Source organism: Cellulomonas sp. plas2 (assembly GCF_057221735.1).
The window spans coordinates 2,624,883-3,547,628 of record NZ_CM170155.1; the positions used below are offsets into that span (position 1 = coordinate 2,624,883).

The 922,746-nt window shown below is 76.0% G+C and carries 782 protein-coding genes, 12 tRNA genes, 2 other RNA genes, 13 pseudogenes and 3 riboswitches (2 of these 812 running past the window's edge); of the genes and pseudogenes, 311 read left to right on the forward strand and 498 right to left on the reverse strand.

What is annotated here, in order from left to right:
• Both AC2TDM_RS11740 and AC2TDM_RS11745 read right to left on the reverse strand, forming a co-directional pair.
• Window positions 1-35 carry the start of a P-loop NTPase family protein gene (locus tag AC2TDM_RS11740; RefSeq protein ID WP_484634724.1) on the reverse strand. Its footprint begins 1,519 nt before the window's first position, so the window shows 35 of its 1,554 coding nt (coding positions 1-35); it begins with the start codon at window positions 33-35; the stop codon falls past the left edge of the window.
• Window positions 36-92: 57 nt separating this feature from the next.
• The gene (locus AC2TDM_RS11745) at window positions 93-1,832 is read right to left on the reverse strand and encodes a dynamin family protein (RefSeq protein ID WP_484634725.1); all 1,740 of its coding nucleotides are present in this window, start codon (window positions 1,830-1,832) and stop codon (window positions 93-95) included.
• Between the two features lie 91 nt (window positions 1,833-1,923).
• On the opposite strand from AC2TDM_RS11745, the gene AC2TDM_RS11750 reads away from it, so the two are divergent.
• From AC2TDM_RS11750 to orn, 3 genes are all read left to right on the forward strand, one after another.
• Window positions 1,924-1,996: transfer RNA gene (locus AC2TDM_RS11750), tRNA-Arg, on the forward strand.
• A 250-nt stretch (window positions 1,997-2,246) separates the two neighbouring features.
• A complete protein-coding gene (locus tag AC2TDM_RS11755) occupies window positions 2,247-2,480 on the forward strand; it encodes a hypothetical protein (protein WP_090029931.1) in 234 nt (77 codons plus the stop codon).
• A gap of 257 nt (window positions 2,481-2,737) precedes the next feature.
• Window positions 2,738-3,379 (forward strand): oligoribonuclease, encoded by a 642-nt coding sequence (gene orn / locus AC2TDM_RS11760; RefSeq protein ID WP_484636449.1) that lies wholly within the window; start codon window positions 2,738-2,740, stop codon window positions 3,377-3,379.
• A gap of 57 nt (window positions 3,380-3,436) precedes the next feature.
• Here the strand turns inward: orn and AC2TDM_RS11765 are convergent.
• The 3 genes from AC2TDM_RS11765 to AC2TDM_RS11775 form a co-directional block, all read right to left on the reverse strand.
• Window positions 3,437-3,512: transfer RNA gene (locus AC2TDM_RS11765), tRNA-His, on the reverse strand.
• Between the two features lie 54 nt (window positions 3,513-3,566).
• Window positions 3,567-4,511, reverse strand: a complete 945-nt coding sequence (locus AC2TDM_RS11770) for an ATP-grasp domain-containing protein (protein ID WP_090029927.1) — start codon at window positions 4,509-4,511, stop codon at window positions 3,567-3,569.
• A gap of 10 nt (window positions 4,512-4,521) precedes the next feature.
• Entirely contained in the window at window positions 4,522-5,541 is a 1,020-nt protein-coding gene (locus AC2TDM_RS11775) for an ABC transporter ATP-binding protein (RefSeq protein ID WP_090030422.1), read from the reverse strand.
• 167 nt (window positions 5,542-5,708) lie between these two features.
• Between AC2TDM_RS11775 and AC2TDM_RS11780 the strand changes: the two genes are divergently transcribed.
• The 3 genes from AC2TDM_RS11780 to AC2TDM_RS11790 all read left to right on the forward strand — a co-directional run bounded on the left by AC2TDM_RS11780 (window position 5,709) and on the right by AC2TDM_RS11790 (window position 8,270).
• Window positions 5,709-6,425: an ABC transporter permease gene (locus AC2TDM_RS11780; protein WP_090030420.1), complete on the forward strand. Its 717-nt coding sequence runs from the start codon at window positions 5,709-5,711 to the stop codon at window positions 6,423-6,425.
• A gap of 3 nt (window positions 6,426-6,428) precedes the next feature.
• Window positions 6,429-7,190, forward strand: coding sequence for an ABC transporter permease (locus AC2TDM_RS11785; protein ID WP_484634726.1), 762 nt, complete (start codon window positions 6,429-6,431; stop codon window positions 7,188-7,190).
• Between the two features lie 81 nt (window positions 7,191-7,271).
• On the forward strand, window positions 7,272-8,270 hold the full coding sequence (locus AC2TDM_RS11790) for a glycine betaine ABC transporter substrate-binding protein (RefSeq protein ID WP_090029923.1): 999 nt from the start codon (window positions 7,272-7,274) through the stop codon (window positions 8,268-8,270).
• A gap of 119 nt (window positions 8,271-8,389) precedes the next feature.
• Here the strand turns inward: AC2TDM_RS11790 and AC2TDM_RS11795 are convergent, their stop codons facing one another.
• The 4 genes from AC2TDM_RS11795 to AC2TDM_RS11810 form a co-directional block, all read right to left on the reverse strand.
• On the reverse strand, window positions 8,390-9,991 hold the full coding sequence (locus tag AC2TDM_RS11795) for a dihydrolipoyl dehydrogenase family protein (protein WP_090029921.1): 1,602 nt from the start codon (window positions 9,989-9,991) through the stop codon (window positions 8,390-8,392).
• Between the two features lie 112 nt (window positions 9,992-10,103).
• Window positions 10,104-10,583 (reverse strand): NUDIX hydrolase, encoded by a 480-nt coding sequence (locus AC2TDM_RS11800; RefSeq protein ID WP_484634727.1) that lies wholly within the window; start codon window positions 10,581-10,583, stop codon window positions 10,104-10,106.
• A 104-nt stretch (window positions 10,584-10,687) separates the two neighbouring features.
• Window positions 10,688-10,760: transfer RNA gene (locus AC2TDM_RS11805), tRNA-Lys, on the reverse strand.
• 182 nt (window positions 10,761-10,942) lie between these two features.
• On the reverse strand, window positions 10,943-11,239 hold the full coding sequence (locus AC2TDM_RS11810) for a GroES family chaperonin (RefSeq protein ID WP_090030418.1): 297 nt from the start codon (window positions 11,237-11,239) through the stop codon (window positions 10,943-10,945).
• A 319-nt stretch (window positions 11,240-11,558) separates the two neighbouring features.
• Between AC2TDM_RS11810 and bcp the strand changes: the two are divergent.
• Window positions 11,559-12,041 (forward strand): annotated as a pseudogene (bcp, locus tag AC2TDM_RS11815) (thioredoxin-dependent thiol peroxidase); the annotation flags it as partial.
• A 103-nt stretch (window positions 12,042-12,144) separates the two neighbouring features.
• Window positions 12,145-12,227, forward strand: a tRNA-Leu gene (locus AC2TDM_RS11820).
• 75 nt (window positions 12,228-12,302) lie between these two features.
• Here the strand turns inward: AC2TDM_RS11820 and AC2TDM_RS11825 are convergent.
• Complete coding sequence (locus AC2TDM_RS11825; RefSeq protein ID WP_090029917.1) at window positions 12,303-13,814, reverse strand: aldehyde dehydrogenase family protein; 1,512 nt, start codon at window positions 13,812-13,814, stop codon at window positions 12,303-12,305.
• Window positions 13,815-14,100: 286 nt separating this feature from the next.
• On the reverse strand, window positions 14,101-14,235 hold the full coding sequence (locus AC2TDM_RS11830) for a hypothetical protein (RefSeq protein ID WP_275407328.1): 135 nt from the start codon (window positions 14,233-14,235) through the stop codon (window positions 14,101-14,103).
• A 12-nt stretch (window positions 14,236-14,247) separates the two neighbouring features.
• Between AC2TDM_RS11830 and AC2TDM_RS11835 the strand changes: the two genes are divergently transcribed.
• The 10 genes from AC2TDM_RS11835 (at window position 14,248) to AC2TDM_RS11880 (ending at window position 26,363) form a co-directional block, all read left to right on the forward strand.
• Complete coding sequence (locus AC2TDM_RS11835; protein ID WP_484634728.1) at window positions 14,248-15,570, forward strand: HAD-IIIA family hydrolase; 1,323 nt, start codon at window positions 14,248-14,250, stop codon at window positions 15,568-15,570.
• Window positions 15,567-16,724, forward strand: coding sequence for a glycosyltransferase family 9 protein (locus tag AC2TDM_RS11840; RefSeq protein ID WP_484634729.1), 1,158 nt, complete (start codon window positions 15,567-15,569; stop codon window positions 16,722-16,724). Before AC2TDM_RS11835 ends, AC2TDM_RS11840 begins: the two co-directional genes overlap by 4 nt.
• Complete coding sequence (locus AC2TDM_RS11845) at window positions 16,721-17,707, forward strand: glycosyltransferase (protein ID WP_484634730.1); 987 nt, start codon at window positions 16,721-16,723, stop codon at window positions 17,705-17,707. The genes AC2TDM_RS11840 and AC2TDM_RS11845 overlap by 4 nt, the downstream gene beginning before the upstream one ends.
• The gene (locus AC2TDM_RS11850) at window positions 17,704-18,996 is read left to right on the forward strand and encodes a glycosyltransferase (RefSeq protein ID WP_090029910.1); all 1,293 of its coding nucleotides are present in this window, start codon (window positions 17,704-17,706) and stop codon (window positions 18,994-18,996) included. Before AC2TDM_RS11845 ends, AC2TDM_RS11850 begins: the two co-directional genes overlap by 4 nt.
• On the forward strand, window positions 18,993-19,616 hold the full coding sequence (locus AC2TDM_RS11855) for a D-sedoheptulose-7-phosphate isomerase (protein WP_090029908.1): 624 nt from the start codon (window positions 18,993-18,995) through the stop codon (window positions 19,614-19,616). The genes AC2TDM_RS11850 and AC2TDM_RS11855 overlap by 4 nt, the downstream gene beginning before the upstream one ends.
• Window positions 19,613-21,145: a PfkB family carbohydrate kinase gene (locus tag AC2TDM_RS11860; RefSeq protein ID WP_484634731.1), complete on the forward strand. Its 1,533-nt coding sequence runs from the start codon at window positions 19,613-19,615 to the stop codon at window positions 21,143-21,145. Before AC2TDM_RS11855 ends, AC2TDM_RS11860 begins: the two co-directional genes overlap by 4 nt.
• Before the next feature lie 65 nt (window positions 21,146-21,210).
• Entirely contained in the window at window positions 21,211-21,906 is a 696-nt protein-coding gene (locus AC2TDM_RS11865; protein WP_484636450.1) for an SDR family oxidoreductase, read from the forward strand.
• Window positions 21,903-23,069, forward strand: a complete 1,167-nt coding sequence (locus AC2TDM_RS11870; protein WP_484634732.1) for a glycosyltransferase family 9 protein — start codon at window positions 21,903-21,905, stop codon at window positions 23,067-23,069. The genes AC2TDM_RS11865 and AC2TDM_RS11870 overlap by 4 nt, the downstream gene beginning before the upstream one ends.
• An 89-nt stretch (window positions 23,070-23,158) precedes the next feature.
• Window positions 23,159-23,722, forward strand: a complete 564-nt coding sequence (locus AC2TDM_RS11875; RefSeq protein ID WP_090029905.1) for a putative pterin-binding protein — start codon at window positions 23,159-23,161, stop codon at window positions 23,720-23,722.
• A 160-nt stretch (window positions 23,723-23,882) separates the two neighbouring features.
• Window positions 23,883-26,363 carry a putative bifunctional diguanylate cyclase/phosphodiesterase gene (locus AC2TDM_RS11880; RefSeq protein WP_484634733.1) on the forward strand — a complete coding sequence of 827 codons (2,481 nt, stop codon included), beginning with the start codon at window positions 23,883-23,885 and terminating at the stop codon, window positions 26,361-26,363.
• A 39-nt stretch (window positions 26,364-26,402) separates the two neighbouring features.
• Here AC2TDM_RS11880 and trxA read toward each other — a convergent pair whose 3' ends face one another.
• Genes trxA through AC2TDM_RS11905 form a run of 5 tightly spaced genes read right to left on the reverse strand, consistent with a single transcriptional unit; the run spans window position 26,403 to window position 32,643 of the window.
• Window positions 26,403-26,780, reverse strand: coding sequence for a thioredoxin (trxA, locus tag AC2TDM_RS11885; protein ID WP_090029900.1), 378 nt, complete (start codon window positions 26,778-26,780; stop codon window positions 26,403-26,405).
• 50 nt (window positions 26,781-26,830) lie between these two features.
• Window positions 26,831-28,468 carry a thiol reductant ABC exporter subunit CydC gene (gene cydC, locus AC2TDM_RS11890; RefSeq protein WP_484634734.1) on the reverse strand — a complete coding sequence of 546 codons (1,638 nt, stop codon included), beginning with the start codon at window positions 28,466-28,468 and terminating at the stop codon, window positions 26,831-26,833.
• The gene (gene cydD, locus AC2TDM_RS11895; protein WP_484634735.1) at window positions 28,465-30,177 is read right to left on the reverse strand and encodes a thiol reductant ABC exporter subunit CydD; all 1,713 of its coding nucleotides are present in this window, start codon (window positions 30,175-30,177) and stop codon (window positions 28,465-28,467) included. Before cydD ends, cydC begins: the two co-directional genes overlap by 4 nt.
• A gap of 3 nt (window positions 30,178-30,180) precedes the next feature.
• Entirely contained in the window at window positions 30,181-31,215 is a 1,035-nt protein-coding gene (cydB, locus tag AC2TDM_RS11900) for a cytochrome d ubiquinol oxidase subunit II (RefSeq protein WP_484634736.1), read from the reverse strand.
• Between the two features lie 3 nt (window positions 31,216-31,218).
• Window positions 31,219-32,643 carry a cytochrome ubiquinol oxidase subunit I gene (locus AC2TDM_RS11905; RefSeq protein WP_484634737.1) on the reverse strand — a complete coding sequence of 475 codons (1,425 nt, stop codon included), beginning with the start codon at window positions 32,641-32,643 and terminating at the stop codon, window positions 31,219-31,221.
• Window positions 32,644-32,840: 197 nt separating this feature from the next.
• Here AC2TDM_RS11905 and AC2TDM_RS11910 point away from each other — a divergent pair, with 197 nt between their 5' ends.
• The gene (locus AC2TDM_RS11910) at window positions 32,841-33,395 is read left to right on the forward strand and encodes an NUDIX hydrolase family protein (protein ID WP_090030408.1); all 555 of its coding nucleotides are present in this window, start codon (window positions 32,841-32,843) and stop codon (window positions 33,393-33,395) included.
• A gap of 45 nt (window positions 33,396-33,440) precedes the next feature.
• Here the strand turns inward: AC2TDM_RS11910 and AC2TDM_RS11915 are convergent, their stop codons facing one another.
• From AC2TDM_RS11915 to clpS, 7 genes are read right to left on the reverse strand one after another with little or no spacing between them, the layout of a single operon-like run.
• The gene (locus AC2TDM_RS11915; RefSeq protein ID WP_484636451.1) at window positions 33,441-35,267 is read right to left on the reverse strand and encodes an ATP-binding cassette domain-containing protein; all 1,827 of its coding nucleotides are present in this window, start codon (window positions 35,265-35,267) and stop codon (window positions 33,441-33,443) included.
• Window positions 35,268-35,272: 5 nt separating this feature from the next.
• Entirely contained in the window at window positions 35,273-36,001 is a 729-nt protein-coding gene (locus AC2TDM_RS11920) for a non-canonical purine NTP pyrophosphatase (RefSeq protein ID WP_484634738.1), read from the reverse strand.
• A gap of 35 nt (window positions 36,002-36,036) precedes the next feature.
• Window positions 36,037-36,897, reverse strand: a complete 861-nt coding sequence (gene rph, locus AC2TDM_RS11925; RefSeq protein ID WP_484634739.1) for a ribonuclease PH — start codon at window positions 36,895-36,897, stop codon at window positions 36,037-36,039.
• Window positions 36,898-36,952: 55 nt separating this feature from the next.
• Window positions 36,953-37,741, reverse strand: coding sequence for an MBL fold metallo-hydrolase (locus tag AC2TDM_RS11930; protein WP_090029893.1), 789 nt, complete (start codon window positions 37,739-37,741; stop codon window positions 36,953-36,955).
• Window positions 37,738-38,553, reverse strand: a complete 816-nt coding sequence (murI, locus tag AC2TDM_RS11935; RefSeq protein ID WP_484634740.1) for a glutamate racemase — start codon at window positions 38,551-38,553, stop codon at window positions 37,738-37,740. Before murI ends, AC2TDM_RS11930 begins: the two co-directional genes overlap by 4 nt.
• Window positions 38,554-38,573: 20 nt before the next feature.
• Window positions 38,574-39,299 carry a DUF2017 family protein gene (locus AC2TDM_RS11940; protein ID WP_484636452.1) on the reverse strand — a complete coding sequence of 242 codons (726 nt, stop codon included), beginning with the start codon at window positions 39,297-39,299 and terminating at the stop codon, window positions 38,574-38,576.
• Window positions 39,299-39,586 (reverse strand): ATP-dependent Clp protease adapter ClpS, encoded by a 288-nt coding sequence (clpS, locus tag AC2TDM_RS11945; protein ID WP_090029889.1) that lies wholly within the window; start codon window positions 39,584-39,586, stop codon window positions 39,299-39,301. Before clpS ends, AC2TDM_RS11940 begins: the two co-directional genes overlap by 1 nt.
• Window positions 39,587-39,668: 82 nt before the next feature.
• Here clpS and AC2TDM_RS11950 point away from each other — a divergent pair, with 82 nt between their 5' ends.
• A complete protein-coding gene (locus AC2TDM_RS11950) occupies window positions 39,669-41,000 on the forward strand; it encodes a nicotinate phosphoribosyltransferase (RefSeq protein WP_484634741.1) in 1,332 nt (443 codons plus the stop codon).
• 249 nt (window positions 41,001-41,249) lie between these two features.
• Here the strand turns inward: AC2TDM_RS11950 and AC2TDM_RS11955 are convergent.
• A pseudogene (locus tag AC2TDM_RS11955) lies at window positions 41,250-42,107 on the reverse strand (HNH endonuclease signature motif containing protein); the annotation flags it as partial.
• 136 nt (window positions 42,108-42,243) lie between these two features.
• On the opposite strand from AC2TDM_RS11955, the gene AC2TDM_RS11960 reads away from it, so the two are divergent.
• Window positions 42,244-42,405 (forward strand): hypothetical protein, encoded by a 162-nt coding sequence (locus AC2TDM_RS11960; RefSeq protein ID WP_484634742.1) that lies wholly within the window; start codon window positions 42,244-42,246, stop codon window positions 42,403-42,405.
• Between the two features lie 283 nt (window positions 42,406-42,688).
• On the opposite strand, the gene AC2TDM_RS11965 is transcribed toward AC2TDM_RS11960, so the two are convergent.
• The 3 genes from AC2TDM_RS11965 to AC2TDM_RS11975 all read right to left on the reverse strand — a co-directional run bounded on the left by AC2TDM_RS11965 (window position 42,689) and on the right by AC2TDM_RS11975 (window position 45,361).
• A complete protein-coding gene (locus AC2TDM_RS11965; protein WP_484634743.1) occupies window positions 42,689-44,524 on the reverse strand; it encodes a DEAD/DEAH box helicase in 1,836 nt (611 codons plus the stop codon).
• Window positions 44,521-44,898, reverse strand: coding sequence for a DUF3039 domain-containing protein (locus AC2TDM_RS11970; RefSeq protein WP_090029882.1), 378 nt, complete (start codon window positions 44,896-44,898; stop codon window positions 44,521-44,523). Before AC2TDM_RS11970 ends, AC2TDM_RS11965 begins: the two co-directional genes overlap by 4 nt.
• An 85-nt stretch (window positions 44,899-44,983) precedes the next feature.
• Entirely contained in the window at window positions 44,984-45,361 is a 378-nt protein-coding gene (locus AC2TDM_RS11975; protein ID WP_484634744.1) for a hypothetical protein, read from the reverse strand.
• A 173-nt stretch (window positions 45,362-45,534) separates the two neighbouring features.
• On the opposite strand from AC2TDM_RS11975, the gene pgi reads away from it, so the two are divergent.
• The 3 genes from pgi (at window position 45,535) to AC2TDM_RS11990 (ending at window position 48,805) form a co-directional block, all read left to right on the forward strand.
• Window positions 45,535-47,238, forward strand: coding sequence for a glucose-6-phosphate isomerase (gene pgi, locus AC2TDM_RS11980; RefSeq protein WP_484634745.1), 1,704 nt, complete (start codon window positions 45,535-45,537; stop codon window positions 47,236-47,238).
• 200 nt (window positions 47,239-47,438) lie between these two features.
• On the forward strand, window positions 47,439-47,987 hold the full coding sequence (locus AC2TDM_RS11985) for a hypothetical protein (protein ID WP_484634746.1): 549 nt from the start codon (window positions 47,439-47,441) through the stop codon (window positions 47,985-47,987).
• Between the two features lie 53 nt (window positions 47,988-48,040).
• Window positions 48,041-48,805: a hypothetical protein gene (locus AC2TDM_RS11990; protein ID WP_484634747.1), complete on the forward strand. Its 765-nt coding sequence runs from the start codon at window positions 48,041-48,043 to the stop codon at window positions 48,803-48,805.
• On the opposite strand, the gene AC2TDM_RS11995 is transcribed toward AC2TDM_RS11990, so the two are convergent.
• Window positions 48,739-50,031, reverse strand: coding sequence for an amidohydrolase (locus AC2TDM_RS11995; RefSeq protein WP_484634748.1), 1,293 nt, complete (start codon window positions 50,029-50,031; stop codon window positions 48,739-48,741). The two genes, AC2TDM_RS11990 and AC2TDM_RS11995, sit on opposite strands and share 67 nt — an antisense overlap.
• A gap of 176 nt (window positions 50,032-50,207) precedes the next feature.
• Here AC2TDM_RS11995 and AC2TDM_RS12000 point away from each other — a divergent pair, with 176 nt between their 5' ends.
• The 3 genes from AC2TDM_RS12000 to AC2TDM_RS12010 are packed head-to-tail and all read left to right on the forward strand — an operon-like array spanning window position 50,208 to window position 53,036.
• Window positions 50,208-50,579 carry an RNA-binding S4 domain-containing protein gene (locus tag AC2TDM_RS12000; RefSeq protein WP_090029879.1) on the forward strand — a complete coding sequence of 124 codons (372 nt, stop codon included), beginning with the start codon at window positions 50,208-50,210 and terminating at the stop codon, window positions 50,577-50,579.
• Window positions 50,580-50,609: 30 nt separating this feature from the next.
• Entirely contained in the window at window positions 50,610-51,599 is a 990-nt protein-coding gene (locus tag AC2TDM_RS12005; RefSeq protein WP_484634749.1) for a DNA-3-methyladenine glycosylase family protein, read from the forward strand.
• 15 nt (window positions 51,600-51,614) lie between these two features.
• A complete protein-coding gene (locus AC2TDM_RS12010) occupies window positions 51,615-53,036 on the forward strand; it encodes a glycoside hydrolase family 32 protein (protein ID WP_484634750.1) in 1,422 nt (473 codons plus the stop codon).
• 2 nt (window positions 53,037-53,038) lie between these two features.
• Here AC2TDM_RS12010 and AC2TDM_RS12015 read toward each other — a convergent pair whose 3' ends face one another.
• The 4 genes from AC2TDM_RS12015 to AC2TDM_RS12030 all read right to left on the reverse strand — a co-directional run bounded on the left by AC2TDM_RS12015 (window position 53,039) and on the right by AC2TDM_RS12030 (window position 56,188).
• On the reverse strand, window positions 53,039-53,617 hold the full coding sequence (locus AC2TDM_RS12015) for a DnaJ family domain-containing protein (protein ID WP_239078702.1): 579 nt from the start codon (window positions 53,615-53,617) through the stop codon (window positions 53,039-53,041).
• A gap of 222 nt (window positions 53,618-53,839) precedes the next feature.
• Entirely contained in the window at window positions 53,840-54,262 is a 423-nt protein-coding gene (locus AC2TDM_RS12020; protein WP_090029875.1) for a ChaB family protein, read from the reverse strand.
• Window positions 54,263-54,360: 98 nt separating this feature from the next.
• Complete coding sequence (locus tag AC2TDM_RS12025; RefSeq protein ID WP_484634751.1) at window positions 54,361-54,765, reverse strand: PPOX class F420-dependent oxidoreductase; 405 nt, start codon at window positions 54,763-54,765, stop codon at window positions 54,361-54,363.
• A 91-nt stretch (window positions 54,766-54,856) separates the two neighbouring features.
• On the reverse strand, window positions 54,857-56,188 hold the full coding sequence (locus AC2TDM_RS12030; RefSeq protein ID WP_484634752.1) for an MFS transporter: 1,332 nt from the start codon (window positions 56,186-56,188) through the stop codon (window positions 54,857-54,859).
• 140 nt (window positions 56,189-56,328) lie between these two features.
• Here AC2TDM_RS12030 and AC2TDM_RS12035 point away from each other — a divergent pair, with 140 nt between their 5' ends.
• Together AC2TDM_RS12035 and mtnN are read left to right on the forward strand one after the other, a co-directional pair.
• The gene (locus AC2TDM_RS12035; protein WP_484634753.1) at window positions 56,329-56,838 is read left to right on the forward strand and encodes an S-ribosylhomocysteine lyase; all 510 of its coding nucleotides are present in this window, start codon (window positions 56,329-56,331) and stop codon (window positions 56,836-56,838) included.
• A complete protein-coding gene (mtnN, locus tag AC2TDM_RS12040) occupies window positions 56,835-57,620 on the forward strand; it encodes a 5'-methylthioadenosine/S-adenosylhomocysteine nucleosidase (RefSeq protein ID WP_484634754.1) in 786 nt (261 codons plus the stop codon). Before AC2TDM_RS12035 ends, mtnN begins: the two co-directional genes overlap by 4 nt.
• 34 nt (window positions 57,621-57,654) lie before the next feature.
• On the opposite strand, the gene AC2TDM_RS12045 is transcribed toward mtnN, so the two are convergent.
• From AC2TDM_RS12045 to AC2TDM_RS12060, 4 genes are read right to left on the reverse strand one after another with little or no spacing between them, the layout of a single operon-like run.
• Window positions 57,655-58,377 (reverse strand): esterase/lipase family protein, encoded by a 723-nt coding sequence (locus AC2TDM_RS12045; RefSeq protein ID WP_484634755.1) that lies wholly within the window; start codon window positions 58,375-58,377, stop codon window positions 57,655-57,657.
• A complete protein-coding gene (locus tag AC2TDM_RS12050; RefSeq protein ID WP_484634756.1) occupies window positions 58,374-59,180 on the reverse strand; it encodes an alpha/beta fold hydrolase in 807 nt (268 codons plus the stop codon). The genes AC2TDM_RS12045 and AC2TDM_RS12050 overlap by 4 nt, the downstream gene beginning before the upstream one ends.
• 37 nt (window positions 59,181-59,217) lie before the next feature.
• Window positions 59,218-60,972 carry an HVA1 family protein gene (locus AC2TDM_RS12055; RefSeq protein ID WP_484634757.1) on the reverse strand — a complete coding sequence of 585 codons (1,755 nt, stop codon included), beginning with the start codon at window positions 60,970-60,972 and terminating at the stop codon, window positions 59,218-59,220.
• A 2-nt stretch (window positions 60,973-60,974) separates the two neighbouring features.
• Entirely contained in the window at window positions 60,975-61,628 is a 654-nt protein-coding gene (locus AC2TDM_RS12060; RefSeq protein ID WP_090029865.1) for a response regulator transcription factor, read from the reverse strand.
• A 113-nt stretch (window positions 61,629-61,741) separates the two neighbouring features.
• On the opposite strand from AC2TDM_RS12060, the gene AC2TDM_RS12065 reads away from it, so the two are divergent.
• From AC2TDM_RS12065 to AC2TDM_RS12075, 3 genes are all read left to right on the forward strand, one after another.
• Window positions 61,742-63,094 (forward strand): LolA family protein, encoded by a 1,353-nt coding sequence (locus AC2TDM_RS12065; protein WP_484634758.1) that lies wholly within the window; start codon window positions 61,742-61,744, stop codon window positions 63,092-63,094.
• Between the two features lie 192 nt (window positions 63,095-63,286).
• Window positions 63,287-64,246: an ABC transporter ATP-binding protein gene (locus tag AC2TDM_RS12070; protein WP_484636453.1), complete on the forward strand. Its 960-nt coding sequence runs from the start codon at window positions 63,287-63,289 to the stop codon at window positions 64,244-64,246.
• Entirely contained in the window at window positions 64,233-65,138 is a 906-nt protein-coding gene (locus AC2TDM_RS12075) for an ABC transporter permease (protein ID WP_484634759.1), read from the forward strand. The genes AC2TDM_RS12070 and AC2TDM_RS12075 overlap by 14 nt, the downstream gene beginning before the upstream one ends.
• Before the next feature lie 37 nt (window positions 65,139-65,175).
• Here AC2TDM_RS12075 and AC2TDM_RS12080 read toward each other — a convergent pair whose 3' ends face one another.
• Both AC2TDM_RS12080 and AC2TDM_RS12085 read right to left on the reverse strand, forming a co-directional pair.
• Entirely contained in the window at window positions 65,176-66,117 is a 942-nt protein-coding gene (locus AC2TDM_RS12080) for an inositol monophosphatase family protein (protein ID WP_484634760.1), read from the reverse strand.
• 96 nt (window positions 66,118-66,213) lie between these two features.
• The gene (locus tag AC2TDM_RS12085) at window positions 66,214-66,831 is read right to left on the reverse strand and encodes a LysE/ArgO family amino acid transporter (RefSeq protein WP_484634761.1); all 618 of its coding nucleotides are present in this window, start codon (window positions 66,829-66,831) and stop codon (window positions 66,214-66,216) included.
• 71 nt (window positions 66,832-66,902) lie between these two features.
• Here AC2TDM_RS12085 and AC2TDM_RS12090 point away from each other — a divergent pair, with 71 nt between their 5' ends.
• From AC2TDM_RS12090 to gndA, 3 genes are all read left to right on the forward strand, one after another.
• Complete coding sequence (locus tag AC2TDM_RS12090; RefSeq protein WP_484634762.1) at window positions 66,903-67,814, forward strand: LysR family transcriptional regulator ArgP; 912 nt, start codon at window positions 66,903-66,905, stop codon at window positions 67,812-67,814.
• 118 nt (window positions 67,815-67,932) lie between these two features.
• Window positions 67,933-68,775 (forward strand): aldo/keto reductase, encoded by an 843-nt coding sequence (locus tag AC2TDM_RS12095; RefSeq protein WP_484634763.1) that lies wholly within the window; start codon window positions 67,933-67,935, stop codon window positions 68,773-68,775.
• A 347-nt stretch (window positions 68,776-69,122) separates the two neighbouring features.
• Entirely contained in the window at window positions 69,123-70,517 is a 1,395-nt protein-coding gene (gndA, locus tag AC2TDM_RS12100; protein WP_239078711.1) for an NADP-dependent phosphogluconate dehydrogenase, read from the forward strand.
• Window positions 70,518-70,612: 95 nt separating this feature from the next.
• Here gndA and AC2TDM_RS12105 read toward each other — a convergent pair whose 3' ends face one another.
• Entirely contained in the window at window positions 70,613-71,128 is a 516-nt protein-coding gene (locus AC2TDM_RS12105; protein ID WP_484634764.1) for a mycothiol transferase, read from the reverse strand.
• Window positions 71,129-71,230: 102 nt separating this feature from the next.
• Window positions 71,231-71,587 carry an acylphosphatase gene (locus AC2TDM_RS12110; RefSeq protein WP_484634765.1) on the reverse strand — a complete coding sequence of 119 codons (357 nt, stop codon included), beginning with the start codon at window positions 71,585-71,587 and terminating at the stop codon, window positions 71,231-71,233.
• Between the two features lie 288 nt (window positions 71,588-71,875).
• Between AC2TDM_RS12110 and AC2TDM_RS12115 the strand changes: the two are divergent.
• Window positions 71,876-72,277, forward strand: a pseudogene (locus AC2TDM_RS12115) (diguanylate cyclase domain-containing protein); the annotation flags it as partial.
• Between the two features lie 37 nt (window positions 72,278-72,314).
• Here the strand turns inward: AC2TDM_RS12115 and AC2TDM_RS12120 are convergent.
• On the reverse strand, window positions 72,315-72,584 hold the full coding sequence (locus AC2TDM_RS12120; RefSeq protein ID WP_484636495.1) for a hypothetical protein: 270 nt from the start codon (window positions 72,582-72,584) through the stop codon (window positions 72,315-72,317).
• A 13-nt stretch (window positions 72,585-72,597) separates the two neighbouring features.
• Here AC2TDM_RS12120 and AC2TDM_RS12125 point away from each other — a divergent pair.
• A pseudogene (locus AC2TDM_RS12125) lies at window positions 72,598-72,765 on the forward strand (EAL domain-containing protein); the annotation flags it as partial.
• A 207-nt stretch (window positions 72,766-72,972) separates the two neighbouring features.
• Here AC2TDM_RS12125 and AC2TDM_RS12130 read toward each other — a convergent pair.
• The 5 genes from AC2TDM_RS12130 to AC2TDM_RS12150 all read right to left on the reverse strand — a co-directional run bounded on the left by AC2TDM_RS12130 (window position 72,973) and on the right by AC2TDM_RS12150 (window position 77,335).
• Entirely contained in the window at window positions 72,973-74,019 is a 1,047-nt protein-coding gene (locus AC2TDM_RS12130; RefSeq protein WP_484634766.1) for an NAD(P)/FAD-dependent oxidoreductase, read from the reverse strand.
• Entirely contained in the window at window positions 74,016-74,555 is a 540-nt protein-coding gene (locus AC2TDM_RS12135; RefSeq protein ID WP_484634767.1) for an isoprenylcysteine carboxyl methyltransferase family protein, read from the reverse strand. Before AC2TDM_RS12135 ends, AC2TDM_RS12130 begins: the two co-directional genes overlap by 4 nt.
• On the reverse strand, window positions 74,552-75,706 hold the full coding sequence (locus tag AC2TDM_RS12140; RefSeq protein WP_484634768.1) for a type III polyketide synthase: 1,155 nt from the start codon (window positions 75,704-75,706) through the stop codon (window positions 74,552-74,554). The genes AC2TDM_RS12135 and AC2TDM_RS12140 overlap by 4 nt, the downstream gene beginning before the upstream one ends.
• A gap of 67 nt (window positions 75,707-75,773) precedes the next feature.
• Entirely contained in the window at window positions 75,774-76,601 is an 828-nt protein-coding gene (locus AC2TDM_RS12145; protein ID WP_484634769.1) for a UbiA family prenyltransferase, read from the reverse strand.
• A 53-nt stretch (window positions 76,602-76,654) separates the two neighbouring features.
• On the reverse strand, window positions 76,655-77,335 hold the full coding sequence (locus AC2TDM_RS12150; RefSeq protein WP_484634770.1) for a maleylpyruvate isomerase N-terminal domain-containing protein: 681 nt from the start codon (window positions 77,333-77,335) through the stop codon (window positions 76,655-76,657).
• A 101-nt stretch (window positions 77,336-77,436) separates the two neighbouring features.
• Between AC2TDM_RS12150 and AC2TDM_RS12155 the strand changes: the two genes are divergently transcribed.
• Entirely contained in the window at window positions 77,437-77,922 is a 486-nt protein-coding gene (locus AC2TDM_RS12155; RefSeq protein WP_239078699.1) for a hypothetical protein, read from the forward strand.
• Between the two features lie 241 nt (window positions 77,923-78,163).
• Here the strand turns inward: AC2TDM_RS12155 and AC2TDM_RS12160 are convergent, their stop codons facing one another.
• Entirely contained in the window at window positions 78,164-79,858 is a 1,695-nt protein-coding gene (locus AC2TDM_RS12160; RefSeq protein WP_484634771.1) for a RecQ family ATP-dependent DNA helicase, read from the reverse strand.
• Window positions 79,859-80,043: 185 nt separating this feature from the next.
• Here AC2TDM_RS12160 and AC2TDM_RS12165 point away from each other — a divergent pair, with 185 nt between their 5' ends.
• Complete coding sequence (locus tag AC2TDM_RS12165; protein WP_484634772.1) at window positions 80,044-80,544, forward strand: DUF427 domain-containing protein; 501 nt, start codon at window positions 80,044-80,046, stop codon at window positions 80,542-80,544.
• Window positions 80,545-80,572: 28 nt separating this feature from the next.
• Here the strand turns inward: AC2TDM_RS12165 and AC2TDM_RS12170 are convergent, their stop codons facing one another.
• Entirely contained in the window at window positions 80,573-82,648 is a 2,076-nt protein-coding gene (locus AC2TDM_RS12170; protein WP_484634773.1) for a thioredoxin domain-containing protein, read from the reverse strand.
• A 98-nt stretch (window positions 82,649-82,746) separates the two neighbouring features.
• Here AC2TDM_RS12170 and AC2TDM_RS12175 point away from each other — a divergent pair, with 98 nt between their 5' ends.
• The 3 genes from AC2TDM_RS12175 to AC2TDM_RS12185 all read left to right on the forward strand — a co-directional run bounded on the left by AC2TDM_RS12175 (window position 82,747) and on the right by AC2TDM_RS12185 (window position 86,202).
• Complete coding sequence (locus tag AC2TDM_RS12175; protein ID WP_484634774.1) at window positions 82,747-83,781, forward strand: GGDEF domain-containing protein; 1,035 nt, start codon at window positions 82,747-82,749, stop codon at window positions 83,779-83,781.
• A 28-nt stretch (window positions 83,782-83,809) separates the two neighbouring features.
• Window positions 83,810-84,439 carry a hypothetical protein gene (locus AC2TDM_RS12180; protein WP_484634775.1) on the forward strand — a complete coding sequence of 210 codons (630 nt, stop codon included), beginning with the start codon at window positions 83,810-83,812 and terminating at the stop codon, window positions 84,437-84,439.
• A 77-nt stretch (window positions 84,440-84,516) separates the two neighbouring features.
• Window positions 84,517-86,202 carry a SpoIIE family protein phosphatase gene (locus AC2TDM_RS12185; RefSeq protein WP_484634776.1) on the forward strand — a complete coding sequence of 562 codons (1,686 nt, stop codon included), beginning with the start codon at window positions 84,517-84,519 and terminating at the stop codon, window positions 86,200-86,202.
• 48 nt (window positions 86,203-86,250) lie between these two features.
• Here the strand turns inward: AC2TDM_RS12185 and AC2TDM_RS12190 are convergent, their stop codons facing one another.
• The 4 genes from AC2TDM_RS12190 to AC2TDM_RS12205 all read right to left on the reverse strand — a co-directional run bounded on the left by AC2TDM_RS12190 (window position 86,251) and on the right by AC2TDM_RS12205 (window position 90,793).
• Window positions 86,251-87,720 carry an alanine/glycine:cation symporter family protein gene (locus AC2TDM_RS12190; RefSeq protein ID WP_484634777.1) on the reverse strand — a complete coding sequence of 490 codons (1,470 nt, stop codon included), beginning with the start codon at window positions 87,718-87,720 and terminating at the stop codon, window positions 86,251-86,253.
• A gap of 114 nt (window positions 87,721-87,834) precedes the next feature.
• Window positions 87,835-88,824 (reverse strand): SDR family oxidoreductase, encoded by a 990-nt coding sequence (locus tag AC2TDM_RS12195; RefSeq protein WP_484634778.1) that lies wholly within the window; start codon window positions 88,822-88,824, stop codon window positions 87,835-87,837.
• 67 nt (window positions 88,825-88,891) lie between these two features.
• Window positions 88,892-90,526, reverse strand: coding sequence for a molybdopterin-dependent oxidoreductase (locus AC2TDM_RS12200; RefSeq protein WP_090029831.1), 1,635 nt, complete (start codon window positions 90,524-90,526; stop codon window positions 88,892-88,894).
• A gap of 78 nt (window positions 90,527-90,604) precedes the next feature.
• Window positions 90,605-90,793 (reverse strand): hypothetical protein, encoded by a 189-nt coding sequence (locus tag AC2TDM_RS12205; protein WP_090029829.1) that lies wholly within the window; start codon window positions 90,791-90,793, stop codon window positions 90,605-90,607.
• 165 nt (window positions 90,794-90,958) lie between these two features.
• Here AC2TDM_RS12205 and AC2TDM_RS12210 point away from each other — a divergent pair, with 165 nt between their 5' ends.
• Entirely contained in the window at window positions 90,959-91,570 is a 612-nt protein-coding gene (locus AC2TDM_RS12210; protein ID WP_484634779.1) for a hypothetical protein, read from the forward strand.
• A 349-nt stretch (window positions 91,571-91,919) separates the two neighbouring features.
• Window positions 91,920-92,441: an FBP domain-containing protein gene (locus AC2TDM_RS12215; RefSeq protein WP_484634780.1), complete on the forward strand. Its 522-nt coding sequence runs from the start codon at window positions 91,920-91,922 to the stop codon at window positions 92,439-92,441.
• A gap of 7 nt (window positions 92,442-92,448) precedes the next feature.
• Here AC2TDM_RS12215 and AC2TDM_RS12220 read toward each other — a convergent pair whose 3' ends face one another.
• The 3 genes from AC2TDM_RS12220 to rlmC form a co-directional block, all read right to left on the reverse strand.
• Complete coding sequence (locus AC2TDM_RS12220) at window positions 92,449-93,390, reverse strand: PfkB family carbohydrate kinase (protein ID WP_484634781.1); 942 nt, start codon at window positions 93,388-93,390, stop codon at window positions 92,449-92,451.
• 15 nt (window positions 93,391-93,405) lie between these two features.
• Window positions 93,406-94,638 (reverse strand): M20 metallopeptidase family protein, encoded by a 1,233-nt coding sequence (locus AC2TDM_RS12225; RefSeq protein WP_484634782.1) that lies wholly within the window; start codon window positions 94,636-94,638, stop codon window positions 93,406-93,408.
• A 78-nt stretch (window positions 94,639-94,716) separates the two neighbouring features.
• The gene (rlmC, locus tag AC2TDM_RS12230) at window positions 94,717-95,850 is read right to left on the reverse strand and encodes a 23S rRNA (uracil(747)-C(5))-methyltransferase RlmC (protein ID WP_484634783.1); all 1,134 of its coding nucleotides are present in this window, start codon (window positions 95,848-95,850) and stop codon (window positions 94,717-94,719) included.
• Window positions 95,851-95,905: 55 nt separating this feature from the next.
• On the opposite strand from rlmC, the gene AC2TDM_RS12235 reads away from it, so the two are divergent.
• Both AC2TDM_RS12235 and AC2TDM_RS12240 read left to right on the forward strand, forming a co-directional pair.
• A complete protein-coding gene (locus AC2TDM_RS12235; protein WP_090029818.1) occupies window positions 95,906-96,337 on the forward strand; it encodes a VOC family protein in 432 nt (143 codons plus the stop codon).
• Between the two features lie 72 nt (window positions 96,338-96,409).
• Window positions 96,410-96,973: an SAM-dependent methyltransferase gene (locus tag AC2TDM_RS12240; protein WP_484634784.1), complete on the forward strand. Its 564-nt coding sequence runs from the start codon at window positions 96,410-96,412 to the stop codon at window positions 96,971-96,973.
• On the opposite strand, the gene AC2TDM_RS12245 is transcribed toward AC2TDM_RS12240, so the two are convergent.
• Both AC2TDM_RS12245 and AC2TDM_RS12250 read right to left on the reverse strand, forming a co-directional pair.
• A complete protein-coding gene (locus AC2TDM_RS12245; RefSeq protein ID WP_239078698.1) occupies window positions 96,927-98,003 on the reverse strand; it encodes a spore photoproduct lyase family protein in 1,077 nt (358 codons plus the stop codon). The two genes, AC2TDM_RS12240 and AC2TDM_RS12245, sit on opposite strands and share 47 nt — an antisense overlap.
• A gap of 91 nt (window positions 98,004-98,094) precedes the next feature.
• Entirely contained in the window at window positions 98,095-98,889 is a 795-nt protein-coding gene (locus tag AC2TDM_RS12250; protein ID WP_090029813.1) for an SDR family NAD(P)-dependent oxidoreductase, read from the reverse strand.
• Between the two features lie 180 nt (window positions 98,890-99,069).
• Here AC2TDM_RS12250 and AC2TDM_RS12255 point away from each other — a divergent pair, with 180 nt between their 5' ends.
• Window positions 99,070-100,995, forward strand: coding sequence for an alpha-amylase family protein (locus tag AC2TDM_RS12255; RefSeq protein ID WP_484636454.1), 1,926 nt, complete (start codon window positions 99,070-99,072; stop codon window positions 100,993-100,995).
• On the opposite strand, the gene AC2TDM_RS12260 is transcribed toward AC2TDM_RS12255, so the two are convergent.
• The gene (locus AC2TDM_RS12260; protein ID WP_484634785.1) at window positions 100,937-101,488 is read right to left on the reverse strand and encodes a hypothetical protein; all 552 of its coding nucleotides are present in this window, start codon (window positions 101,486-101,488) and stop codon (window positions 100,937-100,939) included. The two genes, AC2TDM_RS12255 and AC2TDM_RS12260, sit on opposite strands and share 59 nt — an antisense overlap.
• A gap of 197 nt (window positions 101,489-101,685) precedes the next feature.
• Between AC2TDM_RS12260 and AC2TDM_RS12265 the strand changes: the two genes are divergently transcribed.
• Window positions 101,686-102,951, forward strand: a complete 1,266-nt coding sequence (locus AC2TDM_RS12265) for a YibE/F family protein (RefSeq protein ID WP_484634786.1) — start codon at window positions 101,686-101,688, stop codon at window positions 102,949-102,951.
• Window positions 102,952-102,997: 46 nt separating this feature from the next.
• Here AC2TDM_RS12265 and AC2TDM_RS12270 read toward each other — a convergent pair whose 3' ends face one another.
• A complete protein-coding gene (locus AC2TDM_RS12270) occupies window positions 102,998-104,293 on the reverse strand; it encodes an OmpA family protein (RefSeq protein ID WP_484634787.1) in 1,296 nt (431 codons plus the stop codon).
• A 295-nt stretch (window positions 104,294-104,588) separates the two neighbouring features.
• Window positions 104,589-106,319, reverse strand: a complete 1,731-nt coding sequence (locus tag AC2TDM_RS12275; RefSeq protein WP_484634788.1) for a S1 family peptidase — start codon at window positions 106,317-106,319, stop codon at window positions 104,589-104,591.
• 308 nt (window positions 106,320-106,627) lie between these two features.
• Here AC2TDM_RS12275 and AC2TDM_RS12280 point away from each other — a divergent pair, with 308 nt between their 5' ends.
• Window positions 106,628-106,990, forward strand: coding sequence for a VOC family protein (locus tag AC2TDM_RS12280; protein ID WP_090029807.1), 363 nt, complete (start codon window positions 106,628-106,630; stop codon window positions 106,988-106,990).
• A gap of 30 nt (window positions 106,991-107,020) precedes the next feature.
• Here the strand turns inward: AC2TDM_RS12280 and AC2TDM_RS12285 are convergent, their stop codons facing one another.
• Window positions 107,021-107,308 carry a DUF1905 domain-containing protein gene (locus AC2TDM_RS12285; RefSeq protein WP_090029806.1) on the reverse strand — a complete coding sequence of 96 codons (288 nt, stop codon included), beginning with the start codon at window positions 107,306-107,308 and terminating at the stop codon, window positions 107,021-107,023.
• Between the two features lie 54 nt (window positions 107,309-107,362).
• Entirely contained in the window at window positions 107,363-107,986 is a 624-nt protein-coding gene (locus tag AC2TDM_RS12290) for a SprT-like domain-containing protein (RefSeq protein ID WP_484634789.1), read from the reverse strand.
• 160 nt (window positions 107,987-108,146) lie between these two features.
• Here AC2TDM_RS12290 and AC2TDM_RS12295 point away from each other — a divergent pair, with 160 nt between their 5' ends.
• From AC2TDM_RS12295 to AC2TDM_RS12305, 3 genes are all read left to right on the forward strand, one after another.
• Window positions 108,147-109,142, forward strand: a complete 996-nt coding sequence (locus AC2TDM_RS12295; RefSeq protein ID WP_484634790.1) for a ketopantoate reductase family protein — start codon at window positions 108,147-108,149, stop codon at window positions 109,140-109,142.
• 82 nt (window positions 109,143-109,224) lie between these two features.
• A complete protein-coding gene (locus AC2TDM_RS12300) occupies window positions 109,225-110,277 on the forward strand; it encodes a Gfo/Idh/MocA family protein (protein WP_484634791.1) in 1,053 nt (350 codons plus the stop codon).
• Window positions 110,278-110,400: 123 nt separating this feature from the next.
• On the forward strand, window positions 110,401-111,384 hold the full coding sequence (locus AC2TDM_RS12305; RefSeq protein ID WP_484634792.1) for a DUF4349 domain-containing protein: 984 nt from the start codon (window positions 110,401-110,403) through the stop codon (window positions 111,382-111,384).
• Between the two features lie 65 nt (window positions 111,385-111,449).
• On the opposite strand, the gene ssrA is transcribed toward AC2TDM_RS12305, so the two are convergent.
• Window positions 111,450-111,816: a transfer-messenger RNA gene (gene ssrA / locus AC2TDM_RS12310) on the reverse strand.
• A gap of 163 nt (window positions 111,817-111,979) precedes the next feature.
• Window positions 111,980-113,479, reverse strand: a complete 1,500-nt coding sequence (locus AC2TDM_RS12315; protein WP_484634793.1) for a S1C family serine protease — start codon at window positions 113,477-113,479, stop codon at window positions 111,980-111,982.
• Window positions 113,480-113,773: 294 nt separating this feature from the next.
• On the opposite strand from AC2TDM_RS12315, the gene AC2TDM_RS12320 reads away from it, so the two are divergent.
• Entirely contained in the window at window positions 113,774-114,286 is a 513-nt protein-coding gene (locus AC2TDM_RS12320) for an ATP-binding protein (RefSeq protein ID WP_484634794.1), read from the forward strand.
• A gap of 34 nt (window positions 114,287-114,320) precedes the next feature.
• Window positions 114,321-115,397, forward strand: coding sequence for an ATP-dependent DNA ligase (locus AC2TDM_RS12325; protein WP_090029794.1), 1,077 nt, complete (start codon window positions 114,321-114,323; stop codon window positions 115,395-115,397).
• 22 nt (window positions 115,398-115,419) lie between these two features.
• On the opposite strand, the gene smpB is transcribed toward AC2TDM_RS12325, so the two are convergent.
• The 7 genes from smpB to AC2TDM_RS12360 all read right to left on the reverse strand — a co-directional run bounded on the left by smpB (window position 115,420) and on the right by AC2TDM_RS12360 (window position 122,689).
• Window positions 115,420-115,890 (reverse strand): SsrA-binding protein SmpB, encoded by a 471-nt coding sequence (gene smpB, locus AC2TDM_RS12330; RefSeq protein WP_484634795.1) that lies wholly within the window; start codon window positions 115,888-115,890, stop codon window positions 115,420-115,422.
• A gap of 126 nt (window positions 115,891-116,016) precedes the next feature.
• Window positions 116,017-117,399: a murein hydrolase activator EnvC family protein gene (locus AC2TDM_RS12335; protein WP_484634796.1), complete on the reverse strand. Its 1,383-nt coding sequence runs from the start codon at window positions 117,397-117,399 to the stop codon at window positions 116,017-116,019.
• A gap of 4 nt (window positions 117,400-117,403) precedes the next feature.
• Window positions 117,404-118,318, reverse strand: a complete 915-nt coding sequence (gene ftsX / locus AC2TDM_RS12340; RefSeq protein ID WP_090029791.1) for a permease-like cell division protein FtsX — start codon at window positions 118,316-118,318, stop codon at window positions 117,404-117,406.
• Between the two features lie 21 nt (window positions 118,319-118,339).
• Window positions 118,340-119,029, reverse strand: a complete 690-nt coding sequence (gene ftsE / locus AC2TDM_RS12345; RefSeq protein ID WP_090029789.1) for a cell division ATP-binding protein FtsE — start codon at window positions 119,027-119,029, stop codon at window positions 118,340-118,342.
• Between the two features lie 218 nt (window positions 119,030-119,247).
• Window positions 119,248-120,360: a peptide chain release factor 2 gene (gene prfB / locus AC2TDM_RS12350; RefSeq protein ID WP_090029787.1), complete on the reverse strand. Its 1,113-nt coding sequence runs from the start codon at window positions 120,358-120,360 to the stop codon at window positions 119,248-119,250.
• An 11-nt stretch (window positions 120,361-120,371) separates the two neighbouring features.
• Window positions 120,372-121,694 carry a glycosyltransferase family 9 protein gene (locus tag AC2TDM_RS12355; protein WP_484634797.1) on the reverse strand — a complete coding sequence of 441 codons (1,323 nt, stop codon included), beginning with the start codon at window positions 121,692-121,694 and terminating at the stop codon, window positions 120,372-120,374.
• 59 nt (window positions 121,695-121,753) lie between these two features.
• Window positions 121,754-122,689: a PhzF family phenazine biosynthesis protein gene (locus tag AC2TDM_RS12360; protein WP_484634798.1), complete on the reverse strand. Its 936-nt coding sequence runs from the start codon at window positions 122,687-122,689 to the stop codon at window positions 121,754-121,756.
• A gap of 185 nt (window positions 122,690-122,874) precedes the next feature.
• On the opposite strand from AC2TDM_RS12360, the gene rfaE2 reads away from it, so the two are divergent.
• Together rfaE2 and AC2TDM_RS12370 are read left to right on the forward strand one after the other, a co-directional pair.
• Window positions 122,875-124,413 (forward strand): D-glycero-beta-D-manno-heptose 1-phosphate adenylyltransferase, encoded by a 1,539-nt coding sequence (gene rfaE2 / locus AC2TDM_RS12365; RefSeq protein WP_308439485.1) that lies wholly within the window; start codon window positions 122,875-122,877, stop codon window positions 124,411-124,413.
• The gene (locus AC2TDM_RS12370) at window positions 124,410-125,348 is read left to right on the forward strand and encodes a glycosyltransferase family 2 protein (protein WP_090029782.1); all 939 of its coding nucleotides are present in this window, start codon (window positions 124,410-124,412) and stop codon (window positions 125,346-125,348) included. Before rfaE2 ends, AC2TDM_RS12370 begins: the two co-directional genes overlap by 4 nt.
• Window positions 125,349-125,399: 51 nt before the next feature.
• On the opposite strand, the gene AC2TDM_RS12375 is transcribed toward AC2TDM_RS12370, so the two are convergent.
• The 8 genes from AC2TDM_RS12375 to AC2TDM_RS12410 all read right to left on the reverse strand — a co-directional run bounded on the left by AC2TDM_RS12375 (window position 125,400) and on the right by AC2TDM_RS12410 (window position 130,993).
• Window positions 125,400-125,837: a hypothetical protein gene (locus AC2TDM_RS12375; protein WP_203708744.1), complete on the reverse strand. Its 438-nt coding sequence runs from the start codon at window positions 125,835-125,837 to the stop codon at window positions 125,400-125,402.
• Between the two features lie 116 nt (window positions 125,838-125,953).
• On the reverse strand, window positions 125,954-126,442 hold the full coding sequence (locus AC2TDM_RS12380) for a pilus assembly protein TadG-related protein (RefSeq protein ID WP_484634799.1): 489 nt from the start codon (window positions 126,440-126,442) through the stop codon (window positions 125,954-125,956).
• Window positions 126,439-126,960, reverse strand: a complete 522-nt coding sequence (locus AC2TDM_RS12385; RefSeq protein WP_308439484.1) for a pilus assembly protein — start codon at window positions 126,958-126,960, stop codon at window positions 126,439-126,441. The genes AC2TDM_RS12380 and AC2TDM_RS12385 overlap by 4 nt, the downstream gene beginning before the upstream one ends.
• A complete protein-coding gene (locus tag AC2TDM_RS12390) occupies window positions 126,957-127,400 on the reverse strand; it encodes a TadE/TadG family type IV pilus assembly protein (RefSeq protein WP_090029781.1) in 444 nt (147 codons plus the stop codon). The genes AC2TDM_RS12385 and AC2TDM_RS12390 overlap by 4 nt, the downstream gene beginning before the upstream one ends.
• Window positions 127,331-127,735 (reverse strand): hypothetical protein, encoded by a 405-nt coding sequence (locus AC2TDM_RS12395; RefSeq protein WP_239078714.1) that lies wholly within the window; start codon window positions 127,733-127,735, stop codon window positions 127,331-127,333. The genes AC2TDM_RS12390 and AC2TDM_RS12395 overlap by 70 nt, the downstream gene beginning before the upstream one ends.
• 159 nt (window positions 127,736-127,894) lie before the next feature.
• Complete coding sequence (locus tag AC2TDM_RS12400; protein WP_484634800.1) at window positions 127,895-128,902, reverse strand: type II secretion system F family protein; 1,008 nt, start codon at window positions 128,900-128,902, stop codon at window positions 127,895-127,897.
• Window positions 128,899-129,756 carry a type II secretion system F family protein gene (locus AC2TDM_RS12405; RefSeq protein WP_484634801.1) on the reverse strand — a complete coding sequence of 286 codons (858 nt, stop codon included), beginning with the start codon at window positions 129,754-129,756 and terminating at the stop codon, window positions 128,899-128,901. The genes AC2TDM_RS12400 and AC2TDM_RS12405 overlap by 4 nt, the downstream gene beginning before the upstream one ends.
• 4 nt (window positions 129,757-129,760) lie before the next feature.
• A complete protein-coding gene (locus AC2TDM_RS12410; protein WP_090029778.1) occupies window positions 129,761-130,993 on the reverse strand; it encodes a TadA family conjugal transfer-associated ATPase in 1,233 nt (410 codons plus the stop codon).
• A 159-nt stretch (window positions 130,994-131,152) separates the two neighbouring features.
• Here AC2TDM_RS12410 and AC2TDM_RS12415 point away from each other — a divergent pair, with 159 nt between their 5' ends.
• A complete protein-coding gene (locus AC2TDM_RS12415; RefSeq protein ID WP_484634802.1) occupies window positions 131,153-132,058 on the forward strand; it encodes an aldose 1-epimerase family protein in 906 nt (301 codons plus the stop codon).
• Window positions 132,059-132,133: 75 nt separating this feature from the next.
• Here AC2TDM_RS12415 and AC2TDM_RS12420 read toward each other — a convergent pair whose 3' ends face one another.
• From AC2TDM_RS12420 to AC2TDM_RS12430, 3 genes are all read right to left on the reverse strand, one after another.
• Window positions 132,134-133,387: a M15 family metallopeptidase gene (locus AC2TDM_RS12420; RefSeq protein WP_484634803.1), complete on the reverse strand. Its 1,254-nt coding sequence runs from the start codon at window positions 133,385-133,387 to the stop codon at window positions 132,134-132,136.
• Window positions 133,388-133,803: 416 nt separating this feature from the next.
• Entirely contained in the window at window positions 133,804-134,847 is a 1,044-nt protein-coding gene (locus AC2TDM_RS12425; protein WP_090029774.1) for a hemolysin family protein, read from the reverse strand.
• Window positions 134,844-136,199: a hemolysin family protein gene (locus AC2TDM_RS12430; RefSeq protein ID WP_484634804.1), complete on the reverse strand. Its 1,356-nt coding sequence runs from the start codon at window positions 136,197-136,199 to the stop codon at window positions 134,844-134,846. The genes AC2TDM_RS12425 and AC2TDM_RS12430 overlap by 4 nt, the downstream gene beginning before the upstream one ends.
• Before the next feature lie 230 nt (window positions 136,200-136,429).
• Here AC2TDM_RS12430 and AC2TDM_RS12435 point away from each other — a divergent pair, with 230 nt between their 5' ends.
• The 4 genes from AC2TDM_RS12435 (at window position 136,430) to AC2TDM_RS12450 (ending at window position 143,347) form a co-directional block, all read left to right on the forward strand.
• On the forward strand, window positions 136,430-137,242 hold the full coding sequence (locus AC2TDM_RS12435) for a response regulator transcription factor (protein WP_090029771.1): 813 nt from the start codon (window positions 136,430-136,432) through the stop codon (window positions 137,240-137,242).
• Window positions 137,239-138,420 (forward strand): sensor histidine kinase, encoded by a 1,182-nt coding sequence (locus tag AC2TDM_RS12440; protein WP_484634805.1) that lies wholly within the window; start codon window positions 137,239-137,241, stop codon window positions 138,418-138,420. The genes AC2TDM_RS12435 and AC2TDM_RS12440 overlap by 4 nt, the downstream gene beginning before the upstream one ends.
• A gap of 268 nt (window positions 138,421-138,688) precedes the next feature.
• Complete coding sequence (locus AC2TDM_RS12445) at window positions 138,689-142,645, forward strand: multifunctional oxoglutarate decarboxylase/oxoglutarate dehydrogenase thiamine pyrophosphate-binding subunit/dihydrolipoyllysine-residue succinyltransferase subunit (RefSeq protein WP_484636455.1); 3,957 nt, start codon at window positions 138,689-138,691, stop codon at window positions 142,643-142,645.
• A 105-nt stretch (window positions 142,646-142,750) separates the two neighbouring features.
• On the forward strand, window positions 142,751-143,347 hold the full coding sequence (locus AC2TDM_RS12450) for a GDSL-type esterase/lipase family protein (protein WP_090029770.1): 597 nt from the start codon (window positions 142,751-142,753) through the stop codon (window positions 143,345-143,347).
• A 29-nt stretch (window positions 143,348-143,376) separates the two neighbouring features.
• On the opposite strand, the gene AC2TDM_RS12455 is transcribed toward AC2TDM_RS12450, so the two are convergent.
• Window positions 143,377-144,483, reverse strand: a complete 1,107-nt coding sequence (locus tag AC2TDM_RS12455; protein ID WP_239078692.1) for a type IV pilus twitching motility protein PilT — start codon at window positions 144,481-144,483, stop codon at window positions 143,377-143,379.
• Window positions 144,484-144,620: 137 nt separating this feature from the next.
• On the opposite strand from AC2TDM_RS12455, the gene AC2TDM_RS12460 reads away from it, so the two are divergent.
• Window positions 144,621-144,695 carry a 50S ribosomal protein bL37 gene (locus tag AC2TDM_RS12460; RefSeq protein WP_372456374.1) on the forward strand — a complete coding sequence of 25 codons (75 nt, stop codon included), beginning with the start codon at window positions 144,621-144,623 and terminating at the stop codon, window positions 144,693-144,695.
• A 98-nt stretch (window positions 144,696-144,793) separates the two neighbouring features.
• Here the strand turns inward: AC2TDM_RS12460 and rsrA are convergent, their stop codons facing one another.
• Window positions 144,794-145,099, reverse strand: a complete 306-nt coding sequence (gene rsrA / locus AC2TDM_RS12465; protein ID WP_484634806.1) for a mycothiol system anti-sigma-R factor — start codon at window positions 145,097-145,099, stop codon at window positions 144,794-144,796.
• Window positions 145,096-145,812 (reverse strand): sigma-70 family RNA polymerase sigma factor, encoded by a 717-nt coding sequence (locus AC2TDM_RS12470; RefSeq protein ID WP_090030369.1) that lies wholly within the window; start codon window positions 145,810-145,812, stop codon window positions 145,096-145,098. Before AC2TDM_RS12470 ends, rsrA begins: the two co-directional genes overlap by 4 nt.
• Window positions 145,813-146,117: 305 nt before the next feature.
• Between AC2TDM_RS12470 and AC2TDM_RS12475 the strand changes: the two genes are divergently transcribed.
• From AC2TDM_RS12475 to hisN, 4 genes are all read left to right on the forward strand, one after another.
• Window positions 146,118-147,023 (forward strand): hypothetical protein, encoded by a 906-nt coding sequence (locus tag AC2TDM_RS12475; RefSeq protein WP_484634807.1) that lies wholly within the window; start codon window positions 146,118-146,120, stop codon window positions 147,021-147,023.
• A gap of 148 nt (window positions 147,024-147,171) precedes the next feature.
• On the forward strand, window positions 147,172-148,500 hold the full coding sequence (aroA, locus tag AC2TDM_RS12480) for a 3-phosphoshikimate 1-carboxyvinyltransferase (RefSeq protein WP_484634808.1): 1,329 nt from the start codon (window positions 147,172-147,174) through the stop codon (window positions 148,498-148,500).
• A 9-nt stretch (window positions 148,501-148,509) separates the two neighbouring features.
• Window positions 148,510-149,643: a ribosome small subunit-dependent GTPase A gene (rsgA, locus tag AC2TDM_RS12485; RefSeq protein ID WP_484634809.1), complete on the forward strand. Its 1,134-nt coding sequence runs from the start codon at window positions 148,510-148,512 to the stop codon at window positions 149,641-149,643.
• A 10-nt stretch (window positions 149,644-149,653) separates the two neighbouring features.
• A complete protein-coding gene (gene hisN / locus AC2TDM_RS12490) occupies window positions 149,654-150,478 on the forward strand; it encodes a histidinol-phosphatase (protein WP_484634811.1) in 825 nt (274 codons plus the stop codon).
• A gap of 101 nt (window positions 150,479-150,579) precedes the next feature.
• Here the strand turns inward: hisN and AC2TDM_RS12495 are convergent, their stop codons facing one another.
• Genes AC2TDM_RS12495 through AC2TDM_RS12505 form a run of 3 tightly spaced genes read right to left on the reverse strand, consistent with a single transcriptional unit; the run spans window position 150,580 to window position 153,330 of the window.
• A complete protein-coding gene (locus tag AC2TDM_RS12495) occupies window positions 150,580-151,035 on the reverse strand; it encodes a DUF6912 family protein (protein ID WP_484634813.1) in 456 nt (151 codons plus the stop codon).
• Between the two features lie 4 nt (window positions 151,036-151,039).
• Window positions 151,040-152,527, reverse strand: coding sequence for a CpaE/TadZ family protein (locus AC2TDM_RS12500; RefSeq protein WP_484634814.1), 1,488 nt, complete (start codon window positions 152,525-152,527; stop codon window positions 151,040-151,042).
• Window positions 152,524-153,330, reverse strand: a complete 807-nt coding sequence (locus AC2TDM_RS12505) for a hypothetical protein (RefSeq protein WP_484634815.1) — start codon at window positions 153,328-153,330, stop codon at window positions 152,524-152,526. Before AC2TDM_RS12505 ends, AC2TDM_RS12500 begins: the two co-directional genes overlap by 4 nt.
• A 186-nt stretch (window positions 153,331-153,516) precedes the next feature.
• Between AC2TDM_RS12505 and AC2TDM_RS12510 the strand changes: the two genes are divergently transcribed.
• Entirely contained in the window at window positions 153,517-153,753 is a 237-nt protein-coding gene (locus tag AC2TDM_RS12510) for a helix-turn-helix domain-containing protein (protein WP_090029759.1), read from the forward strand.
• Between the two features lie 83 nt (window positions 153,754-153,836).
• On the opposite strand, the gene AC2TDM_RS12515 is transcribed toward AC2TDM_RS12510, so the two are convergent.
• The gene (locus AC2TDM_RS12515) at window positions 153,837-154,382 is read right to left on the reverse strand and encodes a hypothetical protein (protein WP_484634816.1); all 546 of its coding nucleotides are present in this window, start codon (window positions 154,380-154,382) and stop codon (window positions 153,837-153,839) included.
• 135 nt (window positions 154,383-154,517) lie between these two features.
• Here AC2TDM_RS12515 and AC2TDM_RS12520 point away from each other — a divergent pair, with 135 nt between their 5' ends.
• A complete protein-coding gene (locus tag AC2TDM_RS12520; protein WP_175499157.1) occupies window positions 154,518-155,573 on the forward strand; it encodes a LysM peptidoglycan-binding domain-containing protein in 1,056 nt (351 codons plus the stop codon).
• A 143-nt stretch (window positions 155,574-155,716) separates the two neighbouring features.
• The gene (locus AC2TDM_RS12525; RefSeq protein WP_175499156.1) at window positions 155,717-156,547 is read left to right on the forward strand and encodes an Rv3235 family protein; all 831 of its coding nucleotides are present in this window, start codon (window positions 155,717-155,719) and stop codon (window positions 156,545-156,547) included.
• A 61-nt stretch (window positions 156,548-156,608) separates the two neighbouring features.
• Here the strand turns inward: AC2TDM_RS12525 and secA are convergent, their stop codons facing one another.
• The 7 genes and pseudogenes from secA to mtrA form a co-directional block, all read right to left on the reverse strand.
• Window positions 156,609-159,554, reverse strand: a complete 2,946-nt coding sequence (gene secA, locus AC2TDM_RS12530; RefSeq protein ID WP_090030364.1) for a preprotein translocase subunit SecA — start codon at window positions 159,552-159,554, stop codon at window positions 156,609-156,611.
• Window position 159,555: 1 nt separating this feature from the next.
• A complete protein-coding gene (locus AC2TDM_RS12535) occupies window positions 159,556-160,968 on the reverse strand; it encodes a winged helix-turn-helix domain-containing protein (RefSeq protein WP_484634817.1) in 1,413 nt (470 codons plus the stop codon).
• Between the two features lie 217 nt (window positions 160,969-161,185).
• Window positions 161,186-161,818: pseudogene (hpf, locus tag AC2TDM_RS12540) on the reverse strand (ribosome hibernation-promoting factor, HPF/YfiA family); the annotation flags it as partial.
• A 362-nt stretch (window positions 161,819-162,180) separates the two neighbouring features.
• The gene (locus AC2TDM_RS12545) at window positions 162,181-163,035 is read right to left on the reverse strand and encodes a ComF family protein (RefSeq protein WP_239078689.1); all 855 of its coding nucleotides are present in this window, start codon (window positions 163,033-163,035) and stop codon (window positions 162,181-162,183) included.
• 178 nt (window positions 163,036-163,213) lie between these two features.
• A complete protein-coding gene (locus tag AC2TDM_RS12550; protein ID WP_484634818.1) occupies window positions 163,214-164,899 on the reverse strand; it encodes an LpqB family beta-propeller domain-containing protein in 1,686 nt (561 codons plus the stop codon).
• Window positions 164,896-166,608 carry an MtrAB system histidine kinase MtrB gene (gene mtrB / locus AC2TDM_RS12555; protein ID WP_275407327.1) on the reverse strand — a complete coding sequence of 571 codons (1,713 nt, stop codon included), beginning with the start codon at window positions 166,606-166,608 and terminating at the stop codon, window positions 164,896-164,898. The genes AC2TDM_RS12550 and mtrB overlap by 4 nt, the downstream gene beginning before the upstream one ends.
• An 80-nt stretch (window positions 166,609-166,688) precedes the next feature.
• Entirely contained in the window at window positions 166,689-167,372 is a 684-nt protein-coding gene (gene mtrA / locus AC2TDM_RS12560; RefSeq protein WP_203708742.1) for an MtrAB system response regulator MtrA, read from the reverse strand.
• Window positions 167,373-167,617: 245 nt separating this feature from the next.
• On the opposite strand from mtrA, the gene AC2TDM_RS12565 reads away from it, so the two are divergent.
• The 5 genes from AC2TDM_RS12565 to AC2TDM_RS12585 are packed head-to-tail and all read left to right on the forward strand — an operon-like array spanning window position 167,618 to window position 173,191.
• Window positions 167,618-168,850, forward strand: a complete 1,233-nt coding sequence (locus AC2TDM_RS12565; RefSeq protein WP_090029747.1) for a DUF7847 domain-containing protein — start codon at window positions 167,618-167,620, stop codon at window positions 168,848-168,850.
• A gap of 7 nt (window positions 168,851-168,857) precedes the next feature.
• The gene (locus AC2TDM_RS12570; protein WP_484634819.1) at window positions 168,858-169,547 is read left to right on the forward strand and encodes a DUF4129 domain-containing protein; all 690 of its coding nucleotides are present in this window, start codon (window positions 168,858-168,860) and stop codon (window positions 169,545-169,547) included.
• Window positions 169,544-170,812 (forward strand): DUF4350 domain-containing protein, encoded by a 1,269-nt coding sequence (locus tag AC2TDM_RS12575; protein ID WP_484634820.1) that lies wholly within the window; start codon window positions 169,544-169,546, stop codon window positions 170,810-170,812. The genes AC2TDM_RS12570 and AC2TDM_RS12575 overlap by 4 nt, the downstream gene beginning before the upstream one ends.
• The gene (locus AC2TDM_RS12580; RefSeq protein WP_484634821.1) at window positions 170,809-171,885 is read left to right on the forward strand and encodes an AAA family ATPase; all 1,077 of its coding nucleotides are present in this window, start codon (window positions 170,809-170,811) and stop codon (window positions 171,883-171,885) included. Before AC2TDM_RS12575 ends, AC2TDM_RS12580 begins: the two co-directional genes overlap by 4 nt.
• A 13-nt stretch (window positions 171,886-171,898) precedes the next feature.
• Complete coding sequence (locus tag AC2TDM_RS12585; RefSeq protein ID WP_484634822.1) at window positions 171,899-173,191, forward strand: DUF58 domain-containing protein; 1,293 nt, start codon at window positions 171,899-171,901, stop codon at window positions 173,189-173,191.
• Between the two features lie 40 nt (window positions 173,192-173,231).
• Here the strand turns inward: AC2TDM_RS12585 and AC2TDM_RS12590 are convergent, their stop codons facing one another.
• On the reverse strand, window positions 173,232-173,561 hold the full coding sequence (locus tag AC2TDM_RS12590) for a GNAT family N-acetyltransferase (protein WP_484634823.1): 330 nt from the start codon (window positions 173,559-173,561) through the stop codon (window positions 173,232-173,234).
• 186 nt (window positions 173,562-173,747) lie between these two features.
• Between AC2TDM_RS12590 and AC2TDM_RS12595 the strand changes: the two genes are divergently transcribed.
• Window positions 173,748-174,905 (forward strand): winged helix DNA-binding domain-containing protein, encoded by a 1,158-nt coding sequence (locus AC2TDM_RS12595; RefSeq protein WP_484634824.1) that lies wholly within the window; start codon window positions 173,748-173,750, stop codon window positions 174,903-174,905.
• A 48-nt stretch (window positions 174,906-174,953) separates the two neighbouring features.
• On the opposite strand, the gene AC2TDM_RS12600 is transcribed toward AC2TDM_RS12595, so the two are convergent.
• Window positions 174,954-175,943 carry a stage II sporulation protein M gene (locus AC2TDM_RS12600; protein ID WP_484634825.1) on the reverse strand — a complete coding sequence of 330 codons (990 nt, stop codon included), beginning with the start codon at window positions 175,941-175,943 and terminating at the stop codon, window positions 174,954-174,956.
• A gap of 139 nt (window positions 175,944-176,082) precedes the next feature.
• On the opposite strand from AC2TDM_RS12600, the gene AC2TDM_RS12605 reads away from it, so the two are divergent.
• Window positions 176,083-176,901 carry an RDD family protein gene (locus tag AC2TDM_RS12605; RefSeq protein ID WP_484634826.1) on the forward strand — a complete coding sequence of 273 codons (819 nt, stop codon included), beginning with the start codon at window positions 176,083-176,085 and terminating at the stop codon, window positions 176,899-176,901.
• Window positions 176,902-176,969: 68 nt separating this feature from the next.
• Here AC2TDM_RS12605 and AC2TDM_RS12610 read toward each other — a convergent pair whose 3' ends face one another.
• Genes AC2TDM_RS12610 through AC2TDM_RS12625 form a run of 4 tightly spaced genes read right to left on the reverse strand, consistent with a single transcriptional unit; the run spans window position 176,970 to window position 178,921 of the window.
• Window positions 176,970-177,890, reverse strand: a complete 921-nt coding sequence (locus AC2TDM_RS12610) for a cation diffusion facilitator family transporter (RefSeq protein ID WP_484634827.1) — start codon at window positions 177,888-177,890, stop codon at window positions 176,970-176,972.
• 31 nt (window positions 177,891-177,921) lie between these two features.
• On the reverse strand, window positions 177,922-178,194 hold the full coding sequence (locus tag AC2TDM_RS12615) for a Trm112 family protein (protein ID WP_484634828.1): 273 nt from the start codon (window positions 178,192-178,194) through the stop codon (window positions 177,922-177,924).
• Window positions 178,195-178,254: 60 nt separating this feature from the next.
• Window positions 178,255-178,518 (reverse strand): hypothetical protein, encoded by a 264-nt coding sequence (locus AC2TDM_RS12620; protein ID WP_484634829.1) that lies wholly within the window; start codon window positions 178,516-178,518, stop codon window positions 178,255-178,257.
• A 1-nt stretch (window position 178,519) separates the two neighbouring features.
• On the reverse strand, window positions 178,520-178,921 hold the full coding sequence (locus AC2TDM_RS12625; RefSeq protein WP_484634830.1) for a DUF3499 domain-containing protein: 402 nt from the start codon (window positions 178,919-178,921) through the stop codon (window positions 178,520-178,522).
• Between the two features lie 101 nt (window positions 178,922-179,022).
• Between AC2TDM_RS12625 and AC2TDM_RS12630 the strand changes: the two genes are divergently transcribed.
• The gene (locus AC2TDM_RS12630) at window positions 179,023-179,592 is read left to right on the forward strand and encodes a metallopeptidase family protein (RefSeq protein ID WP_484634831.1); all 570 of its coding nucleotides are present in this window, start codon (window positions 179,023-179,025) and stop codon (window positions 179,590-179,592) included.
• Between the two features lie 33 nt (window positions 179,593-179,625).
• Here the strand turns inward: AC2TDM_RS12630 and AC2TDM_RS12635 are convergent, their stop codons facing one another.
• The 3 genes from AC2TDM_RS12635 to AC2TDM_RS12645 all read right to left on the reverse strand — a co-directional run bounded on the left by AC2TDM_RS12635 (window position 179,626) and on the right by AC2TDM_RS12645 (window position 185,528).
• Window positions 179,626-181,362: a DUF5719 family protein gene (locus AC2TDM_RS12635; protein ID WP_484634832.1), complete on the reverse strand. Its 1,737-nt coding sequence runs from the start codon at window positions 181,360-181,362 to the stop codon at window positions 179,626-179,628.
• Window positions 181,359-185,120 (reverse strand): glycosyltransferase, encoded by a 3,762-nt coding sequence (locus tag AC2TDM_RS12640; protein WP_484634833.1) that lies wholly within the window; start codon window positions 185,118-185,120, stop codon window positions 181,359-181,361. Before AC2TDM_RS12640 ends, AC2TDM_RS12635 begins: the two co-directional genes overlap by 4 nt.
• Window positions 185,121-185,198: 78 nt before the next feature.
• Window positions 185,199-185,528, reverse strand: coding sequence for a WhiB family transcriptional regulator (locus tag AC2TDM_RS12645; protein ID WP_090029729.1), 330 nt, complete (start codon window positions 185,526-185,528; stop codon window positions 185,199-185,201).
• Between the two features lie 197 nt (window positions 185,529-185,725).
• On the opposite strand from AC2TDM_RS12645, the gene AC2TDM_RS12650 reads away from it, so the two are divergent.
• From AC2TDM_RS12650 to rfbA, 5 genes are all read left to right on the forward strand, one after another.
• Window positions 185,726-186,484 (forward strand): TIGR03089 family protein, encoded by a 759-nt coding sequence (locus tag AC2TDM_RS12650; RefSeq protein WP_484634834.1) that lies wholly within the window; start codon window positions 185,726-185,728, stop codon window positions 186,482-186,484.
• A gap of 25 nt (window positions 186,485-186,509) precedes the next feature.
• Entirely contained in the window at window positions 186,510-187,370 is an 861-nt protein-coding gene (locus AC2TDM_RS12655; protein ID WP_484634835.1) for a glycosyltransferase, read from the forward strand.
• An 8-nt stretch (window positions 187,371-187,378) separates the two neighbouring features.
• Entirely contained in the window at window positions 187,379-188,695 is a 1,317-nt protein-coding gene (locus AC2TDM_RS12660; RefSeq protein ID WP_484634836.1) for a hypothetical protein, read from the forward strand.
• 153 nt (window positions 188,696-188,848) lie between these two features.
• On the forward strand, window positions 188,849-189,643 hold the full coding sequence (locus AC2TDM_RS12665) for a polyprenol monophosphomannose synthase (protein WP_484636456.1): 795 nt from the start codon (window positions 188,849-188,851) through the stop codon (window positions 189,641-189,643).
• A 32-nt stretch (window positions 189,644-189,675) separates the two neighbouring features.
• Window positions 189,676-190,551 carry a glucose-1-phosphate thymidylyltransferase RfbA gene (gene rfbA, locus AC2TDM_RS12670; RefSeq protein WP_484634837.1) on the forward strand — a complete coding sequence of 292 codons (876 nt, stop codon included), beginning with the start codon at window positions 189,676-189,678 and terminating at the stop codon, window positions 190,549-190,551.
• Between the two features lie 27 nt (window positions 190,552-190,578).
• Here rfbA and AC2TDM_RS12675 read toward each other — a convergent pair whose 3' ends face one another.
• On the reverse strand, window positions 190,579-192,450 hold the full coding sequence (locus AC2TDM_RS12675; protein WP_484634838.1) for a S8 family serine peptidase: 1,872 nt from the start codon (window positions 192,448-192,450) through the stop codon (window positions 190,579-190,581).
• Between the two features lie 160 nt (window positions 192,451-192,610).
• Window positions 192,611-193,459, reverse strand: a complete 849-nt coding sequence (gene rfbD / locus AC2TDM_RS12680) for a dTDP-4-dehydrorhamnose reductase (RefSeq protein WP_484634839.1) — start codon at window positions 193,457-193,459, stop codon at window positions 192,611-192,613.
• A 171-nt stretch (window positions 193,460-193,630) separates the two neighbouring features.
• Between rfbD and AC2TDM_RS12685 the strand changes: the two genes are divergently transcribed.
• The gene (locus AC2TDM_RS12685) at window positions 193,631-194,245 is read left to right on the forward strand and encodes a dTDP-4-dehydrorhamnose 3,5-epimerase family protein (RefSeq protein WP_484634840.1); all 615 of its coding nucleotides are present in this window, start codon (window positions 193,631-193,633) and stop codon (window positions 194,243-194,245) included.
• 55 nt (window positions 194,246-194,300) lie between these two features.
• Here the strand turns inward: AC2TDM_RS12685 and AC2TDM_RS12690 are convergent, their stop codons facing one another.
• Entirely contained in the window at window positions 194,301-195,407 is a 1,107-nt protein-coding gene (locus tag AC2TDM_RS12690; protein ID WP_484634841.1) for a glycosyltransferase family 4 protein, read from the reverse strand.
• A 125-nt stretch (window positions 195,408-195,532) separates the two neighbouring features.
• Entirely contained in the window at window positions 195,533-196,516 is a 984-nt protein-coding gene (locus AC2TDM_RS12695; protein WP_484634842.1) for a glycosyltransferase family 2 protein, read from the reverse strand.
• A gap of 268 nt (window positions 196,517-196,784) precedes the next feature.
• Between AC2TDM_RS12695 and AC2TDM_RS12700 the strand changes: the two genes are divergently transcribed.
• The 6 genes from AC2TDM_RS12700 to AC2TDM_RS12725 all read left to right on the forward strand — a co-directional run bounded on the left by AC2TDM_RS12700 (window position 196,785) and on the right by AC2TDM_RS12725 (window position 205,269).
• Complete coding sequence (locus tag AC2TDM_RS12700) at window positions 196,785-197,999, forward strand: DUF4214 domain-containing protein (protein ID WP_175499153.1); 1,215 nt, start codon at window positions 196,785-196,787, stop codon at window positions 197,997-197,999.
• 110 nt (window positions 198,000-198,109) lie between these two features.
• Window positions 198,110-200,389: a DUF4214 domain-containing protein gene (locus AC2TDM_RS12705; protein WP_139224249.1), complete on the forward strand. Its 2,280-nt coding sequence runs from the start codon at window positions 198,110-198,112 to the stop codon at window positions 200,387-200,389.
• Window positions 200,390-200,424: 35 nt separating this feature from the next.
• Window positions 200,425-201,570 (forward strand): glycosyltransferase family 4 protein, encoded by a 1,146-nt coding sequence (locus AC2TDM_RS12710; RefSeq protein WP_239078941.1) that lies wholly within the window; start codon window positions 200,425-200,427, stop codon window positions 201,568-201,570.
• Between the two features lie 64 nt (window positions 201,571-201,634).
• Window positions 201,635-203,380, forward strand: coding sequence for a glycosyltransferase family 4 protein (locus tag AC2TDM_RS12715; RefSeq protein ID WP_175499151.1), 1,746 nt, complete (start codon window positions 201,635-201,637; stop codon window positions 203,378-203,380).
• The gene (locus AC2TDM_RS12720) at window positions 203,380-204,258 is read left to right on the forward strand and encodes a WavE lipopolysaccharide synthesis family protein (RefSeq protein ID WP_139224248.1); all 879 of its coding nucleotides are present in this window, start codon (window positions 203,380-203,382) and stop codon (window positions 204,256-204,258) included. Before AC2TDM_RS12715 ends, AC2TDM_RS12720 begins: the two co-directional genes overlap by 1 nt.
• Window positions 204,259-204,300: 42 nt before the next feature.
• Window positions 204,301-205,269 carry a polysaccharide pyruvyl transferase family protein gene (locus AC2TDM_RS12725; protein ID WP_484634843.1) on the forward strand — a complete coding sequence of 323 codons (969 nt, stop codon included), beginning with the start codon at window positions 204,301-204,303 and terminating at the stop codon, window positions 205,267-205,269.
• Here the strand turns inward: AC2TDM_RS12725 and AC2TDM_RS12730 are convergent.
• Genes AC2TDM_RS12730 through AC2TDM_RS12770 form a run of 9 tightly spaced genes read right to left on the reverse strand, consistent with a single transcriptional unit; the run spans window position 205,236 to window position 214,790 of the window.
• Window positions 205,236-206,537, reverse strand: a complete 1,302-nt coding sequence (locus AC2TDM_RS12730; protein WP_484634844.1) for a glycosyltransferase — start codon at window positions 206,535-206,537, stop codon at window positions 205,236-205,238. The genes AC2TDM_RS12725 and AC2TDM_RS12730 overlap by 34 nt on opposite strands.
• The gene (locus AC2TDM_RS12735) at window positions 206,534-208,531 is read right to left on the reverse strand and encodes a glycosyltransferase family 2 protein (protein ID WP_484634845.1); all 1,998 of its coding nucleotides are present in this window, start codon (window positions 208,529-208,531) and stop codon (window positions 206,534-206,536) included. The genes AC2TDM_RS12730 and AC2TDM_RS12735 overlap by 4 nt, the downstream gene beginning before the upstream one ends.
• On the reverse strand, window positions 208,528-209,529 hold the full coding sequence (locus AC2TDM_RS12740) for a class I SAM-dependent methyltransferase (RefSeq protein ID WP_484634846.1): 1,002 nt from the start codon (window positions 209,527-209,529) through the stop codon (window positions 208,528-208,530). Before AC2TDM_RS12740 ends, AC2TDM_RS12735 begins: the two co-directional genes overlap by 4 nt.
• Entirely contained in the window at window positions 209,522-211,639 is a 2,118-nt protein-coding gene (locus AC2TDM_RS12745; protein ID WP_484634847.1) for a hypothetical protein, read from the reverse strand. The genes AC2TDM_RS12740 and AC2TDM_RS12745 overlap by 8 nt, the downstream gene beginning before the upstream one ends.
• Window positions 211,636-211,983 (reverse strand): cupin domain-containing protein, encoded by a 348-nt coding sequence (locus AC2TDM_RS12750; protein WP_090029703.1) that lies wholly within the window; start codon window positions 211,981-211,983, stop codon window positions 211,636-211,638. Before AC2TDM_RS12750 ends, AC2TDM_RS12745 begins: the two co-directional genes overlap by 4 nt.
• On the reverse strand, window positions 211,980-212,714 hold the full coding sequence (locus AC2TDM_RS12755; RefSeq protein WP_484634848.1) for a sugar phosphate nucleotidyltransferase: 735 nt from the start codon (window positions 212,712-212,714) through the stop codon (window positions 211,980-211,982). Before AC2TDM_RS12755 ends, AC2TDM_RS12750 begins: the two co-directional genes overlap by 4 nt.
• The gene (locus AC2TDM_RS12760) at window positions 212,711-213,343 is read right to left on the reverse strand and encodes an HAD family hydrolase (RefSeq protein ID WP_090029700.1); all 633 of its coding nucleotides are present in this window, start codon (window positions 213,341-213,343) and stop codon (window positions 212,711-212,713) included. The genes AC2TDM_RS12755 and AC2TDM_RS12760 overlap by 4 nt, the downstream gene beginning before the upstream one ends.
• Window positions 213,340-214,038 carry a PI-PLC domain-containing protein gene (locus AC2TDM_RS12765; protein ID WP_484634849.1) on the reverse strand — a complete coding sequence of 233 codons (699 nt, stop codon included), beginning with the start codon at window positions 214,036-214,038 and terminating at the stop codon, window positions 213,340-213,342. The genes AC2TDM_RS12760 and AC2TDM_RS12765 overlap by 4 nt, the downstream gene beginning before the upstream one ends.
• A complete protein-coding gene (locus AC2TDM_RS12770) occupies window positions 214,035-214,790 on the reverse strand; it encodes a glycosyltransferase family 2 protein (protein WP_484634850.1) in 756 nt (251 codons plus the stop codon). The genes AC2TDM_RS12765 and AC2TDM_RS12770 overlap by 4 nt, the downstream gene beginning before the upstream one ends.
• Before the next feature lie 332 nt (window positions 214,791-215,122).
• Between AC2TDM_RS12770 and AC2TDM_RS12775 the strand changes: the two genes are divergently transcribed.
• Window positions 215,123-217,645, forward strand: a complete 2,523-nt coding sequence (locus AC2TDM_RS12775; protein ID WP_484634851.1) for a glycosyltransferase — start codon at window positions 215,123-215,125, stop codon at window positions 217,643-217,645.
• Window positions 217,646-217,700: 55 nt separating this feature from the next.
• Here AC2TDM_RS12775 and AC2TDM_RS12780 read toward each other — a convergent pair whose 3' ends face one another.
• From AC2TDM_RS12780 to AC2TDM_RS12790, 3 genes are read right to left on the reverse strand one after another with little or no spacing between them, the layout of a single operon-like run.
• Window positions 217,701-220,226, reverse strand: coding sequence for a glycosyltransferase (locus AC2TDM_RS12780; protein WP_484634852.1), 2,526 nt, complete (start codon window positions 220,224-220,226; stop codon window positions 217,701-217,703).
• The gene (locus AC2TDM_RS12785) at window positions 220,223-221,200 is read right to left on the reverse strand and encodes a GDP-mannose 4,6-dehydratase (RefSeq protein ID WP_484634853.1); all 978 of its coding nucleotides are present in this window, start codon (window positions 221,198-221,200) and stop codon (window positions 220,223-220,225) included. Before AC2TDM_RS12785 ends, AC2TDM_RS12780 begins: the two co-directional genes overlap by 4 nt.
• Before the next feature lie 3 nt (window positions 221,201-221,203).
• Window positions 221,204-222,190, reverse strand: coding sequence for a GDP-mannose 4,6-dehydratase (locus AC2TDM_RS12790; protein ID WP_090029691.1), 987 nt, complete (start codon window positions 222,188-222,190; stop codon window positions 221,204-221,206).
• A gap of 107 nt (window positions 222,191-222,297) precedes the next feature.
• On the opposite strand from AC2TDM_RS12790, the gene AC2TDM_RS12795 reads away from it, so the two are divergent.
• From AC2TDM_RS12795 to AC2TDM_RS12815, 5 genes are all read left to right on the forward strand, one after another.
• Window positions 222,298-223,236, forward strand: a complete 939-nt coding sequence (locus AC2TDM_RS12795) for an FkbM family methyltransferase (RefSeq protein ID WP_239078945.1) — start codon at window positions 222,298-222,300, stop codon at window positions 223,234-223,236.
• A 68-nt stretch (window positions 223,237-223,304) separates the two neighbouring features.
• Window positions 223,305-224,819 (forward strand): glycosyltransferase, encoded by a 1,515-nt coding sequence (locus AC2TDM_RS12800; RefSeq protein WP_484634854.1) that lies wholly within the window; start codon window positions 223,305-223,307, stop codon window positions 224,817-224,819.
• Complete coding sequence (locus AC2TDM_RS12805; RefSeq protein WP_484634855.1) at window positions 224,816-226,453, forward strand: glycosyltransferase family 4 protein; 1,638 nt, start codon at window positions 224,816-224,818, stop codon at window positions 226,451-226,453. Before AC2TDM_RS12800 ends, AC2TDM_RS12805 begins: the two co-directional genes overlap by 4 nt.
• Before the next feature lie 70 nt (window positions 226,454-226,523).
• Window positions 226,524-227,426, forward strand: a complete 903-nt coding sequence (locus tag AC2TDM_RS12810; protein WP_484634856.1) for an ABC transporter permease — start codon at window positions 226,524-226,526, stop codon at window positions 227,424-227,426.
• Window positions 227,426-228,688 (forward strand): ABC transporter ATP-binding protein, encoded by a 1,263-nt coding sequence (locus AC2TDM_RS12815; protein ID WP_090029682.1) that lies wholly within the window; start codon window positions 227,426-227,428, stop codon window positions 228,686-228,688. Before AC2TDM_RS12810 ends, AC2TDM_RS12815 begins: the two co-directional genes overlap by 1 nt.
• 93 nt (window positions 228,689-228,781) lie before the next feature.
• On the opposite strand, the gene AC2TDM_RS12820 is transcribed toward AC2TDM_RS12815, so the two are convergent.
• Window positions 228,782-230,461, reverse strand: coding sequence for a hypothetical protein (locus AC2TDM_RS12820; protein ID WP_484634857.1), 1,680 nt, complete (start codon window positions 230,459-230,461; stop codon window positions 228,782-228,784).
• 329 nt (window positions 230,462-230,790) lie between these two features.
• On the opposite strand from AC2TDM_RS12820, the gene AC2TDM_RS12825 reads away from it, so the two are divergent.
• Window positions 230,791-231,882, forward strand: a complete 1,092-nt coding sequence (locus AC2TDM_RS12825; RefSeq protein ID WP_484634858.1) for a glycosyltransferase family 2 protein — start codon at window positions 230,791-230,793, stop codon at window positions 231,880-231,882.
• 78 nt (window positions 231,883-231,960) lie between these two features.
• Here AC2TDM_RS12825 and AC2TDM_RS12830 read toward each other — a convergent pair whose 3' ends face one another.
• Window positions 231,961-234,051, reverse strand: a complete 2,091-nt coding sequence (locus tag AC2TDM_RS12830) for a DUF4214 domain-containing protein (protein ID WP_484634859.1) — start codon at window positions 234,049-234,051, stop codon at window positions 231,961-231,963.
• A complete protein-coding gene (locus AC2TDM_RS12835; RefSeq protein ID WP_484634860.1) occupies window positions 234,048-236,057 on the reverse strand; it encodes a DUF4214 domain-containing protein in 2,010 nt (669 codons plus the stop codon). The genes AC2TDM_RS12830 and AC2TDM_RS12835 overlap by 4 nt, the downstream gene beginning before the upstream one ends.
• A 270-nt stretch (window positions 236,058-236,327) precedes the next feature.
• Between AC2TDM_RS12835 and rfbB the strand changes: the two genes are divergently transcribed.
• The 3 genes from rfbB to AC2TDM_RS12850 all read left to right on the forward strand — a co-directional run bounded on the left by rfbB (window position 236,328) and on the right by AC2TDM_RS12850 (window position 240,441).
• Complete coding sequence (rfbB, locus tag AC2TDM_RS12840; protein ID WP_090029673.1) at window positions 236,328-237,323, forward strand: dTDP-glucose 4,6-dehydratase; 996 nt, start codon at window positions 236,328-236,330, stop codon at window positions 237,321-237,323.
• 225 nt (window positions 237,324-237,548) lie between these two features.
• Window positions 237,549-238,799, forward strand: a complete 1,251-nt coding sequence (locus tag AC2TDM_RS12845) for an LCP family protein (protein ID WP_239078942.1) — start codon at window positions 237,549-237,551, stop codon at window positions 238,797-238,799.
• A gap of 736 nt (window positions 238,800-239,535) precedes the next feature.
• Window positions 239,536-240,441 (forward strand): LCP family protein, encoded by a 906-nt coding sequence (locus AC2TDM_RS12850; protein WP_239078943.1) that lies wholly within the window; start codon window positions 239,536-239,538, stop codon window positions 240,439-240,441.
• A gap of 630 nt (window positions 240,442-241,071) precedes the next feature.
• Here AC2TDM_RS12850 and AC2TDM_RS12855 read toward each other — a convergent pair.
• Window positions 241,072-242,943: an HNH endonuclease signature motif containing protein gene (locus tag AC2TDM_RS12855; RefSeq protein ID WP_484634861.1), complete on the reverse strand. Its 1,872-nt coding sequence runs from the start codon at window positions 242,941-242,943 to the stop codon at window positions 241,072-241,074.
• Window positions 242,944-242,992: 49 nt separating this feature from the next.
• Between AC2TDM_RS12855 and AC2TDM_RS12860 the strand changes: the two genes are divergently transcribed.
• Window positions 242,993-243,205, forward strand: a complete 213-nt coding sequence (locus tag AC2TDM_RS12860) for a hypothetical protein (RefSeq protein WP_484634862.1) — start codon at window positions 242,993-242,995, stop codon at window positions 243,203-243,205.
• Window positions 243,206-243,323: 118 nt separating this feature from the next.
• Here the strand turns inward: AC2TDM_RS12860 and purE are convergent, their stop codons facing one another.
• A complete protein-coding gene (gene purE, locus AC2TDM_RS12865) occupies window positions 243,324-243,866 on the reverse strand; it encodes a 5-(carboxyamino)imidazole ribonucleotide mutase (RefSeq protein WP_484634863.1) in 543 nt (180 codons plus the stop codon).
• Window positions 243,867-243,948: 82 nt separating this feature from the next.
• A complete protein-coding gene (locus AC2TDM_RS12870; protein WP_484634864.1) occupies window positions 243,949-245,127 on the reverse strand; it encodes a 5-(carboxyamino)imidazole ribonucleotide synthase in 1,179 nt (392 codons plus the stop codon).
• A 37-nt stretch (window positions 245,128-245,164) separates the two neighbouring features.
• Here AC2TDM_RS12870 and AC2TDM_RS12875 point away from each other — a divergent pair, with 37 nt between their 5' ends.
• Entirely contained in the window at window positions 245,165-245,716 is a 552-nt protein-coding gene (locus AC2TDM_RS12875; protein WP_239078855.1) for a GtrA family protein, read from the forward strand.
• A 219-nt stretch (window positions 245,717-245,935) separates the two neighbouring features.
• On the opposite strand, the gene manA is transcribed toward AC2TDM_RS12875, so the two are convergent.
• The 3 genes from manA to AC2TDM_RS12890 form a co-directional block, all read right to left on the reverse strand.
• A complete protein-coding gene (gene manA, locus AC2TDM_RS12880) occupies window positions 245,936-247,132 on the reverse strand; it encodes a mannose-6-phosphate isomerase, class I (RefSeq protein ID WP_090031660.1) in 1,197 nt (398 codons plus the stop codon).
• A 298-nt stretch (window positions 247,133-247,430) separates the two neighbouring features.
• Entirely contained in the window at window positions 247,431-248,741 is a 1,311-nt protein-coding gene (locus AC2TDM_RS12885; protein ID WP_484634865.1) for an ATP-binding protein, read from the reverse strand.
• A gap of 31 nt (window positions 248,742-248,772) precedes the next feature.
• The gene (locus tag AC2TDM_RS12890; RefSeq protein ID WP_484634866.1) at window positions 248,773-249,462 is read right to left on the reverse strand and encodes a response regulator transcription factor; all 690 of its coding nucleotides are present in this window, start codon (window positions 249,460-249,462) and stop codon (window positions 248,773-248,775) included.
• 227 nt (window positions 249,463-249,689) lie between these two features.
• Between AC2TDM_RS12890 and AC2TDM_RS12895 the strand changes: the two genes are divergently transcribed.
• From AC2TDM_RS12895 to AC2TDM_RS12910, 4 genes are all read left to right on the forward strand, one after another.
• The gene (locus AC2TDM_RS12895; protein WP_484634867.1) at window positions 249,690-251,156 is read left to right on the forward strand and encodes a sensor histidine kinase; all 1,467 of its coding nucleotides are present in this window, start codon (window positions 249,690-249,692) and stop codon (window positions 251,154-251,156) included.
• A gap of 75 nt (window positions 251,157-251,231) precedes the next feature.
• The gene (locus AC2TDM_RS12900) at window positions 251,232-251,951 is read left to right on the forward strand and encodes a response regulator (RefSeq protein ID WP_484634868.1); all 720 of its coding nucleotides are present in this window, start codon (window positions 251,232-251,234) and stop codon (window positions 251,949-251,951) included.
• Between the two features lie 172 nt (window positions 251,952-252,123).
• Window positions 252,124-252,951 carry an ABC transporter ATP-binding protein gene (locus tag AC2TDM_RS12905; protein WP_090031362.1) on the forward strand — a complete coding sequence of 276 codons (828 nt, stop codon included), beginning with the start codon at window positions 252,124-252,126 and terminating at the stop codon, window positions 252,949-252,951.
• Window positions 252,951-255,551: an ABC transporter permease gene (locus AC2TDM_RS12910; RefSeq protein ID WP_484634869.1), complete on the forward strand. Its 2,601-nt coding sequence runs from the start codon at window positions 252,951-252,953 to the stop codon at window positions 255,549-255,551. The genes AC2TDM_RS12905 and AC2TDM_RS12910 overlap by 1 nt, the downstream gene beginning before the upstream one ends.
• A 56-nt stretch (window positions 255,552-255,607) precedes the next feature.
• On the opposite strand, the gene AC2TDM_RS12915 is transcribed toward AC2TDM_RS12910, so the two are convergent.
• A complete protein-coding gene (locus AC2TDM_RS12915; protein WP_484634870.1) occupies window positions 255,608-256,126 on the reverse strand; it encodes a hypothetical protein in 519 nt (172 codons plus the stop codon).
• Window positions 256,127-256,620: 494 nt separating this feature from the next.
• Between AC2TDM_RS12915 and AC2TDM_RS12920 the strand changes: the two genes are divergently transcribed.
• Window positions 256,621-256,869, forward strand: a complete 249-nt coding sequence (locus AC2TDM_RS12920) for a WhiB family transcriptional regulator (RefSeq protein ID WP_090031367.1) — start codon at window positions 256,621-256,623, stop codon at window positions 256,867-256,869.
• Window positions 256,870-257,015: 146 nt separating this feature from the next.
• Here the strand turns inward: AC2TDM_RS12920 and AC2TDM_RS12925 are convergent, their stop codons facing one another.
• Entirely contained in the window at window positions 257,016-258,491 is a 1,476-nt protein-coding gene (locus tag AC2TDM_RS12925) for a sensor histidine kinase (protein ID WP_090031369.1), read from the reverse strand.
• A 193-nt stretch (window positions 258,492-258,684) separates the two neighbouring features.
• Here AC2TDM_RS12925 and AC2TDM_RS12930 point away from each other — a divergent pair, with 193 nt between their 5' ends.
• The 6 genes and pseudogenes from AC2TDM_RS12930 to AC2TDM_RS12955 all read left to right on the forward strand — a co-directional run bounded on the left by AC2TDM_RS12930 (window position 258,685) and on the right by AC2TDM_RS12955 (window position 265,896).
• Window positions 258,685-259,194, forward strand: a complete 510-nt coding sequence (locus AC2TDM_RS12930; protein ID WP_484634871.1) for a DUF2505 domain-containing protein — start codon at window positions 258,685-258,687, stop codon at window positions 259,192-259,194.
• 306 nt (window positions 259,195-259,500) lie between these two features.
• A complete protein-coding gene (locus AC2TDM_RS12935; protein ID WP_484634872.1) occupies window positions 259,501-260,838 on the forward strand; it encodes an ABC transporter substrate-binding protein in 1,338 nt (445 codons plus the stop codon).
• Window positions 260,839-260,962: 124 nt separating this feature from the next.
• Window positions 260,963-261,970 (forward strand): annotated as a pseudogene (locus AC2TDM_RS12940) (carbohydrate ABC transporter permease); the annotation flags it as partial.
• Window positions 261,971-262,230: 260 nt separating this feature from the next.
• A complete protein-coding gene (locus AC2TDM_RS12945; RefSeq protein ID WP_484634873.1) occupies window positions 262,231-263,181 on the forward strand; it encodes a carbohydrate ABC transporter permease in 951 nt (316 codons plus the stop codon).
• 190 nt (window positions 263,182-263,371) lie between these two features.
• Window positions 263,372-264,397, forward strand: a complete 1,026-nt coding sequence (locus AC2TDM_RS12950; RefSeq protein ID WP_484634874.1) for a LacI family DNA-binding transcriptional regulator — start codon at window positions 263,372-263,374, stop codon at window positions 264,395-264,397.
• 239 nt (window positions 264,398-264,636) lie between these two features.
• Window positions 264,637-265,896 carry a Glu/Leu/Phe/Val family dehydrogenase gene (locus AC2TDM_RS12955; RefSeq protein WP_484636457.1) on the forward strand — a complete coding sequence of 420 codons (1,260 nt, stop codon included), beginning with the start codon at window positions 264,637-264,639 and terminating at the stop codon, window positions 265,894-265,896.
• Window positions 265,897-265,976: 80 nt separating this feature from the next.
• Here the strand turns inward: AC2TDM_RS12955 and AC2TDM_RS12960 are convergent, their stop codons facing one another.
• The 5 genes from AC2TDM_RS12960 to AC2TDM_RS12980 all read right to left on the reverse strand — a co-directional run bounded on the left by AC2TDM_RS12960 (window position 265,977) and on the right by AC2TDM_RS12980 (window position 269,766).
• On the reverse strand, window positions 265,977-266,327 hold the full coding sequence (locus AC2TDM_RS12960; protein ID WP_484634875.1) for an META domain-containing protein: 351 nt from the start codon (window positions 266,325-266,327) through the stop codon (window positions 265,977-265,979).
• A 113-nt stretch (window positions 266,328-266,440) separates the two neighbouring features.
• Entirely contained in the window at window positions 266,441-267,088 is a 648-nt protein-coding gene (hemQ, locus tag AC2TDM_RS12965) for a hydrogen peroxide-dependent heme synthase (protein ID WP_484636458.1), read from the reverse strand.
• A 149-nt stretch (window positions 267,089-267,237) separates the two neighbouring features.
• The gene (locus AC2TDM_RS12970) at window positions 267,238-268,422 is read right to left on the reverse strand and encodes a ferrochelatase (RefSeq protein WP_484634876.1); all 1,185 of its coding nucleotides are present in this window, start codon (window positions 268,420-268,422) and stop codon (window positions 267,238-267,240) included.
• Between the two features lie 147 nt (window positions 268,423-268,569).
• A complete protein-coding gene (locus AC2TDM_RS12975; RefSeq protein ID WP_484634877.1) occupies window positions 268,570-269,106 on the reverse strand; it encodes a flavodoxin domain-containing protein in 537 nt (178 codons plus the stop codon).
• A gap of 153 nt (window positions 269,107-269,259) precedes the next feature.
• The gene (locus AC2TDM_RS12980; RefSeq protein WP_484634878.1) at window positions 269,260-269,766 is read right to left on the reverse strand and encodes a MarR family winged helix-turn-helix transcriptional regulator; all 507 of its coding nucleotides are present in this window, start codon (window positions 269,764-269,766) and stop codon (window positions 269,260-269,262) included.
• A gap of 78 nt (window positions 269,767-269,844) precedes the next feature.
• Between AC2TDM_RS12980 and AC2TDM_RS12985 the strand changes: the two genes are divergently transcribed.
• The 3 genes from AC2TDM_RS12985 to AC2TDM_RS12995 are packed head-to-tail and all read left to right on the forward strand — an operon-like array spanning window position 269,845 to window position 271,460.
• Complete coding sequence (locus tag AC2TDM_RS12985) at window positions 269,845-270,423, forward strand: NYN domain-containing protein (RefSeq protein ID WP_090031382.1); 579 nt, start codon at window positions 269,845-269,847, stop codon at window positions 270,421-270,423.
• A gap of 14 nt (window positions 270,424-270,437) precedes the next feature.
• Window positions 270,438-270,998, forward strand: a complete 561-nt coding sequence (locus tag AC2TDM_RS12990) for a DUF1697 domain-containing protein (protein ID WP_484634879.1) — start codon at window positions 270,438-270,440, stop codon at window positions 270,996-270,998.
• Window positions 270,999-271,040: 42 nt separating this feature from the next.
• Complete coding sequence (locus tag AC2TDM_RS12995) at window positions 271,041-271,460, forward strand: HIT family protein (protein ID WP_484634880.1); 420 nt, start codon at window positions 271,041-271,043, stop codon at window positions 271,458-271,460.
• 91 nt (window positions 271,461-271,551) lie between these two features.
• Here the strand turns inward: AC2TDM_RS12995 and AC2TDM_RS13000 are convergent, their stop codons facing one another.
• On the reverse strand, window positions 271,552-273,051 hold the full coding sequence (locus AC2TDM_RS13000) for a sugar transferase (RefSeq protein WP_239078858.1): 1,500 nt from the start codon (window positions 273,049-273,051) through the stop codon (window positions 271,552-271,554).
• A 391-nt stretch (window positions 273,052-273,442) separates the two neighbouring features.
• Between AC2TDM_RS13000 and AC2TDM_RS13005 the strand changes: the two genes are divergently transcribed.
• From AC2TDM_RS13005 to AC2TDM_RS13015, 3 genes are all read left to right on the forward strand, one after another.
• Window positions 273,443-274,870 (forward strand): glycosyl hydrolase, encoded by a 1,428-nt coding sequence (locus AC2TDM_RS13005; protein WP_484634881.1) that lies wholly within the window; start codon window positions 273,443-273,445, stop codon window positions 274,868-274,870.
• Window positions 274,871-275,177: 307 nt separating this feature from the next.
• Window positions 275,178-276,581 carry a glycosyl hydrolase gene (locus AC2TDM_RS13010; RefSeq protein ID WP_484634882.1) on the forward strand — a complete coding sequence of 468 codons (1,404 nt, stop codon included), beginning with the start codon at window positions 275,178-275,180 and terminating at the stop codon, window positions 276,579-276,581.
• 176 nt (window positions 276,582-276,757) lie between these two features.
• On the forward strand, window positions 276,758-277,873 hold the full coding sequence (locus tag AC2TDM_RS13015) for an acyltransferase family protein (protein ID WP_484634883.1): 1,116 nt from the start codon (window positions 276,758-276,760) through the stop codon (window positions 277,871-277,873).
• Between the two features lie 58 nt (window positions 277,874-277,931).
• Here AC2TDM_RS13015 and AC2TDM_RS13020 read toward each other — a convergent pair whose 3' ends face one another.
• From AC2TDM_RS13020 to AC2TDM_RS13040, 5 genes are all read right to left on the reverse strand, one after another.
• Window positions 277,932-278,909: a glycosyltransferase family 2 protein gene (locus tag AC2TDM_RS13020; RefSeq protein ID WP_484636459.1), complete on the reverse strand. Its 978-nt coding sequence runs from the start codon at window positions 278,907-278,909 to the stop codon at window positions 277,932-277,934.
• Window positions 278,906-279,976 carry a glycosyltransferase gene (locus AC2TDM_RS13025; protein WP_484634884.1) on the reverse strand — a complete coding sequence of 357 codons (1,071 nt, stop codon included), beginning with the start codon at window positions 279,974-279,976 and terminating at the stop codon, window positions 278,906-278,908. The genes AC2TDM_RS13020 and AC2TDM_RS13025 overlap by 4 nt, the downstream gene beginning before the upstream one ends.
• Window positions 279,973-281,109 carry a glycosyltransferase family 4 protein gene (locus AC2TDM_RS13030; RefSeq protein ID WP_484634885.1) on the reverse strand — a complete coding sequence of 379 codons (1,137 nt, stop codon included), beginning with the start codon at window positions 281,107-281,109 and terminating at the stop codon, window positions 279,973-279,975. Before AC2TDM_RS13030 ends, AC2TDM_RS13025 begins: the two co-directional genes overlap by 4 nt.
• On the reverse strand, window positions 281,106-282,230 hold the full coding sequence (locus AC2TDM_RS13035) for a glycosyltransferase family 4 protein (RefSeq protein WP_484634886.1): 1,125 nt from the start codon (window positions 282,228-282,230) through the stop codon (window positions 281,106-281,108). Before AC2TDM_RS13035 ends, AC2TDM_RS13030 begins: the two co-directional genes overlap by 4 nt.
• A gap of 99 nt (window positions 282,231-282,329) precedes the next feature.
• A complete protein-coding gene (locus tag AC2TDM_RS13040) occupies window positions 282,330-283,448 on the reverse strand; it encodes a glycosyltransferase (RefSeq protein WP_484634887.1) in 1,119 nt (372 codons plus the stop codon).
• A 356-nt stretch (window positions 283,449-283,804) separates the two neighbouring features.
• Between AC2TDM_RS13040 and AC2TDM_RS13045 the strand changes: the two genes are divergently transcribed.
• Window positions 283,805-285,157, forward strand: coding sequence for a glycosyl hydrolase (locus tag AC2TDM_RS13045; RefSeq protein ID WP_484634888.1), 1,353 nt, complete (start codon window positions 283,805-283,807; stop codon window positions 285,155-285,157).
• 92 nt (window positions 285,158-285,249) lie between these two features.
• On the opposite strand, the gene AC2TDM_RS13050 is transcribed toward AC2TDM_RS13045, so the two are convergent.
• From AC2TDM_RS13050 to AC2TDM_RS13115, 14 genes are all read right to left on the reverse strand, one after another.
• Window positions 285,250-286,887, reverse strand: a complete 1,638-nt coding sequence (locus AC2TDM_RS13050; RefSeq protein WP_484634889.1) for a lipopolysaccharide biosynthesis protein — start codon at window positions 286,885-286,887, stop codon at window positions 285,250-285,252.
• 162 nt (window positions 286,888-287,049) lie between these two features.
• The gene (locus tag AC2TDM_RS13055) at window positions 287,050-288,447 is read right to left on the reverse strand and encodes a glycoside hydrolase family 26 protein (RefSeq protein ID WP_484634890.1); all 1,398 of its coding nucleotides are present in this window, start codon (window positions 288,445-288,447) and stop codon (window positions 287,050-287,052) included.
• 412 nt (window positions 288,448-288,859) lie between these two features.
• The gene (locus AC2TDM_RS13060) at window positions 288,860-290,170 is read right to left on the reverse strand and encodes a hypothetical protein (RefSeq protein WP_484634891.1); all 1,311 of its coding nucleotides are present in this window, start codon (window positions 290,168-290,170) and stop codon (window positions 288,860-288,862) included.
• Complete coding sequence (locus tag AC2TDM_RS13065; protein ID WP_484634892.1) at window positions 290,170-290,799, reverse strand: YveK family protein; 630 nt, start codon at window positions 290,797-290,799, stop codon at window positions 290,170-290,172. The genes AC2TDM_RS13060 and AC2TDM_RS13065 overlap by 1 nt, the downstream gene beginning before the upstream one ends.
• 272 nt (window positions 290,800-291,071) lie before the next feature.
• Window positions 291,072-291,644, reverse strand: coding sequence for a serine acetyltransferase (locus AC2TDM_RS13070; RefSeq protein ID WP_484636460.1), 573 nt, complete (start codon window positions 291,642-291,644; stop codon window positions 291,072-291,074).
• Between the two features lie 59 nt (window positions 291,645-291,703).
• The gene (locus tag AC2TDM_RS13075) at window positions 291,704-292,798 is read right to left on the reverse strand and encodes a glycosyltransferase (protein WP_484634893.1); all 1,095 of its coding nucleotides are present in this window, start codon (window positions 292,796-292,798) and stop codon (window positions 291,704-291,706) included.
• A complete protein-coding gene (locus AC2TDM_RS13080; protein ID WP_484634894.1) occupies window positions 292,795-294,006 on the reverse strand; it encodes a glycosyltransferase family 4 protein in 1,212 nt (403 codons plus the stop codon). Before AC2TDM_RS13080 ends, AC2TDM_RS13075 begins: the two co-directional genes overlap by 4 nt.
• A gap of 8 nt (window positions 294,007-294,014) precedes the next feature.
• Window positions 294,015-294,881, reverse strand: coding sequence for a glycosyltransferase (locus AC2TDM_RS13085; protein WP_484634895.1), 867 nt, complete (start codon window positions 294,879-294,881; stop codon window positions 294,015-294,017).
• Between the two features lie 245 nt (window positions 294,882-295,126).
• Window positions 295,127-296,269 carry a glycosyltransferase family 4 protein gene (locus AC2TDM_RS13090; protein ID WP_484634896.1) on the reverse strand — a complete coding sequence of 381 codons (1,143 nt, stop codon included), beginning with the start codon at window positions 296,267-296,269 and terminating at the stop codon, window positions 295,127-295,129.
• Between the two features lie 2 nt (window positions 296,270-296,271).
• A complete protein-coding gene (locus AC2TDM_RS13095) occupies window positions 296,272-297,384 on the reverse strand; it encodes a glycosyltransferase (protein ID WP_484634897.1) in 1,113 nt (370 codons plus the stop codon).
• 3 nt (window positions 297,385-297,387) lie between these two features.
• The gene (locus AC2TDM_RS13100) at window positions 297,388-298,473 is read right to left on the reverse strand and encodes a glycosyltransferase family 4 protein (RefSeq protein ID WP_484634898.1); all 1,086 of its coding nucleotides are present in this window, start codon (window positions 298,471-298,473) and stop codon (window positions 297,388-297,390) included.
• Entirely contained in the window at window positions 298,458-299,870 is a 1,413-nt protein-coding gene (locus tag AC2TDM_RS13105; RefSeq protein ID WP_484634899.1) for an oligosaccharide flippase family protein, read from the reverse strand. Before AC2TDM_RS13105 ends, AC2TDM_RS13100 begins: the two co-directional genes overlap by 16 nt.
• On the reverse strand, window positions 299,867-301,132 hold the full coding sequence (locus AC2TDM_RS13110; protein WP_484634900.1) for an O-antigen ligase family protein: 1,266 nt from the start codon (window positions 301,130-301,132) through the stop codon (window positions 299,867-299,869). Before AC2TDM_RS13110 ends, AC2TDM_RS13105 begins: the two co-directional genes overlap by 4 nt.
• A 224-nt stretch (window positions 301,133-301,356) precedes the next feature.
• A complete protein-coding gene (locus AC2TDM_RS13115) occupies window positions 301,357-302,280 on the reverse strand; it encodes a Wzz/FepE/Etk N-terminal domain-containing protein (RefSeq protein WP_484634901.1) in 924 nt (307 codons plus the stop codon).
• 256 nt (window positions 302,281-302,536) lie between these two features.
• On the opposite strand from AC2TDM_RS13115, the gene AC2TDM_RS13120 reads away from it, so the two are divergent.
• Window positions 302,537-303,589 carry a glycosyltransferase gene (locus tag AC2TDM_RS13120; protein ID WP_484636461.1) on the forward strand — a complete coding sequence of 351 codons (1,053 nt, stop codon included), beginning with the start codon at window positions 302,537-302,539 and terminating at the stop codon, window positions 303,587-303,589.
• A gap of 20 nt (window positions 303,590-303,609) precedes the next feature.
• On the opposite strand, the gene AC2TDM_RS13125 is transcribed toward AC2TDM_RS13120, so the two are convergent.
• Both AC2TDM_RS13125 and AC2TDM_RS13130 read right to left on the reverse strand, forming a co-directional pair.
• On the reverse strand, window positions 303,610-304,794 hold the full coding sequence (locus AC2TDM_RS13125; RefSeq protein ID WP_484634902.1) for a hypothetical protein: 1,185 nt from the start codon (window positions 304,792-304,794) through the stop codon (window positions 303,610-303,612).
• Window positions 304,795-304,935: 141 nt separating this feature from the next.
• On the reverse strand, window positions 304,936-305,742 hold the full coding sequence (locus AC2TDM_RS13130) for a Mu transposase domain-containing protein (protein ID WP_484634903.1): 807 nt from the start codon (window positions 305,740-305,742) through the stop codon (window positions 304,936-304,938).
• An 851-nt stretch (window positions 305,743-306,593) separates the two neighbouring features.
• On the opposite strand from AC2TDM_RS13130, the gene AC2TDM_RS13135 reads away from it, so the two are divergent.
• Complete coding sequence (locus AC2TDM_RS13135; RefSeq protein ID WP_484634904.1) at window positions 306,594-307,193, forward strand: hypothetical protein; 600 nt, start codon at window positions 306,594-306,596, stop codon at window positions 307,191-307,193.
• A 713-nt stretch (window positions 307,194-307,906) separates the two neighbouring features.
• On the opposite strand, the gene AC2TDM_RS13140 is transcribed toward AC2TDM_RS13135, so the two are convergent.
• The 3 genes from AC2TDM_RS13140 to AC2TDM_RS13150 all read right to left on the reverse strand — a co-directional run bounded on the left by AC2TDM_RS13140 (window position 307,907) and on the right by AC2TDM_RS13150 (window position 311,243).
• Window positions 307,907-309,163, reverse strand: a complete 1,257-nt coding sequence (locus AC2TDM_RS13140; protein ID WP_484634905.1) for a glycoside hydrolase family 26 protein — start codon at window positions 309,161-309,163, stop codon at window positions 307,907-307,909.
• The gene (locus AC2TDM_RS13145; protein WP_484634906.1) at window positions 309,160-309,717 is read right to left on the reverse strand and encodes a hypothetical protein; all 558 of its coding nucleotides are present in this window, start codon (window positions 309,715-309,717) and stop codon (window positions 309,160-309,162) included. Before AC2TDM_RS13145 ends, AC2TDM_RS13140 begins: the two co-directional genes overlap by 4 nt.
• Window positions 309,718-309,791: 74 nt before the next feature.
• Window positions 309,792-311,243 (reverse strand): glycosyltransferase family 2 protein, encoded by a 1,452-nt coding sequence (locus tag AC2TDM_RS13150; protein ID WP_484634907.1) that lies wholly within the window; start codon window positions 311,241-311,243, stop codon window positions 309,792-309,794.
• Between the two features lie 201 nt (window positions 311,244-311,444).
• Here AC2TDM_RS13150 and AC2TDM_RS13155 point away from each other — a divergent pair, with 201 nt between their 5' ends.
• The 6 genes from AC2TDM_RS13155 (at window position 311,445) to AC2TDM_RS13180 (ending at window position 321,754) form a co-directional block, all read left to right on the forward strand.
• On the forward strand, window positions 311,445-312,482 hold the full coding sequence (locus AC2TDM_RS13155; RefSeq protein ID WP_484634908.1) for a glycoside hydrolase family 26 protein: 1,038 nt from the start codon (window positions 311,445-311,447) through the stop codon (window positions 312,480-312,482).
• Between the two features lie 164 nt (window positions 312,483-312,646).
• Window positions 312,647-315,298: a helix-turn-helix transcriptional regulator gene (locus AC2TDM_RS13160; protein ID WP_484634909.1), complete on the forward strand. Its 2,652-nt coding sequence runs from the start codon at window positions 312,647-312,649 to the stop codon at window positions 315,296-315,298.
• A 145-nt stretch (window positions 315,299-315,443) separates the two neighbouring features.
• Entirely contained in the window at window positions 315,444-316,859 is a 1,416-nt protein-coding gene (locus tag AC2TDM_RS13165) for a glycosyltransferase (protein ID WP_484634910.1), read from the forward strand.
• Window positions 316,856-318,928, forward strand: coding sequence for a right-handed parallel beta-helix repeat-containing protein (locus AC2TDM_RS13170; RefSeq protein WP_484634911.1), 2,073 nt, complete (start codon window positions 316,856-316,858; stop codon window positions 318,926-318,928). The genes AC2TDM_RS13165 and AC2TDM_RS13170 overlap by 4 nt, the downstream gene beginning before the upstream one ends.
• Window positions 318,925-320,181, forward strand: coding sequence for a right-handed parallel beta-helix repeat-containing protein (locus AC2TDM_RS13175; protein WP_484634912.1), 1,257 nt, complete (start codon window positions 318,925-318,927; stop codon window positions 320,179-320,181). Before AC2TDM_RS13170 ends, AC2TDM_RS13175 begins: the two co-directional genes overlap by 4 nt.
• 115 nt (window positions 320,182-320,296) lie before the next feature.
• Window positions 320,297-321,754 (forward strand): UDP-glucose dehydrogenase family protein, encoded by a 1,458-nt coding sequence (locus AC2TDM_RS13180; protein WP_484634913.1) that lies wholly within the window; start codon window positions 320,297-320,299, stop codon window positions 321,752-321,754.
• 60 nt (window positions 321,755-321,814) lie between these two features.
• Here AC2TDM_RS13180 and AC2TDM_RS13185 read toward each other — a convergent pair whose 3' ends face one another.
• Window positions 321,815-323,170 carry a right-handed parallel beta-helix repeat-containing protein gene (locus AC2TDM_RS13185; protein WP_484634914.1) on the reverse strand — a complete coding sequence of 452 codons (1,356 nt, stop codon included), beginning with the start codon at window positions 323,168-323,170 and terminating at the stop codon, window positions 321,815-321,817.
• A gap of 99 nt (window positions 323,171-323,269) precedes the next feature.
• On the opposite strand from AC2TDM_RS13185, the gene AC2TDM_RS13190 reads away from it, so the two are divergent.
• On the forward strand, window positions 323,270-324,268 hold the full coding sequence (locus AC2TDM_RS13190; RefSeq protein ID WP_484634915.1) for a Gfo/Idh/MocA family protein: 999 nt from the start codon (window positions 323,270-323,272) through the stop codon (window positions 324,266-324,268).
• 19 nt (window positions 324,269-324,287) lie between these two features.
• Here the strand turns inward: AC2TDM_RS13190 and AC2TDM_RS13195 are convergent, their stop codons facing one another.
• Complete coding sequence (locus AC2TDM_RS13195; RefSeq protein WP_484634916.1) at window positions 324,288-325,028, reverse strand: glycoside hydrolase family 26 protein; 741 nt, start codon at window positions 325,026-325,028, stop codon at window positions 324,288-324,290.
• A 458-nt stretch (window positions 325,029-325,486) separates the two neighbouring features.
• Between AC2TDM_RS13195 and AC2TDM_RS13200 the strand changes: the two genes are divergently transcribed.
• Together AC2TDM_RS13200 and AC2TDM_RS13205 are read left to right on the forward strand one after the other, a co-directional pair.
• Entirely contained in the window at window positions 325,487-326,410 is a 924-nt protein-coding gene (locus AC2TDM_RS13200) for a beta-1,6-N-acetylglucosaminyltransferase (RefSeq protein WP_484634917.1), read from the forward strand.
• A 60-nt stretch (window positions 326,411-326,470) separates the two neighbouring features.
• Complete coding sequence (locus tag AC2TDM_RS13205) at window positions 326,471-327,511, forward strand: glycosyltransferase family 2 protein (RefSeq protein ID WP_484634918.1); 1,041 nt, start codon at window positions 326,471-326,473, stop codon at window positions 327,509-327,511.
• A gap of 113 nt (window positions 327,512-327,624) precedes the next feature.
• Here the strand turns inward: AC2TDM_RS13205 and AC2TDM_RS13210 are convergent, their stop codons facing one another.
• The 3 genes from AC2TDM_RS13210 to AC2TDM_RS13220 all read right to left on the reverse strand — a co-directional run bounded on the left by AC2TDM_RS13210 (window position 327,625) and on the right by AC2TDM_RS13220 (window position 333,143).
• A complete protein-coding gene (locus AC2TDM_RS13210) occupies window positions 327,625-329,082 on the reverse strand; it encodes a lipopolysaccharide biosynthesis protein (protein WP_484634919.1) in 1,458 nt (485 codons plus the stop codon).
• A complete protein-coding gene (locus tag AC2TDM_RS13215; protein ID WP_484634920.1) occupies window positions 329,075-331,345 on the reverse strand; it encodes a hypothetical protein in 2,271 nt (756 codons plus the stop codon). Before AC2TDM_RS13215 ends, AC2TDM_RS13210 begins: the two co-directional genes overlap by 8 nt.
• 172 nt (window positions 331,346-331,517) lie before the next feature.
• Window positions 331,518-333,143: a glycoside hydrolase family 16 protein gene (locus AC2TDM_RS13220; protein ID WP_484634921.1), complete on the reverse strand. Its 1,626-nt coding sequence runs from the start codon at window positions 333,141-333,143 to the stop codon at window positions 331,518-331,520.
• A 166-nt stretch (window positions 333,144-333,309) separates the two neighbouring features.
• Here AC2TDM_RS13220 and AC2TDM_RS13225 point away from each other — a divergent pair, with 166 nt between their 5' ends.
• On the forward strand, window positions 333,310-334,674 hold the full coding sequence (locus AC2TDM_RS13225; protein WP_484634922.1) for a glycosyltransferase family 2 protein: 1,365 nt from the start codon (window positions 333,310-333,312) through the stop codon (window positions 334,672-334,674).
• Window positions 334,675-334,710: 36 nt separating this feature from the next.
• Here the strand turns inward: AC2TDM_RS13225 and AC2TDM_RS13230 are convergent, their stop codons facing one another.
• Window positions 334,711-335,859: a glycoside hydrolase family 16 protein gene (locus tag AC2TDM_RS13230; protein WP_484634923.1), complete on the reverse strand. Its 1,149-nt coding sequence runs from the start codon at window positions 335,857-335,859 to the stop codon at window positions 334,711-334,713.
• 371 nt (window positions 335,860-336,230) lie between these two features.
• Here AC2TDM_RS13230 and AC2TDM_RS13235 point away from each other — a divergent pair, with 371 nt between their 5' ends.
• Window positions 336,231-337,052 carry a glycosyltransferase family 2 protein gene (locus tag AC2TDM_RS13235; protein WP_484634924.1) on the forward strand — a complete coding sequence of 274 codons (822 nt, stop codon included), beginning with the start codon at window positions 336,231-336,233 and terminating at the stop codon, window positions 337,050-337,052.
• A gap of 525 nt (window positions 337,053-337,577) precedes the next feature.
• Here the strand turns inward: AC2TDM_RS13235 and AC2TDM_RS13240 are convergent.
• The 4 genes from AC2TDM_RS13240 to AC2TDM_RS13255 all read right to left on the reverse strand — a co-directional run bounded on the left by AC2TDM_RS13240 (window position 337,578) and on the right by AC2TDM_RS13255 (window position 341,186).
• The gene (locus tag AC2TDM_RS13240) at window positions 337,578-338,270 is read right to left on the reverse strand and encodes a hypothetical protein (protein WP_484634925.1); all 693 of its coding nucleotides are present in this window, start codon (window positions 338,268-338,270) and stop codon (window positions 337,578-337,580) included.
• Between the two features lie 27 nt (window positions 338,271-338,297).
• On the reverse strand, window positions 338,298-339,158 hold the full coding sequence (locus AC2TDM_RS13245) for a glycosyltransferase (protein WP_090031442.1): 861 nt from the start codon (window positions 339,156-339,158) through the stop codon (window positions 338,298-338,300).
• A gap of 153 nt (window positions 339,159-339,311) precedes the next feature.
• Entirely contained in the window at window positions 339,312-340,121 is an 810-nt protein-coding gene (locus AC2TDM_RS13250) for an SDR family NAD(P)-dependent oxidoreductase (RefSeq protein ID WP_090031443.1), read from the reverse strand.
• A gap of 27 nt (window positions 340,122-340,148) precedes the next feature.
• The gene (locus AC2TDM_RS13255) at window positions 340,149-341,186 is read right to left on the reverse strand and encodes an NAD-dependent epimerase/dehydratase family protein (protein ID WP_090031444.1); all 1,038 of its coding nucleotides are present in this window, start codon (window positions 341,184-341,186) and stop codon (window positions 340,149-340,151) included.
• A 173-nt stretch (window positions 341,187-341,359) separates the two neighbouring features.
• Between AC2TDM_RS13255 and AC2TDM_RS13260 the strand changes: the two genes are divergently transcribed.
• The gene (locus AC2TDM_RS13260) at window positions 341,360-342,490 is read left to right on the forward strand and encodes an acyltransferase family protein (RefSeq protein ID WP_175499334.1); all 1,131 of its coding nucleotides are present in this window, start codon (window positions 341,360-341,362) and stop codon (window positions 342,488-342,490) included.
• Between the two features lie 271 nt (window positions 342,491-342,761).
• Entirely contained in the window at window positions 342,762-344,339 is a 1,578-nt protein-coding gene (locus AC2TDM_RS13265) for an HNH endonuclease signature motif containing protein (protein ID WP_484634926.1), read from the forward strand.
• Window positions 344,340-344,387: 48 nt separating this feature from the next.
• Here AC2TDM_RS13265 and AC2TDM_RS13270 read toward each other — a convergent pair whose 3' ends face one another.
• The 7 genes from AC2TDM_RS13270 to AC2TDM_RS13300 form a co-directional block, all read right to left on the reverse strand.
• Entirely contained in the window at window positions 344,388-344,585 is a 198-nt protein-coding gene (locus AC2TDM_RS13270; protein WP_484634927.1) for a hypothetical protein, read from the reverse strand.
• Window positions 344,586-344,673: 88 nt separating this feature from the next.
• Window positions 344,674-345,702: a glycoside hydrolase family 6 protein gene (locus tag AC2TDM_RS13275; protein ID WP_484634928.1), complete on the reverse strand. Its 1,029-nt coding sequence runs from the start codon at window positions 345,700-345,702 to the stop codon at window positions 344,674-344,676.
• 243 nt (window positions 345,703-345,945) lie between these two features.
• Complete coding sequence (locus tag AC2TDM_RS13280) at window positions 345,946-348,180, reverse strand: acyltransferase family protein (protein WP_484634929.1); 2,235 nt, start codon at window positions 348,178-348,180, stop codon at window positions 345,946-345,948.
• The gene (locus AC2TDM_RS13285) at window positions 348,177-350,306 is read right to left on the reverse strand and encodes an acyltransferase family protein (RefSeq protein WP_484634930.1); all 2,130 of its coding nucleotides are present in this window, start codon (window positions 350,304-350,306) and stop codon (window positions 348,177-348,179) included. Before AC2TDM_RS13285 ends, AC2TDM_RS13280 begins: the two co-directional genes overlap by 4 nt.
• Window positions 350,307-350,313: 7 nt before the next feature.
• Window positions 350,314-352,101, reverse strand: coding sequence for a glycosyltransferase family 2 protein (locus AC2TDM_RS13290; RefSeq protein WP_484634931.1), 1,788 nt, complete (start codon window positions 352,099-352,101; stop codon window positions 350,314-350,316).
• Window positions 352,102-352,406: 305 nt separating this feature from the next.
• Window positions 352,407-352,817, reverse strand: a complete 411-nt coding sequence (locus AC2TDM_RS13295) for an FKBP-type peptidyl-prolyl cis-trans isomerase (protein ID WP_090031458.1) — start codon at window positions 352,815-352,817, stop codon at window positions 352,407-352,409.
• Window positions 352,818-353,029: 212 nt separating this feature from the next.
• A complete protein-coding gene (locus AC2TDM_RS13300) occupies window positions 353,030-353,914 on the reverse strand; it encodes a Bax inhibitor-1/YccA family protein (protein ID WP_484634932.1) in 885 nt (294 codons plus the stop codon).
• A 274-nt stretch (window positions 353,915-354,188) separates the two neighbouring features.
• On the opposite strand from AC2TDM_RS13300, the gene AC2TDM_RS13305 reads away from it, so the two are divergent.
• From AC2TDM_RS13305 to AC2TDM_RS13320, 4 genes are all read left to right on the forward strand, one after another.
• Entirely contained in the window at window positions 354,189-355,223 is a 1,035-nt protein-coding gene (locus AC2TDM_RS13305) for an ABC transporter ATP-binding protein (protein WP_484634933.1), read from the forward strand.
• Complete coding sequence (locus AC2TDM_RS13310) at window positions 355,220-356,095, forward strand: ABC-2 transporter permease (RefSeq protein ID WP_484634934.1); 876 nt, start codon at window positions 355,220-355,222, stop codon at window positions 356,093-356,095. The genes AC2TDM_RS13305 and AC2TDM_RS13310 overlap by 4 nt, the downstream gene beginning before the upstream one ends.
• A 207-nt stretch (window positions 356,096-356,302) precedes the next feature.
• Window positions 356,303-357,286, forward strand: a complete 984-nt coding sequence (locus tag AC2TDM_RS13315; RefSeq protein ID WP_484634935.1) for a siderophore-interacting protein — start codon at window positions 356,303-356,305, stop codon at window positions 357,284-357,286.
• A gap of 143 nt (window positions 357,287-357,429) precedes the next feature.
• A complete protein-coding gene (locus AC2TDM_RS13320) occupies window positions 357,430-357,951 on the forward strand; it encodes an ATP-binding protein (protein ID WP_484634936.1) in 522 nt (173 codons plus the stop codon).
• 48 nt (window positions 357,952-357,999) lie between these two features.
• Here the strand turns inward: AC2TDM_RS13320 and AC2TDM_RS13325 are convergent.
• The 6 genes from AC2TDM_RS13325 to eno form a co-directional block, all read right to left on the reverse strand.
• Window positions 358,000-358,073 (reverse strand) — tRNA-Leu (locus AC2TDM_RS13325).
• A gap of 176 nt (window positions 358,074-358,249) precedes the next feature.
• A complete protein-coding gene (locus AC2TDM_RS13330; protein ID WP_484634937.1) occupies window positions 358,250-359,731 on the reverse strand; it encodes an NAD(P)/FAD-dependent oxidoreductase in 1,482 nt (493 codons plus the stop codon).
• Window positions 359,732-359,903: 172 nt separating this feature from the next.
• Window positions 359,904-360,872, reverse strand: coding sequence for a Ppx/GppA phosphatase family protein (locus tag AC2TDM_RS13335; protein ID WP_090031674.1), 969 nt, complete (start codon window positions 360,870-360,872; stop codon window positions 359,904-359,906).
• Between the two features lie 40 nt (window positions 360,873-360,912).
• The gene (locus AC2TDM_RS13340; protein ID WP_484636462.1) at window positions 360,913-361,437 is read right to left on the reverse strand and encodes a DUF501 domain-containing protein; all 525 of its coding nucleotides are present in this window, start codon (window positions 361,435-361,437) and stop codon (window positions 360,913-360,915) included.
• A gap of 222 nt (window positions 361,438-361,659) precedes the next feature.
• The gene (locus AC2TDM_RS13345; RefSeq protein WP_239078801.1) at window positions 361,660-362,283 is read right to left on the reverse strand and encodes an FtsB family cell division protein; all 624 of its coding nucleotides are present in this window, start codon (window positions 362,281-362,283) and stop codon (window positions 361,660-361,662) included.
• 183 nt (window positions 362,284-362,466) lie between these two features.
• Window positions 362,467-363,750 (reverse strand): phosphopyruvate hydratase, encoded by a 1,284-nt coding sequence (gene eno, locus AC2TDM_RS13350; RefSeq protein WP_090031469.1) that lies wholly within the window; start codon window positions 363,748-363,750, stop codon window positions 362,467-362,469.
• A 126-nt stretch (window positions 363,751-363,876) separates the two neighbouring features.
• On the opposite strand from eno, the gene AC2TDM_RS13355 reads away from it, so the two are divergent.
• Window positions 363,877-364,728, forward strand: a complete 852-nt coding sequence (locus AC2TDM_RS13355) for an alpha/beta hydrolase (RefSeq protein ID WP_090031471.1) — start codon at window positions 363,877-363,879, stop codon at window positions 364,726-364,728.
• 16 nt (window positions 364,729-364,744) lie between these two features.
• On the opposite strand, the gene AC2TDM_RS13360 is transcribed toward AC2TDM_RS13355, so the two are convergent.
• The 4 genes from AC2TDM_RS13360 to AC2TDM_RS13375 form a co-directional block, all read right to left on the reverse strand.
• Entirely contained in the window at window positions 364,745-365,296 is a 552-nt protein-coding gene (locus tag AC2TDM_RS13360; protein WP_090031473.1) for a hypothetical protein, read from the reverse strand.
• Window positions 365,297-365,368: 72 nt separating this feature from the next.
• Complete coding sequence (locus AC2TDM_RS13365) at window positions 365,369-366,106, reverse strand: nucleoside triphosphate pyrophosphohydrolase (RefSeq protein WP_239078802.1); 738 nt, start codon at window positions 366,104-366,106, stop codon at window positions 365,369-365,371.
• Window positions 366,103-369,750, reverse strand: coding sequence for a transcription-repair coupling factor (mfd, locus tag AC2TDM_RS13370; protein ID WP_090031474.1), 3,648 nt, complete (start codon window positions 369,748-369,750; stop codon window positions 366,103-366,105). Before mfd ends, AC2TDM_RS13365 begins: the two co-directional genes overlap by 4 nt.
• A 96-nt stretch (window positions 369,751-369,846) precedes the next feature.
• A complete protein-coding gene (locus AC2TDM_RS13375; protein ID WP_139224321.1) occupies window positions 369,847-370,968 on the reverse strand; it encodes a glycosyltransferase in 1,122 nt (373 codons plus the stop codon).
• Window positions 370,969-371,190: 222 nt separating this feature from the next.
• Here AC2TDM_RS13375 and AC2TDM_RS13380 point away from each other — a divergent pair, with 222 nt between their 5' ends.
• Complete coding sequence (locus tag AC2TDM_RS13380; protein WP_484634938.1) at window positions 371,191-372,273, forward strand: polysaccharide pyruvyl transferase family protein; 1,083 nt, start codon at window positions 371,191-371,193, stop codon at window positions 372,271-372,273.
• A gap of 15 nt (window positions 372,274-372,288) precedes the next feature.
• On the opposite strand, the gene AC2TDM_RS13385 is transcribed toward AC2TDM_RS13380, so the two are convergent.
• From AC2TDM_RS13385 to AC2TDM_RS13410, 6 genes are all read right to left on the reverse strand, one after another.
• The gene (locus AC2TDM_RS13385; RefSeq protein ID WP_484634939.1) at window positions 372,289-373,437 is read right to left on the reverse strand and encodes an acyltransferase family protein; all 1,149 of its coding nucleotides are present in this window, start codon (window positions 373,435-373,437) and stop codon (window positions 372,289-372,291) included.
• Window positions 373,438-373,577: 140 nt separating this feature from the next.
• Window positions 373,578-374,252 (reverse strand): acyltransferase family protein, encoded by a 675-nt coding sequence (locus AC2TDM_RS13390; protein ID WP_484634940.1) that lies wholly within the window; start codon window positions 374,250-374,252, stop codon window positions 373,578-373,580.
• 41 nt (window positions 374,253-374,293) lie between these two features.
• The gene (locus AC2TDM_RS13395; RefSeq protein WP_484634941.1) at window positions 374,294-375,310 is read right to left on the reverse strand and encodes a hypothetical protein; all 1,017 of its coding nucleotides are present in this window, start codon (window positions 375,308-375,310) and stop codon (window positions 374,294-374,296) included.
• A 471-nt stretch (window positions 375,311-375,781) separates the two neighbouring features.
• Window positions 375,782-376,672 (reverse strand): glycosyltransferase family 2 protein, encoded by an 891-nt coding sequence (locus tag AC2TDM_RS13400; protein ID WP_484634942.1) that lies wholly within the window; start codon window positions 376,670-376,672, stop codon window positions 375,782-375,784.
• Window positions 376,665-377,606: an NAD-dependent epimerase/dehydratase family protein gene (locus AC2TDM_RS13405; protein WP_484634943.1), complete on the reverse strand. Its 942-nt coding sequence runs from the start codon at window positions 377,604-377,606 to the stop codon at window positions 376,665-376,667. Before AC2TDM_RS13405 ends, AC2TDM_RS13400 begins: the two co-directional genes overlap by 8 nt.
• A 91-nt stretch (window positions 377,607-377,697) precedes the next feature.
• On the reverse strand, window positions 377,698-378,894 hold the full coding sequence (locus AC2TDM_RS13410; protein ID WP_484634944.1) for a glycosyltransferase family 4 protein: 1,197 nt from the start codon (window positions 378,892-378,894) through the stop codon (window positions 377,698-377,700).
• Window positions 378,895-379,244: 350 nt separating this feature from the next.
• Here AC2TDM_RS13410 and AC2TDM_RS13415 point away from each other — a divergent pair, with 350 nt between their 5' ends.
• A complete protein-coding gene (locus AC2TDM_RS13415; RefSeq protein WP_484634945.1) occupies window positions 379,245-379,688 on the forward strand; it encodes an FAD synthase family protein in 444 nt (147 codons plus the stop codon).
• A 6-nt stretch (window positions 379,689-379,694) separates the two neighbouring features.
• On the opposite strand, the gene AC2TDM_RS13420 is transcribed toward AC2TDM_RS13415, so the two are convergent.
• From AC2TDM_RS13420 to AC2TDM_RS13440, 5 genes are all read right to left on the reverse strand, one after another.
• Complete coding sequence (locus AC2TDM_RS13420) at window positions 379,695-380,540, reverse strand: CDP-alcohol phosphatidyltransferase family protein (RefSeq protein WP_484634946.1); 846 nt, start codon at window positions 380,538-380,540, stop codon at window positions 379,695-379,697.
• A gap of 1 nt (window position 380,541) precedes the next feature.
• Window positions 380,542-381,726 (reverse strand): glycosyltransferase family 4 protein, encoded by a 1,185-nt coding sequence (locus tag AC2TDM_RS13425; protein WP_484634947.1) that lies wholly within the window; start codon window positions 381,724-381,726, stop codon window positions 380,542-380,544.
• Between the two features lie 177 nt (window positions 381,727-381,903).
• Entirely contained in the window at window positions 381,904-386,826 is a 4,923-nt protein-coding gene (locus AC2TDM_RS13430; RefSeq protein ID WP_484634948.1) for a PKD domain-containing protein, read from the reverse strand.
• 2 nt (window positions 386,827-386,828) lie between these two features.
• A complete protein-coding gene (locus tag AC2TDM_RS13435) occupies window positions 386,829-387,584 on the reverse strand; it encodes a hypothetical protein (RefSeq protein ID WP_484634949.1) in 756 nt (251 codons plus the stop codon).
• 286 nt (window positions 387,585-387,870) lie between these two features.
• Complete coding sequence (locus AC2TDM_RS13440; protein WP_484634950.1) at window positions 387,871-390,066, reverse strand: PKD domain-containing protein; 2,196 nt, start codon at window positions 390,064-390,066, stop codon at window positions 387,871-387,873.
• 15 nt (window positions 390,067-390,081) lie between these two features.
• Window positions 390,082-390,156: riboswitch (cyclic di-GMP riboswitch) on the reverse strand.
• Window positions 390,157-390,650: 494 nt separating this feature from the next.
• Between AC2TDM_RS13440 and AC2TDM_RS13445 the strand changes: the two genes are divergently transcribed.
• Window positions 390,651-392,435 carry a hypothetical protein gene (locus AC2TDM_RS13445; RefSeq protein ID WP_484634951.1) on the forward strand — a complete coding sequence of 595 codons (1,785 nt, stop codon included), beginning with the start codon at window positions 390,651-390,653 and terminating at the stop codon, window positions 392,433-392,435.
• A gap of 99 nt (window positions 392,436-392,534) precedes the next feature.
• Here AC2TDM_RS13445 and AC2TDM_RS13450 read toward each other — a convergent pair whose 3' ends face one another.
• The 5 genes from AC2TDM_RS13450 to AC2TDM_RS13470 form a co-directional block, all read right to left on the reverse strand.
• The gene (locus AC2TDM_RS13450) at window positions 392,535-393,821 is read right to left on the reverse strand and encodes a tyrosine-protein kinase domain-containing protein (RefSeq protein ID WP_484634952.1); all 1,287 of its coding nucleotides are present in this window, start codon (window positions 393,819-393,821) and stop codon (window positions 392,535-392,537) included.
• Window positions 393,822-393,828: 7 nt separating this feature from the next.
• Window positions 393,829-394,941, reverse strand: coding sequence for a glycosyltransferase (locus tag AC2TDM_RS13455; protein WP_484634953.1), 1,113 nt, complete (start codon window positions 394,939-394,941; stop codon window positions 393,829-393,831).
• A complete protein-coding gene (locus AC2TDM_RS13460; protein ID WP_484634954.1) occupies window positions 394,938-396,308 on the reverse strand; it encodes an O-antigen ligase family protein in 1,371 nt (456 codons plus the stop codon). The genes AC2TDM_RS13455 and AC2TDM_RS13460 overlap by 4 nt, the downstream gene beginning before the upstream one ends.
• A 181-nt stretch (window positions 396,309-396,489) precedes the next feature.
• Window positions 396,490-397,941 carry a lipopolysaccharide biosynthesis protein gene (locus AC2TDM_RS13465; RefSeq protein ID WP_484634955.1) on the reverse strand — a complete coding sequence of 484 codons (1,452 nt, stop codon included), beginning with the start codon at window positions 397,939-397,941 and terminating at the stop codon, window positions 396,490-396,492.
• 34 nt (window positions 397,942-397,975) lie between these two features.
• Window positions 397,976-399,109 (reverse strand): DUF1972 domain-containing protein, encoded by a 1,134-nt coding sequence (locus tag AC2TDM_RS13470; RefSeq protein WP_484636463.1) that lies wholly within the window; start codon window positions 399,107-399,109, stop codon window positions 397,976-397,978.
• 423 nt (window positions 399,110-399,532) lie between these two features.
• On the opposite strand from AC2TDM_RS13470, the gene AC2TDM_RS13475 reads away from it, so the two are divergent.
• A complete protein-coding gene (locus tag AC2TDM_RS13475; RefSeq protein WP_484634956.1) occupies window positions 399,533-400,336 on the forward strand; it encodes a WecB/TagA/CpsF family glycosyltransferase in 804 nt (267 codons plus the stop codon).
• A 14-nt stretch (window positions 400,337-400,350) separates the two neighbouring features.
• Entirely contained in the window at window positions 400,351-401,658 is a 1,308-nt protein-coding gene (locus tag AC2TDM_RS13480) for an O-antigen ligase family protein (protein ID WP_484634957.1), read from the forward strand.
• Window positions 401,659-401,698: 40 nt separating this feature from the next.
• On the opposite strand, the gene AC2TDM_RS13485 is transcribed toward AC2TDM_RS13480, so the two are convergent.
• Complete coding sequence (locus AC2TDM_RS13485; protein ID WP_484634958.1) at window positions 401,699-402,760, reverse strand: glycosyltransferase; 1,062 nt, start codon at window positions 402,758-402,760, stop codon at window positions 401,699-401,701.
• 196 nt (window positions 402,761-402,956) lie between these two features.
• Here AC2TDM_RS13485 and AC2TDM_RS13490 point away from each other — a divergent pair, with 196 nt between their 5' ends.
• Complete coding sequence (locus tag AC2TDM_RS13490; RefSeq protein ID WP_484634959.1) at window positions 402,957-404,177, forward strand: lipopolysaccharide biosynthesis protein; 1,221 nt, start codon at window positions 402,957-402,959, stop codon at window positions 404,175-404,177.
• 218 nt (window positions 404,178-404,395) lie between these two features.
• Here AC2TDM_RS13490 and AC2TDM_RS13495 read toward each other — a convergent pair whose 3' ends face one another.
• From AC2TDM_RS13495 to AC2TDM_RS13520, 6 genes are all read right to left on the reverse strand, one after another.
• A complete protein-coding gene (locus AC2TDM_RS13495) occupies window positions 404,396-405,928 on the reverse strand; it encodes a sugar transferase (protein ID WP_484634960.1) in 1,533 nt (510 codons plus the stop codon).
• Between the two features lie 151 nt (window positions 405,929-406,079).
• Window positions 406,080-406,703, reverse strand: a complete 624-nt coding sequence (pth, locus tag AC2TDM_RS13500) for an aminoacyl-tRNA hydrolase (protein WP_484634961.1) — start codon at window positions 406,701-406,703, stop codon at window positions 406,080-406,082.
• A 123-nt stretch (window positions 406,704-406,826) separates the two neighbouring features.
• Window positions 406,827-407,486 (reverse strand): 50S ribosomal protein L25/general stress protein Ctc, encoded by a 660-nt coding sequence (locus AC2TDM_RS13505; RefSeq protein WP_484634962.1) that lies wholly within the window; start codon window positions 407,484-407,486, stop codon window positions 406,827-406,829.
• Between the two features lie 349 nt (window positions 407,487-407,835).
• The gene (locus tag AC2TDM_RS13510; protein ID WP_484634963.1) at window positions 407,836-408,819 is read right to left on the reverse strand and encodes a ribose-phosphate diphosphokinase; all 984 of its coding nucleotides are present in this window, start codon (window positions 408,817-408,819) and stop codon (window positions 407,836-407,838) included.
• The gene (gene glmU, locus AC2TDM_RS13515) at window positions 408,816-410,375 is read right to left on the reverse strand and encodes a bifunctional UDP-N-acetylglucosamine diphosphorylase/glucosamine-1-phosphate N-acetyltransferase GlmU (protein ID WP_484634964.1); all 1,560 of its coding nucleotides are present in this window, start codon (window positions 410,373-410,375) and stop codon (window positions 408,816-408,818) included. Before glmU ends, AC2TDM_RS13510 begins: the two co-directional genes overlap by 4 nt.
• Before the next feature lie 125 nt (window positions 410,376-410,500).
• Window positions 410,501-410,572, reverse strand: a tRNA-Gln gene (locus AC2TDM_RS13520).
• A gap of 99 nt (window positions 410,573-410,671) precedes the next feature.
• On the opposite strand from AC2TDM_RS13520, the gene AC2TDM_RS13525 reads away from it, so the two are divergent.
• Both AC2TDM_RS13525 and AC2TDM_RS13530 read left to right on the forward strand, forming a co-directional pair.
• Window positions 410,672-411,271, forward strand: a complete 600-nt coding sequence (locus AC2TDM_RS13525; protein WP_090031680.1) for a TetR/AcrR family transcriptional regulator — start codon at window positions 410,672-410,674, stop codon at window positions 411,269-411,271.
• Window positions 411,272-411,334: 63 nt separating this feature from the next.
• Window positions 411,335-411,865, forward strand: coding sequence for a MarR family winged helix-turn-helix transcriptional regulator (locus AC2TDM_RS13530; protein WP_275407339.1), 531 nt, complete (start codon window positions 411,335-411,337; stop codon window positions 411,863-411,865).
• 58 nt (window positions 411,866-411,923) lie between these two features.
• Here AC2TDM_RS13530 and AC2TDM_RS13535 read toward each other — a convergent pair whose 3' ends face one another.
• The 8 genes from AC2TDM_RS13535 to AC2TDM_RS13570 all read right to left on the reverse strand — a co-directional run bounded on the left by AC2TDM_RS13535 (window position 411,924) and on the right by AC2TDM_RS13570 (window position 423,676).
• Complete coding sequence (locus AC2TDM_RS13535) at window positions 411,924-413,795, reverse strand: ABC-F family ATP-binding cassette domain-containing protein (RefSeq protein WP_484634965.1); 1,872 nt, start codon at window positions 413,793-413,795, stop codon at window positions 411,924-411,926.
• A gap of 17 nt (window positions 413,796-413,812) precedes the next feature.
• Window positions 413,813-414,835: a 4-(cytidine 5'-diphospho)-2-C-methyl-D-erythritol kinase gene (locus AC2TDM_RS13540; RefSeq protein ID WP_090031683.1), complete on the reverse strand. Its 1,023-nt coding sequence runs from the start codon at window positions 414,833-414,835 to the stop codon at window positions 413,813-413,815.
• A 50-nt stretch (window positions 414,836-414,885) separates the two neighbouring features.
• On the reverse strand, window positions 414,886-416,055 hold the full coding sequence (locus AC2TDM_RS13545) for a ribosomal RNA small subunit methyltransferase A (RefSeq protein ID WP_484634966.1): 1,170 nt from the start codon (window positions 416,053-416,055) through the stop codon (window positions 414,886-414,888).
• 82 nt (window positions 416,056-416,137) lie between these two features.
• The gene (locus AC2TDM_RS13550; RefSeq protein WP_484634967.1) at window positions 416,138-417,403 is read right to left on the reverse strand and encodes a resuscitation-promoting factor; all 1,266 of its coding nucleotides are present in this window, start codon (window positions 417,401-417,403) and stop codon (window positions 416,138-416,140) included.
• A gap of 317 nt (window positions 417,404-417,720) precedes the next feature.
• A complete protein-coding gene (locus tag AC2TDM_RS13555; protein ID WP_484634968.1) occupies window positions 417,721-419,673 on the reverse strand; it encodes a resuscitation-promoting factor in 1,953 nt (650 codons plus the stop codon).
• A gap of 177 nt (window positions 419,674-419,850) precedes the next feature.
• The gene (locus AC2TDM_RS13560; protein WP_484634969.1) at window positions 419,851-420,801 is read right to left on the reverse strand and encodes a TatD family hydrolase; all 951 of its coding nucleotides are present in this window, start codon (window positions 420,799-420,801) and stop codon (window positions 419,851-419,853) included.
• A complete protein-coding gene (gene metG, locus AC2TDM_RS13565) occupies window positions 420,801-422,594 on the reverse strand; it encodes a methionine--tRNA ligase (RefSeq protein WP_484634970.1) in 1,794 nt (597 codons plus the stop codon). The genes AC2TDM_RS13560 and metG overlap by 1 nt, the downstream gene beginning before the upstream one ends.
• A gap of 212 nt (window positions 422,595-422,806) precedes the next feature.
• Window positions 422,807-423,676: a DUF559 domain-containing protein gene (locus AC2TDM_RS13570; RefSeq protein WP_139224326.1), complete on the reverse strand. Its 870-nt coding sequence runs from the start codon at window positions 423,674-423,676 to the stop codon at window positions 422,807-422,809.
• A 347-nt stretch (window positions 423,677-424,023) separates the two neighbouring features.
• Here AC2TDM_RS13570 and AC2TDM_RS13575 point away from each other — a divergent pair, with 347 nt between their 5' ends.
• Window positions 424,024-424,623: an isochorismatase family protein gene (locus tag AC2TDM_RS13575; RefSeq protein ID WP_484634971.1), complete on the forward strand. Its 600-nt coding sequence runs from the start codon at window positions 424,024-424,026 to the stop codon at window positions 424,621-424,623.
• Between the two features lie 63 nt (window positions 424,624-424,686).
• Here the strand turns inward: AC2TDM_RS13575 and rsmI are convergent, their stop codons facing one another.
• The gene (gene rsmI, locus AC2TDM_RS13580; RefSeq protein ID WP_484636464.1) at window positions 424,687-425,508 is read right to left on the reverse strand and encodes a 16S rRNA (cytidine(1402)-2'-O)-methyltransferase; all 822 of its coding nucleotides are present in this window, start codon (window positions 425,506-425,508) and stop codon (window positions 424,687-424,689) included.
• Window positions 425,509-425,777: 269 nt separating this feature from the next.
• Here rsmI and AC2TDM_RS13585 point away from each other — a divergent pair, with 269 nt between their 5' ends.
• Window positions 425,778-427,547 (forward strand): dolichyl-phosphate-mannose--protein mannosyltransferase, encoded by a 1,770-nt coding sequence (locus AC2TDM_RS13585; protein WP_484634972.1) that lies wholly within the window; start codon window positions 425,778-425,780, stop codon window positions 427,545-427,547.
• A 34-nt stretch (window positions 427,548-427,581) separates the two neighbouring features.
• Here the strand turns inward: AC2TDM_RS13585 and AC2TDM_RS13590 are convergent, their stop codons facing one another.
• Entirely contained in the window at window positions 427,582-428,904 is a 1,323-nt protein-coding gene (locus AC2TDM_RS13590) for a glycoside hydrolase family 20 zincin-like fold domain-containing protein (protein WP_484634973.1), read from the reverse strand.
• Between the two features lie 140 nt (window positions 428,905-429,044).
• Here AC2TDM_RS13590 and AC2TDM_RS13595 point away from each other — a divergent pair, with 140 nt between their 5' ends.
• Entirely contained in the window at window positions 429,045-429,311 is a 267-nt protein-coding gene (locus AC2TDM_RS13595) for a GlsB/YeaQ/YmgE family stress response membrane protein (protein WP_090031533.1), read from the forward strand.
• 206 nt (window positions 429,312-429,517) lie between these two features.
• Window positions 429,518-430,819, forward strand: a complete 1,302-nt coding sequence (locus tag AC2TDM_RS13600; protein ID WP_484634974.1) for an APC family permease — start codon at window positions 429,518-429,520, stop codon at window positions 430,817-430,819.
• Here AC2TDM_RS13600 and fgd read toward each other — a convergent pair.
• The 5 genes from fgd to AC2TDM_RS13625 all read right to left on the reverse strand — a co-directional run bounded on the left by fgd (window position 430,816) and on the right by AC2TDM_RS13625 (window position 435,472).
• Window positions 430,816-431,835 (reverse strand): glucose-6-phosphate dehydrogenase (coenzyme-F420), encoded by a 1,020-nt coding sequence (gene fgd, locus AC2TDM_RS13605; protein ID WP_484634975.1) that lies wholly within the window; start codon window positions 431,833-431,835, stop codon window positions 430,816-430,818. The two genes, AC2TDM_RS13600 and fgd, sit on opposite strands and share 4 nt — an antisense overlap.
• Before the next feature lie 130 nt (window positions 431,836-431,965).
• Window positions 431,966-432,038: transfer RNA gene (locus tag AC2TDM_RS13610), tRNA-Ala, on the reverse strand.
• 60 nt (window positions 432,039-432,098) lie between these two features.
• The gene (locus AC2TDM_RS13615) at window positions 432,099-433,523 is read right to left on the reverse strand and encodes a hypothetical protein (RefSeq protein ID WP_484634976.1); all 1,425 of its coding nucleotides are present in this window, start codon (window positions 433,521-433,523) and stop codon (window positions 432,099-432,101) included.
• Window positions 433,524-433,649: 126 nt separating this feature from the next.
• On the reverse strand, window positions 433,650-434,255 hold the full coding sequence (locus AC2TDM_RS13620; RefSeq protein WP_484634977.1) for a GNAT family N-acetyltransferase: 606 nt from the start codon (window positions 434,253-434,255) through the stop codon (window positions 433,650-433,652).
• On the reverse strand, window positions 434,255-435,472 hold the full coding sequence (locus AC2TDM_RS13625; protein ID WP_484634978.1) for a molybdopterin molybdotransferase MoeA: 1,218 nt from the start codon (window positions 435,470-435,472) through the stop codon (window positions 434,255-434,257). The genes AC2TDM_RS13620 and AC2TDM_RS13625 overlap by 1 nt, the downstream gene beginning before the upstream one ends.
• 122 nt (window positions 435,473-435,594) lie before the next feature.
• Here AC2TDM_RS13625 and AC2TDM_RS13630 point away from each other — a divergent pair, with 122 nt between their 5' ends.
• From AC2TDM_RS13630 to mscL, 4 genes are all read left to right on the forward strand, one after another.
• Complete coding sequence (locus AC2TDM_RS13630; protein ID WP_484634979.1) at window positions 435,595-436,326, forward strand: 5-formyltetrahydrofolate cyclo-ligase; 732 nt, start codon at window positions 435,595-435,597, stop codon at window positions 436,324-436,326.
• A gap of 111 nt (window positions 436,327-436,437) precedes the next feature.
• Window positions 436,438-436,890 (forward strand): FmdB family zinc ribbon protein, encoded by a 453-nt coding sequence (locus AC2TDM_RS13635; protein ID WP_484634980.1) that lies wholly within the window; start codon window positions 436,438-436,440, stop codon window positions 436,888-436,890.
• Window positions 436,891-437,046: 156 nt separating this feature from the next.
• Window positions 437,047-438,063 (forward strand): SAF domain-containing protein, encoded by a 1,017-nt coding sequence (locus AC2TDM_RS13640; RefSeq protein ID WP_484634981.1) that lies wholly within the window; start codon window positions 437,047-437,049, stop codon window positions 438,061-438,063.
• A gap of 108 nt (window positions 438,064-438,171) precedes the next feature.
• Window positions 438,172-438,732 (forward strand): large conductance mechanosensitive channel protein MscL, encoded by a 561-nt coding sequence (mscL, locus tag AC2TDM_RS13645; protein WP_484634982.1) that lies wholly within the window; start codon window positions 438,172-438,174, stop codon window positions 438,730-438,732.
• Window positions 438,733-439,159: 427 nt separating this feature from the next.
• Here the strand turns inward: mscL and AC2TDM_RS13650 are convergent, their stop codons facing one another.
• From AC2TDM_RS13650 to AC2TDM_RS13660, 3 genes are all read right to left on the reverse strand, one after another.
• Window positions 439,160-444,067 (reverse strand): hypothetical protein, encoded by a 4,908-nt coding sequence (locus tag AC2TDM_RS13650; RefSeq protein WP_484634983.1) that lies wholly within the window; start codon window positions 444,065-444,067, stop codon window positions 439,160-439,162.
• 634 nt (window positions 444,068-444,701) lie between these two features.
• Window positions 444,702-445,496, reverse strand: coding sequence for a hypothetical protein (locus AC2TDM_RS13655; RefSeq protein ID WP_484634984.1), 795 nt, complete (start codon window positions 445,494-445,496; stop codon window positions 444,702-444,704).
• A 176-nt stretch (window positions 445,497-445,672) separates the two neighbouring features.
• A complete protein-coding gene (locus tag AC2TDM_RS13660) occupies window positions 445,673-446,485 on the reverse strand; it encodes a TetR/AcrR family transcriptional regulator (protein WP_090031552.1) in 813 nt (270 codons plus the stop codon).
• A 62-nt stretch (window positions 446,486-446,547) separates the two neighbouring features.
• On the opposite strand from AC2TDM_RS13660, the gene AC2TDM_RS13665 reads away from it, so the two are divergent.
• Both AC2TDM_RS13665 and mgrA read left to right on the forward strand, forming a co-directional pair.
• Window positions 446,548-446,811: an RNA-binding S4 domain-containing protein gene (locus tag AC2TDM_RS13665; RefSeq protein ID WP_484634985.1), complete on the forward strand. Its 264-nt coding sequence runs from the start codon at window positions 446,548-446,550 to the stop codon at window positions 446,809-446,811.
• Window positions 446,812-446,902: 91 nt separating this feature from the next.
• Window positions 446,903-447,940: an L-glyceraldehyde 3-phosphate reductase gene (gene mgrA, locus AC2TDM_RS13670; RefSeq protein ID WP_484634986.1), complete on the forward strand. Its 1,038-nt coding sequence runs from the start codon at window positions 446,903-446,905 to the stop codon at window positions 447,938-447,940.
• Here the strand turns inward: mgrA and AC2TDM_RS13675 are convergent.
• A complete protein-coding gene (locus tag AC2TDM_RS13675) occupies window positions 447,937-450,261 on the reverse strand; it encodes a sensor domain-containing protein (protein WP_484634987.1) in 2,325 nt (774 codons plus the stop codon). The two genes, mgrA and AC2TDM_RS13675, sit on opposite strands and share 4 nt — an antisense overlap.
• A 195-nt stretch (window positions 450,262-450,456) precedes the next feature.
• Between AC2TDM_RS13675 and AC2TDM_RS13680 the strand changes: the two genes are divergently transcribed.
• Both AC2TDM_RS13680 and AC2TDM_RS13685 read left to right on the forward strand, forming a co-directional pair.
• The gene (locus AC2TDM_RS13680; RefSeq protein WP_484634988.1) at window positions 450,457-451,752 is read left to right on the forward strand and encodes a glycosyl hydrolase; all 1,296 of its coding nucleotides are present in this window, start codon (window positions 450,457-450,459) and stop codon (window positions 451,750-451,752) included.
• Window positions 451,753-451,827: 75 nt separating this feature from the next.
• Window positions 451,828-452,457, forward strand: a complete 630-nt coding sequence (locus AC2TDM_RS13685; RefSeq protein ID WP_484634989.1) for a hypothetical protein — start codon at window positions 451,828-451,830, stop codon at window positions 452,455-452,457.
• Between the two features lie 138 nt (window positions 452,458-452,595).
• Here the strand turns inward: AC2TDM_RS13685 and AC2TDM_RS13690 are convergent, their stop codons facing one another.
• From AC2TDM_RS13690 to AC2TDM_RS13700, 3 genes are all read right to left on the reverse strand, one after another.
• Window positions 452,596-454,878, reverse strand: coding sequence for an immune inhibitor A domain-containing protein (locus tag AC2TDM_RS13690; RefSeq protein WP_484634990.1), 2,283 nt, complete (start codon window positions 454,876-454,878; stop codon window positions 452,596-452,598).
• Between the two features lie 187 nt (window positions 454,879-455,065).
• The gene (locus AC2TDM_RS13695; RefSeq protein WP_484634991.1) at window positions 455,066-455,449 is read right to left on the reverse strand and encodes a hypothetical protein; all 384 of its coding nucleotides are present in this window, start codon (window positions 455,447-455,449) and stop codon (window positions 455,066-455,068) included.
• 10 nt (window positions 455,450-455,459) lie between these two features.
• Window positions 455,460-456,605 (reverse strand): hypothetical protein, encoded by a 1,146-nt coding sequence (locus AC2TDM_RS13700; RefSeq protein ID WP_484634992.1) that lies wholly within the window; start codon window positions 456,603-456,605, stop codon window positions 455,460-455,462.
• Between the two features lie 173 nt (window positions 456,606-456,778).
• Between AC2TDM_RS13700 and AC2TDM_RS13705 the strand changes: the two genes are divergently transcribed.
• Window positions 456,779-458,299 (forward strand): MFS transporter, encoded by a 1,521-nt coding sequence (locus AC2TDM_RS13705; RefSeq protein ID WP_484634993.1) that lies wholly within the window; start codon window positions 456,779-456,781, stop codon window positions 458,297-458,299.
• A gap of 148 nt (window positions 458,300-458,447) precedes the next feature.
• On the opposite strand, the gene AC2TDM_RS13710 is transcribed toward AC2TDM_RS13705, so the two are convergent.
• Entirely contained in the window at window positions 458,448-460,826 is a 2,379-nt protein-coding gene (locus AC2TDM_RS13710) for an Ig-like domain-containing protein (RefSeq protein ID WP_090031562.1), read from the reverse strand.
• A gap of 161 nt (window positions 460,827-460,987) precedes the next feature.
• On the opposite strand from AC2TDM_RS13710, the gene AC2TDM_RS13715 reads away from it, so the two are divergent.
• Window positions 460,988-461,398, forward strand: coding sequence for a PPOX class F420-dependent oxidoreductase (locus tag AC2TDM_RS13715; RefSeq protein WP_484634994.1), 411 nt, complete (start codon window positions 460,988-460,990; stop codon window positions 461,396-461,398).
• A gap of 41 nt (window positions 461,399-461,439) precedes the next feature.
• On the opposite strand, the gene AC2TDM_RS13720 is transcribed toward AC2TDM_RS13715, so the two are convergent.
• Window positions 461,440-462,744, reverse strand: a complete 1,305-nt coding sequence (locus AC2TDM_RS13720; protein ID WP_484634995.1) for an alpha/beta fold hydrolase — start codon at window positions 462,742-462,744, stop codon at window positions 461,440-461,442.
• A gap of 806 nt (window positions 462,745-463,550) precedes the next feature.
• On the opposite strand from AC2TDM_RS13720, the gene AC2TDM_RS13725 reads away from it, so the two are divergent.
• The 7 genes from AC2TDM_RS13725 (at window position 463,551) to AC2TDM_RS13755 (ending at window position 468,987) form a co-directional block, all read left to right on the forward strand.
• Window positions 463,551-464,384 carry a DUF2382 domain-containing protein gene (locus AC2TDM_RS13725; RefSeq protein ID WP_484634996.1) on the forward strand — a complete coding sequence of 278 codons (834 nt, stop codon included), beginning with the start codon at window positions 463,551-463,553 and terminating at the stop codon, window positions 464,382-464,384.
• A 220-nt stretch (window positions 464,385-464,604) separates the two neighbouring features.
• Window positions 464,605-466,164, forward strand: coding sequence for a hypothetical protein (locus AC2TDM_RS13730; RefSeq protein ID WP_484634997.1), 1,560 nt, complete (start codon window positions 464,605-464,607; stop codon window positions 466,162-466,164).
• 68 nt (window positions 466,165-466,232) lie between these two features.
• Complete coding sequence (locus AC2TDM_RS13735) at window positions 466,233-466,586, forward strand: hypothetical protein (RefSeq protein WP_484634998.1); 354 nt, start codon at window positions 466,233-466,235, stop codon at window positions 466,584-466,586.
• Entirely contained in the window at window positions 466,586-467,164 is a 579-nt protein-coding gene (locus AC2TDM_RS13740; RefSeq protein WP_484634999.1) for a molybdenum cofactor biosysynthesis protein, read from the forward strand. Before AC2TDM_RS13735 ends, AC2TDM_RS13740 begins: the two co-directional genes overlap by 1 nt.
• A gap of 241 nt (window positions 467,165-467,405) precedes the next feature.
• Complete coding sequence (locus tag AC2TDM_RS13745; RefSeq protein ID WP_090031571.1) at window positions 467,406-468,020, forward strand: hypothetical protein; 615 nt, start codon at window positions 467,406-467,408, stop codon at window positions 468,018-468,020.
• A 33-nt stretch (window positions 468,021-468,053) separates the two neighbouring features.
• Window positions 468,054-468,446, forward strand: a complete 393-nt coding sequence (locus tag AC2TDM_RS13750) for a hypothetical protein (RefSeq protein WP_484635000.1) — start codon at window positions 468,054-468,056, stop codon at window positions 468,444-468,446.
• Window positions 468,439-468,987 carry an MOSC domain-containing protein gene (locus tag AC2TDM_RS13755; protein WP_484635001.1) on the forward strand — a complete coding sequence of 183 codons (549 nt, stop codon included), beginning with the start codon at window positions 468,439-468,441 and terminating at the stop codon, window positions 468,985-468,987. Before AC2TDM_RS13750 ends, AC2TDM_RS13755 begins: the two co-directional genes overlap by 8 nt.
• A gap of 68 nt (window positions 468,988-469,055) precedes the next feature.
• On the opposite strand, the gene AC2TDM_RS13760 is transcribed toward AC2TDM_RS13755, so the two are convergent.
• Window positions 469,056-470,198: a hypothetical protein gene (locus AC2TDM_RS13760; protein ID WP_139224333.1), complete on the reverse strand. Its 1,143-nt coding sequence runs from the start codon at window positions 470,196-470,198 to the stop codon at window positions 469,056-469,058.
• A 319-nt stretch (window positions 470,199-470,517) separates the two neighbouring features.
• On the opposite strand from AC2TDM_RS13760, the gene AC2TDM_RS13765 reads away from it, so the two are divergent.
• The 5 genes from AC2TDM_RS13765 (at window position 470,518) to AC2TDM_RS13785 (ending at window position 475,358) form a co-directional block, all read left to right on the forward strand.
• Entirely contained in the window at window positions 470,518-471,141 is a 624-nt protein-coding gene (locus tag AC2TDM_RS13765) for a dihydrofolate reductase family protein (RefSeq protein WP_090031578.1), read from the forward strand.
• Window positions 471,142-471,252: 111 nt separating this feature from the next.
• Window positions 471,253-471,358, forward strand: a riboswitch (TPP riboswitch).
• A gap of 49 nt (window positions 471,359-471,407) precedes the next feature.
• The gene (locus AC2TDM_RS13770; RefSeq protein WP_484635002.1) at window positions 471,408-472,178 is read left to right on the forward strand and encodes a YkoF family thiamine/hydroxymethylpyrimidine-binding protein; all 771 of its coding nucleotides are present in this window, start codon (window positions 471,408-471,410) and stop codon (window positions 472,176-472,178) included.
• A complete protein-coding gene (locus AC2TDM_RS13775; protein WP_090031581.1) occupies window positions 472,175-472,798 on the forward strand; it encodes an ECF transporter S component in 624 nt (207 codons plus the stop codon). The genes AC2TDM_RS13770 and AC2TDM_RS13775 overlap by 4 nt, the downstream gene beginning before the upstream one ends.
• Entirely contained in the window at window positions 472,795-474,510 is a 1,716-nt protein-coding gene (locus AC2TDM_RS13780) for an ATP-binding cassette domain-containing protein (protein WP_484635003.1), read from the forward strand. The genes AC2TDM_RS13775 and AC2TDM_RS13780 overlap by 4 nt, the downstream gene beginning before the upstream one ends.
• Window positions 474,507-475,358, forward strand: a complete 852-nt coding sequence (locus AC2TDM_RS13785) for an energy-coupling factor transporter transmembrane component T family protein (RefSeq protein WP_484635004.1) — start codon at window positions 474,507-474,509, stop codon at window positions 475,356-475,358. Before AC2TDM_RS13780 ends, AC2TDM_RS13785 begins: the two co-directional genes overlap by 4 nt.
• A gap of 36 nt (window positions 475,359-475,394) precedes the next feature.
• On the opposite strand, the gene AC2TDM_RS13790 is transcribed toward AC2TDM_RS13785, so the two are convergent.
• Together AC2TDM_RS13790 and AC2TDM_RS13795 are read right to left on the reverse strand one after the other, a co-directional pair.
• Entirely contained in the window at window positions 475,395-477,212 is a 1,818-nt protein-coding gene (locus tag AC2TDM_RS13790) for an ABC transporter ATP-binding protein (RefSeq protein WP_484635005.1), read from the reverse strand.
• Complete coding sequence (locus tag AC2TDM_RS13795) at window positions 477,205-477,420, reverse strand: hypothetical protein (RefSeq protein ID WP_484635006.1); 216 nt, start codon at window positions 477,418-477,420, stop codon at window positions 477,205-477,207. The genes AC2TDM_RS13790 and AC2TDM_RS13795 overlap by 8 nt, the downstream gene beginning before the upstream one ends.
• A gap of 137 nt (window positions 477,421-477,557) precedes the next feature.
• Here AC2TDM_RS13795 and AC2TDM_RS13800 point away from each other — a divergent pair, with 137 nt between their 5' ends.
• Complete coding sequence (locus AC2TDM_RS13800) at window positions 477,558-477,971, forward strand: CoA-binding protein (protein ID WP_484635007.1); 414 nt, start codon at window positions 477,558-477,560, stop codon at window positions 477,969-477,971.
• A gap of 278 nt (window positions 477,972-478,249) precedes the next feature.
• On the opposite strand, the gene AC2TDM_RS13805 is transcribed toward AC2TDM_RS13800, so the two are convergent.
• The 3 genes from AC2TDM_RS13805 to AC2TDM_RS13815 are packed head-to-tail and all read right to left on the reverse strand — an operon-like array spanning window position 478,250 to window position 485,377.
• Window positions 478,250-479,572: a cellulase-like family protein gene (locus AC2TDM_RS13805; RefSeq protein ID WP_484635008.1), complete on the reverse strand. Its 1,323-nt coding sequence runs from the start codon at window positions 479,570-479,572 to the stop codon at window positions 478,250-478,252.
• 8 nt (window positions 479,573-479,580) lie between these two features.
• Entirely contained in the window at window positions 479,581-481,974 is a 2,394-nt protein-coding gene (locus AC2TDM_RS13810) for a beta-galactosidase (protein WP_484635009.1), read from the reverse strand.
• Complete coding sequence (locus tag AC2TDM_RS13815) at window positions 481,964-485,377, reverse strand: DUF5107 domain-containing protein (protein ID WP_484635010.1); 3,414 nt, start codon at window positions 485,375-485,377, stop codon at window positions 481,964-481,966. Before AC2TDM_RS13815 ends, AC2TDM_RS13810 begins: the two co-directional genes overlap by 11 nt.
• A gap of 56 nt (window positions 485,378-485,433) precedes the next feature.
• Here AC2TDM_RS13815 and AC2TDM_RS13820 point away from each other — a divergent pair, with 56 nt between their 5' ends.
• Entirely contained in the window at window positions 485,434-486,363 is a 930-nt protein-coding gene (locus AC2TDM_RS13820; RefSeq protein ID WP_484635011.1) for an AraC family transcriptional regulator, read from the forward strand.
• Between the two features lie 69 nt (window positions 486,364-486,432).
• Here the strand turns inward: AC2TDM_RS13820 and AC2TDM_RS13825 are convergent, their stop codons facing one another.
• From AC2TDM_RS13825 to AC2TDM_RS13840, 4 genes are read right to left on the reverse strand one after another with little or no spacing between them, the layout of a single operon-like run.
• The gene (locus tag AC2TDM_RS13825) at window positions 486,433-488,043 is read right to left on the reverse strand and encodes an SPFH domain-containing protein (RefSeq protein WP_484635012.1); all 1,611 of its coding nucleotides are present in this window, start codon (window positions 488,041-488,043) and stop codon (window positions 486,433-486,435) included.
• Window positions 488,013-489,812, reverse strand: coding sequence for a LacI family DNA-binding transcriptional regulator (locus tag AC2TDM_RS13830; RefSeq protein WP_484635013.1), 1,800 nt, complete (start codon window positions 489,810-489,812; stop codon window positions 488,013-488,015). Before AC2TDM_RS13830 ends, AC2TDM_RS13825 begins: the two co-directional genes overlap by 31 nt.
• Entirely contained in the window at window positions 489,809-490,870 is a 1,062-nt protein-coding gene (locus AC2TDM_RS13835) for a LacI family DNA-binding transcriptional regulator (protein WP_484635014.1), read from the reverse strand. The genes AC2TDM_RS13830 and AC2TDM_RS13835 overlap by 4 nt, the downstream gene beginning before the upstream one ends.
• A gap of 25 nt (window positions 490,871-490,895) precedes the next feature.
• Window positions 490,896-491,900, reverse strand: coding sequence for an NAD(P)-dependent alcohol dehydrogenase (locus tag AC2TDM_RS13840; protein WP_484635015.1), 1,005 nt, complete (start codon window positions 491,898-491,900; stop codon window positions 490,896-490,898).
• 120 nt (window positions 491,901-492,020) lie between these two features.
• On the opposite strand from AC2TDM_RS13840, the gene AC2TDM_RS13845 reads away from it, so the two are divergent.
• Window positions 492,021-492,704: a TetR/AcrR family transcriptional regulator gene (locus AC2TDM_RS13845; protein ID WP_090031598.1), complete on the forward strand. Its 684-nt coding sequence runs from the start codon at window positions 492,021-492,023 to the stop codon at window positions 492,702-492,704.
• 78 nt (window positions 492,705-492,782) lie between these two features.
• Here AC2TDM_RS13845 and AC2TDM_RS13850 read toward each other — a convergent pair whose 3' ends face one another.
• The 3 genes from AC2TDM_RS13850 to AC2TDM_RS13860 form a co-directional block, all read right to left on the reverse strand.
• Window positions 492,783-494,318, reverse strand: coding sequence for a high affinity choline transporter 1 (locus tag AC2TDM_RS13850; RefSeq protein WP_090031600.1), 1,536 nt, complete (start codon window positions 494,316-494,318; stop codon window positions 492,783-492,785).
• A 153-nt stretch (window positions 494,319-494,471) separates the two neighbouring features.
• Complete coding sequence (locus AC2TDM_RS13855; RefSeq protein ID WP_484635016.1) at window positions 494,472-495,134, reverse strand: TetR/AcrR family transcriptional regulator; 663 nt, start codon at window positions 495,132-495,134, stop codon at window positions 494,472-494,474.
• A gap of 82 nt (window positions 495,135-495,216) precedes the next feature.
• Window positions 495,217-496,059, reverse strand: coding sequence for a helix-turn-helix transcriptional regulator (locus AC2TDM_RS13860; protein ID WP_484635017.1), 843 nt, complete (start codon window positions 496,057-496,059; stop codon window positions 495,217-495,219).
• Between the two features lie 113 nt (window positions 496,060-496,172).
• Here AC2TDM_RS13860 and AC2TDM_RS13865 point away from each other — a divergent pair, with 113 nt between their 5' ends.
• From AC2TDM_RS13865 to AC2TDM_RS13890, 6 genes are all read left to right on the forward strand, one after another.
• On the forward strand, window positions 496,173-496,946 hold the full coding sequence (locus AC2TDM_RS13865) for an SDR family oxidoreductase (protein ID WP_484635018.1): 774 nt from the start codon (window positions 496,173-496,175) through the stop codon (window positions 496,944-496,946).
• Between the two features lie 118 nt (window positions 496,947-497,064).
• Window positions 497,065-497,949: an urea amidolyase associated protein UAAP1 gene (locus AC2TDM_RS13870; protein WP_484635019.1), complete on the forward strand. Its 885-nt coding sequence runs from the start codon at window positions 497,065-497,067 to the stop codon at window positions 497,947-497,949.
• Window positions 497,946-498,647 carry an urea amidolyase associated protein UAAP2 gene (locus AC2TDM_RS13875; RefSeq protein ID WP_484635020.1) on the forward strand — a complete coding sequence of 234 codons (702 nt, stop codon included), beginning with the start codon at window positions 497,946-497,948 and terminating at the stop codon, window positions 498,645-498,647. The genes AC2TDM_RS13870 and AC2TDM_RS13875 overlap by 4 nt, the downstream gene beginning before the upstream one ends.
• On the forward strand, window positions 498,644-502,294 hold the full coding sequence (uca, locus tag AC2TDM_RS13880) for an urea carboxylase (RefSeq protein ID WP_484635021.1): 3,651 nt from the start codon (window positions 498,644-498,646) through the stop codon (window positions 502,292-502,294). The genes AC2TDM_RS13875 and uca overlap by 4 nt, the downstream gene beginning before the upstream one ends.
• Window positions 502,291-503,730 carry an allophanate hydrolase gene (gene atzF / locus AC2TDM_RS13885; RefSeq protein WP_484635022.1) on the forward strand — a complete coding sequence of 480 codons (1,440 nt, stop codon included), beginning with the start codon at window positions 502,291-502,293 and terminating at the stop codon, window positions 503,728-503,730. The genes uca and atzF overlap by 4 nt, the downstream gene beginning before the upstream one ends.
• Window positions 503,727-504,212 carry an allophanate hydrolase-related protein gene (locus AC2TDM_RS13890; protein WP_484635023.1) on the forward strand — a complete coding sequence of 162 codons (486 nt, stop codon included), beginning with the start codon at window positions 503,727-503,729 and terminating at the stop codon, window positions 504,210-504,212. Before atzF ends, AC2TDM_RS13890 begins: the two co-directional genes overlap by 4 nt.
• 518 nt (window positions 504,213-504,730) lie before the next feature.
• On the opposite strand, the gene AC2TDM_RS13895 is transcribed toward AC2TDM_RS13890, so the two are convergent.
• Entirely contained in the window at window positions 504,731-505,840 is a 1,110-nt protein-coding gene (locus AC2TDM_RS13895) for a LacI family DNA-binding transcriptional regulator (protein WP_484635024.1), read from the reverse strand.
• Window positions 505,841-505,940: 100 nt separating this feature from the next.
• On the opposite strand from AC2TDM_RS13895, the gene AC2TDM_RS13900 reads away from it, so the two are divergent.
• The 4 genes from AC2TDM_RS13900 to AC2TDM_RS13915 are packed head-to-tail and all read left to right on the forward strand — an operon-like array spanning window position 505,941 to window position 510,104.
• The gene (locus AC2TDM_RS13900; RefSeq protein WP_484635025.1) at window positions 505,941-507,326 is read left to right on the forward strand and encodes an ABC transporter substrate-binding protein; all 1,386 of its coding nucleotides are present in this window, start codon (window positions 505,941-505,943) and stop codon (window positions 507,324-507,326) included.
• Window positions 507,327-507,331: 5 nt separating this feature from the next.
• Entirely contained in the window at window positions 507,332-508,303 is a 972-nt protein-coding gene (locus tag AC2TDM_RS13905) for a carbohydrate ABC transporter permease (RefSeq protein ID WP_090031613.1), read from the forward strand.
• A complete protein-coding gene (locus AC2TDM_RS13910; protein ID WP_484635026.1) occupies window positions 508,300-509,124 on the forward strand; it encodes a carbohydrate ABC transporter permease in 825 nt (274 codons plus the stop codon). Before AC2TDM_RS13905 ends, AC2TDM_RS13910 begins: the two co-directional genes overlap by 4 nt.
• Window positions 509,121-510,104 (forward strand): alpha/beta hydrolase, encoded by a 984-nt coding sequence (locus AC2TDM_RS13915; RefSeq protein ID WP_484635027.1) that lies wholly within the window; start codon window positions 509,121-509,123, stop codon window positions 510,102-510,104. Before AC2TDM_RS13910 ends, AC2TDM_RS13915 begins: the two co-directional genes overlap by 4 nt.
• Window positions 510,105-510,569: 465 nt before the next feature.
• On the opposite strand, the gene AC2TDM_RS13920 is transcribed toward AC2TDM_RS13915, so the two are convergent.
• The 4 genes from AC2TDM_RS13920 to AC2TDM_RS13935 form a co-directional block, all read right to left on the reverse strand.
• Window positions 510,570-511,325 carry an iron ABC transporter ATP-binding protein gene (locus tag AC2TDM_RS13920; RefSeq protein WP_484635028.1) on the reverse strand — a complete coding sequence of 252 codons (756 nt, stop codon included), beginning with the start codon at window positions 511,323-511,325 and terminating at the stop codon, window positions 510,570-510,572.
• Complete coding sequence (locus AC2TDM_RS13925; RefSeq protein ID WP_484635029.1) at window positions 511,322-512,377, reverse strand: iron chelate uptake ABC transporter family permease subunit; 1,056 nt, start codon at window positions 512,375-512,377, stop codon at window positions 511,322-511,324. Before AC2TDM_RS13925 ends, AC2TDM_RS13920 begins: the two co-directional genes overlap by 4 nt.
• Complete coding sequence (locus tag AC2TDM_RS13930; RefSeq protein ID WP_484636465.1) at window positions 512,370-513,311, reverse strand: ABC transporter permease; 942 nt, start codon at window positions 513,309-513,311, stop codon at window positions 512,370-512,372. The genes AC2TDM_RS13925 and AC2TDM_RS13930 overlap by 8 nt, the downstream gene beginning before the upstream one ends.
• A gap of 116 nt (window positions 513,312-513,427) precedes the next feature.
• A complete protein-coding gene (locus AC2TDM_RS13935) occupies window positions 513,428-514,420 on the reverse strand; it encodes a siderophore ABC transporter substrate-binding protein (protein WP_484635030.1) in 993 nt (330 codons plus the stop codon).
• Window positions 514,421-514,757: 337 nt separating this feature from the next.
• Between AC2TDM_RS13935 and AC2TDM_RS13940 the strand changes: the two genes are divergently transcribed.
• Window positions 514,758-515,549 carry an acyltransferase domain-containing protein gene (locus tag AC2TDM_RS13940; RefSeq protein ID WP_484635031.1) on the forward strand — a complete coding sequence of 264 codons (792 nt, stop codon included), beginning with the start codon at window positions 514,758-514,760 and terminating at the stop codon, window positions 515,547-515,549.
• A gap of 12 nt (window positions 515,550-515,561) precedes the next feature.
• Here the strand turns inward: AC2TDM_RS13940 and AC2TDM_RS13945 are convergent, their stop codons facing one another.
• Window positions 515,562-515,924 carry a cupin domain-containing protein gene (locus AC2TDM_RS13945; RefSeq protein WP_090031619.1) on the reverse strand — a complete coding sequence of 121 codons (363 nt, stop codon included), beginning with the start codon at window positions 515,922-515,924 and terminating at the stop codon, window positions 515,562-515,564.
• A gap of 132 nt (window positions 515,925-516,056) precedes the next feature.
• On the reverse strand, window positions 516,057-517,340 hold the full coding sequence (locus AC2TDM_RS13950) for a hypothetical protein (RefSeq protein WP_484635032.1): 1,284 nt from the start codon (window positions 517,338-517,340) through the stop codon (window positions 516,057-516,059).
• A 126-nt stretch (window positions 517,341-517,466) separates the two neighbouring features.
• Here AC2TDM_RS13950 and AC2TDM_RS13955 point away from each other — a divergent pair, with 126 nt between their 5' ends.
• Window positions 517,467-517,769: a DUF4287 domain-containing protein gene (locus AC2TDM_RS13955; protein ID WP_090031622.1), complete on the forward strand. Its 303-nt coding sequence runs from the start codon at window positions 517,467-517,469 to the stop codon at window positions 517,767-517,769.
• A gap of 227 nt (window positions 517,770-517,996) precedes the next feature.
• Here AC2TDM_RS13955 and AC2TDM_RS13960 read toward each other — a convergent pair whose 3' ends face one another.
• Both AC2TDM_RS13960 and AC2TDM_RS13965 read right to left on the reverse strand, forming a co-directional pair.
• Window positions 517,997-518,527, reverse strand: a complete 531-nt coding sequence (locus tag AC2TDM_RS13960; protein WP_090031625.1) for a hypothetical protein — start codon at window positions 518,525-518,527, stop codon at window positions 517,997-517,999.
• A gap of 159 nt (window positions 518,528-518,686) precedes the next feature.
• Window positions 518,687-518,875, reverse strand: coding sequence for a hypothetical protein (locus AC2TDM_RS13965; protein ID WP_484635033.1), 189 nt, complete (start codon window positions 518,873-518,875; stop codon window positions 518,687-518,689).
• Here AC2TDM_RS13965 and AC2TDM_RS13970 point away from each other — a divergent pair.
• Window positions 518,865-519,746, forward strand: a complete 882-nt coding sequence (locus AC2TDM_RS13970) for a class I SAM-dependent methyltransferase (protein ID WP_484635034.1) — start codon at window positions 518,865-518,867, stop codon at window positions 519,744-519,746. The two genes, AC2TDM_RS13965 and AC2TDM_RS13970, sit on opposite strands and share 11 nt — an antisense overlap.
• A 387-nt stretch (window positions 519,747-520,133) precedes the next feature.
• Here AC2TDM_RS13970 and AC2TDM_RS13975 read toward each other — a convergent pair.
• The 5 genes and pseudogenes from AC2TDM_RS13975 to AC2TDM_RS13995 form a co-directional block, all read right to left on the reverse strand.
• Window positions 520,134-520,253: pseudogene (locus tag AC2TDM_RS13975) on the reverse strand (DivIVA domain-containing protein); the annotation flags it as partial.
• 33 nt (window positions 520,254-520,286) lie between these two features.
• Window positions 520,287-520,388, reverse strand: a pseudogene (locus AC2TDM_RS13980) (DivIVA domain-containing protein); the annotation flags it as partial.
• Window positions 520,389-520,563: 175 nt separating this feature from the next.
• A complete protein-coding gene (locus tag AC2TDM_RS13985; protein WP_090031632.1) occupies window positions 520,564-520,767 on the reverse strand; it encodes a hypothetical protein in 204 nt (67 codons plus the stop codon).
• Window positions 520,768-520,829: 62 nt separating this feature from the next.
• Window positions 520,830-521,225 carry a hypothetical protein gene (locus tag AC2TDM_RS13990; RefSeq protein ID WP_090031633.1) on the reverse strand — a complete coding sequence of 132 codons (396 nt, stop codon included), beginning with the start codon at window positions 521,223-521,225 and terminating at the stop codon, window positions 520,830-520,832.
• A gap of 83 nt (window positions 521,226-521,308) precedes the next feature.
• Window positions 521,309-521,755 (reverse strand): MarR family winged helix-turn-helix transcriptional regulator, encoded by a 447-nt coding sequence (locus AC2TDM_RS13995; protein ID WP_484635035.1) that lies wholly within the window; start codon window positions 521,753-521,755, stop codon window positions 521,309-521,311.
• A 74-nt stretch (window positions 521,756-521,829) separates the two neighbouring features.
• Between AC2TDM_RS13995 and AC2TDM_RS14000 the strand changes: the two genes are divergently transcribed.
• Window positions 521,830-522,201 carry a VOC family protein gene (locus tag AC2TDM_RS14000; RefSeq protein WP_484635036.1) on the forward strand — a complete coding sequence of 124 codons (372 nt, stop codon included), beginning with the start codon at window positions 521,830-521,832 and terminating at the stop codon, window positions 522,199-522,201.
• A 43-nt stretch (window positions 522,202-522,244) separates the two neighbouring features.
• Here the strand turns inward: AC2TDM_RS14000 and AC2TDM_RS14005 are convergent, their stop codons facing one another.
• Complete coding sequence (locus AC2TDM_RS14005; RefSeq protein ID WP_484635037.1) at window positions 522,245-522,676, reverse strand: VOC family protein; 432 nt, start codon at window positions 522,674-522,676, stop codon at window positions 522,245-522,247.
• A gap of 101 nt (window positions 522,677-522,777) precedes the next feature.
• Between AC2TDM_RS14005 and AC2TDM_RS14010 the strand changes: the two genes are divergently transcribed.
• On the forward strand, window positions 522,778-523,776 hold the full coding sequence (locus AC2TDM_RS14010; RefSeq protein WP_484635038.1) for a helix-turn-helix transcriptional regulator: 999 nt from the start codon (window positions 522,778-522,780) through the stop codon (window positions 523,774-523,776).
• A gap of 22 nt (window positions 523,777-523,798) precedes the next feature.
• Here AC2TDM_RS14010 and AC2TDM_RS14015 read toward each other — a convergent pair whose 3' ends face one another.
• Window positions 523,799-524,404 (reverse strand): hypothetical protein, encoded by a 606-nt coding sequence (locus tag AC2TDM_RS14015; protein WP_484635039.1) that lies wholly within the window; start codon window positions 524,402-524,404, stop codon window positions 523,799-523,801.
• Entirely contained in the window at window positions 524,401-524,685 is a 285-nt protein-coding gene (locus AC2TDM_RS14020) for a hypothetical protein (RefSeq protein ID WP_484635040.1), read from the reverse strand. Before AC2TDM_RS14020 ends, AC2TDM_RS14015 begins: the two co-directional genes overlap by 4 nt.
• A gap of 218 nt (window positions 524,686-524,903) precedes the next feature.
• Here AC2TDM_RS14020 and AC2TDM_RS14025 point away from each other — a divergent pair.
• Window positions 524,904-525,200: pseudogene (locus AC2TDM_RS14025) on the forward strand (GNAT family N-acetyltransferase); the annotation flags it as partial.
• A 313-nt stretch (window positions 525,201-525,513) separates the two neighbouring features.
• The gene (locus AC2TDM_RS14030) at window positions 525,514-527,205 is read left to right on the forward strand and encodes an amidase family protein (protein ID WP_484635041.1); all 1,692 of its coding nucleotides are present in this window, start codon (window positions 525,514-525,516) and stop codon (window positions 527,203-527,205) included.
• Window positions 527,206-527,311: 106 nt separating this feature from the next.
• Here the strand turns inward: AC2TDM_RS14030 and AC2TDM_RS14035 are convergent, their stop codons facing one another.
• Both AC2TDM_RS14035 and AC2TDM_RS14040 read right to left on the reverse strand, forming a co-directional pair.
• Window positions 527,312-528,121 carry a hypothetical protein gene (locus tag AC2TDM_RS14035; protein ID WP_484635042.1) on the reverse strand — a complete coding sequence of 270 codons (810 nt, stop codon included), beginning with the start codon at window positions 528,119-528,121 and terminating at the stop codon, window positions 527,312-527,314.
• Window positions 528,122-528,464: 343 nt separating this feature from the next.
• Window positions 528,465-530,054, reverse strand: a complete 1,590-nt coding sequence (locus tag AC2TDM_RS14040) for an alpha/beta hydrolase domain-containing protein (protein WP_484635043.1) — start codon at window positions 530,052-530,054, stop codon at window positions 528,465-528,467.
• 558 nt (window positions 530,055-530,612) lie between these two features.
• Here AC2TDM_RS14040 and AC2TDM_RS14045 point away from each other — a divergent pair.
• Complete coding sequence (locus AC2TDM_RS14045) at window positions 530,613-530,924, forward strand: hypothetical protein (protein ID WP_484635044.1); 312 nt, start codon at window positions 530,613-530,615, stop codon at window positions 530,922-530,924.
• Between the two features lie 48 nt (window positions 530,925-530,972).
• Here the strand turns inward: AC2TDM_RS14045 and AC2TDM_RS14050 are convergent, their stop codons facing one another.
• The 4 genes from AC2TDM_RS14050 to AC2TDM_RS14065 all read right to left on the reverse strand — a co-directional run bounded on the left by AC2TDM_RS14050 (window position 530,973) and on the right by AC2TDM_RS14065 (window position 535,224).
• Window positions 530,973-532,562: a hypothetical protein gene (locus AC2TDM_RS14050; protein WP_484635045.1), complete on the reverse strand. Its 1,590-nt coding sequence runs from the start codon at window positions 532,560-532,562 to the stop codon at window positions 530,973-530,975.
• Between the two features lie 363 nt (window positions 532,563-532,925).
• A tRNA-Arg gene (locus AC2TDM_RS14055) sits at window positions 532,926-532,998 on the reverse strand.
• A gap of 65 nt (window positions 532,999-533,063) precedes the next feature.
• The gene (locus AC2TDM_RS14060; RefSeq protein ID WP_484635046.1) at window positions 533,064-534,275 is read right to left on the reverse strand and encodes a LacI family DNA-binding transcriptional regulator; all 1,212 of its coding nucleotides are present in this window, start codon (window positions 534,273-534,275) and stop codon (window positions 533,064-533,066) included.
• A gap of 121 nt (window positions 534,276-534,396) precedes the next feature.
• Entirely contained in the window at window positions 534,397-535,224 is an 828-nt protein-coding gene (locus AC2TDM_RS14065) for an NAD(P)H-binding protein (RefSeq protein ID WP_484635047.1), read from the reverse strand.
• A 488-nt stretch (window positions 535,225-535,712) separates the two neighbouring features.
• Here AC2TDM_RS14065 and AC2TDM_RS14070 point away from each other — a divergent pair, with 488 nt between their 5' ends.
• Entirely contained in the window at window positions 535,713-536,348 is a 636-nt protein-coding gene (locus tag AC2TDM_RS14070; protein WP_484635048.1) for a hypothetical protein, read from the forward strand.
• Here the strand turns inward: AC2TDM_RS14070 and AC2TDM_RS14075 are convergent.
• Window positions 536,286-537,278 (reverse strand): IS481 family transposase, encoded by a 993-nt coding sequence (locus AC2TDM_RS14075; protein WP_484635049.1) that lies wholly within the window; start codon window positions 537,276-537,278, stop codon window positions 536,286-536,288. The genes AC2TDM_RS14070 and AC2TDM_RS14075 overlap by 63 nt on opposite strands.
• Between AC2TDM_RS14075 and AC2TDM_RS14080 the strand changes: the two genes are divergently transcribed.
• Window positions 537,270-540,335, forward strand: coding sequence for an Ig-like domain-containing protein (locus AC2TDM_RS14080; RefSeq protein ID WP_484635050.1), 3,066 nt, complete (start codon window positions 537,270-537,272; stop codon window positions 540,333-540,335). The genes AC2TDM_RS14075 and AC2TDM_RS14080 overlap by 9 nt on opposite strands.
• Before the next feature lie 383 nt (window positions 540,336-540,718).
• Window positions 540,719-542,419, forward strand: coding sequence for an HNH endonuclease signature motif containing protein (locus tag AC2TDM_RS14085; RefSeq protein WP_484635051.1), 1,701 nt, complete (start codon window positions 540,719-540,721; stop codon window positions 542,417-542,419).
• 293 nt (window positions 542,420-542,712) lie between these two features.
• Here the strand turns inward: AC2TDM_RS14085 and AC2TDM_RS14090 are convergent, their stop codons facing one another.
• Together AC2TDM_RS14090 and AC2TDM_RS14095 are read right to left on the reverse strand one after the other, a co-directional pair.
• Window positions 542,713-544,368 carry a molybdopterin-dependent oxidoreductase gene (locus tag AC2TDM_RS14090; RefSeq protein WP_484635052.1) on the reverse strand — a complete coding sequence of 552 codons (1,656 nt, stop codon included), beginning with the start codon at window positions 544,366-544,368 and terminating at the stop codon, window positions 542,713-542,715.
• A gap of 203 nt (window positions 544,369-544,571) precedes the next feature.
• Window positions 544,572-545,033 carry a hypothetical protein gene (locus AC2TDM_RS14095; protein ID WP_484635053.1) on the reverse strand — a complete coding sequence of 154 codons (462 nt, stop codon included), beginning with the start codon at window positions 545,031-545,033 and terminating at the stop codon, window positions 544,572-544,574.
• A gap of 168 nt (window positions 545,034-545,201) precedes the next feature.
• Between AC2TDM_RS14095 and AC2TDM_RS14100 the strand changes: the two genes are divergently transcribed.
• A complete protein-coding gene (locus AC2TDM_RS14100) occupies window positions 545,202-546,125 on the forward strand; it encodes a hypothetical protein (protein ID WP_484635054.1) in 924 nt (307 codons plus the stop codon).
• 11 nt (window positions 546,126-546,136) lie between these two features.
• On the opposite strand, the gene AC2TDM_RS14105 is transcribed toward AC2TDM_RS14100, so the two are convergent.
• On the reverse strand, window positions 546,137-546,601 hold the full coding sequence (locus tag AC2TDM_RS14105; RefSeq protein WP_484635055.1) for a hypothetical protein: 465 nt from the start codon (window positions 546,599-546,601) through the stop codon (window positions 546,137-546,139).
• Between the two features lie 192 nt (window positions 546,602-546,793).
• Between AC2TDM_RS14105 and AC2TDM_RS14110 the strand changes: the two genes are divergently transcribed.
• A complete protein-coding gene (locus tag AC2TDM_RS14110) occupies window positions 546,794-547,459 on the forward strand; it encodes a hypothetical protein (protein ID WP_484635056.1) in 666 nt (221 codons plus the stop codon).
• A gap of 79 nt (window positions 547,460-547,538) precedes the next feature.
• Here AC2TDM_RS14110 and AC2TDM_RS14115 read toward each other — a convergent pair whose 3' ends face one another.
• Both AC2TDM_RS14115 and AC2TDM_RS14120 read right to left on the reverse strand, forming a co-directional pair.
• A complete protein-coding gene (locus AC2TDM_RS14115; RefSeq protein WP_484635057.1) occupies window positions 547,539-548,183 on the reverse strand; it encodes a TetR/AcrR family transcriptional regulator in 645 nt (214 codons plus the stop codon).
• A 1-nt stretch (window position 548,184) separates the two neighbouring features.
• Window positions 548,185-548,817 (reverse strand): sugar O-acetyltransferase, encoded by a 633-nt coding sequence (locus AC2TDM_RS14120; RefSeq protein ID WP_484635058.1) that lies wholly within the window; start codon window positions 548,815-548,817, stop codon window positions 548,185-548,187.
• Window positions 548,818-548,910: 93 nt separating this feature from the next.
• On the opposite strand from AC2TDM_RS14120, the gene AC2TDM_RS14125 reads away from it, so the two are divergent.
• Window positions 548,911-550,290, forward strand: a complete 1,380-nt coding sequence (locus AC2TDM_RS14125; protein ID WP_484635059.1) for an MFS transporter — start codon at window positions 548,911-548,913, stop codon at window positions 550,288-550,290.
• Window positions 550,291-550,342: 52 nt separating this feature from the next.
• On the opposite strand, the gene AC2TDM_RS14130 is transcribed toward AC2TDM_RS14125, so the two are convergent.
• From AC2TDM_RS14130 to AC2TDM_RS14140, 3 genes are read right to left on the reverse strand one after another with little or no spacing between them, the layout of a single operon-like run.
• Window positions 550,343-550,717: a DUF202 domain-containing protein gene (locus tag AC2TDM_RS14130; protein ID WP_090034799.1), complete on the reverse strand. Its 375-nt coding sequence runs from the start codon at window positions 550,715-550,717 to the stop codon at window positions 550,343-550,345.
• Window positions 550,718-550,757: 40 nt separating this feature from the next.
• Entirely contained in the window at window positions 550,758-551,144 is a 387-nt protein-coding gene (locus AC2TDM_RS14135) for a YidH family protein (RefSeq protein WP_090034704.1), read from the reverse strand.
• A 4-nt stretch (window positions 551,145-551,148) separates the two neighbouring features.
• Entirely contained in the window at window positions 551,149-551,355 is a 207-nt protein-coding gene (locus AC2TDM_RS14140) for a hypothetical protein (protein ID WP_484635060.1), read from the reverse strand.
• Between the two features lie 75 nt (window positions 551,356-551,430).
• Here AC2TDM_RS14140 and AC2TDM_RS14145 point away from each other — a divergent pair, with 75 nt between their 5' ends.
• From AC2TDM_RS14145 to AC2TDM_RS14160, 4 genes are all read left to right on the forward strand, one after another.
• Window positions 551,431-551,865: a VOC family protein gene (locus tag AC2TDM_RS14145; RefSeq protein ID WP_484635061.1), complete on the forward strand. Its 435-nt coding sequence runs from the start codon at window positions 551,431-551,433 to the stop codon at window positions 551,863-551,865.
• Between the two features lie 124 nt (window positions 551,866-551,989).
• On the forward strand, window positions 551,990-552,763 hold the full coding sequence (locus AC2TDM_RS14150) for a hypothetical protein (protein ID WP_484635062.1): 774 nt from the start codon (window positions 551,990-551,992) through the stop codon (window positions 552,761-552,763).
• Window positions 552,727-553,920 (forward strand): putative bifunctional diguanylate cyclase/phosphodiesterase, encoded by a 1,194-nt coding sequence (locus AC2TDM_RS14155; RefSeq protein ID WP_484635063.1) that lies wholly within the window; start codon window positions 552,727-552,729, stop codon window positions 553,918-553,920. The genes AC2TDM_RS14150 and AC2TDM_RS14155 overlap by 37 nt, the downstream gene beginning before the upstream one ends.
• Before the next feature lie 114 nt (window positions 553,921-554,034).
• Complete coding sequence (locus tag AC2TDM_RS14160) at window positions 554,035-554,232, forward strand: hypothetical protein (RefSeq protein ID WP_484635064.1); 198 nt, start codon at window positions 554,035-554,037, stop codon at window positions 554,230-554,232.
• On the opposite strand, the gene AC2TDM_RS14165 is transcribed toward AC2TDM_RS14160, so the two are convergent.
• The 3 genes and pseudogenes from AC2TDM_RS14165 to AC2TDM_RS14175 all read right to left on the reverse strand — a co-directional run.
• Window positions 554,233-554,778 (reverse strand): hypothetical protein, encoded by a 546-nt coding sequence (locus AC2TDM_RS14165; RefSeq protein WP_090034722.1) that lies wholly within the window; start codon window positions 554,776-554,778, stop codon window positions 554,233-554,235.
• Complete coding sequence (locus AC2TDM_RS14170; protein WP_484635065.1) at window positions 554,775-555,431, reverse strand: DUF5996 family protein; 657 nt, start codon at window positions 555,429-555,431, stop codon at window positions 554,775-554,777. Before AC2TDM_RS14170 ends, AC2TDM_RS14165 begins: the two co-directional genes overlap by 4 nt.
• Before the next feature lie 77 nt (window positions 555,432-555,508).
• Window positions 555,509-555,898: pseudogene (locus tag AC2TDM_RS14175) on the reverse strand (DUF5996 family protein); the annotation flags it as partial.
• On the opposite strand from AC2TDM_RS14175, the gene AC2TDM_RS14180 reads away from it, so the two are divergent.
• Complete coding sequence (locus AC2TDM_RS14180; protein ID WP_484635066.1) at window positions 555,837-556,550, forward strand: AMIN-like domain-containing (lipo)protein; 714 nt, start codon at window positions 555,837-555,839, stop codon at window positions 556,548-556,550. The pseudogene AC2TDM_RS14175 and the gene AC2TDM_RS14180 sit on opposite strands and share 62 nt — an antisense overlap.
• Window positions 556,551-556,598: 48 nt before the next feature.
• Here the strand turns inward: AC2TDM_RS14180 and AC2TDM_RS14185 are convergent, their stop codons facing one another.
• From AC2TDM_RS14185 to AC2TDM_RS14215, 7 genes are all read right to left on the reverse strand, one after another.
• Window positions 556,599-556,940 carry a hypothetical protein gene (locus tag AC2TDM_RS14185; protein ID WP_484635067.1) on the reverse strand — a complete coding sequence of 114 codons (342 nt, stop codon included), beginning with the start codon at window positions 556,938-556,940 and terminating at the stop codon, window positions 556,599-556,601.
• 154 nt (window positions 556,941-557,094) lie between these two features.
• Window positions 557,095-557,688 carry a GNAT family N-acetyltransferase gene (locus AC2TDM_RS14190; protein ID WP_484635068.1) on the reverse strand — a complete coding sequence of 198 codons (594 nt, stop codon included), beginning with the start codon at window positions 557,686-557,688 and terminating at the stop codon, window positions 557,095-557,097.
• Entirely contained in the window at window positions 557,685-559,937 is a 2,253-nt protein-coding gene (locus tag AC2TDM_RS14195) for a putative bifunctional diguanylate cyclase/phosphodiesterase (protein ID WP_484635069.1), read from the reverse strand. Before AC2TDM_RS14195 ends, AC2TDM_RS14190 begins: the two co-directional genes overlap by 4 nt.
• A 59-nt stretch (window positions 559,938-559,996) precedes the next feature.
• On the reverse strand, window positions 559,997-561,664 hold the full coding sequence (locus AC2TDM_RS14200; RefSeq protein ID WP_484635070.1) for a CYTH and CHAD domain-containing protein: 1,668 nt from the start codon (window positions 561,662-561,664) through the stop codon (window positions 559,997-559,999).
• A 111-nt stretch (window positions 561,665-561,775) separates the two neighbouring features.
• Window positions 561,776-562,177, reverse strand: coding sequence for a DUF8129 domain-containing protein (locus AC2TDM_RS14205; RefSeq protein ID WP_484635071.1), 402 nt, complete (start codon window positions 562,175-562,177; stop codon window positions 561,776-561,778).
• Window positions 562,178-562,251: 74 nt separating this feature from the next.
• Complete coding sequence (locus AC2TDM_RS14210) at window positions 562,252-563,421, reverse strand: zinc-dependent alcohol dehydrogenase (RefSeq protein WP_484635072.1); 1,170 nt, start codon at window positions 563,419-563,421, stop codon at window positions 562,252-562,254.
• A complete protein-coding gene (locus AC2TDM_RS14215; RefSeq protein ID WP_484635073.1) occupies window positions 563,418-563,927 on the reverse strand; it encodes a hypothetical protein in 510 nt (169 codons plus the stop codon). The genes AC2TDM_RS14210 and AC2TDM_RS14215 overlap by 4 nt, the downstream gene beginning before the upstream one ends.
• Window positions 563,928-564,135: 208 nt before the next feature.
• On the opposite strand from AC2TDM_RS14215, the gene AC2TDM_RS14220 reads away from it, so the two are divergent.
• Window positions 564,136-564,741 (forward strand): OsmC family protein, encoded by a 606-nt coding sequence (locus AC2TDM_RS14220; protein WP_484635074.1) that lies wholly within the window; start codon window positions 564,136-564,138, stop codon window positions 564,739-564,741.
• Between the two features lie 103 nt (window positions 564,742-564,844).
• Window positions 564,845-565,648 carry a hypothetical protein gene (locus tag AC2TDM_RS14225; protein WP_484635075.1) on the forward strand — a complete coding sequence of 268 codons (804 nt, stop codon included), beginning with the start codon at window positions 564,845-564,847 and terminating at the stop codon, window positions 565,646-565,648.
• Between the two features lie 50 nt (window positions 565,649-565,698).
• Here the strand turns inward: AC2TDM_RS14225 and AC2TDM_RS14230 are convergent, their stop codons facing one another.
• Window positions 565,699-566,700: an aldo/keto reductase gene (locus tag AC2TDM_RS14230; RefSeq protein WP_484636466.1), complete on the reverse strand. Its 1,002-nt coding sequence runs from the start codon at window positions 566,698-566,700 to the stop codon at window positions 565,699-565,701.
• Between the two features lie 121 nt (window positions 566,701-566,821).
• On the opposite strand from AC2TDM_RS14230, the gene AC2TDM_RS14235 reads away from it, so the two are divergent.
• Both AC2TDM_RS14235 and ddaH read left to right on the forward strand, forming a co-directional pair.
• Window positions 566,822-567,337: an SRPBCC family protein gene (locus tag AC2TDM_RS14235; RefSeq protein ID WP_090034735.1), complete on the forward strand. Its 516-nt coding sequence runs from the start codon at window positions 566,822-566,824 to the stop codon at window positions 567,335-567,337.
• A 42-nt stretch (window positions 567,338-567,379) separates the two neighbouring features.
• Window positions 567,380-568,210: a dimethylargininase gene (gene ddaH, locus AC2TDM_RS14240; protein WP_090034738.1), complete on the forward strand. Its 831-nt coding sequence runs from the start codon at window positions 567,380-567,382 to the stop codon at window positions 568,208-568,210.
• A gap of 81 nt (window positions 568,211-568,291) precedes the next feature.
• Here the strand turns inward: ddaH and AC2TDM_RS14245 are convergent, their stop codons facing one another.
• The 4 genes from AC2TDM_RS14245 to AC2TDM_RS14260 all read right to left on the reverse strand — a co-directional run bounded on the left by AC2TDM_RS14245 (window position 568,292) and on the right by AC2TDM_RS14260 (window position 572,534).
• Window positions 568,292-569,446 (reverse strand): universal stress protein, encoded by a 1,155-nt coding sequence (locus tag AC2TDM_RS14245; protein ID WP_484635076.1) that lies wholly within the window; start codon window positions 569,444-569,446, stop codon window positions 568,292-568,294.
• Window positions 569,447-569,570: 124 nt separating this feature from the next.
• A complete protein-coding gene (locus AC2TDM_RS14250; RefSeq protein WP_484636467.1) occupies window positions 569,571-570,029 on the reverse strand; it encodes an HNH endonuclease in 459 nt (152 codons plus the stop codon).
• Window positions 570,030-570,320: 291 nt separating this feature from the next.
• Window positions 570,321-571,166 carry a C40 family peptidase gene (locus tag AC2TDM_RS14255; RefSeq protein WP_484635077.1) on the reverse strand — a complete coding sequence of 282 codons (846 nt, stop codon included), beginning with the start codon at window positions 571,164-571,166 and terminating at the stop codon, window positions 570,321-570,323.
• A 3-nt stretch (window positions 571,167-571,169) separates the two neighbouring features.
• A riboswitch (cyclic di-AMP (ydaO/yuaA leader) is annotated at window positions 571,170-571,332 on the reverse strand.
• Window positions 571,333-571,643: 311 nt separating this feature from the next.
• Complete coding sequence (locus tag AC2TDM_RS14260; protein WP_484635078.1) at window positions 571,644-572,534, reverse strand: metal-dependent transcriptional regulator; 891 nt, start codon at window positions 572,532-572,534, stop codon at window positions 571,644-571,646.
• 218 nt (window positions 572,535-572,752) lie between these two features.
• Here AC2TDM_RS14260 and serC point away from each other — a divergent pair, with 218 nt between their 5' ends.
• Window positions 572,753-573,883 carry a phosphoserine transaminase gene (gene serC / locus AC2TDM_RS14265; protein ID WP_484635079.1) on the forward strand — a complete coding sequence of 377 codons (1,131 nt, stop codon included), beginning with the start codon at window positions 572,753-572,755 and terminating at the stop codon, window positions 573,881-573,883.
• A 37-nt stretch (window positions 573,884-573,920) separates the two neighbouring features.
• On the opposite strand, the gene AC2TDM_RS14270 is transcribed toward serC, so the two are convergent.
• The 4 genes from AC2TDM_RS14270 to AC2TDM_RS14285 all read right to left on the reverse strand — a co-directional run bounded on the left by AC2TDM_RS14270 (window position 573,921) and on the right by AC2TDM_RS14285 (window position 578,711).
• Window positions 573,921-574,670: a hypothetical protein gene (locus AC2TDM_RS14270; RefSeq protein WP_484635080.1), complete on the reverse strand. Its 750-nt coding sequence runs from the start codon at window positions 574,668-574,670 to the stop codon at window positions 573,921-573,923.
• A 192-nt stretch (window positions 574,671-574,862) separates the two neighbouring features.
• Window positions 574,863-576,848, reverse strand: a complete 1,986-nt coding sequence (locus AC2TDM_RS14275; RefSeq protein WP_484635081.1) for a DUF4012 domain-containing protein — start codon at window positions 576,846-576,848, stop codon at window positions 574,863-574,865.
• A 22-nt stretch (window positions 576,849-576,870) separates the two neighbouring features.
• Window positions 576,871-578,211, reverse strand: coding sequence for an MFS transporter (locus tag AC2TDM_RS14280; RefSeq protein WP_090034755.1), 1,341 nt, complete (start codon window positions 578,209-578,211; stop codon window positions 576,871-576,873).
• Complete coding sequence (locus AC2TDM_RS14285; RefSeq protein WP_484635082.1) at window positions 578,208-578,711, reverse strand: MarR family winged helix-turn-helix transcriptional regulator; 504 nt, start codon at window positions 578,709-578,711, stop codon at window positions 578,208-578,210. Before AC2TDM_RS14285 ends, AC2TDM_RS14280 begins: the two co-directional genes overlap by 4 nt.
• A 122-nt stretch (window positions 578,712-578,833) precedes the next feature.
• Here AC2TDM_RS14285 and AC2TDM_RS14290 point away from each other — a divergent pair, with 122 nt between their 5' ends.
• Entirely contained in the window at window positions 578,834-579,439 is a 606-nt protein-coding gene (locus tag AC2TDM_RS14290; RefSeq protein WP_484635083.1) for a VanZ family protein, read from the forward strand.
• A 101-nt stretch (window positions 579,440-579,540) separates the two neighbouring features.
• Here the strand turns inward: AC2TDM_RS14290 and AC2TDM_RS14295 are convergent, their stop codons facing one another.
• From AC2TDM_RS14295 to AC2TDM_RS14530, 48 genes are all read right to left on the reverse strand, one after another.
• Window positions 579,541-580,866: a UDP-glucose dehydrogenase family protein gene (locus tag AC2TDM_RS14295; protein WP_090034764.1), complete on the reverse strand. Its 1,326-nt coding sequence runs from the start codon at window positions 580,864-580,866 to the stop codon at window positions 579,541-579,543.
• 242 nt (window positions 580,867-581,108) lie between these two features.
• Window positions 581,109-582,662: an NCS2 family permease gene (locus AC2TDM_RS14300; protein ID WP_090034767.1), complete on the reverse strand. Its 1,554-nt coding sequence runs from the start codon at window positions 582,660-582,662 to the stop codon at window positions 581,109-581,111.
• A gap of 115 nt (window positions 582,663-582,777) precedes the next feature.
• Window positions 582,778-585,123 (reverse strand): LamG-like jellyroll fold domain-containing protein, encoded by a 2,346-nt coding sequence (locus AC2TDM_RS14305; protein WP_484635084.1) that lies wholly within the window; start codon window positions 585,121-585,123, stop codon window positions 582,778-582,780.
• A gap of 195 nt (window positions 585,124-585,318) precedes the next feature.
• Complete coding sequence (locus tag AC2TDM_RS14310; RefSeq protein ID WP_090034771.1) at window positions 585,319-585,807, reverse strand: hypothetical protein; 489 nt, start codon at window positions 585,805-585,807, stop codon at window positions 585,319-585,321.
• Between the two features lie 11 nt (window positions 585,808-585,818).
• Entirely contained in the window at window positions 585,819-586,178 is a 360-nt protein-coding gene (locus tag AC2TDM_RS14315) for a response regulator (RefSeq protein ID WP_484636468.1), read from the reverse strand.
• A gap of 40 nt (window positions 586,179-586,218) precedes the next feature.
• Complete coding sequence (locus AC2TDM_RS14320; RefSeq protein ID WP_484635085.1) at window positions 586,219-586,671, reverse strand: chemotaxis protein CheX; 453 nt, start codon at window positions 586,669-586,671, stop codon at window positions 586,219-586,221.
• Window positions 586,668-587,063, reverse strand: a complete 396-nt coding sequence (locus tag AC2TDM_RS14325) for a response regulator (RefSeq protein ID WP_090034777.1) — start codon at window positions 587,061-587,063, stop codon at window positions 586,668-586,670. Before AC2TDM_RS14325 ends, AC2TDM_RS14320 begins: the two co-directional genes overlap by 4 nt.
• Entirely contained in the window at window positions 587,060-588,337 is a 1,278-nt protein-coding gene (locus AC2TDM_RS14330) for a CheR family methyltransferase (protein ID WP_484635086.1), read from the reverse strand. Before AC2TDM_RS14330 ends, AC2TDM_RS14325 begins: the two co-directional genes overlap by 4 nt.
• Complete coding sequence (gene cheB / locus AC2TDM_RS14335; RefSeq protein WP_484635087.1) at window positions 588,328-589,617, reverse strand: chemotaxis-specific protein-glutamate methyltransferase CheB; 1,290 nt, start codon at window positions 589,615-589,617, stop codon at window positions 588,328-588,330. The genes AC2TDM_RS14330 and cheB overlap by 10 nt, the downstream gene beginning before the upstream one ends.
• Before the next feature lie 308 nt (window positions 589,618-589,925).
• The gene (locus AC2TDM_RS14340) at window positions 589,926-590,339 is read right to left on the reverse strand and encodes a chemotaxis protein CheW (RefSeq protein WP_090034779.1); all 414 of its coding nucleotides are present in this window, start codon (window positions 590,337-590,339) and stop codon (window positions 589,926-589,928) included.
• Window positions 590,336-592,930, reverse strand: coding sequence for a chemotaxis protein CheW (locus tag AC2TDM_RS14345; RefSeq protein WP_484635088.1), 2,595 nt, complete (start codon window positions 592,928-592,930; stop codon window positions 590,336-590,338). The genes AC2TDM_RS14340 and AC2TDM_RS14345 overlap by 4 nt, the downstream gene beginning before the upstream one ends.
• 144 nt (window positions 592,931-593,074) lie before the next feature.
• On the reverse strand, window positions 593,075-594,727 hold the full coding sequence (locus AC2TDM_RS14350; RefSeq protein WP_484635089.1) for a methyl-accepting chemotaxis protein: 1,653 nt from the start codon (window positions 594,725-594,727) through the stop codon (window positions 593,075-593,077).
• Complete coding sequence (locus AC2TDM_RS14355; protein WP_484635090.1) at window positions 594,724-595,818, reverse strand: substrate-binding domain-containing protein; 1,095 nt, start codon at window positions 595,816-595,818, stop codon at window positions 594,724-594,726. The genes AC2TDM_RS14350 and AC2TDM_RS14355 overlap by 4 nt, the downstream gene beginning before the upstream one ends.
• A gap of 222 nt (window positions 595,819-596,040) precedes the next feature.
• The gene (gene csrA, locus AC2TDM_RS14360; RefSeq protein WP_090034786.1) at window positions 596,041-596,376 is read right to left on the reverse strand and encodes a carbon storage regulator CsrA; all 336 of its coding nucleotides are present in this window, start codon (window positions 596,374-596,376) and stop codon (window positions 596,041-596,043) included.
• Between the two features lie 48 nt (window positions 596,377-596,424).
• Entirely contained in the window at window positions 596,425-597,693 is a 1,269-nt protein-coding gene (locus tag AC2TDM_RS14365) for a hypothetical protein (RefSeq protein WP_484635091.1), read from the reverse strand.
• Window positions 597,671-599,728 carry a flagellar biosynthesis protein FlhA gene (locus AC2TDM_RS14370; RefSeq protein WP_484635092.1) on the reverse strand — a complete coding sequence of 686 codons (2,058 nt, stop codon included), beginning with the start codon at window positions 599,726-599,728 and terminating at the stop codon, window positions 597,671-597,673. Before AC2TDM_RS14370 ends, AC2TDM_RS14365 begins: the two co-directional genes overlap by 23 nt.
• 10 nt (window positions 599,729-599,738) lie before the next feature.
• Window positions 599,739-601,070, reverse strand: coding sequence for an EscU/YscU/HrcU family type III secretion system export apparatus switch protein (locus AC2TDM_RS14375; protein WP_484635093.1), 1,332 nt, complete (start codon window positions 601,068-601,070; stop codon window positions 599,739-599,741).
• Window positions 601,067-601,951, reverse strand: coding sequence for a flagellar biosynthetic protein FliR (locus AC2TDM_RS14380; protein ID WP_484635094.1), 885 nt, complete (start codon window positions 601,949-601,951; stop codon window positions 601,067-601,069). The genes AC2TDM_RS14375 and AC2TDM_RS14380 overlap by 4 nt, the downstream gene beginning before the upstream one ends.
• 1 nt (window position 601,952) lies before the next feature.
• Complete coding sequence (gene fliQ / locus AC2TDM_RS14385; protein ID WP_090034792.1) at window positions 601,953-602,225, reverse strand: flagellar biosynthesis protein FliQ; 273 nt, start codon at window positions 602,223-602,225, stop codon at window positions 601,953-601,955.
• Window position 602,226: 1 nt separating this feature from the next.
• Entirely contained in the window at window positions 602,227-603,015 is a 789-nt protein-coding gene (gene fliP, locus AC2TDM_RS14390; protein ID WP_484636469.1) for a flagellar type III secretion system pore protein FliP, read from the reverse strand.
• A 251-nt stretch (window positions 603,016-603,266) separates the two neighbouring features.
• Window positions 603,267-604,937: a flagellar biosynthetic protein FliO gene (locus tag AC2TDM_RS14395; protein ID WP_484635095.1), complete on the reverse strand. Its 1,671-nt coding sequence runs from the start codon at window positions 604,935-604,937 to the stop codon at window positions 603,267-603,269.
• Complete coding sequence (gene fliN, locus AC2TDM_RS14400) at window positions 604,937-605,695, reverse strand: flagellar motor switch protein FliN (protein ID WP_484635096.1); 759 nt, start codon at window positions 605,693-605,695, stop codon at window positions 604,937-604,939. Before fliN ends, AC2TDM_RS14395 begins: the two co-directional genes overlap by 1 nt.
• Complete coding sequence (locus AC2TDM_RS14405; RefSeq protein ID WP_484635097.1) at window positions 605,692-606,630, reverse strand: flagellar motor switch protein FliM; 939 nt, start codon at window positions 606,628-606,630, stop codon at window positions 605,692-605,694. Before AC2TDM_RS14405 ends, fliN begins: the two co-directional genes overlap by 4 nt.
• 217 nt (window positions 606,631-606,847) lie before the next feature.
• Window positions 606,848-607,381, reverse strand: a complete 534-nt coding sequence (locus tag AC2TDM_RS14410) for a flagellar basal body-associated FliL family protein (protein WP_484635098.1) — start codon at window positions 607,379-607,381, stop codon at window positions 606,848-606,850.
• A gap of 1 nt (window position 607,382) precedes the next feature.
• Window positions 607,383-608,342 (reverse strand): OmpA/MotB family protein, encoded by a 960-nt coding sequence (locus tag AC2TDM_RS14415; protein WP_203708989.1) that lies wholly within the window; start codon window positions 608,340-608,342, stop codon window positions 607,383-607,385.
• Window positions 608,339-609,112 (reverse strand): motility protein A, encoded by a 774-nt coding sequence (locus AC2TDM_RS14420; protein WP_090035304.1) that lies wholly within the window; start codon window positions 609,110-609,112, stop codon window positions 608,339-608,341. Before AC2TDM_RS14420 ends, AC2TDM_RS14415 begins: the two co-directional genes overlap by 4 nt.
• The gene (locus AC2TDM_RS14425) at window positions 609,112-609,540 is read right to left on the reverse strand and encodes a flagellar FlbD family protein (protein ID WP_484635099.1); all 429 of its coding nucleotides are present in this window, start codon (window positions 609,538-609,540) and stop codon (window positions 609,112-609,114) included. Before AC2TDM_RS14425 ends, AC2TDM_RS14420 begins: the two co-directional genes overlap by 1 nt.
• 445 nt (window positions 609,541-609,985) lie before the next feature.
• Entirely contained in the window at window positions 609,986-611,554 is a 1,569-nt protein-coding gene (locus AC2TDM_RS14430; protein WP_484635100.1) for an HNH endonuclease signature motif containing protein, read from the reverse strand.
• Between the two features lie 915 nt (window positions 611,555-612,469).
• On the reverse strand, window positions 612,470-613,174 hold the full coding sequence (locus tag AC2TDM_RS14435; RefSeq protein WP_484635101.1) for a M15 family metallopeptidase: 705 nt from the start codon (window positions 613,172-613,174) through the stop codon (window positions 612,470-612,472).
• Window positions 613,175-613,462: 288 nt separating this feature from the next.
• Window positions 613,463-614,647: a flagellar hook protein FlgE gene (locus AC2TDM_RS14440; protein WP_090031010.1), complete on the reverse strand. Its 1,185-nt coding sequence runs from the start codon at window positions 614,645-614,647 to the stop codon at window positions 613,463-613,465.
• An 83-nt stretch (window positions 614,648-614,730) separates the two neighbouring features.
• The gene (locus AC2TDM_RS14445; protein ID WP_484635102.1) at window positions 614,731-615,180 is read right to left on the reverse strand and encodes a flagellar hook assembly protein FlgD; all 450 of its coding nucleotides are present in this window, start codon (window positions 615,178-615,180) and stop codon (window positions 614,731-614,733) included.
• Between the two features lie 88 nt (window positions 615,181-615,268).
• Window positions 615,269-617,326 carry a flagellar hook-length control protein FliK gene (locus AC2TDM_RS14450; RefSeq protein WP_484635103.1) on the reverse strand — a complete coding sequence of 686 codons (2,058 nt, stop codon included), beginning with the start codon at window positions 617,324-617,326 and terminating at the stop codon, window positions 615,269-615,271.
• A complete protein-coding gene (locus tag AC2TDM_RS14455) occupies window positions 617,323-617,778 on the reverse strand; it encodes a flagellar export protein FliJ (RefSeq protein WP_484635104.1) in 456 nt (151 codons plus the stop codon). The genes AC2TDM_RS14450 and AC2TDM_RS14455 overlap by 4 nt, the downstream gene beginning before the upstream one ends.
• A complete protein-coding gene (locus AC2TDM_RS14460; protein WP_090031266.1) occupies window positions 617,778-619,100 on the reverse strand; it encodes a FliI/YscN family ATPase in 1,323 nt (440 codons plus the stop codon). The genes AC2TDM_RS14455 and AC2TDM_RS14460 overlap by 1 nt, the downstream gene beginning before the upstream one ends.
• A gap of 233 nt (window positions 619,101-619,333) precedes the next feature.
• Window positions 619,334-620,122: a FliH/SctL family protein gene (locus tag AC2TDM_RS14465; RefSeq protein WP_484635105.1), complete on the reverse strand. Its 789-nt coding sequence runs from the start codon at window positions 620,120-620,122 to the stop codon at window positions 619,334-619,336.
• Window positions 620,115-621,122, reverse strand: coding sequence for a flagellar motor switch protein FliG (gene fliG, locus AC2TDM_RS14470; protein WP_090031015.1), 1,008 nt, complete (start codon window positions 621,120-621,122; stop codon window positions 620,115-620,117). Before fliG ends, AC2TDM_RS14465 begins: the two co-directional genes overlap by 8 nt.
• Complete coding sequence (gene fliF, locus AC2TDM_RS14475) at window positions 621,119-622,711, reverse strand: flagellar basal-body MS-ring/collar protein FliF (RefSeq protein ID WP_484635106.1); 1,593 nt, start codon at window positions 622,709-622,711, stop codon at window positions 621,119-621,121. Before fliF ends, fliG begins: the two co-directional genes overlap by 4 nt.
• A complete protein-coding gene (gene fliE, locus AC2TDM_RS14480) occupies window positions 622,711-623,052 on the reverse strand; it encodes a flagellar hook-basal body complex protein FliE (protein ID WP_090031017.1) in 342 nt (113 codons plus the stop codon). Before fliE ends, fliF begins: the two co-directional genes overlap by 1 nt.
• Window positions 623,052-623,450 (reverse strand): flagellar basal body rod protein FlgC, encoded by a 399-nt coding sequence (locus tag AC2TDM_RS14485; RefSeq protein ID WP_090031018.1) that lies wholly within the window; start codon window positions 623,448-623,450, stop codon window positions 623,052-623,054. Before AC2TDM_RS14485 ends, fliE begins: the two co-directional genes overlap by 1 nt.
• Window positions 623,450-623,791: a flagellar basal body rod protein FlgB gene (locus AC2TDM_RS14490; protein WP_484636470.1), complete on the reverse strand. Its 342-nt coding sequence runs from the start codon at window positions 623,789-623,791 to the stop codon at window positions 623,450-623,452. The genes AC2TDM_RS14485 and AC2TDM_RS14490 overlap by 1 nt, the downstream gene beginning before the upstream one ends.
• Before the next feature lie 342 nt (window positions 623,792-624,133).
• Complete coding sequence (locus tag AC2TDM_RS14495) at window positions 624,134-625,783, reverse strand: glycosyltransferase family protein (protein ID WP_484635107.1); 1,650 nt, start codon at window positions 625,781-625,783, stop codon at window positions 624,134-624,136.
• Window positions 625,780-627,093 (reverse strand): FkbM family methyltransferase, encoded by a 1,314-nt coding sequence (locus AC2TDM_RS14500; protein WP_484635108.1) that lies wholly within the window; start codon window positions 627,091-627,093, stop codon window positions 625,780-625,782. Before AC2TDM_RS14500 ends, AC2TDM_RS14495 begins: the two co-directional genes overlap by 4 nt.
• Window positions 627,086-627,838, reverse strand: coding sequence for an HAD family hydrolase (locus tag AC2TDM_RS14505; RefSeq protein WP_484635109.1), 753 nt, complete (start codon window positions 627,836-627,838; stop codon window positions 627,086-627,088). The genes AC2TDM_RS14500 and AC2TDM_RS14505 overlap by 8 nt, the downstream gene beginning before the upstream one ends.
• A gap of 70 nt (window positions 627,839-627,908) precedes the next feature.
• Entirely contained in the window at window positions 627,909-628,313 is a 405-nt protein-coding gene (locus AC2TDM_RS14510) for a hypothetical protein (RefSeq protein WP_484635110.1), read from the reverse strand.
• A gap of 1 nt (window position 628,314) precedes the next feature.
• Entirely contained in the window at window positions 628,315-628,770 is a 456-nt protein-coding gene (fliS, locus tag AC2TDM_RS14515) for a flagellar export chaperone FliS (protein ID WP_484635111.1), read from the reverse strand.
• Window positions 628,771-628,887: 117 nt separating this feature from the next.
• Entirely contained in the window at window positions 628,888-630,261 is a 1,374-nt protein-coding gene (gene fliD / locus AC2TDM_RS14520; RefSeq protein WP_484635112.1) for a flagellar filament capping protein FliD, read from the reverse strand.
• A gap of 150 nt (window positions 630,262-630,411) precedes the next feature.
• Complete coding sequence (locus AC2TDM_RS14525; protein ID WP_090031023.1) at window positions 630,412-631,242, reverse strand: flagellin N-terminal helical domain-containing protein; 831 nt, start codon at window positions 631,240-631,242, stop codon at window positions 630,412-630,414.
• Window positions 631,243-631,344: 102 nt separating this feature from the next.
• Window positions 631,345-632,886 (reverse strand): glycosyltransferase family 2 protein, encoded by a 1,542-nt coding sequence (locus AC2TDM_RS14530; RefSeq protein ID WP_484635113.1) that lies wholly within the window; start codon window positions 632,884-632,886, stop codon window positions 631,345-631,347.
• Between the two features lie 129 nt (window positions 632,887-633,015).
• Here AC2TDM_RS14530 and AC2TDM_RS14535 point away from each other — a divergent pair, with 129 nt between their 5' ends.
• Window positions 633,016-635,793, forward strand: coding sequence for a glycosyltransferase family 4 protein (locus AC2TDM_RS14535; protein ID WP_484635114.1), 2,778 nt, complete (start codon window positions 633,016-633,018; stop codon window positions 635,791-635,793).
• Between the two features lie 213 nt (window positions 635,794-636,006).
• On the opposite strand, the gene AC2TDM_RS14540 is transcribed toward AC2TDM_RS14535, so the two are convergent.
• Window positions 636,007-636,876: a sigma-70 family RNA polymerase sigma factor gene (locus tag AC2TDM_RS14540; protein WP_090031272.1), complete on the reverse strand. Its 870-nt coding sequence runs from the start codon at window positions 636,874-636,876 to the stop codon at window positions 636,007-636,009.
• A gap of 619 nt (window positions 636,877-637,495) precedes the next feature.
• Here AC2TDM_RS14540 and AC2TDM_RS14545 point away from each other — a divergent pair.
• From AC2TDM_RS14545 to AC2TDM_RS14570, 6 genes are all read left to right on the forward strand, one after another.
• Complete coding sequence (locus AC2TDM_RS14545) at window positions 637,496-637,978, forward strand: flagellar protein FlgN (RefSeq protein WP_090031026.1); 483 nt, start codon at window positions 637,496-637,498, stop codon at window positions 637,976-637,978.
• A gap of 90 nt (window positions 637,979-638,068) precedes the next feature.
• Complete coding sequence (gene flgK, locus AC2TDM_RS14550; RefSeq protein WP_090031027.1) at window positions 638,069-639,520, forward strand: flagellar hook-associated protein FlgK; 1,452 nt, start codon at window positions 638,069-638,071, stop codon at window positions 639,518-639,520.
• A gap of 16 nt (window positions 639,521-639,536) precedes the next feature.
• Window positions 639,537-640,451: a flagellar hook-associated protein FlgL gene (gene flgL / locus AC2TDM_RS14555; RefSeq protein WP_484635115.1), complete on the forward strand. Its 915-nt coding sequence runs from the start codon at window positions 639,537-639,539 to the stop codon at window positions 640,449-640,451.
• Window positions 640,448-640,957 (forward strand): flagellar assembly protein FliW, encoded by a 510-nt coding sequence (gene fliW, locus AC2TDM_RS14560; protein WP_239078597.1) that lies wholly within the window; start codon window positions 640,448-640,450, stop codon window positions 640,955-640,957. The genes flgL and fliW overlap by 4 nt, the downstream gene beginning before the upstream one ends.
• Window positions 640,958-641,094: 137 nt before the next feature.
• Window positions 641,095-642,315 (forward strand): EAL and HDOD domain-containing protein, encoded by a 1,221-nt coding sequence (locus AC2TDM_RS14565; protein ID WP_484635116.1) that lies wholly within the window; start codon window positions 641,095-641,097, stop codon window positions 642,313-642,315.
• A gap of 82 nt (window positions 642,316-642,397) precedes the next feature.
• Entirely contained in the window at window positions 642,398-642,721 is a 324-nt protein-coding gene (locus tag AC2TDM_RS14570) for a DUF2530 domain-containing protein (protein ID WP_239078598.1), read from the forward strand.
• A 39-nt stretch (window positions 642,722-642,760) separates the two neighbouring features.
• Here AC2TDM_RS14570 and AC2TDM_RS14575 read toward each other — a convergent pair whose 3' ends face one another.
• The 3 genes from AC2TDM_RS14575 to AC2TDM_RS14585 form a co-directional block, all read right to left on the reverse strand.
• Window positions 642,761-643,627, reverse strand: a complete 867-nt coding sequence (locus tag AC2TDM_RS14575) for a DUF3027 domain-containing protein (RefSeq protein WP_484635117.1) — start codon at window positions 643,625-643,627, stop codon at window positions 642,761-642,763.
• A gap of 2 nt (window positions 643,628-643,629) precedes the next feature.
• The gene (locus AC2TDM_RS14580; RefSeq protein WP_090031030.1) at window positions 643,630-644,016 is read right to left on the reverse strand and encodes a cold-shock protein; all 387 of its coding nucleotides are present in this window, start codon (window positions 644,014-644,016) and stop codon (window positions 643,630-643,632) included.
• Window positions 644,017-644,164: 148 nt separating this feature from the next.
• A complete protein-coding gene (locus AC2TDM_RS14585) occupies window positions 644,165-645,394 on the reverse strand; it encodes an EAL and HDOD domain-containing protein (protein ID WP_484635118.1) in 1,230 nt (409 codons plus the stop codon).
• A 134-nt stretch (window positions 645,395-645,528) separates the two neighbouring features.
• Here AC2TDM_RS14585 and AC2TDM_RS14590 point away from each other — a divergent pair, with 134 nt between their 5' ends.
• Both AC2TDM_RS14590 and AC2TDM_RS14595 read left to right on the forward strand, forming a co-directional pair.
• Window positions 645,529-648,051 carry a helicase-associated domain-containing protein gene (locus AC2TDM_RS14590; protein WP_484635119.1) on the forward strand — a complete coding sequence of 841 codons (2,523 nt, stop codon included), beginning with the start codon at window positions 645,529-645,531 and terminating at the stop codon, window positions 648,049-648,051.
• Between the two features lie 82 nt (window positions 648,052-648,133).
• Window positions 648,134-649,795, forward strand: coding sequence for a DNA repair helicase XPB (locus tag AC2TDM_RS14595; RefSeq protein WP_484635120.1), 1,662 nt, complete (start codon window positions 648,134-648,136; stop codon window positions 649,793-649,795).
• On the opposite strand, the gene AC2TDM_RS14600 is transcribed toward AC2TDM_RS14595, so the two are convergent.
• Together AC2TDM_RS14600 and AC2TDM_RS14605 are read right to left on the reverse strand one after the other, a co-directional pair.
• Window positions 649,783-651,678 (reverse strand): RCC1 domain-containing protein, encoded by a 1,896-nt coding sequence (locus AC2TDM_RS14600; protein ID WP_484635121.1) that lies wholly within the window; start codon window positions 651,676-651,678, stop codon window positions 649,783-649,785. The genes AC2TDM_RS14595 and AC2TDM_RS14600 overlap by 13 nt on opposite strands.
• A gap of 214 nt (window positions 651,679-651,892) precedes the next feature.
• A complete protein-coding gene (locus AC2TDM_RS14605) occupies window positions 651,893-655,690 on the reverse strand; it encodes an RCC1 domain-containing protein (protein ID WP_484635122.1) in 3,798 nt (1,265 codons plus the stop codon).
• A gap of 175 nt (window positions 655,691-655,865) precedes the next feature.
• On the opposite strand from AC2TDM_RS14605, the gene AC2TDM_RS14610 reads away from it, so the two are divergent.
• The 7 genes from AC2TDM_RS14610 to AC2TDM_RS14640 all read left to right on the forward strand — a co-directional run bounded on the left by AC2TDM_RS14610 (window position 655,866) and on the right by AC2TDM_RS14640 (window position 662,810).
• Window positions 655,866-657,995 carry a TPM domain-containing protein gene (locus AC2TDM_RS14610; RefSeq protein ID WP_484635123.1) on the forward strand — a complete coding sequence of 710 codons (2,130 nt, stop codon included), beginning with the start codon at window positions 655,866-655,868 and terminating at the stop codon, window positions 657,993-657,995.
• Between the two features lie 155 nt (window positions 657,996-658,150).
• Complete coding sequence (locus AC2TDM_RS14615; RefSeq protein ID WP_090031037.1) at window positions 658,151-658,912, forward strand: PspA/IM30 family protein; 762 nt, start codon at window positions 658,151-658,153, stop codon at window positions 658,910-658,912.
• 99 nt (window positions 658,913-659,011) lie between these two features.
• Complete coding sequence (locus AC2TDM_RS14620) at window positions 659,012-659,740, forward strand: response regulator transcription factor (protein ID WP_090031038.1); 729 nt, start codon at window positions 659,012-659,014, stop codon at window positions 659,738-659,740.
• Window positions 659,737-661,227 (forward strand): sensor histidine kinase, encoded by a 1,491-nt coding sequence (locus AC2TDM_RS14625; protein ID WP_090031039.1) that lies wholly within the window; start codon window positions 659,737-659,739, stop codon window positions 661,225-661,227. Before AC2TDM_RS14620 ends, AC2TDM_RS14625 begins: the two co-directional genes overlap by 4 nt.
• A 54-nt stretch (window positions 661,228-661,281) precedes the next feature.
• On the forward strand, window positions 661,282-661,992 hold the full coding sequence (locus AC2TDM_RS14630) for an HD domain-containing protein (protein ID WP_090031040.1): 711 nt from the start codon (window positions 661,282-661,284) through the stop codon (window positions 661,990-661,992).
• Between the two features lie 135 nt (window positions 661,993-662,127).
• The gene (locus tag AC2TDM_RS14635; RefSeq protein WP_090031041.1) at window positions 662,128-662,418 is read left to right on the forward strand and encodes a WXG100 family type VII secretion target; all 291 of its coding nucleotides are present in this window, start codon (window positions 662,128-662,130) and stop codon (window positions 662,416-662,418) included.
• A 98-nt stretch (window positions 662,419-662,516) separates the two neighbouring features.
• Complete coding sequence (locus AC2TDM_RS14640; protein WP_090031042.1) at window positions 662,517-662,810, forward strand: DUF4031 domain-containing protein; 294 nt, start codon at window positions 662,517-662,519, stop codon at window positions 662,808-662,810.
• On the opposite strand, the gene AC2TDM_RS14645 is transcribed toward AC2TDM_RS14640, so the two are convergent.
• From AC2TDM_RS14645 to AC2TDM_RS14665, 5 genes are all read right to left on the reverse strand, one after another.
• Window positions 662,807-663,220 carry a hypothetical protein gene (locus tag AC2TDM_RS14645; protein ID WP_090031043.1) on the reverse strand — a complete coding sequence of 138 codons (414 nt, stop codon included), beginning with the start codon at window positions 663,218-663,220 and terminating at the stop codon, window positions 662,807-662,809. The genes AC2TDM_RS14640 and AC2TDM_RS14645 overlap by 4 nt on opposite strands.
• A gap of 235 nt (window positions 663,221-663,455) precedes the next feature.
• Window positions 663,456-665,081: a chaperonin GroEL gene (gene groL / locus AC2TDM_RS14650; RefSeq protein ID WP_090031044.1), complete on the reverse strand. Its 1,626-nt coding sequence runs from the start codon at window positions 665,079-665,081 to the stop codon at window positions 663,456-663,458.
• Window positions 665,082-665,370: 289 nt separating this feature from the next.
• A complete protein-coding gene (locus tag AC2TDM_RS14655) occupies window positions 665,371-665,574 on the reverse strand; it encodes a cold-shock protein (protein WP_090031045.1) in 204 nt (67 codons plus the stop codon).
• Window positions 665,575-665,719: 145 nt separating this feature from the next.
• Window positions 665,720-666,427, reverse strand: coding sequence for a LytR C-terminal domain-containing protein (locus AC2TDM_RS14660; RefSeq protein WP_484635124.1), 708 nt, complete (start codon window positions 666,425-666,427; stop codon window positions 665,720-665,722).
• A gap of 122 nt (window positions 666,428-666,549) precedes the next feature.
• Window positions 666,550-666,915 carry a DUF3263 domain-containing protein gene (locus AC2TDM_RS14665; RefSeq protein ID WP_239078599.1) on the reverse strand — a complete coding sequence of 122 codons (366 nt, stop codon included), beginning with the start codon at window positions 666,913-666,915 and terminating at the stop codon, window positions 666,550-666,552.
• A gap of 204 nt (window positions 666,916-667,119) precedes the next feature.
• Between AC2TDM_RS14665 and AC2TDM_RS14670 the strand changes: the two genes are divergently transcribed.
• Together AC2TDM_RS14670 and AC2TDM_RS14675 are read left to right on the forward strand one after the other, a co-directional pair.
• The gene (locus AC2TDM_RS14670) at window positions 667,120-667,791 is read left to right on the forward strand and encodes a uracil-DNA glycosylase (RefSeq protein WP_484635125.1); all 672 of its coding nucleotides are present in this window, start codon (window positions 667,120-667,122) and stop codon (window positions 667,789-667,791) included.
• A gap of 244 nt (window positions 667,792-668,035) precedes the next feature.
• Window positions 668,036-668,911 (forward strand): SGNH/GDSL hydrolase family protein, encoded by an 876-nt coding sequence (locus tag AC2TDM_RS14675; RefSeq protein WP_484635126.1) that lies wholly within the window; start codon window positions 668,036-668,038, stop codon window positions 668,909-668,911.
• Window positions 668,912-668,915: 4 nt separating this feature from the next.
• Here AC2TDM_RS14675 and AC2TDM_RS14680 read toward each other — a convergent pair whose 3' ends face one another.
• Window positions 668,916-670,043 carry a sensor histidine kinase gene (locus AC2TDM_RS14680; protein WP_139224294.1) on the reverse strand — a complete coding sequence of 376 codons (1,128 nt, stop codon included), beginning with the start codon at window positions 670,041-670,043 and terminating at the stop codon, window positions 668,916-668,918.
• A gap of 92 nt (window positions 670,044-670,135) precedes the next feature.
• Here AC2TDM_RS14680 and AC2TDM_RS14685 point away from each other — a divergent pair, with 92 nt between their 5' ends.
• Window positions 670,136-670,804: a response regulator gene (locus tag AC2TDM_RS14685; RefSeq protein WP_090031050.1), complete on the forward strand. Its 669-nt coding sequence runs from the start codon at window positions 670,136-670,138 to the stop codon at window positions 670,802-670,804.
• Window positions 670,805-670,839: 35 nt separating this feature from the next.
• Here the strand turns inward: AC2TDM_RS14685 and AC2TDM_RS14690 are convergent, their stop codons facing one another.
• From AC2TDM_RS14690 to nirB, 3 genes are all read right to left on the reverse strand, one after another.
• The gene (locus tag AC2TDM_RS14690; RefSeq protein WP_175499300.1) at window positions 670,840-672,696 is read right to left on the reverse strand and encodes a glycoside hydrolase family 15 protein; all 1,857 of its coding nucleotides are present in this window, start codon (window positions 672,694-672,696) and stop codon (window positions 670,840-670,842) included.
• Window positions 672,697-673,348: 652 nt separating this feature from the next.
• Window positions 673,349-673,864 (reverse strand): nitrite reductase small subunit NirD, encoded by a 516-nt coding sequence (nirD, locus tag AC2TDM_RS14695; RefSeq protein ID WP_484635127.1) that lies wholly within the window; start codon window positions 673,862-673,864, stop codon window positions 673,349-673,351.
• Window positions 673,861-676,503, reverse strand: coding sequence for a nitrite reductase large subunit NirB (gene nirB, locus AC2TDM_RS14700; RefSeq protein ID WP_484635128.1), 2,643 nt, complete (start codon window positions 676,501-676,503; stop codon window positions 673,861-673,863). The genes nirD and nirB overlap by 4 nt, the downstream gene beginning before the upstream one ends.
• A gap of 257 nt (window positions 676,504-676,760) precedes the next feature.
• On the opposite strand from nirB, the gene AC2TDM_RS14705 reads away from it, so the two are divergent.
• Entirely contained in the window at window positions 676,761-678,008 is a 1,248-nt protein-coding gene (locus AC2TDM_RS14705) for a tyrosine-type recombinase/integrase (protein WP_484635129.1), read from the forward strand.
• 337 nt (window positions 678,009-678,345) lie between these two features.
• Complete coding sequence (locus tag AC2TDM_RS14710; protein ID WP_484635130.1) at window positions 678,346-679,404, forward strand: hypothetical protein; 1,059 nt, start codon at window positions 678,346-678,348, stop codon at window positions 679,402-679,404.
• 133 nt (window positions 679,405-679,537) lie between these two features.
• Here AC2TDM_RS14710 and AC2TDM_RS14715 read toward each other — a convergent pair whose 3' ends face one another.
• The 3 genes from AC2TDM_RS14715 to AC2TDM_RS14725 are packed head-to-tail and all read right to left on the reverse strand — an operon-like array spanning window position 679,538 to window position 680,573.
• A complete protein-coding gene (locus AC2TDM_RS14715) occupies window positions 679,538-679,870 on the reverse strand; it encodes a type II toxin-antitoxin system PemK/MazF family toxin (RefSeq protein WP_484636471.1) in 333 nt (110 codons plus the stop codon).
• A gap of 32 nt (window positions 679,871-679,902) precedes the next feature.
• A complete protein-coding gene (locus tag AC2TDM_RS14720; RefSeq protein ID WP_484635131.1) occupies window positions 679,903-680,247 on the reverse strand; it encodes a hypothetical protein in 345 nt (114 codons plus the stop codon).
• Window positions 680,244-680,573 carry a hypothetical protein gene (locus AC2TDM_RS14725; protein WP_484635132.1) on the reverse strand — a complete coding sequence of 110 codons (330 nt, stop codon included), beginning with the start codon at window positions 680,571-680,573 and terminating at the stop codon, window positions 680,244-680,246. Before AC2TDM_RS14725 ends, AC2TDM_RS14720 begins: the two co-directional genes overlap by 4 nt.
• Window positions 680,574-680,681: 108 nt before the next feature.
• Here AC2TDM_RS14725 and AC2TDM_RS14730 point away from each other — a divergent pair, with 108 nt between their 5' ends.
• Complete coding sequence (locus AC2TDM_RS14730; protein ID WP_484635133.1) at window positions 680,682-680,966, forward strand: hypothetical protein; 285 nt, start codon at window positions 680,682-680,684, stop codon at window positions 680,964-680,966.
• Here the strand turns inward: AC2TDM_RS14730 and AC2TDM_RS14735 are convergent.
• The 6 genes from AC2TDM_RS14735 to AC2TDM_RS14760 form a co-directional block, all read right to left on the reverse strand.
• Window positions 680,963-681,520 (reverse strand): hypothetical protein, encoded by a 558-nt coding sequence (locus tag AC2TDM_RS14735; RefSeq protein ID WP_484635134.1) that lies wholly within the window; start codon window positions 681,518-681,520, stop codon window positions 680,963-680,965. The genes AC2TDM_RS14730 and AC2TDM_RS14735 overlap by 4 nt on opposite strands.
• Window positions 681,521-681,538: 18 nt before the next feature.
• A complete protein-coding gene (locus tag AC2TDM_RS14740) occupies window positions 681,539-681,763 on the reverse strand; it encodes a hypothetical protein (protein ID WP_484635135.1) in 225 nt (74 codons plus the stop codon).
• 189 nt (window positions 681,764-681,952) lie between these two features.
• Window positions 681,953-682,029: transfer RNA gene (locus AC2TDM_RS14745), tRNA-Thr, on the reverse strand.
• A 125-nt stretch (window positions 682,030-682,154) separates the two neighbouring features.
• On the reverse strand, window positions 682,155-683,054 hold the full coding sequence (locus tag AC2TDM_RS14750; protein ID WP_484635136.1) for a DsbA family protein: 900 nt from the start codon (window positions 683,052-683,054) through the stop codon (window positions 682,155-682,157).
• A 50-nt stretch (window positions 683,055-683,104) separates the two neighbouring features.
• On the reverse strand, window positions 683,105-683,650 hold the full coding sequence (locus tag AC2TDM_RS14755; protein WP_484635137.1) for a hypothetical protein: 546 nt from the start codon (window positions 683,648-683,650) through the stop codon (window positions 683,105-683,107).
• A gap of 101 nt (window positions 683,651-683,751) precedes the next feature.
• Entirely contained in the window at window positions 683,752-685,638 is a 1,887-nt protein-coding gene (locus AC2TDM_RS14760; protein WP_484635138.1) for a serine/threonine-protein kinase, read from the reverse strand.
• A 286-nt stretch (window positions 685,639-685,924) separates the two neighbouring features.
• Here AC2TDM_RS14760 and AC2TDM_RS14765 point away from each other — a divergent pair, with 286 nt between their 5' ends.
• The 4 genes from AC2TDM_RS14765 to AC2TDM_RS14780 all read left to right on the forward strand — a co-directional run bounded on the left by AC2TDM_RS14765 (window position 685,925) and on the right by AC2TDM_RS14780 (window position 691,041).
• A complete protein-coding gene (locus tag AC2TDM_RS14765; RefSeq protein WP_484636472.1) occupies window positions 685,925-687,406 on the forward strand; it encodes an alpha,alpha-trehalose-phosphate synthase (UDP-forming) in 1,482 nt (493 codons plus the stop codon).
• Complete coding sequence (otsB, locus tag AC2TDM_RS14770; protein WP_484635139.1) at window positions 687,399-688,262, forward strand: trehalose-phosphatase; 864 nt, start codon at window positions 687,399-687,401, stop codon at window positions 688,260-688,262. Before AC2TDM_RS14765 ends, otsB begins: the two co-directional genes overlap by 8 nt.
• A 234-nt stretch (window positions 688,263-688,496) precedes the next feature.
• On the forward strand, window positions 688,497-689,618 hold the full coding sequence (locus tag AC2TDM_RS14775; RefSeq protein WP_484635140.1) for an ABC transporter ATP-binding protein: 1,122 nt from the start codon (window positions 688,497-688,499) through the stop codon (window positions 689,616-689,618).
• A 115-nt stretch (window positions 689,619-689,733) separates the two neighbouring features.
• Window positions 689,734-691,041: a DUF4032 domain-containing protein gene (locus AC2TDM_RS14780; RefSeq protein WP_484635141.1), complete on the forward strand. Its 1,308-nt coding sequence runs from the start codon at window positions 689,734-689,736 to the stop codon at window positions 691,039-691,041.
• 57 nt (window positions 691,042-691,098) lie between these two features.
• Here AC2TDM_RS14780 and AC2TDM_RS14785 read toward each other — a convergent pair whose 3' ends face one another.
• The 6 genes from AC2TDM_RS14785 to AC2TDM_RS14810 form a co-directional block, all read right to left on the reverse strand.
• The gene (locus tag AC2TDM_RS14785) at window positions 691,099-692,313 is read right to left on the reverse strand and encodes a ScyD/ScyE family protein (RefSeq protein ID WP_484635142.1); all 1,215 of its coding nucleotides are present in this window, start codon (window positions 692,311-692,313) and stop codon (window positions 691,099-691,101) included.
• Window positions 692,314-692,410: 97 nt separating this feature from the next.
• Window positions 692,411-693,745 carry an MFS transporter gene (locus AC2TDM_RS14790; protein WP_484635143.1) on the reverse strand — a complete coding sequence of 445 codons (1,335 nt, stop codon included), beginning with the start codon at window positions 693,743-693,745 and terminating at the stop codon, window positions 692,411-692,413.
• Window positions 693,742-695,136 (reverse strand): alpha-amylase family glycosyl hydrolase, encoded by a 1,395-nt coding sequence (locus tag AC2TDM_RS14795; RefSeq protein ID WP_484635144.1) that lies wholly within the window; start codon window positions 695,134-695,136, stop codon window positions 693,742-693,744. The genes AC2TDM_RS14790 and AC2TDM_RS14795 overlap by 4 nt, the downstream gene beginning before the upstream one ends.
• Complete coding sequence (gene rlmB / locus AC2TDM_RS14800) at window positions 695,133-696,173, reverse strand: 23S rRNA (guanosine(2251)-2'-O)-methyltransferase RlmB (RefSeq protein ID WP_484635145.1); 1,041 nt, start codon at window positions 696,171-696,173, stop codon at window positions 695,133-695,135. Before rlmB ends, AC2TDM_RS14795 begins: the two co-directional genes overlap by 4 nt.
• A complete protein-coding gene (gene cysS / locus AC2TDM_RS14805) occupies window positions 696,173-697,684 on the reverse strand; it encodes a cysteine--tRNA ligase (protein WP_484635146.1) in 1,512 nt (503 codons plus the stop codon). The genes rlmB and cysS overlap by 1 nt, the downstream gene beginning before the upstream one ends.
• Window positions 697,681-698,601 carry a LysR family transcriptional regulator gene (locus tag AC2TDM_RS14810; RefSeq protein WP_175499267.1) on the reverse strand — a complete coding sequence of 307 codons (921 nt, stop codon included), beginning with the start codon at window positions 698,599-698,601 and terminating at the stop codon, window positions 697,681-697,683. The genes cysS and AC2TDM_RS14810 overlap by 4 nt, the downstream gene beginning before the upstream one ends.
• A 97-nt stretch (window positions 698,602-698,698) precedes the next feature.
• Here AC2TDM_RS14810 and AC2TDM_RS14815 point away from each other — a divergent pair.
• Window positions 698,699-699,502: pseudogene (locus AC2TDM_RS14815) on the forward strand (EamA family transporter); the annotation flags it as partial.
• Window positions 699,503-699,645: 143 nt separating this feature from the next.
• On the opposite strand, the gene ispF reads toward AC2TDM_RS14815, so the two are convergent.
• The 3 genes from ispF to AC2TDM_RS14830 all read right to left on the reverse strand — a co-directional run bounded on the left by ispF (window position 699,646) and on the right by AC2TDM_RS14830 (window position 701,557).
• Window positions 699,646-700,176 (reverse strand): 2-C-methyl-D-erythritol 2,4-cyclodiphosphate synthase, encoded by a 531-nt coding sequence (ispF, locus tag AC2TDM_RS14820; protein ID WP_484636473.1) that lies wholly within the window; start codon window positions 700,174-700,176, stop codon window positions 699,646-699,648.
• Window positions 700,177-700,223: 47 nt separating this feature from the next.
• Complete coding sequence (locus AC2TDM_RS14825; protein WP_484635147.1) at window positions 700,224-701,009, reverse strand: IspD/TarI family cytidylyltransferase; 786 nt, start codon at window positions 701,007-701,009, stop codon at window positions 700,224-700,226.
• A 65-nt stretch (window positions 701,010-701,074) separates the two neighbouring features.
• A complete protein-coding gene (locus tag AC2TDM_RS14830) occupies window positions 701,075-701,557 on the reverse strand; it encodes a CarD family transcriptional regulator (protein WP_090031065.1) in 483 nt (160 codons plus the stop codon).
• Between the two features lie 210 nt (window positions 701,558-701,767).
• Here AC2TDM_RS14830 and AC2TDM_RS14835 point away from each other — a divergent pair, with 210 nt between their 5' ends.
• Entirely contained in the window at window positions 701,768-702,406 is a 639-nt protein-coding gene (locus AC2TDM_RS14835) for a hypothetical protein (RefSeq protein WP_484635148.1), read from the forward strand.
• Window positions 702,407-702,542: 136 nt separating this feature from the next.
• Here AC2TDM_RS14835 and pstB read toward each other — a convergent pair whose 3' ends face one another.
• The 6 genes from pstB to AC2TDM_RS14865 all read right to left on the reverse strand — a co-directional run bounded on the left by pstB (window position 702,543) and on the right by AC2TDM_RS14865 (window position 708,701).
• Window positions 702,543-703,322, reverse strand: coding sequence for a phosphate ABC transporter ATP-binding protein PstB (gene pstB / locus AC2TDM_RS14840; protein ID WP_090031066.1), 780 nt, complete (start codon window positions 703,320-703,322; stop codon window positions 702,543-702,545).
• Window positions 703,323-703,377: 55 nt separating this feature from the next.
• Entirely contained in the window at window positions 703,378-704,346 is a 969-nt protein-coding gene (pstA, locus tag AC2TDM_RS14845) for a phosphate ABC transporter permease PstA (RefSeq protein WP_090031067.1), read from the reverse strand.
• Window positions 704,346-705,347, reverse strand: a complete 1,002-nt coding sequence (pstC, locus tag AC2TDM_RS14850) for a phosphate ABC transporter permease subunit PstC (RefSeq protein ID WP_484635149.1) — start codon at window positions 705,345-705,347, stop codon at window positions 704,346-704,348. Before pstC ends, pstA begins: the two co-directional genes overlap by 1 nt.
• Window positions 705,348-705,438: 91 nt before the next feature.
• A complete protein-coding gene (gene pstS / locus AC2TDM_RS14855; protein ID WP_484636474.1) occupies window positions 705,439-706,527 on the reverse strand; it encodes a phosphate ABC transporter substrate-binding protein PstS in 1,089 nt (362 codons plus the stop codon).
• Between the two features lie 258 nt (window positions 706,528-706,785).
• Window positions 706,786-707,505, reverse strand: a complete 720-nt coding sequence (locus AC2TDM_RS14860; protein ID WP_484635150.1) for a winged helix-turn-helix domain-containing protein — start codon at window positions 707,503-707,505, stop codon at window positions 706,786-706,788.
• On the reverse strand, window positions 707,502-708,701 hold the full coding sequence (locus tag AC2TDM_RS14865) for a sensor histidine kinase (protein WP_484635151.1): 1,200 nt from the start codon (window positions 708,699-708,701) through the stop codon (window positions 707,502-707,504). The genes AC2TDM_RS14860 and AC2TDM_RS14865 overlap by 4 nt, the downstream gene beginning before the upstream one ends.
• Before the next feature lie 201 nt (window positions 708,702-708,902).
• Here AC2TDM_RS14865 and phoU point away from each other — a divergent pair, with 201 nt between their 5' ends.
• Entirely contained in the window at window positions 708,903-709,562 is a 660-nt protein-coding gene (gene phoU / locus AC2TDM_RS14870) for a phosphate signaling complex protein PhoU (RefSeq protein WP_090031072.1), read from the forward strand.
• Window positions 709,563-709,655: 93 nt separating this feature from the next.
• Here the strand turns inward: phoU and AC2TDM_RS14875 are convergent, their stop codons facing one another.
• The 21 genes from AC2TDM_RS14875 to dacB all read right to left on the reverse strand — a co-directional run bounded on the left by AC2TDM_RS14875 (window position 709,656) and on the right by dacB (window position 732,897).
• Window positions 709,656-710,393 (reverse strand): phosphoglyceromutase, encoded by a 738-nt coding sequence (locus tag AC2TDM_RS14875; RefSeq protein WP_090031073.1) that lies wholly within the window; start codon window positions 710,391-710,393, stop codon window positions 709,656-709,658.
• Between the two features lie 100 nt (window positions 710,394-710,493).
• Window positions 710,494-711,795 (reverse strand): glycosyltransferase, encoded by a 1,302-nt coding sequence (locus AC2TDM_RS14880; protein WP_484636475.1) that lies wholly within the window; start codon window positions 711,793-711,795, stop codon window positions 710,494-710,496.
• Window positions 711,796-711,940: 145 nt separating this feature from the next.
• On the reverse strand, window positions 711,941-713,251 hold the full coding sequence (locus tag AC2TDM_RS14885; RefSeq protein WP_484635152.1) for a lactonase family protein: 1,311 nt from the start codon (window positions 713,249-713,251) through the stop codon (window positions 711,941-711,943).
• An 11-nt stretch (window positions 713,252-713,262) separates the two neighbouring features.
• The gene (locus AC2TDM_RS14890) at window positions 713,263-713,616 is read right to left on the reverse strand and encodes a histone-like nucleoid-structuring protein Lsr2 (protein WP_090031075.1); all 354 of its coding nucleotides are present in this window, start codon (window positions 713,614-713,616) and stop codon (window positions 713,263-713,265) included.
• 277 nt (window positions 713,617-713,893) lie between these two features.
• The gene (locus AC2TDM_RS14895) at window positions 713,894-714,151 is read right to left on the reverse strand and encodes a hypothetical protein (protein ID WP_090031076.1); all 258 of its coding nucleotides are present in this window, start codon (window positions 714,149-714,151) and stop codon (window positions 713,894-713,896) included.
• A 74-nt stretch (window positions 714,152-714,225) separates the two neighbouring features.
• The gene (gene lysS / locus AC2TDM_RS14900; RefSeq protein WP_484636476.1) at window positions 714,226-715,659 is read right to left on the reverse strand and encodes a lysine--tRNA ligase; all 1,434 of its coding nucleotides are present in this window, start codon (window positions 715,657-715,659) and stop codon (window positions 714,226-714,228) included.
• A 207-nt stretch (window positions 715,660-715,866) separates the two neighbouring features.
• Window positions 715,867-716,820, reverse strand: a complete 954-nt coding sequence (gene nadC, locus AC2TDM_RS14905) for a carboxylating nicotinate-nucleotide diphosphorylase (RefSeq protein WP_484635153.1) — start codon at window positions 716,818-716,820, stop codon at window positions 715,867-715,869.
• A gap of 4 nt (window positions 716,821-716,824) precedes the next feature.
• Window positions 716,825-718,558 carry an L-aspartate oxidase gene (locus tag AC2TDM_RS14910; protein ID WP_484635154.1) on the reverse strand — a complete coding sequence of 578 codons (1,734 nt, stop codon included), beginning with the start codon at window positions 718,556-718,558 and terminating at the stop codon, window positions 716,825-716,827.
• A complete protein-coding gene (panC, locus tag AC2TDM_RS14915) occupies window positions 718,555-719,562 on the reverse strand; it encodes a pantoate--beta-alanine ligase (RefSeq protein ID WP_090031080.1) in 1,008 nt (335 codons plus the stop codon). The genes AC2TDM_RS14910 and panC overlap by 4 nt, the downstream gene beginning before the upstream one ends.
• Before the next feature lie 120 nt (window positions 719,563-719,682).
• Window positions 719,683-720,666 (reverse strand): Rossmann-like and DUF2520 domain-containing protein, encoded by a 984-nt coding sequence (locus AC2TDM_RS14920; protein ID WP_090031081.1) that lies wholly within the window; start codon window positions 720,664-720,666, stop codon window positions 719,683-719,685.
• On the reverse strand, window positions 720,663-722,384 hold the full coding sequence (locus AC2TDM_RS14925) for a PH domain-containing protein (RefSeq protein WP_484635155.1): 1,722 nt from the start codon (window positions 722,382-722,384) through the stop codon (window positions 720,663-720,665). The genes AC2TDM_RS14920 and AC2TDM_RS14925 overlap by 4 nt, the downstream gene beginning before the upstream one ends.
• Window positions 722,381-722,899 (reverse strand): PH domain-containing protein, encoded by a 519-nt coding sequence (locus AC2TDM_RS14930; protein WP_484635156.1) that lies wholly within the window; start codon window positions 722,897-722,899, stop codon window positions 722,381-722,383. The genes AC2TDM_RS14925 and AC2TDM_RS14930 overlap by 4 nt, the downstream gene beginning before the upstream one ends.
• 57 nt (window positions 722,900-722,956) lie before the next feature.
• Complete coding sequence (locus AC2TDM_RS14935) at window positions 722,957-723,457, reverse strand: DUF3180 domain-containing protein (protein ID WP_090031083.1); 501 nt, start codon at window positions 723,455-723,457, stop codon at window positions 722,957-722,959.
• Window positions 723,457-724,698: a 2-amino-4-hydroxy-6-hydroxymethyldihydropteridine diphosphokinase gene (gene folK, locus AC2TDM_RS14940; protein WP_484635157.1), complete on the reverse strand. Its 1,242-nt coding sequence runs from the start codon at window positions 724,696-724,698 to the stop codon at window positions 723,457-723,459. The genes AC2TDM_RS14935 and folK overlap by 1 nt, the downstream gene beginning before the upstream one ends.
• Window positions 724,695-725,507 carry a dihydropteroate synthase gene (gene folP, locus AC2TDM_RS14945; RefSeq protein WP_090031293.1) on the reverse strand — a complete coding sequence of 271 codons (813 nt, stop codon included), beginning with the start codon at window positions 725,505-725,507 and terminating at the stop codon, window positions 724,695-724,697. Before folP ends, folK begins: the two co-directional genes overlap by 4 nt.
• Before the next feature lie 67 nt (window positions 725,508-725,574).
• Entirely contained in the window at window positions 725,575-726,294 is a 720-nt protein-coding gene (folE, locus tag AC2TDM_RS14950) for a GTP cyclohydrolase I FolE (RefSeq protein WP_484635158.1), read from the reverse strand.
• Window positions 726,291-728,321: an ATP-dependent zinc metalloprotease FtsH gene (ftsH, locus tag AC2TDM_RS14955; RefSeq protein ID WP_484635159.1), complete on the reverse strand. Its 2,031-nt coding sequence runs from the start codon at window positions 728,319-728,321 to the stop codon at window positions 726,291-726,293. The genes folE and ftsH overlap by 4 nt, the downstream gene beginning before the upstream one ends.
• 210 nt (window positions 728,322-728,531) lie before the next feature.
• Entirely contained in the window at window positions 728,532-729,071 is a 540-nt protein-coding gene (gene hpt, locus AC2TDM_RS14960) for a hypoxanthine phosphoribosyltransferase (protein WP_203708695.1), read from the reverse strand.
• A gap of 11 nt (window positions 729,072-729,082) precedes the next feature.
• A complete protein-coding gene (gene tilS / locus AC2TDM_RS14965; RefSeq protein ID WP_484635160.1) occupies window positions 729,083-730,165 on the reverse strand; it encodes a tRNA lysidine(34) synthetase TilS in 1,083 nt (360 codons plus the stop codon).
• A 45-nt stretch (window positions 730,166-730,210) separates the two neighbouring features.
• Window positions 730,211-731,395, reverse strand: coding sequence for a zinc-dependent metalloprotease (locus AC2TDM_RS14970; protein ID WP_484635161.1), 1,185 nt, complete (start codon window positions 731,393-731,395; stop codon window positions 730,211-730,213).
• 68 nt (window positions 731,396-731,463) lie between these two features.
• Window positions 731,464-732,897, reverse strand: a complete 1,434-nt coding sequence (gene dacB, locus AC2TDM_RS14975) for a D-alanyl-D-alanine carboxypeptidase/D-alanyl-D-alanine endopeptidase (protein WP_484635162.1) — start codon at window positions 732,895-732,897, stop codon at window positions 731,464-731,466.
• A gap of 141 nt (window positions 732,898-733,038) precedes the next feature.
• Between dacB and AC2TDM_RS14980 the strand changes: the two genes are divergently transcribed.
• The gene (locus AC2TDM_RS14980; RefSeq protein WP_090031090.1) at window positions 733,039-733,536 is read left to right on the forward strand and encodes an inorganic diphosphatase; all 498 of its coding nucleotides are present in this window, start codon (window positions 733,039-733,041) and stop codon (window positions 733,534-733,536) included.
• 114 nt (window positions 733,537-733,650) lie between these two features.
• Here AC2TDM_RS14980 and AC2TDM_RS14985 read toward each other — a convergent pair whose 3' ends face one another.
• The gene (locus tag AC2TDM_RS14985) at window positions 733,651-735,102 is read right to left on the reverse strand and encodes a C40 family peptidase (protein WP_484635163.1); all 1,452 of its coding nucleotides are present in this window, start codon (window positions 735,100-735,102) and stop codon (window positions 733,651-733,653) included.
• A gap of 511 nt (window positions 735,103-735,613) precedes the next feature.
• Between AC2TDM_RS14985 and AC2TDM_RS14990 the strand changes: the two are divergent.
• A pseudogene (locus tag AC2TDM_RS14990) lies at window positions 735,614-736,933 on the forward strand (bifunctional o-acetylhomoserine/o-acetylserine sulfhydrylase); the annotation flags it as partial.
• A 61-nt stretch (window positions 736,934-736,994) separates the two neighbouring features.
• Window positions 736,995-738,194 (forward strand): homoserine O-acetyltransferase MetX, encoded by a 1,200-nt coding sequence (metX, locus tag AC2TDM_RS14995; RefSeq protein ID WP_484636477.1) that lies wholly within the window; start codon window positions 736,995-736,997, stop codon window positions 738,192-738,194.
• Here the strand turns inward: metX and AC2TDM_RS15000 are convergent.
• Together AC2TDM_RS15000 and AC2TDM_RS15005 are read right to left on the reverse strand one after the other, a co-directional pair.
• The gene (locus AC2TDM_RS15000; protein ID WP_175499272.1) at window positions 738,184-739,338 is read right to left on the reverse strand and encodes a glycerate kinase; all 1,155 of its coding nucleotides are present in this window, start codon (window positions 739,336-739,338) and stop codon (window positions 738,184-738,186) included. The two genes, metX and AC2TDM_RS15000, sit on opposite strands and share 11 nt — an antisense overlap.
• A complete protein-coding gene (locus AC2TDM_RS15005) occupies window positions 739,335-740,654 on the reverse strand; it encodes an ROK family transcriptional regulator (RefSeq protein ID WP_484635164.1) in 1,320 nt (439 codons plus the stop codon). Before AC2TDM_RS15005 ends, AC2TDM_RS15000 begins: the two co-directional genes overlap by 4 nt.
• Before the next feature lie 99 nt (window positions 740,655-740,753).
• Here AC2TDM_RS15005 and xylA point away from each other — a divergent pair, with 99 nt between their 5' ends.
• The 4 genes from xylA to AC2TDM_RS15025 all read left to right on the forward strand — a co-directional run bounded on the left by xylA (window position 740,754) and on the right by AC2TDM_RS15025 (window position 745,003).
• Window positions 740,754-741,941 carry a xylose isomerase gene (gene xylA / locus AC2TDM_RS15010; RefSeq protein ID WP_484635165.1) on the forward strand — a complete coding sequence of 396 codons (1,188 nt, stop codon included), beginning with the start codon at window positions 740,754-740,756 and terminating at the stop codon, window positions 741,939-741,941.
• 182 nt (window positions 741,942-742,123) lie between these two features.
• Entirely contained in the window at window positions 742,124-743,557 is a 1,434-nt protein-coding gene (xylB, locus tag AC2TDM_RS15015; RefSeq protein ID WP_484635166.1) for a xylulokinase, read from the forward strand.
• 9 nt (window positions 743,558-743,566) lie between these two features.
• The gene (locus tag AC2TDM_RS15020) at window positions 743,567-743,950 is read left to right on the forward strand and encodes a VOC family protein (protein WP_484635167.1); all 384 of its coding nucleotides are present in this window, start codon (window positions 743,567-743,569) and stop codon (window positions 743,948-743,950) included.
• A 63-nt stretch (window positions 743,951-744,013) separates the two neighbouring features.
• Window positions 744,014-745,003: a zinc-binding dehydrogenase gene (locus AC2TDM_RS15025; protein WP_484635168.1), complete on the forward strand. Its 990-nt coding sequence runs from the start codon at window positions 744,014-744,016 to the stop codon at window positions 745,001-745,003.
• Window positions 745,004-745,058: 55 nt separating this feature from the next.
• Here AC2TDM_RS15025 and AC2TDM_RS15030 read toward each other — a convergent pair whose 3' ends face one another.
• From AC2TDM_RS15030 to AC2TDM_RS15045, 4 genes and pseudogenes are all read right to left on the reverse strand, one after another.
• A complete protein-coding gene (locus AC2TDM_RS15030) occupies window positions 745,059-746,033 on the reverse strand; it encodes a hypothetical protein (protein ID WP_090031096.1) in 975 nt (324 codons plus the stop codon).
• A 198-nt stretch (window positions 746,034-746,231) separates the two neighbouring features.
• Window positions 746,232-746,519 (reverse strand): annotated as a pseudogene (locus AC2TDM_RS15035) (MTH1187 family thiamine-binding protein); the annotation flags it as partial.
• Window positions 746,520-746,532: 13 nt separating this feature from the next.
• Window positions 746,533-749,481, reverse strand: a complete 2,949-nt coding sequence (locus AC2TDM_RS15040) for an FAD-binding and (Fe-S)-binding domain-containing protein (RefSeq protein ID WP_484636478.1) — start codon at window positions 749,479-749,481, stop codon at window positions 746,533-746,535.
• Between the two features lie 226 nt (window positions 749,482-749,707).
• The gene (locus AC2TDM_RS15045) at window positions 749,708-750,148 is read right to left on the reverse strand and encodes an OsmC family peroxiredoxin (RefSeq protein ID WP_090031098.1); all 441 of its coding nucleotides are present in this window, start codon (window positions 750,146-750,148) and stop codon (window positions 749,708-749,710) included.
• 289 nt (window positions 750,149-750,437) lie between these two features.
• Here AC2TDM_RS15045 and AC2TDM_RS15050 point away from each other — a divergent pair, with 289 nt between their 5' ends.
• Both AC2TDM_RS15050 and AC2TDM_RS15055 read left to right on the forward strand, forming a co-directional pair.
• A complete protein-coding gene (locus AC2TDM_RS15050) occupies window positions 750,438-754,370 on the forward strand; it encodes a S8 family serine peptidase (RefSeq protein WP_484635169.1) in 3,933 nt (1,310 codons plus the stop codon).
• A gap of 187 nt (window positions 754,371-754,557) precedes the next feature.
• Window positions 754,558-755,085, forward strand: coding sequence for a hypothetical protein (locus tag AC2TDM_RS15055; protein ID WP_484635170.1), 528 nt, complete (start codon window positions 754,558-754,560; stop codon window positions 755,083-755,085).
• Here the strand turns inward: AC2TDM_RS15055 and AC2TDM_RS15060 are convergent.
• Window positions 755,048-756,043 carry a 5'-3' exonuclease gene (locus AC2TDM_RS15060; protein ID WP_484635171.1) on the reverse strand — a complete coding sequence of 332 codons (996 nt, stop codon included), beginning with the start codon at window positions 756,041-756,043 and terminating at the stop codon, window positions 755,048-755,050. The two genes, AC2TDM_RS15055 and AC2TDM_RS15060, sit on opposite strands and share 38 nt — an antisense overlap.
• Before the next feature lie 124 nt (window positions 756,044-756,167).
• Window positions 756,168-757,781 carry a hypothetical protein gene (locus tag AC2TDM_RS15065; protein WP_484635172.1) on the reverse strand — a complete coding sequence of 538 codons (1,614 nt, stop codon included), beginning with the start codon at window positions 757,779-757,781 and terminating at the stop codon, window positions 756,168-756,170.
• A gap of 214 nt (window positions 757,782-757,995) precedes the next feature.
• Here AC2TDM_RS15065 and AC2TDM_RS15070 point away from each other — a divergent pair, with 214 nt between their 5' ends.
• Complete coding sequence (locus tag AC2TDM_RS15070; RefSeq protein WP_484635173.1) at window positions 757,996-758,544, forward strand: RNA polymerase sigma factor; 549 nt, start codon at window positions 757,996-757,998, stop codon at window positions 758,542-758,544.
• Window positions 758,545-758,565: 21 nt separating this feature from the next.
• Here the strand turns inward: AC2TDM_RS15070 and AC2TDM_RS15075 are convergent, their stop codons facing one another.
• Window positions 758,566-758,940 carry an ATP-binding protein gene (locus AC2TDM_RS15075; protein WP_484636479.1) on the reverse strand — a complete coding sequence of 125 codons (375 nt, stop codon included), beginning with the start codon at window positions 758,938-758,940 and terminating at the stop codon, window positions 758,566-758,568.
• 136 nt (window positions 758,941-759,076) lie between these two features.
• The gene (locus AC2TDM_RS15080) at window positions 759,077-759,322 is read right to left on the reverse strand and encodes a PspC domain-containing protein (protein WP_090031104.1); all 246 of its coding nucleotides are present in this window, start codon (window positions 759,320-759,322) and stop codon (window positions 759,077-759,079) included.
• Between the two features lie 252 nt (window positions 759,323-759,574).
• Between AC2TDM_RS15080 and ligD the strand changes: the two genes are divergently transcribed.
• The 6 genes from ligD to AC2TDM_RS15110 all read left to right on the forward strand — a co-directional run bounded on the left by ligD (window position 759,575) and on the right by AC2TDM_RS15110 (window position 766,220).
• On the forward strand, window positions 759,575-760,660 hold the full coding sequence (ligD, locus tag AC2TDM_RS15085) for a non-homologous end-joining DNA ligase (protein WP_484635174.1): 1,086 nt from the start codon (window positions 759,575-759,577) through the stop codon (window positions 760,658-760,660).
• Between the two features lie 69 nt (window positions 760,661-760,729).
• Window positions 760,730-761,308 (forward strand): GNAT family N-acetyltransferase, encoded by a 579-nt coding sequence (locus AC2TDM_RS15090; protein ID WP_090031106.1) that lies wholly within the window; start codon window positions 760,730-760,732, stop codon window positions 761,306-761,308.
• Window positions 761,309-761,465: 157 nt separating this feature from the next.
• Complete coding sequence (locus AC2TDM_RS15095; RefSeq protein WP_090031107.1) at window positions 761,466-761,960, forward strand: MarR family winged helix-turn-helix transcriptional regulator; 495 nt, start codon at window positions 761,466-761,468, stop codon at window positions 761,958-761,960.
• Window positions 761,957-764,674 (forward strand): MFS transporter, encoded by a 2,718-nt coding sequence (locus tag AC2TDM_RS15100; protein ID WP_175499275.1) that lies wholly within the window; start codon window positions 761,957-761,959, stop codon window positions 764,672-764,674. The genes AC2TDM_RS15095 and AC2TDM_RS15100 overlap by 4 nt, the downstream gene beginning before the upstream one ends.
• Complete coding sequence (locus tag AC2TDM_RS15105) at window positions 764,671-765,633, forward strand: YceI family protein (protein ID WP_484635175.1); 963 nt, start codon at window positions 764,671-764,673, stop codon at window positions 765,631-765,633. The genes AC2TDM_RS15100 and AC2TDM_RS15105 overlap by 4 nt, the downstream gene beginning before the upstream one ends.
• Window positions 765,634-765,689: 56 nt before the next feature.
• Window positions 765,690-766,220 carry a MarR family winged helix-turn-helix transcriptional regulator gene (locus tag AC2TDM_RS15110; RefSeq protein WP_484635176.1) on the forward strand — a complete coding sequence of 177 codons (531 nt, stop codon included), beginning with the start codon at window positions 765,690-765,692 and terminating at the stop codon, window positions 766,218-766,220.
• 30 nt (window positions 766,221-766,250) lie between these two features.
• Here AC2TDM_RS15110 and AC2TDM_RS15115 read toward each other — a convergent pair whose 3' ends face one another.
• Complete coding sequence (locus AC2TDM_RS15115; RefSeq protein ID WP_090031108.1) at window positions 766,251-766,808, reverse strand: DinB family protein; 558 nt, start codon at window positions 766,806-766,808, stop codon at window positions 766,251-766,253.
• A 335-nt stretch (window positions 766,809-767,143) separates the two neighbouring features.
• Between AC2TDM_RS15115 and AC2TDM_RS15120 the strand changes: the two genes are divergently transcribed.
• Window positions 767,144-769,780: a bifunctional diguanylate cyclase/phosphodiesterase gene (locus AC2TDM_RS15120; protein WP_175499277.1), complete on the forward strand. Its 2,637-nt coding sequence runs from the start codon at window positions 767,144-767,146 to the stop codon at window positions 769,778-769,780.
• Here the strand turns inward: AC2TDM_RS15120 and AC2TDM_RS15125 are convergent.
• Window positions 769,744-773,409 (reverse strand): proline dehydrogenase family protein, encoded by a 3,666-nt coding sequence (locus AC2TDM_RS15125; protein ID WP_484635177.1) that lies wholly within the window; start codon window positions 773,407-773,409, stop codon window positions 769,744-769,746. The genes AC2TDM_RS15120 and AC2TDM_RS15125 overlap by 37 nt on opposite strands.
• A gap of 128 nt (window positions 773,410-773,537) precedes the next feature.
• Here AC2TDM_RS15125 and AC2TDM_RS15130 point away from each other — a divergent pair, with 128 nt between their 5' ends.
• Window positions 773,538-773,900 carry a type II toxin-antitoxin system VapC family toxin gene (locus AC2TDM_RS15130; protein WP_484636480.1) on the forward strand — a complete coding sequence of 121 codons (363 nt, stop codon included), beginning with the start codon at window positions 773,538-773,540 and terminating at the stop codon, window positions 773,898-773,900.
• Window positions 773,901-773,904: 4 nt separating this feature from the next.
• Here AC2TDM_RS15130 and AC2TDM_RS15135 read toward each other — a convergent pair whose 3' ends face one another.
• Both AC2TDM_RS15135 and AC2TDM_RS15140 read right to left on the reverse strand, forming a co-directional pair.
• On the reverse strand, window positions 773,905-775,587 hold the full coding sequence (locus AC2TDM_RS15135; RefSeq protein ID WP_090031112.1) for an alpha-amylase family protein: 1,683 nt from the start codon (window positions 775,585-775,587) through the stop codon (window positions 773,905-773,907).
• A complete protein-coding gene (locus AC2TDM_RS15140) occupies window positions 775,584-776,627 on the reverse strand; it encodes a TIGR03885 family FMN-dependent LLM class oxidoreductase (protein WP_090031305.1) in 1,044 nt (347 codons plus the stop codon). The genes AC2TDM_RS15135 and AC2TDM_RS15140 overlap by 4 nt, the downstream gene beginning before the upstream one ends.
• 105 nt (window positions 776,628-776,732) lie before the next feature.
• Here AC2TDM_RS15140 and AC2TDM_RS15145 point away from each other — a divergent pair, with 105 nt between their 5' ends.
• Window positions 776,733-778,256, forward strand: a complete 1,524-nt coding sequence (locus AC2TDM_RS15145) for an MFS transporter (RefSeq protein WP_484635178.1) — start codon at window positions 776,733-776,735, stop codon at window positions 778,254-778,256.
• A 401-nt stretch (window positions 778,257-778,657) separates the two neighbouring features.
• On the opposite strand, the gene AC2TDM_RS15150 is transcribed toward AC2TDM_RS15145, so the two are convergent.
• The 6 genes from AC2TDM_RS15150 to AC2TDM_RS15175 all read right to left on the reverse strand — a co-directional run bounded on the left by AC2TDM_RS15150 (window position 778,658) and on the right by AC2TDM_RS15175 (window position 786,921).
• A complete protein-coding gene (locus AC2TDM_RS15150) occupies window positions 778,658-779,605 on the reverse strand; it encodes an AEC family transporter (protein WP_484635179.1) in 948 nt (315 codons plus the stop codon).
• A gap of 90 nt (window positions 779,606-779,695) precedes the next feature.
• Window positions 779,696-781,522, reverse strand: a complete 1,827-nt coding sequence (locus AC2TDM_RS15155) for a glycoside hydrolase family 13 protein (protein WP_484635180.1) — start codon at window positions 781,520-781,522, stop codon at window positions 779,696-779,698.
• An 11-nt stretch (window positions 781,523-781,533) separates the two neighbouring features.
• The gene (locus tag AC2TDM_RS15160) at window positions 781,534-782,460 is read right to left on the reverse strand and encodes a carbohydrate ABC transporter permease (protein ID WP_090031117.1); all 927 of its coding nucleotides are present in this window, start codon (window positions 782,458-782,460) and stop codon (window positions 781,534-781,536) included.
• Window positions 782,457-783,392, reverse strand: a complete 936-nt coding sequence (locus AC2TDM_RS15165; protein WP_090031118.1) for a carbohydrate ABC transporter permease — start codon at window positions 783,390-783,392, stop codon at window positions 782,457-782,459. The genes AC2TDM_RS15160 and AC2TDM_RS15165 overlap by 4 nt, the downstream gene beginning before the upstream one ends.
• On the reverse strand, window positions 783,389-784,675 hold the full coding sequence (locus AC2TDM_RS15170; protein ID WP_175499279.1) for an ABC transporter substrate-binding protein: 1,287 nt from the start codon (window positions 784,673-784,675) through the stop codon (window positions 783,389-783,391). The genes AC2TDM_RS15165 and AC2TDM_RS15170 overlap by 4 nt, the downstream gene beginning before the upstream one ends.
• Window positions 784,672-786,921 (reverse strand): alpha-galactosidase, encoded by a 2,250-nt coding sequence (locus tag AC2TDM_RS15175; protein ID WP_484635181.1) that lies wholly within the window; start codon window positions 786,919-786,921, stop codon window positions 784,672-784,674. The genes AC2TDM_RS15170 and AC2TDM_RS15175 overlap by 4 nt, the downstream gene beginning before the upstream one ends.
• 202 nt (window positions 786,922-787,123) lie before the next feature.
• Between AC2TDM_RS15175 and AC2TDM_RS15180 the strand changes: the two genes are divergently transcribed.
• Window positions 787,124-788,272: an ROK family transcriptional regulator gene (locus AC2TDM_RS15180; protein WP_090031123.1), complete on the forward strand. Its 1,149-nt coding sequence runs from the start codon at window positions 787,124-787,126 to the stop codon at window positions 788,270-788,272.
• On the opposite strand, the gene AC2TDM_RS15185 is transcribed toward AC2TDM_RS15180, so the two are convergent.
• The 8 genes from AC2TDM_RS15185 to AC2TDM_RS15220 all read right to left on the reverse strand — a co-directional run bounded on the left by AC2TDM_RS15185 (window position 788,253) and on the right by AC2TDM_RS15220 (window position 797,090).
• Window positions 788,253-788,462 carry a hypothetical protein gene (locus AC2TDM_RS15185; protein WP_090031124.1) on the reverse strand — a complete coding sequence of 70 codons (210 nt, stop codon included), beginning with the start codon at window positions 788,460-788,462 and terminating at the stop codon, window positions 788,253-788,255. The genes AC2TDM_RS15180 and AC2TDM_RS15185 overlap by 20 nt on opposite strands.
• A gap of 58 nt (window positions 788,463-788,520) precedes the next feature.
• Window positions 788,521-788,593: transfer RNA gene (locus AC2TDM_RS15190), tRNA-Thr, on the reverse strand.
• A gap of 95 nt (window positions 788,594-788,688) precedes the next feature.
• Window positions 788,689-790,215 carry an alpha/beta hydrolase gene (locus AC2TDM_RS15195; protein WP_090031309.1) on the reverse strand — a complete coding sequence of 509 codons (1,527 nt, stop codon included), beginning with the start codon at window positions 790,213-790,215 and terminating at the stop codon, window positions 788,689-788,691.
• A gap of 88 nt (window positions 790,216-790,303) precedes the next feature.
• Complete coding sequence (locus AC2TDM_RS15200) at window positions 790,304-791,443, reverse strand: DNA polymerase III subunit delta' (protein WP_090031126.1); 1,140 nt, start codon at window positions 791,441-791,443, stop codon at window positions 790,304-790,306.
• Window positions 791,440-792,153 (reverse strand): dTMP kinase, encoded by a 714-nt coding sequence (tmk, locus tag AC2TDM_RS15205; protein ID WP_484635182.1) that lies wholly within the window; start codon window positions 792,151-792,153, stop codon window positions 791,440-791,442. Before tmk ends, AC2TDM_RS15200 begins: the two co-directional genes overlap by 4 nt.
• Complete coding sequence (locus tag AC2TDM_RS15210) at window positions 792,150-793,169, reverse strand: Gfo/Idh/MocA family protein (RefSeq protein ID WP_484635183.1); 1,020 nt, start codon at window positions 793,167-793,169, stop codon at window positions 792,150-792,152. Before AC2TDM_RS15210 ends, tmk begins: the two co-directional genes overlap by 4 nt.
• Before the next feature lie 17 nt (window positions 793,170-793,186).
• Window positions 793,187-795,940 carry a type I DNA topoisomerase gene (gene topA / locus AC2TDM_RS15215; protein ID WP_484635184.1) on the reverse strand — a complete coding sequence of 918 codons (2,754 nt, stop codon included), beginning with the start codon at window positions 795,938-795,940 and terminating at the stop codon, window positions 793,187-793,189.
• Window positions 795,941-796,028: 88 nt separating this feature from the next.
• Complete coding sequence (locus AC2TDM_RS15220) at window positions 796,029-797,090, reverse strand: phosphatase PAP2 family protein (protein ID WP_484635185.1); 1,062 nt, start codon at window positions 797,088-797,090, stop codon at window positions 796,029-796,031.
• Window positions 797,091-797,351: 261 nt separating this feature from the next.
• Here AC2TDM_RS15220 and AC2TDM_RS15225 point away from each other — a divergent pair, with 261 nt between their 5' ends.
• Window positions 797,352-798,089, forward strand: a complete 738-nt coding sequence (locus tag AC2TDM_RS15225; protein WP_090031135.1) for a response regulator transcription factor — start codon at window positions 797,352-797,354, stop codon at window positions 798,087-798,089.
• Window positions 798,090-798,094: 5 nt separating this feature from the next.
• Window positions 798,095-799,669 (forward strand): sensor histidine kinase, encoded by a 1,575-nt coding sequence (locus AC2TDM_RS15230; RefSeq protein ID WP_484635186.1) that lies wholly within the window; start codon window positions 798,095-798,097, stop codon window positions 799,667-799,669.
• Here AC2TDM_RS15230 and AC2TDM_RS15235 read toward each other — a convergent pair.
• Complete coding sequence (locus tag AC2TDM_RS15235) at window positions 799,657-800,340, reverse strand: hypothetical protein (protein WP_175499281.1); 684 nt, start codon at window positions 800,338-800,340, stop codon at window positions 799,657-799,659. The two genes, AC2TDM_RS15230 and AC2TDM_RS15235, sit on opposite strands and share 13 nt — an antisense overlap.
• Before the next feature lie 154 nt (window positions 800,341-800,494).
• Here AC2TDM_RS15235 and radA point away from each other — a divergent pair, with 154 nt between their 5' ends.
• Together radA and disA are read left to right on the forward strand one after the other, a co-directional pair.
• Window positions 800,495-801,901 carry a DNA repair protein RadA gene (gene radA / locus AC2TDM_RS15240; RefSeq protein ID WP_090031141.1) on the forward strand — a complete coding sequence of 469 codons (1,407 nt, stop codon included), beginning with the start codon at window positions 800,495-800,497 and terminating at the stop codon, window positions 801,899-801,901.
• 134 nt (window positions 801,902-802,035) lie between these two features.
• Window positions 802,036-803,127 (forward strand): DNA integrity scanning diadenylate cyclase DisA, encoded by a 1,092-nt coding sequence (gene disA, locus AC2TDM_RS15245; protein ID WP_090031311.1) that lies wholly within the window; start codon window positions 802,036-802,038, stop codon window positions 803,125-803,127.
• Window positions 803,128-803,194: 67 nt separating this feature from the next.
• Here disA and AC2TDM_RS15250 read toward each other — a convergent pair whose 3' ends face one another.
• The gene (locus tag AC2TDM_RS15250; protein WP_239078608.1) at window positions 803,195-803,935 is read right to left on the reverse strand and encodes a hypothetical protein; all 741 of its coding nucleotides are present in this window, start codon (window positions 803,933-803,935) and stop codon (window positions 803,195-803,197) included.
• A 262-nt stretch (window positions 803,936-804,197) separates the two neighbouring features.
• Between AC2TDM_RS15250 and AC2TDM_RS15255 the strand changes: the two genes are divergently transcribed.
• The 6 genes from AC2TDM_RS15255 (at window position 804,198) to AC2TDM_RS15280 (ending at window position 812,701) form a co-directional block, all read left to right on the forward strand.
• A complete protein-coding gene (locus AC2TDM_RS15255; protein ID WP_139224298.1) occupies window positions 804,198-805,820 on the forward strand; it encodes an esterase/lipase family protein in 1,623 nt (540 codons plus the stop codon).
• Window positions 805,821-805,978: 158 nt separating this feature from the next.
• Window positions 805,979-806,911, forward strand: a complete 933-nt coding sequence (locus AC2TDM_RS15260) for an HhH-GPD family protein (protein WP_373308385.1) — start codon at window positions 805,979-805,981, stop codon at window positions 806,909-806,911.
• 148 nt (window positions 806,912-807,059) lie between these two features.
• The gene (locus AC2TDM_RS15265; RefSeq protein ID WP_239078609.1) at window positions 807,060-807,716 is read left to right on the forward strand and encodes an RNA polymerase sigma factor; all 657 of its coding nucleotides are present in this window, start codon (window positions 807,060-807,062) and stop codon (window positions 807,714-807,716) included.
• A complete protein-coding gene (locus AC2TDM_RS15270) occupies window positions 807,713-808,249 on the forward strand; it encodes a hypothetical protein (RefSeq protein ID WP_090031146.1) in 537 nt (178 codons plus the stop codon). The genes AC2TDM_RS15265 and AC2TDM_RS15270 overlap by 4 nt, the downstream gene beginning before the upstream one ends.
• 37 nt (window positions 808,250-808,286) lie before the next feature.
• Window positions 808,287-810,005, forward strand: a complete 1,719-nt coding sequence (locus AC2TDM_RS15275; protein ID WP_090031148.1) for a S8 family peptidase — start codon at window positions 808,287-808,289, stop codon at window positions 810,003-810,005.
• Complete coding sequence (locus tag AC2TDM_RS15280; protein WP_484635187.1) at window positions 810,002-812,701, forward strand: CHAT domain-containing protein; 2,700 nt, start codon at window positions 810,002-810,004, stop codon at window positions 812,699-812,701. The genes AC2TDM_RS15275 and AC2TDM_RS15280 overlap by 4 nt, the downstream gene beginning before the upstream one ends.
• Before the next feature lie 4 nt (window positions 812,702-812,705).
• Here AC2TDM_RS15280 and AC2TDM_RS15285 read toward each other — a convergent pair whose 3' ends face one another.
• Both AC2TDM_RS15285 and AC2TDM_RS15290 read right to left on the reverse strand, forming a co-directional pair.
• Window positions 812,706-813,248, reverse strand: a complete 543-nt coding sequence (locus AC2TDM_RS15285) for an amino-acid N-acetyltransferase (protein WP_090031151.1) — start codon at window positions 813,246-813,248, stop codon at window positions 812,706-812,708.
• Window positions 813,249-813,257: 9 nt separating this feature from the next.
• Window positions 813,258-814,283: a sugar-binding transcriptional regulator gene (locus AC2TDM_RS15290; protein WP_244890634.1), complete on the reverse strand. Its 1,026-nt coding sequence runs from the start codon at window positions 814,281-814,283 to the stop codon at window positions 813,258-813,260.
• A gap of 242 nt (window positions 814,284-814,525) precedes the next feature.
• Between AC2TDM_RS15290 and AC2TDM_RS15295 the strand changes: the two genes are divergently transcribed.
• The 8 genes from AC2TDM_RS15295 (at window position 814,526) to AC2TDM_RS15330 (ending at window position 826,054) form a co-directional block, all read left to right on the forward strand.
• Window positions 814,526-816,355: a glycerol-3-phosphate dehydrogenase/oxidase gene (locus tag AC2TDM_RS15295; protein WP_090031152.1), complete on the forward strand. Its 1,830-nt coding sequence runs from the start codon at window positions 814,526-814,528 to the stop codon at window positions 816,353-816,355.
• Between the two features lie 158 nt (window positions 816,356-816,513).
• Complete coding sequence (locus tag AC2TDM_RS15300) at window positions 816,514-817,200, forward strand: MIP/aquaporin family protein (RefSeq protein WP_239078629.1); 687 nt, start codon at window positions 816,514-816,516, stop codon at window positions 817,198-817,200.
• A 77-nt stretch (window positions 817,201-817,277) separates the two neighbouring features.
• Complete coding sequence (gene glpK, locus AC2TDM_RS15305) at window positions 817,278-818,798, forward strand: glycerol kinase GlpK (protein WP_090031154.1); 1,521 nt, start codon at window positions 817,278-817,280, stop codon at window positions 818,796-818,798.
• Between the two features lie 499 nt (window positions 818,799-819,297).
• Window positions 819,298-819,795, forward strand: a complete 498-nt coding sequence (locus tag AC2TDM_RS15310; RefSeq protein WP_484635188.1) for a hypothetical protein — start codon at window positions 819,298-819,300, stop codon at window positions 819,793-819,795.
• Window positions 819,796-820,925: 1,130 nt separating this feature from the next.
• Window positions 820,926-822,905 (forward strand): DNA helicase RecQ, encoded by a 1,980-nt coding sequence (recQ, locus tag AC2TDM_RS15315; RefSeq protein ID WP_484636481.1) that lies wholly within the window; start codon window positions 820,926-820,928, stop codon window positions 822,903-822,905.
• Window positions 822,906-822,908: 3 nt separating this feature from the next.
• Entirely contained in the window at window positions 822,909-823,373 is a 465-nt protein-coding gene (locus AC2TDM_RS15320) for a tRNA (cytidine(34)-2'-O)-methyltransferase (protein WP_484635189.1), read from the forward strand.
• Window positions 823,374-824,429, forward strand: a complete 1,056-nt coding sequence (locus tag AC2TDM_RS15325) for a hypothetical protein (protein WP_484635190.1) — start codon at window positions 823,374-823,376, stop codon at window positions 824,427-824,429.
• Window positions 824,430-824,494: 65 nt separating this feature from the next.
• On the forward strand, window positions 824,495-826,054 hold the full coding sequence (locus tag AC2TDM_RS15330) for a UxaA family hydrolase (RefSeq protein WP_484635191.1): 1,560 nt from the start codon (window positions 824,495-824,497) through the stop codon (window positions 826,052-826,054).
• A 75-nt stretch (window positions 826,055-826,129) separates the two neighbouring features.
• On the opposite strand, the gene uxaC is transcribed toward AC2TDM_RS15330, so the two are convergent.
• The gene (uxaC, locus tag AC2TDM_RS15335; protein WP_484635192.1) at window positions 826,130-827,599 is read right to left on the reverse strand and encodes a glucuronate isomerase; all 1,470 of its coding nucleotides are present in this window, start codon (window positions 827,597-827,599) and stop codon (window positions 826,130-826,132) included.
• A gap of 122 nt (window positions 827,600-827,721) precedes the next feature.
• Between uxaC and AC2TDM_RS15340 the strand changes: the two genes are divergently transcribed.
• On the forward strand, window positions 827,722-829,383 hold the full coding sequence (locus tag AC2TDM_RS15340; protein ID WP_484635193.1) for a mannitol dehydrogenase family protein: 1,662 nt from the start codon (window positions 827,722-827,724) through the stop codon (window positions 829,381-829,383).
• 28 nt (window positions 829,384-829,411) lie between these two features.
• Here AC2TDM_RS15340 and AC2TDM_RS15345 read toward each other — a convergent pair whose 3' ends face one another.
• Window positions 829,412-830,635, reverse strand: coding sequence for an SGNH/GDSL hydrolase family protein (locus AC2TDM_RS15345; protein WP_484635194.1), 1,224 nt, complete (start codon window positions 830,633-830,635; stop codon window positions 829,412-829,414).
• Window positions 830,632-830,991 (reverse strand): L-rhamnose mutarotase, encoded by a 360-nt coding sequence (locus AC2TDM_RS15350; protein WP_484635195.1) that lies wholly within the window; start codon window positions 830,989-830,991, stop codon window positions 830,632-830,634. Before AC2TDM_RS15350 ends, AC2TDM_RS15345 begins: the two co-directional genes overlap by 4 nt.
• Window positions 830,992-831,183: 192 nt before the next feature.
• Between AC2TDM_RS15350 and AC2TDM_RS15355 the strand changes: the two genes are divergently transcribed.
• Window positions 831,184-832,323: a Gfo/Idh/MocA family protein gene (locus tag AC2TDM_RS15355; protein ID WP_484635196.1), complete on the forward strand. Its 1,140-nt coding sequence runs from the start codon at window positions 831,184-831,186 to the stop codon at window positions 832,321-832,323.
• Between the two features lie 41 nt (window positions 832,324-832,364).
• On the opposite strand, the gene AC2TDM_RS15360 is transcribed toward AC2TDM_RS15355, so the two are convergent.
• Complete coding sequence (locus AC2TDM_RS15360; protein ID WP_484635197.1) at window positions 832,365-833,057, reverse strand: TIGR03086 family metal-binding protein; 693 nt, start codon at window positions 833,055-833,057, stop codon at window positions 832,365-832,367.
• A gap of 82 nt (window positions 833,058-833,139) precedes the next feature.
• On the opposite strand from AC2TDM_RS15360, the gene AC2TDM_RS15365 reads away from it, so the two are divergent.
• Together AC2TDM_RS15365 and AC2TDM_RS15370 are read left to right on the forward strand one after the other, a co-directional pair.
• The gene (locus AC2TDM_RS15365; protein WP_484635198.1) at window positions 833,140-834,099 is read left to right on the forward strand and encodes a helix-turn-helix domain-containing protein; all 960 of its coding nucleotides are present in this window, start codon (window positions 833,140-833,142) and stop codon (window positions 834,097-834,099) included.
• A 21-nt stretch (window positions 834,100-834,120) separates the two neighbouring features.
• Entirely contained in the window at window positions 834,121-835,857 is a 1,737-nt protein-coding gene (locus tag AC2TDM_RS15370) for a bifunctional 3'-5' exonuclease/DNA polymerase (protein WP_484635199.1), read from the forward strand.
• Window positions 835,858-835,969: 112 nt separating this feature from the next.
• Here the strand turns inward: AC2TDM_RS15370 and AC2TDM_RS15375 are convergent, their stop codons facing one another.
• Window positions 835,970-839,326, reverse strand: a complete 3,357-nt coding sequence (locus tag AC2TDM_RS15375) for a PxKF domain-containing protein (protein ID WP_484635200.1) — start codon at window positions 839,324-839,326, stop codon at window positions 835,970-835,972.
• A gap of 112 nt (window positions 839,327-839,438) precedes the next feature.
• On the reverse strand, window positions 839,439-839,948 hold the full coding sequence (locus AC2TDM_RS15380) for a DUF2000 domain-containing protein (protein WP_484635201.1): 510 nt from the start codon (window positions 839,946-839,948) through the stop codon (window positions 839,439-839,441).
• Window positions 839,949-840,018: 70 nt separating this feature from the next.
• Between AC2TDM_RS15380 and AC2TDM_RS15385 the strand changes: the two genes are divergently transcribed.
• A complete protein-coding gene (locus AC2TDM_RS15385) occupies window positions 840,019-840,528 on the forward strand; it encodes an Lrp/AsnC family transcriptional regulator (protein WP_090031175.1) in 510 nt (169 codons plus the stop codon).
• Between the two features lie 15 nt (window positions 840,529-840,543).
• Here AC2TDM_RS15385 and AC2TDM_RS15390 read toward each other — a convergent pair whose 3' ends face one another.
• Window positions 840,544-841,134, reverse strand: a complete 591-nt coding sequence (locus AC2TDM_RS15390; protein ID WP_484635202.1) for a TetR/AcrR family transcriptional regulator — start codon at window positions 841,132-841,134, stop codon at window positions 840,544-840,546.
• A gap of 21 nt (window positions 841,135-841,155) precedes the next feature.
• Here AC2TDM_RS15390 and AC2TDM_RS15395 point away from each other — a divergent pair, with 21 nt between their 5' ends.
• Complete coding sequence (locus AC2TDM_RS15395; RefSeq protein ID WP_484635203.1) at window positions 841,156-842,001, forward strand: SDR family NAD(P)-dependent oxidoreductase; 846 nt, start codon at window positions 841,156-841,158, stop codon at window positions 841,999-842,001.
• 31 nt (window positions 842,002-842,032) lie between these two features.
• On the opposite strand, the gene AC2TDM_RS15400 is transcribed toward AC2TDM_RS15395, so the two are convergent.
• From AC2TDM_RS15400 to AC2TDM_RS15450, 11 genes are all read right to left on the reverse strand, one after another.
• Window positions 842,033-842,788, reverse strand: coding sequence for a cupin domain-containing protein (locus AC2TDM_RS15400; RefSeq protein WP_484635204.1), 756 nt, complete (start codon window positions 842,786-842,788; stop codon window positions 842,033-842,035).
• Window positions 842,785-843,741 (reverse strand): DUF6807 domain-containing protein, encoded by a 957-nt coding sequence (locus AC2TDM_RS15405; RefSeq protein ID WP_484635205.1) that lies wholly within the window; start codon window positions 843,739-843,741, stop codon window positions 842,785-842,787. Before AC2TDM_RS15405 ends, AC2TDM_RS15400 begins: the two co-directional genes overlap by 4 nt.
• The gene (locus tag AC2TDM_RS15410; RefSeq protein ID WP_484635206.1) at window positions 843,738-845,201 is read right to left on the reverse strand and encodes a Gfo/Idh/MocA family protein; all 1,464 of its coding nucleotides are present in this window, start codon (window positions 845,199-845,201) and stop codon (window positions 843,738-843,740) included. The genes AC2TDM_RS15405 and AC2TDM_RS15410 overlap by 4 nt, the downstream gene beginning before the upstream one ends.
• 64 nt (window positions 845,202-845,265) lie before the next feature.
• Complete coding sequence (locus tag AC2TDM_RS15415) at window positions 845,266-845,877, reverse strand: hypothetical protein (RefSeq protein WP_484635207.1); 612 nt, start codon at window positions 845,875-845,877, stop codon at window positions 845,266-845,268.
• Window positions 845,874-847,193, reverse strand: a complete 1,320-nt coding sequence (locus AC2TDM_RS15420) for an ABC transporter substrate-binding protein (RefSeq protein ID WP_484635208.1) — start codon at window positions 847,191-847,193, stop codon at window positions 845,874-845,876. Before AC2TDM_RS15420 ends, AC2TDM_RS15415 begins: the two co-directional genes overlap by 4 nt.
• A gap of 47 nt (window positions 847,194-847,240) precedes the next feature.
• Window positions 847,241-848,176 (reverse strand): carbohydrate ABC transporter permease, encoded by a 936-nt coding sequence (locus AC2TDM_RS15425; protein ID WP_090031182.1) that lies wholly within the window; start codon window positions 848,174-848,176, stop codon window positions 847,241-847,243.
• On the reverse strand, window positions 848,173-849,126 hold the full coding sequence (locus AC2TDM_RS15430; RefSeq protein ID WP_484635209.1) for a carbohydrate ABC transporter permease: 954 nt from the start codon (window positions 849,124-849,126) through the stop codon (window positions 848,173-848,175). The genes AC2TDM_RS15425 and AC2TDM_RS15430 overlap by 4 nt, the downstream gene beginning before the upstream one ends.
• A gap of 76 nt (window positions 849,127-849,202) precedes the next feature.
• Window positions 849,203-850,525, reverse strand: coding sequence for an ABC transporter substrate-binding protein (locus AC2TDM_RS15435; protein WP_484635210.1), 1,323 nt, complete (start codon window positions 850,523-850,525; stop codon window positions 849,203-849,205).
• A gap of 130 nt (window positions 850,526-850,655) precedes the next feature.
• On the reverse strand, window positions 850,656-851,420 hold the full coding sequence (locus AC2TDM_RS15440; protein WP_484635211.1) for an alpha/beta hydrolase family protein: 765 nt from the start codon (window positions 851,418-851,420) through the stop codon (window positions 850,656-850,658).
• Window positions 851,417-851,734 carry a DUF2087 domain-containing protein gene (locus AC2TDM_RS15445; protein ID WP_090031186.1) on the reverse strand — a complete coding sequence of 106 codons (318 nt, stop codon included), beginning with the start codon at window positions 851,732-851,734 and terminating at the stop codon, window positions 851,417-851,419. Before AC2TDM_RS15445 ends, AC2TDM_RS15440 begins: the two co-directional genes overlap by 4 nt.
• Before the next feature lie 105 nt (window positions 851,735-851,839).
• Window positions 851,840-856,849 carry a rhamnogalacturonan lyase family protein gene (locus AC2TDM_RS15450; RefSeq protein ID WP_484635212.1) on the reverse strand — a complete coding sequence of 1,670 codons (5,010 nt, stop codon included), beginning with the start codon at window positions 856,847-856,849 and terminating at the stop codon, window positions 851,840-851,842.
• A 300-nt stretch (window positions 856,850-857,149) separates the two neighbouring features.
• Here AC2TDM_RS15450 and AC2TDM_RS15455 point away from each other — a divergent pair, with 300 nt between their 5' ends.
• Complete coding sequence (locus AC2TDM_RS15455) at window positions 857,150-858,745, forward strand: GGDEF domain-containing protein (RefSeq protein ID WP_484635213.1); 1,596 nt, start codon at window positions 857,150-857,152, stop codon at window positions 858,743-858,745.
• Here AC2TDM_RS15455 and AC2TDM_RS15460 read toward each other — a convergent pair.
• The 3 genes from AC2TDM_RS15460 to AC2TDM_RS15470 form a co-directional block, all read right to left on the reverse strand.
• Entirely contained in the window at window positions 858,642-859,175 is a 534-nt protein-coding gene (locus AC2TDM_RS15460) for a hypothetical protein (protein WP_139224302.1), read from the reverse strand. The genes AC2TDM_RS15455 and AC2TDM_RS15460 overlap by 104 nt on opposite strands.
• Window positions 859,176-859,297: 122 nt before the next feature.
• The gene (locus tag AC2TDM_RS15465) at window positions 859,298-861,883 is read right to left on the reverse strand and encodes an ATP-dependent Clp protease ATP-binding subunit (RefSeq protein ID WP_090031193.1); all 2,586 of its coding nucleotides are present in this window, start codon (window positions 861,881-861,883) and stop codon (window positions 859,298-859,300) included.
• Window positions 861,884-862,057: 174 nt separating this feature from the next.
• On the reverse strand, window positions 862,058-863,506 hold the full coding sequence (locus AC2TDM_RS15470) for a DUF4921 family protein (protein WP_484635214.1): 1,449 nt from the start codon (window positions 863,504-863,506) through the stop codon (window positions 862,058-862,060).
• Between the two features lie 70 nt (window positions 863,507-863,576).
• Between AC2TDM_RS15470 and AC2TDM_RS15475 the strand changes: the two genes are divergently transcribed.
• Window positions 863,577-864,194, forward strand: a complete 618-nt coding sequence (locus tag AC2TDM_RS15475; RefSeq protein ID WP_239078618.1) for an alpha/beta hydrolase family protein — start codon at window positions 863,577-863,579, stop codon at window positions 864,192-864,194.
• A 98-nt stretch (window positions 864,195-864,292) separates the two neighbouring features.
• Window positions 864,293-864,643 (forward strand): STAS domain-containing protein, encoded by a 351-nt coding sequence (locus AC2TDM_RS15480; RefSeq protein WP_484635215.1) that lies wholly within the window; start codon window positions 864,293-864,295, stop codon window positions 864,641-864,643.
• A 7-nt stretch (window positions 864,644-864,650) separates the two neighbouring features.
• Here the strand turns inward: AC2TDM_RS15480 and AC2TDM_RS15485 are convergent, their stop codons facing one another.
• From AC2TDM_RS15485 to AC2TDM_RS15495, 3 genes are all read right to left on the reverse strand, one after another.
• On the reverse strand, window positions 864,651-865,100 hold the full coding sequence (locus AC2TDM_RS15485) for an HIT family protein (RefSeq protein ID WP_484635216.1): 450 nt from the start codon (window positions 865,098-865,100) through the stop codon (window positions 864,651-864,653).
• 29 nt (window positions 865,101-865,129) lie between these two features.
• Window positions 865,130-866,725 carry an HNH endonuclease gene (locus AC2TDM_RS15490; protein ID WP_484635217.1) on the reverse strand — a complete coding sequence of 532 codons (1,596 nt, stop codon included), beginning with the start codon at window positions 866,723-866,725 and terminating at the stop codon, window positions 865,130-865,132.
• A 491-nt stretch (window positions 866,726-867,216) separates the two neighbouring features.
• Window positions 867,217-868,827 carry a methyl-accepting chemotaxis protein gene (locus AC2TDM_RS15495; RefSeq protein WP_484635218.1) on the reverse strand — a complete coding sequence of 537 codons (1,611 nt, stop codon included), beginning with the start codon at window positions 868,825-868,827 and terminating at the stop codon, window positions 867,217-867,219.
• Window positions 868,828-869,137: 310 nt separating this feature from the next.
• Here AC2TDM_RS15495 and AC2TDM_RS15500 point away from each other — a divergent pair, with 310 nt between their 5' ends.
• Complete coding sequence (locus AC2TDM_RS15500; protein ID WP_484635219.1) at window positions 869,138-870,004, forward strand: aldo/keto reductase; 867 nt, start codon at window positions 869,138-869,140, stop codon at window positions 870,002-870,004.
• A 46-nt stretch (window positions 870,005-870,050) separates the two neighbouring features.
• Entirely contained in the window at window positions 870,051-870,998 is a 948-nt protein-coding gene (locus AC2TDM_RS15505; RefSeq protein WP_484635220.1) for an HAD family hydrolase, read from the forward strand.
• Between the two features lie 29 nt (window positions 870,999-871,027).
• Here AC2TDM_RS15505 and AC2TDM_RS15510 read toward each other — a convergent pair whose 3' ends face one another.
• From AC2TDM_RS15510 to AC2TDM_RS15550, 9 genes are all read right to left on the reverse strand, one after another.
• Complete coding sequence (locus AC2TDM_RS15510; RefSeq protein WP_090031201.1) at window positions 871,028-871,489, reverse strand: acyl-CoA thioesterase; 462 nt, start codon at window positions 871,487-871,489, stop codon at window positions 871,028-871,030.
• 69 nt (window positions 871,490-871,558) lie between these two features.
• Window positions 871,559-872,695 (reverse strand): pyridoxal phosphate-dependent aminotransferase, encoded by a 1,137-nt coding sequence (locus AC2TDM_RS15515; RefSeq protein WP_175499285.1) that lies wholly within the window; start codon window positions 872,693-872,695, stop codon window positions 871,559-871,561.
• Between the two features lie 10 nt (window positions 872,696-872,705).
• Window positions 872,706-874,004, reverse strand: coding sequence for a cupin domain-containing protein (locus AC2TDM_RS15520; protein ID WP_484635221.1), 1,299 nt, complete (start codon window positions 874,002-874,004; stop codon window positions 872,706-872,708).
• 142 nt (window positions 874,005-874,146) lie between these two features.
• Window positions 874,147-874,887 carry a YqjF family protein gene (locus tag AC2TDM_RS15525; RefSeq protein WP_239079001.1) on the reverse strand — a complete coding sequence of 247 codons (741 nt, stop codon included), beginning with the start codon at window positions 874,885-874,887 and terminating at the stop codon, window positions 874,147-874,149.
• A 67-nt stretch (window positions 874,888-874,954) separates the two neighbouring features.
• The gene (gene dtd / locus AC2TDM_RS15530) at window positions 874,955-875,392 is read right to left on the reverse strand and encodes a D-aminoacyl-tRNA deacylase (protein WP_090031207.1); all 438 of its coding nucleotides are present in this window, start codon (window positions 875,390-875,392) and stop codon (window positions 874,955-874,957) included.
• A gap of 6 nt (window positions 875,393-875,398) precedes the next feature.
• Entirely contained in the window at window positions 875,399-875,734 is a 336-nt protein-coding gene (locus tag AC2TDM_RS15535; RefSeq protein ID WP_308439550.1) for a DUF2516 family protein, read from the reverse strand.
• Between the two features lie 28 nt (window positions 875,735-875,762).
• Window positions 875,763-876,779, reverse strand: coding sequence for an FUSC family protein (locus tag AC2TDM_RS15540; protein ID WP_239079002.1), 1,017 nt, complete (start codon window positions 876,777-876,779; stop codon window positions 875,763-875,765).
• 110 nt (window positions 876,780-876,889) lie between these two features.
• Entirely contained in the window at window positions 876,890-878,023 is a 1,134-nt protein-coding gene (gene ygfZ, locus AC2TDM_RS15545) for a CAF17-like 4Fe-4S cluster assembly/insertion protein YgfZ (protein WP_239079003.1), read from the reverse strand.
• The gene (locus AC2TDM_RS15550; RefSeq protein WP_090031210.1) at window positions 878,020-878,586 is read right to left on the reverse strand and encodes a heme-binding beta-barrel domain-containing protein; all 567 of its coding nucleotides are present in this window, start codon (window positions 878,584-878,586) and stop codon (window positions 878,020-878,022) included. Before AC2TDM_RS15550 ends, ygfZ begins: the two co-directional genes overlap by 4 nt.
• A gap of 202 nt (window positions 878,587-878,788) precedes the next feature.
• Between AC2TDM_RS15550 and AC2TDM_RS15555 the strand changes: the two genes are divergently transcribed.
• Window positions 878,789-879,151, forward strand: coding sequence for a DsrE family protein (locus AC2TDM_RS15555; RefSeq protein ID WP_090031211.1), 363 nt, complete (start codon window positions 878,789-878,791; stop codon window positions 879,149-879,151).
• A 16-nt stretch (window positions 879,152-879,167) separates the two neighbouring features.
• Here AC2TDM_RS15555 and AC2TDM_RS15560 read toward each other — a convergent pair whose 3' ends face one another.
• Window positions 879,168-879,914, reverse strand: a complete 747-nt coding sequence (locus tag AC2TDM_RS15560) for a hypothetical protein (RefSeq protein ID WP_090031213.1) — start codon at window positions 879,912-879,914, stop codon at window positions 879,168-879,170.
• Window positions 879,915-880,096: 182 nt separating this feature from the next.
• On the opposite strand from AC2TDM_RS15560, the gene AC2TDM_RS15565 reads away from it, so the two are divergent.
• Complete coding sequence (locus tag AC2TDM_RS15565) at window positions 880,097-880,819, forward strand: winged helix-turn-helix transcriptional regulator (RefSeq protein ID WP_090031214.1); 723 nt, start codon at window positions 880,097-880,099, stop codon at window positions 880,817-880,819.
• Window positions 880,816-881,775 carry an alpha/beta fold hydrolase gene (locus tag AC2TDM_RS15570; protein ID WP_239079004.1) on the forward strand — a complete coding sequence of 320 codons (960 nt, stop codon included), beginning with the start codon at window positions 880,816-880,818 and terminating at the stop codon, window positions 881,773-881,775. Before AC2TDM_RS15565 ends, AC2TDM_RS15570 begins: the two co-directional genes overlap by 4 nt.
• A gap of 40 nt (window positions 881,776-881,815) precedes the next feature.
• On the opposite strand, the gene nth is transcribed toward AC2TDM_RS15570, so the two are convergent.
• A complete protein-coding gene (nth, locus tag AC2TDM_RS15575; RefSeq protein WP_203708971.1) occupies window positions 881,816-882,556 on the reverse strand; it encodes an endonuclease III in 741 nt (246 codons plus the stop codon).
• Between the two features lie 280 nt (window positions 882,557-882,836).
• Between nth and AC2TDM_RS15580 the strand changes: the two genes are divergently transcribed.
• Window positions 882,837-883,388, forward strand: a complete 552-nt coding sequence (locus AC2TDM_RS15580) for a hypothetical protein (RefSeq protein WP_090031218.1) — start codon at window positions 882,837-882,839, stop codon at window positions 883,386-883,388.
• Between the two features lie 178 nt (window positions 883,389-883,566).
• Entirely contained in the window at window positions 883,567-884,244 is a 678-nt protein-coding gene (locus tag AC2TDM_RS15585) for a Crp/Fnr family transcriptional regulator (RefSeq protein ID WP_090031219.1), read from the forward strand.
• Between the two features lie 47 nt (window positions 884,245-884,291).
• On the opposite strand, the gene AC2TDM_RS15590 is transcribed toward AC2TDM_RS15585, so the two are convergent.
• From AC2TDM_RS15590 to AC2TDM_RS15600, 3 genes are read right to left on the reverse strand one after another with little or no spacing between them, the layout of a single operon-like run.
• Window positions 884,292-884,795: a RidA family protein gene (locus tag AC2TDM_RS15590; protein WP_090031220.1), complete on the reverse strand. Its 504-nt coding sequence runs from the start codon at window positions 884,793-884,795 to the stop codon at window positions 884,292-884,294.
• Window positions 884,795-884,953, reverse strand: a complete 159-nt coding sequence (gene sp36, locus AC2TDM_RS15595) for a Sp36 family protein (protein ID WP_090031222.1) — start codon at window positions 884,951-884,953, stop codon at window positions 884,795-884,797. Before sp36 ends, AC2TDM_RS15590 begins: the two co-directional genes overlap by 1 nt.
• A 14-nt stretch (window positions 884,954-884,967) precedes the next feature.
• Window positions 884,968-885,273, reverse strand: coding sequence for a WhiB family transcriptional regulator (locus AC2TDM_RS15600; RefSeq protein ID WP_425319171.1), 306 nt, complete (start codon window positions 885,271-885,273; stop codon window positions 884,968-884,970).
• A 271-nt stretch (window positions 885,274-885,544) separates the two neighbouring features.
• Here AC2TDM_RS15600 and AC2TDM_RS15605 point away from each other — a divergent pair, with 271 nt between their 5' ends.
• The 4 genes from AC2TDM_RS15605 (at window position 885,545) to nagA (ending at window position 890,431) form a co-directional block, all read left to right on the forward strand.
• Entirely contained in the window at window positions 885,545-887,968 is a 2,424-nt protein-coding gene (locus tag AC2TDM_RS15605; protein WP_090031223.1) for a transglycosylase domain-containing protein, read from the forward strand.
• Window positions 887,965-888,993: a metallophosphoesterase gene (locus AC2TDM_RS15610; protein ID WP_090031225.1), complete on the forward strand. Its 1,029-nt coding sequence runs from the start codon at window positions 887,965-887,967 to the stop codon at window positions 888,991-888,993. Before AC2TDM_RS15605 ends, AC2TDM_RS15610 begins: the two co-directional genes overlap by 4 nt.
• A 104-nt stretch (window positions 888,994-889,097) precedes the next feature.
• Window positions 889,098-889,171, forward strand: a tRNA-Pro gene (locus tag AC2TDM_RS15615).
• A gap of 111 nt (window positions 889,172-889,282) precedes the next feature.
• A complete protein-coding gene (gene nagA, locus AC2TDM_RS15620; RefSeq protein WP_484635222.1) occupies window positions 889,283-890,431 on the forward strand; it encodes an N-acetylglucosamine-6-phosphate deacetylase in 1,149 nt (382 codons plus the stop codon).
• Between the two features lie 37 nt (window positions 890,432-890,468).
• On the opposite strand, the gene AC2TDM_RS15625 is transcribed toward nagA, so the two are convergent.
• The 8 genes from AC2TDM_RS15625 to AC2TDM_RS15660 all read right to left on the reverse strand — a co-directional run bounded on the left by AC2TDM_RS15625 (window position 890,469) and on the right by AC2TDM_RS15660 (window position 899,599).
• Window positions 890,469-891,548, reverse strand: a complete 1,080-nt coding sequence (locus tag AC2TDM_RS15625) for an aspartate-semialdehyde dehydrogenase (RefSeq protein WP_484635223.1) — start codon at window positions 891,546-891,548, stop codon at window positions 890,469-890,471.
• A complete protein-coding gene (locus tag AC2TDM_RS15630; protein WP_484635224.1) occupies window positions 891,545-892,825 on the reverse strand; it encodes an aspartate kinase in 1,281 nt (426 codons plus the stop codon). Before AC2TDM_RS15630 ends, AC2TDM_RS15625 begins: the two co-directional genes overlap by 4 nt.
• Before the next feature lie 145 nt (window positions 892,826-892,970).
• On the reverse strand, window positions 892,971-893,555 hold the full coding sequence (locus AC2TDM_RS15635; protein ID WP_090031345.1) for a DUF5063 domain-containing protein: 585 nt from the start codon (window positions 893,553-893,555) through the stop codon (window positions 892,971-892,973).
• A gap of 96 nt (window positions 893,556-893,651) precedes the next feature.
• A complete protein-coding gene (recR, locus tag AC2TDM_RS15640) occupies window positions 893,652-894,251 on the reverse strand; it encodes a recombination mediator RecR (RefSeq protein WP_090031231.1) in 600 nt (199 codons plus the stop codon).
• Window positions 894,252-894,355: 104 nt separating this feature from the next.
• On the reverse strand, window positions 894,356-897,640 hold the full coding sequence (locus AC2TDM_RS15645) for a DNA polymerase III subunit gamma and tau (RefSeq protein ID WP_484635225.1): 3,285 nt from the start codon (window positions 897,638-897,640) through the stop codon (window positions 894,356-894,358).
• Between the two features lie 110 nt (window positions 897,641-897,750).
• Window positions 897,751-897,847, reverse strand: an RNA gene (gene ffs / locus AC2TDM_RS15650) — signal recognition particle sRNA small type.
• Window positions 897,848-897,887: 40 nt separating this feature from the next.
• Entirely contained in the window at window positions 897,888-898,085 is a 198-nt protein-coding gene (locus AC2TDM_RS15655) for a hypothetical protein (RefSeq protein WP_484635226.1), read from the reverse strand.
• 8 nt (window positions 898,086-898,093) lie between these two features.
• Window positions 898,094-899,599, reverse strand: coding sequence for a CoA-acylating methylmalonate-semialdehyde dehydrogenase (locus AC2TDM_RS15660; protein ID WP_484635227.1), 1,506 nt, complete (start codon window positions 899,597-899,599; stop codon window positions 898,094-898,096).
• A gap of 177 nt (window positions 899,600-899,776) precedes the next feature.
• Between AC2TDM_RS15660 and AC2TDM_RS15665 the strand changes: the two genes are divergently transcribed.
• The 5 genes from AC2TDM_RS15665 (at window position 899,777) to AC2TDM_RS15685 (ending at window position 902,909) form a co-directional block, all read left to right on the forward strand.
• Complete coding sequence (locus AC2TDM_RS15665) at window positions 899,777-900,205, forward strand: organic hydroperoxide resistance protein (RefSeq protein WP_484635228.1); 429 nt, start codon at window positions 899,777-899,779, stop codon at window positions 900,203-900,205.
• A 112-nt stretch (window positions 900,206-900,317) separates the two neighbouring features.
• A tRNA-Ser gene (locus AC2TDM_RS15670) sits at window positions 900,318-900,402 on the forward strand.
• Between the two features lie 169 nt (window positions 900,403-900,571).
• On the forward strand, window positions 900,572-902,143 hold the full coding sequence (locus tag AC2TDM_RS15675) for a DUF4153 domain-containing protein (RefSeq protein WP_484635229.1): 1,572 nt from the start codon (window positions 900,572-900,574) through the stop codon (window positions 902,141-902,143).
• Between the two features lie 68 nt (window positions 902,144-902,211).
• Window positions 902,212-902,694 (forward strand): DUF2975 domain-containing protein, encoded by a 483-nt coding sequence (locus AC2TDM_RS15680; RefSeq protein WP_484635230.1) that lies wholly within the window; start codon window positions 902,212-902,214, stop codon window positions 902,692-902,694.
• Complete coding sequence (locus AC2TDM_RS15685; protein ID WP_484635231.1) at window positions 902,694-902,909, forward strand: helix-turn-helix domain-containing protein; 216 nt, start codon at window positions 902,694-902,696, stop codon at window positions 902,907-902,909. Before AC2TDM_RS15680 ends, AC2TDM_RS15685 begins: the two co-directional genes overlap by 1 nt.
• A gap of 65 nt (window positions 902,910-902,974) precedes the next feature.
• Here AC2TDM_RS15685 and AC2TDM_RS15690 read toward each other — a convergent pair whose 3' ends face one another.
• The 3 genes from AC2TDM_RS15690 to AC2TDM_RS15700 are packed head-to-tail and all read right to left on the reverse strand — an operon-like array spanning window position 902,975 to window position 906,264.
• Window positions 902,975-903,367 carry a VOC family protein gene (locus tag AC2TDM_RS15690; protein ID WP_484635232.1) on the reverse strand — a complete coding sequence of 131 codons (393 nt, stop codon included), beginning with the start codon at window positions 903,365-903,367 and terminating at the stop codon, window positions 902,975-902,977.
• Window positions 903,368-903,385: 18 nt separating this feature from the next.
• Window positions 903,386-904,939, reverse strand: a complete 1,554-nt coding sequence (locus AC2TDM_RS15695) for a serine hydrolase domain-containing protein (protein WP_484635233.1) — start codon at window positions 904,937-904,939, stop codon at window positions 903,386-903,388.
• Between the two features lie 53 nt (window positions 904,940-904,992).
• Window positions 904,993-906,264: an MFS transporter gene (locus AC2TDM_RS15700; protein WP_484635234.1), complete on the reverse strand. Its 1,272-nt coding sequence runs from the start codon at window positions 906,262-906,264 to the stop codon at window positions 904,993-904,995.
• 127 nt (window positions 906,265-906,391) lie between these two features.
• Between AC2TDM_RS15700 and AC2TDM_RS15705 the strand changes: the two genes are divergently transcribed.
• The 5 genes from AC2TDM_RS15705 (at window position 906,392) to AC2TDM_RS15725 (ending at window position 912,482) form a co-directional block, all read left to right on the forward strand.
• Window positions 906,392-907,285, forward strand: coding sequence for a LysR family transcriptional regulator (locus AC2TDM_RS15705; RefSeq protein ID WP_484635235.1), 894 nt, complete (start codon window positions 906,392-906,394; stop codon window positions 907,283-907,285).
• Window positions 907,286-907,372: 87 nt separating this feature from the next.
• Window positions 907,373-907,651 (forward strand): hypothetical protein, encoded by a 279-nt coding sequence (locus AC2TDM_RS15710; RefSeq protein ID WP_484635236.1) that lies wholly within the window; start codon window positions 907,373-907,375, stop codon window positions 907,649-907,651.
• Between the two features lie 195 nt (window positions 907,652-907,846).
• Complete coding sequence (locus AC2TDM_RS15715; protein ID WP_484635237.1) at window positions 907,847-909,757, forward strand: penicillin-binding transpeptidase domain-containing protein; 1,911 nt, start codon at window positions 907,847-907,849, stop codon at window positions 909,755-909,757.
• 37 nt (window positions 909,758-909,794) lie between these two features.
• A complete protein-coding gene (locus tag AC2TDM_RS15720) occupies window positions 909,795-910,787 on the forward strand; it encodes a LacI family DNA-binding transcriptional regulator (protein WP_484636482.1) in 993 nt (330 codons plus the stop codon).
• A gap of 120 nt (window positions 910,788-910,907) precedes the next feature.
• Entirely contained in the window at window positions 910,908-912,482 is a 1,575-nt protein-coding gene (locus AC2TDM_RS15725) for an alpha-N-arabinofuranosidase (RefSeq protein ID WP_484635238.1), read from the forward strand.
• A 51-nt stretch (window positions 912,483-912,533) separates the two neighbouring features.
• Here AC2TDM_RS15725 and AC2TDM_RS15730 read toward each other — a convergent pair whose 3' ends face one another.
• Window positions 912,534-912,941: a GntR family transcriptional regulator gene (locus tag AC2TDM_RS15730; RefSeq protein WP_484635239.1), complete on the reverse strand. Its 408-nt coding sequence runs from the start codon at window positions 912,939-912,941 to the stop codon at window positions 912,534-912,536.
• The gene (locus tag AC2TDM_RS15735; RefSeq protein ID WP_484635240.1) at window positions 912,938-913,816 is read right to left on the reverse strand and encodes a hypothetical protein; all 879 of its coding nucleotides are present in this window, start codon (window positions 913,814-913,816) and stop codon (window positions 912,938-912,940) included. The genes AC2TDM_RS15730 and AC2TDM_RS15735 overlap by 4 nt, the downstream gene beginning before the upstream one ends.
• A 69-nt stretch (window positions 913,817-913,885) precedes the next feature.
• On the opposite strand from AC2TDM_RS15735, the gene AC2TDM_RS15740 reads away from it, so the two are divergent.
• Window positions 913,886-914,527 (forward strand): hypothetical protein, encoded by a 642-nt coding sequence (locus AC2TDM_RS15740; RefSeq protein ID WP_484635241.1) that lies wholly within the window; start codon window positions 913,886-913,888, stop codon window positions 914,525-914,527.
• A gap of 96 nt (window positions 914,528-914,623) precedes the next feature.
• On the forward strand, window positions 914,624-916,144 hold the full coding sequence (locus AC2TDM_RS15745) for an MDR family MFS transporter (RefSeq protein WP_484635242.1): 1,521 nt from the start codon (window positions 914,624-914,626) through the stop codon (window positions 916,142-916,144).
• A gap of 54 nt (window positions 916,145-916,198) precedes the next feature.
• Here the strand turns inward: AC2TDM_RS15745 and AC2TDM_RS15750 are convergent, their stop codons facing one another.
• The 5 genes from AC2TDM_RS15750 to aceA all read right to left on the reverse strand — a co-directional run bounded on the left by AC2TDM_RS15750 (window position 916,199) and on the right by aceA (window position 920,737).
• The gene (locus tag AC2TDM_RS15750; RefSeq protein ID WP_484635243.1) at window positions 916,199-916,654 is read right to left on the reverse strand and encodes a DUF4395 domain-containing protein; all 456 of its coding nucleotides are present in this window, start codon (window positions 916,652-916,654) and stop codon (window positions 916,199-916,201) included.
• The gene (locus tag AC2TDM_RS15755) at window positions 916,651-917,073 is read right to left on the reverse strand and encodes a thioredoxin family protein (RefSeq protein WP_484635244.1); all 423 of its coding nucleotides are present in this window, start codon (window positions 917,071-917,073) and stop codon (window positions 916,651-916,653) included. The genes AC2TDM_RS15750 and AC2TDM_RS15755 overlap by 4 nt, the downstream gene beginning before the upstream one ends.
• Window positions 917,070-917,360, reverse strand: a complete 291-nt coding sequence (locus AC2TDM_RS15760) for a hypothetical protein (protein ID WP_484635245.1) — start codon at window positions 917,358-917,360, stop codon at window positions 917,070-917,072. The genes AC2TDM_RS15755 and AC2TDM_RS15760 overlap by 4 nt, the downstream gene beginning before the upstream one ends.
• Before the next feature lie 291 nt (window positions 917,361-917,651).
• Window positions 917,652-919,328, reverse strand: coding sequence for a malate synthase A (gene aceB / locus AC2TDM_RS15765; protein ID WP_484635246.1), 1,677 nt, complete (start codon window positions 919,326-919,328; stop codon window positions 917,652-917,654).
• A gap of 113 nt (window positions 919,329-919,441) precedes the next feature.
• Window positions 919,442-920,737, reverse strand: a complete 1,296-nt coding sequence (gene aceA, locus AC2TDM_RS15770; RefSeq protein WP_484635247.1) for an isocitrate lyase — start codon at window positions 920,735-920,737, stop codon at window positions 919,442-919,444.
• Window positions 920,738-921,188: 451 nt separating this feature from the next.
• On the opposite strand from aceA, the gene AC2TDM_RS15775 reads away from it, so the two are divergent.
• Window positions 921,189-922,595 (forward strand): helix-turn-helix domain-containing protein, encoded by a 1,407-nt coding sequence (locus AC2TDM_RS15775; protein WP_484635248.1) that lies wholly within the window; start codon window positions 921,189-921,191, stop codon window positions 922,593-922,595.
• A gap of 34 nt (window positions 922,596-922,629) precedes the next feature.
• On the opposite strand, the gene AC2TDM_RS15780 is transcribed toward AC2TDM_RS15775, so the two are convergent.
• Window positions 922,630-922,746, reverse strand: the 3' end of a protein-coding gene (locus AC2TDM_RS15780; protein WP_484635249.1) for a hypothetical protein. It continues 1,218 nt past the right edge of the window; the window shows 117 of its 1,335 coding nt (coding positions 1,219-1,335); its start codon lies beyond the right edge, outside the window — the gene reads right to left on this strand; the stop codon is at window positions 922,630-922,632.

The window sequence follows — 922,746 nt, forward strand, 5'->3', positions numbered from 1 at the left end:
GGTCCGGTGGGGGACCCGGTGGTGACGGTGCTCATGGGTGCTGTGTCCGCTCCTCGGTGCCTCGGTCGTCCGCGTGCGTCGCCCGCGCCGGCTCAGGTGAAGGTCTTGAGGACCGCGAGCCGCAGCCGCAGCAGCGACGCGGCGTCCGTGGCGAGGTCCGGGTGCCCCAGCACGCGCCCCGCGTCGAGGCGCCCTGCCAGCGCCCGCGCGACGGCCCGCTCCGCCAGGTCCGCGTGCGACGCGTCCACGACGCCCTCGACCGCCGCCGCGTCCTCCGGGCCGGCGAGCACCACCGCGAGGCGGCGCGCGTCCGCGACCCCGGCCGCGGCCACGGTGAGCAGCGCCGCCCACGCCTCGGCGCCGCCGAGCGCGCGCTCGACCGCGGACCGCCGCGCCTCGTCGAGCGCCGCGCCGGCACGGTCGGCCACCGCCGCCCGCCACGCCCCCACCGCACTCTCCGCCTCGGGGACCCCGAGCGGCGCGTGCGACGGCGCCGGGGCGTCGGCCAGGAGCCCGGTGGCCCCGGGCTCCGCGGACCGGGCGAGCGCGCCCCGCGCCGCGTCGAGCCCGCCCTCGTACGCCGCGACGAGCACGGCCGTCGCGGACGACCCCACGCCCTCCGCGAGCCCGGCGAGCGCCGCAGCCCGGGTACGAGCCGTGCGCCCGCGGCCGCGCGGCCGCCCCCCGCGGCTGACGACCCCGTCGAGCGCGGCCCCGGGCGCGACGAGGGCCGCCCACCCGGCCCGCACCCCGCCCTGGGCGACCGCGCCCTCGGCGACGGAGCGGCGCACGGCGGCCAGCACGGGCGCGACGGCCTCGTCGAGCAGCACGGTCAGCCGCTGCCCGGCGTCCACCTGCGCCTGCACGGCGTCGGCGAGCTCGGCCACCCAGGGGCGCAGCGCGGACAGCGCCCCGCGCAGCGTGCGGGCGACGACGGCCCGCGCGCGGTCGGGCCCGGCCAGCAGGGCGAGCCACCGGCGGATGGGCGCCACGTACGGGGGCGGGAGCAGCCCCTGGTGCGGCCCCACGTCGGGCACGACGAACAGCGGGGCCCCCGCCAGCCCGTGCGCGCGCAGGCGCTCGAGCAGGTCGGCCCGCACGACGGCCACGGACGCCGGCGCGACGCGGTCGAGCACGACCGCGACCGACGTCCCGCGTGCGGCGGCCGCGTCGAGGACGTGCCACGGCACCGCGTCGCCGTACCGGCTGGCGGTCGTGACGAACAGCCACAGGTCCGCCGCCTCCAGCAGCCGGTGCGCGACCGTGCGGTTGCTCTGCAGGACGGAGTCCAGGTCCGGCGCGTCGAGGACGGCGATGCCGCGGGGGCACGCGGCGTCCGCCACGACGACCACGTGCTCGAGCACCGGGTGCGCGGCGAGCAGGCGCTCGTCGTCCGGGTGGTGCACGAGCACCGGGCGGCGCGTCGTCGGCCGCAGCACGCCCGCCTCGCTCACCTCCCGGCCGACGAGGGAGTTGACGAGCGTCGACTTGCCGGCCCCGGTCGACCCCGACACCACGACGAGGGCCGGCGCGGTCAGCTCGCGCAGCCGGGGCAGCAGGTGCTCCGCGAGCTGGTCGACGAGCCGATCGCGCGAGCCGCGGGCCGCCGCGACGTCCGGCAGGTCGAGCGGGAACGACGTGCGCCGGGCGTCGCGGAGCAGGTCCTGCACCGCCTCGACGAGGGACGTGGCCGCCAGCGGCCGGGCCAGCATGCGCTCGGGGGCGTCGGGGGCCAGGCCCGTGCCGTCGTCGTCGGGCACGACGGCGGGCACCGGGGACGGACCGGCGGTCGCGGGGGCGCCCCCTCGGGTGCCGCCCTCGTCCGTGTCCACGGCACGCATCATCCCTGGCCGTCGGGACGCGGTCCAAGCGGGCGCGCGGGCCGCGGCGACCGGGGTGCGGCGCGGCTAGGCTCGCCGGGCGGCCCCCGTAGCTCAACGGATAGAGCAACGGCCTTCTAATCCGTCGGTTGCAGGTTCGAGTCCTGCCGGGGGCGCCCACCCCTCCCCGGCCCCGTCGCCCCCTCCGCGCCGGCCGTCCACGGTCCGTCGTCCCGGCTCGTCCCGGCCAGTCCCACGGCCCCGACGACGAAAAAGACGTGACGCGCACCCGTGCCCGCTGGTGGACTCAGGTCACCGAGAACAGCACACGGGCCCATCCGGGGCCCGGCTCGGCCATGCCCACGGACCGACCGAGCGCCCCACCGGCGCCCGGCCGCCCCGAGAGGCTCGAGAGGGGGAACCACGATGCATCCCGAGCAGCTCATCGCGCTGGCACGCGCGGAGCACGCCGAGCGGGTCGCCCGCAGCCAGGTCGCCCGGCTCCGGCAGGAGCAGGTCCGTCGTCAGGCCGCGGCCCGCGCGGCGGAGCGACGGACGGCCGACGAGGCCGGGGCGGGGCTCGACCACGACGAGCTCGCGCGGTTCCTCGCCGAGCACGCGGGGTCGGCGCCGGCCACGGCCGGGCTCGCCCGGCTCTGAGCCGCGGACCTCGGCCCACGCACCGGCCCACGCACCGGGCCCACGCACCGGGCGGCCGCGCACCACGCGGGACGGGCGGCACCAACCCCTCACGGGTGGTGCCGCCCGTCGGCGTGCCCGCGCACCGGCGCTCCCGCAGGAGGACGGCCGGGGTGCGCCCGTACGCTCTCCCCGTGACCGCCAGCAGCGACGCCAGCACCGCCAGCAGCACGCCCCCGGCCAGCACCGCGCCCCACGCCTCGTCGGGCAACGACCGGATCGTGTGGATCGACTGCGAGATGACGGGGCTCGACCTCGCGGCCGACGCGCTCGTCGAGGTCGCGGCCGTGGTGACGGACTCCGAGCTCAACGTCCTGGGCGAGGGCGTCGACGTCGTCGTCGCGCCGCCGGAGGCCGCGCTGGCGCAGATGGGCGACTACGTCCGGCAGATGCACACCACCTCGGGGCTGCTCGAGGAGCTGCCGGGCGGGACGACCCTCGAGGAGGCCGAGCGCATCGTCCTGGAGTACGTCCGCACGTGGGTCCCCGAGCCGCGCAAGGCGCCGCTGGCCGGCAACTCCGTCGGCACGGACAAGGGTTTCCTCGACCGCGACATGCCGGCCCTCGTCGGGCACCTGCACTACCGGATCATCGACGTGTCGTCGATCAAGGAGCTGGCCCGGCGCTGGTACCCGCGCGTCTACTACGCCTCCCCCGAGAAGACCGGCGGGCACCGGGCCCTCGCCGACATCCTCGAGAGCATCGACGAGCTGCGCTACTACCGGCAGGCGCTCATGGTCCCGCAGCCGGGTCCCACGTCGGCGCAGGCGCGTGCCGTCGCCCAGGGCGTCGTCGCCACCTCGGCGCTGCCCAGCCGCCGTCCCGCCACGCCGTCCCGCCACGGCGTGACGCCCGGCTGACCGGCCGACGACGAGAGGCGCCGCACCCCGACCGGGGAGCGGCGCCTCTCGTCGTGCTGGGGTGGCTAACGGGACTTGAACCCGCGACCCCCTGGACCACAACCAGGTGCTCTACCTGCTGAGCTATAGCCACCACGGCCCCGGGCGAGCCCGGGCCGACGAGGAGTCTAGCGGGTGCGCGGCGTGCTCACGCACCCGACGGGCGCAGCCGGGCGACGAGGGCGTCGGCGAACGCCTCCACCGCGCCCGGGCCGTGCGCGAAGAACAGGGACGGCTCGATGACCTCGAGCTCGAGGACGACAGGGCGGCCCTGGTCGTCCGGCACCATGTCGACGCGGGCGTACAGCAGCGGGTGGTCGACGCCCGGCACCAGCCCGGGCAGCGCGTCGACCACGCGCTGGGCCAGCGAGAGCTCGGCCTCCGAGGCGGTCGCGTCCGCCTGCACGCCCTCGCGGTGGAAGGGGCCCTCGTCGCTCTCGCCCTTGCGGTACGGGCCGGCCAGCGCCGGCGTCTTGCGCACGGAGTGGCTGAGCTGGCCGTCGATGAACACGACCGCCGTCTCCCCCACCGTGTCGACGCCCGCGAGGTAGCGCTGCAGCATCACCCAGCGGCCCACGCCGAGCAGGTTCTTGGCGTGCATGATCGCCAGGGAGCGGGACTGCGTCTCCCCCGCCACGTAGCGGCCCGTGTCCCGCGAGCCGGCGCTGACGGTCGGCTTGATGACGAAGTCGCCGAAGGCCGGGAACCGCGTGTGGATGGCGCGCGAGTCCATCTGCCGCTCGGGGTCGAGCCAGATCGTCGGCACGATGGGCAGCCCCGCGCCCTCCAGCGCGCGCAGGTACGTCTTGTCGATGTTCCAGGTCACCGCCGCGGCGGGGTTGAGCAGCGTGCTCGTCCTGTCGACCCGGCGGATCCACTCCGCGAACTGCTGCGGCCGGTCGCTGTAGTCCCACGTCGAGCGCAGCAGCACGGCCGGGTACGTGCCCCAGTCGACGGTCGGGTCGTCCCACACGACCGGCTCCGCGCTCACGCCGCGCTCCGCCAGCGCGGCGACGAGGGGCAGGTCGTCGGGGTCGAGGTCGGGCAGCTCGGCGCAGGTCGCCAGGGCGATGCGCGCGGTCGGGGTGCTCACGCGGGTGACACTAGGCGACGGCACCGTCGCGCGGGGTGTGATCCACCAGACGCCGGAGGCCGGTGAGCAGCACCGTGGCGTCGGCGGCGCCGGCATCGCGGCCTCCGTCGGTGAGCACCACGCGCCCGGCCGGGGCCCCGACGAGCTCGGCCAGCACCTCCCCGAGGTCGGCCGTCAGCGGCACGCGGGGGGCGTCGGCGTCCGCGGCGGTGAGGGGCCACAGGTCACGACGGTCCAGCCCGCCGAGCCCGAGGAGGCGCGTCGTGCGACCCCCGCCGACGAGGTCGGCCACCGCCGGCGACGCCGGCCGCGCCACGACCTCGAGCGGCCCGGCGAGCTGCTCGACGTGCGCGCCGCGGCTCAGCACGAGCACCCGGTCGGCCAGGCGCACGGCCTCGTCGACGTCGTGCGTGACGAGCATGACGGTCGTGCCCAGCTCGCGGTGCACGCGCAGGAACTCGTTCTGGAGCCGGCGCCGGCCGACGGGGTCGACCGCGCCGAACGGCTCGTCCATGAGGAGCACGGGCGGGCCCCCGGCGAGCGCCCGCGCCACGCCCACGCGCTGGCGCTCCCCGCCGGAGAGCTGGTGGGGGTAGCGCCGCGCGTACCGCGCGGGGTCCAGCCCCACGAGCCCGAGCAGCTCCGCGGTGCGGGCGGTGGTCCGGGCGCGGTCCCAGCCGAGCAGCCGGGGCACGGTGCCGACGTTCTGCCCGACGGTGCGGTGCGGGAAGAGCCCGACCTCCTGGATCACGTAGCCGATGCGCCGGCGCAGCGCCACGGGGTCGACCTGAGTGACGTCCTCGCCGTCGAGGAAGATCCGGCCGGACGTCGGCTCCACCAGCCGGTTGGCCATCCGCAGCGTCGTGGACTTCCCGCACCCGGACGGCCCGACGACGGCCAGGAGCTCGCCGCGCCGCACCGAGAAGGACAGGTCGTCGACCGCGGCGCCGGTGGCCGGTCGGTCGTCGCGCCCGCGCCGGGCGGGGGCCGACTCGTCGTACGCCTTGTGGACGTGGTCGAAGCGGATCACCGCCCCGTCGTCGTCCCCGGCGGTGCGGGCACGGTCGCGGGGCGCGTCGGGGGCGTGGGTGGCTGCCACGTCCGGGACGCTAGCCGCTGCGGGCGAGCGGCGCCGGTCAGCACGTGGCCGCGCGGCGTGCGGCGGCGCGTGTCGGGGGCCGCCGGTACGGTCGGCGCGTGCAGACACGCGCGCTCGCGGAGCTCCCCGGTCGCCTCCGCGCGGCCGAGGGCGGGCCGCCCGGCAACCCCTGGTTCTCCTGGGAGTACCTGCAGGCCAACCGGACGGACGTGCTCGCGGCGCTCGCGCAGCACACCTCCCTGACGGTCCAGGCGGTCCTGGTCGCGGCGGTCGTCGCGCTGCCGCTCGCGGCGCTGGCGCACCTGCGGCCCCGGCTCGCCGCTCCGCTGCTGGGGACGACGGGCGTGCTCTACACGATCCCGTCGCTGGCGCTGTTCGCGGTGCTCGCCCCCTACACCGGGATCGGCCGCACGACCGTCCTCATCGGGCTCGTCGTGTACGCGCTGCTCGTGCTGGTGCGCAACGCGCTCGTCGGGCTGCAGGGCGTCGACCCCGCCGTGACGGACGCGGCGCGCGGGATGGGCTACGGGCGGCTGCGCCTGCTGCTCACGGTCGAGCTGCCGCACGCCCTGCCCAGCGTCGTGACCGGCCTGCGGCAGGCGACCGTGACGACGGTGGCGCTCACCACCGTCGGCGTCGTCGTCGGGTACGGGGGCCTGGGCCAGCTCCTGTTCCGCGGGTTCCGCAGCAGCTACCACGCGGAGGTGATGACGGCGACGGTGCTCTGCCTGCTCCTCGCGTTCGTCCTGGACCTGCTGCTGGCCGGCGTCGGGCGGGCGGTCACGCCGTGGGCGCGCGCGGGCCGGGGGGCCTAGGCCGTGGACACCGTCGCCGAGGCGATGCGCTGGCTCAACGACCCGCTGAACTGGACGGGTCGCAACGGCGTGCTGGAGCTGACCGCCACGCACCTGACCGTCACGGCGCTGGCGGTCCTGCTCGGCACCGCGGTCGCGCTGCCGCTGGGGCTGTGGCTCGGGCACCTGCGGGCGGGTGCCACCGTCGGGGTCGTCGTGTCCAACACCACGCGCGCGCTGCCCACGTTGGCGCTGCTGACGCTCCTGGCCGCGAGCGGCCTGTTCGGCTCGACCGCCACGGTGCTCGCGTGCGCCGTGTTCGCGGCGCCCCCCGTGCTGGCCAACACCGTCACGGGCATCGCGGGGGTGGACCCGGCCGTGCGCGACGCCGCCCGCGGCACCGGCCTGTCGCGGTGGCAGGTGCTGCGCCAGGTGGAGCTGCCGCTGGCGGTGCCGCTCGTCGCCGCGGGCCTGCGCACCGCGGTCGTGCAGGTCATCGCCACCGTGCCGCTCGCCGCGCTCGTCGGCGGCCGTAGCCTCGGCACGGTCGTCGTCACGGGGTTCGGGCTGCAGCGCTACGGGCAGGTCGTCGCGGGCGGGCTCCTCGTCGCCGGGCTGTGCCTCCTGGCCGAGCTCGTCCTCGCCCTCCTGCAACGCGTCGCCAGCCCCCGCGGGCTGCGGCTGCGCGACGCCGCCCGCCGCACCACCGCCGGTCGCCCCTCCCGTCGCCGCAGGTCACGGTCCGGTGACGGTCCCGCCGTCGCAGGGGTCCAGAGGTTGCCCTGACCCGGCCCCGACGGTCCAATGTCCCCCGGTCCCCCACCCCGAGCCCGCGCAGACCACGCCGCTCGCCCCCAAGGAGAACCCATGCGCCGTCGTCCGACGCTCCTGGCCCTCGCGGCCGCCACCGGCCTGCTGCTCGCCGCCTGCGGCGACCCCGGGTCCGGCGGTGGTGAAGCGGCCCCCACCTCCTCCGGCTCCGCCGGCGGCACCGTCTGCGAGCCCGTCGCCGGCGAGCAGCTGGTCGCCCTCGAGGACGACCAGCAGTTGCAGAACGCCGACAACATCGTGGCCGCGTTCAACGCGGCGGCCGTCGCCGCCAACCCGTCGATGGTCGAGCTGCTCGACGCCGTCGGCGCGGCGCTCGACACGGAGGGGCTGATCGAGCTCAACGCGCAGGTGGACGTCGACCGCCAGACGCCGAGCGAGGTGGCCGCGGCGTTCGTCGAGGCCGAGGGCCTGGCGGCCGCCTCCGCGACGGGGTCCGGCCCGGTCGTCATCGGCGCGGGCAACTTCACCGAGAGCGCGACGCTCGCCGAGATCTACGCCGCGGTGCTGCGCTCGGCCGGCTTCGAGCCGAGCGTGCAGCAGATCGGCAACCGCGAGACCTACCTGCCGGCGCTGCAGGACGGGACGCTGTCCGTGGTGCCGGAGTACGCCGCGACGCTCGCCGAGTTCCTCAACGGCAGCATCAACGGCGCCGACGCCGAGCCCGTCGCGACGCCGGACATCGACGAGACGATGGCCGCCCTCACCCCGCTGGCCGAGCAGTCGCAGCTCGTGGTGGGCACGCCGTCGGCCGCGCAGGACCAGAACGCCTTCGCCGTCACGCAGGCGTTCGCCGAGCAGTACGGCGTCGAGACGCTGTCGGACGTCGCGGAGGCCTGCGCCGGCGGCATCAGCCTGGCCGGTCCGCCGGAGTGCCCGGAGCGCCCGTTCTGCGGCCAGGGCCTGGAGGAGACGTACGGGCTGGCCCTCGAGTTCAGCTCCTACGACTTCGCGCTCATCGCCACGGCCGTGCGCCAGGGCGAGGCGGCGATGGGCCTGGTCCTGTCCTCCGACGCGGCGCTCGCCGACCGGGGCTGACGCCCGGGCCGTCGCCCACCGCGGCCCGTACCGGCCGCGCACGCCAGGAGGGGCCCGACCGTCACGGTCGGGCCCCTCGGTGCGTCCGGCGCCGGTGCTCCCGGTCCCGGGACGGCCGCTCAGAGGCCGGCGGACTCCAGGAAGCGCAGCCAGACCTCGCTGACCGTCGGGTAGGACGGCACGGCGTGCCACAGGCGATCGATCGGCACCTCCCCGACGACCGCGATCGTCGCGGCGTGCAGCATCTCCCCCGCGTCCGGCCCGACGAACGTCGCGCCGACCAGCACGCGCCGTTCGGTGTCGACGAGCACCTGCGCGCGGCCGACGTAGCCCTTCGCGTGCACGCTGGCCCCGGCGACGGCGGACAGGTCGTAGGAGATCGCGCGCACGGGCAGGCCCGCCGCCTCGGCCTCGGCCTGCGTCGGGCCGACCCACGCCACCTCCGGGTGCGTGAAGACGACCTGCGGGACCGCGTGCGCGTCCGCCGTCGCGCGGTACCGGCTCCAGGGCCCGGCGCCCTGCTCCGCCTCGGCGCTGGGCGCCGGCGCGAGCGGCGGCTCCTCGTCGCCGGACGACGCGTCGGAGCCGGTGTTCGAGTCCGTGGCGGCACCGCCCGACCCGGAGGCGAAGCGTGCGGCGACGACGTCCCCGACGACACGGGCGTCGTACTTGCCCTGGTGGGTCGTGTGGGTGCGGTCGGTGACGTCCCCGCAGGCGAACAGCCAGCCGCCGGCCACGCCCGTCACCTGGAGCGCGTCGTCGACCTCCAGCGCACGGCCGGGCTCGAGCCCGATCGTCTCCAGCCCCAGGTCCGCCGTCCCCGGCCGGCGCCCGGCGGCGACGAGCACGCGGTCGACCGTGAGCGTGCGCTCCCCGTCCGGGCCGGTGACGTCCAGCTCGACCGCACCGCCGGCCCGACGCGCGGCCCGCGTCTCCGCGCCGAGCAGCAGCTCGACGCCGAGGTCCCGCAGCGCGTCGGCGAGCAGCTCGCTCGCGAAGGGCTCGGCCGGCGCGAGGACGCGGTCCCCGCGCACGAGGAGCGTCACCTGCGACCCGAGCTCGGCGTACGCGGTGGCCATCTCGACCCCCACGACGCCGCCGCCGATGATGGCGAGCCGGCCGGGGACCTCCTTGGCGGAGGTGGCGTCGCGGCTCGTCCACGGGTCGACGTCGGCCAGGCCGTCGACCGGCGGCAGCGTGGGTACGGAGCCGGTGCACACGATGACGGCGTGCCGGGCCCGCAGGCCGTGCGTGGTCCCGTCGTGCGTGATGGTGAGCTCCCGCTCGCCGGTGAACCGCGCGTGCCCGCGCAGGAGGGTCAGGCCCGCGCCCTCGACCCACTCGACCTGGCTCGCGTCGTCGTAGTGCGAGGCGATCTCGTCGCGGTAGGCCAGGACCGCGGCGGCGTCGATGCCGCCCGTCACGGCCGCGTCGGCTCCCGGCACGGCCTTCGCCGCGGCCACCGCGGCACCGGGCCGCAGGAGCGCCTTCGACGGCATGCAGGCCCAGTAGGAACACTCGCCGCCGACGAGCTCGGCCTCCACGACGGCCACCGACAGGCCCGTGCGGCTCGCGCGGTCCGCGGCGTTCTCGCCGATCGCGCCGGCGCCGATGACGACGACGTCGACCTCGCGGACGTCGCCGCCCGCGTCCCCGACCCCTCCGCCGGCGCCGCCCTCGGCGCCCTGCCCGCTCTGCGCCTGCTCTGCTCGCTGCGCCATGGATCCACCCTCCCGGCGGCCCGACGGCCCGTCCGTCCCTCCGCCGCCGCTCATCCTGGTGCCGGCGGTGCCCGTGCCGCGCGCGCTGCGGGGCGTCGCCCGTCGGCGGGGCTCAGCGGTCGAACGCGCAGGCCTCCGCCTGGCTCAGGCCCGCCTCGAGGCGGCCGCGCATCTCGTCGTCGAGCGGGGGCAGCGCGTCGAGCCGGAAGAAGGCGGCCTCGGTGTTCTCGCCGTCCGCCGGGCTGGGCTCGCCGCGCTCCCACCGGCAGCGGAACGTCAGGTCGAGGTACTGCGCGCGGTCGCCGTTCGCGTAGGTCATGGGCGGCAGGGCGTGCACGCGCACGAGCCGCTCGGCGACGGCGACGACGTCCGCCTCCTCGAGCACCTCGCGCTCGGCGGCCACGGCCGGCTGCTCCCCCGGGTCGATGATCCCGGTGACGGGCGTCCACCGGCCGTCGTCGGACCGCCGCACGAGGAGCACCTCGGCCTCGTCGCCCGTGCCCCTCAGCACCACCGCCGTCACGCCGGAGAGCCACAGGGGGTGGTGGCCGACCTGGGCGCGCAGGTCGACGATGAAGTCGGGGATCGGCACGGCCGCGATCCTACGCAGGGCGCTGCCACCACCCGCCGCCGGCGGCCGTGGCCGCCCCTCCGACGCCGGAGGCCCCGTCCTGCTGGACGGGGCCTCCGAGGGGGTGCGCCATCAGGGACTCGAACCCCGAACCCGCTGATTAAGAGTCAGCTGCTCTGCCCATTGAGCTAATGGCGCGCGGGGAGAGACGTTAGCACCGCCGGGCCACGACGGGCGAATCGGCCCTCCTGACGCGGGCGCCACCCGGCGGCAACGACCGGATGTGCCGCCCGCGGTGCTCGCGCGCGGTGCGGGCCCGCGGTGCCGGCCCGCGGTGCCGGCCTCCGGTGCCGGCCCGCGGTGCCGGCGTGCGGTGCCGCTCAGAGGTACAGGCCCGTGCCCCGGCCCGCCGCGCGCGGTGCCGCCACCGCGTGGACGTCCTTCTCGCGCAGCAGCAGGTACGTGCGGCCCTCGAGCTCGACCTCGGCGCGCTCCTCGGGGTCGAAGAGCACCCGGTCACCGACCTCCACCTGGCGCACGTGCTGGCCGACGGCGACCACCTGCGCCCACGCCAGGCGCTTGCCGACCACGGCCGTGGCCGGGATGACGATCCCCGCGCTCGACCGGCGCTCGTCGGCAGAGCCGTCGCGGTGCACGAGGACGCGGTCGTTGAGCATCCGGATCGGCAGCGACCCGGGCACGGGGGCGCCCGACGAGGCAGCGGCCGTCCCGGTGGCGGAGGCGCCGACCGGCTCCGTCCGCGGCGCTCCCCCGGACGCCGCAGCCGGGGTCCCCGGTGCCGACGGGCTCTCCGCCCCCACGGCGGGCGCGGGCGGCGTCGAGGTGGGTGCTCCGGCCGACGGGGACGACGGGGACTCGCTGGTGCTCACGGGTCGAACCTACCGGGGCGATCCCGGCGGCCTACGCTGGCGCAGCCCGTCCCCGCCGTCCCGGTGCGGCCCGCCGCCCGTCGGCCGGCCCCCGCGCGACGGCGCCACCGAGAGGAGCACCGTGCCCCGTCTGACCGTCGGCGAGACCGCACCCGACTTCACCCTGCCCACCGCCGACGGCGGCACGCTCGCCCTGGCGGACCTGCGCGGCCGGCCCGTCATCGTCTACTTCTACCCGGCGGCGATGACCCCGGGCTGCACCACGCAGGCGTGCGACTTCCGCGACAACCTGGCCTCGCTGGCCGCCGCGGGGTACGCGGTCGTCGGGGTCTCCCCCGACCCGGTGGACCGGCTGGCGGCGTTCGTCGAGCAGGAGGGCCTGACGTTCCCGCTCGTGTCCGACGCCGACCACGCCGTCATGGAGGCGTGGGGCGCCTGGGGCGAGAAGACGCTGTACGGCAAGAAGGTCACCGGCGTCGTCCGCTCGACGGTCGTCCTCGACGCCGAGGGCCGGGTCGTCCTCGCGCAGTACAACGTCAAGGCGACGGGGCACGTCGCCAAGCTGCGCCGCGACCTCGCGGTCGCCTGACGCCCGCCCCGGGCGCCGGCACCGGCCGGGCGCAGAGGCCCTGACGCCCGTGCCGGCCGGGTGGCACACTCCTGACGCGGTCCGGCCGGCAGCGGCCGGACCCGCGGGAGTGGTGAAACGGCAGCCACGCCAGGTTTAGGTCCTGGTGCCCGAGAGGGCGTGCGGGTTCGACTCCCGTCTCCCGCACGCCCCTCGCGCACGCCCCCGGCAGCGATCCCCGGCGGCCGACCTCCGGGGGCCACCGCGGGAGGCCGCGCGGGCTCAGGCGCCCGGCAGCACCGCCGCCTCCAGGTGCACGGCCTTGAGCACGGTCATGGACGCCAGCAGGTCCGGTCCGTAGCCGGCTCCGGCGCCGGAGTCGCGGCGCGGGTCGGCCGAACCGCCGGGCGCGCCCCCGAAGACCGCGTTGACCTTCACCGTGCCGACCTCGAGCTCGTCGGCCGCCCGCAGCGCGTGGTCCAGCCGCGGCGTGAGCACCGTCGCCGCCAGCCCGTAGCGACCGGCACCGGCCAGCTCCAGGGCCGCCGCGAAGTCCGGGACGCGCGTCACCGCGGCGACCGGCCCGAACGTCTCCTCCGTCATCACGTCCATGTCCGCGGTGCACCCGTCGAGGACCGTCGGCGGGTAGAAGGTGCCCGGGCCGTCCGGCCGCGCACCGCCCGCCAGCACCCGGGCCCCGCCCGCGACGGCGTCCTCCACGTGCGCGACGACGACCGCGAGCTGCTGCTCGTCGACGAGCGGCCCCAGCCCGGTCGCGGGGTCCGTCGGGTCCCCGACCACCGTGGCCTGCGCCACCGCGACGAGCTCGGCGAGCACGGCGTCCGCCACCTCCTCGTGCAGGTACACGCGCTCGACGGACGTGCAGAGCTGCCCCGTGTTGGTGAAGGCGCCGATCGCGATCTGGCGCGCCGCCCACGCCGGGTCCACCCCGGCGTCGACGACGAGCGGGTCCTTGCCGCCGTTCTCCAGCAGCACGCGGGCCCCGCGGGCGCCGGCAGCCGTCGCGATGGCACGCCCGGTCGCGGTGCTGCCCACCTGCGCGACGAGCGCGACCCGGGGGTCGGCGACGAGCGCCGCACCTGTGGCCCCGTCGCCGTTGACGACCGACAGCACCCCGGCCGGCAGGGCGTCGGCGACGAGGCGCCCGAGCTCCCAGCCGGACCGCGCGCTGCGCTCGGACGGCTTGTGCACGACCGTGTTGCCGGTGACCAGCGCGGCGGCGAGCAGCCCGGCAGCCGCCGGCAGCGGGTCGTTCCAGGGTGTGATGATCGCCACGACGCCGTGGGGGTCGCGGCGGACGACGTCGAGCGCGGCGGGCGCCCCGGCGAGCGTGCGGCCGGTCGGGCCGAGCCCCGTCGTCGCCGCCTCCTCCAGCAGCTCCGCAGCCACCTGCGCCGACTCGACCGACGAGCCCAGCAGGCGTCCCGTGTCCGCCGTCAGCGCCGCCCCGAGCGCGTCGGCCTGCGCGCGCACGGCAGCCGCGGCGGCGCGCAGGTACCCCGCGCGCTCCCCCGGCGAGGTACGGCGCCAGGCGGCCCGAGCCGCGTCCGCGGCCGCCACGGCTGCACCCACCTCCGCCTCGGTGGCAGGCACCAGCACGAGCGTGGGCGTCCCGTCGACGGGGGACGTGCGGGTCAGCTCGCGGTCCCCCGTCGCGGGGACGAGGTCGCCGCCGACGTGGTGCTCGGCCAGGCGCAGGGGGGCGGTCGACGTCCCGTCGGCCGGGCTGGTGGTCGTGCTCCCGGTGGCGGTGCGGTCGGGCGTCAGCGTCATGGCGTCTCCTCGCGGTCGTCCCCGGCGGTGCCGGGGGTGGCGCCGGCCACGTGCCGGCACGGCTGCCGGCATCGTGCCGCACGCCGCCGACATCCGGCCGGCGATGCACCGGACGGGCACGTCGCGCCCCCCGGCCCGGGCACTGCTCGACTAGCGGCACCGGGTGAAGTGCTCCACAGTGACGCCCAGGCGCCCGGCCGGGCGCCGTCGGCAGGACCGGTCGGCACGACTGCGTCCCTGGTCAGGGAGGTCCGCCACCGATGAGGGCACGGCAGGTCCCGGCAGGTCAGCGGCGCACGGCCACGTCCATGTCGACGGACACGTCGACGGACACGGCGACGGTGCGCGGCGCCCGCCCGGCGCCGGCAGCGCCCGCGGCGGGCGGCACCGCACGGCCCGGCGGCCCGACGACGCCCGCCACGGGGCTCCCCGCGTGAGCGCGGCCCCGCTCCCGCCCTGGTCCCTCGTCCTCACCTCGCTCGGCCGTCCGCGGCTGGCCGGGCTGCTCGACGTCCTCACGCTCGACCTCGCCCAGGCGGCGCGTGCCGCACGTGCCGGGGGTCGCTCCCTGCCCGCCCCCGTCGAGGTCGTCGTGGTCGACGACCGGCCCGTGGCCCTCGACCCCCGGCCGGACGACGACGCCCCCGTGCTGCGCGACCCGGCCCCGCTGGAGGTGGCGGGCACCGACGGCCCCGGGGCCACGCCCGTGCGGGTCGTCCGCACCGGCGGCCGCGGGCCGGCCGCCGCTCGCAACGCCGGGTGGCGCTCGGCGTCGGCCCCGTGGGTCGTCCTGCTCGACGAGCTGCGCGAGCCGGCTCCGGGCTGGGCCGCCGCCCTCGCCGAGGACCTCGCGGCCGCGGCCACCCGTGCGGGGGGACGGACGGCGCTCAGCGGAGGCGCCGCCGAGGCGCCCGCCGACGCCGCCGCTCCCGGCGACGACCTGCTCGTGCGGCGCGACGCGCTGGCCGAGGTGTGGGGCTGGGACGAGCGCATCGGCGACACCGCGCAGGCGCACGACGACCTCGTCGCCCGGCTGGGGGCGGCCGGGTGGGACGCCGTCCCCGGGACCCGCTGCACGGCGGGGCCGACGGGACCGGAGCGCGCCACGGGCGCGGGGACCCGCACGGACGCCCCCGCACCCACCCGCCGAACGGACGCCGACCTGACGTCCTGGCCGCCGCCCGTGCAGGCGGTGCTCTTCGACCGGGACGGCACGCTCGTGCACGACGTGCCCTACAACGGCGACCCGGACCAGGTCCGCGTCATCGCCGGCGCGCACGAGGTCCTCGACGCCCTGCGCGAGGCCGGCGTGGCGGTCGGGATCGTCAGCAACCAGTCGGGCATCGCGCGCGGTCTGCTCAGCGTGGCGGACGTCGCCGCCGTCAACGCCCGCGTGGCCGCGGAGGTGGGCCCGTTCGGCACCGTTCAGGTGTGCCCTCACGGCACCGGTGACCACTGCGCGTGCCGCAAGCCCGGCCCCGGCCTCGTGCTGCGGGCGGCGCACGCGCTGGGCGTGCCGCCCTACGCCTGCGCGGTCGTCGGCGACATCGGGGCCGACGTGGGGGCCGCGGTCGCCGCCGGGGCGCGGACGGTCCTCGTGCCCACCGCCGTCACGCGCAGCCGGGAGGTGGCGACGGCGCCGGTCGTCGCGGTCGACCTGCGGGCGGCCGTCGCGCACCTCGTCCCCGGCGTGCTCGACCCGCTGCCCGGCGGCGTCCCGGACGGGGCGCCGCGCACCGCCGGGGACGCCGCGTGACCCGGGTCCTGGCGGTCCGGCTCGACAGCGACGGCGACGTCCTGCTCACCGGGCCGGCCGTCCGCGCCCTGGCCGCCGGCGCCGAGGCGCTGGACCTGCTCGTCTCCCCCGCGGGACGCCAGGCCGGCGAGCTGCTGCCGGGCGTCGACCGCGTGCTCGTCGCCGACGTGCCCTGGAGCGGCTACGCGCCGCCGCCCGCCGACCCGGCGGCGCTGCGGGACCTCGTCGACGTGCTCGCGGCCGGCCGCTACGACCGCGCCGTGGTGTTCACGTCCTTCCACCAGAGCCCGCTGCCCATGGCGCTGCTGCTGCGGATGGCCGGCGTGCCGTTCGTCGCCGGCACGAGCGAGGACTACCCCGGCTCGCTGCTCGACGTGCGGCACCGCCGCCCCGACGGCCTGCACGAGGTCGAGGCCGCCCTCGACCTCGCGCGCGCGGTCGAGGGCGAGGTCGAGGGCGAGGTGGGGGCGGCCGCAGCCGGGCGGCGGGGTAGCCCCGCCCTCGACCCCGCCCTCGACGACGACCGCCTGGCCCTGCGCGCGGACCGCGTCGCGGCGGCCGCGGCCGCCCTGCCCGACGAGGTGCCGGCCGGCGGGTTCGTCGTCCTCCACCCCGGCGCGTCCGTCCCCGCCCGGGCCCCGTCGCCCGCCCACGCCCGTACGATCGCGCTCGCGCTGGCCGAGGAAGGGCGGACCGTCGTGGTGACCGGGGGGCCGGGCGAGCGGGAGCTGGCACGCGCCGTCGCCACCGGCGTGCCCGGTGCGGTCGACCTCGCCGGCCGGACGAGCCTGGCCGGGCTGGCCGCCGTGCTGGCGCGCGCCGACGCGGTCGTCGTCGGCAACACGGGCCCGGCGCACCTCGCCGCGGCCGTCGGCACGCCGGTCGTGTCGCTGTTCTCGCCCGTCGTGCCCGCCGACCGCTGGGCGCCGTGGGGCGTCCCGACCGTCGTGCTGGGCGACCAGGGCGCACCCTGCGCCCTCACCCGGGCGCGCACCTGCCCCGTCGAGGGCCACCCCTGCCTCACCGGCGTCACGCCGGGGCAGGTGGTCGCGGCCGTCGACGCCCTGTCCCTGTCCGCCGCCGGAGCACCGGCGCGGACCACCGACCACGCAGACGCGTCCGGCGCACGGCCGGACGGGAGGGTGAGCGCATGAAGGTCCTGGCCTGGCACGTGCACGGCTCGTGGATGACCTCGTTCGTCCACGGCTCCCACGACTACCTCGTCCCGCGCGACGCCGAGCGCTCCCGCGACGGCGGCGGCCGCGCGACGACCTACGCCTGGCCCGACCGCGCGCGCGAGGTGCCGATCGACGTGCCGGACGGCACCGGCCTGGCCGAGGACCGCCCCGACGTCGTCGTCCTGCAGCGCCCCCACGAGCTCGAGCTGCTCGAGCGCTGGACCGGCCTGCGCGCCGGCATGGACGTGCCGGCCGTCTACGTCGAGCACAACACGCCCGCCGGGCCCGCGGCCGCCACGCGCCACCACCTCGCCGACCGGTCCGACATCCCCGTCGTGCACGTCACGTCCTACAACGCCCTCATGTGGGACAGCGGGGCCGCGCCGACCCTCGTCGTCGACCACGGCATCGTCGACCCGGGGTACACCTACACCGGTGAGCGCGAGCGGGTGGCCGTCGTCGTCAACGAGCCCGTGCGCCGGTGGCGCGTGGCCGGGACGGACCTCGTCGTGCGGGTCGCGGAGGACCTGCCGGTCGAGGTCTACGGGATGGGCATGGACGCCCTCGCCGAGCACCTGCCGCAGCACAAGGAGCACCTGCACGAGGACGTCCGGCAGGCCGACATGCACGTGGCGATGGGCGGGGCCCGCGCCTACCTGCACCCCTACCGCTGGACGAGCCTCGGCCTGTCCCTCCTCGAGGCGATGACGGTCGGCCTGCCCGTCCTCGTCGTCGCCTCGACCGCCGCGCCGGAGGCGGTGCCCGCGGCCGCCGGCGTCGTCAGCGCGGACCCGGCGGCGCTCGTCGCGGCCGGGCGGCGCTGGCTCGCCGACCCGACGGAGGCGCGCGAGCGGGGCCTCGCGGGCCGCGAGCACGCCCTGGCGCGCTACGGGCTCGCCCGGTTCCACCGCGACTGGGACGAGGTCCTGGCCGCCGTCGTCGAGGGGAGGGTGCCGTGAGGGTCGCCCTGGTCTCGGAGCACGCCAGCCCCCTGGCCGTGCTCGGCGGCGTCGACGCCGGCGGGCAGAACGTGCACGTCGACGCCCTGGCCCGCGGTCTCGCCGACCTCGGTCACGACGTGCGCGTCTACACACGGCGTGACGACGCGTCGCTGCCGGAGCGGGTGCCGCTCGGGCCGCGCGTCGAGGTCGTGCACGTGCCCGCCGGGCCCGCGCGGGAGGTGCCCAAGGACGCTCTCGCGCCGTACATGGACGCCTTCGGCGACTGGATGGCGCGCGACTGGGAGCGCACCGGCACCCCGGCCGTGGCGCACTCGCACTTCTGGATGTCGGGGCTGGCGACCCTCCGGGCGGCCGCCGCGCTCGACGTGCCCGTGGCGCACACGTACCACGCGCTGGGCTCGGTCAAGCGCCGCCACCAGGGCGCGAAGGACACGAGCCCGGCGGGCCGGGTCGCGGCGGAGCTGTCCGTCGGGGAGCGCGCCGACCTCGTCGTCGCCACCTGCCGGGACGAGGTCGACGAGCTCGTCCGCCTCGGCCTGGACCCCGCGCGCATCCAGGTCGTGCCCTGCGGCGTGGACGTCACGCACTTCCGGCCCCTGCCGCCCGCCCGCCGGGGCCGTGCCGCCGGTGCCGCCCGCGGCGGCGGCGCCCTCCTGCCCCGCCGCCGGCAGCCGCACCGGCTCCTCGTCGTCGGGCGGCTCGTCGAGCGCAAGGGCGTCGACACCGTCGTCCGGGCGCTGGCCGCGGTCCCGGGGACGGAGCTCCTCGTCGCCGGGGGGCCGCCGGCGGACCTCCTGGCCGCGGACCCCGAGGCGTGCCGGCTCGTCGCCCTGGCGGAGGCGCTCGGCGTCGACGACCGGGTCACGCTGCTGGGGCGCGTCGAGCACGACGACCTCCCGGCGGTCATCGGGTCGGCCGACGTCGTCGTGGCGACCCCCTGGTACGAGCCCTTCGGCATCGTCCCGCTCGAGGCCGCGGCGTGCGGCGTGCCCGTCGTGGGCAGCGCCGTCGGGGGGCTGCTCGACTCCGTGCGTCCCGGCGTCACCGGCCTGCTCGTGCCGCCGCGCGACCCCGACGCCCTCGCCGCGGCGCTGCGCCCGCTGCTCGCCGACCCGGTGCGGCGCCGCGCGCTCGGGCAGGCCGCGCGCCGCCGCGCGGTCCGCACCTACGCGTGGTCCCAGGTCGCCCAGCGCACGGCGGCCCTCTACCAGACCCTGGCCCTCCCGGCCGATGCGCTGCTCGCCGGGCCCGCCGCCGTCCCCGCCCTCACGGAGGTCGCCGTATGAGCGCCCAGTCCTGGATCGACGCCCACGACGACGAGCTGCGCGGTGCGCTCGACGGCCTGCGGGCCGACGCCGCCGTCGTCGAGCGCTGGGGGCGCACGCTGACCGACCGCCTGCTCGACGGCGCGCGGCTGCTGGCCGCGGGCAACGGCGGGTCGGCCGCCGAGGCGCAGCACCTGACCTCCGAGCTCGTCGGACGCTTCCTGGCCGACCGGCGGCCGCTGTCGGCGGTGTGCCTCTCCGCGGAGACCTCGACGCTGACCGCCCTGGTGAACGACTACGGGCCCGAGGAGATGTTCGCGCGCCAGGTCGAGGCGCACGGTCGACCCGGGGACGTGCTGGTCCTCCTGTCGACCTCCGGCTCGAGCCCCAACGTGCTCCGCGCCGCCGAGCGCGCGCACGAGCGCGGCCTGCTCGTCTGGTCGCTGACGGGGCGGCGGCCCAACCGCCTCGCGGCGCTGTCCGACGAGGCGCTGTGCATCGACGCGCCCTCCACCGCCGCCGTGCAGACCCTGCACCTCGTGGCGATCCACGCGCTGTGCGCGGCGGTCGACGAGGGGCTCGCGCGGCTCGACGCGGTGCACGCGGCGCCCGTCGTGCGCAGCCTCGAGGCCACCGCGTGAGCGGCTCGCCGCGGGCGGTGCGCCCGCACGTGGTCGTCGTCGGGGACGTCGTGCTGGACCGGGACGTCGACGGGACCGTCGAGCGCCTGTGCCCCGACGCACCGGCCCCCGTCCTCGACGTCACCCGCGTCCGCGAGAGCCCCGGCGGCGCCGGCCTGACGGCCCTGCTGGTCGCGGCGTCGGGGGCGCGGACGACCCTCGTCGCACCCCTGGCCGACGACGACGCCGGCACCCGCCTGGCCGAGGACCTGCGCCGTGAGGTCGCCGTCGTGGCCCTGCCGCACGTCGGCGGCACCCGGCGCAAGGTCCGCATCCGCAGCGGCGGTCAGTCCCTCGTGCGGGTCGACGACGGCGGGCCGGGCGCGCCCGGTGCGGTCGACGCCGACGCCGTGCGCGCGGTGCTGGCCGACGCGGACGTCGTCCTCGTGTCGGACTACGGCGCGGGCGTGACGCAGGACCCGGCCCTGCGCGAGGTGCTGGCCGAGGCGGCCCGCGGCACCCGGGTCGTCTGGGACCCGCACCCGCGGGGCGGCGCACCCGTCGCCGGCGCGGCGCTCGTCACGCCGAACCTGTCCGAGGCGAGGGCGGCGGCGGGCGGAGGCGGCGGGGGTACCGCCGGTGGCACGGCGCCCCAGCACCCCGACGAGCTCGCCGCCGCCCTGCGCGCGTCCTGGGAGGCGCGGGCCGTCGCCGTCACGGCCGGGGCCGACGGCGCGTTCGTCGCCGGTGGGGGCGACGCGCAGTACGTGCCGGCCGTGCCGGTCGCCGGCGGCGACCCGTGCGGCGCGGGGGACCGCTTCGCCGCCACCGCGGCCGTCGCCCTGGCGAGCGGCGCCACCGTGACGGAGGCCGTCGGCCGGGCCGTCGCGGACGCGGGGGCCTGGGTCGCGGCGGGCGGGGCGGAGGCGTTCCGGCGCGAGCGCGACGAGGAGACCGGGGCGCCGCCGGCGGCGGCGGACGTGACAGCGACCGGTCCGGCGGCGGAGAGCGCCGACGCCGCGCCCACGGACGGGACCGACGCCGTGCCGACCCCCGACGACGTCGAGGCGCTGGCAGCCCGGCTGCGACGCGGCGGTCGGCGGCTGGTCGCCACGGGCGGGTGCTTCGACATCGTCCACGCCGGGCACGTCGCCACGCTCCAGGCGGCCCGCCGGCTCGGCGACGCGCTCGTCGTCCTCATGAACTCCGACGCGTCGGTCTCGCGGCTCAAGGGCCCGACCCGGCCCGTCGTCACGGCGGGCGACCGCGCCCGCGTCCTCGAGGCGCTGGACTGCGTCGACGCCGTCGTCGTCTTCGAGGAGGACGACCCCGGCGCGGTGCTGGCCCGGCTGCAGCCGGACGTGTGGGCCAAGGGCGGCGACTACGGCGGGACCGAGCTGCCCGAGGCGGCGACGGTCCGCGCCCACGGCGGGCGGATCGTCCTGCTCCCCTACCTGGACGGCCGGTCGACGACGTCCATCATCGAGCGCTCGGGACGGTCCCGGGCGCAGCACGTGCCGGCAGCGGTCGGCGAGAAGGAGGCGGTGTGAGCACCCAGTCGAGCGCGAGCGCGCAGGCGGACCAGCGGACGGACCAGCAGGCGGACGCGAAGGTCCTGGCCCCCCGGCCGGTCGGCACGGTGTTCGTCACCGGCGGGTCCAGCGGCCTGGGGTCGGCGGTCGTCGACGCCGTGCTGGCCGCCGGCGGGACGGTCGGCGTGCTCGACCGCGTGCCGCCGAAGCAGGACGTGGCGTTCGTCGAGGTCGACCTCGAGGAGCCGGCGTCGGTGGTCGCGGAGGCCGTCGAGCGGCTCGTCGGCCTCGTCGGGGCGCCCACGGGCGTCGTCACCGCGGCCGGCACGGACGCCTGCGGCGCCCTCGTGGACATCCACCCGGACGTGTGGGAGCGCGTCGTGCGCGTCAACCTGTTCGGGACCGTCGCCGTCGTGCGCGCGTGCCTGCCGCACCTGGAGGCCTCGCGCGGGACCGTCGTCACCGTCGGCTCGACCCTGTCGCTGCGGGGCATGAGCGACGCGACGGCCTACAGCGCCTCGAAGTTCGCCGTCCGCGGCTTCTCGCACGCCCTCGCGGCCGAGCTGCGCGGCAAGGTCGGGGTCACGCTGCTCATCCCCGGCGGGATGGACACGGCGTTCTTCGACGGCCGCACCGAGCAGTACAAGCCCGGCCCGGACGCGGACCTCAACGACCCGCGCGCCACGGCCGGCACGGTGGTCACGGCGCTGACGCAGCCCGTCGGGTCCGAGATCCGCGAGATGCTCGTCATGGCCTCCGGGGAGAGCTCCTGGCCGTGACCGGCGACGTCCTCGTCCTGCGCGCCCTCGGCCTCGGCGACGCCCTCACCGGTGTCGCCGCCCTCCGTGGGCTGCGGCGCGCGTTCCCCGGTCGTCGTCTGGTGCTCGCCGCACCGACGACGACCGGGGGCTGGCTGCGCGACCTCGGCCTCGTCGACGCGGTCCTGCCGACGCGCGAGCTGGAGCCGTTCGCGTGGTCGGGGACGGGCCACGTGGCGGTCAACCTGCACGGCCGCGGCCCGCAGAGCCACGCGCTCCTCGCGGCCACGCGCCCGGACCGGCTCGTCGCCTTCGCCGCCCCCGGCCACCCCGGCGGCCCGACCTTCGACCCCGAGGAGCACGAGGTCCTGCGCTGGTGCCGTCTCGTGGCCTCCGCGGGCGGGTCGTGCGGCCCGCAGGACCTGCGCCTGCCGGAGGTAGCGCCCGCCCCCGCCCCCGCTCGCGACGACGCACGGCCCGAGGTCCTGCTCCACCCCGGTGCGGCGTCCGGGGCCCGGCGCTGGCCCGCCGACCGCTTCGCCGCGGTCGGGGCGGCCCTGCGGGCGCGGGGCTTCCGCGTGGGCGTCACGGGCGGTCCCGACGAGCGCGAGCTGTGCGCGCAGGTCGTCGCCGGCGTCCGGGAGCGCGGCGGGACGGCGGGAGGCGGCACGGGGGACGCCGGGAACGAGGCACGCGACGTCGTCGACCTGGCGGGAGCGCTGGACCTGCCCGCTCTCGCGGCACGCGTCGCGGGGGCGGCGCTGCTCGTGTGCGGGGACACCGGGGTCGCCCACCTCGCCACGGCCGTGGCCACGCCGTCGGTCGTGCTGTTCGGCCCGGTGCCGCCCCGCTGGTGGCGCCCGCTGCTCGACGAGAGGCGCCACGCGGTCGTGTGGCACGGCGACGACGGGTCCCCCGCGGGCGACGGCGGCGCCGACGTCGTCCACCCGTGGCTGGCGTCCGTCCAGGTCCCCGAGGTGCTGGACGCCGTCGACCGCGTCCTCGGCGCCGGGAGGGCGCCCGCCCACCCGCGCCCCGCCGCTGCGCGGTCGACGAGCACCGCCGTCGCCCCGCGGCCGACCCGCACCGCACGCACGGTCGGCACCGCGACCCCGGCAGGCCCCGCGCGCGCCGTCAGCCGCGCGTCGCACGTCGCGTCGGCCGCCTCGCGCCCGGACGGGTGAACGGTCACCCCGAGGGGTGACGCGTCCGGCCGCGGCTCAGGAGGGAGGTCGTCGCGTCGATCGGCGGGGCTGACGGAAGGAGTCCCTCGATGCGCGCACGCCCCCGTGCCCTGCTCGTGCTCTGCCTCGCCGGTGCGGCGGTCGCGGGCCTGGCCTCGTGCTCCGACGGGACGAGCGCGCAGGTGCACGCGGTCTCCGCCGGCACCGTCGTCGAGGTCGCGGACCTCACGACCCCGGCGGCGGAGGACGTGGTCCTCACCGTCGAGGGGACGTCGTCGGGCACCGTGACGCTGTCCATGGCCGACCTCGAGGCGATGCCGACGGTCGAGGCGGAGGTGTACGAGCCGTTCCTCGAGGAGCGGGTGACGTTCCGGGGCGTCGCGCTGGCCGAGCTGCTGCGCGTCGTGGGCGTGCCGCAGGACGCGACGGTCCTGCACTCGCTGGCCCTCAACGACTACGCCGTCGACGTGCCGCTGACCGTCGCCGACCACCCGGGCGCCGTCCTCGCGACCCGCGCCGACGGCGAGCCGATCCCCCTCGAGGAGGGCGGGCCGACCCGCCTCGTGCTGACCGACGACCACCCGGACACCCGCGACCAGTCGCTGTGGATCTGGAGCATCGCGTCCCTCGCGGCGGACAGCACGGCGCCGTGACCGCGCGATGACGGGGCGGCGCGCCGGCGCGCCGCGAGGGCTGCACGTGCCGCGGAGGCCGCGCGCGTCGCGGACGCCGCGGGCGCAGCGCGCCTGGTGGTCGCGAGCCGGCGCCGGCACCGACGCCGGCGCGAACCGAGGCGGGGCCCGGCTGTCACCGGTGCAGGGGCTCCTGGCGCTGGCGCTCGCGGCCGCGGTCCTCGCGACGCCGGTGCTGTCCCTGCGCGACTACGCCAGCCTACGGGCCACGGCGAACTCCTTCTCCCTCGCGCAGGACGTCACCGGCAACCTCGCGGACGCCCAGCGTGACGCCCTGCTCGCGCTCGTGCAGGCGGAGCGGCTCGACGCGGGCGACGACTCCGTCGTCACCCTGCGGCAGCAGAGCGCGTTCCTCGGCCAGCAGGTGCGGATCCTCGCCGCGAAGGACCTCGACGGACCCGTCGCGGCCCAGGTCACGCAGGCCGTCGCCGACCACGCCCGGCTCGACGCGCACCTCGAGGCCCTGCCCGACGTGCTCGCCCCCGACGAGGTGGCCGCGGCCCGCGCGACCGTCGTCGCCGACGCCGAGGCGGTCGTCGCCGACGTGCGCGGCCTCTACGCGCGCCTCGAGGGCGCCTTCTACTCCGAGCTGTCCGACCGGCTGCAGCAGCAGAACGCCCAGCAGCGCCTCGTCGTCGTCTGCGCCGCGCTGTCCCTCCTGCTCGGCGGGCTCCTGGTGGTGCTCCTGCAGCGCTCGGTCCGGCGGGAGTTCTCCGCCGCGTACGCCCTCGTCGTGCGCGAGGCCGCCGAGCGCGCGGAGGCGCAGCGGGCGGTCGAGCTCAGCGAGCGGCGGTTCCGCGCGCTCGTGGCGCACGGCAACGACATCACGCTCGTGCTCGACGAGCGGGGTGCGCTGACCTACGTCGACCCGCGCACCAGCACCGCGCTCGGGACCACCGTCGGGCCGCTCGACGGCCTGCGCGTCGGCGACCTCGTCCCGGCGGACCTGCAGGCGTCGGCCGTCGCGTCGTTCCGCGCGTGCCTGGCTGCGCCCGGCGCCACGACGACCCTCGACGTGGCGGTCCGCCTGCCCGGCGCCGGGCAGGACCCCGCGGGCCTCACGCACCTGGCCGTGCGGCTGACCAACCTGCTCGACGACCCCGCCGTCGCCGGCGTCGTCGTCAACGCGCACGACGTCACCGACCGGACCCGGCACGCCGCCGAGCTCGAGCACCTCGCGTACCACGACCGCGTCACGGGCCTGCCCAACCGCCTGCGGCTCGACCGGGACCTCGACGCGGCGGCCGCCGAGGACGAGCACGGGACCGGGGTGGCGGCGCTCGCCGTGCTCGACCTCGACGGCTTCCGCTCGCTCAACGAGCGCGTCGGCGCCCTGCGCGGCGACGCGGTGCTGCACGAGCTCGGCGCGCGCCTGCGGCGGCACGTGCCGGACGGCGTGGTCTACCACCTCGGCGGCGACGAGTTCGTCGTCCGGCGCGCGGGGGACGACGACGCGCACGGGCTGGCGCAGACCCTGCGCGCCGCGCTGCGCGTCCCGCTCGACGCCGTCCCCGGGGTGGCGGTGACGGCCGGCATCGGGGTCGTGGCCGCCCGCGCGGCCGACGTGCGGCCGCACGAGCTGGTCCGGCACGCCGACGCGGCGATGCAGGAGGCCAAGCGCCGCGGCCCCGACCAGGTCGAGACCGTCGACGGCGCCGGGCTCGCCGAGCAGGCGGCCCGCCAGCACCTCGTCGACCGGCTGGCGGAGGCCATCGCGCACGACCGCCTCGAGCTGCACTACCAGCCGATCGTCCGCACCGGCGACCGCTCGTGGGTGGCGGTGGAGGCGCTCGTGCGCTGGCGGACCGCCGACCGGCTGGTCCCGCCGGACGAGTTCATCCCGCTGGCCGAGGAGTCCGGGCTGGTCCTGGCGCTGGGCCGCTGGGTCGTGGCCACGGCAGTCCGCGACCTCGCCGTCATGCGCGCCGCCGGACGCCCGGACCTCAGGGTGAGCGTCAACGTCGCGGCGACGCAGCTGCACGACCTGGGCTTCCTCGACCACGTCCGGCACTGCCTCGCGCGCGCCCGGCTCTCCCCCGACGCGGTGGTCCTCGAGCTCACGGAGACCGTCGTCCTCGAGGACCCGGAGCACGCCATCGCGGTCCTCGCGGCGGCGCAGGCCGTCGGCATGGAAGTGGCGCTCGACGACTTCGGCACGGGCTACTCGTCGCTGGCCTACCTGCTGCGGCTGCCCGTCGACCTCGTCAAGCTCGACCGCTCGTTCCTGCGGGACCTCACCGTCTCGCCGCGCACCCGGCGCCTGCTCGGCGCGCTCACCGCGATCGTCCACGACCTCGGGATGCGGGTGACGGTCGAGGGCGTCGAGACGGAGGCGGAGATGGCCGCCGTCGTCGCGGCCGGCTGCGACACCGTCCAGGGCTACCTGCTCGCCCGCCCGGCCCCCCTGGGTGCACTGACGCCCGCCGCCCCGGAGGGGACGGCGGGCGTCCGGACGGGCCTTGCGGCGCTGTCGCCGGTCCGGGGACGGGACCTCGCACCGGGCCCGGCCCCCACGGGAGCGACCCCGCGGGTGCCGGCCCCGCGCGGGCCGGTCGACGAGGCGCGCGACCGCAGCAGCCGCCGACCGCCACCCGTCGCATGACGGTCCGGCGTCGCCCCCACCGGGCGGGAGCGACCGGTGTCAGGCCTGCGCGCCCTCGTGGTCGTGCTCGGCGATGGTCTTGCGCACCTCGTCCATGTCGAGGTTGCGCACGGCGTCGACGACCTGCTGCAGGGCCGGGCCGGGCAGCGCGCCCGGACGGTTGTAGACGAGCACGCCCTCGCGGAAGGCCATGAGCGTCGGGATCGACGTGATCTGCAGCTCGGCGGCGAGCGCCTGCTCGGCGTCGGTGTCGATCTTCGCGTGCACGATGTCGGCGTGCGTGTCCGAGGACTTCTCGAAGATCGGGCCGAACTGACGGCACGGGCCGCACCAGGCCGCCCAGAAGTCGACCAGGACGATGTCGTTGTCCTTGATGGTGGTCTCGAGGTTGTCTGCTGTCAGGGTGACGGTCGCCACGGCGTTCTCCTCTGTCGGTCGCTGGACGGTGGGTACAGCACGGCCGGCCCTCACGGTATTCCGGGCGGTGTTCCGGGCGGTCGCAGCACCACCACGCGCCACCGCTCGTCGAGCAGCGTGGCGTCGTGCGTGACCATCACGACGGTGCGCGGCTCGCGCGCGAGCATCGACACGACCGCGGCACCGGCGGCGCGGTCCAGGTGCGCGGTCGGCTCGTCGACGAGCAGGAGGGGTGCGGGCCGCAGCAGGGCCCGCGCCAGCCCGAGGCGCGCGCGCTCACCCGCGGACAGCCGCGAGCCCGCCTCGCCGACCCAGCCGTCGAGACCCAGGTCGGCCGCCCGGTCGGCGAGCCCGACGTCGGCGAGCACCGCCCGCAGCCGCCCGTCGTCGGCGGCGGGGTCTCCCATGCGCAGGTTGCCGGCCAGCGACGCCCCGGGCACCTGCGGCTCCTGCGGCACCCACGCGGACGCGGCCCGCACCTCGTCGAGCGGCAGGCGGCGCAGGTCCGCACCGCCGAGCAGGACGCGGCCGGCGGACGGGTCGCGCGCCCGCAGCAGGAGCGCCAGCACGGTGCTCTTCCCGGCGCCGCTGGGCCCCACGAGGGCGACCTTCTCCCCCGCCCGCACGACGAGGTCGAGGTGTGCCAGCGCGGGGCTCGACGCACCCGGGTAGGTGACGCCGACGTCCACCGGCGCCACGTCGTGCCCGGCCGGACGGGGCCCGGGCCCCTCCGGGTCGACGACCGCCGGCGGGGTCGCCGCCAGCGCCTCGACGCGGCGTCCGGCCGCGCGCGCACCGCCCGCCAGCGCCCAGGCCGCCCCGAGGCCGGCCACGGCCTCGAACGAGCCGAGGACGCCCAGCGCCGCCGCCGCGAGCAGCAGCGGCGAGGTCTCGCCGGCGGCCACGCCCCCACCGACCAGCACGAACGCGGCCACGAGGCCGAGCGCGGGCACGCCCTCCCGGAGCAGGGTCGCCACGGCCGCCACCCGGGCGGCCGCCCGCTCCGCCGCCTCCTGCTCCCGCAGCCGCGCGTCGGCGGCGGCCAGGGCCGTCGCCCCGCCGTCGCCGCCGACGTGGTCCGCCAGCCCCCGGACGAGGTCGAGCACGTCCGCGCCGCGGGCCTCCTCCGCCGCGGCGACCGCCCGGGCCGCCGGCGCGCCGGCCCGGTCCGCCCACGCCGGCACGACGACGCCGAGCAGGAGGAGCAGCGCGGCCGGCACGGCGCCGAGGCCGGGGTGCACCGCGGCCGCCAGGACGACGGCCGCCGATCCCGCGAGCACGGCCACCGCGGCCGGGGCCAGCAGGCGCAGCAGCACGTCCTGCAGGGCGTCGTCGTCGGCGTGCAGGCGGGCCAGCAGCTCGCCGCCGCGCACGCCCGTCAGCGCCGCCGGCGAGAGGGGCACGAGGCCCAGGAGCAGGTCGGTGCGGAGGCGGGCGACCAGCCGGAGCGTGACGTCGTGCGACACGAGCCGCTCGACGTAGCGCAACGCGGCACGCGACAGGCCGAAGGCGCGGACCGAGGTGATGAGGGGCAGGAGGACGAGCAGCGACTCCGGGCGCAGCGACGCATTCGTGACAAGGGCCCCCGAGGTCGCCAGGAGAGCCGCCCCGGACAGCACCGTCCCGGTGGCCAGGGCCACCGCCAGCGCCGTGCGGCCGCGAGGCAGGTGGCGCAGCACGGCCCTCACGGCACGGCCTGCGCGACGGCCCCGTCCACGAGCACGCCGTCGGGCCGGAGCCGGACCACGCGGTCGTGCAGCGCCGTCGGCGCGGATCGGTGCGTCACTGTCAGGAGCGTGCGGCCGCGCGCGAGGTCCGCCACGGCCGCGAGGACGACGGCCTCCGTCGCGGGGTCGAGCTGCGAGGTCGGCTCGTCGAGCACCACCAGGGGCGTGTCCTGCAGGAAGGCCCTCGCCAGGGCCAGGCGCAGCCGCTCGCCGCCGGAGAGCGTCGCGCCGTCCTCGCCGACCCGGGTGCGGACGCCCTGCGGCAAGGCCGCGACGACCTCCGTCAGCCCGGCGCGGACCAGCGCCGTCGACACCTGCTCGTCGTCGGCGTCCGGGCGCCCGAGCCGCACGTTGTCGGCGACGGTGCCGGGCAGCAGGTAGGGCCGCTCCGGGACGTGCGCGACCGCCGCCCACCAGTCGGCGCGCCGCAGCCGCGGCAGTGGCGTGCCCCCGACGAGCACGCGGCCGGTACCGGGCTCGCCGTACCCGAGGACCAGCCGGACCGGCGTGGTCTTGCCGGCACCGCTGGGCCCGACGAGGGCCGTGCGCGACCCCGGGGGCAGCACGAGGTCGACGCCCTGCAGGACGTCCCGCCCGTCGCGCCGCACGCCGACGCCCTCGAGCCGGACCTCGGGCACCCCGGCCGGCACGGGGACGTCCCCGCTCGGCGGGCCGGGCAGCGCCAGGAGCGCCGCGATCCGCTCCGCGGCGGGCCGGCCCTCCAGCGCCGCGTGCCGGTCCGCCCCGAGCGCTCGCAGCGGCGCGAAGAACTCGGGCGCCAGGAGCAGCACCAGGAGGGCGCACTCGAGCCCGAGGCCGCCCTCGAACAGCCGGACGCCGACGGTCATCGCGACGAGGGCGGTGCTGAGCGTCGCGCCCAGCTCCAGCACGAAGCCCGAGAGGAAGGCGGCGCGCAGCACGCGCAGCGTCGCGACCCGGTAGCCCTCGGCGACGTCCGCCAGCCAGCGGACCGTCGCCGGTGCGCGGCCGTAGGTGACCACCGTCGGCAGGACCCGCAGGGCGTCCGTCAGGAGCGCGCCGAGGCGCCCCAGGCCCTCCCACTGCCGCGCCGCGGCCCCCTGCGCGCGCAGCCCGACGAGCCACAGGAACACGACGACGAGCACGCCCGTCGGCACGAGGACGAGGGCCGTCGGCGGGTCGAGCACGAGCACCGCCGCCGCCAGGAGCAGGGGCACCACCGTGGCGTGCGTCCGGCCCGGGACGTAGCGGGCCACGAGGCCGTCGAGCAGCCGTACCCCTGCGGTCGCCGTGGTCGCCAGCTCCCCCGCGCGGGCGTCGGCCGCGGGGCCGAGGCGCACGAGCGTGCGCACGACGTCGAGCCCCACCTCCCGCCGCACCCGCGCCGAGGTGCGGGCGGCCAGCAGGTCGCGCAGCGCCAGCAGCCCGGCGAGCGCCCACCAGGCCGCGAGCGCGCCGGCGAGCGGCACCGCGAGCGCCGCCGGGCTGCGTCCGGCTCCCACGACGGCCTCCACCACGCGGGCGACGAGCGCCCACTGCAGCACGACGAGCGCCGCGACCAGCACGGCGACCGCGGTGCACGCCGCGCGCAGCCGCCGCACCTCGGGCCGCGCGGTCACCGCGGCGGTGCCGGCGTCGTCGGCCCCACCACGGCCGGTGCGGGCGCGGGCGAGGAGGCGGCGGCCCGGCACCCGTCAGTAGCCCTTCTGCAGCCCGCCGGCGTCGGGCCGCACCCCCTCGCGGAACACGTAGTAGTCCCACACCTGGTACCCGATGATGAGCGGCAGGAAGAACCCGCCGACCCAGGTCATGAGGACCAGGGTCCGGTGCTGGCTCGCCGAGCCCGCGAGCGTCAGGCTGAAGGCGGGGTCGATCGTCGAGGGCAGCACCACGCCGCGGGTGAACAGCGCGAGGAACACGGTCACGGTCGCCAGGAGGATCGTCAGCCCGCTCATCACGAACGCGAGCACGTCGCGGCGGAGCGAGAGCGCGAGCCAGATCGTCGCGAGCGTGGCGAAGGCGGCCACCGGGAAGACCCAGGGCAGCACGCCGAAGCTCTCGAACAGCCCCTCGGTCACGTAGCCCATGGTGACGAAGGCGAGGATCGCCACCGTGGCCAGCGCGCCCCACCGCAGCGCCGCCCTGCGCGCCCGGGCGTACAGGACGGAGTCCTGGTGCAGGCGCAGGAGCAGGAAGTTCGCGCCGTGCAGGGTGAACAGCAGCAGCGTGGTCAGGCCGCCGACCACGGAGAACGGCGTGAACAGCTCCCCCAGCCCGCCGACGACCCGCTCGTCGCCGTCCACCGGGAGCCCCTCGATGATCTTGGCCATCACCAGGCCCCACAGGAAGGCGGGCAGGACGCTGCCGGCGAAGGCCATGAGGTCCCAGAAGTCGCGCCACCGCTGCTTGTCGACCTGGTTGCGGTACTCGAAGGACACCCCGCGCAGCAGCAGCGCGAGCAGGATGACGACGAACACCGGGTACATGCCGCTGAACAGCGCGCCGTACCAGACGGGGAAGGTCGAGAAGAGCATCCCGGCGGCCGCGATCACCCACACCTCGTTGCCGTCCCAGAACGGGCCGATCGTGCCGGTGAGGGCCCGCTCCTCGGACTCGTCGCGCGCGAGCTGCGGCCGCAGGATGTCGACGCCGAAGTCGAAGCCCTCGAGGAAGAAGTAGAGCGTGAAGGTGAGGGCGATGAGCCAGAACCACAGCACGACGAGGTCCACGGCTCAGGCCTTCCGCTCGTAGCGCTCGAAGCCCTCGCCGCCGTAGTCCGGCACCGGCGCGGCGACGAGCTGCGCCTGGGGCACGTGGTCGATGCCCGCTCGCGCCGTGACGGTGAGGAGGAAGACGTCGAGACCGATGAGGGCGAGGTAGACCACCCAGAGGCCGACGAGCCCCACGAGGACCTCGCCCGCCGTGTTCGCGCTGACCCCCTCCTGGACGGTCAGCAGGCCGTAGACCATGAAGGGCTGGCGCCCCATCTCCGTGACGACCCACCCGGCGAAGTTCGCGATCCACGGCAGGGGCACCAGGAGGACCAGCAGGCGCAGGTACCAGCGCGTGCGGTCCAGCGCCGCGCGCCTGCGCCACCACAGGAACAGCCCGGTGAAGGCGGTCAGCAGCAGGAGCGACCCGATCGCGACCATGAGCCGGAAGGACCAGTAGACGGGTGCCACCGGCGGGACGTAGTCACCGGGCCCGTACGCCTCCTGGTACTGCTCGTTCAGCTCGACGAGCCCGTCGTACCGGCCCTCGAGGCTGTTGTAGGCGAGGATCGACCCGAGGTAGGGCAGTTCGACGGAGAAGTCGTTCTCCCGCTCCCGCTCGTCGATGTCCGCGACGAGGGACCACGGCGCCGGGGAGTCGGAGGTCTCCCACTGGGCCTCCATCGCCGCGAACTTCATCGGCTGGTCCACGCGGGCGACCTGCGCCTCGCGGTGGCCGCTCGTGGCGGAGAAGACCGTCCCGACGGCGGCGAACACCAGGGCGATCCGCAGGGAGCGCGAGAAGACCTCGACGTTGCGGCCCCTGAGCAGGTGGTAGGCGCTGATGGCCAGGACGAAGAACCCGGCGACGGTCCACGCGCTGCCCTGTACGTGGGCGAAGTACAGCCACGCCTTGTAGTTGAGCACCACCGCGGTGAAGTCGGTGAGGACCGCGCGCTCGTCGACGATCGCGTACCCCACGGGGTGGTGCATCCAGGCGTGGGCCAGCACGATCCAGAACGCGCTCACCTGCGTGCCGATGGCCACGAGCCAGATGCTGCCCAGGCGCATCCACGGCTTGAGCCGGTCCTTGCCGAACCACCACAGCCCGATGAACGTGCTCTCGAGGAAGAACGCCATGAGCACCTCGAGCGCCAGCGGCACGCCGAAGATGTTCCCGACGAACCGCGAGTACTCGCTCCAGTTCATGCCGAACTGGAACTCCTGCACGATCCCCGTCACGACGCCGACGGCGAAGTTGATGAGGAACAGGTGCCCGAAGAACGCGGTCATCGTCGCGTAGGCCTCGCGCCGCTCGTGCCGCAGGAACGCGAACGTCTCCATCACCGCGATGAGGAACGCGAGCCCCACCGTCAGGGAGACGAAGAAGAAGTGGAAGATGCTCGTCGAGGCGAACCGGAACCGGGACAGGTCGACGACGTCCATGCGCAGCCTCCGGGGCGACCGCCGGCGGGCGGCCCTCGGCGCCCGGCGTCGCGGCCCAGGGTGCTCCCGGCCCGGACGGCGTCGCGCTCGGCGGGGCCAGTATGGGTGGGTCCGCGCACGCCCGCCCGGCGGACGTGGCGCGGACACAGGTCGCCCCGGTGCTGGTCCCACGGGCGGCGCACGGCAGACTGTGCGGCGTGACTGCGACCCCCGACTTCCCCCGCGGCCCCGAGCGGCCCGCCGGCTGGTTGAGCCCCGAGCAGATCGCGGAGGCCCGCTCGCGGCTGCCGATCGTCTACGTGGACGCGGTGCCCGTGCGCGTCGACGACTGCGGCGACGTGGTCGCCGTCGGCCTGCTGCTGCGCGTCACGTCGTCCGGGGTGATGTCCCGCGCGCTCGTGTCGGGCCGCGTCATGTACCACGAGCGGGTGCGGGACGCGCTCGTGCGGCACATCGAGAAGGACCTCGGCCCGGTCGCGCTGCCGCAGATCCCGTCGACGCCGCAGCCGTTCACGGTGGCGGAGTACCTGCCGACGCCGGGCGTGACGCCGTACCACGACCCCCGGCAGCACGCGGTGTCGCTGGCGTACGTCGTGCCGGTCGCCGGTGATTGCCGCCCGCAGCAGGACGCGATCGACCTCGCGTGGATGACGCCCGAGGAGGCGTGCTCCGAGGAGGTCCAGATCGAGATGCACGGCGGGCAGGGCACGCTCCTGCGCCAGGCGATGGCGTTCGTCGGCCGCATGCCCTGACCGGGGTCGTCCCCCTCCGGGCCCGGCGGGCCACCGGGCGGCGGCTCAGCCCAGCTCGAGCGCCGGCCAGTCCGCCAGGTCCGCCCGCATCTGCCGGTCGTGCGTGGCGACGACGACGGCCGCGGACGTCCCGCGCAGCGCGACGGTGAGCTCGTCGACGAGGTGCACGGACAGGTGGTTCGTCGGCTCGTCGAGCACGAGGAGGTGCGGCGCGGCCAGGAGCGCGCACGCCAGGTCGAACCGGCGGCGCTGCCCGACCGACAGCTCCACGAGCGGCCGCTCCAGGTCCTCCTCGGTCAGCAGCCCGAGCGCGGCGACCGGCACGAGCCGGTCCGGGTCGACGAGCCCGGCCCGCAGCAGGTCCAGGGCGTGCCGTGCGTAGGCGTCGAATCCCGTGAGCGGCCTGCCCGTGGGGTCCCGCTCGTCGACGGACGGCAGCCCGACGGGCAGCCCGGCGTCAACAGCACCGGCGTCCGCGGCACCGGCGTGCTCGGCACCGGCATGCACGGCACCGGCATGCACGGCACCGGGCTGGCCGGCAGCGGGCTGCGGGGCGCGCCCGTCCCGCTCCTGGCCCAGCACGCCCAGCCGCACGCCCGGCGCGACCGTGCGGACGCCCCGGTCGAGCCGCAGCGTCCCCGCGAGCGCCGCGAGCAGCGTCGACTTGCCCGACCCGTTCGGCCCGGTCACGAGCAGCCGCCCGCACGGCGGCACCGCGAGCCGGTGACCGGGCAGGTCGAGACGCACCCGCCCGTCGGGCGCGACCACGCGCGGGGCCCGCAGCTCGACGAGCGCCGCCGGCTGCGGGACCCCGTCGCGCGTCGTCGGCAGCGCCGGCAGGTCGGGGAACGCCAGGGCCAGCGGCGGGACGGGCACCTCGACGCCCTCGGCCTCCAGCCGCTGCACGAGCCGGTCGGCCGCCTTGACGTGGATGCGCGCCCGGGTGGCCCGGCGGTGTCCCTGCGAGCCCTTCGGCGGGCGCCATGCGTCCGACAGCCCCTCGTAGGAGGCGTCCAGCCGGCGCTCGAGCGTCTCCGCGCGCTTCCGCTCCGCGCGGTAGCGCGCGGACCAGCGCCGCAGCATGGCGTCGCGCGCGAAGCGGTAGTCCGCGTACCGCGTCGCCCCGTACAGCGCGGGGCGCCCGTCCATCGACGGGTCCATGTCGAGGATCGCGGTCATGACCTCGTCGAGCAGGCGCCGGTCGTGCGTGACGATGACCAGCCCGCCCGGCCACGCGCGCAGGGCCGCCGTCAGGTACTCGATGCCGGCCGCGTCCAGGTGGTTCGTCGGCTCGTCGAGCAGCAGCAGGTCCGCGCGCTCGGCGATGCGGCACGCCAGCCGCACGCGGTAGCGCTCGCCGACCGACAGCTCGTCCAGCCGGCGTCCCGTGTCCCGCGGCGCTCCGAAGCGGGTGAGCGCCTCGTCGACGCGCCGGTCGACGTCCCACGCCTCCAGCCGCTCGACGGCCGCCAGCGCCGCGCCGAGCCGGGCGAGGTCGCCGCTCTCGTGGTCGAACCCCGCGACGGCCGCGTCGAGCGCCGCCTGCGCCGCCCGCACGCGCGCCTGCGTGGCGGCGACGAGGTCCCCGACGGTGGACCCGGGCACGACGTCGAGCGCCTGCTCGACGACCGCCAGCGTCCCCGAGCGGCGCACACGACCGGCCTGCGGGACGAGGTCGCCGGCGAGGACCCGCAGCAGCGTGGTCTTCCCGGCGCCGTTCTCCCCGACGAGGCCCACCCGGTCCCCCGCGTGCACGACGAGCCCCAGGTCCGTCACGACGGACCGGCCCGGCCACCCGTACGTCACCCCCTCGGCGACGAGCTGGACGGTCCCGACCGCCTCCTCGGCGACGGCGAGCCCCTCGTCCGGCACCGCGCTCACGTCCGTGCGGACCCGGGCCCGGGCCCCGACGAGCGCCCGGACCCGCGCCCCGACCCGCGCCCCGACCCCGAGGAGGGCACCAGGACCCGTGCGACGACCGGCGCCAGCGCACGGAACGCGGCGCCGCGGTGGCTGATGGCGTTCTTCTCGGCGGGGTCCAGCTCGGCGCACGTCCGGTCCGACCCCGTCGGCACCAGCACGGGGTCGTACCCGAAGCCGTGCCCCCCGCGCGGCGCGGCGGCGAGCGTGCCCTCGAGCGTGCCCAGCTCCACGTGCTCGAACCCGTCGGCCGCGTCCGCCGCGACCCCGGCGGCACCGGCGGGCACGACGAGGGCCGCCGCGCACACGAACCGGGCGCCGCGGTGCTCCGGCGCGATGTCCGCCAGCTGCGCCAGCAGGAGCGCCAGGTTCGCCGCGTCGTCGCCGTGCCGCCCGGCCCACCGCGCCGAGAAGATGCCGGGCGCACCGCCGAGGACGTCCACCGCCAGGCCCGAGTCGTCCGCCACCGCCGGCAGCCCGGTCGCGGCGGCCAGCGCGCGCGCCTTGATGAGCGCGTTGGCGGCGAACGTCACACCGTCCTCCACCGGCTCGGGCACGCCGAGGTCCGCCGCCCCGACGACGGCGTCGTCGGGCAGGTCGGGCAGCGCCGCACCGAGGATGGCCCGCAGCTCCTCGACCTTGTGCGCGTTGTGCGTCGCGAGCACCAGCCGCGCGCCCGCGGGCACGCGGGGACTGCCGCCCGCGACCAGCGACGCCGCACTCACGGCGCCGCGGGGGCGGCGAGGTCCCCCGGCGACCCGGCGACCGGGACCCCGTCGGCGGCGGACGCGCCCGTGGCGGCCTTCGTCGCCGTCCCCGCGCCCGGCGCCGCCGTCAGGGCCGCCGTCTGGATCTCCGCCAGGCGCCGCGTGCCCTCGAGCGCGAGGTCGAGCATCGCGTCGAGCTCGGCGCGCACGAACGGCGCGTGCTCCGCGGTGCCCTGCACCTCGACGAACGCGCCCGAGCCGGTGACGACCACGTTCATGTCCGTCTCGGCGCGGACGTCCTCGACGTACGGCAGGTCGAGGACGGGCACGCCGTCGACGATGCCGACGCTGACCGCCGCGACCGAGTCGGTGAGCACCGGCTTCGAGGAGCGCACGAGCCCCTGCGCCGTGGCCCACGCGACGGCGTCGGCCAGCGCCACGTACGCGCCGGTGATGGCCGCCGTGCGCGTGCCGCCGTCCGCCTGCAGGACGTCGCAGTCGAGCACGAGGGTGTTCTCCCCCAGCGCGGACACGTCGACCACGGCGCGCAGGGAGCGGCCGATGAGGCGGCTGATCTCGTGCGTGCGGCCGCCGACCTTGCCGCGCACCGACTCCCGGTCGGACCGCGTGCTCGTCGCCCGCGGGAGCATCGCGTACTCCGCCGTCACCCAGCCCTGGCCCGAGCCCTTGCGCCAGCGCGGGACCCCCTCGGTCAACGACGCGACGCACAGCACGCGCGTGTCCCCGAACTCGACGAGGACGTTGCCCTCACCTGCCCCGAGGAAGCGGCGGGTGATCGTCACGGGGCGCAGCTGGGTGGGCAGCCGCCCGTCGGCGCGCGTGCCGGCGCCGGCCGGGGCAGGGGTGGAGGTCATGCGTCGAGACTAACGGGACCCCCCAACACGACCCCGCCGCCAGGATCCGTCCGGGCTAGAGGACGTGGACGGCGCCCGGGACGGCCATCGCGACCTCGCCGTCGAAGACGGCGGTCGCCTCCGCCAGCGTCTCCGCGGGGTCGTTCCACGCCGGGACGTGCGTGAGCACGAGTCGCGGCACCCCGGCGCGCGCGGCCGCGAGGCCGGCCCGCCGGCCCGTCAGGTGCACCCCGCGCACGGCGTCGTCGCGCCCCTCGAGGTACGCCGCCTCCGACAGCAGCAGGTCGGCGCCGTCCGCCAGGGCGTCCAGGCCCGGGCACTCGTCGGTGTCCCCCGAGTACGCCAGGGTGACCGTGCGGTCCGGGTCGAGGTCCGACGGCCCCGTCACCCGGACCCCGAACGCGGGGACGGGGTGGAGCACCGGGAACGGCTCGAGCAGCAGGGGTCCGACGCGGACCGGCTCGCCCGGCTCCCAGCGGTGCAGCGTGAACATGCCGGAGGCGTCCACGCCGGGGTCCTTGTCCGCGAGCCGCGCCAACCACTTCTGCGTCCCGCGCGGCCCGTACAGGTCGACGGGCGGGAGGGACCCGCCCGGCCGGTACTTGCGCAGCACGCTGAGGACGAGCAGGTCGGCGGCGTGGTCGGCGTGCAGGTGGCTGATGGCCACCGCGTCCAGCGCCTCCGCGTCGCCGTAGCGCTGGAGCGGGCCCAGCGCGCCGTTGCCCAGGTCGAGCAGCACGTGCCACGTGCGCCCTTCGGCATCCTCGGCCTGGACGAGGTAGCTCGACGCCGCGGAGTCCGCCGACGGGAAGGACCCCGCGCAGCCGAGGACGGTGAGCCTCATCGGAGCGCCCCGCGCGGCTCGACGAGCTCGACCTCGGGCCCGAGGAACCGGCGCGCGAGCACCTGGAACGACAGCGGCTCCCCCGTCGCGAGGAAACGGTGGCGCGGCGGGCCCGCCTCGGGGTCGCGCTCCAGGTCGTGCTTGACCAGGGTCCGGTAGACGTCCTTGGCCGTCTCCTCGGCGGACGAGACGAGCGTGACCCTGTCCCCCATGACGTAGGAGATGGCGCCGGTCAGCAGCGGGTAGTGCGTGCACCCGAGCACGAGCGTGTCGACGTCGGCGGCCCGGACGGGCGCGAGGTACTCCCGCGCGAGGTCCAGGACCTGCGGGCCCGAGGTCACGCCGGCCTCGACGAGGTCGACGAAGCGCGGGCAGGCGCGGGTGACGAGCTCGACGCCCGGGGCGACGGCGAAGGCGTCGTCGTAGGCGCGGCTGTCCACGGTGGACTGCGTGGCGATGACGCCGATCCGGCCCGTGCGCGTCGCCGCGACCGCCCGGCGTGCGGCGGGCAGCACGACCTCGACCACGGGGATGCCGCGGCGCAGCGTGTACCGCTCCCGGGCGTCCCGCAGCACCGCCGACGAGGCCGTGTTGCAGGCGATGACCAGCATCTTCACCCCGGCGTCGACGAGGTCGTCCATGACCTCCAGCGCGAAGGCGCGGACGGCCGCCAGGGGCTTGGTGCCGTAGGGCGTGTTGAGGGTGTCGCCGATGTAGAGGGTGGACTCGTGGGGCAGCTGGTCGAGGACGGCCCGCGCCACGGTCAGCCCCCCGACCCCGGAGTCGAAGATGCCGATCGGGGCGTCGTTCACGGCCCCGAGGCTAGACGCGGCTACCGACGCCGTTCGCGGCTGAGCAGCGTGACGAGCGTCTCCTGCCACCAGGTCAGCGCGCCGTACACCGCACCGAGCGCCCGCTGCGAGCGCTCGGCCGCCTCCTCCTCCGCGGTCGGCCGGTCGCGGCCCCCGCGGGCACGCCACCGCCGGGCCCGGTCGGCGGCCCGACCAGCCAGCTCGGCGTAGAGCGCGTCGACCTGCCCGTCCGTCTCGAGCCCGAGCCGGTCCGCCAGCACCAGGCGCACGTCGGTCAGCGCCGCGGCCACCTCCGCCGCGTCGGCCGGGGCGACGACGAGGTCCCCCTCGGCCCAGCCGTCGGTCCCCCGGACGACCGCGCGGAACAGCCGCACGAGCCGCGTGATCTTCGTCGCACGCAGGTCCGCCTCGGTCAGCCGCCGGAACTCGGCCGCCACCTCGGGCTCGTCCGGCGAGGCGTCGGGAAGCAGCCGGCGCACCGCCGGGTCGTCGGGCACCGGCACGGCCTCGGTGCTCCAGTCCGGCAGCCGCGCCTCGTCGGGCGCACCCGCGCCGCTTCCCGCCCCGCCGCCGTCGGCCCCGGACCGCAGCGCCCGGGCCTCGTCGGGCAGCAGCGGGCCGCCGTCCGGCCCGGCCTCCGCCCCGAGGAGGAACGCGACATCGGCCAGCACGCCGCCGACCACCTGGCGCTCGGTCGCGTCGAGCCGGGCGACGAAGTGGTCCCGCTCGCGCCGGAAGTCGCGCATCAGTCGCCCCCGCGCTGCAGCGTCGCCCACAGCCCGTACCCGTGCATGGCCTGGACGTCGACCTCCATGGCCTCCCGTGCCCCCGCCGAGACGACGGCCCGCCCCTCCTCGTGCACCTGGCGCATGAGCCGCTCGGCCTTGCTGCGCGGGTAGCCGAAGTACTCCTCGAACACGAACGTCACCCAGCTCATGAGGTTGACGGGGTCGTTCCAGACGATGGTCACCCAGGCGTCGGCGGTCACGGCCGAGACCTCGGCGACCTCCTCGGGAGCGATGGACGCCGGCACGGGCCGAGTCTAGGTCGGCCGGTGCCCTGCGTCCGGAGGACGGCCGGGGTGCGGCCCCCGCCCGGCTGGGTAGGTTGCCCGCATGGCCCACCCCGCGTCGACGGCGCTGATGACGGACCGTTACGAGCTCACGATGCTCCAGGCCGCGCTGGCCGACGGCACCGCGCACCGCCGCTGTGTTTTCGAGGTCTTCACGCGCCGGCTCCCGGCCGGCCGGCGCTACGGCGTGCTCGCCGGCACGGGCCGTGTGCTGGAGGCGATCGAGCGGTTCCGCTTCGGCGACGCCGAGCTGTCCTGGCTCGAGGAGGCCGGCGTCGTGGACGCCCTCACGCTCGACCACCTCGCCGGCTACCGCTTCACGGGCACGGTCCACGGGTACGCCGAGGGTGAGGCGTTCTTCCCGGCGTCGCCCGTCCTCGTCGTCGAGGGCACGTTCGCCGAGGCGGTCATCCTCGAGACGCTCGTGCTGTCCATCCTCAACTACGACTCCGCCATCGCCTCGGCCGCCAGCCGCATGACCACGGCCGCGGGTGACCGCCCGTGCCTGGAGATGGGTGCCCGTCGCGCCCACGAGGAGGCCGCCGTCGCCGCCGCCCGCGCCGCCGTGGTGGGCGGCTTCGCCGCGACGTCGCTGCTGGAGGCCGGCCGCCGCTGGGGCCTGCCGACCATCGGCACTGCGGCCCACGCCTTCACCCTCCTGCACGACGACGAGCGGGCGGCCTTCGCCGCCCAGGTCGCCTCCCAGGGCGCCGGCACCACGCTCCTCGTCGACACCTACGACGTCGCCCAGGGCGTCCGCCACGCGCTCGCCGCGGCCGGCGACGCGCCCCTCGGGGCGGTCCGCCTCGACTCCGGCGACCTCGGCGTGCTGGCCCACGAGGTCCGCGCGCAGCTCGACGCCGCCGGTGCCACGTCGACGAAGATCGTCGTGACCTCCGACCTCGACGAGTACGCCATCGCCGCGCTGGCCTCCGCCCCGGTGGACAGCTACGGCGTCGGCACCTCGGTCGTCACCGGCTCCGGCCACCCCACCTGCGGCATGGTCTACAAGCTCGTCGCGCGCGAGGGCGCCTCCGGCGAGCTCGAGCCCGTCGCGAAGGCGTCGGCGTCGAAGGCGTCCCAGGGCGGACGCAAGACCGCGGCGCGGCGCCTCGACGTCGACGGTCGTGCGACCGTGGAGATCGTGGTCTCCGGGCGCGACGAGGCCGTCGTCGCCTGGCAGCCCGCGGACGGGATGCGCCCGCTGCTCGAGCCCCTCGTCGTCGACGGCGAGGTCCTCCCCGGATGGACCGGCGCCGAGGGCGTCCGCCGCGCGACCCGTCGCCACCAGGAGTCCCGCGCCGAGCTTCCTCGCGTCGCCCGCCGGCTGTCGGCCGACGAGCCCGGCCTCCCGACGGTGCACCTCACCGTCTGAGCCGGCGGGGGCGCTCGACACGAGCTCCCGCAGCAGGGACCGCGGCATCGCGATGACACGAGCCTCGTTCGCGGCCACGGCTGCGCGGACGTGTCGTGCCAGGGTGGGCTCGGAGATCGAACGTGCCTGGTGCCCGACGAGGCGTCCGTCGGGTGCCCGGAACTCGTACGCCGCCGGCCGCAGCCGGGTCGCCTTCACGCGCCCCGGTCGTCGATGCGTGGAGTCGGTGAGGCGGGTGATGGTGAGGTCGGCGCGGTGCACCTCGTGGTGGTGCCGGGTGCACAGCAGGATTCCGTTCTGGATGTTCGTCTCGCCGTTGTCGCGGGCCCACCAGCGGATGTGGTGGACCTCGCACCAGCGGGCGGGCACGTCGCACCCGGGGAACCGGCAGGACTGGTCGCGCACGATGATGCAGCGCCGCTGCCCCCCGGTGAACAGGCGCTCCTCGCGGCCCAGCCCGACGGGCTGCCCGTCCGGCCCGATCACCAGCGCCGCGACGTCCACGTCGCACAGCGTGCGACCCACCAGGCTCGGCGCCAGGACGTGGCCGTCGTCGTCGACGACGGGGGTCAGCCCGGTCAGGATCGGCCCGAGCACGTCCACGTCGGGCAGGTCCTCGATGCACGCCACGGGCGCACCGACGACGCTCCGCGTGTCCTGGCAGCTGCGGGCCTCGTCGCGGCGGCGCAGGGCCTGGATGAGCGTGGTGTAGGTGGTCAGGTCGGTCAGCAGGGTCAGGTGCGGACGCACCGAGGCACCCGAGGGGCCGCCCCTCTTCTCCGCCAACGCCGCCCGCGCGAGCGCCTCCAACGCGTCGGCCATCGCCTGCCCGCTGGTGCGGTCCGCGCCCGGGAACTGCCGGGTCAGCTCCAGCGCCCGTCGCAGCGCGGTGCCGGCGCCGAGGTCCAGGCAGCCCTTGACCTGAGTACCCATGTCGGTCTCGAGCAGGTGCAGGTACCGGGCCCGGTGCTGGGCCTGGTCCCGGGTCTCCACCGCGGGCGCGTCGATCTCGGCGGCCTTCTGCAGCAGCTCGCGCTTGAACCGGGCCGGGTCGACCTGCCCGGCCAGGTCCGTCAGCTCCGCCTGCCCCTCCTTCGAGGTCAGCATCGCCTTGACCTGCTCCGAGCCGAAGCCAGGACCCCGGCCAGGGCGTCCAGGTGCGCCTCGGCGCCGCACCCCGGCGGCCACCGCCGCGCCGAACACCGGCGCGGCCTCCACCGCCCCGGCCTGCCGCTCCTGCCGCTTGGCCTCCTGGAGTCCGATCCGGTCCCGCCCGGCGATCCCCTCCGCCGCCGACCTGTCCCCGGCTCCCTTCGGCGTCAGCTTCGAGTCGGCCGCGATCCACACCGCCCGCGCCGCCGCCGTCGCCCCCGACACCGCCTGGAACAGCGACAGCACGTGCTGACGCTGCGCCCGCGTCAACGCCTCCGCCTGCCCGGCCCGTGCCCCCACACCACCCAGGGTCGACCGCACGCCCTCGAAGTCGGCAAGGAGCTCCTCGTACACGCGCAACACCTCCCTCGGCAGCAGCAGTCGAACGTCTGTACGACAAGGCTACGCCAACCGGTCAGCACCGCGGGAGTCGCACGATCGGGTGTTCCTGCAGGTCAGCCGCCCACAGCCCTCCCCCTGGGGACGGCTCGCGACCCCACGAGCCCGGTCACCGGGGCGCGAAAGCGTCGGTGCCATCAACGCTTGCCGACGAACCAGTCCCGCAGCATGGAGACACGCTTCGCGAGCTGCACCGGGTCCGCGAGCGCGACCTCCGGCCCGCCGCACCGACGCCGCAGCTCGGCGTGCACGCTGCCGTGGGGCTGGCCGCTCTTGCGCGCCCAGGCGCCCACGAGCTGCGCGAGCTCCTTGCGCAGCTCCGCCTGCTTGCGGTGGTCCATCTCGTCCATCGGCACGTCCGCCGCGGCACCCCCCGAGCCCGCCGCCCCGCCGCGGCCCCGCCGGGCCGCCACCTGGTCGGCCTGCCGCTGCCGCAAGAGCGTCGTGACCTGGTCGGCGTCGAGCAGCCCGGGCAGCCCGAGGAAGTCCTGCTCCTCCTCGGAGCCGACCTCGGCACCCGTGCCGAACTCGCCGCCGTCGAACAGGACGCGGTCGAACGACGCCTGCGCCTCCAGCGCCTGGAAGGCGCCGGGCTTCCCGTCGGGACCGAGCTCGTCGGACCCCTTGCGGTCCTGGTTCGCCGCGGCGACCAGCGCGTCCTCGGGACTCCACCCCTCCGCGCCCTCCGCCGCCGGCTCCTTGTCCAGCGCGTGGTCGCGCTCGATCTCCAGCCCGTGCGCCAGCGCCAGCAGCGGCGCGACGCTCGGCAGGAACACCGAGGCCGTCTCCCCCCGCTTCCGCGCACGGACGAACCGCCCGACGGCCTGCGCGAAGAACAGCGGCGTCGAGGCGCTCGTGGCGTACACGCCGACGGCCAGCCGCGGCACGTCCACGCCCTCCGACACCATGCGCACCGCGACGAGCCACCGCCCGTCCCCGCGCGAGAACTCCTCGATGCGGGCGCTCGCGCCGTCGTCGTCGGAGAGCACCACGGTCGGGCTCCTGCCCGTCAGCCGCGCGAGGTGCCCCGCGTAGGCGCGGGCGTCCGTCTGGTCGGTGGCGATGACCATGGCCCCGGCGTCCGGGACCGCGCGCCGGACCTCGGTGAGCCGGCGGTCGGCGGCGGCGAGCACGCTGGGGATCCACTCCCCCTCCGGGTCCAGTGCGGTGCGCCACGCCTGCGCCGTCAGGTCCTTCGTGAGGGGCTCGCCCAGCCGCGCCGACACCTCGTCGCCCGCCTTGGTGCGCCACCGCATGGCCCCGCCGTAGGACAGGAAGATCACGGGCCGCACGACGTGGTCCCGCAGCGCGTCGCCGTAGCCGTAGGAGTAGTCGGCCACGCTGCGACGGATGCCCTGGCGGTCCGGCGCGTAGGTGACGAACGGGATGGCCGCGGTGTCCGACCGGAACGGGGTGCCCGTCAGCGACAGCCGCCGCGTGGCGCCCTCGAAGGCCTCCCGGATGGCGTCGCCCCAGCTCAGCGCGTCGCCGCCGTGGTGGACCTCGTCGAGCACGACGAGGGTGCGCTCGGCCTCGGTCCGCGCGGCGTGGAGGGCCGGCTTCGTCGCCACCTGCGCGTACGTGACCGCGACCCCGTCGAACCCGTGCCCGTGCCGACCCTGCGCGTTGCGGAAGTTCGGGTCGAGCCGGATGCCGACCCGCGCGGCCGCGTCCGCCCACTGGTGCTTGAGGTGCTCGGTGGGGGCCACGACGGTCACGCGCCGGACGGTCCCCGCGGCGAGCAGCTCCGTGGCCAGGCGCAGCGCGAAGGTCGTCTTGCCGGCGCCGGGGGTGGCGACGGCCAGGAAGTCCCGCGGCTGCCGCGCGCGGTACTGCTCGAGCGCCTGGGCCTGCCACGCGCGCAGCCGACCCGCCGTCCCCCAGGGCGCCCGCGCCGGGAAGGCCGGCGGCAGGCTGGAGGCGGCGGAGGGAGAGGCGTGCGGGGCGGACGAGGGCTGGGGGGCGCCGCTCACCGACCGCGGCCGAAGCCCCAGCGGCGGCCCCCGCCGGACCCACCGGTCCCGCCGGCACCCCCCTCGCCGCCGCCCTCGTCGGCCGGCGGGCGCAGGCCCTCGTAGATCTCCTTGCAGACCGGGCACACGGGGAACTTCTGCGGGTCCCGCCCCGGGATCCAGACCTTGCCGCACAGGGCGACGACGGGCTTGCCGGAGAGGGCCGACTCCATGACCTTCTCCTTGCGCACGTAGTGCGCGAAGCGCTCGTGGTCGCCCGGCTCGACGTCCTGCGTCTCCGGGCGCTCCAGCAGGCCCGTCGACGACCCCGTCGAGGGGTCCGAGAGGCGGTCGGGATCGGCGCTCGGGCTGCTCGGCGGGAAGGGGTCGCTCATGCCGACGAGTCTACGTCGGGCCTCCGACGCGCCCGGGTGCGGGGCGGTGCGGGCCGCCCTCGTCGCGCTCCCGGCGCACCCCCGGTCAGCGCCGCCCGTGCGCCTTCGCGTCGACGAGCAGCACCGTCCCGACCGCCAGCAAGGCTGCGACCAGGATGACCGCGGGCCACGCGCCGACGTGCGGCGCGAGCAGGTGCGACCCGACGAAGCAGGCGATCCCCAGCAGCGCGGCCAGCGACACGCGGGCGCTGCCGGCGACGGGCTGCGCGCGCCACGCGCACCACGCGAACCCGGCGACGAGGACCGCACCGCCGAGCGCCCGCACCCCCGTGCCCTGCGCGACGGCGAACCCGACGACGAGGGTCGCCGCCGCCGGTGCGGCGGTCGGCAGGGCGGGCCACGGGCCGCGGACGGCCGGGGCGCCGGGTCGGGCGGGGACGGGGGTGCGCGTGCCGGTGCTCATGCCCCGATCCTGCCCCGCCTCCCACGGACCGGGGAACCGGGGACCGCGCGTCCTCAGCGGGCCGGCCCCCACGCGCCGCTGGGTCCCCGCCGCCCGACCGCCGGGTGACGGCCGAGGTCACTACGGTGGAGGACGACCCGCCACCGCCCCCAGCCCACCGCCCGAGGAGCACCGTGCCCAGCGAGACCCGCCCCAGCCAGCCCGCCCCCGTCGACGCGACGACCACCGCGGCGTGGGCCGCCCTGACGGCGCACCGCGACGCCTTCGCCCCGGACCTGCGCGCCTGGTTCGACGCCGACCCCGGCCGGGCGGAGCGGATGAGCCTGCCGCTGGCCGACCTGCACGTCGACCTGTCGAAGAACCTCGTCACCGACGAGACGCTCGAGCACCTGCTGGCGCTGGCCGACCAGGTCGGCCTCGTCGGGCGGCTCGACGCGATGCTCAGCGGCGAGCACATCAACGTCACCGAGGACCGGGCCGTCCTGCACACGGCGCTGCGCCGCCCGCCGGGGGCCACGCCCCCGCTCGAGGTGGACGGGCAGGACGTCGACACGGACGTCCAGGCCGTGCTCGACAAGGTCTTCGCCTTCGCGGACGCCGTCCGGTCCGGTGCGTGGACCGGCGTGACGGGTGAGCGCATCCGCACCGTCGTCAACATCGGCATCGGCGGCTCCGACCTGGGCCCGGTGATGGCGTACGAGGCGCTGAAGCCGTACGTGCAGGAGGGTCTCGAGGTCCGGTTCGTCTCCAACATCGACCCCACCGACATCGCGGAGACCACGAAGGACCTGGACCCGGCGACGACGCTGTTCATCGTCGCGTCCAAGACCTTCACCACGCTCGAGACGCTCACGAACGCTCGCCTGGCCCGCGCATGGCTCTGGGAGGGCCTGCTCGCCGCCGGCGCCATCGACGACGAGGACGCCGCCCGCTCCGGCGCCGTCGCGAAGCACTTCGTCGCCGTCTCGACGGCCCTGGACAAGGTCGCCGACTTCGGGATCGACCCCGACAACGCCTTCGGCTTCTGGGACTGGGTGGGCGGCCGCTACTCCGTCGACTCGGCGATCGGCACGTCGCTCGCCGTCGCCATCGGCCCCGACGCCTTCCGCGCGTTCCTCGCCGGCTTCCACGCCGTCGACCAGCACGTCGGCACCACGCCGCTCGAGCGCAACGTGCCCGTCCTCATGGGCCTGCTCAACGTCTGGTACGTCAACTTCCTCGACGCCCACACCCACGCGGTGCTGCCCTACGCGCAGTACCTGCACCGCTTCCCGGCGTACCTGCAGCAGCTCACGATGGAGTCCAACGGCAAGTCCGTGCGCTGGGACGGCTCCCCCGTGACGACGCAGACGGGCGAGGTGTTCTGGGGCGAGCCCGGCACCAACGGCCAGCACGCCTTCTACCAGCTCATCCACCAGGGCACGCGCCTCATCCCCGCGGACTTCATCGCCGTGGCGAACCCGGCCCACCCCCTGCAGGACGGCGACGCCGACGTCCACGGCCTCTTCCTGGCCAACTTCTTCGCCCAGACCAAGGCCCTCGCGTTCGGCAAGACGGCCGACGAGGTGCGCGCCGAGGGCACCGCCGAGCACGTCGTGCCCGCGCGGGTCTTCAGCGGCAACCGCCCGACGACGTCGATCCTCGCGCCGGCCCTCACGCCATCGGTGCTGGGCCAGCTCATCGCGCTCTACGAGCACATCACCTTCGTCGAGGGCGTCGTGTGGGGCATCGACTCCTTCGACCAGTGGGGCGTCGAGCTGGGCAAGAAGCTCGCCCAGGAGATCGCCCCGGCGGTCGCGGGCGACACGGCGGCGCTCGCGTCGCAGGACCCGTCGACGAAGGCCCTCATCGCCCGCTACCTCGAGCTGCGCGGCTGATTGGCAGCCCGTCCTCCGGGGCCCCGTCGACACGGCCGACGGGGCCCCGTCGCGTCTGCACCACTCCTCCACGGGGCCGTGACCGGACCGCGGCCCGCCCGTGTCCGAACCGTCGCCGGGAACGCCCACGCCCCGGCCCTGGCACCGCCACGATGAGCACGCACGGCAAACCGACCGCCGGCACCGCTCCAGGGGGATCCATGCACGTCACCGCACCCGTCCGGCCCCGCCCCGCGCGCCGCTGGACGGCGCTGCTCGCGCTCGGGCTCACGCTGCCCGTCGTCGCGACGGCACCCGCCGTCGCAGCCGCCCCGGCGGCCCCGTCCCTGTCGCTCGCGGCGCCTGCCGCGCAGCTCGGGACCGGCGGCGCGGTCCCGTCCGGCACCGCGCTGCGGGCCGGAGACGAGGTCGTCTCCGCCGCCGGGACCGCGCGCCTCCGCGGCCTCGCGGACGGCGTGGTCGTCACGGTCGGCGCCCACGAGTGGGTGCTGTTCGACAGCCTGCAGCCCGGCTGGTCCCTGGCGTTCCAGGCCGACGGCAACCTCGTGCTCTACGACGCGCACGGCGGGGTCACGTGGCACACGCAGACCTTCGACGGGTCGCCCGCCGGCTACCCGGCCGGCGAGTCGCTCACGCTGACCGACGCGGGGACGCTCGTCCTCGAGGCCGACGGCGTCCCCTCCGGTGGTGGGGCACCACGAACGACCTGCTCGAGACCTGGGACGGGCTGGTCGCCGGGCAGTCCCTGACCTCCGAGCCGGACGGGGGCAGCCAGGTCGCCCTCCAGACCGACGGCAACCTCGTGGCCTACGCGGCGGACGGGCGTGTCGCGTGGCAGGCCGGGACGGCGGGCAACCCCGGGGCGCACCTGGAGATGCAGGGCGACGGCAACCTCGTCGTGTACCCCGCGGCGGGCCCGGCGCTGTGGAGCTCGGGCACGTTCCACCCGGGGTTCCCCACGTACCCGCTCCTGCCCCGGCGGGGCGGCGAGCGGGTGTGGGTCGGCCCCGACGCCGCCATGGTCGTCGAGGGCCCCGCGGCGTGGTGGTCCACCCCGCGGGCCACGGGCTACGCCACGGTGGGCGACGGCGGCACGACGCCCGGCGGCTACCTGGGCGCGGGTGAGCGGCTCGTCTCGCCGAACGGTGCGTACCGCCTCGAGCTGCAGGACGACGGCAACGCGGTGCTCTACGGCCGTGGCCGCGCGCTGTGGCAGTCCGGCACCGCCGGGGCCCCCGCCGGCAACACCACCCTGGGCGTGCTGGGCGGCGTCGAGGTCTACGCCGGGGACCGCTACCTGGAGCGCGGCGTGGGGCGGCGACGGCGTCCTGCTGGCGCTGCAGGACGACGGCAACCTCGTCCTGTACTCCGCCACGGGCCGTCCCGTGTGGTGGACCGGCACCTCCGCCTGAGCCCTGCCGACGACGAGGGCCTCGCGCGCGGCGAGCGCGCGCGGGGCCCTCGTCGTCCGCCCGGTCCGGCGGGGCGGGTCGTGCGGGGTCAGCGGGCGAAGCGCTCCGACCGCTCGACGACGACCCCGCGGCCGGCGGAGGCGTCCCACGTGTAGACCGTGCGCCCCTCGATGACGACGCGCTCCGCGCGGGACGTGACGTCCAGCGGGTCGCCGGACCACACGACGAGGTCGCCGTCGAGCCCCGGCGCCAGCGCGCCGATGCGGCCCTCGAGGCCGAAGAAGGACGCCGGGTTGACGGTCAGCGCCTCGATCGCGGTCGTCGGCGGCAGGCCCTCCTTCACCGCCAGGGTCGCCTGGTGCACGAGGAAGTTGATGGGCACGACGGGGTGGTCGGTGGTGATGGCGACGCGGACGCCCGCCGCCGCGATCGCCGCCAGGTGCTCGATGCCCCGGTCGCGCAGCTCCACCTTCGACCGGCTCGTGAACATCGGTCCGAACACCACCGGCACGTCCCGCTCGGCCAGCACGTCGGCGAGCTTGTGGCCCTCGGTGCCGTGGTTGACGACGAGGCGGTAGCCGAACTCGTCGGCCAGGCGCAGCGCCGTGGCGATGTCGTCGTGGCGGTGCGTGTGCTGGTCCCAGACGAGCTCCCCGTCGAGCACCCGCACGAGGGTCTCGAGGGTGAGGTCCCGCGCGAACGGCTCGTCCTTCGCGACCGCGGCGTCCCGCTTGTCGCGGTAGTGCTGGGCGGCGACGAACGCCTCGCGGATGACGGCCGCCGTGCCGAGCCGGGTCTGCGGGGTCTGCTTGCGCTCGCCCCACACGCGCTTCGGGTTCTCCCCCAGCGCCGACTTCACCGACACGGCGTCGCGGATGACCTGCTCGTCGACCGTCCGCCCGCCCCACGTCTTCATGGCCACGGACTGCCCGCCGATCGGGTTGCCGGACCCCGGCTTGACGACGACGGACGTGATGCCGCCGGCCAGCGCGTCGCGGAAGCCCTCGTCGTCGACGTTGACGGCGTCGATCGCCCGGACCGCAGCCGCGTTGACGCGGGTCATCTCGTTCGTGTCGTTGCCCGCGACGCCCTCGCCCTCCTCGTGCAGGCCGACGTGCCCGTGCGCCTCGACGAAGCCCGGCAGCACCCAGCGGCCCGTCGCGTCGACGACCTCGGCGTCGGCGGGGACCGGGACCTCGTCCGCCGCGCCGACCGCCGTGATGCGCCCGTCGACGACGAGCACCGTGCCGCCCTCGACCGGCTCCCCGACCACGGGGACCACGCGGCCGCCGACGACCGCGAGGGTGCCGCGGTGGCGGAGGGGACGGCGGTCGTCGGGGCTGGTGGGCGTGCGGGAGCCGGTGCCGGCGGGGGTGGTCATGCCCGCCACCGTACGTCCGTCCCCGTGGCGCGACCTCCCGTCCCGGCACCCGCCCGACACCCGCCCGGCGCCCGTCCGGCACCCGTCCGGCACCTGTCCGGCACCTGTCCGCCGCCGTCCCCGGCCCTCCCGACGACCCCTCACGGCCACCCCGCCGGCCGTGAGAACCTGGGCGCATGGCGGAGGTGGTGCAGGCGCGCGTGGACGCGTGGACCTGGGCCGTCCGCCTGTTCCCGACGAGGTCCGCCGCCGGCGCCGCCTGCCGCGGCGGGCACGTGCGCGTCAACGGCGAGCGGGCCAAGCCCGCCACGACCCTCGTGCCGGGCGACGAGGTCCGCGCCCGCGTCGGCGACCGCGAGCGCGTCGTCGTCGTGCAGCGGCTGATCGTCAAGCGCGTCGGCGCGCCCGTCGCCGTGACGTGCTACCTCGACCGCACCCCGGCCGCACCGCCGAAGGAGCACGTCGCCCTGGCCGCCCAGCGCGACCGCGGCGCCGGCCGCCCGACCAAGCGCGACCGGCGCGTCATCGACCGCCTGCGCGGCCGGTGAGGCGGCGGTGGCGCGGCTCGTGAGCCGGCCGTGACGGCCCTCGACCCCGGCGTCCGCGCGTCGACCGGGACCTCGACCGGTGCCGCCGCCCTCCCGGCCCCCGCCGCGGACGCGCCCCTCGTCGACGTCTACCGCCCGGCCGCCCCCGTCGACGTGCACCGCACGACGGGCCTCCTGCGCCGCGGCGCCGGCGACCCGGCCTGGCGGCTGACGCCGGACGGCGCCCTCTGGCAGGCCACCCTCACGCCGCTCGGCCCCGCCACCCGCCGGCTCGAGGTGCGCACCGACGGGATCCACGTGCAGGCTTGGGGACCCGGCGCGGAGCACGCCCTGGCCGGCGTGCCGGACCTGCTCGGCGCCCGCGACGACTCCCACGCGCTCCCGTCGCACCTGCACCCCGTCGTGCACGACGCGCACCGCCGCCTCGCCGGCCTGCGCGTCCCGCGGACCGGCGCGATGGTCGAGTCCCTGGTCCCGGCCGTCCTCGAGCAGAAGGTCGTCGGCGCCGACGCCTTCGCCGCGTGGCGCCGCCTCGTCCAGCGGCACGGCACCCCCGCCCCGGGGCCGGCGCCCGCGGGTCTGCGCGTCCCGCCGCCCGCCGCCGTCTGGCGGGACCTGCCCGTGTGGGAATGGCGGCAGGCCGGCGTGGAGGAGAAGCGCGCGGGCACGGTCCGCCGCGCGATGACCGTGGCGCACCGGCTGCAGGAGGCCGTCGACCTGCCCGTCGACGAGGCGCGGCGCCGGCTGCTGACCGTGCCGGGCATCGGGGAGTGGACCGTCGCCGAGGTCGCGTGCCGCGTGCTCGGCGACACGGACGCGGTGTCCGTCGGCGACTTCCACCTGGCGCACACCGTCGGCTGGGCGCTGACGGGCGAGCGCACCGACGACGCCGGCGTGGTCCGGCTCCTCGAGCCGTGGCGGCCGTGGCGCCAGCGCGTCGTCCGCCTGCTCGAGATCACCTGCAGCGGCCGCGCCCCGCGGTACGGTCCGCGCATGTCCCGCGCCCGCCCGATGGTCTGACCGCTGGAGCCACCCGTGAGCCCGCACGCGAGCGACGACGACGTCGCCCCCCGCCCGACCGCACCCGCACCCGCTCCCGCGCTGGACCCCTATCCCCACCTGCACCTGCGCCCGTCCTCGGGCTGGGTGAACGACCCCAACGGCTTCCTGCGCCACCACGGCCGCTGGCACCTCTTCTACCAGCTCAACCCGCACAGCCCGCGGCACGCGGACATCCACTGGGGCCACGCCTCCTCCACCGACCTCGTGCGCTGGGAGCACGAGCCGGTCGCCCTGGCGCCCCGTCCCGACGGCCCCGACGCCAACGGCTGCTGGAGCGGCACGGCGGTCGTCGTCGACGACGTGCCCGTGCTCGCCTACACCGCGGTCCGCACCCGTCCGGAATCCGCCGGGGTCGTCCTCGCGACGCCCGACGACCCCGCCGACCCGCACCTCGCGGCCTGGACGGCCGAGGACGACGTCGTGTGCCCCATGCCGGCCGACGCGGGCCTCTTCGAGATCCGCGACCCCTTCTTCGTCACGCTCGGCGGGCACCGGTGGGCGCTGCAGGCCGGCCGGACGGTCGAGGACACGCCCGTGGTCCGCGTCTTCCTCGTCGACGACCTGCACGACTGGCAGGACGCCGGCACGCTGCTGGCCGGCACGGGCACCGACGACCCGTGGGCGCCCGGGCACATGTGGGAGTGCCCGCAGCTCGTCAGGGTCGACGGGGCCTGGGTCCTCGTCGTGTCGCGCTGGCGCCTCGGCCCCTCCGGCGCGTCCGACGCGGTCCTCGGACCCGTGGCGGCGATCGTCGGCGACGTGCACCTCGGCGCCGTCGGCACGCCGGGCGGCGGCCCGCGGTTCCGGCCGCGGACGTCCGTCCTGCTCGACGACGGCCCCGACTTCTACGCCCCGCAGGCGCTCGTCGAGCCCGACCGCGTCGTGCTCGTCGGCTGGACGTGGGAGCACCGGGACGCCGCGGAGGTGGACGCGGCGGGCTGGGCGGGAGCGCTGACGTTCCCCCGCGAGCTCGGGGTGCGCGACGGGCACGTGCGCTCGTGGCCGGCCCGCGAGGCCGAGGCGCTGCGCGGCGAGAGGCTCGGCGCCGGCACCGACGTCCGCGTCGCCGCCGCGGCCTTCGAGGTGCTCGACGAGGAGCCCGACGAGGAGCCGGCGAGCGCGACCTCCACCGGCACCGGCACAGGCACCGGCACAGGCACCGGCACAGGCACCGGAACCGGGCTCGTCCTCGCGCTCGACGGCCCGCAGGGCGCCCGCGTGGTCTGGCGCAGCGCGGGCACCGGCCCCGTGCGCGTGCTCGTCGACGGGAGCGTCGTCGAGGCCTTCGTCGACGGGCGCGCACACACGGTGCGCGCCTACCCGCGGCCCGGCGAGACGTGGCACGTGCGCGCGGCGGCGCCCGTGGTCGTGCACGCCCTGCGCCTGCCGGGCTGACCTCAGCGCGCCGCGCGGCGCTGCCGCCAGCGCGCGACCTCCCGCTCGACGTCCCGCAGCGGCGTGACCACGGGCGGACCGCCGAGCAGCTGCCGCCGGGCCTCGACGACCCGCGCGTTGAACTCCTCGAGCACCTCGCGCACGCGCGGCTCGTACGCCTCCTCGTCCAGGCGCGCGTCGAGCCGGGCGTCGTCGGTGCGCAGCTGCAGCGCCTCGGGCAGGACGCCCGTGATCTGCTCCCGCTCGACGAGGCTCCGCAGCCACCAGTCCGGGTCGTGCCGCGTCAGCCCGGGGATGGGCTTGCCGGCGAGCGGCAGGTCCTCGAACTCCCCGCGCGCCACGGCCTCGTCGAGCATGCGGTCCACCCAGCGCCCGCGGTCCGCCATCCGCCCCACGCCGCGCGCCGGGCCGTCGGGGTGCGCGCGCGGGACCTCGGGCAGCTCGGCCCGCGTCCCGTCGTCGAGGTCGGTGCCGCCCTCCCGGCGCTCGCGGTCGATCTCGCGGTCGACGAGGTACTGCGCCACCGACCGCCGGGGGTCGGGCACCCGCCCCGCGGCGGCGTCGACCACGGCGTCGACCACGGCGTCGACCCCGTCGTCACCGGCCGCACCCGTCCCCGGCGCCCCTCCGCGCCGCCGTCCGCGCCACCACGCCACCTCGTGCCGTCCTCTCCCTCGTCGTCGACGGTCCGCCCCACCCGCGCATCGGCCGATGGTCCCGGGGGACGCGTCCACGCCGGCCGCGCCACCCGTTCGGCCGTCCGGCCGGCCCCGCCGGCCCGCCCGTCGGTCCGACCCGCCGGATCAGCCCCGCGCCGCGGCCGTCCGGCGGTCGTTCTCCTCGCCGATGGCCCGGACGAGCTCGTCCTTCGTCATCCGGGACCGCCCGTGCACGTCCAGGCGCTTCGCGACGTCCATGAGGTGCGCCTTGGAGGCGTTCGCGTCCACGCCGCCGGCCGTCGGCGCGTCGCCGTCCGGGCCACCGCCCGCGGCGCGCTCGTCGGACGGGCCCGCGTGCTCCTTCGGCTCCCAGTGGTCGCCGACCTTCTCGTGCGTGTGCTTGAGGGCGGCGTAGGCGACGCGGTGGGCGGCGCCCTCGTCGTGGTAGGTGGCGGCGGCGGAGTCGTGCGTCTTCGCGAACGTCTCCCGGGCCTTGGCGTCCGAGCGTGCGACGGTGCTCGGCAGCTCGTCGTCCTTCGCGGTGCCCTCGCGGGTCGTCTTCGGCACGGCGGACCTCCCTGGGGTCGGGCGACGCCCGTCCGGCGTCACCGGTCCATCGTGCGGTGCGCCCGTGCGCCCCGCACGGGCGCCGCAGCGGTCGGGCGTCAGGACGCCGGTGCCGGCACCCGGCCCAGGACCCGGTCCACCGCGACCGCCAGCACCACGCGCTCCGGGTTCTCCCGCGGCACGCGATAGCGCTGCGCGTACCGACGCTCCCCCTCGCGCACCTCGTCGGGCGACGAGAGCACCCGCACCTCGCCCTCGAGCGTGAGCCACCGGCCGCCGTCGACCTGGCACAGCGCGACGCGGCCGCCCCGCGCGGCGAGCCGGGCCTTCACGGACCCGCCGGAGGTGATGACGCGCGCGAGCCGGGCCTCGTCGTCCCACGTGAAGCCGACGGGCACGACGTGCGGGCTGCCGTCGGCGCGCAGGCTGGACAGGGTCGCCAGGTGCCGGTCCGCGAGGAACGCGAGCACGTGCGGCGGCAGGGCGGCGGGGTCGAGGTTCACGGCCCGAGCCTGCCACGCACCGCCTCCGCCGGGTTGGCCCGTCCGGCGCGCCCGTCCGGCCCGGCCATCCCGGTCGCTCAACGGCCCCGCGTCACCGCGTCCTCCCCTGCACCTCCCCCGCACCGGGTGGCGACGAGCCGTCCGCCCGCAGGCCGGCCGCCACCCGGGTCCGCACGCTCGCGTGCACGGTCCAGCGCGGGACCGTCGCGGCGAGCACCCCCGCCGCCACGACGCCCACCGCGCCCATGGTCAGCGCCCCCGCCGCCAGCGACCCCAGCGCCGCGGCCGCCGACACCACGAGCGGACCCGCCGCCGTCCCCGTGTCCTGCATGAGCCGCCACACCCCGAGGAACTGCGCCCGCACGTCCGCGGGCGCGGTGTCGGCACCCAGCGTCATGAGGATCCCGGCGCTGACGCCGTTGCCCAGGCCCATCGCCGCGGCGAGCACCGCGAGCGCCACCGGCCCACCCGCGAGCGGCAGGAGCAGCATCGCGACCCCGAGCACGAGCATGGACGGCACGCCGACCGCGAGCCGCCCCCGCCGGTCCATGAGCATCCCGGCCGGGTAGAAGACGAGCGTGTCGAGCGCGCCGGAGATGCCGTAGACGAGGCTGGTGACCGCCGGGTCGAGGCCCAGGTGCTCGCCCCACAACGGCAGCAGCACCTGCCGCGACCCGCGCACGGCCCCGACGAGCAGCACCCCGACGCCGAGCGTCGCGAAGAGCCGGCCGTGGTCGGCCACGACCCGTCGCACGGGCACGCGCGGCACCGCGTCCCCCGCACGGCCCCCGGCGCGCCGGCGCAGCGCGCGCGGGCCGCGGCCCTCGCCGCCCACGTCGGGCACGGCCAGCAGCACGACGACGACGAGAAACGTCGTCACCACCGCGAGCCAGAACGCGGCCGCGGTGGCCGTGGCGTGCACGAGCGCCGCGCCGAGGAACGGCCCGACGAACATGCCGATGCGCCCGACCCCGCCGAGCGTCGACAGCACCCGCGCCCGGTGCACGACGGGCGTGACCTCCGCGAGGTAGGAGTGCCGGGCCAGCAGGAAGACCGCGTTCGTGACCCCGGTGCCGAGGACGCCGAGCGCGAGGACGGCCAGCCCGTCGGCCAGCGCGCACACCGTCAGCGTGACCACCGCGACGGCCGCGGCCGCCGCCATCGCCCACCGGTCCCCGAGCCGGGCGGCGACGGCCCCCGCCGGCACGTCGCCGAGGATCTGCCCCACGGCCAGCAGCGCCGCGAGCAGGCCCGCCGTCGCCAGGTCCGCCCCCAGCTCCGAGGCGCGCACGGCCACCATCGGGATCACCGCGCCGATGCCGACCTCGAACAGCAGGGCCGGCGCGAAGACGGCCGCCAGCGCGGTCGGGGTGAGGAAGGACAGCGCGCCGCCGCGCGCGGGCGGCGTGAGGTGGGAGGACATCGCGCCCATCCTCCCCCGACCCTGCGCCGACCCCGACCCCGGCCCCGACCCCGCGGACCGCCCGCCGTCCGGCACCCGGCCCCTCGTGCGCGGACGCCCGCGGGCCCGCCGGGGTCGCGGTCCGGGGTCAGAATGGGGACATGACCGAGACCAGCAGCACCCCGGCCGCGACCCCGTCGGACGCCGGCGTCCCCCGCCGGAACGTCGAGTCCTTCAACCTCGACCACCGCACCGTGGCCGCGCCGTACGTCCGCCTCGCGGACCGCAAGGTGCTCCCGCACGGCGACGTGCTGACGAAGTACGACCTCCGCTTCACGCAGCCCAACCACGCCCACCTCGAGATGGACGTCGTCCACAGCGTCGAGCACCTCTTCGCCGAGAAGTCGCGCGACCACTCCGACGCCGTCGTCGACTTCTCCCCGATGGGCTGCCAGACGGGCTTCTACCTCCTCCTGTCCGGCGACCCGGCGTACGAGGACGTCCTCGCCCTCGTCGAGCGCACGCTGCAGGACGTCGTCGAGGCCGACGAGGTCCCGGCGGCCAACGAGGTGCAGTGCGGGTGGGGCGCGAACCACACGCTCACCGGCGCGCAGGAGGCCGCGCGCGGATTCCTCGCGGCCCGTGACGGCTGGTCCCAGGTGACGGCGTGACGACGGTCGACCCGGGCGTGCCGGCGGACGCCGTGATGCCGCGCGCGACGGCGGGCCACGTGCTCGGCGCGGGCGACAGGGTGGCCGCCGTCGTCGTCGTCGCCATGGCCGACGAGGCGGCGCCCTTCCTGGCCGTGGCCGAGGAGTCGACGCAGGTCGCGCCGACCGTGCACGCCCCGACGTGGCGCGTCCGGCTGGCCGGCGTGCCCGTCCTGCTGGTGCAGTCGGGGATCGGGCTCGTCGCCGCCGCCAGCGCCGGGGCCGTCGCGCTCGAGCGCACGGGTGCGGACGTCCTGGTCAGCGCGGGCAGCGCGGGCGGGCTCGCGGCCGGCGTGCGCGTGGGCGACGTCGTCGTCGGGGCCAGCGCCACGTTGTCGCAGGCCGACGCCCGCGTCTTCGGCTACGCCCTCGGGCAGGTGCCCGGCATGCCGCCGTCCTTCCCGTCCGACGAGCCGCTCGTCGACGCCGCGCTGGCCGCTCCCGTCGCGGACCTGCACGTGCGCCGCGGCGCCATGGTGTCCGGGGACGGGTTCGTCGACGGCTCGGCGGTCGAGAGGGTGCGCGCCGACTACCCCGACGCGCTGAGCACCGACATGGAGACGGCTGCGCTCGCACAGGTCGCGTTCCTGCGCGGCGCCCGCTTCCTCGGGGTGCGCGGCATCTCGGACCTGTGCGGTCCGGCGGCGGACGACGACTTCCTCACCCACGTGGATGACGCCGCCGAGCGGTCCGCGCGCGTCGTCGTCGCGGCGCTCGCGTCCGCGCTCGTCCCCGCGGCCTGAGGCACGCGCGGGACGAGCCGGTCCGCGGCGCTCGTCAGCGGTGCGCGTCGCGGCCGGAGGACGTGCGCGCGGCGCCCAGCGTGCCCACGGCCCGCAGCACCTCGCGGTGCAGGCGCGGTGCGGACAGGACCTTGAAGTGCCCGTCGAGGGGCAGCTCGACGTCCACCGCACCCTCGAGCCGCGAGCGTCCCGGCACGTGCGGGTCGAACCGCGCGTGCAGCGCGACGACGCGCGCGTTGACGGGCAGCTGCCGCGCGAGCTCGAGGAGCACCGGGTCCCGCGGCGACAGCGCGCGGACGGCCCGGGCGGGGAACCACCGCGCGTAGGCCGAGCCGGCGAAGGGCGTGTTCACCGCCACGAGCCCGGCGGTGCGCCCCTCGACGCGCGGCAGGGTGAGCGCGAGCTTGCCGATGAGCCCGCCCTTGGAGTGCGCGACGAGGACCACGCCACGCAGGTCGAGCCTCTCGAGCCGGTCGGCCACCTGCGCGGCGGAGGTCGCCAGGTCCGCGCTGTTGAAGCCGAGCGCGGGGACGGTGTGCACCGGGTGGCCCGCGTCGTGCAGCGCGCGGGCCAGGGGCGTCATGACGCCCCAGGTCTCGTAGATCCCCGGCAGGAGGAGCACGGGCGTGCCGGACCCGTCAGCGTACCGGTCGGCGGGCGGGGGCCGCAGCAGCACGCGTGCCTGCCACGCGACGATCCACGCGTAGTCGGCCGCCCACGCCGCACCGCGCCGCAGCAGACGCACCAGGGCCGTCATCGCCGCGCGTGCTCGACGACGAGGCGGGCGACCTCGTCGCGGTGGTCGTCGATGACGCCGTGCCCGGCACCCTCCACCTCCACGAACCGCCCGTCCTTCGCCAGCGCCGTCAGGTGCTCGACCCAGGGCCGCGGCGCGACGTGGTCGTGCTCGCCCCGCAGCAGCAGCAGCGGCACGTCCACCTGCCCGATCCGCTCCTCGATCGGGTACCGGACCATCCCGGGCAGCACCGCGCGGACCCACCAGGGCGCGCACCGGCCGTAGGCCGAGACGACCACCGACCGCGTGCGGTGCGACTCGAACGGCGCGCTCTGCAGCAGCCGCAGCGCCTGCCGCGTCGCGGACCGCTCCGCCGCGTTGACGATCGGCCCGACGAGCACCGCGGCGTGCGCGCTCCCCGGGTACGCCGCCAGCGTCTCGGTCACGACCTGCGTACCCATCGACTGCCCGACGAGCACCGGCGCGACGAGGTCGGCCTGGTCCATCCAGGCGTGCAGGACGGCGGCGAAGTCCTCCGTGCGGAACGGGCGCGAGGGCGCCGGCACCGCCGCGAACCCCGGCAGGTCCATGAGGTGTACCGTGCCCATCCGCGCCAGCCGGAGCCCGAGCCGCTCGAAGTACTGCGAGCTCGCGCCGAGCCCGTGCACCATGACGACGTCGTGCCGGTCCTGCCCCGCGGCCCGGTCGGCGTCGTCGAGCCACATCGTCCACACCCGCAGGCAGGCGTCACCGCGCCGGAACCGGTCGATGCGCACGCTCAGCCCCGAGGGCAGGTCCGAGACCTGCACCGCCGAGCGCGTCACGCGACCACCCTCCGGGTCGGACCCTGCACCGCGGGACTCACTCCTCGGTCAGCGCCGACGGCTTGTGGACGGCCTCCTTGCCGGTCTTGTCGCTCTTGACGAGGTACTGCGGGTCGTCCTTCGAGGCGCGGACCGTCCGCCCGGCGGCCTCGGTGTCCGAGGTGATCTTCTTCTCCACCTCGCCGTGGACGGTCTGGCCGTGGCTCTTCCACGTCACCTCGTCGCCCTTGTGCAGCTCGTCGCCCATCGTTCCTCCTGCGTGGTCGTGCTCGTGGTCGCGCTCGCGGTCGTGGTCCTGGCCGTGCTCCTGGCCGAGGCCCCCACCCTGGCCCGGCCCGTCGGCGACCGCATCCGCGGGCAGCGGCGCGACGGCGGCGGGCTCGTCGCCCGCTCTCAGCCGCAGCTGCGCCCGCAGCCCGCCCAGCGGGGAGTCCCCCAGCACCACGTCCCCGCCGTGCTCGCGCGCGATCTCGCGCGCGATGGCCAGCCCCAGCCCCGAGCCGCCCGTCCCCCGCTCGCGCGCCGCGTCCAGGCGCACGAACCGCTCGAAGACGCGCTCCCGGTCGGCGGGGTCGATGCCGCCGCCGTCGTCGTCCACGACGACCAGCCCGGGCGCGACGTGCACCTCCACGCGCGAGGTCGCGTGCCGGCGGGCGTTCTCCACGAGGTTGCGCACGACGCGGGCCAGGGCGGACGCATCGCCCCGCGTCGCGCCCGCGCCCTCGAGGTGCACGGGCACCTCCGTGCTGCCCGGCGCGGGGCCGTCGGTGGCCGCACCCCCGGCCACGGCGGCCGCCACGCCCTCGGCGGCGACCGCGGCGAGGTCCACCGGCCGCTCGCCCCGCGGCGCGGACCCCAGACGGGCGAGCAGCAGCAGGTCGTCGACGAGGGCCCCCATCCGCAGCACCTCCGGCGCCAGGTCCTCCGCGAGCTCCTCGGCCGTGTAGCCGCTGCGCGAGTCCGCGGCGACCTCGATGGTGGCGCGCAGGGACGACAGCGGGGAGCGCAGCTCGTGGGCGGCGTCGGCGACGAAGCTGCGCTGGCGCCCCGCGGCCGCGTCGAGCCGGTCGAGCATGTCGTTGAGGGTCCGCGCGAGGGCGGCGATCTCGTCGTCGTCGCGCCCGACGGGCAGCACGCCGCGCCCGCCGGTGCTCGCCACCTGGGCCGCCGCCCGGCGCAGCTGGTCCACCGAGCCGAGGGCGCGCCCCAGGACGAGCCACACCGCGATCGCGACGAGCAGGGTGAGGGTGGGGACGACGCCGAAGAACGACACCTGCAGCGCCCGCAGGAGCCCCCGCACCTCGGTCAGCGGCATCGTCGCCACCACGGTGACCGGCCCCGACGGGCCCTCGACGAGGCGCATGGCCGCCCGGGCGGTGTCGGCGTACGCCGAGGCGGAGGTCGTCATGACGGCGGGGTCCGGCGCCGCGGCGCCCGGCGCCGCGGACAGCAGGTCGGCGGGCAGCACGGGCAGCGTGCGGGAGGCCGTCGACGAGCTGGCCACCACCCGGCCCTGCGCGTCGAGGACCTGCACGACCTCCCCCGGCTCCTCGACCGGCAGCGGATCCGGCAGGCGGTCCTCGGCGACGAGCGCGGCGACGGTGTCGACGCGGGCCGCCACGATGCCGTCGAGCGCGGCCACCCGCCCCCGCTGCAGCACCGTCCCCAGCGTCCATGCCCCCGCGACGAGCGCCAGGCACATGACCGCGGCCGTGAGCACGGTCAGGCGGACCCGCAGCGACCGCCACGCCGGGCCGCGGCGGTCCGGCTGGTGGCGCGCAGCGGCGCTCACGCTCAGCCCGCGGCGCGGTAGCCGGCGCCGCGGACGGTGGCGACGACGTCGCGGCCCAGCTTGCGGCGCAGGTAGCCCACGTAGACCTCGACGACGTTGACGTCCTCACCCGTGCCGTCCCACACGTGGTCGAGCAGCTCGACCTTGCCGACGACGCGGTCCGCGTTGCGCATGAGGTACTCCAGCAGCGCCATCTCGCGCGTGGTGAGCTCGACCGGCGCCCCGCCGCGCGTGACCGTCCGCGCGCTCGGGTCGAGGACGAGGTCGCCCACGGTGAGCACCGCCGGGCGCGCGGTGGCGGGCCGGCGCACGAGCGCCCGGAGCCGCGCCACGAGCACGACGAAGGAGAACGGCTTGATGAGGTAGTCGTCGGCACCCACGTCGAGGCCGTCGGCGACGTCGTAGTCCCCGTCCTTCGCCGAGAGCAGCAGCACGGGCGTCCAGATCTCCCGCTCGCGCATCTTCGTCACGACGTCGTAGCCGTTCAGCCGCGGCAGCATGATGTCGAGGACCATCGCGTCGTACTCGCGGTCCGCCGCCATCTGCAGCCCGGTGAGCCCGTCGAAGGCCACGTCCACCGCGAAGCCCTCCGCCGTCAGGCCGCGCTGCAGCGCACGGACCAGCCCTCGTTCGTCGTCGACCACCAGCACGCGCACGGCGGCAGCATGGCACCCGCACGGCCGGCGCGCGCCCCGGCCGGGACGTCGGTCCCGCCCGCGCCGGTCCCATCTCAGTGCTGCCTCAGCGCCTCCCGAGGACCCTGGACCACATGAGCCCCACCCCCTCGTCCCGTTCCCTGTCCTCCCGCGCCCGTTCGACCCGTGCCCGCTGGGCCGTGCCGGTCGTGGCGGTGGCGGTCGTCGGGGGCGCGGTCGGGCTGCGGCCGCTGGTCGCCAGCGCCGAGGGGACGGACCTGCCCGACGTGACCGTCGCGGAGCTGCTCGAGCAGGTGTCGCAGGCGGAGTCCACGCCCGTCTCCGGGACGGTCGTCTACACGGCGCGCCTGGGCCTGCCGTCGGTGCCCGTGGCCGAGATGTCGGGCGCCGACCCGACGGCGCTGCTCGGCGGGTCCTCGACCCTGCGGGTGTGGACGGACGGGGAGGACCGGTCCCGCATCGCCCTCCTCGGCGCGGTCTCGGAGTACTCGGTCGTCCGCGACGGCGCGGACGCCTGGACCTACTCCAGCACCAGCGGCGAGGCCGTGCACTACACGCTCGACGAGGCGGGCCGGGCCCGCTACGAGCAGATGCGCGCGATGGCGGAGGAGGGCACGCTCCCCACCCTCGATCCCGCGGCGGTGCCCACGGCCCTGCCCGACGACGTCGCCGGCCGTCTCCCGGCCGAGCTCGCCGCCCGCATCGACGCCGAGCTGGCCGCCGGGCCCGGCGTGACGGGTGAGCTGCCGACGCCGCAGGAGGCCGCCCGCGCCGCGCTGCGCATCGGCGAGGCCTACTCGACGTTCACCATGGGCGAGCAGAAGACGGTCGCCGGCCGGCAGGCGTACGAGGTCGTCGTGACCCCGAAGGACGACGCGACGCTCGTCGACCGCGTCGTCGTCGACGTCGACGGGTCCACCTTCGTCCCCCTGCGGGTCCAGGTGTGGAGCACGCAGGACGTCACGGCCCCAGCCCTCGAGCTCGGCTTCACCGACGTCAGCTACGCGACGCCGGGCGAGGCGGTGCTGACCTTCTCCCCGCCCGCCGGCACGGAGGTGCGCGAGGTCGTCGTGCCGACGCGCGAGGAGTCCGCCGAGGCGGACGGCGCGGTCCCGACGCCGCGCAACGCCACCGTCACCGGCGAGGGCTGGAGCGGCGTCGTCGAGCTGCAGGGGGTGGACGTGGCGGCGCTCGTCGCAGGCGACCCGACGGCCCTGCTCGACCCGTCCTCGCAGCTCACCATCGGCAGCGAGACCGCCCAGGACCTCATCCAGCAGTTCCGCCCGACGGACGAGGAGGGCCAGGTCGGCCTCGAGCTCGACGCGGCGACGCTGTACGACACCCTGACGACGCCGGTCGAGGGCGGGCGCCTGCTGAGCTCGGCGCTCGTCTCGGTCCTCGTGACCGACGACGGCCGCGTCCTCGTCGGTGCCGTCCCGGCCGACACGCTGCGCGCCCTCGCGTGACGGACCGCGGCGGCCGGCGCTGACGGCAGGCTCGTGAGGGCACAGGACCGGGCGCGCCGCGTCGCCGACGAGGTGCGGGTGCGTCAGGCTGGGGCCGTGACCAGGCCTCCCACCGCCGAGCACCCCGGCGGCCCCGTGCGGGCGCCGTCCGCACCCGCCCCCGGACGGGCGACCTCGCCGGCGCCCGTCCCGCTGCCCGCCGGGTCCGGCGACGACGAGACGGCCGTGCGCACGACCGGCCTGACGAAACGGTTCCGGTCCGGGCAGGTCGCCGTGGACCACGTCGACCTCCTCGTGCCGCGGGGCGCGGTCTACGGGTTCCTCGGCCCGAACGGCTCGGGGAAGACGACGACGATCCGCATGCTCCTCGGCCTCGTCCGCCCCACCAGCGGCGAGGTCCAGGTCCTCGGGGCGCGCATGCCCGAGGACGCCGACCGCGTCCTGCCGCACGTGGGGGCGCTCGTCGAGGGGCCGGGGTTCCAGCCGTACCTGTCGGCGCGGGCCAACCTCGCACGCATCGACGCGGCGGACCGCACGGTCGACCGGCGGACGTCCCGGGCCCGCGCCGAGGCCGCCCTCGAGCGCGTCGGCCTGTCCGCCGCGGCCGACAAGCGCTTCCGGCAGTACTCCCTCGGCATGAAGCAGCGGCTCGGGCTCGCCGCGGCGCTGCTGCGGCCGCGCTCCCTGCTCGTGCTCGACGAGCCGACCAACGGCCTCGACCCGCAGGGGACGCGGGAGGTGCGCACGCTCATCCGCGAGCTGGCCGCGGACGGGACGACCGTGCTCGTGTCCTCGCACCTGCTCGCCGAGATCGAGCAGGTGTGCACGCACATCGGCATCATGAGCCGCGGCCACCTCGTCCGGCAGGGGGCGCGGGCGGAGATCGCGGACCCGAGCGAGGCGAGGGTCGTGGTCACCACACCGACCGCGCAGGCCCCCGCGGCCTCCGCGGTGCTGTCCGGGCTGGGCCTGACCGTGCAGCGCACCACGGACACCGGCGTCGAGGCGCTGCTGGGCGACGTGCCACCGGCCCGGGTCACCGCCGCGCTCGTCGGGGCGGGTGTCGACGTCGAGGGGCTGGCCGTGCGCACACCGAGCCTGGAGCAGGTCTTCGTCGAGCTGACCGGGGAGGGCTTCGATGTCGCCCGCTGACGTGGCGGTCCCGCCGGCGCCGCCGGCCGGACCCGCGCACCGCCCGCTCCTGCCCGACGCGCCGGCCGTCCGGGGGGCCTTCCTGCGGCTGCTGCGCAGCGAGCTCCGGCTCGTGCTCGGGCGGCGGCGGAACCAGGCCCTGCTCGTCGGGCTGTCGCTCGTGCCGCTCATCCTGGGCCTCGTCGTGCGGCTGACGCAGGACAGCGCGCTGCAGGGCCAGGGGCCCGGCTTCATCGGCGAGGTGACCGGCAACGGGCTCTTCCTCGTCGTGGCGGCGCTGTTCGTGTGCCTGCCGTTCCTGCTGCCGCTGTGCATCGCGATCGCCTCGGGTGACGCCGTGGCCGGCGAGGCGCAGACCGGCACGCTGCGGTACCTGCTGGTCGTGCCGGTGTCCCGCTCCCGGCTGCTGCTGGTGAAGGCCGTCGGCGCGCTCGTGTTCGCGGCGTCGTGCGTCGCGGCGATCGCCGTCGTGGCCGCCGTCACCGGGGCCGCCCTGTTCGGCGTGCGCCCGCTGACCCTGCTGTCCGGCGACACCGTGCCGCTGACCGACGGGGCGCTGCGCGTCGCCGGCGTCGCGCTCTACGTCGGCCTGTCGTTCATCGGCCTCGTCGCCGTCGGGCTGTTCTTCTCGACGCTCACCGAGGTCCCGGTCGCCGCCATGGCCGCCACGGTCGTCGTCCCGGTGGTCTCGACCGTCCTCGACTCGCTGCCCCAGCTCGACGCCATCCACCCCGTGCTGCTCACGCACCACTGGTTCGACTTCGCCGAGTTCCTGCGCGTCCAGGTCGGCTGGGACGTCCTGGCCGGCGGCCTCGCCCTGCAGGCCGGCTGGGCCGTGGTCTTCGGCTCCCTCGCGTGGGCGCGCTTCACCACCGCCGACATCACGAGCTGAATCCCGCGCAGCGCCGGACGCGTCGCCCCCGCGGCACTCAGCCGCGCGCCCGGCGCTCCCCCGTCCGCACCCCCGTACGCACCGCGTCGACGAGCGCGGCGGCCGTCTCCCCATCCGCGGCCGCGAGCACGGAGTCGGCCCCGGGCCGCCACGGCTCGCCGTGCGCGTCGAGGACGACACCGCCCCCCTCGCGCACGAGCAGGACCCCCGGGAACGTGTCCCAGGGCTTGTTGCCGAACAGCACCGCGCCGGCGGTCCGACCGGCAGCGACCCACGCCAGCTCCAGCGCCGAGCTCCCGACGATCCGCACGCGACCGGCCACCGGCGCCACCGCGGCGATCGTCGCCGCCCGTACGGCCGCCGGCCACGGTCCGGTCGTCGTCCAGCCGACGTCGCCCACCGTCACCGCCGACGCCCGCGCGCCCACGCGGCTCACCGTGCGGACCTCCTCCGACCGCGGCAGCACCCGCGCCAGCCCCTGCCCGACCACGGCGACGAGCACGTCGTCGGTCGGCCGGTCGCCGTCGTCGCCCCCACCGGACTCCACGCCGGCCGACAGTCCCGCGGTGACCGCGACGGCCAGCTCCCCGTCCACGAGCAACGCGACGTTCACCGCGCACACGGGGATGCCCGCGGCGTAGTTGAAGGTGCCGTCCACCGGGTCGACGATCCACCGGGTCGGCGCGTCCTCGGTCGGGCTCAGCTCCTCCCCCTGGACCGGGACGTCCGCGCCGCGCCGCAGGACCTCGGTGACGGCGGCCTCCACCGCCCGGTCGACCTCGGTCGCGAAGTCGTTCGGCCCCTTCGTCTCGACGACCTCCCGTGACCGCGCCGTCCGCGCCATCCGCACCCCGAGCCGCGCCGCCTCGACGGCCGCTGCCCGCGCCGCGGCGAGGTCGACCCCTCCTGCGGCGGAGCCGTGGTCGGCCTCCCCCGTCCGGTCGTGGGCAGGCGGAGGCGCAGCAGAGGAGGTGGTCACGCGCCCAGCATGCCGGACGCCGCCGCCGCCCTCCTGCCGACGGCCCTCCTGCCGACCGCCCTCCTGCCGACGGCCCTGCTCCGACGAGGGACGCGCTCAGGCCCTCGCGACCAGCGACACGGCGAGCACCACCATCACCACCGCGATCACACCGTCCAGCACCTGCCACGCCCGCGGTGACGCGAACAGGGGCCGCAGCAGCGCGGCCCCGAAGCCGAGCAGGGGGAACCACAGCGAGCTGCCCAGCACCGCGCCCGCGGCGAACCACCACGAGCGCCCCCCGTGCCCCTGCGCCACCGACCCGAGCAGCACCACGGTGTCCAGGTACACGTGCGGGTTCAGCCACGTGAGCGCCAGGGTCGTCGCCACCGCCGCCCGCACCGACGTCGGTCCGCGCGCACCGGCCGCCTCGAGCACGGCCGGCGGCCGCAGCGCCCGCCGCGCGGCGAGCACCCCGTACGCCAGCAGGAAGACCGCACCGGCGACCCGCACGACCGTCAGCAGCCCCGGCACCGCCTCCACGGCCGCCCCCGCCCCCGCCACGCCGGCCGCGATCAGCACGGCGTCCGACACCACGCACACCAGCACCACCACGCCCACGTGCTCGCGCCGCAGCCCCTGCCGCAGCACGAAGGCGTTCTGCGACCCGATGGCGACGATGAGCGAGAGCCCCAGCCCGAGTCCGGACAGAGCGGCGAGGAGAGCAGCAGGCACGCGCCGACGCTAGGCACCCGAGCAGCAGCAGCGGTAGTTCAGATCCTTGACCTTCCGTTAGCGTCGCTGTCGTGGACCTCGACCTCGCGCAGCTGCGGGCGCTCAGCGCGGCGGTGTCGACGGGCAGCCTCGACGGTGCCGCCCGCCTCCTGCACCTGACGCCGTCGGCCGTGAGCCAGCGGCTGCGCGCCCTCGAGGTCGCCACGGGGCGGGTGCTCCTCGTGCGGAGCCGCCCGGTCCGGCCGACGCCGTCGGGCGAGGTGGTCCTGCGGCTCGCCCGGCAGATCGAGCTCCTCGCCGACGACACCCTCGTCGCCCTCGGCACCGCGATCACGGGCGACGACGGCGTCCTGACGCCGCGGCCGCCGACCCTCGCCCTCGCCGTCAACGCCGACTCCCTCGCGACCTGGGCGCTGCCGGCGCTCGCTCCCCTGGCCGACGAGGTGTGCCTCGAGCTGCACCGCGACGACGAGGAGCACACCACGGCGCTGCTGCGCGACGGCACCGTCGTCGCCGCCGTGACCACGGACCCGGACCCGTTGCCGGGCTGCTCCGTCACGCGGCTCGGCACCATGCGGTACCGACCGATGGTCGCACCCCGTGCCGCCCGCCGGTGGTTCCCGGACGGACCGACGCCCGCCGCGCTGGCGCGGGCGCCGGTGGTCGTCTTCGACGCCAAGGACGACCTGCAGCACCGCTGGCTGCGCAGCCGGCTCCCGGGCGGCGAGGACGCGGACCCGCCCACGCACCAGGTGCCCTCATCGGCGGAGTTCCGGTCGGCGGTCCGCCTCGGTCTCGGCTGGGGCATGCTGCCCGACCTGCACCGCGCGGACGACGAGGCCGCCGGCCACCTCGTCGTCCTGGACCCCGACGCCTTCGTCGACGTGACCCTGCACTGGCAGCAGTGGAAGCTGCGCTCGCCCGCGCTGGACCGCGTCGGCGAGGCGCTGACGACCGCCGCCCGACGCCTCCTGCTTCCCTGACCCGCACCACGCCCGCCGCGTGCGCCCGCCCCGGCGGGCGCACCTGCTGCACAGGGCGCAAGGTGGACGTCGACGGCCACGCCACCACCCACCCGTCCTACCCCGGAGGAGATGCCCCATGGGCGACCAGCCCGGCAACGTCCCCACGATCCTGCTCAACAACGGCGTCGAGATCCCGCAGCTCGGCTTCGGCGTCTTCCAGGTCGACCCCGCCAAGACCCGCGACGCGGTCCTCACCGCGTTCGAGGTCGGGTACCGCCACATCGACACCGCGCAGATGTACCGCAACGAGGCGGGCGTCGGTGAGGCGGTGCGCGACTCCGGCCTGCCCCGCGACGAGGTCTTCATCACCAGCAAGCTCAACAACGGTGCCCACGACCCCGAGGACGCGCTGAAGGCGTTCGACGGCACGCTCGAGACGCTCGGGCTGGAGCAGGTCGACCTGTTCCTCGTGCACTGGCCGCTGCCGGGCATCGGGGACTTCGTCGAGACGTGGAAGGCGATGGAGGAGATCTACGCCTCCGGCCGCGCGCGGGCGATCGGCGTGTCGAACTTCCAGGTGCACCACCTCAACCGCCTCTTCGACGGGACCACGGTGCGCCCGGCGGTCAACCAGATCGAGGTCCACCCCTACCTGACGAACGAGTCGGTGCGCGCGTTCGGCGCCGAGCACCAGATCGCCACCGAGGCCTGGTCCCCCATCGCGCAGGGCAAGGTGCTCGACGACCCGGTCGTCGAGCGCATCGCGCGGGAGACGGGCCGCACGCCGGCCCAGGTCGTCCTGCGCTGGCACGTGCAGCGCGGTGACATCGTCTTCCCCAAGTCCGTCACGCGCAGCCGCGTCGAGGAGAACTTCGCGCTGTTCGACTTCGAGCTCGACGAGACGTCGATGGGCGCCCTGTCGGCGCTCAACCGCGACGAGCGCACGGGCCCCGACCCGGACACGTTCAACCCCTCCTGACCGGACTGCTGACCCGGCTCCCGCCCGCCGCGCGGAGCCGCCCGACGGGGCCCGGACCACCACGGTCCGGGCCCCGTCGCCCGTCAGGCGGTCGTCCACCCGCGTGCACCTCGTCGAGGGGCAGGATGGGCCCGTCCGGGAGCACCGGCTCCCGGCCGTCCGGCGCGCGCCCGCAGCGGCGCGGCCCGACGAGGGACCACCGGAGAGGCAGCACAGGCATGAGCACGCAGACGGGCACGCAGGCGGCGTCGGGCACGGGGACGGCGGCGGAGACGGCGGCGGCGACCGCGAGCGGCACCGGCGCCGGGGCCGGCACCGCCGAGATCGGCGTCACGGGCCTCGCCGTCATGGGCCGCAACCTGGCGCGCAACTTCGCCCGGCACGGCTTCGTCACCGCCGTCCACAACCGCTCCGCGGCGAAGATGCACTCCCTCGTCGCGGACCACGGCGACGAGGGCACGTTCATCGGCTCGGAGTCCATGGCGGACTTCGTCGCCAGCCTGGCGCGGCCCCGCAAGGTCGTCATCATGGTGAAGGCCGGCGCCCCGACGGACGCGGTCATCGACGAGCTCGTGCCCCTGCTGGAGGAGGGCGACATCGTCATCGACGCCGGCAACGCCCACTTCCCCGACACGATCCGGCGCGAGAAGGACCTGTCCGCGCGCGGCCTGCACTTCGTCGGGACCGGGGTGTCCGGCGGCGAGGAGGGCGCCCTGCTCGGCCCGTCGATCATGCCCGGTGGCACCACCGAGGCCTACGCCTCGCTCGGCCCGATCCTCGAGGCGATCTCCGCGAAGGTCGACGGCGTGCCCTGCTGCACGCACGTCGGGCCTGGCGGCGCCGGCCACTTCGTGAAGATGGTGCACAACGGCATCGAGTACGCCGACATGCAGCTCATCGCCGAGGCCTACGACCTGCTGCGGCAGGGACTCGGTGCCTCCGCGCAGGAGATCGGCGACGTCTTCGCCGAGTGGAACACCGGCGACCTCGAGTCCTTCCTCATCGAGATCACCGCCGACGTCCTGCACCACACGGACGCGCGCACCGGTGGTGCCTTCGTCGACGTCATCGCCGACGCCGCCGAGCAGAAGGGCACCGGCCGCTGGACCGTGCAGAACGGCCTCGACCTCGGCGTGCCCATCACCGGCATCGCGGAGGCCACCTTCGCCCGGGCCCTGTCCGGCGGCGCCCCGCAGCGCGCTGCCGCCGTCGGCACGCTGCCGGCCGACACGCAGCCGTGGGAGGTGCCGGACCGCGACGCCTTCGTCGACGACGTCCGCAAGGCCCTCTACGCCTCCAAGGTCGTCGCCTACTCGCAGGGCTTCGACCAGATCGCCGCCGCGTCCGCCGAGTACGGCTGGGACATCGACCGCGGCGCGATGGCCCGCATCTGGCGCGGCGGGTGCATCATCCGCGCGCGCTTCCTCAACCGCATCACGGAGGCGTACGAGCGCGACCGCGGCCTGCCGCTGCTGCTCGCCGACCCGTACTTCACCGCCGCGGTCGCCGACGGCGTCGCGGCCTGGCGCCGCATCGTCGCCGCCGCCGCCCTGCACGGCGTCCCGACGCCGGCCTTCGCGTCCTCGCTCGCCTACTACGACGGCGTGCGGGCCGAGCGACTCCCGGCGGCGCTCATCCAGGCGCAGCGCGACTTCTTCGGCGCGCACACCTACCGCCGCGTGGACGTCGAGGGCACGTTCCACACCGACTGGTCCGGCGACCGCTCCGAGCAGCCCGCCTGACCGGCGGCACCCCGCCCGACGAGGGCCGGCCGGCACCGCGTGCAGCGCGGAGCCGGCCGGCCGTGCTCGGAGGCCCGGTGCCGGGCGTCCCGGTCTCAGGCCTCCCGCGCCCGTTCCAGCAAGCCGCGCAGGTACGCCGCCTGCCCGGCGTGCTCGAGGTCGTCGCCCAGCACGCTCACGAGCCGCACGCCCAGCGTCACCGGCGGGTCCCAGTCCTCGTCCACGACGACGTCGAGGTCGTCGTCCTCCAGCCGCTCGAGGTACGCGGCCGTCGCACGTGCGACCTCGTCGGCGTACCCGACGAGCAGGTCGGCCGGCGCGTGCACGCGCCCGACCTCCTCCGGCCCGTGCCCGTACCCCGTGTCGTCCGCGGGCAGGTCCAGCCCGAACCGCTCGGCCCAGCCCGCCGACGTCCACACCTCCTGCGTGCCGGCCAGCGGCGCCACCTGCGCGTCCTGGACGCGCGCGGCGTGCCAGACCAGCCACGCGACGGTGTTCGCCGCCGGGTCCGGCCGGTGCACCAGCTCCTCGTCGGACAGCCCGTCCACCGCCGCCCGCAGCAGCGGCAGCACCCGCCCGAACCCGTCCTGCAGCACCTCGCCCGCGCGCATGGGACCTCCCGTCGTCGTCGTGCCCTGACGCCCTCACGCTCGCACGCGCCCCCCGGCCGTGCATCCCGCCCGCCGCGAGGGGGCCCTGCCGGCCCACGTGCGTCAGCCCTGCACGACGAACCCGGTGACGCCCTGCTCCTCGTCGTCCTCCACCCGCAGGTCGTCGACCCGGGCGCCGGGCGGCCCGGTCCGCAGCCACGCGAGCATCTGCTGCACGGCACGCCCGTCGCCCTCGATCGACGCCTCGACGGAGCCGTCCGCGCGGTTGCGCACCCACCCGGCCAGCGCGAGCCGCTCGGCCTCGCGCGCCGTCGACCACCGGAAGCCCACGCCCTGCACGAGCCCCGAGGCGACGACGCGCCGCCGCACCACGCCGCCGCCCGCTCCCCCGCCGGCCCCTGCCCCCGCTGCCGTCCCGTCCACCGCGACCTCCTCGTCCGGCCCGTCGTGGGCACCCATCCTGGCAGCCCGTCCCCCACTCCGGCAGGCATGCCGACAGGTACGGGGCTGGTGCGACGGCCGAACGGCTGCCACGATCCGGCCACGCCGTCCGAGGGCGGGCGCGAGAGACCGGGCCGGCGCGCCGCCATCCTGGGGGCCGGGGGACCTGTGCGCGACGAGGCGGACGACGAGCGTGGGCAGCGCGACGCGGTGGAGGCCGCCTTCGACGTGAGCCCGGTCGGCATGTCGGTCTTCCGCGCCGTGCGCGACGCCGCGGGAACGGTCGCGGACCTCGTGCTCGTGCGCATGAACCGCACGGGCGGCACGCCCGACGGCCGCGTCCCCGCCCCCGGCACGCGCCTGCTCGACTACTTCCCGGAGGCCACGACGACGGGACTGTGGGACGCTCTCGTCGCCACCGTGACCTCCCTGGCCCGCGCGCGGCGGCACGACGAGGCGTTCACCGTCGCCTTCCTCGACCTCGACGGGTCCAAGGCGGTCAACGACACCTTCGGCCACCTCGTCGGGGACGGGCTGCTGCGCGTCGTCGGGCAGCGGCTGGGCGACGTCGTGCGCGGCGAGGACTGCGTGGCGCGCATCGGCGGCGACGAGTTCATGCTCCTGCTCGAGGGCTGCGCCGACGAGGCGGAGTGGCGCGTCGTCGACGCCCGGCTCCGCGAGGCGCTGGCGCGACCGGTCCGCGTCGACGGCCGCACCCTCCACGTGCGGTGCAGCATCGGCGTCGTCACCAGCGCGGGCGAGGAGGACGTCCCCACGCTCCCGCGACGTCGACATGGCCCTGCACGCCGCCAAGCGCCAGGGCCGCGGGGGCTACGCGATGCTGTCCGAGCCGCACCGCCAGCAGATCCTGCAGGACCACGCCCTCGAGCTCGACCTGCCGCACGCGGTCGCGGCCGAGCAGCTCGTCCTGCACTACCAGCCCATCGTCGCCACCGTCCGGGAGGCGCTGGCCGAGACGGGCCTGCCGCCCGCCGCGCCTGCTGCTGGAGCTCACGGAGTCCGAGCTGCTGCCCGGCACCGTCGACGTGGCCGGCGTCCTGGCCGAGCTGCGCGGGCTCGGGGTGCGCCTGGCGGTCGACGACTTCGGCACGGGCTGGTCCAAACTGGCGCACCTCGCGCGGCTGCCGCTGGACGTGGTCACGGTGGACCGCAGCTTCCTGCTGGCGCTGCCCGACGAGCGCCGCCGCGACGTCCTCGCCGCGACGGTGGCGATGACGTCGGCGCTCGGCGCGCGGTCCTCATCGAGGGGGTCGAGACGCCCGAGCACCTCGCGCTCGCCCGCGCCGTCGGCAGCGACTACGCGCAGGGCTACCTGCTCGGCCGGCCGGTCCCGCTGCCCGACGAGGCCTGAGGCGCACGACCGGTCCGCGCGCCGGGATGCGTCACCGCGCGAGCCGCTCCACCGCGGCGGCGAACACCGGCGGCAGCCGCACGGCCGCGGGCACGAGCGCGGGCCGCAGCGGCGACGTCGCCACCGCCACGAGCGTCCCGGTCAGCAGCCGGTAGTCCCGGGTCGCGGCGGTCCAGGCGCGCTCGTACCCGGCGGGGTCGTCGAGGTGCGCCACCGCGGCGGCGGCCTGGGCGAACCCCAGCCGCAGCCCCTCCCCCGTCAGCGCGTCGACGTACCCGGAGGCGTCCCCGACGAGGAGCACGCGTCCCGCCGTGCGCGCCCGCGTCCCCTGCCGCAGCGGCCCCGCCCCGCGGTCCGGCCCGTCGACCTCGGCGCCGGCGAGCCGGCCGGCCAGCGCGGGCATCGCGGCGAGCGCGCGGTCGAGGTCGAGCGGCGCGGGTCCGAGCAGCGCGACGCCGACGAGGTCGTCGGCGACGGGCGTCACGTACGCCTCGACGTCGTCGGCCCAGTGCACCTCGACGAGGTCCGTCCACGGCGCGCGGCGGTAGTGCCGGCGCACGCCGTAGCGCCGCCGGCTCCGGCGGGACCGGCCCGACGCGGCCGGCCCCTCCAGGCCCGTCAGCCGCCGCACGGTGGAGTGCAGCCCGTCGCAGGCGAGCAGCCACCGCGCCCGCACCCCCGCGGCGACGACCCCCGTCGCGTCCTGCTCGACGGCCGTGACCCGGCCGTCGCTCCGCTCGACGCCCATGTCGGCCGCCCGGGCGGCGAGGGCCGCGTGCAGGGTCGTCCGGCGCACGCCGCGTCCCGACGGCCCGCGGAACCGGTGCTCCGCGCGCAGGTCGCCGCGCACGTACGAGATGCCGACCAGCGGCCGCCCCGGCGGGTCGACGCCGAGCCGCGCCAGGGCGTCGACGGCACCGGGCATGAGCCCCTCCCCGCACGCCTTGTCCACCGGGGTGCCCCGCGGCTCCACGACGAGGGCCGTCAGCCCGGCCGTCCGCGCCTCGACCGCAGCCGCCAGCCCCACCGGTCCGCCGCCGACGACGAGGACGTCGACGTCGGCGCCGCCGGCGGTCACGGCGTCCTCGTGGCCCCGACCGCCGCGGCCAGCGCACGCTCCTCGGCGGGGATCCGGAACCGCAGCAGGAGGACCGCGTTCAGCACGGTGAACACCAGCGCCGTCACCCAGGCGGTGTGCACGAGCGGCAGCGCGATGCCCTCGACGACGACCGCGACGTAGTTGGGGTGCGGGATCCACCGGTAGGGCCCGCGGGAGACGAGCGGCAGTCCGGGCACGACGATGACGCGCGTGTTCCAGCGCGGCCCGAGGGTCGCGATGCACCACCACCGCAACGCCTGGCTCGCGATGACGAGGGCGAGCGCCGCCCACGCCAGCGGCGGCACGAACGGCCGGTCCGCCAGGTGCACCTCGAGCACGCAGGCTCCGAGCAGCCCCGTGTGCAGCGCGACCATCGGCGGGAAGTGCCCCCGCCCGGACTCGACGCCGCCCCGCTCGAAGGACCACCGCGCGTTGCGCGCCGAGACGACGAGCTCGGCCAGCCGCTCGAGCCCGGTGGCGAGCACCAGCAGGTCGAACCACAGCACGCTGCTCACGCGGCGACCGTCCTCTCGTCGTGCCTCTCGTCGTGCGAGCCGTCGTGCCTGTCGTCGTGCGGGCCCGGCCGGTCCTCCTCGACCCCGGGCCACCGCAGCGCCAGGAGCTCCGCGCTCACGCCCGGCCCGTACGCGACGAGCGCGCCGAGCGCCCCGGCCGGCGGCGGCGGGCCCGCCAGCGTGCGCGCCAGCACGTGCAGCACGGCGGCCGACGAGAGGTTGCCGACGGCCGCGAGCGTGGTCCGGCTCGTGGCGACCGCCGCCTCGTCGAGCCCCACGGAGTCCCGCACGGCGTCGAGGATGCGCGGCCCGCCCGGGTGCACCACCCAGCGCGCCACGTCGGCGGCCGTGACGCCCAGCGGCGCGAGCAGGGCGGCGACGTCGTCGGCGGCGTGCGCCGCGACGGTCTCCGCCATCTCCCCGGACAGGACGATGCGGAAGCCCGACCCGCCCACGTGCCACCCCAGGTCGCCCTCGGTCCCCGGGTACAGGACGCTCCGCGACCCGACGACGGCCGGCCCGTCGAGCCCCAGCGCCGCCGCGCGGGCCTCGCCGACGAGCACCGCGGCGGCCGCCCCGTCGCCGAACAGCCCGCTCGCCACGAGGTTGGCCGTCGAGTCGTCGTCCTGCTGCAGCGTGAGGGAGCACAGCTCGACCGACAGCAGCACCGCGACCTCGTCGGGGTGCCCGACGAGGTGGTCGTGCACGCGCGCGAGCCCCGCGGCCCCGCCGGCGCACCCGAGACCGAAGCTCGGCACGCGCCGCACGTCCGGCCGCAGCCCCAGGCGCCCGACGAGCAGCGCGTCCAGCGACGGCGCCGACACCCCCGTGACCGTGGTGAAGAACAGGTGGTCGACGTCCCGCGGCCGCAGCCCGACGGCGTCCAGCGCCTCCTCGACCGCCCGCGCGCCGAGCTCGAGGCCCTCGCGCAGGAACAGGTCGTTCGTCTCGCCGAAGGACGACAGCCCCGCGTACTTCTCCAGCGGCAGCACCAGGTGCCGGGTGTCGATGCCGCTGGAGGCCTGCACGCGCCGCAGGAGCGCGAGCCGGCGCGGGTCCGTGCTCACGAGCCCGCCGATCTCGGCGGTGATCTCCGCCTGCGGGTAGGCGTGCGGCGGCAGCACCGGTGCGACCGCGACGATCCGTGACATGGTCGGGATCGTCACACGCGGCCGCGCCCGACGCGACCCCCGTCGGCGCGGGCGCCTCGTCCGGCCCTCAGCCCGTGGCGACGAGCAGCACGACGACGAGCGCCGCCACCGCCATGGCGGCGCTGAAGGGGAACCGGCTGGACGGCCGCCGCAGGGCGACGACGGCCGCGGACCCGGCGAGCACCGCCGCCCCGAGCAGCGCCGCCGTCCCCGCCGCGCCGGGGCTCCCGGGCGGCCCGAGGACGACGACGAGCACCGCGACGAGCAGCACGAGCGCCGCGCCCACCGCCGTCACCCGCCGCCCCAGCCGGTGCGGCAGCCCCCGCACGCCGGTCGCCGCGTCGTCCTCGAGGTCGGGCAGGACGTTGGCCAGGTGCGCCCCGACGCCCAGCAGCGCGCCGCCGGCCGTCGCCCACACGGGCGCCCAGGCGCCTCCCGGCCCGGCGGTCGGGCCCGGCACCGCGAGCGTCGCGACCGACGGCAGGATCCCGAACGCGACGGCGTACGGCAGCCAGGACCAGGCGGTGGCCTTGAGGGGCCGGTTGTAGACCCATCCCGCGGCGACGAACACGGCGTGCGCGAGCGCGGCCCGCGGTCCGAGCGCCAGCGACAGCGGCACGCACGCGACGAGCGCGACGAGCGCCGCCGTCCGCAGGGCACCCGGCGTGACGGCCCCCGTGACGACCGGCTTGTCCCGGCGGCCCACCGCGCGGTCGCGGCCGGCGTCGAGCCAGTCGTTGGACCACCCGACCGAGAGCTGCCCGGCCAGCACGGCGAGCGTGACGAGCAGCGCCCGTGCCGCCCCCGTGCCCGCGGCCCCGGCCGCGTACGCACCGGCGAACAGCGTGACCGCCGCCGCGGGCGGGGCGTGCGCGGCCCGCACGAGCGCGAGCACGCGCCGTCCGGCCGACGGGCGAACCGGGGCGGGGCCCGCGGACGGCACGCCGCTCACAGGACCGTGTACCCGGCGGGCAGCGGCCGACGCCCCGTCGCGGCGAGCAGCAGGGGTGCGGCGCGCCCCGTCGCGGCGGCCGCCTGCCCGACGAGGGTCAGCGCGTGCGCGGCCGGCAGCGGTGGCACGTCCGCGTCCACCCCGAGCGCCGCCGCGAGGTCGGCCGTGTGCACGACGAGCTCGAACGTCCGCGTCGGCAGGTAGTCGGCGAGCCGCATCCCGCCGGCGACCGTCGTGAGCAGCTCCGACCCGTCGCAGGCCGCGATCAGCGGCACCACCCGCGCCGCGACCGCCGCCACCTCCGCGGCCGGATCCGCACCCAGGGCCGCCCCCGCCGCGCGCCCGCGCTCGCTCACGGCCGGCCCGGCCGCGATCGCGCTCGTCGCCACGAGGTACTCGGCCGCGGAGTCCACCTCGACGGCCGGCGCGGGGGCGGCCAGGTAGGCCTCGACCGTCAGCAGCGAGCGGCTCGTGTGCCCGACGAGGGCGCGCACGTCCCACTCCCCCAGCCCGGGCGACTCCCAGCGACCGCCGACGCGCCCGACCACCGCGACGAACCAGGCCGCCGCCTGCGCGAACGCCTCCTTCTCGGCGGCGAACCCGCCCACCGGAGGGTCCGTCGACACGGCCGGCGCAGCCGTGCCGCCGTCGGGCTGCGGCGTCGGCGAGGTCCTCACGTCGGCACCGTACCGGCCGGCGCCGGCCCGTACGCGGTCCCCGGGGTACGCGGCGACGCCTACGGTGGTGCTGCCCGTCGCGCCGACCCCGGAGGTCCCCCGTGCAGCTCACGCTCCCCCTCACCGAGGCCCTCGCCGTCGCGCGCGGATCCGGCCGGGTGCCGCCGTTCGTCGTCGACCTCGCGCCCACGGCGGACGGCGTCGCGGTCCGCGTCGACCTCAGCCGCATGCCGGAGGCGTCGTCGGCGCTGCGGTGGGCGGCGGCGCTCGCGGGGCCGGTCGACGTGGTGGTCCGCTACACCGGGCTCGTCGACGGCACGGCGACCTTCGCGGTGACGTCGCGCGCACGGGCCGTCCCGCTGCACGTGCTCGTCAACTCGCTGACCAGCACCGCGACGAGCGTGCTGCGCCAGCGGGGGCTCGGCGACCTCGTCGAGGTCCGGCGGGGCGAGGAGGAGCCCGTCGTCGCGGTGCGGGTCCAGCACGCGATCGACCAGCGCGCCCCGGGCGCCCGTCTCACCGCCCTGGAGCTCCGCGACGGCGTCGCCCACCTGACCCTGGACATCACGGGCCTGCGGGTGTCCTGACCGCCGTCCGGGACCCGCACCCGACGCCCGCGTTCCCGCGCACGCCGCGTGCCGTCGCCCGCCAGGGGGTGGCGCGTCGGTGCGGCATACGCCATTGGCACCCGCCGATCACCGGCGTGTCGCGCCCGACACGCCAGGTAACACGACGCACGCCGCACCGACGCGCCACCCTGCGTCGACCGGGCCGGAGCGCGGCGCGGCGAACGGCCGCCTGACGCGGGGCTCCGGCCGCCGGACGAGCTCAGGCGACGCGCAGGACCCCCGAGTCCAGGGCCAGGCGCGTGTCGAGCGTGACGTACCCGTGCTCGTCGAACAGGACCGTCATGCGGTCCTCCTCGACGACGGTCACCGAGCCCGTGCCGAACTCGTCGTGCTCCACCTGCTGCCCCGGGTGCACCCGGGCGTCCTCCGTGACCTCCACCGAGGTCCCCCGGTCGCAGGAGTCGCAGCGGCCGCAGGGGTGCGGGTGCTCCTCGCCCAGCAGCTCGAGCAGCAGGCGCCGGCGGCAGTCCGTCGTGTCGGTGTAGGTGCGCACGAGCTCGACCCGCGAGCGCTCCAGCTCCGCGGCGCGCTCGTGGTGCTCGGCGACCGCCCGCAGCACCGCCTCGACCCCGCGCTCGTCCGTGCGCACGTAGCCGGCGCCCTCCGCCCGCGCCGCGTCGACCTGGAGCAGCACCGTCAGCGCCCGCCCCGCCGTGCGGTCGGTGAGACCCGACGCCTCCACGAGCCCCGGCCGGTCCACCGGCTCCGCGTCCGCGGCCGGCAGCGCCTTCAGCACCGCACGCAGGGTCGCGGGCTTCGGGCCCGCCCCGCCGCGCAGGTAGTGGTTGAGCCCGTAGTCGTCGGGCCGGTGCACGACGATCGCCCGGGCCGGCTCCTCGTCGCGCCCCGCCCGGCCGACCTCCTGGTAGTAGGCGTCCAGCGACGGCGGCGGCCCGGCGTGCACGACCCAGCGGACGTCGAGCCGGTCGACCCCCATGCCGAACGCGCTCGTCGCGACGACGAGGTCCGCATCGCCGCCGAGGAAGGCGTCCTGGACCTCGGAGCGCCGCTTCGCGGACAGCCCCGCGTGGTAGACGAGCGCCGGCCGCCCCTCACGCTCGAGCACCTCCGCCAGCGCCTCGACGTGCGAGCGGGTGCGGGCGTAGACGATCCCGGCACCCTGCGACGCCAGCACCTCCTCCACGACGGCGCGGTCGCGGTCGTGGGCCTCCGCGGTCGGCCGGGCGCCGAGCCAGATGTTGGGGCGGTCCGCGTCGTGCACGAGCACGTACGGGTCGGACATGCCCAGGCGCTCGCTGATCTCCTCGCGCACGCGCGGCGACGCGGTCGCCGTCAGCGCCAGCACCCGTGGCGACCCCATGCGCTGCACCGCCGGAGCGAGCAGCAAGTAGTCCGGCCGGAAGTCGTGCCCCCACTCCGACAGGCAGTGCGCCTCGTCGACGACGACGAGGCCCACGTCGGCGCCCTCGAGCACCTCGAGGACCCGTTCCTTCTGGAGCTGCTCGGGTGCCAGGAGCACGACGTCCAGCTCGCCCGCCGCCGCCGCGGCCAGCGCGTCCTTCTGCTGGCGCGGGGTGAGCGCCGAGCTGACCGAGGCCGCCCGCAGCCCCGCCTCCTCCAGCGCCCGGACCTGGTCGCGCTGCAGGGCCACCAGCGGGGACACCACGACGGTCAGCCGTCCCGCGACGAGGGTCGCGACCGCGTAGACCGCCGTCTTGCCCGCGCCCGACCGGGCGACGAGGAGCGTGTCGCGGTCCGCGATCGACGCGAGGGCGTCCTCCTGGGCGTCCCGCAGGTGCGCGTCCGGCCCGAGGACCTGCGCGACGGCGGAGGCCACGTCGTGGCGCGCGCCGCGGGAGGCGGCCGGCGGGACGGCGTGGTCCGTGACGTCCGGGGCGTCGGTCACCTCGGACGCAGGGGTCGGCGGGGTCATGGCTCTCCTGACGGTGCCCGACGGCGGCGGGGCCGGCGGCACGACCGGACCACCCGGGACGGCGGTGGGGGGCTCCGCCGTTCTCTGGGCGGTCGACCGACGCTACGACGGCGCTCCCGGAGGCGCACGGGCAGCCCCGGACGCACGCTCAGCGGCCCGGGTCGGGCAGGGGCTACGGTGCGCGCGTGCCCGCACCCGTCACGCCCGATCCCGTCCGCCGCGGCCAGGAGTCCGTCTGGGACTACCCCCGCCCACCGCGCGTCGAGGAGTGCCGCCGGCTGCTGACCGTCGAGCTCGGCGGCGTCGTCGTCGCGCGCACCGACCGGTCCTGGCGCGTGCTGGAGACGAGCCACCCGCCGACGTACTACCTGCCCGTCGAGGCGTTCGTCCCCGGCGCGCTGCGCGACGCGCCCGGCTCGTCCGTGTGCGAGTGGAAGGGCCGCGCGCGCTACCACGACGTGGTCGGCGGCGGCCTCGTCGCCGAGCGGGCCGCCTGGTCCTACCCCGAGCCCAGCCCCGGCTTCGAGGTCGTCGCCGGCGCGGTGGCGGTGATGGCCGGGCAGGTCGACCGCTGCACCGTCGACGGCGAGACGGTCGTGCCGCAGCCGGGCGGGTTCTACGGCGGGTGGATCACCTCGGACGTCGTCGGTCCGTTCAAGGGCGTGCCGGGCTCCTGGGGCTGGTGACCGCGGCCGCCGCGGCGCCCGGCGGCTGTCAGCGCGCGAGCTGCGCGGTCACCTCGGCCGGATCCGTCGTGGGGCGGTCGCAGACGAAGCCCCGGCACACGTAGGCGGCGGGCCGGCCGTCCAGGAGCGGCCGGTCGGCGAGCAGCGGGACGGCGGGCGCCGCGTCGGCGCCGTCGCCGCCGTCCCCCCACGCCAGCACGACACCCGGCGCCCGCGCGGCCCGTGCCGCGGCGAGCAGCGCGCGCGTGGCGGGGTCGTCGGGCGGACCGACGACGGCCACCTCGCGCGGCCCGTCGACGAGCGCCTCCGTCACCGCCAGCGCCCAACCGGCCGCGCGCGGGTGGCGCTCGGCCAGCAGCAGCGGCTCGACGAGGGCCCGCTCGGCGGCGACCCGGTGGGTCGTGGACCCCGTCAGCGCGGCCAGGGTCAGCAGCGCCCCGGCCGCGGCCGCCTGCCCGGACGGCGTCGGCCCGTCGGCGACCTCGCGCGGTCGGCGGATCGTCGCCAGCACCGGGTCGGTCGCGTCGTCGCCCGTGTCGTGGAACCCGCCCGCGCCGTCGGCGAACCGGGTGAGCACCGCGTCGAGCAGGTCGCCCGCCGCGCCCACCCACCGCGCCTCCCCGGTGGCCGCGTGCAGCGCCAGCAGGCCCTCGGCCAGGTCGGCGTAGTCCTCGAGCACCCCGGGCGCACCGCCGACGACCCCGTCGCGCGACGCGCGGGCCAGGCGCACGCCGCGCCCGTCGTCGCCGGGCGTCACGTGCAGCCGCAGCAGCAGGTCCGCCGCCGCCCGCGCCGCGTCCACCCAGTCCGGGCGCCCGAGCAGCGCCCCCGCGTCCGCCAGCCCGGCGACCGCGAGCCCGTTCCAGGCGGCGACGACCTTGTCGTCCCGCGCCGGGCGCGCCCGGCCGGCCCGCACCTCCAGCAGGCGCGCCCGCACCCGGTCCCAGCGCGCGGCGTCGTCGGGTCCGGCGGGCTCGTCGGGCAGCTGGAGCACCGAGGCCCCGTGCTCGAACGTCCCCTCCGCCGTCACGACGAGCAGGTCCGCCGCCCACGCCGCGTCCGTCTCGCCCAGCGCCCCGACGAGGTCGGCGCGCGACCAGGCGTAGAAGGCCCCCTCGTGCGGGTGGCCGTCGGGTCCGGGGCTGTCCGCGTCGAGCGACGCCGCGAACCCGCCCTCGGGCGTGCGCAGCTCGGCCAGCAGGAAGTCGGCCGTCCGCTCGACGGTCCGCCGCCACAGCGGGTCCCCCGTCAGCCGCCACGCGTCCGCGTACACGCGCAGCAGGAGCGCGTTGTCGGACAGCATCTTCTCGAAGTGCGGCACCACCCAGGCGGCGTCGACGGAGTACCGCGCGAAGCCGCCGCCGAGCTGGTCGTGGATCCCCCCGCGCGCCATGGCCCGCAGCGTCCCCTCCGCCAGCCGCAGCGCCTCGTCGTCGCCGGTGCGGCCGTGGTGCCGCAGCAGCCATGCGAGCAGCATCGCCGGCGGGAACTTCGGCGCCCCGCCGAACCCGCCGTGCGCCTCGTCGTACGTGCGGGCGGCGTCCCCGACGAGGGGCGCCAGCCCCTCGGGCGCCAGCGCGGTCCCCGGTGGCACGACGAGCGGCTCCGGCGCGGCGAGGGCGTCCCGCACGCGCCCGGCCTGCGCGACGACGTCGTCGCGCCGCTCCGCCCAGGTGGCCGCGACGGCCGCGAGCACCTGCGGGAAGGACGCCATGCCCTGCACGGGCACCGGCGGCAGGTAGGTGCCGCACCAGAAGGGCACCCCGTCGGGCGTGGTGAGCACTGTCATGGGCCACCCGCCCTGGCCCGTCATCGCCTGCGTGGCGCTCATGTACACCGCGTCGACGTCCGGCCGCTCCTCGCGGTCGACCTTGACGTTGACGAAGTGCTCGTTCATGAAGGCCGCGGTCCGCCCGTCCTCGAACGACTCGTGCGCCATGACGTGGCACCAGTGGCAGGCGGCGTACCCGACGGAGACGAGGACCGGCACGTCGCGTCGCCGCGCCTCGGCGAAGGCCTCGTCGCCCCACTCCCACCAGTCGACCGGGTTGTCGGCGTGCTGCAGCAGGTACGGGCTGGTGCTCGCGGCCAGGCGGTTGGGCATGCCCCCAGCGTCACCCGGTCGGAGGACGGGGGCGACCGGACGCGGGTGACGTCGGGCGGTCCCGTGCACCTGCGGCCGGGTCCGCCGATAGGACCGGCATGGGCATGGCGGCGGCCTGGGGGCCGGGGTGGACGACGTTCTGGCGACGCCACACCCGGATGGGCGTGGCCCTGACGTTCCTCGTCGCCGCCGGCGTCGGCCTGCGCTCGCTCGCCCGGCCCGAGACGGTCGACGCCGCCCAGCTCGCGGTGCTGGTGGTCGTCCCCGCCGCCACGTGCCTGGTGCTGCTCGTGCCCGTCGACCGGCTCGTGCAGCACCCCCGCGGCTGGGCCTTCTTCGTGTCCTGGGAGGTGGCCGGGATGCTGCTCGTCGGCTGGCTGGTGTGGCGGGACGGGGGGCTGGCCAGCCCGCTCGTGCTGTTCTGGTACGTGCTGCTCACGCACGCCGTCTCGGCGTACCCGCCCGTCTGGACCGCGCTGGCCGGGGCGCCCGTGCTGGCGGTGCACGCCGCGCTGCTCGTCGGCGCGTCCCCCGCCGGGCGGCTGCACGGGCTGGAGCACCTCCTGGCCGCGGCGGGGGCGGTCGGGGTGGCGGTGTGGGCCTCGCGCAACCGCTACGCCTACCTGCGCCGCGTGGCCGACCAGGCGCAGCGCGACGACCTGACGGGCTGCGCGAACCGCCGCACGTTCCACGAGCGGCTCGCCGTCGAGCAGGGACGCACCGACCCGGACCGTCCGCTGGGGGTCGTCCTGCTGGACCTCGACCACTTCAAGGCGGTCAACGACGGTCACGGCCACGCCGCCGGCGACGCCGTGCTGATGACCGTCGGGCGCACGCTCGTGCGGGTCGCCGCGGACGACGGCGGGCCGTCGGGACGCGTGGCCGGGCGGCTCGGCGGCGACGAGTTCGGGCTCGTCCTGCCCGGGGCGGACGCCGGCACCACCGCCCGGACCGCGGAGGCGCTGGCCGCGGCCCTCGCGGACGCCCTGGCGCCCACCGGGGTGACCGCGAGCATCGGCACGGCGACGGCCCGCACCCAGGCCGAGGCGACGCGGCTCCTCGCCGACGCCGACGCGGCGCTGTACCGCGCCAAGCACGCCGGGCGGAACCGGGTCGTCCCGCACGGCGCCTGACGCCGGGACCCGCCGCTACCCTGTGCCGGTGCTCGAGGTCATCGGCTGGCTGGGGACCGTCCTCGTCGTGGCGTCCCTGACGGTCGCGGGCGTGTGGCGGTTCCGCGTGATGAACCTCGTCGGCGCGGTCCTGGCCACGGTCTACAACGCGGCGATCGGCGTCTGGCCCGTCGTCGCCATGAACGGGGCGATCGCGCTCATCGACGTCTACTGGCTCGTGCGCCTCCAGCGGGAGCGGCACGACGCCGCCGCGTACGAGGTCCTCGACGTGGACGCCGACGACGCCTGGCTCACCCACCTGCTGCACGTGCACGGGGACGACGTGCGCCGGTTCCACCCCGGCGTGGACCTGGCCCCGGCCCCCGGCCGCTCGGCGCACCTCGTCGTGCGGGGCGACGAGACCGTCGGCGTCGTGCTGGTCCGGGACGTCGGGGGCGGCACCGGGCTCATCGAGGTCGACTACGTGACGCCGCGGTTCCGCGACTTCACCCCGGGCGAGTTCGTGTACCGGCGCTCGGGGCTCTTCGTCGAGCGCGGCCTGCGCCGGCTCGAGGTGCACGCCGTCCCCCATGCGGGCACCGCGTACCTGCAGCGCATGGGCTTCCGACCCACCGGCTCGGGCGGCTGGGAGCGGGCCGTGGACACCGCGGCCGCCTGAGAGGCCGTCGTCCGGGACCGGACGGACGCGGTGACGTCCACGCCCCGGGGCCGCTAGCGTCTCCCCGGCTCCGACGGGTGAGCCACGGAGCGCCCCGACGGGCGGTGGACGGGGTGCGGGTGCACGGGCACGACGAGGGCGACGGGTCCCTGCTGCAGACCATGGCCGTGGGCTACCTGTCGGTCGACCGCCGCTGGCGCGTCACGGACGTGAACGACACGGTCGCGCAGCTCCTGGGCGTCCCGCGCGAGGAGATCCTCGGCACCGACCTGTGGACCCGGTTCCCGCACCTCGGGGGCACGGAGATCGCCCAGGTGTACCGGGACGTCATGCGCACCGGGACGGCGGCCGTCGTCGAGGGCTACTACCCCGAGCCCCTCGACGCCTGGTACGAGGTCCGGGTGCGGCCCGGTCCCGACGGGCTGTCCGGGTACTTCCTCGACATCACCGCACGGCGCCGGGCGGAGGAGGCGCGCGAGCGCGCCACCGCCCGCCTGGCCGGGATGGCGGAGGTCGCGCTGGGGCTGGCCGACGCCCGCGAGCTGGGCGACCTCCTGCGGACGGTCACCGAGCGGGGCCTGCCGGTGCTCGGCTGCGACGGCGGTGCCGTGGCCGTGCCCGACCCGGAGGACCCCGACGTCCTGCTCTCCTACGTCACGCAGAGCTACGGGGACGACGCGCAGGCGACGTACGGCCGGCTGGACCGCTCGGTGCGGCTGCCGGTGGCGGAGGCCGCCCGCACCGGCCACCGCGTGCTCGTCCGTGATCGCGCGGAGGCCGAGGCGTACTCGCCGGAGATGGCGCAGGTCGTCGACATCACGGGGTCGCAGGCCTTCGCCAGCATCCCGCTGCGCAGCGCCGGGCGCGTCCTCGGGGTGCTGACCGCGGGCTGGGTCGAGCGCCAGGAGTTCACGACCGGGCAGCTCGCGGTGCTCGAGGCGTTCGCGGCGCAGTGCGCCCAGGCGCTGGAGCGGCTCGCCTCGCTCGAGGCCGAGCGCGCGGCGGCCCGGCGCGTGGCGACGATGTCGGAGGGGCTGCAGCGCTCGCTGCTCGCGGACCTGCCCGTCAGCGCCGGCCTCGAGCTGGTGGCCCGCTACGTCCCGGCGGCCGACGAGGCGCAGGTCGGCGGCGACTGGTACGACGCGTTCCACGTGCGCGACGGGTCCACGTGCCTCGTCATCGGGGACGTCGCCGGGCACGACCACCGTGCCGCGATCGCGATGGCGCAGGTCCGCAACGTCCTGCGCGGCGTCGCGCACGCCGTCGTCGAGCCGCCGGCGGCGATCCTGCAGGCGGTGGACTGGGCGCTGCACGACCTGGAGGTCGGCACCTTCGTCACGGCGCTGCTGGCCAAGCTCGACCCGCTGACAGGCGACGAGGACCCGGTCCCCGGCCCCGCCGGGTCCCGTCGGCTGCGCTGGACCAACGCGGGGCACCCCGCGCCGGTGCTGGTCGCGCCCGACGGGTCCGTCGAGGTGCTCGACCCGACGACCGACCTCCTGCTCGGCGTCGACCACCACGCACCGCGCCGGGACCTGTCCGTGGTGCTGCCGCCGGGCTCGACGCTCCTGCTGCACACGGACGGCCTCGTCGAGCGACGCGGCGAGAGCCTGGCTACGGGCACCGAGCGGCTGCGCCGCACGGTCGCGGAGGTCGCGCACCTGCCGCTGGCCGCGCTGTGCGACGCCGTCGTCGAGCGGCTGGCGCAGGGGCACGAGGACGACGTGGCCCTCCTCGCCGTGCGGGTGACGCCCGCCCCCTGAGCGCGACGGACGCCGTGACGCGCGGGGCGCGGCGCGCCCGCGGCGCCGTCAGGAGGTCGGCAGGTGCTGGCGCTCGGGCGAGCCGGCGCCCGCGGGGGCCGCCCAGACGCTGTCCGGCAGCTCGCGCGGCAGGTCGAGGTTGGCGTCCGTGCGGAACACGGGGTCCAGGCCCGCCCGGCGCTGGCGCTCGAAGTCGCGCAGCGCCCCCAGCGCCCACGGGGCCAGCAGCACGAGGGCGACGAGGTTCACCAGCGCCATCAGGCCCATGGCCACGTCCGCCAGCGCCCACACGGCCACGAGGTCCGCCACCGCCCCGAACCCGACGCAGGCGACCACGACGACCCGGAACACGGTGAGCACCGCCGGCCGCGCCCGCAGGAAGCCCATGTTCACCTCGGCGTAGGAGTAGTTGCCGAGCACCGAGGAGAACGCGAAGACGAACACGAGCACCGTCATGACCGGCGTGAACACCGACCCGAGCTGGTCCACGACGGCGGCCTGCGTGAGCGAGGCCCCCTCGGTGGTCTCCCCCGGCACGTACACGCCCGACCCGGCGAACAGGATGATGAAGGCGGTCGCGGAGCACACGACGATCGTGTCGACGAACACCCCGAGCGACTGGATGAGGCCCTGCTTGACGGGGTGGGTGGTGGTCGCCGTCGCGGCGGCGTTGGGCGCGCTGCCCATGCCGGCCTCGTTGGAGAACAGGCCGCGCCGGGCGCCGTTGAGCAGCGCGGCCGCCACGCCCCCGGTGATGCCCGCGGCCGCCTCGCCCACCCCGAACGCGGACTGCACGATCGTGCCGAGCACGCTGCCCACCGCCGTGACGTTCATGGCGATGATGACGAGGGCGAGCAGGACGTAGGCCAGGGCCATCGCGGGCAGGAGGACCTCGGCGACGCGGGCGATGCGTCGGACCCCGCCGAAGACCACGGGCGCGGTCAGCACCATGAGCCCCAGCGCGGACAGCGCGGGTGCCACCCCGTGCCCGCCGTCCAGCACGTCGGCGATCGTGTTGGCCTGGACCATGTTGAACGCGATGCCGAAGGTGAAGATGAGCAGGACCGCGAAGAGGATGCCGCCGCGCCGGGAGCGCAGCCCGCGCTCGATGTAGAAGGCCGGCCCGCCGCGGAAGCTGCCGTCGCCGGCCGGCACCTTGAAGATCTGCGCCAGCGTCGCCTCCACCAGCGCCGTCGCCATGCCGACGAGCGCCACGACCCACATCCAGAAGATGGCGCCCGGTCCGCCCAGCGTCAGCGCGATCGCCACCCCGGCGATGTTGCCCGTCCCCACGCGGGAGGCGAGCCCGACGCAGAAGGCCTGGAACGACGAGATGCCGTCGGCGGAGCCGGACCGCGACGAGGCGACCTCCCGCATCATCGTGCCGAACATGCGCACCTGCACGAACCGCGTCCGCACGCCGAGGTAGAGCCCGACGCCCAGCAGCACGTACACGAGCACGTACGTCCACAGGACGGTCGAGACCGGGTCGATCAGGGTCTGCTGGATCCAGTCCATGCCGTCCTCCGGGGGGCTGTGCCGGCCTGCGTGTTCGCACAGTGTTCACCTAGGAGGGGGACGGGGGCACGCCGGGGCGGCGGGCGGCGCCCGGCGTGCCTCGACCCGGCGCGCTCAGCCGACGCGGAACCGCTCGACGAGCTCGTCCATGAGCCGGTCGTGGTGCGGGTCGACCGTGCGACGGGAGGCGTCCTCGTCGTGCCACGCGACGATCTCCCGCGCCCCCTGCTCGAAGGGGATCGTCGCGACGTAGTCCGGCACGAGCGAGCGGACCTTGCTGTTGTCGAACACGCTCGAGTGCGTCTTGTCGCCCAGGAGCGAGGCGCCCCACTGCTCGTCGACCGCGGCGATGGCGTCGGACGGCACGTGCACGATCCGCGCCTCGGTCCCCGCGGCCCGCGCCAGCGCCTGCGCGATCTGGTCCCAGGTGAGCACGTCGTCGGAGGTGAGGTGGAAGGCCTCGCCGATCGTCCTCGGGTGCCCCAGCAGCGGCACGAAGCCCTTCGCGAAGTCCTCGTGGTGCGTCAGCGTCCACAGGCTCGACCCGTCGCCGTGCACGACGACCTCCTTGCCGGCGCGCATCCGCTCGACGAACGTCCAGCCCGCGTCGAAGGGCACGGACGTGCGGTCGTAGGTGTGGGAGGGCCGCACGATCGTCACCGGTGCCCCGCGATCACGGTAGGCGGCGACGAGCAGGTCCTCGCACGCGATCTTGTCCCGGCTGTACTGCCAGTGCGGGTTGCGCAGCGGCGTCGACTCCAGGATCGGCAGCCGCGCGGCGGGCGTCTGGTACGCCGACGCCGAGCTGATGAACACGTACTGGCCGGTCCGGTGCTCGAACAGGTCGAGCCCCGTGCGGACGTGCTCGGGGGTGAAGGCGACCCAGTCGACGACCGCGTCGAACTCGCGGTCGCCGAGCGCCGCGCGGACGGACCCGGGGTCGCGGACGTCGGCGACGAGCTGCTCCACCCCCTCGGGCACGGGCCGCCGGCCGGTGCCGCGGTTGAGGAGCGTCAGCTCGATCCCCCGCTCCACGGCGAGACGGGTGCTGGCGGAGCTGATGGTGCCGCTCCCGCCGACGAACAGGACGCGCAGTGCCGACACGGGTGGTCTCCCTCGGTGCAGTGGTGCCGGACGCCCGGCCGGGCACCCGCGCGCGACCACCCTCGTCTCACGCGACGCGGACCGCCACCTCGTGCCAGCCCGTGGCGCCGTCGGGCACCGCGCCGACCCGGTCCCCGGTCTGCGGCCCGTCCGGGTCGGAGGCGCGGACCCGCAGGAGGTGGTCGCCCGGGGCGGCGTGCCACGCGAAGGACCACTGGCGCCACGTGTCGACGGAGATCTCGCCCGCGAGGGTGGCTGGCTGCCACGGCCCGTCGTCCACCTGCACCTCGACGCCCGTGATGCCGCGGTGCTGCGCCCAGGCCGTGCCGCCGACGGCGACCGTCCCGGCCGGCAGCGTCGCCCCCTGCCGCGGCACCTCGATCCGCGAGGCCGTCTTGACCGGCCCGCGCTCGGACCAGCCGCGCTGGGTCCAGTAGGCGGAGCGCTCCGCGAACCGCGTCACCTCGAGGTCGACGACCCACTTCGTCGCGGAGACGTACCCGTACAGCCCCGGCACGACCATGCGCACCGGGAAGCCGTGCGCCGGCGGCAGGGGCTCGCCGTTCATCCCGACGGCCAGGAGGGCGTCGCGGTCGTCGGTCAGCGCCTCGAGCGGCGTCGACGCGGTGAACCCGTCGGAGCTGGTGGACAGGACCATGTCGGCGCCCGGCAGCGGCCGCGCGCGGGCCAGCACCTCGCGGACCGGCAGCCCGAGCCAGCGCGCGTTGCCGGCCAGGTCCCCGCCGACCGTGTTCGACACGCAGGTCAGCGTCACCCACGCCTCGACGAGCTCGGAGGCCAGCAGCTCGTCCCACGTGAGCCGCACCTCCTGCTCGACGAGCCCGTGCACCCGCAGCTCCCACCCGGCGGGGTCGACGTCGGGCACGACGAAGGCGGTGTCGATCCGGTAGAAGGTCTCGTTCGGCGTCACGACCGGGACCACCCCGTCGACCGGTGCCGCCGCCTCCGGCGGCAGCGCGACCGCGGCCTGGGCCGGGGCAGGGAGGCGGACGAGGGCCCGCGCCGCGGCCGCCCCGCCGCGGGCGGCTCCCGCCCCCACGCCGCCCAGGGCGGTGATCGCCGCGAGCCCGCCGACGACGAGCGCGCCGCCGAGGAACGACCGCCGGTCGACGCCCCCGGCACCCGGGCGGCCCGCGGAGGTCCGCCCGGTGGTGCCTGCGGGTGCCGCCGCGCGCGGGGCGAGCCGGCCCAGCGCCACGACACCCGCCGCCGCGCCGAGCAGCGCGGGCAGCGGCGCCAGCGGCCCGGCGTCCGCCCGCGTCGCGGCGGCCACCGCGCCCACGGCCCCGAGGGCGACGACGGCGAGGGTCCCGAGCCGCGGGCGCCGCACGGCGACGACCCCGACCAGCGCGGCGAGCACCGCCAGGACCAGCACCGCGCCGACGAGGAGTGCCGTCTTGTCGTGCACCCCGAACACCGCGATGGCGACGTCCTTCAGCCAGGCGGGGGTCAGGTCGATGAAGGCGTCGCCGACCGCGGACAGGGGCGCCGACGACGCGTCGGTCAGCCCGGCGAGGAGCTGCGCGACCCCGAGGGTCAGCGCCGCCGCGAGCACGCCCGCCAGCGCACCGCGCCACCGCTCGGCGCGGGACGGGTCCGCGGCGCGCCGTCCCCGGTCCGCGCCGGGACCGGCCGGCGGCGGCGACGCCGGGCCCCGGCGCTCGGGGAGGTCGTCGGCCACCCCCCGAGCGTGGACCACGCACGGGCGTCCGTCACCTGCCGGCGCGGGTCCCCCGGGTGGGAGGGCGCGGGCTACCTCTCAGGAGGGTCGCGCCACCCGCGGCGACGGCACGGCCGCCGCCCGCTCGGCGAGCCGGGAGCGCAGCCGGCTGGCCGGGGTCACGCGGTAGCGGGCCCGCAGCGCGTCGACGTCGAGGACCGGGGGCTCGGCGGGGAGCGGGAGGGCACGCGCCGGCTCGGCCGGACGGGTGACGGTGGGGGTCGTCATGCCCCCGCCATCGGCGGTCGTCGGTGCCGGTCCGAGGTCACGGCGGGGTGATCTCCATCACCCGCTCGGGTGGTCTTCCGCGTCCCACCCGTCCGGCGGGCGCGCGGCTCCGGACGATCGTGCGACGGGCCCGACCCCCGGGGCCCCTGGACGACGGAGTTCAGCATGCGCAAGCGTCTCGCCCTCCTGGCCGCCACCGGCGCGGTCCTCCTCCCCACCGCGGCGTTCGCCGCCGGCGGCACCTTCCACGCCGACCTCGCGCCGGTCCCGCACGACGCGGTGGCCGACCGCGGGTCCGACGTGGACGGCGAGGCCACGCTGTCGTTGCGCGGCACGCGCCTCACCATCGACCTGCACGCCACCGGCCTCACCCCCGGCGAGGCGCACGCCATGCACGTCCACGGCGAGCTCGCCGCGAGGAACGAGTGCCCGGACCCCGACGCCGATGCGGACGGCGACGGCCTCATCTCGCTGGAGGAGGCCGCGCCGTACTACGGCCCGATCGACGTCTCGCTGACGACCACCGGCGACACGAGCCCTGCCAGCGGCCTGGCCCTCGAGCGCTTCCCCGTCGCGGACGCGAACGGCGTCATCGACTACCACCGCACGGTGACGGTCCCCAAGGACGTCTCGAAGCGGCTCGGCGAGCTGCACCTGGTCCTGCACGGCGCCGACGTCGACGGCGACGGCACCTCGCAGACCACCCTCATGGAGGCGGTCCTCCCCGTCGCCTGCGGCGAGATCGACCGCGCCCAGGGCGGCGGCCACCGACACTGACGGCGCCGGTGCCCGGTGACCGGCCCCGCTCGGGCTTCCCGCCGAGCACGGGCGGGGCCGTCCTGCGCCGCGGGGAAAGGGCTGGACGGCACGCGCCAGGTCTGCCTACGGTCGGGCGTCGCGGCGGTGCCCCGGAGGTCACGGCCGCGCGACGGACGCAGCACGAGGAGCGAGCATGACGGGTGGACCCGCGGGGGGCGAGGTGGCCGTGACGGCCGCCTCGGGCGACCCCGGCAGCCGCGCCCGTCGTCGTCCCCGTCGCACGCACCGCCCCTGAGGGCGTCGCCCCGGCGACGACGGCGGTGCGGACCGACCTGTCCGTCCACCCACCGCCGCCGGAGGCTCCCCCGTGCATGCCCTCACCGAGCAGCAGGTCCGCGCCTGCTTCGTCAACGCCAGCCGTCGCGAGGCGGCGACCGCCACCCTGCCCGACCTGACGGCCCAGCGCTGGGACGCCCTGGACCTGCTGGGCTGGCGGGACCGGAAGGCGCCGCTGCTCGCCTACGTCGTCGTGCCCGTGGACGACGAGCCCGTCGGCGTCCTGCTGCGGGCCGCCGACCCCGGCACGGGCCGGGCCCGCCGCCGCGGTGTGTGCGCCTGGTGCGCCGACGTCGTGGCGACGGAGGACGTGTCGCTCTACGTCGCGAGGCGGGCCGGCGCCCCGGGCCGCCGCGGCGACACCGTCGGGACGCTCGTGTGCACCGACCTCGCGTGCTCGCGGCACGTGCGGCGCACGCCGCTGCTGTCCGAGGTCGGCACCGCCTCCGGGCCGGAGCTGCCCGCCGCGCGGACGGCCGTCGTCGCCCGCCGCACCGCCGGGCTGCGCGAGCGGTCCGCCCGGTTCGTCGAGGAGGTCCGCCGCACGGCGTGAGGGGACCTCAGCCCGGCGCGCGCCTCTCGAGCGTGCGCCGGACGACCTCCGCCGTCGCCCGCCCGCCCCGGGCGCCCGGCGCGCCGACCGCGACAGCCCCGGCGACGAGCCCCCAGGCGACCGCGCCGTCGAGGTCCTCGCCCGCGGCCAGCCCCGCCGCCAGCGCCCCGACGAACGCGTCGCCCGCCCCGGTGGTGTCGACGACCTGCGCCGCGGGCACGGGTGCCGCCCGCCGGACGCCCCCCGAGGACGCGACGACGGCGCCGGCGGCACCCGCCGTGACGACGACCGCGGCGCCGGTGCGCCGGCACAGGCGCTCGGCCCGGTCCGCGGCCTCGCGCCCGGACGGGTCGAGGAGGGCCGCCTCGCGCTCGTTGAGCACGAGCACGGCCGGCGCGGCGGCGGCGAGGTCGACGTCGACGACCGGCGCGAGGTTGAGGACGAGCAGCGCGCCGGCGTCGGTGGCGCAGCGGCCCGCCTCCTCCACCGCGGCCGGCGGCACCTCGCCCTGCGCCACCACGACGTCCCCGGGGGCGAGCGCGCCCAGCGACGCCCGCACGTGCGCGGCGCCCAGCGACGCGTTGGCCCCCGCAACCACGACGATGCGGTTCTCGCCGTCGTCGTCGAGGGTGATGAGCGCCAGGCCGGTCGTCGACCCGACCCGCTGCACGCAGGACGTGTCGACACCCTCGTCGACGAGCCCCGCGAGCAGGCGCGTGCCCGCGTCGTCCCGGCCGACCGCGCCGACCATGATCGTCCGGGCGCCGGCGCGCGCGGCCGCCACCGCCTGGTTCCCGCCCTTGCCCCCGGCGCCCCGTGCCACGTCCCGGCCGAGGACCGTCTCCCCGGGCCCGGGCGCCCGGTGCGTGGTCACGGTGAGGTCCTCGTTGAGCGACCCGACCACCCGCACGACGCCGCCGCCGCCACCGTCCACCGGTGCTCCCCGCACGGGCCGCCCTCCGCCCTACCCCTGGGCCAGGCGGTCGAGGGCGAGGCCGGCCAGCACCGCGGCCGAGACGGGCAGCGCGGAGTCGTCGAAGCGGGCCTGCGGCGCGTGGTTGTAGGGCGCGGTCGCCGGGTCGAGGCCGGGAGCGGTGGCGCCGACGAACGCGAACACGCCCGGGACCTGCTCGAGCACGTAGGAGAAGTCCTCCGAGCCCGAGACGGGGTGCGGGGCCCGGGCGAAGGGCTGCTCGCCCAGCGCGGCGGCGACCCGCTCGAGCCGGTCGACCTCCGCGGCGTCGTTCACCGTCACCGGGTAGCCGCGCCGGTAGTCGACGTCGGCGGTGAGGCCGTGCGCGAGCGCGACGTGCTCGACGACGCGCGTCAGCCGCTCGGCGACGACGGCGCGGTGGTGCGGGGAGAACGTCCGGACGGTGGCCTCGAGGTGCGCCTGCGCGGGGATGACGTTGTCGGTGGTCCCGGCGGCGATGCGCCCGACGGAGACGACGACCGGGTCGTGCGCGTCGAACTGCCGGGTCACCGCGGTCTGCAGCGCCAGCACGATCTCGGCGGCGACCGTCACGGGGTCGGCGGCCCGGTGCGGCGCCGAGCCGTGCCCGCCGCGGCCCTGCACGGTCACGACCATCTCGTCGGCCGCCGCCATGGCGGTCCCCGCCCGGGCGGTGACGACCTGCAGCGGCACCATCGACGCGACGACGTGCACGGCGTAGGCGGCCACCACCCGCTCGCCGGCCGCGTCGAGCACGCCCTCCTCGAGCATGACGCGCGCGCCGTGCGGCCCCTCCTCCCCCGGCTGGAACATGAGGACCACGGAGCCCGGGAGCTCCTCGTGCCGTTCCGCCAGCAGCCGTGCGGCGCCCAGGAGCCCGGCGACGTGCAGGTCGTGCCCGCAGGCGTGCATCGCGCCCGGGTGCTCGCTGGTGAACGGCTCGCCCGTGTCCTCGGTGACGGGCAGGGCGTCCATGTCCCCGCGCAGCAGGACCGCCGGGCCCGGGCGGCCGCCGCGCAGCACGGCGACGACGGAGGACAGCGCCGTGCCGGTGGTCACCTCGAGGGTCGCGCCCGTCGCCGCGCGCAGCTCGTCGAGCGCGGCCAGCACGCGCGCCTGGGTGAGCGGCAGGTCGAGCCCGATCTCCGGGATGCGGTGCAGGTCGTGCCGCAGCGCCGCCAGCTCCGGCAGCAGGGCCTCCGCCCGGGCGCGCAGGTCGGTGTCGGGGACGAGGGCGTCGCTCACGGGGGTCCTCACGGTGGTGCGGTCGGTGCGTGCCGACGCTACCCCGCGGCCCCGGCCGTCAGAGCCGCCGGGCGCTGCTCAGCGCCGCTGCAGCAGGACGAGGACCTCGTCGTGGTGGGTCTGCGGGAACATGTCGAGCAGCCGCGCCCGGGTGGGCCGCAGGGACGGCATGGCCTCGAGGTCGCGGGCCAGCGAGACGACGTTGCAGCTCGAGTAGACGACCGTGCCGACGCCCGACCGCTCGAGCCAGCCCGCCAGCGCGTCGCCGATCCCGCGCCGCGGCGGGTTGACGACGACGAGGTCCGGCACGTCCGTGGCCGCGAGCGCGAAGGCCGTCGCGTCGCCCGCGAGGAACCGCACCCGGTCCAGGCCCCGCTCGGCCGCGCTGGTCCGCGCGCTGGCGACGGCCTCGGCGCTCACCTCGATGCCGGTGACCTCGCGGCGCCCGTCCGGCGGGCCCGCGACGTGGAGCGCGAAACCGCCCACGCCGCAGTACAGGTCCCACACGGTGGCGGGCGCGGCCTCGTCGACCCACGCCGCCGCCTGCCGGTACAGAGCGGCGGCCACGGCGGTGTTCGTCTGGAAGAAGCTCTGCGGCCGCAGGTGCAGCGTCACGTCGTCCAGCCGCATGCGCAGCGTGGCCTGCGGCGTGAGGACGACCTCCTCGTCCCCCTCGACGACCGCCCGGTGCTCGGGCAGCAGGTTCACGGACACCACCCGCAGCTCCGGCAGCTCGTCGAGCAGCCACGGCAGGTGCTTGCGCACGCGCGGCAGCGCCTCGGTGGACCGCAGCACGAACCGGACCATGAGCTCGCCGTCCGGGGAGACCGTCGCCAGCACGTTCTTCAGCTCCCCGCGGCGGGCGGGCACGTCGTAGGGCGTGAGGCCGGCGCGGGAGACGAACGAGGCCAGCACGGGGAACGCCGCCGACAGCCCCTCGGGGTAGAGCCCGCAGCCCTGCAGGTCCACGCCGCGGCCGGCGTCGTCGAGGATCCCCAGCGTCGGCGCCGCCACCGTGCCGCCGACGACCATCTTGGCCTTCGTGCGGAAGCCGGACTCCCGCCCGGCGACCGGCGGCAGCCACGTCAGGCCGGTGTGGTGGGCGAGGAGCTGCCGCGCGCGCTGCTCCTTGCCGGCCAGCTGCACGGCGTAGGGCTGCTCGATGAGCGTGCAGGAGCGGCACCGACCCGCGTCGTAGTAGTCGCACCGCACCGCACGAGGCTACGGTGCGACGAGGGCGTGGACGGCACCGGCGAGGGGGACGGCGATGGACACGACGACGACGGGCACGACCGGCACGACCGGCACGACGACGCAGCCCCCGCGGCCCCGGACCGTCACGTGGTGGGAGCTGCCCGTCGACGACCTGGACCGGGCGCAGGCGTTCTACGGGCCCGTGCTGGGCTGGACGTTCTCCCCCTTCGGCGACGAGGCCGGCGACTACCTCGGCGTCTCCTCCGGGGGCGAGCTCGTCGGCGCGGTGTTCCGCGCCCCGGACGCGCCGCGGGAGGTCGGCGTGCGCGTGTACGTGCTGGTCGACGACCTCGAGGCCGTCCTCGCCGCGACCGTCGAGCACGGCGGCACGGTGAAGGTGCCGCGCTCGGAGGTCGGCGGGGACATGGGCTGGTGGGCGGAGGTCCTGGACCCCGACGGCCGCTGGCTCGGTCTCTGCACCGACGACGCCCCGAGCGCCGCCTGACCGCCCCGCCACCACGTCGGCGACGGCGCACGTCGGCATCGCACACCCCGCCGGACGACGAGGACTGCACCCGTGCCCGACCGTCCCCCCGCCCGCGTCCGCGAGGCCGTCGACCTGCTGGCGCCGGCCCTCGTCGAGCGCCCGCACGCGCGCGTCCTCGAGGTCGGTTGCGGCGTCGGGCACGGCGTGGCCCTGCTGTGCGCGCTCCTGCCCGACGGCCACGTCACCGGGCTGGACCGCTCGTCGAGCGCCCTGGCCCACGCCGAGCGCCGCCTGGCCCGGCACCTCGACGAAGGCCGCGCCGACCTGCAGCACCGCGACCTGACGGCCTTCCGCCCGGACCGCCCCTACGACGCCGTCCTGGCGGTCGACGTCAACGCCTTCTGGACGGACCCGGCCGGTCCGGCCGCGCCGGCCGTGCGCGACCTCCTGGCCCCCGGCGGCGTCGTGCTGCTGGCGTTCTCGTCGCCGGCCGGGGCGCCCGACGAGCGCAGCGCCGACGCGGTGGCCGCCGCCGCCGAAGCGCTCCTGCGGACCGGGCTCGACGTCACCACGGGGACGGGCGACGCCATCGGCTGGGTGCGCGGCGTCAGAACGCGTAGCGCACCCGGCAGGACGGCAGCCGCTCGGCGATGAGATCGGTCAGCGCGGTGACGTACCGGCCCTTCTGCCCGGTGCGGTACCGGACGTTGAGGCCGCCGGTCTCCGAGCGCTTGGGCTGCTGCAGGTCGGGGCGCCACAGCACCTCCTCGGCCTTCGGGTGCCAGCCGAGGTTGACCTCGTGGAGCCGGTCGTTGTGCGTGAGCATGATGACCTCGCACGCGAGCTGCGCCTTGGCCCTCGCGCCGATGCCCGCCTCCACCTGGTCGAGGAGCTCCGCCCACTGCTCGAGCCAGCCGTCCTCGACGATGACGGGGCTGAAGTTGAGATGGACCTCGTACCCGGCCTCGACGAAGTCGTCGATCGCCGCGATGCGGTCGGCGATGCGCGACGTGCGCACGTCGACGAGGCGCGCCATGCGGTCGGGCATGAGCGAGAAGCGGATACGCGTGCGGCCCTGCGGGTCCCAGTCGAGCAGGTCGCGGTTGACGTGCTTCGTCGCGAACGACGCCTTCGCCGTCGGCAGGCCGCGGAACAGCTCGACGAGGTCGCGCACGTTGTCGCTGACGGTCGCGTCGACCGAGCAGTCGCTGCTCTCGCCGATGTCGTAGACCCAGGCGTGCGGGTCGCACTGGTTGGGCTCGGTCTTGACGCCCTGCCGGCCGACGTGCCGGGCCAGGTACCCGGAGATCTTGTCGATGTTGGCGAACACCGTGATCGGGTTGGAGTAGCCCTTGCGGCGCGGGACGTAGCAGTACGCGCAGGCCATGGCGCAGCCGTTGGCCGTCGAGGGCGCCACGAAGTCCGACGAGCGCCCGTTGGGGCGGGCGGTCAGCGACTTCTTCACGCCGAGCACGAGCGCCTCGGTCTTGATGCGCACCCAGCGGTCGACGTTGCCCTCGTCGCCGTGCAGCTCGGGGATGTTCCAGTGCGAGGCGACCTCGACGCGCTCGGCGTCGGGCCAGCGGGCGAGCACCTCCTGACCGCGCGGGAGGGCGGCGGCCTCGGGCTCGAGGTAGATCTTGCGGACGTCGAGGAGGGGGCGGACGGGACGCGTGGCGGGCACGTCCTCCTCAACGTCGGGGCGCCCCCCGGGCGTCCCCCGGGGACCCCCGCGACCACGTGAGGTGGACCACATCAACCAGTCGCGCCGCAGGTCAGGGCAGGATCGCGTCGACGTAGCCGCCGTCCACGCGCAGGGCCCCGCCCGTCGTCGCGGACGCCTGCTCCGAGGCCAGGTACACGACCATGTGCGCGATCTCCGCCGGCCGGATGAGCCGCCGGACGAGGCTGGCCGGCCGGTGCTCGGCCATGAACCGCGGCTCGACCTCCTCCCACGGCAGGTCCTGCCCGACGAGGCTGCGGGCGAAGTCCTCGACGCCGCCGGTCAGCGTCGGTCCGGCCACCACGGTGTTCACGGTGACGCCCGTCCCCGCGACCGCCTTGGCGTACCCGCGCGAGACCCCCAGCAGCGCCGTCTTCGTGACGCCGTAGTGCACCATCTCGGTCGGGATGACGACGGCGGAGTCGCTCGCGACGAACTGCACGCGCCCCCACCCCCGCTCGACCATGCCGGGCAGGTACGACCGGGTGAGCCGGACGCCCGAGAGCACGTTGACCTCGAAGAACCGGCGCCACTCGTCGTCGTCGACCTCCAGCACCGGCCGCGCCTCGAAGATGCCGAGGTTGTTGACGAGCACGTCGACGTGCGGGACGGCCGCCAGCACCTGCGCCGCGCCCTCGGCCGTCGCCACGTCCGCCGCGACCCCCTGCAGCGTCGCGTCCGGCAGCGCCGCCCGGAGCCCGGCCAGCGCCTCGTCGACGCGCTCCTGGCTGCGCCCGTTGATCACGGTCGTCGCCCCGGCCCGCGCCAGGCCCTCGGCGATCGCGAGACCGATGCCCTGCGTGGAGCCCGTCACGAGCGCCGTCCTGCCGGTGAGGTCGATGTGCATGGTCCTCATCCTGGCCTCGACGCGCCGACCCGTCGCGACCGCAGGGGCGCGGCCGCCCCGTCGGCCCTCCTGGCGCGCCACGGCCGAGCCCCTAGGGTGGCGCTCGTGAGTGCGACGACGCCCGCCACCGGTGCCGGACCGGACCTGCCCGACGCCCAGCCCGACGCCCTGCCCGCCCCGCTGGTCGCGGCCGCGGCCGCCGCGCGCCGGGCCGGCACGTCCGACGAGGTGTGGGCCGCGTTCGAGGCGCGCGTCGCGCGCGAGCTGCCGCGCCTCGTCGACCTCTTCCACCATGTGTACGGCGAGGGCCCCCGTGTCGACGAGGAGCTCGCCCTCCTCGTCGGGCAGCTGGCGACGAGCTGGCAGGACCGGTCCGAGCCCCTGCGCACGCTGGACGCGCAGCGCGAGGCCGACCCGGAGTGGTTCTCCTCCGAGCGGGCGCTGGGCGGGGTGCTCTACGTCGACCGCTGGGCGGGGTCGCTGGCCGCGCTGCGCGAGCGGATCGGCTACCTGCGCGAGCTCGGCCTGACGTACCTGCACCTCATGCCGCTGTTCGCGGCGCCGGAGGGCAACTCCGACGGCGGGTACGCGGTGTCGAGCTACCGGGACGTCGACCCGCGCATCGGGACGATGGACGAGCTCGCGGCGCTGGCCGCCGAGCTGCGGGAGAACGGCATCGCGCTCGTCGTCGACTTCATCTTCAACCACACCTCCGACGAGCACGTGTGGGCGCAGCGGGCGAAGGCCGGCGACCCCGAGCACCGCGACTTCTACTGGGTCTTCCCGGACCGGACCATGCCGGACGCGTACGAGCGCACGGTCCGCGAGATCTTCCCCGACAACCACCCGGGGTCGTTCGTCCCGTTCCCCGACGGCCCGCCCGGACCCGACGGCCGACCGACGTCCACGGGGTCCTGGGTCTGGGCGACGTTCCACGACTTCCAGTGGGACCTCAACTACGCCAACCCCGCGGTTTTCCGCGCGATGGCCGGCGAGATGCTGTTCCTGGCCAACCAGGGCGTCGACGTGCTGCGCATGGACGCCGTGGCGTTCATCTGGAAGCGGCTCGGCACCTCCTGCGAGTCGCTGCCCGAGGCGCACCTGCTGCTGCAGGCGTTCAACGCGGTGTGCCGCATCGCCGCACCGGCCGTCGTGTTCAAGTCCGAGGCGATCGTCCACCCGGACGAGGTGATCGGGTACATCTCCCCCGGCGAGTGCCAGATCTCCTACAACCCGCTGCAGATGGCGCTCATCTGGAGCTCGCTGGCCACGCGCGACGGGCGCCTGCTGGCGCAGGCGCTGGAGCGCCGGCACGCGCTGCCGCCCGGCACCGCGTGGGTGAACTACGTGCGCAGCCACGACGACATCGGCTGGACCTTCGCCGACGAGGACGCCGCCGAGCTCGGCATCGACGCCGCCGCGCACCGGCGCTTCCTCAACGCCTTCTTCGTCGACCGATTCCCCGGGTCGTTCGCGCGCGGCGTGCCCTTCCAGGACAACCCGCGCACCGGCGACTGCCGCATCTCCGGCACCACCGCGTCGCTCGCCGGCCTCGAGGCGGGCGACGACGGTGCCGTCGACCGCATCCTGCTCGCGCACGCCGTCGTGCTGTCGACGGGCGGCCTGCCGCTGCTCTTCCTCGGCGACGAGGTCGGCCAGCTCAACGACTACGCCGCGCTGGAGGAGCCGGGTCACGCGGAGGACAGCCGCTGGGTGAACCGGCCCCGCTACCCCGCGCAGCGCTACGCCGAGCGCGAGGACCCGACCACCGACGCCGGCCGCGTCTTCGCCGGCCTGCGGCTGCTCCTCGAGACGCGCCGGCGCACGCCGGAGCTCGCCGGCAACAGGCTCGTGCCCTTCGACGCGCACGACCCCGCGCTCGTCGCCTACCAGCGGCCCGGGTGGGGCGAGCGCGGCGCGACGACCGTGCTCGTCGTCGTCAACGTGGCCGACGAGCCGCGGACGGTCGCCCCCACGACCCTGTCGGGCCTGCCCGACGATGCCGAGGACCTGCTCGACGGCGGGACGCGGTCCTTGGCCCGCGGCCTCACGCTCCCCGCGCACGGGGTGGTGTGGCTGCGCCTGGCGCACGACTGCCTCGGCTGAACCGCCGGACCCGTCCCCAGGTCCCGCCGGCGCGGGCCCGCAGCGCGAGCAGCCCGGTGACGGACGCCGGCACGGCCATGACCGCCTGCAGCACGGAGGGCCCGACCACCGGCACCTGCACGACGAGCTCGACGACGAGCAGCCCCGCCGCCACGAACACCGCGGCCGGCGTGCGGGGGTCGCGCCGCGCCGCGAGCACCGCCGCCGCGCCCGACGGCACCGCCACGCTCGCGGCGAGCCACAGGCCCGGCAGCACCCACGAGGGCAGCCCGAGCGGTGCGAGGAGCGCCACGTCCGGCGTCCCGACCCCGGCGACGAGCGCCGCCGCCCCGCCGGCCGCGGTCAGCGCGACGAGACCGTCGACGACGACGAACGTCCGTCGGTGCTCGGGACCGCGCTCCACGACCCGCGGGCCGCGCGGCACCGCGTCGTCGGCGGACGACGCCGCGGGTCCCGTCGACCACGGCGTGCCCGGCGGCCGGTGCTGCCTCATCGCCCTCACCCCTCGGCCCAGCCCACCGCTCCCCGCGCACGGGCACCAGGGACCTCCGTCCCTGGTGCCCGACGACCGCTCCGGCGGACACGCCGGTGCCCGCTCCCGGCGAGGACGAGCCGCATGCTGGCCCGGTGACAGCCGACGACGCCCACCCCCGCGACACCGCACCGGACGGGCACGGGCACGGTGGAGCCGTGCCGGGACCGGTCGGCCGCGCGGCCGCCCGGCGCGTGCGGCGCCTGCTGCTGGCGGTGCTGGTGCCGCTGGTGCTCCTCACGGCGAGCGGCGTCGTCGCCCTGTGGCCGGACGCGGACCGGCTGCCGGAGACGATCCGGACGCAGGCGCCCGGCAGCACGACGGACGAGGGCGTGCTGACCGCCGACCCCGCGCCGGGCGCCGACGGCGGGCTCGAGGCCGCTGCGCGCACCGACGCCGGCCTGGACGTGACGGTCCTGCTGCCGCCGGAACGCGCCGGCACGCTGTCGGCCGGCGACCGGGTGGTCGTCAGCACGCTCGTCACCGGGTCCGTGACGGGTGACGCGACGGGTGACGCGACGGGTGACGCGAACGGGGCCGGGGACGGGGCTGGGGACGGGGCCGGCGGCGGCGTCGAGGTGGTGACGCTCTTCGTCGACGTCGTGCGGGGACCGCCGATGGCGGTGCTGCTCGGGGTGCTGGCGGTGCTCGTCGTGCTCGTCGCCCGGTGGCGGGGGCTCGCCGCGCTGCTCGGCGTCGCGCTCTCCCTGGCCGGCCTGCTGGTCTTCACCATCCCCGCGCTGCTGACCGGCCGCCCGGCGGTCCCCGTCGCGCTTTTCAGCGGCGTCGCCATCATGACCGTCGTCCTCTACCTGACTCACGGCGTGAGCGTCCGCACCTCGACCGCCCTGCTGGGCACCGTCGCCGGGCTGCTGGTGACCGCGGCCGTGGCGGTGTGGGCGACCGGCGCGACGCACCTCGACGGCCTGTCCGGCGAGGAGTCGCTGGAGCTGCTGTCGGCGGCACCCGAGGTCCGGCTCCGCGCGGTGCTCGTCTGCGGGATGGTGCTGGCCGGCCTCGGCGTGCTCAACGACGTCACCATCACCCAGGCGTCCGCGGTGTGGGAGATCCACGGAGCCCGGCCGGGTGCGTCGTTCCGTGCGCTGTTCTCGGCCGGCATGCGCATCGGGCGCGACCACATCGCCTCGACCGTCTACACCATCGTCTTCGCCTACGTCGGCGCCTCGCTCACCCTGGTCCTGCTCGTGAGCCTCACCGACCGCTCGTTCCTGGGCGTCGTCACGAGCGGGCAGGTCGCCGAGGAGGTCGTCCGCACGCTCGTCGGCTCCGTCGGCCTCGTGCTCGCCATCCCCCTCACCACGGCCCTCGGCGCCTGGCTCGTCCGCGCCGCCGCCCGCCCTGACGCCCCGGCCACCGCGCCCTCCACCACGCGCACGCCCCCCACCACCCCCTCGGTCGGGTAGCGCCTCGTCGTCCACTGGTCGGAGCAGCCGGACGCTCCCCTGCGCGTCAGCCCTGGCCGTCCAGCAGGACGAGCTCGACGCGGCGGTGGAGCTGGCGGGCAGCGGGGTCGTCGGCCCCGTCGGGACTCGTCTCGGGCCCGAGCGGGCGGGTCTCGCCCCACCCCACCGCCTCCAGCGACCCGCCGGCGACCCCGCTGCCGAGCAACGCGTCGCGCACCGCGGTCGCCCGGCGCTCCGACAGCGCCTGGTTGTCGTCGGCGTCCCCGATGCCGTCCGTGTGCCCCTCCACCCGCGCCGCTGGCGAGCCAAGTGCGACGAGCAGCGCCGCGACCCGGCCGAGCTGCTCGTTCGCCTCGGGACGCACCTCGGCGCTGCCGAAGTCGAACAGCACGTTCGCGTCGAGGCGGATGACGGTGCCGCACACCTCGCCGACCGGCTCGACGTCCGCGATCCGCGGGACGGGGGCGAACGGCGGCAGCCCGTCGGCGAGCACCGCCTCGACCGCGGCGACGAGCGCCGGGTCCCCCTCGGTGAACAGCTCCCCGTCGGCCGCGCGGGACACCCGCACGTCGTCGTCCTCGTACCCGCCCGACCCGTCCGGCCCGACCCAGAAGCGCCAGCCAGGCCCCTCGGCCGACCCCGAGCCGTCCGCGCGCACGCTGGTGCGGCGCTCGCCGTCGGACCAGGTGCCCGACCCGTCGGCACCGATCGACACGCGCAGGGCCCCGTCGTCGTACACGCCGGCGCCGTCGGGCAGCACCGCCACGTGCAGGTCGGCGGTGTCGTACACGCCCGTGCCGTCCCCGGCGACGGACACGCTCACGCCGTCGGCCTCGTGGTGCGCGGCGCGCCCTGGTACGGCGGTCCCGGAGTCGGCAGCCGCCGCCTCGCCCGGCGCCGAGCAGCGGGCGTCCAGCACCGCGATGCCCTCGTACAGCCCGGCCGGCAGGTCCAGCGCCGCCGCGGCCTCCCGCGCGCCGGCGGAGGTCAGGAGGTCGGTCGGCACGGTGAACGACGGCACCGCCGGCGGCTCGAGCCGCCGCCGCAGGGCGGCCTCGAACGCCGCAGCGCTGATGCCGCCGCCGTCCTCGCCCGGCTCCTGCGACGAGCCCGGCGACCTGCTGGGGACGGCGGACGACGTCGAGCCAGGCCCTGTCGCACCGCCGCCGGTACCGCTGCCGGACCCGCCCTCGCCGAGCGCGTCGGGCGAGCACCCTGCGAGCACGGCGACGAGCACCGCGACGAGCACCGCGACGAGCACCGCGACGAGGCCGACCGCCCCCGCTGCCCTGTGCCGCTTCCCGGACCCGTGCCGGTGCCGGTGCACGTGCCGTGTCGGCACGACCGCCGACCCCACCGCTCGACGCACCTCGTCCACCCCTCGCCCGGTCCGGCATCCGCGGCCCGGTCATCCTCACCGCCGCCGCCCGTGGTGTCCAGGACCGCGGTCACCCTCCCCTGCGTCCTCCCGGGTCCGCCCATCCCTCCGGGCACCCGTCCGGCAGCCGCGCCGACGGTGCTGTGGCGACTCCCCCCTGCGCGCGACGACACGAACGGACCCGTCCGGCGCGGGGTGCGCCGGACGGGTCCGTGGTCGGGTCGTCCTCATCGGTGGTGCGCCGGGGTGCGCGCCGCTCTCAGAGAGCTCCGCCGCACGAGCTGCAGAAGCGCTGGCCCTTCGTGGTGCCGGCGCCGCAGGCGGAGCAGGTGGCCCCGGCCGCTGGCGCCGGGACGAAGCCCGTCGTCCGCGGCGGCGCCGACGGCACCCCCCCGACCTGCGCGGCCGGCTCCGACACCCAGCCCGTGCCGCGGGACTGTGCGGTCGGCTCCGACACCCACCCCGTGCCATGGCCCGGCGCGGGCGGCACGGGCGCGAGCACGGCCGTCGCACCGACCGGTCGGACGTCCGAGCGTCCGGCACCGGGCGCCGCGGGAGCCAGCGCCGCCGACCCGCCGCCCTCGTGGACCGGCGCCATCCCGCCGGCGACGTACGGGGCCGGCGCCGGGGCACCCGCGAACGCGGGGGCCGGCGGGGTGGCGTGCGCGGTCACCGGCGCGGTCGCCGGTGCAGCCCCGGCGGGGACGGGTGCGCCTCCGACGAGCGCCGTGTGCTGCGGCGTGAACTCCGCCGTGGGCTCGACGACCGACGGTCCCGACGGCAGGGTCAGCGTCGCGGCGCCCGGCAGGGCGACGGCCGACGCGGGCCGGCGACGGCCGGCCAGGACCACCGCCAGCACGATCCCGCCGACGAGCACCAGCAGCCCGGAGCCCCCGGCGGCGAGCACCCACGTCGCGAGGCCCTCGTCCTCCGTCGGCTCCGCGGGCTGCGGGGCGACGACGGGCTCGGTGGTGGGCTCGGGCGCCGGCACGGACAGCGGCGCGAGCGCCACCCCGTGGGCGGTGAGCCAGCCGTGCAGGTCGCTCGCGTCGGTGATGAAGTTGAAGGCCTGGTCGCCGTTGATCTTCGAGGAGTTGACGCCGACGACGTTGCCCAGCGCGTCGACGGTCGGCCCGCCCGACATCCCTCCGGACAGGTCGGCGTTGATCTCGGTCCGCGGCACGCCCAGCTCGCTGATCTGCTGGCTGCTGACCGAGCCGGTCTTGAAGCTCGCCCGCACCCGGCTGGCGTCCACGACGCTCTGCACGGACCCGGGGAAGCCGATGGACGTGACCGCCATGCCGCTGGCCGGGTCCGCCTCGGCGACCGGCAGCGGCGTGGTACCCGTGACGTCCGCCTTGAGGAGCGCGACGTCACCCTCCTCGAAGGCCCGGAAGTCGACGACCTGCACGGCGAGCGGGTCCTCGATCGCGATCCCCTCCACCGCCTCCGGCTGCAGCGCGTAGACGATCCGCTGCGGGTCGGAGCCCGCGTCGAGCCCCTCCACCGCCCAGTTCGCGTAGGCGGTGCCGATCCAGCCGGCGGCCTCGTCGGGAGTCATCCAGCCCTCGTCGACCATGCTGCCGAGGAAGGCGTCGATGAGGGCGTGGCGGCCCTCGACGGGGTCGACGCAGTGGCCGGCGGTGGCGATCTGGCCGACGTCCGACACGAAGAAGCCCGTGCAGATCATGGGCACGGTGATCTCGTCGCTCCATTCGGAGCCCTCGTCCGTCGGGAAGGCCACGTAGCCCCTCCACTCGATGTAGAGCTGCACGACGCTCGGCTCGAGCCGCGCGTTGAGCTGCTCCACGGTCTCCTCCCCGGGCGCCGCCGTGGGCGACGTCCCGGCCGAGGCCGACGAGGAGGGCGCCGGCTCCGTGGCGGCGACCGCGGCGGGGGCGAGCGAGAGGGCGCCGGCCGCGAGCGCGACGGAGGCACCGATGGTCCGGAGAGGACGGCGCGTGCGGCGGCGTCCGGCGATGGCGGTCATGACAGGTCCTTCGGGTCGTGGTGGGAGCGGGTGCTGATCGGAACGGGTCCTGATCGGAGCAGGTCCCGGAGCGGTCCGCGCCGGGGCATGTCCCTACCGTGGCCGCCGACCCCACCCCTCCACGTCGGGGTACCCCCCCTACCCCGACCCCAACACCGGCCTCGCGCCGCCGGGCGCTCGCCGACGACAGCGCGCACCGACCTCCGGGGTCGGACGACGACGTCCGCCGCCGCCGGCCGCGACGCTCCCGCACTCCCCGCCGGACGCAGGTCTTCCGCCGCCCCCCTGAGCGGTGCCAGGCTCGGAGGATGCAGCTGACCGGGCAGACCATCGTCTTCGACACCGCCGACCTGGCCTCCTCCAGCGCGTTCTGGGCCGACCTGCTCGACGGGACGGTCACGCGCCAGGACGAGGACTGGCACGAGGTCACCGTCGAGGGGCGCACGACGCTGGCGTTCCAGCTCGCGCCCGACCACGTCCCGCCGCAGTGGCCCGACGGCCAGCCGCAGCAGATCCACCTGGACCTGTACGTGCAGGACATCACCGCGGCGCACGCGGAGGCGCTCGCCAAGGGCGCCCGGCTCCTGCAGGACGCCGACCTGTCCGCGCCCGAGGGCTTCGTCGTCTACGCCGACCCGGCCGGCCACCCGTTCTGCCTCTGCTGGGGCTGACGCCCGGGACCCGCCCTCACGAACCGGCGCTCAGTCGTCGACGAGCAGCCGCACGACGACCTCGTCGCCGAGCTCCACCCCCTCGGCCCGCCGCACGGCGTCCTTGAGCGGGACCACGTACCCACCGGCACGTGGCCACAGCGACGTCGTGAACCGCGTCGCGCCGAGCACGCCGGTGACCGGCACCATCCCCCAGCCGTAGCTGACCCGTTCGGCGGCCTCCCGCAGCGCCGCGCACTGCGGCTCGGGCACGACGAGGAAGTGGTACGGCGCCGGCCCGCGCCAGTGCACGACCTCGCCGGCGACCTCGAGCTCCACGCCCCCACCGTACGAGCGGCCCCTCCGCGGCACCACGGCCGGCACCGTCGGGGCTCACCCCTCGTCCCACCACCCCTCAGGCGCACCCCACCCCTCCCGCCCGGCGCGCCACGACGGGACGTCGGCAGGCCCCGACCGCCCGCCGGGCAGGACGCGCAGCGAGCCCGCGGTGGGCGGCTCCCGCCGCAGCCGGCCCAGCGCCGCCTCGTACCGCGGGGTCATGCGCGCCGGGACGCCGCTCGCGTGCCGCCACTCGAAGAGCGCGGCGGCCGTGAAGACCGGGTGGCACGTCGTGCACGACATCGGCGCCGACGGCCGCCGCTGCCGGCGCATCTCGTGCCCCGCCGGGCAGCGCCCGATCCACGGCCGCGCCACCTGGACCGGCTCGCGCATGCGCGCCCGCGGCGTCGCGCCGATGCGCTCCGCGGTCGCCTTCCACACCGCGTCGTGCGCGTGCCGCGCCCCGACCAGCGCGTGCGCGATCTCGTGCAGGACGGTGTCCCGCACGTGCGCCTCGTCGAGCTGCAGCGTCACCGGCCGGCTGAGGCTGATCCGCCGGTCGGTGAACCGGCACATCCCCGCCCGCGTCGACGCCCGGTCGAACGCGAACGTCCACCCGACCAGCCCGTGCGCGCGCATCAGCTCCTGCGCCAGCTCCCGTGCCCTGTCCAGCTCCACCTGTCCACCTCCACCTGTTCCGCTCCCTCGACGTGACCGCGGGCAGGACGCTACGCAGTCGCCGCTCCCGCCCCGGACGCCGGCCCTCGCCCGGGTCCGGGCACCCGCGGACCGGGGCTGGGGACGGGTCGCCGCAGCGCGACCTGCCTAGGCTGCGTGCGTGACCCGTTACGTCGTGATCGGGGCGGGGGCCGTCGGCCTCGCGCTCGCCGCCCGCCTGCACCTCGCCGAGATCCCGGTCGCGCTCGTCGCGCGCGGGGCATCCCTGGACGTCGTCGCCCGGGACGGGGTGCGCTACACCGACCCCACCGGCACGCGCGCGGTCGCCGTCCCCGTCGCGGACCGTGCGGGCACGCGCCTGGCACCCGACGACGTGCTCGTCCTCACCGTCAAGGCGCAGCAGGCCGACGACGCCCTCGCGGAGTGGGCCTGGCAGCCCGTGCACGACCCGGCCGACCCGCACGCCCTCGCCGCCGACCTGCCCGTCCTCGTGCTGCAGAACGGCCTGGCCACCGAGGCGCAGGCGCTGCGTCGCTTCGCCACCGTGCTGTCGGCGTCGATCCTCGTCCCGGCGCAGTCCCTGGAGCCCGGGGCGGTCGCGGTCGCCGCGGCGGACCCCGCCGCGGTCCTCAGCATCGGCCTCGCCCCCGACGGCACGGACGCTCGCGTCGACGCCCTCGTCGCCGACCTGCAGCGGGCCGGCATCGCCGCGCACAGCACCGACGACGTCCTGCCGTGGAAGGCCCTCAAGCTCCTGGGCAACGTCAACAACGCCGTCGAACTGCTCGGCGGCAGCGACGAGGAGCGCAAGGCCCTGTCGAGGGAGCTCACGGCGGAGGCGCGCACGGTGCTCGAGGAGGCGGGGCTGGAGCCGGCCGACGGCGAGGAGCGCGACGAGGCGGTCGGACGCATCCGCATCCAGCCGACGGAGGGGTGGGAGCCCGGCCGGGCGTCGACGTTCCAGTCGGTCGCCCGCGGCGCGAGCAGCGTCGAGACCGACTACCTCAACGGCGAGATCGTGCTGCTCGGCCGCCTGCACGAGGTGCCGACGCCCCTCAACGCCGCCCTGCAACGCGTGGTCGGCGCGTCCTTCGCCCGCGGGGAGGCCCCCGGCACGGTGACGGTCGCGGACGTCCGGGCGGTCGCCGCCCGCTAGGGCTACGTCGTCGCCCCGTCGACGCACGCACCCGCCCGCCGCCCGACGAGCGTCCCCACCGGCCGCTGCCTACCGTCGGGGCATGCCCGCACCTCGCATCGCCGTCGTCGGCACCGGCTGGTGGTCGGCGAACCACCACGTCCCCTCCCTCGCCGCGGCGCCGGACGTCGAGCTCGTGGCGCTCTGCGACCCCGACGTCGAGCGCGCCCGTGAGGTGGCGGCGCAGCACGGCGGCGTCCCCGTGGTGGCCGACCTCGACGCGCTGCTGGAGCTGCGACCCGACGGCGTCGTCATCGCCACGCCGCACACCACCCACCACGACCTCGCCGCGGCGGCGCTCGACGCCGGCGTCGGGGTGCTGCTGGAGAAGCCGATGGCGACGACGGCTGCCGACGCGTTCGACCTCCTGGCCCGCGCCCGCCGCAGCGGCGCCGTGCTGAGCACCGGTTACACCGACCAGTTCGTGGAGGTCGCCGCCCGCGTCCGCCGTGCGGTGCAGGAGGACATCGGCGACCTCGTCCAGGTGACCGGCGAGTTCACCTCCGCGACCCTCTCGCTCTTCGCGGCCGCCGACGCCGGCGACGAGGGCGGTGACGCCGCCGACACGCACCCGCAGACGTACGGCGCCGACGCCGGTGGCGGTCAGGCGCACACCCAGCTCACCCACCTGCTCGGGATGATCTGCTGGGTCACGGACCGGGAGATCCGCGACGTCGCCGCCTTCACCGACCACCGCGGCCGCGGCGTCGACGTCGACGACGCCGCGGCGCTGCGGTTCGCCGGCGGCGGCACGGGCGTCGTCACCTCGTCGGGCATGGCCGGCACCGCCGACCGCGAGCGCCGCTGGGTCCGCTACGTCGGCACGCACGGCGTCGTCGAGCAGGACCTGACCGCCGGCAGCGCCACCGTCCGCCTCGCCGACGGCGCACGCGTCGACCTGCGCACCCCCGCCGACGAGGACCCGCCGCGCACCTGGCTCCCCGCCCGCCGGCTGGCCGCGCTCGTCGCCGGCGCCGACGTGCTCGACCCGGCACCCGGTTGGGTGGGCGCCGCCGCCGCGGCGGCGGTCGAGGCGGTCCTGCGCTCCGCCGACGAGCGCGCGGTCGTCGCCGTCCCGCAGCTCCCCGCACGCTGACGTCGCAGTGGCACCGGGGTGACGCCGGGGTGGCACCGTCCTCGCCGTCACGAGCGGTGACGGTCCGGTCACGATCCGGCCACACCGCACCTGCGCGGCCCCGCCCGGCCCTAGCGTCCGGACATGGTCACGACCACGACTCCCGCACAGGTCCCCGGAGGCCGCCGGACGTTGCGCCGCACCCGCTGGTCCGCCGTGGCGGGAGTCGCCCTGGCCGGGCTGCTCGTGCTCACCGCCTGCAGCGCGACGAGCGGCGACAGCGCGTCTGCCGGGGGCGGGAGCGAGATGGCGGAGGCGGCCCCGCCGGCCGGTGACGGGAGCGGCGCGGCTCCCGCCGCCGACGAGGCCGCCCCCGGGACCGATGCCCAGGAGTCGCGGCAGGTCGTCCAGACCGGCGAGGTCCGCATGACCGCGGAGGACCCGGTGGCCGCCGCCGACGACGTCGCCGCGCTCGTCGAAGGCACCGGCGGCCGCGTCGACGACCGGTACGTCGTCACCGACCGCGGCGAGGAGGCGCCGGCCTCCGCGGCGCTGACCGTCCGCGTCCCCGCCGAGGACCTCACCGCGGTGCTCACCCGCCTCGACGAGGTGGGCGAGGTCGTCGAGCAGCAGGTGCAGGCGCGCGACGTGACGGGCACGGCGCAGGACCTGGACGCCCGGATCCGCGCCCTCGAGGTCTCGGTCGCCCGCATGGAGGACCTCCTGGCCCGCGCGACGACGAGCACCGACCTCGTCACCGCGGAGGACGCGCTGACGGACCGCCAGAGCCGCCTGGAGGAGCTACGGGCGCAGCGCGCACGGCTGGCGGAGGAGGTCGCGCTGTCGACGCTGGTCGTGGCCATCGACGTCCCCGGTGGGGTGGCGGTGACCGCCGAGCCGCAGGGCTTCCTCGACGGCCTGTCCTCGGGCTGGGGCGCTCTCGTGACGACGCTCGGCGTGGCCCTCGTCGTCGTCGGCGTGGTCCTGCCGTGGGCCCTGGCCGCTGGCGCACTCCTCGGTCTGGTCGTGCTCGTGCAGCGCGGGTGGGGCCGCCGCGGGCGGCACACCACCGGGTCCGATGCACCCGTCGCCCCGACGGAGCCGGGACGCGAGCGCGTCGACGCCTGACGGCACACCGCCGGACATACGGAAAGGCGCCCGTCCAGCCTGGACGGGCGCCTTCTCGGTGCTGCTGGTGGAGGTGGCGGGAATCGAACCCGCGTCCGATGGCGAGAACCCAGGGCTTCTCCGGGCGCATTCTGCTGCGCTTTTCTCAGCCCCCACGATCACGCAGACGAGTCGTGGACGGGCTCAGTCGGCTGAGAGTCCCCGCAGCCGCACCGACGACGACTGCGAGCAGTGGCTCTCTAGATGACGCCAGCTACCGGGACGAGAGCATTCTCGGGCTGACGGACTTCAGAGCTCGCTCAGGCGGCGAGGGTGAAGTCGGTGCGCGATGTATTGGCACCTATGGTTTTGCACGGATCGTTGACGAGATGACCGTGCGTCCTCGGCCCGCTTCCCCTGGATCGGCGACCACCGTCGAAACCGATCACCCCCTGTGCAGTTGTCAAGCAGCCGGACCGGGGTCCGGCGGCGCTCAGACTACTCCCCCAACCGCCCCGCGGTCGCGTCCATTCCCGCGCAGGACGGCGAGTGGGCCCGGGGAGCGGACCGCGGCGCGAGGGGGACGCGCCGCGGCCCGCGACCGGTGGGCCGCCCGTCAGGCGGCCGGGCCCTCCGCCAGGGTGACGGTGGCCGTCTGCGAGGCACCCGTGGTGCCCGAGGTCCACATGACGTCGACCTGGTCACCCGGCTCGAGCGCGGCCAGCGCGGCCGTGAGCTCGTCCGCCGACGCCACCGGCTGACCGCCGAGGGCCGTGATCGTGTCGCCGGCCACCAGGCCCGCGGCTTCCGCCGGGGTGCCCTCGAGGACGCCGGCGATCGTCGCGCCGCCCTCGGTGCTCGTCGAGCCGCCGGGCGTGCCGCCCGCACCCGTTGAGCTGCCCGCGACCTCGACGCCCAGGAACGCCGGGAGACCGATGGTCACCGTGCCGGACTCGTCGCCGGACTCGATCTGCTGGACGACGACCAGCGCGTCCTCGATGTCGACGGCGTAGGCGACGACCGTCGCGCTCCCGCTCGACGCGGCCGTCGTCATGCCGACGACCTCGCCCTCGGCGTCGAGCAGCGGGCCGCCGGAGTCGCCGGAGACGACGCCGGCCGAGAACTCGACCAGCCCGTCGAGGGTCTCCCCCGCGGTCAGGCCCTCGCTGCTCGTCGTGATCGTCTCGTCGAGCCCCGTCACGGTGCCCGGCGCGGCGACGAGGTCCCCCGTGCCCCCCGCGTTGCCGATCGCGGTGACCGCGCTGTCGACGGCGAGGTCGCCCTCGTCGTCGAGCGTGACGGTGGCCAGGCCGCTCGCGCCGGACAGCTGCAGGACCGCCACGTCGTGCGTCGCGTCCGTGCCGACGACCGTCGCCGCATAGGTCTCGCCCGTCGACTCGACCGTCACCTCGATCGCCGTCGCACCCTCGACGACGTGGTTGTTGGTGAGGACCAGCCCGTCCGCCGTCAGCACCATGCCCGTGCCTGCCGACGCCGCCCCGGCGTAGCCGAGCGTGCTCGCGATGGTCACCACGCCCGTCTCCTGCGCGGCCGTCGGGTCGGTCGTCGTCTGCGTGCTGCCCGACGAGGAGCCCGAGCCGTCCTGCCACGGCAGGCCACGCCCTCCGGGCACCTGCGGCAGCGGGCCCGCCCACGGGTCGACGCCGTCCCTGCTGCCGTCCGTGCTGCCGTCCGTGCTGCCGTCCGTGCCCGACGAGGAGGAGCCCGACGAGGAGCCCGTCGACGGCGTGGCGTCGACCGCGACGGTCGACGCCGACCGGTCGAGGACGCCGAGCGCGGCCGCGGTCCCGCCGCCGCCGACCACGACGCCGAGCGCGAGCGCCGACGCGAGCCCGACGACCACGCGCCGCCGGCCGGGACGCGGCTGCCGCCCCGGGACCGCCGCCGCCAGCGGCTGCCCCGGCCACCACACCGGGTGCGCGACCTGAGCGTCCTGCTCGACCTTCCGGTCCTGCTGCTCCTGCTCGACCTGCTGGTCCTGCTCGACCTGCCCGTCCTGCTCGGCCTGCCGGTCCTGCCCGGCCGCCGCCGTCCCGTCGACCCCCTGCTCGTCCTGCTCGCCCTGCTCGGCCCGCGCGCCGCTCTGCTCGTCCATGGTCCTGGCTCCTCCGTCTCGTCCTCGTGCTGGGACCACTCCACCCCCGCCGACGGAGCGCGACCTGGAGCCCGCCTGGGCCCGACCTGTGGACGTCGGTCGAGGCTCATGCCCTCCCTCCGGAGGGCCGCGGACACAGGTCGAGGACCACCCGTCCGGCCCTCGTGTCCGGCGGGCGTCCGCGCCGGGCAGTGCGTACGGTGGTCCCGGCGCCGGCGGCGCCACCGCGGCGTGTGCGTCCAGACCTCGGGCGACCTCTGCGGGCGCATGGCGGCCGAGCGGCCGACGACGACCGTGACCGACCAGGACAGCGAGCGACCAGACGTGGCAAGCATGGTGAACTCGGCCGAGCTGCCGCCCTCCTTCGCGGAGGTGCGGCGCTGGGCGATCGCCTCCACCGAGGACCTGGCGCGGCTCCGCGCCCTCCTCCACCACGCGCTGACCGGCACGGACACCCCCCCGCAGCGCGGCATCGGCGAGGTGCCGGAGAAGGCCGTCCTCGTCGCCAGCGAGCTCGCCACCAACGCCCTGCGCCACGGCGAGCCGCCGACGGTCGTCCGCCTGCTCACGGACGGCGAGCGGTTCGCCATCGACGTCATCGACCGCGCCCCTGGCAGCGCCCCGCTGGTCGCGGGCGACCGCGCGCCGGGGGACGGCGGCTTCGGCCTCATCCTCGCCCAGCGCGTCTCGCTCGACGTGGGCTGGTACGCCGAGGGCGACCTCAAGCACGTGTGGGCGACCTTCGACGCGCCGCCCGGGCTCCTCGTCGACCTCGACGGGCACGCCCCGGACGACGGCACCCGATGACCACCGGCGCGGCGAGCCGGGGTCGGGTTCACCGATGAGGCTGCCCGTCATGCCGCCCGTCGCGCCGATGCTGGCGCGCTCGGTCCCGCAGATCCCCGACACGGGTCACGTGGAGCCCAAGTGGGACGGCTTCCGCACGCTCGTCTTCCGCGACGGCGACGAGGTGGTGCTCGGCAGCCGCAACGAGAAGCCGATGACCCGCTACTTCCCCGAGGTCGTCGAGGCCGTGCTGGCGCAGACGCCGCCCCGGTGCGTCCTCGACGGGGAGATCGTCGTCGTCACCGGGGACCGGCTGGACTTCGAGGCCCTCCAGCAGCGCATCCACCCCGCCGCCTCCCGCGTGACCCTCCTGTCCCGCACCACGCCCGCGTCCTACGTCGCCTTCGACCTGCTCGCGCTCGACGACGAGGACCTCACCGGCCGGCCGTTCGCGGAGCGGCGGGCCCGCCTCGTCGAGGCCCTCGCCGACGCGCGGCACCCCGTCCACGTCACCCCCGCCACCGCCGACCTGGCCGAGGCGCAGGCGTGGTTCACCCAGTTCGAGGGGGCTGGCCTCGACGGCGTCGTCGCCAAGCCGCTCGACGGCACGTACCAGCCCGACAAGCGCACGATGTTCAAGATCAAGCACGAGCGCACCGCGGACTGCGTCGTCGCCGGGTACCGCCCGCACAAGTCCGGCGACGACCTCGTCGGCTCGCTGCTGCTCGGGATCTGGACCGCGGACGGCCGGCTGCAGCACGTCGGCGTCGCGGCGTCCTTCCCCATGGCCCGGCGCCGGACGCTGCTCGACGAGCTGCGCCCCTACACCGACGTCGCCCTCGGCGAGCACCCGTGGGGCGACTGGGCCGACCAGTCCGCGCACGGCGAGAAGCGCATGCCCGGCGCGGTCAGCCGGTGGAACGCCACGAAGGACCTGTCGTTCGTGCCGCTGCGGCCCGAGCTCGTCGTCGAGGTCGCGTACGACCACATGGAGGGCGACCGGTTCCGCCACACGGCCCAGTTCCGGCGGTGGCGCCCCGACCGCGAGCCGCGCTCGTGCACGTACGACCAGCTCGAGGAGCCCGTGTCCTACCGGCTGTCGGACATCCTGCCGGGCTCGACGACGGCCTGACCGGGCACGCCCGGGCCCCCGGCTACAGGTCCCGCTTCTCCCGCATCGCGCGCTGCGCCTCGAGGTTGTCCTGCCGCTCGCGCAGAGCCTGCCGCTTGTCCCAGTCCTTCTTGCCGCGCGCCACGGCGATCTCGAGCTTGGCGCGCCCGTCGAGGAAGTACAGCGACAGGGGCACGATGGTGTGGCCCTTCTCGCGGGTGTCCTGGGCCATCGACTCGATCTCGTGCTTGTGCAGCAGGAGCTTGCGCTTGCGGCGCGGGGCGTGGTTGGTCCACGTGCCCTGGGAGTACTCGGGGATGTGGACGCCGTGCAGCCACGCCTCCCCGCCGTCGATCTCGCACCAGCCGTCGACGAGGCTCGCGCGCCCGGCCCGCAGCGCCTTGACCTCGGTGCCGGTCAGCATGACGCCGGCCTCGAAGACGTCCTCGATCGTGTAGTCGTGCCGGGCCTTGCGGTTGGCGGCGACGAGCTTGCGCCCCTGCTCCTTCGGCATCGCGGCCACCTCCCCGTCGTCCGGCGCGCGCGGCCCCGTCCGGGCCGCCGTCGAGGGTACCGCCCCGCGGCCGCGGCAGCCCGGTCAGCCGTGGCCGCCCGCCAGCCGCGCCGAGCCGGTCGGCCCCTACAGGCCGAGGAGCGGGCGCGGGTTGACCGTGGCGCCGTTGACGTAGACCTCGAAGTGGAGGTGGCAGGCGGCGGACGTCCCGGTGTTGCCGGAGTAGCCCAGGAGCTGCCCGCGGTCGACGTGCTGGCCGCCGGCGACGACGAACCGCGTCATGTGGTTGTAGCTCGTCATGAGCGAGTTCCCGTCGACGTAGCCGTGGTCGACCATGACCTGGTTGCCGAAGCCCGACCGCAGCTTCGCCCACAGCACCGTGCCCTCCCGGCCCGCGTAGATCGGCGTGCCGCAGTAGGTGCGCAGGTCGATCCCGGCGTGCAGCCGCACGTACCCGAGCGTCGGGTGCAGGCGCATGCCGTACTCGCTGGTGACGTAGATCGGGTCGATGCTCGTCGGGTTGCCGAACACCGCCCCGCTGACCCGCCCCGACGGGGCCCGCACGGTCGTGTCCCGCGCGCGCTGCTCGGCGATGATCGCCGACAGCTCCTGCTCCAGGGACGCCCGCTGCGCGTCGAGGGCCTGCAGCTGGCGCTCGAGGTCGCCCTTCTGCACCTCGAGCGCGGCGGCCCGCGCCTGCTGCTCGGCCAGGAGGGCGTCCAGCGCCTCCTTGGCCTCCTGCGCCTCGGCGCGCGCCCGGTCCGCCTCGACGACCTTGGCGTCGGCGTCCGCCTTGAGCTCGGTGATGCGCTCGCGCACCGCCACGAGGCGGGCCTGGCTGCTGCGGGCGGCCGCCTGCGCGGTGGAGAGCTGCTCCAGCACCTGCGACTGCGTGCGCAGGGCCGTGGAGGCCAGGCCGTAACGCTGGGCGAAGTCCTCGACGCTCTCGGCCCCGAGGACCACGTCGAGGCTCGAGCTCGTCGTGCCGGTCCGGTACGCCTGGCGGGCCAGCTCGCCGATCGCCGCGCGCAGCTCCGTCACGCGGGCGTCGCCCTCGGCGATCGTGGCGCCGAGGCTCGTCTCCTGCGCCTCGGCGTCCGCGAGCCGACCGGCGATCGCGGTCTGCTCGCGTTGCGCGGTGTCGAGCGCCACCTGCGCGTCCGTCAGCCGCTGCTGCGCGGCCGGCACCTGGTTCTGCACGGCGACGAGCGCGGCGGCGGCCGCCGCGAGGTCCCCCTCCAGCCCCTCGAGGGCCGCCTCGGCCTCCTCCTTCGCACCGGCGGCCGCCCGGGCCCGCGCCTCGGCGGCGGCGCGGCGGTCGTCGAGGTCGTCGGCGACGGCGGGCAGCACGTGCGGGACCGCCACGACCGCGGCCAGTCCCAGCGCGGCGACGGCGGCGAGCAGGCGGGATCGTCGCCGGCGCACGGCGGACGAGCCGGCAGTGCCGGCGGACGAACCGGCCACCGGGCCGGCGGCACTGCCGGCGGTCGTGCGGGACGGGCGGCGCATGGGCTCAGACCTTCGTGTAGCGGCTCAGGGTCACGACGGACGAGATGCCCGCCAGGAGGATGGCGACGACCACGAGCAACGGCGCCACGGTCCACACCTCCCGGCTGCTCACGTACGGGATCCACGTCAAGGATGCGCCCAGCCAGTCCTGGACCACCACGTCCACCCCGAACCAGAGCCCCGCCACGGCCAGGACCGCGCCCACGGTCGCCGCGATCGCCCCCTCGAGCATGAACGGCAGCTGGATGAACAGCGTGGAGGCCCCGACGAGACGCATGATCCCCGTCTCCCGCCGCCGCGACAGCGCCGAGAGCCGGATGGTCGTCGTGATGAGGAGCACCGCGGCCAGCAGCATGACCGCCGCCAGCCCCGCGGCCAGCAGCGTCGCCCGGTTGAGCACGAGGAAGACCTGGTCGAACAGCTCGCGCTGGTTCTCCACGGTCTCCACGCCGGGCCGGCCCGCGACGACGTCCGCCACCACGTCGTACCGCGTGGGGTCGGTGAGCTTGATGCGCAGGGAGGAGTTCATGTCGTCGACCGTCACGACCGAGGCCCAGAACTGGTCCTGGAACTGGTCCTGGAACGAGGCGAAGGCCTGCTCCTGGGTCTCGTAGAAGACCTCCTCGATCGCCGGTGCCACCTCCGGCGCGTCCAGCGCGGCGCGGATGTCGGCGAGCTGGGCGTCCGTCACCACGCCGCCGGCGCAGGTCGGCGCTGACGAGGTCGCCGGGCACAGGAAGATGGAGACCTCGACCCGGTCGTACCACTGGTCCTTCATCTTGCCGATCTGCAGCTGCAGCAGGCCGGCCGCGCCGACGAAGGTGAGGGACACGAAGGTCACGAGGACCACCGAGATGGTCATCGACAGGTTGCGGCGCAGGCCGATGCCGATCTCCGACAGGATGAAGCGCAGACGCACGGTGCTCGTCCCCTCCCCGGCTCAGCGGTCCGAGCCGTAGACGCCGCGCGACTGGTCGCGCACCATCTCGCCGCCGGACAGCTCCACGACGCGCTTGCGCATCTGGTCGACGATCTCGTCGTCGTGCGTGGCCATGACCACGGTCGTCCCCGTGCGGTTGATCCGGTCCAGCAGGCGCATGATCCCCAGGCTCGTCGTCGGGTCGAGGTTCCCCGTGGGCTCGTCGCATAGGAGGATCGGCGGGCGGTTGACGAAGGCGCGCGCGATGGCCACGCGCTGCTGCTCCCCGCCGGAGAGCTCGCCCGGCTTGCGCTTCTCCTTGCCGGCCAGCCCGACGACCTCGAGGACGTCCGGCACGGTGGTGAGGATGTGGTGGCGCGGCTTGCCGATGACCTGCAGCGCGAACGCCACGTTCTCGAAGACGGTCTTGTTCGGCAGCAGGCGGAAGTCCTGGAACACCGTCCCGATCTGGCGGCGCAGCTGCGGCACCTTCCACGACGAGAGCGTGCCGAGCTCCTTGCCGGCGACGAACACCTTGCCGGCGCTCGCGCGCTCCTCGCGCAGGACGAGCCGCAGGAACGTCGACTTGCCGGAGCCGGAGGCCCCGACGAGGAACACGAACTCCCCGCGCTCGACGTCCAGGGTCACCCGGTCCAGCGCGGGCCTCGAGCCGCGCGCGTAGACCTTGGTGACGTTCTCGAATCGGATCACGGGTTCTGCCAGACGGGTCGGGGACGTCGGTCGGGGTGCGCACGCGCGCCGGGACGCGCCGCACCCGTGCCCGTCCCATCGGCCGGCGGCCGCGCACCGCGAGGGCTGTGCCGCCCCTCCCGGACGGGTGGGCGTTCGAGGTTAGGCACGCGCGCCCGCGACACGGCTGCCGACACGCCGCGCCGGCCCCGAGCCTGGGACCGGGCTGGGAGGGTGCGTCAGTCCTCGGCCTGGCCGTTGCGGCGCCAGCGGATCCCGGCCTCGACGAACCCGTCGATGTCGCCGTCGAACACCGCCGCCGGGTTGCCGACCTCGTGCTCGGTCCGCAGGTCCTTGACCATCTGGTACGGCTGCAGCACGTAGGAGCGCATCTGGTCGCCCCACGACGCCTTCACGTCGCCCGCGAGCTCCTTCTTCTTCGCCGCGTCCTCCTGCTGACGGGCCAGCAGCAGGCGCGACTGGAGCACGCGCATGGCCGCCGCGCGGTTCTGGATCTGCGACTTCTCGTCCTGCATCGACACGACGATGCCCGTGGGCAGGTGGGTGATGCGCACGGCGGAGTCGGTCGTGTTGACGGACTGCCCGCCGGGGCCCGACGAGCGGAAGACGTCGATGCGGATGTCGGACTCGGGGACGTCGACGTGGTCCGTCTGCTCGATGAGCGGGATGACCTCGACGGCGGCGAAGGACGTCTGACGCCGGCCCTGGTTGTCGAAGGGCGAGATGCGCACGAGGCGGTGGGTGCCCGCCTCGACGGACAGCGTGCCGTAGGCGTACGGCGCCTTGACCTCGAACGTCGCCGACTTCAGGCCCGCCTCCTCCGCGTAGGAGGTGTCGAGGACCTTCGTCGGGTAGCCGTGGCGCTCCGCCCAGCGCAGGTACATGCGCATGAGCATCTCCGCGAAGTCCGCGGCGTCGACGCCGCCCGCCCCCGCGCGGATGGTGACGACGGCGTCGCGCTGGTCGTACTCCCCCGCCAGCAGCGTCCGGACCTCGAGCTCGCCCAGGTCCTTGCGGATGCCCTCGAGCTCGGACTCGGCCTCGGCCAGGGTGTCCGCGTCGTCCTCCTCCGCGGCCAGCTCGACGAGGGCCTCGAGGTCGTCGATCCGCGCGCCGAGCCGGGCCGTGCGGTCGAGCTCGGCCTGCGCCGCGGACAGCGCGCTCGTGACGCCCTGCGCCTTCTCGGGGTCGTCCCACAGGTCCGGGGCCGACGCCTGCGCCGAGAGCTGCTCGATCTTCGCGCGCAGGGCCGTCGGGTCGCTCACCGCCCGGATGGACTCGAGGGTGCCGCGCAGCGTGCGGATCTCGGCGGGGAAGTCGGTGGCAGCCACGGCCGTCCAGGTTACCGGGTGGCCGGTGCGTCCCCGGACCGCCCGGTGGACGACGGGGTGGGCGAGGGGGCGGACGACGCCCCTCCGGGCAGCGTGACCTCCGAGCGCCGCGGGGCCGTGCCCAGCAGCTCGCGGACGTCGGCGAGGACCGCGTCCGTGCCCACCTCGGCGACGAAGGACGGGTCGTGCGGGCAGCGCACGGCCGTCCAGCCGACCTGCGTGACGTCCGCGCCGCACACCGGGCACGCGCGCGTGAACGACATGAGGACCCGGTGGCGCCCCCGACCGAAGGGAGCCGCGTTGACGACGTTGCCGAACCAGAAGATGCCCACCGTGGCGGCGCCGACGGCCTGTCCCAGGTGCCGGGGCCCGCTGTCGTTGCCCAGCACCACGTCCGCCGTCGCGAGCACCCCGGTGAGGGCCGAGAGGGAGAGCCGGTCCACGAGCGAGCCGACGAGCGCGCGCGCCGGTCCCGTGACCCTCTCGTCGACCACGGCGAGGATCTGCTCGGCGGCCGGCAGGTCCGTCGCGTCGCCGACGAGCAGTACGCCGACGCCGTCCTCCGCCAGGGCGGCCGCGACCTCGCCGTAGCGCTCGGCCGGCCACCGGCGGCGGGGGTCCGTGGCGCCGGGGTGCACGACGACGAGGCGGTCCGCGCCGGGCGGACGGTGCGAGAGCCCGACGGCGCGCTCGTCGTCGGTCACCGCGACGCGAGGGTCGAGCGTCACCGCCGGGGCCCCCGCGAGCGCGGCCACCTCGAGGTCCCGCAGCACCTCGTGCTGGTAGTAGAGGTACGGCACGGTCCGCTCGAGCGGCGGCGCGTCGGGCGTGGCGAGGCCGACGGTGTGCCGGGCGCCCAGGCGGAGCAGGAAGGGGTTGGAGTTCCGCCCGCCGCCGTGCACCTGGACGGCCAGGTCGAAGCCGCGCGGGGCGAGGCCGGCGAAGAAGGCGTCGACCGCGGCCGGGTCGTGCTCGGCACCGGCCGCGTCCCGGATGCCGGGTGCGACGGGCAGCACCTCCACGTGCCGGACCGGCCCCGGGCGGTCCGCGAACAGCGCCCGGTGCAGCGGCGTGCCGAGCAGCGTGATCTCCGCCTCGGGGTACGCGGCCGCGAGCGCCTCGACGGCGGGCAGCGCGAACACGACGTCGCCGAGCCCGCCGCCACGCAGCACCGCGATGCGCCGGACGTCCGTGAACCGCTCCCCCAGGGTCCCGACGACCGGCAGGGCGGGCGCGGCGGTCGCCGGCGGGACGGCCGGCGGGACGGACGGCTGGGCGGACGGCTGGGCGGACGGCTGGGCGGCGGGCGGGACGGGGGCGGTCGAGGTGGGCACGCGGTACTTCTACCCGACCGCCCCGGGCGCCGCCCGTGCTCGTCGGCGGCGAGAGGTGGTCAGAGGTCGACCGTGCCGCGGATCACGGTGCGGCACGCGCCGCCGACCCAGGTGCCGTCGGCGCCCACCTCGACGTGCACGCGGCCCGCGCGGTCGAGGACCGTGCCCTGCGCGGCGACGTACCGCGGCGGCACGACGCCGGTGGCCACGAGCCACGGCGCGAGCGCCGCATTCAGGCTGCCCGTGACGGGGTCCTCCGGCACGCCCAGCTCCGGGCAGAAGGCCCGCACCTCCACGTGCGCCGGGCCGCCCGCTGCGTGCACGCCCACGACGCCCACCTCGAGCCCGACGAGGGCCGCCATGTCGGGACGCAACGCGAGCACCTCGGCGGCGGTGCGCAGCCGGACCGCCGCCCAGCCCGGACCGTTGTCGGCCCAGGCGTGGTCGACGACGGCGTCGCGCCCGACGCCCAGGCCCGCCACGATGCGGTCGAGCAGGGCGTCGTCGAGCGGGCCCTCGCGCAGCAGCGGCGGGGCGGCGAAGGCGAGGGTGCCCGCGTCTCCCCTGACCTCGCCACCGATGTCGCCACCCGCGTGGCCACCGACGTCGCCACCCGCGTCGGCGCCCTCGTCGGCCCCTCGGCCAGTGGTCCGCAGCGGGACGATCCCGGCGGCGCACTCCTGCACCGGCCCGGTCGTCGCCCGCGGGACACCGCCCACCTCCCGCCAGGCGTGCGCGCTGCCGAGCGTCGGGTGCCCGGCGAAGGGCAGCTCGCCGCCCGGCGTGAAGATGCGCAGCCGGTAGTCGGCACCGGCGGCGGCCCCGGCGGCGGTCGGCGGGAGGACGAACGTCGTCTCCGACAGGTTCGTCCAGCGCGCGAAGCGGGCCATGGCGGCGTCGTCGAGCCCGTCGGCGTCGAGCACGACGGCGACCGGGTTGCCGCGCAGCGGCTCGGCGGAGAAGACGTCGACCTGGGCGAAGCGGCGCGTGGTCACGGACCGATCCTGGCACCGGCCGCGCCGGGCACCCCGGACGTCGTCGCTCGTCGCTCGTCGTCGCTCGTCGTCGCACGTCGTCGCACGTCACAGCGCGCTGACGGGCACCTCACCGCGCGGAGCAGCCGCGGAGGTGCTTCTCTGGCCCCGCCCCTGGCAGCCGACGCCCTCACCGGAGGTGAGCCGTGCCCGCGAGACCCGCGACCCCCGTGACCCCCGAGCTCGTGCAGGAGGTGCTCGGCGTCGCACCCCACGTGACCGTGGTGGGCGACCTCGCGCTCGACGGCTGGTGGTCCGGGCCGGCGCGGCGGATGACGCGCGAGGCCCCGGCACCGGTGGTGGAGGTGTCGCAGCGCTCGCACGCGCCCGGGCAGGCGGCCAACACGGCGGCGAACCTCGCCGCGCTGGGGGCGCACGTACGCCTCGTCGGGCTCGTCGGCGACGACCCCGACGGGCACAGGCTGCTCGACCTGCTGCGCGAGGCGGGCGTCGACGTGTCGATGGTCGTCGTCGACGGTGGCCGCACGCCGGCGAAGAAGCGCATCCTCGCGGGCGACCAGGTGCTGGTGCGGATCGACGAGGGGCCGGACGAGCCGTGGTCGGCCGCCACCCTGGAGGCGCTCGCCGACGGCGTGGCCGTCGCGGCCGCCGGCGCCGACGCGCTGCTGGTCTGCGACTACGGCGGTGGCAGCCTGGACGGGCCGGTGCACGCGGCGCTCGCGGCCGCCCGGCCGGGCGTGCGGGTGGTGGCCGTCGACGCGCACGACCTGCGCCCGTGGGCCGACCTGTCCCCCGACCTCGTGACGCCCAACGCCGCCGAGGCCGCGGTGCTCCTCGGCGGGCCGCTCGGCGGGCCCCAGGGGGAGGACCGCCCCGGTGAGGCGGAGCGCCGCGCTCCCGACCTGCTCGCGGCCGCGGGCGCGCGCGCCGCCGTCGTCACGCTGGACCGCGAGGGCACCGTCACGCTCGAGCCGGGACAGGAGCCGCACCGCACGTGGGCCGAGCCCGCGGACGAGAGCCAGGCGTCGGGCGCGGGCGACACCTTCGTCGCCGCGCTCACCCTCGCCCGCGCCGCCGGCCTGCCGCTGACCGTGGCCGCCGACCTCGCGCAGGCCGCCGCCGACGTCGTCGTCCGCTCGCCCGGCACGTCCGTCTGCACCGCGCGCCAGCTCCTGGCCCGGTGGGAGGCCCGGCACGGCGCACTGCCCGCGCACGAGCTCGTCGCCCGCCTCGCCGGGGAGCGGGCCGCCGGCCGACGGATCGTGTTCACCAACGGCTGCTTCGACGTGCTGCACCGCGGGCACACCACCTCGCTCGAGCAGGCCGGGCGCCTCGGCGACGTGCTCGTCGTCGCGGTCAACGGCGACGACTCCGTGCGCCGGCTCAAGGGTCCCGGGCGGCCGATCAACACCGCCGAGGACCGGGCCGCCGTGCTGGCGGCGCTGGCGTGCGTGGACTACGTGACGGTCTTCGACACCGACACCCCCATCCCGCTGCTGGAGCAGATCCGGCCCGACGTCTACGCCAAGGGCGGGGACTACACGCCGGAGATGCTGGCCGAGGCGGCGGTCGTGCAGGCCTACGGCGGCGAGGTGCGGATGCTCGACTACGTCGCCGACCGCTCGACGACCGCGGTCGTCGAGCGGATCCGGGTGACCGGGTCGGGCGGCGCGCAGGCCGCGCTGGCACCGGCCGCGGCGGACGCCGGCGAGGTCGCGCGGTGACCGCCCGCGGGGAGGGCGCCGGGGACGCGCGGGACCGGGCGCCGCGCGCGCGGAGCCGGCGCTGGTCGGGGGCCTGGGGCGGACCCGCGGAGCCGGGTCCGCAGCCGCTCGTCGACGTGCTCGTGCCGACGTGCGGCCGCGAGGCCGAGCTCGCGGTGACGCTGGCCGGCCTCGCGGCGCAGGACGACCCGCCGTTCCGCGTGATCGTCTCCGACCAGTCCGACGACGGCGCGAGCCTGGCCGCCCCGGCCGTGCAGGCGATGGTCAGGGTCCTGACGGCGCAGGGGCGGCCGGTCGAGCTGCACCGGCACCTGCCGCGCCGGGGGCTGGCCGAGCACCGGCAGTCGTTGCTCGAGCGTGCGACGGCGCCGGCCGTGCTGTTCCTCGACGACGACGTCTGGCTCGAGCCCGGCCAGCTCGCGCGCATGCACGCCGCGCTGCGGGAGCTGGGGTGCGGCTTCGTCGGGTCCGCCGTCCAGGGGCTGTCGTACCTCGACGACGACCGCCCGCACGAGCGCACCGCCTTCGAGGCGTGGGACGGCCCGGTCGAGCCCGAGCGCGTCCGCCGCGGGACCGCCGCCTTCGAGCGGTGGCGCCTGCACAACGCCGCGAACCTCGCGCACGTCGCCGCGGAGGTGCCGGTGCCCGTCGACGGGTACCTGCCCTACAGGGTCGCCTGGGTGGGCGCCTGCGTGCTGTACGACCGCGAGGCGCTGGTCGGCACGGGCGGGTACGACTTCTGGGACCGGCTGCCGAGCACGCACGCCGGGGAGGATGTGGCGGTGCAGTGGCGGGTGATGGAGCGGCACGGCGGTGCCGGCCTGCTGCCGAGCGGCGCGGTGCACCTGGAGGCCCCGACCACCGTCCCGGTGCGGGACGTGGACGCCTTCGACGTCCTGTTCGCCGCCGAGGACGAGGCGGCGGCCCGGCCGTAGCCGGTCCGCCGCCTCGTCGTCCGGTCCTGCTCCGGGTCGGGCGCCTCGGCCTCAGCCGTCCTCGCGGTCGGGGCTCTCCAGGCGGAAGAACGAGCTCGTCGTGCCGTCCTTCTTCTCCTCCTGGTAGATGAAGTTCAGGCGGCGGGTGTCGAAGGTGTCGAACCACTCGTCCCAGGTGACGTGGACGAGGCGGTCGTCGTCGCCGCCGAAGTCCAGGCGCAGCACGCCGAGGTGGTCGCCGTGCTCCGTGCCCTCGACCGTGGCCGGCACGCCGTCGCGGGCCTCCGCCCACTGCCGGATGACGTCGTGGTTGGTCGTCACCAGGCTGCGGCCCGGGCGCTCCGGGTCGTCGTCGGTCGAGGCGATCTCCTGGGAGTACTTGAGGCTCTTCGACGTGTCCGGGCCGGTGCGCACGTGGCCGCCGTCGGGGCCGGGGCCGCCGCTGTGGTCGGTGCGCTCGTCGGTGTCGTCGCGGTCGTCCTGGCTCACTGCGCCTCCTCACCTGCCGGCCGCCGCACGGCGGCCCGGTCTGCCCACGGCCCGCCACCTGCCAGCCGGCCGCGTCCATGCCACCCCGGGCCCCGCGACGCCGCAACCGCGGCGTCTCAGGAGGCGCGGGCGGTGGCCGTCGCGGTCAGGGGGACGCCGTCGGTGAAGGGCGCGAGCACCCCGCCGACGAGCGGGACCGGGACGACGGCCGCCAGGCGGACCACGACCGAACGTCCGTCCGGGCTGCCGGCCGACACGACGCGGACGGTGCCGAGGGCCGGGTCGGGGTGCGCGGCGACGTGGTCGCGCACCTCGGCGCCGACCGCCGCGTCCGCGAGCGGGAGCCCGTCGGACGGCAGCCCGCCGGCGTAGTAGGCGGAGGCGCTGAGCGCATCGGCCGCGTCGAGCGCGGCGAGGTCGGCGAGCGCGAGCAGCCTCTTGCGGTCGAGGTGCACCCCGGCGGCCGCCGTGACGACGAGGACGAGGCTCGCGGCGACCACCACGAACCCGAGCGCGAGCAGCGCGATGCGTCCCTCGTCGTCGCCGCGGCGCAGCCGGTCGACGAGGCCGGCTCGCCGACCCGCGCGCGGCTCCCCGGCCCTCACGGCGCGGCCGCCGTCGACCGGAAGCGGTCTACGCCGGCGGAGCGCTCCGCGCTCACCGGCACCTCCAGCGGCACGGCGCCCCGGACCGCGGCGGGGACGAACGGCAGCGGCACGCGCACGGCCACCCGGGCCGTCACGGTGCCGCCCGGCGCCAGGCACGGCCCGGACGGGCACGCCAGCGCCAGCGCGGCCGCGGGGTCGTCGCCCAACCCGGCGTCCCGCAGGGCGATGCCGGTCGCGGCCACCGCGCGGACCGTGCCCGCCCGTGCGTCGTCCGCCGCGGCGAAGGTGCGGGCGGCGTCCCGTGCGGCGCCCTCGACCGCGAAGGTCGCCGCCTCGAGCCGTGCGAGCACGAGGACGAGGTAGACCAGGGGCACGAGGAGCAGGAGCGCGACGCCGAGCAGCTCGAGCACGGCGCTGCCGGCGTCGTCGCCCCGGCGCAGCGCGGTCGCGGCCGTGCAGCAGCGCTGCCCGGCACGGGTGCCGAGGCGGATGCACGCGGCGCGGAGGCGCCTCACGGGCCGTCCTCCGCCAGCGCGTGCCCGACGACCTCCACGCGGCCGGCCGGCCCGAGCAGGCCGAGGACCGGCAGCGGTGCGCTCACGTGCACGGCGACGACGTCGAGGCCGTCCAGCCGCTCCGGGCCTGCGGTCACGTCGCGGGCGTACGCCTCGTCGAGCGCGGCGACGACCAGGGCACGGGTCCGGGCGACGCCGTCAGCCGGGGTGCGTCCCCCGACCGCCGCGTACCGCGCGCCCTCGGCCGCGCTGTCGGCGAGGACGGTGCGCACGTGCAGGGCGAGCGCGAGCTGGAGCACGCCCGCGACGAGCACCGCCAGCAGGGCGGCGGCGAGCACGAACTCGACGACGGCCGATCCGGCGTCGGCGTCTAGGCGCCGGTGACGCCCGCGATCGCCGTGCGGAACACGTCCTCGAGCACCGGCCGCGCGACCACCCACAGGGCGGTGACGAGGCCCGCCGTCATGAGGGTCACGAGCACCCAGCCGGGCACGTCGCCCCGGTCCTCCCGCAGCCGCCGCCCCAGCCGCAGCAGGGTCAGCGAGGCCGCCGACGAGGCGCGCAGCGCGAGGGCGGACGGGTCGGCCGGACGGTCGCGCCGCGGCAACGACGGCGTCGCCGCCCGTCGCAGCGGGACGACGGCCGCGTGGTCCGACGACGGCGACGGCGACGAGGCTGACGACGCGGGTGCCGCCGTGCGCGGCGCGAGCCCCGCCGCGAGCGGGGAGGACGAGCGGGCGCCGCGGGTGGGGAAACGGGCGGTGGAGCGGGACATCGAGGACCTCCGTGGTGGGGGCGGGGGGACGGGCGAGGGGACGTGGGTGGTGCCGGACGCAGTGCCGGGAGGGGAGCCCGGAGTGGGGGCGGACGTGCGGCCCGACGCGGGGCCGGACGCGGGGACGGACGCGGGGACGGGGCCGCCGGCCGTCGGCGCTCACAGGCCCACCTGCAGGACCACGGCGCTGGGGAAGACCGCGAAGAGGACGGTCACCGGCAGGAGGAGGAAGACGACGGGCACCATCATCTGGACCTCCTTGCGGCCGCCGGCCTCCATGAGCGCGCGGCGACCCTCCTCGCGCACGTCCTGGGCCTGCGCGCGCAGCACGTCGCCCAGCGGCGTGCCGCGGTCGACGGCCACGGAGACCGCCTCGGCGAACCGGGCCAGCGCCGGGACGCCGGTGCGCCGGGCGAGGCGGTCGAGCGCGACGGTCAGCGGCGTCCCGGTCCGAGCCTCGGCGAGCACCGCGCCGAGCTCGGCCGCGAGGGGGCCGTGGGTGGTGCGCACGACGCGGTCCAGCGCGCCCGCGGCACCCTCGCCCGCGCCGACGGCGAGCGCGAGCAGCTCGGCGACCGTCGGGAGCTCGAGCAGGATCCGCGCCTCCCGCCGCCGGACGTGCGCGGTGAGGCGGACGTCGGGCAGCAGCACGCCGGCGGCTCCGGCCAGCACCGCGAGCAGCGCGAGGGCGAGGGGACTTCCGCCGCGCAGCACGCCGAGGACGAGCGCGGCGGCCAGGCCGCCCGCGAGCCCGACGGCGCCGTGCACCACCTGCTCGGCGCGGAACTCCTCCACCCCGCGGTGCCCGCCGGCGCGCACGAGACGCCGCGCGAGCTCGTCGCCCGGCCGCCCGACCCGGGCGACCAGGGCGGCCGCGTCCGCGACGACCGGGGCGAGCAACCTCTGCAGCGTGCCGCCCGCACCGCGCGCCACCAGGAGGTCTGCCCCGCGACCGCCACCGCTGCCGGCCTCGCCGAGGAGCCCCGAGGAGCGCCGTTGCGGGCGCAGGTAGGGCGCGAGCCGCTGGTCCAGCGTCACCCGGCGCGCCCGGTGGGCCGCCAGGACGAGGACCGTCCCGACCCCGGCGGCGAGCCCGAGCAGCGCGCCGACGGCACCCGGCGCGAGCGCCGCCGCACCGGCCCCCGACACGAGCACGGGGCCGCTCACCGCAGGACCCGCGGGTCGTCGGGCAGCCGCCCGAGCCGGACCATCGCCGCGTAGGCGACGACGGAGCACACGAGCCCGACGAGGAGCACCGTGGCCCCGGCCGGGGTGCGGTACGCGACGGCCGCCTCGGGCCGCGAGGACAGCAGCGCCAGCACCAGCCACGGCGCCGCGACCGCCAGCCGCGCGCCGTGCACGGTCCACGACTGCCGCGCCTCGAGCTCGCCGCGCGTGCGCAGGTCGTCGCGGAGGAACGCCGACAGCGTCCGCAGCAGGCGCCCGAGGTCGGTGCCCCCGACCTCCCGCGTCAGCCGCAGCGCCTCGACGATGCGGTCGGCCACCGGGTCGGCCAGCCGCGCCTTCAGCGCGTCGAGGCTCTCGGTGAACCGACCCGTGGCGCGGTGGTCCTCCGCGAAGGCGACGAACGGAGCCCGCAGCTCGGCCGGCCCGCGCTCCCCGACCTGGGCGAGCGCCTCGGGGACGGTCATCCCGGCGCGCACGGCCGACGCCAGGTGGTCCACGACGTCCGGCCACAGCGCACGCACCCGGGTACGGCGACGGCGCGCCCGCCCCTGCACGACGAGCACCGGCACGGCTGCGGCGAAGGCGCCGAAGCAGGCGGCGACAGCCGGCACGCGCACGGCCGCGAGGACGACCAGGGCGGTCACGAGACCGAGCACGGCACCGGCGGCGGCGACGTGCCCGGGCCGCACCCCGGCCATGCCCGCCTGCACGAGCGCGTCCTGCCACCGGGCGGGCACGCCGTCGTGACGGACCGCGCGGGCGGGGCGCACCCACAGCGAGGACCACACGCACGCCAGGCCGGCCCCGAGCAGGAGCCCCGTCAGCACGCCCATGCCGTCACCACCGAGCCCGCAGCAGTGCCGCGACGTCCGTGCCGGTCCGCGCGTAGCGGTCGGCGTGCGGCGGGAAACCCTCGCCCCGCACGAGGACGCCGTCGCGGGTGGTGAACAGCTCGGCCGTCTCGACCACCCCGGCCTCGACACGACCCGGCACGCCGAGCACCTCGCGCACGCGCCGGCGCCCCCGGGCGTCGCGCTCGACGTGCACGACGAGGTCCACCGCCGACGCGACCGTCGGCACGACGAAGCGGTCCGACACGTTCTCCCCCGCCAGGAGGGGCAGGGTGCACAGCTTGACGAGGGCCTCCCGCGCCGAGTTGGCGTGCAGGGTGCACATGGCCGGCAGGCCGGCGTTGAGGGCGATGAGCAGGTCCAGCGCCTCGGCCTCGCGCACCTCCCCGACGACCAGCCGGTCGGGTCGCATGCGCAACGCCTCCTTCACCAGGCGGCGCAGCGGGATCTCGCCCTCGCCCTCGAGGTTCGCCGACCGCGTCTGCAGCGCCACCCAGTCGCGCGCGTCGAGCCGCAGCTCGAAGACCTCCTCGCAGCTGATGATGCGCTCGCGCTGCGGCACGGCGCCGGCCAGCGCGTTGAGCAGCGTCGTCTTGCCCGCCTGGGTGCCGCCGGACACGAGCACGTTGAGGCCGGCGCGCACCGACGCCGCGAGGAACGCCGCGACCGGCACGGGCACCGTGCCGAGCGCGACGAGGTCGTCGAGCGCACGGGCGCGCACGACGTGCTTGCGGATGTTGACGCTCCAGTGCCGCCGCGTGACGTCGGGGATGACGGCGTGCAGGCGCTCGCCGCCGGGCAGGCTCGCGTCCACGAAGGGGCTGGAGACGTCCAGCCGACGCCCCGACGTGCGGAGCATGCGCTCGACGAGCTCGCGGACGCCGTCCTCCGTGAGGATCGTCGTCGTCAGCTCGGCCTCGCCGCGGCGGGCGACGAACACCTGCGAGGGGCTGTTGATCCAGATCTCCTCGACCTCGTCGTCGTCGAGGTAGGGCTGGAGCGCACCCAGACCGGCCACGGCGTCGAGGACCCGGCGGTGCGCGACCGCGGGGTCCGGCAGCCGCGGCACCGCACCGCGCACGGCCCGCTCGTCGTAGTCGGCCAGCGCGTCGTCGAGCAGGTCGACCACGCGGGCGCGGTCGGTCACGGGGTCGAGGCCGCGCCGGCGCACGAGCTCGCGCACCTCGTCCTCGAGGATGGTCACCGCCTCGCCCGACATGCCCTGCCCGCCCCCCTTGCGCCCGGTCCGTCCGGTCTGACCGGAACGCTAGGGGCGGCGGAGCCCCCGGACGCCGTCGTCCACAGGCCCTCACCCGTCCGCTGCACCGCTCCCGCCCGATCGGACGGCCGCACCTCGCAGGCGCGCTAGCGTGGATGCGTGAACATCCCCTTCCCCTCCGGGGGGCAGCACCCCCTGTCCCACGGCGACCACCAGGCCGTCGTCGCCGAGGTCGGTGCGTCGCTGCGGCGGTACGCCGTCGGCGGCCGCGACGTCGTCGTGCCCTTCGCCCCCGAGGAGCTCGCGCCCGCGTTCTCCGGCGCCGTCCTCGCGCCGTGGCCCAACCGGCTGCGCGACGGGCACTTCACGTGGGCGGGGACCGAGCACCAGGTGGCCGTCTCCGAGCCCGACCGCAGCACGGCCCTGCACGGCCTCGTCGCCAAGGCGCGGTTCTCCGTCGTCGAGGCGACGCCGTCGTCCGTCACCCTCGAGCACCGGCTCGTGCCCACCGACGGCTACCCCTGGCCGCTCGTCGTCGAGGTCACCTACGCCCTGTCCGACGAGGGCCTGCGCGTGACGACCCGCACGACGAACCTCGGCGCCGACGAGGCGCCCTACGGCCTGGGCTTCCACCCGTGGCTGGCCCCCGCCGGCGCGGTGGACGACTGCGTCCTGCAGGTCGGCGCGGAGAGGCACGTGACCGTCGACGAGCGGCTGCTGCCCACCGGCACCGAGCCGGTCGCGGGCACCTTCGACCTGCGCGAGCCGGTCTCCCTGCGCGGCGTGGCGCTCGACGACGCGTGGGTCGAGCCCGTGCGCGAGGCGGACGGGCGCACCTGGGCCCGGCTGACCGGCGGCGACGGGCGGACGGCGGCGATGTGGGCCGACGACGCCTTCGCCGCCTGGCAGGTGTGCACCGGCGACGGCATCCCGCGCGTCGAGCGCGGCGGCGTCGCCGTCGAGCCGATGACGTGCATCGCCGACGCCTTCCGCACCGGGGACGACGTCGTCGTGCTCGGCGCCGGCGCGACGCACGAGGCGACCTGGGGGCTCACGCTCGTCTGAGCGGTTCCGCGACGACGCTCGCAGGACGACGGAGGGCGGCACCCGCGGGTGCCGCCCTCCGTCGTCGTCGACGTCTCAGCTGCCGTAGTACTCGCCGTCGGCCTTGACGCCGGTGAGGTACTCCCAGTGCCACCGCTCGTGGGGGCCCGAGCCGCCGGGCTGCGCCCAGTCCGGGTTCTCCCAGCCGAACACGCCCGCGTTCTCGTTGAGCCACTCCCACTTCGCGCCCGTCGTCGCGGCCGAGCAGATGTCGACCGCCAGGCCCCAGCCGTGGTTGCTCTTGCCGGGCGTCGCGGCGAGCCCGCCCTTGGCGGCCTTCACGGCGCGCTGCTGGGCCAGCGTGCGGTAGCCCGAGACGAGGCAGAGGTCCTCGCCGAAGCGGGCCGCGTACGCCTCGTTGAGGCCGGCCAGGGCGACGGCGGCGTCGGCCCGGATCTCCGTCGTGCCGTCCCAGAGGGTGCACAGGTCGGACTGCGGCACGAGCCCGTTCGACGGGCTCGACGAGGCGACGACGCCGGAGCAGCCCGGCAGCGGCGACCGCGCCTCGGAGCGGCTCGCGGCCTCGAGGGAGCGGGACGCGGGGGCCGAGGCGAGCGCGGGCGGGACCGCCGGTGCGTCGGCCGGGGCCGTCAGCGCGGTCACGGTCGAGGGCAGCTGCGTCGTGGCGGCGGCCGCCGCGGTGCCGGCGGCGGGCGCCTCGTCGTCGCCCAGGCCGTGCACGACGGGCACGACGACCGTGGCCGCGACGAGGGCGGACAGCACACCCGCGCGCCCGGCGCGACGGCGACGGACCGGGGCCACCGGCGCGGTCGCGGCGCGCAGCTCACGACGGCTGCGGACGGTGCCACCGCGCACCGCGTCGGCGGCGTGCGTGTGCACCTCGACCGGCCGGAGCACGAGGGTGTCGCCGTCCCCGCCCGCGTGGGTCCGCACGGTACGCAGGACCCGCTCGGAGGTGGCGGCGTCGGCGTGGGGCGCGTCGTCCGTGGCCTCGGTGGCGGCGCCGTGCTGCGCGGCGGCGAGCGCGCGCAGCTCGCGGCGGGTGAGGACGCGCGGGGCGACGGGCACGAGGACGGGCAGCGCCGGGGAGGGCACCGCATCGTGCGCCGGGGAGGGCACCGCGTCGTGCGTCGGGGTGTGGACCGAGTAGTGCCGACGGGCCGACACCGCGGCGGGCACCGGGGAGGACACGGGAGCGGGCACCGGGGACGGGACCGTGGCGACGGTGGTGGGGGTCGCACCCGCCGCCCGCGCCGCGCGCAGCGCCCGCCGGGTCAGGGGTGCCGTCACGGGGGACGTGACGCTCGCCGTCGGCACCTGCTGCTCCACGCCACCTCCGCTGCGGTCCTGCGCTGCTGTCCTGCGCTGCTGTCACGGCTCTCGTCGAGCGCCGTCCGTCGTCCTCTCACGTCCCCCGGGCACGGGCAGGCGTCGGCCGCGCGCCGGGCGCGCAGCCGGACCGGGGTCCGCGGGAGGACCGCCACCGCGCCCCGGCGCGGGCCGGCTCGGATGAGCCGGACGGTCAGGGCACGCCGCGCTCCGGCGTCGGGGCCGGTCCGCGAGGCGGTCACGAAACCATAACGGCCGATCGCGGCGCCTCCAAGCCCCTGCCCGCGTGGTGTGCACGACCGGCCGGGCGCGCTGCCTGCGCAGCGCACCGCGCGACCCCTCGTGTGTGACCAAGGTCTCGGGTCCCCGCCGTGCGACCGGCGCCGACCACCGGTAACGAGGCCCCGGGAAAGCCGTCAGCGGATGCGCCCCCGCTGCATCGCGTCCCGGACCTCGCCGACGAGCTCCTCGAGGATGTCCTCGAGGAACACGACGCCCACCGTGCGCCCGCCGTCGGTGACGCGGGCCAGGTGCGTCCCGGAGCGCTGCATGGCGGCCAGCGCCTCCTCCACCTCGTCGCCGGGGCGGACCTCGGCCAGGGCGCGCCGGCGCCACGGCGGCACGGGCAGGTGCCGCGTGCCCTCCACCGCGTACAGGACGTCCTTGACGTGCAGGTAGCCGACCGGCGAGCCGTCCGGCCCGGCGACGGTGAACCGCGAGTACCCGGTCCGGGCGACGAGGTGCTCCAGGTCGTCCGGCGTGCCCGCCGCCGGCAGGCTGACGAGCTGCTCCACGGGGACCATGACGTCGGCGGCCGTCCGCTCGGAGAACTCGAGGGCGCCGGCGAGCAGCCCCTGGGAGTCCTCCAGCAGCCCCTCGGCCTGCGACCGCTCGACGATCGACTGGACCTCCTCCGCGGTGTAGGCGGAGGCGACCTCGTCCTTGGGCTCGACCCGCACGAGGCGCAGGGCGTGGTTGGCGAGCCAGTTCAGCGCGGCGATGACGGGCCGCACGACCCGCGCGATCCACACGAGCGGCGGGCCGAAGACGAGCACGGCCCGGTCCGGCCCGGCGACGGCGAGGTTCTTGGGGACCATCTCCCCCAGCACGACGTGCAGGTAGACGACGACGACCAGCGCGATGACGAAGGCGATCGGGTGCGCGAGCGCCGTGCTGACGCCCACGGCGTGCAGCGGCGTCTCGATGAAGTGGGCGATCGCGGGCTCGGCGACGACGCCGAGGCTCGTCGAGCAGACCGTGATGCCCAGCTGCGCGCAGGCGAGCATGAGGGAGACGTGCTCCATGGCCCACAGCACCGTGGTCGCGCGTCGGTTCCCGGCCTCGGCCAGCGGCTCCAGGGCGCTGCGGCGCGCGGAGATGATGCTGAACTCCGCGGCGACGAAGAACGCGTTGCCCGCCAGCAGCAGCACGGCGAGGAGGAGGGCGACGCCGGTGCTCATGCGGCCCCCGTCCGGACCTCGCGACCGCGGCCCGCGGGCTCCGGCGCCTCGGCCGGCGCGACCGGCACGGCCCGGACCTGCTCGACCCGCCGCCCGTCCATCTCCTCGACGGTCAGCCGGACGGTGCCGACCTCGACGACGTCGCCGGCGACGGGGATCCGCCCGAGCGCGGCCATGACGAGCCCGCCGAGCGTCTCGTAGGGGCCCTCCTCCGGCACGCGGAGCTCCGTGAGCTCGGTCAGCTCGTCCGGCCGCGTGGTGCCCGGCAGCAGCCACGAGCCGTCCGAGCCGCGCAGCACGGCGGCCTGGCGCGGGTCGTGCTCGTCGGCCACCTCCCCCACGAGCTCCTCGACCACGTCCTCCAGCGTCACGAGCCCCGCGGTGCCGCCGTACTCGTCGACGACGACCGCCATCTGCAGGCCGTGGTCGCGCAGCTCGACGAGGAGCGGCCCCAGGCGCACCGTCTCCGGCACCCGGGGCGCCTCGACCATGAGCGCGGCAGCCGGCACGTCCGCGCGGCGGTCGTGCGGGACGGCGATCGCGCGGCGCAGGTGCACCAGCCCGACGACGTCGTCCGCGCTGTCCCCGATCACCGGGAAGCGGGAGTGCCCCGACCGCTGCGCGAGGCGCATGACGGCCGTGGCGGAGTCCTCGCGCCGGACCGTCACCATCCGCAGCCGGTCGGTCATGACGTCGACGGCCGTGAGGTCCTCGAAGTCGATGGAGTTCGTCAGCAGCGTGGCCGTCGACTCGTCGAGGGTGCCCTCCTGGGCCGAGCGGCGCACGAGCGCGGCGAGCTCCTGCGCCGACCGTCCGCCGGACAGCTCCTCGCGCGGCTCGACGCCGAAGCGCCGCAGGATCGTCTCGGCCGTCCCGTTGAGCGCGGCGATGACGGGCCGCAGCGCGGTGGTGAACCCGGCCTGCGCGGGCACGACCGCCTTCGCGGTGCCCAGCGGCCGCGCGATGGCGAAGTTCTTGGGGACGAGCTCCCCGATCAGCATGGAGAAGCCGTTCACGAGGACGACGGTCAGCACGCCGGCGACGACGCCGCCGACGGCCGGGCCGAGCGCGGACCCCTCGAGCGGCAGGCCGAGCAGCCGCGCGACGGCGGGCTGCGTCGTGTAGCCCAGCAGGACGGTCGTCATCGTGATGCCGACCTGCGCGCCGGACAGCTCCGTGGACAGGCGGCGCAGCGAGCGGACCACCCGGGCGGCGCGGCGGTCGTCGGGCCCGGCCTGCTTCTCGACGAGGTCCGCGTCGAGCGTGACCAGCGAGAACTCGGCGGCGACGAAGACCGCGGTGCCGACCGTCAGCACGATGCCGAGGAGCACCAGCCCCCAGTCGCCTAGCACGGGTGCACCGACGCGGTCGGGTGCCCGGCGGCCGCGGCGCGACGGGCGCGCGGGGCGGGGGCAGCGGTGGAGGTCGGCAGGTGGCTGCCGAGGTGCAGGGGGCCGGCGCAGGTGCGGCCGGGTCGCACGGACCCGGGGGCAGGCCGGCTCGGACTTGAGCCGCTCATGGTGGCGACGATGATACGGACGCGCGCCCCGGCGTGCGCGGGGTCCTGTGCCACGCTGGCCCCATGTCGACGACGGCGCGCACGACCCCCCTCGGCAGCACCCCTGGCAGCACACCCGGCAGCACACCCGGCAGCACCCCCGGCGGCGCTCCGGGCACCAACCACGGCACCGCGCCCACGGTGCTCGTCGTGGAGGACGAGCCCGCCATCGCGCAGGCGGTCGCGCGCCGCCTGGCCGCCGAGGGGTGGCGCGTGGACACCGTCGGTGACGGGCCGGCCGCCGTCGAGGCGGCGGCGCGGCTGCGGCCGGACGCCGTCGTGCTCGACGTCATGCTGCCCGGCATCGACGGCCTCGAGGTGTGCCGCCGGATCCAGGCGGACCAGCCCGTGCCGGTGCTCATGCTCACCGCGCGCGACGACGAGACGGACATGCTCGTCGGGCTCGGCGTCGGCGCGGACGACTACATGACCAAGCCGTTCTCCATGCGCGAGCTCGTGGCGCGCCTCAAGGCCCTCGTCCGGCGGTCGGAGCGGGCGCGCCAGGCGGCCGCGCAGGCGGTGGCCCGGGCCCCGGAGGCGCCCCTCGTCGTCGGGGACGTCACCGTCGACCGCGCCCAGCGCCGCGTGGTGCGCGGCGGGGCCGAGGTGCACCTGACCCCGACCGAGTTCGACCTGCTCGTCGCCCTCGCGTCCACGCCGCGCACGGTCCTCACCCGCGAGCGCCTGCTGGCCGAGGTGTGGGACTGGGTCGACGCGAGCGGCACCCGCACCGTCGACTCCCACGTCAAGGCGCTGCGGCGCAAGCTCGGCGCGGACCTCGTCCGGACGGTCCACGGCGTCGGCTACGCCTTCGAACCGGCGGCGGCGCCGTCGTGAGCGTGCCGCGGCACGGCCGGGAGGTCCGCGGCGGCCGACGCGTGCCCGGGTCGGCCGGCGGCGTGCGCGACCCGCGCCGCGACGTCCGGCCGCTGGACCGCCTGCGGTCCCTGAAGATGAAGCTGGGCGTGCTGGTCGCCGCCACCGTGACGCTGGCGGCCTTCCTCACCTGGGCCGGGCTCTACCAGCACCTCGGCCCCACGCGCACGCTGCCGGTCGCGATCGTCGTGTCCCTGGTCGTGACCCAGGTGCTCGCGCGGGGGATGACGTCCCCGCTGCGGGAGATGACGGCCGCGGCCCGCGCGATGGCCGCCGGGGACTACTCCCGCCGCGTGCGGGCGACGAGCCGCGACGAGGTCGGTCAGCTCGCGGCGGCCTTCAACACGATGGCCGAGGACCTCCAGCAGGCGGACCTGCAGCGGCGCGAGCTCGTCGCCAACGTCTCCCACGAGCTGCGCACCCCGGTCACGGCGCTGCGCGCGCAGCTGGAGAACCTCGTCGACGGCGTCGAGGACCCCGATCCCGCGACGCTGGCCACCGCGCTCGCGCAGACCGAGCGGCTGGGACACCTCGTCGCGACGCTGCTGGACCTGTCCCGCCTGGAGGCGGGGGCGGTCGGGCTGCAGGTGGCCGAGGTCCCGCTCGCCCGGCTGCTCGCCGACGCCGCCGACGAGGGCGCGCTCGTCGCCCCGGCCAAGCACCTCACCTTCCCCGTCCGGGTCGAGCCGGCGGACCTCACCGTGCCGGCCGACGCGGCACGGTTGCAGCAGGTGCTGGCCAACCTCGTGCAGAACGCCGTGCGGCACTCCCCCTCGGGCGTCCCCGTCGACCTCGTGGCGCGGCGGCAGGGTGCGGAGGTGCTCCTCGAGGTCACCGACCGGGGCCCGGGCATCGCACCCGACCAGCGCCAGCGGGTGTTCGAGCGGTTCGTGCGCGGCAACACGCCGGCCGTGACGGGCCAGCACTCGACGGGCGGCACCGGGCTGGGCCTGGCGATCGTGCGGTGGGCGGTCGAGCTGCACGGGGGACGGATCGAGGTGGCCGACACGCCGAGCGGGTGCACGATGCGCGTGCACCTGCCCACGCGGCGGGCCACGACGACCAGCACGGTCGCGACGGGTGACCGCGGAGGCGACGCTGAGCCGGCGGCCGCCCCGCGTGCGCAGACGCGCGCTTGACCCCGCGGACCGGCTGGCGGGACCCGCTTGCCCCGCTGCTGCCGCCCCTCTGACCTCCGCTTGGGATGCCGGGTGAAGACCCCGTGCGGGACCCGCCCGGCGGCGCGCCCGCGGACGCGCAGGGGCCTCCGGGGCACGTAGTGTTGGCGTCGAGAGATCCGGCCGACGACGACGGAGCCGGACGCAGGCGGAAGTGGGCGAGCCCAGCGTGACGCAGAAGGCCGAGTCAACACCGAACCGCGCCGACTTCGGCGCCAACGAGTGGCTCGTGGACGAGCTGTACGAGCAGTACAAGCGCGACCGCAGCGCGGTCGACCCCGCGTGGTGGGAGTTCTTCGAGGGGTACGAGCCGGGCTCCGGGACCGCGGGCGAGACCGGCGGCTCCCCCGCCCCTGCTCCGGCCGCAGCACCGGCAGCAGCATCCGCGTCGACGGCCGGGTCCGTGACGTCCGCGCCGACGACGTCCGCACCGGCGGCCGCCTCGCCGGCGGCTGCCTCGTCGCCCGCCGCCGCGCCCGCGCCGGAGCGCCGCCCGCGCTCCGTCGAGGACGGCGCGCCGATGCCGGTTCCGACCGCCACCGCGGCCAAGCGCCCGGTGACGCCGGCCGAGCCGAGCGCCCGCAACCCCGCGCTGCCCGAGAAGGTCACGGAGAAGGTCACGGAGAAGGTCACGGAGAAGGTCACCGCGAAGGTCACGGCGAAGGACGCGGCCGCGGTCGCCGCCGGCGCGCCGGTGCCGCACCGGCCCGACGTGGAGTCCCCCTCCCCCGTCGCGACCGCGCAGCCCGCGACGGCGCCCTACGCCGACGTCGCCCGCACCACGAAGCCCGGCACCGACGGGCCGGCGACGGACGACGTGCAGAAGCTCCGCGGCCCCGCCGCGCGCGTGGTGACCAACATGGAGTCCTCGCTCGAGGTCCCCACGGCGACGTCCGTCCGCGCGGTCCCGGCCAAGCTCATGGTCGACAACCGCATCGTCATCAACAACCACCTCGCCCGCGGCCGCGGCGGCAAGGTGTCGTTCACGCACCTCATCGGCTTCGCGCTGGTCGAGGCGCTGGGCGAGATGCCGGCGATGAACGCCGCGTACACGCTCGTCGACGGCAAGCCCGGCGTCCTGACGCCGGCGCACGTCAATCTCGGCCTCGCGATCGACCTGGCCAAGCCCGACGGCACGCGCCAGCTCCTCGTGCCGAGCATCAAGAAGGCCGAGACGCTCGACTTCGCCCAGTTCTGGGCCGCGTACGAGGACGTCGTGCGCCGGGCCCGCGGCAACAAGCTCGGGGTCGAGGACTTCCAGGGCACGACGATCTCGCTGACGAACCCGGGCACCATCGGCACGGTCCACTCCGTGCCGCGCCTCATGCAGGGCCAGGGGACGATCATCGGCGTCGGCGCCATGGACTACCCCGCGGAGTTCGCCGGGACGAGCGAGGACCGCCTGTCGCAGATGGGCGTCTCGAAGGTCCTCACCGTCACGTCGACCTACGACCACCGCATCATCCAGGGCGCCCAGTCCGGTGACTTCCTGCGCATCCTCGGCCGCAAGCTGCTGGGCGAGGACGGGTTCTACGACCGGGTCTTCGCCAGCCTGCGCGTGCCCTACGAGCCCGTGCGCTGGGTCCGCGACACCCCCACGGACCCGGACGCCGAGGCGGTCAAGCCGGCGCGCATCGCCGAGCTCATCCACGCCTACCGCTCGCGCGGGCACCTCATGGCCGAGACCGACCCGCTGGCCTACCGCCAGCGCCGGCACCCGGACCTGGACATCCAGAGCCACGGCCTGACGCTGTGGGACCTCGACCGCACGTTCCCCACCGGGGGCTTCACGGGCAAGCCGCGCGCCACGCTGCGCCAGGTGCTCGCGCTGCTGCGCGACTCCTACTGCCGCACCGTCGGCATCGAGTACATGCACCTGCAGGACCCGCGGCAGCGCCGCTGGCTCCAGGAGCGGCTCGAGTCCGGCTACGCCCGCACCCCGCGCGAGGACCAGCTGCGCATCCTGCGGCGCCTCAACGCCGCGGAGGCCTTCGAGACGTTCCTCCAGACGAAGTACGTCGGGCAGAAGCGGTTCTCCCTCGAGGGCGGCGAGTCGGTCATCCCGCTGCTCGACGCCGTGCTGTCCCGCGCGGCGGACAACGGGCTCGACGAGGTGGCCATCGGCATGGCCCACCGCGGCCGGCTCAACGTCCTGGCGAACATCGCCGGCAAGTCCTACGCGCAGATCTTCAGCGAGTTCGAGGGCAACCAGGACCCGCGCACCGTCCAGGGCTCCGGCGACGTGAAGTACCACCTGGGCACCGAGGGCGTCTTCACGGCCGAGTCCGGCGCGACCACGGCCGTGTACCTGGCCGCCAACCCCTCGCACCTCGAGGCGGTCGACCCGGTGCTCGAGGGGATCGTCCGCGCCAAGCAGGACAAGATCGACCTCGGCGGGGACGGCTACTCCGTGCTCCCCCTGCTCATCCACGGCGACGCGGCCTTCGCGGGCCAGGGCGTGGTCTGGGAGACGCTGAACCTGGCGCAGCTGCGCGGGTACCGCACCGGCGGCACCGTGCACGTCATCATCAACAACCAGGTCGGCTTCACCACGGGCCCGTCCTCGTCGCGCTCCGGGCAGTACGCCACGGACATGGCCAAGGGCCTGCAGATCCCGATCTTCCACGTGAACGCCGACGACCCCGAGGCGTGCGTCCGCGTGGCCGAGCTCGCCTTCGAGTACCGCGAGCAGTTCGACCGCGACGTCATCATCGACATGGTCTGCTACCGGCGCCGGGGCCACAACGAGGGCGACGACCCCTCGATGACCCAGCCGCTCATGTACAACCTCATCGAGGCCAAGCGGTCCGTGCGCAAGCTGTACACGGAGGCCCTCGTCGCCCGCGGCGACATCACGATGGAGGAGGCCGAGCACGCGCTGCGCGACTACCAGCAGCAGCTCGAGCGGGTCTTCACCGAGACGCGCGAGGACGGGTGGACACCCGCTGCGGCGGCCGACGGCGACGACCGCGTCGCCGGCCTGGAGCGCCCCGAGTCCCAGCGCGAGGACGCGGGCGTCATGGTCGGCTGGCAGACCGCCGTGCCGAAGGCCGTGCTCGAGCGCATCGGCGCCGCGCACGTGCGCCCGCCGGAGGGCTTCACCGTCCACCCCAAGCTCGCGCAGCTGCTGACGAAGCGCGAGCAGATGTCCCGCGACGGCGGCATCGACTGGGGCTACGGCGAGCTGCTGTCGTTCGGGTCGCTGCTCCTCGAGGGCACCCCCGTGCGGCTGGCCGGGCAGGACTCCCGCCGCGGCACCTTCACGCAGCGCCACGCGGTCTTCCACGACCGCGAGACCGGTGCGGAGTGGACGCCCCTGCTGTACCTCAGCAAGGACCAGGCGAAGTTCTTCGTCTACGACTCCTCCCTGTCGGAGTACGCGGCCCTCGGCTTCGAGTACGGCTACTCCGTGGAGCGGCCCGAGGCGCTGGTCCTGTGGGAGGCGCAGTTCGGCGACTTCGTCAACGGCGCGCAGACGATCATCGACGAGTTCATCTCGGCCTCCGAGCAGAAGTGGGCGCAGCGGTCCTCCGTGGTCCTGCTCCTGCCGCACGGCTACGAGGGCCAGGGGCCGGACCACTCCTCGGCGCGCATCGAGCGCTTCCTGACGATGGCCGCGCAGGAGAACATGGTCCTGGCCCAGCCCTCGACGCCCGCGTCGCACTTCCACCTGCTGCGTCGCCAGGCCTACGCCCGGCCGCGACGGCCGCTCGTCGTCTTCACCCCGAAGTCCATGCTGCGCCTGCGGGCCGCCGCCTCGTCGGTCGAGGACTTCACGCACGGCACCTTCCGGCCGGTCATCGGCGACGACGTCGCCGCCGCCCGCGCGCAGGGCGTGGACCGCGTCCTGCTCTGCTCGGGCAAGGTGTACTGGGACCTCGTCGCGCACCGCGAGAAGACGGGCGACGAGCGCACCGCCATCGTCCGGTTCGAGCAGCTCTACCCGCTCGACGCGGACGGGGCCCGGCGGGCGCTAGCGCCGTTCGACGGCGCCGAGCTCGTGTGGGTCCAGGACGAGCCGCGCAACCAGGGCCCGTGGGGCTACGTCTCCATGCACCTGCCGCAGCTCGTCGAGCGCACGGTCCGCGTGGTGTCGCGGGACGAGTCGGCGTCGCCGTCGACCGGCTCCGCCAAGAAGCACCACGCCGAGCAGGAGCAGCTCGTCACGACGGCCTTCGCCCGCTGACGCGGCGCGGTGCCGGGCCCGCGCGCCCGCGCCCTGGGACACTGACCCGGGCGTGGGCGCCGGCCCGGCACCACCGCCACGCCACCGAGCACCAGGAGGACGACCGTGGGTGACAGGCCGCTGCGCATCGTGGTGGTGGGCGACGAGCTGGCCGCCGGCGTGGGCGACCCGCGGGCGCTGGGCTGGGTCGGCCGGGTGGCCGCCCGGACGCTCACGCCGGAGCCGCTGACGCTGCTCACGCTGGCCGTCCCCGGGGAGACGACCTCCGCGCTCGGTGCGCGCTGGGAGGAGGAGGTCGCCCGCCGCACGAGCCCGGAGGCCGACACGCGCCTCGTCGTCGGCCTCGGTCGCGCCGACCTCGGTGCGGGGCTGTCGTTGGCGCGCAGCCGGCTCAACCTCGCCAACGTGCTCGACGTCGCCGAGCAGCGCGGGCTGGAGACCTTCGTCGTCGGGCCGCCGCCCGGGCCCGTGCACGAGGGCCCGCGGGTGCAGGAGCTGTCCGCCGCGTTCGCGGACGTCGCGACACGGCGGCGGGTGCCGTACGTCGACACCTACGGCCCCCTGGCGGCGCACGAGCAGTGGCTGGCGGACATGGCCGCCGGGCACGGCGTCCCCGGGCAGGCGGGGTACGGGCTCATGGCCTGGCTCGTGCTGCACACGGGCTGGCACGCCTGGCTGGGCGTGCCCGACGACACCGCCTGACCGACGCGAGGGCCGGCCCGCGCGAGCCGTCAGGCGACGAGGCCCCGCGCCCGCAGCTCGAGCGTCAGGTCCTGGGGCCGGCTCGCCGCGGCCACCGCCTCTTGGGGCGTCACGGCCCCGTCGGCGACCAGCGTCAGCAGGTGCTGGTCGAAGCTCTGCATGCCGTAGAACCCGCCCTCCCGCACGAGGTCCGCCAGCGGCGGCGCCGTCGCGGGCGCGACGATGGCCTCCGCGACGCGGCCCGTGCCGACGAGCACCTCCACGGCGCCCTGCCGGCCCCGCCCGTCGGCGCGCGGCAGCAGCCGCTGCGACACCACCCCGCGCAGCGACTGCGCGAGGGCCATGCGGACCTGCGCGTGCTCGTGCGGCGGGAAGAAGTCGACGATGCGGTTGACCGACTCGGCGGCGTCGACGGTGTGCAGCGTGGACAGCACGAGGTGCCCCGTCTCGGCCGCCTGCAGCGCGGCCCGCACCGTCTCCACGTCCCGCATCTCGCCGATGAGGATGACGTCCGGGTCCTGGCGCATCGCCGCGCGCAGCGCGACCGCGAAGCCCGCGGTGTCCTGCCGCACCTCGCGCTGCGAGACGATGGCCTTCTTGTCCGGGTGCAGGACCTCGATCGGGTCCTCGACCGTGACGATGTTGACCTCGCGCTCGGAGTTGACCAGGTCGACCATCGCCGCGAGCGTCGTCGTCTTGCCCGACCCGGTGGGGCCGGTGACCAGGACGAGCCCGCGGGGCTCCAGGGCGAGGCGCGCGAGGACGGGCGGCAGACCCAGCTCCTCGAGCGAGGGCACCCCGATGGCGACGCGCCGGAAGACGAGGCCGAAGGTGCCGCGGGCCTGGTACGCGTTCACCCGGAACCGCCCGACGCCGGGCAGCGAGTAGGCGAAGTCGGCCTCGTGCGTGGTGCGGAAGGTGGTGACGAGCTCGTCGGGCAGCACCTCCTCGAGGAAGCGCGCCGTGTCGCCGGGGCGCAGCTCCGGGGCGTCGAGGCGGCGCAGCCGCCCGTCCACCCGGATGCAGGGGCTGGAGCCGACCTTGCAGTGCAGGTCCGAGCCGCCCGTGCCGACGAGCGCGTGCAGGAGCGGCTCCACGGACGTGACGGCGGGCGTCACGAGGGCGGGGACGGTCACGGTCCGGCTGATCGGGCCGCGGGGCCGGGCCCTGAGGGGTCGGCGGGAGCCGTCACCCGGCCGGGCGGACGGACCGACGGGCACCGGTGGTGTGGGACCATGACGGGGACACCCGACCGACGCCACGAGGAGGAGCCATGAGCAAGCGAGGCCGCAAGCGCCGCGCCCGCAAGGGCAACGCCGCCAACCACGGCAACCGTCCGAACGCCTGAGCGCCGGCACCACGAGTGCCGCAGGACGACGGAGGCCCGGGTGCTCGCACACCCGGGCCTCCGTGCATCCTGCCGGCCCTGCGGCGGGGCGGGACGGCTCAGGAAGTCGTCGTGCCCGCCGCCACCCGCAGCGCCGTGATCTGCTCGATCACGCGCAGCCGCAGCTCCGCCGGCGCCTGCTCCCGGCACCCGCGCCGGACGACGACCTTGATCGTGAGGTCGAGGTCCCGCTCGCTGATGCACGGGGAGCAACCGTCGAGGTGGGCGCGGATCCGCGCCGTCTCCTCCGTGCCGAGCTCGTCGTCGAGGTACTCCCAGAGGCGGTCTACCGCCTCCTGGCAGTCGCACCCCGCCGCCGCGGCCTCCACGACGTCGCCGCCGCCCGTCGTCCCCGTCCCGCTCATCGTCCGGCCTCCCCCGCCGACGCACCCGTCAGCCCGCGCTCGCGCGCGTAGTCCCGCAGCTGGTCGCGCAGCTGTGCGCGGCCCCGGTGGAGCCGCGACATCACGGTCCCGATCGGCGTCCCCATGATCTCCGCGATCTCCTTGTAGGCGAAGCCCTCGACGTCCGCGAGGTACACCGCCATGCGGAAGTCCTCCGGGATCCGCTGGAGGGCGTCCTTCACGTCGGAGTCCGCCAGCCGGTCGAGCGCCTCGGTCTCCGCGGACCGCAGGCCCGTGGAGGTGTGCGACTCGGCGCGGGCGAGCTGCCAGTCCTCGATCTCCTCCGACCGGCTCTGCTGCGGCTCGCGCTGCTTCTTGCGGTAGGAGTTGATGTAGGTGTTCGTGAGGATGCGGTACAGCCACGCCTTGAGGTTGGTCCCCGGGCGGTACTGGTGGAAGGCGGCGAACGCCTTCGTGAACGTCTCCTGCACCAGGTCCTCGGCGTCCGCGGCGTTGCGCGTCATGCGCAGGGCCGCGCCGTAGAGCTGGTCGAGGTACTGCAGGGCGTCCTGCTCGAACCGGTCCGTGCGCGCCGCGACGTCCTCCGTCGCGGGGGCGCGGTTGGTGTCCTCGTCGTCCACGGGCTCGACGGCGAGGGCCTCGTCGACGCCCGCGCCGGAGGTCGCGGCGGTCGTCGTGGCGGCGTCGGGCGTCGGGGTGCTCTCCTGGCTCATCGCGACCGAGCGTAGTGCGCGGTCCCAGGCAGCACCCGTCGCACCGGGGGCGGTGAGGGCGGTGGACGCGACCGGGGACGCCGCACCCGCCGTCGGGAGGAGGCCGTACCCGGCGCGCAGGTCGACGAGCACGCGGGCCGCCGGGACGGGGGTGCCGAGGGCACCGAACGGCGTCGCGGCCCCCGGCGGGGCGAGGGTCGTGGAGTCGATGACCATGCCCTGCCGAACGCCCGCACCGGCGCACCCATTCCCGACGCCCGCCGTTCGACGGGCCGCGCCCTGCCCCGCGCACTACTGTCGGTGGCGTGCTGCTGCGACGCCTCCTCCGTCCCGTGTTCGCCACGTGGTTCGTCGCGCAGGGGGTGGACGTCGTCCGCCGCCCCGCGAGCCACGCCGACGACGTCCGCCGTGCCGTGACCCGGTTCGGCCACCTCCTGCCCGAGGGCGCGGTGCGCGACGCCGTGCAGGGCCGCAGCGCGACCGAGCTGCAGACGCTCGCGCGCGTCCACGGCGGTGCCATGGCGGCCGCGGGCGGCCTGCTCGCGCTGGGCCGTGCGCCGCGCACGTCGGCCGTCGTGCTGGCGCTGCTGACCGCGCCGATCGTCGTCGCCGACCTGCCAGACAAGGCCGCCGACCGCGCGGAGCCGACGAGGGCCCGCGCGCGCCGCGAGCGCATGGTCACGGCGCTGTCCATGACGGCCGGCGCGCTGCTCGTCGCGGTCGACCGCGAGGGCCGGCCGAGCCTCGCGTGGCGCGTCGAGCACGCGCGGGCGACGAAGGAGCTGCTCGCCTCGCAGAAGCGCGCGACCGCCGGGGCGAAGGCCGCGGGCACGGTCGCCAGGGCCGCCGGTGCCGCGACCGCGTCGCAGGCGGCGACGAGCGTCCGTGCCGCGCGCAAGAACGCCCGCACGACGGCCCGTGCCGCCGTCGCGGAGGCCAAGGGCTCCGCAAAGGCCGCCCGCCGCGCGACGAAGGTCGCCGCGGCGCAGGCGAAGGCGTCGACGAAGGCCGCCCGCGCGGCGGCCGAGGTCGCCGCCAAGCAGGCGAAGGCCCAGGCCGCGGTCCAGGCGAAGGCCGCCCGCGCCGCGGCGAAGAAGGCCGGCCGCACCTCCGACCGCCGGGCGACGAAGGCGGCCGCGAAGGCGGCGAAGGCCGCCCGCCACCAGGCCACCCATGCGGCCGACGAGGTGCGCGAGGCCGTCGCCGCCTGACGCCCCGCGCGCGCTGCGACGCGCACGACCCGACCGGCCCGGTACGCCCTCGCGTGCCGGGCCGTCGCGTGCCGGGCCGTCGCGTGCCGGGCCGTCGCGTGCCGGGCCGTCGCGTGCCGTGTCACCGCCTCTCGGTAGCCTGCCGCTCATGACCGCCACTCCCCCGGCCGCGCCCGCGGCGACCGTCGTCCCCGACTGGGACGCGCCGACCGCCCCCGGGCCGCTCGCCGCGCAGGTGGAGGTCCCCGGCTCGAAGTCGCTGACGAACCGCTACCTCGTGCTCGCCGCCCTCGCCGACCGGCCGAGCCGGCTGCGCGGCGCCCTCCGGTCGCGCGACACCGACCTCATGGCGGCCGCCCTGCGCGCCCTCGGCACGGGGGTCGACGTCGGCACCGACGGCACGTGGACCGTCACCCCACCCGCCGACGGCTTCCGCGGCGGGGTGTCGGTCGACTGCGGGCTCGCCGGGACGGTCATGCGGTTCCTGCCGGCGGTGGCGGCCCTGGCCGACGGGCCGGTCCGCTTCGACGGCGATCCCCAGGCGCGGCTGCGGCCGATGGGCCCCGTGCTCGCGGCGCTGCGGGCCACCGGCGTGCGCGTCGACGAGCACGGCGAGCCGGGGCGGCTGCCCTTCACGGTGCACGGCCGGGGGCCGGGGTTCGCCGGCGGGAACGTGGACGTCGACGCCTCCGCGTCGAGCCAGTTCGTCTCGGGGCTGCTGCTCGCGGCCCCGCGCTTCACGGGCGGCCTCACGCTGCGGCACACCGGCCCCACGCTGCCGAGCCTGCCGCACATCGAGATGACCGTGGCGGTCCTGCGGGACACCGGCGTGGCCGTCGACGACTCGCGGCCGGCGATCTGGGTGGTGTCGCCCGGCCCGGTCACGGGCGGCGTCGTCCGCGTCGAGCCCGACCTGTCGAACGCGGCGCCCTTCCTGTGCGCGGCCCTCGTCGCCGGCGGGAGCGTCGCCGTGCCCGGCTGGCCGGCCACGACGACCCAGCCCGGCGCGCTGCTGCCGGGCATCCTCGAGCGGATGGGCGGCCGCACCGTGCTCGACGCGGGGGTGCTCACCGTGACCGGCACGGGGGCCGTGCACGGCGTGGACCTCGACCTGTCGGCGGCCGGTGAGCTGGCGCCGACGATCGCGGCCCTCGCGGTGCTCGCGGACTCCCCGACGCGGCTGCGGGGCATCGCGCACCTGCGGGGCCACGAGACGGACCGGCTCACCGCGCTGGCGGCCGAGCTGACCCGCGTCGGGGGCCGTGCCGAGCAGACCGCGGACGGGCTGGTCATCACGCCGCGGGCGCTGCACGGGGCCCGCTGGCGCACGTACGCGGACCACCGGATGGCCACCGGGGGCGCGCTCGTGGGGCTGCGGGTGCCCGGGGTGCAGGTGGAGGACGTCGCCACGACCGCCAAGACCCTGCCCGGCTTCGTCGATCTGTGGACCGGGATGCTCGCCGGCCGGACGGCCTGAGGAGCGCGCGTGGCGGGACGGCGCACGTACGACGAGCGGGACGTCCGCGTCCGGCCGGGCCGCGGCAGCCGGCCGCGCACGAAGCAGCGCCCGGAGCACGCCGACGCGGACCGGGCGCTCGTCGTCGCGGTGGACCGGGGCCGGTACGGCGTGCTCGTCGACCCCGACGGGGCGGACGAGCGGCGCGCGACCGCCATGAAGGCGCGCGAGCTGGGCCGCGAGCGCGTGGTGCCCGGCGACCTCGTCGACGTCGTCGGGGACACCAGCGGGGCCGAGGGGTCCCTGTCGCGCATCGTGCGGATCACGCAGCGCCGCACGGTGCTGCGCCGGACGCCCGACGACGCCGACCCCGTCGAGCGCGTCATCGTCGCCAACGCCGACCGGCTCGTCGTCGTCACCGCCATGGCCGACCCCGAGCCCCGCACCCGCATGATCGACCGCTGCGTCGTCGCCGCCTACGACGCCGGGATGGACGTGCTGCTCGCCCTCACCAAGGGCGACCTCGCCGACCCCGAGCCGCTCGTCGCGCTCTACCGGCCCGTCGGCGTGGAGGTGGTCGTCACCCGGCGCGAGGTGGACGCCGACGGGACCCGGCGGATCGTCGGGCTCGACGCGCTGCGTGCCGCGCTGGCCGGGCGCACGTCGGTGCTCGTCGGGCACTCGGGGGTGGGCAAGTCGACGCTGGTCAACGCGCTGGTCCCGGACGCGCTGCGCGCGGTCGGGGCGGTCAACGACGTGACCGGGCGGGGGCGGCACACGTCGACCTCGGCCGTCGCGCTGCGGGTGCCGGACGCGGGTGCGCCGACCTGGGTCATCGACACCCCCGGTGTGCGCTCGTTCGGCCTGGCGCACGTCGAGCCCGGGCACCTGCTCGGCGCCTTCGCGGACCTCGCCGCGGTGGCCGAGGCCTGTCCGCGGGGCTGCACGCATGCCGCGGACGCGCCGGACTGCGCGCTCGACGAGTGGGTCGCCGCCGCGACGGGCGACGAGCGCGAGGCCCGGGCCGCGCGCGTCGGGTCCTTCCGCCGCCTGCTGGCCAGCCGGCTGGGCACGACGGACGCCGACGCCGATCCGACGCCGGCGGCCCCGACGACGGCCGACGACGGGCCGGACGCCCGCGGCCCGGCGGGCGCGGACGGCTAGGGTCGCCGCCATGAGCCTGCACTCCGGGTACGAGGACGACCTGCGCCTGGCGCACGTCATGGCCGACCAGGTCGACGCCCTGACGACGTCGCGCTTCCGCGCCCAGGACCTCGCCGTGGAGACGAAGCCCGACCTCACCCCGGTGACGGACGCGGACCGCGCCGCCGAGGAGCTCATCCGGGGGCAGCTCGCGCGCGCCCGTTCGCGGGACGCGGTCGTCGGCGAGGAGCTGGGCGAGAGCGGGCAGGGCCCGCGGCGGTGGGTGGTCGACCCTATCGACGGGACGAAGAACTTCGTGCGCGGGGTGCCGGTGTGGGCCACCCTCATCGCGCTGCTCGACGGCGAGCGGGCGGTCGTCGGGCTGGTGAGCGCGCCCGCGCTCGGGCGGCGCTGGTGGGCGGCGGAGGGGACGGGCGCCTGGACCGGGCGCTCGCTGGCCGCCGCGCGCCGGCTGCGGGTGTCCGCCGTGGGCGGGCTCGCCGACGCGTCCTTCTCCTACTCCAGCCTGTCCGGGTGGGAGGAGCAGGGGCGGCTGGACGGCTTCCTCGAGCTGACCCGGCGCGTGTGGCGGACCCGGGCGTACGGGGACTTCTGGAGCCACGTCCTGGTGGCGGAGGGGGCCGTCGACCTCGCCGCCGAGCCCGAGCTGGCGCTGCACGACATGGCGGCGCTCGTGCCCATCGTCACGGAGGCGGGCGGCACCTTCACCTCGCTCGACGGGGTGCCCGGGCCCTTCGGGGGGTCGGCGCTCGTGTCGAACGGGCCGCTGCACGCGGCCGCCGCCGAGCTGCTCGCGCCCGTGCGGCGCGCGCCGGGGCCCGCCCGGCACCTGTAGGACGCGCGGCGACCCGCAGCGACGCGAGGGGGTGCACCCACGGGACCCTCGCCGGGTGCCGGCGTCGGATGCTGTCGCCGGGTGCCGGCGCCGGTGCGGCCTCAGCGCGGGATGTCGGCGACCTCGCTCGCGTCGTACCAGAGCAGGTCGCGCTCGCCGAGCCGCTCGTCGGCCGCGCTGTCGCCCGCGAGCGCCGCGGTGACGTCCGGCGCCGCGGCCGGCTCGTCGACGTGCACGCACACGACCGCGTCCCACGGCAGCGGGGAGCGCAGCGCGACCGCGCTCGGCGGCGCGTCGGGGTCGGGGCGCAGGTCGACGTCGGCGTCGGGCACGTCCGCGGACACGACGAGCCGCAGGCGTGGTGCCGCGCCGTCCGCCGCGAGGCGCACGAGGGCGTCGTCGGCCGCGGCGAGCTGTGCCGAGAACTCCCAGCCCTCCTCGTCCTCGTCGGGCAGCGCGGCGCGCAGCTCCGGGGTCACGGCGTGCGCGCGGCGCGGCGTGAGGGGACCGCGGCCGGGGCCGGTCTCGTCGAGGGTGGCGGGGACGTAGAGGCGCACGCCGTCAGTCTGCCGCAGCGGCGCGGCGGCGGCCGGGACGGACGAGCGCCCGGCCGCGCCGGGCCGCCCCCGCCGCCTCGCGCCGGCGCCCCCCGTGCGTCCCGCCCCGTCCGCCGTCGACGCCGGGCAGGACCCCGGCTGCCGCACCCGCGGAGGGTGCGGGCGTCGCAGGGACGGGGGCGACGAGGCCCGCGAGCCCGACGAGCGCGCGCCGCGCCGGAGAGGCGGGCGCGACCTCCCGCAGCAGCCGTCCGGCCAGGAGCGCCGCGTCGAGGGCGGGGCGGTCCTCGGGGACGAGGACGGCGTCCTGGACGCCGGCGTAGCGCTCCAGCGCCTCGCGCAGCGCACGCTCGCCGCCAGGCCCGGCGGTGGACGACCGGACGCGGTTGAGGACGACGACGAGGCGCGCGCCGGCGGCGGCCGGGCGGCGCGCGAGCTCGTCGAGCCCGCGGACGAGCCGCTGCAGCCCGACCGGGTCGGCGGACCCGACGGCGACCACCGTGTCGGCGGCGTCGAGCGCACCCGTGGTGGCGGCGTTCCGGCGCGGCGCCCGCGTGTCGTAGGAGAGCAGCTCGTCCTCCTCGAGGCAAAACCCCGTGTCGACGACCGTGACCGCAGCGAGGTCGCGCGCCCGGTCCCACACGACGTCCAGCGCCGCCGGACCGAGCTCCGGCCAGCGGTCGGCGCGCGCGAGGCCGGACAGCACGCGCAGCCCGGGCGCCAGCAGCGGGCTGTGCCGGGCGAGGGTCGGCAGGTCGAGCCCGCCCTGCGCCGCGGCACGGGCGGCGGCGGCCAGTCCCGGGGCCTCGTCGAGCATGCCGACCGTCGCGGCCACCGACCCGCCGTAGGTGTCGGCGTCGGCGAGCAGGGTGCGGTGACCGAGCGCCGCGAGCTCGGCGGCGAGCGTCACGGCGACGGTGGTGCGGCCGGGCGCACCCGTCGGGCCCCAGACGGCGACGAGCTGTCCCCGCGCCGGCGGGGGCTCCGTGGGCGCCGCCGGTCGCGAGCCCGAGGAGGCCGGTTCCGCACGGCGCGGCGGGACGGGCGGCGGCGACCACGGGGCGGGCGAGCCGGTTCCCGCCTGCCGGGTGTGCCCGCCGGTGGTCCCCGCCGGGTCCGTCGCCTCGCGCCGGGCGAGTGCCGCGAGCACCTCGCGCACGACGGCGTCCGCGGCGGCGTCGTCGCCGGGTGCCAGGACCAGGGCGTCCACGCCCCACGCCCGCAGCCGGTCGGCCTCACGCTCGTCGCTCGGGGCCGCGACCCCGACGAGGAGCGCGCCCGACCCGCGCAGGGCGGCGAGGGCGTCGTGGTCGAGGTGCGCGAGCGCGCCCGACAGGAGCGCGACCGACCCGAGCCCCGCCTCCGCGGCGGCGAGGAGCTCGGCGAGGTCGGCGCAACGGCGGACGACGTCGAGCCGCGGCGAGCGGCCGGCGGCCGCGACGAGGAGGGCCTCGGCCACCCCCGGCAGCGCGGTGAGCACGGGGACCGTCACGGCGAGGCCGCCCCGTCCGCCGTGGTGGCGCCGGTGGCCGTGGTGGCGACGGCGTCCCCGGTCCCGCCGGGGACGAGCACCACGTCGACGGTCGAGCCGTCCGCCAGGGCCGCGAGGACGGCGGGCAGGTCGGCGGTCGGCACGAGCACGTGCACGACCGTGCCCGTGGCGGCCGCGAGGGCGCCGGAGCCGCGCGTGACCTCCGCGACGGTCAGGCCGGTGGCCAGGGCGACCGGCCTCGCCCGCCCACCGTCGCCGCCCGTCGTGCCCATGCCCGTGCCCATGCCCGTGCCCGCGCCGCCGACGACCGGCACCGGGGGTGTGGCCCAGAGGTCCACGGTCGAGCCGACGACGAGGTCCGCGGACGGCGCGGTCGTCGTGGGGACCGCGACGGGGCGCACGTCGAGCACGGCGCCGGGGACGACGGCCGCCGCGGGCACGAGCTCCCCCTCCCCGACGACGCGCACGACCACGGCGTCCTGCGGCAGGCCCGTCGCGGCCGGGACGTACCGCGCGGCGTCGACGAGGCGCACCTCCTCGACGGCGAGGTCGGCCGCGGCCACCACGTCGCCCGGGACCAGGGTCCCGCGGGCCACGAGCACGGGGACGGTCGCCTGCGCCGCGCGCACGACCCAGGACCCCAGCAGCACCGAGCCGGCGACGAGCGCGATCCCCACCAGCAGCCGGGGGTCGCGCCACCCGGGCCGGCGGAGCCGCACGGCGACCGGGGCCGGCAGGGCGCCCGACGGCGTGCCGGGACGTCCGTCCGGACGCAGGTCCGTGCGCTCGAGGGTGGTGGCCATGACGCTCCGGGGGTCTCGGTCCGGCGCCCGTCCGACGGATGGCGGGACGGGCGGCGGGGGCGGGGGTCGGGACGCGCAGGTCGCGTCGCGGTGCGATCCGGGCACATCGTGCCGATCCCGGCGCCTCCGCGGGGACGCCCTGTGGACGACGTCGCCCGATTGCCACGCCGTGTCACACTGCGGGGCATGGCCCCGAGGTTCCTCACGCTCGCCGACGTCACGGAGATCCTCAACATCTCCGCGCCGCAGGCGTACGCGCTGGTCCGCTCCGGCGAGCTGCGGGCCCTGCAGATCGGCGGGCGCGGCCAGTGGCGCGTCGAGGCCACGGAGCTCGAGGCCTACATCCAGCGCATGTACGAGCAGACGAGCCGGCGCATCGCCGAGGGTGAGACCACGGAGGTCCCGACCGCTCAGGAGGTCTGACCCAGCGGAGGTCCGACCGATCAGGGGTCTGACCGATCAGGGGGTCTGACCGCCCACCGGCGACCGCGTCGGCGCACCACGCCCTACGGCAGCTCCTCGACGGCGGCCACGGCCGCCGTCGACACGGTCACCGGACCCCGCCGCCCGCCCGCCGCCTCGTCGGGCAGCAGGTCCACGTGGTCGGCGTAGACCGCGTCCAGCCGGCCGACGACGCCGTCCGCGTCGTCCGCGTCGTCGCGCAGCAGCACCCGCACCCGCACGCGGTCGCGTGCCAGCCCCCGCAGCGCGGCCGTCAGGCCGAGCCGACCCTCGACCCGTCCGGGTGGCGCGCCGGCCGCCCGCCCCAGTCCGCGCACGGTGCGCACGGCGGCGAGCACGACGAGCACCCGGCGGTGCTCCGAGGGCGCCAGCAGGAGCCACTCGGAGGCGGCGCCGAGGACGGCGCCCGCCCACGTCCGTGACCCTGCGGTCACGACGAGCGGCGCCCCCCGCGACGCGCGGAGGCGGTCCGCGAGCAGCACCGACGCCCGCTCGGCACGGACGAGGTCGGGGACCGCGACGAGCGCCTCGGCCCTCTCCTCGGCGGCGGCCTGCGCCTCCAGGTCCGCGAAGAGCGCCTCCCACCGCATGCCGTCCACCGTACGGGCGAAATGCGCCCTGCGAGACGGCTGCGGCTGGACCGCGGGCATCGTGGGGCGGTAGACATCGCGCACTGAGAAACAGCAAACAGCATCAAACAACAACGAACGAGACCGGAGCGCATCGTGGTCGTCCCTCACGCCCGTCCGCGGACGAGCACCCTCGTCTGCCGGATGGCGGGCCTGCTGGTCGGTGGAGCCCTCGTCGGAGCGCTCGGTGCGGCCGCTGCCGGCCGTGCCGCCGGGCTGGCACCGACCGTGCTCGTCGGCGGGCCGGCGCTCGCGGTGGACGACGTGGTCGAGCTGCTCGTCCTGGCCGTCGGCGCGGTGGCGGCCGCGTGGCTCGCCGTCTCCACGCTGGTCGCGGCCGCCTGCCTGGTGGTGCGCGTGGCGGGCGGGGCCTGGCGCGGCGGTGAGCGCGCCGTGCAGCGGTGGGCACCGACGGTCGTCCGACGCACGCTCGTGGTCACGGTCGGTCTCGGCCTCGGGCTCGGTGGCGCACCGGCCGCTCTCGGCGCCGGTCCCGTCACCCCGCCCGACGAGCTGGGGTGGGCCGTGAGCGGCCCGCCGAGCGCGACCTCGTCGCCGACCGCCGTCGCGCCGCCGACGCCGACATCGACCACCACCGCGGGCGCGACGACGGCACCCCGGCCGGAGCGCACCGCGTCGCCCCGGCCGACGCCCTCCTCCCCCGCCACCAGGTCCCCGGCACCGACGTCGACCGCCACCGCCGCACCGGCACCGGTACCGCCGGCGGCGTCGACCGGCACGTCGACCGGCACGTCGACCGGCACGTCGACGCCGACCGCGTCCCCCGCACCGGCGGCTCCGCCGTCCGCCACATCGGTCCCGCCGGCCGCACCGCCCGGGACCGCCGCCACGGCGGGACGCGCGACGACGGGAGGACCTCTCCCGAGCACGAGCACCGGCACCAGCACGAGCACCGGCACCAGCACGAGCACCGGCACCGGCCACGGCACCAGCACCGTCGTGGTCCGCGTGGGGGACTCCCTGTGGTCGCTCACCGACGCGCTGCTGGGTGAGGACGCGCCGGGCAGCGCGGTCGCCGCCGCCTGGCCGGCCCTCTACGCGGCCAACCGGGACGTCGTCGGGCCGGACCCGGACGTCCTGCTGCCGGGTCAGGTGCTGCGCATCCCGGCCAACCTCCCCCTTCACGGCTGAGCCAGCCGTACGCCGCCACCGCAGGACGACCAGCGACGCCGCACCACCACGTCGGACCCACCCCGGATCCGACACCCCGATTCCACCCAACCCCTTATCCACACACCGCCCACGCCTGTCCGCACCACGAACGGAAACCCGACATGAGCGTCGCCGACCTCGCCCCCGCCCTCCCGAGCACGGGCACGCGCCCGTCGGACGCAGCCGCCCGCGGCACCACGACGCTCGCCGCGCGCCTCGACGCCCTCGTGCGCCCGCACCTCGTGCCGGTGGCCCCGCCCCGCGCCAGCACGTCGCCGGCCACCGCCGTCGCGCCGGTCACCGCGGTCGAGCAGGTCACCGCGGTCGAGCAGGTCACCGCGGTCGAGCGGATCGCCTCGGTCGAGCCGATCACCTCGGTCGCGCAGGCCGCGCCGGGGCGCGGACGCACCGCGCCGGCCACGGCACGGCCAGGCGCCGACGGCCTCCAGCTGGGCGCGGCCCGCGTCCGCCTGCTGCACGGCGCGCCGGCACCCCGCGGGCCGCGGCAGGGCGCGGCTCCCCTCGTGCCGGGTCCGCCGCCGCGGCTCGCGGAGCGCGTGCGGGCCCTGCGCGTGCACGACGCGGACTTCGAGGGCGAGGTGCTGGAGCAGTCCGACGAGACGCCCGAGCACGACCCGGCGCGCGCCGCCGCCTCCGTGGCCCAGGCCGTCGTTGAGGTCCTCGCCGGGACGCGGCCGGTCGCCCAGCTCGCCCGGTGGCTCGCGCCGGCCGTCTACGAAGAAGTGCGGGTGCGCGCAGGGCTGCAGCTGCGCGTTGCCACGACCAGGACGCGCCGCAGCGCCACCGTGCGCCGCGTACGCGCGGTGCGCGTCTCGGACCGCTCCGCCGAGGCTGCCGTCGTCGTGGCCGAGGGCGACCGGGTGCGGGCCGCCGCGCTCCGCCTCGACGCCCACCGCGGTCAGTGGCGGGTGACCTCGCTGGAGCTGGCCTGACGAGCCGGCGCGGGACCCGACGGGACACCCGCCACCGACCGCGCGTCCGGCCCGACCACTGTCAGCGGCGGCGGCCCTGCTTGGCCTTGCGGCGCGCCTCCCGGTTGCTGCCCCCGTCGGCCGCGGCGTCGGCGCCCTCGGGCACCTCGGTCCGCACGACCGTCCCCGCGTCCCCGTCCACCGACGGCGCCGAGTACTGCAGGCGCACGGGCTCGGGCCCGTCCAGCCCCTTCCCCGTGAGGACCGGCGCCGGCCGGGCCGCGGGCGCAGCCGTCACGGCGGCGTCCTCGTCACCGTCCGCCGCGGTCGCCCCGCCACCGGCCCCGTCGGAGTCCGCGACGCCCGCGACCGCTCCCGCCGCCGCAGCGCCCGCCGCCCCGCCGGACGCCGCCGTGGCCCCGCTCGCCGTGGCACCTGCTGACGTGGCACCTGCTGCCGTGGCGCCGCCGGCCCGCGGCAGGCCGACGCTCGGCGCGGCGCCGACGGCCGATGCGGGCGTCTCGGCCGGGGCCACCTGCACCTCGAGCCGGTAGAGGTAGGAGACCGTCTCCTCCTTGATGGCGTCGGTCATGACGCCGAAGAGCTGGTAGCCCTCGCGCTGGTACTCGACCAGGGGGTCGCGCTGCGCCATGGCCCGCAGCCCGATGCCCTCCTTGAGGTAGTCCATCTCGTAGAGGTGCTCGCGCCACTTGCGGTCGAGGACCGACAGCGTCACGCGCCGCTCGAGCTGGCGCATCATGTCCTCGCCCAGCTGCGCCTCGCGCTCGGCGTAGGCCACCTCGGCGTCGGAGAGGATCTCCCGCTCGATGAGCTCGGCCGTCAACCGTGTCGGGCCACCGGCCTCCTCGACGACCTCCTCCGGCGTGATCGTCACGGGGTAGACGGCCTTGAGCGCGGTCCACAGCGCGTCGAGGTCCCAGTCCTCGGGGCGGCCCTCGGTGGTGCCCGCGGCGATGTAGGACCGCAGGACGTCGGCGCGGAAGTGGGACACCTGCTCCTGCAGGTCCTCGCCCTCCAGCACGCGGCGGCGCTCGTCGTAGATGACCGCGCGCTGCCGGGACAGGACGTCGTCGTACTTGAGGACGTTCTTGCGGATCTCGAAGTTGCGCGACTCGACCTGCGACTGCGCGGACTGGATGCCGCGCGTGACGATCTTCGACTCCAGCGGCATGTCCTCGGGGAAGCCCGCCCGCGTCATCATCTGCTCGGCCAGGCCGGAGTTGAACAGGCGCATGAGGTCGTCCTGCAGCGACAGGTAGAACCGGGACTCCCCCGGGTCGCCCTGGCGGCCCGACCGGCCGCGGAGCTGGTTGTCGATGCGGCGCGACTCGTGCCGCTCGGTGCCCAGCACGTACAGGCCGCCGAGCTCGACGACCTCGTCGTGCTCCGCCGCGACGGCCTCCTTCGCCTTCTCCAGCGCCTCGGGCCAGGCCGCCTCGTACTCCTCGGCGTTCTCCGCCGGGTCGAGCCCGCGCGCGGCGAGGTCCGCCACGGCCATGAACTCGGCGTTGCCGCCGAGCATGATGTCCGTCCCGCGGCCGGCCATGTTGGTCGCGACCGTGACGGCGCCCTTGCGGCCCGCCTGGGCGACGATCGCCGCCTCCCGCGCGTGCTGCTTCGCGTTGAGCACCTCGTGCGGGACGCCCTGCTTCTTCAGCTTGGAGGACAGCAGCTCGGACTTCTCCACGCTCGTCGTGCCGACGAGCACGGGCTGGCCCTTGGCGTGCCGCTCGACGATGTCCGTGACGACCGCGTCGAACTTGCCGTCCTCGGACTTGTAGACGAAGTCGCGCTGGTCGATGCGCTGCATCGGCCGGTTCGTCGGGATCGGCACGACGCCCAGCTTGTACGTGCTCTGGAACTCGGCCGCCTCGGTCTCGGCCGTGCCGGTCATGCCGGCGAGCTTGTCGTAGAGCCGGAAGTAGTTCTGCAGCGTGATCGTGGCGAGCGTCTGGTTCTCCGCCTTGATCTGCACGCCCTCCTTGGCCTCGATGGCCTGGTGCATGCCCTCGTTGTAGCGGCGGCCGGGCAGGATGCGGCCCGTGTGCTCGTCGACGATGAGCACCTCGCCGTTCATGACGACGTAGTCCTTGTCGCGCTTGAACAGCTCCTTCGCCTTGATGGCGTTGTTGAGGAAGCCGATGAGCGGCGTGTTGAGCGACTCGTAGAGGTTGTCGATCCCGAGGTGGTCCTCGACGCGCTCGATGCCGGGCTCGAGGACGCCGACCGTGCGCTTCTTCTCGTCGACTTCGTAGTCGCGCTCGGGCTCGAGGCGTCGCACGACCTTGGCGAACTCCGCGTACCAGCGGTTGATGTCGCCGGAGGCCGGCCCGGAGATGATGAGCGGCGTGCGCGCCTCGTCGATGAGGATGGAGTCGACCTCGTCGACGATCGCGAAGTGGTGGCCGCGCTGGACGAGGTCGTCGGCGGACCACGCCATGTTGTCGCGCAGGTAGTCGAAGCCGAACTCGTTGTTCGTGCCGTAGGTGATGTCCGCGGCGTACTGCTGGCGGCGCTCGGCCGGGGTCTGCCCCGTCAGCACCGTCCCCGTCGTCAGCCCGAGGAAGCGGTACACGCGGCCCATGAGCTCGCTCTGGTAGCGCGCCAGGTAGTCGTTGACCGTGACGACGTGCACGCCCTTGCCGGTCAGCGCGTTGAGGTACGCGGGCGCGGTGGCGACGAGGGTCTTGCCCTCACCCGTGCGCATCTCCGCGATGTTGCCCAGGTGCAGGGCCGCGCCGCCCATGAGCTGGACGTCGAAGTGCCGCTGGCCGAGGGTCCGGCTCGACGCCTCGCGGACGGCCGCGAACGCCTCGGGCAGCAGCGCGTCGAGGCTCTCGCCGTCGGCCAGCCGCGCCTTGAAGCGGTCCGTCTCCTCGCGCAGCTCGGCGTCCGAGAGGTCGACGAAGCCGCTCTCCAGCGCGTTGACCTGCGCGGAGATGCCCGTCAGCTTCTTCAGGACGCGGCCCTCGCCGAGGCGCAGGACCTTCTCGAGGATCGCAGGCACGTCACTCCCCAGGTTCGGGTGTCCCCGGGGCGGGCGCCCCGGGAGCAGCGGCGTCGCCGTCCTGCCGACCACCGGCCGGCACGTGCACGGCGGACGCCGCCCCCATCGTAGGCGAGGCGGCGGACCGCCCGACGAGGGCCGTCGCGAGAACGGGCGCCAGGTCCCCCACCAGGCGGTGCTCGCCCGACGACCGGTCCCCCACCTCCACCTCCCCCAGCCCGAGCCAGCCCGCCACCGCGACGAGCTCGGCCGCCAGCGCGTGGGCGACCTCCCCCGGCCCAGGCCGGGGCGCCCGCCGGTCCGCCGCCGCGGGCCCGACGACCGGCGCGGTGTGCGCGGCGAGCACGCGCAGCACCCCCGCGCCCCGGTCGGCCTTGAGGTCGACGAGGGCCACCACGTGCTCGCCCAGCAGGAACGGCAGCACGTAGTAGCCCCACGTCCGCAGCGGCTCGGGCACGTAGATCTCGATGCGGTAGCGCAGCCCGAACAGCGTCTCGACGCGCCGCCGCTCGAACACGACCGGGTCGAACGGGCTCAGCAGCGTCGCCCCCGCCGCCCGGCGCGGCACGGTGGCGTCGCGGTGGCGCACGACGGCCGTGTCCCAGCCCTCGACCCGCACGGGGACGAGCTCCCCGGCGTCCACGAGGTCGGCCACCGCCGGCCGCACCTGGTCCTGCCGGAGCCGGAAGTGGTCGGTCAGGCAGCGCAGGGACGCCACGCCCTGCGCCCGGGCGGCGACGGTGACGAGCGCCCGCACGGCGTCGGCCTCCGCCGGCTCGGGCGCGTCACGCACGTGCGGTGGCAGGACGCGCTCCGTGAGGTCGTAGCGACGCTCGAAGGACGCCGTGCGGCTGGCCGCCGCCACCTCACCCGTGAAGAAGAGGAACTCGAGCACGCGCTTCGCGGCCGTCCAGTTCCAGCCCCAGTCCGTGCGCGCCGCCAGGGGCTGGGCGCCGAGCAGGTCGTGCACCTCGCGGGCGGTGAGCGGGCCGCGCTCGGCGACGACCGCGCGCACGTCGGCGAGCTCGGCGGACAGCTGCAGCGGCACGGACCGGATCGACCCCCACGCCTGCGTCCGGTAGGCCCGGCGCCGCCAGCCCAGGAGCGGAAAGGTCGTCACGGGCACGTAGGAGGCCTGGTGCGCCCACGCCTCGACGAGCCGCCGCGGCGCCCGGCCCGCGGCGCGGTCGAGCAGGGCCGGGTCGTACGCGCCCAGCCGCGACCACAGCGGCACCAGGTGGGCGCGCGCGAGGACGTTGACCGAGTCGATCTGCAGGACGCCCAGGCGGTCCACGACCGCGTCGACCGCCCGGCCCGTGACGGCGCGCGCGGGGCGCGGTCCGGCCAGCCCGTGCGCCCGCAGGGTCGCGCGGCGCGCCTGCGAGAGGGTCAGCTGCTCCGGGACGGCTGCCATGCCGCCATCCTGCCCGCGACCCCCGACACGCGCCGACGGGCACCGGGCGGCGCCCGGTGCCCGTCGGCAGGTCCGGTCGTGCGGTCGGCGCTCAGCGCGCGGGCACGGCCTCGCGCTCCGGCTCGGCCGGCCGCGGGAGCGGCGCCGCGCGCATGGCCCCGTCGAGGTCGGCCGGCACGTCGACCCGACCGTCGGCGACGGCGTCCCCGCCGGTGGCCGCCTGCCGCGTCCCCAGCCCCGCGACGGGCATGTCGAGCTTGATGACCCCGTAGGTCCACCCGCGGCGGCGGTACGCCACCGACGGCTGGGCCGTCTCCGCGTCGACGAAGAGGAAGAAGTCGTGCCCGACGAGCTCCATCTCGTAGATGGCGTCGTCCACCGTCATGGGCTGGGCCTCGTGCACCTTCTCGCGGATGACGACGGGCGAGTCGCCCAGCGTCGTCTCCGTGGTGGTGCCGGCCGCCATGCGGTCGGGGGCGGGCTCGGGCGCGGGCTCGACGGGCTCCGGCGGACGCACGTCCATGGGCGTCAGCGGTGCGCGCCCGTGGTGGTCCTTGCGCCGGTCGTGGCTGCGGCGCAGCCGTTCGAGGAGTCGCGCGAGCGCGAGGTCGAGGGCCGCGTTCCTGTCGTCCGCGCACGCCTCGGCGCGGATCACCGGACCCTTGTCGATGACGGTGAGCTCGACGCGTTCGCGCACGCCCGAGGGCTTCGCGTTCGCCTCGTGCGTGACCATGACGTCGATGCGCTGCGCGCGCGGGGCCAGCTGTGCGACCTTGGCCAGCTTCTGCTCGGCGTGCGCCCGGAACTTGGGGAGCACGTCGGTGTGCCGGCCGGCGACCACGATCTCCACGGTGCCTCCATGAGGTGCAGGGGCGGGACCGAGCCCGCCCGCGTTCGGTGTCGAGGGCTGCCCGCAAGGGGCAGGGATGCTGCGTCACCTCCCTCCGGCCGCCGGCACGGGATCCCGGGAGGACCCGGACCTGCGCCGCCGTCGTGGCTGACCTCCACGCTAACCGCCCCCACCCGCACGTCAACCGCAGGTCCGGCGGCTGGGCGCGCCGCGCCACCCCGACGGGCGTCCCCCGCCCGTGGCGCCCGTGCGGGCCCGCCCGGCACCAGGGACCACGGTCCCGGCCACCGCCACCGCGCGGAGGGGCCCGCGAGCCGGCCGGGGCGCCGGGACCGCGCGCGAACCGGGCCGGCACCGGGCCCTCAGGGCGCCGCCGGCGCGGTCGGGGTCTCCGCCCGCGCCGACCCCGGGGGCGGGGTCGAGGCGAGCACCAGCGCGCCGACGACGTCGGCCCCCGCCCGCTCGAGCACCCGCCGGCAGACCGCGAGCGTCGCGCCGGTCGTGAGCACGTCGTCGACGAGCAGCACGCGCGCTTCGTGCAGGTCCGGCAGCCGGGGCACGCGGGCGAGGCGCACGCCGTCGTCGAGGTTGCGGGCCCGCGCCGCACGCCCCAGCCCCGCCTGGTCGCGGCCGCCCCGTCGGACGAGCACCGGTGCCGCCACCGCCGCCGTCCCGCCGTCGCGGCACCCGGCCGCCACCCCCGGCACCAGGCGCCCGACCCGGTGCTCGCCCCGCCGCCGCCGCGCAGCCGCCGTCGACGGCACCGGCACGACGAGGAGCGGCCGGGTCTGACGGCCCTTCCCCGCCGGCCCGACGAGGTCCGGCCCGACGAGGTCCGGCCCGACGAGGTCCGGTGCGACGAGGTCCGGTGCGACCACCGTCGCGGCGTCGCGCAGCAGCGCGGCGAGGAGCGGTGTCAGGTCGGTGCGGCCCCGGTCCTTCCACTGCACGACGACCGCCCGCGCGGGACCCGTCGCGTCCGCCAGCGCCCAGACCGGCGCGCTCGCACCGTCCAGCCGGTCCCAGCGACCCGCCCGGGACTCGCACCGCACCGGTCCGTGCGACCAGGCGGCACGGCAGGACGCGCACCACCGCTCGTCGGGCCGCCCGCACCCGGCGCAGGCGACGGGCAGCAGCAGCCCGAGCAGCTCCGTCCCCAGCCCCGCCAGCAGCCGTGCCAGCACCCGGACCACGACCGCTCGGGGGAGCCCTCCCACCGGCCCTCCCACCGGCCCTCCCACCGGCCCCCCTGCCACTCCTCGTGCCAGCCCTCGCGCGGGTCCCGCCACCTCAGCCATGGCGGCACCCTGGCCCCGTCCGGACGACCGTGACGGCAGCACGCAGCGCTCACGGGACGGGCGCACCAGGTCGCGGGCTGGGGACGGCTCGCGAGGGTCAGCCGGGGTAGGACGGGTCGCGCACGTCCTCCACGCCCGCCACGCGCACCCAGCTCGGTCCGTCGAGCCGGTACAGGCTGCCCTCGGTCGTCGCCGCGAGGAGGTTGCGCTCCCCCCGCCCGGCGGCGACGGCGGCCAGGTCCGACAGCTCCGGCTGCACGACGGTGGCACCCGCGACGGGGACGAGGTGCAGGGCCGGCGCCCCGGTGCTGCGGCCGACGACGGCGAGCGTCGTGGCGTCCACCCACGCCACCGACGTCGCGTCGACCAGCGACGCGCCGACCCGGACGGCCTCGCCGGCCGTCCGCGGCACGCCTCCCTCGTCGCGGACGACGCCGGCCACGTCCACGGCCACGCCGTCGACGCCCTCGCTGACCACGGCGACGCGCGTGGCGTCGCGGGACACGCGCAGGGACCGCACGCGCCGGTCGTCGAGCCAGTCCGCGGTCACCTCGACGACGGCACCGTCGGGCCCGGCCGCCCACAGGCCGCCGCCGTCCCCCGTGCGGGCCGTCCAGGCCCACCCCAGCCGGTCGACGCCCGGGGCGGCCAGGTCGGCGCCCGGCACGAGGACTACGGGCTCACCGCCCGGCGACGGCGCCCGGACGAGACCCGCGTCCGTGAGCAGCACCCGCACCGACCCGTCCTCCGACCGGGCCGGGGACCGCGCGCCGAGCCCCGCGAGGGAGCCGACCTCGTCCACGGGCTCAAGCCCGCCGCCGGCGAGCCGGACGAGCGACCCGTCCTGCAGCATCTCCGGTGCGCCCGACGTCACCACGCCGCTCTCGAGGGCCACGGGGTCCTCGAGCACGACGTCGCCGCTGCTGACCTGCGCGCGGCTGACCCGGGGCAGCGCGAGCGTCGCCTCGAGCTGGGCGAGCAGCAGGCCGCGGTCCGCCTCCAGCACGGCGGCGGGCGGTGCGAGGGTCACCTGCGCGACGCCGGCGGCGTCCACCGGCACCGATCCGACGAGCCGCGCGCCGTCGGGTACCGCCGTGGCCACGGCGTCGCGCAGCCACGGCGACGGACCGGCGAGCAGCGCCTGCACGACCGCCGTGGCGAGGTTGCGCTCGGGGAACCAGCGGACCTCGGGGACGAGGAAGGTGCGGTCGGGCGACAGGAACCACAGCGGTGCGCTGCGGAACTGCGTCGCGAACACGGACCGGGGCAGCACGAGGCCGTCCGGCAGGGACGCGATGCGCCACTCCCCCGAGGCGCCCTGCACGAGCCCGTACGTCACCTGCTGGGCCGCCCCGGCCGCAGCCTCGGCGTAGCGGCCGTCGGCGTCGACGCGCGCCACCACGGGGACGGAGACGGACACCTCCGAGGTCGAGGTCCGCTGCAGGTCGACCGACCCCGCGACGACGACGCCCGCGAGCGGCGACCACTCGGCGCGCGCGTCGCCCGTGAGGAACTGCCGCGCGACGACGAAGTCGTCGCCGAACCCGGCCGCCCCCGCCAGGAGGAAGCCCTGGACGATCTCCTCCGGCTGCGCCCCCTCCTGCGGCCCCTCCGCCAGCACGTCGATGCGGCCGCCCTCGTCGACGGCCACGGCACCCTCCGTGACCGGCCCGCTCGTCGGGATGGACACGCACCCCGCGAGCACGACGAGCAGCGCCGCGACGAGGGGCGCGAGCACGCCGCGGCGCCGGCGCAGCGCGCGGGGACCCGTCGGCGCCCTCACCGGGCGTCCGTCCGCGCGTCGGCCCGCGCGTCGGCCTGCGCGTCGGCCCGCGCGTCGTCGGCCAGCAGCGCCGGCAGGGCCGCGGGGTCCGGACCGCCGCTGCCGGGTGCGGCCGCGGGCGGCGCGGGGGTTGAGTCGTCCTCGGGCTCCAGCGGCAGGGGCGAGAGCCCCAGCCGGATGCCGGCCCGCCGCGGCAGGGTGAGGACGAAGTGGGCGCCGCGTCCGGGTCGTCCCCAGGCCTCGAGGCGGCCGCCGTGCAGGTGCGCGTCCTCCACGGCGATGGCGAGGCCGAGGCCGGTGCCGCCCGTGGTGCGCGCGCGGGCGGGGTCGGCCCGCCAGAACCGGTCGAACACGTGCTGGGCCTCCTGGGCGGTCATGCCGATGCCGTGGTCGCGCACGCCGACCGCCACGGCCTGGTCGTCGGCGGCCACGGTGACGACGACGTCGCTGCCCTCCGCGTGCTCGACGGCGTTGACGAGCAGGTTCCGCAGCACGCGCTCCACCCGGCGCGGGTCGATGTCCGCGACGCACGGGCCCGCGGGGAGGGCGACGGACAGCCACGAGCCGCGCCGTTCGGCCAGGGTCGCGGCGTGCTCGACGGCCCGCACGACGACCTCCCGGACGTCGGCGGCGTCGGCGTCCAGGACCGCGGCCCCCGCGTCGAACCGGCTGATCTCGAGCAGGTCGGCCAGCAGGTCCTCGAACCGGTCGAGCTGCATCGCCAGCAGCTCCGCCGAGCGCTTGACCACCGGGTCGAAGCCCTCGCGCGCCTCGTGGATCATCTCCCCGGCGATGCGGATGGTCGTCAGCGGCGTGCGCAGCTCGTGGGAGACGTCCGAGACGAACCGGCGCTGCACCGCGCCGAGCTCCTCGAGCCGCGCGATCTGGTCCTGCAGGCTGCCCGCCATCTCGTTGAACGCGCGTGCGAGCGTGGCCATCTCGTCCTCGCCGCGCACGGGCAGGCGTTCCGTGAGGTGCCCGTCGGCCAGCCGCTCGGCGACGGCCGCGGCCTGCCGCACGGGGTGCACGGTCTGCCGCGTGACGAGCCACGTGATCGCCCCGAGCAGCCCCGCCAGGGCCACGCCCGCCAGCGCGAGGGTGCGCCACAGCAGGTCCAGCCGCTCCTGCTCGGCCTGGAGGCTGTACAGGAAGAAGAGCTGGTACTGCCCCACGACGGGCACGTCGACCGGCTGCCCGACGACGACGGCCGGCTCCGTCCCGCCGCCCGCGACCGGCAGGGCCACGCTCTGCCAGTGCTGCGCGCCGTCCGTGACGGACTCGCGCAGGGCGGGGCTGACGAGGCCGACGAGGGTCGCGTCGGAGGCGACGGCCCCGACGCGCACCGGCGAGGACTGTCCCGGCGCGCGCAGGAGGAACACCTCGCGCGGCGTGGCACCGCCCGTGCGCTGGGCGCTCGACACGTCGTAGAGCAGCGTCTGCACGTCCGCACCCGTCGTCGCGGTCGAGGAGTCGAAGGTGCCCTGGGCCTGCCGCGTGCTGCGGGCGGCCTCCTGGAGGACCTGCGTGACGCGCGCGTCGAACAGGCCGTCGCGCATCCGCAGGCCGACGTAGGCGGCGACGAGGGCCAGCACCAGCACGCCGATCACCATCGTGGAGGCGATGACGCGCACCTGCAGCGAGGTCCGCCACCGGCGCGCCGCCGCCTGCAGCCGCCGGCCCGTGCGCAGCCGCAGCAGCCGCAGCGCCACCCCCGGCCGCCGCCGGGGGTGCCGGCCCTGCCGTGGAGGGGTCCCCGGTCGCGGCGCGGCTCCCGGCGCCCGGGCCGGGCTCACGCCGCGCCCGCGCCCGCCTTGTAGCCGACCCCCCGCACGGTCACGACGATCTCGGGCTTGTCCGGGTCGACCTCGATCTTGCTGCGCAGGCGCTGGACGTGGACGTTCACGAGGCGCGTGTCCGCCGCGTGCCGGTAGCCCCACACCTTCTCGAGCAGCACCTCCCGGGTGAAGACCTGCCAGGGCTTGCGGGCCAGCGCGACGAGGAGGTCGAACTCCAGCGGGGTCAGCGCCACCGGCGCGCCCGCCCGCACGACGCGGTGCCCGGGCACGTCGATCGTGACGTCGCCGATCGTCAGGTGCTCCGGCGCCGGCTCGTCCGTGCGGCGCAGGCGGGCACGCACCCGGGCGACGAGCTCCTTGGGCTTGAACGGCTTGGAGATGTAGTCGTCCGCGCCCGACTCCAGCCCCAGGACCACGTCGACGGTGTCCGCCTTGGCCGTCAGCATGACGATCGGCACACCGGACTCCGCGCGGATGAGCCGGCAGACCTCCGTGCCGTCCTTGCCCGGCAGCATGAGGTCGAGCAGCACGAGGTCCGGCTGGGTGCTGCGGAACACCGCCAACGCCTCGTCGCCGTCCTCGCAGAACACCGCGTCGAACCCCTCCGACCGCAGGACGATCCCGATCATCTCCGCGAGCGCGGTGTCGTCGTCGACCACCAGCACACGACCTCTCATGGGCGTCATCATCGCACCGGCTCCCGTGCGGACGGCCGCACCGCGCGCGAGGCGCCCGAACGGGGGACGCGACCGGCGCCGGGACGGGCGCACGGGTCTCGTCCCTGCACGGCGACCCGTCCACAGGCTGGTCCCTGTGCAGGTCCGGGCCGTCCGACGGGCCGTCCGTGGCACGATGGCCGCCACCGCACGACGACGGGGACGGCCGGCCGGGCCGCGGACCCCCAGGACCGGAAGCGAGGCGCATGAGCACGCCGCCCCAGGACGCACCCCCGCCCCGCTGGACGAGCCCCGGGACGTCGGGCGCGGGCGGCGACGGGGGACCCGGGGCGCCGCCGCCGGGCGCCCCCGCCGTCCCGCCGGTCCCGCCCGTCCCGCCGTCCGCGCCGGGACCCGCCGGGTACGGGCCGCAGCCCCCGGGATACGGGCCGCAGCCCCCCGGGTACGGGCCGCAGCCCTCCGGCCACGGCCCCCAGCCCCCGGGCTACGGGCCCCAGCCGCCCGGCTACGGACCGGCCCCCGCGGGGACGCAGCCGTGGGGCGCGGGCGCGTGGCAGCCGCCGCCCCTGCAGCCCGGGATCGTGCCGCTGCGGCCGCTGAGCCTGGGAGAGGTCCTCGACGGCGCCTTCCGCGCGGTCCGCGCCAACCCGAAGGTCATGTTCGGGCTGGCGGGCCTCGTCGTCACCGTCGCGGTCCTCATCGGCGCCGTGCTGCAGTGGTACCTCGCGCCCTTCCTCGTCGGGGCGCTGGGGGACCTGACGGTCGAGGCCGACCCGACGGCGCTGCCCACCGACCAGTTCGGACCGGTCCTCGGCAGCCTCGTGCAGAGCGTCGTCGTGGGCATCGCCACGCCCGTCCTCACCGGGCTCGTCATCGTCTCGGTCAGCCGGTCCGTGCTGGGCCAGCGCATCGAGCTGCGGGAGGCGCTGCGCCAGCCGCGGGCGTGGTGGGTCCTGCTGTTCACGCTCGTGCAGGGCGCCGCCCTCGTCCTCGTGGTCGGCGGCTGGGTGGCGGGTGTCGTCGCGCTGGCGCAGGTCTCCGAGGGCGGTGCGGTGGCCCTCGGCCTCGTCGGGGCCCTCGCCCTGCTCGTCGTGTCCGTCTGGGTCACGGTGCGGGTGCTCCTCGTGCCGCCGGCGCTCGTCCTCGAGGGGGGTCGGTTCTGGCCGAGCGTGGCCCGGGGCTGGCGCCTGTCCCGCGGCAGCTTCTGGCGCCTGCTCGGCACCTACCTGCTCGTCTCGCTGCTCGTCGGCATCGTCGCGCAGATCGTCCTCACGCCCGCGGGCGTGCTGGCCGCGGTGCTGGGCGCGGGCCTCGGCTCGGGCACGTACCTGGCGATCACGTCGGTGTTCACCGTCGTGGCGACGACGCTCGCGGCCACGTACCTCGCCGCGGTCGTGGCGCTCCTCTACGTCGACGTACGCATGCGGCGCGAGGGGCTCGACATCGAGCTCGCGCGGGCGGCGGCGGGCGGCGCGTGACGCCGGCGTGAGCGTCCTGACCGTCCTGCCCGGCGTCCTGCCCGGCGTCGTGCGCGCTGTCCCGGTCGACCCCGACGCGCCCACCGCCCGCCGGTGGCTCCTCGAGGAGCTGAGCCGACCGGACTACGACCAGCAGCGCTCGCTGCTGGCCGTCCTGCTCGAGTGGCTGCAGGGGCAGCTCGAGGGGCTGCGGGTCGTGGGGCTGCCCTCGGGGTGGGCGCTGGCGCTGACGATCGCCGCGGCGGTGCTGCTCGCCGCCGTCGTGCTGTGGGTGGCCGGGCCCGTCCGCCGGTCCCGGCGCACCGCACTGCCCCGCGGCCTGCGCGCGGCCGACGACCGCCGCGACGCCGCGGCCCTGCGCGCCGCCGCCGACGCCGCCGAGCGGGCGGGCGACCACGCCCTGGCCGTGGCCGAGCGGTTCCGCGCCGTCGTGCGCGGCCTCGAGGAGCGCACCGTGCTCGACGAGGTGCCCGGCCGGACCGCCGCCGACGCCGCCCGCACCGCCGGCCGCCGCCTGCCCGCCCTCGCGGCCGACCTGCTGGCGGGCAGCGGCACCTTCGACGCCGTCGTCTACGGCCGCGTCCCCGCGGGGCCGGACGACACCGCGGCCCTGCGGACGCTCGACGAGCGGGTCCGCGCCGCGCGGCCGGCGCCGCCCGGGCAGACCGCCGCACCCGCGGACCTGGTGGCGCCGTGAGCACGACGAGCACGACCTCCGCCCCCACCGAGGCCGCCTCCGCCGGCGCCGCCGCCCCCGCCGGTCCCCCTGCGGACGCCGGGCACGTCGTCGGCGACGGGACGACCGCCCGCAGCCGGGCCGCCGCCCGCTGGCGGCGGGCACGGTTCCCGCTGCTCGTCGTCGCCGGGCTCGTGCTGCTCGGGGTGCTGCTGTCGCTGCCCGAGCCGCGGACCTCGCCCGTCCCCCTCGCGCCGGACAACGTGGAGGAGAACGGCGCGCGGGCCGTCGCCGAGGTGCTGGGCGACCAGGGCGTCGACGTCACCTACGCCCGCACCACCGCCCGGGCGGTCGCCGCGGCCGGGCCCGGCACCACGCTGCTCGTGACGTCCGACGTCCTGCTCACCGACGCCCAGGTCGACGCAGTCGGCGGCACGGGCGCGGACCTCGTCCTCGTGACGCCCGGGTTCTCCCTCCCGCTGCTCACGGACGCCCTCGAGCCCGCGTACGGCATCTCCGGCGCGCCGACACCCCGGGAGGCGGCGTGCGCCGACCCCGACGCCGTCGCCGCGGGGACGGTCAGCGCGGCCGGTGGCGTGCGTGCCACGGCGGCGTCGTCGGACGCGGTCGTGTGCTTCCCCGACGCGGACGGCGCGGGTGCTTACGCGACCGTCACCCGCCCGGACGGCACCCGCCTGACCGTCCTGTCCGACCCGTCGCTGCTCACCAACGACGCGGTGCTCGACGAGGGCAACGCCGCCCTGGCGCTGCGGGCGCTCGGCCGTCAGGCCTCGCTCGTCTGGTACGTCCCGTCCTTCGACGACCTCGGCGTCGACCCGACGGGCGACGACGGCGTGGGCGGGTCACCGGCGGAGCTGCTGCCGCCGGCCGCCGGGCCTCTGGCGCTGCAGGCGCTGCTGGTCGTCGTCGTCGCCGCGCTGTGGCGGGCCCGGCGGACGGGCCGCCTCGTCACGGAGCCGCTGCCCGTCGTCGTCCGCGCGGCCGAGACCGTCCGCGGCCGCGGCCGCCTCTACCGCCGGGGGCGCTCCTACGGGCGGGCCGCCGCCGCCCTGCGCGCCGGGTGCGCCGCGCGCTGCGGGGCGCGGCTGGGCCTGCCGCGGGCGGCGCCGGCACCGGCCGTCATCGACGCCGTCGCCCGCGCGACCGGACGCGACCGGAGCGTCGTCGAGGCCCTGCTGTACGGTCCCCCGCCCCGCGGGGACGCGGCCCTCACCCGCCTGGCCACCGACCTGGACCACCTGGAGAGCGAGGTCAACCACCCGTGAGCGAGCACCCCACCCCGCCGCCGGCCGACGCCGGGGCGACCGCGGCCCCGCCGGCGGAACCCGTCGCGCCGATCCCCGCTGCGCCGGGCCCCGCCGCGCCGGACCCCGCCGCGCCGCGGCCCGACGAGGCGCTGCGCGGCACCCTGGCCGCCGTGCGCACGGAGGTCGGCAAGGCCGTCGTCGGGCAGGACGCCGCCGTGACGGGCCTGGTCATCGCGCTGCTGTGCCGCGGGCACGTCCTGCTCGAGGGCGTCCCGGGCGTCGCGAAGACCCTGCTCGTGCGGTCCCTGTCGGCCGCGCTCCACCTGGGCACGAAGCGGGTGCAGTTCACGCCCGACCTCATGCCCGGCGACGTGACGGGGTCGCTCGTCTACGACGCGCGCACCGCGGAGTTCTCCTTCCGCGAGGGCCCGGTGTTCACGAACCTCCTGCTGGCCGACGAGATCAACCGCACGCCGCCGAAGACGCAGGCCTCCCTGCTGGAGGCCATGGAGGAGCGGCAGGTGACGGTCGACGGCACCCCGCGGCCCCTGCCCGACCCGTTCGTCGTCGTCGCCACGCAGAACCCCGTCGAGTACGAGGGCACCTACCCGCTGCCCGAGGCGCAGCTCGACCGCTTCCTGCTCAAGCTCGTCCTGCCGCTGCCCGATCGGCACGACGAGCTCGAGGTGCTCGCCCGGCACGCCGCCGGCTTCGACCCGCGCGACCTGCGGGCGGCCGGGGTGCGGCCGGTCGCCGGCGTCGACGCGCTGGCGCGCGCCCGCGAGGAGGTGACGCGCGTGCAGGTCTCGCGCGAGGTCCTCGGCTACGTCGTCGACCTCTGCCGGGCCACGCGCGAGTCGCCGTCGCTGGCGCTGGGCGTCTCCCCCCGCGGTGCGACGGCGCTGCTGGCCACGTCGCGGGCCTGGGCGTGGCTGTCGGGGCGCGGGTTCGTCACGCCCGACGACGTGCAGGCGCTCGTGCACCCGACGCTGCGGCACCGGGTGGCGCTCCGGGCCGAGGCCGAGCTCGAGGGCGTGAGCGCCGAGAGCGTGCTCGACACGGTGCTGGCCTCCGTGCCGGTGCCGCGCTGAGCGGGGTCCGCCCGTGGTGGTGACGGGGCGCGCCGTCGCGCTCGCCGGGGTCGGCGCGCTGGCGGTGCTCGTGCTGCCCGCGACGGTGACCGTCCTGGCGTGGGCCCTCGTCGTCGTGCTCGCGTGCGGCCTGGACGTCGCGCTGGCCGCCTCGCCCCGCCGGGTCGCCGTGCGCCGCGACGTGCCGCGCTCCGTGCGGCTGACGCAGGCCGCGACGTGCACCCTCACCGTCACCAACGTGGGCCAGCGGCGGCTGCGGGGGCTGGTCCGGGACGCCTGGCAGCCCTCGGCCGGCGCGCAGCCGGACCGGCACCGCCTCGACCTGCCCCCGGGCGACGGTGCGCGGCTGCGCACGCCGCTGCTGCCCACCCGCCGCGGCGACCGGCGGGCCGACCTCGTCACGGTCCGCACCCTGGGACCGCTGGGCCTGGCCGGGCGGCAGGCGTCCCTCGACGTGCCGGCCCGGCTGCGGGTGCTGCCGGAGTTCGCCTCGCGCCGGCACCTGCCCAGCCGGCTGGCGCGGCTGCGCGAGCTCGACGGGCGGTCCGCCGTCCAGGTGCGCGGCGCGGGCACGGAGTTCGACTCCCTGCGCGAGTACGTGCCCGGCGACGACGTGCGCTCGGTCGACTGGCGGGCCACGGCCCGGCGCGCCGACGTCGTGGTGCGCACGTGGCGGCCCGAGCGGGACCGACGGGTCCTGCTCGTGCTGGACACCTCCCGCACGTCGGCGGGCCGCGTCGGCGACGCCCCGCGGCTGGACGCCTCGATCGAGGCCGCGCTGCTGCTGTCCGCGCTGGCGGCGCGCGCCGGCGACCGCGTCGAGCTCGTCGCCTTCGACCGGCGGGTCCGCACCCGCGTCGTCGGCGCCTCGGGCCCCCGCCTGCTGCCGGCCATGGCCGACGCGCTGGCGGGGGTCGAGCCGGCGCTCGTCGAGACGGACTGGCCGGGCGCGGTGGCGCAGGTGCGGGAGCGGCTGAGCCGCCGGGCGCTCGTCGTGCTGCTGTCCGCGCTGGAGCCGTCCGCCGTCGAGCAGGGGCTCCTCGGCGTCGTCGGGCCGCTGGCGCAGCGGCACCAGGTGGTGCTCGCCTCCGTGCAGGACCCGGAGGCGGAGACCCTGCGCCAGGGCCGCGCCGACGTGTCCGAGGTGTTCGACGCGGCGGCGGCCGAGCGCGCCGGGCTCGAACGGGCCGCCGTCGCCGTGCGCCTGCGGCAGCGCGGCGTCGAGGTCGTGGACGCGCTCCCGGACGACCTCGCGCCCGCCCTGGCCGACACCTACCTGCGGCTGAAGGCGGCCGGCCGGCTCTGACCCGGCCCCGGACCCGGACCCGTCGACACGACGGGTGCGGTCAGCCGGGGTCGACCTCCGGGTGGCGCCGCAGCCAGGCGGCGACGAACGGGCACCGGGGGTCGACCGTCCAGCCGCGTCCCCGCGCGTCGGCCAGCGCCTGCTCGACGAGCGCCGACCCCACCCCGCGCCCCTCCACCCCGTCGTCGACGAGGGTGTGGGCGAAGACCGCCCGGTCGCCGTGCCGCTCCACGACGAGCCGCCCGACGTCGGTCCCGTCGAGCGCTGCGAGGTACTGCGAGCCGTCCTCGTCCCAGCGCACGGCCACCCCGGACGCGTCCCGCCCGTCAGCCTGCCCGTCCGCCTGCCCGTCCGCCTGCCCGTCAGCCATGTCGTCGCCCTCCGTCCGCCGGCGGCACACCGCGTGCCGCCGCCCGGTGACGCTACGCCCGCGCCGTGTCGGCGGCCGGTCGTACGGTGCGGTCGTGGGGTCCGGAGACGACCAGGACGACCAGGACGACCAGGACGACCAGGACGACCGGCGACCGGCGACCGGCGACGGCAGGGTGGTGGTGGCGTGGACGAGCCGCTGACGACGCGCGTGCTGGGTCGCACCCTCCTGGCCCGGCAGCACCTGCTGGCGCGCACGGACGCCGACCCCCTGTCGGTCGTCGGGCACCTCATCGGCTTCCAGTCGCAGAACCCGTCGTCGCCCTACGGCGCGCTGTGGGCACGCGTGGTCGGGTTCACGCACGCGGCCCTCGCCGACGCCACCGCCGACGGGCGCGTGCTGCGGCTCGCCGTGGTGCGCAGCACCGTGCACGCGGTGCTGGCGCAGGACGCGGCGGCGCTGGCGGTCGTGTCGGCCCCGCGTCTCGAGCGGGACCTCCTGGGGACGGCCGACCGGCGCGCGGGACTGGCCGGGACGGACCTGGCGGCCGTGGCGCGCGACGCCCGCGAGCTGCTGGCCGCCGCCCCCCTCACCGCGGCCGAGCTGGGGCCGGCGCTGGCCGCCCGGGGGCACGCCGGGGACCCGGCGCACCTCGCGATGGTCGCGCGGTGCCTGCTGCCCCTCGTGCAGGTGCCTCCGCGCGGGGTGTGGCGCTCCCCGGCCCGCACGCGGTGGCGGCCGCTGGACGTCCCCGCCGCGCTCGACGAGCCCGACGTGCGCCGCGCCGCGCTCGAGGGCTTCGTCGAGCGCTACCTCGCCGCGTACGGCCCCGCGTCGGTGGCCGACCTGCAGACGTGGTCGGGCCTCACCGGGCTGCGGGCGGTGGTCGACGGCATGCGCGAGCGGCTCGTCGTCCGCCGGACCGCCCCGGAGGTCGGCACCGCCGCCGGCAGGGAGCTGCTGGACGTGCCCGGTGCCGCGCTCGCCCCCGGGGACGTGCCGGCGCCCGTGCGGCTGCTGCCGGACTTCGACGACGTGCTGCTCTCCCACGCCGACCGGACGCGGGTCGTGCCGACGGAGCTCCGTCCGCACCTCGCGAGCCGCAACGGGATGCCCCCGGCGACGGTGCTCGTCGACGGCGTCGTGGCCGGCGCCTGGCGCGTCGTGCGGGAGCGGACCGGTGCCCGCGGGGCCCGCCGGGAGCGGGCCGTGCTGCACCTGCAGCCGTGGTGCCGGTGGACGGCGGCGCAGCGGGCGGAGGCGGTCGACGAGGCGGGCCGCCTCGTCCGGTTCTGGGCCGACGACGCGGACGAGCACGCGGTCGTGCTCGACGAGGGGCCGTGACCGGCCGGTGCGACCCGCACCGCACGCCGGGGCGGACGGCGCCGCGCGTCAGCCGCTGACGGACGCCCGGTAGCCGGCGCGGTCGTCGTCGAGGTCGCCCGTCGCCCCGGCGCGCACGGCGCGACCGCCGACGACGAGCGTCCATGCCCAGAACAGCGCCAGCGCCACGGCGCCGATGACGATCTTCAGCCACCACGGCAGCCCGGAGCCGGTGACGAACCCCTCGATCGCCCCCGACACGGCCAGCACGAGCACGAGCCCCACCGCGACGGTGACGAGCGCCCGGCCCTCCTCCCCCAGCGCCCGGGACCGCGGCCGCGGCCCGGGGTCCACCAGCGTCCAGAACAGCCGCAGCCCGGCACCACCGGCGACGAAGACCGCGGTGAGCTCCAGCAGCCCGTGCGGGGCGATGAGCTGCAGGAACAGGTCCAGCTCGCCGTAGGCGGCCATGAGCCCACCCGCGGCCCCGACGCCCACGGCGTTCTGCACGAGCACCCACAGCGGCAGGACGCCCGTGATCCCCGTGCCGATCGTGAGCGCCGTGATCCACGCGTTGTTCGTCCACACCACCGCCGCGAAGCCGGCGCCGGGGTCGTAGTACTCGGCGAAGGCCGTGCGCACGTACTCCTCGCGCGCCTGCGGGGTGCCCATCGTGGCGAGGACGTCCGGCTGCGTCGCCACCCACCACCCGCTCACGGTGCCGAGCGCGAGGAAGGCGACCATGACGCCGACCGTCCACCAGCGGTTGCGGTACAGGGCCGCCGGCACGTCCACCCCGAGGTAGCGCACGACGTGCCGCCACGACGGCTCCTGCGCCCCCGCGATCCGCGACCGCGACCGCGCCAGCAGCTGCGAGAGCCGGGTGACCGTCTCCGGGTCCGGCGCCCCCGACCGGACGGCCGAGAGGTCCGTGGCCGTGGCCTGGTAGAGCCGCACGAGCTCGTCGGACTCCGCGCCCGACAGCCGCCGCCGCCCCGACAGCACGCCCAGCCGCGACCACTGCTGCTCCCGGGTCGCCACCAGCGCGTCGAGGTCCACGCGCCCAGCCTGCCAGACGCGGCGGCGCACGCGGCGGCCGCCGTCCACCGCCCGGGTGCACGTGCGTCCCGCGAGTCCGCGCGCTGCCTAGAGTGGGTCCGCGGCCGGCGACAGGGACGGCCCGGACGAGGGGACGCACGTGGACGACGGCATCGTCACCGGCGAGGGCGTGCTGCTCGACAGCCGTCCGGCCTCGTTCGCCTCGCGCCTCCTCGCGGCGCTGCTCGACCTGGTCGTGCTGGGTCTCGTGGCGCTCGGCGTGCTGGTCCTGCTCTCGACGAGCGGGTGGGAGCCGTCGTCGGACACGGTCCGGGTCCTCGGGGTCGTCGTCGTCGCGGGGGTGCTCGTCGTGCTGCCGACCGCGGTGGACACGCTCACCCGCGGGCGGTCCCTGGGCAAGCTCGTCGTGGGCATCCGCATCGTCCGCGACGACGGCGGGCCGATCACCCTGCGGCAGGCGCTGGTCCGCGCCCTGGTCGGGGTGCTCGAGCTGTGGTTCACCGCCGGCGTGGTGGCGCTCCTGACCTCGATGCTGCACCCGCAGGGCAAGCGGCTCGGGGACCTCCTGGCCGGCACCTACGGCGCCCGCGTGCGCGGCCGGACCCGGCGGCCGGCGCCCGTCCCCATGCCCCCGCACCTGGCGTGGTGGGCCGGGACCTCCGACGTCGCGCGGCTGCCCGACGGGCTGGCCCTCGCCGTGCGGCAGTTCCTCGCGCGCGCGGCGAGCCTGCACCCGGCATCGCGCGTCGAGCTGGGCACGCGGCTCACGGCCGAGGTGCAGCGCCACGTGCGACCGCTGCCCCCGCCGGGCACGCACCCGGAGGACTTCCTCGCCGCGGTGCTCGCCGAGCGCCGGCGCCGGGAGCTGCTCGCCTCGCAACGGGCCGCGGCGCGCGACGCGGAGGAGGCCGCGCTGCTGCGCCGGCTGCCGCACGGCGTGCCCGACCCGGTCGACTGACCCGACCGGTGCTCCAGCCGGGCGCCGCGCACCGAGCCCGGCGCGCGCACGTCCCAGCGTCCCCCGCCTCAGGTGCGCGCGGCCCGCCGCAGGTCGGGCTCGAGGTAGATCGTCGTCGCGATCGGCACCGCCTCGCGCACCCGCCGCTCGGCGGCGTCGATCGCGGTGGCGACGTCCGTGGCGGTGTCGCCGGCCGCCACCTCGATCTTCGCGGCGACGAGCAGCTCCTCGGGGCCGAGGTGCATCGTCCGCAGGTGGATCACGGAGGGGACGTGCTCCCCGACGAGCGCCTCCCGCACCCGCGCGACCGTGCCGGGGGTGGCCGACTCCCCCAGCAGCATCGACGTGGTCTCCACGGCCAGCACCGCCGCGATGGCCACGAGCAGCAGCCCGATGCCGGCCGAGCCCACAGCGTCCCACCGGCCGTCGCCGGTGAGCAGCGTCATCGACACCCCGAAGAGCGCCACGACGAGCCCGACGAGCGCGCCCGAGTCCTCGAGCAGCACCACCGGCAGCTCCGGGGCCTTGGCGTTGCGCACGTACTGCACCCACGACTGGCGCCCGCGCACGCGGTTCGCCTCGCGGCGGGCGGTCCGGAAGCTCAGGCCCTCCATCACCATCGCGGCCAGCAGCACGACCACGGGCACCCACTGCCAGGAGGTGATGGGGTGCGGGTCCGTGAACTTCTCGTACGCCTCGAACAGCGCGAAGAGGCCGCCGAGCGTGAACAGCACGATCGCGACGATGAAGGCGTACATGTACCGCGCCCGGCCGTAGCCGAAGGGGTGCTCGGCGTCCGCGGCACGGCGCGCCCGCCTCCCGCCGACGAGGAGGAGCAGCTGGTTGCCCGTGTCGGCCAGGGAGTGCACCGACTCCGCCAGCATCGAGCTCGACTGCGTGAGCAGGAACGCGACGAACTTCGTCACCGCGATCCCGAGGTTCGCCAGCAGCGCCGCGACGATCGCGCGTGCGCTGCCCTCGTGAGCCACCGCCGAGCCCCCCGCCCCGTGTCAGCCCGTGTCAGCGCGCGCCGGCAGGGCCGTCGGCAGGGTCGCCCCGCGTCACCGGCTGCGTCACCGGTCGCGCCTCGTCGGCCAGCAGCACCGGCACGCCGTCGCGGACCGGGTAGGCCAGGGGACGGTCGGGGTCGGTCGAGACGAGCTCCGGCGTCCCGTCCGGCCCCACACCGTCGACGAGCGGCGCCCCCGTCACGGGGCAGCGCAGCAGCTCGCGCACCCACGCCTCGAGGGGCGCGGCGGCGGCGGTGGTCGGGCTCGTCGCGGGGTCGCTCACGCCAGCGATGCTAGGCCCGCCCGGTGGCCCCGCACGTCGGGGCCGCTCCGTGGCCGGCGGTCAGGCGCCGTCGCGAGGACCGAGCGTGCTGTCCGGATCGAGCGGGGTCCCGTCCCCGTCCACGGCGAACCACCCGGTCGTCTCGCACCGCGGGCAGGAGACGTACACCGCGGGCACTCCCGACGGCAGCGCCATCCGGATCCGGGTCAGCCGGTCGTTGCCGCAGGTGCGGCACGTCCCGGTGCCCGGCACCAGGCCGAGCAGGGGCTGCGTGACCGACCCCAGCGGCTCGGGCGGCTCGTCGGCCTTCCGGCGGCGCGGCACGTCAGCCCTCGTCCTGCCGGACGACGCGCAGGTGCCCGCGCCGCTGCTCCAGCCCGGCCCCGAGCCCGCCCTCGGCGGCGCCGAGCAGGGTCGCGGCGGGCTCGGCGACGAGCCCCGCAGCCGGTCCCGGCCGTCGGCCCGCCTCGCGCACGGCGTCGGCCAGGGCGACGAGGTCGTCGGTGCTGGGCGCGGTCGGCGCGAACTCGGGCATGAGCCGGACGACCTCCCAGCCGCGCGGGGCGGTGAGGCGCTCGGCGTGCTCGGGGCACAGGTCGTAGGAGTGCGGCTCGGCCAGCTGGGCGAGCGGGCCGAGCACGGCCGTCGAGTCGGCGTACACGTAGGTCAGCGTCGCCGCCGCGGGACGGTCGCACGCCGTGCGGGAGCACGTCCGGACGGATCTCACGTCCTGACGGTACCCCGGTCCCCGGCTCCGTCGCCGCCGCCCGGTCGCCTCCCCGCCGGCTGCACGCGACCGACGGGGCACCGGGGCTAGAGTCGGCCCCCGTGAGCAGCGCGGGGCAGCACGGGACGACCGGGGGGCGGGGCGGCTCCCGCCGCCCGCACGGCCAGCCCGCTGACCCCGGCCGCGACCCGCGCGCCGGCGCCGGCCGGGGCGGGTCGGCGCTGCCGGCCACCCGGGCCACCGCCCCCGGCCCCCTGCCGGCCCGCCGGCGCGACCGCCGCGGGCGCGGCCTGCGCGGGCCGCTCCTGCCGCCGACGCTGCCGGCCTACCGCACCCGGGCCCAGCGCTTCGACGACCTCGTGCTCGACGCGGTGGAGCACCTCGAGCGGCGCTGGTCGGGCGAGCTGGACGGCGCCGAGTTCGCCGTCGAGGACGTGCCGCCCTCCGACCCGGCCCCCTGGGAGCACGGCGGTGTGCCCCTGGGCCGGTGCTTCCCGCCGGACGCCGGCATGCCGGCGCGCGTGGTCGTGTACCGCCGGCCGGTCGAGGCGCGCGCGCACGACGCCGACGACCTGGCCGACCTGGTGCACGACGTCGTCGTCGAGCAGGTCGCCCTGCTGCTCGACCGGGACCCCGAGGAGCTCGACCCGGGGTACGGCGGGCCGGACTAGGGGCCGCCCGGCCCGCCGCGGCGGGTCGGGCGCTCAGCCCAGCCCCGGGCCGCGCGCGTCGGCCACCGCGACGGCGCCCTGCGCCGCGGGGGCGGGCACGGGCTGCAGCACCGACACGAACGTCCCGTCCTCGCGCTCCTGCGTGACGACGGCGGCCCACGCCGGTGCGGTCCCGCCGGCGGTGCCGTCCGCCACGCGCACCCGGACCGCGACCGTGCCGTCGGGCAGGCCGCCGGCGTCCTCGGGCACGCCGGTCCCGGCACCCAGGCGCAGGTCGACCGTGCCGACGACGCGGCCCTGGGCGTCGAGGGCCTCGAGGACGCCCGTGACGTCGGGCGCCGCGGCGGCGGCGTCCTCCGCACCGTCAGCCGCGTCCGTCACGTCGACGGGGAGGCCTTCGGCAGCGACGTCCAGCGGCACCGGGTCGAGCTCGCCCGCCGGCACCGCGGCGAGGACCACGCGCGCCGTCGTCCCGGCCGGGAGCGCGACGACGGCGTCGGCGGCGGGCGTCGTCGACGCGACCCACGCGCGCTCGAGCGTGCTCGTGGCCGGGTCCAGCGGGTCGGCCGCGCCGGGACGCGTGACGAGCGCGCCGGCGACGACGGGGGCGTCGGCGTCGACGACGACCGTCCAGGCGCCCGCGGGCAGCCCGGCGAGCGGCACCTCCACCACCTCGCCGGTGGCCAGGGACGCGGTGTCGGCACCCGCCAGGGTCGCGGGCCCGTCGGGCCCGAGCAGCGTGATCCGCGCCGTCGTCGCCCGCTCCGGCGCGAGCAGCCGCAGCACCGGGCCGTCCGCGTCACCGGCCGCGGTGGCCAGGACGTCGAGCCCGGGCAGCACCTGCCGGGTCGCGGGCGCCGCACCGGGCACCACGAGGTCCGTGCCGCCGGCGGTGAAGCCGCGCAGCCGGCTGTCCTGGACGTGCGCCGCCACACGCCCGCCGTCGGCCACGAGGTGCAGCGCCAGCAGGCGCTGCGGGTCGAGGACGCCCCCGAGCGGGAGCCGCTCCTCCGACCGCGGCGCGAGGACGAGCCCGTCCGTGCCGGGCGTGAGCGGGCCGGACGCGCCCCAGGCCGACAGGCCCACGGTGACCGGCGTGCTGCCGGGGTTCTGCACGACGAGGACGTCGGTGCTGTCCAGCTCGGTGGCACCGCCGACCAGCCAGAGGTCGGCCGCCGGCCGCCGGCAGGACGCGGCGGCCAGCCCGCGCAGGTCCCCCGCGGCCGTGACGGTCGACGTCGTGCCCGCGGCGACCGCGGCGGCCGCTCCGGGTGCGGCGCGGAGCACCACCGGCGCCTCCGGCCCGGTCAGGACCGCGGACCCGCCGCCGGCCGGCAGGCCCGCGAGCGTGGCGGTGCCGTCCAGCCCCGTCACCGTGCCGGGCCCGGGGCCCGTGCCGTCGGCGGCCGTCACCAGGTCCACCGACGTCTCCGGGGCGACCGGCGTGGGGTCGAAGGCCGCGTCGCCACCCGTGCCCTCCGGCTCGACCAGCGGCCCCGCGCACACGAGCACGGTGTCCGTGGCGCCGACGCCCACGGCCCGCGCACCGGCGCCCGGCGGGACGGCGGCGTCCGCCGCGTCCGTCATCCGGGTCCCCCCGACGACGACAGCCGCCGCGAGCGCGAGCACGCCGAGCCCCGACACCACCCGCAGCCCGCGCCCGCGCGGGCGCTGCGGCGCGGGCGCGTCGTCGTGCCGGTCGTCGTGCCGGTCGTCGTGCCGGTCGTCGTGCCGGCCGTCGTGCGCGTCGGGGCGCACCTCGCCGCTCACCGCCGGCCCGCCCGGCGGCGCCGCAGGGGCAGCGCGAGCAGCAGCGTCACGGCGCCGACGCCCACGAGGGCCGCCGTCCACGCGGTCCGCCCCGGCGGGTCGTGCACCACCACGAGGGTCCCTCCGTCCGTCCCCAGCCCGAAGGCCTGCCGCCACCCCACGTCCGCGACGGGCAGCTCCCGCCCGTCCAGCGTCGCCCGCCAGCCGGGGCCCGCGCGCTCGGCGAGGACCAGCCACCGGCCCTCGCCGTCGGGCGACGGCTCGAGTCGCGTCGTCACCGTCGGCACCGCGGCGCCGGGGACGGCGGGCACGGCCTCGGCGGGGGTCGCGGCGTCCGCGAGCGCCGCGGCCGCGGTCCCCGCCGGCACGAGCCGCGCCCACGCCGTGACGACGTCCGCGCCCGACCCACCGGCGGCGGGCGCCGGCTGCACGCGCCACAGCGTCCCGTCGACGCCGTCCGTCACGCGCTCGAGACCCGCGGTCGCGTCCAGCAGCCCGACGAGCTCCGCCCGCGCGGCGGCGGCCGCGTCGGACTCCGGGTCCGCCGCCGGGTCCACCGCAGGCACCAGGACGTCCGCCACGGCGAGCGCGGCCAGCGCGGCGGCGACGTCGCCGCCCGCGCCGGCGGCGAGGTCGGCCGCCACGGCGTCGACCTCGGCGGTCGCCGCGTCGACGGGAACCGCGGTCGGGCCGAGCGGGTCGCCGGTCAGCCCCCGGGCGGCCACGGCCGCGGACCCCTCGACGAGCCGGGGCCCGTCGCCCGCGAGCAGCCGCCACACGACCGTCCCCGCGGCGGCACCGGCGCCGGCCTCGGGAGCTGCGCCCCCGGTGCCGCCGTCGTCACCCGTCGCCGTTGCCGTCCCGGTCCCCGTGTCCGTGCCCGTCGCCGTGCCCGTCCCCGTGCCCGTCGCCGTGCCCGTCCCCGTGCCCGTCCCCGTGCCCGTCGCCGTGCCCGTCCCCGTGCCCGTTCCCGTGCCCCTCCCGGTGGGCGGCACCGCGGTGAGGGCGAGCACGCGCGCCGCGAGCCGGCCCTCCTGGTCCTGCCGCGCGACGGCGGGCACCACGGCCCGGTCGACGGCGGCGGGCAGGGCCAGGCCGCCCGACCGCGCGGCCGCGGCCCAGAGACCCGTCTGCGCCAGCGGGACCAGCACCGCGACAGCAGCGACGAGGCCGGCCAGCGGCTGCCGCCAGCCGAAGGGTGCGGCGCGCAGCCGTCCGCGCGCGCCGTCGAGGCCGAGGACCGCCGCCGCGAGGAGCCCCGCGGCCGCCAGGCTGACCGCCGGCCCGACGTCACCGGGGACGAGGGCGCTGGCGCCGCCGGCGAGCAGGGTGCCCGTGCCCGACGTGGGCACCGACGTGAGCCCCGCGGGCAGGGCCGTGGGCAGCGCCGCGGCGGCGGACGCCGTCGCCAGGCCGAGCGCGGCCACGACCCAGGCCGCGCGCACGCCACGCGCGACCGGCCGTCCGCGCAGGAGCGCCGCGAGCGCGAGCGCGACGACGACCGCACCGGTCGCGAGCACCCCGAAGCGCACGACGGCCTCGGGCAGCGCGGCCGGCACCAGCCCGTCCGCCCCGCCGGGCGCACCGAGCAGCCGCTCGAGCGCCGCGGGCAGCCCGGTCCCGGCGTCGCGTCCGGCGGGGACCGTGGCGGCGGTCAGCGGTGCCGACGCGAGGAGGCGCAGGCCGCCGACCCCGGACCGCCCCGCGGCCACGACCGTCGGCCCCAGCAGGACGAGCGCCGGGACGGCCGTGAGGAGGACCCGCAGGCGGCGGCGCCGCGCGACGGCGGCCACGACGAGCAGCGCCAGGAGCACCGGCGCGAGCAGGACGGGTGCACCGGCCACGACGACGGCCAGCGCCAGGGCGGTCCCCGCGGCGGCCTCGACCGTGCCGGTCGGGCGGGCCTGCGCCGCCGGGTCGGGGACCCCCGGCTCCTCGAGCTCCGGGACGTCCTCGGCACCGGCCGCCGCAGGGGCCGCCGCACCGGCCGGGCCACCGGCCGGCTCGTCCCCCTCGTGCTCGTCGAGCCGGTCACGGACGTCGACCCGCGCCACCTCGTCGCGACGCTGCGCCCCGACGGCACGGGCCAGGCCGAGCGCGGCCCACGGCAGCGCGGCGTGCGCGACGACCGCGCCGAGGCGGCCCTGCCCGAGGGCGACGAGCAGCGCCGGCGCCCCCGCCCACACGAGCGCCGCCCACGCTCGCACGGCGACGGACCGCGTGCCCGCCCCGGCGGCGGCCCACGCACCCCAGCCCGCGAGCACGACCCCGCCGAGCAGCAGCACCGCCACCGCCGCCGACGCCGACCCGCCGGTCACCACGGCGGCGGGCGCCAGGACGGCCAGCAGCGCGTCCACGGGTCCGGCGTGCCCGAGGTCCGCCCCGACCCAGGCGGCGGTGGCGGCGTCCCACAGGTCCGCGGCGCCGCCGGTGGCCGGGGCCAGCGCCTCCCCGACGAGCCGCGCCCCGCGGGTGACCGGCCCGACGAGGGGCCCCAGCGCGACGGCGACGAGCGCGACGAGCGCGACGAGGAGCGCGCCGAGTCCCACACGCCGCCGGGTGGTCAGCGCCGCCAGCTCGCGCAGCTCGATCTCGCTCGGGGCGACCACGACCCGGCGCGACTCCGCGCGCGTGAGCCGCTGGTCCCGCCACAGGCGCCACACGTCGCGGACGCCGGCGCGCAGCGGCCGCAGGGACCGTCGGGGCCGGGTCCGGGTGCGCGCGTCGAGCCGGCGCGCCCGGAGCAGGTCCCCGGGGTGGGCCAGGAGGCCCGCCGTGGCCGACAGCTCGGCCCGGGCGAGGCCCGGCTCCTTCGTCGCCAGCCGGACGAGGGCCCGGAGCACGCCCGAGAGCACCGCCGCGAGCAGGACGAACGGCACCGCGACGCCCACGACGCCGGCCGTGCGCACGTGCAGCTGCGCGCGCCGCCGCGCCGCGTAGGAGCGGCGCGGGTCGCCGTGGTCGTGCCCGTCGCGGACGCCCTGGTAGGCGGCCTGCGCGTGGCGCACCACGGCGTCGGGGACGACGACGACGCGGTGCCCGGCCAGGTGCGCGCGCCGGCACAGGTCGAGCCCGTCGCCGAAGGGTCCGAGCGCCGGGTCGGGCCCGCCGAGCTCGTCCCAGACGTCGCGCCGCACGAGCGCGCCGGCCGTGCCGACCGCGAGGACGTCCTCGACGGCGTCGTGCTGGCCCTGGTCGAGCTCGCCCGGCTCCACGCCCGTGAGGCGGCGACCCGAGGCCGAGGTCCGCACGCCGACCTCGAGGAGCCGCTCGGGCTCGGACCACGTGCGCTGCTTGGCACCGGCGACCGCCACGGACGGCGCCCGCGCCACGACGCGCAGGAGCGCCGCTAGCGCCCCCGGGCCAGGGGCGGAGTCGTCGTGCAGCAGCCACAGCCACGGGGTGCGGGACGCGCCGTCGGCGGCCAGCGCGGTGCGGACGGCGTCGCCGAAGGTCCGGGCCGCGGGCGCGTGGACGACCCGCACGTCGGGCGCGGCCCCCGACGCCTCGCCCCGTGCGGCTGCCTCGGCGGCGCCGGCGACGAGGGCGTCGACGACCCCGTCGGCCAGCCAGGGCTCGGCCTGCTCCCCCACGTCGACGACGAGCACGCGGACGGGCCGGCGGGTCTGGACCGCCAGCGCGCGCACGGTCGGCGGCAGCCACGGCGTGGTCCCGCGCGTCACGAGGACCGCCGTCACCGGCGTCAGCACCGGCAGCGACGCGGTGGTCGACGGTGGGGGGTCCACGGTCAGGTCCACGGTCACCAGGGTCTCAGAGGCGGCCGCGGGCCCCCGGCCCACGACCGGGGCGTGCGGCGGCCTCACGCCCGCCCGGCGTCAGACGACACGCCGCTTGAGCTTGCGCCGCTCGCGCTCGGACAGGCCGCCCCAGATGCCGAACCGCTCGTCGTTGGCGAGGGCGTAGTCGAGGCACTCGGCCCGCACCTCGCAGGAGACGCACACCTTCTTGGCCTCGCGCGTCGAGCCGCCCTTCTCGGGGAAGAACGCCTCGGGGTCGGTCTGGGCGCACAGCGCGCGCTCCTGCCACCCCATCGGCCCCTCGTCCTCGCCCGTGTCGGCGAAGAGCGCCAGGACGTTGTCCGCGACGGGTGCCACCGGCCGCGCCGCCGGGCGCTCGCCGTCCTCGTCGTCGAGCAGGTTCCACATGGCGTCCTCCGGTGCGGTCGAGGGGGTCGGGGTGCTGCTCGGGCCGGGCGGTCGCGCCCCTCGTCGGGCCGCCCGACGGCGGGCCCCACGGCGGGCCGTGTCCTGAGAATTACACGCGTGTCGTTCCCTGGCGTCAAGCGGAGCGGTGGTAGGAGCGCGCACCCCGGTGGCCACGGGCGGCCGGTAGCCTCGCCGCCGTGACCGCGACCGGCGTCGACGCCCTCCTGCCCCTCCTCGTGTCCGACCCGGGCCGCCCGCGCCTGACCTGGTACGGCGGCGACGGGGAGCGCGTGGAGCTGTCCGGCGCCGTGCTCGTCAACTGGGTGCACAAGACCGCCAACCTCCTCGTCGACGAGCTGGACGGCGGGCCCGGGACGGTGCTCGCGCTCGACCTGCCGCCCCACTGGCGCACGCTCGTGTGGGCCCTGGCCGCCTGGCGCACGGGCACGACGGTCGCGCCGGGGCACGCCGCCGCGGGCGCACCCGTCGACGTGCTCGTGACGGACGGGCCCGGGGCCGACGCGGACGGCGCCGGCGCGCTCGTCGTCGCCCAGCCGCTGCCCGCGCTCGCCCGCCGCTGGGACGGGCCCCTGCCCGTGGGCGTCCTCGACGCCGGCCCCGCCGTCATGGGCTCCGGCGACGCGCTGGGCTGGGTCCCGCCCGCCGAGCCCGCGCGGCCCGCCCTCCTGCCGGACGGGCCGACCTTCGCCGACCTGCCCGCGGCCGCGACGGCCGCCCGCCCGGGCGCCCCCAGGGACCGCGTCCTCGTCCGGCCCGGCACCGCGCGCGACGCCGCCGCCACGACCGCGCTCCTGCTCGCCGCGCTCGGCGTCTGGGCCGACGGGGGCTCCCTCGTCCTGCTCGTCCCGGGCGCCGACGCCGCCACCCGCGACGACGCCCTCGACCGGCTCGTGGCCGCCGAGCGGGTGGACCTCGTCGTGGACCTGCCGCGCTGACGCCCGCGTATCCTCTGCTCCCGCCATGGTCACCCTCCCCTCCGCCGACGTCGTGCGGGTCGTCTGCGTCGCCTACCACCCGGGCGCGGAGCTGGCGTCCTTCGCGGCCACCCTGCAGTCCGCCACCCGCCGGCCCCTCGAGCTCGTCCTCGTCGACAACGGCACCGACCACGCGGTGACGGAGGACGTCGCCGCCCGGTACGGCGCGACCCTCCTGGTCACCGGCCGCAACCTCGGCTACGGCGCGGCCGCCAACCGGGGCGCGGCGGGGGCCCACGGCCGCTGGCTCGTCGTCGCCAACACGGACGTGGAGTGGGAGCCGGGGTCCCTGGACGTCCTGCTGGACGCGGCGGAGGCCAACGGGCGCACCGGCGCCGCCGGCCCCGCGCTCCTCAACCCCGACGGCACCGTGTACCCCTCGGCGCGCGAGCTGCCGTCGCTGGGGACGGGCGTCGGGCACGCGCTGCTGGCCAAGGTCTGGCCCCGCAACCCGTGGACGCGGGCCTACCAGGCCCGGCAGGAGCGTGCCGGCGAGGAGCGGGACACGGGCTGGCTGTCCGGCGCGTGCCTCGCCGTGCGCCGCGAGGCCTACGAGGCCGTCGGCGGGTTCGACGAGGGCTACTTCATGTTCTTCGAGGACGTCGACCTGGGCGAGCGGCTCGGCCGGGCCGGCTGGCGCAACCGCTACGTCCCGGCCGCCCGGGTGCAGCACGTGGGCGGCACCTCCTGGCGGGACCGGCCGGCGCCCATGATCCGCGCGCACCACCGCAGCGCCGCGCGCTACCTCGGCCGCCGCTACCCGGGGCCGGCACGCCTGCCCCTGCGCCTGGCCCTGCGCGCCGGGCTGCGCGTGCGCGAGCTGCTCGAGCTGCGTGCCGCCCGCTGAGGGGCTGCGTGCCGCCCGCTGAGGGCCGCGACGCACCACCGCGCCGGGTCGCGGCGCTCGCGCTGGCCGTCGGACTGCTGGCACCCCTCGTCGCGTGGCTGCGGCTGCCGCCGGTCGCGCGCGGCACGCTGTGGGCGGAGGACGGCGCGGTCTTCCTCGCCGGGGCGGCCGCGGACCCGGTCGGCGCGGCCTGGCTGCGGCCCTACGACGGCTACCTCCACCTCGTCCCGCGCGTGCTGGCCGACCTCGTCACCGGGCTGCTGCCGGCGCCGGCGTGGGGCCTGGGCACCACCGCGGCGGCGTGCGCTCTCGCCGGGGTCGTGGCGGCCCTCGTCGTGCTGCTGTCGGGCGGGCTGGGCGTCGGCCTGCCCGCGCGCGGCGTCCTGGGGCTGCTGACGGTCGGCGTGCCGGGCCTGCCGGTGGAGGTGCTGGGCAACCTGGCCAACGCCCACGCGCTGCTGCTGTGGCTGGTCCCGTGGCTCCTCGTGCACCGCGTGCGCAGCCGGGCGGGGGCGGCCGGCGTCGGGCTCGTGGCCCTCGTCGTCGCGCTGAGCGAGGTGCAGGCGGTCGTGCTGGCCCCGCTCGGGCTCTGGCGGCTGCGGGACCGGGCCGGCCTGCCGGCCCGGGTGGGGCTCGCGCTGGGGCTCGCGGCGCAGGCCGTGGCCGTGCTGGGCACGGAGCGGTCACCCGCCCTCGGCGACGCCCCCGCGGGGCACCTCGTCGCCCTCGCCCTCGGCGCGGGGGTGCTCCTGCCGCTCTGGACGGGCCAGGTCGGCGCGGGGTCCTGGCTGCTCGCCCACGCCGGGCCCGTCGCCCTGGGGGCGGCCGTCCTGCTCGCCGCCGTGCCCTCGCTCCTCGCGCTGGTCGCAGCCCGCCGGGCCGATGGCGGCCGGCGGGCGCTCCTCGTCGCCCTGCCCGTCGGGGCGGTCGCGCTGTGGGCGGTCGCCGTGCTCGTCAACCGGCCGCCCCTGCTGCTGCCAGCCGCGCCCGGGCAGGAGGCGCCGGTGCTGACGGTGCTCCGCTACGCCCCCGCGGCGGAGCTGCTGCTGGCCGCGGCGCTCGTGCTGGCCGCCGGCGGGCTCGGCGCCCGGCGTGGCGGGCGGGCCCTCGTCGTCGGGGGCGCCGCGCTCCTGCTCCTGGCCGCGCTCGTCGGCGCCCGGCCGGAGGCGACGACGCGGTCGTCGGGCCCGCTCTGGGAGCCCGGCGCGCGTGGCGCGGCGACGTCGTGCGCCCGGCCGGGCGCGTCCGCGAGCGTGCCCGTCCCGGTCGCCCCCGCGCCCACCTGGGTGGCCGTCGTACCCTGCTCCGAGGTCACGGAGGGCTGAGCCGCGACCCCCGCCCTCGGCACCGTCGACGGGCCCGACCGTCAGGAGTCCTGCGTGCCCACCCGCGTGCCCGACGAGGCGCACCCCCGCCCGGCGGCCCCCGCACCCGCCGACGACCCGGCCGGGCCCGCGTCCCGTCCCGCGCCCCGCACGCTGGTCGTCGTGCCGACGTACGACGAGCGCGACAGCATCGCGCCGCTCGTCGAGGCCGTCCGCGACCGGCTGCCCGCGGCCGACGTGCTCGTCGTCGACGACGCCAGCCCGGACGGCACGGGCGAGCTCGTCGAGAAGATGGCCGAGACGGACGGCCAGCTGCACGTCCTGCACCGCACGGGCAAGCTCGGCCTCGGCTCGGCGTACGTGGCCGGGTTCCGGTGGGGGCTGGAGCGCGGCTACGACGTGCTCGTCGAGATGGACGCGGACGGGTCGCACCCGGCCGCCGTGCTGCCCGCCCTCGTCGGGGCCGTCACCGCACCGGACGGCAGGCCCGACGGCCGCTCCGACGACCGCCCCGGTGGCGCGACGCCCGGGCTGGCCATCGGCTCCCGGTGGGTCCCCGGCGGCAGCGTCGTGGACTGGCCGCGCTCGCGCGAGGCGCTCAGCCGGCTCGGCAACCTGTACGTGCGCGTCCTGCTGGCCCTGCCGGTGCGGGACGCGACGGCGGGCTTCCGGGCCTACCGCGCGGAGGTCCTGCGCGCCCTCGACCTCGGCGCGGTGCACTCGCGCGGCTACTGCTTCCAGGTCGACATGACGCTGCGCACCCGGGACGCCGGCTTCGGGGTCGTCGAGCTGCCCATCCAGTTCCGAGAGCGCGTGGCGGGGCGGTCGAAGATGAGCCGGGCGATCGTCGGGGAGGCGATGGCCCGCGTCACCGTGTGGGGCGTGCGCCGGCTGGCGCGGCGCGTCGCCGGACGCGCGGTGGGCCGCGTCACGCGCCGACCGGCCTGAGGGCCCCGGCCGCGCTGCCACACTGGTCCACCATGCGCGGAATCATCCTGGCCGGCGGCTCGGGCACCCGGCTGCACCCGATCACGCTCGGCGTGAGCAAGCAGCTCGTCCCCGTCTACGACAAGCCGATGGTCTACTACCCGCTGAGCACCCTCATGCTCGCGGGCATCCGCGACGTGCTCGTCATCACGACCCCGCACGACGCGGCCGCGTTCACCCGGCTGCTGGGCGACGGGTCGCAGTTCGGCATCGACATCCGCTACACGGTGCAGGAGCAGCCGAACGGCCTGGCGCAGGCGTTCGTGCTCGGGGCGGACTTCGTCGGCGACGACAGCGCCGCGCTCGTGCTCGGCGACAACATCTTCTACGGTCCCGGCCTCGGCTCGCGGCTGCAGCGGTTCGAGCGGATCGACGGGGCCGCCGTCTTCGCCTACCGCGTCGCGGACCCCACCGCCTACGGCGTCGTGGAGTTCGACGCCGAGGGCCGGGCGCTGTCGCTGGAGGAGAAGCCCACCGCGCCGCGTTCGTCCTTCGCCGTCCCCGGGCTGTACTTCTACGACAACGACGTCGTCGCCATCGCCCGCGACCTGCGCCCCTCCGCGCGCGGCGAGTACGAGATCACGGACGTCAACCGCACCTACCTCGAGCAGGGCCGGCTGCAGGTGGAGGTCCTGCCCCGCGGCACCGCCTGGCTCGACACCGGCACGTTCGACTCCCTGCTGGAGGCCTCGGACTACGTCCGCACGATCGAGCACCGCCAGGGCCTGAAGATCGGCGCTCCCGAGGAGGTCGCATGGCGCCGCGGCTTCCTGTCCGACGACGAGCTGCGCGTGCGCGCCGAGGCCCTCGTCAAGTCGGGCTACGGCTCCTACCTGCTGGGCCTGCTCGAGCACGGCCCCGACGACTGAGACCCGGTTCACGTCGTCACGGGCGCGTCAGGGTGAGACGGCCCAGAGGCGGCGACCGCCGGCGGTGACGGCGACCGCGTCGTCCGCGACGACGACGCCCGCGCCCGCACCGGCCGAGGCGGTGCCGGACTGCCAGAGCGCTCGGCGGCCGTCGCCCGTGTAGACGACGAGGTTGCCGTCGCGCTGCAGGACCGCGTACGCGCCGGCGTTGCCGTGGCTGCCCGAGGACCAGAACGCCCGGCCGCGCGCGTACCCGACGAGGTTCCCGTCGCCCTGCATCGCCAGGGTCAGGACGGCCCCCGCGCTGGCGAGCTCGTCGCCGGGCCGCAGCACGGCCTCGGCCGTGAGGACGTCCGCGGCGACCGAGGTCCCCGACTGCCAGCGCGCGACGCCGCCGCCGTCGTAGACCACCGCGTTGCCGTCGTCCTGCACGACGAGGCGGGCGCCGGGACGGTCGGCCGTGCCCGCCTGCCACAGCGGGCGCCCGCCCGGCGCGTAGATCACGGCGTTGCCGTCCCCCTGGACGACGAGCGAGGCGCCGGGGTGGCCGCCGGTGCCGCTCTGCCACCGCGCGACGTCCGCGCCGCCGGGGCGGGCGACGTAGAGCACGAGGTTGCCGTCGGCCTGCATCTCCAGGTGCGCCTCGGCCCGCGGGCCGCCCGCCCGCAGCCCCTGACCCGCGACGAGGACCTCGCCGGCGCCCAGCCGCGCCCGGGCCGGCAGCACGCGCAGGAGGCGGTCCGGGCTCCCCGCGAGGGGGCCGCCGAGGACGCCCGTCGTCGCGTCGCCGAGGAGGCGCGCGGCGACGGCCGCCGGGGACGCCCCCGGGTCGACGGAGAGCACCGCCGCGGCGGCGCCCGCCACGTGGGGGGCCGCCATCGACGTGCCCGACCGGGCGGCCGTGGCCGTGGCGGTGGCCGGCCAGGCCGACACGACGTCCGTCCCCGGCGCGAAGAGGTCCAGGCAGGGCCCGGTGTTGGAGAAGGGGGCGACCGCGTCCGTCGGCGTGCTGGCGCCCACGGTCAGGGCGGCGGGCAGGCGCGCCGGGGAGGTCGTGCAGGCGTCGGTGCTCTCGTTGCCCGCGGCGACCGCGACCGTGACGCCGTCGTCGACGACGGCCTGGACCGCCGCGTCCAGGGCCGCGGAGGCCGGTCCGCCGAGGCTGAGGTTGACGACCGCCGGCCGGCCCGCGACGTGGTCGCGCACCACCCAGTCCAGACCCGCGACGACCTGGGAGTAGGTGCCCGTGCCGTCGCAGCCCGCGACGCGGACGGCGACGACCGTCGCGGCCTTCACCACGCCGTGGCGCGTCCCGGCGGCCGTCCCGGCGACGTGCGTGCCGTGGCCGTGGCAGTCCTGCGTGCCGCGGCCGTCGTCCACCGCGGTCGCGCCCGGCCGGACCCGGCCCAGCAGGTCGACGTGGTCGGCGCGCACCCCGGTGTCGAGGACGTAGACGTCGACCCCCGCGCCGTCCGCCGTCCACGTGTAGGACCCGGACAGCGGCAGGGCCGCCTGGTCCACCCGGTCCAGGCCCCAGCTCGGCGCGGGCGCCTGCGTGCCGAGCGTCCGCGCCACCGCGTCCGGCTCCACCGACAGCACCCGCGGGTCCTGCCGGAGCTCCGCCACGGCGTCCGCGGGCAGCTCCGCGGCGAAGCCCCGCACCGCGTGGCGGTACACGTGCTCGACGTCACCGCCGTCCGCGACGGCCGCCGCGGCCACCGCACCCGGGTCGACCCCCGGGCGCAGCGCGACGATCACCGCGCTCGTCCGCGGGGACGGGAGCACCGGCGCCTGCGCCGCGGCCGGCGTGGCGACGAGCGCGGCGCACGCGGCGGCGACGGCGACGAGGGCGGGTCGGTGGTCGCGACGGCGCGGGCCGTCGACGGGCCGTGCGGGCATGGGGCTCCTCCGGTCGCCGCCCCCGCGGGCCCGGCGACGTGCCGGGCCGCCGCGGAGCGGTGTGCCGCCGTCCCATCGACCGGCGGGCCCGTCCGCTGAGGGCGTCACCGTGCCGTCGTCGTGCCCGCCGCCGCACCCCGCGCCGTGCCGGTCGCGCCCGTCAGCCCCCGAGCACCGCGTCCGCGGCCGCGTCCCAGCGCGCCCGCCAGTCCCCGATCGGCGCCACCCCGGCGGCGACGAGGGCGTCGTGACCCAGCACCGACCACGCGGGCCGCGGCGCCGGCCGGGCGAAGGCGGCGCTCGTCGTCGTCCGCACCACCGCCGGGTCGAGACCCGCCGACGCGACCGCCGCCTGCGCGAAGCCGTGCCACGACGTCCGGCCCGAGGCGGTGCCGTGGTACGTGCCCGCCGGTGCGTCCGCGTCGACGAGCCGCACGACGAGGTCCGCGAGGTCCGCCGTCCAGGTCGGCTGGCCCACCTGGTCGTCGACGACGTCCAGGCCGCCCCGCTCGCGCGCCACGCGCACGATCGTCCGGGGGAAGCACGGCCCGCCGGCGCCGAAGAGCCAGGCGGTGCGCACGACGAGGTGGTCGGGGCACAGGGCCCGCACGGCCCACTCCCCCGCGGCCTTCGTCCGGCCGTAGGCCGACCGCGGCGCGACCGGCGCGTCCTCGGCGTACGGGGTCGTGGCGTGCCCGTCGAAGACGTAGTCCGTCGAGACCTGCACGAGCCGGGCCCCGGCGGCCGCCGCGCCGCGGGCGAGGTGGGCCGCGGCGGTGGCGTTGACGTCGAAGGCGGCGGCCTCGTCGTCCTCGGCCGCGTCGACCGCGGTGTACGCGGCGCAGTTGACGACGACGTCCGCGCCGACGAGCGCCCCGCGCACCGCGTCCGGGTCGAGCACGTCGAGCGTGGTCCGGCCCAGGGGGACGACCTCGTCGTCCCGCCTGCCGAGCGTCGCGACCACGTCCTGCCCGAGCATCCCGCCCGCCCCGACGACCACCCAGCGCACCCGCGTCCCCCGCTCCCGCCGACCCCGCGCGGCCGCGTGCCGGCCCGCGCGCCCGGCCGTCGGACGGCCAGGACCCCCGCAGCCTAGGGCCCGGTCGCGCCCGGGCCCGCGCCCGTAGGGTGTGACGCGCGCGGCCACCCGGGCCGCGGACCGACGCCGGGAGGACCACCCATGACGTACCGCGAGCTCGCCGTCCCCGGGGCCTTCGAGATCACGCCCCGCCAGCACGGCGACCCGCGGGGCGTCTTCCTCGAGTGGTTCCAGGGCGCCCCCTTCCGCGAGGCCGCCGGGCACGGGCTCGACGTGCAGCAGGCCAACCTGTCCGTGTCCGCGGCCGGGGTGCTGCGCGGGGTGCACTTCGCCGACGTGCCCCCCGGGCAGGCCAAGTACGTGACCTGTGCGCGGGGGGCCGTGCTCGACGTCGTCGTCGACCTGCGCGTCGGGTCACCCACCTTCGGCACGTGGGACACGGTCCTGCTCGACGACGTCGACCGCCGCGCGGTCTACCTCTCCGAGGGGCTGGGGCACGCGTTCTGCTCCCTCGAGGGCGGGTCGACGGTGCTGTACCTGTGCTCGACGCCGTACGCCCCGGGGCGCGAGCACGGCGTGCACCCGCTGGACCCGGCGCTGGGCATCGCGTGGCCGACCGTCGGCCGCGACGGGTCGCCGCTGACGCACCAGCTCTCGGAGAAGGACACCGCCGCGCCGGGCCTGGAGGAGGCCGCCGCGGCGGGCTTGTTGCCGCGGTGGGAGGGCGTGCGGGAGTTCGTCGCCACGCTGGCCTGAGCCGTCGACCCGGACCGCGGCACGCGCGCGTCCCCCGGCCGGCCCGGCGCGGCGCTCAGGAGCCCGCGAGCGCCGCCGACGCGGCGGCGAGGTGCACACGCGCCGCCGCGTCCCAGGTGAAGCCCGCCGCGCGCTGCCGGGCCGCGGCGCCGAGGCGGGCCCGCGCGGCCGCGCCGTCGAGCAGCGAGGCCAGACCCTGCGCGACCGACGCCTCGTCCGTGCCGCAGTAGGCCACCGCGTCGCCCCCGACCTCCGGCAGCGACAGCTCGCGCGTCGTGAGGACGGTCGCGCCGCAGGCCATCGCCTCGAGCACGGGCAGGCCGAAGCCCTCCCCGAGGCTCGGGTAGGCGACCACCGCCGCGCCGCTGAGCAGCGGCGCGAGCTCCGGCAGCGGCAGGTAGCCCGTCCGCAGCACGGTCAGCCCGGGCGGGACCGCCGCGATCGCGGGCTCCACGTCCGTGTCCCAGCCGGGACCGCCGGCCAGCACGAGCGCGGGCCGGTCCGGGTGCGTCGCGGCGACCCGTGCCCATGCCCGCACCAGCGCCGGGACGTTCTTGCGCGGCTCCAGCGTCCCGAGGAACGCCACGTAGGGGCGCGCGCCCAGCCCGAGGCGCTCCCGCAGCCGGCGCTGCGCGTCCTCGTCGGCGGGGTGGAAGACGGTCCGGTCGACCCCGTGGTGCGCCACGTGGAAGCGCTCGGCCCGCGCCCCGGGTCCGCGCACGTGGCGCAGCACCTCGTCGCGCGTGGCCGCCGACGGCACGACGAGCGCCCCCGCCCGCCGCACCGCCAGCCGGGTCGCGGCCCGGAAGAACCGCGCCTTCACCGGCGAGTGCAGCTCCGGGTGGCTGAAGAAGGTGGCGTCGTGCAGCGTCACGACCACGGGCAGCGGGGCCCGGACCGGCATCGTGTAGTGCGGGCTGAGGAGGACCTGCGCACCCGTGCGCCGCGCGAGCGCCGGCAGGCCCGCCTGCTCCCAGGCCAGGCGCACCGGCACGCAGGCCGCCGGGCCGGGCGCCGTGACGACCTCCGCCGCGGGTGCCAGGCCCGCCAGCAGCGCGGCGTCCCGCTCCTGGCACGCGACGACGAGCCGGGCGCCGGCCGCCACGAGCGCGGACACCAGCGCGTCCACGTACCGGCCGACGCCGCCGCGGTCGGCGGGCACGGCCGTGGCGTCGAGGAGCAGCCGGGGGGAGGCCGGAGAGCCGGCCAGCCGGCCGGCCGAGCGAGCAGCCGGGCGAGCAGCCGGGCGAGCAGCCGGGCGAGCAGCCGACCCGGGCGCGCCGCCGCTCATGCCCGGCCCCCGCGCGGCGGGGCCACCAGCAGCCGCGCGACCTCGGCGCGCGGCACCGCCGCGCCCGCCCAGATCCGCCGACGCTCCTGCAGCGTCCGCGGCAGCCGCCGCGCCGCGTCGCGCAGCCCGCGCACCCGGGCACGCACGAGGGGGTCGCGCAGCCCGGCGGCCAGCGCGGCCCGCACCGCGCCGAGCACCTGCCGGCCCCAGGACCGGGCCAGCACCGTTGCCGGCGCGTGCCGCCCGACGACCACGAGCGAGTTGCGGGTGTTCTGGTACCGGAACAGCGGCGACCCGGCGTCCGACGACGCGGCGTGCCGGTGCAGCGCCACCGCCGCCGGCTCGTGGTGGACGTCCCACCCGGCCGCCCGCAGGCGCCAGCTGAGGTCGGTGTCCTCGTAGTAGAGGAACAGCCACGGGTCGAAGGTGCCCGCCTCGCGCAGCGCCGCCACCCGCAGGAGCGCCGCCGCGCCGCAGAACCCGAACACCTGCTCCGCGCGCGACTCCTGGCCGCGCGGGACCAGCCAGTCGCGGTCCTGGCCCGTCCCGCGGCGTGTCACCTCCAGCCCGGTGGAGTTCACGCGCGGGGGGCGGCGATCCTCGTCGAGCAGGACGGTGGCGGTCACCGCACCGACCCGCTCCGCACCCGGTCGTCGGGCGTGCGCGACGAGCGCCGCCACGGCCCCCGGCTCGAAGCGGGCGTCGTTGTTGAGCAGGACGACGAACTCCCCGTCGAATCCCTCCGTGCCCCGCGCGGCCCCGCCCGCGAAGCCCAGGTTCCGCCCGGCCTCGACGACGGTCACGGTCGGGTACCTCTCCGCGAGGAGCGCGACCGTGCCGTCCGTCGAGCCGTTGTCGACGACGAGCGTCTCCATCCCGCCGGGCACGTGCTGCGCGAGGAGGGAGTCCAGGCAGGCGGGCAGCAGGTGGGCCCCGTTCCAGGTGACGACGACGGCACGCACGGACGGGGGGCTCACCACGCGACCACTGTAGGCGGGCGGCCCTCCTGCCCGACGTACCCCTCCCGCGCCGGTCGCGCACCCCGCGCGGCCCCGCGGCACCCGTCGCGCACCCGTCGTGCACCCGTCGTGCACCCGGTCGGGTGATGGCGCCTCCCCCGGCTGCAGTCCCCGCCACCGCCTGCCGACGGGAGGGGACGAGAGCGGGGCCGGCTGCACGGGCCCTGCGGGGCGGTCCCGCCGCGGCGGGAGCGGCCGAGGGACGAGCGGACGGGAAGAGGTGGCGAGGGTGAGCGGCACGCACGCGCGGACGACGGGCCGGACGGGCACGGGGGCGACGGCACGGGCCCGACGGGTGGCCCTGCTCGCCGGCGGCCTCCTCGTCGGCACGCTCGCGGGCGTCGTCGTCGCCCCGGCCGCGCAGGCCGCCGACGACTACGCCTGGGCCTGCGTCGCGGACGGCGGGGACGCCTCCCCGAGCCCGACGGCGCCCCCGACGACGAGCCCGACCACGAGCCCGACCACCCGACCCACCACTGCGCCGACGACCGCGCCCACGACCGCGCCCACCACCGCGCCCGTCACCCCGCCCGTCACCGCACCGGCCGTCCTCGCCGTCACCCCCGCCGCGAGCAGCGTGACCGTCCGGTGGGCTGCGACCCCGGGCGCCCAGCAGTACGTCGTCGCCGCGACGCCGGGCGGCGCCCGGGTCACCGTCGCCGGCACGACGACCAGCGCGGTCGTCGCCGGGCTGACCAACGGCACGTCGTACCGCTTCACCGTCACGGTCACGACCGCCGCGGGGTCGGCCACCTCGGCGACGTCCGCCGCCGTCGTCCCGACGGTGCCCGCGCTCGACCGGCGCTCGCTGCCGCAGGCGCGCTCGCTCGTCGAGTCGCTCTACGAGGACCTCCTCGGTCGTGATGCGGACCCCGACGGTGCCGCCGGCTGGGCGCGCCTCGTCGCCGGCGGGGCGTCGTCGGAGCAGCTCGTCGCCCTGCTCACCGCCAGCGAGGAGTACCGCCGGCTGCGCGTCGCCGACGCCTACTCCTCCGTCCTGGGTCGGACCCCCGACGAGGACGGGCTGCGCGGCTGGGTCGCCGGCATCGGCCGCGGCGCGGTGGACGTCGACGACGTCGCCCAGCTCTTCTACGAGTCCCCGGAGTTCTACGTGCGCTCCGGCAACGAGGACGGCGCCTTCATCGCCCGCCTCTACCAGGTCATGCTCGGCCGCGCGCCGAGCGCCGCCGAGACGGCCTTCTGGCGCACGCAGATCGCCACCCGCGGACGCGGGGAGGTCGCCCACGTCGTGTGGCTGTCGATGGAGGCCGCCCAGCAGCGCTCGGGCATCTACTACGGGCTGCTGCTCAAGCGCGAGCCCGAGTGGGAGGGCCGGGTCTACTGGGCGCGCCTCATGCTCGAGCAGGGCCAGGACGCGGTCCGCATCGGGCTGGCCGGGTCCGACGAGTACTGGGTGCGGGCGCTCAGCCGGAACCCCGCCTGACCGATGGGAGGGGCGGGGACGTGACGAGTCCCCCGTGCGGTCCCGGTCACTGCGCCCGGGGCCGCCGCCGTGGCACGATGCCGTTCGCTGCCGACCCCTCTGGAGCCACCATGCCCCTCGGGCACCCGCGCACGCCCGCCGTCACCGTCGACGGAGCCGTGCCCCCCGCCGAGACGCCCGTCGACCGCACCGCCACCGGTCCGCGCGGACCGCGCCCCGGCGCCGGCCGGTCGCGTGCCCGGCGCCTCGTCGCCCTCGTCGCCGCGGCGACGGCCCTGGCCCCGCTCGCGGCACTGCCGGAGGCGCCCGAGGCGCACGCCGCCTCCGCCCAGCTCACCCCCGTCACGACGAACGGCGGCCCCTTCTCGGTGCAGCCGCTCACGCCGTTCGGCGGGCCCGTGCTCGACTCGGGCGCGACGGGCGAGATCTGGTCGTCGGCGGCGGTGGGCGACGTGTCGGGCGACGGCGTGCCGGAGATCGTCGTCGGCGGCGGCCTGAGCAGCGCCCTCAAGGTCTACTCCCTCGACGGCGGGCTGCGGCACCTCGTCGACCTCGGTGGGGTGGACGTGGGCGCCCGCAGCGGCGGCGTCCAGCCCTCGCCGGTGCTCGTCGACCTCGACCTGGACGGCGTGCTCGACGTCGCGGCCGCCTCGACGGCCAACGTCGTGGCCGGCTACCGGTTCCGCGGCGGCTCGGTCACCACGCTGTGGCGGCGGCAGGACCCGCCGATCGTGCCCAGCGGACCGAACGGCATCCTCGGCACCCCGGCCACCGGGTACGTCGACGCCGACGGCTACCCCGACCTCGTCACCGGGAGCTGGGGCCAGGGCCTCACGGCCATGTCCGGCGGCAACGGCGGCAACATCGCCGGCTGGCCGAAGTGGCTGTGGGACACCATCTGGTCCTCCCCGGCCGTGGGCGACGTGGACGGGGACGGCGCGGACGAGGTCGTCGTCGGCGGCGACTGCGCGGGCAACGACATCGGCACCCAGCCCTGCGGCAACGTCGGCGGCGGGTACGTGTGGGTCTTCAACCGCGACGGCTCGGAGAAGTGGCGCTGGTTCCTGCAGGGCCAGGTCGTCTGGTCCTCCCCGGCGCTGGCCGACCTCAACGGCGACGGGGGCCTCGACGTGGTCGTCGGCACCGGCGGCTACTTCGACGACCCGGCCGGGCGCGTGCTGACCGCGCTCGACGGGCGCACCGGGCGCGTCCTGTGGCAGGCGGGCATGCCGGCGCGGGTCGTCGGCTCCCCGTCCGTCGCGGACGTCACGGGCGACGGCCGCGCCGACGTCTTCGTCGTCTCCTACGGCGGCTGGCTGCTGTCGGTGGACGGGGCCACGGGCGCGCCGCGCTGGCGCGCCTGCCTCACCGACGGCGGCACGTGCGGCGACCCGGGCATCGGCACGAAGTCCGGCGTCGCGCTGGCGGACGTCGACGGGGACGGGGCGATCGAGGCCATCACCCAGGGCGAGCAGCAGCTGCGCGTCTACGACGCCCACAGCGGCCGGCTCGAGTGGAGCCGCGGCAGCGGCTACGCCGGCACGGTGCTGGCCCCGGCGAACACCCCGACGGTGGCCCAGGTCGACGGGCAGACGTGGATCGTCCAGCCCCTGCGCGGGTACCGGGACGTCAACGGCCAGCGTCAGCACGAGCTCGTCGTGGGCGTCTGGCGCACGGGCGCCGCGCTGGGCGCCGCGCCGTGGCGGACGGCGCGCGGGAACATGGCCCGCACCGGCGCCGTGCCCGTCCCCGGCCCGTCCTCGGCGCAGCTGCGGCAGTTCGTCGACCAGGTGTACCGGGACTTCCTCGGGCGGCCGCCGAGCGCGGGCGACCTGTCGGGCTGGACGGACCGCCTGGTGCGGCGCCAGGCCTCCCGCTACGAGGTGGCGACGAGCCTGTCGCGCTCGGACGAGTGGGTGCGGCACGTCATCACCGAGTTCTACCGGGACACGCTGGGGCGCGAGCCCGACGCCGCCGGCCTCGCCGGCTGGGTGCGGGCCGCCCAGGGCGGCATGCCCGTCGCCCAGGTGGCCGCCGCGTTCTACGCCTCGCCGGAGTACTACGCCCGCACGGCCGGCAACGACCCCGGCCGCTGGGTCTCGGACCTGTACACGAAGCTGCTCGGCCGCGGTGCCGACGCCTCCGGCCGCGCCGGCTGGGTGGGCGCCATGGCTGCGGGCATGCCCCGCGACCAGCTCGCGCTCGGCTTCTACCAGTCCGACGAGAGCGTCCAGGTCCGCGTCGACGGCCTGTACCGCGAGCTGCTCGGCCGACCGGCGGACGCCGGCGGCGTCGGGAGCTGGCGCCAGTTCGTGCGGGACCACGGGGACCTCGTCCTCGCCTCCGCGCTGGCCGCGTCGGCGGAGTACCTGACGCGCGCCCGGTCCTGAGCGGCGGCGGGGCGGGGCTGCCCCACACTGGGCGCGTGCCCCGCCCTGCCCCGTCCGCGTCCCCGGACGCCGCCCTGCACGTGGCCATGACCGTGGAGCAGTGCTGGCAGCGCGTGCCGGGCGGGTCCGCGACCTACCTCGTCGAGCTCGCGGCGGCCCTGTCGGCGCGGGACGACGTGCGGGTCACGGGCCTGCGCGCGGCGCACCGGCCCGGCAGCCGCCCGGACCCCGAGCCGCCCGTCCCCGTGCGGTCCGCCGCGCTCCCGCGGGTGGCGCTGTACGAGGCGTGGAACCGCACCCGGCTCCCCCGGGCGGAGTGGGCGGTGCCCGGGGCCGACGTGGTGCACGCGACGACGTGGGCGGTGCCGGGCACGCGGCGTCCGCTGGTGGTGACCGTGCACGACCTCGCGTTCCTGCGCGACCCCGCGCTCTTCACCCCGCGCGGCGTCCGGTTCTTCACCGACGCCCTCGCCCGCGTCCGCGACGAGGCCGCGGTCGTCCTGGTGCCCTCGCAGGCCACAGCCGACGACTGCGCCGCCCACGGCATCGAGCCGGCCCGCGTCGTCGTCGTGCCGCACGGCGCCCCGGGCTGGACGGTCACGTCCGCGGACGTGGCCCGCGTACGGGCGCGGTACGGCCTGCCCGAGCGGTACGTCCTGTGGTGCGGCACCCACGAGCCGCGCAAGAACCTGCCCGGGCTGCTCCGCGCGTGGGAGCTGCTGGCGCCGCAGGAGCCGGACCTGCACCTCGTCCTCGTCGGTCCGCGTGGCTGGGGCGACGACGGGGCCGCCGCCGGTGCGGACCTCCCGCGCGTGCACGCGCCGGGTCGCCTGCCGGCGGGCGACCTGCCGGCCGCCTACGCCGCCGCGGAGGCGTTCTGCTTCCCCTCGACGTGGGAGGGCTTCGGGCTCCCCGTGCTGGAGGCCATGAGCACCGGCACCCCGGTCGTCACGTCCGCGGGCACGGCCATGGCGGAGGTCGTGGGCGACCACGCCGGGCTCCTCGTCGACCCGCTCGACCCCGCGGCGGTCGCGGCCGCGGTGCAGGACGCGGTCGGGCCCCGGCACGAGGTGCTCTCCGGGGCCGCCCGGCGGCGGGCGCAGGGCTACTCCTGGACAGCGACCGCCGCGACGACGCGCGCGGCCTACGCGACCGCCGCCGGGCGCACCGGCATCGCCTAGGGTGACCGGGTCCGCCGGCCGTCGGCGGCCGGGGACGAGCAGGAGGCAGCGCGAGGTGTCGACCGTGACCAGGCCGGGGCGGGCACCCGCACGCCTGCGCCTCGGGCTCGTCGTCCACGAGTTCGGGCGCACCCGCAACCACGGCGGCATCGCGGCCGTGGCGGCCGACCTCGTCGAGGCGCTGGGCGAGGTGCCGGGCCTCGAGGTCCACGTCGTCACGACGCAGGAGGCGCCGGAGGACGGCGAGCTCGTCGTGCCGGCCAACTGCCGCGTGCACCGGGTGCGGCACCACGAGCAGCGCCACTTCGCGGCGGTCGCCGACCTCCTCGACGCGCTCGACCTGCACCACGTCGAGGTAGCGGACGCCTACGCCCTGGGGGTGCAGTTCCTCGTCCGCCGGGAGCTGGGCCTGACCCGGACGCGGCCCGTCGTCGAGGTGTGCCACCACACGGGCCACCGGGAGATCTGGGAGTGGGGCACCGGTCGACGCGGGCTGGCGGGGGCGCCGGACCACTTCCGGCGCACCGCCCGCCTGGAGGAGGTCCAGACCCGGCTCGCGGACGCGAGCACGGCGCCGTCCACCTTCCTGGCCCGGTACCTGGAGGGGCGCACCCCCGGCCTGCAGGTGGGCGAGCGCCGCTTCCCGACGGTCGACCTGCTGGCGGCTGACCCCGCTGAGGTCTGGCGGCCGGGCACCGCCACGACGGTCCTCTCGCTCGGCCGCTGGGAGGCGCGCAAGCGCCAGGAGGACCTGCTGACCGCCGCCCGCGCCGTGTCGGCCGACGAGCCGGACCTGCTCGTCCACCTCGTCGGCAACACGATCGCGGACCCGCGCACGGGCATCGACTACCGGTACTCCTGCTACGCCGCGCTGCCGCCCACCGCCCGCCGGACCTTCCGCATGCACGAGTTCGCCTCGGCGAGCGCCATGGGCCGCCTCTACGAGGAGGCCGGCTGGTTCTGCGTGCCCTCGCCGCGGGAGAACTTCCCGACGACGGCCGTCGAGGCGCTCGCGCGCGGCCTGCCCGTGCTCGCGTCCGCGGCGTCCGGGGTGGCCGACTACTCCGGCGACGTCCCCGAGGTCCTGTTCGACCCGGACGTGCCGGGCGACCTCGAGCGCGTCCTGCGCTGGGCCGTCGTGCAGGGCCCGAAGGTGCGCGAGACCGTCTGGCGCAGCCAGTTCGACGCGGCCCGACGACTGCTGTCCCGGGAGGCGACGGCGACGCCGCGCGTCGCGGCGGTGGAGCGGGCCGCCGCCCGCGCCGACGCACGCGTCGCCGGTCCGTCCGCGCCCCCGGCGGAGGGGCCGTCCGCGGCCGGCCTGCGCACCCTCCTCCTGCTCCCGCCCGGGTCCGACCAGCCGAGCGCCGCGTCCTTCGCCCTCGGGTGGCAGCTGCGGGTGTCGTCCATCGAGGACATGAGCGACCCCGCCCTCGCCTGGGCGCAGGTCGTCGTGTCCTACCCCTCCGCCCCCGGCGACGAGCGGCTGGAGCGGCTGCACACCCTGCTGGGCAGGTGGGACCTGTCGGCCGTCGCGGGGGGCGCGGTCACCCTGACGGGACGCGACGACGCGGCGCTCGACCTCGACGACGGGGCGCACCACGGCACGGTGCCGGCCGTGGTGCTCGTCCCCACGGCCGAGGACCTCGCGGAGCCCGTGCTGCTCGACGTCGTCGCGGGCCGGCTCGCACGACCCGGGTCGCTGCTGCCGCTGGTGGACGCGCGGGCGGGCGCCACGGGCCACTCCGTCCGCCTCATGCTCGAGCTGCGGGACCGGTCCGCCGGCGTCCGCGAGGAGGTGCGCCCGTGATGTCGCGAGACGTCACCGTGCTCGTGCACGGACCCGTGACGCCCTTCACGCGCCGGACCCTCACGGATGCGCTGCGCCACGCCCGGCAGGACCGGCGGGTCGTGCGCGTGGTGCTGGCCACCTGGGACGACGCGGACACCGACCCCCTCGGCGCGCTGCTCGACGAGGTCGAGGTCCTGCGCGCCCCCGACGTCGCCAACCCGGGCTTCGCCAACCTCAACCGGCAGGTCCGGCTCGTGCGGCTCGGGCTCGACGCGGTCCCCGAGGACCACGTCGTGGTCAAGCTGCGCACCGACCAGACCGTCGACCACGCCGCGCTGCTGCGCCGGCTCGACGAGCGCGCCGCCCGGCTCGAGGCGGACGTCGTCTTCACGACCGACTGCTTCACGCGCACGGACCGGCGCTACCACCCCTCGGACATGCTGCTCGTCGCGCGCCGGCCCGCGCTCGCGCTCTACTACGACCTGCCCGAGGTGCCGACGACCCACCTCGACGACGTCCTCGCCGTCCGGGAGGACCTGCGGCGCGGCGCCGTCGCGGACGTGCGGGACCTGCACCTGTGGCCCGAGGCGCGGCTCTTCATGGCCTACCTGCGGCGCCGTGGCGAGGCGGTGAGCGACACCGACGAGGACAGCGCGCGGTGCCTGGCGCGCTACTGCGAGCTGCTGTCCGCCTCGGACGTGGGCCTGCGCTGGGAGAAGTTCTACGGCGGCCGGCTGCCGCTCGTGCCCTACCGGTTCTCCATGGCGCCCTTCGAGGGGGGCCCGGTCGAGGAGGCCCGGTGCGTGCCCACGTCCGGCTCGCCCGTGCGGCAGGCCGTCAAGGACCGCCTCGGCGCGCTGCTGTGGGGACCGCGGCTCGCGAGGCTGCGCGCATGACGCCCCCGCGCGGACGCCGGCCCCACCCCGATCGGAGAGCCCGTGCCTGACCCCGTCGCCGTACTCCTGCCCCAGACCGTGGACAACCTGGGCAACGACTGGATCGCCCAGGGCTGCACCGCCCTGCTGGACGAGGTCGTGCCGCCCGCGGGGGCGGTGCGCGTGCGCCTCGGGCGCGCGGCCGACCCGGCCCTGCCGCCGCTGCCGCGCGCCGTGGCGGCGGCGGTGGACCGCTCGTGCTCGGCCGTCGTCGTGCCCTGCGGGTCGCTCGTCCACACGGGGGCCGGCGGCATCGTCGACCTCCTCGCGTCCTTCACCGTGCCCGTGCACCTGCTGGGCCTGGGCTTCGCCGGCTACGTGCCCGAGGAGGGCGGGGTGGCCGCCCGCCTCACCGCCCTCGCCCGGACCGTGGTCTGGCGTGACGCCACCTCCCGGGCGCTCGGCGCCGAGCTGGGGACGCCCGGCGCCGAGGACCGTGACGCGCTGCTCCCCGACCTCGCGCTGTTCGCCCCCCTGCCCACGCCGGTGCTCCCCGGGCGCGGGGGCCACGTGGTGTGGGTGGTCGACTCCGACCACGACGAGGACGCCGCGCGCGCCGCCCGCGACGCGCTGCTGGCGGACCCCGCCGGCGGGTCCGTCGTCGTGACCTCGCAGGACTGCGCCTGGGAACCCCACCCCGGCCCGTACCTCACCGACCTGCCCGCCCCGGTCGAGGTCACCGCGCTCGCCCTGGGTGAGCCCGACGCGGTGCTGCACCTGCTGGCCGGCGCCCGGCTCGTGGTGACGTCCCGGATCCACGTCGTGTTCCTCGCGGCGCGGCTCGGGGTGCCGTGCCACTTCGTCGGCCGCGACGCCGACCACCCCAACGGCCGGCGCTCGCTCCTCTTCTCGCGCCTCGGGCTCGCCCTGCGCACCGGGGAGGTGCTGGCCGGGGTCGCCGACGAGCTCGCGGCGCTCGCGGCGGTCGAACGGCCGGCCTACACGGCGCTGCTGGCGGACCGCCTCCGCTGAGGCACCGTGGCGCGCACGGACCGCACGAAGGGCCCGTCCGGGCCGCCGATCCGGTCCACGAGCGCCAGCGTCGCCGCGCGCAGGGCCGTCCCGCGCAGGAGGGGCGCGCCCGAGGCCAGCACGTCGAGCGCGCGCCGGACCGCCGACGCGGAGCCGTCGGGCAGCTCGAGGGCGGGCTCGAGGCACAGCCCGGCGCTGCCCGACCACCCTCCGGCGACGACCGGCAGACCGCACACCTGCGCCTCGAGGATCGGCAGACCCAGCCCCTCGTAGCGGGAGGGGAACAGCAGCGCGTCGTGGCAGGCGTACTGCGCCTGCAGCAGCGCGTCCGAGGCGTCGCGGTACCACATGACGTCGGCCCCGGCGTCCGCGAGCGCGGTCAGGGCGCGCCGCGCGTCGTCGGGGGGCATGCGCTCGGCGCCGACGACCGTCACGGCGACGGGCCGCTTCGCCGCCAGCCCCGCGACGGCGTCGACGACCGTCGCGATGCCCTTGCGCGCGTCGAGCGCGTTGACGAGCAGGAGCCGCAGCGGCCCGTCGACGTCGCGTGCGGCGACCGCCCTCCCGGTGGCGGGGGTGGCGGGGAACGTGGCGGGATCGAAGGGCACGTCGACGAGGAGCCGGTCCTCGTCGAAGGGGTACAGCCACGCGAGGTCGTCCCGCGTGCGCGCGCTGATGCACACGACGGTCCCGACCTGCCGGAGGTACGCCTCGTAGCCCCGGTGGTGCTCGCCCGCGAAGTGCGGGTCCACGACCGGGACGCCGAGGTCCAGCACGCGGGCGGCGGCGAGGTTCGGGATGGCGTCGTAGGCCACCCCGTGGGTGAAGCGCGCCCCGGGTGGCAGCACGTCGCCCAGCCAGGGGACGGTCACCACGGAGACGTCGTAGCGCTCGGGGCGTGCCGCCCCGGCGCGGGCGAGGGCGCCGGCCGTGGAGCCGTGGCGTGCGGAGCCGGACGCAGCGGACGAGGGTGCGGGCGGGGGTGCGGGCGGCGTGGCGGGACGCGGCCAGGGCTCGCCCGACCGCCAGTGCACCTCGTCCGTACCGCCGCGCCGGGCGTGCAGGACGCGCCGTGCGTGCGCCACCGCGCCCGGCGCCAGCAGCCGGAGGCCCTCCGGCCACGCGACGGCCAGGTCGACCGCCAGGCCGAGGCCCTCGAGCAGCCCGAGGTGGTGCGCGACGACGCGCCGGACGCCGACGTGCCGCTCGAGGAAGGCCGGCTCGACGACGAGCAGGGCGGTCCCCGCATCCCCCGCCGCGTCCGTCACGATCCGTCCCCCGCCGGGCCCACGGGACGCAGCACCGCGTCGTCGGCACCCACGGCCAGCAGCCCGATCCCCAGGGTGCGGTGGTCGCCACCCCGCCCGGCACGGGTCGGCGGCACCGGGGAGAGGACCTCGAACCCGACGTGCAGCACGCCGCCGCAGGTGCTGCCCGCCGGAACGGCGAGCGCGTGCCAGGTCTCCTGCACCCCCAGCTCGAGCACGCCGGCCGGCCGGCCCCCGAGGAGGACGGCGACCGTCTGCACGTCCCGGCCCGGCGGCACCATGCCGCGTGCGTGCAGCAGGAGACGCGCACCGGGCCCGGGCTCGAGCCCCACCACGAGCGACGGGGTGCGCGAGCGCGACCACCGGCCCCAGTCCTCCGGCGCGTGCCAGCCCCGGCCCAGCAGCCGGTCGCCCGGCCCTCCCGCACCCAGCCGCGTGGTCCGGTCCTCCCCGGTACCCGGCACCACGGCGACGCGGACCTCCTGGCCGGTCCACGGACGCCCGGCGGCGAGCCGGACCCGGAGGGTGTCGTGCGGACGCACGACCAGCGCGGGCGGGAGGCCGACGGTGCGCACGACGGACGCGCCCGTCCGCGACTCCCCCCGGGGCGGCGCGGCGCTGCCGTTCACGGTGGCCACGACGGGGCCGGGCTGACCGGGCGTCTCGACGACGAGCGACGCCCCCCGCAGGCCCCCCGCCTCCTCGCCCAGCTGCACCGAGAAGGCGAGCACGTGGGGCAGGAGCCCGTCCCCGGGCGGCGTGGCCCCGGGCGGGTCGACCACGACGGCCGGGTGGACGCCGTTCCTGACGTCGACGGCGACCGCCAGCGCGACCCCGGGCGTGCGGCCCAGGGATACCGGTCCGGGTCGCGGGCGCCGCCGCTCGAAGGCGGAGACCTGGTCCGGCCGGGACAGGACGGTCTCGAGCTGCAGGGCGCGGCTGAACCGGGGCACGACCCCGGCGGCCTGCAACCGGCGCGTGAGCTCGACGTCCTCCGCCTCGGCCCAGAAGAGCAGCTCGTTCCAGGGCACCTCGCGCAGCAGCTCCGTGCGCGCCAGCAGCGCGCCCCCGTTGAGGTACACGTCCGGGTGGTAGGCGCCGTGGGGCAGCTCGACGACCGGCGCGAGGCGCACCTCGTGGCCCAGCCCCACCCAGTCCGGGTAGCGCGTCCCGTCGGGGGTGCGTTGCGCCGGCACGACGACGTCCAGGTCCGTCCCGAAGACGCGCAGCCCCTCGAGCCAGTCCGCCGCGACCGTGTACCTGTCGTGGGCGACGAGGACGAGGTCGTGGCGCGCTGCGGCGACGAGGAGGTTCTTCTTGCGGGTGATCCAGCCGCGGTGCGCGTGCTCCTCGGGCTGCTCGACGAGCCGCACGTCGTCCCACAGGGGCGAGGCGAGGTGGTCGACGGACCCCCGGGGACCGCAGACGAGGACCTCGTAGGGCGTGCCGTGGATGCCGCGCACGGCACGCACGCTCTCGACGAACTCGCGCACCCGCTCGGGCTGCCGCCCGTCCGTGACGAGCGCGAACGACAGCCCCACAGGGGGACGGCCCGGGCCGCCCGTGCGCCCCACCTCCACCGCGGTGACCTGCTGCCCGGTGCCCGCCCACTCCTGGCGGTGCACGATCCGGCAGCGGCCGCCCGACCGGCGGTGCAGCAGGCCCATGAGACCGTGCGCGGCCATGAACGGTCCCGGCGAGTGCCGCACGACGAGCGTGCCGGCGCCGTCGAGCGCCCGCAGCGCCTCGTCGACCACCCAGGGCCAGTGCGGCGAGGCGGACAGGTCGTCCTCGAGCAGCAGCACGGTGTCGACCTGCCCGTGGAGCGCGGGGTCGAGCCGGCAGTCGGCCGCGGGGTCGAGGATCGTGGTGCTCGACAGCGCCCCCGGCACCGGCGGGTGCAGACCCGCCCACAGCGAGCGCCGTCCCGGTGCGACGAGGTCCGCCGCCACCTGCAGCGCGGTCCGGTCGAGCGCGGGCGTCCGCCCGCTCACCGGCCCGCCCGCCCGTGGCGCAGGCCGCCCAGCCGCCGCACCGGTGACGTCCAGCGCCACGAGGAGGAGGCCATCACCTCGTGCAGCGCCACGCGGGTCCGCGCGAGCTCGGCCTCCAGCTGCTCGACCCGCCCGCGCTCGTCCGCGAGCTCGTCCGCCAGCGTCGCGACCTCACCGCCGAGCTGCTCGAGCACCGCGACCAGCCGGACCGCCTCGTCGCGCGCGGCATCGCGCTCCCGCACCGCCGCCCGCCGCGCCGCCAGCTCCCGACCCACCTCCGTGCGTGCCGCCACCACGACGCGGTCGGCGTCCTGCAGCCGCGTGCCGACCGCGTCGACCGACGCCGCGCTCGCGCAGGGCACGGCCCAGTAGCGCGAGCCGTCGTACGGCGGCACACCACGCAGGTGCCGCTCCCCCTCGACCGCGGCGAGCGTGCCCGCCCCGCGCGCGAACACGACGTCGAGCTCGGCCGTCGCCGCGTCGTGCGGCGTCGCGTGCTCGACGACGAACCCGAGCGCCCGGAGGCGCACCACGGCCTCGACCAGGTCGGGCGGCGCGTCCTCGCCGGGCGCCTGCCTCGCCACCGTGGGCGCCACGAGCATCCCGGCGCGCACGTGCGGCAGCCGGTCCCCGCCGCCCGCCAGGACGTCGAGGGGCGCCTCCCGCCCCCCGAGCCGGAGGAAGTCGACGACGTCCGCACCCTGCTCGTCGAGGAGCGCCGCCAGCGTGACGACCTCGACCGCGGGCGGGTGGGGCGTCCCGCGCGTGCCGCCGGCGAGGTCCTGCGTCGCCGACGGCGCCGCCCCGAGGGCGACCTCCACGACCCGGACCCCGCGGAGACCCTCGACGTCCGCCGTGCGCCGCACCGCCGCCGCGAGCGCGGGGTCGGGCTCGACGCAGAGCACGAGGAGGCCGGGGTTGCGGCGGGCGACCTCGAGCCCGAACCCGCCCGTCGCGGCGCCGACGTCCACGACGGCGTGCACCGGTGCCTCACCCACGGCGTCCCCCGGCGAGGAGCGCGTCCCGGAGCCGGTCCGCGAACCCGTCCCACCCGTCGTCCCGCCCGTCGTCCGGCCGCTCGTCGGGTCGCTCGTCGGGCGCGCCGTCCCCGCCGTGCGTCGAGGTGCGAGCGCCGTCCCGGAGCGCGGCGGCGCACCGGTCGGCGAGAGCGCTGGGGTCGAGCTCGTCCACGTCGACGCGGACGCACGGTCGACCCGCCGCCGCGGCGAGCAGCTCCGGCACCGCCGCGAGCGCACCGGGGAGGACCACGACGAGCGCGACCTCGTGGGCGAGCGCGGCGTCGACCCCGGGCGGCAGCGGTCCGGTGGCGGTCACCCGCGTCCCGCCCGCTGCCAGGCGGTCGATCCGGGCCGCCGCCCGTGGCCCGGGCGCGTCACCCGCGACGAGCACGTCCAGCGGCCCGTGCCCGGCGGCCACCACCTCGAGGGCGGCGAGGACCGCGACGAGCACGGTCGGGTCGGCCCCCGGGCTGCTGCGGACGAGCACCGCCGGCCGCAGGGGCGCGGACCGCAGCGCGCGGGCGGCCAGCACGTCCGCAGCCGTCGGCGCCGGTTCGACGACCTGGGCCGGCAGGGCGACGTGCACCACCTCGGCCGCCCCGCCGCGGCCGGCCCGGGCCGTCAGCACGGCCGCTTCCTGCCGTCCGTGCGTCCCCCCGGGCAGCACCAGCCGTCGCGCGTGCCGGGCACCACGCGCGCGGGCGTCGGCGACGTCGTCCTCCGGACCCGTCGGCGCGAGCGTCTCCGGGTAGGCCCACAGCACCTCGGTGCCCGCGGCGGCCAGCGCGGCCGGCACGTCGGGCGCGGCTGCGGCCGCCGCGCCGAGGACGACGACGCGGCCCCCGCCCGGCAGCACCGCGGCGCCGTCCTCCAGCCCGGGGTCGTGCGGGTCGTCGTGGACGTCCTGGTCCGCCCGGCCGTCACCGACCGCCGCTGCCGCGGGCCCGGCCGCACCGCCGAGGACGCGCAGCACGCGGTCCGCGGCGTCGAGCACGACGGCCACCCCGCCCCGCTCGCGCCACCGGGGCGCGAGGCGCGCCGCCAGGAGCGCGCTGCCGTCCCCCGTCGTGGGGTCGGCGACGAGCAGGAGGTCGGCGCCGGGCAGGGACCGCGCCCGTACGACGCCGGTCCCCGGGTCGTCGGTCCCGCCGGGCGTGCCGCCGGCCAGCCCGAGCACCGCGCTGCGCAGACCGGTGCCCGCGCGCCGGTCGGCGAGGGCCTCGAGGTCCGCGGCGCGCGGCACCGCACCGCGCGCCGCCGTGGCCGCGGCCCACCAGGCGGAGGAGCCATCGGCCTCGTCGTCGAGGCGTGCGACCAGCGCGGCCACCGGGTCGCCCGCGTCCTCCGCGCCCACGGCGCGGGCCGCGTCGACCAGCGCCTCGGGGACCACAGCGGGCAGCCCTCGTGCCACCGGCCCGCGAGGGACCGGCGCGTCGTCCTCGCCGGTGCTCAGCGCGTCGGGGTCCAGGGCCACGAGACGCTCGCGCAGCCGGTGCGAGACCGCGAGCTCGCGACGCCAGGCCCGCTGCGCGTCCCCGGCCCAGCGGACCGCCGCGTCCGCGAAGCCTCGACGGGCCGCGCCGGCCAGCACCGGCACGTCGTCGTCGCCCTGCGGCAGGAGCCCGACGAGGCGCCGGGCGCGCGCCACGGGCACCCCGACGGTCCACCCGTCGGCGCACCGGAGGAGCACGTCGCCCTCCACGCCGCCGGCGCCCGCCGGGTCGTCCGACCGGAGCACCACCCCCGTGGCGCCCAGGTCCTGCCAGCCCCGGGGCCGCGGCCGCGCCGGGTCGTGCGCCACGACCACGATCGTCGGAGGTCCGCCGAGCAGGCCGACCAGGTCCCGCAGGACGGCAGGCACGGGCGGCCCCGGCACGTGGTGCACCCCGGGCACATCGCTGCCCGTCGGCTCGTCGTCCCCGTGGCCCACCGCCACGCCCTGCCACCCGACCGCCGCCAGGGACTCCCAGCCTCCGGCCGGACCGCCGAGCAGCACGAACGACCGCGGCACGACGTCGGCGAAGACCTCGCGCACGAGGTCGACCGCGTCCGCGGGGGTGCGGACCCGGGGCCCCGCGGCCTCGCTCATCGGTCCTGGCCCGCACCCGTCGGCTCGACGAGGTGCTTGTCCCCGATGACCGACGGCCGCTTCACCGCGACCGTCACGGCGTCGGTCAGCGCCCGGAACCCCGTCGCCTCGCCCTTCTCGACGGTGACGATGTCCCCGGCCGACCAGCGCCGGCCGCACATCTCCACCTCGCCGGAGACGACGACGGTGATCTCGTCGGCGAGGTCGTGGCGGTGGACGGGCTCGACGTCGCCGGCGGCGTAGCGCTGCACGGCCACCTCGAACTCGCCCGTCCGCAGCGCGGTCGGCTCGAAGTCGCCCACGAACCAGCCGCGGACCATGTCGTCGAGGTGGTGCTGCTTCACGCCGGCCTGCCTTCCGCCCCGGGGCGCACCTCGCGCGGGTCCGGGGACTTCATCTCGATGTACGCGTCCTGCTCGATCCGGACGGCCAGCACGAGCCCGCCGTCGAGGATGATCTCGTTGAGCACCGGGGCGACGAAGTACGAGTGCTGCACCTCGGCGCGCTTGAGGATCATGGACTTCGCGGCCTCGACGAAGGCGGTGGTCGAGGCGAACCAGTACACGCCCGCCGTCGCGTGCCGGCTGATGGGGCTCTTCTCGGCCACCTCGACGACCTCGTCGTCCCCCTCCCCCTCGAGCCGCACGTAGGAGTAGCGCGGGTGCAGGGAGTCGAACACGAGGGTGCCGGCCGCCGCGCCGCGCTCCCGGAAGACGCCGACGGCGTCGCGGAGGTCCACGTCGGCGAAGTCGGTGAGGTTGACGACGAGGAGCTCCTCGTCCTCCTCGAGCAGGTCGACCGCCAGCAGGGCCGAGCACGCGGCACCTGCGGTGTCGTGGGCCACGACGATGAGGTGGGCGTCGGGCTCGATGAGGGACACGATGTGGTCGACGTGGTACCGCTCGGCGTCCTCGGCCCGGACCACCACGACGGACTCCCGGGCGACGCGGCCCACCGACCGCAGCGTGCGCTCGAGCATGAGCGTGCGGTCCTGCTCGCGCAGGTACGACGGCTGCTGGTCCTCCGAGCGGCGGCCGGCCCCGCGAGGTCCGGCGCCGAGCAGGACGGCCTTCACGCGACCACGCCCGCGTCGACCTCGGCGATGCGGGCGGAGATCGCCGCGAACGTCACGTCCTCGACCGACCCGACGACGAGCAGGTGCGTGCCGGCCGCGCGCGCCGCCGCGATGCCGTTGTCGTTGTCCTCCACGACGAGCACCTCGGACGGGTCGAGCCCGAGCCGCTCGCTGGCCAGGAGGTAGATCTCCGGGTCCGGCTTCGCGCGGGCGACGTCGGCGTTGCACAGGCTGAAGTCGAGGTACCCGCCGAGCGCGGACCGGCTCATCATGAGGTCCACGGACTCCCGGACGGAGTTCGAGGCGAGCGCGAGGCGGTAGCCCCGCTCGCGCAGCCGGGACAGCGCGTACTCGTGCGCGAACACCGGCCGGCAGCGCTCGTGCACGAGCTCGAGCGTGTAGGACTGCTTGAGGTCGTTGATGAACGCGTGCAGCCGGCGCGGCAGGCCCGTGCGCTGCGAGAGCATCTCGAGCTTGGCCCGGGTGGGCAGGCCGTCGTAGATCGCGAGGTGGTCGGCCCGCTCGATCTGCGCGCCGAACAGGGCGAGCGCGCGGTTCAGCGCCTCGTAGTGCCAGTCCTTGGCGTCGATGAGCACGCCGTCCATGTCGAAGACCACGGCGCGGATCACGGGACCACCGCCGACCCCGCCGGCACCCCGGTGCCCGGCACGACACCCGGCACGACACCCGGCACGGCACCCGGACCCGCGCCCCACACCGCGGGCCGGTCGGTGCACACGAGCACCTCGCGCTCGTCGAGCCCGTCCGTGGCGAGCAGCGCGTCCGCCAGGGGACGCGGGTCCCGCCCGTGCAGCTCGGGCGAGACGACGACGACGAGCCGGCCGGCGTCCGCGTGCCGCAGCACCTCGGCCGGCCCGAACCAGTCGGACCGGAAGGCGTCGAGCCACACGCCGCGGGCGCCGGCCAGCAGGACCGGCTCGGGCTCGACGTCGCTGTGCCGCGTGAGGTACGGCAAGCCGAGCGCCGCGTAGCGCACGGTCTCGGGCACCGACATGTCGAAGGCGAACCAGGGCCGGGGCACGTCGGCCAGCGCCACCGCGAGCGCGGGGGCGATCCCGTCCGCCTTGACGTTCACGGCGAGCGGCCCGTCGCCCGCGGGCATCCCGAGGAGCACGTCGGCGAGCGCCGGCTCCCCACCGCGCGGCGGGTCGTGGCTGATCACGAGGCTGCCGCCGCCGTCCCGGACGTCCGTCTCCAGGCCGAAGCCGGCGGCCAGCGCGGCGCGCAGCGCCCCCGGGGAGTTGGGCGCGTCCGCGGTGCCCTCCCAGAGCCCCCGGTGCGCCAGCACGCGCGCGGGCCTCACGCCGGCGTGCCGAGCCGGGCGGCGGTGGCCGAGGCGAGGAAGGCGTCGAGGTCGGCGGGCGTGCCCAGTCCGTGCATCCCCGCGCCCACCTGCCCGACGTCGTGCACGACGACGCGATGGCCGGCACGGATGAGCCCGTTGTACACCGGCGCGACGTAGAACTCGCCGTTGACGCGCTCGTCCGCGGCGATCATCGCGTCGGCGGCGTCGACGAAGTCCCGGCCGCGGGCGAACAGGTAGATGCCCACCGTCGCCTGGTCGGAGACCACCTCCTTCTCGACGACGCGCGTGACGAGACCCGCGTCGTCGAGCTCGACGAAGGACCACTTGGGGTCGTCCGCCTCCATGGTGAGGATGAGGCCGTCCACGTCCGGCGCGAGGCCCGCGGACACCCAGTCGTCGGCGGGGACGTCGACGTACTGGTCGCTGTTGGCGATGACGAGCGGGTCGTCGGGGTCGATGTGCTCCCGCGCGTGCAGGACCGCCACGGCGGCGCCCTCCGTGATTCCGTCCAGCGGCACGACGACCGCGCCCGGCGCGATGCGCGGCAGGAGGGTGCCGAGGTCGTAGCGCGCCACGTGCTCGGCCTGGCAGATGAACACGAACCGGTGCGGGAACGAGGGCCGGAGGTTCTCCACGACGAGCTCGATCATCGGGCGGCCGAGGACGGGGATCAGCGGCTTCGGCGCCTCGTACCCGGCGTCGGCGAACCGGCTGCCCCGGCCTGCCATCGGCACGACGATGTTCAGCAACTGCTCCCCCTGCGGTGGTCCCGGTGCGGACGGTGACGGCGGGGCGTCCTCCCGCCGCTGCTCGGCGTCACTCTAGCCAGGCTTCACCCGCCCGAGGGGCGCCGCGCACCCGGTGGCGAGTCGTGCTGCGGGTCGTGCGGGGATCGTGCGGGGGGCGCACGAGGGTCGTGCGGGGGTCGCGTGGGGGTCGCACGAGGGTCGTGCGGGGTCGTGCGGCGGGCGCGCCGTGGTCGCCCGCGGTCGGCCGCGGTCCCCCCGGTCCGGCACGATGGGACCGCCCCGCCCGCCCCGCACCGGTCCGCGGACCCACCACGCGCAGGAGGACCCCGCCCGTGCCGGTCGTCACCGACCCCCGACTCCTCCTCGCCACGAGCGCGGCGACCGCCCGCGCGGCGGCGCTGACGGTCGCCGCGGCGCGCGCGGTCCTGCCGGGGCTCGCCGTGCACGTGCTGGACCTCGACGGCACCTTCGACCCCGCGGTCCCGGCGCTGCCGGCCGCCCTGCGCTCGGATCACGGCACGGACCTCCCCGCGGCCCCGCGCGCCGAGGCGCGTGACGACCTGCCCCCCGACGTGCGCGACGCCGCCGGGTGGGGCGTCCCCGTCGGGCGCCTGCACGCCCTCGCGCTGCGGCACGGCGGCGCGGGTGCGGCCCGGGCCCTCCTGCCGGACCTGGTGGCGGCGGCGGGCCGGGAGGTGCCCGCCGGCACGCCGCTGCTCGTCCTGGCCCCCGGCGTCCTGCCCCTGCGGCGCCCGGACGCCCTGCTGGCGGGCCTGTCCGACGCCGACCTCGCGCTCGTCCCGCGGGCGCCGGCCCACCCGGGCGACGGGGCGGGGGCGTCGGTCCCGGGCCGCGGCTGGTGGCACCCCGGCGCGCTCGCCCTGCGCGCACCGGGCACCGCCGTGGCGGCGTGGTGGCGCACCGCGACGCCCGACGACGACCGCTGGCTCGACGCGCTCGCCGCGGCGGTGCCCCACGCGGCCGTGCGGGAGCCGGCGGCCCTGCTGTCCGCGTGGTCCGGCGTGCCCACGTCCGGCCTCGCCGTCGCCGGCCGACCGGTCGAGCTGCTCGACCTGTCGGGGCTCGACCCGGTGCGTCCCCGGCTGCTGGACGCGCGCCCGGGCGTGCCGCAGCGGCGCCTCGACGACGAGCGCGACCTCGCGACCCTCGTCGCCGCCGTCGCGCGCTGCCTGCGCGACGCGCCCGCACCCCTCGTGCCGCCGGACGCCTTCGACCCCGCCCGCACCGCGCTCGGCGTGCCCGTCGACGACCTCCTGCGCGACGCGCTCGTCGCCCTCGGTGCGTTCCCGGAGGAGGCCGCACCGACGTCCGGGCCCGGCCCCGGCCCCGGCGCGCACCCGACGACCCCCGCGGACCCCTACGACCCGCGCACCGCGGACGACCTGCTCGGCCGCCTCACGGCACCCGGGCCGGCCGGTGCCCCGGCACCGGTCCTCGCCGCCCTGCTCGCACGTCGGCCGGACCTGCGGCGCGCCTTTCCTCGCGTGCCGGGGGCCGACACGCCGCGGTTCCTCGCCTGGACACGCGAGCACGCGGTCGCCGACGGGGCCCCGGCAGCCCTCGTCGAGCCCGCCCTCCGGCGCGCCGCCGCCGCACCGCCGCCACCGCCCGCCCCCGCCGGCGCGCCCGAGCCGGGTGTCACCGTCGTCGGCTTCCTGCGCGGCGAGCTCGGGCTCGGGGAGTCGGCGCGCGGCCTCGTCGCCGCGCTCGACGCCGCCGGCGTCCCCCACGCCGCCCTCACCGTCGGGGACGGGCTCGTGCGCAGCCGGCAGCGGGCCGTGCGCACGCCGGGGCGCGCCGAGCGCGACGCGGAGGCCGTCACCTTCGACACCACCGTCGTGTGCGTCAACGCCGACCTCACGCCGACGGTCGTCGCGTCGCTGCCGCCGCGCCTGCGCGACCGCAGCCTGCGCGTGGGCATGTGGTACTGGGAGGTGGAGGACTTCCCCGCCGACCAGCACGGCGGCTTCGCGGCCGTCGACGAGGTGTGGGTCGCCACCGACTTCGTCCGCGCGGCGATCGCCCCGCACAGCCCGGTCCCGGTGGTGACGCTGACGCCCCCGCTGCCCCAGCGCGGGCCCGCCCCCGTGGTGCGGCCGCGCGACCTCGGCGTGCCCGACCGGCCCTACGTGCTGTTCGCGTTCGACCACCTCAGCACGCTGGACCGCAAGAACCCCCTCGGCCTGGTGGACGCTTTCACGGCGGCCGTCACGCCCCACGACGGGCCCGTGCTGGTGCTCAAGACCATCAACGCCGAGCACCGGCCGCAGGACGCCGAACGGCTGCGCCGCCGGGTCGTCGACCTCGAGCACGTGGTGCTCCTCGAGGACTACCTCGACGCCGCGGAGCGGGACGCCCTCGTGGCGGGGTGCGCCGCCTACGCCTCGCTGCACCGCAGCGAGGGCCTGGGCCTGACCATGGCGGAGGCGATGGCGTGGGGCCGGCCCGTCGTCGCGACGGGGTACAGCGGGAACCTGCAGTTCATGACGGAGGAGAACAGCTGGCTCGTGCCGTGCTCGCCGGGCACCATCCCGGCGGGCGCCGCGCCCTACCCGGCCGGTGGTCGGTGGGCGGAACCCGACCTCGACGCCGCCGCGGCGGCGCTGCGCGCGGTCCTCGACGACCCCGCCGCCGCAGCCGTGCGCGGACGCCGGGCCGCGAGCGACATCCGCGAGCGGCACAGCCCCGCGGTGGCCGGTCGCGCGATCGCCGCGCACCTCGAGGAGGTCGCCGGACGGCGCCGGGCCCGCGCGCGCGGGGACCTGCGGTTCCGGCTGCGGCAGGTCCGGGGCGCGGCGGGTGCGGCGGCGCGTCGCACCGGTCTCGTCCGCTGACCCCGCCCACCGGACCGGCGGATGGTCCGACGGGCGGGCCGGACCACCGTCCCCGTCAGCCCCGCCGCAGCACCCGCGTCACGCGCCCGGAGGCGCGCCGCGCCACCTCCTGCACGCCGCCCGCCCGCAGGTAGCCCAGCGCCAGCTCCACGTCCTGCCGGACCGTCGGCCGCGGGCGGCGCCGCACCGCCCGGCGCGGCCCCTCCGGCTCGCCGGGCACGGCCAGGTCGGCGGCCCGGCGCGGGAAACGGCAGAACGCGACGAGCGGTGCCAGCGTCCGCGACCAGGCGAACCGCGGGGCGAAGGCCCGCACGGCGGCCCGCGCGGCGTCGGCGGCGCCCTCGTCGTACAGCATCTCGGCCAGCGCCCCGGCGAGCGCGTCCACGTCCTCGGCCGGCACCGCGCGCCCGAGCCCGTGCTCGCGGATGAGCCCCCCGAAGGTGTCGCCGTCCGTGGCGACGACCGGCAGGCCCGCCCAGAGGTAGTCGAGGATGCGCGTGCGGAAGCTGAACGCCGTCTCCACGTGGTGGAAGTGCGTCGACACGCCGACGTCGGCGTCGAGCAGGTAGTCCGCCCGCTCGTCGTAGGGCACCCAGTCCTCGTTGAAGAACACGTGCGTGCCGACCAGGCCCAGCGACTCGGCCAGCTCCCGCGTCTCCCAGGCCACCCGCATGCGCGGGACCCCGGGGTTGGGGTGCTTCATGCCGAGGAAGAACAGCCGCACGTCGGGGTGGTCGTCCTTCAGCCGGTTCACCGCGCGCACGAGCGTGAGCGGGTCGAACCAGTTGTAGACGCCCCCGCCCCAGAGGACGACCTTGTCGTCGGGCCCGATGCCGGGGACGCTGCCCTTGATCCCGTGCCGGCGCTGCACGGGCGGCGCGTCCTCGATGCCGAAGGGCACGACGGCCAGGAGGTTGTCGAGGGTGGCGTCCTCGTCGTACACCGCCGGGCTCACGCGCCCCTGCCCCGCGAGCTGGCCCAGCCAGAAGTCGCGCTGCTTGTCCGAGGCGCACAGCAGGAAGTCCGCGCGGCGCAGCTGCTCGTTGAGCACGCGCGTCGTCGTGGTGACCGCGTCGAGGCGGCCCTCCGCGCCCAGGTCGCGCGCCTGCTCGAGCTGCTCGAGGTGCATGGGGTCGTACACGTCGGCGACGAGCACCTTCGACGAGCCCGCCAGCCACGGCGCGTGCTCGAGGAGGAAGCCCTGGAACACGATGACGTCGGCCCAGTCCGTGGGCTCGCGCAGCCCCGTGCCGCCGGCGTACGACACGGCGAAGTCCGGGCTGCTGCGCCGCGCGCCGGCCGTCGTCACGAGCCGCACGTCGTGCTCGGGCGCCAGCGCCTTCGCGATCTCCCACGCGCGGATCGCCGGGCCCGCCAGGCGATCCCCCAACGGCTCGCCCGTGACGACGAGGACGCGGTGCCGGCTGCGGAAGTGCTCGTCGAGCCCGAGGGCCTCCACGAGCAGGTCGTGCGTGCCGACGTACGCCGCCTCGCCGTAGGCGGGCTCGATCGCCTCGCGGAAGAGCGGGAACAGGTCGCGGTCGCTGCGGCGACGACGGGCCTGCAGGTCCCGGCGCGTCTCGAGCAGGCCGGGCAGCTGCTCGGCGAGGTACTCCAGTGCCCACGGCCCCGTCAGCGCCGTCTTCGGGACCTCGATGGTGCCCACGTCGTCGCCGCCGGGCGAGCGCTGCAGGTCCAGCGCCGTCGCGTCGACCCCGCTGCGCGCCACCGCGCGCCGCACGGCCAGTAGCATCGCCGCCGGCAGCGTCCGCGCCAGCGTGCCGTCCTCGTAGTTCTTCACCATGGACAGCAGCGCGTTGCGCTCGAGCAGGTAGCTCTCGCGGTAGTCGCCGAACTTCTTCATCGTCACGTGGTGGCGGTGGTAGGCCACCGACCCCGGCACGTACCGCACCCGTTGGCCGAGGAGGTTGAGGCGCCAGCCGAGGTCCACGTCCTCGTAGAACATGAAGTAGCGCTCGTCGAACCCGCCCACCTCGCGGTACAGGTCCGCGCGCACGAACATCGCCGCGCCCGTGCCGAACAGCACGTCCTTCGGGGTGTCCCACTGCCCGGCGTCCGGCCGCTCGACCTCGCGCTTGTAGCCCATGCCGAACCACGTGAGCGAGCCGTCGACGTAGTCGACGAGGCGGCCCTCCCAGTCGAGGACCTTGCTGGCGACGGCCCCGACCGTCGGGTCCTCGAACGCCTCGACCGCGGCGCGGACCCAGCCCGCGTCCGGACGGGCGTCGTTGTTGAGGAACGCGACGTACTCGCCCGTGCTGTGCGCCACGCCCAGGTTGCAGCCGCCCGCGAACCCGGTGTTCGACCCCGCGTCGACGACCCGCGCGTGCGGGACGGCGACGCGGATGCGGTCCGCGCCGCCGTCGCCGGAGTCGTTGTCGACGACGACGAGCTCGAGCCGGTCCGCGGGCCAGTCGACCTGCTCGAAGGCCCGCAGCGCCGTGATCGTGTCGTCCGCGCCCCGGTAGTTGACCAGCACGACCGACACGACGCCGGGCCGCACCACCGGCCCCGCGCCGTGCCCGGCCCCGCCCGTCGCGCCGCCGGTCGCCCCGCTCACGCCCCCTCCGCCGCGAGCAGCGCGACGTCGTGGTCGACCATCCGCCCGACGAGCTCGGTGAACGTCACCGTCGGCCCCCAGCCCAGCAGGGTGCGGGCCTTCGTCGGGTCCCCGACGAGGACCGCGGCGTCCACCGGCCGGAAGAACGCCGGGTCGACCTCCACGTGCTGCGCCCAGTCGTCGCCGATGCCCGCGCGGCGCAGCGCCGCCTCCGCGAACTCGCCGACGGAGTGCGTCTGTCCGGTCGCGACGACGAAGTCCTCCGCCGTGGTGTGCCGCGCGGCACGCACCATCGCGTCCACGTAGTCCGGGGCCCAGCCCCAGTCCCGCCGCGCCTCGAGGTTGCCCAGCCGCATGACCCCGTGCCCGTCGTGACCGATGCGGGCCGCGGCGGCGGTGATCTTGCGGGTGACGAACGCCGTGGGCCGCCGCGGCGACTCGTGGTTGAAGAGGATGCACGAGGCCACGTGCAGGTCCCGCCCGCGGTAGACCGCGGCCATGTGGTGCGCGTACGCCTTGGCGGCGCCGTACGGCGAGACCGGCGCGACCGGCGTGCGCTCGTCCTGCGGTGAGCGCTCGGCCTGGCCGAAGATCTCCGCCGACGACGCCTGGACGCACGCGACGCGCCGGCCCGTCCGCTCCTGCAGGGCGTGGGCCGCCTCGAGCAGCACCGCGGCGGCCACCCCGGACAGCTGCGCGGTCAGCGTCGGGTGCTCCCAGGAGTACGCCACGGAGCTGATGCCCGCGAGGTTGTACACCTCGTCGGGCTCGACCTCGTCGACCAGGCCGCGCAGCCCGTCGTGGTCGGCCAGGTCACCGGTGTGCAGGACGAGCTCCGGGTGCGCGGCCGCGAGGTCCGCGGCCGCGCCGTCCCGGGACTGGACGAGGCCGTGCACCTGCACGCCGTCGGCCAGCAGCCGCTCGACGAGGTAGCCGCCGTCCTGCCCCGTGACGCCGGTGACGAGGGCGCGCACCGCTTACTTGCCGGCGAGCGCGCGCTGCTCGACGAGGTCGTTCTCGACCATCATCGTGACGAGCTCGCGGAAGCCGACCTGAGGGGTCCAGCCGAGGACCTCGCGCGCCTTGGCCGGGTCGCCGATGAGCAGGTCGACCTCGGCCGGGCGCATGAAGCGCGGGTCCTGCTTGACGATGCCGGACCAGTCCTCGATGCCGACGGCCGAGAAGGCGACGTCGAGCAGCTCGCCGATGGAGTGCGTCTCCCCCGTCGCCACGACGTAGTCGTCGCCCTCCGGCTGCTGCAGCATGCGCCACATGGCGTCGACGTAGTCGCCGGCGAAGCCCCAGTCGCGCTTGGCGTCGAGGTTGCCCATGACGAGCTCGTCCTGCAGGCCAAGCTTGATGCGCGCCACGGCCTGCGAGACCTTGCGCGTGACGAACTCCGGGCCGCGGCGGGGCGACTCGTGGTTGAAGAGGATCCCCGAGGAGGCGTGCAGGCCGTACGACTCGCGGTAGTTGATCGTCATGTAGTGGCCGAAGACCTTGGCCACGCCGTACGGCGAGCGGGGCCACAGCAGCGTCGACTCGCGCTGCGGCACCTCCTGCACCTTGCCGAACATCTCCGACGACGAGGCCTGGTAGAAGCGCACCTTCGACAGGTCGTCGCCCGCGTAGAGGCGGACGGCCTCGAGCATGTTGAGCACGCCCTTGCCCGTGACGTCGGACGTCAGCATCGCGTTCTCCCAGGAGTACGCGACGAAGGAGATGGCGCCGAGGTTGTAGACCTCGTCCGGCTTCGCGACCTCCATGGCGCGCAGCAGGGACGAGAGGTCCGTCAGGTCGCCCGTGAGGAGCGTGACGTCCGGCACCGTGCGGCGCACCAGGTCGAGCTTCGGGTTGTTCTGGCCCCGGATGAGGCCGAAGACCTCGTAGCCCTTGCCCAGGAGGAGCTCGGCCAGGTAGAGGCCGTCCTGGCCGGTGATGCCGGTGATGAGTGCGCGCGCCATGGTCTCGTTCTCGTTCGGGGACGGTGGACAGCTCGCCGACGAGCATAGCGGCGCGGCCCGCGCCGCCCGGGGAGGCCCGGTGGGCCGCGGCTATGCTCCACGGCGTGATGCCCGGTCCTTTCGTGTCCTTCGCCCAGAACCGTGAGGACGTCGTCCTGTGGCGCGCGCTGCGCGGCGTCGCGGAAGGCCGCTACGTCGAGGTGGGGGCCAACCACCCGCGGACGTTCTCGGTCACGCGCGGCTTCTACGACCGCGGCTGGTCGGGGATCACGGTCGAGCCCGTGCCCACGCTGGCGGCCCTGCACCGCGCCGAGCGCCCGCGCGACACGCAGGTGGAGGCGGCCGTCGTCGACGTCCCCGCCGGCACGCCGGGCGGCACGGTGACGCTGCACCGCATCGGGGACACGGGCCTGTCGACCCTCGACGACCACATCGCCGAGGGCCACACGAGCGCGGGCTACGCGGCCGAGGACCTGCAGGTGCCCGCCCGCCGGCTCGACGAGGTGCTGGCCTCCGCGGGCTGGTCGCCGGCCGACGACCTCCACTTCGTCGTCGTCGACGTCGAGGGCGCCGAGGGCGCCGTCCTGCGCAGCGTCGACCTGCGCACGTGGCGGCCCTGGGTGCTCGTCGTGGAGGCCACCGAGCCGCGCACCACGGCGCCGACGCACGGCGCGTGGGAGCCGGACCTGCTGGCGGCGGGCTACCGCTTCTGCCTCTTCGACGGGCTGTCGCGCTTCTACGTCGCCGAGGAGCACGCCGACCGGCTGGGCCCCCTGCTCTCCTACCCCGCCTGCCCGCTCGACGAGTACGACACCGACCTCGACCTGCAGCGGCGCGCGACCATCGACGGGCTCACGGAGGACCTCGTCCGGTGGCGGTCCGCCGCCCTGGGGCGCTGGGCCGACGCCGTGGCCTCCGCGAGCGCGCCCCCGCCGGACGGCACGGCCGACCACCTGCGCGGCGAGCTCGAGGCCATGCGCCGGACGGTCTCCTGGCGGGTGACCGCGCCCCTGCGCGCCGTCCGCCGCCGGGCCGCGACCCGATGACGCCGACCGCCCGCGCCGCCCGTGCCGCCGGCAGGTCGGCCGGCGCGCCGACGCGCACCTCGACCGGCATGCCCGACGACGAGCCCGACGTCGCCGAGCGCGTCGAGGAAGCCACGGCCGCCCGCCTGCTGGAGGTCGCCCGGGTCGTCCTGGGGCATGTCCCCGACGCCGGCTGGGGCCCGCGGACGCAGGCGTCCGAGGCGCTGTCGGAGCTCGCGCGGGAGCTGGCCCGCACGCGTCGCGCGGACCTGGCGTGGCTGCTGCTCGCCGCCCTCGCCGGCGCCTACCCGTCCGCCGCGGAGGTGCGCACGCTGCAGCGCAGCGCGGCCCTGCAGGGCGAGCGGGAGCTCACGCTGAGCCTCCTCGACGCCGGCGTCGCGCTCGCCCGCCGCTTCCGTTCGGCCCTGCGGCCGCTGCGGGTCGTGACCGGCACGCTCGTCGACGTCGACTCCTGCGCCCGCTACGACTTCCACAACGGCATCCAGCGCGTCGCCCGCGAGGTGGCCCGCGTCTGGGCGGTCGAGCGGGACGTCGAGCTGGCGGGCTGGACGTGGGGCGGCGGCGGGCTGCGCGCCCTCACCCCGGCCGAGACGGAGCGCGCGGCCCGGTGGACCGGCCCGGTCGAGCAGACGGAGGAGGAGGCCGCGGCGGAGGACCGCGCGCGCGACCTGACCCCGCTGCTCGTGCCCTGGCACGCCACCGTCGTGCTCCTCGAGGTGCCGGCGCCCGACCCGCGCTGCTCGCGGCTGGCCGCGCTCGCCGAGCTGTCGGGCTCGCGCGTCGTCGGCATCGGCTACGACGCGATCCCCGTCGTCAGCGCCGACCTGCGACCCCTGGGCGAGCCGAACGGGTTCGCCGAGTACCTCACCGTCGTCAAGCACACACGGCGCATGGCCGGGATCAGCTCCTCGGCGGCGCAGGAGTTCGCCGGGTACGCCGCGGCCATGGCGGCGCAGGGCCTGCCGGGCCCCCGCGTGAGCGAGGTCGCGCTGCCGACGACCGTCCCGCCCGCGCCGCCCGGCTGGACGCGCCCGCGTCGCGAGCGTCCCCTCGTCCTGTCCGTCGGGCGCCTCGAGCCGCACAAGAACCACGGGGCCCTGCTGCACGCCGCCGAGCGGCTCTGGCGCGAGGGCGCGCAGTTCGACCTGTGCCTCGTCGGGCGTCCCGGGTGGGACGTCAGCCGCGTGCAGGGCCAGCTCGACCGGATCCGCGCCGCGGGCCGGCCGCTCGACTGGCGCACCGGCGTCGACGACGACGAGCTGTGGACGCTGCTGCGCTCCGCGTCGTGCACGGCGTTCGTGTCGCTGCACGAGGGGTTCGGCCTGCCCGTCGCGGAGTCCCTGGCCTGCGGCACACCCGTGCTCACGACCCGGTACGGCAGCCAGGGCGAGATCGCGGCCCTCGGCGGCTGCGTCACCGTGGATCCGCGCGACGACGACGACGTGCTCGCGGGCCTGCGCCGCCTCGTCACCGACACCGACCTGCGCGCCCGGCTGCGCGCGGAGGCCGCCGCCATCCCGGCGCGGACGTGGGCGGACTACGCCGACGAGCTCTGGGCCGACCTCGTCGAGGAGACCGCATGAGCGCCGCCGGCCGCACCACCTCCGCGGGGGCGTCCGCGCTCGCCCGCTCCGCCGCCGGGCGGGCCGCAGCCGTCGTGCGCCGCGCCGCCCGCGCCGCTGCGCCCGCCGTGCTGCCCGCCGTCCTTCCCGCCGTGCTCCCGGCGCGCGTCCCCGCCGACGTGTGGGAGCGGCGCCTGCGCGTCCTGCTGGCCGCGCTCGACGGCACCGACCCCCTGCGCCCCGTGCGCGGAGGCAGCGCCGCCGACCTCGAGCGGGAGGCCGTCGCCCTGCTGCGCGACGCCGACGACCCGACCACCTGGCTCGCCCTCGCGGTGCTCGCCGCCCGGCTCCCGACGGCCGACGAGGTCGTCGACGCCCGGCGCGCCGCCACCCTCGACGGGCCCGCGGCCGTGCTGCACGCGGCCCGCGCCGCGACGACGGGCGCCTCCGCCACCCGCGAGGTGCGCGTGGAGGCGGAGGGGACGCTCGTCGACATGGGCGATCTCGTCCTGTACCCGCTCGGCACGGGGATCCAGCGCGTCGCCCGGCACGTCGGCCGCGCGTGGCGGGACGCGCACGACTACACCGCGGTCGCGTGGACGCCCGACATGGACGCCCTCGTCCCGCTCCCGGACGCCGACCGGGACGCCGCGCTGGCGGGCCGGGCCGTCGCCTCCCCGGCAGGGACGGCTGCCGCGGACACGCGCGGCACGCGCGGCACCACCGTCGTCGTGCCGTGGCGCGGGGCCACCTACGTCCTGCCCGAGCTGGCCATCCAGCCGCGCCGGTGCGCGTCGCTGCAGGGCCTGGGCCGGTACTCCGCGGCCCGCTGCGCCGTCATCGGGTTCGACCTCGTGCCGCTCACGTCGAGCGAGACCTCCGCGCACGGCTTCGCGGCCGTGTTCGCGCTGAACCTCGCCGCCGTCGCCACGTTCGACGTCGTCGGCACCATCTCGCAGGCGGCCGCCACCGAGTACGGCGGCTGGTGCCGCATGCTCGAGGGGGCGGGGCTGACCGGCCCCCGCGTGGCACCCGTGCTCCTGCCGGCGCACGCCCCGGTACCCGACGCCGACGCGCTGGCGGACGCCCGCGAGCGGTTCCTCGTCGGGGACCTGCCCCTCGTGCTGTGCGTCGGCTCCCACGAGCCCCGCAAGAACCACCTCGCGGTGCTGCAGGCGGCGGAGCTGCTGTGGCGCCGCGGCCGCCGATTCAGCCTCACCTTCGTCGGCGGGAACTCGTGGAGCTCGGAGGAGTTCACCGAGCGGCTCGCCGAGCTCGTCGAGGACGGGCGGCCCGTCGAGACGGCCTCCAAGCTCGACGACCGGCTGCTCTGGGCGGCCTACCGGCTCGCGCGCTGCACCGTCTTCCCGTCCGTCAACGAGGGCTTCGGCCTGCCGCTGGCGGAGTCGCTGGCCGCCGGCACCCCGGGCATCGGCTCGGCGTTCGGCTCCATGCGGGAGATCGCGGACGGCGGCGGCGGGGCCCTGCTGGTGGACCCGCGCGACGACGAGGACCTCGCCGCCGCGCTCGACCGGCTCCTCACCGACGACACCCTGCACGCGCGGCTCGCCGCCGAGGCCCGGGCACGCCCGGTCACCTCCTGGGAGGAGTACGCCGAGCGGCTGTGGACGCTGTTCCACGAGGTGCCCGCCTAGGCCCTCCGGGCACGCCAGGTACGCTGTCGCGGCCGCTCGGTCGGCCGCCGTCCGTCGAGGGAGCACGTCCATGAGCACCAGCCACGACACGCGCGTGGCCCGGCTGGCCGCCGAGCCGCTGCGGGTCACCGGTCCGCAGCCGGGCGTCGCGAGCGGCTTCGTCGCGCAGGTCAAGGACCTGTGGGCGCACCGGGAGCTGCTGGACCTGCTCATCCGGCGCGAGCTCAAGGCCCGCTACAAGGACAGCACGCTCGGTTTCCTCTGGAGCCTGCTGCGGCCCCTGACCCTGCTGCTGATCTACGCCATCGCGATCGGGCAGTTCCTCGGTGCCGCCCGCCAGATCCCCGAGTTCGCGATCTTCATCTACGCGGGCCTGACGATCTGGAACCTCTTCACCGAGACGGTGACGTCTGGCACGGCGTCCATCGTGGGGAACTCGGGCCTCATCAAGAAGGTCTACCTGCCACGCGAGGTGTTCCCGCTGGCGGGTCTGGGCTCTGCGCTCTTCAACTTCGCGGTCCAGCTCCTGCTGCTCGTGGTCGCCACCCTCATCATCGGGGACCCGCCGACCGGCGAACGCTGGCTGTACTTCCCCGCGACCCTGGCCGTCACCGTCGTGTGGGGGCTGGCGTGGGCACTGCTGCTCGCGGCCGTCAACGTCTACCTGCGCGACGTGCAGTACCTCGTCGAGGTGGCCGTCATGGTGTTCTTCTGGGTCTCGCCCATCGTGTACTCCTGGGGTCTCGTCCAGCCCCGCCTCGACGGCTGGCTCGAGGACCTCTACCTGGCGAACCCGATGGCGCTGGCGGTCATGGGCTTCCAGAAGGTCTTCTGGGTGGCCGGGGACGGCCAACCGGTCCCCGAGAACCTGCTCACACGGCTGGGGATCGCCTTCCTCGTCGGCGTCGTGTTCACCTTCGTCGCCCAGCGCGTCTTCGCGCGCCTCCAGGGCAACTTCGCGCAGGAGCTGTGATGGCCCGCTCGTCCGGTCCGACCGTCGTCCAGGTCGAGGGCGTCTCCAAGCGCTTCGTCATCCGCAAGGAGAAGTCGCTCAAGGAGCGCGTCGTCAACTTCGGCCGCTCCCAGCGCCACAAGGAGGACTTCTGGGCGCTGCGCGACGTCGACCTGTCGATCGAGTCGGGCACCACGGTCGGGCTCATCGGCCCCAACGGCTCCGGCAAGAGCACGCTGCTCAAGACCATCGGCGGCATCCTGCAGCCCACGAGCGGCACCGTGCGCACCCGCGGCCGGATGGCCGCGCTGCTCGAGCTCGGCGCCGGGTTCCACCCGGACCTCACCGGCCGGGAGAACGTCTACCTCAACGCGTCGATCCTCGGCCTGAGCACGAAGCAGACCGACCGGTACTTCGACGCGATCGTCGACTTCTCCGGCATCGAGCAGTTCATCGACACGCAGGTGAAGTTCTACTCCTCGGGGATGTACGTGCGCCTGGCCTTCGCGGTCGCGGTGCACGTGGACCCGGACGTCCTGCTGGTCGACGAGGTGCTGGCCGTCGGCGACGAGCCGTTCCAGCGCAAGTGCATGGACCGCATCCGCTCGTTCCAGCACGAGGGCCGCACGATCGTGCTCGTCACGCACGGCCTCGACCAGGTGGCCGACGTCTGCGACCGGGCGGTGGTCCTCGAGCACGGCCGCCTCGTCGCCGACGGGACGCCCGCGGAGGCGCTGCGCGTCCTGCGCTCGGAGTTCGACCAGATGCGCGCGGAGGACATCGAGCGCGACCAGGAGCGCCGCGCCCGCCAGGAGGCCGAGGCCGCCGCCGGCGGCGCCGTCGCCACCCCGGCGCCCGCGGAGGAGCGGCCCAAGGCGACGATCAGCGCCGTCGAGGTGCTGGACGGCGGCTCCCCGGTCGGCGTCGTCGCCCCGGGGCGGCCGCTCGCCGTGCGCGTCACCGTGGACGCCACGGAGCCGCTGACGGGCGACTGGATCCTCGGCTTCGGCTTCGAGTCCGGCTCGGGGCAGGGCATCTACGGGACCAACAGCCGCCTGCTCGGCGTGCCGCTGCCGACCGTCGTCGGGCGCGCCGCCTTCGACTTCACCATCCCCGCGCTGCACCTGGGCGAGGGCTCCTACACCGTGCACGGCGCCATCGCCGGGCCGACCGGCGCCGAGGTGCACCGCCTCCGCGACGGCGCCCAGCTCACGGTGCAGGCCGACTCGCGCGAGGTCGGGTTCGTCCGCCTCGACGTCGGGCTGGTGCCCGCGACGGCCTGACGTCACCGACCGGCGGGCGCCCGTGCACGGGCCCGTCGCCCGGCCGCTCCCCCGCGGCCCGCGTCCCGCTCGTCGGGCCTGGCGGCGCCCCCGTCAGACCGCGCCCGCGTACTCCAGCACGAGGCACTGCCGCACGGGCGGGCTGCCGAGCTGCGGGGTCGTGCCGGGCACGGGGCACGTCTCCCCCGTCGGCCGCCAGCCCTCCTGCGTCCAGAAGTCGAGGTACGTCAGGCAGAACGCCAGCTCCTCGTTGACGCACACGGCCAGGGGCGGCCCGTCGCCCTCGGCCAGCTCGCGCTCGAAGGCGGTGCGGTAGCCGACCGGGTCGCCACCGCTCTTGAACCCCGTGACGTACGTGGCGTCGCGGCCCGCGTCGAGCGTCTCGTGGAGCAGGGGCCACATGTCCCAGTAGTACCCGGCGAGGAACGTGACGTCGTTCTCCTGCACGAAGTCGCCGGTGGCGCGCACGCCCGTGAGGACGTCGGCCCGCTCCGGGGGCACGAGCGGCCCCGCCAGGGCGACGACGAGCACGCCGGCCGCCCCGACGAGCGGCACCGCCCGGGGCAGGGGCCCGCGGGAGCCGGGCGCCGTCCCCGCGCGCCCGGCCCGTGCGGGCCCGCCGCGCGTGAGCCGGGCGGGCACGAGCCCGGGGCGCAGGACGCCCTCGGGCCGCACGAGGCCGACCGCGAGCGCCACGACGGGGACCACGGCGAGCACCACGAGGAACAGGACGACCGGGTAGAAGTACCGGACGGGGTAGCCGTTGACCGCCACCCACGGGTTGCCGGTGAAGACTGCCCAGTACAGGGCGCAGAACACGCCGGCCAGCGCGAGCCGCTGCAGCAGCGCCGCCCGCCGCGCGGGGGCGAGCGCGAGCACGGCCAGACCGGCGACGACCGCGAGCAGCACGAGCGGCAGCGGCCGGAACGCCCCGGTGACGGCCCCGAGGGAGAGCGGCGTGTCCCGGAGGAACTGCGGCAGGTCGAACGCGAAGTAGCGCTGCTCGGCGTCCGGGATCGGCCCCGCGGTGCCGCCGAACCGCGCCGACAGGACCTGCCACACCGCCAGCCACGCCAGCCAGACCGCGCCGAGCACGAGCCAGCGCACCCACTGGCGGCGTCGGACCATCTCGACAACCGCGAGGAACGCCACGACGAGGACGACCGACGGGTTGAGCCCGGCGGCCGGCCCGACGAGCAGCACCGCGGCGCCGAGCGCCCACGGCGAGCGACGCTTCCACAGCAGGAACGACCCGAGCGCCATCGACCAGGACAGGGAGTACGGCTGGCTCTCGAGCGCCAGGATGTGCAGGCGGACGGGCGCGATGAGCAGGTGCGCACCGGCCAGCAGCCCGCCGAACAGCACCGCGGTCGCCCACCGGTCCCGCGAGCCCGTGACCGCGCGGACGCCCATCCACGCGAGCAGCAGCAGCAGCACGTGGAACGCGAGCGCGTTGACGAGCAGGCAGACGAACAGGTTGACGTCGGGGTCCGCGAAGGGCTGCGCGAGCACGGACGTGAACGCGAAGAAGCGGTTCTGGCCCCAGAAGAACAGGTCGACGTCCTGCACGGACATCACCGACTGCTGGACGCCGTCGGCCTGGAGGAAGTGCTGCGTGCGCCGCAGGACCGTCCACACGGACACCCCGACGAGGACGACACCGGCGGCGAGCCACCACAGGAGGCGGTCGCGCCCCCACCGGCCCGTCGCGCCGGTCGTCGTCGCACCGGCCGCCGTCCCGGGGCCGTGGGCGGCTGCGGTGGTCGTCGCCATGCGGGGGTTCCCTCGTTCGGTACGTGTCGGTACGTGGTCGGTACGTGGTCGGTACGTGGTCGGTACGGGCTCGTCGCGGGTCCGGTACGGGTCCGCGTGCGGCGCCGCACCCTGCTGCCGCGGCGGCCGCGTGCCGGCCCTCGGCACGGGTCACGAGGCGCGCGGCGCGGGGCCACTGTAGGTCATGGCCCCCGCCCGCCCGGCTACCCTGGGCGCCGGCGGCCACGCGCCACGGCCCGGCCACCGCCGGCCGGACACGCCCCACGACGGCCCGCCCACGCGACAGCACCCGCCGCGCACCCGCGGTGACGAGACCCGATGGGGGACCTGTGGACACGCACGACGGCACGGTGCGGCGCGAGCCCCCGGGCGGCTGGCCCTGCGAGCGCTGCGCCGGGGCCTCGGTGCTCCTCGTGGTCCCCTGCCACGACGAGGCCGCCACGATCGGCGGCGTCATCGCGGGGTTCCGGGCCGTCCTGCCGGACATCGAGGTCCTCGTCGGCGACAACCTCAGCACGGACGGGACGGGCGACGTCGCCCGCGGCGCCGGCGCGACGGTCGTGCACGTACCCATCAAGGGCAAGGGCCGCGTCGTGCGGCGGCTGCTCGAGTACAGCAACCACGACGTCACGATCATGGTCGACGGCGACGCGACGTACGACCCCGCGGCGGCCGTGCAGCTCGTGCACGAGGTCTACTGCCGCGGCTACGACCTGGTGAACGTGTCCCGGGCGAGCAAGGCCGAGGGCGACGAGTACCGGTCCGGCCACGAGTGGGGCAACGCGGCCCTCACGGGGCTGCAGCGGGCGCTCACGGGCATCGGCCTGCGCGACATCCTCACCGGCTACAAGGGCATGAGCCGCCGGTTCACCGCCTCCATGCCCGTGCGCTCGCAGGCTTTCCAGGTCGAGGTCGAGATCGCCGCGCACGCCGTCGCGCTCGACCTCGCCTACGCCGAGATCCCCGCGCCCTACGGCGCGCGGCCCGAGGGGTCGGTCTCGAAGCTGTCGACCTACGCCGACGGCTGGGCCATCCTGCGCGCGATCCTGCGGCTGTGGCGCGACCACCGGCCGCTGCAGGCGTTCGGCCTCATGTCGGTGCCGTGGCTCGTGGCCGCGGCGGTGCTCGTCGGCGTCGCGATCGCGGGCTTCGTCGAGACGGGCGAGGTGGAGCGGTTCCCGAGCCTCATCGCGGGGGTGGCGTCGTTCATCGTCGGGATGCTGCTGCTGACCGTCGGCTGGATCCTCACCCGCACGCAGACGCTGCGGCGCGACGAGCTGGCCCTCGCCGCCGCGAACGCGATCCGCGACGGCGAGTACCGGCGCCACGTCCGCACGCACCGCACCGGGCCCGACCGCGAGCAGGAGCGCGCCGAGGCGATCCTCGACCGCCAGATCGACGCGTCGGTCCCGGGCGCCTGACCCGGCCTCGACCGCGCCCGACCCGGGCGCGACCCGGCCGGACGCGACGCCCGGCCGGGTGCCCGCCGGCCCTCCCGCTCAGGCCGGGAACCGCACTCGCGCGCGGGCCCAGTACTCGTCGGACCCGGCGATACCGACCCGCACCACGCCCTCGCCGCGCTCGAGCAGCACCTGCCCCCAGTGCACGCGGCCGGACCACTCCGGCTCGCGCCCGAGGAAGGTGCGGTAGTAGCCGGCGGCCCGGCCCTGCGCCGCCTCGAGCGACATCCAGACGCCGAACCCGACGGACCCGCGCCCGGTGCTGCGCACGCGCGCGACCCAGTAGGCGGACTCCTCCGGGCTCGGCGCCCGGCCGAGCATGACCGTGTACACGCGCCCGACGTAGGCGGCGTCGTCGGACCCCGACGCGAGGTAGAACTCCGGCGACTCGTACAGCAGCCGCTGCACGTCGTCGATCGTCAGCCGGCCGGCGGCCACGGCGTCGACCCATCCGCGCAGGCCGCCGTCGTCGGCGGGGCGCCCGAGCACCTCGGCGTACGCCTGCCGCACCCGGCGCTCCCGGTACTCCTGCGTCGAGGTGAGGACCCCGACGAGGTCCGCCGACGAGGCGCCGCCGATCAGCAGCCCCGACCACGAGGCGACGCCGGACGGCTCCGCGTCGCGCCCGAGCAGGTCCTGGTAGAGGGCCCGGACCAGCGCGGCGGCGTCGGCGGGCGACAGCGACACCGTGAACCAGTCGCTCTTGAGCCCGAGCGCCTGGCGCACCTCGTTGCCCGTCATCGTGCGCGTGGCCGTGGTGCCCACGACCCGCGCCGACATGACGCGGCCGCCCTCGGCGCCGAGCCCGTTGCGGCCCGTGACGGTGAAGCTGCGCAGGACGCCGACGCCGAGCCGGGCCCCCGCCTCCCCGACCGTCGTCGCGAGGGTCCACGTGTGGTGCGGGTTGCCCGCCACGGCGTCGCCGTCGTCGACGACCGCGGGGAACGTGCCGCCCGCGGTCCAGCCGCCGGTCGAGGCGCTGAACTCCGTGCGCGCGATGCGCCCGGCCGAGGTGCGCATGACCTGCCCTGACGTCTCGGCGGTCGCCTGGTCGGAGCGGGCGTCCTCGCGCAGCGTCCGGGCCGCCCCCGGGCCCTGCGCGCCCGTCGAGAAGGCACCGCGGTAGACCTGGCACGCGGTGGTGTCGCAGAGGGTGGCGCCCGAGGCGCGCGGGGACGACGCGAGCGCGTAGCTGCGCGCGGCGACCGTCTGGGCGCGCAGGGCCGCCATGCCGTTGGGGGTGCTCCCCCACGACGGCGGCATCTCGGCCGCCGCGACGCCGCGCACGTAGTCGTCGATCTGCACGGCGTTGACGACGTAGCGCGTCCCACCGACCACGCGCAGCTGCAGCGCACCGCGGTAGCCGGTGCTGCCGGTGGGCTCGCACGTGCGGATGAGCCCGTCGAGGCCGCCGGCGCCGCCGGCGCCCACCTCCACGGTCGTCGCGCCGACGGTCGAGGCCGTCGTCCAGGGGCCGCCGCACGACGGGCCGGTCTGGACCTCCGTCGCCGACCCGTTCCACCGCAGGCGCAGGTAGCCGTAGCCGGGCACGCTCGTCGAGCCGGCGTGCAGGCCGTAGCCCTGGACGAGGACGTCCGTGGCCGCGCCGGTGAACCGCGTCAGCTCGACGAAGACCCACGGGTTGCCGGCGTCGGCCGCCAGCCGCGTGCCGCCGTAGTAGTGGCCGAGGATCGTCTGGTACGGCGCGCCCTGCTGCGCGTAGCCGAGGGCGCCCCACTGGCCCATGCCGCGGCCGTGGCCCCAGCCGTGCCCGGTGACCGTGAGCCGGAGCGACCCGTCCTCGGCGTGCGCGGACGCGACGGGCCCGCGCGCGGCGTCGACCGCGACGAGCCCCAGCACCACCGCCGCGACCGTCAGCAGCCGGACGGCCCTGGCGACCGCGCCGGTCCTCCCGGCCGTGCCGGCCCCGGTCGCCCGGGCCCTGATCGTCCCGGCCCTGATCGTCCCGGCCCTGATCGTCCCGGCCCTGATCGTCCCGGCCCGGGTCCCCGTCGTCCCGTCCTCGTCGACGCGCCTGCGCACCGTGGTCCCCTCGTCGTCCCGCTCGTCGTCGTGCTCGTCGTGCTCGTCGTCGTGCTCGTCGTGATGCCCGGAGTCGCCGTGCGTCACGCGCTGACGGCCGGGTACCGGGTCAGGGCCCGCGCCCAGTACTCGGCGGACCCCGCGATGCCGGTGCGCACGACGCCCTCGCCGCGCTCCAGCAGCTGCTGCCCCCAGTACACACGCCCGGACCACTCCGGGTCACGCCCCAGGAAGGTGCGGTAGTAGCCGGACGCCCGCTGCTGGGCGGCCTCGAGCGAGGCCCAGACGCCGGCGGCCACCTGCCCGCGGTTGCCGGCGGCGATGCGCGCGACCCAGAAGTCCCGCTCGGCGGCACCGGGCGCACGGCCCAGCATGACCTCGTACACCCGCGTGACGAAGGCGGCGTCGGTCGCGCCGGCCGCCTGGTAGAACTCCGGCGACTCGTAGAACAGGCGCTGCACGTCGTCGACCGTCAGGCGGCCGGCCGCGATCGCGGCGACCCAGCCGGCGGCGCCGCCCGCGTCCGGGGAGCGGCCGAGGACCTGCTCGTAGGCCTCGCGCACACGCAGGGTGCGGTACTCCGTCGAGCTGGTCAGGACGCCGACGAGGTCCGCGGAGGACGTCCCCTGCACGAGGAGCGAGGACCAGGAGGTGACGCCGCCGGCCTCGGCGGGGCGGTCGAGCAGGTCGGTGTAGAGGGCCTTCACCAGCGACGCGGCGTCGGAGGTGGTGGTGCCGGGCGCGTAGCCGGCCGCGGCGCTGCGGATCGCCGCGAGGGTCGCGTAGCCGCGGTCCCCGGGGCACGCCGTGTAGGCCACGTCCCGGTGCCCGAGCACGCGCGGGAGCGTCACCGTCCGGTTGGTGAACCGGGAGTTCTCGCCGGCGCCGGTCCAGTACTGCATCGTGCCGCGCGGGTCGACGCCGTAGGCACCCAGGCGCCACCCGACGATGCGCGCCACCGCGTCGGTCATCGCCGGCGACGGGGCCACCGTGGTGAACGTGCCGAGCATGGAGACGCCGAGCGTGCCCGTGTTGAAGCCGCCGGCGTGGACGCCGATGACGGCCTTGTCCAGGCTCCCGGCGCGGCCCTCGTAGATCGTGCCGAACTTGTCGACGATGACGTTGTAGCCCAGGTCGCACCAGCCGCGGCCCTGCATGTGGTACGCCTGGTCGTTGCGGATCTGCTGCATCGCCTGCGCCCGGTCGGCGTAGGCGTTGGAGCCGGCGGTGTGGTGCACCACCGCGCCGACCAGCGCCTTCGCGGACGCCATCTCGCAGCTCGGAGACGCGGCGCCCCAGGCGGCGCGGGTGACGACGGGCGGCATGCCGGCGGCGGCGGGCGTGGCGGCGACCGCGGGCCGGACCACGGCGGCGGGGCCGGTCGCCTCGGAGCCCACGAGCACCAGCTCGACGTCGCGCGCCGTCGTCGTCCCGTCCGCCGGGGCGGCCACCGAGACCTGGACGGCGTCGGACTCCCCGACCCACAGCGTCTGCGTGCCGGCCCGCTGGGCCGCGGCCTCGGCGTCGGGGGTGCCGGCGTCGGGCGCGTCGTCGCCGACCTCGAGGGCGGTCCAGGCGGACCAGCCGTCGTCGGTCCGGGTCCGCACCTGCACGTCCGGCGCGGGCCCGTCGGCCCAGGTGACGCCGAGGGTCTGGAAGTCGGCGACGGCCACGGGCTCGGAGACCACGCGCCCCGCGGCCCCCTCGTCGACGACGAGGGGTGCGAGCGGACCGTCCTCCTCGGTGTCCAGCGCCGCCACGGGCGCGTCGGCGGGCAGCGGCGCCAGGGGGTCGACGGCACCGGCGCCGGCCGCCGCGCCCGCGGCGTCGCCGGGCACGTCGAGCACGAGCGGGACCTCGGCGACCTGCACGTCGGCGTCGGCACCGAGGCCGGTACCGGAGTCGGTCCCCGAGCCGGTCCCCGAGCCGGTCCCGTCACCGCTCGCAGCGGCCGCGGCGTGGCGGACCACCCCCGCACCGGCGACGACCTGGCCACCGGGCGCCCCGGGCGACGGTGCGACGGCGGGCGCGGGCAGGACCCCGCCGGCGACGCCCGCGGCGAGGCCGAGCGAGAGGACGAGACGCAGCAGCATGATGCTCCAGACGGGTGACGGCAGCGTGCCCCTACCGTTTCGGCCGCCAGCATCCCACCCTTGAGCCCTCCAGCCCCTGGGTCCTCGTGCGTCACATCCGGGCACCTCCGTACCGGACGCGCCCGCCCGTGCGGCCCGCGCTGGCTATGCTCCTCGCGCGGCACGCCCCCGTGCCGACGGGCCGCCCGTGCGCACCTCGTCGGGGGCGTCCCCGGCCGGCCGCCACGGGTCCGCCGGGTCACCACACGCCGCCCGTCGAAAGGTCTCGTCGTGCACCTGCTCGTGACCGGAGGGGCCGGCTTCATCGGCGCCAACTTCGTCCACCAGACGGTGCGCGAGCACCCCGACGTCCAGGTGACCGTCCTCGACGCGCTCACCTACGCGGGCGACGAGCGCAGTCTCGACCCGGTGGCCGACCGCGTGACCTTCGTCAAGGGCGACATCGCCGACCCCGACGTGGTCGACCGCCTCGTCGGCGCCACGGACCTCGTCGTGCACTTCGCGGCGGAGTCGCACAACGACAACTCCCTGCACGACCCGTGGCCGTTCGTCCGCACGAACGTCATCGGGACGTACACGCTCCTCGAGGCCGTCCGTCGGCACGGGGTCCGGTACCACCACGTCTCGACCGACGAGGTCTACGGCGACCTCGAGCTCGACGACCCCGCCAAGTTCACGCCGGACACGCCCTACAACCCGTCGAGCCCGTACTCCTCGACGAAGGCGTCCTCGGACCTGCTCGTCCGCGCGTGGGCCCGGTCCTTCGGGGTGCAGGCGACGATCTCGAACTGCTCGAACAACTACGGGCCCTACCAGCACGTGGAGAAGTTCATCCCGCGCCAGGTGACGAACGTGATCGACGGCGTGCGCCCGAAGCTGTACGGGTCCGGGCAGAACGTCCGCGACTGGATCCACGTCGAGGACCACAACGCCGCGGTCTGGACCATCCTCGAGAAGGGCCGCGCGGGCGAGACCTACCTCATCGGCGCGGACGGCGAGAAGGACAACCGGACCGTCGTCGAGACGATCCTCGAGCTCATGGGCCAGGATCCGGACGCCTACGACCTCGTGAGCGACCGGCCCGGCCACGACCTGCGGTACGCGATCGACGCGACGAAGCTGCGCACGGAGCTGGGCTGGGTGCCGCGGTACACGACGTTCCGCGACGGCCTGGCCGCGACGGTCGACTGGTACCGCGCGCACGAGGCGTGGTGGCGACCGCAGAAGGACGCCACCGAGGCCCGGTACGCGAAGCTCGGGCGCTGACGGGGCGAGCCCGACGCCACCTGCCCCGGCGGTCCGGCCGGCGGGCCCGGCGGTCCGGCCGGTCCCGCCGGCGCCGACGGATCCCTCGGGTCTGACGGGTCCCTCGGGTCGCTCGGGTCGTCGCCCGGGTCCCCCGGGTCAGCCGCGGCGATCTGCACAGGTCCTCCACCGCACCTTCCCGGGCCCGCTGCCGATCGTCCCCCCGTGCCCTCCTACCATCCTGCCGTGACCTCCCGCCACGTCGCCCCCCGGCGTCCTCGCGCGCTGCGCCACGCCCGGGCCCGTTCGCGCCACCCGCTGCTGCGCGGAGCGGCGGTCGTCGCCACCGGCGTGCTGGCCTTCGCGGTGGCCGGCACCGCCACCGTGGCCGCCAACCTGCAGGGGAACATCACGTCGGCGGACGTCAGCGACCTCGTCGTGCCGGTGGACGAGCCGAGCACGGACGCGACCCCCGACCCGCAGGACGCGAGCGCCGGGCAGGCGCTGGACATCCTCGTCATGGGCTCCGACGAGCGCGACGGCGAGAACGCGGCGATCGGCGGCTCCGTCGAGGGCATGCGGTCGGACACGACGATCCTCGTGCACGTCTCCGCCGACCGGTCGCGCGCCCAGCTCGTCTCCATCCCGCGTGACTCCCTCGTCGAGATCCCGGCCTGCACGGCGACGAACGGCCAGACCTCCCGGCCGCGCACGGACCTGTTCAATTCCGCGTTCGCCACCGGGGCGGACATGGGCGGGGACGCCGCGTCCGCCGCGGCGTGCGCCATCTCGGCCGTCCAGGTCAACACCGGCGTGACCGTCGACCACTACGTCGTCGTCGACTTCGTCGGGTTCACGAAGATGGTCGACGCGCTGGGTGGTGTCACGATGTGCATCCCCGAGGACATGTCGAGCCCCATGGCGGGCCTGCAGCTCTCCGCCGGCGTCCAGACGCTCGACGGCACGACCGCGCTGGCCTTCGCCCGCGCGCGCAAGGGCGTCGGTGACGGGTCCGACACCAGCCGGCTCGGCCGCCAGCAGCAGCTCCTCGCCGCGACGCTCCAGGGGCTGCTGTCCAAGAACTTCCTGACCGACACCGGCCAGCTCATCGGGTTCTTCGACGCCGCCACCGAGTCGCTCACCACCGACCCTGGGCTGAGCTCGATCGCCGACCTGACCGGCCTGGCGTTCTCGCTGCGCGGCATCGACCCCGCGAGCATCACGTTCCTCACGATCCCGTTCGGCCCGGCGCCGTCCGACCCGAACCGGGTGGTGTGGACGCCGGAGGCGGACGCCGTCTGGGCCGCCATCGCCGCGGACCAGCCCCTGCCGAGCAGCGAGCCGGCCGCGCCCGCCGCCCCCGCGACCACCGACCCGGCGGCCCCTGCCGACCCGGCCGCGTCGGCGCCCGCCGCGCCCGAGCCCACGCCGACCGAGACGAAGGCCGCCGGGCAGGAGGCGTTCACCGGCGCCGACGTGACGGCCGTCTGCTCGTGACCCGCGTCCCACCGGCGGCGGCCGGGCGGTGGCACCATCAGCGCATGGTCCGACGCCAGGTCCGTCCGGCGCGCCCGGCGGCTCGACGATGAGCGGCACCTCGGGCGACGAGGGCCGCCCCCCGAGCTTCGCCCCCGGCGCCCGCCGCACCGGTGGCGGAGCGTCCCCGTCTCGTCCCGTCCCCCCGCCGGCGCGCCCGGTCGTCCCGCCCACGCGCCCACCGGCCCCGCCCACGCGCCAATCGGCCCCGTCAGCGCGTCCCATGCCCGCCGACGCGGGCCCGGGCTCGACGAACCCCGGTGCACGCCGTCCGGCCGCCCCGCGCCAGACCACGAGCGCACCCCGTCCGTCGTCGCCCCCCGCGGCGCCCCGGTCGACGGCCCCCGCGGCGCCCCGGTCGACGGTGACGGCGTCGACGGCGCCCAGCGCGACGACGCCACCCGCCGCGCGCCCCACCGGCGCGCCCAGCCCTGCGGCCCCTCGCGCGCCGAGGAGCACGGCCTCCCGTGCATACGTCCTCCAGGCGGGCGGCGCGGCAGGCGCCGCACCCCCCCACAGTGCAGCGACCGACGGTGGAACCGCCCAGGGTGGCCCCGCGCGCAGCGGTCCGAACGCCTTCGGACCGGCGCCACGATCGGCGGGCGACGTGTCCGGTGTACCCATCGGCAGCACACCGGGCGATCGCGCGCCTCGAACCGGCCGTCGGCGACGTGCCGTCCTCCTGGGCGTCGCCGCGGTGCTCGTGCTGCTCCTCGCGTGGCCCGTCGCGCTGCTCGTGCGTGCCCAGGACCGCATCCAGCACGTCGCCGCGCTGTCAGGTGCCGCCGGGACGCCGGGCACGACGTACCTCCTCGCCGGGTCCGACTCCCGCGCGGACGGCGCCGTCGGCGGGGAAGCCGTCGAGGGTGCGCGCACCGACAGCATCCTCCTGCTGCACGTGCCGAGCAGCGGGCCGTCCGCGCTCATCTCGCTGCCGCGGGACACGTACGTCGAGGTCCCGGGCTACGGGCCGGCGAAGCTGAACTCGGCGTACGCCTGGGGCCAGGCGCCCCTGCTCGTGGCGACCGTCGAGGGGCTGACCGGTCTCACCGTGGACCACTACGTGGAGATCGGCATGGGCGGCGTCGAGCAGGTCGTGGACGCCGTGGGGGGCGTCAACCTCTGCTACGACGCCGACGTCTCCGACCCCGACTCGGGCATGGTCTGGACCGCCGGGTGCCACGACGTCGACGGCGAGCAGGCACTGGCCTTCGCGCGGATGCGCAAGGCCGACCCCCTGGGCGACGTCGGGCGTGCGCAGCGGCAGCGCCAGCTCATCGGGGCCGTCATGGCTGCGGTGTCCCCCGCGTCGCTCGCCCTGCACCCGGGCCGGCAGACCGACCTGCTCGACGCCGGCCTCGGCGCCGTCCGCGTGGACGACGGGATGGGTGTCACCGACCTCGCGCGGCTCGCCCTGGCCTTCCGCTCGGCGACCGGCCCCGGCGGCGTCACGGGCGCGCCGCCCATCGCCGACAACGACTACCGTCCGGGCAACATCGGCTCGACCGTCCTGCTCGACGAGACCGCCGCACCCCAGTTCTTCGCCGACGTCCGCGACGGCGTCCTCCCGCCCGGACCGGTGGGCGGCGCTCCAGCAGCCTGACGGCTCGGCGGCACCACGCAGCCCGACCGCACGCAGCGGCACGTACACAGTCGAACCCGCGGCAAGCACCACCCTGGCACCAGCCCTCAGCAGCGCGAGCACCCGACCCGGTCCCACAACACGTTCCCTCCGGACGACGGCGACGCAGCTCGTCGCCCGCGGCCCGACGAACCGCTGCTGGCTCTCGGGCACGACGACGCAGCTCCGCGCCCGGGCACAGCGACGCAGCGCATCGCCCGCGGCCCGACGAACCGCTGCTGGCTCTCGGGCACGACGACGCAGCTCCGCGCCCGGGCACAGCGACGCAGCGCATCGCCCGCGGCCCGACGAACCACTGCTGGCTCTCGGGCACGACGCAGCTCCGCGCCCGGGCACGGCGACGCAGCGGCCCGCCCCGGACGCGACGACGCAGCTGCTCGCCCCGGACGCGACGACGCAACTGTCTGCGCCGGCGTCCCGCCCCGGACGCGACGACGCAGCTGCTCGCCCGGGACACGGGGACGCAGTCGCTCGCCTCGGCGGGCAGGGCGAACACGGTTGGCCGCTCTCGAGCACGACGACGCCCGGGGGCAGCACGTGGCACGGCGACGACGCCGACCGCACGCCGTCAGAGACGCCGCCCACGCGTGGTCAGAAGGGGATGGGTCCGGCCCAGGGGTCCGGCGCCGGTTCGGGTGCCGGCGGCGGTGGTGGTGGCGCTGGTGGCAGGGGCAGGACCGGGGTCGTGGTCAGCACCCGGCCCGCGGGGGAGGTCCACGTCAACGTGCCCGCCACGTCCTGCGTCAACCGCCACCGCGTGCGGTGCTTGAGCCGGTGATGGTGCCGACACAGGTGCGCGGTGTTCCCCTCGTCCGAGCACCCCCCGGCCGCCCACTCCACCGTGTGGTCCACATCGCAGCCCGTCGTGGACCGGTTGCACCCCGGGAACCGGCACGTCTCGTCCCGCGCCGCCAAGAACCGCCGCCGCGCCCCGCTGACCACGTACGTGCCGTCCGCACCCAGCAGCGCCCCCGTGACCGGATCGGTCAGCACCCGCGTCAACGACGAGGCCGCACCAGCCACCTGCCGGCACGTGCGCGCATCGACCGGCCCGTACCCCGCCAGATGCCCCGGCTCATCACCACCCAGCACCGTGTGAGCCGGCACCGTCACCAGCACCGTCGGCCGGAACACCCCCACCCGCGACGACGACCCACCACACGACGAGCACGACCCCGAAGACGACGACGAGCTCGAGGACGACGACGAGGACGCAGAGCTCGACGACGAGGACGACGACGAGGACGCAGAGCTCGACGACGAGGACGACGACGAGGACGCAGAGCTCGACGACGAGGACGACGACGCGGACGCAGAGCTCGACGACGAGGACGACGACGCGGACGCAGAGCTCGACGACGAGGACGACGACGAGGACGGAGAGCTCGAGGACGACGACGGTGGGCTCGACGACGAGGACGACGACGGCGGGCTCGACGACGCGTCAGGGCCAGGGACGTCAGGCGTACCAGCGTCACCGGCCGCACGACCGTGACCGCCGCCCCGCCGGACCCGCGACCGGCCAGTGCGACGTCCGCCGCTGCGACTCTCGTCCGGGCCACCTGCACGACCACCGCTGGCGGCGGCGCCACCGGCCCTCGACCCGTCAGCACCGTCGTCGTGGTCGTCGTGGTCGTCGCGGTCGTCGCGGTCGTGGTCGTGCTGGTGCACGGTGGTGGTGCCGGTCAGCTCGGGCAGCAGCACCTCGGCCAGCAGGTCAGCGCGCAGCTGACCCACCAACCGGCGACCCTCCCCCATCCGATCCGCACCCTCATCCGCACCCGCGGCCAGCATCCGCGCACCGAAGGACAACCCCTCGAAGATCGCCACCGCCTGCACCGCCGGCAACAACGCGTGCAACCACGCCATCCCATCCCGCTCGTGCGTCACCCACACATGACGGTCCGCGCACGCCCGCCGATGCCGCACCGCCACCGGCTCGGGGTGATGACGCGCCACCCACGACCGCGCCCGCCGCCCCAGCTGCACCGGCGTCCACGAGACGCACCCCGGCAACAACGCCTCATCCGCGGCGACCCGCACCTGCGGCGGCAGCGACGCCGTCTCCTCCAACAACTTCAGCACATGCGGGTACGACACCCGCCCCTGCGCCAACGCCGACAACACCGCCGGCCGGGACCCCACCAGCTCCACCGCATCCGAGACCAGACCCGTAGCCGTGCCCTCCGGCACCTGCAACACCGTCGCCAGCTCCGCCCGCACCGACCGCCCCGCCAGATCCCGCGACTGCGCCGTCACCGCCCGCCCGTGCACGTGACAGGACACCTCATCGGCCAACGCACCCACCTGCACCGCCGCCGCCAGCAGCACCGCACGCACCGCCTGCGCCGACCGCACCGCCGCCTCCGCCGACGCCACCGCCGACACCAGAGCCTCGAACTGCCCCTCCACCTGCCTCAACGCACCCGGCACACCCGCCAGCGCCACCGGATCGATCTCCACCGGCAGGTCCGACGCCGGCTCTGCACCCGGCGCCGACGCGGAGGACGCCGTGGCCGACGACGACGGGCGAGACGACGAGGGACGGGACGACGACGGCTGGGACGACGAGGTGGACGACGTCGTCGAGGCCGCCGGGTTGCGCTGCCCGGTCCCGCCCGCACCCTCGTCGAACAAGGTCGACCCCGACCCCGCCGCACCCGCCCTCGTCCGCATGCGAGAAGTCCACCACCGGCCACTGACACGACGACCGGGAGCGCCCTGACGAGCCCTGACGTCCGAGCACGACCGGTCGGCGTCGCGCCGCGTGCCACTGGAGGCACGGTCACGCCGATCGAGCCGACCGTCGGACCCGTCGGACCCGTCGGACCCGCCGGACCCGGTCAGCCCGCGCCGAACCCCGTCGTCCGCGCCCCGCCCGCCCGCGCGCGCAGCCGCTCGCCCTTCTGCTCGGCCTGCTCGCGCAGCCCGTCCTGGAAGGTGGCCATGGCCGCGGACAGACGACGCGCGTCCTCGTCCACGCCCGATGCCAGGATCCGGACCGCCAGCAGCCCGGCGTTCCGCGCCCCGCCGACCGAGACCGTCGCCACGGGCACGCCCGCCGGCATCTGCACGATCGACAGCAGCGAGTCGAGGCCGTCCAGGTGCGCCAGCGGCACCGGCACCCCGACGACGGGCAGCGTCGTCACCGCGGCCAGCATCCCGGGCAGGTGCGCCGCACCCCCCGCACCGGCGACGACCACGCGCAACCCCCGGCCGCCGGCCTCACGCCCGTACGCGACCATCTTGTCGGGCTGCCGGTGCGCCGACACGACGTCGACCTCCACCGGCACGTCGAACTCCGCGAGGACGTCGGCGGCGGCCTGCATCACCGGCCAGTCCGAGTCCGACCCCATGACGATCCCGACGAGGGGCTGTGCTGCCATCGCTCTCTCTCCTCCGCATGGCTGTGGACCTCCGACGGCCCCCGTCGGCGGCGCTCGACGACGACCGACGACGAACCGACGACTACCCGTCCGCCACGACCTCGCCGCGCAGCAGGGCGGCCGCCGCACGGCCCCGCCGCAGCAGGTCCGGCAGGTCGTCGCCGACCACGTTCACGTGGCCGAGCTTGCGCCCCGGCCGCACGTCCTTGCCGTACAGGTGCACCTTGACCCCGGGGTCGGCCAGCACGTCCGGCAGGGCCGCCGCGAGGTCCGGCAGCGTGCTGCCCAGCACGTTCACCATGACGGTCCACGGTGCGCGCACATCCGTGGCGCCGAGCGGCAGGTCCAGCACGGCCCGCAGGTGCTGCTCGAACTGGCTCGTCACGGAGCCGTCGAGCGTCCAGTGCCCGGAGTTGTGCGGCCGCATCGCCAGCTCGTTGACGAGCACGCGCGGGGCGCCGCCGTCCGGATCGGCGACCTCGAACAGCTCCACCGCCAGCACGCCCGTGACGCCGAGCCCCTCGGCCACCTGCACCGCGAGCGCCTCCGCCGCGGCCCCGGTCTCGGGGTGCAGGTCCGGGGCCGGCGCCACGACCTCGGCGCACACGCCATCCACCTGCGTGGACGCGACGACCGGCCACACCCGCACCTCCCCGGAGGGCCGCCGTGCGACGAGCACCGCCAGCTCCCGGGTGAACGGCACCTTCTCCTCGACGAGGAGCGCGGCGCCGCTGCCGTCGGCCGCCGCGGCGGGCCAGTCCGCGACGTCCGACGAGCGGCCGACGACCCGCACGCCCTTGCCGTCGTAGCCGCCGCGCGCGGTCTTGACGACGGCCGTGCCACCGTGCGCCGCCAGGAACGCGTCCAGCGCGGCGGCGTCCGGCACCGGCGCCCAGTCCGGGCACGGGACCCCGAGGGCACCCAGCCGGCGCCGCATGACGACCTTGTCCTGCGCGTGCGCCAGCGCCGCCCGGCCCGGGTGCACCGGGAGGCCCTCGTCGGCCAGGGCGTCCAGCAGCGCCCCCGGCACGTGCTCGTGCTCCACGGTGAGCACGTCGGCCCCGGCGACGAGGGACCGCACCGCCGCCTCGTCCGCGGCGGCACCCACCGGGGCGTCGGCGACGGCCTGCGCCGCGCTCGAGCCGGGTGCCTCGACGAGCACCCGCAGGTGCACCCCCAGGCCCACCGCGGCCGGCGCCATCATCCGGGCCAGCTGTCCTCCGCCGACCACCGCCACCACGGGCTGGGCGCTCCTCGTCACGGCGCAGGAGCCTAACCCGGTCGCCTACGATCCTCGGGTGCCGTCCGACCCCACGACGCGGGCCACGTCCGGACCCGACAGGGCCGGCGCCGCCCCCACCGCCACGCAGCCCCCCGCGCACGCCCACGCCCCGCACGACCACCCCGAGCACCTGCGCACGGCGCCGGTGCCGTGGCGGGTCCGGCTCGCGGAGCTCGCGCGCTTCGGGGCTGTCGGGGCGCTCGCGTTCGTGGTCGACCTCGGCCTGTTCAACCTGCTCCGCTTCGGCCCGGGCGAGCTGCTGATCCACAAGCCCCTGAGCGCGAAGATCATCTCCGTGCTCGCGGCGACCGCGGTCTCCTGGGTGGGCAACCGCTGGTGGACCTTCGCCGAGCACAAGACGGAGCGGCACGGGCGGGAGCTGCTCGCGTTCGTCGCGATCAACGTCGTCGGCATGCTCGTGCCGGTGCTGACGCTCGCGTTCTCGCACTACGTGCTGCACCGCACGTCGCCGCTGGCCGACAACGTCGCCACGGTCGTCGGCATCGGCCTCGCGACGATCGTGCGCTACCTCGGCTACAAGCGCTTCGTCTTCACCGGCAGCCGCTGACGCCGCACGAGGCGCGCCGCCACCGCGCGGCGTCGGCTCACGCCCTGCCCGTCCGGGCCGGGCGCCGGCAGACCAGGCGCGACAAGGTCGGACGCGACCAGGCCGGGTCCGACCAGGCCGGGTCCGACCAGGCCGGGTCCGACCAGGCCGGGTCCGACCAGGCCGGGTCCGACCGGGCCGAGGTCGGCGAGACCCGGCCGGTCGGGCCCCCGGCGGACGTCAGGGCACGTCCGCCTGGACGAGCACCCCGGCGCCCTGCGCGCACAGCATCCCGGCCGACGCCGGCACGAACGCCGACTGCCCGCGCACGAGCTCGAGCACGTGCCCGTCCCCCGTGGACACGACGACGTCGCCCTCGAGGCACAGCAGCACGCGCGGCCCGCGGCCCGGCACGCGGACCTGGCCCTCGTCGGTCAGCCGCGTCACCGACAGCTCGAAGTCGTCGACGGGCGCGTAGAAGATCTCCGTCGAGGTGAACACGCGCTCCGGGGCGATCCGGATGGGCGGCGCGGCGACGCAGTCGACGTTGTGCAGCAGCTCCACCGTGTCGACGTGCTTGGCGGTGAGCCCCGCGCGCAGCACGTTGTCCGAGTTGGCCATGAGCTCGACGCCGAGGCCCGACAGGTAGGCGTGCACCGCGCCCGCCGGCACGAACAGCGCCTCGCCCGGCTCGAGCGTCACGGGGTTGAGCAGCACCGACGTCACGGCACCGGGGTCCCCGGGGTACGCCTGCGCCAGGCGGAGCACGGTGCGGTCCGTGCGCGGCGACGGCGACCCGTCGGCCAGGCGGCGGCCGCACGCCTCGACGAACGCGCTCACGTCGTCGGCACCCGGGCGCGTCGTCGGGGACAGCAGCCACTCGAAGGCCGCGCGCACGCCCGTGGGGTTCGGGTCGGCGACGAGGATCCGGTGCAGGTCGCGGGCGAGGTCGCAGTCGAGGTCGGCGAGCAGCTCGGCGACGCGGCGCGGCGCGCGGAACCCGACCATCGCCTCGAACCGCGTGAGGGCGTACACGAGCTCGGGCTTGTGGTTCTCGTCCCGGTAGCTGCGGTCGGGGGCGTCGCGCGCGACGCCGCGCGCGTCCTCCTCCGCGAAGCCCTCGCGCGCCCGCTCGATGGAGGGGTGCACCTGCAGCGACAGCGGCGCGTCGGCGGCGATGAGCTTGAGCAGGTAGGGCAGGCGCGCGCCGAAGCGCTGCACGACGTCCTGCCCGAGGTGGCCCGTCGGGTCCTGCTCCAGCAGCGCGTCCAGTGCCACGCCGCCGGCGCCGTCCTCGACGACCGCCGGGGCCGACGGGTGCGCACCCAGCCACAGCTCGGCGACCGGACGCCCGTCCGGGACCGTGCCCAGGACGCTCGGGATCGCCGTCGTCGAGCCCCAGGCGTAGTGCTGCACGGCCGGGGTCAGACGGAACATGGGGGCGCCTCCGGTGTCGGTCCTGCCCGCATCGGCGGGGGCCGCACCCGGACGGGCGGCCGCGCGCGGGGTCGTGGTCGTCATCGTGGTCGTCCTCCTGCCGGTCGTCGAGCACCCGACGGGCGGACACGCCGGGGTGGGCCGGTCGTGGCACCGTGCCCGTCCCGGGACCCTGCCGGGCGCCGCGACGGACAGGTCCTACCGTAGAGGTCATTCGTCCGGTTCCTCCGGTGAGTCCCCTCACGTTCCCCCGGACGGCCGTCCCCCGACGACGAGCGACCCGCGACTCCCGGCCGGCTCAGCCCCGCCGCTTCCATGGCGCGACCGCCGCACCGCGCGGCAGCACCACGTCCGGCCGCAGCGACGCCGGCACCCCCGCGAGGAACACCGCGAACACCGCCGGCCGCCGCTGCGCCAGCTCCAGCCGGCCCCCGTCGGCCGCCGCGAGGTCCCGCGCGAGCGCCAGCCCCAGGCCCGTCCCGCGCCCCGAGGTCACCTCCCGCTCGAAGATCCTCCCGGCGAGCTCGTCGGGCACGCCGGCACCCTCGTCGCCCACCTCCAGCACGACGGTCCGGCCCTGCCCCGCCCGCGAGCGCACGGTGGTCGTCCCCGCGCCGTGCCGCAGGGAGTTCTCGATGAGCGTGGCCAGCACCTGCGCGAGCGCCCCCGGCGTCGCCAGCACCTGCCGGGTGGGCTCCACCTCGACGACGAGGCGCCGGCCCGCCGCGGCGAACGTCGGGCCCCACTCCTCCTCCTGCTGGTGCACGACGTCGACGAGCCGGATCGCCTCCGTCGTCCCGCCCTGCGCCCGGCGGGAGCGCGACAGCAGGTCGTCCACGACGCCCACCAGCCGCTCCACCTGCTCGAGGCTGATCCGCGCCTCCTCGCGCACCGTCTCCTCGCCGGAGGTGAGCATGATCTCCTCCAGCCGCATCGACAGCGCCGTCAGCGGCGTGCGGAGCTGGTGCGAGGCGTCGGACGCGAACTGCCGCTCCGCCGCCAGCCGCCCCGCCATGCGGTCCGCGCTGCGCGCCAGCTCGGAGGTGACGAGGTCGATCTCCTCCACGCCCGACGGCTCCAGGCTCGGCCGCACCTGGCCCGACCCGAGCTGCTCCGCCGACGCCGCGAGGTAGACGAGCGGGGCCGCCAGCCGGTTCGCCTGCCAGATCGCCATCGCGATCCCCGCGGCGAACGCCACGACCGCCGCCCCGACGACCAGCAGGATCAGCCGCGCCCCCGCGAAGAAGACGTCCCACCACGAGACCTGCAGGACGACGCCCGCCCCGTTGTCGGACACCGTCCGGACGGACTCCACCCGCCCGCTCGGCAGCTCCCCCGCCGTGTGCACGGTGCCGTCGGTGTCGACGACCTGCACGTACGCGTCGATCCCGCCCCCGCGCGTGTAGAACTCCAGCATCTCGTCGGTGATCGGCACGCCCTGGTCGATGCGGAAGTCGACCGCCCGCGCCAGGGACTCGGCCCGCGTCGAGAGCCCCTGCATCGCGCCCTCGCGCACGAGCTGTGCGCCGAGGAACGCGAGGGGGAAGCCCAGGAGCACCACCGCCACCGTGACGGCGGCGACGGTGGCCTGCAGGACGCGGCGCCGCACGGGGTGGGCCGGTGGTGCACCGGGACGCGGGTCAGACCCGCGCCGGTCCCGTCTCGAAGCGGAAGCCCATGCCGCGCACGGTGGAGATGTAGCGCGGGGCGTTGGCGTCGTCGCCGAGCTTGCGGCGCAGCCACGACACGTGCATGTCCAGCGTCTTCGTCGAGCTCACGGGCTCGGAGCCCCACACCTCGCGCATGAGCGCCTCGCGCCCGACGACGGTGCCGGCGGCGCCGACCAGCGTGCGCAGCAGGTCGAACTCCTTGGCGGTCAGGTGCAGCTCGCGCTCGCCCTGGAACGCCCGGTGGGCCGCCACGTCGACGCGCACGTTCTGGGCGGCCAGCTCGTCCTCGTCGCCCGTCTCGCCGACCGACCGCCGCAGCAGGGCCCGCACGCGCGCCAGCAGCTCGGCCAGGCGGAAGGGCTTGGTCACGTAGTCGTCCGCCCCCGCGTCGAGCCCGACGACGAGGTCCACCTCGTCCGCGCGCGCGGTCAGCACGAGCACCGGCGTGGTCAGCCCCTGCGCGCGGATGGCGCGCGCCACGTCGAGGCCGTCCATGTCCGGCAGCCCGAGGTCGAGGACGACGAGGTCGGCGGCACCCGCGGCGGCGATGGCGCCCGCCCCGGTGCCCTGCACCTGCACCTCGTACCCCTCGCGGCCGAACGCCCGGGCCAGCGGTTCGGCGATGGCCGGGTCGTCCTCGGCGAGCAGCACCTGCGTCATGGCGGTCATGGTAGGGGATCCGCGCCACCATGGGAGACCCTCCCGTCACCCTCAGCGGACCAACAGCGGGTAAAGGTCCGCCCGGCCAGCGGGGGCGTGCGGACCTCGCGATGCACCACCACCGGCGAACCGGCGTGCCGCCGTCCTCCCCCGGTCGGGCACGCCGGCCGCCGACGTCGTCCCCCGGGCGGACGCCCCCGGGCGGTGCGGCGACCTAGCCTCGCGGCGTGAGGACCTCCGACGACCGCGGCACGACGACCCGGTGGCGCCGCTCCGCCGTGGACGCCGCCGTCGCGGCGGTCCTCCTGCTCGTGAGCCTGGCCACCGCCGCCCTGCCCTACGGCGGCTCCACCTGGCCCGTCTCCGTGGCGACCGTCGGGCTCGTGGCGCCGCTGGCCTGGCGCCGGACCCGCCCGGTGGCCTCCGCGGTCACCGTCTACGCGGTGGCGCTGCTGCACGTGCTGGTCGGGGTGCCCGTCCTCGTCCCGGCGGACTTCGCGGTGCTCGTGGCCCTGTACTCGGTGACGGCGCACGGCCCCGTGTGGGCGCACCGGACGGCGGCCGGCGGCGCGCTCGTCGGCGCCGTGGTGCTCGGCGGCGGGACCTACGGCTCGACCGACCCGTTCGGGGCGCTCATCGCGATGACGTTCACGGCGACGGTCGTGCTCGGGACCTGGGCGTTCGGCCTCGTGCGGCGCTCGCGCCGCGAGACCCTCGCCGCGCTCGTCGACCGCGCGGAGCGGCTGGAGGTGGAACGCGACCAGCAGGGCCGCATCGCCGCCGCCGCCGAGCGCGCCCGCATCGCCCGGGAGATGCACGACATCGTCGCCCACTCCCTCACCGTCATCATCGCCCAGGCCGACGGCGGCCGGTACGCCGCGGCCGCCGACCCGCCGGCCGCCACCCGCGCGCTCGAGACCGTCGCGGAGACCGGTCGCGCGGCCCTCGCGGACATGCGGCGCCTGCTCGGCGTGCTGCGGACCGACGACGAGGAGCCCGCGCCCGGGCCGGCCGTGACGGCGATGGGCGCCGGCGCGACGAGCGCCGGCGCGACGAGCGCCGACGCGACGAGCCCCGGCTCGACGGCGACGCGTCCCGGCACCGCGCAGCCCGCCTCCGGCGACCCGGTCGGCCCCGGCCGGCGCAGCACGGGCGCACCCGGGGCCGCCGCGTTCTCCCCCGTCGCCCCCGTCGCGCCGCTGCCCGGCACGGAGGACCTCGAGGCGCTCGTCGGCCGCGTCCGCGCCGGCGGCCTGCGCGTGTCGCTCGCGCGCGTCGGGACGCCGCGCGCCCTGCCGCCGGGCGCCGGGCTCACCGTCTACCGGATCGTGCAGGAGGCGCTGACCAACGTCCTCAAGCACGCCGGCCCCGACCCCCGCGTCACCGTGCAGCTGGCCTGGCGGCCCGCCGAGGTCCTCGTCGAGGTCAGCGATGACGGCCGGGGCGCGGCGGCCGACCTCGCCGACGCGGTCGTCGGCGACCCGACGACGAGCACCGCGTCCGGCGGCCCCGCCACCCCCGACGCCCCCGCCGAGCTCCCCGTCGCCGCCGACGGGCGCGGCCTGGGGCTGCGGGGCATGCAGGAACGCGCCGCCATGTTCGGCGGCACGGTCACCGCCGGCCCCCGCCCGGGCGGCGGCTTCCGCGTCGTCGCCGTCCTGCCCGCTCCGCCGATCGGAGGCGGCGCGGCCTGAGCGGGGGCTCGCGCCGGGCAGCGCGAGGACCCGACCTGCGCGGACGGTGCCGCTCGCGGTGGCACCCTGGTGCCCGTGAGCCAGCCCCCCGCCGACGGCCTCCCCCCGGTCCGCGTCGCCCTCGTCGACGACCAGGCGCTCGTGCGCGCCGGGTTCCGCATGGTCATCGACTCCCAGCCGGACCTGACGGTGGTGCTCGAGGCCGGCGACGGCGCACAGGCGGTGCGCGCGCTCGCGCCCGGGACCGGCCCGGCCGTCGACGTCGTCCTCATGGACGTGCGCATGCCCGTCCTCGACGGCATCGCCGCCACCGCGCAGGTCGTCGCCGCCGGCACGGACGCCCACCCCGCCCCGCGCGTGGTCGTCCTGACGACCTTCGACCTCGACGAGTACGTCGTCGCCGCCATCCGCGCCGGCGCGAGCGGCTTCCTCCTGAAGGACGCACCGCCGGAGGTCATGCTCGACGCCATCCGCACCGTCCACCACGGCGACGCCGTCATCGCGCCGTCCAGCACGCGCCGGCTGCTGGAGCACCTCGTCCACGCCCTGCCGGAGGACGCCCCCGAGGCCGGTCCGGCCCACGCCGCGGTCGGCACCCTCACCGACCGCGAGCGCGAGGTGCTCGTCCTCATGGCCCGGGGCCGGTCCAACACGGAGATCGGCCAGGACCTCTTCGTCGCCGAGGCGACGGTGAAGACGCACGTCGGCCGCGTGCTGGCCAAGCTCGGCGCCCGCGACCGGGTGCAGGCCGTCGTGACGGCCTACGAGACGGGCCTCGTCCGGCCCGGCTCCTGAGCCCGGCCGGGCCTCACGCGCCCTGCCTCGTCCCGCGGCCGCACGACCTCGGGCCGCGGGTCCTCCCGGGGGATGACACAGCCGACGCACGGTCGGCACCGGGGACCGACGCGGCCCGGCACGGTGCCTCCGTAGCGTCGTCGACGTCCCGCCGACCTCGAGGAGAGCCACCGTGCACCCCACCGCCGCCGTCACCGACGGCCCCGCCCCGCAGCCGCCCGCCCCCGGCACGACCGCCGGCCCCGCCGCCTCCGCCCGGGCCCTGACGAAGGTCTACGGCCAGGGCGCGGGCGAGGTCCGCGCGCTCGACGGCGTCGACGTCGACTTCGCCGCCGGCCGCTTCACCGCGATCATGGGCCCCTCGGGCTCCGGCAAGTCCACGCTCCTGCACCTGCTGGCCGGCCTGGACCAGGCCACCTCGGGCTCGGTGCGCCTGGGCGGCACGGAGCTGACCGGCCTCGACGACGACGCCCTCACGCTCCTGCGCCGCGAGCGCCTCGGCTTCGTCTTCCAGTCCTTCAACCTGCTGCCCATGTTCACGGCGGAGCAGAACATCGTCCTGCCGCTGGGCCTCGCCGGCGCCCGCCCGGACCCGGCGTGGCTCGACACCCTCGTGCGCACCCTGGGCATCGCCGAGCGCCTCGGGCACCGGCCGAGCGAGATGTCCGGCGGCCAGCAGCAGCGCGTGGCGATCGCCCGCGCCCTCGTCGCGCGGCCCGAGATCGTGTTCGCCGACGAGCCCACCGGCAACCTCGACTCGCGCTCGGGGGCGCAGGTGCTCAGCTTCCTGCGCCGCTCCGTGCGCGAGCTGGGCGGCACCGTGGTCATGGTGACGCACGACCCCGCGGCCGCCGCCTACGCCGACCGCGTCGTGCTGCTCGCCGACGGCAGGGTCGCCGGCGAGATCGCGGACCCGACGCCGGACTCCGTGCTGTCGGCGCTCGACGCCCTGCGCCAGCTCGACGGGTCGCCCGCGCTGCCGACGGGCGGTGCCCGCTGATGCTGCGCCTCACCTTCGCGCAGATGCGCCGCAGCCTGCCGCGGCTCGTGGCCGCGGGCCTGGCGGTCGCGCTCGGCACGGCCTTCGTCGCCGCGACGCTGCTCGCGGGCGACGTCCTCACCCGCACCACCTACGACTCCGTCACCGCCTCCTTCGGGCGGGCGGACCTCGTCGTCACGCGGGCGGAGCTGGACCCGGCCGCCGTCGACGCCGCCGGCGACGTCCCGGGCGTGGACGCCGTCGCACCCCTGGACCAGGCGGTGCTCTCGGTCGCGGCGAACAGCCGGACCGCCTACCCGCTCGTCCTGCCCGCCCCCGGCGACGAGCGCCTCGCCTCCGTCCGGGCCACCGCGGGCGTCCTGCCGCAGGCGCCCGGGCAGATCGCCCTGCCGGCGACCACGGCGACGCAGCTCGACGTCGGCGTCGGCGACCGCGTGCAGGTCGCCTTCTCCACGCCCGGCCCGGACGACACCTGGGTGGAGAGCACCGCCGACGTGGCCGTCACCGGCATCACCGCCGACGTGGCAGGCGCCTGGCAGCGCTACGGCGGCGCCGGTCTCGCGGACCCCGCCGACCTCGCGACGTGGGTCGGTGTCGGCACGGTGCCGACCCTGCTCGTCGCGGTCGACCCCGGCGCCGACGTCACCGCCGTCCAGGCCGCACTCCGGTCCGAGGTCGCCCCGGCCACGGGGGCCACGCCCCAGGTGCTCACCCGCGACGAGGCCGCCCGCGCCGCGGTGGCCGAGCTGTCCGGCGACGCCGACGTGCTCGTCGCCATCGCGCTGGCCTTCGCCGCCGTGGCCCTCGTGGTCGCCGCGCTCGTCATCGCCAACACGTTCGCCGTGCTCGTCGCGCAGCGGACCCGGACCCTGGCGCTGCTGCGCTGCGTCGGCGCACGCCGCTCGCAGCTGGCCGCGTCGGTCGTCACCGAGGCGGCCGTCCTCGGCCTGGCCGCGTCCGTCGCCGGGCTGCTGGGCGGTACGGCGCTCGTGCAGGTCGTGCTGCTCGTGCTGGCCCGCACCTCCCCCGACGTGCCGCTGCCGACCACCGTCGCGCCGGGCCTCGCGGCGGTCGTCGCGCCGCTCGTCGTCGGGACGGTCGTCACGGTGCTCGCCGCGCTCGTCCCGGCGCGCGAGGCGACCCGCGTCAGCCCCGTCGCCGCGCTGCGCCCGCTCGACGCGCCCGTGCTCGGCGCGGCGGCCGGCCGCGTGCGCGCCGCCGTGTCGCTCGTCCTCGTCGTGCTGGGCGGCCTGACCCTGGCCGCCGCCGTCGCCACGGGCCTCGTGCTCGGCGGCGGGGCGCTGCCGGCCCTCGCCCTCGGGATCCTGGGCGGCACGGTGTCGTTCGTCGGCGTGCTCGTCGGCGCCGTGCTGTGGGTGCCGCGCCTCGTCGCCGGGGTCGGTGCGCTCCTGGCGCGGACGGGCCCGTCGGCCCGGCTCGCCGCCGCCAACACGCTGCGCAACCCGCGACGCACCACGGCCACCTCGGCCGCGCTGCTCATCGGCGTCACCCTCGTGGCGATGATGAGCACGGGCGCCGCCACGGCCCGCACGACGCTGGCCGCGGAGCTCGACGAGCAGTACGCCGTCGACCTCGCGGTCACCTCCCTCGCCGGTCCCGGCGAGGCGGCGCTGCCGGCGTCCGCCGCCGACGACGTCGACCGCGTCGACGGCGTGGCCCGGGTCGCCGCCCTGGCCGGTGCGCCCGTGCTCGAGCTCGGCGGGCAGGAGCTCGGCGGCGGCACGACGGTCCTCGGCCTCGACCCGGCCGACGCCGGGGTCCTGCGGGCGCCGGACCTCGTCGCCCCGCTCGAGGACGGCACCGTGCTCGTGCCGGAGCGGCTCACGGAGAGCTACCTCGTCGTGCGTGACGGCGACACGGTCACCCTCACCGCCGGCAGCACGGCGGCCGGCAGCACGGCGGAGGACGGATCGGTCGTCGACCCCGCCGTGGGCGGCCAGACGCTCACGCTGCGCGCGGTGGTCGGCGACGTGCCGTCCGACGGCCTCCTCGTCACGGCGGCGACGCTCGCGCGCCTCGCCCCGGAGGCGGGCACGACGTCGGTCTGGGCGGCCCTGTCGGACGACGCGACGCCCTCCGCCGTCCTCGCGGCGGTCCAGGAGGCCCTGCCGACCGACGTCCCGCTGCAGGCCGTGTCCGGCGCGGCCGAGCGGGAGTCCTACGACCAGGTCATCGACACGATGCTGCTCGTCGTCGTCGGGCTGCTGGCCGTCGCGGTGGTCATCGCCCTCGTCGGGGTGGCCAACACGCTCAGCCTCTCGGTCATCGAGCGGCGGCGGGAGTCGGCGACCCTGCGGGCCATCGGCCTCACCCGGGGCCAGCTCCGCCGGACGCTCGCGGTGGAGGGGGTGCTCGTCGCCGGGGTCGGCACGCTGGCCGGGACCGTGCTGGGCCTGCTCTACGGCTGGGCAGGGGCGGCGGCCGTGCTCGGCCCGGCCGGGCAGGTGCGGCTCGGGTGGCCCCTGCGGGACCTGGCGATCGTGCTGGTCGTGGCCCTCGTCGCCGGGCTGGCCGCCTCGGTGCTGCCGGCGCGCTCCGCGACGCGCACGCCCCCCGTCGCGGCGCTCGCCGTCGACTGACGGCGGTCCGCGGACCCTGTCACGGGCGCGGCCGGGCGACGAGGGGTCGGTGCCCCTCAGCGCCCGCCGCGCCCGTCGTCGTCGGTGGTCGCCGCGACCACCGACGGCGTGAGCAGGCCGGCGCCGACCACGAGGGCGAGCGCCGTCAGCAGCAGGACGGCCGGCGGAGCGCCGCTCGTCGCCCAGCCGGTGCTGACGATCACGAGCAGCACCTGGATCATCAGGACGGGACCGCGCGGCCACCGCTGCCCGTCCGCGAGGGCGAGCGAGCCCCGCCACAGCAGCGCCGCCACCCCCAGCGCCAGCACGACGAGGAACACCACAGCACCGATCGACCCCTGCCCCTGCCCCGCCGCCAGGCCGCGCCCGAGGTCGACGACGAGCAGCACCGCCAGCCCCGCGAGCAGCACGGCCTCGAGCAGCACCCCCGTGGCCACGACGGCCAGCGCTCGCGGGCGCACCTGGCGGAGGTCGACGAGGAGCCGGCGCCCCGGCGCGCGGTCTGCACCACCCGGACCGCCCGGACCGCCCGGCGCGGCGGGCGGCGGGGGCGGCGGCGCGGCGCGAGGAGGCACGCGGGCAGCCTACGGCGGGACACGACGAGCGGATCGTCGCATCGACCCGGCCCGGGCCGGCTCCGCCCGGTGACTTGTGCTCCTCCTGGACGGATCCCGAGAGGGACCGGTGGTGTACCACGCCGGGCTGCGTGCTCGTGACAGCCGTGCGACGATGGACGGGCCGTCCCCGACCGGGACGGCGTGCAGCACCCCCGTCGCCGGGGCCGCGCCACCGGGCCGGCCCCGCCCCGGGCAGCCCCTGACCACCCAGCTGACCAGCAGCTCCACCGGACGTCCCCGACAGACGGGACGTGCGGAACGGTCCGGCGCGGCGACAGCGACCGGTGTGACGCAGTCCTCACTCGTCATCGGCTCGAAACCTCCGCGTAACCCTTGTGTCGCGGCCTCGCGGGTGTGAACCTAGTACCAGCAAGTCATCCCACCCCTCGGCCCTCGGGCCGCCGCACGCCCTGGACCGGGCGTTGCTCCAGCATGCTGTGAGGAGATGTCCCATGGATTGGCGCCACCGCGCAGCCTGTCTCGACGAGGACCCGGAGCTCTTCTTCCCGATCGGGAACACGGGCCCCGCGCTGTCCCAGATCGAGGAGGCGAAGGCCGTCTGCCGTCGGTGCGACGTCGCCGACACGTGCCTGAAGTGGGCGCTCGAGACCGGGCAGGACGCCGGCGTCTGGGGCGGCCTCTCCGAGGACGAGCGCCGCGCGCTCAAGCGCCGCACGGCGCGCCAGCGCCGCGCGAGCTGACCTCGCCGCCAGGACCGCCGGCACGCACGACCAGCAGGACCTCACGGGAGGGCCGGTGCCCAGGGCACCGGCCCTCCTGTCGTCCCCGCCGACGAGGGCCCGGGGACGAGCGGCTCAGCAGACGGACCGCTGGGGGCGCGCGCCGCTCAGGAGACGAGCGACCCCGTCTCACGCCCCTGCCGCAGCACGGCGTCCATGGCGACGAGCGTGCCGCCGTCGGGCCGCGGCGACCACGCGATGGCCCCGCGCAGCTCGTTGACGACGAGCGTCGAGACGATCTGCGTCCCGAGCCCGGTGCCGGCGCCCTTGCCCTCCGGCAGGCCGGCGCCGTCGTCGGCCACCTCCACGTGCAGGGCGTCGCCGGACCGCTCGGCCGTGACCGTGACGCTCCCCGTCTCCCGCCCCTCGAACCCGTGCTCGACGGCGTTCGTCACGAGCTCGGTGAGCACGAGCGCGAGGGCCGTCGCGTCGGCCGCCGGCACGGACCCGAAGGTCCCCTGCACGACCGTGCGCACGTGCGCGCCACGGCTGGCCACGTCCGCCGCCAGGCGCAGGCTCCGCCCGACGAGGTCGTCGAACGGGACCGCCTCGTCGATCGTCTGCGACAGCGTCTCGTGCACGAGCGCGATCGTCGCCACCCGGCGCGTGGCCTCCCCCAGCGCCTCGCGCGCCTCGGGGCTGCCCACCCGCCGCGCCTGCAGCCGCAGCAGCGCGGCCACGGTCTGCAGGTTGTTCTTCACGCGGTGGTGGATCTCGCGGATCGTCGCGTCCTTCGTGATGAGCTCGCGCTCCCGGCGCCGCAGCTCGGTCACGTCGCGGCACAGCAGCACCGCGCCGAGCCGCTCCCCCGCCTCGAGCAGCGGCACCGACCGCACCGACAGCGCGACGCCGTGCGCCTCGATGTCCGTGCGCCAGGGCGCGCGCCCCATGAGGACGAGCGGCATGGCCTCGTCGAGCGCCTCGGCCTGCGCGAGCAGCTCCGTGACCGTCTCGACGAGGGACCGCCCGACGAGGTCGCCCAGCGCGCCGAGCCGGTGGAAGCACGACAGCGCGTTGGGGCTGGCGTAGAGGACGTCGCCCTCGCCGTTGAGCCGCAGGAGGCCGTCGCCGACGCGCGGGGCGCCCCGGCGCGGGCCGCTCGTGCCGTCCGGCGCGGGGAACTCGCCCCGGCTGATCATCCCGACGAGGTCGTCGGCCGCCTCGACGTAGTTCAGCTCGAGCCGGCTGGGGGTGCGCGCGCCGCCGAGGTTCGTCTGCCGCGCCAGCACGGCCAACGGCCGGCCGTTGCGCACCACCGGGACCGCCTCCTCGCGCACCGCGTAGGGCCCGTACCAGCGCGGCTCGCGCGAGCGCAGCGGCCGCAGCTCGGCCAGGCTGCGCTGGAGCTGGGCCCGCTGCCCCTCGGCCGGGTGCGTGCCGACGACGTCGTCGTAGTGCACCGTGGCGCCCGTCGAGGGGCGGCAGTGCGCCAGCGCGACGAAGTCCCCGTCCCGCGTCGGCAGCCAGAGCACGAGGTCGGCGAACGCGAGGTCGGACACGAGCTGCCAGTCCCCCACCAGCAGGTGCAGCCACTCGAGGTCCGAGGGGTCCACCTCGGCGTGCCGGGCGGCCAGGGCGCTCATCGTGGACACGGGCCCAGCGTAGGGCTCGGGGCCGTGCGGCCCGGGCGCCGACGGGGACGGCCGGGCCGCGCGGGGAAGGGGGAGGGGCGCGGTGGCCGCGGGACGACCGCCGCGGCACCGGGGGCGGTACGGTCGGCAGCGGCGGCGACCGGTCGGGACCACGACGGGCCCGTCGAGGCGAGAGGGAGTGGCGATGCACCTGACCGTGGCGCTCGACGTGCCGGCCGACGCGCACCGCGCGGGCCGCATGCTCGCCGACCCCTCCTACGTCGCCGCCAAGGTCGCCGCGACGGGTGCGACGGAGCAGCACGTCGACGTGACGGGCTCGGCCGCAGGGTCATTCACGGTCACCACCCGCCGGTCCCTGCCCACCGACCAGATCCCCGCGCAGATGCGCTCGCTCGTCGGGAACGTCCTCGACGTCCGCCAGGCCGAGGCGTGGGAGGCCGCGGCCGACGACGGCACCCGCACCGGCACCGTCGCGCTGGAGATCCACGGCGCACCGCTGCGCCTGACGGGGACCGTCCGGCTGGAGCCGACCGGCCCGGCGGCGAGCCGGCTCGTCTACGACGGGGAGCTCAAGGCCTCGGTGCCGCTCTTCGCCGCGGCCGTGGAGCAGGCGGCGTCGGGCGCGGTGCGCCAGGCGCTGTCCGTCGAGGGCGGCGTGGCCGCCCGTTGGCTCGCGGAGCACCCCCAGCCCTGAGGACGGATCGCCCATCCGAACACCGATCGGACGGTCGGTTTCACCCGTCACCGCGCTGACCTGCAAGGACAAGCCGCGAGCCGCACCGCCCCGCATAACGATGACGTCACGGTCCGCGGGAGGCTTGACAGTCCCGACGGGCGGAGGGAACAGTTCCATCCAGCGCGTGGGAGCGCTCCCGCAGAACCGCGGGAGCGCTCCCAGGACCGGTACCCGGTCCCCGTCGCCCGGCCGGTGGAGTGCCCGGACGGCGGTGCCGACCACGGGTGGGGGCGAGGACGCCCCCACGAGACGAAGGAGTCAACAGTGCGCACCAGGACACGGACCAGTGCTCGGACCGCGTGGCAGGTCACGGCCGGCGCGGCCGGCCTCAGCCTCCTCGTGGCGGCGTGCTCCAGCGGCGGCTCCGGCAGCTCGGACGACGCGACGAGCGAGGGCACGGACGGCGAGCAGATCACGCTGACCGTCGCCACGTTCAACGACTTCGGCTACACCGACGAGCTGCTGGCGGAGTACACGGCGAAGAACCCGAACATCACGGTCGAGCACGTGAAGGCCGCCCGCTCGGAGGACGCCCGCGCCAACCTCACGACGAAGCTCGCCGCCGGCGGCGCCGGCCTCGCCGACATCGAGGGCGTCGAGGTCGACTGGCTGCCCGAGCTCATGCAGAGCTCCAACCTGTTCCTCGACATGTCCGACCCGGCGGTCGAGGGCCGCTGGTCCGACTGGAAGGTCAAGCAGGCCACGACGCCCGAGGGCACGCTCTTCGGCTACGCGACCGACACCGGCCCCGAGGCCATCTGCTACCGCTCGGACCTGTTCGAGGCCGCCGGCCTGCCGACGGAGCGCGAGGAGGTCGCCGAGCTCCTCGGTGGCGACGACGCGACGTGGGAGGACTACTTCGAGGTCGGCCGCACGTTCACCGCGGCGTCCGACTCGGCGTGGTTCGACTCGGCCAACGCCATCTACCAGGGCCTCGTCAACCAGATGGAGGCGGCGTACGAGGACATGGACGGCACGCCGAAGGACCTCGCCGAGAACGAGGAGGTCAAGGCGATCTACGAGCAGACGCTCGCCGCCGCCGTCGACGACGACCTCTCGGCGCACGTCAACCAGTGGACCCCCGACTGGGAGGCCGCGTTCCAGGCCGACGGCTTCGCCACGATGCTGTGCCCGGCGTGGATGACCGGCCCCATCGAGGAGCGCGCTGGCGGCGTCACCGGCTGGGACGTCGCGGACGTCTTCCCCGGCGGCGGCGGCAACTGGGGCGGGTCGTTCCTGTCGGTGCCCGCCTCCGGTGAGCACACGGAGGAGGCCAAGAAGCTGGCCGAGTGGCTGAGCCGCCCGGAGACGCAAATCAAGGCCTTCACTAACGCGGGCACCTTCCCGAGCCAGGTCGAGGCGTACGAGGACGAGACCCTCCTGTCGTCGACCAACGAGTTCTTCAACGACGCGCCCGTGGGTCAGATCTTCTCGGAGCGCGCGCTGAACATCGACGTCGCGCCGTACAAGGGCCCGAACTACTTCGCCATCCACACGACGGTGAACGACGCCATCACCAAGGTGGACGTCGAGCAGTCGGCCGACGCGGACTCCGCGTGGGACGGCGCCGTCCAGGCCGCCAAGGACCTCGGCATCTACTGACCGGACCGGCCGGGCGGCGGGGCTCCTCCCCCGCCGCCCGGCACCCCGGGGCGCGACCGCCGCGCACCCGCACCCCGCCCGGCTCCTGCCACGCCCGCCCCGGCCCCGACGACGCGAGGACCCCATGGCCGTCCAGACCCCCGCCCGCCCCGCCCGCCCGCAGGACGACGGGGCCCCGGCGCCCCGGCCCGCGCGCCGCGTCGAGTTCTCCCAGACCCTGTCCCGCTGGGACGTGAAGGTCTCGCCCTACCTCTACATCTCCCCGTTCTTCATCCTGTTCGCCATCACCGGGCTGTTCCCGCTGCTCTACACGGCCTACGTGTCGGTGCACCGGTGGAACCTGCTCGGCGGCCAGGGTGAGTACGTCGGCTTCCAGAACTACCTCGACGTCTTCGCGCAGCCCAACTTCTGGCTCTCGCTGCGCAACACGTTCTCGATCTTCGTCCTGTCGTCCGTGCCGCAGGTGCTCATGGCGATCGTCATCGCCGCCCTGCTGGACCAGAACCTGCGCGCGAAGACGTTCTGGCGCATGGGCGTGCTGCTGCCCTACGTCGTGGCCCCCGTCGCCGTGGGTCTCATCTTCGGCCGGCTCTTCGCCGACAAGTCCGGCCTCATCAACGCGATGCTCGGCGTCGTGGGGATGGACCCCGTGCGGTGGCACGTCGACGCGCTGGCCAGCCACATCGCCATCGCGTCGATGGTGAACTTCCGCTGGACCGGCTACAACGCGCTCATCTTCCTCGCGGCCATGCAGGCCGTCCCGCGCGAGCTGTACGAGGCCGCAATCATGGACGGCGCCTCGCGCGTGCGGCAGTTCTTCTCCATCACCGTCCCGCAGATCCGCGCGACGATCATCTTCGTCGTCATCACCGCCACCATCGGCGGCCTGCAGATCTTCGACGAGGCGCGGGTGTTCGACGAGCAGGGCCTCGGTGGCGCGTCGCGCCAGTGGATGACCACGACGCTGTACCTGTACGACGTCGGCTGGGGCAACCAGAAGAACTTCGGCCGTGCGGCCGCGGTCGCCTGGCTGCTGTTCATCCTCGTCCTGGTGATCGGGATGGTGAACTTCCTCATCACGCAGCGGATCGCCTCCGACGGCTCCGGCGGGCCCACCCGCCGCGAGCGCCGCGCGGCCCACCGTCGGGCCCGTGCCGCCCTCGCGACGTCCACGGGGGCCCCGACGATCGCCGCCGGCCCCTCCACCCCCGCGCCGACCACGGCCGGCGTGTCCGGGCCGGTCGCCCTGCCCCATGCCGGCGTGAGCACCCTGCTCGCGGACCCCGCGGACCCGACGGCGGCGCCGCACCCCGCCGGCACCGACGCCACCGGCACCACCGGCATCCACGACCCCGGCACCGACTCCCCCGACACCACCGACAGGAGGCCGTGATGAGCTCCGTGCCCGTCGTCGCCCAGACCGCCGGCCCCGGTGCCGCGAAGGCCGCCCAGCGCCGTGGCGGCGCGTCCCGCCCCGGCAGCAGCAGCCGACGCCGCGGCGGGGGCGACGGCAGCGCCGCCCTGCGTCCCGGCCCGATCACGTACGCGCTGCTCGGGCTGGCGGTGCTGGTCGGGCTCGCGCCGCTGTACTACACGCTCGTCATCGGGTCCTCCGACCCGACCTCGATCGCGCAGAGCCCGCTGCCGCAGGTGTTCCCGGACGGGTCCCTGCTCGACCAGATCAACGCCGTCATCACGTCCACGGCGTTCTCGTTCTGGAAGGCCTTCGCCAACTCGGTCATCATCTCGACCGTCTGCGCGATCGCGACCGTGCTGTTCTCGACGATGGCCGGCTTCTCCTTCGCCAAGCTGCGCTTCCGCGGCCGCCGGGGGCTGCTGCTGTTCGTCGTCGCGACGATGGCCGTGCCCACCCAGCTCGGCGTCGTGCCGCTCTACATCGTCATGACGGACCTGGGCTGGATCGGCAGCCTCAAGGCCGTCATCGTGCCGGCGCTCGTGACCGCCTTCGGCGTGTTCTGGATGACCCAGTACCTGTCCGAGGCCCTGCCCTACGAGCTCATCGAGGCCGCCCGCGTCGACGGCGCCTCCATGCTGCGCACGTTCTGGTCCATCGCGATGCCGGCCGCCCGGCCCGCGGCGGCGATGCTCGCGCTGTTCACGTTCGTCTCCCAGTGGACCAACTTCTTCTGGCCCTCGATCGTGCTCAACCAGAACAACCCGACGCTGCCGCTGGCGGTGCGGCTGCTGCAGGCGAACTACTTCGTGGACTACTCGCTCGTGATGGCCGGCGTGTTCCTCGTGACCCTGCCGCTGCTGATCCTGTTCTTCCTCGCCGGCCGGCACCTCGTCGCCGGGATCATGGCGGGCGCGGTCAAGGGCTGACAGCCCCCGCGGTGCAGACCGCGGCGGGACGGCCGGGCCCAGGGGGCGGCCGTCCCGTCGCGCTCCCCGCGCCGCAGCAGGACCCCGAGGGACCCCGTGCGGGCCACCGTGCGCCCGCCCCGACCGGCGGAACCCGGTCCCCGCCCGTGCGTGTAGCGTCCGGCGCCAGGCCGGCAGGAGGAGGTGGACCGTGACGAGCGAGCTGACCGCACCACGGACGGTGCCGACGCTGGAGTCCGTGGCGGAGCGTGCCGGGGTGTCCCGGTCCACCGCCTCCCGGGTGATCAACGGGGACGCGCGCGTGTCGCCCCAGGCGCGCAGCGCGGTCGAGGAGGCGGTGGCCGCCCTCGGCTACTCCCCCAACCGCGCGGCCCGCTCGCTCGTGCTGCGGCGGACGGACTCCGTGGCGCTCGTCATCCCGGAGCCCGACGAGCGCGTCCTCAACGACCCGTTCTTCGCGGGGACCCTGCGCGGCCTGACGGCGGCCCTCGAGGACGACGACATCCAGCTCGTCCTCATGATCACCCGCCCCGGGCAGGCCGACCGCAGCATGCGGTACCTGCGCAACGGCCACGTGGACGGCGCGGTCGTCGTGTCCCACCACCTCGAGGACGCGCTCGACCGCGCCCTCGTGGACTCCCACGTGCCGAACGTCTTCGTCGGGCGCCCGCTGTCCGTGGTCGCCACCGGGCTGCAGTACGTCGACATCGACAACGTCGCCGGCGGGCGCCTGGCGACGGAGCACCTCGTCGCCCGCGGGTGCCGGCGGATCGGCACCATCGCCGGCCCGGCGGACATGTCGGCGGGCATCGACCGCCTCGCCGGCTTCCGCCGCGCGCTGGCGGCCGCCGGCCTGCCGGTCGACGCGGTCGAGCACGGCGACTTCACGCTGGACTCCGGCGCCGCCGCCGCGCGCCGGCTGCTGGCGGCGCACCCCGACCTCGACGGCATCTTCGTCGCCTCGGACCTCATGGCCGCCGGTGCCCTGCCCGTCCTGGCCGCGGCGGGCCGGCGCGTGCCGGACGACGTCGCGGTCGTCGGGTACGACAACCTCGGCGTCTCTTCGTCCACGCAGCCGCCGCTGACCACCGTCGTGCAGCCCGTGCCCGCCATGGCGCAGGCCGCGGGGCGCCGCCTGCTCGACCTGCTCCGAGGCGGCCCCCCGCAGGAGCCGCTCATCTTCTCGCCCGAGCTCGTCGTCCGCGCCTCCGCCTGACCGGGCAGGCGGAGGCGACGACCCGTCCGGGGGACACGCCGCCGGCACGGATGCCCGTCGTCGCGGGCGGTGGCACAGTGGGCGCGGCCGCCCACCGGCGGCACCTGACCCCCTCGCGGAAGGGCACCCCCGGCATGGTCGACGACGTCGTCACCGGCCCGGGTGCGGCGGGCGACCCCCGCCGTCCCGGCACCGGCAGCGCACCGGCACCCACCCCACCCCCCACGCCGCCGACCCCGATGACGGCGCCGCCGCCGCACGCCGGGCCCCTGGAGACGGCGCGCGCGCAGCTCGCGTCGGCCGTGCAGATCCTCGGGCTGTCGGAGGGGGTGGCCGAGATGCTGGCCTCCCCCCGGCGGGAGATCAACGTGTCGGTGCCCCTGCGCCGGGACGACGGCACGGTCCAGCTCTTCCGCGGCTACCGGGTGCAGCACAACATCTCCCGCGGCCCGGGCAAGGGCGGCCTGCGGTACGCGCCGTCGGTCGACCTCGACGAGGTGCGCGCGCTGGCCATGTGGATGACGTGGAAGTGCGCCGTCGTCGAGCTGCCCTACGGCGGCGCCAAGGGCGGCGTCACCATCGACCCGCGGCACTACTCGTCGGCCGAGCTCGAGCGCGTCACGCGCCGCTACACCAGCGAGATCATGCCGGTCATCGGGCCCGAGCGGGACATCATGGCGCCCGACGTCGGCACCGACGCGCAGACCATGGCGTGGATCATGGACACGTACTCCGTCAACCAGGGGTACACGATCCCGGCGGTCGTCACGGGCAAGCCCATCGACATCGGCGGCTCGCTCGGCCGCCCGACGGCCACGTCCCGCGGCGTCGTGCACGCCGCGCGCGCGGCGCTGGCCGATGCCGGCACGGACCTGCGGGAGGTCAGCGCGGTCGTGCAGGGCTTCGGCAAGGTCGGCTCGCACGCGGCCCGGTTCCTCGCGGAGGCCGGCACGCGCGTCGTCGCCGTCTCCGACCAGTACGGCGGCGTGCGCTCCGACGACGGACTCGACGTGCCGGCGCTCCTGCGGCACGCGCAGGCCACGGGCTCGGTCGTCGGCTTCGAGGGTGGCGAGCCGCTCGGGGACACGGACATCCTCACCCTCGACGCGGACCTGCTGGTCCCCGCCGCGGTGGAGGGCGTGCTCGACGAGGGGACGGCCCGCCAGGTCAAGGCCCGCTGGGTGGTCGAGGGCGCCAACGGCCCGACGACGGCCGGCGGCGACCGGGTCCTCGCGGAGCGGGGGATCACCGTCGTCCCGGACATCCTCGCCAACGCCGGCGGGGTCGTCGTCTCCTACTTCGAGTGGGTGCAGGCGAACCAGGCGTACTGGTGGACGGAGAACGAGATCGAGGAGCGCCTCGAGCGCCGGATGCTGGAGGCCTACGCCGCCGTCGCGCGCACGGCCCGGGCCGAGGGCATCACGCTGCGCGACGCGGCGCTGACCATCGGGGTCCGGCGCGTGGCGGAGGCGCACCAGATCCGCGGGCTGTACCCCTGACAGGCCTGGCGGCCCGGGGTGCGGGCCGCCACGCGCCCGTGTCGCCGCAGGTCCGTCCCCGGTCCGGCCCGGGCCGACGCCTACGTCCAGGCCGCGCGCACCAGCTCCGCCTCGGTGCCGTCGGCGCCGTGCAGCACCGCGTGGTCGGGGCCGCCCTGCAGGGTCAGCCGCACGGGCCCGGCGAGCAGCGCCAGCAGGGCGGTCTCCGTCGCGGTCACGTCGTCCGGGCCGGCCATCCGCGTCGCGACGACCGGGCCGAACGCCAGCCGGTCGACGTCCAGGGCCCACGTGCCCCGCAGCCGGTTGACGCCGCCGTAGCCGAACACCTGGCCGTCGCCCTCGAACGTCAGGGACGGCCGGCCCTGCGCACCCTCCGCGGTGGCCTCCGTACCGATCCGCACGACGGTCCAGGTCCCCGCGAGGCCGCTCATGCGACCGATCGTGGCAGCCCTGCCCGCGGGACGTCCATCCCGCGGGCAGGGGCGGCGGGCAGGAGCGGCGGCGGGACCGGACACCGGGACCCGGACGCCGCCGAACGCGCACCTCAGGCGCGCGGGCGGGCCTCCAGCCAGTCGGCCAGCTCCACGCGCGGGCCGGTGTAGAACGGCACCTCCTCGCGGACGTGCCGGCGCGCCTGCGTCGCCCGCAGCTCGCGCATGAGGTCGACGATGCGGTACAGCTCCCCGGCCTCGAACGCGAGGATGAACTCGTAGTCCGACAGCGCGAACGAGGCGACCGTGTTGGCGCGCACGTCCTTGTAGTCGCGGGCGGCGGCCCCGTGCTCGCGCAGCATCTCCCGCCGCTCGTCCTCGGGGAGGATGTACCACTCGTAGGAGCGGACGAACGGGTAGACGCAGACGTAGGCGCCGGGGGCCTCCCCCGCCAGGAACGCCGGGACGTGGCTGCGGTTGAACTCCGCGGGCCGGTGCAGGCCCACCACGGACCAGACGGGCTCGAGCTGGGCGCCGAGCTCCGTGGACCGCAGCCGGGCGTAGGCGCCCTGCACCTCCTCGACCGTCTCCGCGTGCCACCAGACCATGAGGTCGGCGTCGGCGCGCAGGCCGGACACGTCGTACCAGCCGCGGACCGTCAGCCCGGGGTCGGCGACCGCCGCGAGCGCGTCCGCCGCCTCCGCCCGCCGGGCCGCCGCGTCCTCGGGCGCGGCGCCGGTGAAGGAGAAGACGGACCACATCGTGTAGGCGATGCGGGCGTTGATGGCCTCGTGGTCGGGCGCGTGCTCGGCGGTGGGCTCGACGGTGTGCTCGGCCGTGTGCTCGGTGGTGTGCTCGGCGGGGGTGGCGGTGCTCACGGGTGCTCCCTGGGCGTCGTGCGGCTGGGTGCTCACTGCAGCGGGTCCACCGAGCAGGCGGCGGGCCGGCCCGACGGCTCCCCGTCGCGCATGAGGCAGCAGCCCGGCGCGCAGATCTCGCGGAACGGCGGCAGCCCGCCCACGGTGACGCCCGGGCCGGGCTCGCCGCCGGCGTCGCGTACGCGCGCGTGCTCCGCCCGCTCGAGGATGAGGTCGACCAGGCCCTCGACGAAGGGCGCCCGCGTCCCGACCGTCCCCGCGCGGACCGCGGTCATCCCGAGCTCGGCCGCCGTCTCCAGCGCCTCGGTGTCGAGGTCGTAGACGACCTCCATGTGGTCCGAGACGAACCCGATCGGCGCGAGGACGACGTTCGTCGTGCCCGCGGCCTTGAGCGCCTCGAGGTGGTCGTTGACGTCGGGCTCCAGCCACGGCTGGCTGGGCGGGCCCGAGCGCGAGCAGTACGCGAGGTCCCACTCCGGCGCGGTGCCGGTGCGCTCCCCCACGGCCTGCGCGACGAGGCGCGCGACCTCGAGGTGCTGCTCGGAGTAGCGCGCCTGCGCCACGACGGAGGCGGCCTCCATCGTCGTCGGGATGGAGTGCGTGACGAAGACGATGCGGTAGGGCGCGCCGCCGGTGCGCGCGGTGAGCTCGGCCACCGCGTCGGTCACCGCGTCGACGTTGCCCTGCACGAAGCCGGGGGTGTTGAAGTACGAGCGGATCTTGTCCACGGCGAGCGGGTGCTCGGCGGTGCCCACGGACGCCGCGACCTGCTCGAGCGAGGCCCACAGGTCCTCGCGGTACTGGCGGCAGCCCGAGTAGGAGGAGTAGGCGCTGGTGACGAGGGCGACCACCCGGCGCGCGCCCCGCTCGTACGCCTCGGTCAGCGCGTCGCGCGTGTAGGGCGTCCAGTTGCGGTTGCCCCACAGCACGGGGACCTCGACCCCGCGGCGGCGCAGCTCGTCGGACAGCGCGGCCTGCAGGGCGAGGTTCTGCCCGTTGATGGGGCTGGCGCCGCCGAAGTGCATGTAGTGCTCGCCGACCTGCGCGAGCCGCTCGTCCGGGATGTTCTTGCCCGCGGTGACGTTGCGCAGGAACGGCAGCACGTCGTCGGGGCCGTCGGGGCCGCCGAAGGAGTAGAGCATGACGGCGTCGTAGGGCCGCACGTCGGGGGGCGTCGTGGGCTGCTCGGCGCCCGTCGGGAGCACGTCGGTGGACATGGCGTCCATGGTCCCATCCCCGCCGACGCGGCCCCCGCCCGGGAGCGGGCGTCCTCTCAGTGACGTCGATCCGGACCGGGCGTCAGGTCCCGTGCCCTCGGTGCGGACAGGCGCCGACGCCCGTGACCAGGGCCCGTCGGATCGCGGTCAGATCGCCGCGTGCAGGCCCGCGCCCGCGGCGTGCCCCTGGCGCTGCAGGTCCGACAGCTCGTCGGCGATGCCGGCCGCCCACGCCTCCACCGCCGCGAAGTCCCGGTGGTCGCCCTCCCGGGCCCGGCCGCCGGCGATGACGGCGCGCTCGGCGAAGCTCAGCAGCGAGCGGTCCAGCCGCCCCCGGAAGGACCGGTGCCCGCGGGCGCCGATGCGCTCCCGCAGCTCGGCCAGCTCGTGCGGGGAGTTGGCGGACGCCGCCGGCTGCGTGGCCAGCCCGGACGAGAACAGCCACACGGGCCGCTCCCGCAGCTCGTCGGCCAACCGTGCCGCGAGCTCGCGCGCCACCGGCACCCAGTGCGCCAGGTACACGGCCGACCCGAGCACGACGGCGTCGTACCCCTCGAGCGTGCCGACGGCCCCCGGCTCGACGACCTCGGCCTCGTGCCCCGCACGTCCCAGGACGCGCGCGACGGCCTCCCCGATCTCCCACGTCGCCCCGTGCCTCGACGCGACCGCAACCAGCACCCTCATGACGCCCTCCCCGCGCGGCCCGGTGCCGCACCCCCTCAGTCGACCAGCGACCCGGGGTGCGCTCATGGGCCCGAGGTCCCGACAGGTCGTCAGCAACCTCGCGACGACCGTGGCGACGGCCACAACCGGTCGGCCGGGGTCCCCCCTCGGCGGTCAGGCGTCCGGCAGGTCCGCCTGCGCCGCCCGCAGCCGCTGGGTGAGGTCCTGGAGCTGGAGGAGCTCGTCGCGGTCCAGCGCGCCACCGACGAGCCGCTGGATCGAGCGCACGTGCCGCCGGCCGACCTCCCGCTGCAGCTCGAGCCCCGCGTCCGTGAGCGTCACCGCCACGCCGCGGGCGTCCCCGGCCACGGGGCCGCGCGTCACCCATCCGCGCCGCTCCAGCCGGTCGACCAGCCGCGACACCGACGGCTGCGTGAGCAGCCCGTGCTCGTGGATGTCGCGCAGCCGCAGCGTCCGGCCCTCCGCCCGGGACAGCGCGAAGAGCACGTCGTACTCCTGCACGGACAGCGGCCCCCACACGTCCTCCCGCGTGAAGCGCCGCATGAGCGCCACCTGCGCGCGGAACAGCGACTCCCACGCGGCGGCCGCGACGGCTGCGGACGGCGCCGCCGGCGTCCCGCCCTCGGACACCGGCGTCGTCGCCGCGCTCTGCTCGCTCACGGCAGCACCTTCTCATCCCGGCCACTCGTCCCCGCCACGGCCGGTCCGCTGCGTGCCCGCTGTCACTAGGCTCGCGGCATGAGCACCGGGGCCGTCGACACGCGCCAGACCTACGTCCTCGTCGACGGGGAGAACATCGACGCCACGCTGGGCAGCTCGATCCTCAACGCCCGGCCGACGCCGGACCAGCGCCCGCGCTGGGAGCGCGTCCTGGGCTTCGCCGAGCAGCGCTGGGGCCAGCCCGCGCGCGGCCTGTTCTTCCTCAACGCCTCGAGCGGGTCGCTGCCGATGCCGTTCGTGCAGGCGCTCATGGCCATCGGCTTCCGGCCCATCCCGCTCGCCGGCTCCTCGACCGAGAAGGTCGTCGACATCGGCATCAAGCGCACCCTGGCCGCGCTGGCGGAGCGCGACGGCGACGTGCTGCTGGCCAGCCACGACGGCGACTTCTTCCCCGAGATGGAGCGGCTCGTCGACGAGGGCGGGCGCCGGGTCGGGCTGCTGGCCTTCCGGGAGTTCACGAACCACTCGCTCTCCGGCCTGGTCACGCGCGGCCTGCAGACGTTCGACCTCGAGCACGACGTGGCGGCCTTCAACGTCGTCCTGCCGCGCATCCGGATCATCCCGGTCGACGAGTTCGACCCGGCCGCCTACCTCTGACCGACGTCGCGGGCGTGGTCGCGCAGGAGCGGGCGGCGCGCGTCGTCGGGCTGCTGCGGGCGGTCAACGTCGGGGGTCGGACCGTGCGCTCCGCCGACCTGCGGCGGATCACCGAGGGTGCGGGCTACACCGACGTGCGCACGTACGCGGCCAGCGGGAACGTCGTGCTGACGACGGCCGACCCCGAGGCGGCGCCGGCGGACGTGGCGGCGGGCCTGTCCGCCGCGCTGGCCGCGGACCTCGGTCTCGACGTCCCCGTCGTCGTCCGGGCCGCGACGGAGCTCGACGCCCTCGTCGAGGGCTGCCCCTTCCCCGACGTGGCGCGGCAGGAGCCCACGCACCTCGCAGTCGCGTTCTGGAACGACGACGTCGTCCCCGGCGCGGCGGGGACCGACCTGTCCCGCTACGGCGGCGAGGCCGTGGTCTGGACCTCGCGCGAGGCCTACCTGCACTACCCGGACGGCCAGGGCCGCTCGCGGCTCACGCCGGCCGTGCTGTCGCGGGTCGCGGGACGGACCGGGACGATGCGGAACTGGCGGACCGTGCTGGCGCTGCAGGAGCTCGCACGCGGCTGAGGGGCGTCGCGGGCACCGGGCGACGGTCGTAGGTTGGCGGCCATGGCCACCCTGTTCACGCGCATCATCGACGGCGAGATCCCGGGCCGGTTCGTCTGGTCCGACGAGCGCTGCGTCGCCTTCCTCACCATCGCGCCGATCACGGACGGGCACGTGCTCGTCGTGCCGCGCGAGGAGGTGGAGCAGCTCACGGACGCCGACGACGACCTGCTCGCGCACCTCGTCGTCGTCGCCAAGCGCATCGGCGCCGCGCAGCAGCGCGCGTTCGGGGCACCGCGGGCGGCACTGCTCGTCGCCGGCTTCGAGGTGCCGCACCTGCACCTGCACGTGCTGCCCGCCTGGGACGAGAGCAGCCTGACGTTCGCGAACGCCCGCACCGACGAGCCCGCGGAGCGCCTCGACGCGGCGGCCGAGCGGCTCCGCGCGCACCTGCCCCAGGTCCAGCCCCCGCTCCCGGGCTGACCTGCGGGCGCACGAGGACCCGGCCAGGTGCACCCGGCCGGGTCCTCGTCGTGCGTGCGGCCCGAGGGCCGGGTCCTGCGAGGGGCCGCCGTCAGCGGGCGCCGTCCCCCGTCACCATGACCTTGGCGGTCCGGGCGAGGATCGCCAGGTCGCCGAACATGGTCCAGTTCTCCGCGTAGGTCACGTCGAGGCGGATGGCCTCGTCGGCCTCGAGCGCGGAGCGCCCGGACACCTGCCACAGACCGGTCAGGCCGGGCTTGACCAGGAGGCGGCGGGCCGCCTGCTCGTCGTACAGCGCGACCTCGGCGTGGATCTGCGGGCGCGGGCCCACGAGGCTCATCTCGCCGCGCAGCACGTTGAACAGCTGCGGCAGCTCGTCGAGCGAGTACTTGCGGATGACCTTGCCCACCGGCGTGATGCGGGGGTCGTTCTTGGGCTTGTAGAACATGCCCGTCTCGGTGATGCCCTCGGCGGCCAGCACCTCGGCGAGGCGCTCGTGCGCGTTGGGGTACATCGAGCGGAACTTGATCATCCCGAACGGCATGCCGTGCCGGCCGATGCGCTCCTGCCGGTAGAAGACCGGGCCGGGGCTCGTGAACTTCACCAGCAGGCCGACGACGAGCATCACCGGGGACAGCGCGATCGTGATGAGCAGCGCCGCAACCCAGTCGAAGACCGACTTCACGACGTAGCGGGCCCCGCGGAACGTGGGCTCGTCGACGTAGAGCAGCGGCAGGCCGTTGACGGGCTTGAGCATCATGCGCGGGCCGGCCACGTCGAGCAGGCCGGGCGAGAGCGCCAGGTCGATGCCCGTGCCCTCGAGCTCCCAGCCCAGGCGGCGGACCGTCGACATGGTGATCGCGTCCGCGCCGGTCACGGCGACGGCGTCGACGGCGAGCATCTGCGCGACCTCGGCCGCGTCCGCCATGGAACCCAGGACGGGCACGCCACGGACCGACTCGTCCTCGCGCACCTCGCCCGAGGGGATGCACACCCCGACGACGGCGTAGCCGGCGCGCGGGTTGTGGTGCAGGACGTCGATGAGCTCCGCGGCCCGCTCCCGGTGGCCGACGACCACGACGGACGACACGGCGGTCCCGGCGGCGCGCTGGCGGTGCAGCGCCTGGCGCCGGGCGAACCGGCCGACGAGCAGGAGCAGCACGCCGAGCGGGAACGTGATGGCGAGGTACCCGCGCGCCATGTCGATGCCGCCCATGAAGGCGACGACGGCCATCGCGGCGAACAGCCGCCACGACACGGCGAACACGCGCGTGTACTCCGCGGGGCCGGTGCCGATGAGGCGGCGGTCGCGGGTGCGACCGGCGGCCAGGGCGGTGAGCCAGGCGACGAGCAGGACCGCGGAGAACGCGGCCTGCGGGGCCGCGAAGCCACCCGAGAGCACCGGCGTGGCGCCTTCGAGGTGGAAGAAGTAGCCCGCGGCTGCGGCGGCCGCGACGGCCACCGTGTCGCTGATCCAGAGGAGCACCCGGTAGTCGGTGCTCCACTGCTCGGGGGAGCGGGTGCTGCCCCACTCCCGTCGCCGTTGTCCCTGAGCCTGCTGCAGGCCCTTCACGTCATGCTCGATCGTCAAGCGTCACCTCCGTGCGTCGTGCCCCCGCCGGACTGGCGCCTCGTTGCGTCGGCGCTGTGTGCGCCTCACCGACGGTAACGAGGTACCCCGGAGGAACGCACCCTTTCGACGGATCGTCCGATTCGACCAGATGTGTCCCCCGTCGCTCTGACGGAGCGTTAGCGCAGGTGGCGGCGTCGCGCAGCCGCACAGAGGCCGAACGTGGCGAGCATCACGTTGACGTAGGGATAGGGGGTCAGTCGCCGCAGGTGCGACGCGCGTCACCCCTCCGGGGTCGCGACGGGCAGGTCGCTCGCAGGCGGCTCGTGCACCATGGACGGCGATGTCGACGACCCTTCCGCCCGCCCCGGCCCCTGCTGAGCACCGGCCGACCCGCACCCGGTGGGGACGCATGGTCGGTCTGGTGCTGGCGGCGCTCGCCGTCGTCGCCCTGCTGACGACCCTGGTGCCGCGCACTCCCGCTCCGGCCCCCGAGGACCTGGCCGCGGCCGCGACGCCCTCGCCCCCGGGTGACGAGGCAGGCGGGGCCGGCGAGGCGGAGCCCGAGGTCCTCTCGGGCGTGTACGGGCGGGGCGGGCGGACGGACACGGTTGAGTCCTTCGCCGCCTGGCGCGGACGGGACGTGCCGGTCGTGGCCGACTTCCTCGCCGACGCGACCTGGGAGGACATCACCGACTCCTGGGTGGTCGAGCAGTGGGCGGGCACGGGCTACCGGATGGCGTGGTCCGTCCCCCTGCTGCCCCGGTCGGGCGGCACGCTCGCGGACGGCGCCACCGGCGCGTACGACGAGCACTTCGTCGCGCTCGGGGAGCACCTCGTCGAGAACGACCAGGCCGACGCGGTGCTGCGCCTGGGCTGGGAGATGAACGGGCCCTGGTTCCGCTGGTCGGCGGTGGAGGACCCGGAGGCGTACGTGTCCTTCTGGCGCCACGCCGTCGACGCCCTGCGCTCGGTGCCGGGCGCCGACTTCCTCGTCGAGTGGGCGCCGCAGCCCGGCCGCGGCGCCGCCGGCTTCGACCCGCTGTCCGCGTACCCCGGCGACGCCTGGGTCGACGTCGTGGGCATGTCGCTGCACGACCAGAGCTGGCAGCACGACGAGGACGAGGCCGTCCCGCGGTGGGAGGACGTCGTCGAGCGGGACTACGGCCTGGCGTGGAACGTCGCCTTCGCGGCCGAGCGCGGGAAGCGGAGCAGCCTGCCGGAGTGGAGCCTGGCGTACCGCTGCGACGGCAACGGCGGCGGCGACAACGCGTTCTTCATCGACGCGGTCGCCGACTGGGTCGACGCGCACGACTACCTCTACGAGGCCTACTTCGACTACACGGGCGAGGACTCCTGCGACCAGGTCCACCGGGTGTCCGGGGACGTCGGGGAGCGGCAGTTCCCGGAGGCGTCGGAGGCGTACCGCGACCGGTTCGGCGGCGACGGGGGGACCGACGCCGCCGCCGGCGCGGACGACGCCTCCGGCGACGACTCCGGCGACGACTCCGACGACGGCACGCCCCTGCGCGTGAGCTGGTCGCCGTCTCGGGCCGGGGCGCGCGAGCTCGCGTGGACGGGCCTCGAGGGGGACGTGTACGTCTTCGCCCGGGTGGGCGCCGACGCGGTCCGGGTGCGCTGGTACCTCGACGACCCCGACGCGTCCTCCCGACCGCTCGCCGTGCGCGACGAGGCGCCCTTCGACCTGGGCGGCCGGGACGGGCAGAGGCCGCTGCCGTGGACCGTCCCCGACCTCGAGCCCGGCGAGCACACCCTCACCGTGGTCGTGGAGACCGCGAGCGGCGAGCAACGCACCGAGACGGTCCCGTTCCTGCACTGACCAGGCACGACACGTCCCTGCGCAGGCCCTGCACGGCCGCCGCCGACCCGTCCCCCATCGCCGCCGGCTCTTGTACCACACACTGCTGAATGTTGCGCGCGTCACGTCCCTGGACCCTGGGTGAAACCATTTTTCACCCGTACTGTCGTCGCCGGGCACCGCCGTCGCAGGTGGTGCACCGGGCGCATTGGGGGCAGTGCAGCCCCTGTCCTGATGCCGTCGCGACCCTCCTGCCGTGGGTCGCGTCGGTGCGCCCTGCCCCGGGTCCGCCCGGCATGGCACCCGAAGAACGAACCAAGGAGAGCCGATGCGACGCACCTCCATGCCCGCAGCAGCCCGACGGTGGAGGCCCCGCGCCCTCGCCGCCACCCTGACGACAGCCGCCCTGCTGGCGGTCGGCCTGGCGGTGCCCGCCGCCGCCTCGGCCGCGGACGACGGACCCCTGTCCGGCGTCTACGGTCGCGGCGGACGCGTCGCCAGCGTCGCCGAGTTCGGCGACTGGCGCGGCCGCGACGTCGACGTGGTCCAGGACTTCGTCGACGGCACGACGTGGCGGACGCTCAGCGACCCGTGGATCGTCGAGCAGTGGGCCGGCCGCGGCTACGAGATGACGTACTCCGTGCCGATGCTGCCCGCCAGCGGCGGCTCCATGAGCCGCGGCGCCGCCGGCGAGTACAACACCTACTTCCGCCAGCTCGCCCGGCACCTCGTGGACAACGGCCAGCGCGACGCGATCCTGCGCCTGGGCTGGGAGATGAACGGCGACTGGTTCCGCTGGTCGGCCGTGCCGGACGCCGACACCTACGTCGCCTACTGGCGCCAGATCGTGCGCGCCATGCGGTCCGTCGACGGCGAGGCCTTCCGCTTCGAGTGGGCGCCGAACCCCGGCGCCGGTACCTCGGGCTTCGACAAGGTGAGCGCCTACCCCGGCGACTCGTACGTCGACCTCATCGGCACCTCCCTGTACAACCAGAGCTGGTCGTACAGCCCCGACCAGCGCGAGGAGCGCTGGAACCGCTTCGTCACCATGCCCTACGGCCTGCAGTGGAGCGTCGACTTCGCCAAGGCGCACGGCAAGCGGAACTCCATGCCCGAGTGGGGGCTGACCTACCGCTGCGACGGCAACGGCGGCAACGACGACCCGTACTTCATCGAGCAGCTCTCGAAGTGGTTCACGACGCACGACTACTACTACGAGACCTACTTCAACTACACCGGCGGCACGCTCTGCGAGCAGACGCACTCCCTCTACAGCTCGCGCTTCCCGAAGGCGGCGGCGGCGTACAAGACGTTCTTCGGCGCGGGCGCGGCGAACACCCCCGACGAGTCCGACCCCGTCACGGATCCGGACCCGGCGCCGTCGGCCGGCGGCACGGTCGACGGCCGCGTGCTGAAGGTCTCCTGGCTCTCGACCCGCCTCGGCGCCCTGCCGCTGTCCTGGATGGGCGTGTCCTCCTCGCGGGTGTACATCCACGCCAAGCCGACCTTCGACGTCGAGCGCGTCCGCTTCTACCTCGACGACACCGACGCCAGCGGCACCCCGATCGGCACGGACTTCACCGCACCGTACGACATGCGCGGCGGGACGGCCACGAACGCGGTCCCGTGGGACGCCCGGCCCCTGTCCCCCGGCAAGCACACGATGACCGCGGTCTTCGACCTGCCCGGCGGCGGGACGCGCACCGCCACGGTGACGTTCCTCAGCAGCTGATCCGCTGAGCCCCGCGCGGCCCCCGACCACCACCGGTCGGGGGCCACGCTGCGTGAGTCCCGCCACCATCGACCCCGCGGGGGTGACGCGCGGGCCCCCGGCACGCCACGCTGGGGGACGCACCTCCCCCCGCCGGACCCACCGCCCGCCGGCGGTCCCCCAGCCCGAGAGGTCCCATGGCCCAGCAGACCGGCCGACCCGCGCCCGATGTCGCGGGCCCCTCCGCTCCCGCCTCGGGCGGCTCGTCCAGCGCGGCGCGTCCGAAGGCGCGGCTGCTCTGGGTCGACGCCGCCCGCGGGTACGCCGTGCTGGCCGTGGTCCTCTTCCACTTCGTCCAGTGGTCCTTCCAGCACTGGAGCATCGACGGCCCGCTGGGCCAGGGGTGGGAGCTCGTCGGCTTCGTGCTGTCCGCGGTGCGGATGCCGCTGCTCCTGGGCGTGTCCGGCCTCCTGCTCGCACGGCAGGTGCGCGAGGGGCTGCACCGCTCGACGACGGTCTACCGCTCGGTGACCACGTACTGGCTCTTCGCGGTCTGGACCGGGGTCTACCTCCTCGTCGCCGTGCTGACCCCCGCGAGCACGTGGCGTCCGCGCTGGGCGCTCGAGGCGTCGCCGGAGCAGCTCGTCGTGCCGGACAGCCCGCTGTGGTACCTGCTCGCGCTCGCGCTGTACGTGCCGGTGCTGGCGGCGCTGCGCCGCGTCCCGCCGGCGGTGGTGCTCGGCGTGCTGGCGGTGGTCTCCGTGGTGTGCGCCGCCGTGCAGGTCGACACGTTCCGCACGTGGGTGAGCATCCCGCAGTACGCGCTCTTCTTCGCGCTGGGCGTGTACGGCCGGGACACCATCATGCGCTGGACGTCGACGGCCCGGTGGCTGCCCGTGCTCGGTCTCGGCGCCGGCGCGATGGTCCTGCTGGCCGCCTCGCGCATCCCGACCGTGCACCCCGTGCGCGGCCTGCTGCTCACCCTCAGCAGTGCGGTGGCCCTCGCCTTCGCGGCGGGCTTCGTCGCCAGGGCGGTCGCGTGGCGGCCGTTCGCGGCGGTGGGGCGGTACGTGGGCCAGCGCACCCTGCCCGTGTACGTCACGCACCCCATCGTCTTCCAGCTCGTGCTGTGGGGCGGCGACGAGGTGCCGGCCCTGCGGCACGCGGCCGTGGCGGCGGTGGTGGTCCTGCCGCTGCTGGCCGTGGCGCTCGCGGTGGGCGTCGGCCTCGTCGTCGACGCCGTCGCCCGGCGCGTCGGGCTGTCGTTCCTGCTGGAGCTGCCGCGCCCCCTGCGCGCGCGCTTCGGGCGCTGACGCCGCGGCACGCACGACCGAGGGCACGGCGTGCGCCGCAGGCGCGGCACGAACCGCGTCAGCGGCCGTGGACCTCGCGGTAGTCGTCGTAGGTGACACCGACGAGCCCCAGCACCAGCCCGACGCCCGAGGCGACGACCCGCGCGGCGGCGACGCGCCGGACGGGGTCGGCGACCCCGACGACGAGGCGTGCGAGGCCCCAGGCCGCCGTCCCGGCCCCGGCGAGCGCGCGGCGCACGTGCCGCGCGCGCGAGGGCACCGTCGCGCGCAGCACCGCGCTGCGCACGAGGCCGTAGCGGTACTGGCGCAGCACCAGCCACCGCGCCGACACCCGCTCCGCGGGCACCTCCTCGTACGCGACGGCCTCGTCGCACCAGACGATCCGCCGGCCGCGCAGCCGCGCCCGCTCGAAGAAGAAGGTGTCCGACCCGCCGGGCATGCCGACGGAGGCGAAGCGCAGGCCGTCGGCGGTGAAGACCCGCCCGTCGACGAGCACGTTGCTCGTGCGGGCGTAGTCCAGGGACGTGCCCGTCGGGTACCGGTCGCGCTCGTAGAACCGGCCCGCGACGGCCCAGTCGGGCGGCGTCCCGACGAACACGGGCTCCACCGTCGCCGTCACCACGTCGGCTCCGGTCGCGGCGCGGGTGCTCATGAGCTCCCGCAACCACCCGGGCACCACCCACTCGTCGTCGTCGACCACGCAGACCGCGTCCAGCGGGTGCTCGGGGTCCGCGCCGGGCTGGGCGCGGGCCCAGGACAACGAGGCGCGCAGCGCCGCGTTGCGGGCCGCGGGGATGCCGGGCCGCGGGGCGTGCGTGTAGACGAGCGCGTGCGGGAAGCGGTCCGCCCGCGCCTCGACCAGGGCGCGCGCGGAGGCCTCGGGGTCGTTGTCCGCGACCACGACGACGACGCGGACGTCCGCGCCCGGGCTCTCGAGCGCCGCGAGGCTGTCGAGGAGGCGGGCGAGGCCCACGGGCCGGCGCTTGGTGCAGACGTCGACGGCGACGAGGCGCGCGGGTGCGGCAGCTGCGTTCAGCCCGTCACCTCGTCGCTCCGCCGCCCGGAGAGCACCGCGAGCACCTTCGCCTCGAACCGCTCCGCCGTGGGCAGCACGGGTCGCTGCGCCGGGAGCGGCTCGGTGAGCGCGCGCGTGATCGCCTCCGCGAGGGCGGCGGCGTCGCCGGGAGGTGCGGTCAGCACCCAGCCAGGGTAGAGGTCGGCGAAGCCCGCCATGGCCCGCGTCGCCGTCATGACGACCCGGCTGCCGCTGGCGAGCGCCTCCACCAGCGCGGTGGAGCCGTTGAGGCTCGGGTCCTCGACGAGCGGCAGCACGAGCACGCGGGCGTCGCGGTAGAGCGCGAGCACCTCGTCGAGCGGCAGGGCCTCCCCCGTGCCCGGGCGCGGCTGGTGCACCGCGACGCGCGGCGACGGCTCGACCTCGCACCGCGGCCCGGCGACGACGACGAGCGGGAAGCCGGCCAGCCGCTGGGCGGCGGCGAGCGTGGCCCAGTCCCGCTTGCTCTTGCCGATGGCGAAGACGAAGGGCTCGTCGGGCGCGCCGGACGGGCGCAGGTGGGCGGAGGAGACGTCCGCGTCCACGTGCCCCCACTCCTCGCTCGGCCCCCAGGGCGCGAGGAACGCGTCCTGGCCGGGACGCAGGCCGGGCCGCACCGCGGCGAGGTCGGTGGGGCTGAGGAACACGAGCGCGTCGTGCGCACCGAACACCCAGCCGAACAGGGCCGGCCGCGACCGCACGGACCCGGGCAGCCCGTGGACGATGGTGACGAGCCGGCGCGGCCGGCCGGTGAGGCGCTTGACCAGCCCCGGCAGCACGGCGGTCCAGGTGTGGGTCGCATAGACGACGTCCGCCCGGCCCGGCCCCGGCAGGCACGCCGCGAGCGCGCGGAGGTTCGTCGCGAGCGCGCGCAGGCGGCGGTCCGCGCCGAGCCGTCCCGGCAGGCGCTCGCCGACGAACCGCACGGCGAACTCCGGCCCGACGAGGCGCTGGACGCCGAACAGCAGGTGGCGCGCGTACCGCCCCTCGTGGAAGCGCGGCACGTTGTCGCGCAGGTTGTACTCGTTGGCGACGGCGACCTTGATCACGCGACCCCCTCCGCCCGCCCGGCGACGATCGCGTCGCGCATCGGCCGCAGCGTCGCCTCCCAGGACCACGACTCCTGCACGGCCGCACGGCCCTCACGGCCCAGGCGGGCCAGCTCGGCCGGGTCGGCCAGCAGGTCCGCGACGGCCCGGGCGAAGGCGGCGGGCTCGTCGGCGATGACGACGCCGCGGCCCCACAGGTCCTCCATGCCCTCGGCGCCGAGCGAGGTGCTGACCACGGGCCGGCCGTGCGCGAGCGCCTCGACGATCTTCAGGCGCGAGCCGCCGCCGGTGAGCAGCGGGCAGATGGCCAGCGCCGCCCCCTCGTAGACGGGTGCGACGGCGGGCACGTCCCCGGCGACGCGCACGCCCGTCACGTCCAGCGACGTCAGCGCCGGGCCCGGCGACCGGCCGGCGACCGTCACCGTGACGGCGGGGTCGGCCGCGCGCAGCGCCGGCCACACCTGCCGGGTGAACCACAGCACGCCCTCGACGTTCGGCTCCCAGTCCAGGGAGCCGACGAAGGCCAGGCCGTGCCCGGTCGGCGGCGTCACGTCGGCCGGGAGGTTCGTGCCGTTGGGGGCGACGACGGCCGGCACCCCGAGGGTCGCCAGGCGCTGCCGGTCGTTCTCGGAGACGCAGGTGATGACGGGGACGCCGGCCAGCGACCGCTCCCAGGCGCGCATGCGCACGACCTCGGCGGCCAGGAGGCGGCGCTGGACGGCCCCGCGGCGCGCCGCCCGCTGGGCCAGCAGGTCGCTCTCGACGTTGTGCAGGTCGAGGGAGTCGATGCGGGCGGGCGAGGGCGCGGCCACGGCCATGTGCGGGAAGCCGACGTGCAGGTGCGTGCCCGGCAGCAGCAGCGAGGTGATGCGCTTGGCCATGGCGGCCGAGTACCAGCGGCCAATCACCAGGGAGCGCGCCGCGAGCACGCCGCGGGCGTCGTCGGAGCCCTCGAAGGCGTGCACGGTGACGCCGTCAGGGACGAGCGCCGGCTCCGGCTCGGGGCCGAAGCCGACCACGTGCACGTCGTCGAAGACGGTGCGCAGCATCGCCGCGACGCCGGCCTCGCGCAGCGCGCCGCCGCTCGTCGACGGGTAGGGCACGTGCTTGCTCACCAGGACCGCGCGGTTCATCCCGCCACCTCCGCCCACCACTGGCGCGTGACCGTCGCGGGGTCGCAGAGCGCCCCGAGCTCGGCCCGCGCGGCCGCTCCCATGCTCGTCAGCGCCGCCCGGTCGGCCGCCGCGCGGGCCAGGCCCGCGGCGACCTCGTCCGGGCCGGTGCCGGTGGCCAGCAGGCCGGTCCGGCCGTCGCGCACGTTCTCCGCCGGTCCTCCGCCGACGACGAGGGACGGCACGCCCAGCAGCGCCGCCTCGACGACGGTCCGGCCGAAGGCCTCCCCGGTGGCGGTACTGACCAGCAGGTCCGCGCCGGTGAGCTCCGTCAGCACGGCATCGTGCAGGAGGCGCCCGGTGAAGCGCGCGTCGGGCCAGCGCGCGCGCAGGTGGTCCAGACCCGGCTCGCCGTTGTGCGGCGCCCCGACGACGGTCAGCTCGACCGGCACGCCGGCCGCCCGCGCCCGGCGCTGCGCCTCGAGGGCCACGTCCACGCGCTTCTCGGGGTCGAGCCGCCCGACGATGACGGCCCGCAGCGGCGTCGTGCCGTCCGCGACGACCTCGTCGCCCGGGATCGCCCCGGCGGCACCGGGGACGGCGGCCACGAGCCCCGCCGGCAGCTCCACCGGACGCGGGACGACCGCGGCGCGCCGGTGCGGCCAGCGCCCCACGTGGTCCAGCGCCGTCCGGCTCGTCGCGACCACGCGCGTCGCCGCGAACGCCGCCGCGGACTGCACCGCGGCGCCGGCGGTCGTGAACGGCCCGTCGTGCAGGTCGAGGACGACGCGCGCCCCACGCGCCCGCCCGGCGAGCGCGAGCGGCAGGTGCAGCCACATGGAGAAGCTCACGACCGGGCCCTGCCCCCACAGCGGCTGCCCCGCGAGCGCCGCGGCCGCCCCGAGCAGCGCGGGCCCCGTCCCGGCGGCCCCGATGCCCTTGCCGATGTCCCCGAGCCGCAGGACGGCGGGGTCGGTGAGCGTGAGCGTCGCGTGCCCGGCGGCGCGGGCCGCGTCGACGAGCTCCCCCGCCGGGGCGGCCACCCGCGCGGGGACGTCGAGGTGGCCGAGCAGCGTGAGCAGGCTCTCCTCCGCCCCCCAGCAGGACGTGCTCAACGAGACGACGGTCAGCGGGGTGGGCACCCGGTTCCTTCCGGTGGGGGGCGGGGGGACGGCTCGCGTCACCCTAGCGAGGGCATCCGGAGCCGGGGATGGGCGCGGGGTGTGATGTCCCGTACGCGCTCAGCGCGCGATCTTCTCCCACCCGGTGGTGGCCGGGGCGGGGCGCGGGCGCAGCCGCCGGACGAGCGTGGTCCACAGCGCGACCGGCGGGACCGCCTGCATCCCCAGCGCCGCGACGGGCGCCGGGAGCGTGGCGTCGGGCGCGAGCCGGCCCGCGTACGCCGCGCCCGCCGCGACGGCGGCCGGCAGCGCGACGAGCGTCACGGGCGGCGCCACGACCGAGGCCGCGACGGCGCCCACCCAGAAGCCCGCGGCGCCCACCGTCACCCGGTAGAGCTTGTGCGCGACGAACATCCGGCCCGCGGGCCGGGTCACGAGCTCGGGGACGCGGGGCACCATCTCCTCGAGCAGGCCGCGCATGATGCGCAGGCGCCGTCCCCACTGCTCCCGGTTGCCCGCGCTGTCCTCGAGCGTGTGGAGCTGCGGGTCGACGACGACGACGCGGTCGCGCAGCAGGTACTCGACCGCGAGCCAGAGGTCGTCGAGGATCGCGCCCGCGGGGGCGGGCAGGAAGTCGGTGCGGCGCGTGGCGATGAACTCGCCCACGACGCTGATGCTGCCGCCGCCGGTCGCGAGCTGCTCCTTCGCGCGCTGCTCGTAGCGCCAGAAGGCGCCCTCCCCGCGGCCCCGCTCCCGCTTGTTGGCGGAGACCAGGTGCGCGCGGCGCAGGTCGTCGACGACCCGCTGCGGCCAGTCGGCGGGGCCGACGACGCAGTTCGCGTCGGTGAAGACGAGGACGTCGGCGGTCGAGCGCGCGGCCCCGAGGTTGGCCGCGGCCGGCTTGCCGGTGCGCCCGGCCTCGACGACCTCGTCCGCCCCCGCCTCGCGCGCCGCGGCGGCGGTCCCCGGGTCGCTCGCGACGACGGTCACCGACGACGGCCCCTCGTAGCCCTTAAGCGCCTCGTGGAGCGTGCGCACGCACTCCCCCACCGTCGACGCCTCCAGGTAGGCGGGCACGACGACCTCGATCGAGGGCCGCGGGCCGAGGTCCGACAGCGGGGCGGCCGGGGCCGGGGCGGCCAGGCGCCGCTCGAGCGCGGCCGCGAGGGCCGGCATGGCCAGACCGGCCAGGAACGTGGCTCCTCCGGCGGCCGCGACGACCAGGGCGGGCTTGTGCATGGGGACCTCGCACGGCTCGGGGGACGGGGTGGGGGACGCCCGAACCTACCCGGACCTCGCATCGGGCCGTGCCCACGATGCGGTCACCGCCCGGGCGCCGCCAGCCGGCCGGGCGCGCCCGGCGCCGGGGACCGCGTCGCGTGCCACGGCTCCGACCAGGGGTGGGACGCCTCGCGCGCGTGGTCGTCATCGTCCCGGACCTCGTGAGGTGTGCGCCTCATGGCCTTCCTCACACCCGGCCGGGCTCAGGACGACCGCGAATTCACCCGTACCCAGGTTGACAGGCTCGACATCGGAGGTCGGGCCCGACGCCCGCCGGCCCGCAGGGGACACCGGCAGGCACGAGGAGAACCGCCATGCAGACCCTCCCGAGCACGAGGCTCCGGGCGGCCCTGACCAGGCTTGCGCGCCCCGTCGCCCTCACCATCGCCCTCGCCGCCGGCCTCACCGGTGTCGTCACCGGCCCCGCCGCCGTCACCGCCGAGGCGGCCACGACGCCCGTGCTGTCGGGCGCGTACCGCGGCTCCGGCGTCCCGGACCTCGTCCAGCAGTTCGGCACCTGGCGCGGACGCCCGGCCGGCGTCGTCACCGACTTCGTCGACGGCTCGACCTGGGAGTCGATGGAGAACGCGAGCTGGGTGGCCGGCAAGTACAAGGGCCTGAACCTGCCCGTGGCGCTCGGCGTGCCGATGCTGCCCGCCACCGGCGGCACCCTGCAGCAGGGCGCGGCCGGCGCCTTCGACAGCCACTTCGCCGCGCTGGGCCGTTCGCTCGTCGCCAACGGCGCCGAGGACGCGATCCTGCGCGTGGGCTGGGAGATGAACGGCACGTGGTTCCGCTGGTCCGCCGTGCCGGACCCGGCCGCGTACCGCAACTACTGGATCAAGATCGTCAAGGCGATGCGCGCCGTGCCCGGCCAGGCGTTCCGGTTCGAGTGGGCGCCGCAGCCCGGCGCCGGCACGAAGGGCTTCGACAAGACGCTCGCCTACCCCGGTGACGCGTACGTCGACGTCATCGGCATGAGCCTCTACGACCAGAGCTGGGGCGTGACGTCCGCCCAGCACGTCGAGCGCTGGAACGGCATGGTCACCATGGCCGGCGGCCTGCAGTGGAGCGTCGACTTCGCCGCCGCGCACGGCAAGCGCAACAGCCTGCCCGAGTGGGGCCTGAGCAAGCGCTGCGACGGCCGCGGCGGCAACGACAACCCCTACTTCGTCGCCAAGGTCTCGGAGTGGGTCAACACCCACGACTACCTGTACGAGAGCTACTTCGACAAGGACATGGGCTCCTGCGAGGTGCACAAGCTCGTGACGGGTCCGTTCACGGCGGCCAAGGCCGAGTACATCAAGCACTTCGGCCCGACCCACCCGGTCTACCCCAACCCCGACGCGTCGGTGGTCAAGGTCTCGACGAAGGCCGACCGCTCCGGTGCCGTCGCCCTGTCGGGCCGCACCGTGACCGGCAAGATCTACGTCTTCGCCCAGCCGACGTTCGCCACGACGAAGGTCCGCTTCTACCTCGACGACCTCATGGGCGTCCGCACCCCGCTCCAGGTCGAGGGCCAGGCGCCGTACGACCTGCGCGGCGGCACGGCGACGGCCGCGACGGCCTGGGACGTGACCGCGCTGCCGGCCGGCCCGCACACGCTGACCGTCGTGTTCGAGACGAGCACGGGCACGCGCAGCGTGGCGGTCGCCTTCAAGCGCTGACGGAGGGCCGGGCCCGCCCGGCACGGAGCACCCGCCCGACGACGACGGCGCCGGTCCCCCCGCAGCGGGGGCCGGCGCCGTCGTCGTGCGCGTCAGACGTCGGTCTGCTTGCGGACCATCTGGGTGCCGATGCTCGTCACCGCGCGGAAGGTGCGCGGGAAGAGGAACCGCACGAGGGCGGCGTAGAACGCGAGGGCGGCGAGCGTCACGCCGAGGACCGGCAGGAGGCCGTGCGCCTCGTCGCCGGAGGGGCGGAAGGGCAGGTACGCCAGCCACCACAGCCCCACGGCCAGCAGCGTGCACACCACGGGCGGCACGAGCTTGGTCACGTACGGCCCGAGCCCCAGGCCCGTCGACCGCCGCAGCACCTGCGCCACGTTGGGCAGCCAGGTGAGGTAGGTGACGATCGCGACCGAGGCGGCGACGCCGACGATCCCGGCGACCTGCAGGCCGACCACCATCCCGGCGATGCCGAGCGTGACGTTGATGAGCGTCCAGCGCAGCACGAGGCCGGCGTGCCCGCGGGCGGTGGCCAGGGCGGGCAGCAGCATGCGGACGATCATGGGCGCACCGGCCAGCGCCAGGAGCTGCAGCGGCACCACGGCGCCGTCCCACTCCGTCCCGAAGCCCACCTCGACGCCCGCCTCGGCGGCGATCACCATGAGGCCGAACAGCGGGAACGCGACGACGGCGACGGCCTGCGTGGCGACGAGGAGCCAGGAGGCGGTGCGCTCGTCGTCGTCCTGCAGCCGGGAGAAGATCGGCAGGGCCACGCCGTTGACCACGGAGCCGATCATCTGCAGCGGCATGCGCAGCAGCCGGTAGGACAGCGCGTAGAACGCGAGCTGCGTGGGGTTGAGGAACCGACCGATGAGGATGTTGTCCGCGTTGCCGCCCACGTAGAGCAGCAGGTTGGACGCCAGCATCTTGCTGGAGAACCCCGCCATCGAGCGCAGCGACGCCCAGGAGGCGGCCCAGCTCACGGAGCGGAACATCACCAGCAGCGAGACGAGGATGACGAGGTCGTTGACCAGCGTCTGCACCACCAGCGCCCAGTACTCCGCGCCGAGCAGCGCGGCGACGATGCCCGCCACCCCGCCGCCGATCACGGCGCCGGTCTGGATGAGCGCGAACTGCCGGAAGCGCAGGTAGCGGCGGACCAGGTTCTCGCGGACCAGCGTCAGGCCGCGGATCAGCAGCGTGATCGACAGCACCTGCAGCACGCCCTCGAGCTCCGGGGTGCTGAAGAAGTCGGCCATCGCCGGGGCCAGGAGGATCGTCGCCACGCACAGCAGCGCGCCCATCGCCAGGTTGAGCCAGGCCACCGAGCCGATGTCCTTGGGGCCCAGCTCCTTGCGCTGCACGAGCGCGAGCCCGAACCCCTGGTCGAGCACGACGACGGCGAAGGTCGTGTACAGCGTCGCCAGGGACACGATGCCGAAGTTCTCCGGCCCGATGAGGCGGGCCAGCGCGAAGGTGAAGACGAGACGGCCGACGAGCGAGGCCAGCGTCGACAGGAAGTTCCACTTCACCCCACTGATGGCGGAGGTCTTCAGCCGGGCGGCGTGGGCGGCGCCGTCGGGGGCGGCCGCGGCCCGGTCGGTCGTCGCCGGCTCCGTCACCCCGGGGGCGGCGCCCGCGCTCGCGTCGGTGGTCACGTCCGCGGCGGGATCGCCCTGCCCGGGTCGGGCCGCGGCTGCGTCGGGGGCGCCGGGAGGGGGGGTGGGCATGCAGGCAGGGTACGTGCGCGGTGTCGGCGGGCCGAGGGGCGGCTGCGCAGGTCACGCTGTGACGCTCGCCTCCCGGGCCGCTGACCTGCGCCTCCGCCGACGACGACGGGGCCCGCCCCCGGTGCGGGGACGGACGCCGTCGTCATCGGGCGGTCGCGGGGGTCAGCGCGTGAACGTGACCTGCGTGAGCTGCGACGGGGCGTTCGCGTAGTCCAGGCGGACGGTCAGCGTGTGCGTCCCGGCGGTCAGCGTGGTGGTGTCGAAGGGGTTGGCGGCCCAGGTCGCCCCGCCCATGAGGTCCCACGGCGCGCCCTTCTCGACGATCTTCGGCGCGCCGGCCATCGTCGGGTCGTCGAGCCAGAAGGTCACGACGGTGGGCGTGGTGGGCGGCGCGACGAAGATGTACGTCTTGCCGGCCTTGACGGTCTGGCCCTGCAGCTGGACCGCGTTGGAGCGGTTGGCGGAGTAGCTGAGCTTGACGATCGGGCACAGCGTCGAGTCGACGGTGAGGACGGGCTCGGGGGCCGGGGGCGTCCACACGACGACCGGACGCGGCTTGAACATGCCCTGGTAGGCGGTGCGGGAGGCCTCGAACGGGCCGTTCGTGATCTGGTGCACCTCGCACTCGCTCATGTTCCGGTTGAAGTACGACTCGTAGTAGTAGTCGTTGGCGTCGGCGAACTTGAGGATCTGCTCGACGAAGTACGGGTCGTCGCCGCCGCCGTTGCCGTCGCACCGCTGGGACAGGCCCCACTCGGACAGGGACGCGCGCTTGCCGTGGGCGCGGGCGAAGTCGGCCTGCCACTGCATGCCGCCGCTCATCGTCACCATGGACGTCCAGCGCTTGACCTCGTCGCCCGGCTTGTTGAGCGACCAGCTCTGGTCGTAGACGCTGGCGCCGACGAGGTCGACGTAGGCGTCGCCCGGGTAGGCCGACTCCTTGTTGAAGCCGGCGGCGCCCTGGCCGAGGTTCGGCGCCCACTCGAAGACGAAGTCCTGGCCGGGCACCGAGCGCATCGTGTCGACGATCTGGCGCCAGTAGGCGACGTAGGCGGCCGGGTCGTCGACGGCGGACCAGCGCATCCACGTGCCGTTCATCTCCCAGCCGATGCGGACGATCGCGTCCTGCTCGCTGTAGGCGACGAGGTTGGTGGCCAGGGTGCGCCACGAGGCGTTGTAGGCGCCGGTCGCGCCCTCCTGGATGGAGCCGCCGGTGGCCGGCAGCATTGGGACGGCGTAGGCCACGTGGTAGCCCGTGCCGCGCCAACCGCTCATGAGCCACGTCGGGTTGGCGATGGTGCTCCACGTGGAGCCGTCGACGAAGTCCGTCGCGATGGAGGCGGTCGCGCCGCGGAAGGTCTCGAAGTTCTTCAGCCCCGTCAGGTTGCGGGCGCCGACGTAGGCGCCGGACAGGGTGCGCGTGGCCTCGGGCTCGGCGGGGTTGGCGTGCGCGGCGGGGGCGGTGCCCAGGACGGCGAGGCCGCTGACGGCGACGACGCCGGCGAGCCAGGCGCCGACGCCTCGGCGGACGGTGGACGGCAGTGCTCGGAGAGTGCGCACGGCGGGCTCCAGGGGTGAGGGAGGTGGACGACGGCCGCGCGTCCGTGCTGGTCAGCGCCTTGGTGAGGTGCTGCCGGTCCCGGCGGGCCGCGTGGCCTGATGCCGGGTGTGTCGTCGTCCTCGACCGAGGGCTTGACCGGGGGTGGGGCCCATCGGGTGACCGGAGGTACCGCTTTCCCGCGTCCGAGGGGTCGGAGGTCCCCTGCCGTCACCCGGACAGCCCGGCCCCTCTCACCCGCTCCTCACCCGCCTCTCACCTGCCCGTCAGCCGTCACCGGGCACCTGCGCGCCCGCTCCCCCGCGCCGGACCGGCGCCGGGCGCGCTCGTCGCGCCCGTGCACCACCCGGACGCACGAGCGCCGCCGTCCCAGACGGGGACGGCGGCGCTCGGACGGAGCAGCGGTGCGCTGCCCTACAGGACCACCCGGTCGGTGAGGCCCTCCTTGCGGGCGCGGCCGGCGGCGGCCACGTTCGGCGCCATGAACAGGACGAGCGCCAGGATCGGCGCCCCCAGCAGGGCCTCGGACGGGATGAGCCAGACGGCCAGCGCCCCCAGCGTCAGCCCGAGGTAGCGGGACCCGCCGGCAAAGGCCTTGAGGAGCGCGATCCCGAGGAACAGCACGGCCAGGGGCCAGCCGTACTCCAGCGCCGCCTTGACGACCGTCGTGGTCTGCAGCCCCGAGAGGCCGAACTGCCCGGCGATGGCGTCCGCGGTGCCTGGTCCGTGCCCCGTCAGCGGCGAGTCCGCCGTGAGCGGCGCGAGCAGCTGGTAGGGCGCGACGAGCCGCAGGTTGGTCGAGGTGTCCCCCGAGGCGCCCTCGAAGAGCTTGGCCGTGATCGGCCCGAGGAAGCCCGTGGCGGAGACCCCGGCCACGACGAGGACCGCGGCGAGGATGACGAGCGGCCGGTCGCGGTAGCGCCACAGCAGCGGCAGCGCCGCGACGCCGAGGACGACGAACCCGCTCGCGCTGATGGACACCGCGACGGCGGCGGCCAGCACGAGGACCCACACCAGCCGCCCCAGCCCGGCGCCACCGGCGCTACGCCGCTCGTGCCAGCGGTACGCCTCGATCACGAGCCCGACGCAGCACCACTGCGACACGAATGACGGCTCGAGGAAGAGGATGCCGTTGGGCTTCACCTCGAACCCGAAGTTCGACTCGACGTAGGTGGTGTCGTACGCCGAGTTGAAGTTGGAGGCGACGACCGCCTCCGGCAGCGAGGTCACCGGGTCCCAGAACCCGAGGCCCAGCCACATGAGGACGGCCTGCACCAGGGCCAGCACGGCGCCGATGCGGATCGCCCACAGCAGTCCGCGGGCGTACGCGCGTCCGGCTACCTCCGCGCCGAGCGGCCGGACCGCGAGCAGCAGCGGCAGGTAGGCGCTGGCGATGAGCAGCAGGCTCGGCAGCGACGGCGGCAGCGACGGGTCCGCCCCGGCGTTGACCAGCGTGGCCACCACCGCCAGGCCCAGCAGGAGGAAGTAGCCGAACAGCCCCGCCGCCGAGACCGGCCAGCGGAAGACCGCCAGCAGCACGACCCACGTCAGCAGCAGGAACAGGCTGGCGGCCGAGATCTGGCCGCCGCCGATCGTGACGGAGATGCGCTGCAGGGCGATGCTGACGAAGCCGGCGACCGCCAACCAGGCGAGCGCGCCGGACGCGACCCGGGGCAGGGCCGACGCGCTCGGCGCCGGCGCCTGCGTCCCCAGGACGGTGGCCATCAGGCCTGCTCCGCCACCCGGCGGCCGGTCACGCGGCCCACGGCCGAGGCGGCGACGAGCAGCAGGCCCACCACGAGGCCCGCCAGCGCACCGAGCACGAGGTTGAGCTCCCAGTTCGGCGTCACGGGCGACCCCGAGGACTGCCCCGGCTGGATGACGGTGAGCTGCAGGGCGGCTGCGCTGTTCGGCGCGGTGCCGGACAGGTCCTGCGCCGTGCTGATGAGGTTCTCGGCGGTGAGGTCGACGACCTGCACGGCCTCGTCGGCGGACGGCGCCAGGGCCGTCACCGTGATGATCGGGCTGCCGTCGCTCGCGCCGCCGGCCACGGTGCCCCGCAGCTCGTCAGCGGTGCGGCTGCCGCCGAGCCCGCCGGACACGCCCTCGAGCACCGCGGTGCTCCCGACGAGGGACGCGAACGCCGGCGCCTGCTGGCGGGCGTAGGTGCTGGCGGTGGCCAGCTCCGAGGCCGTCGTCGCACCGCTCACCGAGATGTAGATCTGCGAGGACGCGCGGTAGCGCTGCGGCGTCGTGGCGGCCAGGATGCTGGCGACGACCAGTCCTACCACCAGGCAGGCGGCCACGACCCACCAGCGTCGCTTCACGGCCTGGAAGAAGTCCTGCAGATCCACTCGGGTCCTCGTTTCTGTCGGTCGCGGGGGCCCGCGGCGGTCACGGGCCCTTCCCCAAGGCAGAGACGCGTGCCCGGCGGTACGGAGCATCTGGGCACCCCGGCGGCGGGTTCTCGAGCATCGTACTTGCAGCCTCCTTCCAGTAGGCGCTCACCCAGCGTGACCTTCCTGACCCTGCCCTTCGCCACGTACCGCCGACCGATGCAACTAACTGTCACCGGGAGATCAGCCGTTTCGCATCGATGCCTTCGCTACGGATTCAAGTATGTCACTCAACCATGAATTCGACGGGCGGGATTACCAACCCAAATCTCGCCCGCAGGGATACTCCGAGTAACGACCGCCCCCGCGCCGATCACGGCACCATCCCCGACGTGGACGCCGCCGATGATGGTCGCACCCGTCCCCACGAAGACATTGTCGCCTATTCGCGGTGCCCCGCCCTGATCGCCGGCTAGCGTTACGCCATGAAGAATCTGGCAGAACCTCCCGACACGCGCATCTCCGTGGATGACCAGCGTGCCATAATGAGGCAAACGAACGCCTTTCCCTAACGTGAATAGCGGGATACTATAACCTAGGCGCACGCTCATTCTTCCGAACGCAACTTTCATCAAGGCCGTCACGAGCGGCTGAAGTGGCCCCCGGTCTGTCCCTACCCACCACTCAACAGTACGAAGGGCGACTAGCCACCGAGCCTGCGGCAATCGCATCAATGTATGGAGACGTCTTTCCCCGTAGCGCCCGAGGTCCGATCCAATTGATGACATGCACTGCGACCAACTCATCAGGAAACGTCTCCTACATCCGCCGCGGCTGAGGAAGCGGCGAGTCCGCTCCACCATGAGACTGCCCACACGCACGCGGCCGCACCTCAAAACTCTACGGTGGACCGCATGCTTGATTACGATGCGATCCGCTCAACCAGCGATTGCAATCTTGGACCCACAACCTCTACCGTGTAGTTCTGCAAGAAGCGCGAGCGCCCTACCGCGCCCATTCCCTCGGCCGTCAAGGGGTCGTCTCGCAGAGCAACAATCGCTTCCCAAAGTTCCCGTCTTTTTCCTGGGCTCACCAACACGCCAGCACCACCAAGAATCTCGCCAATATCGGAGACATCGGTCGCAATCACTGGGACTCCTAGCGCCATCGCGTCAAAGATCTTCGCCGGCAGTTGGGCCCTCGAGACCTGAGAGTCGTCTTGAGCCAGTACCGTCGCGTCTGCCATGCCGAGGTACAAAGGAACATCTCGCATCGGCACCGCACCCACACGTCGGACCAGCGGGTCAGATGGCAGTTCGTCGCCGTTTCCCACGACCAGCAACGCAACTGAGCCGTCGCCATGCTCAGACATCGCCGAAGTCAGATCTCTTAATTTGTGGCGGCGCACGGTACCCAAGAAAACGATCAAGAAGTGATCCGCCAAACCAAGCGAGGCTCGCAGCGCCATCGAAGCCGGCCGATCTTGCCTGCTTGCAAGCTCGGCGTGCCGCACATGCGGAACTACGAAGCCGTGAAACTTCTGCGCTAACCATCGTGAAGAAACGGTCGTCAGATCGAATCTGCCACCCTCTACGCCGCGTTCCAGTCGACTAGTGCGGAGGGGCCCATTCGCCTTCCACGGAGGTAGCGAACTGCGCACAGCCCAAGGAATATTGTTCCGGTAGAAGCCCATCTCGAAGTCGTCAACGTCTACCGCAACCGGAACGGACTGCCTACGGCCATATTGTTGCGCGATACCGAGACTCGTTGACTTCGGCTTGACCCCGTAGACAACATCTGGCGCAAAGTCGCGCAGCGTCGCAAGCGCGTTGGGTGCAGACCTCCACCTATGTATGTCGAAATGGTCCTGGCTTCCGGTGGGTGCCCACAAGGGACCTTTCGGCTCAGGGCCAAAGATGGCCACTTCGAACGCGCCATCCAGACAATCTGCTAACACCAGTGCGCGTCCTAGGGCGTTGTTCGCTAGATCGTGGCTTAAGATGGCGACGCGCTTCATGACGCAGACGCACCCTCCGAACCAGCGACACCGACTTGTCTATACAACTCCTCGAACTGCGACGCGACAATTGCCCAATCCCACGTATTCACCGCTCGCAAGCGCACCTCGGTGCTCAGACGCGAACCGAAAACCTCAGAGTCGCTGAGCAGGTCGCGTAAAGATGCCGCCATCTCGGTAGCTGTCGTACCGCCGAGTTCCATGTCGACGCTAAGATTATTCACGAGCTCGGGATTGGCTCCGACCGGAGTCACCGCGACAGGAGTACCGCAGGACATCGCTTCAGCCGTGGTAAGGCCGAATCCCTCAAGCTCTTGTGTCGGCATCACGACCAAATCGGAATGAATATACCACTGGCGCAGATCGTTCTCTGAAATTCTGCCGAGAAGCCGAACTCGCTCCTGGAGCCCGGAACGCGCGATTTGCTTCGAAAGTATGGCACGCAGAGGTCCTTCGCCCGCGACGGCTAACCGTACGTCGACTTCGGACGCTGCGAGAATGTTCACGGCCTCTATAAGTTCTGAAACTCCGGTACGCGGAGTCAACCTCCTCGCCGTGAAAAGCAGCGCGCCATTCCCTCTCCACTCGCTTGAAACGTGTGTTGCAGCTGCCTTCGGCGAGAACCATGCAGTATTGATCCCTCCTGGCAGGAGTTTCGCGCTATCTGCGGTCGCTTCATCCAGGGCGCGCAACTCCCGCCGCATGAAGTCGCTGAGAACGGTTACGCGTGCCGCACGCCGAACGACATAGCGTTCAACATGCCGGACGGCAGAAACTGCCATGGGCTGCACAGGACCCGGTAGGGCGTAGCCTCCATTTCTCTCCGCGAGCAACTCCTTGTAGGCCGGGGCATGAAAGGTGTAGACGTATGGTCGCTTCGTCGCGGTGGCGGCCAACGGAAGCGAACTGATGCCGAAATGCCCGTGGACTACATCCACCTGGCTCGGCTGCGTACGATCAAAAACTCCCCGCGCTACAGCGGCGGGGTACAGTGGGGCGAAAAAGGGATTGCGCTTGGACGGAACCGGGAATAACGAGGTCGCTACCTTAGAGTTTTCCTGAGCAGCTTGTGGGGCATCCGAATGATCTCCTCGCGCCTTGGCGACGATACGGACGTCATGATTGCGATTCGACAACGCTTCGGACAACTCCGACACGTACCGCTCGAGACCGCCGGCCTTCTCCTCGAAAGAATTATTTGTGACCATCGCAATTCTCACTGAGGTTCCCCCGCATCATCGAAGACGACTCGACTCCAGTCCCCGAACCTAGCCGACCACGTGCGACTCTCGACCCAGCTGTCCCGATCGCTCTGTCGCACGCGCCCCTGACTACTCGCAAATCTGATCGCCGCGGCAAAAGCAGGCGCGTCAGTGGCGATCACGGTTCCCGGCGGGTTGTCAGAATCACCGACAGAAACCGAAGGCGTTACCACAGTACGCAGCCCGCGTGCCGCGTAATCGTACAGCTTCATGCTGCTCTGGCCCTCGGCTTGCCGTGACCGGTTGGGAACGATCGCGACATCTGCGCGGTCGAGCGTCGCGCCCACATGGTCACGGGCCAAGCGACCGCGCCAAGTCACGTTGTGATGCGCACGCAACAGCGCGACGAGATCAGGCGAGGGCTTGCGGCCCATGCCTGCGTACTGGCAATCGCCGTGTAGCGTTAGATGCCAGTCCGGCAGCAGATTCAGCACGCCAGATATCAGTTCGAGGTCGAGGCGTTCCGATATTGTTCCCACGTAGACGAGGCGGTTTCTGCGGGGCGCGGCTACCGGGGGCTGCACCACCAAAGACTGAGTGACACCGTTAGGGATGATCACTGGGACTCGCGCATTGAATAAATGGCTCAACTTTGTTGTAACACAGACGATATCGTCGGCCTCATCAGCGATCCGGCGATAATGATCGAGCACATGGGCGGACCGGTGCGGGGTCACAAGCTGGCTCCAGTCATCAGTGGCGTCGTACACGCCTCTGGCGCCATTGGGTGGCTTAACCCAGTACCAGGGGAGATAATGCACCACCGTCGAATCCGTCGTGCAAACCTCCCGCAACTTTCTCCTGAGCATCCTCGTCGCCATGCGACTAGTGAGAACTGATCGGTGGCCCGGTACAGGGACCATCCATTGATGCACACGCAGCCCCGGCAGCGGCGCCGACGGCGAGCGCCGCGACTCTCTACCTATACTCCTCAAATCCTGCGGAGCCTCGATGAAGTCGACCGAGCAGCCGGAGGCCAATGCCTCGCGCACTAGCGCGTGCTCCCGTCGAATCGGTGGATTCCAACTGCTCTTCGACACGACGACGAGATGATGCTTCCGATTGCTCAACGCGCTCTCCCCTCCTGCACCTTCGCTTCGAGTACGGACTGCAACTGGCGCGCTGCCCAACTCCAGGTTCTGGTCTCCCAAAGTGCTGAGGCACCCATAGACAGTTCAAGCCAACGCTTGTCATCAGCAAGCCAACGGAGCGCGCGGCACACGCTTTCGGGATCCCTCGGTACAACGAGTCCCGTTTGTCCGTCCCGCAACGTCTCGGGAAGTCCACCTTCATCGGAGACGATTACTGGACTACCGCACGCCTGTGCCTCCATACTCACAAGACCCAATGGTTCTCGCACCGCCATGTACAGGGTCACGAAAGCATCCCGGTATAAACTCACCAGGGTGCTCTCTGAAACCCCGATCATGACACGCAATTCTACGCGCAGCGATGCGGCGAGCACCCGAAGTTCATCGAGGTAGTGTCCATCTCGCGGACTGACAATCACCACAGGCAAGTTCAGACCACTACCCGCAGCACCGCGCACGACCAGATCGTGCCCTTTCGTTGGAATTGGCGACCCTACGGACAAAATGTGTCGCTTGGCCGGTGCCTCTCGAGATCGTGCCGCGACGTAGTCACTCGGCACGCCGCAGCTCACCACTGCAGCGCCCGTGTCGTAGGCCTTCTTGATCGCGGCCGACGAGTAGTCTGAGTTTGTCACAACAACGTCCGCGGATTGCACCCCCCGGCGATCGCACGCCTTTTCTAGGGTGCGCAACGGAGCGTAGAGCGCGCGCGTGGACATACGCAGCGTTGCCCTCAGTTCTGGTTCATAATCGATCCTTCTTGGTTCGTCTACATAGCGTACAACTGGACCCTCCGGCCCTCGCAGAGGCATAGCGCCTTTGTTAAACTGGTCTGGATTCACAAAAAAGACATCTGGCCGGTGACGGGACGCCACAGCGCTCATTTCGTCCCAGGCTTTGATCAACGCCCGCAGGTCAGCCATACGCACGGCTGGACGCATAACCGCTGCAACCTTCTCGGCATATCGCGTGAGCGGCACGATGATAGGTGACGCAGTCACGGGCACCGCCGCGGAAGTCGTCACTTCAAAGACCTGAGCATCTATGTGCTGTACTTGCTCACGCAAGCGGCGCAGCGCGCCGCCATACGTCAAGTTGTGAACCACCGCAACGCGCATCGCTAAGCTCGCTTCTCAATGGCCGTACCATATGCCTTTTGCATGTCCGCCACGTGACCGCTCCACGAGTGTGAAGCAGCGGCATGGGCTTCCGCTGCTCTTCCATGTTCGTCCAGCGCTGCACCATCGGCGCAGAATTCCCTCAGAGCGCTGGCTAGTTGCAACGCGGGGTCGATGACCCGACCACTTCGACCTCGTTCGACACAGCACTGCATGGCTTCGACCCGGCCGCCCAAAACGGGGCGACCCGCACAGACCGCTCTCGTTACGATCCCACTCGCCGAGTTTGAGGCCATATAAGGCAGTACCACAAGCCGTGCTCCACTAATGAACGATTCTAGTTCGGCCATCGAGGCCCCACCGATCCACCGTGGCGGTCTCGGCAGCGTGTTTGCTCTCGTACGAACCCCCTCAATCCAAATCCGACTGCTTTCATCGACAGGATCACCGACGATATATAGGTCGCACCCGGAAGCTTCGCCCATCTCTGCCCACGCTTCCATTAGATGGTCGAGGCCCTTGGATGCGCCCAAGAATCCTGCGAACAGCACGTAGTTCGACGCGGAGGGCGGCTGACGGCTCGTGAGCGTACGACCGCCATGATGAAGCCGCACTGCGTTGTGGAGACCGATCTGCTGCGCGCGATGAACCGCCGAGTCACTCAACAAGCACAAGACGTCCATACGCCGATACAACATGTCGCTGGTCGCCTTCTGCACGTACTGGCCCGCCACCTTCTGCGTTATTCGCGCCGTCAGTGTCGTCGGAGCGGAAAATGCGCCCAGTGCGGCATCCTTCACGAGGAGAGGATAGTCATGCGCCACCCCGACCATTGGAAGCTTTGTAGCAAGTCCCATCAGGAACGCCACCCAGAAAACATTTCGTGCCGTTCGACCGAACTCAACGTGTATGACCGTCGAGCTGTTGATCGTCCGCCAATGAGATCGGAGTGTCCGGAAGGCCGAGCTCAGGGGGGTCTTGCCCTTCTCCATAGTCAACTGACGCAAGGAGAACACGCCGGCGGATTGATATGCCGCCGCGAACTCGGCGGCGACGTCCCGCACCCCCCCCTGGTCAGGTGCAATCAAGAGCACCGATGGAGTACGCTCCTGCACCAGTCAACCTTCCAAAGCGCAGCGATACGTATCAAGCACGCCTGCTGCCATTCTGTCGAGAGTGAACTCGCGAGCATGAGCTTGCCCGGAGTCACCCATCGTCCTCCGTCGCCGAGGATCTCTAGCTAGCGAGTTCAACGCCGCCGCTAGGGCAACCGGGTCATCCGGAGCGACAAGCACGCCGTCGACATTGGCACGAATCAATTCCGGCACGCCATCAACAGCGCTCGCAACAACCGGAAGCCCCGCAGCCATCGCCTCAATACATACGTAAGGCAAAGCCTCCCACCTTGATGGCAAGCAGAAGATGTCTGCTTCGGCCATCCGCGCGTCGACATCGCTGTCCCAACCGATGAAATTGACGCGATCCTCGGACCAATTGTGACGGAGGCGCTCAAGATGTGGTCCCTCACCTACGATGACCGCGGACCAGCCCTCGCTTCGCTGGCTTGCGGCCCCGAGTACGTCGTGCCCCTTCTGTCGTATAACGCTGCCGACGCTGACAACCTTCACGCCGTCGGATGCGTCGGTCCTGAGGCCGGCGAATTTTTTCGCGGGACCTTGCTTGATGCCGTTCAGCACAACGTCTACGCGATTGCTACAGCCGTACCTCTGGCTGATGAAAACTTTGCTAGCCTGCGAAACGGCAATAACGCGATGGGCGGTGCGCAACTGCAGAATCTTGAAGGCGCGTTTCACAAGTAGCGCAAGCACACGGCGCGTTCCCGCAACCACCACGTCCGGATCCGTAGCGTCCGTTCGAGGCAGATGCTCAGTGACAATTACCGTGCCGCCTACCGCGCGCGCCACGAACACCGCGCACCAGCCGAGTAGGTCGAGCGTGTCGGCAAGATGAAGATGCCAGATCGATCCACGCGATCGCGCAGCGGACCTCAGCGCACTCATCCGTACCAAGGTGATGCCTGCGTCCCGCGGGGGCGACCAATTCGTAGGTTGGCCATGGGGCAGTACGACTGCAATTTGGCTCTCTGCGTCCACCTGTTTGAGGGCCGAGGCTAGATCGATGACGTGGCGAAGCACTCCCCCAGACTGAGCAGAGGTCGAGACGAGGTTTATGCGCAGAGCCATGCTTGCCACCTCCTAGGTAGGAACTCACGCGGAACGCCGCGTATCGAGCACAACATTGTAAGATAAACAGAGCAGAATAGAAGCGCGCTGAGAGGAAAACTGGCACGAACGGATGTAGCAGCAGCCGTCGCGGCAGCAATAGCAATTAAGGGGCGCGCCGAGAGCTTCAACAAGGGCGCGAACGACATTCTCCTAGCGAAATAGACCACGGCGACCGCTACTACAACCACCTCCGTAACGACCGTCATAATAGCCGGCGCGACAGCACCATAGATCGGGATAAGCGCTAGGTTGCCCGATACATTTACGATCATTGCGATGCCGGTTTGTAGCAGCATGGCACTGCGACTCTGGCTGGCGATGTACAGCATTGCGAAGACGTTCGCCAAGCACATTAGTGGCACCGAGGCCATCAAGACACGCAGGGGCGCGACCGAACTCGAGTACTCGGGGCCGTAAACGAGAACTGTCACCTTCGGAGCGAACAGTGCCACGGCCACCGCCCCGGGAACAACCGTAACCGCCAGCCAGTGCCACATTGAGCCCGCCATATTCGAAAAACTCTCGCGATCGCCTTGCAGGGACGCAAGTGCGGGCAATGCGATCGACGTAACGACCATCGGAATCTGCGCCGCGATGCCCACGAACTTCTGGGCAGCGACATACTCGCCCACACTCTCTGCCGTCGCCAGGCGAACCAGGAGGAGAACGCCCGCCGACGTGTAAAGAGACGAAAGGATGGACGCCGCACCTATAGGTGCGGCCTCACGCAGATAGGCGCGTGCGCTCGTTGGGCGCGAGTTCGGCCTTTGGCCGCGCTTTCGTATCAGCGCATACACGGCAAAACTGCCGACGATACTAGACACCGCCATCACTGAGGCGAATCCGAGAGCTGTTGCGCCTACAGCCGAAAGCACGACCACTGCCACAAGTTGGAAGAAAACCACAACCATGTCACAAAGGGTCAGTTGTCCGACTGAATGGTCCGCATAAAACACCTGGCGGAGTACCGCGAAGCCACTCGCCGCTATCGCCGGTGCAAGCACCAGCGTGACTATGCCCTCTGTGGTGCCAACACCCACGACGATCGCAATGGCGCAGGCACTCAGTGCCAATATGCAGCAGAGGGTGCATTGGAGAACCAAGGCTGTTCTAGCACCCGCTGACTCCAAACCTTGAGCACCGATGCGACGAGCAAAAGTCTGGGCTATACCGAAGTCGCTGAATCCAACGAGTAGAGTGAACCACGCAAGTCCCGCGCTGTACTCGCCGAAGGCAGCAGGCTCCAAATTCCTCGCGACGATGATTGACACCAAGGCGGTGACGCCCGAAAGTATGATTCGACGAACAAGGAGTAGTGCCGAGCTTTGCCCCACACGCTGAGACAGCGTACTCATAGCGCGACTCCGACTAGGCCTTTGGTGTCACGCCCTAAGCGTGCGGCGACGCCGGCAGCGATACCGAAGACCGGCGCAACCGCAGCAGCTGTTGCACCGTACTTCAGAACGACGACATCGGTAACGCAAGCTATCGTCAATGCCGCGGTAGCTCCGGCGATGATCGCACCCACATCTCGATTGCGTCGCAGTACGCGCCGCAGGTCGGACCAAAGTAGGCCAGCCGCGACGAGAACCGCGAGGAGACCGAGAATTCCGCTCTCCGATAGCACCTGAAGGTAGACGGAATGCGCGTGCGTGTACTGAGTAGCGCCTGGCGCCGTCGCTTGCAGCCTTTCGGTCACCCGGCCGACGCCCAATCCCGCTATAGGATTATGTGCGAACGCCTCGAGCGCGCCTCGCCAGAACTCTATTCGGTTGAGGTCGCCCGATGCCGTCGTCGCAACGGAAGAGTCCGTCGGCGCCAAGATCGAGGCGGCGCGAGTCATGAACTGTCGGCCACCGACGAGTGCCGCTACTCCAATCGACGCCGTCAGCACCACGATGAGGTAGAGCAAACGCCGCGCACGATATCTCGACGATGCCAGTGCGAGCGTAGTCGCAAGACCCACCAATAGACCGATCGTCGCCATACGCGACAAAGTGAGCGCCGTGCCGAGAACCACGATGGCCAGGACCGCTAAAGCGCTGGCACGAATCGTCCAATTCATGCGTTGCTCAGATGCACGCCAGGCCAGCAAGGCCAGTGCCGGCGTCGACACACACAGCGCAGTCCCTAGGCTGATGGGGTCGGGGAAGAGAGCGCTAGGTCGCACAGCTGACCCAAAGGCGTAGTATGTGTCTGGATCGACGTCAGAAGCGCCGGAGTAAGGATTGATCGTCACGCGGGCGACATACTGATAGATGGCTAGAGTGGCCTGCGTTGTTGCCATAAGCGCCAGTCCGCAGACGACCCACCAGACTCCCGCCTCTGAAGCTGCACAGGCGAGCGCGACCAGCGTCACGACCACGATGGCGCTTATGAACACCTCCGCGAACGTGTTGACGCCCGCGCGATTCCCGAGTAGGAGCGGAAGCGCCATGAGGCAAAGTGCCGGCACGAGCGCTCGTGGCAAGCGACTGGGACCGAGAGTAGGAGGCGTCACGAAAATCGTCGTGACAATGCCCATCAAGGCGAGAGCCGTCGTAAGGGTGAGTGACATCCCGCCGAAGTTCGCCGAAAAATTTGACAACGGGCTTGCAAGAATCGCCGCGGCGCCCAACGCCTCATAGTAGCGACCGATAAATACAACTATTGCAACTGCGAGCGGGGCAACAACAGTTACGCCGTACTTGAGGGCGCTAGGACTGTCAAAGATTAGTTTCTGAGTTAGTCCCGATGCCCCCAAGAGAGCCATGACAAGAGCCAAGACACAAATCAGATGCCGCACGACGATGCGCGAAGAGAGCGCTGCACCAAGAACGCCTACACTTTGTCGGCCCAACGTCACTCAAGGTTCCTTGCCATAGACCCGGGATTGCGGCGAATGGGGAGATTCGCAGCCACGCCTAGGCTGACGGCGAGGGCGATAAGTGCGCCAACTAGTGCGTACAGGCTCGGAAGCGGTGCAACTAGGACCGCTGCCGTCGAGGTCGAGACTTCGACTGACACGTCGCTGGGCCTCGTGATTGCCGCAACTTGGCGCTGCAACTCGAACAGGTTCGATCGAGCCTGACGCGCGTCGCTGCGCGCGGCGTCCAAGGACGAGTCCAGGCGTAAAGCAGCGTCCGGCGCGACGTCCGTGTTGCTTGCTAGCTCACTCTCAAGTGCCGCTACTCTGGCGTCCGCTTGCGCAACTGCTTCGGACGCTTCACGTTCTAGTTGCGTGAATTCGGCGCTAGGACCACTCCGCACGGCGAGGCGCTCGGCCAGCACCTTCGAGATTGCCGCTACTCCTGACTCTGCGTCCGCCGCCGAAGAAGTACGTAAGGTGAGCCGGACGACATTCACGTTAGCCAAGGCCACTGCTGATACCTGCGCGAGAACCTCGGGGGCAACGTCAGACTGCGCCGCGGCGTCCGTGGCGACGGGTGTCGTGCGCGCGATCTGCGCAGCCTGCGCTGCCAGACCGTTGGTGGCGCTGATCACGTCCGCGGTCGCGTTACCCGACGGTGCGAACACAAGGTCAGCGGTGCTCGAGTACGTAGGTGGGATCGCCGAAGCGACGGCGAAGGTTGCGGCTCCGACGAGGACCGTCGTCGCTAGCACGGTGAACTTTCGCGACCACACACGCCCCAGCCTCTGGTTCGTAAGCGCAGCCCGTCCCGCTACCGTGGACCGGGCAGCCGGCGGGCGTTGATGCAGGTCAGGCGCCTGGTCGCGCCTCTCGCTCGTCCTTGGTTCAGTCCCGGCAGATTCATCGATACTCACTTGGCTTTCGTCTCCCCGTCTGGGCTTCGATGGCTACCGCGCCCGCACACCCGCGCGCCGTCCGAGCACCCGCGGATCTAAGCACGCCGCGGGCCAGTGATCCGCACACTTGATCCAAGTCACACGGCAGCGTACAAAGTGACCTGTCGGGGGGGAACTAGCCTGACGCACCAGGTACCCATCTCACCAGCGTCGACGGTCGCGTCGGAGCGCGCGGTGCAGGCTGCGGAGGCAACAGTTGGACGAGCGTCCTGTCGTGCTTCATGTCGTTGAGTCGTACGGAGGGGGGGTTGCCGCTGCGCTCCATCAGTATGTGGAGGCACTTCCCGACTACAGGCACGTCCTGGCCGTCGTGACGCAGGCTGGGTCCCAGGTCACGGTTCCGCCACATGCAGAGCTCGAACTGCAAGTTGTGCAACTGCCGAATGGTCACGCGTCGGCGACACTCGCCCTTAAGCAAATCATTCGTGACTTGCAGCCGTCAGTGGTTCATGCTCATTCGAGCTTTGGGGGAGTCTATGCGCGCCTCGCTACTTCAAGATTGAAGCGGCGCATCGTGTACACACCCCACTGCTACGCCTTCGAGCGAGCAGACGTCTCGGCGATGAAGAGAACGGTTTTCCGGACTGTCGAGCGTGTTCTCGCAATTAACACCAGCGCGATCGCCGCCTGCTCCAATCGCGAGGCAGAACTTGCCGGCGCGCTTGGTGTCCAACTCGTCGAGTATGTGCCCAACGTTGCCCGGAACGCGCCTCTCGGCTTGGGGCAAGCGACCGCTTCCAGGCGTAGCAGCTCGGCGCATCCCTTCGTCGTCGTAGGAGTCGGGCGGATCACCCCTCAGAAGGACATCCACTTTTTTGCAGCCGCCGTTGCAGCCGCGCGTCGATCTGGCGCCGACATCGAGGCCATTTGGATCGGCGGCAGGCAGTCAGCGGCGAGGCTTGACAATGGTTCGCTCCCAGCTGGGGTCACGGTGACCGGATGGTCGTCGCAGGAAGACGTATTCGCAACCCTCAGGCGTGCGGACGTGTATCTGCACACCGCCCGGTGGGAGGGTTTTCCGCTCAGCATCATCGAAGCCGTGGCCGAAGGGTGCCCCGTGATCGCGAGACGCATTCCAGCGCTACACGGGATGCCAGATGAATTGCTTTTCGACGACGCTGCAGACGTTGGAAACTATCTTGCATCGTGTGCTGCGAAGGACCTAAGCCAATGGCGGACCCGAAACGTAGAACTGTGGGCCCGCGCCCTGGCCGACAATAGTCGTAGCACCCAGGCCGAGCGCTTGGCTGCAGTGTACGGCTTGTAGTCGCTACGCCGTCGGCCTCACTACTGCGAAGGGACGGTTCGGCAGGTTGCGAGCAGGCCTGCGTCGGCCACTATGACCGCAGCGGCTCTTGTGGCCCAGGCCTGATATACACCGATGTTTGAGTACGTTGCGGACTGGTAGAAGAAATCGGCAACTGATCGGACTTGGCGACCAGCTGCGTCGGATAGGTCCCTGCGTCCAGAAGCCGACGCAACAGCAAGCGCGCCGGTGTTGAGAGGGACGCGCCTATTCGCCTCGACGAGTCGGGTTCCTCCGGAGGTGTCCAGCAACCACGTGCTCTGGTCTGTCTTCGTGAGTAACTGATTAACGAGCAGATTTAGGAGCCAACGGCTTCGCTCGTCCATGATGGTAAGCGTCATGATGCTCGCGATATCCGCCTGGAACTGCGTGTAGTCAGCATCAAACCCAAAACCCGTCCCCCCGTTCTCCGCGAAGTAGCCTCTGCCATCAGAGCCGTCTGCGGTCGTCGGGTTCACCACCATGCGAAGTCCCGCGCCGGGCCACCGACGTTGATCCGGCGAGGTGACGAATCGCCAGGCGGCGTCGTACAAGTTCTTGTAGGACGCGTCCCCCGACATCCTCCATGCGATTCCCGCAACCGCAGCGTTTGCTAGGGAAATGTTGCCGTTGGTGTACCAGACGAAATTGCCGTTCTGTCGCAACCAATTCACCGCGTTCAATTCTGCGGCAATCCAACGATCGCTGGTATCCGCGGTAATGCCACCGCTGGACATCAATATCTTCCAGGTGAGCCCCAAGTTAAGGCTGGCGAAGACCGTTTGGATGTCGTTCCCGGTCTCGCCCCCGTAGCGGGGTCCGAACGACCCGTCGGCGTTTTGGTGCTTTGAGATGAGTGAGTTCATGGTGTCGATTGCAATCTGCCGATACCGCGTGTCCCGGGTTTGCATCCACAGGCCGGCGGCCGCAACGCCGGGACCGACGTCACACCGCGTGCATGGAATTCCTGCGTGTCGCCACTCGCCGTTCTCGTAGAATTGTGCATCCGAGATGGACGATCTCGAAATGAGGCCGTCGAGCCCCCGTTTGATCTGCGACGTGAGATACGAACGATTCTCTGCGCTGTAGACCCACCCGGAAGTCGGCGTTACCGTGGTATCTGAGATGGATGCGGCCGCTGCAGGGGCTATCGGCGACATCACGATGAGGGCGGCCAGGGCCGCCATGATCTTAGCTCCCATTGCAGTAGCTGCTGTTTTCCTTCGTCCAAACACGCGCCCCGCCCCCTATGTGCACTCCACCGTTCCTGTCGGCCACTCACCAGCGTCGGCATCGCTCCTTCGGGTCATGATCGCCCCGGGCCGACATCACCCGGTTGGCGCAACCGTCCGACTCATGCGATCCGGCGGGACCGGCTGACGGTGGGTGTCGTTGCCCTGATTGTGCATAGGCCAGCTCCACTGGATACGTCCAGAAGCGCGTGCTCGAGCCGCACAGCGAAAGTCGGCGCGCTGGCGAGCCGTGCGCGAGATCCGAGCCTCCTGACGCAATAACCTCACGATTCGCCGGCTCAGCCCTGACCCGCGCTGGCAGGACCGTGCGTGTTGGCCCACGAGCGTGCCGTTGGCGCGGATGGTGACCTGGTGCAGGTCGGCATGCACGTCCATGATCTGCCCGATCACGCGCGGGTCGACGGAGTAGTCGTTGCCGTCCAGGCGCACGTAGTAGTCCCGCCCGAGCCGGATCCGCAGGTCCCACTCGTGCGCCAGCGCGATCGACGGCAACGCCACCATCGCGGCCCGGTCCGCCACGATCAGGTCCACCGGACGCGCGCCCAGGGCACGGACCGTGCGCCCGTTGGCGCGCGTCAGCCACGACGTCAGCTGGGTGGTGAAGTCGCGGCCGTCGATGAAGGTGCGTCCGGGTACAAACGAGGTCTCCAGGTACTGGTTTGCTCGCTTGACCACGCCCTTGGTCCCCGGGTCGTACGGGCGGGCCTGGACCAGCCGGGTGACCAGCGTTTTGCAGAACTGGCCCACGCCCTCAGCAAGCCGGCCCCGGCGCCCGATGCCGGCCTCGTTGTCCCATAACAGCCGCCGCGGAACCGCGCACAGCGGGCCCAGCAGCCGCCACGTCCCAGTCAGCAGGTCTCCGGTCGTACGCGAGGGCAGCATGACCGCGGTGATGAGCCTCGGGTGCGCCGGCGACCATCACCAGCACCGGGAACACCGCCGTGCTGCCGGCACCGGTCGCGACCCGAACCGGCGGAAAACACAGGTCGCACTGGACCGTGTCGCCCGGTGCGTGCTCGAGCCGATCAGCGGGGTCGGGGCGCTGGTAGGCCGCGCGCAGCGGGCGGACCCGCTCACGGAACCACGTGATCGACCCGGTCCAGCCCACCCGCTTCGCCGGGACCGCGCCCGGCAGTTGCGGCTGCTCGGCCCCGCAGCGCCTGCACCCGGGCCCCGAACTGCGTGAACGCGTTCGGCCCCGACGCGCGCTCGTACTTCGGCGGCCCCAAGGACGACGCCGCCCGCGCGACCGTCGCTGCGACCTACTTTTCGTCCGTCGTCGACAGAGAGCCAAGCGATGGGCACGCTGTTGGCGGACTTCGAGCCCGCTCCTCAGGTTCGGCTCACTGCGCGGCTGGCGGGAGTGCCGGGCCTCACCCGGAACACCCTCCTGGTCGCGCTCTTGGCCCTCTATCCTTTCCTTCGTGACCATATGGGGCAGGGACCTCGCGACACTGTCAGATGCGGCCGAGGCCGGACGCAGGGAGAACAACTTCGACGTGCTTCGGTTGATTGCTGCGAGCATGGTGCTGGTGTCTCATTCGTGGCCACTCACGGGCGGCCCTGAGCCCGGTTTTCCTGGCACTCGAGACACTCTCGGATTCGCCGGGGTTTTGGTATTCTTCTCAATTAGCGGATATTTGGTCACCTAGAGCTGGGCAACCGACCCGCGCCCGCTGAGCTTCATCTGGAAACGAGCACTGCGGATCCTGCCCGCCCTGATCGTCTCCGTGGTGCTCACTGCCTACGTACTCGGTGCCGCGCTCACAACGCTTCCCATTCGCGACTACTTGTTGTCGAGCGGTCCGGCGAAGTTCGTGATCGGCAACGTCGCGCAGCTCACATACTACGACCTTCCTGGCGTTTTCCGCACTCACGCAAACACCTCCGCGAACGGCTCGCTCGGCACGCTCCCGGTCGAGGTCAAGGCCTATGCGATTCTGCTCGTTGTCGGAATGGCGATCGCGACCAGGCGGCGTCGAATACGGGCTTTGTGGGTTTGCGCCCTCCTACCCGTGGTGGTCCTGTCGTGCGCCACGGGGGTGAAGGCCGTGCACACCCTGATTCTGCTATTCAGCCTTTTCGCCGGGGCCGCTTCATATTACCTGCTGCGAGATCGCATCCCGCTTCACCCGGCCCTCTTCGTGTTGGCGGTTATAACTTGGCTGGGGTCCTACTGGGCGGGCGACTTCATCCACGTGGTAGCGACGGCCGTTGCCTTCCCCTATGTGACCCTGTTCTTGGCGTACCGCGGTCTCGGGCGCCTCCATTTCCTGACCGCGCCCGGCGACCTGTCCTACGGAATCTTCATCTGGGCGTTCCCGATTCAGTAAACGTTGGTCGCGCTGGCTCCCACGATCAGCGCGCCCGTGCTCGTCCTGGCCGCAGGACCTGCCACATATTGTGTCGCCCTAATTTCCTGGCGATTTGTGGAGCGGCCGGCGCTCAAATTGAAGCGCCTGGCCGCTCGTCCTTCGGCGCCCGTCGAATCGCAGCCGACTCGCTCAGAGATTTAGTGCTACTGCTACTGCTCGTGGACGTTGGTCCGAAACGCCCACAGGCAGTGCGGTTCTGGTGCCGACCTGCCCACACGACGTCAATCTCGAGCGATTGCCTCTCACTTAGGAAGTACTCACAGCCACCGATCCTGGCGCACATCCTAAGACTGCCGCAAAGAGCGCCTAGGCCGCTACACTTTTGGGCAGCGGGCCGACCTTCCTCAAGTTCCCGCTCACCCGCGGCAACCAGCAGCCAGCCCGAAAGCCAATCATCCGAGGCGACCGCGCGGGTCACTTACCGCGGTCGTGGACGTGCCCTGCCGCTCGGTCCTTGCGTCGAGCACGTACCTCTGCCCGCGATTACGCCTTCCTGGCGGACGTTTGACTTTGATGCCAAGGGATTGATGACGCCGACCGTCGTGGTCTTCGCGGCATACGCGACATCAGAGGCTAGAGCACGCCCTCGTGACTCTCGGCAAGATCGTCGCCCAATACCGTCGAGACTGGTGCTGGCCACTGACGCCCCCGCCGGGTAGGCAACTCGCCGCTCACCCCAGGCCGAGGTATCGCTCGTCCCTGACCTGCTCCACCATTGCTTCGCGCACGCTTGGATCAATCGTGGCACGCCAGTCGACGACGCCGTAGTTCTCCTGCTCGGACTTCTGGTGCTCGAACCAGTTGAGGAGCTTGATGCGCGGGAACTGCTCCCCCAGGCCCAGCACCTGCTCCATCCACGCCGTCTTGATGGCCACCTCGCTGGCGCCCGACGGCTCGTCGGTGTTGTAGAGCGCGCTGGTCTCGGAGATGGCCATCGGCTTGTCCGTGGCGTAGGTGGCGTAGAAGTCGGGCACGCCGGTCTCGTCGGGCGCGAAGCCCTGCGTCGCGGAGTTGCCGCCGGCGTAGGTGCCCGTGAGCTGGGCGACGAAGCGGCCCTCCTCCGGGACCTCGTTGGCGGCCCACGGCCAGGCGTAGCCGAACCAGTAGAGGGTCAGGCCCACCCAGTCCACGACGTCGTCGCCGGGGTAGAACGGCGCGTACATGTCGTCGGACATCGTCAGCGTGCCGTCACCGTCCGTGTCCAGGACCGCGAAGTCGGCGGTGCCGGGGACGGCGGTGTACTGCCCGCCGTCGTACGGGTAGCCGCCGCCGTAGTTCGGCGACCACACCATGGCGTTGCCCGGGGCCTGCGCGTGCACCACGTCGGCAACCGTGCGGAAGGCGGCGACGTACGCCTGCGGCTGCTGGCCCCACGGGTACCAGCCGCCGTTCATCTCGTGCGCGAACCGCACGAACACGCGCGGGCCCAGCTCATTGATGGCCACCAGCGTCTCCGCCAGGGCCTCGGCGGGCGCCACCTCGGTGGTCAGCCCGCCGAAGGGCTCGAGCGTGAGGTAGACGTCGGCGTCGAACGCTGCGGACTGCTCCGCGGCGGACATGAGCGTCGCGGTGTCCTCCACCGACAGCGGGTACTCGAGGAAGATGCCGTACTGCTCGGCGCGGATGCCCGAGCGCTCGACGAGCGCCGCCGGGCTGTCGGAGGTCCAGGCGACCTGGAAGCCGAAGCGGGTCCGGCCGTCGGCCGGCTCGAGCGTCGTGACGTCCTCGTCGATGACCACCGGCTCCGACGGGGTGGCAGCGGCTGGCGCGGACGCCACGCCGTCGGACGCCTCGGCGGTCCCGTCGGAGAGCAGGGGCAGCGCGTACACGCCGACCACTCCCCCGAGGGCGGCGACGGACGCGACGGCGGCGGTCAGGACGACGGCGGTACGACGCAGGCGCGAGGTGCAGACCACGGCGGCGCTCACCGACCCTGCGCCGTGTTGTCGGCCGTGTCGGCGGCGTCGGTCGTGACGGCGGTGCCGGCGTCGAGACGCACGACCCGGTCGGCCAGCGGCCCGACCACGGCCGTCACGTCGGATGCGCGGCGACGGCCGCGGCGACCCGCGCGCGCCACGCGCGGCAGCGCCGGGCGGTGGGTGGCGTGCAGGATCCGCACGACGAGCAGCGCGAACGCCAGCCCGAGCACCAGGGCGAGAGCGGCGGCGCCGGGCAGAGCGTGCACGACGAACCGCGCGGTGTGCACCAGCGGCGTGCCGATGTAGACGACGAGGACGGCCAGCGCCGCCAGGCCGAGGCCCACGGCGGCCAGCGGCGAGCCCCGGCGCGCGGACGTCGCCGCGAGCGACGGCATGGCCGCGGCGGGCGGGAAGGCCAGCACGGGCTGGGACCCGTCCACGGCTGCCGCGAGGGCGACAGCGGCGCCCTGAATGGGCGTCGCGCTGGCGCGGCTGTCGCCCTTGGCGGCGGCGGGTGGGAGGGTCGGCGACCGGTCGGGGCCGGTGGTCTCGGGCACGGGCATGGCAGGTGTCTCCAGCAGGTGAGCGGGGGCGCGGCAGTAGGGGGCCGCGCGGGGACGACGAGGTGGGGTGGCGGTCAGTCCGCGAGCGCGGCGAGCTCGTCCTCCGCCGACCAGGCGGCGGTGGCGTCGGCGGTCAGCGTCTTCGGGGTCGGCTGCCAGAACACCTCGCGGCGGCCCAGCCCCCACTCGACGACGGCCCACAGCCCGGCGGCGCTCTCGATGAGACCGGCCGCGGGCGCGACGGCCACGGCACGCGCGATCTCGGTCCACCGGTGGGCCCGGCTCATGCCGGCCTCGGCCACGTTGTACCAGGCGCCGATGCCGACGGACCCCAGCCACAGGCCGCCGAGCACGGTCAGCCACACCATCGCCGGCCAGGGCAGCGGCGACGCCTCGTCGCCCAGGAGCGCGCCCACCGACCGCGCCAGCAGCACGGGCAGGACCAGCAGCGACAGCGAGCCGACGACCGCGCCGAGCGCGAACGTCATGATGCGGAACCGGGTGCCCCACACGATGCCGAGGCGCGTCCGGGCCGGCAGGGCGCGGAACTCCGGCAGGCGGCGGTTGAGCGCCATGCCCTGCAGCACGCCGAAGATCCAGCGGTGACGCTGCTTGAACGCGCTCTTCACCGAGAACGGCGGCTGCTCGAGCATCGCGCAGCCGTGCCACCCGAAGACGTCGCTGCCGGCCGCGGTGTACGCCTTCATGCCGAAGACGTAGTCCTCCGCGATGAGCGGCTGCCCGTCGAGGGCGCCGATGTCCCAGCCGAGCTCGTTCTCGAAGGCCTCGTCGACCACGAGGTTGGAGCCGTGCAGGTGCAGCGGGACGCCCTCCTCCATGACCTGGCGGCACTCGAAGCAGCCGACGGGCCGGTTGGCCTCCATCGCGCGGCACAGAGCGCTCGCGTCCAGGTACTCCAGGGGGTAGTAGATGGGCCCCTCGAGGACCTTCTTGTCCGTGCCGGCCAGGTGCTTCACCAGCTTGCGGAACTCCGACGGCGTCAGGACGCTCTCCTCGTCGTAGTGCACGACGAAGGTGCGCCCCGGCTTGGCGTTCCAGCCCTCGCGGCGGCGCTCGACGACGTAGTGCAGGCCGCGGGCCTTGAGCTGCGTGCCGCCGGGCGTCTGGTAGTCGGCCGGCAGCAGCAGGACGGAGACGTCCACGGGGGCGCCGTCGTAGCGGGTCTGCAGGAGCGTGGCCTGGTCGAGGGACTCCGTGACGACCTCGACCGAGAGGAACTCCCCGTAGAACTCCGGGTCCTCCGCCGCGAGCGCCATGACGTTGTCGATGCCGCGCTGGATGACCTCGCTGCTGCCGGCGGAGCCGCGCGTGGTGATCTGCACCTTGACGAAGGGCACGGCCGTCAGCCGCAGCTCCGCGGTCGAGACCGCGTCCCGGTGGCGGTAGCGCCGCCAGGAGAACAGGAAGCTGCGCCAGTAGGACAGCATCCGGATGCCGATGACGGAGATCCCGACGAACAGCACCCAGCCGAGGGCGGCGGAGGCGTGCGCGAGCACGGCGGACATGGCGTCTCCTGAGGATCGAGGAAGGGCGCTCACGCCGTCGTGAGGCAGCACGGTGGTTCGTCCGGAACCGTAGGGATGTCCGATTCGCCCGGACAGGGCCGGGCGGGTGAGGAGGGGCGCCCGTCGCCGGCACCTCACACCGTCGGCTGACGTCACCACCCGATCGCGCGCGGGCGGCCCGGTCCGGTCGATGGGGCGGCCGTGGTGGGATCGGGTCTGCGGCGGTGGACGGCGCTCGTCGTCGGGGTGCTGACGGGGCTCTTCGGGCCGGTCGGGGTGGCGGAGGCGGCGGTGGGTGTGACGGCGGCGGGTACGACGAGCACCGCGGCAGCCACGGTCGTCGCCGACGGTCCCCTGTGCCCACCCGGGACGGTCGCGGTGCGGACGGCGGCGCGGCCGGCCTTCGGCACGACCGTCCCGTGGGGGCCGCTCGACGCGCGGGCGCTGGGAGCGACGGAGACCCTCGTCGGGCGGCACGTGCAGTACGTGCACTGGTACACCGGCCTCGGTGAGCTGCCGGACCCCGCGAAGCTGCAGGCGGTCGTCGACCACGGCTCGGTGCCCGTCATCACCTGGGAGCCGTGGGTGTGGACGGGGGGCGTCGACCAGCCGGCGTACCGGCTGACGGAGATCGCCGGCGGGCGCTGGGACGCGCAGCTCGCCGCGTTCGCGGACGTGCTGGCGCGGTGGGGCGGGCCGGTGCAGGTCCGCTGGGGGCACGAGATGAACGGCGACTGGTACCCGTGGGGCACCGGCGTCAACGGCAACGCCGCCGGGGACTACGTACGCGCCTACCGGCACGTGCACGACGTCCTGACCGCCCGGGGCGCGCGGCAGGTGACGTGGGTGTGGTCGCCGAACGTCGTCTACCCCGGCTCGACACCGCTGGCCGGCCTGTACCCCGGGGACGCGTACGTCGACGTCGTGGCCGTGGACGGCTACAACTGGGGCACGAGCGCGCCCGGCAAGCGCTGGCAGACGCCGGAGGAGGTCTTCGACGGGACGCTCGCGCAGGTCCGCGCCGTGGCACCGACGAAGCCGCTCATGATCGCCGAGACCGCCTCGAGCGAGCTCGGCGGGGACAAGGCCGCGTGGGTGCGGCAGCTGTTCACCTGGGCCGACGCGCAGCCCGACCTCTTCGCCGTCGCGTGGTTCGACGAGGACAAGGAGACGGACTGGCGGATCGCCAGCTCACGGGCGTCCGTGGCCGCCTTCCGGGAGGCGCTCGCGCCGCGGTGACGCCCACGGCTGCAGCAGGCCCAGCGGTCGGACCTGGCGCGGTTCCGGCACTGGGTCTTTCGTCCGGATATGACCAGTGCCACAGTGGACCGGGCCCGCCGGCCCCGCCACTTCGGCAGCATGGGAGGCGGGCGGCCGCGCGGCAACCCGGGGGGAGAGCAGCGATGCCGACCGACGGGAGCACGCTCCTCGAGCGACCCGTGCTGGACAAGGCGCTCGGCGCGCTGTCCGACGCACGTCGTCGCGGGCTCGTCGTCGTCGGGGCGCCCGGGGTGGGCACCTCGACGCTCGCGCACCAGGTGCTCGAGCGAGCGGCAGGGGTCGCGCTCACGCTGCGCGCGTCCGCCGCCTCGCGCGACGTCCCCTACGCGGCCCTGCTGCCGTTGCTGCACGAGGAGCCCGAGGCGTTGCAGGGACCGGCGCATGCCCTGGGTGCGGTCGCGCGCCGGCTCCACGCGCTCGGCGCGGGGCAGGCCGTCGTGCTCGCCGTGCACGCCGCCCAGCACCTGGACTCTGCCAGCAGCCTGCTCCTGCTCGCCCTGACGGCCGAGGACGCGTGCCGGCTGGTGCTGCTCACCGACGAGGTGGAGCACCTGCCCCCCGATCTGCGCGCAGCCGCTCTCGACGGGGTGCTCGGCGTCGTGCGGGTCCGGCCCCTCGGACGTGCGGCCCTGGGGCGGCTGGTCGAGGCCCGGTGGGGCGAGGTGCTGCCCGCACGGTCCCTGCAGACGTTGCACCGGGTGACCCGGGGGCACCTGCGCTCGGTGGCCGCCATCCTCGACATGGCCGACGACGCCGCCCCGGGCTCCGACCCGGCGGTCCGCCTCGAGACCGCACTGGACTCGCTGGTGTGGGGCGCCCGTCCGCTGCCGGCGCTGCTCTCGGCCGTACCCACGGCGGTGGCCTCCCTGTCCTCGACCGAGCGGTCGCTGCTGGACGCGCTCGCCCTGTCCGGCGGGCTCGCCGTGGGCACGCTGCGGCGAGCCGTCGACCAGGACGCCCTCGACGTCCTGCTGCGGAGCGGCCTCGTGCGCCTCGTCGAGCAGGACGACACCGTGGTCGCACCGATGGACGAGGTCGTCGCCGCCGCGGTACGCGCGCAGGCGGGGCCCACCCGGCGCTCCCGACTGCTGGAGGCGTGCTACCCCGACGGCCCGCCGGCACCGGGGACCGCGTGCGGTACGGGCTGGATCCGCTGGGCTGCGGCGTGCCGCGTCCCCGTCCCCGTGCGCCTGGCGGCGTCCGCCGTCGTCGCCGCCGTCGAGACGGGCAACCTCCTGGCGGCACGGGCGACGCTGGCGGCCGCTGCACCCCACGAGAGCCCAGAAGTGGTCTCCCTGCTGCGTGCCGTGGTGCTGGCGCGCGAGGAGGGGTTGACGCCGGCCGCGCTGGAGGCGCTGGTGCGGCTCCCTGCGCTCGACCTCGCGGACGCGGACCTGTGCCGCCTGGTCGCCTGGTCGTTGCAGCAGACGCTCGACGTCGTGCCCGAGGGCGGCGGGCAGTCCTGGGCGGAGCACCTCTTCGGGTCGCTGACCACCGGCGACCGCCTCCGCACGGCTGCCACTTCCCACGGGCTCCGGGCCTGCCGGGAGCTGCACCAGGGCCGAGCCCTGGGAGCGATCGCGCTGCTGCGCGAGGAGCTCGTCCGACCGGCCGACGGGTCGGCGGACCCCGCGCTGGTCGCTCGATGGCGGCGGCTGCTCACCGCCCGCCTCGAGGTCGCCGCGGCGCTGAGCGGCGGGGCCACGGGCATGACGGAGCCCGACCCGCACCACGACGCGGGCGACCAGTACCTGGTCCCGCTCCTGCTGCGCTTCCTCACCGGCGAGGCGGTCGCGGCGGCCACCGTGGAGGACGGGGTGCCGCAGCCCGCGCCCGCGCCGTGGCCGCTGCTCGGCGACCTGCGGCCTGCCACGGCGACGTACCACCACGACCTCGTCGTAGGGCTCCGCCTGCTGGTGCGCGGTGACGTCGAGGCGGCACGGCGATGGCTCCGACCGGTCGCCGCGGCCCTGCGACCGTCCGAGCTGCTCGCGTCCCGCCTGGCGTCGGTCGGTCTGGTCGCCGCGGACGCGCTCGAGGGGACTCCCCCTCCGGTGGCGGAGACCGAGCCCGTGATGGCACGCGCGCCGTGGGTGGTACGCCGGTGCTGGACCCTGCTGCACCTGTGGGCGCGTGGCGCCGCGGGCGACACGGGGGCGACGGAGCTCCTGCTCGACGAGGGGACGGCGGACCTCGCCGCGGGACGGCACCTGACAGCCCTGCGGTTCCTGCTGGCCGCGCTCGTCCTCGGCCGCGAGGGTGCAGCGGCCCCCCTGCTCGGCGCGGCCCGGCAGGTGCGGGGGCCCGTGGCCGCTCGCGCCCTGCCCCTCGCGACGGCCGTCCGGGACGGGGACGGGGACGCCCTCGCGCGGATCGCGCTCATGGCGGAGGACGAGGGCCATCGGATCCTCGCCCTCGCGGTCGCCCGCCTGGCGCACGTCCACCACGCCGTCCCGGCCGACGTCGAGCACGCTCGGCGCATGCGCTCCATCCGCGCCCGCAGCGTCCGCGTGCCGGGCGTCGGCGAGCCGGCACGGGTCCGCGGTCTCACGCCACGGGAGGGCGAGATCGCGGCCCTCGTCGCGCGCGGGCTGCCCAACGCGGAGGTGGCGCGGCTGCTCCAGCTCTCCGTGCGGACCGTGGAGGGTCACGTCTCCAACGTCTTCGCGAAGCTCGCCGTCTCCACGCGCGGTCAGCTGGCGGACGTGCTACGCACCATGGGGGGGACGGTCGCCGAAGGCGGTACGCAGGTGGCACTTCGCTCCATCGGGTGACACCTGGTGCAGCGGTACGCGGGTGAAAACGGACGAAACGGGTAGTCCTCGCTCTGCCGTCACCGACCTCCCCCCTCCTAGCGTCCAGGCATCCGGACGGCGACCGCCCCGCGGTCGCCCCCCTCCCACCAGCCGAGGACCGCTGATGCCGTTCACCGCGCAGCTCCTGCCCGACCAGTGGTTCGTGGTCGGCGAGATCACCCCCGAAGACCTGTGGAAGGCGTTCCCGCTCGCGTTCGCCGGGCTCGTCGTGTGGGGCCTGTGGCTCTACCGCGTCATCCTCTCCGCCCGCGCGGAACCTGTGCTCAACGACTTCCGCACCACGACCTCCGTGGTCGTGCCGTCCTTCCACGAGGACCCGGACATCCTCATGGACTGCCTCGCCACCTGGCTCGCCCAGGACCCGACCGAGGTGATCATCGTGCTCGACGTGGCGGACACCGAGGCGGAGACCCGGATCCGTGCCCTCGGGGACGCCCGCGTCCGACCGGTCATGTTCCGGCACGCCGGCAAGCGCTCGGCGCTGGGCGTGGGCATCCGCCAGGCGACGTCCGAGGTGATCGTCCTGGTGGACTCCGACACGCAGTGGCAGCCCGGGCTGCTGGCAGCCGTGCAGATGCCCTTCCTCGACCCCGACGTGGGCGGGGTCGGCACCCAGCAGAACGTCTTCGCCCGCGAGACCAGCGTCTGGCGCCGTATCGCCGACTGGCTGGTCAACCTGCGGTACTACAACTACGTGCCGGCCATGGGCGCCGCCGGCGCGGTGGCGTGCCTCTCCGGCCGGACGGCGGCCTACCGGTCCTCCGCGGTCCAGCCCGTCCTCGAGAACCTCGAGAACGAGTTCTTCCTGGGTCGCCGGTGCATCGCCGGCGACGACGGCCGGCTGACCTGGCTCGTGCTCGCCTCGGGGTACCGCACGGTGCACCAGTCGAGCGCGCGCGCCCTGTCGATGTTCCCGTCGTCCTTCCGTGCCTTCGTCAAGCAGCGCATCCGGTGGAGCCGCAACTCCTACCGGTGCTACCTGACGGCGGCCGCGAAGGGGTGGTTGTGGCGGACGCCGTTCGTCACGAAGGTGACCGTCCTGCAGATCCTGCTCACCCCGGTGACGATGGGCATCACCCTGGGCTACCTGCTGTTCGCGCGGATCGACGGGACCGCCGTCAGCATCGTGCTGGCGGCTGCGTGGCTCCTGCTCGGCCGCGGCATCCGCGGCTTCTCCCACCTGCGACGGCACCCGAAGGACCTGCTGATCCTGCCGCTGCTGACGCTCGTCGTCATCCTCGTGGCGCTGCCGATCAAGCTGTACGCCTTCGTCACGATGAACAAGCAGGGATGGCTGACGCGTCACGCGGACCGCACCGGGGGTGACGGCCAGACCGCCGCCACGCTGTCCAGCCGGGCCACCGGACCGGCAGTGGACGTCCTCGCGGGCGCTGGGGCCACCCCCGTGGCGGCCGCGGCCGCGATGCCGCCCCTCGCCGCAGCCGTCGCGGCGGCGGGCCCACCTGCCGGGCACCCGCTCGACCCGGACGCGACCGGTCGGACGGAGGTCCTGGCATGAGCGGCCGTCCCCGCCTCCTCGGCGCCGCACTCGTCGGCACCCTGCTCGGCGCCTCCCTGCTGGTCGGTCCCGCCTCGCCGGCGGTGGCCGCGGCCACGACCGAGGAGCCCACGACCGACGAGACGTCGTCCACGGTCGACTACCCGGGCAACGCCCGCACGGAGCCCGCACTCGTGGCCGACGAGGAGGACCGGCTCGCCGACGTCCAGACCGTCGGCCGCATGATCCAGTGGGGCAAGCTCCCGGTCTTCGGCGCCTACCGACTCAGCACCGGCAACGCGTACACGCTGGTGCTCACGCGGCGCAGCGAGCCGTACGGCGTCGCCGACCTCCTGCGGCTCGCGCCGCAGACCTTCGTGCGCGAGCCGGACGGCACCTACGTGCTCAGCGAGAACGTCGTCGTGCAGCCCGGCGCCCGTCTCACCCTGTCCAGCACTGGCCCGCTGACCATCCGCATGGCGAGCGACACGGACCGGTTCGTCTCCATCGTGAACCTCGGCGGTGAGCTCGAGATGATCGGGACCCAGGCCTCGCCCGTGACCATCCAGAGCTGGGACCGCGACGGCGGCCGCGCGGACACCCGCACCGAGGACGGGCGTGCATACGTCCGGTCGGTCGGCGGCAAGGTCACCCTCGAGGGCGTCACGTTCGAGGACCTCGGCTTCTGGAGCGGACGGACCGGCGGCGTCGCCCTGACGGGGGTGGACCGGCCCAGCGAGGGCGCGCTCGAGGAGTACGGCCGCGACCTGGGCGACGCCGTCGCCGCCAACAACCACGCGTCCGGGCTCGACGTCCCGTTCGGCGTCGTCCCCGACGCGAACCAGCCGCAGGTCGACCCGTCCGCCGAGCCGGCCGAGCCGGCGGCGGAGCAGAGCGCCGCCGCCTCCGAGCTGTCGGCGGCGACCGACGGCACCCCGGTAGAGGGCCTGCTGCCCGTCGGCACCCTGCCCGTGCCCTACACGGACGACGAGGACCCGGAGTACAGCTACGTCTCCGCCAAGGTCTCCGACGCCACCTTCGACGGGAACGCCTTCGGCCTGTTCGTCTCGAGCGCCAACGGCGTCGACATCTCCGGGTCCGAGATCCGCAACAGCATCGTCGACGGACTGGTCATGCACCGGTACGTGGTCAACGCCGCGGTCGCCGACACCATCTCCTCCGACAACGCCGGCAACGGCATCGTGCTGGCGCGAGCCACGACCGGGATCGTCGTGAGCGAGGTCACCAGCCGCCGCAACGGGGCCAGCGGGATCGTCGTCCGCGGCAGCGCCCTCGCCGACGGTCCGAGCGCCACGGGCATGCCGGTGGGTGACTACGGCAACAACTCCATCAGCAACAGCCGCTTCGACGACAACGCACGGTTCGGGATCGAGATCATCGGTGGGACGAACATCAGCGTGAACGCCAACGACCTGGCCGGCAACGACATGGGCATCGTCGTGCGCGACGAGGCGACCGACGTGACGCTCGTCGGCAACCACCTCGAGGAGAACGTCCGGCACGCCATCGCGCTGCGTGACGGCGCCCGCGACGTGGGCATCTCCGGCAACGTCGTGGCGAGCAGCCCGACCGCCGTGTACGTGCGGGACTCGACGGCCCTCGTCGAGCGCAACACGATCACCGCGGCCACGCTGCACGCCTTCACCGTCGTCGGGTCCAGCGACGGCACGCTGATCCAGCAGAACACGGCCGAGGGCCGCGGCCCGAGCGCCATCGACGTGAAGCGCGCGACCGACGTGACCGTGGGCGAGAACGACCTGTCCGCGTGGACCAGCACGAAGCCCTTCTGGACCATCGTGCGCAACACGCTCCAGCCCCTGACCGTCATGTGGCTGCTGCTGGCCGTCCTGCTCGTCGCGACGGCGCTGGCCGGCACCCGCCACCGCCGCCGCCGGCGCAAGGAGCACCCGTACGAGGCGCAGCGCCGCCTCGCCGAACTCATCGAGATGCCGTCTGCCCTCGAGACCGCGCGCGGGACGCTCGTCACGGCGGGTGCGGCCTCGCCGGCGGGCGTGGGCGTGTCGTCGGCGACCGGGACGGGGCGGCACGCGGAGGGGGCTGGGACGTGACGGCGGTGCCCGGGCACGCACGTCGGCGGCGGAGGGCGGCGGCGGTGCTGACCTGCGCCGCCCTCCTGCTGGTCGCCGCCTGCTCCGCGGACGGGGCCGACCCCGCCGCCGCACCCTCCGAGGCGGTCGCGACCGCGCCGGTGCCCGTCGTCGATGCGGGGACCCCTGGCGGCGCCCCGCTCGTCGGGCAGGACGGGGCGGTGACGTCCCGGTCCCCTCGGCCGTCGGGCGAGGACGACGGACAGGACGGAGGCGACGAGAAGGACGACGACGAGGACGAGGACGAGGACGACGAGGTGCGACGCATGGAGGCAGCGAGCCCCTTCCCCGACTGGATGACCAGGCCCACCGCTGACGCGTCGGTGTGCCCGCGGCCGACGGTCCGCGTCCGGGACGGCGACGAGCTGCAAGCCGCGCTCGACGAGGCCGGGCCCGGGACGTCCATCTGGCTGGAGCCCGGGGAGTACGACGGCGAGTTCGTCGTGACCGGGTCCGGCACCGCCGAGGAACCGGCGGCGCTGTGCGGCAGCGCGGACGCGGTGCTCGACGGCGACGGCTGGCGCGGCGGCTACGTCCTGCACCTCGACGGCGCGCAGCACTGGGTCCTGCACGGGTTCACGGTGCGCAACGGGCAGAAGGGCGTCATGGCCGACGGCACGGTCGGCACGACGATCAGCGGCCTGACCGTCTACGGGATCGGCGACGAGGCGGTCCACCTGCGCCGGCACAGCACGGACAACCGCGTCGTGGACAACGTCATCAGCGACACGGGCCACCGCCGGGGCAAGTTCGGCGAGGGGGTCTACATCGGCACCGCCACCAGCAACTGGGAGAGCATCACCGACGGCGAGCCGGACCGCAGCGACCGCAACGAGGTCGCCCGCAACGCGATCTACGCCACCACCAGCGAGGCGGTCGACATCAAGGAGGGCACCTCCGAGGGGGTGCTGCACGACAACCAGTTCGACGGCTCCGGCATCACCGACGCCGACTCCTGGGTCGACGTCAAGGGCAACGACTGGGAGATCCGGGACAACGTCGGCCGGTTCAGCCCGCTGGACGGGTTCCAGACGCACGACGTCGCCGACGGCTGGGGCACGCGCAACGTCTTCACCGGCAACAGCGGCGCGATCGACGCGGACGAGGGGCACCTCGTCGCCCTGCGGCCGGTGAACGAGAACGTCGTGCGCTGCGACAACCGCCTCGAGGGCGACGGCCGCTCCGCCGGTCTCAGCAACGTCGACTGCCGTTGACCGTCGCCCCGCCTCGCACGTCCGCACCGGCGCCACGGCACCACCGCACCTGCACCACCGCACCTGCACGGCAGCACCGCACCGTCCCCTATCCGCTCGGGCCCGAGGAGCACCGATGAACAACCAGACCCACAGCACCGTCCGGCTCGTGGAGCCCGTGGTGGACCGACCTCGCATGACCGTCATCGGCACCGGCTACCTCGGCGCGACGCACGCCGTGTGCATGGCGGCGCTGGGCTTCGAGGTGCTCGGCGTGGACGTGGACGCCCGCAAGATCGAGGCGCTCGCGGCCGGCCGCGTGCCCTTCTTCGAGCCCGGGCTGGAGGACCTGCTGCGCGAGACGCTCGCGACCGGGCGTCTGCGGTTCACGCAGGACTTCGCTCAGGCGGCGGCGTTCGGCGACGTGCACTTCGTCTGCGTCGGGACGCCCCAGACGAAGGGCTCGCAGGCCGCCGACCTCACGTACGTGCACGCGGCGGTCGACGCCCTCGCGCGGCACCTCACGCGCAAGTCCCTCGTCGTCGGGAAGTCGACTGTGCCGATCGGGACGGCGGCCGCCCTCACCCAGCGCCTGCAGGCCGCGGCGCCGGCGGGCGCGGCGGTAGAGCTCGCCTGGAACCCCGAGTTCCTGCGCGAGGGCTACGCGGTGGCCGACACGCTGACGCCGGACCGCCTCGTGTTCGGCGTGACATCGGCGTGGGCGTCCGCCCAGCTCCGGGCGGCGTTCGCGCCCGTGCTCGACAAGGGCACGCCGCTCGTGGAGTGCGACCTGCCCACGGCGGAGCTGGTCAAGGTCGCCGCCAACTCGTTCCTCGCCACGAAGATCTCGTACATCAACGCCATGGCGGAGGTGTGCGAGGCGACCGGCGCCGACGTCAACCTGCTGGCCAGGGCGCTGTCCTACGACGCACGCATCGGCGGGCGCTTCCTCAAGCCGGGCCTCGGCTTCGGCGGCGGCTGCCTGCCCAAGGACATCCGCGCCTTCGCCGCGCGGGCCGACGAGCTCGGTGTGGGTCAGGCCGTGGCGTTCCTGCACGAGGTCGACGCGATCAACAACCGGCGGCGGCGGCGCACGGTCGACCTGGTGCGCGAGCTGGCGGGCGGCACCCTGCAGGGGGTCCGCGTCGCGGCTCTCGGCGCCGCGTTCAAGCCGAACTCCGACGACGTGCGCGACGCGCCGGCGCTCGACGTCGCACGCATGCTGCACGAGGAGGGCGCGGTCGTGCGGGTGTACGACCCGCAGGCCATGGGCAACGCACGGCGTGCCTACCCCGAGCTGGCCTACGTCGACTCCCTGCCGGCGGCGGTGCACGAGGCGGACGTGGTCGTGCTGCTCACCGAGTGGGACCAGTTCCGGCACGCCGACCCGGAGATGATGGGCTGGCTCGTCGCCCAGCGGAAGGTGGTCGACGGGCGCCACGCGCTGGACGCGGACGCCTACCGCGCGGCCGGCTGGGACTACCGGGCGCTCGGCCGCCCGCTCATGCCGAGCACCGTCGACCTCGGCACCGCGGACGCGGACTCGCTCGAGTTCGCCCTCCGTCAGGTGGGGACCGCCCCCGCTCCCGCCTGACGCGCGCGCGGCGCCGGCCCGGACCTGCGGTCCGTGCCGGCGCCGCCTGGTGCCGGTCCGTCAGCTCGTGGGGCTGATGGCCCGGCCGTTGGAGCCGACGAGGCCCATCACCGCGCCGGCGGCGCTGTTCGTGGCGTCGACGACGTTGCCTGAGACCGGGTAGAGGCCGATGCCGAAGCCCTTCACGGTGCCCTCGACGACGTTGCCGCGGAAGACGTTGCCCGTCCCGTAGCCGCTGTAGACGGTGTGGGTCTGGAAGCCGTCGAGGAACGCGCCCGAGGCGCCGCGCACCACGTTGCCCTCAATGAGCCAGCCGTTGCCCTTGGCGTCGACCGCGGAATCCGCGGAGTTCTCGCCCGAGAAGCCCACGTTGACGAACACGTTGCCGCGCAGCGTGCCGGACTCCGTGCCCTCCTTGAGGTCGGCCCCCTCGGCCGGGACGTCCGTGAAGACGTTGTTCTCGACGAGGACGCGCTCGGAGTTGTCGCGACCGTCCGTGCAGCTGTACTTCGACCAGTTCGAGTTGGCCGAGCCGACGTACACGCCCTCGCCGTAGCGCGGCGCGCGCAGGCCGGTGTCGTGCACCGACGAGTTCCGCAGCACGCCGTCGGAGGAGCAGGCGCGGAAGTGCACGCCCTCGTCGCCGATGGTGCCGACGTCGACGCCGTCGAGCACCGTGCCCACGCTGCCGTCCAGCACGATGCCCTTCGTCGCGTCCCGGACCGAGAGGCCGAGCACCCGCCAGTGGTCACCCGTGATGTGCAGGCCGTAGTCGCCGGTCACACCGCTGGAGGTCAGCACGGCGGTGCGGGGACCGCGCAGCGTGATCGGCTGCGCCGACGTGCCGTTCGCCGCCGCCACCCATCGGGAACCGCCGGCGCGCACGTACCGGCCCGGCGCGAGGTCGATGACGCTGCCGGGCCCGGCGGTGGCGAGCGCGCGCTCGAGCTGGGCGACGGTGCTCACCGTGACGGCGGCGCCGGGGGTCGGGGCCGGTGTCGTCGGCTGCGGGGTGGGGGTCGGGGTCGGCGCGGGGGTCGCCGTCGGCGGGGTGGTCGGGGCCGCCGCGGTCGCGCTGACCGTGAAGGACACCTCCACGCGGCCGAGGGAGGCCTTCTGGCCGTCGTAGAGCCGCACCTCGAGCTCGTGCGCGCCCGGCGCCAGCGAGAGGGGCCAGGTGAAGGGCGCCGTGGAGTCCGCACCGAGGTAGGTGCCGTCGACGACGAACTTCGCCTTGGCCGTCCCGGCGACGGGCGGCGCGCTGACCGTGGTCTGCGGCGCGACGACCGCACCCGCGAGCGGGAGCCCGTCGACGGTCGGTCCGAGGGGGGCGGCACCGGCGCTCGGTGCCAGGAGCAGGGCGAGGGGCAGCACGGCCGCCGCCGTGACGCACCGTCGGAGCGTGGTCGTGGTCATGCCCTTTCGTCGGCTGGTGCCGTCCCTCACTTGACACGTGCGGCACCGGGAGCACACGCGTGGCCCGTCCCCGCAGGTGGCGCGGGTAACGTCCGTCGGGTGAGCGAGCACCCGACCGCCGCACCGGTCCGCTGGGGGATCCTCGGTGCCGGCGCCGTGACGGAGCGCAAGAGCGGTCCCGCGTTCCAGCAGGCGCGTGGCTCCCAGCTCGTCGCCGTCATGCGACGCGACGGAGCGAAGGCAGCAGACTACGCGAGGCGCCACGGCGTCCCGTCCTGGTACGACGACGCCGACGCGCTCCTCGCCGACCCCGCGGTCGACGCCGTGTACGTGGCGACCCCGCCCGACACGCACGCCGAGCTCACCCTGCGCGCCGCCGCCGCGGGCAAGCCGGTGTACGTCGAGAAACCCATGGCGCGGACGGCCCAGGAGTGCGAGGGCATGCTCGCGGCGTGCGCGGCCGCGGGTGTCCCGCTGTTCGTCGCCTACTACCGCCGCGCCCTCCCCCGCTTCCTGGCCGTGCGCGACCTGCTCGCGGACGGGACCATCGGCGAGGCGCGGACGGTGGTCGTCCGGACCCAGAAGCCGACGGGGCACTGGCCGACCGACCCGCCGCCGTGGCGGGTGCGTCCCGAGGTGGCCGGTGGCGGGCTGTTCGTCGACCTGGGGTCGCACACGCTGGACGTGCTGGACATGCTGCTCGGCCCTGTCACGGGCGTCGCCTCCCACGTCGCCAACCTCGGGGGCAGGTTCGCCGCCGAGGACACCGTCGCCGCGTCGTTCACCTTCGCCTCCGGCGTGCACGGCGTCGGCCTCTGGTCCTACGACGTGCAGGAGTCGCTCGACGAGGTGGAGATCGCCGGCACGGCCGGCACCCTGCGGTTCCCGTGCTTCGAGGACGGCCCCGTCACGGTCGTGACGCGCGACGGCTCGCGCGAGGTCGTCGCGCCGGATCCCGAGGCCGTGCAGCTCCCGCTGGTGCAGACCGTCGTCGACGCCCTCCTCGGCACCGGGACGTGCCCGAGCACGGGTGAGAGCGCGCTGCGTACGGCGCGGGTCGTCGACGCCGTGCTGGCCGAGCACCGCAGCCGCGGGTAGCGGGGCCCGCTGCCGGCGGCTACGGCGCCGCGACGAAACGATCCACGGCGAGGTGCTCGACCAGCGCCTCGCGGACCTTGGGGTCCACCGTCGACCGCCAGTCGACGACGCCGTAGTTCTCCTGCTCCGACTTCCTGTGCTCGAACCAGTTGATGAGCTTGATGCGGGGGAACTGCTCCCCCAGGCCCAGCACCTGGTTCATCCACGCCGTCTTGATGGCCGCCGCGCTAGCACCGGACGGCTCGTCGGTGTTGTACAGCGCGCTGGTCTCGGAGATGGCCATCGGCTTGTCCGTGGCATACGTGGCGTAGAAGTCCGGCACACCGGTCTCGTCAGGCGCGAAGCCCATGACCGGGTCGCTGCCACCGGCGTACGTGCCCGTCAGCTGGGCGACGAAGCGGCCCTCCTCCGGCACCTCGTTGGCGGCCCACGGCCAGGCGTAGCCGAACCAGTACAGGGTCAGGCCCACCCAGTCCACGACGTCGTCGCCGGGGTAGAACGGCGCGTACATGTCGTCGGACATCGTCAGGACGCCGTCACCGTCGGTGTCCAGCACCGCGAAGTCGGCCGTGCCCGGGGCGGCCGTGTACTGCCCGCCGTCGTACGGGTAGCCGCCCCCGTAGTTCGGCGACCACACCATCGCGTTGCCCGGCGCGAGCGTGTGCACCGCGTCGGCGACCGTGCGGAACGCCGCGACGTAGGCCTCCGGCTGCTGACCCCACGGGTACCAGCCGCCGTTCATCTCGTGCGCAAACCGCACGAAGACGCGCGGGCCCAGCTCGTTGATGGCAACCAGCGTCTCCGCCAGAGCCTCGGCGGGTGCCTCGTCGGTGGTCAGGCCGCCGAAGGGCTCCAGCGTGAGGTAGACGTAGGCGTCGAATGCTACGGACTGTCCGATTCGTGTGAGCGGCAGCTACTCGTGCGAATCGTTCGCATCGAGCACCGCCGCGTGTCCCACCCATGTGCGCCACACGTCCGGGTGGCGGGGCCGCGAGCGCCACCCGGCCGGCCGTACGCACGGCCGCGCGCCTGACCTGGTGTTCCTACCCTCAGGGGGTTGGGACGTGCCGCCCCGGCGGTGACGCGCGAGAGCCGGACCGCAGCACTCCTGGACGCTCCGGCAATCGCGAGCACGGCGGCGCCAGGGGCGACCCGGACGCCGGCGACGGCGGTACGAGTCGCGGGGGCCCGGTCCCATCCGCTGCAGAGGAGAGTCATGTGAAGGTCTGCCCGGACGGCCGACCCGCGGCAGGTACCGCCCGCCTCGCCGTCGCCGTGCTCGCTCACGCCGATCCCGTCCAGCTCCACCGGCTGATCGACGCCTTGGACCCGCTGACCGTCGTGCTGCACGTCGATGCCGGGACGCCGCCGGGGCTGTACCAGCGCATGGTCGCCGGGCTGCCCGACCGGGTCGTCCTCACCGAACGGGTGCGGACCCGGTGGGCGACGTTCGGTGCCGTCCGCGCCGAGCTCCTCGCCTACCGCACCGCCCTCGAGATGACGGACGCCACGCACGTCGCCTGGCTGTCCGGTGCCGACTACCCCCTGGTGTCCGTAGCTGACATGGAAGCTGTACTGGGCGAGGACCTGCGGCGGTCCTTCGCCGAGGTGACGCCTCTGCCGATCGCCAACTGGGGCATGAGCGGCGGCCTCGGCCGCCTGCGCTACCGGCACTGGCAGTGGCGCCGGCACGTGGTCCGCCTCCCCCTCCCCCGCCGGCTGCCGGCAGGGCTGGTCGCGGCCGGCGGAGGTGCGCAGAAGATCCTCGCGCGGCACCACGTGCAGGCGATCCTCGACGCGGTCGACAGCCGGCCCGACCTCGTGCGCTTCTGGGAGCGCGCGTGGGCGCCGGACGAGACCTTCACCCCGACGATCCTGGCGACGCCGTCGCTCGTCCCGAACTGGAACACCGAGCACGCCCAGCATCTCCCGTGGTTCATCCCTTGGGAGGACCACGTCAAGAGCCCTCCGTGGCTGACCCTCCAGCACCTGGACGCGATCCGCGCGCAGCGCGAGGCCCCCGGCCGCCCGCCGCTGTTCTTTGCGCGGAAGTTCGGCTCGGCCACCGGCGACGCACTGCTCGAGGAGGTCGACTCCCTGCGGGAGCAGCCGCTCGAGCGCGTCACGCGTTCGCTCGCGTGAGGCTTCGGCCCTGCGTCGCACCCCCGTCCATCGACCGCCGCACAGCCCGCTAGGAGCACCGTGACCACCACCGACCCTGCCCGACCGACCTCCACGGTCGTCGTCTGCGCCTACACGCTGGAGCGCTGGGACGCGCTGGCCGCCGCGCTGCACTCCGTGGTGCGGCAGAACCACGTGCCCGACGAGATCCTCCTCGTCGTGGACCACAACGAGGAGCTGGCCGCCGCCGCCCGCGACGTGCTGGTGGCACAGGTCCCCGGCCTGCAGGTGCTGGAGAACCGTCGCAAGCGGGGTCTGTCCGGCGCCCGCAACACGGCGCTGCAGAGCGCCACCGGCGAGGTCGTAGTGTTCCTCGACGACGACGCCGAGGCGGTCGGCGAGGACTGGCTGGCGGGCCTGCTCGCGCCGTACGCGGACCCGGACGTCCTCGGGGTCGGCGGTGCCGCGGTGCCACGCTGGCCTGCGGGGAGGACGCGTCCCGGCAGCCTGCCCGAGGCCCCGGGCGGCGACCGGGGCGTGCTGGACTGGGTCATCGGGTGCAGCTTCGACGGTCTGCCGCGCGCGGCGGCGCCCGTGCGGAACCTCATGGGCTGCAACATGTCGCTGCGGCGCGAGCCCGCACTGGCGGCGGGGGGCTTCTCAGAGGTGCTCGGCCGCATCGGCAAGACGCCGCTGGGTTGCGAGGAGACGGAGCTGTGCATCCGGATGGCCGCCCGGACGCCGGGTGCGCGGATGCGCTTCGTCCCTTACGCGCTGGTGCGGCACGCGGTCACCCCCGACCGCACCACGTGGCGCTACCTGCGTCGCCGCGGCTACGCGGAGGGGCTGTCCAAGGCCGCGGTCGCGCGCCTCGTCGGCCAGGACCAGGCCCTCGAGACCGAGCGCGGCTACGTCGCCCGGGTGCTCCCGGCGGCGGTCCTGCGGGGCACCGCAGGACTCGTCCGGCCGGCCGGCACCGCCCGCCGCACCCACGCGGCCAACGTCGGCGCCGTCGTCCTGTGCCTCGCCGCCACCGCCGCCGGGTACGGCCGCGGTCGGCTGGCTGGTCCGGTGGAGCTGGGCGAGGACCGGCCCGCGCTCCCTGCGGCCGTGCTGGTCTGACGGCGGACGCCGTACGCCGCAGCACCGGCGGCCCTGGCTGCTCACACCGACGCCGCCCCTGCCTCGGCAGGGGCGGCGTCAGTGGTGTCGGGGAGCGCTCGTGTGGTGCGGCGTCAGCCCTGCGCGCGGCGCAGCTCCCGCCACAGCCACGGCAGGCAGAGGAGCGAGAGCACCAGGCGCACGCCGATGAGGGCATCGGTGTCGGGCACCCCGGTGGTCGCCAGCGCGGTTGCACCCGTCAGCACGACGACGACCCACAGCCGCCGCGGCGTCGGGCGCCACCGCGGAGCGCGCGGCAGCAGCGCGAACTGGATCGCGGCCTGCACCGAGAACGCCACGAGCGTGGCCAGCGCGGCGCCGAGGATCCCCAGCACCGGCAGGAGCACGAGGTTCAGCACCACGTTGAGCACCGCCGCGAGCACGGCGGCCACCGCGACCGCCCGCGTCCGGCGGAGCGTCACCAGCTCGCGACTGAGGGCACCCGAGGCAGCCACCGGGAACGCCGACAGCGCGATGACGACCACGACGAGCGACAGCGAGGCCGGCTCGAAGCTCGCCGGCACCAGCACGCGCAGCGCCGCCGGCCCCGCGAGCGCGACGCCGAGGACGGTCGGCACCAGGATCCGGTACAGGCTGTTCCGGGAGCTCGCGTGCAGGTCGAGACGCCTCTCGGCGTCGCGGACCTCCGCGATCCGCGGAATCCACGACTGCCCGAGCGCGTACAGCACCAGGACCACGACGCTGCCGATGGTGTAGGCCGCCTGGTAGCGGCCGACCTCGGCGGCGCCCAGCCCGCGCTGGATGAGGATCCGGTCTCCGGCGTTGAGCACGAACCCGGCGACGAAGTTGACGGCCATCGGCATGCCGAGCGCGAAGGCGCGGCGCGTGACCGCCACCTCGCGCACGCCGGACCACCGGGGCCGCGTCAGCGCGACGCCCAGACCGAACGCGACGACCGTCACGGCGACGAGGCCGGCGACGTAGACGGTCGCGCCCGGGGCGGCGACCAGCACCACGACGAGCGCGACGACCTGGGCACCGACGGAGGACACCAGGCTGACGACCGCGAACCCGCGCAGGCGGTCCTCCGCGAGGAGCAGGCTGGACATCGCGCCGATGGTCGCGCCCGGCGCCGTCCACGCGAGCGCGAGCAGCGCCAGGTCGCCGTAGCCCTCGAAGCCGAGCCAGGCGGACCACCACGGCAACGTGAGCAGGGCGAGCGTCATCGTCGCCAGCGCGGTGACGAAGGCGGACGCGAGCAGGCCGCGCGAGGCGCGGCTGTCCCCATCCTCGGCCCGCTGCACCAGGATCGCCTGGTCGAGGCCGACGAGCGCCACGGCGACGAAGAGCTGGTTGAGCGAGTACACCGCCGCGACCAGCCCGTACTGGATGGGCCCGAGCGCTCGTGTGAGGAACGGCGCCAGCAGCGCGGACGACGCCAGCGGCGCCGCCAGGACCAGGGCGAACAGGGCGCCGCGGCCGAAGAGGCCGGGGGCCGCCGGGGTGCCGGCGGCCGGGTCGTCGATGCGCTCGGCGGCCCCTGCCGGCGTGCGGACCGTCGCCTCAGCCACGGTCGGCCACGTCGACGGCGAGCACCTCGGCGTCGCCGACGGTGTGCAGGACCCTGCTCCCCGGCAGCGCGAGGAGGTCGTCGCGCACCTCCCGCACCTCGCCGGGCGCGAACGGCTCGGGCGTCGGGTCATCGAGCGAGCCCGGCGTGACGAGGACGAGGACGCGGTCCACGTCGGGATCGGCCAGGCGCGCCAGCGACAGGACGTCGTCGGCGGTGAGGCGTGCGGGTGCCCAGTCCTTGAGCTGGCCGAGGAACGCGGAGGACGGGACGTCGTAGCGCGCACCGATGGCGGCCGCGGACGGGCTCCCCGTGGTGAGCACGACGTCGCCGGTCCGCGCGTTCTGGTCGAGCCACTCCATCACCGCGACCGTGTCGTCCGACGTGCGGTTGACCGCGGCGGGCTGGAAGTACGTGAGGACGAACAGGGACGTCAGCGTCGCGACCAGCAGCGCGTGCCCGGCGACGACCGCACGTCGACGCGCGGCCATCGGCTGCTCGAAGAGCCACGTCACGGCGATCGCCGCCCACGGCAGCGCGAAGAGGTAGGACCGCAGCCGCACCTCGCCCCCGTAGCTCTGCGCGACCGCGACGAGGAACGGCGCGACCACGAGCCACCCGACGACCAGGGCCACGCGGGCGTGCTCGGTGGCCAGGCGCCGGACAACGCCCGCGACGGCGAGCACCAGGACGAGGGCGCCGAGCACGAGGGTCCCGCGGCGCTGCCAGGCGGCGTCGGTGGGCAGCGCGGCGACGTCGACCGGCTGGTAGGTGGCGTTGTCGAGCGGGCTGAGGCTGCTCAACAGGCCGTACCGCTCATCCACCCAGCCGAGGTGGGGGGCGAGGTAGCCGAGCGCCAGCACGCCCAGGACCGCGACGAGCCACCGGGGACGAAGGTAGCCGAGCAGGAACAGCGGGCCGAGCGCGAGGAGCGCCATGTACGGCGAGAGCTGGTGGCTCACCACCGCGAGCGCGAACACGGCGACGACCGCGAGCAGGACCGGACGGCTCTGCACCCCGGTGACGTCCTGGCGGGCGACGGGCCAGCCCGAACCGGCACCGTCCCGCACCCGCAGCCACCGCTCGACGCGCCCGGCCGGCCCGTAGGGCGTCGAGGCGGCTGACAGCACCAGCAGCAGCGCGACGAACAGCACCAGGACGAAGGCGAACGCCTGAGGCGCGAAGTAGTTCTGCCCCACCCAGTTCGACGCGGCGAAGACGGTGCCCGCGGTCCACGCCCATCGGCTCCCCGGTGCCAGCGCGCGGGCGAGCGCCACGACGAGGACGACGTTGAGCAGGGCGAAGCCGATCTCGGCCAGGTACTCCCACCGGACCGGGTCGCGGTAGCCGGTGGCCTCGGCCACCAGGGCCGTCCACGTGAACATGCCGGGCCACCGCTGGTAGATGTCGCTGCCCCGCCCGAGGTCGAGCGGGTTGCCCTCGGCGACGTAGCGGGTGACCGCGATGTGCTTGAAGGCCCACGGCACCCGAGGCAGGCCCTCGACGACCGCGGGGGTCCCGTACAGCGCCAGCACGAGCATCCCGAGATGCGCGGCCACCCAGCCCTCGGCGACGGGCCGGAACGGCGCGGCGGCGAGCACGGCGACGAGCACCAGCACCGCCAGGACGAACGGGGTCCCGAGCGCCGGCGTGAGCCCCCACGGCCCGAGGTCGCTCACGTCCGCCGTCCTGACCGACACGAGCCACAGCACGAAGGCGGCAGCGAGGGTCGCTGCCGGAACGAGGTGCTGACGCCCCGGCCGGCCCGGCAGGCCGGTGCGCGACGGGGACGCGTGGTCGGCGTCCTGCCGGGCCGCCGCTCGCCGGCCCTGCTCACGGCTACGGCCCCGGCCCCGCGCGAGGTCCGGCCGGGCGCGCGCCACGATGACGGCGCAGGAGGCGACGAGCACGACCACGAGCGCGACCCGCGGGTGCCACAGGTGCGACCAGGCCAGGACGAGGGAAACCCACGCCGTGACGGCGATGCTCACGACGACGACCCACGAGGTCCGGGCGGCGCGCCCCCACCGGCTCGCGGAGGTCGGCAGCAGCGCCAGGCCGGGCACGAGGAGCACCGCGGCCCCGACGGCGGCGCCCCGCAACGCGCCACCGACGCCGAGCGTGACGAGCACCGCGGCCAGCACCCCGATGCCGGCGACGACCCCCGCGACGAGCGGAGGGGTGCCAGGCAGGGCCCGCAAGGCCGGCGCGGCCGGACGCTCGAGAACGGCCGTCCCCGGGTCACGGGAGTGCGTGGCGGGCATGGGACCTCCAGGGGATCAGGGCGTGGGGGCCGGACGGGGCTGTGCGCCGCGGCGCGGTCACCCTGGCATGCGCGCCCCGCCGGATCCCCAGCCGAGCCGCGACGTCACACGGGCGCCACACGAACCGGGCGATCCCGGACACGTCCGGCCCAACCGGCCGCACCGACGGTGGTCAGCAGCGGGCGTAGAGGGTGACCCAGTCCACCTGCACGTGGCCGGCGACAGCGTCCGCGGGCGGGATGCCGTTCAGCGCGGTCTCGGCCTGCAGGACGAGGTGGAAGGGGGTGCTGGGGACGCCACCGGTGTGGGTCGCGACCAGCACGCCGTCGAGCCAGTACGTGACCGACCCCGGCAGCCATTCGACGGTCGCGGTGTGCCACCCGGTGCCGGCGAGGGGCGTGGTGGTGCTCGTGCGCTGGGCGGTCCCGGGGCGGCCGGTCCCCAGGTCCCCCACCGCGAAGGTGTTGGCGTACACCTCGCCCTCCGGGGTGAGCTGGTCCACCTCCGGGAAGTCCATCTCGCCCTCCGCCCAGTCGTCCGAGTCGGGCCACAGCACCCCGACGAACTTGTAGCCGGGCAGCAGGTCGGCCCGGAACCGGAAGGCGAACCGGCCGTACGTCTGGCCCCAGCCCGTCTCCGGGTTCCGCGGCACGACAGCCGAGACCAGGTGCCGGCCGCCCGCGGAGTGGAGGTTCCAGTCCAGCGCCCCGTCGGTGACCGACAGGACCTCCGCCGGGGAGTAGAGGCCGTTGTTGGAGGTGTCGACGAACCCGTCGTAGGCGAGGAAGCCCGTCCGGTACCTCGACGACGGGAAGCTGCCGAGGGCGACCGGCGTGCCGAAGTCCTCCGCCAGCACCTGCCGCCACCCGGGCAGATTCCCGACGGGCATCGGCTGCGGGGCCCCGACCGGGGCCGGCGGCGGGGGCACCGGCGCCGTCCCGGTCACCCCTCCGTCGACGACGAAGGTCCGGGACGGGCCGACGACGGCCCAGGTGTTCGCGTACTGCAAGCACGGGAACGCGGAGTACGTGCCGAGCGGGAGGGTCCGGGCCCGGGTCAGCACGGTGGGGCTCGTCGACAGCGGGCTCTGCAGGCGGTGCGCGAAGTCCACGTTCCTCCCGGCGGCGTCGCGGACGCACACGGAGTAGCTCTGCGCGAGGACCGGGGACGAGGCCTGAAACGACGCCTGCGCCGTCACGGTCGTGCCCGACGCGCCAACGGCGAGGTCGGTGACGGAGAAGGTCACGCCCCCGACGGTCGTGCTGCCGTGGACGACGCCGGTCGTGGTCGTCGTCGTGGTCGTTGGCACGACCGGCGCGGCCACCACCAGGGTGCGCGGTCTGCCGAGCAGGGCCCACGTGTCCGCGTACTTCACGCACCCGTAGACCGCGTACGTGCCGGCGAGGAGCGTGCGCGTCCGGGCGTAACCCGAAGGGGTGGTTCCCAGCGTCCCCGCCAGGACGTGCGCGAAGTCGACGTTCGCGCCGGAGGCACCACGAACGCACACGGAGTAGCTCTGGGCGACGACCGTGCGGGACGCGCCGAAGCTGCCGGTCGCGCTCGCCGTCGTCCCGGCGACGGTGACCGCCACGTCCCTCGCGGTGAACGTGACACCGGCGATCGTCGCCGAGCCCGTTCCGGGCGGGAGGGCGGCGCTCGCGGCCGTCGTCGCTCTGACCGGCCTCGCGGCATAGGCAGTGCCGAGCCCGAGGACCGTCGTCGCGAGCGCGACCAGCACGAGCACCGGGGCGAGGAGCCGCCGCGACCTCGTGCGGACGGCAGAGCTGGACGGGCGCACGATCGGCCTCTCTCGCGGCGTCTGCGCCGCGGTCGGGCGCTCCGGGAACAGTCATCGGCAGGTCAGCGTCACAGCATGCAGGTAGCCCGAGACCTGTCACCCGTCTGCCGCACGAGGTCTGCATCACGGGGCCGCGGGAGCCCGGGCTGTGTCAGGCTCCGGGCCCATGCCTGCCACGCGACTCCCGGACGCAGCCCTCCCCCCGGCCCGCCAGCAGCCGACGACGTGCCGTGACCTCGAGCTCACGGCTCCGGCGGTCCCCGACCCCGGACCGACCGCGCTCGTCCTGGTGCAGCTGCACGGGCACGCGATCGGGCACCTCGTCGTCGGGCCTCAGGAGCGGGCGCTCGACGGTGGTCGCTCCCTCGCGGTCGCGGTCCTGGCCGCGGAGATCGAGGCCCACCTGCGCGCCGACGGGCTGCCGACGGATCTCACCGATCCGGCTCACGGCCCGGCCCGCGGTGCTGTACCCACGTGCCACCTGGACCTGCCGGCGTTGGACGCGCTCGTCACCGTCGTCGTGTGCACGCTCGGCGAGGAGCCGCGCCTGCGGCGCACCGTCGCGTCGGTGCTGGCTCAGGAGGACGTCGACCTGGAGCTCGTCGTCGTCGACAACCGGCCGGCGTCCGGCGCGGTCCCCGCCCTGCTCGCGGACATCACCGACCCGCGCCTGCGCATCGTCGACGAGCCGTGCCGCGGGCTGTCCGCCGCACGCAACGCCGGTGCCGCCGCCGCAGGCGGCGCGGTCGTCGCCTTCACCGACGACGACGCGCACGCCGACGCGACGTGGCTGCGCCGGCTGTGCGCACCTTTCGCCGTCGACCCGGGGGTCGTGGCGACCACCGGCCTCGTCGTCCCCGACGAGCTCGAGACGCCAGCCCAGCGCCTCTTCGAGGAGTTCGGCGCGTTCGACAAGGGGTACGTACGCACGGTGTGGAATGTGGACGGCCGTGATGTGCCCGGCCTCGTCGCCCGACCCGGCGAGCGTCCCGCCCTCTTCCCCTACGCCGCCGGCGTGTACGGCTCGGGCAACAGCATGGCCTTCCGCCGCTCGTGGCTGGAGGGGTCCGACCTGTTCGACGAGGCGCTCGGCGCCGGCGCCCTGACCCGCGGCGGTGAGGACCTCGACGCCTTCCTCACCGTGATGCTCACCGGGGGCACGCTCGTGTACGAGCCCGGTGCCGTCGTGCGGCACTCCGCCCGACGGGAGATGGCGGACCTGGCACACCAGCTCTACGGGTACGGGAGCGGCAACTCGGCAGCCCTGACCAAGCAGGCGCTCGCCGGACCGGCCGGCCTGCTCGGGGTTCTGCGCCGCGTGCCGGCGGGACTCCGACGCCTTCTCGACCCCGCCTCCGAGAAGAACGGGTCCCGCACGGAGGGCTACCCGCCAGAGCTGTCCCGTACCGAGCTCCGCGGTTTCGCCGCCGGGCCGTTCCTGTACGTCCGCGGTCGCCGCGAGGCCCGTCGACGCCGGGACGTGCACCCGCTGAACGCGGCGGCCGTCCCCCTTGCGGCAACGGCGCGCTGACCCCCCGCGCCTCGTCCCCGCGGCGTCGGGACGCGGTCAGGACCGGCTGTACATCGTGACCCAGTCGAGCTGCACGTGCCCCGACACCGTCGACAGGGGCGCCGCCTTGAAGAGCTCCGTCTCGACCTGGAACACCAGGTGGAACGACGTGTCCGGGACGCGGTCGGTGAAAGTGCCGAGCTTCACGCCGTCGAGCCAGTAGCTGAGCGAGCCCGGTGCCCACTCGACGGTGGCGATGTGCCAGCCGGTGGCGTTCGCCGACGTCGCCGTCGTGAACCGGCTGGCCGTGCCCGGCGTCCTCGTCGTCGTGCTCCCCTTGCGGAAGTAGTTCGCGTAGATGCGCTCCGTCGAGATCAGCTCGTTGACCTCCGGGAAGTCGATCTCGCCCTCGCCCCAGTTGTCGGAGTCCGGCCACAGGACGCCCACCATCTTGTAGCCGGGCAGCGTGTCCGCCCGGAACCGGAACGAGTACCGGCCGTACCGCTGCCCCCACCCCGTTGTTGGCAGCCGCGGCACCATCGCGGCCACGAGGTGGCGACCGTTCTCCGTGCGGACGTACCGGTCCATCGCGCCGTTCTGCACGGAGATCACCTTGTCGGGGTCGTACCAGCCCCGGCCCGACGTGTCGGTGTACCCGGAGTAGCCGAGCCACTGCGGGGCGTAACGCGAGGTGTCGAAGGACCCGCGCGGCACAGCCGTGAGGAAGTCCTCGCGGAAGACCTGCTTCCACCCCGGCAGATCACCGACCGGCATCGCCGTACTCGCGGTCGACGTCGTGGTGGACATGACGGTGAACGTGCGGGAGGAGCCGAAGGAGTACCACGTGCCAGCGTGCAGGACGCACCCGTAGTAGGCGTAGGTGCCGGGCGCGAACGTCTTCGTCGCGCTGTACGACGTCCCCGACGAGGAGATGGTGGCGTTCAGGCGGTGCGGAAAGTCGTGGTTCGCCTGCCCGGCGCCACGCACGCACACCGAGTAGCTCGGGACCGTGGTCGTGGCGGACGCCCTGAAGGTCGCCGCGACCTTCACGCTGCTGCCGGAGACCGTCGCCGTGGCCGAGGGCAGCGTGAAGGTAGGGCTCGCCGCCTCCGCCGCCCCGGCGCCGGCGACGAGCAGCGTCACGAGCGCGGCGGCAGCGAGGGCGACGCGGCGTCGTGCGCGTTCCGGGGTACGAGGCGCGGTCATCCGCACTCCTTTCGTCTGGAGGATCAGTGCCGCGCACCGGCTGGCGTGCGCGCCGGTGCGACCGACGGCTCCGGGCAGCGCGGCGGACCCGTGATGTCCGCTTCGGATCGTCCCGGACGGTAGCAGCGGCGTGACGTCCTGCCGTGCGCTGTCGGCCAGGTCACAACAGGCCCACCGACCACTCGAATGCGCGATGTCGGACGTTTCCGTCACCCGCCCCGGTCGTCGCGTTTCGCCCGTACGGCCGATGTGTCCGATTCGTCCGACACCTACCTTTGTGGCCACCGGGAGCTGCACCCGGAGGAATCCGTCACGGAGACGCCTCGGAAGGGGCCGGTCGCCGGTGACGACGAGAGCTGGGAGTGAATCCTGTGATCACCGCGAACGACGGCACCCTGCGCACCGTGACAGTTGTCATCCCGACCCGCAACGAGGCCCGCAACGTCGGCTGGGTTTTGGAGCGCCTGCCCGCGATCGTCGACGAGGTCGTCCTGGTGGACGGCGGGTCGACCGACGGCACCGCGGACGCCGCACGCGCCGTCCGGTCGGACGTGATCGTGGTGCAGCAGGCCCGGCGCGGGAAGGGCAACGCTCTGGCCTGCGGATTCGCGAGGTCGACCAGCGACCTCATCGTGATGATCGACGCCGACGGGTCGATGGACCCGCGCGAGATAGAGGCCTACCTCGCCCCGCTGCTCGCGGGGGCGGACTACGCCAAGGGCTCGCGGTTCACTGCCGGCGGGGGGTCGGACGACATCACCCTGCTGCGCAAGGCGGGCAACGCCTTCCTCAACGGCACGACGAACCTCATGTTCGGCTCGCGGTTCTCCGACCTGTGCTACGGCTACAACGCCTTCACGCGGGAATGTCTTGAGGTCTTCGCACTCCCCGAGGCCTTCGCTACGGGAATGCCGCAGTGGGGTGACGGGTTCGAGATCGAGACGATGATCAACATCCGCATCGCGCGTTCCGGGGCCGAGATCCGCGAGGTTCCCAGCTACGAGTACGAGCGGCGGCACGGCACCTCGAACCTCAACACCTTCCGTGACGGGTTCCGCGTGCTGCGGACCATCTTCTCGGAGCGCGCCACCGCGCCCCGCGGCCTGGTGCGCCGCTCGGCGGTGCCGATCCAGGATCGCGTCGTCAGCACGGCCGTCGAGGGCTTCACCGGCGGCGAGGCGCTGTCCCGCTGATTCACCGTCAGGGCTCGGAAGCCCCGGGTGCCGTCGCCGCGACGGGACCCGGGGCTCTCGTCGTCCGCCGCCGTCCCTGTCAGCGTGGCGAGCGCTGCCTGCGGTGGGGCCACCCGGTGCGCCACTCGTGGTCGAGGTCTGCCTGGATGCGCCGCCGGGCCGCTGCCGGCGTCAGGCGGGTGCGGGGGTTGGGCAGCCCTGGTGACCAGGCGCGCCAGCGCAGCAGCCCGACCCGCGTCGTCCGGATCGAGCCGTCTTCCGCCGCGCCGACCTCCGCGACACCGCCATCGCGCGCGATCCACCGGAGGGTGCCCCACGCGTCGCTCAGTCTCGGTCGCATGGTCCCTCTTCGTCACTCGCGGTCGGTTCGTGCGCCCGTCCGTTCGTCCGGACGTCGCGAGGACAGCGCTCCCCGGTCCGCGCTGCCCGTCGAACGGGAGCGTAGGCGGGCTGGAGGCGGACCGCGAGGGGCTCCGCACTGCGGGCGGGGCGGCTCTGGTCAGCGTCCCCGGACGACTGAGGCGCCTACGGCTGCAGCAGGCCCGCCGGCCGGAGCAGCGCGATGGCCAGGACGAGGCTGCCCGTCGTCTCGAGCGCCTCCTCCACCAGCATCTTGCCGACGTAGCCGGCACGCTGGACGTCGCCGTCCCACTCGAGGGCCTCGAGCACCTGGGACGTGCCCCACAGCGCGGCGACGACGACGAGCAGCGCGAGCGTGCGCCGGTCCGTGCGCCACAGCCGCCGCAGCAGCAGCACGGCGAGCACCACGGCGACCACCCCGAGCGGCGCGTAGAGCACCTGCCAGTCGACGCCGAGGTCCCGCTCGAGGGTCTCGTGCAGCGCGGCCCACTCGTCGGCGGCCATGAGCAGCGCCCCCGCCGCGACCCACGCGTACAGCCGGCTGGACCGGACCGCGGCCGGCACGGCCACCGCCGCGGCGGCCAGCAGCATCATCGCGCTCCACGCCGCCGGGATGGTCCGCTCGTCGTCGGGCGACAGGCGGTACGGGACCGTCCACGGGCCCGAGGCGGTCAGGTACGCGACGGTCGAGGCGGCGATGACGGCCATCGTGCCCGCCACGGCCGCGAGGACGAGCAGCCCGACGAGCGCCTGCCGGCGCGAGGACGCGGCGGCCAGGCCACGGGCGCCGTCCGGGTCACGGGCGTCGGTGCGGGCGGGGGCGTGCGCGTGCGCGTGAGCATGGGCGTCGGCGGCCATGCCCGACCGTAGCGGGCGCGGGCGCCCCTACGGCAGGCTCGCGCGCAGGGCCCACCCGTCCGGGGTGTTCTTCAGCGGGTGCACGGCGAACGGGCGGCGCACCGCGACCTCGTCGGGCGTCAGCGGGACGGGCGGCTTGTACTGCACCCACCAGGAGTCCAGGACGTCCCACAGCTCGTGCAGCTCGTGCCCGACGGACTTCGTCCCCAGCGCCAGCAGGTAGTCCTCCTCGTAGGTGAGGAACGGGTAGGGCGCGTCCATCCCGGCCAGGAAGCCGGAGTCGCGCAGCGCGCGGACGGTGTCGAGGGACATGGCGAAGACGCCGGCCTGCACGCCGGTGCCGGGGCGGTAGCCGTTCGCGACGGCCGCGCGGTACGCGCCGCGCCACCAGGGGTAGCCGACGCGCAGGCCCTTCTCCGTCTTCTTCGGGCCGATCGGCCAGCGGACGTCCTGGAGCATGCGCTCGCGGGACCACCGGTGGTCGCGCGGCTGGCCGCTGGGCGCCACGTCGACCGCGCCGACGATGCCCGGGCGCGCTGCAAGGTGCGCCGCGAGGCGGTGGGCGTCGGCGGTGGCGACGACCCCGTCCGGGTCGCACTTGACGACGATGCCGGGGCCCGTGGTGGCGTCCGCGACCTCGCGCAGGACGGAGAACAGCGTGCGGCTGATGCCGTGGTAGCCGTTCTTGGTCGGGTTGCTGCTGAGGTCGAGGCCCAGCTCGTCGCGCACCGCCTCCAGCTCCTCGCGCGTGCCGTCGGTGGTCGCGTCCTCGCGCAGGAAGATCCGGCTGTCGGGGTACAGCCGGCGGATGCGCCGGAGGCTGTCGATCGCCATGGCCGCCTCCCCCGGGCCGGCCACCATCGCGAAGTGCACCTGCTGCTCGCTCACGCTGCTCCTGCCGGTCGTCGGGATCTACGCCCATCGTCCCGGCTGGGCCCGGCCCGTGGTGCCCGACGAGGTGTGCCGTCGACCACGGCCGGCGACGGCCGCCGGGACGCTCGTGCGGCGGCCGGTCGGCGGAAGCGCGTGGATCGGGCGGCGTTACGGCAGGCGGAGGGTCCGCAGGTCCTGGGCGACGATCTCGTCGACCTGCGCGAGCAGCGTGTCGGGGGTGTCCGCGCCGGCGCGGACGAAGCGGCCGGACAGCGCGTCGAGCTGCCCGTCCGCGAACGCGACGACGAGCGCCGACACCTCGTCGAGCGAGGTCCACTCCGTGCGGTCGTCGTGCACGGGCATGCCCGCCGTCATGTCCGTGCGGACGACGCCGGGGGCCAGGTCCAGGGCGCGGATGCCGCGGTCGCGGAGCTGGTGGTCGAGCATCGTCGTGAGGCGGGCGAGCGCGCCCTTGCTGATGCCGTAGCCCGTGTACGCGCTCATGGGGCGGTGGCCCGAGCCGGAGTTGATGTTGAGCACCCGGCCGGCGCCGCGGGCGAGCATGGCCGGCAGCACCGCGTGGGTGACGAGGACGGGGCCGCGGACGTTCGTCTCGACGACGCGCCAGACGTCCTCGACGTCGTCCTGGTCGAAGGGCAGCTCCGCCGCCTCGATGACGCCCGCGTTGTTGACGAGCAGGCCGATGCCGCCCTGCTCGGCCAGGCCGACCTCGGCGCGGGCCACCGCGTCCGCGACGGCCGTGCCGTCGACGAGGTCCGCCGCCGCGACGACCGCTCGTCGCCCGGCCGCCCGGACCTCCTCCGCCACCGCCTCGAGGTGCGCGCGCGTGCGCCCGACGAGCGCCAGGTCGTAGCCGGCGGCCGCCAGCCCGAGCGCGATGCCGCGGCCGATGCCCCGGCCGGCGCCGGTGACGAGGGCTGTGCGGGGGGTCGTGCGGGGGGTGGTGACGTCGCTCATGCGCCGCAGGCTGTCACAGCTCGGCGCTCAGAGCTTGCGCGGGCGCAGCGGCGGGGAGGCGTGGCCGGCGCCGTCGGCCATGCCCTGCAGCGCCTCAGTCACCGCCTCGAGGCCGGTGTGCGCCGGGCGGAAGTCGAGCTCGCGGACGGCGCGGGTCGTGTCCATGAGCGGCACCCCGAGCGCCATGTCGAGCCAGCCGGGGCCGGCGGGGACGACGCGCGCGTGCCAGCCCAGCGACATGGCCGTGCGGGCGACGTGCGGCTCGACGTCCCTGAGCTCGCCCTTCGACACGACCGCGGCGACGTCCTTGCCGTGCACGATGCCCGAGCCGGCGATGTTGAACGCCCCGCGCGCCTGCCGGACGACCGCCTCGCGCAGCGCGTCGGCGAGGTCGTCGGCGTGCACGGCCTGCAGGCGCAGCCCCGTCGGCCACGGCAGCACCGGCGCCTTGCCGGCCAGCCAGCGCTTCGGCACGAACGGGCCCAGGAAGTAGCGCACCTGCTCGTGCGCGGCCGCCCGCTGGAACACCAGCGCCGGCCGCACCCGCGCCACGCGCAGCCAGGGGTGGGCGGCCTCCGCCTCGTCGAGCAGCCGCTCCACGGCCGCCTTGTCCACGCTGTACGACGACGAGCGGATGCCGTCGGTGGGCCACTGCTCGTCGCGCAGCACGTCCCCGGGACCAGGGCTGTACGCGCCGACGGACGAGGCCACCACGAGGTGCGGGACGCGTGCGGCCGCGACCGCGGCGATGACCCGGCGCGTGCCGACGACGTTGACGCGGCGCAGGTAGCCGCGGTCGTGGCTCGGCTGGATGGCCCAGGCGAGGTGCACGACGGCGTCGGCCCCGCGGATGACGCGGGCGAGGTCCTCGACGACGGGCGCGTCGGCACCGTCGGCGGCGAGGTCGAGCGCCGTCCAGCGGACCGTGTCGTAGGGGCGCGGGACCCGGCCGCGCGGGACGCGTCGGACGACGCCGTCCACCACGGGGACCGAGGCGTCGTCGCGCAGGCGCCGCAGGAGCGCCGTGCCGACGTTGCCGCTTGCTCCGACCACGACGACTCTCATGGCGCACACGCTGGCATCCCGCGGGCGTCGGCGCATCCGTTCGGGGGCGGAAGGCCTGGTAGTCCCGTCACAGGCGGCGCGGCGGTGCCGATGGTGGCCGTGTGCCTGCTCTCACCGTCCCTCGCCGCCGGACCGGGCCCGTGGCGGCGCCGGCACCTGGGATGATTCCGCCCGTGACTGCCGGAGGTGGCGCGCGCGTCGGATGGGTCGACGTGGCGAAGGGTGCGTCGGTGGTGCTCGTCGTGCTGCACCACGTGCTGGCGCAGCTCGTCGCGCTCGGGCTGGCGCCGGCGGTGCTCGTCGAGACGAGCCGGCTGCTCGGCACCGTGCGGATGCCGTTGTTCTTCCTGGCGTCGGGGCTGTTCGTCGGGCGGGCGCTGGCGGGGCCCTGGGGCCGGCTGCTGCGGCGGCGGGTGGCGCCGCTGCTGTGGATCTACGTCGTGTGGGTGCTCGTGCGGTACGTGGTGTTCTCGCTGCTGGCGCACGGGGTCGGCGTGGCGGCGTGGCCGCCGGTGGGCGTGGTGGCGGCGCAGCTGGTGCAGCCGGCGTCGGCGCTGTGGTTCGTGTACGCGCTGGCGCTGTTCACGGTGGTGGCGCGGGCGCTGCGGCGGGTGCCGGCGGGGGTGCGGCTGGCGCTGGCGGCGGGGCTGTCCGCGGTGGTGGGTAGCGGCGTGGTGGAGGTGGAGTCGTACGCGTGGCGGTCGATGGCGACCTACGCGGTGTTCTTCCTGGTGGGGGCGGACCTGTCCGAGGGCGTGCGGCGGGCCGCCGCCGCACTCGACGCCCGCGGCACGGTGGTGGCGGCCGCGGTGGGGGCGGTCCTCGGCGGGGGTGCGCTGGTGCTGGCGGACCTCGTGCGGGACTCCGACCTCGCGCTCGACGAGGTGCCGGGCGTGCGGCTGGGCGTCTCCGTGCTGGCGGTCGCCGGCGGCGTGGCGCTCGCGGTGGCGGCGGCGCGGACGCGCGCGGGCGGGCGGCTGCAGGCCTTCGGGACGCGGACCCTCGACGTGTACCTCGTGCACGGGCTGGTCGTCGGGGTCGTGCTGCACGCGGCGGGTCCGTGGCTGGGTCAGGTGGTGTCCGGAGGATCGGTGGCTGCCGGGCTGGCGCTCGCGGTGCTGGTGACGGCGGGGGCGGTGCTGGCGTCGCTGTCCGCCGGGCGCGGCCTGCGGCGATGCGGTGCGGGGTGGCTGTTCCGGCTGCCGGAGCACGTGGCGGTGCCCGCGGTGCTGCGGGTGCGGCGCGGTGCCGGGCGCGTGGCGGCGGCCGGTAGCGCGGAGGTGTCGCTCGCGACGATCCGGTGATCGCGCGGCCCGTCCGTCGCTCCTGGTGACTCGTCGGCCTTCGTGTTGGGCGTGTCCACAACGAGAGCCGGCCAGCGGTGGCTGCTGGAGAAGCGGGCGTGTCGGTGGGCTGCGGCACGCTGTCCCGGAGCAGGCGTGCGCACTGTCGGCACTTCTCTTTCTGTCGGGTGACCTGCGAGAACACCCGATCGTGGCATCGCGGTCGGAGCACGCATCCCTCTAGGCTCTAGTACAAGAGTTCTACCGCCGCCGCTGAGGGAGGTGCCCGCTCGTGTATCAAGACCTGCTGTCGTCCTTCGAGGCGGTGCGTGCCGCCCTGGGTGCGGTGAGTGCGCAAGCCGGTCAGGCGGGGGCGTTGAGCGGCCCGCAGCGGGCGCACGTGCTCTCGCTGTTCCAGGCGGTGTCCGGTGCGGTGGCGGGGGCGCGGTCGGCGTGGATCGCCGCGGACTCCAGGCTGCGCGTGCCGCGCGACGGGGACAAGGGCCCGGCGGAGGGCATCGCCGGGCGTGACGGGGTCGGGCTGCCCGAGGCGCGCCGACAGGTGCGGCAGGCCGAGGCCGTCGAGGTGGTGTCCTCCTTCGCGGAGGCGGTGGCGGCGGGGTCGCGGTCCGAGGCGCACCTGGACGCGCTGGCCGGGGTGCTGGCCGAGGCCTCGCAGAAGGTGCGGAACGAGTTCGGGTCGCCTCTGGTCCAGGCCGAGCTGACCGATCTGGCCGGGCGGGTCGACCCGGGCACGTTCCGCACCAAGGTGCGGCAGAAGGCCGCCGAGATCGACCCGCCCGCGGTGGAGTCCCGGTTCGAGGCCCAGCGGCGGGGCCGGCACCTGCACCTGAGCGACACCGAGATGGGCACGCGGATCCAGGGATGCCTGGACCCCTCGGCGGGGGTGGCGCTGCGGCGGGCGTTGGAGCTGACCCGGCAGATCCCGGGCGAGGACCGCACCCCCGGGCAGGCGCAGGCCGACGCCCTCGAAGCCCTCGCGCGGGGCGCGCTGGCGGAGAAGAAGGGCGGGGTGACCGGTGCGTCGGTACGCCCGCACCTGACCCTGGTGACGGACCTGGACACGTACACGTCGATCGTCGACGCCCTGTGCGAGCACGAGACCGCGCGCCTCGACGTCGACTGCGTCCCGAAGGGCGACGAGCACGCCTCGGCCGGCGCCAGCACCGACACCCACGCCGCCTCTGTTGGTGGTGGGTCGGCTTCCGCGGTCGCCTGCACCGAGGACCTGCCCGACGTGGACGTCCTCGGCGCGGCGCTGACCGGGCGCACGCCCGTGGTCGACGAGGACGGCCACGTGCTCGCCGCCACCGCGGTCGCACGGACGCTGTGCGACGTGGGCACCGCCGCCCTGGTGATCGGGCCGGACGGGCAGCCCACCGACCTGGGGCGCGAGGAGCGGCTGTTCACCGGGCACCAGCGCCGCGCGGTCATCCTGCGCGACCAGGGGTGCGCGTTCCCCGGGTGCGAGACACCGGCCCGCTGGTCCGAGGTCCACCACATCCGCTGGTGGGCTCGCGACGACGGGGAGACCAGCGTCGACAACGGCGTCGTCCTCTGCGGACGGCACCACCACGAGGTGCACCGCGCCGACCTGACCATCCGACGACTCGTCAACCCCCACAGGCGACCACGGTCAGGACGCGTGAGGGCGACCGAGCTGCAACCGGCCCGGTACGAGTTCCGCGCACCCGACGGACGGATCGTCGGCCACCAGCGGAGCCATGTCAGGCCGACGCTCGTCGCGCCGCCGCCTGTCGCGGGCGTGCTCCACGTCGCCGCGTCAGGGGACGAGGAGGCGGACCTCGACGGCTCGTGGGCACCCGCACGAGCGCACGCCGTCGGTTAGCGGCCGGACCGCCACCTCGAGGCCGCTACGTGTGTCCCGGCTCCGGCGTCACCAGATGAGGAGCGCGCCGGCGAGGGCCAGGCAGAGGCCGAGGACGCCGACGCCGGCCGTGACCCAGAGCGGTGGGCGGAGGGCGACGTCCTCGTCGTGCACCAGCTCGGGACGGGCGAGCCGGAACAGCAGCGTCAGCGCCGTCACGAACGCCACGGCGCCGCTGCCGAGCAGGAGCCATCCCAGGACCGTCACGCACCCCAGCCTGCCGGATCGACCGACCTGCCCGGAACACCCGTGGCCGGGACCGGACGGGGGCCGTGCCGGTCGGTCGACGCGCTCGTCAGGCAGGGGGGCAGGCGACGACCAGGGGGAAGGGGGCCGGGTCGCGGCCGGCGGCGGTGGCGACGAGGTCGCGGGCCTGGTCCGGCCACCAGGTGCCGGCCGGGGGGCCGCCGTTGCAGGTGCCGTCGGAGTGGCCCGGGTGCTTGATCCAGAGGAGGGCGTCGAGGGCGACGTCGGGGACCCGCTGCGTGGGGGCGCCGATCGCGCGGCCCGGCGGGTTGCACCACTGGCCGCCGTGGCCGGCGCCGTTGCGGGAGGTGTCGATGACGAAGTGCCCGCCGCCGAGCAGCTCGACGACGCGGCGGCCGTAGGCGACGTTGTCGGCCGTCGGGTAGAAGTTCGAGGTGTTGAGGGCGAAGCCGGCGAGGTTCTCGACGCCGACGGCGCGCAGGCGGGCGGCGGCCGTGGCCGCCGGCATCCAGCGCGCGTGGCCGGCGTCGACGTAGACGCGGGCGCCGGCGGCGGTGAGGTCGGCGGCGGCCTGGCGGAGCAGGCGGAGGCGGGTCTCGCCGTCGCCGCAGCGGTCGACCATCGCGAGGGCGTCCGGCTCGAGGACCACCCACACGTCGCCGACGAGGCCGGTCGCGACGGTGCGGACCCACGCGCCGTAGGCCTCCGCGCTCGTGCCGCCGGCGGAGTAGGACCCGCAGTCGCGGTCGGGGATCGCGTAGAGGACGACGAGGGCGGTGCGGCCCGCGTCGCGCGCGGCGGTGGTGTAGCGGAGGGCGTCGGCGCGGGCGACGGCCGGGTCCTTCTGCGTGAGCCAGCGCGCGGTCGGGGTGAGGGCGAGGGGCGCCAGCTGCTCCTTGGCCGCCCCCGTCGCGGCGCGCCAGGCGGCGTGGGCGCTCGTGGCGGTGTCGACGGCGAAGGTGCCGTCGTCCTGCGCGCGGGGCCGGACCTCCACGGTGACCTGCCGGGCGGCGACGGTTCCGTCCGTCACGAGCGTGCTGGTGGGCGCGCCGGTCGCGGCGGCGGCGGGGGCGACGAGCGTGGTCGAGGCCGCCACGAGCACGGCGGCGAGGGCCACTCCCCCGCGTCCGGGCCGGGACCGGCCGGCCAGGGGTCGGGCGCGTCGCACGGGGCGAGCGGGTCGGGCGAGGCGCACGGGGGACCACCGTCGTCGAGGGCTGCGGGCGGCGCCGTCGGGGCGCCGGGGACGCCCCTCCCGATCGTCCGGCGCCCGGTCGGGGTGAGGTGCGGAGGTCGCCGGACCGCTGCCGCCAGGACGGCGGGCGACGAGGGGCGGACGTCGGCCACGCCGTGAGGCCGGTCAGGGGGCCGTGGCGGCGGTGAGGGCCTCGTCGGACGGCGGGACGAGCGGGGTGAGCAGCGGCGCGAGCCATCGGCTCCACGCCGCCGTGATGTGCGAGGCGTCGCGGTAGACGAGGAGGTTGCCGACCACGGCGGGGCAGGTGCGGTCGGTGCAGAGCCACCCGAGGGGGTCGACCGTGGGCACCCCGAGTCCCGCCGCGGCCGCGGCGACGGCCTCGCGGCGCTGCTCGTAGGGCACGACGTCCTCGCGCGGGACCGCGCACGCGCCGACGTCGGCCAGGTGCCCGGCCAGGCACTCGGGGACGTCGATGCCGGGGTACGGGGTGTCGAGGAGGAGGACGACGGGCAGGCCGGCGTCGGTGAGCCGTGCGAGGGTGCGGCCGGTCGCCTCGCCCCACTGGCCGGAGCCGACCTGGTCGCCGGGGACGGTGTCGGACTGGGAGACGACGACGAGGTCGGGCGCCAGCGCCACCACCCGGTCGACGGTGGCCTGCCGCCACGCGTCGCACTCGGTGTAGTCGCGGCGCAGGTCCGTGTTGAACAGGGGCACGTCGGCGACCGGGCACGCGGCCTTCGTCCAGGCGCGGACCCGCCAGCCCGAGCCGGCGGCGGCGGTGTCGAGGGCGGGCAGCCACTGCTGGGCGTGGGAGTCGCCGAGCAGCACGACCGTGCGGTCGCCCTCGACGGCGCCGTACACGCAGGCGGGCTGGTCGACCTGATCGTAGGCGGCGTGGCAGCCGTCGGACGACGAGACCGGCTGGTCCCCGCGCGCGACCGCGAGCGCCGGCGTGAGGTTGGACGGCAGGTCGGTGACGCCGGTCGCGGTCGCGATCGTCGCCCGGACGGCCCGGACGTCGGCCGCCGCGACGGGTGCGGCCTGCGCGGCGGCTCCGCGGCCGACGACGGTGGGCAGGGTGAGGTGCACGGCCAGCCCGGCGACGAGGGTCGTCGCCAGCAGCACGGCCCCCGCGGCCAGCCAGCGGCGCGGGCTCACGTGCAGGGTGCGCAGCGGACGCTCGACGAGCCAGTACGACAGCACCGCGAGCCAGAGCGTGAGGACCGCGAGCTGCAGGTTCGTCGTCCAGCCGAGGGTGCGGCTGAAGAGCTGCGGCACGAGGACGAGGGCCGGCCAGTGCCACAGGTACCACCCGTAGGACACGGCTCCGATCCCCTGCAGCGGCCGCAGCGCGAGCAGACGCTCGACGGCGAGCCGCGAACCGGTCCCCCGCGGGCCGACCGTGCCGGCGGCGATGACCGCCGCAGTGGCGAGGACCGGCAGGAGGGCGGCGGTGCCCGGGAAGGGCGTGCGGTCGGTGTAGGTGACGCCCGCGGCGACGACGCCGACGAGGCCCGCCCAGCCGAGAGCGGTCGCCGCGAGCGCGGTCGCCGCCGCGACGCGGCCGTCGGACGTCCCGGCGCGGGCGCCGGCGCGAGCCAGGGCCCCGGCGCCCAGCGCGAGGAGGGCGCCGACGCCGAGCTCCCACGCGCGGGTGTGCAGCGAGAAGTAGGCCAGCGGGCTGCCCGACCCGACCGCGCGGACGGACGCCAGGAACGAGGCGACGACCACCGCGGCGAGGACGACCCCGAGCGCCAGGGGGAAGACCGTGCGGCGTGCCGACGTCGCGCGGGCGGACCTCGTCGCGAGGAGGGCGCAGGCCGCGACGAGCAGCGGCCACAGGACGTAGAACTGCTCCTCCACGCCGAGGGACCAGTAGTGCTGCAGCGGCGACTCGGGGCTGCCGACCTGGCCGTAGTCGACGCCGTCGGCGGCGAGCGCGTAGTTGAGCACGTGCCCGCCCGCGAGCGCCGCGTACCGGGCGAGCTCCGGCAGGCCGAACACCGGCCCCCACAGGCGCGCGACGACGAGCGTGACCAGCACGACGAGGGTCGCCATCGGCGCCAGCCGTCGCACCCGCCCTGCCCAGAAGCGCGCGAACCGCACGCGGCCGTGCGTCCGCACGTCGCGCAGGAGGTGGCCGGTGATGAGGAAGCCCGAGACGACGAAGAAGACGTCGACGCCGACGTAGCCGCCCGCGAAGCCCGGCACGCCCGCGTGGTAGAGCACGACGAGCAGCACCGCGACGGCGCGCAGCCCCTGCACGTCCCGGCGCCACGTGCCGGAGGGGGTGGAGGCGGTGCGGCCGACGGCCATGGGAGCAGCCGTCGGCGCCGGGCCGGTCCCGGTGGCGGCTCGGGCGAGCGGCGGGGCGAGCGTGTCGGCGGGGGCGGTCACGCGGTCTCCTCCAGGCGGGTGGCGACGACCTCGCCGAGGACGGGGGCGAGCAGCGCGCTGTAGGTGGCGGTGACGTGCGAGGCGTCGCGGTACGTCATGACGTCGCCGACGACGGGCGGGCAGGCGACGTCGGTGCAGAGCCAGGGCGTCGGGTCGACGGTGGCGACGCCGCCCGTCGCCAGGGCCTGCGCGAGGGCGCCGTGGCGGTCGCCGAACGGCGTGGAGCCCTTGACCGTCTGGATGCAGGCGCGGGCGTCGTCGAGGTGGCGACCGAGGCAGTCCGGCACGGACTGGGCGCGGTAGGGGGTGTCGAGCACGTAGAGGATCCGCTCGCGCTCGACGCCGATCGCGGCGAGCCCGGCCAGGGTCCGCTCGGACCACGTGTCGTTGTCGACGTCGTCGCCGACGACCGCGTCGCTCTGGGAGACGACGACGAGGTCGGGGTCGAGCGCCGCGACGCGTGCGCGGGTCTCGTCGCGCCAGGTCGTGCACTCGGTGTAGGCGCGGCCGAGCGGACCGGCCCACGCGTCGAGCTCGGCCACGGGGCACGCGGACTTCGTCCAGGCGACGAGGCGCCAGCCGCGCTCCTGCGCGCTGCGGTCCAGCGCCGGCAGCCACTGCTGGGCGTGCGAGTCGCCGATGAGCACGACCGTCCGGTAGCCCGCCGGGTCGCCGTACCGGCAGTCGGGCTGGTCGACGACGAGCCAGTCCGCGTGGCACCCGTCGGTGGTCGACGCCGGCTGGTCGGTGACGGCCTCGGCGAGCGTCGGCGTGAGGTTGGCGGGCACGGCCCGGGTGTCCAGGGCCTGCTCCAGCGTGGCGGCCAGGCCGCCGGCGGCGGCCTCGTCGAGCCGCAGGGGCGCCACGGGCACCCCCGGCCCGACGAGGGACGGCAGCGTCACGAGCGCGACGCCGGCGGCGGCCACGGAGGACGCGACGAGCGCGCCGCCCGTGGCGAGCCACCGGCGCACGGGCCAGCGGGTCCGCTGCAGCGGGCGCTCGACCAGCCAGTACGTCATCGTCGCGAGCCAGAGCGTGACGGCCGCGAGCTCGAGCAGCACCCACCACGGCAGGTCCCGCCCGTAGACGGTGGGGACGAGGACCATCGCCGGCCAGTGCCACAGGTACCAGCCGTAGGAGACGGCGCCGAGGCCCTGCAGGGGGCGCAGGCCGAGGAGGCGGCCGGCGCCGTGCCCGCCGGCGGCGATGACCGCGGCCGTACCGAGCACGGGGACGAGCGCGGCCGAGCCCGGGAAGGGGGTCGTCGCGTCGAAGAGCAGCGCGCCGGCGAGCACCGCCGCGAGCCCCGCCCACGCCAGCACGCGCGCCGCCGCCACCGGCAGGCGGGCGACGCGCCCGGCGCCGACCGCCAGCAGCGCGCCGACGCCCAGCTCCCACGCCCGGGTCTGGAGGGAGAAGTAGGCCAGCGGCGCGTTCGTCGCCGTCGTCCGGACGGAGACCAGCAGGGACACCGCGACCACGAGGACGAGCCCGGTGGCGGCCGCGCGCCGGCGGTGGCGGCGCGGCACGAGCGCGAGCAGCCCCAGCAGCAGCGGCCACACGAGGTAGAACTGCTCCTCCACCGCCAGCGACCAGAAGTGCTGCAGCGGCGACTCCGGGCCGTCGACGTGCTGGTAGTCCACGCCCTGCGCGGCGAGCCGGTAGTTGAGCCCGTTGACCCCGGCGAGCAGGGCGTCCCACGCAATGGAGGCGATGCGGAACGGCGAGCCCCACAGCCGGGCGACGACGAGCGTCGTCACCACGACGAGCGTCGCCAGCGGCAGCAGCCGGCGGGCGCGGGCCGCCCAGAACCTGGCGAACCGGATGCGGCCGTGCTCGTCGAGGTCGCGCAGCAGGTGGCCCGTGATGAGGAAGCCGGAGATGACGAAGAAGACGTCGACGCCGACGTAGCCGCCCTCCAGCCCCGGCACGCCCGCGTGGTAGAGCACCACGACGAGCACCGCCAGCGCGCGCAGGCCCTGGACGTCCGTGCGCCAGCCGGGGCGGGTGCGGCGGTGCGGGGTCGGGTCCGCCGGTCCTGCGGGGTCGGCGTCCGCGCCGGGGGGCGCGGGGGCGCCGGCCGGGCGGTCGCCGGCGGGGGCGCGGGTGTCGAGCGCGAGCGTCACGCCGGGCTCACGGGGTGACCGCGACGGGTGCGGCCGCCGGGACCGCCGGGGTGACCGGCTCGGCGAGCGTGACCGGCGCGGCGAGCGTGACCGGCTCGGCGCCGGCGGCCGTCAGGGCCGTGACGGGTGCGGGCGCGAGGGCTGGGGCTGCTCGTCGGGCGGCGCCGTCGCGGAGGCCCGCAGCGACGAGCGGCCACTGGACGTACGCGCTCAGCGCGGCGAGCAGCAGCATCGCCCACAGCGGGCCGAGGCCGTAGGTGAGCACGCCGTGCACGAGGCCCGTCCAGAGCAGCGCCTGCGTGACGGCGACGGTGAGGGTGGCGGTGCGCACGATCGTCGTCGCCAGGGGCGTGCGCCGGCCGACGCCGCCCGCGGTGCCGGTCGCCACCCACTCCTTCGTGCGGCCGCTGAGCACGTGCGCGATCGCGACGGCGTGCGCGAAGGAGTACAGGATCTGCACGCGCAGCACGTCGATGCGCCAGCGCCCGCGCATGACCAGCGGGTTCACGACGAGCCAGAGCGCGACCGCGCCCAGGAGCCAGACGGAGTTCATCGGCTCGATCCAGGCGGGGAACGCCCAGAGCATGACGAGCGCCGGCAGCGGCGCGACGAACGCGTTCACCCCGGTGGAGATGTAGTAGAGGAAGCCGGCCCAGAAGCACAGGCGCTGGCGCAGGGACAGCGGCGTGCGGTCGTGGAAGGCCGGGTCGGCGAGCAGGGACATCGAGCCGGTGCACCAGCGGTACTGCTGGGTGACGAAGCTGCGCACGTCCTCCGGGCACAGGCCCTTGGACACGACGACCGGCACGTACCGCACGACGTAGCCGGCGCGCAGGAGGCCGATGCCGGTGTGCACGTCCTCCGAGTGGCCGATCTGCGCGAACCCGCCGGCGTCGCGCAGGGCGGAGCGGCGGTACAGCGCGCACGTGCCGACGCAGATGGCGGCGTCGGACGCGTCGCGGGCGGGCTGGATCCAGCGGTAGAACATCTCCTGCGTCGCGCCGGCGCAGCGCTGCAGCCAGCCCATGCCGCGGACGGCGTCGAAGAACTGCGGGGACTGGACGATGCCGACGCGCGGGTCGTCGAGGTAGGGCACGAGGTCGTGGAGGTAGTCCGGCCGCGGCACGAAGTCGGCGTCGAGGACGGCGATGACGTCGCCGTCGCTGTGCTCGTACCCGTAGCGCAGGTTGCCGGCCTTCTTCAGCCGGCCGCGGTCGGGTCGCACGTGGTACTCGAAGCCGTGGGCCTCGGCGAGCGTGCGGACCTCCGGCCGTGCGGCGTCGTCGAGCACGAGGACCCGCAGCGGGCCGTCCCAGACCAGCGCCGCGACGTGCCGGTAGGTGTTGGCCAGGACGTCGAGCGGCTCCCCCGCCGTCGGGAGGAACACGTCCACCGACGGCACCACCGCCGGCGACCAGGACCGCACGAGCGCCTCGTGCGACGCCAGCGACACGCGGCGGCGCCGGCTGCCGGAGACGAAGGAGACCGCCATCGTCACGCCGAACAGCGACAGGGGGACGAGGAAGAGCAGCAGCCGCTGGTCCGCGACGGAGAACTGCGTCGCCGACACGGCGATGAGCAGGAACGACACGCTCTGCAGCACGAGGAGCCAGCGGTGCTGCCGGCCCAGGTACCAGGTGCGCTCGGCGTCGGTCGGCGGGCTCGGCAGCCGCCACGTCGGGTCGGTCGCGTCGGCCAGGACCGCCGAAGCCGCGTCGCGCTCCGCGGGCACCGCGCCCGGTGCAGCCGCAGCGGGCGTCGCGCCCGTCGTGGTCCCGTCGAGCGTCGCGGTCATGCGGTCCGGCCTCCCTGGCGTGCGGACGCGCGCCCGTCATCCGGACGGTGGCGCGGCGTCACCCTTGCGGCGCCGCGCGCTACACCCGTTCGGTTGCGGCCGCGACCCGTGAGCACGCTAGGGGGACCCCCTCCCCCGGGGGAAGAGCGGCCGGCGTGACGTTCCCGACGACCTGCGTGAACGCCCGGTGACCGGCGTCCGACGACCAGCTCCCGGACGCGCCGCACCCCCGCCCCGGCAGGCCGGGGCGGGGGTGCGGCGGTCGGGCGTGCGGACACGTCTGCGGCCGGTGCCGCAGGCCGGGCTCAGCGGGAGGTGCCGACGATGTCGACGACGAAGACGAGCGTGTCGCCGCCCTTGATGCCGGCCTGCGGCACGCCGCGGTCCCCGTATCCGAGGTGCGACGGGATGGACAGCAGCACCCGGCTGCCGACCTGCTGGCCGACGAGCCCCTCGTCCCAGCCGCCGATGACGGCGCCGACGCCGATCGGGAAGCTGATGGAGGACCCGCGGTCGTAGGAGTTGTCGAAGACCGACCCGTTCCAGGACTGGCCCAGGTAGTGCACCTCGAGGTCGTCACCGGCCTCGACGAGCTCGCCGTCGCCGCGGCTGAGCACCACGACCTCGAGCTCGCTCGGCGCGTCGGCGGCCGGGAACGTCAGCGTCGGCTTCTCGCCGAACTGGCCGGTGGCCTCGGGCAGGCTGGCTGCGGACATGGGGGCTCCTCGCTGCTGGTGGCGCGGCGGGCTGCCGCGCGGTCGTCGCGCCGGCGGTGCCCGCCGGCTCGGTCGTCGTCCATCCTGCCCCCGCCCGCCGACACGTGCGTGCGCGCGGGCCTCGTCGGGCCGCCGTCACCGACGGCGCCAGGGACGACGACGGGCCCGGGAGCAGCGGCTCCCGGGCCCGTCGTGGGTCGCGCAGTGGTGCGTCAGTCGTCGCCGCGGAGGATGGCGATGAGGCGCAGCAGCTCCAGGTAGAGCCAGATCAGCGTGACGAGCAGGCCGAACGCGGCCGACCACGCGTACTTGGCCGGGACGCCCTGACGCACGCCCCGCTGGATGGAGTCGAAGTCGACGATGAGGCTCGCGGCCGCGAGGCCGACGGCGACGAGGCCGACGAAGAACCCGATGGGGCCGGAGCGCAGCGGACCGAACTCGCCGCCGCCGACGCCCACGAACATGAGGACGACGTTGAGCAGCGAGAAGACGAGGTAGCCGACCAGGCCGACCATGAGCATCTTCGTGAACTTCGGCGTGACGCGGACCTTGCCGGAGCGGAAGAGGAACAGCGACACCGCGAACACCGAGACCGTCGCGAGCACGGCCTGCAGGACGATCCCGTCCCACCGGGCGTCGTAGAACGCGCTGATGCCGCCGAGGAACGCGCCCTGCGCGACCGCGTACGCGCTGATGAGTGCCGGGCTGGGCTCGCGCTTGAACGCGTTGACGAGGCCGAGGACCAGACCGATGATCGCGCCGCCGATCCACAGCAGCGGCACCGTGTCGACCAGCGCGAAGGAGACCGCGCCGGTGGCGACGACGAGGGCGAGCATCGCACCCGTCTTCACCAGCACGTCGTCGTAGGTCATGCGGCCCGTGTCACGGGTGGTGGCGGTGGGCGCCTCGTACATCGCGTCGAGCGTGCGCGCGTCCGCGGCCTGGGCGCCCTGCGTGCCCAGCGTCGCGGTGCCGCCCCCGCCGAAGGGGTTGGCGCCGCCGAACGGGCCGGCGCCGCGGACGGAGGAGTCGCGACCGGGCCGCTGCTGGGCCGGGTCGCGGAAGATCGGCGAGTTGCTGAAGACGGGGTTGCTCATCGGTGCTCCTGGTCATGCGGCCGGGAAGGGGTCGTGCTCCGGTGTCAACGTACGGGACCCCGCGCGCGTTCCCCATCGGGGACGCCCCTGAGAGCGACCCTCAGCACCCGTCCGGGTGCGCTCGGACGCCCGCCGACCCCGGTCGGGGTCCGTCTCGGGGATGAGCCCTGGTTTTCCCTGACCTGCGCGGATCCGTCCTCGGACGGGTCCACCGGCACCCCGCCAGGCCCTAGGTTCGCAGACGACCACGCACCGACGCCCCCAGGAGAGCGACATGATCGAAGCCCAGGGCCTCACGAAGGTCTACGGCAGCAAGAAGGCCGTCGACGGCATCTCCTTCTCCGTCCAGCCGGGACGCGTGACCGGCTTCCTCGGTCCGAACGGCGCCGGCAAGTCGACGACGATGCGCATGATCGTCGGGCTCGACCGGCCGACCGCCGGGACCGTGACGGTCGACGGCCGTCCCTACGCGTCGCTGCGGTCCCCGCTGGCCGAGGTCGGCGCGCTGCTCGACGCGAAGGCCGTGCACACCGGGCGCAGCGCCCGTCAGCACCTGCGCGCCATGGCCGCCACGCACGGGATCGCGACCACCCGCGTCGACGAGGTCATCGAGATGACGGGCCTGCAGACCGTCGCGGGTAAGCGGGTCGGCGGGTTCTCGCTCGGGATGGGCCAGCGGCTCGGCATCGCCGCGGCCCTGCTCGGCGACCCGCGCACCCTCATCCTCGACGAGCCCGTCAACGGCCTGGACCCCGAGGGCGTGCTGTGGGTCCGCAACCTCGTCCGGTACCTGGCCGCCGAGGGACGCACGGTGTTCCTGTCCTCGCACCTCATGAGCGAGATGGCGCAGACCGCCGACCACCTGCTCGTCATCGGGCGCGGGCGGATCCTCGCCGACGCGCCCATCGCCGACGTCGTCGCCGCCGCCACCCGGCAGACCGTGCGCGTGCGGTCCCCGCAGGCGACCGCCCTCGCCGAGGGGCTGGCCGCGCTCGACGTGCAGGTCCGGGCCGTCGCGCCGGGCCTGCTCGAGGTCGAGGGCCGGACGGCCGAGCAGGTGGGCGAGCTCGCGGCCGCCCGCGGCCTCGTCCTGCACGAGCTGACGCCCGTCACCGGGTCGCTCGAGGACGCCTACATGAACCTGACGGCCGACGCCGTCGAGTACGCGACGCACGGCACGCCCGACGGCGGCGCCGGCGCGGACCGCGCCCCCGAGCTGGTGGACGTCCTGTCCGCCACCGCCAGCAGCACCACCACGAGCAGCACCGCCACGAGCAGCACCACCAGCACGGACGGAGAGGCCCGATGAGCACCGCCACCGCCACCGCGACGACCGGGGCGCTGCCGCCGCGCACGGTCACCGCACGTCCCGTCACCTTCGGCCGCGTCCTGCGGTCGGAGTGGATCAAGCTCTGGTCCCTGCGCTCGACGTGGTGGACGGTCGTGCTGACCGTCGTCGCGTTCGTCGGGCTCGTCGCCGCGATGAGCGGGATCGTGCGCCAGATCGGCGGCGACGGACCCGCCGACCCGGCCACGGGCGCGGAGCTCAGCGCCTCCTTCGTCTACTCCATCGCCGTGCAGCCGGCCTCGCTGGCCGCCGTGACGCTGGGCGTGCTGGCGATCACCGGCGAGTACACGACGGGGATGATCCGCTCGACGTTCGCCGCCGTGCCGCGCCGTCTGCCGGCGCTGTGGGCCAAGGCCGTCGTCGTCTTCCTCGTCATGGCGGTGACGGGCCTCGTCGCCGTGGCGCTCGGGTACGCCGTGTCGACGCTCATCCTGTCCGGGCCGGGCCTGGCGCTGGACCTGGACCTCGCGGAGTCGTGGCGGGTGCTGCTGGGGTCCGTGCTCTACCTGGCGACCGTCGCCCTGTTCGCCTTCGCCATCGGCGCGATCATCCGGCACTCCGCGGGGGCGCTGGCGACGATCTTCGGCCTGCTGCTCGTCGTCGAGAACGTCGTGGCCGCCATCCCGTGGGAGCCGCTGCGCTACGTGCGGCCGTTCCTGCCGGCGAGCTCCGGGGCACGGATCACGCTGCCCGACGCGGCGCAGGGCATCTACGCCAACCCCGACGCGTACTGGCTGGACCTCAGCATCGCCGAGTCGTTCGGGATCCTCGTCGCCTGGACCGTCGTCCTCCTGGCGATCGCCGCCGTCCTCGTGCGCCGCCGCGACGCCTGACCGGCCGCTCCTCCCCGACGCCCTCCCCTCGTCCTCCTGCGCCACCGCCCGTCACCGCCCGTCACCGCCCGTCACCGCCCGTCACCGCCCCGGTGAGATGCCACTCCCGGACGCGGTGGCGGGCGGTGCCGCGTCCGGGAGCGGCATCTCGGTGAGGGGTGGGCTGGGCGCCGGGGCTCATGGGCGGGCGGGTTAGGGTCGGGCGCCGTGACCTCCTCGACGACCGGCTCCGCCACGCCCGGTTCGACCTCGCGCAGCTCGGCCTCGTCCGGTCCCGCCTCGGCGCCCGGCCCGGGAGGAGTGCGACGGCGGCAGGCGGCGCTGCCCGGGACCGTGCTGCAGGCGCACCGGGTCACCGAGCACCTCGTGCGGGTCGTGCTGGGCGGGCCCGGGCTCGCGGCGTTCGAGCCGTCGGTGCACGCCGACTCCTACGTCAAGCTCGCCTTCTGCGCGCCGGGGCCGCGGCCGCTCGACGAGGACGGGCGCGTCGACCTGACCGCCGTGCGCGACGCGCTCGGGCCGGACGCGGTGCGGCTGCGCGCGTACACCGTGCGGGACGCCCGCGACGGCGAGGTCACCCTCGACGTCGTCGTGCACGGCGACGAGGGCCTGGCCGGGCCCTGGGCGGCGCGACTCGCGGACGGGCGCCCGCGCGAGGAGGACCTCGAGGCGCTGGTGCTCGGGCCCGGCGGCGCCTGGTCGCCGGTCGGCACGGGTCCGCGCGCCGGCGCCGGCACGGCGACGGACGCCGCCGCCGACGACGACGAGCCCGTCGCGACGGTGCTGGTCGGCGACGCCTCGGCACTGCCCGCGGTGGCCGTGTGCCTCGAGCGGATGCCGGCGGACGCCACCGGTGTGGCCCTCGTCGAGGTCGCGGGGCCGGCCGACAGGCTGCCGCTGACCGCGCCCGCCGGAGTCGAGGTGCGCTGGGTCGAGGCGGCAGGGGCACCCGGTGACGCCCTCGTCGCCGCCGTGCGGGAGCTGGCCTGGCCCGCCGGGCGCGTCGAGGCGTTCGTGCACGGCGAGGCGCAGGCCGTCCGCGCGCTGCGCCGGCACGTGCGGGCCGAGCGCGGCGTGCGCCGGGAGGACCTGTCGGCGTCGGGGTACTGGCGCCAGGGCGTCGACGACGAGGGCTGGCGCGCGCAGAAGCGCGACTGGGTCGCCGCGGTCGAGGCCGACGACGCGGGCTGAGGAACCGGAGGACCCGGACCACCCCCAGCCGGACCGCCCACCGGAGCCCGCACCTGCGCTCCACCCGCGCGCCCACCTGCAGCGCTCGCCGCGGCAGCCCGCCCGACGTACCGTCGAGGCCTCCGTCCGAAAGAGGTCCGTCCGTGCCCGAGCAGCAGGAGCGCGCAGCCGACACGCGCTCGGAGGCCGACCAGGGATGGCGCGCCAGCACGCCGCCGGACTCGTTCTCCCTCGTGCACGAGTGGGTCATCGACTCCCTCACGGAGCTCGCCGGGCTGCGGCGCTCGCTGCAGCAGGCGCTCGTGACCTCTCGACGCGCTGCGGTCGACGGCCTGTCCCGGACCCCCGACCTCATGGTGCTGGTGGCCTCGGAGCTGGCGACGAACGCCCTGCGGCACGGCCGGCCGCCGACGATCGTCCGGCTGCTCGCCGACGGCGACGGCTGGCTGCTCGACGTCGCCGACCACGGCGTCGACACCGCTCCCGTCCTCGCCGGGGTGCGCGAGCCGGGCGAGGGCGGCTTCGGGCTGGCGATCGCCCGGAAGCTCGCCCTCGACGTCGGGTGGTACGCCACCGGGACGACGAAGCACGTGTGGGCGGTCTTCGCCGACACCTCCCCCGCCGACGGCGACGCCGAGCCGGCGGACCCCGCGCCGACCGCGTAGTCGCGCGCGAGCTCGCGGTCCGCGGCGGTCCGACGGCCGGGACACGGGTGCCCCCGCCGGGGCTCGAACCCGGACTGGGCCGGGTTTAAGCCGGCTGCCTCTGCCGATTGGGCTACGGGGGCGGTGCGGGCGCTCGCGCCGGTGGCCACGGGGCATGCCCGCACACGCGGGCGCGAGCAGCCGGGCGCCGCGGGGCTCGCACCCACGACACCCGGCTGGACCGAGGGGCGGCCGCGGCACCGCGCCGCCCGGGATGACGGACGGCCCGGCGCGTCGGGGACGCGCCGGGCCGTCGGCGTCAGCTCTTGCTGGCGTTCTGCTTCTCGGACTCGGCCGGCGAGCCGGACTCCTCCTTGATCGCGGGGATGGACGGCGCCGGCTTGGCCGAGGCGAGCTCGGGGTCCCGCGGCGGCGCCTCCTGCGTCTTCGGCTTGGCCGGCTGCGACGCGGCGCGGAACTCGGCGCGCGGGTCGTGGATCGCGCCGAGGGCGACGACCTCGCGGCGGAGCAGGAGCGAGCCCGTCCAGCCGGCCATGATCCGGACCTTGCGGTTGAAGGTCGGCATGGCGCCCACGTGGTAGGTGCGGTGCAGGACCCAGGCGAGGAACCCGCGGACCTTGAGCTTGCCGAACATCTGCGCGACGCCCTTGTAGACGCCGAGCGACGCGACGGCGCCGACGTTCTTGTGGCTGTACTCCGTCGGCTCCGCGGAGCGGAGGACGCGCGCCAGGTTGTCGCCGAGGTGGTTGCCCTCGCGGACGGCGTGCTGGGCGTTCGGCGGGCAGGTCTTGCCGGGCTGCGTCAGGTCCGGCACGGCGGCGCAGTCACCCGCGGCGTAGGCGTCGGGCACGACGGTGCCGTCCTCCTGCGTGACCTGCAGCTTCGCGTTGCAGATGACGCGCCCGAGCTTGTCCAGCGGCAGGTCGGAGTCCTGCAGCACCGGGTTGGCCTTCACCCCGGCGGTCCAGATGATCGTCTCGGCGTCGAACTCCGTCTTGTTCGACAGCACGACGTGGCCGTCGACGCAGGAGGACAGGAAGGTGGAGAGGTAGATCTCGATGTTGCGCTTGCGCAGCTGCTCGAGCGTGTAGCCGCCGAGCTCCTCGCTCACCTCGGGGAGGATGCGCGGCGATCCCTCGACGAGGACGAACCGCAGCTCCTCCTCCTCGATCGCCTTGTAGTACTTCACCGCGGCGCGGGCCATGTCCTCGACCTCTGCCAGCGCCTCGATGCCGGCGAACCCGCCGCCGACGAAGACGAACGTGAGCATCTTGCGGCGCAGCTCGGGGTCCCAGGTGCTCGACGCGACGTCGATGCGGTTGAGGACCTGGTTGCGCAGGGCGATGGCCTCCTCGACCTGCTTGAAGCCGATGGCCTGCTCCGCGAGGCCCGGGATGGGCAGCGTGCGGGCGACCGAGCCGAGGCCGACCACGAGGTGGTCGTAGGTGACCCAGTAGGGCTCACCCTCCTCCGGCGTGATCTGCACGGTGCGATCCGCGTGCTTGATCTGGCTGACCTTGCCCTGCAGCACGTCGACGCCCTTGAGCGCGCGGCGGTGCGGGGCGACGGCCCAGCGGGGGTCGATGGACCCGGCCGCCACCTCGGGCAGGAAGGGGTAGTACGTCATGTACGGGCGCGGGTCGACGACGACGATCGCCGCCTCGCGGTTGCCGAGCCGCTTGCGCAGCCGCTTGGCGGTGTACAGGCCCACCGTGCCGCCCCCGAGGACGAGGACGCGGGGGACCTTGCGGGACTTCGTGGAGGCGACCGGCTCGGACATGCGGTCAACGCTACCCGCCCCCACGCGGGCCCGCCGTCCCGGCCGCCGGGTGCAGGGCTCCGGCCAGCGCTGATACCGCTTCCCGGGCCCCGGCTGTGAGGACCCTCACCCCCTGTCGGCCCACGCGCCCGTGCCCCACGAGGCCGTCGGCGCGCCCCGGCTGCCGCGCGCGTCAGGCCCGGGCGGCGCGATCGACGACGCTGAGGGCGATGCCGTCGAGGATGTCGTGCTCCGAGGTGACGACCGCGCTCAGCGCGCCGCCAGCCGCACGCACGTCCGCGTCCACCCGTGCGACGACGTCGTGCCAGACGAGCGCCCCCGCCCCGATGACGTCCACCCGGCCCGGGTGCATGAAGGGCAGCGCGGCCCGCGACGCGCGGTCCCGGCGCAGCAGGTCGTCGCAGGCGGCGAGCACCGCGTCCACCGCGAGGGCGGACCCGTCGATCCGCTCGGGCTGGTAGGCCGGCAGGCCGAGCGCGTGGGCGGTGACGGTCGTGACGGTCCCCGCCAGCCCGACGAGGGTGCGCGCCCGCGACCAGTCGACGTGCCCGGCCGCCTCGTCGAGCGCCGCGGCCACGTCGGCACGGGCGGCGGCGACCTCGTCGGCCGCCGGGGGGTCCGAGCGCAGGTGCCGCTCGGTCAGCCGCACGCAGCCGACGTCCATGGACCACGCGGCGTCGGGGGTGCCCGTGCCGACGACGAGCTCCGTCGACCCGCCCCCGAGGTCGACGACGACGTACGGGCCCGGGTGCGCCGCGAGCCCGCCGACGGCCCCCCGGAAGGACAGGGCGGCCTCCTCGTGCCCGGCCACGACCTCGGGCTCCACGCCGATGGCGTCCCGCACCCCGGCGACGAACTCGTCGCGGTTCTCCGCGTCCCGCGTGGCGGAGGTCGCGACGAACCGCACGGCCGCCGCGCCCGGCTCGACCCCGAGCTCGACGCACCGGTCGGCGTAGCGCCGCGTCGCATCCAGCGTCCGCGCGAGCGCCTCCGGCGCGAGGCGACCCGTGCGGTCCACGCCCTGCCCCAGGCGGACGACCTCCATGCGTCGGTCGACGTCGGTGAGGGTCCCGCCCTCGACGTCGGCGACGAGCAGCCGGATGGAGTTGGTCCCGCAGTCGATGGCAGCCACACGCGTCACGGGCGTCATCGTGCCACCCGCACGCGGGTCGGCACGCGGGTCAGCAGGTGCAGCGGTCGGGCCGCCACTGGTCGGCGACGAGCGCGAGGGCCTCGTCGCCCAGGGGGTTGACCCCGGGGCCGGCTGCGAGCGCGTGCCCGACGAGCACGTGCAGGCACTTGACGCGCGTGGGCATGCCGCCGGCCGACACCCCCGCGATCTCGGGCACGTGCCCGAGCGCCTCCCGGTCGGCGAGGTAGGCCGCGTGCGCGCGGGCGTGGCCCTCCGCGAGCGCGGGGTCCTCCGCCAGGCGCTGCGTCCAGGTCCGCATGATCCCCGAGGCCTCGAGCGTGCTGACCGCCGACACCGCCGGCGGGCAGGTGAGGTAGTACGTCGTCGGGAAGGGGGTGCCGTCGTCGAGCCTCGGCGCGGTGCGGACCACGGTCGGCCGCCCGCAGACGCACCGGGCCGCGATCCCGACGAGCCCGCGCGGCGGCCGGCCGAGCTGCTCGGCGAGCACGGCCCGGTCGGCGTCGGTGACGACCGCGGGGTCGACGGCCCCGTCGGGCACGGGTGCGTCCGGCACGGCGGCGGGCACGGCGTCCGGCACGGCCGTGGGCACGGGGGCGGGCACGGCGGTGGGCACGGCGGTGGGCACGGCCGTGGAGGCCGACGCGTCGGGGGCGGCGAGGGGGAGGTCGTGCTGCGTCACGCGGGGTCCTGGGGGTCGTGGACGGGGACGTCCCATCATCCCCGACCGCGAGCGCGCTCCCGGGCCGTCGCGAGCGAGCCCGTCGCTCGCGTGACCTCAGGAAGTCGCGGGCGGCGCCTCGGGCGTCGGCGCGGGCGGGGTCACGGGGGCCGCGCCCGCCTCCTCGACGGAGGTCCACACCGACTGGTACCAGGGCCGCGTCGTGCCGTCCGCGAGGGTCGAGGAGTCGGTGCTCGGACCGGCCGGCACGGCGGCCTCGGGGACCGTGCCGGGGTCGACGACGCGGTAGGCCCGCTCCCCCGGCAGGACGAAGGCGAGGCGGTCGCGCGCCTGGGCGCGGACGTAGGCCGGGTCGTCCCAGCGGTCGAGGTCGGCCTGGAGCTCGGAGTTCGTCGCCTGCGCCTGCTCCACCTGCTGCTCCAGCGCCCGCAGCTCGGCCTGCTGCTGCAGGTAGGAGCCCAGTGTCGGGTAGACGAGCACGAACGCGACGACGACGACGAGCGCCAGCACGAGCACCCGCGCGGAGAACAGCCGTGGCACGGTGGCCTGCACGACGGGCACGGGACCGCGGGGACGGCGGCCGGCACCCCCGGGACGCGCGCCGGGGCGCGGTGCGGGCCGCTCGCCGAGCCGCTGACCGGACCGCTCGCCGTGCTTGTCGCCCGGCGCGGCCGCGCCGCGCGGGGCGCGCGGGTGGCCGGGACGGCGGGACGAGGGCATGGCCTCGATTGTGCCCCGCACCTGCGGCCCCGGCGGCACCGACCCGCCGCAGCACGAGGTCGGCACGGGATCAGCACGGGCCAGCACGTGGTCACCACGGGACGGGACGCCGCAGGGCCGGCGACCCGGAGGTCGTCGGCCCTGCGTCGTGCTGCTGGGTGCTGCTGGGTGTGCTGCGGGTGCTCAGCCCTGCGAGAACCGCGGGAAGGCGGAGCGACCGGCGTAGACACCGGCGTCGTCCAGCTCCTCCTCGATGCGCAGGAGCTGGTTGTACTTGTTGATGCGCTCGCCACGGGCGGGGGCACCGGTCTTGATCTGGCCGGCGTTCGTCGCCACCGACAGGTCGGCGATGGTGGTGTCCTCGGTCTCGCCGGAGCGGTGCGAGGTCATCGTCGTGAAGCCGCTGCGCTGCGCGAGCGTGACGGCGTCGAGCGTCTCGGACAGCGTGCCGATCTGGTTGAGCTTGACCAGCAGGGAGTTCGCCGACTTGAGCGAGATGCCCTTGGCCAGGCGCTCGGGGTTGGTGACGAACAGGTCGTCGCCGACGATCTGCACCTTGTCGCCCACGCGGCGCACGAGCTCGGACCAGGAGTCCCACTCGTCCTCGGACAGCGGGTCCTCGATGGAGACCAGCGGGTAGTCCGCGACGAGCTGCTCGTAGAACGCGAGCATCTCCTCGGGGCTCTTGGCGGAGCCCTCGAACTGGTAGGCGCCGTCCTTGAAGAACTCGGTCGCGGCGACGTCGAGGGCCAGGGCCACGTCGACGCCCGGCGTGAAGCCGGCCTTCTCCACGGCGGAGAGGATGAGGTCCAGCGCGGCGCGGTTGCTCGAGAGGTTCGGCGCGAAGCCGCCCTCGTCGCCCAGGCCGGTGCTCAGGCCCTGGGCCTTGAGCACGGACTTGAGGGAGTGGTAGACCTCCGCGCCGGTGCGCAGCGCCTCGCGGAAGCTCGCGGCGCCGATGGGGGCGACCATGAACTCCTGGATGTCGACGTTGGAGTCCGCGTGCGACCCGCCGTTGAGGATGTTCATCATCGGGACCGGCAGGACGTGCGCGTTCGGGCCGCCGACGTAGCGGAACAGCGGCAGGTCGACCGAGTCGGCCGCCGCCTTGGCCACGGCGAGCGAGACGCCGAGGATCGCGTTGGCGCCGAGCTTGCCCTTGTTGGGGGTGCCGTCCAGGTCGATGAGGGCCTGGTCGACGAGGCGCTGCTCCGTGGCCTCGTAGCCGATGAGCTCGGGGGCGATGTCGTCGATGACCGCGTTGACGGCCTGCTCGACGCCCTTGCCCAGGTAGCGGCCCTTGTCGCCGTCACGGCGCTCGACGGCCTCGAAGGCGCCGGTCGAGGCGCCCGACGGGACACCGGCCCGGGCGATGGTGCCGTCGTCGAGCGCGACCTCGACCTCGACGGTGGGGTTGCCGCGCGAGTCCAGGATCTCGCGTGCGCCGACGGCCTCGATGCTGGCCATGGGTCTCCTTCAGGCGGGGGGTCCTCGGTGCGAGGCGTGCAGTGGTCAGCGTAGACCGCGGGGGACGCCCACCCGCGGGACCTCCGTCGGGCGCGGGGGACGCGGGCGCGCGGTACCGTCCCGCCCATGCGCGTCGAGGCACCCGTCCCGCTGACCGTCGCCGGGGCGCCGGCGCAGGGCCCCGAGCCCATCGAGGCGCCCCTCTCGTGGGACGGGCCCGGCGCCCCGCGCCACGTGCGCAACGTCAGCGTGCCGACGCTCACCGCCTACCTCCCCGACGCCGACGTGGCCACGGGTGCCGGGGTCGTCGTGTGCCCGGGCGGCGCCATGCACTTCCTGTCGGTGGAGAACGAGGGCGAGTGGGTGGCGCGGCTCCTCGTCCAGCGCGGGGTCGCGGCCTTCGTCCTGCACTACCGGACGGTCCCCACCCCGCCCGACGAGGTCGAGTGGGCGGCGCTCGCCGAGCGGTCGATGTCGGACCGCGCGTACATGCTCGACGTCGGCGAGCGTTACCGGCCCGTCGCGGCCGCGGACGGCGGGGCGGCGGTCGGCCACGTGCGCGCGCACGCCGAGCGGTACGGCGTGCGGCCGGACCGCGTGGGCATGCTCGGGTTCTCCGCGGGCGGGTTCGTCGTCGCGGCGACCACCCTGGACGCGCCCGACGAGCACCGGCCCGACTTCGTCGCGCCGGTCTACCCGGCGCTGTGGGGGCCGGCCGTCGTGCCGCAGCCCGCGCCGCCGATGTTCCTGGCCTGGGCGTCCGACGACGACCTCGGCGACGCCATCGTGGACTCGTCCCTCACCCTCTACCGGGCGTGGTGGGCGGCCGGCGGCAGCGTCGAGGCGCACGCGTACGCGACCGGCGGCCACGGGTTCGGCGCGACGCCGCGCGGCACGCGCTCGGACCGGTGGTTCGCGGACTTCTCCGCGTGGCTCGACGCGGTCGTGCTCGCGACGGCGGACGTCCGGCGCGCCTGACGGTCGGCCCTGCGGGTCAGCCCGCCGCCGGGGCCGCCGCCTCGGGCGCCACGAGCCACGGCAGGGCCGTGGGCGCGGTGACGGTGCCGCGCTCGTCGACGGCGCCGAAGCGCGGGTTGACCTCGAGGTCCTGCTCGGCGACGCGGGCGAGGAGCTCCTCCTGCGCCTCGGCACCGCCGTCCGGCAGGCCCTGCAGCGCGGTCGCGGCGGCCAGGTAGCGCCCCACGGACAGCGACGCGGGGCTCAGCTCGTCGACCGTCACGCCGGCGGAGGCGAGCGCCGCCTCCAGCGCGCTGCGCGCCTGGTCGTCCGACACCCCGACGCCGTTCTCCGCGGCGAGCTGCGTGACCACCGGCTCCTGCACGAGCACCGCGAGGACCTGGGCGGTCGTCGCGCTGCCGAGCAGCGGCCCGATCTCCGTGATGACGTCCTGCAGGTCGGAGGTGGGGATCTCCCGTCCGTCGACGACCGCCGCCGCCCCCGGCGCCCCGGCGCACGCGGTCAGACCCGCCGCGAGGACCAGCCCCGCCAGCGCCGTCGCCGCCGTCCTGCCCGTCCGCGTCCTCACAGGTCCCTCCCCGTCATCGGGTCGTCCCGGCCGTCCCGTCGTGCGTCGTCGCACCCCCGGCCGCCGCTCATCCTAGGGTCCGGCGGGCGCCGCCTCGCGCCTCCGCAGGCCGTCCTCCCACGTCCGGGCGGCGGCCCGCAGCGCGGCCTCGGCGTCGACGCCCGTCGCCTCCGCCTCGAGGACCAGTGCCAGCAGCCGCTCCCCCACGTCGATGCCCACGCCCGCGCCGACGGGCGTCCGGTCCGGCCCCTCGTCGAGCAGGCCGGCACGGCGGGCCCGGGAGGCGACCTTCTGCGTCCGGGCCAGCGCGCCCAGGGACCCGGGCACCCCGTCGAGCGCGGAGGCGCGCGCGGGCTTCTCGGCGCGCTTGAGGTCGTCCCACCGCGCGAGCACGCCGTCGGCTCCGAGGCCCGGCTCGGCCGGGGAGCCGTCGGCGCCGCCGAACACGTGCGGGTGCCGCCGGACGAGCTTGTCGGCCAGGCCCTCGGCGACGTCGCCGACGTCGAAGGGGTCGTCGGGGTCCTCGGCCGCGATCCGCGCGTGGAAGAGCACCTGCAGCAGCACGTCGCCGAGCTCCTCGCGCAGCCCGGCGCGGTCGACGCCGCCCGGCCGCTCGACGGCCTCGACCACCTCGTGCGCCTCCTCGACGAGGTAGGTCAGCAGCGACGCGTGCGTCTGCTGCGCGTCCCAGGGGCAGCCGCCCGGCGAGCGCAGGCGGTCCATGACGGCCACCGCCCGGGCCAGCGCCCGCACGACGCGCGCCTCGTCGGGCAGGTCGTCCCCGGGCGCACCGCCGACCCCCACCGTCACCGGCGCGCCCCGGCCCCGACGCCCACCCCGGCCGCCGCGGAGACGTCCCCGCGGACCACCGCGTCGACGAAGGCGCGCGCCCACTCCAGCAGCGCCCCGCCGGACAGCGCCTTGCCGCCGATGCGGGCCGTCATCGGGAACGGCACGAGCACGGTCCGCGTGGCGGGCTTGAGCACCGCGCCGGGGAAGAGCCGCTTGAGCCGCAGCTGCGCCGACTCCGCCAGCTCCACCGGCGCGAACCGGATCATCCGGCCCTGCGCGGTGACGTCCGTCAGCCCCGCGCCGCGCACGTGGTTGCGGAACGCGGCGACGGCGAAGAGGTTCTCCACCGCCGTCGGGACCGCGCCGTACCGGTCGACGAGCTCGGCCCGCACCTCCGCGAGCGCCGCGTCGTCGGCGGCCACCGCGATCTTGCGGTAGGCCTCCAGGCGCAGCCGCTCGTGGGCGACGTAGTCGTGCGGGATGTGCGCGTCGACGGGCAGCTCGAGCGTGACGTCCGGCAGCTCCTCGGGCTGGTCGCCGCGGAAGGACGCGACGGCCTCCCCCACCATGCGGATGTAGAGGTCGAAGCCGACGCCCTCGATGTGGCCGGACTGCTCCCCGCCGAGCAGGTTGCCCGCGCCGCGGATCTCGAGGTCCTTCATGGCGATCGCGATGCCCGCGCCGAGGTCGGTGTGGGCGGCCATCGTCTGGAGCCGGTCGTGCGCGGTCTCCGTGAGCGGGACCTCCGGCGGGTAGAGGAAGTAGGCGTAGGCCCGCTCGCGCCCGCGGCCGACGCGCCCGCGCAGCTGGTGGAGCTGGGACAGGCCCAGCCGGTCGGCACGCTCGAGGATGAGCGTGTTGGCGTTGGAGATGTCCAGACCGGTCTCGACGATCGTCGTGCAGACGAGGACGTCGAACTTCTTCTCCCAGAAATCGGCGATGACCTGCTCGAGCCGGTGCTCGCCCATCTTGCCGTGGGCGACGGCGATGCGGGCCTCGGGGACGAGCTCCTGCAGGCGCCCGGCGGTCCGCTCGATCGACTCCACGCGGTTGTGCACGTAGAAGACCTGGCCCTCGCGCAGGAGCTCGCGCCGGATGGCCGCGCCGATCTGCTTCTCCTCGTACGGCCCGACGAAGGTGAGCACGGGGTGACGCTCCTCCGGCGGCGTGGCCAGCGTCGACATCTCGCGGATGCCCGTGACGGCCATCTCCAGGGTGCGCGGGATGGGGGTGGCGGACATCGACAGCACGTCGACGTTGGTCCGCAGCGCCTTGAGCGTCTCCTTGTGCTCGACGCCGAAGCGCTGCTCCTCGTCGATGATCACCAGGCCCAGGTCCTTGAACCGCACCCCGCCCGTGATGAGCCGGTGGGTGCCGATGACGACGTCCACCGAGCCGTCCCGCAGCCCCTCGACGACGGCCTCGGACTCGGCGGGCGTCGAGAACCGCGACAGCGCCTTGACGGTCACCGGGAACGGCGCGTACCGCTCGGTGAACGTGTCGAGGTGCTGCTGGACGAGCAGGGTCGTCGGCACGAGGACCGCCACCTGCTTGCCGTCCTGCACGGCCTTGAACGCCGCGCGGATGGCGATCTCCGTCTTGCCGTAGCCGACGTCGCCGCAGACGAGCCGGTCCATGGGGACCGGCTTCTCCATGTCGGCCTTGACCTCGTCGATCGTCGCGAGCTGGTCCGGCGTCTCGACGTAGGCGAACGCGTCCTCGAGCTCGCGCTGCCACGGGGTGTCGGGGCCGAAGGCGTGCCCCTCCGTCGCCATCCGCGCCGAGTACAGCCGGATGAGCTCGGCCGCGATCTCCTTGACGGCCTTGCGCGCGCGGCCCTTCGTCTTGGCCCAGTCGGCGCCGCCCATCTTGTTGAGCGTCGGCGACTCCCCGCCCACGTACTTCGTCACCTGGTCGAGCGCGTCCGACGGCACGAAGAGCCGGTCCCCGGGCTGCCCGCGCTTGCTGGAGGCGTACTCGATGACGAGGTACTCGCGCGTCGTGGCGGTGGCGCCCGCGCCGATGGTCCGCTGCACGAGCTCGACGAACCGGCCCACGCCGTGCTGCTCGTGCACGACGAGGTCGCCGGGACGCAGCTGCAGCGGGTCGACGACGTTGCGCCGGCGGCTCGGCATGCGGCGCATGTCCTTCGTCGTCGACCCGCCGCGACCCGTGAGGTCGGACTCGGAGAACACGGCCAGGCGCAGGCCCTCCGCGACGAACCCCGGCCCGACGAGGCCCGGCGTCACCAGGACGATGCCGCCCTCGGGCTCCGCGTCGACGGTCGGGACCAGCCGCGCCGGCACCTCCGAGGCGTTGAGCTGCTCGACCATGCGCTGGGCGGACCCGTGGCCCTCCGTCGCGAGGACGAGCCGCCAGCCGTCGCGCTGCAGGCGGCGCACGTCGTCGACGGCCCGCTCGACCTCGCCGCGGTACCGCTCGACGTCCCGCGCGGCGACGACGTACGTGTCCACGCCGCCCACCGGCCCCGCGCCGCCGAGCGTCGTGCCGTCCTCGTCGTCGGTCTCCTCGAGCGTGAACGGGCTGAGCGTCCACCAGCCCAGGCCGCGGGCGGCGGCGCGCTCGCGCACGTCGGCGAAGGTGAGGAACGACGCCGCGGACAGGTCCAGCGGGGTGCGGGCGCCCGCCGCGGCCGAGGTCCAGGCGGCGGCGAGGAACTCCTCCGTGGTGGCGACGAGGTCGTGGGCGCGGCGGCGCACCCGCTCGGGGTCGACGAGGACGAGCAGGGACTCGGGGTCCACGAGCTCGGTCACCGGGACCATGCCCTCGACGAGCACCGGCGCGAGGGACTCCATGCCCTCCACGGCGATGCCCTCCGCGAGGCGGTCGAGCATGTCCGTGGCGCCCGGGAGCTGCTCGACGAGCGCGCGGGCCCGGGCGCGGACGGCGTCGGTGAGGAGGATCTCCCGGCACGGGGGCGCCCACACGTGGTCGGCGACCTCGAGGCTGCGCTGGTCGGCGACGGAGAACCAGCGGATCTCCGACACCTCGTCGCCCCACAGCTCCACGCGCAGCGGGTGGTCCTCGGTCGGGGGGAACACGTCGAGGATGCCGCCGCGCACGGCGAACTCCCCGCGTCGCTCGACCATGTCGACGCGGCTGTAGGCGGCGTCGACGAGGCGACCCGCGAGCGCGTCGAGGTCCACCGTGTCGCCCTGCCGCACCTCCACGGGCTCGAGCTCCCCCAGCCCCGTCACGACGGGCTGCAGCAGCGCGCGCACCGGCATGACGAGCACGCGGACCGGGCCGGTGTGCGTGCCCGCGGGTCCCGGGTGCGCGAGGCGGCGGAAGACGCCCAGGCGACGGGCGACGGTGTCGCTGCGCGGGCTGAGCCGCTCGTGCGGCAGGGTCTCCCACGCGGGCAGCACCGCGACGTCGTGGTCCGGCAGGTAGCAGCGCAGGGCGGCCGCGAGCTCGTCGGCGTCGCGGCCCGTCGCGGTCACGACCGTGAGCGGCCGCCCGCCGGCCGCCCGGTCCGCCGGGGCGGCGCCGGCGCGCGCGCCCGCCATCGCGGCGAGCAGCGGCGCGCGGACGCCCGCCGGGCCGACGACGTCCGCCTGGCCGCGGGCGCGCACGTGCTCGAGCGCGGCCGTCGCGGCGCCGTCCTCCAGCAGGGCGGCGAGCAGACCGGTGAGGTTCATGAAGGGGGCTCCTGCGGGGCACGGCGGACGTCGCGCACCGCCGCCCGGGCAGCACGCGCACCCCGCCTCGGGAGGAGGACGGGGTGGGTCCCCAGTCTACGGAGCGGTGTCCAGCCGGGCGCGCGCGGGGGCGGGCACGGAGGCGGGCGCGGAAGTGGGCGCGGGGTCGGGCGTGGCGTGCGGCGCGCTCCCGGGTGGCGTCACGGCCCCGGACGCCGCCAGCACCCGCCCCGCCGGCCCCGGGCCGCGCGCCGGGCGCCGCAGCGACCGCGCGACGAGCACCAGGCCCGCCAGCGTCCCGCGCACGACCGCCGAGACCGGCCGCCAGGGGCGCAGGAGCTGGCGACGTCCGCCGCGCAGCAGCACCTCGACGGCATAGGACCCCGTCGTCAGCGCCCACCGCAGACGGGTGCGCCGGGACAGGTGCTGCGTCGCGAACAGCAGACGGTTGCGGCAGTTCCAGTAGTAGTAGGTCGGGGACTTCGCGGGCGACGACGACGCGCCGCCCCGCTGCGTGCCCCCGACGGCGTGCCCGGCGCGGGCCTCGTCGAGCACGGCGACCGTGCCGCCCGCGCGGCGCACGCGCCAGCACAGGTCGACGTCCTCCCAGTAGAGGAAGTAGTCGTCGTCGTACCCGCCGACGGCCTCCCACAGGCGCCGGTGCACGACGAGGGCCGTGCCGACGAGCCAGGGCTCGGCCGGGGTGCGACCGTCGCGGACGATCGTCGCGTGGCCCGTGCGCAGGTCCAGGTCGGCGCCGGCGAACCACAGGTCCCCGTCCGCCTTGTCGATGCGCGGGCTGAGCAGCGCCATCGGGTCGGCCCGGACCCGCCGCTCGAGGGCGTGGAGGTCCGCGGCGCCCATCCAGGCGTCGGGGTTGAGCAGCAGGAAGACGTCGTGGCCGTCCGCGGTCGCCCGGCGGACGCCCGCGTTCATGCCCGCGCCGAACCCGGGGTTGCCGTCCATCTCGAGGACCTGCCAGCCCTCGCGCGCGGCCAGGCCCCGCAGCCCGGCGCGCTCGGCGGACGTCGTCCGGTTGTCGACGACGTACACGGCGCCCGCCACCGCGGCCAGCTCGGAGCCGGCCAGGTGCTGCTCGAGCAGGCGCGAGGACGCGTAGTTGACGACGACGACGGCGACGCCGCGGTCGCGTCCCCCGTGCGGGCGGTCCTCGTCCTCCCGGTCCCCCGGGGGGTGCACCTCGGTGCGCACGCTCATGGGCCGTCCCCTCTGCACGACGTCACTGCTTGGCGCCGGCGTCGGGAACATACCCGGCACAGGGGAGGGACCGGCCGCCACGTGACGGAGCCGACACGTCACCCGCCCGGCGTCACCCGTCCGTGGTGCCTCACCGGCCCGGGGGACGCCCCTAGAGTCGGCGCCGTCCCCGGGTGCGCCGCCTCTCCGCGCGCCCGTCCCCGAGCAGACGGGAACCCTGGCATGCGCGTCCTCACCCTCTGGGCCGACGACCGGTCGACGAACCTGGGCGTGCGCGCGCTGGCCCACGGCACGGCGGCCCTCGTCGAGCGGGCCCTGCCCGGGGCGGAGGTCGTGCACCTCGCGTGGGGCGACGGCCCGGCGCCCGTGCCGGTCGACGACTGGCGCGCGGTGCTGAAGGGCCAGGCGAAGCCCGGCTCGGAGCTGCGGCGGTGGCTGGCGGGGTTCGACCTGGCGGTGGACACCCGAGCCGGCGACAGCTTCGCCGACATCTACGGCAAGCACCGCCTGCACACGATGAGCACGCTGGCCGAGCTCGTGACGGAGTCGGGCGTGCCGCTGGTGCTGGGCCCGCAGACCATCGGGCCCTTCCGCAGCCGCTGGTCCCGGGCGGTCGGGGCGTGGTCGCTGCGCCGGGCGGCCGTCGTCATGGCGCGCGACTCCATCAGCGCCGCGTACGCCGACGGCCTGGGCCACCCGGTCGACGTGCTCACCACGGACGTGGTGTTCGCGCTGCCGCGCCCGGTCGTCGAGCGCACGCGCGACGTGCTGCTCAACGTGTCCGGCCTGCTGTGGGCGCCGAACCCGCACGTGGACCACGAGGCCTACCGGCGCACGATCCTGGCGGTGGCGCGCGGCCTGCGGGCGGAGGGCCGGACGGTCGGCCTGCTGGCGCACGTCCTCGACAGCCCGCTGTCGGACAACGACGTCCCCGCCGTGCAGGCCGTGGCGGCCGAGCTGGGCGACGCCGAGGTGGTCGTGCCCACGTCGCTGGAGGACGTGCGGGAGGCCACGGCGTCGGCACGCCTCGTCGTCGGGTCCCGGATGCACGCGTGCCTCAACGCGCTGTCCACCGGCACGCCGGCCCTGCCGCTCGCGTACTCCCGCAAGTTCGACCCGCTGCTGCGCGACATCGGGTGGCGGCACTCCGTCGACCTGCGGCAGGTGGCCGACCCGGCGCCGCTCGTCGTGCGGCTGGCGGGGACGGACCTGGGCGCGGAGGTCGAGGAGGCGCGCGAGCGCGCCGACGCCCTGCTCGAGCCGGCCGTCGCGGCGCTGGCCGGGGCGGTGCGGACCCGGGGCTGAGGCGGTTCGGTCGGCTCAGGCGGCGGGGACGACCGCCGGCTGCCGCGCCGTGCCGGCCACACGCGCCCGCAGGCCGGCCGGCACGGCGAACAGGACGCGCGCCGGCGTGCGCTCGGCGAGGTGCTGCAGCCCGATCGCCGTGGCGACGAGCACGGCCGTCACCACGAGCGGGTAGAGCGCGCCGCCCAGCGGGGTGCGGACGACCGCCGCGAACGCGCCGGACAGCGGACCGAGCTGCAGCACCAGCAGCAGCGCGATGAGCAGCGGGTGCAGCACGTAGACGCCCAGCGTCCGCCGCCCCAGCCACTGCCCGAGCTCCCGCACGGGGGCCCAGCGGCACGCCCACACGACGGCGGTCAGGGAGAAGACGAGGAACACCACGCCGCGCAGGTCGTACAGCGCGGCACCCCACGCGGCCGGCACGAAGCGCCCCGCCTCCATGAGGCCGAGCGACAGCACCCCGCCGGCCACGACGACGGGCAGCGTCGAGCGCTCCGCCAGCCGGCGCAGGTGCGGCGCGGCGTGCACGCCGAGGGCGAAGAAGAGGAACAGGCTCGGCACCTTGAGGCCGAGGGGCTCCCCCAGCCGGCCGTCGAGCCGGTCGAGGACCTGGGACCCGGTGGAGAGCACGACGAGCGCGGTGAGCACGACCGGGGCCGGCACGCGCTGGAGGGCCGGGAGCACGAGGACGTAGACCGCGAGCGCCAGGACGTACCAGAGGGGCGTCGTCGGCACGACGAGCTCGGCCGGCAGGTCGGCCAGGTCGAGGCGGTGCGGCAGCGTCGGCTCGCGGACGAGCAGGTAGAACAGCACGTAGACGGCCACCCACACCAGGTAGAGGTAGTACGAGCCCGCCGCGCGCGTCACCGTGCCGGCCCGGGAGGCGCCCGCCCGCACCGCGCGCGACAGGACGAGACCGGAAATGGCCAGCAGGACCGGCATGCGCAGGTTGCCCAGGACCATGTTGACGTCGTCCCACACGCCGGCCGGCAGGCCCGCGACGGGCAGCCGACGGGCGCTCCAGGCGATCACGTGGAAGAGCACCACGGCCACCACGCACCAGCCGCGGGCGGCGTCGACCCAGGCGAGCCGCGGACGCGGTGCCGTCGGGCCGGCGGCGGGGTCCGCGGGTGCGGTGACGGGAGCTGTCGGGTCGGCCTGCATGGACGCCTCCGGGGCGGGCGCGCGTCGACCCCGGTGGGCTGCGTGTCCTGGGAGCGCGCTGGACGGGACCTGGGGGCGACGTGTCGCTGCTCACCCGCGGGCTCGTCGCGGCGGGTGGGGAGCCGAGGGGCAGCGCGGGATCAGACCGGCGGGCACCCGGCGACGGCGCGGCGGAGCGCAGGCGGCATCGCGAAGAGCACCCGCGCCGGTGTGCGCTCGGCGAGCGACTGCAGGGCGACCGCGATCACCACGAGGACGGCCGTCACCACCAGCGGGAGCAGCAGCGCCCCGGCACCCGAGCGCGCGAGCGCCCCGGCCGCGTCCTGCAGCGGCCCGCGCTGCAGCACCAGCAGGACCGCGATGAGCAGCGGGTGCAGGGCGTAGACGCCCAGCGTCCGCCGCCCGAGCCACGCACCGGCGGTCGCCGCCGGCGCCCACCGGCACAGCCACGCCACGGCGGCGACGGCCGCGACGAGGAAGACGAGCCCCCGCACGGGGAAGAGGACCGCGGCGACCGGCCCGGGCAGCCGTCCCGACACGACGTGCGCGGCGAGGGCGGCCACCACCGTGACCGCGACGGCGGGCCACGTGACGCGGCCGGCCGCGCGCCGCAGCAGCGGTGCGCCGTAGACGCCGACGGCGAAGAAGAACGCCAGCCGCGGGATCTCCACCCACTGCGCCTCGCCGGTCGCGCCGTCGAGGCCGTCGAGCACGTGCGTCGCGGCCGCCAGCACGGCGAGGCCCGTGAGGACCACCGCCGGCGGCACCCGGTGCAGGGCCGCGAGCGCCAGCGTGTACACCGCCAGCGCCAGCACGTACCGGCATCACCTCCGCGCCTGCACGCGACGGGCGGTGGTCAGGAGGCCAGGCCCGGCAGCGTGGCGACGCGACGGGTGCCGCCGCCCGAGATCGTGGTCGGCGTGTTGTTCGTGACGACCCGCACCTGCTTGATGATCTTCTTGAAGTCGTTGTGGATGTTCGACGCCTGCGTCGGGTCGCACGCCGCCTCGCAGTAGAGCGCGACCGTGCTGGACCGGATGAGCACGTGCGCGCCGTAGTTCTGCAGCGCCCTGGCCAGCGCCAGCCCGTCCGCGGTCAGGCCGAGCTTGGTGACGTCGACCGACGGTGGGATCGCGACCATCGTCCCCATGGGGACGCTGCCCGAGTAGGTCGTCGCCGCGCTGGAGTCCTGGGTCCGCGCCGGCCACACCTGCCCGTACTTGAGCATGCTGTCGGGGATCCCGAGCGCGAGCGTGTGCCGGATCGACCGGGCACGCAGCTCGTCGGCACGGATGAGCCCGGCGAAGATGGACACGCCCGAGGCGCGCGCGCCGTCCGCCATGCCGTTGACGCGCAGGTCGGTCTTGACGACCCGCGTGGTGGTCCACGTGTTCGTGGCCACCTTCGTCATCTTGTAGAACTCCCAGCCGGTGTACCCGTTCACGTCCACGATCGCCACGTGCTTGTCCGTGCCGTAGGTCGGGGCCGTGCCGCTGGGCATCTTGAGCCAGTACACGGCACCGGTCTTGGTGTTGGTGACCTTCTGCGTCGGATCCGTGCTCTTGGCCCGGAAGACGGCGATGGACCAGCGGGAGGAGTTGACGACGGGCACGCCGGACAGGATCTGCGCGGTGCGCGTCGAGGTGGAGGACTCGAACTTCGCCCCCGACCCCATCGAGGTGTTCCACACGGCGCTGGACGCGAACGGGTGCGTCCCGGGGTTGCGCAGCGCGGTCGTCGAGGCCGGCAGGGCGGCCGTGGTCGCGGCGGCCGGGGCGGCGGCCTGCACGGCGGCGGCTCCGCCGGTCCCGACGAGCGTGACGACGAGGGCGGCGACGGCGATGCCGCGGGCGACGAGGGGACGACGGGGCACGGTGACCTCCTTGGCCCTCCCGCCGGAGAGGACGAGACGGGGGGCACGACGACGGACGGACCCGGCCGGCGCACCGGACGGGGGCCCAGGGGGGCGGGCGCGAGAGACCCTAGGGCGCTCCTCGTCGGGGCCGACGTGACTGCGGTCACAGGATCGTCGCGTCCAGCAGACGGACGGACCGGGTGAAGTTCTCTGTCAGCAGTGGTGCAGACACCGCTTCCCTGCTACGACCGGACGAAGCAGATCTCGTATCGGTGCAGGTGGAAGGCCCGGCGTCGCCGCGGCGGATGCGCCGACGGCAGCGATGCGGCCTCGCGGCGACGCCGGTCGTCACCTCGCCGTCGCCTCGTCGTGACCACCTCGTGATGTGGCCTACATCACGTGCTCATGGATCGTGCGGTTCCCACATCGTGGATGGCGCTCTGCCCCACAGGGTGCGTGACCGCCGCGCGAGCGGTCGCGCCGGCTCCCCTAGCGCGTGCCGTCGTCCTCCGCGCGGCGATGCTCCGCTCGCCGGGCGCGCACCTCGGTCTCGACGAGAGCCGTCCCGCGCAGGGCGGCGAGCCGGGCCGTCTCGAGCAGGCGGACCGACCGGGTCGGCGCGCTGACCCGACGGATCGAGGCGATCTGGGCCGCGAGGTGGCGACGGTCGGCGCCGGACAGAAGGGCCCGGTGCTTGTCGCGGTAGCGCCGAACCGCGGCGGCGCGGCGCTCGGTCTTGTCCGTGAGCTGCCCGTCGCCGTGCACCCGGTTCGTCACCAGCACCTCGGGAACGACCGCGTACGTCAGCCCGCCCAGCAAGGCGCGGACCAGCAGGTCCTTGTCGTTCGAGACCGGGAGGGCCGGGTCGAAGCCGCCGATGCCGTCGAAGGCGGCGCGACGGATGACGAAGTTGGACCCGACGAAGCCGGGGTTGCGGGCGACGACGTCGGCGGCCCGGAGCCCGGGCACCATCCGGGCCATCTCGAAACCGGGGCGGTCGGCCGCCGTCCAGGCGACGACCACGTCCGTGCCCTCCTGCTCGAGCAGGCCGACCACCCGCTCGAGGTACTCGGGCGACCAGACGTCGTCGTCGTCGAGGAACGCCAGGACCTGGTCGGGACCGGCCGGCACGGCAGCAGCACCGGCGTTGCGCGACGCGCCGGCGGTGCCGGCGCCCGCGCCGGAGGCATCGACCCAGACCACCGGCACCGGCCAGCGCCCCTCCCAGGAGGCCACCAGGGCACGGCACCGGTCCGCACCCGTGTCGTCACTGACGACGATCCGGTCCGGCGGCCGGGTCTGGGTCGCGGCGCTGGTCACCGCGTCGGCGAGCATCTCGTCGCGGTCGTGCGTCGGGATGACGCACGCGACCTCAGGCACGGCGCGCCTCGACCCACTCCCACTGTCGACGCAGGCCCTCCTCGATCCCCACCTGCGGGACCCAGCCGAGCAGCTCCCTCGCGCGCGTCGCGTCGCCGCCCGTCCGGAAGACGTCCCCGTCGGACTTCGGGAACCGGTCGATGGCGAGCGGCCGGCCCGAGACCTCGCGGATGATGTCGAAGACGTCGAGGACCGACACGTTCGTCCCGCCGGCGATGTTGAGGACCGTGCCGGCCGGCACGTCCTGCGTCGCGGCGAGCACGTTCGCGCTGACGACGTCCTCGACGAACGTGAAGTCCCGGATCTGCTCGCCGGTGCCGTACAGGCGCAGGGAGCCCCCGGTGCGCGCCGCCGTCAGGAAGCGCGTGAACGCCATGTCCGGCCGCTGCCGGGGTCCGTAGACCGTGAAGTAGCGCAGCGAGACCGTCGGGACGCCGAAGTTCACCGCGTAGAGCGAGCACAGGTGCTCACCGGCCAGCTTCGTCACGCCGTACGGGCTGACCGGCGCCGGCCGGTCCGTCTCGACGGTCGGGTACCGCTGCGCATCCCCGTACACCGAGGACGACGAGGCGTACACGAGCCGTCGCAGCCGCGGGGCCGATCGCGCCGCCTCGAGGAGCTGCTGCGTCGCCTCGATGTTGTGCTCCGTGTACACGGAGAACTCCTGCCCCCAGGACGCGCGCACGCCCGGCTGGCCGGCCTGGTGGAACACGACGTCGACGTCCGCGAGCAGCTCCTCGAGGTCGAGGTCCTGCAACCGGGCCTTGTGCAACATGAAGTCGCCCGTGAGCGCGTCGAGGTTCTCGAGCTTGAGCGCGGGGTCGTAGTACGGCGTCAGGGCGTCCACGCCCACGACGGACCAGCCGTCGGCGAGCAGCCTGCCGGACAGCGTGCTGCCGACGAACCCGGCCGCACCGGTGACGAGCGCCTTCATGACGACCTCCTGCTCGTGGGCACGACCGCCCGGGGTGTCGCGGGGGCTTCGGGGGGCGCCGCCGTCGGCGCGCCGTCGCGGGTCGCCGGGCTCATGCGGCACCCCCGAGCACGGCGGAGACGACGGCGGGTGCGCCGTAGTGGTCGACGGAGGCACGGACGTCCACGCGCTCGAGCCCCCGGGACTTGGCGAGGGCGACGGCGAGCCCGCTCGCCGAGCGGTCGGTGATCGTGAACCCGTTGCGCCCGTCGACGACGAGCTGCCCCGTGTCGGCGCCGAGCGTCACGACGGCGGGCAGCCCGGAGGCCATCGCCTCGAGCAGGACGCGCGGGAACCCCTCGTACCCGGGGTGCGACGTCATGAGGAAGACGCCCGAGCCGGCCATGGTGTCGGCGACCTCCTGCGGCGACAGCCGGCCGCGCAGCCGGACGCGCTCCCGGGTGCCGGCGGGCAGGGCCGCCACCGCCGCCTCGACCTGCGGCAGCAGGGACCCGGAGCCGACGAGGTCCAGCGTCCATGGCGCGGTCGGCTCGGCAGCGACCAGCTCGGCCAGCGCCGACACCGCGAGCAACGGGTCCTTCGGCTCCTCGACGCGGCCGACCCACACCACGCGGTACGGGTGCTCGGGGGCGGGCTCGAAACGCACCACCTGCGGGTCGTACCAGGTCGGCGAGAACCGGGCCGCCGGGTTGATGCGGGCCGCCGTCGCCGCGAAGTCCGGGTTGAAGACGGTGGTGCTGGCCGCCGTGCGGATGAGCCAGTGCTCGATGCGGGCGTGCAGCCCTGCCGCGCCGCGCCAGAAGGAGTCCGACGTCGAGCCGGTCAGCCCGTGCTCCTGCGTGTGCACGAAGTAGGCCAGCGGGCGGCGGAAGAGCAGGTGCACGGCCGCGGCGACGTCGACGCGGTGCGCCTGCACGAGCCCGGAGGCCGGGAGCGCCGGGAGGTGCCGGACGAGCCCGGCGACGAGCCGCAGCGCGTGCGGGACCCGGCGGACCTGGTCCGCCGGGTCGAACCGCGCCACGGGCAGGAACCACACCGTGTTATCGCCCGCGCGGTGGCGCTCCCACCGGCCCAGTCGCCGGCCCGGGACCTGCCCTCCCGCGTCGACGCCGACCACGGCGAAGGTGGTCGGGCGCGGCGCGTACCGCAGCAGGCCGCGGATGCACGTGTCGATGCCGCCCGGGACCGGGCGGGCGAGGTCGGTCTGGTGCACGATGAGCCGGTCCACGCGCCGCGGGCGGCGCTCACCCGACCCGTCAGGTCCCGCGGTCCGGGTGGTGGGGGTCACGTGGGTCTCCTCGGCAGGGCGGGGGCTGACGGGCGGACCGCGGGGGTCCGGGCGCGGTGCACGCGGCCGGCAGCGGTGCGACGACCCGGTCGCGGGATGCGGTGAGACTAGTCCTGCGCCCCGCACCGCCGGGGGGCCTCTGGGTGTTTTCACCCGGGTGGACGCAGGGGGACGCCGAGCAGGACCCGCAGGGGTGAGCCGTGGCCGACGTCACCCGCCGGACGGACGATTCCACCCGCTACGGGCCCTCCGTCGCCGGGGCCCCCGCGGGTAGCGTCCGACCCCGAACCCGCTCACCTGGTCCCCGCCCCTCCCGTCGCGGCTCGGACCGCACCGCCTGGAGGAACGACGTGAAGGTCGGCTACGCGCCCGGCGCCTGGGACCTGTTCCACATCGGGCACCTCAACATCCTCCGGCACGCCCGCGCCCACTGCGACTACCTCGTGGCCGGCGTCGTCGACGACGAGCAGCTCGAGCTGGCGAAGGGCCGCCGCCCGGTCATCCCGACCGCGGAGCGCGCCGAGATCGTGCGGCACATCTCCTACGTCGACGAGGTCTTCATCGAGGACCAGCCCGACAAGCTCGTGACCTGGCAGCGCCGGCCCTTCGACGTCTTCCTCAAGGGCGACGACTGGCGCGGGACGCCGAAGGGCCTCGAGCTCGAGCGTCGCTTCGCCGAGGTCGGCGTCGAGGTCGTGTACTTCCCGTACACGGTGAGCACGTCCAGCACGGTCCTGCGCCGGGCCCTCGCGGCGCTCGACGCGCCGACGGGGCCGGTCGCCCGGGCGGACTGAGCGGGCTCAAGCCTCGCCCGCGGCGCCCGTCCGGCGGATCTCGCGGTACCACTTGGGCAGCGCCAGGGCGAGGAACCCCGCGCAGGCCACCAGCAGGAGCCCGTACAGCGCCAGGAACGTGCTCGTCCACGCCAGCGTGACGAAGACGAGGCACAGCAGGCCGTAGTCCGTCGGCGAGACCGCCAGGGAGTACAGCAGGCTGGAGCTGCCGTCCTTCGCCATGAACTGGCCCGACCGCCCGCGCGCCGCACGCCGCAGCTGGTCCGTCAGCGTCATGGCGAAGAAGGACACGACGGCGACCACGGACCAGGCGAGCGGCACGAGCAGCCACGCGTCGCCGAGGTCCGTGAACCGGTGCAGCGAGACGGCCACGGCCAGGTGCATCGTCGCGGTCTTCACCACGTCGACCACGTGGTCGAGCCACTCCCCCGCCGGCGACCCGGTCCCGGTCAGCCGGGCGAGCTGCCCGTCCGCGGAGTCCAGCGCGTACCCCACGACGAGGCCCAGCGCGACGAGCACGGCCACCACGGGCGTCGGGCGGACGAGGGCGACGGCGGCGATCGCCGCGAACGAGCACAGGGCGGACAGCCCCGTCACCGCGTTCGGGGTGAGCCCCACGACGTGCGCGGCCGCCGCGAGGCGCCGGCCCAGCCACCGGTTGACGTACCGGGAGTACGCCGGCGCGCCCTTGGACGTCTTCTGCAGGCCGGCGAGCGTGCGCACGCCCTCGCGGTAGCGGGCGGCCCGCGTGCCCGTGGGCGCTGCGGTGCGCGCGTCGGTGGGCGCGGCGGTCGGCGAGGTCGGCACGGGGTCCCCCGGTCGGTCGTGTGTGCTGGCGGGCGTGGACGTCACATCATCCTCCGGTCGTCGCCCCGGTCGGGGTCCCGACGGCGAGGGCGGCGGCGAGGCGCTCCCGGAACGCGTCACGGGTGAAGAGGGAGCGGAAGCGTCGGGCGGCGGCCGTCCCCTGCTCCCGGGCGCGCGACCGGTCGAGCGCACGCAGCGCGTCGGTCCACGCGTCGACGTCCCCTGTCGGCACGAGCGAGCCGGTCACGCCGTCCTCGACGATGTCGGGCAGCCCTCCGCTGTCGGCGGCCAGGACCGCGCGGCCGAGGGCGGCCGCCTCGATGGCGATGGTGGGCAGCGGGTCCGGCCGCGTGCTGGGGACCGCGACGACGTCGGCCGCCAGGACCCAGGCGGGCACCTCCGTGCTCTCGCCGACCACGTGGACCCGGCCGGGGTCGGGCAGCGTGCCCGCGAGCGCCGCGACGTCGACGCGCTGCCCCGAGGGCGGGGGCGCTCCGAGGACGACCAGGTGGGCGTCCTCGCGGCCGGCGCGCCCCCAGGCCTCGAGCAGCAGCTCGTGCCCCTTCCACGCGTTCCACCGGCTGGCGACGAGCACGACGAGGTCGTCGGGCCCCGCGCCGACGCGGTCCCGGAGCGCGGCCGCGCGCCGGTCGTCCGCGCGCGGCACGTCGAAGCCGTTGTGCACGACAGTCACCCGGGTCCCCGGCAGGGGCAGCCCCGACGCGACGGCGTCGCTCACGGCGACCACCGTGTGGCACAGCCGGAGCAGGGGTCCGAGCAGCACCCGCTCCTGGCGCGACCAGGTCTCGTGGACGTGCACGACGACGTGGGCGTGCAGCAGCCGCGCCAGCGGGGCCACGAGGAGGGCTGCCGAGGTGCTCAGGTACACGACGTCGGGCCGCTCCCGGCGCAGCTCGACGAAGCCACGTGCCGTCCGCACCAGGAGCGCGGGCAGCGCCCGCGGGTGCAGGTAGTCCCGGCGCAGCACGGGCACGTCGGTCGTCCGGACGGGCACGTCCCTCCGGCGCAGCTCGTTCGTCAGCCGCTGCTCCGGGTAGGTCACGTCCCGGGGCAGCAGGACCCGCACCTCGGCCCCGCGGGACGGTCCGCCGCCCGCCTCCTCCAGCACCGAGACGGCCTCGACGAGCACGCGGTCCGCGCCGTAGAGCTCGTCGGAGGGGTGGACCACCACGATGCGCGTGGCCGATCCCGTCGACGTCGCGCCCGTCACCGGGGACCCAGGGCGTCGCCCCGTCCCTCGATCCGTCCGTCGCCCTGCTCGCACCGCGCTCCCGTCCCCGCGCCGGGGACGGTCCCCGTGCGCCGCGGCCCGCCCCGGGTCCCGGGACGGGCCGCGTCCTCGCCGCCTCGCTCGTGCACGGGCACCCGCTGTCCGGGCGCCACCGCCTCACTCCGTGCGGTCGGTCACCCGGACGTCGTCGAGCGCGACCACGACCGGCCCGTTCGTCGTCGAGGAGGACAGCTGCGCGTAGAAGCCGATGTGACCGCTGGTCTGCAGCGAGGGCTGGCTGTCGGTGGCCGTCAGCGTCCACCCCGTCGGCTGCGTCTGGCCGTCGAGCCAGATGCGCGCCTGCAGCGTGGTCGGGCTGGTGCCCGTGACCGCCATCGTCGCCCAGAGCTTCTGACCCGCCGCGAGGGTGCCCGGGACCGTGGCGGTGCTGCTCACCGCGGTCTCGACGCCGCTCACCGACCGCACGAGGAACGCGGTCACGGTGCCGCCGCTGCTGACGTTCAGCTTGAGCCGGTAGGCGTCGTCGTTGGCGGCGATGCGGCCGCGCACCAGGAAGTAGCTCCCGGACCCGTTCGCCCGCTTGTCGACCGTGAACGACGCGGTGGTCACGAGGTCGGTCCCGGCGGCGCCGGGCAGACGGGCCCCCGCGGCCGAGCTCTTCGTCGCGAGCGACAGCCGACCCGCGCCGCCGGCGACGCTGGTCACGTTGGCCGTCGTCACCCAGGCGCCACCGGTCTCGGCCGTGCCGAAGCCGCTGGCGACGCTCCGCTCGAACGCGTCGGCCCCGAGCACGGCCACCGTGGGCACCGCCGTGACCGCGACCGACCGGGTGGTGGAGGCGGTCATCCCGTCGTCGTCCGTGACGGTCAGCGTCACGTCGTACGTGCCGGCGGAGGCGTACGTGTGCGTCGCCGTCGAGCCGGTCCCCGTGCTGCCGTCACCCCAGGACCAGGCGTACGAGGCGATGCTCCCGTCCGGGTCCGACGACCCCGTGCCGTCGGCCGTCACGGCCAGGCGGTCCGTCGTCGTCGTGAGGACCGCCTCGGGCGGCGCGAGCGCCACGGTGACCTGGCGCGTGGTCGTCGAGGTGAGCCCCCAGTCGTCCGTGACCGTGAGGGTCACGGGGTAGGTGCCGGCGCTGCGGTAGGTGTGCGACGCGGTGGTACCCGTGCTCGTCGCCCCGTCGCCCCACGTCCACGCCCAGCTCCGGACCGTGCCGTCGCTGTCCGTCGACGAGCTGCCGTCGACGCTCGCCGTGAGCTTCGCGGTGCTCGCCGTGAACGCGGCGACCGGCGCCACCGCCGCGACCGCGGCGGTGTTCGTCACCTGCACGTCGTCGAGCGCCACCACGACCGGACCGTTCGTCGTGGAGGAGGACAGGGCGGCGTACACGCCCGCGTGCCCGGTCCCCTGCAGCGACGGGGTCGAGTCGGTCGCCTGCACCGTCCACGCCGTCGGCTCGGCTTGCGCGGCCAGCCAGACCTTGCCCTGCACGGAGCTCGGGCCGGACCCGGTGACCGACAGGGTCGCCCGCAGCCCCGCGCCGGCGGCCAGGGTGCCGGGGACCGTGACCGCAGACCCCAGGGCGGTCTCGGTGCTGCCGACCCCCTTGGCGAGCTGGGCCGTGACGGTGCCGGCGCTGCCGACCGTGATCTTCAGCCGGTAGGCGTCGCCGTTGTCGGCGATGCGTCCGCGCACCATCAGGTAGGTGCCCGAGCCGTTCGCTCGCTTGTCGAGGGCGAAGGTCGCGCTGGTCACCAGGTCGGTGCCCGAGGCGCCGGGGAGCCGGCCGCTGGCGGCGGAGCTCTTCGTCGCCAGCGCCAGCCGTCCGGCGCCACCGGAGACCGAGGCGACGCCCGAGGTCGTCGTCCAGGCACCGCCGGTGTCCGCCGTGCCGAGGCCGCTCGTCACGGTCCGCTCGAACGCGTCCGCCCCCACGACCGTGGTCACCGGCGCACCGATCTCGACCTGCGCCGTCCGCGTGCCGGTGACGCCGTCGTCGTCCGTGACGGTGAGCGTCACGTCGTAGGTGCCCGGCTTCGCGAAGGTGTGCGAGACGGTGCGGCCCGTCGCGGTCGCGCCGTCGCCGAACGTCCACGCGTGGTCACGGACGGTGCCGTCCGCGTCGGTGGACCCGGAGCCGTCGAGGGCGACCGTCAGGCCCGACACCGAGGACGTGAAGGAGGCCACCGGTGCGGCGAGCCCGACCGTCACGCTGGCGGAGGTCGTCGCGGTCTGCCCGTCCGAGTCCGTCGCGGTCAGCGCGACGGTGTAGGTGCCGGGCGAGGTGTAGGTGTGCGTGGCCGTGGCCCCCTCACCGGTCGCGCCGTCGCCCCAGGCCCAGCGCCAGTCCGTGACGGTGCCGTCGGTGTCGGTGGAGCCCGAGCCGTCGGCCGTCACCGTGAGCTTGTTCGTCGTGGTCGTCATGACCGCCGTCGGTGCGGCCAGGGCGACCGTCACGTCCTGCTGCGACGTGCCGACGGCGCCGCCGTCGTCCGTCACGGTGAGCGTGACGCCGTACGTACCGGGCTTCGCGTACGTGTGCGTCGCGGTCGCGCCGGTGCTCGTCGTGCCGTCGCCCCAGCTCCACGTCCAGTCCGCGACCGAGCCGTCCCGGTCCGTCGAGGCCGTGCCGTCCGTGCTCACCGTGAGCTTGGACGTCGAGGCGGTGAAGGACGCGGTCGGCGGCAGGACCGGGGCCTTGCCCGTGGTGCCGAACGACTGGTGCCGGGCCACCTCGAGGGCGGTCAGCTGCTTGTTGTACGCCGCGACCTCGTCGATGGCACCGGCGAAGTACTCGGAGCTCGGCAGCGGGGCCCACGGCGCAGCGAGCGTGTCGCCGCCGATCCGCCAGTACCCCACGAAGCCGCCAGTCGGGACCTGCGCCGTCACGGTGCCGGTGTCGGACCCGACGAGGACGCCGTCGACGTACAGGTGCTGGCCGTCCTGGCCGAGCGTGCCGACGACGTGGTGCCAGCGGTCGTCGTTGAGGGCGCCCGGGGACGTGAGGACCTTGGTCTCCTGCGGGAAGACGCCCCACGAGACGCGGCCGTCGTCGCCCATCCAGATCATCCGGTCGTAGGAGGTGCTGGGCGTCGACGCGTTGCGGCCGAACCCGACGATCTTGCCTCCGGAAGTAGTGCTCGTCCGGAACCACGCCTCGACCGAGACGGTGTCCGTGGCGGTCTCCGTCTGCGTGGAGCGCGCGATGGAGGACGAGGTGCCGGCGAACCGCAGCGCCCCGTCGGAGCTGCCCACGACGGCACCGTCGGTCGACGCCGCACCGCTCTGGGTGACCGGGTTGTAGTTCCCGGTCCAGTTGTTCTGGTTCCCACCGGAGTCACCCAGGCGCCAGTAGTGCGACGGGTTGTCCCCGAGGACCTCGGCGCTGTACGGGCTGAGCGCGGCCGTCGTCGAGGGGACGGTCGTCGCGGTCACGACACCGGAGGTGAAGGTGCTGCCGCCGGAGTCGACGACCTGGATCTTGTAGCCGTACGTGCGCGCGTCGGCCAGACCGGTGTCGACGTAGGAGACGCGGCCCCGGTCCCAGTAGAACGCGGAGTGCTGCACGGTGCCGACCACCACGTTGTCGCGGATCACCCGGTACGTGAGCGTCTTGTCGTCCTGGTCCCACGCGGCCGGCCAGGACAGCGACACGGAGCCGCGGGCGCGGGAGACCACGGATGGCGTGATGCCGGACAGCTGCGGGCCCCTAGCGTTCGGAGCGATGGTCTTGCGCGCGAAGCGCACGAGCCCGGCCTGCCCGGTGCCGTTCACCGACGGGAACTCCCCGCCGTAGACCACGTAGTCCGCGTTGCCGGTGACGCTCCAGCCGGCCTGGCTCTGGCCGGACCAGGTGCCCGAGGTGAACGTCGGGAACCAGTTGCGGATCGCGGGCGCGGGGGTGCCGCCCCAGTCCGGGTCCGCCGTCGAGGTCTTCTTCGTCAGGAAGGCGGCGTCCTGGGAGAACGACAGGCCGTACTTCCAGGAGCGCTGCGAGGTCTCGTAGAAGGCGTTCGCGTTCGCGCAGTTGTGCGGGTGCCCGGCGAGGTAGACGTTCCCGTCCGGTGAGGCGAACGACGAGTACGTGTCGCCCTTGCAGTCCTCGACCCACACCAGCTCGCCGGTGGTCACGTCCGCGGCGAACAGGCCCTCGAGATTGGCGACGCTGCCGTCGTTGGCACTGAGGAACCCGAAGCCGGAGCCGATGATGTAGCGGCCCGTCACCGTCAGGCTGTAGATGGCCGCCGAGTATCCGTAGTTGACGACGCGCTTGTTGGCGGGGAACGGCAGGACCTTGCCCGTCGTGGCGTCGACCCAGCCGACGCCCGGGTTGGCCACCTCGTTCAGCTTGGAGAATCGGCCCGCGATGACGAGCTTCGTGCCGTCCGGCGTGAGGCGGACCGACTCGACCTGTGCCGACTGGGCGGAGACGTAGAAGGAGGTGAGCCTGCCGTCGCTCGCGTTGGTCGCGGCCACGCGGGGCCGGCTGGTCCCGCCCACGGAGGTGAAGTTCCCGCCGAAGTACACGGTGGTCGCCGTCGCCGTGATGCTGCGCACCGGCGCGTTGGGCGCCGGCGCCCACGAGTTCACCAGGGCGCCCGTCGTCGCGTTGAAGGCGGCCAGCCGCGTCCGGTTCGTCGTCCCGGCCTGCGTGAAGTCGCCGCCGACGTAGATGGTGCGGCCGTCGGGCGACGCGGCGATGGCCCGGCCCACGGCGTTGATGGAGGGCGCCCAGCTCGTGATGAGCTCGCCGGTCCGGATGTCGTACGCCAGGAGCCGCGTGCGCGGCACCTCGTTCGTGCCCGCGGGCGAGCCGGCCGGGCGCGCGCTCGTGAAGTTCCCCGTGACGTAGACGGTGTTCCCGACGACGACCTGTGCCCAGACGATCCCGTTGGTCTGCACGGTGGGCAGCGCGTCCGCGCTGACCGTGTCGCCCGCGGAGGCGGGGACGGCCGTGGGCACCGCCGCACGTGCGGCCGGGACGTCGAGCGCCACGAGGCCGACGGCCGCGAGGACGAGGGCGAGGAGAGCCGCTCCGAGCCGGGCCGGCGCGCTGCCGACGAGGGAGGAGGACATGGTCAGCCTGCTTCCGGGGTGATGACGACGAGCACGACGGGTGAGGTGGGCGTGACGGAGACGGACAGCACGTAGGAGTCCCCGGTGACCTGCGGGAGGGTGAGCACGTACGTCCCCGTGGCCGAGGCGCCGGGCGCGAGCTCCCCCCCGAGGGGCGCGGAGCGGTCGTCGCCCAGGTTCTGGCTGCCCGGGACGCCGTCGGCGCCGTAGAGGTTGAGCACGACGTCGTCGAGGACGACAGCGGAAGCGGTCGCGTTGGTGACCGTCAGGGTCACCGCCAGCGCCGGCCCGGCGACCTCCCCCGGGCCGCGCGCCGTCGCCTCGACGCGGTCGGCCGAGTCGACGACGACCTGCACGCCCTCGACCGGGGCGACCGCCGTACCGGGCGCGACGGGATCCGTGTGCTGCGCGCTGCTCTCGATCTCGCGGACGTCGTCGACGACGGCCGCCTCGGCCGGGGCGAGGTCCAACGGCGCGGCCGCACCCGGCGCGGCGCTGGCGCCGGCGCCCGGGGTCTCGGCCGGCACGGACGCCTGGGGCGCCGGGGTGGGCGTGGCCGACGCCGTGGGCGACGCCGAGGGCTCGGGCGACTCCGTCGCCGTCGCCGTCGCGCTCGTCGTGGCACCGGTGCCGCCGGTGGGAGCGGCGACGGGCCCGCCGCCGCGGCCGGCGAGCACGGCCACGAGCACGACCCCGGCGACGAGCAGGAGGCCGGCCACCAGGAGGACGGCGCGCTGGCGTGTGATCGACGAGCGCACGACACGCCTCCGTTCCCTGGTCTGGTCCTTGCCCGGCTGAGGTGTGCAGCGGTACGTTCCGCTCGCACCGCTCCTCAGCGGCATTTCGGACACAGTAGTCGCGGGTCCTGCGCGTCTCCCGGGGCTGTGGACGCACTTCACCCGTCGCCGTGCGCGATATCACCCGGGAGCGGGAACGCCCGTACCGGCGACCCCTCGGGGGCCGCCGGCACGGGCGTGGTCGTCACCCGACCGGCCGCGGGGCCGGCGCCGCGCGAACGGCACGGGTGGGTGGGTCAGGACGTCGTCAGGGCGTGAGGTCGAGGTCCGGCAGCGGCGCGACCCGGCGCGTCCCCCCGCCGGAGACGTCGTCGGCGGTGTTGTTCGTCAGCACGCGCATGAGCGGGTACAGCTTGCGCCAGTCCGTGCTGAGGTTCGCGGCCTGCGCCGGGTCGACCGCCGCCTCGCCGTAGAGCGCGATCGTCGAGGACCGGATGAGCACGTGGGCGCCGTAGTCCTGCAGCGCACGCGCCAGCGCCAGGCCCTCGGGCGTCAGCCCGAGCTTCGTGACGTCCACCGTCCCGGGGATCGCGAGCATCGTCCCCATGGGGATCTGGCCGCTGTAGTACAGCGACGCGTCGCCGTCCTGCGTGCGAGCCGGCCACACCGGACCCATCTTCAGCATCTCGTTGGGGATGCCGACGGCGAGCGTGTGCCGGATCGACAGGGAGCGCAGCTCCTCCTTGCGGATGAGCCCGCCGTAGAAGGAGATGCTCGAGGCCCGGGACCCGTCCTTCATGCCGTCGCCGGTCAGATCCGTGCGCACGACCCGCGTCGTGGTCCACGTCAGGGGACCGGTCTGCGTCATCTTGTAGAACTCCCAGCCCCACAGCCCGTCGGGGTCGATGACGCCGACGTGCTTGTCGGTGCCGTAGGTGGGCGCGGTGCCAGCCGGGATCCGGACCTGGTAGACCTTGCCGTCCTTGAGGTTCGTGACGGTCGCGAGCGGGTCCGTCGCCTTCGCACGGAACACGGCGATCGACCAGCGCGTGGAGTTGATGACCGGCGTGCCCGACAGGAACATGCGGGTCCGCGTGTCCGCGGCGGACTCGAAGACCGCGCCGGAGCCGATGGAGGTGTTCCAGAAGGCCGTGCTCGCGAAGGGCTGCAGCGCCGCGACGCGCGTCCCGGCCGGCTTGGTCACCGTGACGGTGCGGGTCGCGCGGGCGGTGGCCCCGCGGTCGTCGGTCACCGTCAGGCCGACGGTGTAGGTCCCGGCGGACGCGTAGGCGTGCTGCGGGGTCGCACCGGTGCCGGTCGACCCGTCGCCGAAGGTCCAGGCGTAGGAGGCGAGGGACCCGTCGGCGTCGCGCGAACCGCCGGCGTCGAGGGTGACGCCGAGGTCCTTGGCGACCGCGGTGAAGGAGGCCGTGGGGGCGACGTTGGGTGCGACCACGACGACGTCGCGGCGCACCTGCGCGGTGGCCCCGTCGTCGTCCACGACGGTGAGGGTCACCGGGTACGTGCCGCCGGTGGCATAGGTGTGCGTCCCCGTCGGGCCGGTCGAGGTGGCGCCGTCGCCGAAGGACCAGGACCAGCTCGAGATCGTCCCGTCGACGTCGGCGGACGCGCTGCCGTCGACCGCCACGGCCAGGTCGCGCACCGACGGCGTGAAGGCGGCGGTCGGCGCCACGTTGGGCGCGACGACCGACGCGGACGTCAGCCCGGACCAGCTCGCCACGAGCTCCTTGGCCGAGGACCCGGCCACGTAGGTGCTCAGGCCCACCCGGCCGGCGGTCTGCAGCCCTGCCGTCGCGTCCTGCGCCGTCACGGTCCACGCGCCCGGCTCGGCCGAGCCCGCCGCCCACACCTTCGCGCGCAGGGTGGTCGGCGCGGTGCCGGTCACCTGCAGCCGCACCACGAGCTTCGCCCCGGGGGCGTAGGCGACACCGGGCACGTCGACCGTGCGCAGCGCCGTCGCCGACCGGCTGAGCTGCAGCTGCAGCGCGCCGGACCAGGTGACGACGACCCGGGCGCGGTAGTCGCCGGCACCGGCGACGCTGCGCCCCAGCACCGAGGCGTACGCGGCGGGCCCGGACCCGGCAGGACGGTCGAGCGCCACCGTCACACGCGTGTCGGCGTCCGTCACGGCTGCGGCGCTGCCCAGGACGGAGGCCGCCGTGGCGCCGGGGCGGACCGTCTGCCGGCCCGTCCCGCCGGACACCGCGTAGGCGACGTCACCGCCGCAGCTCACCCACGAGCCACCGGTCGTCGCGGAGCCCCAGCCACCGGTGAGGGTGCGGGCGAAGCTGTCGACCACCAGCGTCACGGGCGTCGTGGCCGCCGGCAGCACCGACGCTGCGGGGACGGGTGCGGCGGCGTGGACGGGGGCGACGGCGCCGGCGACGAGCGCCAGCGCGAGCGTCGTGGTGCCGATGAGGCTGACCGGGTGCCGGGCGGGGGTGCCCGCGGGCGCGGTCGAGGACGGTCGGGTGCGGATCACCGGTGCTCCATCTCGTTCGGTAGCCAGGCTGACCACGGGGGTCCCTCGGCTTTGCGTCCCCGCCTCGCGACGGGTTTGCCGTTGTCGTGTGGTGGCTCCCCGTCTCCTTCGGCAGCGGCAGCGGCGGACTTCACCCACGGCCCGTCACTCGTCCGGGGGTTCCTCGGGTCCACGGCGGCCGGCGGCGACCCTGCTGAGGCGTCCACATGCTGGACTCCAGCCGCCGCGACCCGCGTGTGTTGGGTCACAGGAAGGTCACGGCCGGGGGTGCGGGTGCCCGAGAGCGCCCTCGGGCACGCGTGGAGCGGTGGTCGAGGGCGCGCGACGACGACCTCGGGGCGTGAGCAGGGGTGACACACCGGCCGAGCCCTCGACCGCGGCCGCCGCGTATAGCACCACGGACCCGTTCCGGCGTGCCCCGGGGCCGACTTTCACCCGCTGACCGCCGGTGCGCCCGGTGGCACGGCGGGGTTCTCGGCGCGCCGGAGCCCCCGTACGGTCGACCCGCCCCGCCCCGGCGGCGGCACCACCATGACCCTGCCCCGTCTCCGGCGCGCACCGCTGCGCCGCTCGAGGAGTTGCTCGTGCCCTTCGGCCTCCCCACGACGAACCGTTCCGTCGCCTCCGTCCCGTCCGGTCCTGCCGATGGACGGTCCTCCCGACGACCGGCGACCGTCCGCGCCGGCGGGCTGTCCCTCGCGGCCGTCCTGCTCGCCACCGGCGCCACGACGGCCGCCGCGTCCTCCGCCGTCGCCGCCGACACCGAGGCGGTGGCGCAGGACGCCTTCTCCCGGGAGCTGGGCGACGGCTGGGGCCCCGCCCAGCAGGGAGGGACCTGGAGCGACGACGAGAGCGGCGCCTGGTACTACGTCACCGGTGGTGCCGGTCGCCACACGGTCGGCAGCGGCGTCACGGCCGCCTCGCTCCTGCACGACGTGTCGCGGACGGCCACGGACACCCGGGCCACCGTCCGGACGAACCGTGCGGCCGGCGCAGGTCCCGCCGTCTACGCCTCGGTCCTGGGCCGCGCGGTCCCCGGCGCCGGCGACTACCGCGCCCGTCTCGTCGTGACGTGGGAGGGCGCGCTCGAGCTGCGCCTGGCACAGGCCGGCACGACGCTCGCGAGCGCCCCGCTCGACGCGGACTACGCGCCGGACGCGAACTACGAGGTGCGGCTCGCGGTGACCGGCACCTCACCGACGACCCTGCGCGCGAAGGCCTGGCCCGCGGGCAGCGCCGAGCCGGACGGCTGGCAGGTCGAGACGACCGACGGGACCCCCGGCCTGCAGACGGCGGGCGAGGTCGGCCTCAGCACGTACGTGTCGAAGGCCGACGGGGACGTCACCGTGACCTACGACGACTTCGACGCGGACGCGGCGTCCCCGGCGGGCGAGGCCCCGGCCCCCGCACCGGCCCCCGCACCGGCACCGGCACCGGCGCCCGCACCGGTGCCCGCTCCCGCCCCGGCCCCGGCCCCGGCGCCTGCGCCCGGGGAGCTGCGTGACCCGGCAGAGCACCCCTTCGCGTCGTCGGCGGTCTGGAACACGGCCGTCGGCTCGGGTGCGCGCTTCGAGCAGACCTGGGACACGCGCACGCGGACCTTCCTGTCCGGCACGCCGGTGGTGAACTCCACCCGTTGGTCGATCGCCGTCTTCCAGGCCCGCAGCAGCGACCCGGTCGCCACGGTCACGAACACGAAGACCGGCGACGTGCACAAGGTGCGCATCCCGTCCGGCACCACCGCCACCTACGGCACGGACAAGCACGTGGGGATCATCGAGCCCGACGGCCGTACGGCCTGGGAGTTCTACAAGATGACCAAGGTCGGCGCGACGAGCTGGACCACGACCCGGGTGGTCAAGACCGACCTGACCGGCGACGGCATGAAGGACGGCTCCCGCGCGTCCGGGGTGTCGTTCTTCGCGGGCCTCATCCGTGCGGAGGAGCTCCAGGCCCGCTCCATCGACCACACGCTCGCGGTCGGCATCCCCAACTGGATGCTCAAGGAGGGCCAGGTGTGGCCGGCCCGTACCGAGGACGGGGACTCCTCGTGGGCGTACTCGGGCACGATCCCCATGGGCACGATGCTGGCCATCCCGGCGTCCGTGGACGTCGACGCCCTGGACCTGTCCCCCGAGGGTCGCGCCCTCGCCCGGGCGCTGCAGGACTACGGCGCCCACGTGCTCATCCGGTCCTCGACCGTGGCGCTGTACGCGGAGTCCGGGGTCGACCCGGCGCAGGCGGCCGCCCTGCACGCGGACTTCCGCAAGCTCTACCCGCTCATGCGCGTGCTGACCAACAACACGCCCGAGACGGTCGCGGGCGGCGGCCAGCGCCGCGCCGGCACCCTGCCCGGGCTGCAGCCCTGAGCTGAGGGTCGCCAAGGCTGGGGACGACGGAGGGGCGGGACCGTGGCGGTCCCGCCCCTCCGTCGTCCGCGACCGTCCGTCGGGGCCGCCGTCAGCCCGTCATCCGCGGGCGACGGTGGGCTCGGGCGCCGCCTCGAGCACCGTCCCCAGCAGGCGCGCACCCGCCAGGTCGAGCGCGCCGACGGCGGCGGCGACCTGGTCCCGGGTCACGCGGGACCGCTCGACGACGAGGACGACGCCCTCGGCCACGGCCCCGAGCGCCGCGGCGTCGGTGACCTGCGGCAGCGGCGGCGCATCGGCGACCACGAGGTCGTAGGACGCGGTCAGCTCCGCCAGCAGGCGGGCCATGTCGGGCGACGTCACCACGTCGGCGGGGCTCAGCGTCGTGACTCCGGCCGGCATGACGGCGACGCCGTCGACCTGGTGCAGCGCGCCGGAGATGACGGCGGTCCCCGCGAGGACGTCCCCCAGGCCCGGCTGCTCGGGCAGGTTGAAGCTCTGCGCGAGAGAGGGGCGGCGCAGGTCGGCCTCGACCAGGCACACCTTGAGACCGCCCTCGGCCGCCGCCCGCGCCAGGTTGAAGGCCACGGCGGCCGTGCCGCCCGTCCCCGACGAGGACGCGACCACCACGCTGCGCGGGCGCTGGGCCTCGTTGAGCAGGCGCAGGTTCGTGCGCAGGCGGCGGTAGTCCTCGCCCCAGGTCCGCCCACCGGCCATCCCGGCGCGCTCCCGGGACGAGAGCACGCCGACGACCGGGGCCGGCGTCAGGCGACGCAGGTCGGCCTCGGTCCGCACCCGCGTGTCGAGCGCCGCGCGCAGCAGCACGAACCCGAGCCCGACGATGAAGCCCAGCACGGCGCCGAACGCCGTGGTGACGGGGATGTCCGGGGAGGACGCCGTCGCCGGCACCGTCGCCTGAGCCACGGTGCTGACGCTCACCGCGGACACGCCGTCCTGGGCCGGGGCGACGTCGAGGATCGCCTCGCCGAGCCGGTCGGCCAGCGCGTCGGCGAGGGCGGCAGCGGCTGCCGGGTCCTGCTGCTCGGCGTAGACGGTGATGAACGTCGTCCCGGAGTCGACCGACGCCGTCACGCTGCCCAGCAGAGCGTCGCCGCCGGGGTACCCGAGCTCCTCCGCGACGGGCTCCAGGACGACCGGCGTCCGCACCAGCGCCGCGTACGTGACGACCACGCGCTCGACGAAGCTGGCCCCGCCGTTGAGGTCGGAGCTCGACGCGTTGGGCGCGACGAGCACGCGGGCGGAGGCGGAGTACGTCTTCGGCTGGTTGGCGACGAAGCCGAAGGCCACCGCCGCCCCCAGGAGGGTCAGCAGCGCGACGGGCGCCCAGCTCCGCTTGAGGTGCGCCACCAGGTCACGCAGGTCCATGGATTCCCTACTCTCGGCCAGGCCGGGCGCTCTGCCCGGTCGAGGTCATGACGGTCGGTCGGTCGGCGACGCGGGTCCGGCCGCGGTGTACGCCGCGCGGTCGTCGCTCGTGCAGGAGGTGGAACAGGGCGGCGTGCCGGGCGCCGACGGTCGCCTCGTCCCGGTCGACGAGGCGCGGCTCCCCCGCCGGCACCCCGGCCGCGAGGGCCTCAGCCAGGTGCCGCGTCGTCAGGTCGCCGTCGTACAGGTGCAGCCACCCGGGCCCGACCTCCCGGACGAGCTCCTCGTTGACGGCCGACCGGGGCGCCAGCACCGGCCGCGCGAGGGACAGCGCGACGAGCACCGCGCCCGAGTTGTTCATCTCGCGGTACGGCAGCACCACCAGCGCGCTCTCGCACACCTCGCGGACGAGGACGTCGTCGCCGACGAAGTCGAGGGTGGCCCGCACCCGGGGGTCCCGCGCGGCCGCCTCGACCACGCCCCGCCGCACCTCGTCGTCCGCAGCGCGGCCGACCACGTGCAGGCTCACGTCACCGTCCAGACCGGCGAAGGCGGCGAGCAGCGCGGGCACGTTCTTGTAGGGCCGGATGATCCCGAAGGACAGGAGGCGCCCGGGCACCGACGGGGGCTGCGGGTGGCGGGCGAACGCCTGGCGGTAGTGCCCCAGGCCCACGAGCACGTCCACGGTGCCCGGCTGCGGCGGCGTGGACGCGTTGAGCCTGACCACGGCCGACAGGTGCCGGCGGTACCACCGCAGGAGGTGCTCCTCGACGCCCGGCCGCGGCTCGTGGGGCCGGACGTTGTGCGCCGTCTGGACCATCGGCACGCGGAGGAGCCGGCAGCGCAGGACGAGCACGACGAAGGCGGCGCGGTTGGCCCACGTGGACGCGCGGTTCCCGCCCCGCAGGAGCTGCTCCGGCCAGTGCAGGTGCAGCACGTCGTAGCGCGTCGTCAGGCCGCGGCGCCAGGAGAACCAGCGCACGTCCACGGAGGGGCCCATGCCGGCGGTCACCTGGTCGGCGTACTGCGCGGTACGCCCGTCCGGGGGGTCGAGCACCTCCATGACGCGGACCCGCCGCTCGGCGACGCGGTCGTGACCGGGCTGCGGGGCCGCCGTCACGCCGCCACCTGCGCGCCGACGGTGCGCGCAGCGGCACGTGCCTCCTGCACCGCCACGCGCAGGGCGGCTGCGAGCAGGGTGACGACGAGGAACAGGGACGGCGTCGCGTGGAAGGTGTTGCTCGCGCTCGCGTGGACGGCGACGCCGACGACGAGCGCGACGACGAGCGCGACGTTGAGCCGGGAGGCCCCACGCCGGTGCAGGACCACGACGGCGACGAGCACGAGGACGACGCCGGTCAGGAACAGCAGCAGCCCGATGAGGCCGGTCTCCGCGAGCGCCTGGAGGTACTCGTTGTGGGGAATGTTGTCCGTGAGGATGCCTCCCGGCTGCGCCGCGCCGAGGCCCAGCCCCTCCACCGGCCGCTCCCGCCAGGCGGCGATCACGCGGTTCCAGGCGTTGAAACGCCACGCCAGGGAGCTCTCCTCCTGCACCGGCCCCTGGGTCGCCGTGTACTCGGCGATGCGCCCCTGCCCCAGCGGCGACAGCAGCGCCGCGACCACGAGCACCGCGACGCCGCCCATCGCCGCCCAGGAGAACCGCGAGGACAGCCCGTGCGCGACGACGGTGTGGACCGTCAGCAGGAGCACGAGCGCGAGCAGGCCGGTGATGCTCCCGGTGGTGACCACGGCGACCGAGAAGTAGCCGACGGCGGCGAGGTCGAGCCGCCGGTGCGGGCCGCCCTCGAGGACGAGGACGGCCGAGGCGAAGGCGCACACCGCGAAGACGAAGGCGGCCGGGTTGGCCTGCGAGAGGGTCCCCTGCGAGCGCACCACGTCCCCGATGGTGGTGCCCGTGCCCGTGACGGCCTGGAGCAGCGCGACCGCGGCGGGCACGACGCCGGCCACCTGGACGAGCCGCGCGGCACGCGCCCGCGTCATGCGGACCGGCGCCACGAGCACGACCGCGGCCACGGCCACGGCGCTGAAGCGGCGGACACCCTCCTCGATCGCCACGGCGCCGTAGGACTGCTGCCCGTTCCAGGTCGCGAGCGCCAACGGGACGGCCAGGACGACGAGCAGGAGCAGCGCGCGGGCGTCGTGCAGGGCCACGACCAGCGCGACGAGGACGACGGCCAGGCCGAGGGCCGGGTTCACCCCGGGCAGCCCCGCGCCGTCGACGAGCGGACGGAGCACGACCACGGCGGCGAGGGCCGCGAAGGCGTAGCGGTAGCCGAGCGCCAGCACGGCCGGGACGGCGGCGACGCCGAGCAGCACGACGACGGGCACGCCCTGCGTCAGGCCCCAGGCCGCGACGACGACGACGGCGACGGCCGCCGCGAGGAGGACGCGGCTGTCGCGGACGACCCGGTCCGCGGGCGAGGTCGTCGGGCGCCCACGGACGCCGGACAGGCTCAGCACGCTCATGGGTCTCCGCTCCGGGGGGTCGTGCCGTCGGCGTCACTCCTGGCTCGGACGGCCCGTCCAGGGTACAAGCGGCCTCGTCGCGCGGGGCCGCGACCAGGAGGGTTCACCCGGTCACCGCAGTGCCGCGGCGCCAAGGGTGGCGACGCACGTGCAGGGTGCGGTACCGGTGCAGGTGCCGGTGTCAGCCCCGGCGGCGCAGCAGGAGGGCGGTCGTGACCAGCCCCTGCAGGTCGCGCCGCACCGGGCGCACGACGAGGGCGACCAGGGCGACAGCCGCGGCGGCCGCGGCCACCCCGAGGAGGACCGCCACGACGGACCCGTCCACGGTCCGCTGGACGAGGTGCGCAGCGGCCGCGGCGGGCAGCGCCACACCGAGCAGGGCCCGGGCGCCCGTCGCGTAGAGCCCCCGGACGGGGGTGCGGGTGGCACGGCCGAAGGCGGCGATGGAGGCGACCCAGTAGCCGACGGAGCCGACGAGGTAGCCGACGGCGACGCCCACGCCGCCCCAGGGCAGCCCCGCGAGCAGCAGGAGCACCATGAGGGGCTGCGCCCACAGCTGCAGGCGCAGGAGCGCACCTGTCGAGGAGGTGGCGAGGAAGCCCCAGTAGGCGATCTGCGAGATCGCGCGGAAGGAGCTGCCCACCGCGAGGACGGCGAAGATCGGGGCCACGGCGTCCCAGCCCGGACCGAGCAGGATCGCCACCGCCGGCACCGCCAGCGCTCCCGCGACCGCCAGGAGCGGAGCGGTGACGTAGCAGCCGACGAGCTGCGCGCGCCGCATGCCCCGCTCGAGCGCGGCCCGGTCGTCGGTCACGCGGGCGAGCACGGGGACCGCGACCTTCGTCAACGGTGCGTTGATCTGGTTGATCGGCACGACGGCGAGCTGGTAGCCGCGGGTGTAGACGCCCAGGGGCGCCGCGCCCCACACCGCGCCGAGGGCGACGGTGTCGGCGTTGCGGGTCACGTAGTCGAGCAGCTGGGCTCCCAGGACGTGCCCGCCGAACCGGAAGAAGCGGCCCAGCGGCACGTCGCGGCGGTACCAGCGCGGCAGCCAGCCGGCCAGCACGACGGCGACCACCAGCGTGACGGCCGCCGCGGTCAGCTGCTGCGCGACCAGGGCCTCGACCTCCGCGCCGCGGGCGGCGAGGACGATCGCGACGGCGATCCCCACGGCGGGGCCGAGGATGTCCGTCACGGCGAGGGCGCCGAACCGGAAACGACGCGCGAGGTCGGCGCGGAACTGCGTCGTCATGCCGGACAGCACGAACGCGCCGGCCAGGGGCGGCACGACCGCGCTCAACGTCGGCTCGTCGTAGACGGCGACGATCAGCGGCGTGACCCCCCACGCGGCCGCGGCGCACAGCAGACCGAGGCCCGTGTTGACCCAGAAGAGGTTGCTGCGCTCGGCGTCGGTGAGCTGCCTGCTCTGCATCGACGCGAGCGAGAGCCCGAAGTCGCGCAGCAGCTCTGCGACGCCGATGACCGCGGTCACCATGGCCACGAGGCCGAACGTCTCCGGCAGGAGCAGCCGCCCGAGCACCGTCACCGAGCCGACCTGCAGGAGCATCTTCGCGACCTGCATGAGCACCGTGACGGCGGTGCCGCGGGCCGCGACGCCCGCGAGCTGGGTCACCAGGTACCGCCGGCCCGCGGGGTGACGCCGCGCGTCATCGCCGGGTGCCGTGCCGGCGCCGGCCCGACGGGCGTCGCCCGAGGCGGCGCAGGCCGGGCAGGTCCTCGGCCAGCCGGGAGTAGCGCCCTGCCACGTCGTCCCAGTCGTAGTCCTTCGACCGCACCAGCGCCGCGGCCGCACGTGCGGCAGTCCCGGGCTCGTCGGCCTCCGTGCGCTCCAGCGCGCGGGCGACGCCGGCGGGGTCGGAGAAGTACAACCCCGCGTCCCCGACGACGTCGCGGTTGAAGTCGACGTCCCACGCGATGACGGACGTCCCGCCGGCCATCGCGCGCAGCAGGGAGGGGTTGGTGCCGCCCACCGAGTGGCCGTGCAGGTAGGAGAGGCTGCCGCCGTACAGCGCGCCGAGCAGCTCCGCGTCCCAGACGCCGCCGAGGAAGCGCACGCGCTCGTCGGCCAGCCGGTGCACACGGTCGGTGTACTGCTGCCCGTACGGCGCGGACCCGACGACGACGAGCGGGAGCGCGGCGCGGGAGCGCACGTACCCCTCCACGATGACGTCGACGTGGTTCTCCGGCTCGAAGCGCGCCACGGCCACGTGGAAGCGCTTGGGCTCGAGACCGAGCTCCCGCACCCGCATGACCGCGGCGTCGTCGACCTCAGGGGTGCCGTACGCGATCTGCACCGTGGGCGCGTCGAACTCCCGGCGGTAGTACGACTCGATCCCCGGGGAGTCGGAGATGAGCGCGTCCGACCACCGCACGGCCCAGGACTCCGCGAACCGGTAGAAGCGTCGACCGAGCCCCGACCACTTGGCGCGCTTCCACTCCAGGCCGTCGACGTGCGTCGCCACCGGCAGCCCCGCGACGCGCAGCAGCGGCAGGAACGGGGAGTTGGCGGCGTTGAAGAGCAGCACCACGTCGGTGCGGTGGCGCAGGAGGTGCAGGACCGACAGAGCCGTGTGCGACAGGGTCTCCAGCGCGCGGTGACGCAGCGCCGGCAGGTGCACGAGACGCATGCCGAGGAACGTCTCGGGACGTTCCGCCCCGGGTCCTCCCGTACGGCAGTACACCGTCACCTCGTGCCCGAGCTCGACGAGCCGCGCGCCGACCTCCTCGACGCAGGTCTCGAACCCCCCGTAGCGTGCCGGGACACCGCGCGTGCCGACCATCGCGATGTGCAAGGCACGCTCCTTCCCGGCTCGGCTCCGCGGACCACCCGCTCGCGACCGGCTGCGGACGCACCAGTTCCGCGCAATCGGGTGTTTTGGACACACTAACCGCTGCCCCCCGGCCGCCCTCGGGCCGGTGGTGATGATCACCCGGCTGCGGCTCGGTTTCATCCGCCCGCGTCCCGCACCGGGGCCGACCGGGCGAAATCCGGACGGGACCCCCGAGGGGCCCGGATCCCCGCTGGTACGGTCGGTCCGATCGACGGCCGGCGGTGTGGACGACCACGCGGCGAGGCCGTCCCGACCCGCGGCCGGCGCACCGGCCGGGGCCCACCCCACCTCGGAGGACACCATGGCGGCAGCCCCGGCGCGGCGGACGTCCGCGCGGCAGCCGCGCCCGGGACGGGACCTCCGGTGGCCGTCGTGACCGTCCCCGCACGGGCGCCGCACGTCCTGCTGACCGTGGACGACGAGGGCTGCGCCCGCATCGACGGCACGGAGCTGTTCTCCGGCGGGGTCGACGACCTCATCGCCCGGCTGGACGCAGCCGGCACCGGCACGGCGCCGCTGCACCTCATCACGCCGAACGTCGACCAGCTCGTCATGCTCGAGCGCGACCCCCTCCTCCGGGACGCCTTCCGCCACGCCGAGCTGCTCATCCCGGACGGCGCCCCCCTCGTCCTGCTCGGTCGCGCCCTGGGTGCGCACCGCCTGCACCGCCTCACGGGGGCCGACCTGCTGCCCGAGGTGGCGGAGCGCGCCCCGGGGCGGGGCTGGCGCATCGCCATGACGGGCGGCGCGCCGGGCGTGGCCGAGGAGGCCGCGCGCCGTCTGCGCCAGCAGTACGGCGCCGACGTCGTCACGGTGCCCTTCCCGCTCATCGACGGCGTCGACGACCCCGCCGGCCGCGAGGTCGTCGACGGGCTCGCGGCGCTGCGGGCCGACTGGGTGTTCGTGTGCCTCGGCTCGCCCAAGCAGGACGTGTGGGTGCACCGCTGGCGCTCCGAGCTGCCCCCGGGGATCTACGTCGGTGCCGGCGCGGCGGTCGACTTCGCCGCCGGCATCAAGCGCCGGGCCCCGCGGGTCATGCAGGCCGTGGGGGCCGAGTGGCTCTTCCGCCTGGCGCTGGAGCCCCGTCGGCTCGCCCGGCGCTACCTGCTGCGCGGCCCCCTGTTCCTGGGTGTCGCGGCACGGTCGACGCTGGTCCGGCTGCGGGGGCGCCGGTGAGGGAGGGCGACTCGGTGCTCACGTCCCTGCGCACGCTCGGGGGGCGGGTGCACCCGTACCTCGAGGTCGGCTTCGTCCTGGCCGTCGTGGTCGGCTACGTGGTCCCGCTCCTCACCGACTCCCTCACGGGCGGGCAGAAGTCCTTCGTCCCGATCACCGGCACGCCGGAGCCCGACGCGCGCCTCGCGCTGCTGGCCGGCACGGCGGGGGACGGCCTGGTGCTGGTGGCCTGCCTCGTCGTGGCGCTCGTGCACCTGCGGCGCTGGCGGGACCTCGTCGGGCCGGCACTGCTGCTCCTCCTCGCGTGGGTCGTGCAGCTGACGACGCTGGCCTCCGGGGGCGGCACCCTGCTCAAGGACATGGTGCTGTTCGCGGGCATCGTCGTGGCCGTGACGCTCCTGCGGCCGGGACGGGCCGCCGTGCACGCGCTCGGCTGGTCGACCCTCGCACTGGCCGTGCTGAGCCTGCTCATGGGCGTGCTCACCCCGTACGCGGGGACGCAGGTGCGCCCCGAGTCCGTCGCCGACGAGAAGTTCGTGAGCGGCTTCGGCATCCTCGCCGGGCCGTACCCCTCCGGCAACAACCTGGGCCTCGTGCTGGCGGTGGGCCTGCCCGCCGTGCTCGCCCTGCCGCGACCCCGCGTGCGGTGGGCCGGCGTGGTCGTCGTGGCCGTCGCGCTGTTCCTCACGTCCTCGCGCACGTCCTGGGCGGCGGCGGTGGCCGCCGTCGGCGTGTGGGCGCTGCTCGTCCTGGTCCGGCCGGGCCTGCGTACCCGTGCGGCCGCCGCGGTGCTCGCCGCAGCCGGCGTCGTGTGGGTCGTGCTCCCGCTCGTGACCCGCTCCCCGACGGCCTTCACCAACCGCGGCTGGTACTGGGTCGAGGGGCTGGCGGCGTGGCGGGAGCGGCCGTGGCTCGGCTGGGGCTCCGACTACTACCTGCGGGTGGCCCAGTCGGACGGCGCGCTGGGCGGGTTCGCGTTCCACGCCCACAACCAGGTGGTCCAGCTCCTCGTCACCGGGGGCCTCGTCGTGGCACTGCTGGTCGGGGCCGCACTCGTGTGGGCGGGCGTCCGCGCCGCACGCCTGGCACCAGCGACCCCCTGGGCGGCGGCGTTCCTCGTCGCCCTGCTCGTCACCGCGTCGTTCGAGGTGCCCCTCGGCACGGTCGACCGGCAGATGTTCTACCCGTTCGCGGCTCTCCCGCTCGCGCTCGTGCTGGCACTCGGCCGCCGCGGGTCGTCCGCGGACGACGCGCGGGTGGGCACCGGCGACGCCGCCGCGAGCCCGGCGCGAGGTCGACGCGTGGCCGGCCGACGCGCCTGACGGGCCTCTGGACCGCGCCGCCGCAGGACGGCCGGCGCGGCTACCTCGCCGTCCCGGTCGAGGAACCGTCGCCGCGCGCCGCGGCGACCGCCGCCCGGAAGACGTCGGCGTGGCGGGCGCCGACGGACGGCCAGTCGCGGCCGGTCAGGTCCGGCTCTCCCGGGAGGCCGCCGCGCACCGCGTCGAGCTCGGCGCGCAGCAGCTCCGCGGTGAGCGGGCCCTCGTAGAGCCGGACCCAGTCCGCGCCGACCTCCGCCTGCAGCTCGCGCGGCGCCGGCCCGGCCGGGGCGAGCACCGGCCGACCCAGCGAGAGCGCGACGAGCAGCGTGCCCGAGTTGTGCAGCTGCGCGTAGGGCAGGACGACGAGCTCCGCCTGCGTCACCTCGGCGACGAGCTCGTCGTCGGGCACGAACGCCAACCGCGCGGACACGCGAGGATCCGTCGCGACCGCAGCCTCGACCAGCGCGCGCCAGCGGGCGTCGGCGGGGCGACCCACGACCCGGAGCGTGAGGTCCGGGTCGTCGAGACGCGCGAACTCCGCGAGCAGCCGGTCCACCCCCTTGTACTCGCGGATGATGCCGACGTAGGTCAGGCGCCCGGGCACGGCCTCGTGCCGCGGGAGGCCAGCGAAGGGTTCGCGGTAGTCCCCGTGCGGGACCAGGTGGTCCTGGGCACCGGGCCGCAGGGGCGTCGACCGGTTGAGCCGGATGCTCGCCGTCACCTGGCGCCCCAGCCAGCCCATGACCGCCCGCTCCAGCCGGCCGCCCCGCTCGTGCGGGGCCAGGTTGTGCTCCGTCTGCACGACCGCGACGCGCAGCAGCCGCGCCCGCAGCCCCAGGGCGACGACGAGTGCGTAGTTGACCAGCGTCCGCGGGCGCTTGTAGCCGCGCACGAGCCGCTCCGGCCAGTGCAGGTGCAGCACGTCGTAGCGCGACAGCAGGCCCTTGTGCCAGGTGAAGTAGTCCACCTCGACGTCCTCGTCGAGGTGGCGCGTCACCTGGTCGACGAAGCGCGTCGTGCCGTCCGGCGGGTCGAGCTCCTCGAGCACGCGGATGCGGCGGCGGCGGTCGTCCCGGGTCGGAGCGGGCGGCTGGGCTGGCATCGGGTCCTCTCGCCTGTGCCGCGGCCGGGTGCCGCGAGGGCGGTGCTACCTTACGCAGCGCCGCGTCAGCGCCGCGTCCAGGGCAGGCCCGCGACGGTGTGGCGTCCGACCCTGCGGCGTCCGCGGTGCGACGCCCGGCGGCGGGGGGCGGCCCGCGGGTCGGCCGCCGCCTCCCGACCGACCCGGAGGGAGACCGGTGAAGCGCCAGTTCCTCGTGCTGCTCGTGTCCCGCGGACTCGCCTCGGTCCTGCAGGCCGTGCTGTTCGCCGTCCTGGCGCGCTCCGTCAGCGCGCACGACTTCGGCCTCGTCACGGCGCTGCAGGGGATCCTCGCGGTGGTGCTCGTCCTCACCGGGCTGGGCATGCCGGGCCTCATCTCCCGAGCGCGTGCGCGCGGGGAGGACGCCACGGTCGTCGGTGCGCTGCGGCTGACGTGGACGACCGGCCTGGTCACGGTGGCGCTGGCCGCCGGCGTCCTGGCCGTCGCCGCGGCGCTCGGCGCGCTGCCGCTCGCCCTCGTGCTCGTCGCGGCGACGCTGACCGTGGAGCGCACGACCGACGCCGCGCTCAACGTGCCGGTCGCGGACGGGGAGGTGACGTCCTCCGGCCTTCCCGTGGTGCTGCGGCGGGCGCTGGCGATCGCGCTCCTCCTGCCGGCGACCGCGTGGGGCGCAGACCCGCTGTGGGCGTACGGCGCCGCCGGGCTCGTCGGGGCGCTCGCGGCGCAGCTGTGGACGCGTCGGCTCGTGCGCGTGGCGGCGCCGGGGCGGACGCCGGTGCGCGCGCTCGTGGCGGAGGGCGCGCCGTACATGTGGAACACCGCCGCAGCCCAGACCCGCCAGCTCGACGTCACGGTCGTCGCCGCGGTCCTGTCCCCCGGCGCCGCCGGCGCCTACGCCGCCGCCTCGAAGCTCGTGGCGCCCGCGCTCCTCGTGCCGCAGACCATCGCGTCCCTCGTGCTGCCGCGCGCCTCCCGGGGCACCGCGCACCAGGCGCGACGGCTCGTGCGGCCGCTGCTGCTCGCCGGTGCCGCCTCGCTCGTCGTCGTCGTGCCCCTGGCGCTGCTGGCCGAGCCCGTCGTCACGCTGGTCATGGGCGAGCGCTACGCCGGGTCGGCGGGCACGTTCCGCTGGCTGCTCGTCGGGATGCCCTTCGCCGCGCTCTCCGCCCCCCTCGCCGCGGTGCTGCAGGGGCAGGGACGCGCGCGGGAGGCCGCGACGAACGGCCTGCTCTTCGCCGCCGTGCTGCTGGGCGGGGTCGCCGCGGGGGCCGTGCTGGCCGGCGGCGAGGGCGCCGCGATCGGGCTGTCGCTCAGCTTCGTCGTGCGCACGGTCGCCCTGCTCGCGCAGATCCGCCGCGGCCCCGCGGGCGATGCGCGACCGGGCGTGACCGGCGACGGGACGCCTCCCGCGGCCTGACCCGCCCTCAGCTCGGCGCGCCGACGCGCGCCGCACCGGCACGCGGGCGGTGTCCGCCTGCCGCGCAGCAGCACGCGGTCGGTGTCCGCCTGCCGCGCAGCGGCACCCGCCCCGTGCCCGCCCCCCGGGACGGCCGGACGGGAACAGCACGGGGCCCGGACGGCATCACAGCCGTCCGGGCCTCGTGACGTCACCGGCTCGTGCCGCCGGCCCGTGGATCAGTACGCGCCCGAGCCCCCCAGCACAGCGCGACCCGTCTTCCACAGGATCATGAGGTCCATGGCCACGGACCAGTTGTCGACGTAGCGCAGGTCCAGGCGGACCGACGACTCCCAGTCGAGGTTGGAGCGGCCACTGACCTGCCAGAGGCCGGTGAGGCCCGGGCGGACGTGCAGCCGGCGGCCGACGGGGTCGCTGTACTCGGCGACCTCCTCCAGCAGCGGCGGCCGCGGCCCGACGAGCGACATGTCCCCGCGCACGACGTTCCACAGCTGCGGCAGCTCGTCGATGGAGAACCGGCGCAGGTGCTTGCCCACCGCGGTGACCCGGGGGTCGGCCTTCATCTTGAACAGCAGGCCGTTGCCGTCCGACGAGGCGAGCAGCGCCAGGCGGCGCTCCTCGGCGTCCTGGTACATCGTCCGCAGCTTCCACATGGTGAAGGTGGTGCCGTCGAGCCCGACGCGCTGCTGGCGGAAGAACGCCCCGCCCGGCGACGTGAGCGCCACGGCCACCGCGGAGACGAGGACCACGGGCGACGCGGCCAGCAGGATGAGGCTGCCCAGCGTGCGGTCGAGGACCGCCTTGGCCAGCAGGCGCCGGCGCGGCGCACCGACCTCGACCTCGAGCAGCGACAGGCTCGACGTGGCCCGGACGGTCAGGCGCGGCCCGGCCACCTCGACGAGGTCCGGGGCGACGACGAGCTGCGCGCCCACGCGCTCCAGCGCCCACGACAGCCGCCGCAGCGCCTCCCCGCGCAGCGCACCGCCGGTGACGACGACGACGTCGGCCGCGTGGTCCACCACGACCTGGACGACGTCCCCGTAGCCGCCGACCACGGGGTACCCCGCGACCTGCAGGGCCGCCTCCGGGTCCGGCACGCACACGCCGACGGCGCCGTAGCCGTGGTGGGCGTTGAGCTCGAGCTCGGCCAGCACGCGGCCGGCCGTCGTCTCGTCGCCCACGACGACCGTGCGGAGCAGGTCCGTGCCGGCGCGGCGCCCGCGGTGCAGGCCGCGGCGCCGGCGGTAGCGGTCCACCGCCGACAGGCCGGCGAGCAGCGGCACGCCGATGAGGACCAGCAGGCGCGGCACGTCCACCTGGGCGACGTAGGCCACGGCCATGAGCGCGACCAGGACGGTGAGGGCCGCGCGCAGCACGGACTGGAACTCCGCCGGACCTGCACCCAGCTCCTTGCGGGAGTACCCCCGGACCGCCGCCACGACGGCCGGCCAGACGAGGCCGCCCGCCACCGCCGACACCGCCAGCGGCATGCCCCAGCCCAGCGACGGCTCGAGGGCCGCCGCGGTGACCACGGCGGCGAGCACGGCGTCGGCGACGACGGTCGCCCGCACGTAGCCGGCGCTCGTCCGGCGCCAGGAGTCGGGACCGGCACCGGTCGCGTTGTCGTAGGTGCTGCGCGGCACGTACGGCTGGGGCGAGGCCCAGGACCGCCGCGGCTCACGGACGCGCTGGCGCCGATCGGGTCCTGCTCCCGCCGCGTACGCGGCGTCCCCGTCAACGGCCAGTGTCATCGTGATCCCCCCACGGGCTCGGCTCTTCGGACCCGTTGAGGCTATAGTCCGGCTCCGCCGCGCTGGGGGGGTTGTGCCCGATTTCACCCTGGTTGGCCCCCTGTTCACCCGATGGTGGGCGAGGCCCTCGTGAGCGGTCCGCGAGGGGCCGTCACGGCTTGGTGTGGAACCGCCCCTGCGCCCGCTCGAGCCCCTCGAGGACGACGGCCTCGACCGCGTCCGCCGCCCGGTCGACCAGCCAGCCGAGGTCCCCGCGCTCGGCGGCGGCGAAGTCGCGCAGCACGAAGTCGGCGGGGTCCGTCCGTCCCGGTGGACGCCCGATGCCCACCCGCACGCGCACGTAGTCCTTGGTGCCCAGGGCCCGGGAGGTGTCGCGCAGGCCGTTGTGCCCGCCCTCGCCGCCGCCCTTCTTCAGCCGCACGTCCGCGAACGGGATGTCGAGCTCGTCGTGCACGAGGACCACCCGCTCCGGCGGGATGTCGTGGTACCGCGCCAGCGCGACGACCGGGCCGCCCGACCCGTTCATGTAGGTCGTCGGCTTGGCCAGCACGGCCCGCGGCCCGGGCGCCCCGCCGGGCAGCACCCCGAGGCGCACGTCGGCCACGACGGCCTGCGGGCGCCGGCCGCCCGCGCCACCGGGGGACGTGAACGCCGTCCCCGCGCGGCGCGCCAGCTCGTCGAGCACCATCTGGCCGACGTTGTGCCGGTTGCCCGCGTACGACGCCCCCGGGTTGCCGAGGCCGACGACGAGCCAGGGTCCGGTCGGTGCGCTCACGCTCGGTCCTCTCGTGGGTGGGTCCGCGCCCGGGACGGGTGCCGACGCGGCGACGCCCGGCACCTGAGGCCAGGTGCCGGGCGTCGCGGGGTGGTGCCGGGGTCGTGCGAGACCCGTGCGGGGTCAGGACTCGTCGTCGGCGGCGGACGTGCCCTCGGCGGTCGCCCCGGCCTCGGCCTGCGAGGCGGCGGACTGCTCCGCGGCCAGCTCGGCGGCGGCCTCCTCGGCGGCGACGTCCTCCGCGGACGCGCGCGGCACGGACACCGTCACGACGATCGTCTCGGCGTCGCTGACCAGCGTCGCGCCCTCGGGCAGCGTCACGTCGGAGGCGTGCACGATGGCGCCGTCCTCGAGGCCGTCGATGCTCACGACGACCGCGTCGGGCACGTGCGTGGCCTCGACCTCGACCTCGAGCGCCTGCGTGTCGACGACGTGGATCGTGCCGGCGGCGGACTCGCCCTCGACCGTGACCGGGACGGTGACCGTGACCTTCTCGCCGCGGCGCACGATGAGCAGGTCGAGGTGCTCGATGACGTTCTTGACGACGTCGCGCTGCACGTCCTTCGCGAGCGCGAGCGTGCGGGTGCCGTCGAGCTCGATCTCGAAGAGCGCGTTCGCGTGCTTGACCGCGAGCATCGTCTCGTGGCCCGGCAGGGCGACGTGCACGGGCTGCGTGCCGTGCCCGTACAGGACGGCGGGGATCTGGTGGGCGCGGCGCAGGCGGCGCGCGGCGCCCTTGCCGAACTCGGTGCGGGCGGTGGCGACGAGCTTGACCTCGGACACGGGTGCTCCTGACGACGTGGGGCCCGCGGTGCGGGCCGGGTGGCACGGGGACGTCCCCCGACGGGCCGCGCACCCGCCGGGATGGGCCCGGGGACGGCGGAACGGCGGCAGGACGGATCGGTTCGGTGGCGGCCTCGACGCGGGACGCCCGACGGGCACGCGGAGGCGCGTGGCCCTGTCGATCACGGACCGGCGGGCCGCGGTCCTCCCGCCCGGGAGCGGTGCACCGTGGCCGTCCGACGTCCCTCGCCGAGGCAGCCCCGACACCTTACCGTCCGCGCGCCCGTGCCCCAAGCCGGTCGCACCGGCCGGGACCGGGACGCACCCGGACGGACCGGGCGTCCGCCGGTCAGGTCTGGCCGTCGAAGAGCGAGGTGACGGACCCGTCGTCGAACACCTCGCGGATCGCGCGCGCGATGAGCGGCGCGATCGACAGGACGGTGAGGCTGCCGAACCGGCGCTCCTCCGGGATGGGCAGCGTGTCGGTGATGACGACCTCCCGCGCGCCGCACTGGGAGAGCCGGTCGACGGCCGGGTCGGAGAGGATCCCGTGCGTGGCCACGACGATGACGTCCTTCGCGCCGGCCTCGAGCACGACGCGGACGGCGCCGGAGATCGTCCCGGCGGTGTCGATCATGTCGTCGACGAGCACGCACGAGCGCCCCTCGACGTCGCCGACCACACGGTTGGACACCGTGCGGTTGGGCGAGCGGATGTCACGGCTCTTGTGCACGAACGCCAGCGGGCCCCCGCCGAGCTTCGCGGCCCACTGCTCGGCCACGCGGATGCGCCCGGCGTCGGGCGAGACGACGGTGACCTGCGACGTGTCGACGCGGGTCCGCACGTAGTCGACGAGGATCGGCATCGCCCACAGGTGGTCCACCGGCCCGTCGAAGAACCCCTGGATCTGCGCGGTGTGCATGTCCACGCTCATGAGCCGGTCCGCGCCGGCCGCCAGGAACAGGTCGCACATGAGCCGGGCGGAGATGGGCTCACGACCACGGTGCTTCTTGTCCTGGCGCGCGTAGCCGAAGAACGGCGCGACGACGGTGATCGTCTTCGCGGACGCCCGCTTGAGGGCGTCGACCATGAGCAGCTGCTCCATGATCCACTGGTTGATCGGCGCCGCGTGCGACTGCAGGACGAAGGCGTCGGCGCCGCGGACGGACTCGCCGAACCGGGCGTAGATCTCCCCGTTGGCGAAGTCGTACGCCGTCGTCGGGACGAGGTCGATGCCCAGCCCCTTGGCGACCTCGACGGCCAGCTCGGTGTGCGCGCGGCCGGAGACGAGGACGAGCCGCTTCTCCCCCGCGTTGAGGATGGTCGCGCTCATCGGTCCTGGTCCTCCGGTCGGTCGGCCCGTGCCCGCTCGAGGCGCGCCTGGGGGGACAGCGTGTCGTCGGCGCCGGCACCCGCGAGCGCGCGGGCCGCCGCCTGGGCGGCCGGGGTGCCCGGGCGCGACCGCTGCACCCAGCCCTCGATGGTGCGCTGGGGGCCGGCGCTGACGGCCAGCGCGCCCGGCGGCACGTCCTGCCGCACGACCGTCCCCGCACCGGTGTAGGCGCCGTCGCCCACGGTGACGGGAGCGACGAACATGTTGTCCGAGCCCGTGCGGGCGTGGGCGCCGATCGTCGTGCGGTGCTTGTGCACGCCGTCGTAGTTGACGAAGACGCTGGACGCGCCGATGTTCGTGCCCTCCCCGATCGTCGCGTCACCCACGTACGTCAGGTGCGGCACCTTCGCGCCGGCGCCGATCTGCGCGTTCTTCGTCTCGACGAAGGTGCCGATCTTGCCGCCCGCCCCGAGCTCCGTGCCGGGCCGCAGGTAGGCGAAGGGCCCGACGACCGCGTCGGCGCCGACCACGGCGAGCTCCCCGTGCGTGCGGACGACCGTCGCGCGCTCCCCGACCTCGACGTCGGTGAGGGTCGTGTCCGGGCCGACGGTCGCGCCCGCGCCGACGCTCGTCGTGCCGCGCAGCTGCGTCCCCGGCAGGAGCGTGACGTCCGGCGCGAGCTCGACGTCCACGTCGACCCACGTCGTCGCGGGGTCCGCCACCGTCACCCCCGCCCGCATCCAGTCCTCGAGCAGCCGCCGGTTGAGCTCGGCCGCGAGCGCCGCGAGCTGCACGCGGTCGTTGACGCCCTCGACCGTGGCCGGGTCGTCCGTCCGCAGCGCCCGCACGCGGCCCCCGTCGCCGTGGGCGAGGGCGACGACGTCCGTGAGGTACAGCTCCCCCTGGGCGTTGTCCCGGCCGAGCCGGCCCAGCGCCCCACGCAGCACGGCCGCGTCGAAGACGTACACCGACGTGTTGATCTCGCGGACCGCGCGCTGCTCGTCGGTGGCGTCGCGCTCCTCGACGACGCCGACGACGTCGCCCGTCGCCGGCTCGCGCAGCACCCGCCCGTAGCCCGTCGGGTCGGCCACCTCGGTCGTCAGCACCGTCACGGCGTTGCCGTCCGCGTGGTGCGCCGCCAGGAGCTCGCCCAGCGTCCCGGCGTCGAGCAGCGGCACGTCCCCCGCCATGACGACGACCGCGCCCTCGACGACCGCCGCGCCCGCGTGCTCGCCCGCCGCCGCGGACCGGGCCTGCGCCGCCGCGTCGAGGACGCGCACGGCGGCCTGCACCGCCCGGCCCGTGCCGGGCACGTCGTCCTGCACGGCGACGAGGACGTCCGGGTCGTGCTCGCGCGCGTGCGCCTCGACCCGCTCCCGCTCGTGCCGGACGACGACGGTCACGCGCTCGGGGTCCAGCGCCCGGGCGGCGGCCAGCGCGTGACCGAGCATGCTCCGGCCGGCCAGCGCGTGCAGCACCTTGGGCGTCGCCGAGCGCATCCGGGTGCCCTCCCCTGCGGCGAGGACGACGACGGCGGCGGGCCGGGGGAAGGTCACCGGGGGGTGCTCCTCGTGGGTCGGCCCGGGCGGGGGCTGAGCGGCGGTGGGACGCCCGCACTCTACCGCCGCGGGCCGGGCGCCCGGCGCGGGGTCCGGCCCGTCCGGCCGGCGGGCCGGCCGGGCTCCGCCCCCAGGATTCGAACCCGGACCGCAAGGCTCCAAAGGCCTGCGTGCTGCCGTTACACCAGGGCGGACCGGCCGCCCCAGTGTGCCAGCCGGTCGTCACCGCCCGGTCACGGGCCGGGCATGATGGGTCCGTGACCGCCGAGGCCCGCCGCACGCCGCGCTCCCGCATGACGGCGGCCCAGCGGCGCGCGCAGCTCCTCGACGTGTCGCGCCGGCTGTTCGCCGAGAAGGGCTTCGACGGCACGAGCGTGGAGGAGATCGCGGCCCGCGCCGAGGTCTCCAAGCCCGTCGTGTACGAGCACTTCGGGGGCAAGGAGGGCGTCTACGCGGTCGTCGTCGACCGCGAGATCAGCGCCCTGACCGCGGCCCTCACCGGCGCCCTCGAGGCCGGCGGGCGGCCCCAGGTCCTCGTCGAGCGCACGACCCTGGCGCTGCTGGCCTACATCGAGCAGTCGGAGGACGGCTTCCGCATCCTCGTCCGCGACAGCCCCGTCGCGCAGGCCACCGGGACGTTCTCCAGCCTCATCGGCGACGTCGCGACGCAGGTGGAGCACCTGCTCGCGGCCCAGTTCCGCCGTCAGGGGCTCGACCCGCGCACGGCCCCCATGTACTCCCAGATGCTCGTCGGGATGGTGGCCCTCACCGGGCAGTGGTGGCTCGACGCGCGCCGGCCCGGTAAGGCGGAGGTCGCGGCGCACCTGGTCAACCTCGCGTGGAACGGGCTGTCGGGCCTCGAGCGGCGCCCGACCCTCAACGACCCGGCCTGACCCTCACGGGTCCGGGGAGCCGCGCCGTGCCGGGCGCACGGACCGCCCCGGTACCCTTCGCGCGTGGCGAGCGGGGACGGCGGCGGCGGCGTGCGGGCCTCCGTGCGCGACGAGGTCGACCGCATCGTCGCCGCGTGGGGGCGCGAGCGCCCGGACCTCGACGTCCGGCCGCTGGAGGTGCTCTCGCGCGTGTCACGGCTGGCGCGGCACCTCGACCTGGCCCGACGGTCGGCCTTCGCGCGGCACGGGCTGGAGGCCTGGGCGTTCGACGTGCTCAGCGCCCTGCGCCGCGCCGGCCGGCCCTACCGGCTCTCCCCCGGCGCCCTGCTGACGCAGACGCTCGTCACCAGCGGCACGATGACGAACCGCATCGACCGCCTCGCCGAGCAGGGCCTCGTGCGGCGCCTGCCCTCGCCCGACGACCGGCGCGGCGTCCTCGTGGAGCTGACCCCGGCGGGCCGCCTGCGCGTCGACGGCGCGATGGCCGACCTGCTCGACGTGGAGGAGAGCCTCCTCGCCGGCCTGGGCGACGAGGAGCGCGCCCGCCTGGCGGACCTGCTGCGCACGCTCGTCGCGCCGTTCGACGCACCCTGACGGCGCACCCCGACGACGACGCGCGCCCCGACGACGAACCCGGCCCGCGTCCGCGCGCCTAGCCCGCGACCTCCGCGGCCTCCAGCCACGCCTCCTCGAGCTCCGCGCGCTCGGCGGCGAGGGCGCGCAGCTCCTCGTCGAGCGCCAGCACCGCGGCGTGGTCCGTGGCCTGCGCCGCCATCCGCGCGTGCAGGTCCGCCTCGAGCTCGCCGATCCGCGCGAGGCGGCGCTCGATGCGCTGCACCTCCTTGCGGGCGGCGCGCACGTCGGCGCCGGACGCGGCGGGGGTGGCGGGCGCGGCCGGCGGGGCGGACCCGGGGGACGTCGCGGCCGCACCGGCCGCGACCCTCGCTCCCCCGCCGGTGAGGGACGCGGGCCCCGTCGCCGGCGCGTCGCCCGCGCCGGCCTCGCGCAGCGCGAGGTACTGCTCCACGCCGCCCGGCAGGTCGCGGACCGTGCCGTCGCCGAGCAGCGCGACCTGGCGGTCGCACACGCGCTCCAGCAGGTACCGGTCGTGGCTGACGACGACGAGCGTGCCCGGCCAGCCGTCGAGCAGGTCCTCCAGCGCCGCGAGCGTGTCGGTGTCGAGGTCGTTCGTCGGCTCGTCGAGCAGGAGCACGTTGGGTTCCCCGACGAGCAGCCGGAGGAGCTGCAGCCGCCGCCGCTCCCCGCCGGACAGGTCCTTCACGGGCGTGCGGGCCCGGTCGCGCGGGAAGCCGAGCCGCTCGACGAGCTGGGCCGCGGTGACCTCCTTGCCGCCGACGACGAGGTGCCGCCGCTCGCGCTCGACCACCTCGACGACGGTCAGGTGCCCGAGCGCGTCGAGGTCCTCCACGTCCTGCCGCAGCTCGGCGGCCACGACCGTCTTGCCGCGCTTCACGCGGCCGGCGGTCGGCGCGACCCGGTCCGCGAGCAGCCCGAGCAGCGTCGTCTTGCCGGCCCCGTTGACGCCGACGACGCCGATGCGGTCCCCCGGGCCCAGGCGCCAGGTCACGTCGTCGAGCAGCGTGCGCGCCGGGCGGGCGTCGCTCTGGTCGCCCCCGCCGACGACGAGCGTGACGTCCTCGAGGTCGAGCACGTCCTTGCCGAGCCGCGCGGTGGCCGTCCGCGCCAGCTCGAGCTGGTCGCGGGGCGGCGGCTCGTCGGCGACGAGGGCGGCGGCGGCGTCGAGCCGGAACTTCGGCTTGGACGTCCGCGCCGGCGCGCCGCGGCGCAGCCAGGCCAGCTCCTTGCGCAGCACGTTCTGCCGCTTCTCCTCGGCCACGCCGGCCGCCCGGGCGCGCTCGGCGCGGGCCAGCACGTAGGCGGCGTACCCGCCCTCGTAGGGGTCGACGACGCCGTCGTGCACCTCCCAGGTACGGGTGCAGACCGCGTCGAGGAACCAGCGGTCGTGGGTGACGACGACGAGCGCCCCGCCGCGGCCGCCCCGCTCGACGAGGTGCCGCGCGAGCCACGCCACGCCCTCGACGTCGAGGTGGTTCGTCGGCTCGTCGAGGACGAGCACCTCGTCGTCGCGCACGAGCAGCGCAGCCAGCGCGACCCGGCGGCGCTGCCCGCCGGAGAGGGTGGAGACGTCGGCGGCGAGGTCGACGTCGGGCAGCAGCCCGGCGTGCACCGCGCGCACGCCGGCGTCGGAGGCCCAGGTGTGCTCGTCGGCGCCGCCGTGCACGACCTCGAGGACGGTCCGGCCGGGCGTGAGGTCGTCGCGCTGGTCGAGCAGGGCGACGCGCGTGGAGCCGGCGCGCGTCACGCGGCCCGCGTCGGGCGCCTGCCGTCCGGTGAGCACCCGCAGCAGGGTCGACTTGCCGGCCCCGTTGGGCCCGACGACGCCGATGCGGGCACCCTCGTCGACCCCGAGGCTGACGCCGTCGAGGAGGGTGCGGGTGCCGAGGGTGAGGGAGACGCGATCCGCGCCGAGGAGGTGAGCCATGTCGGGGGCAGGCTACGTCAGGACGCCGGGCCCTCCGCGCCGCCGACGAGGCGGGCGCCGGCCACGGGACCGGTCGCGGTCAGCACGCGGTCCGCGACGCCCGCCGCCGTGAACGCCGCCGCGAGCACCAGCGCGTGCTGGCGGCTGCGGCCCAGCGCGGCCACGGTCGGGCCCGAGCCGGAGACGACCGCGCCGAGCGCCCCCGTGCGACGGGCGACGTCGAGCGTCTCCGCGAGCGCCGGGTCGAGCGCGACCGCGGCGTCCTGGAGGTCGTTGCGCAGGGCGCGGCCGAGGGCGTGCGAGTCGCCCGCGCGCAGGGCCTGCATGAGCGCGAGGTCGTCGTCGTCGGGCACGGGGGGCGCGTGGGTGGTGGCACCGGTGCGTGCGGTGTCGTCGGCGTCGGTGCCGGCGGTCGTCGCGGCGCGCGCGTCGAAGGCGCGGTACACCGCGGCGGTCGCGAGCCCGCGGTCCTGGACGGCGAAGGCCCAGTGGAACTCCCCGCGCGCGAGGGCCGGGGTGAGGACGTCACCGCGGCCGGTGCCCACCGCGGTGTGCCCGACCAGGGAGAACGGGACGTCGGAGCCCAGCTCGGCCGCGACGGCCAGCATGTCCTCGCGGCTCAGCCCGGCGCGCCACAGCGCGTCGCAGGCGACGATCGCCGCCGCCGCGTCCGCCGAGCCGCCCGCCATGCCGCCCGCGACGGGCACGCCCTTGTGCAGGTGCAGGTGGATGCCCTCGTCGATGCCCGTGCGCGCCGCGACCAGCTCGACGGCGCGCAGCGCGAGGTTGGCCGCGTCGGTCGGCACCTGCTCGGCCTGCGGGCCGGAGACGGACAGCGTGCGGTCCGGCGCAGGGGTCGCCACGACCTCCTCGTACACCGACACCGCCTGGAACACGGTCGTCAGGGGGTGGTAGCCGTCGGGCCCCACCGGGCCGACGCGCAGCGACAGGTTGACCTTCCCCGGCGCGCGGACACGCACCTCGGCGGAGCCGGACGGGCCGCGGTCCCCGGACCCCGTCGACCGGCCGACCGTGGCCAGGGGCGTGGGGACGCCGACGAGGTCACGGGGGCGAGGGGTCACGGGGCCACTCAACCATCCCCGGCGGGGCGCGTCCTCGCGAGGACGTCGTCGGCGAGGAGGTCGGCGGGGAGGTCGGCGGGCGGGTCGGCGGAAAGGTCGACGGGGTCCGTCGCGGGCAGGTCGCCGCGGGCGCGCAGGTGCTCGGCGACGCGCGCGTAGGCGGCGACGTCCACCTGCTCGCCGCGGGTGCGGGGGTCGACGCCGGCCGCCTCGAGCGCGGCGGTCGCCGCCTCGGCCGACCCCGCGAGGCCCGCCAGCGCCGAGCGCAGCATCTTGCGGCGCTGCGCGAAGGCGGCGTCGACGACCGCGAAGACCTCCTCGCGGGTCGCGACGGTCGTCGGCGGCCGGCGCCGGTCGAGGCGGACGAGCGCGGAGTCGACGTTCGGCACCGGCCAGAAGACGGCGCGGCCGACGGTCGCGGTGCGGCGCGCGGCCGCCCACCACGCCGTCTTCACCGACGGGACGCCGTACGTGCGGCTGCCCGGCGGGGCCGCGAGCCGGTCCGCGACCTCCGCCTGCACCATGACGAGCGCGCGGTCGAGGCTCGCGAAGCGCTCGAGGAACGTGAGCAGCACCGGCACGGAGACGTTGTACGGCAGATTGGCGACGAGGGCCGTCGGCGCCGGACCGGGCAGTGCGCGCACGGCCAGGGCGTCGGCGCGCACGACCGTCAGGCGCGCGCGACCGGTCGCGTCGACGAGGCGGACGGGTGCGTCGGGGCCTGCCGGGACGCCGTCGGTCGCATCGTCGGGGTCGGCGCCCGCCACGTCGTCGGGCGAGCCGGCGGCGGGGCCGTCGTCGGACGAGCCGGCGACGGGACCCCCGGTCGACGGGGCCAGGCCGGGCACGTGACGCGCGACCGTGCCCGGCAGCAACCGGGCGAGGACCGGATCGATCTCCACGGCGACGACGTCCGCGCCGGCCTCCAGGAGGCCGAGGGTCAGGGAGCCCAGGCCCGGGCCGACCTCGACGACGGTCTCCCCCGGCCGGACGTCGGCCTGCCGCACGATCTTGCGGACCATTCCGGCGTCGAGGACGAAGTTCTGGCCGAGGGTCTTCGTCGGCCGGACGCCGGCCCTCGCGGCGAGCTCGCGGATGTCGGCGGGGCCGAGCAGCCGCACGCCGGCGGGGGCGTGCGGCTGCTCGGCCGGCCGGTCGTCCGGCTCCGTCGATCTCATGACCGCGAGCCTAGGCGTCGCGCGTGTCGCGTCCGCGCGACGGCCCTCGTCAGGCGCCGACGACGAGGGCCTGCCGGGCGCGTCAGGAGAAGAGGCGCGGGCCGCAGTGCGGCCACTGACCGGCGCCGGACCGCTCGTAGAGCGCCTGCGCGCGGGCCGTCTGCTCCGCGGCGGAGGCCTGCGAGGGCAGCCCCGAGCCGCCGACGGCCTGCCAGGTCGCCACGGAGAACTGGTACAGCCCGTGGTACTTCCCGGACGCCGATACGATGGAGGGGTTCCCGCCGGACTCGCAGGCGGCCAGCGCCGCCCAGTTGAGGGAGCCCGTCGAGCCCGAGGACGCCGCCGGGGCGGAGCCGCCGCCGGTGGCCGCGGCGGGCGCCGGCTTCGGCGCGGGCTTGGGCTTCGGCTTGGTGCCGACCGCCACGACCTCGTCGACCGGCGCCTGCGTCACGGAGTCCTGCACCGTGCTGCGGGCCGTCTCCACGCCGTCCACCGTCGTCACGTGCTCGACGAGCGTGCGCACGCCCGGCACGCCGGCCGTGACCACGGCGCGCGTGCCCTCGAGGCGGTCCGGGTCCTCCACGGTCGAGCTGGCGAAGGGCACCTCGCTCGTCGTGGTGACGTCCTGCTCGACGACGCGGACGAGCACGACCTCCAGGCGACCGGCGTCGGTGGTCCGCACCCGGACGCGGTCCAGCGGACCCACCTCGAGGCCCAGCCCGGCGAGCGCGGCCGCGGCCGTCGTGGCACCCTCCGGCGCGGGACGCGTGGCGCCGTCCGCGACGACGTCGACGGGCGTGCCCTCCGTGAGCGCCATGCCGACCTCGATGCGCCCGGCCGAGGACCGCGACGCGACGAGCGCACCGGCCTCGCCGCGCGCGGCCATGGCCTCCAGCGCGGCGTCGGCGGTGAGCGCGGTCGTCCACACCGTGCGCGTCGCGCCGTCCTGCTCGACGAGCACCGGCCGGGCGTGCCGGACGACGACCGTCGTCCCGTCCTGCAGGCCGCCCGTCGGCGTGACGGTGTCGCGGGCGCCCGTGGCGACGCCGCGGTCCTCGAGGAGGGCGTCGACGGAGCCGGCGAACGTCGAGACGCGCACCTCCTGGCCGTCCACGTCGAGCGTCACGGTCTTGTGCGCCTGGGCGTACCCGGCGGCGCCGCCGGTGAGGACGAGGGCGGTCACGGCCGCGGCGACCGGCAGGAGGCGACGGGGCCGGGCCGGGGCGGCGCTCGGCTCGGTGCTGGGCTCGGTGCTCGCGTCGGTGCTGGCCTCGGTGCTCGCGCTCGTCGGGAGGGCGGCGTCGGTCGGGGCGGGGCGCGCGGTGCGTCGCAGGGCAGGGAAGGGCACGGGGTTCCTCACGTCGTGCTGCCCGGGCACGAGGGGGACGGCCCCGCTGGGCAGGGCGCTCGGTGGCGGCAGGGAACCGTGGTGCGTGGCTGCCCGGGTGCCGGCGCCCGTGGCGCCCACCGGTCCCGGATCCTCGATCCGGCCGTCTGACCGGGCCCGACGGGCGCGGTCACGCCCTGCCGGGACGTTCCACCGGCCGCAGGCGACGGACGACGGTAACCGACGCGCTCCGACCCTGCCAAGACACGGACGGGTCGACGTGTCCAGCGACACGCCGACCCGTCCGGGGATCACACCGCAGCTCGACGGGCCGCGGCTCAGTACCAGCCCTTCGCCTGCGAGTGCGACCACGCACCGCAGGGCGTGCCGTACCGACCGGCGACGTACCCCAGGCCCCAGGTGATCTGCGTGGCCGGGTTCGTGCGCCAGTCCGCACCGGCGGAGGCCATCTTCGAGCCGGGCAGGGCCTGCGGGATGCCGTACGCGCTGGAGGAGGGGTTGTCGGCGGTGACGTTCCAGCCGCTCTCCTTCTTCCACAGGGCCACGAGGCAGGAGAACTGGTCCTCGCCCCAGCCGCGGGCGAGCACCATGCCGTGCGCGATCTCCTGCGCGGAGCCGGGGCTGACCGCGGTGACCGCCGGGGCGGACGCGGTGGCACCCCCGGTGGCACCCCCAGCGGCACCCGCGGCGGGCGCGGCCGCGACGACGGGGGCCTTGCGCGTGCCGACGTGCACGACCTCCGTGACCGGCGCGGTGGTGACGGCCGAGGCCAGCGGCGTGCGCGACGTCACGACGCCGCCCACCACCTCGCGCGTGTAGGTGGTCGTGCGGACGCCGGCCTTGCCCCTGGTGACGACCTTCGTCGTCCCCTCGAGCAGGTCCGGGTCCTCCACGCGCTGCGTCTCGAAGGGCACGGCCTCGGTGACCGTCTCGCCGTCCTGCTGCGCGCGGGTGACGACGACGACGAGCCCGTCGACGGTGGGCGCGTCGAGCGGGACGGAGACCACGTCGGCCTCGCCGAGCACCAGGCCCGTGGCTGCGAGGGCCTCGCGCACCGTGGTGGCGCTGCTGGTGGCGTCCAGCACCTGGCCGTCGACCGCGACGCGCACGCTCTTCGGCGTCGAGACGACGAGCGCCTCCCGGCCGAGCGCCGCCGACCGCGAGGCCGACGTGAGCACGTCCTGCCCGCGCAGCCCGAGGTCGTCCAGCGCCTCGTCCACGGTCGCGGCCGTCGTGCGCCACGTCCGCGTGCGGCCGTCGATCTGCGCCGTGACCTCGCGCGTGTGCTGCAGCACGACGGTGCCGCCGTCGGCGACGGTGGCGTCGAGCGCCGGCGCCAGGAGGTCGCCCTCGCGCACCTCGATGCCGGCCGAGGCCAGCACCGCGGCGACCGTGCGGCCGTAGCCCTCGACCTGCACCGGCACGCCGTCGACCTCGACGGTGACCTCGCGGTGCGCGGTCGTGAAGCCGACCGTGGCGACCGTCACGGCGGCCAGCACGGCGGCCTGCCCGGCCAGACGGCGCCGGTTGCCGGGCCGCACCGCCGTCGCCGCGTGCGCCCGCGTCGCGGCGGCCGCGATCCTGGCCCGCTCGGCGGCGCGTCGGGCGGCCCGCGTCCGCAGGTCAGCCGTCCCCGTGGGGGCGACGGGCACGGCCAGGGGGGAGGCGACGGGCGCGGCGACGGCGGCCGCGGACGGGTGCGGCAGCGAGCGCGCCGGCACGGCGGGCGCGAGGAGCAGGACCGGCGTCGGCAGGGCCGGCGCTGCCGCACCCGGTGCCTCGGCGGCAGCGACCGTGACAGGGCCGGCGGGAGGGCCGGCGGGAGGGGCGACGGCAGGGCCAGCAGCGGGGCTGCCAGCAGGGCCGACGAGCGCGCCGACGACGGACGCGACCGTGGCCGGCCCGTCCGCGACGTGCCGGCGACGACCGGAGGGACGGTCCGCGGGCCGCGTCCGGACGACCGGGGCGTCGACGGGTCCCGCCGCGTGCCGGCGGCGCCGGCGCTCGCCCGTGCCCGTCCCCGTGCCCGTCCCCGTGCCCGTCGCCACCGACGTGCCGGCGGGCGTGGCCGCCACGACCGGCGTCGGGTCGGAGACCGGTGCGGGACCGGCGGGGGCCGGCAGCATCCCGGCGAGGGTGGGGGCCGCACCGGCGGGGGCGACGAACCAGCTGGGCCGGGCGCCGGGGGCCGTCGTGGCCGCGGTGCCGTCGACCGGGCGGGCGGGCCGCGCGTCGGCGCGCGGCGGAGCCACGGGGTCGGTCAGAGTCACAGGACGGGTCCTCACGGGGCGCTCAGGGAGGGACTGGGCTCCGCGACCGTAACCGATCCGTGACCCGGGCCGGAACCCCGGCGACGACCTCTCACCCGCACGGGACAGCGCCGGGGCTGGGGACGGCTCGGTGTCGGCGACGGCCTCAGGCCGGCCGCCCCGCCGCCGCGACGGCCGTCACCAGCCGCCGTAGACCTCCTCGGCCGTCGCGCTGACCTGCGCGCACACCTCGTCGAGCGGCGTGCCGAGCACCGCGGCGAGGCCGCGCACCGTCGTCGGGAGCAGGTACGGCGCGTTCGGCCGGCCGCGGTCGGGGGCCGGTGTGAGGTAGGGCGCATCGGTCTCGGCCAGGAGGAGCCGCAGCGGCAGCTCGGCGACGGCGGCCCGCAGGTCGTCGTTGGCCCCGAAGGTGACGGGACCGGCGATGCTCGCGTACCACCCCTCGGCCGCGCAGACGCGCGCCAGCCCGGGACCGCCGGAGAAGCAGTGGAAGACCGTGCGCTCGGGCGCGCCGTCGCGGCGCAGGACGTCGACGACCTCGTCGTGCGCGTCCCGGTCGTGGATCTGCAGGGCGAGGCCCAGCTCCTTGGCCAGGGCGACGTGGGCGCGGAAGGCCTCGCGCTGCACCTCGCGGCCGCGGGGGCCGGCGCGGAAGTGGTCCAGGCCCGTCTCGCCGATGGCCCGGATCCGCGGGTTGGCGCGGGCCAGGTCGGCGATGCGCGCGACCGCCTCGTCGAGCGGGACCGCGTGGCGCTCCTGCGGGTCCGGGTCGAGGCCGTCCGGCGCGACCTCGTGGACGCCGGCGTGCAGCACGGCCTCGTTGGGGTGGATCGCCACCGCGCCGAGCAGGGCGGGGTGGGCGCGCACGGCGGCGTCGGTCCAGGCGGCGGCGTCGAGGTCGCAGCCGACCTGCACCATGCGGTCGACGCCCGCGGCGGCGGCGCGCGCCAGGTGCTCCTCGAGCGTCGGCGGCCCACCCGCGACCGGCGCACCCTCGTCGTCCCGGCGCCAGCCGTCCGCCTCCCACGCCAGCACGGACTCGAGGTGCGTGTGGTCGTCGACGACCGGGACCGGCAGCGGCTCGGGCGACCGCGGCCAGCCCCGGTCCCTCGACCGGGAGCGCGCCATCAGCGGGCCTGGTAGCGGGCCAGCTCCTCCTCGACGATGCCGTCGTCGAGCTTGGTGAACACGGGCGTCGGCTTGGCCACCGGCGTGCCGGGGACCACCGGGCGCGAGCGCCATGGGGCCACCGTCTCCCCGAGCCGGTAGTCGCCGGTGATGACCGGGTAGGACCGGCTCTCGTCGTCGAGGTCCGTGACCTCCTCGAGCCGCGGCATGGGCGAGAAGGTGCCGGTGCCGCCCACCGTCTCGTGCACGCGCTGCGCGGAGTGCGGGAGGAACGGCGCGAGCAGGGTGTTGGCGTCGCTGACGGCCTGGGACGCGGTGTGCAGGACGGTGCCGAGCCGCTCCCGGTCGGTCGTCAGCTTCCACGGCTCGGTCTCCGAGACGTAGCGGTTCGCCTCCTGCACGACGCGCATGGCCTCCGCGATGGCGGCACGGTGCCGGTGCGTGCGGACGAGCTCGCCGACGCGGTCGAACGCCGCGCCGGTCTGCGCGAGCAGGGCCTCGTCGACGGGCTGGAGCGCGGCGGGCGCGGGGATCTCCCCGAAGTTCTTGGCGACCATGCTGGCCGTGCGGTTGACGAGGTTGCCCCACCCGGCGACGAGCTCGTCGTTCGTTCGGCGCAGGAAGTCCGCCCACGTGAAGTCGGCGTCCTGGTTCTCCGGGCCGGCGGTCGCGATGAAGTAGCGCAGCGCGTCGGGCTGGTAGCGGGCGAGCATGTCGCGGACGTAGATGACGATGCCGCGGCTGGAGGCGAACTTCTTGCCCTCCATCGTGAGGAACTCGCTGGAGACGACCTCCGTCGGCAGCTGCAGCTCCCCGTACGGGCCCGGGGTGCCGCCCTTGTCGCCGCGGCCGTCGTAGCCCATGAGCTCGGCGGGCCAGATCTGGCTGTGGAACGTGATGTTGTCCTTGCCCATGAAGTAGTAGCTCAGGGCCTCGGGGTCGTTCCAGAACGGGCGCCACGCGTCGTCGTCGCCGGTGCGCCGTGCCCACTCGATCGACGCGGACAGGTAGCCGATGACCGCGTCGAACCACACGTACAGACGCTTGGACGGGTTGTCCTCCCAGCCCTCGAGCGGCACGGGGATGCCCCAGTCGATGTCACGGGTCATGGCGCGCGGGCGCATCTCGTCGACGAGGTTGAGGGAGAAGTTCAGCACGTTGGGCCGCCACCCCTGCCGCCCCTTGAGCCACGTCTCGAGCGCGCCGGCGAACGCCGGCAGGTCGAGGAAGAAGTGCTGGCTCTCGACGAACTTCGGCACCTCGCCGTTGATGCGGCTGCGGGGGTTCTTGAGGTCGATGGCGTCGAGCTGGTTGCCGCAGTTGTCGCACTGGTCGCCGCGCGCGCCGTCGTAGCCGCAGATGGGGCAGGTGCCCTCGATGTAGCGGTCGGGCAGGGTGCGGCCCGTGCTGGGCGAGATGGCGCCCATGGTCGTCTGCTCGACCATGTAGCCGTTGCGGTGCACGGTCCGGAACATCTCCTGGACCACGGCGTAGTGGTTGCGCGTCGTGGTGCGCGTGAACAGGTCGTACGTCAGCCCGAGCTGGGTGAGGTCCTCCGCGATGACGCGGTTGTACCGGTCCGCGAGCGCCTGCGGGCTCAGCCCCTCCTGCTCGGCCTGCACGAGGATGGGCGTCCCGTGCTCGTCGGTGCCGGAGACCATGAGCACCTCGTGCCCCGCCATCCGCATGTACCGGGAGAACACGTCCGAGGGGACGCCGAACCCGGCGACGTGACCGATGTGGCGGGGGCCGTTCGCGTAGGGCCACGCGACGGCGGACAGGATGCGGGCCATGCGGCGATCCTAGGCGCGCCCACCCCACCCTCCGCCCCCTCCAGCCTGCACGTCCGCCCCGCTGCTGCCGCCACCTCCTCAGCAGCGCGCGCCGGCATGGCGACCCGGTGCGGAGCGGACGCGCGGATCCTCATGACCGCGGCGTGTCCCCCGCGACACGCCGCCTCGCCCGCCGCACTCCGCACCGAGCCGCCACGTCCTGCCCGCGGGGGTCACCGGCGGGCCAGCCACGCGGTGTGGGCGAGCACCTCGGCCACCAGCGCCTGCGTGCCGTGGACCGCCTCGTCGAAGGTGTAGCGCAGCACGATGAGCCCCTGGGCGCGGGCGGCCCGGTCCCGCCGGCGGTCCTCCGCGAAGGCCCGGCGGTCGGAGTGGAAGGCGTACCCGTCGACCTCCACCACGACGCACCCCTCGACGAGCAGGTCCACCCGGCCGACGCCGGGGACCTTCGCCTGCGGCTGCACGCGCAGGCCCGCAGCCGCCAGGGCCAGCCGGACGAACGTCTCGGGCAGGGAGCCGGCCGACCCGTCGACCAGCGCCAGCACGTCGTCCACGGGGCGCCGGCTTCGGACCGGTCGTGCCGCGAGGACCTCGGCGCGGCTCACGAGGCGCAGGCGCAGCGCCGCGTCGACCGCCGCGACGGCCTCCCTCTGCGGCAGGCAGGCCACCGCGTGCACGAGGGCGACGGCCGGCGCCACGTGCGGCACGCCGTCGGCGTCCCCCGCGACCGGGGACCTCGCCGACGTCGACGCCCAGTGCAGGGCGACACCGGACCTCGCTCCTCGTCGCGAGCCACGGTGGGGAGCGAGCTCCACGTGCGGGACGAGCGTCCGGGACAGGAGCGGCACCCCTGAGGCCGCCAGCACCGTCAGACAGGTCAGCCTTCCACCCAACGCCCGGGCCGCGACCACCTCCCGGGCGGCGTCGGGCAGCGCGTACAGCCCCCTGCCGACCCGTCGCACGGCACCCGCCGCCGCAGCAGCAGCCAGCGCGCGCTCGCCGGTGCGGCCGCGGACGAGGTCAGCGGTGCGGGCGCACCCGCCGCGCTCGGCGAGCCGTGCCAGCAGGTCGTCCGTGCTCACGGGGTCGACCCTCGTCGCGTCCGCCGGGCCCACCACCGCCGACGGGGTCGGCCTGTGGACGATCCGAGCGGGGCAGAGACGGGGGACGGCTCGATGCCGCTCGAGAACCGCACGGCGCAGGGGCGAGGGCGGAGGCGAGGGCCGGGCCTCCGACGGTGCGACGCGCGCAGTCGGGCTGGCGGGTCGGTGCGGAGCGGAGAAAGACAGAGCCGACCCTGCGGCGTGTCAGCGGCGTGTCGGCGCCTTCAGAACGCACTCCGCATCCAGCCGCCACCGCCGCTCGCCTTCGGGCGAGGGACGAACCTGCAGACGGGCCGGCGGACGAGCGAGGGGCGGGTGGGGGCAGGATGGGGGTGAGGAGAGGAGGCGTCGTGCGGGCGCTGGTGGTGGTGGACGTGCAGCCGACGTTCTGCGAGGGCGGGGCGCTCGCGGTGCAGGGCGGGAACGCGGTGGCGGAGGCGATCGCGCGGTACGCCGCCGCGCACCGGGACCGGTACGGGCTGGTGGTGACGACGCAGGACTGGCACGTGGACCCGGGGACGCACTTCTCGGAGACGCCGGACTACGTCGACACCTGGCCGCCCCACGGCGTGGCCGGCACGGCGGAGGCCGAGCTGCACCCGGCGCTGGCCGACCTGGCGCCCGACGCCTCGGTCCGCAAGGGCGCGTACGCCGCCGCCTACTCGGGCTTCGAGGGCGTGGACGACGAGGGCCGCCCGCTCGCCGACCTCCTGCGGCACGCCGGGGTCACCGACGTCGACGTCGTCGGCATCGCCGAGTCGCACTGCGTCCGCTCGACGGCCCTCGACGCGCTCGCCCTCGGCCTGCGCACCCGCGTGCTCACGGACCTCACCGTGCCGGTCACGCCCGAGCAGGGCGAGGCGGCCCGTGCCGCGATGGCCGGCGCCGGCGCGCAGCTCGTGACCTCGGCGGACCTGGCGTCCTGACCGGCTGTCCCGTCCCGTCGGCCGCGGCCTCACCCAGCGGACGTCGTGCGGGCGGGCGTGGCGTCAGCGCGCCCGAGCCGCGAGGGCGGCGGCGTAGAGGTCGCGCTTCGGCACGCCCGCGGTGACCGCGACGTCGGCGACGGCGTCCTTGAGCCGCTCCCCGCCGTCGGCGCGCGCGAGCACCTCGGCGACGAGGTCCGTCGTGCTCGCCGGGGCCGGCACGGGCGCCCCGCCGACGACGAGGACGACCTCGCCCCGCACGCCGCCCGAAGCCCACGCCGCGAGGTCGGCCAGCGGCCCCCGCACGACCTCCTCGTACGTCTTCGTCAGCTCCCGGCACACGGCCGCCGGGCGCCCCGGCCCGAACGCCTCGACGAGCGCGAGCAGCACGTCGTGCGTCCGGTGCGGGGCCTCGAAGAGCACGATCGTCCGGCGCTCGGACGCCAGCGCCGCCAGCGCCCGGGCACGCTCGCCCGGCCGGCGCGGCAGGAAGCCCTCGAAGCAGAAGCGGTCCGTCGGCAGCCCCGACAGCGCGAGCGCGGTCAGCACCGCGCTCGGTCCCGGCGCCGCCGTGACCGGCAGGTCCGCGGCGACGGCCGCCGTCACGACGCGGTAGCCGGGGTCCGACACCGCCGGCATCCCCGCGTCCGTGACGACGAGGACCGTCCCGCCGCCGGCCACCACGTCGAGGAGCTCGGCGGCGCGGTCGCCCTCGTTGTGCTCGTGGTGGCTGACGAGGCGGCCGCCGATGGTCACGCCCAGCCGCGCCGCCAGGGCCCGCGTGCGCCGCGTGTCCTCCGCCGCCACCACGTCGGCCTCGGCCAGCAGCCGTCGCAGCCGTGCGGAGGCGTCCTCCGCGTTGCCGATGGGCGTGGCGGCGAGCACGAGGGCACCCCGGCCGTCGCGGCCGGGGACGACGAGGTCGTCGTTCCCGGCGTCGTCGGGATCGGCGTGGAGGTCGTTGCGGAGGTCACTGCCGAGGTCACCATCGAGGTCGGTCTCGAGGTCGGCGGCGACGCCGGTGTCGAGGTCGGCGGCGACACCGGTGTCGAGGTCGGCATCGCGCTCGTCGTCGTCGGGCCTCACCCCCGCAGCCTGTCACGTCCCGCCGCGGGCCCGACGGGCCGCCCGCCCCGCCCGCCTACCATGACCGCGTGCCGGACGAGACGCCGGGCCCCGCCGGCCCCTGGGAACCGACGCCCGCCCGTGCCTCGGCGCCCACGGACCCCGACGAGCGCGCGGCCGAGCACGACGGCGCCGCGGTCGGCACCGCCGTCCAGGCGACCGGCTCGGGCGCGGACACGCCCGTCGAGCCCGACCCCGTCCCCACACGCGACCGCCTCCTCCTGCGCCTGCTGGGCCCTGCGACCCTCGCCCTGGGCAGCACCCACCGGGACCGCGTCCTGGGCTGGGTCGGTCCCCTGGCCGTCACGGCGCTCGCCGCGGTCCTGCGGCTGTGGCACCTCGGGACGCCGGACTCGCTCGTGTTCGACGAGACGTACTACGTGAAGGACGGGTACGCCCTCACGCAGCTCGGCTACGAGGGCCAGTGGGGCGAGGACCCGAACCCGTCATTCGAAGCCGGCGACACGTCCGGCCTGTCGACGGCCGGCGAGTACGTCGTGCACCCGCCGGTGGGCAAGTGGCTCATCGGCCTGGGGATCCGGCTCGGCGGGGTCGAGCACCCGTGGGCGTGGCGGCTGTCCGCCGCGGTCGCCGGGGTGCTGGCGGTGCTCGTGCTGGCGCGCGTGGCGCGGCGGCTGCTGGCCTCGACGGCGCTCGGCACGCTGGCGGGCCTGCTCCTGGCGGTCGACGGCATGGCCATCGTCTTCTCCCGCACGAGCCTGCTCGACGGGTTCCTCATGCTGTTCCTGCTGTGCGGCTTCGGGTGTCTCGTCGTCGACCGCGAGGTGGCGCGCCGGCGGCTCGCCGACCGCGCGGCCGCCGTGCTCGACACGGGCGGACGCCTGGGTCTGGGACCGTGGCTGGGGTTCCGCGGGTGGCGCCTGGCGGCGGCGGTGCTGCTCGGCCTGGCCGTCGCGACGAAGTGGTCGGCGCTGTGGTTCGTCGCGCTGTTCGGTCTGATGACGGTGCTGTGGGACGCCCTCGCCCGGCGGGCCGTCGGCGTGCGGGCGTGGGCGTGGGCCGGGGTCTGGCGGGACGGCGTCGTCGCGGGCCTCGTCGTCGTCGGCACGACCGTCGCCGTCTACGTCGCCTCCTGGTCCGGCTGGCTCCTCACGGCCGGCGGCTACGGGCGGCGGTGGGCGGCGGACCACCCGGGCGAGGGGCTGACGTGGCTTCCCGAGGGGCTGCGCTCGCTCGTGCAGTACCACGTGCAGATGTGGTCGTTCCACACCGGCCTCACGACGCCGCACACCTACCAGGCGCACCCGCTCGGCTGGCTCGTGCAGTGGCGGCCGACGCTGTTCTTCTACGACCAGGACCTCGTCGCGCTGAGCCCGCAGGACGCGCTCGCGGCCTGCGGGGCGGAGCGGTGCACCTCGGCGGTGACGTCGCTGGGGAACCCGCTGACGTGGTGGCTCGGCACCGCGGCGTGCGTCGTCGCCCTCGTCCTGCTGCTGCGCTGGCGGGACTGGCGGGCCGGGGCGGCGCTGGCGGGCGTCGCGGCCGGCTGGCTGCCGTGGTTCGCCTACTCCCACCGCACGATCTTCGCCTTCTACGCCATCGCCCTCCTGCCGTTCCTCGTGCTCGTGCTCGTGCACGTCCTCGGCGTGGCGGTCGGTCCGCGCCCCGCGCCCGACGAGACCGCCGCCCTACGGTCGCGCCGCCTCGTCGTGCGGGTCGTGGCCGGGCTCGTCGTCCTCGTCGTCGCCGTCAGCGCGTTCTTCTACCCGGTCTGGACGGCCTGGACCGTGCCCTTCTCGTTCTGGCACTGGCACGTCTGGATGCCGGGCTGGACCTGACGGGGGGCCTGACGCGGCCCGGAGCGAGCTGACGTCAGCGCGCGGGCCGCCCCGACCCGGCGCGGCCGACCGGCGCCGCCACGGGCAGGCCCAGCCGGCGCCACAGCGCGGGCTGCGCGGCCAGCCGCCGCCGGACGCCCTCGGGGTCCCGGACGACGGCCGGGTCCCAGGCCACCGCCGCGAGCACCGGCAGGGCCGGCAGCAGGGCCGCCGTCAACGCGTGCAGGTCGCGCGGGGCGGGCCCGGGCAGCGCGCCGACGACGCCGACGACCCGGTGCGCCGCCGTCCCCGCCGCCGCGAGCGGGTCGAACGCCAGGAGGTCCTCCCAACGGGCGCGGTCCAGCGGCACCCGCAGGAGGACCCCGGCGGCGTCGGCCGGCACCGCCGCCAGGTCGACGGCCGCCGAGAACCCCGGGCCGACCGGCACCTCGACGAGAGCACCCGGCGGCAGCGGCCCGGGCACGACACCGGGCACGGCCCGCACCACCGGCTCCACCCCTGCGGCGGCCAGCCGGTGCAGCCGCGGCGCCAGACCCGGCCCGCTCTCGCCCGCGTGCCCCCAGCCGCCCGCGGCGGCGAGGGCCTCGGGCCCGGCGGGTCCTCCGTGCCGGGCGTCGTCCCCGGGCGCGTCGGTGCCGGCGGGCGCGGCGGGACGGCCGGACGCGGCGCCGTCGTCGGGCCCGTCCACCTCCGGCAGCACGCTGATGCCGCGGGCGTCGGCCAATGCGACGAGCGTCGCCCACTCCCCCGCCGCCGGGCCCCTCGGCCACGCCGCCAGCCGCAGGTGGAGGACGTCGAGCTTGTGCAGCGCCAGCAGCTCGACGAGGTGCTGCAGCGTCGCGAGGTCCGGCACGCCGGCGCGCACGTCGAGAGCCAGCGCCCGCCACCCGAGCACCGGTCGGTCCTCGACCTCGACCGCCGGCACCACCGCCGTCCCGGCCGGCCCGCGCCGCAGCAGCTGGCGCACCGTCGCGAGGGCGTGCACGAGCCCGTCCCGGGACCCTGCCGCCACCCGCACCCGCCGGGGGTCGGCCACCAGGCGGTAGGACCCGTCGGCGGGCACGTCGTCCACGAGCTCGAGCACCACCGCACCGGCCGCCGGGACCCGGCTGCCGGGGCCGTGACCGGCCACGTCCAGCCCCACGTCCCTGCCGCCCGCGGCGACCAGCGCACCGGCCCACAGCGTCCCCACGGCCACCGTGCCGGGGTCGTCCGCGACGACCACCCGCGTCGCCGACGAGAGCGCGAAACCGGCGCCCGCCAGGGGGCGCACCATCGCCGGCACCGGCAGCACCCCCGGTGCCCCGACGCCGCCACCACCCGCCGCGCTCGCCGCGCCAGCCGCCGTCCCCGTCACGACGTCACCTTCCCCCGTGCGGGGGCAGGCCGCCCGCTCGACGCGCGGACCGGCGCGGGTGGCCGTAATGTCCGATTCCAGCAGGACCCACCCGGGTTCGGCGGACAGGCAGTCGGACCCCGCACCGGAGGAGCACCACCATGACCGTCAGCGGCATCATCAGTGCCATCATCGTCGGCGCCATCATCGGCGCCCTCGGCCGGCTCGTCATCCGCGGTCGTCAGAACATCTCGATCCTCTGGACGATCGTCATCGGCATCGTGGCCGCCCTCATCGGCACCGCGATCGTCGGCCCGATGAGCGACACCAACGGCTTCGACTGGATCGAGCTCATCGTGCAGGTCGCGCTCGCCGCGATCGGCGTGCTCATCTTCTCGAGCCTGCGCGGGCGCGGCGCCACGCGCTGACCCGCCACGCCGTCGGACCCCGTGTCCGGCACCCCGAGGACCCCGGCCGCGGCACCCGCCGCCCGGGGTCCTCGCACGTCCGTGGTCCTCGCACGTCCGGCGCCCTCGCGTCCGGGGTCCTCGTTTGCCAGGCACGTGCCGGGCGTGACCCGCGTCGCCGCGGTCCGGCCCGTCCTCCCCGGCGCCGGTCGGGCAGGCTCTGCGGCATGACGCCCGACGAGGACCGCCGGCCGCCCGTCCCGCACCACGGCCGACCACCCGCGACGCCCACCACGCTCGCCCGGCGACTGGGGACCGGGGACGCTGTCGTCCTCGGCCTGGCGTCCATGCTGGGGGCCGGGGTCTTCGGCGCCTTCGGCCCCGCGACCGCCGCGGCCGGCGGCGGGCTGCTGGTCGCGCTGGCCGTGGCAGGGCTCGTCGCGACCGCCAACGCGACCTCGTCGGCGCAGCTCGCCGCGCAGTACCCCACCTCCGGCGGGACGTACGTGTACGGGCGCGAGCGGCTCGGCCCGACCGCCGGCTTCGTCGCGGGGTGGTCCTTCGTCGTCGGCAAGACGGCGTCGTGCGCGGCCATGGCGCTGACCGTGGCGGCCTACCTCGTGCCCGCGCCGGCGCAGCGACCGGTCGCCGCCCTGCTCGTCGCCGCCCTCACCGGCCTCACCTGCGCCGGCATCACGCGGACGGCCCGCGCGAGCCGCCTGCTCGTGACCCTCGTCCTGCTGGCGCTGGTGGCCGTCGTCGTCACCGCCCTCGCCGGGCCGGCCGCGCACGGGCCTGTCCTCGACGTCACCGGGTCCGGCGCGCTCGGCGTCCTCCAGGGCGCCGGCCTGCTGTTCTTCGCGTTCGCCGGCTTCGCCCGGCTGGCGACGATGGGCGAGGAGGTCCGCGACCCGGAACGCACCATCCCGCGGGCCGTGGTCACGGCGCTGGCGCTGGTCCTCGCGGTGTACGCCGTCGTCGCCCTGGCCCTGCTGCACGCGCTCGGCGTCGACGGGCTCGCCGGCGCGCCCGCACCGCTGCTGACGGTCGCCGCGGAGGGGTCGGCGGGCCTGCCCGTGCTCGTGCGCATCGGCGCTGCGGCCGGCGCGCTCGGCGCGCTGCTGGCGCTCATGACGGGGATCGGCCGCACGACGCTGGCGATGGCGCGCGGCGCCGACCTGCCGCGGACGCTGGCCGCCGTGCACCCGCGGTCGCAGGTGCCCGTGCGGGCGCAGCTCGCGCTCGGCGCCCTCGTGGTCGCGCTCGTGCTCGTCACCGACCTGCGCGGGGCGCTCGGTGCCTCGTCGGCGGGCGTGCTGCTGTACTACGCGGTGGCCAACGCGGCCGCGCTCACGCAGGAACGCGCGCACCGGCGCTTCCCGCGACCGCTGGCCGCCGTCGGCCTCGTCGGGTGCCTGGTGCTCGTCGCGACCCTGCCCGCGGACGCGCTCCTCGTCGCCCTGGCCGTGGTCCTCGCAGGCCTCGGCGGGCGCGCCCTCGTCGGGCGCGCCCGCTCCCGGACCCCCTAGCCGAGCGCGCGCAGGCGCGGGGCCAGGTCCTCCTCGAACGCCGTCAGGAACCGGCGCTGGTCGTCCCCGGGCGCGTGGAAGACGAGGTGCGTGAAGCCCGCGTCGACGTAGGGCTTGACCAGCTCCACCGTCTCGTCCGGGTCGCTGGAGACGATCCAGCGCTTCGTCACCTCCTCCAGCGGCAGGGCGTCGGCGGCCTGCTCCATGGCCACGGGGTCGGTCAGCGAGTGCTTCTGCTCCGGCGAGAGGGACAGCGGCGCCCAGAACCGCGTGTTCTCGCGGGCGAGCTCGGGGTCCCGGTCGTAGGACAGCTTGATCTCGATGGTGCGGTCGATGCCCGCCACGTCCCGGCCGGCCGCCTCGGCGCCCTCGGCCAGGGCCGGCAGCAGCTTCTCGGTGTAGAGCTCCATGCCCTTGCCCGACGTGCAGATGAACCCGTCCCCGGCACGCCCGACGTACTTGGCGACGACCGGGCCGCCCGCCGCGATGTAGACGGGGATGCCGCCCTCGGGCTTGTCATACACCGAGGCGTCGTGCGTCGAGTAGTACTCGCCCTCGAACGACACCCGCTCCCCGGCCCACAGCGCGCGCATGAGCGCCACGGCCTCCCGCAGCCGCGCGAACCGCTCCTTGAACTCCGGCCACGTCTGCTCGCCCGCGCCCTGGTACCCGGTCGCGATCTCGTTGAGCGCCTCCCCCGTGCCCACGCCCAGCATGACGCGGCCCGGGTAGAGCACCCCGAGCGTGCCGAACGCCTGCGCGATCACCGCCGGGTTGTAGCGGTAGTGCGGCGTCATGACCGAGGTGCCGAGCTGGATCGTCGACGTCCGCTCGCCCACCGCCGCCAGCCACGCGAGCGAGAACGGCGCGTGCCCGCCGGTGTGCCGCCAGGGCTGGAAGTGGTCGGACACGACGACGGACTCCATGCCGTGCCGCTCGGCCTCCACGCCGAGCTCGACGAGCTCCCGGGCGCCGAACTGCTCCGCCGACGCCTTGTACCCCAGCCTGACCGCCATCGCCCGTCCCTCTCGTCGTCCCTCGTGGTGCGGGCACATCCTCACACCGCGCACCGACACGTGCGGCACGACATCAGCCCGGGACGACCGGAGGCCGGACCCTGACGGGCCCGGCCTCCGGTGCTGCGGGTGGAGCTGAGGGGATTCGAACCCCTGACCTTCTCATTGCGAACGAGACGCGCTACCAACTGCGCCACAGCCCCGCGAGCGAGGAAAACCATAGCACCCGACGAGGGGCCGGACGCACACCCGGCAGGCAGCCGTCAGAGCCCCGACGCCCGACGACGCGCCAGGACGGCGTCCAGGTCGATGCCCCCGGTGGTGCGCGCCGCCGGCTCCGCCTCGACGACCGCACCAGCGCCCGCGCCGGACGCGTCCGCCGACGCACCGGCCGTCGCGGCGACGGCCGGCACGGCGTCCGTCAGGGGCTTGGGTTCGCGACGCGGGGCGGCGGCCTTCTGCGTGTAGGTCGGTCGCGGGACGGGGACCGGCTGCCACGCGTCCGCGCCCCCCGCGGACGCGGGAGCGGCTCCGGGGTCGACGAGGCGCCCGCCGACGACGGACCCCCCGCCCCCGACGGGACCGACGGCGGCGGAGGTGACGTCCTCCCCGTCGGGGGCCGACAGGGCGCCCGCCGACGATGCCGCGGCCGTCCCCAGCTCGTCCCCGCTCCGCACGGCGGTGCTGCCGGTCCGGCGGGGACGCTCCACGCCCTCCGCGGGCCGCCCCTCCGCACGCTGCCCCTCCCCGCGCACCGGTGCGAAGATCTCGGTGTCCGCCTGCGAGGGGTGGACGGCCCGCCCGACGACCGTCGCCCCGCGGCCCTTGCGACGCGCGGGGACGCCCTCGTCCCCGGGTGCTCCGAGCGGCTCCGCGGCCGCACCCGCGAGGCGCAGCTGCCACGCCGCCTCCGCGGCACGGCCCGCCACGACCGCCCGCCGGCCGAGGACGAGGACCCCGCCCAGCAGAGCGCCCGGCACGGCACCGGCCGGCCACGGGACCACGGCGGAGAGCGCGGCGACCAGGGTGCCCACGACGGTGAGCAGCAGCAGCGCACCGGCGAGCACGCCGCGCCGACGGGCGGCGGCGGCACGGCGCGCCCGAGCGGCGGCGTGCGCGGCCCGGGTCTGGGCGGTGCGACGCGCGGCGAGCGCGGTCGCGCGGTCGGCGGTGGCGTAGGGACGGTCCACGCTCGTCGCTCCTGTCGGGCCGGTGGCCCTGCTGGTCGATGTGCTGGTCGGTGTGCTGGTCGATGTGCTGGTCGACGTGCTCGTCGGAGTGCTCGCCGAGGTGCTCGTCGGGCTGCCTGTCGGTCTGCTCGTCGGCGCCGAGGTGGCGGGCGTCAGGAGGAGCGGCGCCGCGCCGTGCCCGAGCAGCACCGGGACCGTCGGCCCCGACCCCGCGCCGGGAGCGGTCCCGCGCGCGGGCGTCAGGAGCCCCGCGTGCGGACGTCCGGTGCCCCGGGCGCCCCGCCGCACCGCCGGCAGCTCGGGGGCCCGCCGACCGCCGCGCCGCGGTGCGAGCCGCCGACGGCGGGCCGAGACCGCGACGACCCGGAGGCCGTCGGAGAAGCGGTCGTCGGACCGCGCCTCCAGGAGCTGCTGACGGTGCCGCAGCACGTGCGGCACCGCGTAGGCCAGCCACAGGCCGACGACGCCGAGCGTCGCCAGGCCCGCGATCCCACCCACGCACCGACGGTAGGGGCGCGGCACGCGCCGGTCGGGGACGAGGGCGGCGTGTCGGTCCGCCCGCGCCACGACCAGCCCGACGAACCGCCCGACGACCAGCCCGACGACCCACGCGACGAGAGGCCGTCAGGCCCCGGCCGACCGCACCCGCCGCCACCGCTCGAGCAGCCCGCCGGGCACGTCCTCCACGGTGAGGGCGAAGGTCCGGTGGTCGCACCACGCGCCCTGGATGTGCAGGTACCGCTCGCGCAGGCCCTCGTTGCGGAAGCCGAGCTTCTCCACCACCCGCAGCGACGGCCCGTTCTCCGGGCGGATGTTGATCTCGACGCGGTGCAGGCCCAGGACGTCGAAGCAGTGGTCGGTCACCATCGCCACGGCGGTCGGGATCGTGCCGCGACCGGCCACGTGCTCGGACACCCAGTAGCCGATGGACCCCGAGCGCAGCGACCCGTACTGGATGGAGGAGACCGTCAGCTGCCCGACGAGCTCGCCGTCGAGGTCGACCGCGAACGGCAGCGTCGTCCCCGCGCGGGCCTGCGCGGACAACGACCGCACGAACTGCCCGAACGTCGGCCGCGGGCCCTGGACGAGCACGGGGCTCGTCGCGTCCCACCGCAGCAGCCAGTCGGCGTTGCGGGCCCGCAGCGCCATCCACGCGTGCTGGTCCCGCCACCGCAGCGGGCGCAGCCGCACCCCGCCCTCGACGAGGACCGCCGGCCACCCGGTGGCCATCAGCCCTCCAGCACGAGGCAGTGGACGACCTGGCCCACGCGCACGTCGGTGTCGAGCTCGTTGACGACCGCGAGCGCGTTGGCCTGCGCCAGGGCCGTGGTCGACGGACGGCCGGGGTCGCCGATCGGCGTGACGACGTAGCCCTCGTCGGGCGTGCCGAGCAGCGTGGCGGGCACGAACTGGCGCAGCCCGGCCGGGGAGGGCCACGCCGCCGTGGCCCGCGCCGCGACGGAGGGGCGGAACAGCTCCGTGTGCCCGCCGGCGGCCAGCAGGGCGGGCCGGACGAACACCTCGAAGGCGACCTGCGCCGCGACGGGGTGCCCCGGCAGCGCGAACACCGGCACGGGGTCGCCGCGGCCCACGTCGGCGCCGAGCGTCCCGAAGCCGTGCCGGCCGCCGGGCGTCATGGCGACCTGGTCCAGGCGCACGGTGCCGTACCCGCCCAGCACGTCCTTGACGGTGTCCTCGGCCAGCTCCGACAGCCCGCCGGTGGTGATGACGACGTCCGCGCGCACGAGCTGGTCCTCGAGGGCCTCGCGCAGCCGGGCGCGGTCGTCGGGGACGACGCCCACCCGGACCGCCGCCGCCCCGGCGTCCCGGACCGCCGCCTGCAGGCCGTGGCCGTCGGCCTCGAAGACGGCGCCGGCGGGGGCCTGCGGCCCGAGGACCGGCTCGACGAGCTCGTCGCCCACGGACAGCAGCACCACCCGGGGCGTGGGGTGCACCCGCACGCGCCCGAGCCCCGCCGCCGCGGCCAGTGCGATCGCCCGCGCGCCGAGCCGCGTGCCGGCGGGCAGCACGACCTCCCCCGCGCGCACGTCCGCGCCCGCGGGCCGCACGTGCCGCCCGGCGACGGACGGGCCCTGCAGCGCCACCCGCGCGGCGCCCCGGTCGGTCTCCTCGACGGGGACGACGGTGTCCGCGCCGACGGGCAGCGGCGCGCCGCTCGCCACGCGCACCGCCTGGCCGGGCGCCAGCCGCGCGGGCGCCGAGCCGGGACGGGCGTCGTGGGCCACGGGCAGCGTCGCCGCCCCGGTGTCGTGCGCCGCGACCGCGTACCCGTCCCGGCCGGCGGCGGCGACCGGCGGGACGTCGACGGCCGCGACGAGGTCGGCGGCGAGGATGCAGCCGGACGCGTCGGCCAGCACCACGTCGAGGGGCGCGACGGGTCCGACGGCCGCGAGGACCGTCGTGAGGTGGTCCTGCACCGATCGCATGCGGAGCATCATCGCCGACGGCGGCCGCACCCGCCCGGACGCCGCGCGCGGGGCGGGCGGAGGCGGGTGCGCGGGGCCGACCGTCCCGCGCCGGTCCCCGGCCGCCCTGCGACACTGGGGCCATGAGCAGAGGGGCCCAGCCGCACCCGGTCGTCCTCGACGGGGACGAGATCGAGGACGTCAAGGACCGGTGGCGCGAGGCGGTCCGGGAGACGCGTCGGCAGCGGTCGCCGCGGGCCCGGCAGGAGGCGGCGCGGGCCCTGGCCGCGGTGGTCACGGGGATCCCGGCGGTCGCCGACGCCGGCTGCGTGGCCTGCTACGCCGCGCGCCCGGGCGAGCCGGACACCGTCCCCCTGCTCGAGGCCCTCGCGGACCGCGGCGTGCGCGTGCTCCTGCCGGTGCTCGGGACGAACCTGCGCCGCGACTGGGCCGAGTACCAGGGCGCGGAGGACCTGCGCGAACGCGCGCCGGGGCGTCCGCCCGAGCCGTCGGGGCCCTCGCTGGGACCGGCCGCCCTCGCCGACGCCGACGTCGTGCTCGCCCCCGCGCTGGCCGTGGACTCGCGCGGGTCGCGGCTCGGGCAGGGCGGCGGGTGGTACGACCGCGTGCTGGCCGACGCCCGACCGGGCGTCCCGGTCATCGCGCTCGTGCACGACGAGGAGGTCTACGACGCCGCCGTCCACCCCGTGCCGGTGCAGCCGCACGACCGCGGGGTCGACGCGGTCGCGACGCCGTCGGGGTGGCGTCCGCTCGGGCAGGAGGGCCCGACCGTCGACGGGGAGAGCGACGGGGAGAGCGACGGGAAGGGCGACGGCAAGGGCGACGGGAAGGGTCAGGGCACCGGCGGGCGTTAGCATTGGCACTCGGACCGTGCGAGTGCCAACGGGCGCGGCCCGGCGGGCGCCCCGCCGGCCGGTGCGACCGGGCGCGCACGCCCCAGGCCCGACGACCCCGCAGGAGACACAGTGCCCACCTACGCCTACCGCTGCACGGAGTGCGGTCACGCGTTCGAGATCCAGCAGGCCTTCACCGACGAGTCGCTGACGGAGTGCCCCGCGTGCGCGGGTCGCCTGCGCAAGGTGTTCTCCGCCGTCGGCGTCGTCTTCAAGGGGTCGGGCTTCTACCGCAACGACGCACGGTCCGGGGCCTCGAAGGGCACGGGCTCGTCGTCCGGCGGCTCGTCCGGGGGCTCCTCCGGCAGCGGGTCGTCCGGATCCGGGTCGGACTCGTCCGGGTCGTCATCGGCCGCGGGGTCCTCGGGGTCCGGCACGTCGGGCTCGGGGTCGTCCGGCTCGACGAGCGCGTCGTCCTCGTCCGGCTCCTCGTCCGGCTCCTCGTCCGGTTCCTCGTCCGGGGGCGGACCCGGGTCCTCCGGCGGCGCGTCGTCCTCGTCGGGCGCCGCGAAGAAGCCCGCCTGACGCGTCGGGCCGCCGGGTCCTCCGGCTGCCTCCTGCCGGCGGGCAGCTCGCGCACGGGCGCGTCGAGCCGTCCCCAGTCCTCACCACGGGCGCTCGCCCCACGCGAGGTCCTGGGAGCGCGGCGACCCGTCGGTCCGCCGCCCTAGCGTCCGCCGCGTGCAGCGAACCAGGGACAGGCAGACCGGCGACCACGTGCCAGCCCGCGACCGCGGCCACGGGAGGCGGCGCCCGCGGTCGGCGCCGTTGCGGCTGCCCGTCGTGCCGCCGCACCGCGCGAGCACCCGCAGCCGGGCGCGCGTGCTGCTGTGGCGGGCTCGGGTGCCGGTCGCGGCTCTGCTCGCGGGCGTGTCGGTCGCGACGGCGCTCGCCGCGGTGCGCCCCGCCGACCCGCCCACCGTGCCGGTCGTCGTGGTGGCCCGCGCCCTGCCGCGCGGCGCCGTGGTGGCCGCCGCGGACGTGCGGGTCGCGGCACTGCCCCCGGGCACCGCGCCGGCGGGCGCCTGGACGCGTCCCGAGGACGTCGTCGGCCGGATCGGCGCGGTGGCGGTGCCCGTCGGCCTGCCCCTCGTGCCGGACCTGCTGCTCGACGAGGCCGCCGCCCCGCCGGGGACCGTCGTGGCGGCCGTCCCCGTCGCCGACGCCGCCATGGCGGCCTACCTCGTGCCGGGCATGAGGGTCGACGTCCTGGCTCCGGCCGCGCCGACGACCGACGCCGTCGTCGCGACGGGGAGCAGCGTCCCGTCCGCGACGGTCGACGACGGTGGCAGCACGTCCGGCCCCGCGGCCGCGGCCGACACGGAGGCTGAGGCGGAGGCTGAGGCGGAGGCTGAGGCCGACGCGGCGGCAGCGCTGCCGGACCCGGCAGACGTCATCACCCCGGGTGGGACCGGCACGGGCGCGCACGACGCCACCTCCCCCCGTCCGGTCGGCGCCCGGCTGGCCACGGCGGCGCTCGTGCTACCTCCTCCCACCACGACGAGCGGCGGCACCGCGGACGCCTCCGGCTCGGGGGGCGGGCTGGTCGCCGGGCTCGCCGGCCCTGACGTCGGTACGGAGGGCGGCGGCAGGGCCGTCGTGGGCGGGTCCGTGCTGCTCGCGGTGGCACCGGCGGAGGCGGAGGTGCTCGTCGCCGCCGCTGCGACCGGCGGCCTGACGGTGCTGGTCGTGCCATAATCGCCGCCGTCGTCACCCGTCCGGGTGCGGACGCCCACCGGGGGGGCCGGCGTGCGTCCTGCTCCCGGTCGCAGCCGACCCGCCCTCTGAGCACAGGAGGACACCCCCATGACCGCTCCCGTCACCCGGGGCTACGAGGCGGCGCGCGAGTCGCTCGGCGCCGTCGGCAAGGTGCTCCAGGGCTTCCGCGAGTTCATCGCGCGCGGCAACGCGATCGAGCTCGCCGTCGGCGTCGTCATCGGCAGCGCGTTCACCGCGATCGTCACCGTGCTGACCACCGCGTTCGTCAGCCCGCTGATCGGCTGGGTCTTCGGCACCCCGAGCCTGGCCACCGGCTGGAAGATCGGGCCCTACAGCTGGTCGGACGACGCGGACCCGATCGACGCGGGCGCCATCGTCAACGCCCTCATCAGCTTCCTCCTGACGGCCGCCGCCGTGTACTTCCTGATCGTGCTGCCGCTCAACGCGCTCGCCGCCCGCCGCAAGAGCGGTCAGGCCGACGAGCCGAAGGCCCCGGCGGAGGACGTCCTCCTGCTCCAGGAGATCCGCGACCTGCTCGCCGCGCAGGCCACGCCTGCCCTGCGCAACGACACCGCGGCAGCCTCGGGGACGGTCGCCGGCGGCCCGGCGGCCCCGCCGACGCCGCGAGCCACTCCGCCGCAGGTCTGACGGACGCCTCGACCGCCGACGGCTGTGCGGCGCGAGAGCGGCCAGTGCCGTGCCGGCCCGTGCCGGCCCGTGCCGTGCCGTGCCGCCAGCCGGCGTCACCAGTGGGGCGGCCGCTCCCGCGTGATCCGCTCGTCGTCGGCGGCGTCCGGCGCGCCCCAGCCGACGTCCGAGTCGTCCGGGCTGCGCGGCAGTCCGGACGACCTCGGCGACCTCGGGTCGTCCCGCGGGGGCCGCGGCCCCTCGCGGGAGTCCGGCGTGGGTGTGGTTGCGGGTGCCGGTGCCGGTGCCGGTGCCGGTGCCGGTGCCGGAAGGCTGGCGCGGAGCACCGACTCGTCGTCGCCGACCGTGCCGGCCGGGCGCACGGCCCGGCGCGACCCGCGCCGCGTGGGGCGCGACGGGCCGTCGCCGGACGCCCGACCCTCTCCGGTCAGGACAGCGCCCGCACGATCGCGGCGCGCACGGCCTGGTCGATGCGGAAGCTGCGGCGGGTGACGCCGAGCTCGGCCCGCAGGGCGTCGGCGAGCTCCTCGCGGGAGCGGTCGAGCCCGTCGGACCGGAGCCAGGCGAGCAGGTCGTCGAGCTGGTCGTCCGAGTAGGCGCTGATGGGCAGGCCGGGACGGACGTCCGGTCGGGGCAGGACCGGGACGGCCAGCGTCGGCTGCTCGACGAGCACCAGCCGCGCCGCGGCGGGACGTGGGGCCGGATCCGTCTCAGCGCCCGGCTCGTCACCCGCCGGCTCGTCACCCGCCGGCGCCGCGTCCGCGGTCGTCACCTCCGCCTCCCGGGTCGCCGGGGCCGCGTCGACGACCGCCGCGGCCGCGTCCGGGGTCGTGGGGGCCCCGTCAGTGGTCGTCGCGTCCGCCTCGGCGGTCGTCCGGTGCGCGTCCTCCGAGCCCACCGCCGCCGACCCGGAGCTCGAGGAGCCGGGCTCGAGGTGCTCGCGCTCGGCGCCCGTCGACTCGACGCCCGTCGACTCGACGCCCGTCGACTCGACGCCCTCCGGCTCGACGCCCGTCCGATCGACGTCCGTCGGTGCCGTCGGGGGCGCCAGCGGGTCCAGCACCTCGTCGGGCTCGTCGTCGACCAGGACGGGCACGACGGCCACGGTGCCGGTCTGCGCCGCGCGTTGCGCCGTCGGCGCGGGGACCAGCGCGTGCACGGCGCGGCGGATGCGGTCCACCTCGGCCGCGGGGTCGAGGAACGCCGCCGCCGACCACACCCGCACGACGGACCAGCCGAGCCGCTCGAGCCGCTCGGGCACCTGCCGGTCGCGGACGCGCACGCTCGGCTCGGCGACATAGGCGGCGTCGTCGGTGAGCACGGCGACCAGCAGGCGGTCCGGCACGTCCGGGTGCCCCACCGCCAGCGGGATGCGCGTGCCCCCGGGGATCCCGTGGTCGACGACCACCGTGAGCCCGTGCCGCCAGAGCCGGTCCGCCAGGTCGAGGACCAGGCGGTCCGGCACGCCGGGGACGTCCTCGCGCGGGGCAGCACCGGCAGGGCCAGCCGTCGCGTCGTCGCCGCCCGCCCGGGCCCGGGACCCGCCTGACGCCGCCGCGTGCTCGCCCGGGGGCGCGGAGGCGTCGGCGACGGCCTCGTCGGACGCGGCGCGGCTGACGGACCCCACGACCGCCGCGGCCGCCGCGATGACGGACCCCGCCGGGGCGGTCGCGTCGGCGACGTCGGGCAGCGGCTCCCACGTCCGGGTGCTGCCGCCCGCACGGTCGCGGGCGAACGCGAGCAGGTCGCGCAGGAGGTGCGCCCCGGGGCCGCGGGTCCGGTGCGGGTCGAGGTCGTCGGCGCCGAAGCAGCTGACCACCGTCAGCCGGCGGCGGGTGGCGGCGAGGGTGTCGAGCAGCAGCCGCTCGCCCCCCGGCGCGCTGACGGGCCCGAAGCGGTGCAGGACCCGGCGGTGCGGAGTGCGGCCCAGGCCCAGCGACAGCACGACGGCCTCGCGCCGCAGCCCGGCGACGTTCGTGACGTCCGTGACGAGGAACGGCTCGGGCCGGGCCGCGTCGAAGAACGCGCCCAGCGCGGGGTTGTCGCGCACCTCGGACAGCACCGCCTCGGCCACGCGCTCCGCGTGCACCGGGGACACCGTGACCACCGCGAGGGACTCCGCCGGCCGCGTCAGCGCGTGCGAGATGACGAGGTCGACGACCCGCTCGACCTCCTCGCGCGTCGACTCCACCGTGCCCGTGGCCTCCGACGGCATGCCGGTGCCGTCGACGACCTCGTGGTGCACGAGCGGCTCCGTCGTCGGCAAGGGTGTCGCGCGCAGGACGCCGCCGTACCCGTGCCGGGCCAGGAAGTCGGTGAGGTAGGGGTCGCGCCGCGAGGCGTCGGCGGGGATGGACACGGACGGCAGGACCTCCGCCAGCTCCGCCACCGCGGACCCCGGCGCGCACCGCGCGTCCCCGACGACGACGACCTGCCGCCCCCGCGCCAGCGCCGACAGCGTCACCTCGACGTGCAGGTCCGCGGCGGCGTCGAGCACGACGAGGTCGACGCACCGCGCCGCGGGCAGCACCTGCGGCACGAGCATGGGACTCGCCGCCACGACCGGCCGCAGCCGCGGCGCCACGTCGGGGTGCGCCGCCACCGTCTCGCGCAGGGAGTGCAGCCGCTCCTCCACCAGCTCGGCGAAGAGGCTCTCGACCTGCTGGGGGTGCGCGGCCACGGCCGCGCGCACCCCGCGGACGACCGCGCCGAGCACGGGCCCGGACAGCGACGCCACGTGCGAGCGGTCCAGCGCCGCGTACCGCGCCGCCAGCGCCCCGAGCGCGGCGCCGTCCTGCCCGGCCAGCGCGGGGTCGTCGCCGAGCACGCCCTCGAAGACGGTGGACCACCACGCGAGGTCGAGCTCCGCCGCGGCCAGCCCCGCCCCCACCCGGCGGTCGGTGAGGTCGGCGACGAGGTCGCCGAGCCCCGCGGCCCGCAGGCGGTGCAGCACGACCGTGCGCTCCGGCAGCCCGACGAGCCCGGCCGCACCGGCCCGCAGCCGCTCCAGGCGCGCGACGAGGTCGGGCAGCGGCGTGCGCGCCAGGTCACCGCCCTCGGGCGTGCCGGCCAGCACGTGCGCGAGCGCCTCGACGTCCGCGCGGACGCCGGCGTGCTCCTCGACGACCTGCTGCAGGGCCTCGGGCAGCCGCGGCCACCCGCCGGACGGGCAGCGCGCCTGCCACGCGTCGCGCTGCTCCTGCACGCGCACGAGCGCGGCGTGCAGGTCCGCGACCGGCCGGCCGGGCCGCACCATGTCGCGCGCCTGGCGGCGCAGCCGGCGGCGGGTCCAGAAGCCGAGCGTCACGCCGTGGCTCTCGCGCCACGCGCGGTCGGCGGTGGCGGCGACGAGGTCGGCGGCCGTCCGCTCGAACACGAGCGGCACGAACGTGTCGAGCGAGGTGCGGATGTCCTCGAGCAGCGCGAGCTGCTCGGCCCAGCCGGCCAGCGTCGTCGCGGGCGCGAGCCCCGTCTCGGCCGCCACGGCCGCGACGTGCCCGCGCAGCGTGGGCAGCCCGGTGTCCAGCAGGCGGTCCAGGCGGTGCCGGGCGACGTCGGCCTCGTCGTCGGTCCGCAGGTCGGCGCCGTACCAGGGGCTCGCCGCGGCGCGCGGCGTGAAGGCGTCCAGCGCGGCGGCCCGGGCCAGGTCGGCACCCAGGGCGGCCCGGCGCTCGGCACCGAGCGCCGCGGTGACCGCGCGCGGCAGCCGGACGCGCGTCCGGGGGGCCGGCCGGGCGGCCGTGAGGCGCGCGAGCTCCTGCAGCGCGTCGTAGGCCGACACGCCCCACGGCTCGCGGACCGCGTGCAACCCGACGACCCCGGCCCGCAGCCGCTCGCGGTGCGCGACGAGCTCCGTGCGCAGGGAGGCGAGCCCGGCCTCGTCGACGACGGGCTCCTCGAGCGTGAGGGCGCCGAGCAGGCGGCGGGAGGCGGTGGCGCGCCAGCCGGCGTCCGGCGCGACGTCGAGCAGCAGGTCGCCGACACCCAGCGCGTCGAGCCGCGCGGCCAGCGCCGCCGCGGCCCGCCGGTGCCCGGGCACGTAGAGCACGGTGCGGCCGGAGGCGGCGGCGTCCGTGACGAGCGCGGCGACCGTGCCTGTGGTGTCGGCGCCGGCGGGGGCGTCGACGAAGAGGTGGGCGCCCGTCGCCACGACGTCGAGCACGTGCTGCTGCGCCGGGTCGAGGTCGCCGACGCCGCGCTCCGCCCCCGGGTCGCGGTCACCCCGCACGGGCTCCGGCAGCGGCCGGCGGACCGCGGCGGCGGCGTCCTCCACACCGGCGAGGGCGGCGAGCACCTCGTGCCCGGGGACGAGGTCGGTCAGCGCGTCGAGGTCGTCGACGAGCACCTGGCCCGGGTGCACGAAGGCCCCGACGACCACGCGCTCGGCCAGCGCGAAGCCCGGGAGCACGGCCGCCCCCAGCGCCTCGACGCGGGCGAGCGCGGGCCCGGCGTCGAACCGGCCGCCGTCGAAGGTGCCGCGCGCCAGCGCGGCGGGGTCCAGCAGCGCACCGCGCGAGCGCAGCGCCCGGGCGAGCACCGGGTTGAGCTCGACGGCGGGCTCGAGCTCGAGCTCGTGGTCGCTCTCCGCCGTGCCCCGGGGGCGCAGCGTCACCGGCCGGAGCAGCACGGGGGCGCGCACGGTCCGCGGCGCCGGGGTCGCCGCAGCCGGCGCCCCCGTCCCCCCGGCGCCCGGCAGGGGCGCGGCGTCCGCCCCGCTCGCGTCCGCCGGGGCGGCCGCGGCCCCGTCCCCGACCGCGGACGCCAGGACGTCGAGGTCGTCACCGGGAGCGCCCGTCGCGCCGTCGTCGGTCCAGGTCGCCACGCCGATCGCCAGGTAGGTCGGCGCGATGCCCCACCGCTGCGCGAACGCGGCCGCGCGCGTGCTGACCGCGCGCGCCCGTCGCCGGGCCGTCGCGGCCGCACCGCCCTCGCGGACGAGGCTCGACAGCCGGGTCGGCCGGCCCGCGAACAGCTGCGCCATGCCCGACGGGTGGGCGGAGGACAGGTCGAGCGCCGCGTCGCCGAGGAGGTCGACATCGGCCAGCGTCGACCCGCCGGCGAGCTCGACGAGCCCGGCGCGCCACGTCGCGACCGCGCCCCCGACGAGCTCCGCGTCGGAGGGCGGCGCCACGAGCGCGACGACCGCGTCACCCGGCCTGTCCGCGGACGTGGTCGTCGACGCGGCGGCGGCGTCCGTGCCGGCGGCGCTGTCCGACGACGGTGCGGCCTCGTCGGCAGCGGGGTGGGGGAGGGTGCCGTCGGCGGCCGGACGGGCCCCGCCGGACGGCCCGCCGTCCTGCGGACCCGGGCGCGGGGTGCGGGCGGGGACGATCATGGCTGCACGCTACGGGCGGACGTGGCCCGCGCCGGGGAAGCACGCCGTGGTGCCCGGGCACGAGCCCGTCCGCGCGACCGGCCCCCGAGCGCGAGTCCGCCCCGCACGACGACGGCCCGCCCGCGGGGCAGCGGGACGGGCCGGAGATGAGAGACGGTGCGCACCGCGCAGGGGGCAGGCGATGCGCACCGTCCGGAGAGATGGTGCCCTCCCCAGGGGCACCCTGTCCAACCCCTGCCGGGGCCGAGGTCCATGTCGCCGCATGAGACCTGCCTCACACCGCGGCTCGCGCGCCTACCGAAACGGTTCTGCGACGGTGTCATCCGTTGCCGGACACCCGTGTCCGCCTGACGTGCGCAGACGTCCCCACGGCGGCCGCGAGGAGGGCCACCGGCACGCGCGCCGCACGGCCCCTGCGACGACCCCCTCGCACCACGCCCTCCCTCCCGGGGGACCCCGGCGCGACGAGGGGCCCGCGCCGCACTCCCGAGCCGCTGGAGCGGACCTTGTTTCTCCCGTCGGAGAGATGCCCGTGCGTACGCACCGTGGATCGAGTCCTCCGCGTGACCCGGCGCGGCGGACTCCTCGCCTGCGGGCGGGGCGCGCCGCGCCGTCCCTGCCGCGTGCCGGGTCGTCAGGCGCCGTCGCGCGGCTCCCAGTCGGGGTCCGGCTCGGTGAAGCGCTCGACGAGGGCCACCACGGCCAGCGCCACGACGTGCCACTCCTCGTCGCCGTCCGGCCCCGGCAGCGTCGTCACGACGTCCAGCTCGGCGCTGACGGACCGCCGCAGCGCGAACCCCTCGACCACGGCCGCACCCGCCGTCGCCAGGGTGCGGCAGGAGGGGACGTGCGCGCGGAGCCGGAAGCCCACGGTCTTGAGCAGCAGCTCGTAGAACTGCGCGGTGCGCCCGATGAAGGCGTCCTCGGCCGCCTCGAGCGCCGTCTGCACACGAGCCCGCGCGGCGGCGTCGCGCAGTCCGGTGCCCGTGGCGGTCAGGGCGACGAAGGTGTCCCACTGCGCGGCCGCCGTGAGGTCCTCGTACGTCCGTCTCGTCGCGTCCCGCAGGACGGCGTGCAGCAGGGCGCGGCGCCCGTCCACGTCCTGCCGCACGGGTGCGGCCGAGGCGAGCCGCGCCCGCGTGGCCGCGCCGACGTCGTCGAAGAAGGACGCGGCCCCCTGCCACGCCGGCCCCGCGAGCTCGCACAGCAGGTCGAGCGCGAACGCCTCCTTCGTCGGCCACGCGCGGTAGGCGGTGGTCCGCGCCACGCCCGCGGCCCGGACGACGTGGTCCAGCGGCGGCAGGCCGGGCACGACCGCGAGCCCGCCGGCCTCGACGACCATGCGCGTGGCGGCGTCGAGCATGCGCCGCCGCACCGGCAGGTCGACGTCGTCCGCCCTCTCGGGGTCCGGTGGTACGGCCTGTCCCACGTCGGGGCCCGTTGTCGCATCCGGCGCCGGTTCTCGGTAGGGTCCCGCCAGGTCCTCCCGCGCAGGGGGCGGCGGGGACCCGGCCGCGGGGGCGGGGCCGGGCACGCCCGAGCCCGCCCCCGCGGCCCTCTCCGTCACCGGTCCCACGGTCAACCCCGCCGTCGGCCCCGCGTCCGTCACCGCACGGCCTCCCGCTCGGCGAGGTGGACGAGGTAGTCCGCCAGCGCGACGTCCGGGTCGTAGTCCGGCACCGGCTCGGTCAGCCCCTCGACGACGGACAGCATGGTCAGCGCGACGAGGTGCCACTCCTGCGGCCCGTCGGGCCCGTCGACGACGACCACCCGGTCCGAGGAGTCCGGCGACAGCAGACGCCGGACGCCGAACCCCTCGACCACGGAGGCAGCGGCCGTGGCGACCGTCGCCCACCCGCGCACGTGCGGGCGCAGCCGGCGGCCGAGCACGACCCCGAGGCCCGCCCACATCGCGGCCATGTGCTCGACCAGCGCCGCCTCCGAGGCCCGCAGCACGCGCTCGACGCGCACCCGGTCGGCCGCCCGGGGCAGGTGCTGCACCGCGGCGACGACGGCCACCCACGAGCGCCACTGCACGGACCGCACGAGCCCCTGGTAGTCGACGAGGGCGGCCCGGCGCACGAGCTCCTCGAGCACCGCGGACCGCCCCTCCGCGGTCCCCAGGTCCCGCAGGCGCCCTGCCACGACGCGCCGCGCCAGGAGCACGGCGTCCTCGTCGTAGGGCGAGGGGCCCTGCCACCCCGGCCCGGCCAGCTCCCGCAGCAGGTCGACGTAGAACGCCTCCCGGCCGGACCACTCCCGGTACACGGACGTGCGCGCGACGCCGGCCTCGCGGACCACCGCGTCGAGCGCGAGAGTGTCGGCGGTGACGGCGAGCCCGCCGGCCTCCTCGACCAGCCGCAGCGCCGCGTCGAGCAGCCGTCGTCGCAGCGCGGCCCCGCGCTCCTCGTCGGGCACGTCTCCACCTCCTCGACGGGTGAACCTACTCGCCGCCCGGCGGGGGACGGCACACTCGTCCCGTGCCGACCACACCTCCCGAGGACCGACACCTCCCCTCCCCCGACCCCGGGCACCGGGACCCGATCCGTGACCCGATCCGCCTCGGGCAGCTCCTCAAGCGCGAGGACGTGGTCGAGACCGGCGGGGACGTCCGCGCCCTGCTCGCCGACGACGCCGTCCGCGTCAACGGAGAGGTCGAGGTCCGGCGGGGGCGGCAGCTCGCGCCGGGCGACGTCGTCGAGGTCGACCTGCCCGCCGGCGTCCGGCGCCTCGTCGTGCCCTGACGCGTCGCCCACCGAGCAGCACGGCGCTGGACACGCGCCCGGCCGCGCCCCCAGGATGCTCGGCGCCGCCACCCCTGCCGGAAGGACCCGCATGTACCTCGCCGCCGAGGACCGCTACGACTCCATGACCTACCGGCGCTGCGGCCGCAGCGGGCTGGACCTGCCCGCGGTCTCGCTGGGGCTGTGGCACAACTTCGGCGACGACAAGGCGTTCGAGACCCAGCGCGCGGTGCTGCGCCGGGCGTTCGACCTCGGGGTGACGCACGTCGACCTGGCCAACAACTACGGCCCGCCCCCCGGCTCGGCGGAGAGCAACTTCGGCCGGCACCTCCTCGAGGACCTGGCCCCGTACCGGGACGAGCTCGTCATCTCGACGAAGGCCGGCTACGACATGTGGCCGGGGCCGTACGGGCAGGGCGGGTCCCGCAAGTACCTGCTGGCCAGCCTCGACCAGTCGCTGGCGCGGATGGGCCTGGACTACGTGGACGTCTTCTACTCCCACCGCCCGGACCCGACGACGCCCCTCGAGGAGACGATGGGCGCCCTCCACGCCGCCGTGCAGCAGGGCAAGGCCCTGTACGCGGGGATCTCCAACTACGGCCCCGAGGAGACCCGGCGCGCGGCGGCGATCCTGGCCGGGCTGGGCACGCCGCTGCTGCTCCACCAGCCCTCGTACTCCATGCTCAACCGCTGGATCGAGAACGACGGCCTGCTCGACGTGCTCGACGAGGTCGGCGCCGGCTGCATCGTCTTCTCGCCGCTGGCGCAGGGCGTCCTCACCGGCAAGTACCTCGACGGCGTCCCCGAGGGGTCCCGCGCCACCCAGGGCCGGTTCCTCACCGAGCGGCAGCTCACGCCGCAGACGCTCGGCTTCGTCCGGCGGCTCGCCGCCGTCGCCGCCGGGCGGGGGCAGACCCCGGCGCAGACCGCGCTGGCCTGGGCGCTGCGCGACCCGCGCGTGACGTCCGTGCTCATCGGCGCCAGCAGCGTCGCCCAGCTCGAGCAGAACCTCGGCGCGCTGGGCAACCTGCACTTCGACGACGACGAGCTCGAGGCGATCGACGCGGACGCCGTGGCCGCCGGGGTCGAGGTCGCCCGGAGGCCCACGCAGCCGTCCGCGCGCGCCTAGCCGGCCACCCGCGCGGGCTCGGGCAGGGGCGCCGGCCGCCCGAGGTGGTACCCCTGACCGAGCTGCACGCCCATCGCGCGCAGGTGCTCGAGCTCGTCGGCGGTCTCGATGCCCTCCGCGACGACGACGGCACCCGTCGACCCCGCGAAGGCGAGCATGCTCGCCGCGAGCGCCTGCCGCGCCGGGTCGGTGGCGATGTTCCGCACGAGGCTGATGTCGAGCTTGAGCACGTCGGGGACCAGCTCCAGGACGTGCCGCATGCTCGCGAAGCCGGCGCCGACGTCGTCGACGGCCAGCCGCACGCCGCGGTCCCGCAGGGGTCGGACGGCCGCGCGCAGGGCGTCGTAGTCGTCCACCGGGGTGTGCTCGGTCAGCTCCAGCACCACCCGCGCCGGGTCCACGGCGTCCAGCGCACGCGCCATCGCCGGCAGGCACGCCGTGCGGGCGGAGACGTTGACCGCGAGGAACCCGGGCAGGTCCGCGTGCCGGGCCAGCGCCGACCGCACGGCGCTCAGCTCGAGCTCCTCCTCCACCCCGGCGGACCGGGCGGAGGCGAACCACTCCCCCGGGTCCCCGCTGGGGAACCGGCTGAGCGCCTCGTGCCCGACGACGGTGCCGTCCGCCAGGGCGACGACGGGCTGGAACACCATCGAGGGCCCTCCGCGGGACTGCAGCCCGTCGAGCCGCTCGAGCAGCGCGTGCCGCGCGGTGTCCTCGGCGTCGTGCCGCTCGAGGATGTTCATCACCAGGCCGCCGACGACGCGCAGGACTCCGGCGTCGCGCTCGCCGAGCCCGGGCTCCGCGGAGCGCGAGTAGGCGCAGAGCGTGCCGTAGAGCCGGCCGTCGCTGCGGTGCAGCGGCGTGCCGACCCACGCGCCGATGCCCAGCGCCGCCGTCGTGGGCAGCGCGAGCAGCTCCGGCACCTGCGCGACGTCCGGTACCGCGACCGGCAGCCGCCCCTGCACCATGAGCTCGCAGAAGGAGTCGGTCACCTCCGACTCGGCGTCGGGCACGAGGCCGGCGTCCGGCTCTGCGTGCGCGTTCCGGATCCGCCACCGGTTCCCGCGCCGCTCGTTGACGTAGGCGACCTCGAGGCCGAGCTGCGCGGACACGAGCTCGAGCAGCGCGTCCACGTCCCGGGCCGGCGCGCCGGCGCCGACGAGCGGGAGCCCGTCGGGCGGCACGGTGGGGAGCGCACCCCCGGCGGCGATCCTGTCGTCCGCCCGCTCCAGCCGGCGGCGTCCCTTGTCGAGGTACATCGCCGTGTCGGCACGCCGCCAGGCGTCCCGCAGCCCGGTGGCCGCGTGCCGCAGCGCCCAGCCCGCGGACACCTCGACCCCTCGCGAGGCCCACGCCGCCCGCGCCGCGCCGAGCAGGTCCGCCATCGTGCGCTCGTCCGCGTCGGGCACCAGCACGCCGAGCTCGTCGCCACCGAGCCGGGCGACGAGGTCCTCGGGCCGGACGACGGTCCGCAGCGCCTCCGCGGCGGCGGCCAGGACGTCGTCCCCCGCGGCGTGCCCCGCCTCGTCGTTGACCGCCTTCAGCCCGTCGACGTCCGCGACGAGCACGCCCACCGACGAGGCGACGAGCGCCGCGCGCGCCTCCTCCGCCACGAGCCCCGCGTCCCACGCCCTACGGTTCCCGAGCCCCGTGAGGGGGTCCGTGTGCGCCGCCAGCTCGGCGTGCTCGGCGCGACGGCGCTCGCGGATGAGGTGCACCTCGCAGGCGAGCAGGGAGCCGAGCAGCGCGGCCTGCAGCTCCACGGCCGCGAGCTGGCGCTCCACGCCGGGGTCGACCTCCGTGCCGAGCCCGCACAGGTGCCCCAGCCACTCCCCGTCGGGGGCGAGCACCGGCACGGTCACGACCGCCCGCACCCGCGGCGAGTGCTGCTCGACGAGGCGCCGGTACTGCGGGACCGCCCGGGCGTCCGCCGCCACCGCCGGCGCGCCGTGGTCCTCGCGCTGCGCGCAGAAGGTGTCGTCCCAGGCGACGACCCGCGCGTCACCCGGGCGCCCGATCGCCTCGCCGACGGTCCCGAGGACCACGTAGTCCTCGCCGTCGCGCCGGGCCAGCGCCCAGCTCTCCAGCCCGCTACGGCTGCGCAGGTCCTCCAGCGCCGCCTGCACGAGCCGGACCAGGTGCTCGGCCTGCTGCTGCTCGGTGACGGAGGCCGTCCCCGACGACCGCCCGCCGGCGCCGCCCGGGGCACCGACCGCCCCGCCGACCGCCCCGCCGACCGCTCCGGACACCACGCCGCCACCGTCGGCGGCGCCCGAGGGACCGGCCGAGGGCGCGCCGGTCACGCTGCGCACGGTGCTCATCCCCTGACTCCTCCCGCGTGCTGTGCACCGATCATGCCCCCTCGCCCCCGGTCCGTCCCGCTGCCCGGGCACGGTGTCCGTTTCCGGACGCCCTGCTCCCGGGGGCCCTGCGCCGTTCGGGGCACGCGGGGCCGGACCGCTCACTCCCGCCCGGGTCGCGGCGATGGGCCTCCCGACGACGTGGAGGGGTGGACGATGGGGACGACGCAGGGTGGCGCACGGGTGCGCGGGGGCAGGTCGGCGGCACCGACCGTGGTGACGGCCGTGGCGGCGGGCACGGTCCTGGCGCTGCTCGGCGGGTGCGCCGACGCGGCGACGGCGGGCTCGACGACGGGCTCGTCGGCCGGCTCGTCGACCGGCTCGTCGGTGGGCTCGACGACAGGTGGCGCCGACGCCGCGGGCACGACGTGCACGGTGCAGGCGCCCGACGCCGCGCTCCCGGCCGACGGCGTCGCGCTCGGCGTGAACCCCGACTGGGGCGCCGGCACGCTGGCGGACTTCGCGTCGGCGACCGGGGTGGTCCCGGCGGCGGCGGTCTCGTTCACCGCGCTGCCGGTGCCCCAGGCGTCGGTGGAGGCGGTCCACCAGGCCGCGGAGCAGGTGCGCACGCAGGGCGGCGTCCTCGTGCTCACCCTGGAGCCGACGGACGGGCTGGCGGCCGTGACGCGGGAAGTCGTGGCGGACCTCGTCGCCCTGCTCGAGGACGTCACCAGCGGCGGGGTGCCCGTGCTCGTGCGCCTGGCGCACGAGATGAACGGCTCCTGGTACGCCTGGGGCCAGCAGCCGATCGCCTACACGGCCACCTTCCGCGCGGTCGCCGAGGCCGTGCACGCGCAGGTGCCGGGCGCGCAGATGCTGTGGGCGCCCAACTACGGCGGCGGCTACCCGTTCACCGGCGGCGCGCACGCCGCGGTCCCGGGCAGCGCCGACGCGGCGGCGCTCGACACGGACGGCGACGGCGCCGTCACCGGCGCCGACGACCCCTACGCCCCCTACTGGCCCGGCGACGACGCGGTCGACTGGGTGGGCATGTCCCTCTACCACTGGGGCTCGGCGTACCCCTGGGGCGAGGACGAGCTGCCGGAGGACGGCAAGCTCGTCGCCCAGCTCACCGGCACCTACGCCGGGCTGGGGGGCGACGACAGCGCCCTGCCCGACTTCGCCGGGACGTACGGCACCGGCCACGGCAAGCCGCTGGCGCTCGTGGAGACCGCCGCGCTGGTGAGCGAGGGCGCCGACGCCGCGACCGGCCTGGCCATCCGCCGGGCGTGGTGGCGGCAGGTGCTCGACCCCGCGCTGCCGGCCGCGGTGCCGTCGCTGCGCCTCGTCAACTGGTTCGACTGGGACAAGCAGGAGCCCGAGGTCGGTGGAGTGGTGCGCTGGGCCGTGAGCACGGACCCGGCCGTCGCGGCCGCGTTCCGCGCGGACCTGCCCGCCTGGGCACGCCAGGCCGACGCCGTCATCCCCTGCGCGGAGGCCGGCGAGGGCTGAGCCCGAGCAGCGGGCGCTCTCCGCGGGCGGCACCTCGGGGCGCGGTCGGCCACGGCCCCTGCGAGGGTGGCCGCCATGAGCCCCGACGACCGTGCCGTCACCCCGCCCGCGGCTCGCCCGCACGCCCGCGCGACCCCGGCGGTCAGGGCGCGTCGGCTCGTCGGCGACGGGCTCGCGCTCGCCGTGGTCGTCGTCGCGCTGCTGGCGGGGCAGGCGGTGCACGGCGCGGTCGACGCCGTCGCCGAGCCCGCGCGGGACGTGCGAGCAGCGGCCGGCGGCCTGGCCGACGACCTGCGGGCCGGGGCCGACCGCGTCGACGGCGCGCCCCTCGTCGGCGACGCGCTGGCCGAGCCGCTGACGGGCGCGGCCTCGCGGGCGGACGCCGTCGCCACGGCCTCGGGCGACGGTGTGGCCCGCATCGAGCGGCTCGCCGACGTGCTGCGCGCCGCCGTGGTCGGCGTCCCGCTCGTCGGGGCCGTCGCGGCACGCGTTCTCCCCCGGCTGCGTCGTCGTCGGCAGCGGGCCGCCGTCGACGCGCTCGCGGCACGGCCGGGCGGCGACCGGCTGCTGGCGCTGCGGGCCCTCGTCGCCGGTGCGCCCGACGACGTCCTGGCCCTGCACCCCGACCCGGTCGGCGCCTGGGCCGCGGGCGACCCGGTCCTCGTGCGCGCGCTGGTCGACCTCGAGCGCTGCGCGCACGCCTGAAGCGTCGCGAAGCGGACGACGACCGGGACGCGGTCCCGCGACGACGACGACGGGGTGGCCGACCGGCTGCCCGGTGGACCACCCCGTCGGATGACGCTCGTCGAGGGCCTGATGGCCGCCGACGCGGTCAGGTGCCGGTCAGTTGACCTGGACCTGCATGAACGTGTCGCGGGCGCTGGTGCTCACGACGCGGATCGTCGTGCCGGTCTTCGGCACCTCGACCCCGCTCCAGCCGTCGGCGTCGGGCTGCTCGCCCTTCGCCACGTACCAGTCCTTGCGGACGTCGAAGACCGGGACGGCGGGCAGGCCGCCGTAGGTCTTCGCGACGCCCGTGTCCGGGTCGTGCAGCGTCACGACGTCCGTGCGCTGCGTGCCGAACGTGGAGTCGTAGGACTGCACCCGCGGGCGCCAGCTCTCGCCGTTCGTGCGGTTCGTGCCCTCGTCGTCGGTCGGCTCGTAGAGCAGGCCGGGGTGGGCGTCGACGGGCAGGACGAGGCCCGCGCCCGGGTGGGAGCCGACGTTGTTGTCCGCGTACTGCTCGTTCCAGTAGCTGATGAGCAGGCCGTCCTGGTACGGCAGGCGCTCGGCCCAGTCGGGGCGGGTCGGGTCGCCGAAGTTGTACGGCCCGGTGCGCAGACCGGCGTCGTACCCGGTGTAGGTGCGGTTCTCGGCGATGTAGGCGTTGAAGAACGACTCGGTCGCGGTACCCGTGGAGACGACGAAGCCCTTCAGCGTCCACGTCGTCACCGGTGCGCCGCCGATCGTCACGGCGTCGACCTGCAGGCCGGGCTCGGTCGCCGCGCCGTCGGTCCAGTAGCGGAACCCGACGAGGGCGCCGGCGGGGACGCCCGCGAGGCTCGCGGTCAGGTCGACCCACTGGCCGCCGGTCGTGCCCGTGATGCCGGCACCGAAGTTCTGGCCGTTCGGGTCCGTGCTCGTGGAGCGGTTCGTCGCCAGCGAGGTGAAGGTCTTCCCGCCGTCCGTGGAGTACACGGCGTACGCGTAGTCCCAGTCCTGCTCGATCTGGTACTTCACCTTCGCGGTGAGCGAGCTGGCACCCGCGGGCACCGGGGTCAGCATCGTGTGGTCCAGGTCGTCCCCGGAACCGGAGTACCAGAAGTCGGAGCCCTCGAAGGGCGTGCCGATCGTCGTCGTCACCTGGCGGTCGGGCAGGAGCGCGATCAGGGCCTGCGCCTGCTTCGTGTTCGCGGTGGCCGGGCCGAGCTTCGTGCTGGCCTTGGCGCCCGGGGCGACCGTCTCGTAGTTCAACCAGCCGAGCTGCAGCTTCTCCCACGCGCCCATGTGCGTCGGCCGCGTGCCGATGCCCTCCTCGGGACGCCCGTTGTTGCCGTAGGAGCCCGAGCTCATGAGCGACCAGAAGGCCGTGGAGTTGTCGGCACCGGTGCCGGACGTGTCGTACAGGTCGGGCAGGCCGAGGTCGTGGCCGAACTCGTGCGCGAAGACGCCGACGCCGCCGTTCTCGGGCTCGACCGTGTAGTCGCCGACCCAGTACTTCGACTCGCCGACCCGGGCGCCGCCGAGCGCGTTGGCCGTGCCGTTCACCGTCGGGCCCCCGGCGCCGATGCGCGTGGACTGGTTGTACCAGCGGTGCGACCAGATGGCGTCCTCGCCGAGCACGCCGCCACCGACCTCCTCGCCCATGCCGGAGTGCACGGCCTGGAAGTGGTCGATGTACCCGTCGGCCTCGTCGAAGTTCCCGTCGGCGTCGAAGTCGTACCGGTCCCACACGTCGAACTGCGAGAGGTACCGGTCGATCTCCGCGACGCTCTTCCCGGCCGCCCGCTGCTCCGCGTACCACGCCGTGAGGGTGTCGTTGAGGAACTTCCAGGTGACGGCGTCGCCGAGGGCGTTGTCGCCGTAGGACGCCCCCGTGCCGGGGACCTGCACCCAGTCCTCGACCTCGCCTGTCACCGTGTAGCGGCCCGACGACAGCTCGTCGTAGAAGTTGGCGACGGAGTTGACGCCGTCCGCCTGGGAGTAGAGCAGCGTGTCGAAGTGCGGCTGCGAGAAGTCCGGCGCCCAGATCGTCGTGTTGTCGACGGACCGGTCCGGCTCGGGGATGGTGTTGTGCGGCAGGTCGGAGAACTCGCCGAGGACCGTCCAGATCGCGTCGGTGTCCTGGCGCGCGAGCTCGACGTACTGGCCCTTGGCGACCTGCACGACCTTGTTGTCGCCGACCGGCTGGGCCTCCCCCGAGACGACCTTCTCGAGGGCCGCGGCCCGCAGCTCGCGCTGCTTGTCGCTGAGCGGGCTGGACAGGTCGTCCTCCCGCTGCGGGGTCGTGGTCGCCCCGACGGCCGGGGCGGCCGGTCGTGCCGCGCCGGCGGAGGCCGCGGTCGCGGCGACGGGGGTGACCACGACGAGGGTCGCGCCGAGGGTGAGCGCGAGGGTTCTTCTCACAGGCAGATCTCCTACTGATGAGGGACGTCGTCCGCCCGGGCACGATCTCCGGCGCGGCGGGTCACAGTAGGCACACACGAGCCGCCCAGCCCAGGGGTCCGGCCCCCTGAACCACACGGTTCATGCAGGTCAGCGCCTCGCCACCCCTGGCGTCGGGGCCCCGGGGCGGACGTCCCGGCCCGGACGGTCAGGCCCGGTTGGGGGGCGCGAGGTAGGCGTCGGCGGCGTGCCGGTCCTCGTCGCCCTCAGCCGGCGACCCGCGCAGGACGCCGCGCGAGGGGACACCCCTCGCGTCGGTCGGTGGCACCGGCGCCAGGGTCGACGCGCCCGCGGCGGCGAGCGTCCGGGCGACGTGCCCGCCTCCGGGCGCGCCGCGTCGCCCGCCACCGTGCAACGGCGCCAGGGCGAGCGCGAAGACCACCGTCGCCGCCAGCACGAGGAGGACCGCGACCAGCCACGGCGTCCGGTCGCCGACCGCCACGGTCGCGACCAGCACGACGGCGGGCATGAGGGTCAGCACGGCGGCACGCACCCAGCCGGGCAGGGGCGGCAGGACGGGCGGAACGGTCATACCGGGCACGCTAGGACCGCCGGCGGCCGCCCGTCGTGCCCGCGCGGTGGTTCTCCCCCGTCCGGCGCAGCGGCACCGACGCCGCGGGGGCCTCCGACCCCGGAGCCGGCGCCTCAGGGGCCGGCGCCTCCCGCTGCCCGCCAGCGCGCAGCACGTCGAGCTCCGCCGCGACGAGGCCGAGCACGAGCAGGTCCACGGCGAGCCCGAGCGTCGCGTCCCACTGCGAGATGCGGAAGAGGAAGACCTGCGTGACGGACAGGCTCAGCAGCACCGCCCGCCGGAACCACCGGTACCCGTCGACCCGGTCGGTGCGGCTGCGGACCAGGCCGACGGCGCACAGCGCGAAGGACACCAGGCCGGACACGATCATGCCGCCGACCACCCAGCCCGGCTCGTCCGCCCGCTCGCGCCACGCCAGCACCCCGCGCGTCACGGTCACCAGCGCCGCGACCGCGAAGACGGCCACCGCGAACGCCGGCACCGCCCGCGCCCGGACGAGGCGGCGCAGGGTCCGGTCGACGACGCGGCTCAGCGCCCCGACGGGGTCCGGCAGCTCGTCGTGGTCCTCCTCGAGCACGCCCAGCAGCGCGCGCGTCTCCGCCGCCCCGCGGACGTCGCCCGCGTCCTCCAGCGCCTCGTGGGCACGTCGTCGGGCGCGGGGCGTCATCCCGCCCGCGACCCCCGCGGTCGCCTGGTCGACGGCAGCGGCCAGCGCCTCGGTGCGGTGCGGCGCCCGTCGCGAGTGCACGGTGTCGGCGACGAGGGCCAGCCCGACCAGCGCGCCGTAGACCAGGGCGGCCGTCGGCTCGTAGAAGTAGTCGTTGTCGTCGGTGACGAACTTGCCGATCTCGTCGACGAAGAGCCCCAGCCCCACCCCGCCGACGAGCGCCGCGAGCGGCCGGACCGGGGGCCCGACGAAGGACAGCAGCAGCACGAACGACAGGGCCATGAGCAGCCCGCCCCAGAGCACGTGCGCGATGTGCAGCCCCGACCCGCCGAGCTGGGGGTAGCCGGTCAGCGCCAGCAGCCCGCGCGTCACCAGCACCGTCACCAGCGCCGCCGCGAGGAACGTGCCGATGTGCCGCTGCGCGCGGGGGTCCCGGGCGAGGCCGACCCTCAGGAGGGGCGGGCGGCGTCCCGGGTGCTGGGCGTCCATGCGCCCATCCTGCCGCGCCGGGCGGCACCGGCACCGCGGCCGCGGGCCCGTCCGGAGGGAACACGTGACCACCACCACAGCCGAGTCGGGAACCGGACCGGGAATTTTCACCGGGGCCTGCGACGCTGCCACGGCTGCGCCGCACCACGGCACCACCTCGTGACAGGACCCCCATGAGCACCTCGTCGAGCACCCCTGCCGACGCGCCCGCGTCCGCCCGCCAGCAGCGGGACCACCGCTGGCTGACCCTCGTCGTCATCGGCATCGCCCAGACGATGGTCGTCCTCGACGCCACCATCGTGAACATCGCGCTGCCGTCCGCCCAGGCGGACCTCGGCTTCGGCGACGACCAGCGCCAGTGGATGGTCACCGCCTACTCCCTCGCCTTCGGCAGCCTCCTGCTGCTCGGCGGGCGGCTGTCCGACCTCTTCGGCCGCCGGCGCACGTTCCTCGTCGGGCTCATCGGCTTCGCGGTGGCGTCCGCGCTCGGCGGCGCGGCCGGGAGCTTCGAGCTGCTGGTGGCGGCGCGCGCGCTGCAGGGCGTGTTCGGCGCGCTGCTGGCGCCCTCGGCGCTGTCGCTGCTGACGACGACGTTCACCGACCCGCGCGAGCGCGGCAAGGCCTTCGGCGTCTTCGGCGCGCTGTCCGGGTCCGGCGGCGCGATCGGCCTGCTGCTCGGCGGGGTGCTCACGGAGTACACGTCCTGGCGCTGGTGCCTCCTGGTCAACCTCGTCATCGCGGGCATCGCCGTCGTCGGCGCGCTCGTCTACGTGCCCGCCACCGCCCCGACGCACCGCCCGGCCATCGACTGGACCGGCGTCGTGACCGCGACAGCGGGCCTGTTCCTCGTCGTGTTCGGCTTCGCGCACGCGGAGACCGACGGCTGGGGCGACCCGCTCACGTGGGTGTACCTCGCCGCGGGCGCGGTGCTGCTGGCGGTGTTCGTCGTCGTCCAGCGCCGGGTGGCGCACCCGCTCCTGCCGCTGCGCGTCGTGCTCGACCGCGACCGCGGCGGCGCGTTCCTGGCGATCGCGCTCGTGGGCATCGGGATGTTCGGGATCTTCCTGTTCCTCACGTACTACCTCCAGCAGACGCTGGGCTACTCCTCGCTGCGCACCGGGTTCGCCTTCCTGGCCATGCCCGTGTCCATCTCGCTCGGCGCGGCGCTCGTCGGGGCGCGGCTGCTGCCGCGCGTCGGGCCGAAGGTGCAGATCTTCGTCGGCGGCCTCGTCGCCGCGACCGGCCTGCTCCTGCTGCAGCGCCTCGAGCTCGACTCGACGTACCTCGGGACGATCCTGCCCGCGCTCGCCGTCATCGGGTTCGGCATGGGCCTCGTCTTCTCCGCGGCGATGGCCACGGCGACGAGCGGCGTCGACCGCCAGGACGCCGGCGTCGCGTCGGCGACCGTCAACACGATGCAGCAGGTGGGCGGCTCGATCGGCACGGCCCTGCTGTCCTCGCTCTACGCCGGCGCCGTCACCCGTGCCCTCCCGGCGGGGCAGCCGTCGCCCGCCGACGTCGCCTCGGCGACGCTCTCGGGCTACCACACGGCCTTCGCCGTCTCCGCCGTCGCGCTCGTGGGCGTCGCGCTGGCCGGCGGCCTCGTCATCCGTCGCCGGCCCCGCGGTGCGGCGGCCGGGTCCGCCGCCGGCGTCGCCGGGCGGGACGACGAGGTGCCGACCGTCGCGCACTGAGACGGTCGGCCCGCGGCACCACGCCCGCGGGTCGGCACGGGGAACGGCGGAGGCCGGTCGGGACGTCCCGACCGGCCTCCGCCGTCTCGTGCTGCTGCCGCGGCGTGCCGCCTGCTGCGGGCGGGTGCGCCCGGCTACCCGCGGGCCGTCAGGACCGCCGGCGACGACGGGCAGTCGTCAGGCCGAGGCCCGCGGCGACGAGCCCACCTGCCAGCGCCAGGCCGGCGGCCACGGAGGCACCGGTCGCGGCGAGGACGCGGGTCGGTCGCACGACGGTGCCGGAGCCGCCCGTCGGGGGCGTCACCGGTGCGGGCGTGACGGACGGGCTCGGCGACGGGCTCGCGTCCGGCACGGGCGCGGGCACGTAGGTGATCGTCACGGTCGCCCGCACGGCCGCGCCCTCGGCGTCCGCCGCGACGTAGTCCACCGGCGTCGGGTTCCCGCCGAACCCGGCCTGCGGGGTGAAGGAGACGGCCCCGGTGCCGGGGTCGACGGTCCAGCTGCCCTCGCCGGGCACGACGAGGCTCGTCACCGGGTCACCCGTCGCCGGGTCGACCAGGCGCACGGTGGTCGGGTCGAGGCCCTCGGAGTCGTTGGCCAGCACGTCGACCGTCACGACCTCGCCGATCGTGTTGCCGAGGTCCTCGTCGTCGACCGCCGCCGGCGCGCCGGGCTCCACGTAGGTGATGGTGACGGTCGCCTGGGCCGGCTGGCCGTCCTCGTCCTCCGCGCGGTAGGTCACCGGCGTCGGGTCGCCCTCGAACCCGTCCTCGGGCGTGAAGGTCACGGCGCCCGTGGCGGGGTCGACCGTCCAGGTGCCCTCGCCCGGCACGACGAGGGTCGTCGTCGGGGTCCCGGTGCCCGGGGTCAGCAGCTCGACCGTGCCGGGCACCAGCGTGGTGGAGTCGTTCTCCAGGACGTCGACGGTCACCGGCGTGCCCGGCGCGTTGTCGAGGTCCTGGTCGTCGGCGGCGGTCGGGGCGTCCGGCAGCGGCGAGCCCGTCACGGGGACCGTCGTGGTCGCCGTGTCGTTGTCGTCGCCCTCGGTGCGGTCGGTGACCGTGGCCGTGTTCGTGACCTCGCCCGTCGCGGTCGCCGTCGTCGTGTAGGTGAGGGTGAGCGTCTCGCCGACGTCGAGCCCGCGCTCGCCGTCCGCCCCGCCCCCGCCGAGGACCTCGTACGGCCGGCTGCAGGTGAGCGTGTCCGGCAGGGCCTCGCCGACGGCGGCGTCGCACACGAGCGGGTCGCGGGCGAGCACCGCGTTGCTGCCGCCCGTCGTCGAGATGCCCGTGAGGGTCGCCTCCGCGTCGGGGCTGAGCGTGTCCGTCACGTCGACGAGGTCGCCGCGCGTCATGGCGTCGGGGCCGAGGTTCTCCACGACGACGGTCCACGTCACGGTGTCGCCGACGACGGCCGCCGTCGGGTCGGCGGACTTCGTCACCGCCAGGTCGTACGCGCAGGGCACCCAGTCGAGGGTCACGGCGCCGTCAGGACCGTCGCCCGGCCCCTGCCGGCGCTCGCCCGGCACCGCCGACAGCCCGGTCGGGGCGGTCGTCGAGGAGCCGAGCCGCACCGAGGGGGCGACGAACGACGAGCCACCACCACCACCGCCGCCGGTGATGCCCTGCGCGCCGTTGCGCCCGTTGAAGCCGACCGTGGAGGCGCCACCACCGCCGCCGAACAGCCCGCCGCCACCGCCGCCGCCGGCGTCGGGCGTCGCGTCGGTGCCCCCGGCGCCACCCGTCCCGCCGGACCCCGCGGAGCCGTTGCGCCCCGCGTCGGCGGCGTTCACGCCACCCGCGCCGGGTGCGTCCGTGCCGCCGCCCGCGCCGCCGCCGACGCTCGTCGCCGGCACGTCCTTGCCCGCCTGGCCGGCGGTGCCCGCCGCAGCGCCCGGCGCCGTCGGCAGGCCGCCGTCACCGCCGCGGCCCTCCGTCGTCTCCGAGTGCCAGCCACCCGCGCCGCCGCCGCCTCCCGCAAGGACCGCGAGGTCGCCGCCGAGCGAGAGGGAGCTGAGCCCGCCGCCGCCGGCGCCGTGGTGCCGCAGCAGCGTGTAGTTCGGGACGCTGTTGCCGCCCGCACCACCGCCGCCGGTGCCGCCGGCGCCGACCGTCGCGTCGGCGCCCTCCCCGACGGGGGCGCCGCCGCCACCGCCGACCGTGCCCGCGTAGTCCTGCCCGGGCAGGACCGCGAACGTCGCGGTGATCCGCGCGCCCGCCCCGCCGCTGCGCGACGCGTTGTCGGTGGCGACGCCGCCGGCACCGCCGAGGACCGTCGCCTCCACGGCGCAGACGCCGTCCGGCACGACGCCGGAGAAGGCGCCCGGCGTGGCGGCGGAGGTCGGGGACGCGTCGGGCGCCGGGGCGGCCACGGCTGCCGGCGCGGCCACCGGCAGGCCGACCCCGGCGGTGAGGAGGGCCAGCAGCGCGACCGGGGCCGCACGACGGGCGTCGCGGGGACGGGCGCCACGGCGGTCGTCGCCGCTGTGGGCGGGCGGGAAGGAGGGGGTGGGGTACGTGCGGTCCACGTGGACGACCTTGTCCTCAGCGCCCGGTGCGGTCCGACCGGACGGGCGGGTAGCGCTGGTAGCACTCACGCCGACGGGTGACGGCGCTCGACCGAGCATGGTCACGATGCGCGGATCGGGCAAACCGGGCGCACCCGGACGCGCTGGGCGATGCTGGGCCCGTGCCCCGACCCCCGCTCCCCGACGCCGTCCGCTCCCTGCTCGCCCGACCGAACCCCGCCGTCATGGCCACGCTGGCCGCCGACGGCCGTCCCGTCTCCGTCGCGACGTGGTACCTGCTCGAGGAGGACGGGACCGTCCTGCTGAACCTCGACGCCGGACGGGCGCGCCTCGCGCACCTGCGCCGCGACCCCCGCGTCTCGCTCACCGCGCTCGCCGACGACGACTGGTACACGCACGTCAGCCTCCAGGGCCGGGTGGACGCGCTGGTGGACGACGAGGGGCTCGTCGACATCGACCGGCTCTCGCGGCACTACACCGGACGTGACTACCCCGTGCGGGACCGGCCGCGGGTGAGCGCCCGCGTCGTCGTCGAGCGGTGGCACGGCTGGGGCGCGGCGCAGGCCGACTGAGCGGGCCGTGCCCGGCCTGCGCCCTCCCGGGCGGGGCCGGATCAGGGCGAGGTGACCGACCACCGCCCGGCCGCGAGGTCGACCAGCCGCGGCAGGACGACGTCCCCGGCGACCCGCAGCCCGTCGTGCAGGTGCTCGTTCGTGACCCAGACCTGCGTCGCCCCGACCCGGGCGGCCGTGCCCAGGGCGAGGTCGAGGTCGACGTAGGGGTCGTCGACGTACTGGACCGCCGCGACCGGCACGTCGTTGCGCGCCAACCGGTCGAGGTCGTACAGCGCCGGCCACTCCGTCCGCGCCGCCAGCAGCTCCGCCGCCCCGCGGAAGGGCCGCAGGGCGCGCACCTCGTCGAGCATCCACGGGAAGACCGCCTCCCCGGTGAGGCCCAGCGGCCGGGCGCCCTCGTCGAGACCGGGGTGGCGCTCCCGCTCGGCCTGCGCGGCCCAGCCCGGTGCGCGCGTGCCCTGGTGGTAGATGGTCTCCTGCAGGACCGCGTACAGCGGGTTCCCGACGAGGCCCGTCGCCGCCCCGACGGCCGCCAGGAACGCGTCGCCGGGCACGCCGTCGTCGTCGGCACCGATCGTGTCGAGCAGCCAGTGCAGCGCGTCGACCCCGGTGCTCATGCCCAGCCCCGACCCGAGCGTCTGCAGCCGGCGCACGGTGAGCACGTCGCCGTCCGGCAGCCGCACGTCGCCGACGGCCAACCGGTCCGCCAGTGCGTCCAGCATCGCCACGTCCTGCGGGTACCGGCGCGCGAACGCCCGCACCCGGGCGGCCTGCCGCGGGAAGGTCCGCGTGTAGACCTCCTCCGCTGTCGCCGTCAGGCCCGGCAGCCCGCCCGTGACGTAGCACGCGGTGAGGGCCTCGGGGTGCCGGGACAGGTAGGTGAGCGTGACGAACCCGCCGTACGACTGCCCGAGCGTGGCCCAGCGGCGCCCGCCGTAGACGCGGTGCCGCAGCGCCTCCGCGTCGGCGACGACCGCGTCGGCACGCAGGCACGCCAGGTGGTCCGCCAGCGCCTGCGCCGACGGGAACCGGGCCGCGACCCGGGCGTCCACCGGCGACGACCGACCGGTCCCGCGCTGGTCGAGCAGCACGACGCGGTGCGTGCGCAGCGCGGTCGTCCACCACCCCGTGCCGAGCGGCCGCGGGCTCGCCCCGCCCGGCCCGCCCTGCAGGAAGAGCAGCAGCGGCAGGTCCTCGGCGTCGCGGGCGGGGTCGACGAGCTCGCGCGCGAAGACCTCGAGCGTGCCGAGACGGTCCGGTGCGTCGTGGTCGACGGGCACCGTCAGCCGGTGCTCGCGCACCCGCACCGGCGGCACGTCGTACTCCTCCCCCGACGGCGTCATCCGCGGACGCCTTCGTCGGCGCCCGCACCTGGGGGTGTCTCCCGAGCAGCGCCACCCGCGCCCGCGGGGGCACCGCCCGTGCTCGTCGTGCTCGTCATGCACCCATCACACCCGCTGCGCCCGGCGCAGCGCACCCCGTCGAGTCCTGGCGCCGCCGGCGTTCCGCTCGTGAGGACCTCCGTCGTGCGCGCTAAACATTCCTCGAGAGTTCATCGGCGACGCACGAACAATGTCGTCCGGGCACGACGGAGAGCGCCCGGGGAAGAGGCGCTGAGCATTTCCGATAGACGTCGCGAGTGTCGGTCTCGGGTCGAGGATTCGCTCCCCGCGCTGGCGCCGGCGACGGGCGAGGCGCCGCGCCGCAGGGGGCCGGGCGCGGGGCGGGTCAGGACGCGGGTGGCCGCCCGTGGGATGGACGGCGTGAGGGCTCGGCTGAAGGTCGGCAGGTCGTGGCTCGGCTGGACGTCGTGCCTGCTCGCAGCGCTCCCGACGTGCTCGGGCGACCGTGTGGGTGGATGCACCAGGACTCTCCGTTCTCGACCAGCGTCGCACGTCACCGCCCCGGTGCAACTCGGGCGACGTCCCCACAGGAGCGCCGGCCGGACGTGTGGCCGGACATGTCGCCGCACGCGCGGCCCACGCGCACGGGTCCTCGACGGAACGGGACCGGCCGTCGGCGACGGTCGTCGGACCGCCGTGGCAGCCGGCGGTCGTGACATCTCGGGTCGCGGTGCCCGAAATGCCGTCGTAACGTCGTCGGCAAGCACCACCGCACCACGACCACGATCCCGAACCCGAGGAGCGACATGATTGCCACGAGCGAGATCCAGAACCTCATGACGTCCGGCGCCACCGTCGTCGGCACCGACGGGGACAAGATCGGCAAGCTGGGCCAGGTCTTCCTGGACGACCAGACCGGCGAGCCCCAGTGGATCACCGTCTCGACGGGCTTCTTCGGCACCAGCGAGTCCTTCATCCCGCTGGACCAGGCCACGGTCCGCGGTGACCAGATCGTCGTGCCGTTCGACAAGGACAAGGTCAAGGGCGCGCCGCGCATCGACGCGGACGGCCACCTGTCCGAGGCCGAGGAGGACGAGCTCTACACGTACTACGGCGTCGGCGGCACCTCGGCCGGCTACGGCACCGCGGACTACGCGACGACGGGCACCGCCGGCTACGGCACGACGGGGACCTCGGACCTCGACGCCGCCGGCACGGTGGGCCACGACACCAGCGGCCCGACGACGGACGACGCCATGACCCGTTCGGAGGAGCGCCTCAACGTGGGCACCGAGCGCGTCGCCACCGGCCGCGCCCGCCTGCGCAAGTACATCGTCTCGGAGCAGCAGAACGTCACCGTGCCGGTCTCGCGCGAGGAGGTCCGCCTCGAGCGCGAGCCGATCACCGACGCCAACGTCGGCGACGCGCTCGCCGGCCCGGACCTGTCGGAGGAGGAGCACGAGGTCGTCCTCACCGAGGAGCGTGCCGTCGTGACCAAGGAGACCGTCCCGGTCGAGCGCGTGCGCCTCGACAAGGACGTCGTCACCGACACCGAGACGGTGAACGAGACCACGCGCAAGGAGCAGATCGAGCTCGAGGGCGACGCGTCCACGGGCACCACGGGCACCCGCGGGATCTGATCCGCAGCACCCCTGCACCACCGACGGGGCCGCACCCACCCGGGTGCGGCCCCGTCGTCGTCCCACCTCCGGCCCGGTCCCCTCGGCGACAGCGCGACCCGGTGGTCTCGCCGCATCGCCGGCGCCGCCCTCCCTCGCCCTCTTGCCCCGGGCCCGACCGCGGTGCTGGGGTTGGCATGGCGGCTCGTGACCCGGGGTCGCCTCGACGAGGGGCGCTCTGGTGCGGTCGCTGCGGATCCTGCTGGCGCTGGTGCTGACCGCGGTCGGCGCCGTCGTCGTCCTGCGGCCGTCGGCACCCGACGACCGCACCGGCGTCGGCTCGGCGGTGCTCGCGTCCACGTTCCCGCCGCAGTACGCGATGGGCCGACCTCGCGCCGCGGACGGCGTGCCCATGGCCGCCACCGTGCGCGACAGCACCTGGGACCTCGCCGTGGGCGGTCCTGACCCATGGACCCTCTCGATCACGCCCCCGGTCGGCCGCGACGTCGAGGTCGGTCGGTACGCCGGTGTGGGCACCGTGCCGACCGCCGGTCGCGCGGGCGCTCGGCTCGTCGTCGACGACCAGGAGGTGCCGTTCGCGGGCGACCTCGACGTGCTCGCCTGGGACGTCGACCCGGCAGGACGCCTCGTGCGGTGGGACGTGGTCCTGCGCACCCCCGACACCACCACGGTCGGCGCGTTCTTCGGCCAGCAGCGCGCCGGCCCGGCGAGCCCGCAGGCGGAGCGCGCCGACGCCGAGGAGCACGCGGCGGCGTCCCCCGTGAGCCTGGCCGGCACGCACCTGCACTGGCCGTCGACCCCCGTCGGGTCGGTGCCCGTGGTCGCCCCCGAGCTCGTCCGCAACGTCTCGTCGGCACCCGTGGCCCTCGGCGCGGCGACCCTCACCGGACCGCACCGCGACGACTGGCAGGTCACCGAGGACGGGTGCTCCGGACGCGTCCTCCCGGCCGGCGGGACGTGCGTGCTCCTGCTCGGCTTCTCCCCGACCACGGCAGGCCCCCGCACCGCCGCGCTCACGGTCACGGCCCCGACGGGACCCGTCACGGCCGACCTGGCCGGCGAGGCCCCGCCCGGCGTCACGACCCTCGTCGTCACCCGGGACGACGGCCTGGGCCAGGGCCGCCTGCACCGCTGGGTCGAGGGCGGCACGACGGCCCTGGTCGCCCGGCGCCCCGCGCCCGGCGTGGTCGCCTTCAGCACCGGCTCCCCCTACCGGCTGTCGCCGGAGGCCGGTGCCGCGACGCTGACCGTCGGCGGCGGCCGCCCGCGCCTCGGGCCGTCGCACACCGGGACCGACCTCACCCAGCGGTGGGCCCGGGTGACGCTGGACGGCCGCGGCTGGCCGCTCGTCGTCGGGCGGCAGACGGTCCGGCGGTTCGACGTCGACCGTGCCGGGACGGTGCTCGCCGCGGACCTCGACGTCGTCCTGCACGACCCCGCCGCCCCGCACCGCACCCTGCACGCGCAGCTCCGGTTCCGGGACCGCGACGACCTGCGCGCGCCGGCGCCACCCACGGGCCTGACCCTCGTCGAGGTCGGCGGCACCCGCACGGTCACCTGGGCGCCCTCGGCGTCCGGCGACCTCGCCGCCACCGTCGCGCGGCTCGTCCCCGGCGACGGCGACGACGCCGCCCCGACGAGCGGCCTGCCCCTCGCGGCCGGTCGCACGCCGTCCACGGTGCTGCCCGCGCTCCCCGCCGACGAGCAGTGGACGGTCGTCGTCTTCGCCGTCGACACCGCCGGCAACGTCAGCCCCGGCTCCCGCCTCCCGGTCGGCTGACGACGCCTCCTGGCCCTCGGCCACCCACGCACGGGGTCGTGAGCCGGTCGTGGTGGCACCATCGACGCATGGCGCACGCGGCGGGATCCCCCACGGACTGGACCAGCGGCGAGCGCGTGTTCGCACCGCCGTCCGGCACGCTCGACCCCGCCTGGCTCGTGCCGGCCGTCCTCGAGCGGGTGCCCGCGGCGACGCCGCAGGACGCGCTGGCGGCGCTCACCTCGGCGTGGCGGTCGGCCCGCGCACGCCACCCCGGCACGACGACGAGCACGACGACGAGCACGGCGACGACGAGCACGACGACGACGAGCACGACGACCGGCGCCACCGCCGGCGACACCGCCGACGAACTCGCCCGGGCAGCGAGGGACGTGGTGGCGGCCGCGCTCGACCAGTTCGCCGTGCCACCGGGGCGTGGCTGATGCCGGAGGAGACCTCGGCCACCACCTCGTCGACCACCGCCGCCACCACCGCGTCCACCACCGTGGGACGACCGGTGACGACGACCACCGCGCGGATCGAGCAGCTGCTCGTCTCCCCCGTGCACCGGTACGAGGGCCGACCCTCCGACGGCCCGGCACCCGGCACGTCCGACGAGCTCGTCGACGCCGTGCAGGTCCGGGCCGGGCTGGGCCTCGTCGGGGACCGGTACTTCGGCCACCGCGCGCACCGCGACGCCGCCGTCACCCTCATCGCCGCCGAGCACCTCCCACCGGGGACCGGGCTGGCCGAGGTCCGGCGCAACGTCCTGGTGCGCGGCCTCGCCGTGGACGACCTCGTCGGCTCGGTCGTCGTCCTCGACTCCGGCGACGGCCCCGTCCGCCTCGACGTCCGTCGCCCGGCCCGTCCGTGCGCCTGGATGGACGTCGTCGTCGGCCCCGGGGCCTTCCGCGCGATGCGGCGCACGGGCGGCGTCCGCTGCGTCCCCCTCGACGACGGCGTCCTGCGCACCGGCCACGTCACCGTCACCGTCCTGACGCCCGCGCCCTCGGAGCCCTGACCCCCCGCCCCGGCACTGCGGTGCAGGGGCCACGGGGCCCGCCGACCCCCGGCACCCCGCCGCCCGACCTTGAGCCGGCACAGCCCTTTCACCCCGCCGTTCACCCGTTCGGCCGCAGCCACCCGCACGGACGGGCGACATGATCGTCGCGCACCACACGGACCGGTGACGGCCCGCGCGGTGCACGCACGACGCCCGGCCGACCAGGGCCGGGACGACGACGACGTCCAGGGGGCACACCATGACGACTCGTACGCACCTCCGCAGCAGCACCGGCGCCACCGCCGCCCGCCGCACCCGCCGCACCGCCCGCCGCACCGCCGCGGCCGGCCTCGCCGCCGGTCTCCTCCTCGGCCTCGCACCCGTCGCGGCGCAGGCGGCCCCGTCCGCGGGGACGTCCTCCGGATCGTCTGCGGCCGCCACGCCGCTGACGACGCACGGCTCGCTCGCCCAGGACGGCTTCGCCGGCCCGCGCCCGGTCACCTCCGTCACCATCCGACGCGACCTCACGGACGAGTACGACGTCGAGTGGAACGGCTACGTCGCCGACGCCAAGGTCCGCGTCCGCTGCACGCCCCAGGACGGCACGTTCGTCGCGGTCGACCTCCGCGTCGGCTCCGCCGCGGCCGTCGTGGACGCCCACACGTGGCCCGGCACGGTCGTCGCCTGCACCGGCCGCACCCAGACCGTCACCGTGCGCGTGTGGTCCCGCCTCCCCGGCGGGTACCACGGCGACGCCCTCGTCGCAGGCACCTACGCGGCCAGCGCCACGATGACCCGCTACGACGGCTACGACCCTTTCAGCGGCCCCTCCGAGGTCCTCGCGCAGGTGCGCACGACGGCGCGCATGTCCTGACGGCCTTGCGCGCGCGCCTCCTATGCTCGCCGCGTGGGCGAGGACTGGGTGGAGCACCGACGCACCGGCGACCGCGAGCTGCTCGGGTGGATCCGGCCCGAGGGCGACGAGGTCGTCGCCGTCGACCGGCTCGGCCGCGACCTCACCGCCCCCACGGGCTGGTCCGAGGCCGAGGAGGCCCTGGACGCCCGCGGGCTGGGGTGGCTCGCGGGGGTCTGGGAGCTCCGGCGCGACGACGGCCGCGTCGAGCGCGTGCGTCTGACCGAGGTGGGCAGCGACCGCGTCGTGGTCTCCACGGACGACCACGGCGCGGTCGACGTGCCGACGCGCCGCACCGTCCTGCCCCTCCCGGCGCCGCCGTCCCTGCGTCCCTTCACCGGCGACGCCCACGTCGTGGACGCGCTCGGCCGGCACGCCCATGACTGAGCGCGCGACCGTCGTCGCCGTCAGCCGGTCCGCCCGGCACGGCTTCAGCAAGCCCACGACGGGCAGCATCGACCTCGTCGAGGGCTGGGGCGTCGAGGGCGACGCGCACGCCGGCGTGACGGTCCAGCACCGGCACGACAAGCGTTACCACCCCGAGCGCCCCAACCTCCGCCAGGTGCACCTCCTGGCCCAGGAGCTGCTCGCCGAGGTCGCCGCCGAGCGCTGGGCCGTCGACCCGGGCGGGCTCGGCGAGAACGTGACCACCCGCGGCGTCGACCTCCTGGCCCTGCCCACGGGCACGGTGCTGCACCTCGGCGGCACGGCGGCGGTCCGGCTGACCGGTCTGCGGTCCCCCTGCCGGCAGATCGACGGCCTCGCGCCCGGCCTCATGGCGCGCCTCGTCGGACGCGACGCGGACGGGGGCGTGGTCCGCCGCGCCGGTGTGATGGCGGTGGTCGTCGCCGGCGGCCCCGTGCAGGCGGACGACACGATCGTCGTCGAGCGCCCGCCCGGGACCCCCGTGCCGCTCGGACCCGTCTGACAGCCGCGCCCGCCGCCCGACGAGCGCGACGCCGCGACGAGCGGGGTCCCCGACGAGCGCGGCGGCCCTCAGCCCCCCGCCGCCGCCTGCACCGGGTCGAGCTGCACCTGCAACGCCGTGAGGTCCGCGGCCAGCGCCTCGACGCGCGCCCGCTCGGCCGCCGTCGCCGCCTCCGCCGCCTCCAGGGCCGCGAGGCGCGGCGGCAGCGCGGCGTCGTCGCGTGCGAGCAGATCCGCCGCGGTGGCGAGCGTGTCCTCGGCCGGCGCCATCGGCAGCTCCGTGCCGTCCCACCACGTCCAGGACAGCAGCAGCCCGTCCCGCTCGGCCGCTCCCATCGCCGCCACCTCCGCGGACTTCGCGGTCCAGGCCTCGCGGTACACGTCGCGCGACGCCGCGTCCCGCTCGTACAGCGCCCGCGCCTGCGCGTCCGCGCCCTCCCGTGCGACGAGGGCGTCCGACGCCGAGCGGATCTCCGCGGCCGTCGCGTCCAACGCCCCGCGCCACGCCGCGTGCACCCCGACGAGCGCGGCCCGGTCCTCGACGAACCGCCCCCAGGCCGCCTCGAGCGCGGGGTCGAGGCCGCCCTCGCGCCACGCCTGCATGCCGAGGTAGGCGAACAGCTCCGTCGGCCGGCTCTCGGGACGGTCCCCGACCGAGCCGGCGAGCTGCGCGTGCAGGCGGTCCTCCGCCGGCACGGCGGCGAGCGCCGCCTCCAGCAGCGGCACCAGGCGCGCACGCTCCTCGTCGCCGAGCCGTTCCCAGCCCGCGTGCAGCGTCTCGTGGGCAGCGGTCTCGACGACGGACCCCCGCAGCCGCTCGTCCGCCGGCCGGTACAGCACGATCGAGTCCTGCGCGCCGCGCTGGTAGCAGCCGACCGCCACCCCGCTCGGGGCCCCGGGATCCGCGCCCGGATCCGTCCCGGTGCCGTCGCTGCGCCGCCCGACGAAGGTCGCCGCGTCCAGCAGCTCCGGTCGCGCGGCGACGAACAGCTCGCGCCCCTCGGTCGACAGGTGCGCCTCGTCGGCCAGCGCCGCGACCTCCGCGGAGGGCGCGGGGACCGCGACGGCCCCCGTCGGCACCAGGTCCTCGACGAGGTCCCGCACCGCGCCCGACGGCAGCGCCTGGACGAGCCCGTCCGTGCCGGCGCCACCCGCGCCGGTGAGCCACACCGCCGCCCCCAGCGCCCCCGCGGCGACGACGAGTCCCGCCATCGCGCCCGCCCCGCGACGCCGACGAGGCCGCCCGGGACCACCCGTGGCCGCGCCTGTGACGGGGTCTGCCGACCACACGTCGGCGCCCGTCGTGGGCGGGGACGACGGGTGGGGCGGCAGCACGGTCACCATCAGATCATCGGCCGGGTGCCGGAGGGTGTGACCGCAGCGGGTGAAGCCTGGCGCGGGACCACCCGTCCGCGCGCTGCGACGCGGGCCCACGAGCCCCACCGACGGCCGATGACTCCGGGCCCGTCTCCGGGTCTGCACCCCTGAAGCACCCGCACCCGGCGGACGCGACCGTCCGAGGAGGACCTGCGTGGCCACGATCGTCAGCACCCTGTTCAGCGCCCTCGACGGGGTCGTCGAGATCGACCCCGCCTGGCACTTCCCCTACTTCGACGACCGCATGGGCGCGGCGGTCGGCGAGGACTACGAGGACGTCGACGTCCTGCTCCTCGGCCGCGTCACCTACGACAGCTTCGCCGGCGCCTGGCCGGAACGGGAGGCCGCCGGCGGTGAGGACGCGGGGTTCGCCACCCAGCTCGGCGACACCCGGAAGGTCGTGGCGACCCGCGGCAGCGGCGACCTCGGCTGGCGCAACGTCGAGGCCGCCCCCGACGTCGTCGCCGCGGCCCGCGCGCTCAAGGACGACCCCGCGGTCGGCAAGGTCCTCGTCCCCGGGTCGATCTCCGTGGTCCGGCAGCTGCTCGCCGCCGGCCTGCTCGACGAGCTGCGCCTGCTCGTCCACCCCGTCGCCGCACGGCACGGTGAGCGCCTGTTCGACGAGGGCGAGGACATCCAGCCGCTCCGCCTGCTGCGGTCCGACGTCTTCCCCACCGGCGTCGTCCGTCTCTGCTACGCCCCCGCGGAGCTCCCCGGCGCGCAGGCCTACGAGGACGTGACCGACAAGGTGCCGGGCGCCGGCGACGACCCCCGCTGACGGGTCACGACCGCCCCACGGGGCGCCAGGGAGGAGCGGCAGTCCGCCGGGTCTGCCGCTCTGCTCACGAGCACCGGGGCGTGCGTTCGGCGGTGGCGATCCGCTACGGTCGGCGCACCCCCGGGGAGCGCTGAGGAGCGCTGAGAGTGCGGACGGTCCGCAGACCCGTGAACCTGATCCGGTTCGTACCGGCGTAGGGAGCAGGGCACCACCTCGACGCGCGTCGAGGTGGTCTCGACGTACCCACGGGCCCGAAGGGGACCGCCATGAGCACCACCACGACCGAGCGCCGGCCCGTGCCGGACGCCACGGGCGCGACCAGCACGACCACCGGCACCGCCAGCACCGACGCCACCCCGCAGACCCTCGGCATCGGGATGCGGTTCAGCCTGCACCCGCACACCGACCGGTTCGTCGAGGTCATCCTTGGCGCGCTCGACGACGCGGCCGCCGCCGGCCTCACCGACGGTCTCGTCCTGGAGACCGACGATGTCAGCACCTACGTCGGCGCCCGCGAGACGCCCGCCGAGGAGCGCCTCGTCGCCTACCTCGCCGGCATCCTCACCGCCGCTCACCGGCGCACCGGCGGCGGGCACGTCGTCGCGCACGCGCTGCTCTCTCGCGGCTGCCCCGGCGAGGTGACGTGCGACCTGACGGTCACCGGCCTGCCCACCACGCCGCCCGTGCGGCTCGCCCCGACCGGAGTGCCCGCCGTCGCGCAGTGGTCGCTCTACCCGCTGCTCGACGAGGGCGGCGTCCACAGCGGCAGCGCCGACGGACCCGTCGGCGACCACATGGTCCACATCGAGGCCGCCATCGCCGCCGCCCGCGACCGCGGCACCGCGACCGGGGCGGCGCACTACGCCACCCGCCTCTCGGGCGACCTCGCCGACGTCCTCGCCACCGCCGCCGACGCGTGGGCGCAGGTCGGCGCGCACGTCCCGCACGTCGTCACGCACCTCACGGTCTCCCTCGGCTCGCCGACGACGACCGCCGCCAGCACGACGGCCACCACCACGACGGGGGCCGACCGGTGACCGCCACCTCCGCCCCCACCCCGACCGGCGCCCGCCGCGGGTCCTGGTCGCTGCGCGAGCTCGTGCTCGTCGTCGTCCTCGGCGTCGTCTTCGGGTTCGCCTACTGGGCGCTCGTCCAGGGCTGGAACGGCCTGAGCATCGCCATGGGCCCGGCCGGCGACCTCGCGCAGCACCTGCTGCTCGGCGGCTGGCTGCTCGCGGCGCCGCTCGCCGTGGCGATCGTGCGGCGGCCCGGTGCCGGCGTCCTGGCCGAGGTGCTCGCCTCCGTCGTCGAGGTCGTCTTCCTCGGCTCGCCGGTCGGGCCGCTGCTCGTCGTGTCCGCGCTGCTGCAGGGCGTGGGCAGCGAGCTGCCGTTCGCGCTCACCCGCTACCGGCGGTTCGGCTGGGCCACCTTCGCGCTGTCGGGGCTGTGCGGCGCCGGGCTCGTGTTCTTCTTCTCGGCCTTCCGCGCCGGATGGTACGGGCAGGACCTGCTGCTCCTGCGGTTCGGCCTGCAGGTGGCCAGCGGCCTCGTGCTCGGCGGGCTGCTGGCCAAGGTGCTCGTCGACGCGCTCGCCCGCACCGGCGTCGTCGACAACTACGCCATCGGCCGGGACGCCCTGCGCCCCGGCGGCCGGTGAGCACGCCCGCGCTCGCGCTCGACGACGTCACGGTCCGGTTCGCACGCCGGCCCCGGCCCGCCCTGCAGGGGGTCGGCGTGCGGCTGGACCCCGGCGAGCACCTCGTCGTCCTCGGCCCGTCCGGGTCGGGCAAGTCGACGCTGCTCGGCGTGCTCACCGGCGCCGTCCCGCACGCCGTGCACGCCGAGCTCACGGGGCAGGTGGCCCTGGCCGGCGGGGCGACGGCGGCGACGGGCGTCGTCGAGCGCTCCCGTCACCTCGGCGTCGTCGCGCAGGACCCGGCCGCGGCGGTCTGCCTGCCGTCGGTCGAGGCCGAGCTCGCGCTGCCGCTGGAGAACCGGGCGGTCCCGCCCGCCGCGATCGGCCCGCGCGTGGCAGCGGCGCTCGCGCGGGCCGGCGTGGCGCACCTGCAGGACCGGGCGACGACGACGCTCTCCGGCGGGGAGCTGCAGCGCGTGGCGCTCGCCGCGGCGCTCGTCACCGACCCCGCGCTGCTCCTGCTCGACGAGCCGACGTCGATGCTCGACCCCGCCGCCCTCGCCGCCGTGCGCGGGGCGGTCCGGTCGGGCGCCGGCACGGGGGACGCCGCCCGGCCCGGCCCGGCCGTCGTCCTCGTCGAGCACCGGCTCGACGAGTGGGCCGGGCCCGAGGGCGTCGCGGGCCTGCCCGCCCGTGCCCTCGCGCTCGACGCCGGCGGCCGCGTCCTGGCCGACGGCCCGACCGCCACCGTCCTGCACGCCCACGCCGCGGAGCTGCACGCCGCCGGCTGCTGGCTGCCGCTCGAGGCGGAGCTGCTGGCCGTCACGGGCCACGCCGGCGGGCTGGGCAACCCCGCGGTCCAGGCCTGGCTCACCGCCGCGCCCGGCTCCGCGGCCCCTCACGGACGTCGGGGCTCCGGCGACGAGGTGCTCGTCGCCCGCGGTCTGGCCGTCGGTCGCGGCAACCCCAGGCGCCGCCGCCCGTGGCGCCACCGCCGCAAGGCCCCCGCCGGACCCTCGGGCCCCCCGCCCGGTGCCGTCCTCACCGACGTCGACCTCGTGCTGCGCCGCGGCGAGGTCGTCGCGGTCCTCGGCGCCAACGGCGTCGGCAAGTCGACGCTGCTCCTCACGCTCGCGGGCCTGCTGCCCCCGCTGGCCGGGACCCTCGACGCGGCGCCCGCGGGCCTCGTCCCGCAGGACCCCGAGCACGGGTTCGTCGCGCACACCGTCACACGCGAGCTCGCGCACGGCCTCCCGCCGGACCGCGCCGCGGTCGCCGTCCCCGAGCGCCTGCGGCGGCACCGGCTCGAGCACCTCGCCGACGCTGACCCGTTCCGCCTGTCCGGCGGCGAGAAGCGGCGCCTGGCCCTGGCCGCGATGCTCGCGCACGGGCGTCCGCTGCTCCTGGCCGACGAGCCCACCCTCGGCCTCGACCACCGCGACACCACCGCGACGCTGACCACCCTGCGCGCCGCGGCCGACGAGGGCACCGCCGTCGTGCTGACCAGCCACGACCTGCGCAGCGTCGTCGCCGTCGCCGACCGGGTGCTCGTCCTGGCCGACGGGCGCCTCCTGGCCGACGGCCCCACCGCCGCCGTGCTGCGCGACCGGTCCGTGCTCGCGCGCGCCGGCCTCGCGCTGCCGCCGCTCGTCGCCTGGCTGCTGGCGCACACCACGGACGGCGAGACCCCCGCCCGCACCCTGCGCCGCCTCGACGGGGAGCACCACGCATGACCGCGACCACCGTGCCGGCCGTGGACGGGACGGGCACCGGGGCCGCGACCGCCCCCTGGCGGCGCGACGTCACGCCGTCCGCGCTCGCGCGCCGCAACCCGACCGTCAAGCTCGCCCTGCTCACGGTCGTGTCGGCCGCGGTGCTCCTGGTGCTCGACCCGGTGACGCCGCTCGTGCTCTACGCGCTCGCGCTGGTGGGCGTCGCGGCGGCCGCACGCGTGCCGGCGCGCACGCTCCTCGTCGCGCACGGGCCGCTGCTGGCGTTCGCGGGCGGCGTGCTCGTCGTCAACGCGGTCTCGCGGCCGGGGCCGGTCGTCTGGTCCGGGCCCGGGCTCGAGGTGACGGCGCCCGGGCTGTCGGTGGGCACCGCCCTGGCCGCGCGGTCCCTGCTCATCGGCGTGCTGGCGCTGGGCTTCGTCCGGTCGACCGATGGCCCGACCCTGCTGGCCAGCCTCCAGGCCGACGCGCGCCTGCCCGCGCGCCCGGCGCACGCCCTCCTGGCCGGCTACCGGCTGCTGGAGGAGATGCCCCGCACGTGGGCCCAGGTCCGCCACGCGCACGCCGTGCGCGCTCCGCGCCGCCGCGACGGGCGGCCCGCGCTGGGCGTGCGCGCGCACGGCCGGATGGTGTTCGGGCTGCTCGTGTCGTCCCTGCGCACCGGCGAGCGGCTGGCCGCCACCCTCGAGCAGCGCGGGCTGGGGCTCGGTCCGCGGACCGTGTGGCGACCCGTCCGGCGCGACCGCGGCGACGTCGTGCTGGCGCTCGTCGTCCTCGGCACGCTGGCCGCCGTCCTGCTGGTCAGCGCTCGGCTGGGGCTGCTCGCCGGGCCCGGCGCCCTCACGGGCTGACCCCGGCCGGCCGGCGTGGCCCGCCGACAGGGCCGCTCAGACCAGCAGCTGGTGCTCCGCCAGCTCGCGGTAGAGCGGGCTGGTGCCCAGCAGCTCGGCGTGCGTGCCCGTGGCGACGACGCGGCCGGCCTCCATGACGACGATCTGGTCGGCGTCGGCGACCGTCGCCAGGCGGTGGGCGACGATGAGGACCGTGCGCTGCTCGGCGGCGGACCGGATGGCCTCGCGCATCGCCTGCTCGTTGCGGCCGTCGAGGCTGGCGGTCGGCTCGTCGAGCAGGAGCAGCGGTGCGCCGCCGATGAGGGCCCGCGCGATGGCCAGCCGCTGACGCTCCCCGCCCGACAGGCCGACGCCGTCGTCGCCGAGCACGGCGTCCAGGCCAGCCGGGTGCTGGTCGACGCGGTCGAGCAGGTTCACCGCGTCCAGGGCACGCCGGCACGCCGCGTCGTCGGCGCCGGGGGCCGCGAGCAGCAGGTTGTCGCGGATGCTGCCCGCGAGCGCCGGGGCGTCCTGCTCGACGTACCCGATCCGGCTGCGCAGCACCGCGCGCGGCAGGGCCCGCACGTCCGCACCCTCGAACCGGATGACGCCGGCGTCGGGCTCGTAGAAGCGCTCGAGCAGCGCCAGCAGCGTCGTCTTGCCGGCGCCCGACGGCCCGACGACCGCCGTGGTCGACCCCCGCGGCACCGTGAGGGTGACGTCCCGCAGCACGGGCTCGTCGCCGTAGGAGAAGGAGACGCCGGCGAGCTCCACGGCCGGCGCGTGCACGGTCGCCACCGGCGCGCGGACGCCGTCCAGGTCGCCCTCGTCGTCGTCCTCCGACGGGAGCGCGAGCACCTCCTGGATGCGCGCCAGCGCCCCGAGGGCGGAGCGGACCGTGACCACTGCGCTGAAGCCCTGCCCGAGCGGCATGAGCATCATGAACAGGAACAGGATGAACGTCACCAGGTCCGCGACGGTCAGCGTCCCCGCCGCGACCCGGTACCCGCCGACCCCGAGCACCGCCAGGAACGCGCCCTGCACGGCCAGCCCGCTGACCGGCCAGAGGATCGCGCCGATCCGCGCGACGCGGACGCCCAGCACGTAGGCCGCCTGCGCGTCCTCCTCGAGGCGCCGGCCCTCGCGCTGGGTGGCACCCGAGGCGCGGACGGTCCGGACGCCGGACAGCGCCCGCTCGACGCCCGCCGCGACGCGGCCCACCGCCTCCTGGGACTGCTTCGTCAACGTCTGGATGCGTCCGCTGGCGACGACGACCGCCGCCACCGCGACGAGGATGACGCCGAGCGTGATGCCGAGCAGCACCAGGTCGAGCAGCGCCATCGCCACGATCGCGCCGACGAAGACGATGGACCCGCCCAGCGCGTCGACGAGCCCGCCCGTCAGCGCCGAGCGCACGAGCGTGGTGTCCGACCCGACGCGGGAGACGAGGTCGCCGGTCCGCCGCACGTCGTACTCGCGCACGGGCAGCCGCAGGAGCTTGGCCAGCAGCCGTCGCCGCGCGCCGAGCACCACGCCCTCGGCCGTCCGCTCCAGCAGGTACTGCTGCACGGCCCCGACGAGCCCCGCGGCGACGACGAGCGCGACGAGCAGCCCCACCGCCGACCGGTCGAGCGCCCCCGAGCCGACGCTGCCGATGACCCGGTTGACCATGAGCGGCTGCGCGAGGCTCAGCCCGGCGCCGACGAACGACACCACGACGACGACGCCGAGCACGGCCCGGTGCTCGCCGAGGTAGGACAGCAGGTCCCGCAGCCGGGCCGGCGGCGTGGTGTCGGGCGCGGGCGACGAGGCGGCCGTCGGCGACGAGACCGACGCCTGCGAGGACGCCGACGCAGCGGCCGGCGCCTCAGCCACGGCCGAACCTCGATCCCCCGTAGCGCTTGTGCACGGCCTGCCGTGTGACGCCCAGGGCCGCGGCGATCTGCTCCCACGTCGCCCCGCCGACGCGCGCCCGTCGCACGACCGTCGCCTCCGTGCGGTGCACCTCGCGCTGCAGCTCGGCCACGGCGGCCAGGGCCCGCAGCGGGTCCTCGTCGCCGGCCTGCGCCACGAGTGCGCTCATGGTGTCCACCCCCATCGTCGCCTCCTCCGCTCGTCGTCAACGTAGGTTGCCGGAGGGCGGCTGTCAACGGTGGTTGACCGCTGCACCCGTAGCGCACCCGCCTTGCCCTCCCGCCCCGAGCGCGGTGAGGTGGCCCCATGACCGACGACGACCTGGTCCAGCGCCTGCTCACCACGCCCGGTCGGTGGGCCGTCGTCGGGCTGGGCGACAACCCCTCCCGGCCGGCGTACGGCGTCGCCCGGTACCTGCAGGAGCTGGGCCACGAGATCGTCCCGGTGCACCCGCGGGCAGAGACCGTGCACGGCGCGCAGGGCTACCCGACGCTGGCGGACGTACCGGGACGGATCGACGTCGTCGACGTCTTCGTCGCGAACGAGCGGGTGGGCGGCGTGGTGGACGCCGCGATCGAGGTCGGCGCACCGGCCGTGTGGCTGCAGCTCGACGTGCACGACGCGGAGGCCGAGGAGCGCGCCCGCGCGGCCGGCCTCGACCTCGTCACCGACCGCTGCCCGGCAATCGAGGGCCGCCGCCTGGGCCTGCCGCGCGCCTGACACCCACCGGTCGGCGCGCGGCGGGCCCGCTTCTGCCAGCCGTCGGCGTCCGCCTCGACGTCCTGATGTCGTCCTCGCCCATGCAGGAGGCGGATCGCGTCGCTCACGGCGCCCACCTGCCGGGTCCCCGCCGAGGTACCACGACACGCCGTCAGCACAGCCTCCGGTGCGGTATCTCGACGTAGCGCCGCGACCGAGGTCGCGCCCGCGACTGCTCGGAACCAATCGACGGCGGCCCGTCCCGCCACAGCAGGCCGCCACCCGCCGTGGGGAGGACGTCACTCCCGACGGCCCCCCAGCAGCACTGCCGTGCACTCCCGCTGCAGCTTCGCGTCGGCCCACATGGCGTGGTGCGGGGCCGCGTTGGAGCACACCACCGACCCCCAGGCCCCGACGCGGTCCGCGAGCGCGACGGCATCGCGGCACAGCTCCGCGCCGACCGGCCCCTCCTCGAACCGGCAGTCGCGCGGCGTGTAGCCGACCCAGCCCTCCCCCAGCACCAGCGGCACGCCGAGCCGGGCGGCGTGGTCCGCGGCGACGCCGATCCACTCGCGCAGCCGCTGCGCCATCGCCAGCCGGTGGGCGCCGTACCGCTCGTGGAGCCAGCGGTCGACGGCCTCCGGGTCGCACCAGTCGTGCACGTAGACCTCCGCGTGCCCGACGATCGACGCCTGCCGCTTCCACTCCTCGTCGGCGGGCGGCCGCCAGTCCGCCAGCCGGGGCGCCCCCGGACGCAGCAGCTCGGCGTCCGCGCGCGCCTGCGGGAAGTCCGCGGGGTCGCCGCGCAGCGCGAACTCGGCCACGAGGTCGTCGAGCACGCCGTAGACGTACGGGTGCACGACGAGCGCGGTCGCGTTGCGCGGGATCCCCCGCATCGCGGTGACCGGCACGGCCGCGTAGTTCGGCCCGCACAGCACGTCCGGGTGCCGGGCGGCGAACGCGGCGATGCCCTCCTCGTGGCGCTCGCGCAGCTCGACGACGGGGTCCTCGAGCCCCGGCAGCCCGGCCGTCAGGTGCCCGGCCTGGACCTCGTTGTGCAGCTCGACGAGAGCCAGCGTATGACCGAGCCCCTCCGCCACGAGCAGGTCGACGAGGTCGGCCATCGCCTCCCCCAGCTCGACGAGCCGCCGCTCTGGCGGGACGGCCTGCAGCGCGTCGTGCCACGCGCGGTCGGCCGCGAAGGCCGGGCTCTGCTGGTACTCCCACGACGAGGCGAGGACCACCATCCCGTGCCGGTCGGCCGCCCGGAAGAACGCCAGGAGGTGCGCGCGGACGTCGAGCGTCGTGGGCGCGGCCACGTCGTACCAGCGCACCCGGCCCGCGTAGCCCCCGCCGATCGGCCCCAGCCGCAGCGCGGACGTGTCGAGCCCGGAGCGGAACAGCAGGAACGGCATCGCGCAGATGCGCACGGCGTTGTAGCCGAGCTCCCGGGCGCGGGCGAAGGCGGCGTCGAGGTCCTCGAACGGCTCGCCCGGTCCCGTGCGCACGTACCAGGAGAAGTCCCACAGCGTGATCGCCAGCCGCGGCGGCAGGTGGGCGGGCACGCCGGGCGGGTGCGCGACGAGCCCGTGGCCGCGGCTGTCGTCACCCGTCGTCACCATCGTCGGCCTCATACGTCCGTCCCCTCGTCGTCACGGCCGTCTCCCACCTCGAGCACCACGCGGGCCACCCGCACGACGTCGACGCTCTCGACGTGCACCCCGTCCGGCACGTCCCGGACCGACCGGTGCACCCACACGCCGGTGGTGCGGCGCCACGGCAGGAGCTCCAGCGTGACCCCGCGCGCGGCGACGGCCTCCCGGTGCGGCGTGAGGTCGACGTCCCACGGGCGACCGTGCCAGAAGTGGTCGCCCACGACCTCGTCGTCGACGAGCGCCCGGCCGACGTCCCCGGTCCAGGCAACCCGCAGCAGGGCGCGGTCGACGCCGTCGAGCGCCTCCGGCGGGAGGGTGAGCGGCAGGCGCGCCGCGCCGGACAGGTCCTCCGGCGCCGCGAGGCGACCGGCGGGCCCGCCGCGGCGCGGCGCGGGTGCGGTGGCGTGCGGGTGCAGGTCCGCGGCGACCGGGCGGGTCCCGGCGGCGTCGGTCCGCAGGCGCCACGTCGTCCACGGCCCGTCCGTCGTCGGCTCGTCGAGGACCGCGACATCGCCTCCCGCGACCGCGAGCCCGCCCGGCGCCGGCAGGACCGCCAGACGCACCTCCGGCTCGGACGTGTGCACGACGAGCCGCCCGTCCTCGACCCGCACCGGCGCGTCGGCGAGGACCAGCCGCTCGCGACCCGCCAGGGGCAGCCGGTACAGCCCGTTCGCGGCGGTCTCGTCGAGCACGAGGACGCGGACCCCGGGCAGGCAGAGCAGCGTCCCGGTGCCGCCGGCGGGCAGCGGAGCGGTCCCGGGCTGCCGCACGCGCACGACCGTCACGCCGTCGCCGCGTTCGACGACAAGGCCCTCGTCGCCCGTCGCGGGCACCGGCCCGCGGGGGTCCACCCGCACGTCGCCCTCGAGGACGAGCTCGACCGGCACCCCCGCCACGGCGACGAGCACGACGAGCGGCCCCTCGTCGTCGACGAGGCGGGTGAGGAGCTCGGCGGTGGCCGACCGCAGGACGAGGTCGTCGGTGAGCGGCAGGCGCAGGGGCCAGACCGTCGAGACGCCGGCGGGCAGGTCGACGGGCCGCGTGGGCACGACGAGGTCGTCGCCGCCCACCACCGGCACCGTGAGCCGGACCCCGGGCTGCGCCGGCAGCGGGTCGACGGCGGGCGCGTACGTCGTGAGGAACAGGTACCCGCGGCCGCCGCCGGACCGGACCGACCAGCGCAGCTCCGTCGGCTCGGTGGACCCGCCGCCGATGCGCACGCCCATCGTCGCGAGCGCCTCGCCGTCGTCGGCCAGCCACAGGTGCTGCCGCCGCAGGAGGTGGTGGTGCTCGCGGACCTGACCGTGCTCGCCGACCGGGGCGTGGAAGTCGTAGGAGCGGGTCGGCACGTCGTTGGGGTAGCCGGTGGCCTGCGACTCCTGCTCGGTGCCGTGCGGGCCGGTGCGCTGCGTCCCGCCGGCGTACAGGTAGTAGCCCTGCCAGGCCGAGCCGCTGCCGAGCTTGGCCAGCGCGAGCGCGGCGACGTCGCGCGGGGCCACGAGCGGCCGCCGGTGGTAGGCCACGTGCATCCCGCCGCCGAGCTCGCAGGTGGCGAAGGGGGTCGTCGGGGAGGTGGCGCTCGCGCCCCCCGGCGAGCCGCCGCCGGCCGGGGCCTCGTCGTCGGCCCCCGTGCCGTCCAGGGCCGCGCGGACGTCGGCACCCACGCCGAGGTCGTCGCGGACGGTGCTGTAGCGGAAGTGCACGGGCGCGAACGCCGGCTGCTCGACGTCGTCCTCCTCCCAGAAGCCGTCGACGTAGGCGCTGTACACGGGCAGCACGGTCGACGGGAGCCGCGCCCCGCCCCAGCCCGTGGCGGTCCAGAGCGGCACCCGCAGGCCGAGGTCCTCGGCAATGCGGCGCAGCTCGGCGAGGTGCTCGGGCGCGTCGTAGAGCTCGTTGTCGACCTGCGCCGCGACGACCGGGCCGCCGTCGGGATGCGTCAGGCCGCGCACCTGCGCGACGACCTCCCCGTACAGCCGGCGGACCAGCGCGAGGTACGCGGGGTCGTTGGTGCGCGTCGGGACGCCGGAGTCGACGACCCAGTCCGGGAACCCGCCGTACCGGGCCTCGCCGTGCGCCCAGGGACCGAGCCGGAGCACGACGTCGAGCCCGTGCCGGCCCGCCAGCTCGACGAACGCCCGCAGGTCCCGGTCCCCGTCCCAGCGGAACCGGCCGGGCTCGGGCTCGTGCGCCTGCCAGAGCACGTAGGTCGCGACGGAGGTGAGGCCGCCGGCGCGCGCGTGCCCGAGCACCTCGGCCCACCGCTCGCGCGGCACCCGGCAGTAGTGCACCTCCCCGGTGACGGGGAACCACGGCCGCCCGCCCCGCGTGAACCAGCCCGCGGTGACCCCGATCGCGTCACCGCCCACGGCTGCCGACCTCCTCCTCGTCGAGGGCCGACAGGGCGGCCCGCAGGGCTGCCACGCGGCGGTCGTGGGTCGTCTGCGGGTCCTCGGCGAAGAGCAGCAGCTCCGGCAGGGACGTCGCGAAGTAGTCGACGCGTGCGACCACGCCCGCCTGCGCCTGGACGTACGCGGCGAGGGCGTCGCGGCGGTGCCGGGCCTCGTCGTGGCGGTCGAGCCGACGCAGGGCCGCGATCCCCGCCGCGGAGTCGGTCGACCAGGCCTGCACGGCCATGCCCTGGAAGTCGCCCTCCTGGTCGGCGGCGGTGCGCCAGGCCGCGCGCGCCTCCTCGTCGCGGCCCGCGGCGGCCAGCGCGTCGCCGAGCAGGAGGTGCAGCTCCGCCGTCGCCGCGAGCGGGTGCCGGGCCTCCCCCAACGAGGCGACGGGCTCGAGCGCCGCACGGGCGTGCGCCACCGCCGACGACGCGTCGCCCGCCGCCAGTGCCGCACGGGCCAGCGCCGCGTGCGCGTCCTCCCACGCCGCCAGCACCCGGCCCTCGCCGCCCTCCCAGGGCTGGAACGACCGCGACGCGAGCACCGCCAGCGCGTCGGCGGCCCGGCCGGTGGCGGTCAGCAGCTCGGCGAGACCGACGGACAGGTCGTCCCGCTGCTCGACGAGGTCCGGCCGGGCCTCCAGGGCCGCGACCCGCACCGCCGGGTCGGTGCCGCGGCGCCCCTCGAGCTGGTCGGCCTCGTACAGCAGGCGCGCGTCGTCGGGCGCGGCCCGGCGTGCCCGCGCGTAGAGGTCCGCGGCGCGGTCGGCGTCGCCCTGCACCTCCTGCGCCGCCAGGGCCAGGTTGCGCAGCACGACGGGGTCGTCGCCGTCTGCGACGAGCGCGGCCTCCCACGCCGCCACCGCCTCCGGGCGGCGGCCGGCCGCGTAGAGCCGGTGCCCGTGCAGCGCGGCGAGCAGCCCGTCGGCCGGACGCGCCGCCCGCAGCCGCGTGAGCGCGTCGTCCTCCAGGTGCGACGGGAAGCACCACGTGCGGTCGAGCGCCCGGGCGGCCGCGAGCGCGGCGTCGACGGCCGCCCCGTCCCCGCGGGCCAGCGCGAGGTCCGCGCGGTGCACCCACGCGAGCGGCGCGACGTTGCGCTGCCCCGACGGCGTCGGCAGCTCCGCGGCTCGCGCCAGCACCCGCTCCGCGGCCGCGACCTCGCCGGCCGAGGCGTGCTCGAGCGCGACGTCGAGGAGGATCGTGGCGTCCGTGCAGCGGGGCGGCCCGTCCGGCCCTGCGACCCCGAGCCGATCCGCCAGGTCCCGGGCCCACGCGTCGAGCGGGTCCCGCGCGAGCGTGCCGGCGACGAGGGCGCGGGCGCGGTCCTCGTCGCCCCGCCGGAGCGCCGCCACCGCCGCCAGGTCGCGGCCCTGGACGTGCCACGGGCTGCGGTCGAGCAGCGCCGCCAGCGCCTCGTCGGCCTCCGCGTCCCGCCCCTCGGCGAGGTCGAGGCGCGCGGTCGCCACCACGGACGCGTCCGCCCACCCGGCGTCCCACGACGCCGTGCCGAACGCCGCCCGCGCCTCGGCGGTCCGCCCGAGCCGGGCGAGCACGACGCCGAGCCGGTGGTGCGCCTCTCCGTCGCGGGGGTTCGGGTTGCGGGCGGTGAGGCGGGTGACGGCGGCCCGCAGGTGGGCCTCCGCCTCGTCGAGCCGGCCGTCGCGCTGCCGCCGGGCGGCCAGGGCGGTGCGGCAGCGGGCGTCCCCGGGGTCGCGGCGCAGGGCCTCCTCCCAGTACGGCTCCGGCGAGCGCGTCGCGTGCCGGTACTGCTCGAGGTGCAGGCCCGTCAGGTACAGCTCGTCGACGGAGGCGAGGTCGGCGGGTGCCGGCGGCTCGGTCGCGGCTGCGGGGAGGTTCGCGGCGTCGAGGACCTCCGCCGGGGCGGGACGGGGACGCCACCGCACCAGCACCTCGTCGCCGTGCTCGACGAGCACCTCGCACGCGGTCGGGTCGACGCGCCCCGGCAGCACCACCTCGGCGACGAGCGGGGCGCCCGGCGCCAGGTCGCGCACGAGCGTCTCCGCCACCGCGTCGCCGTGCCGCAGCGTCACGCGCGTGCCGGGCCGCTCGCCCGTGACGACCACGCCGATCCGCACCCGCGTCGTCGCCCCGGCGGCATCGGCGTCGTCGGTCGGGCCCGGCCCGCCCGGGCCGCCCGGCCCGTCCGGCCCGTCCGGCCCGTCCGGCTCGTCCGGCTCGTCCGGCTCCAGGTCCAGCCGGACCGCCGCCTCCCGCGTCGCCTGGTGCACCGGGCCCACGTCCTGGATCGGGTACCAGTACTGCGAGAACCGCCGCACCTCCCCCGGGCGCAGGAACGAGAAGTCGGGCTGGTTGTCGGTGAAGACCCCCGCCATGAGCTCGACGTACGGGCCATTGGTGTCGGTGAGGTGCGCGTCCCAGGCCTGCCCGAAGGGCGCGTCGCCCCACGTCCACTGCTTCTTGCCCGGTGCGATGCGGTGGTCCGCCCAGTGCACGAACCCCGCGCGGCGGCCGTGGTCGTACCCGCCGAAGAAGTCGTCCTGCGTGCCCACGCACATGTACGACGTCGGGACCGGGATGTTCCGGTAGCGGTCGAGGTGGTCGCCGTCGGGGCGGTCCGGCGTCCGACGGGCCGGGTAGTCGACGCCGTAGTACCGGCCACGCGCCGCGGGGAAGGTCGTCATCGCGCGCCTGGCGTGGTCGGCCACGACCGCGACGTCCGTCGGGAAGAACGACTGGTAGTCCGGCCCGACCGCCGCCGCCCCGTTCGCCCACCACAGGAACGTCTGCACGTCCGTCGAGCGGTTGACGAGCACGACCCGCAGCTCCACCAGCGCACTGCCCGGCCGCAGCCGCACGCCGTGCATGCCCTGCATCCGCGCGAAGGGGTCGTGGTCGGAGCACCAGACCGTCACGGCCCCGTCCGACTCCTCCTCCACGACCGTCTCCGTCGGCAGGGACGTCCCGGGCCGGTGGTGCTGCGGCCAGTTGAGCTCCACCCCGCCGGAGACCCAGGGGCCCGTGAGCCCGACGAGGGCCGGCTTGATGACGTCGTTGCGGTAGAAGACGTCGTACCCGCGGGTCCGGTCGAGGAGCACGTGGATCCGCCCACCGAGCTCGGGCAGCACCATGAGGCGGACGTAGGCGTTCTCCAGGTGCACCGCGTCCCACGTCCGCGGGGCCTTGGTGCGCGACACGCTCTCGACGAACGGCAGCGGGTACACCGCCCCCGACGAGCCCTGGTACACCCGGCGGTCGAGGTAGGCCGGGTAGCGGCCGGGCTCGCCGACCGCGTAGGTGTCGATGACGACGGGCTCGCGCCAGCCCCGCACCGGCCGGTCGGCCAGGGACGGCGGGGCAGGCGGCAGGTCGATCCGGGACTCCTCGGTGAGCACGCCCCTGACGTTAGGCCCGCTGGACAGCCGTGCCGATGGGCGTTTGGCTGACACGCATGGACGAAGCGACGGTGCATCAGGCCGACGGCACCGCCCGGCGCGACGGCTTCAACGGCCAGCGCATGCTCGTCGTCCCGCGCCCGGTCGTGCGCCGGGCGCTGGCCCGGCCGGTCACGCGGCGGCTCGTCGTCACGGACGCCGGGCTGTTCCCGCACGCAGCCCGGCACGGCCGCTCGCGACCCGGGGGCGCCGCTGAGCACGTCCTGCTCGTGTGCGCGGGCGGCGCGGGCTGGGTGGAGGCGGCCGGCGCCCGGCGCGCCGTCCCACGCGGCGGCGTGGTCGTCCTGCCGGCCGGTGCGCCGCACGCGTACGGCGCCGCCGACGACGACCCCTGGACGCTCTGGTGGCTGCACGTCACGGGCCCGGACGCCGACGAGCTCGTCGCCGCGGCCGTCGGCACGGCCGTCGGTACAGCAGGCGGTACAGCCGGCGACCGGCCGCTGACCCACCTGCGCGACCCCGCGCCCGTCGCCGGCCTCGTCGCGCAGGCCCTCGACGGGCTCGACGAGGGCACCAGCGCAGGTGCCGTGCGCGCCGCCGGGGCGGCCTGGCACGCGCTGGCCCTCGTCGCCGCCACGGGCCACCGCGGCCCGGGCACCGACGCCACCACCGACCCGGTCGAGCGGGCCGTGGCGCACCTGCGGGCGACGACGCCGCGGCGGACCTCGGTGGCGGCGCTCGCGGCCCTGGTCGCCCTCAGCCCCTCGCAGCTCACGGCGCGCTTCCGCCGCGACCTCGGCGTCTCCCCGCTGCGGTACCAGACCGACCTGCGCATGGCCCGCGCGCGGGAGCTGCTCGACACGACCGACCTGCCCGTCCTCGCGGTGGCGCGCGCCACCGGCTACGAGGACGCGCTGTACTTCTCGCGCCAGTTCACGCGGACCCACGGCCAGTCGCCGACCGCGTACCGGGCGCGGCCCCGCTGACGCCGGTCGTGCCGCCGACCGGCCGGAGGTGCGGGAGGGCCGGCACCCGCACGGGTGCCGGCCCTCCCGTCACGCGCCGTCCGGCCCGTGCCCGTCCTGCGACGCCGACGAGGACGACGACCCCGATCCTGATCCCGACCCGGACCCCACGCCGGCGGGCTGCGCCGACGAGCCACCGGCGGACTCGTTGCTCGACCCCCGGCCCTGCACGAGACCCATGAGGTCGATGCCGGTCTGCGCCTTCAGCATGGCCGTCAGCTCCTGCACGCCCGTCGACACCTGGTCGGTCACGCGGCTCGCGCCGTTCTTGTCGATGATCGTGATGCCGTCGATCGCGCCCAGGGCGTCGGCGTACGGCTGGGCGACCTTCGGCAGCGCGTCGAGCACCATCTGCAGCCGCGCCGACTCGGGGAAGGTCTGGTACGCGTCCGCCTCCGCCTTGATGGCGGCCGCCCGCGCCTCGCCCTTCGCCCGCTCGGCCGCCGCCTCGGCCTCACCGCGCGCGCGCACGCCGTCGGCCTCGGCCTTGGCCAGGGCCAGCGCACCCTCGGCCCGCCGCTGCTGCTCGACGAGCGCCGCCTCGGCCCGCGCCCGGGACGCCGCCGCCTCGGCCTCGGCCTGCGCGGTCGTGCGCTGCGCCTCCGCCTCGTACTTGCGGATGGCGGCCGTCTTGGCCGCCTCGGCCTCCTGCTCGGCGGCGTACTTGCGCGCCTCGGCCTCCTGCGCCTGCTCGTACTTGCGCGCCTCGGCGGGCTTGCGGACCTCGGTCTGCAGCTCCTGCTCGCGCAGGGCCGCGCGGCGCACGGCCACCTGCTCCTGCTGGATGAGGACCGCCTGCGCCGCCTCGGCCTCGGCCCGCTCCTTGGCCGCCTCGGCCTCCGCCCGCGCCGTGGCCGTCTCCTGCTCGATCTGGCTGTTGCGCAGCGCCAGCGCCTTGTTCGACTCCGCGATCTGCACCGCCGCCTCGTTGGAGCGCTGCGTGCTCTCCTGGCTGGCCAGGGCCTCGGCGATCTCGGCGTCGCGGGCGACCGCGGCCGCGCGCGGACGGCCGAGGTTCCGGATGTAGTTGCCCGAGTCCTCGACCGTCTGGATCTCGAAGTTCTCCAGGATGAGCCCGCGCTCGGCCAGCATCGGCACGGCGATGTCCTTGACCTCCTTGGAGAAGTCCTGGCGCTCGTAGAGGATCGACTCGACCGTCAGCGTGCCGGCGATCGTGCGCAGCACACCCACGAGGACCTCGCTGGTCTGCTGCTCGATGACCTGCTCCTGGTTGCGGCCCGCGAACCGCTGGGCGGCGGCGCGCACCATGCGCTCGGTGCCGCCGACCTTGACGACCGCGATCGAGCGCAGCGTCACGCCGACGCCGCTCTTCGTCGTCGCGTCCTCCGCCGTGACGGGGAAGCTCTGCGAGGCCAGCGACAGGCGGGCGACCTGCTCGAAGATCGGCTTGACGAACGTGCCGCCGCCGATGACCACGCGCTGGCCCGACAGGTCGGTGCTCTCGTCGCCCGTCTCGGGGTTGATGACCGGGGTGCCGCTCTTGCGGCCGGTGATGATGAGCGCCTCGTCGGGCGTCGCGATCTTGAAGCGGACCTTGGCGTAGGTGAACCCGACGATGGCCAGGACCACCACGGCCACGACCACCACCGTCACGACCAGGAGGGTGCCGGCGATCTCCATCGAACTCCTCGTGCTCGACCCCTGTCGTCGGGGGTGGTGCGGTACGGCGGCCCCCTGCGGACCGCACGCGACGACGACGAGCAGGACCGGGCACGCCCGCCCGCCCCTCGACGGCGTGCCTGCACCCTAGGGCCCGGCGGCTGCCCGTCGTAGGGCCTCGTGCACAGGCGATCCCCCACCTCGCCCGGATGCCCGTGCCTCCGGTCGCACCGTCGCGCGGGAGGGGGCCGCAGCACCCTTGACCCGGCTGTGCGACGGCTGAGAAATTCCTCGCAGACCGGTCGGCGGCAGGCGCCCCGCCGGCACACCGGGCGCAGGCGCCGCGATCGGGGTCCCCGTGGCCGACGACCGTCCTGCTCCGCGCCCGTACCCCTCGGACCACACGCTCCCCGCGCTCCCCGCGCACCGCCCTCGCCGTGGTCGCGCTCGTCCTGGCTGCGCTCCTGCTGCTCGATGCAGTGCGGGATCGTCGCCTCGGCGTTGCGCCGCTGCCACACGCCGAGCGGGCTGCGCGGGTCGAGGCGCACCGACCGCAGGTCCAGCGGGCGGTGCCGGGCGACGGCCGCGAGCGGCACGGCGGGGGCTGCGGCCACGGTGGCGGCCATGAGGTCGGTCAACGCTGACTCCTTCACGGGGCGACGGCCACGATCCCGGCGGCGCGTGTTCAGCGTTGTCAAGCACCGAACAGCAGAGGGCGGCACGCGCTTTCCGCGCACCGTGCGACCCGTCGGCAGCTCCGCGCCCGCGGGGCGGGACGGCCGGCCTGAGCGCGGCGCCGTGGAGGCGCGCACGACGAGGTGCGCGTGCGTGCGCACGTGGCGCGCCGGCCCGTCGTCGCCCGCGAGCCGCCCGACGAGCATCCCGACGGCCGCCTCCACCATCGACCCCTGCTCCGGGCTCACCGACGTGAGCGCCGGCACGGTGAAGCCGGCCTCGTCGGTGTCGTCGAACCCCGAGACGGCCACGTCCTGCGGGACCCGCAGCCCGTGCGCGCGCAGCGCCCCGAGCACCCCGACCGCGATCGCGTCGTTCACGCACAGCGCCGCGTCGAAGGACCGGCCGGTGCGCAGCAAGCCCGTCATGGCCTCGTACCCCGAGGCCCGCCGGTCCCAGTCCGACCCCGCCACGACGAGGTCCGGGTCCACCGCGAGCCCGCGCTCGGCCAGCCCCTCGACGTAGCCCTCGTACCGGTCGCCCGACGGCGTCGTGCCGGGCGCGTGGTTCCAGACCAGCGCGATCCGCCGCCGGCCGCCGTCGAGCAGGTGCCGCGTCGTCGCGAGCGTGCCCTCCCGCTCGCCCATGGCCACGCCGTCGACCCCCGGTGTGGGGCTGCTGCCGAGCTGCACGAGCGGGCGCAGGGCCGCGGCGTCGGCGAGGGGCTGCCCGACGAGCGCGTGCGGGCAGAGGATGATCCCGTCGACGTCCCGGGTGCCCGGGCCGAGGACCGCGTCGCGCTCGGCGGCGCCGTCGTGGGCCACCCGCAGCGTCGCGGTCAGGCCGTGCGCCGCCAGGGCGTGGATGAGCCGCTCGGCGAGCTCGGCGAAGTACGGCTGGTAGAGGTTGGGCACGACGACGGCCACCCGCCCGGTACGGCCCGAGGCCAGGCCGCGGCCCGCGAGGTCGACGCTGTAGCCCACCTGCTCGACGGCGGCCAGGACGGCCTCGCGCGTGGCGGCGGACACCCCCGGCCGCCCGAGCAGCACGTTGGACACGCTCTTGGCCGACACCCCGGCGACCGCGCCGACGTCGGCGAGCGTCGGCCGCGTCACGTGGCCGCCTCCCCCAGCGTGGACCCGCGGCGCACGAGCTCCACGGGCAGCACGAGCGTCCGCGGCCCCGCCGGACCGGCGCCGGCGAGCCGGTCGTGCACGAGCTCGAGGGCCGCCCGGGCCAGCGCACGCGGCCCCGGGTCGACGGTGGTGAGCGTCGATGCCGAGAACCGCCCGTCGTCGAGGGCGTCGTAGCCCACGACCGCGACCTGCTGCGGGACCATGACGCCCGCCGCGGCGAGACCCGCGAGCGCCCCGAGCGCCACCTCGTCGTTCGTGCACAGCAGGACGTCCGTCCCGGGGTGCGCGGCCAGCGCCGCCACCGCGGCGCGGGCGCCGGCCGCCCGGTCCGCAGGCGCGTCGAGGGCGACGAGAGGCGGGCCGGGTGCGAGCTCGGCGCCGGCCGCCGCGGCCGCCAGCGCCGCCCGCAGAGCCGCCGACGGGCGCGCACGGTCCTCCGCCGGCCCGTGCGCGCGGTCCGGCCCCAGCAGCACCGGCCGTCGTCGCCCCATGACCGCCAGGTGCCGGGCGATGAGCACCACGGCCTGGACGACGTCCTCGTCGACGCGGTCGACGAGCGCCGCGGGGAGGGCCGGCGGCACCTCGTCGACGGCGACCGGCCCGCCCTGCACGACCACCAGCGGCCGGTCGGCGGCACCCTCGTCGAGCGGGGCGCCCGGGAGCAGCGGACCGACGTGCACGACCGCGTCCACCGACCGTCCCCGCGCGGCCAGCAGGGCGCGCAGCCGCCCGGGGTCCGCGTGCAGGGGCTCCACCGCGACGGGCATGCCCCGCCGCTCCGCCTCGATGACCAGCGCCTCGACCAGCGTCGCGAGGTACGGCCGGCGCAGCTCCGCGACGCCCACGCCGAGCATGCCGGTCCGGCCCGTGCGCAGGGTGCGGGCGGCGCCGCTGGCCACCCACCCCAGCTCCGCGATGGCGGCGTGCACCCGCGCGACGAGCTCCGGCCGGGTGTGGGGCTCGAGGTTCACCACGCGCGAGACGGTCTTGACAGACACGCCCGCCAGCGCGGCGACGTCGCGCATCGTGGCTGCCACGGGGCCCAGCGTAGGGTCGCGCCCCTCACCCCTCCCGCACGACGAGGACCGACTTGCCGCGGCTGCGACCGGCGACGAGGTCGGCCACCGCCTCGGCCGCCGCGGCCAGCGGGTACGTGCGCCCGACGGCCGGCGTCACGTCCCCGGCGACGACCCGCGCGACCAGCCGTCCCAGTGCCTCGCGCCGCTCGGTCGCGACCAGCATGACGAGGCGCTGCCGCACGAAGGGGGACGTCGCCGCGGCGGCGAGCTGCCGCCCGAGGCCACCCGTGAGCCGGCCACCGCCCTCCCCGCCGACGAGCACGAGGGTCCCCGCGGGCGTCAGCACCCGGCGCAGGCGGCGCACCGGCGTCCGGCCGCCGATGTCGACGACGGCGTCGTACCGCTCGTCGCCCGCCGTGGCGTCCTCGCGCGCGTGGTCGAGCACCCGGTGGGCGCCGAGCGCCCGGACGAGGTCCACCTTCCCCGCGCTGCACACGCCGGTCACCTCGGCCCCGGCGGCGACCGCGAGCTGCACCGCGTAGGTGCCGACGCCCCCGGACGCACCGAGCACGAGGACCCGGTGGCCGGCCCGGACCGCCGCCACGTCGTCGACCGCCCCCTGGGCGGTCAGCCCCGAGACCGGCAGCGCCGCGGCCGCCACGACGTCCAGGCCCGCCGGCCGGCGCACCAGCCGGTCGACCCGGGCCCGCGCGTAGGGGGCGAAGGAGCCCCTGCCGGTGCCCAGCACCTCGTCGCCCACGGCGAGGTCCGTCACCCCGGGCCCGAGCGCCACCACCCGGCCGGCCAGGTCCATCCCCGGCACGGGCTGACGCGGCGAGCGCAGGCCGGTGACGAGCCGCACCACCGCCGGGTCCCCCGCGACGAGGTGAGCGACGCCGCGGTCGACACCCGCGGCGTGCACCTCGACGAGCACCTCACCCGCCCGGGGCACCGGCGTCGGCACCTCCTCCACCCGGAAGCCCTCCGGCCCGCCGTAGCGCCGCTGCACGACGGCCTCCATCCGCGTCGGCACCGCGACCACGTCCATGCCCCGCTCCTCCCGTACAAAGTACGACCACTGATGTGGCGGACCGTACTCGTACTTAGTACGGTCGTCCAGGGCCGCGTGGGGACGACGAGCGACGGCGGCCGTCGGAGAGGGACGGGCATGGCGGCAGGCACCGGGGAGCCGAGGGGCACCGGTCGACGGCCTGCGCTCACGCGCGACCGGGTCCTCGCGGCCGCCCTCGCCCTGGCGGACGCGGACGGGATCGAGCCGCTGACGATCCGGCGGCTGGCGGCGGCCCTCGACGTGAAGCCGATGACGCTCTACCACCACGTGCCGGGCAAGGAGGCGATCCTCGACGGGCTCGTCGACCTCGTGTTCGCCGAGGTGGAGGACCCGCCGACGGACGTCGGGTGGCGCGAGGCGCTGCGGGTGCGCTGCCACGCGCTGCGGGCGGTGCTGCGCCGGCACCCCTGGGCGGTGCCCCTGCTGGAGACGCGGACGACGCCCGGCCCGGCGACGCTGCGGCACCACGACGCCGTGCTCGGCACGCTGCGGCGCGGCGGCCTGTCGCTGCCGCTGACGGCGCACGCCTACGCGGTCCTCGACAGCTACGTCTACGGCTTCGCGCTGCAGGAGGCGACGCTGCCCGTGCACGACGACGCGGACCTGCCCGCGCTGGCCGAGGCGATCGTCGGCGGGCTGCCGCCGGGGGCGTTCCCGCACCTCGTCGAGCTCACGACGCAGCACGTCCTGCAGCCGGGGTACGCGTTCGGCGACTCCTTCGCCTTCGGCCTGGACGTCCTGCTCGACGGCATCGAGGAGGCGGCGGCGCGGGAGGCCTGAGGCGGGACACGCGCGTTGGCGGCCCCCGCCGGGGGGACCGCCGTCGCGTCAGGAGTGGGAGACCGTGTCGGCCTCGCGTCAGGCCGTGCGGGCCGGGGTCGGCGCCTCGACGGCCACCGGCAGGGCACCCTCGCGCTCGAGCTCGCGCTCGAGGTCGAGCACCTGCTCGGCCTCCGACAGCCGCTCGCTCTCCGGCCGCGGCCGCAGGTACCCGACGAGCACGAACGTCCCGAACCCGATCACCCCGGCCACCAGGGTCGCCCACCCGTCGAACCCCGCGCCGACGAGGTCGTTGGGCACGTACAGCAGGTCGTTCGGGACGCCGTACAGCGTCGGGGTGAGGGCGAGGAGGACCAGCCGCACGACGAGGCCGACGCCCGCCGCGGTGAGCGCCGCGACCGCCCCGGGCCGCCGCCAGAACAGCCCGATGACGAAGGGCGCGGCGAGGCAGGCCAGCATGAGGTCGAACGCGAGCGTCAGCAGGATCCCCGTCTGGGACACCCGGATCGCCAGCACGCAGCCGAGCACGCAGATCGGCACCATGGCCAGGCGCGTCCACCGCAGCAGCGGGTCCGGCCCGCCGACGACGATGCGCCGCTGCTGGAAGAGGTTGCGCACGGCCACGGCCGAGGTCGCGAGGATCGCCCCGGAGGCGGTCGAGAAGGACGCGGCGACGATCCCGGACAGCACGAGGACGGCCAGCAGCGGCGGCGCGTAGTCCGCGAGCAGGGTGAACAGCACCGGCCCGTCGTCGACGGAGATGCCGAGCACCGCGCTGGCGGTCAGCGCGACGAGCGCGAACACCGTGCCGATCGCGGCGGTGAAGCCGGCGGCGACGAAGCACGAGCGGCGGGCCACCTCGGGGCTCTTCGCGCCGAAGATCCGCTGCATGAAGTCGATGGCGACGATGTCGCCGATGCCGAGCGCGACGAGCGTGGCCCAGTTGATGGGGGCGCCCTGCGCGCTGTCCGTGAGCTGCCCGACGTCGAACGGCCCCAGCCCGTCGGGCACGACGATCCCGTAGCTGACGGCGACCCAGCCGAGCAGCGCGACGGACGCGACGACGGTGATCGTCGTCTGGATCGCGGCGGTGTAGGCGTCGGAGAACAGCCCGCCCGCGACGGTGTACGCCAGGACCAGCGACACCGACAGCACCACGCCCCAGGCGTACGGGACGTTCGCGAACCGCTCGAGCAGGAACCCGCAGGCGACGAGGTTCCCGGCCAGCAGCGTCACGAACGACAGCAGCATGACCAGCGACGCGACGACCTCCGTGGGCCGCCCGTACCGGATGCGGAAGAAGTCGGCGAGCGTGAACAGCTTCATGCGGTTGACCGGCCGCGCGAGGAACAGCCCGGTCAGCAGCAGGCAGATCGCCAGCCCGATGGCCAGCGACGCCCCCGACCAGAAGCCGAACTGCGACGTGAGGTCGGTGTTGCCGACGGTGGCGTTCGAGTCGACGGCCGCCGCGGTGAGCGACACCGCCACGAGCGGCACGCCCAGCCGTCGGCCGGCGACGAGGAAGTGCGCGCTGTCCCCGTCGATCTTGCGCGCGACGGCGATGCCGACCGCGAGGACGACGAGGACGGTCAGTCCGACTCCGGCGATGATCATGCGGGCTCCAGCGGGTCGCGGCGCGAGGACGGGTCCGGCGACAGGGCGTGCGTGACGGCGATCCGTCACCACGTTTCTGTCGTTCGACCCGTATTCATCCGCGCCGACGTCACCGCGCTGGGTCCGCGACGAAACGATCGTGTTACGACCCCCTCACACCGCCTCCCCGCGCCTCCCCACCGGAACGCCGACGACCGCCAGGACCGCGTCGGCGACGAGCGCGGGGGTGCGCTCGTCGAGCGTGGCCGGGGCGCGGCGGCGCTGGAGGATGACGCTCTCGACGAGGCCGAGGACGAGGGCGGTGCGCCGGCCCAGGTCGTCCGGACCGGCCGTGGCGGTGGCGCCCGGGTCGTCGGCCGCCTCCGCCACGCACTGCGCGACCAGGGCCGCGTAGGCCTCCTCAAGCTCGCGGCGGCGGGCGTGGAAGGGCGCGAAGCGCTCGTCGTCGAGCTCGGGGAGCAGGTAGAGCGCACCGAGGTTGTCCTCGCCGCCGGACAGCAGCCGCACGTCCCCGGCCGCCAGCGCCCAGAGCCTCGCGGCGGCGGGCTCGTCGCGGGCCAGCAGGGCGCGGGCGGCGTCGAGCGAGGGCTGGACCGTGCCGAGCAGGAGCTCGAGGAGGACCTCGTGCTTGCCGGCGAAGTGGTGGTAGAGCGTGGCCTGCCGGACGCCGGCGACCTCGGCCAGCGCGTGCGTCGACGTGCTGCCGTAGCCGACCGTGCAGAACAGGCGCGCGCCGGCGTGGAGGATGTCCTCGCGCGTGCCGCGGCCGGTGGGCGAGACCCCGGCGGTCCGCGGTCGTCCGGTCGGGCGGGGCACGGTGGTCGACCGTAGCAGCGGCCGGCTCCGGCCCGGGCGGCCCCGGGCGGCGGCCCGCGGCCCCTCGTCGGGCCCGAGCCCGTCAGCCCACCAGGGTCTGCGTGCCCAGCACCGCGAGCAGCCGGAGCTTGCCCTCCGCCTCGCTGCGCGGCGCGGCGGTGAGGACGAGCAGCGCCTGCGACTCGTCCTCGGTGAACAGGGCCTGGCAGTCGACCTCGACGCGCCCGACCTCCGGGTGGACGAGCACCTTGTGGTCCTCGAACCGGCGCGCGACCTCGTGCGCCGCCCACAGCCGGACGAACTCCTCGCTGCGCGCGCTCAGCACCCGCACGAGCTCCGCGGCCTGCGAGCGCGGGCGCGCCGTCCCCAGCGCGGCCCGCAGCGAGGCGACTTGGGCGCGGCTCTGCCGGTCGCGGTCCTCCTCCGGGTAGCGCAGCCGCTCGGTGCCGGGGTGGACGAACCAGCGGTACACGGCGCTGCGCTCCCACCCGCGCAGCCCGGCGACGTCCCCGAGCAGCGCGCGGGCCAGGTCGTTCTGCACGAGCGTGCGGCCCAGCGGGTCGATGACGAGGGCCGGGGTGTCGGTGAGCCGGTCGAGCACGCGCTGCAGCGCGGGCGCGACGTAGTCGCTCACCTCCCCACGGTCCGGCGCGCTGTGCCCGGCGACGCGGAAGAGGTAGTCACGCTCGTCGGGGGTCAGACGCAGCGCCCGGGCGAGCGCGCCGAGCACGGGGACGCTGGGCTGCGGTCCGCGCCGCTGCTCCAGGCGCGTGTAGTAGTCGGCGGAGATGACGGCGAGCCCCGCCACCTCCTCGCGGCGCAGGCCGGCCGTCCGACGACGGGCGCCCGGGCTCAGGCCGACGTCCTCGGGACGCAGGGCCGAGCGGTGCGCGAGCAGGAAGTCGGCGAGGGCGTCGCGGTCCACGTCGGCATCATGACGCCGGTGGACGCCGCCCCGACAGGGCGCAGGCAGGGACCGCCGGTCCCCCGATCGTCCGGTCCTGGTGGCCCCCGTCGGCCCGGCGCAGGCTGGACGCCATGCAGATCACAGGGAAGACCGTCTTCATCCCCGGCGCGACGAGCGGCATCGGCCTGGCCCTCGCCCTCGCCCTCCACGAGCGCGGCAACGAGGTGATCATCGGCGGGCGGCGCACGGAGCTGCTCGAGCGCATCGTCGCCGAGCACCCCGGCCTGCACGCCGTCCGCGTCGACACCGCCGACGCGACGAGCGTGGCGGCGGCCTGCCGACGGGTCGTCGCCGAGCACCCCGGGCTCGACGCCCTCGTCGCCATGGCCGGGATCATGCGCGTCGAGGACTGGACCCATCCCGAGGGCTTCCTCGCCTCGGCCGAGGAGGTGGTCACGACGAACCTGCTCGGCCCGGTCCGGCTCGTGGCGGGGCTCGTCGAGCACCTGCGGACGCGACCCGACGCGACGATCATGACCGTCTCCTCGGGCCTGGCCTTCGTGCCGCTGGCCGCGACGCCGACGTACAACGCGACGAAGGCCGCGGTGCACATGCTCAGCGAGTCGATCCGCCTGCAGCTCGCACCCGCGGGCGTGCGGGTCGTCGAGATCGTCCCGCCGTCGGTGGCCACGGACCTGCTGCCGGGTCAGCGTGAGAGCGCGATCGCCATGCCGCTCGACGCGTTCGTCGCCGAGGTGATGGCGATCCTCGAGCGGGAGCCGGAGCCGCGCGAGGTCCTCGTCGAGCGCGTCGGCTTCCTCCGCCACGCGGAGGTCCGCGGGGACTACGACGAGGTCGTCGCCACCCTCAACGCGAGCGACCCGCACGGCCGTCCCGAGGCCTGACGAGCGGTGCGGACCAGCCGGTCGGAGCGGTAACGCCCCCGCAACACGGGGCACACCGCGGCGACACACCGATGGGGTTCCCTGCTTTCTGTCACCGGACAGAAAGCAGGGGACCGCCATGACGCAGACGACCACCGGCACCGGCACCACCGCTGGCGCCCGCGCCCACGCACGGGCGCAGGAGGGCTCGCCGGACGGCCTCGCCGTCGCCGACCGCCCCTGGCTGCCCGCGAGCACCGCCCCGCTCGACGGGCCGGAGGCACTGGTCGGTGGCCTGCCCGACGGCGTGGCACCCGACGACCTCGTGTGGGCCGAGCGCGTCGCCGCCGGCGGCTACACGCACCGCGAGGTGGCCCGAGGCACGCACGTCCGGCTCACCGACGTCACCGGCGACGCCTGCGCCTCGGTCCTGCTGTTCCACGCCGGCCACAGCCACGAGCGGCTCAACGTCGCCGACACCGTCAAGGTGCAGTGGCAGGTCTATCCCCGCGTCGGGTACCTGCTGCTGTCGGACCAGGGGCGCGTGCTGGCCAGCGTCGTCGACGACACCTCCGGCCGCCACGACGCCGTCTTCGGCACCTCGACCGCGGCCCGCAACACCGATCGCTACGGCGACGGCAGCCCCCAGGGCCGCTCCCCCGCCGGCCGCGAGCTGCTGGTCCTCGCCGCCGCCAAGCACGGGCTGACGCGCCGCGACGTCGCGCCGTGCGTCTCCTTCTTCCAGGGCGTGCGCGTCGACGACGAGGGCGTCGGCCGGTTCGAGGGCTCCGCCGGGGCCGGCGCAAGCCTCGTCCTGCGCGCCGAGCTGCCGCTGGTCCTCCTCGTCGCGAACACCGCGCACCCCCTCGACCCGCGACCCGCGTGGACGTGCGGCCCCCTGGAGGTCACCGCCTGGCGCGGAGACCCGACGACCCCCGACGACCCGCTGTGGCACGCCACCCCCGAGGGCCGCCGCGCCTTCGCGAACACCGCCGACCACCTCACCGCCCGGGGGATCGCATGAGCACGACGACGAGCACCACGACGAGCAGCCGGACGAGCACGGGCACCGCCCACCGCTTCGGCCGCGAGCTCCACCGCGAGACGGTCGCACCGCGCGCCCCCTGGTCCTGGACGCTCCGCGCCGGCCAGGTCCTCACCATCACCGACGTCGACGGCAACCAGGCCGTGGACTTCCTCGCCTACGACGCCCATGACACCGCGAACGCCTACAGCGCGCAGGCAACGCTGCAGGCGCAGGGCTCGGTCTTCCTCACGCTCGGGTCCGTCCTGCGCAGCGCGGAGGGCGACGCGCTGCTGACGGTCGTCGCCGACGACGTGGACCGCCACGACACCCTCGGCGGCGCGTGCTCGAAGGAGTCGAACACGCTGCGCTACGGCCACCACACCTGGGCCCAGCACGCCTGCGCGGACAACTTCCTCGCCGAGCTGTCCCGGTACGGCATGGGCAAGCGCGACCAGGTGAGCAACGTCAACTGGTTCATGAACGTCCCCGTCGACCCCGACGGCGCTCTCGGCATCGTCGACGGCATCTCGGCGCCCGGGTTGTCCGTGAGCATCCGGGCCGAGCGCGACGTGCTCGTCGTCGTGTCGAACTGCCCGCAGGTCAACAACCCGTGCAACGGCTTCGACCCGAGCCGCGCGGAGATGGCCGTGTGGTCAGGCCACGCCGGTACCGAGGCCGAGCAGGCCGACGCGTGACCCGCTTCGACACCCTCCTCGTCGCCAACCGCGGCGAGATCGCGGTCCGCATCCTGCGCTCCGCGCGCGAGCTCGGCCTCCGCACGGTCGCCGTCTTCTCCGAGGCCGACCGCGGCGCCCTGCACACCGAGCTCGCCGACGAGGCCGTCCTCCTCGGCCCCGCCCCCGCGGCGGAGAGCTACCTGCGCATCGACGCCGTCGTGCGGGCAGCGCTGGCCACCGGGGCCGGAGCGGTCCACCCCGGGTACGGCTTCCTGTCCGAGAACGCCGCCTTCGCGCGGGCCTGCGAGGCCGCCGGGCTCGTCTTCGTCGGCCCGACCCCCGAGCAGCTGGAGGTGTTCGGCGCCAAGCACACCGCGCGCGACGCCGCCCAGGCCGCGGGCGTCCCCCTGCTCCCCGGCACCGGTCTGCTGGAGACGCTCGACGAGGCCGTCGCCGCCGCGGAGGCCATCGGCTTCCCGGTCATGCTCAAGGCCACGGCCGGCGGCGGCGGCATCGGCATGCGCGCGTGCCACTCCGCCGACGAGCTCCGCGCCGCCTGGGACGACGTCCGGCGCCTGGCCGGCGCCGCCTTCTCCTCCAGCGGTGTCTTCCTCGAGCGGCTCGTCACGCGCGCCCGGCACGTCGAGGTGCAGGTCTTCGGCGACGGCGGCGGCCGCGTCGTCACCCTCGGCGACCGCGACTGCTCCCTCCAGCGCCGCAACCAGAAGGTCGTCGAGGAGACCCCGACGCCCGGTCTGCCGGACGCCGTCCGCCGCCGCATCACGGACGCCGCCCGGGACCTGTGCGCCTCCGTCGGCTACCGCTCCGCCGGCACGGTGGAGTACGTCTACGACCCCGACCGCCAGGAGGCCGCCTTCCTCGAGGTCAACACCCGCCTCCAGGTCGAGCACCCCGTCACCGAGGCCACGCACGGCGTCGACCTCGTCGCCTGGATGCTGCGCCTGGCCCAGGGCGAGACGGCCGTGCTCGACGAGGCCCCCGCCGCCCCGACCGGCGCCGCCGTCGAGGCGCGCGTCTACGCCGAGAACACCGACCTCGGCGGCGTGCCGAGCGCCGGCACGGTGACGCACCTCGCCCTGCCCGACGACGTGCGCGTCGACACCTGGCTCGAGGTCGGCGCCGAGGTCAGCACCCACTACGACCCGCTGCTGGCCAAGGTCGTCGCGCACGGCCCGGACCGCGCGACGGCGTGGGCCGCCCTCGCCGACGCGCTGGCCCGCACCCGCGTCGACGGCGTCGCGACGAACCTCGGCCTGCTGCGGACCGTCGCGCAGGACCCGGACGTCGCCGCCGCCGCGCACTCGACCCGCACCCTTGACGGCCTCACCGACGCCACCCCCCGGTTCGAGGTCCTGCGTCCGGGGATGCTCACCACGGTCCAGGACCTGCCCGGCCGCGTCGGGCTCTGGCCCGTCGGCATCCCGCCGTCGGGGCCGATGGACTCCCTGTCCTTCGCGGCCGGCAACCGCGCGCTCGGCAACGCGCCGGGCGCCCCGGGCCTGGAGTGCACGATGACCGGCCCGTCGCTGCGGTTCCACACCGCCGCGCGGGTCCTCGTCGCCGGCGCCCCCGCTCCGGTGGACGTCGACGGCACGCCCGTGCCGCAGTGGGAGCCCGTCCCGGTCCCCGCCGGCGGCGTGCTGACCATCGGCACGACGACGGCCGGCATGCGCACGTACCTGCTCGTCGAGGGCGGCCTGGACGTCGTGCCCGTGCTCGGCTCGGCCAGCACGTTCGACCTCGGCGGCATGGGCGGCGTCACCGGGCGCGCGCTGCGCCCTGGCGACCTCGTCCCGCTGGCCACCCCGGCCGTCCCCCAGGACGTGCGCGCGGTGCCCGACGAGGAGCGCCCGACGATCGGCAACCACTGGGAGGTCGCCGCCCTCGAGGGGCCGCACGCCGCCCCCGAGTTCTTCCTCCCCGAGGACGTCGAGGCGTTCTACGCCGCGGACTGGGAGGTGCACTTCAACTCGGCGCGCACGGGCGTCCGGCTCACCGGCCCGCGGCCGCGCTGGGCCCGCCCGGACGGCGGCGAGGCCGGCCTGCACCCCTCGAACATCCACGACACGCCCTACGCGGTCGGCGCGGTCGACTACACCGGCGACCTGCCGATCCTCCTGGGCCCCGACGGCCCCAGCCTGGGCGGCTTCACGTGCCCGGCCACGGTCGCCAGCGGGCACCTGTGGAAGCTCGGCCAGCTCCGCCCCGGCGACACCGTGCGCTTCGTTCCCGTGTCCGACGACGAGGCCGCGCGCCTGGCCGCCGACCGGCTGGCCCCCGCCGCCGCGACCCGGCCCGCGGTCGACGACGGCGGCATCCTCGGCGCGCGCCCGGCCCTCGAGGGCGCCCCCGAGCTCACCCTGCGCCGCAGCGGCGACGCGAACCTGCTCGTCGAGTACGGGCCGATGCGCCTGGACCTCGGCGTCCGGATGCGCGTGCACGCCCTCATGAAGGCGCTCGAGGCCCGGCGCGCGGCGGGCGACCTGCCCGGCGTCGTCGAGCTCACCCCCGGCATCCGCTCGCTGCAGGTGCATCTCGACCCGACGGTCACGAGCGTGGCCGCCCTCGTCGAGGTCGTGCGCGCCGCCGACGCCGCCCTGCCGTCCACGGCGGACCTGCGCGTCCCCAGCCGCACGGTGTGGCTGCCGCTGTCCTGGGACGACCCGTCGACGCGCGAGGCGATCGAGCGGTACATGAACGGCGTCCGCGACGACGCGCCCTGGTGCCCCTGGAACATCGAGTTCATCCGGCGCATCAACGGCCTGAGCAGCGTCGAGGACGTGCACCGCATCGTCTTCGACGCGGAGTACCTCGTGATGGGCCTCGGCGACGTGTACCTCGGGGCGCCGGTGGCCACGCCGCTCGACCCACGGCACCGCCTCGTGACGACGAAGTACAACCCCGCGCGCACGTGGACGCCGCAGAACGCCGTCGGCATCGGGGGTGCTTACCTGTGCATCTACGGCATGGAGGGGCCGGGCGGCTACCAGTTCGTCGGCCGGACCGTGCCCGTGTGGTCGACGCTGCGGCAGAAGGGCGCCTTCGAGCCGGGGACGCCCCAGCTCCTGCGCTTCTTCGACCGCATCCGCTGGTACCCGGTGAGCCCGGAGGAGCTGCTCGACCTGCGCGCCGACATGGCCGCCGGCCGCCTGCGCCTGCGCGTCGAGGAGGGCGAGTTCGCGCTCGCCGACCACGAGCGGTTCCTCGCGGAGAACGCGGACTCCATCGCGGCCTTCCGCGCGCAGCAGGCCGCGGCGTTCGGCGACGAGCGCGCCGCCTGGGAGGCCGCCGGCGAGTTCGACCGGGTGCACGACGAGCCTGCCGCCGTGGGAGGGACCGGCGCAACGGTCGAGGTCCCGGCCGGCTCGTTCGGGGTCGAGGCGGCCTTCGCCGCGAACGTGTTCCGCATCGACGTGGCCGTCGGCGACGACGTCCTGGAGGGCCAGACCCTGCTGGCCGTGGAGGCCATGAAGATGGAGGCACCCGTCGTCGCGCCGGTCGCCGGCCGGGTCCGCCAGGTCGTCACGACCCTCGGCGCCCAGGTCGGCCCCGGCAGCGTCCTCGTCGTCCTGGACGGCCCCGACACCGCCACCACCGACGAGCCCGCCCCCGCCGCCGGCACGACCGCCGAGGACGCCGCATGACCGCCGCGACCACCCCCACCACCACCAGCCCCACCACGACCACTCCCACCACCACCAGCCCCGCCACCACCGGCCCCCTCACGGCCGCTGCCACGCCCGCCCCGGCGGCGGCTCGGGGCGCGTCCCTCCCTGACGACCCCCGCGCGCACGTCGCCGAGCGCTACGCGCGGATGGCCGCAGCCGACCGCCCTGAGGTGTGGATCGCCCTGCGCCCCGAGGCCGAGGTCGCCGACGACCTCGCGGCCGTCGTCGACCGCGCCCGGGCCGGCGAGGACCTGCCGCTGGCCGGCGTCCTGCTCGCGGTGAAGAACAACATCGACGTCGCCGGTCTCCCGACGACCGCCGCCTGCCCGGCCTACGCCTACCAGCCGGATCGGGACGCCGTCGCGGTGGCCCGGCTGCGCGCCGCGGGCGCGGTCGTCGTCGGGACGACGAACCTCGACCAGTTCGCCACGGGCCTCGTCGGGACGCGCAGCCCGTACGGCGCGGTCCGGCACGCGACGCACCCCGAGCGCGTGGCCGGCGGGTCGAGCAGCGGCTCGGCCGTGGCCGTCGCGCTCGGGGTCGTCGATGCGGCACTCGGCACGGACACCGCGGGCTCGGGCCGCGTCCCCGCGGCCTTCCACGGCCTCGTCGGGGTCAAGCCGACGAAGGGCACGGTCCCCGCGACGGGCGTCGTCCCGGCCTGCCGCACCCAGGACGTGGTGACGTCCATGGCGGCGGACCTGAGCCTCGCCCGCCTCGTCGCGGCGACGATGACCGGCCCCGACGACGGCGACCCCTTGTCCCGGCCGTTCCCGACGGACCCCACGGTCGCCGCGCTCGCCGGTCGATCCACCGACACCCCCACCGCCTCGCGCCTCGGCGTCCCGGCGACCGCCGACCTCGGCGAGCTGGCCCCCGGCTGGGCCGAGGCGTACGAGCGGTCGGTCGCCGCGTTCGTCGCCGCAGGCGCGGTCACCGTCCCGGTCGACGTGACGCCGTTCCTCGCCGCGGCCCGCATGCTCTACGAGAGCGCCTTCGTCGCCGAGCGGTACGCGGCCGTCGGTGCCTTCGTCGACGCCCACCGCGACGAGGTCGACCCGACCGTCGGCCGCATCATCGCTGCCGCGCGCGACCTGCCGGCGTGGCGCCTCTACCAGGACCTCGAGCGCCTCGACGGGCTGAAGGTCGAGGCGCTGCGGACGTTCGAGGACGTCGACGCCCTGCTGCTGCCGACCACGACGCAGCACCCCACGATCGCGGTCGTGCAGGAGGACCCCATCGGCGTCAACGCGAGCCTCGGCCGCTTCACGAACGGTGCCAACCTCCTCGACCTCGCCGCCCTCGCCCTGCCGGCCGGCCTCGTGGACGGCCTGCCGTTCGGCGTCCAGCTCGTCGGGCCCGCGTTCAGCGACCACCGCCTGGCCGCCCTCGCCGCAACGGTCCTGCCGTGAGCGCGGGCCCGGCCGCCGAGCGACCCGCCGAGCCCTCTGCCGAGCCGCCTGCCGAGCCGCCTGCCGAGCCGCCTGCCGAGCCGCCTGCCGCCGACTACCCCGAAATCCTCCTCGCCGTCGCCGGCGCCCACCTGCAGGGCCAGCCCCTGCACACCCAGCTCGTCGAGCGCGGCGCCTCGCTGATGTCCACGACGACCACGGCCGCCACGTACCGCCTTTTCGCGTTGGCCACGGTGCCGCCGAAGCCCGGCGTCGTCCGCGTCACGTCCGGCGGCGCGGCGTTGGAGGTCGAGGTGTACCGCCTGGCAGCCGCGGCCTTCGGGGACTTCGTCGCCGCGCTCCCCCAGCCCATGGCGATCGGCCGGGTCGACCTCGCCGACGGCACGGCCGTCAGCGGCTTCCTCGTCGAGCCCGTCGCGGTCGAGGGCGCGCAGGACATCACCGCCCACGGCGGCTGGCGCGCCTATCTCGCCGCCCGCTGATCCGTCGCCCCTCCCTCCTGATCCGTCGCCCCTCCCTGCCTCTCTCCTGATTCGCCGCACCTCGCCTCCCTCCTCCGTCGTCCCTCGCCTCCCTCCTGCCCTCGCCCCCTGGTCCGGCGCACAGAGGTCGCGTGCGCGCGCTACGCCGAGATACCGCGCCCGGGCGGCCCTGGACGACGTGTCGTGGCATCTCGACGGGCCGGCAGCGGCACACGGCACGGCGACAGGAACGACGACCGCTGCCGGGCGCGCTGACGGGCCGCTGCTGGTGCCGTCGCCCCGCGCGGGGGCCGTCGTGCCGCTCGACGGCCCCCGTCGAGGTACCAGGACACGCCGATCGCCGGACGGCTCTGGTTGTATCTCGCCGTAGCGTCGGCGGCCCCGGCGGAGGAGACACACGACGGACGAGGCGTCCGTCGGGCGAGGGCGAGCAGACCCTGTCGCCCCGCCCGCTGCCTCCGCCGCCGTCCGGCGAGCGAGCGTCGACACCGTCATCACAGCCGTTCGACCAGGAGCGGCTACCGCTGTCCCTCCCGCCCGGCTCTCGCGACCGAGTGGCGTTCCCGCAGCGGCATCGGCAACCGGTGCTCGGTGGCGGGCGCAGGAACGGCGGGCTGGCCGTCGATCGTCGCCAGGAGCAGCTCCACCGCGCGGCGGCCGAGGGCCTCGTGCGGGATGGCGAAGGTCGTGAGCCCGGGCCGCAGCCAGCCGGCGAGGGGGTGGTCGTCGAAGGACACGATCGACACGTCCTCCGGCACCGACAGGCCCGCCTCCTGCACGGCCTGGTACGCACCGAAGGCCAGGCGATCGTTGAACGTGATGAGCGCCTGCCCGGGCCCGTGCTCGGCGAGCAGCCGGCTCACCGCGCGGTAGCCGTCCGGCGGCAGCCACTCCGTGCACAGGTGCCCGCTGACCGGCTCGACGCCCGCGGCCGCGAGCACCTCCAGGATGCCGACGAGCCGCTCGCGCCCCGCGACCGTGCCCGGGGGCGTCTGGCCCGGGTGCGCGCCCGCGCCGACGATGTGGATGGACCGGTGGCCGGCGTCGAGCAGCAGCCGGGCGGCGGCGCGGCCGGCCTCGAGCTCGTCGGGCACGACGGACGGGACGGGGGACGGGACGGGGGACGGGACGGGGGACGGCGTGACGGACGCGCCGGCGGGCAGCGGCAGCGCGTTGAGCAGGACCGTGGGCACGTGCTCGAGGGCGGCGGGCAGCGCCCGGTCGAGCGTGAACATCGAGCCGAGGACGATGCCGTCCACCTGACGGTCGAGCAGCGCGTCCGTGAGCTCGGCCTCGAGCTGCGGGTCGCCCTCGGATTCCCCGATGAAGAGCATGTAGCCGCGTTCGTGCGCCGCCTCGAGCGCGCCCTTGATGAGGTCGCCCGCGAGCTGGGAGGTGGCCACGGTGTCGGAGATGAAGCCCAGCGTCCGGCTCGACCCGCGGCGCAGCCCGACGGAGACGATGTTCGGCCGCCAGCCCAGGCGCTCGGAGACCTCCCGGACCCGCTCCTGCACGACGTCGGAGATCCGCAGCTCCACCCCGCGACCGGACAGGACGAGCGAGGCGGTGGTCGACGAGACACCGGCCTCGCGGGCCACGTCGGCAAGGGTGACTCTCCTGCGTCCCACGGGTGTCCTCCTGTCGGGCGAAGGCTAACCGGCGTCGTCGCCGGCAGCCGCGGAGCGCTTGACACGGCGGGTGGCCGCGCCCGAAGAAGAGGAGACGCTGGTGTCTCGACCTCGTGGATCCGCACGGCGCGCCGCGCTCACGGCGACGCTCCTGGCGGGCGCCCTGACCGCCGTCACGGCCTGCAGCAGCCCGGGCAGCGACGCCCCCGAGCCCGCCGCGGACGACGCCTCCACCGCCGCAGGCAGCGGCGGCAGCACCGACGGACCGCCGAGCTGCGGCGAGGAGCCCGTCACCCTCTCGGGCTACTTCGAGACCGGGTTCCCGCTCGCCAAGGAGCTCACCGACGAGTTCAGCGCGCAGTTCCCGAACGTCTCGTTCGACATCCGCGAGGACCAGTTCGCGGTGCTCACCCAAAACGCGCCGCGCGTCCTGGCGGACGACCCGCCGGACCTCATGCGCCTGCCGCAGGTCTCGGAGCTCGCCAGCGACGGCCTGCTCCTCGACCTGGACCCCTACGCCGAGGCCTTCGGCTGGGACCAGTGGCCGGCCTCGCAGCTCGAGCAGATGCGGGTCGACGACGAGGGCCGCCGCGGCGACGGCCCGCTGTACGCCATGGGCCTCAACTTCTCCATGACGGGCGTGTTCTACAACAAGGAGCTCGCGGCGCAGGCCGGCATGACCGAGCCCCCGGCGACGCTGGCCGAGCTCGACGGGTACCTCCAGGCGGCGAAGGACGCCGGCCTCACTCCCGTCGCTCAGTTCAACGGCGGCGCCACGGGCGGCCTGGCCTTCCCGCTGCAGGCGCTCATGGCGTCCTACGGCGACCCCGCGGCGATCAACGACTGGATCTACCAGCAGCCGGACGCCACGATCGACACCCCCGAGAACCTCGAGGCGGCCGAGCACCTGCAGCGCTGGATCGACGCCGGCTACTTCGCCGAGGACATCAACTCGATGGACTACGCCACGATGATGAGCCGGTTCATCGGCGGCGAGAGCGTCTTCATCTTCGACGGCGACTGGGAGTCCGGGAACCTCGACCAGCAGATGCCCGGCAACGTCGGCTTCTTCCTCATGCCCCCGCTCGAGGAGGGCGGCACGGTCGGCGCCATGTCGGCGCCGCTGACCTTCGGCATCTCGGCGCGGGCGGCCAACCCCGACTGCGCCGCGTTCTTCCTCGACTGGGTCGCGACGAACGAGGAGGCCCGCACGATCGCCGTCGAGACGGGCGGCTCGCACCCGATGGGTCCGGCCGACGCGTTCATGCCCGAGGTGGACCCGGACACCGTCACGGCGCAGACCCTGGCCGCCGGCGCGGAGATCGGCGAGCAGGACGGCGCCATGGACTTCATCGCCAACGCCACCGGCTCGATCTACGCCAAGAGCTGGACGCCCAACCTGCAGAGGATGGTCGCCGGCGAGCAGGACGCCGCCGGTCTCCTGGAGTCGGTGCAGGCCGACTACGCCGCGGAGATCGGCGGCTGACGCAGGTGGCACAGCGGCTCACGGGGCCCGTCCCCGCCGGCCGCCGCGAGCGGTCCTCCGCGGCCGCCCTCCCCCTCGAGGACAGGCGCCGCGCCCGCCGGGCGCGGCGCCTGCGCGAGGGCGGGGTGGCCCTGGCGCTCGTGGCACCGGCGGCACTGGCCTACGTCCTCTTCGTGCTGCGCCCCCTGGCGTACACGGTCCAGTACTCGTTCTACGAGTGGGACGGCGTCACGGCCTCGACCTGGGTCGGGCTGCGCAACTACACCGCGCTCGTCACCGATCCCGAGCTCGCGGGCCCCATCGTCAACGCCTTCCAGCTCATCGTGTTCTTCAGCTTCGTACCGGTGGCGCTCGGGCTGCTGACCGCGAACATGATCCGCGGGTTCGCGACGAGCCGGCTCGCGGTGGTCGCGCGCACGGTCCTGTTCCTGCCGCAGATCATCCCGCTGGTGGCCGCGGGCATCATGTGGAGCTGGCAGCTGTCCACGAACGGCCTCGTCAACCAGGCACTGCGCCTCGTCGGGCTCGACGGGGTGACCCGCGCCTGGCTGGGCGACTTCGGCACCGCGCTGCCCGCCGTCGGCGTCATCGGCGCGTGGGTGCTCTTCGGCCTGTGCATGCTGCTGCTGCTCGCGGGCATGACGAAGATCGACGTGTCCCTCTACGAGGCGGCACGCATCGACGGCGCCGGACCCGTGCGGGAGTTCTTCTCCATCACGCTGCCGAGCCTGCGGCAGGAGCTCGTCGTGTGCCTGACGGTGACGATCATCGCCGCGCTGGCCAGCTTCGACATCGTCTACATCGCGACGCAGGGCGGACCCGGCAACAGCACGCTCGTGCCGGGCCTGGAGATCTACTACCTCGCCTTCTTCGAGCGCGAGATCGGCATGGCGTCCGCCCTGGCGGTGGCGCTGGTGGTGCTGGTGCTGCTCGTCGTGCTGCCGCTGCAGTGGGTCAACCGGGAGCGTGACCGATGATCGTGTCGCAGCGGGAGCTGTGGACCGGGCGCCTGCTGCTCGTCGTCCTCATGGCCGTCACCGTCATGCCGTTCGTCAGCCTCTTCGTCACCGCCCTGCACCCGGCGGGCACCTACCCGAGCGGGCTGGAGTGGCCCGAGAGCCCGCAGTGGTCGAACTTCGCGCGGGCCTTCGAGGCCGCCGACATGGGCCGGCTGCTGGTCTCCAGCGTGCTCATCGAGCTCGGCGTCGTCCCGCTGGCCCTGCTCATCGCCACGCTGGCGGGCTTCGCGCTCGGGCACCTGCGGGCGCCGGGCGGTCGCGTCATCTTCATCGCGTTCGTCCTCGGCCTGACCCTGCCCTTCGAGGGCATCATCATCCCGCTCTACTACCAGATGCGGGACCTGGGGCTGCTCAACACCCGGTGGGCCATCATCCTGCCGCTGCTCGGGCTCTTCATGCCGTTCGCGGTCTTCTGGATGCGGGCGCACTTCGTCAACGTGCCCCCGGACATCTCCGAGGCGGCGCGCATCGACGGCGCCACCACCTGGCAGCTCTTCTGGCGCATCCACGTCCCGCTGTCGACGCCGGCCCTGTCGTCGCTGGCGATCCTGCTGTTCCTGTGGACCTGGAACCAGTTCCTGCTGGCCGTGGTGCTCGTCGACGACCCGTCGCAACGCACGATGGCCGGCGCGCTCGGCGCGTTCCAGGGCCAGTGGGGCACCGACATCCCGCTGCTGTGCGCCGGCTCGCTGCTCATCCTCACGCCGACGCTGCTGATCTTCCTCGCCTTCCAGCGGCGGTTCGTCACGGCGCTGCTGCAGGGCTCGGTCAAGGGATGACCGCGCCCGCCGGGCTCTCCCGGCTGCCGCGGCCCCCGTTCGACCCCGAGCTCGAGGCGGTCCTGCTCGCCCGGCGGGACGAGGTCGTCACGACGCTGACGGCCGAGGAGATCCCCGGGCTGCGGCGGCGCTCGGCCACGGCGGACGCGCTCGCGCCGCTGCTCGAGGACGGGACCTGGACGAGCAGCGTGCACGTGGTGCCCGGGGCCGCTCGCGGACCGGACGTGCGGCTCGTGCTGCTGCGGCCCGTCGACGCCCCGACGGCCGCGCCCTGCCTGTACCACCTGCACGGGGGCGGCCTGGTCACCGGCTCCGCCTACGACGACCTCGCCGTCGCCGCGCAACTCGGCGCCGGCGCCGGGTGCGCCGTGGCCTCGGTCGACTACCGCCTCGCGCCGGAGCACCCGTTCCCGGCGGCGGTCGAGGACGCGTACGCCGGTCTGGTGTGGCTGGCCGGCGCGGCGCCGGGACTGGGCCTCGACCCGACGAGGCTCGTCGTGGGGGGCATCAGCGCCGGCGGCGGCCTGGCCGCCGCGACCGCCCTCCTGGCCCGGGACCGCGGCGGCCCGCCGCTGCTCGGCCAGCTCCTCGTGTGCCCCATGCTCGACGACCGTGACGGCTCGCCCTCCGCCGAGCAGATGCGCGGCGCCGGGGCCTGGGACGCCGACGCCAACGCGACCGCGTGGCGGGCCTACCTCGGCGACCGGTACGGCGGCGAGGACGTCCCGGCCCACGCCGCCCCGGCACGCGCGACCGACCTCACGGGGCTGCCGCCGGCCTTCCTCGACGTCGGCTCCGCGGAGACCTTCCGCGACGAGGTCGTCGCCTACGCCGAGCGCCTCTGGCTGGCCGGCGGCCGGGCGGAGCTGCACGTCTGGCCGGGCGGCTTCCACGGCTTCGACGCGCTCGTCCCGGACGCGGCCGTCTCCCGGGACGCCCGCCGGGCCCGCCTCCGCTGGCTCGCACGCGTCCTGTCCTGAGGAGCCCCCGTCCGGCGGCCCGGGCGGGACACCCGTCACCGCTGGCTCGCACGCGTCCTGTCCTGAGGAGCGCCCGTCCCGCGGGCCGGGCGGGACACCCAGCACCGAGCCGGGTCGGGCCGTGGTCGCCGCCGGCGCCAGGCGTCAGGCCTCGTGCTCCGGATTACGCCGAGATGCCTGTCCCGGCGGCTGCGCGCGGCGTGTCGTGGCATCTCGACGGGGTGTCGCGTGCGCGAGCCGCTCTCGTGCCGTCGCCAGGCACGGGGTGGGGCGAACGCCGGAGCCGTGCACGACTCTGTCGAGATGCCGCGACACGCCGACGGCCGGGGACGTCGGGCGGTACCTCGGCGTAGCGTCCGCCACCCCGCTCGGCGCCCGCGCAGGACGCGCGAGCCGTTCGACGCAGCGGTGGGCGGTCTTCGATGAGGATGTGCGTGACGGTCGTCCCGTCGGTGCCGCGGCCGTTCAGTAGTAGACGGCGAGGCGGCCGCGGGGGCCGTCGACCACGTCGACCGGGGTGTCGAAGACGTCGGTGAGGACCTCGGCCCGGATGACCTCCGCCGGCGCCCCGGTGTACCGGACGAGGCCGTCCTTGAGCGCGACGACGTGGTCGGCGTAGTGCCCCGCGAAGTTCACGTCGTGCAGGACGACGACGACCGTGCGGCCGAGCTCGGTCGTCATGCGGCGCAGGAGCTGCATCATCTGCACCGAGTGCGCCATGTCGAGGTTGTTGAGGGGCTCGTCGAGCAGGACGACCTCCGTGTCCTGCGCCAGGACCATCGCCACGTAGGCGCGCTGGCGCTGGCCGCCGGACAGCTCGTCGAGGTAGCGGCCCTCGAGCGCGCCGAGGTCGAGGAAGTCGACCGACCGGCTGACCACCTCCTCGTCGTGCGCCGTCAGCCGGCCGCGCGAGTGGGGGAAACGGCCGAACCCGACGAGCTGGCGGACGGTCAGCCGCGTGACGAGGTGGTTCTCCTGACGCAGGACCGCGACGACGCGGGCGAGGTCGGCCGAGCGCGTGCGCGCCACGTCGAGGCCGGCGATCTCCACCGCGCCCGCGTCCATGCCGAGCAGCCGCCCGACGATGGTCAGCAGCGTCGACTTGCCCGCGCCGTTGGGCCCGATCAGCGCGGTGATGCCGCCGGCCGGGACCTCGAGGTCGACCGGACCGATCGCGACGTCGGAGGCGTACCGCTTGGTGACCGAGGAGAGGGTGATCACAGGCGCCCCTTGCGCAGCAGGTGGACGAGGAAGAACGTGCCGCCGACGATCTCGACGAGGACGCCGACGGACCCGGCCGCGTAGAAGACGTGCTTGAGCACGACGTACGCACCGCCGAGCACGACGACGCCGACCAGCCACGCGACGGGCAGCACCTGCCGGTGCCCGTACGTGCCGGTGACCTGGTAGGCGATCATCGCGGTGAGGAAGCCGAAGAAGGTCATGGGCCCGACGAGGGACGTCGACACCGCCATGAGCACCGACACGAGCAGCAGCACCACGAGGCTGCGCCGCCGGTGGTCGACCCCGAGGCCCACGGCCACGTCCCGCCCGAGCGCGAGGACGTCGAGGTCGCGCGCCCGCCACCACAGCACCCCGCCGGCGGCAGCCGCCAGGGGCACGGCGACGCCGAGGTACGTGGCGTCGGCGTTCGCCACGGACCCGATGAGCCGGGCCGTCAGCAGGTCGAACTCCGTCGGGCTCAGCAGCCGCTGCAGGTAGGACGCCAGGGCGCCCATCCCGCCTCCCAGGACGATGCCGACGAGCAGCATGACGTGCAGGTTCGCCAGCCGCCCCGTGAACAGCCAGCCGTAGAGAAGCCCGGCGAAGGCGACCATGAGCACCACCTGCAGCACGTACTGCCCGACGCCCTGCACCAGCGCCAGCCCGGCCACGCCGAGGACGGACACCGCCGCGGTCTGCACCAGCCGGTACAGCGCCTCGAAGCCCATGATCGACGGCGTGAGGATGCGGTTGGCCGTCACGGTCTGGAACGCCACGGTCCCCAGGGCCTGGCAGAAGGCCACGACCACGACGACGACGAGGCTCGTCACCCGCAGCTCGGCGATGCGCCAGAAGCCCTCGCTGCCGACCGGCATCGGGTTGTCCCAGCCGACCATCGCGGCGGCGACGAGCACGGCGGCGACCGCCAGCGCGCCGACGAGCACGACGTAGCGGCGGCGGTCCCGGGTCGTCGGCAGCGCGCCGGAGCGACGCTCGTCGGCCCCGGATACGCCGACGGGCGGGCGTGCCGGGCGCAGCGCCTCAGCCACGACGGCGCTGCCGGAGCAGGAGGGCGAGGAACACGACGCCGCCCACGACCGACAGGATCGTCGCGACGGGGATCTCGAACGGCATGACGACGACGCGCCCGAGCAGGTCGGCCGCCGTCACGAGCGCGACGCCGACCACGGCGACCCAGGGCAGGTTCGACCGCAGGTCGTCGCCGCGGGCCATCGACACGACGTTCGGCACGACCAGCCCCAGGTACGGCAGGTTCCCGACGACGACGGTGACGATGCCGGTCGCCGCCGCGATGAGGACCGTGCCGAGCAGGACCACACGGCGGTGGTCGAGGCCGAGACCCGTCGACACGTCGCGCCCGAGACCGGCGACGGTGAAGCGGTCGGCGGCGACCGCCACGGCGACGACCACGACGACCACGGCCCAGATCGGCTCGTACTGGCCCTGGATCACCGAGGTGAAGGAGCCGAGGAACCACGCGCCCATGCTCTGCAGCAGGTTCGTCGACAGGGCGACGTAGGTGGAGACCGCCCCGACGACGGCGCCGAGCATGAGCCCCACGATCGGCACCACCACCGACGAACGCAGCGCCACGCGCTGCAGGAACGCGAAGAACACGAGCGTCCCGACGAAGGCCGCGAGCACGGCTGCGACCATCTTCAGCAGCAGCGGCGCCCCCGGGGCGACGACCATCACCGCGAGCATCCCGAGCCCGGCCCACTCGGTGGTGCCCGTCGTCGTCGGCTCGACGAAGCGGTTCTGCGTGAGCTGCTGCATGACGAGCCCCGACATCGCCATGACGGCGCCGGCCAGCACGAGCGTGACCGTCCGCGGGACCCGCGTCACGAGGAACATGCGCCAGCCGTCGTCGGCCCTCAGCACGTCGTAGACCCCGACGAACAGGGAGGCGACGACGAGCGCGGCCGTGCCGACGACGGCCGCGACGAACGGCACGGTCACCAGGCGCGACCGGGACGACCGGCGGGACACGTTCCCGCCGGTCGTCGCGCCGGTCGGGCCGCCGGTCGTCGCGCCGGTCGTCGCACCCGTCGACGCCGAGCCGGCGAGGGCCACCGACGTCACGCCTGCTCGAGGGCGTCCGCGACCGACTCGAAGAACTCGGTGTAGGTCTGGATGCCCTCGTTCGTGTAGGTGTCCTGCGGCATGTACACGATCCGGCCCTCGCGGACGGCCGTGACGCCCTGCAGGGCGGCCGAGCCGGCGAGCAGCTCGTCGGCCGGGACGTACCCGCCCTCCGTGCTCGCGCTCGTCGCCGCGTCGCGGTCCATGACGAGGATCAGCCCGGGGTCGGAGGCGGCGATGGCCTCGACGGAGATGTCGTCGCCCTCGTGGTCGGTGCTGCCGTCGGCCTCGATCGCGGGCGTCAGGCCGAGGATGTCGTAGACCGGGCCGAGCGTGCGGCCGGACCCCGGGGCGGCGTAGTTGATCTCGCCGCCGGAGGTGATGACCGACATGACGGTCGTCGCGGGGTCGTAGGCGGCCTTCACGCGGGCCACCGCGGCGTCGAACTCGTCGACGAGCGCCTGCGCGTCGTCCTCGCGGTCGAAAATCTGACCGAGCACCTCGACCTGGCGCTTGAGCTCGGCGTCGAGGGGCTCGCCGTCGCGGGGTGTGGTGTCGACGATCGCCGCGTCGGGCACCAGCGTCGCCAGGTCGGCGCCGTACTGCTGGAAGCGCTGACCGTTGAGGACGAGGTCGGGCTGCGCGGCGACGACCGCCTCGAGGTCCGGCTCGTTGTGGGTCCCGAGGTTCACCACGGACGCGTCGGTGCGGTACGCGATCGTCGTCGGGATGAGGTCGACCGGGGCCGCGGCGAGCTCGACGCCCCAGTCCGCGAGGGTCTCGAAGAGCCGGTTGTCGGTGGCGACCACCCGCGACGGCGGCACGGTGACCGTCTGCGTCCCCGTGTTGTCCTCGACCTGGACCGTGCTCGCGGTGGCGCTCGTCGTCCCCCCGGCCGCCGGAGCGGCGCTGCTCGAGCAGCCGGCGAGGGCCAGCGCGAGGGTGCCGGCGACGGCGCCGAGGGTCAGGGACGAGGTGCGGCGGGGCATGCGTGCTCCTTCTCGGGGCGCCGTGCGGGCGCGACGGGTCGGGACGCGAACCTGCCGGGGAAGCGCTCACCCGTGGTCGTCGTCCAGGCGAGGTGAGGCTAACCTTACCGATGCCGCACGTGTCAACTCGCAGGTGAGGGCGCCGTGCACAGCACGGCGCCCTCGGCCGTCACCGCGGAGACCTGGACGCCCGTGGTGCCCAGCGGTCGCAGCCAGCCCGGACCGCCGGGGTGGGGTGTCGTCATCGTGCTGCCTCCCGGCTCGTCGTCGGGCAGGTGCGCCCGTGCGGGAGCAGTCTGCCCCGACGGCCATCCGGCGGCATGAGAGGGTCGCGCCCATGAGCAGCGACGTCACCGAGGACGGGCCCGCGACGGACGGGGCGGCGGTGCTGGGCGTCGCCGGCGTCCCCTGGGCGACCGCGCCGGCCGACCCCGCGCTCGTCGAGCGGCTGGGCGATGCCCTCACCACCGACGGCCCGCCGGACCCGGCCGGGCTCCCGCCGGCCCGCACGCTGGTGCCGGCGCTCGTCGCGCTCGTGCCGGACGCGCTCGAGCGGTTCGGCTCGCTCGGCCTGCCGTCCGGCGTGGCGCGCGCGACGCTGTCCGACGTGGGCCGCAAGGTCGCGGTGCACGACGACGACGTGCCGCCCTACTGGCTCCTCGGGCTGCTACGCGCCGACGTCGTCGCGCTCGGCCGGCTGCAGGTCGAGCGGGTGGCCGTCGACGGCGAGCGCCCGGTGCACGTCCCGCAGACCGGGCCGCTGCTGCCGGCGGAGGTCGACCGCTCGCTGGCGTGGGCGAGGGACCTCCTGGGCGACGAGCGGTTCGTCGTCACGTCCTGGCTCCTCGACCCGACGTTCACCGCCCTCGGCCCGACGAGCAACATCGTCCGCTTCGCCGCCCGCTTCGACGCCGAGCCGGTGCCCGACGACGCCCCCGTCGACGCGGCGGGCTTCACCGCCGAGGACCGGTCCGTCACGCGCTTCACCGTGCAGCGCAGCCCGGAGGAGGTGCTCGGCCCGGAGTTCGTCCCGCGCACGCGGCTGGAGCACCTGCTCGTCGACCACCTCGGCGCCGGCCGGCACTTCGTCGGGCCGCACGGCGTCCTGCGCGACCCCGCGCCGCGCTGACGCCGGCGCCCCTCAGGCCGACAGACCCCGCGTCTCCCCCGGACCGCCGTCACGGTCGTCGACGCTCGTGACAGTCGTGAGCAGGAAGACGGCGTCCTCCAGGGCGACGACCGCGTGCCGCTCGTGCGCGAGCGTGACGAGCCGCCCCTGCGCGAGCTCCTCGTCGCCCTGCCCGGTGACGCGCACGCGGCCGTGCAGCACCTGCACGGACGCGGCGGGCGGCGCGTTGTGCTCCCCCAGCTCGGCGCCGGCGGCCAGCGCGATGACGGTCTGCCGCAGGACGCCGTCGTGCACGACGAGCTCCGTGCTGCGCCGGTGCGTCGAGGCGCGCGCGGACTGGAGGTGGCTCTCGACGAGGGCGGTCAGGTCGGGCACGGCGGTCTCCTTCGGCCGGTGACAGCTCGGACGCCCCCAGCATGTCGCGCCTGGCGCGTCACCGCCGGTCGGAGCCCCGGTCGCGAGCTCCGGACGGGCGGCTCGTCGTCGGGAGCGCTGTGCCGACGGCCGTCAGCTCGACGACCAGTCGCCGCGGCGCGCGACCCGGCGCAGGACGACGCCGAACGCCAGCAGCGCCAGGGCCAGCAGCACGCCGCCGCCGGCGGTCGTCCCGCTGTCGGCGAGCTCGGTCCGCGCAGGGCGGGCGACGACGACGGCCGCCGACGACGGCCGCGTGGGCGCGCTCACCGCCGCAGGGGCGGGCGCGACCGGAGCCGCGGGCGGCGTCGTCGGGCTCGCGTCCGGTACCGGCGTCGGGGTGGGCGGCGGCGCGGGGACCACGGCCGGCTCCCCGACCGCCGCCCCCACGCGTGCGTCCAGCGCGTCGATCGTGCGGTACGGGCCGCCGGCGGCGACCACCACGTCGGACGCCGTCGCCACGCTCGTCCCGCCGCCGTACACCGTCAGCTCCTCGCGCTGCAGGCCGGGGGAGGAACGGAAGAAGGCCAGCCGGTACGTCCCCGGGACGACGAGCGGGCTCCGCCACGAACCGTCCGGACCGACCGCGAGGTCGAACAGGCGCTGCCCGTCGGCCGCCAGCACGTCGACGTAGGCGTCCCCCGCCGTGTAGCGCCCGCCGTCGGACGCGTACAGGGTGCCGGCCAGCCGTACCGCGTCGAGGGTCGGGTCCACGACGATCAGGCCGTCGTCCTCCAGCGTGAAGGGCCAGGTGGTCGTCATCGGCGCCGTGGAGAGGTACAGCTCGCAGTCGGCCACCCCCTGCTCGGGCAGGCCGCCCGGCAGCCAGAACGCGCCCGTCTCGTCGGTGCTGCCATGGATGAGGCCGCACGAGGTCCACATCGGCACGTCGGGCACAGGTCCACCCAGCGGGTCGCGCACGGTGCCGCTCATCTCGCCGATGAAGGGCACCGACCACGCGCCGAGGTCGAGCACCGGGGCGTCCGGCGTGAGCTCGAGGCGACGCGCGTCGAAGACGTCCCTCGAGACGTCGTCCCAGAAGCCGAAGACGGAGCTGAGGGTGTACCGGCCGAGCGGGAGGTCCGGCACGGTGAACCGACCGGTGAGATCGGTGGTGACCGTCACCGCACCGCAGGCGTCCAGGGGCTCGCACTCCCAGACCAGCCCGACGGCCTTCCCGGGCAGCGGCTGCCCGGACTCGTACTGCAGCACCCCGGTGACCGAGCCCGGGCCCGGCGGCATGTCCGGGCCTGCGGCCGCCGCCGCGGGCGCCGAGGTGACCCCCGCGACGAGCAGCAGCGCGGCTCCCAGGACCGTCCGCAGCACGCGCCCGCGCGGGGCGACCGGTCGGGGGCGTCGATCCTCGCGAGCGTCCATGACGGCAAGCGTGCCCGTGCGGCCGGCCAGGCGACAGGGTGCAGGCACCGGTCCTCGCAACCGACCAACGGCACCTGCCAGGATCGGCGGGCCCGACGAGCACCGCCCGCGACCCCGAGGAGCACCATGTCGTTCCAGGCCTACCTCGACACCATCGAGGACCGCACCGGCATGACGCCGCGCGCGCTGCTCGCCGTCGCGGCCGGCAAGGGCTTCGACCAGCCGACGACGAAGGCCGCCGACGTCGTCGCGTGGTTCAAGGACGACTACGGCCTCGGGCGCGGCCACGCGATGGCGTTCTGGCGCGTGCTGTCCCAGGGCGCGACCATCCCGGACACCCACGTCGGGACGTCCGGCGCCCACCGCGACGAGAGCACGGAGCTGTGGCTCGACGGCAGGGCGACACGACCGGGCGCCGCCGCCGGCTGACCCGCCGCCCCCGGCGGCCGGCGCGCGGCCGTCCGCGGTCGCAGGCGCAGGTGGCGTTGATCTCGACGACCTGCTCGCCCTCGTCGGGCCGCGCCCACGCCTCCGCCTCGGCACGGGAGACGAAGGACCGCGGCGCGAGCCGGCCGTTGGCCAGCAGCACGGTCACCTCGACCTGCTCGCGCGGGTCCTGCCAGGCGACATCGAGAGGCGTCACGCCGCCCATCCGATCACCCCATCTCGTCGCAGGCCAGTCCCGGCCCCGCGGTGTCGATCGGCAGCGCCGTCCTCGTCGAGGCCAGCACCTGCCAGTTCTCCCACCGCTCGCCGTCGGGCAGGACGCGCACCAGCTGGGCCTCCGCCGGGTAGATGCCGGGCAGCATGCGGCAGGGGTTGCCCCAGTAGTCGCCCCACACGTCGACCTGCACCACCTGTGGGCGCCCGGTGCACGTGACCGGCTGACCCGGGTTGTCGGCGTAGCGGCCGTAGTTGTCGTACCGAGCAGCCCTGGCACGCACCGCGTACTGCTCGGTGGTGCCCTTCGGGCAGACGACCTGCACGGAGAGCACGCCCTCGGGGATCCCCCACTCGTCGAGCCGCTGCTCGAGGCCCTTGATCGGCTTGCCGCTGTGGAAGCCGGTCTGGACCCCGGTCGCCTTGGGCCCGGGCGCCTTCGGCCCGGCCACCGCCGGCGCCACCGCGGCCGACACGAGCAGCGCCGCCGTGGCCCCGACGGTCAGCGCAGTCCTGAGCACGTTCATGGTGTCCCCCCGCAGGTCATCGGCCTCGTCGTCGACGCTGCCCCCACCGGCGAGGCTAGCCAGCCGTGACACGAACGGGTGACCCGGACGAGGGTGAAACCGACATCTCACCCGCCCCGGGACGAGGCGGCACCGTCGGGCGAAGCGATCAGCGGGCCTTCACGACCGTCGCAGCTCGAAGGCCATGAGCATCGCGGAGCTGGTCCGCTCGAGGGCGTGCGTCACCGTCAGCCGCCGCAGCCACGTCACGGCCCCGATGGCTACCGGCGCGAGCACCCTGCGGAGCAGCGGCACGGCCGGCACCGGGGACGGCGGCAGCGCGGGCAGGATGTCCGCCATGAGCGACACGGCTCCCGACTACCTCGACGTCAACCGCACCAACTGGGACGCCCGCGCCCGGGTCCACGTCCGCGGCTACGGCATCGATCGGCTGCTGGGCGACCCGACGGCGCTGTCGGACGTCGTCACCTTCGACCTCCCGCGCCTCGGGGACGTGGCCGGCCTGGACGGCGTGCACCTGCAGTGCCACCTCGGCACCGACACGCTCAGCCTCGCCCGCCTCGGCGCACGCATGACCGGGGTTGACCTGTCCGGCGGCTCCCTCGACGAGGCACGCGCGCTCGCCCGTCGCGCCGGCGCCGACATCGCCTACGTGCAGTCCGACGTCTACGCGGCGCCCGAGGCGTTGGGGGGGCGGCAGTTCGACCTCGTCTACACCGGCATCGGCGCGCTGTGCTGGCTGCCGAGCATCGAGCGCTGGGCCCGGACCGTGGCCGCCCTGCTGCGGCCGGGGGGCCGGCTCTTCATCCGCGACGGCCACCCCGTCCTCCTGTCGACCGTGGGTCTGACCGTGGGCGACGAGCACCCCGACCGCGCCCAGCAGCCGTGGATCAGCGGCCCGGGCACGCCGACGCCCGCGCTCGAGCTGCCCTACTTCGAGCAGGCGGAGCCCCTCGTCTGGTCCGACGAGCACAGCTACGCCGGCACCGACCACGTCGAGCAGCCGCGGTCGATGGAGTGGAACCACGGGCTGGGCGAGATCGTGACCGCCGTCCTCGGCGCGGGCCTGGAGCTGACGTCGCTCGTCGAGCACGACAGCGCGCCGTGGGACGCCCTCCCCGGCCTCATGACCCTCGACGAGGCGTCGGGCGAGTACCGCCTCCGTGACCGCCCCGAGCGCCTCCCGGCCACCTTCACGCTGACCGCCCGGCGTCGCTGAGCCGCGCAGACCGGGCAGCGACCTGTCGACGCGGACCCCGAGCCGGCGCGTCCGTGGCTACGGCGCCGTCGGTGCCGATGGGCGCAGGGCCTGCGCAGCTCGCTCGACCAGGCCGTCGACGGTGGTCCGGTCGAGGCCCGGCGCCCACCACGGCGTCACGGTGAACCGCGTGCCGGCAGCCGCGAGCTCGTCGGCGGTCGGCGAGGGCCGGAACCCGCGCGTCTGCGACTCCAGGGCGAAGGCGGCCTTCTCCAGCAGGTCGGTCACCTCGTCGGGCGCGTAGCCCGGGCGCATACGTCGGGGCCGCAGCCGCGCGAGCTCCACCCGCAGCTGCGCCGCGACGAGGGGCGCCGGGGCCTCCTCATCGGACACGTGGCCGTCGACGACCCGCAGGGCCGCGACGACCCGGTCGAGGAAGTCGTCGACCTCGTCCTGGTCGTATCCCTCGCGGAACTTCGTCGCCTGGAACTTCGCGCTCAGCACCTCGTCGGCGGTCAGGTCCGGCACCCCGCCGGCGGCGACCACGTCCAGCGCGGCGGCGGCACGGTCCAGGAGCTCGTCGACCTCGTCCTGGTCGTAGCCCTCGCGGAACTTCGTCGCGGCGAAACGGGCGGCGCGGACACCGGCGGCGTCGATGGTCATGGGAGTCCTCTCGTCGGCGCCTCCCGGCGCCCGTGACCCGGGGACCGGGCCCGTCCCGTACTCGGGCGAGGGTCCGTCGGGAGGCAGGGGCCGTCACCATGCTCGACCGCCGGCACCGTGCCTGGCCAGAGTCCTGGGGCTCGTTCACCGCATCGGCTCAGCGGCGGGCTCGTGCTCAGCCACCCCCGACGCCGTCGACCGCCCCGCGCCGCGGCCTCTGCACGCCGCCCCTGATCACCACGTCGGCGACGACGACGTCCCCCACCGGCTCGGCGAGCGGCTCCGCTCGCCGCAACCAGCCCGACGACGCCGGCGCCGACGGGACGCCCTGCAGGGCGCGGTCCTCGAGCCCGGTGCGCAGGGCCGCCTCGAGCACCACGACCGCCGGGGACGCGAGCCAGCGCAGGGCCGTGCTGTGACGTCGACGGGACCCGCGCGACGTCAGCCCGCGGTACCGGCGTCGCAGAGCTGGACCACCCGGTCGTGCAGCGTCTCGGCTGCTCCCGGGTCCGGCGCGGCGTCCTGGCCGGCGGCGTCCTCCCACGCGCGGGTCTCCTCGGCCAGAGCCGCGGCGAGGTCGGTGTGCTGGTCGTCGTCGGCCGCCGCTCGTGCCGCGAGGTCCGCGGCGGTGCGCACCTGCTCCGCGCGGGCGGCCAGCACCTCCTCGTCGAGCGCGGGCACGCCGTCCCAGGAGTCGTCGGCCGCGAGCGCACAGGCTTCCGCGACCTTGTCCGCGGTGGGGATGTCCCGCACGCACCCGGTCATCAGCGGCAGCGCCGCGATCGCGACGACGGCGAGGGCGAGGGGCCGGGGCAGACGGCGGCTGATCGAGGGCACGCGGCGAGTGTGCCCGCCCGGTGGTGCCCACCGACCTCGGGCAGCGCCTCCTCGCCGAGCGTTCACGCGACGTTCTCCCCGCGTCAGGACGGGCGTCCCGCGAGCGCCGTCGCGAGCCCGACGAGGTCGTCGTGCAGGCGGTGCCGTCCGGCGGGCGTCAGAGCAGCGACCATGGCGCCCTCCACGGTGGCGACGACCGCACTCGCCTCGGTCAAGAGCCGGGCACCCTCCTCGGTCAGCCGGGTCGGCAGGGCGCGCCCCTCCGGCGCGGTGGCGGCTCGTTCGAGCAGCCCGCGCTCGACGAGGCCCGCCAGCAGGGTCTGCATCGACTGGCGGGTGAGGAACGTGCCGCGGGCCAGGTCCGAGGCCGACAGGCCGGGCCGTTGCCCGAGCAGCTCGAGGCAGGAGTACTGCGACACCGACAGGTCGAGCGGGCGCAGGGCCGCGTCCATCGCGGCACGCAGGGCGGCGGCCGCCTGCTTGAGGGCGTACCCGACCGACGTGTCGAGCTGCACGCGGGGTTGCGACATGTCCGGAGTCTGACATACCGTCTTAATGTCAGTTTCCTGACACACACTACGCCCCGATCGACAGGGAGACCACCATGCCCACCGTCACCGGACCCGACTTCCTCGCCCTGCAGGTGCGCGACGTCGAGGCGTCGGCCGCCTTCTACGAGCAGCACCTGGGCCTGCGCCGCGCTCCCGTCAGCCCGCCGCACGCGGTCGTGTTCGCCACGTCGCCGATCGCCTTCGCCGTGCGCCACCCGCTGCCGGGGGTCGACCTCGACGCCGGTCCGCGCCCCGGCCTCGGCGTGGCGCTGTGGCTGCACGCCGACGACGCGCAGGGCCTGCACGACGCGCTCGTCGCCGCGGGCGTCGAGGTCCTCGCCCCGCCGGTCGACGGACCCTTCGGGCGGACCTTCACGTTCGCCGATCCCGACGGCTACGCGGTCACCGTTCACGACCGCGCCTGACCCGCCGGGCCGCGCCCCTCCTCGCGCGGCCCGGCAGGGCGGGTCACGCGCCGAACGGCGCCACGACGTCCAGCACCCACGTGATGCCGAAGCGGTCGGTGACCATGCCGTAGAGCGGGGCGTACCCGGCCGGCGCGAGCGGGGTCCGCACGGTGCCGCCGTCGGCCAGCCCGGCGAAGAGGCGGGTGACCTCCTCGGGGTCGTCGCCCCGCACGGAGACGAAGACGGGGTCCTGGCCGCGGTCGAACCCGCGGCCCGGCGGCACGTCGTAGGCCATGACCGCGAAGCCCGAGGGCGCGGTCACCTGGCCCCACTTGAGCTCCTCGGGCACAGCGCCGTCGGCGGCGTCGGTCTCGTCGCCCGCCTGGGCGAAGGTGAACGCGAGCACCTCGCCCCCGACGACGGCCGCGTAGTGGTCCAGCGCCGCGCGGGCCTCGCCGCGGAAGTTCAGGTGCGTGGTGGTGGTGACGCTCATGGAGTCCTCCTCTGCCACCGGCGGCCTGTCCGCCGGTGCAGCACCACACTCGTCGCCGTTGCGGACAGGTTCTGTCCTCCAGGGGCGGCAGGATCGGACCCATGAGCGGAACACCCGGACGGCTGCTGGCCCTGCTGTCGCTGCTGCAGGCGCGGCGCGACTGGCCCGGCGCCGTGCTGGCCGAGCGCCTCGAGGTCTCCGCCCGCACGGTCCGCCGGGACGTGGACCGCCTCCGCGAGCTCGGGTACCCCGTACGGGCGACCACGGGACCGGACGGCGGCTACCGGCTGGAGGCCGGCGCGCACGTGCCGCCGCTCCTGTTCGACGACGAGCAGGCCGTCGCCCTGGCGGTCGCGCTGCAGACGGTGACGGTCGGCGGCGCGGACACCTCCGACGCCGCCGTCCGGGCGCTCGCCACGGTGCGCCAGGTGCTCCCGGCCCGGCTGCGGGCGCAGGTCGACGCCGTGCACGTCACCGCGATGACCCCGCCGGGCGGCGCGGGCACCGCCGTGGACCCCGCCGTGCTGCTCGCGGTCTCGGCGGCCGCCCGGGACCGTCAGGTCCTGCGCTTCGGCTACGGCACCTCCCCGGACGACGAGGATCCCGACGTCCGCGAGCCGCGACCTCCGCGTCGCGTGGAGCCGCACCACGTCCTCGCCCGTGCAGGGCGGCTCTACCTCCTGTGCTGGGACCTCGACGCCGACGCCTGGCGGACCTTCCGGCTCGACCGGATGCGCCCGCGCGTCCCGGTCGGCACGCGCTTCGCCCCCCGGCCGGTGCCTGGCGGCGACCCGGCGGCCTTCGTCGCGGCGCTGTTCCGCGGCGCCGACGAGCCCGGTCGCGACGGCGGCTGGCCGTGCCGGGGCGAGGTGGTCCTGCACGCACCGGCCGCGGCCGTGGCGCCCTTCGTCGAGGACGGCGTCGTCGAGCCCCTGGACGGCGACCGGTGCCGGCTGCTCGTCGGGTCCTGGTCCTGGCCCGCGCTGGCGGCGTCGCTGCTGCGGTACGACGTCGACGTGGAGGTGCTAGCCCCGCCCGAGCTGGCAGGCGCCTTCGCGGACCTGGCCGGCCGCTGCGCCCGAGCGGCGAAGCTGGCGTAAGCGACCGGTCCTCGGCTGGCCCTCATCGTCGGGCGGCCCGTGCTCCCGCGTCCGACGGCGGCGGCCCGCCCGACCGCAGCGCGCGGACCTTCGCGCTCACGACCGACCACACGACGAGCCCGACCAGCGCACCGGCGATCGGCCACGCCTCGGAGACCCACCGGGGTGCGGCGCCTATGCCGGCCACGCCGGACACCACCACGCAGCCGAGCACGTTCGGCGCGAGGGCCAGCTCGGCGCCCACCGCCACGCCCGACCACGACGAGAGCGGGTGGGCGTGCTGCTGCTGCGGCTCGGCGGTCCGCTCCCGGGTGGTCGCGCGCCCGAACCACGCGACGGCGAACGGCACGGCCATCATCGCCAGGGTCAGCCCGACGGCACCGGCCGGTGCCAGGAGGACCTCGATCGGCCCGGCTCCGGTTCGGGTCGGCCACTGGATCCCGTACCGGTAGACGTCCGCCCCGGACAGCGAGACGACGACGACGACCACCACGGCGACGACCCAGAGCACGCCGGTCATCACGACCACGTCCGTCGCGAACCGAGCAGCCCACGCCGCCGCCGCCCGCTCGGCCGCCAGGGGTCGGCGTCGTCGCTCGCCGCGACGCGGCCGCCGCCGCCTGCTCATGCCTGCCCCTCCGGCCGCGCCGCCGACGGCACCACGTGCTCGCGCGCACCGGTGGCGTCCCAGCCGATCCAGCCGGGCGGTGGCGTCCGCCAGCCCGCGACGAACGCGACCAGCACCCGCGTCTCGGGCGCGGCGACGAGCGCACCCGCACGGCCCTCGTCGTCCACGAGGTCGACCACCCGCCAGTGCCCGGGCAGCACCACAGCCGACCCGAACCCGTCCCCCGCGACCGTCCGAGCAGCCACGGGCGTGAGGTGCGCCAGCGCGACGGGACGTGGCATCAACCCCTGCCGGTGGACGACCTCGTCGTCGCCCAGCCGCACGGTGCCGACGTCCGCGTGACGCGGGCACCACGCCGCGTGGCGTGACGTCCGCGCAGCGCGTGCCCGCTACCTACCCTTGCCGCATGGACGTCGACGTCCGCCCCGCGGTCGGGCGGTTCGAGGACCTGGCGACGATCGTCGGCACGCGGCGCGCCGACGCCGGCGCGTGCTGGTGCATGAGCTACCGCGACAGCCGCGTCCGCAGCCTCGAGCGCCCGGCCTACCTGCGCGCCGAGTGCGCCCAGGACCCCAGCCCCGGCGTCCTGGTCCACGTCGACGACGAGGTCGCCGGCTGGTGCTCCATCGCCCCCCGCAGCACCTACCGCCGGCTCGTCAACTCCCGCACCATCCCTGTGCTCGACGAGCGCGACGCCTGGAGCGCGGTCTGCTTCGTCGTCCGCACCGGCTACCGCCGGCGGGGCCTCATGCACCACCTGCTCGCGGGCGCCGTCGCCCACGCCGAGGCCCATGGCGCCGAGGTCGTCGAGGGGTACCCCGTCGAGGTCGGCCCCGACCGCGTCGACACCACCGCGGGCTACGTCGGCACCGCGTCCCTCTTCGAGCAGGCCGGCTTCACCCGCGCCGCCGCGACGACCGCCCACAGCGGTGGCCGTCGCCGCGTCCTCATGCGCCGCGAGCTGCGCTCGTCGTCGATCCGCTGCGCACAGTTGGCACGTCGAAACAGCACAGCAACTTTCGAGCTCCGAGCGCGAAACACGCGCCTGCGACATTCCGGTCGGGCGACAAGAAGCGGCGCCCGACCCGCTCGCAGACAAGAGGTGTCCTTTGCTCCACGCTGCACGCTCCCGCTGGTTCTCCCTCGGTGCGGGGGTCGCCGCGGGCGCCGTCGCCGCCACGCTCGCGGCGGCACCGTCCCTCGTCCCGTCCCTGCAGTCCTCCGCGCAGCTCCCGGCGGCGACGACGCTCGTCGCCGCCCCCGGCACCGGCAAGGGCGCGGTCCCGGCCCCCAAGCCCGTCGCTCTCGACCTGGCCCGGGCCGGCGTCCCCGAGGTCACCGCCGGCCTGCAGGCGGGCACGTTCTCGTCTGTGGACCTCGTCGCCGCGTACCTCGACCGGATCCAGAAGGTCAGCATCGGCGGCCCGCACCTCAACGCCGTCCGCGCCATCAATCCGAACGTGTACGAGGAGGCGCGCGCGCTCGACCGCGAGCGCAAGGTCGGCCAGGTGCGCGGCCCGCTGCACGGCGTGCCGGTCCTGCTCAAGGACAACATCGACGTGGCGGGCATGCCGACCACGGCGGGCTCGATCGCGCTGGAGAACTCCTACCCCGCCGCCGACGCCCCGCTCGTCGCCGAGCTGCGCGCCGCGGGTGCCGTCATCCTGGGCAAGACGAACCTCTCGGAGTTCGCCAACTTCATCACCGCGGGCATGCCGTCGGGGTACAGCTCGCTCGGTGGGCAGGTGCTCAACCCCTACGACGCGAGCGTGACGCCCAGCGGCTCCTCGTCGGGCTCCGGCGTGGCCGCCGCTGCGGGTCTCGCGCCCCTGACGATCGGCACGGAGACCTCCGGCTCGATCCTCAGCCCCGCGCAGGCCAACTCCGTCGTCGGCGTGAAGCCCACGGTCGGCCTCGTGAGCCGCACGGGCGTCATCCCCATCTCGGCGTCGCAGGACACCGCCGGCCCGATGGTCAAGACCGTCTACGACGCGGCTGCCCTGCTGTCGGCCCTGTCCGACGTGGACCCCGAGGACGCGGCGACGACGACGAACCCGCTGGCCGACGCGGACTTCACGGCCGCCCTGTCCGACACCGCGCTGCAGGGCACGCGCCTCGGCTACGTCCCGAGCAACACCAACGCCCTGTACACCGCCGCGCTCGACGCGCTGCGCGCCCAGGGCGCCACGCTCGTGCCGGTCACGGTCGGCGGCTCGACCGCGCCGAGCATCCTCGTCCAGGAGTTCAAGCGGGACATGAACGCCTACCTGGACCGCCTGCCCGACACCGCGCCGATCCAGACCTTCGACGAGATCCGCCAGTACAACATCGACCACCCCGAGGGCCAGAAGTTCGGCCAGGTCTACTTCGACCAGGGCGCCGCCGTGAACCTCGACGACCCCGCCCAGCTCGCGGCGTACGAGGCCGCCCGTGACCGTGGCATCGCCGAGTCGCGCGCCGCGATCGACACGGTCCTGCAGGCCAACGACCTGGACGCCATCGTCTCGGCCTCGGGCACCACCGGCACCGGTGCCCGCGCCGGCTACCCCTCGGTCAGCGTCCCGATGGGGTACACGCCGGGCAACCTGCGCCCGTCGTCGATCGTCTTCCTCGGCACCGCCTGGACCGAGCCGGCGCTGCTGGGCCTGGCGTTCGACTACGAGCAGGCCACCAAGCTGCGCCAGACCCCGGAGGAGATCAACCCCTCGCTGTTCCGCTGCGTCACGGTGTTCGACGAGTGGGCCGACGGCGGTTGCACCACCATCCCCACCTGGCAGCCGGGCAAGGGCCCGAAGGGCTGAGCTGAAGACCCCGCACGGTACCGACGGCCCTGCGCGCCCTCTGAGGGAGCGCGGGGCCGTCGGTCGCCGATGGCAACGGTCAAGCGACGAGGACGTCCGGTGCGACCTACTTGTGGGTCTTGCCGTTCGAGGCGAAGTAGCTCACGCAATCGCCCTGGTTGATGAACATGTCCGCGGGGAAGTTGGTCGCCCAACCGCCGTTGGTGCAATCGGCCTTCGAGAACACACGCGGCGCGAAGTCGTAGGTGGTGCCGTTCACCTCGAGCGTGTCGACGGCCGTGACCAGCCCGGGGTTGTACGAGCCGAGGTTGAGCCCGAGGCTGCCCTTGAAGCCCTTCGCCGTCTCGGGGGTCAGCGGGGCGTTACCGATGATCGCCTTCACCTGGTTCCAGGTGCAGCCCGCGGACGCTCCGCACCCGCCCGCGCCGGTGTTGATCCACCACGTGCTGCTGCCACCGGCGATGGCGTCCCACGTCTGCCAGGTGTTGGTCCGCACGGCGTCGTTGCCCTTGTCGAGGTACGGCTCGTACACCAGGTAGGTGTCGCCCGAGGCGTTGCCGTCGGTGTCCACCACCAGGTTCAGCGCCACGCTCCCCGCGACGAAGCCGGTGCTGGAGCCGTCGCGCCACGTGGTGTAGCTCAGCGACGTGATGTCGTTGAGCGTCCTGCCGTCGTAGATGCTGGTGAAGGTCTGCACCTTGGCGGCGTTCGTCTCGTCGGTGACCATCTGCAGGGCGGAGCGACCGCCGACCGCGGTGAACGCCCTCGTCCCGCCCAGGCGGGTGTCCGCGCTGTGCCAGTCGACGCCGAGGTTGGACTCGTTGACGACCACGGTGCCGGCCGCGACCGCAGGTCCGGCGACCAGCGTCACGGCGAGCGCGCCGACGAGGGAAAGGATGGACAGACGCTTGCGCATGTGGGCCCCCGGGGAATCATTCGTCAGGCCGGGAACCGGTCGCTCGCACCTCGACAGTGAGGTACTCGCCGGGTCTCCGTCGACCTTGCGCTGCTGCGCACCCCCACCGTCTCACGGGCCGCAGAGGCAACGCCAGTATTTCCTCATCACTCGCTGATTCTGTCTGTCGAAAAGGACGGGGTTCAGGACCGCGGCTCCGGCGAACGACGAGATCACAGGCGCCACCGACCGGACCGTCCGGCTGACGGTGGCGAAGGAGCGCTTGGTCGACTGAAGAGGCAGCCTGAGCGCAAAGGGGGCCGGCGTGTCGCCGGCCCCCTTCGTGCGCCCGAGGTGGCGCTGATCAGCGGCGGATCTCCACTCGCGTCGCCTGCTTCGTCAGCCACTGGGCGTCGTCCTTCGTCAGCCACCGGTCCTTCACCAGCTCGGTGATGCTGGCCCGGACCTCGCTGACGTAGCCGCCCTTGTTCCCGTACAGGTCGCGCAACTGCGCGGCGCTGAAGGGCACCTCGTAGCCGGCGATCCGGCAGAACGACGCCCCCGTCGCGGTGCCGAACCACGTGCTCGTCGGCACGTCGAGGTACGGCGAGCGCAGCCCGCCCTGGACGTTGCCGAACTCGTCGAGCACCGGCGCACCGTCCCGCACGAGGATCGGCTCGGCCCGCGGCGGCGCGATCCCCTCGCGGACCCACAGGTCGAGGTTGCGCAGCGCGGCGTCGAAGAAGATCGCGCTCGGGAAGCGGCTGCGTTCGCCCTCGTTGCACCGCAGCGGCGGGACGGGCTGCCCGGCGGCCAGGATGTCGTCCGGCTCGGCGGAGTAGTACAGCTCGTCGGGCGTTGCGTGCCCCGCACCGGCCATCTCGTAGTGGCGGTACTGGTCGCCCGGCTCGTCGCTGTCCGCCCGACGAGACCCGATGCCCGCCAAGTAGTCCGATTGGGACATCATGCGGATCACCGGCACGCCGACGTCCGCGATCTGCCGCCGCGGATCGGTCGGCGCGGGCGCCGGCTCGCACTGGTTGAGCGGGTAGGCGCCCGCGAAGGCGCCGCCGGCCACCGCGACGAGGTAGGCGTCGTACACCGGCGCCCCGTCGGTGGCGACCACGCGCGGGTGGATGGCATTGATGTAGTCGACGAGGTAGCCGCCGGTCTGCGAGTAGCCGAAGCCGTAGGCGTGCTCGACCTGGCTCGTCGTCGATCGGTAGCGCAGCGGGTTGCTCGCGTCGTCGCTTTTCAGCCACGTCCCGACCTGGCTGTAGATGTCCCAGGCGAGGCCGCGCTCGGTGGTGCGGGTGTCCGGGGCGACGACGGCGCAGTTGGCGGGGTCGTCGAGCGGGAGCGGGTTGGCGAAGGACAGCGCGGCGTACCGCTGCGGGTCGAACCGCTGCAGCGCCTCGACCGAGACGGGCTTGGCCGTGATGCCGACCCAGGCGTCGCCGTTGGCGATCATCTGCCGGTGCGCCACGGCCCAGCCGATGTTGAGATCGAACAGGTTGGACGGGTTCAGCATCTCGACGACGACGTTGCCGCTGAAGTGCTGGCCCTTGGCGGGACGCCGGACCAGCGCGCGCGTGGTGTACGGCGCGTCGGGTGTGCGCACCTGCGCCGGCCCCTCGGCCGGCCACGTGTAGACGTTGGCCGTGCCGCTGACGAGGAACTCCTCCTCGACGTACCCGTCGCGAGACAGATCCTGCGGGACGAGCTGGTGCTCGGCGGCGCCGAATGGATACGACGTCGCGGTGCGCGGCAGCAGGCTCACCTGCGGCACGGGCGTCGCATCGATGCCGTCTGCTACCGCGGCGGCCGCCGCCAGCCCGGGTGCGGCCGCGGGCGCCGGACGCGCCGCCGCGGCCGGCAGCGCGGCCAGGCCCAGGCCTGCCAGCGCGAGCGGCAGCACCGTCGCCGCACCGATCAGGCGGGTGGATCTCCTCATGCGTTCCTCCTCAACCGACCACCTCGTCGGTCTCTCCGCAGGCGCGGACGCCTGCCAAGGCCCGCGCCCAGAGGACGGGCACCCGGCGAACCGGGCGGAGCACTGCTCGGACACAGCGCACGACGAGCCGAGGCCCAGGTTGTGCAGGGGGCGCTGGTACCGGCAACCCGGCTGCACGAACGTGCGCGGACGTCTCACGCGACTCCGACGTGCGGCCGACGATTCCCGGGCCGCGGTTGCGCACGTCCAGCCGACGAGCACCACGACGAGTAGCGAAACCACCAGCAGGGCTGTGCCCGTCCCCCGGCACCAAACCGCCGTCGACACCCATCGCGCCGGTGCGCGGAGCGCATCTTGGCCGCGGTGCAAAGCCCTTGACCGACCATCAGGAGGTCACCTGCGCCGCCAACCTCAGTCCAGCAAGCGCGCCCTATCTCTCGAGGCGCCAAGTTGTTACAGTCTGCGCCCACGTACAACCGCGGTTCGCGGACGACTAGGAGCCCTGCTAGTCCGGGGCATACCCTGCGCCAATACAACAGCACAACTGAGGGGGAGCCCATGGAACAGCAGCCCCAATCGTTCGAACTCTTCAGCACACCAGTAGTGCTGGGCGGCTTCGTGAACGCATTGACGGCAGACCCCGATTCGACGACGGGTTTGCAGCCGCCACCTTTGATCCTTGTCAACATTGGGCATCGCACCTTTGCCGAAGCCGCGGAAAAGGGCTTCGCGTTTCCTATCGAGGAACTCGAGACGTTCTCCGCGGTGATCGTCGATCCGGGACTCGCCCGAAAGTGGGCGAAGGATCTCCTCGATGCAGCATCTCGTCTTGAGGGCATGATGCGCGAGTACCGGGCAAAGCACGGGTGACTTTCACAACAAGGTGCTCCGGCGGCTAGGGACGGACCGATCGACGGTTCAGTTGCGCCGCAACAGACCGGTCACCCCGGCGAGGAGCAGCGCGCTCAGCGCCCAGCCCGCCGTCTTTGCAACAATCACGAACATAGACGCCGCGCGGGTACTCGGCACCCAAGTCTGAGATATTGCTCCGTCTGCACCTGGCACGATCGACTGCATCGCGAACAGGATCGGGTCGAAATCGGGGTCTGCCGAGGATTGCTCCACAAGAGATCCGCCATCTATACCGCTAAAGTCGCTAGCCGCCCGCTCCGGCTGCCTAAACTGGTCCGCCTCGACAACCCCGAAGAAGGTCAGGGCCGCAATAGTGAGGGCCAGCCATAAAGCTGCAAGCATAGGGCGATGTCCGTGGCCCACAACCCCGCCGTACAGAAGCCTGATCGGACGCGAAATTATCGGCGCCAAGCGAGTGGTCCGCCTGGCTGCCGACACGCGCAAGCTGGTCGCCTTCTCAGGATGGCCGTTCTTGTCATAGATCGCCGCGAATGTCTCCCACTCCTCCGGCGAGAACGATGCACGAGGCGTCTTATCCAGAATTTCGCGTGCAAAGGCATGGTTGTCTCGAAGTGGACCTTCAAAATTCTCAACCTTCAGCAAAGACAAGAATATTGGGCCCCTGAGGCTCGTCTCTTCATCGACGAGCAACGTAGTAATTTCAGCTCGGTCAAGAACGACTCCACCGGCAATCGCGGCGTTGATCAACTGCAACTGATCAATCGAGGCGCCGTGCAAAAAGAGTGAAGGATCGTCGCCTGGATTTTCCAGGGTACAATCCTTCAGTACGAGTTGACCGTCTACTGTTGCAGCAGAGCCGCGAATTCGGCCCTGGACCGTGGCGCCTGTCAGGTGTAGCGCCTCTACGCGAGCGTGGTCAAGGCCGAGAGCCACCCTACCTGGATTGTTCAAGCGGCAACTCTTGAGAATTACTTGGCCCTTCACTTCAGTGCCGGAAGCATGAATCTCGCCTTCAAATGAGGCCGAAGGGGCGTAAAGGCGGCCCAAGATCGCGCGATCCAAAACGAGTGCAGGTGCTCCTGCGCTATGAAGGCGAGCGTTCGAGAGATCAAGGTCGACGGTGACGGTTGCCGCGAAGAGTTGGACTCTTCCCGCGAAGCGCGACGCCTTGGCACTCAGACTCGCACACTCGATCCCGTCCAAAATCAGCGCTGGCACTGAGTCCGGACAAGAAATCTGAGCGCCGTCCAAGACTATAGGTCCCGCCACCGCCGCATGGCTGGCGACGACCTGTCCCGTCATAATTGCTTCTCGCATGTCGAGCACCGAGCACGACAAGTGTGCGAAGTCGAGAGACTGAAGGTCCCCAGTTATCGCCGCTCGAGTCAAATCCACCTTTCCGGCGATCTTGCAATAGCGCAGACTCAGCGTTCGGCTTGTTTGCACCGCGGGAGCGAGAAATGACGCCGCCCTCGCATGATCGGCTCGGATTATTGATCCGCCGCCTGTACGCGTTGCCTGGAAGTCGGCACCGGCTAGCACTATGTCGCCCGCCACGGCGCAGTGGGAGACGTCAAAGGGGGCCTCTTGAGACATAGTGGAATTGCTGAAATCAAGACTTTCGTCGATAATCATATGCTTGCCAACGAAGCCACCGTGCAACTCGCAGTGAACTGCCCGGACGGAAGTTGCATGAAGGCCGCTAGCGTTCACTGTCGCTTCGAAGCGAATGTGATCGAATTCGAGGTGTCCAGTTCGTAGGCCAGCTAATCGCAGTTGCCCATGTACGGCCGCGTTGGCTATGCGTATGGCATCATGGGGCTCACCTGAAGCATTTCGTAGGGCGGCAACGATTGCCGTTGCTGGTATCGGTCCAGAGAGAGACGGGTGCGTCGCCGTTCCGTCAAAGACTTCCCCGGCTTCGAACGAGCGACTCAGTGTCGAAACCCAAGCATCGAGCAACCTAGGCCGCCTCCCCTCGCGCGAGAACAAGAACGGTGCGCCTGGGCAGATTCGAACTGCCGACACCCGCTTTAGGAGAGCGGTGCTCTATCCCCTGAGCTACAGGCGCGTAGCACCGGCACGGACGTGTCGTCCCTGCCGGCAGGACGTCGTCAGCCTAGCGGGGACAACCGCTTAGCCAGTGCGGGCCGGGACGCGCGCGATGGGCGGCGCCGTGTCGACCCGCATCGACGAGTCGCGGACCACCAGCGAGGGGACCAGTTGCACGCGCTGGACCGCCCGCTCGGCGCCCTGGTTCAGGCGCTCCAGCAGCAGGTCGACCGCACGGCGGCCCAGATCGCCGCGGGGTGGGTGGACCGCCGTGAGGGCCGGGGTCGCCGACGCCGCGACCTCGTCGTCGTAGGACACCAGCGCCAGGTCCGCCGGGACCGCCAGGCCGAGCGACCGACACGCCGCCAGCACCGCGAGCGCGCCCCAGTCCGACTGCACGAGCATCGCCGTGCACCCCAGCCCGCGCAGGCGCCGCAGCTCCTCCTCCAGCGGCGGCCACACCGAGTCAGGCGCGCTGATGGACGCCGCGTGCTCCTTCGGGTCGACAGGCAGGCGCAGAGCGCGAGTCGCGTCGCGCCAGCCGCGCAGCACCGGGAGGCTCGTCGGTGAGCGGTGGCTGACCAGGACGCCGATGGTGCGGTGGCCCTGGGCGGCCAGGTGGCGGACGGCGATGTCGGCGCCGAGGGCGTGGTCCGTGACCACCCAGCCGAGGCGGTGGCTGCCCGTGGCGGCCGGCGGGCGGCGCTCCATGAGGACCGTGGGTACCGGCAGGCTCTCCAGCCAGTGCGCCAGCCGCGCGCCCATCGGCCCGTCCGACGTCGGCGCCACCAGCAGCCCGTCGACCCCGCCGTGCAGCAGCCGCGAGATCTGGCTGCGGTCGTCCTCGCCCCCGTCGTACGACGAGCCGCGCAGCACGATCCGCACGCCCCGCTCCTCCGCGGCCGCCCGCGCCCCGGCGACGACGTCCGGCCAGTAGTACTCCAGCGACGGCACGACCATGCCGACCGTGCGCGTGCCGGCCTCGGCGCCCGACGACGAGCCCGCCGCCGCCAGGCCCGCCAGCTCCGGCAGGGTCGCGCCGCCGTGGACGCGGACCACCCGCCCGGCGGCCGCGAGCGCGGCGATGTCCCGGCGGACCGTCAGCTCGGCGACGCCGAACGTGCGCGCGATCGCGCTGACCCGGACGGCGCCGGTGCGGCGCAGCTCCGTCATGAGCCGTTCGCGGCGCTGGGCGGCCAGCGGTGCGGCGGCGGCGGCACCGGCGTCCGCGACCGCCGCGGCGGGGGCTCCGGAGATCCCGGCCCGTGGTGCCCGCTGCTCCAGTACGCGCGCCACCGTCAGCCTCCTCGTCGTCGAGCCTGCCCTGCCGCTCGCAGCGTAGGACCGTCGCGCTGCTGCGAGCAGCGACGGGCCGCGTGGTGACGGTCGTCGCCGGGTTCGGCAGGAGCCGGATTCGTCAGGACGGCTCGGCGCGGTGGTGCTGGATCCAGGTGTCGAGGTCCCGGGCGGGCACGCCGGTCAGGCGAGCGACCTCCGCGGTGACGTCGATGTCGACGTTGTGCCGCACCACGTCCGCGAACTGCGCGGCCAGCCCTGCCGCGGTGAAGTCGTCCTGACCGCCGGCCCGCACCGCCGCGCGGTAGACGGGACGCGGCAGGAACACGGCCCGCACGCGTCGATGCAGTGCGCGGGTCAGCCGCTCGGCGACCTGTCCGTACGACAGGCTCTCCGGGCCGGTCACGAAGTAGGTCGCGCGGTCGTGCGCGTCCGGTCCGTGCCGCAGGACGGCGGCGGCCACGGCGGCCACGTCGCGCGCGTCGACCCAGGACACCGCGCCGTGGCCGGCCTTGTGCGGCAGCAGGCCGCGGCGGATCGTCGGCGTCTGCCGGGCGATGTTCTGCATGAAGGCCGAGGGCCGCAGCACCGTCCAGGGCAGCTCGGTCGCGGCCAGCAGGTGGTCGGCGTGCGCGTGGGCGCGCGCCCACGGCACCGGCGAGCGCAGGTGGGAGTCGCTGGCGGAGATGCGGACGACGTGCTGCAGCCGCGCGCGGGACGCGAGGTCGATGAGCGCGCGGTCCAGGTCGAGCGCCGCCGCCACCTCCTCGCGCCGGTCGAGGTGTGCGAGCACCGGTGTCGCACCGGCGGCGGCGAGGGCCCCGGCCTGGCCGGAAGCCCGGTGCAGCGCGTGCACGTCCTCGCCGGCGGCGACCAGCAGGCGCACCACCTCGCCACCGACGTCGCCGGTGGCACCGACGACCAGCACAGGACCCGTAGGACTCGTCATGCGCGGCAGCCTGCCCGGGGGCGCGCGGCGCGACCTGGGCACGGGCTCAAGGCAGTGTCAGGTCGATGCTGTCCTCGGTCCGCGCCGCCACCACGTTGCCGACGGAACTCGTCGGGGACGTGCTGCAAGGACCGGCGACGATTCGACACAAGCACGACGAGCAGGTGCCGGGTGCCGCCGCGGACAGGCGGCGCACCGGGCGGCCGGGGTCCCGGTGGCGGTGGACGCGTTGGAGGGCGCGGTCGTCGCCCAGGGACCACCAGCGGCCGACGCCGTGCTCCTGCCCGGACCGGGGCGACGTCTGCAGGGGCGGCGTCGCCCCGGCCCGGGACCACTCCCCCGAGGATCGCCCGGCGAGGACCGTGTGCGGTTCTGTTCGGGTCGCTGGACCTGGACACGCCCTGTGCCTTGACTGGACCGGTCCGGGCCACCGCCGACCCGGCGGGCGTCACCACGACGCCGTCTCCCGACGACGAGAGGCGCCAGCCGTGCCCCCCACCTCCCACCGGTCCCCGACCGCCCGCCGCCGCCAGGCCGCCCTCGCCGCCGCCGTGGCCGCCACGGTCGGCGCGGGCCTCGTGCCCGGCGGGCCTGCGACGGCCGCCGACCCCTCGTCGGGCAGCGCCACTGCGGCCGCCGAGACCCGCGCCGTCACGCTGCGCCCGAACCCCGCCTACCAGGGCGAGCCGTTCCAGGGCTGGGGCACCAGCCTCGTGTGGTTCGCCAACGCCACCGGCGACTACCCCGCCGACGTGCGGCAGGACCTGTACGAGAAGGTCTTCGGGCCCGACGGGCTCAACCTCAACATCGCGCGCTACAACGTCGGCGGCGGCAACGCCTCCGACGTCGCGCCGTACCTCAACGACGGCAGCGCGGTGGAGGGCTGGTGGCAGCCGGTCACGGAGGCCACCGCCGACACCCCCGCCCTGTCGAACCTCTACGGCCCCGACGGCCGGCCCAGCATCGCGCAGAAGCTCGCGTTCCTCGAGCAGTGGGACCCCGAGGACCCCGCGTCGTACGACCTGACCGCCGACGCCACCCAGCGCTGGTGGGTCGACGAGCTAGCTGTACTGCCCAGGCAGGTTGGTCAACCTGGTGATCGGTGGGACCTTGCCGATCGCTGAGTGGGGCCGGTGGTGGTTGTACTGGTGGAGCCATCCTGGCAGGGCGGCGCGGCGGGCGGTCTCGGACTTGTAGTGCCGGGCGAAGGCCCAGCCGGCGGCCATGGTGCGGTGGAACCGTTCGATCTTGCCGTTGGTCTGCGGCCGGTACGGACGCGTCATCTTCACGGTGATCGCGAGCTCGGCGCAGGCGTCGCGCCATGCGTGGGACTTGTAGGCCGACCCGTTGTCGGAGAGCACCCGCTCGACGCGCACGCCGCGGGCGGCGAACCAGACCACCGCCCGGCGCAGCACACCCACGGCGGTGGCCGCGGTCTCGTCGTCGTGGATCTCGGCGTAGGCCACCCGGGAGTGGTCGTCGATGACCGTGTGAACGAACGCGGTGCCCATCTTGGGGTCGCGGTGCGCATTCTTCGGCTTCCCCGCAGTGGCAGCGCGGTGCCGCTTGCCCTGCTGGCGCCCGACGAAGCGCCACCCGCCGCCGTCGGGGATGTTGCCGAGCTTCTTGACGTCCACGTGCAGCATCGCCCCGGGGCGTTCGTGCTCGTAGCGGCGGATCGGCTCGCCGGTGCGGATGTCGACGTGCGAGAGCCGGTTCAGCCGGCACCGCACCAGCACCGCGTGCACGGTCGAGGCCGCCATGCCCACCCGGGCGCCGATCTCGATCGGTGACAGTCGCTTCTTCCACCGCAGGTGCACCACCCGGCGGACTTGGTGCGGCGGGGTCCGATTCGCGACCCGGTACGGGCGGCTCGAGCGGTCGCTCATGCCCTCGGCCCCGGCCTGCCGGTACCGGTCAGCCCACCTCTTGGCGGTCGGCCAGGACACGTCGTACCGGCGGGCGGCCACCGCGACCGGCCAATCCTCCTCGACGATCAGACGCGCCAACCGCAGACGCGCACGCGGAGTCAGAGCAGCGTTAGCGTGGGACACGAAGACCTCCTGGTCGTGGTGCGGAACGTCAGCAGCTCCACTCCACGACCGGAGGTCTTCGTCGTCCACGACCGCTACCGCGTGTCGTCACACCCGCTCAACCAACCTGCCTGGGCAGTACAGCTAGCCCGCCGCGACCAGATCACACACTGGGAGACGTTCTCCAACTCCCCGCCGTGGTTCATGACGCGCAGCGGCTACGTCTCCGGCGCGATCCGCCCGACGAACGGCAATCCCGGCGAGAACCTGATGCCCGAGGCGGAGGAGAAGTTCGCCGCGTACATGAAGCACGTGACGCAGTACCTGGAGGATGCGCACGGCATCGAGGTCAGCACGGTCGACCCGTTCAACGAGCCGAACACCACCTACTGGGGCACGGACATCGACCCCGCTACCGGCCGTCCGCCGACGACGTACACGCAGAAGCAGGAGGGCGCGATCATCGCGCCCCCCGCGCAGAACCGGCTCATCCAGGACCTCGCGGCGCAGCTCGCGCAGGAGGGAACGACGACGGACGCCGTCATCTCCGCCATGGACGAGACGAACCCCGGCCTGTTCATGACGAACTGGAACGCGTGGACCGACGAATCGCGCGCCACCGTCGGCCAGCTCAACGTGCACACCTACGGCACGAACGACCGCCGCCGCGTCCGCGACCTGGCCAAGTCCACCGGCCTGCCGTTGTGGATGAGCGAGGTCGAGGGGTCGTGGAGCGGCAACGTCGCGCTCGGCGATTCCCCCGGCGGCTGGGATCGCAGCAACATCGCCAACGGCCTGGGCATGGCCGGGCGCATCATCGACGACCTGCGCGAATTGGAACCCGGCGCGTGGGTGTTCTGGCAGCCCGTCGAGGACGCCTACAAGATGGAGAACGGGAACGGCGGCTGGGGGTCGATCTACATCGACTTCGACTGCAACTACCCCGGGCGTGAGGGTCTTTCCAACCGGCGGCTCAATGACGGGGATTCGCCCGACGAGGCGCGCTGCAAGGTCCTCACGAACCAGAAGTACAACACCGTCCGCAACTTCACCCACTACATCCGCCCCGGCGACCGGCTGGTGCCGACGGACGACACCAAGACGGTCACCGCGCTGCGGGCCGACGGCACCGGCGCGACGCTCGTGCACTACAACGACACCGCGACGGCCGAGACGGTAACGCTGGACCTGTCGCTCTTCGGCGACGTCGCTCCGGGCGCCACGGTGACCCCGGTGGTGACGACGAAGTCGCCGATCGAGGACGTCGAGCGCAACGCCCTCGTCGAGGGCACGCCCGTCGCGGTCGACGCCGCCACGCGGACCGCCACGCTGGCCGTGCCGGCCGGGTCCGTGGTGACGTTCCTCGTCGACGGGGTCACCGGCGTGGCCGAGGGCGCGCGCCCCGTGGTCGACGGCGGTGAGTACCTGCTGCGCGGCGACGCCTCGCGGCGGTTCCTCACGGCCGGTCCGGACGGCGCGCTGACGATCGAGGACCTGCGGGTCGACGCCGCGGGCTCCGGCGCGCCGGTCGCCGGGCAGCGCTGGACGGCGCACGCGGTGCCGGGTCCGGACGCGGGCGCGGACGCGGGCGCCGGTCAGAACGGGCATGCGCAGGCCTACGTGCTGCGGGACGGCGACGGGCGGGCGCTTGTCGGCGCCGGTGGCGTGGCCGCGCGCGGGCAGGGAGGCACGGTCACGGCGACGGCCCTGTCCGTCGACGAGGCCCTCGCCGACCCCGCCGCCCACTGGTTCCTCACCACCGAGGACGGCGTCCGCTGGCGCTGGGTGAACCGCGTCGCGGCGGTGTCGCTGGACGTGTCCTCGGCGCGGACCGCCGTCGGCTCCCCCGTCGCGCTGTGGTCCTCTAACGGGGCGACGAACCAGGTGTTCGCGCCGCTGCCGTCCGACGCGTTCGACGTCGTCGGCGTCGAGCCGCAGGAGGTCAGCACGCTCCGCAACCAGCCGGCCGTGCTGCCGACGACGGCGACCCTGCGGTACCGGATCGGCGAGACCGCGCAGGCGCCCGTGACCTGGCCGGCCGTCGACCCGGCGGTGTGGAAGAAGAACGGCACGCACACGCTGACCGGCTCGGGCACCGACCCCTTCGGCCGCCCGTACACCGGCGCGCCGCTGACCCTCGTCGTCGGGAAGATCACCGCCGCCGATCCCGTGTCCGTCACCGTGCCCGCGGGCACCACGGCCGCGGAGGTGCGGGCGCTGGCGCCGGCCGTCGTCCCCGTGCAGGTGGCGACGAGCACGCACCGGCTGACGCGTGCGGTGAGCTGGGACCTCGCGGGCCTCACCGACGCGGCGCTGGCGCAGCCCGGGACCGTCACGGTGACCGGGACCGTCACGACGCCGAACGACCCGGTGCCCGCGCGGCTGAGCGTGGTCGTCGTGAGGCAGGCGACGTCGTCGCACCTGTGCCGGGACCTGGCGGGCGCGTCGGTGACGGCGTCCTTCACCGAGGGCGGCTACGCGACGACGAGCACCTGCGACGGCAGCGCCGGCACGTCCTGGTCGAACTGGGTCAGCGCGGGCCGCACGGCCGACACGCTCACCTACGAGCTGGGCCAGCCGGCGGTGGTCAGCCGCGTCGCGGTGACGTTCGCGGAGAAGGCGCCCGTCACCGCGGCGGTCCGCTACCGGGACGCGGCCGGCCAGTGGGTGGCGGTGGGCACCCCGACGACGAACCCGGCGCTCGGCACGCCGCTGACCGTGGCGCTGCCGTCGGTGCGGACCACGGCGATCCAGGTCCAGCTGACCATGGCGCGCTCGTACACGAAGGTCGCGGAGGTGGCCATCACCGGCGCCGTCCCGGCGGCGTCGTCGGAGGCCGGTCTGGGCCGGCTGCTCGTCGACGGCAAGGACGTGGCGTCCTTCTCCCCGACGACGAGGACCTACACCGTCGACGCGCCGCCGTCCCGCACCCCCGTCGTCGCCGCCGTCCCGCTCGACGAGGACGCCACCGTCGTCGTCGAGCAGGCCACGGCAGCCAACGCCCGCACGGCGACGGTCACGGTCACGGCCCCCGACGGCACCACCCAGCGCTCCACGGTGACCTTCCGCTCGAGCTGACGCCGACCCCGTGGTGCCGGCCGGTCGCAGCGGCCGGCCCCACGGCACTCCCGATGGCCGGGCCGCTCCACCACCGCCCGGTCCGGGGCGCCCCGGCCCTCATCGCGCCCGCCGGGCCGCCTCGCCACCGCATAGCCCACCGCTACACCGCCCGCTCCGACTGCGGCTCTCTGAGCCTGATTCATGCGGCTCTCTGAGCCTGATTCACCGGTCCGATCTGCCGGCCACCCCTTCGCCGGTCCACGTCCCTACGCCCGTCTCACTCGTCAGGGCTGCGTGTCAGTGGTCGATGGTGGGATGGGCCCGTGGCCGATCGAGGTAAATCTGCGCAGGTGGGACGCGCGCAGCGAGCGAGCTCGTCGCACCGTGCGACGACGCAGCAGGTGCCGTCGTTCGCCGAGCAGCTCGCCGCGACCGACGCCTCGCGGTCGGAAGGCCAGCCGTGGTGGACCTCGCCGCTGCATCCCGCGGTCCTGGAGCTGCCGGCCGGTCGGGCGTGGCCGGCGTTGCCCGACGAGGCACCCGGCGCGCGGGAGGTGTCCGTGCAGGACGTGCTCTCCCTCCTGCCCGGCCGCGCCCACACCACGGGCACGGGCGGGTCCCGGGCCGTCCTGGGGCCGGAGGTCCCGGCCGCGCTGCTGCAGCTGGGTGTGCCCGTAGAGGTGGTCAAGCGTGTGCCTGGTGCGCGGGCGCGCCTGGAGGCGCAGGCCGAGTCGGTGCTGACCGCGCTGGAGAACGTCGAGCGGATGTGGCGCTCGGTGTCCGCCGCCCGGGCCGAGCTGATCGCGCAGGCCTTCGCCTGGCAGATGCTGCAGGGCCGCCTGGTCGAGGGGTCCCTGGCCGACGACGGCATGATGCACCGGCGCATCGCGCTGACCGAGATCGCCGGGGTCCTGGGCGTGTCCGAGCAGGGCGTGGCCGGGCTGGTCCCCGACGCGGTGGCCATGACGTTCGACCGCCCGATCCTGGCCGCCGCCGCCCACGAGGGCACCCTGTCGCAGGCGCACGTGCAGGTCCTGCTCGAGCACACCAGGGACCTGCCCCCGGCAGCCCAGCAGGACGCCGACCGGGCCCTGGTCCCCCGTGCTGCCGGGACCAACCGGGCCCGGTTCGGCGCCGCGGTACGACGCTGGCGCGAACGGCACCACCCCCGCCCGATCCAGGAACGCCACGAGCAGGCCCGCGCCAACCGGCACGTGCAGCTGTGCCCGGCCCCCGACGGCATGGCCTGGCTGAGCGCGTACCTGCCCGCGATCCAGGCCCACACCATCTACACCGGCCTGGACACCGCCGCCCGCGCCATCGCCGGCCCCGCCGCCAGGCGCGAGGCCTCCACCCTGGACCAGCTGCGCGCCGACGCCCTCGTCGACCGCCTCCTGTCACGCGTACCCGCCCAGCCCGACCCCGACGAGGACACCCCGTCCGCCACGGGCGTGCCGCGGTTCCCCTGGCCGCAGGTGCAGGTCCAGGTCGTGCTCACCGTGCCCGCCGCCACCGCCCTGGGCGGGTCCGCGCCCGGCCACCTGGCCGGGTACGGCGACCTCGACCCCGTCACCACCCGCCAGCTCCTGGCCGGCGCGACCTGCTTCACCCGCGTCCTGACCGACCCCGTCACCGGCGACGTGCGCGCCGTGGACGGCACGTCCTACCGGCCCCCGGCCGCCCTGCGACGGTTCCTGCAGACCCGCGACGGCACCTGCCGCTTCCCCGGCTGCGGACGCCTCGTCACCGGGTGCGACAACGACCACGTCCAGGACTGGGCCCGCCGCGGCCCCACCACCGCCGGCAACCTGCTGCACCTGTGCCGCCACCACCACCGCCTCAAGCACCTCGGCGGCTGGTCAGCCACCCTGCACCCCGACGGCCGCGCCACCTGGCACTCACCCCGAGCACGCACCTACACCACCGAACCAGCCTGGACACCACCACCCAACAAACCGGACACCACGAGCAGCACCCGGACGGCCGGATCAGACTTCCGGGACGGGGAGACGTCGGCGGACGGACCAGACGCGCTCGCACCCCTGCCGGGACGGGGCCTGCCCTCGTCCCGGCCCGGGCCGGACGACCCACCGCCCTTCTGACCAGCGCCGCCGCCGGGCCGCCGCGCCCGAGCGACGCCGCGCCATGCGGTCGTCATGACCAACCAGGTCGTCGGGACGCCCACGTTGCGTCAGCCGCGCCGTCGGCAAGCGGCGCGCTGATGAGGCACGCCGTCGGCATGCGGCGCGCTGATCAGGCACGCCGTCGGCATGCGGCGCGCTGATCAGGCACGCCGTCGGCATGCGGCGCGCTGATCAGCCATGCCGTCGTCATGCCGGCGCTCATCAGCCATGCCGTCGTCAAGGCAGCGTCCCGTCCGCGCGGGCCTTGCTGGCTACTCCACCGTCACCGAGACGGAGTGGTGGCCCGTCGACCCGTCCGGGACGGTGTCGACGCGGTCCGCCGTCTGGACCTCGCCGGTGCCGTCCGTCGCGCGGACCGTGAGCTGGTGCGTGCCCGGGGTGGCGTCCCAGACGAAGGACCACTGGCGCCAGGTGTCGACGTTCGCCTCGTCGGCCAGGGTCGCGGGCTGCCAGTCGCCGCCGTCCACCTTCACCTCGACGGCCGTGATGCCGCGCTGCTGCGCCCACGCCGTGCCGCCGACGGCGACCTGGCCGGCCGGGAGGCGGGCGAACGACCCCGGGACCTCGATGCGCGACGCCGTCTTGATCGGTGCCTTCTCCGACCAGCCGCGGTCCGTCCAGTACGCGCGGGCGTCGGCGTAGCGGGTGACCTCGAGGTCGACGACCCACTTCGTCGCCGAGACGAACCCGTACAGCCCGGGCACGACCATGCGCACGGGGTAGCCGTGGACGGCGGGGAGCGGCTCGTCGTTCATGCCGATCGCCAGGAGCGCGTCGCGGTCGTCGGTCAGCGCCTCCAGCGGGGTCGAGGCGGTGAAGCCGTCGATGCTCGTCGACAGCACCATGTCCGCGTCGCCGGTCGGCCGGGCGCGGGCCAGGAGCTCCCGCACCGGCAGGCCGAGCCACTTGGCGTTGCCCGCCAGGTCGCCGCCGACGACGTTCGACACGCAGGTCAGCGTCACCCAGGACTCGACGAGGTCCGCGTCGAGCAGGTCCTGGTAGGTGATCTCGACCTCCTCCTCGACCATCCCGTGCACCCGCAGGCTCCACGTCGCGGCGTCCACCTGCGGGATGTCCAGCGCCGTGTCGATCCGGTAGAAGCCGTCGTTGGGCGTCACGAAGGGCTCGGCGCCCTCGACGCCGGACTCCACCCCGGCGGGCAGTGCCGGCGCGCGTCGCGCGGGGGTCGGCAGCCGCAGGGCCCGACGAGCCGCCTCGACGCTCTGCGTCGCCTGGCTCAGCAGCTGCGCCCCGGCACCGGCCGCGGCGGCGAAGGCGGCCGTGAGCAGCGCCGTCGCCAGGAAGGTCCGGCGGGTCGAGCCGGTGCCGGCGGGCTGGGCCGTCATCGAGCCGTCCGTCGTGGCGTGCTCCTCGTCGGCGCCGTGCACGGCGCGCTCGTCCTGTCCCGTGAGCGGGCGGGGGCGGTCGGCAGCCGCCACACGGCGCTCATCCCGACCGCCAGGCAGCCGGGACAGCAGGAGACGCAGGGCGACGAGCCCGACGAGGCCGCCCACGAGGCTCGGGGCCACTGCGAAGGTGCCGGCGTTCGCGCGGGTGGCTCCCGCGGCCGCCCCCACGGCCGCCAGGACCACGACGACGGCGCCGCCGAGCCAGAAGCGCCGCCGCGCGAGCACCCCCGCGACGGCGGCCGCCACCGCGATGACCCCGCCCATGCCGATGAGCAGGACCAGCTTGTCGTTGGTCCCGAACGTCTCGATCGCGAAGTCCTTGAGCGCCGGCGGCGTCGCGTCGATGAACGCGCCACCGACGGCGACGAGCGGCGCCGCCCGGGGCGCGACGAGCACGGCGACGAGCTGCGCCACCGCGAGGGTCGTCGCCGCGGCCAGGACCCCCGACAGCGCCGCCCCCGCCCAGGAGCGGCGCCGCGGCTGACTCGTGGCGGTCACCGCCGACGCCCCTGGGGACGTCCGTCGCCGAGGACGGTGTCGGCGGTGCTGCTCGAGCCGACGAGAGCGGGGTGGTGCGTGCCCATCAGGACTCCATTCCGGGCGGGCGCCCCCGGCTCGCGCCGGGGTGCTGCTGACACCGGAGGTTCGGACCTGGGCACCGCCCGGACGGGTCGGCGATGAGCGCCAGCCGGCCAGGTCGCCTAGCCCGGGTCGGTCGCGAGGCCCGCCCACTCCCGGAGACGGGGCACGAGCACGGACGGCGGCTGGTCGAGATCCTTCAGCGCGAGCGTCGCGTCAGCGCTCTCGACGAGCGTCGCGTGGGACCACGTGAGCCTGCCGACGACGTCCCCGCGCACGTCCGTGACGTCCTCGCGCCGGACGACGAGCGGCCGCCGCCACCGCTTCTCCAGCCGCACCTCGTCGTCGGTCAGCCGCAGCACGGCCGGCGGTGCCCCGAGCTGGGCCGCGCCCGTCACGACCGCGCCCAGGCCGCACACGACGACGAGGAGCCAGCGCAGCGCCCCACCCTCCGCGAGCGCCTGCAGCAACCACGACGCGGTCTGCACCACGAAGATCACCACCAGCCACCACAGCCGGGGCGCGCGCGGCCTCGTCGCGAGCACCTCGCTCGCCTGCGCCGTGCCCCTCGCACCCCAGCCCATGCCGCCGATCCTCCCCCGGGTGGCTCCCACCTCTCGTCGAAGTGCCGGTTTCGGACGCGGGGCGAACGCTCAGGGCGACCCGGACCGGCATCTCGGCGGGGGGCGGTGCAAGGATCGGGGGCGCCGGGACAGAGACGGTGCGACGGGGCTCGATCGAGGAGGTGCGTCGTGCGGGTGCTGAGGGCGACGTCGTCGGTGGCGGCGCTCGTCGTGCTGGGGCCGCTCGTCGTCGGGTGCGCGGGCCGGGCGGGGTCGTCGCCCACCCCGCTGGCCACCGCGTCCGGCACCGGACCCGCCATCGCCGCGGCGTGCACGGGCGGCGCCCCGGTGCGGCAGACGGTGGACTTCGGTTCCGAGCCCGTGGTGGAGGACCTCTCGCCGGAGGGTCTCGCCGCCGCCGCGGCCCAGGACCTGGCCGTCGGCGAGGTCCAGCGGCTCGGCGGCGACCGGATCGGTGCGTTCTGGCTCGACGGCGACCCACCGAAGACCCTCGTCGTCGACCTCACCGTCGGGCCGCCGGTGCCGGAGCTCGAGGTCTACGCCGCGACGGCGCCGGTCCCCGTCGAGGTGCGCTACACCGCCGCCCTGTCGCGCGAGGAGCTGGCGACCGCGGCGGACCTGGCACGCGACGCCGTCGCGGGCGATCCGCAGGTCGCGGGCTCCTCGAACGACGAGGTGAACAACCGCGTCGTCTTCTTCGTCCCCGCGGGCGAGGACGGCGGCCGCACCACATGCACCCGCCTCGCCGCGGCCCTGGACCCCCTGGGCGTGCCCTACGCCTTCGACGTCTTCGACGGGCCCGACGAGAGCACGGTGCGCGGGCCGGTCCGGTTCTCCCCCGCGAACCCCTTCACCGCGGCCGGTTCCACCGAGATCCACGTGCACCCCTCCTCGTGCAACGGCGAGCCCGAGGTGACGCGGCTCGAGGAGAACCACGACGAGGTGCGCCTCGAGATCACCTCGACCACGGCGGCGCCGGGCTGGGGCAGCGACGAGTGCCTCGACGGCCTCGCCGTGACGCTGCAGGAGCCGCTGGGCGACCGCGCGCTCGTCGACCTGTCGTCCGGCGAGACCGTGCACGCCGCTCGCTGAGCGCAGGAGGATCAGACGGCGGGCGGGCGGTCCGTGTCGGCGGGGATCAGCGCGAGGGCCCCGGCGAGGAGACCAGCCAGGACGCCACCGCGGGTGTGGGCCCAGGCGACGCCGGCCGCCGCCCGGCGCTCGCCGCGGCGGTACATCCAGCGCTCCCCCGCGACGGTCAGGGCGACGGACCCGCCCAGCAGCAGGGCCGCGGCGCCGGCGCCCGCCGCCTTGCGGGAGGCCGGCACCTCCGCCAGGAGCTGGGCCGGCGTGCGGCTCTCCTCGCGCTCCCACCGCTCACGGGCGGCGGCACGCCCGCGGCGGAATTCGGGGATCGACGACGCCGTGAGGAGCGCCGCGATGCCGGCCTTCGTCAAACCGCGGGCCGTGCGTGAGCGGATGAGGTCGGGGGTGGCGTAGTAGGCGGTCGTCGCGACGCCCGTGAGCAGGGCGATCGCGACACGGGCGGGCGTGGGTGCTGCCGTCATGCCCCCACCCTGCCCAGGACACCCCGCCCAGGAGCAGCTGGCAGCGCCGTCCCGACGACCTGCTGCCGGCCCCCGCTCCCTGCGCCTCCGGCTCTGACCGCGTCGACATGCTCGCCACAGGTCCGGCCCAGGGACGGCCCGCACGGTGGGGGCTCGCTCGAGACCGCTCGAGCCCGACACCGAGGGACCGACATGAAGATCACGCGCACCATCGCCGCCGCCGGCGTCGCCGGCCTGCTGGGGCTCACCGGAGTCGTCGTCGCCGTGGCCCCCGCCGTGGCGGCGACCGACACCGCCACGGACAGCGGCCTCGGCGGCCGCGTCGCCGCCATCACCGAGGCCCTGGCCGGGCTCGTCACCGACGGCACGCTGACCCAGGACCAGGCCGACGCCGTGGCCACGACCCTGGAGGACTCCGACGCGCTCCGAGGGCCCGGCGGTCCCGGCGGTCACGGGCACGGGGGCGTAGACCTGGCGGCCGCCGCCACCGCGCTCGGGATGACCGAGGACGAGCTGCGCACCGCGCTGCAGGCCGATGGCACGACCCTGGCGGACGTCGCCGCGGCGCAGGGGGTGGAGACCTCGACCCTGGTCGACGCCCTCGTCGCCGCGCAGACGGAGCGCCTGGAGACCGCCGTCACCGACGGGCGCCTCACGCAGGAGGAGGCCGACGAGCGCATCGCCGCGCTGCCCGAGCGCGTCGCCGCCCTCGTCGAGGAGGAGCTGCGTCCGGGTGCCGGGCGCGGTCCTCGCGGCGAGCGTCCCGGCGACGGCGGCACGACTGACGACAGCACGACCGACGACGCCACGACCGACGACAGCACGACCGACGACGGCACGACCGCCGACGCCGCCTGACGCCGGGCGGCGCCGTCAGGCCCGGGTCACCGGTGCCGGCCGCCGGGGCGAGCCGAGAAGGCGTGCTCGTTCCGGCAGCTCAGCGCTGGTCGCCCTCGCCGACCACGGCCCGGACGGCGGCGAGCGTGACCGTGCGGTCGACCGGGTCCTCGTCGAGGGCGCGGTGCAGGGACATGCCCTCGATGAGGGCGTCGAGCCGGCGGGTGATGCGCGGGTCGAAGTGGCGCTCGAGCTCGCGGCGGCTGCGGGCCATCCACGCGGTCGTCAGTGCGCGGTACCGCGGGTCGCGGGCCGCGAGCGCGTAGAGCTCGTAGGACAGGACGTTGCCGCGCGTGCTCGTCGGGCCGCCGTCGGAGAGCTCGTGGATGAGGTCGACGACCGCCTCCACCGCCTCCTCGTGGTCGCGAGCCGCCCCCAGCCGCGCCTCGAAGCGCGCGGCCACCGTGTCCGCCAGGCGCGTGAACGCCTCGTGCAGCAGCTCGTCCATGCTGGCGAAGTGGTAGGTCATCGAGCCCAGGGGCACGTCCGCGCGTGCGGCGATCTTGCGGTGGGAGACGCCCGCGACGCCCACCTCGGCGACGAGGTCGAGCGTCGTGGCGAGGATGCGCTCGCGGCGGTCCGGGTCGGTGCGCCGGGTGCGCGCCGTGCCCGTCGCCGGGGCGCCCGGGGCGTGCGCCAGGTCGATCGGGACCTTGTCCGCGGCGGCCACGTCAGAGGCGGCCACGTCAGAGGCTGCGGACCACGCGCGCCGGGCTGCCGACGGCCAGGCTGTTCGGCGGCACGTCCCGCGTCACCACCGACCCCGCGCCGACCACGCTGTTCTCGCCGATCGTCACGCCCGGGCAGACGATGACGCCGCCCCCGAGCCAGACGTTGTCCTCGATCGTGATGGGCCGTGCCGCCTCGAGCTTGTCGCGCCGCGGGCCCGGCTCGAGCGGGTGCGTGGGCGTGAGGAGCTGGACGTTCGGGCCGATCTGGCAGTCGGCACCGATCCGGATCTCGGCGACGTCCAGCGCGGTCAGCCCCGCGTTGATGAACGTGCGGCGGCCGACGTGGATGCGGCTGCCGTAGTTGACCGTCACGGGCGCGCGGACGAAGGCGGTCTCGTCGAGGGTGCCGAACAGGGCGCGGGCGGCGTCCTGGCTGGTGAAGGGGTCCTCGTCGTAGGCGCGCCGGAAGGCGGCGGCCCGGCGGACGGCCTCCGCCTGCGCCGCGAAGATCGCGGGGTCGTCCGCGATGTACAGGTCCCCGGCGAGCATGCGCTCGGCGTTGGTGCGGGGGTCGCCGGCGAAGTGGTCGGGCGTCGGGCTGAGCGACGAGCTGGGCGACGAGGTGGGCGACGAGGTGTCGGACGACATGTGGACGAGCGTACGCGGCGATGTGTACGGTCGTCCACATCGCCGCGGCACCTCGCGCCGACACCGATCCTCGTCGCCACGGAGCACCCGCCCATGACCACCGCCGCCGGCACCGCTCCCGCGTCCGTGCCCGCCGTCGCCCGCCGCGCCCGCGCCGCGGTCTCGGGCCTCTTCCTCGTCAACGCCGTGCTCTACGCGAACCTCGTGCCGCGCCTGCCCGAGGTCAAGGACCGCCTGGACCTCAGCAACGCGGCCTTCGGCACCGGCATCGCCGCCATGCCGGTCGGCGCGCTGCTGGCGGGGCTCCTGGCACCGATGGCGATCCGGCGGTTCGGGTCGGGCGTCGTCGCCTCCGTCGGGCTCGTGCTCCTGTCCGTCGCCGTGCTCGCGGTGCCGTTCACCGGGTCGTGGTGGGCCTTCGCCGGCGCCCTGGCCGTCGCGGGGGCGCTCGACAGCCTCGTCGACGTCGGCCAGAACGCCCACGGCTTCCGCGTCCAGCGGCTCTACCGGCGCTCCATCGTCAACGCCTTCCACGGGCTGTGGAGCATCGGCGCGGTGCTCGGCGGTCTCATGGGCTCCCTCGCCGCCGGCGCGGACGTCCCCCTGGGCCTGCACCTGGCGGTCGTGGCGGCCGTGTTCAGCACGATGGCGCTCGTGGGGATGCGGTTCCTGCTGCGCGGGCCGGAGGACGCCGAGCGCGAGGTGGCGACGGAGGCGGCTGCCGGCTCCCTCGCCGCGGCCCCGACGGGCCCGCCCGACGAGGCCGGCGGCGCCGCGACGACCGGCACGAACGGCACGTCCTGCGCGTCCAACGCCGTCCGCGACCCGTCCCCCCGCGGCCGTCGCGGGTTCGGCGGCGCGAGCCGGGCGACCCTGCGCCTGCTCCTCGTCCTCGGCCTGCTGGCGGTCGCCGGCGCCTACGTCGAGGACGCGGGCGCGTCGTGGGGCGCGCTGTGGCTGCGCACCGAGGTCGGCGCGGCGGCGGCCGTCGGCGGGCTGGCCTTCGTCGCCCTCCAGGTCGCGATGACCGTCGGCCGGCTCACCGGCGACCGGGTCACGGACCGGCTGGGGCAGGCCCGCGTCGCCCGCATCGGCGGCGTCCTCGTCACGGTCGGGCTCGGCGCGATGCTGGCGTTCCCGTCCGTCGCGACGACCCTCGTCGGGTTCGCGCTCGCGGGCCTCGGCGTCGCGACCCTCATCCCCGCGGCCATGCACGCGGCCGACGAGCTGCCCGGCCTGCCGCACGGCGTCGGCCTGACGGTCGTGAGCTGGCTGCTGCGCGTCGGCTTCCTGGTGTCGCCGCCGCTCGTCGGCGTCATCGCGGATGCCGCGGGGCTGCGGGTGGGCCTGCTGGTGGTCGTCGTGTCCGGCGTCCTCGTCGTGCTGCTCGCACCGGCCCTGCGCGCGCACGGCACGCCGGGTGCCGCGGCCGCGGCTGCCCCTGCGACGACGAGCGGGTCCTCGCGCGGCTGAGGTCGCTCGCCCGGGCAGGCCCGCGGTGGTCGGGCCGCCGGTCGCGCCTCCGCTACCGGCCGCGCTCGAGCACCACCACCGCGACGAGGCACACCGCGGCCCCGACGGAGACGACGGCCGACAGCGCCGCCAGCAGGGCGCCGGCGGCGGGCAGCGCCCCGGACGGCCGCAGGCGCAGCGCGCTCTCGACCGCACGGGTGCGACGCGTCCCCAGCAGGGCCAGCAGCAGCCCGGCGGCCGTCCCGCCCAGGCCGGCGGCCAAGCCCCAGCCGCCCAGCGCCGGCGGCAGCACCCGCAGCGCGACGAGCCCGCCGACCGTGACGGCGAGCCCGGTCCGCCGCCACGCCAGCGCGGTGCGCTCGGGCTGCAGGCCGTCGTCGAGCACCGCGCCGCCGCGGCCTGGTTGCGCGCCCTCGTCGCCCGTCACCACCACCCTCCCCCGCCGCACCCCGGCCTCACGGCCGAGCTCACGGCCCGACGAGCAGCGCGAGGAGGACCAGCGCCGTCACCACCAGCAGCCCGCCGGCCAGCAGCCCCGAGATCCACGCGGACGGCAAAGGGTCGCCGGTGCGCATCGCCCGCTCGGTCTGCCCCCACCGCACCCACACCGCCACCGGCAGCACGAGCGCCAGCACGAGCAGCAGCACCGACGCCGCCAGCCGCAGCCGCGGCTCGAGCGGCAGGGCCAGCGCCTCCAGCGCGACCCCGGCCGCGACGAGGGCGAGCGCGGTCCGCACCCACGCGAGGAACGTGCGCTCGTTCGCCAGCGTGAACCGCGAGTCCGGCTCCTGGCCGTGGCGGTACACCCAGCGCGGGAACCGCCGGCGGTCCGTCGGCGGCGTGGACGGGGGCATGCCGTCAAGGTCTCACACGTCCGACCTGCGGCAGGGCACGGCTGCCTTCGGACGAGGAGCCGCCGTGCGGGTCGGAGGTGCACCGACGCGTCCTCGTCGCGAGGGCCAGGTGCTCGTCGACGTCCAGGTGCTCGTCGACGTCCAGGTGCTCGTCGACGTCCAGGTGCTCGTCGACGTCCGGGTGCTCGTCGTCGTCGGACGCCCTGCGCACGCCGCCCGGCCGAGCCGTGTAGGAGGCCCCCGCTACCGTGACGGCGTCGGTCGGGCTCGAGGAGGAGGAACGGTCATGGCAACGGCTTTCCAGGTGGTGCTCGACGCGGCGGACCCCTACGCGCTCGGGCAGTTCTGGCGTCAGGCGCTGGGGTACGTCGACGAGCCGCCGCCGCCAGGGTTCGACTCGTGGGAGAGGTTCCTCGAGGCGCAGGGGGTGCCCGAGGCCGAGCGCGACCGCGCCTGGGCGGTCGTCGACCCGGACGGTGTCGGGCCGCGGCTGTTCCTCCAACGGGTGCCCGAGGGCAAGACGGCGAAGAACCGCGTACACCTCGACCTCGACGCCTCCGGCGGACGCGGCGTGCCGGTCGAGGAGCGCCGCCGCCGCGTCGAGGCGCGGGTCGAGGAGCTCGTCGCCCTCGGCGCGACGCGCCACGACGCCCACGAGGAGCTGGGCACGTACTGGGTCGTGCTCACGGACCCCGAGGGCAACGAGCTCTGCGTGCACTGAAGCATGACCGCCGCGCCTCCGCGCCGTCCCGCGAACCGGTGACGGCGCCCGTTCCGCCCGGGCGGACGAGTGACGGGACGGCCGGTGCGGTCACCGGCGTCGGGGGCAGCCCGATGGGCGTGCTATGCGCATCGGCAGCCTCGTCGAGCCTCGGCACCCCGAGGCCGCGCTGCCGACCGCCGCGGTGCTGTTCCTCACCGGCTCGGTCATCGCCACGGTGCTCTCGCTGCTCGACCCGCCGCACGGCGGCGCGTGGCGAACCGCCGTCGTCGTGCTGGTGCCGGTGCTGCTGCTGGCCACGGGCCTGTTCCTGCTGACCGCGCGGGCGCGCCGGTCGACACGGGCGCTGGTGCTCGGTCCGCTCGTCGGGCTCGTCGCCATCGCCGCCACCGACCTGGCCACGCACGACGCGGGGATCACGGGCCAGGTGTTCTTCTGCCTGCCGGTGCTCTACGCCGCCGCCCAGCTGCGCGTCGGCGCGGCGGCGCTGGTGACCGCGGTCGCGGTCGCGCTGGACCTCGCGGTGTCGCTGGCCCTGCTGCCGACGGGGGAGGCGCTGGTCGCGGCCCTCGACGTCGGGACCGTGCTCGTCGCGCTCACGGTCGTCATCCTGCTCAAGAGCCGGCGGCACGAGATGGCGGTCGCCGAGCTCGAGCGGCACCGGCACCGGCTGCTCCACCAGGCGACGCACGACGCCCTCACCGGCCTGCCCAGCCGCACCCTGTTCCACGACCGGCTGCGGGAGTCGCTGGGCCCGGCGGTGCCACCGGTGCCGGCAGCCTCGTCGCCGAGCGGGGCCCCGACCGCCACTCCCTCCGTGCCGGGGAGCGCCGGACCGCGGCCGCGCCCGCGTCGATCGCCGTGCTGCTCTGCGACCTGGACGGCTTCAAGCAGGTGAACGACACGCTCGGGCACCGCGCCGGCGACGAGCTGCTCGTCGCCGTGGCGGCCCGGCTGCGGGCGGAGGTCCGCGCCGGCGACGTCGTGGCGCGGCTCGGCGGGGACGAGTTCGGCATCCTTCTGCTGCCCGGCGACGAGGGCGGCGCGTGCTTCGTCGCCGACCGCGTCCTGGCCGCCTTCGCGCAGCCCGTCGAGGTCGCCGGTCAGCGCGTGCACGTGGGCGCGAGCATCGGCATCACGCTGGCCGTCCCGTGCGCGGGCGACGTGCCGGCCACCGGCGGGGAGACCCTGCTGCGCGAGGCCGACGTCGCGATGTACGAGGCGAAGGCGGCGGGACGCGGCACCCGGGTCGTCTTCGCGCCGGCGATGCTCGCCGCCCAGGTCGCCGAGGCGTCGCTGACGCAGGACCTGCACGGCGCGGTGGGGCGGGGCGAGGTCGTCGTCGAGTACCAGCCGGTGGTGGACCTGACGACGGGCCGCGCCGACGGCGTCGAGGCCCTGTGCCGGTGGGAGCACCCCGTGCACGGCCGCATCAGCCCGGCGACCTTCGTCCCGCTGGCGGAGCGGTCGGGGCTCATCGACGAGATCGGCGCGTTCGTGCTGACCGCGGCGCTGCGCGACGCCGAGGTGTGGGCCGTGGCGGAGGGGCGGGACGTCAGCGTCGGGGTCAACGTGTCGGCCCACCAGCTGACCGGCGGCAAGATCCTCGCCGCCGTGCCGTCGGGGCGGCGCGGCCGGACACAGCTCCTCCTCGAGGTCACGGAGAGCACGCTCGTGCGCGCCGACGTGCTGCCCGTGCTCGACGAGCTGCGCCGTCGCGGCGTGCGGGTCGCCATGGACGACTTCGGCACCGGGCAGTCCTCCATCGCCGCGCTGCGCGTCATGCCCGTGGACGTCCTCAAGCTCGACCGGGCCTTCACCGTGGACATCGCCACCGACGCCCGGGCGGCCGGGATCGTGCGGGCCGTCGCGGCCATGGCGCACGAGCTCGGCCTGCCCATGGTCGCCGAGGGCATCGAGACGACCGCGCAGCACCACGCGCTGCGGGACGTCGGCTGCGGGCTCGGGCAGGGGTTCCTGCTGGCCCGGCCCATGGACGCCGCCGCCACCGGCGCGTTCCTGACGCGCTCGCCCCTGCTCGTCGGCGCCCGCTGAGCCGCCGGGCGGAGCGGGCGGACGCCCCCGTCCCCCCACGGTCGCAGACGGCGCACAGCGCGTTCCGTCCCCGTGCCGACGCGGGGCAGGGGTCCGGCTCCCTAGCGTCGTGCCATGTCCACCGGAGCCCACGCCCTGCCCCTGACCACCACCTCCTACGCCGCGACGGACCGCCGCCTCCTGCGCGTCATGTCGGTCGCCGCCGCCGCGGTCCTGGCCCTCACCGCCGTCGGCAGCACGGCCACCACCGGCCCGGGCACGGCGGAGCCGGTTGGCGGTCCGGTGCCGACCCAGGTCGCCGTCGACCGCTGATCAGCCGGGCGGCCGCTCGGGGTCCTCGGACCACCGTGACGCCTCCCCGACGTACCCCCGCCAGGGCACCGGCCGTGCTCCCGGCCGCGGGCGCAGGTGCCTCCGCGCGACCCCGTTGCCGTACGCCATTCCGGCCGCGCCCGCAGCGACGAGCGCGAGCGGACCGGCGGCCGCACGCGCCGGAGGATCCGGCAGCAGCAGGGCCGCCACCGCCACCAGACCTGCGACGACCGCGACCGCAGCCGCCGGCAGGACGGCCGGGACCGTGACCGACCAGCGGCGGGCGAGGTGCTGGTCCGCCTGGCGCAGCGCGGTCGACGCCGTGCGCAGCGCCCAGACGACGGCCAGCGCGACGGCCGCGGGGACCAGCAGGACGGTCGACGCGCCGCCCATCACGCCGCTCGGGACCACGAGGAGCACGGCCAGGACGACCAGCACGGCCGAGAGGACGTTCGCGGCGCGGCCGCTCACCCGGTCCGCACCCGGCACCCGCACGACGTCGTCCGCCTCGTACGTCGCCGACCGCCACTGCGGCTCGACCGTCACGATGCCCCCGGCCAGGCGCCCGTGCGGGCCGCGGCGGTGTGGGTGGCCTCGAGGAACGACAGCAGGTACGCGTCCGGGTCGTCGGCGCGGCGGACGTCGGCGTAGGGCAGGACGAACTCGCCGAGGCCCGCGTCGAACCGCGCCTGCGCCGGCACGACCGCGCTCGTCCGGTAGCCGTCCGGCTCGGGGTAGGCGTAGGCGTAGAACGCGCCCTCGTCGGCGCCGCCGGGCCAGTAGCCGCAGCTCGACACCTCGTCGCTGTAGGCCTCGAGCATCACGTGGTCGGGGCAGTGCGGGACGCCGCCGGGGTGCGGGGGTGCGCCCCGGCCGGAGAAGCGCGTGACCGCCAGGTCGAACGCGCCCCAGAAGAAGTGGACCGGGCTCGCCTTGCCGCGGAAGGCGCCGCGGAACGTGCTGAGCACCCGGTGCGCGCTGACCAGCGACGTCCAGAACCGGTGCACCGCCTCGGCGTCGTAGCTCGCGTGCTCGGTGTCCTCCGCGAAGGGGATCGCCACCTCCACCTCGACCGGCACGGGGTGGATCGGCGCGTCCACGCCGAGCTCGCGCAGGTGGGACAGCAGCTCGGCGGTGAAGTCGGCGACGCTGCGCGGCTCGAGCGCCATCCGTCGTCGCTCGCCGCGCGTGGTGAGCACGAGCAGCTCGTGCGCGGGTCCAGGACGATCTCCACGCCGGCGCCGCCCGTCGGCATGAGCGAGGTGGTGAGCCCCCGGGCGTCCACGTACAGCGGCACGTGCCACCAGTGGTTGACCGCCGGTGCGAGCGCCATCCGCACCTTCCCGACGACCTGCGTCCACAGGTGCAGCGTGTCCCGGGTGTCCTGCCAGGCGGCCACCGGCAGCGCCGGCCAGGGGTCGAACGTCGTCGCGTCGTTCACGCGCCCGATGCTGCTGCACGACCGCGCCCGCGCGCCAGGGTCGCGAGATCGGCGACGACCGTGGGCCGGTCGGGTGGTGCGGCGGCGTGCCCTGTTGTCGTCGTACCGCGCGCGCGAGACCGTGGGCGCGGGCGGGCCCGCCGCCCGTGATCGGAGGACCAGCGTGCGCACCCGGCGAGCTCCGTCCCTGCTGGCCCTCGGGGCTGCGACCGCGCTCGCCCTCACGGCGTGCGCCTCAGGTGGCTCGACGGCCGACCCCTCGGGCAGCAGCGGCTCCGGCCCCGCAAACGGCACGCCCACCGCGACCGCGAGCAGCGCGCCCCCGAGCAGCGCGTCCCCCAGCACCTCCCCGACCGCCGGCGGGGACGCCGACGGCGTCGAGCCGACCGCCAGCCCGCTGCCCGCCGACGATCCCACCGACGACCAGCCCTTCCCCGCGGACCTCGCCCCCGACCTCCAGGAGGCCGGCGGTGACGCGCGGCTCGGCCTGACCGGCATCCGGGTCGGGCTCGGCGAGGGGTACGAGCGGGTCGTGCTGGACCTCGAGGGCACCGGGCAGCCGGGCTGGGACGCGCAGTACCGGACGACGGGTCCGGCGCAGGAGGGCTCGGGCGACCCGGTCGAGGTCGACGGCGACGCCGTGCTGTGGGTGACCGTCACGGGCCTCGCCTACCCCGGCGACGGTGTCACCGACGTCACCGCCGCCCCGCGCACGGACCCGGAGGGCACCGAGGTGGTCGAGGAGGTCGTCTACGACGGCGTGTTCGAGGGCCAGGCCCAGGTGTGGATCGGCCTCGACGAGCAGCGGCCGTTCCGGGTGTTCCGGCTGGAGGACCCGGCCCGCATCGTCATCGACGTCGTCGGCACGGACGGCTGACGGGACCGGGCACGCGAGCCGGCACGCGAGCCGGCACCCGCAGCAGGCTCAGCGGGCGCTTCCCGCCGCGGACCGGGTCGGTCGGACCTGGTCGGCGGTGACGCGGAGCTCCTCGCCGCCCTCCAGCAGGACGTAGTAGACGACCTCCGCCAGTCGGTCGACGCGGGTCGTCACGAGGCCTGCCGCGTCCCCGGACGCCGTCCGCACGCGGACGGCCCGCCCCGGTGACAGGAACGGACGGCGGCGGACCGCGCGGGTCATCTCGGCGGACACCGACGCCGCGTCGTCGACGCGCACGCTCGACGACGCGACGCCCGGAGGCTTGACCGCTGTCGGGAGGTGGGCCGGGAGCACGTCGTGGGAGACACCGACGACCGGGTCGAGGAGCACGGCACACCTCCGGATGCTGGAAGGACGTGGTCATGCTAAGGGCACTCGCTGAGAGGCAGAAGACCGCGCTCCCTTCAGCGAACCGCGAGGATCACCCGACCGTGTGCTCGCCGGTGCCCGTCCGGCGGCCCCGCGTCCGCCCGGACGACCCCCGCTACCGGGTCCGGTCCGTCGCCAGCACCGACATGAGCAGCGCGTCGGTCCACTCCCCGTCCCACCACAGCGCGTCACGCCGGCGCCCCTCGACGACGAACCCGCAGCGCTCGTATGCCCGCTGCGCCCGCGGGTTGAACGCGTAGACCTCGAGCTCCACGCGGTGCAGCAGCACCAGCTCGAAGGCGTGGTCGAGCACCGCGCGGATGGCCTCCGGCCCGTAGCCGTGGCCCGTCGCGGCGTCGACGAGCCCGATGCGCAGGCTCATCGACCGGTTGTGAGCGTCGAGGTCGTTGAGCACGACCTCCCCCACGTGCCGCCCGTCATCACGGGTGACCACGGCCCAGTCGATCCGGTCGTCGGCGGCGTCCAGGCCCGCGAGCCACCGCTGCACCTGATCGTGCGTGAACGTCGCCGTCGTGCCCGTCAGGCGCCGGCTCGGCACGTCCTCGAGCAGCTCCCACGTCCCGGTCAGGTGCTCCTGCCCGAGGGGCTCGAGGTCGAGGCGGTCCGTGCGCAGGACCGGTCGCGGCCGCAGCGGCCCGAGGGGCGGCGGGGTCCCCGGCCCTCCGCCGTCGGTGGCGCCGGCGCTCACGACGGCGTCCCCACGCGCGTGGCGGCCAGCCAGGCGGCGGCGTCCTCGTCGAGCAGCGGACGCGCGTAGAGGAAGCCCTGGGCGCGGTCGATGCCGGCCCACCTGGCCCACTCCGCCTGGTCCTCGCGCTCGACGCCCTCCGCGATGAGCCGCAGGCCCAGGTCGAAGGTGAGCTGCCGCACGGCCCGCACGATGGCCTGCACACGCGGGTCGTCGATCTGCTGCAGGAAGCTGCGGTCCACCTTCACCTCGTCGAGCGGGAGGCCGGCCAGGTACGACAGGGAGGACCAGCCGCGCCCGAAGTCGTCGATGCTCGTGCCGAAGCCCTCCTCACGCAGCCCGGCCAGGGTGCGGGTCGCCTTCGCCTGGTCGCGGAGCAGCGCGTCCTCGGTCAGCTCCAGCACGACGGCCTCCGGCGGCAGGCCGTGCCGCTCGACGAGGGCGCACAGCCGCGACGTGAGGTCCGGGTCCAGCAGGGAAGCCGGCGCGAGGTTCACCGCGACGTCGAGGTCGTGGCCGTCCGCGCGCCACCGCGCGCACGCGGCGACCGCCTGCTCGAGCACCTCCTCGGTGAGGGCCGGCATGAGGCCGGCGCGCTCGGCCACCGCGAGGAAGTCCCCGGGCTGCAGCAGCCCGCGCTCGGGGTGCCGCCACCGCACGAGGGCCTCCATGCCCAGCGCCCGCGGCGGCCCGGCCAGCGTGACCTGCGGCTGGTAGGCGACGACGAGCTCGCCCGCGCCGATGCCGCGGCGCAGCGCCTCGACGAGGCCCAGCCGGTCCATCGCCTGGTGGTGGGTGGCGGCGTCGTAGGTGACCGTGGCGGAGGAGTCCTTCGAGTCGTACAGCGCGACGTCCGCCCGCCGCAGCAGCTCGTGCACGTCGTGCTCGCCGTCGGTGACCGCGATGCCGAAGCTGGCGCCGACGTGCACCTGCACCTCGTCGTCGAGCCGGACCGGCTCCTCCAGGCGTCCCCGCAGGCGCCGGACCACGTCGGCGGCGACGTGCTCGTCGGCGCCCACGCAGGCGACGGCGTACTCGTCGCCCCCGAGCCGCGCGAGCAGGTCACCCGTGCGCAGGACGCGCTGGAACCGGCGGCCGACGGCCGTCAGCAGCCGGTCCCCCGCGGGGTGCCCGAGCGAGTCGTTGACGTCCTTGAACCGGTCGAGGTCGATGAGCACCAGCGCGACGGGGCCGCGGGTGCGCGCCTCCTCGACCGCCTCGATGAAGGCGCGCCGGTTCGGCAGTTCCGTCAGCTCGTCCGTGCGGGCCTGCGCGCGGCTCTCGGCCAGGGCCTGCGCCTGCACCGCCAGCCCGATGGTGCGGAGCATGCCCAGCACGATGGCCGTGGAGGCGCAGAGGACGACGACGAAGGACTCCTCCCAGGACGTCGCGGCGATGAGGACGAGGCACACCGTCGTCGCGGCCAGCGGGACCGCGACGCCCCAGGTGCGCCCCGGCAGGCCGCGCGGCTCGCGCGAGGGGGCCGTGGCGCAGCCGGTCGCGATGAGCGCGGCGGCGAGCACCCAGCACAGGTCGACCCATGCCCCGCGCTCGAAGGTCTCCTGCGCGGAGGTGACGAGGTACGCGAGGTCCGCCACCACGAACGCCGCCATCCCGGCGCCGATGAGCGCCCACGACGGCGTCGGCCGCCACCCGCGCAGCCCCAGCGCGACGAGCACGAGCGCGACGAGCACGAGGTCGAGCACCGGGTAGAGGGCCAGCAGCGGGGGCAGGTCGACCCCGTCCAGGACGTGCTGCACGAAGCCGAGCACGAGGGCGACCGCGGTCAGGGTGGCGATGCCGCTGTCGAACAGGAAGCTGCGCGACGCGCCGCTGAAGAGCCGGCGCAGGTGCCGCAGCAGCGCGACGTACGCCAGCACGTAGAAGGCGAGGAAGAGCGGCTCCGTCAGCGGCACGCCCGCCACCTGCGGCAACGTCGACGACCGGGCGCCCAGGACCGTGACGACGAACCGGCCCGTTCCGTAGGCGGCGAGGCCGGCCCCGAGGCAGAGCCAGGAGACGCGGTCCGGCGGGTCGACGACCGCCCGGTGCAGGACGAGCGCGGCCGACAGGTACCAGGCACCGAGGTACAGCACGTCCTCGAGCGCCTGCGGCAGCTCGACCGTCGTCAGCGCGTGCACCGCGAAGAGGGCGACGACCACCCCGAGCACGCCGAGCGCCACGGCGGTGGCCGCGCGGCCCTGCTGCGGGCGCACCTCTGCGGAGGGTGCCTCCGGTGCGCTCGTCATGGCCCCATCCTCCCCGACGCGGGGGACCCCCGTCCCGGCGGAGGCCCCGAGCCCGTCGCTCAGCCCATCGTGCCGCGCAGCCGGCGCAGCGCGCGGCGGGCCGGCTCGACCGCGGCCTCCGCCGCCGCGGCCCGGTGGCCCTCCTCCGCGTGCAGCCGGCCCAGCGCGAACGCGGTGCCGCGCGGCGTCCGCGACCGGGAGGCCAGGGCAGCGAGGCGCTGCCGGGCGACGACGGCGTCGTGCTGGTCGCCGAGGACCCGCTGCAGCGCGTGAGCCCGCCGGGCGACGCGGCGTCCCGGCGCACCGAGCGCCGGCGCACCCGCCTCGGCCGCGTACCGCAGGCGCTTGGCGGCGCGGCGGGCGGCGTGCAGCGCGTCGTCGCGGGCGTCCCCGGGGGCGGCCCTGCGAGCGCGGTCGAGGCGGGCCATCGTCCTCCCGATCTCGGCCTCCACCAGCGGCGGCAGGGCGCGGTCCGCCCGGCGCCGGGCCCGGCCCCGCAACGGCGGCTCGGCCACGAGGGCGTCGAGGCGGTCCAGCAGCGCGCGGTACCGGTCGTCGTCCAACACCTCCGCCAGTGCCGCGCGGGCGTCGGCGGTCTCCTGCGCCAGGGCCGCGTCGAGGGCGGCCAGCGCGGGCGCGTCGGCGTCCTGGCCGCCGCCGGACGCGTCCGGCTCGACACGGCCGAACCGCTCGCGCAGCACCTCGGCGTCCCGCGCACCGCCCAGCGCGTCGCCGAGCCACGCCAGCTCGTCCTGCAGCCCCGCGACGGCGTCGTCGCGCAGCAGGCGGCGGTGCGTCCTGAGCGCGGACCTCAGGCGCCGCACGGCGACCCGGGCGTCGTGGACGGCACCGGGCGCGCCCAGGCGGACGTACGGGTCGTGGCCCCGCAGCGTCTCGAGCTGCTCCGCCAGGTGGGCGACGAGGACGTCGCCGGCCGGGGACCGCCGGCGCAGGCGACGGGGCCGGTCCCGCTCCACGCCGTCGCGGCGCTGCCCGGGCCCGCCGTCCGCGCGCCGCCGCAACGGCCGCAGGTCGAGTGCGCGCGCGAGCTTGCTCGGCTGCGCCGCGGGCAGCAGCCCGGCCGCCCGCAGGCGCACGTCGAGGGCGTCCGCGAGCGCGGGGTCGCCGTCGACGAGCTCCAGCTCGGCCTCCCGCCAGGCGCGCGGCTCGTCGGCGTCGCCCGGCTCGGCACCGCCGCGCACGGCCGCTACGCGGTCGTCGGCGAGCTCGACGAGGACGGTGCCGTCGGCGGCGACCAGCCGCCGCACGTGCCGGTCGACGGCCAGGCGCACGACGGGCCGGACGGGCGCGGTGCCGGTGCGGGCCCGCACGAGGCGCAGGAGCTCCGCCGGCGGGTCCTCGTCGTCGGTGAGCGGGCGGTGCACCTCGGTGCGGGTCTGCTCGTTCCCGTCGCCGCCGCCGCGGGAGCTCGAGTCCCTGCTCGCGCCCGTGCTCGCCGGCAGCTTCACGTGCCAGCCGTCGTCGGCGCCCCCCTCGCGCCGGCGCAGCGTGATGCCCGCCGTCGCCAGTCGCAGGTCCTCCGTGTCGAGGTAGACCGTGCGCAGGGCGTACCGGTCCGTCTCGACCCGCGCCCCCGTCACGACCTCGCGCAGCCGCTCCGGCAGGTCCGGGACCGCCTCCGCCGCGAGCGCGGCCAGGTCGGGCAGGTCACCCCCGTGGCCCACGTCGTAGGTGCGCTCGCGCTCGGTCTGGACGCCGTCGGTCATGCGTCCTTGTGTAGCCCAGCGGGCCGGTGCGCCGCTCCTCGTGGGCGCACCGGCCGTCGTCGTGCCCGGTGCCGGGTCGGTGCCGGGCTCGGTGCCGGATCGGTGCCGAGGTCAGCCCCGCGGCTGGGACGGGTTCGTCGGGTCGCCGTGGGACGGCGGGTTCTGCGGCGGGCCGACGGTCGCCGGCGACGCCGGGCTGCCGCCGGAGGGCGGCGGTGCCTGCTCGGGGGCGAGGCCCGCGGCGTCCCCGGCGGACGGCTCCGCGCCGTCGGCGAGCTCCTGGAGACGGGCGTCGAGGACCGCCAGGACGGGCACGCGCGCGCCGTGCTCCTGCTCGTAGGCGACGAGGACCGCGAGCTCGTCGGCCTCGAGCGACCGGATGCGGTGGCCGAGGCTGCCGACCGGCAGGTGGTCGTAGTCGGGGATCGGCAGGTCCTGCCCGGTGGTGACGGTCGGGGTGCTGGCGTCGGTGCTGGCGTCGGTGCTGACGTCGGTGCCGATGTCGTCGGTCACGCTGTCCTCCTCGTCGTGCGGGTGGTGGGACGGGCCGGGCGGCTCGTCGCGGCGGGCATCTCGGGGCGCGCCCGTCAGGGCGTGAAGACCGCCCGGACGCAGCCGTCCTGCTTGTCCTTGAACAGGCGGTAGCCCTCGGGGGCGTCCTCGAGGGGCATGACGTGGGTGGCGAGGTGGTCGGGGACCAGGTCCCCACGCTCCATGTGCTCCAGCACCCGCGGGATGTAGCGCGGGCCGTGCATCTGGGCGCCGCGGACGGTCAGACCCTTGTTCATCATCGCGCCGACCGGGAACTTGTCCGCGAGCGCCGCGAAGACGCCCAGCACGAACACCGTCCCGCCCTTGCGGCACTGGTGGATGGCCTCGCGCAGGGCGGTGGGCCGGTCGGTCTGGAGCCGGAGCTGCTGCTTGACCTGGTCGTAGAGGTAGTCCGGGCCGGGCGCGTGCGCCTCCATGCCGACCGCCTCGATGCACACGTCGGGGCCGCGCCCGCCGGTGGCCTCCAGCAGCTCGGACCCCACGTGCTGGGTGCTGTAGTCGATGGCCTCGGCACCGACCTGCGTGCGCACCTGCTCGAGCCGCTCGGGGACGCGGTCGATGACGAGCACCCGCTCGGCGCCCTGCAGCTGCGCGATGCGGGCGGCCATCTGCCCGACGCCACCGGCGCCCCACACGGCCACGGTGTCCCCAGGCCGGACGCCGCCGAGGTCGACCCCGGTCCACGCGGTGGAGCACGTGTCGGACGCGAACAGCGCGCGCTCGTAGGAGACGCCGTCGGGGATGCGGAACGCGCCGACGTCCGCCATCGGCACGCGCACGTACTCCGCGTGGCTGCCGGCGTTGCCACCCATCGCGTGCGAGTAGCCGAAGCAGCCGCCCGGTGCGAAGCCCCACAGCGCCTCGGTGATGTCGGGGTTCGTGTTCGTGTTGTCGCAGAGGGAGAACTCCTCGTGGCGGCAGTGCCAGCACCGCCCGCAGGCGATGAAGGAGGACACCACCACGCGGTCGCCGACCCGGTGCCGTCGCACGTCGGCCCCGACCTCGACGACCTCCCCGACGAACTCGTGCCCGATGACGTCACCGGCCCGCATGAAGGGGATGTACCCGCCGAGCAGGTGCAGGTCGGAGCCGCAGCTCACCGTGCGCACCACCCGGACCACGACGTCCGTCGGGCTCTGGATGCCCGGGTCGGGCACCGTCTCCACCGACAGCTCGTTCACGCCCTGCCACGTCAGCGCCCTCACAGCCGCCCCGCCTCCCGTCCGTGCCGGATCGCCAGCTCCAGCGGCAGCGACGTCAGCGTGCGCCGTGTCGTGCCGAGGTCGTCGGGCTGGGCGACCTCGCCGGTCTCCAGCAGCGACCGCGTGCGGCGCAGCGCCGCCCGGATGCGACCCTCGAGAGCCGGTCCGCCGCCGGCCTGCCCCGCGGTCCGCGCCCGCAGCTCGGTGCCGTGGTCCCCGGTGGCCTCCCGCAGGTCGACCCGCACCTCGTCGCCCAGCTCGACGAGCGGAGCGCCCAGCGTGCCGCTCGGCCGACCGGACGTGCCCCCGGACAGGGCGAGCGCCGCAGCGACCTCCTCCAGCGGGCGGTCGACCGTCACGGCGTGCCAGCGGTCGGGCCGCGGCGAGGGGCGCGCGGACCGCACGGCACGGGCGGTCGCGACGGCGGCGCCGCCGACGCCGACGAGGCCGACGAGCGCGGGCGCCCACCGACCGCCGGTCGAAGGGCTGGACCTGCGGGGGGACGGCACGGGGCGACCTCCAGGGCTCGGTGGGGGTGCTCGGGCAGGTGCTCGGGCAGGTGCTCGGGCAGGTGCTCGGGCGGGTGCTCGGACGGCGGGGCGCGAGGTCTGCACGCCTGCCCGTCCAGCATGGGCGCGCGTGCCGGGACCCGCACCCCGAGCACCTCGTCGCGGGCACCTCTCCCCCGCCGCCCCGCGTGGTGCGACGATGGCCGGCATGAGCCAGGACGCCGCGACGCAGGACGTGCAGGACCAGGACGGGCAGGACGTGGACGTGCAGGACGTGGACGTGCAGGACGTGGACGTGCAGGACGTGGACGTGCAGGACGTGGACGTGCAGGACGTGGACGGGCAGGACGTGGACGTGCAGGACCTCACGCGCGACCCGGGCAACGCCGAGAGCACCGCCCTGTGGGTCGAGCGCACCGGGACCCGCGCCTACACCGGCCGCAACAGCCGCGGCGCGGAGGTGTCCATCGCGTCGGTCGGCACCCCCGGGGCCTTCTCCCCGGGCGAGCTCATGAAGATCGCCCTCGCCTCGTGCTCCGGGCTCGCGTCGGACTTCGCGCTCTCCCGCCGCCTGGGCGACGACGTCGACGTCACCATCCGCGTCTCCGGCCCGACGGACGAGGCCGAGGACCGCTACCCGGCCCTGTCCGAACGGCTCGTCGTGGACCTGTCCGGGCTCGACGAGGCCGCCCGGGCCCGCCTCCTGCAGGTGGTCCAGCGGTCGATCGACGAGCACTGCACGGTCGGGCGCACGCTCGACCAGGGCGCGCGCGTCGACCTCGAGGTCGTCGACGCGGTCCCGCCGCACTCCTGAGCGCCGCCAGCACGCCCGAGCGCTCGTCCGCACCTCCGAGCGCTCGGTCGCGACGGCGGCGCCCGCCCCGGCGGGCGTCGGGCCCGCGTGCGACGATCGCGGCATGAGCTTGCTGGACCAGGCGCTGGACAAGGCCGTCGAGATCCCCTCGGCCCGGATCGACGCGCACGTGGCGGCGCTGCGGCGGCGCAACCCCGAGGCGGACCCGGCGCGCGTCGTCGAGCTGCTGGAGAAGGAGTACCTGCTCCTCGTGCAGGGCGCGGGCGGGGCCGTGGGCGCCGCCGCCGCGGTGCCGGGCGTCGGCACGGGCACCGCCATGGCGCTGACCGTGGGTGACGTGGGGACGTTCCTCGCCGCGTCGGCCGCCTTCAGCCTCGCGGTCGCGAGCGTGCACGGCATCGGCGTCGAGGACAAGGACCGCCGGCGCGCGCTGCTGCTCACGACCGTCCTGGGCGAGGAGGGCGCGAGCACCGTCGGGGACGCGCTCGGCGTCGGCGGGGCCAAGGCCGCCCGGCAGCTCCTCACCCGCATGCCGGCGTCCACGGTCCGCAACGTCAACACGCGACTCGCGAAGCGGCTGATCAAGCGCCAGGCGGCCAAGCAGGGCGGGCTCGTGCTGGGGCGGCTCGTGCCGTTCGGCGTGGGCGCGGCGGTCGGTGTCGCCGGGGCCCGAGCCCTGGGCAGGACGGTCGTCGAGGGGGCACGCGCCGCCTTCGGCCCGCCGCCGGCCCGCTTCCCGACGGTGCTGGAGGTGGTGCCCACCTCCACCGCGCGCCGGCTGGGCGGCGGCGCCGACGACGCGACGCCCGTGCAGCGACCCTCACCGCTCGCGACGTCCTCGTCGGACGAGCGGGACGGCGGCGTGCGCGGGCTGCTCTCGCGGCTGCGGGACCGCGACGGCCGCTGACCGACGCGGCGCCCGGGCGGGGTCGCCCCCGCCCGGGCGCCGCCGGGCCGTCACCAGCGGTCGTGCACGTGCTCCCGGATGCTGCGGTCGTAGACGTCGCGGAGCGCGTCGAGCGTCGCGGCGTCCAGCGGCGCCAGGGCGGCCGCGGCCGCGTTGGCCCGGGCCTGGTCCGGGGTGCGGGCGCCGGGGATGACCGTGTTCACGCCCGGCTGGTCGACGATCCAGCGCAGCGCGAGCGCCGCCGTGGTCGCGCCCGCCGGCGTCAGCGACGCGACCTCCCGCGCCGCCTCCACGCCGACCTCGAACGGCACGCCCGAGAACGTCTCACCCACGTCGAAGGCCTCGCCGCGGCGGTTGTAGGTGCGGTGGTCGTCCGCCGCGAAGGTCGTCGTCTCGTCGTACTTGCCCGACAGGAGGCCGCTGGCCAGGGGCACGCGCGCGATGATCCCGACGCCCGCCTCCGCCGCCGCCGGCAGCACCTGCTCCAGCGGCTTGCGCCGGAACACGTTGAGGATGATCTGCACGGAGGCCACGTGCGGGCGGGCGATGGCCGCCATCGCCTCGTCGACGGTCTCCACCGAGACGCCGTAGGCGGCGGTGCGCCCCTCCTCGACGAGGGTGTCCAGCGCGTCGTACACGGCGTCGGTGCTCAGCACGGCCGTCGGCGGGCAGTGCAGCTGCACGAGGTCGAGGGTGTCCACGCCGAGGTTCTCCCGCGAGCGGTCCGTCCACGCACGGAAGGCGTCGAGCGTGTAGGCCTCCGCCACGTGCGGGTCCGCACGCCGGCCCATCTTCGTCGCCACCGTGAGCCCGGCGTCCCCGCCGCGCTCGCGGGCCCGCTCCGCGACGAACGCGCCGACGAGCCGCTCCGAGCGCCCGTCGCCGTACACGTCCGCCGTGTCGAGGAACGTCACGCCGGCGTCGACCGCCGCCGCGAGCACCCCGTGCGCGGTCTCCTCCGTCACCTCGCCCCAGTCCGCGCCGAGCTGCCAGCAGCCCAGCCCCACGACGCCGACCGACCGTCCGGTCCGGCCCAGCGTCCTGCTCTCCATCGTCGTCGACATGGCGGCGACGCTAACCCAGCCGACGAGCCCTCGCGCACGTCCGTCCGCGGCGTCCGTCCGGGTGCTCGTCCCGGTCGCCGGGCCAGGGCGCCGTGCCTAGGCTCGGCGCGTGCCCGACGAGCCCACGACGCCCCTGCCCGCCCCCGTGCGCCGGAGCCGGTTCCTGCCCGTCCCCGTGGCGGACGCCTGGGAGCTGCTGGCCGACGGCCGCCACCACGACCGGCTCATCCCGCTGACGGTCGTCACGGGCGACGAGCCCGGGCTGGGCGGGCAGATCCGCGCCGTCTCCGGGCCCGGGGCCTCCCGCGGCTGGGGCCTGGTGGACACCATGCGGATCGACGCGTGGGACCCGCCGACGGACGGGTCCGGCGGGCGCGCGAGCTTCACGAAGCTGGGGCCGATCCTGCTCGGCACGGCCGACATCGAGGTCGTGCCCGCCGCGACGATCGACGGCCAGGAGCGCTGCCGGGCGACGTGGACGGAGCAGGTCTGGCTCGCCGGTCCGCTGCCGCCGGCGGTGACGGGTCCGCTGCTGCGGCCCGCGCTGGACGCGATGCTGCGGTTCGCGCTGGCCCGCGCGGAGACGTGGCTCGTCGGGCACCGCGGCCTCCCGCGCGGACGCTGACGCCCGTCGTACCGTGGGGCCACCCCCCGACCGAGGAGCCCCATGCCCCGCAGCGCGCCCGGCGCCACCCCCCGCCGGTACCTCATGTGCGAGCCGACCCACTACACCGTCTCCTACGAGATCAACCCGTGGATGGACCCGACCCGGGCGACCGACACCCAGCGGGCCGTCGACCAGTGGCGGCGGCTGCGGGACGTGTACCTCGAGCTCGGCCACGCCGTGGAGACGATCGAGCCGCTCGAGGGCCTGCCCGACATGGTCTACGCGGCCAACGGCGCGACCGTCTACGGGGGCGTCGTGTACTCGGCGCGGTTCCGCTACCCGCAGCGCGGCCCCGAGGGTCCCGCGTACGAGAAGTGGTTCGCCGACGCCGGCTTCGTCACGCACACCGCGGAGGAGGTCAACGAGGGCGAGGGCGACATGCTCGTCGTCGGGGACGTGCTGCTGGCCGGCACCGGCTTCCGCACCGACCGCGCGGCGCACGACGAGGCGGCCCGCGTCCTCGGCATCGAGGTCGTGCCCATGGAGCTCGTCGACCCGAGCTTCTACCACCTCGACACCGCGCTGACCGTGCTCTCGAGCGACCCCGCCGACCCGCAGGTCGCCTACTACCCGCCGGCCTTCTCCGACGCCTCGCGCGCAGAGCTCGAGCGGCGGTTCCCCGACGCGCTGCTGGCGACGTCCCGCGACGCCGCCGGCCTGGGGCTCAACGCCGTGTCCGACGGGGAGAACGTCGTCGTCGCCCCGGCGGCGGTCGACCTCGCGGAGGCGCTGCGCGAGCGCGGCTACCGGCCGATCCCGGTCGACACCACCGAGCTGCTCAAGGGCGGCGGCGGCGCGAAGTGCTGCACGCTGGAGATCCGCACGGCCTGACGGCCCGGCCCGACGGCCGGCTCGTGGGTCGGCCGGCTCGTCGGGTTCGCCGCCGGGCCGACCGGTCGGGGACGGCGCCCGTCAGAACGGCGGGACGTCGTCCGACCGGTCCGTGACGACCATGACGGGGCAGCGGGCGTGGTGCAGGACGGCCTGGCTCGTCGAGCCGAGCAGCAGGCCGCGGAAGCCGCCGCGCCCGCGGGAGCCCACGACGACGAGGTCCGTCGCGGTGGAGAACTCCGTGAGGAGCTGGGCGCCCGTGCCGTCCAGGACGATGCGCCGCACCGCGAGGCCGGGCCGGTCGCCCAGCACCCGGTCGACGACCGCGTCGAGCTGCGCTCGGCTGTCCGCGAGGATCTGCTCCTGGTCCACGACCGCGGGCAGCCAGGCGAGCACGCCGTTGGCGGCGGCCAGCGGCACCGCCGCCACGGCCGTGAGCTGCGCGCCCCACACCTCCGCCTCGCGCGCGGCGTACCGCAGCGCCCGCTCGGCCTGCCGGGACCCGTCGACGCCGACCACGACCGAGCGCACCGGCCGCAGCGCGCTCGCGGCGGCGCTCCGGCCGTCCGACCACGGCACGGAGAAGCCGGCCAGCGCCGACGCCCCGGCGGCCGCCGGACCGGCGCCGAGCGGGGCCGACGGCTCGTCGACGACCGGCGTCGCGCCGGACGTCGGCCGGAGCGTCCCCGCGGTGCCGACCGTGGGCGCCGGGGTCGTCGTCGGGGTCCGCACGGGGGCCGGGCCCGGGGCGGTCGGCCCGAACAGCCCGCCGACCGCGTCCTCCGGCTCGCGCGGCACCTCCCCGCGCAGGGGCACGACGACGGTCGGCGCGTGCGCGTGCGCCGGCAGGGCCGACGACACCGTGCCGAGCAGCCGGTCGGCGAACCCGCCGCGGCCGCGCGTCCCGACGACGGTGAGCGCGACCTCCTTGCTCAGCCCGACGAGGACGCCGGCGGCGTCGCCCGTGGCGAGCTCGCCGGTGACCTCGAGCCCCTCGTCCGCCACGTGCGCCAGCGCCTCGTCGAGAACGGCCCGGGCACCGTCGCGGATGGCGCTGTCGTCGACGTAGGCGTACCCGCCGTCGAGCGCCGCGGTCGCGAACGACGGCAGCGCGTACGTGCAGACCAGCCGCAGGCTCCAGCCGTGGCGGTGGGCCTGCTGCACCGCCCACCCCAGGGCGCGCCTGCTCGGCGCCGACCCGTCGACGCCCACGAGCACCGTGCTGTCGCGACCCATGGCACACCTCCACCCTCGGGCGACGGCGCACCGGTCCGTTCCGGCCGCCCCGTCGCAGCCCGCCGGACGCGCCGGCAGTCCCAGTGTGCCGTGCGGAGGGCCGGTTGCCCAGGGACGGAAGGCCCTAGGCGGCCAGGTAGGGGGACCAGGCGGGTTCCGCTCGGGCCGCCGCCTGGCCGAAGGCGAGCGACCAGCGCGGCGCGTGCGGGGTGAAGGGCAGGCTCCACCCGATCTCGTGCAGCAGCCGGTCCGCCTTGCGGTGGTTGCAGCGCATGCAGGCGGCGACGACGTTGCCCCACTCGTGCCGACCCCCGCGGGAGCGCGGGAGCACGTGGTCGACGGTGTCGGCGACGCCCCCGCAGTAGGCGCAGCGGTGGCCGTCGCGCTGCAGCACGGTGCGCCGCGTCGGGGGCACCGAGCGGCGCACCGGCACGTGCACGTACCGCGTGAGGGACAGCACCACGGGCAGCGGCAGGCTGAGGTGCTCGGCGTGCAGCACGCCGCCCTCCTCCACCACCGCGGCCTTGCCGCTCATGAGGAGCACCACCGCGCGGTGCACGGACACGATGCAGAGGGGTTCCATGCTCGCGTTGAGCAGGAGCACCCGGGGGGTCGCGGACACTTGCACGGCGGCACTCCTGACCTCGGTGCGCGGACCGGCTGGGTGCCGGCCGCCTCGGTAGGGCAACAACGTGGTGCCGTCGCGGCGACCGGGACCCGTCCGCCGCGGCGTGGTGCGGTGGTGCGAGGTCAGGGTATGCCACAGGGCCCCGGCGACCGGTGGTCGTCGGGGCCCTGTGGGTGTGGTGCGCGTCGCGGCGGCTCAGCGGCGGTGCAGCGACGGTGTGCTCAGCAGGTGTGCCGGCGGGTGTGCTCAGCCGATCCGGAGGTACACGGGCGAGCTCTGCCAGATGGACCGGAACTGGATCGTCTTGCCGGGGCGCGGCGCGTCGATCTGCTGGCCGCCACCGGCGTAGATGGAGATGTGGCCCGGGCTCCAGATGAGGTCGCCCGGCTGCGCCTCGGCCGCCGAGACGACCGTCCCGACCGACTTGATGCCCGACGACGTGCGCGGAAGCGAGATGCCGAGCTGGGCGTACACGTAGCCGATGAAGCCCGAGCAGTCGAAGCCGGCGGGCGTCGTGCCGCCGTAGACGTAGGGCACGCCCACGTACTGGGCGGCGATCTCGATGACCGAGGAGCCCGCGGCGGCGGCGGGGACGGCAGCGGCGGCGGCCTCCACGGGGGCGGCCTCCGCGGCGGCGGCCTCGGTGCTCGCGGCGGCGCTCTCCGTGGCGGCCGCGGCGGCGCGGGCGGCCGACCGCGACGTCGAGCTGGCGCGCTCGACGACGGGCTCCGGCTCGGGCTCCGGCTCCGGCGGGGGCGGCGGGGCGACGGCGGTCAGGGCCGGCGCGTCGAACGTCCAGGTCGCCTCCTGCGGCGCCGTGACGACCGGGGCGGCGGCGAGCACGGCCCGCGCGGACGCGGTCAGCACGTCCGTGTCGACCGCGCCGAGGGCGGGGGCGTCCCCGGAGGCGGGCGCCGCGGCGACCGCGGGGGCCGCCAGGGTGCTGACGACGAGGGCGGACGACGCCGCCACGACGGCGGTGCGCTTGCCGACGGTGCTCATCTGCCCGGTGGCGACGGTGGCGAGCTCGGACAGGGGCGTCGACGGACGACGCGCGGCCCGGTGACGGGCGCGGGTGGTGCTCACGGACACGCGGAAGCCTCTCCTGGATGCCTGCGAGGTGAGCTGTCGGGTTCGGGTGGGAGTGCACCCGGCCGGGGCCGCGGACTGACCGCTGCACCGGCTTCACCCCGAGGACGTCCGCGGACGCCCGGTGGTGGTTCCCCCGTCCCTGCCAAGGGTTCGGTCCGTTCCACGACCGGTGGCAGGGCTCGGCATGCCGGTCACGGGCTCCGGGAGGAGGGTTCCCGAGGCGGGACGACGGTACCCGAGCGCGGACGCGGAAGTCACGTTCCGGTCACGACGCGTTCGGGCGCCGGACGGGCGGCGTCGCCGGGCGCGGCGGACCGTTCGCCGTGACCTGCGACGACGAGCGGTGGTCGTGAGCAGGGTCACACCGCCGTCGGCGCGTCGGCGGGCGGCCGACCGGGGGACGCCGGGACGGGCGGTGCGGGACGCCGCGCCAGGCCGCGCGTCACGCCGTGCGCCGGGCGTGGGCCAGGCCGTGCGTCAGGCCGTGCGGGAGCCGACGAAGACGTGCCGCGCGACCTCGTCGTCGAGCTCGAGCACCTCGCCCGCACCCGGCGTGCCGGCGTCGTCGCCGGACGCCCCGGCCACCGTCACCTCGACGTAGCCGTCGACGTGCCGCACGTGCACCCGGGCGCCGGGCACGAGCCCGGCCTCGGCGAACCGCGCCAGCAGCTCGACGTCGACCTGGAGGGGCTCCGCGATGCGCGCCACGACCGCCTCGGCACCCTGCCGGCCGTCGGCGGCCCCGGCCGTCGACGCCTCGTCGTGCGCCGCGCTCGCGCCCGCCCCGGGTGCGCCCACGACGAGCGGGCGCCGCCCCGCGCCCACCGCGGCACCCCGCAGGGTGCCCGCGCCGCGCTGGGGAGCCGGCGCCGCGACCGCCGCGGCGGCGGGCCGCGCGAACTCCGACAGCGGCACGACCCCGTCGAGGAAGGCCTCCGGCGCCGCCTCCTCGCCGATCTCGTCGAGCCCCGGGATCGGGTTGCCGTAGGGGTCGTGGTGGGGGTGGTCGAGCAGGGCCGCCAGCCGGCGCTCCACCCGCTCGCTCATGACGTGCTCCCAGCGGCACGCCTCCTCGTGCACGTACGCCCACTCCAGGCCGATGACGTCGGTGAGGAGGCGCTCGGCGAGACGGTGCTTGCGCATGACCTGCACGGCCTTGTGCCGGCCCGCGTCCGTCAGCTCCAGGTGGCGGTCCCCGCTGACGACGAGGAGCCCGTCGCGCTCCATGCGCGCCACCGTCTGCGACACCGTCGGGCCGGAGTGCCCCAGCCGCTCGGCGATCCGTGCCCGCAGGGGGGTGCGGCCCTCCTCCGTCAGCTCGTAGATCGTCTTGAGGTACATCTCGGTGGTGTCGATCAGGTCGCTCACCGTTCCGCCTCCCGGGCCGTCCGTCGTCCGCCACCGCCGTCAGGGCGCAGGTCCACCCGCAGGGTAGTCGGCGGCCGCCCTATCCTCGCCGGGTGACCGCGCCCGACCCCGCGCCCTCCGCTGCGCCCACTTCTGCGCCCACTTCTGCGCCCACCCCTGCGCCCACTTCTGCGCCCACCCCTGCGCCCAGCCCTGCGCCCGACCGGGGGCCCTCCCGCGTGCCCGACATCGCCATCCCGCGCGACCTCCTGCCGCGCGACGGGCGGTTCGGCTCCGGGCCCTCCAAGGTGCGCGACGCGCAGGTGGAGGCCCTCGCGGGCGCCGGCCGGCACCTGCTGGGCACCTCGCACCGGCAGGCACCGGTGCGCGGGCTCGTCGGCCGGGTGCGCCGGGGGCTCGCGGAGCTCTTCGCGCTGCCCGACGGCTACGAGGTGGTGCTCGGCAACGGCGGCTCCACCTTCTTCTGGGAGGTCGCCGCCGCGTGCCTCGTCGAGCACCGGTCCCAGCACGCGTCGTTCGGGGAGTTCGGCGCGAAGTTCGCCGCCGCGGTCGCCCGCGCCCCGCACCTCGCCGAGCCGTCCGTGCGCACGGCGCCCGCGGGGTCCGTCGCGGTGCCGGAGGCCGAGGACGGCGTCGACGTCTACGCCTGGCCGCACAACGAGACGTCCACGGGCGCGATGGCGCCGGTCGTCCGACCGGCGGGAACGTCCGCGCGGGACGCGCTCGCCGTCGTCGACGCCACCTCCGGCGCCGGTGGGCTCGCGGTCGACGTCGCGCAGACGGACGTCTACTACTTCGCCCCGCAGAAGTCCTTCGCCGCCGACGGCGGGCTGTGGCTCGCGCTCGCGTCGCCGGCGGCGGTGGAGCGGGCCGCGCGGCTCGAGCGCGACCGCCCCGGCGGCCGGTGGGTGCCCGAGGCGCTGTCGTTCACGACGGCGCTGGCGAACTCGCGGCAGGACCAGACGCTCAACACGCCCGCGGTGGCGACCCTCGTGCTGCTGGCCGAGCAGGTGGAGTGGCTGCTGGCGCAGGGCGGCCTCGCGTGGGCCGCGGCGCGCACGGCCGAGTCCGCCGACGCGCTGTACGGGTGGGCGGACGCGCGCGCGTGGGCCGCGCCCTTCGTCGCCGACCCCACGCACCGGTCGACCGTGGTGGGCACGGTCGACCTCGACGAGGCCGTCCCCGCCGCGACGGTGCTCGCGGTCCTGCGCGCGCACGGGGTCGTCGACGTCGACCCCTACCGCCGCCTCGGCCGCAACCAGCTCCGGGTGGGGATGTTCCCCGCCGTCGAGCCCGACGACGTGCGCGCCCTCACCGCGTGCGTCGACCACGTGGTGGGGCGCCTGTAGCCGTCGGCGCCCGACGACGTCGGCGCGGGGCGTGACGTCAGCCCTGCTGCGCCCGGCGACGACGGCCGGTGACGACCGCGACCGTCCCGACGGCCACGAGCCCGGCGCCCGCGAGCGCCGCCGCGGCGACCTGGGCGCCCGTGCTGGCCAGCACCGTGGCGCGGACCTGGCGCACCCCGCCGGTCGGTTCGGACGCGCCGGTCGTCGTCGTGGTGGTCGTGGTGGTGGTCGTCGTGGTGGTCGTGCCGCCGCCGGTCATCGGGGTGCCGGGGTCGGTCGGGTCGCCCGGGTCCCCGGGGGTGCCGACGCACGTGCCGGCCGGGTCGGTGGTGGCCACCGTCGTCGAAAGGCCGCCCGCCGCCAGCTCGACGAGGACCGTCCGCGACGCGACGTCGCCACCCGGCAGCCACGGCGTCGACCACGGCGTCGACGCGACGAGCGGCTGGTCGGCCAGCGTCAGCAGCACTCCGCCGTCCTCACCGCGGACGGTCACGTCGACCGTCGGGTCCTCGACGCCCAGGAGGCGCACGTCCCACGCGAGCTCCGCAGGGCCGTCCCCCAGGCCGTCCTGCGAGCCGTCCTGCGCGCAGGCGATCGCCGTCACAGCCGCGATCTGGCACGGCTGGTCCGCCACGTAGCCGTCGCCCGGCGCGCAGGCCGCCGGCGAGGTCGGCACGCTCGTCGGGAGGCCCGCCGGGACGGGGCCCGCGACGGCGGCGGACGCGACGCCGGTCGTGGCGGCGGCCGCGAGGAGGAGGGTCGTGCAGGTCCGGGCGAGGGGCGACATGGGGTGCTCTCCGTTCGGGTGGGCGTGCCTCCACCCTGCAGGCGCGCGGCGGCCCGTGACGGCCGTCCACAGGGTGATTCGCCCGTCCCACCTGCGGTTTCACCCGATCGCCCCGCATGTCCCGGTCCGCCGCACCCGTCCGGGTCGTCCGGTTCGCGTCCGGCGTCCGGTTGCGCTCGGGGCCGGCGGCCGTCAGCCGGGGCAGGTCGCCCCTGACGTCCGGTCGCCCGTCAGCGTCGGCGTCGACCACACCTGCAGCGCGAGCGGCGCCGCGACCGTCTCGTCCGCCCCGCCTGCCCCGCCGGCCCTGTCCGCCCCGCCCGATGACGACGACACCGCCGGCCCTCCCCCGGTCGACGACGCCGCCAGGGGCACGGTGAACCGCACGGTGTGGCGCTCGCCCGGCGTGAAGGACAGCCCGACCGCCTGCACCTCCCGTCCCGCGTGCGTGAGCGGCGTGCCTGACGTCGTCGCCCCGTCCACCTCGACCGCCGGCAGTGCGGCGCCGACCGGGGCGTAGGCGCGGACCGTGAGCAGCGCCGTCGTCGGGTCGCGGTCGCCGGGCGGCCCGACGACGTACGGCGGCAGCGAGGCGACGTCCTCGCCCGGGTCGTAGGCGAGGTCGACGCGGACGGTGGCGGTCGGCTCCGCGGCGTCGCACCGCAGGTCCTCCACCGACACGTCGGCGCGCAGGTAGTAGTCGAGCTTGCCGCCCGTCGTGTCCTCGAGGAACACCCCCGCGGCGGCCCGCTCGTCGGGCCCGCCGCTGAGGAAGGCGCCACCGGCCGCGGTGCCCACGAGCGCCGTCTGCTCCTGCGCATCGGCGGACCAGACCTTCAGGTGCCCGTCGGCCACGGCGCGCCAGACGGCACGGGCCAGGTCCTCCCCCGTCCCCGCGCCGCCCGCGACCGCGGACAGCACGGTCGCGGTGACCTCGGCGAAGTACCCGTCCGACCCCGAGCCGTCCGGGAACCGGCGGTAGGCGTCGCGCAGGAGGAGCCGCGTGACGTCGGCGGCGGCGAGCGTGCCGCCGTCGGGCAGGGGCAGCGGCCCCGTCGCCTCGAGCAGCGCCGCGAGGGCCACGGGGTCGGCCGCCACGACGCCGTCCACGGTGTCGTCCGGCCGGGCGACCTGCCACCGCGCGGCGACGAGGGCCGCCGTGCGTGGGAAGTCCGGCGTGGCCGTCGCGTTCTGCACGAAGGTGCCCAGGCCCGTGCCGAGCACCGCGACCTCCTCCTCGGTCAGCTCCAGGACCGGCTCAGGGGTCCGGCGCAGGTCGACCGTGCTCAGCTGGTCGCCGACCCGCAGCGCGCCGCCGTCCACCCCAAGGGCACGCACGGCGCCGACGATCCCGCCGCCCGCCCGCAGCTCCGCGGGGTTGACGGACGCGACGAGGTACGTCCGCGGCCCGTCGGCGCCCAGCAGCCCGGGCAGGAGGTCCAGGACGTCGGCCGCCGAGCCGAGCGACGCGGCCAGCGTGGCCAGCCCCGGCGCGGCGGCGTCGACGCCCTCCGCCACCGGACCGACGAGGCCGTCCGGCGCCAGCGCGGACACCCGGCCCGACGCCGCGGCGGCCACGTCGGCGCCCGCGCGCAGCCCGGGCGCGACGTCCGCGAGGACCTGCGGGTCGACGAGCCGCGTGGTGCCGGGCCGGCGCGCCTGGGTCAGCGCGTCGACGGCGTCCAGCGCGGGCGGCAGCGCCCGGGCGGCCACGTCGTCGAGAGCGGTGGCGACGGTGCCGACGGCGGCGAGCTGCCGGCCCGCCCACGGCAGGTGCTCCGCGGCCCGCCAGACGCCGTCGCGGGCACCGGTCGCGCGCGCGGCGGACGCCTGCAGCGCGTCGACCGCGGTCCGTGCGGCGGCGACGTCCCGCCCCTCGACGGCCGCCTGCAGGTCCCGCACGTCCCCGCGCGCGTCCCGCAGCGCGTCCGCGGCGGTCAGGGCCTGCCGCGCCACCCAGGCGCCGGCCGCGAGGAGCAGCACGACGAGCACCACGACGAGGAGCGCGACCACGCGGCCGCGCCGGCGTCGGCGGACGGCGTCGGGGGCGGTCGCGCCCCTCGGGTCCGTCCTCGCGCCCGGATCAGCCGGCCCGGACGGACCGACCGGGCCGCCCGGTCCCCCGCGGCCGGCCGTCCCGGCGTCCCCGGTCGTCGCTGCGGTGCCGGCGTCGCTCACGGCGCCGATGGTCCCACGGCGGTCAGGCGGCGCGGGCCCCCGCCTCACCGGCGCCGACCCGGGCGCGGGCCTCGTCGGCGGGCACGGCCTCGTCGGACGGCACCTCGAAGGCGTGGGAGACCTCGAGGTGGGGCCGGGACCGCACGTGGTAGTGCACCTCGACGTGCCAGGCGCGCCGCGCCCAGAGGGCGGCACCCGTGGCGACGAGCAGCGCGGTCACCGACCCGATGCCCACGGCCCACCGCGCGCCGAAGGTCTCCCCCACCCAGCCGACCAGCGGCGAGCCGATGGGCGTCGCGCCGAGGAACACCATCATGTAGAGCGCCATCACGCGTCCCCGCATGGCGGGCGTCGTGCCGGTCTGGATCGTCGTGTTGGCGGCGGTCATCATCGTCAGGGAGGCGAGCCCGGTCGCGACGCCCGCCACCGCGTAGCTGAGGAACGTCGGCATGAGCGCCTGGACCCCGGTCGCGACCCCGAAGGCGAAGGCCGAGCCGATGACGAGCCGCACCCGCGGGCGGTCGCGCCGCGCGGCCAGCAGGGCGCCGGTCAGGGACCCCACCGCGAGCACCGTCCCGGCCAGCCCGTACTCCGTCGCGCCGAGGCCGAACTCGGTGCGCGCCATCATCGCGCTGGTGAGCTGGAAGTTCAGGCCGAAGGTCGACACGACGCCGACGACGACCATGATGACGACGATGTCCGAGCGGCCCCGCACGTAGGCCACACCCTCACGGATCTGCCCGCGGGCGCGGCCGGCGCTGGGCAGGGGACGCAGCTCGGAGGTCCGCATCGCCGACAGCGCCAGGAGCGTGGCGGCGAACGTGACGGCGTTGAGGACGAACACCCAGCCCGTGCCGATCGCCGCGATGAGCAGGCCGGCGACACCGGGCCCGATGAGCCGCGCCGCGTTGAACGACGCGCTGTTGAGGCCCACGGCGTTCGACAGCTGGCCCTCGGGGACGAGCTCCGCGACGAACGTCTGCCGCACCGGCCCGTCCACCGCCGACACGCAGCCGAGCAGCCCGGCGAACACGTACACGTGCCACAGCTCGGCGTGCCCGACGAGCACGAGCACCCCGAGCCCCGCCGCCAGCACGCCCTGCGCCGCCTGCGTCGCAGCGAGCAGCCGCCGGCGGTCGAGCCTGTCGGCCAGCAGCCCCGCCCACGCCGAGAGCAGCAGCGTCGGCCCGAACTGCAGGGCCGTGGTGATGCCGACCGCGAGGCCGGACTCGTCGGACAGGACGGTCAGCACCAGCCAGTCCTGCGCGACGCGCTGCATCCAGGTGCCGACGTTCGCGACGAGCGCGCCGGCGAACCACAGCCGGTAGTTGCGGTAGCGCAGGGACGAGAAGGTCTTGCTCACGAACGGGCGATCCTCCGCAGCAGGTCGGCGGCGCGGGCCAGGGTGTCCCGCTCCTCGGGCGCCAGCGCGTCGAGGCGCGCGCCGAGCCAGGCGTCACGCCGGCGGCGCGTCTGGCGGACCTCCGCGCGGCCGGCGTCGGTCAGGGTGACGACGACCTGGCGGCCGTCGGTCGGGTGGCCGGACTTGGCGACGAGGCCCAGGTCCGCCAGGCAGGACACCGTGCGCGTCATGGCCGGCGCGGCGATGTGCTCGAGGTCGGCCAGCCGGCCCGGTGTCATCGGGCCCTCGCGGTCGAGGATGGCCAGGACGTTGAACTGCGGGTCGGACAGGTCGGCGTCGCCGCGCTCGGCCTTGAGGCGCCGCGCGGCCCGGGACAGCGCGACGCGCACCTCCGCCGCGAGGGCGAGGGTGGGCGCGTCACCGGCGTGGCCGTCCGCCGCGGGGCCGGTCGTCGCGGGCACCACCGGGGCGGGGGGCTCGCCCAGGGAGGTCGTCGTCATGCTCCCAGGCTAGTCGTTGCCCGCGGTCATGACCTCCGGTCAGGACCGGCCCGCACAGGATCTCCACCGGGGACGCACGCGAGCGCGGCCTGCGGGGCCCCGCCGGTCCGTACCGTGGGCGGATGACCTCGCCGCACGCGTCCGCCGGCCGGGACGCCGCGTCGGCCGGTGGCCCGGTCGGCGCACGTCGCGGGGCACGGGGTCGCGCGGTCGACGGCCGCTCCACCCGTCCGGTGCTCGTGGGCCTGCTCGCCGCCTGGCTGGCGGCGGTGGCCTGGGTGACGCTGCGGCCGGCCCCGGCCGAGCCGGGCACCTTCGACGTGGTCCGCGCGGTCATCGCGCGGCTGGACGGCTGGGGGCTGCCGGTCACCTACGACGGCGTCGAGCGCGCCGCCAACGTCGTCATGTTCGTGCCCGGGGGGCTGCTGCTCGCGGCGCTGCTGCTGCCGGGGCGCGGCGCCGGGACCGCCCGCGGCACGACCCCCGAGGCGGACGCCGCCGCGCCCACCCGACGCCCGTCCCTGCGCGTCGTCGTGCCCGTGGTGCTCGCCGGTGCGGCGCTCTCGTCGGCGGTCGAGCTGTCCCAGGCGACGTTCCTGCCCACGCGCGTGCCGACGGTCGTCGACGTCGTCATGAACACGGCCGGCGCCGCGGTGGGTGCGCTGCTCGCGCCCGTGGCCGTCCGCCTCCTCGCACGCGTCGGCCCGCCCGGTGGGCGCCGCCGGTAGGTCCCGCGGCAGCACGCCCCGGGAACGGCACCGCCCGCCGCCGGAGGACCGGCGGCGGGCGGTGGGACGTCACGGGGCGTGCCGCAGGGGCGACGCGCGCGTCAGGGGCGGCCGAGCGCCCGGTAGGTCCAGCCGGCGGCGCGCCACCGGGCGGGGTCCAGGACGTTGCGCCCGTCGAGGATGCGGCGGTGCGCGACGACGCCGGCCAGCGCGGCCGGGTCGAGCTCGCGGTACTCGGCCCACTCCGTGGCGAGCAGGACGACGTCCGCGTCCCGCGCCGCCTCGACGGCCGAGTCGGCGAAGTGCAGGTCTGGCCACTTGGCGCGCGCGTTGGCGACGGCCTCGGGGTCGGTGACCGTCACGTGCGCGCCCTGGAGCTGCATCTGGGCGGCCACGGACAGCGCCGGCGAGTCGCGGACGTCGTCGGAGTCCGGCTTGAAGGCGGCACCGAGCACGGCGACCTTGCGCCCGACGATGGAGCCGTCGCAGACCTCGCGCGCCAGGTCCACCACGCGCACGCGGCGGCGCATGTTGATGGAGTCGACCTCCCGCAGGAAGGACAGCGCCTGGTCGACGCCGAGCTCCCCCGCGCGGGCCATGAAGGCGCGGATGTCCTTGGGCAGGCAGCCGCCGCCGAAGCCGAGACCGGCGTTGAGGAAGCGGCGACCGATGCGGGCGTCGTAGCCGATGGCGTCGGCGAGCCGGGTGACGTCGGCCCCCGTCGCCTCGCACAGCTCGGCCATCGCGTTGATGAAGGAGATCTTCGTCGCGAGGAACGAGTTCGCGGCGACCTTGACGAGCTGCGCCGTGGCGAAGTCCGTGGTGACGAGCGGGGTGCCCTCGGAGAGCGTGCGGGCGTAGACCTCGTCGAGCGCGGCCTTGGCCTTCTCGCCCTCGGCGGTCGGCACGCCCTCGTCGTCGGTCGGCAGGCCGTAGACCAGGCGGTCCGGGTACAGCGTGTCCTTGACCGCGAAGCCCTCGCGCAGGAACTCGGGGTTCCAGACGAGGACGGCGCCCGTGGGGGCCAGCTGCTCGGACAGGCCCTCCGCGGTGCCGACCGGGACGGTCGACTTACCGGCGACGACGTCGCCCGGCTGCACGTGCTTCACCAAATCCGCGAAGGCCATGTTGACGTACTTCATGTCCGCGGCGAACTCGCCCTGCTTCTGGGGGGTGCCCACGCAGAGGAAGTGCACCTGGGCGCCGGCGACGGCCGCCATGTCGGTCGAGAAGTGCAGGCGGCCCGTCTCTCGGGCCGAGGTCAGCAGCTCCGGCAGGCCGGGCTCGAAGAAGGGGGCCTGCCCGTTCTCGAGGGCCTCGACCTTGCGGGGGTCGACGTCGATGCCGATGACGTCGTGCCCCAGCTGGGCCATGCAGGCCGCGTGGACGGCGCCGAGGTAGCCGCAGCCGATCACAGAGATCCGCACGCTTCGCTCCAGTCAGTCGGGAGATGAGGGTCGGGAGGGCGTCCGGCGGGTGACCGGGGACCTCGTCCGTCCCGGAGGCTACCGGGACGCCCCCGGCGTCCGGACCCCTTCGTCCCTGTTCGTCCGGTCACCCTCGTCACACGCAGCGGCGGTGCGGCGCCGGTGTGACGAGGGCGACCCGTCCGGGTGACGGCCGGACGGGGGTGCGGACGGGTCTGCGGCAGGGCTGCGGGCGGGCGGGCCTAGATGCCGGCCCACGCCCGGATCGGCCCCAGCAGGAAGTACGCCGCGAAGAGCAGCGCGACGACCCACATGAGCGGGTGGACGGCGCGGGCCTTGCCGAGCGCGACCTTGAGGACGACGAAGGAGATGACGCCCGCGCCCATGCCGACGGTGATGGAGTACGCGAACGGCATGAGCACGATGGTGAGGAACGCCGGCACGGCGACCTCCAGGTTCTTCCAGTCGATGCCGGAGACCTGCATGACCATGAGGAACCCGACGACGACGAGCGCCGGCGTCGCGGCCTCGAACGGCACCACGTCGACGAGCGGCGACAGGAACGTGGCCAGGAGGAACGCGATGCCCGTGGTCACGGACGCCAGCCCCGTGCGCGCGCCGTCCCCGACGCCCGCGGCGGACTCGACGTAGGACGTGTTCGACGAGACGCCGCCGGCGCCGCCCGCGACGGCCGCGAGGGAGTCCACGACGAGGATCTGCCGGGTGCGCGGCGGGTTGCCCTCCTCGTCGAGCAGGCCGGCCTCCCCGCCGATCGCGACCATCGTGCCCATCGTGTCGAAGAAGTCCGCCAGCAGGAGGGTGAAGACCAGCAGCACGACGGCGACGACGCCGATCTTCTCCACCGACCCGAACAGGGAGAACTGCCCCAGCAGCGAGAAGTCCGGCGCCTGGACGAGGCTGTCCGGCAGCGCGGGCACGTTGAGCGCCCAGCCCTCGGGGTTGACGGTGGTGCCGTCGGTGCGCGGCCCGATCCGGCCCACGGCCTCGACGACGAGGGCGAGGACGGTGGCGGCGACGATGGCGATGAGGATGGCGCCCTTGACGCCGCGCGCGACGAGCACGACGGCCAGGAGCAGCCCCACGACGAACACGAGCAGCGGCCAGGACCCGAGCGAGCCGCCGATGCCCAGCTCGACCGGGGTGGCGAGGCTGGCGGGGATGCGGACGAACCCGGAGTCGACGAGGCCGATGAAGGCGATGAACAGGCCGATGCCGACGCTGATGGCCACCTTGAGCTCGGCCGGGACCGCGCGGAACACCGCCTCGCGGAACCCGGTGAGCACCAGCACGAGGATGATGAGCCCCTCGAGCACGACGATGCCCATCGCGTCCGGCCAGGTCATGCCCGGCAGGAACGCCACGGAGTAGGTCACCACGGCGTTCAGGCCGAGACCGGCGGCCAGCGCCAGCGGGAACCGGCCCACGACGCCCATGAGGATGCTCATGAGGCCGGCGACGAGGGCCGTCGCGGCGGCCACCGCCGGGAGGTCCGGGGCGTCGCCGCCGCCGAGGAAGGCGCCCTCGCCGCCGCTGCTCGCGACGGTCCCGATGATGAGCGGGTTGAGCACGATGATGTAGCTCATCGTGAAGAAGGTGACGAGCCCGCCGCGGATCTCCGTGGCGACCGTCGAGCCGCGCTCGGTGATCCGGAAGTAGCGGTCGAGGGCGCCGCCGGCCCCGCGCGGCGCGGGGCGTCCGGCGGCGGGTGCCGGGGCGGCCCCGGGGGTGCGGCCCGGGGTGGGCCCGGGGGTCTGCGAGGGCGTGCGTGCGGCCATGCGCGCAGTGTGGCGCACCTGTGGGGGTGCACGACGCCCCCGGTCACCGGTCGGTCCGGTGCCCGGGGGCGTGCGCGGGGTGCGCCGTGTGCAGCGGCGCGGGAAGGGCCGGGGGTCAGGACACCGGGACGCCGAGCGCGTAGTGGCGGGCCACGGCGGCGGCGTCGAGCGCCACCGGCCAGACCGTCACCTCGTCGATGGTCCCGGTGACCCAGGGCTGCGTGTCCCAGCTCGCGTCACCGCCGACCCGCCAGTAGCCCGTGCCGGCCTGCGCGCCGGTCACCGTGGAGGACGCGACGAGCGAGCCGTCGACGTAGAGGCGCTGCCCCGCCGACGACTGCGTGGCGACCACGTGGTGGGGCCGGCCGTCGTTGTAGGGCAGGCCGCTGGAGATGATCTGCCGCCCGCCGCTGTACGTCCCGAAGCTGATCCGGCCGTCGGCGCCGAGGATGAGGTGCCGGTCGTGCGACGTGGACAGCGACGTCGCGCTCGAGCCGAAGCCGAGGAGCGCGCCGCCCGTCCGCGAGGTGCTGGAGAACCACAGCTCCTCGGAATACGTCGAGGGCGCGGTGCGGGCGGCCGACGACGCCACGTACTGCGCGTCGCCGTTCAGCGCCACGCCCTTGCCGTCCGTGCCCTGCACCAGCCCGGCGACGCCGCGCGCGGGCGAGCCGTAGTAGGTGCCGGTGACGCCCGCCGGCGAGGAGTCGGCCGCCGTCGCCCCGGTGTCGCCCAGGCTCCAGTGGAAGGTCGGCTTCGCGGCCGCGAGCGCCGAGGTGTAGATCGTCGCCGCGCCCGAGCTGCGGACCGTCGTGGACACCGTGGACGACGTCTTCGTGTTGCCCTGCGGGTCGCTGACGACCACCTTGTACGACGCGGTGCTGCCGGCCGTCAGGCCCTTGTCGTCGAAGACGCGGGTGACGGGCTTCCAGAACGGCGTGGTGATCGTCGCGCTCCACACGGGCGTCGTCGACGAGCCGCGGTAGACCTTGTAGGTCAGCGTGCGGTTGTCGGGGTCCCGGGCCGTCGTGACGCCGACGCGGACCGTGCCCGCCGTCGTCGCCGTCGCCGTGACCGGGGCGGCGGCCAGGACCGGGCCCAGCTTGTCGGGCGCGACCGCGGAGGCGGCGAAGCGCACGAGGCCCTGCTGCGGGGTGCCGTTGACGCTGAGGAACTCCCCGGCGTAGACGACGTACTGGCCGGCCGCGGCGACGGCCCACGACGCCTGGTTCTGGCCCGAGGCCGTGCCCTTGGTCATGGTAGGGAACCACTCGAGCGAGGAGGGTGCCGGCTCCCCCGCGTGCGAACCGTGGCCGGTGGTGATCGCGGTGTTGACACCCGTGGCCGCGACGGAGAACGCGGTGGCCTGGCGCTCCACGCGCGGCGTCTCCTCGGGGAACCCGCCGATGTTCGCGCACGTGTGGGAGTGGCTGGAGACGTACACCGCCGAGCCGAGCCGGGCGATGCCGTAGGAGTCGCCGTAGCAGTCGGCGACCCAGAGGACCTTCCCCGTGGCCGGGTCGAGGCGGAACGTGCCCTCGACGTTGCCCGTGCCGCCGTTGCCGGCCTGGCTGTAGGCGCTGCCGTAGATGCCCGTGCTGTCGGCGGACAGCTGCGTGACGGCCGCCGACGACGTCGAGGTCCGGATCGTGCTCGACGCCGGGAGCGCGCGGGACGCGCCGGTGGCGGCGTCGACCCAGCCGAGGCCGGACGCGCCGACGCCCGACAGCCGGGTGAAGCGGCCCCCGACGACGAGCTTGGAGCCGTCGGCGGTGACGGCGACGGCCGTGACGGGCTGGTCGGTGTCCGCCCGGAAGGTCGAGACGGCGCCCGTCGACGCGTCGAGCGCGAGGAGGCGATTGCGCGTGACGGCGGTCCCGCCCGGCTTGTTCGCCGCCGTGGTGAACGCCCCGCCGACGTAGACGCGCGTCGCGCTGGCGGCGACCGCGTACGCCGCGCCGCCCAGCGACCCCGTGAAGGTGGTGACGAGCTTGCCCGTCGCCAGGTCGATCGCGGCGATGCGGCCCTTGTACGTGCCGTCGACGCTCGTGAAGTCGCCGGCGATGTAGAGCCGCTTGCCGTCCGGGGAGGCCGCCATGCTGCGGATCTGCGCGTTGACGGCCGGCTTGAACGTCGTCGACAGGGCGCCGGTCGTCAGGTCGTAGGCCAGGAGGTTCGAGCGCGGCGTCTCGTTGGTGCCGGCGGGCGAGCCGGCGGGGCGCGCCGAGGTGAACTTCCCGCCGACGTAGACGGTGTTGCCGACGACGACCTGCGTCCAGGCGACGCCGTTGATCTGCGCGGTCGGCAGGGCGTCGGCGCTGACCGTCACCGGCGTGGCCGGGTCCGTCGGTGCGAGCGGGGCGGTGTCCGCGTGCGCCGGGACCCCGAGGGGGCCGAGCGGGAGCGCGAGGGCGAGGGCGGCGAGGACGGCGACGACACCGGCCCGGCGACGGACGTGCATGCGGGGGGACCTCCCGGGCGCGACGGCCCTGGCCCCGGGGCGGGACCTCGTCGACCAGGGTGCCCCACGCGTCCGATTCGTCGGAAGTCACGGACGGGTGATCCCGCAGTGACGTCCGGCACGACGACGGCGCCCGTCACCCCGGAGCGGGGTGACGGGCGCCGGGCGGTCGGGCCGGGATATGCCGAACGGCTGCTAAAGGACGACGACCGACAGGTTGCCGGAGCCGTAGCCGGCGACGCTGACCTCGAGGTCCAGGCGCCGGACGTAGGCCAGGACCCACCCGGCCAGGTCGTTGGGCAGCCGCTCGCCCTTGCCGTGCACGCGGTCGAGCTTGAGGTGCGGCGCGTCGTCGTGGTTGAACAGCGACGCCGTCACGTTGAGCACCTCGCCGGCGTTCTCCGCGAGGTCGGCGGGCAGGTCGCCGTCGGCGACGGCCGCCTGCGCGGTGCGCGCCGGCACGAGGCCGATGGCCGCCCCGAGGTAGGCCGCGAGCCCGCCGTCGACGAGCACGAGCGCCTGCGCGGTCATCCGTGCGTCGACGTACACCCCGGTGAGGGCGCCGAGGGCGGCGTTGGGGTCGACCATGGCGGCGCCGGTGGCGACCTCCACGTCACGGCCGACGAGGGACTCCAGGAGGTCGCGGACCTCCTTGGCGTTGGGCAGCGGGTTCGCGTCGGACATCAGCGCACCCCTCAGGCCAGGACCGGCTCGATCACGTCGCGGAAGGACTCCGCCGTGAACGGCTTGGCGATGAGGAACAGGGCGCCGGCGGCGTCGGCGGTCTCGCGCATCTCGGCGGAGCCCTCCGACGTGACGAACCCGAACGGCGTCTCGAAGCCCTCCGCGCGCAGGGCGCGCAGGAGCTCGATGCCCGTCATCTCGGGCATGTTCCAGTCGGACAGGACGACGTCGGGCTCGTCCTCCCGCACGGCGGCCAGGGCCTGGGCGCCGTTCTCGGCCTCCCGGACCTGCCAGTCGTAGCCGGCCTGCCGGAGGGTGCGCACGACGATCTGGCGCATGACGCGGCTGTCGTCCGCGACGAGCACTCGGATCACGGTTCTTCTCCTGTTGAAGCGGTTCGGTCCCGGCTCGTCAGCCGACGAGCCAGATGGTCACGACGATGAGCTGCCCTCGCCAGGACAGCCGGAGCTCCTGCGCCACGTGCCCCTCGGCGGCCGGCGGGTGGCCGTGCGCCACCTCCGGCAGCCCGAGGGTGTCCTGCACGGGCAGGAGCGACTTCACGTTGCCGCCGACGACGTTGGCGATCTCGCCGAAGGCGTCGACCAGGTCCTGGTCGTCGACCTCCTCGTCCGCCTCCATCATGAGCAGCGCGCGGGTGAGGTCGTGGGCGGTCGCCGCCTCGCACACGAGCGCGGCCCGGCCGGGCAGCTCCCCGTGCAGGTCGACCCACGCGGAGAGGGGCTCCTCGACGAGGGGCAGCTCGCCGTACCAGGGCGTCAGCAGCCCCTCGTCGCCGTCGATCATCGCGGCGAAGACGGCCGCCGCGACGGCGTAGACCTGCTCGGTGTCCACCGCGGTGCTCATGCCGGCTCCTCCACGGTCCAGGCCGGCGCCGTCAGCCCGAGGAACTCGAGCTTGTCGCGCAGGGCGTCGGGGGTGAACGGCTTGATGAGGTACTCGTGCGCACCCGCCGCCAGGGCCCGCACGATCTGCCCCTGCTCGCTCTCGGTCGTGACCATCATGAGGGTCACCGAGCGCCAGCGGGGGTCCGCACGGACGCGGCTGACGAACGTCAGGCCGTCCATGACGGGCATGTTCCAGTCGATGCAGCAGAGGTCGACCTCGAGGCCGCCGTCCAGGAGGTCCAGGGCGTCCTGCCCGTGCTCCGCCTGGTAGGTCTCGAAGCCGAGCTGCTGCAGGTTGCCCGCGACGATGCGACGCATCGTGCGCGAGTCGTCGATCACGAGCGCTCTCATCGCTGTGCTCCTCGGGTGGGTGGCACCGGGGTGGCTGCCGGTGTGGGTCGGTCGTAGGTGGTCCGGTCGAACGGGCTCCGGCCCGGGGGGTTCCGGTCGGAGGCGTTCGGCAGGGGGCGCGCGCCGCGGGCGGCGCCCGACGCCGCGGCCGGGACCGGCCGCGGGGTCGTCGCGGGCCGGGACTGGCCCGGCACGAGCGGCTGGGCGGCGGCGGGGCGCGGGCGCGGCAGGAGCGACCCGGCCGTGCCCGCGGCGGCGACCGCCCGGCCGAGGGGCGCACGCGCCGCCAGCGAGGCGGCTCCCGGCGGTCCCCCGGCGAGGGCCGCGGCGGGTGTCGCGGCGGGGGCGACCCGCGGCGACGGCAGGCCGCCGGCCGGCAGTCCGCCAGCCGGTCCACCAGCCGGTCCACCGGCCGATCCACCAGCCGGTGCTCCGAAGGGCGCACCCCCGGCCGCACCCGCCCGCGACGGCGTGTAGACCGACCCGGTGCCGACGGGCACCCGCTGCCAGCTGTCGTCGATGCCGATCGTCGTCTCGGCCGCCCCCAGCACCAGCGCGCCGTCCGGCGCGAGCACCCGGCGGACCCGGTCGAGGATCGCCTTCTTCGTCGCGGCGTCGAAGTAGATGAGGACGTTGCGCAGGAAGACGATGTCGAACCGCGCACCCGCGGGGGGCGGGTCGAGCAGGTTGTGCGCCCGGAAGGTGATCGTCCGGCGCAGCCCGTCGGAGATCTGCCACTCCGCGCCCACGCGCGTCAGGTGCCGGACCATGAGGGGCGCCGGCAGGCCGCGGTTGATCTCGAGCTGGCTGTACCGGCCCGAGCGGGCGCGGGTGAGCACCTGCTCCGACAGGTCCGTGGCGAGGATCTCGAACGAGGCCCCGGGCGGGAGCGCGTCCGTGAGGGTCATCGCCAGGGAGTAGGGCTCCTGCCCCGTCGAGCAGGCCGCCGACCACACCTTGAGGTGGGCCACCGACCCGCGCGTCGAGAGCAGCTGCGGCAGCACGTGCGTGCGCAGCGACGTGAAGGGGCTCGAGTCGCGGAACCACGACGTCTCGTTCGTCGTCAGCGCCTCGACGATGCGGCCGTGCTCGCCGTCGTGGCCGCCGCCGCGCACGCGCTGGACGTAGGCGTCGACGTCACCGCCGGTGAGGTCGCGCGCGAGCGGCAGCAGCCGGCTCTCGACGAGGTACTCCTTGCCCCCGGCCAGCTGGATGGCGCTGCGGCGCCGCACCAGGTCGGCCACCCATGCGAACGACTCCTGGCTCAGCGCCACGACGCACCTCCGGCACGCACTCGGGTGGCACCGGCGCCGAGCACGCGCTCGACCGTCGGGGCCACGTCGTCGAGAGGGACCACGCGGTGGGCCAGGCCCGCGGTGGCCACGGCCCCCGGCATGCCCCACACGACGCTCGTCGCCTCGTCCTGCACGACGACCGTCCCGCCGGCCGTCACCACGTCCTCGCACCCCGTGCGGCCGTCCGCGCCCATGCCGGTGAGGACCACGGCGAGCAGCTGCCCGCCGTAGGCCTTCACGGCGGAGCGGAAGAGCACGTCCACGCTGGGGCGGCAGTAGGAGACGGGCGGGCCGTCGGTGAGCTGGGCGAAGGCCTGCACGCCGGACGTGCGGACCTCCAGGTGGTGGTCGCCCGCGGCGACGTGGATGCGCCCGGGCAGGAGCTCCATGCCGTCCGCGGCCTCGACCACCGAGGCCACGCTCCCGCGGTCGAGGCGCGCGGCGAGCTGCTTGGTGAACACCGGCGGCATGTGCTGCACGACGAGGACGGGCACCGCCGGCGGCGCGGTGAGCGCGCCGAAGAACCGGGACAGCGCCTCCGGCCCGCCCGTGGAGGACCCGACGAGGAGCGCGCGCACGGGGTGCGGCGCCGGCTCGGGGCGCAGCGCGAAGCCGCGGGGGCCACGGGCGGAGGCACCGGCGGGGGCACCGGCGGAGGCACCAGCGGGGACGGCCCCCGGGGCGGCGGACGCCGTGCGCGGCGCGGGGAGGCCCGGGCGTGCCGCCGCGGCGCCCGCCGAGCCCGCGCGGGCGGGACCGGCACCGGGGCGGCCCGGGCCGCGAGGGTCGAGGCCGCGGGGGTCGGGGGCGGTGGGGCCGCCGGGACGAGCTGCCACGGGACGCCTGACGCGGCCGGCCGTCAGCGCGACGATCTTCGGGATGAGGTGGTCGGCCACCTGCCGCATCGACTCCTGGACGGAGCCGACGTTCGCGGGCTTGGTGACGTAGTCCGTCGCGCCCGACGAGAGCGCCTCGAGCGTGGCGACCGCGCCCCGCTCGGTGAGCGTCGAGAACATGATGATCGGCATGCGGTGGCCGGAGGCGCGCAGCGCCTTCACGGCGGCGATGCCGTCCATGTCCGGCATCTCGACGTCCATCGTCACCAGGTCGGGCGCGAGCTGCTCGACCTTCGACTGCGCGAGCCGCCCGTTGGAGGCGGTGCCGACGACCTCGATCTCCGGGCTGCCGGCCAGCACGTCGGTGACCAGCCGGCGGACGACGACCGAGTCGTCGACCACCAGGACGCGGATCCGGGTCACGGTGCCTCCGGGAGGTGGGTGGACGGGCCGCCCCGCGGGCGGTCCGGCGGCCGGGGCGCTGCCCTCTCGACCAGTCCACCTATCGGCGGCGGGGACCGGGTGCAGAGGGTTTCGGCGGTGGCGTTCGGGTGGGTCCGGAGCAGGTGGGCAGGTGACCCGGCGCCTCGGTGAGCAGGTGCGCAGGCGCATCGGTGCGCAGGTGCGCCGGCACGTGCGCACCGGACGCACGACGGCCCCGGGACGCGGGGTCCCGGGGCCGTCGTGGTCGTGCAGGTCGCGCAGGTCGTGCAGGTCGTCCTGGTCGAGCGTCAGGCGGCGGCCTCGTCGACGTCGAGGACGAGGAGCAGCCGGTTCTCGAGCTTGTGCGCGCCGAGGATGAGCTGGCGCACCTCGCCGGTGAGGGTGTCGGGCGGGGACTCGAAGGACCCGGGGCCCACCTCGACGACCTCGCCGATCTCGTCGACGAGCAGGCTGACGGGCTCGCCGTCGACCTGCACGACGACCATCATCGGCTCGACGTCGCCCTCACGGGGCGGCATCTCCAGCCGCGTCCGCAGGTCGATGGTGAGGACCACCTGACCGCGGAGGTTGACCAGGCCGGCGACGGTCGCCGGCGCCAGCGGCACCTGCGTGCGCGTGTGCGAGCGCAGGGCCTCCAGCACCCGGGTCACGTCGACGCCGTACAGGTTCGGCCCCAGCGTGAAGGTGACGTACTGGCTCATCGGAGGGCTCCCGCCATGGCGTAGGTCTCGTCGGAGATGGTGGCGTCGTAGAAGGCCGCGTCCGCGGCCAGGATCGCCTGGCGCACGTCGAGCAGCTCGGTCACGCGCCCGCCGAGGACGGTGGAGCCGACGAGGCCTGTGTCCTCGATGTCGGAGTGCCGGGCCACGACGTCGTCGACGATGTCGACGATCTCGTGCACCACCAGCCCGACGCTGCGGTTGCCGTGGCTGTAGACGACGACGAGCAGCTCGGCCGCCTCCTCCTCGCCGTAGGCGCCCAGCACCCGGTCGAGCCGGGCCAGCGGCAGGATGGTCCCGCGGTACTGGACCACCTCGCGCCCGCCGACGAGCTCCACGTCCTGCAGCTGCACGTGCTCCAGGCGGGCCACGGACGCGAGCGGCATGGCCACCCGGCGGCCGCCGCCGATGCCGGCGACGAGCACCTGCTCGACCTCGCTCGTCGCGGCCGCGTCGGCCAGCGCCCGGCGCTGCGCCTCGTCGGCCAGCGCGTCGGCCTCCCCCGCCAGGCTGCGCCGGGCGATGGACTGCACGTCGAGGATGAGCGCGACGCGCCCGTCGCCGAGGACGGTGGCGCCGGCGTAGATGCCGATGGACTTCAGGCGGGCCGACAGCGGCTTGACGACGATCTCCTCCGTGGAGAGGACCTTGTCGACGAGCAGGCCGAACCGCCGGCCGTCGGCCTGCATGACGGCGACGACCGCACCCTCGCCCTCGTCGTCGCCCGCACCACCCGTACCGCCGGCGGGGGCCGCCGGGAGCTGGAGGACGGACGCGAGCGAGACCAGCGGGAGCAGCTCCCCGCGCAGCCGGTAGACCGGCGAGGAGTGCACGAACTCGATGCCGGACTGGTCGCGCTGGCCGTCGATCGCCACGAGCTCGAGCAGGTTGACCTGCGGGACCGCGTAGACGTCGCCCGAGCAGACGACCGTGAGGGTCGGCATGATCGCCAGCGTCAGCGGGATGCGCAGACGCCAGACCGTGCCCTGGCCGACGGTCGACTCGACCTCGACGGTGCCGCCGGTCGCCTCGATCTTCGTCCGCACGACGTCCATGCCGACGCCGCGGCCGGAGACCTTCGTGACGGCCTCGGCCGTGGAGAAGCCGGGCAGGAACAGCAGCTGCAGCAGGTCGGCCTGGCCGAGGCCGGCCACCTGCTCCGGCGTGCGAAGGCCCTTGCGGACCGCGGCCGCCGCGACCTTGTCGGGGTCGATGCCGCGTCCGTCGTCGGCCACCTCGACGACCACCTGGCCACCGGCGTGGTAGGCCCGCAGCGCCAGCGTGCCGCGCGGGGTCTTGCCGGCGGCGACGCGGTCGGCGGGCGGCTCGATGCCGTGGTCGACCGCGTTGCGGACGAGGTGGGTCAGCGGGTCCTTGACGGCCTCGAGCAGCCCGCGGTCGAGCTCGGTGTCGCCACCGACCATCTCGAGCTGCACCTCGCGCTGGCAGGCGGCGGCGAGGTCGCGGACGATCCGCGGCATCTTCGACCACACGTGCTCGATGGGCTGCATGCGCGTCTTCATGACGCCCTCCTGCAGCTCCGCGGCGATGAGGTTGAGGCGCTGCGCGGACCGGGTGAGCTCCGGCTCGTCGGTGCCCTGCGCGAGGCGGCTGATCTGGTTGCGGGCCAGCACGAGCTCGCCGACCTGGCGCATGAGGGCGTCGAGGACCTCGACGTCCACCCGGATCGACGTCTCCGCGGCACCGCGCAGGCCGGGGCCGGCCTCCTCGGGAGCGGGCTCGGCCGCGGGTGCGGCCGGGGCCGGGGCCGGCACAGGGGCCGGCGCAGGGGCCGGCGCAGGAGCCGGCGCAGGAGCCGGGGCCGGCACGTCCTCGGCCGCGTGCCGCTGCGCGGGCACGGTCGGCACGCCGGGGCCGGCGGGGCCCCCGGTGGCCGGGGCCGGGGCGGCGACGGGCTCGTCGAGCAGCGTGGCCACGGCCGAGCCGCCCTCCTCGCCGTCGGGACCACCGGCCGGGCCGCCGTCGGCAGCACCCGCGGCACGGGCGGCGCCGACCTTGCGGGCGACGACCTTCCGGGCGGGCTTGCGCGCCGGCCCCGCCGCCTCGGCCTGCGCGGCCGGCTCGGCGACCGGCTCGGCCGGCTCGGCGACCGGCTCGGCGGCCTCCTCCGCGACCGGCGCGGCGGCGGGCGCCTCCGCGGCGGGCGCCGCAGCCGTGGCACCCGGGACGTCCGCGCGGACGGCCTCGATCGCGGCGATCGTCGCGTCGATCTCCACGGAGCCCTCGGACCCCGAGCCCTCGATCGCGCCGAGGATGTCGCGCACGGAGTCCGTCAGCGCCAGCAGCACGTCCGTGGTGCGCTGGTCCATGGACCGGCGCCCGTCCCGCAGCTCAACGAGGAGGTTCTCCCCCGCGTGCGTCACGCGCTCGAGCCGCGAGAAGGCCAGGAAGCCGCTCGTGCCCTTGATCGTGTGGATCGTGCGGAAGATGCTGCTCAGGAGCTGGCGCGACCCGGGCGACTCCTCGAGCGCGACGAGGTCGCGGTCGAGCTGGTCCAGGTTCTCGTAGCTCTCGACCAGGAACTCCCGGACGATGTCGTCGATGTCTCCCACCGGGTCCTCCCCCGTCGGGGTTCGTCCCCGACTGCCTCTCGTCCCATCGGTCGGCCGCCCGGCGCCGTGAGGCGTCCGTCGGCCGGCTGTCGTGCCGTCCCCCGTGCGGCCCTGGTGGGCCACGGGGCGGGGGACGGCACCGCGTCAGAAGGTGAACGCGCGCACCCGTGCGGTGAGGTCGGCGGCGAGCGTCGACAGCTCGCCGACCTGCACCTCGACCTCGTCGACGACGCGGCTGCTCGCGCCCGCGGCCTCCGCGACCGCGCCGACCGTCCGGGCGATCTCGCCCGAGCCCTCCGCGGCCTCCGCCACACCCCGCGACATCTCCGAGGTGGTGGCCGTCTGCTCCTCCACCGCCGCGGCGATCGTCGTCTGGTAGTCGTTGATCGAGGCGATGATGTGCTCGATCTCGCCGATCGCCACGACCGCGCCCGCGGTGTCCTGCTGGATGGCCTCGACGCGGCGGGCGATGTCGTCCGTCGCGCGCGCGGTCTCCTGCGCGAGCTCCTTGACCTCCCCGGCGACGACGGCGAAGCCCTTGCCGGCCTCGCCGGCACGCGCGGCCTCGATCGTGGCGTTGAGGGCGAGCAGGTTCGTCTGCTCGGCGATCTGCGTGATGGTGCGGACCACGACGCCGATCTCCTGGCTCGACACCCCGAGACGCGAGACCTGCTCGTTCGTCCGGTCGGCCACGTCCGTCGCCTGGGCGGCGACGGCCGCGGCGGCGGCGGCGTTCTGCGCGATCTCGCGGATGCTCGTTCCCATCTGCTCCGAGCCGGCCGCGACGGCCCCGACGTTGCGGGACACGGCCTCGGCGGTGCCGGCGACGAGGTCCGCCCGGCGGCTCGCCTCGTGGGTCGCGCCGGCCGCGCGAGCGTTGGCGCTCGTGAGCCGGTCGGCGGCGCCCGCCACGCCCTCGGACGTCCGCACGACGGCGGTCAGCGTGTCGCGCAGTGCGGCCTGGGCGCGGGTGAGGGCGCCCGCCATCCGGCCCGCCTCGTCGCCGGAGTCCACGGGCACCTCGCGGGTGAGGTCGCCGTCCGCGAGCGCGACGAGCGCGCCCTCGACGGTCCGCATCGCGGCCGTCACGCGCCGCACGACGAGCACCGCGACGACGACGGACGCCGACGCGCCCACGACGAACGCGGCGAGCAGCGCGAGGATCGTCACGCGCACCTCGGCCCGGCCGGCGGTGAGGATCGCCTCCACCTCGGCGTCGACCTGCCCCTGCGCGAGCTCGAGCGCCCGGCCCGCGCTGTCGGGGTCGGCCGCCACGTCCGCGCGCACGGCGGCCGCGAGGGCGTCGACGTCGCCGGCCTCGACCAGCGGCAGGAGCACCGCGTCGCGGTAGCCGGTCCACGCGTCCCACCGGATGAGGAAGTCCTGCCACTGCGGCGTCCCGGACTGGGGGAAGGCCGAGATCGTGCTGATCTGCTCGGCCACGTCCCCGTCGACCCACGCCAGGTCGGTGAGGAGCTGGGCGCGGACGGACTCGTCGGGGGCCGTGGCGGCGCGCTGCACGAGGAGGTGGCTGCGCGCCTGCGCGGACCGGAGCTCCGCCATCGCGGCCTGGAGCTCCGAGGTCAGGCGGGACATCTCCTGCAGGTGGCCGCCGGCGCGGGACAGCGCGAGGGCGCCGGACCCGCCGACGAGGGTGAAGACGAGCAGGAGCAGGCCCACCGCGGCGCCGAGCTTCGTGGCGACGGGCCGGTCCCAGAACCAGCGGGCGCGGCCGCGGGACCCCGTGCGCGGGGCGGCGGCCGGGCGCGGGGTCGGGGTCGTCGTCGTGGCGCTCACGCGCCCACCTCCTCGGCGGTGTGGTAGCCGCCGTCGACGAGGACGGCCAGCAGGTTGTCCGCCGTGACGAGCTGCGGCGTCAGCAGGTAGGCGGGGACGACGCCCGCGCCGTTGTCGTAGGAGGTCGTGTCGTTGACCTCGGGGTCGCGGTCCGCCAGGAGGTCGCGCGTCATCTGCACCGCGACCTCCGCGAGCTGCCGGGTGTCCTTGTAGACGGTCGAGTACTGCTCGCCGTCGAGGATGGCGCGCGCGCTGGCGACCTCCGCGTCCTGGCCGGTGACGACCGGCAGGGCCGGGCCGTCCCCGCCGTAGCCGAGCGTCGTCCGGACGGCGTCGAGCACCGCGACGGAGATGCCGTCGTAGGGCGACAGGACGCCGTCGAGGTGGCGGCCGCCCGTGTAGGCGGCGGCGAGGCTGCCGGTGAAGCGGTCGGCGGCCGTCTTCGCGTCCCAGGCCGGCGTCGCGGCCGCCTCGAAGGTCGTCTGCCCGGAGGGGACGACGAGCACGCCGGCGTCGAACCAGGGCTGCAGCACGCCCATCGCGCCGTCCCAGAAGACGCCCGCGTTGTTGTCGTCGGGCGACCCGGCGAACAGCTCGACGGCGAAGGGGCCGCGCGCGCCGGTGGGCTCGCCGGCCGCGTCGAGGACGCCGAGGCCCTGCAGCAGGGACGTCGCCTGCTGCACGCCCACGCGGTGGTTGTCGAAGGACGCGTAGGCGCTGATCGCGTCGGTGCCGCGGATGAGCCGGTCGTAGGAGACGACCTCGACGCCGGCGTCCGCCGCGTCGCCGAGGACGTCGGCCAGGACCGTGCCGTCCACGGCCCCGACGACGAGCGCGTCGGCGCCCGCCTCGAGCATGGCGGCGATCTGGTCGGCCTGCGCCGCCGGGTCGTTCTCCGCGTACTCCAGCGCCACGCGGTAGCCGAGCGACGTGAGCTGCGCGCGGAGGTTGTCGCCGTCCGCGATCCAGCGCTCCGACGTCGTGGTCGGCATCGCGACGCCGACGAGCGGCGCCTCGGGCGCCGGCTGGAGCACCGCGGGCAGCGCGCAGCCGCCCGTCGAGGCCGCCGTCCCCGCCAGCAGCAGCGCCACCAGGACCCGTCGCCGCCCCGGTCGTCGCCCCGGTCGTCGCGCGGCCGGCGCCGCGCCGCTCGGATCCCGTCCCGTCGTGCCGACGGGCACCCGTCGTCCCGTCCCCTGACCGTCCCGCACGCCGCACCCCTCTCAGTGGCGGGGCTCGCCCCCGCCGTCACCAGGGGATCGGCAGGCGCGGTGACGAGGTGAAGGTCCTGCTGGGGAACGTTCTCCCCGGTGTCAGCGGCCGTCCGCGGCGGGCGCCCCGGGGGCGGGTGCCGCGTCGGCTCCGCCGTCGTCGGCGACCGCGTCGTCAGCAGCCGTGCCGTCGGCCTCGGGCTGCGGGCGTCGCGCAGGGGCCAGGGCGCGCAGGGCGGCGGCGGTGGCGTCGTCGGCGGCACCGGCGTCGACGTTGGCGGCCGTCACCGCCTCGAGGACCTCGGCCCGGTGCACGCGCACCTCGCGCGGGGCGTCGATGCCCAGCCGGACCCCGTCCCCGCGCACCTCGATGACGGTCACGACGATGCCGTCTCCGATGAGGAGTCGCTCACCGACGCGGCGGCTGAGGACGAGCATGCGGTGACCCTACCTGCTCGTCCCCCGCCCGACCGGGGATCGCGCACGTCACGACGGCGGCGGCCCGTCCAGCACGGGCCCGAGGGCCTCGCCGAGCGCCGCCGCCCACGCCACCGGCGAGCACGGCACGCCGTCCATGAGCGCGATCGGCAGCCCCAGGTCGAGGACCGTCCCCGGGTCCCCCGTCTCGAAGACCCCGCGGGCGGCGACCGCGTCGAAGGCCCGCGGGTCGCCCGCCGCCACCTCCTCGATCCACCGGACGGAGTCGCGGGGCTTGCGCCGCGCGTCCACCACGGCCCACGTGGCGTCCGGACGCAGGGCGCGCAGCATGCGCGTCGTCTCGGCGCGCGCGCCGGGCTCCTCCCCCACGCCGAGCGCGACGACCCACGCGTGCCCGCGCGAGGTGGCCGAGCCGCGCCAGGCGGTCGCCGACGAGGGCGCCGCCAGGACGCGACCGCCCGCGCGCACGGGCCCCGACGCGGTCCGGCCCGCCAGGACGAGCGCCGACGGCCCCGCCCCCAGCCGCTCGACGAGCACGTGCGCGACGGCAAGCACGTCGTCGGGCGCACCGACGAGGACGTGCACCGCGCCGGGCGTGCGGGGCGCCGGCGGGGCGGCCGGGATGCGCGCGACCACCGCCGCGAGGCTCGCGTCGCCCTCGCCGACGAGCGCCGCCGGCACGCCGATCGCGCGCAGCCCGCGGCGCAGCGGCTCACCGCCGGCCACGACGCCGCCGGCGGCACCGGTGAGCAGGTCGTCGACCGGGGTCCGCGGCCCGGGCACGCCGGCTGCACCGGCGTCACCGCTGACGGGCATCACGGCCAGGCCCGGGGTGAAGAGCTCGGCCGGTCCGGTCGGCTCGGCGTCCGGCACCTCGTCGGCCAGAGCCTGCACCTGGGCGAGGACGGCGTCGAAACCGGTGGAGCCGGGCTCGGGACCGAGGTCGGGCCCCTCCGCTGCCGGAGCCAGGCCCTCACCCGCGAGGGCACCCGGCCCACCGACGCCCGTCGCCCCGCGGGGCGTCGGCACGCCGGCGGCGGGCTCGTCGCCCGCCCCGAACCCGAGGTCCGCGGCGTCCGCCGCCTCGAGCATCTGCTCCAGCGTGGCCGCGGCCGGGCGCGGGCGCGGCCGGCGCCGCGCGGGCCGCTCGGGCACGTCCACGGTGATCTCGAAGGACTCCTTGGCGAAGAAGCCCGCGAACCCGCCCGTGCGCACCCGCTCGGCGCGCACGATCCGTGCGTCGGGGCCGAACTCGGCGCGCACCTGCGCGATGAGGTCCGCGACGTCGGGGCCCTCACGCAGCAATCGCGTGGCCACTGCTCACCACCCCCACCGTCTCGATGGTCATGCCGGCGCCGGTCACCTCGGCGTAGGACAGCACGGGCAGGCGGGGCAGCCCCAGCTCGACGAGGCGGTGCAGCGCCGGGCGGATCGCCGGGGCGCAGACCAGTACCACGCTGCGGCCCTCTGCCTCCGCGCGCCCGGCCGCGTGCCGGAGCTGGCTGAGCAGGGAGTCCATGCGCTGCGGGTCCAGCAGGAGCTGCGTGCCCGCCTCGCCCGGGCGGAGCTGCTCGAGCAGGTGCTGCTCCAGCAGCGGCTCGAGCGTGAGCACCCGCAGGACGCCGTCCTGGGCGTGCGCCGCCGTCAGCGCGGGCCCGAGCGCGACGCGCGCCGCCTCGACGAGGCCCTCGACGTCCGTGCCGACCTTCGCGCGCAGCGACAGCGCCTCGTAGATGCGGGCGAGGTCGCGGATCGGCACCTCTTCGGCCAGCAGGCCCTGCAGGACGCGCTGCACCTCGCCCAGGGTGAGCACGCCCGGGACGAGCTCCTCCACCACCGAGGGGTTGACGCGCTTGAGCGCCTCCGTGAGCTGGCGGACGTCCTCACGGCCCAGCAGGCGGGCGGCGTTCTGCGTGACGAGCGAGCCGAGGTGCGTGATGAGGACGGACACGCGGTCGACGACGGTGGCGCCGTGCAGCTCGGCCGCGTGCCGCATCTCGGCCGGCACCCACTTGCCGGGCAGGCCGAAGACCGGCTCCGTGACCGCGGTGCCGGGCAGCGCCGCCAGGTCGTCGCCGAGCGCGAGGACCTGGCCCTGCGGCGCCTGGCCGCGGCCCACCTCGACCCCGGCGATCTTCACGACGTAGGTGGCCCGCGGCAGGTCCACGCTGTCGCGGGTGCGCACGGGCGGCACGACGATGCCGAGCTCGAGCGCGACCTTGCGGCGCAGGCCACGGACGCGGGCCAGCAGGTCCTGCTCGGGCCCGGTGCCGACGAGGTCGACGAGGTCCGGCGCCAGCAGGACCTCCAGCGTGTGCACGCGCATCTGCTCGATGAGCTGCTCGGGCGTGTCCGACGCAGGTGCGGCGGCGGGCACGACCGCCTCGGCGGCGGCCGCGGCGGCGGTGCGTGCCTCGGAGGCCTTGATCCGCTGGGAGGCGACGAGGAGCGACGCGCCGACGAGCACGAACGGCAGCTTCGGCATCGACGGCAGCAGCGCGAGGCCGATGGCCGCCACGCCCGCGATCTGCAGGGCCTGGCGGGACTGCCCGAGCTGCTTGGCGGCCACGGACCCCATGTCGCCCTCGGCGGTCGCGCGGGTGACGACGATGCCGGTGGACACCGACAGCAGCAGGGCGGGGATCTGCGTGACGAGGCCGTCGCCGACCGACAGGACGGAGAACTTCTGCACGGACTCCGAGGCCGACAGCCCCATCTGGGCCATGCCGATGACGAACCCGCCGAGCAGGTTGATCGCCGTGATGACGATGCCGGCGATGGCGTCGCCCTTGACGAACTTCGAGCCGCCGTCCATGGCGCCGTAGAAGTCGGCCTCCGCGGAGATGTCGGCGCGGCGGCGGCGGGCCGTCTCCTCGTCGATGAGGCCGGAGTTGAGGTCGGCGTCGATGGCCATCTGCTTGCCCGGCATGGCGTCCAGGGTGAAGCGCGCGCCCACCTCCGCCACGCGCCCGGCGCCGTTGGTGATGACGACGAACTGGATGACGACGAGGATGAGGAAGATCACCAGGCCGATGACGAGCGACCCGCCGACGACGAAGTGGCCGAACGCCTCGATGACGTGGCCGGCGAACCCGTCGCGCAGCACGAGCCGGGTCGAGGCGACGTTGAGCCCGAGCCGGAACAGCGTGAACACGAGGATCAGCGACGGGAAGACGGAGAAGTCCAGCGGCCGCTTGACGTACATGCTCGTGAGGAGGATGACGAGCGACGCCGTGATGTTCACGGCGATGAGCAGGTCGAGCAGCGGGTACGGCAGCGGCACGACCAGCAGCAGGACGATCGCGACGACCCCCGCGGGGACGGCCATCTGCGCGACGTTCCTGTTCTTCATCGGGTCTCCCTCACACGCTGCTCGCCCGCACGGCGACGGCGCCGGTGGGCCCGTCGTCCCCGGTTCTCTCGGCACCCGCGGCGCCCGGGTTGAGCCGATCGGGTGAGGTCGTCGCCGCAGCGCTCATACCGGTGCTCGTCGCGGGGCTCGTGTCGGGGGCCGTCACGGGGCTCGTCCCGGGGCTGGCGCCGGGGTCCGCCGCCGGACGTGCGGGGCGACGGGCCGTGCGGGCGCGGGCGCGGTGCGCGGCCGGCGTCTCCTCGGCGACGAGCGAGCCGCCCGGGACCCGGTGCTGCCCGGCGGCCGCACCGCGGCGCCGCAGTGTCATGACGAAGGCGAGCACGCGGGCCACGGCGGTGAACAGGTACTCGGGCACCTCGTGGCCCAGCTCGCAGGCGGCGTGCAGCGCGCGTGCCAGGGGCACGTCCTCGACCATCGGCACGCGGTGCTCGCCGGCGACCGCGCGCATGCGGGCCGCCACGGCGCCCGACCCCTTCGCGACGACGCGCGGCGCACCCTTGCCGGGCTCGTAGCGCAGCGCCACGGCCACGTGCGTGGGGTTGACCAGGACGACGTCGGCGTCGGCGACGGCCGCCATCATGCGGTTGCGGCTCATCGCCATCTGCCGCGAGCGGATGGCGTTCTTGATGAGCGGGTCGCCCTCGGCGGACTTGCTCTCCTCCTTGATCTCCTGCTTGCTCATCCGCGTCTGCTTGCGGTTGCGCCGCACGGTGACGACGACGTCGAGCGCCGCGAGGAGCAGGCCCGCGGCGACGCCGGTCCGCAGGAGGGTGCCCGTGCCCTCGCCGGCCAGGCGCAGGACCTCGGACATCGGCAGGGAGCCCGAGGCGACGAGCACCGGTGCGAGCCCCTTGATCGCCACGAACATGACGAGGCCGACGACCGCGGTCTTCAGCAGCGTCTTGAGCCCCTGCCACATCGTCTGCGGCCCGACGAGCCGCATGACGGCGGCCTTGGGCTTGAGGTGGTCGACGTGCAGCCGGAGCGGCGTGAAGCGCCAGCCGCCCTGCGCGACGCCGACGACGAGGGCGGTCAGCGCCACGACCGCCAGCAGCGGGGTGACGGTCGTGACGACGGACGCGAGGCCGTCCCCGAGCAGGCGCACGACGACCTGGGGGTCGGGGTCGGCGCCGACGGCGGTGACCTGCAGGAGCTGGTCGCGGGCGGCGTCACGCCCGCGCGTGACCACCGACGGCAGCACGACGAGGCCGGCGCCGAGCACGACCCAGGTGGAGACGTCCTGCGAGCGGCCGAGCTGCCCCTTGCGGCGCAGCTCCTTCATCCGCTTCGGGGTGGCCTTCTCGGTCTTCTCCCCGCTCACGGTGCGATCCCTCCCATGAGCCCGAGGCCGTCCTCGGTGAGCGACTCGACGACCCCGGGCAGCGCGAGGTACGCGAAGGAGCCGACGACGAGCGTGAGCAGCACCTTGAGCGGGAAGCCCATCGCGAAGGCGTTGAGCGCCGGCGCCACGCGGGTGAGCAGCCCGAGGCCGACGTCGGCGAGGAAGAGCACGACCACGAGCGGCCCGGCGATCTGCACGGCCGCGACGACCATCTGCGCGAGGCCGTCGGTGAGGGTGGAGGCGGTGCGCGCCCAGTCGAGGCCGGTGTCGAGGGGCAGGGCGTCGAAGGAGCGGACGAGCCCGCCGAGCACCAGCTGGTACCCGTCGCCGACGAAGAGCAGCGTCATCGCGGTGAGCTGGTAGAACCGCTGGATGGGACCCGCGAGGCTCGCGCTCAGCGGGTCGTAGGCCGCGGCGCCCTGGAAGCCGCCGAGCAGGTCGACCAGCGCGCCCGCGGACTGCACCGCCGCGAAGACGAGGGAGACGGCGAACCCGAGGGCCGCCCCGACGACGGCCTGCAGGACGAGGGCCAGCAGGAACGCGGCGGTCCCGTCGTCGCCCAGGGGCTCGAGCCGCGGCCGGAGCGCGAGCGCGACGCCGAGCGCGAGGGCCACCTTGACGGTCCCGGGCACGCCCTTCTGCGCGAAGGGCGGCGCGAGGACGAGGAAGGCCGCCACGCGCACGCTCGCCAGCAGCGTCGTCGTCAGCTCCGTCATCGCGACGGTGACGTCGATGCCGCCGGCGGGGTCCGTCACGGCCTCGACGCCCTTGGCCGCCGCGAGGGGCAGCTGGGCGGGCAGCGAGGCGGGCAGCTGGGCGGGCAGCGAGCCGGCGAGCACGAGGTCCGCGAGGACCGGCACGTCAGCCCCCGACGAGGGTCGGCACGGACGCCCAGAGCGCCTCCGTGAACGACACGAGCTCGGCGATCATCCAGTGCCCCGTGAGCACGAGCGCGAGGGCGCAGGCGACGGCCTTCGGGACGAAGCTCAGGGTGACCTCCTGGATCTGCGTCACCGACTGGACGAGCGAGATCGTGAAGCCCACGACGAGCGAGGTGATGAGCACGGGGGCGGCCAGCTTGGCGGTCACCCACAGGGCCTGGCTGCCCAGGTGCAGGACGGTGGCGGTGTCCACGTCAGCCTCCGCTTCCGGTGTAGGACCCGACGAGGGAGGTGATGACCAGCCCCCACCCGTCGACGAGGACGAACAGCAGGAGCTTGAACGGCAGGGAGACCGTCACCGGCGGCAGCATCATCATGCCGAGCGCCATCAGGGAGGAGCTCACGACCAGGTCGATGACCAGGAACGGGATGAAGACGACGAAGCCCATGATGAACGCCGCGCGCAGCTCGGAGAGCATGAAGGCGGGCACGAGCGTCGTGAACGGCACCGCTGCCGCGTTCTCCGGGTTCTCCAGGTCGGCGGCGCGGGTCATGAGGGCGATGTCGGCCTCCCGCGTGTGCTCGAGCATGAAGGCCTGCAGGGGCACCCGGCCCTGCTCGACCGCGGCCGAGAAGGTCAGCTGCCCGTCGAGGTAGGGCTGCAGGCCGGTGGTGTTGATGTCGCCGAGCACCGGCGCCATGACGAACAGCGACAGGAACAGCGCGAGGCCGGCGAGGACCTGGTTCGGCGGGACGCCCTGCAGGCCGAGCGCGTTCCGCGTCATGGCCAGGACGACGAAGATCTTCGTGAAGCTCGTCGTCATGAGCAGCAGCGCCGGCGCGACGGACAGCAGGGTGATCCCGAGCAGGACCACGATCGAGCTGCTCGGCGTCCCGTTGACGCCGTTCACGCCGACGGTGACCGAGTCCCCGAGCGAGGCGCCGTCGGGGGCGCCGGGCGCGGTGGGCGGCGTCGGGGCCGTCACGGCGGGCACGGTGACGGGCACGGTGGCGGGCACGGTGGCGGGCAGGGCGGCGGGCAGGGCGGCGGGCAGGGCGGCGGGCAGGATGGCGGGCAGGGCGGCGGGCAGCGCGGCGGGCACGGACGCGACGACCGGACCTGCAGCCGCGGGCGCCGCCTGGGCGCGCGGCGCGGCGGCCGCACCGAGCACCAGGAGGGCGAGGACCGCGAGGGCCAGCGCGACGAGCCGGCCGCTGGGGCGGTGCCGGCGCAGCCGACCCGTGAGGCGGTCCAGGCGGGCGGGCGTCACCGACGCCGAGGGCAGCAGCGCGCTCACCGGCGGACCGTCCGGTCCTGCAGCACGCGCACCGCGCGGCGCCACGTGTCGGGCGACAGGGCGGAGCCGGCGAGCGGCGAGGGCGTGAACGCGGCGCGCAGGTCGGCGCCGACGAGGTCCAGGTCGCCGACGGGCGTCCCGACGAGCGGCTCCTCGTCGCGCCGGACGGGCGCGCCGGGGGTGCTGCCCGCGCCGGCAGCCACGGGCGCGGTGGGGGCGCCGGCCAGGACGGGGAGGTCCAGGCCCGCCAGGTGGACCGGCAGCTCCGGCAGGACCTGCGTCGCCCGCGGCGACGCCGCCACGACCGCCGAGGCCGCCAGGGCGGAGGACGCGACGCGTGCGGAGGACAGCGGCCCCGGCACGACGCCCGTGGGCGCGGCGGCGGTCGTCGTCGTGCCCGACGGCGGGGCGACTGGCAGGCCGGCGCCCCCGGGGTGGGCGCTCCCGGACCCGGCGCCCGCGAGGGCGGCCGCCGCGACCGACGGACGGGGGGTCGGCACGGCGGGCGTGCCGGCGGCCCAGACCGCCGTGCCGACCGGTGCCAGGCCGGCGGCGACTGCGGCACCCGCGCCGAGGCCGGCGGCGCCGGGGACGGCCGCGGTCGTCGGGACGCTGCCCGGTACGCCGAGCGGGCCGAGGACGCCGGCCTGCGTGAGGCTGGCCCGCAGCGAGGCGAAGGAGTCCGAGACGGTCGCCGACGCGGCGGCGAACCCCGACCCGGCCGACCCGGCCGCGCGCACGGCGGCCGAGGGCCCGACCGCGGTCGGGGAGGCGGACGGGGTGAGGGCGTCGAGGCCGGCGGTCATCGGGCGCAGGCTCGCGGCGCCGACCGGCATGCCGGTCCGCACGCTCGCGCGCAGCGCCGCCGGGAAGCCGGGGGCGAGGAAGGGCGTGCTCGCGGCCGTGGGGCCGGGGACGACGTCCGAGCCGGGCACCGAGCCGGGCACCGAGCCGGGCACCGAGCCGGGTACAGAGCCGGGCACCGAGCCGGGGACGCAACCCTGGGCGTCGCCGAGGGGGACGAGCGCGAGCGCGGCCGCGGCCCGGGCCGCGGCGTCGGCGGCCCGGTGGTCGCCGACGCCGTACGCCCCGGCACCGACGAGCTCGCCGGCGGCGACCAGCGCCGCGGAGCCGCCGGCCGTGGCGGGGGCCGTGCCGGCGGCGCCGGCGGCCGCGGGGGCACCGGCAGGGCGCAGGCGGCGCCGACGGCGGGCCGGGGTGCCGACGCCTCCGTCGGCGTGCGAGCCGTCGGCGTCGTCCGAGGCGTCCCCGGTCGTCGTCGCGCCCGCCGTCGCGCCGGTGGTCGCACCCGTCGTCGTGCCGGTCGTCGTGCCGGTCGCCGTGCCCGTCGTCGTGCCCGTCGTCGTGCCCGTCGCGCCCGTGCTGGTGCCCGTCGAGCCCGTGCCGGCGCCCGCCGGGTCGAGCTCGGTGAGCATGGTGACCTGCTCGTCGCCGAAGCCGACGAGGAGGCGGCGGTCCCCCACCGCCACGACGGCGACGCCGCCGCGACGGCCGATCGACTGCTTGCCGACCACGCGCACCGTGGGCTCGGTGCGGGCGGCGGCGAGGCGGGAGCTCCCGGCCAGCCGGCGTCCCGCGAACCAGATCAGCCCGATGACGCACGCGAGCGCGAGGAGCACCCGGGCGGCGAGCAGGAGGGAGTCCATCAGGCGCCGGCCTCCGGTGCCGCGACGATCTCCGTGATGCGGATGCCGTAGTCCTCGTCGACGACGACGACCTCGCCGCGGGCGATGAGCCGGCCGTTGACCATGACGTCGGCGGGCGAGCCGGCCGTGCGGTCGAGCTCGAGGACCGCGCCGGGCGCGAGCTCGAGGACCTGGCGCATGGGCAGGCGCGTGCGGCCGATCTCGGCGGTGAGCGTCATCTCGACGTCGTAGAGCACCCGCATGCCGGCCTTGGGGTTGGCGCCGTCGCGCTGCGTGGGCAGGCCGTCGGCCGTCGGGGTCGTCACGCGCGGGCCGCGCTGGCGCAGCCCGAACCAGGCGACCGTCACGCCGTCGCGCTCGAGGGCGAACAGCTCGGTGTCCTCGCCGACCGCGGCGGCCACCGTCTCGGTGCGGGCGTCGTCGAGCACGCCGGCGCCCAGGGTGCGGGCCGCCGCCTCGAGGGCGGGACGCAGCGTGTCGACGAGCTCGAGACCCGCGCCGCCGGGCGCACCGGCCGTGCCGGACGCGGCCAGCGCCTCGGCGACCGCGCCCTGCGCGACGAGCAGCAGCTCGGCGCTCGGCGACCCGACGAACGAGGCGACGACCGCGACCTCGTCGGGCAGGGGGGCGGCGGGGCCGCCGGTCGCGACGGAGGCGGAGGACGCGGCGGGGACGGCGACGAGCGGGACCGTCGAGGGGACCAGGGCGGCAGCGGCGGCGGCGGCCTGCTGGCCCAGGGCGGTCGTGGTGGCGGTCATGAGAGGTTCTCCTCGACGGTGACGATCTGGCAGGCGAGACGCGAGCCCTGGCTGCCGGCGGCGGCCCTGGCGAGGACGACGCCGTCGACGACGACGTCCAGCGGCGTGGACACGGGGTGGTGGATCGGGAGCACGTCGCCGATGCGCAGCTCGACCACCTCGCGCGGGTGCACCGGCACGGGGGCGAAACGGACCGCGACCTCGAGCGGCGCGTCCTGCACGGTCTCGTGCAGGTGGACCGCGGCCTCGGCGGCGGCGCGGACCTCGTCCTCGGAGCGGTCGTCGGTCTCGCGGGAGGCGCGGATGACGCCGAGGGTCGGCTCGGCGGGGATCATGAGCGTCGCCGTGTCGACGCGCTCGCCCAGGCGCAGGGAGAAGGTCGCGACCAGCACGTTCTCCGCGGCGCTGACGGCCTGGACGAACTGCGGGTTGTACTGGACGGACCGGATGGTCACGTCCAGCGGGGTCACGGCCGCGAAGGCGTAGCCGAGGTCGTCGAGCGCGTGCTGCAAGGCGTCCTTGACGAGGACGAGCTCGATCTCCGACAGCTCGCGCTCGGCGCGGTCGTCGCCGAGGCCGGAGCCGCCGAGCAGGTAGTCGACCCAGACCATCGTCGCCTCGACGGGGACCTGCAGGATGCCCGTCTGGCGCGTCTGCTCCACGGTGCACAGCACCACGGCGGTGTGGGTGGGCAGGGAGTTGGCGTACTCGTCGTACACGCGCAGGGACAGGTCGTCGAGGGTGACCTGGGTCGTCACGCGCAGGCGCGCGGTGAACTGGGTGCCCCACTGGCGGGCGAACCGCTCGAAGGCCATCTCCAGCAGGCGCGAGGTCTCCCGCGCCATCGTCATGGGTCGGCGGAAGTCGTAGGGCTCCGGGACGCCGGTGCGGGCACGACGGCTCGTCGTCGCCGGGCGGGGGGTCTGGACCGTCACAGGGGCTGCATCGGCGTCCGGGTACGCCGACTGAAGCAAACGGGTGACACCTCTTCAGGACGGGCGTCGGCGTGTCGCGCCGGCGTGGCGCCGGGGCGGCTGCGGTCCGCCCGACGCGTCGCCCCCATGTCGGCGACCGTGGCGGCGCCGTCGCGCCCGGCCGTGCCCCCGGCAGGCGCGCGGCGCGACCCGAGGAGGTCGCGCCGCCGCTCCCCCGCTACTGGGTGACGTAGGTCGTCAGGTACACGGCCGCGATGCCGTCGGGGTAGGTCTCGGCGAGCTGCCGCGTGAGCTCGGCCTTCAGCTCCTCGCGCTTCGCGCCGTCGTTGACCTCGGCCATCGGGCGGCCCGAGTAGAGGGCGATCGCCTTGTCGAGCGCGACCGAGGGGTCCGGCAGCGGCTCCACGGCGGTCGCCGTCAGCTGCAGGGCCAGCCCGAGGCGCAGGTAGTGACCCTCGGCGAGGTTGATGGAGATGGGCTCGACCGTGAGGACCTCGCCCAGCTCCACGGGCTCCTCGACGACCTCGGCCGCCGCCTCGCCCTCGGCACCCTCCTCGCCGGACGGCGCGAAGAGGAAGAAGTAGGCGCCGGCGGCGAGCCCGAGCACCGCACCGATGACGACGAGGAGCAGGAGCTTCTTCTTGCCCTTCTTGGCGGGGGCCTCCGCCTCCTCGGCGGGAGCCGCGCCCCCGCCGCCGATCTTGCCGCCGCCGATCTTCTTGTCGGAGACGATCCTCTGCTCAGTGGGCATGTCACTGTCCGTTCGGTGCGTTCGCGATGGTGGGGACGAGGGCGCGCACGGAGTCGGGTGCGCTGGAGAGCACGACGATGTCGACGCGGCGGTTGGCCTCGAGGGCCTCCGGGGTGTCGCCGGGGACGAGCGGCCGGGTGTCGCCGTAGCCCGTCGCCTGGACACGCCGGCCGGGCATGCCGTCGTGCTCGACGAAGCGGCGCAGCACCTGGGTGGCGCGGTCGGTGGAGAGCTCCCAGTTCGTGGCGTAGCGGCCCGAGACGGGCAGGGTGTTGGCGTGCCCCTCGACCGCGATCTGCTCGCCGAGGCCGGCCAGGGTCGGGGCCACGGCGTCGAGCACGGCGATCGCCCGGCCCGTGAGCTCGGCGCTGGCGGCGCCGAAGTACACGTCGTTGGCGACCATGCCCATCACCAGGCCGCGGTCCGTGATGGAGAACCGCGCGGAGTCGGCCTCGCCCCGCTCGCTGAGGGCCGCCGCGAGCTGGTCGCGGATCTGCTCCAGGTGCTGCGCCTCGGCCTGCGCGGCCGCGACGGTGGCGGGGTCCTGGCCCTCGAGCGAGACCGGCGCCGTGCTGGCCGATGCCGCCGGGGGCGTGTAGGTCGGGTTGGAGGCCTGGGTGCCGTTGGAGGCGTCGGCGGTGATGAGGTTGGGGCTCGTCGTGCCGTTCTCGTTCGGCTCGTTGAGGTAGGCGCTCGAGTCGAGGACGCCGTCCGTGCCGTCGAGCACGCTGAGGGAGTCGGCGGCGCTGAAGCCCGTCGCCAGCGACCGCCGGAGCTCGTTGAACTTGATGGCGTCCACCTGGCTCATCGCGAAGAGCACGATGAAGAGCGCCATGAGGACGGTCATGAAGTCGGCGTAGGAGACCAGCCAGCGTTCGTGGTTGACGTGCTCCTCGTGCTCCTCGTGCTTCTTGCGGCGCCCGCCGGGAGCCCCGTGCCCGCCGCCGTGCCCGCCGCTCACGCGGCCGCCTTGTCCTTGCCCGCCGGGGCCGGGGGCAGCAGGCTGCGCAGCTTCTCACCGACCATGCGCGGGTTGGCGCCGGCCTGGACCGCCAGGAGGCCCTCGACGGAGAGCTCCATGTGGTGCCACTCCATCTCGGCGAACCGCTTGATGCGGGCGCCGAGCGGGAGCCAGAGGATGTTGGCCGAGAAGATGCCCCAGAAGGTGGCGACGAAGGCGCCGGCGATGGCGTGCCCGAGCGAGCTCGGGTCGTCGAGGTTCTCGAGCACGTGGACCAGCGAGATGACCGTCCCGATGATGCCGATCGTCGGGGCGTAGCCCCCGAGGTCGGCGAAGAACTTCGCGTTCTGCTTGTCGATGTTCTTCTTCGTCGTGATCCGGTCCTCGAGCAGCTGGCGCAGGTCCTCGGGGTCCGTGCCGTCGATCGCGGACTGCATGCCGCTGCGCAGGAACGGGTCCTCGATGTTGCGGGCCGCCTCCTCGAGGGCCAGCAGGCCCTCACGGCGCGCGCGCTCCGCCAGCTCGACGATCGTGTCGACGGTGCCCGAGGGGTCCGGCGCCTTGTTCGTGAGCGCCTTCGGCAGCGCCTGGAAGGCCCCGATGACGTCCTTGAGGCTGTTGCCGATGAAGCCGACCCCGATGGTGCCGCCCCAGACGAGGATCAGCGGCGGGACCAGCATGATCGAGGCCGGGTTGCCGCCCTCGAGGATCATGGCCAGGAAGATGGCGCCGACACCGACGCCCAGTCCGATGAAACCGGCGGGATCCATCAACGGCTCCTGGGGCGCAGCGGGACGGCGGGGGCAAGGTGGCCCTCGTCGCCCGGTTCGGACGAGGTGGAGGGGACGGGACCGGCGCCGCCGGCGTGCGCGGCCGGGCCGGACCCGTGGGAGCCGGCGTGCGAGCCGCTGCGGTGAGAGCCGCCGTGGGGTCCCGCGTGCGTGCCGTACGGGGAGCGGTCGTCGAGGTCGCGGCCGAGCAGGTCCGCGTGCGGGTCAGCCGCCAGCTCCTGGGCACGGGCCAGCAGCTGCGACCGGTGCTCGTTGATGCGGTCGATGACCTCGCCCATCGACTCCTCGACGATGTACTTGGTCCCGTCGATCAGCGTCAGGATGGTGTCCGGCGCGCTGTCGATGCGTTGGACCAGGTCGGGGTTGACCCCGAACTGGCCACCGTTGAGGCGCGTCACAACGATCACGGCACTTCCCGTCCCTGGTTCTTGCTGAGCGGGCGCGGCACGCGGGCCGGGCCCGGGCCCCTCCGTGGGCCAGATGACTGCACCATCGGTGCGCGCGGCCCTGTCGTGAGCCATTGGGATGCCTCGCGCGCCCCGTCCGGGTCACGTCACCCGGTCGGACGCCACTTCGTCCGGTCCCCGCCGACGACGGTCGCGGCGCAGGTCAGAGCGCGGCAGACCCCGCTCGGGTCGTCGCCTCCGGAGAGGCCCCGGAATCCGGGACCCGGCAACCGGGACCCGGGCTGGACCAGGCGACACCCGCTCGACAAGGCGGCCCGCACCGGGACCCGGGACCCGGGCTGGAGCATGCGACACCCGCTCGACGAGACGGCACGCACCGCCCGGCAGGCGTGCCAGGCGTACCGGGCACGAGCACGGGCAGCCCGCGAAGCCGACCACGTGCGCCTCATGAGGGGCCGTCCGTCCCGGTCGGGCTCAGGTCGTCGCCGTCGTCGTCCATCACGTCCTGCACGCCACCGACGTCCGCGCCGGGCAGGGGTCGGCCGTGGCGGTCGGTGAAGTGCCACCGGCTGCCGCGGCGGGTGATCTCGATCCCGAGGGCGTGTACGCGGGCGTGGTGGTGCCAGCACAGCAGGACCCCCTCGCCGGCGTCGGTGTCGCCGCCGTCGCGGGCCCAGTGCCGCACGTGGTGCACCTCGCACAGCGCGGGTGGGGCGTCGCACACCGGGAACCGGCACCGCCCGTCACGAGCCACGACCGCCCGGCGACGCGGCCCGGTGAACGTGCGCTGCGAGCGACCCACGTCCACGACCTCCGAGCGCGGCCCGAACACGATGCGCGAGACCACGCTGTCGCACGCCAGGCGCGCCAGCACCGAGGCCGGCACGGCCCCACCCCCGACCAGCTCGGCCACCCCGAACCGCTCGACGTCCGGTAGCCCGTCGTCCTCACCGTCACGCGGACCGCCACCCGGACCGCTACCCAGCCCGACGCCGGGCCCGTCGCCCGGCCCGAGATCCGGGGCCATGTCACCGCCGGAGCCGTGGTCGACGTCCGGCCCACCTGGGGGCGCGAGAGCGTGCACGCCGGCGCAGCCTGCAGGGGCGGCCGTCGGTGAGTCGCGCGGCCCATCCACGTGCTCGTGTGCCGCCGTGCACCGCGTCGAGGCCAGCTCAGCCCGTGCCGCCGGCGCGTGCTCGTCCAGCGGGCCCGTCGCGGACACGGCGCGGCGCAAGGTGTCGAAGTCCACGACCACCGACAGGTGCGGGCGCTGCTCACCGACCGACCCGGCCAACCCGTGATCCAACGTCAACCGCGCCAGATCCACCAGCCCCTGCGCCCGCCGCTGCGAAGTCGTCCGACCGTCCTCCGCGACCGGCACCCCCACCACCATCTCCAACGCCGCACGCACCGTCGCGCCCGACTCCTCGGTCAAGAACCCCGACAGGTGATACCCACCCGTCGTAGCCGCCAGATCCACGAACTGACGCTCCTGCGCCTCCCGGAACCCCCGCTCATCGGCCTCCGGGTCCGCCGCCGCCGACCACCGCGAGACCAACCGACGGAACGACCCCACCGGCTGCACCCGCGCCTGCGCCAGCAAGAACCCCTCCCCCGCCACCGACCCCGCCTCCTGCAACGCGGCCACCCGCGCCGGTGTCGTGGCCGCCGAGGCGATCACCCGCGCCGCCTCCACGCCGATGTCCCCGGCCACGGCCGCACGCCCCGTGGCCGGCACCACCTCCTGCCAGACCCGCCCGGTACGCACCAACGCCGCCGCCCGCGCATGCGGCACCCGCCCCACCTCACCGACCCACCCCGCCAACGACCGGGCACCGGCCACCGCCCACAACCCGTCAGCCTCCACCACCGGCAACAACGCCGCCGCCACCGCCTCCAACCGCCCCGCCAACCGCAACGCCGCAGCCACCGCCTCCACCGCGCCCTGCCCCTCCACCGCCCGACCACCCGGCCCCGCCGCCGCCAACACCGCCGCCACCGCATCGACCGCCACCTGCACAGCCGCCAACGCCGACCCCACCCCCACCACCCTGCTCAATCCTGCTCACCCCCGTCCCGACAATTTCCACCGCCCTCGACGACGAAGACGACAATGCCAGGCACCACCGACACGACACCGCGCCGGGAACAACGCTCAGGACCGGGACGAACAAGGGACAGGCGCGCCTACCATGTCTCTGACCAGTGGGGATGCCGCTCGGGCACCACATCGCACGACCCACTAGCTCACCCCCGCGGCCATGCGTCGAAAAGTTCGCCCGAAAGAGGGAAGAATGCGCCGAGCCGTCCACAGCCCTCATTCTCATGCCTTCATCCACAGAAGAGGCGCGCCTGGACGTCGACGCCGAGTGACAGGGGCTCGCCCTGGAGGTCGCTCGAGCGGTTGTCCCATGCCGAGCCGGCTCAGCGCGGCCGGGACGGGCGCGAGCGCAGAGGCCGCGGAGGAGTCGACGTGAGCTCACGCCGAGCAGGGCACCAGCCGTCAGCGGCGTCGCCCAGCCCGTCGGTGTGCGGCGGGCAGCGACCGGACGATCGGCACCGCCCCGGACGCGGACGAGCACGAAGGACCGCCGGCGCCACGGGCGACGGCGCGCTCGGGAGTGCGCCCGGCAGCGCCGCGGGAACCGACGCGCGACCGGACGACGACGCGCGGCTCGGGGCTCGCGGCTCGCGGCTCGCGGCTCGCGGCTCGCGGCTCGCGGCTCGCGGCTCGCGGCTCGCGGCTCGCGGCTCGCGGGCAGTCCACGGGAAGGACCGCGAGCACGGCCGACGACGACGTCGGACTCGCAGGCACGTCGAGACCGGCAGGAACGGGAGCACGGGCGCGAGGGCCTCCACGCGCGAGGGAAGCACGACGCGGAGGACTGCGAGCGCTACCACCCTGCCGGCACCGTGCCGCAGACCGCCGTCAGGGCTGGAAGGACCAGTGCCACGACTCGCGCGGGGTGTCGGCGACGAAGCCGTACCGGCCCGCGTTCTGCTGCATCCACGCCTGCGCCTTCGCGTCCAGGTCGAGGTCGACGGCCATGCCCCACCCGTGGTCGCTCGTGCCCGGCGCGGCGGCGAGGCCGCCCTGCGAGTACAGGCCCTTGCGGTTCGCGACGTCGACCTGCGCGGCGTAGGAGCGGTAGGAGTCGGTGATGCCGATGCCCACGCCGTCGGCCTTCGCGGCGGCGAGGAGCTGCTCGAGGCGCTGGGCCGCCGGCGCCCAGAGCCGGTGCCCGGTGCTGCCGACGCCCGCCAGCGCCGACTCCGGGATCTTGCCGTTGCCGTACGCCGCCAGCGCCGCCGGCACCTTGCCGCCCCCGAGGCGGGTGACGGAGCTGGACCAGGCGATGTCGCCCAGCCCCGCGCCGGCCGTCGTGGTGGCGCCGCCGCCGGGCACGACCCCGGCGAGACCCGCGAGGGAGGCCGTCGACCCCGTCGACCCGCCGGACGACGCACTCGTCGTGCTGCCGAGCGCAGCGGCGAGCTCGCCGGCGAACGCCGCGGACCCTGCCGAGGTGCCCCACGACGAGGCGCTCGTCGCCGCCGTCGGCACCGTCACGGGGGGCGCGGCCATCAACGACCGGATCTCCGCCAGCCGCCCCGCGATCGCCTCGATGCCGCTCATGCCGCCCCGTCCTCCCGTGCCCTGCCGTGCCCTGCCGTGCTCTGCCGTGCCCTGCCGTGCCCTGCCGTGCCCTGCCGTGCCGTGTCCGGACCGCCTGGTGCCCCGCGCGCGTGTGCCGACCGTCCGCCGCCGACCTCCTGTCCCGACCACCCGCCGGCCGTCGTGCGCGTGGCGGGACGAGCGGGTGCGGAGGCGCCGTCGTCGACCCCCGGGCCGACGACGGCGCCCCCCCTCGACGCCGCGCGGCCCGCCCCCGGGGTCACCGGGCGGCGGGCCGCGCGCGCGACGTCACCGCTTGAGGTTGATGAGCTCCTGCAGCACGTCGTCGGACGTGGTGATGACGCGGGAGTTCGCCTGGAAGCCGCGCTGGGCGACGATGAGCGAGGTGAACTCGCTGGACAGGTCCACGTTGGACATCTCGAGCGCGCCGCCCGTGAGCGTGCCGCGGCCGCCGGTGCCGGCGGTGCCGATCTGCGCGGCGCCGGAGTTGGCGGTCGTGGCGAACAGCGAGCCGCCGGCCTTCTCGAGGCCGCCCGGGTTGGTGAAGCTGCTCATCGCCATGCGGCCGATGACCTGCTTGAGGCTGTTGCTGAAGGTGCCGGTGATCGTGCCGTCGGCGCCGAGGCTGAAGGCCTGCAGCTCGCCCGCGTCGTAGCCGTCCTGGCTCGCGACGGCCACCGACGTGACACCCGCGAACGACGTCAGCCCGGTGACCGCGACGGTCACGGGCGTCGTCGAGCCCAGCGTGATCGGCGCGGTCGTCGTCAGCTCGCCGTCCGTGAACGCCAGGCTCGTCGTGGGGGAGGTCGCGGTGCCGTCGCTGGCGACGAGGTCCCAGCCGGCCGCGGTCCGCGTGAAGCCGAGGGTCAGCGTGCGCTCGTTGCCCTCGGTGTCGTAGGCCTTCGTGGTGCGCTCGATGAGCGTCCCCACGGTCGCGTCGGCGGGCAGGTTGCCGGCCAGCGCCGCGTTCTGCGTGGCCTTGGCCTGCATGAGCGTGCCGACCGGCACCTTGAGGTCCGACAGCGGGGCGTTGGTGTCGACGACCCCGTTCACGGCCATCCAGCCCTGGACCTTCGCGCCCTCGCCCGGCAGGACCATCTGCCCGGTCGAGTCGAAGTCGAAGTTGCCGGCGCGCGTGAAGAAGTCCGTGCCGCCCTTGCTGACGACGAAGAACCCGTCGCCCTGGATCATCATGTCGGTGCTCTTGCCGGTGAGCTGCGACGAGCCCTGCGTGAAGCTCGTGCTGATGCCGGCCAGCTTCACGCCGAGGCCGACCTGCGCCGGGTTGGAGCCGCCGATGCCGTCCTGCGCCGCGGCCCCGGACTTGACCATCTGGCTGAGCGTGTCCTGGAACGCCGTCTGCGAGGACTTGAAGCCCGTCGTGTTGACGTTGGCGATGTTGTTGCCGGTGACGTCGAGCATCGTCTGGTGGGCGCGCAGGCCGGAGATGCCGGAGAAGAGCGAGCGGAGCATGGGTGGGTCCCTTCGGGTGGTGGCCGCCGTGCCGCGCGGGGCGTGCGCGTCGGCGGCCGGGTCGGTGCAGGCTCGGGCGGCGGTCAGGCCGTCGTGGCGGTGGTGACGGTCGTGACCTCGTCGAGGCCGAGGGTGGCGGTGCCGACGGTGACCTTCGGCGTGCCCGCGCTGTAGGAGACGGCGGAGACCAGCCCGCTCGTCGTGGTGCCGTCCGCGGCGGTCCAGCTCACCTGGCGCCCGACGAGCGAGGCGCCCGCCATGCGCATCTGCAGCGCGTACTGCTCGGTGCTGGTCTTCCGGAGGGCCTCGAGGCTCTCCATGCTCGACAGCTGCGTGGTCTGGGTCATGAGGTTCGAGGAGTCCATGGGGCTGCTCGGGTCCTGGTTCTTCAGCTGTGCGACGAGCAGCTCGAGGAACGCCTGCTTGTCCAGCGTCCCGTTGTCGGCCCTGCTCGTGCCCGACGAGCCCGTCGTGCCGGCGGCCGCGGCCGTGCGCGGGGCCGTCAGCGACGAGACGGAGATCTCGGTGGTCATGCGCTCCTCCTGGTGAGGGGGTTCTCGGCGGGCCGGGTGCACGGGCGGGACGGGACGGCACGGGGGTCGCGGACCGCGACGCGTGCGCTCACAGGTCCACCTCCAGCCCGCCGCCGGGCCCGACGAGGGACCGGCGGACCGTCGGGCCCGCGGCGGTGCCCGGGCCGTCCACCGCGCGGTCCCCGTGGCCGGCGCGACCCGCACGCGCGGCCGCGAGGTCACCCGCGGAGGCGCCGCGCCCGTCGCCCGCACCGGTCCCCTGGCCGCTCGAGCCCTCGGTCCCGGTGCGGCCGCTGCCGGCACCCAGGTCCACATCGGCACGCAGACCGCTCTGCCCGAGGTCACGACGCAGGTCGTTCAAGGACTGGCGCAACGCGTCGCGGGTCGCGTCCGACGCCCCGAAGAGCTCGATCCGCACCCCCTCGGGCCCGATGTGGGCGACGATGCGCGCCTCCCCGAGGCTGATCGGGTCGAGCGGCACGGTCAGCACGTGCGTGCCGTTGCCCAGCCCGCCGACGTGCGCGAGCCGCGCGCCGAGCTGCTCGGCCACGGGCAGGGCGGTCCCCGCCGCGCCCGGGTGGGCCGGCACGGGGGTCGCGGGAGCGGCCGCGGCAGTGGTGGCGGAGGTCGCCCCCGAGGTGCCCGGGGCGCCCGCCCCGGCGCCGACGGCCTGCGCCACGAGGTCGAAGGCCGCACGTCCCGCGTCCGTGGCGACGCCACCTGCCTGCGCGCCGGCCGTGCCGGTGCCCGGTCCGGTCGTCGCCCCCGCGCCCGCGGTGCTCACGCCGCCGAGGGGGGCGGGCCCGCCGAGGCCGGTGCCGGCCGGCACGACGCCCGTCCCCGGTCCGCCCGTGGCGGTCGCGGCGGCGGCATGGGCGGCGTGGGTGGCGGTCGGGGAGCCCGCGGCGGGACCGCCGGCGGCGCTCCCCTGCCCTGCGGCGCCCGAGCCCTCGGCGCCGCGACCGGCCGGGTCGTCACGGTCGGTGCCGGTCCCCGTCCCGGCGGCGGTCGCGCCGCCCGCCGTGGCCGGGGCGGCGCTCGAACCGGACGCTGTGCCGGACGCTGTGCCGGACGCGGTGCCGGACGCGGTGCCGGACGCGGCGGTGCCCTCCGCGGCGGTGCCGGTCGCAGCGACGCCGGAAGGCGACGTGCCCGCCGTGGTCGCCGCGGCCCCGCCGGCCGAGGCCCCGGCGGTCGCCGTGGCAGCCGCACCGGCACCGGTGGTCGAGGTGGCGGTCGAGGCGGTGGTCGAGGGGCTCGGCAGGACGGCCGACGCGGTGGTCGCCGTGGTGGCCGACGCGGCGGCGCCGGGCGCGGTCGTCCCGGTCGCACCCGTGGCACCACCGGCCGCTGCGGCGACGGCCGCCGCGCCGGTCGTCGTGAGGGCGGCCGTGCTCGCGCCGGCGGGGTCGCCCGCACCGGCGACGAGCGCACCGGCCGCAGCCGTGCCGTCGACGGGGTGGTCGACGGACGCCGTGCCGCCCCGACCGGCGGCACCGTCGGCGGCGACCCCGGCGTCAGCACCGGTCCCCGCGCCGGGCGAGCCGGCCGAGCCGCCGGAGCCGGGACCCGAGGGGCGGTCCTCGGGGCTGGGGCGGTCGTGGGCAGGGCGGTCGTGGGCGGGGCGGTGGTGGGTGGGGGCGGTCGTCACGTCCTGCCCGGTGCCGGGCCCGGCCGGGTCACACCGGTCGGAGACCCGATCGGGAGCGCGATCGGGAGCGCGGTCGGGAGCGCTGTCGGAGACACGGTCGGAGGTGCGGTCCGTGGTGCGGTGCGTGGTGCGCTCCGTGGTGCGGTCCGTGCTGCGACCGGCAGAGCGCTCGGCGGGACGCCCGGCCCGGCCGCGGACCTCGTCGCCGCGCCCGTCCGTCCCGGCAGGGCCGCGGTGCGCGCGGCCCTCGTCGAGCCGCGCGGTCGACGCGCGCCGCGGACCGGCGCCGACGTCCGCCGGGTCCACCGGGGACGGTCGACGACCCGTGCCGGCGCGACCGGTCCCCCGGACCGTGCCGCGGTCCTCCGCAGCGGCGCCCAGCAGGTCGGCGAACACGTCGGCGCGCGCCGACGCGGCCGCGTCGGGACGGCCGCGATCGGCGGCGGCGCCGGCGGGTGCGCCGCCGCGCACGAGGGGCACGGTCGTGCTGCTCACGGTGTCCTCCTGTCGTCACCACGGTCGGTCCCGCCACCGGCCGGCGCCCGGCCGGCGATCTCGTCGAGCACGAGCTGCTCCGCGCGCAGGTCCTCCGCGCGCACCTGCTCCGCGTGCCGCTCCGCCAGCCGCTCCACGGCCCGCGTCTCGCGGCGTGCCAGCGTCCATGCCTCCTGGGCGACCGCGACCTCGTCGTCGGCCGCGACCAGCTGCACCCGGCGCTCCCCGAGCAGCGCGCCCAGCGCGGCCCGCCCGGCGACCCCCGCCTGCCACAGCCGCACGTCGGCACCGTCGGGCATGCCGGACGCGGCGAGGTCGGACTCGGCTCGCGCGAGCTGCGTCGCCGCCGCCCCGCGCACGGCGCGGGTCTGCGCGAGCCGGCCCGCTGCCCGGTCCTCGGCCATGCCGCGCAGCCGCAGCAGCCCGGCGAGGGAGAACGTGCGCGCGGCCATCACAGCTCCCCGAGCGCGGCGGCGAGGGCGCCGAGGCGCCCCCAGGAGTCGGCGGCGGGCGCGCGCTCGTCCATCCGCTGCTGGAGGAACGCGTCGATCGCGGCGCCGTGCTGCACGGCCGCGTCGACGAGCGGGTTCGACCCCGCGGCGTACGCGCCCACGTCGAGCAGGTCCTGCGCCTGGCGCCGGGCGGCCATGACGGCGCGCAGCCGGCGGGCGACCTCGCGCTGCTGCGGCGTCGTCACGCGGGACGCGACGCGGCTGATCGACCCCAGCGCGTCGACGCTCGGGAAGTGCCCGGAGGTCGCGAGGCGGCGGTCGAGCACGACGTGCCCGTCGAGGATCGACCGCGCGGCGTCGGCGATGGGCTCGTTGTGGTCGTCGCCGTCGACGAGGACCGTGTAGAGGCCGGTGACGGATCCCGTGGCACCCGTGCCGGCGCGCTCGAGCAGCCGCGCCAGCAGGGCGAACGTGCTCGGCGGGTACCCGCGGGTCGCCGGCGGCTCGCCGACGGACAGCCCGATCTCGCGCTGGGCCATGGCCACGCGCGTGAGCGAGTCCATCATGAGCACCGCGTGGCGCCCCTGGTCGCGCAGCGACTCGGCGATGCGGGTGGCGACGAACGCGGACCGCAGGCGGACCAGCGGCGGCTCGTCGGACGTGGCGACGACGACGACCGATCGGGCCAGGCCCTCGGGGCCGAGGTCGTCCTCGAGGAACTCGCGGACCTCGCGCCCGCGCTCGCCGACGAGGGCGATGACCGACACCTCGGCGTCGGTGCCGCGCGCGATCATCGACAGCAGCGACGACTTGCCGACGCCCGAACCGGCGAACAGGCCGAGGCGCTGCCCGCGGCCGACCGTGACGAGGGTGTCGAGCACCCGCACGCCGAGCTCGAGGGGCGTGTCGACCCGCGCGCGCTCCAGCGGGTGCGGCGCGTCGCCCTCCACGGGTAGCCAGGCCTCCGCGCGCAGCGGGCCCTTGCCGTCGATCGGCCGGCCGAGCCCGTCGAGCACGCGGCCCAGCAGCCCGGGGCCGACGGGCGCCCGCAGCGACCGGCCGGTCGCCCGCGCGGGCGTGCCGGCGCGCAGGCCGTGCACCGTGCCGAGCGGCATGCAGCGCGCGAGGGTCCCCGTGGTGGCGACGACCTCGGCCTGCACGGCGTCGGTCCCCTCCCCCACGACGACGACCTCGCCCACCGCCGCACCCGTCCCGGCCACCTCGATGCCGAGCCCGACCGCGCTGCGGACGGTGCCCGTCAGCTCGGGGCCGGCGGCGGTGACGGCACGCGCCCAGCGGGCGCGCGTCGCGACGGGGGGCAGCGGGAGCGGGCGCAGGGCGACGGCGGGAACCGTGGTGGCGGGCAGCGTCCCGGGCTGCGTCCCGGGCAGCGCCGCGCCGGCCGCGGGCTGCCCGTCGGCCGGTCCGGAGGCGAGGCCGGCGAGCGGGCCGGCCGGCGTCGGCAGGACGCCGGGCGCGGCGGGCACGCGGACGGCCGGGGCCGCCGCCTGCGCCGCGGCGACGAGCTCGGCCAGCGGCCCCGGGACGACCGGGGTCACGACAGGTCCTCCCCGCGCAGCGCGGCCAGCGCCCGGGCGAGGCCCTGCTCGATGCGCGCGTCCAGCAGCCCGTCGGCGTGCTGGCCGACGGCGTCGCCGGGCTGCAGCGAGGGGTCCGCGACGACCGTCACCCCGGCGTCCGCCGGCACGGCCCCGACGGCCTCCAGCGCCGCGACGTCCCGCGGGTGCAGGCGCACGAGCACCTCGGCCGGCCGCTGCGGGTGGTCGAGCACGCGCGCGAGCGCGGCCCGGGCGGAGTGCTCCGCGTCGTCGAGCTCACGGCCGAGCACGGCCTGCGCGAGCTCGACGGCGGCGCCGAGGAGCCCGTCCTCCGCCGACGCCAGCACCGGTGCGGCCGCCCCCTGCGCGGCAGCAGCGGCGCGGTGCAGGACGGCCAGCGCCGCCTGCACGGCCTCGTCGCGCAGCGCCTCGCGCTGCGCCGCCCGCGCACGGGCCAGCTCGGTCTCCGACGCGGCGACGCGCGCCGCCTCGCGGGCCCCGGCCGCGTACCCCGCCGCGAAGCCCTCGGCCCGGGAGCCGGCGTCGACGGGCACGACCGGGGTGACGGGCACGTGCCGGAAGGGCTTCGCCGGCGCGGCGCCGGGGGCGCCGGCCGCGGCGGCGAAGGCGGCCGCCTCGGCGACGGGCGTCCCGAAGGCCCCCGCCGCTCCCCCGGCCCGCTCCGGCCCGGGTGCGCCGGCCTGCTGCGGGACGGTCGAGGTCCCGGCGGGCACCGGCACCTGCACCGGCACCGGCACCGTCGCGACGAACGGTCGGTCAGACATACTCGTCGTCCCCCTCGCGGCTGATCACGATCTGCCCGCTCTCCTCCAGGCCTCGGATGGCCTGGACCACGCCGGCCCGGGCCTCCTCGACCTGCGACAGGCGCGTCGGGCCGAGCAGCTCGATCTCCTCCAGCAGGTTCTCGCGCGCCCGCTCGGACAGGTTGCGCAGGACCTTGTCCCGCACCTCGTCCGACGTGCCCTTGAGGGCGACGGACAGCGAGGACGTCTCGACCTGCCGCAGCACGAGCTGCATGGCGCGGTCGTCGAGCAGCGTGATGTCCGCGAAGACGAACATGAGGCTGCGCACCTGCTCGGCCAGGCCCTCGTCGCGGTTGCGCAGGCCCTCGAGGATGATCTTCTCGGCGCTGGGCCCGGCCCGGTTGATGATCTCGACGAGGGGCTGCACGCCGCCGACCGCCGCCATCTCCTTGGGCGTGAGCACGGCCGAGGCCTTGCGCTGCAGCACCTCGGCGATCGTCGCGACGACGTCCGGCATCGCCCGTTCCATGAGCGCGATGCGGTGCGCCACCTCCGCCTGCATGTCGGCGTCGAGCGCGCCCAGCACGCCCGAGGCCATCTCCGGGCGCAGGTGCGCGAGCACGAGCGCGACCGTCTGCGGGTGCTCCCCGTCGAGCAGGGACAGCACCTGACGGGCGTCGGCCTGCTGGAGGAACTCGAACGGCTGCGGCGCGAGCGTGGCCTGCAGGCGCTGGAGCACGTCCGCGGCCTGGTCCCGGCCGAGGGACGCCTCGAGCAGGTGCTGCGCGAGGCCCACGCCGCCGCCGATGCCCGGGCCGGCGGCCGTGACGTCGTAGAACTCCTCGAGCACCTGGTCCGCGAGCGCCTGGTCGACGTGCTGCAGGCGCAGGATCTCCGCCGTCAGCTCCTCGATCTCCGCGAGCTCCATCCGCGCCATGACCTTGCCGGCGCGCTCCTTGCCGAGCTGCAGCAGGAGCATCGCGGCCTTCTGCGGACCGGTCAGGGTCGCCACCGCGCTCATCGCCGGGCCCCCGGCTCGGACAGCCAGCCGCGGAGGAGCTCGGCCATCTCGGCCGGGTTCTCGTCGGCCATGGCGCTGATCTCCTCGCGGCGGCGGCGCGCGGGGTCGTCCTCGTCGTCCGCGCCGCTGCCGATGGCGCGGACCTCGCTGGCGTCCAGGGCCTCGAGCGCGGCGCGCTCGGCGTCCTGGCGGGCGGCGAGCTCGCCGAGGTCCAGCGCCTCGCGGCGGGCCTTCTTCGAGCGGCGCGCGCCGGCGATGACGAAGCCGATGACGAGCAGGAGCACGAGCCCGCCGGCGGCGGCCTGCGTGATGAGGGTCTTCTGCGCCTCCGCGGCGGCGGCCTCGTCGGCGGCGGCCAGCGCCTCCTGCGCGGCGGCAGCGGCCGTGGTGTCGAAGGGCAGCTGCTGCACCGCGAGGGTGTCCCCGCGGGCCGCGTCGACGCCCGCCGCGGCGGCCAGCGTCGTCTGGAGCTGGGCCATGTCGATCCCCGCCGCGACCGTGGAGTCGACCGCCACCGCGACGGACTGCCGCGCCACCGCGCCGGCGGGCGTCGAGGTGGTCTCCGTCGTCTTGTTGATGGCGTTCTGGACGTCCTCCGTGACGTTGGAGTAGTCGCCGGTGCCGGTCGTGCCGTCGCCGCCCGGGACCGCGATGTTGTCCGGCCCCAGGACGCCCGTGGCGCCGGCGCCGCCCGTGCCCGTGTAGGTCTCGTTCGTCGTCGACGAGGCCAGCGGCCCCACGTCCGGCGTCTGGGTGAAGGTCTCCGTCGTGGTCTCCGAGTTCGAGGAGTCGACCTCGGCCGTGACGGTCACCGCCGACTTGCCGGCGCCGAGCACCTGGTCGAGCAGGGACTGCAGGTTCGCGGCGACCTTCGTCTCGTAGTCCGACGCCTGGTCCGACGACGAGCCCGTCACGCCCGTGCCGATCGCCGAGAGCACCTTGCCGCCCGCGTCGACGACCGCGACGTCCGTCGGCTCCATGCCCTCGATGCCGGCGGAGACGAGGTGGACGATCGCCTGCACCTGGTCGTCGGTCAGCTCCGCGCCGGCGCGGGTGCGGACGAAGACGGACGCCGTCGGGTCGGCCTTCGTCGAGGCGAACACCGTCTCCTCGGGGATGGCGAGCTTCACGGACGCCGTCTCCACGCCGGACATGGCCTCGATCGTCTTGGCGAGCTCGCCCTGCAGCGCGCGCTGGTACGTCGTCTTCTGCTGGAAGTCCGAGGACGTCATGGGCATGCTCTCGAGGAGCGAGTACCCGTCGCCGCCGCTCTCCGCGGGCAGGCCCGCCGCGGCGACCTTGATGCGCTCCGCGTAGATCTTGTCGGTGGGGACGAGGATCGTCGTGCCGCCGTCGGCCAGCTCGTAGGTCACGCCGTCGGCGGTGAGCTGGTCGGTGATCGCGCTGGCGTCCGCGGGCGTGACGCCGCTGAACAGCGGCCCCATCGTCGGCGTTGACAGCCAGCCGTAGACGGCGAACCCGCCGAGCGCGAGCACGGCGACGCCGATGATCGCCAGCGTGCGCTGGGCCAGCGAGAACTGGGACACCGCCCCGCCCATGCGGCCGAGGACGGACTTCACGGCGGCCATCAGGCCTGCATCCGCAGGATCTCGGTGAACGCCTCGACGGCCTTGTTGCGCACGGCCGCGGTGAGCTCGAGAGCGGTGGCCGCACGGGCCGAGGCGATCGTGTAGTCGTGCACGTCGGAGAGGTCACCGGTGACGGCCTTGACGGCGAGGTCGTTCGACGTCGCCTGCAGGCCCTGCAGGCTCTCCACCGAGCCGAGCACGGAGGCGAAGCCGGCCCCGCTCGTCGAGGGGACGCCGGCCGCGCCGGCGGCGCCGGTCACGTCCGGGCCGTCGAGGTAGCCGGTGGGGGCGACCGGGGCGACGGCCCCGATGGCGCCGATCGCGGACAGGGGCGTGCTCATCAGCTGCGTCCGATCTGCAGGGCTGCCTGGTACTGCTCCTTGGCCCGGTCGATCACGGCGGCGCTGGCCTGGTAGCCGCGCTGGGCCATGATGAGCTGGGTCATCTGGCTGGAGAGGTCGATGTCGGGGTAGCGGACGTACCCGCCCTCGTCGGCGAGGGGGTTGTCGGGCTCGTACACGAGCCGGCCCTCCGGGTCGCCGAAGCGCGCGCCGGCCACCTGCACGCCGCCGTCGCCGGAGGTGATCTCCTGCGCCACGACGTAGCGGGCGCGGAACGCCTCCTCGGACGTCGCCGTGACGGTGTTGATGTTGGCGATGTTGTCCGACACGGCGTCGAGCCACTTGCGGTGCACCGTGAGGCCGGTGCCGGCGACGCCGATCGCCGCGAAGATGCCCATCAGGAGGTCCGCATGGCGGCGCGGATGGCGTTGAACTGCCCGCCGGCGGCCTGGGTCGCGAGCTGGTAGCGCAGCTGCGTGTCGATGTTCGACACCGTCTCGGTGTCGAGGTTGACGTTGTTGCCGTCCTCGCGCGTGGGCTCCAGGGAGCGCGCCACCGAGGCGGTGACGGCACCCGAGCCGTGGGCAACGGCGGTGCGGAGGCTGGCCTCGAACGCCACCCGGCGGGCGTGGTAGCCCGGGGTCTGCACGTTCGCGATGTTGTCCGCGATGACGCGCTGGCGGAGCGCCAGGCCGTCCAGCGCGCTGTCGAGCGCGACGGAGCTGACGGAGTCGAACAAGCCCATGGCCGGGAGTACCCCTCATCGACGGGTCGGTGCGGTGGATCTCGGCCGGTCCATGGCCTGTGCTGCTGCGAGCGATCCTTCGCTCACGTGCCCTATCGGCGCGCGCACCCGGGAGGGTTAGGCATTCGGGGGACCTGTCCTCGGCGGGCCCCGCACCACCCGTCCGGCCCAGCGCGGACCGGCGCACGACCGGGCGCCGGGGACGCACCTGGCGCAGCCGCGGGGACGGCGCGGGCCCGGGGACGGCGCGGGCCCGGCAACGGCGCGGGCCCGGCGCCCGTCACGGCCAGGTCGACCGTGACGCGCGCCGGGCCCGCCGCCCGACTGCCCGTGCGATCAGCCCCCGGGCAGCAGCACGACCTCGAGCTCGTCGGCGACGAGGGGCTCCGTCGAGCGGATCCGTACGCGCAGGGTGTGGTGCGCCTGCGCGAGGTCCGGCCCCAGCGTGAGCCGCACGGTCAGCACGTCGTCCCAGACGAACAGGTCGCGGACGGGGACGTCGACCGTGTTGACGGTGACCGCGACCACGCAGTCCGCGCCCGCCGCCGGTCCCAGGCGCAGCAGCAGCTCCAGGCCCGGCAGCCCGGCCACCTCGCCCGGCAGGGTGAGGCTGACCTCCGTGAGGAGCTGCGCCAGCGCGACCGCGCCCCCGCGGGTCCGGCCGCGGACGGCCGGGGGTGCGACGAGCAGCCCCGAGCCGTCGGCCCGGACGGGCACGGCCTCCCCCAGCGGCGCGCGCGGCGCGGGACGCAGGTCGACCTCGGTCCCCGTCGGCCGCCGCTCGAAGGCGGCCACCTGCGCCGGCCGCGTCACCACGGTCGTCGCCTGCACCGCGCGGGCCAGCCGCGGCACGAGGCCCCGGGCCTGGAACCGCCGCGTGAGCTCGACGTCCTCCGCCTCGTCCCAGAACAGCGCCTCGTTCCACGGCGTCGCGCGCAGCGCGTCCGTCCGGCCCAGCACGACCCCGCCGTTGGCGTACACCTGCGCGGAGTAGCCGTCGTACGGCATCTCGACGTTCGGGAAGAGCGTCGTGTCCGAGCCGATGGCCGTCCAGTCGGGGTACCGCGTGCCGTCCGTCGTCGTCTGCCGCGGCACGACGAGGTCGAGGTCCGTGCCGTACGCGGCCAGGCCGGCCAGGAACGTCGGCGCGACGGTGTAGCGGTCGTGGGCGACGAGCACGAGGGGGTGCTGCGCGACCTGCACGAGGAGGTTCTTCTTGCGGGTGATCCAGCCGCGGTCCGTGTGCTCCGCGGGCTGCTCGACGAGGCGCACGTCGCCCAGCACCTCGCTGGTGACGTGGTCGACGCAGCCCGCCGGGCCGCACACGAGGACCTCGTACGGGACGGTGCTCATGCCCTCCGCGGCGCGCACGCTCTCGACGAACGCCCGGACCCGCTCGGGCTGCCGCCCGTCGGTGATGACCGCGAAGCTCACGGCCAGGGGCGGCACCTCGACCGGCGTCTGCGGGACGGACAGGACGTCCACCTCGGCCCCGAGGCCGGGGACCGGCTGGCGCAGGAGGCTGCGGACGCGTCCGCCCGTGCGGGCGTGCAGCATCCCCGCCAGCTCGTGCCGGTGCACGACGAGTCCCCGCGAGAGCCGCAGCACGAGCGCACCGTCCGGCCGCAGCGCGCGCAGCAGCTCGTCGACGACGAGGGGCCAGCACGAGCCCGCGGCCGCCAGGTCCTCCTCGAGCAGCACGGCGACGTCGTAGCCCCGGTGGCGGGCGGGGTCGAGCCGGCGGTCGCGGGCGGGGTCCAGCGGGCCCGCGTCGGCGTCGAGGCCGCCGGGGGCCACGTGCCCGACCCACAGCACCCGCTCCGCCGCCGGGCACGCGGCCAGGGCGGCCGCGAGCACGTGGCCCGGCACGCCGCCGGGCAGGGCGGGCAGGTCCGGGACGCCGGGCAGGTCCGGGACGCCGGGCAGGTCCGGGATGCCGGGCAGGTCGGGCAGGTCGGCGACGAGGTCCCCCACGAGCGCGGTCATGCCGGCACCGTCCCCGCGCTGCGCGTGGTCGCCCGGCGGCGAGGAGCCGGGACGGCAGTGGCAGCCGGGACCGGCTCGACGACCGCCGCGTCCCGCACGGCGACCGCCGCGTCCCGCTCCGCCACGGCCGCGTCACGCTCCGCGACCGCCCTGTCACGCTCCGCGACCGCCGTGTCCCGCTCGGTGCGCATCCGCTGCGCGAGGGCGAGCATCTCCTCGGCCTGCTGCTCGAGCCGGCCGTACGCCGCCAGTGCCTCCTCGCGCCCCCGGTCGACGTCCAGGCGCTGCCGCTGCAGCGAGACCTGCTGCTCGACGAGGAGCGCGTGGTCGGACTCGGCGGCGTCGGCCCGCGCGCGCTCGGCACGGGCCGTGCGAAGCGCGGTCTCCAGCTCGCGGCGCAGCGCCGCGACGACGGTCCGCATCTCGTCGAGCAGGACGGCGCGGCCCTCCCGGAGCCGGTCACGCTCGGCGACCACGCCCTGCACCTGCTCCCCGAGGCGCGCCGCGGTGGCGAGGAGGTGCTGCGCGGACCGCGCCTCCTCGGCGGTGGCGCACGGGACCGCCCAGAAGTGCTTGCCGTCGTACATGTGCACGCCGCGCAGCCCCAGGATGCGCTCCACGTCGGCCAGGTCGACGTCCGGGGCGGTGAAGTAGACGTTGACCTCGTTCATCGCCTCGTCGTTGGCCTTGACGGAGGCCACGCGCAGGCCGAGCTCGTCGAGCACCCGGTGCGCCCGGCCCAGGTCCTGCGCCTCGCCGGCGTACACGCCGCGGTCCGGCACGGTCGGCACCTCGAGCATGCCGGCGCGCAGGTCGGCCACGCGCGCCCCGGCCGAGGCCAGCACGTCCAGGTCCAGGCCCTGCACGTCGATCTTGACGAAGTCCACGACGCCTACGCCGTGCCGCTCCAGGACCGTCTCGAGCCGCTCGACGCGCACGCGGACCTCGGAGGTGTACCGCAGGTCGGGCCGGCCGGCCCAGTACTCGTCCGCGGCGATCCGGTCGGCGTCGAGCTCGAGGAGGCTCGAGATGCCCCAGTCGCCCTGCTCGGCCACGTGCAGGACCACGTCGTCGCCCGGTGCGGAGGCGAGCGCGACCTGCTCGACGACGACGTTCGTCAGCCCCTCCTGCGCGGCGCGCGCGACGATGCGCCGCGCCAGCGCCGGCACGGGCTCGACGCACAGGACGAGGTGGTCGGGGTTGCGGCGGGCGAGCTCGATGCCGAAGTCGCCGACGTTGGCGCCGATGTCGAGCACGGTGCGCCGACCGGCGGTGGCCGCCGTGGTGACGGTGCGGGGGGTCTCAGGCACGGACGGGGGTCCTCTCGGAGGGGAGGGCGGCCGCGACGGCCGGCCCGGGGACGGACGGGCTGGTGCGGGCGGTGCCGTGCGGGCGCTGGGTCGGCAGCGCCGGCAGCGCCCTGGAGGACCTGCCGCTGCCGTCGAGCAGCGCGATCCGGCCGAGCACCGCGGGCAGGTTCACGTCGTCGACCGTGCGGACGACGAGGACGTGGGTGCCGGCGGCCCGGGCCGCGGCGATGCCGTTCTCGTTGTCCTCCACCACCAGGACCTCCTGGGGCCGCAGGGCGAGGCGGCGGACGGCCTCGAGGTAGACGGCGGGGTGGGGCTTGGGCGCGACCACGTCGGAGCTCGACAGGGTGAACGCGAGGTGCGGCACCAGCCCCGCCAGGCCGAGCATGAGGTCGACCGACTCGCGGACGGAGTTGGACGCCACGGCCGTCGGGTAGCCGAGCGCCGCGAGGCCGGTGACGAGGGCCAGGTGGTCGGCGTGCGGCGCGCAGCGGGCGCGGACCAGCTCGACCGTGTGGAGCTGCTTGAGGCGGGCGACCTCGTCGTGCGCGGAGCGCGGGAGCCCGGCGCACCGCGTGAGCCGCTCGAGCTTCGTCCGTGTGGGCAGGCCGTCGTAGTGCGCGAGGTGCTCCTCGCGGCCGATGCTCAGGCCGAACCCGGCGAGCGCGAGGTTCAGCGCCTCGTAGTGCCACTCCTTGGCGTCGATGAGGACGCCGTCCATGTCGAAGACGACCGCGCGGATCATCGTCACCCACCCTCCGACGGGGGACGCGTTCACCCGGATGGCGGAACGCGCCTGTCGGGAATCCCTATCGTCAGGTCTCGGAGTCGATGTAGACGGGAGCGGCCGCGGATCTCACGCGCATCGCGTCCGCGGCGGCGGCGTGCCGACGTCCGCTCGCGATGGACTCCGCGGTGCGCCGGGCGACGTCGAGCTGGCGGTCCAGCAGCGCCCGCGCGCGGACCTGCAGGCTGGCGGGCACGGGGCCCAGCCCCGTCGGGGGCACCCAGGACGCGCTCGCGCCCTGGTGGACGGTCGGCACGGCGGGCCCTGCGGACGGTGTGCCGCCGGGCACGACGGCCGGTGCCGCGTGCGCCTCCGCGAGGATCCGCTCGGCCGTCTCCACGTCGGTCTCGAGCTCGCCCAGCACCGCCTCCCAGCGCTGCCGCCAGAGGTCCTCGACACCGCCGCCGTCGGCGGGGCTCCCCGGCGCGGCCACGTCAGCCGACGCCGAGCAGACCGGAGCTGGGCGCGCGGTCCGGCGTGCTCTCGAACGCGGCCGCCGGCCGCTGGGCGGGGACGGACCCCCGCGCGATGATGGCCGCGGCCTCGTGCCACGCGGCCGCCAGCGGCGCCACGACGGCGCGGGTGCGCCGCACCCGGTCGGCGTCGGCGCGCACGTTGGCCTGCACCAGCTCGTCGACGACGAAGGCGTACACCGACATGAGCTGGGCGCCGCCCTCCCACTCACGGGTGTCCAGCGAGCCCATGAGCTCGGTGACGATGTCCTGCGCGTGGCACAGGTGGCGCGAGGCGGCGCCCCGGTCGGCGAGCCGCAGCGCGGCCTCCCCCCGGTCGAGGTCGAGCAGCAGACGGTCGTAGAGCATCGTCAGCAGCTTCGCCGGTCCGGCGGTGCTGACGGCGTCGGCGAGGTACCGCGACCGCGGGTCGTACATGGGTGCCGCCTCTCGGGGGTGCTGGTGGTGCAGGTGCGCCGACGGGTCGGGGCGCGCGCCGTCCTGGCCGCGCCGGCCAGGTGGTCACCCGGCCGTCAGACGGTGGTCAGCCGGTCGTCAGCCGTTCGTGCTGCTCATCGAGGCGAGCTGGGCGCTGAGCCAGCTCGACTGCGAGGAGGTCTTCTGCAGGGCGACCTCGAGCGCCGCGTACTGCTTCTGCAGGGCGGCCCTGCGGGTCGCGAGCCGGTCGTCCCAGTCGGCGATGCGCTGGCCGAGGTCCCGGACGAGCGCGTCCTGCCCCTTCACCTCGGAGGTGAGCGTCCCGCTCACGCTGTCGCCGGCGGCCTTCGTCACCCCGGCCACGGCCGTGGCGAGGCCCGACAGCACCGTCTGCACGGTGTCCGGCTCGGCGGCGAGGGCTGCGGTGAGGGCGTTCTCGTCGAGCGTGAACGTGCCGTCCCGGCCCAGGGTCAGCCCGATGCGGGCGATCGACGCGCCGCCGTACGTGCCCGAGGCGGTGCCCAGCAGCGACTGCTGCAGCGCACGCACGGCCGTGTTGCCCGACAGGACGCCGCCCGTCACCTTCGTCGCACCGTCGGTGCCCGTGGTCGACTTCACGGCCGTCTGGCTCGTGATCTCGCCCATGACGAGGTTGAGGTTGGACACGAGGTTCGTGGCGAGCTTCTTGCGGGCGTCGGTGTCGGGGGCGACCGAGACCGTCACCGGCTTCTCCTCGACCGCGCTGATGGTCACGTCGACGCCGGACATGAGCCCGGTGAAGGTGTTGGACGCCTGGGTCAGCGTCTGCTGCGCGCCCGTGCCCGGGAACAGCGTGATCGTCGCGTCGCCCGCGGCGCGGATGGGCTGGAGCGCGAGGGCGGCGCTCGTGCCGGCACCCGTCGTGTAGGACACGGAGAAGGACGACTGCGCCCCGGTCGTCGACCCGGTGAGCTGCAGCCGGTAGGACGGCGCGCTCGCGGTGCCCACGTTGACGGCGGAGGCGCGGACGCCCGAGGCGGGGTCGTTCAGCGCGTCGACGACGTCCAGGACGTCGGAGCTCACCGCGGTCACGGTGCTCGAGGTGCCGTCCGCGCGCGTGATGGTGAAGGAGGGGGTGGCCGACATGTCGGTCGGCGGCGCCGCCAGGGACGACTGCGCCGAGGCCAGGCCGGTGACCGAGAACGTGACCGAGGCCGGCACCGCGCGGGAGGCGCTGGCCGTCACGGAGGTGGCCGAGCTCGTCGCCTTCGTCGAGGTCCAGGACTCGGGCTTCGCCGCCGCCTCCGCCGCGCCCTGCAGGGAGAGGTTCTTCGCGTTGAGCGACTTCAGCGCCGTGGACAGCGCCGTGGCCGCCGACTGCTTGCGGGTGAGCAGCGTCTGCTGCCGGGCGTCGAGCGAGACCAGGCTGTTGATGAGGCCGTCGGTGTCCAGCCCCGAGACGAGGCCGGAGATGGCGAGGGTGGAGCCGCTGGTGCCGGACACGGTGCTCATGGGGTGGTCGCCCTCCGTCGCGGACGGGCCGGCGGACGGGCCGGCGGTCGTGGTGCGGACATGCCACCGGCGGTGGACGGACGGGTGTCCGCCCACCGCCGGTGAGGGGTGCTGTCACGGGCGGCCGGGATCGCCGGCCGCCCGCGGGGATCAGCCCTGCAGGAGCGAGAGGACGCCCTGCGGGAGCGACTTGGCCTGCGCCAGCATGGAGGTGCCGGCCTGCTGCAGGATCTGCGAGCGGGTGAAGTTCACCATCTCGAGAGCCATGTCGGTGTCCTGGATGCGGCTGTTCGAGGCGGCCAGGTTCTCGGCCGCGACGTTCAGGTTGTTGATGGTGTGGTCGAAGCGGTTCTGCACGGCACCGAGCTTGGAGCGGACGCTCGAGACCGTGGAGATGGCCGTGTCGATCGCGGAGATGGCGGCGGTGGCGCCGGCCAGCGTGGTGACGTTGACCGAGGCGACGCTCAGGCCCGACGCGCTGGCCGTGGTGCCCAGCGTGACGGTGATCTGGTTCGTCGTGCCGGCGTTCGCGCCCACCTGGAAGGTGCCGTTGTAGGAGCCGTCGAGCAGCTTCTTGCCGTTGAACTCCGTGGTGGAGGAGATGCGGTCCAGCTCGGTCGTGAGCTGCCCGATCTCGTCCTGGATGTTGCCCTTGGCGGCGGCGGAGAGGCCACCGTCGTTCGCGGCCTGCACCGACAGCGTGCGCATGCGCTGCAGGATGGAGTGCGTCTCGGTGAGCGCGCCCTCCGCGGTCTGGACGACGGAGATGCCGTCCTGGGCGTTGCGGACGGCCTGGTTCGTGCCGTTGATCTGCGACTGGAAGCCCTGCGAGATCGCGAGGCCGGCCGCGTCGTCCGCCGCGCGGTTGATCCGCAGGCCCGACGACAGCTTCTCGAGCGAGGAGCTCAGCGACTTGTTGGTCGCGTTGAGGTTGCCGTAGGCGTTGAGGGCGGCGACGTTCGTGTTGACAGAGAGACCCATGGTTCTCGTCCTCCTTGATTCGGGTCGGGCGGCCCATCCGTGGGCACACCCTGTCTATCGGGTTCCCCGCCCACCCCTTGAGGTGTTCGGGAGGTCTTTTCTTCAGGCGCTCGCCGCGCGGCTGACGAGGCCGGGCGCGACGACCGACAGCTCGGACAGCAGCGCGTCCTCCTCGTGCGGCGCGACGAGCTCGAGCACGTCCTCGAGCGCGTCTGCGCCCCGCACGTCCCGCCACACGTCGTAGGCCAGTGCCGCGGCGATCGCACGGTCGCGCGGCTCGCGCGCCTCGTCGCACGCCACCGCGACGAGCGTGCAGTCCTGCTCCAGGCCGGCGCCACGCAGGCGCGCGGCCCACCGGGCCGTCTCCTCCAGGTCCATGACGGGGTGCAGCCGGGACGCCGCCAGGAGCGCCGCACCGCTGTCGGGCCGCACGGCCACGAGCACGTCGAGGACCCGCAGGGCCTGCGTGCCGGGCTCCGTGAGGCAGCGGGCGACGAAGGGCGGCCACAGCGGCGCGGGCATCGCCCCCGCGACCTCGGCCAGGGCCTCCTCGCCGAGCAGCGCGAGCAGCACCATCGGCGGCCCGGGGGCGAAGCCGCGGGCCGCGGCGTCGACCGCCACCCTGCGCGCCCGGGCCGTCTTCCCGACCGTCGCCAGCGCCCACACCTCGGCCGCGGCGAGGGACCGGCGGTCGAGCCGCACGAGGTCCTCGTCCACGGAGGTGGTCGGCACGTGCTCGAGGGCCTCGAGGGTCGCGGGGGCGTCCCCGGCCGCCGCGGCGAGCGTGGCCCGGACCGCCCAGGGCTCGGCGGGGTTGGACCCCGTCTCCTCCCACCGCTCGAGCCAGCGCTCGCGCAGGTCCGGCCGGCCCGCCTCGTCGGCGGCCCCGACCATCGCCCGGGCCAGCGTCGTGGTCGTCCGGCGCGTCATGTGGCCCTCGGCGACGAGCCGCTCGGCGAGGTCGATCGCCTCCTGCGCCCGGCCGACCAGCACCCAGGACCGGGCGAGGTTCGCCTCACGCGTGGCGACCTCGACCGCCGGACGCCCCTCGGCGCGGGCCGCCTCGAGGTCCTTCTCCGCGATCTCGGCGTTGCGGCGGGCCTTGTCCCGCTCGGCGAACCGGTCGGTGTCGTAGCCGGAGTGCCGCAGGACGACGTCCGGCAGCGCGCGCACCAGCAGGGGCCCGCCGCCGTCGAGCACGAGCTGCTCGTGGAGCTCGCCGACCCAGTGCACGTCACCCCGGCGGTGCACGCGGATGACGGAGGCGCCCACGGGGTGCTCTCCCGGCGCCGCCGTGCTGACCTGCAGGACCGAGTGCACCGGCGCGCCACCGGCGCCCAGGCGCCTGCGGAGCTGGTGCGGGTCGCCCTCGAACACCTCGTCGGCGTCGATGCTGAGCACCCAGTCGGCGGTCACGTGCTCCAGCGCGCGGTTGCGCGCCGCGCCGAAGTCGTCGTCCCAGTACCCCTCGACGACGCGCGCGCCGCACGCCCGCGCGACCTCGACCGTCGCGTCCGTCGAGCCGGTGTCGTAGACGACGACCTCGTCGGCCCAGCCGACGGACTCCAGGCAGGGCCGCAGCACGTCCTCCTCGTCCTTGACGATGAGGACGGCCGCGATGCTGAGCCGTGCGCGCGTTGCCATCGTTCCTCCAGGTCCCGGCCCGGTGGTCCGGGCCCTCCTGTGGCACGATCGTCCGGCCGGGGCGCGCGCTGAGCCGTTGCGGCGAACGCGACGCCTCAGACGGGTGACCTCGCCGCCGATCCCTCAGGCATGTGGTTCGCCGACCCCGCCGCCCGCCTGCACCTCGGCCTCGCGCCCGACGCGCCGCTGCGCGTGCGCTGGGAGGGGTACCTGCGCAACCCCTCGGGCTACGGGCACGAGGGGCGCCACCTCGCCCTCGGCCTCGCGCGGGCGGGGTGGGAGGTCGTCGTCCGCACGGTCCAGGACGTGCCCGGCTTCGAGGCGGCGCTCCCGGCCGGGGACCGCGCGCTGCTCGCGGAGCTCCTGGCCCGCGAGCCCGGTGACGAGGACGTCGTCGTGCAGAACGTCGTGCCGAACCTCGTGGGCCGGCGCGCCCAGGGCGGGTACCAGGTGGCCCGGACGATGTTCGAGTCGGACGGCCTGAACCCGGCATGGCTGGCCCAGCTCCGGCAGGTCGACGAGGTCTGGGTCCCGACCGCCTTCAACGCCCGCACGTTCCCCGCCGCCGGCCTCGACGTGCCCGTGCACGTCGTCCCGGGCGGCGTCGACACCGCCCTCTTCGCCCCGGGCGCCGCGCCGCTGCCGGCCCTCGCGGACGGCCCCGGCACGACCTTCCTCGCCGTCGCCGCGGACGCGGCCAACCGACGCAAGGGCTGGGACGTGCTGCTCACCGCCTGGGCGCTGGCCTTCGAGCCCGGCGACGACGTCCGTCTCGTCCTCAAGGTCGACGGTGCGGACACGGGCTCGCCCGACGCCTGGGGCGTCGGCGAGGTCGCCGCGCGCGTCGAGCGGGTCCGCGCACGCACGGAGCGCTGGGTCGACGCGACCCTCGCCGCGCTCGGCCGCAACCGCTCCGACGTCGCCCCGGTGGTGGTGCTCCCCGACCTGGTGCCCGAGGCCCTCATGCCCGCCCTCTACGCCGCGGCCGACGCCGTCGTCATGCCCAGCCGCGGCGAGGGCTACGGTCTGCCGGCGCTCGAGGCGATGGCGTGCGGCGTGCCACTGGTGGCCACGGACTGGAGCGGGCTGGGCGACCTCCTCGACGAGGGCGTCGCGCTCCCGGTCGACGTCGAGCGCCTCGTCGAGATCAGGCCCGACGAGATGGGCCCCGTCTACGCGGGCCAGCGCTGGGCGCAGCCGTCCGTCCCCTCCCTGGTCGCGCAGCTCCACCGCGTGGTCGACGACCGGGCGGCGATGGCGGCCGTCGGTGCCGCCGCCAGGGAGCATGCCGTGCGGGCGTGGGACTGGTCCGTCGGCGTCGCGGCGGCCGCCGCGCGCCTCGAGGCGATCGGCCGCCGGGTGCGCCGCCGCCCCGCCGCGCCGGACGCCGTGCGCGTGCGCTGGGAGGGCGAGCAGTACAGCACCCACAGCCTCGCGCACGTCAACCGCGGCATCTGCCGCGAGCTCGTCGCCGACCCGCGCGTGCACCTCGAGGTGGCGACGCGTGAGGTCGACCCGGTGCCGGACCTCGTCGCCGGGAGCCCCGACGCGCTGCTCGGTGCGACGGCCCCCGTGCACGACGTGCCCCAGGTGACCGTGCGCCACCAGTGGCCGCCGGACTGGACCCCGCCGGCGCGTGGCGCGTACGTCCTCGTGCAGCCGTGGGAGTTCGGCGGCCTGCCGCAGGAGTGGGCCGACGGCGCCCGGCTCGCGGACGAGATCTGGTGCTACTCCACGTGGGTGCGCGACTGCTACGAGCTGTCCGGCGTCCCGGCAGAGAAGCTGCGCGTCGTCCCTCTGGGTGTCGACACCGACGTGTTCTCCCCCGACGGCGACCGGCACCCGCTGGCGACGACGAAGGGCACCCGGCTGCTGTACTGCGGCGGGCCGCTGCCCCGCAAGGGCATCGACGTCCTCGTCGCCGCGTACCTCGACGCCTTCACCGCGGACGACGACGTCTGCCTGGTGGTGAAGGCGCACGGCACCCGCACCACCTACCCGGGCAGCCGGGACCACCTCGACGAGCTGCTCGAGCGCGCGGCGCTGCCCGGGGCGCCGGCCGTGGAGGTCATCGACGAGGACCTCACCACCGCCGGGCTGGCCGCGCTGTACCGCGCGTGCGACGCCCTGGTGCACCCGTACCGCGGCGAGGGGTTCGCCCTGCCGGTCGCCGAGGCGATGGCGTGCGGGCTGCCCGTGGTGGTCACCGCCGTCGGCGCGACCGCGGACTTCTGCGACGAGGCGACGGGCTGGCTCGTGCCCGCCGAGGTCCGCCGGCTGCGGACGCACACGTTCGGCCCCGGGGCCGCGAAGTACTTCTGGGCCGAGCCCGACGCGGCCGCGCTGGGAGCCCTCCTCCGCGAGGTCGTCGACCGGCCCGACGAGCGCGTCCGCCGTGGGGCCGCCGCGCGCCGCCGCATCGCGGAGGGGTTCACCTGGCGGGCCACCGCCCGGGCGGTCGCGGACCGGCTCGCGGAGCTGGCGCACGTCGTGCCGCTCGCGGAGCGTCCGGTGCCGGCACTGGCCACCCGGTCGCGTCGGACCGTGCTGCACGTGCCGGGCCAGCACGAGCCGGGACGACCCGGCGGGGGCCTCGTGACCCAGCGCTCGGCCGGCGCCCAGGCGACCGACGCCCTCGTCACCTACCTGGCGACCTACCGCGCCGGCGACGACATCTGCCTCGTGCTGCCCGTCGCGCCCGACCCCGCGGCCGTGGCCGAGGCCGTCGAGGACGTGCGGGCGCGCATCGCCGCAGCCTGCCTGCCCGAGCACGAGGTCCCCGAGATCCTCCTGGTCCCGGCCGGTCCCGACGAGCTGCCGGCCCTGCGCGCGATGACCGCGTGGAGCACCGACGACCCCGGCGTCGACCTGCCCGCGCTCGGTCGCCGCACCCCCGTCGCGCGCTGAGCGGTCCTCCGCGTCGTCCCCGGTCCGCGCGTGCGTGGGCCGAGGACGACGTCGTCCCCGGCTCGTCACACCCTGCGCCACCCTGCGCCACCCTGCGCCGCCCTGGGCCACCCTGCGCGGGACGCACGACGGCCCCGGGGCGTGAGCCCCGGGGCCGTGCGGTGAGCTGGGTCGTGCGGGTGAGCGGTGCGTGAGCGGCGCGTGGTGCCGCGGTCAGGCGGAGACGCTGGCCAGGCCGGCACCCTCGTCGTACAGGGTGACGCCCGAGGTGCGCGGCGAGGGCAGCACGCCGGCGGGGGCCATCGCGGCGCGGGCCGCGACGGAGGCGAAGTACTGCTGGCGGCGGCGCTCGGCGACGCCGTCCGGACGGGCGGCGGCCGGGACGAGGTCCGGGTCGAGCGCGGCGTTCATGCCGTCGCGCAGGAGGGTGAGCGCCTCCGTGCGCAGCTGGCTGATGCGCGACTGCGTGACGCCCAGCTCCTCGGCCAGGTCGACGACGGACCGGTCCTCGAGGAACAGGCCGGACACGACGAGGCGCAGCCGGTCCGGGAGCGTGTCGACGGCGGCGCGCAGCCAGTGCAGGCGCTCGTCGGCGAGGAGGGCCTCCTCGGGGTTCGGGGCGTCGTCCGGCATGATGTCGGCGACCGGGCGCTCGGTGGCGTCGATGCTCAGCACCCGGCGCTCGGCGTCCTGGCGGGCCTTGTCGACCGTCTCCACGTCCGAGCCCAGCGCGCTGGCCAGCTCGTGCCGCGTGGGCGTGCGGCCGAGCGAGGCGGTGAGCCGCTCGGAGGTGCTCGCGAGCTCGCGGACGCGGTGCCGCGCCCCGCGGGTGGCCCAGTCCATCGAGCGCAGCTCGTCGACGAGCGCCCCCCGGATCCGCAGCGCCGCGTAGCGCGCGAAGGGCACCCCGGTGGTGGGGTCGTAGGCGCGGGACGCCAGGACGAGCGCGAGCTGGCCGGCGGAGGTCAGCTCGTCGCGGGAGACGGTCGGGGGCACCCGGTGCAGCAGCTCGCTGACGTGGTACCCGACGAGGGGCAGGTGGGCCAGGACCAGCTCGTCCGGGCTCTGGGGGAGGTCGCTCACGCAGAGGGTGTCGGCCTCCGCAGGGTCCGCCTTGAGGGGTGCCGCCGGGTGAGTGAGCACGTGCGGTCGTCGACCCGCTCCGAGGGTCGGGCGAACCGGGCGCACCGGGCGGCGCGAACCGCCCGGACCGGACGACTCACCCCCGCCCGGTCACGACGCTGTGATGCACGTCACCGCGCGGTCCTCTCCCGAGCGCCCGCCCGTTGCCGACCGTGCGCCCATTCCGCGCATCGACGACCGGGTCGGCCCGGTCCGGCCCGGCTCGGTCCAGGAGGGAGCCGCGCGACCGCCGTCCCGGTCGCACCCGGGCATCCCGGGAGCCCGTCCACGGCGGCCCCGAGCCGGGTGCCCGCCGTCACGGGCGCGGCTCGGCCGGCGCGGACCACCGTGACGCGCCGCGCCTCACCCGCCGGCGCTGGTCCCCCCGGGTGACGTGCGGTCGGTCCGGGACGCCGGCGGCGGTGCCACCGAGGACGTCGCGGCGCCGGGCACCAGGGGCGCGGACCGGGACCACCCGATCGGACCAGACGTCTCACCCGCCCGGACCCCGTGCCGATGAGGTGCGTGACAGGGCACGGCGCGACCGGCGCCGCCCGCGAGCGGGACGAGGTCGGACCCCATGGCGCTGAACCGGCTCTCCGAGGTGCTGTGGCGTGAGCGCCACCTCCTCGAGACGCTGCTCTTCAAGCTCGAGGAGGAGCAGCTGCTGCTCAGCAGCGGCCGCACGCGCTGGCTGGCCCTCGCGACCGCCGAGGTCGAGCACGCCCTCGACGCCATCCGCGAGGCCGAGCTGGCCCGCGCGGTCGAGGCCGAGGCCGTCGCCGTCGAGCTCGGCGTCGTGCCGGGCTCCAGCCTCGCGGTCCTCGCCGCGCACGCGCCGGCCCCGTGGGACGAGCTGCTGCGCGCGCACCGCGACGCCTTCGCGTCCCTCACCGCGGAGATCGGGCACCTGGCGGACGGCAACCGGGAGCTGCTGGCCCTGTCGCACCGCGCGACGCAGGAGACCCTCGCGGCGCTCCAGGACGACGTGCGCACCTACGACGGGTCGGGCCACGCGGCGGCGACCTCGCCGCTGGCGCACCTCATCGACCGCTCCATCTGACCGATCGGACGGCCGGGACGACCCGTCCCGCGACCGTCCGCCCGCCCCGCGCGCGGCCCCGGCCACGCACCACCAGGAGGACACCGGACCGTGAGCACCTTCTCCGGGATCTCGACGGCGCTGAGCTCGCTCGTCGCCCAGCGCCAGGCGCTGGACGTGACGAGCCAGAACGTGGCCAACGCCAACACCGTCGGCTACACCCGCCAGCGGGCCACGCTCGTCGCGTCCCCGACGGCGATCAACCCCTCCATGTTCTCGACGGCGTCCGGCGTGGGCGACGGCGTGCGCGTCACCGGCGTGGCCCGCCTGGCCGACGCCTTCCTCGACGCGCAGGTGCGCTCGACGACGAGCGGGGCCGCGTTCCACGCCGTCCGCGCGACCGCCTACGACACCCTCGAGACGTCGCTCGGGGAGCTCGACACCGACAGCTCCCTGTCCGCCGGCATGAACGACATGTGGGCCGCGTGGGGCGACCTGTCCAACCACACGGACCAGGCCGCGACGCGGACGTCGGTCCTCGACCGCTCCGCCGCCGTCGTCGACCGCATCGGCGCGCTGTACCAGGGCGTGCGGACCCAGTGGACGCAGGCGCGCGACCAGACCGTGGCCCTCGTCGACCAGGTGAACTCCACCGCGGCGACCGTCGCCGACCTCAACCGGCGCATCCTGTCCGTGCAGAGCCTCGACGGGAACGCCAACGAGCTCATGGACCAGCGCGACCAGGCGGTCACGACGCTCGCGGGCCTCGTCGGCGCCACCGCGCAGACGGGCCAGAACGGCACCCTGTCGGTGCTCGTCGGCGGCAACGCGATCGTCGAGGGCTCCTCGGCGCGGCCCGTGCGGCTCGCCGGCGCCACCTCCTTCGCCGCTGCGACCGGGGCCGCGGCCGCCGTGCCCCCCGTGGCCGGCGACCCCGTCCGGCTCGTGTGGGCCGACCGCCCGACCTCGACCGTGGGCGTCACCGGCGGCTCCGTCGCCGGGCAGCTCTCCGTGCTCGCGCCGCCGGACCCCGCGGGCGGCGGCGGCGTCCTCACGGAGGCCGCCGCCCGGCTCGACGCCGTGGCCGCCACGCTCGCGGGCCAGGTGAACGCGGTGCACCGCACGGGCTTCACGCGCACGGGCGCGGCCGGCGGCGACGTCTTCACGTTCGCCGCCGGTCAGCCCCCGGCCCTCGGCCTGCGCGTGGCGATCACCGACGGTGCGCTGCTCGCGGCCTCCGGGTCCGCCGACCCGGCCGCGGCGCTCGACGGCCGGGTGGCCGACGCGGTCGCCGCCCTCAGCACGTCCACGACGGGCCCCCAGGCCCGGTGGACCTCCGCGGTCGTCGAGCTGGGCAACCGGTCGGCGAGCGCGAGCGCCCGCGCGACGGTCTCGGAGGACGCGCGCGCCGCGGCCGCCGGGCAGCAGACGTCGAACGCGGCCGTCGACACCGACGAGGAGACCGTGAACCTCATGGCGTACCAGCGGGGCTACCAGGCCGCCGCGCGGGTGCTGTCGACCATCGACAGCGTCCTGGACTCCCTCATGAACATGGCGAGGTGACGAAGTGATCGGCCGCGTGACCCACCAGACCGTCCAGCGCTCCAGCCTGGCCAACCTCCAGGTGAACCTGGGGCGGATGGCCGAGCTGCAGGCGAAGCTCAGCTCCGGGAAGAACGTCCAGAAGCCGTCGGACGACCCGGCGGCGACGTCGGACATCCTCCTGCTCGACCGCCAGGCCGCCCGCGTCGCGCAGTACGAGCGCAACGCCCAGGACGCCACGACGTGGCTCAACGTGGCCGACACGACCCTGCAGACCTCGGTGAAGAGCCTCACCGCCGCCCGCACCCTGCTCGTCCAGGCCGGCAACGGCGGGTACGGGCAGTCCGAGCGGGAGGCGATCGCCCTCGAGCTCGAGGGCATCCGCGACGACCTGCTGCGCCAGGCCAACACGAGCGTCAACGGGCGCACGGTGTTCGCCGGCACCTCCGACGCGGGCGAGGGCTGGACCCTCGGCACCGACGGGTCCGGGGCCCGCACCTACACCCACACCGCGTCGGTCGCGGGCGCCACGACCCCGGTCCTGCGCCGGGTCGGCGACGCGGTGACCGTCCGCGTCGACGCCGACGGGGCCGCCGCGTACGGCGACGGCGCCACCTCGGTGTTCGCCGTCCTCGACGCCGCCGCGACGGCGCTGCGCACCGGCGGCGCCAACGGCCCCGACGTCACGCCGCTCCTCCAGAGCGTCGACGGCCGCCTCGAGGCGCTGAAGGCCGCCAACGCGGCCGTCGGCAGCCGCCAGAACCTCGTCCAGAACGCCCAGTCGGACCTCGCCTCCGCCTCGCTCACGGTCAAGGACCAGCGCGCCCGGGTGCAGGACATCGACCTCGCCGCCGTGACCATCGACCTGCAGGCCCAGGAGATCGTGTACAAGAGCGCCCTCGCCGCCACCGCCAAGACCCTCCAGCCCTCCCTGCTGGACTTCCTCCGGTGAGCGCGGCGACCGTGACCCCGCACCCCCTCGACCTCGACCTCGACCCGGCCGACGCGCCCGGGACCGTCGCGGTCCTCGGTCCCGACGGCCGCACCGTGCCCGTCCCGGACCGGCTCGCGCTCGTCGAGCCGCTGCCCGGGCTCCCCGGCTACGACGTCCTCTCGCTCGAGGCGCTGGACGACACCGCGACCCTCTTCGCCGCCCGGTCCCTGCCGGGCGCGGAGGTGCCGCTGCGGCTGTTCCTCGTCGCCCCGGGCGCCTTCTTCCCCGCCTACCGGCCGGGTACCGCCGCCGCCGTGCGCCTGCTCGACGAGGGCGCCGGCACGGCTACGGGCACGGGCACGGGCGGCGCCACCGTGCTCCTCGCCGTGGTGCACCCCGTCGACGAGGACCACGAGGCGCCGACCGCCAACCTGCTGGCACCGGTCGTCGTGGACGTCGCCTCCGGGCGTGCCGTGCAGACGGTGCTCGAGGGCGACTGGCCGCTGCGGGCACGGCTCGCATGAGCTGGGCCGACACGCTGCGCGGCGCGCGGGGCACCGCCTCCGCCGGCGCGGACCGGACCTCGTCAGCAGCACCCGGAGCACCGTCCGTGGCACCGCAAGACGTCGCGGCCCTCCGGCCGGGACCGGGAGGGGGCAGGGTGGACCCGCGTCGGCACGCCGGCGTCGGGCGGCCGGCCGTCGGCTCGACCATCCAGCGTCAGCCCGTCGTGCACCCGGACCGCAGCGTCTTCGGCTACGCGCTGCGCGCGAAGGTCGTGGGGCGCGCCTCGGGCACGGTCGACGACCGCGCGGACCGCGTGCGCGACGACGAGTACGGCCTGCTCGACCTCGACGCCCTCGGCGGGGACCGGCCCGTGGTGCTGCGCGCCACCGCCGGCATCCTGGCCGGGACCACGCCCGTCCCGCCGTGCTCCTACGGCGTGGTGCTGGAGGTCCCGCACGCCCTCGCGGTGCGTCCGGACACGGCGGAGCGGATGGGTGCGCTGCGCGCCGCCGGCTACGCGCTGGCCCTCGGCGACTTCGCGGGGACGACGTCGCAGGAGGTGCTGCTGCCGCTCGTCGACTACGTGAAGGTCGACCTCGGCCTGGACCCCTCGCTCGTGCGGACGCTCGCCGACCGCGCGCACGACGCGGAGGCCGTCGTCGTCGCCGAGCGCGCGGACACCGCCGCGCGGCTCGAGCTGGCCGCGCAGATCGGCGCCGAGCTGCTGCAGGGGCCGATGTTCCACCGGGACCCCGCGGTCGAGCCGCGCCGGTTCACCGCCGGGCAGCTGCAGTGCCTCGAGCTCATGCAGATGCTGTCCTCGCCGCAGGTCGACCACGCGGCCGTCGTGCGCGTCGTCAGTGCCGACCCCGAGCTGTCGATCCGGGTGCTGCACCTCATCAACTCCTCGGCGTACGGCCTGCGCCGGCAGATCGACTCCGTGCACCAGGCCGTCGTGCTCGTCGGGCCGAACCAGCTCGCCGCCCTGGCGACCGCCTCGCTCGTCGACGCCCGCCCGACGAACGTCGGCCCGCTGTGGTCGATGCTCACCCGCGCGCGCACCATGCACACCCTGTCCGGGTCCGACGCGGGCTACACCGTCGGGCTGCTGTCCGCGCTCGCGGCGCAGCAGAAGGTCGCCGTCGCGGAGATCGTGCAGCGCACGGGCGTGTCCGCCGAGGTGGCCGCCGCCCTGACCGACCGGTCCGGCCCCTGGGGCGCGATGCTCGAGGCCGTCATCAGCCACGAGGAGAACGACACCGACGCCGTCGCGCGGACGGGCCTGGAGCCGCTCACCGTGGCGCAGGCGTTCCTCGCCGCGGTGCCGGAGGCGCTCGCGATCGCCTCGGCCCTGGCCGTCGTCACCCGCGGCTGACGGACGGGTCGACGGCCGGGCCCGGCTGACGGCTGGCCCGGCTGACGGCGGGGCCCGGTCGGCCGGGCGCTAGGCTCGGGCCGTGCGCGCGCTCATCGGGGTCCTCCTGCACCCGCGGCGCACCGCCCCGCCCCCGCTCGCCATCGACCTGCGGGTCGTGGCGCTCGCGGGGGCGCTGCTGTGGACGGTCGCCGGCGTCGTGTGCGTCGTCCTGGCCTCGTCGGGGTCCATCACGTGGCGCCCGGTCGAGACCTGCGCGGCCGGCGTGGTGCTCGGGCTCGTCGGCGCCGCGTGGGCCCGACGTCAGGGCCCGGACGGGCAGGTCGGCCGGCAGGGTGTCCACCAGGGCGCGCCGCACGACGAGGACCTCGACGGCCCCGTCGACGGGAGCCTGCCCCCGCGCTGAGGTCCCCGAGCGGGACCGTCCTGCCGCGGACGTCACCGCTCAGGCGACCGGCGGCTCCTCGGCGGCGTCCGCGAGTCCCTCGGCAACGGGCTCGTCGGCGGCAGGCTCGTCGGCAGCGGGCTCGTCAGGGACGGCCTCGGCGACCGGGGCCTCCGGGGCGGCGGCGATGCGCACGAGCTCGAGCCGCGTCTCGTCGACGAGCGGGTCCGGTGCGGGCCAGTCGGACGGCACGGGCGGGACGTCGGTCTCCGAGTGCGCGCCGCACCCGTGGTCGAGGCTCACGACGCGGCCGTCGTCCGACGACCACTCGTTGGCGCAGACCCCGAACACGGTGCCGAGCGAGCCCTGCAGCGGCACGAGGAAGCCACAGCCCGAGCACGGCGCCGCCGACGCGACGGCGCCCGGCGTCGTCGGGCCGTGGCTGCCGCGGTACCAGCGGGTGGCGGCCTCGTCGCGGCCGGCCGGCGACAGGACGCGGGCCCGGGCCAGCGCGAGCTCCTCGATGGCGACGTCGTCGAGCTCGGGGTCGCCCGACGGCGTCCAGCCCGGCTCCAGCCGGGGGTCGTCGGCGCGGAAGGGCAGCACGTCGCCGGGGCCGATGTCCCCGGGACGCAGGCGCTCCGCCCACGGCACCCACGGGGCGCCCAGCAGGGCGTCGGGCCCGGGCAGCAGCACGGACTCGCACACCGTGGCGGCCCGGCCGCGCGGGACGCGCGCGAGCGTGACGGTGAACTCCCAGCCGCGGTACCCGGGCGCCAGGCAGGCGAACCGGTGCGAGACGAGCCGCTCGGCGTCGACCACCGTGCCGAGGTGCTCGCCGACGTGCCCCGGCTCCTCGGCCGTCTCGACCGCGGCGGCCCGGGCCACCTCGACCGCGCCGACGAGCAGCGCCTCCTTGACCGCCACGCTCAGGCCTCGTCGAGGTCGTCGGCGACGGCCCGCAGGAGGGTGGCGTACTGCCCGGCGCGCGCCTTCTCGGGGTAGCGGCCGCGGCGCAGGTCGTTGCCGACGCGGTCGAGCACCTTGATGAGGTCCTCGACGATGACCGCCATGTCCTCCGCGGGCTTGCGCGCCGCCCGCACGACGGACGGCAGCGGCTCCAGCATCGTCACCGAGAGCGCCGACGGGCCGCGCCGCCCGTCCGCGACCCCGAAGTCGACCTTGGCGCCCGGCTTGGGCGCCGTCACGCCCGCCGGCAGCGCGGAGGCGTGCAGGAACACCTCACCGCCGTCGTCGCTGGCGATGAACCCGAAGCCGCGCTCGGTGTCGAACCACTTGACCTTGCCCGTGGGCACCGCACACCCCTGTCCTGCGTCCGCAGATCTCCTCGCGCCGGCAGGGCACCCGCCCGAGCACCCGCCCGAGCACCCGCCCGCGCACCCGCCCCGCGGGCGCGCGCCGTCGCGCCGGTCACCGACCGACCCCTGAGGTTACCCTCCGCCGTCAGTCCCCGAGCGCGCCGAGCACGCTGCGGGCACGCCGCACGCCGGCCAGGTAGGCGGTCGAGACGCGCAGGGCCGTGTGCGGCGGCGCGATGTCCGGCACCTCGTCGGCCTCCTCGGCGCGCAGGTAGGCGTCGAGCGCGTCGCAGGCCGCCGTGACGTCCGCCTCCGGGGCCGACCAGGCGAACCAGCCCTCGACGACCGTGCGGTCCTCCCCCAGCAGCTCCGAGACGAGGCGGACCACCTGCTCCGTCGCCGCGGCACGCGGGTCCTCCGGGGCCAGCAGCTCCGCGGCCGCCGTGCGCGCCAGGCACCGCACCGCGAGGTCGTCGTCGGCGTGGCCGCTGGACCCCACGAGCTCGAGGACGAGCATGGCGCTCAGCCGCTCGCGCCCGAGCATGACGAGCGCCTGGTGCAGCGTGCGCACGCCGTGCCGGGCCCCCGCGACCGAGTTGCACGCGCGCAGCGCCTTGAGCGCCAGCGCCGGGTCGGCCGAGACGAGCTCGGTGATCTGCGGGAAGGACACGCGCGGGTCCGCGAGCTGGGCCAGCAGGCGCAGCGCGGTCGTCGCGCTGTGGTGCAGCGAGGTGCGGGCGACGACGGACGGGCGCCGCAGGTGGTAGCCCTGGAAGAGGTCGAAGCCCGCCGCGACGGCGTCGGCCAGGTCCTGCTCGGCCTCGATCCGCTCGGCGACGAGCTCGACGGGCCGTCCTGCCCCCGCCCGCAGCCAGTCGACCATCGCGGGCAGCCCGCCCGGCGGCACGTCGCGCAGGTCCACCTTCGCGAAGTCCGCCAGCGGCAGCAGCCCCGCCCGGCGGTCGCCGGGCACGACGTCGTCGATGGCGATGCGGAAGCCCACCGCCCGCAGCGCCTCGATCCCCCGCACCACGGCCTCGTCGGGCTCCACGCGCTCGAGCACCTCCAGCACCACCTGGGCCGGGTCGAGCGGGACGGGCAGCTCCAGGGTGAGGAAGCGGCGGGGCAGGTTGACGAACAGCGGCACGTCGCCGGCCAGGTCGCGCGGGTCGAACTCCGTCGTCACGGCGGAGATGACGCGCGCGGTCGCCACGTCGTCGTCGAAGGCCGCGCCCTCGCCGGCGACGACGGCACGCGGGTCGGGGCGGAAGAGCAGCTCCTGCGCGCGCACCCGGCGGCGGGCGTCGTAGATCGCCTGCCGCGCCACGCAGACCACCTGGCTGCCGACGGGCAGCGCGGCGACGTCGAGCTCCATGCGCGCCCCCGTCCGGCCCGTCCCTGCGTCCCGCGGCGCACGCGCGCCACCCCCCTCCCTTCGGCAGCGGGGGGCGAGGCTTGAAGGAAGCGCCGCCGGGGCGTGCGGCGCGCGGCCCTCGTAGGGTGGTGCGGATGGCCACGTTCCTGGACGACCTGCGGGCGCGGGACGACAGCGCGCTCGCGGCGCTCCTGCGCGCCCGGCCGGACCTGGCCAGCCCGTCCCCCGTGACCCTCGCGAGCCTCGCGGTGCGCGCCACGGGCCGGACGAGCACCGACCGGGCGCTGGCCGAGCTCGACGCCACGACGCTGCAGGTGCTCGAGTCCGTGGTCGTGCTCGACGGCGCCGGCACGCCGCCGACCCGCGCCCGGCTGCACGACGCCCTCGGGGCCGACGACGACGTCGCGCGGGCGGCGGTCGACGCCGCGGTGGGGGCGGCGCTCGAGCGCGCGCTGGTGCTGGAGGGACCCGGGGGTGAGGACGCCGGGGGCGGCGCCCCGGGCGTCGACCGCGTCCTGCGCGCCGCGCCCGGCCTGGCCGACGCGCTCGGCCCCTACCCCGCCGGCCTCGCGCCCGCGACCGTCCCCGACCCGGCCGGCACCGCCCCGGGGGACGACGACCCCGCCGGCGCCGTCGCGGCGCTGCTGGCCCAGGCGCCGACGGGCGCCGCGGCGCTGCTCGACGCGCTCGTCTGGGGCCCCCCGGTCGGGGTCGCCCCCGCGCCCCGGACGCCGGCCGCCGCGGCCGTCGCGGCCCTCCTGCGCGCGGGCCTGCTCGCCCCCGGCACGGGGTCGCACGTCGTCCTGCCGCGCGGGGTCGCGCTGGCGCTGCGCGGCGGGCGGACGCACGCCGCGCCGGCCCTGCCGCCCGCGCCCGGCGCCCCCGCCCCGGGGCTCACCGACGCCGGCGTCGCGACGGAGTCGGCGGCCGCGGCCGAGCGGGCCGTGCGCCTCGTCGAGGCCCTGCTGCGGCTGTGGGAGCGCACACCGCCCCGGGTGCTGCGGGGTGGCGGGCTCGGCGTGCGGGACCTGCGGCGGACCGCGGCGGCGCTGGACGCGGCGGAGGACGAGGTGGCCGTGCTCGTCGAGGTCGCGGGGGCGGCGGGGCTCGTCGCGGACGACGGCGAGGAGCTGCCCGCGTTCCTGCCGACGGCGTCCTCGGACACCTGGGCGGCGGGCGACCTGCCGCAGCGGTGGTCCGCCCTCGTCCGCGCGTGGGTGGGGACCGTGCGGGCGCCCTGGCTCGTGGGCACGCGCGACGAGCACGGCAGCCCGCGCGCCGCCCTCGACCCGACGGTGCAGCGCACGTGGGCGCCCCGCCTGCGCCGGGAGGTGCTCGTCGCGCTCGCGGCGCTGCCGCCCGCGGTCGTCGCCCCGCCGGAGGGGGTCCTCGCCGCGCTGCGGCACCGCGCCCCCCGGTCGGTGCCGCCCGAGCCGGCCGTCCGCGCGGTGCTGGCCGAGGCGGCGCTGCTGGGCGTCCTCGGCGCGGGCGCGCTCGGGGCGCCGGGGCGCGCGCTGCTCGCGGAGGTGGTCCGGACGGGACCCGTGACGCCCGGCGACGAGGACCCGGTCGCCGCCGCGCTGGCGGCCGCCCTGCCCGAGCCCGTCGACGTGCTGCTGCTGCAGGCCGACCTCACCGGCGTCGTGCCCGGCCGGCCGGCCGACGAGCTGGCCGACCTGCTGGAGGCGGTGTCGGTCGTCGAGTCGCGCGGCGGGGCCCTCGCCGTGCGGTTCACCGCCGGGAGCGTGCGCGAAGGGCTCGACGCCGGCCGCACCGCCGACGACGTGCTGGCCGCGCTGGCCCGGCACGTCCCCGGCGGGCGCGTGCCGCAGCCGCTGGAGTACCTCGTGCGCGACGTGGCCCGCCAGCACGGGCGCCTGCGAGCCGGCACGGCGGACGGCTACCTGCGCTCCGACGACCCCGCGGTGCTGGCCGGGCTCGTCGAGGACCCGCGCCTCGCGTCCCTGGGGCTGTTCCGGCTGGCCCCGACCGTGCTCGGCGCCCGGGCCACGGCCGGCGAGCTCCTGGCGGCGCTGCGGGCGGCGGGCCGGGCGCCGGTCGCCGAGGGGCCCGACGGGCAGGTCGTGCACGCCGGCCCGGCCACGCGGCGCGCCCGTGGCCGTGGTCCCCGGGCGTCCGTGCCGCCGCCGCCCGCCCCGCCCGCGCGCGTGGAGGCGCTCGTCGCCCGCCTGCGGGCGGCGGACGAGCACGAGCGTGCGCTGGAGGCCGCCGGGGCCACGGCCGGGACCGGCCCGCAGGCGGGGGTCCCCACGGGCGACGGCGGCCCCGACCGCCCGGGCGACGCGGTCGCGCGCGTCGTCGAGCGCGCGGCGGGGGCCGTCCGGGGCACGTCGCCGCGGGCCGGGCGCGACGGGAAGGGCGACGTCAGCGGCGGGGCCTCAGGTGCCGCCGGCGCGGGGGGAACAGCCGACCCGGCGTCGGCGTTGCTGGTCCTGCGGCAGGCGGCGGCCGACCGGACCGCCGTGCGCGTCGAGCTCGTCGGGCCCGACGGGCGGCTGCAGGAGCGGGTGCTGCGGCCCCTGCGGGTGGACGCGGGCCGGCTGCGCGCCGTCGACCCGGCCCGTGCGGCGGAGCTGACCATCGCGGTGCACCACATCGCCGGCGTCCGCCCGGTCGACCCGCCCGACGCCCCGTGACCCGCCCGTCCCGGTCTGCCTTCCCGCCCGCCCGTCCCCCACTCCCTCCCACCGCTACTCCCTCCCACCGCTGGAGCCCCGCGTGCCTGACGGCCCCCTCATCGTCCAGAGCGACAAGACCCTCCTGCTCGAGGTCGACCACGAGCAGGCGGCGGCGTGCCGCCGCGCCATCGCGCCGTTCGCCGAGCTCGAGCGCGCGCCGGAGCACGTGCACACGTACCGGCTGACCCCGCTCGGTCTGTGGAACGCGCGCGCCGCCGGGCACGACGCCGAGCAGGTGGTCGACACGCTGCTGGAGTACTCGCGCTACCCCGTGCCGCACGCGCTGCTCGTCGACGTGGCGGAGACGATGTCGCGCTACGGCCGGCTGCAGCTCGTCGCGCACCCCGTGCACGGGCTCGTGCTGCACGCGCTGGACCCCGCCGTCCTGGCCGAGGTGCTGCGCTCGAAGCGGACCTCCGGCCTGCTGGGCGAGCGGATCGACGCCACGGACGTCGTCGTGCACCCCTCCCAGCGCGGCCACCTCAAGCAGGTGCTCGTGAAGCTCGGCTGGCCGGCGGAGGACCTCGCCGGGTACGTCGACGGGGAGGCGCACGCCATCTCCCTCGCGCAGGACGGCTGGACGATGCGGCCGTACCAGGAGCAGGCGGTCGACAGCTTCTTCCACGGCGGGTCGGGCGTCGTGGTGCTGCCCTGCGGCGCCGGCAAGACGATCGTCGGCGCAGGGGCGATGGCGCGGTCCTCGACGACGACGCTCATCCTCGTGACCAACACCGTCAGCGCCCGGCAGTGGCGCGACGAGCTGATCAGGCGGACCTCGCTGACCGAGGACGAGATCGGGGAGTACTCCGGCGCCCGCAAGGAGATCCGGCCGGTCACCATCGCGACGTACCAGGTCCTCACGCTCAAGCGGAAGGGCATGTACCCGCACCTGGAGCTGCTCGACGCGCGCGACTGGGGCCTCGTCGTCTACGACGAGGTGCACCTGCTGCCCGCCCCCGTGTTCCGCATGACGGCGGACCTGCAGGCCCGACGACGCCTCGGCCTGACGGCCACGCTCGTGCGCGAGGACGGGCGCGAGGACGAGGTCTTCAGCCTCATCGGGCCCAAGCGGTTCGACGCGCCGTGGAAGGACATCGAGGCGCAGGGGTACGTCGCGCCCGCCGAGTGCGTCGAGGTGCGGCTCACGCTGCCGGACACCGCCCGCATGACCTACGCGACGGCCGAGCCGGAGGAGCGCTACCGCCTCGCGGCGACCGCGCCGGGCAAGAACCGCGTCGTCGAGAGTCTCGTGGCGCGCCACCGGGGCGAGCCGACGCTCGTCATCGGCCAGTACCTCGACCAGCTGCACGAGCTGTCGGAGCACCTGGGGGCGGACCTCATCACCGGGGAGACGCCCGTCCGCGAGCGCCAGCGGCTCTTCGACGCCTTCCGCACGGGCGAGATCTCGACGCTGGTGGTCTCGAAGGTGGCGAACTTCTCCATCGACCTGCCGGAGGCGGCCGTCGCGATCCAGGTCTCGGGGTCCTTCGGGTCCCGGCAGGAGGAGGCCCAGCGGCTCGGGCGCATCATGCGGCCGAAGGCCGACGGGCGGACCGCGCACTTCTACACGGTCGTCGCGCGCGACACGGTGGACCAGGACTTCGCGGCGCACCGGCAGCGGTTCCTGGCCGAGCAGGGGTACGCCTACACGATCGTCGACGCGGAGGACCTCGAGCAGGGGTCGACCGGTCAGCGCGTGTAGGTCCAGGCCCCCGACAGGCGCGTCCACGGGCCCGGCGTGCCGTCCGGCTGGACCGTGCGCACGGTGACGTCGACGACGCCGGGGGCGCGCGGCGGGGACACGACGGAGACCAGCGCCGGCGCGAGGCGCGTCAGCGCGGTGCCGTAGGTGTACCCGACCTTCACCCCGACGACCGTCAGCGGGCTGCGGGCGGCGACGGCCTCGTCGCGCGAGGTCGTCGTGCCGTCCGCGAGCTGGCCGGCACCGTTGGCGCCCCAGCCCGACAGCGACCCGTCCGCCCCGACGACGAGGGACAGGTGCAGCCCGCCGTCCACCGCGACGGCGGCCGCACCGGGGGTCAGCGCGACGGGCTGCCGGACGGGCACGAGGTTGCTCGTGCCGCCCTCGTCGTCGGAGCCGCAGAAGTCCCCGCCGTCGTACCGGCAGTCGATCCGTCCCCACCACCACACGCCCCCACCGGCGTCCACGCCCAGCGCGTGGTCGAACCCGGCGCCGAGCCGGGTCAGCCGCACGCCGGCCGGCAGCGCGACCCGCACGGGCGCGAGCCGGTCGGTCCGCGAGCCGTCGCCCACCTGGCCGGCCACGTTGTAGCCCCAGCCGTAGGCGGACCCGTCGGAGGACAGGGCGTGGCCGTACCCCGCCCCGGCCGCGACCGCGACGACGCGCGCGCCGGCCGCCACGGGCACCGGGACGCGCACCGGTGAGCGGCGGTCGACGCCGGTCCCGTCGCCCAGGGCCCCCGCGACGTTCACGCCCCAGCCGACGACGGCGCCGTCCGCGCCGAGCACGAACGTCGTGTTCGTGCCGACGTCCACCGCCGCCGCCCGGACGCCCGCGGGCAGGGCGACGCGCACGGGACGCGTCCGCGCGGTGGCCGTGCCGTCGCCGAGCTGGCCGAGCGCGTTCTCGCCCCAGGTCCACACCGCGCCGTCCGTGGTGACGACGACCACGTGGTACGGCCCGGCGTCGAGCCCGGCGACCCGCACCCCGGCCGGCAGCGTCAGCCCGGCCCGCGTCGGCACGCCGAGCTCGCGCGGGGCCTGGCCGTCGCCGGCCGAGCCGTACCCCCACACCCACACCGACCCGTCGGAGGCGGCGGCGAGGCTGAGGTTGGCGCCGGCGGCCACGGCCGTCACCCGCACCCCGGCGGGCAGCGGCAGGGGGACCCGCACGGGCACGGTCGACGCGCTCGTCCCCGTGCCGAGGCCCGACCAGCGCGCCCCCCACGTCCACACGGAGCCGTCGTCGGCCAGCCCGAGGACGGCGTCGCCGCCCACCTGCACCTGCGTCCACGCGGCACCCGGCACCGGCACCCGCAGGGTCGTCCCGCCGGCCGCCGGGCCCGACGAGGGCGTCACCGCCGCGGGTGCCCCCGCGGCGGCCCGGACCGGCACCGAGTAACCGGTGGTCGCGCTGCCGGAGGCGTTCGTGGCCCGCAGGACGACCGTCGCGGTGCCGGCCGTCGTCGGGGTGCCGGACAGCACGCCCGACGGGTCGAGCACGAGGCCGGCCGGCAGGGAGCCCGAGACGACGGCCCAGCGCGTGGGGCCCGTGCCGCTCGCGGCCAGGACGTAGCGGTACGGCACGCCGACCGTGCCCGTCGTCGGCGCCTGCGACGTGACGGTGACGGGTGCGGTGGCGGCGGCGGTGGCGGCGGCGGTGCTGGCGGCTGAGGCCGCGGTGGCGGCAGCCGCGGTCGTGGCAGCGGCCGGGGCGGCGGCACCCGCGGCGCCCGCGCCCGTCACGAGGAGGCCCGCGGCGAGCGCCGTCGCGGTCAGCGGGCCGACGAGGGCACGCCGTCGCCGGTGCGAAGCCGCACCGGTCCGTGCCGTGCGCGGCGCGCCCCGCGCGCCCGTCGCTGTGGTCGTCCCGTCCTCGCGCACGGCGCCTCCCTCGGCCCGGCCGCGGCCCCCGCTGCGGCACCGGGGAGAGGCTCGCAGCCCCCACGGGTGAGCGGGAGGGACCGAGCGGGTGAGAAGCACACCCGGACGGGTGAAACCGCGGCGCACGTCTCAGCGCCGGGCCCGCAGGCCCGACGCCGCGGGAGCCGGAGGGCGAGCGCAGGACGCGAGCAGAGGACGCGAGCCGAGGACTGCGTCAGGGGGCGGTGACGGTGAAGGCCCGCAGCGACCGGCTCGTCGGGCCCGGGGTGCCGTCGGCGTAGGCGGTGGTCACCCGGACGTCCACCGTGCCGGCCGGCAGCGCGGGCGTCAGCACGGACACCCGTGCGGGGCCCGCCGCGGTCAGCCCGGTAGCCGCCACCGTCCCCAGGACGACGCCGGTCACCGTGACGGGCTGCGCGGCCCGGACCGGGGTGGAGAACTCGACGGGGCCGCCGATCGCCCCCTCCGGCGGCCCGTCCGGCGGCCAGTCCCAGCGGACCCCGTCGGCCGTCACGCCCGTGGCCTCCGTGCCGTCACCGCGCCCGCCCACGGTGACCCACGTCAGCCGGGGCGGCACGACCTCGCGGATCGGCGCGGGTCGGGCCGTGCCCCAGGCCCACAGCACCCCGTCGGTGCCGAGGGCCCGCACGGACGTCCGCCCGCCGGGGACGGGGGTCGTCAGCGCGATCACCCGGACGCCGACGCCGTCGGGCAGGTCCAGGGCGGACCGGACCGGCACGGTGCTGTCCCCCAGCACCTCGTCCCGGCCGAGCCGGCCGTCGTCGCGCCCCCAGCCCCACACGGACCCGTCCGACGCGACGAGGAGGGTGTAGCCGTCGCCCGCCTCCACCGCGAGCGCCCGCACACCCGCCGCCAGCGCTGGCCGCACCCGCACGGGGACAGGCTGGTCCCCGGCGTCGCCGCCGTCGCCGAGCTGCCCGACGTCGTCGGCGCCCCAGGTCCACACGGACCCGTCCGTGGCGACGACCGCGCCGGCGTCCGTGCCGGCCGTCACGTCGCGGATGCGCACACCGGTGGGCAGGGCGAGCGCCAGCCGGACGGGCGTCCGGACGGTGGCGGACTCGACGACCGACCCCAGCCGGGACCGCGTCTGGGTGCCCCACGCCCAGAGGCTGCCGTCGCCCGCGGCCACCGCCACCCAGGTGTAGCCCGCGCTGATCCCCGTCGCCCGCCGACCTCCCGGCAGCGGCACGGCCGTCGGCACGGCGTCGACGTCCAGCACGGACGTGCCGAAGCCGGGTTCCGCGCCGGTCAGGCCCCACCGCCACACCGTCCCGTCCGACGCGAGCGCCACCGACCCGTAGGGACCGGCCTCGAGGGCGGTCACGCGGACACCGGCGGGCAGGGCCAGCCGCACGGGACGCGGCACGTCCCGCGAGGGCGTGGAGCACGCGCCGATCTCGAACCGCTCGTCGCCCGGCACCCAGACGCCGCCGTCGCCGAGCTGGCAGTACTGGTTGTCGCCCCAGGCGTAGACGGTGCCGTCGCCCGCGAGCGCGAGGGTGTGGTCCGGGCCGGCGACGACCGTGCGCCAGGCGCCGCCCGGGACGTCGACCGTGACCCGGGTGCCGCCCGTCGGCGGGCCGCTGCGGGGCGACACCCCCGGGGCAGCGGCCCCGGCGGCCACGACGACGACCGAGAAGGAGGCCTCCGAGGAGCCGAACGGCGAGGTGACCCGCAGCGTGTACGCCCACGTGCCGGCGCCCGTCGGCGTCCCCGCCACCGTCCGCGCGGCCGTGTCCAGCCGCAGGCCGGGCGGCAGGGCCCCGGCGACCAGCGCGAACGTCGTCGCGCCCTGGCCGCTCGTCGTCAGCGCGTGCCGGTAGGCCGTGCCGACCGTGCCCGACGCGGGCACGGAGGTGATCCGCGGGACGTCGCCGGCCGTGAACGTCCAGGTCGTGGTGGCCGAGCCCCAGTCGTCGACGACGCGCACCGTCGCGGTGCTGGTGCCCGCGGCGGTGGCGGTGCCCGTGACCGCGCCGGTCCGCGCGTCGAGGACCAGGCCCGGCGGCAGCGCGCCCGCCACGACGGCGAAGGCGGGCGCACCGGTCGCGGTCACCGCCGGCACCCAGGCGTAGGGCGTCCCGACCGTGACCAGCGACGGCTGCCCCGAGGTCCAGACGGGGTTCGTCCCGCGGTAGGTGTACGCGCCCGCGTGCCGGGTCACCGGGCCCGGGGAGCCGTCGGCCAGGGTCGTCCGCAGCACCACGTCGACCGTCCCGGCGGCGTGCTCCGGCGTCACGGCGACGGCGCGCGCGACGTCGACCGGGCGCACCCCGGTCGCCGGCACGCCGCCGAGCTCCACCGCCGCCGGCACCACGGGTACCCGGGTGCGCACGGGCGTCGCGCGGTCCGTCGTCGTCCCGTCCCCGAGCGCGCCCGACCGGTTGCCGCCCCAGCCCCACGCCTCCCCCGCCGGCGTGCGGACGAGCACGGTGTCGAACCCGGCCGCGACGGCGCCCGCGGCCACTCCGGCCGGCAGCGGGACCGGGGCCGGCGTCGCGGCCGCCACGTCGCCACCCGGCCGCCACCGACGCACGGCGCCGTCCGAGGAGAGCGCGAGCACCTCCCCGGTGCCGAGCACCTCGGTGGCGGTCAGCGCGACCCCGGGCGGCAGGGCCGGCACGGTCCGGACCGCCGGTGCGCTGCCGAGCGACCACACCGCGCCGTCCGTGCCGCGCACGACGAGCAGCGGGGCGTCGCGGTACCCGAGGGGGAGGTCGACCTCGGCCGCGGCCACGGGCAGCGGCACGCGCACGGGCCCGCGGGACAGGTCCAGCACGGTCCCGTCCGGGGCCAGGAGCGGGGTGCTGCCGCCCCACGCCCAGACCGACCCGTCCGCGGCGCGGACGGCCGTGCGGTCCTCCGTCGTCGCGACCTGCGTGACCCGCACCCCGCCCGGCAGCGGCAGCGGTGCCGGGACGGGCCGCCTGCCGTCGCCGGGGACACCCGTCTCCCCGGCGTAGCCGTAGCCCCACGTCCACAGGCCGCCGTCGGACGTGCGGACGACGGACGAGGTGCGACCGCCGTCGACCTCCACCGCCCGCACGCCGGCCGCCAGGCCCGGCAGGTCGACCCGCACGGGCCGGAAGAGGATGAGGTCGCCGTCGGGCACGAGGGCACCGCTGTCGTTCCAGCCCCAGACCCAGACGGAGCCGTCCGTGGCCACGGCGCGGGCGGCTCCCGTGCTGCCCTGCACCTCGACCGGCGTGACGCCCGGGGGCAGCGCGAGCGGCACCACGCCGGGCGTCGTCGTGACCCCCTCGGAGGAGACGATGTCGTTGTAGGGGTACTCGTCGCCGAACCGCCAGGTGCCGCCGGCGCCCCGCTCGCCGCGGCTGCCGTCCCCCCAGGACCACAGCGTGCCGTCCTCCGTGAGGCCGTACCCGGTGCCGACGCCGAGGGACACCTGCATGAAGCGGGCGCCGGGGACGTCGACGAGGACGGACGCCCCGCCGCCGATCCGGCCCGCCGCCGGCTCCACGCCGCCCGGGGCGCGGCCCGCGTCCGCCACGCGCAGCGTGACGCGCAGGTCGGCCGAGGCGGCCGCCGCCGCCGACGTGGCCGTGACCGTGACCGTCCGGGCCCCCGCGGCCCTCGGCACGCCCGAGACCACGCCGGTCGCCGCATCGAGGACGAGGCCCGCGGGCAGGGAGCCCGCCGTCACCGCGAAGCGCTCGTCGGCGGCGCCGGCGGCGTCCAGGTCCACGCGGTAGGGCTCGCCGACGCGGCCCGTCCCGGGCAGCGGGGTCGTCGCGTCGAAGCGGAGGCCGGCCGGGGGGTCGGCCGCGACCGCGCCCGGGGCGCCGGTCGTCAGCGCGAGCGTCGCGACGAAGGCGGCGACGACCCCGCCGACGAGGACCGGAGCCGGCCGGGCGAGCGCCGGGCGTCGCCGGGGTCCCCCGTCGCGCCACCGGCCGCCCGTCGCCCCGCCCCTGCGCGTGCGCCCGCCCGCCACCCCGGGGACCCCGTGACCCGTGCCGACACCCATGTCGCCCGCCCCCGCCCGCTCGGCCCTGAGCGGACCGTAGCGCTCCGGTGTGACCCACGTCACCCCTTCGGGTGGTCGAGCGCGCGCGACGGCTCGCGCTCGCGTCCGCTCCCGGCGGAACCGGGCGCCGTCCCTTTCCGTTGTGCGGGTGCCCGGTCTGAGAAAGGATCGACCCGTGTCACCCGCCCGTCGTCGCACGTCCCGCCCGTTCCTCCTCCTGACGACGAGCGCGCTCGCGCTCGCGCTGCTCGGACCGGCGGGGGCCGCGACGGCGGCGCCTGCGCCCGCCGCCCTGCCGGCCGCGGACCCGGTCGCCGTCTCGGCCGACCTCACCGACGAGGCGGGCGTGGTCGCCGACCCCGCCGCCGTGCAGGACGCCCTGGACCAGCTCGCGGCGGACACGCCGTACCAGCTCTACGCCGTGTTCGTCGACGACTTCGGCGGGGCCGACCCCGTCGCGTGGGCGCAGGAGACGGCCGCGCTGTCGACCCTGGGCGAGGACGACCTCCTGCTCGTCGTCGCGACGGAAACCCGGCGGTACGCGCTGGCCCCGCAGGAGCCGGCGGGCGAGATCGAGCGGGCCGAGATCGACGTCGTGCAGGCCCAGGTCGAGGACCAGCTGTCGGTCGAGGACTGGGACGCCGCGGTCATCACCGCCGCCACGCGGCTCGACGAGGCGGCGCAGGGGGACATCGCCGGGGGCGGTGGGCTCGGCTTCGGCGGGCTGCTGGTCGGCGGCCTCGTCGTCATCGGCGGGATCTACGCGGTGACCCGGCTGGGCTCGCGCCGCAGGGCCGGCGCGGGTGCCGGCGCGGGTGCCGACGCAGGTGCCGGCGCGGGCACGGGTGCGCCGCCGGCCCCTGCGGCCGCCCCGGGCGGCGACGGGCTGGACGCCCTGCCGACGGAGGACCTCGACGCGCGCTCGTCGTCGGCGCTGGTCCGGATCGACGACGCGCTGCGGACCTCCGAGCAGGAGCTCGGGTTCGCGCAGGCGCAGTTCGGCCCCGACGCGACGCGGGAGTTCGAGACGACTCTGGCGCGCGCCAAGGAGCGGGTGACCGAGGCGTTCCGCCTGCGGCAGACGCTGGACGACGACATCCCGGACACCCCCGAGGAGGTCCGCAGCCGGGCGCTGGCCATCCTGCGGACCTGCCGCGGCGTCGCGGCGGACCTCGACGCGCAGAAGGAGGGCTTCGACCGGCTCCGGGACGTGCAGTCCCGCGTCGGCGACGCGCTGGACGCGCACGAGCGGACGGTGCGGGCCCTGCACGGCCGGGTCGACCCGGCCCGCGCGACCCTGGCGGCCCTGTCCGCCCGCCACCCCGCCACCGCGCTGGCGTCCGTGGCGCACAACCCGGACCAGGCGCGCCTGCTGCTCGACGAGACGGCGACGACGATCGCCTCCGGGCGGGAGGCCGTCGCCCGCGAGGACCGGGCCGCCGCGGTGGCGTACGCGCAGGCCGCCGAGGAGGCCCTCGACCAGGTCACCACGCTGCTCGACGCCGTCGACCGGGCGGGCGCCGACCTCGCCGCGGCCGGCTCGCGCCTCGAGGCGGGCATCGCGAGCATCCGCGCGGACCTGGCCGACGCCGAGCGCCTCGCCGGTCCGCGCGACACCGCGGTCGGCGCCCGCGCCGCCGACGCGCGCGCCGCGGTGGAGGTCGCGGAGGCCGCGCGGCGCGGGTCGGGCGACCCCATCGCCGCCCTCCAGGGCCTGACCGACGCGGAGGCCGCGCTCGACGAGGCGCTGGCGCCCCGGCGGGAGGCGCGCGAGACGTCCGCCCGCGCCCGGGCGCAGGCCGTCGAGACGCTCACCCGGCTCGACGCCGCGCTGCAGGGCGTCGGCGACTACGTGCAGACCCGCCGTGGGGTCGTCGGGCCCGAGGCGCGCACCCGCCTCGCGGAGGCCCAGCGCCTGCGCCGGCGCGCCGCGGACGGCCTGGACACGGACCCCGCCGCCGCCCTGTCGGCCGCGCGCGCCGCGGAGGAGCGGGTGCACCAGGCGGCCACGCTCGCCCAGGAGGACGTGCGCCGCGCGGAGGAGCGCGAGGACGAGATGGCGATGGGTGGTGGGTACGGCGGCGGCTACGGCGGCTACGGCCGGCCCCGCGGCCGCGGGCGCGGCTACGGCGGTGGCGGGGGCTTCGGCGGCGTCGGCGGCATGGTCCTCGGCGGCATCCTGCTCGACTCGATCCTGCGCGGGGGCGGCGGGTTCGGAGGCGGGGGCGGCTGGGGCGGCGGCGACGGCGGCGGATTCGACGGCGGGGGCGGCTTCGGCGACGGGGGCGTCGGCGGAGGCTTCTGACCCCGCGGCCCGCAGCATGAGGCAGCACCCGGCGGCGCCGGCCGGCACGGGCACCACGAGGCACGACCACGCACCACCTGGCACGGGCCGGCACCGACCGGCGACGACGGGCGACCCGCGACCGCGGGCGCACGGCACGAGGAGGAGACGCAGGGATGACCGAGAAGCAGAGCATCTTCGGGCGCATCGCCCAGCTCGGGCGCGCCAACATCAACGCGCTGATCGACCAGGCCGAGGACCCGCAGAAGATGCTCGACCAGCTCGTGCGGGACTTCACGAACTCCATCGCGGAGGCCGAGAAGGCGGTCGCACAGACGATCGGCAACCTGCGCCTGGCGGAGCAGGACCACGCCGAGGACGTGCGGGCCTCGCGCGAGTGGGGCCAGAAGGCCCTCGCCGCCTCACAGCGTGCCGACCAGTACCGCGCTCAGGGCGACGCCGGCAACGCCGACAAGTTCGACAACCTCGCCAAGGTGGCCCTCGGCAAGCAGATCACCGCCGAGAGCGAGGCCCGCGAGGCCGAGCCCGTCATCGCCGCGCAGCGCGAGACGGTGGACAAGCTCAAGACCGGCCTGGCCACGATGAAGGACAAGCTGGGCCAGCTCAAGACCCGTCGCGACACCCTCGTCGCCCGGCAGCGCTCCGCCCAGGCCCAGCAGACCGTCCAGACGGCCATCTCCTCCATCAACGTCCTGGACCCGACGAGCGAGCTGGCGCGCTTCGAGGACAAGGTCCGCCGCGAGGAGGCCCTCGCGCTCGGCCAGTCCGAGGTCGCCGCGTCGTCGCTGGACGCGCAGTTCGCCGAGCTCGAGACGTCCTCGGAGCAGATCGAGATCGAGGCCCGGCTCGCCGCGCTCAAGCAGGGCCAGCTCGGCGCGGGCCCGTCGGCCCAGCCGGCGCAGATCGAGCAGTACTGAGCGCCCAGTACTGAGGGACGCGGACGCGCCGCCCGCACGGGCGGCGCGTCCGCAGGCTGCTCCCAGGCGGCTCCCAGACACCCCTCGCACACTGGGGGCATGAGCACCAGCGCCGCCCCGTCCGAGGCCCGTCTCCTCGTCGTGGACGACGAGCCCAACATCCGCGAGCTGCTGGCGACGTCGCTGCGGTTCGCCGGCTTCGAGGTGCACGCGGCGGCCGACGGCGGCGCCGCGCTGCGCCTGGCGCGCGAGACCGAGCCGGACCTCGTCGTCCTCGACGTCATGCTGCCCGACATGGACGGCTTCACCGTCACCCGGCGCATGCGGGAGAAGGGCCAGCACGTCCCCGTCCTGTTCCTCACGGCCCGCGACGACACGGCGGACAAGGTGCAGGGCCTGACGGTGGGCGGCGACGACTACGTCACCAAGCCGTTCAGCCTCGAGGAGGTCGTGGCCCGCATCCGCGCCATCCTGCGCCGCACGCGCCCCGGGGGCGACGAGGGCCAGGACGTCCTGCGCTACGCGGACCTCGAGCTCGACGACGACTCGCACGAGGTGCGCCGCGCGGGCGTGCCCGTCGAGCTGTCGCCGACGGAGTTCAAGCTGCTGCGGTACCTCATGCTCAACCCGGGCCGCGTGCTCTCCAAGGCGCAGATCCTCGACCACGTCTGGCAGTACGACTGGGGCGGGGACGCCAACATCGTCGAGTCCTACATCTCCTACCTGCGCCGCAAGATCGACCAGGTGACCGACCCCGCCGGCCACCGGCTCCCGCCGCTCATCCACACCCGGCGCGGGGTCGGGTACCTGCTGCGCGAGCAGCCGTGACGCAGGTCCTCCCCCGGCTGCGCGCGCGCTGGGACGAGGTCCCGCTGCGCGTGCGGCTCGTGGCGCTCGTCGTCGTCCTGCTGCTGGTCGGCCTGTCGTTGGCCGGTGCCGTGAGCTCCTTCCTGCTGGCGCGCACGCTGGCGGGGCAGGTCGACGACAAGCTGCAGTCCGAGGGCGGCCGGCTGGCCGAGACGGCCTGGCGCAACGCCGTGGCGAGCTCGTCGGGTATCGGGGGCAGCACGGGCCTGCCGACGGACTACTGCGTGTGGGTGTCGGTGCCCGGGTACCTGCCGGTCTACTTCCGCTCCTCGTCGGCGGAGGAGTACGGCACGCCGGACCTGCCGACGCTGACGGCCGAGCAGGCGACCGCCCGCGCGGGCGAGCCCTTCACCATCCGCTCGGACCACGCCGGGTCGACGTGGCGCGCGGTGGCCTACCCCGTCGTCTCCGGCGGGGCGGACGTCGGCACGGTCGTCGTCGCCCTGCCGCTCGGGGAGGCCAAGGCGACGGCCGACACGATGCTGCTGGCGGTGCTGCTCAGCGGCGTGTCGATCGTCGTGCTGGGCGCGCTCGTCGGGGGCTGGGCCGTCCAGCGGTCGCTGCGGCCCCTGCGCGACATCGAGGCGACCGCCGCCGCCATCGCCGCGGGTGACCTGTCCCGCCGCGTGCCGACCGCGCCCCCGGGCACCGAGGTGGGGCGGCTCGGCGGCGCGCTGAACGGCATGCTCGGCCAGATCGAGCGCGCCTTCGACGCCCGGACGGCCTCCGAGGCCCGGATGCGGCGGTTCGTCGCCGACGCCTCCCACGAGCTGCGCACCCCGCTGGCCGCGATCCGCGGCTACGGCGAGCTGTACCGGATGGGCGCCATCACGCGGCCCGAGCAGCTCGAGGACACGATGCGCCGCATCGAGGGGTCGGCCACGCGGATGGGCACGCTGGTGGAGGACCTGCTGTCGCTCGCCCGGCTCGACGAGCAGCGTGAGCTGGCGCGCGCGCCCGTGGACCTCACGGTGCTGGCCGCGGACGCGCTCGCGGACCTGCACGCCCTCGACCCCGCCCGGCCGGTGCGCATCCTCGCGCTGCCGGAGGGCGCCCCGTCGGGCCCCTGCGTGGTGCTGGGCGACGAGGTGCGGCTGCGCCAGGTGCTGGCCAACCTCGTCGGGAACGTCGTGCAGCACACGCCGGCCGGCGTCCCGGTCGAGCTCGCCGTGGGCACCGACCCGGCGCTCCCCGGGGCCGGGGTGCTCGAGGTGCGCGACCACGGGCCGGGCATCCCGCCCGAGCACGCGGCCCGCGTCTTCGAGCGGTTCTACCGCGTCGACGCCTCCCGCGGCCGGGCGTCGGGCGGGGCGGGGCTCGGGATGGCCATCGTCGCCGCGATCGTCGAGGCGCACGGTGGCACGGTCGGCCTGCAGCCGACGCCCGGCGGCGGCACGACCGTCCGGGTGGTCCTGCCCACGCCTCCCCCCGGCGAGGCGGCCGGCTGAGGCTACGATGGCACGTCCGAAGATCGACCGCCGTCCTGCAGAGGTTGCTCCACCATGGGCGTCCACGACGCACCCGCCTGGCTGCTGACCGCCTTCGTCCGCAGCACCCAGGAGGCCGGAGCCACCGCCCCGGTCGAGGAGGTCCGCCGCCGGGGCGAGGAGCTCCTGGCCCGCTGGTCCGACCCGGAGCGCACCTTCCACAACCTGCGCCACCTGGCCGACGTGCTCATGCGGGTCGACGAGCTGGCGGAGGAGACGCACGAGCCCGACCTCGTGCGCCTGGCCGCCTGGTACCACGGCGCCGTCTTCGACGCGGGCTGGAAGCGCGACGCGCAGCGCCGCGGCGGCGAGGACGAGCACGCCAGCGCGCTGCTGGCGCAGCAGGAGCTGCTCGCGCTCGGCGTGCCCGAGAAGCGGGCGCAGCGCGTCCACGACCTCGTGGCGACGCTGTGGCGGCACGCGCCCGACCCCGCCGACGTCGACTGCTCGGTGCTGTGCGACGCAGACCTGGCGATGCTCGCCGCCGAGCCGCAGCGGTACAAGACGTACGTGCAGGCGCTGCGGGCGGAGTACGCCCACGTGCCCACGGAGGACTTCCTGCGCGCCCGCCTGCGCATCGTGCACAAGCTGCTCGAGCGGCCGCGCCTGTTCGCGAGCCCGCTCGGCGCCGGGTGGGAGGAGCCCGCGCGGCAGAACCTCGCCGCCGAGGAGCAGCGCCTGCGCAAGGAGCTCGACGCGCTCCTCGCGCAGCCCGCGCAGGCCTGAGCCGTCCCCAGCCCGCGCCGGGCGCCCGGCGCACACCCGTTCCCCGGCGTCCCGACCGACGGCAGCCCTGCCCGCCTAGCGTCCGGCGGTGCGCGGCCGCCCGGCCGTGCGACGGACGAGGGGACGGAGCACGGCATGAGCCGGTACGAGGTGGACAGCGAGGCGCTGGCGGCGTCGGCGGCGCGGGTCGCGGGGATCACGGAGGGGTTGCGCGCGCAGGCCGAGGCGCTGCGGCGGGAGCTGGCGACGCTGGAGGGGTCGTGGCGCGGGGCCGCGGCCGCCGCCTGCGCCGAGGCCGTCACCACCTGGGCCGGGGCGCACGCGGCGCTGCAGGACAGCCTGGCACGGATCGAGGCGGCGCTGGGCAGCGCCGCCCGCACCTACGGCGACGCGGACGCCTACGCCGCGCGCCTCTTCGCGGGCTGACGAGTCCGCCGGCCGGGTCGACCCGCCCGCCGACCGCGGCGCCGGCACACCCGCTGATCGGCGCGCCGGCGGGCGGGCGACCTGCCTACGCTGCCGGGATGAGCGTGCTCGTCGACCCGCCGCTGTGGCCGCGGCACGGCACGCTCTGGTCGCACGTCGTCAGCGACGCGTCGCTGGCGGAGCTGCACGCCTTCGCGGAGCGCGCCGGGCTGCCGCGGCGGGCCTTCGACCGCGACCACTACGACGTCCCCGCCGAGCGCTGGGACGAGCTCGTCGGGTTGGGAGCCCTGCCGGTCGGGACGCGCGAGCTCGTGCGGCGCCTGCGGGCCTCCGGCCTGCGCGTGCCGGCGCGTGACCGCCGGCCGCTCGAGCGTCCCGGGTCGGGGCGCTAGCCCTCCACCTCCGTCGCGTCGTCGTCGCCCCGCGCCCGCGCCACCCGCTCGCCCCAGGCCGTCTCCAGGCTCTCGAGCACCAGGTAGACGATGCCCGCCACGAACGGCGCAACCAGCCACACCGTGACGTGCGACGTCGCGCGGGCGAGCAGCCAGGCCGCACCGAGACCGCCGAGCACCGACAGGACGTTCATGCTCGTCCCGAGCGCCAGGACGCGCGTGCGGTGCTGCGGCATGGCGGTCCGGAAGCCGCGGGAGAGCACGGCCTCGAGCACCGTGAAGGACAGGGACGCCCCCACGGCGTACAGCACGATCCGGATGGTGTCCGGCGAGCCCTCCTCGGCCTGCAGCAGGCCGAACGTCACGGTCACCAGGATCGAGAAGCCGAAGGTGGTGCTCTCGCGTCCCACGGTGCTCCGCAGCGCCCGCCCGACAGGGCCGCCGCTGGGAGCTCGGCTGCCGTCGCCCATGGCCTCCCCGCCCGTCGTCCCGCGCTCGTCGACCCACGCCCCCCGACCGGTGCCGCCTCCTCATCCCACCACCGACGACGACGGGCCGCCCACCCGGAGGTGGACGGCCCGTCGTGCTGGTCGTGCTGGTGTCAGGCGCCGCCACCGGCGCCCGTCACCGCGGGGACCGGTCGGCTCAGAAGCCGCCGCCGAAGTCCTCGCCACCGCCGGGCGCGGCCGGGGCGGCCTTCTCCGGCTTGTCGGCCACGACGGCCTCGGTGGTGAGGAAGAGCGCGGCGATCGAGGCCGCGTTCTGCAGCGCGGAGCGCGTGACCTTGACCGGGTCGTTGACGCCCGCGGCCAGCAGGTCCTCGTACTCGTTGGTCGCGGCGTTGAGGCCGTGGCCGGTCGGCAGGTTGCGGACCTTCTCCGCCACGACGCCGCCCTCGAGCCCGGCGTTGATCGCGATCTGCTTGAGCGGCGCCTCGATGCCGAGCTTGACGATCGCGGCACCGGTGGCCTCGTCACCCTCGAGCTCGAGCTTCTCGAACGCGAGCTTGCCGGCCTGGATGAGGGCCACGCCACCACCGGCGACGATGCCCTCCTCGACGGCGGCCTTCGCGTTGCGGACGGCGTCCTCGATGCGGTGCTTGCGCTCCTTGAGCTCCACCTCGGTGGCCGCACCCGCCTTGATGACGGCCACGCCGCCGGCGAGCTTGGCGAGGCGCTCCTGCAGCTTCTCGCGGTCGTAGTCCGAGTCGGAGTTCTCGATCTCGGCACGGATCTGGTTGACGCGGCCGGCGATCTGCGCCGCGTCGCCCGCACCCTCGACGATCGTCGTCTCGTCCTTCGTCACGACGATCTTGCGCGCCGTGCCGAGGACCTCGAGGCCCACCGTGTCGAGCTTGAGGCCGACGGTCTCGGAGACGACCTGGCCGCCCGTGAGGATGGCCATGTCCTGCAGCATCGCCTTGCGGCGGTCGCCGAAGCCCGGGGCCTTGACGGACACGGACTTGAAGGTGCCGCGGATCTTGTTGACGACGAGCGTGGCCAGGGCCTCGCCCTCGACGTCCTCGGCGACGATGAACAGCGGCTTGCCGGCCTGGATGACCTTCTCCAGCAGCGGCAGCAGGTCCTTGACGTTCGAGATCTTGGACTCGACGAGCAGGACGTACGCGTCCTCGAGGACCGCCTCCTGGCGCTCCGGGTCGGTCACGAAGTACGCCGACAGGAAGCCCTTGTCGAAGCGCATGCCCTCCGTGAGCTCGAGCTCCAGGCCGAGGGCGTTGGACTCCTCGACCGTGATGACGCCCTCCTTGCCCACCTTGTCGAGGGCCTCGGCGATGAGGTCGCCGATCGCCTGGTCGCCGGCGGAGATGGCGGCCGTGGCGGCGATCTCCTCCTTCGTCTCGACCTCCTTGGCCTGCGCCAGGAGCTGCGTCGTGACGGCCTCGACGGCCTTCTCGATGCCCTTCTTCAGGGCGATGGGGTTGGCGCCGGCCGCGACGTTACGCAGCCCCTCGCGCACGAGCGCCTGGGCGAGCACGGTGGCGGTGGTGGTGCCGTCACCCGCGACGTCGTCCGTCTTCTTGGCGACCTCCTTGACGAGCTCCGCACCGATCTTCTCGTACGGGTCCTCGAGGTCGATCTCCTTGGCGATGGAGACGCCGTCGTTGGTGATCGTCGGCGCGCCCCACTTCTTGTCGAGCACGACGTTGCGGCCCTTCGGGCCGAGGGTGACCTTCACGGTGTCGGCCAGGGTGTTCAGACCCCGCTCGATGCCGCGACGGGCCTCCTCGTTGAAGGCAATGATCTTGGCCATGGGGCTATCGATCCTTCGCTGGGTTCCTGGGTCGGCCGGTCGGTGCCCGCGACGGACGGACCCCCGCCCGCGGTCACGTCCCGCGGCCGGGCGCCCTCACCTGGCGGCCGGTGGTTCTGTCACTCTCCACCGGAGAGTGCTAGGTCAATGGTTAGCACTCGACCCCTGCGAGTGCAAGCGACCGACCCACCACCGGACGCGCCACGGGCCGCGACCCGTGGGGTCGCGGCCCGTGTCTCACGCGTAGGGTGCCCGTCGTCCCGGCCGGAAGACCGGAGGTCGGCCGGGGTCAGACGGGGCGCACCTGCTCCGCCTGCGGGCCCTTCGTGCCCTGCCCGACCTCGAAGTCGACCTCCTGGCCCTCCTCGAGCGACCGGTAGCCGTCCACCTGGATGGCGCTGTAGTGGACGAACAGGTCCTGCCCCCCGCCGGCCGGGGTGATGAAGCCGTACCCCTTCTCGGCGTTGAACCACTTCACCGTGCCTTGCGCCATGCCCGTGCTCCTCGCGTCGTGCTCGCGTCGTCCCTCCGACGCTCCCGCCGCGCCGGTGCCCAGACAGTAGTGGGACATATCGCCCGCGCGACAGACCCCGGACGGACCCCGTGAGCGGGTCCCGGCGAGGGCTGCGTCACGTCCGTCAGGACGGGTCGGACAGCAGCACCACGACGACGTCGCCGCCGGCCGTGGCCGCGTCGAGCGCCACCGCGTCGACGCCGAGCGTCGAGGCGACGAGGGCCGCCGTCGCCGCCTGGTCGTCCGTGGAGTAGAGGACCGTGCTCGCGGACAGCCCGCCGCGCGAGCGGTTGCCCGAGGTGACGTCCGTGAAGCCCGCGTCCTCCAGGCGGTCCGCCTGCCGGCCGGCCAGCCCGGTGATGCCGGTGGCGTTGAGGACCTGCACGGTCGTCGACAGGTCGGGCTGCGGCGCGGGCGGCTCCGTCGGTGTCGGCGAGGGCGCCGGCTCCGTCGGCACCGCCTCCGTCGGCGTGGCCGCGGGGTCCGCTGCCGGCTCGGACGCGGCGGGGTCGGCGGCGCCGTCGGTAGCACCGTCGGTAGCACCGTCGGTGCCCTCGTCGGCGCTCCCTCCCGTGGCGCCCTCGTCGGTCGCACCCTCGTCGGCCGTCGAGGTGACGCCCGGGACGAGGCCGGGCAGCGCCGTCGGCGTGCCGGAGCTGAACTGCCAGGACACGAGCGCGACCGCCAGCGCCGCGAGCACGAGGGCCGTCACGAGGAAGGGCGCCCATCGGACGAGCGCCGGGCGAGGGGCGCGGTGGGCGCCGCGGGGGCCGTCGGGGTCCGGCGCGGCGTCGAACTCGTCCTCGGGGTACGGGTAGCCGGCCGTGCTCACGGCGGACAACCTAACCGCTCGCCCCCCGCCGCCCGCGCAGGCGCCGCCGGTGCGGCCGACCCCCGTCGCTGCCGAGTCGCTGCCGAGATCGCCGCCTGGTCCGATGCCCGGGGCGGCGCCCGTCAGCCCTCGGTGCCGAGCCGCCGCGCGGTGCGCGCGCGCTGCCGCGACGAGCGCATCCGTCGCAGGCGCTTGACGAGCATGGGGTCGTACGCGAGCGCCGCGGGGTCGTCGAGCAGGGTGTTGAGCACCTGGTAGTACCGCGTCGAGGACATGTCGAACAGCTCGCGGACGGCCTGCTCCTTGGCACCGGCGTACTTCCACCACTGCCGCTCGAACGCGAGGACCTGCTGGTCGCGCTCCGACAGGCCCGACGCCTCCGCCCCCGGCAGCCGTCCGCCGTCGAGCTCGTCGGCCAGTGCCGTCGCGCCCGCGGTCGTCGGGGCGTCCCCTGCCGTGCCGGCGTCCGTGCCCTGCGTCGCGTCCATCCCTCGCCCTCCCTCACGTCCGCCGTGCCCTGCGTGCCGCGGTCGTGGTCGCGGACCCGGCCGGGGGATCGCTCTTCCCGTGCTACGGGCCGGAGATCCTCCCACGCGTGGCAGCGGTCTCGTCGTCCCGCTCGACTGTAGGAGTGAACCACACGGGTGTCATTCGACAGGCCCGGCCCGGGCGCGACGGCTACCGTGCCGGGCGTGGAGCTGGACGCGCTCGTCGCACCCGACTGGGCCGCCGCCCTCGCCCCCGTCGAGGAGCACGTGCACGCGGCCGGCCGCTTCCTGCGCACCGAGCTCGCCGCGGGGCGCACGTACCTGCCCGCGGGCCCGGACGTGCTGCGGGCGTTCCACCGGCCCCTCGCCGACGTGCGGGTGCTCGTCGTCGGCCAGGACCCGTACCCGACGCCGGGCCACGCCGTCGGGCTGTCCTTCTCCGTGCGGCACGACGTGCGACCCCTGCCGCGGTCGCTCGCCAACGTGTTCCGTGAGCTCGTCGACGACCTCGGCGTGCCGGCGCCCGCCACCGGCGACCTCACGCCCTGGGCGGACCAGGGCGTCATGCTGCTCAACAGGGTGCTCACCGTCCGACCGGGCGCGCCCGCCTCGCACCGCGGCCGCGGGTGGGAGGCCGTCACGGACCGCGCGATCGCCGCGCTCGTCGAACGCGGCGGGCCGCTCGTGGCGGTGCTGTGGGGGCGCGACGCCCAGGCGCTCGGCCCAGCGCTGGCCGGGGTGCCGCAGGTGCGCAGCGTCCACCCCAGCCCCCTCTCGGCCTCCCGCGGGTTCTTCGGCTCCCGGCCGTTCTCGACGGTCAACCGCCTCCTCGCCGAGCAGGGCGCCCCGCCGGTCGACTGGACCCTCCCGTCCTGACCGGGCCCGCCTCCTGCCGGGTCCCGCGGCACCCGCCCCGTCGCACGCACCCCGCCGCACTCATCGCCGCGCCCACCCCGCCGCGCTCGCTCGAGCCCCTGTGGCGGGCCGGTGCGGAGGGTCGACGGGACACCGGCGTGCCGAGGGCGACACGCCGTCCCCGACGGCCCGGACCCAAGCGCTCCGCACCGGGCCGCCACCAGCGGCCGGTCCGACCGACCGAGCCGCGGGCCATGATGGGGGCGTGAGCCCGACCGGACCCGTCCCCCGCTGGCAGCGCTACGTCGCCCTCGGCGACTCGTTCTCCGAGGGGTTGTGGGACCTGGCCCCGACGGCCGAGGACCCGGCTCCGCGCCCACCCGCCGCGGGCGAGCCGCTGCCGGGCACCGGCAGCTGCCGCGGCTGGGCGGACCTCCTGGCCGGCGCCCTGTCGCAGCGCCGGACCGCCGCGGGGCTCGAGCCGCTGCTCTACGCCAACCTCGCCGTCCGCGGGCGTCTGCTGGGCCGCATCCTCGACGAGCAGGTGCCGGCCGCCCTCGAGCTCGGCGCCGACCTCGTCAGCCTCGTCGGCGGCGGCAACGACATCCTGCGCCCGGGCGCGGACGTCGGCGCGCTGGCCCGGGGCCTCGAGGACGCGGTCGTCCGGCTGCGGGCTGCCGGTGCCGACGTCCTGCTCGGCACGGGCGTGGACACCCGCGAGAGCCCGCTCGTGCGGGCCACCCGCGGCCGGGTGGCGATCTACAGCACGACGATCTGGTCGATCGCCCGGCGGCACGGCGCGCACGTCGTCGACCTGTGGGGCATGCGGTCCCTGGCGGACTGGCGCATGTGGGCCGACGACCGCATCCACCTCACGACCGACGGGCACGTCCGCGTCGCGCAGGCGGCGCTCGTCGGCCTCGGCCTGGACCCGGACCGCGCCGACTGGGACGACCCGCTGGCGCCCCTGCCGCCCGCGCCCCGCCTCGAGCGCGCCCGCGCCGACGCCCGCTGGGTGCGGGCGCACGTCTACCCGTGGGCGACGCGGCGGCTGCGCGGCCGGTCCTCGGGCGACGTCGTCTCGGCCAAGCGACCCGTCCTCGAGCCCCTCGTCGTCGACGGGGCCCCGCTCGGACGCTGAGCCCCTACGCCCCGCGCAGGTGGTCCACGGGCAGGTGCGCCTCCAGCCGGGTCCCCTGCCCGGGGGTGGGGACGAGGTCGAGGCGTCCCCCGACGAGGCCGAGGCGCTCCCGCAGCCGCGCGGTCCCGGAGGCCTGCACGCGGGTCGGGTCGAACCCGCCGCCGTCGTCCGTCACCGCCACGAGCAGGGCGCCGTCGCGCCGCCCGACGACGACCTCCACCCGTTGCGGCCGCGCGTGCCGCAGGGCGTTCTGCACGCCCTCCTCGACCACGCGCACGGCCAGCAGCCGCTCGGCGGAGGTGAGCCGCGGCGCCGAGGGGTCGTCGAGCGCGCGCACCTCGTCGTCCACCCGCAGGTCCACGGCGATGGAGGTCGGCACCCGGCGCAGCATCGCCCGCAGGGCCGGCAGCAGGCCGATCTCCAGCGACTCGGGGTAGAGCAGGCGGCTCGTCTCGCGGACGTCCCGGGCGCGCACCTGCTCCAGGTCGTCGCGGGCGCTGCGCAGCGAGGCCAGCTCGTCGCGCGTGAGGGGACGGGCGGTGGCGGCCGCGAGCACCCGGTCCAGCCGTGCGACCACCAGCACGAGGCGCTGCTGCAGGCTCGCGTGCAGCCCCTCGGCGACCTCGCGCCGCACCCGGACCTCCTCGGCCTGCAGCGCACGCACCGCCTGCTCGACCCGGACCGTCTCGCGCTCCGCCGCGCGCGTGCGCTCGCGCAGCCGCCGCCGGCGACGCGTGTGCTCCAGCCCGAGCACCGCGGCGACGGCGGCGACGACCGCGCCGGTGCCGGCCTCGACGAGGGGCGCGCCACCGCCCGTGACGCCGAGCGCGTGCAGCAGCCCCCACCGCGCCAGCCCCGAGACGAGCGCGAGCCCGAGCACCGCCGCCGCGGCGGGCCAGCGCCGGCGCGAGCGGTGCACCCCCAGCACCACCAGACCGGCGACGAGGAGCCCGAGCGCCCCCGCGTCGGCGACGAGCCGCGCCAGGAGGACGCCCGCGTCGGGGCGGGCGGGGCCGGCGGTCTCGAGCGCCAGGGCCACCTCGTGCAGGGTCCCGGCGGCGAGCAGGGCCGCGGCCACGGCACCGGTGCCGGTGAGCAGCGCCCGCCGGTCCGCACGCGACGACGCCTCCATGCCCCCGCCCTCCCGCCGGACGCCGGCCGGCGGTGCGCCACCGCCGGACAGGACGTTCCGCTGCGCCCCGCGGCCGACCATACTCACCTGCGATGACGACGACCGAGGTGGGCCTCCTGCGCGTGGCGGTGGTGGAGGACCAGCCCCTCTTCCGCGCCATGCTCCAGCACACCCTCGACGGGACGCCCGGGCTCGCGGTGGTCGCGGCCGCGGGGTCGGTCGCGGAGGCCGAGGCGGCGCTGCCTCCGGGCGCGGCCGACGTCGTGGTGCTCGACATCGACCTGCCGGACGGCAACGGCATCGCGCTCGGCGTCGGGCTGCGGCGCCGGCAGCCCGGGCTCGGGATCCTCCTGCTGTCGGCGCACGACGCGATGGACCTGCTGCTCGACGTGCCGCGGGACGTGGCGGTCGGCTGGGGCTACCTGTCCAAGACGTCCGGCACGTCGGAGGAGCTGCTGGTGCAGGCCGTCCGGGCCGCGGCCAGGGGCGTGACGGTGCTGGACCCGGCGCTGCTGGAGGGGGCGGCGCCGCGGGCCGGCTCGACCGTCTCGCGGCTCACCGACCGGCAGCTCGGCGTGCTCCGGCTGCTCGCGCAGGGATTGTCGAACGCGGGCATCGGGCTGCGGCTGGGCATCACGGAGAAGTCCGTGCAGAACCACGTCAACGCCATCTACGCGACCCTCGGCATCGACGCCGACCCCGCGCGGAACCCCCGCGTGAGCGCGGCGCTGCGGCTGCTGGAGGAGACGGGCGACCGCTGACGGCCCGCGCCCTGCGTCCTGCACGAGGGGCCGGCTCAGCTCCCCGACGTCGCCCCCGTGCGCTCGGCGGCCGTCGAGCCGGCGGCCTCCACGTCGGGCACCTCGACGGGCGCGCGACCCGTGGCGTCCCACACCGCGATGGCGGCCTGCACGAGCGCGAGGTGGCTGAGCGCCTGGGGCAGGTTGCCGAGGAACTCGTCGGTGTCCACGTCGACCATCTCGGTCCAGAGCCCGACGTCGTTGGACGCGGCGACGAGCTCGTCCATCCACGTCCGCGCCTCGTCGACCCGCCCCACCTCCGCGAGCGCGGCCACGCCCCAGAACGAGCACGCGACGAAGGCGCCCTCCTCCTCGCGCATGCCCGTGTAGCGGTGCAGCCACGGCCCCGTGCCGAGCTCGGCGCGCAGGGTGTCGACCGTGCGGCTCATGCGGTCGGAGGTGTCGAAGCCCGACATCGCGTGCAGCAGGATCGAGGCGTCGAGGTCGTCGCTGCCCGACGCCATGACGTAGGTGCCACGCGCCTCGTCCCAGCAGTGCTCCTCGACCCAGTCCCGGATGCGGCGCGCCTCAGCCCGCCAGCGGTCGGGCGTGCCCGGGATCTGGCCGGCGTCGGCCAGGTGGGCCGCGCACTCCAGGGCCTGCCAGCAGCCGAGCTTCGACGTCGTGAAGTGGCGCTCGTCGTGCAGCTCCCAGATGCCGGCGTCGGGGCGGTGCCACGCGTCGGCGGCCTCGTCGGCGAGCGCGGCCAGGACGCGGCCGGTGTCGGCGTCGAGGAGGTTGCCCGCGTCCACGTACCCGCGCACGACGCCGAGCACGTCCCCGTACACGCCGAGCTGCCGCTGGGCGCCGGCGTGGTTGCCGACGGCGACCGGTCCGATGCCGCGCCAGCCCGGCACGTCGGGCTCGTCGTGGTGGTCGTGCACCTCGCCCGCCAGCGTGTAGAAGACGCGCGGCTCCTCCGACCGGATGGTCCGCACCACCCAGGAGATGGCGGCGTGCGTCTCCTCCCGCAGCCCGAAGTCGATGAGCGCGTCGACCGCGTAGGCCGTGTCGCGCAGCCAGGAGTAGCGGTAGTCCCAGTTCTTGCCGCCGGCCCAGCTCTCCGGCACCGACGTCGTCGCGGCGGCCGCGATGGAGCCCGTGGGCGCGTGCAGCAGCAGCTTGAGCTGCAGGGCGCTGCGCTGCACGGCCAGCGGCCACGGGCCCTGGTAGCGGAACGCGTCGGTCCAGGTCTGCCAGTTGGCCACCGTGCGGCTGATCCGGTCGTCGACCTCCTCGGCCCGGGGGACCTGCACCGGCTCGCGCTCGGTGCCCACCAGGGCGACGAGGTGCCGGGAACCGGGGCTCGTCGTGAACGCCCCCGCGATCTCCTGCTCGGCGACGAGGGGGGTCAGGTCGTCGGAGAGCACCGGCACCATCGTCGCGCCGTTCACGCGCAGCACGGCGCCGTGCACCGTCCCCTGCACCCAGGGCGAGGCCGACGCCAGCGCCGTGCCCGGGGCGATGCGCCACGCGAAGGGGACGTCGCCGGACAGCCCCTCCACGCGGCGGCCCAGCTCGCACCAGGGCAGGCGCCCGGCGACGCCGGTGCAGAGGGCGTCGGTGACCCGGGCCGTCCCGGTCGCGGTCTCGTACTCCGTGCTCAGGACGTTCGAGCCGGGCAGGTAGCGGCGGCGCAGGCGGTAGGGCTGGGTGGGCGCCAGCTCGACGACCCCGCCGCTCTCGGCGTCGAGCAGGGCGGCGAACGCCGGGGCGCAGTCCAGGTCGGGGATCGGCAGCCAATCGACGCGCCCGTCGTCGGCGACGAGGGCCACCGTCCGGCCGTCGCCGAGGGCGGCGTAGGCGCGCAGCGCGGCATAGCCGTCCGTCCGCGGGGTCGGCTCCCGCAGCACCTCCGCCGCTCCCCGGCCGGAGCCGACGACGACGTCGAGGTCGCTCGTGGGTCCGCTGCCCTCGGCCGCCGCCTCCAGGGCGTCCTCGCCCAGCGCACGCCGCAGCTCGTCGACCCGCGGGCCGGGGGAGGTCGGGGGACGGGTGGGGCTCACGCTGCTCCGGGGGTCGCGGGCGGGTCGCTGGCTGCTCGTGCGTCTCGACGGTCGTCACCTCCGGCCGACGAGCGACGCGCGCCTCCGGCCGGACGACCGTCGCCGTGATCGTCCGGCTCCGCGGGCGGACCCGCAACCGGCCCGGTGCCCGGCCGCCGCGCTGCTCAGGGCGGGCACAGCGCCGCGGTCGCCGGGGTCGGCACCCCGGCGCGGCGGGCTGCCGCCGTCCACCGGGCAGGGGGGGCCGCGTGCGTCCGGACGGGTGACGCTGCGCCCGGACGCCCCCGCGGGGCCGCGCCGGGCAGTAGGTTCGTCCCGGTTCGTCCGGTCGTGGTCACCCCCCTGCGGCTGCGGCCGGGCGGACCCCTGATCGCCCCCTCCTCGCCCACTGCCCCCGGGTGGGGAGGGGGCACCTCCGCGTGCCCTCATGGCGACGAGCCCCGCCGCTGGCCGTGCCGACGAGCGTGCTGCCGGCCCCTCGCGGGTCGGGCGACCGCGGTCAGGCCGTCGCGAGGAGGACGGCGTCGCCCTCGACGCGCACGCCGTAGGTGCGCAGGTCCTGCGGCTCGCGGCCGACCGGGTCGAGGCACGCCCCCGTCGTCAGGTCCCAGACCTGCTTGAGCATGGGCGAGGTGAGCACGGGCGCCTCGCCCCGGCTCCCGACGATGCCCCGCGCCAGCACGTTCGCCCCCGAGAAGGGGTCGCGGTGCTGCACGCCGAGCACGCGGTCGTCGGCCAGCCGGAACAGCGCCACCTGCTGCCCGTCGACGAGGACGGCCGCGCCGCGCTCGGGCACGAGGTCGGACAGCGCGCAGACGCGCACCCAGCCGGCCGCGGTGCCGGCGGACACGCTGGTGCCGGTCTCGGCGGTGCCGGCCGCGGTGGTGCCGGCACGACTCGGCGCGCCGACGGGGGCGACGCCGGCGGCGGGACCGCCACCGCAGCGGCACGAGCCGCAGCAAGCCGCGCCCTCGGCGGCATCGGTGACGGCGGCGACGGTGGTGGCGGTGCTCACGGGACGACCTCCAGGGTGCGGGCGACGCGCGGGTCGTGGTGCTGGACGTCGCCGGTGCGGGCCGGGCGGACCTGGCCGCGCAGGGACGTGTAGGACAGGTCCGGGTCGTGCTGGTCCGGCGCGTTGACGAAGGCCACGAAGTGCCGGAGCTTCTCGGGGTCCTCGAGCGTCGCGCGCCACTCGTCGACGTACGCGTCCACGTGCCGGGCGATCTCCGCCTCGAGCTCGGCCCCGAGGCCCCGGGAGTCCTCGACGACGACCCGCCGCAGCTCGGCGATGCCGCCCTCGAACCCGGCGACCCACGGCGCGGTGCGCTGCAGGCGGTCGGCCGAGCGGATGTACAGCGCCAGGAAGCGGTCGACCACCTGCACGACGCGCTCGTCGTCCAGGTCCTCCGCCAGCAGCTCGGCGTGCCGGGGCGTGAAGCCGCCGTTGCCGCCGACGTAGACGTTCCAGCCCTTCTCGGTGGCGATGACGCCGACGTCCTTGCCGCGCGCCTCCGCGCACTCCCGGGCGCAGCCGGAGACGCCGACCTTGAACTTGTGCGGGCTGCGCAGGCCGCGGTACCGCAGCTCCAGCCGCGTGGCCATGCTGACGGAGTCCTGCACCCCGAACCGGCACCAGGCGGAGCCGATGCAGCTCTTCACCGCGCGCAGCGACTTGCCGTACGCCTGCCCGGACTCGAAGCCGGCGTCGACGAGGCGTCGCCAGATCGTCGGGAGCTGGTCGAGGCGCGCGCCGAACAGCCCGATCCGCTGCGCGCCCGTGATGCGGGTGTAGAGGCCGAAGTCCTGCGCCACCTGCGCGAGGACCGCGAGCTTCTCCGGCGTGATCTCCCCCGCCGGCACGCGCGGCACCACGGAGTACGTGCCGTCCTTCTGCAGGTTGGCCAGGACGTGGTCGTTCGTGTCCTGCAGCGAGGACTGGTCCGGCTGGAGGACGTGACCGACGCCGAGCACCGACAGGATCGAGGCCACGACCGGCTTGCAGACGGCGCAGCCGCGCCCGGTGCCGTGCTTCGCGACGACCTCGGAGAACGTGCGCAGCCCGTCCTGCCGCACGAGCGCCAGCAGCTCGGCGCGCGGCATCGCGAAGTGCTCGCACATGGCCCGGCTGACCTCGACGCCCGCCTTCTCCAGCGCGGTGTTGACCAGCGTCGTCACCAGCGGGACGCACGAGCCGCAGACCGTCCCGGCCTTCGTGCAGGCCTTGACCTCGCCGACGCTCGTGCAGCCGTGCTCGCTGACCGCGCCCCGGATGGTGCCGGCGGTGACGTTCGCGCAGGAGCAGACGACGACGTCGTCGGGCAGCTCCGTCTGCGGCGCGCCGCCCGCGCCCTCGGGCGCGAGGAACGCGGCCGGGTCCGCGCCGAGCGGGCGCCCGAGCAGGGGGCGCAGCCGGGAGTACAGGTCGATGTCGCCGACGAAGACCCCGCCCAGCAGGGTCCGGGCGTCGTCGGACACGACGAGCTTCTTGTACGTCTTCGCCACGGGGTCGGCGAAGGTCACCTCGAGCGCGCCGGGCGTCAGGCCCAGCACGTCGCCGAAGCTCGCGGCGTCGATGCCGACGCCCTTGAGCTTCGTGCCCTCGGCGGAGCGGCTGTGCACGGCCGTCCCCCCGAGCAGCCGGTCGACGACGACGTCGGCCATGGCGTTGCCCGGCGCGACGAGGCCCGCGCACTCGCCCTCGAAGGACGCGCACTCCCCGATCGCCCACACGGCGGGGTCGGACGTGCGGCACGTGGGGCCGACGACGACGCCGCCGCGCTCCCCCACCGCCAGGCCGCTCTCGCGGGCGAGCCGGTCGCGCGGCCGCACGCCGGTGGAGAAGACCACGACGTCCGCGTCGAGCACGTCCCCCGTCGACAGCTCCGCGCGCGCCACGGCCCCGTCCGGCCCGGCGACGAGGCGCTGGGCCGCCGCGCCCGTGCGCACCTCCATGCCGAGGTCGTCGACGAGCACCCGCAGGGCCTCGCCGCCCCCCGCGTCGAGCTGCACGGCCATGAGCCGGTCCGCGAACTCGACGACGGCCGCCCGGGCACCGAGCGTCTGCAGCGCCGCCGCCGCCTCGAGCCCCAGCACGCCGCCGCCCACGACGACGCCGCGGACCGGCCGCCCGAGCGCCGCTCCCCGCTCGCCCACCCAGGCCATGAGCCCGCGCAGGTCGTCGAGCGTGCGGTAGGAGAACACGCCCGGCAGATCGGTCCCCTCAGCCCGGGGCGTCCAGGCCCAGGAGCCCGTGGCCAGCACGAGGGTGTCGTAGGGGTGCACGGAGCCCGACGCGGTCCGCACGGTGCGGGCCTCGCGGTCGACCGCCGCCACGGCGTCCCCGGTGCGCAGCACGACGCGGGGGTCGTCCCAGACGGCCGGCGCCATCGCCAGGTCCTCGACGGTGCGGCCGCCGACGTGCTCCGACAGGTGCACCCGGTCGTAGGGGAGGTAGGGCTCGTCGCCCAGCACCGTCAGGCTCCAGCCGTCCTCCGGCGCACGGCGCAGCCAGGACTCCACGAACCGGTGGGCCACCATGCCGGCACCCACCACCACCACGCGGCCGGGGGCGCCGCCGTCTCCGTCACTCGTCACGGGGACGAGTCTTCGTCGTCCCCCGGGCGAGGTCCTGGGACCGAGGGCCCAGGACATCCCGGGCACGGGGGACGGAGGGGGACGTCCCGGGCGGTCCCGGGGCGCACGCCCGACGAGGCACGGGGTGCGAGCGGGATCGAGGACGGGCCGTGGAGCCCCCTGTCGGATTCGAACCGACGACCCCCTGTTTACAAGACAGAAGGCGCTAGGCTGTCATCGTGCAGGAAAGCCGCGCTGACCTGCGTCGTTGTGTCCCGCAAGACGCCATGAAGTCTAATGGGATCACTACACGCTTCACTACACCCGGGGACGTCATGGCGGAGGCCAAGAAGCGGCGCACGTACGGCACCGGCAGCGTCTACCAGCGCTCCTCGGACGGCCGCTGGATCGGCGCCATCGCAGCCGGGTGGACCGAGCGCGGCACCCGGCGCACCGTCACCGTCTCCGCCACGACGGAGGCCGAGGCGAAGCGGCGGCTGCGCAAGGCCGCGGCGGAGATCGAGCTGCACGGAGCCGGGCGCGCGGCCGGTCCCCGGACCGTGAAGTCCTGGGCCGAGGAGTGGCTGCCCGAGCACGCGACGAAGGTCCGCCCCAGCACGTACACGACCGACGCCGGCGCGGTCCGGAAGTGGATCGTCCCGACGCTGGGCGCCCGACGGATCGACACCCTCACCCCCGCGCACGTGCGCTCCCTGCGGGACGCCGTGCTCGCCGCCGGCCGCTCGTCGACGACGGCCCGGCACGCGCACTCCGTCCTCATGAAGTGCCTGCGCGACGCGCGCGCCGAGGGCGTGCGCGTGCCGCCGGCGATCTTCGACCTCACCGCGCCGGCGCTCGCGGACAACGACCGCGACGCGATCCCCCTCGACGGCGCGCTGCGGATCCTCGACGTCGCGCTCGGCGAGCCCGACGCCGCACGCTGGGTCGCCGCACTCCTGCAGGGCATGCGCCAGGGCGAGGTGCTCGGGCTGACGTGGGACCGCATCGACTTCGAGCGCCGCGTCATCGACGTGTCCCGGCAGCTGTCGACCCTCCCCTACGCCGACCGAGCCGCCGGGACGTTCCTCGTGCCGCACGGGATGCGTGTGCAGCGGCTCGAGGGCGCCTGGCACCTCACGCCGGTCAAGACGCGCTCGGGCGTGCGGCTGATCCCCCTCGTGCCGTGGATGCACGCCGCGCTGACCCGGTGGCGCGAGGTCGCGCCGGCGTCTCCGCACGGGCTGGTCTGGCCGCGTGAGGACGGCCGCCCGCGCGACGAGCGCGCCGACCGCGAGGCCTGGCGCGCCCTGCAGGAGGCCGCAGGCGTGCGGCACCCGTCGGGGCGGCCGTACACGCTGCACGAGGGCCGTCACACCGCGGCGACCCTGCTGCTCGAGGCCGGCGTCTCCGAGGCCGTCGTCATCGCGATCATGGGCCACTCGAAGATCGCCACCACCCGCGGGTACCAGCACGTCTCCCAGACCCTCGCACGGCAGGCGCTCGACGGCGTCGCCGCGCGCCTCGGGCTCGACGACGCGCACGCGCCGGCGCTCGTGACGGGGCGCGCCGACACCACGGAGTGAACTTCGGTCACGCGTTCGCTTGACCGAGTGGGTGACGCCACCCGGGAGCGTGAACGGGTGTGGGTGTCCCCGGACAGCGTTGTACGGTAACGGGACACGATGTCGCGCTCACGGACGCAGGGGTGGGGAGTCATCGTGCAGGAGCTCGCGAAGGCGCTGGGCGTGCAGGTGGTCGAGGTCGACTGGTTGGCCGACGACGCAGAGGTCGAATGGTCGCCGGCGTCGAGGGTCGCGATCCTGCTGCGAGGGCTCAGCGTGGATCGTCGTCGCGCTGCCGTGGCGTGGGCTGTCGAGCAGGCTTGCGAGGTCCCACTGCCCGTGGGGCACCCCCGAGCAGGTGTGGGCGACCATCGCCCGCAACTTCACGCCCGCCGAGGTGCTCGCGCTCGAGCTGCCCAACGAGGTCGACGTGAAGTGGTCCGGGCAGTGGGTCGAGCCGACCCGCCGGCACGCCGAGCGGATCGTCCGACTCGTGCGCGCCACCCCCGGGTGGCAGGACACGCCCATCCTCGCGCCGTCGTTCATCGCGGCCGGCGCCCCCGCACGCCTCATGGCCGGGTGGACCAACCCCGGCATCACGCACGGCAACGCGCACAACTACGCCGGACCCGGCGGGGAGACCCTCGCGCACGTCGCGGCCGAGACCAGCAACCGCGGCATCACCGGCACCAGCGGCGTCGTCGTCTCCACCGAGTGCACGTCGAACACCGCCGTCGACAACACCGACAGCCAACCCGGCATCTCCGAGGCGGCGCAGGCGACCTACCTGCTGCGGCAGTACGCCACCGCGTTCCTCGGCGGCATCCCCGCGACCATGACCTACGAGCTCGTCGACCAGCGCGGCCCCGACACGGCGCGCACCGACGCCGAAGGGCATTGGGGGGTCCTGCACTCGGACCTGGCGTACAAGCCTGCCGCAACCCGGCTGCGGGCGCTCCTGGCGCTCCTGGGCGACGACGATAGCGGCGACCACGCACCCGTCCCCCCACCGCGCATCATCGGCGGGGACGCGGCCACCCGGCACCTGACGCTCACCGCAGCCGACGGGTCCTGCTGGGTCCTGCTCTGGCAGGAGGTCCCCGTGTGGGACGCGCGCACCCGGCGAGACCTCGCGCCCGCGCCAGTCGACGTCGCACTCGTCACGGGCCGGCCGACGACCGCCACCGTGCACGACCTCACCAGGCCGTCCGCTCTCAGCGTCGGCACCGGGCACGTCGTCACATCCGGCGCCGACCTGACCGCCGTGCACATGCGCGCCGCCCCCGCCAGCCTCACCGACGACGAGCGCGCCGACCTGCTCGCCCGCGTCGCCAAGGCGCAGTCCGTCGGCGCGACCATCCTGTCGAACATGACCGCCGCACGTCGCCTCGTCGAGCGGATGCCGACCGGCACCTAACGCGCCCTGTCCGCCGTACGGTGAGCACGGCCGCCTGGCCGCCCGCACGCCCCCGCGGACGTCCAGGCGCGTCACGACCAACGCCCCCTCCTCGAGCCTCCGGGCCCGGGGAGGGGGCGCTTTCATCGTCGCTCTAAATCAGGTCGTGGTACGAGGCCATGCTTACCCGCACCTGCTCCAGGAGGGCCGGATCGATGACGCCTAGGGACGCCCCGAGCTCGGCCTTCTCGAACGGCTGAGCGTGGGTCACGCGTGCCCAGCTGTTCTTGGTGAGACCCCCCTGTCCGGCTGGCAGGAGGACGCAGAAGGCACTGGCAAAGCGCGAACTCCCGGAGACCGGCACCGCGGAGACGAACGGCCACGAGGCGTCTCCAGCGGTGGTTGCGCTGCTGACCACGAGTATCGGATGCCGATTTCGGGAGCGTTGGAGCGCCCGAGGCAGCCACGTGATCAGCCCCTCGGGCATCCAGTAGATGCCACCGGGGATCGGCTGTCCGTTCACCGTTCGAGCGCGCGCCGCGTGGCCCTACGCCGAGGCTGCTTCAGTGCCTTGCTCGTGACGCGCATCTCGTCGAAGAAGCCGTGGTCGGTGGCACCGGGTACGTAGGTAACGCCGCGACCGGCGTACTTCTCACGAAGCGCGGCGGCCATCGACGGCGTGGAGCGCGGTCGCCGGTCTGGTTCCGCCACGTTGCCTCCTCCCACGGTGATGAGCACTTCGATGACAGTAGGTGCGATCGACAGCGTCTGAGTCACACCAAGCCCTTCAAGCGGAACGTTCACTCGAACGCGAGCGGTGGTTGGCGACAGCCGAGGACGAGGGGCGAGAACGGTGTCGCTCACGCCTCCCCCGATCCGTCGACCGCCTGCAGGTGCAGGGACAACATGCCGTGTAGCTGGCGCATCCGCTCGGTCGTGAGGAACAGGGCGGAGCGAACCTGCACGGGCACGTCGACGAGCTGCGCGCCGGCCGCCACCATCTCCTCGCTGGAAGCGAGGACAGGCGGCGCAGCGTGTCCGAACAAGAGGTACGCCCCGGCATCTTCGCTGTGCAGTGCGCCCACGATCGACATCTGGTTGACGATGACGGCTTCACGCGCGGCCTCCTCTGGCCACCTCAGCCGCACCTGCAACTGCACCGAACCCGAGAACCCGCCTGCCTCAGTCACGGCCTCACTGTGTCACGCGCGGCTGGGAAAGTGCAGGGGATGGCTCCAACAGATCCACGGGCGGAGGCGGGGACTTCCATGTCAGACCCCGACGGCACCCTGCAGCCCGTGCCAGACGTTCTCCCCGACCACCGCTCCCACCCGGGCTCAGCCGACATCACGGAGCGGCACCGCGAGCTGCTCAACGCCCACCCCGTCCCGCCGGGCGTGCACCACGACGTTGACCACCCCATCCCCGTGCTGGCGACGCTGCGGTGGGAGAACGACCCGACGGAGACCGTGCGGACCGTCGCGGTGGAGTGGACACGGGGGCTCGTGCGCGTGCGGCTGACCGACCCGCGGCGGCACACCGGGGCGGCGTGGTTGCCGGTGGAGGACGTGCGGAGGATCTAGGCGGAGCGCTCACCGCTCGGCGGCGGAGGCGTATCGCTCCACGAGCGGTGCAGGACGTGAAGGTTCTTCGACTCGGCGAGGACACTCGCCCAGTCGCTGCGGGCGTACTGCTCTGAGGCGACGATCACCCACTCGACGGCATCCTCAAAGGTGATCCGGCCCACGGGAAGGTGGCCCTTCTCGCCGCCCGCGCCGAAGCCCGGCAGGTGCACGTGCGGCTGCGTGTAGGGGCTCTTGCCGCTGGGGTGCCAGTGCAGGCGCACCCTGTCCTGACCCGCTTGCGCGATGCGGTAGCGGTAGGCACGGGTCGTGACGCGCCATGGGCCGCGGCCCGGCCGGTCGTCGAGGACGATCTCGTAGTGCATCTCGGCCTCGAAGTGCCAGCCGTCCTTCAGCACCAAGCCGCTGCCTGTGTTGATCGACCAGAGGCGCACGGCCCCTGGCGCCCGAGCGCCAGGGGACGTCGTGATCTTCGCTGAGCCGACGCATGACAGCGCCCGCTTGATCGGGCCGATGAAGGCTTCGAACGCCTCGACCGGCGTGGAGCCAGGCATGCGAGCTGTGCGCTCGTGTCAGGCGGCGCGCGCGAACGGCGCGAGCATCACCAGTCGGAAGACGTTCTCGTCATCCACGTCGTCGTACTCCCCTGCGTCGAGCCGGCCGAGAAACTCGTCCAGCCCGATGCCCAACCTGTCCGAGACCTGCATGCGCAGGTACTCGCGGCCCTCCGCCTCGGAGAGCTCAACGACGTCGACATCGTTCGTCGCACCGCTCTCGGCCATCGTCGTCCCCTTCATTCTCGTCACGGTAGTCGACTCAACCATCGGCCACTGACACGCGCCGGGTGAGACGCCGGCGATCACGTCACGCTCATCGTTCGCCCTGCGCAGGAAGGCTGACGGGATCACTACACGCACCGCCTGATCCGCGCAGAACGACGAGCGGCCCGCACCAGCATCCCTGCTGGTGCGGGCCGCTTTCCGCCGTGGAGCCCCCTGTCGGATTCGAACCGACGACCCCCTGTTTACAAGACAGGTGCTCTGGCCGACTGAGCTAAGGAGGCGAGGCGCCCAGGGTAGCGCCGGCGGCCGGACGCGCCGACGGCGGCACCCCCGTCCGGGTGGTGCCGCCGTCGTCGTCGGTCGTCCGCCGTGCGCCGCCCGCCAGGTGCAGGACCCGGCCGGGGTGTCAGCCCGCGAGCGCCAGGTCGATCTGCTCCTCGAGCGGGCCCGGCGTCGTCGGGTCGCCGGAGAACGGCTGGCCGTCGATGAGGATCGTCGGGGTGCTCAGGCGCGGCAGGTCCGCCTCGGCCTGGCCGGTGACCGCGACGACCCACGGCGCGTACGTGCGCCACGTGCCCTCCTGCTCGCCGTCGCCGTCGGTGAAGGAGCCGGAGACCGTGTCGGTGAAGGTGTCCGTGACGGCGGCCGGGACGCCGACGCCCTGCGCGATCTCGGCGATCTCGGCGTCCGTCAGGCCCTCCGTGCCCTCGGCCGGCTGGTTGTCGAACAGCGCGGTGGAGAAGGCGATGAAGTTGTCCGGGTCCTGGTCCGCCACCGTCGCGGCGGCGTTGGCGGCGCGCGTGGAGTAGAAGGTGCCGTTGGAGGCGCGGTCCAGGAAGGACAGGAGGTGGTAGGTGACGGAGATGTCGCCCGCCTCGGTCCGCTCGGCGAGCATCTGCGCGTTGGCCGCCTCGAACTGCGCGCAGAACGGGCACTGGTAGTCGAGGTAGACGGTCAGCTCGACGGGGGCGTCGCCGGTGGTGCCGACGCCGTCCGCGCTGACGGGGATGCCGCCCTTGTCGTCGGTCCCGGCGGGCGACGTGACGTCCGTCAGCGCCGGGGCCTCGACCGTGTCCGACGTACCGCCGTAGACGACCTGGCCGTAGGCCTCACGGTTGGCGGTGCTGTTGGTGATGATGAGCGTGACGACGACGGCCAGCGCGATGACGGCCGCGGCCAGGCCGCTGATGGCGATGATGCGGGTGCGCTTGGCCTTGCGGGCCTGCTCCGCGCGCAGGCGGGCGGCCTCCGCGCGGGCCGCCTCGCGGCGGTCGGCCTTCGACGGCCGGGGGTCGTTGCTGGGCATGGTGGGTCTCTCCGGTGGCTCGGTGCTGCACGCGCTCGTCGGCGCGGGGGTCAGGGACGGGCGGCGGTCGGCCCGACGAGGGCCGCGAGCACGGCCGGGGGCCCGCGGTGCGAGCGGACGGTGCCCAGCCCGCGCTGCGCGGGCGGACCGTCGACGGCGGGCGCGGCGCGTCCGCGCGGCACGCGGCCGACGGGGTCCGCGGCGAGCACCGGCCGGCGGCCGCGCACGACGACGCGCACGACCGCGTCCCACAGCGCACCGGCCGTCCGCACCAGCGCCGCGGCGACGCCGAGCAGCCCGGCCCCGCAGGCGGCGAGGACGACGTGCGCCCCCGTGAGCGACAGCGCGAGCTGGGCGACGACGAGCGCGGCGCGCCCGAGCTCGCCGAGCCCCAGGGTCCCCTCGGGACAGCCCGGTGCGCCCGCGAGCAGGTCCAGCCGCAGCGCGAGCGGTGCCAGCCCGCCGGCGGCGACGCACCGGTGCCACAGGACCGTCACGGCCCCGAGCGCCAGCAGCACGACCAGCGTCCCCGCGGCAGCCGCGAGCACGGCCCCGGCGGACCGGGGCAGGCGCGGGCGGGGGGCGGACGACGGCACGTGCCCAGGGTACGGGCCGCCCCTGAGGCGCCCGACGCCCGCCCGGGTGAGGAGCGTCCGGACGCGGCTCGTCCGACGTCCGCCCCGAGCGCTGGGCCGGCTCAGGGCAGCGTCGGCGTGGGCAGCGGGGTCCAGTCGACGGCCTGGCCCTGCAGCACCTGGGCGACGAGCAGCCCGGCCACGACCAGGGCGACGAGCACGAGCGCGACCGCCCCGCCGCGGCCCGGCGCCAGCGCCGCCAGGGTCCAGCGCGCCCCGAGCCGTGTGGTCCGCGACGCGGGCCCCCACCAGGCGGCGAGCACCCCGACGAGCACGCCGCCGCCGAGCAGGGCCTGCACGGTCCGGCCGCCCGGCGGCTCGCCCGGGACGAGGTCGGCACCCGTCGGCGCCCACGTCCCGCTGCCCAGCAGCCACCACAGGACGCCCAGGACGATGACGGCCACGCTCGCCCCGACGACGAGCGACGGCAGCAGCCCCACGAGCGCGCGCAGCAGGTGCCACGGCGTCGTCCCCACCGCCGCCGCGACGTCCGCCCGCCCCGGGCCGCCGCGCCGCTCGCGCCGGCCGTGCATCGCCTCGACCGTCGAGCCGACGGTCCTCACGAGCAGCAGCAGCACCGCCACGACCGCGAGCGTCCAGACGGGCACGAGCGCGCCCGCCGCCCCGACGACGAGCGCCAGCGCGAGCAGCGACCCCCAGCGGCGCCGCGGGACCGGGCGTCGCCAGCCGGGCCCGGGCGGGTCGACGTCCGTGTCGCCGCCCGGACCGGGCGCGCCCGGCGAGGTGGGCACGCCGGGCGCGCCGGGCCCGACGAGCGGGCTGACGTCCCCGGACCCGACCGGGGGCACGGCGACCGGCGCCGCCGCGGCCGCGCGGGGCGGCTGGACGGGCAGGAGCTGCGTGCTGCCGTCCTGCGCACGGTCGGAGGGGGTCGCCACGACCGCGGGCGTCCGCCCTGTCACCGGCGTGTGGACCGGCGCCGGGGCCGGCGGGGGCGCCGTAGGCAAGACCTGCGTGGCCCCGGTCGGCGGCGGCGGCGCAGGGGGCAGCACCTGCGTGGCCCCCGCCGGCGGCGGGACGGCGGGCAGCACGTGCGTATCGCCGTCGTCGCCGCTCGGCCCGCCGGCACCGGCAGCGCCGAGGTGAGCCACGTCGTCGGCCACGTCCTCGTCGTCGCCGACGCCCAGGGCCGCGTCGTGCAGCACCTCGAGCAGGACGTCAGGCCGGGGTCGTCGCGCGGGGTCCGGGTCGAGCGCCGCACGCAGCGCCGCCCGCACCCGCCCCCCGACGCCCTCGAGCGCCGTCTCCCCCGCCATCGTCCGCGCGAGCACGGCGTCCGCCGGCCCGCGGCCGAACGGCGGGCGGCCCGTGGCGGCCCAGGCGACGACCGCCGCCCAGCCCCACAGGTCGGACGCCGGGGTCGGCTCCTGCCCGGCGACGAGCTCCGGCGCGAGGTAGCCCGGCGTCCCCACGACGAGCCCCGCCGAGGTGACCCGCGTGTCGTCGGCGGACTGCGCGATGCCGAAGTCGATGAGCACGGGCCCGGCCGGCGTGACCATGACGTTCGACGGCTTGAGGTCCCGGTGGACGACGCCGGCCGCGTGCACGGCGCGCAGGGCGTCGAGCAGGCCGTCGGCCAGCAGCGCGAGGTCCGGGCCGTCCAGCGGGCCCTCCCGGCGCACGCGCGCCTCCAGGTCCTCGCCGGGGACGAGCTCCGTGACGAGGAAGGCCTCGGAGGAGTCGGCCTCCGCGTCGAGCACCGCGGCGACCCCGGGGTGCCGCAGCCGCTGCAGGGCCAGGACCTCGCGGCGCAGGCGGTCGCGGGCCTCGGGGTCCGCGCCGACGTGGGGGTGCAGCAGCTTGAGCGCCACGGCGTGCCCGCCGCCGTCCACCGCCCGGTAGACGGCGCCCATCCCGCCCGCGCCGAGCGGGGCGACCACGGTGTAGCCGCCGACCTCGGTGCCCGGGGCAGGGCCGATGCGCTCCATGCCCCCGCACGCTAGCGCCCGGTCCCGCCCCTGGCCGGGAGCGGACAGGTGCGTCCGCGGCGCCGGGCGGGGCCGCGGTTCGCCCGTTAGGGTCGACGCAGCCCGCCGCCGGGCTGCGTTGCGCGCGCCCTCGCGGCCCTCTGCACGACCACTCCCAGGAGGTGTCCTCGTGCCCGCAGCCGGCACCCCCGACGACCGCACCGCCGACGACCGCACCGCCGACGACCGCACCGCCGAGAACCGCACCGACGGCACGACCGACGGCCCCGACGGCAGCACGGCCGACCTGGCTCCCGGGGACGGCTACGAGCTCGTCGTCGTCGCCAACCGCCTGCCCGTCGACGTCACGCTCGGCGAGGACGGCGAGCCGAGCTGGACGCGGTCCCCGGGCGGGCTCGTCACGGCCCTGTCCCCCGTCATGGCCAAGGCCGACGGCGCCTGGGTGGGCTGGGGCGGGTCCCCGGACCTGGCGCTGGACCCCTTCGACGTCGACGGGACCCGGCTGGTCCCGGTCGCGCTGAGCGCCGACGACGTCGCCACGTTCTACGAGGGCTTCTCCAACGACACGTTGTGGCCGCTCTACCACGACGTCATCGCGCCGCCCGCGTTCCACCGCAACTGGTGGGACTCCTACGTGACGGTGAACCGGCGCTTCGCGGCGGCCGCCGCCGAGCAGGCCGCGCCGGGTGCGACGGTGTGGGTGCAGGACTACCAGCTCCAGCTCGTCCCGGCGATGCTCCGCGAGCAGCGCCCCGACCTGCGGATCGGGTACTTCCACCACATCCCGTTCCCGCCGCTGGAGATCTTCGCGCAGCTGCCGTGGCGGCGGCAGGTCGTCGACGGCCTGCTCGGCGCGGACCTCATCGGCTTCCAGCGCGCCGGCGACGCGAGCAACTTCGCGCGGGTGGTGCGCCGGTACACGGACCTGCCGACACGCGGTCAGGTCATCACGGTGCCGCGGCCGGGGGCGGTGGACCGCCAGGTGCGCGCCTCGGCGTTCCCCATCTCCATCGACAGCGGCGCGTTCGACGAGCTGGCCCGCACGCCCGAGGTGCAGCAGCGGGCGCGGGAGATCCGCCACGACCTGGGCGACCCGAAGGTGCTCCTGCTCGGCGTCGACCGGCTCGACTACACCAAGGGGATCATCCACCGCATCAAGGCCTTCGGCGAGGTCCTCGAGGACGGCACCCTCGACCCGCAGGACGTGCGCCTCGTGCAGGTGGCCAGCCCCAGCCGCGAGAACGTCGAGGCGTACCAGCAGCTGCGCGACGAGGTGGAGCTGCTCGTCGGGCGCATCAACGGCGACCACGGCACCGTCGGCCACACGCCGATCCAGTACCTGCACCAGTCCTTCCCCATGGCCGAGATGGCGGCGCTCTACCTCGCGGCGGACGTCATGCTCGTCACGGCCCTGCGCGACGGCATGAACCTCGTCGCCAAGGAGTACGTGGCGGCGCGCAACGACGAGCGGGGCACGCTCGTGCTCTCGGAGTTCACGGGTGCGGCCGACGAGCTGGCCGGCGCCGTGCTCATCAACCCGCACGACATCGACGGCCTCAAGGACGCCATCGTGCGGGCGGCGACGATGGAGCCGCGGCAGGCGCGCACCCGCATGCGCCGCCTGCGCCGTCGGGTGCTGGAGCACGACGTGACGGCGTGGTCGGAGCAGTTCCTCGGCGCCCTGCAGGCCGAGCCCGCGGCGCCGGGCCGGGCGCTGCCCGACCCGGGGGCGACGGAGGGACGGGACCTGGTGGTGGGACGTGGCTGAGACGGGGACGACGACGGGCGTGACGACGGGCACGACGACGGGCCCGTCAACCGGAGCCACGGCCGACGCCGCCGCGGTCGCGGCCCTGACGGCGCTCGCGGGCGACGCCGACGCGCGCCCGCTTCTGGTGGCGCTCGACTTCGACGGCGTCCTGGCCCCCCTGCAGGACGACCCGTCGGCGTCGCGCGCGCTCCCGGCCTCCGTGGCCGCCCTCGCGCGGCTCGGGCAGGTGCGCGGCGTGCACCTCGCGCTGGTCAGCGGCCGGGCGATGGCCGACCTGCAGGCCCTCGCGGAGGTGCCGGTCGGGACGGTGCTCGTCGGGAGCCACGGCTCCGAGCGCGCCCGGACGACGTCCTTCGGCCTCGACCGGGCCGTCGTGCGCCTCACCGACGTGCAGCAGGACGCGCTGGCCGACCTCGGGGCGCAGGCGGCCGCCGTCGCGCGCGGCCGCGACGGGGTGTGGGTGGAGACGAAGCCGGCGGCCGTCGTCGTGCACACGCGCCTGGCCCCGCGCGAGGTGGCGGCCGTGGCCGAGGGCGAGGCGCTCGACCTCGGGGCGCGGCTCGGCGTGCACGTGCTGCACGGCAAGGACGTCGTGGAGATGAGCGTGCTCGACGCGGACAAGGGGCAGGCCGTCCTCGCCCTGGTGCGCGAGCTGGGCGCCCGCGCCGCCGTTTACGCCGGCGACGACGTCACGGACGAGAACGCGTTCCGGGCGCTCGCCGGGGCCGCCGACGAGGTGCGCGGGCTCACCGTCAAGGTCGGCCCGGGCAGCACCGTCGCCGCTCACCGGCTCGCCGACCCCGAGGCCGTCGCGACGGCCCTCACCGCGCTGGCCGACGCGCTCGGCGCCTGACGCCCGCCCCTTCCGGGTCGGCGTGGAACCGGCCGGTCAGGAGCGGGCACGGTGCACGTCGGCGGCGGGCGTCGGAAAGCGCTCGCCGCGCTGCTGTCCGTCTCACCCGCTCGTGTGCCATGATGGCGCCACGTCCGCGGCTCCCTTGCCGCGGTCGGTGTCAGAGCAGACACGCTGACACTCTTCACGACGGATCGTCCGGCACGTACCTGCCGGTGGAGGGATGTACCAGTCATGGCTACGGTCACCTACGACCACGCGACCCGGCTCTACCCGGGCTCGGAGCGCCCCGCGGTCGACGCGCTCAACCTGCACATCGAGGACGGCGAGTTCCTCGTCCTCGTCGGCCCCTCGGGCTGCGGCAAGTCGACCTCCCTGCGCATGCTCGCGGGCCTCGAGGACGTCAACGCCGGCCGCATCCTCATCGGCGACCGCGACGTCACGGACGTCCAGCCGAAGGACCGGGACATCGCGATGGTGTTCCAGAACTACGCGCTGTACCCGCACATGACGGTCGCCGACAACATGGGCTTCGCCCTGAAGATCGCCGGCACGCCGAAGGCGGAGATCCGCACCCGCGTCGAGGAGGCCGCCAAGATCCTCGACCTCACGCAGTACCTCGACCGCAAGCCGAAGGCGCTCTCCGGCGGTCAGCGCCAGCGTGTCGCCATGGGCCGCGCCATCGTGCGTCAGCCCCAGGTGTTCCTCATGGACGAGCCGCTGTCGAACCTCGACGCCAAGCTCCGCGTCCAGACGCGCACGCAGATCGCCTCGCTGCAGCGCCGCCTCGGCGTCACGACGGTCTACGTCACGCACGACCAGACCGAGGCCCTCACCATGGGCGACCGCATCGCGGTCCTCAAGGACGGCCTGCTGCAGCAGGTCGGCACCCCGCGCGACATGTACGACACCCCGGCCAACGTGTTCGTCGCCGGCTTCATCGGCTCCCCGGCCATGAACATCGGCACGTTCCCGGTCCAGGGCGACGCGGCGGACCTCGGGCAGGCGCACGTCGTGCTCCCGCGCGAGGCGGTCTCGGCGATCTCCTCGGAGGACAAGGGCCAGATCACCGTCGGCTTCCGTCCCGAGGCGCTCGACGTCGTGCCGCAGGGCACGGCGGACGCCATCCCGGTCGTCGTCAACATCGTCGAGGAGCTCGGCTCCGACGCGTTCGTCTACGGCAGCCTCGGCCGGGGCGTCGCGGGCGAGGTGCGCTCCGGCGCCGGCGACTCGCAGGTCATCGTGCGCGTCGACCCGCGCCAGGTCCCCGGCAAGGGCGAGACGATCCACGTCCGCATCCGCCAGGGCGAGCAGCACCTGTTCCACGCGGGCAGCGGCGAGCGCATCAGCGCCTGACGTCAGCGTGTGCGGAGGGGCGGGACCGGGTCGCCGGTCCCGCCCCTCCGTCGTCCCCGCGCGCCCACCCACGGCGTGGGACGCTGGTGCCACCCCCGCCCGACCCGAGGACGTCATGAGCCCCACGCCCCCGCGCCTGCAGATCACCGCGGCGACCACCGACCCCGCGCTCCTCGACCTGCCCTGGCACGTCCCGCTCGAGCAGTGGCCGTCGGAGGTCCTGGCCGCGCTCCCCCGCGGCATCTCCCGGCACATCGTGCGGTTCGCGCGCCTGTCGGGCGGCGTCGTCGCCATCAAGGAGATCGGGGAGACGGTCGCCTACCGCGAGTACGAGCTGCTGCGCCAGCTGCGCAAGCTCGACATCCCGGGCGTCGAGCCGCTCGGCGTCGTCACCGGCCGGCACGCCCCGGACGGCGAGCCGCTCGAGGCGTGCCTGCTGACCCGGCACCTGAGCTTCTCGCTGCCGTACCGCGCGCTGTTCAGCCAGTCCCTGCAGCCCGACACGGCGACGCGGCTCATCGACGCCCTCGCGGTGCTGCTCGTGCGGCTGCACCTCGTCGGCTTCTACTGGGGCGACGTCTCGCTGTCGAACACGCTGTTCCGCCGGGACGCGGAGACGTTCGCGGCGTACCTCGTCGACGCCGAGACGGGCGACCTGCACGACAAGCTCTCGCCCGGGCAGCGGTCCTACGACCTCGAGGTCGCCCGCGTGAACATCATCGGCGAGCTCATGGACCTGCAGGCGGGCGCGTTCCTGTCGGAGGACGTCGACGCGGTGGAGATCGGCGACGCCATCGTCGTGCGCTACCAGGAGCTGTGGCGCGCCCTCACCGAGCGCGAGTCGTTCTCCTACGGCGACCGGTGGCGCGTGCAGCAGCGCATCGACCGCCTCAACGACCTGGGCTTCGACGTCGGCGAGCTCGACATCACCACCGACATCGACGGCACGACCGTGCGCATCCAGCCCAAGGTCGTCGACGCCGGCCACCACTCCCGGCGCCTCATGCGCCTGACCGGCCTGGACGTGCAGGAGAACCAGGCGCGGCGGCTGCTCAACGACCTCGACGAGTACCGCGCCGCGACGGACCGGCAGATGGAGGACGAGTCCTTCGTCGCCCACGACTGGCTCACGGACGTCTTCGAGCCGGCCGTGCGGAAGGTCCCGCGGGAGTTCCGCAAGAAGCTCGAGCCGGCGCAGGTCTACCACGAGCTGCTCGACCACCGGTGGTTCCTGTCCCAGCAGCAGAACCGGGACGTGCCCATGAAGGAGGTCGTCAAGAGCTACGTGAAGACCGTCCTGCCCACCCGGCCCGACGAGCAGGCCGTCCTCGGCGTCAGCGCCGAGGACCTGCGCGAGACGGAGACGGGCTCGATGCCCCGTGTGCACCCCGACGAGGTCGACGGGGACATGCTCATCGGCTGACGCGGGTGGCCGCAGCGGGGGTGGCGTGCACGGCGGCACACCACCCCCGCGACGGGCTCAGCCCAGCGGCACGCGCACGACGGAACCGGCCGGCGTGGAGCCCGGCTCGAGGCCGCTCAGCACGTCGGTCGTGACCCACAGGTCCTTCCCGACGACCTCGACGGCCCCGGGGAACGGCACCTCGACGGCGGTCGTCGGGGTGCTCGTCCCGCGAGCCACCACCGAGACGCGTCCGCCGAACAGCTCGGCCACGTAGACGTCCCCGGAGCCCGACACGGCGAGGTTCGTCGCCCCGGCGAAGCCGGTCGCCACCAGCCGCAGCTCACCCGTCGCCGGGTGCACCCGCCACACGGACCCGCGGGCACCGAGGCTCGGGTCCTCGGGACCGCCGGGCAGCGTCGACACGTAGAGCCAGCCGTCCGGGCCGAGCTCGACGTCCGTGGGCACCGCCTCGAAGGAGTACGGCGTGCCGAAGGCGCAGCTCGGGAAGCCGAAGGCGGCGTAGGCCTCGTCGGGCAGGACCGCGGGCTGCGGGGGCAGCGCGGCGAGCGGCGTGACCTGGCCGCCCTGCACCTTCCAGATCGTGTTCGCGCCCGCGTCGGCGACGTAGAGCACGTCGCGGACGGTCGTCGTGGCGTACGGGTGCGAGTACGTCTCCCCGGTGTAGGTGGCGCCGCCCACCTCGGCGGGCACCTGCGCCGCGCACGCCTCGTCGACCTCGAGCAGGCCGTACTCGGTGTCGCCGTCGGGGTCGAAGGCGACCTCGGCCGCCCAGGTGTCCGCCACCGTCTTCGTCCCGCCCCAGACGTTGCGCTCCTTGACCACGGCCGAGGTCTCCCGACTCTCGGCGTACGTGACGCGGCCGGACGGCGTGACGGAGAGCGCGCCCAGCTCCGCGCCCGGCTCGAGCTGGGTGCCGACGCGCGTGACCGTGCCGGCGGCGGCACCCTGCGTCTTCACCGAGGACATCAGGCCGGCGAAGTTCTGCGACACGAGCACCGTGCCGTTGGGGCGGACCGCGAGGGACAGGGGGCTGAGCAGGCCCTGGGCCTCGACGTCGGGGGCGGCCGTCGGCGGTGCGGCCACGGCGGGCAGGGCGAGCGACCCGCCGAGCGCGAGCGCGGCGCAGGCGCCGATCGCGGCGGCCAGGGTGCGGGTGCGGGTGCGGGTGCTGGTCCTGGTGCGGGTGCTCGTGCGAGTGCTGGTGCTGGTGCTGGTGCGGGTGCTGGTGCGGGCGGTCGGCAGCGCCGACCGGCGGGTGGTGCGCGTCATCGCGGGTCTCCCGTGCGGTAGCAGCAGCGTCCCCGGCACGCCAGGGGCGCTCGGACGCGCGCACCGTACAGCCGGCGTCCAGGCGGCTGCCAGGGTGCTAGCCCCGCCCCTCGCCCCGCCCCCGTCGCAGCGCCTGCCGCAGCGGCGGCACCACCGTCCCCTGCTCCGCCAGCAGCGCGCGCGTGCGTCGTCGGGCGCGCAGGAGCGCCACCACCCCGACCGCCCACATCGGGTACTGCACCGCCATCGCCCAGCGGAACGCGTCCAGCGTGTAGGTGTCGGGCGTCCCCGCGCCCTGCAGGTCCAGCGCGACCCCGACCAGCGCCAGCGCCACGAGCGCCGACACGAACCCGCCGCTGTTGACGATGCCCTGGGCGCTGCTGATCCGCTCGGGCGGGTTGAACGAGCGCGCGTAGTCCAGCCCGACGAGCGACCCCGGCCCGCCGGAGGCGAGCGCCAGCACGAGGACGACGAGCAGCCAGGACGGCGCCGGCCCCGGCCGCAGCAGCACCGTCGTCCAGGCGGCCGCCTGGACCGCGACCACCGCGAGCACCGCCCACGACCGCCGCAGCGGGTGCCGTCCCGTGAACCGGCCGATGAGCAGCCCGGCCACGATCCCGGCCAGCACGAACAGGACGAGCAGCCCCTGCGCGGCCCCGTCCGTCAGGCCCTCCCCCGCCGTCAGGTACGGGAAGCCCCACAGCAGGGCGAACGTGTGCGCCGGGAAGGGCGCCACGGCGTGCGTCCACAGGCCCAGCCGCGTCCCCGGGTGCGACCAGGCCGCGGCGAGCCGGCCCCGCACGTGCCCGCCCGGGTCGGTGGCGGCGGCCGCGGCCACGCTTCGCGGCCCCTCGCGCACGGCCAGGGCGACGAGCAGCGCCCCCAGCGCCAGCGCCGCCCCGAGCCCGAGGAAGGCGGGCTCCCAGCCGGCCTCGTCGAGCACCGCGCGCAGCGGCACGACGCTGACGACCTGCCCCAGCTGCCCGACGATGCCGGTCACCTGCACCATGAGCGCCGTCCGGTGCACCGGGAACCAGGCGACGACGAGGCGCAGGACGGCCACGAACACCGTCGCGTCGCCCGCCCCCACCAGCGCGCGCGCCGCGATGGCGGCCGGGACGGCGGTCGCGGTGGCCAGCACCACCTGCCCCACGGCCATGGTGACCACGCCGACGAGCAGCACCCGCCGGGTCCCGAACCGGTCGAGCAGCACCCCCACCGGCACCTGCAGGGCGCCGTAGACCGCGAGCTGCAGCACCGCGAACAGCGACAGGGTGCCGGCGGAGACGCCGAACCGGTCCGACGCCTCGATCCCGGCCGCCGACAGCGACGTGCGGCTCGTCACCGCCAGCCCGTAGACGAGCAGGCCGACGCCCCAGACGAGCCACGCCTGCCCCGGGACGGCGCGTGCGGCGCCCGCGGGGGTGCTCACGGGTGCGTCAGCACCGCCCAGCCGTGCGGCGGCAGCACGACCGTGCGGCCGCCGTCGGCGAGCGACCCGGTCCCGGCGGCGAGCGCGGCCGGCCCGGCGGCGAGGGCTCCCGGCAGGTCGGCCGGCAGGCCCCAGCGCACCTCGGCGTCGTCGGTGCTCAGCACGAGCAGGACGCCCTCGTCGGGCCCGGCGTCCGGCGCCCCCGCCCGCGGCGCGAGCGCGACGACGAGCAGCGGGTTGGACACGTGCCGTACCGACAGCTCCGCGTCGTGCAGCCACGGGTGGCGCCGCCGGAGACCGACGAGCTCCTGGTGGCGGTGCAGCACGGGCAGGCCCACGGGGCTGAGCTCCGACGGCGTGGCGGGGAACGCCGGCCGGACCGCGTCGTCGCCGCCCGCGCGGTCCTCCTTCACACCGGTGAACCCGTGCTCGTCGCCGGCGTAGACGCACGGCGTGCCGGGCACGGTCAGCAGGAGCGCGAGCGCGTGGTCCAGGTGGCGCGGGTCGCTCAGGCGGCTGGCGATGCGGGTGACGTCGTGGTTCCCGACGAAGGTCAGCGGGACGAACGCCTCGGTGAACTCCGCGTGCCGGCGCAGCGCGTGCGCGAGCTCCCACGCGTTGCCGTCCTCGAGCGAGCTCCAGGTCGCCTTCCACAGCTCGTACTGCGTGACGGCGTCCATCTCGGACGCCGCGACGATCCCCGCGTAGTCGCCGTGGATCACCTCGCCCACGACGTAGACGTCGGGGTGGGCCGCCCGGACCGCGGTCAGCACCGGCGCCCAGAACGCCGGCGGCACGGCGTAGGCGGCGTCCAGGCGCCACCCGTCGGCGCCTCGCTCGAGCCAGTACCGCATGACGTGCTCGACGTGCGCCGCGACGGCGGGCTCGTCGTGCGCGAGGGCGACGAGCGCGCCGTGCCCCTCGAAGTCGTCGTGGGCGGGGTGGCCGCCACCGTCCGCGGCGGACGGGTCCGGCCAGCGCAGCCGGAACCAGCGGGCGGCCGGCGACGACGGGCCCTCCGCGAGGGCCTGCCGGTACTCGCCGAAGTCCTCGCCGACGTGGTTGAAGACGCCGTCGAGCACGACCCGCAGGCCCCGGGCGTGCGCGGCGGCGAACAGCGCGACGAGGTCCGCCTCGTCGCCGAGCCGCCGGTCGACGGCGAGGTGGTCCGTCGTGTCGTACCCGTGCGTGCGTGAGGCGAACACCGGCCCGAGGAGGATCCCGGACGCCCCGAGCGACACGGCGTGGTCGAGCCACGGCTCGAGCGCGGACAGCCGGTGACGCACCTCGCCCTCGGGGACCTCGTCGGCCGTCCGCTCCGCGCCGAGGAAGCCCAGCGGGTACAGGTGGTAGAGGACCGCGTGCCGGACCCAGCCCGGCTCGGGGCTCACGCGGGGACCGGCCCGCGCTGGCGGGCCACCTCGTACAGCGCGATGCCCGCGGCGACCCCGGCGTTGAGCGACTCGACCGCGGACGCGATCGGGATGGAGGCGACCGCGTCGCACTGCGCCCGCACGAGCCGGCTCAGGCCCTTGCCCTCCGACCCGACGACGAGCACGACGGGGTCCCCCGCGTAGGGCATCTCCGCCAGCTCCGTGTCGCCGCCGGCGTCGAGCCCGACGACGAACAGCCCCGCGCTGCGGTAGTCCTGCAGGGTCCGCGCGAGGTTGGTCACGCGGGCCACGGGCACGCGCGCGGCGGCCCCCGCCGACACCTTCCACGCCGCGGCCGTCACGCCGGCCGCGCGCCGCTCGGGCACGAGCACGCCGTGGGCCCCGAAGGCGCCGGCCGACCGCAGCACCGCACCGAGGTTGCGCGGGTCCGTGACCTGGTCGAGGGCGACGAGCAGGGGCGGCCGGCCCGAGGCCTCGGCGGCGTCGAGCAGGTCGTCGACGTCGGCGTAGTCGTAGGGCGGCACGACGAGCGCCACGCCCTGGTGCACCGAGCCATCGGTGAGCCGGTCGAGCTCCGTGCGCGACACCTCGAGCAGCGGACGGCCGGAGTCCGCCGCGATGGCGATGATCTCGCGGGTGCGGTCGTCGGCCTCGAGCTTGGCGGCGAGGTACACCGTGGTCACGGGGATGCCCGCGCGCAGCGCCTCGAGCACGGAGTTGCGACCGGAGATGGTCTCCGTCGCCCCCGCGCCGCGCGCCGACCCCCGGGCCTTGCCGCCGCCCGCACGGCCGCCTGCACGGCCGCCGGCCACACGCGCGCCGCCGGCACCCGCACCCGGCCGCGCGCCCGCCGCGGCGGCGCGCTCGGCGGCCACCTTGCGCTGGTGCGCCACGTGGTAGACGCGGTCCTCCGCCTTCGGCGTGGGGCCGCGCCCCTCGAGGGACCGGCGGTTCTTGCCGCCGGTGCCCGTCGTGGCGCCCTTCTTCGAGCCCGCCTTGCGGGTGGCCCCGCGCCGCTGGGAGTTGCCGGCCATCAGTCCTCCGTCGTCGTGGTGTCGGCGGCGCCGGCCGGGGCCGCGAGGCTCCAGCGGGCGCCGGCCGGTGAGTCCTCCACCGCGATGCCGGCGGCGGTGAGGCGGTCGCGGATCGCGTCCGCGGTGGCCCAGTCCCGGGCGGCGCGCGCCTGGGCGCGCGCCTCGAGCTCGGCGCCGACGACCGCGTCCAGCGCGCGGGCGGCCCGGTCGTCGCCCGCGCCCCGGCCGGCGGCCCACTGCGGGGACGCCGGGTCCAGGCCGAGCACGTCGAGCATGCCGCGCACGGCGACGACGGCGGTGCGCGTGGCCGCGGCGTCGCCGGCCGCGAGCGCGGTGTTGCCGGCCTTGAGGTGCTCGTGCACCACCGCCAGCGCGGCGGGCACGTTGAGGTCGTCGTCCATCGCGGCGGTGAAGGCCTCCGGCAGCGCGGCGAGCAGCACCTCGTCGTCGTCCACCGCCCCGACCGCCTCCGTGGCCCGCGCGACGAACCCGGCGAGCCGCTCCCACGTCGCCCCGGCCTCGCGCAGGGTGTCGTCGGTCCACTCGAGCATGGACCGCAGCTGCACCGCCGTCAGCGCCAGTCGGACCACCGGCGCGGGGGTCGTCCGCAGCACGGCGTCGACGAGCAGCCCGTTGCCCAGGGACTTGCTCATCTTCGCGCCGCCCTGCGTGACCCAGCCGTTGTGCACCCAGTACCGCGCGAACCCGAAGCCGGCCGCCCGGCTCTGCGCCTGCTCGTTCTCGTGGTGCGGGAAGCGCAGGTCGAGGCCGCCGCCGTGGATGTCGAACGTCTCCCCGAGGTAGCGGTGCGCCATGGCGGAGCACTCGAGGTGCCAGCCCGGCCGCCCCCGGCCGAACGGGGTGTCCCACGCCGCCGTCGCCGGCTCGCCCGGGCGCGGCGACTTCCACAGCGCGAAGTCGTGCGGGTCGCGCTTGCCGGGCGTCGCGCGCTCGTCGAGCGGCTCGTCGTCGGGAGCCGGCTCCCCCGCCGCCGGGCCTTCGTCGTCGGGCGAGGGGACCATGTCCTCCAGCCGCTGGTGCGTCAGCTCCCCGTAGGCGGGCCAGGAGCGCACGTCGAACCACACGTCGCCCGGCGCGGTGGCGTAGGCGTGCCCGCCCTCGACCAGCCGCTGCATGAGCGCCACCATGTCGGGCACGTGCCCGGTGGCCCGCGGCTCGTACGTCGGCGGCAGGACGCCGAGCGCGTCGTACGCGCGCGTGAAGGCGCGCTCGTTCGTCAGCGCCCACGCCCACCACGGCTCCCCCGCGGCGGCCGAGCGGGCCAGGATCTTGTCGTCGACGTCCGTGACGTTGCGGACGAGGGTCACGCGGTAGCCGGAGCGGCGCAGCCAGCGCACGAGCACGTCGAACGCGACCGCCGAGCGCACGTGCCCCACGTGGGGCGGCGCCTGCACGGTCGCGCCGCAGAGGTAGACGCCCACCTGTCCCGGCACGACGGGTTCGAACGGCCGCACGCTGCGCGTGGCGGAGTCGAAGAGGTGGAGGGTCACCGCCCCAGGCTACCGACGTCCACGCCCCGGGCCGTCTCGACGAGCGCCGCCAGCACGAGGGCGACCACGCGGCGCTGGGCGCGGTCCGGCCGCTGCAGCGCGTCGACCCGGCGCGCGGCACGCACCCCGACGAGCGGCACGAGGGCGAACCGGCCCGCCGCGGCCAGCCCGGAGGTGTACCGCGGCAGCAGGGAGACGCCGTGCCCGGCGGCGACGAGGGCCTCGACCACGTGGAAGTCGTTGGACCGCTGCACCACGCGCACCGGCGCCCCGGCCGCGGCCTCCACCGCCGCCAGCACCCCGGCCACCGGGAAGCCCTCCTGCACGGCCACCCACGCCTCGTCCACGAGATCGGCCGGCGTCAGGGCCGTGCGCCCGGCCAGGGGGTGGTCCAGGGGCAGCGCGACGTCCATCGGCTCCCGCAGCAGGGGGGTGACGACGAGCCCGGCCGGCCAGGCTGCGCCGTCCTCGGGCCGGTGCGCCACGACGACGTCCGCCTCGGCCGTCAGCGCGGGGTACGCCGCCTGGCTGACGTCCTCGTCGGCCAGCTCGACCCGCACCCCCGGCCACGTCGCCGCCCGCGTGAGCAGGCCCGGCGCGAGCATCTGCGCGGCGGAGGCGAACAGGGCGACGCGGACGGTGCCGGTGGGCCGCTCGGCGAAGGCGTCGACGGCGGCCCGCGCGCGAGCCAGGGCCGTCAGGACGTCCGCCCCCGCGTCCGCCAGCGCGTGCCCGGCCGGGGTGAGCCGCAGGCCCCGGCCGTGGCGCTCGGTCAGCGGGGTCGGGCCGACGGACCGCTGCAGCGCGGCCAGGGACTGCGACACCGCCGAGGGCGTCAGGTGCACGGCGGCCGCGGCGGCGGTCACCCCGCCGCGGTCGCGCACGGCCCGCAGGACCTCCAGGTGCCGGGTCTCCACGCCGCGCACCCTAGCGGCGCGACGTGTCACCGTGCAGCGACGCTGCACGATCCGTTCACCACCTCGTGATGGTGCTGCACGCTCCTCGCGGCGCAGGATGACGCCCGTGCCGCCCCGTGACCGCCTCACCGCCCTGCTCGTCGCCCTGTGCTGGGGCGTGAACTTCCCCGCCATCCACCTGACCCTGGAGCAGTTCCCGCCGTTCCTGGCCGGGTCGCTGCGGTTCGCGGTGCTGGCCGTGCCGGCGGTCCTCCTCGTCCCGCGGCCGCAGGTGCCCCTGCGGTGGCTGCTCGGGTACGGGCTCGGGTTCGGCACGCTGCAGTTCGCGTTCCTGTACCTGGCGATGGACGGCGGCATGCCGACCGGCCTGGCGTCGCTCGTGCTGCAGTCGAGCGCGCCGTTCACCGTCGTCCTCGGCGCGCTGCTGCTGCGCGAGCGCGTCACCCGGCGGCAGGCCGTCGGCATCGCCGTCGCCGTGCTCGGCCTGACGGGCATCGCGGTGCTCCGCGCCGGCGCGCACGGTGCCGGCGGGCTCGTCCCCGTGCTGCTGACCCTGTGCGGCGGGCTGGGCTGGGCGCTGGGCAACCTCGCCAGCCGCCGCGCGCAGGCCCCCGACCCCGTGCGCTTCACGCTGTGGATGTCGACGGTCCCCGTGCTGCCCCTGCTCGCGCTGGCGCTCGTCGTCGACGGGCGGGACGCCGTCGTGCGGTCCTTCACCACGCTGGGCACGGCGACGGGTGCGTGGGCGCTGGCCGGGCTGGCGTTCACCGTGCTGGTCGCGACGCTGCTGGGGACCGGACGCTGGACGGCGCTCATGGCCCGGCACCCGTCGTCCGTCGTCGCGCCCTGGTCGCTGCTCGTGCCGGTGGTCGGCATCGGCACGAGCTGGTGGTGGTTCGGCGAGCGGCCGGCCGGCGGCGAGCTCGCGCTGGCGGCTCTCGTCGTCGGCGGGGTGCTGCTGGGCTCGACCGCCCGACCGGCGCCGCCGCCCCAGCCCGTGCCGCCGTCTCTGTCCGCGGCGCCGTCCCGCGATGCGGCGCGGTCTCAGCCCGCGGTCGCCGTGCCGGCGGGCGCCACGGGCACGACGAGGGCCGTGGCGATCCCCGCCACCCCCTCGCCCCTGCCGGTGAGACCGAGGCCGTCGGTCGTCGTCGCCGAGACCGAGACCGGCGCGCCGACGGCCGCCGACAGCGCCGCCTCCGCCTCCGCCCGCCGGGGTCCCAGCCGCGGCCGGTTGCCCACCACCTGCACGACGACGTTGCCGACCGCGTAGCCGGCCGCCCGGACCTGCCGGGCCGCCTCCGCCAGCAGCGTCGTGCCCGCCGCCCCCGCCCAGCGCGGGTCGGAGGTGCCGAAGACCGAGCCGAGGTCACCGATCCCCGCCGCCGTCAGCAGGGCGTCCGCCGCCGCGTGCGCCGCCACGTCGGCGTCGGAGTGGCCGGCGAGCGGTCGCTCCCCCGGCCACGCCAGCCCGGCCAGGTGCAGCACGGCGTTGGGCGCGGGGTCCGGGTCGTAGGCGTGCACGTCCACGCCGATCCCCGTGCGCGGCAGCCCCGCCGGCACCCCCGCCGCCATCCTGCCCGGCACCTCGTCGGGCACCCCTCCCGCGCCTGCGACGTCGGTCATCCCTGATCCCCCTCGTCGAGCAGCAGTCGCGCGACCGCGAGGTCGTGCGCCGTGGTCACCTTCATCGCCCGCTCCTCGCCGGGCACCACCCAGACCTCGGCGCCCAGCGCCTCGACGAGACCGGCGTCGTCGGTGAGGGCGGTCGCCTCGTCGCCCGCGAGGTGCGCGGCCGCCGCGTGCGCGCGGTCGAGGAGCGCGCGGTCGAACCCCTGCGGGGTCTGCACCGCGCGCAGCTCGCCGCGGTCGACGGTCGCCAGCACGGGCCACGCCGGGGGCGCGCCCGCCGGCCCGGGTACGGGACCGCCGGCGGCCCCGTGCACCGTCGTCGTGCCCGGTGCCACCTGCGGCCGTCCGACCCGCTTGAGCGTGTCCGTCACGGGCAGCCCCGGCACGACGGCGGCGCGACCGGCGCGCACCTCGGCCTCCACCGCGCGCACGAGGCCGGGACCCGCGAGCGCGCGCGCCGCGTCGTGCACGAGGACGACGTCGACGTCGGGCCCGAGCACGGCCAGCCCCGCCGCCACCGACGCCTGCCGCGAGGCGCCGCCGGCGACCAGCCGCACCGGCACGCCGTCCAGCTCGGCCGGCAGGACCGACGCGAAGGCCGCCTCGCCCCCCGGCGGCACCGTCACGACCACGGAGACGACGACGCCCGACGCGGCGAGGCGTCGGGCGGCGTGGAGGACCAGGGGCTCGCCCGCCAGCGGCACGAGGGCCTTGGGGCCGGCGGCACCCAGACGACGACCGTTGCCGGCGGCGGTCAGCACGGCAGCGGTCGTCATGGCGGAGCGGGGGACACGCGGTCTCCGGGGCAGGCGACGGGATCCGTCCGGGCCGCCGCGGTGCGTCAGGAGGCCAGGACCTCGTCGAGGATGGCCTCGGCCTTGTCCTCCTCGGTGTGCTCGGCCAGCGCGAGCTCCGAGACGAGGATCTGCCGGGCGCGGGCGAGCATGCGCTTCTCCCCGGCGGACAGGCCGCGGTCGGCGTCGCGGCGGGAGAGGTCGCGGACGACCTCGGCCACCTTGATGACGTCACCCGAGGCGATCTTCTCGAGGTTCGCCTTGTAGCGGCGCGACCAGTTGGTCGGCTCCTCGGTGTAGGGGGCGCGCAGGACCTCGAAGACCCGGTCCAGCCCCTCCTGCCCGACGACGTCGCGGACGCCGACGAGGTCGACGTTCTCGGCCGGCACCTCGATGGTCAGGTCGCCTTGCGCGACCTTGAGCTTGAGGTAGATCTTGTCCTCGCCCCGGATGGTCCGGGTCTTGATCTCCTCGATGAGTGCGGCCCCGTGGTGCGGGTAGACAACAGTCTCCCCAACCGTGAAAGTCATCTGCAGGTGTCCCCTTTCGCAATGGCCGAGTCTAGCACGCGACCCCTTCGCGACGGCCGTCCCCGTGGTCTGCGTCACACCACCGTGGCGCGCGAATCCGCAGGTCAGCGGCCGGACCTGCGGCGGGACCGCCCGAGGGGCCGCACGCGTCCCCCGACCGATAGGCTCGGGGCCGCACGTCGAGGACCAGACACGACCCCAGGAGCACCCGTGACCGCGTTGCCCGCGTCCCTGCCCGCGCGCCCGTCGCGCCGCCCCGCGCGCCCCCGTGCACAGGCACGCACCGGGGCCCGCGCCGATGCACGCACGGTGGCGCGGGCCCTGCCCGCCGCCGGGTTCGCGGTGCTCGCCCTGGCCGGCTGCACGGCGACGAACCCCGTCACCACCAACGTGAGCTACGACCCCTCGGACGGCATCGGCGTCACCGTCGGGACCGTCTACGCCCAGAACCTCCTGGTCCTCACGACGGCGGAGGGCGAGCCGGGGGTGCTCGTCGGCGCGTTCACCAACGAGAGCTCGGACGCGGTCGACGTGTCCCTCGAGCTGCCGGGCGGCGAGAGCGACAGCCTCGACCTGGCGGCGGCCGAGGCCGTCTACCTCGGCACGGAGGACGACGAGGGGATCGCCATCGACACGGTGCCCGCGGCACCGGGGGGCCTCGTCGACGTCACGGTGTCCACGCCGGAGGGCGGGTCGCAGACGGTCCGCGTCCCCGTGCTCGACGGCACGCTGCCGGAGTACGCCACGCTCGTCCCCACCCCGCCCGGCTCCACCGTCTCCCCGAGCGCGACGCCCGCCCCCAGCGGCTCCGCCGGCGCCGGGAACGAGGAGGGCGAGGAGGAGGGCTGACGCGCCCCCTCCGGGCCCGGCCCGGCGGCCCGGTCGGGCCACCCGGCCCCCACCCGCGCACGGCGACGGAGGCCCGCACCCCGAGGGGTGCGGGCCTCCGTGGCATCGCGGGCACGGCCGGGGCCGCGCGCGCCGGTCAGCCGAAGCGGCCGGAGATGTAGTCCTCCGTGGCCTGCTCGTGCGGGGAGGAGAAGATCGTCGAGGTGTCGTCGATCTCGATGAGGCGACCGGGCTTGCCGGTGCCGGCGATGTTGAAGAACCCCGTGCGGTCGCTCACGCGCGCGGCCTGCTGCATGTTGTGCGTGACGATGACGATCGTGTAGTCGTCCTTGAGCTCGGCGATGAGGTCCTCGATCGCGAGCGTCGAGATGGGGTCCAGCGCCGAGCACGGCTCGTCCATGAGGAGCACCTGCGGCTTCACCGCGATGGCGCGCGCGATGCACAGGCGCTGCTGCTGGCCGCCCGACAGGCCCGACCCGGGCCGGTCGAGGCGGTCCTTGACCTCGTTCCAGAGGTTGGCGCCCTGCAGGGACTGCTCGACGAGGTCCTGCGCGTCGCCCTTGGAGATGCGCTTGTTGTTCAGCCTCACCCCGGCCAGCACGTTCTCGGCGATGGACATCGTCGGGAACGGGTTGGGGCGCTGGAAGACCATGCCGACGTGCCGGCGGACCGCGACGGGGTCGACGTCGGAGCCGTACATGTCCACGCCGTCCATGACGACCTTGCCCTCGGCCCGGGCGCCGGGGATGACCTCGTGCATGCGGTTGAGCGTCCGCAGGAAGGTCGACTTGCCGCAGCCCGACGGGCCGATGAGCGCCGTGACCGTGCGGGGCTCGATCGTCATGGAGACGTCGGCCACGGCCAGGAAGCTGCCGTAGTAGATGTTCAGGTCGCTGACGTCGATGCGCTTGGCCATCGGTGTCCTTCGGGGTGTGGTGTCGGCCGGCCGGAGAGGTGCTCCGCCGGGGCGGTCAGCGACCGGCCTTGGGGGCGAAGAAGCGGGCGATGAGGCGCGCGATCAGGTTGAGCGCCATGACGATGAGGATGAGCGTCAGGGCGGCGGCCCAGGCGCGGTCGAAGTTGATCGTCGGGATGCAGTCGGTCGCCCCCGCCACGCAGGACACGTTGCCCTGACGGTACTGCCCGAAGATGTACACGGGCAGGGTCATCATGCGGCCGTCGAAGACGTTGGTGTTGATGCTGTCGACCGTGCCCGCCACGATGAGCAGCGGGGCCGTCTCGCCGATGACGCGGGCGATGGCCAGCATGACGCCCGTCGCGATGCCCGCGATCGCGGTGCGGAGCACGACCTTGAGGATCGTCAGGTACTTCGGCACGCCCAGCGCGTAGGAGGCCTCCCGCAGCTCGTTCGGCACGAGCCGGAGCATCTCCTCGCAGGACCGCACGACGACCGGGATCATGAGGACCGAGAGCGCCACCGACCCGGCGATGCCCAGGCGGACGCCCGGCCCGAAGAACAGCGCGAACAGGGCGTAGGCGAACAGGCCCGCGACGATCGACGGGATGCCCGTCATGACGTCGACGAAGAAGGTGACGGACTTCGCCAGCCGCCCGCGGCCGTACTCGACGAGGTAGATCGCGCACAGCAGCCCGATCGGCACGCTGATGAGCGCGGCGAAGAGGGTGATGAGGAGCGTGCCGAGGATGGCGTGGTAGATGCCGCCGGCGTCCATCCCGCCGAACACGCCGCGCATCGACACCGTGAGGAAGTAGAGGTCGAACCGCTCGAGGCCGCGGCTGATGACGGTCCACGACACCGACACCAGGGGCACGAGGGCCACGGCGAAGGCGAGCGTCACGACCACGGTCATGAGGCGGTCGGCCCGCTTGCGGCTCGGCTCCAGGCCGGCGCCGGTGAGCTGGCGGCGCAGCTCGTCGTCGGCGGCGGGTCGCGTGGGGGCGCTCTGCACGGTGGCCATCAGTTCGCTCCGGAGAACTCGGCCCGGCGCGAGACGATCCAGCGCGCGAGCATGTTGACGGCGAGGGTGATCACGAACAGCACGAGGCCCGTGGCGATGAGCGTGCTGACGCCATAGGTGTTGGCCTCGGGGAACTGGTTGGCGATGTTCGCCGCGATCGTCTGGTGCTGCCCGGCCTGCAGGAGCGCGAAGCTGTAGGCGAAGCCCGGCGACAGGATCATGAGGACGGCCATCGTCTCCCCCAGGGCGCGGCCGAGACCGAGCATCGCGGCGGAGATGATCCCCGAGCGGGCGAAGGGCAGGACCGCCGTGCGGATCACCTCCAGGCGGGTCGCGCCGAGGGCCAGCGCGGCCTCCTCGTGCAGGCGCGGCGTCTGGAGGAAGACCTCCCGGCAGACCGCGGTGATGATCGGCAGGATCATCACCGCGAGCACGACGCCGACGGTGAAGACCGTGCGGGCGGGGTGGGCCGCGGGACCGTCGAACAGCGGGATCCAGCCCAGGTACTGGGCGAGGAAGTCCTGCACCGGCACGATCCGCGGCGCCAGCACCAGCGAACCCCACAGCCCGTAGACCACGGAGGGGATCGCGGCGAGCAGGTCCACGAGGTAGCCGAGGCCCTGCGCGAGCCGCCGCGGCGCGTAGTGCGAGATGAACAGCGCGATGCCGATCGCCAGCGGCGTGCCGATGAGCAGCGCGAGGACCGCGGCCAGCAGGGTGCCGAACACGAGCGGCCCGACGTAGCCGAGGATCCCGCCGGACTCGGGGAACCAGGAGATGCGCTCGGCCAGCTCGGCCGGGCTCGTCGTCACGGCCGGCATCGCCTCGAGCACGAGGAACACCGTCACCGCCGCGAGCAGCGCGAGGATGGTGACGCCCGAGGCGGTGCTCAGGCGGGCGAACGCGCGGTTGGCCAGGCTCGCGCGGCCGTGGGTCATGGACTCCGCCGGGGTCAGCGACGGCTCGGCGCCCTCGGGGCGTCGCGTCGGGGTGGTGCTCATCGGTCCTCCGGGGGTCCGGTGGTCGTTCCGGGGGCGGCGCGCCGGTGGCCGGTCCCGAGCGGGACCGGCCACCAGCGTGACGTGCGTGGCGTCAGGACGCCAGGGTGATGGCGTCGATCGCCGCCGTGACCTGCTCGCGCAGGGTCTCGGAGATCGGGGCGTTGCCCGCGGCGCCCGCCGCGGCCTGCTGGCCGTCCTCCGACGCGAGGTAGGTCAGCCACGCCTTGACGAGGTCGACCTGCTCCTGCTCCTCGTACGCGAGGCAGGCGATCGTGTAGGAGACGAGGACCATCGGGTAGGCGCCCGCCTCCGTGGTGTCGCGCTCGAGCTCGAGCGCCAGGTCGTGCTCCGCGCGCCCCTCGGCGACCGGGGAGGCGTCGACGACCGCCGCGGCGGCCTCCGGCGAGAACGGCACGTACTCCTCGCCGACCTTCACCGCGACGGTGCCGAGCGAGCCGGCGCGCGAGGCGTCGGCGTAGCCGATGGTGCCCTCGGCGCCCTCGACCGTCTGGACCACGCCGGACGTGCCCTGCGCGGACTGCGTCCCGCTGAAGGGCCAGTCGCCCGACGGCTCCTCCGTCCACACCTCGGGGGCGGCCGCGGCGAGGTACTCCGTGAAGTTCTCCGTCGTGCCGGACTCGTCGGAGCGGTTGACCGGCGTGATGGCCAGGTCGGGCAGCGTCACGCCCTCGTTCTCCGCGGCGATGGCCGGGTCGTTCCAGTTCGTGATCGCGCCGGAGAAGATGCCGGCGATCGTCGCGGCGCTCATCTGGAGCTGCTCCGTGACCTCGGGCAGGTTGTAGATGACCGCGATGGGGCTGATGTACAGCGGGAGCTCGGTGACGCCGGCGCCGAAGCAGCGCTCCTCGGCCGTCGCCAGCTCCTCCTCGTCCAGCGCCGCGTCGGAGCCGGCGAAGTCCGTGCCGCCCTCGAGGAACTGCGTGCGACCCGCGCCGGAGCCGGCCGGGTCGTAGGAGACCGACACATCGGGGTTCGCGCTCTGGAAGCCGGCGCGCCACGCCTCCATCGCCGACTCCTGCGAGCTCGCGCCCGCACCGACGAGCTCGCCCGACAGCTCCGAGCCGCCCGCCGCGGGGGCGGAGCTCTCGCCACCGGCGGCACCGGGCACGGCGTTGTCCGACCCGCAGGCGGCCAGCGTCAGGGCGAGGGCGCCCACCACCACACCGGCACGAGCCCCACGGCTGGTTCGGTTCAGCTTCACGTCATTCCGTCCGTTCGTCGCACGTCCGCGCACGTCCTGCGCGCCGTGACCCGACGGTAGGCAGGGCAGGTGACCGGGTGGTCGGGCTCGGGTGAACCGCGGGTGAACGACGGGCGACGACTCGTCCGGGTGACGCCCTGCCCCCTTGACGGCGCGCCCGCGGCGCGGCATAGGTGTGGCCGGGGTCACGCCCGTCCTCGCCGGCCCGGCGACCGGTCAGGCCGTGGCGGGGTCGTCGAGCTTGTAGCCCAGGCCGCGGACGGTGACGAGCAGCCGGGGGTCGGCGGGGTCGTCCTCGATCTTGGCCCGCACCCGCTTGACGTGGACGTCGAGGGTCTTGGTGTCCCCCACGTAGTTCGCGCCCCACACCCGGTCGATGAGCTGGCCGCGCGTGAGCACCCGGCCCGCGTTGCGCATGAGCAGCTCGAGCAGCTCGAACTCCTTGAGCGGGAACGCGACGGCGCTGCCGCGCACGTGCACCGTGTGCCGCTCGACGTCGAGGAGCACGGGCCCCACCTCCAGCACGTCGCCGTCCTCGCCCCCGGCGGCGGCACCGGCCCCGCCGGCGCGCGGCCGCCGCAGCACGGCCCGCACGCGGGCGACGAGCTCGCGGCCCGAGTACGGCTTCGTCACGTAGTCGTCGGCCCCGAGCTCCAGGCCGACGACCTTGTCGATCTCGTCGTCCTTGGCCGTCAGCATGACGACCGGCACGTCGGAGGTGAGCCGGATGCGCCGGCAGACCTCCGTGCCCGGCATGCCGGGCAGCATGAGGTCGAGCAGCACGAGGTCGACGGGCGGCTCGGTGGCCGCCTCGAACGCGGCGAGCCCGTCGGGCCCCGTCTCGGCGACCCGCACGTCGTAGCCCTCGCGCCGCAGCAGGAAGGCGAGCGGCTCGGAGTACGAGGGCTCGTCCTCGACGACGAGGATCAGGGTCACGGCACGCTCCGGGTGGTCTCGGGGTCGGGGTCTCGGCCGGGGCCGGTGGCCGCCGGCGCCGCCGCCCGCTCCGGGGCGAGCGGCAGCCGCAGGGTGAAGGTGGAGCCGCGGCCCGGGCGCGACCAGACAGCCACGTCGCCCCCGTGGTCCAGGGCGACGTGCTTGACGATGGACAGGCCGAGGCCCGTCCCGCCGGTGTCGCGGGAGCGGGCCGGGTCCACGCGGTAGAACCGCTCGAAGACGCGCTCGAGGTCGTCGGCGCCGATCCCGATGCCCTGGTCGACCACCGCGATCTCCACGACGTCGTCGAGCCGCCGCACCCCGACGCCCACGCGGGTGCCCGGGTTGGAGTAGGCCACGGCGTTGTCGAGCAGGTTCCGCACGGCGGTCACGAGGAGGTTGTGGTCGCCGACGACCTCGCACCCCGCGTCCTCGCCCACGACGATCTCGATCTCCTTGGCCGCCGCCACGGTCCGCGCGCGGTCCGCCGCCTCCCCGAGGACGTCCGCGACCCGCACCCGCTGCGCGTCCCCGGGCACCGCCGTGCTCTGCAGCCGCGACAGCTCGATGATCTCCTGCACGAGCTGGCCCAGCCGCGCCGCCTCCGAGCGCATGCGGGTCCCGAACCGGCGCACCGCCTCCGGGTCCTCCGCCGCCTCGACCGTCGCCTCGGCCAGGAGGGACAGCGCGCCCACGGGCGTCTTCAGCTCGTGCGAGACGTTGACGACGAAGTCCCGGCGCACGGCCTCGAGCCGGCGGGCGCCCGTGAGGTCCTCGGCGAGGACGAGCACGTGGCGGTGCGTCACCTGCGCGACCCGGACCTGCAGGAGCAGCAGCCCCGGCCCGTGGGGACCTCGCGGCACCTCGAGCTCCTCGTCGGCGATGACGCCGTCGCGCCGCACGCGCGCGACGAGCTCGCGGACCGCGACCGGGGCCAGCCGGCCCTCGCGGACGAGCCCGAGGGCCAGCGCCGGGGCGCTCGCCCGCACGACGCGGTCCGACTCGTCCAGCACGACGGCGGCCGAGCGCAGGACGGCCAGGACGCGCACGATCCCCTCGTCCACCGGCGGCGCCGGCAGGGCCGGGACCCGGCGCTGGGCGCGCTCGCTGAGCCGGAACGCCAGCACGGACACGACGCCGACGAGCACGCCGAGCAGCCCTGCGCCCAGCGTGACGACCCCGGTCAGCCCCTCCACAGCGCTCACTGTAGGGGCGGCCCGGCGGCGCCCCGGACGCCGGCCGACCCTGCGCGCAGGGCCCCGCGCCGAGCCGTGCGGGGCGTGACCCTGGTGTTCACCCGACGGGGACGCGGTGTTCACCTCGACGTGCCAGGCTTGTCCCCAGACCCTGCACGTCGCCGTGCCCGCGCACCGCGCGCACGCCAGGAAAGGACCCGCATGCGGCAGATCTTCGAGGCCGAGCTCAAGGCGCTCGGCGAGGGGCTCGAGAACATGAGCACCCTCGTCCAGCGCGCGATCACGCAGGCCGGCGTGTCGCTGACCAGCACCGACCTGGCGGTCGCCGAGGCGGTGATCGCGGACGACATGGCCATCGACGCCCTCGAGAACGAGCTCGACGAGCGGTGCGTGCGCCTGCTCGCGCAGCAGCAGCCCGTCGCCACGGACCTGCGCGTCGTCGTCACCGCGCTGCGCATCAGCGCGTCCCTGGAGCGCATGGGCGACCTCGCGCGGCACATCGCGCAGGTCGCGCGCGGCCGGTACCCCCGCCACGCCGTGCCCCAGCACCTCACGGAGACCTTCGCGGAGATGGACGCGGCGGCCGTCCGCCTGGCGCACCGGATCTCGGAGCTGCTCGTCACGCGCGACCTCGCGCTCGCCGCGGCCATCGAGGCCGACGACGACCTGCTCGACTCCCTGCACGAGGACACCTTCACGGCCCTGCTCGGCGGGTCGTGGGCGGGCACCGCGCAGGAGACCATCGACGTCACGCTGCTCGGCCGCTACTACGAGCGCTTCGGCGACCACGGGGTCTCGGTGGCCCGGCGCATCGCCTACCTCGTCACCGGCGAGGCCGCGGAGTCGGTCGTCGCGCACTGACGACCGCACCGACGTTCGCGCCCCGACGGGCAGGAGCACAGGAGCCCGGCACCTCGCTCGAGGTGCCGGGCTCCTGCATTCGTCCGGGGTGCGTCAGCGGCCCTGGTTGGCGACCGCGGCGATGGCGGCGGCCGCGGCCTCGGGGTCGAGGTACTGACCGCCCGCGGTGACGGGCTTCAGGTCGTCGTCGAGCGTGTAGAGGAGCGGGATGCCGGTGGGGACGTTGAGGCCCGCGATGGTGGCGTCGTCGATGCCGTCGAGGTGCTTGATGAGCGCGCGGATGGAGTTGCCGTGCGCGGCGACGAGGACGACCTTGTCCGCCCGCAGGTCGGGGACGATCTCCTCCTCCCAGTACGGCAGCATCCGGACGAGGACGTTCGCGAGGGCCTCCGTGCGCGGGATGGGCTCGCCGGCGTAGCGCGGGTCGGCGTCCTGGGAGAACTCGGAGCCGAGCTCGATCTCGGGCGGCGGGACGTCGTAGGACCGGCGCCAGAGCATGAACTGCTCCTCGCCGTACGTGTCGAGCGTCTGCTTCTTGTCCTTGCCCTGCAGGGCGCCGTAGTGACGCTCGTTGAGGCGCCACGTCCGCTTCACCGGGATCCAGTGGCGGTCGGCGGCGTCGAGCGCGAGGTTCGCCGTCGTGATCGCGCGGCGCAGGAGCGAGGTGTGCACCACGTCGGGCAGCACGCCCGCGTCCGTGAGCAGCGCGCCGCCGCGCTTCGCCTCCGCGACGCCCTTCTCCGACAGGGCCACGTCCACCCAGCCGGTGAAGAGGTTCTTGGCGTTCCACTCGCTCTCGCCGTGGCGGAGCAGCACGAGGGTGTAGGTCATGGGCGTCATCCTGCCGCAGGCGCCCGGGGGACGCAGGGACGTCCGTCCCCGGGGACGGACGGCGGACCGGGTAGCGCGCCGGGGCGGCGCCGAGGACGGCTCAGCGCCGCCCGGCCCCCTCACGGGCGACGGCGTACACCTTGAGCACCTGGTCGGCGGCGGCGTCCCAGCCGAACCGCTCGGCGGCCGGCCGCGCCCCCGCGGCGAGCCGCGCCCGCAGCGCGTCGTCGTCGAGCACCTCCTGCAGCGCCTCCGCCCAGCGGTGCGGGTCGTGCCCGCGCACGAGGCGGCCGGACACCCCGTCCTCGACGATGCTGCGCAGCCCGCCGACGGCCGCGGCGACGACGGGGACGCCGCACGCCTGCGCCTCGGCGGCGACGAGGCCGAAGGACTCGCTGCGCGAGGGCATCGCGACGACGTCGGCCGCGCGGAACCACAGCGGCAGGCGCTCCCGGTCCGCCGGCGGCCGCACGAGGACGTCGTCGCCCACGCCGAGGGTCGCCGCCAGCGCGGTCAGCTCCCGCACGGCGGTGGAGCTGCCGCTGGGTCCGCCGAGGACGACGAGCAGCGGCCGCGGCCCCGGCCCGTCGGCCAGCACGCCGAGCGCGCGGACCAGCACGTCCGGGGCCTTGAGCGCCTGCACGCGCCCCGCGAAGAGCACGACGGGCCGGTCCACGGGCAGGCCCACGGCCTCCCGCGCCGCCCGCCGGTCCCCCGGCGTGAACCGGTCGAGGTCGACCCCCGGCTCGACCACGTGCACGCGGTGCGGGTCGGCGCCGTACAGCTCGACGAGCTCGCGCGCCTCGTCGCCCGTGCTGGCGACGAGGGCGTCCGCCGCCCGCACGACGTCCTCCTCGCCGACGACGCGCGCGGGCGGCTCGGGCCGGTCCCCGGGCGCGAGCGCGGCGTTCTTCACCAGCGCGAGGGTGTGCGAGGTGTGCACGAGCGGGACGTCCCAGCGGTGCGCGGCCAGCAGGCCGACCTGCCCCGACAGCCAGTAGTGCGAGTGCACGACGTCGTACCAGCCGGGCAGGCGCGCCGCCTCGGAGCGCAGGACGCCCGCGGCCATGCTGCACAGCACGGCGGGCAGGTCGTTCTTGTCGAGGGCCTCGAAGGGACCGGCCGGGACGTGGTGCACGAGCACCGGCGGCACGGTCCCGGCCGGCACCTCGTCGGCCAGCAGGAGCGCCCGGGCCGGCTCGCCGCGCAGGGGCCGGCCCTCCGCGTCGCGGCCGTCGAGGACCACCGTGTCGGGCTGCTCGGAGGACGTGGCGCGCGTGAAGATCTCGACGCGGGCGCCGCGGACGGCGAGCGCCCGCGCGAGCTCCAGGACGTACACGTTCATGCCGCCCGCGTCCCCGGTGCCGGGCTGCTCGAGCGGCGAGGTGTGCACGGACAGCATCGCGACGCGCGGTGCGTGCGGTCCCTTCACGCGGTGTCCTCCGGGCGGGGTGGGCGGGGCCCGCGGGCCCCCGGCGAGGCAGCATCCTGCCGCTGCCGATCCTCCCCCGACCGCGACGTCCGCGCCCGCCCGTCTCGCGGTGCCCTCAGCGGCCGACGACCACGCAGGCGGGTGCGGGGACCGCGAGCCGCCCGCCGACGACCGCCGGCGTGTCGGCGGCGGATGCGTCGGTGCCCGGTGCGTCGGCGCCACCCGCTCCGCCCGGCCGCACGGCCACGACGGCGTCCGCGTGCTGCAGCGCGACCACGGTCCAGCCCGCGAGGACCGCGTGGTGCCGCGGCCAGGCGCCGGGCAGCGCCGTCGTCCACGCGGGCGCCGCCAGGAGCGCGGCCGCCGCGGCGTCGCCGGCGGCGTCGACCCGGCGGTGGACGAGGACGTCGTCAGGGCCGCGGCCGAGGGCCGGTCCGGCGCCGCGCACCCCGACCGTCAGCGTGCCGTCGACGAGGGTCACGTGCGAGGGCAGCGGGTCGGGCGCGGCGCCTCCCGGCGCACCACCCGGCACACCTGTCGGCACGGCGTCGCCGACGAGCGGCACGTCGCCCAGGAGCCTTCCCGTCGACGTCGCCGCGTCCCAGGCGAGGACGTGCAGGCGGCCGTCGAGCTCGCCGACGACGAGCAGGCACGCGCCGTCGGGGGTGACGGCGAGGTGCCGCGGACCGGTGCCGGGAGGCAGGACGGCGGCGGTGCCGTCGGGGTCGACGACGAGCCCCTCCGCGCCGCGACGCACGCGGAAGCGGCGCAGCGTGTCCGTCCCGAGGTCGACGGCCAGCACGGCACCGCCCGGCGCGCGGGCGACGAAGTGGGCGTGGGGCGCCTCCTGCCGGTCGGCGCGCGGGCCGGACCCGGTGGTGCCGTGCACCTGGGTGGGGCCGCCCGCCGCGAGGACCGCGGGTGCGAACCGGCCGTCGTCGGCCAGGGGCAGGACGGCCAGCGTCCCGCCGGTGTAGGTCGCCACCAGGAGCGCGTGCGCACCCTCGTGCTCGACGACGAGCAGGTGGCAGGGGTCCGCGCCGCCGGCGGCCACGGTGGACAGGGGGCGCAGGGCGTGCCCCTCGACCGCGAACGCCGTCACCGTGCCCTCCGCCGCCTCCCCCACGGCGTAGAGCACGTCGACCCCCGGGTGCAGGGCCAGGAACGACGGGGCCGGGGTTGCCACCACGGGCCCCTCGGCCCCGGGGACGCCGTCGGCGCCGAGCGCGGTCAGCGACCCGTCCGCAGGGTCGAGCACCGCCCGCCAGATCCCCTCGCCCCGGCCGACCGGCGTGCCCGCCCCGGCCGCGGGATACGACCCGAGCCAGAGGGGCACGCCACCGGCTGGCACGCCGTCGGAGGGCACGCCGTCGGAGGGCACGCCGTCGAGGGGCACGCCGTCGAGGGGCACGGCGTCGAGGGGCACGGCGGACGTGCTCAGTGCGCGGCCTCGTACGCGGCCTTCACCTCGGCCGAGATGCGGCCCCGCTCGGAGACCTCCATGCCGTTCTCCTTGGCCCACTCGCGGATGGCCTGCGCCTCGTTGGACGAGGAGCGCTTCGGCCGGTTCGCGGCGGAGCCCGCCGAGCCGGAGGACCGGCCCTGGCTGCGGCCGCTGCCGACGCGGCGCGCGTGGCCGACCCAGCTCGAGAGCTCGTCACGGAGCTTGGCGGCGTTGTCGGTGGTGAGGTCGATCTCGTAGCTCACGCCGTCGAGCGCGAACGTCACCGTCTCGTCGGCGGTGCCGCCGTCGATGTCGTCCACGAGCAGGACCTGGACCTTCTGTGCCATGGCTTTCTCCGTCATTCGTCGAATTGCACGGGGGGGGTGCGTCGACATCATGTCCGCAGCAAGAGTCGGGCGTCAAACGAAACGCCGTGACATTTCCACGCCAGCTCTTCCGACCAGTCGATGGTGACCTCTCTCACAGAACCATTGCGGACATCTGTGACCGTTTTCGGGACACCGCGTCGCAAGCACCGCGCGGCGCCGGATACGTTGTGCGGTGCGTTGTCCGGCGTTGACGCGGCCCGTGCACAGGAATGTCCATGAGTCCGCATGGACCGCGCTATTCCTGCGCGCGCGGGCCTTCCGCGACGTCGTCGTCGCCGGTGCGGGGCTCGTCCTGCGGGCGTCCCTCGTCGAGCACGGTGCGCCGCTCGGCCTCGCGGCGCGCGCGGTCCTCGGCGTCCAGGCGGGCGAGCGCGAGCCGCTCGCGCCGGTCCGCCTGGACGAGGGCGCGCACGACGAACCAGAAGACGAGCCCCACCCCGATCGACGGCAGCACCGCCGCCAGGACCGCACCCAGCTCACCCACCGTGACCACCCACCCTCGTCGCCCTGCCCACCGCGCCCGTCCGCCCGCCCGTCCGCCCGCCCGTCCGCCCGTCCCCCCGCCGGTCAGGAGGGCTTGACCAGCGGGAAGAGGATCGTCTCGCGGATCCCCAACCCCGTCAGCGCCATGAGCAGCCGGTCGATGCCCATGCCCATGCCACCGGCCGGCGGGAGCGCGTACTCCACGGCGGTGAGGAAGTCCTCGTCGAGGCGCATCGCCTCGTCGTCGCCCGCCGCCGCGAGCAGGGCCTGCGCCTCGAACCGCTGCCGCTGCACCACGGGGTCGACGAGCTCGGAGTACGCCGTGGCCAGCTCGAAGCCGCGCACGTACAGGTCCCACTTCTCCACGACGCCGGGGATGCTGCGGTGGTCGCGGGTGAGCGGGCTCGTCTCGACGGGGAAGTCGCGGACGAACGTCGGCGCGTGCAGCGCGTCCCCGACCGTGTGCTCCCACAGCCGCTCGACGAGCTTGCCGTGCGAGAGGCGCCGCGGGTCGACCTCGACCTCGAGCCGCCCGGCGGTGCGCGTGAGCGCCTCGACGGACGTGCCCGGCGTGACCTCCTCCCCGAGCGCCGACGACAGCGAGTCGTACATCGACAGCTGCGGCCAGGTCCCGCCGAGGTCGTACTCCTCGCCGTCGGGGAGCGTCACCACGGTGGTGCCGAGCACGTCCTGCGCCGCCGTCTGGACGAGGTCCTGGGTGAGCGCCGCCATGGTGTCGTAGTCACCGTAGGCCTCGTACGCCTCGAGCATCGCGAACTCCGGGGAGTGCGTGGAGTCCGCGCCCTCGTTGCGGAAGTTCCGGTTGATCTCGAAGACCTTCTCGATGCCGCCGACGACCGCGCGCTTGAGGAACAGCTCCGGCGCGATCCGCAGGTACAGGTCGATGTCGAACGCGTTCATGTGCGTGACGAACGGGCGCGCCGTGGCACCGCCCGGCTGCGTCTGCAGCATGGGCGTCTCGACCTCGAGGAAGGAGCGCCGGTGGAAGTTCTCGCGCAGGGAACGCACGACGCCGGCCCGCAGCCGGACGGTGTCGCGTGCGGGCTGCCGCACGATGAGGTCGACGTAGCGCTGGCGGACGCGCGCCTCCTCGCTGAGCTCGGTGCCCTCGTAGAGGTTCGGCAGCGGACGGATGGCCTTGGCGGCCAGCGTCCAGGCGTCGGCCATGACCGACAGCTCCCCCCGGCGGGAGCTGATGACGCGCCCGTGCACGAACAGGTGGTCGCCGAGGTCGACGTCGGACTTGAAGGCGGTCAGCCGCTCCTCGCCGACCTCCGCGAGGCTGAGCATGGCCTGCAGGCGACCGCCCTCCCCGTCCTGCAGCGTGGCGAAGCAGAGCTTGCCCGTGTTGCGGAGGAACACCACGCGCCCGGCGACGCCGACGACCTCGTCCGTCTCCTGCCCGGCCTCGAGATCGGCGTGCGCGGCCCGCACCTGCGCGATCGTGTGGGTCCGCGGGACGCCGACGGGGTAGGGCGCGACGCCCTCGGCGAGCATCCGGGCCCGCTTCTCGCGCCGGACCCGCAGCTGCTCGGGCAGGTCGTCGGCGGCGGGGGCGGGGGTGGGGGCGGGGCCGTCGGTCACGCCCCGATCGTAGTTGGCCGACCCGCGCCCTCCGTCCGGCCCTCGCGTCCGACCCTCCCGTCCGGCCCTCCCGTCCGGCCCTCCCGTCCGGCCCTCCCGTCCGGCCCTGCGTCCGGCCCGTCAGGCGGGGCGCAGGTCGAGCGCGAGGTCCAGCACCGGCGAGGAGTGCGTGAGCGCGCCCACGGAGAGCAGGTCCACCCCCGTCGCGGCGACCTCGGCCGCCCGGTCGAGCGTGAGCGCGCCGGTGGCCTCGAGCTCCACGCGCCGGCCGCCCGCACCACCGCCGTGGGCCGCCTCCCAGTCCCGCACGGCGCGCACGGTGGCGGCCAGGACCGGCGTGGGCATGTTGTCCAGCAGCAGGAAGGTCGCCCCCGCCCCGAGCGCCTCGAGCGCCTGCGCGGTGGTGTCCGCCTCGACCTGGACCTCGACGTCGGGGAAGCGCGCCCGCACGGCCGCGACGGCCGCCGCCACCCCGCCCGCCGCCACCACGTGGTTGTCCTTCACCATGGCGACGTCGTGCAGGCCCATGCGCTTGTTCGTCCCGCCGCCGCAGCGCACGGCGTACTTCTCCAGCGCGCGCAGGCCCGGGGTCGTCTTGCGGGTGTCGAGGACGCGGGCGCCCGCGCCGGCCAGCGCGTCCGCCCAGCGGCGCGTGTGCGTGGCGACGCCGGAGGCCCGGCACACGACGTTGAGCAGCGTCCGCTCGGCGACGAGGAGCACCTGCACCGGTCCCACGAGCTCGGCGACGACGTCGCCGGGGGCGATCGTGGCACCGTCCCCGAGGCGCCACCGGACCTCCGGCCCCGGCAGGCCCAGCCGCTCGGCGACCGCCGCCAGCACCACCGGCACCGCGACGAGCCCGGCCACGACGCCCGGGGCGCGCGCCACGAGGCCGGCGGTGCCGCGGGCGTCGGCGGGCACGGTGGCCTGGGTCGTGACGTCGCGGCCGGGGGCCGGCCCGAGGTCCTCGTCGAGCGCCGCGGCCACGAGCCGGTCCAGCGCCGCCGGGTCGGGCCCGGGGTCGCCCGGCAGGAGGGGAGACAGGACGCGCGGTGCGGTCGGGGGCGTGGTCACGGCGTCAACCTAGCCCGCGGCCGTCCCCGACCACGTCGGTGCGGCGCGAGGTCAGCACGCCGTCGCCGTCCAGGCCGAGCTCGATGTGCACGCGCCACCGCGCGTCGTCCCGGTCGGGGTGGTCCCCGCGCACGTGCCCGCCGCGCGTCTCCTCGCGCTCGAGCGCCGCCGCCGCCAGGACCGTGGCGACCTGGTGGACGTTCGTCGTCTCCCACTCCGCGGTCTGCGGGGCCGCCAGGGCGCGGCCCTCGTCGCGCCGGACGTGCGCGTCCATCGGCACGGCCGCGAGCGCGGCGGCGGCGCGGCGCAGCCCGTCGCCCGTGCGCAGGACGCCGACGCCGTCCGTGGCGACCCGCTGCACCCGGGCCCGGGCGGCGGCGGCGACGAGCGCGTCGGGTCCCGGTCGCGGCCGGGGCTCGAGCTCCAGCGCGCGACGGTCGGGCGCGCGCTCGGCCACGTGCCGGGCGGCCCGGGCGGCGAACACGAGGCCCTCGAGCAGCGAGTTGGACGCCAGACGGTTCGCGCCGTGCACGCCGGTGCACGCGACCTCGCCGATCGCGTACAGGCCCGGGACCGACGAGAGCCCGACCGTGTCGGTGCGGACGCCGCCCGAGTGGTAGTGCTGCGCCGGCGCGACCGGCACGAGGTCGGTGGCGGGGTCGATGCCGTGCTCGGCCAGGCGGGCGCAGATCGTCGGGAAGCGGGCGCGCAGGCGGTCCGCGCCGAGGTGCCGCGCGTCGAGCCAGACGTGGTCGGCGCCCGTGGCCGCCGTGCGGGCCACGATGGCGCGCGCGACGACGTCGCGGGGCGCCAGCTCGGCCAGCGGGTGCACGTCGGGCATGAACCGCGTGCCGTCGGTGTCGAGCAGGAGGGCGCCCTCGCCGCGCACGGCCTCGGAGACGAGCGTGAGCTGACCCTTCACGCCCGCGCCCAGCCACAGCACCGTGGGGTGGAACTGGACGAACTCCACGTCCGCCAGGCGCGCGCCGGCGCGCAGGGCCGCCGCGGTGCCGTCCCCCGTGGCGCCCGCCGGGTTCGTCGAGGACCGGTAGACCTGGCCGATCCCGCCCGTGGCGAGCACGACGGCGCGGCCGAGGGCGGCACCGACGCCGTCCCGGCTGCCCTCACCGATGACGTGCAGCGTGACGCCGCAGGCGCGGCCGGGCGCGCCGTCCGGACCCGGGGGGCCGGTGAGGACGTCGAGGACGAGCGCGTGCTCGACCACCTCGATGCCCGGGTCGTCCCGCACCGCCTCGAGCTGGGCGACGAGGGCGCGGCTGATCTCGGCCCCCGTGGCGTCGCCGCCCGCGTGCGCGATGCGGTCGGCCAGGTGGCCGCCCTCGCGGGTGAGCGCGAGGTCCCCGTCCGCGGCCCGGTCGAACACGGCCCCGCGGGCGACGAGCTCGCGGACACGGGCGGGGCCCTCGGTGACGAGCACGTCGACGGCGTCCTCGTCGCACAGGCCGACGCCGGCCACGAGGGTGTCCGTGCGGTGCGCCGCCGGGGAGTCGGCGGGGTCCAGCGCCGCCGCGATGCCGCCCTGCGCCCACACCGTGGACCCCGAGGCGAGCACGTCCTTCGTCACGAGCAGCACGCGCGGGACGCGGGTGCGCAGCTCGAGCGCGGCGGTCAGGCCGGCGATCCCCGACCCGACGACGACGGCGTCGGCGTGCACGGTCCAGCCGGGCTCGGGCGCGGCCAGCCGGCGGGCGAGCCGGGGCGCGGCGGGTGCGCTCACGCCGGCCCGTCGCCCGCTGCCGTCGCCGTCGCCGCGCCCGCCACGGCACCCGCGAGCACCAGCTCCTGGTTGTCGATGAGCCGGGTGCCGCCGACCCGCGCGGCGACCAGGAGCAGGCCGGGACCGGCGGCGGCCGCGTCGACGGGGTCGAACGAGGTCGGGTCGACGAGCGCGACGTAGCCCACCTCGTCGGCCACCGGGTCGAGCGCGCGGTCGAGGACCGCCCGCGCGGCGGCGACGACGGCCGGGCCGTCCGCTCCCGCCGTGGCGGCGGCCGCGCCCGCCGCGAGCGCCGCCGGGAGGGCGCGCGCGCGGACGCGCTCGTCCGGCGCGAGGTAGGCGTTGCGGCTGGAGCGGGCCAGGCCGTCGTCCTCGCGCTGGGTGTCGACGGCCAGCACCTCGACGGGGACGTCGAGGTCGCGGACCATCGCGCGCACGGCGGCGAGCTGCTGGGCGTCCTTGCGGCCGAAGAGGGCGACGTCCGGGGCCGTGAGGTGCATGAGCTTGAGGACGACGGTGAGGACGCCGTCCAGGTGACCCGGCCGCGCGGCGCCCTCGAGGACCTCACCGACCGGCCCGGCGGACACGCGGACCGCCGGGTCGCCGCCGGGGTAGACGACGTCGGGGGTCGGTGCGAGGACGACGTCGCCGGGGCCGAGCAGGCCGTCCCCCGACAGCAGCGCCAGGTCGCCCTCGAGGTCGCGCGGGTACCGGTCGAGGTCCTCGCCGGCGCCGAACTGCAGGGGGTTGACGAAGATCGTGACGACGACGGCGTCGGCCACCCGCCGGGCCTCGCGGACGAGGGCCAGGTGGCCCGCGTGCAGCGCCCCCATCGTCATGACGACCGCCCGCCGTCGGCCCGACGGCGCCGCGGGCCCGGCGTCCTGCGCGCGCAGGGCCGTGGCGAGCTGCTCGCGCGTGCGGACCAGCAGGGGGCCGGGTCCGGCCGCCGGCCTCGATGTGCCGGTGGCGGTCGACGTGCTCGCGGTGGTCGTGGTGCTCATGGTGGTGCCTGTCCTCGTGGTGGTGCCTGGTCGTGCGGGGGAGGTGCCGGTCGCGCGTCACGCCGCGCAGGCGTGCGCCGGGGCCGCAGCGGTGCCGGTGGCGGCGGCGCAGGTGCCGTGTCAGCCCGCCGGGGGTGCGCCGCCGGCCGCCTCCGGGCCGGGTGCGTCCAGGACGTCGAGCAGCCGCTGCGCCGCGGACGGGTCGATCATGCCCGCCCCGAGCGCCCGCTGCGTCGCCGCCCGCGACAGCGCCGCGTAGCCGGCGACCACGTCGACGGTCCCCGATCGCGCGGCCAGCGCGCGCAGGGCGGCGAGGTGCTCGGCGACGGTCCCCGCGTCGCCGCGCCGCACGGGTCCCGTGAGCGCGGCGAGGGCGCCCGGGCCGCGGTCGCCCGAGGCGTCGGGCTGCTCCGACCGGACGGCGCCGTCGAGCGCGGCGCCCAGCAGCGGCGCCAGGACGCGGCCCGGCTCGTGCACCCCGGCCGCGGCCAGGGCGTCGGCGGCCTGCGCGACGAGCACGACGAGGTGGTTGGCACCGTGGGCGAGCGCCGCGTGGTAGAGCCCGCGCGCCTCCTCGTCGACGACGACGGGCTCACCGCCGACCTCGACGACGAGCGCCTGCCCGATGGGGAGCACCGCCGCCGGCGCCGTGACCGCGAACCCGCACCCGACGAGCCGGGACAGGTCCAGCGACGTGCCGGTGAAGGTCATCGCCGGGTGCAGCGCCAGAGGGATGACGCCCGCGGGCCGTGCGGGCGCGAGGACGTCCACGCCGTACCGGCCGGCGGTGTGCACGACGATCTGCCCCGCCTGCCACAGGCCCAGCTCGGCCAGGCCGCCGACGAGCGGGGCGAGCGCGTCGTCGGGCACGGCCAGCAGGACGAGCTCCGCGCGGCGCACGACCTCCGGCACGTCGACGACGGGCACGCCCGGCAGCAGCGCCGCGGCGCGCTCGCGCGACTCCTCGGACACCGCGCTGACCGCCACGACGGGATGCCCGGCGGCCCGTAGCGCGCTGCCGAGCACGGCCCCGACCCTGCCGGCCCCGACGACGCCCACGCCGAGCCGCCCCGGGCGGCGCGAGGCGTCGGCGGTCGCCGTCACGGGGCCGTCCGGACGTCGCGCAGCCACTGCTCCGGCGCGGCGCCCGCGCGGGCGGCCCGGGCACGCACCGACAGCTCGTCGAGCAGCGCGGCTGCGTCGGCCGCGGCGAGGTGGTCCACGCGAGGGCTGACCGGCCCCGGGGTGGAGTGCAGCACCACGGAGGCCAGTCCCAGGCGGCGCTGCAACGGCCCCTGCTCGACGCCGAGCGACTGCGTGCGCTCGTGCGGCACGACCTCGAGGACGCGCGTGAACCGGCCGCGGCGGGCGAGCAGGGCCCGGTCGGTGACGACCGCGGCCCGCCGGCGCCACGCGACGGGGTCGAGGCGGCGGGCCGGGCGCGGCGAGGTGATGGCGCCCTCGCGGGCCGTGGGGTCGGCGGACAGCAGCGTGTCGAGCAGGGCCCGCGGGTCGGCGACGCCGAGGTCCGGCAGCACGAGCCAGACGGCGGTGACGGCCTCGTCGCGCGGGCCGACGGGCAGCAGGACGGTCTCCGACGAGGTCGACTCCCCGCCGCCCCCTCCGCCGTAGCCGGCCACGTTCATCTCGACGCGCCACCAGTCCGGCCCCCGCCACAGGGGGGTCTGGGTGAGGCGCACGGCCTGGACGCGACCCGGCGGCACGGTCTGCGCGCGCTGCTCGGTGAGACCGTGGCGCAGGCGGATGCCGTCGGGGGACGTCGCCGCGCGGAACCCGATGCCGTTGTTGACCCGGCTCCACACGAAGCCCAGGGCCCCGAACACCGCGGGGAAGAGCACGAAGAACCCGCCCGGCTCGCCGAACAGGACCGCCGGCACGGTCACGCCGGCCACGGCGACGAGCGGCCAGAACAGCGCGGAGGAGCGCACCACCGACAGCAGCACACGGCTCGCGGGGACCTCGTAGACCTGCTGCTCCGGGGAGGCGGTGAAGCGGCCGTCGCCGACGCCGACCGGCGCGGCGGCGGGCACGGCCGGCGCAGGGGCGTCCGTCCCGTCGTGGGCGCCGTGGGGGGTACCGCCGTGCGGGCCGTCCTGCGTGCCGGCCGGCCCCACGGCCGGGGGCGCGCCCTCGTCGCCGCCCGTGAGGGTGCGGGCGAGCGGGGCGTCCGCCGGGAGGGGGCCGGTGCCGGGGCGCTGACGGCCAGCGGCCAGCGCGAGCAGCTCCACGCGCAGGTCCTCCGCCTCCGCCTCGCGCAGGAACGCGAGCGCGACCGACGACCCGGTGCCGCCGGCGACGTCGAGGCGCAGCTCCGCCAGCCCCAGCAGCCGCGCGAGCAGGGGCTGCACGAGGTCGACGGCCTGCAGGCGGTCCAGCCGCGCCTGCCGCTGCTGCCGGAAGACCACGCCCTGCCGCAGGTGGACGGCCTCGTCGGTCACGGCGAACCGCGTCATGCGCCACGCCAGCACCGAGGAGGCGAACCCGATCACGCCGACGACGAGCAGCAGCCCCAGCCCCACGAGCCACGCGCGGGCGCCGAGCTCGACGACGAGGTCCACGAAGGAGTCGAGCTGGAACACCGCCACCGCGAGCACGCCGACGACCACGCGCCACCCCCGCACGACCGGCGTCACGGGGTGCATGCGTCGCCAGGCGTAGGCCTCCTCCCCGACGGCCTCGGGCGTGACGGGCGCGACGGGACCATCAGGGGCCGGCGACGGGAGGTCCGGCGTCGCGAGGTCCGAGGTCACGGAGTCCGGCGTGGTGGAGTCCGGCGTCGTCGGGTCCGGCGCGACGCTCACAGGCCCGCCAGCCGGGCCTCACCGCGCGAGGCCAGGCGGTCCCGCAGCCGCGCCGCCTCCTGCGGCGGCAGCCCGTCGATCGACGCGTTCGTCCCGACGGACGCGGTGTGCAGCTGCACCGACGCGATGCCGAAGCGCCGCGCGAGCGGGCCGGCGGACACGTCGACGTACTGCATCCGCCCGTACGGCACGACGACGAGCTGCCGGAAGAGGATGCCGCGGCGGATGAGCAGGTCGTCGTCCCGCTCGGCGTACTGCAGCGCCCGCACCTGCCGCGGGACCAGCCACAGCGCCCACAGGAGCAGCGCGACCAGCGCGGCGGGGAACGCCCAGACCCACGGCGCGGTGAGGACGGCGAGGAGCACGGTCACCGCCAGCGGCACGAGCAGCGTCAGGGCGATCGCCGTGCAGCGGGCGCCGGCGAGCCGCGGGGACACCGGGGTCCAGGTCACCGCCGCGGGGTCGAACGGGCCGGCGGGCTGCGCGTACCGGACGGCGCCCTCGTCGGTGGTCATGCGGTCATCCTCGCACCGAGCGGCGCCCGTCCGGCGGGACCTGTGGGGCCGGCCCCGTCACGGCGCGACGGGCGGGGGTTCCGGCACGGCCCGCGCGCCGGGGCCGTGGTCCTCGTCGTCGTCCTGCGGCGGGACGCGGCAGAACCACTCCCCCAGGAGCCCGGCGACGACGAGCAGCAGCGCGCCGCCGGCCGCCCCGCCGGCGGACGCGGCGCGCGCGGCGTTCGTGCCCAGCTCGACCTCGGCCAGCGCGCGGGCCGCCTGGCCGCCGTACCAGCCCAGCAGCAGCGACCCCGACCAGGCCGCGGCCTTGGCCAGCACGAGCGTCCGCGCCGCGCGCAGCCCCGACAGCCCCGGCCGCTTGCCGCGCACGTACTGCCGCACGCCCCACGCCTGCCCGAGCACGAGGGCGGCGAGCACCGCCTCCAGGACCGCGACGAGCCAGGGGACCTCGGGCATCGTGCCGCCGCGCCCCTCGACGCCGCGCACGACGAACCACGCGAGCAGCCCGGTGCCGACGGCGGCGCCCAGCAGGGCCGTCCACCGCGTGCGCTGCATCAGCCCTCCCCGGGTGCGGGCGGCGGGACCACCGTGACGGGCGAGGTGAGCCAGTCCAGCGCCATCCAACGCACGCCGGCGCGGTCGGGCGCCGTCGCGGCCAGGGCGGCGACGGGTCCGCCGCCCAGCCCCGGCAGCACCGCGTGCGGGTCCACCTGCGCCCAGGGGGCCAGCACGAACGCGCGCTGGTGGGCCCGGGGGTGCGGGAGCTCCAGGTCGTCGGTGGCGGCGACGACGGTGCCGTAGGCGACGACGTCGACGTCGAGGGTGCGGGGCCCCCAGCGCTCGAGCCGGACGCGGCCGTGGCCCTGCTCGACGCGCTGGACGGCGTGCAGCAGCTCGCGCGGGGCCAGCGTGGTGCGGCCCAGCAGCACCGCGTTGAGGTAGTCCGGCTGCTCCGGGCCGCCGACGGCCGCGGTCCGCGCGAGGGGCGACACCTCCAGGACCTCCAGGCCCGGCACGGCGTCGAGGTCCGCGACCGCCTGGCGCAGCGTCTCCTGGGCCGCGCCGAGGTTGGCGCCGATGGCGAGCACGACGTCCACGGGCTCCGCCGGCCGCCGGTCCAGGGCGTCCTCGACGACCTCCGCCTCGACGACGGCGTCGTCGTCCGCGTCGTCGGCGCGCAGGGGACCGTCGTCGGGCCGGTCGGGGTGGTCGACGGCGTGCACGTCGGTCGCCACGAGCGTGACGGGCTCCGGCAGCAGCGGATCCGGCAGCGCGTCCGGCAGCGGGTCCGGCAGCGGGTCCGGCACCGTCTGCGGCGCCGCGTCCGGCACGGGCTCCGGCAGGGGGTCCGCCTCGGGCGGGGGCACCAGGTCACCCGCCGGGACGACCGGGGGCGCGAGCACGCGGTCGCGACGTACCGCGACGACGACGTCGTCGAACGGCACGGGGATCGGGGCGGAGGGCTTGTGCACCGCGACGTCGACCGCGACGGCCGCCGGGTGCGCGAGCGCCACGGCGGCGATGCGCTCCGCCACGGTCTCGATGAGGTCCGCCGGCGAGCCCGTGAGCACGTCGGAGACGGCCTGCGCGAGCTCGCCGTAGTGCACGGTGGCGGCCAGGGCGTCGCCGCGGGCGGCCGGCCGCGTGTCGAGGTGGACGACGACGTCGGCGACGAACGTCTGGCCGTCGCGCCGCTCGTGGTCGAACACGCCGTGGTGGCCCGTCGCGGACACGCCCGTGAGGCGGATCTGGTCGAGCGGGCGGCCCGCGGGGTCCAGCACCGGCCCGTGCGTCACGGCTCCTCCCTCCGCCGCGCACCCGTGAGGGCGGCGGCCACGCGGACGGCGTCGGCCGACGCCCGCACGTCGTGGACCCGGACCGCCCACGCGCCGGCCGCGGCGGCCAGGGCGCTGACGGCGGCGGTCGCGGCGTCGCGGTGCAGCGGCGGCGCGGGCACGCCGTCCGGCCCCGCCAGCAGGTGCCCCAGGAACCGCTTGCGGCTGGCGCCGACGAGCACCGGCAGGCCGTCGGCGACGAACGACGGCAGCGCCGCCAGCAGCGGCCAGTTCGCGCTGCCCGGCTTGGCGAAGCCCAGCCCGGGGTCCATGACGAGCTGCTCGCGTCGCACGCCCGCGGCCGTCAGCGCGGCGACGCGCTCCCCGAGCTCGGCGCGGACGTCGGCGACGACGTCGTCGTACCGGGCGCGCGCGTCCATGACGTCCGCGTGCCCGCGCCAGTGCATGACGACGTAGGCGCACCCCGCGGAGGCGACGAGGCCCGCCATCGCGGGGTCGGCCAGCCCGCCGGACACGTCGTTGACCAGCGTCGCGCCCCGCTCGAGGGCCGCCGCCGCGACCGCGGCCCGCGTCGTGTCGACCGACACCGTCGCCCCGCGCCCGGCCAGCGCCTCGACGACCGGCAGGACCCGGGCGAGCTCCTCGGCCTCGCTCACCCGGGCCGCCCCGGGGCGGGTGGACTCCCCGCCGACGTCCAGCAGGTCGGCGCCCTCGTCGAGCAGCCGGAGCCCGTGCGAGACGGCCTCCTGCGGGCGCAGCCACAGCCCGCCGTCGGAGAACGAGTCGGGGGTGACGTTCACGACGCCCATGACCAGCGTGCGGCCCGCGGCGCGCAGCGGCTCGGGCAGGGGGTCGGTCACGGGCCAGAGCCTACGGTCAGCGCCCCACGACCAGGCTCATCGCCTCCGCGCGGGTGGCCGGGTCGCGGAGCTGACCGCGCACCGCCGACGTCACCGTCCGGGAGCCCGGCTTGCGCACCCCCCGCATCGACATGCACAGGTGCTCGCACTCGACGACCACGATGACGCCGCTGGGGTCGAGGATGTCCACCAGCGCGTCCGCGACCTGCGCCGTCAGCCGCTCCTGCACCTGCGGGCGCCGCGCGTACACGTCGACGAGGCGGGCCAGCTTCGACAGCCCGGTCACCCGCCCGTCCTGACCGGGGATGTAGCCGACGTGCGCGACGCCGTGGAAGGGCACGAGGTGGTGCTCGCAGGTGGAGTACACCTCGATGTCGCGCACGAGCACCATCTCCTGGTGCCCGATGTCGAACGTCGTGGTGAGCGCCTCGCGCGGGTCCATGTAGAGCCCCGCGAAGATCTCCCGGTACGCCCGGGCGACCCGCGCCGGGGTGTCCCGCAGCCCCTCGCGGTCCGGGTCCTCGCCCACCGCGGCCAGCAGCTCGCGGACGGCCGCCTCCGCGCGTGCCGCGTCGTACTCCCCCGTCGCGCGGCCCGAGGCCACCAGCGGCGTGAGGGCGTGCGCAGCGCCCGCGCCGGGGACGTCCAGCCCGTCGAGGTGCGTGTCCGCGTCCGTCGTCACGTCCGTGCCCGTGCTCGTACCCGTGCCCGTGCCCGTGTCGGTGCCCGTGCTCATCGGCCCGGCGCCTGGTCCGGCGGGAGCTCCAGCGCCCCGACGGCGGGGTGCTCGGGCTTGGCGGCCGCGGCCTCGTCCTGGGGGATGACCGCGTGGCCGTTGAGCGCGGCGGTCTCGGCCGGCGTCATGACCGGGGGGCGGTCGGACACGTGCCGCAGCTCGCTGGACAGCCAGACCTCGCGCGGCGGGCGCTTGGTGATCGGCCGGAACACCTCGACGAGCTGCTCGGCGTTGAGGGTCTCCTTCTCGAGCAGCTCGAGCACGAGGTGGTCGAGCACGTCGCGGTACTCCGTGAGGATCTCCCACGCCTCGTCGTGCGCGTGCTCGATGAGCTGGCGCACCTCGGCGTCGATCGTGGCGGCGACGGACTCCGAGTACTCCCGGCCGTGGCCCATGTCGCGGCCCATGAAGACCTCGCCGGACGCCTGGCCGAGCTGGATGGCCCCGACGCGGGCGCTCATGCCGAACTGCGTGACCATCTTGCGGGCGGTGCTCGTCGCCTTCTCGATGTCGTTGCTCGCGCCCGTCGTCGGGTCGTGGAAGACGAGCTCCTCCGCGACGCGCCCGCCCATGGCGTACGCGAGCTGGTCCAGCAGCTCGTTGCGCGTCGTCGAGTACTTGTCCTCCGTCGGCATGACCATCGTGTAGCCGAGGGCCCGGCCGCGCGGCAGGATCGTCACCTTCGTGACGGGGTCGGTGTACCGCAGGGCGGCGGCGACCAGCGCGTGCCCACCCTCGTGGTACGCGGTGATCTTCACCTCCTTGGGGTTCATCACCCGCGTGCGCTTCTGCGGTCCGGCGATGACGCGGTCGATCGCCTCGTCCAGCGCCTCGTCCGTGATCTGCGTGGCGCCGCGGCGCGCGGTGAGCAGGGCCGCCTCGTTGAGGACGTTGGCCAGGTCCGCCCCGGAGAACCCGGGGGTGCGACGCGCGACGGTCGCCAGGTCGACACCCGGCGCCATCGGCTTGCCCTGGGAGTGCACGGCCAGGATCCGCTCGCGGCCCTTGAGGTCCGGCGGCTCCACCGCGACCTGGCGGTCGAACCGCCCGGGCCGCAGCAGGGCCGGGTCGAGGATGTCGGGCCGGTTCGTGGCGGCGATGAGGATGACGTTCGTCTTGACGTCGAACCCGTCCATCTCGACGAGCATCTGGTTGAGCGTCTGCTCCCGCTCGTCGTGCCCGCCGCCCATGCCGGCGCCGCGGTGGCGGCCGACCGCGTCGATCTCGTCGACGAAGATGATCGCCGGGGCGTTCTCCTTGGCCTGGTTGAACAGGTCGCGCACGCGGCTGGCGCCGACGCCGACGAACATCTCGACGAAGTCCGAGCCCGAGATGGAGTAGAACGGCACGCCCGCCTCCCCCGCGACCGCGCGGGCGAGCAGGGTCTTGCCGGTGCCGGGCGGGCCGTACAGCAGCACGCCCTTGGGGATCTTGGCGCCCACGGCCTGGAACTTCGCGGGCTCGGAGAGGAACTCCTTGATCTCCTGGAGCTCCTCCAGCGCCTCGTCGACGCCGGCGACGTCGGCGAAGGTGACCTGCGGCGACTCCTTGCTCACGAGCTTGGCGCGCGACTTGCCGAAGCTCATGACACGGCTGCCGCCGCCCTGCATGTTCGACATGATCAGCCAGAAGAAGCCGACCAGGAGCAGCACGGGCAGCAGGATCCCGAGCAGGCTGCCCCACCAGGAGGACTGCGGGACCGAGGAGTCGTACCCGTCCTCGAGGTCGGCGGCGACGAGCGCGTCCCGCACGTCCTCCCCGAGGGGCGTCACGTAGTAGAACTGCACGGACTCGCCGTAGTCCTGCTCGCCCTTGACGAACGGCTCGGACAGCGTGAGGTCCACGCGCTGGGCGCCCTCGGTGACGCGGGCGGCCGTGACCGTGTCACCGCCGAGCAGCGCCAGGCCGTCCGACGTGTCGATGCGCTGGACCGTCGGCTGGTTGAGCAGGCTGACCCCGATGAGGATCGCCACGACGGCGAGGACGACCCAGAGCACGGGTCCGCGGGCGAGCTTCTTGACATTCATGGGCGTCGGGGCGGTGCCCCTCGTTCCCTCCCCGGTGCTGGGACGTCGTCGCCTGCGGCTGCGGTGCTGTCGCTGCTGCTCACGGGTGCGCGCGTCGGACGTGTGGCGATCTCAGCCGAAGGTACACGGCGACGCTGGTGGTTCCCTGGGTGTTCGCCGAGGGCACAGCGGCCGGCGCCGGCCCGGCGGACCGCGGTCCCGCCGGGCGCGTCAGCCGCCGTAGACGTGCGGCGCGAGCGTGCCGACGCAGGGCAGGTTGCGGTAGCGCTCGGCGTAGTCCAGCCCGTACCCGACGACGAACTCGTTGGGGATGTCGAACCCGACGTACCGCACGTCGACCTCGACCTTCGCCGCGTCGGGCTTGCGCAGCATCGTCGCGATCTCGACGCTGGCCGCCCCGCGCGAGCGCAGGTTCGACAGGAGCCAGGACAGCGTCAGGCCCGAGTCGATGATGTCCTCGACGATGAGCACGTCGCGCCCGTGCAGGTCCGTGTCGAGGTCCTTGAGGATCCGGACGACCCCCGACGACTTCGTGCCCGACCCGTAGGACGAGACGGCCATCCAGTCCATCTGCACCGGCAGCGAGATCCGCCGGGCCAGGTCCGCCATGACCATGACGGCCCCCTTGAGGACGCCGACGAGCAGCAGGTCGCGGCCCGCGTAGTCCGCGTCGATCCGGGCGGCCATCTCGGCCAGGCGACCGTGCAGCTGCTCCTCCGTGAGCAGGACCTCCTGCAGGTCCTCCCCCATCTGCTCCGGTGTCACCCGACGACTCCCCTCCCGGTCGGCACGCCCGTCCCCGAGGGGGGCGACGGGTCGAGGAAGAGCCTGCCACAGCGGCGGGCGGCCACCACGCGGCCCGGCAGCGCGACCGGCCCCTGGCCTTGCCAGGCGACGACGAGGTCGTCGAGCGCGAGCACGTGCGCGCGGGTGAGGGCGCCGGCGGGGCAGCCCGCGCCCAGCGCCGCCACCCGCAGCGCCGCCCGCCGGACCCCGGCGTGGGCCGCGGCCAGGACGTCGACGTCGAGCCCGCCCGTCGGCGCGGTCGCCGGGGCTGTCGCGTCGGGTCCCGACGAGGCGCCGGCCGGGGCGGCCGGGGCGGCTGCGGCGACGAGCAGGTCCGCCGCCAGGGCGTCCAGCGCGTCGGCCTGCTCCCGCGCGAGGTCGGCCCCGCGGGCCAGCGCGGCGGCGACCCCCGGGCCCAGCACCTCCTCGAGCAGCGGCAGGACCTCGCCGCGCACCCGGGACCGCAGCGGCGCCGCGGGGCCAGGCGCGTTCGTCGGGTCGTGCCACGGCACCAGCCCGAGCGCGTCGCAGGCCGCGAGCGTCGTCGCACGCGGGAGGTCCAGGAGCGGGCGCCGCAGAGCCCCGCGCCGCGCGGCCATCCCGGCGGCCGACCGCGGCCCCGACCCCCGGGCCAGGGCGAGCAGCACCGACTCGGCCTGGTCGTCCCGGGTGTGCCCGAGGAGCACGGCCGCGGCGCCGTGCCGCCGGGCGGCGTCCGCCAGGGCGGCGTACCGCGCCGCGCGCGCCGCGCCCTCGGGCCCGCCCGGCCCGCGCGCGTCCACGGCGACGACCTCGACGGGGTCCAGCCCGAGCCCCTGGCAGGCCGCCGCCGCCGCGGCGGCCACGTCGGCCGACCCCTGCTGCAGCCCGTGGTCGACGACGACCGCGCCCGCCCGCCAGCCCGCCCGCGGCCCGACGAACGCCGCTCCCGCTGCGAGCGCGAGGGAGTCGGGCCCGCCGGAGCACGCGACGAGCACGGTGGCCCCCGCCGGGACGTCGGCCGTCGCGGCGCGCACCGCGCGGCGGACGGCGGCCACCGCCGGTGCCGGACCTGCCACCCGGTCCCCGCCCGACCCGTGCCGACCCGCCCGTGCCCGGCCGCGTCAGCCGTGGACCCGGCGCACCCAGGCGCGCGGGTCGGCCAGCTCGGCGGGCGTGGGCAGGTGGGCGGCGTCGGCCCAGACCGGGTCGAGCCCGCGGGCACCGGCACGCCGGCGCACGCCGCGGACGAAGCGGGCCCCGTCCCGGTACTGCGCGAGCTTGGCGTCGAGGCCGAGCAGGCGCCGCAGGAGCCCGGCCGGGCCGCCCGCGGACGCGGCGGCGTCGCGGCGCGCCTCGAAGCGCCGGCGGATGGTGCGCACGGTCGGCACCACGTCGGCGCCCACCTGGTCCATCGTGACGTCAGCGTGCCCTTCGAGCAGGGACATCACCGCCGTCACCTCCTCCGCGGCCCGGCGCTGCGGCGCCGGCAGGAGCTCCAGCAGGCCCGCCGACCCCGGCCCGCCGCGGGCGGCCCGCACGGCGCCGCGCAGCAGGTCCGCGAGGCCGCCCTCGTCGTCGTCGTCGGGCACGGCGCCGCGCGCGCCCCCGTGGCCGGATCCGTCGCCGCCCTCGTCGACGCCCTCGTCGCCGGTCTCGTCACCGGCGGGACGCAGCCGCCCCGCGAGCCCCGTGCCCAGCTCGACCACCCGCTCCCGCAGGTGCCCGGCCAGCCACGGCGCGGCGGCGAACTGCAGGGCGTGCGTCTGCTCGTGGAGGCTCACCCACAGCCGGAAGTCCGCGGCGTGCACGCGCAGCGCCCGCTCGGTGGCCAGGACGTTGGGGGCGACGAGGAGCAGCCGGCCCGGGGCGCCCGCGGGCGCGCCGAACGGGTCGAACTGGCCCAGGACCTTGCTCGAGAGCAGCGCCAGCAGGCCACCGAGCTGCGCGGCCCCGGCCGCGCGCGCCGCGGCGGTCACCCGCGGCGTCCGGCGACCCCGGTCCTGCGCGGACCGCACGAGGGCGTCCGTGAGCGGCGCGCTCAGGGCCGCGAAGGTGCCGACGTTCGCCTCCGCCCACCGGGGCCGGTCGACGACGTGCACGGTCGCCGCGGCGCGCGGGGGCCGGCCGTCCGCGGGCTGCAGGTGCGCCAGGAGCGCGACGTGCCCGGCCGCCCGGGCGGCGGCGTCCCGCAGCTCGGCCACGAGGTCGACGAGCTCCGCCCGTCCCGCGGCGGGGCCCCGCGGCGCGAGCCGGCCCGCCAGGCGCGCGGCGGCGTCCCAGTCCACGGGGTCGCGGGTGTCCGGCACGCGCCCACGCTAGTGCCCGGGCCGCAGGGCACGACCGCCGGGGAGCGGCGGACGGGGGCGCGCAGGTCTCAGGAGCAGCCGCAGCCGGCGAGGCCGCCGACGAACGCGTCGATCGCCGCGCGCGGCGGCAGCTGGCCCGCCCCGGGCGTGCGGTCCGCGAGGACGGCGAACACGAGCAGGCGGCCGTCGTCGTCCACCACCGTCCCGGCCAGGGCGGTCACGTCGGGCAGGCTGCCGGTCTTCGCGCGCACGAGGCCGCGCGCCTCCGACGTCCGGTACCGGTCCGCCAGCGTCCCCGTGAGGCCCGCCACCGGCATGCCGGTGGCGACCTCCCGCAGGTCGGGGCTGCCCAGGACGTGCAGGAGCAGGTCCGACAGGAGCCGCGCCGACAGCGCCGAGCCCGCCGCCAGGCCGCTCGCGTCGACGAGCCGCGCGGTGCCCACGTCGACGCCGAGCCCCGCCAGCACGCGCAGCACGGCCTGCGTGGACCCCTCGAACGACGCCGGCAGCCCCTGCTGGAGGGCCACCTGCCGCGCCACGACCTCGGTGATCGTGTTGTCCGAGGTGTCGAGGAAGTGGTGCACGACGTCGGCGAGCGGCGCGGACGCCACCTCCCCCAGGACGGGTGCGCCGTCGGGAGCGGCCGCCCGCGTGGGCGGGCCCGTCACGGTGATGCCGCGCTCGGCCAGGCGCTCGGCCAGGACGCGGCCGGCCGCCAGCGACGGGTCGGGCGAGCGGGGCGCGTACTCGGCGTCGGTGAGGCGGGCGGTGTCCACCGCCAGCGCGGTCACCGGCGCGGCGTACCCGGCGGCCACGTCCGCGGGGTCCCAGGCGGCGTTGACGGTCGGGCCGGCGAAGAGGTCGTCGTCGACGGCCAGGCGCACGGTCGTCGTGCCGGCCAGGGTGAGGGCGCGGGCCACCTGGTCGGCCAGGTCGCCGAGGCCCGCGTGCCCCTCGACGGCCGTGGGGTCGCCCGCACCGGCGGCGAGCATCATGTCGCCGCCGCCGACGAGCACGAGGGTGTCGCCGTCGCCGCGGACGACGGACGTGGTCGTCGTCGAGGCGGGGTCGAGCACGGACAGCGCCGCCACGGCGGTCAGCAGCTTCTGCGTCGAGGCGGGGATGCGTGCCGTCCCCGGGTCGGCGACGGCGAGGTCCTGGCCCGTGGCCGCGTCCGCGACGACCACGCCGACGGACGGACCCAGGCGCGGGTCGGCGACGAGCGCGTCGACCTGCGCCTGGAGCGCCGCGACCGCGGGAACGGGCGCGGCGGCGTCGAGGTCGGGCAGGACCGCGGGCAGCGCGTCGGGGACCACCGCGCCAGGTGCGGTGGGGTCCGGCGGCGGGGGCGACGGCACCGGCGCGAGCGTGAGCACCCCGGGCACGACGTCGACCGCGTCGGCGACCCCGTAGGCACCCGCGGCCAGCACGACGACGAGCACGCCGCCGCCGAGCGCCCGCGCCCGTCGTCCCACCGCCACCTCCCGCACGTCCTCGTGCATGTCGAGGACACCTCACCCCACCGGTCGCTGCACCCGGACGCCCGATGAGACTACTGTCGGGCCCGGTGCGCACCCGACCCGTGCGCCGCGACGAGACGACGCGCCGCCCCAGGGGCGGGTGCGCCAGCGACAGGAGAGCCCGTGGAGTTCGACGTCACGATCGAGATCCCCAAGGGTCAGCGCAACAAGTACGAGGTCGACCACGCGACCGGGCGGATCCGTCTGGACCGGATGCTGTTCACCTCGACGCGCTACCCCGACGACTACGGGTTCATCGAGGGGACCCTCGGCGAGGACGGCGACCCGCTGGACGCCCTGGTCCTGCTGGAGGAGCCGACCTTCCCCGGCTGCCTCATCCGGTGCCGCGCGCTGGGCATGTTCCGCATGCGCGACGAGGCGGGCGGCGACGACAAGGTCCTCTGCGTCCCCACCGGTGACCAGCGGGCGGCGTGGCGGCAGGACATCGACGACGTGTCCGACTTCCACCGCCTGGAGATCCAGCACTTCTTCGAGGTCTACAAGGACCTGGAGCCGGGCAAGTCCGTCGAGGGCGCCTACTGGACCGGCCGCACCGAGGCGGAGGCCGAGATCGAGCGCTCCCGCCAGCGGGCCATCGACGCGGGGTACGAGGGGCACTGAGGGGCACTGAGGGGCATTGAGGGGCACTGACGCCCCGGCTCGCCCCGCTCCGAGCACCACGCAGGCCCGGTCCCTCCGCACGGAGGGGCCGGGCCTGCGTCGTCCCCGCGGTCGTCAGGGCCGGCCGGCGTAGGGCATCGTCCCCGACCAGCGCATGGAGACGATGCGCACGAGCGTGCCGGGACGGGCGGCCTCGATGATCTGGCCACCCCCGGCGTACATGGCGACGTGGTGGATGGACTGCGGGTCGTCCGGGTTGGTGCCCCAGAAGACGAGGTCGCCGGGCCGCATGTCGGCGTAGGAGATCTTCTTCACCTGCAGGTACTGCTGCCGCGACGTGCGGGAGAGCCCCAGCCCCGCCGACGACCACGCGAAGCCGGTGAGACCCGAGCAGTCGTACCCGCTCGGACCCGTGCCGCCCCAGAGGTACGGGACGCCGATCTTGGTCTTCGCGGCCTCGACCGCGGCCTGGCCCTGGGCGGCCGACCCGCGGGCGCTGCCGGTCCCGAGGAGACCCGTACCGGGCGACGGGGCGGGTGCGGGTGCGGGCGCGGGAGCCGGCGCGGGAGCAGGCGCCGGCGCGGGAGCAGGCGCCGGGGCAGGCGCAGGTGCCGGTGCCGGCGCGGGAGCCGGTGCGGCGGCCGCGGGCGGCGCTGCTGCCGGCGCTGCTGCCGGTGCCGGTGCCGGTGCTGCCGCCGGTGCTGCCGCTGCCGGCGCGGCGGCAGGGCGGGGCGCGGACGCGGCAGGTGCCGCGGCGGCGGCGGCCTGACGGGCGGCCTCCTGCTGGGCGGCGGCGAGCCGCTGGGCCTGCGCGGCCGCCTCGGCGCGCGCCTGGCGCTCGGCCTCGATCTGCGCCTGGCGCTCCCGCTGGACCTCGACGCTGGTCTGCTGCGCGGCGGCGAGCTGGACGAGCAGCGCGTCGCGCTCGGTGTCCGCGGCGGCGACGGCCCGCTCGGCGTCCCGCTGCGCGTCCTCGGCCGCCGCCAGCGCGTCCTGCGCGGCGACCGTCGCCTCCTCGGCCTGACGTGCCGCGGCCTCCGCGCGGGTCTGCAGGGTGCCGGCGACGAGACCCGCCGCCCGGTACTCCTGCACCGCCTCGTCGGCCTTGCCGCTCACGTGCGTGAGGGCCGAGCTCTTGGCCGCGACCTCGGCGAAGTCCTCCGCGGACACGAGCGCCTGGAGCAGCTCGGTCCCGCCGCCGGACCGCGACATCTCGCGGGCGATGGCGACCAGCGCCCGGCGCGACTCCTCAGCCCGGGCCGACGCCGTGGCCGACCGCTCCTGCGCGGCGGCCGCACCGGCGACCGCGGCGTCGCGCGCCGCCGTCGCGCCGGCGTAGTCCTCGGCAGCGGTCTCGACCTGCCGGCCGGCGGTCTCGCTCACCTGGGAGAGCTCCGCGAGCCGGACCTCCATGGCCGCCACGGAGCCGGCCGCCGCCTGCACGGCCCGCTGCGCCGCGCGCACGTCGTCGTCCGTCACGGGGCCGGGGCTGGGTGCGGCGACCGCGGGCGCCACCCCCGCGGCGAGTCCGGCGGTGAGCGCCGTGGTGAGCGCGGCGACGAGCACCGCAGCCCCCCTCGGGCGCGGACCCGTCCCGGTCCCGCGTCGTCGTGCCGTCATCCCTGCTCCCCGTCCTCGCACCGCTGCCGGACCCGCCGCCCGTCGCCGGCGCCCCGGCGACCGTACCTGCTCGTCGCCCCAGGGGGAACACCAGTCACACGAGTCCCAGAAGTCACGCCGTTGTGCTTCCCATCGGCGGGCGGGTGCCCCGTCGTGAGCGTTCGGGACGCGACGGGCATCCCCGCGCCATCTCACGCAGCGGACAGGCGTCCGGATGGCGGACCGGCTCTCGTCGTCCGAGCGCGCCGCCCCTAGCCTCGCCGCATGACCTGTCGAATGTGCCGCTGACCCTGCGCACGTTCGGCACGCCCGGACCCCGCCACCCCGCCGGCACGGCCGCCGAGAGGGACCGGGGCCCGACGGCCCCACCGTGCGCCCCACCCGAGCCTGACCGGGTGACCGCGGCGCGAGCAGCCCTCGGCACCCGTCGACCCCCGAGCGACGTACGAGGAGACACCCCATGAGCGACAGCTGGAGCTTCGAGACCCGTCAGATCCACGCCGGCCAGGTGCCGGACGCCGCCACCGGCGCCCGCGCCCTGCCGATCTACCAGACGACGTCCTTCGTCTTCGACAGCGCGCAGCAGGCGGCGGACCGGTTCGCGCTGAAGGAGCTCGGGCCGATCTACACGCGCATCACCAACCCGACGCAGGCGGTCGTCGAGGACCGCATCGCCTCGCTCGAGGGCGGCGTCGGCGGCCTGCTCGTCGCCTCCGGCCAGGCGGCGGAGACGCTCGCGATCCTCACGATCGCCGAGGCGGGCGACCACCTCGTCGCCTCCTCCTCCCTGTACGGCGGCACGTACAACCTGCTCAAGCACTCGCTGCCGAAGCTCGGCATCACGACCACGTTCGTCGAGGACCCCCACGACCCGCAGCAGTGGCGCGACGCGGTCCGCCCGACCACGAAGCTCTTCTTCGCCGAGACCATCCCCAACCCGAAGTCCGACGTGCTCGACATCGAGACGGTCGCGGGCATCGCCCACGCCGCCGGGGTCCCGCTCGTCGTCGACAACACGGTGGCGACGCCCTACCTCGTCAACCCGCTCGCGTGGGGCGCGGACATCGTCGTGCACTCGGCGACGAAGTACCTCGGCGGGCACGGCTCGGCGATCGGCGGGGTGCTCGTCGACGGCGGGACCTTCGACTTCGCGCAGGACCCCGAGAAGTTCCCCGGGTTCAACCAGCCGGACCCCTCGTACAACGGGCTCGTGTTCGCCCGTGACCTCGGCGTCGGCGGGGCCTTCGGCGTCAACCTCTCCTTCATCCTCAAGGCCCGCGTGCAGGGGCTGCGCGACTACGGCGCCGCCATTAGCCCGTTCAACGCGTTCCTCATCGCGCAGGGCGTCGAGACGCTGTCGCTGCGCGTGGAGCGCCACGTCGCGAACGCGCAGAAGGTCGCGGAGTGGCTCGAGGCGCGCGACGAGGTGCGGCACGTCTTCTACTCGGGCCTCGAGTCCTCCCCCTGGCACGCCAACCAGCTCAAGTACGCCCCCCGCGGCGCCGGTGCGGTGCTGGCCTTCGAGCTCGACGGCGGCGCGGAGGCCGGGAAGGCCTTCGTCTCCGCGCTCGAGCTGCACTCGAACGTCGCCAACATCGGGGACGTGCGCTCGCTCGTCATCCACCCCGCCTCGACGACGCACTCCCAGCTCACGCCGGAGCAGCAGGCGCTGTCCGGCGTGACGCCCGGCCTCGTGCGCCTGGCCGTGGGCCTGGAGGGCATCGACGACATCCTGGCCGACCTCGACGCCGGCTTCCGCGCGGCCAAGGGCGCCTGAGCCCGTGCCCGATCCGGTGCCTGATCTGGTGCAGCACCAGCACCCCGACGTCGCCGCCGCCCTGCCCCGGGCGGCGGCGCCCGCGGCGAGCCGGACGCCCCTGCCCGAGCGCCCGCCCGTGCCCGCGAGCGCGGCGTGGCGGGACGGCGACCCGGTGGGCCGGCGGCGGTTCGCGGACCTCGGCCCCTTCCGGCTCGAGGCGGGCGGGCGGCTGCCGGCCGTGCGCCTGGCCTACGAGACGTGGGGGACGCTGAACGAGGCGCGCGACAACGCGGTGCTGGTGCTGCACGCCCTGACTGGCGACTCCCACGTGACGGGGCCCGCCGGTCCCGGGCACCCGACGCCGGGCTGGTGGCAGTCGATGGTGGGCCCCGGCGCGCCCATCGACACGGACCGGTACTTCGTCGTCGCCCCCAACGCCCTGGGCGGGTGCCAGGGGTCGACGGGTCCGGCGTCCACGGCGCCCGACGGCCGGCCGTGGGGCGGCCGCTTCCCGCAGCTGACGGTCCGCGACCAGGTCGAGGCCGAGGTCCGGCTCGCCGACCTGCTGGGGATCGACACCTGGCACCTCGTCGTGGGGGCGTCGATGGGCGGGCTGCGGGTGCTCGAGTGGGCCGTGACGGCCCCGGCGCGGGTGCGGGCGCTGGCCGCGATCGCGACGAGCGCGCAGACCTCCGGCGACCAGATCGCGTCGTTCCACACCCAGCTCGCGGCCATCCGCGCCGACCCGCGCTTCCGCGGCGGGGACTACTACGACGCGCCCGACGGCGAGGGCCCGCACGTGGGTCTCGGCATCGCCCGGCAGATCGCGCACCAGACCTACCGCAGCGCCCGCGAGCTCGACGAGCGCTTCGGCCGCATCCCCCAGGGCGCCGAGGAGCCGCTGGCCGGCGGCCGCTACGCCGTGCAGTCCTACCTGGACCACCACGGCGACAAGCTGGCCCGCCGGTTCGACGCCAACACCTACGTGCGCTTCACCGAGACGATGGTGACGCACGACCTCGGCCGCGACCGCGGTGGCGTCGAGGCGGCGCTGGCGTCGGTCACCGCGCGGGCCCTCGTCGTCGCCGTCGACACCGACCGGCTCTTCCTGCCGGCGCAGTCCGAGCGGATCGCGGCGGGCATCCCCGGGGCCGGGCCGGTCCGGACCATCCGCTCGGAGTTCGGGCACGACGGCTTCCTCATCGAGGAGGACCAGGTCGGCGCGATGGTCCGGGAGTTCCTGCTCGAGACGGCCACGGACGACGCCATCACCGGCTGAGCAGTGCCGCCCGCACGAGCCGGGTGACCTGCTCCGCCGTCGTGCGCAGGTGCGCGAGGGTCGTCGCCGGGTCGAGGGCCTCGACGAGCGCGAGCGGGCGGGGGTGGACCGGCAGGACGGCGTCGAACAGCGCGCCGGTCGGTCCGAGGGGGTGCACGACGAGGCCCGCGAGCCCGACGACGAGCGCCCCCGCCGCGCGTGCCCGCCGGGCCACCCCGGCCGGCGCCTTGCCGGCGGCCGTCTGCGCGTCGAGGCTGCCCTCGCCGGTGAGGACGAGGTCGGCACCCGCGAGGGCCCCGTCGAGCCCGCCGAGGTCGGCGAGGGCCGCGAAGCCGGGCTCAAGCCGTCCGCCGAGGGCCAGCACCGCCGCGCCCAGACCTCCGGCCGCCCCGGCTCCCGGGACGTCCAGCGCCCGGCCCGCCGCGGCCTCGAGCTCGGCGCACCAGGCGGCCAGGGCACCGTCGAGGACGGCGACCTGCTCGGGTGTGGCCCCCTTCTGCGGCCCGAACACCGCGGCGGCGCCCGTGGGGCCGAGCAGCGGGTTGGTCACGTCGGTGAGGGCGACGAGCTCCGCACCGCCGAGACCGGGCAGGTCCCGGTCCAGCAGCAGCGCGGCGCCGGCGCGGTCGTCGGGCCACAGCGGGTTGCGGCCCGGGGACGCGTCACGTGCCAGCCGCACGCCCAGAGCGGCGAGCATGCCCGCGCCGCCGTCGGTGCTGGCCGTGCCCCCGAGGCCCAGCAGCACGCGCCGCGCCCCCGCCGCGACAGCGTGCGCCACCTGGACGCCGACGCCCCACGACGACGCCCGCGGCGGCACGGTCGCGTCGACCGGACCGACGCGCGGCAGACCGATCGTGGCGGCGGCCTCGACGACGGCCGTCCCGTCGTCGAGCAGGAGCAGGGGCGCGCGCAGCGGGCGGCCGACGGCGTCGACGGTCTCGACGGGGACGCGTCGTCCACCGCGCGCTGCGGCCACGGCCTCGAGCGTGCCCTCACCGCCGTCGGCCACGACGACGACGTGCACGTCCGCCTCGGGGTCGGCGGCCAGGACGCCCGCCCGCACCGCCGCTCCGGCCTCCGCGCTGCCGACGCTGCCCTTGAACGCGTCGACCGCGACGACGACGCTCAGCCCGCCGCCGATCACGTCGTGGCCGTGGGCGCGGACGCGACGGGGGCGGACGGCCGCGTCCACGCCGACGGCCGGGCGACGACCTGCGCCAGCACGGCGAGCGCCCCACCCGTGAGGGCCGCGTACCGGCCGGCGCGCGCGGCGGAGACCCGGACGGGCGACCACGCGTCGAAGACGACGAGCTCGGCCAGCGTGGCGGTCACCTCGGCCGCGAGGACGTCGAAGAGCGCGGCGAACGTCCCGCCGAGCACCACCTCGTCGACGTCGGCGACGTGCGCGACGGCCGCGAGCGCGACGCCCAGCGCCCGGCCCGCGCCGCGCAGGGCGGACGCCACCTCGGTCACCGTCCCGGCGGCACCCTGCGCCGCGACGCGCTCGAGCTCCGACAGGCCCGCGCTCGTCGGGAGACCGGCCGCGCGCAGCAGGGCGTGCTGGCCCGCCACCTGCTCCAGCACCTGCAGCCGGCCGTCCGGTGCGGTGCCGACGACGACGTGGCCCACCTCCCCCGCCCAGCCGTGCCGGCCCGCCTGCAGCTCGCCGTCGATGACGGTGGCGCCGCCGATGCCGATCTCGCCCGAGACGTAGAAGAAGCTGGGCGGCCGGTCGCCGCGGCGCTCGTGCGCCTCCGCCCGCGCGGCCAGGTCCGCCTCGTTCGCGACGAGCGGTGCCAGCGCCGCGAGCGGCGACGACGGGCCGAGGTCGACGTCGCGCCAGCCGAGGTTCGGGGCGACGCGCAAGGGGCCGCCGGCGCCGGCGCCGCGGTCGACGAGGCCCGGCAGCGCGAGCGCGGCACCGGCGACGCGCGTCCCGGTGGCGACGAGGCCGTCGCGCACGTCCGTGGCCATCGCGGCCAGCCGTCCCAGCACCTGCGCCGGGTCGGAGCCCGACAGGTCCGCGTGCTCGACGTGCTCCGCGAGCACCGAGCCGGCCAGGTCGACCGCGCGCACGCCGAGGTAGTCGACGTTCACCTCCAGGCCGAGCCCGGCGACCGCGCCCGGCGCGGGGACCAGCGGGGTCGCGGGCCGGCCCGCCCGGGGCAGGGCGACGGGGGCGAGCTCGCGCACGAGCCCGGCGGCGACGAGCACGTCGACGAGGCCGCTGACGGCCGCGCGCGACAGCCCCGTCCGGGCGGCGACCTGCGCCCGGGAGACGGGTTCGCGGGCCCCGACGACCTCCGCCAGCGCGAGCGAGAGGTTGTGCTCGCGCATGCGGTCCTGGCGGGCGACGCGGCCGGCGTCGAGCGCCGGGCGCCCGGCGTGGTCCGACGCGTCCCCGAGCCCCGTCGCGCCCGCCGGCAGCGGTGCGGGGACGGGTGACGGGGCGGCGACCACGGGTTGACCCTATCGGCTCCGAGCGCTTATGTTCATCGCGCCAACAAAATGCCGTCGCAGCCCCGCGTCGGCCCGCACCAGCTCGACGGAGACATCGCGATGACGCGCACACCCACCCGTGAGGACAAGTTCTCGTTCGGCCTCTGGACCGTGGGCTGGCCGGCCCAGGACCAGTTCGGCTCGGCCTCCCGCCCCGACCTCGACCCGGTCGAGTCCGTGCACAAGCTGGCCGAGCTCGGCGCCGCGCACGTGACCTTCCACGACGACGACGTGGTGCCCTTCGGCTCCAGCGACGCCGAGCGCGAGAAGATCCTCGACCGCTTCCAGGCGGCCCTGAAGGAGACCGGCATCACGGTCGAGATGGTCACGACCAACACCTTCAGCCACCCCATCTTCAAGGACGGCGCGTTCACCTCCAACGACCGCCGCGTCCGCCGCTACGGCCTGCGCAAGGTCCTGCGGAACGTCGACCTGGCCGCGCAGCTCGGCGCCGACACGTTCGTCATGTGGGGCGGCCGCGAGGGTGCGGAGTACGACTCCGCCAAGGACCTCAACGCCGCGCACGACCGCTACGCCGAGGGCATCGACACCGTCGCCGCCTACATCAAGGACAAGGGCTACGGCCTGCGGATCGCCATCGAGCCCAAGCCGAACGAGCCCCGCGGCGACATCCTGCTCCCGACGATCGGCCACGCCCTGGCCCTCATCGCCAAGCTCGAGCACGGCGACATCGTCGGCCTCAACCCCGAGACGGGCCACGAGCAGATGGCCGGCCTCAACTACACGCAGGGCATCGGCCTGGCGCTGTGGGCGGGCAAGCTCTTCCACATCGACCTCAACGGCCAGCGGTCCATCAAGTACGACCAGGACCTCGTCTTCGGTCACGGCGACCTGTTCTCCGCGTTCGCCACCGTCGACCTCATCGAGAACGGCTTCCCCGCCGGCGGCCCCCGCTACGACGGCCCGCGCCACTTCGACTACAAGCCCTCGCGCACCGAGGACATGGACGGCGTGTGGGAGTCCGCGCGCGCCAACATGGCGACGTACCTCATCCTCAAGGAGCGCGCGCAGGCCTTCCGCGCCGACCCCGAGGTGCAGGCGGCCTTCGAGGAGTCCGGGGTGCTCGAGCTGTCGCAGCCGACGCTGGCGGAGGGCGAGTCCCTCGCCGACCTGCTGGCCGACCGCTCCGCGTTCGAGGACTTCGACGTCGACGCCGTCGCCGCCCGCGGCTTCGGCTTCGTCCGTCTCAACCAGCTGGCCCTCGAGCACGCGCTCGGCGCCCGCTGACCCTCGGCCCACCCGCCGAGCACCGGCCGTCGGCCCGTCGCGCGCCCCGAGCGCGCGGCGGGCCGTCGCCGTCCCCCCTCCCGCCGTACCCCTCCCTGCACCCCCTCCCTGCACCCCCGCCCCTCCCCTCGGGGCGACGAGAGGTCGCCCGCGCCGACGCGGCCGACCGGACGAGGAACGTCATGACGCTGGTCGCCGGGGTGGACTCCTCCACCCAGTCCTGCAAGGTCGTCGTGCGCGACGCCGAGACGGGCGCCCTCGTGCGCTCCGGCCGCGCGAGCCACCCCGACGGCACGTCCGTCCACCCCCGCCACTGGTGGGACGCGCTGCGCACCGCCGTCGACGACGCCGGCGGCCTGGCGGACGTCGACGCCGTGAGCGTCGGCGGCCAGCAGCACGGCATGGTCGCGCTCGACGCCGACGGCGAGGTCGTCCGTGACGCGCTGCTGTGGAACGACACGCGCTCGGCGGGCGCCGCCGAGGACCTCGTCGCCGAGCTGGGCGCGCAGGAGTGGGCCGACTCCGTCGGCTCGGTGCTCGTCGCCTCCCTCACGGTGACGAAGCTGCGCTGGCTGCGTGACGCCGAGCCGGAGAACGCGGCCCGCACGGCGGCCGTGGCGCTGCCGCACGACTGGCTGACGTGGCAGCTCGCGGGCGGGATGGCGGGGGTCGGGTTCGAGGGCCTGGTGACCGACCGCTCCGACGTGTCCGGCACCGGGTACTGGTCCCCCCGCACCGGCGACTACCGCACGGACCTCGTCGAGCGCGCGCTGGGGCACGTGCCCGCGCTGCCCCGGGTGCTCGGCCCGTCCGACCGTGCGGGCACCGGTACCGCGGAGGTCCTCGGCGGCGGCTCCCCCGCGCTGGGCCCCGGCGCCGGCGACAACGCCGCCGCGGCCCTCGCGCTCGGCCTGCGCACGGGTGACGTCGCCGTGTCCATCGGCACCTCCGGCGTCGTCTCGGCCATCGCCGACGCGCCCACCGCCGACGGCTCCGGCCTCGTCACCGGCTTCGCCGACGCCACGGGTCGCTTCCTGCCGTTGGCCTGCACGCTCAACGCGGCGCGCATCCTCGACTGGGCCGCCCGCCTGCTCGGCGTCGACCACGCGCGCCTGGCGGAGCTGGCCCTGTCCGCCCCGGCCGGCGCCGACGGCCTCGTCCTCGTCCCCTACTTCGAGGGCGAGCGCACGCCGAACCTGCCGCACGCGGCGGCGGCCCTCCACGGCATGCGCCTGACGAACACGACGCCCGCGCACATCGCCCGGGCGGCGTTCGAGGGGCTGCTGTGCTCGCTGGCCGACGGGATCGACGCCCTGCGCGCGGCCGGCGTGCCGGTGCAGCGCGCGCACCTCGTCGGGGGCGCCGCCCAGTCCGCGGCCGTGCAGGCGCTCGCGCCGGACGTCCTCGGTCTCGAGGTGCACGTCCCGACCCCGGGCGAGTACGTCGCGGACGGGGCCGCACGCCAGGCCGCCTGGGTGCTCGCCGGTGGTGCCGAGGCACCCGCCTGGGTCCCCGCGCAGCCGCCGCTCGTGCTCAACCCCGGCTCCGCCGCCGACGGCACCCGCGTCCGCGAGCAGTACGCCGCGGCCCGAGGGCTCGTCCTCGGCCGGGGCTAGCCTCGGGGCGTGCACCGCAGCCGCTTGTCCACCCTGCTCGTCGACGCCCGGACCCAGGACGCCGCCGCCAGCGCGGCGTTCTGGTCCGGCGCCCTCGGCACCGGCGGGGTCGACTCGCCGCCCGGCGAGCCGCAGTTCCTCTCGCTCCACGGCGCCGTGCACGGCCTGGTCATGGCGGTGCAGGCCGTCGACGACGAGCCGCGCTACCACGTGGACCTCGAGACGGACGACGTGCCGGCGGAGGTCGAGCGGCTCCTGGCCCTCGGTGCGGTCGAGGTCGGGCGGTGGCTGGGCTGCGTCACGCTGCGCGCACCGGGCGGGCACCTGCTCTGCGTCATCCCCGTGCACAGCGACCCGGAGGAGTTCGCGGCCCGCTCGCGCGTCTGGCCCTAGTGCCGGCGCGCACGGGGCCCCCGCCGGCGCACCCGGGCGGGCCCGGCGGCTAGCGTGGCGGGCATGCTCGCCGCGACCGTCGTGCGCCCCTCCCCCGACGACCCGCTGGCCGGTCTCGCGGTGGGCGACCGGCCGGCGCCCGCGTCCCGGCCCGGCTGGACGACGGTCACCGTGCGCGCCGCCTCGCTCAACCACCACGACCTGTGGTCGCTGCGCGGCGTCGGGCTGCCCGCCGACCGGATGCCGATGGTCCTCGGCACCGACGCGGCGGGCGTCACGGACGACGGCCGGGAGGTCGTCGTCCACGCGGTGGTCGGCGGGCCGGGTGCCCGCGCCGTGCCGGCCGACGAGCCGCGCTCGCTGCTGTCCGAGCGCTACGACGGCACGCTGGCGGAGCGGGTGGCCGTGCCCGACGAGAACCTCGTCGCCAAGCCCGCGGCGCTGTCGTTCGTCGAGGCCGCCTGCCTGCCCACCGCGTGGCTCACCGCCTACCGCGCGCTCTTCGTCGCGGGCGGGGCGACGCCCGGCACGCGCGTCCTCGTGCAGGGGGCCGGCGGCGGGTTCGCCACGGCGGCGGTCCTGCTGGGGGCCGCCGCCGGCCTGGACGTCACCGTCACCGGCCGGGACGCGGGCCGCCGCGACCGGGCGCTGGCCCTCGGGGCGTCCGCGGCGGTCGAGCCCGGGGCCCGGGTGCCGCGCGTGGACCTCGTGCTGGAGAGCGTCGGCCGGGCGACGTGGTCGCACTCGCTGCGCAGCCTGCGGCCGGGCGGCACGGTCGTCGTCGTCGGGCTGACGACGGGCGAGCCGGAGGACCCCGGCCTCACGCGGGTCTTCTTCCAGGACCTGCGGGTCGTCGGCTCGACGATGGGCACGCGCGAGGACCTCGAGCGCCTGCTGCACCTGTGCGCGACGAGTGGCCTGCGCGCACAGGTCGACAGCACGTGGGCGCTGGCGGACGCGCGGTCGGCGCTGGCCCGGCTCGCCACGGGCGACGCGTTCGGGAAGGTCGTCGTGGTTCCCGACGCCGACGAGGCCGGTCCCGCCGCCGGCTGACGCGTGGATCGGTGCCGGCGGGGACGGTGCCGGCGGGGATAGGTGCCGGCGGTGGTCAGTGCCGGCGGTGCGGGCGCTGCTGCGCCGCCTCGGCGAGGGCGTCCGCCAGGGACGGGCCGTCGTCGCCGAGGTGCCACGTGTGCCGCCCGTCGGGGACGTGCTCGGTCCGGGCGGCGGCCGCCGCGGCGCGACCGGGGTCGGCGTGCACCGACCCGTCCGCGAGCACGACCAGCCCGTCGACGCGCAGCGTCGCCTCGTGCCGTTGCCCCCGCCGCGCGCGCACCCACACGAGCGCCTGGTCGGCGCCCAGCCCGCGGGCCAGCGCGACGAGCGCGGGGTCGGGCTCGGGAGCGGACTCGGGGGCGGGCTCGGCGTCGCGCTCGGGCTCGGGTCCTCGATCGGTACCGAGCTCCGCCGTCACCGGGACGGCACCCGTGAGCCGGGCGGGCTCGACGGGGCGGCGACCGCGCTCGTCGGCGGCGAGGGGCGCCACCTCCAGGAGCCGCCGGTCGTCGCCGCCGTGGACGACGCCGACCTGGAGGACCTGCACGTCCCGCCCGGAGCCGCGCAGGAAGTGCAGGCTGTCCGCGGCGCCCTCGGTGACCTCGGCGGTGAGGACCACGACGCGCACGCCGCGCTCGCCCGACGCGCGGTCGACGTAGGGGACCCGCTCCCGGAACCGGGCGTACTCGGCGGAGAAGCGGCTCGGGTCCCCGTCGAACGACCGGGACAGGTCGGCGGCGGACAGGCGGCCCGTGCGGCCCGCGTGGCGCAGCGCCCCGACGAGGGCGGCCTCGTCGAGCACCTGCGCGACGACCACGACGAGCGGGCGGCCCGCCGCGTCGAGGCCGAGCAGCTCCGGGGCGTCCTCGCCCGGCGCGGCCCGCCGGACCGCGAACACCGGCTCGCCCAGCACCGCGGGCAGGCGGCGGTCCACCAGCGTGGCGCACTCGGCGAGGAAGGACCCCGCGACGGGCTGCATCGGCTGGACGGGACGCGCGTCGCCCTCGTCGAGCTCGAAGATCGGCATGCCCGCCAGCCCCTCCCGGGCGCGTCCGCCCGCCGTGCCCCTCGCCTCGTCCGCGGCGTGACCTGCCCGGACCTGCCTACTCTCGCACAGCCCCGCGGGGCCTCAGGCCGGTGCGCCGGCCGCGGGTGCTGCGCCGGTCGCGGACCCGGGTACGGCGCCGGGCTCGTCGCCGGGCTCGTCGTCGGGCTCGTCGCCCCCGCGCAGGAGCGCCTCGACCCGCTCGACCTTCGCGTCCAGCTCCCCGGTCCAGCCGGGCCGGATGTCCGCCTTGAGCACGAGCGAGACCCGGTGCCCGTGCCGGCCCACCGCCTCGGTCGCGCGCCGGACGACGTCCATCACCTCGTCCCACTCCCCCTCGAGGGTCGTGAACATCGCGTCGGTGCGGTGCGGCAGCCCGGACGACCGGACGACGCGCAGGGCGTCGGCGACGGCCTCCGACACGGACTCGCCGGCACCCAGCGGCGCGACGGAGAAGGCGACGAGCATGTCCACCAGCCTCTCAGAGGGTGGGCGCCGCGGCGCCCGGGGTCGGTGCGTGGGTCGATGCGCCGGCCGGTGCGTCGGTGGTAGCGCCGGTCGTCGAGGCGGTCAGCCGCGCCGCGAGGAGCTGCGCGAGGTGCAGGCCCTGCGCCCCCGCGAGCTGCTCGCCCTGCGTGCGGCAGGAGAAGCCGTCGGCCAGGTACAGGTCCCCGGGCGCCCGGTCCCGCAGCGCCGGCAGCAGCATGTGCTCGCCGACCGCGACGGAGACCTCGTAGTGGCCGCGCTGCATGCCGAAGTTCCCGGCCAGCCCGCAGCACCCGGCCATGACGTCGATCCGCGCGCCGGCCGCCGTGAGCAGCGACCGGTCGGCCGTCCACGTCATGACCGAGTGGTGGTGGCAGTGCGGCTGGACGACCGCCGTCACGTCCGACAGGTCCGGCACCGACCACCGGTCGCCCGGCCCGACGGGCGCCGGCGCGGTCAGCAGCTCCGCCAGGGTGTGGGTCGCGCGTGCGACGGCGATGGCCCGGGGGTCGTCGGGCAGCAGGTCCCGCAGGTCGGAGCGCAGGACCGCGGTGCACGAGGGCTCGAGCCCGACGATCGGGATGCCGTTCACCGCGAACGGCCCGAGCACCTCCAGGAGGTGCCGGAGCTGCCGCTTGGCGCCGTCGAGCTGGCCGGTGCTGATCCACGTCAGGCCGCAGCACGCGTCGTGCTCCGGGACGAGCACCTGGTAGCCCGCGTCCCGCAGCACCGCCACGGCGGCGTGCGCCACCTCCGGCGCGAGCGCGTCGGAGAAGGAGTCCGTCCACAGCACGACCGGCGGCCGGCCACCGCCGTCACCGCCGTCACCGGCGTCCGCCGGCGGCGGCGCCGCGGCACGACGGACGTCCACCGCGCCCGACCGCACGGCACGCCGGAACGGCCGTGGCGCGAAGCGGACCATCTGCCGGCGCGGGTCCATCCCCCCGGCGCGCAGCACCGCCCTCGCCACCGGCCGCACGCCGAGCACGGCGTTGGCGGCCCGTGCCAGGCCCGGCACGCCCGTGACGAGCCGCGCCCAGCGCGGGAGCCAGCCCAGCGCGTAGTGGTCGACCGGCCGCAGCCGCCCCCGGTACGTGCGGTGCAGCACCTCGGACTTGTACTGCGCCATGTCGACGCCCGCCGGGCAGTCCGAGGAGCAGGCCTTGCAGCTCAGGCACAGGTCGAGCGACTCGTGCACCTCCGGCGAGGACCAGCCGCGGGAGACGAGGGTGCCGTTGGCCATCTCCTGCAGGACGCGGGCCCGGCCCCGGGTGACGTCCTTCTCGTCCTTCGTCGCCAGGTAGGACGGGCACATGAACCCGCCGGACGCGGAGGTGTCGGCCCGGCACTTGCCCACCCCGACGCACCGGTGCACGGCCGTCGTGAGGTCGCCGCCGTCGTGCGGGAAGGCGAAGCCCGACGCCATCGGCAGCGGGCGCGCGGCGGGCCGTCGCAGGTCCGCGTCGAGCGGCCGCGGCCGCACGAGGACACCGGGGTTGAGCAGGTCCCGCGGGTCGAACAGGTCCTTCACGGCGCCGAACAGCGCCACCGCGCGCTCGGAGTACATGACGGGCAGCAGCTCCGAGCGCGCGCGCCCGTCGCCGTGCTCGCCCGACAGGGAACCACCGTGGGCGGCGACGAGGTGCGCCGCGTCCGTCATGAACGCCCGCAGCGGGTCCCCGGAGCGCGCCATCGGCACGTCGATGCGCAGGTGGACGCAGCCGTCGCCGAAGTGGCCGTAGGCCAGCCCGTCCACGCCGTGCGCGGCCATGAGCGCCTCGAGCTCGCGCAGGTAGGCGCCGAGGCGCTCCGGCGGGACGGCCGAGTCCTCGAACCCGGGCCACGCCTGCGCCCCTGACGGCGTCCGCCCGCCGAGCCCGGCGCCGTCGGCACGGATGCGCCACAGCGCCGACGCCTCCGGTCCCGGCGGGAAGACGCCGACCGACGAGGTCCCCGCGTCGGCGGCCAGCGCCCGGCCGCGGGCCAGCGCCTCCTCGACGGACGCGCCGCCCACCTCGACCATGAGCCAGCCGCCCCCGGGCGGCAGCGGCGGCACGGCGGCCGCCCCCTTCACGCGGCGCACCACGTCGACCAGGCGCGCGTCCATCCCCTCCACCGCCAGCGGCGCGTGCGCCAGCAGGGCGGGGACGGCGTCCGCGGCGCTCGGCATGTCGGGGTACCCCAGCACGACGAGGACCGGCGCGGCGGCCACCGGCACGAGCCGGACCGTCGCCGCCAGCGTGGTGGTCAACGTGCCCTCGGTCCCGACGAGCGCCTTGGCCAGGTCCGTCCCCCGCTCGGGCAGGAGGTGCTCGAGGGAGTAGCCCGACACCTGCCGCCCGAACCGCCCGAGCTCCGTGCGCAGCAGGTCGAGGTTGCCCCGGACCAGGGCGTCGAGCCCCGGCACGGCGTCGAGGGCGCCCGCGCCGGCACCGGCCTCGAACCGGCGGCCCGTCCCGTCGACGACGTCGAGCGAGAGGACGTTGTCCGCGGTCCGGCCGTAGGCCACGGCGTGCGGACCGCAGGCGTTGTTGCCGATCATCCCGCCGAGGGTCGCGCGGTTCATGGTCGAGGGGTCCGGGCCGAACCGCAGGCCGTGCGGCGCCGCCGCGGCCTGCAGGGACGACATGACGACGCCCGGCTCCACGCGCGCCGTCGCCGCCTCCGGGTCGACCTCGAGGATGCGGTCCAGGTGCACCGACAGGTCGAGGACGACGCCCGTGCCGACGCTGTTGCCGGCCACGGACGTGCCGCCGCCGCGCGCGGTGAGCGGCGTGCCCGTGGACCGCGCCACCTCGAGCGCCGCGAGCACGTCGTCCGTGTCCCGCGGGGCGACGACGACCTGGGGGACGACGCGGTAGTTCGACGCGTCGGTGGAGTACTCCGCACGGCGGCGGGAGGAGTCGTCGACCGACCCGCGGACCGCGGCACGCAGCCGGCGCACGAGGTCCGCCCGTGCGAGGTCCGCGGTCCTGTCGTCCCCGCCGGCGGCCGGGCCGGGGGGTCGGGTCGTCGTGCTGGACGTCACGGGCGGCAGTCTCGCACCCGGCACCGACACGGGTCCCCGGCGTCCGCCCCCCGGCCACAGGCGGGCGGCGGACGCCGGGCCACAGGGCGCCGGGCGAGGACGCCCGGCGACGGGACGCCGGCCGGCGCCCGTCACCCCCCTGTCAGGACTCGAGCGACGCGTGCAGCGTGATCTCCGTGCCGGTCAGCGCCTTGCTCACGGGGCAGGTGGCCTTCGCCGCGTCCGCGGCCTGCTGGAACCCGGCCTCGTCGAGCCCCTCCACCTCGCCCTTCACCGTGAGGACGATCGACGGGATGCGGAAGCCGCCGGCGGGGTCCGGGCCCAGCTCGACCTCGGCCGTGACCTCGAGCGCGACGGGCGTGCCGCCGGCCTCGGCGATGAGCGCGGAGAGCTGCATGGCGTAGCACGAGGAGTGCGCGGCCGCGATGAGCTCCTCGGGGCTGGTGGTGCCGCCGGCCTCGTCGGCCGCGCGCTTCGGGAACGAGACGTCGTAGGTGCCGACCTTCGAGCTCGACAGCTCGACCTGACCGCCGCCCTCCTGCAGGGTGCCGTTCCAGGCCGTGCGAGCGGTACGTGTGGGCATCGGGTGCTCCTCCTCCTCGACGCCGCACGGTGCGGCGCCGCGGTCAGGCTAGGAGCGGCGGCCGCCCCCCGCACCCGCCCACGGCGGGTGCAGGGGCACGGCGGCCGGGCACCCCTCGCGCCCGGTGCACCCCGTTTCGCCCGAAGGGGTGACGAACCGGGTGACTGGTCAGTACGGTGCGACCACCTGTGGCGCCGACGTGCGTCACCGGTGCGGCAGCACCCGCTCCACCTGCAATGCACGCGACCCACCCACTCCCGCACGCCTGAACCGCAGGGATGCCCATCACATGACGCGTCGCCCCGTGATCGCCTCGGTCACCGCCCTGTCCGTCTCCCTCGCCACGGCGCTGCTCGGCGCCTCGGGCGCCGCCGGCGCCGCCCCACCTCCCGACGGACCCTCGTCGGGACTCGTCGCCGCCGCCCAGCGTGCCAAGGCCCTGGCCGCGGCCCTCCCGGCGGACGCCAAGCTCGACTCCGACCTGCGCGGCGCCACCGGGCCCGTCACGGCGCTCGTCGAGTACGCCCAGCCGTCCGGGGTCGACGTCGCGGAGGCCGGCGGCACGCCCGCCGACGTGCGCGCCGCCGCCGCCCGCACCGAGCAGGTCGCCGCCGCGGTGGTCCCGGCCGAGGGTGCCGCCGCCACCGCCCGCAGCGCCACCGCGGCGCCCACCCGGGTGGCGACGCTGACCAACCTCGTCGCGGGCTCCATCGTCACCGGCGACGCGGCGGCGCTCCGCGCCCTGGCGGGCAGCCCGGACGTCGTGTCCGTGCGGCGCCTGGCCACGAAGCACCTGGCGAACGCCAACGCGGTGTCGTTCACCGACACCCTGGCCGCCTGGCAGCAGACCGGGCAGACGGGCGAGGACGTCACCATCGGCGTCATCGACACGGGCCTGGACTACACGCACGCCGACTTCGGCGGGCCCGGCACGGAGGAGGCGTACGCCACCGCCTACGGCGAGGACGGCACCGGGCCGGTCCCCGAGGGCACGTTCGACGGCGCCAAGTACCTCGGCGGCGTCGACCTGGCCGGGTACGACTACAACGCCGACCCGACGAGCGACGCCTACCAGCCCGTCCCCGCCCCCGACGAGAACCCCATCGACTCGCCCACCGAGGTCGGCAGCGGTCACGGCACGCACGTGGCCGGCACGGCCGCCGGCTACGGGGTCCTCCCCGACGGCACGACGTTCGACGGCGACTACGGCACCCTCGACGCCGAGACCGTCGCGGACTGGCGGGTCGGTCCGGGCACGGCCCCCGAGGCCGGCATCTACGCCATCAAGGTCTTCGGCGACACGGGGGGCTCCACCGACCTCACCGCGCTGGCCTACGACGTGGCGGCGGACCCGAACGGCGACGGCGACTACAACGACCGCCTCGACGTCATCAACCTGTCGCTCGGCTCGGACTACAGCCCCCTCGACGACGTCGAGAACGAGATCGTCCAGACCCTGACGGACCTCGGCACCGTCGCGGTCTTCGCGGCCGGCAACGCGGGCGACACCGAGGACGCGGCGGGCACGCCGGGCAACGCGCCCGCCGGCATCGCCGTGGCCAACTCCGTGGCCTCGCCGCAGACCTTCGACGCCATGACCGTCGTCGAGGCGTCGGACGAGTCCCTGGTCGGGCAGCACCCCGGGCAGAACTCGATCGCCTACACCGGCGCGGACGTCACGGCCCCCGTGTCGTTCCTCGGTGCCGACGTGAGCGGCTGCGAGCCCTACACGCCGGAGCAGGCGGAGGCCGTCGCCGGCACGATCGTCTACCAGTGGTGGGACGACGACGACGCCACGCGCGAGTGCGGCTCCGCCGCCCGCGCGGGCAACGCCGCAGCCGCCGGCGCGGCCGGCGTGCTCATCCCGACCGAGGTCCCGGTGTTCGTCGCCGGCATCTCCGGCGTCGCGGCCATCCCCATGTTCCAGATGACGGCGCCGGTCACCGACGCGCTGCTGCCCGAGATCGAGGCCGGCACGCTCGTCGTGCGCATCGGCCCGGAGCAGAACGCGAGCCTGCAGGCCGACATCGGCCAGGGCGACCTGCTCAACGCCGGCTCCTCCCGCGGCGTGCACGGCTCGCTCGGCTTCGTGAAGCCGGACGTGGCCGCGCCGGGCTCGAGCATCCTGTCCGCCGCCTCCGGCGCCGGTACGGCGGCCTCGAACAAGTCGGGCACGTCCATGGCGTCCCCTCACGTGGCGGGTATCGCCGCGCTCGTCCGCCAGGCGCACCCGGGCTGGCAGCCGTACCAGGTCAAGGCGACCATCGTGAACACCGCGACGCACGACCTCTACACGCAGCTCGACCAGCAGGGCGAGGTCTACGGCCCGCAGCGCGTCGGCTCCGGCCGCGTCGACGGCCTCGACGCCGTGCAGAACTCCGTGCTGGCCTACGGCTCGTCCGAGCGTGACGTCACCTCGGTGTCCTTCGGCGTGGTCGACGTGGGCGCGGACGTCGTCACGCAGCAGCGCACGGTGACGGTGGAGAACACCGGCACGAGCGCCGTCTCGTACGCGACCTCCGTCAGCTCCGCGACGACGAGCGGCGGCGCCACCATCACGGCGACGCCCGCCCGCCTCACGGTCCCGGCCGGTGGCACCGGCGTGGTCACGCTGACGTTCACGGCCGACCCCGCCACGCTGGAGCGCGAGATCGACCCGACGATGGCCGTCGAGCAGGCGGGCCTTCCCCGCGAGTTCGTCTCCACCGTCTCCGGGCGCCTCGTCCTCACGTCGGGCGACAGGGAGCTGCGGGTGCCGGTCCAGGCCGCCCCGCGCCTCGTCTCCGACCTCACCGCCGGCGACGTCGTCATCGAGGACGCCGCGGACACGGTCGGCACCCTGCCGCTGACGGGCCGGGGCGTCGCCGACGGCGGCTGGTTCTCCCTCACCACGCCGCTCGTGCTCGGGGCGACGAGCCCCAAGCTCGAGGACGACCCGGACGACGCGCAGTCGCCGAGCACGCGCGCGGCGGCGGACATCCGCTACGTCGGGTGGGCGTCCGACGCCCCCGCGGTCGCGGCGGCCGGCGGCGACCCCGAGGACGCGTACCTCGGCATCGGCGTGGCCGTCGACGGCGAGTGGTCGACGATCGGCCTGTACCAGGGCGACGTCGAGGCCTACCTCGACGTGGACCAGGACGGCACGGACGACCTCGTCACCTACGTCACGAAGTTCACCGAGACGGACGTGACCGTGGTCGCCACCGACGACCTCGCCACGGGCGAGAACGTCGGGCTCGAGTTCCTCAACGGGCTGCCGGGTGACGTCGAGAGCGGCCAGTTCGACAACAGCGTGCTGGTCCTGCCGATCAACCTGGCGGCGGCCGGCATCGAGCCCGGCCAGACCCCGTCCGTCCGCGTGGAGTCGTACACCTACGACGTCGACGAGCCGACGGGCCTGCAGGACGTCACGGAGCCCTTCACGGTCGACCCGTACGACCCGCCGGTGTGGTTCGAGTCGAACATCGGCCTCCCCGGGATCCTGGCCAGCCAGGGCTTCGAGGGCGCCGAGCTCCCGGTGCACCGTCGCGCGGACGTCACCTCCGCCGACCTCCTGGTGCTCCAGCACCTGAACGCCGACCCGGTCTCCCGGGCGCAGGTCGTGTCCCTGACGGCCCCGGCCGCCACCGCCACGACGACGACGCTGACCGCCTCGCCGAAGCAGTACGCCGGCCAGGACGTCCAGCTCGTCGCGAAGACGTCGCCCGGCAGCGGCGCGACGGGCACCGTCACGTTCAGCGACGGGGCCACCGTGCTCGGCACCGCCGAGGTCGGCGGCGGCGGCGTGGCGAAGCTGACCGTCACCCTCGGGGCCGGCGACCACGCGCTCACGGCGTCCTTCGCGCCCGACACCGCGGCGTTCGGGGCCTCCAGCGGGACGGCGTCGCTGACGCTCGCGAAGTCCCCGGCGACGCTGTCGGCGTCGACCGTCCGCCGGACGGTCACCACGGGCACCGCGCCCCAGGTGAAGGTGGTCCTCGTCGGCCGGTACGCCGCGCCGGCCGGTGACGTCACCGTCTCGCTCGGTGACACGGTGCTCGGCACGGCCGCGCTGGCCGTCGACGGCCGCCGCGGCACGGCGACGGTCACCCTGCCGGCGGACCTGCCCGTGGGCACGCACGTCCTGGAGGTGGCCAACGCCGGCACGGCCGACGTGGCCGCCACGACGGACACCGTCACGGTCGTCGTGCGGCCGGCCACGGCCGGCGCCTCGCGCGGCTGACCGACCCGCACCACCAGCAGGACCCGCAGGGCCGCACCACCAGCACGACGCGAGGGCCGTCGGACGTCACCCGTCCGGCGGCCCTCGTCGTCCCCGGCGGAGGGAGCCGCCGGGGGTGCGGGCCGCCGACCGGGTGCGTCCGCGCCCCTGCGCTCAGCGACCCCGGGGTCCCGGTCGACAGGGGGCCATGCCCGCGTCCCGCCGTCGTCCGTCCCCGCCCGTGCCGGACGTGCGGCGGATCGGCGCCGACGAGCGCGTGGCGCTGCTGGACCGGGACGACGAGCGCGCCCTCGTCGCCCACCGCGCCGTCGTCGCAGACCTCGCGGACGGCGCCGACGACCCCGCCGCCGCCGGGCGGCTCTACGACGCCGTCCGCCGCGCCTGGTCCGCGCAGAGCCCGCCGGCGGACCCCGAGCCCCTCGTCGAGGCGTTCACCACGGCCCTGGGCGACCTCGTGCTGCGGCTGGTCGCGCGCGGCGGTGTGCCGCTGCGGCACGGGCGGCTCGTGCCGCAGCCGCACGGGCCGGTCCCGGGTCCCCTCGTGCTCACCGATCCCGCCGGCACGCTCGTCGTCGCCCTGGAGGGCACGGTGCGCCGCGGGTGGCAGGAGCCGGGCAGCGGGTGGTTCACGGAGCGGGCGGTCGACCTCGCGGACGCGGCCCTCGTCCTCGGCGGCGTCAGCGGCCCGCGGCCGTCGCGGCGCCGACCTCGCTGAGGGCGTCGACGACCCGCCGGACCGCGGACGTCAGGCCCCAGCGCTGCGCGAGCTCCACGAGCCGCTCCGGGTCCGCGGGCGTGGAGGGCAGCGCGTCGTCCGCGGCGGCGACGGGGGCGTCGGCGGCGACGCGCACCACGGTCGGGGCGACGGCGAGGTAGTCCGCCGCGTCGAGCAGCCGCCGGCGCTGGGTGGCCGTCAGGCCCGGGTCCGCGCGGTCCCGCGCGGCCAGCACGCCCGCGAGGTCGCCGTAGCGCCGGACCAGCGTCGCCGCCGTCTTCTCGCCGATGCCGGGCACGCCCGGCAGCCCGTCGCTGGGGTCCCCGCGCAGCACGGCGAGGTCGGCGTAGGCCGAGCCGGGACGCACGGCGTACCGCTCGGCGAGCCGCTCCTCGTCGACGACCTCGAGGTCCTTGATGCCCCGCTGCGTGTAGAGCACGCGGACGGGGACGGCGTCGTCGACGAGCTGGAACAGGTCCCGGTCGCCCGTGACGACGTCGACGGGCCCGCGGGCGGCGGCCGACCGGGCGGTCTCGCGGGCGACGAGGGTGCCGATGACGTCGTCGGCCTCGTACCCCGGCGCCCCCAGCCGCGCGATGCCGAGCGCCTCGAGCACCTCGGCGATGACGGGCACCTGCGGCACGATGCCCGCCGGCACCTCCTCCACGTCCCCGCCGGGGCCGCCGCCCGGCGCGCTCCCCGGTGCCGCCAGCCGGTGCGCCTTGTAGGACGGGATCGCCGCCACCCGGAAGGCCGGCCGCCAGTCGTCGTCCCAGCAGGCCACGAGCCGGGCCGGCCGCCGGTCGAGGACGAGGCGCGCGACGATGTCGAGCAGCCCGCGCACCGCGTTGACCGGCGTGCCGTCGGGTGCCTTGACGGACTCAGGCACGCCGTAGAACGCGCGGAAGTACAGCGAGGCCGTGTCGAGCAGCAGCAGCCGGCCGGGCGTCGTCGCCATGCGGTCCTGTCCTTCGGGGGCGTGGCGCCGACCCGGGCGCGACGCGAGGTCGCGGGCCCGGGCCGGCGTCGGGTCGGACCGTCAGGCTACCGGCGCAGCGGTCCGCCCGGACGGGCCTGCCGGCTCAGGGTGCCGTGAGGTCCAGGCCCTCGTCGACGACCGCGACCACGGTCCACACGGTCCCGTCCTCCGCCGTCAGCGCCCAGGTGGGCACCAGCAGGGACGAGCCGTCCGGCGTCCAGGCCGTCGCCACCGTGAGCTCCGCGGACACGAGGGTCACGGTCGTGACGGGCCACGGCAGCGGCTCGCCGGGGGCCGGGACCGGGACCGCCGTCGGCGTGGCGCCCGGGTCCGGCGCCGGCAGGGCGAGCTCGCTCGTCGCGGCGTCGCCGGCGGCACGCGGGGCCGGCTCGGCCGCCGTGGTCCCGGCCGTGTCCGCGAGCGCGACGACCCCGCCGCTCGCGCCGAAGCGCGGGTCGTTCAGCCGGTCGACGGCCTCCTGCGCGCTGACCACCTCGTAGGTGCCGAGGTCGACGAGCGAGGCGAGGTTCGCCGAGAACGACACGAGGCCGTCGGCGGTGACGTACGCCGTCCAGGCGTCGCCCGCGGCGCGCCCGTCGACGACGCGCGACGCCGTCGCGCTCACGCCGACGCCGTCGCTCGTGGTGCCGACGGCCCAGCCCGACAGGTCCGTCCCGAGGTCGCGGGCGACCTGCGTGAGGCGGTCCACGGCGTCCTGCGTGGGCGGGACCGTGCAGGCACCCGGCCCCCCGGCCCCGCCCGCCGAGCCCTCCACCGCGCCCGACGACCCCGCCCCCGACGACCCCGCCCCCGACGTCCCCGTGCCCGACGACCCCGCCCCCGGTCCCGCCTCGTCGAGCGGTGCGGGCTGCGGCTCCACCACCGCACCGACCGGCTCGCAGACCGTGGTCGTCGGCGTCCAGTACGACACCTGCCCGCCCGTGCCCAGCATCACCGAGGGGCCGCTCCCGTCCGTGCTGCCGACGACCCACGAGCCCCACTGCGCGACGGGCTCCCCCGTCACGCCGAGCGCGGCGGCGACGCGCCGCGCCGTCCCGGCGTCGATGACGGCGGACGCGTCGAGGGCCCACGCCCGCGCCGACGACCGCTCGTCGCCAAGCCCCGTACCGGTGAAGACGGTCCGGCCGCCACCCCAGAGGCCGATGGACGAGGCGCCCGCGGCCGTGTCCCCCGCGACGCGCGGTGCGGCGGCCTCCGCCTGGGTGCCGACGGCGGCCGACGCCCCGCCCGCCCCACCGGACAGCGAGAGCGCGGGCAGCGCCGTCACGGTCGACGTCCCCGCGTCGCCGCCGGACGCCGCGACCCCGATGCCGTACCCGCCGCCCCCGACGACGAGGGCGCCCGCGACGGCCGCCGCCGCGGTCCACGCCGTGCGACGACGACGTCGCGGGGCCAGCGGCACGACCTGCGCCCCGGGCTCCCGGGCACCACCGACGGCACCGTCTCCGGCACCGTCGCCAGCACCGTCCAGGGTGTCCCCCTCGAGGTCGGCGCCGTCGGCACCGGCCAGCGGCACCCCCGTGCGCCGGCTCACGTCCGCGCGGATCCGCGCCTCCGGCACCGCCACCCCGCGCGCCGGGTCGCCGGCGCGCAGCCGATCCAGCGCCCCCTCGTCGTGCACACCCTCGTCGTGCAGGCCCTCGTCGTGCAGGCCCTCGTCGTGCGGCCCCTCGTCGTGCCCGCGGTCCCTGTCCACGTTCCGCCTCCGCTCCCCTGCCGGGGTCCCTGCGATCCGTCCCGGTCGTCGCCGGCTCCACCCCCTCTGTGTCCGCAGGCGGCCGTCCCTTGCAGGGGTCGGCGGCGGAGCGACCCTCGGGCCCGGTCACCGCCGCATCACGGTCCGGCCACGACCTGCACCGCGTCGTCCCGTGCGCCTGCAAGGAACGACCCCGCCGCGACACAGTGCAGGTGTGGCACACGACCGCCCCGCACCCGCAGCGCCCGACGCCCCCGACCGGGCGCCGCAGCACGACGCCGCCTGGTACGAGGACCTCGTCCGCGCCCACCTGCGCGACGTGCACCGCTACCTCGTGCGCCGGGCCGGCGCCGGCGACGCGGAGGACCTCACCGCCGAGGTGCTGACGGTCGCCTGGCGCCGCCGCGCGGACGTGCCCGCGGGCGCCGCGGGCGCCGAGCTGCCGTGGCTGTACCGGACGGCGAGCTTCGTGCTCGCCAACCACCGCCGCAAGGTCGTGCCGCTGCCCGTGGCCGACGTCCCGGAGCGGCCCGACGACGACGACCCCGCGTGGCGCGCCGTGCAGGACGACGCCGTCCGCCGCGCCCTGTCCGGGCTCTCCCCGCGGGACCGCGAGGTGCTGCTGCTGCACGCCTGGGAGGGCCTGACGGGCGCCTCGCTCGGCGCGGTCCTCGGCGTCTCCACGGGGGGTGCGGACGCCGCGCTCAGCCGCGCGCGGTCCCGGTTGCGCGCCGCGTGGGCGGACCTGGAGGGCACCGCCTGACGACGCCGGGGAGCGCGGACCTCAGTCCGCGTCGACCTCGAGCTCGAACCACACCGTGGTGCCGCCCGTGGGCGAGGTGTGCGTGCCCCAGGCGCTCGACAGCGCCTCGACGATCGCCAGGCCGCGCCCGGACAGGGCGGTCGGCTCCGGGTGGCGGGGCCGGGGATGGCCGTGGCCGTCGTCGCTGACGGAGACCCACACGACAGCCGCGTCCATGCTGAGCTCGATCCGCACCTCGCCCGTCGCCGGGCCGTGCACCACGGCGTTTGCCACCACCTCACCGGTGAGCAGCTCGGCGTACTGGTTGGTGCAGCCGCCGATGCCCGCGGCCGCGACCCGGTTCATCACCCAGTGGCGGGCACGGCGGGGCGTCGACGTCGCGGGTGGCAGGACCACCGCGTCGACCGCGGCCGGCCCGCGCGCTCGGCGGAGGCTGGCGGCGCTCCGGAGGTCCCTGACGTCTCCCACACCGACAGGGTGCCGGATGGTCGGCCGGGGCGCCCGGCGGGCAGGGCGTCCCCGACCGGTGCCCTCAGCGGCGGTAGGGCCGCGGCGCGGGCCGCCACACCGCGGACTCGGCGGGCATGAGCACCCACAGCAGCGGGTACACGAGGATCTGGCTGCCGGGGATGAGGAACAGCGTGGCGACGAAGATCACCCGCATGAGGACCGGGCTGAGCCCGAACCGCAGCGCGAGCCCGGCGCACACCCCGGCGAGCAGCCGTCCCCGGAACGGCCGGATGAGCCCCTGCCGTCCGAGCGGGTCCTGGAATCCCATGTCGTGCCTCTCCTCCCGTGGCGGCCCGCGCGTCGCGTGCCACCACCACCGGTCCCGGCCGCGTGCCGGCACCACGTCCCACTGTGCCGCGCCCGGCCCGCCGGCGACATGGGGAGGGCCCCTGACCTCACCCCGGCTCCGCCCGGACCTGTCCCCGGACCTGTCCCCCGACCCGCCCCGACCTGCCCCCGGGGCACGCGCCGCCGGCCCCACCCCTGGTCGGGCGGCCCCCGTCGTGGGACGGTGGCGCCCATGGCGACGAAGGCACCGGCCGTGGAGCTCGACGTGCGCGGGCGGACCGTCCGCGTCACCAGCGCCGAACGGGTCGTCTTCCCGCAGCGGGGCCTGACGAAGCTCGACGTCGTCCAGTACCTCGTCGCGGTCGGCGACGGCGTCCTCGGCGCCCTCGTCGAGCGGCCGACGACGCTCGAGCGCTGGCCGAAGGGGGTGTTCGAGGGCGCCCGGCTCAGCACGCGCTCCGACAGCAGCGGCGACGCGTTCTACCAGAAGCGGCTGCCGCAGGGTGCGCCGCCCTACGTCGAGACCGCGCACATCACCTTCCCGTCCGGGCGCACGGCCGACGAGGTCGCTCCCACGGAGCTCGCCGTCGTGGCGTGGGCCGCCAACCTCGGCACGCTCACCTTCCACCCCTGGCCCGTCACGCGCGCCGACGTCGACCGCCCCGACCAGCTCCGCATCGACCTCGACCCCCAGCCCGGCACGGACTTCGCCGACGCCGCGCGCGTGGCCCCGCACCTGCGCGAGCTGCTGGCCGAGCACGGCCTCGAGGGCTGGCCCAAGACCTCTGGCGGGCGGGGCCTGCACGTCTTCGTGCCGATCGAGCCCGCGTGGACCTTCGTCGAGGCGCGGCGGGCGACGATCGCGCTCGGCCGCGAGCTGGAGCGCCGCCTGCCCGACGCGGTGACGATGAAGTGGTGGAAGGAGGAGCGCGGGCAGCGCATCTTCGTCGACTACAACCAGATGGCGCGCGACCGCACCATCGCGTCCGCCTACTCCATCCGCGCCAACCCCCGCGCGACGGTGTCGACGCCGCTGCGCTGGGACGAGGTCGCGGACGTGACGCCCGACGACGTCGACGTCACGACCGTGCCGGCGCGGTTCGACGAGGTCGGCGACCTGTTCGCGCCGCTGGCCGCCGGGGTGCCGGGCCGCTTCCGCCTCGACTCCCTGCTCGAGCTGGCCGACCGCCAGGCCCGCGACGACGGCGCCGGCGACCTGCCGTACCCGCCGGAGTACCCCAAGATGCCGGGCGAGCCGCCCCGCGTGCAGCCGAGCCGCGCCCGCAGGCCCGCCGCGGAGGAGCCGGCCACGCCCTGAGCGGCCGGCCCTGCCGCCGTCGTCGCCCCGGACCTTCCGTCGCCGACGACCCGGGGCCAGGATCGCCTCATGGCCGACCACGTCGTCAAGCCGCTGACGCCGGAGACGTTCCCCGCCTGGCTGGCGCTCGCGGAGAAGCACAACGGGGTGTGGGGCGGCTGCTACTGCAGCTACTTCCACGGCGACACCCCGACCACGCGCAAGGACGACCACGACCGCGCCACCTTCAAGCGCCGGCTCGTCGACGAGGGGGTCGCCCACGCCGCGCTGGTCTTCGACGGCGAGACGGCGATCGCGTGGTGCCAGTACGGCAGCCCCGACGAGCTGCCCGGGATCTACCACCGCAAGCAGTACGACGCCGGCGAGACGCGACCGGCGCCGTGGCGGATCACCTGCTTCTTCGTCGACCGCGACCACCGCCGCCGCGGCGTCGCGCTGGAGGCGCTGCGGGGCGCGCTGGCGCTCATCGCGCAGGCCGGCGGTGGCGAGGTCGTCTCGTTCCCGAACGAGCTCGTGCCCGGGAAGCGGACCTCGTCCTCGTTCCTGCACAACGTCACGCGGAGCATGTTCGAGGAGGCGGGCTTCGTCCTCGAGCGGCACATCGGCAAGAGCAAGACGGTCATGCGCACGACCGTGCTGCCCGCGTAGGCGCCTCCGCCACCGGCACGACGGACCTCGACGGCAGCTCGACGGCGACCCGACGGCAGCCCTGCTCCCTTCGGTTGCATGGTGCAACCATGCGACGTACCTTAGGTGCAGTCCTCAACTGTTGCGTTCTGCAACGACTGCCCTCCGGAGATGCCCAGTGGCCACTGCCTCGGCCTGTGCCGCGCTCGTCGACGTCATGCCCGACGTGCTGCGCCTGCGGCGCACCCTGGCCGCCGCGCCCCAGGTCCCTGGGACGGCCGTGCTGGCGGCGGTGCTGCAGCTCGGTCACCCCCGGGTGTCCGAGCTGGCCGACCACCTCCACCTCGACCTGTCGACGGTGAGCCGGAAGGTCGCGCACCTGCGCGACCTCCACCTCGTCGAGGCCGCACCGCACCCGCTCGACGGACGGGCGCAGCAGCTGACCGTGACGCCCGCCGGGCTCGACGAGCTGCGCCGCGTGCGCCGCTCCCTCGTCGACGACCTCGTCCGCCGCCTCGCCGGCTGGGACGACGCGGACGTCGCCACCCTCACCACGCTCCTCGGCCGGCTGGCCGACGACGCGGCCCCGCCCCCGGCCCGTGCGGCCTGCCCGGCCGCACCCCCGCCCCCCGCCGGCACCACCCGCTCCCCCCACCTGCAGGAGACCGCATGAGCAGCACCACGGTCGCGCCCCACCGGCGCGAGGCCGTCCACCGCACGCCCCCGCGGGGGCACGCGGGCGACGAGCCCATGTCGCACCGCCAGATCATGGAGGCGCTCTCGGGCCTCCTCCTCGGCATGTTCGTGGCGATCCTGTCCTCGACCGTCGTCTCCAACGCCCTGCCGACGATCGTCAGCGACCTGGACGGGTCCGAGGCCGGGTACACGTGGGTCGTCACCGCGACCCTGCTGGCGACCACCGTGTCGACCCCCATCTGGGGCAAGCTCGCCGACCTGTTCTCCAAGAAGCTGCTCATCCAGCTCGCGCTGGTCGTCTTCACCGTCGCGTCGGCGGTGGCCGGGCTGAGCGAGAACATGTCCACGCTCATCGCGATGCGTGCGGTGCAGGGCATCGGCGCCGGCGGCCTGACGGCGCTGGCGCAGGTCGCCATGGCCGCGATGATCTCCCCGCGCGAGCGCGGCCGGTACTCCGGCTACCTCGGCGCGACCTTCGCGCTGGCCACGGTGTCCGGGCCGCTCATCGGCGGCGCGCTGACCGAGCACCTGTCCTGGCACTGGTGCTTCTACGTCGGCGTGCCGTTCGCGGTCGCAGCGATCCTCGTCCTGCAGAGGACGCTGCACCTGCCGGTCGTGCGCCGCGAGGGCGTGAGCATCGACTACCTCGGCGCCACCCTGCTCGCGGCCGGCGTCTCCTCCCTGCTCATCTGGGTGTCCCTGGCCGGGCAGCAGTTCGACTGGGCCTCGTGGCAGACCGCCGCGATGGTCGGCGGCGGCGTCGTCCTGCTGGCGCTGACGGTCCTCGTCGAGAGCCGCGCGAAGGAGCCGATCATCCCGCTGCGGTTCTTCCGCAACCCGACCGTCGTCCTGTCGGCCCTCGCCAGCGTCTTCGTCGGCGTGGCCATGTTCGGCGCGACGGTGTTCCTCAGCCAGTACTTCCAGCTCGCCCGCGGCGAGTCCCCGACCGCGTCCGGCCTGCTCACCATGCCGATGATCCTCGGGCTGTTCCTGTCCTCGATGATCGCGGGCCAGATCATCACGCGCACCGGCCGCTGGAAGGTCTTCGTCGTCTCCGGCGGCGTGCTGCTCACCGCGGGGCTGGGCCTCATGGGCACCGTCGCGTACGACACGGAGTACTGGGTCGTCGCCGCGTGGATGTTCCTCGTGGGCGTGGGCGTCGGCCTCATGATGCAGAACCTCATCCTCGCGGTGCAGAACGTCATCGCCCCCCAGGACCTCGGGTCGGCGAGCTCCTTCGTCGCCTTCGCCCGCAGCCTCGGCGGCGCGATCGGCGTGTCCGCGCTGGGCGCCGTCCTGGGGCACCGCGTCGAGTCGCACCTCACCGAGGGCCTCTCGACGGCGGGCATCGACCCCGCCGCGCTCGGCAGCGCCGCGAGCGGCGGCGTGCCGAACCTGGCCGAGATCCCCGAGCCCGTGCGCGGCATCCTCCAGGCCGCCTACGGCTCCTCGATCGCCGACATCTTCCTCGTCGCCGCGCCCTTCGCGTTCGTCGCCCTCGTCGTCACGCTCTTCTTCAAGGAGATCGCGCTGCGCGGCCAGAACAGCGATCCGGGCCGCGTGGAGACGGTGGCCGACGAGCCCGCCGCCGACGCCTCCCCCGCCGAGCGGGACCAGGCCGAGGCGCAGCGGGACCAGCAGTGGTCGGGCAGCGCCGTGGCCGACCGCACCGACGACGAGCCGGTCGACGCCCCCGGGCCCGGCCTGCAGGTCGAGCCGGTCGGGACGACCTCCGTGCCGGTCCAGGTGCCAGTCCAGGTGCCGGTCCAGGTGCCGGTGCAGGTGCCGGTGCAGGTGCCGGTGCAGGTGCAGGTGCCGGCAAACGCGCCCGCCGCCCTGGCGGTGTCCGGGACGGTGCGCCGGCACGGCGGGCTGCCGCTCGTCGACGCGGTGGTCACCCTCGCCGACCAGGCCGGCGGGCAGGTGGCGCGCACCCGGTCCGACGAGAGGGGCCACTACGCCCTGGCCGTCCCGACCGGCGGCACGTACCTGCTCATCGTCGCGGCCCCGCACCTGACGCCGGCCGCGAGCCTCGTGGCCGTCGACGACGCGGCGGTCGTGCGGGACGTCACCCTCACGGGTCGCTCCGCCATCACCGGCCGCGTCCTCGTGCAGGACGACCCGGCGAGCGCCGAGAGCGGCCGCGACCGGTTCGCCGGCGTGAGCGGCGCCCTCGTCACCCTGACCGACGTCACGGGCGAGGTCGTCGGGTCGGCCCGCACCGACGCCGACGGCGGCTACAGCTTCGGCACGCTCATGTCGGGCGCCTACGTGCTCACCGCGCAGAGCGACGCGCACCGGCCCCTGGCCCGGTCCGTCGAGGTCGGCGAGGCCGAGGCCCTGGCCGTCGACCTCACGCTGTCCGGCGGCGGCCGCCTCGTGGGGACCGTCGTCGCCGCCTCCGACGGCCGCCCCCTGCGCGACGCGACCGTCACGCTGGTGGATGCGCACGGCACGGTCGTCGGCAGCACCGTGACGGCCGGTGACGGCGCCTACGCCTTCGCCGACCTCGCGCCCGGCGGCTACACGCTGACCGGTGCGGGCTACGCGCCCGTGGCGGTGCCCGTCCACGTCGCCGACGACAGCGCGTCGTCGGTGCAGCTGGCGCTCGGCACCCCGCCCCCCGCGGTGCCGGTGGACCTCGACGGCGCCGGGCGGCCCGAGGCGGCCGTGGGCGGCGAGGGCCGGTGAGCCAGGACCCCCTCGCCGCGGCACCGCCGGCCGGCGGCCGCCACCGCGCGGGCACGGCCGCCCCGGCCCCGTCGCCGGTCGTGCCGCCGGTCGCGCCGCCGGTCGTGCCGCCGGTCGTGCCGCCGGTCGTGCCGCCGGTCGTGCCGCCGGTCGCCGGCGCGGGCCGCGTGGTCAGCCGCGACGGGTGGCCCGTGTCCGGCGCCTCGGTGACGCTGCTCGGCGCGGACGGCACCCAGCGCGCCCGCGCGACGACCGCCGGCGACGGCCGCTTCGCGCTGGGCGACGTGCCGGCCGGGGCCGCGACGCTCGTCGTCGCCGCGCCGGCGCACGAACCGCGCGCGACGGGCGTCGTCGTCCCCGCCGCCGGCACCTGGCGCGTCGGGGACGTCACCCTGGAGCGCACCGGCGGGCAGGAGACCCCGCCGCCCGGCGTGTGGGTCGTCGACCCGGCGCACTCCGCGGTCCTGGCCACGGCCCACCACCTCGGCCTGTCCTCCGTGCACGGCCGGTTCACGCGGTTCGCGGGCGTCGTCACCGTGCCGGAGGGCGACCCGGCGGCGAGCCGCGTCGAGATCGAGATCGACGCGTCGTCCATCGACACGGGCAACGAGCAGCGCGACGGGCACCTGCGCTCGGCGGACCTGCTGGACGTCGAGCACCATCCGCGGGTGCGCTTCGTCGCCGACGAGGTCCGGCGCGACGGGGCCGGCTGGGTGCTCCCCGGCCGGCTGACGCTGCTCGACGTGACCCGGCCCGTCGAGCTGGCGCTGACGTACCTGGGCAGCGGCCGGGACGCCGAGGGGCTCACGCGGGCCGCCTTCAGCGCGACGACCGAGCTGCACCGCGACGACTTCCGGCTGAGCTGGAACCGGGCGGTGGGCGTCGGCGTTGCCATCTTCGGGACGACGCTCAAGGTCGCGATCGACGTCCAGGCCGTGCGCCAGGACGACCCTGCGTGACGCCCGCCTGACGGCGGCGGAGCGGACGTTCCCGGGCGGCGAGCGAGGAGGCACGGATGACCAGCACGATGGAGCCCACGGTCGGGCGTGCCGTGCTCGGCCAGGGCACGGCGGGGCGCGAGACCGCCGACGGCGCGCCCCTGGGCGCCCTCGAGGCCGAGGTCTCGGCCCTCTGGCAGCTGCGCCGCGCGCAGGGCCGGGCGCTGGCCCGCCTGCTGCACCCGCGCCTCGACCCGAGCGCCGTGCCGCTGCTCGCCGCGCTGGGCACCCAGGGGGCCGTGCGATCCACGGAGCTGGTCCGCCGGCTGCGGCTGGACCCCTCGACGCTGAGCCGGCAGATCAGCGCCGCCGAGCGCCTCGGCCTCGTCGAGCGGCTCCCCGACCCCACCGACGCCCGCGCGCGCCTCGTCGACCTCACCCCGGCCGCGCGGGAGAAGTACACGGCGTTCCGGGCGGAGCAGCTCGAGCACTGGCAGCGGTCGGTCCACGACTGGTCGGCCGCGGACGTCGAGACCCTCACCACCCTGCTGCGCCGCCTGCGCGCCGACTGGGCGCACACGGCCACGGACGGGGCCGACGAGGCGTGACCGCGTGCCCGACCCGGCGGGCGGCGGCTCTCAGCGAAGGCCGTGCACCCACAGGTCGCGCAGCAGGCTGATCTCCGCGCCGTGGTGGATCACCTCGCGGTGGACGTGCAGGACCAGCGCCGCCATCGACTGGTCCTCGAACCCCGGCTCACGGCACGCGGCCCCGAGGTCCTCCGCACCCAGCGCAGCGACGCCGGCCACCCAGCGCGCGTAGGCGTCGTCGAGCGCCGCGAGCGCGTCCACCGCGTGCCCGTCGTACGGGTAGGTGCGCCCGGACACCGGCGGCCCGCCGAAGTACCGGGCGTTGCGGTCGGCCAGCACGGCCACGACCACGTGTCCCAGCCGCCAGGCGATCGTCGTCACCGGCGCGGGGTCGAGGTCCTCGCGCGCGTAGTCCAGCCGGAAGGGGCCGGTGCCGAGCGCCAGCGGCGCCGTCGACGTCCCCTCCGGCCGCACGGACCAGCAGCCGGGCACGGGCTCCCACAGGTACTCCTCGTCCCCGAGCCCGTCGAGCCGCGGGCGCAGCTGGGCCTCCCAGTGCCACGTGAGCTGCTCGAGCAGCTCGGCGGTGCGGTCCCGTGCCGTCATGCGCCCTCCCCCGTCCGCGGCGGCCTCGTCCGGCCACCGCGTCGTGCCACCGCGTCATGCCACCGCGTCCGGCCACCGCGTCCGGCCACCGCGTCCGGCCACCGCGTCCGGCCACCGCGTCCGGCCACCGCGTCCAGCCACCACGTCCGACGGTAGGGCCACGGCCCGCGATCACGACACCCCTGCTGGACCGCACCGGGAGCGCACGCCCGGGCACCGGTCGCCCCTCGCCGCCGTGGGACCAGGATGCAGCGGCGCGCGGCCGGTGACACGGTAGGCCCGGACGTCGGAGGGCCAGCAGCGAGCCCTCCGCACCGGCACGGGTGGAGAGCTGGGTGACGACGGTGCCGCGGCCGGTCGCCGTGCAGGCGCTCGCGGCTCTGGCGTACCTGGTCGCCGGCGTGCTGGGCGGCCTGACGCGGCTGCCCTCCCCACCGGTCGCGTTCGTCTGGCCCGCGGCGGGGGTCGCGCTGCTGTGGTTCCTCCTCACGCCCGTGCGCCTGCGGTACCGCGTCGCGATGCCGGCGCTCCTCGTCCTCGCCTTCGTCGCCAACGTGCTCACCCACGCCCCGGTGCTCACGTCGGCGGCGTTCGCCCTGGCCAACGTGGCGCACGCGGTGGTGGGCGGCGCGGTCTTCGAACGGCTGGCGTGGCACACGCCCCGCTCGCTGCGTGACGGCCGCGGGCTGCTGGCGATCGGCGTCGCGAGCACGGCCGGCGCCCTCGCCGGGGCCCCGGTCCTCCTGGCCGTGCTGGGGCCGCAGGACCTGGCCGCCGCCTGGTCGATCGTCGTGCTGTGGGTGCCGCGCTTCACCGCCAGCACCGCCGTCGTGGTGGCGCTGGTCCTCGCCTGGCGAGCGGCGTCGGAGGACCGGGCGGCAGGACGGCGGGCGGCGGCACGCAGCCGCTCGGAGGTCGCGGTGGTGCTCCTCGGGGCGCTCGCCGTGGACGTGTGGCTGTACGCGCTGGGCCGGGGCGAGGCCTACGCCTTCCTCACGCTGCCGGTCACCGTCCTGGTGGCGTGGCGGCTCACCCCGGCCTGGACCTCCACCTACGGAGCGGCCGCCGCCGCCCTGGGCGTGGTGGCGACGCTGCTCGGGCAGGGCCCCTTCGCCGACGTCGAACCGGTCGCCGCGCGGACGGTCGTCGTGCAGGTGTTCATCGGTGTCACGGGACTCGTGGGGCTCGCGCTGAGCCTGGAGGTCCGGCAGCGCCGTCTCGCGCTCGAGTCGGCGCACCGCCGCGGCGACGCCCTCGAGCGCACGCGGCAGTCCGCGGTCGTCCCGAACGCCCTCGTCTCGCTCGAGGCGCGCTCCCGCGGGGTGGTGCGGTACGCCAACCCCGCCCTGCGGCGCTGGTGGGGGCAGGACGAGCCGCCGGACGACGCACCGGGCGCCGCGCACGACGGCGCACCGGGCGACGAGCACGACGCCGCGCCGCGCGGCGGGCTCGTCGGGCGGGCGTGGCCCGACCTCCTCGAGCCCGCCGAACGCGGGCGGCTGGCCGCCGTCCTCGACGAGCTGGCCGCCGGGACCCGGGACGCGTGGGAGGGGCAGCTGGAGCACCGGACGGCATCCGGTGAGCGGCGCGCGTGCCTCGTGGTCGCCGGTGTGCTCCTGCACGAGGAGCAGGGGGACGGGCGGACGGAGCGCATGGCCAACCTGCAGCTGGTCGACGTCACCGACCGCACGCAGCTCGAGGCCCGGCTGTCCCACCAGGCGCTGCACGACCAGCTCACGGGCCTGCCCAACCGCGTCCTGCTCGCGGAGCGCATCGCGCAGGCGCTGGCGGCCCCCGCCCGCGCGGACGCCACCGTCGCCGTGCTGTTCCTCGACCTCGACCACTTCAAGCGCGTCAACGACTCCCTCGGCCACGCCGCCGGCGACGTCGTGCTCCAGCAGGTGGCCGAGCGCCTCGTGGCCGCCGTCCGGCCCGGGGACACGGTCGCCCGGATCGGGGGCGACGAGTTCGTCGTCTGCTGCCCCGACGTCGCCGACCCGAAGGCCGGAGCGGCGCTGGCCGCCCGCATCGCACGGCACGTGTGCCGCCCGGTCACCGTCGAGGGCCGCGACATCCCGGTGGGCGCGAGCATCGGCCTCACGCTCGCCCGCCCGGGCACCGACGCCGGGGCGCTGCTGCGCGAGGCCGACACGGCGATGTACGAGGCCAAGGCCGACGGGCGCGGGCGGACCGCCGTCTTCGCCGACGTCCTCTTCGACCGGGCACGCCAGGACCTCCAGCTCGACGACGAGCTGCGCCGCGCCGTGGAGCGGCAGCAGTTCGTGCTGCACTTCCAGCCCATCGTCGAGATCGCGTCCACCCGGGTCACCGCCGTCGAGGCCCTGCTGCGGTGGCAGCACCCGGAGCGCGGGCTGCTGCTGCCGGGGCAGTGGCTGGCCGTCGCGGAGCAGTCCGGGGTCATGCCGGCGCTGGGGCGGTGGGCGCTCGTCGAGGCGTTCACCCAGTGGCCCCGCATCGCGCGGACCTTCGGCGCCGACGTCGACGTGCACGTGAACGTCAGCGCGGCGCAGCTCGGGGACGGCGGGTTCGCGACGGTGGTGACCGACGCCCTGACGGGCACCGGCATGGACCCGGGCCGGGTCGTGCTGGAGCTGACCGAGACCCACCTGCTGACCATCGACCGGCCCCTGGTGGAGGACCTCGAGCGGCTGCGCGCCCTGGGCGTACGGCTCTCGGTCGACGACTTCGGCACCGGCTACTCGTCCCTGACGCAGCTCACGGCGCTGCCGGTCGACGAGGTGAAGATCGACCGCAGCTTCGTCGCCGCCATGCGCACCGACGCCCGTAGCCGGGCGGTCGTCGAGGGCGTGGTGGCGATGGCGCGGGCGATGTCGCTGGACCTCGTCGCGGAGGGCGTCGAGACCGACGAGGTCGCGGCCGTGCTCTCCGCCTCAGGCTGCCGCGTGGCGCAGGGCTACCTGTGGGGACGCCCCGCCGCCCTGGCCGCCTGAGCCGACGACCCCGCGACGGGCGGTGTCCCCACGTCCAGGCGGGCGTCGCGGGCGAGCGCGTCGGGCGTGCCGAACCGGTGCGCCGTGAGGCTCACCGCCTGCTCGAGGACGAACGGGCGGGTCTCGACCCGGCCGGACTCGGTCACCGGGTCGGACCACACCGCCACGTCAGGGCGCCCGGCCGTCGCGTCGCGGAGCGCCGCCGCCGCCGCGGCCGTGCCCCCTTCCCTGGACCGGTCGCCGTCCGCGCCCGTGCCGGCTTCCCAGTGCCCGACGAGGCGCACCCGCAGCGGCCAGGCCGCACCCGTCGGCGCGACCCGCCGCCGGGCCAGCCGGGCCGCCCACGCGGCGTCGTCCTCCACCCGCACGTCCCCGGCCGCGGCCAGCGCGGTCGCCAGGTCGAGCCCGGGGTCGTCGGCGAGGGACACGGCCACGTCCGCCCCGACCGCGAGCGCCGCGGCGACCACGCGCACCACGTCCACGACCGGCGCCCCGGCGACCGCGCGCACCTCGACGGGGCCGCCGCGGCCCGCGACGACCGGCAGGTGCCGCAGCACGTCCCGCTCGCACGCCAACCCGGCCAGGTCGGTGGCGGCCAGGTGCGTCGCCAGGGCGTCGGCGTCGGAGCCGGTCGCGCGGGCCAGGCGCGCGCGGGCGGCCTCGTCGAGCAGGCCGGGCACGGCGTCGGCCGCGTCGACGAGCGCCCGTACGGCCGGGTCGGTCACCGGCCGGCCGCGCGTCGCGGGCGCGTCCGCCCAGCCCACGAGCGGCAGCAGGTGGTCCGGCCCGCCGACCTTCGCGCCCGGACCCACGGCCGACCGCTTCCAGCCGCCGAACGGCTGCCGACGGACGATCGCGCCCGTGGTGCCGCGGTTGACGTAGAGGTTCCCCGCCTCGACGCCGTCGAGCCAGCGCGCCAGGTCGTCCGCGTCCCGGGTCTGCAGCCCGGCGGTGAGGCCGAGGTCGACGTCGTCCACCACCTCCAGCGCCTCCTCCAGCGTCGCGACCGTCATGACGCCGAGCACCGGACCGAAGTACTCCGTGCGGTGGAAGGCCGACCCGCGCCGCACGCCGACCCGCACCCCCGGCGACCAGAGGCGCCCCTCCGCGTCCAGCCGCTCCGGCCGCAGCGCCCACCGCTCGCCGTCGCCGAGGTCCGTGAGCCCCGCGAGCAGCTTGCCCCCGGCCGGCTCGACGAGCGGGCCCATCCGCGTGCGCGGGTCCCACACCTCGCCGACCGGCAGCGACGCCACCGCGTCGAGGAGCTGGTCCCGGAACCGCCGGGACCGCCCGACCGACCCGACGAGCACGACGAGCGACGCCGCCGAGCACTTCTGCCCCGCGTGCCCGAAGGCGCTGGCGACCACGTCCCGCGCGGCGGCGTCCAGGTCCGCGCTCGGCGCGACCACCACGGCGTTCTTGCCGCTCGTCTCCGCCAGCAGCGGCAGGTCCGGCCGCAGGCGGCGGAAGAGCTCGGCGGTCTCGTAGGACCCCGTGAGCAGCACGCGGTCCACGGCGGGGTGGGCGACGAGGGCCGGCCCCAGCGGCTCGTCGTCGACGACCACCAGCCGCAGCACCGACTCCGGCACCCCCGCGGCCCACAGCGCCTCCGCGACGACCGCCGCGCAGCGCCGGGCCGGCGGCGCGGGCTTGAGCACCACCGCGCTGCCGGCCGCGAGCGCGGCGAGCACCCCGCCGGCCGGGATCGCGACCGGGAAGTTCCACGGCGGCACGACGAGGGTCAGCGGGACGGGCACCGGGCGGGCGCCGTCGACGGCCTCGAGGTCGAGCGCGAGCTCCGCCGTGTGGTGCGCGAAGTCCACTGCTTCCGACACCTCGGGGTCGCCCTGGTCGACGGTCTTGCCGGCCTCGGCGGCCATGACCTCCAGCAGGGCAGCCCGCCGCTCCTCCAGCGCGTGCCCGGCGCGGTGCAGCACCGCCGCGCGCTCGCCCGCGGGTCGCGCGCCCCAGGCGCGTCCGGCCGCGGCCGTCGCGCGGAGCAGCGCGTCGAGCGCGTCCTCGTCGTCCACGCGCGCCGCCGCCACCTCCGCGACGCCGAGCACCGAGCCGGCCGCGCGCGCGAGGATCCCGTCGACCCACGCGCGGTTCTCCGCGACGGCCGGGTCCGTGTCCGGGGTGCTCACCCAGCGGGCGCGCCGGCCGCCCGTCCCCGGCCGTCCGACGGCCGCATACCGGTCCGCGGTGCGGTGCGGCGCCGGCACCTCCGGCGTCAGGGCCTCCACCGAGGCGACGTACCGGTCGCGCTCGCGCCGCAGGAGGTCCTCGTCGTCGTGCAGGGAGAACACGGCCGACATGAAGTTGTCGGCGGACGCCCCCTCCTCCAGCCGTCGGACGAGGTAGGCGATCGCCACGTCGAGCTCCGCCGGTGCGACGACGGGCGTGTACAGCAGCAGCTCCCCGACCTCGCGTCGGACGGCCGCGGCCTGCCCCGGCGCCATGCCGAGCAGCATCTCGACGTCCATCGCGTCGCGGACGCCGCGCCGTCCCGCCAGCAGCCAGGCGTGCGCGACGTCGAAGAGGTTGTGCCCCGCCACGCCCACCCGGACGGCGTCGGTGTGCGCCGGCCGCAGCGCCAGGTCCAGCACGCGCTTGTACTGCGTGTCCGTCGCGACCTTGCTGCCCCAGGTGGCGAGCGGCCACCCGTGCAGCTCCGCCTCGACGCGCTCCATCGGCAGGTTCGCGCCCTTGACCACCCGCACCTTGACGGGCGCCCCGCCCCGGGCCCGACGGGCGGCCGCCCACGCCTGCACCCGCGCGAGCGCCGCGACCGCGTCGGGCAGGTAGGCCTGCAGCACGACCCCGGCCTCCAGGTGCAGCAGCTCCGGCCGGTCGAGCAGGCGCTCGAACACCGCGAGCGTCACGTCGAGGTCGCGGTACTCCTCCATGTCGAGGTTGACGAACGTCGGCGGATCGGTGGCGGCGGCGGTCGCGTAGAGCGGGGCCAGCCGCTCGACGACGTCCTCGACCGTGGCGTCGAAGGCCCAGGGAGCGTGCGGCTCCACCGCCGCGGACACCTTGACCGACACGTAGGTGACGTCCGGCCGCTCGACGAGGCGCCGCAGCCCCGCCAGCCTCCGGTCCGCCTCGCGCCGGCCGAGGACCGCCTCCCCGAGCAGGTTGACGTTGAGCCGCGTCCCCGGCTCGGACCGCAACGCCGCGATCGCCCGCCCCAGGCGCGCGTCGGTCGCGTCGACGACGAGGTGCCCGACCATCGAGCGCAGCACCCGCCGCGCCACCGGCACGACCGCCCAGGGCAGCACCGGCGCGAGAACCCCGCCGAGCCGCACCGCCGCCCGCAGGTGCGCGGGCAGGAACCGCGGCACCCCCGGCGCCAGCCGCGCCAACGCCCGTGCCGCGACGCCGAGGTCCTCCGGCCGCACGACGTCGTCGACGAACCCGACGGCGAAGGCGAGCCCGTCCGGGTCGGTCAGCAGCCCGGCCAGCCGCGCCGCCGCCGGGTCCGCGGGATGCGCCGACGCCTCGTCGAGCCACCGCCGGACCAGCGCCTCGACCTCCGGCACGAGCGCGAGGTGCTCGTCCCGGTCGAGTCCCGTGCCGGGGACCGGGACCGGCGAGGGCGGCGCGGGCAGGGGTAGCAGGTCGGTCATCGGTCCTCCGGTCCCGCCGCGACCCCCGCGGCGCGTCCCGCCAGTCTGCGGCGGACGCCTCGGCGGCACCAGCGGCACCGGTCGCCCGGAGACGGCTCTCGGCCTGGTCCGACTTAGTCCTGAGCCTCCTGCTCGACACGCACGTCCTGCTCTGGTGGTTGCCCGACGACGCGCGGCTGCCATCGGGGATGCGCACCCGCATCGCCGACCCCGTGGCCGAGGTCCTCGTGTCCGCCGTGTCGGCATGGGAGATCTCGATGGAGGCGGCGCTCGGCAGGCTCGAGGTCCCCGACGGGCTCGCGCAGCAGCTCGAGGAGCAGGGCTTCACCCCGCTCACGATCTCGGTCGAGGACGGGTTGGCAGCGGGTGCGCTCCCGCGCCACCACGACGACCCGTTCGACCGGATGCTCATCGCGCAGGCCGCACGGCGGGATCTCCTCCTCCTCACCGTCGACGCACGCTTCCGCGCCTCCGACGTCCGGCTGCTCTGAGGCCTCACAGCAGGCGGACCATGCCCGGGCCGGCGGCACGGAGCCAGCGGTAGCCGTAGCCCTCCAGCGTCAGCTCCACGCGGCCGTCGTCACCGACCGGGGTGGACGCGTCCTGCAGCAGGTCCACCAGCAGGCGGCGGTCCTGCGGCAGGTCCGACAGGTCCAGCGGCACGGTCACCGGCTCGTCGCCGAGGTTGTGCAGCGTCACCACCGTGTCGTCGTCCACGGTGCTGCGCAGGGCGAGCACGGCCGCGTGCGGCTGCTCCAGGACGCACAGCGGCGCCCAGCCCAGCTCGGGGCACTCGCGGTAGCGCTGCACGAGGCGCGTGACGTGGGACATCAGCGAGTCCGGGTCGCGGCGCTGGGCGCGGACGTTGACGAACTCCGGCCCGAACCCGCCCTGCGTCACCGGCGCGCACAGGTCCGCCGCGTCGGCGGTCGAGAAGCCGCCGTTCGGCTCGTCCGTCCACTGCATGGGCGAGCGGACGGCCAGGCGACCCTCCAGCTCGAGGTTCTCCCCCATGCCGATCTCCTCGCCGTAGAACAGCGTCGGCGTGCCGGGCAGGGCGAAGAGCAGGGAGTACACGCACCGGATCCGGCGCGGGTCGCCGCCGAGCATCGTCGGCAGGCGTCGCCGCAGCCCCCGTCCGAAGAGCTGCAGGTCCTCGTCGGGGCCGAAGGCCGCGAAGACCTCCTGGCGCTCGTCCTCGGTGAGCTTGTCCAGGGTCAGCTCGTCGTGGTTGCGGACGAAGGTCGCCCAGTGCGCGTCGATGGGGATCTCCGGCCGCGCCCGCAGCGCGTCGGCCAGCGGCGTGGCGTCCTGCCGGGCCAGCGACAGGTACATCGCCTGGTTGCCGACGAAGTCGAAGAGCATCGTCAGCTCGTCGCCGTGCCCGTCGCCGAAGAACGTGCGCGCCTCGGGGTAGGGCAGGTTCACCTCGCCGAGGAGGATCGCGCTGCCCTGCCGACGGGCCAGGAGCTGGCGCAGCGAGGCCAGGTAGACGTGCGGGTCGCCGTAGCGGGCCTCCTCGCCCTCGTCGAGCCCGACCGTCTCGATCATGTACGGCACCGCGTCGACCCGGAACCCGGACAGGCCGAGCTGGAGCCAGTACCCGATGACCTTGGCGATCTCGTCGCGGACCAGCGGGTTGGCGATGTTGAGGTCCGGCTGGTGCTTGTAGAAGCGGTGCAGGTACCACTCGCCCGTGGCCTCGTCGAGCTCCCAGATGCTGTCCTCCTGGTCGGGGAAGACGACCTGGTCCGAGGTGTCCGGCGGCGGGTCGGAGCGCCACACGTAGTAGTCGCGGTACGGGTTGTCCTTCGCCTTCCGCGCCTCGACGAACCAGGGGTGCTGGTCGGAGGTGTGGTTGACGACGAGGTCGGCGATGACGCGGATCCCGCGGTCCGCCGCCGTGCGGATCAGCTCGACGACGTCGCCGGCGTTGCCCAGCCGGGGGTCGACACCGTACTGGTCGGTGATGTCGTAGCCGTCGTCCTTCTCCGCCGTCGGGTAGAACGGCATGAGCCACAGGCACGTGACGCCCAGCTCGGCGAGGTGGTCGATGCGCTGGGCGAGCCCCGCGAGGTCCCCGACGCCGTCCCCGTCGCTGTCGAAGAACGTCTCGGGGTCCAGGCAGTAGACGACCGCGTTCTTCCACCACAGGTCGGCGGTCTGCGTGATCCTCATGCGCTCGCCACCGACGCGTCCTGCTCGGCGTCGATGCGCGTGCGCCCCACGCGGGCGCCCGACGAGGGGTCCGCGCCGGCGCCGGCCCGCACCCGCGGCAGCACGTGCTCGCCGAACGCGTCGACGAAGGCGTCGAGCTCCGGGCCGACGTGGTGGAGGTAGATCTCGTCGAAGCCGAGGGAGGCGTACTCCAGGAGCTGGTCGACGTGCTCGTCGAGGTCCTGGGAGATCACCACGCCGCCGCGCACGTCCTCGGGGCGCACGAACGCGGTCGCCTGCTCGAAGGCCTCCGGGCCGTCGAGGTCCCAGCACAGCGGCGGCTGCAGCACGTTGGAGCCCCACTGCTCGTGCGCGACCCGCACCGCCGTCTCCTCGTCGGGCCCCCACTGCAGGTGCACCTGCAGCACGACGGGCCCCCGCCCGCCGTTGCCGCGGTAGGCGGCGACGACGTCCTGCAGCACCTCGACCGGCTGGTTGATGGTGACCAGCCCGTCGGCCCATTCCGCGGCACGCTCGGCGGTCCGGACCGTGACGGCCGGCGCGATGAGCGGCGGCGTGACGTCGGGCAGCGTCCAGACCCGCGCGCGGTCGACCGTGACGAGGCCGTCGTGGCTCACCTCCTCCCCCGCGAGCAGTCGGCGGATCACGTCGATGCACTCGCGCAGCCGCGCGTCGCGGACGTCCTTCGGCGGCCACGGGTCGCCGGTGACGTGCTCGTTCATGTTCTCGCCCGAGCCCAGCGCGGCCCAGAACCGGCCGGGGAACATGGCCCCGAGCGTGCCGATCGCCTGCGCGACGATCGCCGGGTGGTACCGCTGGCCCGGGGCGTTGACGACGCCGAACCGGAGGTCGGTCGTCGCGAGGGCCGCCCCGAGCCACGCCCACGCGAAGCCCGAGTGGGCCTGCCGCGTGTTCCAGGGCGCGAGGTGGTCGGAGCACATCGCGGCGTCGAAGCCTGCCTTCTCCGCGCGCTGCACCGCGCGCAGGAGGACGGAGGGGTGCAGCTGCTCGTGGGAGGCGTGGAAGCCGAGGGTCGTCAGGGGCACGGCGTCATCCAACCGGCCCGGTCCTCGGTCCGCATCGTGGGACGTGGACCCGCTGGTCGGGGGCTCGTCAGCGGCGGTCCGCAGGAGGACGGTGGGCCCGTGCCCGACGAGAGACCCGTCCCCTACCGGTCCGCGCGCGGGCGGTGGGTGCTCACCGCGACCGTCCTGGGGTCGGCGCTGGCGTTCGTCGACGCGACGGTCGTGATCGTCGCGCTGCCCCACCTGGCCGCCGACCTCGGGGCCGGCACGGCGCAGCTGCAGTGGACCGTGAACGGCTACGGCCTCACGCTCGCGGCGTTCCTGCTGCTCGGCGGCTCGCTGGGCGACCGGTGGGGCCGGCGGCGGGTGTTCCTCGTCGGCGTCGTGTGGTTCGCCGTCGCGTCGCTGGCGTGCGCGCTCGCCCCCAGCGCCGAGGCGCTCGTCGCGGCCCGCGTCGTCCAGGGCGTCGGCGGGGCGCTGCTGACGCCGGGCTCGCTGGCGATCCTGCAGTCCACCTTCGCCGGCGAGGACCGGGCCCGCGCCATCGGGGCGTGGTCGGGGCTGGGGGCGATCGCCGGCGCGCTCGCCCCCTTCCTCGGCGGGTGGATCGTCGACTCGGTCTCCTGGCGGTGGATCTTCGCGATCAACCTGCCGCTGGCCGCGCTCGTCGTGGTCGCGGCGCTGCGGCACGTGCCCGAGACGCGGCAGCCGGGTGGCGGCCGGCTCGACGTGGCGGGCACGGTGGTCGGGGCCGGGGGCCTGGCCGCCGTCACGTGGGGCTTCACGCGGTGGGCCGACGAGGGCGCGGCCGGGCCCGACGTCGTCGTCGCCCTGGCCCTGGGTGCGGCGACGCTGGTGGCGTTCGTGCTCGTCGAGCGGCGGGCGACCGCCCCGCTCGTGCCGGTCGGGCTGTTCCGCTGGCGACCGTTCGCCGCGACGAACGCCTCCACCTTCGTCGTCTACGCCGCCCTGTCGGGCCTCGGGCTGTTCCTCACCACGACCCTGCAGGTCGTCGCGGGCTGGAGCGCCCTGGCGGCCGGCATCGCGTCGCTGCCCATGACCCTGCTGCTCCTGCTCGGGTCGCCGACGGCCGGGGCGCTCGGGGCGCGTCTCGGCCCCCGCCTGCCCATGACGGTCGGGCCCGTGGTCGCCGCCGGCGGACTCGTCCTCCTGGCCGGGGTCGGTGCCGACGCGGACTACCTCACGGACGTGCTGCCCGGCGTCGTGCTCGTCGGCCTGGGGCTGACCACCCTCGTCGCCCCGCTGACGACCACCGCCCTCGCGGCCGCCCCCGACGCGCTGGCCGGCACCGCCAGCGGCGTCAACAACGCCGTGGCACGGGTCGCGGGTCTGCTGGCCGTCGCGGTCCTGCCGCTGGTGGCGGGGGTCGGGTCGGGTCTCACGAACCCGACCGTCCTCGCCCCGGCCCACCGCACGGCGATGCTCGTCTGCGCGGCCCTCATGCTCGCGGGCGCGGCCCTCGCCGCCGGTGGCATCCCCGGCACCACCGCCGCCGTCCGCCCCCCGCCCGACCACGCACCCACCGACATCCCGACCGACCAGGCACCCACCGACCACGCACCCGCGGCCGGCACGACCGACGTCCACCCATCGGCGAGCCGCCCCAGCACGACCAACCCCTGAACGACGAGGCCGACGCGGCTCCCGCGTGCTCGCGCCCGGTCTGCCGGGCCTCCCGCCGCGCTACGCCGAGGTACCACGGGGAGGACCGCCACCGCGGCGCGTCGTGGCATCTCGGCGTCGCCCGAGGTCCCGTCGTGGCAACTCGGCGTCACCCGAGGTCCCTGAGCTGGCCCCGATGCGTCGAGCAGCCGAGCGCCCCCCGGAGACACCCGTCGAGATGCCACGACACGCCGCGCCCGGGCCCCCGAGCGTGGTACCTCGCCGTAGCGCGGCGGCTGTTGCCCCCGGGGGACGACGGCGACGTCGGCACGACCCCGGCAGCACGACCCCGCCAGCGCGACCATCGGGGCCCGAGCTCCGGCCGCCCGGCCCGCGGCAGCACGGTCGCTCACCCGCCGCGGTCAGCCGAGGGTGGCTGCCACCACCAGGAGCACGGGGACGGCCAGGACCGTCGTGACGAGGCCGGCGTCGCGGGCCAGGGGCTGGCCGCGGCCGTACTGCACCGCGTAGACCAGCACGTTCTGCGCCGTCGGCAGCGACGCCATGGCGGTGACCGCCAGCAGGTCCCGCCCCTCCAGCCCGACGAGCGTCCCCAGCCCGCACGCCAGCAGGGGATGCACCACCGAGCGCAGCACGACGGCCAGGGCGAGGTCGGCCCGCGGCGTCCCCTCGCCGGCACCGCGCGGGGCGGACAGCGTCATGCCGAAGGTCAGCAGGGCGACGGGCGCGGCGGCCTGGCCGACGAGCGCGAAGGGGGCCAGCACCTCGTCGGGCAGGTCCCACGGCAGCACCGCCAGCACGAGCCCCGTCAGCGTGCCGACGATGATCGGGTTGCTCAGCGTGCGGCGCAGGAGCACGAGCGGCCCGGTCCGCGGCGGGACCGCGCCGTCGGCGGCGAGAGCCCGGGCACGGGCGCCGTCGAGCACCGCGAAGCCGACGGGCGCCAGCACGAGGAGCTGGAAGAGCAGCGTCGGCACGACGGCGAGCGGCGTCCCCAGCAGGTACACCGCCAGCGGCAGCCCGAGGTTGCCGGCGTTGACGTAGGAGGACGCGAGCGTCCCGACCGTCACGTCGGCCGCGGACCGACGCAGCGCGAACCGCAGGACGAGCGCCGCCACCAGCGCCACGAGGGCCGTGCTGCCCCAGACGGCCACGGCGGACCGGGACAGCAGGGCGTGCAGGTCGGCCCGCGCGAGCGTCGAGACCATGAGGCACGGGGTCGCCACCGCGAACACGACCCACGCCAGCACGCGGGGGGCGTGCGGCCCCAGCACGTCGAGCCGCCCGACGAGCGCGCCGACGCCGATGACCGCCGCGATCGTCCCGAGCGCCGCGAGGACCGCCCCCATCAGCCGCTCCCCGTCCGCACGGCGTCAGCCTCCCACGGCCCGGCCCGGCGCCCGTGGGACGCCGGGCCCGACCCCGTGGACGGCTCGGCCTCAGCCGCGGCGGCGCAGGACGAGGGCCTCCCACGGACGCAGGGCCAGGGCACCGGCCGCGAGCGCGGCGTCCGCGTCGGGGGCCGACCCCTCGTCCGGACGGTAGGTGCAGCCCTCGAGGCGCTCGGCGTCGGCCCAGGCGGCCGCGTCGGGAACGGCCGCGCGCGCCGGCGACGAGGAGACGTTGGCGACCACGAGCACGGTCTCGTCCCCCGCGTCCGTCGTCAGCGTGCGGGTGAAGGCGTACACCTGCTCGTCGTCGAGGAGGAGCATCGTGAAGTCCCCGAGGGCGACGACGGGCTCCGCGTGCCGCTGGGCGATGAGTCGGCGGTAGTGGTGGAAGACCGAGTGCTCGTCGGCGCGGGCGGCCTCGGCGTTGACGGCGTCGTGGTTCGGCTGGACCGCGATCCAGGGCTCGCCCGTGGTGAAGCCCGCGTGGTCCGAGCCGTCCCAGTGCATCGGGGTGCGGGCGTTGTCGCGGCCCATGGCACGCAGGCCGACGAGCACGTCGTCGGGGTCCGCACCGGCGTCGACCGCCTGCCGGAAGTGGTTGAGCGACTCGATGTCGCGGAAGTCCTCGATCCGCTCGAGGGGCGCGTTCGTCATCCCGAGCTCCTCGCCCTGGTAGACGTACGGCGTGCCGCGGTGCAGGTGCAGCAGGGTCGCCAGGCAGGCGGCCGAGCGCTCGCGGTGCTCGGGCGAGTCGTCGCCGAACCGGCTCACCGCGCGGGGCTGGTCGTGGTTGTCCCAGTAGAGGCTGTTCCACCCCACGTCGGCCAGGCCCGCCTGCCAGCGCCCGAAGGACGCCTTGAGGTCGGTCAGCCGCAGCGGTCGGACGTCGAACTTGCCGCCGGGGCCGTGGTCGAGGCCGACGTGCTCGAACTGGAACACCATGTCGACCTCGGCCCGGGCCGGGTCGGTGAACAGCCGCGCGTCGTCGACGGTCACGCCCGGCATCTCGCCGACGGTGATGAGGTCGGCCTCGCGGCCGGCGAAGACCTCGCGGTGCATCTCCGCCAGGAACTCGTGGATGCGCGGGCCGCACACGTACTCCGCGCTGCCGTCGCCGTAGGGCCCGTTGCCGCCCACGGGCCCGTCCGTGAGCGACCCGTCGTCGCCCACCCGCTTGGAGATGAGGTTGATGACGTCCATGCGGAAGCCGTCGACCCCGCGGTCGAGCCACCAGCGCATCATGTCGTAGACGGCCTCGCGGACCTGCGGGTTCTCCCAGTTGAGGTCCGGCTGCTTGCGGGAGAACAGGTGCAGGTAGTACTCGCCGGTGGCCTGGTCGAGCTCCCAGGCGGGGCCGGAGAAGAAGGAGCCCCAGTTCGTCGGCTCGGCGCCGGGTGCGCCGGCCTCCATGCCGGCGCGCGCCGGCCGCCACCAGTACCAGTCCCGCTTCGGGTTGTCCGACGAGGAGCGGGACTCGACGAACCACGCGTGCTCGTCGGAGGTGTGGTTGACGACGAGGTCCATGACGAGCTTGATGCCGCGGTCGTGCAGGTCGGCGATGAGCCCGTCGAGGTCCTCGAGCGTGCCGAAGGTCGGGTCGACGGCGCGGTAGTCGCTGATGTCGTAGCCGTTGTCGTCCTGCGGCGTGGCGTACACGGGCGACAGCCACACGACGTCCACGCCGAGCGCCGCCAGGTGGTCCACGTGCGCGCGGATGCCGGGGACGTCGCCGACGCCGTCACCGTCGGAGTCCGCGAACGAGCGCGGGTACACCTGGTAGACGGTGGCGGACGTCCACCAGGCAGGGGCCGCGGCGGTCGCGGACGGGCCAGCGGACGTCGAGGGGGTGCTCGTCGCGGAGGTGCTCGTCGTCATGGTCGTGATCCTCACTTCACCGAGCCGCGCGTGACACCGGAGATGACCCAGCGCTGGGCGATCACGTAGACCACGACCATGGGGATCATCGCCATGAGGTACGAGGCGAAGGCGACGGGGTAGTTGGTGGAGAACTGGCTCTGGAACACGTACTGCTGCAGCGGCAGGGTGGCGGCGCCGGGATCGGAGACGATGACGAGCGGGAGCAGGAAGTCGTTCCACGCCCACAGGCACGTGAGGATGCCGACCGTGGCGTTCATCGGCCCCAGCAGCGGGAACACGATCCGCCAGAAGACGGTCCACGTCGACGCGCCGTCCATCCGGGCGGCCTCCTCCAGCTCCACCGGGATGGAGCGGATGTAGGCGACGTAGACGAACACGTTGAAGCTCAGCCCGTACACCGTGTACAGCAGGATCAGGCCGAGCTGGTTGTCCAGCCCCATGAGCGCCGTCTGCTTCGCGACGGGCAGCATGAGGATGGGGAAGGGCACGAACAGCGCGGAGATGAAGTAGAAGAAGAGGGCCCTGTACCGGCGGCGGTGCATGTTCCGCGCGATGGCGTAGGCGACGAGCGAGTTCGTCAGCAGCGTCAGCACGACGGCGCCGACGGTGATGACCGCGCTGTTCAGCGCCGCTCGTGGGAAGTCGGTCAGGCGCCACGCGTCGGAGAAGTTCGCCCAGCGGACCGACGTCGGCAGCTCGAACCCGGTGCCGCCGAGCTGCGCCGGCGTCTTCAGCGCCGTGACGACGGTGAAGTACAGCGGCACGGCGACGGTCAGCGCGAGGGCGATGAGCAGGCCGGTCAGCCAGGGATTCGTGCGGCCGGTCTCCTCGTCGCCGCCGGGGCGGCGGCGCAGACGACGGCGGGGCCCCGCCGGCCCCTCGGGCGGCAGACCGGCCCCGGGGCGGGGTCCGGCGGCGACGGTCTGGGTGCTCATGCGGTCTCCTCCCGGGACTGCAGCACGCGGATCTGGAACACCGCGAAGGCGACGATGACGACCATGAAGAGCACGGCGTTGGCGAGCTGGTAGCCGTACTCGCCGCCCTGGAACCCGCCTCGGTAGATGAGCACGCCCACGGACTCCGTCGACGTGCCCGGCCCGCCGCCCGTCATCGCGATGATGTGGTCGAAGACCTGCAGGAAGCCCTTGAGGGACAGCACCATGTTGATGGTGAAGAACCCGAGGATCATCGGGAACGTGATGCTGCGGAAGCGGCGCCAGGCCCCGGCGCCGTCGAGGGACGCGGCCTCGTAGAGCTCGCCGGGCACGGTCTGCAGTCCGGCGAGGTAGATGATGATGTTGAAGGCGGTGCCCTGCCAGACGGCCAGGACGACGATCGCGACCCACGCCCAGGTCGCGTCGGCGAGGATCGACTCGCCGAGGGCGTCGACGCCGAGCGCGGTGGCGATGGCCGGGATCGAGAACGTGAACAGGTACTGGAACACGTACCCCACGACGAGGATCGCCAGCACGTTGGGCAGGAAGTACACGGCCCGCAGCGTCGTGCGGAACCTGATCCTCGCGTTCAGGCCCACGGCGATGGCGAGCGCGATGACGTTGGTGAGGACCGTCGCGACGACGGCGAACTGCGCCGTGAACAGGTACGCGTGCCCCACCCGCGGATCGGTGAACAGCGCGAGGTAGTTGCGCAGCCCGACGAAGTCCCACGTCCCGTACCCGGGCGAGTCGGTGAAGCTGAAGAAGATGCCCTGCAGCACCGGGACCGTGTGGAACAGCGCGAAGAGCACGGCTGCCGGCACGACCATCCACGCGAAGGCCCGGGCGGTGCCGCGGGAGGCGCTGCCGCCGCTGCCGCCGGCCGGCGCGCCCGGCGCGGGCGCGGCCGGGCGCTCGTCGACGGCGGTCATCCCTGCACCGCCCCGAGGCCCCAGGTGCGCCGGGAGGCGACCTGGTCCCAGCTGTCGTCGAGCCCGCGGAGGAACCCGTCGAGGTCGCGGTCCAGCAGGTACTCCTGCAGGAGGTTCGGCAGCGGAATCGCCGGGATGAACTGGTGGTCGGTGAAGCCCACGATGCGCCCTTCGTCGATGTACTCCTGCACGCCCGCGAGCGCCGGGTCGGGGTTGGACGAGCCCTCGAGCGTCGGGATCGCGACCTGCTCGGCCGCGTAGTCGGCGATGACGTCGGGCTGGACGAGGAAGTCGACGAACCGCTGCGCCTCCTCGGGGTGCTCGGCGTCGGCCCCGACGGTGACGAGCACGTCGACGCCGGACACGAGCGTCGTGCGCTCCGGGTCGTCTGTGGCAGGCAGCGCGAAGCTGCCGACGGTGAAGGCCGGCTCGAAGGACCGGATCTGCGGCACGGCGTAGGAGCCGAGCAGGAGCATGGCGGACTGCCCCTCCGCGAACGCCCGCGTCCCGTCCTGGTAGCCGACCGCCCCGGCGTTGGCCTGCGTGTAGTCGTAGAGCGTCGCGAGCTTCTCCGACGCGCTGCGCCAGCCTTCCGCGAAGGTGGTCTCGTCGGCGAAACGCCGCTCGAAGAAGTCCTCGGGCGCGTCCTGCGCCGTCAGCGGCGCCAGGGGTGACTGCGCGGTCCACGCATCCCCGAGCATCCCGTAGAACGGGGTGATGCCGGCGGCCTCGAAGGTCTCGGCGGCGGCGAGGAGCTCGTCCCAGGTGGTGGGGACCTCGACGCCCTGCTGCGCGAAGAGCTCCTCGTTGTAGAGGACCCCGCTCGCGTTGGCCGCGAACGGGACGCCGTTGACCGCTCCCGGCTCGCTGGCACCGAGCGCCTCGACGACCTCGACGTACGCGGGGTTGACCCGGTCCAGCACCTCGGTGCCGGCGAAGTCGGCGAAGATGCCCGCCGAGGCGAGCTCCCCGTAGGTGCCGTTGCCGTTGAGGGTGAGCACGTCGGGGACGTCGTCCTTCACCAGGCGCGTGCGCAGCGCGGTCTCCGGGTCCGGGACGTTCTGCACCACGACGCGGACGTCCGGGTTCTCGGCCTCGAACTGCCGGGCCAGCGCCTCGAACTGGGCGACGGCCTCGCCCTTGAACTGGAAGAACGTGAGCGTGGTGCGGCCGTCGCCGGCGCCGGAGCACCCGGCCAGCGCCACGAGGGAGGCGGTGAGGGTCCCGACGACGAGGGCGCGTCGACGCGCCCCTCGTCGTCGGGGGCGGGGAGGACGGGTCACGAGGGCTCCTCGGTGGCGGGGGTGACGCGGGTGACGTGCAGCAGGACCATCTGCTCGGGGTGGAGGCCGGGCGCCTGGACGCCGACGCGGGCCAGGACGGACCCGGGCAGCGTGACCCCGCGGGTCCACCAGGGGGGCGTGGCCCCGGCCTGGGACGTGCGGCCGCCGACGACGTCGCCGGGCGGCAGCGGGCGGACGTCGTAGAGCGCGTCCGGGTCGAGTCCCGGCAGGCGGAACTGCCCGGGCGGGTAGACGGGCGAGGTGGTGAGGGCGACGACGGTGTAGACCGCCTCGGACCGGTCGGGGGCGACGACACCCCGCAGCCAGGCAGAGCCGTCGGGGCGCTCGTCGTGCACGACCGTGCCGGTGTGCAGCAGGTCGCGGTGCCGCTGGTGGGCGGCGACCCACAGGCGGAGGCGGTCCAGCTCCTCGGGCGACGCGCTCGTGAGGTCCCACTCGATGCCCAGGTGGGAGAACAAGGCGGTGCCCGCGCGGAGGTCGAGGCTGTGGCCGCGACCGGTGGAGTGGCTGATAGGGGAGGCGATGTGCGAGCCCATGAGCTCGGGCGGCAGGAGCAGCGAGGTGTACGCCTCGATCTGCTGGCGCTCCAACGGGTCGATGTCGTCGCTGGTCCAGATGCGGTCGGTCAGCTCGAGGATGCCGAGGTCCGCGCGGCCGCCGCCGCCGGAGCAGGACTCGATCTCCAGGTGCGGGTGCGCGGCGCGGATCTCGGCGAGGAGCCGCAGCACGGCCCCGGCCTGGGCGTGCGCGACCGGGCGACCCGTCGGGCGGTGGCCGGGCTCGACGAGGTCGCGGTTGTGGTCCCACTTGACGTAGTCGATCCGGTAGGCGTCGAGGACCGCCAGGAGCTGGTCGCGGACGTGGGCGTACGCCCCCGGGTGAGTCAGGTCGAGGACCTGCTGGTGCCGGGCCGGCACGGGCAGCCGCTCCCCCGCGGCGAGCATCCACTCGGGGTGCGCGCGGGCGACGTCCGAGTCCGGGTTGACCATCTCCGGCTCGAACCAGAGGCCGAACTGCATGCCGAGCCCGTGCACGTGGTCGACGAGCGGGCCGAGGCCGTCGGGCCACACCTCGTCGGACACCGTCCAGTCCCCGAGGCCGGAGGTGTCGTCCCGCCGCGAGGAGAACCAGCCGTCGTCGAGCACGTAGCGCTCGACGCCGACGGACGCGGCCAGGTCGGCGAGCGCGACGAGCCGGTCGAGGCGGTGGTCGAAGTACACCGCCTCCCACACGTTGATGAGCACCGGCCGCGGGGAGCGGGGGTGGTGGGGGCGCGAGCGCAGGTAGCCGTGGAAGCGCGCGGACATCGCGTCGAGGCCGTCGGCCGCCGAGCCGTAGACCCAGGGCCCCCGGTAGGCGTCGCCCGTGGCGAGCCGGACCTCGCCCGCGAGCAGCAGCTCCCCACCGGCCAGCAGGCCCGTGCCGAGGTTGGTGCGCTCGGCGTAGGTGCGCGTGTTGCCGTGCCAGGCGACGTGCACGGCACGCACCTCGCCGCCGCGCCAGCCGAAGCCGCGCTCGCCGGCGGCCAGCAGCAGGCTCGCGTCGTGACCCCGGGAGCGGCGGCTCTCGCGCAGGTGCGTGCCGAGCGTGAAGGCGTGCCGCTGCGGGGTGCGCTCGCGCAGGTGGCGGCCCGTGAGGTCGAGGATCTCGTCGGAGGTCAGCGGTACGGGCAGGTTGACGTCGAGCGTGGCGAGGTCGAACAGGCCTTCACCGACGTTGGTGACCTCGGCGCGCAGCCGGACGAGCCCCGGGTGCAGCAGCTCGACGTCGAGACCGAGCGCGAGGCCGGCGGTCTCGTCGCGGGCGTCCACGCGGACCCGGTGGGCGACGGACGGGTCGCCGGCGGGCCGCTCGTGCGTCAGGGCGGTGACGAGGAAGGCCGTGGAGAAGTCGCGCCCCTCGCGGTGCCCGGACAGCCCGGGCGTGCCCATCCAGCCGGCCGACTGCTCGGCGACGAGGGACAAGGGCACGACGACGTCGGCCTGGCCCGAGGCGAGGCCGGGCTCGGCAGCCAGGCGCAGGTCGGCGAGGGCGGCGTCGTCCAGGTCGCCGAGGTCCTCGCCCCAGTGCAGGACGCGCGGCAGGCGGTCGCCGGTGCAGTCCAGCAGCAGGGCGGTGCCGCCGGCGCGCAGGGCGAGCACCCCGGACGGCCCGAGGGGCGACCCGGGGGTCGCACCGGCGGCACCCGCGCGGGCGGTGTCGGGCGGGGACGGCAGGATGCTCACCGGTGGGCCTCTCGGTCGGGCGGACGGCACGGTCGGCCGGAGGGCCACCACGGCGGGAGGGCGGGGTGCGGCAGCGCTGACGGCCCTCCTAGTTTTGCGCCGGAAGGAATTGTCGTCAAGAAGCGCGATCCGCGTCACGCGGCGCGCGGTCCTGCGGCAGGATGACGCGAGGCTTCGTTGCTCGACGGAAGGAAGTGCGCGCATGACCGACTGGGCGCCGCTCGACGGGTCGACCCAGGCGGTCGCGCTCGAGGTCCTTCTGCACGGACCGCTGGGCCGGGCGGAGCTGTCCCGCCGCACGGGCCTGTCGCAGGCGAGCCTGAGCCGCCTCACCCGGCCGCTCGTCGACGCAGGCCTGCTCGTCGAGGTCGAACCCGCCGACGTGCCCGCGGGCAGGGGCCGGCCGGCGCAGCCGCTCGACGTCGCAGCGTCGGCCCACGCGTTCGTCGGGGTGAACCTCACCGGCGACGACGCCGTCGCCGTCCTCACCGACCTGCGCGCGACCGTGCTGGCGCACCGCCGCGTCCCGCTGGCCGACCACGCACCCGACGCCGTGCTGGAGGTCGTCGCCGGGCTCGTCCGCGAGCTGGCTGCCGAGGCGCCGGGCGCCGCACCGCTCGAGGGCGTCGGCGTCAGCCTCGGCGGCCAGACCACCCCCGACGGGACCGTCCGGCGCGCCCCCTTCCTGGGGTGGCGGGACGTCCCCGCGGGACCGGCCCTGCGGTCCGCGCTCGACCGGGCGGTCACGGTGGACAACGACCTCGTCGCGCGGACGGAGGCCGAGCACTGGTTCGGCGCGGGCCGGGAGCACCCGCACTTCGCGCTGCTCACGGTCGGGGCCGGGGTCGGGCTCGGCCTCGTCGTGCACGACCGGCTCGTCCAGGGGCCGGACGCCGGCCTGGGGCTCGTCGGGCACCACCGTCTCGCGCTCGACGGCCCGCGCTGCAGCGACGGGCACCGGGGGTGCGCGTCGGCGTTCGTCACTCAGCACGGGGTGCAGGGCGCGGTCGCGGCCGCCGTCGGCCGGTGGGTCGACTACGACGAGGCGCTGGACCTCGCGGTGGCGGGGCATCCCGGCGCGCGCCGGGCGGTGGACGACGCCGGCCGCGCGCTCGGCCGCCTGGTCGCGGCCGTCGCCAACGTCGCCGGGACGCCGACGGTCGTCCTGGGCGGCGAGGGCGTGCGCCTGGCGTCGGTCGCGTCGGAGGCGCTGGCGTCGGGCCTGGCGGAGGACCGCGACCCGGAGGCGACGCCGGTCGGCCTCGTCGTCCGCCCCGAGGACCGCACGCAGTGGCCCCGCGGCGCAGCCGTCCGCGCCATCCAGGCGTTCGTCACCGGCGCGGGCCGCTGACCCCCTCGTCGCCCGCAGCGTGAGGGCCTTCCGCTGCTGCGTGCCGCCGGTCGACGAGCGCGGCGACGCGCAGCACGACCGCGGTCGAGACGGTGAACGCCGCCAGCGCCAGGCCCGCGACGAGCGCGGCCGTGCCGCGGCCGCCGGGGTCCGGACCGCGACCGCCGCCGGCGCTGCGGGGTCCCGTCATGCCGTCACCTCCGTGGGAGACGAGGACGGCCCCCGCCGAGGGCGGGGGCCGTCCGATGAGCCGCCTAAGAGAATCGAACTCTTGACCTTCTCATTACGAGTGAGACGCTCTGCCGACTGAGCTAAGGCGGCGTCGCCGGACCCGGGGGCGCGGCGAGCGGGTCCACCATACCCGGCGCCGGACGAGCGCCCAAACCGGCCCGGCCCACCCGCGTGGACGCGCCCCGTCAGCAGCGGGTGCCGTCGGCCGGCACGGTCCCCTCGACGAGGTAGGCGTCGACCACGTCCGCGATGCAGGTGTTGCTCGCGCGGTAGGCCGTGTGACCCTCCCCCTCGAAGGTGAGCAGGACGCCCGACGAGAGCGTCGTCGCCAGCTTCTCGGCCCACGCGTAGGGCGTCGCGGGGTCGTTCGTCGTGCCGACGACGAGGATCGGCGCCGCACCCTCGGCCGCGTAGGAGGGCAGCGGCTCGGCGACGGGCGTGGGCCACTGCGCGCACGTGACGCCGCCGTAGGAGAACCACGGGCCCACGGTGGGCGCCGCCGCCTCGACCTCGGCCGCCGCCGCGCGCATCTCGGCGACGTCCGCGGGGGCGCGGGAGTCCGCGCACCCGATCGACCAGAAGGCCTCGAACATGTTGCTCGTGTACCGGCCCTCGGCGTCGCGCTGGTAGTACGCGTCGGACAGCGCGAGCAGCACCGACCCGTCCCCGCGCGTGATCGCGGCCGTCAGCCCCTGGGTCAGCAGGTCCCAGGACGCCTGGGAGTAGAGCGTCGCGGCGATCCCCGAGAACGCCAGAGCGCTGGTCAGCCGCCGGTCCTGCCCGGTGGTCAGAGGGGCGGCGGTGGCCTTGTCCAGCAGGGTGCGGACCTGCGCGAGACCGTCCTCGACGTCCCCGTCGAGCGGGCAGGTGTCCTGCCCCTGGCAGTACGCGACGTACGCCCGCAGCGCCCCCTCGAAGCCGGCCGCCTGCCCCGCGGAGACCTCCGTCGACGTCAGGGTCGGGTCGAGGGCGCCGTCGAGCACGAGACGGCCGACGCGCTCGGGGAAGAGCGCGGCGTAGGTCGCTCCGAGCTGCGTGCCGTAGGAGAACCCCAGGTAGGTGAGGGTCTCGTCGCCGACGAGCGTGCGCAGCAGGTCGAGGTCGCGCGCCGCGGAGACCGTGTCCACGTGCTCCAGCAGGGGGCCGGTCCGCTCCAGGCACTGCGCACCCACCGCACCCCACGTCGCCGCGGCCTCGGTGAGACCGGCGTCGGAGGTGTCGAGGTCGGTGGCCGTCAGCACGTCGAGCTCGGCGTCGTCGACGCAGTCGACGGGCGTGCTCAGGCCGACGCCCCGCGGGTCGAACCCGACGACGTCGTAGGAGGCCAGCAGCGTGTCGGAGAACTCCGCCAGGGCCGCCGGGACGTAGTCGACGCCGGAGGCACCGGGCCCGCCCGGGTTGATGAACAGCGTCCCGAGGCGCTCACCGGTCGCGGCGTGCCGGGTGAGCGCGACGCCGATCGTCTCGCCCTCGGGCTCCGCCCAGTCGAGCGGCACGCGCGCCGTCGCGCACTCGAGGTCTGCGCAGTCCGTCCACACCAGCTCCTGCGCCGCCACGTCACCGTCGGCGGGGGCCGCCGCGGCGGTGCTCGGGCCCGGCGTCACCGTCTCCTGCTGGACGGCGGGCGTGCACCCCGCGACGGCGAGCAGACCCGCCAGGAGGGCGACGAGGGCCGCGGGCCCGGCAGGTCGGCGGGCGGGGCGGGGGCGCATGCGCCCCACGGTAACCGGCCCTGCCGACGCGTCCGGCCGCCGTCCCGGCGACGAGCACCCGGCTCTCAGCCCTGCGGACGCCGTGCTCTCAGCCCTGCGGGCGCAGCGCGACGGCCATCGCCTCGACCGCGAGCAGCGGGGCCACGTTGCCGGCCAGGCGGGTGCGCGCCTGGCCGACCGCGTCCATCCGGCGCAGCGTCTGCTCCGGCGTGCTCGCCGCCCCGAGGGCGCGCACGTCCTCGTCGTGGTCGAGGTTGACGAGGTCCACCCCGGCGTCGAGCTGGACCACGAGGACGTCGCGGTAGAGCGAGAGCAGGTCGACCATCGCGCGGTCCAGCACGTCCCGCAGCGCGCGGGTGGCGCGGCGCTTCTGCTCCTCCTCCAGCGCGCGCACCTGGGCGCGGACGGCCGGCGGCAGCGTCGGCGCGCCGGGGTCCACGCCCAGCACGCGCAGCAGCTCGGCGCGCTCGGCGGCGTCACGCTCACCCGTCGCCGCGGTGGCGTCGGCCTGCGCCGTCTCGACGAGCTCCCCCGCCAGGAGGACGGCGTCCCCCACGCCGCGGATGCGCGCGGCCACGCCGAGGACGGCGGCGCGGCGCGCGCGGGCCTCGGCGTCCCGGGCGAGCCGTCGGGCGACGCCGACGTGGCTCTGCGCGGCGCGGGCCGCCGTGACGGCCAGGTCCGGGTCGACGCCGTCCCGCTGCACGAGCAACCCGGCCACGGCGTCGACCGGCGGCACCCGCAGCGCCACGTGCCGCGTGCGCGACCGGAGCGTGACGAGCACGTCCTGCGGGCTCGGCGCGCAGAGCACCCACACCGTCCGCGGGGGCGGCTCCTCGATCGCCTTGAGCAGCACGTTGCCGCTGGAGTCGTTGAGCCGGTCCGCGTCCTCGACGACGATCACGCGCCACCGCCCCTGCGCCGGCGCGCGCTGCGCCAGGGCGACGAGCGGCCGCACCGTGTCGACCCGGATGACGACGCCCTCGGTGGACACGACCTCCAGGTCGGGGTGCGCGCCGGACAGCGTCGTCGTGCAGTCGTGGCAGACGCCGCAGCCGCCGCGGGGGCACTGCAGCGCCGCCGCGAACGCCCGCGCGGCGTTCGACCGTCCCGACCCCGGCGGCCCGGTCAGCAGCCACCCGTGCGTCATCCGGGCGGGGTCCGCCGCGGCCTCCGACAGCACCGCGACGGCCGGCTCCTGCCCGACGAGCTCGTCCCAGACGCTCACACCGGCTCCGACGGCGTGCCCACGCCCGTGCCGACACCCGTGCCGACGCCCGTGCCGACGCCCGTGCCCGTGCCCTCGGCCGCGTCCGCCCCCAGCCCGGTCCGCTCGACGACGCCGGCGCGGACGCGGTCCGCCACCTCCTCGACGGCCGCGGACGCGTCGACGACGAGCCAGCGCCCCGGCTCGGCCGCCGCGCGCTCGAGGAACGCCGCCCGCGTGCGGCGGTGGAACTCCTCCCCGGCGCTCTCCAGCCGGTCCGGCGCGTCGGTGAGCCGGCCGCGGCCGACCTCCGGGTCGACGTCGAGCAGCACGGTGACGTGCGGGAGCAGCCCGTCGACGGCCCACAGCGACAGACGCTCCACCTCCTCCGCGCCCAGGTCGCGGCCGGACCCCTGGTAGGCGACCGACGAGTCGAGGTACCGGTCGGTGATGACGACCGCGCCCCGCTCGAGCGCGGGCCGCACGAGGCTGGCGACGTGGTGCGCCCGGTCGGTCGCGTAGAGCAGGGCCTCGGTGCGCGCGTCGACGTGGTCGCCGTGCAGCACCGCCTCGCGCAGCGTGAGGCCGAGCGTCGTGCCGCCCGGCTCGCGCGTGAGCACCACCTCGCGGCCGAGCGCCGCGCACCACTCGCCGAGGAGCCGGACCTGCGTCGACTTGCCGGCCCCGTCCCCGCCCTCGAAGGAGACGAAGACGCCCGCGGCCGTCTTCACTCCCCGCCGGTCGTCTCGCCGGGGTAGACGACCCCGACCTGCCGGCGCACCTCGTCGAGCACCTCCATGACCTCGAGCGTGTCCTGCCACGTGTTGAGCGGGCTCTCCGTCGCGCCGGCCGCCACCTGCCGTGCGACCTCGGCCGCCTCGTACTGCAGGCCGCGGGCCGACGGCTGGTCGAAGGTCCACACGCGCCCGTCGCGGCGCCGCACCTCGAAGGAGGTGGGCGCGTAGAACGGGCCGCGGACGGCCACGTGGCCCTCGGTCCCGGAGACGAAGGCGGTGGTGGGCGTCCGTGCCCACAGCGTGGTGGCCAGCGTCGCCTGCACCCGCTCGCCGTAGGACAGCACCATCGAGACCTGGCCGTCGACGCCCGTGTCGGTCAGCGCCCCGACGGCCGTGATCGCGTCGGGCTTGCCGAGCATCATGTGCGCGAACGACACCGGGTAGACGCCCAGGTCGAGCAGGGCGCCGCCGGCCAGCGCCGGGTCGTACAGCCGGTGCTGCGGGTCGTACGCGAACCACTGGCCGTGGTCGGCCTGGACGTGGACGACCTCGCCGATCTCCCCCGCCTCGATGACCTGGTGCAGCGCGGCCACGTGCGGCAGGAACCGCGTCCACATGGCCTCCATGACGAAGACGCCGGCCTCGCGCGCCGCGTCGAGCACCTCGCGCGCCTCCGCCGCGTTGCGCGTGAACGCCTTCTCCACCAGGACGTGCTTGCCGGCCCGGATGGCCAGCAGGGCGTGCTCCCGGTGCTCGGAGTGCGGGGTGGCCACGTAGACGACGTCGACCTGCGGGTCCTCGACGAGGGCCCGGTAGCTGGTGTGGGTGGTCGGGATGCCGTGCGCCGTGGCGAACCGCGTCGCCCGGTCGCGGTGCCGCGACCCGACGGCCACGAGCTGGCTGCGGGTGTGCTCCCGGACCGCGCCGGCGAAGGCCGCCGCGATCCCTCCGGTGCCGATGATGCCCCAGCGGACGGACGGGGCGGTGCGCGGGTCCTCGGTGCGTGCCATGCGCGTCAACCTAGCGGTCAGGACCGACTCGTCGCCTTCGTCCGGGTGCCGGTGGACCTCCTGGCCGCGGGCTTCTTCTTCGCCGGGGCCGACGCCCGCTTCTCCGCCAGGAGCTCGATCGCCTGCTCCCGCGTCAGCGACTCGGGGCTCGCGTCGCGCGGCAGCGTGCGGTTCGTGACGCCGTCCGTCACGTAGGGGCCGAACCGGCCGTCCTTGACGACGATGGGCTTGCCGCTCGTCGGGTCCTCCCCCAGCTCCTTCAGCGGCGGTGCGGCGGTGGCGCCCCGCCCGCGCTTGGGCTGGGCGTAGACCGCGAGCGCCTCCTCGAGCGTGATGTCGAGCAGCTGCTCCTCCGACGTCAGCGTGCGCGAGTCCGTGCCGCGCTTGAGGTAGGGCCCGTAGCGGCCGTTCTGCGCGGTGATCTCCGCGCCCGTCTCCGGGTCCGTGCCGACGACGCGCGGCAGCGAGAGCAGACGCAGCGCGTCCTCGAGCGTCACGGTCTGCAGGTTCATCGACTTGAACAGCGAGGCCGTGCGCGGCTTGGGAGCCGCGGCCAGCGCCCGCTTGCGCGCGGCCGCCGACAGGCCCGGGTCCAGCTCGGGCTCGGGCAGCAGCTCGGTGACGTACGGGCCGTAGCGGCCGTTCTTGGCGACGATCGTCGTGCCCGTCGTCGGGTCCTGGCCGAGCACGAGGTCGCCCTCGGGCTCCGTGCGCAGCAGGTCCAGCGCCTTCTCGAGGGTCAGCTCGTCGGGGGCCAGCTCCTCCGGCACCGACGCGCGCCGGGGCGACCCGTCCTCCGCCGTGCCGGTGACGCCGGCGGTGTCCTCGAGGTAGGGGCCGTAACGGCCCACCCGCAGCACGACCCCGTCGCCGATCTCGATGGAGTTCACCTCGCGGGCGTCGATGTCGCCCAGGTTCTCGACGAGGCCGCGCAGGCCGCCGGCCTCCACCGTCCCCGACCGGTCCCCGAAGTAGAAGCTCGTGAGCCAGTCGCGCCGGTCGCGGCCGCCCGCCGCGATCTCGTCGAGGTCCTGCTCCATCGTCGCCGTGAAGTCGTAGTCGACGAGGCGGTCGAAGTTCTCCTCGAGCAGCCGCACGACCGCGAACGCCAGCCACGACGGCACGAGCGCCTGCCCGCGGGAGGTGACGTAGCCACGGTCCTGGATGACGGAGATGGTCGCGGCGTACGTCGAGGGCCGGCCGATGCCGCGCTCCTCGAGCGCCTTGACCAGGCTCGCCTCCGTGTAGCGCGGCGGCGGGGAGGTCCGGTGGCCGTCGGCGGTGAGGTCCGCAGCCGTCAGGGCGTCGCCCTGCGCCATCTGCGGCAGGCGCGCGTCGCCCTTGCCCTCGGCCCGCGCCGCGTCGCCCTCGGCGGCGGCCGCGTCGTAGCGGTCGACGTCGCGGCTCTCCTCGTACGCGGCGAGGAAGCCGCGGAAGGTGATGACCGTCCCGGAGGCGGAGAACACGACGGGGGTGGCGCCGTCCGGCAGCGCGGCGTCGGCGGCGAGGCGCACGGAGGCCGTCTGCCCCCGGGCGTCGGCCATCTGCGAGGCGACGGTCCGCTTCCAGATGAGCTCGTACAGGCGGAACTGGTCCCCCGACAGCTCCCGCGCGACCTGCGCCGGCGTGCGGAAGGAGTCACCGGCGGGGCGGATGGCCTCGTGCGCCTCCTGGGCGCCCTTGGCCTTGCTCGCGTAGACGCGGGCCGCGTCGGGCACGTACTCCGGCCCGTACAGCTCCGCCGCCTGGCGCCGCGCGGCGTCGATCGCCTGCGAGGACAGCACGGGCGAGTCGGTCCGCATGTAGGTGATGTAGCCGTTCTCGTACAGGCCCTGCGCCGTGCGCATGGTCTGCCGGGCGCTCATGCGCAGCTTGCGGCCCGCCTCCTGCTGGAGGGAGGACGTGGTGAAGGGTGCGGCCGGGCGGCGCGTGTACGGCTTGGTCTCGAGGCTCTGGACCCGGACGTCGGCGTCAGCCAGGCCGGTGACGACGGCACGCGCGGCACCCTCGTCGAGCGCCACGGCCTCCGCGGAGCGCAGCCGGCCCCGGTCGTCGAAGTCCCGGCCGGACGCGACGCGGCGGCCGCCCACCTGCGTGAGGCGGGCGGAGAAGGTCGGCTCCGCCTCGTCCGCCACGGCGAACGTGCCGGTGACGTCCCAGTAGTCCGCGGCGACGAACGCCATCCGCTCGCGCTCGCGCTCCACGACCATCCGCGTGGCGACGGACTGCACGCGGCCGGCGGACAGGCCCTTGCCGACCTTGCGCCAGAGGACCGGGCTCACCTCGTACCCGTAGAGGCGGTCGAGGATGCGTCGCGTCTCCTGCGCGTCCACGAGCCGCTCGTCCAGCGAGCGCGTGGCGCCGAGCGCGCGCTGGATGGCCTCGCGCGTGATCTCGTGGAAGACCATCCGGTGCACGGGCACCTTGGGCTTGAGCTCCTGCAGCAGGTGCCACGCGATGGCCTCGCCCTCGCGGTCCTCGTCGGTGGCGAGGTAGAGCTCGTCGGACTCCTTGAGCGCCCGCTTGAGCTCGGCGACCTTCTTCTTCTTGTCCGCGTCGACGACGTAGTACGGCTCGAAGCCGTGCTCGACGTCGACGGCGAACTTGCCGAAGGGGCCCTTCTTCATGTCGGCGGGCAGCTCGGACGGCTGCGGCAGGTCACGGATGTGCCCCACGCTCGCCTCCACCTCGAAGTCGTCCCCGAGGTAGCCGGCGATCGTGCGCGCCTTCGCCGGTGACTCGACGATGACGAGCTTGCGTCCTGCGGCCATGTCTCCCAGTCCTGTCCGCCGGCGCGCGGCGCGCCGACCCCTCGTCCCCCTGCCGCCGCCCGCCCCCTGGGGCCGCGACGCGCCGACCTTACGCCGCCGCCCCGCGGGCCCGCGCCGCCGGACCACCCGTCCCGACGACCCCGGCGCCCGTCCCCGGGGCTGGGGACGGCCCGCGGGCGGCTCGCCACGACGGGCGGCCCGCCGCCTCGCGCAGCAGGAGCAGCAGGCCGAAGACCAGCGCGGTCGCGGCCACCGAGGCCGCGGCGCCCCCGGCGTAGACCGTGAGCAGCCCCGTGCGGTCCTCGACGACCTCCCCCGCCCGCACCTGCGCCGCCGTCCAGCCCAGCGCCAGCGCACCGGCGACCCCCGCCGCCAGCGCGCCGACCAGCAGCGTCGCGCCGGTCACGCCGGCCGCCGTCCGCCGCGGCGCACGCCCCGTGCCCGGTCGTCCCACCACCGGCTGGACAGTCGGCCCGACCGTCGGCCGGACCGCCGGCCGCAGCGCGACGAGCGCGCACACCACCGCACCCCACGCGAGCACCACCAGCAGCGCCGCGACGACGTCCGAGGGCCGGTGCCACTGCCCGACGAGGGTCGACACGCCGGTCGCCGCCGTGTAGCCCGCACCGAGCACCGCCACGACGGGCCGCACCCGCGGCGGCACGACGAGCAGCAGCGCCGCCGACACGGACGCGGCCGCGGTGGTGTGCCCGCTGGGCAGGGTGTTCTCGTCGTACGAGCCGATGCCCAGATCCGGGCGCTCGAGCAGGTGGTGCTTGAGCACCCGCGTCGTGACGTTCGCCCCGCCCATGAGCAGCGCGACCTGCACGGCGAGCCACGGCCGCCGGCGCGCCACCGCGATCGTCGCCGCGGCCAGCAGCACGGCGGCGATGAACCCGACGGACACCACCTCGAGCACGGTCGTCGCCGGTCCCCACAGCCGGCTCTGCCCGTGCAGGGCGCCCTCCCACGCGAGCTGGTCGACGCCCTGGCCCGTGGCGGTCCCGACGAGCAGCCGGTGCAGCGCCAGCACGCCCGCGGCGGCCGCGGCGGCGACGAGCAGGCACAGCGCCGCCAGCCCGGGCCGCGTCCCGCGGGCCGGGCCTGCCGGGCGGTCGCCGGGGGCGATCACGCTGGTGGGGGCCGTCACCCGACGAGCGTACGGCGGGCTGCGCCGGGCGGGTGGGGCGCGGCGTGCGGTGGCCGTGAGGCGTGCGTGCAGGGTCCGTGGGCCGGACGTGGCGGACCGGTGAAGCCCCTGGTGAGGACTCACCGGTCCGCGGAGGGTGCCGATGGGTCGTCGCGGAGGGCCGTGCGGGCGCGGGCCCCTCGTCGGCGGCCCCGGTCTTCCCCAGCAACCTCACAGGGTCCGACCAGCAGCGCTACAGGTCGTGCGCCCAGAGTGAGAGGCATGACGACGATGACCGCCCGGCGCCCCGATGTCCTGACCCGCCCCGACGGCTCGCCCGTGCGCGCCCTCGTCGTCGACGACGAGCCCACGCTGGCCGAGCTGCTGGCCACGGCCCTGCGCTACGAGGGCTGGCAGGTCGAGCACGCGCTCAACGGCCAGTCCGCGATCCGGCACGCGAAGACGCTCGAGCCGGACGTCATCCTGCTCGACGTCATGCTCCCCGACCTGTCGGGGCTGGACGTGCTGCGCCGCATCCGCGCGACGCAGCCGAACGTCCCGGTGCTGTTCCTCACCGCCAAGGACGCGGTGGAGGACCGGATCGCCGGCCTGACGGCCGGGGGCGACGACTACGTCACGAAGCCGTTCAGCCTCGAGGAGGTCGTGGCGCGCCTCCGCGCGCTGCTGCGCCGTGCGGGCGCGACGGCCGTCGAGGAGGACTCGGTCCTCGTCGTCGGCGACCTGCGGCTCGACGAGGACTCCCACGAGGTGTCCCGCGGCGGCGACGACATCCACCTGACGGCCACGGAGTTCGAGCTGCTGCGCTACTTCATGCGCAACCCGCGCCGGGTGCTGTCCAAGGCGCAGATCCTCGACCGCGTGTGGCAGTACGACTTCGGCGGCCAGGCCAACATCGTCGAGCTGTACGTGTCCTACCTGCGGCGCAAGATCGACAAGGGGCGCACCCCGATGCTGCACACGCTGCGCGGCGTCGGCTACGTGCTCAAGCCGGGCGCCTGAGCGTCGTGGCGTCGCGGCCCGCCCGCGTGCCGGGGCGCTGGACGCTGCGGCGCCGGCTCGTCGCCGTGCTCGTGCTGCTCCTCGTCGCCAGCGCGGCGACGACGGGCGTCGTCTCGACGATCGCGCTGCGGGGCTCGCTCGTCGACCAGCTCGACGAGCGGCTCGTGCAGGCGAGCGACCGCGCCGGCCGGTTCGGGCCGGGTGGTGAGCGCGGCCCGGTCGGGGACGGCGTCGTCGGGGACGGCGTCGTCGGGGACGGCGTCGTCGGCCCCGGCGGCCCACCGCCCCAGGACGTCGGCACGCTGGCGCTGTACGCGGACGACGGCGTCGTGGAGCAGGCCGGCTACTACTCCGCCGAGAGCGGCACGTTCGTCGCCCTCACGGACGCCCAGGCGGACCGGCTCCTCGCGGTGCCGGCCGGGGGCGGGCCGGTCACCGTGGACGTGGCCGGGCTGGGCGGCTACCGCGTCCTGGCGACGTCGACGGACGACGGCCGGCTCGTCGTCACGGGCCTGTCCCTGTCGGACGTCGGCACGACCGTCGAGGGCTACGTGCTCGTCCAGGTCCTCGTCGCGCTCGTCGTCCTCGGCGTCGGCGTCGTCGTGGGGCTGCTGCTCGTGCGGCGGGAGCTGCGGCCGCTCGACCGCGTCGCGGCCACCGCCCGGCGCGTGGCCGCGCTGCCGCTCTCGCGCGGGGAGGTGGCGATCCCCGAGCGCGTCGCCGCGGCCGACACCGACCCCGCGACGGAGGTGGGCCAGGTCGGGGCGGCGCTCAACGGCCTGCTGCACCACGTGGAGCGGGCGCTGGCCGACCGGCAGGCCTCCGAGACGCAGGTGCGGCAGTTCGTCGCCGACGCCTCGCACGAGCTGCGCACCCCGCTGGCCTCGATCCGCGGGTACGCGGAGCTCGTGCGCCGCTCACCCGAGACCCTGCCCGCCGACGCCCGCCAGGCCCTGGCGCGCGTGGAGTCCGAGTCCCGGCGCATGACCGCGCTGGTCGAGGACCTCCTGCTGCTGGCGCGCCTCGACGCGGGCCGGCCGCTCGCGGAGGGGAGCGTGGACCTCGTCGCGCTCGCGGTGGACGCCGTCGCCGACGCGCACGCGGCCGGCCGCGACCACGTCTGGCGGCTCGACCTCGGGACCGGCGACGACGAGGAGCCGCTCGACGTGCTCGCGCGGGGCGACGAGGACCGCCTGCGGCAGGTGCTCGCGAACCTCCTGTCCAACGCGCGCCTGCACACGCCGCCGGGCACGGTCGTCACCGTGGGCGCCCGCGCGGACGGCGCGCGCGTGCGCCTCGTGGTGGCCGACGACGGGCCGGGCATCGACCCCGCCCTGCGCGACCGGCTGTTCCAGCGCTTCACGCGCGGCGACGCCTCGCGCAACCGCGCGTCGGGCACCACGGGGCTCGGGCTGGCCATCGTCGACGCGGTCGTCGGCGCGCACGGCGGCGCCATCGCCGTCGAGAGCGCGGTGGCGGGCGAGCGGCCCGACGGCCGGCACGGCACGACCTTCACGGTCACGCTCCCGGCGCACGGGGTGCCGCGGCCCGCCCCGGTCGCGGCCGGTCAGAGCGGGTAGGCCGCCCAGAGCGCGTCGACCTCGGCCGTGGGGGCGACGAGGACGACGACGACCGTGCCGTTCCACCACGCCGCGCTGGACACGCCCTCCGTCGGCACCGGGGTGCCCGCCGCGTCCACGGCCACGCCGTCCGCGACCGCCCAGCGCCCGGCGGCCGCGTCCGCGACGGGGACGTCGCCGGAACGGGCGCCGTCACCCCCGGCGCCGACGAGGGCGCCGACGAGCGGGTCGCCGACGGCGGCGGCCTCCTCGGGGGTGGCCCACTGCCCCACCCGCACGGCCACCCCGCCGTCGTAGGTGTCCGCCCACGCCTCCACGGCGCCCTGGCCCGGCCAGGTCGTGTCGGCGACCGACCCGACGAGGGCGTGCGCACGCAGCGTGCCGGGCAGCACGGCGGTGAGCGCGGTCGCGGCGGGGCGCTCCGCGGGCACCCCGGTGGACGTCGGCACGGGAGCGGTCACCGTCACCGTCGGTGCCGGGGCCGCGCCGACGACCTCCCGCCCCGGGCCGAGCAGCAGCCACGCGGCGAGCCCCGCGGCCACGAGCGCGAGCAGGCCGCCCACGACCCACGGCAGCCGCCGGCGCCGTCCCGTGCCGGTCGCCGTGCCGGTCGACGTGCCGGTCGACGTGCCGGCCGTCGCGCCCGTGCCGTCAGCCGTCCCCGTGCTCATCGCGTCCCCCGCTCGTCCTGGCACCGCTGATCCGGCCGCGCCGCCCGGCCGGTGCCGCTCGGCGGCCCGCAGCCTACCGACGGCGGCACCGTCCGCCGGGCCGGCGGGAGGGTCGCGCCCGGCCGTGTCGGAGGGTCCGTCTACGGTCGCCGCCATGACATCGACGAGCGTCCGCCGCGGCGACCGGACCGGCCGCCCCGCCTTCCGGTGCACGGAGTGCGGCTGGGGCGCGTCCAAGTGGGTCGGGCGCTGCGGCGAGTGCCAGGCGTGGGGCACCGTGCAGGAGGATGCCGGGCCGGGCGGCGGCGCCCCGCGGACGGTGGCGGCGGCGCCCACGCGCTCCCCGGCCCGGCCGATCGACCAGATCGACGTGGAGACCGCCCGGGCGCGCCCCACGGGCGTGGACGAGCTGGACCGCGTGCTCGGCGGCGGCCTCGTGCCCGGGGCGGTCGTGCTGCTCGCGGGCGAGCCGGGGGTGGGCAAGTCGACCCTCCTGCTCGACGTCGCGGCCCGGGCCGCGCGCGGCGGACGTCGCGTCCTCTACGTCACGGGCGAGGAGTCGTCGGGCCAGGTGCGCCTGCGCGCCGGTCGGATCCGGGCGCTGGACCCGTCGCTGCTCCTGGCCGACGAGACCGACCTGGCCACGGTGCTCGGCCACGTCGAGCAGGTCGCGCCGGACCTGCTCGTCGTGGACTCCGTCCAGACCGTGGCCTCCGACCGGGTGGAGGGCGCGCCGGGCGGCGTGGCGCAGGTGCGGGAGGTGGCGGCCGCCCTCATCGGCGCGGCCAAGCAGCGGGACATGCCCGTGGTGCTCGTCGGGCACGTGACGAAGGACGGGTCCGTGGCGGGGCCGCGGACGCTCGAGCACCTCGTCGACGTGGTCTGCCAGTTCGAGGGGGACCGGCACTCGCGGCTGCGGCTGCTGCGGGCGACGAAGAACCGGTACGGGCCGACGGACGAGGTCGGCTGCTTCGACCTGTCGGAGCAGGGCATCGTCGGGCTGTCGGACCCGAGCGGCCTGTTCGTCAGCCAGGCGCTGCACCACGTGCCCGGCACGTGCCTGACGGTCAGCCTCGAGGGACGCCGCCCGTTGGCCACGGAGGTGCAGGCGCTCGTCGCGCCGGGCCTGGCCCCCAACCCCCGCCGCACGACGAGCGGGGTGGACGGCAGCCGGCTGGCCATGGTGCTGGCCGTCCTGCAGCGCCGGCTCGGGACGCGGCTGGCGGACCAGGACGTGTACCTGTCGACGGTCGGCGGTGCCCGTGCGGTGGAGCCGGCGGCGGACCTCGCGCTGGCGCTGGCGGCCCTGTCCAGCCGCGAGGACCTCGCGCTGCCGCGCGGGCTCGTCGCCGTCGGGGAGGTGGGGCTGGCGGGCGAGGTGCGGACGGTGTCGGGGCTCGGGCGGCGGCTGGCGGAGGCGGCGCGGCTGGGCTTCACCCGTGCGGTGGTCCCGGCGCACGGCGTCGAGGGGCTCACCGCGCCGGACACGCTGCAGGTGCACGCGGTCGCGGACCTGGCCGGCGCCGTGGGCGCGCTCGGGCTCGCCGGCGGCGGCCGGTGAGGAGCGCGGCGCCGCCGGCACCGCTCGGCACGGCGGTCGGCGACCGCCCGCCGCCGACCGCGGCCCGTCCGCTTGCGGACAGCACGCCCCCGTCGCGGGGCGGCGCTGCCGTGCCGCGGGGTGCCGCCCGTACCATGCTCCCCGTGGCAGCCCCCGGCACCGACGACCTCCTGCGCTCGACGCTGGCCGCCGTCGCGCCCGGGTCCGAGCTGCGGGACGGCCTCGAGCGGATCCTGCGCGGCCGCACGGGTGCCCTCATCGTCCTGGGCATGGACCGGACGGTCGAGGCGATGTGCTCCGGCGGCTTCGTCCTCGACGTCGAGTTCTCGGCCACCCGCCTGCGCGAGCTGTGCAAGATGGACGGCGCCGTCGTCGTCGACAAGGACATCAGCCGCATCGTGCGCGCCAACGTCCAGCTCGTGCCCGACTCCTCCATCGAGACGTCCGAGTCCGGCACCCGGCACCGCACCGCGGAGCGCGTGTCGAAGCAGAGCGGCTTCCCCGTGGTGTCCGTGTCCGCGTCCATGCGGATCGTCGCCCTCTACGTGCACGGTCAGCGCTACCCGCTCGAGGACACGACGACGGTCCTGTCCCGCGCGAACCAGGCGCTGGCCACCCTGGAGCGCTACAAGTCCCGCCTCGACGAGGTCAGCGGCACGCTCTCGGCGCTCGAGATCGAGGACCTCGTGACGGTCCGCGACGTGTCCGCCGTGCTGCAGCGCCTCGAGATGGTCCGCCGCATCTCGGAGGAGATCGAGGGCTACGTCGTCGAGCTCGGGACGGACGGTCGCCTGCTCACGCTGCAGCTCGACGAGCTCGTCGGCGGCCTGGGCGCCGACCGGGAGCTCGTCGCCCGCGACTACCTCGACCCGCAGCGCGCCGACGCCACGGACGCCGGCGCCGCGCTCGACGCGCTGGCCTCGCTCACCTCGACCGAGCTGCTCGACATCGCCCTCATCGCGCGCGTGCTCGGGCTGCCGGGCGGCGGGGACACCCCGGACGCGGCGGTCGGCCCCCGCGGGTACCGCCTGCTGTCGAAGGTGCCCCGGCTCCCGGGGGCGATCGTCGAGCGGCTGGTCACCCACTTCGGCGGCCTGCAGAAGCTCCTGGCGGCCGGCATCGACGACCTCATGGCCGTCGACGGCGTCGGGGAGCAGCGGGCGCGGGCCGTCCGCGAGGGCCTGTCCCGGCTGGCCGAGTCCAGCATCCTCGAGCGCTACGTCTGACCGGTTCCAGCATCCTCGAGCGGTCCGTCTGACCGTCCCGCCTGCCGATCCAGGCCCCCGGTCGGCCTCAGCCGAGGGTGAAGACCGCCGGCTGGGCCGTCGCACCCGCGACCGAGAACGTCAGGGCGTAGGTCCCCGACCCCGCGGTCGCCTGCCCGCCGGGGCAGCCCGGTGCCGACCGGACCCGGTCCCACGCCAGGCTCTGCTCGTCGCCCGAGCCGCCCGCGAGCAGCAGCAGGCGGGAGCCCTCCCCCTCCGGCACGCAGTCCCGCGGCGACCACACGCGGTCGTCGCCCGAGGTGAGCACGACCTCCCGGTGCGCGTCCCCCGCGTCGACGAGGCACGGGTCGTCCCCGGTGTTCTCGATGCGCAGGGTGAACGTCGGGTCGGTGCCCGCGGGGAAGGCCGTCGTCGTCGGCACGGCCGCCACGCGCAGCGCGTCGGCCGTGCACAGCGGCACGCCGGAGATCTCGCTGGGGCTGGGGCTCGGTGCCGCCGCCGGCGCCCCCTCCGCACCGGAGGCGTCGCCCGTCGCCCCCTGCGCCGAGGCCTGCCCGCCGGCCACCCCGGCGACGAGCGCCCCGGCCGCCGGGCCGTCCGTCGCGGCCGCCCCCTCGTCGGGCGACAGGAGCCTCACCACCGCCACGACGGCGACGACCACCGCCGCGACCAGCGCCAGCAGCACGACCAGCGCGACAGCGCGACGCCGGCGGTAGACGTGCGCGGGCAGGGGCCGGGCGGCCCCGGTCCCCGGGCGCGCGCCGCCGGGCGAGGGCCGCCCCGACGGGGCACGGGTGGACGCGGGCACGCGGCTCTCCTCGGGACGGGTCCGCACGGGGACGGGTGCGACGGGTCGGTCGGGCGCCGGGCGCGGCACCCGGTCGTCGTCACCCTAGGCACGACCGCCGGCGGCCCGGGGAGGCCCGGCGGCGCGTCGTCGGGGCGGCGTCGGAGCGGCGTCGGGGCGTGCGGTACGCCGGCGAGGGCCTTCCGGCGCGCCCGCGCCCGCGCGTAGCATCCCGAGCGGGGCAGGGGTGCCCGGCCCAAGTGGCGCGGACCGAGGGGGCCGCATGACGACGGCAGCTCGACCACTGGTGCTCGTCCGCGGCTTCGGCGGCGTGGACGTCGGCGACGAGACCGCCAGCCCCTACCAGGGCTTCAACGACGGCTCGGTCTACCCCACCCGGCGCGGCGAGAACTACATCTACGAGGGCTTCGTGCTGCGCGCGCTGAAGTCCGAGCGCTACCCGTACCGCGACGCGACGAACGTCGTCGGGTTCTACGCCCGGGACGTCGACCCCCCGCACGACCCGCGGCACCTCGACGAGGACTCCGTGCGCGGCAGCGTCGTGCTCGACCCGACGACCGAGGCGCGCGTGCTGCGGACGGGTGTGGCCGGGACGATCTGGGTCTACCGCTACTACGACCTGCGGCCACGCGCCCTCGAGCGCTACGGCGAGGGGCTGCACCGGCTCGTGCGGCTGATCGAGCGGTCCGCGGCCCGCCACGGCGAGGACTTCGACGGCGTCGACGTCGTCGCCCACAGCATGGGCGGCCTCGTCGTGCGCGAGGGCCTGGCGAGCATGCACCGCGAGGAGGCCGGCGCGGCCCTGCGGCTCGTGCACCGCGTCGTCACGCTCGGCACCCCGCACCGGGGCATCGCCTTCCAGCGGGCGCCCGGGTGGCTGTTGCGCATGCTGCCGCTGGTCGAACGGGCCGAGCGGGAGCTGTCGTCGTTCGACCCGACGAGCACGCGGTTCACCGAGTGGGCCGAGTGCTTCGACGTCCGACGGGTCCTCACCGTCGTGGGCACGAACCACCGCGCCTACGGCGTCGCGGTCGCGTCGGCGGCCAACCGCCTGGCCACGCTGCTCGACGAGGGCACCCTCGCGCACCACCGCAGCGACGGGCTCGTCCTGCACTCCTCCGCCCAGCTGCCGGGGGCGCCGCGGACCTTCGTGCACAAGTGCCACGGCGGTCCGGACTCGCTCGTAACCTCGCGGGAGACGTACGAGATCGCCATGCGGTTCTTCCACGGCACGCATCGCGTGACGCTCCGGCTCGACGAGGCCGACGTCAGCCGGGGCGGGGACCTCTTCGGGCGCAGCGAGTTCTACCTCGGGGTGTCGGTGAAGCCGCGGTTCGTCGACTTCGAGCTGGTGCACCACAGCGCCGAGGCGCAGAACTGCTACGGCCCGTTCCACCGTCCTGACCTGACCGACCCCCTCCCCGACCTGCAGGAGGAGCTGTCCCGACCGCTCGCCGAGCGCGGCGACCGCACGACGGGCTGGGCGGGGCCGGACCGCCTGCTGTGGGAGGGGTGGGTCGACGCGGGGGCGGTGCCGGAGGGCGCCCAGGGGCTGGTGCTGCGCCTCGACGTCTACCTCGGCGAGCGCGACAGCACGGGCCTCGGCTTCTCCGACAACGTGGTCTTCCACAAGCAGTACTACGTGCAGGTCTTCCCCGGCTCGCCGTGGGAGCTGTACGTCCACACCGGCGAGCGGTACCTCGTCGACGACCCCGCCCACGACCGGGCGAACGACCAGGACGGCATCCGGGCGGTCGCGCGCCCGGGGGCCGCGGCCGAGGTCCAGTCCTCCCGCGAGGTGCCCGGCCACCCCGACGAGCGCACGTTCGACGTCGCCGGCACGGGCTTCTCGGCCCGATTCCGCGTCGGCGTCGGGCCCGCGTAGGCCGGCCGCCACCGCCCTGAGGACCAGCCCGGCACCGGCACCGGGGTGACGACGCGGTGGGGCAGGATGCCGCGGTGCCCCCCGCCGCGCCGTCCGACGTCCCCCCGACCGTGCCGGCGAACATACGGCTGGGCGGCCCCGCCGACGTGCCCGCCGACGTGCCCGTCGACGCGCCGGCCGACGCGCGGGCCGACGCCTCGCCCGCGGACGTCCGCGAGCGCGTCGTCGCCTGGTTCGACGAGCACCGCCGCGACCTGCCCTGGCGCGCGCCCGACCGCACCGCGTGGGGCGTGCTGGTCAGCGAGGTGATGCTGCAGCAGACGCCCGTCGTCCGCGTCGAGCCGGCGTGGCGGGCGTGGATGGCGCGCTGGCCGACCCCGGCCGACCTCGCGGCGGCGGGCACCGACGAGGTGCTGCGGGCCTGGGACCGGCTGGGCTACCCGCGTCGGGCGCTGCGGCTGCAGGAGTGCGCGCGGGCGGTCGTCGAGCGGCACGGCGGCACCGTGCCGGCGACGGCCGACGAGCTGCTGGCGCTGCCCGGCGTCGGCTCCTACACCGCGGGGGCCGTGCTGTCCTTCGCGTACGGCCGGCGGGCCGTGGTGCTCGACACGAACGTCCGGCGGGTGCTGGCGCGGCTCGCGGTCGGCGAGGCGCTGCCCGGGCCGGCCGTCACGGCGGTCGAGACGCGGCTGGCGGAGGCCTGGCTGCCCGACGACGACCTCGGTGCCGCCCGCTGGGCCGCCGCCTCGATGGAGCTCGGCGCGCTCGTGTGCACCGCCCGGTCGCCGCGCTGCGCGGCCTGCCCGGTCGAGGACGCCTGTCGGTGGCGTCGCGCCGGCAGCCCGCCCGACGCGCACGCGCACCGCCGGCGCACGCAGGCCTGGACGGGGACCGACCGCCAGGTCCGCGGACGTGTCATGGCCCTCCTGCGCGAGGCCCCGGGCCCCGTGCCGGCGCACGTCGTGGCGGGCACGTGGCCCGACCGCGTCCAGCGCGAGCGGTGCCTGGCGGCGCTCGTCGCGGACGGCCTCGTCGTCGAGCAGGCGGGCGCCGGCGAGGACGACGAGGTCGCCTACGCCCTGCCGCGCTGAGACCCCGCCGCAGGACTCCCGCCGCAGAACACCCGCCGCCGGGTATCAGGACGCGGCGGCCCGGCTCCTGACCCCCGACAGGAGGGGGCCGACGATGCCGACCGCACCACCCTTGTGGGCGACACCGCCGCGGGGCCAGCATGTCGCCGTGGACGACCGCACGCGGGCGCACGGCGCGTCCGTCGTGGCGCCCGCGGCCGAGGCGCCGGTCTGGGAGGTCGCGGCCGAGGCCTTCACGGCCTGGCGTGACGGCGACGCGGCCGCCGTCGGCACCCTCGTCCGCGCGCTGACGCCCACCCTGTGGCACGTGGTGCGGGCCTACCGGCTCGACGAGGAGACGGCCCGCGACGTCCTGCAGGTGGTGTGGGGCCGGCTCGTCACGCACGCCGCCACCGTGCAGGACCCCCGCGCCGTGACCGCGTGGCTCATGACGACGGCCCGCCGGGAGGCCTGGCGCGCGGCCGGCCGCGAGACCCGGGCGCACGCCGCCCCCGACGAGCTGCTCGAGCGGGCCGCGCCGCCCGTCCCCGGCGCCGACGAGCTCGTCGGCACCCGGGTGCGGGACCGGGTCCTGTGGCAGGCGGTGGCCGCGCTGCCCGAGCGGTGCCGCCGCCTCCTGCGCGTCGTCGCGTTCGACGAGCGGCCCGACTACCGGCGCATCGCCGAGGACCTCGGCATGCCCGTCGGCAGCATCGGCCCGACCCGCGGCCGGTGCCTCGTCCGGCTGCGGGCGCTGCTGGCGGGGACCGAGGCCGGTCCGCCGGCGGAGGGCGACGCCCTGCCCGGGACGGGGGCGGGGACGTGAGCGCCACCGACGACGCCGCGCTGCTGCGCCGGCTGCGCGCGCTGTGGGAGGAGGCCGACCCCGTCCCCGCCGACCTGGCCGACGAGGCGCTCGCCGCCGTCGAGGCCGCCGGGCTCGAGGCGGAGTGGGCCCTGCTCGACGCGGTCGGCCTGCCGGGCGGGCTCGTCGGCGCCCGCGGGGACGACGACGTGCGCACCCTGCAGTTCTCCGACGGCGTCCACGACGTGCTCCTGCGCGTCGCCGCCCTGGCCCCGGGCGCGACCGGTGCCGTGGGTGCCGTGGGCGTCGCGGGACCCGCCCCCGCCCCGCGGCGGGTCGACGGCTGGGTCGCGCCGGCCCGGCCGGGGCAGGTCGTGCTGCGTCGCGGGGACGACGAGCTGCGCGCGGAGGTGGACCGCCACGGCCGCTTCGCCCTCGCCCGCGTCCCGGCCGGGCCGGCCAGCCTCTGGTTCGAGCCGGCCGACACGCCGGCACCGGAGGACGCGGACGCCGCCCGTCCCCTCGGCTGGCGCACCCCGGCCTTCGAGGTCTGAGCCGCACCCACCCGCAACCCGAGCAGAGGAGTGCACCGTGACACCGCAGCGACGCCGGCGTCCCGCGGACCCGAGGGCGGCCGCGGGGCCGCGCTGGTCCCCGGAGGTCCCCAGCACGCGGTGGGCGGCGCTGCCGGCCGCCGCCGACCGCGTCGTCCTCGACGAGCGCACGGCCGTCCCCGTCCACCCGACCGTCCGCGCGCCGGACCGGCTGCTCGTCTCCACGCTGCGCGACCCCGAGGCCGCCGTCGCGCTGCTGCAGGAGGCCGCGGACGACCTCGGGTGGGTCGTCGAGCGCGACCCGGACGGCGCCCGCACCTCCTTCACCGAGGACGAGCGCCGCACCCGCGAGCGCGCCGAGCGGCTCCCCTGGGCCACGGGACCCCTGGGCCTCGTCGTCCTCGTCGTGCGGGCCGGTCCGCAGGCCCTGCTCCCGCCCGACGCGTGGGCCCTGCTGCAGCGGGCCCGGCGGCGCGCGCGCTCACCGCTGGACCTCGTCGGCGTCGGGCTGGACCACGCGGTGCTGCTCACGGGCCGGCTCTCGTCGAGCCCCTTCCACCAGAGCAACCCGTTCCACCAGTCGAACCCGTTCCACCAGAGCAACCCCTTCCACCAGTCCAACCCGTTCCACCAGAGCAACCCCTTCCTCGGCGAGGGCACGGCGACGTCGGCTTACGCCCTGCCCGGCTCCGGCGGGCTGCAGCCCGTCGCGTGGGCGGGCGTCCGGCCGTCGCGCGACCCCTCCCCCGACCGCCCCCGCACGGCGGTCGGCGTGCTGGACACCGGCTGCGGCCCGCACCCCTGGTTCGACGAGGCGCCGGTGCCCGTCGTGGAGCGCGCGGTCACCGTCGACGGCCGGCCGGTCGGGCTCGACGACCCCCTCGCCGACCCGGAGGTGCACCCCGACCAGACCGGGCCCCTCGACGGGGTGCGCGACCCCCTATCCGGGCACGGCACCTTCATCGCCGGCCTCGTGCACGCGGCCGCCCCCGACGCCCAGGTGCTCGCGTGGCGGGTCGTCGGCTCGGACGGCGCCATCGCGGAGAGCGACCTCGTCGCGGCCCTGGACTCCCTGGCCGAGCTCGTCACGCGCGAGGCCGACGCCCCCGGGACGGGTCGTGCCCTGGACGTGCTCAACCTGTCCCTGGGCTACTACCACGAGACCCCCGTCGACGCCCTCCTCGACCCCACGCTGTACGAGTACCTGGCGGCCATCGGCCGGACGGGGACGGTCGTCGTGTGCTCGGCGGGCAACGACGCGACGGCCCGGCCGCTGTTCCCGGCGGCGTTCGGGCCGTGGAGCACCGGGGCGCCGCCGGTGGTCGTGGACCCGCAGGCCGCGCCGCTCCTCGCCGTGGGGGCGCTCAACCCGGACGGCACCGACGCGCTCTTCTCCAACGCGGGCCCCTGGGTCGGCACGTGGGCGCCTGGCGCGGCCCTGGTCTCGACGCTGCCGACGGGGTTCGACGGCGGCTGGGGCGCGCTCGCGGCGACGACCGCCGGCGGCCGGCGGCGCTCCACGGTCGACCCCGACGCGTTCGGCGGCGGGTTCGCCGTCTGGAGCGGCACGTCCTTCGCCGCCCCCGTCGTCGCCGGGCGCATCGCGGCCGTGCTCGACGAGAGGCTGCGCGCGGAGGGCCCCGCACCGGACTCGGCCGCCCGCGTGCAGCGCGCCCGTGCCGCCGTCGAGCGGGTCCTGGCCCGCGGCGAGGCCGCGCGGCGGGTGCTCCTCGCCGCCCGCGCGCCCGGCGGGTGAGGGCCACGCGCACCGGTACGACCACCCGCACGGCCACCCGTACGGCCACCCGCACAGCCCCGGCCGACGCCGCCGCGCTGCACGCCCGCGCCCTCGCGCTGGTCAACCGCGGGCGCCCGGCAGCCGCCCGCCCCCTGCTGGACCGAGCCGCGACCGCGGCGACCACCGCCGGAGACGGCGACCTGCTGGCGCGGGTGCTCGGCACGCGCGCGTACGTCGAGGCCGAGACGGGGGACGCGCCGGCGGCCGTGGCGCTGTGCGAGCGGGCGCTGGCCGTGCCGGGCGTGGACGGGCAGGTGCGGGCGACGATCGCGGGGCAGCTGGGCCTCGTCGAGCTGCGGCGCGGGGACGCGCGGCGCGCGCTGACCCACCTCGACCGGGCCCTGCCGGGCCTGCACGAGCCCGCCCTGCGCGCCCGCGTCCTGCTCAACCGCGGGAACGCGCACCTCGAGCTCGGCCACGGCGCCGCCGCCGAGCGCGACTACGCCGCCGCGCACGACGCCTACCTCGCCGCCGGCCGGCGCACCGACGCGGCGCTCGCCCGGCACAACCAGGGGTACGCCGCCGGCCGCGCGGGGGACCTGGCGCTCGCCCTCGACCTCATGGCCGGCGCGCGCGACGACGCGGTCGCGGGGTCGCCCGTCGCGACGGCGGTGTCGGACGCCGACCGCGCCGAGGTCCTCCTGGCCGCCGGGATGCCCGCGGAGGCAGCCCCGCTGCTCGCCCGCGCGGCCGCCGTGCACGGGGCCCACGGCCTGCGCCGGCCCCAGGCCGAGGCCGAGGTGCTCCTGGCCCGGACGCTGCTGACCTCCGACCCCGCGCGGTCGGCCGTCGTGGCCCGGCGTGCCGCGCGGCGGCTGCGCGCCCACGGCGCCCCCGTGCCGGCGCTGCGGGCGGAGGTCGTCGCGGCGGCGGCCGCGACCGCGGCCGGCCGTCCTCCGGCGGCGGCGGACCTCGACGACCTGGAGGCCCGCGCCCGCGCCGCCGGCCTGCCCGACGAGGCGACCCTCGTCGCGCACCTCGCGGCGCGCGCCGTCCTGGCCCGCGAGGGCGCGGCCGCGGCGTGTGCGCGGCTGAGGCGGGGTCGGCTCCCGGCCCGCGCGGGGGCGACCGTGTCCACGACGACGCTCGTCGCCGCGCTGGAGGTGCGGGCGACCGTCGCGCTGGCCGCCGGACGGCGGGCCGAGGCGCTCGCCGCCGCGCGACGCGGCACGGACCTGCTGCGCCGGTGGGAGGCGCGGCTCGGGTCGCCGGACCTGCAGGGCGGGGTCGCCGGTCACGGGCGCGGGCTCGCCCTGGTGGGGACCGCGGCCGCGCTGGCGGGGGGCCGGGCCGAGACCGTGCTGGCGTGGTCCGAGCGCGCGCGCGGGCTGGCGTCGGTCGCGGTGGGCCCCCGGGCGCCCGGGACCGACCCGCCGACGCCCCTCGCCGCCGCCGGCGACACCCTCGGCGCCCCCGTGACCGACCCCGCCCGCCACCCCGCGCCCGACCCCGCCGCCGAGGCGGAGCTGACCGAGCTGCGCGCGCTCGGCGCGGACGCGACGGGTCCGGACCGGGCGCGCGCGGAGGCCCTGCAGCGCCGGCTACGGGAGCGGCGCTGGGTGGCCGCCGCCGGCCCCGAGGAGTCGCGCGGCGACGGCGGCGGCGGTGACGGTGACGATGAAGGCGGCGGCGACCGTGACGGCCCCGTGCCGCCGGTACGCCTCGCGGCGCTGCAGGCGGCGCTGGCGGCCACCGCGACGACCGCGCTCGTCTGGGTCCGGACGGCGGACGGCCTGCACGCGCTCGTCGTCGGGCCGGCGTCCGCGCGGCTGGTCGCGCTCGACGCGACGGGTCTCGGGCCGGACCTCTTCGCCGGTCTCCGGGCCGACCTCGACGTCGTCGCGGCCCGGCTGCCCGCCGCGCTGCGCGCCCCCGCGCGGGCGGCGCTCGACGAGCGGCTGGCCCTCCTCGCGGCTCGGGTCGTCGCGCCGGCGCTCGCCGCCGTGCCGACGTCGCGGGTGGTCCTGTCCGTGCCGGGCATGCTGGCGGGCGTCCCGTGGACGCTCGTCCCCGGGCTCGACGACCGCGCGGTGACCGTCGCCCCGTCGCTCACGCGCTGGGTCCGGCAGGTGGGAGGGCCACGGCCGGCGGCGCACCCGCCGGGCCCCGCGTCGGCGCTCCTCGTCGCCGGCCCGGACGTGCCCCGGGCGGAGGAGGAGGTGCGCGCGGTGGCGGCCGTCCGGGCGGCGACCGGGCTGGCGAGCACGCTGCTCGTCGGGCCGGACGCCACGACCGCCGCCGTCGCCGGTCCCGCGGCCCGTGCCGACCTCCTGCACCTCGTCGGGCACGGGCGGCACGCGCCCGAGAACCCGTGGTTCTCCGCGGTCCGACTCGCCGACGGGCCCTGGTGGGGCTACGACGTCGGCCGGCTGGCGGCGGTGCCGACGACGGTGGTGCTGTCCGCGTGCGAGCTCGGCCAGGCGTCGGGCCCGTGGGGCGACGAGTCGCTCGGCATGGCACGCGCCTGGTTGCACGCCGGTGCACGCTGCGTGCTCGCGTCCCCCGCCGCCGTGGCCGACGACGAGGCCTGCGTCCTGCTGCCGGCCGTGCACGCGGGACTGGCCGCCGGGCGCTCGCCCGCGGAGGCGCTCGCCGACGCCACCGCGAGCACCGGTGCCCGCACGCCCGTGCAGGCGTACGGCGCCGGCTGGTAGGGCGCTACAGCTCCAGCAGCATCCGCGTGTTGCCCAGGGTGTTGGGCTTCACGCGTGCGAGGTCGAGGAACTCGGCGACGCCGTCGTCGTGGGAGCGCAGCAGCTCGGCGTACACCGCGGGCGTGACCGGCGTGCCCTCGATCTCGCGGAAGCCGTGGGACCGGAAGAACGCGACCTCGAAGGTCAGGCAGAACACCCGCTGCAGCCCGATCGACCGCGCCCGCGCCACCAGCCCGTCGACGAGCGCGTGCCCCACGCCCTGGTGCCGCGCGCGCGGCGAGACCGCCAGCGTGCGGATCTCCGCCAGGTCCGACCACATGACGTGCAGCGCCCCGCAGCCCAGGACCTCGGGCCGCCCGCCGCCCGTCGTGCCGCCCGTCGTGCTGGACGGTCCCGTGCTCTCGGCGACGAGGAACTCCTGCACCGACTCGTAGTAGCCCACCCACTCCTTGGCCAGCAGGATGCGCTCCGCGGCGTAGGGCTCGACGAGGTCGTGGATCGCGTGGACGTCGGCCGGGAGCGCGGGCCGCACGTGGAACGAGGTCACGGGCGCAGGCTAGCCCGCACGCCGTCCGCGCCCCCGTCGCGCCGGCCCGCCGCCGGCGTGCTCGAGCAGGCGCGTGGCCGTCAGCTCGTCGATGACCAGGTCCGTGACCACCCCCGCACGCAGCGCCGCCAGCAGGGGGGCGATCTTGTTGTCCCCCGCCACGACGCACACGCGCCGCGGGACGCGCACGAGCTCCTCCGGCGTCGGCCCCGTCGCGCGGGCGTTGAGGCCCACGTCGCGCCAGGAGCCGTCGGCGCGCAGGAACACCGTGCACACGTCCCCGACGACGCCCTCGGCGTGCAGGGTCGCCACGTCCTCGTCGTCGAGGTAGCCCGCGGCGTAGACGTGGCTGGGCACCGCACCCGCCACGGCGCCGACGCTGAACAGCGCGATGTCCGCGCGCCGCTGCATGTCGAGCACGCGCAGCACCGACCGCTCGCGCCACATCGCCGCCTTCGTCTCCGGGAAGTCGAAGAACGCGGGCACCGAGAAGTGGTGCACGGCGGCCCCGAAGGCGGTGCCGAAGCTCGAGATGAGGTCGGAGGCGTACTCGATGCCCGACGTGCGCATGTTGGCCGCGCCGTTGAGCTGCACCACGGCGGACCCGCGGGTCGGCTTGGGGGCCAGGAAGCGCGAGACGGTCGCCAGCGTCGTCCCCCAGGCCACCCCGAGCACCATGTCCGAGTCGAACCACGACGACAGCAGCCGCGCCGCCGTCATGGCGACCTGGTCCAGCCGCTCGACCTGGCCGGCGGAGTCGGGGACGGGCACGACGTACGCGTCGAGCCCGTAGGCCGCCGCGACCGTCCGCCCGAGGCCCGGGGCCCGCGTGCTGGCCGGCCGCAGCGTGATCTCGACCAGGCCCGTCTCGCGCGCACGTTTGATCAGCCGCGACACCGTGGACCGCGAGGTGCCCAGGTGCCGCGCGATCACCTCCATCTTGAGGTCCTGGAGGTAGTACATCGACGCCGCACGCAGGACGTCCTGCTCCCGTTCCGCCACCTCCATGCCGACCTCCTCGTCGCCCAGGGGCATCGTGGCCCGCCGACTCGCGGCCGCGCCAGGGGCCTGCGTGCACGTCCGTCCGCCCTCGAGACCACCCCTCCGGGGGACGGGGAGGCCATTGTGCACATCCGTTCAGCGGTGTTGCGCGAACGTTCGTCCCCTGGGAACGATGTCGGGGCAGGAGGCCCGGTGGGCCGCGGGGACGCGCCCGGCCCTGCCGGGCCGCACGACGGACCACCGGTGCGACGAGGCACGACGAGAGGACCTGGCCCATGAGAACCGCTCCGCTGACCGCGGCGGCCCGCCGCGACGCGCTCGACCGGATGCGCCGCAGCACCGAGAGGGACGCCGAGCTCGACGTCCTCGTCGTCGGCGGTGGCGTCACCGGTGCCGGCATCGCGCTCGACGCCGTGAGTCGCGGGCTGTCGACGGCGATCGTCGAGGGGCAGGACTGGGCGTCGGGGACGTCGTCGCGCTCCTCGAAGCTCGTCCACGGCGGCCTCCGCTACCTGCAGATGCTCGACTTCCACCTCGTCCGCGAGGCCCTCACGGAGCGCGACCTGCTCATCACGCGGCTGGCGCCGCACCTGGTCAAGCCGGTGTCGTTCCTCTACCCGCTGGAGAACCGCGTCTGGGAGCGGGCCTACGTGGGGGCGGGCGTCGCGCTGTACGACACGCTGGCCTCCGTCTCCGGCAGCCGCCGCGCGATGCCGATCCACCGGCACCTGACGCGCAAGGGCATGGAGCGCCTGTTCCCGGACCTGCGCCACGACGCCGCCATCGGCGCGGTGCGCTACTGGGACGCGTCCGTCGACGACGCGCGGCTCGTCGAGACGCTGGTGCGCACGGCCGTGTCCTACGGCGCCCACGCCGCCAGCCGCACGCAGGTCGTCGACCTGCACACGACGCAGGCCGGGGCGGTCACGGGCGCCGAGCTCGTCGACCTGGGGACCGGCGAGCACCTGGACGTGCGCGCCCGCTCGGTCATCAACGCCACGGGCGTGTGGACCGAGCAGACCGAGTCGCTGGCCGGCTCCGACGGCGGCCTGCGGGTGCTGGCCTCCAAGGGCATCCACATCGTCGTGCCGCGCTCGCGCATCGCCGGCGACACCGGGCTGATCCTGCAGACCGAGAAGTCGGTCCTCTTCATCATCCCGTGGTCGCGGTACTGGGTCATCGGCACCACGGACACCCCGTGGGAGCAGGAGCTGACGCACCCGGTCGCGACGAGCGAGGACATCGACTACGTCATCGACCACGCGAACACGGTCCTGGCACGGCCGATCACGCGCGAGGACGTCATCGGCACCTGGGCCGGCCTGCGCCCGCTGCTGCAGCCGGGCACGAAGGAGGGGACCTCGTCGGCCAAGGTGTCGCGCGAGCACACCGTCGCCTCGCCGGTCCCGGGCCTCACGGTCATCGCCGGCGGCAAGCTGACGACGTACCGCGTCATGGCCAAGGACGCCGTCGACTTCGCGATCGGCTCCCGCGCGACGACGCTGCCCTCGCTCACGCACGACCTGCCGCTGGCCGGCGCCGAGGGCCTGTCGGTCTTCCAGCGCCAGGCCAAGAGCATCGGCGACCGCTGGGGCTGGGACCGCTTCCGGATGGACCACCTGCTGCACCGGTACGGCTCGCTGCTGTCCGAGCTCGTCGAGCTGTGCGAGGCGGACCCCGGCCTGGCCCTGCCGCTGGAGCACGCGCCGGCGTACATCGGCGCGGAGATCGTCTACGCCGCCAGCCACGAGGGCGCGCTGCACCTGGACGACGTCCTCATGCACCGCACCCGGCTCAACTACGAGCAGGCGGACAAGGGCGTCGGCGCCCTCGAACAGATCGCCGACCTCCTGGCCCCCGTCCTCGGCTGGGACGACGAGACCCGTCGTCGCGAGATCGCGGCGTACGTCGCCCGGGCCGAGGCGGAGGACCGCGCCGCCCAGCAGCCCGACGACCGGTCGGCCGAGGCGGCCCGCCTCGCCGCCGAGGACGTCGTGTCGCTCCTGCCCCTCGACGGCACGGGGCACAAGGGTGGGAACCCGGGGGCGGGGCTCAAGCCCGGCTCCCCCGCCGGCATGGGGACCGCGGCCCCCTACGGCACCTGAGCTCGACCGGCGGCACCCACCCCGCGGGTGCCGCCGCCTGCTGGACCGCACCGGGACCTGCCCCCGGTACGGAGTGACGACGACGTCAAGAGAAAGGGTCTTCCGTGGACTCCATCAGCATCGGAGAAGCGTTCGGCTCCGAATTCCTGGGCACCGCGATGCTCATCCTGCTCGGTGCCGGTGTGGTGGCCAACGTCATCCTGCCGAAGACCAAGGGCTTCGGCGGCGGCTGGCTCCTCATCAACTTCGGCTGGGGCCTCGCGGTCTTCGCCGGCGTGTACGTGTCCTTCAAGTCCGGCGCGCACCTCAACCCGGCCGTCACGCTCGGCCTGTGGTCGTCCGGCGCGGAGGAGTTCGCCCCGGGCGTGCCGGTCTCGGTCGTCAACGGCTTCCTCTACGTGGTCGCCCAGGTCGGCGGCGCCATGCTCGGCGCGGTCCTGGCCTACCTCGCGTACAAGAAGCACTTCGACGAGCAGGCCGACCCGGGCGTGAAGCTGGGCGTGTTCTCCACCGGCCCGGAGCTGCGCGCGTACTCCTGGAACTTCCTCACCGAGGTCATCGGCACCTTCGTCCTCGTGTTCGTCGTGCTGCTGTTCGGCAACACCCCTGCGGAGATCGGCCCGCTCGCCGTCGCGCTGCTCGTCGTCGGCATCGGCGCCAGCCTCGGCGGCCCGACGGGCTACGCCATCAACCCGGCCCGTGACTTCGGCCCGCGCCTCGTCCACGCGCTGCTGCCCATCCGCGGCAAGGGCTCGTCCGACTGGGCCTACTCCTGGGTGCCGGTCGCCGGTCCCGCGGTCGGCGGCATCCTCGCCGGCCTCGTCGCCCGCTGGTACCTGGGCTGACGCCCGCCACCGTCCCACCCCTCCCCGCTGCACGCCCGGGCACCGACGCCCGGACCGACGACGAAGGAAGACAGCACATGGCCGAGCAGTACGTCATCGCGATCGACCAGGGCACCACCAGCAGCCGCGCGATCCTCTTCGACCACGGCGGCAGCATCGTCTCCGTCGGCCAGAAGGAGCACGCGCAGATCTTCCCGCGCGCCGGCTGGGTCGAGCACGACCCCGAGGAGATCTGGAACAACGTCCGCGAGGTCGTCGCGCTGGCGCTCACCCGCGCCAACAAGACCCACCACGACATCGCGGCCGTCGGCATCACCAACCAGCGCGAGACGGCCGTCGTGTGGGACCGCACCACCGGCAAGCCCGTCTACAACGCCATCGTCTGGCAGGACACCCGGACCCAGAAGATCGCCGACGAGCTGGCCGCCCTCGGCGGCGGCAACGACCGGTACAAGGACCGCGTCGGCCTGCCGCTGGCCACCTACTTCTCCGGCCCGAAGATCCGCTGGATCCTCGACAACGTCGAGGGCGCCCGGGAGAAGGCCGAGAAGGGCCAGCTGGCGTTCGGCAACACCGACTCCTGGGTGCTGTGGAACATGACCGGCGGGGTCGAGGGCGGCATCCACGTCACCGACGTCACCAACGCCTCGCGCACGATGCTCATGAACGTCGACTCGCTCACCTGGAACGAGGAGATCGCGGCGGAGATGGGCGTCCCGCTGTCGATGCTGCCCGAGATCCGCTCGTCGTCCGAGGTCTACGGCCACGGCCGCCAGGGCGGTATGGTCCCGGGCGTGCCGATCGCCGGCATCCTCGGCGACCAGCAGGCCGCGACGTTCGGCCAGGCCTGCTTCGAGGTCGGCACCGCCAAGAACACGTACGGCACGGGCAACTTCATGCTGCTCAACACCGGCACGGAGCCGGTACCGTCGAAGAACGGCCTGCTGACCACGGTCGCCTACAAGATCGGCGACGCCCCGCAGGTGTACGCCCTCGAGGGCTCCATCGCCGTCACCGGGTCGCTCGTGCAGTGGCTGCGCGACAACCTCGGCTTCTTCATGGAGGCCCAGGACGTGGAGTACCTGGCCTCGAAGGTGGAGGACAACGGCGGCGCCTACATCGTCCCGGCGTTCTCGGGCCTGTTCGCCCCGTACTGGCGCTCGGACGCCCGCGGCGCGATCGTCGGCCTCACGCGCTACGTCAACCGCAACCACCTGGCCCGCGCGGCGCTGGAGGCCACCGCCTTCCAGACGCGCGAGGTCCTCGACGCCATGAACGCGGACTCCGGCGTCGCGCTGACGGAGCTCAAGGTCGACGGCGGCATGACGAAGAACGACCTGCTCATGCAGTTCCAGGCCGACATCCTCGACGTGCCCGTCGTCCGCCCGAAGGTCGCCGAGACGACCGCCCTCGGCGCCGCCTATGCCGCGGGCATCGCCGTCGGCTTCTGGAAGGGCGAGCAGGACGTCATCGACAACTGGGCCGAGGACAAGCGCTGGACCCCCGACCTGGAGTCCTCCGAGCGCGACCGCCAGTACCGCCTGTGGAAGAAGGCCGTCCAGAAGACCCTCGACTGGGTCGACGACGACGTCCAGTGACGTCGTGACCCGGTGACCGTGGTGCTCGGCCGCCCGTCGAGCACCACGGCCCGCCGATCGCAGGATCCGCCGACACCCGACGGCCCCGGCACCTCTGCCGGGGCCGTCGGCACGTCCCCAGACCCGCCGTCCGCCGCGACCGTCCACCGCCGGAGTCCGCGCGCGGTCCCGCCGCCCTCAGGACCGTTGTCCTGTGCCCGTGCTCCCGGACGTCCCACTGCCACCACTGGCCACCTCCTGCGCGCTGCTCCTACCCCACCTCCCACTAGATGCCGCGTTCTCCCGGTGGACCGCCCTCCGCCTCCGAGGGGCGGCCCTTCCCGAGCGGTGGAGCGACGACTGCGCCCTCCACGTCGCCGTCCCGCCCGGCACCCGCATCCCGCGCCGCCGGGGAGTCGCAGCACACACGTCCAGCGCACTCCTGGAACCCGACGCCGCCGCCACTCACCTCGGCCTGCCGGTCGTCACCGCCGCGCACGCCTGGGCCCAGCTCGCGCCCGTGCTCGGCGAGCGCGACCTCCTCGAGCTCGCCGACGCGCTCACCGCGCACCGCGTCGCCGTCACGACCCGTGACGAGCTCGGCGGCGCCGTGGCGTCCATGCCGACCGGCAGCCGCGGCCGCAGGACAGCGGCCGCGGTGGCGCGCAGCGTCCTGCCCGGGACGTGCTGCCCCCTCCAGGCGGCCACGCACCGCGCCCTGCACCTCGGCACGCTGCCGCGGCTCCGGGACCTCACGCACCGAGCGGCGTTCGGCCGACAGGCGGGCCCCCTCCTCGGCTACCCCGAGCACCGTCTCGTGCTGGACTGCGACGCCCCGCAGCACGCGCTGGAGGGCCGGTCGGCCCTGCACGTGCGCACCCGGCGCGAGCGGCTCGTCGAGGAGGACTGGGTCGTCCTGACGGTCCTCCCCGAGGACCTCCACCACCACGCCCTCCGCCTGCGCCACCGCGTCAGACGCGCCCTCGCCCTCGCCACGCGGGCGACGCCCGGCAGCTGACCCGCCGACCTCCTCGGCGCGACCACGCGGACCACCGACGAGCCGCGTGGCCCTCGGCGTCGGGGCACCACGGCGAGCCTCGTCGCGCCCACCCACCACGGCGAGCCTCGGCCACGCCGGCCCGCCCGCCGCGCCAGGGCGAGCCTCGTCGCGCCCGCGCATACGGCGAGCCTCGACGACGCCGGCCCGCCCGTCGCGCCAGGGCGAGCCCCGTCGCGCCCCGCGCACCACGGCGAGCCTCGGCGACGCCAGCCAGCCCGTCGCGCCACGCCAGGATCTGCCCCTCACCGCTGTCCTCGCGGCACTACGTCGAGGTACCAGCAGAACACCCCCGTCGTCGGCGTGTCGTGGCATGTCGACGGACCTCGACGACGAGAACGCCCGCAGGTGCGGCACCGACGCGGTCGGTGCGGGCCACCTGCTGCAGTGCATCCGGCGTCGTGGCGCCTGGCCCGCCTCGCTCGTGCGACCGACGAGGCAGGTGACCCCGCCGATCGCGCGAAGGTGCGGACCCACCCCCGGGGGCCCCAGCGGCTGCATCGCGCAGTCGTCCACCGTCGACACGTTCCCTCATCGGCCCCCGCGCCCGGTCGGGATGCCACGACACGCCGTCGACAGGGTGCCGACTGCGGTATCTCGACGTAGCAGCGCGAGAGATGTCGTGGTCGGCGACGGTCACCAGCCGCGGCTCTCCGGTGCGGCACTCCGGTTCGGCACTCCGGTGCGGCACTCCGGTGCGGCACTCCGGTGCGGCACTCCGGTGCGGCGCTGCTGTGGACGGCGGCGGGGGGCGAGGAGGGGGCTCGTAGGCTGGGCGGGTGACGGTGGAGCGGGGCGTGCAGGTGCCGGGCGACGAGGACTGGTACCCGCCGGTGACCGAACCCCCGGCATGGGACGACGAGCCCGACGCATGGGCTCCCTCACCCGTCCACGCCGGCCGGGCATCCGCTGGAGAGTTGTCGCGGTTGCGGACGACGTCCGAGCGGACTGGCTCCGAGCGGACGATGTCGGAGCGGACGACGTCCGAGCGGACGATGTCGGAGCGGACGACGTCCGAGCGGGCGTCGGCACGGCGGGGGGACCGCGAGGGCGGTGGCCGGCCGTCGACCCCGTCCCCCGCGGGCACGGAGATGCGGGCGGAGGAGGTGCGGGCGGCGGCGCGGTTCGCCGGGCGGGATCCCGTGGAGGTGCTGCGGGAGGTCTGGGGGTACGAGGGGTTCCGCGGCGACCAGGCCGCGGTGGTGCAGCACGTCGTCGACGGCGGGGACGCCCTGGTGCTCATGCCGACCGGCGCCGGGAAGTCGCTGTGCTACCAGGTGCCGGCCCTCGTGCGGCCCGGGACCGGCGTCGTGGTGTCGCCGCTCATCGCGCTCATGCAGGACCAGGTGGACGCGCTGTCGGCGCTGGGCGTACGTGCCGGGTTCCTCAACTCGAGCCAGGACGCCGGGGCCCGACGCGCGACGGAGGAGGCGTTCCTCGCCGGGGAGCTGGACCTGCTCTACCTGGCCCCCGAGCGGCTGGTCGTGCGGGAGACGGTCGCGCTGCTCGACCGCGGGACGGTGGCGCTCTTCGCCATCGACGAGGCGCACTGCGTGTCCCAGTGGGGGCACGACTTCCGACCGGAGTACCTGCAGCTCGCGCTGCTGGAGGAGCGGTGGCCCGATGTGCCGCGCATCGCCCTCACGGCCACGGCGACCGAGCACACCCTCGCCGAGATCGCCACGCGCCTGCAGCTCGAGGACGCGTTGCAGGTCGTCGCCAGCTTCGACCGACCCAACATCCGCTACCGGATCGAGCCCAAGGACAACCCGCGCGCGCAACTGCTCCGCCTGATCCGCACGGAGCACGACGGGGACTGCGGGATCGTCTACTGCCTGTCCCGGAACTCGGTGGAGCAGACGGCGGCGTTCCTCGTCGGGGAGGACATCCCCGCGCTGCCGTACCACGCGGGTCTCGACCGGCGGGTGCGGCAGGAGAACCAGGCCCGGTTCCTGCGCGAGGACGGCCTCGTCATGGTCGCGACCATCGCGTTCGGCATGGGCATCGACAAGCCGGACGTGCGGTTCGTCGCGCACCTCGACCTGCCCAAGTCCGTCGAGGGCTACTACCAGGAGACGGGCCGGGCGGGCCGGGACGGGTTGCCGTCGACGGCCTGGCTGGCCTACGGACTGGCCGACGTCGTGCAGCAGCGGCGGCTCATCGACACCTCGGACGGCGACGCCGCGCACCGGCGGCGGCTCACCGCGCACCTCGACGCGATGCTCGCGCTCTGCGAGACGGTGACGTGCCGGCGCCAGGGGCTCCTCGCGTACTTCGGGCAGCCGTCCGAGCCGTGCGGCAACTGCGACACCTGCCTCACCCCGCCGCAGACGTGGGACGGGACCGTCGCGGCGCAGAAGCTGCTGTCCACGGTCGTGCGGCTGGACCAGCGGGGGCAGCGCTACGGCGTCGGGCACGTCGTCGACGTGCTGCGGGGGAAGACGACCCCCCGCGTGACGCAGCTCGGGCACACCGCGCTGAGCACGTTCGGGATCGGCGCCGACACCAGCGAGGCGGAGTGGCGCGGGGTCGTCCGCCAGCTCCTGGCCCGTGAGCTGCTCGCGGTGGACACCGACGGCTACGGCACGCTGCGCCTCACGGAGGGCAGCGCCGGGGTGCTGCGGGGGGCGACGCCCGTCCCGCTGCGGCGGGAGGAACCGCGCCGGCCCTCGTCGCGCGGGGACCGGCGCGGCGGCGGGAGTGGCTCCGCCGGGAAGGCCGCGGCCGACCTCGACGGGGACGCGGCGGCGCGGTTCGAGGCGCTGCGCGCCTGGCGGGCGACGACCGCGCGGGAGCAGGGCGTGCCGGCCTACGTCGTCTTCCACGACGCGACCCTGCGCGACATCGCGGCGCGCCGGCCGGCGACGACGGGCGAGCTGGCCGGCGTGAGCGGCGTCGGCGCGGCGAAGCTCGAGCGGTACGGCGCGGGCGTCCTCGCGGCGCTGGGCGCAGGGCCGGGCACGGGCGACGGCACGGGCGACGGCAGGGGCGACGACGCGGGTGGCGACGCGGGTGCCACCGACCCCAGGTCCCGCGTGGCCGACGACGAGGGCCTGGCCCTGGGGGTCTGACCCGTGCTGCACGTCGTCTTCCACGAGCCGCGCATCCCCGGCAACACGGGCAACGCCATCCGCATGGCGGCCGGGACGGGGGCCACGCTGCACCTCGTCGAGCCGCTGGGGTTCGACCTGTCGGAGGCCCGCCTGCGACGGGCCGGCCTGGACTACCACGACCTGGCGCACGTCGTGGTGCACGGCGACCTGGACGCACTGCTCGCGACGCTGCCCGACGCGCGGGTGCTGGCGTTCACGACGCAGGCGACGCGGTGGCACACGGACGTGGACTGGCGCGACGGCGACGTCCTGCTCTTCGGGGCCGAGCCGACGGGGCTTCCCGCCGAGGTCGTGGCGCACCCGCGTGTGACGGACCGCGTCCGCATCCCGATGCTGCCGGGGCGGCGCTCGATGAACCTGTCGAACGCGGCCGCGGTGGCGACCTACGAGGCGTGGCGCGTGCTCGGCCACCCGGGCGGGGTCTAGGTGCCGGGGCGCGAGGCCCGGACGGGCTTCGACCCGCGCGTGCACGGGTTCCGGTTCCCCAACGCCTTCGTCAACGTCGTGCTGCCGCTGCCCGGCGGCCGGCGGGTGGCCACGGCGGGCCGGTGCGGCGGCATGGCGGCGCTGGCGCTGGACCACCACCACGCCGGCGTCCCCGCACCCCGGCTCGACGCCGGCCTCTGGGCGCCGCGTCGCGTCCCGCCCGACGGGCACTGGCTCGCCGACGCCCTGCTGCGCCGGCAGCTGCGCACCTTCGCGCAGCCGCGCGTGCTGCGGTTCCTCACCTGGTCGCTGCGGCCCGACGAGGACCGTCCGCCCGTCATCGGCGTCGGGACGCTGACCCGCCGGGACGGGCTGCCGGCGGTCCTGGCGGAGCTCGACGCCGGGCGGCCGGTGCTCGTCGGGCTCGTCGTGGCGCGCCGGCTGCCCGCCGCCGGGGACAACCACCAGGTCGTCGCCCACGCGTACCGGACCGACGGCGTGACCACCGAGCTGGACGTCTACGACCCCAACCACCCCGGACGTACGACGCGGCTCACCGCCCGCGCGGGCGGGACCGGGTGGAGCTCGAGCACGGGCCGGACCTGGCGCGGCCTGTTCGCGCTGCGGTACGCGCCGCGGCCGCTGCCGCTGGTGCTCACGCGGCAGCCCGCCGAACCCGGTCGGACCGTCCGCCCCGGGGACCGCGTCGTCCTCGCCTCGCTGCGCACGGGCCGGACGCTCGCCACCGACGGCGGGCCCGACAGCCGGCCCGCCGGCCTGCCGGACGGCCCGCCCAGCGGCCGGCCCGACGGCCGCGCCGAGGACGCCCACGCCGCGCGCTGGCTCGTCGGGCAGGACCGGTACGGCCGCCCGCTGCTGACACCCGTCACCGCCACGGGCTGCTCCCCCTGGTCGCCCGCGGTGGTCCTGCCCGCGGGGACGTCCCGCTGGCGCGCCGGCACCCCCGTGCGCCTGGCGGGCACGGACGACGAGCGCTGGTCCGTCGTCGAGGCGCTGCCGCCCGACCGGTGGGACACCCCTGTCGTGACGCGCTGAGAAAGCGTTATCTTGGCGAGGCGCACCGCTGGGGCGCGCACGGACCGGAGCGAGGACCTGCCCGCATGACCACGACCGCCACCCCGCTCGCGCTCGCCGACGTCGCGCTCCGCCTGCGCCCCGGCGACCACGTCGCCGTCGCCACCCGCGAGCTGCGCCGGGGCACGCAGGTGGCGCTGCCGGCCGCGGACGGCGGCCTCGTCGTCACCCTGCCGCTCACCGTCCCGCGCGGGCACAAGCTCGCGGTCCGGGCAGCCGGCGCCGGAGAGCCGGTCCTCAAGTACGGCCAGTCGATCGGCCGCGCCACCCGGGACATCGCCCCCGGCGACCACGTGCACAGCCACAACCTCGGCATGGACGACGCGGACCGGGCCTACGAGTTCGGCACGGCCCGCGTCGCGCTGCCCCCGGCGGCCGTCGAGCGGACCTTCCGGGGCTACCGTCGCGCCGACGGCCGCTGGGGCACGCGCAACTACATCGGCATCGTCACGAGCGTGAACTGCTCGGCCTCCACCGCCCGGCTCATCGCGGACCAGTTCCGCGGGCGCGTGCTCGACGCCTACCCGCACGTCGACGGCGTCGTCGCCCTCACGCACGACACCGGCTGCGGCCTGGTCCCCACGAGCGAGGGTGCGCAGGTCACGCGCCGCACGCTGCGCGGGTACGCGTCCCACCCCAACATGGCGGGCCTGCTCGTCGTGGGACTGGGGTGCGAGATGCTGCCCGTCGACGGCCTGCTCGACGGGCTCGCGCTCGCCCCGGGCACGCCGGTCCGGCGGCTGGTCATCCAGGACACCGGCGGCATCCGCGCCACGGTGCGCGCGGGCGTGGCCGCCATCGAGGAGATGCTCCCCGCGATCGACGCCCTGCGCCGCGAGGAGGCACCGGCCTCGGCGCTGGTGCTCGGCCTCAACTGCGGCGGCTCCGACGGGTACTCCGGCATCACCGCCAACCCGGCGCTGGGCCGGGCGAGCGACCTGCTCGTCGCACAGGGCGGCACGTCGGTCCTCGCCGAGACGCCGGAGGTCTTCGGCGCCGAGCACCTGCTGCTGCGGCGGGCCGTCAGCCGGGAGGTCGGCCAGCGGCTGCTCGACCGGCTGGACTGGTGGAAGGGCTACACCGCGGCCGGCGGCGGCACCATGGACAACAATCCCTCCCCCGGCAACAAGGCCGGCGGCCTCACGACCATCCTCGAGAAGTCGCTCGGCGCGGTGGCCAAGGCGGGCACGGCCGAGCTCGTCGCCGTCAAGGAGTACGCCGAACCCGTCACGGAGCGCGGGCTCGTCTTCATGGACACGCCCGGCTACGACCCGGTGTCCGTCACGGGCATCGTGGCCGGCGGCGCGACGGTCGTCGTCTTCACCACCGGCCGGGGCTCCGTGCTCGGGTGCAAGCCGTCGCCGTCCATCAAGGTCGCGACCAACACCGAGACCTACGAGCGCATGCGCGAGGACATGGACCTCGACGCGGGGCGCATCGTCACGGGCACCGCCACCGTCGAGGAGATCGGCGAGGAGCTCTTCGAGCGCGTCCTCGCCGTGGCCTCCGGTGAGCAGACGGTGTCCGAGGAGCTGGACCTCGGGTCCGACGAGTTCGTGCCCTGGCAGCTGGGCGCCGTCACCTGACGGTGCCCCGCCGGCGTGCCCAGCCCGCCTGCCCGGCCGGCGTGCTCGGTCGGCACGCCCGGCCGGGCCGGGCGATCAGCCCAGCAACGGCGGGTAGGCCGCCTGCGGCAGGCGGTACGCGAGGTCGACCGCCGTCTCGACCGCCTCGTCGAGGTCCAGCCGGTGCTCGGCGACGAGCCGCGCGAGGTACCCGGCGTCGACGCGCCGGGCCATGTCGTGCCGCGCGGGGATCGACAGGAATGCCCGCGTGTCGTCGACGAACCCGGTCGTGTTGAAGAAGCCGGCGGTGTCGGTGACCGCCTCCCGGAACCGCCGCATGCCGTCGAGCGTGTCGAGGAACCACCACGGCGCACCCAGCCGCACCGCCGGGTAGACGCCGGCCAGCGGCGCCAGCTCGCGGCTGAACGCGTCCTCGTCGACGGTGAACAGCACGAGCCGCAGCCGCGGGTGGTGCCCGTACCGCTCGAGCAGCGGCCGCAGCGCGCGCGTGTACTCCGTGACGACGGGGATGTCGTAGCCGACGTCGGGTCCGCGCTGCACGTGCACCCGCGGGTCGTGGTTGCGCAGCACACCCGGGTGCAGCTGCATGACGAGGCCGTCCTCCGTGGACATCCGCGCCATCTCGAGCAGCAGGTGCCCGGACAGGGCCTGCGCGGCGGCCGGCTCGACCTCGCCGCGCAGCGCCGCGACGACGACGCGGTCCGCCTCGGCCGGGTCGAGCGGCGTGGTGTCCGCGGACAGGTGCCCGTGGTCGGTGGCGCGCGCGCCGGCGGCGACGAAGGCGCGGCGGCGCTCCTCCAGCGCGGCCAGGAGGGTGGGCAGCCCCGTGACCTCGATCCCGGCACGCTCCCCGAGCCGCGCGACGTCGGTCCGCCAGGTCGGCCGGTCGACGTGCAGCACGGCGTCCGGCCGGAACGTGGGCACCACCCGCGACCACCCGCGGGCGGCCAGCGCCGCGTGGCTGCCGAGGTCGGCGTCGGCGGCGTCCGTCGTCGCCAGGATCTCGATGCCGAGCCTGTCCAGCAGCGCCAGGGGGCGGAAGCCGGGCTCGGCCAGCCGCGTCGCGACCTGGTCGTACGTCGCGTCCGCGCTGGCCGCCGACGGACGGTCCTGCACGCCGAGCACCTCGACGAGCACGTGCTCGAGCCAGAACCGGGTCGGCGTCCCGCGGAAGAGGTGCCAGTGCGAGGCGAACGTCCGCCAGATCTCCCGCGGGTCGGTCTCGACCGCACCCCCGTCGCGCCGCGGCACGCCCAGCGCGTCGTGCGGCACCCCCTGGGAGACGAGCATCCGGACGAGGTAGTGGTCGGGCACGACGAGCAGCGAGGCCGGGTCCCCGAACGCCTCGTCGCGCTCGAGCAGGCCGACGTCGACGTGCCCGTGCATGGAGACGATCGGGAGGTGCTGGATCGCCTCGAGCACCTGACGGGCCAGCGACCGCAGCACGGGGTCGGCGGGCAGGCCCCGGTCGGGGTGCAGCGTCCAGCCGGTGCCGGTACCGGCACCGGTGCGGGCGCCCGGACCCGACGTCGTCGTGGCGGTCATGGCCGTCCCTCCGGCCCTTGTGGGCCCGGTGCTCGTCGTGGTGAAATCGCTTTCTAGCCTAGCCCGCCCGACGAGACGGCGGTCAAGCCCGGCCGCACGGCCCGACGAGCAGGAGCCCCCGCGTGAGCACCACCACCGAGCCGGCTGCGCCGCCGACCGACGGCACGACCCGCTCGACGACCGGCTCCACCGCCGGCTCGACGGCCGACGCGTCGACCGATCCGTCGCTCGCCACGCCCCCCCGGCTCTCCCTGCAGACGTGGGCGGACCGCGCCGCGGCCGGGCTGCCGGCGGGCGTCAGGGGCCCGGCGGTCGACCCGCGCGGCCTGCGGACGGGCGTCGTGCACCTCGGCCTCGGTGCCTTCACCCGCGCCCACCAGGCCGTCTGCACGGAGGACGCGGCCGCCGCGACGGGCGACGACCGCTGGGGCGTCCACGGCGTCACGCAGCGCAGCGCCCGCGTCGCCGAGCAGCTCGCCCCGCAGGACGGCCTCTACGGCGTCCTCACGCTCGGCCAGGACGGGGCGGGCGCCGAGACGGCGTCGCTGCGCCTCGTCGGGTCGCTGCGCGAGGTGTCGTTCCCCGGCCGCGACACCGCACGCGTGCTCGCGGCGCTGGCGGCCCCGACGACGCACGTCGTCACGCTCACCGTCACGGAGAAGGGCTACCGCCGCCGCCCCGACGGGACCCCCGACGTCACCGACCCCGACCTGGCGGCGGACCTCGCCGCGCTGGTCGACGAGCTCGACGCACCCGCGTCCCGCCCCCTCGACGACGCACCCGCGGCGCGCTCGCCGCTGGGGATGCTCCTGCGCGGGCTGGCCCGGCGCCGGCGGGCGGACGCCGGTCCGCTCACCGTGGTGTCCTGCGACAACCTCAGCGACAACGGCCACGTGCTGGGCGGACTCGTGCACGCCGCGCTGACGTCGCCGCCGGTCGCCGGCCGCGCCGGGGCGGACGCCCTCGCCGCCTGGGTCGCGGCGCACGTGCGCTTCCCCTCGACGATGGTCGACCGCATCGTGCCCGCCACGACGCCGGCCCACCGCGACCGCGCGGCGGCCCTGCTCGGTCTGCGCGACGAGGGCCTCGTCGTCGCCGAGCCCTTCCTGCAGTGGGTCGTCGAGGACGACTTCGCCGGCCCGCGGCCGGCCTGGGAGCGGGCCGGTGCGACGCTGACGCACGACGTCGCCCCCTACGAGCGCGCGAAGCTGCGCGTCCTCAACGCGTCGCACTCCGCGCTCGCCTACGCCGGCGCGCTGCGCGGCCACGCGACGATCGCGGAGGCCGTCGCGGACCCGGACCTGCACGCGCTGGTCCGCGCGCTCGTCGACGAGGACGTGCTGCCGACGCTCGTCGCACCGGACGGCATGGACCTGCCCGCCTACCGCGACGAGGTCCTGGCCCGCTTCGCCAACCCCGCGACCGGGCACACCACGGTGCAGGTCGGCATGGACGGGTCGCAGAAGCTGCCGCAGCGGCTGCTCGGCACGGTGGCGGACAGGCTCGCGGCCGGCGCGGTCCCGGCCGCGAGCGCGGCGGTGCTCGCGGCGTGGGTGCGCTGGGTCCGCGCGACGAGCGCGGGCACGGCCGTCGTCGCCGGCCGGGTCGTCCCGCTCGACGACCCGCTGGCCCCCGTCCTGGCCGAGGCGCTGACCGGACCCGAGGAGGGGCTGGCCGACCGGGTGCTGGGCCTGCGGCAGGTGGTGCCGCCGGCGCTCGCGGGCGACGACCGCCTGCGCGACGCCCTGCGCGCGGCGCTGGCGGCGCTGCCGGACCGCCGCTGAGCGACCGCGCAGCAGAGCCGTCCCGTGCTCAGGGGGACGGGACGGCCCCGCCCAGCGCGGCCCGCAGCAGCGGTGTCGCTCGCTCGCCGATGAGCACGTGCGCCGGGCCGTCGGGGTGCAGCCGGTTGCGCATCGGCAGGCGCTCGGCGTCCTCCGGGCCGTACAGGTCGCGCCCGTCGACGTAGGTGAGCGCCGCGTCGCCGGCCGCCCGCCGCGCGGCGACCACGTCCGCGAGCACGTCGCGGATGGCCGACAGCGTCAGCCGCCCGTCGACGGCGTCCGCGGGGGTGCACCGGGTGGCGAACACGGGCGCGTCGGGCGGCGACGCCGGGTCGATGAAGGTCGGGCCGGGGGTGTCCTCGACGAGCGGGCACAGCAGCGGCGACATGACGACCAGCGGCGTCGTCGGGTGCCCCTCGCGCACGGTGTCGAGGAACCCGTGCACCGCCGGGACGAACGCCCGCAGCCGGAAGCAGTCCTTGTTCACCAGGTTGATGCCGACCTTGACGCTCAGCAGGTCGGCGGGCGCGTCCCGCATCGCCCGGGCGGTGAAGGGGTCGAGCACCGCGTTGCCCGAGAAGCCGAGGCTGACCAGGTCCAGCCCCGCGCGGCGCGCCGCGACGGCCGGCCACGTCGTCGCCGGGCTCGCCGCGGCCGCCCCGTGGCTGATCGACGAGCCGTGGTGCACCCACCGCGGCGCGGCCGGCGCCACGGGCGCCGGCGGCTCCACCGGCGCGTCGGCCCGCAACGCGTGCAGCACGACGGTCTCCCCCGTCGGCAGCCACACCTCGACGTCGGCCGGCTCGTCGCCCCGCCCGTCGGTCGGCCCCACGCCCGTCCGCAGCGCGAGCGTCACGGTCGTGCGCGGTCCCGGCCGGGCGGTCGTCGCCCCCGTGAGCGGGTCCAGCGCCACCGTCCCGGACGGGCCGGCCGCGCCGCACCCCTCCGGCTGCGCGACGAGCGCCCCGCCGACGAGCACGTCCCACGGCCCGGGCGCCGCCGGCGGCAGGGGGTGCGTCACGGTCCGCAGCACGGACACGTCGAGGGTGACGCGGTCGGCGGCGGTGCGGAAGCGCAGCCGCACCCCCGACGGCTGCTCGTCGCACAGCGCGACGAACCCGTCCGGGAACTGCGCGCGTGCCGCGGCGGGCAGCCGGTGCGGCAGCACGCCGCTGCCCGGCACGTCCTCCAGCCAGGCGGCGCCCCGGACCTCGACGCGGGGATCGGGGAACGGGACGACGGACGCGCTCACCGCGGCTGCGGCGTCGTCGGCAGCCCGGCCGCCCGGAGCTGGTCCTCGAGGTGGAAGACCTCCTCGAGGACCTGGAACCCCTCGTCCGGGTTGCCGGGGTCGACGAAGAACGCGCTCATCTCCGCCTGCCAGCGCGGGTTGACGGCCGTGCGCGTCATGGCCTCCTGGGCCGCCGCGTAGTCGTCCGTCTCGAGGTGCCCGACGAGCAGCCCGTCGGACGACAGGTGCAGGGAGTAGTCCCGCCACCCCGTGTCCCGCAGCGCCTCGAGCATCTCCGGCCACACCGCCGCGTGCCGGGCCCGGTACTCCTCGAGCCGGTCCGGCCGGACCCGGGAGATGAAGCAGACGCGCGCCATCGGTGCTCCTCGTCGCTGGGGCGACCCGCCCTCGGGCCGCCGGTCCCGGCGCACGCTAGGAACGCCGTCCCACCCCGTCAAGCCGCCGCGCCACCCCGGCAGCCCTGGAGAGGCAAGCGCTTACCGATAGGCTTGCGATCGCACCCCGTCCCGCCCGGACCGACCGGCCGGGACCTCCGCGAAGGAGCGGCCGTGACCCAGGAGCCCCCCACCCGCCCGCTGCGCGTCGCGCTCGTCGGCACCGGTGCCATCGCGCACGCGCACGCGGCCGCCGTCGCGGCCGACCCGGGGGCGGAGGTCGTCGCCGTCGCCGACCCGGCCGCGGAGGTGCGCGCGACCTTCGCCGAGCGGTTCGGCGCCCCGCGGACCTACCCCGACCTGGCTGCGCTGCTCGCCGGCGAGGCCGGCGTCGACGTCGTGCACCTGTGCACCCCGCCCGGCCTGCACCGCGACCAGGCCGTGCAGGCGCTGAGCGCGGGCGCGCACGTCGTCTGCGAGAAGCCCCCCGTCCTGTCCCTCACCGAGCTCGACGACGTGCTCGCCGCCGCGCGGGCGGCGGACCGGCAGTACGCCGTCGTCTTCCAGCAGCGCACCGGCACCGCCGTCGGGCACGTGCAGCGGCTGCTGGCGTCCGGCGAGCTCGGCCGTCCGCTCGTCGGGATCTGCCACACGCTCTGGTACCGCAAGCAGGAGGACTACTACGCCGTGCCGTGGCGCGGGCGGTGGGCCACCGAGGGCGGTGGCCCCCTGCTGGGGCTCGGGATCCACCAGCTCGACCTGCTGGCCTTCCTGCTCGGCGACTGGGCGGAGGTCGACGCGCGCGCGTTCCGGCTCGACCGCGACGTGGAGACGGAGGACACCTCGGTGGCGACCGTCCGGTTCGCGAACGGTGCCGTGGTCTCCGTCGTGACGACCGCCCTCGCCCCGCGGCAGACGAGCTACGTGCGCGTCGACACCACGACGGCGACGGTCGAGGTCGAGCACCTGTACGGGCACGACGCCTCCTCCTGGCGGCTCACCCCCGCACCGGGGCGGACCGGTGGCGAGCACCCCGAGGCGCCCGCGTCCTGGGCGCTGCCCGCCGACGACGAGCCGAGCGGCCACGTCCCGCTCCTGCGCGCGGTGTACGACGCGCTGCGCAGCGGCGGGCCGCTGCCGCCCGTCGCGGCCGAGCCGTACCGGTCGCTGGAGCTGGTGACGGCGATCTACGCCTCCGCCGCGCTGGGCCGGCCGGTGACGCCCGCGGACCTGGCGCCCGGGTCCCCGCTGCGCGACGGGTTCGCGCACGACGGCGTCGAGGACCTGCGCGCGCTGTCCACGCACCGGTCCTGACGCCGAGCCGGCGTCGGCATCAGGACGCCGGCGCCCAGACATCAGGACGCCGGCGCCCAGCCCGGGTCACGACCGGCGAAGCCGAGCAGGCGGTCCAGCGGGGATGCCCCGTCGGGCACCGGCACCTCCGGGCCGAAGAACCCGTCGGGCCCCCCGCGGTACTCCGGCGCGATCATCCCGCCGAAGAAGGCGTGCGCGGTGCTCGCGGCGTCCGCGGGCGGTGACCACGGGCGCCCCAGGGCCGTCGCGAGGTCCCACCCGTGCACCACGTACTCCCCGAGCACCATGCCGGTGGCGCCGGGACCGGCCATCCGGGACTGCGACACGACGACCTCGCCGGCCAGGACCCCGCCGGCCAGGGCGTCGTCGAGCCGGGCCGCGGCCGTCCGCGCCACCTCCACCGGCTCCCGCCCGTCGGCTGCGGCGCGGAAGGCCGCCGGGTCGGGGCGCGGCCCGCGCCGCGCCGGGTCGGCGAAGGCCACCCCGAAGAAGTCGAGCCACCCGAGCACGTGGTCCTGCAGGGCGGCGACGTCGTAGTCGCGGCACGGCGTCGGCCGGGCCAGGTCCTCGGGCCGCACGGCGGCGACGACGTCGGCCAGGGCGGCGAGCACCGGCGTCAGCAGCGCGCGGGCGGTGGTCGGGTCGTGCAGCGCCGGGGGCGCCTCGGCGGGGAACAGCGGCGGCAGGTCGTCGTCGACGGCGGGAGGGGCGGCAGGGGGCGTGTCGGTCGTCATGCCCGCGACGCTAGGCCCGCCCGCCGACACGGCGATTGAAGGAACGCGACAGGCGCGCGCGGGCCCGCCCTACGGTGGCCCCGTGCCGGCCGACCCGCCCCTGCCGCCCGTGCCGTCCCGCGACGACACGCGCGGCATCGTCGACCCGCCTTCCATGCGCGCCGTGGCGACCCTCGAGCGCTACCCGCCGGGTCCGGTCCTGGAGGGGCTCGTCGACTGGTTCTGGGCCGTCCGCTGGGAGCTGCCGCCCGGCGGGGTGCACGTGCAGCGCGTCCTCACGCACCCCGCCTCGCACCTCAGCGTCGGGACCGTCGACCGGGCCGGACGCGTCCTCGACCCGGCCGGCGCCCGCGTGTACGGGGTGCGCAGCCGGCTCGACGAGCGGCGGCTCGTCGGGACGGGCTGGACCGTCGCCGCGAAGACCTCCGGCGGACTGGCGGCCCTCACCGGCCGGCCCGCGCACACCCTCCGCGACGCGGAGGTGCCGCTCGACGAGGTGCTGGGGCCGGTCCTGGGGCCGATCCTGGGGCCGGCCCCCGGGCCGGACCTGCACGAGGCCGTCGCAGCCGTGGCCGGACCCGACGCACCCGACGGCTCGGCGGTCGGTCGCCTCGTCGCGGACGCCGGCGACGAGGCCGCCCGCGTGGACGCCCTGCGGACCCTGCTCGAGCGGGTCGTCGCGGCCCGCCCCGCGGCGGTCCTGGCGCAGGCCCGGGCCGTCACCGCCGTCGCCGCCCTGGCCGAGCGCGACCGGGAGGTGCTGCGGGTCGAGACGCTCGCGGCCGCGGCCGGCACGGGCGTGCGGACCCTGCAGCGCCTCTTCGCCGAGCACCTGGGCGTCAGCCCGGCCTGGGTGGTGCGGCGCTGGCGGATCGTCGAGGCGGCGGACCGGGCCGGCCGGGGAGAGGTCGTGGCGTGGGCGGACCTGGCCGCCGAGCTCGGCTACGCGGACCAGGCGCACCTCGTGCGCGACTTCCGGGCGCACCTCGGCACGACGCCCGCGGCCTACGCCCGCTCGGTGGCGGCCCCGGCGACGACCTGACGCCGGCGGACCTCCGCGAGGATGGGCCACGTGCCCTACGTCGTCCTCGCCCCCGCGCCCGGCGGCCCGGGAGGCGGCTGGGACCTCGTCGACGTGGACGACGAGGGGACCACCGGCGCGAGGGCTCGCGTCGCGGCGTCGGGCCTGGCCGCCGCCGTGGCGGCGCGGGAGGCGCGAGAGGATCGCGACCGTCCCCGCTGGGTGTGGGACCGCACGGCGCTGCGCTACCCGCCCCTGCTCGCCGCCGGCGTCCGCGTCGAGCGCTGCCACGACCTGGCCCTCGCGGACGCCGTGCTGCGCGCCAGCACCCGGTGCACGCCCCCGCCGCACGACGGGGCGATCCTGCCCGCGGCCACGCCGCCGGCGACGACGGCGCCGGCCGACGCCGCCCCCACGCTGTTCGACGCGGTCGCCACGGAGGACCCCGGCCCCGGCGTCGCCCCCGCCCCGGGCGACGGGCCCGGCGCCGACGCGCTCGTCGCCGTCCTGCGCCACCAGCTCGCGGCGCTCGCCACCGACGCGGAGCCCGGCCGGCTGCGCCTGCTCCTAGCGGCGGAGTCGTCCGGCGCCCTCGTCGCCGCCGAGATGGAGCACGACGGCCTGCCGTGGGACGTGGCCGAGCACGACCGGCTCCTCACCGGGCTGCTGGGGCCCCGACCACCGGCCGGCCGGCGCCCGGCAGGGCTGGAGGCCCTGGCCGACGAGGTGCGCGAGGCACTGTCCCAGCCCGCGCTGAACCCCGACTCGCAGCCGGAGCTCCTCGCGGCCCTGCGGCGGGCGGGCTGCCCGGTGGCCTCGACGAGCCGGTGGGAGGTCCGGCGGCTCGAGCACCCCGTCCGCGAGCCGCTGCTGGCGTACAAGAAGCTGTCCCGCCTGCTCGGGGCCAACGGCTGGGCGTGGATGGACCGCTGGGTCCGCGAGGGGCGGTTCCGCGCCGGGTACGTCGTCGCGGGCGTGGTCAGCGGCCGGTGGGCCACGAGCGGCGGCGGCGCCCTGCAGCTGCCGAAGGAGGTCCGCGGGGCCGTGCGCGCCGACCCGGGCTGGCGTCTCGTCGTCGCCGACGCCGCGCAGCTCGAGCCGCGCGTGCTCGCCGCGATGAGCGGCGACCGGGCGATGGCGGCCGCGGGGCGCCACCGCGACCTGTACCAGGGCGTCGTCGACGCCGGCACCGTCGCCACCCGCGACGAGGCCAAGTACGCGATGCTCGGCGCGATCTACGGGGCGACCTCGGGGGCCGGCGGCGCACTCATGCCGCGGCTGACCCGCGCCTACCCGCAGGCGGTCGCGCTCGTCGAGGACGCCGCCCGCGCGGGTGAGCGCGGCGAGGTCGTCACCACCTGGCTCGGCCGGTCCTCCCCGCCCCCGGGGCCCCGGTGGCGCGACGAGGTGGCCGCCGCGACCGACGAGGGCTCGTCGGCCGACGAGGTGCGCGCGGCGCGCCGCCGGGCGCGCGACCAGGGCCGCTTCACGCGCAACTTCGTGGTCCAGGGCACCGCCGCGGAGTGGGCGCTGTGCTGGCTGGCGTCCCTGCGCCGCCGCCTGCGCGCGCTGCCGGTCGACGGGCCCGGGCGCGCACCGCACCTGGTCTTCTTCCTGCACGACGAGGTGCTGGTGCACACGCCGGCACCGCTCGCGGACGCCGTGGCCGACGCGGTGCGGGCCGCCGCCGACGAGGCCGGGCGGCTGCTCTTCGGCGCCGTCGGCGTCGAGTTCGCCCTCGACGTCGCGGTGGTGGGCTCCTACGACGAGGCCCCGTGACGCGCCACGACGCCCCTCCTCGACCAGGTGCCGGGGAGGGGCGTCGCGGCCGGTCGCAGGACCGGTGCGGGGGTCGGCGCAGTCGGTCGGCGCGGGCGATCGGCGCAGGCGGTCAGCGCAGGCGGAACAGCGCGCCCAGCGTCGAGCCGTCCTGCGTCGTCACCGTGAGCCGGTAGGTGCCCGGGGTGCTCGGCGTCCGCCACGTGTGGACGAAGTGCCCGGCCGCCGCGTCGTACCGCAGGCCCGTGGCCCCGGTACCGACCGCCTCGACCTCGTCCGTCGGCGTCCCGCCCGGCACGGCGGCCCGGGCCACCGTCACCGAGGCGACGACCGCCGGGTCCATGAGCTCGAGGTCGCCCTGGAGGACCTCGAACCTCACCGGCACCGTGCTGCCGGCACGGGCGGTGTTCACCACGCCGCCCATGTCGACGGGGGCCGCGAACCCGACGAGCGTCCACGGCCGGACCTCGAACGACCGCGAGACCGGGGCGGCGGCCAGCCACCCGTGGTCGCCGGCCTGCGTCGCGGTGACGGTGCACGTCCCGGCCCGCGTCGGGGTGACGGTGGTCCCCTCGACCGTGCACGCGCCCTCCGCCGTCAGCGTCACCGGCAGGCCGGACGACGACGAGGCCACCGCCTCGACCGACGCCGTCTCGCCGAAGAGCACGTCGCCCAGCGGCTCGAGCGACACCGTCTGCGCCTGCGGCACCTGCTCGACGGTCAGCCAGCTCACCTGGATGTCGGGCGAGCGGGTGGGGGCGACCGTCACGGTGATCGTGCCGTCCGCGCCCACGACGACGCCCGGGTAGGCGTCCGCGACGGGCGTGGCGGTGAAGAGCTGCTGCTCGTCGACGACCTTGCCGTTGATGCTCACGCGGGCGGCGCGGTTGGCCTGCGGCCACGGGTCGTACCAGCCGGCGCGCACGGTGTAGGTGCCGGCGTCCAGGCCCGTGAACGTGTAGACGAGCGGCTGCTTGTCCCTCGCCCACCGCAGCGTCGTGTCGATCGTGCCCAGGGCGGTGCCCTCGGTGCCGCTCGCGCCGGTGAAGCCCCAGCGGGCGCCGGTCACGGGGTCGGTGCCGAGCGGCTGCTCCGGCGCGCTGTTGAGCAGCGGCCGGTCCGCCTGCGCGACGCCGACGAGCGCCGTCCAGTCCGCCGTCGCCGTCCCGCCCGCGTTCACCGCGTACCGCAGCCCCACCGGCACGACGAGCACCGACCGGGAGAAGGTCCGGCCGTCGGGCAGCGTGCCCCGCGCGGTGCGGACGCCGGGGGCGCCGATGCTCGCGGCGTCCCAGCGGACGGCCTGCGTCGTCGTCGCCCCGCCGCTGGTCACCCGCACCTGCGCCGGCAGCCCGGCCGTGTCGCCGAGCGCCACGTGGTCCGGCATCGTCACGGCGACGTCCCACGGCTCGTACGTCGGCAGGTCGCCGAGGTCCCACTCCGCGGGGTTCGTCAGCGACAGGTCGCCGGCCTCGCCCGACAGGGTCACCGGCAGCCACACGTAGGGCGCGTTCGACAGGTCGTCGGGCGTCCAGCGGTCGCCCATGTAGACGAACCTCCCGCGGGCGGGGTCGATCGGGATGATCGACGTGCTCTGCGAGCGGAACGTGTTCTCCGCGCCGGCCCCGGTGATGGGGTTCCCGCGGTCGGTCCACGTGCCGAGGATGCTCGTCGCCGTCGCGTACCGCGCCGGGTTGGGGTCCCAGCCCGTCGCACCGGACGTCACGAGGTAGTACGTGCCGTCCTGCTTCATCATCGCCGGCGCCTCGCGCTGGCTGCACGGCAGCGTGCGGACGAAGTCGACGCCCTGGACCGCGGTCTCCGCGGAGGCCGACAGGTACGTGTAGTCGCTGTTCAGCCGCGAGATGTACATCGTCCGGTTCTCCTCGGACGAGTAGATGATGTAGCCCGTGCCGTCGGTGTCGACGAAGAGGTTCATGTCGCGGGCCATGCCGCCGGCCGGGTCGAAGGCCGAGCCGGTACCGCACCACGGGACGGAGCCGCTGGGCACGCGGTTGAGCCGGTAGGAGTCGATCCACCGGAACGGGCCCGTGGGCGAGTCGGCGATCGCCACGCCCGCCTCGGCGCGCGCGTAGGTGGACGTCTGGTCCTTCGTCGCCGGGCCGTCGGAGTGGACCCACATGACCCACTTCTTGCTGACCTCGTTGTAGATGACCTTCGGCCGCTCGAGGATCGAGGGCGCGGCCCAGCCGTCGGTGCGCACGCGGTTCGTCGACAGGTCACGCCAGACGACCTCGCGCTGCGCGTCGCTGTAGCCGCCGTAGAGCGCCGAGAAGTAGGGGTCGGACGCGAACTGGTCCTGCGAGCTCATCGCGCGCAGCGCCAGGCCCTCGTCGGTCCAGTTGTAGAGGTCGCGCGAGGAGTAGACGTGCACGCCGGGGCTGTCGTAGTAGCCCTTGCTGCGGTCCTCGCCGTACCAGTACCAGATGCGCTCGCCGGCGGCGTCGGTCGCGGGGACCACCTGGCCCCCGTGGGCGTTGATGACGCGGCCCTGGTCGTCGAGCCAGGGCTGGCCGGGGCGGAAGGAGTCGTAGGTGACCACGGGTCGCAGGGCGGCGGTCGCACGCACGACGGCGTCGGAGGCGGCGGCCAGGGCGACGGCGTCGGTCGACCCGGCGTCGAGCAGCCGCTGCGCGGCGGCCAGCGCGGCGTCGAGGTCCGCCACGGAGTCGTCCGCGTACCCCGCGCGCTCGGTGGCGGTGAGCGTCGCGTCGGCCACGCGGGCGGCCAGCAGCTCCGGCGTCCACGTCGGCTTCGCCTTCACCACGACCCAGCTCACCAGCGGGTCGGCGTCGCGGCCGGTGCGGTTCGCGGGGCTGCCGACGGCCACGTCGAGCGTGCCGTCGCTGACGTCCACGGCGTACGTCTTGGCCAGCGGCGTGGTGCCGGTGGCGAACTGCTCGCGCACCGCGCCCTCGGTCACGGCGGTGACCGTGCGGCTGCCCCAGGCGCTGGGCACGGCGAACCCGAAGGTCACGTCGTAGGACCCGGCGGGCACGTCGAAGGCGTAGGCCACCCGCCGCGACGGCAGCGAGGAGCCGGCGGGCTCGTCGTCGTAGAGCAGCGTGGCGGTCTTCTCGAGGCCGGCCGCGGTGCGCGGCACGGGGTTGGACGTCGCGTCGACGACGTAGCCCCAGCGGGTCCGGGTGCCCGGATCCTCGCCGAGCCGCTGGTCGGTCCGCGACTGGTACAGGCCCAGGTGGTCCCCGGCGGCCACGCCCCCGGTGTCTGTCGCGCCGGCGTTGGCGAAGTAGAGCGTGAAGTCGGCGGCGACGAGCGCCTCCGGCGTCAGCGCGGGGAAGGTGCTCGCGGCCACGGCGGGCGGCGCGGCGGCGGTGGTGAGGGCCAGGGCGGCCCCGAGCCCGGCGGCGACGAGGCCGGCGCGGCCCCGTCCTCGTCGTCCGGGCTGCGCCCCGGCGGGCGCGGCGTGCGGGGGTAGGACGTGCATGTGCGGTGGTGCTCCCTGTCGTCGTCGACGGTCCGGGGCTCACACAAGCACCGCCGGCGAGCGGTTCCCACCGATCCGAACAGAGTCGAACACCCGACCCCCGCCGCCCGGCTCAGGGCAGCAGCGGCAGCCGCCCGACGATCCTGTCGACGCGGTTGCGCGGCCCCACGACGCCGACCGCGAGAAGACCCAGATCCTCGCCCGTCGCGCCGGCCACCGCCGCGAGGTACTCGTCGTAGACGCGGGTCGTCTGCGCCGCCTCGGGCATGTCCGCGACGAAGACGTCCGCCGCGGCCGCGGCCTTCGCGCGCAGGGCGACGAGCGCCGCCGCCGGGGCCACCAGCACCGTGCACCCCGCCCATGGCAGCCCCGGGTGCATCGACCCGTCGGCGTCGCGGGCGTCCGGCCCCAGCAGCCCGGTCACGGCCCGGGAGGTGGCCGCCGCGACGCAGACGGCCGCGTTGACGGCGCGCCCGGGCGGCAGCTCCTCGGCGACCACGACGACCCACTTCAGGCGCGCGGACCGGGTCGGCTCCGCCGTCCGGATCTCGTCCGGGGCGAAGCCGACCGGGGTCCCGGTGATCGCCTGCTGATCTTCTGCGGTGACGTTCGTGCGTTCCATGGTCCGGACGCTAGCGATGTCCTCGCCCCGCTCGCCGTCGGGGCGAACGAACGACGCCTAGAGTGCCCGGATGGCCCACCTCGACGAGATTGATGCGGCGATCCTGCGGGAGCTGCAGGCGGATGCTCGCCGGACCAACCGGGACGTCGCCGCCGCGGTCGGCATCGCACCCACCACCGCGCTCGAGCGCACGCGGTCGCTGCGGGACCGCGGCGTGATCCGCGGCGCCACGCTCGACGTCGACCTCGCGAGCATCGGCCGCCCCGTGCAGGCCCTCGTGGCCGTGCGCATCCGGCCGCCCTCCCGCGCGCGGATCGAGGGCTTCCGGACCTGGGTCGCCGCCCTGCCCGAGGTCGTCGGCGTCTTCGTCACCAGCGGCACCGAGGACTTCCTCGTCCACGTCGCGGTCCCGGACAACCAGCACCTCTACGCGTTCGTCATCGACCGCCTCACCGAGCGCCCGGAGATCGCCGACGTGCGCACGTCCGTCGTCTACGAGCACCTCCGCACGGCGGCGGTCGCACCGGCGCCGGATCCCGAGCGGGCGCCGCGCGGGCCGCAGGCGCGCCGGCGGCGCTAGGACGGGAGCCCGGCCTCAGACCGGCCGGCGCTCCGCCCGGCGGGGCGGCCGGAGCCCGTCGAGGAGGACCTGCACGTGCCGCTCGACCCTCCCGTCGTCGTCCGCGACCGGCGCCAGCCCGGCCGCCAGGCCGAGCACGAGCAGCCGGATGTCGTCGGCGTCCACGTCCGGCCGGACGGCTCCCGCCGCACGGGCCCGGCGCAGCAGCAGCCCGACGGCCTCGTCCAGCTCGGCGGCCGGCCCCGGGTCGCGGGCGGCGCCGGGACCGCCCCCGGTCAGGGCGGCCCGGACGGCGTCGTCGTGCAGCACCCCCCGCACGACCACGCCCACCACGCGAGCGAACCCCGCTGCCGGGTCGGGGTCGGCGCCACCCGCCCGGACGTCGGCCACCAGACGCCGGGTGCCCTCCTCCCCGAGCGCCGCCAGGAGCGCGTGCTGCGTCGGGAAGTGGCGGTAGGCGGTGCCGGTGCCGACGCCGGCCAGCCGGGCCAGGTCCTTCAGCGCCGGCAGCGGCGACCCGTCGCACACCTGCCGGCGGGCGACCTCGAGCAGGTGCGCCCGGTTGCGGGCGGCGTCGGACCGACGCGTGGCGCCGCCCGGCGCCACGCCCTCGCCGGCCGCGCCCTGGTGACCGGTGCGTCCAGCGGGCTCGGGGAGCTGCTCGCCGGCGCCCTCGCCGCCGCCGGTGCCCGCGTCGTCATGGCCGTCCGGTCCCCGGAGGAGGGGGCGGCCGTGCGCGACCGTCTGGCCCGCAGGGCCCCGCGCGACGCCCTCGAGCTGGCCCCGCTGGACGTCGCCGACCTCGACAGCGTCCGCCGTCTCGCCGCCGCGCTCGCCGGCCGCCGCATCGACGTCCTCGTCAACAACGCCGGGGTAGGGAACATCGACCGCAGCACGACGCCCCAGGGGTACGAGACCCAGCTGGCCACGAACCACCTCGGCCCGGCGCTGCTGGCGCGGCTGCTGCACGACGGGCTCGCCGCCTCGCCGGACCCCCGGGTCGTCACCACGGGGTCGAACATGTACCGGCACGTGCCGGTCCGGCTGGGCCCGGAGGACCTGGACGGGCGTCGGCGCTACTCGCGCGGTGGCACCTACGCCCGGACGAAGACCCTGCACATGGTGTGGGCGGTCGAGCACGGGCGGCGGCTCGAGGCCGTCGGCTCTCCGGTGCGGTCGGTCGTCGCGCATCCCGGGATGGTGCGGACGCCGATGAACACCCGTCTCGAGCGCCGCCGTGACCGGGCCCTCGGGGCGGTGCTCGCCCGGCTGTGGCAGGCGCGCGAGCCCGAGGAGGGCGTCGTGCCGCTGCTGTGGGCCGCCACGTCGCCGGACGTCGACCCCTCACGCTTCGCCGGCCCGGGCACCACCGCGGACGGCACCGCCGTGCGCTCCGACCCGTTCCGGGCACCCGTCACGGACCGCTCGCTGGCATCGTGGGTGTGGGACCGCACGGAGCAGCTGGTCGCCTGACCGGTGCGGGGGCACGCCCGCTGGCCGACGCTCAGCCGCCGACGCGCCAGGTCTGCAGCCGGCCGCACATGCCGTAGCGGCGCGGGCCGGGTACGGGGGCCAGGGCGCGCGCACCGGCGACGGCCAGGTGCGACGCCGCCCCGGCGACGAGGTCCGTCAGCGCGACGTCCGTCGCGCGGGCCCCGGCGCCGACGGAGGCCTCCCACACCTCGCGCCAGCGCGGCACCCGCGCGCGGACCAGCGCGGCGGCGGCCGCGTGCAGGGGCGCCAGCGCCTCGGCCGCCCCTCGCCGGTCCACCGCGTCGAGCAGCTCGGCGTACCCCTCGAGGGCGAGGTCCCGCCGCCGGCGGGCCGCCGCCGCACGGCTCTCGTCGGGCGCGTCCGGCCCGGGCAGCGCCACCGCCGCGGCGTAGGCCGCCGGGTCGGCGAGCACGGCCGCCGGGAACGTCAGGACCGCGTCCCCCGCCTCCGGCAGCCCGGCGTTCGACATGAGCACCAGCACGTCGAGGTCCCCGTCGTTGACCGCCCGGTGGACGGTCCCCGGCGTGAAGGACACCACCGCCCCGGGGGCGAGCGGGTGCTCCCGGAACCCGTTCGCGCCGACGGTGTGCACCGCACCGGCACCTCCGAGCACGACGTACGCCTCCGTCGAGGCGAGGTGCAGGTGCGGCGACCCGCTGCCGACGAGCCCGACGCCGTCCGGCGCCGGCCAGTCGTACACGGCGAGCCGGCTCAGCGAGACGCCGCCGGGCAGCAGGGGCCCGACCCCCGTCGGGCCCGCCGTCACAGCACCGACCGCCCGAGGTCGGCGAGGGCCTCCGCGCCCGCGGCGTCCACCTCGCCGTCGGCCACGACGACCGCGTACGTGAAGCGCAGCGTGTCCCCGGGCCGGAACGGCATCTCCTCGGAGAAGAACGGGGCCGGGTTGAGGCAAGCGAACCACTCGGTGCGCGCGAACCACTGCGGCGGATGCGAGGGGTTGCCCGCCCCGTCCACCACCACGACGCTCGACGAGCGGCCGACGTCGTCGTGCCGCCCGGTGAAGCCCATCCACGGCGCGCGGGTCCCGCGGACCTCCTCGCCGCCCGCGAAGCCCGGCGCGAGCACGGTCCCGCCGGTGAACGACCGCGGCCCGCGCCAGAACAGCCCGCCGTAGCCCGCGTTCTCCCGGCCGCGGGTGGTGGGCGAGCCGATCGTCAGGTCCTCGGCGGACACGTTGGTCATCGCGGTGGTGAAGGTGAGCACCCAGGCGTCGGTCCGGTCGGCGGGGACGACGACGCGCAGCGCGCGCTCCTCGTCGACGACGTGCTGCCCCGCCTGCGTGTGCCAGGCCAGCCGGTGCGCCAGCGCGGCGGTGTCCCCCGACGACCCCAGCGACACGAGCTCCTGGTGGTCCATCGACCCGTCGTTGTCGAGCTGCCGGTAGCCCTCGCCGTGCACGTACGTCGGGCCGCCCCAGAAGTTGTGCTCCCCGACGACGGGCAGCGACCACGCGATGCCCTTGTGCCACACGTGGTCGTGCGGGCGGAACGCCGTGACGAGGTCGCCGCCGCGCGTGCGCACGGGGTGCAGGTAGGGCCGCGGGCTCTCGAGCTGCACGTCGTCGGGCACGTACACGTACCGCGCCAGCGTCACGTCCCCGGCGACGAAGGACACCGCCTCGCCCACCTCGTGCAGCACCCGGACCGGACCGCGCGGCTCCAGCCGGGGCAGCGCCCTCGTCGTGCCCGTCGTCGTCACGCCAGCTCCTCCCCGAGCTCGAGGTCCTCCACGAGCACGGCCTGGCCGGTGACGAGCGAGCGGTTGCCCGCGATCCCCACCGCCACGGCCTTGAGCCCGTCGCGGTACCCGGCCGCGCGGCCGAGGGGGTCGTCGCCCAGCCGCAGGTCCCGGCGGAAGACGTCCTTGAGCAGGATCGCGTCACCACCGCCGTGCCCGCCGATGCCGGCCGGGATCGGCACGTCCTGGGTGCGGTGCCAGTGCGTCTGCACCGTCAGCCGCTCGCCCTCGGGCCGCAGCGGGTCGGTGGTGGCCGCCCCCGGCGTGGCCGAGGGGTCGAGGACCGCGTTGCCGTCCTCGTCGAGCTCGACGAACCCGCGCTCGACGACCTCGAGCTCCGCGCGCCCGGCGGTGCCGTTGACGGTGACGCGATAGCCCTCCCACGGGGAGTGGGCGTTGAGCGAGTACGTCAGCGTCGTCCCGGACCGGTAGTCCACGACGAGGGAGAGGTTGTCCTCGATGGTGATGCCCGGACCGAACGGGTCCTGGTCGCGGCGGTACCCGTCGTGCGCCTCGGCGTCGAGGTAGAGCGCCTGCAGCCGCGGGTCGGTGCGCAGGTCGAGCGAGAACGGGTCGCCCTCCGCGCCCGTCCCGCGCTCGGGCCGGTCGACGAGGCCGCGGGCGGCGGCGTTCTTGTCGCCGTAGAACCGCAGGGCCCCGGAGGCGAAGACCCGCTCGGGCACGTCGTCGATCCACCAGTTGACGAGGTCGAAGTGGTGGCTGGACTTGTGCACGAGCAGGCCGCCGGAGTTGGCCTTGTCGCGGTGCCAGCGGCGGAAGTAGTCCGCACCGTGCACGGTGTCCAGCGCCCACTCGAAGTGCACGCCCGTGACCTGCCCGATCGCACCCGAGGCGATGACCTGCCGCAGCGTCGAGTTCCGGGGCGCGTACCGGTAGTTGAACGTCATGACGACGTCCCGGCCCGTGTCCGCGACGGCCCGCGTGATGCGGCGGCACCCGTCGGCGTCGGTGGTCAGCGGCTTCTCGACGACGACGTCGGCGCCCGCGCGCAGCGCCCGGTCGACGAGCTCGGCGTGCGTGCGGTCCAGGCTCGTGACCACGACGACGTCCACCGCCTGCTCGGCCACCATCGCCTCGAGGCCCTCGGGGGTGTACCGCGGCAGCCCGGCGGGCCCGCCCAGGCCGAGCGCGCGACCGACCTCGGCGTCGTAGAACGCGATCCGCCCGGGGTTCGGGTCGAGCCACGCGACGATCTCGCCGACGTCGGCGTGCTCGCCTGTCAGCGCGCCGACGTACATGCCGGCGCGGTGGCCGGTGCCGGCGACGGCGTAGCGCCGCCGCGGCCGGCCGGCCGGGACCGGCGCGAACTGCGGGACCACGCCCTCGTCGGCCGTGCGGCTGGTGCTCGACGCGGGCGCCGGCGCGGTGGGGTTCTGGTCCAGGGGGCTGCGGTCGCTCAACGTGTCCTCGTCCTGCGCGTGGTGTCAGGTCGGGATCGGTCAGGTCGGGATCGGTCGGGTCGGGTCAGCTGCGGGCGGCGCGTCGGTGCTCGACCGCGACGACGGCCAGCGCCAGCAGGCCCGGCACCAGCACCGCGAGCGGCGCCAGCATCCAGGTGAACAGGGCGCACATCGCGAGCGCGAGGACGAGGAGCGCGGACCCCGTCAGGTCGTCCCCGGCTCGACGCGCCCCGGCGCGCAGCACGTCGGCCCAGCGCTCCCCGTGCCGCCACGCCCCGGCGGCGCGCAGCAGGACGACGAGCAGGGCGACCGCGACGAGCGCGCTCACGGCGAGCACCGCCGCGCCGCCGGGCACCGCGCCAGACGCGGCCAGCCGCAGGTCCACCCACAGCAGCCCGAGCAGCACCGTCACGCCGAGGGCGACGGCCCAGACGCCGCGCACTGCCCGCAGGAAGAGCCGGCCCAGGTCCGCCACGGCATCGGGCTCGTCGCCGAGATGCCGGCGCACGTGCGCCACCCCCGCCGCCATCGCCGGCAGCAGCGTCACCACCGGCAGGCTCAGCACCGACACGCCGAGCCCCACCACCAGCACCTCGCCGAACAGCCCGAACGCACCGCCACCGAGGAGCGGCCGCCGCTCGGGTGCCGTGGGGTCGACGGGCCGGCGACGGCTCACGGCAGCGTCAGCTCCGCCTCGGCGAACCACTCGGTGGCGAACTGCTCGGGCGTGAGGCTGCCGTACCCGAGCTCCTCGCCGAGGGACTTCCACTTCGCCTCGAGCGTCCCGAAACCCTCCACGGGCAGCGGCGCCGGCTCGGTGACGAGGTCGGCGACCTGCTCCTCGTAGGCCACCACCTTCGCGTCCACCCCGGCGAGCTCCATGGCGTCGCGCTGGGCGGCCGTCGCCGGCACGCCCTTCGAGGTGCCGAAGATGCGGCCCACCTCGGGCTCGTTGAGGAAGAAGTCGAGCAGCTCGGCGACCTCCTGCGGGTGCTCGGTGTTCGCGCCCGCCGCCATCATGAACGTGCGGCTGAAGAGGGCCGGTCCGTCCTCGCCGGAGGGCATCGGCAGCATGGAGATGTTCTCGGTGCCCGAGTCCGCCACGTAGCCGGCCAGGAAGTTGTCCCAGCTCATCTCCGAGGCGACCTCGTTGACGGTGAAGCCGCCGAGCGGCGCCAGCGCCACGGTGCGCTCCGTCGGGAAGAGCGCACCTTCCGCGCGCAGGTCGTCCGTGAGCGACAGGAACTCCACGACGTCGTCCTCGTCGAACCCGATCCCGCCGTCCTCGGTGAAGGGCGTGACGCCCTGCTGGACGAGCCACTGGAGGAAGAACCAGAACGTGGCGGTGTAGTCGGCGGAGCCGTACAGCGCCGCGCCCTCGTCCGTCGTCGCCCCGGACGCCCGCACGTCGGCGATGAAGGCGTTCAGGTCCTCCCAGGTGTACCCCTCCGGGGGGGCCGCGACGCCCGTGCGCGCCAGCACGTCCTCGTTGACGAACATGGCCAACGTGTTCGTCGCCGTCGGCATCGCGTACGTGCGCCCGTCGAGCGTGGCCTCCGTCAGCAGCGTGTCCTGCAGGCCGGAGGTGTCGATGTCGTCGCCGAGCAGGTCGGTCAGGTCGAGGAGCTGGCCCGTGGCCACGTACTGCCGCAGGTAGGTGGAGTCGAACTGCATGACGTCCGGCAGCGCGCGGGCCGCCGACTCGGTGGAGCGTGCGGTCCAGTAGTCCGAGAACGCCGCGAAGCTCGTGTTCACCGTGATGTCCGGGTGCTGCTCCTCGAAGAGCGCGACGGCCTCCTCGTAGCGGGCCGCCCGGTCGTCGTTGCCCCACCAGACGAGGTCGAGCGTCACCGGGCCCGCGCTCGTCGCCCCCTCCCCGGCTCCACCCGCCGACGGGGACGACCCGTCGGCCGACGAGGTGCCGCCGCAGGCGGCGAGGGCGAGCACGAGACCTGCCGCGACGGCGCCGGCGCGGACGGTGGTGCGGGACACGGGGACCTCCGGGTGGGGTGGGGGCGGGCGCGCCGGGGCGGAAGGGCTCAGCCCTTGAGGCCCTGGGTGGCCACGCCCTCGACGAGGTAGCGCTGGAAGACGAGGAAGAACAGGAGCACCGGCACCAGCGCGAGCACCGCCATGGCCATCTGGGCGCCGTAGTCCGAGGTGGTGGTCTGGTCCACGAACAGCCGCAGCGCGATGGGCATGGAGTACAGGTCCGGGTTCTTCAGGTACAACAACGGCCCGAAGAAGTCGTTCCAGGACCAGATGAACGCGAAGATCGAGCTCGTCACGAGCGCGGGCTTCATGAGCGGCAGCATGATCGCGGTGAAGATCCGCACGTGCCCGGCCCCGTCGATGCGCGCCGCCTCGTCCAGCTCGCGCGGCAGGTTGCGCATGAACTGCACCATGAGGAACACGAAGAAGGCCTCGGCGGCCAGGAACTTGCCGATGAGCAGCGGGATGAAGGTGTTCACCAGGCCGAGGTTGTTGAACACGATGTACTGCGGGATGATCACGACGTGGAACGGCAGGAGCAGCGTTCCGATCATCAACGAGAAGAAGATCTTCCGCCCCGGGAACTCGATCCGCGCGAACGCGTAGGCGGACACCGAGCAGGAGATCACGATCCCGACCACCGACAGCACGGCCAGGATCAGGGAGTTCTTGAAGAACGTCCAGAACGAGACCCCGCCGATGCCCTGCAGGGCCTTGGTGAAGTTGTCGAACGAGGCGTCGGTGGGGATGATCCCCACGTTCCCGACGATCTGGTTGGACGGCTTGAACGCCGAGACGACCATCCACACCGCGGGGTAGAGGATGACGGCCACGATCAGCAGCGTCACGACGTGGAAGACGATCTCCCGGGCGCCGCGCCGGTTGCGCGCGGTGCGTCGCAGCCGTGCGGAGTGCTCGTCGCTGACGGTCGAACGCGCCGTCGCGACCGGACCGGCCGGCTGGGTCGAGGTGCTGGTGCTCACTTGGACTCCCCCGAGTAGTGCACCCAGCGGTTCTGGGTCTGGAACAGGACCAGGCTGATGGCGCCGACCACCAGGACCAGCACCCAGGCCATCGCCGAGGCGTAGCCCATCTGGAAGTCCTGGAAACCGCGGATGTAGAGGTAGAACGTGTAGAACAACGTCGAGCGGGCCGGGCCGCCGGTGCCGTTGGAGATGATGAACGCGCTGTTGAAGATCTGGAACGCGTGGATCGTCTCCAGCAGCAGGTTGAAGAACAGCACGGGGGAGAGCATCGGCAGCGTGATCCGGAAGAACTTGCGCACCGGACCGGCGCCGTCGACCGCGGCGGCCTCGTACAGCTCGGTGGGCACCTGCTTCAGGCCCGCCAGGAAGATGACCATCGGGGCACCGAACTGCCACACCGTCAGCAGGATGAGCATCGGCACCGTGCGGTTGGGGTCGCCGACCCACCCACCGGCGGAGAACCCCAGCAGCTGCTGGCCCCGGTCGACCACGCCGCCGTCGATGAACATCGCCTTCCACACGATGGCGATCGACACCGACGCACCCACCAGCGAGGGCAGGTAGAACGCCGAGCGGTAGAACCCCTTGCCGCGGAAGGCGTTGTTCAGCAGCATCGCCACCAGCAACGACGCCAGCAGCTTCACCGGCGTGCCGACGACCACGTACAGCGCCGTGACCTTCCACGCATGCGTGTAGTTGGGGTCGGAGAACAACCGCGTGAAGTTCTCCGTCCCCACCCACTGCGGCGGCGCGAACAGGTTGTAGTCGGTGAACGCCAGGTACAGCGACGCGGCCATCGGCCCGGCCGTCAGCAGCAGGAAGCCCAGCAGCCACGGCGTCAGGAACGCGTACCCCGCGCCGGCCTCGCGCAGGGATCGTCGACGGCTGGAGGGCCGTCGAGCAGGACGTGCCGCCCGCGTGGGGGGCGCCTCGGCGGTGAGGGTCACGGTCGGGTTCCGATCGTCGCAGGATCGAGGGTGGTGGGGCGGGCCGGGGTCACCGGCCCGCCCGGTCGGCCTCAGGTCAGCTGATGGCCATCTCGGCCTCGGCGAACCACTCGGTCACGAAGCCCTCGGGGTCAAGGTTGCCGTACGCGAGCTCCTCCGCGAGCGTGCGCCACTTCGCCTCGATGGTGCCGAAGCCCTTGACGGGAATCGGGGTGGCCTCCGTGACCTGCTCCGCGACCTCCTCCTCGTACGCGATCACCTTCGCGTCGACGCTGCCCTCGGTGACGTCGACCGCCGCGCGCTGCTCCTCGTCGGCGGGGACGCCCTTCGAGGTGCCGAAGATCGTCCCGACCTCGGGGTCGGTCAGCAGGAAGTTGATGAACAGCGCGGCCTCGACCGGGTGCTCGGTGTTCGCGCCGGCCGACAGCAGCATCGACGGCTTGTAGAACAGCGCCTTCTCGCCCGGCTCGATCGACGGGAGCTGGTGCATCTCGAGGTTGTCGGTGCCCGAGTCGGTCGTGTACTGGGCCAGGAAGTTGTCCCAGCTCATCTCCGAGGCGACCTCGTTGACGGTGAAGCCGCCCTTGGGCAGCAGCGACGTCGCGCGCTCGACGGGGTAGAGCTGGTCGGCCTCGCGCAGGTCCGCGGTCAGGCCGAGGAACTCGACGACGTCGGCCTCGTCGAACCCGAGCGTCCCGTCCTCGTTGAACGGCGTCACGCCGTTCTGCAGCAGCCACTGGATGAAGAACCAGAGGGTGCCGGTGTAGTCGCCGGACCCGTAGAGCTGGTACCCGTCGGCCGTGCTCGTCCCGGAGGCGGACACGTCCTCGATGAAGCCGTTGAGGTCCTCCCAGCTGTAGTCCGCGTCGTCGGGGAAGGTGGCCCCGGCGGCCTGGGTGACGTTCGGGTTCTCGAACATGGCCAGGGTGTTCGTCGAGGTGGGGATGCCGATCGTCTTGCCGTCGAGCACACCCGCCTCGAGCAGCGTCTCGTCGTAGCCGGACAGGTCGATCGTCTCGTTCTCGACGTAGGGCGCGAGGTCGAGGAGCTGGCCGTTCTCGCTGAACTCCCGCAGGGAGGACAGGTCGAACTGCATGACGTCCGGCAGCGCACGCCCGGCGGCCTCCGTGGTCCGGGCGGGCCAGTAGTCCGCGAAGGCGGCGAAGCTGCTGGTGATCGAGATGTCCGGGTACTCCTCGTTGAACAGGTCGATCGCCTGCTGGTACCGGGACGCGCGGTCGTCGTTGCCCCAGAACGTGAAGTTGAGCGTCACGGGGCCGGACGCGGTGGTCTGGGCGGCCGAGGGTGCGGCCGCCTCGTTCCCGCCGCTGCCGCAGGCCGACAGGGCCAGCGCGACGCCGGCCGTCAGTGCGGCTGTGCGGACGATGTATCGCTTCATCGCGATGAGCCTCCTCGCTCGGATGTGTGCCTGAAAGCGCATTCCGCACGCTAGGTGGCGGCCGGTTCCTCTGTCAACGGGTGCGACTGAATCGTTGCAAACGGGATCCGGGAGCGGGGCTGGGGACGGCTCAGGACCGCCCGGCCAGCCCCTCGAGCAGCCCGAGCGTGCGGTCCCACGCGGCGGTGCGGGGGTCGACGAGGTCCATGTGCCCCCCGGGGACGGCGACGAGCGCCGCGTCGCCGCCGAGCCTCCCGGAGCGGGCGACGTACGCCTCGGACTGCGCCGGAGGCACGACGTCGTCGGCGACCCCGTGCACGCACCGCACCGGGACGGCGAGCGGCGCCTCCGCCATCGGGTCGACGGGCTCGTCGTCCCGTCGCGGCGGCCGCCCCAGGAAGTCGGCCACCGCCCCGCCCCCCAGGCCCTGCACGTGCGCGGTCGCGAGGTCGAGCACGCCCGCCTGGCTGACGACCCCGGTCACGGCCACCCGTGCGGTGCCGGTCGTCCCGCCGTCCGGCAGCCGCCGGGCGCCCGCCACCCACGCGGCCAGGTGCCCGCCCGCGGAGTGCCCGAGCACGACGACGGGCCGACCCTCCGCGTGCAGCGCCGCCAGTCCGGGCACGTCCGCGAGCGCGTCGACCCCGGCTGCCACGTCGGCCAGCGTGGCGGCCGAGCCACGCTCCCGCCGGTACTCCAGGTTCCAGGCCGCCCACCCGTGCGCGACGAGGGAGGCCGCCGGCGGCCGGCCGAGCGAGAGGTCGTACCGCGCCCGCCAGAAACCGCCGTGCACCACCACGACGATCCCGCGCGGCGTCCCGCCGTCCGCGGGCAGCCACAGCTCGGCGTGCTGGTCGGGGTCGGGGCCGTACCGGTGGACGGCGGGGCCCGTCACAGGGCGTCGTACTCCGTCACCAGCGTGCGCCAGTACTCGGCCCCGTCGCGCGTCCGGCGGAGGAGACCCGCGTCGACCAGCTCGCGGCGGATCCCGACCGGGTCGCGCACGAGCCCGGCGAGCCGGTCGGTGAGGGTCCGCTCGTCGACGGGGTCGTGCACGGGCACGAGCTGCGCGACGACCCAGCTCAGCACCTGGTCCTTGTCCGCCCGCCGCCGCGGCAGGGCCTCGACCCGGCCCTTGACGAGGAAGCGCACCGGCGGTCGCGCCGGGGCGAGGGGGTCGGCGATGATCTCGTCGCGGTCCCGGGGCACCCGACGAGCGTACGTCGACGGGCACGCCGCGGGCCCGGGCACCACCGCCGCAGCGGCAGCACCCGGGCCCGGGCCGGCGTCACCCCGTCCGGGTGACCGGTCGGGTCACCTCTTGACCTTGACCGTCACCGCCTTGCTCGTCGTCGACCCGTGCTGGTTGCTCAGCACCGCGGTGTAGACGTGGTCACCCTTCGACCGGCCCGTGAGCGCGAAGCGCACCACCTGTGCCGCCGGCGTCGCATCCACGACGTCCCGCCGCGCGACCTCGCGGCCGTCCTCGAGGAGGACGACGGTCTGGGCGTTCTGCCCGCCGCGGCCCACGTCCACCGTGACGGTGTAGCTGCCGTCCTGGTCCGCCGCGTTGTCGTGGGACAGCTTGGCCACGGCGGGCGCACGTGTCGCCGGACCGGGCACCCGCTCGGCCGCCGGGGCGTCAGCCGTGAAGGCCAGCCGCGGCGGCGCAGGCGTCTCCATGCCCTCGCCCAGGAAGTAGGACGTGTGCGGGGGCTGGTTGTAGCCCGTGTTCTGCCAGGCGACGCCGAGCCGGTAGACCGGGTCGGACACGAGCGTCCGCAGCCGGTGCTCCGTCACGTCCACGGTGGTGGCGATGCGCAGCGCGGTCGAGTCGTCCGTGCGCGTCACGAGCTCCTCGCGCCAGTCGCCGAGCAGGTCCGCCTGCAGTGCGGGCGTGCCCTTCGTGCCGTTGGCGGACAGGGTCCCGGTGGCGCGGTAGACCTCGTCGGTCGCACCGGCCCCCGTGTCCCACTTGCCGATGGTCGGCACACCGGCGCCGAGGGCGTCGCTGTAGTCGTGGTCGCCGATCTCCCGCAGGAGGTCGCCGTCCCACCAGGTGAGGAAGTTCGCGGCCGGGATGCTCGTCGAGAGCACGGTCCCGTCCGCCGCCCGCAGCTCCCCGACGCGCGAGTTCCACGCCGCGTCGCCTCCGATCGCCCAGCCCTCGGCGCCGGGGTGGGCGCCGTCGACGTCCGCCATCGCGGCGCGCCCGGTGTCGCGGGTGGCCGGGATGCTCCACAGCACCTCGCCCGTGGCGGCGTCGCGGTAGGTGGCCCCGCGGTTGCCCGACGAGCCCATGTCCTCGTGCGCGGCGAACACCTCGAGGCCCGGGCGCGCCGGGTCGAAGTCGGACACGTGCAGCGCGTCGCCGTGGCCGAGCCCGGTGCTGTACCGGACCTCGCCGTCGTCGTCGATCGTGAGCGAGCCGTAGACGACCTCGTCCTTCTGGTCGCCGTCCACGTCCGCCACGGACAGGTTGTGGTTGCCCTGGTGCTCGTACTCCTCGCCCGCCTCGTCGGTGTCGAACACCCACCGGCGCGTCAGCTCCCTCCCGTCCCAGTCGTAGGCCGCCACGACCATCCGGGTGTAGTACCCGCGGGCCGCCAGGACGCTGGGGTGCTCCCCGTCGAGGTATGCGGTGCCGGCCAGGAAGCGGTCGACGCGGTTGCCGTACGTGTCGCCCCAGGCGCCCACGTCACCGCGGGCCGGGGTGTAGTCGACCGTGTCGAGCGCGGCGCCCGTCGCACCGTCGAAGACCGTGAGGAACTCCGGCCCGGTGAGGACGTAGCCCGAGGAGTTGCGGTGGTCGGCGCGCGGGTCGCCGATCACCGTGCCGGTGCCGTCCACCGTGCCGTCGGCGGTCTTCATGACCACCTCCGCCCGGCCGTCGCCGTCGTAGTCGAAGACCTGCACCTGCGTGTAGTGCGCGCCCGCGCGGATGTTGTCCCCGAGGTCGATCCGCCACAGGCGCGTCCCGTCCAGCCGGTAGGCGTCGACGTAGACCGTGCCGGTGTACCCCGCCTGGGAGTTGTCCCTGCTGTTCGTCGGGTCCCACTTCAGGACGAGCTCGTACTGCCCGTCACCGTCCAGGTCCCCGACGCTCGCGTCGTTGGCCCGGTAGGAGTAGGGCTGGCCGTCCTTCGTGACGGCGTCGGCAGGCTTGTCGAGCGGCACGTCGAGCGTCTGCGCGTCCTGCACGACGAACGGCGCGGTCGCCCACCGCTCGATCCCGTCCACGACGGTCGCGACGCGGTAGGTCGACGCCGCGGTGCCGTCGGCGTCCAGCAGGTTCGTCGACGCGGTCACGGGTGCCGCCGTGATGCGGCGGCCGTCCCGGTAGACGTGGAACCCGAGGGCCTGCGGGTCGTCGCCCAGCAGTCGCCAGCCCACGTAGACCCCGTCCGCCGTGTCGACGGCCACGGGCGCGCGGTCCAGCCGCTCCGCCTGCCGGGACAGCCGCGTCGGCGCGTCGGACGTCACGGACACCGAGCGCGCGGAGGCGCCGCCGGCGTTGACCGCCGTCACCGCATAGGTGAAACCGACCGTGGTGAGCACCTCGGTGTCGGTCCAGCGGGCCTCGGTGGCGCGGCCGACCTGCTCCCACACGTCGTCCTCACCCACCCGCTCGTCGAGCCTGTGGACGAGGTAGAAGAGCGCGTCCTCGACCGGGTCCCACGTCAGCGGGACCTCGTTCTTGCCCACGGCGCCGACCGCGAGCCCCTGGGGGACCGCGGGCACGGCGACGTCGGGGTCGACGGTGACGACCTCGAGCGCCGCGGACGGGACCGACTGCGTCCCGACGGGGTCGAGCGCGACGACGGTGTAGGTGTACGTCTGGCCGACGTCGGCGGTCGTGTCGACGAACGTCGTCCCGGCCACCTCCCCGACGGCCTGGGCGGCCCCGCCGGCGGCGGTCCGCAGCACGCGGTAGCCCTGCGCGTCCGGGCTGCCGGTCCAGGACAGGCCCACGGACACCGCGGTGCCGTCGATGGTCAGGTCCGACAGCGTGAGCGCACCCGGCGCCAGCAGCAGGGGCGTCACCTCCACGCCGTTGAGGCGGGACGACGAGCCCGTCATCACGAGGTTGATCTGCCCGTCGGTGACCATCACCGGCTGGCTCGTCTTCTGCGCCACCGACGCGCGGCCCGCGTTGGCGGCGCCGAAGTCGCGCCCCTCGATCTGCACGTTGGACCGGCTGGTGCCGATCCAGTCGCCGTTCCAGGTCTTCACGGCGTACGTGCCGTTGGGCACGTCGACGAGCAGCTCGTGACCCGGCCCCGGCAGGAGGAAGTCGCGCTCGAGGGCGGTGGGCGGCGGGGTGAAGCCGATCCCGCGGTCGCGGCCGCCGAGACCCGTGACGTCCTTCCAGCCCCAGCCGCGCTCCTCCGTGTAGACGGTCCTCTCGCTCAGCTCGGCGTAGCCGGGCATGAGCACGTTGCCGGCCAGCTGCACGTCGAGCCGCAGCACCGGCGCCTTCGTCGTGATCCGCACGGCCGCCGACGGGGCCGACGGCCCGCGCCCGTTGACCGCGACGACGCGCAGGTCGTAGGTGCCGCCCTCGGTCAGCCCCGTGACGGCGGCCTGGGGCAGCGTCGACGTGGTGACCAGGGCCCAGGCCTCGTCGCCGGCCGCGGCCGGCTTGCTGAACACCTTGTAGATGTCCGCGCCCTCCACCGCCGGCCAGGTGAGGCTCGCGCCGGAGCTCGAGACGGCCCCGGCCACGACGCCCGTCGGCGTGGCCGGCACCTCGTCGGGCAGCTGCGCGCCTGCGACGTGCGCCGCCAGCGGGTCGTCGAGCGCCTGCACGCCACCGGCGACGAGACGCGCCATCTGGATGGCGCCGTACTCCTGGAAGTGCGTGTCGTCCTGCGTCCCCGTCGGGCGGTTCGAGTAGACGCCCGCCGGCACCCAGAGGAAGACCGACTTCGCCTCCTCCGGCCCGATCTGCGTGAGGTACTCGCGGCTGGAGGCCGACAGGTCCACCAGCGGGGTGCCGGTCTCCGCCGCCAGTGCCTTCGCGGCGTCGACGTACGCGGGGAACGAGACGTTCGCCGTCCCGTCGGCCGCGAAGCTCCGGCGGGAGACGGGCGTGACGAGCACCGGGGTCGCGCCGCGCTGGCGTGCGCCCTCGACGAAGGTCCGCAGGTAGTTCGCGTAGTCGGCGGGCGCGGCGAAGCGGTCGTCGACGCCGTAGCTGTTGTCGTTGTGGCCGAACTGGGCGAACAGGTAGTCGCCGGGCCGCACCTGCCGCAGCACCTCGTCCAGGCGGCCCTGGGAGATGAAGTTCTTCGACGAGCGGCCGCCGATCGCGCGGTTCTCGACGCCCACGCCGTCGTCGAGGAAGCGGCTGATCATCTGGCCCCAGCCCGCCTGCGGGACGTAGTCGGCGGTGTACGTCTGGACCGTGGAGTCGCCCGTGATCCACAGGGTCGGCTCCTGGCCTGCCGTGCGGGGGGTCGTCGGGGTGATCGACAGCGCGGCTAGCCGGGGCGCCGTCCCGCCGAGGTCGAGGTTGAGCTGCCCGTCGACGAGCGCGATGTCGAAGGACATCTCCAGGTACTGGCCCGCCGGTCTCGCCGTGGGCTGGACCTTGACGACCTGCTCGGCCGTGAGCGAGACGTCCGTCGCGGCCTGCGGGTCCCCGGCGACGAGGTCGACGCGGTAGTCCCCGGGCGGCAGGTCGACGACGAGCTCGGTGTCGCCGACGAGGACGTGGTCACCGCGCAGCTGGTCCGCGCCCCCGCGGTCCACGTCGGTGACGGCCGCGGTGTCGACGAACCCGTAGCGGCGCTCCGCGGTCCAGACCGTGCGGGCGCCGAGGCCGACGAACCCCGGTGCAACGGGACCGGGGCCGAGGTCGAAGCGCAGACCTTCCGCCGGCACCGGGGGCGCCGGCACGGACAGGCTGCTCACCGCGATGGCGGACGATGCGCCGGCACCCGCGGCGTCCCGCGCCTGCACGCGGTACCAGTGCGGGACCGCCGTGCTGACGACGTCGGTGACGAACACGTCGCCGGAGGTCGTGGCGACGTCCACGAAGGGCCCCTCGGGGCTCTCCGCCCGGCTCAGCACGTAGCCCGTGGCGTCGGGTACCTCGTCCCAGCGCAGGTGGACCGCGTCGGCTGTCACGTGCGCCATGCGCAGGGCTGTCGGCGCGACGAGGGTGGACGTGGTCGTGGCGGCGGCCACCGGCGCCGCCCGCAGCGCCGGTGCCGCCATCGCGGGCGTGCAGGTCGTCGCCACCAGCGCTGCCGCCAGCGCCGCCGTCCAGCGCGATCGGCGACGCCGCACGTCCGGCGGGGTCGGGTGGGGGTGGGTCATGGTCACCTTCGTCTCGTCGTCGAGGGGTCCCGACGGGCGCTCGGCGCTGGACGTGCCCCGTGCGGCGATGCGCGGGTTGCAACGTTTCAGACGTCCGGGCGACCGCCTCGTCGGGATCGGGGACGTCTCTTCCTAGGCGTCGGCTGTGCCGCACGTCAACACCCGTGCCACATGGTGGAAAGCGCTCGCCCGCCCGTTGGAGGGGATCCGTCACCACCGCGTGCCGCACCCCAGGTCCCGAAGGGTGAGACACGAGCCGCACCGCTCACGCGGGGCGGTCGACCTGCCGACGACCAGGACGTGACCGGTCCCCCTGCGCGCCCGCGGCCCGTGGCGGTACCGCCACGCCTGCCGTCGCGTGGCGTGTCGCTGGTGCTGCTCACCCTGCTCGTGCTCGTCGCGATGTCCGCCGTGCCGGACCCCGCCGGGGACCTCGCCTCGACGCTGTACCTGCTGCCGGTGGTCGGCGCCACGGCGCTCCTCGCCGCCGGCGTCCGGCGCGTCCCGCCCGCCCGCCGGGGGCCGTGGCGGGCGATCCTCGTCGCCCAGGTCATGCTGCTGGCCGGCGAGCTGCTGCAGTGGGGTCTCGGCCTGGCCGGGTCCGTCGCGTGGCCGACGCCAGCCGACGTCCTCTACCTGCTCGCCTTCCTGCCCCTGGCCGCCGGGTACGTCGGCTTCTCGCGGCCGCGCGGGGCCGGCCACCGCTCGGGGCTGCTCGACGCCACGATCGTGACCGTCAGCGCGGCGACCGTGTGGGGCGTGGTGCTCATCGTGCCGCTCGCCTCCGACGGCACGGCCGTCCTCCGGGACCGGGTGCTCGCGTGCGCGTACCCGACCATCGACATCCTGCTCGTGCACCTGCTGGCCCGGATGCTCACGGGTCCGGCCAAGCGGACCGCGGCGTTCTGGCTGCTCGTCGCCGCGACGGCCGCCGAGCTGGGCGCCGACGTCGTCATGAACGTGGTGCAGCTGACCACGGGCGACGACGCCTCGCCGCGCGGCGCCAACGTCCTGTGGCAGCTCTTCTACGTCCTGCTCGCGGCGGCGGCCTGGAGTGCCTCGGCGCCGTCCCTGGCCGAGAAGAAGCCGCGCAGCACGCTCGGCCTGACCGTCCCGCGCCTGGCCACGCTGGCGCTGGCGGCGATGCTGCCGTCCGTGCTCCTCCTGGTGGAGGCGGCGCGGTCGGAGATGTCGACGGTCGCGCTCCTGGCCGCGGGCTCGCTCGTCCTGGTCGCCCTCGTCGTCGCCCGGATCTGGACGCTCCTGCAGCAGAACCGGTCGCAGGCCGTGCAGCTCGCGGCGCTGGCCCGGACCGACCCGCTCACCGGGATCGCGAACCGTCGCACGTGGGACCACGAGCTGTCGCGCGCGTGCGCTACCGCCCTGCGGGACGGCACCTCGCTCGTCGTCGGGCTGCTCGACCTCGACCACTTCAAGGCCTACAACGACTCCCGCGGCCACCAGGCCGGCGACGCCCTGCTCAAGGCGGTCACGGCCGCGTGGGGCGACGCCCTCGGGAACCGCGGCGTGCTCGCGCGGTGGGGTGGCGAGGAGTTCGCCGTCCTCCTGCCGGGCCCGTGCGCGGAGGAGGCCGTCGCCGTCCTCGACGGCCTCCGGACGCTCGTCCCCGACGACCAGACGTGCTCGGTGGGCGTGGCCCGCTGGGACGGGACCGAGGACCCCTCCACCCTGCTGCGCCGCGCCGACGAGGCGCTCTACGCCGCCAAGACCGGCGGCCGCAACCGGCTGGTCGTGGCCGTCCAGCCGGCCGGGCGGGCGCCGGGCACCGCAGTCAGCGGCGCCCGCCCGGCGGCCGGTCCCGCGTCCGCCGACGCCGACGGACCAGGAGCGTTGCCCCGACCCCGGCCAGCGCGAGCACCGTCACCGTCCAGTTGAGCCCGGTGCCCTCACCCTTGAGGGCGTCCAGGCCCGGCCCGCCCGGCGGGGCGTTGACGACGTGCACCCCCGGCAGCCCTCCACCGAACGCCAGCAGGACGGCCGCGGGCAGCGCGAGCAGGACCAGGCCCCAGCGGGACCCGTGCAGCAGCGCGAGGACGGCCATGGCGGCCAGCGCCAACAGGCCCGTCAGGCACGTCGCGCTCGCCCGCAGCGCGTCCTGCGGTGTGGGCGTCGAGCCCAGGAACGAGGCCGTGCCGATGAAGGCGGCGTAGCCGTCGACGAGCGCGAGCAGGCCACCGAGCACGAGCACCGCGAACGTGACCGGCCACGCCCGCGCCGGGGCGGCCAGGTCCCGCTGCCGCCCGCGCGTCCAGCCGTCACCAGGTCGCGGAGCCGCCGCCCGCGACGCAGCCTCCGCACGCTCCACGGCGTCAGCATGCCCGACCCCACCTCTCGCGGCAGCGACCCACCGCACGGTGGGTGCCCGCCGGACGACGGACGCCCCGCCCTCCGTGAGGAGGACGGAGCGTCCGTCGTGCCGCGAGGGCCTCAGCCGAGCTGCGGGAGCGTGCCCGTGCCGCCGTCGCCGGCCTGCGAGATCGGCGGGGCCGCCGGCAGGTCGGTGCCGGAGCCCGGCGTGCCGATGCTCGCGCCGACGCCGACCGGCTCCTTCACGAGCGAGCCGCGGGGCTCGGACCGGAAGATGAACTCCCCGAGGAGGCCCTCCCCCTGCGCGTCCACGACGACCATCTCGCCGGCCTTGATCTCGCCGAACAGGATCTTCTCGGACAGGACGTCCTCGATCTCCCGCTGGATCGCGCGGCGCAGCGGCCGGGCGCCGAGGACCGGGTCGTAGCCCTTCTCCGACAGCAGGCGCTTGGCCTCGTCGGTGAGCGTGATGCCCATGTCCTTGTCGCGCAGGCGCTTGTCGAGCTTGGCGATCATGAGGTCGACGATCTGGAAGATCTCCGGCTGCGAGAGCTGCGGGAAGACCACCACGTCGTCGACGCGGTTGAGGAACTCGGGGCGGAAGTGCTGCTTGAGCTCCTCGTTGACCTTGACCTTCATCCGGTCGTAGGACGTCGACAGGTCGCCGCCGGCCTGGAAGCCGGTCATGACGCCCTTGGCGATGTCCCGCGTGCCGAGGTTCGTGGTCATGATGATGACGGTGTTCTTGAAGTCGACCACCCGGCCCTGCGAGTCGGTCAGGCGACCGTCCTCGAGGATCTGCAGCAGCGAGTTGAAGATGTCCGCGTGCGCCTTCTCGACCTCGTCGAACAGGACGACGGAGAACGGCCGGCGGCGCACCTTCTCGGTGAGCTGGCCACCCTCGTCGTACCCGACGTAGCCGGGGGGCGAGCCGAAGAGCCGCGAGACCGTGTGCTTCTCGCTGAACTCCGACATGTCGAGCTGGATGAGGGCGTCCTCGTCGCCGAACAGGAACTCCGCGAGGGCCTTGGCCAGCTCGGTCTTCCCGACACCGGTGGGGCCGGCGAAGATGAACGAGCCGCCGGGGCGCTTGGGGTCCTTGAGGCCGGCACGCGTGCGGCGGATGGCCTGCGAGAGCGACTTGATGGCCGCGTCCTGGCCCACCACGCGCTTGTGCAGGTTGTCCTCCATGTGGAGCAGCCGGCTGGACTCCTCCTCGGTGAGCTTGAAGACCGGGATGCCCGTGGCGTTGGCCAGCACCTCGGCGATGAGCTCCTCGTCGACCTCGGCGACGGCGTCCAGGTCGCCGTTCTTCCAGGCCTTCTCCTTCTCGGCGCGCTTGAGGCCGAGCTGCTTCTCCTGGTCGCGCAGGCGCGCGGCCTTCTCGAAGTCCTGCTCGTCGATCGCCGACTCCTTGTCGCGGCGCGTCTCGGCGATCTGCTCGTCGAGCTCGCGCAGCTCCGGCGGGGCCGTCATGCGACGGATGCGCAGGCGCGCGCCCGCCTCGTCGACGAGGTCGATCGCCTTGTCCGGCAGGTACCGGTCGTTGACGTACCGGTCGGCCAGCGTGGCGGCGGCGACGAGCGCGGCGTCGGTGATGGAGACGCGGTGGTGCGCCTCGTACCGGTCGCGCAGGCCCTTGAGGATCTCGATCGCGTGCGTCAGCGACGGCTCCGAGACCTGGATCGGCTGGAAGCGCCGCTCGAGGGCCGGGTCCTTCTCGACGTACTTGCGGTACTCGTCGAGCGTCGTGGCGCCGACCGTCTGCAGCTCGCCGCGGGCCAGCATCGGCTTGAGGATGCTGGCGGCGTCGATGGCGCCCTCCGCGGCACCCGCCCCGACGAGCGTGTGGATCTCGTCGATGAACAGGATGATGTCGCCGCGGGTGCGGATCTCCTTGAGCACCTTCTTCAGGCGCTCCTCGAAGTCGCCGCGGTAGCGGGAGCCGGCGACGAGCGCGCCGAGGTCCAGCGTGTAGAGCTGCTTGTCCTTCAGCGTCTCCGGCACGTCGCCGCGGACGATGTCCTGCGCCAGGCCCTCGACGACGGCGGTCTTGCCGACGCCGGGCTCGCCGATGAGGACGGGGTTGTTCTTCGTCCGGCGCGACAGGACCTGCATGACGCGCTCGATCTCCTTGGCGCGCCCGATGACCGGGTCGAGCTTGCCGTCGCGCGCGGCCTGCGTGAGGTTGCGCCCGAACTGGTCGAGCACGGCCGAGCCCGAGGGCTGGCCCTCCGCGGGGCCGCCGGCCGCCACGGGCTCCTTGCCCTGGTAGCCCGACAGCAGCTGGATGACGGTCTGGCGCACGCGGTTGAGGTCGGCGCCGAGCTTGTTGAGGACCTGGGCGGCGACGCCCTCACCCTCGCGGATGAGGCCGAGCAGGATGTGCTCGGTCCCGATGTAGTTGTGGCCGAGCTGCAGCGCCTCGCGCAGGGACAGCTCGAGGACCTTCTTCGCGCGCGGCGTGAAGGGGATGTGCCCCGACGGCGCCTGCGTGCCCTCACCGATGATCTCCTGGACCTGGGCGCGGACCGCGTCGAGCGAGATGCCGAGCGACTCCAGGGCCTTGGCCGCGACACCCTCGCCCTCGTGGATCAGGCCCAGGAGGATGTGCTCGGTCCCGATGTAGTTGTGGTTGAGCATCCGCGCCTCTTCCTGGGCGAGGACGACCACGCGGCGGGCTCGGTCCGTGAATCTCTCGAACATGCAGCACTCCTCACGAGCGACGGCGTGCCCCGTGGCGGATCCCCCGACGAGAGCCCGGCAGGGCCCGGTCCGCGAGGTACGAGGCGGCGTTGTTCGAGACTAACGGCGGGACCCCCACCCCCATGCCGTTGTTCGCCGCAGGCGGATCGGCCCCTTCTGGCGTCGTCGACGTCGTCAGCGGGCCGGCGCACGCTCCGCACGTCCCCGCGGCGCCCGCGCGGGGGCCGGTCCCGACGGCCGCAGCGGCGGCAGGAGCGTGAGGGGGGCGCGGGCGGCCTCGTCGCCCAGCTGCACGGGCGCGACGAGCCCCGCGTCCCGCAGCCCGCGCAGCGCCCCGACGACGCGCTCGCGCACCGTCCAGGGGTCGACCGTGCTCACGTGGATGCCGGTCCCGCCCTCGACCCCGGCGGGGGTCGACACCCGCCACGCGAGGACGACGCGCCAGCGGAGGGGCGCGTCGACGCCCGGGGGCCGGTGGTGCCACTCCTCGTTCGTCGGCACGGTCGGGCCCGTGGCGGCGTGCAGCGCGTGCAGCAGGTCGGAGACGCCGCGCAGCTCGTCGGCGGAGTGCTCCCACGGCTGCCGCGGGCGGCCCACGGGGTACACCTCGAGCGACGGGAAGGGGTGCCCGACGCCCGCCACCGCGACGGCGTGCAGGTTGCGGGCGACGACGAGCCCCTCGGCGCGCGCGTGGTCGACGAGGCGCTGGTAGACGTCCGGGTCGCGGCGTACGAGGCGCGTCTCGTGGGCCACCTGCGGACCGGGCTCGTCGACGGCGACGAGCTGCTTGTGCAGGTGGTCGAAGGAGGCCCCCGCAGGGCGCAGCCAGTTCTGGAAGGCGACGACGTAGCGGGCGTGCGGCTGCCGCTCGTAGACGTCGCGCAGCCCCTCGACCGTCATCGCCACGTAGGCGTGGTGCTCGTCGGGCGTGAGGGTGCCCGCGCCCGCGAGCTCGTCCTCGAACCGGGCGCCGTCGACGACGTGCCGCCGGGCGACGACGAGGTCGTGCGCCCCCGCGAACAGCTCGAGCGCCGCCGCCCGGCGCTGGTCCGCCGGCGAGCGCAGCCAGGAGTCCTGCCGTCCCGCCGACGCCTCGCGCCGGGCCAGCACCGCCATCACGTGCATCCGGCCCTCGGGCTCGGCCAGGTAGGCGTCCACCCGCTCGAGGACCTCGGGACCCGGCACGTAGCCGTGGTTGGTGCGCCAGTAGTCCGTGGGCAGCACCGCGTACAGGTTGGGGATGCGGCGCACCTCGGCCACCGTGGCGGTCAGGCGCGACGCCGGCAGGCCCGTGAGGACCCGCGGCCCCTCCGGCCCGGCGACGAGGCGCGCGCGCTCCGGCGGCGTCTCGGCGTAGCGGCCGGCGCAGAAGGCGCACAGCCGGTCCCGCCGCGCCGGGTCGAGATGGCGCCGCTCGACGGGGGCGGTCGGCACCGGACGCTCCGCGCGCCCCGGCACCGTCCACACCACCGTCCCGGTCAGCGGGGACACCTGCTTCACCGTGCCGTCCGGCAGCCGGACGAGCGGGGCGGGCGCCGCGGCGCGGGCGTCGGGCACGCCCCGGGGCCCGGGCACCGGCGCGGGGGCCGGGTCCACGGGCGGCTCGGGGGCGGGCACGGCCACGCGGCCATGCTAGGTGAGCAGGCGTCCCGAGGACGGGAGGGCCCACCGGGCGACGTGGCAGGCTCGGGCCGTGGAGCAGAGGTCGCCGCGGCCCGACGAGGGCGTCGTCCCGACGGCCGGACCGGCACCGGACGCCGCGGGCCTGCTGCTGCTGCCGGGTGCCGGGGCGGACCGCGACCACCGCACGCTCGTCGCCCTCGAGGCCGCGCTCGCGCCGCTGCCCGTGCTGCGCGTCGACTTCCCCGGCCGCGCGGCCGGTCGTCGGGGGCCCGAGCGGGCGGCCGTCGCCGTCCCGCACGTGCGCGAGGTCGCCGACCGGTGGGCCGCCGAGCTGGGCGTGGGTCCGGAGCGGCTGGTGCTCGGCGGGCGGTCCTTCGGCGGTCGGATGGCGTCGATGGCCGTCGCCGAGGGGCAGCCAGCCGCGGGCCTGGTGCTCCTGTCCTACCCGCTGCACCCGCCCGGGCGGCCGGACCGGCTGCGCGTCGAGCACCTGCCGGCCCTGGACCTGCCGGTGCTGGCGGTGATCGGCGAGCGCGACCCCTTCGGCCGGCCGGACGAGCAGGCCGCGCACCTGGCCGCGGTCCCCGGGCCGCTGACGCTCGTCGCGGTGCCCGGCGGGCACGAACCGGCGGACGGGCCCGTCGTGGCGGCGGTGACGTCCTGGTGGCACGGGGGGGCGGAGGCCTGAGGACCTCGGACCGCCTCCAGTGGCCACCACCGCGGGGGCGGGGTCTACTGCCCCGGACGGCCCGCACGCGTCCGACGTCGAGGCCGAGAGGAGCACCGATGCCGCCCGCCACCCCGTCCGACCACCGCGGCCCTGCCGGTGAGGTCACGACCCGGACGGGGACGTCCGACGGCATCGTCGTCGTGCTGACCGGCGAGGTCGACGCCGGTCTCCAGACGCAGATGGACGCCGCGCTCGACGCCGTGGTGCGCAGCGGCGGCGCGGGCGGCCTCGTCGTCGACGCCGAGGAGCTCACCTACATCGACTCCGTCGGTGTCTCCTTCCTGCTGCGGCTGCGCGAGCACACCGGCGGTGGGCGCCTCACGGTCCTGGGCACACCGCCCCGGGTCCGCACGCTCCTGGACCTCATCGGGGTCACGAGCCGCTTCGACCTGCACGACCGGATCTAGCCGGGCGTCAGCCCTCCGACGCGAGGGCGTCCCTGATCGCTCGCGCCTCGCCGTCGAGGAGTGAACGGTCCCGTTCCACCTCGTCCGGCAGGATCGTCCAGCCGTCGCCCGTGTAGCGCGGGATGACGTGCAGGTGGAGGTGGAACACCGTCTGGAAGGCGACCTCGCCGTCGCAGAGGAAGACATTGATGCCCTCGCAGCGCAGGCGGGATCGCCGGAGCGCGCGGGCCATGCGGTGGCCCACCGACCACACGTGGGCGCCCGTGACGACGTCCATGTCCTCGAGACCCACGACGTGCTGGCGCGGCACGACGAGGAGGTGCCCCGGCACCACGGGGTGCAGCGACATGAACGCCACCACCGTCGCGTCCTCGTGGACGACGCTCGCCTCCGCACGGCCCGCCGCGATGGCGCAGAAGACGCAGGCGTGCTGGGGCGCGACCCCCGGTCCGACCATGAGCTGGATGCTGCCAGACGTCCTGCCGGTCAGCCGCCCTCCGCCCCCCGGCTGCTGCCGCGGCCTCCGGTGCCCTCGCCGATCAGGTCGCCGACCAGCGCCCGCAGGCACCGCTCGACCGCCGAGGGTGTCGACAGGTGCACCGCGGCGTCGCGCATGCCCGGACGTGGACCGGGGCACCCTCGACGCCGCCCGACGCGGCCCGTGGGCCGTCGGCGACGGTGAGCACGCACCACCGACGCCTCCAACGCGCCGCGGCCCCGTGCCGGGGCACCGGGCAGCACGGACGCGGGCAGCAGCGGCACGGGCGGTGCGCTCCTAGGCAGCACGAGCGCAGGACCTGGCTCGGGCGGCAAGGGCTCGGGCAGGAGGGACGGCGGTAGCGCAGGACGGGCCGCGACGATCGGCGGCTCGCCCCACGTCGGCTGCTCGACCGCGGCGGGCAGCGCCTCGGGGAGCAGGGCGCGTGGCGCGGTGCTGGTGGCGCTCATGCCCCAGGGCGTGGTCGTGGTGACGGTGTGCCCGGTGGCGGTGGGGACCAGGTGCTGGGACCAGCCGGGGGTCTGCTTGGCGTGGTTGCAGGCCACGCACAGCCCCTGCGCGTTGGGCAGGTCGGTCGGTCCGCCGTCGGCGGCGGGGATGACGTGGTCGGTGTGCCGGACCGGCGCGTCGCACCAGGGGGTCCGGCAGATCCCGCCGTCCCGGGCCCGCACGAGCGTGGCCAGGGCGTCGGGGTGCAGGCGTGAGCTGCTGGTCGAGGCGATCAGCGTCCCGCCGGGATCGGCGTACAACCGCCGCACCCACGCCGATGCCGGATCACCCTCGGCCGTGGCGCCGGCGGCCTGCTGGTCGGTGCTGGTGCCGCTGCCGGCGGCGGTCAGGACCAGGTCGTGGGCCAGGGGGGCGGGCAGGACCGTGCCGCCCTCCAGCAGCAGGCCGGCCTCGGCCCCGCCGGTCAGGGCGGTCGCGGGCAGGACCACGTTCAGGCACACCGGTACCCGCTCGGCGGTGACCTGCCCGGTGAGGCGTTCGACGAGGGTGTCGGCCATGACCTGCCCCCGTCCCCGCGTGTCCCCGCCCGCGCGCAGGCCGTCGGCGTGGCGTTGCAGCGCCGCCAGCGCGGCCACGCCCTGCGCGACCGGCAGCAGCGCGGTCAGGTACGTCATCGTGTCCGGCGCCGGCCGCAACGTCACCGTCCGGTCGCCCGCTGCCCGCCGCGCCCGCCGCACCAGCGCACCCGGGTCGATCCCCGCCGCGTGCCGCCGGGCGGCGGCGACCAGCCGCCGCGGGCCCTGCCCCTCCAGCCCTGTCAGGTCCCCGCAGACCAGCTCGTCGACCCGCGCCCGGTCCATCACCTGCAGGCACGCCGTCTCCCGGGCCAGCAGCACCGCCGACCACTCGTCCACCGCGCCGGCCGCCAACGCCCGCGACGTCGCGGGCATCTCCGTCCACGCCGTGGCCGCACCGAGCAGGACCTGCCCCTGGTGCGGCGAGCACCGCCGCGCCAACCCCACCTGCGCCGCCACACCCCGCCCACGCCGCGCCGCCGGGACCCCGGCGTCGGCCTGCCGGGCCCGTTCCTGGGCGTCCAGCCGCACCGCCAGGACCGCCTGCCTCGCGCGCACCGCCGACTTCAGCTCCTCCAACGAGCAGCAACGCCCACCCCTCCGCGCCGCCGGGCAGCACCACCGCCGCCCCGGTCCGAGCGCCTCCGGGCCCGGCTCCCTCCGGCGATGCCGGCGGCACCAGGACGTCTGCAGGCACCGGCATCCCTACCGGCGTCGCCACCCCTGCCAGGACCGCCCGCAACGCGGCGACCTGACCGGCCACCCCCTCGTCGGGCACGGCCGTCAGAGCCGCCGGCACGGCAGCGTCAGGAGCAGCAATACCGCTCCTGACCTGCGCCTTCGCGCCGTTCTCCGCCATGCCGCCCACCGTAGACCGAGCCACCGACACGGCCGGGGCTCCCGATGGGGGCGGCTGTGGACAGGGGCGGGCGGATCACGTCAGGGGCAGGCCCGGCCACCGGCTCCGAGCGGCATGGACCGTCGCGGCAGATGATCGCGACCGGCCAACGCTCCGAGGTCCTCCGCCGGCCCTGCCCGCCGAACCCGCGTCAGACCCGGAACTGCTGCACGACGCCCCGCAGGTCGGCGGACATGCGCGCCAGCTCGGCCACGGCCGTGCTCGCCTGCCCCACGGCCGTCGAGGTCATCTCCGCCGCGCCCGAGACGCTGAGGATGTTGCGCGCGATGTCCTGCGCACCCGTGGAGGACTCGGAGACGTTCCGGTTCATCTCGTTCGTCGTCGCGGTCTGCTCCTCGACGGCGGCGGCGATCGTCGACTGGTAGCCGCTGATGGAGTAGATGACCTCGGAGATGCCCTCGATGGCGTGCACCGCCGAGCCGGTGTCCGACTGGATGGCCTCGACGCGCCGGGCGATGTCCTCCGTCGCCTTCGCCGTCTCCTGCGCGAGCTCCTTGACCTCCCCCGCGACGACCGCGAAGCCCTTGCCGGCCTCGCCCGCGCGCGCGGCCTCGATCGTGGCGTTGAGGGCCAGCAGGTTCGTCTGCTCGGCGATGGAGGTGATGACCTTGACGACGTCCGCGATCTCGCGGCTCGACTCGCCGAGGCGGGCGACGGTCGTCGTCGTCTCCTGCGCGGCCTCGACGGCCTGCGTCGCGACCTTCGTCGCGTCCGTCGCGTTGCGGGCGATCTCGCGGATGGAGCTGCCCATCTCCTCCGAGCCCGTGCTGACGGTCTGGATGTTGCGGCTGATCTGCTCGGCGGCGGCGGAGACGAGGCCGGCCTGCGCGGAGGTCTCCTGCGCGGAGGCGGCGATCTGCGTCGTCGTCGCGGAGAACTCCTCCACGGCCCCGGCCAGCGAGACGGCGGAGGTCTCGATGCGCCCGACGAGACCCTTCAGGCTCTCGGCCGCGCGGTCCAGGCCGCGACCCATCACACCGACCTCGTCGCCCGTGGTCAGGCCGGACCTGACGGTGAGGTCGTTCGCCTCGAGCGCGTCGGTCACCTCGCGGACCCGCCGCAGGTTGCCGGTGATCGCGCGGGCGACGACGACCGCGAGGCCCGCCGCCAGCAGCAGCCCGGCGACGAGCGTCACCAGGACCACCGTGCGGGACGTGGTCGCGGTGGCCTGGGCGCCCACGGCGAGGGCGTCGCCCTCGTCGACCTGGGACTGCACGAGGCCCTCGAGGTCCGCGATCGCCTTCTTGACGACGGGGGTGCCCTGGAACTCACGCACCTCCATCCAGGTGGGGATGTCGTTCGCCCGGCCCAGGGGCAGGAGCTCCTCCGTCGCGACGTCGCGGTAGGCCGCGAACTGCACAGCGAAGTCGTCGAGCAGGGCCTGCTGCTCGCCGGTCAGCGGGAGCGCGTCGTAGTCGGCCAGCGCCTCCTCGACCTCCCCTGCCTGCGACGCGAAGTCGGCCTCGTACTTGTCCATCAGCTCGTCGGTCTGGGCCAGCGCCTGGCTCGCGATGGAGGTGCGCATGAGGTAGAGCGACGCCCGCAGGTCCCCGAGCGCCGCGAGGCCGGTGAAACCCTTGCCGTACAGCTCCTCCGTCGAGGTGCGCGTCCGGTCGACGCTGGCCATGCCCACGACGCCGACGACGACGGCGACGAGGGCCGCCACGGCGACGGCGGACAGGATCTTCAGGGCGACAGGGAGGTCGCGCACCGAACGGCGGCGGACGGTGTCGGTGCTCATCGCGGGGCTCCTCGGGGGTGGACGTCGTGCTGCTGCTCAGGAGGGCCCATCGGCCGGACAGGGGGCACCGTGAGCGCGGTGGCGCCCCGTCACCCGGTCGGGTCGCGCCACATGGCACCAGCACACAGGTCCAGGCCCTACAGTTCCTCTCGCCCCCGGTCGCACGCCCCCCCTGCGCGACCGGGGGCACCTGCGTCCCCGCCCGGTCCGACCGCCCGTCCGGCTGCGGGGTCCGACTGCCCGACGAGAGCCGCGTCTCACCACGCCGCCCCGAGGTGCGCACGTCCCCGCGACGGGTTCTCCTTGCCGCATGCAGACACGACGCATCGGGGACGCGCAGGTCAGCGCCATCGGCCTGGGCGGCATGCCCCTGTCCATCGAGGGGCGCCCGGACCGCGAGCGCGCCCTCGCCACCGTGCACGCCGCGCTCGACGCGGGCGTCACGCTCATCGACACCGCCGACGCCTACCACCTGCACGCCGACGAGGTCGGCCACAACGAGGAGCTCGTCGCGGAGGCCCTGCGCACGTACGGCGGCAGCACCGACGGCGTCCTCGTCGCCACGAAGGGCGGCCACCTGCGCCCCGGCGACGGCTCCTGGACGCAGGACGGCAGCCCCGAGCACCTGCGCCGCGCGGTGCAGGACAGCGCCCGCCGCCTCGGCGTCGAGGCCATCGGCCTCTACCAGTTCCACCGGCCCGACCCGGCCGTGCCCTACGCGGACTCCGTCGGCGTGCTGGCCGAGCTGCTCGACGCCGGCACCATCCGCATGGCCGGCATCTCCAACGCCGACCCCGCGCAGATCGCCGAGGCGCAGGAGGTGCTGGGCGGCCGGCTCGTGTCGGTGCAGAACCAGTACTCCCCGGCCTTCACGTCCTCGCACCCGGAGCTCGAGCTGTGCGCACAGCTCGGCATCGCCTTCCTCCCGTGGAGCCCGCTCGGCGGCATCTCCAAGGCCGGGGACCTCGGCGGGCAGCACTCCGCCTTCGCGGAGGTGGCGCAGGAGCACGGCGTCAGCCCTCAGCAGGTCGCCCTCGCCTGGGAGCTCGCGCAGTCCGAGGTCGTCGTGCCGATCCCGGGCTCCAGCCGGCCCGAGACGATCCAGGACTCGGTGCGCGCCGCCGACCTCGTCCTCACGCCCGCCGAGCTCTCGCGGCTGGACGCGGCGGTCCGCTGACGCCGGGCGGGCCGGATCGTCCGGGGACGGCTGGGAGGATGGGCACGTGACCCCCTCCCCGGCCGTCCCCGGCACCGCCCTGCCCGACGGGGCCGTCCCCGCCGCGGCGCTGCCCGACGAGGCCGTCCCCGCCGCGGCGCTGCCCGACGAGGGCGCCGCCCCGGCGATCCCCCTGACGACCCCGGTCCGCCTCGTCGTCACCGACATGGACGGCTCGCTGCTCGACCCCGCGAAGCGGCTGCCCGCCGCGACGGCCGCCGTCGTGGCCGCCCTGGCCGAGCGAGGGATCGCCTTCTGCCCCGCCAGCGGCCGCCAGCTCGCCAACCTCCGGGTGCTGCTCGGGCCGACGGGCGACGGCCTGCCGTTCATCGCCGAGAACGGCAGCCTCGTCGTGCGCGGGGACACCGTGCTCGGCACGCAGCCGCTGCCGGACGGCAGCGGCGCCGCGGTGGTCGACGCCGTGCGTGCGCTCGCCGCCGCGGGCCGCGACGTCGGGGTGGTCGTCTGCGGCGCCCGGTCCGCCTGGGTGGAGGGCGGCAGCGCCGCGTTCCTCGGCTCGGTGCACGCGCACTACGCGCTCGTCGAGCACGTGGACGACGTGCTCGCGGTCGACGACGTCGTGCTCAAGCTGGCGGTCTTCGACGCGGGCGACGTCGAGGACGGCACGTCGGCGGCGGTTGCGGACGTGGCCGGCGGGCTGCGCGTCCTCGTCTCCGGGCAGCACTGGGTCGACCTCATGCACCCCGACGCGGACAAGGAGGTCGGCCTGCGCCACGTGCAGGACGCCCTCGGGGTGACCGCGGCGCAGACGATGGCCTTCGGCGACTACCTCAACGACCTGCGCATGCTCCGCGCGGTCGGGTACGGCGTCGCGATGGACAACGCGCACCCGGACGTGCGCGCGGCGGCGCGGTTCATCGCCCCGGGCAACCACGTCAACGGCGTGCTGCGCACCCTGGCCGCCACCTTCGACCTCGACGTCCCCGGGCTCTGACGCCGCCGGCCGTGCTCATCGCCTGACGCTCACCAGCCCCGCAGCACCGGCCCCGGCCCGGACCACGCACCCAGCAGCCCGCGCTGCTCCTCGTCGAAGGCGCGGGGCGCCTGCGTGAGCGCCTCGACCTGCACCATCCGCGACAGCGCCCGCACGTAGGTGGCCGGCGCGTCGCCCGTCGCGTCGAGGACCTCGTAGGCGATGTCCACCGAGGTCCGCCCGATCCGCGGCACCCACAGCTCGACCGCCAGCGGCTCGGGCCGGAAGGGCGCCGGCGCCACGTAGTCGATCTCGTGCTTGACGACGACGAGCATCGTGTCCGTCAGCCGGCCAGTGGCGTCCACGCCCATCGTCGGCAGCACCGCGAAGCGCGCGTCGTCGAGGTAGCGCAGGAACGCCCCGTTGTTGACGTGCCCGAACAGGTCGACGTCCGACCAGCGCACGCGCAGCTCGAAGCGCCCGCGTGCGGCCCGTCCGGCACCCTCGTCCACGTCGCCCCTCCCCCGGGTCGCGCGCGGCTCCCGCGCCGACGGCACGCTACCGGGCACGACGGCCGGCGGTCAGCGCGGGACCCGTCCCAGCCCGGTCAGCAGGTCGGCCTCCGACGCGCCCAACGAGATCCGGACCCACCCCTCGCCGCCGGAGCCGAACGCTGTGCCCGGCGCGAGCGCGACCCCGTGCTCGTCGACGAGGCGCAGGCACCAGCCCAGCACGTCACCGCCCGCGCGGTCGCCGACGTCGGCCCAGACGTACATGCCGCCGGCGGCGGGCAGGGCCCGGATGCCACCGGAGGCCAGGACGCCGGTGACGACGTCGCGCAGGCGCCGGTACGTCGCACGCGCCTCCTCCACCCCGTCCTGCGGCCCGGTCAGCGCCGCGAGGGCGGCGTGCTGGGCCGGCGTGTTGACGCAGGAGACGACCGACTCCTGCACCGACCCCAGGACGGGCAGCGCGGTGGCGGGCACGACGAGGGCCCCCACCCGCATCCCCGTCATGCCGTACGTCTTCGAGAACGAGTGCAGGGTCAGCACGCGGTCGTCCTCGTCGAGGGCGGCCGGCGGGACGTGCGGGACGTCGAACGTCAGGCGCGCGTAGCACTCGTCGGACAGCACCCACAGGTCGTGCCGCCGGGCGACGTCCAGGAGGGCGGCCGTCCGGTCCGCGGGCAGCACCGTGCCGAGCGGGTTCGACGGCGAGTTGAGCAGCAGCACCCGCGTCCGGGACGTGACCGCGGCCTCGACGACCGCCGGGTCGGGCAGGAAGCCGTCGCCCGGGTCGAGGCGGTACCGCACGGGCCGGGCGTCGAGCAGGTGCGCGGTCATGGCGAACGGCGGGTAGCCCGGGTCGGGGACGAGCACCTCGTCGCCCGGGGAGAGCGTCAGGGTCAGCCCGAGGTGCAGCGCCTGCGCACCGCCGGCCGTGATCCACACACGGTCCGCCTCGACCGGACGGCCGTGCGACGACGACAGGTCGGCGGCCAGGGCCTCGCGCAGCGGGCGGATGCCGGCGTTGGGCGTGTACCCCGTGTCGTCGCGGGCGAGGGCGTCCGCCGCCGCCGCCAGGACGTGCGGTGCCGTGGGCGCCGACGGCTCCCCCACGCTGAGCACCACGGCGCCCGGCGTGCGCCAGGCGCGCTCCGTGACGAGGCGGATCTGCGAGCCGGGGATGGTCGCGGCGTGCGGGGCGAGGCGTGGCACGCCCGGCAGGCTACGCGCGCCGGTCCTCGGCCCGGGCGCCGGGGGCCGCGGTGACCAGGAGCGTCACCCGCACGTCGCCCTGCGCGGGCAGGGTGCGCCGCCACCCGCCGGCGGGCACCACGGCCTGCGTCACCTGGCCGGCCGCCGCGTCGTCGCCCAGCACCCGCACGTCCCCGGGCTGCGGTGACGACCCCGTCCCCCCGGCCTGCAGCGCCACGGGCGTCGGCCCCTGCCACAGCCAGACCTCCTCGGCGGCGGCGGCGCCCCAGCCGGAGCACTCGCCGGCGCCCAGCACCAGCTCGACGAGAGTGGCGTGGGCCGAGGTCCACGTCGTGCGGACCCGGCCGCCGTCGACGTGGTCGCGTCTCGGAGCAGGCCGTGCCGGACTCCCGGTCGGCACGCGGGCCCGGCGCAGGGCCCCGGCGACGACGGGGGTGGCCGCCACGCTGCTCGAGCGGTTCCCCGCGGCGCCGGTGGCACCCACCCGCGCGGCGGACGGTGCGGACGTGCCGCCCGGGTCAGGGGGTCCGGACGGCGCGTCCGCGCCGAGCACCATTGAACCGGTCGGTTCATACGTCGCGCTACTTCTCAGCGCATATGTGACCCAGTTCACATCCAGAGCCGTCGTCGTCGGGCCCCACGACCCGACGAGCTCCGCCACGGACGTGGCCAGCGAGTGCGCCGACATGTCCGCACGTCGCGCGTCCCCACCGGCGAGCAGGGTGACGAGCAGCCCGCGCCAGCCGCTCACCACCGCCAGCCCCAGGGTGGCCGCGTCGTCGCGCGGCAGGCCCTCCGCCTCGAAGGCGTCCGACGCGGCCTCCACCCAATGGTCGGCGCGCACCAGCACCGCCGAACCCACCTCAGTCGGCTCGTACTCCAGCCGCCCGAGCACCTCGAAGAAGAGCCGGATGACGGGCCGGTTCTCCGGGTCGCCGAGCATCGTCCACGCCGTCAGGAGCCGCTCCTCGAGCGGGACGGACGCGTCGCGCAGACGTCCGAGCGCCGTGCGGACGCCGGGGAAGCGCGCGACCGCCACCGGGTAGGCCGCCGCGAGCATCGCCTCCCGGCTGCCGAAGTAGTAGAGGAGCATGCGGTTGTTCGAGCCCGTCGCCGCGGCGACGCTGCGCAGCGAGGCCCCGCCCATGCCGACGGCCAGGACGTGGTCCGCCACCCGCTCCAGCAACTCCCGGCGGCGCAGGTCGCGGCGTTCGGCGAGGGTGCCCACCGGCCCGTGCCCGGACGCGTCCACCGTCCCGTCCACCATGCCGTCCACCGTGCCGTCGGGGGGTGTTCCCGGCGCGTTCATGGCCCCGACCGTAGGGCCTCGTCGCCGTCGCGCGCAGCCGCGGACGCCCCACCCGCCGGACGGACCACCTGATCAGCGCACCCTGGTCACCACACCCTGTCCAACGCACCCTGTTCGGCACGTCCTGTTCGGCGCGTCCTGCTCACCGCACCCTGACCGGCAGCCCGAACCGCGTCCGCACGCCCGGCGACCACAGGGCCCGCAGCGCCGCCCCCTCGGGACGGACGCCGGCCGCGGCGACGAGGTCGTCGTCCAGCGCCAGCACCTCCGCCGCGTGCAGCGGCCACGCGTCGTGCTCGTTGGGCACCCACCAGGTGCGCCCGCGCAGACGCGAGTGCAGGCCCCACCGCGCGGTCAGCCACACCTCGAGGTCCGTGGGCTCCACGACCGACCCGACCCGCAGCACGAGGCGCGACCGCGCCGGCGGGCCGGGGAACCGACGCCGTGTGGTGTACGTGAGCACGTCCCCGGACCGCGTCAGGTCCATGGCCGCCCACAGGTAGGGCGTGCCGAACACCCCACGGGCGAACGGCAGGACCGCCAGCCGCTCGGTGTCCAGCGACCGGAACACGACGCCGTGCCGACCGGCGTCGTCGACGGAGTACAGCCGGACGTTCGTCTCGAGGAACGACCCGAAGAACGGCACCGGCCGCCCCCGCCCGAAACCCGCCCCGGCCATGCGGAACGGCACGTAGCCGACCCACGTCCGGCCGTCGGCGTCGATGTCCGGCCGCGTGCCCGGCGGGAAGAACCGCGCCACCGCCGCCGGCGCCACCGGCCGGTGCACGAACGCCAGATCCTCCCAGCGCTGGTCCAGCAGCACGGGCCCGGTCAGCCGGGGGGCGTCGACGGGGTAGCCGTCGAGCAGGCGGGTGGTCTCCACGGGCGTGATCCTCACGCGTGCGGCGGGCGGACGCGCCACCGCTCACCCGTCCGCGCGCAGCCGCCTCTCAGGCGTCCGGGGCGCTCTCGAGGAGGATCGTCACGGGCCCGTCGTTGACGAGCTCGACGGCCATGTCCGCGCCGAAGCGGCCCGTCGCCACCTCGAGCCCGCGCCCGCGCAGGTCGTCGACGACCGCCTGCACCAGCGGCTCGGCCACCGGCCCGGGAGCCGCCGCGTTCCAGGTCGGCCGCCGGCCCTTGCGGGTGTCGGCGTAGAGCGTGAACTGGCTGACGACGAGGACGGGCGCACCGGCCTCGAGCGCCGACCGCTCGTCGCGCAGGATGCGCAGCTCCGCCACCTTGCGGGCCACGTGCGCGACCTGCGCCGGCCCGTCCCCCGGGGTGACGCCGACGAGGACGAGCAGGCCGGGCCGGTCGACCGCGCCGACGACCTCGTCGCCCACCGTGACCGAGGCGCGCAGCACCCGCTGGACGACGGCGCGCACGCGGGCCTACCAGCCCCCGGGCCGACCGCCCCCGCCGCCGCGGCCCCGGTAGGGGGACACGGCGGGCTTGACGTCGACGAGGTAGACGATGGCCGCCACCGCCGCCCCGATGGCGAGGAACCCGAGCAGCCCGAGGCCCAGCGGCGCCGGCAGCGCCATGAACGCCACGGCGGTCGCGACCCCGAGGATCGCGCCCCACTTGCCCTTCGTCAGCTTCCCGGCCGAGACGAACGCGGTCGCCGGGCGGCGCAGCAGGTCCAGGAGCGCGACGACGGACAGCACGAAGATGGCCAGGTAGAACACGAAGAACAGAGCCGTCTGGGCCCAGGCGATCAGCTGCACGTCCCCGAGGGTACGGGTCGAGGGGCGGCTAGAGCGGGGGGAGCGCCGCGCGCGCCTCCACGGGCCCCTCCCCGGCGGCCTCCAGCAGGTCCACGACGAGCGAGCGCGCCAGCAGCACCAGCCCCTGGACCTGCCAGTCCTCGGCGCCGAGCCGGTAGGGGTCCAGGCGCTCCGCCGCGGCGTGCAGCGTGCGGCGCGGGCCCTCGGGGTCGCGGCCGGACGCGCGGTCGTGCGCGAGCTCGCCCACGGCGGCGCCCACCTGCGCGACGACGTCCGCCAGCTCCCCCACGTCGTGCACCTGCTCGGCGGTGAGCGTGGCCGACGAGCGCCGCGCCAGGACGCGCGTGTTGCGCATCGCCCGGTCGACGAGCACGGCGTCGGCGGCGAGCGCGCGCAGCTCGTCGCGGTGCCGGCGCCCGGCCGGCGAGAGGCGGGCGAGCTCGTGCGCGCTGCCCGCGGTCTCCTGCCACCCGTCGAGCGCGGGCTGCGAGGTGCGGCCCAGCACGAGGGCGTCCTCGACGTCGTCCACGTCCCGGTGGTCGAGGCCGCGCGCGAGCACCCGCAGGACGTCGGCCAGCGCGAGCAGGGCGTCGCGGGCGTGCCGCCGGGGGTGCGTGCGCGGGTCCGTCGGCGTCAGGACCGCCACCGCGAGCGCGACGAGCCCGCCCGCGAGCGCGTCCGTCCAGCGCCCCAGCGGACCACCCGTCGCCGTGCCCACCGGCAGCCCGACGATGACGATCGCCTGCACGCCGGCCTGCGTCGTGAAGAGCACGCCCCGGTCGAGGAACCGCCCGACGAGGGCCGCCACGAACAGCGTCACCGCGATCTGCCAGGCGCCCGTGCCGATGAGGTGCACGACGAGGTCGCCGAGCGCCACGCCGACCGCCACGCCGACGGCCAGCTCGGACACGCGCCGCACGGACCGGTCCCGCGTGAAGCCGAGGCAGACCCACGCCGACACGGGCGCGAAGAACGGCGCGGGGTGGCCCAGCACGTACAGCCCGACGGCGTAGGACACGCCGCCGGCCACCGCGGCCTGCAGCACGGGGACCCAGGAGGACCGGACGCGCGCGACCCCCTGCCGGCCCCGCGCCCGGGCCGCCGTGAGCGAGGCCGCGCTGCGCCCGGGTCGGCGCTCTGCCGCGGCCCGCGAGCTCACCGGGTGGGCGGCAGGCCGAGACCGCGCGCGACGGGACCGCGGGCCGGCGGACGGTCGACGGACACGCCCTCCCCCGCCACGACGACCTCCTGCGCGGCGGCGACGGGGCCGCCGTCCGCGTCGACGAGGACCTCGACGTCGGTGGGCAGCGAGCGCTTGATCACCGCGAGCGCGACGGGGCCCAGCTCGTGGTGGCGGGCGACCGTCGTGACCTGGCCGACCTCGCGGCCGTCGGCGGTGCGGACGGCCGCGCCGGTCTCGGGCACGAGGTGACCGGAGCCGTCGAGGTGGAGCTGCACGAGCCGCCGCGGCGGACGGCCCAGGTTGTGCACGCGCGCGACCGTCTCCTGCCCGCGGTAGCAGCCCTTGTGCAGGTGCACGGCGGTGCGCAGCCAGTCCAGCTCGTGCGGGATGGTGCGGTGGTCGACCTCGTGGCTCGCGCGCGGGCGCCAGGCCGCCACCCGCAGCGCCTCGGCCGCCCAGGTGCCGGCCAGCGTCCAGCCGGCGGCCTCGCGACGGGCGACGGCCTCGTCGAGCGACGCGCGCGGGACCAGCACGAGCCGCCACGGGCGGTCCGCGCCGGGGTGCGCGTCGTCGTCGGCGCCGTAGCGCGTGCCGCCGGGGGCCGTGCGCGGCCAGGGGTCGCGCCACGTGAGGGGCTCGTCGGCGGCGCCCTCGGCGTCGACCGGCTCACCGAGGACGGCCCAGTCGGCCGTCACGTCGACGACCTCGACGCGCAGCGTGAACCGCATGCGGTCCAGCCAGGCGGCGAGCGCGGGCGCCGTCTCGGTGAGCAGCCACGTGGCCTCGCCGTCGTCGACCACGCCCGCCGCGTGCTCCACGTGCCCGTGCGGGTCGAGGACCAGCAGCTCCGTGGAGGTGCGCGGCGCCAGGGCGGTGAGGTCCTGCGAGGTGATGGAGTGCAGCCAGGTCAGCCGGTCGGGCCCGGCCACACGCACGACGCCGAGGTGCGACTGGTCGACGACGGCGCCGCCGCGCTCGAGCGCGCGCTGCTCGGCCACCGGGTCCCCGTAGTGCCAGGCGACCCCGGCGTCGGGGCCCGCGGCGGGCACGGCGCCGTGACGGGCGAGCAGGGGGCTGGGTGCCCGGACGTCCGCCGGGGCGCTCACGCCGCGGCCTCGTCGCCGACGCGCGCGAGCCGCGCCGACGCGTAGGACTGCATCGGCTGCCCGAACGCCGCCAGGTCGTTGGCCCACATGAGCTCGCCCTGGACGAGGCCGTACAGCCGCTTGCTGGCGGTGATCTCGGCGCCCGTCGCGGACCGCGCGATGACGTCGCTGACGAGCTCGACCCGGCCGTTGCCGACCGCGCCGACGTAGAGGCCCACGTGGCCCGAGGCGTCGGCAAGCAGCACCTCGACCGGGTGCTGGTCGGCACCCAGGCCGTCGGGGCGCTCCGGCGGCACGCGCCAGTAGCCCGTCTCCGTGGTCCACACGGGCGCCTCGGGCTCGTCGGAGGTGAGGCCGGCGACGTCGTCGGGCGCGACGACGAGGCGGATGGTCGAGCGGTAGCGCAGGTAGGGACCGCCGTCGTGGTCGAACTCGACCTCCTGCGTGAAGGCCGCCTCCTCGATGCCGGGGTAGCCGACGACCCCGGGCCCGCGCCACCGGCCGACGAGCCAGGCGAGCGGGTACACCTCGGGCGCGAGCCCCTCGGGCAGCACGAACGTCATGGCCGTGCGTCCCGGATCAGCGCTGGCCCTTGTAGAGCCGCCACAGGACGAGCCCCGCGATCCACCCGATCGCGAGCGTCGCCAGCACCAGCAGTCCGACGTAGAAGAGTTCGAGGGCGCCCATGGGTCCACACTAACGACCGGGCGGCCGTCCGACGCCCCCGCCGTCCGCGGTCCGCGCCACCCGCCCTACGCTGCGGGCGTGACCCGTGGCCTCGTCGTGAAGTGCACCGCCGGACCCGAGCGCGCGGAGGCCGCCAACCAGGCGCTGACGGTGGCGGCGACCGCCGTCGCGGCCGGCGCCCGCGTGAGCCTGTGGCTGACCGGGGAGGCCGTGTGGTTCGCCGTCCCGGGGCGCGACGCGCAGCTCGTCCTGCCGCACGCGGCCCCGGTGCCGGACCTCGTCGCCGCCGTGCTCGCCGGGGGCACGGTGACGGTCTGCACGCAGTGCGCGGCGCGGCGGGACCTGGTGCAGGACGACCTGCGGCCGGGCGCGCGGATCGCGGGGGCGGCGGCGCTGGTCGAGGAGGTGCTCGCCGACGGCGTGCAGGCGCTCGTCTACTGACCGGTCCGGTGACCGGTCAGCCCAGCAGGCGGCTGACGACGTAGACGAGCGTGCCGGTCACCACGACGGGCAGGACCGCCGCGGCGACACCCGCCCGGGCGCCCGCGACGGCCGGGACGCGCGCGGTCAGCGCGTGCAGCGCCCCGACGAGCAGCCCGACCGCCGTGCCGAGCACGACGCCGGCGACGAGGTCCGTGCCCGTGCCCGTGCTCACGCCCGAGGCCACCACCGCCCCCGCCGCCGCACCGAGCCCCGTGGTGAGGACCGCCGTCAGCCAGGCCGGCACCCGCACGACGGTGACGGCGGCCGCGACGGCCAGGGCCGCGGCCCCGACGACGACCACCTCCTCGCCGCCCGCGGAGCGCTGCGTCGCCACCCAGCCCGCCGCCGTGACGGCCAGCAGCGCCCCCGCGACCGTCGCGGCGAGGGACTCCACCAGCCGGCGCCGCCCGTCCCGCCGCAGCATCTGCGCGACGAAGGCCAGCAGCATCGCGCCCGCGAGGACCACCGGCACCGGCTGCAGGTAGGGCCCGGCGCCCACCAGCGCGGCCGCCACGACGGCGCCGACGCCCGCCAGGCCCGCCACCACCACGGCGCCGGGACCGGCACCGCGCGGGACGTCCAGCAGGACCGGCCACCCCAGCGCGAGGGCCACCACGAGGACCACCGCCACGACCGCGACGGGCCACGCGCCGCCCAGGCCCGCGAGCGCGACCAGCGCCCCACCCGCGGCGGTGACGAGCGCCCGCACGGGGAGCGTCATCGCGTCCGCGGCGCCCCCGGCGCCGTCGGCCGGGCGCGCGGGAGGAGGTGGGCGCGCAGGCGGGTCACGGGCAGGATTCTCGCAGATGAACGGCAGGTGACGAGCGGCACGCGGACGTGACGGCCGTGCTGCGCACGGCGGGCGGTAGCCTGTGCCCACTCGTCCGCAGGAGGTGCCTGACGGTGGCAGATCTGCTGCTCCTCACCCCCGCGTCCGGCGGCTCCGCCCAGGTGCTGCCCGCCCTGGGTCTGCTCTCGCACCGCGTCCGGGTCCTGCCCGTGGAGCCGTCGGCGCTCGTCGACGCGCCCGACGCGGACATCGTGGTGCTCGACGCCCGGCGCGACCTCGTGACCGCCCGCACCACGTGCCGCCTCCTGCGCGCCACCGGCCTGACCGTCCCGCTCGTGCTCGTCCTCACCGAGGGCGGCCTGACGGTCGTCACCGCGGAGTGGGGCGCCGACGACATCGTCCTGGAGACCGCCAACCCGGCCGAGGTCGAGACCCGGTTCCGGCTCGTCATGGAGCGCGCGGCGGCCTCGGTGTTCGAGGAGGCCCCGCAGGAGATCAGCTCCGGGGAGCTCACCATCGACGCGGGCGGCTACACGGCCCGCCTCCGGGGGCGCGCCCTGGACCTCACCTACAAGGAGTTCGAGCTCCTCAAGTACCTCGTCCAGCACCCGGGGCGCGTGTTCACGCGCGCCCAGCTGCTGCAGGAGGTCTGGGGCTACGACTACTACGGGGGCACCCGCACGGTCGACGTCCACGTGCGGCGCCTGCGCGCGAAGCTCGGCCCCGAGCACGAGCAGCTCATCGGCACCGTCCGCAACGTCGGCTACCGCTTCGACCCGCCGAAGGACCGCCGGGGCGCCGCCCTCGAGGAGCGCCCCGAGCTGGCGGAGGCATGAGCGTCGGTACGGTCGAGCCCGTGACGGCGGTGGACTCGGCCACGCTCCTCGTCGAGGGTCCCTGGCGCCACCGGTTCGTGCCGGCGAACGGCTCGCGCTTCCACGTGGCGCTCGCCGGGCCCGAGGACCACGACGCGCCGCTCGTCGTCCTCCTGCACGGCGTGCCGCAGTACTGGTGGGCGTGGCGGCACCAGCTCCCGGCGCTCGCCGCGGCCGGCTACCGCGTCGCGGCGATGGACGTGCGCGGCACCGGCGGCTCGGACAAGCCGCCGCAGGGCTACGACGTGCCCACGCTCGCCACCGACGTCGCCGGGGTCGTCGGGTCGCTGGGTGCCGACCGCGCGGTCGTCGTCGGAGCGGGCACGGGCGGGGAGATCGCCTGGGGCATGACCGCGTTCCAGCCGGGGGTCCTGCGCGGCGTGGCCGTGCTGGGCGCACCGCACCCGCTGGACTCGCGGCGGACGCCCGGCGCCTCGCTGCGCCCGTCCGCCGTGGGCCGCCTCGCCTTCGTGCAGCTCCCGAGCCTGCCCGAGCGGGCGATGACGTCGGGGGACCTCGTCGCCCGACTGCTCGACGAGTGGGGCGGCGTGCCCGGCTGGCCCGACGCCGCGACGCTCGAGGCCTACCGGCGGGCGGCGCGCGTGCCCTTCGCCGCGCACAGCCAGCTCGAGCAGCTGCGCTGGCTGCTGCGCTCGGGCGTACGGCCCGACGGCGCGCGGTACGTGGCCCGGCTGCGCGAGGCGGCGCCGCTGCCCGTGCTGCAGCTCCACGGGACCCGGGACGGGCTGCGCTCCTCGGCGCGCGCCCCGCTCTCGTCCGCGGCGGCCGCCGTGGTCGGCGGGCGCTACCGGTACGAGGTGCTGCCCGGCGTCGGGCACTTCCTCGCCGAGCAGGCGCCGGCCCGCGTCACCGCGCTGCTGCTCGAGTGGCTGCGCGACGTCAGCCCCGTCGGCTAGTCGCGGTCACGCACGGTCGGACGTACGCCCGGACGCACGGTCAGACGTCCTCGGCGCGGCTCTCGGGGCCGCTGCGGACCAGGGCCGCCGCGCGGTCGGGGTCCATCTCCCCGATGCCGGCGGACGGGCAGTCCGTCAGCAGCGGGCACGCCCCGCAGGCGGGCCGCCGGGCGTGGCAGGTCCGCCGCCCGTGCACGATGAGCCGGTGGGACAGCATCGTCCAGTCCCGCTTCTCGACGAGGCCGCACAGGTCCTGCTCGACGACGAGCGGGTCCTCGCTCGTCGAGAGCCCGAGGCGGCCCGACAGCCGCAGGACGTGCGTGTCGACGGGCAGGCCCGGGATGCCGAACGCGTTCCCCAGCACCACGTTCGCCGTCTTGCGCCCGACCCCCGGCAGCGTGACGAGGTCCGCCATCCGCGGCGGCACCTCCCCCGCGAACCGCTCGACGAGGGCCGCGCTGAGCCCGATCACCGCCCGGGTCTTGGCGCGGAAGAAGCCCGTGGGGCGCAGCACCTCCTCCACCTGCTCGGGGTCGGCGGCCGCCAGGGCGGTGGCGTCCGGCCACCGCGCGAAGAGCGCCGGCGTCGTGAGGTTGACCCGCACGTCCGTCGTCTGGGCCGACAGGACCGTGGCCACCAGCAGCTCGAAGGGCGTGCGGAAGTCCAGCTCGCAGCGCGCGTCGGGGTAGCGCTCCGCCAGCGCCCGGTCGATGCGACGGGCCCGCCTCGTGCGGCCCAGCGGGGTCTCGCGCGCGAGGGCGCGTGCGCGGTCGGCGGTCAGCGCCGGGCCGCGGCGCACCGGCGCGGACCCGCCGTCCCCCGCGGTGCCGGCGGCGCCGGCCGCAGCGCCCGTCGCGCCCGTCGCGCCCGTCGCGCCGGTCGCGCTCGCCGCCCTCGCCCCGCCCCTCGTCGCCACCCGGGCAGCGTACGGCGGACCACCCGCACGGGCGTCCTGCCAGGCGACCCGCCGGGTGACGTGCGGCCGGCGCCCTCAGCCGGCACGCGGGGGGCGCCGAGGCCCTGCGTGACGGCCGTGCCCGGCGGCCGGGGACGGGGGACCCATGGCACGGACGGGTGCGGAGCCGGTGCTGGACCTGCGGCTGGACCGCAGGACGCTGCAGGTGGAGCTCGTGCGCGTCGCCTGGTGGCGGCGGCTCGTGCGCGCACGGATCGACGTCGCCCTGTCGGCCGTCGCCCAGCCGGACACGCTGGGGGCGGCCGCCTTCGCGCTGCCGCCGGCCGTCGCGGTCGGGGTGCCGCGCGCCGAGGAGCTGCTCGCCGTGCTGGGCGGTCCGCGCGCCGCGGCCGGGCGGCACCTCGACGGGCTGCCGGACCCGGGGACGCAGGGTGCGGGGCGGACCGCGGCCGGGCCCCCGGCGTCGGGCTCCGCCGCCGGGGCCGGCAGCCCCTCGTCGCCGGAGGACCAGGACCGTCCCCCCACCTCCCCCGGCGCGCGGCTCGCGGGCCTGCGGGACCTCGACGCCCGGCTCGCGGCGTACGAGGCCGGCGTGGAGGGCGCGCTCCGCGAGGCCACCGCCGCGCTGGTGGAGCGGCTCGGGGCGGCCCCGGCGGAGGTGCTGTCCGCGCTGGCCGACCCGCTGCCGCCCGCCTGACGACCACCCGGAGGAGTGACGGCGGACGGACCGGGTGCCCGTGGTGCCCCTGTCGCGGACGTGTCATGCGGCACACTGGGGCCGGGGTCACAGGACCCCACGGCGGACCCGGACCCGCGGGGGCACGTCCGGTCCGCCGCGAGCTGCCCTGGGTCACCAGGAGAGGGTGGGGTGTCCGTTGCAGGACGACGTGGTGCTGACCGCACCGATGTTCGCCGGCCTGGACCGTGAGTCGTCGTCGGCGCTCGTCGAGCGCATGAAGACCCACGACTTCGTGCGCGGGCAGGTGCTCTTCCACGAGGGTGAGCCCGGGGACCGGCTCTACGTCGTGCGCTCCGGCAAGATCAAGCTGGGCCGCCGCTCGAACGACGGCCGCGAGAACCTCCTCGCCGTCCTCGGCCCGGGCGAGATGTTCGGCGAGCTCTCGCTGTTCGACCCGGGCCCCCGCACCGCGACCGCGACGGTCGTGGCGGACGCCGTCATCCTCGAGCTGGGGCACGCGGAGCTCATCGCGTGGCTCGAGGCGAACCCCGGCGTCGCGCAGCACCTGCTGCAGGCGCTGGCCCGGCGCCTGCGCCGGACGAACGAGGCGCTCGCCGACCTCGTCTTCAGCGACGTGCCGGGTCGCGTGGCCAAGGCGCTGCTCGACCTGTCGACGCGCTTCGGGGAGAAGACGGACGAGGGCGTGCGGGTGGCCCACGACCTCACGCAGGAGGAGCTGGCGCAGCTCGTGGGCGCGTCGCGGGAGACGGTGAACAAGGCGCTGGCCGACTTCGCCGCGCGCCGGTGGGTGCGCCGCGAGGGCCGGGCCGTCGTCCTGCTGGACCTCGACCGGCTGGAGCGCCGCGCGCGCTGAGGTCGCCCTGCTCGGACGGTCAGGAGGGGACGGTCAGGCGGGGACGGTCAGGCGGGGTGGAGCTCGACGACGAGCTCGACCTCGACCGGGGAGTCGAGCGGGAGGACCGCGACGCCCACGGCCGAGCGCGCGTGCACGCCCGCCTCGCCCAGCACCTCGTGCAGCAGCGTGCTCGCGCCGTTGACGACGGCGGGCTGCCCGGCGAAGGCCGGGTCGCTGGCGACGAAGCCGACCACCTTCACCACGCGCGCGACCCGGTCGAGCGCCGCCGCCCCGCCGGGGCCGCCCTCCTGCTCGACGAGCGCGGCCACGGCGGCCAGCGCGTTGAGCGCCGCGGTGCGGGCGAGGTCCGCCGCCACCGCCGGCTCGACGAGCCCCGCGCCCTCGCCGACCTTGCCCGTGCGCGGCAGCGCACCGTCGACGAAGGGCAGCTGCCCCGACGTGTGGACGTGGAGCCCGGTGCGCACCGCGGGCACGTAGGCGGCGACGGGCGCCGCGACCGCCGGCAGGACGAGCCCGGTCGCGGCCAGGCGCTCGGCCGCCGTGGGCATCAGGCCTCCCGCGGGCGCTTGAGGTAGGCGACGAGACCCGTCCCGCCCTCGAGCACCTGGACCAGCTCCCAGCCGTCCTCGCCCCACTGGTCGAGGATCTGCTTCGTCGCGTGGACGATGAGCGGGACGGTCGCGTACTCCCAGCGGGTGGTGGCCATGGGGCCCACCCTAGTCAGCGGGCGCCGACGCGCTCCAGGGCGGGGGCGCCGTCGGCGAGCAGCTCCGACCGCCAGGAGCGCACCTCGGGCCGGCGCCGCAGGAGCGCGCGGCGCTCCCGCTCGGTCATCCCGCCCCACACGCCGAAGTCCATGCGGTTGTCGAGCGCGTCCGCCAGGCACTGCATCCGCACCGGGCACCCCTCGCACACCGCCCGCGCCTCGCGCTGCGCGGGCCCCTCGACGAACAGGGCGTCGGCCGGGTACCCCCGTCCGCACGCCGCCAGCGCGGTCCAGTGGCCGTCGCCCCCCACGTTCGTCACGTGCGCCTCCTCGGTGACCTGCCGCGCACACGACGGTGCGGGTCCTCCCGCCCCCGGGAGGCTCGGCCAGGTCTGTTCTGTCCGGTTCGGACCGTAGCGGCTGAGGTCCTCCCTGGGGAGAGGCCGGATCGGGCGAACCTCGTCGCGGACCTGTCGGGTCGGTCACACCCGCAGCGTCGTCACAGCGGGGAGGTCGCCGGACGTGCAGGTCCGGTGGAGGTCCGGCGGGGGCGACCCGGGCGCGTGGGTGCCCCCGTCTACCCTGGACGACATGCCCAACCCCCCGCGCGCGCGGCGCCGCGTCACCGGCTTCCAGGCGCTGGCGCTGCTGCTGAGCCTGGTGCTCGTCGCCGGCGTCGGCGGTCTGCTGACCGCCGGTCTCCTGCTGCCCGCCGTCGCCGTCGCCAGCACCGCCACCCAGGTGGGCACGACCGCGTTCGACGAGCTGCCGGGCGAGCTGAACGAGACCGCGCTGCCGGAGAAGTCGACCATCCGCGCCGAGGACGGCACGGTGCTCGCGACGTTCTTCGACCAGAACCGCGTGGTCGTCGGGCTCGACCAGATCGCCCAGCCCATGCGGGACGCGGTGGTCGCGACGGAGGACCGGCGCTTCTACGAGCACGCGGGCATCGACCCCGAGGGCATGATGCGCGCGCTCGTGCGCAACAACCTCACGGACTCCCAGGAGGGCGCGTCCACGCTCACGCAGCAGTACGTGAAGAACGTGCTGGTGGAGCAGGCGCTCGAGCAGGACACGGACGCCGAGCGCAACGCGGCGCTCGACGCGGCCCGCGGCGCCGAGGGCGTCGAGGGCTACGCCCGCAAGCTGCGCGAGGCGAAGCTGGCGATCACGCTCGAGCAGACGCAGACGAAGGACCAGATCCTCGAGAAGTACCTCAACATCGCGCAGTTCGGGACCTCGGTCTACGGGGTGGAGTCGGCGGCGCAGTACTACTTCAGCAAGTCCGCCGCGGACCTCACGTACCTCGAGGCGGCGACGATCGCCGGCGTCACCCAGAGCCCCACGCGCTACGACCCGGTGCGCAACCCGGAGAGCTCGCAGGGCCGCCGCAACACCGTGCTCACGCTCATGCGCAACCAGGGCTACATCACCGACGAGGAGTACGCGGCCGGGGTGGCCACGCCGCTCGGTGACACCCTGCGGGTGCAGGAGATCAAGAACGGCTGCATGACCGCGGGCGACGTCGTCGCGGGCTCGGGGTTCTTCTGCCAGTACGTCACGCAGGTCATCCGCAACGACCCGGCCTTCGGGGAGACGGAGTCCGACCGGATCTCGCTGCTGTACAAGGGCGGCCTCGACATCACCACGACGCTGGTGCCGACCGAGCAGGTGGCGGCGGACGAGTCCGTGAAGGCCGGCGTGCCGGTCGACGACCCGTCGGGCATCGCGAGCTCGATCGTCGTGGTCGAGCCCGGCACCGGGAACATCAAGGCGATGGCGCAGAACCGCGTCTTCAACAGCACGGCCGAGCTCGTCGACCGCCAGACCTCGGTCAACTACAACACCGGCTTCGATCTCGGCGGCAGCGGCGGGTTCCCGCCCGGCTCGACCTTCAAGCCCTTCACGCTGCTGGAGTGGCTCAAGCAGGGCCGGTCGCTCAGCGACCAGGTCAACGGCACCGTGCGACCGCTGAACAACAACATGTTCCGCGCCTGCGGCCAGCGCATGACGAGCTCGCCCTACACCCCGGGCAACGCCGAGGGCGGCGCCGGGACGATGAGCGTGCTCAACGCGACGAAGAACTCCGTCAACCTCGCCTACCTGACCATGGCGACGCAGCTCGACCTCTGCAACATCATGCAGGGCGCGGCGGACCTCGGCGTCGAGAAGGCAGGCGGCCCCCGCTCGGGCACCGGCACCTTCGACGCCCTGCCCGCGAACGTCATCGGCTCGAACTCCACCACCCCGCTCGACATGGCCGGCGCCTTCGCCGCCTTCGCCTCGGGCGGCGTGTACTGCACGCCGGTCGCGATCACGCGGGTCGTCGACGCGGACGGCACCGAGCTGCCCGTGCCGGACGCCGGCTGCCACCAGCAGATCGAGCCGAAGTACGCCAACGCCATCAACTACACGCTGAGCAACGTCTGGACCGGCACCGCGAAGTCGATGCGCGCCCCCACCTACACCTCCGCCGGCAAGACGGGGACGACGTCGGAGAACGAGCACACCTGGTTCGTCGGCTACACGCCGTTGCGTGCCGCGGCGGTCTGGGTCGGCTACTCCGAGGGCATGCGCGCCATGCAGGGCGTGAACGTCGCCGGGCGGTACATCCGCAACATGTACGGCGCCACCGTCGCCGGACCGACGTGGAAGCGGTACATGGACGCGACCATGGCCGGCATCCCCGTGCCCGCGTTCGCGGCCCCCGAGCAGGAGCAGGTCGTCGGCCGCCGCGTGAGCGTGCCGTCAGTGCTCGGCCGGTCCGCGACCTCGGCCCGCGCGGTGCTCGAGGGCGCCGGCTTCACGGTCCGCGTGGCCGAGGAGCAGGTGTCGTCCACCTACCCTGCCGGCACCGTCGCCCAGCAGTCCGCCCGGAGCGCCACGGCGGGCGCGACCATCACGCTCACGCTGTCCAACGGGCAGTCGCCGACGCCCACGGCGCCCCCGGCTCCGGCGGACGCCGGCGCGGGTGCCCCTCCGGGTCAGCAGCCCGCGCCCGGGCAGCAGGGGTGAGCGGGCCGGTCGACCCGCTCCTGCGCGGCGCGCTGGCGCTCGGCGCCCTCGGCGCCGGGGCGCTGGGGTGGGCGACGCTCGTCGAGCGCGACCTGTACGCGCTGCGCGAGGTCGCCGTGCCCATGCTGCCCGCCGGCCAGGCGCCGCTGCGGGTCCTCCACCTGGCCGACCTGCACCTGCTGCCGGGTCAGCGGCGCAAGGTGGACTGGGTGCGCGACCTGGCGTCGCTCGACCCGCACCTCGTCGTCGACACCGGTGACAACTGGTCGCACACGGAGGCGGGGCCGGCGCTGCTGCGGGCGCTCGAGCCGCACCTCGCCCGGCCGGGCGCCTTCGTCCTGGGGTCGAACGACTACGTGGCCCCCGTCCCCCGCAACCCCGCGCGCTACCTGCGGTCGGACTCCCGGGGCGCGCCCGCCCAGTCGACGCCGCTCCCGTGGCGCGAGCTCGTCGCCACCCTCGAGGACGCGGGCTGGACGAACCTCGAGAACCGCCGCGGCGTCGTCACGCTCGACGGGCGCCGCGTGGCCCTCGTCGGGACGTCGGACGCCCACCTCGACGCCGACCGGTACCCGCCCGCCGGCGGTCCCGACGACGCGCGCACCGGCGGCGACACGGGCGGTGACACGGTCGGTGGCACGAGCGGTGGCACGGGCGGTGGCACGGACGGTGGCACGGACGGTGGCACGGCCGGTGACGTCAACCTGCTCCTCGGGGTCACGCACGCGCCCTACCGGCGGGTCCTGGACGCCTTCCACGCCGACGGTGCCGACCTGGTCCTCGCCGGGCACACGCACGGTGGGCAGCTCTGCGTCCCGGGGTACGGCGCGCTGGTGACCAACTGCGACCTCGACCGCCGTCGGGCCAAGGGGCTGCACGGCTGGCCCGGGCCGCGCCCCGACCGCCCGGGCGGGCACCGGTCGACCTGGTTGCACGTCTCGGCGGGGCTGGGGACCTCCCCGTACGCGCCGGCGCGGTTCGCCTGCCGACCCGAGGCGACGCTGCTCACGCTGCTGCCCGCCTGACCGTCCGTCCGGCCGCCCGCCCGACCGTCCGCTCGACCGTCCGACCGCTGGGCGGGCGCGTGGTCCGGGCGGCGCGCGCGGTCCGGTATGCTGATCCGGCTCCCCGGGGTGTGGCGCAGCTTGGTAGCGCGCCTCGTTCGGGACGAGGAGGTCGTGGGTTCGAATCCCGCCACCCCGACCCAGGGATCCTCCGTCAGGAGGGCAGGAGGGGCCGGACCACCAGGTCCGGCCCCTTCGTCGTCCCTGGGGCCGCGCCCCGGTCACCGGACAGGCGCGGCAGGATGGGGCCGTGAGCTCCACCCTCCTCACCCATGCCCTCCGCGTCGACGCGGACGGTGAGGTGCCCGACGGCTGGCTCCTCGTCGAGGACGGCCGCATCGCCGCGACGGGTGCCGGGGGGACGCCCGACGGGCACGTCCGCGTCGAGAGGGTCCTCGACCTCGGCGGCGCGCTGCTCGTGCCCGGGTTCGTCGACCTGCACGGGCACGGCGGGGGCGGCGCGTCGTACGACGAGGGTCCCGACGCGGCGCGGGCGGCGCTGGACGCGCACCGCGCCCACGGGACGACGCGGGCGGTGCTGAGCCTCGTCGCCCGGCCGGTGGAGGAGCTGGCGAGGACCCTGCGGATGGTCGCCGCCCTGGCCGACGAGGACCCGCTCGTCCTCGGCAGCCACCTCGAGGGGCCGTGGCTGTCGCCGGAGCGGCACGGTGCGCACGAGGTGCGGCACCTGCGCGCCCCGCTCGCCGAGGACGTCGACGCGCTCCTCGACGCCGCGGCCGGCACGCTGCGCCAGGTGACGCTCGCGCCGGAGCTGCCGGGTGCCGCGGCGGCAGTCGATCGGCTCGTCCGGGCCGGCGTGCGCGTGGCCGTCGGGCACACGGAGACCGACGCCGCGGGCGCGGCCGCCGCCTTCGACGCCGGCGCGACGCTGCTCACGCACGCCTTCAACGCGATGCCGGGGATCCACCACCGCGCCCCCGGGCCGGTCGTCGCCGCGCTGCGCGACCCGCGCGTCACCCTCGAGGTCGTGCTCGACGGCCACCACGTCGACCCGGCGCTGGTCGCCGTGCTGGCGGCGGCGGCCCCGGGGCGGCTCGCGCTCGTGTCCGACGCGATGGCGGGCGCGGGCGCGCCGGACGGCGGCTACCGCCTCGGCGGCCTCGACGTGGGCGTGCGCGGCGGCGTGGCGACCCTCGTCGGGGGCACGACGATCGCCGGGTCGACGCTCACGCTGGACACCGCGCTGCGGCTGGCCGTCACGGAGGTCGGGCTCGACCTCGTCACCGCGGTGACGTCGCTGACGGCGACGCCCGCGCGGGTCCTCGGGCTCGACGACCGGCTCGGCCGGCTGCGGCCCGGCCTGGCGGCGGACCTCGTCGTGCTGGGTCCTGCGCTCGCCGTAGAGGGCGTGTGGGCGGACGGCCGCCGCCTCCGGTGAGGCGACGGCCGTCCGTCCGTGGCGAGGCGAGCGGCCGCTAGGCGGGCGTGCTCGCGAGGCGCGAGGCCAGCAGCTCGGCGATCTGCACCGCGTTGAGCGCCGCGCCCTTCCGCAGGTTGTCGTTGGAGACGAAGAGGGCCAGGCCGCGGCCCTCGGGCGCGCCCTCGTCCGCGCGGATGCGCCCGACGAACGACGGGTCCTGCCCGGCGGCGACGAGCGGCGTCGGGACGTCGGCGAGCTGCACGCCGGGCGCGGACGCGAGCAGCTCCGTGGCCCGCTCCGGCGACAGCGGCCGCTCGAACTCGGCGTTGATCGACAGCGAGTGCCCCGTGAACACCGGCACGCGCACGCACGTCCCGGAGACCAGCAGGTCGGGGAGGCCGAGGATCTTGCGCGACTCGTGGCGCAGCTTCTGCTCCTCGTCGGTCTCCGCGCGCCCGTCCTCGACGATGGAGCCGGCCAGCGGGATGACGTCGAACGCGATGGGGGCGACGTACTTCTGCGGCGCCGGGAAGTCGACCGCACCCCCGTCGTGCACGAGCGCGAGGGTGTCCTGCCCGACGGCGGCCCGGACCTGCTCGTCGAGCTCACGGGCGCCCGCGAGGCCGGAGCCGGAGACCGCCTGGTACGTGGAGACGACGAGGCGGCGCAGCCCCGCCTCCTCGTGCAGGACCTTGAGGACCGGCATCGCGGCCATCGTCGTGCAGTTGGGGTTGGCGACGATGCCGAGCGGGATCTCGTCGAGCGCCCCGGGGTTCACCTCGGAGACGACGAGCGGCACCTGCGGGTCGCGCCGCCACGCGGAGGAGTTGTCGACCACGGTCGCGCCGGCGGCCGCGAAGCGGGGCGCGTGCTCGCGCGACCCGGTCGCGCCGGCGGAGAACAGCGCCAGGTCGATGCCGGACAGGTCCGCGGTGGCGACGTCCTCGACGACGACGTCCTGGCCCTTCCACGGCAGCGTGGTGCCCGCCGACCGCGCGGAGGCGAAGTACCGGATGCTCGCGACGGGGAAGTCGCGCTCCTCCAGCAGCCGGCGCATGACCGCGCCGACCTGACCGGTCGCGCCGACGACCGCGACGCGCACGCCGCCGGCCCCGGCGCCCTCGAGCCCGCTCATCGTCCGGTCCCTCCGTACACGACCGCCTCGGCGGTCTCCGCGTCCAGGTCGAAGGCCGTGTGGACGGCCCGCACCGCCTCGTCGAGCGAGTCGGCGCGCGTGACGACGGAGATGCGGATCTCCGACGTCGTGATCATCTCGATGTTGATGCCCGCGTCCGACAGCGCGCCGAACAGCTTGGCCGACACCCCCGGGTGCGACTTCATGCCGGCCCCGACGAGCGAGAGCTTGCCGATGGTGTCGTCGTACTGCAGCGAGTCGAAGCCGATGTCCGGCTGGCGCGCGTCGAGGGCGGCGAGGGCCGCCGCGCCGTCCGCCGCGGGGAGCGTGAAGGAGATGTCCGTCAGGCCCGTGCGGGCGGCGGAGACGTTCTGGACGATCATGTCGATGTTGACGCCGGCGCTGGCGACGACGCCGAAGATGCGGGCGGCCTTGCCCGGCACGTCCGGGACGCCGACGACCGTGATCTTGGCCTCCGACCGGTCGTGCGCGACGCCGGCGATCATGGGCTGCTCCACCGGAGCCTCCTCGGGGGTCGGGGCGGGCTGGTCCGTCACCAGCGTGCCGGTGTGGGTGGAGAACGACGAGCGGACGTGCACGGGCACGCCGTAGCGGCGCGCGTACTCCACGCAGCGCAGCATGAGGACCTTGGCGCCGCTGGCCGCCAGCTCGAGCATCTCGTCGTAGCCGACGCGCTCGAGCTTGCGGGCCGTCGGGACGATGCGCGGGTCGGCGGTGAAGACGCCGTCCACGTCGGTGTAGATCTCGCAGACGTCGGCGTGCAGCGCGGCCGCGAGGGCGACGGCGGTGGTGTCCGAGCCGCCGCGGCCCAGCGTCGTGACGTCGTTCGTCTCGAGGTTGACGCCCTGGAACCCGGCGACGATGGCCACCGCGCCGTCGGCCAGCGTGGCGGAGATGCGGCTCGGCGTGACGTCGATGATGCGGGCCTTGCCGTGCACCTCGTCGGTGATGACGCCGGCCTGCTGGCCGGTGAACGACCGGGCCTCGACGCCGAGGCTCGTGATGGCGATGGCCAGCAGCGACATGGAGATGCGCTCGCCCGCCGTGAGGAGGATGTCCATCTCGCGCTGCGGCGGCAGCGGGGTCATCTGGTGGGCGAGGTCGATGAGCTCGTCCGTCGTGTCCCCCATGGCCGAGACGACGACGGCGACGTCGTGCCCCGCGCGCCGGGCCTCGGCCACGCGCTTGGCGACGCGCTTGATGCTGTCGGCGTCGGCCACGGACGAGCCGCCGTACTTCTGCACGATGAGGGCCACGGGAGTGCTTTCACGCGGGGGCGGGGACGTGCCGGAGTGTAGGCGGGGACCCCTCGGCGTCCGCGGGCGCTCCCGTCATGCGGACGCGCAGCCGCTGCCGGCGGGAGCAGCGGCTCCTGACGGCCGCCGCGGGTGGCGGAGGCGGTCAGCGCTGCAGCGCGTCGTACTCCGCCTCGGCGGCGACGTCGTCGTCCACGTCGAGCCGCAGGTGGGCGAGCATCGTCTGGAGGGCGCGCAGCACGCTCGAGGCGCGGTCGCCCCAGTCGGACAGGTAGGAGAACTGCCACCACCACAGCGCCTCGACCGGCCGGCCCTCGGCGTGGTGCGCCAGCCCGGTGGCCAGCGCCTGCGCGACCGACGCGAGCGCGCCGGACACCGTCGCCGCCGCGACCTCCGGCGCGAGCAGCGGGTCCACCACCTCGAGGTACTCGTCCACGCCCTCGAAGACGTTCGCCAGGCCGGTGCGCAGCGGGTCCACGTCGGGGTCGGGGCCGGCGTCGGGCTCGAAGCGCGACGGGGGCACGACGTCGGTCGTCGCCCCGAGGCGCGCCCCGATGGCCAGCACGTCCGAGACGGCCAGCAGCAGCAGCGGCAGCGCCTGCTCGGGGTTGGACCCGGCCGCGACCTCTGTCACGGTGCTGAGGAAGGCGCGGGCCTCCTCGGCGGTGACGTCTGCGAGCTCGCCGAGCTCCTCGCCGTCCCCCGCCGTCGTCCCTGCCCCAGCCGTCACGTCGCTCACGCCGTCCTCCTGCCCCTCGTCGTGCGGTGTCGTCGTCGGGTGTCGTCGCCGGATGTGTCGTGTCAGGTGTCGCGTCGGGCGCCGGTCTCAGGCGCTCAGCCGGCGCCGCCCCTCGAAGGCGCGGCCGAGCGTGACCTCGTCGGCGTACTCCAGGTCCCCGCCCACCGGCAGGCCCGACGCGAGCCGGCTCACGGTCAGCCCCATGGGGACGAGGAGCCGCCCGAGGTAGGCGGCCGTCGCCTCGCCCTCGACGTTGGGGTCGGTGGCGAGGATGACCTCGGTGACCGTGCCGTCCGCCAGCCGCGTCATGAGCTCGCGGATGCGCAGGTCGTCCGGGCCGATGCCGGCGATGGGGCTGATCGCGCCGCCCAGCACGTGGTACCGGCCGCGGAACTCGCGCGTGCGCTCGATGGCGACGACGTCCTTCGGCTCCTCGACGACGCAGATGGCCGCCGGGCTGCGGCGCGGGTCCCGGCAGATGCGGCACTGCGGCTCCTGCGCGACGTTGCCGCAGATCTCGCAGAACTGGACGCGCGCCTTGACCTCGGTCAGCGCCGTCGCCAGGCGCGCGACGTCCTGCGGGTCCGCGGCCAGCACGTGGAAGGCGATCCGCTGGGCGCTCTTCGGACCGACGCCGGGCAGCCGCCCGAGCTCGTCGATCAGGTCCTGGACCGCGCCCTCGTACACCCCGTCAGCGTACGGCGTGGCCGGCCCGTCGCCGCGGCGCCGGGCCGCAGGACCGTGCGGTAGCACCGTGCCCCGGACGGTCCGCCCGCCTCGCCGGACGCCCGTCAGCCGCCGAGGCCGTCGTCCACCTCCTCGTCGATGACGCGACCGCCCAGGAGCTGGGCGACGAGGGGTGCGCCGACGAGGCCCGCCTGCCCGACGTCCGGGTCGTCGGGGCTCATCTCGTCGAGCTCGGCCGCCCACCGGTCCTCCGGGCGTCCGCGCGTCGCCGCCGCGGCTCCGCCGGTGGGCTGGTCACCGGCGGCGGCGGTCGTCGGACCACCGGGCGCACGGGTGGCGGCGGACGTCGCAGGCCCCGACGGGGCCGGCGCGCCGGGTCGGGAGACGGGGGGAGGCGTCGTCAGCCGCGTGATCGAGGGGGCGGACGAGCGCACCGCCCGGGGTGCGTGGTCGGCCGTCCGGTCGTCGGCTGCAGGTCCCGGAGGTGCAGGCTGGCGGCGCCACCCGGTGTCCTCCGGCGGGGGCGGCCCGTCGTCCTCGGGCGGCTCCTCGTCGGCGAAGGGGATGTCGTCGAGGTGCGACCCCGGCTGCGGGTCCCGCGCACCCGGAGCCGCCGGCCCTGCCGGGGCGGGGCGAGGGGTGCGTCCCGATCCTGCCGCCGTCCGGTCCGACCCCGGCTCGGGGCGGTCGGTCGGTCCGTCCTGTCGCGTGCGGTCCGCCGGCCCGGCCCCCTCCGGGCGCGAGTCGTCCGCGCTCCCCGCCCTGCGCGGTGCCAACGGCGGGGTCGCAGCGGGGGCGTCCGAGGCCGACCCGCTCGAGGCCGGAGCGGCCCGGACGGGCGCGGACGGTGCCGTCGGTGTGGAGGCGGCCGACGTCCGCGGAGCCGGCGGGGACGAGGTGACCGGCGCGACGGTGAAGCCCCAGGACGCCTCGGCCTCCTCGCGCGAGAGGACACCCGGTGCGCGCACGACAGCGGTCGGACCAGGGCGCTCCGGAGCGGCGCCCGGATCGGGGTCGCCCTCGGCGGCACGCCGTCCGGCGTCGTCGCCGCGGGCGTCGGCAGCTGGACCGGCGGCGACCTCCTCCGGGTGTGGGCCCTCGTCCGGGTGGGGGTCCTCGTCCGGGGCGTCCTCGGGCTCGCCGCCGGTGCGGGACGCGTCCTGCCGACCGCGCGGCATGGGCGGCGTCGACGCCGCGGTCATCGCGGGCGGCGTCGACGCGGGGCTCGTCGCGGGCGGCGGCGTCGCCGGCGCGGCGGTCGCGCCGAGCGGTGCGGCACCGGGAGCCGGCGGCATCGCACCGGACCTCGCGGTCGTGGCTGCCGCCGCGGGCGGCGCTGTCGACGGACGTGCCGCGGCCGGTCCCGCACCGGCTGCGCCTCCGGCCGCCCCGTCGACGCGGACGTCGAAGCCGAGCGTCTCCCGCACCGCGCGGGCGACGACGTCCGCGTGCCCCCCGACGCGCAGGGTGTCCGCGAGGGCGGCGGTCGGGAACGACAGGCGCAGCGTCGTCGCGTCGAGGTCCTGGACCTGCGCGTTCTGGCTCACGAGGATCCAGGTGGCCCGGCGCAGGCCGCGCATCGTCTCGAGCACCTCCGGCCACCGCCGGCGCAGCATCTCCGTGTCCTGCCCGACCGGCCCGCTCACCGCCGCCGCGGGGTCGGCGACGACGGGCTCGACGGCCTCGGCACCGGCGGCAGGGGCGTCGTCGACGGGCCGGTCGGCGGCCCGGTCGTCGGTCCGGTCGTCGGCCCTGTCAGCGTCTCCGGCACGAGCCGATGCCCGCTCGGGCTCCTCGCTCGTGGTCGGCCCGCTCGTCCTCGGCGCGGTCGTCGCCGGCTCGCTCGTCGTCGGCTCGCTCGTCCTCGGCGCGCTCGTCGCCGCCTCGCTCGTCGCCGCCTCGCTCGTCGCCGCCTCGCTCGTCGCCGGCTCGGGCGTCGCCGGCTCGGGCGTCGCCGGCTCGGGCGTCGCCGGCTCGGGCGTCGCCGGTACCGAGGTCCTCCCGGGGACGACCGGCACGGGCAGCGGGCGTAGCGACGGCGCCGCCGCCGGGCGGGTGGCCTGTGCGGGCGAGGCCTCCTCCGGCACGCGCACGCGTCCCAGCGGCACCGCACCGGCGGCCCCCGGGGGCGCAGCGGTGGCGGTCGGGCCCGCCGGCACGCGCGCGCCGGGTCGGGCCGGGGCCGACCCCTCGTCGGGCCAGGGCGCCGGGTCCGTCGTGGCGCGCACGCGCTCGAGGCGGTCGAGCCGCGCACCCAGGCCGACGTGCGTGTCGTCGGCGGCGGGCAGCAGGAGCCGGGCCATGAGCAGCTCGAGGTGCAGGCGCGGCGAGGTCGCCCCGACCATCTCTGTCAGCGCGGCGTTGGCCAGGTCCGCGGACCGCGACAGCTCCGACATCCCCAGGTGCTGCGCCTGCGCCCGCATGCGCGCGAGCTGGTCCGCCGGCAGGTCACCGAGGGCGGCGGCGGCCGCGTCCCCCGACGCCGCGATGACGATGAGGTCCCGCAGCCGCTCCAGCACGTCCTCGACGAAGCGCCGCGGCTCGTGCCCGGTCGCGATGACGCGCTCGACCACGCGGAAGGCCGCCCCGCCGTCGCGCGCGGCCACGGCGTCGACGAGGTCGTCGAGCAGGGAGGCGTGCGTGTAGCCCAGGAGCGAGACCGCCCCCTCGTACTGCAGCCCGCGCTCGTCGGACCCCGCGATGAGCTGGTCGAGCACGGACAGCGTGTCCCGGACGGACCCTCCGCCGGCGCGCACGACGAGCGGCAGCACGCCCGGACCGACCGTCACGCCCTCCTGCCCGCACACGGTCTCGAGGAACGGCACGAGCACGTCCGGCGGGACGAGACGGAAGGGGTAGTGGTGGGTCCGCGAGCGGATGGTCCCGATGACCTTGTCCGGCTCCGTGGTGGCGAAGATGAAGCGGACGTGGGGCGGCGGCTCCTCGACGATCTTCAGCAGCGCGTTGAAGCCCTGCGGCGAGACCATGTGCGCCTCGTCGAGGATGAAGACCTTGAACCGGTCCCGGGCGGGCGCGAAGGTCGCGCGCTCGCGCAGCTCCCGCGCGTCGTCGACGCCGCCGTGGCTCGCCGCGTCGATCTCCACCACGTCGAGGCTGCCGGGGCCGCCGCGGGCCAGCTCGACGCAGGACTCGCAGACGCCGCAGGGGGTGTCCGTCGGGTGCTCGGCGGTGTTGCACGCGCAGTTGAGGATGCGCGCGAGGATGCGCGCCGACGACGTCTTCCCGCACCCGCGCGGGCCCGAGAACAGGTACGCGTGGTTGACCTGGCCGGTGCGCAGCGCCTGCCGCAGCGGGGCCGTCACGTGGTCCTGCCCGATGACCTCCGCAAAGGTCTCGGGGCGGTACCGCCGGTACAGGGCTGTCGTCACGCCCGCACCCTACGTGCCGCCCCTGACATCCGGCAGGGCCCCTCCGCCGCCTGTGCAACGCTGCGGTCGGGGGCCGCGACGAGGCCGCGCGTCGTCGTCGCCCCCGGACGTGCGAGGACCCCCCGCACACCCGCCAGAGCCCACCTGCCCTTGCTGCCTTCCGGCCCTGGGGGGGTTCAGCGGGATGACGCCGCACGAGGGGTCGGCACGAGGATAGCCCAGGCCCGGAGCCGCCCGGCACCCGGTGCTACAGCCCCCCGCGCTCCCGCTGCTCGCGCTGCTTCTGGGTCATGCGTACCCGCAGCGTGTCGACGGCGGCGAACAGCGCACCGAAGACGAGCGCGACGGGCACGTCCTGCCAGGCCAGCACCCTCGACAGCAGGCGCAGCCCGACGAGGAACACCGCCGCCACCAGCCCGGCGACGAGGACCGCACGCAGCAGCACGACGTCCCCTACTTCTGGCTGTCGCCGGAGAAGTGGAACGACGCCGCGGGCGCGGGAGCGGTCCGGTGCGGCCAGCGCTGCGTGACGACCTTCGCCCGTGTGTAGAACTGCACGCCCTCGGGCCCGTACACGTGCGACTGCCCGAACAGCGAGTCCTTCCACCCGCCGAAGGAGTGCCACGCGACGGGGACGGGGATCGGCACGTTGACGCCGACCATGCCCACCTTCACCCGGCGGCGGAACGTCCGGGCCGCCTCGCCCGAGGACGTGAACACCGCCGTGCCGTTGCCGTACGGGTTGGCGTTGATGACATCGATCGCCTCGTCGAGGTCCGCGACGCGCACCACGTCGATGACGGGGCCGAACACCTCCCGGCGGTAGACCTCGTGCTCGGGCCGCACGTGGTCGACCACCGTCGGCCCGACGAAGAACCCGTCCTCGTACCCCTCGACGACGAGGCCCCGCCCGTCGACGACGAGCGTCGCCCCCTGCTCCTCGGCGGAGGTGATGAGCCCCTCGATGCGCTCCTTGGCCGCCGCCGTGATGACGGGGCCCATGTCGGCGCCGGGCTGGTCCCCGGCGGTGACGCGCACGGCCCGCGCCCGGTCCGCGAGCCGCTCGACGAACGCGTCCGCGACGGCCTCCTCCACCACGGCCACCGACAGCGCCATGCACCGCTCCCCAGCGGCGCCGAACGCGGCGGCGGTGAGCTGGTCGGCGGCGTCGTCGAGGTCGGCGTCGGCCAGGACCACCCCGTGGTTCTTCGCCCCGCCGAGCGCCTGGACGCGCTTGCCCGCCGCGGTCGCCGTGGCGTGGACGTGCCGTGCCACGGGCGTGGAGCCGACGAAGGACACAGCGGCGACGTCCGGGTGGCGCAGGAGGGCGTCCACCACCGTGCGGTCGCCCTGGACGACGGAGAAGACGCCGTCCGGCAGGCCGGCCTGCGCCCAGAGGTCCGCGAGGAGCAGCGAGGCGGAGGGGTCCCGCTCCGACGGCTTGAGGACGAAGGCGTTGCCCGTCGCGATCGCCACCGGGCTCATCCACAGCGGCACCATGACCGGGAAGTTGAACGGTGTGATGCCGGCGACGACACCGAGCGGCTCCCGCACGGAGAACACGTCGATGCCCGTGGCGGCCTGCTCCGAGTGCTCGCCCTTGAGCAGCTGAGGGATCCCGGCGGCGAACTCGACGACCTCCAGCCCGCGCGCGATCTCCCCCCGCGCATCGGTGAGGACCTTGCCGTGCTCGCGCGAGACCACCGCCGCCAGCTCGTCCGTCGCGGCGACGAGCAGCTCCCGGAACCGGAAGAGCACCGACGCCCGGCGGCCCAGGGGGACGTCGGCCCAGGTCTCGGCCGCGGCCGACGCGCTCGCCACCGCGCGGTCGACGTCCTCGGTCGTGCCCAGGCCCACCTCGGCGACGACGCGGCCGGTCGACGGGTCGAGGACCGGCTGCGTGGCCGGGCCGGACGGCTGCGCGGGCTTGCCGTCGATCCAGTGCGTGACGAGGGGCATCGCGGTTCCTCCTGCCGGCGGCGGTCGAGGCCGACCGTAGCGCCTGGCGCGTCGCACCGGGGGCGGCAGCGCGAGGTGACCGTGGCGAGGGCGGGTCCGCGCGCCAGCCCGCAGGATGGACCGACAGGTTCGTCGACCCGGCGCCGACACCACCGGCGCCGCACGGGAGGAGAAGGCATGGCCGGCATCTACACCGCCGTCGCGACGTCGACCGGGGAGGGCCGCCGCGGCGGCCGCGCCACGAGCGACGACGGCGCCCTCGACGTCACCCTCGCGGTCCCCGCGGCCATGGGGGGTGCGGGCGGCGGCACCAACCCCGAGCAGCTCTTCGCCGCGGGCTGGGCCGCCTGCTTCCACTCCGCCCTGAAGTCGGTCGCCGCGGAGCGCAGGGTCGCCATCAGCGACTCGGCGGTCGTCGCCGAGGTGACGCTGCAGCGCGAGGACGGCGCGGTCGGCTACGGGCTGGGCGCCGCCCTGCACGTCGAGATCGGCGGGGTCGACCAGGCCACCGCCGAGTCGCTCGTCGAGCAGGCGCACCAGGTCTGCCCGTACTCCAACGCCACGCGGGGCAACGTCGAGGTCGCGCTGGACGTGACCGTCGGCTGACGCCTGCCCTGCCGCAGGCCCGTCGGGCCGCGGGTTCGGCGTGCAGCGCGCGCCCGCACCTCGGCTAGACTCCTGCCCGCGGTACGTCCGGCGACGGACGTGCGCGCGGCCTGGAGGATTCGCCTAGTGGCCTATGGCGCACGCTTGGAAAGCGTGTTGGTGTAACAGCCTCGGGGGTTCGAATCCCCCATCCTCCGCCGACGAGAGCCCGCCCGCGCAGGGATGCGCGCGGCGGGCTCTCGTGCGTCCGCGGTCGGGCGCCCTCCACACGACCTGCACAGACGTCCGCGATCCTCCCCACAGGTGCACAGGACCTGTGCGGGGACCGGGCCCACCGGGCGTCCCCGCCGTCCTAGCGTCCCGGGCATGGGAACCGCGCCGTCCTCGCCACCCGCCCGCCCGTCCGGCACCGCCTCCGGCTGGCAGCACGGACCATCGCCGGCGCTGGCGCCGGTGCCCGGGCCGTGGGGACGGGCCGTCGCCGACTTCTGGCAGAGGCACCGGCAGGCCCTGCCCGGACCGGTGCTGGGCGCCGCGGCGCTCGTCGGGACCGTCGGCGGTGCGGCCCTCGTCGACACGGAGGCGGGGCTCGGGCTGAGCCTGGTCGGGCTCGGTGTCCTCGCGTGCGGCGCGGGGGTGCTGCGGCGGCGCGGGCGGCCGGCGGACCGCGCCCTGCTCGGGCTCGCCGCGCTGCTCCTGGTCGTGCCGACCGTGCGGGACGCGGAGTGGGTCGTCGCGCTGAGCGTGCTCGCGGCGGTCGGGACCACGGCCGTGGCGCTGACCGGCGCGCGGACCGCCGCTGCGGCGGTGCTCGCCGTCCCCGCGGCCGCCCTGGGCACCCTGCGCGCCGGCCTCGCGGTGCGGCACACGGTCGGCGCCCTGGCCGGAGGGCGACGAGATGCGCTCCGCGCCGGGCTGCGCACCGCCGCCGTCACCGCCGTGCTGCTGGGCGTGTTCGGCGCACTGCTCGCGAGCGCCGACGCCGTGTTCGCCGCGCTCCTGCCGCGCGCCGACCTCGGGCTCCTGCCGGCGCGCGTCGTCGTGGGCGTGCTCGTGGGGCTCGTCGCGCTCGCGGCCGGCCACCTCGTCCTGTCGCCGCCGTCCTGGCCGGCGACGCACGCGAGCCCACCCCGGCGGGCCACCGCCGGGTGGCTGGTCCCGGTCGTCGCCCTCGACGCGCTGCTCGTGGCGTTCGGGCTCGTCCAGGTGGCGACGGCGATCGGCGGCCGGTCGTTCGTCGAGCGGACCGCAGGCCTGACCTACGCGGAGCACGCGCGCTCCGGCTTCTTCCAGCTCGTCGCCGTCACCGCGCTGACGCTCGTGGTCGTGGCCGTCGCCGCGCAGCGGGCGCCTCGCGCGACGGCCCGGGACCGCCTCGTCAGCCGTGCGGCGCTCGGCCTGCTCTGCGTCGCGACCCTCGGCGTCGTCGCCGTGGCGCTGCAGCGGATGGGCCTGTACGTCGACGCCTTCGGGCTCACGCGGCTGCGTCTGCTCGTGCTGGTGGCCGAGGTCGCGCTGGCGGTGGTCCTCGCGCTCGTGCTCGTCGCCGGCGTCCGGTGGCGGGGGGCGTGGCTGCCGCGGGCGGCGGTGGCCGTCGCGGGGGCGGCCGTGCTGTCGTTGGGGGCGCTCGACGCCGACGCCCTGGTGCTGCGCCACGACGCCCGCGCCGACGCCCCCCTGGACGCGGTCTACCTGCAGGACCTGTCCGACGACGCGGTCGTCGCGGCGGACGGCCTGGCGGAGCCGCTGCGGACCTGCCTGCTGGTGTCGGCCGCCCGGGCCCGGGATCTCGACGGGGCCGGACGGACGCTGACGACGAGCGACGACGGCTGGGCCGCCTGGAACCTCGGGCGGGCACGGGCGGCCGAGGTGCTCGGCGACATCGTGCCCCCGGCCTCCGCCGCCGTGTGCCGCCAGGTGCTCGGCGGCGACGACTGAGGGGCGCCGCCGCGTCGCCCACCATCGTTCCTATTGACTTCCGATAGATCAGCACTGATCCTCGATGCATGATCGTCACGCAGCGGGCCGTCGTCGCCCTCCTCCGCGCCGCCCTGGTGGTCCTGTTCGGGGTGCTCGTGCTGTTCCAGGTGATGTCGCTGCCCGGACAGTTCCGCTACATGGCCGAGCAGGACCCCGAGATGGCCTACCTGCGGTGGCCCGCGACCGCGGTGACCGTCTTCTGGGTGCTGTGCGTGCAGGTGGTGCTGGTGGCGACCTGGCAGCTCCTGACCCGGGTGCAGGCGGACCGCATCTTCACCGAGTCCTCGATGCGGTGGGTGGACGTCATCGTCTGGGCGGTGGCGGCCGCATGGGTCGTGCTCGTGCTCGTGCTCGGGTACGTCGGGTTCAACGCCGACGACCCCGGCCTGCCGCTCCTGCTGTTCCTCCTCACGGTCGGGGTGGCCGTGCTCGGGCTGGTGCTCGTGGTCATGCGCGCGCTGCTGCGCCAGGCCACCGCGTTGCGCACCGACATGGAGGCGGTGATCTGATGCCGATCGTCGTGCGCATCGACGTCGAGCTCGCCAAGCGGAAGATGAGCGTGGGCGAGTTCTCCGAGCGCGTGGGCCTGACGCCGGCCAACGTCGCCGTGCTGAAGAACGGGCGCGCCAAGGCGGTCCGGTTCAGCACGCTCGAGGCCATGTGCCGCGTGCTCGGCTGCCAGCCCGGGGACCTGCTCGAGTGGGTGGACGACGAGGAGGCGTGAGCACGCCCCGGCCCCCCAGGCCCCGGCGGCGACCACCACCGGACGGCCTCACCCGCCGGGCGTCCTCACTCCCGCGGGGACAGCACGCAGAACTCGTTGCCCTCGGGGTCGGCCAGCACCTCCCACGGGGCGTCCCCCTGCCCGATGTCCACGCGCCGAGCACCGAGGGCCAGGAGCCGGGCGATCTCGGCGTCGCGGTCGTCGGAGGTGTGCGGCGCCAGGTCGAGGTGGAGCCGGTTCTTGCCGGACTTCGCGTGCTCGACCGGCACGAAGACGAGGCCCGGCGGCACCCGCTCGAAGGGCAGCTGCTCGGTGAGCTCCCGCGCCCAGGGCGGGACGACGACGCTCTGGGTGTCGTCCTCGAACATCACCTCCCACCCGAGCACCTGCCGCCAGAAGTCGGCGAGCGCCCGGTGGTCCTGGGACTCGACGACGGTGGTGTACCAGCGCAGCGCCATGCGTCCTCCTCCGGGCCCTCAGCCGGCCGCGACCGGCAGCGGGCGCTGCATCGTCCTGAGGTCGAGCTGACCCAGGGGCTTCGTGTGCCAGGTGGTGCTGAACCGGCCGGTGGCACGGTCGGCCTCGACGCGCAGCCGGTGCGGCGTCTCCAGCAGCGCGACCTCCAGGACGACGCGCCCCTCGTCGGGCGTCCCGAGGGCCACCGCGACCGCCGGCCGGTCCGCCACGGGTTCGGTCACGGCCCAGGCCCCGATCCCGGCCTCCGCCACCCAGGAGTCGCCGTCGAGGGTCGCCTCGACCGCCCAGCGCTCCCCCGCCCGGCGCAGCTCCAGCCGCTCGAGGCGCCCCGGGGCCGCCGCGGTGAAGACGCCCTCGTCGGGCTCCGCGGTGACCTCCGGGACGGGCAGCGCCAGGCCGGCGAGCCGCTCCGCCAGCGCGGCGGCCGCGGCGGACGGCTCCGCGGCCACCGCACGGTCCTCGGGCGCCTCGCCGAAGGACGGCAGCAGGTGCGTCCACACCGCGTCGAGCACGCCCTGCATGTCCTCGGTCGCCGCCGTCGTCACGACGACCGCGTCGTGCTCCGGCAGCACGAGGCAGAACTGCCCGAAGGCGCCGTCGCCGCGGAAGCCGTGCCGGGAGCGCCAGAACTGGAAGCCGTAGCCGCGGGCCCAGTCGCCGTCGCCCTCCTGCGCACCCTCCTGGGCGCCCTCCGGCGCGCGCCCCTCGACCGTGGCCACGTGCGGTCGGCTCGCGAGCGCGACCCAGCCCTCCGGCAGCAGCCGGCGCCCGTCGTGCAGCACGCCCTCGCGCAGCAGCAGCTGCCCGAACGCGGCGACCGACTCCGTCGTCAGGTGCAGCCCGCTGTAGCCGAGGTCCTGGCCCGCGGGCCGCTGCTGCCACGCCCCGACCGTGATGCCCAGCGGGGCGAACAGCCGCGGGACCAGGTACTCGGTGAGCGTGACCCCGGCGGCGCGTTGGACGATCGCCGCGAGGGCGTAGGTGCACGGCTGGTTGTACGTGAAGAGCGTGCCGGGGTCCCGCTCCGGCGGGAGCAGCAGGAACCCCCGGACGAGGTCCTCCGGGCTCGCCTCCCACGCCCGGTCCACCGTCTCCGCCTCGTGGCCGCTGGCCATCGCGGCGACGTCGCGTACCCGCATCGCGCGGCTGCGCGGGTCCGTCACCTCGGCGTCGAGCTCCGGGAAGAAGGACAGCACCGTGGCGTCCAGGTCGACGAGGCCCTCGTCGACCGCGAGGCCCAGCGCGGTGGAGGTGAAGGACTTGCCGAGCGAGTACAGGAGGTGCACGCGGTCCGGCGAGTAGGGCGCCCACCAGCCCTGGGCCGCAACCTGCCCGTGCCGCAGCACGACGAGCGAGTGCAGCTCGACACCGCGCGCGGCGACGTCGTCGAGGAAGGCGGCCACGCCCGCGGGGTCGACCCCGACGGCCTCCGGGGTGCCCGCACGTGGGAGCCCCGGCGCGCCCGCCGGACCGCCCGGAGCCGGCCCGCTCGTCGTCCTCGTCGTGCTCGTCGTGCTCGTCGTCGCCGCTGCGTCCGTCCCCGTCGTCGTCACCTGCCCATCCGACCACCCGGCACCGACACGGTCCAGCGCCGAGGGTCCGGCGGTCACCGCCGGACGGCGCGTCCCCCGACGACGACCAGCGCGAGCAGGGCGGCGACCGCGACGGCGAACCCGGTGACGACCGCGGGCAGCGGGACGACGAGCGTCGCCAGGCCCATGGCCAGCGCGGGCACGACGAGCCCGAGGTAGGCCGACAGGAACAGCGCGGCCGGCGCCTCCCCGCGGTGGGCGGCGTCCGCCGCGGCGGAGACCGTCGCGACGGCGGCCGAGAACACGGCGCCCGCCCCGGCGCCGGCGGGCACCGCGGCGACGACGAGCACGCCGACCGAGCCGGTCTGCACGGCGAGCACGAGCAGCGCCAGGCCCACGGCCTCCACGAGCGCGCCCGCCACGGTCCGCCGCGTCGGGACGAGCCGCACCGCCAGGACCTGCGCGGTCGCGGCCGCGACGAAGACGACGGCCACGACGACGCCGGCGACCCCGGGCGCCGCGTGCCCCAGCGCCGCCGCCACGAGGCCCGGCGCCAGCGAGGTCGACAGGCCGAACACCGCGAACGCCGCGAAGGCGCCCCCGGCCACGAGCGCGAACACCGCCCGGCCGCCGTGGTCCGCGCGCACGCGCTGGGGCCGGTACGCGGGCCGCGGCCGGACGACGCGCACGGTCTCGGGCGTCGCGAGCACCGCCACCAGGGCCGCGACCAGCAGCACCGCGAACACCGCGTACGGCGTCCGCAGCGGCGAGGGCGCCCACGTCGCCAGGGCGCCGCTGACCAGCGTCCCCAGCCCCAGGCCGCCGAGGTTCGCGGCGGTGGAGACCAGCTCGAAGCGCCGCCGGGAGGCGCCAGGCCGGTGGGCCGCGTGCAGCTCGGCCAGGTGCGCGGTGGCCGCCGCGGTCAGCGCCCCGACGCCGAGCCCCGTCAGCGCACGGGCGACGAGGAGCACCGGCAGGGACGGCGGCAGCAGGAACAGCCCGGCGGCGACGAGCTCCAGCGCGAGCGCCGGGACCAGCAGCGTCCGGCGGCCCCACGTGTCCGACAGGTGCCCGACGAGCACGAGCCCGACCGCCACCCCGACCGCGTACACGGCGAACACCACCGTGACGGTGAGCGTCGAGAAGCCCACGGCCGCCTGCAGCAGCGGGTACAGCGGGGTGGGGACGGTGGAGAAGGCCAGCGCGACGGCGAAGGCGGCGGCGACGACCCAGAAGCCGCGCCCGTGCCGTGTCGAGCCGGCGGCAGGGCCCGGGGGCAGCGGGGCGGCGTGCCGGCGGGCGGACGCCGGCGCCGGTGCGGTTCGGGGGTGCAGGTCGACGGTCATGGCGGTTCCCCTTCCGGACGTCCCGCGGCAGTCCCCGTCGCGGTGGTCTCGAGCGTGCGCCGAGGAGCACCATCGCGTCCAACGACCGTTCGCGCTCGACCTCATCGCGACGCGCGATGATGAGCCCGTGGAGCTACGACAGCTGGGGTACTTCGTCGCCGTCGCAGAGGAGCGGCACTTCACGCGCGCGGCCCAGCGGCTGCACGTCGTGCAGTCGGCCGTCTCCGCCGGCGTGCGCGCGCTGGAGCGCGAGCTGGGTGCGTCCCTCGTCGACCGCGCGACGAGCCCCGTCTCCCTCACCGAGGCCGGCACCGCGCTGCTGCCGCACGCCCGGGCCGCCCTCGATGCGGCCGCCGAGGCGCGCGACGCCGTGCACGAGATCCGCGGCGGGCTGCGCGGGACCCTTCGCGTGGGCACGCTGACGTCGGTGGCCCTCGTCGACCTGCCCGCGGCCCTCGGCGCGTTCCACCGGCGGCACCCCGGGGTGGAGCTGCGGCTGACCGCCTCCGCGGCCGGGTCGCGCGGGCTCGTCGAGGCGCTGGCCGAGCGGCGCCTGGACCTGGCGCTCGTCTCCATCCCGGGGCCGCCGCCGCCCGGCCTGCGGCTGCTGCCGCTGGCGGGCGCGCCGCTGGAGCTCGTCGTGCCGGTCGACCACCCGCTGGCGGGGCGGGCGTCGGTGACGCTCGACGACCTCGACGGCGCCGACGTCGTCGACTTCCCCCTCGGGTACGGCAACCGCGCCGTGACCGACCGCGCCTTCGACGCGGCCGGGCTGCACCGGCACGTCGTCGTGGAGATCAGCGACCTGCGCACGGGTGCCGCGTACATCCGGCAGGGCCTGGGGGTGGGGCTGCTGCCGGCCTTCGTGCTCGACGACGTCGAGGGCCTGCACCGGGTGCCCGTCACCGGCGCCGACCTCGTCTGGCCGCTGCAGCTGGCGGTGCCCGTGGACCGGCCGGTCGGCCGCGCGGCCCGGGCGCTCGTCGAGCTGCTGGTCACGGCCGCGGCGTCGACCTCCTGACGGGTGCCCGTCCAGCACGTGGGACCGCCCGGACGGACGTCACCCGTTCGGCTCAAGGTCCCCCGGACGGGTGCCGATGGAGCGCGCATGGACGTGAACACGCACCCGGACTTCGTCCGGACCTACGCGGACATCAAGAACCGCTTCGGTGAGGACTGGGCCAAGCGCTACGTGCTCGTGGCGCCGCTCATCACGGACGACCCGCACAGCGCGCTGCGCCGGGCGTTCCTCAAGGGCCTCGCGGCGAACGCCGCCGCCCAGCCCCGGCTCGAGGCCCACTGGTGGGCCACGTGCGAGCGCATGCTCACGGACCTCGCCGTCTCGGTGGTCGCCGAGGCCGAGGCCCTGCTCGCCCCGCGCACCTGACCCTCGGGGCCCACCTCCCCGGTCCCCCGGCCGCCCCGCCGTGTCGGCGGTCCGTGGCAGGCTGTCGGCCGCCGCACGAGCGGCGCGGGCAGCGAGGGAGTGCACGTGGACCGGGGTCGATCGGACAGGTCGCGCACGGGGGCCGGTCACCGGCACGGCCGTCGGTGGCACGGCCGCCGGTGGGCGCCGGCCGGCGTGGCCGCGGCCCTGGTCGTCGCCGCCCTGACCGCCTGCTCTCCCGACCGCCCGGCGCCCGACGCGGCCGTGGAGGCGCTCGCGGACGCGCTGCGCACCGGTGAGTTCGACGAGGTCGTCCTCGCCGACGGCGTCACCACGACGGCCGCGGCCGAGCAGCGCGAGGCCGTCTCCGCCGGTCTGGGCGACCGGGACCCGCAGGTCGAGGTGACGGACGTGACCACGTCCGACGAGGACGAGGACGCCGCGACAGCCGCCCTCACCCTCACCTGGGACCTCGGCACGGCCGAGCCCTGGACGTACACGAGCACGGCCCGCCTCACGCGCGGCCCCGGCGACGAGGACCCGTGGCAGGTCCGGTGGTCGCCGTCGCTCCTCGTGCCCGACCTCGTCGAGGGCGAGGCGGTGTCCCTCCAGCGCGAGACGCCGGAGCGCGCCGACGTGCTCGGCGCCGACGACGCGGTCATCGTCGAGGACCGGCCGGTCGAGCGCGTGGGCATCGACAAGACGCTCGGCGACGCGGCCGCCGTCGACGCCGACGCCCGCACCCTGGCGGCTGCCCTCGGGCTGGACCCGGAGGCCTACGCGGCCCAGGTGGCGGCCGCGGGGCCGAAGGCGTTCGTGCAGGCCATCGTCGTGCGGCAGGGGGACCCGGCCTACGACGTCGCCGCCCTCACCACGCCGACGACCGCCCGCGCGGTCGCCGACACCCTGCCCCTCGCGCCGACGCGGGCCTTCGCGCGGCCCGTGCTCGGGACGGTCGGGGAGGCGACGGCCGAGGTCGTCGAGGCGTCGGACGGCGCGGTCGTCGCCGGGGACACGGCCGGCCTGTCCGGGCTGCAGGAGCGCTACGACGCCCAGCTGCGCGGCACGCCGGGCCTCGTCGTGCAGGTGACGTCCGCGGACGGGGCCGCCGTCCGCGAGCTGTACCGCACCGACCCCGTCCCGGGGGAGCCGCTGCGCACGACGCTCGACGTCGACCTGCAGACGCTGGCGGAGGGGCTGCTCGCGGACGTGGAGCCGGCCAGCGCCCTCGTGGCGCTGCGACCCTCGACGGGTGACGTGCTCGTGGCCGCGTCCGGGCCGGGCTCGGGCGGGCTGTCGACGGCGACGCTCGGCCAGTACCCGCCGGGGTCGACCTTCAAGGTGGCCTCGGCGCTGGCGCTGCTGCGCACGGGTGCCACGCCGGAGACCGTCCTGGCGTGCCCGGCCACGACGACCGTCGAGGGGCGCGAGTTCCGCAACTACCCCGACTACCCGGCGTCCGCCCTCGGCGACGTGCCGTTGCGGACGGCCTTCGCGCAGTCCTGCAACACCGCCTTCATCGGCGCGGCGGCCCAGGTCCCGCAGGCCGCGCTCGCGGAGGCAGCCGACGCGCTCGGCCTGGGCACCTCCGGCGACCTCGGGTTCGACGCGTTCCTGGGGGACGTCCCGTCGGAGGCGTCCGGCACCGACCACGCCGCGTCGCTCATCGGGCAGGGCCGCGTCCTGGCCTCGCCGCTGGGCATGGCGACGGTGGCCGCCTCGGTCGCGGCGGGCCGGACCGTCGTGCCGCGGCTGGTGGTGCCGGCCGAGGGGCAGACGGAGGGGCAGACGGAGGGGAAGACCGCGAACGCGACGCCAGCGGCGGGCGCCGCGCTCACCGCGGCGGAGGCCGCCACGCTCGCCGACCTCATGCACGCGGTCGTCACCGAGGGCGGCGGGGGCGTGCTGGCCGCGGTCCCGGGCGCACCGGTCGCCGCCAAGACGGGCACCGCGCAGTTCGGCACCGGTCCGGAGCTCCAGAACCACGCGTGGATGATCGCCACCCAGGGCGACCTCGCCGTGGCCGCGTTCGTCGAGGTCGGCGAGTACGGCTCCACGACCGCAGGGCCGCTCGTCGCCTCCTTCCTCACCGCCGCGGGCTCCTGACGGTCCCCGCCGGCAGCCGGGGACGACCGTGGTGACGATGCAGGACGTGGCGCGCGCCGCCGGCGTCTCCGTCATGACGGTGTCGAACGTCGTCAACCGCCGGCCGGGCGTGCGCACCGAGACGCGCGAGCGCGTGCTCGAGGCCGTCGGCCGCCTGGGCTACGGCGTCAACCTCGCCGCGCGGAGCCTGCGCCAGGGCCGGACGAACCTCGTCGGCCTGGCGGTCCCCGAGCTCGACGTCCCGTACTTCGGGCACCTCGCCGCGCTGCTCGTGCGGAGGGCCGCGAGCCAGGGGTACGAGGTGGTCGTCGAGCAGACCGGCGCGACCCGCGAGGAGGAGCTGGCCGCGCTCGTCAGCTCCCGCGTGCGGCGCTACGACGGCCTCGTGCTGTCGGCGGTGCAGCTGTCGGAGGCGGACTCCGAGCTGCTGCACGGGGACATGCCGGTCGTGGTGCTCGGCGAGCGGCGCTACGACCGACCCGTCGACCACGTGACGATGGCCAACGTCGAGGGCGCGCGGGACGCGGTGGCGCACCTCGTCGGGCGGGGCTGCCGGCGGGTGGCCGTGCTCGGGGCGTCACGCGGGGACGTCGTGGACGCCTCCGGGCAGCGCACGCAGGGCTACCGCGAGGCGCTCGCGGCCGCGGGGATCGCGCCCGACCCGGCGCTCGAGCGGCCGGCGGCATACAGCCTCCAGGGCGGCCGCGAGGCGGTCCACCGGCTGCTCGACGAGGGGGTCGCCGTCGACGGGCTCTTCGCGCACACGGACCTGCTCGCCCTCGGCGCGGTGCGCGGCCTGGCCGACCGCGGGCTGCGCGTGCCGCAGGACGTGCGCGTCGTCGGGTTCGACGACGTGCCGTGGGCCGCGCACGCCGTGCCCTCGCTGACGACCGTCGCCCCGGGGCACGACGAGATGGTCGACGCCACGCTGCGGCTGCTCCTCGGCCGCATCACCGGGCAGCGCGGCCCGGAGGAGCACGAGCGCGTGGTCGCCCGGCACCGCCTCGTCGTCCGGGAGTCCACGGCCTGACACTGCCCGCTCCTTGCGGGGCGACCGGGCGGTCTGTAACGATAAAAGAACAGGGCGACGACGAGGCCGCGAGGGCCCGTGTCGTCGCCGGACGGACCCGACGCCGAGGAGCACCGCCGCATGACGAGCACCACCCCCACCCCCGCGGGTACGAACGCCGGGCCCGGCACGGGCGCGGCGGTCGCGCTCCGCGCCGTCGTCGACCTCGACGTCGCCGGGCCGACGATCTCCCGGCACCTGTACGGGCACTTCGCCGAGCACCTGGGCCGGTGCATCTACGGCGGCTTCTGGGTGGGCGAGGACGCGGAGGTCCCGCACGAGGGCGGCATCCGCACGGACGTCGTCGAGGCGCTGCGCGCCCTGGACATCCCCAACCTCCGCTGGCCGGGCGGCTGCTTCGCCGACGAGTACCACTGGGAGGACGGGATCGGCCCGCGCGAGCAGCGCCCGCGCATGGTGAACACGCACTGGGGCGACGTCGTCGAGAACAACCACTTCGGCACCCACGAGTTCATGGCGCTGTGCGAGCTGCTGGGCACCGAGCCCTACGTCTCGAGCAACGTCGGCTCCGGCTCGGTGCAGGAGATGAGCGACTGGGTCGAGTACCTCACGCGCGGCGACGACTCCCCCATGGCCCGCCGCCGCCGGGAGAACGGCCGCGACGAGCCATGGCGGGTGCGGTTCTGGGGCATCGGCAACGAGCCGTGGGGCTGCGGCGGCAACCTGCGCGCCCCGCAGTTCGCGTCGCTGGCCCGCCAGTACGCCACCTACGCCCGCAACCACAACGGCAACGAGCTCTACCGCATCGCGGCCGGCGCGAACGCCGAGGACTACGCCTGGACCGAGACGCTCATGCAGCAGGTGACGACGGGCCTGGGCGACCGGCAGCCGTCCGACCTGTTCCAGGCCGTCTCGTTCCACTACTACACGATGTCCGGCGACTGGGGGCACAAGGGCTCCGCGACGGAGTTCTCCCCCGACGAGTACTGGACGACGATGCGCAAGGCGTACCGCGTGCAGGAGCTCGTCGCCGGGCACGTCGCCGTGATGGACGCGTATGACCCGACGAAGAAGGTCGGCCTCGTGCTCGACGAGTGGGGCACGTGGTGGGACGTCGAGCCCGGCACGAACCCCGGCTTCCTGTACCAGCAGAACACCATGCGCGACGCCCTCGTCGCGGGCCTGCACTTCGACGTCTTCCACGCCTTCGCCGACCGCCTGCACATGGCGAACATCGCGCAGACCGTCAACGTGCTGCAGGCGATGCTGCTCACCGACGGCGAGGCGATGGTGCGGACGCCGACGTACCACGTGTTCGAGATGAACAAGGGGCACCACGACGCCACGGCGCTGCCGGTGCACACGGTCGGCGAGCGCGCCCGGCACGCCGCCGACGAGGGCGAGGTCGACACCGTCTCGGTCTCCGCCTCGACGAAGGACGGGCACGCCCTGGTCTCGCTCACGCACCTGGACCCGACGACGAGCGCGCGGGTCGAGCTGTCGCTGCGCGGTGCGGCGGTCGGCACGCCGGAGGCGCGCGTGCTGGCGGCGGACGACGTCGCGGCGCACAACACGGCCGAGGCCCCGGACGCCGTCGCGCCGCGGACGCTCGAGGGCGTGCGGGTGGAGGACGGCGTGCTCGTCGTCGAGCTGCCGCCGGCCTCGTTCGCGACGGTCCGGCTGCGGCTGGTCTGAGCAACCCGTCGCGACGACCGGTCGACCCGACCGACCGGCGGGCGACGATCGTCAGCCGGTGACGAGGCGGTCCTGCGGTGCCGGGAGGCGTCGCAGGGCCGCCTCGACCGCGTCGTGGGCGTGCGCGTCCGGCAGGCCGAGCTGGCGGACGACGACCGCCAGCCGGTCGGCGGCGTCCGTGAGGTCCCGGTCGGACAGGCCGGCGGGCGCCGTGCCGGGCGGCGGCGCCTGCACGACCGTCCCGTGGCGGCCGGCGGCCCGGACCCAGCCGTCGCGCGCGAGCACCTCGTAGACCTTGCCGACGGTCCCCCGGGCGAGGTCGAGGTCGGCGGCGAGGTGGCGGATCGGCGGCAGGGCCGTCCCGGGCGCGAGCTGCCCGGAGACGATGAGCCGCTCGATCTGCGCCCGGAGCTGCTCGGAGACCGGCAGCGGCAGGTCCGGGTCGACGCGGACGATCACGCCGGGGCCGCGGGGGCCGGTGCGCCCGCGGCGCGGGCGGACGGCGGCTGCCACGACCGCGGCGGTCGCGGCGCCGCGCGGTGCAGCAGCACCACGGCGCCGACGAGGCCGCCGAGGCTGAGCAGGCCGAGGACGACGTCGGCGACCCCGTCGTCGGGCGCCCCCACCGCGCCCGGGAGGACGAACAGCACCCACGTGAGGGTCAGCACGGCCGCCGCGAGCTCCAGCCGGGCGACCGAGCCGGCCGCGAAGGCGCGCAGCCGGTCGTCGAGCCGGGCGACGTCCGGCGCCAGCACGGGCCGGCGCCGCCCGACCACCCGCGCGCGCGTCAGCTCCGCCACGGCGACGACGACCGCCCCGACCAGGCCCGTGAGCAGTGCCGACACGCCTCGCCCGGTCGCGAGCACGACCACGCCGGCGACGAGGGCGAGACCGACCAGGACCCGCGCGGCGGTGACGAGCCGCGGGTGCGGCGGGGCCGCCCGGGGGGCGAGGGAGGCGGTCACCGCGCCGCCGGCCCGGGTCCGCGGCAGCCGCGTCCCCTCGGCGACGAGCGCGCCGACGAGGACCCCCGCCACCCCGCAGAAGAGCACGTCCGCGAGCGGCGAGTGCTGCCCGACGCCGAACCCCACGCTCGCGTACCAGCGGACGCCGACGACCACGGCGAACGCGACGCCCACGAGCCCGCCGAGGCGCCGGTGCCGCCGGTGCCGCTCGAGGTGCCGCGCCAGCACCGCGGCCTCCGCCGGCGGCAGCGCGCCCACGCGCGTCCCCGCGAGCCAGGCGACGTCCCGGTCTGACGCGTGCACCCGTGCCACGCCGAGCGCAGCCGCCGCGAGCACGGCCACCACCACCAGCACCGCGAGCACCGCCACCGCGCCCCACCTCCCCTTCGTCGCGACGCCGGTCTTCCGGTTGTCCCATTGGCACAGTACGTTGTGCCAATGACGACGACAAGCCCCGACCGACCCGGGCGCGAGGGCACCGACGCCGCGCTCGACGCGCTGGTCCCCCGCTCGCGCCCCTGGCACCGCGTGGTCGGCGGGCTCGCCGCCGTCGGGCTGCTGGCTGCCGCGTGGGTGTCGCCCGCGGTGCTGCGGCCCTCCCTCGACGGCCGCGACGGCGCCGGCGGCGTCACCGTCCCGCTGCCCGGCGACGAGGTCCTCCAGCTGACGCTCGTCACGCCCGAGGCCCTGACGCCCTTCACCGTCGAGGCGGTCGGGGACGTGCCGGGCGCGCACGTCGTGGATGCCTGGCTCGTCACGGGCGAGGCCGTCTCCGCCCTCTCCGCCCGGGTCGGCGCCGGTCGGCCGGCGGACGCGGAGGAAGCCCTCGCGGCGGTCCCCGGCCTGGCCGACGCAGCGCTGCCGCAGCGTGTCCCCGCGCGCTCCGGCGAGGTGGGGCTGCTCGTGCACTGGGCGGTGGACGACTGCGCGCTGGCGCTCGCCGAGGACGTCCCGACGCCTCCGCTGGTCCACGTACGCACCGTCGTCGGGGCCACGCTGCAACGTCCGCTCCCGGGCCTGGCGGGTCTCGACCCGACGGTGCTCGAAGCCGCCGAGGGCCCGGCCGCATGCGGGCGGTGACGACCGTCACCGCGCCCGAGGCCCCGCCGATGAGCTATCGCCTCGACGCGTGTCGGTAGCGGGGACGAGACTGGCGGCGGACCCGAGGAGCACCCCATGCACGAGCACGCCCCGACCACGCCCGCCGGCGCCCCCGACGCCGCGGCCACCGGCCTCAGCCCGCGCGACCGCCTCGCCGTCGCCCTGCTGCTGGTCTCGACCTTCGTCGTCATCCTCAACGAGACGATCATGGGCGTGGCGCTGCCGCGCCTCATGTCCGACCTGGGCATCGACGCGTCGACCGGGCAGTGGCTGACCACCGCCTTCCTGCTGACGATGGCCGTGGTCATCCCCGTGACGGGGTTCCTGCTCAAGCGGCTGCCGACGCGGACGGTGTTCCTCGTCGCCATGTCCCTGTTCTCGCTCGGCACGGCCGTGTGCGCGCTGGCGCCCGGCTACCCGGCGCTCCTCGTCGGGCGGGTGGTGCAGGCCGGCGGCACCGCGATCATGCTGCCGCTGCTCATGACGACGGTCCTCACCGTCACGCCGCCGGCGGCGCGCGGCCGGACGATGGGCAACATCTCCGTCGTCATCTCCGTGGCGCCCGCGCTCGGCCCGACGATCTCCGGGCTCATCCTGTCGGTGCTCGACTGGCGGTGGATGTTCGGCCTCGTGCTACCCATCGCAGTGGCCTCGCTCGTGCTGGGCGCGCTGCGCATGCCGAACGTCTCCGAGACCGGGCACGCGCGGGTGGACGTCCTGTCCGTCGTGCTGTCGGCGCTGGCCTTCGGGCCGCTCGTCTACTGGCTGTCGAGCCTCGGCGAGGGTGGCGGCGCCGGCGCGTGGACGGCCTTCGGCGTCGGCGCCGTGGCGATGGTCGCGTTCGTCGCCCGGCAGCTGCGGCTGCAGCGGACCGGCGAGCCGCTGCTGGACCTGCGGGTCCTGGCGGTGCCCAACTTCCGCATCGGCGCGCTGCTCATGGCCGTCATGATGATGTGCCTGTTCGGGACCATCATCCTGTTCCCGATCTACGCCCAGCAGGTGCTCGGCGCCACCACGCTGACCACCGGCCTGGTGCTCCTGCCCGGCGGCCTCCTCATGGGCCTGCTCGCGCCGACCGTCGGGCGCCTGCACGACCGCCTCGGCCCGCGACCGCTCCTCGTGCCGGGCGCGCTCGTCGTCAGCGCCGCCCTGTGGGGGACGACGCTGCTGGGCGAGGGCGGTGCGTTGTGGCAGATGCTCGTCGTGCACGTCCTGCTCTCGGCCGGCCTGGCGCTGGTGTTCACGCCGCTGTTCACGGCCTCGCTCGGGGCGCTGCCGGCGCCGCGCTACGCGTCCGGCTCGGCCGTCGTGTCCACGGTGCAGCAGGTCGCGGGGGCGGCCGGCACGGCGCTGTTCGTCAGCGTGCTCGCGGCACGGTCCGCGGCGCTCGCCGGGGACGGCAGCACCGAGGTCGGTGCGCTGGCCGGGGGCATCCACGCGGCGCTCCTCGTGGGCGCGGTCATCTCCCTGCTCGCCGCGCCGGTGGCGTTCTTCGTCCGCCCGGTCCCGTCGGGGCCCGGCCCGGACGCGCACGCGCTCGACCAGGCGCCCACGGCCGAGGGCGAGCCCGCACGCGCCGCAGCGCCCCTGCACTGAGCCGGGTCGGGACGACCACCGCGACGACCGACCGCCGCGGCCGCCGGGCCCGGCTCAGGCCGGGGCGCCCCGGCCGCCGTGCGGACGCCTGCGCAGGCGGGCGATCAGCAGGTACAGCTCGCACCCGAGGCACAGGTCGAAGGCGGCGTTGAGGAACGCGGCAGCGAGCGCGCACCCGACCGCGACCAGGCCGACGACCGGCGCACCGAGCAGCAGCGCGAGCAGCCCGACCAGCGCGAAGACCAGGCCCACGGCCTGCGCGAAGCGCGGGGGCCGGGGGTCCTCCAGCTCCGCCGGCGGGCCGAGCCGGGCCCGCACGGCGCGGCGGAACAGCCAGGAGTACGGCGTGCGCGTGACGCCGCCGATCGCGCCGACGGCGAACACCACCGTCTGCAGGGCGAGCAGCCAGACCCAGCCCGTCACGAGCACCAGCGCCAGGACCACGGCCGTCAGCGCCGCGGCGAACCGCGGCCCGCGCGGGTCGACGCCACCGACCGACCCCGCCGTCACGCCGCCACCTCCAGCGCGTCGAGGCCCGCCCGCAGCTCGGGCAGGCGCGGCACCCCCGACACCCGGTGGACCACGCGACCGGCGGCGTCGAGGACGAGCACGGTCGGGGTGCGCATGACGGACAGCCGCCGGGTGAGGTCGAGGTGCTCCTCGGCGTCCAGCTCGACGACGCGCACGTCGTCGTCGTGCAGCGGGGCGAGCAGGCGGCGCGTGGCACGGCACGGGGAGCACGCGACGGACGAGAACTGCACGACCGTGGCGCGGCGCCCGAGCCCGCCGACCTCGTGGGCGGCGAGCGCGTCCGCACCCACGACGTCCCGCACCCGGCCCGAGCGGCGCGCCCGCACGACCCCGGCGACGGTGGCCATCGCGAGCACGACCACGACGACCGCCAGTCCCACGAGCGGGTCGCCGGTCACGAGGCCCTCCGGGTGAGCGAGACGCGCGCACCGCGGACCCACGGCGCCAGCTCCTGCGCCATCTCGCGCAGCACCTCGCCCAGCTCGACGAGCTCGTGGTCCTGCGGGTAGCCGGCACCCTCGGGCACGTCGAGGACGACCGACACCGCGCGCTCACCGCCGCCCGATGGGGCCACACGGCGCAGGCGGGCGTCGTCGGGGACGACCGCCGCGGGCGGGACGGACGCGACCCGACGGGGCGACGGCACGGGGGTGCCGGCGGGCCGGGGGACGGGGGTGCTGCTCATGGCGGGCTCCGGGGCGGGGCGAGGGGTGCCGCGAGGGCGGCGGGGACGACGGGCTGTGCGGGTCTGCGAGTGCTCAGCGAGACCGATGACAGCGCGTGCGGCGGGCCGTGCGGCGATAGGCCCCCGTCGTCGCGGGCGCACGGAGGCCGGCCATGACGGCGGCGATCGGCGTGCGCATGCCGCCGATCATGCCGTCACAGCCGGCCCCGTACCACCCCGATATCACGTGATGGGCACGTGACGGGCACCACGACGGCGTCCTCGACCGCCGTGGTGCCCGTCACCGCGGGATCAGGCCCGCGACACGAGGTGCTGCGCGTACGCCGCCACGGTGAGGAAGGTCGGGAACTCCTCCCCGAGGGCGACCTCCCGGAACAGCTCCGCGGCCTCCTCCACGCGGTCCCCGGCGCTGCGGGGCAGGCCGGCGACGACGTCGGCGAGCACGCCCTCCACGTGGGCGCGGGTGATGCGGTGCCCCTCCGCCGTCGCCACGCCCGCGTGCAGCCACTGCCACACCTGGGAGCGCGAGATCTCCGCCGTCGCCGCGTCCTCCATGAGGTCGTCGATCGCCACGGCGCCGAGCCCGCGCAGCCACGCCTCGAGGTACCGCACGCCGACGCTGACGTTCGCGCGCAGGCCCGCGTCCGTCACGGCCCCCGGCTCGCACCCGCCGGCGCCCCGCACGTCGAGCAGGTCGCGCGGCCGCACGTCGACGTCCTCCCGCAGCCGGTGCCGCTGGTCGGTGCGGCCGCCGAGCGCCTCGTCGAACACGGCCCGCGCGACGGGCACGAGGTCGGGGTGCGCCACCCACGTGCCATCGAAGCCCTGCCCGGCCTCGCGCTGCTTGTCGGCGCGCACCTGCGTCATGGCCCGCTCGGTCACCTCCGGGTCCCGGCGGTTGGGGATGAAGGCGCTCATCCCGCCGATGGCCTGCGCGCCGCGCCGGTGGCACGTGGCGACGAGCAGCTCGGAGTACGCCTGCATGAAGGGCACCGTCATCGTCACCCGCGACCGGTCGGGCAGCGTGAACCGGCCACCGCGGTCGCGGAACGTCTTGATGATGCTGAACAGGTAGTCCCAGCGGCCGGCGTTCAGCCCCGCGCAGTGGTCGCGCAGCTCCCAGAGGATCTCCTCCATCTCGAACGCGGCCGTGATGGTCTCGATGAGGACGGTCGCGCGGATGGTCCCGTGCCGCAGCCCCAGGTACGCCTCGGTGAACCGGAAGACGTCGTCCCAGAGCCGCGCCTCGCGGTGGCTCTCGAGCTTCGGCAGGTACAGGTACGGTCCCCGGCCGCGCTCGACGAGCTCGCGCGCGTTGTGGAAGAGGTACAGCCCGGCGTCGACGAGGCTCGCGGAGGCCGCCCGGTCGTGCCCGGCGCGGTCCGTGACGACGAGGTGCTTCTCCGTCAGGTGCAGCCCGCGGGGGCGGAAGACGATCGTCGGCGTCGTCGGGCCGACGCGGTACTCCTTGCCCTCGGGGCTGGTGAAGTCGACCTGGCCGCGGATGGCGTCGTACAGGTTGCCCTGACCCGTCACGACGTTGGCCCACGTCGGGCTCATCGCGTCCTCGTGGTCGGCGAGCCAGACCTGCGCGCCGGAGTTGAGCGCGTTGACCGTCATCTTGCGGTCGGTGGGCCCCGTGATCTCGACGCGCCGGTCCTCCAGCCCGGGGCCGGGGCCGGCCACGCGCCACGTGCGGTCGGCGCGGATGTGCGCCGTGAGCGGCAGGAAGGCCAGGTCCTCCCCGTTGGAGACCGCGTCCCGCCGGCGCTGGCGGGCCGCGAGCAGCTCGTGACGGGTCGTCGCGAACCGGGCGTGCAGGTCGCCGAGGAACGACAGCGCCTCGTCGGTGAGGATGCGCGGCGTGTCCGGCAGGGCGGGCCCGACGACGGCGAGGGCCGCGTGCGGAAGGAACCGCGTGCGGCTGGGCGAGGCGGTGGACGTCGGTCGGGGCGTGGTGGTGGTCATCTCGGGGCTCCTCAGCATCACGGGGCATCACGGGGGCACCACGGGCGCGGACGAACCGCGGCGCGGGTGCGGGACGGGTGGACGTCGGGGTACGAGGGACGGCACGACGGGGGTCAGTGGGCGAACTGCGCCGTCTCGGTGGAGCCCGCGAGCGCGAGGGTGGCGCTGGCGGGGTTGAGGGCGGTGGCCACGCGGTCGAAGTAGCCGGTGCCGACCTCGCGCTGGTGCCGCGTGGCGGTGTAGCCGCGCGCCTCGGAGGCGAACTCGGCCTCCTGCAGCGCGACGTAGGCGGTCATGCCCTCACGGGCGTACCCGTGCGCCAGGTCGAACATCGAGTGGTTGAGGGCGTGGAAGCCGGCCAGGGTGATGAACTGGAAGGCGTACCCGTGGCCGGCCAGCTCCCGCTGGAACCGCGCGATCTGCTCGTCGTCGACCGCCGCGCGCCAGTTGAAGGACGGCGAGCAGTTGTAGGCGAGGAGCTTGCCGGGGAACCGCTCGTGGATCCGCTCGGCGAACTCGACCGCGAGCGCGACGTCCGGCGTGGCGGTCTCCACCCACAGCAGATCGGCGACCTCGGCGTACGCCATGGCGCGGGAGACGACCGCGTCGAGCCCGGGCCGCACGCGGTAGAAGCCCTCCACCGTCCGCTCGCCCGTGCAGAACTCGGCGTCGCGCGGGTCGACGTCGCTGGTCAGCAGGTCGGCGCCGAGAGCGTCCGTGCGGGCGATGACGACCGTCGGCACGTCGGCGACGTCCGCTGCCAGCCGCGCCGCGTTCAGCGTGCGCACGTGCTGCGACGTCGGGACCAGCACCTTGCCGCCCAGGTGCCCGCACTTCTTCTCCGACGAGAGCTGGTCCTCCCAGTGCACGCCCGCCGCTCCGGCCGCGATCATCGCGTGCATGAGCTCGTAGGCGTTGAGCGGGCCGCCGAATCCGGCCTCCGCGTCCGCCACGATCGGCGCCATCCACTCCCGCGTCGGGCGACCGTTCTCCGCGACGTCGATCTGGTCAGCCCGCAGCAGCGCGTTGTTGATGCGCCGCACGACGGCCGGCACGGAGTTCACGGGGTACAGGGACTGGTCGGGGTACGTCTGGCCCGACGAGTTGGCGTCGGCGGCGACCTGCCAGCCCGACAGGTAGATCGCCTCCAGACCCGCCTTCACCTGCTGCACGGCCTGGTTGCCCGTGAGGGCGCCGAGGGCCGGCACGTGCGTGCGGCTGTGCAGGAGCTCCCACAGGCGCTCGGCCCCGCGGCGGGCCAGCGTGTGCTCCTCGCCGACCGACCCGCGCAGCGCGACGACGTCCTCCGCGGTGTGGGCGCGGGTGATGCCGGCCCAGCGGGGGTCGGTGTCCCACTGCGCGGCCAGCTCGAGCGCGGTCTGGGTCCGGTCACCGGTCTGCGTGCTCATCGGGTGCCTCCGTCGGCTGCCCCGGCGTCCGCCGGGTGGTTCGGGGTGGTGCACCGGCGTCGGTGCCGGCACAGCAAGAGTGGGGTCGCCGCGCCGCTTCTTCCCGGCCCGGGACGGCGGAAGATCGGCCGTCCTTCTCCTCGACAGAAGGGGTGGGCGCTGCCACCGTTCTGCCATGCCGACGACGACGACGCGCATGCCCGGCCCCGTGCCCACCACCCGGCCCACTCCTGCGCAGCCCACCGCTGGACCCACCCCGACCCGTGCCACGCGCGCCGCGCGGCCCGCGACCCTCCTCCCGGCGGCGCCGGTGCCGCCGGGTCGCCTGACCACCCCGACGCGGGGTCGCCCCGCCCCCGCACCCGACCGTGCACCCGATCGCACGACGAACCGTCCGCCCGACGAGCCCGCCGCAGGTCCAGGGCTCGACACGCTGGTCCTGGGTCGGCGCGTGCGGCACCTGCGCACCGCGCGCGGCATGACGCTCGAGGACCTCGGTACCGCCATCGGGCGCGCGCCGTCGCAGGTGTCGATGCTCGAGAACGGCCACCGCGAGCCGAAGCTGTCCCTGCTGCAGACCATCGCCGAGGCCCTCGGCGTGCCCCTGGCCGAGCTGCTCCGGCCGGAACCGCCGAGCCGACGGGCTGCCCTCGAGGTCGAGCTCGAGCGCGCCCAACGGGGTCCGCTGCTGTCCTCGCTCGGCGTGCCCGCCGTGAAGATCGGCCGTTCCGTGCCGTCCGACGCGCTGGAGGCCCTCGTCGCCCTCCAGGCCCAGGTGCGGCGCCTGCTGACCGAGCGCGCCGCCACGCCGGAGGAGGCCCGGCGCGCGAACGCCGAGCTGCGGCGGCAGATGCGCGCCCGCGACAACCACTTCCCCGAGCTGGAGGAGCACGCCCGCCGGCTGCTGGCGGCCGTCGGCCACGAGGGCGGGCCGCTGAGCCAGCGCGCCACCGCCGACATCGCCGCGCACCTGGGCTTCACGCTCCACCACGTGAGCGACCTGCCCCACTCGACCCGGACGGTGACGGACCTCGCGCACGGCCGCATCTACCTGCCGCAGCACGGCCTCGGCGCGTCGGACTCACGATCCCCGCTGCTCCAGGCCCTGGCGAGTCACGTGCTCGGCCACGGCGAGCCGGACGGGTACGCCGACTTCCTCCGCCAGCGCGTCGAGGCCAACTACATGGCGGCCGCGCTCATGCTCCCCGAGGCCGGCGCCGTGCGGCTGCTCAAGGAGCAGAAGGCCGAGCGACGGGTGTCGGTGGAGGACCTGCGCGACGCCTTCGCGGTGCCGTACGAGACGGCGGCCCACCGGTTCACCAACCTCGCGACGCGGCACCTGGACATCCCGGTGCACTTCATGAAGGTCCACGAGGGCGGCACGCTGCACAAGGCGTACGAGAACGACGGCGTGCGGTTCCCCAGCGACCCCCTCGGCGCCATCGAGGGCCAGCCCGTCTGCCGGCAGTGGACGGCGCGCGTGGTGTTCACCCGCGAGGACCGGTTCAGCCCGTACTACCAGTACACCGACACCTCGTCGGGCACGTTCTGGTGCACCTCACGCGTGCAGCCGTCGTCGCAGGGCGCGTTCTCGGTCAGCGTCGGCGTGCCGTTCGCGCACGTGCGCTGGTTCCGCGGGCGGGAGACCCCGGAGCGCTCGGCCTCGCGCTGCCCGGACCCCACGTGCTGCCGCACCCCGCCCGACGAGCTCGCCGCCCGCTGGTCGGACCGCGCGTGGCCCAGCGCCCGCCCGCACTCCTCCCTGCTGGCCGCCCTGCCCGTCGGCGTCTTCCCGGGCGTGGACACCACGGAGGTGTACGAGTTCCTCGACCGCCACGCACCGCGGCACCAGGGGTGAGCCGCCGAGCGGGGACGCGACGGGCGGCGTCGGGTCAGAGGTAGCCGCCGGGCAGGGGCCGGCCGTCGTCGACCGGCGCGCCGGCCCCTGCGGTCGCCGTCGCGGCCGGCACGTCCTCGGCGGGCGCGCGCGGCGCCGGCACCGCACGCGC

What these genes read in the sequence shown, in the direction of transcription:
- AC2TDM_RS13725 (WP_484634996.1), top strand. Translation starts at nt 463,551, where the DNA reads ATGATTGCCACGAGCGAGATCCAGAACCTCATGACGTCCGGCGCCACC.
- AC2TDM_RS13575 (WP_484634971.1), top strand. Translation starts at nt 424,024, where the DNA reads ATGGGGGTGAGGAGAGGAGGCGTCGTGCGGGCGCTGGTGGTGGTGGAC.
- AC2TDM_RS15350 (WP_484635195.1), bottom strand. Translation starts at nt 830,991, where the DNA reads ATGGCGCGCGTCTGCTTCATCTCCCGGGTCCGGCCGGACCGGCTCGAG.
- AC2TDM_RS15295 (WP_090031152.1), top strand. Translation starts at nt 814,526, where the DNA reads ATGAGAACCGCTCCGCTGACCGCGGCGGCCCGCCGCGACGCGCTCGAC.
- rph (WP_484634739.1), bottom strand. Translation starts at nt 36,897, where the DNA reads ATGACCTCCACCCCTGCCCCGGCCGGCGCCGGCACGCGCGCCGACGGG.
- AC2TDM_RS13005 (WP_484634881.1), top strand. Translation starts at nt 273,443, where the DNA reads ATGGTCGGTCTGGTGCTGGCGGCGCTCGCCGTCGTCGCCCTGCTGACG.
- AC2TDM_RS13685 (WP_484634989.1), top strand. Translation starts at nt 451,828, where the DNA reads ATGAGCCCCGACGACCGTGCCGTCACCCCGCCCGCGGCTCGCCCGCAC.
- AC2TDM_RS13230 (WP_484634923.1), bottom strand. Translation starts at nt 335,859, where the DNA reads ATGACCGCGCCTCGTACCCCGGAACGCGCACGACGCCGCGTCGCCCTC.
- AC2TDM_RS14485 (WP_090031018.1), bottom strand. Translation starts at nt 623,450, where the DNA reads ATGGGCATCTTCGCGGCGATCGGCGTCGCCGGCACCGGCCTCACGGTG.
- AC2TDM_RS12170 (WP_484634773.1), bottom strand. Translation starts at nt 82,648, where the DNA reads ATGCCCAACCGCCTGGCCGCGAGCACCAGCCCGTACCTGCTGCAGCAC.
- AC2TDM_RS14160 (WP_484635064.1), top strand. Translation starts at nt 554,035, where the DNA reads ATGTCCACCGGAGCCCACGCCCTGCCCCTGACCACCACCTCCTACGCC.
- AC2TDM_RS13865 (WP_484635018.1), top strand. Translation starts at nt 496,173, where the DNA reads ATGCAGATCACAGGGAAGACCGTCTTCATCCCCGGCGCGACGAGCGGC.
- AC2TDM_RS14825 (WP_484635147.1), bottom strand. Translation starts at nt 701,009, where the DNA reads ATGACGACCGCTGCCGTGCTGACCGCCGCCGGCAACGGTCGTCGTCTG.
- AC2TDM_RS11810 (WP_090030418.1), bottom strand. Translation starts at nt 11,239, where the DNA reads ATGCTCAACGACCGCGTCCTCGTGCACCGCGACGGCTCTGCCGACGAG.
- hemQ (WP_484636458.1), bottom strand. Translation starts at nt 267,088, where the DNA reads ATGTGGTCCGTCTTCTCCTTCACCGGCGCCGCGCCCGAGGACGCGGCG.
- AC2TDM_RS13355 (WP_090031471.1), top strand. Translation starts at nt 363,877, where the DNA reads ATGCGCGTCGAGGCACCCGTCCCGCTGACCGTCGCCGGGGCGCCGGCG.
- folE (WP_484635158.1), bottom strand. Translation starts at nt 726,294, where the DNA reads ATGAGCACGGGCACCGACACGGGCACGGGCACGGGTACGAGCACGGGC.
- AC2TDM_RS12335 (WP_484634796.1), bottom strand. Translation starts at nt 117,399, where the DNA reads ATGCGCCGCCCGTCCCGCACGACCGCCGGCAGTGCCGCCGGCCCGGTG.
- panC (WP_090031080.1), bottom strand. Translation starts at nt 719,562, where the DNA reads ATGAGCACCACGACCACCGCGAGCACGTCGACCGCCACCGGCACATCG.
- ddaH (WP_090034738.1), top strand. Translation starts at nt 567,380, where the DNA reads ATGCCCCGCAGCGCGCCCGGCGCCACCCCCCGCCGGTACCTCATGTGC.
- AC2TDM_RS13150 (WP_484634907.1), bottom strand. Translation starts at nt 311,243, where the DNA reads ATGTCCGCCGTGCTCGCGCACGCCTCCGCCGCCCTCGGCTGGGTGCTG.
- AC2TDM_RS13450 (WP_484634952.1), bottom strand. Translation starts at nt 393,821, where the DNA reads ATGGACCTGCGTGACCTGGTGGCGCACCTCAAGCGGAGCTGGGCGCCC.
- AC2TDM_RS15685 (WP_484635231.1), top strand. Translation starts at nt 902,694, where the DNA reads ATGCCGATCGTCGTGCGCATCGACGTCGAGCTCGCCAAGCGGAAGATG.
- fliS (WP_484635111.1), bottom strand. Translation starts at nt 628,770, where the DNA reads ATGTACGACCCGCGGTCGCGGTACCTCGCCGACGCCGTCAGCACCGCC.
- AC2TDM_RS14775 (WP_484635140.1), top strand. Translation starts at nt 688,497, where the DNA reads ATGGCTACGGTCACCTACGACCACGCGACCCGGCTCTACCCGGGCTCG.
- AC2TDM_RS12075 (WP_484634759.1), top strand. Translation starts at nt 64,233, where the DNA reads ATGTCGCCCGCTGACGTGGCGGTCCCGCCGGCGCCGCCGGCCGGACCC.
- AC2TDM_RS15060 (WP_484635171.1), bottom strand. Translation starts at nt 756,043, where the DNA reads ATGGCGACGACGCCCGGCCGGCTGCTGCTGCTCGACACGGCCTCGCTG.
- AC2TDM_RS15050 (WP_484635169.1), top strand. Translation starts at nt 750,438, where the DNA reads ATGACGCGTCGCCCCGTGATCGCCTCGGTCACCGCCCTGTCCGTCTCC.
- topA (WP_484635184.1), bottom strand. Translation starts at nt 795,940, where the DNA reads ATGGCCGCAGGACGCAAGCTCGTCATCGTCGAGTCACCGGCGAAGGCG.
- AC2TDM_RS12790 (WP_090029691.1), bottom strand. Translation starts at nt 222,190, where the DNA reads ATGGCGCGCGCACTCATCACCGGCATCACCGGCCAGGACGGCCTCTAC.
- AC2TDM_RS13955 (WP_090031622.1), top strand. Translation starts at nt 517,467, where the DNA reads ATGTCGTTCCAGGCCTACCTCGACACCATCGAGGACCGCACCGGCATG.
- mtrA (WP_203708742.1), bottom strand. Translation starts at nt 167,372, where the DNA reads ATGAGAGGTCGTGTGCTGGTGGTCGACGACGACACCGCGCTCGCGGAG.
- AC2TDM_RS14760 (WP_484635138.1), bottom strand. Translation starts at nt 685,638, where the DNA reads ATGGAGCGCATCGGCCCTGCCCCGGGCACCGAGGTCGGCGGCTACACC.
- AC2TDM_RS15100 (WP_175499275.1), top strand. Translation starts at nt 761,957, where the DNA reads ATGAGCAGCACCACGGTCGCGCCCCACCGGCGCGAGGCCGTCCACCGC.
- xylA (WP_484635165.1), top strand. Translation starts at nt 740,754, where the DNA reads ATGACGCGCACACCCACCCGTGAGGACAAGTTCTCGTTCGGCCTCTGG.
- mgrA (WP_484634986.1), top strand. Translation starts at nt 446,903, where the DNA reads ATGTACCTCGCCGCCGAGGACCGCTACGACTCCATGACCTACCGGCGC.
- AC2TDM_RS11825 (WP_090029917.1), bottom strand. Translation starts at nt 13,814, where the DNA reads ATGACGCTGACGCCCGACCGCACCGCCACCGGGAGCACGACCACCAGC.
- AC2TDM_RS13760 (WP_139224333.1), bottom strand. Translation starts at nt 470,198, where the DNA reads ATGGCGGGACTCGTCGTCGCCGCGGGGGCGCTGGGGGCGGCGGTGTGG.
- AC2TDM_RS11970 (WP_090029882.1), bottom strand. Translation starts at nt 44,898, where the DNA reads ATGAGCGACCCCTTCCCGCCGAGCAGCCCGAGCGCCGATCCCGACCGC.
- AC2TDM_RS13375 (WP_139224321.1), bottom strand. Translation starts at nt 370,968, where the DNA reads ATGAGCGTGCGCACCGAGGTGCACCCCCCGGGGGACCGGGAGGACGAG.
- AC2TDM_RS15125 (WP_484635177.1), bottom strand. Translation starts at nt 773,409, where the DNA reads ATGACCGACCTGCTACCCCTGCCCGCGCCGCCCTCGCCGGTCCCGGTC.
- AC2TDM_RS13840 (WP_484635015.1), bottom strand. Translation starts at nt 491,900, where the DNA reads ATGGACGTGGTCGCGGTGCCGACGCGGATGGAGGCCGTCGTGCAGCGG.
- AC2TDM_RS14020 (WP_484635040.1), bottom strand. Translation starts at nt 524,685, where the DNA reads ATGCCACGTCCCGTCGCGCTGGCGCACCTCACGCCCGTGGCTGCTCGG.
- AC2TDM_RS12325 (WP_090029794.1), top strand. Translation starts at nt 114,321, where the DNA reads ATGAGGCTGCCCGTCATGCCGCCCGTCGCGCCGATGCTGGCGCGCTCG.
- AC2TDM_RS12190 (WP_484634777.1), bottom strand. Translation starts at nt 87,720, where the DNA reads ATGGACTGGATCCAGCAGACCCTGATCGACCCGGTCTCGACCGTCCTG.
- AC2TDM_RS15300 (WP_239078629.1), top strand. Translation starts at nt 816,514, where the DNA reads ATGCTCATCCTGCTCGGTGCCGGTGTGGTGGCCAACGTCATCCTGCCG.
- AC2TDM_RS12810 (WP_484634856.1), top strand. Translation starts at nt 226,524, where the DNA reads ATGAGCACCAGCCACGACACGCGCGTGGCCCGGCTGGCCGCCGAGCCG.
- pstB (WP_090031066.1), bottom strand. Translation starts at nt 703,322, where the DNA reads ATGGCCAAGCGCATCGACGTCAGCGACCTGAACATCTACTACGGCAGC.
- AC2TDM_RS13820 (WP_484635011.1), top strand. Translation starts at nt 485,434, where the DNA reads ATGGACGAAGCGACGGTGCATCAGGCCGACGGCACCGCCCGGCGCGAC.
- AC2TDM_RS14310 (WP_090034771.1), bottom strand. Translation starts at nt 585,807, where the DNA reads ATGTCCGACGCGAACCCGCTGCCCAACGCCAAGGAGGTCCGCGACCTC.
- fgd (WP_484634975.1), bottom strand. Translation starts at nt 431,835, where the DNA reads ATGGCGGTCAGGCTGGGGTACAAGGCGTCGGCGGAGCAGTTCGGCGCC.
- AC2TDM_RS15360 (WP_484635197.1), bottom strand. Translation starts at nt 833,057, where the DNA reads ATGACGACCGACACGCCCCCTGCCGCCCCTCCCGCCGTCGACGACGAC.
- AC2TDM_RS14685 (WP_090031050.1), top strand. Translation starts at nt 670,136, where the DNA reads ATGACGACGACCGAGGTGGGCCTCCTGCGCGTGGCGGTGGTGGAGGAC.
- AC2TDM_RS14640 (WP_090031042.1), top strand. Translation starts at nt 662,517, where the DNA reads ATGAGCGTGCTCGTCGACCCGCCGCTGTGGCCGCGGCACGGCACGCTC.
- AC2TDM_RS13675 (WP_484634987.1), bottom strand. Translation starts at nt 450,261, where the DNA reads ATGAGCACCGTGCGCAGCGTGACCGGCGCGCCCTCGGCCGGTCCCTCG.
- AC2TDM_RS14830 (WP_090031065.1), bottom strand. Translation starts at nt 701,557, where the DNA reads ATGACTTTCACGGTTGGGGAGACTGTTGTCTACCCGCACCACGGGGCC.
- AC2TDM_RS15580 (WP_090031218.1), top strand. Translation starts at nt 882,837, where the DNA reads ATGGCACGGACGGGTGCGGAGCCGGTGCTGGACCTGCGGCTGGACCGC.
- AC2TDM_RS13130 (WP_484634903.1), bottom strand. Translation starts at nt 305,742, where the DNA reads ATGCTGCCCTCGCGTACGACCGGAGACCTGCTGACTGGGACGTGGCGG.
- AC2TDM_RS12410 (WP_090029778.1), bottom strand. Translation starts at nt 130,993, where the DNA reads ATGTCGGGCGAGGCGGTGACCATCCTCGAGGACGAGGTGCGCGAGCTC.
- AC2TDM_RS14200 (WP_484635070.1), bottom strand. Translation starts at nt 561,664, where the DNA reads ATGACCGACGGCGTCCAGACCGAGCGCGAGCGCACCTACGACGTGGGC.
- AC2TDM_RS13600 (WP_484634974.1), top strand. Translation starts at nt 429,518, where the DNA reads ATGACGCCCGACGAGGACCGCCGGCCGCCCGTCCCGCACCACGGCCGA.
- AC2TDM_RS12745 (WP_484634847.1), bottom strand. Translation starts at nt 211,639, where the DNA reads ATGAGCGAGGCCGCGGGGCCCCGGGTCCGCACCCCCGCGGACGCGGTC.
- AC2TDM_RS14440 (WP_090031010.1), bottom strand. Translation starts at nt 614,647, where the DNA reads ATGCTCCGCTCGCTCTTCTCCGGCATCTCCGGCCTGCGCGCCCACCAG.
- AC2TDM_RS14225 (WP_484635075.1), top strand. Translation starts at nt 564,845, where the DNA reads ATGAGCTTGCTGGACCAGGCGCTGGACAAGGCCGTCGAGATCCCCTCG.
- AC2TDM_RS15560 (WP_090031213.1), bottom strand. Translation starts at nt 879,914, where the DNA reads ATGACGCTCCCCGTGCGGGCGCTCGTCACCGCCGCGGGTGGGGCGCTG.
- AC2TDM_RS12535 (WP_484634817.1), bottom strand. Translation starts at nt 160,968, where the DNA reads ATGGCAGCCGTCCCGGAGCAGCTGACCCTCTCGCAGGCGCGCCGCGCG.
- AC2TDM_RS15195 (WP_090031309.1), bottom strand. Translation starts at nt 790,215, where the DNA reads ATGCGCCCCCGCCCCGCCCGCCGACCTGCCGGGCCCGCGGCCCTCGTC.
- lysS (WP_484636476.1), bottom strand. Translation starts at nt 715,659, where the DNA reads ATGCTCGCCGAGGGCGTCGCGCCCTACCCCGTCGGCGTCCCGCGGACC.
- AC2TDM_RS14125 (WP_484635059.1), top strand. Translation starts at nt 548,911, where the DNA reads ATGACCACCGCCGCCGGCACCGCTCCCGCGTCCGTGCCCGCCGTCGCC.
- AC2TDM_RS14715 (WP_484636471.1), bottom strand. Translation starts at nt 679,870, where the DNA reads ATGCCCGAGGGGCTGATCACGTGGCTGCCTCGGGCGCTCCAACGCTCC.
- AC2TDM_RS14370 (WP_484635092.1), bottom strand. Translation starts at nt 599,728, where the DNA reads ATGAAGAACAGGAACGTCGCGCAGATGGCCGTCCCCGCGGGGGTCGTC.
- AC2TDM_RS13125 (WP_484634902.1), bottom strand. Translation starts at nt 304,794, where the DNA reads ATGGCGGCCCTGGCCGCCCTCATCGTGATGTCGCCGATAGCCCCTGCA.
- AC2TDM_RS12970 (WP_484634876.1), bottom strand. Translation starts at nt 268,422, where the DNA reads ATGTCCACCGACGTGCTCCCGACGGGCGCCGAGCAGCCCACGACGCCC.
- nirB (WP_484635128.1), bottom strand. Translation starts at nt 676,503, where the DNA reads ATGTCCTGGGCCCTCGGTCCCAGGACCTCGCCCGGGGGACGACGAAGA.
- AC2TDM_RS13215 (WP_484634920.1), bottom strand. Translation starts at nt 331,345, where the DNA reads ATGCCCGCCACGCACTCCCGTGACCCGGGGACGGCCGTTCTCGAGCGT.
- AC2TDM_RS14010 (WP_484635038.1), top strand. Translation starts at nt 522,778, where the DNA reads ATGAGCGGAACACCCGGACGGCTGCTGGCCCTGCTGTCGCTGCTGCAG.
- AC2TDM_RS14150 (WP_484635062.1), top strand. Translation starts at nt 551,990, where the DNA reads ATGCGCATCGGCAGCCTCGTCGAGCCTCGGCACCCCGAGGCCGCGCTG.
- AC2TDM_RS14035 (WP_484635042.1), bottom strand. Translation starts at nt 528,121, where the DNA reads ATGCGCAAGCGTCTGTCCATCCTTTCCCTCGTCGGCGCGCTCGCCGTG.
- AC2TDM_RS12930 (WP_484634871.1), top strand. Translation starts at nt 258,685, where the DNA reads ATGCACCTGACCGTGGCGCTCGACGTGCCGGCCGACGCGCACCGCGCG.
- AC2TDM_RS14135 (WP_090034704.1), bottom strand. Translation starts at nt 551,144, where the DNA reads ATGCCCCCGTCCACGCCGCCGACGGACCGCCGGCGGTTCCCGCGCTGG.
- AC2TDM_RS14455 (WP_484635104.1), bottom strand. Translation starts at nt 617,778, where the DNA reads ATGGCCGCGCGCACGTTCTCCCTCGCCGGGCTGCTGCGGCTGCGCGGC.
- AC2TDM_RS12205 (WP_090029829.1), bottom strand. Translation starts at nt 90,793, where the DNA reads ATGACGACCCCCACCGTCACCCGTCCGGCCGAGCCGGCGCGTGCCCTC.
- AC2TDM_RS15330 (WP_484635191.1), top strand. Translation starts at nt 824,495, where the DNA reads ATGACCACGACCGCCACCCCGCTCGCGCTCGCCGACGTCGCGCTCCGC.
- AC2TDM_RS13845 (WP_090031598.1), top strand. Translation starts at nt 492,021, where the DNA reads ATGGCGGCAGGCACCGGGGAGCCGAGGGGCACCGGTCGACGGCCTGCG.
- AC2TDM_RS12395 (WP_239078714.1), bottom strand. Translation starts at nt 127,735, where the DNA reads ATGTCCCGCTCCACCGCCCGTTTCCCCACCCGCGGCGCCCGCTCGTCC.
- AC2TDM_RS14635 (WP_090031041.1), top strand. Translation starts at nt 662,128, where the DNA reads ATGAGCCGGTACGAGGTGGACAGCGAGGCGCTGGCGGCGTCGGCGGCG.
- AC2TDM_RS14620 (WP_090031038.1), top strand. Translation starts at nt 659,012, where the DNA reads ATGAGCACCAGCGCCGCCCCGTCCGAGGCCCGTCTCCTCGTCGTGGAC.
- AC2TDM_RS15210 (WP_484635183.1), bottom strand. Translation starts at nt 793,169, where the DNA reads ATGGCACGCACCGAGGACCCGCGCACCGCCCCGTCCGTCCGCTGGGGC.
- AC2TDM_RS13735 (WP_484634998.1), top strand. Translation starts at nt 466,233, where the DNA reads ATGGCGCACGCGGCGGGATCCCCCACGGACTGGACCAGCGGCGAGCGC.
- AC2TDM_RS13650 (WP_484634983.1), bottom strand. Translation starts at nt 444,067, where the DNA reads ATGATCGTCCCCGCCCGCACCCCGCGCCCGGGTCCGCAGGACGGCGGG.
- AC2TDM_RS12835 (WP_484634860.1), bottom strand. Translation starts at nt 236,057, where the DNA reads ATGCTGCTGCGTCTCGTCCTCTCGCTCGGCCTCGCCGCGGGCGTCGCC.
- AC2TDM_RS15180 (WP_090031123.1), top strand. Translation starts at nt 787,124, where the DNA reads ATGACCGACTGGGCGCCGCTCGACGGGTCGACCCAGGCGGTCGCGCTC.
- AC2TDM_RS13755 (WP_484635001.1), top strand. Translation starts at nt 468,439, where the DNA reads ATGACTGAGCGCGCGACCGTCGTCGCCGTCAGCCGGTCCGCCCGGCAC.
- AC2TDM_RS14015 (WP_484635039.1), bottom strand. Translation starts at nt 524,404, where the DNA reads ATGAGCAGGCGGCGGCGGCCGCGTCGCGGCGAGCGACGACGCCGACCC.
- AC2TDM_RS14300 (WP_090034767.1), bottom strand. Translation starts at nt 582,662, where the DNA reads ATGGCCGCACGCACGCCCTCGCAGACCCCCGGGCCCACCCCGGGCCGC.
- hpt (WP_203708695.1), bottom strand. Translation starts at nt 729,071, where the DNA reads ATGGGGGAGGACCTGCAGGAGGTCCTGCTCACGGAGGAGCAGCTGCAC.
- pstA (WP_090031067.1), bottom strand. Translation starts at nt 704,346, where the DNA reads ATGGCCACCGTGCAGAGCGCCCCCACGCGACCCGCCGCCGACGACGAG.
- AC2TDM_RS15745 (WP_484635242.1), top strand. Translation starts at nt 914,624, where the DNA reads ATGCACGAGCACGCCCCGACCACGCCCGCCGGCGCCCCCGACGCCGCG.
- AC2TDM_RS15550 (WP_090031210.1), bottom strand. Translation starts at nt 878,586, where the DNA reads ATGACGTTCGTGCTGCCCGAGGGGCTCGCGCCCGAGGTGTACCCGCTC.
- AC2TDM_RS13595 (WP_090031533.1), top strand. Translation starts at nt 429,045, where the DNA reads ATGACCGTCAGCGGCATCATCAGTGCCATCATCGTCGGCGCCATCATC.
- AC2TDM_RS13010 (WP_484634882.1), top strand. Translation starts at nt 275,178, where the DNA reads ATGCGACGCACCTCCATGCCCGCAGCAGCCCGACGGTGGAGGCCCCGC.
- AC2TDM_RS13485 (WP_484634958.1), bottom strand. Translation starts at nt 402,760, where the DNA reads ATGCCAGCCCAGCCGCCCGCTCCGACCCGGGACGACCGCCGCCGCCGC.
- rfbA (WP_484634837.1), top strand. Translation starts at nt 189,676, where the DNA reads ATGCGCGGAATCATCCTGGCCGGCGGCTCGGGCACCCGGCTGCACCCG.
- AC2TDM_RS13185 (WP_484634914.1), bottom strand. Translation starts at nt 323,170, where the DNA reads ATGACCACGACCACGCTCCGACGGTGCGTCACGGCGGCGGCCGTGCTG.
- AC2TDM_RS14705 (WP_484635129.1), top strand. Translation starts at nt 676,761, where the DNA reads ATGGCGGAGGCCAAGAAGCGGCGCACGTACGGCACCGGCAGCGTCTAC.
- AC2TDM_RS12945 (WP_484634873.1), top strand. Translation starts at nt 262,231, where the DNA reads ATGAGCTCCGTGCCCGTCGTCGCCCAGACCGCCGGCCCCGGTGCCGCG.
- eno (WP_090031469.1), bottom strand. Translation starts at nt 363,750, where the DNA reads ATGGCCAGCATCGAGGCCGTCGGCGCACGCGAGATCCTGGACTCGCGC.
- AC2TDM_RS14340 (WP_090034779.1), bottom strand. Translation starts at nt 590,339, where the DNA reads ATGAGCCAGTACGTCACCTTCACGCTGGGGCCGAACCTGTACGGCGTC.
- AC2TDM_RS15025 (WP_484635168.1), top strand. Translation starts at nt 744,014, where the DNA reads ATGCTCGCCGCGACCGTCGTGCGCCCCTCCCCCGACGACCCGCTGGCC.
- AC2TDM_RS13795 (WP_484635006.1), bottom strand. Translation starts at nt 477,420, where the DNA reads ATGAGCGCACTCGTGGCGCAGGCCGGCGACGAGGACCCGCTGCGGGCC.
- AC2TDM_RS11975 (WP_484634744.1), bottom strand. Translation starts at nt 45,361, where the DNA reads ATGAGCACCGGCACGCGCACCCCCGTCCCCGCCCGACCCGGCGCCCCG.
- AC2TDM_RS14105 (WP_484635055.1), bottom strand. Translation starts at nt 546,601, where the DNA reads ATGACGGCAGCACCCACGCCCGCCCGTGTCGCGATCGCCCTGCTCACG.
- AC2TDM_RS15700 (WP_484635234.1), bottom strand. Translation starts at nt 906,264, where the DNA reads ATGACCGTCGACCTGCACCCCCGAACCGCACCGGCGCCGGCGTCCGCC.
- AC2TDM_RS13105 (WP_484634899.1), bottom strand. Translation starts at nt 299,870, where the DNA reads ATGAGTACGCTGTCTCAGCGTGTGGGGCAAAGCTCGGCACTACTCCTT.
- AC2TDM_RS13700 (WP_484634992.1), bottom strand. Translation starts at nt 456,605, where the DNA reads ATGGACGCCCAGCACCCGGGACGCCGCCCGCCCCTCCTGAGGGTCGGC.
- AC2TDM_RS12000 (WP_090029879.1), top strand. Translation starts at nt 50,208, where the DNA reads ATGGCGGAGGTGGTGCAGGCGCGCGTGGACGCGTGGACCTGGGCCGTC.
- AC2TDM_RS15165 (WP_090031118.1), bottom strand. Translation starts at nt 783,392, where the DNA reads ATGACCGCCGTCGACGAGCGCCCGGCCGCGCCCGCGCCGGGCGCGCCG.
- AC2TDM_RS11790 (WP_090029923.1), top strand. Translation starts at nt 7,272, where the DNA reads ATGCGCCGTCGTCCGACGCTCCTGGCCCTCGCGGCCGCCACCGGCCTG.
- aceA (WP_484635247.1), bottom strand. Translation starts at nt 920,737, where the DNA reads ATGAGCACGCAGACCGGTGACCGGACCCAGACCGCGCTCGAGCTGGCC.
- AC2TDM_RS13015 (WP_484634883.1), top strand. Translation starts at nt 276,758, where the DNA reads ATGGCCCAGCAGACCGGCCGACCCGCGCCCGATGTCGCGGGCCCCTCC.
- AC2TDM_RS13345 (WP_239078801.1), bottom strand. Translation starts at nt 362,283, where the DNA reads ATGCCCTCGTCCCGCCGTCCCGGCCACCCGCGCGCCCCGCGCGGCGCG.
- AC2TDM_RS12975 (WP_484634877.1), bottom strand. Translation starts at nt 269,106, where the DNA reads ATGAGGGTGCTGGTTGCGGTCGCGTCGAGGCACGGGGCGACGTGGGAG.
- AC2TDM_RS13180 (WP_484634913.1), top strand. Translation starts at nt 320,297, where the DNA reads ATGAACAACCAGACCCACAGCACCGTCCGGCTCGTGGAGCCCGTGGTG.
- AC2TDM_RS14270 (WP_484635080.1), bottom strand. Translation starts at nt 574,670, where the DNA reads ATGTCGCCCCTCGCCCGGACCTGCACGACCCTCCTCCTCGCGGCCGCC.
- AC2TDM_RS11950 (WP_484634741.1), top strand. Translation starts at nt 39,669, where the DNA reads ATGGCCCACCCCGCGTCGACGGCGCTGATGACGGACCGTTACGAGCTC.
- AC2TDM_RS14250 (WP_484636467.1), bottom strand. Translation starts at nt 570,029, where the DNA reads ATGGAACCCCTCTGCATCGTGTCCGTGCACCGCGCGGTGGTGCTCCTC.
- AC2TDM_RS15030 (WP_090031096.1), bottom strand. Translation starts at nt 746,033, where the DNA reads ATGCCGATCTTCGAGCTCGACGAGGGCGACGCGCGTCCCGTCCAGCCG.
- AC2TDM_RS12110 (WP_484634765.1), bottom strand. Translation starts at nt 71,587, where the DNA reads ATGGGTGCCCACGACGGGCCGGACGAGGAGGTCGCGGTGGACGGGACG.
- AC2TDM_RS14630 (WP_090031040.1), top strand. Translation starts at nt 661,282, where the DNA reads ATGGGCGTCCACGACGCACCCGCCTGGCTGCTGACCGCCTTCGTCCGC.
- AC2TDM_RS15495 (WP_484635218.1), bottom strand. Translation starts at nt 868,827, where the DNA reads ATGAGCACCGACACCGTCCGCCGCCGTTCGGTGCGCGACCTCCCTGTC.
- AC2TDM_RS14320 (WP_484635085.1), bottom strand. Translation starts at nt 586,671, where the DNA reads ATGAGCACCGCGGTGGACACCGAGCAGGTCTACGCCGTCGCGGCGGCC.
- AC2TDM_RS13960 (WP_090031625.1), bottom strand. Translation starts at nt 518,527, where the DNA reads ATGAACGTGCTCAGGACTGCGCTGACCGTCGGGGCCACGGCGGCGCTG.
- AC2TDM_RS13470 (WP_484636463.1), bottom strand. Translation starts at nt 399,109, where the DNA reads ATGGTCGGCACGCGCGGTGTCCCGGCACGCTACGGGGGGTTCGAGACC.
- metG (WP_484634970.1), bottom strand. Translation starts at nt 422,594, where the DNA reads ATGGCCCGCATCCTGTCCGCCGTCGCGTGGCCCTACGCGAACGGCCCC.
- AC2TDM_RS12505 (WP_484634815.1), bottom strand. Translation starts at nt 153,330, where the DNA reads ATGGCCACCACCCTCGAGCGCACGGACCTGCGTCCGGACGGACGTCCC.
- AC2TDM_RS13915 (WP_484635027.1), top strand. Translation starts at nt 509,121, where the DNA reads ATGACCGCGCCCGCCGGGCTCTCCCGGCTGCCGCGGCCCCCGTTCGAC.
- AC2TDM_RS13310 (WP_484634934.1), top strand. Translation starts at nt 355,220, where the DNA reads ATGAGCACCGCCACCGCCACCGCGACGACCGGGGCGCTGCCGCCGCGC.
- AC2TDM_RS15500 (WP_484635219.1), top strand. Translation starts at nt 869,138, where the DNA reads ATGCAGACACGACGCATCGGGGACGCGCAGGTCAGCGCCATCGGCCTG.
- AC2TDM_RS14120 (WP_484635058.1), bottom strand. Translation starts at nt 548,817, where the DNA reads ATGTCGTCCGACACCTCGTCGCCCACCTCGTCGCCCAGCTCGTCGCTC.
- AC2TDM_RS13460 (WP_484634954.1), bottom strand. Translation starts at nt 396,308, where the DNA reads ATGAGCGTGCTGAGCCTGTCCGGCGTCCGTGGGCGCCCGACGACCTCG.
- AC2TDM_RS14750 (WP_484635136.1), bottom strand. Translation starts at nt 683,054, where the DNA reads ATGCCCAGCAACGACCCCCGGCCGTCGAAGGCCGACCGCCGCGAGGCG.
- AC2TDM_RS13050 (WP_484634889.1), bottom strand. Translation starts at nt 286,887, where the DNA reads ATGCCCACCCCCCCTCCCGGCGCCCCCGACGCAGCCGCGGCCCGACCC.
- AC2TDM_RS12805 (WP_484634855.1), top strand. Translation starts at nt 224,816, where the DNA reads ATGAGCGCCGCCGGCCGCACCACCTCCGCGGGGGCGTCCGCGCTCGCC.
- AC2TDM_RS15375 (WP_484635200.1), bottom strand. Translation starts at nt 839,326, where the DNA reads ATGCACGTCCTACCCCCGCACGCCGCGCCCGCCGGGGCGCAGCCCGGA.
- AC2TDM_RS12910 (WP_484634869.1), top strand. Translation starts at nt 252,951, where the DNA reads ATGCTGCGCCTCACCTTCGCGCAGATGCGCCGCAGCCTGCCGCGGCTC.
- purE (WP_484634863.1), bottom strand. Translation starts at nt 243,866, where the DNA reads ATGGCAGCACAGCCCCTCGTCGGGATCGTCATGGGGTCGGACTCGGAC.
- AC2TDM_RS15255 (WP_139224298.1), top strand. Translation starts at nt 804,198, where the DNA reads ATGACGACGGCAGCTCGACCACTGGTGCTCGTCCGCGGCTTCGGCGGC.
- AC2TDM_RS12175 (WP_484634774.1), top strand. Translation starts at nt 82,747, where the DNA reads ATGGGCATGGCGGCGGCCTGGGGGCCGGGGTGGACGACGTTCTGGCGA.
- AC2TDM_RS14585 (WP_484635118.1), bottom strand. Translation starts at nt 645,394, where the DNA reads ATGGAGCTCGACGTCGCCGCGCTGCCCGTCGGCAGCCAGGTGGTCTGC.
- AC2TDM_RS13040 (WP_484634887.1), bottom strand. Translation starts at nt 283,448, where the DNA reads ATGCACAAGCCCGCCCTGGTCGTCGCGGCCGCCGGAGGAGCCACGTTC.
- ligD (WP_484635174.1), top strand. Translation starts at nt 759,575, where the DNA reads ATGGCGACGAAGGCACCGGCCGTGGAGCTCGACGTGCGCGGGCGGACC.
- AC2TDM_RS13785 (WP_484635004.1), top strand. Translation starts at nt 474,507, where the DNA reads ATGACCGCGACCACCGTGCCGGCCGTGGACGGGACGGGCACCGGGGCC.
- AC2TDM_RS14935 (WP_090031083.1), bottom strand. Translation starts at nt 723,457, where the DNA reads ATGCAGCGCACGCGGTGGACGGCCCTGCTGGGCGCCGCCGTCGGCACC.
- fliG (WP_090031015.1), bottom strand. Translation starts at nt 621,122, where the DNA reads ATGAGCGCGGTGGCGACCCTGACCGGTCCGCAGAAGGCCGCGATGCTC.
- AC2TDM_RS15150 (WP_484635179.1), bottom strand. Translation starts at nt 779,605, where the DNA reads ATGGGGGCGGTCCTCGCGGCGCTCGGGACGATCGCGGCGGTCATCGGC.
- AC2TDM_RS12720 (WP_139224248.1), top strand. Translation starts at nt 203,380, where the DNA reads ATGTCGCGAGACGTCACCGTGCTCGTGCACGGACCCGTGACGCCCTTC.
- AC2TDM_RS15710 (WP_484635236.1), top strand. Translation starts at nt 907,373, where the DNA reads ATGGACGTGAACACGCACCCGGACTTCGTCCGGACCTACGCGGACATC.
- AC2TDM_RS15080 (WP_090031104.1), bottom strand. Translation starts at nt 759,322, where the DNA reads ATGGGATTCCAGGACCCGCTCGGACGGCAGGGGCTCATCCGGCCGTTC.
- AC2TDM_RS13745 (WP_090031571.1), top strand. Translation starts at nt 467,406, where the DNA reads ATGACGACTCGTACGCACCTCCGCAGCAGCACCGGCGCCACCGCCGCC.
- AC2TDM_RS13545 (WP_484634966.1), bottom strand. Translation starts at nt 416,055, where the DNA reads ATGAGATCGACGGAGCCGGACGACCGGCCGGCCGAGCAGCCGCACGCC.
- ftsH (WP_484635159.1), bottom strand. Translation starts at nt 728,321, where the DNA reads ATGAATGTCAAGAAGCTCGCCCGCGGACCCGTGCTCTGGGTCGTCCTC.
- AC2TDM_RS14245 (WP_484635076.1), bottom strand. Translation starts at nt 569,446, where the DNA reads ATGGGTCGCGACAGCACGGTGCTCGTGGGCGTCGACGGGTCGGCGCCG.
- uxaC (WP_484635192.1), bottom strand. Translation starts at nt 827,599, where the DNA reads ATGACCGCCACGACGACGTCGGGTCCGGGCGCCCGCACCGGTGCCGGT.
- AC2TDM_RS12425 (WP_090029774.1), bottom strand. Translation starts at nt 134,847, where the DNA reads ATGAGCACCGGCGTCGCCCTCCTCCTCGCCGTGCTGCTGCTGGCGGGC.
- AC2TDM_RS14095 (WP_484635053.1), bottom strand. Translation starts at nt 545,033, where the DNA reads ATGGGCTGGGGTGCGAGGGGCACGGCGCAGGCGAGCGAGGTGCTCGCG.
- AC2TDM_RS15690 (WP_484635232.1), bottom strand. Translation starts at nt 903,367, where the DNA reads ATGGCGCTGCGCTGGTACACCACCGTCGTCGAGTCCCAGGACCACCGG.
- xylB (WP_484635166.1), top strand. Translation starts at nt 742,124, where the DNA reads ATGACGCTGGTCGCCGGGGTGGACTCCTCCACCCAGTCCTGCAAGGTC.
- fliN (WP_484635096.1), bottom strand. Translation starts at nt 605,695, where the DNA reads ATGACCGCCACCACGACCGCCCTGGGCCAGCAGGCCGCCGCCGCCGCT.
- hisN (WP_484634811.1), top strand. Translation starts at nt 149,654, where the DNA reads ATGAGCCTGCACTCCGGGTACGAGGACGACCTGCGCCTGGCGCACGTC.
- AC2TDM_RS13385 (WP_484634939.1), bottom strand. Translation starts at nt 373,437, where the DNA reads ATGCAGGCCGACCCGACAGCTCCCGTCACCGCACCCGCGGACCCCGCC.
- AC2TDM_RS12160 (WP_484634771.1), bottom strand. Translation starts at nt 79,858, where the DNA reads ATGACCCCGCCGACCCCTGCGTCCGAGGTGACCGACGCCCCGGACGTC.
- AC2TDM_RS15570 (WP_239079004.1), top strand. Translation starts at nt 880,816, where the DNA reads ATGAGCGTCGGTACGGTCGAGCCCGTGACGGCGGTGGACTCGGCCACG.
- AC2TDM_RS15435 (WP_484635210.1), bottom strand. Translation starts at nt 850,525, where the DNA reads ATGAAGCGATACATCGTCCGCACAGCCGCACTGACGGCCGGCGTCGCG.
- AC2TDM_RS12435 (WP_090029771.1), top strand. Translation starts at nt 136,430, where the DNA reads ATGTCGACGACGGCGCGCACGACCCCCCTCGGCAGCACCCCTGGCAGC.
- AC2TDM_RS15520 (WP_484635221.1), bottom strand. Translation starts at nt 874,004, where the DNA reads ATGAACGCGCCGGGAACACCCCCCGACGGCACGGTGGACGGCATGGTG.
- AC2TDM_RS12280 (WP_090029807.1), top strand. Translation starts at nt 106,628, where the DNA reads ATGCAGCTGACCGGGCAGACCATCGTCTTCGACACCGCCGACCTGGCC.
- AC2TDM_RS12315 (WP_484634793.1), bottom strand. Translation starts at nt 113,479, where the DNA reads ATGGACGAGCAGAGCGGCGCGCGGGCCGAGCAGGGCGAGCAGGACGAG.
- AC2TDM_RS13165 (WP_484634910.1), top strand. Translation starts at nt 315,444, where the DNA reads ATGCCGTTCACCGCGCAGCTCCTGCCCGACCAGTGGTTCGTGGTCGGC.
- AC2TDM_RS14050 (WP_484635045.1), bottom strand. Translation starts at nt 532,562, where the DNA reads ATGATTATCGACGAAAGTCTTGATTTCAGCAATTCCACTATGTCTCAA.
- AC2TDM_RS14535 (WP_484635114.1), top strand. Translation starts at nt 633,016, where the DNA reads ATGTGGTTCGCCGACCCCGCCGCCCGCCTGCACCTCGGCCTCGCGCCC.
- AC2TDM_RS15160 (WP_090031117.1), bottom strand. Translation starts at nt 782,460, where the DNA reads ATGAGCACCCAGACCGTCGCCGCCGGACCCCGCCCCGGGGCCGGTCTG.
- AC2TDM_RS13170 (WP_484634911.1), top strand. Translation starts at nt 316,856, where the DNA reads ATGAGCGGCCGTCCCCGCCTCCTCGGCGCCGCACTCGTCGGCACCCTG.
- AC2TDM_RS14435 (WP_484635101.1), bottom strand. Translation starts at nt 613,174, where the DNA reads ATGAGCGGCATCGAGGCGATCGCGGGGCGGCTGGCGGAGATCCGGTCG.
- AC2TDM_RS13030 (WP_484634885.1), bottom strand. Translation starts at nt 281,109, where the DNA reads ATGAACCGCGCGGTCCTGGTGAGCAAGCACGTGCCCTACCCGTCGACG.
- AC2TDM_RS13240 (WP_484634925.1), bottom strand. Translation starts at nt 338,270, where the DNA reads ATGGCCGCCGACGCCCATGCTCACGCGCACGCGCACGCCCCCGCCCGC.
- AC2TDM_RS13225 (WP_484634922.1), top strand. Translation starts at nt 333,310, where the DNA reads ATGCCTGCCACGCGACTCCCGGACGCAGCCCTCCCCCCGGCCCGCCAG.
- AC2TDM_RS14785 (WP_484635142.1), bottom strand. Translation starts at nt 692,313, where the DNA reads ATGACGCGCACCACCCGCCGGTCGGCGCTGCCGACCGCCCGCACCAGC.
- AC2TDM_RS14615 (WP_090031037.1), top strand. Translation starts at nt 658,151, where the DNA reads ATGACCGAGAAGCAGAGCATCTTCGGGCGCATCGCCCAGCTCGGGCGC.
- AC2TDM_RS14890 (WP_090031075.1), bottom strand. Translation starts at nt 713,616, where the DNA reads ATGGCACAGAAGGTCCAGGTCCTGCTCGTGGACGACATCGACGGCGGC.
- AC2TDM_RS13145 (WP_484634906.1), bottom strand. Translation starts at nt 309,717, where the DNA reads ATGCCCGTGCCCGAGACCACCGGCCCCGACCGGTCGCCGACCCTCCCA.
- AC2TDM_RS14495 (WP_484635107.1), bottom strand. Translation starts at nt 625,783, where the DNA reads ATGACCGCGCTCGTGGGGGACCTCGTCGCCGACCTGCCCGACCTGCCC.
- AC2TDM_RS12955 (WP_484636457.1), top strand. Translation starts at nt 264,637, where the DNA reads ATGACGGCGCCGCCGCCGCACGCCGGGCCCCTGGAGACGGCGCGCGCG.
- sp36 (WP_090031222.1), bottom strand. Translation starts at nt 884,953, where the DNA reads ATGGCCACCACCCGCTGGGAGTACGCGACCGTCCCGCTCATCGTCCAC.
- mscL (WP_484634982.1), top strand. Translation starts at nt 438,172, where the DNA reads ATGACCGCTCCCGTCACCCGGGGCTACGAGGCGGCGCGCGAGTCGCTC.
- AC2TDM_RS13800 (WP_484635007.1), top strand. Translation starts at nt 477,558, where the DNA reads ATGACCGACGACGACCTGGTCCAGCGCCTGCTCACCACGCCCGGTCGG.
- AC2TDM_RS12515 (WP_484634816.1), bottom strand. Translation starts at nt 154,382, where the DNA reads ATGCGGTGGGAGGCGCTCTTCGCGGACCTGGAGGCGCAGGCCGCCGCC.
- AC2TDM_RS12510 (WP_090029759.1), top strand. Translation starts at nt 153,517, where the DNA reads ATGGCCCCGAGGTTCCTCACGCTCGCCGACGTCACGGAGATCCTCAAC.
- AC2TDM_RS12140 (WP_484634768.1), bottom strand. Translation starts at nt 75,706, where the DNA reads ATGTCACGGATCGTCGCGGTCGCACCGGTGCTGCCGCCGCACGCCTAC.
- atzF (WP_484635022.1), top strand. Translation starts at nt 502,291, where the DNA reads ATGACCGCCGCGACCACCCCCACCACCACCAGCCCCACCACGACCACT.
- AC2TDM_RS14220 (WP_484635074.1), top strand. Translation starts at nt 564,136, where the DNA reads ATGAGCCAGGACGCCGCGACGCAGGACGTGCAGGACCAGGACGGGCAG.
- AC2TDM_RS11845 (WP_484634730.1), top strand. Translation starts at nt 16,721, where the DNA reads ATGAAGGTCCTGGCCTGGCACGTGCACGGCTCGTGGATGACCTCGTTC.
- AC2TDM_RS12035 (WP_484634753.1), top strand. Translation starts at nt 56,329, where the DNA reads ATGACCGAGACCAGCAGCACCCCGGCCGCGACCCCGTCGGACGCCGGC.
- AC2TDM_RS14000 (WP_484635036.1), top strand. Translation starts at nt 521,830, where the DNA reads ATGCCCACCGTCACCGGACCCGACTTCCTCGCCCTGCAGGTGCGCGAC.
- AC2TDM_RS14145 (WP_484635061.1), top strand. Translation starts at nt 551,431, where the DNA reads ATGGCAACGGCTTTCCAGGTGGTGCTCGACGCGGCGGACCCCTACGCG.
- mfd (WP_090031474.1), bottom strand. Translation starts at nt 369,750, where the DNA reads ATGAACCTCACCGGTCTGCTCGCCGCCCTGCTGGAGGACGGCGCCGCG.
- AC2TDM_RS13085 (WP_484634895.1), bottom strand. Translation starts at nt 294,881, where the DNA reads ATGGCGACGAGGATGCTCAGGAGAAAGTTGCGGGAGGTTTGCACGACG.
- dacB (WP_484635162.1), bottom strand. Translation starts at nt 732,897, where the DNA reads ATGCACGAGGACGTGCGGGAGGTGGCGGTGGGACGACGGGCGCGGGCG.
- AC2TDM_RS13740 (WP_484634999.1), top strand. Translation starts at nt 466,586, where the DNA reads ATGCCGGAGGAGACCTCGGCCACCACCTCGTCGACCACCGCCGCCACC.
- AC2TDM_RS12925 (WP_090031369.1), bottom strand. Translation starts at nt 258,491, where the DNA reads ATGAGCGCCCTGGCCGCCCGGCACGCCGAGGTGGACCCCTCGGACCTC.
- AC2TDM_RS15380 (WP_484635201.1), bottom strand. Translation starts at nt 839,948, where the DNA reads ATGGAACGCACGAACGTCACCGCAGAAGATCAGCAGGCGATCACCGGG.
- AC2TDM_RS13045 (WP_484634888.1), top strand. Translation starts at nt 283,805, where the DNA reads ATGCAGACCCTCCCGAGCACGAGGCTCCGGGCGGCCCTGACCAGGCTT.
- AC2TDM_RS13100 (WP_484634898.1), bottom strand. Translation starts at nt 298,473, where the DNA reads ATGGCTCTGCGCATAAACCTCGTCTCGACCTCTGCTCAGTCTGGGGGA.
- AC2TDM_RS15090 (WP_090031106.1), top strand. Translation starts at nt 760,730, where the DNA reads ATGGCCGACCACGTCGTCAAGCCGCTGACGCCGGAGACGTTCCCCGCC.
- AC2TDM_RS13825 (WP_484635012.1), bottom strand. Translation starts at nt 488,043, where the DNA reads ATGGAGATCGCCGGCACCCTCCTGGTCGTGACGGTGGTGGTCGTGGCC.
- AC2TDM_RS15625 (WP_484635223.1), bottom strand. Translation starts at nt 891,548, where the DNA reads ATGAGCGGGCTCGAGGGCGCCGGGGCCGGCGGCGTGCGCGTCGCGGTC.
- AC2TDM_RS12470 (WP_090030369.1), bottom strand. Translation starts at nt 145,812, where the DNA reads ATGAGCCAGGAGAGCACCCCGACGCCCGACGCCGCCACGACGACCGCC.
- AC2TDM_RS12045 (WP_484634755.1), bottom strand. Translation starts at nt 58,377, where the DNA reads ATGACGGCCCTGGTGCGTCTGCTGCGGCGCGGTGCGGCGTGGGCGGCC.
- AC2TDM_RS12030 (WP_484634752.1), bottom strand. Translation starts at nt 56,188, where the DNA reads ATGTCCTCCCACCTCACGCCGCCCGCGCGCGGCGGCGCGCTGTCCTTC.
- AC2TDM_RS12985 (WP_090031382.1), top strand. Translation starts at nt 269,845, where the DNA reads ATGAGCACCGGGGCCGTCGACACGCGCCAGACCTACGTCCTCGTCGAC.
- AC2TDM_RS14655 (WP_090031045.1), bottom strand. Translation starts at nt 665,574, where the DNA reads ATGGCGCAAGGCACGGTGAAGTGGTTCAACGCCGAGAAGGGGTACGGC.
- AC2TDM_RS15590 (WP_090031220.1), bottom strand. Translation starts at nt 884,795, where the DNA reads ATGCCCACGGCGGCCGAGCGCCTGGCCGCGACCGGGCTCGTCCTGCCG.
- AC2TDM_RS15680 (WP_484635230.1), top strand. Translation starts at nt 902,212, where the DNA reads ATGATCGTCACGCAGCGGGCCGTCGTCGCCCTCCTCCGCGCCGCCCTG.
- AC2TDM_RS12235 (WP_090029818.1), top strand. Translation starts at nt 95,906, where the DNA reads ATGGACACGACGACGACGGGCACGACCGGCACGACCGGCACGACGACG.
- gndA (WP_239078711.1), top strand. Translation starts at nt 69,123, where the DNA reads ATGGGCCGCAACCTGGCGCGCAACTTCGCCCGGCACGGCTTCGTCACC.
- AC2TDM_RS13875 (WP_484635020.1), top strand. Translation starts at nt 497,946, where the DNA reads ATGAGCACGACGACGAGCACCACGACGAGCAGCCGGACGAGCACGGGC.
- AC2TDM_RS12300 (WP_484634791.1), top strand. Translation starts at nt 109,225, where the DNA reads ATGCCCGCACCTCGCATCGCCGTCGTCGGCACCGGCTGGTGGTCGGCG.
- AC2TDM_RS13940 (WP_484635031.1), top strand. Translation starts at nt 514,758, where the DNA reads ATGAGCAGCGACGTCACCGAGGACGGGCCCGCGACGGACGGGGCGGCG.
- AC2TDM_RS13870 (WP_484635019.1), top strand. Translation starts at nt 497,065, where the DNA reads ATGACGCAGACGACCACCGGCACCGGCACCACCGCTGGCGCCCGCGCC.
- AC2TDM_RS15720 (WP_484636482.1), top strand. Translation starts at nt 909,795, where the DNA reads ATGCAGGACGTGGCGCGCGCCGCCGGCGTCTCCGTCATGACGGTGTCG.
- aroA (WP_484634808.1), top strand. Translation starts at nt 147,172, where the DNA reads ATGACCGCCACTCCCCCGGCCGCGCCCGCGGCGACCGTCGTCCCCGAC.
- AC2TDM_RS13705 (WP_484634993.1), top strand. Translation starts at nt 456,779, where the DNA reads ATGAGCACCTCGTCGAGCACCCCTGCCGACGCGCCCGCGTCCGCCCGC.
- AC2TDM_RS15450 (WP_484635212.1), bottom strand. Translation starts at nt 856,849, where the DNA reads ATGACCCACCCCCACCCGACCCCGCCGGACGTGCGGCGTCGCCGATCG.
- AC2TDM_RS14875 (WP_090031073.1), bottom strand. Translation starts at nt 710,393, where the DNA reads ATGACCTACACCCTCGTGCTGCTCCGCCACGGCGAGAGCGAGTGGAAC.
- AC2TDM_RS12250 (WP_090029813.1), bottom strand. Translation starts at nt 98,889, where the DNA reads ATGCACATCGACCTCACCGGCAGGACGGCGCTCGTGACGGGCTCCACG.
- AC2TDM_RS13330 (WP_484634937.1), bottom strand. Translation starts at nt 359,731, where the DNA reads ATGTCCGAGCCGGTCGCCTCCACGAAGTCCCGCAAGGTCCCCCGCGTC.
- rsrA (WP_484634806.1), bottom strand. Translation starts at nt 145,099, where the DNA reads ATGAGCGGGACGGGGACGACGGGCGGCGGCGACGTCGTGGAGGCCGCG.
- AC2TDM_RS14420 (WP_090035304.1), bottom strand. Translation starts at nt 609,112, where the DNA reads ATGGATCCCGCCGGTTTCATCGGACTGGGCGTCGGTGTCGGCGCCATC.
- AC2TDM_RS11875 (WP_090029905.1), top strand. Translation starts at nt 23,159, where the DNA reads ATGCGCGCACGCCCCCGTGCCCTGCTCGTGCTCTGCCTCGCCGGTGCG.
- AC2TDM_RS13295 (WP_090031458.1), bottom strand. Translation starts at nt 352,817, where the DNA reads ATGTCCGCAGCCAGCCTGCCCGAGGCCACCGGCCAGTTCGGCGAGAAG.
- AC2TDM_RS12995 (WP_484634880.1), top strand. Translation starts at nt 271,041, where the DNA reads ATGGCCACCCTGTTCACGCGCATCATCGACGGCGAGATCCCGGGCCGG.
- AC2TDM_RS13495 (WP_484634960.1), bottom strand. Translation starts at nt 405,928, where the DNA reads ATGACACTGGCCGTTGACGGGGACGCCGCGTACGCGGCGGGAGCAGGA.
- AC2TDM_RS13430 (WP_484634948.1), bottom strand. Translation starts at nt 386,826, where the DNA reads ATGTCCTCCTCCCTCGTCGGCAGCGCGCCGGCCCGGCTCGGAGCGGCT.
- AC2TDM_RS14230 (WP_484636466.1), bottom strand. Translation starts at nt 566,700, where the DNA reads ATGGAGAGCAGGACGCTGGGCCGGACCGGACGGTCGGTCGGCGTCGTG.
- AC2TDM_RS11985 (WP_484634746.1), top strand. Translation starts at nt 47,439, where the DNA reads ATGCACGTCACCGCACCCGTCCGGCCCCGCCCCGCGCGCCGCTGGACG.
- AC2TDM_RS13080 (WP_484634894.1), bottom strand. Translation starts at nt 294,006, where the DNA reads ATGGTCACAAATAATTCTTTCGAGGAGAAGGCCGGCGGTCTCGAGCGG.
- AC2TDM_RS12525 (WP_175499156.1), top strand. Translation starts at nt 155,717, where the DNA reads ATGAGCGTCGCCGACCTCGCCCCCGCCCTCCCGAGCACGGGCACGCGC.
- AC2TDM_RS12815 (WP_090029682.1), top strand. Translation starts at nt 227,426, where the DNA reads ATGGCCCGCTCGTCCGGTCCGACCGTCGTCCAGGTCGAGGGCGTCTCC.
- AC2TDM_RS12210 (WP_484634779.1), top strand. Translation starts at nt 90,959, where the DNA reads ATGCGCAAGCGTCTCGCCCTCCTGGCCGCCACCGGCGCGGTCCTCCTC.
- AC2TDM_RS13075 (WP_484634893.1), bottom strand. Translation starts at nt 292,798, where the DNA reads ATGAAGCGCGTCGCCATCTTAAGCCACGATCTAGCGAACAACGCCCTA.
- AC2TDM_RS14665 (WP_239078599.1), bottom strand. Translation starts at nt 666,915, where the DNA reads ATGGACGCGACGCAGGGCACGGACGCCGGCACGGCAGGGGACGCCCCG.
- AC2TDM_RS15760 (WP_484635245.1), bottom strand. Translation starts at nt 917,360, where the DNA reads ATGAGCAGCACCCCCGTCCCCCGGCCCGCCGGCACCCCCGTGCCGTCG.
- csrA (WP_090034786.1), bottom strand. Translation starts at nt 596,376, where the DNA reads ATGCTCGTCCTCAGCCGCCGCGTCGGTGAGCGACTCCTCATCGGAGAC.
- AC2TDM_RS13680 (WP_484634988.1), top strand. Translation starts at nt 450,457, where the DNA reads ATGGGGACGACGCAGGGTGGCGCACGGGTGCGCGGGGGCAGGTCGGCG.
- AC2TDM_RS14465 (WP_484635105.1), bottom strand. Translation starts at nt 620,122, where the DNA reads ATGTCTGACCGACCGTTCGTCGCGACGGTGCCGGTGCCGGTGCAGGTG.
- AC2TDM_RS13910 (WP_484635026.1), top strand. Translation starts at nt 508,300, where the DNA reads ATGATCGTGTCGCAGCGGGAGCTGTGGACCGGGCGCCTGCTGCTCGTC.
- AC2TDM_RS13160 (WP_484634909.1), top strand. Translation starts at nt 312,647, where the DNA reads ATGCCGACCGACGGGAGCACGCTCCTCGAGCGACCCGTGCTGGACAAG.
- AC2TDM_RS13770 (WP_484635002.1), top strand. Translation starts at nt 471,408, where the DNA reads ATGAGCACCACCACGACCGAGCGCCGGCCCGTGCCGGACGCCACGGGC.
- AC2TDM_RS14445 (WP_484635102.1), bottom strand. Translation starts at nt 615,180, where the DNA reads ATGACCACCGAGATCTCCGTCTCGTCGCTGACGGCCCCGCGCACGGCC.
- AC2TDM_RS12655 (WP_484634835.1), top strand. Translation starts at nt 186,510, where the DNA reads ATGGTCACCCTCCCCTCCGCCGACGTCGTGCGGGTCGTCTGCGTCGCC.
- AC2TDM_RS15675 (WP_484635229.1), top strand. Translation starts at nt 900,572, where the DNA reads ATGGGAACCGCGCCGTCCTCGCCACCCGCCCGCCCGTCCGGCACCGCC.
- AC2TDM_RS15225 (WP_090031135.1), top strand. Translation starts at nt 797,352, where the DNA reads ATGACGACGATGACCGCCCGGCGCCCCGATGTCCTGACCCGCCCCGAC.
- AC2TDM_RS15055 (WP_484635170.1), top strand. Translation starts at nt 754,558, where the DNA reads ATGCCCGCGTCCCGCCGTCGTCCGTCCCCGCCCGTGCCGGACGTGCGG.
- disA (WP_090031311.1), top strand. Translation starts at nt 802,036, where the DNA reads ATGCTCCCCGTGGCAGCCCCCGGCACCGACGACCTCCTGCGCTCGACG.
- AC2TDM_RS15385 (WP_090031175.1), top strand. Translation starts at nt 840,019, where the DNA reads ATGGCCCACCTCGACGAGATTGATGCGGCGATCCTGCGGGAGCTGCAG.
- AC2TDM_RS13535 (WP_484634965.1), bottom strand. Translation starts at nt 413,795, where the DNA reads ATGGCTCACCTCCTCGGCGCGGATCGCGTCTCCCTCACCCTCGGCACC.
- aceB (WP_484635246.1), bottom strand. Translation starts at nt 919,328, where the DNA reads ATGACCACCACCACGCCCCGACCGACGTCCACCGCCTCGCCCAGCCGC.
- AC2TDM_RS12260 (WP_484634785.1), bottom strand. Translation starts at nt 101,488, where the DNA reads ATGAGGCAGCACCGGCCGCCGGGCACGCCGTGGTCGACGGGACCCGCG.
- AC2TDM_RS14285 (WP_484635082.1), bottom strand. Translation starts at nt 578,711, where the DNA reads ATGACGACGACCTCCCTGGGCGAGCCCCCCGCCCCGGTGGTGCCCGCG.
- AC2TDM_RS12800 (WP_484634854.1), top strand. Translation starts at nt 223,305, where the DNA reads ATGCCCGACGACGAGCCCGACGTCGCCGAGCGCGTCGAGGAAGCCACG.
- AC2TDM_RS11930 (WP_090029893.1), bottom strand. Translation starts at nt 37,741, where the DNA reads ATGAGGCTCACCGTCCTCGGCTGCGCGGGGTCCTTCCCGTCGGCGGAC.
- AC2TDM_RS15185 (WP_090031124.1), bottom strand. Translation starts at nt 788,462, where the DNA reads ATGACGGGACCCCGCAGCGCCGGCGGCGGTCGCGGTCCGGACCCCGGC.
- AC2TDM_RS14530 (WP_484635113.1), bottom strand. Translation starts at nt 632,886, where the DNA reads ATGGCAACGCGCGCACGGCTCAGCATCGCGGCCGTCCTCATCGTCAAG.
- AC2TDM_RS12065 (WP_484634758.1), top strand. Translation starts at nt 61,742, where the DNA reads ATGAGCCCCACCCCCTCGTCCCGTTCCCTGTCCTCCCGCGCCCGTTCG.
- AC2TDM_RS11795 (WP_090029921.1), bottom strand. Translation starts at nt 9,991, where the DNA reads ATGGCGCAGCGAGCAGAGCAGGCGCAGAGCGGGCAGGGCGCCGAGGGC.
- AC2TDM_RS15155 (WP_484635180.1), bottom strand. Translation starts at nt 781,522, where the DNA reads ATGACGACGAGCACCTCCGCGACGAGCACCCCCTCGACGTCCGCTGGC.
- AC2TDM_RS13070 (WP_484636460.1), bottom strand. Translation starts at nt 291,644, where the DNA reads ATGGTGGAGCGGACTCGCCGCTTCCTCAGCCGCGGCGGATGTAGGAGA.
- AC2TDM_RS14545 (WP_090031026.1), top strand. Translation starts at nt 637,496, where the DNA reads ATGGCGCTGAACCGGCTCTCCGAGGTGCTGTGGCGTGAGCGCCACCTC.
- AC2TDM_RS14395 (WP_484635095.1), bottom strand. Translation starts at nt 604,937, where the DNA reads ATGGACTCCCTCCTGCTCGCCGCCCGGGTGCTCCTCGCGCTCGCGTGC.
- AC2TDM_RS13625 (WP_484634978.1), bottom strand. Translation starts at nt 435,472, where the DNA reads ATGCGATCGGTGCAGGACCACCTCACGACGGTCCTCGCGGCCGTCGGA.
- fliF (WP_484635106.1), bottom strand. Translation starts at nt 622,711, where the DNA reads ATGGCCGCCGTGAAGTCCGTCCTCGGCCGCATGGGCGGGGCGGTGTCC.
- AC2TDM_RS11855 (WP_090029908.1), top strand. Translation starts at nt 18,993, where the DNA reads ATGAGCGCCCAGTCCTGGATCGACGCCCACGACGACGAGCTGCGCGGT.
- AC2TDM_RS12795 (WP_239078945.1), top strand. Translation starts at nt 222,298, where the DNA reads ATGCCCGGTCCTTTCGTGTCCTTCGCCCAGAACCGTGAGGACGTCGTC.
- AC2TDM_RS14305 (WP_484635084.1), bottom strand. Translation starts at nt 585,123, where the DNA reads ATGCACGTCCGTCGCCGGGCCGGTGTCGTCGCCGTCCTCGCCGCCCTC.
- AC2TDM_RS15290 (WP_244890634.1), bottom strand. Translation starts at nt 814,283, where the DNA reads ATGCCCCTGGGCGACGAGGAGGTCGGCATGGAGGTGGCGGAACGGGAG.
- AC2TDM_RS15465 (WP_090031193.1), bottom strand. Translation starts at nt 861,883, where the DNA reads ATGTTCGAGAGATTCACGGACCGAGCCCGCCGCGTGGTCGTCCTCGCC.
- AC2TDM_RS14410 (WP_484635098.1), bottom strand. Translation starts at nt 607,381, where the DNA reads ATGCCCACTGAGCAGAGGATCGTCTCCGACAAGAAGATCGGCGGCGGC.
- AC2TDM_RS12590 (WP_484634823.1), bottom strand. Translation starts at nt 173,561, where the DNA reads ATGGCTGACGGGCAGGCGGACGGGCAGGCGGACGGGCAGGCTGACGGG.
- AC2TDM_RS15485 (WP_484635216.1), bottom strand. Translation starts at nt 865,100, where the DNA reads ATGGTCGGACCGGGGGTCGCGCCCCAGCACGCCTGCGTCTTCTGCGCC.
- fliD (WP_484635112.1), bottom strand. Translation starts at nt 630,261, where the DNA reads ATGAGCACCGTGTCCGGCACCAGCGGCTCCACCCTCGCCATCTCCGGC.
- AC2TDM_RS14780 (WP_484635141.1), top strand. Translation starts at nt 689,734, where the DNA reads ATGAGCCCCACGCCCCCGCGCCTGCAGATCACCGCGGCGACCACCGAC.
- AC2TDM_RS13805 (WP_484635008.1), bottom strand. Translation starts at nt 479,572, where the DNA reads ATGGTGACGACGGGTGACGACAGCCGCGGCCACGGGCTCGTCGCGCAC.
- AC2TDM_RS12645 (WP_090029729.1), bottom strand. Translation starts at nt 185,528, where the DNA reads ATGTGGAACCTGCTCGACGACGAGGACGGCGAGCGCCCGGCGGCGCGG.
- AC2TDM_RS12565 (WP_090029747.1), top strand. Translation starts at nt 167,618, where the DNA reads ATGAGCACGCCGCCCCAGGACGCACCCCCGCCCCGCTGGACGAGCCCC.
- AC2TDM_RS14680 (WP_139224294.1), bottom strand. Translation starts at nt 670,043, where the DNA reads ATGGAGGCGTCGTCGCGTGCGGACCGGCGGGCGCTGCTCACCGGCACC.
- AC2TDM_RS13060 (WP_484634891.1), bottom strand. Translation starts at nt 290,170, where the DNA reads ATGGCCACCGTCCTGGGGACGCAGGCGCCGGCGCCGAGCGCGTCGGCC.
- AC2TDM_RS14590 (WP_484635119.1), top strand. Translation starts at nt 645,529, where the DNA reads ATGGCCACGTTCCTGGACGACCTGCGGGCGCGGGACGACAGCGCGCTC.
- AC2TDM_RS15725 (WP_484635238.1), top strand. Translation starts at nt 910,908, where the DNA reads ATGACGAGCACCACCCCCACCCCCGCGGGTACGAACGCCGGGCCCGGC.
- AC2TDM_RS13720 (WP_484634995.1), bottom strand. Translation starts at nt 462,744, where the DNA reads ATGACGCCGTCGGGGGAGGAGTACGACGTGCCGCCGGTGCGGGTGCGC.
- smpB (WP_484634795.1), bottom strand. Translation starts at nt 115,890, where the DNA reads ATGCCGAAGGAGCAGGGGCGCAAGCTCGTCGCCGCCAACCGCAAGGCC.
- AC2TDM_RS15110 (WP_484635176.1), top strand. Translation starts at nt 765,690, where the DNA reads ATGACCAGCACGATGGAGCCCACGGTCGGGCGTGCCGTGCTCGGCCAG.
- AC2TDM_RS15135 (WP_090031112.1), bottom strand. Translation starts at nt 775,587, where the DNA reads ATGAGGATCACGCAGACCGCCGACCTGTGGTGGAAGAACGCGGTCGTC.
- AC2TDM_RS14195 (WP_484635069.1), bottom strand. Translation starts at nt 559,937, where the DNA reads ATGACGAGCGCACCGGAGGCACCCTCCGCAGAGGTGCGCCCGCAGCAG.
- AC2TDM_RS13970 (WP_484635034.1), top strand. Translation starts at nt 518,865, where the DNA reads ATGAGCGACACGGCTCCCGACTACCTCGACGTCAACCGCACCAACTGG.
- AC2TDM_RS15235 (WP_175499281.1), bottom strand. Translation starts at nt 800,340, where the DNA reads ATGAGCACGGGGACGGCTGACGGCACGGGCGCGACGGCCGGCACGTCG.
- AC2TDM_RS12405 (WP_484634801.1), bottom strand. Translation starts at nt 129,756, where the DNA reads ATGGGCGTGCTGACGGGGCTCCTGCTCGGGGCCGGCCTGGCGTGCGTG.
- AC2TDM_RS13560 (WP_484634969.1), bottom strand. Translation starts at nt 420,801, where the DNA reads ATGGCGCGCTCCCGGTCGAGGGACCGGGGCTGGCCGCGGTCGCCCGAG.
- folP (WP_090031293.1), bottom strand. Translation starts at nt 725,507, where the DNA reads ATGGGCGTCGTGAACGTCACCCCCGACTCGTTCTCCGACGGCGGGCTG.
- AC2TDM_RS14110 (WP_484635056.1), top strand. Translation starts at nt 546,794, where the DNA reads ATGAAGATCACGCGCACCATCGCCGCCGCCGGCGTCGCCGGCCTGCTG.
- AC2TDM_RS13405 (WP_484634943.1), bottom strand. Translation starts at nt 377,606, where the DNA reads ATGAAGGCGCTCGTCACCGGTGCGGCCGGGTTCGTCGGCAGCACGCTG.
- AC2TDM_RS15605 (WP_090031223.1), top strand. Translation starts at nt 885,545, where the DNA reads ATGCCCAACCCCCCGCGCGCGCGGCGCCGCGTCACCGGCTTCCAGGCG.
- AC2TDM_RS13630 (WP_484634979.1), top strand. Translation starts at nt 435,595, where the DNA reads ATGAGCAGAGGGGCCCAGCCGCACCCGGTCGTCCTCGACGGGGACGAG.
- glpK (WP_090031154.1), top strand. Translation starts at nt 817,278, where the DNA reads ATGGCCGAGCAGTACGTCATCGCGATCGACCAGGGCACCACCAGCAGC.
- AC2TDM_RS12105 (WP_484634764.1), bottom strand. Translation starts at nt 71,128, where the DNA reads ATGCGCGCGGGCGAGGTGCTGCAGGACGGGTTCGGGCGGGTGCTGCCG.
- AC2TDM_RS14605 (WP_484635122.1), bottom strand. Translation starts at nt 655,690, where the DNA reads ATGGGTGTCGGCACGGGTCACGGGGTCCCCGGGGTGGCGGGCGGGCGC.
- AC2TDM_RS13995 (WP_484635035.1), bottom strand. Translation starts at nt 521,755, where the DNA reads ATGTCGCAACCCCGCGTGCAGCTCGACACGTCGGTCGGGTACGCCCTC.
- AC2TDM_RS13950 (WP_484635032.1), bottom strand. Translation starts at nt 517,340, where the DNA reads ATGGACGCTCGCGAGGATCGACGCCCCCGACCGGTCGCCCCGCGCGGG.
- AC2TDM_RS11755 (WP_090029931.1), top strand. Translation starts at nt 2,247, where the DNA reads ATGCATCCCGAGCAGCTCATCGCGCTGGCACGCGCGGAGCACGCCGAG.
- AC2TDM_RS13620 (WP_484634977.1), bottom strand. Translation starts at nt 434,255, where the DNA reads ATGGCCACCGGGTGGCCGGCGGTCCTCGTCGAGGGCGGGGTGCGGCTG.
- AC2TDM_RS12095 (WP_484634763.1), top strand. Translation starts at nt 67,933, where the DNA reads ATGGGCGACCAGCCCGGCAACGTCCCCACGATCCTGCTCAACAACGGC.
- AC2TDM_RS14505 (WP_484635109.1), bottom strand. Translation starts at nt 627,838, where the DNA reads ATGATCCGCGCGGTCGTCTTCGACATGGACGGCGTCCTCATCGACGCC.
- AC2TDM_RS14880 (WP_484636475.1), bottom strand. Translation starts at nt 711,795, where the DNA reads ATGCTGTCCGTGCACACCTCGCCGCTCGAGCAGCCCGGCACCGGGGAC.
- AC2TDM_RS15115 (WP_090031108.1), bottom strand. Translation starts at nt 766,808, where the DNA reads ATGACGGCACGGGACCGCACCGCCGAGCTGCTCGAGCAGCTCACGTGG.
- AC2TDM_RS14740 (WP_484635135.1), bottom strand. Translation starts at nt 681,763, where the DNA reads ATGAAGGGGACGACGATGGCCGAGAGCGGTGCGACGAACGATGTCGAC.
- AC2TDM_RS11995 (WP_484634748.1), bottom strand. Translation starts at nt 50,031, where the DNA reads ATGACCACCCCCGCCGGCACCGGCTCCCGCACGCCCACCAGCCCCGAC.
- AC2TDM_RS15045 (WP_090031098.1), bottom strand. Translation starts at nt 750,148, where the DNA reads ATGCCCACACGTACCGCTCGCACGGCCTGGAACGGCACCCTGCAGGAG.
- AC2TDM_RS13290 (WP_484634931.1), bottom strand. Translation starts at nt 352,101, where the DNA reads ATGACCGCGACGCTCGACGGGACCACGACGGGCGCGACGCCCGCTGCG.
- AC2TDM_RS14325 (WP_090034777.1), bottom strand. Translation starts at nt 587,063, where the DNA reads ATGAGAGCGCTCGTGATCGACGACTCGCGCACGATGCGTCGCATCGTC.
- AC2TDM_RS14290 (WP_484635083.1), top strand. Translation starts at nt 578,834, where the DNA reads ATGACCTCGCCGCACGCGTCCGCCGGCCGGGACGCCGCGTCGGCCGGT.
- AC2TDM_RS13300 (WP_484634932.1), bottom strand. Translation starts at nt 353,914, where the DNA reads ATGAGCAACCCCGTCTTCAGCAACTCGCCGATCTTCCGCGACCCGGCC.
- AC2TDM_RS12920 (WP_090031367.1), top strand. Translation starts at nt 256,621, where the DNA reads ATGGATTGGCGCCACCGCGCAGCCTGTCTCGACGAGGACCCGGAGCTC.
- AC2TDM_RS12820 (WP_484634857.1), bottom strand. Translation starts at nt 230,461, where the DNA reads ATGGCGACGACCACCGCAGCCGCCCACGGCCCCGGGACGGCGGCCGGT.
- phoU (WP_090031072.1), top strand. Translation starts at nt 708,903, where the DNA reads ATGCGGCAGATCTTCGAGGCCGAGCTCAAGGCGCTCGGCGAGGGGCTC.
- pstC (WP_484635149.1), bottom strand. Translation starts at nt 705,347, where the DNA reads ATGAGCACCACCCCGACGCGACGCCCCGAGGGCGCCGAGCCGTCGCTG.
- AC2TDM_RS14040 (WP_484635043.1), bottom strand. Translation starts at nt 530,054, where the DNA reads ATGAGGAGATCCACCCGCCTGATCGGTGCGGCGACGGTGCTGCCGCTC.
- AC2TDM_RS13695 (WP_484634991.1), bottom strand. Translation starts at nt 455,449, where the DNA reads ATGACCGTTCCGCCCGTCCTGCCGCCCCTGCCCGGCTGGGTGCGTGCC.
- AC2TDM_RS12675 (WP_484634838.1), bottom strand. Translation starts at nt 192,450, where the DNA reads ATGCCCGCACGGCCCGTCGACGGCCCGCGCCGTCGCGACCACCGACCC.
- AC2TDM_RS13255 (WP_090031444.1), bottom strand. Translation starts at nt 341,186, where the DNA reads ATGAGAGTCGTCGTGGTCGGAGCAAGCGGCAACGTCGGCACGGCGCTC.
- manA (WP_090031660.1), bottom strand. Translation starts at nt 247,132, where the DNA reads ATGTTCCGTCTGACCCCGGCCGTGCAGCACTACGCCTGGGGCTCGACG.
- AC2TDM_RS12305 (WP_484634792.1), top strand. Translation starts at nt 110,401, where the DNA reads ATGGTCACGACCACGACTCCCGCACAGGTCCCCGGAGGCCGCCGGACG.
- fliE (WP_090031017.1), bottom strand. Translation starts at nt 623,052, where the DNA reads ATGAGCACGCCCCTGTCCGCGATCGGCGCCATCGGGGCCGTCGCCCCG.
- rlmB (WP_484635145.1), bottom strand. Translation starts at nt 696,173, where the DNA reads ATGGCCGGCAACTCCCAGCGGCGCGGGGCCACCCGCAAGGCGGGCTCG.
- AC2TDM_RS15665 (WP_484635228.1), top strand. Translation starts at nt 899,777, where the DNA reads ATGGCCGGCATCTACACCGCCGTCGCGACGTCGACCGGGGAGGGCCGC.
- AC2TDM_RS12960 (WP_484634875.1), bottom strand. Translation starts at nt 266,327, where the DNA reads ATGAGCGGCCTCGCGGGGACCTGGACCGTCGTGCGGATCGGTACGGAG.
- AC2TDM_RS15480 (WP_484635215.1), top strand. Translation starts at nt 864,293, where the DNA reads ATGCCGCCCGCCACCCCGTCCGACCACCGCGGCCCTGCCGGTGAGGTC.
- AC2TDM_RS15740 (WP_484635241.1), top strand. Translation starts at nt 913,886, where the DNA reads ATGACGACGACAAGCCCCGACCGACCCGGGCGCGAGGGCACCGACGCC.
- AC2TDM_RS14930 (WP_484635156.1), bottom strand. Translation starts at nt 722,899, where the DNA reads ATGACCACCGACGAGGGCGCCGTCCGGTACGCGCAGCCCGCCGGCCCG.
- AC2TDM_RS13935 (WP_484635030.1), bottom strand. Translation starts at nt 514,420, where the DNA reads ATGCCCCGCCGCACCTCGTCCCTGACCCTCGGCGCCGTCGCCGGCACC.
- AC2TDM_RS14065 (WP_484635047.1), bottom strand. Translation starts at nt 535,224, where the DNA reads ATGACGAGTCCTACGGGTCCTGTGCTGGTCGTCGGTGCCACCGGCGAC.
- AC2TDM_RS13250 (WP_090031443.1), bottom strand. Translation starts at nt 340,121, where the DNA reads ATGAGCGACGTCACCACCCCCCGCACGACCCCCCGCACAGCCCTCGTC.
- AC2TDM_RS12890 (WP_484634866.1), bottom strand. Translation starts at nt 249,462, where the DNA reads ATGACGCAGGTGCTGCTCGCCGAGGACGACCCGGCCATCGCCGAACCG.
- radA (WP_090031141.1), top strand. Translation starts at nt 800,495, where the DNA reads ATGACATCGACGAGCGTCCGCCGCGGCGACCGGACCGGCCGCCCCGCC.
- AC2TDM_RS11905 (WP_484634737.1), bottom strand. Translation starts at nt 32,643, where the DNA reads ATGGACGTCGTCGACCTGTCCCGGTTCCGGTTCGCCTCGACGAGCATC.
- groL (WP_090031044.1), bottom strand. Translation starts at nt 665,081, where the DNA reads ATGGCCAAGATCATTGCCTTCAACGAGGAGGCCCGTCGCGGCATCGAG.
- AC2TDM_RS15660 (WP_484635227.1), bottom strand. Translation starts at nt 899,599, where the DNA reads ATGCCCCTCGTCACGCACTGGATCGACGGCAAGCCCGCGCAGCCGTCC.
- AC2TDM_RS14735 (WP_484635134.1), bottom strand. Translation starts at nt 681,520, where the DNA reads ATGCCTGGCTCCACGCCGGTCGAGGCGTTCGAAGCCTTCATCGGCCCG.
- AC2TDM_RS14045 (WP_484635044.1), top strand. Translation starts at nt 530,613, where the DNA reads ATGGAACAGCAGCCCCAATCGTTCGAACTCTTCAGCACACCAGTAGTG.
- ispF (WP_484636473.1), bottom strand. Translation starts at nt 700,176, where the DNA reads ATGGCGGCGGGGGTGCCGGCGGGGCTGCCGCGCACGGGGATCGGCGTG.
- recQ (WP_484636481.1), top strand. Translation starts at nt 820,926, where the DNA reads ATGCGGGCGGAGGAGGTGCGGGCGGCGGCGCGGTTCGCCGGGCGGGAT.
- AC2TDM_RS12275 (WP_484634788.1), bottom strand. Translation starts at nt 106,319, where the DNA reads ATGACCGCCATCGCCGGACGCCGCCGCACGCGCCGTCCTCTCCGGACC.
- AC2TDM_RS13525 (WP_090031680.1), top strand. Translation starts at nt 410,672, where the DNA reads ATGACGGCGGCCCAGCGGCGCGCGCAGCTCCTCGACGTGTCGCGCCGG.
- AC2TDM_RS12705 (WP_139224249.1), top strand. Translation starts at nt 198,110, where the DNA reads ATGCCCCTCGGGCACCCGCGCACGCCCGCCGTCACCGTCGACGGAGCC.
- AC2TDM_RS13305 (WP_484634933.1), top strand. Translation starts at nt 354,189, where the DNA reads ATGATCGAAGCCCAGGGCCTCACGAAGGTCTACGGCAGCAAGAAGGCC.
- AC2TDM_RS14005 (WP_484635037.1), bottom strand. Translation starts at nt 522,676, where the DNA reads ATGAGCGTCACCACCACCACGCACCTGAACTTCCGCGGCGAGGCCCGC.
- AC2TDM_RS13380 (WP_484634938.1), top strand. Translation starts at nt 371,191, where the DNA reads ATGCGCGTCCTCACCCTCTGGGCCGACGACCGGTCGACGAACCTGGGC.
- AC2TDM_RS13510 (WP_484634963.1), bottom strand. Translation starts at nt 408,819, where the DNA reads ATGAGCGCGACCATCCTCAACGCGGGGGAGAAGCGGCTCGTCCTCGTC.
- AC2TDM_RS14525 (WP_090031023.1), bottom strand. Translation starts at nt 631,242, where the DNA reads ATGGGTCTCTCTGTCAACACGAACGTCGCCGCCCTCAACGCCTACGGC.
- AC2TDM_RS12685 (WP_484634840.1), top strand. Translation starts at nt 193,631, where the DNA reads ATGACGTACCGCGAGCTCGCCGTCCCCGGGGCCTTCGAGATCACGCCC.
- AC2TDM_RS13850 (WP_090031600.1), bottom strand. Translation starts at nt 494,318, where the DNA reads ATGATCATCGCCGGAGTCGGACTGACCGTCCTCGTCGTCCTCGCGGTC.
- AC2TDM_RS13090 (WP_484634896.1), bottom strand. Translation starts at nt 296,269, where the DNA reads ATGCGCGTTGCGGTGGTTCACAACTTGACGTATGGCGGCGCGCTGCGC.
- AC2TDM_RS15370 (WP_484635199.1), top strand. Translation starts at nt 834,121, where the DNA reads ATGGGCCACGTGCCCTACGTCGTCCTCGCCCCCGCGCCCGGCGGCCCG.
- AC2TDM_RS11940 (WP_484636452.1), bottom strand. Translation starts at nt 39,299, where the DNA reads ATGCGCGACTTCCGGCGCGAGCGGGACCACTTCGTCGCCCGGCTCGAC.